Annotated in this window: 851 protein-coding genes, 7 tRNA genes, 3 rRNA genes, 8 pseudogenes and 2 riboswitches (1 of these 871 only partly in view); of the genes and pseudogenes, 402 read left to right on the forward strand and 467 right to left on the reverse strand. The window is 71.0% G+C overall.

Features of this window, described 5'->3' with window-relative positions; genetic code table 11:
- Window positions 1-228: 228 nt before the first annotated feature.
- The 7 genes from OG943_RS20935 to OG943_RS20965 form a co-directional block, all read right to left on the reverse strand.
- Window positions 229-1197, reverse strand: coding sequence for a bifunctional riboflavin kinase/FAD synthetase (locus tag OG943_RS20935; RefSeq protein ID WP_328611473.1), 969 nt, complete (start codon window positions 1195-1197; stop codon window positions 229-231).
- 43 nt (window positions 1198-1240) lie between these two features.
- Window positions 1241-2155 carry a tRNA pseudouridine(55) synthase TruB gene (truB, locus tag OG943_RS20940; RefSeq protein ID WP_328611474.1) on the reverse strand — a complete coding sequence of 305 codons (915 nt, stop codon included), beginning with the start codon at window positions 2153-2155 and terminating at the stop codon, window positions 1241-1243.
- Between the two features lie 70 nt (window positions 2156-2225).
- Complete coding sequence (locus OG943_RS20945) at window positions 2226-3539, reverse strand: MFS transporter (protein ID WP_328611475.1); 1314 nt, start codon at window positions 3537-3539, stop codon at window positions 2226-2228.
- Window positions 3540-3985: 446 nt separating this feature from the next.
- On the reverse strand, window positions 3986-4810 hold the full coding sequence (locus OG943_RS20950) for a PhzF family phenazine biosynthesis protein (RefSeq protein ID WP_328611476.1): 825 nt from the start codon (window positions 4808-4810) through the stop codon (window positions 3986-3988).
- Between the two features lie 639 nt (window positions 4811-5449).
- Entirely contained in the window at window positions 5450-6757 is a 1308-nt protein-coding gene (locus tag OG943_RS20955) for an MATE family efflux transporter (protein WP_328612120.1), read from the reverse strand.
- Window positions 6758-6976: 219 nt separating this feature from the next.
- Window positions 6977-8149 carry a cytochrome P450 family protein gene (locus tag OG943_RS20960; RefSeq protein WP_328611477.1) on the reverse strand — a complete coding sequence of 391 codons (1173 nt, stop codon included), beginning with the start codon at window positions 8147-8149 and terminating at the stop codon, window positions 6977-6979.
- Window positions 8142-9155, reverse strand: a complete 1014-nt coding sequence (locus tag OG943_RS20965) for a DHH family phosphoesterase (protein ID WP_328611478.1) — start codon at window positions 9153-9155, stop codon at window positions 8142-8144. The genes OG943_RS20960 and OG943_RS20965 overlap by 8 nt, the downstream gene beginning before the upstream one ends.
- A gap of 25 nt (window positions 9156-9180) precedes the next feature.
- Here OG943_RS20965 and OG943_RS20970 point away from each other — a divergent pair, with 25 nt between their 5' ends.
- The gene (locus tag OG943_RS20970) at window positions 9181-10218 is read left to right on the forward strand and encodes a TRM11 family SAM-dependent methyltransferase (RefSeq protein WP_328611479.1); all 1038 of its coding nucleotides are present in this window, start codon (window positions 9181-9183) and stop codon (window positions 10216-10218) included.
- A 63-nt stretch (window positions 10219-10281) separates the two neighbouring features.
- On the opposite strand, the gene OG943_RS20975 is transcribed toward OG943_RS20970, so the two are convergent.
- The gene (locus OG943_RS20975) at window positions 10282-11616 is read right to left on the reverse strand and encodes an aspartate aminotransferase family protein (RefSeq protein WP_328611480.1); all 1335 of its coding nucleotides are present in this window, start codon (window positions 11614-11616) and stop codon (window positions 10282-10284) included.
- Between the two features lie 100 nt (window positions 11617-11716).
- On the opposite strand from OG943_RS20975, the gene OG943_RS20980 reads away from it, so the two are divergent.
- Both OG943_RS20980 and OG943_RS20985 read left to right on the forward strand, forming a co-directional pair.
- On the forward strand, window positions 11717-12631 hold the full coding sequence (locus OG943_RS20980; RefSeq protein ID WP_328611481.1) for a LysR family transcriptional regulator: 915 nt from the start codon (window positions 11717-11719) through the stop codon (window positions 12629-12631).
- Window positions 12632-12698: 67 nt separating this feature from the next.
- A complete protein-coding gene (locus tag OG943_RS20985) occupies window positions 12699-13082 on the forward strand; it encodes a hypothetical protein (protein ID WP_328611482.1) in 384 nt (127 codons plus the stop codon).
- Between the two features lie 27 nt (window positions 13083-13109).
- Here OG943_RS20985 and OG943_RS20990 read toward each other — a convergent pair whose 3' ends face one another.
- From OG943_RS20990 to rimP, 7 genes are all read right to left on the reverse strand, one after another.
- Window positions 13110-13943 (reverse strand): alpha/beta hydrolase, encoded by an 834-nt coding sequence (locus OG943_RS20990; protein ID WP_328611483.1) that lies wholly within the window; start codon window positions 13941-13943, stop codon window positions 13110-13112.
- Between the two features lie 4 nt (window positions 13944-13947).
- Window positions 13948-14424 (reverse strand): 30S ribosome-binding factor RbfA, encoded by a 477-nt coding sequence (gene rbfA, locus OG943_RS20995; protein ID WP_328611484.1) that lies wholly within the window; start codon window positions 14422-14424, stop codon window positions 13948-13950.
- A gap of 27 nt (window positions 14425-14451) precedes the next feature.
- Window positions 14452-14745 carry a DUF503 domain-containing protein gene (locus tag OG943_RS21000; RefSeq protein ID WP_328611485.1) on the reverse strand — a complete coding sequence of 98 codons (294 nt, stop codon included), beginning with the start codon at window positions 14743-14745 and terminating at the stop codon, window positions 14452-14454.
- 150 nt (window positions 14746-14895) lie between these two features.
- The gene (infB, locus tag OG943_RS21005) at window positions 14896-17961 is read right to left on the reverse strand and encodes a translation initiation factor IF-2 (protein WP_328611486.1); all 3066 of its coding nucleotides are present in this window, start codon (window positions 17959-17961) and stop codon (window positions 14896-14898) included.
- A gap of 82 nt (window positions 17962-18043) precedes the next feature.
- On the reverse strand, window positions 18044-18325 hold the full coding sequence (locus OG943_RS21010; protein WP_328611487.1) for a YlxR family protein: 282 nt from the start codon (window positions 18323-18325) through the stop codon (window positions 18044-18046).
- Between the two features lie 110 nt (window positions 18326-18435).
- Window positions 18436-19482, reverse strand: coding sequence for a transcription termination factor NusA (gene nusA / locus OG943_RS21015; protein WP_091616637.1), 1047 nt, complete (start codon window positions 19480-19482; stop codon window positions 18436-18438).
- A complete protein-coding gene (gene rimP / locus OG943_RS21020) occupies window positions 19479-20024 on the reverse strand; it encodes a ribosome maturation factor RimP (protein WP_328611488.1) in 546 nt (181 codons plus the stop codon). The genes nusA and rimP overlap by 4 nt, the downstream gene beginning before the upstream one ends.
- A 134-nt stretch (window positions 20025-20158) precedes the next feature.
- Here rimP and OG943_RS21025 point away from each other — a divergent pair, with 134 nt between their 5' ends.
- Window positions 20159-21094: a ferritin-like domain-containing protein gene (locus tag OG943_RS21025; RefSeq protein WP_328611489.1), complete on the forward strand. Its 936-nt coding sequence runs from the start codon at window positions 20159-20161 to the stop codon at window positions 21092-21094.
- 81 nt (window positions 21095-21175) lie between these two features.
- On the opposite strand, the gene OG943_RS21030 is transcribed toward OG943_RS21025, so the two are convergent.
- From OG943_RS21030 to OG943_RS21040, 3 genes are all read right to left on the reverse strand, one after another.
- A complete protein-coding gene (locus OG943_RS21030) occupies window positions 21176-21766 on the reverse strand; it encodes a hypothetical protein (protein ID WP_328611490.1) in 591 nt (196 codons plus the stop codon).
- 112 nt (window positions 21767-21878) lie between these two features.
- Complete coding sequence (locus OG943_RS21035) at window positions 21879-22904, reverse strand: aminotransferase class V-fold PLP-dependent enzyme (RefSeq protein WP_328611491.1); 1026 nt, start codon at window positions 22902-22904, stop codon at window positions 21879-21881.
- A gap of 5 nt (window positions 22905-22909) precedes the next feature.
- Window positions 22910-23164 (reverse strand): hypothetical protein, encoded by a 255-nt coding sequence (locus OG943_RS21040; RefSeq protein ID WP_328611492.1) that lies wholly within the window; start codon window positions 23162-23164, stop codon window positions 22910-22912.
- Window positions 23165-23313: 149 nt separating this feature from the next.
- Here OG943_RS21040 and OG943_RS21045 point away from each other — a divergent pair, with 149 nt between their 5' ends.
- Window positions 23314-23910, forward strand: coding sequence for a TetR/AcrR family transcriptional regulator (locus OG943_RS21045; protein ID WP_328611493.1), 597 nt, complete (start codon window positions 23314-23316; stop codon window positions 23908-23910).
- A 256-nt stretch (window positions 23911-24166) separates the two neighbouring features.
- Here the strand turns inward: OG943_RS21045 and OG943_RS21050 are convergent, their stop codons facing one another.
- The 3 genes from OG943_RS21050 to OG943_RS21060 all read right to left on the reverse strand — a co-directional run bounded on the left by OG943_RS21050 (window position 24167) and on the right by OG943_RS21060 (window position 27631).
- On the reverse strand, window positions 24167-25339 hold the full coding sequence (locus OG943_RS21050) for an acyltransferase family protein (RefSeq protein WP_328611494.1): 1173 nt from the start codon (window positions 25337-25339) through the stop codon (window positions 24167-24169).
- 193 nt (window positions 25340-25532) lie between these two features.
- Window positions 25533-26153, reverse strand: coding sequence for a GOLPH3/VPS74 family protein (locus OG943_RS21055; RefSeq protein ID WP_328611495.1), 621 nt, complete (start codon window positions 26151-26153; stop codon window positions 25533-25535).
- The gene (locus OG943_RS21060; RefSeq protein ID WP_328611496.1) at window positions 26150-27631 is read right to left on the reverse strand and encodes an ArnT family glycosyltransferase; all 1482 of its coding nucleotides are present in this window, start codon (window positions 27629-27631) and stop codon (window positions 26150-26152) included. Before OG943_RS21060 ends, OG943_RS21055 begins: the two co-directional genes overlap by 4 nt.
- 166 nt (window positions 27632-27797) lie before the next feature.
- On the opposite strand from OG943_RS21060, the gene OG943_RS21065 reads away from it, so the two are divergent.
- Complete coding sequence (locus OG943_RS21065; RefSeq protein ID WP_328611497.1) at window positions 27798-29036, forward strand: sensor histidine kinase; 1239 nt, start codon at window positions 27798-27800, stop codon at window positions 29034-29036.
- The gene (locus tag OG943_RS21070) at window positions 29033-29683 is read left to right on the forward strand and encodes a response regulator transcription factor (protein WP_328611498.1); all 651 of its coding nucleotides are present in this window, start codon (window positions 29033-29035) and stop codon (window positions 29681-29683) included. The genes OG943_RS21065 and OG943_RS21070 overlap by 4 nt, the downstream gene beginning before the upstream one ends.
- A gap of 90 nt (window positions 29684-29773) precedes the next feature.
- Here OG943_RS21070 and OG943_RS21075 read toward each other — a convergent pair whose 3' ends face one another.
- The 3 genes from OG943_RS21075 to OG943_RS21085 all read right to left on the reverse strand — a co-directional run bounded on the left by OG943_RS21075 (window position 29774) and on the right by OG943_RS21085 (window position 30983).
- Window positions 29774-30145 carry a winged helix-turn-helix transcriptional regulator gene (locus OG943_RS21075; RefSeq protein ID WP_328611499.1) on the reverse strand — a complete coding sequence of 124 codons (372 nt, stop codon included), beginning with the start codon at window positions 30143-30145 and terminating at the stop codon, window positions 29774-29776.
- Window positions 30146-30182: 37 nt separating this feature from the next.
- Window positions 30183-30755, reverse strand: coding sequence for a TetR/AcrR family transcriptional regulator (locus OG943_RS21080; RefSeq protein WP_328612121.1), 573 nt, complete (start codon window positions 30753-30755; stop codon window positions 30183-30185).
- A gap of 66 nt (window positions 30756-30821) precedes the next feature.
- Entirely contained in the window at window positions 30822-30983 is a 162-nt protein-coding gene (locus OG943_RS21085) for a hypothetical protein (protein ID WP_328611500.1), read from the reverse strand.
- Window positions 30984-31032: 49 nt separating this feature from the next.
- Between OG943_RS21085 and OG943_RS21090 the strand changes: the two genes are divergently transcribed.
- From OG943_RS21090 to OG943_RS21135, 10 genes are all read left to right on the forward strand, one after another.
- Complete coding sequence (locus tag OG943_RS21090) at window positions 31033-32046, forward strand: Lrp/AsnC family transcriptional regulator (RefSeq protein ID WP_328611501.1); 1014 nt, start codon at window positions 31033-31035, stop codon at window positions 32044-32046.
- Window positions 32043-32939: a polysaccharide deacetylase family protein gene (locus OG943_RS21095; RefSeq protein WP_328611502.1), complete on the forward strand. Its 897-nt coding sequence runs from the start codon at window positions 32043-32045 to the stop codon at window positions 32937-32939. The genes OG943_RS21090 and OG943_RS21095 overlap by 4 nt, the downstream gene beginning before the upstream one ends.
- Window positions 32936-34249, forward strand: a complete 1314-nt coding sequence (locus OG943_RS21100; protein WP_328611503.1) for an MFS transporter — start codon at window positions 32936-32938, stop codon at window positions 34247-34249. The genes OG943_RS21095 and OG943_RS21100 overlap by 4 nt, the downstream gene beginning before the upstream one ends.
- Window positions 34249-35043 (forward strand): SDR family NAD(P)-dependent oxidoreductase, encoded by a 795-nt coding sequence (locus OG943_RS21105; RefSeq protein WP_328611504.1) that lies wholly within the window; start codon window positions 34249-34251, stop codon window positions 35041-35043. Before OG943_RS21100 ends, OG943_RS21105 begins: the two co-directional genes overlap by 1 nt.
- On the forward strand, window positions 35030-36037 hold the full coding sequence (locus tag OG943_RS21110) for a ketopantoate reductase family protein (RefSeq protein WP_328611505.1): 1008 nt from the start codon (window positions 35030-35032) through the stop codon (window positions 36035-36037). Before OG943_RS21105 ends, OG943_RS21110 begins: the two co-directional genes overlap by 14 nt.
- The gene (locus OG943_RS21115; protein WP_328611506.1) at window positions 36034-37185 is read left to right on the forward strand and encodes a M20 family metallopeptidase; all 1152 of its coding nucleotides are present in this window, start codon (window positions 36034-36036) and stop codon (window positions 37183-37185) included. Before OG943_RS21110 ends, OG943_RS21115 begins: the two co-directional genes overlap by 4 nt.
- A 242-nt stretch (window positions 37186-37427) precedes the next feature.
- On the forward strand, window positions 37428-37853 hold the full coding sequence (locus OG943_RS21120; RefSeq protein WP_328611507.1) for a hypothetical protein: 426 nt from the start codon (window positions 37428-37430) through the stop codon (window positions 37851-37853).
- Complete coding sequence (locus tag OG943_RS21125) at window positions 37850-38035, forward strand: hypothetical protein (protein ID WP_328611508.1); 186 nt, start codon at window positions 37850-37852, stop codon at window positions 38033-38035. The genes OG943_RS21120 and OG943_RS21125 overlap by 4 nt, the downstream gene beginning before the upstream one ends.
- A gap of 51 nt (window positions 38036-38086) precedes the next feature.
- The gene (locus OG943_RS21130; protein WP_328611509.1) at window positions 38087-38773 is read left to right on the forward strand and encodes a response regulator transcription factor; all 687 of its coding nucleotides are present in this window, start codon (window positions 38087-38089) and stop codon (window positions 38771-38773) included.
- Complete coding sequence (locus OG943_RS21135) at window positions 38770-40173, forward strand: sensor histidine kinase (protein ID WP_328611510.1); 1404 nt, start codon at window positions 38770-38772, stop codon at window positions 40171-40173. The genes OG943_RS21130 and OG943_RS21135 overlap by 4 nt, the downstream gene beginning before the upstream one ends.
- Here OG943_RS21135 and OG943_RS21140 read toward each other — a convergent pair.
- Window positions 40106-40537 (reverse strand): ester cyclase, encoded by a 432-nt coding sequence (locus OG943_RS21140; protein WP_328611511.1) that lies wholly within the window; start codon window positions 40535-40537, stop codon window positions 40106-40108. The genes OG943_RS21135 and OG943_RS21140 overlap by 68 nt on opposite strands.
- An 86-nt stretch (window positions 40538-40623) precedes the next feature.
- Between OG943_RS21140 and OG943_RS21145 the strand changes: the two genes are divergently transcribed.
- The 7 genes from OG943_RS21145 (at window position 40624) to OG943_RS21175 (ending at window position 47326) form a co-directional block, all read left to right on the forward strand.
- The gene (locus OG943_RS21145; RefSeq protein WP_328611512.1) at window positions 40624-41160 is read left to right on the forward strand and encodes a TetR/AcrR family transcriptional regulator; all 537 of its coding nucleotides are present in this window, start codon (window positions 40624-40626) and stop codon (window positions 41158-41160) included.
- A 177-nt stretch (window positions 41161-41337) separates the two neighbouring features.
- Window positions 41338-42246, forward strand: a complete 909-nt coding sequence (locus tag OG943_RS21150; RefSeq protein WP_328611513.1) for a LysR family transcriptional regulator — start codon at window positions 41338-41340, stop codon at window positions 42244-42246.
- Between the two features lie 126 nt (window positions 42247-42372).
- Entirely contained in the window at window positions 42373-43533 is a 1161-nt protein-coding gene (locus OG943_RS21155) for a CaiB/BaiF CoA transferase family protein (protein WP_328611514.1), read from the forward strand.
- 76 nt (window positions 43534-43609) lie between these two features.
- The gene (locus tag OG943_RS21160; protein WP_328611515.1) at window positions 43610-44374 is read left to right on the forward strand and encodes a crotonase/enoyl-CoA hydratase family protein; all 765 of its coding nucleotides are present in this window, start codon (window positions 43610-43612) and stop codon (window positions 44372-44374) included.
- A 6-nt stretch (window positions 44375-44380) separates the two neighbouring features.
- Entirely contained in the window at window positions 44381-45127 is a 747-nt protein-coding gene (locus OG943_RS21165) for an acetoacetate decarboxylase (protein ID WP_328611516.1), read from the forward strand.
- Complete coding sequence (locus OG943_RS21170) at window positions 45124-46131, forward strand: 3-hydroxyacyl-CoA dehydrogenase NAD-binding domain-containing protein (RefSeq protein WP_328611517.1); 1008 nt, start codon at window positions 45124-45126, stop codon at window positions 46129-46131. The genes OG943_RS21165 and OG943_RS21170 overlap by 4 nt, the downstream gene beginning before the upstream one ends.
- 1 nt (window position 46132) lies before the next feature.
- Window positions 46133-47326: an acyl-CoA dehydrogenase family protein gene (locus OG943_RS21175; protein ID WP_328611518.1), complete on the forward strand. Its 1194-nt coding sequence runs from the start codon at window positions 46133-46135 to the stop codon at window positions 47324-47326.
- 62 nt (window positions 47327-47388) lie between these two features.
- Here the strand turns inward: OG943_RS21175 and OG943_RS21180 are convergent, their stop codons facing one another.
- Together OG943_RS21180 and OG943_RS21185 are read right to left on the reverse strand one after the other, a co-directional pair.
- Window positions 47389-48639, reverse strand: a complete 1251-nt coding sequence (locus OG943_RS21180) for an LCP family protein (RefSeq protein ID WP_328611519.1) — start codon at window positions 48637-48639, stop codon at window positions 47389-47391.
- Window positions 48640-48900: 261 nt separating this feature from the next.
- On the reverse strand, window positions 48901-49644 hold the full coding sequence (locus tag OG943_RS21185; RefSeq protein WP_328611520.1) for an SDR family NAD(P)-dependent oxidoreductase: 744 nt from the start codon (window positions 49642-49644) through the stop codon (window positions 48901-48903).
- A gap of 100 nt (window positions 49645-49744) precedes the next feature.
- On the opposite strand from OG943_RS21185, the gene OG943_RS21190 reads away from it, so the two are divergent.
- The 3 genes from OG943_RS21190 to OG943_RS21200 all read left to right on the forward strand — a co-directional run bounded on the left by OG943_RS21190 (window position 49745) and on the right by OG943_RS21200 (window position 52994).
- Window positions 49745-50353 carry a TetR/AcrR family transcriptional regulator gene (locus tag OG943_RS21190; RefSeq protein ID WP_328611521.1) on the forward strand — a complete coding sequence of 203 codons (609 nt, stop codon included), beginning with the start codon at window positions 49745-49747 and terminating at the stop codon, window positions 50351-50353.
- A gap of 121 nt (window positions 50354-50474) precedes the next feature.
- Window positions 50475-51989 carry an MDR family MFS transporter gene (locus tag OG943_RS21195; protein WP_328612122.1) on the forward strand — a complete coding sequence of 505 codons (1515 nt, stop codon included), beginning with the start codon at window positions 50475-50477 and terminating at the stop codon, window positions 51987-51989.
- 21 nt (window positions 51990-52010) lie between these two features.
- Entirely contained in the window at window positions 52011-52994 is a 984-nt protein-coding gene (locus tag OG943_RS21200) for an RNA polymerase subunit sigma-70 (RefSeq protein ID WP_442874798.1), read from the forward strand.
- A 136-nt stretch (window positions 52995-53130) separates the two neighbouring features.
- Here OG943_RS21200 and OG943_RS21205 read toward each other — a convergent pair whose 3' ends face one another.
- Window positions 53131-53406, reverse strand: a complete 276-nt coding sequence (locus OG943_RS21205) for a WhiB family transcriptional regulator (protein WP_328611523.1) — start codon at window positions 53404-53406, stop codon at window positions 53131-53133.
- 752 nt (window positions 53407-54158) lie between these two features.
- Between OG943_RS21205 and OG943_RS48395 the strand changes: the two are divergent.
- A pseudogene (locus OG943_RS48395) lies at window positions 54159-54287 on the forward strand (RNA polymerase sigma factor); the annotation flags it as partial.
- Window positions 54288-54353: 66 nt separating this feature from the next.
- The gene (locus OG943_RS48400) at window positions 54354-55046 is read left to right on the forward strand and encodes a sigma-70 family RNA polymerase sigma factor (protein WP_442874799.1); all 693 of its coding nucleotides are present in this window, start codon (window positions 54354-54356) and stop codon (window positions 55044-55046) included.
- A 67-nt stretch (window positions 55047-55113) separates the two neighbouring features.
- On the opposite strand, the gene OG943_RS21215 is transcribed toward OG943_RS48400, so the two are convergent.
- Complete coding sequence (locus OG943_RS21215) at window positions 55114-55962, reverse strand: LysR family transcriptional regulator (RefSeq protein ID WP_328611525.1); 849 nt, start codon at window positions 55960-55962, stop codon at window positions 55114-55116.
- Window positions 55963-56104: 142 nt separating this feature from the next.
- On the opposite strand from OG943_RS21215, the gene OG943_RS21220 reads away from it, so the two are divergent.
- Window positions 56105-57091, forward strand: coding sequence for a bile acid:sodium symporter family protein (locus OG943_RS21220; protein ID WP_442874800.1), 987 nt, complete (start codon window positions 56105-56107; stop codon window positions 57089-57091).
- A gap of 60 nt (window positions 57092-57151) precedes the next feature.
- On the opposite strand, the gene OG943_RS21225 is transcribed toward OG943_RS21220, so the two are convergent.
- From OG943_RS21225 to OG943_RS21240, 4 genes are all read right to left on the reverse strand, one after another.
- Window positions 57152-57574, reverse strand: coding sequence for a MarR family winged helix-turn-helix transcriptional regulator (locus OG943_RS21225; RefSeq protein WP_328611527.1), 423 nt, complete (start codon window positions 57572-57574; stop codon window positions 57152-57154).
- 82 nt (window positions 57575-57656) lie between these two features.
- Window positions 57657-58640, reverse strand: a complete 984-nt coding sequence (locus OG943_RS21230) for a D-alanine--D-alanine ligase family protein (RefSeq protein WP_328611528.1) — start codon at window positions 58638-58640, stop codon at window positions 57657-57659.
- Window positions 58637-59770: an alanine racemase gene (gene alr / locus OG943_RS21235; RefSeq protein WP_328611529.1), complete on the reverse strand. Its 1134-nt coding sequence runs from the start codon at window positions 59768-59770 to the stop codon at window positions 58637-58639. The genes OG943_RS21230 and alr overlap by 4 nt, the downstream gene beginning before the upstream one ends.
- A gap of 233 nt (window positions 59771-60003) precedes the next feature.
- Complete coding sequence (locus OG943_RS21240) at window positions 60004-60648, reverse strand: TetR/AcrR family transcriptional regulator (protein ID WP_328611530.1); 645 nt, start codon at window positions 60646-60648, stop codon at window positions 60004-60006.
- Between the two features lie 84 nt (window positions 60649-60732).
- Here OG943_RS21240 and OG943_RS21245 point away from each other — a divergent pair, with 84 nt between their 5' ends.
- Complete coding sequence (locus OG943_RS21245; protein ID WP_328611531.1) at window positions 60733-61767, forward strand: hypothetical protein; 1035 nt, start codon at window positions 60733-60735, stop codon at window positions 61765-61767.
- Between the two features lie 22 nt (window positions 61768-61789).
- Here the strand turns inward: OG943_RS21245 and OG943_RS21250 are convergent, their stop codons facing one another.
- Window positions 61790-62386, reverse strand: coding sequence for a TetR/AcrR family transcriptional regulator (locus OG943_RS21250; protein ID WP_328611532.1), 597 nt, complete (start codon window positions 62384-62386; stop codon window positions 61790-61792).
- Window positions 62387-62659: 273 nt separating this feature from the next.
- Between OG943_RS21250 and OG943_RS21255 the strand changes: the two genes are divergently transcribed.
- From OG943_RS21255 to OG943_RS21270, 4 genes are all read left to right on the forward strand, one after another.
- Entirely contained in the window at window positions 62660-63250 is a 591-nt protein-coding gene (locus OG943_RS21255; RefSeq protein ID WP_328611533.1) for a VOC family protein, read from the forward strand.
- Window positions 63251-63289: 39 nt separating this feature from the next.
- Window positions 63290-63472 (forward strand): hypothetical protein, encoded by a 183-nt coding sequence (locus tag OG943_RS21260; RefSeq protein WP_328611534.1) that lies wholly within the window; start codon window positions 63290-63292, stop codon window positions 63470-63472.
- A 217-nt stretch (window positions 63473-63689) separates the two neighbouring features.
- The gene (locus OG943_RS21265; RefSeq protein ID WP_328611535.1) at window positions 63690-64436 is read left to right on the forward strand and encodes a YcnI family copper-binding membrane protein; all 747 of its coding nucleotides are present in this window, start codon (window positions 63690-63692) and stop codon (window positions 64434-64436) included.
- Between the two features lie 149 nt (window positions 64437-64585).
- Window positions 64586-65971 carry a PepSY-associated TM helix domain-containing protein gene (locus OG943_RS21270; RefSeq protein ID WP_328611536.1) on the forward strand — a complete coding sequence of 462 codons (1386 nt, stop codon included), beginning with the start codon at window positions 64586-64588 and terminating at the stop codon, window positions 65969-65971.
- Between the two features lie 56 nt (window positions 65972-66027).
- On the opposite strand, the gene OG943_RS21275 is transcribed toward OG943_RS21270, so the two are convergent.
- The 4 genes from OG943_RS21275 to OG943_RS21290 form a co-directional block, all read right to left on the reverse strand.
- Window positions 66028-66756, reverse strand: coding sequence for a zf-HC2 domain-containing protein (locus tag OG943_RS21275; protein ID WP_328611537.1), 729 nt, complete (start codon window positions 66754-66756; stop codon window positions 66028-66030).
- Between the two features lie 47 nt (window positions 66757-66803).
- Window positions 66804-67367, reverse strand: coding sequence for a sigma-70 family RNA polymerase sigma factor (locus tag OG943_RS21280; RefSeq protein WP_328611538.1), 564 nt, complete (start codon window positions 67365-67367; stop codon window positions 66804-66806).
- A 148-nt stretch (window positions 67368-67515) separates the two neighbouring features.
- Window positions 67516-68340: a carbon-nitrogen hydrolase family protein gene (locus tag OG943_RS21285; protein ID WP_328611539.1), complete on the reverse strand. Its 825-nt coding sequence runs from the start codon at window positions 68338-68340 to the stop codon at window positions 67516-67518.
- 12 nt (window positions 68341-68352) lie between these two features.
- Window positions 68353-69222, reverse strand: coding sequence for a hypothetical protein (locus OG943_RS21290; RefSeq protein ID WP_328611540.1), 870 nt, complete (start codon window positions 69220-69222; stop codon window positions 68353-68355).
- A gap of 691 nt (window positions 69223-69913) precedes the next feature.
- Between OG943_RS21290 and OG943_RS21295 the strand changes: the two genes are divergently transcribed.
- Window positions 69914-70150, forward strand: a complete 237-nt coding sequence (locus tag OG943_RS21295; protein ID WP_328611541.1) for an Ig-like domain-containing protein — start codon at window positions 69914-69916, stop codon at window positions 70148-70150.
- A gap of 13 nt (window positions 70151-70163) precedes the next feature.
- On the opposite strand, the gene OG943_RS21300 is transcribed toward OG943_RS21295, so the two are convergent.
- The 10 genes from OG943_RS21300 to OG943_RS21345 all read right to left on the reverse strand — a co-directional run bounded on the left by OG943_RS21300 (window position 70164) and on the right by OG943_RS21345 (window position 82424).
- Window positions 70164-70982, reverse strand: a complete 819-nt coding sequence (locus OG943_RS21300; RefSeq protein WP_328611542.1) for a helix-turn-helix domain-containing protein — start codon at window positions 70980-70982, stop codon at window positions 70164-70166.
- A 177-nt stretch (window positions 70983-71159) separates the two neighbouring features.
- Entirely contained in the window at window positions 71160-71585 is a 426-nt protein-coding gene (locus OG943_RS21305; RefSeq protein WP_328611543.1) for an RrF2 family transcriptional regulator, read from the reverse strand.
- Window positions 71586-71695: 110 nt separating this feature from the next.
- Window positions 71696-73087 (reverse strand): PepSY-associated TM helix domain-containing protein, encoded by a 1392-nt coding sequence (locus OG943_RS21310; protein WP_328611544.1) that lies wholly within the window; start codon window positions 73085-73087, stop codon window positions 71696-71698.
- A gap of 80 nt (window positions 73088-73167) precedes the next feature.
- Window positions 73168-74988 carry a copper resistance CopC/CopD family protein gene (locus OG943_RS21315; protein ID WP_328611545.1) on the reverse strand — a complete coding sequence of 607 codons (1821 nt, stop codon included), beginning with the start codon at window positions 74986-74988 and terminating at the stop codon, window positions 73168-73170.
- Complete coding sequence (locus OG943_RS21320) at window positions 74985-75833, reverse strand: DUF1775 domain-containing protein (RefSeq protein WP_328611546.1); 849 nt, start codon at window positions 75831-75833, stop codon at window positions 74985-74987. Before OG943_RS21320 ends, OG943_RS21315 begins: the two co-directional genes overlap by 4 nt.
- Before the next feature lie 68 nt (window positions 75834-75901).
- On the reverse strand, window positions 75902-78154 hold the full coding sequence (locus tag OG943_RS21325) for a copper oxidase (RefSeq protein ID WP_328611547.1): 2253 nt from the start codon (window positions 78152-78154) through the stop codon (window positions 75902-75904).
- A 410-nt stretch (window positions 78155-78564) separates the two neighbouring features.
- Entirely contained in the window at window positions 78565-79536 is a 972-nt protein-coding gene (locus OG943_RS21330) for a PDR/VanB family oxidoreductase (RefSeq protein WP_328611548.1), read from the reverse strand.
- Window positions 79537-79861: 325 nt separating this feature from the next.
- Complete coding sequence (locus OG943_RS21335; RefSeq protein WP_328611549.1) at window positions 79862-80704, reverse strand: helix-turn-helix domain-containing protein; 843 nt, start codon at window positions 80702-80704, stop codon at window positions 79862-79864.
- Window positions 80705-80805: 101 nt separating this feature from the next.
- Window positions 80806-81666 (reverse strand): hypothetical protein, encoded by an 861-nt coding sequence (locus OG943_RS21340; protein WP_328611550.1) that lies wholly within the window; start codon window positions 81664-81666, stop codon window positions 80806-80808.
- Window positions 81663-82424 carry a helix-turn-helix domain-containing protein gene (locus tag OG943_RS21345; protein ID WP_328611551.1) on the reverse strand — a complete coding sequence of 254 codons (762 nt, stop codon included), beginning with the start codon at window positions 82422-82424 and terminating at the stop codon, window positions 81663-81665. The genes OG943_RS21340 and OG943_RS21345 overlap by 4 nt, the downstream gene beginning before the upstream one ends.
- A gap of 1513 nt (window positions 82425-83937) precedes the next feature.
- On the opposite strand from OG943_RS21345, the gene OG943_RS21350 reads away from it, so the two are divergent.
- From OG943_RS21350 to OG943_RS21370, 5 genes are all read left to right on the forward strand, one after another.
- Entirely contained in the window at window positions 83938-84324 is a 387-nt protein-coding gene (locus tag OG943_RS21350) for a helix-turn-helix transcriptional regulator (RefSeq protein WP_328611552.1), read from the forward strand.
- Window positions 84325-84744: 420 nt separating this feature from the next.
- The gene (locus OG943_RS21355; RefSeq protein ID WP_328611553.1) at window positions 84745-87786 is read left to right on the forward strand and encodes an AfsR/SARP family transcriptional regulator; all 3042 of its coding nucleotides are present in this window, start codon (window positions 84745-84747) and stop codon (window positions 87784-87786) included.
- Between the two features lie 362 nt (window positions 87787-88148).
- On the forward strand, window positions 88149-89198 hold the full coding sequence (locus tag OG943_RS21360) for a hypothetical protein (RefSeq protein WP_328611554.1): 1050 nt from the start codon (window positions 88149-88151) through the stop codon (window positions 89196-89198).
- Between the two features lie 127 nt (window positions 89199-89325).
- Window positions 89326-89550 (forward strand): hypothetical protein, encoded by a 225-nt coding sequence (locus OG943_RS21365; RefSeq protein ID WP_328611555.1) that lies wholly within the window; start codon window positions 89326-89328, stop codon window positions 89548-89550.
- A gap of 453 nt (window positions 89551-90003) precedes the next feature.
- A complete protein-coding gene (locus OG943_RS21370; RefSeq protein WP_328611556.1) occupies window positions 90004-90816 on the forward strand; it encodes an AfsR/SARP family transcriptional regulator in 813 nt (270 codons plus the stop codon).
- 53 nt (window positions 90817-90869) lie between these two features.
- On the opposite strand, the gene OG943_RS21375 is transcribed toward OG943_RS21370, so the two are convergent.
- From OG943_RS21375 to OG943_RS21460, 18 genes are all read right to left on the reverse strand, one after another.
- Window positions 90870-92171, reverse strand: coding sequence for a UDP-glucose dehydrogenase family protein (locus tag OG943_RS21375; RefSeq protein ID WP_328611557.1), 1302 nt, complete (start codon window positions 92169-92171; stop codon window positions 90870-90872).
- Between the two features lie 73 nt (window positions 92172-92244).
- On the reverse strand, window positions 92245-93489 hold the full coding sequence (locus OG943_RS21380; RefSeq protein WP_328611558.1) for an ATP-grasp domain-containing protein: 1245 nt from the start codon (window positions 93487-93489) through the stop codon (window positions 92245-92247).
- Between the two features lie 11 nt (window positions 93490-93500).
- A complete protein-coding gene (locus OG943_RS21385; protein ID WP_328611559.1) occupies window positions 93501-94745 on the reverse strand; it encodes an MFS transporter in 1245 nt (414 codons plus the stop codon).
- Window positions 94742-95350 carry a TIGR00730 family Rossman fold protein gene (locus tag OG943_RS21390; RefSeq protein WP_328611560.1) on the reverse strand — a complete coding sequence of 203 codons (609 nt, stop codon included), beginning with the start codon at window positions 95348-95350 and terminating at the stop codon, window positions 94742-94744. The genes OG943_RS21385 and OG943_RS21390 overlap by 4 nt, the downstream gene beginning before the upstream one ends.
- Entirely contained in the window at window positions 95337-96071 is a 735-nt protein-coding gene (locus OG943_RS21395) for an SDR family NAD(P)-dependent oxidoreductase (RefSeq protein WP_328611561.1), read from the reverse strand. The genes OG943_RS21390 and OG943_RS21395 overlap by 14 nt, the downstream gene beginning before the upstream one ends.
- Entirely contained in the window at window positions 96071-96694 is a 624-nt protein-coding gene (locus OG943_RS21400; protein WP_328611562.1) for a class I SAM-dependent methyltransferase, read from the reverse strand. The genes OG943_RS21395 and OG943_RS21400 overlap by 1 nt, the downstream gene beginning before the upstream one ends.
- Complete coding sequence (locus tag OG943_RS21405; RefSeq protein ID WP_328611563.1) at window positions 96691-97764, reverse strand: HAD-IIIC family phosphatase; 1074 nt, start codon at window positions 97762-97764, stop codon at window positions 96691-96693. The genes OG943_RS21400 and OG943_RS21405 overlap by 4 nt, the downstream gene beginning before the upstream one ends.
- A complete protein-coding gene (locus tag OG943_RS21410; RefSeq protein ID WP_328611564.1) occupies window positions 97761-98900 on the reverse strand; it encodes an acyl-CoA dehydrogenase family protein in 1140 nt (379 codons plus the stop codon). The genes OG943_RS21405 and OG943_RS21410 overlap by 4 nt, the downstream gene beginning before the upstream one ends.
- Window positions 98897-99160 carry an acyl carrier protein gene (locus OG943_RS21415; RefSeq protein WP_328611565.1) on the reverse strand — a complete coding sequence of 88 codons (264 nt, stop codon included), beginning with the start codon at window positions 99158-99160 and terminating at the stop codon, window positions 98897-98899. The genes OG943_RS21410 and OG943_RS21415 overlap by 4 nt, the downstream gene beginning before the upstream one ends.
- 4 nt (window positions 99161-99164) lie before the next feature.
- Window positions 99165-100007: a 3-hydroxyacyl-CoA dehydrogenase family protein gene (locus OG943_RS21420; protein WP_328611566.1), complete on the reverse strand. Its 843-nt coding sequence runs from the start codon at window positions 100005-100007 to the stop codon at window positions 99165-99167.
- Window positions 100004-103036, reverse strand: a complete 3033-nt coding sequence (locus tag OG943_RS21425; protein WP_328611567.1) for a beta-ketoacyl synthase N-terminal-like domain-containing protein — start codon at window positions 103034-103036, stop codon at window positions 100004-100006. Before OG943_RS21425 ends, OG943_RS21420 begins: the two co-directional genes overlap by 4 nt.
- Window positions 103033-105435, reverse strand: coding sequence for a non-ribosomal peptide synthetase (locus OG943_RS21430; RefSeq protein ID WP_328611568.1), 2403 nt, complete (start codon window positions 105433-105435; stop codon window positions 103033-103035). Before OG943_RS21430 ends, OG943_RS21425 begins: the two co-directional genes overlap by 4 nt.
- Window positions 105435-106919, reverse strand: a complete 1485-nt coding sequence (locus OG943_RS21435) for an FAD-binding protein (protein WP_328611569.1) — start codon at window positions 106917-106919, stop codon at window positions 105435-105437. The genes OG943_RS21430 and OG943_RS21435 overlap by 1 nt, the downstream gene beginning before the upstream one ends.
- Complete coding sequence (locus OG943_RS21440; RefSeq protein WP_328611570.1) at window positions 106912-107901, reverse strand: aminoglycoside phosphotransferase family protein; 990 nt, start codon at window positions 107899-107901, stop codon at window positions 106912-106914. Before OG943_RS21440 ends, OG943_RS21435 begins: the two co-directional genes overlap by 8 nt.
- Entirely contained in the window at window positions 107898-109163 is a 1266-nt protein-coding gene (locus OG943_RS21445; RefSeq protein ID WP_328611571.1) for a hypothetical protein, read from the reverse strand. Before OG943_RS21445 ends, OG943_RS21440 begins: the two co-directional genes overlap by 4 nt.
- Window positions 109160-110137, reverse strand: a complete 978-nt coding sequence (locus OG943_RS21450; RefSeq protein WP_328611572.1) for a transketolase C-terminal domain-containing protein — start codon at window positions 110135-110137, stop codon at window positions 109160-109162. The genes OG943_RS21445 and OG943_RS21450 overlap by 4 nt, the downstream gene beginning before the upstream one ends.
- 10 nt (window positions 110138-110147) lie before the next feature.
- Window positions 110148-110927: a transketolase gene (locus OG943_RS21455; protein ID WP_328611573.1), complete on the reverse strand. Its 780-nt coding sequence runs from the start codon at window positions 110925-110927 to the stop codon at window positions 110148-110150.
- A gap of 33 nt (window positions 110928-110960) precedes the next feature.
- Window positions 110961-111698, reverse strand: coding sequence for a HalD/BesD family halogenase (locus OG943_RS21460; RefSeq protein ID WP_328611574.1), 738 nt, complete (start codon window positions 111696-111698; stop codon window positions 110961-110963).
- 219 nt (window positions 111699-111917) lie between these two features.
- Between OG943_RS21460 and OG943_RS21465 the strand changes: the two genes are divergently transcribed.
- Genes OG943_RS21465 through OG943_RS21480 form a run of 4 tightly spaced genes read left to right on the forward strand, consistent with a single transcriptional unit; the run spans window position 111918 to window position 115780 of the window.
- Entirely contained in the window at window positions 111918-112889 is a 972-nt protein-coding gene (locus tag OG943_RS21465; RefSeq protein WP_328611575.1) for an aminotransferase class IV, read from the forward strand.
- Window positions 112886-113950, forward strand: coding sequence for a Gfo/Idh/MocA family protein (locus OG943_RS21470; RefSeq protein WP_328611576.1), 1065 nt, complete (start codon window positions 112886-112888; stop codon window positions 113948-113950). Before OG943_RS21465 ends, OG943_RS21470 begins: the two co-directional genes overlap by 4 nt.
- A 58-nt stretch (window positions 113951-114008) precedes the next feature.
- Entirely contained in the window at window positions 114009-114968 is a 960-nt protein-coding gene (locus OG943_RS21475) for a DUF3500 domain-containing protein (RefSeq protein ID WP_328611577.1), read from the forward strand.
- Window positions 114969-114997: 29 nt separating this feature from the next.
- The gene (locus OG943_RS21480; RefSeq protein WP_328611578.1) at window positions 114998-115780 is read left to right on the forward strand and encodes an SDR family oxidoreductase; all 783 of its coding nucleotides are present in this window, start codon (window positions 114998-115000) and stop codon (window positions 115778-115780) included.
- 289 nt (window positions 115781-116069) lie between these two features.
- On the opposite strand, the gene OG943_RS21485 is transcribed toward OG943_RS21480, so the two are convergent.
- Window positions 116070-116633 (reverse strand): hypothetical protein, encoded by a 564-nt coding sequence (locus OG943_RS21485; RefSeq protein ID WP_328611579.1) that lies wholly within the window; start codon window positions 116631-116633, stop codon window positions 116070-116072.
- A 194-nt stretch (window positions 116634-116827) separates the two neighbouring features.
- Between OG943_RS21485 and OG943_RS21490 the strand changes: the two genes are divergently transcribed.
- Complete coding sequence (locus OG943_RS21490; RefSeq protein WP_328611580.1) at window positions 116828-117418, forward strand: TetR/AcrR family transcriptional regulator; 591 nt, start codon at window positions 116828-116830, stop codon at window positions 117416-117418.
- 98 nt (window positions 117419-117516) lie between these two features.
- Here OG943_RS21490 and OG943_RS21495 read toward each other — a convergent pair whose 3' ends face one another.
- Window positions 117517-118407 (reverse strand): oxidoreductase, encoded by an 891-nt coding sequence (locus tag OG943_RS21495; RefSeq protein WP_328612123.1) that lies wholly within the window; start codon window positions 118405-118407, stop codon window positions 117517-117519.
- A 101-nt stretch (window positions 118408-118508) separates the two neighbouring features.
- Between OG943_RS21495 and OG943_RS21500 the strand changes: the two genes are divergently transcribed.
- From OG943_RS21500 to OG943_RS21515, 4 genes are all read left to right on the forward strand, one after another.
- The gene (locus tag OG943_RS21500) at window positions 118509-118916 is read left to right on the forward strand and encodes a hypothetical protein (RefSeq protein ID WP_328611581.1); all 408 of its coding nucleotides are present in this window, start codon (window positions 118509-118511) and stop codon (window positions 118914-118916) included.
- A 509-nt stretch (window positions 118917-119425) separates the two neighbouring features.
- Window positions 119426-120418: an aldo/keto reductase gene (locus tag OG943_RS21505; RefSeq protein ID WP_328611582.1), complete on the forward strand. Its 993-nt coding sequence runs from the start codon at window positions 119426-119428 to the stop codon at window positions 120416-120418.
- An 83-nt stretch (window positions 120419-120501) separates the two neighbouring features.
- Window positions 120502-120798, forward strand: coding sequence for a transposase (locus OG943_RS21510; RefSeq protein ID WP_328611583.1), 297 nt, complete (start codon window positions 120502-120504; stop codon window positions 120796-120798).
- A gap of 134 nt (window positions 120799-120932) precedes the next feature.
- The gene (locus tag OG943_RS21515; RefSeq protein WP_328611584.1) at window positions 120933-121235 is read left to right on the forward strand and encodes an IS3 family transposase; all 303 of its coding nucleotides are present in this window, start codon (window positions 120933-120935) and stop codon (window positions 121233-121235) included.
- A 419-nt stretch (window positions 121236-121654) separates the two neighbouring features.
- Here OG943_RS21515 and OG943_RS21520 read toward each other — a convergent pair whose 3' ends face one another.
- Together OG943_RS21520 and OG943_RS21525 are read right to left on the reverse strand one after the other, a co-directional pair.
- Complete coding sequence (locus OG943_RS21520) at window positions 121655-122473, reverse strand: YybH family protein (protein WP_328611585.1); 819 nt, start codon at window positions 122471-122473, stop codon at window positions 121655-121657.
- A complete protein-coding gene (locus tag OG943_RS21525; RefSeq protein WP_328611586.1) occupies window positions 122461-123255 on the reverse strand; it encodes an alpha/beta fold hydrolase in 795 nt (264 codons plus the stop codon). The genes OG943_RS21520 and OG943_RS21525 overlap by 13 nt, the downstream gene beginning before the upstream one ends.
- 63 nt (window positions 123256-123318) lie before the next feature.
- Between OG943_RS21525 and OG943_RS21530 the strand changes: the two genes are divergently transcribed.
- On the forward strand, window positions 123319-124131 hold the full coding sequence (locus tag OG943_RS21530; RefSeq protein ID WP_328611587.1) for a helix-turn-helix domain-containing protein: 813 nt from the start codon (window positions 123319-123321) through the stop codon (window positions 124129-124131).
- A 1496-nt stretch (window positions 124132-125627) separates the two neighbouring features.
- Here the strand turns inward: OG943_RS21530 and OG943_RS21535 are convergent.
- Window positions 125628-125701 (reverse strand) — tRNA-Ile (locus OG943_RS21535).
- A 182-nt stretch (window positions 125702-125883) separates the two neighbouring features.
- Between OG943_RS21535 and lexA the strand changes: the two genes are divergently transcribed.
- Window positions 125884-126540, forward strand: a complete 657-nt coding sequence (lexA, locus tag OG943_RS21540) for a transcriptional repressor LexA (RefSeq protein ID WP_328611588.1) — start codon at window positions 125884-125886, stop codon at window positions 126538-126540.
- 247 nt (window positions 126541-126787) lie between these two features.
- On the opposite strand, the gene OG943_RS21545 is transcribed toward lexA, so the two are convergent.
- Window positions 126788-127366, reverse strand: coding sequence for a TetR/AcrR family transcriptional regulator (locus OG943_RS21545; protein WP_328611589.1), 579 nt, complete (start codon window positions 127364-127366; stop codon window positions 126788-126790).
- 123 nt (window positions 127367-127489) lie between these two features.
- Between OG943_RS21545 and OG943_RS21550 the strand changes: the two genes are divergently transcribed.
- The 3 genes from OG943_RS21550 (at window position 127490) to OG943_RS21560 (ending at window position 130090) form a co-directional block, all read left to right on the forward strand.
- A complete protein-coding gene (locus OG943_RS21550) occupies window positions 127490-127957 on the forward strand; it encodes a cupin domain-containing protein (protein ID WP_328611590.1) in 468 nt (155 codons plus the stop codon).
- 62 nt (window positions 127958-128019) lie between these two features.
- Window positions 128020-129069, forward strand: coding sequence for an amidohydrolase family protein (locus tag OG943_RS21555; protein WP_328611591.1), 1050 nt, complete (start codon window positions 128020-128022; stop codon window positions 129067-129069).
- Between the two features lie 127 nt (window positions 129070-129196).
- Window positions 129197-130090, forward strand: a complete 894-nt coding sequence (locus OG943_RS21560) for an NAD(P)H-binding protein (protein ID WP_328611592.1) — start codon at window positions 129197-129199, stop codon at window positions 130088-130090.
- Between the two features lie 5 nt (window positions 130091-130095).
- Here the strand turns inward: OG943_RS21560 and OG943_RS21565 are convergent, their stop codons facing one another.
- On the reverse strand, window positions 130096-130677 hold the full coding sequence (locus tag OG943_RS21565; RefSeq protein ID WP_328611593.1) for a TetR/AcrR family transcriptional regulator: 582 nt from the start codon (window positions 130675-130677) through the stop codon (window positions 130096-130098).
- 148 nt (window positions 130678-130825) lie between these two features.
- On the opposite strand from OG943_RS21565, the gene OG943_RS21570 reads away from it, so the two are divergent.
- The 8 genes from OG943_RS21570 to OG943_RS21605 all read left to right on the forward strand — a co-directional run bounded on the left by OG943_RS21570 (window position 130826) and on the right by OG943_RS21605 (window position 145488).
- The gene (locus OG943_RS21570; RefSeq protein WP_328611594.1) at window positions 130826-132004 is read left to right on the forward strand and encodes a serine hydrolase domain-containing protein; all 1179 of its coding nucleotides are present in this window, start codon (window positions 130826-130828) and stop codon (window positions 132002-132004) included.
- Between the two features lie 104 nt (window positions 132005-132108).
- Window positions 132109-133944 (forward strand): APC family permease, encoded by a 1836-nt coding sequence (locus tag OG943_RS21575; RefSeq protein WP_328611595.1) that lies wholly within the window; start codon window positions 132109-132111, stop codon window positions 133942-133944.
- 56 nt (window positions 133945-134000) lie between these two features.
- Entirely contained in the window at window positions 134001-135008 is a 1008-nt protein-coding gene (locus tag OG943_RS21580) for an agmatine deiminase family protein (protein ID WP_328611596.1), read from the forward strand.
- 131 nt (window positions 135009-135139) lie between these two features.
- The gene (locus tag OG943_RS21585; protein ID WP_328611597.1) at window positions 135140-136906 is read left to right on the forward strand and encodes a fatty acyl-AMP ligase; all 1767 of its coding nucleotides are present in this window, start codon (window positions 135140-135142) and stop codon (window positions 136904-136906) included.
- Complete coding sequence (locus tag OG943_RS21590; protein WP_328611598.1) at window positions 136903-141093, forward strand: HAD-IIIC family phosphatase; 4191 nt, start codon at window positions 136903-136905, stop codon at window positions 141091-141093. Before OG943_RS21585 ends, OG943_RS21590 begins: the two co-directional genes overlap by 4 nt.
- Complete coding sequence (locus OG943_RS21595) at window positions 141086-143419, forward strand: thioester reductase domain-containing protein (RefSeq protein WP_328611599.1); 2334 nt, start codon at window positions 141086-141088, stop codon at window positions 143417-143419. Before OG943_RS21590 ends, OG943_RS21595 begins: the two co-directional genes overlap by 8 nt.
- Window positions 143416-144501: an alpha/beta hydrolase gene (locus OG943_RS21600; protein WP_328611600.1), complete on the forward strand. Its 1086-nt coding sequence runs from the start codon at window positions 143416-143418 to the stop codon at window positions 144499-144501. The genes OG943_RS21595 and OG943_RS21600 overlap by 4 nt, the downstream gene beginning before the upstream one ends.
- A 369-nt stretch (window positions 144502-144870) precedes the next feature.
- Window positions 144871-145488 (forward strand): DUF1062 domain-containing protein, encoded by a 618-nt coding sequence (locus OG943_RS21605; protein WP_328611601.1) that lies wholly within the window; start codon window positions 144871-144873, stop codon window positions 145486-145488.
- Here the strand turns inward: OG943_RS21605 and OG943_RS21610 are convergent.
- Complete coding sequence (locus tag OG943_RS21610) at window positions 145448-146665, reverse strand: hypothetical protein (RefSeq protein WP_328611602.1); 1218 nt, start codon at window positions 146663-146665, stop codon at window positions 145448-145450. The genes OG943_RS21605 and OG943_RS21610 overlap by 41 nt on opposite strands.
- Before the next feature lie 101 nt (window positions 146666-146766).
- Window positions 146767-147717, reverse strand: coding sequence for a LysR family transcriptional regulator (locus OG943_RS21615; RefSeq protein ID WP_328611603.1), 951 nt, complete (start codon window positions 147715-147717; stop codon window positions 146767-146769).
- 118 nt (window positions 147718-147835) lie between these two features.
- Here OG943_RS21615 and OG943_RS21620 point away from each other — a divergent pair, with 118 nt between their 5' ends.
- From OG943_RS21620 to OG943_RS21630, 3 genes are read left to right on the forward strand one after another with little or no spacing between them, the layout of a single operon-like run.
- Window positions 147836-148699 (forward strand): alpha/beta fold hydrolase, encoded by an 864-nt coding sequence (locus tag OG943_RS21620; protein ID WP_328611604.1) that lies wholly within the window; start codon window positions 147836-147838, stop codon window positions 148697-148699.
- Entirely contained in the window at window positions 148696-150189 is a 1494-nt protein-coding gene (locus OG943_RS21625; protein WP_328611605.1) for an MFS transporter, read from the forward strand. Before OG943_RS21620 ends, OG943_RS21625 begins: the two co-directional genes overlap by 4 nt.
- Complete coding sequence (locus tag OG943_RS21630) at window positions 150098-150862, forward strand: GNAT family N-acetyltransferase (protein ID WP_328611606.1); 765 nt, start codon at window positions 150098-150100, stop codon at window positions 150860-150862. The genes OG943_RS21625 and OG943_RS21630 overlap by 92 nt, the downstream gene beginning before the upstream one ends.
- A 96-nt stretch (window positions 150863-150958) precedes the next feature.
- Here OG943_RS21630 and OG943_RS21635 read toward each other — a convergent pair whose 3' ends face one another.
- Genes OG943_RS21635 through OG943_RS21655 form a run of 5 tightly spaced genes read right to left on the reverse strand, consistent with a single transcriptional unit; the run spans window position 150959 to window position 153527 of the window.
- Window positions 150959-151720 carry an ABC transporter permease gene (locus OG943_RS21635; protein WP_328611607.1) on the reverse strand — a complete coding sequence of 254 codons (762 nt, stop codon included), beginning with the start codon at window positions 151718-151720 and terminating at the stop codon, window positions 150959-150961.
- Window positions 151720-152523, reverse strand: a complete 804-nt coding sequence (locus OG943_RS21640) for an ABC transporter ATP-binding protein (protein WP_328611608.1) — start codon at window positions 152521-152523, stop codon at window positions 151720-151722. Before OG943_RS21640 ends, OG943_RS21635 begins: the two co-directional genes overlap by 1 nt.
- The gene (locus OG943_RS21645; protein ID WP_328611609.1) at window positions 152520-152846 is read right to left on the reverse strand and encodes a DUF1048 domain-containing protein; all 327 of its coding nucleotides are present in this window, start codon (window positions 152844-152846) and stop codon (window positions 152520-152522) included. Before OG943_RS21645 ends, OG943_RS21640 begins: the two co-directional genes overlap by 4 nt.
- Before the next feature lies 1 nt (window position 152847).
- Window positions 152848-153204: a DUF1048 domain-containing protein gene (locus tag OG943_RS21650; protein ID WP_328611610.1), complete on the reverse strand. Its 357-nt coding sequence runs from the start codon at window positions 153202-153204 to the stop codon at window positions 152848-152850.
- Window positions 153201-153527, reverse strand: coding sequence for a PadR family transcriptional regulator (locus OG943_RS21655; protein WP_328611611.1), 327 nt, complete (start codon window positions 153525-153527; stop codon window positions 153201-153203). Before OG943_RS21655 ends, OG943_RS21650 begins: the two co-directional genes overlap by 4 nt.
- A 134-nt stretch (window positions 153528-153661) precedes the next feature.
- On the opposite strand from OG943_RS21655, the gene OG943_RS21660 reads away from it, so the two are divergent.
- Entirely contained in the window at window positions 153662-154009 is a 348-nt protein-coding gene (locus OG943_RS21660; RefSeq protein WP_328611612.1) for a hypothetical protein, read from the forward strand.
- Between the two features lie 7 nt (window positions 154010-154016).
- Here the strand turns inward: OG943_RS21660 and OG943_RS21665 are convergent, their stop codons facing one another.
- On the reverse strand, window positions 154017-154982 hold the full coding sequence (locus OG943_RS21665) for an Lrp/AsnC family transcriptional regulator (RefSeq protein WP_328611613.1): 966 nt from the start codon (window positions 154980-154982) through the stop codon (window positions 154017-154019).
- 107 nt (window positions 154983-155089) lie between these two features.
- Between OG943_RS21665 and OG943_RS21670 the strand changes: the two genes are divergently transcribed.
- A complete protein-coding gene (locus OG943_RS21670; RefSeq protein ID WP_328611614.1) occupies window positions 155090-156535 on the forward strand; it encodes a carboxylesterase/lipase family protein in 1446 nt (481 codons plus the stop codon).
- A gap of 64 nt (window positions 156536-156599) precedes the next feature.
- Here OG943_RS21670 and OG943_RS21675 read toward each other — a convergent pair whose 3' ends face one another.
- Together OG943_RS21675 and OG943_RS21680 are read right to left on the reverse strand one after the other, a co-directional pair.
- On the reverse strand, window positions 156600-158468 hold the full coding sequence (locus OG943_RS21675) for a hypothetical protein (RefSeq protein ID WP_328611615.1): 1869 nt from the start codon (window positions 158466-158468) through the stop codon (window positions 156600-156602).
- 367 nt (window positions 158469-158835) lie between these two features.
- The gene (locus OG943_RS21680; RefSeq protein ID WP_328611616.1) at window positions 158836-160032 is read right to left on the reverse strand and encodes an MFS transporter; all 1197 of its coding nucleotides are present in this window, start codon (window positions 160030-160032) and stop codon (window positions 158836-158838) included.
- A 54-nt stretch (window positions 160033-160086) separates the two neighbouring features.
- On the opposite strand from OG943_RS21680, the gene OG943_RS21685 reads away from it, so the two are divergent.
- Both OG943_RS21685 and OG943_RS21690 read left to right on the forward strand, forming a co-directional pair.
- Window positions 160087-160854, forward strand: coding sequence for an AraC family transcriptional regulator (locus tag OG943_RS21685; RefSeq protein ID WP_328611617.1), 768 nt, complete (start codon window positions 160087-160089; stop codon window positions 160852-160854).
- A gap of 39 nt (window positions 160855-160893) precedes the next feature.
- Window positions 160894-161703 (forward strand): methyltransferase domain-containing protein, encoded by an 810-nt coding sequence (locus OG943_RS21690; protein ID WP_328611618.1) that lies wholly within the window; start codon window positions 160894-160896, stop codon window positions 161701-161703.
- Window positions 161704-161757: 54 nt separating this feature from the next.
- Here OG943_RS21690 and OG943_RS21695 read toward each other — a convergent pair whose 3' ends face one another.
- Window positions 161758-162288, reverse strand: coding sequence for a kinase (locus tag OG943_RS21695; RefSeq protein ID WP_328611619.1), 531 nt, complete (start codon window positions 162286-162288; stop codon window positions 161758-161760).
- A 297-nt stretch (window positions 162289-162585) separates the two neighbouring features.
- Window positions 162586-163761 carry an LLM class flavin-dependent oxidoreductase gene (locus OG943_RS21700; RefSeq protein WP_328611620.1) on the reverse strand — a complete coding sequence of 392 codons (1176 nt, stop codon included), beginning with the start codon at window positions 163759-163761 and terminating at the stop codon, window positions 162586-162588.
- Window positions 163762-164004: 243 nt separating this feature from the next.
- Here OG943_RS21700 and OG943_RS21705 point away from each other — a divergent pair, with 243 nt between their 5' ends.
- Window positions 164005-164397, forward strand: coding sequence for a cysteine/serine endopeptidase inhibitor (locus OG943_RS21705; protein WP_328611621.1), 393 nt, complete (start codon window positions 164005-164007; stop codon window positions 164395-164397).
- Between the two features lie 10 nt (window positions 164398-164407).
- On the opposite strand, the gene OG943_RS21710 is transcribed toward OG943_RS21705, so the two are convergent.
- Window positions 164408-165667 carry a LuxR C-terminal-related transcriptional regulator gene (locus OG943_RS21710; RefSeq protein WP_328611622.1) on the reverse strand — a complete coding sequence of 420 codons (1260 nt, stop codon included), beginning with the start codon at window positions 165665-165667 and terminating at the stop codon, window positions 164408-164410.
- 375 nt (window positions 165668-166042) lie between these two features.
- A complete protein-coding gene (locus OG943_RS21715; protein WP_328611623.1) occupies window positions 166043-167254 on the reverse strand; it encodes a helix-turn-helix transcriptional regulator in 1212 nt (403 codons plus the stop codon).
- A 233-nt stretch (window positions 167255-167487) separates the two neighbouring features.
- Here OG943_RS21715 and OG943_RS21720 point away from each other — a divergent pair, with 233 nt between their 5' ends.
- From OG943_RS21720 to OG943_RS21730, 3 genes are all read left to right on the forward strand, one after another.
- Window positions 167488-168243, forward strand: a complete 756-nt coding sequence (locus tag OG943_RS21720) for a thaumatin family protein (protein WP_328611624.1) — start codon at window positions 167488-167490, stop codon at window positions 168241-168243.
- A gap of 63 nt (window positions 168244-168306) precedes the next feature.
- Window positions 168307-168975 (forward strand): hypothetical protein, encoded by a 669-nt coding sequence (locus OG943_RS21725; protein WP_328611625.1) that lies wholly within the window; start codon window positions 168307-168309, stop codon window positions 168973-168975.
- 179 nt (window positions 168976-169154) lie between these two features.
- Window positions 169155-169958, forward strand: a complete 804-nt coding sequence (locus tag OG943_RS21730) for a BPL-N domain-containing protein (protein WP_328611626.1) — start codon at window positions 169155-169157, stop codon at window positions 169956-169958.
- 10 nt (window positions 169959-169968) lie between these two features.
- Here the strand turns inward: OG943_RS21730 and OG943_RS21735 are convergent, their stop codons facing one another.
- Genes OG943_RS21735 through iolC form a run of 17 tightly spaced genes read right to left on the reverse strand, consistent with a single transcriptional unit; the run spans window position 169969 to window position 187086 of the window.
- Window positions 169969-171228, reverse strand: coding sequence for an acyl-CoA dehydrogenase family protein (locus OG943_RS21735; protein ID WP_328611627.1), 1260 nt, complete (start codon window positions 171226-171228; stop codon window positions 169969-169971).
- Complete coding sequence (locus OG943_RS21740) at window positions 171225-172094, reverse strand: SDR family oxidoreductase (protein WP_328611628.1); 870 nt, start codon at window positions 172092-172094, stop codon at window positions 171225-171227. The genes OG943_RS21735 and OG943_RS21740 overlap by 4 nt, the downstream gene beginning before the upstream one ends.
- A gap of 13 nt (window positions 172095-172107) precedes the next feature.
- A complete protein-coding gene (locus tag OG943_RS21745; protein WP_328611629.1) occupies window positions 172108-172953 on the reverse strand; it encodes a MaoC/PaaZ C-terminal domain-containing protein in 846 nt (281 codons plus the stop codon).
- A gap of 1 nt (window position 172954) precedes the next feature.
- On the reverse strand, window positions 172955-173389 hold the full coding sequence (locus OG943_RS21750) for a type II toxin-antitoxin system Rv0910 family toxin (protein ID WP_328611630.1): 435 nt from the start codon (window positions 173387-173389) through the stop codon (window positions 172955-172957).
- Between the two features lie 46 nt (window positions 173390-173435).
- Window positions 173436-174626, reverse strand: a complete 1191-nt coding sequence (locus tag OG943_RS21755) for a lipid-transfer protein (RefSeq protein WP_328611631.1) — start codon at window positions 174624-174626, stop codon at window positions 173436-173438.
- A 56-nt stretch (window positions 174627-174682) separates the two neighbouring features.
- Complete coding sequence (locus OG943_RS21760) at window positions 174683-175306, reverse strand: TetR/AcrR family transcriptional regulator (protein ID WP_328611632.1); 624 nt, start codon at window positions 175304-175306, stop codon at window positions 174683-174685.
- Window positions 175307-175315: 9 nt separating this feature from the next.
- A complete protein-coding gene (locus tag OG943_RS21765) occupies window positions 175316-176302 on the reverse strand; it encodes a sugar phosphate isomerase/epimerase family protein (RefSeq protein ID WP_328611633.1) in 987 nt (328 codons plus the stop codon).
- Entirely contained in the window at window positions 176299-177165 is an 867-nt protein-coding gene (locus tag OG943_RS21770) for a sugar phosphate isomerase/epimerase family protein (RefSeq protein WP_328611634.1), read from the reverse strand. Before OG943_RS21770 ends, OG943_RS21765 begins: the two co-directional genes overlap by 4 nt.
- Complete coding sequence (locus tag OG943_RS21775) at window positions 177162-178178, reverse strand: Gfo/Idh/MocA family oxidoreductase (RefSeq protein ID WP_328611635.1); 1017 nt, start codon at window positions 178176-178178, stop codon at window positions 177162-177164. Before OG943_RS21775 ends, OG943_RS21770 begins: the two co-directional genes overlap by 4 nt.
- Before the next feature lie 15 nt (window positions 178179-178193).
- On the reverse strand, window positions 178194-178544 hold the full coding sequence (locus tag OG943_RS21780) for a universal stress protein (RefSeq protein ID WP_328611636.1): 351 nt from the start codon (window positions 178542-178544) through the stop codon (window positions 178194-178196).
- Between the two features lie 2 nt (window positions 178545-178546).
- A complete protein-coding gene (locus OG943_RS21785) occupies window positions 178547-180031 on the reverse strand; it encodes a sugar porter family MFS transporter (RefSeq protein ID WP_328612124.1) in 1485 nt (494 codons plus the stop codon).
- Between the two features lie 55 nt (window positions 180032-180086).
- A complete protein-coding gene (locus tag OG943_RS21790; protein ID WP_328611637.1) occupies window positions 180087-181028 on the reverse strand; it encodes a TIM barrel protein in 942 nt (313 codons plus the stop codon).
- Between the two features lie 13 nt (window positions 181029-181041).
- Window positions 181042-182538 carry a CoA-acylating methylmalonate-semialdehyde dehydrogenase gene (locus tag OG943_RS21795; RefSeq protein WP_328611638.1) on the reverse strand — a complete coding sequence of 499 codons (1497 nt, stop codon included), beginning with the start codon at window positions 182536-182538 and terminating at the stop codon, window positions 181042-181044.
- Window positions 182539-182545: 7 nt separating this feature from the next.
- The gene (gene iolD, locus OG943_RS21800) at window positions 182546-184417 is read right to left on the reverse strand and encodes a 3D-(3,5/4)-trihydroxycyclohexane-1,2-dione acylhydrolase (decyclizing) (protein WP_328611639.1); all 1872 of its coding nucleotides are present in this window, start codon (window positions 184415-184417) and stop codon (window positions 182546-182548) included.
- Window positions 184414-185268 (reverse strand): 5-deoxy-glucuronate isomerase, encoded by an 855-nt coding sequence (gene iolB, locus OG943_RS21805; protein ID WP_442874754.1) that lies wholly within the window; start codon window positions 185266-185268, stop codon window positions 184414-184416. The genes iolD and iolB overlap by 4 nt, the downstream gene beginning before the upstream one ends.
- The gene (locus OG943_RS21810) at window positions 185265-186134 is read right to left on the reverse strand and encodes a Cgl0159 family (beta/alpha)8-fold protein (protein ID WP_328611640.1); all 870 of its coding nucleotides are present in this window, start codon (window positions 186132-186134) and stop codon (window positions 185265-185267) included. The genes iolB and OG943_RS21810 overlap by 4 nt, the downstream gene beginning before the upstream one ends.
- Window positions 186127-187086, reverse strand: a complete 960-nt coding sequence (iolC, locus tag OG943_RS21815) for a 5-dehydro-2-deoxygluconokinase (RefSeq protein WP_442874755.1) — start codon at window positions 187084-187086, stop codon at window positions 186127-186129. The genes OG943_RS21810 and iolC overlap by 8 nt, the downstream gene beginning before the upstream one ends.
- A gap of 207 nt (window positions 187087-187293) precedes the next feature.
- Between iolC and OG943_RS21820 the strand changes: the two genes are divergently transcribed.
- Together OG943_RS21820 and OG943_RS21825 are read left to right on the forward strand one after the other, a co-directional pair.
- Window positions 187294-188298 carry a LacI family DNA-binding transcriptional regulator gene (locus OG943_RS21820; RefSeq protein ID WP_328611642.1) on the forward strand — a complete coding sequence of 335 codons (1005 nt, stop codon included), beginning with the start codon at window positions 187294-187296 and terminating at the stop codon, window positions 188296-188298.
- Window positions 188299-188376: 78 nt separating this feature from the next.
- Window positions 188377-191001, forward strand: coding sequence for a helix-turn-helix transcriptional regulator (locus tag OG943_RS21825; protein WP_328611643.1), 2625 nt, complete (start codon window positions 188377-188379; stop codon window positions 190999-191001).
- Between the two features lie 64 nt (window positions 191002-191065).
- Here the strand turns inward: OG943_RS21825 and OG943_RS21830 are convergent, their stop codons facing one another.
- Window positions 191066-192298 (reverse strand): S1 family peptidase, encoded by a 1233-nt coding sequence (locus tag OG943_RS21830; protein ID WP_328611644.1) that lies wholly within the window; start codon window positions 192296-192298, stop codon window positions 191066-191068.
- 227 nt (window positions 192299-192525) lie between these two features.
- On the opposite strand from OG943_RS21830, the gene OG943_RS21835 reads away from it, so the two are divergent.
- Window positions 192526-193224: a S1 family peptidase gene (locus OG943_RS21835; RefSeq protein WP_328611645.1), complete on the forward strand. Its 699-nt coding sequence runs from the start codon at window positions 192526-192528 to the stop codon at window positions 193222-193224.
- A 187-nt stretch (window positions 193225-193411) separates the two neighbouring features.
- Here OG943_RS21835 and OG943_RS21840 read toward each other — a convergent pair whose 3' ends face one another.
- From OG943_RS21840 to OG943_RS21855, 4 genes are all read right to left on the reverse strand, one after another.
- Window positions 193412-193924: a MarR family winged helix-turn-helix transcriptional regulator gene (locus OG943_RS21840; RefSeq protein ID WP_328611646.1), complete on the reverse strand. Its 513-nt coding sequence runs from the start codon at window positions 193922-193924 to the stop codon at window positions 193412-193414.
- 64 nt (window positions 193925-193988) lie between these two features.
- On the reverse strand, window positions 193989-194822 hold the full coding sequence (locus OG943_RS21845; protein WP_328611647.1) for an MFS transporter: 834 nt from the start codon (window positions 194820-194822) through the stop codon (window positions 193989-193991).
- Window positions 194822-196333 carry an FAD-dependent monooxygenase gene (locus OG943_RS21850; RefSeq protein ID WP_328611648.1) on the reverse strand — a complete coding sequence of 504 codons (1512 nt, stop codon included), beginning with the start codon at window positions 196331-196333 and terminating at the stop codon, window positions 194822-194824. The genes OG943_RS21845 and OG943_RS21850 overlap by 1 nt, the downstream gene beginning before the upstream one ends.
- Window positions 196334-196476: 143 nt before the next feature.
- Window positions 196477-197079 carry a TetR/AcrR family transcriptional regulator gene (locus OG943_RS21855; RefSeq protein WP_328611649.1) on the reverse strand — a complete coding sequence of 201 codons (603 nt, stop codon included), beginning with the start codon at window positions 197077-197079 and terminating at the stop codon, window positions 196477-196479.
- Between the two features lie 107 nt (window positions 197080-197186).
- Between OG943_RS21855 and OG943_RS21860 the strand changes: the two genes are divergently transcribed.
- From OG943_RS21860 to OG943_RS21925, 14 genes are all read left to right on the forward strand, one after another.
- Complete coding sequence (locus OG943_RS21860; RefSeq protein ID WP_328611650.1) at window positions 197187-198185, forward strand: NADP-dependent oxidoreductase; 999 nt, start codon at window positions 197187-197189, stop codon at window positions 198183-198185.
- A 158-nt stretch (window positions 198186-198343) separates the two neighbouring features.
- Window positions 198344-199657 (forward strand): pyridoxal phosphate-dependent decarboxylase family protein, encoded by a 1314-nt coding sequence (locus tag OG943_RS21865; protein WP_328611651.1) that lies wholly within the window; start codon window positions 198344-198346, stop codon window positions 199655-199657.
- Between the two features lie 115 nt (window positions 199658-199772).
- Window positions 199773-200105, forward strand: coding sequence for a hypothetical protein (locus OG943_RS21870; protein WP_328611652.1), 333 nt, complete (start codon window positions 199773-199775; stop codon window positions 200103-200105).
- Window positions 200106-200204: 99 nt separating this feature from the next.
- On the forward strand, window positions 200205-200564 hold the full coding sequence (locus tag OG943_RS21875; protein ID WP_328611653.1) for a VOC family protein: 360 nt from the start codon (window positions 200205-200207) through the stop codon (window positions 200562-200564).
- 35 nt (window positions 200565-200599) lie between these two features.
- On the forward strand, window positions 200600-201802 hold the full coding sequence (locus tag OG943_RS21880) for a hypothetical protein (RefSeq protein WP_328611654.1): 1203 nt from the start codon (window positions 200600-200602) through the stop codon (window positions 201800-201802).
- 32 nt (window positions 201803-201834) lie between these two features.
- Complete coding sequence (locus tag OG943_RS21885) at window positions 201835-202701, forward strand: hypothetical protein (protein ID WP_328611655.1); 867 nt, start codon at window positions 201835-201837, stop codon at window positions 202699-202701.
- Window position 202702: 1 nt separating this feature from the next.
- Window positions 202703-203395, forward strand: a complete 693-nt coding sequence (locus tag OG943_RS21890) for an ABC transporter ATP-binding protein (RefSeq protein WP_328611656.1) — start codon at window positions 202703-202705, stop codon at window positions 203393-203395.
- Complete coding sequence (locus OG943_RS21895) at window positions 203395-204069, forward strand: heme exporter protein CcmB (RefSeq protein ID WP_328611657.1); 675 nt, start codon at window positions 203395-203397, stop codon at window positions 204067-204069. The genes OG943_RS21890 and OG943_RS21895 overlap by 1 nt, the downstream gene beginning before the upstream one ends.
- Window position 204070: 1 nt before the next feature.
- Entirely contained in the window at window positions 204071-204829 is a 759-nt protein-coding gene (ccmC, locus tag OG943_RS21900) for a heme ABC transporter permease CcmC (protein WP_328611658.1), read from the forward strand.
- Between the two features lie 109 nt (window positions 204830-204938).
- Window positions 204939-205325 carry a cytochrome c maturation protein CcmE gene (locus OG943_RS21905; protein ID WP_328611659.1) on the forward strand — a complete coding sequence of 129 codons (387 nt, stop codon included), beginning with the start codon at window positions 204939-204941 and terminating at the stop codon, window positions 205323-205325.
- A gap of 3 nt (window positions 205326-205328) precedes the next feature.
- Window positions 205329-207314 carry a heme lyase CcmF/NrfE family subunit gene (locus OG943_RS21910; RefSeq protein ID WP_328611660.1) on the forward strand — a complete coding sequence of 662 codons (1986 nt, stop codon included), beginning with the start codon at window positions 205329-205331 and terminating at the stop codon, window positions 207312-207314.
- Complete coding sequence (locus OG943_RS21915; RefSeq protein WP_328611661.1) at window positions 207311-207853, forward strand: TlpA family protein disulfide reductase; 543 nt, start codon at window positions 207311-207313, stop codon at window positions 207851-207853. Before OG943_RS21910 ends, OG943_RS21915 begins: the two co-directional genes overlap by 4 nt.
- A 32-nt stretch (window positions 207854-207885) precedes the next feature.
- Window positions 207886-208251: a cytochrome c-type biogenesis protein gene (locus tag OG943_RS21920; protein WP_328611662.1), complete on the forward strand. Its 366-nt coding sequence runs from the start codon at window positions 207886-207888 to the stop codon at window positions 208249-208251.
- A 13-nt stretch (window positions 208252-208264) separates the two neighbouring features.
- A complete protein-coding gene (locus OG943_RS21925; protein WP_328611663.1) occupies window positions 208265-208900 on the forward strand; it encodes a tetratricopeptide repeat protein in 636 nt (211 codons plus the stop codon).
- A gap of 18 nt (window positions 208901-208918) precedes the next feature.
- Here OG943_RS21925 and OG943_RS21930 read toward each other — a convergent pair whose 3' ends face one another.
- Both OG943_RS21930 and OG943_RS21935 read right to left on the reverse strand, forming a co-directional pair.
- The gene (locus OG943_RS21930; protein WP_328611664.1) at window positions 208919-209707 is read right to left on the reverse strand and encodes a helix-turn-helix transcriptional regulator; all 789 of its coding nucleotides are present in this window, start codon (window positions 209705-209707) and stop codon (window positions 208919-208921) included.
- A gap of 183 nt (window positions 209708-209890) precedes the next feature.
- The gene (locus OG943_RS21935; protein WP_328611665.1) at window positions 209891-210646 is read right to left on the reverse strand and encodes a DeoR/GlpR family DNA-binding transcription regulator; all 756 of its coding nucleotides are present in this window, start codon (window positions 210644-210646) and stop codon (window positions 209891-209893) included.
- A gap of 49 nt (window positions 210647-210695) precedes the next feature.
- Between OG943_RS21935 and OG943_RS21940 the strand changes: the two genes are divergently transcribed.
- On the forward strand, window positions 210696-211400 hold the full coding sequence (locus OG943_RS21940) for an NUDIX domain-containing protein (protein ID WP_328611666.1): 705 nt from the start codon (window positions 210696-210698) through the stop codon (window positions 211398-211400).
- A 124-nt stretch (window positions 211401-211524) separates the two neighbouring features.
- Here the strand turns inward: OG943_RS21940 and OG943_RS21945 are convergent, their stop codons facing one another.
- The 7 genes from OG943_RS21945 to OG943_RS21975 form a co-directional block, all read right to left on the reverse strand.
- Window positions 211525-211914, reverse strand: a complete 390-nt coding sequence (locus tag OG943_RS21945; protein ID WP_328611667.1) for a hypothetical protein — start codon at window positions 211912-211914, stop codon at window positions 211525-211527.
- A 106-nt stretch (window positions 211915-212020) separates the two neighbouring features.
- Window positions 212021-214081 carry an AbfB domain-containing protein gene (locus tag OG943_RS21950; RefSeq protein ID WP_328611668.1) on the reverse strand — a complete coding sequence of 687 codons (2061 nt, stop codon included), beginning with the start codon at window positions 214079-214081 and terminating at the stop codon, window positions 212021-212023.
- A gap of 73 nt (window positions 214082-214154) precedes the next feature.
- Window positions 214155-214676, reverse strand: coding sequence for a hypothetical protein (locus OG943_RS21955; protein ID WP_328611669.1), 522 nt, complete (start codon window positions 214674-214676; stop codon window positions 214155-214157).
- Window positions 214652-218623 (reverse strand): polymorphic toxin-type HINT domain-containing protein, encoded by a 3972-nt coding sequence (locus OG943_RS21960; RefSeq protein ID WP_328611670.1) that lies wholly within the window; start codon window positions 218621-218623, stop codon window positions 214652-214654. The genes OG943_RS21955 and OG943_RS21960 overlap by 25 nt, the downstream gene beginning before the upstream one ends.
- Before the next feature lie 111 nt (window positions 218624-218734).
- Window positions 218735-219901 (reverse strand): hypothetical protein, encoded by a 1167-nt coding sequence (locus tag OG943_RS21965; protein WP_328611671.1) that lies wholly within the window; start codon window positions 219899-219901, stop codon window positions 218735-218737.
- 244 nt (window positions 219902-220145) lie between these two features.
- Complete coding sequence (locus tag OG943_RS21970) at window positions 220146-220970, reverse strand: MarR family winged helix-turn-helix transcriptional regulator (protein ID WP_442874756.1); 825 nt, start codon at window positions 220968-220970, stop codon at window positions 220146-220148.
- Between the two features lie 316 nt (window positions 220971-221286).
- Entirely contained in the window at window positions 221287-222516 is a 1230-nt protein-coding gene (locus OG943_RS21975) for a PucR family transcriptional regulator (protein ID WP_328611673.1), read from the reverse strand.
- 148 nt (window positions 222517-222664) lie between these two features.
- On the opposite strand from OG943_RS21975, the gene OG943_RS21980 reads away from it, so the two are divergent.
- Window positions 222665-223507, forward strand: coding sequence for an SGNH/GDSL hydrolase family protein (locus OG943_RS21980; protein WP_328611674.1), 843 nt, complete (start codon window positions 222665-222667; stop codon window positions 223505-223507).
- Window positions 223508-223568: 61 nt separating this feature from the next.
- On the opposite strand, the gene OG943_RS21985 is transcribed toward OG943_RS21980, so the two are convergent.
- On the reverse strand, window positions 223569-223748 hold the full coding sequence (locus OG943_RS21985) for a hypothetical protein (RefSeq protein WP_328612384.1): 180 nt from the start codon (window positions 223746-223748) through the stop codon (window positions 223569-223571).
- On the opposite strand from OG943_RS21985, the pseudogene OG943_RS21990 reads away from it, so the two are divergent.
- The 3 genes and pseudogenes from OG943_RS21990 to OG943_RS22000 form a co-directional block, all read left to right on the forward strand.
- Window positions 223711-224004 (forward strand): annotated as a pseudogene (locus OG943_RS21990) (transposase); the annotation flags it as partial. The gene OG943_RS21985 and the pseudogene OG943_RS21990 overlap by 38 nt on opposite strands.
- Before the next feature lie 158 nt (window positions 224005-224162).
- Window positions 224163-224759, forward strand: coding sequence for a TetR/AcrR family transcriptional regulator (locus OG943_RS21995; RefSeq protein WP_328611675.1), 597 nt, complete (start codon window positions 224163-224165; stop codon window positions 224757-224759).
- A 278-nt stretch (window positions 224760-225037) separates the two neighbouring features.
- Window positions 225038-225772 (forward strand): SDR family NAD(P)-dependent oxidoreductase, encoded by a 735-nt coding sequence (locus OG943_RS22000; protein ID WP_328611676.1) that lies wholly within the window; start codon window positions 225038-225040, stop codon window positions 225770-225772.
- A 63-nt stretch (window positions 225773-225835) separates the two neighbouring features.
- On the opposite strand, the gene OG943_RS22005 is transcribed toward OG943_RS22000, so the two are convergent.
- The 3 genes from OG943_RS22005 to OG943_RS22015 all read right to left on the reverse strand — a co-directional run bounded on the left by OG943_RS22005 (window position 225836) and on the right by OG943_RS22015 (window position 230689).
- Window positions 225836-227971, reverse strand: coding sequence for a tetratricopeptide repeat protein (locus tag OG943_RS22005; RefSeq protein ID WP_328611677.1), 2136 nt, complete (start codon window positions 227969-227971; stop codon window positions 225836-225838).
- Window positions 227968-229656, reverse strand: coding sequence for a tetratricopeptide repeat protein (locus tag OG943_RS22010; protein ID WP_328611678.1), 1689 nt, complete (start codon window positions 229654-229656; stop codon window positions 227968-227970). The genes OG943_RS22005 and OG943_RS22010 overlap by 4 nt, the downstream gene beginning before the upstream one ends.
- Before the next feature lie 94 nt (window positions 229657-229750).
- Window positions 229751-230689: a hypothetical protein gene (locus OG943_RS22015; protein WP_328611679.1), complete on the reverse strand. Its 939-nt coding sequence runs from the start codon at window positions 230687-230689 to the stop codon at window positions 229751-229753.
- Between the two features lie 90 nt (window positions 230690-230779).
- On the opposite strand from OG943_RS22015, the gene OG943_RS22020 reads away from it, so the two are divergent.
- From OG943_RS22020 to OG943_RS22045, 6 genes are all read left to right on the forward strand, one after another.
- Window positions 230780-233488, forward strand: coding sequence for a tetratricopeptide repeat protein (locus OG943_RS22020; protein WP_328611680.1), 2709 nt, complete (start codon window positions 230780-230782; stop codon window positions 233486-233488).
- On the forward strand, window positions 233485-234729 hold the full coding sequence (locus tag OG943_RS22025) for a glycosyltransferase family 4 protein (RefSeq protein WP_328611681.1): 1245 nt from the start codon (window positions 233485-233487) through the stop codon (window positions 234727-234729). The genes OG943_RS22020 and OG943_RS22025 overlap by 4 nt, the downstream gene beginning before the upstream one ends.
- A complete protein-coding gene (locus OG943_RS22030; RefSeq protein WP_328611682.1) occupies window positions 234723-235391 on the forward strand; it encodes a class I SAM-dependent methyltransferase in 669 nt (222 codons plus the stop codon). The genes OG943_RS22025 and OG943_RS22030 overlap by 7 nt, the downstream gene beginning before the upstream one ends.
- Window positions 235388-236362, forward strand: coding sequence for a prenyltransferase/squalene oxidase repeat-containing protein (locus OG943_RS22035; RefSeq protein ID WP_328611683.1), 975 nt, complete (start codon window positions 235388-235390; stop codon window positions 236360-236362). Before OG943_RS22030 ends, OG943_RS22035 begins: the two co-directional genes overlap by 4 nt.
- 162 nt (window positions 236363-236524) lie before the next feature.
- Window positions 236525-236896 carry an amidohydrolase family protein gene (locus tag OG943_RS22040; protein ID WP_328611684.1) on the forward strand — a complete coding sequence of 124 codons (372 nt, stop codon included), beginning with the start codon at window positions 236525-236527 and terminating at the stop codon, window positions 236894-236896.
- A 99-nt stretch (window positions 236897-236995) separates the two neighbouring features.
- Window positions 236996-238588 carry an LCP family protein gene (locus tag OG943_RS22045; protein WP_328611685.1) on the forward strand — a complete coding sequence of 531 codons (1593 nt, stop codon included), beginning with the start codon at window positions 236996-236998 and terminating at the stop codon, window positions 238586-238588.
- Between the two features lie 43 nt (window positions 238589-238631).
- Here OG943_RS22045 and OG943_RS22050 read toward each other — a convergent pair whose 3' ends face one another.
- Window positions 238632-239498, reverse strand: a complete 867-nt coding sequence (locus OG943_RS22050) for a xanthine dehydrogenase family protein molybdopterin-binding subunit (protein WP_328611686.1) — start codon at window positions 239496-239498, stop codon at window positions 238632-238634.
- Window positions 239499-239648: 150 nt separating this feature from the next.
- Here OG943_RS22050 and OG943_RS22055 point away from each other — a divergent pair, with 150 nt between their 5' ends.
- Window positions 239649-240017 (forward strand): zinc-binding dehydrogenase, encoded by a 369-nt coding sequence (locus OG943_RS22055; protein WP_442874757.1) that lies wholly within the window; start codon window positions 239649-239651, stop codon window positions 240015-240017.
- 209 nt (window positions 240018-240226) lie between these two features.
- Here OG943_RS22055 and OG943_RS22060 read toward each other — a convergent pair.
- Window positions 240227-240299, reverse strand: a tRNA-Asn gene (locus OG943_RS22060).
- Window positions 240300-240460: 161 nt separating this feature from the next.
- Between OG943_RS22060 and OG943_RS22065 the strand changes: the two genes are divergently transcribed.
- Window positions 240461-240634 carry a hypothetical protein gene (locus OG943_RS22065; protein ID WP_328611688.1) on the forward strand — a complete coding sequence of 58 codons (174 nt, stop codon included), beginning with the start codon at window positions 240461-240463 and terminating at the stop codon, window positions 240632-240634.
- Between the two features lie 60 nt (window positions 240635-240694).
- On the opposite strand, the gene OG943_RS22070 is transcribed toward OG943_RS22065, so the two are convergent.
- The 3 genes from OG943_RS22070 to dnaG are packed head-to-tail and all read right to left on the reverse strand — an operon-like array spanning window position 240695 to window position 243962.
- Window positions 240695-241468 carry a trans-aconitate 2-methyltransferase gene (locus OG943_RS22070; RefSeq protein ID WP_328611689.1) on the reverse strand — a complete coding sequence of 258 codons (774 nt, stop codon included), beginning with the start codon at window positions 241466-241468 and terminating at the stop codon, window positions 240695-240697.
- A 54-nt stretch (window positions 241469-241522) separates the two neighbouring features.
- A complete protein-coding gene (locus OG943_RS22075) occupies window positions 241523-242047 on the reverse strand; it encodes a hypothetical protein (RefSeq protein ID WP_328611690.1) in 525 nt (174 codons plus the stop codon).
- 1 nt (window position 242048) lies between these two features.
- Window positions 242049-243962 (reverse strand): DNA primase, encoded by a 1914-nt coding sequence (gene dnaG, locus OG943_RS22080; protein WP_328611691.1) that lies wholly within the window; start codon window positions 243960-243962, stop codon window positions 242049-242051.
- Window positions 243963-244006: 44 nt separating this feature from the next.
- Here dnaG and OG943_RS22085 point away from each other — a divergent pair, with 44 nt between their 5' ends.
- Entirely contained in the window at window positions 244007-244951 is a 945-nt protein-coding gene (locus OG943_RS22085; RefSeq protein WP_328611692.1) for a sigma-70 family RNA polymerase sigma factor, read from the forward strand.
- Between the two features lie 9 nt (window positions 244952-244960).
- Here OG943_RS22085 and OG943_RS22090 read toward each other — a convergent pair whose 3' ends face one another.
- The 10 genes from OG943_RS22090 to OG943_RS22135 form a co-directional block, all read right to left on the reverse strand.
- Window positions 244961-245527: a carboxymuconolactone decarboxylase family protein gene (locus tag OG943_RS22090; RefSeq protein ID WP_328611693.1), complete on the reverse strand. Its 567-nt coding sequence runs from the start codon at window positions 245525-245527 to the stop codon at window positions 244961-244963.
- A gap of 70 nt (window positions 245528-245597) precedes the next feature.
- Window positions 245598-247397 carry a glycosyl transferase gene (locus tag OG943_RS22095; RefSeq protein ID WP_328611694.1) on the reverse strand — a complete coding sequence of 600 codons (1800 nt, stop codon included), beginning with the start codon at window positions 247395-247397 and terminating at the stop codon, window positions 245598-245600.
- Between the two features lie 32 nt (window positions 247398-247429).
- Window positions 247430-248548, reverse strand: a complete 1119-nt coding sequence (locus tag OG943_RS22100; RefSeq protein WP_328611695.1) for a serpin family protein — start codon at window positions 248546-248548, stop codon at window positions 247430-247432.
- A gap of 189 nt (window positions 248549-248737) precedes the next feature.
- Window positions 248738-250015, reverse strand: coding sequence for a deoxyguanosinetriphosphate triphosphohydrolase (locus OG943_RS22105; RefSeq protein ID WP_328611696.1), 1278 nt, complete (start codon window positions 250013-250015; stop codon window positions 248738-248740).
- A 30-nt stretch (window positions 250016-250045) separates the two neighbouring features.
- Window positions 250046-250714, reverse strand: a complete 669-nt coding sequence (locus OG943_RS22110) for a YdcF family protein (protein WP_442874758.1) — start codon at window positions 250712-250714, stop codon at window positions 250046-250048.
- Between the two features lie 43 nt (window positions 250715-250757).
- Window positions 250758-251363 (reverse strand): response regulator transcription factor, encoded by a 606-nt coding sequence (locus OG943_RS22115; protein ID WP_328611698.1) that lies wholly within the window; start codon window positions 251361-251363, stop codon window positions 250758-250760.
- A complete protein-coding gene (locus OG943_RS22120) occupies window positions 251360-252565 on the reverse strand; it encodes a sensor histidine kinase (RefSeq protein ID WP_328611699.1) in 1206 nt (401 codons plus the stop codon). The genes OG943_RS22115 and OG943_RS22120 overlap by 4 nt, the downstream gene beginning before the upstream one ends.
- A 33-nt stretch (window positions 252566-252598) precedes the next feature.
- Complete coding sequence (locus OG943_RS22125; protein WP_328611700.1) at window positions 252599-253339, reverse strand: ABC transporter permease; 741 nt, start codon at window positions 253337-253339, stop codon at window positions 252599-252601.
- Window positions 253336-254295 (reverse strand): ABC transporter ATP-binding protein, encoded by a 960-nt coding sequence (locus tag OG943_RS22130; RefSeq protein ID WP_328611701.1) that lies wholly within the window; start codon window positions 254293-254295, stop codon window positions 253336-253338. The genes OG943_RS22125 and OG943_RS22130 overlap by 4 nt, the downstream gene beginning before the upstream one ends.
- Window positions 254296-254907: 612 nt before the next feature.
- Window positions 254908-259167 (reverse strand): polymorphic toxin type 43 domain-containing protein, encoded by a 4260-nt coding sequence (locus OG943_RS22135; RefSeq protein WP_328611702.1) that lies wholly within the window; start codon window positions 259165-259167, stop codon window positions 254908-254910.
- 288 nt (window positions 259168-259455) lie between these two features.
- On the opposite strand from OG943_RS22135, the gene OG943_RS22140 reads away from it, so the two are divergent.
- From OG943_RS22140 to OG943_RS22150, 3 genes are all read left to right on the forward strand, one after another.
- On the forward strand, window positions 259456-259995 hold the full coding sequence (locus tag OG943_RS22140) for a hypothetical protein (protein WP_328611703.1): 540 nt from the start codon (window positions 259456-259458) through the stop codon (window positions 259993-259995).
- 322 nt (window positions 259996-260317) lie between these two features.
- On the forward strand, window positions 260318-261664 hold the full coding sequence (locus OG943_RS22145; protein WP_328611704.1) for a tachylectin-related carbohydrate-binding protein: 1347 nt from the start codon (window positions 260318-260320) through the stop codon (window positions 261662-261664).
- A gap of 227 nt (window positions 261665-261891) precedes the next feature.
- A complete protein-coding gene (locus tag OG943_RS22150; protein WP_328611705.1) occupies window positions 261892-263118 on the forward strand; it encodes a hypothetical protein in 1227 nt (408 codons plus the stop codon).
- A gap of 97 nt (window positions 263119-263215) precedes the next feature.
- On the opposite strand, the gene OG943_RS22155 is transcribed toward OG943_RS22150, so the two are convergent.
- The 4 genes from OG943_RS22155 to OG943_RS22170 all read right to left on the reverse strand — a co-directional run bounded on the left by OG943_RS22155 (window position 263216) and on the right by OG943_RS22170 (window position 267166).
- Window positions 263216-264604, reverse strand: a complete 1389-nt coding sequence (locus OG943_RS22155; RefSeq protein WP_328612126.1) for a glycine--tRNA ligase — start codon at window positions 264602-264604, stop codon at window positions 263216-263218.
- A gap of 96 nt (window positions 264605-264700) precedes the next feature.
- Window positions 264701-265339, reverse strand: a complete 639-nt coding sequence (locus OG943_RS22160) for a class F sortase (RefSeq protein ID WP_328611706.1) — start codon at window positions 265337-265339, stop codon at window positions 264701-264703.
- An 82-nt stretch (window positions 265340-265421) separates the two neighbouring features.
- On the reverse strand, window positions 265422-266063 hold the full coding sequence (locus tag OG943_RS22165) for a class F sortase (RefSeq protein WP_328611707.1): 642 nt from the start codon (window positions 266061-266063) through the stop codon (window positions 265422-265424).
- A gap of 2 nt (window positions 266064-266065) precedes the next feature.
- Window positions 266066-267166, reverse strand: coding sequence for a hypothetical protein (locus OG943_RS22170; protein ID WP_328611708.1), 1101 nt, complete (start codon window positions 267164-267166; stop codon window positions 266066-266068).
- Between the two features lie 280 nt (window positions 267167-267446).
- Here OG943_RS22170 and OG943_RS22175 point away from each other — a divergent pair, with 280 nt between their 5' ends.
- Together OG943_RS22175 and OG943_RS22180 are read left to right on the forward strand one after the other, a co-directional pair.
- A complete protein-coding gene (locus OG943_RS22175; protein WP_315660665.1) occupies window positions 267447-267830 on the forward strand; it encodes an ArsR/SmtB family transcription factor in 384 nt (127 codons plus the stop codon).
- The gene (locus OG943_RS22180; protein ID WP_328611709.1) at window positions 267827-268252 is read left to right on the forward strand and encodes a Fur family transcriptional regulator; all 426 of its coding nucleotides are present in this window, start codon (window positions 267827-267829) and stop codon (window positions 268250-268252) included. Before OG943_RS22175 ends, OG943_RS22180 begins: the two co-directional genes overlap by 4 nt.
- Window positions 268253-268337: 85 nt before the next feature.
- Here OG943_RS22180 and OG943_RS22185 read toward each other — a convergent pair whose 3' ends face one another.
- From OG943_RS22185 to hrcA, 19 genes are all read right to left on the reverse strand, one after another.
- Window positions 268338-269120 (reverse strand): TIGR03943 family putative permease subunit, encoded by a 783-nt coding sequence (locus tag OG943_RS22185; RefSeq protein ID WP_328611710.1) that lies wholly within the window; start codon window positions 269118-269120, stop codon window positions 268338-268340.
- Window positions 269117-270136, reverse strand: coding sequence for a permease (locus tag OG943_RS22190; RefSeq protein ID WP_328611711.1), 1020 nt, complete (start codon window positions 270134-270136; stop codon window positions 269117-269119). Before OG943_RS22190 ends, OG943_RS22185 begins: the two co-directional genes overlap by 4 nt.
- Window positions 270137-270274: 138 nt before the next feature.
- The gene (locus OG943_RS22195) at window positions 270275-270703 is read right to left on the reverse strand and encodes a hypothetical protein (protein WP_328611712.1); all 429 of its coding nucleotides are present in this window, start codon (window positions 270701-270703) and stop codon (window positions 270275-270277) included.
- A complete protein-coding gene (locus OG943_RS22200) occupies window positions 270700-271560 on the reverse strand; it encodes an isoprenyl transferase (protein ID WP_328611713.1) in 861 nt (286 codons plus the stop codon). The genes OG943_RS22195 and OG943_RS22200 overlap by 4 nt, the downstream gene beginning before the upstream one ends.
- A gap of 41 nt (window positions 271561-271601) precedes the next feature.
- On the reverse strand, window positions 271602-272363 hold the full coding sequence (gene recO, locus OG943_RS22205) for a DNA repair protein RecO (protein WP_328611714.1): 762 nt from the start codon (window positions 272361-272363) through the stop codon (window positions 271602-271604).
- A gap of 49 nt (window positions 272364-272412) precedes the next feature.
- Complete coding sequence (locus tag OG943_RS22210) at window positions 272413-272892, reverse strand: CD225/dispanin family protein (protein WP_328611715.1); 480 nt, start codon at window positions 272890-272892, stop codon at window positions 272413-272415.
- A gap of 68 nt (window positions 272893-272960) precedes the next feature.
- The gene (locus OG943_RS22215; RefSeq protein WP_328611716.1) at window positions 272961-274217 is read right to left on the reverse strand and encodes an RDD family protein; all 1257 of its coding nucleotides are present in this window, start codon (window positions 274215-274217) and stop codon (window positions 272961-272963) included.
- A 207-nt stretch (window positions 274218-274424) separates the two neighbouring features.
- Window positions 274425-274853 (reverse strand): DUF2752 domain-containing protein, encoded by a 429-nt coding sequence (locus OG943_RS22220; RefSeq protein WP_328612127.1) that lies wholly within the window; start codon window positions 274851-274853, stop codon window positions 274425-274427.
- A gap of 17 nt (window positions 274854-274870) precedes the next feature.
- A complete protein-coding gene (locus OG943_RS22225; RefSeq protein WP_328611717.1) occupies window positions 274871-275212 on the reverse strand; it encodes a CD225/dispanin family protein in 342 nt (113 codons plus the stop codon).
- Between the two features lie 26 nt (window positions 275213-275238).
- The gene (locus OG943_RS22230; RefSeq protein ID WP_328611718.1) at window positions 275239-275565 is read right to left on the reverse strand and encodes a CD225/dispanin family protein; all 327 of its coding nucleotides are present in this window, start codon (window positions 275563-275565) and stop codon (window positions 275239-275241) included.
- 273 nt (window positions 275566-275838) lie between these two features.
- Window positions 275839-276738: a GTPase Era gene (era, locus tag OG943_RS22235; protein WP_328611719.1), complete on the reverse strand. Its 900-nt coding sequence runs from the start codon at window positions 276736-276738 to the stop codon at window positions 275839-275841.
- On the reverse strand, window positions 276738-277073 hold the full coding sequence (locus tag OG943_RS22240) for a cytidine deaminase (RefSeq protein ID WP_328611720.1): 336 nt from the start codon (window positions 277071-277073) through the stop codon (window positions 276738-276740). Before OG943_RS22240 ends, era begins: the two co-directional genes overlap by 1 nt.
- Window positions 277066-278418: a hemolysin family protein gene (locus tag OG943_RS22245; RefSeq protein ID WP_328611721.1), complete on the reverse strand. Its 1353-nt coding sequence runs from the start codon at window positions 278416-278418 to the stop codon at window positions 277066-277068. Before OG943_RS22245 ends, OG943_RS22240 begins: the two co-directional genes overlap by 8 nt.
- 10 nt (window positions 278419-278428) lie before the next feature.
- On the reverse strand, window positions 278429-278980 hold the full coding sequence (ybeY, locus tag OG943_RS22250; RefSeq protein WP_328611722.1) for an rRNA maturation RNase YbeY: 552 nt from the start codon (window positions 278978-278980) through the stop codon (window positions 278429-278431).
- The gene (locus tag OG943_RS22255; RefSeq protein ID WP_442874801.1) at window positions 278977-279975 is read right to left on the reverse strand and encodes a PhoH family protein; all 999 of its coding nucleotides are present in this window, start codon (window positions 279973-279975) and stop codon (window positions 278977-278979) included. Before OG943_RS22255 ends, ybeY begins: the two co-directional genes overlap by 4 nt.
- A gap of 318 nt (window positions 279976-280293) precedes the next feature.
- Window positions 280294-280653 (reverse strand): histidine triad nucleotide-binding protein, encoded by a 360-nt coding sequence (locus OG943_RS22260; RefSeq protein WP_328611724.1) that lies wholly within the window; start codon window positions 280651-280653, stop codon window positions 280294-280296.
- A 396-nt stretch (window positions 280654-281049) separates the two neighbouring features.
- The gene (locus tag OG943_RS22265; protein WP_328611725.1) at window positions 281050-281802 is read right to left on the reverse strand and encodes a 16S rRNA (uracil(1498)-N(3))-methyltransferase; all 753 of its coding nucleotides are present in this window, start codon (window positions 281800-281802) and stop codon (window positions 281050-281052) included.
- 16 nt (window positions 281803-281818) lie between these two features.
- On the reverse strand, window positions 281819-282985 hold the full coding sequence (gene dnaJ, locus OG943_RS22270) for a molecular chaperone DnaJ (protein WP_328611726.1): 1167 nt from the start codon (window positions 282983-282985) through the stop codon (window positions 281819-281821).
- Window positions 282986-283027: 42 nt separating this feature from the next.
- Window positions 283028-284053: a heat-inducible transcriptional repressor HrcA gene (hrcA, locus tag OG943_RS22275; protein WP_328611727.1), complete on the reverse strand. Its 1026-nt coding sequence runs from the start codon at window positions 284051-284053 to the stop codon at window positions 283028-283030.
- 243 nt (window positions 284054-284296) lie between these two features.
- On the opposite strand from hrcA, the gene OG943_RS22280 reads away from it, so the two are divergent.
- From OG943_RS22280 to OG943_RS22300, 5 genes are all read left to right on the forward strand, one after another.
- Entirely contained in the window at window positions 284297-284836 is a 540-nt protein-coding gene (locus OG943_RS22280; protein WP_328611728.1) for a YbaB/EbfC family nucleoid-associated protein, read from the forward strand.
- Window positions 284836-285156 (forward strand): type VII secretion target, encoded by a 321-nt coding sequence (locus OG943_RS22285; RefSeq protein ID WP_328611729.1) that lies wholly within the window; start codon window positions 284836-284838, stop codon window positions 285154-285156. The genes OG943_RS22280 and OG943_RS22285 overlap by 1 nt, the downstream gene beginning before the upstream one ends.
- A gap of 2 nt (window positions 285157-285158) precedes the next feature.
- Window positions 285159-286421 (forward strand): PPE domain-containing protein, encoded by a 1263-nt coding sequence (locus OG943_RS22290; RefSeq protein WP_328611730.1) that lies wholly within the window; start codon window positions 285159-285161, stop codon window positions 286419-286421.
- 123 nt (window positions 286422-286544) lie between these two features.
- On the forward strand, window positions 286545-287060 hold the full coding sequence (locus tag OG943_RS22295; protein ID WP_328611731.1) for a hypothetical protein: 516 nt from the start codon (window positions 286545-286547) through the stop codon (window positions 287058-287060).
- A 28-nt stretch (window positions 287061-287088) separates the two neighbouring features.
- Entirely contained in the window at window positions 287089-287655 is a 567-nt protein-coding gene (locus OG943_RS22300; protein WP_328611732.1) for a hypothetical protein, read from the forward strand.
- Window positions 287656-287660: 5 nt separating this feature from the next.
- Here OG943_RS22300 and OG943_RS22305 read toward each other — a convergent pair whose 3' ends face one another.
- Window positions 287661-289151 carry a CoA-acylating methylmalonate-semialdehyde dehydrogenase gene (locus OG943_RS22305; protein ID WP_328611733.1) on the reverse strand — a complete coding sequence of 497 codons (1491 nt, stop codon included), beginning with the start codon at window positions 289149-289151 and terminating at the stop codon, window positions 287661-287663.
- Between the two features lie 146 nt (window positions 289152-289297).
- Between OG943_RS22305 and OG943_RS22310 the strand changes: the two genes are divergently transcribed.
- Window positions 289298-290944 carry a PucR family transcriptional regulator gene (locus OG943_RS22310; protein WP_328611734.1) on the forward strand — a complete coding sequence of 549 codons (1647 nt, stop codon included), beginning with the start codon at window positions 289298-289300 and terminating at the stop codon, window positions 290942-290944.
- 28 nt (window positions 290945-290972) lie between these two features.
- Window positions 290973-291362, forward strand: coding sequence for an SSI family serine proteinase inhibitor (locus OG943_RS22315; protein ID WP_328611735.1), 390 nt, complete (start codon window positions 290973-290975; stop codon window positions 291360-291362).
- Here OG943_RS22315 and OG943_RS22320 read toward each other — a convergent pair.
- From OG943_RS22320 to OG943_RS22330, 3 genes are all read right to left on the reverse strand, one after another.
- On the reverse strand, window positions 291359-292897 hold the full coding sequence (locus tag OG943_RS22320; protein ID WP_328611736.1) for a DUF4153 domain-containing protein: 1539 nt from the start codon (window positions 292895-292897) through the stop codon (window positions 291359-291361). The genes OG943_RS22315 and OG943_RS22320 overlap by 4 nt on opposite strands.
- 183 nt (window positions 292898-293080) lie before the next feature.
- Entirely contained in the window at window positions 293081-294136 is a 1056-nt protein-coding gene (locus tag OG943_RS22325; RefSeq protein WP_442874802.1) for a HAMP domain-containing sensor histidine kinase, read from the reverse strand.
- Between the two features lie 20 nt (window positions 294137-294156).
- Window positions 294157-294831 carry a response regulator transcription factor gene (locus OG943_RS22330; RefSeq protein WP_442874803.1) on the reverse strand — a complete coding sequence of 225 codons (675 nt, stop codon included), beginning with the start codon at window positions 294829-294831 and terminating at the stop codon, window positions 294157-294159.
- Between the two features lie 250 nt (window positions 294832-295081).
- On the opposite strand from OG943_RS22330, the gene OG943_RS22335 reads away from it, so the two are divergent.
- From OG943_RS22335 to OG943_RS22360, 6 genes are all read left to right on the forward strand, one after another.
- Window positions 295082-296623: an NCS1 family nucleobase:cation symporter-1 gene (locus OG943_RS22335; protein ID WP_328611739.1), complete on the forward strand. Its 1542-nt coding sequence runs from the start codon at window positions 295082-295084 to the stop codon at window positions 296621-296623.
- Window positions 296574-297416 (forward strand): nitrilase-related carbon-nitrogen hydrolase, encoded by an 843-nt coding sequence (locus OG943_RS22340; RefSeq protein WP_328611740.1) that lies wholly within the window; start codon window positions 296574-296576, stop codon window positions 297414-297416. Before OG943_RS22335 ends, OG943_RS22340 begins: the two co-directional genes overlap by 50 nt.
- Window positions 297416-298798 carry a dihydropyrimidinase gene (hydA, locus tag OG943_RS22345; RefSeq protein ID WP_328611741.1) on the forward strand — a complete coding sequence of 461 codons (1383 nt, stop codon included), beginning with the start codon at window positions 297416-297418 and terminating at the stop codon, window positions 298796-298798. The genes OG943_RS22340 and hydA overlap by 1 nt, the downstream gene beginning before the upstream one ends.
- Window positions 298799-298809: 11 nt before the next feature.
- On the forward strand, window positions 298810-299808 hold the full coding sequence (locus OG943_RS22350) for a TIGR03842 family LLM class F420-dependent oxidoreductase (protein ID WP_328611742.1): 999 nt from the start codon (window positions 298810-298812) through the stop codon (window positions 299806-299808).
- A 214-nt stretch (window positions 299809-300022) separates the two neighbouring features.
- On the forward strand, window positions 300023-301036 hold the full coding sequence (locus tag OG943_RS22355; RefSeq protein WP_442874759.1) for a type I restriction endonuclease: 1014 nt from the start codon (window positions 300023-300025) through the stop codon (window positions 301034-301036).
- A gap of 165 nt (window positions 301037-301201) precedes the next feature.
- A complete protein-coding gene (locus OG943_RS22360; RefSeq protein WP_328611743.1) occupies window positions 301202-302440 on the forward strand; it encodes a glycoside hydrolase family 71/99-like protein in 1239 nt (412 codons plus the stop codon).
- A gap of 70 nt (window positions 302441-302510) precedes the next feature.
- On the opposite strand, the gene OG943_RS22365 is transcribed toward OG943_RS22360, so the two are convergent.
- From OG943_RS22365 to OG943_RS22380, 4 genes are read right to left on the reverse strand one after another with little or no spacing between them, the layout of a single operon-like run.
- The gene (locus OG943_RS22365) at window positions 302511-303743 is read right to left on the reverse strand and encodes a serine hydrolase domain-containing protein (protein ID WP_328611744.1); all 1233 of its coding nucleotides are present in this window, start codon (window positions 303741-303743) and stop codon (window positions 302511-302513) included.
- 9 nt (window positions 303744-303752) lie between these two features.
- Complete coding sequence (locus OG943_RS22370) at window positions 303753-304568, reverse strand: siderophore-interacting protein (protein WP_328611745.1); 816 nt, start codon at window positions 304566-304568, stop codon at window positions 303753-303755.
- Between the two features lie 53 nt (window positions 304569-304621).
- Window positions 304622-304969 carry a hypothetical protein gene (locus tag OG943_RS22375; RefSeq protein WP_328611746.1) on the reverse strand — a complete coding sequence of 116 codons (348 nt, stop codon included), beginning with the start codon at window positions 304967-304969 and terminating at the stop codon, window positions 304622-304624.
- Window positions 304966-305397: an SgcJ/EcaC family oxidoreductase gene (locus OG943_RS22380; protein ID WP_328611747.1), complete on the reverse strand. Its 432-nt coding sequence runs from the start codon at window positions 305395-305397 to the stop codon at window positions 304966-304968. The genes OG943_RS22375 and OG943_RS22380 overlap by 4 nt, the downstream gene beginning before the upstream one ends.
- Before the next feature lie 92 nt (window positions 305398-305489).
- On the opposite strand from OG943_RS22380, the gene OG943_RS22385 reads away from it, so the two are divergent.
- Entirely contained in the window at window positions 305490-306197 is a 708-nt protein-coding gene (locus tag OG943_RS22385; RefSeq protein WP_328611748.1) for a TetR/AcrR family transcriptional regulator, read from the forward strand.
- On the opposite strand, the gene OG943_RS22390 is transcribed toward OG943_RS22385, so the two are convergent.
- Window positions 306187-307107 carry an NADP-dependent oxidoreductase gene (locus tag OG943_RS22390; protein WP_328611749.1) on the reverse strand — a complete coding sequence of 307 codons (921 nt, stop codon included), beginning with the start codon at window positions 307105-307107 and terminating at the stop codon, window positions 306187-306189. The two genes, OG943_RS22385 and OG943_RS22390, sit on opposite strands and share 11 nt — an antisense overlap.
- 93 nt (window positions 307108-307200) lie before the next feature.
- Window positions 307201-308424, reverse strand: coding sequence for a radical SAM family heme chaperone HemW (hemW, locus tag OG943_RS22395; RefSeq protein WP_328611750.1), 1224 nt, complete (start codon window positions 308422-308424; stop codon window positions 307201-307203).
- 295 nt (window positions 308425-308719) lie between these two features.
- On the opposite strand from hemW, the gene OG943_RS48405 reads away from it, so the two are divergent.
- The 11 genes from OG943_RS48405 to OG943_RS22445 all read left to right on the forward strand — a co-directional run bounded on the left by OG943_RS48405 (window position 308720) and on the right by OG943_RS22445 (window position 317072).
- Window positions 308720-308806 carry a putative leader peptide gene (locus OG943_RS48405; RefSeq protein WP_369805942.1) on the forward strand — a complete coding sequence of 29 codons (87 nt, stop codon included), beginning with the start codon at window positions 308720-308722 and terminating at the stop codon, window positions 308804-308806.
- Between the two features lie 129 nt (window positions 308807-308935).
- The gene (locus tag OG943_RS22400) at window positions 308936-310636 is read left to right on the forward strand and encodes a nitrite/sulfite reductase (protein WP_328611751.1); all 1701 of its coding nucleotides are present in this window, start codon (window positions 308936-308938) and stop codon (window positions 310634-310636) included.
- Window positions 310633-310791, forward strand: a complete 159-nt coding sequence (locus OG943_RS22405; protein ID WP_328611752.1) for an Insertion element protein — start codon at window positions 310633-310635, stop codon at window positions 310789-310791. Before OG943_RS22400 ends, OG943_RS22405 begins: the two co-directional genes overlap by 4 nt.
- The gene (locus OG943_RS22410; protein WP_328611753.1) at window positions 310788-311483 is read left to right on the forward strand and encodes a phosphoadenylyl-sulfate reductase; all 696 of its coding nucleotides are present in this window, start codon (window positions 310788-310790) and stop codon (window positions 311481-311483) included. Before OG943_RS22405 ends, OG943_RS22410 begins: the two co-directional genes overlap by 4 nt.
- A gap of 20 nt (window positions 311484-311503) precedes the next feature.
- Window positions 311504-312433, forward strand: a complete 930-nt coding sequence (gene cysD / locus OG943_RS22415; protein ID WP_328611754.1) for a sulfate adenylyltransferase subunit CysD — start codon at window positions 311504-311506, stop codon at window positions 312431-312433.
- Entirely contained in the window at window positions 312433-313695 is a 1263-nt protein-coding gene (locus OG943_RS22420; RefSeq protein ID WP_328611755.1) for a sulfate adenylyltransferase subunit 1, read from the forward strand. Before cysD ends, OG943_RS22420 begins: the two co-directional genes overlap by 1 nt.
- Window positions 313692-314426 carry a sirohydrochlorin chelatase gene (locus tag OG943_RS22425; protein ID WP_328611756.1) on the forward strand — a complete coding sequence of 245 codons (735 nt, stop codon included), beginning with the start codon at window positions 313692-313694 and terminating at the stop codon, window positions 314424-314426. The genes OG943_RS22420 and OG943_RS22425 overlap by 4 nt, the downstream gene beginning before the upstream one ends.
- A 24-nt stretch (window positions 314427-314450) precedes the next feature.
- The gene (locus OG943_RS22430) at window positions 314451-314957 is read left to right on the forward strand and encodes a DUF3291 domain-containing protein (RefSeq protein WP_328611757.1); all 507 of its coding nucleotides are present in this window, start codon (window positions 314451-314453) and stop codon (window positions 314955-314957) included.
- Between the two features lie 46 nt (window positions 314958-315003).
- Window positions 315004-315780, forward strand: coding sequence for an enoyl-CoA hydratase family protein (locus tag OG943_RS22435; protein ID WP_328611758.1), 777 nt, complete (start codon window positions 315004-315006; stop codon window positions 315778-315780).
- A 302-nt stretch (window positions 315781-316082) separates the two neighbouring features.
- Window positions 316083-316448 carry a hypothetical protein gene (locus tag OG943_RS22440; RefSeq protein ID WP_328611759.1) on the forward strand — a complete coding sequence of 122 codons (366 nt, stop codon included), beginning with the start codon at window positions 316083-316085 and terminating at the stop codon, window positions 316446-316448.
- Window positions 316449-317072: a DUF3558 domain-containing protein gene (locus OG943_RS22445; RefSeq protein ID WP_328611760.1), complete on the forward strand. Its 624-nt coding sequence runs from the start codon at window positions 316449-316451 to the stop codon at window positions 317070-317072. It abuts the gene before it with no gap.
- A gap of 181 nt (window positions 317073-317253) precedes the next feature.
- On the opposite strand, the gene OG943_RS22450 is transcribed toward OG943_RS22445, so the two are convergent.
- The 7 genes from OG943_RS22450 to OG943_RS22480 all read right to left on the reverse strand — a co-directional run bounded on the left by OG943_RS22450 (window position 317254) and on the right by OG943_RS22480 (window position 323010).
- Entirely contained in the window at window positions 317254-318006 is a 753-nt protein-coding gene (locus tag OG943_RS22450; protein ID WP_328611761.1) for a trypsin-like serine protease, read from the reverse strand.
- Window positions 318007-318381: 375 nt separating this feature from the next.
- Entirely contained in the window at window positions 318382-318672 is a 291-nt protein-coding gene (locus OG943_RS22455) for a hypothetical protein (RefSeq protein WP_328611762.1), read from the reverse strand.
- A 112-nt stretch (window positions 318673-318784) separates the two neighbouring features.
- Window positions 318785-319996 carry a helix-turn-helix domain-containing protein gene (locus OG943_RS22460; RefSeq protein ID WP_328611763.1) on the reverse strand — a complete coding sequence of 404 codons (1212 nt, stop codon included), beginning with the start codon at window positions 319994-319996 and terminating at the stop codon, window positions 318785-318787.
- Between the two features lie 171 nt (window positions 319997-320167).
- Complete coding sequence (locus tag OG943_RS22465) at window positions 320168-320806, reverse strand: hypothetical protein (RefSeq protein WP_328611764.1); 639 nt, start codon at window positions 320804-320806, stop codon at window positions 320168-320170.
- On the reverse strand, window positions 320784-321983 hold the full coding sequence (locus tag OG943_RS22470) for an MAB_1171c family putative transporter (RefSeq protein ID WP_328611765.1): 1200 nt from the start codon (window positions 321981-321983) through the stop codon (window positions 320784-320786). The genes OG943_RS22465 and OG943_RS22470 overlap by 23 nt, the downstream gene beginning before the upstream one ends.
- Entirely contained in the window at window positions 321984-322535 is a 552-nt protein-coding gene (locus OG943_RS22475) for a hypothetical protein (protein ID WP_328611766.1), read from the reverse strand.
- 31 nt (window positions 322536-322566) lie between these two features.
- Window positions 322567-323010, reverse strand: coding sequence for a hypothetical protein (locus tag OG943_RS22480; protein ID WP_328611767.1), 444 nt, complete (start codon window positions 323008-323010; stop codon window positions 322567-322569).
- Window positions 323011-323272: 262 nt separating this feature from the next.
- Here OG943_RS22480 and OG943_RS22485 point away from each other — a divergent pair, with 262 nt between their 5' ends.
- The 16 genes from OG943_RS22485 to OG943_RS22560 all read left to right on the forward strand — a co-directional run bounded on the left by OG943_RS22485 (window position 323273) and on the right by OG943_RS22560 (window position 334701).
- Complete coding sequence (locus OG943_RS22485) at window positions 323273-323614, forward strand: hypothetical protein (RefSeq protein ID WP_328611768.1); 342 nt, start codon at window positions 323273-323275, stop codon at window positions 323612-323614.
- The gene (locus OG943_RS22490; protein WP_328611769.1) at window positions 323611-323937 is read left to right on the forward strand and encodes a hypothetical protein; all 327 of its coding nucleotides are present in this window, start codon (window positions 323611-323613) and stop codon (window positions 323935-323937) included. Before OG943_RS22485 ends, OG943_RS22490 begins: the two co-directional genes overlap by 4 nt.
- A 359-nt stretch (window positions 323938-324296) precedes the next feature.
- Window positions 324297-324671: a phage terminase small subunit P27 family gene (locus OG943_RS22495; protein WP_328611770.1), complete on the forward strand. Its 375-nt coding sequence runs from the start codon at window positions 324297-324299 to the stop codon at window positions 324669-324671.
- A gap of 64 nt (window positions 324672-324735) precedes the next feature.
- Window positions 324736-325632, forward strand: a complete 897-nt coding sequence (locus OG943_RS22500; RefSeq protein ID WP_328611771.1) for a terminase large subunit domain-containing protein — start codon at window positions 324736-324738, stop codon at window positions 325630-325632.
- Window positions 325578-326375, forward strand: coding sequence for a terminase TerL endonuclease subunit (locus tag OG943_RS22505; protein ID WP_328612129.1), 798 nt, complete (start codon window positions 325578-325580; stop codon window positions 326373-326375). The genes OG943_RS22500 and OG943_RS22505 overlap by 55 nt, the downstream gene beginning before the upstream one ends.
- 21 nt (window positions 326376-326396) lie before the next feature.
- On the forward strand, window positions 326397-327929 hold the full coding sequence (locus OG943_RS22510; protein WP_328611772.1) for a phage portal protein: 1533 nt from the start codon (window positions 326397-326399) through the stop codon (window positions 327927-327929).
- Window positions 327926-328906: a VG15 protein gene (locus tag OG943_RS22515; protein WP_328611773.1), complete on the forward strand. Its 981-nt coding sequence runs from the start codon at window positions 327926-327928 to the stop codon at window positions 328904-328906. Before OG943_RS22510 ends, OG943_RS22515 begins: the two co-directional genes overlap by 4 nt.
- A gap of 322 nt (window positions 328907-329228) precedes the next feature.
- Complete coding sequence (locus tag OG943_RS22520; RefSeq protein WP_328611774.1) at window positions 329229-329900, forward strand: hypothetical protein; 672 nt, start codon at window positions 329229-329231, stop codon at window positions 329898-329900.
- Window positions 329901-329959: 59 nt separating this feature from the next.
- Window positions 329960-330943, forward strand: coding sequence for an SU10 major capsid protein (locus tag OG943_RS22525; RefSeq protein ID WP_328611775.1), 984 nt, complete (start codon window positions 329960-329962; stop codon window positions 330941-330943).
- Window positions 330943-331131: a hypothetical protein gene (locus OG943_RS22530; protein ID WP_328611776.1), complete on the forward strand. Its 189-nt coding sequence runs from the start codon at window positions 330943-330945 to the stop codon at window positions 331129-331131. The genes OG943_RS22525 and OG943_RS22530 overlap by 1 nt, the downstream gene beginning before the upstream one ends.
- A 390-nt stretch (window positions 331132-331521) precedes the next feature.
- Window positions 331522-331884 carry a hypothetical protein gene (locus tag OG943_RS22535; RefSeq protein WP_328611777.1) on the forward strand — a complete coding sequence of 121 codons (363 nt, stop codon included), beginning with the start codon at window positions 331522-331524 and terminating at the stop codon, window positions 331882-331884.
- Between the two features lie 14 nt (window positions 331885-331898).
- The gene (locus OG943_RS22540) at window positions 331899-332228 is read left to right on the forward strand and encodes a hypothetical protein (RefSeq protein WP_328611778.1); all 330 of its coding nucleotides are present in this window, start codon (window positions 331899-331901) and stop codon (window positions 332226-332228) included.
- Window positions 332229-332231: 3 nt separating this feature from the next.
- Window positions 332232-332546 carry a hypothetical protein gene (locus OG943_RS22545; protein ID WP_328611779.1) on the forward strand — a complete coding sequence of 105 codons (315 nt, stop codon included), beginning with the start codon at window positions 332232-332234 and terminating at the stop codon, window positions 332544-332546.
- Complete coding sequence (locus OG943_RS22550) at window positions 332543-332965, forward strand: hypothetical protein (RefSeq protein ID WP_328611780.1); 423 nt, start codon at window positions 332543-332545, stop codon at window positions 332963-332965. The genes OG943_RS22545 and OG943_RS22550 overlap by 4 nt, the downstream gene beginning before the upstream one ends.
- 13 nt (window positions 332966-332978) lie before the next feature.
- Window positions 332979-333614, forward strand: a complete 636-nt coding sequence (locus tag OG943_RS22555; protein WP_328611781.1) for a phage tail tube protein — start codon at window positions 332979-332981, stop codon at window positions 333612-333614.
- Between the two features lie 334 nt (window positions 333615-333948).
- Window positions 333949-334701: a S1 family peptidase gene (locus OG943_RS22560; protein ID WP_328611782.1), complete on the forward strand. Its 753-nt coding sequence runs from the start codon at window positions 333949-333951 to the stop codon at window positions 334699-334701.
- Between the two features lie 263 nt (window positions 334702-334964).
- On the opposite strand, the gene OG943_RS22565 is transcribed toward OG943_RS22560, so the two are convergent.
- A complete protein-coding gene (locus tag OG943_RS22565) occupies window positions 334965-335435 on the reverse strand; it encodes a hypothetical protein (RefSeq protein ID WP_328611783.1) in 471 nt (156 codons plus the stop codon).
- 97 nt (window positions 335436-335532) lie between these two features.
- On the opposite strand from OG943_RS22565, the gene OG943_RS22570 reads away from it, so the two are divergent.
- From OG943_RS22570 to OG943_RS22605, 8 genes are all read left to right on the forward strand, one after another.
- Window positions 335533-335811 carry a hypothetical protein gene (locus tag OG943_RS22570; RefSeq protein WP_328611784.1) on the forward strand — a complete coding sequence of 93 codons (279 nt, stop codon included), beginning with the start codon at window positions 335533-335535 and terminating at the stop codon, window positions 335809-335811.
- A 113-nt stretch (window positions 335812-335924) separates the two neighbouring features.
- Entirely contained in the window at window positions 335925-336215 is a 291-nt protein-coding gene (locus OG943_RS22575) for a hypothetical protein (RefSeq protein ID WP_328611785.1), read from the forward strand.
- A 24-nt stretch (window positions 336216-336239) separates the two neighbouring features.
- On the forward strand, window positions 336240-338327 hold the full coding sequence (locus OG943_RS22580) for a hypothetical protein (RefSeq protein WP_328611786.1): 2088 nt from the start codon (window positions 336240-336242) through the stop codon (window positions 338325-338327).
- Window positions 338312-340054: a hypothetical protein gene (locus OG943_RS22585; protein WP_328611787.1), complete on the forward strand. Its 1743-nt coding sequence runs from the start codon at window positions 338312-338314 to the stop codon at window positions 340052-340054. Before OG943_RS22580 ends, OG943_RS22585 begins: the two co-directional genes overlap by 16 nt.
- Before the next feature lie 82 nt (window positions 340055-340136).
- Complete coding sequence (locus OG943_RS22590; protein WP_328611788.1) at window positions 340137-340547, forward strand: hypothetical protein; 411 nt, start codon at window positions 340137-340139, stop codon at window positions 340545-340547.
- A gap of 14 nt (window positions 340548-340561) precedes the next feature.
- Complete coding sequence (locus OG943_RS22595; RefSeq protein ID WP_328611789.1) at window positions 340562-340879, forward strand: hypothetical protein; 318 nt, start codon at window positions 340562-340564, stop codon at window positions 340877-340879.
- On the forward strand, window positions 340876-341835 hold the full coding sequence (locus tag OG943_RS22600) for a LysM peptidoglycan-binding domain-containing protein (protein WP_328611790.1): 960 nt from the start codon (window positions 340876-340878) through the stop codon (window positions 341833-341835). The genes OG943_RS22595 and OG943_RS22600 overlap by 4 nt, the downstream gene beginning before the upstream one ends.
- On the forward strand, window positions 341832-342254 hold the full coding sequence (locus OG943_RS22605; protein WP_328611791.1) for a hypothetical protein: 423 nt from the start codon (window positions 341832-341834) through the stop codon (window positions 342252-342254). The genes OG943_RS22600 and OG943_RS22605 overlap by 4 nt, the downstream gene beginning before the upstream one ends.
- A 232-nt stretch (window positions 342255-342486) precedes the next feature.
- On the opposite strand, the gene OG943_RS22610 is transcribed toward OG943_RS22605, so the two are convergent.
- The 5 genes from OG943_RS22610 to OG943_RS22625 form a co-directional block, all read right to left on the reverse strand.
- On the reverse strand, window positions 342487-343464 hold the full coding sequence (locus OG943_RS22610) for a recombinase family protein (RefSeq protein ID WP_328611792.1): 978 nt from the start codon (window positions 343462-343464) through the stop codon (window positions 342487-342489).
- 64 nt (window positions 343465-343528) lie between these two features.
- Window positions 343529-344068 (reverse strand): recombinase family protein, encoded by a 540-nt coding sequence (locus OG943_RS48410; protein WP_442874760.1) that lies wholly within the window; start codon window positions 344066-344068, stop codon window positions 343529-343531.
- Between the two features lie 201 nt (window positions 344069-344269).
- Window positions 344270-344638: a barstar family protein gene (locus tag OG943_RS22615; protein ID WP_328611793.1), complete on the reverse strand. Its 369-nt coding sequence runs from the start codon at window positions 344636-344638 to the stop codon at window positions 344270-344272.
- Window positions 344635-345093 carry a ribonuclease domain-containing protein gene (locus tag OG943_RS22620; RefSeq protein ID WP_328611794.1) on the reverse strand — a complete coding sequence of 153 codons (459 nt, stop codon included), beginning with the start codon at window positions 345091-345093 and terminating at the stop codon, window positions 344635-344637. The genes OG943_RS22615 and OG943_RS22620 overlap by 4 nt, the downstream gene beginning before the upstream one ends.
- 11 nt (window positions 345094-345104) lie before the next feature.
- Entirely contained in the window at window positions 345105-345308 is a 204-nt protein-coding gene (locus OG943_RS22625) for a hypothetical protein (RefSeq protein ID WP_328611795.1), read from the reverse strand.
- A 60-nt stretch (window positions 345309-345368) separates the two neighbouring features.
- On the opposite strand from OG943_RS22625, the gene OG943_RS22630 reads away from it, so the two are divergent.
- The 3 genes from OG943_RS22630 to OG943_RS22640 all read left to right on the forward strand — a co-directional run bounded on the left by OG943_RS22630 (window position 345369) and on the right by OG943_RS22640 (window position 349112).
- Window positions 345369-346334: a zinc-binding dehydrogenase gene (locus OG943_RS22630; protein WP_328611796.1), complete on the forward strand. Its 966-nt coding sequence runs from the start codon at window positions 345369-345371 to the stop codon at window positions 346332-346334.
- Between the two features lie 162 nt (window positions 346335-346496).
- On the forward strand, window positions 346497-347525 hold the full coding sequence (locus OG943_RS22635) for an alpha/beta fold hydrolase (protein ID WP_328611797.1): 1029 nt from the start codon (window positions 346497-346499) through the stop codon (window positions 347523-347525).
- A gap of 120 nt (window positions 347526-347645) precedes the next feature.
- Complete coding sequence (locus tag OG943_RS22640) at window positions 347646-349112, forward strand: amino acid permease (RefSeq protein ID WP_328611798.1); 1467 nt, start codon at window positions 347646-347648, stop codon at window positions 349110-349112.
- Window positions 349113-349273: 161 nt separating this feature from the next.
- Here OG943_RS22640 and OG943_RS22645 read toward each other — a convergent pair whose 3' ends face one another.
- A complete protein-coding gene (locus OG943_RS22645; RefSeq protein ID WP_328611799.1) occupies window positions 349274-350323 on the reverse strand; it encodes an NAD(P)H-dependent flavin oxidoreductase in 1050 nt (349 codons plus the stop codon).
- A 164-nt stretch (window positions 350324-350487) separates the two neighbouring features.
- Here OG943_RS22645 and OG943_RS22650 point away from each other — a divergent pair, with 164 nt between their 5' ends.
- Window positions 350488-350934, forward strand: a complete 447-nt coding sequence (locus OG943_RS22650; protein WP_328611800.1) for a pyridoxamine 5'-phosphate oxidase family protein — start codon at window positions 350488-350490, stop codon at window positions 350932-350934.
- A 244-nt stretch (window positions 350935-351178) separates the two neighbouring features.
- Here the strand turns inward: OG943_RS22650 and OG943_RS22655 are convergent, their stop codons facing one another.
- Window positions 351179-351748, reverse strand: coding sequence for a Uma2 family endonuclease (locus OG943_RS22655; RefSeq protein ID WP_328611801.1), 570 nt, complete (start codon window positions 351746-351748; stop codon window positions 351179-351181).
- A 109-nt stretch (window positions 351749-351857) separates the two neighbouring features.
- Window positions 351858-353753 (reverse strand): translation elongation factor 4, encoded by a 1896-nt coding sequence (gene lepA, locus OG943_RS22660; RefSeq protein WP_442874761.1) that lies wholly within the window; start codon window positions 353751-353753, stop codon window positions 351858-351860.
- Window positions 353754-353829: 76 nt separating this feature from the next.
- Between lepA and OG943_RS22665 the strand changes: the two genes are divergently transcribed.
- Window positions 353830-354450, forward strand: coding sequence for a class I SAM-dependent methyltransferase (locus OG943_RS22665; protein WP_328611803.1), 621 nt, complete (start codon window positions 353830-353832; stop codon window positions 354448-354450).
- 22 nt (window positions 354451-354472) lie between these two features.
- Here the strand turns inward: OG943_RS22665 and OG943_RS22670 are convergent, their stop codons facing one another.
- Together OG943_RS22670 and OG943_RS22675 are read right to left on the reverse strand one after the other, a co-directional pair.
- Window positions 354473-354847, reverse strand: a complete 375-nt coding sequence (locus OG943_RS22670) for a VOC family protein (RefSeq protein WP_328611804.1) — start codon at window positions 354845-354847, stop codon at window positions 354473-354475.
- A 22-nt stretch (window positions 354848-354869) separates the two neighbouring features.
- Window positions 354870-355733: a DMT family transporter gene (locus tag OG943_RS22675; protein WP_328611805.1), complete on the reverse strand. Its 864-nt coding sequence runs from the start codon at window positions 355731-355733 to the stop codon at window positions 354870-354872.
- A 379-nt stretch (window positions 355734-356112) separates the two neighbouring features.
- Here OG943_RS22675 and rpsT point away from each other — a divergent pair, with 379 nt between their 5' ends.
- Window positions 356113-356373: a 30S ribosomal protein S20 gene (gene rpsT, locus OG943_RS22680; protein WP_091619377.1), complete on the forward strand. Its 261-nt coding sequence runs from the start codon at window positions 356113-356115 to the stop codon at window positions 356371-356373.
- A gap of 146 nt (window positions 356374-356519) precedes the next feature.
- On the opposite strand, the gene holA is transcribed toward rpsT, so the two are convergent.
- Entirely contained in the window at window positions 356520-357491 is a 972-nt protein-coding gene (holA, locus tag OG943_RS22685; RefSeq protein WP_328611806.1) for a DNA polymerase III subunit delta, read from the reverse strand.
- Window positions 357492-357624: 133 nt separating this feature from the next.
- Window positions 357625-357758, forward strand: a riboswitch (SAM riboswitch).
- A 12-nt stretch (window positions 357759-357770) separates the two neighbouring features.
- On the opposite strand from holA, the gene thrC reads away from it, so the two are divergent.
- Window positions 357771-359036, forward strand: a complete 1266-nt coding sequence (gene thrC, locus OG943_RS22690; RefSeq protein ID WP_328611807.1) for a threonine synthase — start codon at window positions 357771-357773, stop codon at window positions 359034-359036.
- Window positions 359037-359113: 77 nt separating this feature from the next.
- On the opposite strand, the gene OG943_RS22695 is transcribed toward thrC, so the two are convergent.
- Both OG943_RS22695 and OG943_RS22700 read right to left on the reverse strand, forming a co-directional pair.
- A complete protein-coding gene (locus OG943_RS22695; protein ID WP_328611808.1) occupies window positions 359114-361492 on the reverse strand; it encodes a ComEC/Rec2 family competence protein in 2379 nt (792 codons plus the stop codon).
- A complete protein-coding gene (locus tag OG943_RS22700; RefSeq protein ID WP_328611809.1) occupies window positions 361489-362256 on the reverse strand; it encodes a ComEA family DNA-binding protein in 768 nt (255 codons plus the stop codon). Before OG943_RS22700 ends, OG943_RS22695 begins: the two co-directional genes overlap by 4 nt.
- A 220-nt stretch (window positions 362257-362476) precedes the next feature.
- Between OG943_RS22700 and OG943_RS22705 the strand changes: the two genes are divergently transcribed.
- A complete protein-coding gene (locus OG943_RS22705) occupies window positions 362477-362863 on the forward strand; it encodes a YybH family protein (RefSeq protein ID WP_328611810.1) in 387 nt (128 codons plus the stop codon).
- A gap of 24 nt (window positions 362864-362887) precedes the next feature.
- On the opposite strand, the gene OG943_RS22710 is transcribed toward OG943_RS22705, so the two are convergent.
- Genes OG943_RS22710 through nadD form a run of 5 tightly spaced genes read right to left on the reverse strand, consistent with a single transcriptional unit; the run spans window position 362888 to window position 366118 of the window.
- A complete protein-coding gene (locus OG943_RS22710) occupies window positions 362888-363736 on the reverse strand; it encodes a DegV family protein (protein ID WP_328611811.1) in 849 nt (282 codons plus the stop codon).
- Window positions 363737-363740: 4 nt separating this feature from the next.
- Window positions 363741-364463: a diglucosylglycerate octanoyltransferase gene (gene octT / locus OG943_RS22715; protein ID WP_328611812.1), complete on the reverse strand. Its 723-nt coding sequence runs from the start codon at window positions 364461-364463 to the stop codon at window positions 363741-363743.
- A 3-nt stretch (window positions 364464-364466) separates the two neighbouring features.
- Window positions 364467-365081: a histidine phosphatase family protein gene (locus tag OG943_RS22720; RefSeq protein ID WP_328611813.1), complete on the reverse strand. Its 615-nt coding sequence runs from the start codon at window positions 365079-365081 to the stop codon at window positions 364467-364469.
- Window positions 365078-365488 carry a ribosome silencing factor gene (gene rsfS / locus OG943_RS22725; RefSeq protein ID WP_328611814.1) on the reverse strand — a complete coding sequence of 137 codons (411 nt, stop codon included), beginning with the start codon at window positions 365486-365488 and terminating at the stop codon, window positions 365078-365080. Before rsfS ends, OG943_RS22720 begins: the two co-directional genes overlap by 4 nt.
- Window positions 365489-365542: 54 nt before the next feature.
- Entirely contained in the window at window positions 365543-366118 is a 576-nt protein-coding gene (gene nadD / locus OG943_RS22730; RefSeq protein ID WP_442874804.1) for a nicotinate-nucleotide adenylyltransferase, read from the reverse strand.
- A 347-nt stretch (window positions 366119-366465) separates the two neighbouring features.
- On the opposite strand from nadD, the gene OG943_RS22735 reads away from it, so the two are divergent.
- The 3 genes from OG943_RS22735 (at window position 366466) to argS (ending at window position 371835) form a co-directional block, all read left to right on the forward strand.
- A complete protein-coding gene (locus OG943_RS22735) occupies window positions 366466-368574 on the forward strand; it encodes a RecQ family ATP-dependent DNA helicase (protein ID WP_328611816.1) in 2109 nt (702 codons plus the stop codon).
- A gap of 176 nt (window positions 368575-368750) precedes the next feature.
- The gene (locus OG943_RS22740) at window positions 368751-370040 is read left to right on the forward strand and encodes an MFS transporter (RefSeq protein ID WP_328611817.1); all 1290 of its coding nucleotides are present in this window, start codon (window positions 368751-368753) and stop codon (window positions 370038-370040) included.
- Between the two features lie 67 nt (window positions 370041-370107).
- Window positions 370108-371835, forward strand: a complete 1728-nt coding sequence (argS, locus tag OG943_RS22745; RefSeq protein WP_328611818.1) for an arginine--tRNA ligase — start codon at window positions 370108-370110, stop codon at window positions 371833-371835.
- A 1-nt stretch (window position 371836) separates the two neighbouring features.
- Here argS and OG943_RS22750 read toward each other — a convergent pair whose 3' ends face one another.
- Window positions 371837-373099, reverse strand: coding sequence for an FAD-dependent oxidoreductase (locus tag OG943_RS22750; RefSeq protein WP_328611819.1), 1263 nt, complete (start codon window positions 373097-373099; stop codon window positions 371837-371839).
- A 92-nt stretch (window positions 373100-373191) separates the two neighbouring features.
- On the opposite strand from OG943_RS22750, the gene OG943_RS22755 reads away from it, so the two are divergent.
- Entirely contained in the window at window positions 373192-373812 is a 621-nt protein-coding gene (locus tag OG943_RS22755; RefSeq protein ID WP_328611820.1) for a TetR/AcrR family transcriptional regulator, read from the forward strand.
- Here OG943_RS22755 and OG943_RS22760 read toward each other — a convergent pair.
- The gene (locus OG943_RS22760) at window positions 373802-374380 is read right to left on the reverse strand and encodes a TetR/AcrR family transcriptional regulator (RefSeq protein ID WP_328611821.1); all 579 of its coding nucleotides are present in this window, start codon (window positions 374378-374380) and stop codon (window positions 373802-373804) included. The two genes, OG943_RS22755 and OG943_RS22760, sit on opposite strands and share 11 nt — an antisense overlap.
- Before the next feature lie 58 nt (window positions 374381-374438).
- On the opposite strand from OG943_RS22760, the gene OG943_RS22765 reads away from it, so the two are divergent.
- A complete protein-coding gene (locus tag OG943_RS22765) occupies window positions 374439-375155 on the forward strand; it encodes an SDR family oxidoreductase (protein WP_328611822.1) in 717 nt (238 codons plus the stop codon).
- 53 nt (window positions 375156-375208) lie between these two features.
- On the opposite strand, the gene proB is transcribed toward OG943_RS22765, so the two are convergent.
- From proB to OG943_RS22790, 5 genes are all read right to left on the reverse strand, one after another.
- Complete coding sequence (proB, locus tag OG943_RS22770) at window positions 375209-376315, reverse strand: glutamate 5-kinase (RefSeq protein ID WP_328611823.1); 1107 nt, start codon at window positions 376313-376315, stop codon at window positions 375209-375211.
- On the reverse strand, window positions 376312-377877 hold the full coding sequence (obgE, locus tag OG943_RS22775; RefSeq protein ID WP_328611824.1) for a GTPase ObgE: 1566 nt from the start codon (window positions 377875-377877) through the stop codon (window positions 376312-376314). The genes proB and obgE overlap by 4 nt, the downstream gene beginning before the upstream one ends.
- Before the next feature lie 160 nt (window positions 377878-378037).
- On the reverse strand, window positions 378038-378292 hold the full coding sequence (rpmA, locus tag OG943_RS22780) for a 50S ribosomal protein L27 (protein ID WP_328611825.1): 255 nt from the start codon (window positions 378290-378292) through the stop codon (window positions 378038-378040).
- Between the two features lie 56 nt (window positions 378293-378348).
- Window positions 378349-378663 (reverse strand): 50S ribosomal protein L21, encoded by a 315-nt coding sequence (gene rplU, locus OG943_RS22785; RefSeq protein ID WP_184785056.1) that lies wholly within the window; start codon window positions 378661-378663, stop codon window positions 378349-378351.
- A 182-nt stretch (window positions 378664-378845) separates the two neighbouring features.
- On the reverse strand, window positions 378846-382025 hold the full coding sequence (locus OG943_RS22790) for a translation initiation factor IF-2 N-terminal domain-containing protein (protein WP_328611826.1): 3180 nt from the start codon (window positions 382023-382025) through the stop codon (window positions 378846-378848).
- Between the two features lie 517 nt (window positions 382026-382542).
- Between OG943_RS22790 and OG943_RS22795 the strand changes: the two genes are divergently transcribed.
- A complete protein-coding gene (locus OG943_RS22795) occupies window positions 382543-383991 on the forward strand; it encodes a S8 family peptidase (RefSeq protein ID WP_328611827.1) in 1449 nt (482 codons plus the stop codon).
- On the opposite strand, the gene OG943_RS22800 is transcribed toward OG943_RS22795, so the two are convergent.
- The 7 genes from OG943_RS22800 to OG943_RS22830 form a co-directional block, all read right to left on the reverse strand.
- Window positions 383984-384811, reverse strand: a complete 828-nt coding sequence (locus OG943_RS22800; RefSeq protein WP_328611828.1) for an ABC transporter permease — start codon at window positions 384809-384811, stop codon at window positions 383984-383986. The genes OG943_RS22795 and OG943_RS22800 overlap by 8 nt on opposite strands.
- 73 nt (window positions 384812-384884) lie before the next feature.
- Window positions 384885-385688, reverse strand: coding sequence for an ABC transporter permease (locus OG943_RS22805; RefSeq protein ID WP_328611829.1), 804 nt, complete (start codon window positions 385686-385688; stop codon window positions 384885-384887).
- Window positions 385688-386629: an ABC transporter ATP-binding protein gene (locus OG943_RS22810; RefSeq protein ID WP_328611830.1), complete on the reverse strand. Its 942-nt coding sequence runs from the start codon at window positions 386627-386629 to the stop codon at window positions 385688-385690. Before OG943_RS22810 ends, OG943_RS22805 begins: the two co-directional genes overlap by 1 nt.
- Window positions 386630-386678: 49 nt before the next feature.
- The gene (locus tag OG943_RS22815) at window positions 386679-390041 is read right to left on the reverse strand and encodes a phosphodiester glycosidase family protein (RefSeq protein ID WP_442874763.1); all 3363 of its coding nucleotides are present in this window, start codon (window positions 390039-390041) and stop codon (window positions 386679-386681) included.
- Between the two features lie 98 nt (window positions 390042-390139).
- Window positions 390140-390850, reverse strand: a complete 711-nt coding sequence (locus OG943_RS22820; protein ID WP_328611831.1) for a maleylpyruvate isomerase family mycothiol-dependent enzyme — start codon at window positions 390848-390850, stop codon at window positions 390140-390142.
- An 84-nt stretch (window positions 390851-390934) separates the two neighbouring features.
- Window positions 390935-391345, reverse strand: a complete 411-nt coding sequence (gene ndk / locus OG943_RS22825; RefSeq protein ID WP_328611832.1) for a nucleoside-diphosphate kinase — start codon at window positions 391343-391345, stop codon at window positions 390935-390937.
- Window positions 391346-391426: 81 nt separating this feature from the next.
- Window positions 391427-392986: an alkaline phosphatase D family protein gene (locus OG943_RS22830; protein ID WP_328611833.1), complete on the reverse strand. Its 1560-nt coding sequence runs from the start codon at window positions 392984-392986 to the stop codon at window positions 391427-391429.
- Between the two features lie 229 nt (window positions 392987-393215).
- Here OG943_RS22830 and OG943_RS22835 point away from each other — a divergent pair, with 229 nt between their 5' ends.
- Window positions 393216-393482, forward strand: coding sequence for a hypothetical protein (locus OG943_RS22835; protein WP_328611834.1), 267 nt, complete (start codon window positions 393216-393218; stop codon window positions 393480-393482).
- Between the two features lie 81 nt (window positions 393483-393563).
- Here OG943_RS22835 and OG943_RS22840 read toward each other — a convergent pair whose 3' ends face one another.
- Window positions 393564-394277 (reverse strand): SDR family NAD(P)-dependent oxidoreductase, encoded by a 714-nt coding sequence (locus tag OG943_RS22840; RefSeq protein ID WP_328611835.1) that lies wholly within the window; start codon window positions 394275-394277, stop codon window positions 393564-393566.
- Between the two features lie 48 nt (window positions 394278-394325).
- A complete protein-coding gene (locus OG943_RS22845; RefSeq protein ID WP_328611836.1) occupies window positions 394326-394673 on the reverse strand; it encodes a DUF1330 domain-containing protein in 348 nt (115 codons plus the stop codon).
- 125 nt (window positions 394674-394798) lie between these two features.
- Here OG943_RS22845 and OG943_RS22850 point away from each other — a divergent pair, with 125 nt between their 5' ends.
- A complete protein-coding gene (locus tag OG943_RS22850) occupies window positions 394799-395278 on the forward strand; it encodes a MarR family winged helix-turn-helix transcriptional regulator (protein WP_328611837.1) in 480 nt (159 codons plus the stop codon).
- Between the two features lie 15 nt (window positions 395279-395293).
- Here OG943_RS22850 and OG943_RS22855 read toward each other — a convergent pair whose 3' ends face one another.
- Together OG943_RS22855 and folC are read right to left on the reverse strand one after the other, a co-directional pair.
- Window positions 395294-395725, reverse strand: a complete 432-nt coding sequence (locus OG943_RS22855; protein WP_328611838.1) for a DUF4233 domain-containing protein — start codon at window positions 395723-395725, stop codon at window positions 395294-395296.
- Window positions 395722-397446, reverse strand: a complete 1725-nt coding sequence (gene folC / locus OG943_RS22860; RefSeq protein ID WP_442874764.1) for a bifunctional tetrahydrofolate synthase/dihydrofolate synthase — start codon at window positions 397444-397446, stop codon at window positions 395722-395724. The genes OG943_RS22855 and folC overlap by 4 nt, the downstream gene beginning before the upstream one ends.
- A gap of 75 nt (window positions 397447-397521) precedes the next feature.
- On the opposite strand from folC, the gene OG943_RS22865 reads away from it, so the two are divergent.
- Window positions 397522-398145: a class I SAM-dependent methyltransferase gene (locus OG943_RS22865; RefSeq protein WP_328611839.1), complete on the forward strand. Its 624-nt coding sequence runs from the start codon at window positions 397522-397524 to the stop codon at window positions 398143-398145.
- A 130-nt stretch (window positions 398146-398275) separates the two neighbouring features.
- A complete protein-coding gene (locus tag OG943_RS22870; protein ID WP_328612132.1) occupies window positions 398276-399184 on the forward strand; it encodes an SGNH/GDSL hydrolase family protein in 909 nt (302 codons plus the stop codon).
- A gap of 125 nt (window positions 399185-399309) precedes the next feature.
- Here the strand turns inward: OG943_RS22870 and OG943_RS22875 are convergent, their stop codons facing one another.
- Complete coding sequence (locus tag OG943_RS22875) at window positions 399310-399669, reverse strand: excisionase (RefSeq protein WP_328611840.1); 360 nt, start codon at window positions 399667-399669, stop codon at window positions 399310-399312.
- Between the two features lie 68 nt (window positions 399670-399737).
- Here OG943_RS22875 and OG943_RS22880 point away from each other — a divergent pair, with 68 nt between their 5' ends.
- Both OG943_RS22880 and OG943_RS22885 read left to right on the forward strand, forming a co-directional pair.
- Entirely contained in the window at window positions 399738-400718 is a 981-nt protein-coding gene (locus tag OG943_RS22880; protein ID WP_328611841.1) for a Clp protease N-terminal domain-containing protein, read from the forward strand.
- 20 nt (window positions 400719-400738) lie between these two features.
- On the forward strand, window positions 400739-401854 hold the full coding sequence (locus tag OG943_RS22885; protein WP_328611842.1) for an FAD-dependent oxidoreductase: 1116 nt from the start codon (window positions 400739-400741) through the stop codon (window positions 401852-401854).
- A 195-nt stretch (window positions 401855-402049) separates the two neighbouring features.
- Here the strand turns inward: OG943_RS22885 and OG943_RS22890 are convergent, their stop codons facing one another.
- Complete coding sequence (locus tag OG943_RS22890; RefSeq protein ID WP_328611843.1) at window positions 402050-404680, reverse strand: valine--tRNA ligase; 2631 nt, start codon at window positions 404678-404680, stop codon at window positions 402050-402052.
- A 59-nt stretch (window positions 404681-404739) separates the two neighbouring features.
- On the opposite strand from OG943_RS22890, the gene OG943_RS22895 reads away from it, so the two are divergent.
- The 4 genes from OG943_RS22895 to OG943_RS22910 all read left to right on the forward strand — a co-directional run bounded on the left by OG943_RS22895 (window position 404740) and on the right by OG943_RS22910 (window position 409596).
- Window positions 404740-405087, forward strand: coding sequence for a hypothetical protein (locus tag OG943_RS22895; RefSeq protein WP_328611844.1), 348 nt, complete (start codon window positions 404740-404742; stop codon window positions 405085-405087).
- A gap of 134 nt (window positions 405088-405221) precedes the next feature.
- A complete protein-coding gene (locus tag OG943_RS22900; protein WP_328611845.1) occupies window positions 405222-405659 on the forward strand; it encodes a MarR family winged helix-turn-helix transcriptional regulator in 438 nt (145 codons plus the stop codon).
- Between the two features lie 136 nt (window positions 405660-405795).
- The gene (locus OG943_RS22905; protein ID WP_328612133.1) at window positions 405796-407148 is read left to right on the forward strand and encodes an MFS transporter; all 1353 of its coding nucleotides are present in this window, start codon (window positions 405796-405798) and stop codon (window positions 407146-407148) included.
- A 135-nt stretch (window positions 407149-407283) separates the two neighbouring features.
- Entirely contained in the window at window positions 407284-409596 is a 2313-nt protein-coding gene (locus OG943_RS22910) for an FdhF/YdeP family oxidoreductase (protein WP_328611846.1), read from the forward strand.
- Between the two features lie 61 nt (window positions 409597-409657).
- On the opposite strand, the gene OG943_RS22915 is transcribed toward OG943_RS22910, so the two are convergent.
- Complete coding sequence (locus OG943_RS22915; RefSeq protein WP_328611847.1) at window positions 409658-411121, reverse strand: LCP family protein; 1464 nt, start codon at window positions 411119-411121, stop codon at window positions 409658-409660.
- 63 nt (window positions 411122-411184) lie between these two features.
- Window positions 411185-411607, reverse strand: a complete 423-nt coding sequence (locus OG943_RS22920; RefSeq protein ID WP_328611848.1) for a VOC family protein — start codon at window positions 411605-411607, stop codon at window positions 411185-411187.
- 73 nt (window positions 411608-411680) lie between these two features.
- Here OG943_RS22920 and OG943_RS22925 point away from each other — a divergent pair, with 73 nt between their 5' ends.
- On the forward strand, window positions 411681-412367 hold the full coding sequence (locus OG943_RS22925; RefSeq protein WP_328611849.1) for a GntR family transcriptional regulator: 687 nt from the start codon (window positions 411681-411683) through the stop codon (window positions 412365-412367).
- A 32-nt stretch (window positions 412368-412399) separates the two neighbouring features.
- Here OG943_RS22925 and OG943_RS22930 read toward each other — a convergent pair whose 3' ends face one another.
- The 4 genes from OG943_RS22930 to OG943_RS22945 all read right to left on the reverse strand — a co-directional run bounded on the left by OG943_RS22930 (window position 412400) and on the right by OG943_RS22945 (window position 415765).
- A complete protein-coding gene (locus OG943_RS22930) occupies window positions 412400-413650 on the reverse strand; it encodes an MFS transporter (protein WP_328611850.1) in 1251 nt (416 codons plus the stop codon).
- Window positions 413647-414180, reverse strand: a complete 534-nt coding sequence (locus OG943_RS22935; protein WP_328611851.1) for a helix-turn-helix domain-containing protein — start codon at window positions 414178-414180, stop codon at window positions 413647-413649. Before OG943_RS22935 ends, OG943_RS22930 begins: the two co-directional genes overlap by 4 nt.
- An 80-nt stretch (window positions 414181-414260) precedes the next feature.
- Window positions 414261-414413: an MFS transporter small subunit gene (locus tag OG943_RS22940; protein WP_328611852.1), complete on the reverse strand. Its 153-nt coding sequence runs from the start codon at window positions 414411-414413 to the stop codon at window positions 414261-414263.
- Window positions 414413-415765 carry an L-lactate MFS transporter gene (locus tag OG943_RS22945; RefSeq protein WP_328611853.1) on the reverse strand — a complete coding sequence of 451 codons (1353 nt, stop codon included), beginning with the start codon at window positions 415763-415765 and terminating at the stop codon, window positions 414413-414415. The genes OG943_RS22940 and OG943_RS22945 overlap by 1 nt, the downstream gene beginning before the upstream one ends.
- A gap of 111 nt (window positions 415766-415876) precedes the next feature.
- Between OG943_RS22945 and fdhD the strand changes: the two genes are divergently transcribed.
- Entirely contained in the window at window positions 415877-416701 is an 825-nt protein-coding gene (fdhD, locus tag OG943_RS22950) for a formate dehydrogenase accessory sulfurtransferase FdhD (protein ID WP_328611854.1), read from the forward strand.
- On the opposite strand, the gene OG943_RS22955 is transcribed toward fdhD, so the two are convergent.
- Window positions 416698-418059, reverse strand: coding sequence for a carotenoid oxygenase family protein (locus tag OG943_RS22955; protein WP_328611855.1), 1362 nt, complete (start codon window positions 418057-418059; stop codon window positions 416698-416700). The genes fdhD and OG943_RS22955 overlap by 4 nt on opposite strands.
- Window positions 418060-418128: 69 nt before the next feature.
- Here OG943_RS22955 and OG943_RS22960 point away from each other — a divergent pair, with 69 nt between their 5' ends.
- Together OG943_RS22960 and OG943_RS22965 are read left to right on the forward strand one after the other, a co-directional pair.
- A complete protein-coding gene (locus OG943_RS22960) occupies window positions 418129-418821 on the forward strand; it encodes a TetR/AcrR family transcriptional regulator (protein ID WP_328611856.1) in 693 nt (230 codons plus the stop codon).
- Window positions 418822-418863: 42 nt separating this feature from the next.
- A complete protein-coding gene (locus OG943_RS22965) occupies window positions 418864-419784 on the forward strand; it encodes an alpha/beta hydrolase (protein WP_328611857.1) in 921 nt (306 codons plus the stop codon).
- A 38-nt stretch (window positions 419785-419822) separates the two neighbouring features.
- Here the strand turns inward: OG943_RS22965 and OG943_RS22970 are convergent, their stop codons facing one another.
- The 5 genes from OG943_RS22970 to tig form a co-directional block, all read right to left on the reverse strand.
- Entirely contained in the window at window positions 419823-420230 is a 408-nt protein-coding gene (locus tag OG943_RS22970) for a hypothetical protein (protein ID WP_328611858.1), read from the reverse strand.
- A gap of 124 nt (window positions 420231-420354) precedes the next feature.
- Complete coding sequence (clpX, locus tag OG943_RS22975) at window positions 420355-421650, reverse strand: ATP-dependent Clp protease ATP-binding subunit ClpX (RefSeq protein WP_328611859.1); 1296 nt, start codon at window positions 421648-421650, stop codon at window positions 420355-420357.
- A 223-nt stretch (window positions 421651-421873) separates the two neighbouring features.
- Complete coding sequence (locus OG943_RS22980) at window positions 421874-422527, reverse strand: ATP-dependent Clp protease proteolytic subunit (protein WP_328611860.1); 654 nt, start codon at window positions 422525-422527, stop codon at window positions 421874-421876.
- A 25-nt stretch (window positions 422528-422552) separates the two neighbouring features.
- On the reverse strand, window positions 422553-423164 hold the full coding sequence (locus tag OG943_RS22985; protein ID WP_328611861.1) for a ClpP family protease: 612 nt from the start codon (window positions 423162-423164) through the stop codon (window positions 422553-422555).
- A gap of 242 nt (window positions 423165-423406) precedes the next feature.
- Window positions 423407-424813, reverse strand: coding sequence for a trigger factor (gene tig, locus OG943_RS22990; RefSeq protein WP_328611862.1), 1407 nt, complete (start codon window positions 424811-424813; stop codon window positions 423407-423409).
- 344 nt (window positions 424814-425157) lie between these two features.
- On the opposite strand from tig, the gene OG943_RS22995 reads away from it, so the two are divergent.
- Together OG943_RS22995 and OG943_RS23000 are read left to right on the forward strand one after the other, a co-directional pair.
- The gene (locus OG943_RS22995; RefSeq protein ID WP_328611863.1) at window positions 425158-427221 is read left to right on the forward strand and encodes a fatty acid desaturase; all 2064 of its coding nucleotides are present in this window, start codon (window positions 425158-425160) and stop codon (window positions 427219-427221) included.
- Between the two features lie 21 nt (window positions 427222-427242).
- Window positions 427243-428089: pseudogene (locus OG943_RS23000) on the forward strand (fructosamine kinase family protein).
- 41 nt (window positions 428090-428130) lie between these two features.
- On the opposite strand, the gene OG943_RS23005 reads toward OG943_RS23000, so the two are convergent.
- A complete protein-coding gene (locus OG943_RS23005; RefSeq protein ID WP_328611864.1) occupies window positions 428131-428940 on the reverse strand; it encodes a hypothetical protein in 810 nt (269 codons plus the stop codon).
- Window positions 428941-429134: 194 nt separating this feature from the next.
- Between OG943_RS23005 and OG943_RS23010 the strand changes: the two genes are divergently transcribed.
- The 7 genes from OG943_RS23010 to OG943_RS23040 all read left to right on the forward strand — a co-directional run bounded on the left by OG943_RS23010 (window position 429135) and on the right by OG943_RS23040 (window position 439071).
- Complete coding sequence (locus OG943_RS23010; RefSeq protein ID WP_328611865.1) at window positions 429135-430688, forward strand: sensor histidine kinase; 1554 nt, start codon at window positions 429135-429137, stop codon at window positions 430686-430688.
- Between the two features lie 63 nt (window positions 430689-430751).
- On the forward strand, window positions 430752-431738 hold the full coding sequence (locus OG943_RS23015; RefSeq protein ID WP_328611866.1) for a methyltransferase: 987 nt from the start codon (window positions 430752-430754) through the stop codon (window positions 431736-431738).
- 140 nt (window positions 431739-431878) lie between these two features.
- Window positions 431879-433795, forward strand: a complete 1917-nt coding sequence (locus OG943_RS23020; protein ID WP_328611867.1) for a glycosyltransferase family 39 protein — start codon at window positions 431879-431881, stop codon at window positions 433793-433795.
- Window positions 433796-433982: 187 nt separating this feature from the next.
- Window positions 433983-435269 carry a bifunctional glycosyltransferase family 2/GtrA family protein gene (locus tag OG943_RS23025; protein WP_328611868.1) on the forward strand — a complete coding sequence of 429 codons (1287 nt, stop codon included), beginning with the start codon at window positions 433983-433985 and terminating at the stop codon, window positions 435267-435269.
- On the forward strand, window positions 435266-437122 hold the full coding sequence (locus tag OG943_RS23030; protein ID WP_328611869.1) for a glycosyltransferase family 39 protein: 1857 nt from the start codon (window positions 435266-435268) through the stop codon (window positions 437120-437122). Before OG943_RS23025 ends, OG943_RS23030 begins: the two co-directional genes overlap by 4 nt.
- Window positions 437123-437292: 170 nt before the next feature.
- Window positions 437293-438006 carry a PP2C family protein-serine/threonine phosphatase gene (locus tag OG943_RS23035; RefSeq protein ID WP_328611870.1) on the forward strand — a complete coding sequence of 238 codons (714 nt, stop codon included), beginning with the start codon at window positions 437293-437295 and terminating at the stop codon, window positions 438004-438006.
- Between the two features lie 114 nt (window positions 438007-438120).
- Entirely contained in the window at window positions 438121-439071 is a 951-nt protein-coding gene (locus OG943_RS23040; RefSeq protein ID WP_328611871.1) for an ankyrin repeat domain-containing protein, read from the forward strand.
- Here OG943_RS23040 and OG943_RS23045 read toward each other — a convergent pair.
- The 7 genes from OG943_RS23045 to OG943_RS23075 all read right to left on the reverse strand — a co-directional run bounded on the left by OG943_RS23045 (window position 439053) and on the right by OG943_RS23075 (window position 446398).
- The gene (locus tag OG943_RS23045) at window positions 439053-439559 is read right to left on the reverse strand and encodes a DUF2127 domain-containing protein (protein WP_328611872.1); all 507 of its coding nucleotides are present in this window, start codon (window positions 439557-439559) and stop codon (window positions 439053-439055) included. The genes OG943_RS23040 and OG943_RS23045 overlap by 19 nt on opposite strands.
- A gap of 479 nt (window positions 439560-440038) precedes the next feature.
- Window positions 440039-440470 (reverse strand): hypothetical protein, encoded by a 432-nt coding sequence (locus OG943_RS23050; RefSeq protein ID WP_328611873.1) that lies wholly within the window; start codon window positions 440468-440470, stop codon window positions 440039-440041.
- Window positions 440452-440676 (reverse strand): zinc finger protein, encoded by a 225-nt coding sequence (locus tag OG943_RS23055; protein WP_328611874.1) that lies wholly within the window; start codon window positions 440674-440676, stop codon window positions 440452-440454. The genes OG943_RS23050 and OG943_RS23055 overlap by 19 nt, the downstream gene beginning before the upstream one ends.
- Before the next feature lie 76 nt (window positions 440677-440752).
- The gene (locus OG943_RS23060) at window positions 440753-441574 is read right to left on the reverse strand and encodes a hydrolase (protein WP_328611875.1); all 822 of its coding nucleotides are present in this window, start codon (window positions 441572-441574) and stop codon (window positions 440753-440755) included.
- A gap of 33 nt (window positions 441575-441607) precedes the next feature.
- Window positions 441608-442351: a TetR/AcrR family transcriptional regulator gene (locus OG943_RS23065; RefSeq protein ID WP_442874765.1), complete on the reverse strand. Its 744-nt coding sequence runs from the start codon at window positions 442349-442351 to the stop codon at window positions 441608-441610.
- 110 nt (window positions 442352-442461) lie between these two features.
- Complete coding sequence (locus OG943_RS23070) at window positions 442462-444816, reverse strand: GH92 family glycosyl hydrolase (protein ID WP_328611877.1); 2355 nt, start codon at window positions 444814-444816, stop codon at window positions 442462-442464.
- A gap of 112 nt (window positions 444817-444928) precedes the next feature.
- Window positions 444929-446398, reverse strand: coding sequence for an amidohydrolase (locus OG943_RS23075; protein ID WP_328611878.1), 1470 nt, complete (start codon window positions 446396-446398; stop codon window positions 444929-444931).
- 351 nt (window positions 446399-446749) lie between these two features.
- Between OG943_RS23075 and OG943_RS23080 the strand changes: the two genes are divergently transcribed.
- Complete coding sequence (locus OG943_RS23080) at window positions 446750-449971, forward strand: S8 family serine peptidase (RefSeq protein ID WP_328611879.1); 3222 nt, start codon at window positions 446750-446752, stop codon at window positions 449969-449971.
- A gap of 68 nt (window positions 449972-450039) precedes the next feature.
- Here OG943_RS23080 and OG943_RS23085 read toward each other — a convergent pair whose 3' ends face one another.
- A complete protein-coding gene (locus tag OG943_RS23085; RefSeq protein ID WP_328611880.1) occupies window positions 450040-451200 on the reverse strand; it encodes an ROK family transcriptional regulator in 1161 nt (386 codons plus the stop codon).
- Window positions 451201-451302: 102 nt separating this feature from the next.
- Here OG943_RS23085 and xylA point away from each other — a divergent pair, with 102 nt between their 5' ends.
- Window positions 451303-452451: a xylose isomerase gene (gene xylA, locus OG943_RS23090; protein WP_328611881.1), complete on the forward strand. Its 1149-nt coding sequence runs from the start codon at window positions 451303-451305 to the stop codon at window positions 452449-452451.
- Window positions 452452-452671: 220 nt separating this feature from the next.
- Window positions 452672-453499, forward strand: coding sequence for a hypothetical protein (locus OG943_RS23095; RefSeq protein ID WP_328611882.1), 828 nt, complete (start codon window positions 452672-452674; stop codon window positions 453497-453499).
- Here OG943_RS23095 and OG943_RS23100 read toward each other — a convergent pair.
- Together OG943_RS23100 and OG943_RS23105 are read right to left on the reverse strand one after the other, a co-directional pair.
- Window positions 453397-457005, reverse strand: coding sequence for a hypothetical protein (locus OG943_RS23100; RefSeq protein WP_328611883.1), 3609 nt, complete (start codon window positions 457003-457005; stop codon window positions 453397-453399). The two genes, OG943_RS23095 and OG943_RS23100, sit on opposite strands and share 103 nt — an antisense overlap.
- Window positions 457002-458285, reverse strand: a complete 1284-nt coding sequence (locus OG943_RS23105) for an MFS transporter (protein ID WP_328611884.1) — start codon at window positions 458283-458285, stop codon at window positions 457002-457004. The genes OG943_RS23100 and OG943_RS23105 overlap by 4 nt, the downstream gene beginning before the upstream one ends.
- Window positions 458286-458808: 523 nt before the next feature.
- On the opposite strand from OG943_RS23105, the gene aspS reads away from it, so the two are divergent.
- Window positions 458809-460059: an aspartate--tRNA(Asn) ligase gene (gene aspS / locus OG943_RS23110; protein WP_328611885.1), complete on the forward strand. Its 1251-nt coding sequence runs from the start codon at window positions 458809-458811 to the stop codon at window positions 460057-460059.
- A gap of 100 nt (window positions 460060-460159) precedes the next feature.
- On the opposite strand, the gene OG943_RS23115 is transcribed toward aspS, so the two are convergent.
- Complete coding sequence (locus tag OG943_RS23115; RefSeq protein WP_328611886.1) at window positions 460160-460612, reverse strand: MarR family winged helix-turn-helix transcriptional regulator; 453 nt, start codon at window positions 460610-460612, stop codon at window positions 460160-460162.
- Between the two features lie 154 nt (window positions 460613-460766).
- On the opposite strand from OG943_RS23115, the gene OG943_RS23120 reads away from it, so the two are divergent.
- Complete coding sequence (locus OG943_RS23120) at window positions 460767-461543, forward strand: SDR family NAD(P)-dependent oxidoreductase (protein WP_328611887.1); 777 nt, start codon at window positions 460767-460769, stop codon at window positions 461541-461543.
- Window positions 461544-461577: 34 nt separating this feature from the next.
- On the forward strand, window positions 461578-462411 hold the full coding sequence (locus OG943_RS23125; protein ID WP_328611888.1) for an aldo/keto reductase: 834 nt from the start codon (window positions 461578-461580) through the stop codon (window positions 462409-462411).
- A 7-nt stretch (window positions 462412-462418) separates the two neighbouring features.
- Here the strand turns inward: OG943_RS23125 and OG943_RS23130 are convergent, their stop codons facing one another.
- From OG943_RS23130 to OG943_RS23150, 5 genes are all read right to left on the reverse strand, one after another.
- Complete coding sequence (locus tag OG943_RS23130) at window positions 462419-463015, reverse strand: chloramphenicol phosphotransferase CPT family protein (protein ID WP_328611889.1); 597 nt, start codon at window positions 463013-463015, stop codon at window positions 462419-462421.
- A gap of 221 nt (window positions 463016-463236) precedes the next feature.
- The gene (locus OG943_RS23135; RefSeq protein ID WP_328611890.1) at window positions 463237-464073 is read right to left on the reverse strand and encodes an SAM-dependent methyltransferase; all 837 of its coding nucleotides are present in this window, start codon (window positions 464071-464073) and stop codon (window positions 463237-463239) included.
- Window positions 464074-464231: 158 nt separating this feature from the next.
- Window positions 464232-465329, reverse strand: a complete 1098-nt coding sequence (locus tag OG943_RS23140) for a sialidase family protein (protein WP_328611891.1) — start codon at window positions 465327-465329, stop codon at window positions 464232-464234.
- 51 nt (window positions 465330-465380) lie between these two features.
- Complete coding sequence (locus OG943_RS23145; RefSeq protein ID WP_328611892.1) at window positions 465381-465755, reverse strand: DUF4180 domain-containing protein; 375 nt, start codon at window positions 465753-465755, stop codon at window positions 465381-465383.
- Window positions 465756-465798: 43 nt separating this feature from the next.
- Window positions 465799-466200 (reverse strand): helix-turn-helix domain-containing protein, encoded by a 402-nt coding sequence (locus OG943_RS23150; RefSeq protein WP_328611893.1) that lies wholly within the window; start codon window positions 466198-466200, stop codon window positions 465799-465801.
- Between the two features lie 141 nt (window positions 466201-466341).
- On the opposite strand from OG943_RS23150, the gene OG943_RS23155 reads away from it, so the two are divergent.
- On the forward strand, window positions 466342-467532 hold the full coding sequence (locus OG943_RS23155) for a serine/threonine-protein kinase (protein ID WP_328611894.1): 1191 nt from the start codon (window positions 466342-466344) through the stop codon (window positions 467530-467532).
- 134 nt (window positions 467533-467666) lie between these two features.
- Here OG943_RS23155 and OG943_RS23160 read toward each other — a convergent pair whose 3' ends face one another.
- Complete coding sequence (locus OG943_RS23160; protein ID WP_328611895.1) at window positions 467667-468206, reverse strand: nitroreductase/quinone reductase family protein; 540 nt, start codon at window positions 468204-468206, stop codon at window positions 467667-467669.
- Between the two features lie 85 nt (window positions 468207-468291).
- On the opposite strand from OG943_RS23160, the gene OG943_RS23165 reads away from it, so the two are divergent.
- Window positions 468292-468924, forward strand: coding sequence for a TetR/AcrR family transcriptional regulator (locus tag OG943_RS23165; RefSeq protein ID WP_328611896.1), 633 nt, complete (start codon window positions 468292-468294; stop codon window positions 468922-468924).
- A gap of 32 nt (window positions 468925-468956) precedes the next feature.
- Here OG943_RS23165 and OG943_RS23170 read toward each other — a convergent pair whose 3' ends face one another.
- On the reverse strand, window positions 468957-469127 hold the full coding sequence (locus tag OG943_RS23170) for a hypothetical protein (protein WP_328611897.1): 171 nt from the start codon (window positions 469125-469127) through the stop codon (window positions 468957-468959).
- A gap of 172 nt (window positions 469128-469299) precedes the next feature.
- Window positions 469300-470856 carry a PP2C family protein-serine/threonine phosphatase gene (locus OG943_RS23175; protein ID WP_328611898.1) on the reverse strand — a complete coding sequence of 519 codons (1557 nt, stop codon included), beginning with the start codon at window positions 470854-470856 and terminating at the stop codon, window positions 469300-469302.
- Window positions 470857-471012: 156 nt separating this feature from the next.
- Here OG943_RS23175 and OG943_RS23180 point away from each other — a divergent pair, with 156 nt between their 5' ends.
- On the forward strand, window positions 471013-475752 hold the full coding sequence (locus OG943_RS23180) for a HAMP domain-containing protein (protein WP_442874805.1): 4740 nt from the start codon (window positions 471013-471015) through the stop codon (window positions 475750-475752).
- On the opposite strand, the gene OG943_RS23185 is transcribed toward OG943_RS23180, so the two are convergent.
- A tRNA-Gly gene (locus tag OG943_RS23185) sits at window positions 475704-475777 on the reverse strand. The genes OG943_RS23180 and OG943_RS23185 overlap by 49 nt on opposite strands.
- A 96-nt stretch (window positions 475778-475873) precedes the next feature.
- On the opposite strand from OG943_RS23185, the gene OG943_RS23190 reads away from it, so the two are divergent.
- Together OG943_RS23190 and OG943_RS23195 are read left to right on the forward strand one after the other, a co-directional pair.
- Window positions 475874-475950, forward strand: a tRNA-Pro gene (locus OG943_RS23190).
- Between the two features lie 211 nt (window positions 475951-476161).
- A complete protein-coding gene (locus tag OG943_RS23195; RefSeq protein ID WP_328611899.1) occupies window positions 476162-476587 on the forward strand; it encodes a hypothetical protein in 426 nt (141 codons plus the stop codon).
- Here OG943_RS23195 and OG943_RS23200 read toward each other — a convergent pair.
- Both OG943_RS23200 and OG943_RS23205 read right to left on the reverse strand, forming a co-directional pair.
- A pseudogene (locus OG943_RS23200) lies at window positions 476516-477188 on the reverse strand (amidohydrolase family protein). The gene OG943_RS23195 and the pseudogene OG943_RS23200 sit on opposite strands and share 72 nt — an antisense overlap.
- A gap of 35 nt (window positions 477189-477223) precedes the next feature.
- The gene (locus tag OG943_RS23205; RefSeq protein WP_328611900.1) at window positions 477224-477772 is read right to left on the reverse strand and encodes a TetR/AcrR family transcriptional regulator; all 549 of its coding nucleotides are present in this window, start codon (window positions 477770-477772) and stop codon (window positions 477224-477226) included.
- Between the two features lie 95 nt (window positions 477773-477867).
- On the opposite strand from OG943_RS23205, the gene OG943_RS23210 reads away from it, so the two are divergent.
- From OG943_RS23210 to OG943_RS23225, 4 genes are all read left to right on the forward strand, one after another.
- Complete coding sequence (locus OG943_RS23210) at window positions 477868-478617, forward strand: alpha/beta fold hydrolase (RefSeq protein ID WP_328611901.1); 750 nt, start codon at window positions 477868-477870, stop codon at window positions 478615-478617.
- A gap of 82 nt (window positions 478618-478699) precedes the next feature.
- Window positions 478700-479344, forward strand: a complete 645-nt coding sequence (locus OG943_RS23215; RefSeq protein WP_328611902.1) for a helix-turn-helix transcriptional regulator — start codon at window positions 478700-478702, stop codon at window positions 479342-479344.
- Window positions 479345-479349: 5 nt separating this feature from the next.
- Complete coding sequence (locus tag OG943_RS23220) at window positions 479350-479733, forward strand: RidA family protein (protein WP_328611903.1); 384 nt, start codon at window positions 479350-479352, stop codon at window positions 479731-479733.
- Window positions 479717-480862 carry an alanine racemase gene (locus OG943_RS23225; RefSeq protein ID WP_328611904.1) on the forward strand — a complete coding sequence of 382 codons (1146 nt, stop codon included), beginning with the start codon at window positions 479717-479719 and terminating at the stop codon, window positions 480860-480862. The genes OG943_RS23220 and OG943_RS23225 overlap by 17 nt, the downstream gene beginning before the upstream one ends.
- Here the strand turns inward: OG943_RS23225 and OG943_RS48415 are convergent.
- The 3 genes from OG943_RS48415 to OG943_RS23235 form a co-directional block, all read right to left on the reverse strand.
- Window positions 480849-481124 (reverse strand): DUF885 family protein, encoded by a 276-nt coding sequence (locus tag OG943_RS48415; protein ID WP_442874767.1) that lies wholly within the window; start codon window positions 481122-481124, stop codon window positions 480849-480851. The two genes, OG943_RS23225 and OG943_RS48415, sit on opposite strands and share 14 nt — an antisense overlap.
- Window positions 481121-481333 carry a DUF885 family protein gene (locus OG943_RS23230; protein ID WP_328611905.1) on the reverse strand — a complete coding sequence of 71 codons (213 nt, stop codon included), beginning with the start codon at window positions 481331-481333 and terminating at the stop codon, window positions 481121-481123. Before OG943_RS23230 ends, OG943_RS48415 begins: the two co-directional genes overlap by 4 nt.
- A 94-nt stretch (window positions 481334-481427) precedes the next feature.
- Window positions 481428-482042 (reverse strand): TetR/AcrR family transcriptional regulator, encoded by a 615-nt coding sequence (locus OG943_RS23235; protein WP_328611906.1) that lies wholly within the window; start codon window positions 482040-482042, stop codon window positions 481428-481430.
- Between the two features lie 85 nt (window positions 482043-482127).
- Between OG943_RS23235 and OG943_RS23240 the strand changes: the two genes are divergently transcribed.
- Entirely contained in the window at window positions 482128-482919 is a 792-nt protein-coding gene (locus OG943_RS23240; RefSeq protein ID WP_328611907.1) for an SDR family NAD(P)-dependent oxidoreductase, read from the forward strand.
- On the opposite strand, the gene OG943_RS23245 is transcribed toward OG943_RS23240, so the two are convergent.
- Window positions 482920-483360, reverse strand: coding sequence for a nuclear transport factor 2 family protein (locus OG943_RS23245; protein WP_328611908.1), 441 nt, complete (start codon window positions 483358-483360; stop codon window positions 482920-482922). It abuts the gene before it with no gap.
- A gap of 1 nt (window position 483361) precedes the next feature.
- Window positions 483362-484237: a TIGR03619 family F420-dependent LLM class oxidoreductase gene (locus OG943_RS23250; RefSeq protein ID WP_328611909.1), complete on the reverse strand. Its 876-nt coding sequence runs from the start codon at window positions 484235-484237 to the stop codon at window positions 483362-483364.
- A gap of 152 nt (window positions 484238-484389) precedes the next feature.
- Here OG943_RS23250 and OG943_RS23255 point away from each other — a divergent pair, with 152 nt between their 5' ends.
- On the forward strand, window positions 484390-485229 hold the full coding sequence (locus OG943_RS23255; protein ID WP_328611910.1) for a hypothetical protein: 840 nt from the start codon (window positions 484390-484392) through the stop codon (window positions 485227-485229).
- Window positions 485230-485321: 92 nt separating this feature from the next.
- On the opposite strand, the gene OG943_RS23260 is transcribed toward OG943_RS23255, so the two are convergent.
- On the reverse strand, window positions 485322-486086 hold the full coding sequence (locus tag OG943_RS23260; RefSeq protein WP_328611911.1) for an SDR family NAD(P)-dependent oxidoreductase: 765 nt from the start codon (window positions 486084-486086) through the stop codon (window positions 485322-485324).
- Between the two features lie 71 nt (window positions 486087-486157).
- Between OG943_RS23260 and OG943_RS23265 the strand changes: the two genes are divergently transcribed.
- Entirely contained in the window at window positions 486158-486742 is a 585-nt protein-coding gene (locus OG943_RS23265) for a TetR/AcrR family transcriptional regulator (protein WP_328611912.1), read from the forward strand.
- A gap of 129 nt (window positions 486743-486871) precedes the next feature.
- Here the strand turns inward: OG943_RS23265 and OG943_RS23270 are convergent, their stop codons facing one another.
- Window positions 486872-487681, reverse strand: coding sequence for an Fpg/Nei family DNA glycosylase (locus tag OG943_RS23270; protein WP_328611913.1), 810 nt, complete (start codon window positions 487679-487681; stop codon window positions 486872-486874).
- Complete coding sequence (locus tag OG943_RS23275; RefSeq protein WP_328611914.1) at window positions 487681-488154, reverse strand: ribose-5-phosphate isomerase; 474 nt, start codon at window positions 488152-488154, stop codon at window positions 487681-487683. Before OG943_RS23275 ends, OG943_RS23270 begins: the two co-directional genes overlap by 1 nt.
- Before the next feature lie 45 nt (window positions 488155-488199).
- Here OG943_RS23275 and OG943_RS23280 point away from each other — a divergent pair, with 45 nt between their 5' ends.
- Complete coding sequence (locus tag OG943_RS23280; protein ID WP_328611915.1) at window positions 488200-488946, forward strand: 2-phosphosulfolactate phosphatase; 747 nt, start codon at window positions 488200-488202, stop codon at window positions 488944-488946.
- Window positions 488943-489746, forward strand: coding sequence for an MBL fold metallo-hydrolase (locus OG943_RS23285; protein WP_328611916.1), 804 nt, complete (start codon window positions 488943-488945; stop codon window positions 489744-489746). The genes OG943_RS23280 and OG943_RS23285 overlap by 4 nt, the downstream gene beginning before the upstream one ends.
- Before the next feature lie 19 nt (window positions 489747-489765).
- Here OG943_RS23285 and OG943_RS23290 read toward each other — a convergent pair whose 3' ends face one another.
- Window positions 489766-490386, reverse strand: a complete 621-nt coding sequence (locus OG943_RS23290) for a mycothiol-dependent nitroreductase Rv2466c family protein (protein WP_328611917.1) — start codon at window positions 490384-490386, stop codon at window positions 489766-489768.
- 171 nt (window positions 490387-490557) lie between these two features.
- Here OG943_RS23290 and pepN point away from each other — a divergent pair, with 171 nt between their 5' ends.
- A complete protein-coding gene (gene pepN, locus OG943_RS23295; protein WP_328611918.1) occupies window positions 490558-493125 on the forward strand; it encodes an aminopeptidase N in 2568 nt (855 codons plus the stop codon).
- 135 nt (window positions 493126-493260) lie between these two features.
- Here the strand turns inward: pepN and OG943_RS23300 are convergent, their stop codons facing one another.
- Both OG943_RS23300 and ctaJ read right to left on the reverse strand, forming a co-directional pair.
- Window positions 493261-493755, reverse strand: a complete 495-nt coding sequence (locus OG943_RS23300) for a DUF5130 family protein (RefSeq protein ID WP_328611919.1) — start codon at window positions 493753-493755, stop codon at window positions 493261-493263.
- On the reverse strand, window positions 493742-493996 hold the full coding sequence (gene ctaJ / locus OG943_RS23305) for an aa3-type cytochrome oxidase subunit CtaJ (protein WP_328611920.1): 255 nt from the start codon (window positions 493994-493996) through the stop codon (window positions 493742-493744). Before ctaJ ends, OG943_RS23300 begins: the two co-directional genes overlap by 14 nt.
- Window positions 493997-494281: 285 nt before the next feature.
- On the opposite strand from ctaJ, the gene OG943_RS23310 reads away from it, so the two are divergent.
- Window positions 494282-494734, forward strand: coding sequence for a hypothetical protein (locus OG943_RS23310; protein WP_328611921.1), 453 nt, complete (start codon window positions 494282-494284; stop codon window positions 494732-494734).
- 137 nt (window positions 494735-494871) lie between these two features.
- Here the strand turns inward: OG943_RS23310 and OG943_RS23315 are convergent, their stop codons facing one another.
- On the reverse strand, window positions 494872-495366 hold the full coding sequence (locus OG943_RS23315; protein ID WP_328612135.1) for an HNH endonuclease: 495 nt from the start codon (window positions 495364-495366) through the stop codon (window positions 494872-494874).
- Between the two features lie 345 nt (window positions 495367-495711).
- Here OG943_RS23315 and OG943_RS23320 point away from each other — a divergent pair, with 345 nt between their 5' ends.
- The 3 genes from OG943_RS23320 to OG943_RS23330 are packed head-to-tail and all read left to right on the forward strand — an operon-like array spanning window position 495712 to window position 498704.
- Window positions 495712-496692, forward strand: coding sequence for a mechanosensitive ion channel family protein (locus OG943_RS23320; RefSeq protein ID WP_328611922.1), 981 nt, complete (start codon window positions 495712-495714; stop codon window positions 496690-496692).
- A 33-nt stretch (window positions 496693-496725) separates the two neighbouring features.
- Window positions 496726-497115 carry a globin gene (locus OG943_RS23325; protein WP_442874806.1) on the forward strand — a complete coding sequence of 130 codons (390 nt, stop codon included), beginning with the start codon at window positions 496726-496728 and terminating at the stop codon, window positions 497113-497115.
- The gene (locus OG943_RS23330; RefSeq protein WP_328611924.1) at window positions 497115-498704 is read left to right on the forward strand and encodes a glycoside hydrolase family 13 protein; all 1590 of its coding nucleotides are present in this window, start codon (window positions 497115-497117) and stop codon (window positions 498702-498704) included. Before OG943_RS23325 ends, OG943_RS23330 begins: the two co-directional genes overlap by 1 nt.
- A gap of 22 nt (window positions 498705-498726) precedes the next feature.
- Here OG943_RS23330 and OG943_RS23335 read toward each other — a convergent pair whose 3' ends face one another.
- Window positions 498727-499230 (reverse strand): GNAT family N-acetyltransferase, encoded by a 504-nt coding sequence (locus tag OG943_RS23335; RefSeq protein ID WP_328611925.1) that lies wholly within the window; start codon window positions 499228-499230, stop codon window positions 498727-498729.
- Between the two features lie 83 nt (window positions 499231-499313).
- The gene (locus OG943_RS23340) at window positions 499314-499511 is read right to left on the reverse strand and encodes a hypothetical protein (protein ID WP_328611926.1); all 198 of its coding nucleotides are present in this window, start codon (window positions 499509-499511) and stop codon (window positions 499314-499316) included.
- A gap of 197 nt (window positions 499512-499708) precedes the next feature.
- On the opposite strand from OG943_RS23340, the gene OG943_RS23345 reads away from it, so the two are divergent.
- The 3 genes from OG943_RS23345 (at window position 499709) to OG943_RS23355 (ending at window position 501738) form a co-directional block, all read left to right on the forward strand.
- Window positions 499709-499933, forward strand: coding sequence for a hypothetical protein (locus OG943_RS23345; RefSeq protein ID WP_328611927.1), 225 nt, complete (start codon window positions 499709-499711; stop codon window positions 499931-499933).
- A gap of 286 nt (window positions 499934-500219) precedes the next feature.
- Window positions 500220-500423, forward strand: a complete 204-nt coding sequence (locus OG943_RS23350; protein WP_091619686.1) for a cold-shock protein — start codon at window positions 500220-500222, stop codon at window positions 500421-500423.
- A gap of 418 nt (window positions 500424-500841) precedes the next feature.
- Window positions 500842-501738, forward strand: coding sequence for an acyl-CoA desaturase (locus OG943_RS23355; protein ID WP_328611928.1), 897 nt, complete (start codon window positions 500842-500844; stop codon window positions 501736-501738).
- 65 nt (window positions 501739-501803) lie between these two features.
- On the opposite strand, the gene OG943_RS23360 is transcribed toward OG943_RS23355, so the two are convergent.
- The 8 genes from OG943_RS23360 to OG943_RS23395 form a co-directional block, all read right to left on the reverse strand.
- Window positions 501804-502253, reverse strand: a complete 450-nt coding sequence (locus OG943_RS23360; protein WP_328611929.1) for a DUF6292 family protein — start codon at window positions 502251-502253, stop codon at window positions 501804-501806.
- A gap of 128 nt (window positions 502254-502381) precedes the next feature.
- Window positions 502382-502648 carry a hypothetical protein gene (locus OG943_RS23365; RefSeq protein ID WP_328611930.1) on the reverse strand — a complete coding sequence of 89 codons (267 nt, stop codon included), beginning with the start codon at window positions 502646-502648 and terminating at the stop codon, window positions 502382-502384.
- Window positions 502649-502709: 61 nt separating this feature from the next.
- Window positions 502710-503345, reverse strand: coding sequence for a hypothetical protein (locus OG943_RS23370; RefSeq protein WP_328611931.1), 636 nt, complete (start codon window positions 503343-503345; stop codon window positions 502710-502712).
- Window positions 503338-503760, reverse strand: coding sequence for an acyl-CoA thioesterase (locus OG943_RS23375; RefSeq protein WP_328611932.1), 423 nt, complete (start codon window positions 503758-503760; stop codon window positions 503338-503340). Before OG943_RS23375 ends, OG943_RS23370 begins: the two co-directional genes overlap by 8 nt.
- Window positions 503757-508739, reverse strand: coding sequence for an NAD-glutamate dehydrogenase (locus OG943_RS23380; RefSeq protein WP_328611933.1), 4983 nt, complete (start codon window positions 508737-508739; stop codon window positions 503757-503759). Before OG943_RS23380 ends, OG943_RS23375 begins: the two co-directional genes overlap by 4 nt.
- Window positions 508740-509157: 418 nt before the next feature.
- Entirely contained in the window at window positions 509158-511905 is a 2748-nt protein-coding gene (locus tag OG943_RS23385) for a hypothetical protein (RefSeq protein WP_328611934.1), read from the reverse strand.
- Between the two features lie 18 nt (window positions 511906-511923).
- Complete coding sequence (gene ettA, locus OG943_RS23390; protein ID WP_328611935.1) at window positions 511924-513600, reverse strand: energy-dependent translational throttle protein EttA; 1677 nt, start codon at window positions 513598-513600, stop codon at window positions 511924-511926.
- Between the two features lie 105 nt (window positions 513601-513705).
- The gene (locus tag OG943_RS23395; RefSeq protein WP_328611936.1) at window positions 513706-515724 is read right to left on the reverse strand and encodes a cytochrome c oxidase assembly protein; all 2019 of its coding nucleotides are present in this window, start codon (window positions 515722-515724) and stop codon (window positions 513706-513708) included.
- 64 nt (window positions 515725-515788) lie between these two features.
- Between OG943_RS23395 and OG943_RS23400 the strand changes: the two genes are divergently transcribed.
- A complete protein-coding gene (locus OG943_RS23400; protein ID WP_328611937.1) occupies window positions 515789-516427 on the forward strand; it encodes a histidine phosphatase family protein in 639 nt (212 codons plus the stop codon).
- On the opposite strand, the gene OG943_RS23405 is transcribed toward OG943_RS23400, so the two are convergent.
- Both OG943_RS23405 and OG943_RS23410 read right to left on the reverse strand, forming a co-directional pair.
- Window positions 516401-517081, reverse strand: a complete 681-nt coding sequence (locus tag OG943_RS23405; protein WP_328611938.1) for a sensor histidine kinase — start codon at window positions 517079-517081, stop codon at window positions 516401-516403. The two genes, OG943_RS23400 and OG943_RS23405, sit on opposite strands and share 27 nt — an antisense overlap.
- Window positions 517082-517183: 102 nt before the next feature.
- Entirely contained in the window at window positions 517184-518356 is a 1173-nt protein-coding gene (locus OG943_RS23410; protein ID WP_328611939.1) for an MFS transporter, read from the reverse strand.
- A gap of 82 nt (window positions 518357-518438) precedes the next feature.
- Here OG943_RS23410 and OG943_RS23415 point away from each other — a divergent pair, with 82 nt between their 5' ends.
- The 5 genes from OG943_RS23415 (at window position 518439) to OG943_RS23435 (ending at window position 523084) form a co-directional block, all read left to right on the forward strand.
- Window positions 518439-519506, forward strand: coding sequence for a LacI family DNA-binding transcriptional regulator (locus OG943_RS23415; protein WP_328611940.1), 1068 nt, complete (start codon window positions 518439-518441; stop codon window positions 519504-519506).
- A 229-nt stretch (window positions 519507-519735) separates the two neighbouring features.
- Window positions 519736-520176: a peptidase inhibitor family I36 protein gene (locus tag OG943_RS23420; protein ID WP_442874807.1), complete on the forward strand. Its 441-nt coding sequence runs from the start codon at window positions 519736-519738 to the stop codon at window positions 520174-520176.
- Between the two features lie 747 nt (window positions 520177-520923).
- Window positions 520924-521000, forward strand: a tRNA-Arg gene (locus OG943_RS23425).
- 1177 nt (window positions 521001-522177) lie between these two features.
- Window positions 522178-522480 carry a hypothetical protein gene (locus OG943_RS23430; protein ID WP_328611941.1) on the forward strand — a complete coding sequence of 101 codons (303 nt, stop codon included), beginning with the start codon at window positions 522178-522180 and terminating at the stop codon, window positions 522478-522480.
- 400 nt (window positions 522481-522880) lie between these two features.
- On the forward strand, window positions 522881-523084 hold the full coding sequence (locus OG943_RS23435) for a cold-shock protein (RefSeq protein WP_091629631.1): 204 nt from the start codon (window positions 522881-522883) through the stop codon (window positions 523082-523084).
- A gap of 931 nt (window positions 523085-524015) precedes the next feature.
- On the opposite strand, the gene OG943_RS23440 is transcribed toward OG943_RS23435, so the two are convergent.
- Both OG943_RS23440 and OG943_RS23445 read right to left on the reverse strand, forming a co-directional pair.
- Window positions 524016-526373, reverse strand: coding sequence for an alpha-L-fucosidase (locus OG943_RS23440; protein ID WP_328611942.1), 2358 nt, complete (start codon window positions 526371-526373; stop codon window positions 524016-524018).
- A gap of 303 nt (window positions 526374-526676) precedes the next feature.
- The gene (locus OG943_RS23445; protein ID WP_328611943.1) at window positions 526677-527291 is read right to left on the reverse strand and encodes an MBL fold metallo-hydrolase; all 615 of its coding nucleotides are present in this window, start codon (window positions 527289-527291) and stop codon (window positions 526677-526679) included.
- Between the two features lie 190 nt (window positions 527292-527481).
- Between OG943_RS23445 and OG943_RS23450 the strand changes: the two genes are divergently transcribed.
- The 4 genes from OG943_RS23450 (at window position 527482) to OG943_RS23465 (ending at window position 530286) form a co-directional block, all read left to right on the forward strand.
- Window positions 527482-528657, forward strand: coding sequence for a sialidase family protein (locus OG943_RS23450; RefSeq protein WP_328611944.1), 1176 nt, complete (start codon window positions 527482-527484; stop codon window positions 528655-528657).
- A gap of 68 nt (window positions 528658-528725) precedes the next feature.
- Window positions 528726-529466, forward strand: coding sequence for a thioesterase II family protein (locus tag OG943_RS23455; protein ID WP_328611945.1), 741 nt, complete (start codon window positions 528726-528728; stop codon window positions 529464-529466).
- A gap of 15 nt (window positions 529467-529481) precedes the next feature.
- Window positions 529482-529943: a nitroreductase family deazaflavin-dependent oxidoreductase gene (locus OG943_RS23460; RefSeq protein WP_328612137.1), complete on the forward strand. Its 462-nt coding sequence runs from the start codon at window positions 529482-529484 to the stop codon at window positions 529941-529943.
- 10 nt (window positions 529944-529953) lie between these two features.
- The gene (locus OG943_RS23465) at window positions 529954-530286 is read left to right on the forward strand and encodes a YciI family protein (RefSeq protein ID WP_328603050.1); all 333 of its coding nucleotides are present in this window, start codon (window positions 529954-529956) and stop codon (window positions 530284-530286) included.
- A 6-nt stretch (window positions 530287-530292) separates the two neighbouring features.
- Here OG943_RS23465 and OG943_RS23470 read toward each other — a convergent pair whose 3' ends face one another.
- From OG943_RS23470 to OG943_RS23490, 5 genes are all read right to left on the reverse strand, one after another.
- Window positions 530293-531240 carry a sigma-70 family RNA polymerase sigma factor gene (locus OG943_RS23470; protein WP_328603051.1) on the reverse strand — a complete coding sequence of 316 codons (948 nt, stop codon included), beginning with the start codon at window positions 531238-531240 and terminating at the stop codon, window positions 530293-530295.
- Window positions 531224-531601 carry an SgcJ/EcaC family oxidoreductase gene (locus tag OG943_RS23475; RefSeq protein WP_328603052.1) on the reverse strand — a complete coding sequence of 126 codons (378 nt, stop codon included), beginning with the start codon at window positions 531599-531601 and terminating at the stop codon, window positions 531224-531226. The genes OG943_RS23470 and OG943_RS23475 overlap by 17 nt, the downstream gene beginning before the upstream one ends.
- Before the next feature lie 59 nt (window positions 531602-531660).
- On the reverse strand, window positions 531661-532917 hold the full coding sequence (locus OG943_RS23480; RefSeq protein WP_328603053.1) for an RNA polymerase sigma factor: 1257 nt from the start codon (window positions 532915-532917) through the stop codon (window positions 531661-531663).
- Window positions 532917-533300 carry a YciI family protein gene (locus OG943_RS23485; protein WP_328603054.1) on the reverse strand — a complete coding sequence of 128 codons (384 nt, stop codon included), beginning with the start codon at window positions 533298-533300 and terminating at the stop codon, window positions 532917-532919. The genes OG943_RS23480 and OG943_RS23485 overlap by 1 nt, the downstream gene beginning before the upstream one ends.
- A gap of 66 nt (window positions 533301-533366) precedes the next feature.
- Window positions 533367-534107, reverse strand: a complete 741-nt coding sequence (locus OG943_RS23490) for a TetR/AcrR family transcriptional regulator (RefSeq protein WP_328603055.1) — start codon at window positions 534105-534107, stop codon at window positions 533367-533369.
- An 88-nt stretch (window positions 534108-534195) separates the two neighbouring features.
- Here OG943_RS23490 and OG943_RS23495 point away from each other — a divergent pair, with 88 nt between their 5' ends.
- Window positions 534196-535818, forward strand: a complete 1623-nt coding sequence (locus tag OG943_RS23495) for an FAD-dependent monooxygenase (RefSeq protein ID WP_328603056.1) — start codon at window positions 534196-534198, stop codon at window positions 535816-535818.
- Window positions 535819-535891: 73 nt separating this feature from the next.
- On the opposite strand, the gene OG943_RS23500 is transcribed toward OG943_RS23495, so the two are convergent.
- Complete coding sequence (locus OG943_RS23500) at window positions 535892-537259, reverse strand: FAD-dependent monooxygenase (RefSeq protein ID WP_328603057.1); 1368 nt, start codon at window positions 537257-537259, stop codon at window positions 535892-535894.
- Between the two features lie 99 nt (window positions 537260-537358).
- On the opposite strand from OG943_RS23500, the gene OG943_RS23505 reads away from it, so the two are divergent.
- Window positions 537359-537937: a TetR/AcrR family transcriptional regulator gene (locus OG943_RS23505; RefSeq protein ID WP_328603058.1), complete on the forward strand. Its 579-nt coding sequence runs from the start codon at window positions 537359-537361 to the stop codon at window positions 537935-537937.
- Window positions 537938-538020: 83 nt separating this feature from the next.
- Here OG943_RS23505 and OG943_RS23510 read toward each other — a convergent pair whose 3' ends face one another.
- Window positions 538021-538641 carry an L-threonylcarbamoyladenylate synthase gene (locus OG943_RS23510; RefSeq protein ID WP_328603059.1) on the reverse strand — a complete coding sequence of 207 codons (621 nt, stop codon included), beginning with the start codon at window positions 538639-538641 and terminating at the stop codon, window positions 538021-538023.
- 95 nt (window positions 538642-538736) lie between these two features.
- Here OG943_RS23510 and OG943_RS23515 point away from each other — a divergent pair, with 95 nt between their 5' ends.
- The 4 genes from OG943_RS23515 (at window position 538737) to OG943_RS23530 (ending at window position 542319) form a co-directional block, all read left to right on the forward strand.
- Window positions 538737-539456, forward strand: a complete 720-nt coding sequence (locus tag OG943_RS23515) for an MgtC/SapB family protein (protein ID WP_328603060.1) — start codon at window positions 538737-538739, stop codon at window positions 539454-539456.
- A gap of 120 nt (window positions 539457-539576) precedes the next feature.
- Complete coding sequence (locus tag OG943_RS23520) at window positions 539577-541214, forward strand: hypothetical protein (RefSeq protein ID WP_328603061.1); 1638 nt, start codon at window positions 539577-539579, stop codon at window positions 541212-541214.
- A gap of 52 nt (window positions 541215-541266) precedes the next feature.
- Window positions 541267-541977 (forward strand): CPBP family intramembrane glutamic endopeptidase, encoded by a 711-nt coding sequence (locus OG943_RS23525; protein ID WP_328603062.1) that lies wholly within the window; start codon window positions 541267-541269, stop codon window positions 541975-541977.
- A gap of 60 nt (window positions 541978-542037) precedes the next feature.
- Window positions 542038-542319, forward strand: coding sequence for a metal-sensitive transcriptional regulator (locus OG943_RS23530; RefSeq protein WP_043785431.1), 282 nt, complete (start codon window positions 542038-542040; stop codon window positions 542317-542319).
- Between the two features lie 69 nt (window positions 542320-542388).
- On the opposite strand, the gene OG943_RS23535 is transcribed toward OG943_RS23530, so the two are convergent.
- Together OG943_RS23535 and OG943_RS23540 are read right to left on the reverse strand one after the other, a co-directional pair.
- Window positions 542389-544626, reverse strand: a complete 2238-nt coding sequence (locus OG943_RS23535; RefSeq protein WP_328603063.1) for a heavy metal translocating P-type ATPase — start codon at window positions 544624-544626, stop codon at window positions 542389-542391.
- A 22-nt stretch (window positions 544627-544648) separates the two neighbouring features.
- Complete coding sequence (locus OG943_RS23540) at window positions 544649-544855, reverse strand: heavy-metal-associated domain-containing protein (RefSeq protein ID WP_328603064.1); 207 nt, start codon at window positions 544853-544855, stop codon at window positions 544649-544651.
- A 118-nt stretch (window positions 544856-544973) separates the two neighbouring features.
- Here OG943_RS23540 and cobF point away from each other — a divergent pair, with 118 nt between their 5' ends.
- Window positions 544974-545735: a precorrin-6A synthase (deacetylating) gene (gene cobF, locus OG943_RS23545; protein ID WP_328603065.1), complete on the forward strand. Its 762-nt coding sequence runs from the start codon at window positions 544974-544976 to the stop codon at window positions 545733-545735.
- A 102-nt stretch (window positions 545736-545837) separates the two neighbouring features.
- Here the strand turns inward: cobF and rrf are convergent.
- From rrf to OG943_RS23560, 3 genes are all read right to left on the reverse strand, one after another.
- Window positions 545838-545954: ribosomal RNA gene (gene rrf / locus OG943_RS23550) — 5S ribosomal RNA — on the reverse strand.
- Window positions 545955-546043: 89 nt separating this feature from the next.
- A 23S ribosomal RNA gene (locus OG943_RS23555) occupies window positions 546044-549181 on the reverse strand.
- 307 nt (window positions 549182-549488) lie between these two features.
- Window positions 549489-551009, reverse strand: a 16S ribosomal RNA gene (locus OG943_RS23560).
- The 16S, 23S and 5S rRNA genes sit together here, the layout of an rRNA operon.
- A 470-nt stretch (window positions 551010-551479) precedes the next feature.
- Here OG943_RS23560 and OG943_RS23565 point away from each other — a divergent pair.
- Window positions 551480-552322, forward strand: coding sequence for an alpha/beta fold hydrolase (locus OG943_RS23565; protein WP_328603066.1), 843 nt, complete (start codon window positions 551480-551482; stop codon window positions 552320-552322).
- Between the two features lie 8 nt (window positions 552323-552330).
- Complete coding sequence (locus OG943_RS23570) at window positions 552331-553083, forward strand: SDR family NAD(P)-dependent oxidoreductase (protein ID WP_328603067.1); 753 nt, start codon at window positions 552331-552333, stop codon at window positions 553081-553083.
- 68 nt (window positions 553084-553151) lie between these two features.
- Here the strand turns inward: OG943_RS23570 and OG943_RS23575 are convergent, their stop codons facing one another.
- Window positions 553152-554771 (reverse strand): IS1634 family transposase, encoded by a 1620-nt coding sequence (locus OG943_RS23575; RefSeq protein WP_442874552.1) that lies wholly within the window; start codon window positions 554769-554771, stop codon window positions 553152-553154.
- A 143-nt stretch (window positions 554772-554914) separates the two neighbouring features.
- Here OG943_RS23575 and OG943_RS23580 point away from each other — a divergent pair, with 143 nt between their 5' ends.
- From OG943_RS23580 to OG943_RS23590, 3 genes are all read left to right on the forward strand, one after another.
- Window positions 554915-557512, forward strand: a complete 2598-nt coding sequence (locus OG943_RS23580; protein WP_328603069.1) for a bifunctional FO biosynthesis protein CofGH — start codon at window positions 554915-554917, stop codon at window positions 557510-557512.
- Window positions 557513-557780: 268 nt separating this feature from the next.
- Window positions 557781-558638 carry a HalD/BesD family halogenase gene (locus OG943_RS23585; protein WP_328603070.1) on the forward strand — a complete coding sequence of 286 codons (858 nt, stop codon included), beginning with the start codon at window positions 557781-557783 and terminating at the stop codon, window positions 558636-558638.
- Between the two features lie 54 nt (window positions 558639-558692).
- Window positions 558693-560465: a choline/carnitine O-acyltransferase gene (locus OG943_RS23590; RefSeq protein WP_328603071.1), complete on the forward strand. Its 1773-nt coding sequence runs from the start codon at window positions 558693-558695 to the stop codon at window positions 560463-560465.
- 26 nt (window positions 560466-560491) lie between these two features.
- Here the strand turns inward: OG943_RS23590 and OG943_RS23595 are convergent, their stop codons facing one another.
- Both OG943_RS23595 and OG943_RS23600 read right to left on the reverse strand, forming a co-directional pair.
- Entirely contained in the window at window positions 560492-561073 is a 582-nt protein-coding gene (locus tag OG943_RS23595; RefSeq protein WP_328603072.1) for a helix-turn-helix domain-containing protein, read from the reverse strand.
- 96 nt (window positions 561074-561169) lie between these two features.
- Entirely contained in the window at window positions 561170-562162 is a 993-nt protein-coding gene (locus OG943_RS23600) for an alpha/beta hydrolase (protein ID WP_328603073.1), read from the reverse strand.
- A 369-nt stretch (window positions 562163-562531) separates the two neighbouring features.
- On the opposite strand from OG943_RS23600, the gene OG943_RS23605 reads away from it, so the two are divergent.
- Together OG943_RS23605 and OG943_RS23610 are read left to right on the forward strand one after the other, a co-directional pair.
- The gene (locus tag OG943_RS23605) at window positions 562532-564898 is read left to right on the forward strand and encodes a discoidin domain-containing protein (RefSeq protein ID WP_328603074.1); all 2367 of its coding nucleotides are present in this window, start codon (window positions 562532-562534) and stop codon (window positions 564896-564898) included.
- A gap of 38 nt (window positions 564899-564936) precedes the next feature.
- Window positions 564937-567147 (forward strand): discoidin domain-containing protein, encoded by a 2211-nt coding sequence (locus OG943_RS23610; RefSeq protein WP_328603075.1) that lies wholly within the window; start codon window positions 564937-564939, stop codon window positions 567145-567147.
- A gap of 56 nt (window positions 567148-567203) precedes the next feature.
- Here the strand turns inward: OG943_RS23610 and OG943_RS23615 are convergent, their stop codons facing one another.
- Window positions 567204-569102, reverse strand: coding sequence for a translation factor GTPase family protein (locus OG943_RS23615; protein WP_328603076.1), 1899 nt, complete (start codon window positions 569100-569102; stop codon window positions 567204-567206).
- Between the two features lie 198 nt (window positions 569103-569300).
- Between OG943_RS23615 and OG943_RS23620 the strand changes: the two genes are divergently transcribed.
- The 5 genes from OG943_RS23620 (at window position 569301) to OG943_RS23640 (ending at window position 575484) form a co-directional block, all read left to right on the forward strand.
- On the forward strand, window positions 569301-570317 hold the full coding sequence (locus tag OG943_RS23620; protein ID WP_328603077.1) for a LacI family DNA-binding transcriptional regulator: 1017 nt from the start codon (window positions 569301-569303) through the stop codon (window positions 570315-570317).
- Between the two features lie 226 nt (window positions 570318-570543).
- Window positions 570544-571935, forward strand: a complete 1392-nt coding sequence (locus OG943_RS23625) for an ABC transporter substrate-binding protein (protein WP_328603078.1) — start codon at window positions 570544-570546, stop codon at window positions 571933-571935.
- Entirely contained in the window at window positions 571913-572881 is a 969-nt protein-coding gene (locus OG943_RS23630; RefSeq protein ID WP_328603079.1) for a carbohydrate ABC transporter permease, read from the forward strand. The genes OG943_RS23625 and OG943_RS23630 overlap by 23 nt, the downstream gene beginning before the upstream one ends.
- 9 nt (window positions 572882-572890) lie before the next feature.
- On the forward strand, window positions 572891-573808 hold the full coding sequence (locus OG943_RS23635; protein WP_328603080.1) for a carbohydrate ABC transporter permease: 918 nt from the start codon (window positions 572891-572893) through the stop codon (window positions 573806-573808).
- Between the two features lie 53 nt (window positions 573809-573861).
- Window positions 573862-575484, forward strand: a complete 1623-nt coding sequence (locus OG943_RS23640) for a glycoside hydrolase family 13 protein (protein ID WP_328603081.1) — start codon at window positions 573862-573864, stop codon at window positions 575482-575484.
- Window positions 575485-575523: 39 nt separating this feature from the next.
- Here the strand turns inward: OG943_RS23640 and OG943_RS23645 are convergent, their stop codons facing one another.
- Window positions 575524-575985 (reverse strand): MarR family winged helix-turn-helix transcriptional regulator, encoded by a 462-nt coding sequence (locus OG943_RS23645; RefSeq protein ID WP_328603082.1) that lies wholly within the window; start codon window positions 575983-575985, stop codon window positions 575524-575526.
- A gap of 41 nt (window positions 575986-576026) precedes the next feature.
- Here OG943_RS23645 and OG943_RS23650 point away from each other — a divergent pair, with 41 nt between their 5' ends.
- The gene (locus tag OG943_RS23650; RefSeq protein WP_328603083.1) at window positions 576027-576923 is read left to right on the forward strand and encodes an alpha/beta hydrolase; all 897 of its coding nucleotides are present in this window, start codon (window positions 576027-576029) and stop codon (window positions 576921-576923) included.
- Here the strand turns inward: OG943_RS23650 and OG943_RS23655 are convergent.
- Window positions 576913-577569 carry a LysR family transcriptional regulator substrate-binding protein gene (locus OG943_RS23655; RefSeq protein WP_328603084.1) on the reverse strand — a complete coding sequence of 219 codons (657 nt, stop codon included), beginning with the start codon at window positions 577567-577569 and terminating at the stop codon, window positions 576913-576915. The genes OG943_RS23650 and OG943_RS23655 overlap by 11 nt on opposite strands.
- Before the next feature lie 76 nt (window positions 577570-577645).
- Window positions 577646-577771: pseudogene (locus tag OG943_RS48420) on the reverse strand (helix-turn-helix domain-containing protein); the annotation flags it as partial.
- A gap of 292 nt (window positions 577772-578063) precedes the next feature.
- On the opposite strand from OG943_RS48420, the gene OG943_RS23660 reads away from it, so the two are divergent.
- Entirely contained in the window at window positions 578064-578705 is a 642-nt protein-coding gene (locus OG943_RS23660) for an EamA family transporter (RefSeq protein ID WP_328603085.1), read from the forward strand.
- Here OG943_RS23660 and OG943_RS23665 read toward each other — a convergent pair.
- Window positions 578702-580063 (reverse strand): LVIVD repeat-containing protein, encoded by a 1362-nt coding sequence (locus OG943_RS23665; protein WP_328603086.1) that lies wholly within the window; start codon window positions 580061-580063, stop codon window positions 578702-578704. The two genes, OG943_RS23660 and OG943_RS23665, sit on opposite strands and share 4 nt — an antisense overlap.
- A gap of 74 nt (window positions 580064-580137) precedes the next feature.
- On the opposite strand from OG943_RS23665, the gene OG943_RS23670 reads away from it, so the two are divergent.
- Window positions 580138-581595 (forward strand): peptide ABC transporter substrate-binding protein, encoded by a 1458-nt coding sequence (locus OG943_RS23670; protein ID WP_328603087.1) that lies wholly within the window; start codon window positions 580138-580140, stop codon window positions 581593-581595.
- A 4-nt stretch (window positions 581596-581599) separates the two neighbouring features.
- Here the strand turns inward: OG943_RS23670 and OG943_RS23675 are convergent, their stop codons facing one another.
- Window positions 581600-582496: a LysR family transcriptional regulator gene (locus OG943_RS23675; protein WP_328603088.1), complete on the reverse strand. Its 897-nt coding sequence runs from the start codon at window positions 582494-582496 to the stop codon at window positions 581600-581602.
- 70 nt (window positions 582497-582566) lie between these two features.
- Between OG943_RS23675 and OG943_RS23680 the strand changes: the two genes are divergently transcribed.
- On the forward strand, window positions 582567-583616 hold the full coding sequence (locus OG943_RS23680; RefSeq protein WP_328603089.1) for an SDR family oxidoreductase: 1050 nt from the start codon (window positions 582567-582569) through the stop codon (window positions 583614-583616).
- 13 nt (window positions 583617-583629) lie between these two features.
- Here the strand turns inward: OG943_RS23680 and OG943_RS23685 are convergent, their stop codons facing one another.
- The gene (locus tag OG943_RS23685; protein WP_328603090.1) at window positions 583630-584367 is read right to left on the reverse strand and encodes an SDR family oxidoreductase; all 738 of its coding nucleotides are present in this window, start codon (window positions 584365-584367) and stop codon (window positions 583630-583632) included.
- 34 nt (window positions 584368-584401) lie between these two features.
- On the opposite strand from OG943_RS23685, the gene OG943_RS23690 reads away from it, so the two are divergent.
- On the forward strand, window positions 584402-585037 hold the full coding sequence (locus tag OG943_RS23690) for a class I SAM-dependent methyltransferase (protein WP_328603091.1): 636 nt from the start codon (window positions 584402-584404) through the stop codon (window positions 585035-585037).
- A gap of 431 nt (window positions 585038-585468) precedes the next feature.
- On the opposite strand, the gene OG943_RS23695 is transcribed toward OG943_RS23690, so the two are convergent.
- From OG943_RS23695 to OG943_RS23705, 3 genes are all read right to left on the reverse strand, one after another.
- Window positions 585469-585762, reverse strand: coding sequence for a DUF1905 domain-containing protein (locus tag OG943_RS23695; protein ID WP_328603092.1), 294 nt, complete (start codon window positions 585760-585762; stop codon window positions 585469-585471).
- A gap of 130 nt (window positions 585763-585892) precedes the next feature.
- Entirely contained in the window at window positions 585893-587803 is a 1911-nt protein-coding gene (locus OG943_RS23700) for a S8 family serine peptidase (protein ID WP_328603093.1), read from the reverse strand.
- 147 nt (window positions 587804-587950) lie between these two features.
- Window positions 587951-588853, reverse strand: coding sequence for an NADP-dependent oxidoreductase (locus OG943_RS23705; protein WP_328603094.1), 903 nt, complete (start codon window positions 588851-588853; stop codon window positions 587951-587953).
- A 104-nt stretch (window positions 588854-588957) separates the two neighbouring features.
- Here OG943_RS23705 and OG943_RS23710 point away from each other — a divergent pair, with 104 nt between their 5' ends.
- The 8 genes from OG943_RS23710 to OG943_RS23745 all read left to right on the forward strand — a co-directional run bounded on the left by OG943_RS23710 (window position 588958) and on the right by OG943_RS23745 (window position 595349).
- Complete coding sequence (locus OG943_RS23710; protein WP_328603095.1) at window positions 588958-589416, forward strand: GNAT family N-acetyltransferase; 459 nt, start codon at window positions 588958-588960, stop codon at window positions 589414-589416.
- 951 nt (window positions 589417-590367) lie between these two features.
- Window positions 590368-591780 (forward strand): P-loop ATPase, Sll1717 family, encoded by a 1413-nt coding sequence (locus OG943_RS23715; protein WP_328603096.1) that lies wholly within the window; start codon window positions 590368-590370, stop codon window positions 591778-591780.
- 72 nt (window positions 591781-591852) lie between these two features.
- A complete protein-coding gene (locus tag OG943_RS23720) occupies window positions 591853-593091 on the forward strand; it encodes a helix-turn-helix domain-containing protein (protein WP_328603097.1) in 1239 nt (412 codons plus the stop codon).
- Between the two features lie 4 nt (window positions 593092-593095).
- Window positions 593096-593656: a flavoprotein gene (locus OG943_RS23725; RefSeq protein WP_328603098.1), complete on the forward strand. Its 561-nt coding sequence runs from the start codon at window positions 593096-593098 to the stop codon at window positions 593654-593656.
- 114 nt (window positions 593657-593770) lie between these two features.
- Window positions 593771-594058: a hypothetical protein gene (locus tag OG943_RS23730; protein WP_328603099.1), complete on the forward strand. Its 288-nt coding sequence runs from the start codon at window positions 593771-593773 to the stop codon at window positions 594056-594058.
- Window positions 594059-594091: 33 nt separating this feature from the next.
- Entirely contained in the window at window positions 594092-594541 is a 450-nt protein-coding gene (locus OG943_RS23735) for a hypothetical protein (protein ID WP_328603100.1), read from the forward strand.
- 285 nt (window positions 594542-594826) lie between these two features.
- Window positions 594827-595093, forward strand: a complete 267-nt coding sequence (locus OG943_RS23740) for a hypothetical protein (RefSeq protein WP_328603101.1) — start codon at window positions 594827-594829, stop codon at window positions 595091-595093.
- Window positions 595086-595349: an AMED_5909 family protein gene (locus OG943_RS23745; RefSeq protein WP_328603102.1), complete on the forward strand. Its 264-nt coding sequence runs from the start codon at window positions 595086-595088 to the stop codon at window positions 595347-595349. Before OG943_RS23740 ends, OG943_RS23745 begins: the two co-directional genes overlap by 8 nt.
- 228 nt (window positions 595350-595577) lie before the next feature.
- On the opposite strand, the gene lpdA is transcribed toward OG943_RS23745, so the two are convergent.
- The 3 genes from lpdA to pip form a co-directional block, all read right to left on the reverse strand.
- Window positions 595578-596963 carry a dihydrolipoyl dehydrogenase gene (gene lpdA, locus OG943_RS23750; RefSeq protein WP_328603103.1) on the reverse strand — a complete coding sequence of 462 codons (1386 nt, stop codon included), beginning with the start codon at window positions 596961-596963 and terminating at the stop codon, window positions 595578-595580.
- A gap of 63 nt (window positions 596964-597026) precedes the next feature.
- Window positions 597027-597815, reverse strand: coding sequence for a lysophospholipid acyltransferase family protein (locus OG943_RS23755; RefSeq protein ID WP_328603104.1), 789 nt, complete (start codon window positions 597813-597815; stop codon window positions 597027-597029).
- A 249-nt stretch (window positions 597816-598064) separates the two neighbouring features.
- Window positions 598065-599027 (reverse strand): prolyl aminopeptidase, encoded by a 963-nt coding sequence (gene pip, locus OG943_RS23760; protein WP_328603105.1) that lies wholly within the window; start codon window positions 599025-599027, stop codon window positions 598065-598067.
- 37 nt (window positions 599028-599064) lie between these two features.
- Between pip and OG943_RS23765 the strand changes: the two genes are divergently transcribed.
- The 7 genes from OG943_RS23765 (at window position 599065) to OG943_RS23795 (ending at window position 607634) form a co-directional block, all read left to right on the forward strand.
- Complete coding sequence (locus OG943_RS23765) at window positions 599065-600102, forward strand: LacI family DNA-binding transcriptional regulator (RefSeq protein ID WP_328603106.1); 1038 nt, start codon at window positions 599065-599067, stop codon at window positions 600100-600102.
- 395 nt (window positions 600103-600497) lie between these two features.
- Window positions 600498-601181, forward strand: a complete 684-nt coding sequence (locus OG943_RS23770; RefSeq protein ID WP_328603107.1) for a response regulator transcription factor — start codon at window positions 600498-600500, stop codon at window positions 601179-601181.
- Between the two features lie 395 nt (window positions 601182-601576).
- Window positions 601577-602863, forward strand: coding sequence for a sensor histidine kinase (locus tag OG943_RS23775; protein WP_328603108.1), 1287 nt, complete (start codon window positions 601577-601579; stop codon window positions 602861-602863).
- A gap of 111 nt (window positions 602864-602974) precedes the next feature.
- A complete protein-coding gene (locus tag OG943_RS23780; protein ID WP_328603109.1) occupies window positions 602975-604405 on the forward strand; it encodes an amino acid permease in 1431 nt (476 codons plus the stop codon).
- The gene (locus OG943_RS23785) at window positions 604402-605178 is read left to right on the forward strand and encodes a carbon-nitrogen hydrolase family protein (protein WP_328603110.1); all 777 of its coding nucleotides are present in this window, start codon (window positions 604402-604404) and stop codon (window positions 605176-605178) included. Before OG943_RS23780 ends, OG943_RS23785 begins: the two co-directional genes overlap by 4 nt.
- Entirely contained in the window at window positions 605175-606869 is a 1695-nt protein-coding gene (locus tag OG943_RS23790; RefSeq protein WP_328603111.1) for a flavin monoamine oxidase family protein, read from the forward strand. Before OG943_RS23785 ends, OG943_RS23790 begins: the two co-directional genes overlap by 4 nt.
- A gap of 111 nt (window positions 606870-606980) precedes the next feature.
- Window positions 606981-607634, forward strand: a complete 654-nt coding sequence (locus tag OG943_RS23795) for a TetR/AcrR family transcriptional regulator (RefSeq protein WP_328603112.1) — start codon at window positions 606981-606983, stop codon at window positions 607632-607634.
- 114 nt (window positions 607635-607748) lie between these two features.
- On the opposite strand, the gene OG943_RS23800 is transcribed toward OG943_RS23795, so the two are convergent.
- Window positions 607749-608555, reverse strand: a complete 807-nt coding sequence (locus OG943_RS23800) for a TetR/AcrR family transcriptional regulator (protein WP_328603113.1) — start codon at window positions 608553-608555, stop codon at window positions 607749-607751.
- Window positions 608556-608622: 67 nt separating this feature from the next.
- Between OG943_RS23800 and OG943_RS23805 the strand changes: the two genes are divergently transcribed.
- The 3 genes from OG943_RS23805 (at window position 608623) to OG943_RS23815 (ending at window position 610279) form a co-directional block, all read left to right on the forward strand.
- Window positions 608623-609489 (forward strand): alpha/beta fold hydrolase, encoded by an 867-nt coding sequence (locus tag OG943_RS23805; protein WP_328603114.1) that lies wholly within the window; start codon window positions 608623-608625, stop codon window positions 609487-609489.
- A 91-nt stretch (window positions 609490-609580) separates the two neighbouring features.
- Window positions 609581-610012, forward strand: a complete 432-nt coding sequence (locus OG943_RS23810; RefSeq protein ID WP_328603115.1) for a hypothetical protein — start codon at window positions 609581-609583, stop codon at window positions 610010-610012.
- Window positions 610013-610093: 81 nt separating this feature from the next.
- Window positions 610094-610279: a DUF5302 domain-containing protein gene (locus OG943_RS23815; protein WP_328603116.1), complete on the forward strand. Its 186-nt coding sequence runs from the start codon at window positions 610094-610096 to the stop codon at window positions 610277-610279.
- A 74-nt stretch (window positions 610280-610353) separates the two neighbouring features.
- On the opposite strand, the gene OG943_RS23820 is transcribed toward OG943_RS23815, so the two are convergent.
- Window positions 610354-611325 (reverse strand): MBL fold metallo-hydrolase, encoded by a 972-nt coding sequence (locus OG943_RS23820; protein WP_328603117.1) that lies wholly within the window; start codon window positions 611323-611325, stop codon window positions 610354-610356.
- Between the two features lie 83 nt (window positions 611326-611408).
- Here OG943_RS23820 and OG943_RS23825 point away from each other — a divergent pair, with 83 nt between their 5' ends.
- Complete coding sequence (locus tag OG943_RS23825) at window positions 611409-612365, forward strand: LysR family transcriptional regulator (protein WP_328603118.1); 957 nt, start codon at window positions 611409-611411, stop codon at window positions 612363-612365.
- A 3-nt stretch (window positions 612366-612368) separates the two neighbouring features.
- Here the strand turns inward: OG943_RS23825 and OG943_RS23830 are convergent, their stop codons facing one another.
- The 5 genes from OG943_RS23830 to OG943_RS23850 form a co-directional block, all read right to left on the reverse strand.
- Complete coding sequence (locus tag OG943_RS23830; RefSeq protein ID WP_328603119.1) at window positions 612369-613217, reverse strand: serine hydrolase; 849 nt, start codon at window positions 613215-613217, stop codon at window positions 612369-612371.
- A complete protein-coding gene (locus tag OG943_RS23835) occupies window positions 613214-614287 on the reverse strand; it encodes a Glu/Leu/Phe/Val dehydrogenase dimerization domain-containing protein (protein WP_328603120.1) in 1074 nt (357 codons plus the stop codon). Before OG943_RS23835 ends, OG943_RS23830 begins: the two co-directional genes overlap by 4 nt.
- A gap of 192 nt (window positions 614288-614479) precedes the next feature.
- Window positions 614480-615673: a kynureninase gene (locus OG943_RS23840; protein ID WP_328603121.1), complete on the reverse strand. Its 1194-nt coding sequence runs from the start codon at window positions 615671-615673 to the stop codon at window positions 614480-614482.
- Window positions 615670-616461, reverse strand: a complete 792-nt coding sequence (locus OG943_RS23845; protein WP_328603122.1) for a tryptophan 2,3-dioxygenase — start codon at window positions 616459-616461, stop codon at window positions 615670-615672. Before OG943_RS23845 ends, OG943_RS23840 begins: the two co-directional genes overlap by 4 nt.
- Before the next feature lie 8 nt (window positions 616462-616469).
- Window positions 616470-617246 carry a PaaX family transcriptional regulator gene (locus tag OG943_RS23850; RefSeq protein WP_328612138.1) on the reverse strand — a complete coding sequence of 259 codons (777 nt, stop codon included), beginning with the start codon at window positions 617244-617246 and terminating at the stop codon, window positions 616470-616472.
- A 119-nt stretch (window positions 617247-617365) separates the two neighbouring features.
- Between OG943_RS23850 and OG943_RS23855 the strand changes: the two genes are divergently transcribed.
- A complete protein-coding gene (locus OG943_RS23855) occupies window positions 617366-618058 on the forward strand; it encodes an SDR family NAD(P)-dependent oxidoreductase (protein ID WP_328603123.1) in 693 nt (230 codons plus the stop codon).
- The gene (locus OG943_RS23860; RefSeq protein ID WP_328603124.1) at window positions 618055-618882 is read left to right on the forward strand and encodes an enoyl-CoA hydratase family protein; all 828 of its coding nucleotides are present in this window, start codon (window positions 618055-618057) and stop codon (window positions 618880-618882) included. Before OG943_RS23855 ends, OG943_RS23860 begins: the two co-directional genes overlap by 4 nt.
- A gap of 12 nt (window positions 618883-618894) precedes the next feature.
- On the opposite strand, the gene OG943_RS23865 is transcribed toward OG943_RS23860, so the two are convergent.
- On the reverse strand, window positions 618895-619905 hold the full coding sequence (locus OG943_RS23865; protein ID WP_328603125.1) for an NADP-dependent oxidoreductase: 1011 nt from the start codon (window positions 619903-619905) through the stop codon (window positions 618895-618897).
- Window positions 619906-619996: 91 nt separating this feature from the next.
- Between OG943_RS23865 and OG943_RS23870 the strand changes: the two genes are divergently transcribed.
- On the forward strand, window positions 619997-620560 hold the full coding sequence (locus OG943_RS23870) for a TetR/AcrR family transcriptional regulator (protein WP_328603126.1): 564 nt from the start codon (window positions 619997-619999) through the stop codon (window positions 620558-620560).
- A gap of 276 nt (window positions 620561-620836) precedes the next feature.
- Here OG943_RS23870 and OG943_RS23880 read toward each other — a convergent pair whose 3' ends face one another.
- Genes OG943_RS23880 through OG943_RS23890 form a run of 3 tightly spaced genes read right to left on the reverse strand, consistent with a single transcriptional unit; the run spans window position 620837 to window position 623310 of the window.
- A complete protein-coding gene (locus OG943_RS23880) occupies window positions 620837-621493 on the reverse strand; it encodes a histidine phosphatase family protein (RefSeq protein WP_328603127.1) in 657 nt (218 codons plus the stop codon).
- Window positions 621494-622561, reverse strand: a complete 1068-nt coding sequence (locus OG943_RS23885; protein WP_328603128.1) for a phosphotransferase family protein — start codon at window positions 622559-622561, stop codon at window positions 621494-621496. It lies immediately after the preceding gene.
- The gene (locus tag OG943_RS23890) at window positions 622558-623310 is read right to left on the reverse strand and encodes an SDR family oxidoreductase (protein ID WP_328603129.1); all 753 of its coding nucleotides are present in this window, start codon (window positions 623308-623310) and stop codon (window positions 622558-622560) included. Before OG943_RS23890 ends, OG943_RS23885 begins: the two co-directional genes overlap by 4 nt.
- A gap of 331 nt (window positions 623311-623641) precedes the next feature.
- Between OG943_RS23890 and OG943_RS23895 the strand changes: the two genes are divergently transcribed.
- Window positions 623642-624577: a hypothetical protein gene (locus tag OG943_RS23895; RefSeq protein WP_328603130.1), complete on the forward strand. Its 936-nt coding sequence runs from the start codon at window positions 623642-623644 to the stop codon at window positions 624575-624577.
- Between the two features lie 53 nt (window positions 624578-624630).
- On the opposite strand, the gene OG943_RS23900 is transcribed toward OG943_RS23895, so the two are convergent.
- Window positions 624631-626277, reverse strand: a complete 1647-nt coding sequence (locus OG943_RS23900) for an acyl-CoA synthetase (protein ID WP_328603131.1) — start codon at window positions 626275-626277, stop codon at window positions 624631-624633.
- Window positions 626278-626442: 165 nt separating this feature from the next.
- Here OG943_RS23900 and OG943_RS23905 point away from each other — a divergent pair, with 165 nt between their 5' ends.
- Together OG943_RS23905 and OG943_RS23910 are read left to right on the forward strand one after the other, a co-directional pair.
- Window positions 626443-628158: a bifunctional 3'-5' exonuclease/DNA polymerase gene (locus tag OG943_RS23905; protein ID WP_328603132.1), complete on the forward strand. Its 1716-nt coding sequence runs from the start codon at window positions 626443-626445 to the stop codon at window positions 628156-628158.
- A gap of 95 nt (window positions 628159-628253) precedes the next feature.
- Entirely contained in the window at window positions 628254-628583 is a 330-nt protein-coding gene (locus OG943_RS23910; protein WP_328603133.1) for a hypothetical protein, read from the forward strand.
- A 335-nt stretch (window positions 628584-628918) separates the two neighbouring features.
- Here OG943_RS23910 and hrpA read toward each other — a convergent pair whose 3' ends face one another.
- The 3 genes from hrpA to OG943_RS23925 all read right to left on the reverse strand — a co-directional run bounded on the left by hrpA (window position 628919) and on the right by OG943_RS23925 (window position 634402).
- Complete coding sequence (hrpA, locus tag OG943_RS23915; RefSeq protein ID WP_442874808.1) at window positions 628919-632743, reverse strand: ATP-dependent RNA helicase HrpA; 3825 nt, start codon at window positions 632741-632743, stop codon at window positions 628919-628921.
- A 175-nt stretch (window positions 632744-632918) separates the two neighbouring features.
- Complete coding sequence (locus OG943_RS23920; protein ID WP_328603135.1) at window positions 632919-634106, reverse strand: cation:proton antiporter; 1188 nt, start codon at window positions 634104-634106, stop codon at window positions 632919-632921.
- A 47-nt stretch (window positions 634107-634153) separates the two neighbouring features.
- Complete coding sequence (locus tag OG943_RS23925) at window positions 634154-634402, reverse strand: hypothetical protein (protein WP_328603136.1); 249 nt, start codon at window positions 634400-634402, stop codon at window positions 634154-634156.
- Between the two features lie 213 nt (window positions 634403-634615).
- Here OG943_RS23925 and OG943_RS23930 point away from each other — a divergent pair, with 213 nt between their 5' ends.
- Window positions 634616-635776 (forward strand): saccharopine dehydrogenase family protein, encoded by a 1161-nt coding sequence (locus tag OG943_RS23930; protein ID WP_328603137.1) that lies wholly within the window; start codon window positions 634616-634618, stop codon window positions 635774-635776.
- Here OG943_RS23930 and OG943_RS23935 read toward each other — a convergent pair.
- Together OG943_RS23935 and OG943_RS23940 are read right to left on the reverse strand one after the other, a co-directional pair.
- Window positions 635742-636596 carry an SDR family oxidoreductase gene (locus OG943_RS23935; RefSeq protein ID WP_328603138.1) on the reverse strand — a complete coding sequence of 285 codons (855 nt, stop codon included), beginning with the start codon at window positions 636594-636596 and terminating at the stop codon, window positions 635742-635744. The two genes, OG943_RS23930 and OG943_RS23935, sit on opposite strands and share 35 nt — an antisense overlap.
- Entirely contained in the window at window positions 636577-638043 is a 1467-nt protein-coding gene (locus OG943_RS23940; RefSeq protein WP_328603139.1) for a flavin-containing monooxygenase, read from the reverse strand. Before OG943_RS23940 ends, OG943_RS23935 begins: the two co-directional genes overlap by 20 nt.
- A 66-nt stretch (window positions 638044-638109) precedes the next feature.
- Between OG943_RS23940 and OG943_RS23945 the strand changes: the two genes are divergently transcribed.
- The 4 genes from OG943_RS23945 to OG943_RS23960 all read left to right on the forward strand — a co-directional run bounded on the left by OG943_RS23945 (window position 638110) and on the right by OG943_RS23960 (window position 641540).
- Window positions 638110-638715 carry a TetR/AcrR family transcriptional regulator gene (locus OG943_RS23945; RefSeq protein ID WP_328603140.1) on the forward strand — a complete coding sequence of 202 codons (606 nt, stop codon included), beginning with the start codon at window positions 638110-638112 and terminating at the stop codon, window positions 638713-638715.
- Window positions 638716-638978: 263 nt separating this feature from the next.
- Window positions 638979-639833: a chitosanase gene (locus tag OG943_RS23950; protein WP_328603141.1), complete on the forward strand. Its 855-nt coding sequence runs from the start codon at window positions 638979-638981 to the stop codon at window positions 639831-639833.
- 82 nt (window positions 639834-639915) lie between these two features.
- Window positions 639916-640623, forward strand: a complete 708-nt coding sequence (locus tag OG943_RS23955; protein ID WP_328603142.1) for a L,D-transpeptidase family protein — start codon at window positions 639916-639918, stop codon at window positions 640621-640623.
- Window positions 640620-641540 carry a class I SAM-dependent methyltransferase gene (locus OG943_RS23960; RefSeq protein ID WP_328603143.1) on the forward strand — a complete coding sequence of 307 codons (921 nt, stop codon included), beginning with the start codon at window positions 640620-640622 and terminating at the stop codon, window positions 641538-641540. The genes OG943_RS23955 and OG943_RS23960 overlap by 4 nt, the downstream gene beginning before the upstream one ends.
- A 52-nt stretch (window positions 641541-641592) precedes the next feature.
- Here OG943_RS23960 and OG943_RS23965 read toward each other — a convergent pair whose 3' ends face one another.
- The 3 genes from OG943_RS23965 to OG943_RS23975 are packed head-to-tail and all read right to left on the reverse strand — an operon-like array spanning window position 641593 to window position 643779.
- A complete protein-coding gene (locus tag OG943_RS23965) occupies window positions 641593-642582 on the reverse strand; it encodes a PHP domain-containing protein (RefSeq protein WP_328603144.1) in 990 nt (329 codons plus the stop codon).
- 10 nt (window positions 642583-642592) lie between these two features.
- Entirely contained in the window at window positions 642593-643096 is a 504-nt protein-coding gene (locus tag OG943_RS23970) for a metallophosphoesterase family protein (protein ID WP_328612139.1), read from the reverse strand.
- 5 nt (window positions 643097-643101) lie between these two features.
- Window positions 643102-643779: a GntR family transcriptional regulator gene (locus OG943_RS23975; protein ID WP_328603145.1), complete on the reverse strand. Its 678-nt coding sequence runs from the start codon at window positions 643777-643779 to the stop codon at window positions 643102-643104.
- 149 nt (window positions 643780-643928) lie between these two features.
- Between OG943_RS23975 and araD the strand changes: the two genes are divergently transcribed.
- The 6 genes from araD to OG943_RS24005 all read left to right on the forward strand — a co-directional run bounded on the left by araD (window position 643929) and on the right by OG943_RS24005 (window position 653195).
- On the forward strand, window positions 643929-645647 hold the full coding sequence (gene araD, locus OG943_RS23980; RefSeq protein WP_328612140.1) for an L-arabinonate dehydratase: 1719 nt from the start codon (window positions 643929-643931) through the stop codon (window positions 645645-645647).
- 88 nt (window positions 645648-645735) lie between these two features.
- Complete coding sequence (locus tag OG943_RS23985; protein ID WP_328603146.1) at window positions 645736-647550, forward strand: VanW family protein; 1815 nt, start codon at window positions 645736-645738, stop codon at window positions 647548-647550.
- 539 nt (window positions 647551-648089) lie between these two features.
- Window positions 648090-649331 carry an MFS transporter gene (locus OG943_RS23990; RefSeq protein ID WP_328603147.1) on the forward strand — a complete coding sequence of 414 codons (1242 nt, stop codon included), beginning with the start codon at window positions 648090-648092 and terminating at the stop codon, window positions 649329-649331.
- 166 nt (window positions 649332-649497) lie between these two features.
- The gene (locus tag OG943_RS23995; protein WP_328603148.1) at window positions 649498-650799 is read left to right on the forward strand and encodes a GGDEF domain-containing protein; all 1302 of its coding nucleotides are present in this window, start codon (window positions 649498-649500) and stop codon (window positions 650797-650799) included.
- Between the two features lie 60 nt (window positions 650800-650859).
- A complete protein-coding gene (locus OG943_RS24000) occupies window positions 650860-651630 on the forward strand; it encodes an ABC transporter ATP-binding protein (protein ID WP_328603149.1) in 771 nt (256 codons plus the stop codon).
- Entirely contained in the window at window positions 651606-653195 is a 1590-nt protein-coding gene (locus OG943_RS24005; protein WP_328603150.1) for a hypothetical protein, read from the forward strand. The genes OG943_RS24000 and OG943_RS24005 overlap by 25 nt, the downstream gene beginning before the upstream one ends.
- On the opposite strand, the gene OG943_RS24010 is transcribed toward OG943_RS24005, so the two are convergent.
- Entirely contained in the window at window positions 653192-653794 is a 603-nt protein-coding gene (locus OG943_RS24010; protein WP_328603151.1) for a hypothetical protein, read from the reverse strand. The genes OG943_RS24005 and OG943_RS24010 overlap by 4 nt on opposite strands.
- A gap of 160 nt (window positions 653795-653954) precedes the next feature.
- Here OG943_RS24010 and OG943_RS24015 point away from each other — a divergent pair, with 160 nt between their 5' ends.
- Window positions 653955-654656, forward strand: a complete 702-nt coding sequence (locus OG943_RS24015) for a dienelactone hydrolase family protein (protein WP_328603152.1) — start codon at window positions 653955-653957, stop codon at window positions 654654-654656.
- Window positions 654657-654677: 21 nt separating this feature from the next.
- Here the strand turns inward: OG943_RS24015 and OG943_RS24020 are convergent, their stop codons facing one another.
- Entirely contained in the window at window positions 654678-654914 is a 237-nt protein-coding gene (locus tag OG943_RS24020; protein ID WP_442874553.1) for a winged helix-turn-helix transcriptional regulator, read from the reverse strand.
- A 115-nt stretch (window positions 654915-655029) separates the two neighbouring features.
- Here OG943_RS24020 and OG943_RS24025 point away from each other — a divergent pair, with 115 nt between their 5' ends.
- Window positions 655030-655677 (forward strand): NAD(P)-dependent oxidoreductase, encoded by a 648-nt coding sequence (locus OG943_RS24025; RefSeq protein WP_328603154.1) that lies wholly within the window; start codon window positions 655030-655032, stop codon window positions 655675-655677.
- A 60-nt stretch (window positions 655678-655737) separates the two neighbouring features.
- Entirely contained in the window at window positions 655738-656979 is a 1242-nt protein-coding gene (locus OG943_RS24030) for a DUF3500 domain-containing protein (protein ID WP_328603155.1), read from the forward strand.
- A 203-nt stretch (window positions 656980-657182) separates the two neighbouring features.
- On the opposite strand, the gene OG943_RS24035 is transcribed toward OG943_RS24030, so the two are convergent.
- The 3 genes from OG943_RS24035 to OG943_RS24045 form a co-directional block, all read right to left on the reverse strand.
- On the reverse strand, window positions 657183-658742 hold the full coding sequence (locus OG943_RS24035) for an amidase (RefSeq protein ID WP_328603156.1): 1560 nt from the start codon (window positions 658740-658742) through the stop codon (window positions 657183-657185).
- Between the two features lie 587 nt (window positions 658743-659329).
- Complete coding sequence (locus OG943_RS24040; RefSeq protein WP_328603157.1) at window positions 659330-661075, reverse strand: sensor histidine kinase; 1746 nt, start codon at window positions 661073-661075, stop codon at window positions 659330-659332.
- Entirely contained in the window at window positions 661062-661757 is a 696-nt protein-coding gene (locus tag OG943_RS24045; protein WP_328603158.1) for a response regulator transcription factor, read from the reverse strand. Before OG943_RS24045 ends, OG943_RS24040 begins: the two co-directional genes overlap by 14 nt.
- Before the next feature lie 77 nt (window positions 661758-661834).
- Between OG943_RS24045 and OG943_RS24050 the strand changes: the two genes are divergently transcribed.
- From OG943_RS24050 to OG943_RS24065, 4 genes are read left to right on the forward strand one after another with little or no spacing between them, the layout of a single operon-like run.
- Window positions 661835-662416, forward strand: coding sequence for a hypothetical protein (locus tag OG943_RS24050; RefSeq protein ID WP_328603159.1), 582 nt, complete (start codon window positions 661835-661837; stop codon window positions 662414-662416).
- Complete coding sequence (locus OG943_RS24055) at window positions 662406-663521, forward strand: peptidoglycan-binding protein (RefSeq protein WP_328603160.1); 1116 nt, start codon at window positions 662406-662408, stop codon at window positions 663519-663521. The genes OG943_RS24050 and OG943_RS24055 overlap by 11 nt, the downstream gene beginning before the upstream one ends.
- The gene (locus tag OG943_RS24060; RefSeq protein ID WP_328603161.1) at window positions 663518-664210 is read left to right on the forward strand and encodes an ABC transporter ATP-binding protein; all 693 of its coding nucleotides are present in this window, start codon (window positions 663518-663520) and stop codon (window positions 664208-664210) included. Before OG943_RS24055 ends, OG943_RS24060 begins: the two co-directional genes overlap by 4 nt.
- Window positions 664197-665369: an ABC transporter permease gene (locus OG943_RS24065; RefSeq protein ID WP_328603162.1), complete on the forward strand. Its 1173-nt coding sequence runs from the start codon at window positions 664197-664199 to the stop codon at window positions 665367-665369. Before OG943_RS24060 ends, OG943_RS24065 begins: the two co-directional genes overlap by 14 nt.
- 107 nt (window positions 665370-665476) lie before the next feature.
- Here OG943_RS24065 and OG943_RS24070 read toward each other — a convergent pair whose 3' ends face one another.
- Entirely contained in the window at window positions 665477-666151 is a 675-nt protein-coding gene (locus OG943_RS24070) for an alpha/beta hydrolase (RefSeq protein ID WP_328603163.1), read from the reverse strand.
- 243 nt (window positions 666152-666394) lie between these two features.
- Complete coding sequence (locus tag OG943_RS24075) at window positions 666395-667294, reverse strand: alpha/beta fold hydrolase (protein ID WP_328603164.1); 900 nt, start codon at window positions 667292-667294, stop codon at window positions 666395-666397.
- A 359-nt stretch (window positions 667295-667653) separates the two neighbouring features.
- Between OG943_RS24075 and OG943_RS24080 the strand changes: the two genes are divergently transcribed.
- Window positions 667654-668562, forward strand: coding sequence for a universal stress protein (locus OG943_RS24080; protein WP_328603165.1), 909 nt, complete (start codon window positions 667654-667656; stop codon window positions 668560-668562).
- Here the strand turns inward: OG943_RS24080 and OG943_RS24085 are convergent.
- Window positions 668505-668855, reverse strand: a complete 351-nt coding sequence (locus tag OG943_RS24085) for a hypothetical protein (RefSeq protein ID WP_328603166.1) — start codon at window positions 668853-668855, stop codon at window positions 668505-668507. The two genes, OG943_RS24080 and OG943_RS24085, sit on opposite strands and share 58 nt — an antisense overlap.
- Window positions 668856-669252: 397 nt before the next feature.
- A complete protein-coding gene (locus OG943_RS24090) occupies window positions 669253-669813 on the reverse strand; it encodes an ester cyclase (protein WP_328603167.1) in 561 nt (186 codons plus the stop codon).
- 173 nt (window positions 669814-669986) lie between these two features.
- On the opposite strand from OG943_RS24090, the gene OG943_RS24095 reads away from it, so the two are divergent.
- From OG943_RS24095 to OG943_RS24105, 3 genes are all read left to right on the forward strand, one after another.
- Window positions 669987-670661: a TetR/AcrR family transcriptional regulator C-terminal domain-containing protein gene (locus OG943_RS24095; protein WP_328603168.1), complete on the forward strand. Its 675-nt coding sequence runs from the start codon at window positions 669987-669989 to the stop codon at window positions 670659-670661.
- 66 nt (window positions 670662-670727) lie between these two features.
- Window positions 670728-671543 carry an 8-oxoguanine DNA glycosylase OGG fold protein gene (locus tag OG943_RS24100; protein ID WP_328603169.1) on the forward strand — a complete coding sequence of 272 codons (816 nt, stop codon included), beginning with the start codon at window positions 670728-670730 and terminating at the stop codon, window positions 671541-671543.
- A 76-nt stretch (window positions 671544-671619) separates the two neighbouring features.
- Window positions 671620-672093, forward strand: a complete 474-nt coding sequence (locus OG943_RS24105) for a flavodoxin family protein (RefSeq protein WP_328603170.1) — start codon at window positions 671620-671622, stop codon at window positions 672091-672093.
- Between the two features lie 206 nt (window positions 672094-672299).
- Here the strand turns inward: OG943_RS24105 and infA are convergent, their stop codons facing one another.
- From infA to OG943_RS24120, 3 genes are all read right to left on the reverse strand, one after another.
- The gene (infA, locus tag OG943_RS24110; protein WP_328603171.1) at window positions 672300-672524 is read right to left on the reverse strand and encodes a translation initiation factor IF-1; all 225 of its coding nucleotides are present in this window, start codon (window positions 672522-672524) and stop codon (window positions 672300-672302) included.
- 35 nt (window positions 672525-672559) lie between these two features.
- Window positions 672560-673354, reverse strand: coding sequence for a GNAT family N-acetyltransferase (locus OG943_RS24115; protein WP_328603172.1), 795 nt, complete (start codon window positions 673352-673354; stop codon window positions 672560-672562).
- A 219-nt stretch (window positions 673355-673573) separates the two neighbouring features.
- The gene (locus tag OG943_RS24120) at window positions 673574-675109 is read right to left on the reverse strand and encodes an FAD-dependent monooxygenase (RefSeq protein ID WP_328603173.1); all 1536 of its coding nucleotides are present in this window, start codon (window positions 675107-675109) and stop codon (window positions 673574-673576) included.
- Between the two features lie 195 nt (window positions 675110-675304).
- Here OG943_RS24120 and OG943_RS24125 point away from each other — a divergent pair, with 195 nt between their 5' ends.
- Window positions 675305-676096, forward strand: coding sequence for a PIG-L family deacetylase (locus OG943_RS24125; protein WP_328603174.1), 792 nt, complete (start codon window positions 675305-675307; stop codon window positions 676094-676096).
- A 263-nt stretch (window positions 676097-676359) separates the two neighbouring features.
- Here the strand turns inward: OG943_RS24125 and OG943_RS24130 are convergent, their stop codons facing one another.
- Window positions 676360-676758, reverse strand: coding sequence for a RidA family protein (locus tag OG943_RS24130; protein WP_328603175.1), 399 nt, complete (start codon window positions 676756-676758; stop codon window positions 676360-676362).
- A 146-nt stretch (window positions 676759-676904) separates the two neighbouring features.
- Here OG943_RS24130 and mtnA point away from each other — a divergent pair, with 146 nt between their 5' ends.
- Window positions 676905-677876, forward strand: a complete 972-nt coding sequence (mtnA, locus tag OG943_RS24135; protein WP_328603176.1) for an S-methyl-5-thioribose-1-phosphate isomerase — start codon at window positions 676905-676907, stop codon at window positions 677874-677876.
- On the opposite strand, the gene OG943_RS24140 is transcribed toward mtnA, so the two are convergent.
- From OG943_RS24140 to OG943_RS24185, 10 genes are all read right to left on the reverse strand, one after another.
- Window positions 677873-678940 carry an MSMEG_0565 family glycosyltransferase gene (locus tag OG943_RS24140; protein WP_328603177.1) on the reverse strand — a complete coding sequence of 356 codons (1068 nt, stop codon included), beginning with the start codon at window positions 678938-678940 and terminating at the stop codon, window positions 677873-677875. The two genes, mtnA and OG943_RS24140, sit on opposite strands and share 4 nt — an antisense overlap.
- Window positions 678941-679771 carry a carbon-nitrogen hydrolase family protein gene (locus OG943_RS24145; RefSeq protein ID WP_328603178.1) on the reverse strand — a complete coding sequence of 277 codons (831 nt, stop codon included), beginning with the start codon at window positions 679769-679771 and terminating at the stop codon, window positions 678941-678943.
- The gene (locus tag OG943_RS24150) at window positions 679772-680602 is read right to left on the reverse strand and encodes a carbon-nitrogen hydrolase family protein (protein ID WP_328603179.1); all 831 of its coding nucleotides are present in this window, start codon (window positions 680600-680602) and stop codon (window positions 679772-679774) included.
- The gene (locus OG943_RS24155; protein WP_328603180.1) at window positions 680599-681984 is read right to left on the reverse strand and encodes an MSMEG_0567/sll0787 family protein; all 1386 of its coding nucleotides are present in this window, start codon (window positions 681982-681984) and stop codon (window positions 680599-680601) included. Before OG943_RS24155 ends, OG943_RS24150 begins: the two co-directional genes overlap by 4 nt.
- Before the next feature lies 1 nt (window position 681985).
- Window positions 681986-683068, reverse strand: coding sequence for an MSMEG_0568 family radical SAM protein (locus OG943_RS24160; RefSeq protein ID WP_328603181.1), 1083 nt, complete (start codon window positions 683066-683068; stop codon window positions 681986-681988).
- A 184-nt stretch (window positions 683069-683252) separates the two neighbouring features.
- Window positions 683253-683765, reverse strand: coding sequence for an MSMEG_0572/Sll0783 family nitrogen starvation response protein (locus tag OG943_RS24165; protein ID WP_328603182.1), 513 nt, complete (start codon window positions 683763-683765; stop codon window positions 683253-683255).
- A 3-nt stretch (window positions 683766-683768) separates the two neighbouring features.
- The gene (locus OG943_RS24170) at window positions 683769-684611 is read right to left on the reverse strand and encodes an amidohydrolase family protein (RefSeq protein WP_328603183.1); all 843 of its coding nucleotides are present in this window, start codon (window positions 684609-684611) and stop codon (window positions 683769-683771) included.
- Window positions 684611-685933 carry an MSMEG_0569 family flavin-dependent oxidoreductase gene (locus tag OG943_RS24175; protein ID WP_328603184.1) on the reverse strand — a complete coding sequence of 441 codons (1323 nt, stop codon included), beginning with the start codon at window positions 685931-685933 and terminating at the stop codon, window positions 684611-684613. Before OG943_RS24175 ends, OG943_RS24170 begins: the two co-directional genes overlap by 1 nt.
- 173 nt (window positions 685934-686106) lie before the next feature.
- Complete coding sequence (locus OG943_RS24180; RefSeq protein WP_328603185.1) at window positions 686107-686322, reverse strand: ferredoxin; 216 nt, start codon at window positions 686320-686322, stop codon at window positions 686107-686109.
- A 4-nt stretch (window positions 686323-686326) separates the two neighbouring features.
- Window positions 686327-687517, reverse strand: a complete 1191-nt coding sequence (locus OG943_RS24185; protein WP_328603186.1) for a cytochrome P450 — start codon at window positions 687515-687517, stop codon at window positions 686327-686329.
- Between the two features lie 130 nt (window positions 687518-687647).
- On the opposite strand from OG943_RS24185, the gene OG943_RS24190 reads away from it, so the two are divergent.
- The 3 genes from OG943_RS24190 to OG943_RS24200 are packed head-to-tail and all read left to right on the forward strand — an operon-like array spanning window position 687648 to window position 689288.
- The gene (locus tag OG943_RS24190; protein WP_328603187.1) at window positions 687648-688220 is read left to right on the forward strand and encodes a TetR/AcrR family transcriptional regulator; all 573 of its coding nucleotides are present in this window, start codon (window positions 687648-687650) and stop codon (window positions 688218-688220) included.
- Between the two features lie 59 nt (window positions 688221-688279).
- Complete coding sequence (locus OG943_RS24195; protein WP_328603188.1) at window positions 688280-688492, forward strand: hypothetical protein; 213 nt, start codon at window positions 688280-688282, stop codon at window positions 688490-688492.
- A gap of 25 nt (window positions 688493-688517) precedes the next feature.
- A complete protein-coding gene (locus OG943_RS24200) occupies window positions 688518-689288 on the forward strand; it encodes a phosphotransferase family protein (protein WP_328603189.1) in 771 nt (256 codons plus the stop codon).
- Here OG943_RS24200 and OG943_RS24205 read toward each other — a convergent pair.
- Window positions 689203-692013 carry an FAD-binding and (Fe-S)-binding domain-containing protein gene (locus OG943_RS24205; protein WP_328603190.1) on the reverse strand — a complete coding sequence of 937 codons (2811 nt, stop codon included), beginning with the start codon at window positions 692011-692013 and terminating at the stop codon, window positions 689203-689205. The two genes, OG943_RS24200 and OG943_RS24205, sit on opposite strands and share 86 nt — an antisense overlap.
- A 21-nt stretch (window positions 692014-692034) precedes the next feature.
- Window positions 692035-693090 carry a Glu/Leu/Phe/Val dehydrogenase dimerization domain-containing protein gene (locus OG943_RS24210; protein WP_328603191.1) on the reverse strand — a complete coding sequence of 352 codons (1056 nt, stop codon included), beginning with the start codon at window positions 693088-693090 and terminating at the stop codon, window positions 692035-692037.
- Between the two features lie 112 nt (window positions 693091-693202).
- On the opposite strand from OG943_RS24210, the gene OG943_RS24215 reads away from it, so the two are divergent.
- From OG943_RS24215 to OG943_RS24225, 3 genes are all read left to right on the forward strand, one after another.
- On the forward strand, window positions 693203-693682 hold the full coding sequence (locus tag OG943_RS24215) for an Lrp/AsnC family transcriptional regulator (RefSeq protein ID WP_328612141.1): 480 nt from the start codon (window positions 693203-693205) through the stop codon (window positions 693680-693682).
- Window positions 693683-693792: 110 nt separating this feature from the next.
- Window positions 693793-694083 carry a hypothetical protein gene (locus tag OG943_RS24220; protein ID WP_328603192.1) on the forward strand — a complete coding sequence of 97 codons (291 nt, stop codon included), beginning with the start codon at window positions 693793-693795 and terminating at the stop codon, window positions 694081-694083.
- A 154-nt stretch (window positions 694084-694237) separates the two neighbouring features.
- On the forward strand, window positions 694238-694816 hold the full coding sequence (locus tag OG943_RS24225) for a GNAT family N-acetyltransferase (RefSeq protein WP_328603193.1): 579 nt from the start codon (window positions 694238-694240) through the stop codon (window positions 694814-694816).
- A gap of 144 nt (window positions 694817-694960) precedes the next feature.
- Here the strand turns inward: OG943_RS24225 and OG943_RS24230 are convergent, their stop codons facing one another.
- The gene (locus OG943_RS24230; RefSeq protein WP_328603194.1) at window positions 694961-695590 is read right to left on the reverse strand and encodes a YigZ family protein; all 630 of its coding nucleotides are present in this window, start codon (window positions 695588-695590) and stop codon (window positions 694961-694963) included.
- Window positions 695591-696149: 559 nt separating this feature from the next.
- Between OG943_RS24230 and gltB the strand changes: the two genes are divergently transcribed.
- From gltB to OG943_RS24250, 4 genes are all read left to right on the forward strand, one after another.
- Window positions 696150-700694 carry a glutamate synthase large subunit gene (gltB, locus tag OG943_RS24235; RefSeq protein ID WP_328603195.1) on the forward strand — a complete coding sequence of 1515 codons (4545 nt, stop codon included), beginning with the start codon at window positions 696150-696152 and terminating at the stop codon, window positions 700692-700694.
- The gene (locus OG943_RS24240; RefSeq protein WP_328603196.1) at window positions 700687-702138 is read left to right on the forward strand and encodes a glutamate synthase subunit beta; all 1452 of its coding nucleotides are present in this window, start codon (window positions 700687-700689) and stop codon (window positions 702136-702138) included. Before gltB ends, OG943_RS24240 begins: the two co-directional genes overlap by 8 nt.
- Before the next feature lie 220 nt (window positions 702139-702358).
- The gene (locus tag OG943_RS24245) at window positions 702359-703249 is read left to right on the forward strand and encodes a transposase family protein (RefSeq protein WP_328603197.1); all 891 of its coding nucleotides are present in this window, start codon (window positions 702359-702361) and stop codon (window positions 703247-703249) included.
- Between the two features lie 319 nt (window positions 703250-703568).
- Window positions 703569-704978, forward strand: a complete 1410-nt coding sequence (locus tag OG943_RS24250; RefSeq protein ID WP_328603198.1) for a Dyp-type peroxidase — start codon at window positions 703569-703571, stop codon at window positions 704976-704978.
- Window positions 704979-705074: 96 nt separating this feature from the next.
- Here the strand turns inward: OG943_RS24250 and OG943_RS24255 are convergent, their stop codons facing one another.
- Window positions 705075-705986 carry an ROK family protein gene (locus OG943_RS24255; protein ID WP_328603199.1) on the reverse strand — a complete coding sequence of 304 codons (912 nt, stop codon included), beginning with the start codon at window positions 705984-705986 and terminating at the stop codon, window positions 705075-705077.
- A gap of 81 nt (window positions 705987-706067) precedes the next feature.
- Window positions 706068-707525 carry a M1 family metallopeptidase gene (locus OG943_RS24260; protein WP_328603200.1) on the reverse strand — a complete coding sequence of 486 codons (1458 nt, stop codon included), beginning with the start codon at window positions 707523-707525 and terminating at the stop codon, window positions 706068-706070.
- Window positions 707526-707656: 131 nt separating this feature from the next.
- Here OG943_RS24260 and OG943_RS24265 point away from each other — a divergent pair, with 131 nt between their 5' ends.
- The 4 genes from OG943_RS24265 (at window position 707657) to OG943_RS24280 (ending at window position 710994) form a co-directional block, all read left to right on the forward strand.
- On the forward strand, window positions 707657-708751 hold the full coding sequence (locus OG943_RS24265) for a sensor histidine kinase (RefSeq protein ID WP_328603201.1): 1095 nt from the start codon (window positions 707657-707659) through the stop codon (window positions 708749-708751).
- Window positions 708748-709389 carry a response regulator transcription factor gene (locus OG943_RS24270; RefSeq protein WP_328603202.1) on the forward strand — a complete coding sequence of 214 codons (642 nt, stop codon included), beginning with the start codon at window positions 708748-708750 and terminating at the stop codon, window positions 709387-709389. The genes OG943_RS24265 and OG943_RS24270 overlap by 4 nt, the downstream gene beginning before the upstream one ends.
- Window positions 709390-709463: 74 nt before the next feature.
- Window positions 709464-710066: a nitroreductase family protein gene (locus OG943_RS24275; protein ID WP_328603203.1), complete on the forward strand. Its 603-nt coding sequence runs from the start codon at window positions 709464-709466 to the stop codon at window positions 710064-710066.
- A 127-nt stretch (window positions 710067-710193) separates the two neighbouring features.
- On the forward strand, window positions 710194-710994 hold the full coding sequence (locus tag OG943_RS24280) for an alpha/beta fold hydrolase (protein WP_328603204.1): 801 nt from the start codon (window positions 710194-710196) through the stop codon (window positions 710992-710994).
- A gap of 6 nt (window positions 710995-711000) precedes the next feature.
- Here OG943_RS24280 and mdlC read toward each other — a convergent pair whose 3' ends face one another.
- The 5 genes from mdlC to OG943_RS24305 form a co-directional block, all read right to left on the reverse strand.
- The gene (gene mdlC / locus OG943_RS24285; protein WP_328603205.1) at window positions 711001-712608 is read right to left on the reverse strand and encodes a benzoylformate decarboxylase; all 1608 of its coding nucleotides are present in this window, start codon (window positions 712606-712608) and stop codon (window positions 711001-711003) included.
- Between the two features lie 73 nt (window positions 712609-712681).
- Entirely contained in the window at window positions 712682-714388 is a 1707-nt protein-coding gene (locus OG943_RS24290; RefSeq protein ID WP_328603206.1) for a hypothetical protein, read from the reverse strand.
- Complete coding sequence (locus OG943_RS24295) at window positions 714378-715424, reverse strand: protein phosphatase 2C domain-containing protein (RefSeq protein WP_328603207.1); 1047 nt, start codon at window positions 715422-715424, stop codon at window positions 714378-714380. The genes OG943_RS24290 and OG943_RS24295 overlap by 11 nt, the downstream gene beginning before the upstream one ends.
- An 8-nt stretch (window positions 715425-715432) precedes the next feature.
- A complete protein-coding gene (locus tag OG943_RS24300; protein WP_328603208.1) occupies window positions 715433-715567 on the reverse strand; it encodes a hypothetical protein in 135 nt (44 codons plus the stop codon).
- The gene (locus tag OG943_RS24305) at window positions 715564-716115 is read right to left on the reverse strand and encodes a vWA domain-containing protein (RefSeq protein WP_328603209.1); all 552 of its coding nucleotides are present in this window, start codon (window positions 716113-716115) and stop codon (window positions 715564-715566) included. Before OG943_RS24305 ends, OG943_RS24300 begins: the two co-directional genes overlap by 4 nt.
- Window positions 716116-716279: 164 nt before the next feature.
- Between OG943_RS24305 and OG943_RS24310 the strand changes: the two genes are divergently transcribed.
- Window positions 716280-716921 (forward strand): DUF4190 domain-containing protein, encoded by a 642-nt coding sequence (locus tag OG943_RS24310; RefSeq protein WP_328603210.1) that lies wholly within the window; start codon window positions 716280-716282, stop codon window positions 716919-716921.
- A gap of 7 nt (window positions 716922-716928) precedes the next feature.
- Here the strand turns inward: OG943_RS24310 and OG943_RS24315 are convergent, their stop codons facing one another.
- Window positions 716929-718416 carry a cobyric acid synthase gene (locus OG943_RS24315; protein ID WP_328603211.1) on the reverse strand — a complete coding sequence of 496 codons (1488 nt, stop codon included), beginning with the start codon at window positions 718414-718416 and terminating at the stop codon, window positions 716929-716931.
- Entirely contained in the window at window positions 718413-719345 is a 933-nt protein-coding gene (locus OG943_RS24320) for a cobalamin biosynthesis protein (RefSeq protein ID WP_328603212.1), read from the reverse strand. The genes OG943_RS24315 and OG943_RS24320 overlap by 4 nt, the downstream gene beginning before the upstream one ends.
- A gap of 36 nt (window positions 719346-719381) precedes the next feature.
- On the opposite strand from OG943_RS24320, the gene OG943_RS24325 reads away from it, so the two are divergent.
- The 3 genes from OG943_RS24325 to OG943_RS24335 are packed head-to-tail and all read left to right on the forward strand — an operon-like array spanning window position 719382 to window position 721813.
- On the forward strand, window positions 719382-719987 hold the full coding sequence (locus OG943_RS24325; RefSeq protein ID WP_328603213.1) for a bifunctional adenosylcobinamide kinase/adenosylcobinamide-phosphate guanylyltransferase: 606 nt from the start codon (window positions 719382-719384) through the stop codon (window positions 719985-719987).
- Between the two features lie 10 nt (window positions 719988-719997).
- Entirely contained in the window at window positions 719998-721017 is a 1020-nt protein-coding gene (gene cobT / locus OG943_RS24330) for a nicotinate-nucleotide--dimethylbenzimidazole phosphoribosyltransferase (protein ID WP_328603214.1), read from the forward strand.
- Window positions 721018-721039: 22 nt separating this feature from the next.
- Window positions 721040-721813 carry an adenosylcobinamide-GDP ribazoletransferase gene (locus OG943_RS24335; RefSeq protein ID WP_328603215.1) on the forward strand — a complete coding sequence of 258 codons (774 nt, stop codon included), beginning with the start codon at window positions 721040-721042 and terminating at the stop codon, window positions 721811-721813.
- A gap of 27 nt (window positions 721814-721840) precedes the next feature.
- Here OG943_RS24335 and OG943_RS24340 read toward each other — a convergent pair whose 3' ends face one another.
- The 6 genes from OG943_RS24340 to OG943_RS24365 all read right to left on the reverse strand — a co-directional run bounded on the left by OG943_RS24340 (window position 721841) and on the right by OG943_RS24365 (window position 727928).
- Window positions 721841-722173 (reverse strand): hypothetical protein, encoded by a 333-nt coding sequence (locus OG943_RS24340; RefSeq protein WP_328603216.1) that lies wholly within the window; start codon window positions 722171-722173, stop codon window positions 721841-721843.
- Between the two features lie 3 nt (window positions 722174-722176).
- Window positions 722177-722680 carry a DUF6232 family protein gene (locus OG943_RS24345; protein WP_328603217.1) on the reverse strand — a complete coding sequence of 168 codons (504 nt, stop codon included), beginning with the start codon at window positions 722678-722680 and terminating at the stop codon, window positions 722177-722179.
- Window positions 722681-722877: 197 nt separating this feature from the next.
- Window positions 722878-723981 (reverse strand): Rv2231c family pyridoxal phosphate-dependent protein CobC, encoded by a 1104-nt coding sequence (gene cobC / locus OG943_RS24350; RefSeq protein ID WP_328603218.1) that lies wholly within the window; start codon window positions 723979-723981, stop codon window positions 722878-722880.
- Window positions 723974-725326 carry a cobyrinate a,c-diamide synthase gene (locus OG943_RS24355; RefSeq protein WP_328603219.1) on the reverse strand — a complete coding sequence of 451 codons (1353 nt, stop codon included), beginning with the start codon at window positions 725324-725326 and terminating at the stop codon, window positions 723974-723976. Before OG943_RS24355 ends, cobC begins: the two co-directional genes overlap by 8 nt.
- Window positions 725320-725934: a cob(I)yrinic acid a,c-diamide adenosyltransferase gene (gene cobO, locus OG943_RS24360; RefSeq protein WP_328603220.1), complete on the reverse strand. Its 615-nt coding sequence runs from the start codon at window positions 725932-725934 to the stop codon at window positions 725320-725322. The genes OG943_RS24355 and cobO overlap by 7 nt, the downstream gene beginning before the upstream one ends.
- Window positions 725934-727928: a putative cobaltochelatase gene (locus OG943_RS24365; RefSeq protein ID WP_328603221.1), complete on the reverse strand. Its 1995-nt coding sequence runs from the start codon at window positions 727926-727928 to the stop codon at window positions 725934-725936. Before OG943_RS24365 ends, cobO begins: the two co-directional genes overlap by 1 nt.
- Window positions 727929-727996: 68 nt before the next feature.
- Between OG943_RS24365 and cbiE the strand changes: the two genes are divergently transcribed.
- The 6 genes from cbiE (at window position 727997) to OG943_RS24395 (ending at window position 735533) form a co-directional block, all read left to right on the forward strand.
- Window positions 727997-729157, forward strand: coding sequence for a precorrin-6y C5,15-methyltransferase (decarboxylating) subunit CbiE (gene cbiE, locus OG943_RS24370; RefSeq protein WP_328603222.1), 1161 nt, complete (start codon window positions 727997-727999; stop codon window positions 729155-729157).
- 64 nt (window positions 729158-729221) lie between these two features.
- On the forward strand, window positions 729222-729983 hold the full coding sequence (cobM, locus tag OG943_RS24375; protein ID WP_328603223.1) for a precorrin-4 C(11)-methyltransferase: 762 nt from the start codon (window positions 729222-729224) through the stop codon (window positions 729981-729983).
- Window positions 729980-730990 carry a Gfo/Idh/MocA family protein gene (locus tag OG943_RS24380; protein ID WP_328603224.1) on the forward strand — a complete coding sequence of 337 codons (1011 nt, stop codon included), beginning with the start codon at window positions 729980-729982 and terminating at the stop codon, window positions 730988-730990. Before cobM ends, OG943_RS24380 begins: the two co-directional genes overlap by 4 nt.
- Window positions 730987-731715 (forward strand): cobalt-precorrin-6A reductase, encoded by a 729-nt coding sequence (locus OG943_RS24385; RefSeq protein WP_328603225.1) that lies wholly within the window; start codon window positions 730987-730989, stop codon window positions 731713-731715. The genes OG943_RS24380 and OG943_RS24385 overlap by 4 nt, the downstream gene beginning before the upstream one ends.
- On the forward strand, window positions 731712-732356 hold the full coding sequence (gene bluB, locus OG943_RS24390; RefSeq protein WP_328612142.1) for a 5,6-dimethylbenzimidazole synthase: 645 nt from the start codon (window positions 731712-731714) through the stop codon (window positions 732354-732356). Before OG943_RS24385 ends, bluB begins: the two co-directional genes overlap by 4 nt.
- Window positions 732357-732437: 81 nt before the next feature.
- Window positions 732438-735533 (forward strand): arabinosyltransferase domain-containing protein, encoded by a 3096-nt coding sequence (locus tag OG943_RS24395; RefSeq protein ID WP_328603226.1) that lies wholly within the window; start codon window positions 732438-732440, stop codon window positions 735531-735533.
- A gap of 88 nt (window positions 735534-735621) precedes the next feature.
- Here OG943_RS24395 and OG943_RS24400 read toward each other — a convergent pair whose 3' ends face one another.
- The 3 genes from OG943_RS24400 to OG943_RS24410 are packed head-to-tail and all read right to left on the reverse strand — an operon-like array spanning window position 735622 to window position 738880.
- Complete coding sequence (locus OG943_RS24400) at window positions 735622-737145, reverse strand: precorrin-2 C(20)-methyltransferase (RefSeq protein WP_328603227.1); 1524 nt, start codon at window positions 737143-737145, stop codon at window positions 735622-735624.
- Window positions 737142-737765 (reverse strand): precorrin-8X methylmutase, encoded by a 624-nt coding sequence (locus tag OG943_RS24405; protein ID WP_328603228.1) that lies wholly within the window; start codon window positions 737763-737765, stop codon window positions 737142-737144. The genes OG943_RS24400 and OG943_RS24405 overlap by 4 nt, the downstream gene beginning before the upstream one ends.
- A complete protein-coding gene (locus OG943_RS24410; RefSeq protein ID WP_328603229.1) occupies window positions 737762-738880 on the reverse strand; it encodes a precorrin-3B synthase in 1119 nt (372 codons plus the stop codon). The genes OG943_RS24405 and OG943_RS24410 overlap by 4 nt, the downstream gene beginning before the upstream one ends.
- Before the next feature lie 97 nt (window positions 738881-738977).
- Here OG943_RS24410 and OG943_RS24415 point away from each other — a divergent pair, with 97 nt between their 5' ends.
- From OG943_RS24415 to OG943_RS24440, 6 genes are all read left to right on the forward strand, one after another.
- Window positions 738978-739901, forward strand: coding sequence for an ABC transporter ATP-binding protein (locus OG943_RS24415; protein ID WP_328603230.1), 924 nt, complete (start codon window positions 738978-738980; stop codon window positions 739899-739901).
- Complete coding sequence (locus OG943_RS24420; protein WP_328603231.1) at window positions 739898-740746, forward strand: ABC transporter permease; 849 nt, start codon at window positions 739898-739900, stop codon at window positions 740744-740746. The genes OG943_RS24415 and OG943_RS24420 overlap by 4 nt, the downstream gene beginning before the upstream one ends.
- Window positions 740747-740752: 6 nt before the next feature.
- Window positions 740753-740992 carry a helix-turn-helix transcriptional regulator gene (locus OG943_RS24425; protein ID WP_328603232.1) on the forward strand — a complete coding sequence of 80 codons (240 nt, stop codon included), beginning with the start codon at window positions 740753-740755 and terminating at the stop codon, window positions 740990-740992.
- A 34-nt stretch (window positions 740993-741026) separates the two neighbouring features.
- The gene (locus tag OG943_RS24430; protein WP_328603233.1) at window positions 741027-741650 is read left to right on the forward strand and encodes a hypothetical protein; all 624 of its coding nucleotides are present in this window, start codon (window positions 741027-741029) and stop codon (window positions 741648-741650) included.
- A gap of 64 nt (window positions 741651-741714) precedes the next feature.
- A riboswitch (cobalamin riboswitch) is annotated at window positions 741715-741784 on the forward strand.
- 52 nt (window positions 741785-741836) lie between these two features.
- A complete protein-coding gene (gene cobN / locus OG943_RS24435) occupies window positions 741837-745448 on the forward strand; it encodes a cobaltochelatase subunit CobN (RefSeq protein ID WP_328612143.1) in 3612 nt (1203 codons plus the stop codon).
- A gap of 815 nt (window positions 745449-746263) precedes the next feature.
- Window positions 746264-747478, forward strand: a complete 1215-nt coding sequence (locus OG943_RS24440) for a chitinase (protein ID WP_328603234.1) — start codon at window positions 746264-746266, stop codon at window positions 747476-747478.
- A gap of 324 nt (window positions 747479-747802) precedes the next feature.
- Here OG943_RS24440 and OG943_RS24445 read toward each other — a convergent pair whose 3' ends face one another.
- The 4 genes from OG943_RS24445 to OG943_RS24460 all read right to left on the reverse strand — a co-directional run bounded on the left by OG943_RS24445 (window position 747803) and on the right by OG943_RS24460 (window position 752656).
- A complete protein-coding gene (locus OG943_RS24445) occupies window positions 747803-748909 on the reverse strand; it encodes a dihydrofolate reductase family protein (protein WP_328603235.1) in 1107 nt (368 codons plus the stop codon).
- Between the two features lie 17 nt (window positions 748910-748926).
- Entirely contained in the window at window positions 748927-750159 is a 1233-nt protein-coding gene (locus OG943_RS24450; RefSeq protein ID WP_328603236.1) for an aldehyde dehydrogenase family protein, read from the reverse strand.
- A gap of 101 nt (window positions 750160-750260) precedes the next feature.
- A complete protein-coding gene (locus tag OG943_RS24455; protein WP_328612144.1) occupies window positions 750261-750956 on the reverse strand; it encodes a M50 family metallopeptidase in 696 nt (231 codons plus the stop codon).
- Window positions 750957-751477: 521 nt separating this feature from the next.
- Window positions 751478-752656, reverse strand: coding sequence for a DNA-3-methyladenine glycosylase family protein (locus OG943_RS24460; protein ID WP_328603237.1), 1179 nt, complete (start codon window positions 752654-752656; stop codon window positions 751478-751480).
- A gap of 175 nt (window positions 752657-752831) precedes the next feature.
- Between OG943_RS24460 and OG943_RS24465 the strand changes: the two genes are divergently transcribed.
- From OG943_RS24465 to OG943_RS24475, 3 genes are all read left to right on the forward strand, one after another.
- Window positions 752832-753644, forward strand: a complete 813-nt coding sequence (locus tag OG943_RS24465) for a class I SAM-dependent methyltransferase (protein WP_328603238.1) — start codon at window positions 752832-752834, stop codon at window positions 753642-753644.
- Between the two features lie 35 nt (window positions 753645-753679).
- Window positions 753680-755002, forward strand: a complete 1323-nt coding sequence (locus OG943_RS24470) for a M20 family metallopeptidase (protein WP_328603239.1) — start codon at window positions 753680-753682, stop codon at window positions 755000-755002.
- Window positions 755003-755118: 116 nt separating this feature from the next.
- Window positions 755119-756129 (forward strand): S1C family serine protease, encoded by a 1011-nt coding sequence (locus OG943_RS24475; RefSeq protein ID WP_328603240.1) that lies wholly within the window; start codon window positions 755119-755121, stop codon window positions 756127-756129.
- A gap of 131 nt (window positions 756130-756260) precedes the next feature.
- On the opposite strand, the gene OG943_RS24480 is transcribed toward OG943_RS24475, so the two are convergent.
- Together OG943_RS24480 and OG943_RS24485 are read right to left on the reverse strand one after the other, a co-directional pair.
- A complete protein-coding gene (locus tag OG943_RS24480; RefSeq protein ID WP_328603241.1) occupies window positions 756261-756638 on the reverse strand; it encodes a DUF3224 domain-containing protein in 378 nt (125 codons plus the stop codon).
- Between the two features lie 75 nt (window positions 756639-756713).
- A complete protein-coding gene (locus tag OG943_RS24485) occupies window positions 756714-758261 on the reverse strand; it encodes a helicase HerA-like domain-containing protein (protein WP_328603242.1) in 1548 nt (515 codons plus the stop codon).
- 118 nt (window positions 758262-758379) lie between these two features.
- Between OG943_RS24485 and orn the strand changes: the two genes are divergently transcribed.
- The 3 genes from orn (at window position 758380) to OG943_RS24500 (ending at window position 759792) form a co-directional block, all read left to right on the forward strand.
- The gene (orn, locus tag OG943_RS24490) at window positions 758380-758988 is read left to right on the forward strand and encodes an oligoribonuclease (RefSeq protein WP_328603243.1); all 609 of its coding nucleotides are present in this window, start codon (window positions 758380-758382) and stop codon (window positions 758986-758988) included.
- 74 nt (window positions 758989-759062) lie between these two features.
- Window positions 759063-759138, forward strand: a tRNA-His gene (locus OG943_RS24495).
- 581 nt (window positions 759139-759719) lie between these two features.
- Window positions 759720-759792, forward strand: a tRNA-Lys gene (locus tag OG943_RS24500).
- Between the two features lie 27 nt (window positions 759793-759819).
- Here OG943_RS24500 and OG943_RS24505 read toward each other — a convergent pair.
- A complete protein-coding gene (locus OG943_RS24505; protein WP_328603244.1) occupies window positions 759820-760341 on the reverse strand; it encodes a tyrosine-type recombinase/integrase in 522 nt (173 codons plus the stop codon).
- Window positions 760342-760457: 116 nt separating this feature from the next.
- Here OG943_RS24505 and OG943_RS48425 point away from each other — a divergent pair.
- Together OG943_RS48425 and OG943_RS24510 are read left to right on the forward strand one after the other, a co-directional pair.
- A pseudogene (locus tag OG943_RS48425) lies at window positions 760458-760682 on the forward strand (hypothetical protein); the annotation flags it as partial.
- Window positions 760683-760762: 80 nt separating this feature from the next.
- Window positions 760763-761062, forward strand: a complete 300-nt coding sequence (locus OG943_RS24510) for an alpha-isopropylmalate synthase regulatory domain-containing protein (protein WP_328603245.1) — start codon at window positions 760763-760765, stop codon at window positions 761060-761062.
- 29 nt (window positions 761063-761091) lie between these two features.
- Here OG943_RS24510 and OG943_RS24515 read toward each other — a convergent pair whose 3' ends face one another.
- Window positions 761092-763287 (reverse strand): MMPL family transporter, encoded by a 2196-nt coding sequence (locus OG943_RS24515; protein WP_328603246.1) that lies wholly within the window; start codon window positions 763285-763287, stop codon window positions 761092-761094.
- Between the two features lie 221 nt (window positions 763288-763508).
- On the opposite strand from OG943_RS24515, the gene OG943_RS24520 reads away from it, so the two are divergent.
- Window positions 763509-764717, forward strand: coding sequence for a sensor histidine kinase (locus OG943_RS24520; RefSeq protein WP_328603247.1), 1209 nt, complete (start codon window positions 763509-763511; stop codon window positions 764715-764717).
- Window positions 764714-765406 carry a response regulator transcription factor gene (locus OG943_RS24525; protein ID WP_328603248.1) on the forward strand — a complete coding sequence of 231 codons (693 nt, stop codon included), beginning with the start codon at window positions 764714-764716 and terminating at the stop codon, window positions 765404-765406. Before OG943_RS24520 ends, OG943_RS24525 begins: the two co-directional genes overlap by 4 nt.
- Before the next feature lie 46 nt (window positions 765407-765452).
- Here OG943_RS24525 and OG943_RS24530 read toward each other — a convergent pair whose 3' ends face one another.
- Window positions 765453-766100, reverse strand: a complete 648-nt coding sequence (locus OG943_RS24530; RefSeq protein WP_328603249.1) for a response regulator transcription factor — start codon at window positions 766098-766100, stop codon at window positions 765453-765455.
- 11 nt (window positions 766101-766111) lie between these two features.
- Entirely contained in the window at window positions 766112-767443 is a 1332-nt protein-coding gene (locus OG943_RS24535) for a sensor histidine kinase (protein WP_328603250.1), read from the reverse strand.
- Window positions 767444-767612: 169 nt separating this feature from the next.
- Here OG943_RS24535 and OG943_RS24540 point away from each other — a divergent pair, with 169 nt between their 5' ends.
- Window positions 767613-768179 carry a hypothetical protein gene (locus tag OG943_RS24540; RefSeq protein ID WP_328603251.1) on the forward strand — a complete coding sequence of 189 codons (567 nt, stop codon included), beginning with the start codon at window positions 767613-767615 and terminating at the stop codon, window positions 768177-768179.
- Between the two features lie 391 nt (window positions 768180-768570).
- Here the strand turns inward: OG943_RS24540 and OG943_RS24545 are convergent, their stop codons facing one another.
- Window positions 768571-771993: a hypothetical protein gene (locus OG943_RS24545; protein ID WP_328603252.1), complete on the reverse strand. Its 3423-nt coding sequence runs from the start codon at window positions 771991-771993 to the stop codon at window positions 768571-768573.
- 1065 nt (window positions 771994-773058) lie between these two features.
- Window positions 773059-773523, reverse strand: a complete 465-nt coding sequence (locus tag OG943_RS24550; RefSeq protein WP_328603253.1) for a MarR family winged helix-turn-helix transcriptional regulator — start codon at window positions 773521-773523, stop codon at window positions 773059-773061.
- Between the two features lie 61 nt (window positions 773524-773584).
- Between OG943_RS24550 and OG943_RS24555 the strand changes: the two genes are divergently transcribed.
- Window positions 773585-773956 (forward strand): VOC family protein, encoded by a 372-nt coding sequence (locus OG943_RS24555; RefSeq protein ID WP_328603254.1) that lies wholly within the window; start codon window positions 773585-773587, stop codon window positions 773954-773956.
- 18 nt (window positions 773957-773974) lie between these two features.
- Window positions 773975-774841, forward strand: coding sequence for a DNA-3-methyladenine glycosylase family protein (locus tag OG943_RS24560; RefSeq protein ID WP_328603255.1), 867 nt, complete (start codon window positions 773975-773977; stop codon window positions 774839-774841).
- Between the two features lie 278 nt (window positions 774842-775119).
- On the opposite strand, the gene OG943_RS24565 is transcribed toward OG943_RS24560, so the two are convergent.
- The 3 genes from OG943_RS24565 to OG943_RS24575 all read right to left on the reverse strand — a co-directional run bounded on the left by OG943_RS24565 (window position 775120) and on the right by OG943_RS24575 (window position 778477).
- Entirely contained in the window at window positions 775120-776160 is a 1041-nt protein-coding gene (locus tag OG943_RS24565; protein ID WP_328603256.1) for an NAD(P)-dependent alcohol dehydrogenase, read from the reverse strand.
- Between the two features lie 33 nt (window positions 776161-776193).
- Window positions 776194-777834, reverse strand: a complete 1641-nt coding sequence (locus OG943_RS24570) for a flavin-containing monooxygenase (RefSeq protein WP_328603257.1) — start codon at window positions 777832-777834, stop codon at window positions 776194-776196.
- Between the two features lie 61 nt (window positions 777835-777895).
- The gene (locus OG943_RS24575; RefSeq protein WP_328603258.1) at window positions 777896-778477 is read right to left on the reverse strand and encodes a TetR/AcrR family transcriptional regulator; all 582 of its coding nucleotides are present in this window, start codon (window positions 778475-778477) and stop codon (window positions 777896-777898) included.
- Window positions 778478-778550: 73 nt separating this feature from the next.
- On the opposite strand from OG943_RS24575, the gene OG943_RS24580 reads away from it, so the two are divergent.
- Both OG943_RS24580 and OG943_RS24585 read left to right on the forward strand, forming a co-directional pair.
- A complete protein-coding gene (locus OG943_RS24580; RefSeq protein WP_328603259.1) occupies window positions 778551-779045 on the forward strand; it encodes an FBP domain-containing protein in 495 nt (164 codons plus the stop codon).
- An 834-nt stretch (window positions 779046-779879) separates the two neighbouring features.
- Window positions 779880-781406: an alpha/beta hydrolase gene (locus OG943_RS24585; RefSeq protein WP_328603260.1), complete on the forward strand. Its 1527-nt coding sequence runs from the start codon at window positions 779880-779882 to the stop codon at window positions 781404-781406.
- 351 nt (window positions 781407-781757) lie between these two features.
- On the opposite strand, the gene OG943_RS24590 is transcribed toward OG943_RS24585, so the two are convergent.
- Both OG943_RS24590 and OG943_RS24595 read right to left on the reverse strand, forming a co-directional pair.
- Complete coding sequence (locus OG943_RS24590) at window positions 781758-782144, reverse strand: GNAT family N-acetyltransferase (RefSeq protein ID WP_328603261.1); 387 nt, start codon at window positions 782142-782144, stop codon at window positions 781758-781760.
- On the reverse strand, window positions 782141-782374 hold the full coding sequence (locus OG943_RS24595; RefSeq protein ID WP_328603262.1) for a hypothetical protein: 234 nt from the start codon (window positions 782372-782374) through the stop codon (window positions 782141-782143). The genes OG943_RS24590 and OG943_RS24595 overlap by 4 nt, the downstream gene beginning before the upstream one ends.
- A 228-nt stretch (window positions 782375-782602) precedes the next feature.
- Between OG943_RS24595 and OG943_RS24600 the strand changes: the two genes are divergently transcribed.
- The gene (locus OG943_RS24600; RefSeq protein ID WP_328603263.1) at window positions 782603-783010 is read left to right on the forward strand and encodes a nuclear transport factor 2 family protein; all 408 of its coding nucleotides are present in this window, start codon (window positions 782603-782605) and stop codon (window positions 783008-783010) included.
- Window positions 783011-783947: 937 nt separating this feature from the next.
- Here the strand turns inward: OG943_RS24600 and OG943_RS24605 are convergent.
- The 5 genes from OG943_RS24605 to OG943_RS24625 all read right to left on the reverse strand — a co-directional run bounded on the left by OG943_RS24605 (window position 783948) and on the right by OG943_RS24625 (window position 790282).
- A complete protein-coding gene (locus tag OG943_RS24605) occupies window positions 783948-785129 on the reverse strand; it encodes a radical SAM protein (RefSeq protein ID WP_328603264.1) in 1182 nt (393 codons plus the stop codon).
- 30 nt (window positions 785130-785159) lie between these two features.
- Window positions 785160-786512 carry an MATE family efflux transporter gene (locus tag OG943_RS24610; RefSeq protein ID WP_328603265.1) on the reverse strand — a complete coding sequence of 451 codons (1353 nt, stop codon included), beginning with the start codon at window positions 786510-786512 and terminating at the stop codon, window positions 785160-785162.
- A gap of 352 nt (window positions 786513-786864) precedes the next feature.
- Window positions 786865-788124 (reverse strand): diaminopimelate decarboxylase, encoded by a 1260-nt coding sequence (locus OG943_RS24615; protein WP_328603266.1) that lies wholly within the window; start codon window positions 788122-788124, stop codon window positions 786865-786867.
- Window positions 788121-789494 carry a hypothetical protein gene (locus tag OG943_RS24620; RefSeq protein ID WP_328603267.1) on the reverse strand — a complete coding sequence of 458 codons (1374 nt, stop codon included), beginning with the start codon at window positions 789492-789494 and terminating at the stop codon, window positions 788121-788123. The genes OG943_RS24615 and OG943_RS24620 overlap by 4 nt, the downstream gene beginning before the upstream one ends.
- 53 nt (window positions 789495-789547) lie before the next feature.
- Window positions 789548-790282, reverse strand: coding sequence for an aspartyl/asparaginyl beta-hydroxylase domain-containing protein (locus tag OG943_RS24625; protein ID WP_328603268.1), 735 nt, complete (start codon window positions 790280-790282; stop codon window positions 789548-789550).
- Between the two features lie 255 nt (window positions 790283-790537).
- Here OG943_RS24625 and OG943_RS24630 point away from each other — a divergent pair, with 255 nt between their 5' ends.
- The 14 genes from OG943_RS24630 to OG943_RS24695 all read left to right on the forward strand — a co-directional run bounded on the left by OG943_RS24630 (window position 790538) and on the right by OG943_RS24695 (window position 804924).
- Complete coding sequence (locus tag OG943_RS24630) at window positions 790538-791470, forward strand: 3-oxoacyl-[acyl-carrier-protein] synthase III C-terminal domain-containing protein (RefSeq protein ID WP_328603269.1); 933 nt, start codon at window positions 790538-790540, stop codon at window positions 791468-791470.
- A gap of 18 nt (window positions 791471-791488) precedes the next feature.
- On the forward strand, window positions 791489-792319 hold the full coding sequence (locus tag OG943_RS24635) for a hypothetical protein (protein WP_328603270.1): 831 nt from the start codon (window positions 791489-791491) through the stop codon (window positions 792317-792319).
- A complete protein-coding gene (locus OG943_RS24640) occupies window positions 792316-792585 on the forward strand; it encodes an acyl carrier protein (RefSeq protein WP_328603271.1) in 270 nt (89 codons plus the stop codon). Before OG943_RS24635 ends, OG943_RS24640 begins: the two co-directional genes overlap by 4 nt.
- An 18-nt stretch (window positions 792586-792603) precedes the next feature.
- Entirely contained in the window at window positions 792604-793371 is a 768-nt protein-coding gene (locus OG943_RS24645) for a sugar phosphate nucleotidyltransferase (RefSeq protein WP_328603272.1), read from the forward strand.
- Entirely contained in the window at window positions 793352-794881 is a 1530-nt protein-coding gene (locus tag OG943_RS24650) for a class I adenylate-forming enzyme family protein (protein WP_328603273.1), read from the forward strand. Before OG943_RS24645 ends, OG943_RS24650 begins: the two co-directional genes overlap by 20 nt.
- Before the next feature lie 16 nt (window positions 794882-794897).
- Window positions 794898-796193, forward strand: a complete 1296-nt coding sequence (locus OG943_RS24655; protein WP_328603274.1) for a nucleotide sugar dehydrogenase — start codon at window positions 794898-794900, stop codon at window positions 796191-796193.
- On the forward strand, window positions 796186-797163 hold the full coding sequence (locus OG943_RS24660; protein ID WP_328603275.1) for an NAD-dependent epimerase/dehydratase family protein: 978 nt from the start codon (window positions 796186-796188) through the stop codon (window positions 797161-797163). Before OG943_RS24655 ends, OG943_RS24660 begins: the two co-directional genes overlap by 8 nt.
- Window positions 797160-798188: a glycosyltransferase family 4 protein gene (locus tag OG943_RS24665; protein ID WP_328603276.1), complete on the forward strand. Its 1029-nt coding sequence runs from the start codon at window positions 797160-797162 to the stop codon at window positions 798186-798188. Before OG943_RS24660 ends, OG943_RS24665 begins: the two co-directional genes overlap by 4 nt.
- Window positions 798185-799354 carry a DegT/DnrJ/EryC1/StrS family aminotransferase gene (locus OG943_RS24670; RefSeq protein ID WP_328603277.1) on the forward strand — a complete coding sequence of 390 codons (1170 nt, stop codon included), beginning with the start codon at window positions 798185-798187 and terminating at the stop codon, window positions 799352-799354. The genes OG943_RS24665 and OG943_RS24670 overlap by 4 nt, the downstream gene beginning before the upstream one ends.
- Window positions 799351-801177: a beta-galactosidase trimerization domain-containing protein gene (locus OG943_RS24675; protein ID WP_328603278.1), complete on the forward strand. Its 1827-nt coding sequence runs from the start codon at window positions 799351-799353 to the stop codon at window positions 801175-801177. Before OG943_RS24670 ends, OG943_RS24675 begins: the two co-directional genes overlap by 4 nt.
- Entirely contained in the window at window positions 801174-802196 is a 1023-nt protein-coding gene (locus tag OG943_RS24680; RefSeq protein WP_328603279.1) for an alcohol dehydrogenase catalytic domain-containing protein, read from the forward strand. The genes OG943_RS24675 and OG943_RS24680 overlap by 4 nt, the downstream gene beginning before the upstream one ends.
- On the forward strand, window positions 802186-802884 hold the full coding sequence (locus tag OG943_RS24685) for a 4'-phosphopantetheinyl transferase family protein (protein ID WP_328603280.1): 699 nt from the start codon (window positions 802186-802188) through the stop codon (window positions 802882-802884). Before OG943_RS24680 ends, OG943_RS24685 begins: the two co-directional genes overlap by 11 nt.
- A gap of 268 nt (window positions 802885-803152) precedes the next feature.
- Complete coding sequence (locus OG943_RS24690; RefSeq protein ID WP_328603281.1) at window positions 803153-803947, forward strand: AraC family transcriptional regulator; 795 nt, start codon at window positions 803153-803155, stop codon at window positions 803945-803947.
- Window positions 803948-804246: 299 nt separating this feature from the next.
- On the forward strand, window positions 804247-804924 hold the full coding sequence (locus OG943_RS24695) for a LuxR C-terminal-related transcriptional regulator (protein WP_328603282.1): 678 nt from the start codon (window positions 804247-804249) through the stop codon (window positions 804922-804924).
- On the opposite strand, the gene OG943_RS24700 is transcribed toward OG943_RS24695, so the two are convergent.
- The 11 genes from OG943_RS24700 to OG943_RS24750 all read right to left on the reverse strand — a co-directional run bounded on the left by OG943_RS24700 (window position 804808) and on the right by OG943_RS24750 (window position 818496).
- Window positions 804808-806166, reverse strand: a complete 1359-nt coding sequence (locus OG943_RS24700; protein WP_328603283.1) for an aminotransferase class I/II-fold pyridoxal phosphate-dependent enzyme — start codon at window positions 806164-806166, stop codon at window positions 804808-804810. The two genes, OG943_RS24695 and OG943_RS24700, sit on opposite strands and share 117 nt — an antisense overlap.
- Window positions 806166-807962 (reverse strand): 2-isopropylmalate synthase, encoded by a 1797-nt coding sequence (locus OG943_RS24705; RefSeq protein ID WP_328603284.1) that lies wholly within the window; start codon window positions 807960-807962, stop codon window positions 806166-806168. The genes OG943_RS24700 and OG943_RS24705 overlap by 1 nt, the downstream gene beginning before the upstream one ends.
- A gap of 111 nt (window positions 807963-808073) precedes the next feature.
- Window positions 808074-811988 carry a non-ribosomal peptide synthetase gene (locus OG943_RS24710; RefSeq protein WP_328603285.1) on the reverse strand — a complete coding sequence of 1305 codons (3915 nt, stop codon included), beginning with the start codon at window positions 811986-811988 and terminating at the stop codon, window positions 808074-808076.
- A 71-nt stretch (window positions 811989-812059) separates the two neighbouring features.
- Window positions 812060-813412 (reverse strand): class I adenylate-forming enzyme family protein, encoded by a 1353-nt coding sequence (locus tag OG943_RS24715; protein WP_328603286.1) that lies wholly within the window; start codon window positions 813410-813412, stop codon window positions 812060-812062.
- A complete protein-coding gene (locus OG943_RS24720; protein ID WP_328603287.1) occupies window positions 813412-813903 on the reverse strand; it encodes a beta-ketoacyl synthase N-terminal-like domain-containing protein in 492 nt (163 codons plus the stop codon). The genes OG943_RS24715 and OG943_RS24720 overlap by 1 nt, the downstream gene beginning before the upstream one ends.
- On the reverse strand, window positions 813900-815021 hold the full coding sequence (locus OG943_RS24725; protein ID WP_328603288.1) for a beta-ketoacyl synthase N-terminal-like domain-containing protein: 1122 nt from the start codon (window positions 815019-815021) through the stop codon (window positions 813900-813902). Before OG943_RS24725 ends, OG943_RS24720 begins: the two co-directional genes overlap by 4 nt.
- Window positions 815018-815521: a 3-hydroxyacyl-ACP dehydratase FabZ family protein gene (locus OG943_RS24730; RefSeq protein WP_328603289.1), complete on the reverse strand. Its 504-nt coding sequence runs from the start codon at window positions 815519-815521 to the stop codon at window positions 815018-815020. The genes OG943_RS24725 and OG943_RS24730 overlap by 4 nt, the downstream gene beginning before the upstream one ends.
- Window positions 815518-815922: an acyl-CoA thioesterase gene (locus OG943_RS24735; protein WP_328603290.1), complete on the reverse strand. Its 405-nt coding sequence runs from the start codon at window positions 815920-815922 to the stop codon at window positions 815518-815520. The genes OG943_RS24730 and OG943_RS24735 overlap by 4 nt, the downstream gene beginning before the upstream one ends.
- Window positions 815919-817292 carry an aminotransferase class III-fold pyridoxal phosphate-dependent enzyme gene (locus OG943_RS24740; RefSeq protein ID WP_328603291.1) on the reverse strand — a complete coding sequence of 458 codons (1374 nt, stop codon included), beginning with the start codon at window positions 817290-817292 and terminating at the stop codon, window positions 815919-815921. The genes OG943_RS24735 and OG943_RS24740 overlap by 4 nt, the downstream gene beginning before the upstream one ends.
- Window positions 817285-817545 carry an acyl carrier protein gene (locus tag OG943_RS24745; protein ID WP_328603292.1) on the reverse strand — a complete coding sequence of 87 codons (261 nt, stop codon included), beginning with the start codon at window positions 817543-817545 and terminating at the stop codon, window positions 817285-817287. The genes OG943_RS24740 and OG943_RS24745 overlap by 8 nt, the downstream gene beginning before the upstream one ends.
- 111 nt (window positions 817546-817656) lie before the next feature.
- Window positions 817657-818496 (reverse strand): SAM-dependent methyltransferase, encoded by an 840-nt coding sequence (locus tag OG943_RS24750; RefSeq protein ID WP_328603293.1) that lies wholly within the window; start codon window positions 818494-818496, stop codon window positions 817657-817659.
- A gap of 157 nt (window positions 818497-818653) precedes the next feature.
- On the opposite strand from OG943_RS24750, the gene OG943_RS24755 reads away from it, so the two are divergent.
- A complete protein-coding gene (locus OG943_RS24755; RefSeq protein ID WP_328603294.1) occupies window positions 818654-818935 on the forward strand; it encodes a phosphopantetheine-binding protein in 282 nt (93 codons plus the stop codon).
- Entirely contained in the window at window positions 818932-820353 is a 1422-nt protein-coding gene (locus tag OG943_RS24760) for an amidase family protein (RefSeq protein ID WP_328603295.1), read from the forward strand. Before OG943_RS24755 ends, OG943_RS24760 begins: the two co-directional genes overlap by 4 nt.
- A 19-nt stretch (window positions 820354-820372) precedes the next feature.
- On the opposite strand, the gene OG943_RS24765 is transcribed toward OG943_RS24760, so the two are convergent.
- Window positions 820373-821305 (reverse strand): 3-oxoacyl-[acyl-carrier-protein] synthase III C-terminal domain-containing protein, encoded by a 933-nt coding sequence (locus OG943_RS24765; RefSeq protein WP_328603296.1) that lies wholly within the window; start codon window positions 821303-821305, stop codon window positions 820373-820375.
- 285 nt (window positions 821306-821590) lie between these two features.
- On the opposite strand from OG943_RS24765, the gene OG943_RS24770 reads away from it, so the two are divergent.
- Together OG943_RS24770 and OG943_RS24775 are read left to right on the forward strand one after the other, a co-directional pair.
- Window positions 821591-822340 carry an aspartyl/asparaginyl beta-hydroxylase domain-containing protein gene (locus OG943_RS24770; protein WP_328603297.1) on the forward strand — a complete coding sequence of 250 codons (750 nt, stop codon included), beginning with the start codon at window positions 821591-821593 and terminating at the stop codon, window positions 822338-822340.
- Window positions 822341-822447: 107 nt separating this feature from the next.
- Window positions 822448-823254, forward strand: a complete 807-nt coding sequence (locus OG943_RS24775; RefSeq protein ID WP_328603298.1) for a methyltransferase domain-containing protein — start codon at window positions 822448-822450, stop codon at window positions 823252-823254.
- A gap of 17 nt (window positions 823255-823271) precedes the next feature.
- Here the strand turns inward: OG943_RS24775 and OG943_RS24780 are convergent, their stop codons facing one another.
- From OG943_RS24780 to OG943_RS24825, 10 genes are all read right to left on the reverse strand, one after another.
- Window positions 823272-824678 carry an aldehyde dehydrogenase family protein gene (locus OG943_RS24780; RefSeq protein ID WP_328603299.1) on the reverse strand — a complete coding sequence of 469 codons (1407 nt, stop codon included), beginning with the start codon at window positions 824676-824678 and terminating at the stop codon, window positions 823272-823274.
- Between the two features lie 36 nt (window positions 824679-824714).
- Window positions 824715-825926: a hypothetical protein gene (locus tag OG943_RS24785; RefSeq protein WP_328603300.1), complete on the reverse strand. Its 1212-nt coding sequence runs from the start codon at window positions 825924-825926 to the stop codon at window positions 824715-824717.
- Between the two features lie 39 nt (window positions 825927-825965).
- Complete coding sequence (locus tag OG943_RS24790; RefSeq protein WP_328603301.1) at window positions 825966-826961, reverse strand: histone deacetylase family protein; 996 nt, start codon at window positions 826959-826961, stop codon at window positions 825966-825968.
- A 41-nt stretch (window positions 826962-827002) separates the two neighbouring features.
- On the reverse strand, window positions 827003-828115 hold the full coding sequence (locus OG943_RS24795; protein ID WP_328603302.1) for an aminotransferase class I/II-fold pyridoxal phosphate-dependent enzyme: 1113 nt from the start codon (window positions 828113-828115) through the stop codon (window positions 827003-827005).
- The gene (locus OG943_RS24800) at window positions 828112-828690 is read right to left on the reverse strand and encodes a hypothetical protein (protein ID WP_328603303.1); all 579 of its coding nucleotides are present in this window, start codon (window positions 828688-828690) and stop codon (window positions 828112-828114) included. Before OG943_RS24800 ends, OG943_RS24795 begins: the two co-directional genes overlap by 4 nt.
- On the reverse strand, window positions 828687-828992 hold the full coding sequence (locus OG943_RS24805; protein ID WP_328603304.1) for a chorismate mutase: 306 nt from the start codon (window positions 828990-828992) through the stop codon (window positions 828687-828689). Before OG943_RS24805 ends, OG943_RS24800 begins: the two co-directional genes overlap by 4 nt.
- Window positions 828989-829489, reverse strand: a complete 501-nt coding sequence (locus tag OG943_RS24810; RefSeq protein ID WP_328603305.1) for a GNAT family N-acetyltransferase — start codon at window positions 829487-829489, stop codon at window positions 828989-828991. Before OG943_RS24810 ends, OG943_RS24805 begins: the two co-directional genes overlap by 4 nt.
- Window positions 829486-831669, reverse strand: a complete 2184-nt coding sequence (gene pabB, locus OG943_RS24815; RefSeq protein WP_328603306.1) for an aminodeoxychorismate synthase component I — start codon at window positions 831667-831669, stop codon at window positions 829486-829488. The genes OG943_RS24810 and pabB overlap by 4 nt, the downstream gene beginning before the upstream one ends.
- Entirely contained in the window at window positions 831666-832805 is a 1140-nt protein-coding gene (locus OG943_RS24820) for an aminotransferase class I/II-fold pyridoxal phosphate-dependent enzyme (RefSeq protein ID WP_328603307.1), read from the reverse strand. Before OG943_RS24820 ends, pabB begins: the two co-directional genes overlap by 4 nt.
- Window positions 832806-832987: 182 nt before the next feature.
- Window positions 832988-833269 (reverse strand): acyl carrier protein, encoded by a 282-nt coding sequence (locus OG943_RS24825; protein WP_328603308.1) that lies wholly within the window; start codon window positions 833267-833269, stop codon window positions 832988-832990.
- Window positions 833270-833463: 194 nt separating this feature from the next.
- Here OG943_RS24825 and OG943_RS24830 point away from each other — a divergent pair, with 194 nt between their 5' ends.
- Entirely contained in the window at window positions 833464-835095 is a 1632-nt protein-coding gene (locus OG943_RS24830) for an AMP-binding protein (RefSeq protein WP_328603309.1), read from the forward strand.
- A 172-nt stretch (window positions 835096-835267) separates the two neighbouring features.
- Here OG943_RS24830 and OG943_RS24835 read toward each other — a convergent pair whose 3' ends face one another.
- Window positions 835268-836161: a LysR substrate-binding domain-containing protein gene (locus OG943_RS24835; RefSeq protein WP_328603310.1), complete on the reverse strand. Its 894-nt coding sequence runs from the start codon at window positions 836159-836161 to the stop codon at window positions 835268-835270.
- A 242-nt stretch (window positions 836162-836403) separates the two neighbouring features.
- Between OG943_RS24835 and OG943_RS24840 the strand changes: the two genes are divergently transcribed.
- Genes OG943_RS24840 through OG943_RS24865 form a run of 6 tightly spaced genes read left to right on the forward strand, consistent with a single transcriptional unit; the run spans window position 836404 to window position 839663 of the window.
- Window positions 836404-836622 carry an NAD(P)-binding domain-containing protein gene (locus OG943_RS24840; protein WP_328603311.1) on the forward strand — a complete coding sequence of 73 codons (219 nt, stop codon included), beginning with the start codon at window positions 836404-836406 and terminating at the stop codon, window positions 836620-836622.
- Window positions 836619-837035: an NADPH-dependent F420 reductase gene (locus OG943_RS24845; RefSeq protein WP_328603312.1), complete on the forward strand. Its 417-nt coding sequence runs from the start codon at window positions 836619-836621 to the stop codon at window positions 837033-837035. Before OG943_RS24840 ends, OG943_RS24845 begins: the two co-directional genes overlap by 4 nt.
- Window positions 837036-837086: 51 nt before the next feature.
- Window positions 837087-838022: an SDR family oxidoreductase gene (locus OG943_RS24850; RefSeq protein ID WP_328603313.1), complete on the forward strand. Its 936-nt coding sequence runs from the start codon at window positions 837087-837089 to the stop codon at window positions 838020-838022.
- A gap of 37 nt (window positions 838023-838059) precedes the next feature.
- Window positions 838060-838794 carry an SDR family NAD(P)-dependent oxidoreductase gene (locus OG943_RS24855; protein ID WP_328603314.1) on the forward strand — a complete coding sequence of 245 codons (735 nt, stop codon included), beginning with the start codon at window positions 838060-838062 and terminating at the stop codon, window positions 838792-838794.
- Window positions 838795-838839: 45 nt separating this feature from the next.
- Window positions 838840-839463: an NADPH-dependent F420 reductase gene (locus tag OG943_RS24860; protein ID WP_328603315.1), complete on the forward strand. Its 624-nt coding sequence runs from the start codon at window positions 838840-838842 to the stop codon at window positions 839461-839463.
- A 47-nt stretch (window positions 839464-839510) separates the two neighbouring features.
- Window positions 839511-839663 (forward strand): hypothetical protein, encoded by a 153-nt coding sequence (locus tag OG943_RS24865; protein ID WP_328603316.1) that lies wholly within the window; start codon window positions 839511-839513, stop codon window positions 839661-839663.
- A 63-nt stretch (window positions 839664-839726) separates the two neighbouring features.
- Here the strand turns inward: OG943_RS24865 and OG943_RS48430 are convergent.
- The 4 genes and pseudogenes from OG943_RS48430 to OG943_RS24880 all read right to left on the reverse strand — a co-directional run.
- A pseudogene (locus tag OG943_RS48430) lies at window positions 839727-839882 on the reverse strand (cupin domain-containing protein); the annotation flags it as partial.
- A gap of 122 nt (window positions 839883-840004) precedes the next feature.
- Window positions 840005-840865 carry an SDR family NAD(P)-dependent oxidoreductase gene (locus tag OG943_RS24870; RefSeq protein WP_328603317.1) on the reverse strand — a complete coding sequence of 287 codons (861 nt, stop codon included), beginning with the start codon at window positions 840863-840865 and terminating at the stop codon, window positions 840005-840007.
- Window positions 840859-841692 (reverse strand): fumarylacetoacetate hydrolase family protein, encoded by an 834-nt coding sequence (locus tag OG943_RS24875; protein WP_328603318.1) that lies wholly within the window; start codon window positions 841690-841692, stop codon window positions 840859-840861. Before OG943_RS24875 ends, OG943_RS24870 begins: the two co-directional genes overlap by 7 nt.
- A 112-nt stretch (window positions 841693-841804) precedes the next feature.
- On the reverse strand, window positions 841805-842632 hold the full coding sequence (locus OG943_RS24880) for a hypothetical protein (protein WP_328603319.1): 828 nt from the start codon (window positions 842630-842632) through the stop codon (window positions 841805-841807).
- A gap of 119 nt (window positions 842633-842751) precedes the next feature.
- Here OG943_RS24880 and OG943_RS24885 point away from each other — a divergent pair, with 119 nt between their 5' ends.
- The 7 genes and pseudogenes from OG943_RS24885 (at window position 842752) to OG943_RS24910 (ending at window position 848226) form a co-directional block, all read left to right on the forward strand.
- Window positions 842752-843393, forward strand: a complete 642-nt coding sequence (locus OG943_RS24885) for a TetR/AcrR family transcriptional regulator (protein ID WP_328603320.1) — start codon at window positions 842752-842754, stop codon at window positions 843391-843393.
- Window positions 843394-843419: 26 nt separating this feature from the next.
- The gene (locus OG943_RS24890; protein WP_328603321.1) at window positions 843420-844028 is read left to right on the forward strand and encodes a TetR/AcrR family transcriptional regulator; all 609 of its coding nucleotides are present in this window, start codon (window positions 843420-843422) and stop codon (window positions 844026-844028) included.
- A 45-nt stretch (window positions 844029-844073) separates the two neighbouring features.
- Entirely contained in the window at window positions 844074-844340 is a 267-nt protein-coding gene (locus OG943_RS24895) for an alcohol dehydrogenase catalytic domain-containing protein (RefSeq protein WP_328603322.1), read from the forward strand.
- Window positions 844341-844397: 57 nt separating this feature from the next.
- A pseudogene (locus OG943_RS48435) lies at window positions 844398-844535 on the forward strand (zinc-binding dehydrogenase); the annotation flags it as partial.
- 185 nt (window positions 844536-844720) lie between these two features.
- Entirely contained in the window at window positions 844721-846178 is a 1458-nt protein-coding gene (locus OG943_RS24900) for an FAD-dependent monooxygenase (protein ID WP_328603323.1), read from the forward strand.
- 27 nt (window positions 846179-846205) lie between these two features.
- Window positions 846206-847453, forward strand: coding sequence for an amidohydrolase family protein (locus OG943_RS24905; RefSeq protein WP_328603324.1), 1248 nt, complete (start codon window positions 846206-846208; stop codon window positions 847451-847453).
- Window positions 847454-847455: 2 nt separating this feature from the next.
- Window positions 847456-848226 carry an antibiotic biosynthesis monooxygenase gene (locus OG943_RS24910; protein ID WP_328603325.1) on the forward strand — a complete coding sequence of 257 codons (771 nt, stop codon included), beginning with the start codon at window positions 847456-847458 and terminating at the stop codon, window positions 848224-848226.
- Between the two features lie 7 nt (window positions 848227-848233).
- Here OG943_RS24910 and OG943_RS24915 read toward each other — a convergent pair whose 3' ends face one another.
- Both OG943_RS24915 and OG943_RS24920 read right to left on the reverse strand, forming a co-directional pair.
- Complete coding sequence (locus OG943_RS24915; RefSeq protein ID WP_328603326.1) at window positions 848234-849352, reverse strand: sensor histidine kinase; 1119 nt, start codon at window positions 849350-849352, stop codon at window positions 848234-848236.
- Window positions 849349-850005 (reverse strand): response regulator transcription factor, encoded by a 657-nt coding sequence (locus OG943_RS24920; protein WP_328603327.1) that lies wholly within the window; start codon window positions 850003-850005, stop codon window positions 849349-849351. The genes OG943_RS24915 and OG943_RS24920 overlap by 4 nt, the downstream gene beginning before the upstream one ends.
- 86 nt (window positions 850006-850091) lie before the next feature.
- Between OG943_RS24920 and OG943_RS24925 the strand changes: the two genes are divergently transcribed.
- The 3 genes from OG943_RS24925 to OG943_RS24935 all read left to right on the forward strand — a co-directional run bounded on the left by OG943_RS24925 (window position 850092) and on the right by OG943_RS24935 (window position 852469).
- Window positions 850092-851255 carry a serine hydrolase domain-containing protein gene (locus OG943_RS24925; protein ID WP_328603328.1) on the forward strand — a complete coding sequence of 388 codons (1164 nt, stop codon included), beginning with the start codon at window positions 850092-850094 and terminating at the stop codon, window positions 851253-851255.
- Window positions 851256-851565: 310 nt separating this feature from the next.
- A complete protein-coding gene (locus OG943_RS24930) occupies window positions 851566-852057 on the forward strand; it encodes a hypothetical protein (protein ID WP_328603329.1) in 492 nt (163 codons plus the stop codon).
- Between the two features lie 82 nt (window positions 852058-852139).
- The gene (locus OG943_RS24935; protein ID WP_328603330.1) at window positions 852140-852469 is read left to right on the forward strand and encodes a hypothetical protein; all 330 of its coding nucleotides are present in this window, start codon (window positions 852140-852142) and stop codon (window positions 852467-852469) included.
- Window positions 852470-852475: 6 nt separating this feature from the next.
- Here OG943_RS24935 and OG943_RS24940 read toward each other — a convergent pair whose 3' ends face one another.
- The 3 genes from OG943_RS24940 to OG943_RS24950 all read right to left on the reverse strand — a co-directional run bounded on the left by OG943_RS24940 (window position 852476) and on the right by OG943_RS24950 (window position 854474).
- Window positions 852476-852913: a hypothetical protein gene (locus OG943_RS24940; protein WP_328603331.1), complete on the reverse strand. Its 438-nt coding sequence runs from the start codon at window positions 852911-852913 to the stop codon at window positions 852476-852478.
- Window positions 852914-852974: 61 nt separating this feature from the next.
- Window positions 852975-853709, reverse strand: coding sequence for a hypothetical protein (locus OG943_RS24945; RefSeq protein WP_328603332.1), 735 nt, complete (start codon window positions 853707-853709; stop codon window positions 852975-852977).
- Between the two features lie 207 nt (window positions 853710-853916).
- Entirely contained in the window at window positions 853917-854474 is a 558-nt protein-coding gene (locus OG943_RS24950; protein ID WP_328603333.1) for a TetR/AcrR family transcriptional regulator, read from the reverse strand.
- Window positions 854475-854556: 82 nt separating this feature from the next.
- Here OG943_RS24950 and OG943_RS24955 point away from each other — a divergent pair, with 82 nt between their 5' ends.
- Window positions 854557-855507 (forward strand): NADP-dependent oxidoreductase, encoded by a 951-nt coding sequence (locus tag OG943_RS24955; protein ID WP_328603334.1) that lies wholly within the window; start codon window positions 854557-854559, stop codon window positions 855505-855507.
- A gap of 63 nt (window positions 855508-855570) precedes the next feature.
- On the opposite strand, the gene OG943_RS24960 is transcribed toward OG943_RS24955, so the two are convergent.
- From OG943_RS24960 to OG943_RS25010, 11 genes are all read right to left on the reverse strand, one after another.
- Window positions 855571-856125, reverse strand: coding sequence for a hypothetical protein (locus OG943_RS24960; protein WP_328603335.1), 555 nt, complete (start codon window positions 856123-856125; stop codon window positions 855571-855573).
- 139 nt (window positions 856126-856264) lie between these two features.
- The gene (locus OG943_RS24965; protein ID WP_328603336.1) at window positions 856265-857002 is read right to left on the reverse strand and encodes an alpha/beta fold hydrolase; all 738 of its coding nucleotides are present in this window, start codon (window positions 857000-857002) and stop codon (window positions 856265-856267) included.
- 192 nt (window positions 857003-857194) lie between these two features.
- Window positions 857195-858475 (reverse strand): MFS transporter, encoded by a 1281-nt coding sequence (locus OG943_RS24970; protein WP_328603337.1) that lies wholly within the window; start codon window positions 858473-858475, stop codon window positions 857195-857197.
- A gap of 193 nt (window positions 858476-858668) precedes the next feature.
- Window positions 858669-859559, reverse strand: coding sequence for a TauD/TfdA dioxygenase family protein (locus OG943_RS24975; RefSeq protein ID WP_328603338.1), 891 nt, complete (start codon window positions 859557-859559; stop codon window positions 858669-858671).
- Between the two features lie 92 nt (window positions 859560-859651).
- On the reverse strand, window positions 859652-860407 hold the full coding sequence (locus tag OG943_RS24980; protein ID WP_328603339.1) for an HpcH/HpaI aldolase family protein: 756 nt from the start codon (window positions 860405-860407) through the stop codon (window positions 859652-859654).
- A complete protein-coding gene (locus OG943_RS24985) occupies window positions 860404-861360 on the reverse strand; it encodes a PLP-dependent cysteine synthase family protein (protein ID WP_328603340.1) in 957 nt (318 codons plus the stop codon). Before OG943_RS24985 ends, OG943_RS24980 begins: the two co-directional genes overlap by 4 nt.
- Window positions 861350-862669, reverse strand: coding sequence for an ATP-grasp domain-containing protein (locus OG943_RS24990; protein ID WP_328603341.1), 1320 nt, complete (start codon window positions 862667-862669; stop codon window positions 861350-861352). Before OG943_RS24990 ends, OG943_RS24985 begins: the two co-directional genes overlap by 11 nt.
- Window positions 862666-863463, reverse strand: a complete 798-nt coding sequence (locus OG943_RS24995; RefSeq protein WP_328603342.1) for a hypothetical protein — start codon at window positions 863461-863463, stop codon at window positions 862666-862668. The genes OG943_RS24990 and OG943_RS24995 overlap by 4 nt, the downstream gene beginning before the upstream one ends.
- Window positions 863460-864707: an ATP-grasp domain-containing protein gene (locus OG943_RS25000; protein ID WP_328603343.1), complete on the reverse strand. Its 1248-nt coding sequence runs from the start codon at window positions 864705-864707 to the stop codon at window positions 863460-863462. The genes OG943_RS24995 and OG943_RS25000 overlap by 4 nt, the downstream gene beginning before the upstream one ends.
- A gap of 91 nt (window positions 864708-864798) precedes the next feature.
- Complete coding sequence (locus OG943_RS25005) at window positions 864799-865614, reverse strand: PIG-L family deacetylase (RefSeq protein WP_328603344.1); 816 nt, start codon at window positions 865612-865614, stop codon at window positions 864799-864801.
- Window positions 865615-865617: 3 nt separating this feature from the next.
- Window positions 865618-866202, reverse strand: a complete 585-nt coding sequence (locus tag OG943_RS25010) for a helix-turn-helix domain-containing protein (protein ID WP_328603345.1) — start codon at window positions 866200-866202, stop codon at window positions 865618-865620.
- A 140-nt stretch (window positions 866203-866342) separates the two neighbouring features.
- Between OG943_RS25010 and OG943_RS25015 the strand changes: the two genes are divergently transcribed.
- The gene (locus OG943_RS25015) at window positions 866343-866864 is read left to right on the forward strand and encodes a MarR family winged helix-turn-helix transcriptional regulator (RefSeq protein WP_328603346.1); all 522 of its coding nucleotides are present in this window, start codon (window positions 866343-866345) and stop codon (window positions 866862-866864) included.
- Window positions 866865-866867: 3 nt separating this feature from the next.
- On the opposite strand, the gene OG943_RS25020 is transcribed toward OG943_RS25015, so the two are convergent.
- A complete protein-coding gene (locus OG943_RS25020; RefSeq protein WP_328603347.1) occupies window positions 866868-868412 on the reverse strand; it encodes an MDR family MFS transporter in 1545 nt (514 codons plus the stop codon).
- Window positions 868413-868622: 210 nt separating this feature from the next.
- On the opposite strand from OG943_RS25020, the gene OG943_RS25025 reads away from it, so the two are divergent.
- Window positions 868623-871322, forward strand: a complete 2700-nt coding sequence (locus OG943_RS25025; protein WP_328603348.1) for a helix-turn-helix transcriptional regulator — start codon at window positions 868623-868625, stop codon at window positions 871320-871322.
- Between the two features lie 39 nt (window positions 871323-871361).
- On the opposite strand, the gene OG943_RS25030 is transcribed toward OG943_RS25025, so the two are convergent.
- From OG943_RS25030 to OG943_RS25050, 5 genes are read right to left on the reverse strand one after another with little or no spacing between them, the layout of a single operon-like run.
- Window positions 871362-872618 (reverse strand): erythromycin esterase family protein, encoded by a 1257-nt coding sequence (locus tag OG943_RS25030; protein ID WP_328603349.1) that lies wholly within the window; start codon window positions 872616-872618, stop codon window positions 871362-871364.
- A gap of 18 nt (window positions 872619-872636) precedes the next feature.
- Window positions 872637-873797 carry an RCC1 domain-containing protein gene (locus OG943_RS25035; protein WP_328603350.1) on the reverse strand — a complete coding sequence of 387 codons (1161 nt, stop codon included), beginning with the start codon at window positions 873795-873797 and terminating at the stop codon, window positions 872637-872639.
- Window positions 873794-875305 carry an MDR family MFS transporter gene (locus OG943_RS25040; RefSeq protein ID WP_328603351.1) on the reverse strand — a complete coding sequence of 504 codons (1512 nt, stop codon included), beginning with the start codon at window positions 875303-875305 and terminating at the stop codon, window positions 873794-873796. The genes OG943_RS25035 and OG943_RS25040 overlap by 4 nt, the downstream gene beginning before the upstream one ends.
- Before the next feature lie 19 nt (window positions 875306-875324).
- Entirely contained in the window at window positions 875325-876983 is a 1659-nt protein-coding gene (locus OG943_RS25045) for a (2,3-dihydroxybenzoyl)adenylate synthase (RefSeq protein WP_328603352.1), read from the reverse strand.
- Window positions 876980-881902, reverse strand: coding sequence for an SDR family NAD(P)-dependent oxidoreductase (locus tag OG943_RS25050; protein ID WP_328603353.1), 4923 nt, complete (start codon window positions 881900-881902; stop codon window positions 876980-876982). Before OG943_RS25050 ends, OG943_RS25045 begins: the two co-directional genes overlap by 4 nt.
- 196 nt (window positions 881903-882098) lie before the next feature.
- Here OG943_RS25050 and OG943_RS25055 point away from each other — a divergent pair, with 196 nt between their 5' ends.
- Window positions 882099-882944: a GNAT family N-acetyltransferase gene (locus tag OG943_RS25055; protein WP_328603354.1), complete on the forward strand. Its 846-nt coding sequence runs from the start codon at window positions 882099-882101 to the stop codon at window positions 882942-882944.
- A gap of 76 nt (window positions 882945-883020) precedes the next feature.
- Here the strand turns inward: OG943_RS25055 and OG943_RS25060 are convergent, their stop codons facing one another.
- Window positions 883021-883506: a cupin domain-containing protein gene (locus OG943_RS25060; RefSeq protein ID WP_328603355.1), complete on the reverse strand. Its 486-nt coding sequence runs from the start codon at window positions 883504-883506 to the stop codon at window positions 883021-883023.
- Between the two features lie 343 nt (window positions 883507-883849).
- On the opposite strand from OG943_RS25060, the gene OG943_RS25065 reads away from it, so the two are divergent.
- The 3 genes from OG943_RS25065 to OG943_RS25075 are packed head-to-tail and all read left to right on the forward strand — an operon-like array spanning window position 883850 to window position 885735.
- On the forward strand, window positions 883850-884320 hold the full coding sequence (locus tag OG943_RS25065; RefSeq protein ID WP_328603356.1) for an ester cyclase: 471 nt from the start codon (window positions 883850-883852) through the stop codon (window positions 884318-884320).
- A 4-nt stretch (window positions 884321-884324) separates the two neighbouring features.
- Window positions 884325-885197 carry an NAD(P)-dependent oxidoreductase gene (locus OG943_RS25070; RefSeq protein ID WP_328603357.1) on the forward strand — a complete coding sequence of 291 codons (873 nt, stop codon included), beginning with the start codon at window positions 884325-884327 and terminating at the stop codon, window positions 885195-885197.
- A gap of 25 nt (window positions 885198-885222) precedes the next feature.
- Complete coding sequence (locus OG943_RS25075) at window positions 885223-885735, forward strand: serine O-acetyltransferase (protein WP_328603358.1); 513 nt, start codon at window positions 885223-885225, stop codon at window positions 885733-885735.
- Between the two features lie 99 nt (window positions 885736-885834).
- Here the strand turns inward: OG943_RS25075 and OG943_RS25080 are convergent, their stop codons facing one another.
- Genes OG943_RS25080 through OG943_RS25140 form a run of 13 tightly spaced genes read right to left on the reverse strand, consistent with a single transcriptional unit; the run spans window position 885835 to window position 895373 of the window.
- Window positions 885835-886317 carry a hypothetical protein gene (locus OG943_RS25080; protein ID WP_328603359.1) on the reverse strand — a complete coding sequence of 161 codons (483 nt, stop codon included), beginning with the start codon at window positions 886315-886317 and terminating at the stop codon, window positions 885835-885837.
- The gene (locus OG943_RS25085; protein ID WP_328603360.1) at window positions 886314-886949 is read right to left on the reverse strand and encodes an NAD(P)-dependent oxidoreductase; all 636 of its coding nucleotides are present in this window, start codon (window positions 886947-886949) and stop codon (window positions 886314-886316) included. Before OG943_RS25085 ends, OG943_RS25080 begins: the two co-directional genes overlap by 4 nt.
- A gap of 12 nt (window positions 886950-886961) precedes the next feature.
- Window positions 886962-887432 (reverse strand): hypothetical protein, encoded by a 471-nt coding sequence (locus OG943_RS25090; RefSeq protein ID WP_328603361.1) that lies wholly within the window; start codon window positions 887430-887432, stop codon window positions 886962-886964.
- Entirely contained in the window at window positions 887429-887800 is a 372-nt protein-coding gene (locus tag OG943_RS25095; RefSeq protein ID WP_328603362.1) for an antibiotic biosynthesis monooxygenase family protein, read from the reverse strand. Before OG943_RS25095 ends, OG943_RS25090 begins: the two co-directional genes overlap by 4 nt.
- The gene (locus OG943_RS25100) at window positions 887797-889041 is read right to left on the reverse strand and encodes a beta-ketoacyl synthase N-terminal-like domain-containing protein (RefSeq protein ID WP_328603363.1); all 1245 of its coding nucleotides are present in this window, start codon (window positions 889039-889041) and stop codon (window positions 887797-887799) included. Before OG943_RS25100 ends, OG943_RS25095 begins: the two co-directional genes overlap by 4 nt.
- Window positions 889038-890318, reverse strand: a complete 1281-nt coding sequence (locus OG943_RS25105) for a beta-ketoacyl-[acyl-carrier-protein] synthase family protein (RefSeq protein ID WP_328603364.1) — start codon at window positions 890316-890318, stop codon at window positions 889038-889040. Before OG943_RS25105 ends, OG943_RS25100 begins: the two co-directional genes overlap by 4 nt.
- The gene (locus OG943_RS25110; RefSeq protein ID WP_328603365.1) at window positions 890315-890731 is read right to left on the reverse strand and encodes a cupin domain-containing protein; all 417 of its coding nucleotides are present in this window, start codon (window positions 890729-890731) and stop codon (window positions 890315-890317) included. The genes OG943_RS25105 and OG943_RS25110 overlap by 4 nt, the downstream gene beginning before the upstream one ends.
- A gap of 55 nt (window positions 890732-890786) precedes the next feature.
- On the reverse strand, window positions 890787-891254 hold the full coding sequence (locus tag OG943_RS25115; RefSeq protein WP_328612145.1) for an SRPBCC family protein: 468 nt from the start codon (window positions 891252-891254) through the stop codon (window positions 890787-890789).
- A gap of 2 nt (window positions 891255-891256) precedes the next feature.
- A complete protein-coding gene (locus tag OG943_RS25120) occupies window positions 891257-891517 on the reverse strand; it encodes an acyl carrier protein (protein WP_328603366.1) in 261 nt (86 codons plus the stop codon).
- Window positions 891514-892881 (reverse strand): acetyl-CoA carboxylase biotin carboxylase subunit, encoded by a 1368-nt coding sequence (locus OG943_RS25125; RefSeq protein WP_328603367.1) that lies wholly within the window; start codon window positions 892879-892881, stop codon window positions 891514-891516. The genes OG943_RS25120 and OG943_RS25125 overlap by 4 nt, the downstream gene beginning before the upstream one ends.
- Before the next feature lie 6 nt (window positions 892882-892887).
- Window positions 892888-893388 carry an acetyl-CoA carboxylase biotin carboxyl carrier protein gene (gene accB, locus OG943_RS25130; protein WP_328603368.1) on the reverse strand — a complete coding sequence of 167 codons (501 nt, stop codon included), beginning with the start codon at window positions 893386-893388 and terminating at the stop codon, window positions 892888-892890.
- A gap of 12 nt (window positions 893389-893400) precedes the next feature.
- Complete coding sequence (gene accD, locus OG943_RS25135) at window positions 893401-895053, reverse strand: acetyl-CoA carboxylase, carboxyltransferase subunit beta (RefSeq protein ID WP_328603369.1); 1653 nt, start codon at window positions 895051-895053, stop codon at window positions 893401-893403.
- A complete protein-coding gene (locus OG943_RS25140) occupies window positions 895050-895373 on the reverse strand; it encodes a TcmI family type II polyketide cyclase (RefSeq protein ID WP_328603370.1) in 324 nt (107 codons plus the stop codon). Before OG943_RS25140 ends, accD begins: the two co-directional genes overlap by 4 nt.
- A gap of 292 nt (window positions 895374-895665) precedes the next feature.
- Here OG943_RS25140 and OG943_RS25145 point away from each other — a divergent pair, with 292 nt between their 5' ends.
- The gene (locus tag OG943_RS25145) at window positions 895666-896142 is read left to right on the forward strand and encodes a nitroreductase/quinone reductase family protein (RefSeq protein ID WP_328603371.1); all 477 of its coding nucleotides are present in this window, start codon (window positions 895666-895668) and stop codon (window positions 896140-896142) included.
- 277 nt (window positions 896143-896419) lie between these two features.
- Here the strand turns inward: OG943_RS25145 and OG943_RS25150 are convergent, their stop codons facing one another.
- Both OG943_RS25150 and OG943_RS25155 read right to left on the reverse strand, forming a co-directional pair.
- Complete coding sequence (locus OG943_RS25150; protein WP_328603372.1) at window positions 896420-897055, reverse strand: response regulator transcription factor; 636 nt, start codon at window positions 897053-897055, stop codon at window positions 896420-896422.
- Window positions 897052-898023, reverse strand: coding sequence for a sensor histidine kinase (locus OG943_RS25155; protein WP_328603373.1), 972 nt, complete (start codon window positions 898021-898023; stop codon window positions 897052-897054). Before OG943_RS25155 ends, OG943_RS25150 begins: the two co-directional genes overlap by 4 nt.
- A 621-nt stretch (window positions 898024-898644) precedes the next feature.
- Between OG943_RS25155 and OG943_RS25160 the strand changes: the two genes are divergently transcribed.
- The 6 genes from OG943_RS25160 to OG943_RS25185 all read left to right on the forward strand — a co-directional run bounded on the left by OG943_RS25160 (window position 898645) and on the right by OG943_RS25185 (window position 905280).
- The gene (locus OG943_RS25160) at window positions 898645-899586 is read left to right on the forward strand and encodes a thiamine pyrophosphate-dependent dehydrogenase E1 component subunit alpha (RefSeq protein WP_328603374.1); all 942 of its coding nucleotides are present in this window, start codon (window positions 898645-898647) and stop codon (window positions 899584-899586) included.
- A 24-nt stretch (window positions 899587-899610) separates the two neighbouring features.
- A complete protein-coding gene (locus OG943_RS25165; RefSeq protein ID WP_328603375.1) occupies window positions 899611-900630 on the forward strand; it encodes an alpha-ketoacid dehydrogenase subunit beta in 1020 nt (339 codons plus the stop codon).
- Window positions 900627-901022 (forward strand): nuclear transport factor 2 family protein, encoded by a 396-nt coding sequence (locus OG943_RS25170; RefSeq protein ID WP_328603376.1) that lies wholly within the window; start codon window positions 900627-900629, stop codon window positions 901020-901022. The genes OG943_RS25165 and OG943_RS25170 overlap by 4 nt, the downstream gene beginning before the upstream one ends.
- A gap of 13 nt (window positions 901023-901035) precedes the next feature.
- Entirely contained in the window at window positions 901036-902463 is a 1428-nt protein-coding gene (locus OG943_RS25175) for an FAD-dependent oxidoreductase (protein WP_328603377.1), read from the forward strand.
- Between the two features lie 172 nt (window positions 902464-902635).
- The gene (locus tag OG943_RS25180; protein ID WP_328603378.1) at window positions 902636-904300 is read left to right on the forward strand and encodes an outer membrane protein assembly factor BamB family protein; all 1665 of its coding nucleotides are present in this window, start codon (window positions 902636-902638) and stop codon (window positions 904298-904300) included.
- A gap of 236 nt (window positions 904301-904536) precedes the next feature.
- Window positions 904537-905280, forward strand: a complete 744-nt coding sequence (locus OG943_RS25185; protein WP_328603379.1) for a DUF4386 domain-containing protein — start codon at window positions 904537-904539, stop codon at window positions 905278-905280.
- Window positions 905281-905403: 123 nt separating this feature from the next.
- Here OG943_RS25185 and OG943_RS25190 read toward each other — a convergent pair whose 3' ends face one another.
- From OG943_RS25190 to OG943_RS25240, 11 genes are all read right to left on the reverse strand, one after another.
- Complete coding sequence (locus OG943_RS25190; RefSeq protein ID WP_328603380.1) at window positions 905404-906117, reverse strand: class I SAM-dependent methyltransferase; 714 nt, start codon at window positions 906115-906117, stop codon at window positions 905404-905406.
- On the reverse strand, window positions 906117-907073 hold the full coding sequence (locus OG943_RS25195; RefSeq protein ID WP_328603381.1) for a PLP-dependent cysteine synthase family protein: 957 nt from the start codon (window positions 907071-907073) through the stop codon (window positions 906117-906119). Before OG943_RS25195 ends, OG943_RS25190 begins: the two co-directional genes overlap by 1 nt.
- Window positions 907070-908869 carry an FAD-dependent monooxygenase gene (locus OG943_RS25200; RefSeq protein ID WP_328603382.1) on the reverse strand — a complete coding sequence of 600 codons (1800 nt, stop codon included), beginning with the start codon at window positions 908867-908869 and terminating at the stop codon, window positions 907070-907072. The genes OG943_RS25195 and OG943_RS25200 overlap by 4 nt, the downstream gene beginning before the upstream one ends.
- The gene (locus OG943_RS25205) at window positions 908869-910224 is read right to left on the reverse strand and encodes a dihydroorotase (protein WP_328603383.1); all 1356 of its coding nucleotides are present in this window, start codon (window positions 910222-910224) and stop codon (window positions 908869-908871) included. The genes OG943_RS25200 and OG943_RS25205 overlap by 1 nt, the downstream gene beginning before the upstream one ends.
- Window positions 910215-911330, reverse strand: a complete 1116-nt coding sequence (locus tag OG943_RS25210) for an acyl-CoA dehydrogenase family protein (RefSeq protein ID WP_328603384.1) — start codon at window positions 911328-911330, stop codon at window positions 910215-910217. Before OG943_RS25210 ends, OG943_RS25205 begins: the two co-directional genes overlap by 10 nt.
- Window positions 911309-912355 carry a PrpF domain-containing protein gene (locus OG943_RS25215; RefSeq protein WP_328603385.1) on the reverse strand — a complete coding sequence of 349 codons (1047 nt, stop codon included), beginning with the start codon at window positions 912353-912355 and terminating at the stop codon, window positions 911309-911311. The genes OG943_RS25210 and OG943_RS25215 overlap by 22 nt, the downstream gene beginning before the upstream one ends.
- Complete coding sequence (asnB, locus tag OG943_RS25220) at window positions 912352-914151, reverse strand: asparagine synthase (glutamine-hydrolyzing) (RefSeq protein WP_328603386.1); 1800 nt, start codon at window positions 914149-914151, stop codon at window positions 912352-912354. The genes OG943_RS25215 and asnB overlap by 4 nt, the downstream gene beginning before the upstream one ends.
- 165 nt (window positions 914152-914316) lie before the next feature.
- Window positions 914317-915180: a TIGR03560 family F420-dependent LLM class oxidoreductase gene (locus OG943_RS25225; RefSeq protein ID WP_328603387.1), complete on the reverse strand. Its 864-nt coding sequence runs from the start codon at window positions 915178-915180 to the stop codon at window positions 914317-914319.
- Between the two features lie 18 nt (window positions 915181-915198).
- Complete coding sequence (locus OG943_RS25230; RefSeq protein ID WP_328603388.1) at window positions 915199-916200, reverse strand: alcohol dehydrogenase catalytic domain-containing protein; 1002 nt, start codon at window positions 916198-916200, stop codon at window positions 915199-915201.
- A gap of 106 nt (window positions 916201-916306) precedes the next feature.
- On the reverse strand, window positions 916307-916933 hold the full coding sequence (locus OG943_RS25235; RefSeq protein WP_328603389.1) for an NAD(P)-dependent oxidoreductase: 627 nt from the start codon (window positions 916931-916933) through the stop codon (window positions 916307-916309).
- Between the two features lie 7 nt (window positions 916934-916940).
- A protein-coding gene (locus OG943_RS25240) for a nuclear transport factor 2 family protein (RefSeq protein ID WP_328603390.1) crosses the window boundary here: on the reverse strand, window positions 916941-917112 show its final stretch. The gene runs 218 nt beyond the window's last position; only the last 172 of its 390 coding nucleotides appear in the window; its start codon lies off the right edge, out of view; the stop codon is at window positions 916941-916943.

A 917112-nucleotide genomic window follows, 5' to 3' on the forward strand; every position in this document is an offset into this window, starting at 1 on the left:
CCGTTCCGCTCCCCTAACTGTGCTGTTCGTGCCGATCCGACGGCCACCTTCGGCGGAAACGGGTTCCGACGAGCAGATCGGCTACAGCCCGTGTCCGCCTGCTTTCGGTCGAATCGGCAACCCCGCGTCGTCCGATACCGCCAGTGAGCATCTTGCCACCGCGGCGGCCTCCGGGTGACCGTAACTGCCCTTTCCGCCCCGCGGTCTGCCCAACCAGGGGAACGCGCCTCAGCCGCCGGTGGCCAGTTCTTTCCGGGTGCGGGCCACGTCGTCGTCGATCTGCGTGACCAGGTCCTCGGACCGGGGGAAGCGCACCTGGTCGCGCAACCGGGTGACGAAGTCGAGCGCCACGTGCTGGCCGTAGAAGTCCTCGTCGACGTCGAGCACAAACGCCTCGACGGTGCGCTCGCGGCCGGAGAACGTCGGGTTCGTGCCCACCGAGACGGCCGCGCGCAGCCGCCGTCCCGGGTCCGACGAGCGCGTGAACCACGCGGTGTACACACCGTCCGCGGGCACGGCGGCGAACCGCGGCGTGGACAGGTTCGCCGTCGGGTAGCCGAGGTCGTGGCCCCGGCGGTCGCCGCGGACGACGATGCCCTCCAGCCGGTGCGGCCGGCCGAGCGCGTCGGCCGCCGCCACCACGTCGCCGGCGTCGATGCAGGAGCGGATGTAGGTGGAGGAGAAGGTGATGTCGTTGGCGGCGCGGTCGCCCTCGGTGAGCGAGCGGCCCTGCAGTTCCGCGCCGTAGGCGACGAAACCGAACCGCTGGCCGAGCTCGCGCAGCAGCGCGACGTTGCCCGCCGCCTTGTGCCCGAAGGTGAAGTTGTCGCCCACCACCACGGCCGCCGTGTGCAGCCGGTCCACCAGCACCTCGTGCACGAACTCGGGCGCGCTCAGCTTCGACAGCTCGAGGGTGAACGGCAGCACGGCGAACGCGTCGACGCCGAGGCCTTCGACCAGCTCGGCCTTGCGCCGCAAGGTGGTCAGCTGCGCGGGGTGGCTGCCCGGGCGCAGCACCTCGGACGGGTGCGGGTCGAAGGTCAGCACCACGCTCGGCAGGCCGCGCTCGGCCGCCGCCCGTACCGTGCGCGCGATGAGCGCCTGGTGCCCGCGGTGCACGCCGTCGAACACGCCGATGGTGACCACGCACCGTCCCCAGCCGCCGGGGAGGTCTCCCAGGCCACGCCACCGCTGCACTGTTCTCAACTCTCCCCGCGCCGGTGTCTGCTCGCAGCCCACCCTATGCGGGGAGCAGGACCACCACCGACCGGGCCACACCGTCGGTGTCGGCGGCCAGCGCGAGCACCCGGCCGTCGGGCGCGAACAGGCCGTACGTGCCCTCGATGCCGACCGCCGGGATGCGCTGGCCGTGCCGGACGGCGCGCGCGGCGGCCTCGTCGAGGTCGTGGCGCGGGAACGCGGCGGCGACGGCCGCGTCGAGGTCCAGCGACAGTTCCGGCTGCTCTTCGAGCTGGTCGAGCGTGCGGGCCTTGGCCAGGGTGAACGGGCCGACGGTGGTGCGCCGCAACGCCATCAGGTGGCCGCCGACGCCGAGCCCGGCGCCGAGGTCGCGGGCCAGCGCGCGGACGTAGGTGCCGGACGAGCACTCGACCACGGCGTCCAGCTCGACCCGGTCGCCCTCGCGGCGGGTGGCCAGCAGGTCGAAGCGGAAGACGGTGACCGGCCGCGGCGGGAGGATGACCTCCTCGCCGGCGCGCACGCGGGCGTACGCGCGCTTGCCGTCGACCTTCACGGCGCTGACCGCGCTGGGCACCTGCTGGATGTCGCCGCTGAGCGCGGCGATCCCCGCGGCGATCTGCTCGTCGGTCACCTTCGCGACGGCGCCGGGCTCCGCCTCGGTGAGGGTCTCGCCCTCCGCGTCGTCGGTGGTGGTGGAGCTGCCGAGCGTCAGCGTGGCGAGGTAGGTCTTGCGGTCGAGGGCGAGGTGGCCGAGCAGCTTGGTGGCGCGCTCGATGCCGAGCACGAGCACGCCGGTCGCCATCGGGTCGAGCGTGCCGGCGTGGCCGACCTTGCGGGTGCCCATGAAACGGCGGGCTCGCGCGACCACGTCGTGCGAGGTCATCCCGGCCGGTTTGTCGACGATGAGCAGACCGGGCGGCGGAGCGGGGCGGCGCGGTTCTTTCGGGCGAGACACGGGCGAAACTGTATCCAGACATGGTGAAGCGGGCTGCGGGCAGGACTCGTGAGCGTCCACTCACGAGCGGTCAGGCGGCGACGGCCCTTTCGGCGACGGCGTCCCACGAGCGGCGGCGGATGCGCACCGGCACGGCCTCGCCGCGGGCTTCGGCCGCGAACAGGTGCGCGCGGGCCCGGCGCCACCACACCAGCATCCGGGCCGTGCCCAGCGCGAGCACCGCCACGACGGCCAGCAGCGCCAGGCGGAAGTTGCCACCCGTCCACTGCAGCAGCACACCGACGGCCAGCGCGGTGATCGTGGTGGCGACGAAGCCGCCGACGTTCACGACGCCCGTCGCGGTGCCGACGCGTTCCATCGGGTTGTAGTCGCGGGCCAGCGCGAAGCCGATCATCGACGCCGGGCCGCCCAGCGCCAGGAACGCGAACGCGGGCACCAGCACGCCCATCGGCAGCGGCCCGCTCCAGCCGAGCAGCACGGCCCAGACCAGGGCGGCGCCGCCGAGGTACCCGCCGACCAACGGCATCCGCAGCGACGGCCGGCGGCCGATCAGCGTGCCCAGCAACGGCCCGCCCGCCATCGAGCCGAAGACGAACACCGTCAGCAGCGCGCTCGCCGTGGCGGGCGGCAAACCCTGGCCCTGCACCAGGAACGGCACGCCCCACAGCAGCGTCAGCACGTTGGGCGCGAACATCGTGGTGAAGTGCACCCAGAAGCCCAGCCGGGTGCCGGGCACCCGCCAAGCCGTGCGGACCCGGCGGCCCAGCTCGGCCGGGCGCACCGGCTCGCGGACCGGCTCGGGCACGCCAAGCGGGGTGTCGCGCACCCGCAACAGCACGGGAATCGTGTACAGCACGGTGATCGCGCCGACGGCGAGGAAGGTGACTGTCCATCCTGGACCGTCAAGCAGCAGCGTGAGCGGGACGGTGGCGGCAAGGTTGCCGACGTAGCCGACCGCCGAGGTGAACGACGTCAGCAGCGCGTACTGCCGTCTGGGGAAGTGGGCCGCGACGAGCCGCAGCACACTGACGAACGTCAGCGCGTCGCCAAGCCCGAGCACGCCACGCGCGAGAAGCCCGACGCCGTAAGTACTCGCGACGCCTAGCAATAGCTGGCCGAGCCCGAGGATGAGCACGGCGGCGGTGAGCACCCGCCGCGGCCCGTAACGGTCGACGAGCACGCCGGTGGGAATCTGCATCGCGGCGTAGACCCCGACTTGTAGCACTGTGAACGTGCCGAGCGCGGCAGCACCGACGCCGAACCGCTCAGCCGCCTGCAACCCGGCGACGCCGAACGAGGTGCGGTGGAACACGGCCAGCAGGTAAACCGTGACCGCGGTAAGCCAGATGAGCCAGGACCGGACGGTGGCGCGGCCGGGCGACAAGGGTTCCTCCAGGAGGTAGCGGATTCGTCAGGAAGATCGTCAGGAGAAGACGCCGACGCTGCCGCCTTGATTGTTGTATCGCCTCAGCAAGCTCGAAACATAGCCGTTACCTGGGTGGGCTTCGCCACAACGGGGTTGGTGGGGTTGGCGGGGTTGGTGGGGTTGGTGGGGTTGGTGGGGTTGGTGGGCCAGCGGGGTCGGTTGCCGGTTGGACGGCGGGCCGGTTGCCGGTGGGATAGGTGGGGTTGGTGGGGTTGGTGGGCCAGCGGGGTCGGTTGCCGATTGGACGGCGGGCCGGTTGCCGGTGGGATAGGTGGGGTCAGTGAGGTCGACGGAGCCGGTGAGGTCGGAGTTGGGTGTGGCCGCGGCCCGGCCACTCTCACCCGTCAGCGGGCGCTGCGGCGGTCACCCGTCGCAGGCCAGCCCGGTCCCGGTTCCCGGCGTGGTCACGGCAACCGGACCGAGCCGGTGATGCCGATGACCGTGTCGCCGCCGGTCCAGATGTCGGGGCCGACGCGTTCGAGGTGGACGCGGCCGCGGCGGCGGAGGTTCGTGCCTTGCGCAGCGACGTAAGAGTCCGGGGCCTGCCCGGTGCCGATCAGCCATTGGCCGATCGCGGCGTTCAGGCTGCCGGTCACCGGGTCTTCGGCGGTGCGCACGAACGCGCGGACCTCGTACGCGACTTCGCCTCCCGGCGGATAGGGGCCGACCACACCGATCTTGTTGATCTCGCCGAAGGCGGCGGAGTCCGGCCTGATCCCGAGCACCGTATCGGCGTCCTTGAGCAGCAGCGCGAGCCAGCCGGGGCCGTTGTCGGCCCACTGTGCGCCGACGACGTCCTCGTCCTTCAGGTGCAGCGCGCGCTTCACGCCATCAAGATCCGCGGCATCGACGTCACCGCCGCGGATCAAGGGCGGCGCGGCGAACGCGAGCCGCTCCCCCGTGCGCCGCACGCGCACCAACCCGGCCCCGCACTCTTGGACGAGGTGGTCGGCCTTCGGCACGCCACCGGCTTCGAGCCACGCCCGTGCGGAGCCCAACGTCGGGTGCCCGGCGAAGGGCAGCTCGCCCTCGGTGGTGAAGATCCGCACTCGGTAGTCGGCGTCCGCGTGAACCGGCGGCAGCAGGAACGTCGTCTCGCTGAGATTGGTCCAGCGGGCGAACGCCGCCATCTGCTCGTCGGTGAGACCCTCGGCGCCGTGCACCACGGCGAGGGGGTTGCCGAGCAGGAACCGGCTGGTGAAGACGTCGACCTGGTGAAAGGGGAGCATGAGCCCACCCTGGCATCGGACTCGGCGCACGGGCCAGCGAATTCCGGCACCAGGACCGGCCCGCGGGCCAACGGGTTCCAGCATCAGGCCAGCAGGTTCCAAGCCGGGCCGACGCACGAACCACCGGCACCGGCACCGGCACCGGGCCAGCAAGTTCTGCACCACAGTGGCAAGTTCCAGCCCCGGGCCGGCGGGCCGGCACCGGGTCAGCGAGTTTCAGCGCCAGGCCACAGGGTTCCGGCACCGAGCCAGCAGGTTCCAGCACCAGGCAGCGCGCGGGCGCGCCGGTCCAGCGGCGCGGGTTTCAGCGGCACCAGTTCCCGCGGCGCGGGTCTCAGCGGCGCGGGTCTCAGCGGCGCGGGTCTCAGCGGCGCGGGTCTCAGCGGCGCGGGTTTCAGCGGCACCAGTTCCCGCGGCGCGGGTCTCAGCGGCGCGGGTCTCAGCGGCGCGGGTCTCAGCGGCGCGGGTCTCAGCGGCGCGGGTCTCAGCGGCGCGGGTCTCAGCGGCGCGGGTCTCAGCGGCGCGGGTCTCAGCGACCCCAGTTCCAGCGCGCACCGGTTCCAGCGAGCCCCTTCAGCGGCGCGGGGTTTCAGCGAGCCCCTTTCGGCAGCGCAGGTCTCAGCGGCAGCGGTGCGGGTTTCAGCGCACGGCGCCCACCACCGCCCACTGTCCCGAGCGCCAGCGGACGAGCACGGCGGCCAGGCGCAGCACCATGAACAGCGACAGGCCGACCCAGATGCCGGTCAGGCCCCAGCCGAGGGCCAGTGACAGCCAGATCAGCGGCAGGAAGCCGATGCCGGCGCTGACCAGGGTCGCGGTGCGGAGGAAGGCGGCGTCGCCGGCGCCGAGGAGGACGCCGTCCAGGGCGAAGACGACGCCTGCGATTGGTTGCAGCGCCACGAAGAACCACCAGGCGTGCGGGATCTCGGCGAGTACGCCGGGATCCGACGTGAACGCGTGCGGCAGCGTGGTGGACAGCGCGGCGAACAGCGCGCACAGGAAACAACCCAGCATCAGCCCGTACGCGACGATCTGCGAGGCCACGCCCCGCGCCTGCCGTGCGGCCCCGCCGCCGAGGGCCGCGCCGACCAGTGACTGCGCGGCGATCGCGACGGAGTCCAGCACCAGCGAGAGGAACGTCCACAGCTGCAGCACGACCTGGTGCGCCCCGACGGCCTCGGTGGACGTCCGCGCCGCGACGGCCGCCGCGGAGACGAAGCAGGCCTGGAAAGCGAGGCTGCGCAGCACCAGGTCGCGGCCGAGGGTGAGCTGCGCGCGCATCACGCCGAAGTCCGGCCGGAGCGGCACGCGCTCGCGCGCCAGCGCCACGAGGAACATCGACGCGGAAACGACCTGCGCCACCACGTTCGCGATCGCCGAGCCCTCCAGGCCGAGATCCGCGACGTACACCAGCAGCGGGCACAGCACGGCCGAGATCCCGTTGCCCGCCAGCACATAACGCAACGGCCGGGCCGCGTCCTGCACGCCGCGCATCCAGCCGTTGCCGGCCATGGTGACGAGGATCAGCGGCGCCCCGAACAGCGCGATCCGCAGCCATGACACAGCGGCGTCGGCGATCTCGTCGCTGCCCGACAGCGCACGGGCGATCGGACCCGCGAGCAGCTGCCCGGCCACGAGCAGCGCCAGCCCGACCAGGATCGCCAGCCAGGTGGCCTGCACTCCCTCGCTGACCGCTTCCGACCGCCGGCCGGCGCCGTGCAGCCGCGCGGTGCGCGAGGTGGTGCCGTAGGACAGGAACGTCAGCTGCGTGGAGATCTGCGACAGCACCACCCCGCCGAGCGCGAGCCCGGCCAGCGGCAGCGCGCCGAGGTGCCCGACCACGGCGGTGTCCACCAGGACGTACAGCGGTTCGGCGGCCAGCACGCCGAGCGCGGGCACGGCGAGGCCGAGCACACGACGGGCGGGGATGCGGTCGCCAGGGTCGATCTTCGGTTCCGGGGCTTGTGACGACGGGGATTCCGCCGAGGGGGCTTTTTCGGGCACCTCCGGAGGGTAACCATCGGCACCGACAGTTTCGGGTCAGTCGCCGTGGATCACAGTTCCCGGCCGCCCGACATCACGGTCCCAGCCGCCCGGCAGCACCGTGCCAGTCGCCCAACATCACGGTTCCCGGCTGCTCGGCATCACGGTCCCGATCGCCCAGCATCACCGTTCCCGGCCTCCAAGAATCACCGGCAACGTCGCCGTCCCCCGGCTCCGGAAGGACGAGCGCCACCTCGGCGCACCGGCGAGCGACATCCGCGGGAACCGCCGCAGCAGCGTGCCCAAACCGACCTCCAGCTCCAGCCGGGCGAGCGGCGCGCCCAGGCAGAAGTGCGGCCCGTGCCCGAAAGCGACGTGCGGGTTCTCCCCGCGATTCGCGTCGAACGTGTCCGGTGAAGCGAAAGCCGACGGGTCGCGGTGCGCGGAGGCCACCGCGAGCATGACCGTGTCCCCCGCCGGGATCTCGACGTCGCCGATCACCACGTCCTCCACCGGGAACCGGCGGATCGCCAGCTGCAGCGGCGAAGCGTGCCGGAGTATTTCGTCCACAGTGGATGCCAGCAGCGACGGCGAGGCCACCAGTGACGCGCACAGCGAGGGCCGCGCGAGCAGCTCGACGAGACCGTTGCCGAGGGTGTACACCACGTTCTCGTACCCCGCCAGCAGCAGGAGGAACGCCGCGCTCAGCAGCTCGTCGTCGGTCAGCTCCGGGGCGACGACGCTCAGCAGGTCGTCCCCCGGGGCGGCACGCTTCGCGGCGATCAGCGACGCCAGGTAGCCATACAGCGAGCGCATCGCTTCACGCGCAGCGTCAGGGTCGGTCGGCATCAAGACCGCGTCGGTCCAGGCGCGGAAGTCCGTGACGTCTGCGGGATCGACCCCGAGCAGCGCGCAGATCACCCGGATCGGCAGCGGCACGGCGTAACCGGCGACCAGGTCGGCCTCCGCCGGCAAAGCCGCGGCCAGCTCGTCCGCGATCCGCGCCACCTCCGGCCGCAGGGCCTCGACCCGGCGCGGGGTGAACGCGCGGCCCAGGAGCCGCCGCAGCCGGGTGTGCTCGGGCGCGTCGAGGTTCAGCAGGTTCCGGTCCAGCGCGGGCGGCAGCGAGAGGCCGTGATAGCCGCCGCTCGAGTTCGCCTTGTCCAGTGACAGCCGCGGATCGCCGAGGCCGGCCTTGACCTCGGCGTATCGCGTGACCAGCCAGATCGACGCGCCGTCCGGCGAGTTGGCCCGGTGCACCGGGCCGGCCTCACGAAGCCGCGCGTACGCGCACACCGGGTCGTTCAGGAAGTCCGCATCGAAGTGGACCGGGTCTATTTGGGCAGGGTCAGGCATCCTTCGTCCCCAGCAACGGCGCCCGTCCGAGCGCCCTGCGAAGCCCCGCCAGCACCTCCTCGGAAGTGCCCTCCACCGTGCAGCCGGCGGCCATGCGGTGCCCACCGCCGCCGAACTCCGCGGCGGCCACCGACACGTCGACCCCGCCCGCCGAGCGCAGCGACACCATCCACACCGAGGGCCCGGCCTCCTTCAGCACCGCCGCGACACCCGCTTCCCGCGTCGCGCGCACGACGTCGATGACGGATTCGACCTCTTCACTGCGCACGGTCTCGGCGGCCGCGGCGCGGACGACGGCGTGCACGAACCCGAAGCCCTGCGCGGCATCCGGCTCCAGTCGCGCCTCCGCCAGCACCGCGGACAGCATCGGCAGCCAGGCGAACGGGTGGTCGTCGACGACCCGCCGGGCCACCTCCCCCGGATCGACGCCCGCCTCCAGCAGCCGCGCGGCGATCCGGTGCGTCTCGGGGCTCGCGCGCCGGAAGCCGCTGGTGTCGGTGACGATCCCGGCGTACAGGCACCGCGCGACCGGCTCGTCGATCTGCGCGCCCATCGCCTCGAGGATCCGCGTGACGAGCACCGCAGTGGCCTCCGCGCTCTCGTCCACCACGTGGTGGGTGCCGTAGTGGGCGTTGGTCGCGTGGTGGTCGACGACGAGCACGTCACCGCCGGCCGCGCGGACGGCGTCGACCCGCGCCGCGAGCCGCCCCAGCCGCGCCAGGGTCGGGGTGTCCAGCGCGACCAGCAGCCGTTCCGTCGCGGGCAGCGCGTCGGCCCGGGTCAGCAGGCCGCCCTCGTCGAGCCAGCGCAGCGTCTCCGGCGTCTCGTCGGGCTCGCCGAACGACACCCGCACGGCGGCTCCACGCTGCTGCAGTACCCGGCCGAGGGCCAGCGCGCTGCCGAGCGCGTCCGCGTCCGGGCGCACGTGCCCGAGCAAGGTCACGTCGGTGGCCCCGGCCAGCAGTTCGACCGCGGCCTCGATGTCCTGCGCCAAAGTAGCTGTCACAGTGCGTCACGCTACGCTCTGCGGGATGCCTGAGTACGTGATCCTCGTGCACCCGTCCGCCAACCGGGTCTACGCCGCCTCGTCGCCCGCACTGCTGCGCGCCGAGCTGGCGGTGTTCGGCGCGGCCGGGCTGGCCGCCGGGCTCTCCGAGGTCGAGGAGGTGGAGCTGGGCGGCGTCGGCTACGTCAAGTTCACCAGCCCCGCCCCGCTGACCGGCGACGACCTCGCGCTGCTGTCCAACCTCTCCTCGCTCTACGCGCTGTTCGAGCTCGGCGATGGGGTGCTGCGCCCGGTCACCGTGAAGCCGCTGGCGAAGACGGACTCGGACCTGCTCACGATCCAGAAGTACCCGGGCAAGACCAACGAGCAGTTCACCAAGCTGCTGCTCAACCTCACGCTGCTCGCCACCGACGCGCCGGCCGCGTGGCCGAGCCGCCCGCTGCGCCTGCTCGACCCGCTGTGCGGCCGCGGCACCACGCTCAACCAGGCCGTGATGTACGGCTTCGACGCCACCGGCCTGGACGTGGACGGCAAGGACTTCGAGGCCTACGAGGCCTTCCTCAAGACCTGGCTGCGCACCAAGCGCGTGAAGCACACCGCCGACTCAGGACCGTTGCGGCGCAACAAAATCCGGCTCGGACGACGGCTCGACGTCGAGTACGCCTTCGACAAGGACGCCTACCGCTCCGGCGACACGCGCCACCTCACCTTCTTCAACGCCGACACCCTCACCGCCGATGAGCTGCTGCGCCCGAACTCCGTGGACCTCGTCGTCACGGACGCCCCGTACGGCGTGCAGCACGGCAGCCACCGCGAAGCCGGCCTCGCGCGCAGCCCGCGCGACCTCCTGGCGGCCGCCGTTCCCGTGTGGACCCGGGTGCTGCGCCCGGGCGGCGCGCTCGGGATCTCCTGGAACACCAACGTCTTGCCCCGCGAAGAACTCGTCACGGTGCTGAAGCGGGCCGGGCTCGAGGTCCGCGAGGGCGGGCCGTACGAGGAGTTCGCGCACCGTGTGGACCAGGCCATCGTGCGCGACCTCGTGGTGGCCGCCAAACCGGCCTAGTGCCACCTGCCTTGTGAGTGTTTATGACGGTTAGAACCGTCATAAACACTCACAAGACCTTCATCAGAGCCGCGCGACCGCGTCGCCGATGGCCTCGTCGAGGATGGACAGGCCGAGGGACAGCTCGTCCTCGGTGGCGGTCAGTGGCGGGGCGATGCGGAAGACCCCACCCATGCCGGGCAGCTGCACGATGTTCATGTGCAGCCCCAGTTCCAGGCAGCGGCGGGTGACCAGGGCGCCGAGCTCGTCGGAGCCTTCCTTCGTCTCGCGGTCGACGACCAGCTCCAGCCCGGCGAGCAGGCCGCGGCCGCGGATGTCCCCGACGACGCCGTGACGCTCGCCGATCCGCTCCAGCCCCGCGCGCAGGAACGCGCCGAGGGTCGCCGCACGCTCGTCGAGGCGGTCGCGGGTGAGCACGTCCAGCACGGTGTTGCCGACGGCGGCGACCAGCGGGTCCGCGACGTGGGTGGTAAAGAACAGGAACCCGCGCTCGTGCGCCGTCTGCTCGATCTCGGCGCTGGTCAGCACGGCCGCGAGCGGCAGCCCGGCGCCGAGCGTCTTGGACAGCGTGAGGATGTCCGGCACCACGCCGTCCCGCTCAAACGCGTACCAGGACCCGGTGCGGCACAGGCCGGTCTGGGCCTCGTCGAGGATCAGCAGCATGCCGCGTTCCCGGCACTTGTCCCGCAACGCCGCGAAGTAGCCGGGCGGCGGCTCGATCACGCCGCCGGAGCTGAGGATGGGCTCGACGATGCAGGCGGCCAGATTGCCGGTCGACTGCGCGTCGACGAGGTCGAAGCCGAAGTCCAGCTGACGGCGCCAGTCGAGGCCGCCGTCCGGCGTGGTGAAGTCCGGCCGGTAGGCGTGCGGCGCGGGGATGGCGAGGTTGCCCGGCGCTGCGGGGCCGTACCCCTTGCGGCCCGCGCTGTAGGTGGCGCCGGCCGCGCCCTGCGTCATGCCGTGCCAGGAACGGGCGAACGAGACGATCTCGTGCCCGCCGGTGACGAGCTTGGCCATCCGGATCGCGGCCTCGTTCGACTCGGCGCCGGTGGTCAGCAGCAGCGCCTTCTCCAGCGGCGCGGGCAGCGTGCCGGCGAGCCGCCGGGCGAGGTCGACGACCGGGCGGCTCAGCATGCCGCTGAACAGGTGGTCGAGCTCCCCGACCTGGCGCCGGACGGTCTCGACGATCTCCGGGTGCGAGTGCCCGAGGATCGCGCTCATCTGGCCGGAGGTGAAGTCCAGGATCCGCCGGCCGTCCTCGGTGTGGAGGAAGCTTCCTTCGGCACGGCTGATGATTTCGCGGGTGAAGGCGCCGGCACCGGCGTACCGGACCAGGTGGCGGTCGGCGTCGGACCAGAAGGCCTGGGTGGACAGCGGGGCGGAGGTGGGGGCAGCCATGGCTTCGACGGTAAAGCCGGCGCGAGCGTCACGTCCAGCTCACAATTCCGGCCGTGCTGTTCGGCTGTACCGAACAAGACCGCCGCACGACAATGGGCGGATGCTGAACCCCTGGCGGCTGTCGCTGCTCAGCCGGCTCGACTCGCTCGGCACCATCCGCGCGGTCGCGCAGGCGTCGAACCTGAGCCCTTCGAGCGTGTCCCAGCAGCTCGCCGTGCTGGAGGCGGAAACCCGCACCCAGCTGCTGGAACGCACCGGCCGGCGGGTCCGGCTGACCCCGGCCGGGCTGACACTGGCCCGCCGCGCGCGGGCGGTGCTCGACCACATGGACACCGTCGAGGCGGAGCTGCGCAGCCTCGGTGACGAGCCGGTCGGGCGGGTGCGGCTCGGCGCGTTCCAGAGCGCCGTGCACACCCTGGCGGTGCCGGCCGTGACGCGGCTGGCGGGCGTGCACCCGCACATCGAGGTCGAGCTGCTGGACCTGGAGCCGCACGAGAGCCTGCCCGCGCTCCGGGCCGGCGACGCGGACATCATCATCACGACCACCGACTTCGTCGAGCAGCCGCTGGGCCCGGACGTCGACCTGGTGCCGCTGGCCGCCGACCCGGTCGTGCTGGTGCTGCCGCCGGGACGCGCCGCGCGGGGGCCGGCCGACCTCGCCGCCTACGCGGGCGAGTCCTGGGTGTTCGAGCCGCCCCAGTCCTACATGGCGAACCTGGCCACCCGGCTGTGCCGCGAGTCGGGGTTCGAGCCGCGGGTGGTGGGCCGGTTCAGCAGCTACATGCTGACGCTGCAGCACGTCGAGGCCGGGCTGTCGATCGCGCTGCTGCCCGGCCTGGCCGTGGACCCGCGCTACCGCGTCACGACGCGTGAGCTCGCGGTCCCGGTGACGCGCACGATCACCGCCGCCGTACGTCGAGGCTCGCCTCCGCGCGCCGCGGTCAACGTGGTGCTCGACGCCCTGCGCCACCACCCGGGCCTGCCGGGCACGGTGCCGGCGGCCGGCCCGAGCTGATGCTGGACATGCTGGTCCACTCCGGACTGGGCACGCCGTCGGTCACGAGCCGCAGTAGGCTCCGCGGGTGATCAAGAGAATGGCTCTCGCGACCGCGATCCTCGCGCTCGGCGCCGGCCTCACCGCCTGCTCGAATCCCACCGGAAAGTCCTGGGCCATCAGCTACGAGCTGACCACCGAGGGGTCCGGCACGGTGACGAAGCTGGCCTACAACGAGACCGCCGACCGATACCAGGACGACGTGGCCCAGCACGACCTGAACGGTCCCCTCGGGCTGCCGTGGAAGCTGGACGTCGTGGTCAGCGCGGGCCAGGAGGCCAAGGTGACCGCCACCCCGTCCGGCGGCGCGGCGCTGACCTGCCGGATCCTGCTGGACAAGACGAAGGAGCTGGCCAAGGTGACGGCCGCCGCCGGCCAACCGGTCACCTGCACCAAGAAGACCGACAGCTGATCCGTCCACTGTGGATAGACGTGGGCGTCACAGGCGTTCGCCGACGAAGCGCAGGGCGTCGGGGAGGACGCCGCGCCAGTAGGAATCCGTGTGGGCGCCCGGGGTGATGTGGGAGGTGGCCGGGCCGGCGCGGTCGATCAGGCGGCGGTTGGCGGCCAGGAACGGGTCCGACGCGCCGCACCAGACGCCCAGGCTGCCCGGCGACAGCTCGTCGAGGTGCAGCAACGGCTCGGCCGCCTGCCACTGGGACTCCGAGGCGAACACGTCGCGGGCCTTGGCCTCGGACCAGGTGCGGAAGAGCGCGGCGCTGCAGGTGGCGACGGCCGTCAGGTCACGGCGGCGGCGGGCCAGGCTCAGCGCGCCGAAACCGCCCATCGAGACGCCGAGGACACCGGTCATCGGGCGGAGGTTGCTGCCCGCCAGCCAGCCCGGGACCTCGTCGGTCAGCATGCGCTGCGGGTCGTCACCGCCGCCGGTGCCGACCCAGTAGTGGTCGCCGTCCACGGCCGCGACGGCGAACGGCCGGGCCCCGGTGCGGACCAGGTCCGTGAGCATCTGAGGCACGCCCAGATCGAGGAACGTGCGGGCGTTCGCGCCACGGCCGTGCAGCGCCACGCAGACCGGCAGGCCCGACGTGGGCACGCCCTCGGGCACCATCAGCACCAGGTCGACGTCCCGTCCGCGCGCGGCCGAATGCGGCCGCAGGACGGTGACGGGCCGGGTCAGGGCCGACGCGCTGGCGGGCGGGGCGATCGGGGCCGGAGGACCCACCGGGGTGGGGCGCCCGGAGCAGGCGGCGACAAGCGCCGCGGTGCCGCCGAGCAGCACGCCGCGTCGCGAGACATCGGTCCCCCACCGCATCGCTTCAGCCCCGGGTCTCCTCTTCCGCGAAGTCCTCGTCGTCCTCGTCGACGCGCGGCGCCTTGTACGGGTCGGGCTCGCCGGCGTGCTGCGCGCCCGCGGAGCGGCGGGCCACCTCGGCGTCGGCCTCGCGGGCCTTGGCCAGCAGCTCTTCGATCCGGCGGGCGTCGTCGGGGATGCTGTCCGCGACGAAGGCGAGGGTCGGGGTGTAACGGACACCGGTGCCCTGCCCGACCTTGGTGCGCAGGACCCCGCGCGCGGACTCGAGCGCCGCCGCGGCGCCGTTGAAGTCCGGTTCCGCGTCAAGGCTTTCGCCCAGCACCGTGTAGTAGACCGTGGCGTCGTGCAGGTCCGCGGTGATCTTGGTGTCGGTGATCGTCACCGAGTTCAGCCGCGGGTCTTTCACGTCGTGTTCGATGGCGGAGGCCACGATCTGCGAGATCCGCTTGGCGAGCTTACGAGCCCGAGCCGGATCGGCCATGGAACTTCCCCTTCTGGCAGTGCTTGTCTAATCGTCCGGGCCCAGCAGCCGGCGGTGCGCCGACAGAAGGACGAACTCCGGTCGCGAGGCCACGTACCGCTCACACGAGTCGAGCACGTCCCGGACGTGTTCGCCACCCGCGGCGACGACGGCCACCCCGATCAGGGCGCGCCGGTGCAGGTCGAGGTGACCCGCTTCGGCTACCGACACGGCGAAGCGCTTACGCACCTCCGCCACGACCGGCTTGATCACCGAACGCTTCTGCTTCAACGAATGGATCTCGTCGAGCAGGATGTCGAACTCAACAGCCCCGACATACATAGGCGACCTCCACGAGCTGACGCGACCACGCGCGGGGGTCCAGGGGGCTTGCCCCCTGGCGGGGGTTTGGGGGTTCGACCCCCAAGAAACACCGTAAAGGCGGGGAGGGGCGAGCGTTTTTCGCGAGCACGCCCCTCCCCCAATCAGCCTTTACGCGCGGGGCTTCTCCCGCTGCTCGTAGGTCTCGATCGAGTCGCCGATCTTGATGTCACCGTACGAGCCCAGCGTCAGACCGCACTCGAACCCTTCACGCACCTCGACCGCGTCGTCCTTGAACCGCCGCAGCGAGCTGATCGGCAGGTTCTCCGCCACGACGGTGCCGTCGCGGAGCAGACGGGCCCTGGCGTTGCGCCGGATCTCGCCGGACATGACCAGGCAACCGGCGATCGTGCCGATCTTGGAGGACTTGAAGACCTCGCGGACCTCCGCGCGGCCCAGCTCGACCTCTTCGTACTCCGGCTTGAGCATGCCCTTCAGGGCCTGCTCGATCTCCTCGATCGCCTGGTAGATGACCGTGTAGTACCGGACGTCGACGCCCTCGCGGGTGGCCCGCTCGGTCGCCTTGCCCTGGGCCCGGACGTTGAACCCGAGCACGATCGCGTCGGACGCGGTCGCCAGGTCGATGTCCGACTCGGTCACGCCACCGACACCGCGGTGCACCACGTTCAGCTCGACGTCTTCGCCGACGTCCAGCTGCAGCAGCGCCGCTTCCAGCGCCTCGACGGTACCCGAGTTGTCACCCTTGATGATCAGGTTGAGGCTGCTCGTCTCCTTCAGTGCGGAGTCGAGGTCCTCGAGGCTGACCCGCTTGCGGCGCGACGCGTTGAGCGCGTTACGCGTGCGAGCGGAGCGGCGCTCGGCGATCTGCCGGGCGACGCGGTCCTCGTCGACCACCAGGAAGGTGTCGCCCGCGCCGGGCACCGAGGTGAACCCGATGACCTGGACCGGACGCGAGGGCAGCGCCTCGGTGACGTCCACGTTGTGCTCGTCCACCATGCGGCGGACGCGGCCGTAGGCGTCGCCCGCGACGACGGAGTCGCCGACGCGCAGCGTGCCGCGCTGGACCAGCACCGTGGCCACCGGGCCGCGGCCGCGGTCGAGGTGGGCCTCGATCGCGACACCCTGGGCCTCCATGTCCGGGTTGGCCCGGAGGTCCAGAGCGGCGTCCGCGGTCAGCAGGATCGCCTCGAGCAGGCCATCGATGTTGATGTTCTGCCGCGCGGAGATCTCGACGAACATGGTGTCGCCGCCGTACTCCTCGGCCACCAGGTTGTACTCGGTGAGCTGCTGCCGGATCTTGTCCGGGTTCGCGCCCTCCTTGTCGATCTTGTTGATCGCCACCACGATCGGGGCCTTGGCGGCCTGCGCGTGGTTGATCGCCTCGACCGTCTGCGGCATGACGCCGTCGTCGGCCGCGACCACGATCACCGCGATGTCCGTGGAGTTCGCACCACGGGCACGCATGGCGGTGAACGCCTCGTGGCCCGGGGTGTCGATGAAGGTGATCAGCCGCTCGTTGCCCTCGAGCTCGGTCTCGATCTGGTAGGCGCCGATGTGCTGGGTGATGCCACCGGCTTCACTCTCGCGCACCTTCGTCTTCCGGATCGTGTCCAGCAGGCGGGTCTTACCGTGGTCGACGTGACCCATGATGGTCACGACCGGCGGCCGGACCTGCAGGTCCTCCTCGCCACCGGCGTCGTCGCCGTAGGTGATGTCGAACGTCCCCAGCAGCTCGCGGTCCTCCTCCTCGGGGGACACGACCTGGACGACGTAGTTCATCTCGCCGCCGAGCAGCTCGAGGATGTCGTCGGACACGGACTGCGTCGCGGTGACCATCTCGCCGAGGTGGAAGAGCACCTGCACCAGCGAAGCCGGGTTGGCGTCGATCTTCTCGGCGAAGTCGGTCAGCGAGGCACCACGCGGCAGCCGGATCGTCTCGCCCTGGCCCTTGGGCAGGCGGACGCCGCCGACGCTGGGCGCCTGCATGTTGTCCATGTACTCCTGGCGCTTCTGCCGCTTCGACTTGCGGCCCTTGCGCGAGGGGCCACCGGGACGCCCGAAGGCACCCGCGGTACCACCACGGCCACCGGGGCCGCCACGACCGCCGCCGCCACGGAAACCGCCGCCGCCGGCCGGGGCACCGGTACCGCCGCCGCCACCGGGACGGAAGCCGCCGCCGGCACCGCCGCCGCCACCAGGACGGAAGCCGCCACCGGCACCGCCGCCGCCGCCAGGGCCGCCGCGGAAACCGCCGCCACCGCCACCGGGACCGCCACGGGCACCGCCACCGGGGCCACCACGGGCACCGCCGCCGGGACCGCCACGGGCGCCGCCACCGGGACCGGCCGGACGCTGGGTCCGGCCCGGCATCATGCCGGGGTTCGGGCGCGGGGGCATGTTGCCCGGGCTCGGCCGGTTGCCACCGGCGCCACCGCCGGGACGCGGCGCGGGCCGGTCACCACTGCCACCGGCACCGCCGGGACGCGGGGGCCGGTTGTCGCCGCCCTGGCCGCCGGGGCCGGGACGCTGCGACGGGCGCGGTGCCGGGGAGCCGGAACCGACGCCGAACGGGTTGTTGCCGACTCGCGGGGTACGCGGGCCGGGCTTCGGGCCGCCGGGCTTGGGGCCCTGCGGCCGGGGCGGGACGACCGAGCCGGACGCACCCGCGGAGGCCGCCGCGGCGTCCTGCTTCGGGGCGGGCTGGGAGGTCTCGCTGGGCGCGGACGGCGCCGCCGGTGCGGCGGGCTCGGCCTTGGCGGCTGGCACCTCCTGCACCTCCGGAGCCGGGGCGGGCGCGGGTGTGCGCGGGCCGGGCCGGGGGCCCGGGCCGGGACGTCCGCCACCCGGCTGGGCGGCGGGGCGCGACCCCTGCGACTGCTGCGCGGGGGCGGCCGGGGCCGCCTTGGCGGCAGGCGCCTGCTGGTTCTGCTGCGGCGCGGGCGTGGCGGGCCGGGGGGCCTGCGGGGCGCTCGGGGCAGCGGTCGGACTCCCGTTTCCGGCGGGCGCCGCGGGGCGGGCCGGCGGTCCGGGAGTGGGCGTGGGCTTCTGCCCGCCCTTGGCTGGGTATGCGTCACGCAGACGGCGGGCGACGGGCGCCTCGACCGTGGACGACGCGGACTTCACGAACTCACCCTGCTCCTTGAGCTTGGTGAGAACTTCCTTGCTGGTGATGCCGAGCTCCTTCGCGAGCTCGTGGACACGGGCCTTGCCTGGCACAGCTCTCCTCATCTAGGGGAGGCCAGGCGGTGAAGACACCCGCTGACCTCGTCCTTATTGTCGCGCGTTCATGGCTTCAGCTTCACGGCTGACTCATGACGGGTCGACCTGCTTCCTTGATTCCTGTCGGTTCCGGGTACGTCCCGGTTCCGGTCTCCGTGGTGAGTGCCGGGTGGTCTTGCAGCCCCGCCGCGTCGAGTGCGCCCTGGGCTTTGAGAGCCCGGGGGAACGCCCGCCGCCGCTCGGCCTTGGCCAGGCAGCCCGGCCCGGGGTGCAACCACGCTCCCCGGCCCGGCAGCCGCCGACGTTCGTCGACGACCAGCCGCCTGTCCACCGCGACCACTCGCAGCAGCTCACCGATCACGGCCCGCCGCTTGCACCCGACACACGTGCGTACCGGGGAACCCGGGTCACACTGGGAGTCGGCTGCCCGCCGCAGGCCTTGAACCATCTCAGAGTCTAGCGCTTCGACCTTCACTCAGCCGAACCGGTTGTCGCGGCGGGCCGCGCCTGCCCGGCGTGGTCTTGATCACCCTCGCCCTCGGCGGGTGCCGAGTCGCTCCGGATGTCGATCCGCCAGCCGGTGAGGCGGGCGGCCAGGCGGGCGTTCTGGCCCTCCTTGCCGATGGCGAGCGAAAGCTGGAAATCGGGCACCACGACACGGGCCGTCTTCGCCCGCTCGTCCACGACACGTACGGAAACAACCTTCGCGGGCGACAGCGCATTCCCGACGAAGCGGGCCGGATCCTCGGAGTAGTCGATGATGTCGATCTTCTCGCCGGCCAGCTCGCTCATCACGTTGCGCACGCGCGCGCCCATCGGGCCGATGCAGGCGCCCTTGGCGTTCACGCCGGCGATCGTGGACCGGACCGCGATCTTGCTCCGGTGGCCCGGCTCGCGCGCCAGCGCGGCGATCTCGACGGCGCCGTCGGCGATCTCCGGGACCTCGAGCGCGAACAGCTTGCGCACCAGGTTCGGGTGGCTGCGCGAGAGCATGATCTGCGGCCCGCGGTTGCTGCGCGAGACGCCGACCACGTACGCCTTGATCCGGGTGCCGTGCTCGTAGGACTCCCCCGCGACCTGCTCGGCCGAAGGCAGCACGCCCTCGGTGTCGCCGACCTGGATCACGACCATGCCGCGGGCGTTGGCGCGCGCGTCCCGCTGCACCACGCCGGCGATGATCTCGCCCTCCTTGGCGGAGAACTCGCCGAAGGTCTTCTCGTGCTCGGCGTCGCGCAGCCGCTGCAGGATGACCTGGCGCGCGGTGGTGGCGGCGATCCGGCCGAAGCCCTCGGGGGTGTCGTCCCACTCCTCGTCGACCTCGCCCTCGGGGGTGAGGGTGTGCGCGAGGACGCGGACGAGGCCGGTCTTGCGGTCGATGTCGATGCGGGCGTGCGCCTGATGGCCCTCGGTGTGCTTGTACGCGGTGAGCAAGGCCGTCTCGATGGCCTCGATCACCGTGTCGAAGGGGATGTCCTTGTCCCGTTCGATCGCGCGCAGCGCGGCGATGTCCACGTTCACTTCGACTCCTCCTTCGGCTCGGTCTGGCCGGCCGGGGTGTTCTGGCCGGACGCGTCTTCTTCCAGCAGTTTCAGGTCCTCCGCCGGTGGTTGCTTGAATTCGATCTCCACCACGGCCTTGGCGACCGACGCGTAGGACACGTCCTGGAGGCTGCCGCCGGCGAGCACGCGCGCGGCCTCCTCGCCGGCGTGGCCGACGCGGGCGACGTACTCGGCGCCTTCGGCCGGGGTGATCCGCACCAGGCGGAACTTGGCGCGCCGCCAGTGCCGCGGCTGGGTCAGCGGGCGGTCGAGGCCGGGCGAGGTGACCTCGAGGGTGTAGGCGCTCGCGAGCACGTGCTCGTTCTCGTCGAGCACCGCGGCCACCTTGCGGCTGATCTCGGCGACCTCGTCCAGCCCGACACCGTCGTCGGAGTCGACGACGACCTTGACCAGCTGGCGCCGGCCGGCCTGCTGCACCTCGAGCGAATCGAGGTCGAAACCCGCGGTCTTGACGGCTTCGGCCACTAACGGCTCCAGCCGGCTGGCGAGTTCGTTGGGCACGTGGAGCACTCCTGTTCGGCGGTGGTGACTCGGGCTGGTCACGACGGTGGTCGGTGGTGGACCAGCTTATCCTGCGACCCCGCCGGGACGCGCGAGCGGCGGTGCCGGTGCCGGGCCTGGCAGGATGGGCCGACGTGACCGCAAGACCGACCGACCTCAGCCGGCGCTCCGTCCTGCGCCTCGGCGCCGTCGCCGCCGTGGCCCTCCCGCTCGCCGCCTGCTCCACGGGGAACGACGAAACCCCCGACCCGCTGGCCCCGTTGCTGGCCGCCGCCGAGGCGGACGCCGCCGCCGCGCGGAAGCTCGCCTCCGGCGCGGGCGGTGACGTCGCCGGCCAGATCGCCGACGTCCGCGCCGCCCACGCCGCCGCCCTGAAACCCGAGGTGGACCGGCTCAACCGGCCCAAACCCGCGACGCCGTCCACCCCCGCGCCCGCGCCGGCGGACCTGGCCGGCTTCAAGGACCGGCTCGCGACCGTCCGCAAGCAGGCCGAGGACCTGGTCCCCGGGCTGCCCGCCTACCGCGCCGGGCTGGTCGCGTCCGTGGCCGCCGGCTGCGCGGGGCTGCAGCGCGTCGCGTCGTCGATCGGCCGCGGCGACGACGCCAAGCCGATCGCCGCGCCGTCGGGCACCGTGCCCGGTGAAGCCGTCGACCCGCTGCAGAAGGCGCTGGCCACCGAGCACGCCGCGCTCTGGGTGTACGGGCTGGTCACGGCGTTCCTGCCGGCCGACTTCGGCGACGCGCTCAAGAGCGGCCGCGCCGAGCACACCGCGCGCCGCGACGTCCTCATCCAGGTGATCACCGCCGCGGGCAGCACGCCGGTGGCGCCGGAGGCCGCGTACGTGCCGGCCAAGCCGGTCACCGACGCCGCTTCGGCCGCCTCCGTGGTCGCGACCGCCGAAGCGGACTCGGCGGCGGCGTGGCTCGGCGTGGTGACCCACACCGACGACTCGGGCGTCCGCGGCATGGCGCTGCAGGCGCTCATCGCGGCCGCCCGGCGCGGCACGCCGTGGCGCCAGCAGGCCGAGGAGAAGCCGGCCGCGATCGCGATGCCCGGCCAGAGCTCGTAAAACGGCACAGCGGCTGACACTTCCCCGCGCTGGGCGAAGTGTCAGCCGCTGTGTTCGTTGAGAGGCTTTCAGTACAGGGGCTCAGTGCAGGCCGGACGACAGCTGGAGCGCGTCCTTGGCGATGCGCTTGAGCAGGACGGCGTCCTTGTGCTTGGCGAAGAAGTCGGTGAGCACGATGGTCACGTCGGAGCCGGTGACCTGGGACTCGTACGCGGCCTTCTCCCCGCTCACGCTGGGCGCGCCGGCGGCCTTGTAGGTGTGGTCTCGCACCAGGTCGGTGATGTTTCCGGTGCCGTCCTGGTCGGTCAGCGCCTTGAGCTGGGTCGCCTGGCTCGCCTGCGGCATGGACACCAGCGCCACCGAGACGAGCGCCTTCGCGTCGCCGTACTGCACCGTGTACAGCGCGCGAGCCAGCGACGAGCACGGCGCGTCCTTGAAGTAGTCCTGCGCCTTGCCGTAGGACTTCGCCGCGCAGTCGGAGGACTTGCTCGGCCCCTCGACGAGCTTGTAGTCGAACTGGCTCGTCTTCGCGGGCGGCTGCGCGACCGGCTCGGGCGTGCTGTCGTGCCGGATCAGGAACCAGATCAGGCCGGACACCACGGCGATCGCGACCAGGCCCGCACCGCGCAGCAGCAGCGTGCGGTTGTCCCGGGCCGGGCCATGCCCAGGCACAGGCGGCCCCGGGTGCGCGGGGACCGCGCCGAGCGGTGCCGTTTCCGAGGGATCAGAGGTGAAATGGGGACCGGCCACGGGCTCATACCGTAGTTCACCGCGTCCGGCGGCTTCACTCGAATGCGGTGAGAAGGCGTTCGACGTCGTCAGCGGTGTTGTAGAGGTGGAATCCGACGCGCACGCGGCCGACGCGCAGCCCGGACACGACACCCGCGGCGGCGACCCGCGCCGGGTCCGCTTCGAGCGACACGATCGCGGACCCGCGCGACGGCCGTCCGAGGGCCTGGAGCAGGGAATCGGCGAGGCCGGTGTTGTGGTCGCGGACCGCGGCGAGGTCCAGCCCCGTGACGTAGTCCAGCGCTTCCGCCGCGCCGACGTGCGAGAGCCAGACCGGCGAGAGGTCGAACGCGCGGGCGTCCGGCGCCAGGCGCAGCGGCAGGCCGTAGACGGACTTCCAGGGGTCGTCGCCCGCGTACCAGTTGGCGGCGACGGGCCGGGTGCGCTCGTGCGCCCGCGGGTGCACGGCGAGCCAGGCGCAGCCGCGCGGTGAGAACAGCCACTTGTAGCCGGCGCACACGACCCAGTCGGCCCAGGCGACGTCGAGCGGCAGCCATCCGGCGGCCTGTGTGACGTCCAGCAGCACGGCCGCGCCCGCGCTCTCCGCCGCCGCCCGCAGCGCCGCGACGTCGAGCACCGACCCGTCCGACGACTGCACCAGGCTCACCGCGACGAGGTCGTGCCCCTCGACGTGGTCCGCGAGCTTCGCAAGCGGCGCCTCGGTCAGCCGAGTGCCCGGCCGTGCGGCGAAGGGGAAGGTGACGCTGGTGAAGTCCTTCTCCGCGACCAGCACGCGCGCGCCTTCTCCCAGCCCGCCCGCGACGTTCGCGATGAGCTGGGAGACCGATGCCCCGATCGCCACCCGCTCCGCCGGCACCCCGGCCAGCCGCCCGAACCCGCTCCGCGACCGCGCGACCGCCTCGTCGAACCCCGGCGGCGAGTCACCTCCGGCGCGCCACCGTTCGACGGCGCCGGCCACGGCCTCCCCCACCGTGGCGGGCGGGATCCCGATGCTGGGCGTGTTGAGATATCCCTCGGGGACGGTGAAGCGGCCAGTTCCCCAAACGCGACTTCGTGCCAACGGAATCAGTCGGCCTTGACGTCAGCCGGATACCCGTGCTCCGGACGCCACAGGTCCGGGCGCGGGCCCGCGAACTCGTGCACGTAGCCACACGATCCGCAGATGATGGCGACGGCCGACCGGTTCGCCCAGCCCATGCCGAGGAACTCCGCGCCGGTGCTGTTCAGCTTCACCTCGCGGGACGAGAACTCCCGGTCCCCGCAGACCACGCACCGCAACGCGCGCCCGCGCACCGTGACGAGCCGAAGTTTTGATCCCATGGCCCCATGATGCCAAGGTTCAGGCTCCGCCGGGACATCCGCGACGAACGGCGCCAGCAGGCCTGGCACCGCGCCCGCGGCGAACTCGTTTACCATGCGAGTGCATCGTAAACGGATGCCGACAAACCTCGTGATGCGGAAGGCGGCCGGTGCCGAAACAGGTGGACCACGACCAGCGGCGCGTCCAGATCGCCGAGGCGTTGCAGCGGCTGATCACCCGGCACGGGCTGGAGGGCGTGAGCCTGCGGCACGTCGCGGCCGAAGCGGGCATCTCGATGGGTTCGGTGCAGCACTACTTCCGGTCGAAGGACGAGATGCTGCTGTTCGCGCTGGAGCACCGGGGACGGCTGCGCGACGAGCGTGTCCGCGCGCAGGTACTGGCCGACGGCGAACCGACGCCGAGGCGGATCCTGCGCACCTGCCTGGTCGAGATGCTGCCGCGTGACGAGCGCAGCGCCGCCGGCTGGCTGGTGGGCGTCGCGTTTTTCAACCGCGCCGTCGCCGACCCGGAGCTGGCCAAGGTGTACGCCGAGGGGATGCCGGAGCTGTTCGCGTTCTTCGCCGGCCAGATCCGCGAGGCCCAGGCCGCGGGCGACGTCGGTCCGGGCGCCGACCCGGACCACGAGGCGGCCATCCTGTGGGCGCTGGCCGATTCACAGGCTTCGGATGTCCTACTGGGACACCGCACGGCAGCCGAAGCGGTGGCCACACTGGACTATCATCTCGGCCGCCTCTTCACTCCGTGAGCTACCGCGGCCGCATCCCCGATACCACCTGACGGCGCCGCAGCGGGTAGAGCGGCATCGTCTGCTCCGACGCATTGAAGTCACGGGGCTCCGGAGTGCGCCGGGATTCCTTGGCGCGCCGCGAGGGCAGGTCGAAAACCCATCCTGTGGGCGCTGACCGATTCACAGGCCTCGGATGTCCTACTGGGACACCGCACGGCAGCCGAGGCGGTGGCCACGCTCGACTATCACCTGGGCCGGCTCTTCACTCCGTGAGCTACCGCGGCCGCATCCCCGAGACCACCTCAGGGCGCCGCAACGGGTAGAGCGGCATCGTCTGCTCCGACGCATTGAAGTCACGGGGCTCCGGAGTGCGCCGGGATTCCTTGGCGCGCCGCGAAGGCAGGTCGAAAACCCACGCGGACGGCAGGATCCGTTGCAGCAGCAGGCACAGCGCGACGAGGACGGCGACCAGCACGATGGGGTCGACGACCGCGACGGCCAGTTGCGCCGCCGGGCCGAGCGACGACAGCGGATCGTGCAGGACCGCGTTCAGCACGGCGACCAGGGGCAGGTGGATGACGTAGATCGGCAGCGTCCGCCGGCCGATGCTCGCGATGGCGTTCGCCGGCTTCTCCCATCGCGTGACGAGTGCGGCCGCGGTCACGCCCAGCACGATCGCGACGAGACTTAGCACGGGCCACACGCCGAACGTGGTCTTCAGGTCGAAGTGCTCGACCGCGACCAGCACGCCCAGATAGGGCACGCCGACGAGGGCGAGCCGCGGCCAGCTGGCCTCCACGGCGACGCGTTTGACGAGCGCCGTGCCGTAAATGCCGACGAGGAAGAACAAGAGGTTCTGGTACAGCCCGCCGCGGTCACCCGGCACGGCGACCAGGCCGGCGGAGGCCGTGGCGGACAAGGCGAACGCGGCCGCGAGCATGATCCAGAACGGCAGCCGGCGCGAGAGCTTGGCGATCACGAAGTAGACGGCGAGCGCGAAGAGGTACCAGAGGTTCGTCGGAGTGATCGTGAGCTGCGCCACGAACTCCAGGACACTGCCGGCGTGTTCTGTGGCGAAACCGGGGAAGAACGACAGCACCACGGTGTGCACGGACAACCACAGAACGTAAAGATAAAAGAACTTGGCGACCCGGGAACGGGCGACGGTGCGCCACGGCCGGTTGACCGCGCGAGCCGCGAAAAAGCCGGAAATCGCAAAGAACAAGGGCATGCGCAGCGGCAGCAGCAACTCGCCCGCGGCGCCCCACGCGCCGGGTAACGGCGTCGAGATCTTCCAGTCGATCTGCAGGTACTGCTTCATGATCACGTGCCACAGCACGACAAGCACGATGCAGACGCCCTTGGCCACGTCCGGCCACAGGAGCCGTTCGACCGGCGCCGGGTCACGAAGGTCGCCGGAGAAACTGCCTTCGGTCCGGTAAGCCACAACGGAACCTTTCGCACCAGAACTCGATCACATTCTTCGTGATTCCGACACTGGCACGAGAATTTCCGGCGGGACGGGTGTGCGGGGCCGGGCTGCCCCCGCACACCTTCAACGTTGCCCAGACTTCTCTTCGCTCAGAGTGTGCGGTCAAGTGCCCGATGTGGACACTGCGAGCCGTGACGTCACTTACGCTTCAGCCGTGGCTTCCCGCGGAAGCACGGACGGCACGCAGCCGCCGGACCAGGTGCCGCAGGGCGGGCACCGCCGGGCCTACGCGTTCGCCCAGCTCCGCCAGCCGTTCCGAGTTCGCCCAAGCCTCCCGGCGGGTCACGCCGACGGCCGCCGCCGCGGCGAGGGCGGCCAGCGCCGCGTCATCGGTGTCCACTTCGGACAGCGGATCCCGCAGCGCGGCCTCGGCGCGGCCGCGTTCCCGGCGCGCCGAGGCGGGGTCGGCCACCTCGAGCACCTGCCGGCCGAGGAACCGCGTGGTGTGCTGGCGCAGCATTCCGGCCGCGACGAGCTGGAGTTCCAATGACTTCAGGGTGTCCGCGCCGTCACGGCGCACCAGTGAACGCCACGAGCGCTCACCGTCCTCCGAGAGGTTCGCCAGCACGTCGTCGAGCAGCAGGTCGCCGGTCGGGCCCCGGCCGGTCACCGAGGCCTTGCCGCCGTGGTCGGCCAGCCGGCCCCGCAGCAGCAGGTCGGTGACGGCGGCCGCGCGCACCAGCATCGCGACGCGGCGCCGGTCGGAGATCCGCCCCTTGTCCCCTTCGCAGGCGAGGAGGTAAACCCGGGCGGGCAAGGAAAGAGTCACTGTGTTTTCACCTTCGGCCAGATCTGGTCCCATGTCTGCTTCCGCCCGGTGTACAGCCACATCAGCCCGGGCACCACCTCGGTCACCGAAGCGAAGTACGGCCGCAGCAGGTTCGGGTCGAAGCCCACGAACAGCACGTCCCGCGCCGAGTCCGGCGGCCGGTCGAAGTACCAGTACCCCCGGTGTCCACTGTAGACGTCGGAGATCCCGTACCGCGGCCCGTAATATTCGACGGCGGCGGCGAACGGGTAGATCTCCGAGTACACCGCCGTCTGCTTCCGCACCTCCGGCGGCAGGGCGGCGTAAGTCTGCCCGACGCCGTCGGCCACCTCCTTCTGCGCCGTCTCGCCACCGGCGAACACAGTGCCGAGCGAGAAGGGCCCGAACGTGGTCGCCTTCATCGAAGCCGGCCACACCGGCAGCCCCGCCACGGTCACCACGGCCGAGAGGACGAACGCCAGCCACACCGGCGCCTTCCACCACCGCACCAGCTTCCGCCGTGAGAGCTCCGTCGCCGCGGCCGCGAACGGCAGCGCGTAGACACTCATCAGGTAGTACGCCCGGCCCTGGCTGAGCAGCACCGCGACGGTCACCAGCAGCAGCGCCACGGCGAGATAGCGGTACGGCCGCAGGTCCGGCGACCGCAGCAGCCGCCATACGCCGTACAGCAGCGCGAGCACGCCGATGCCCATGCCCGCGCCGAGCAAGCCGTCCCGCGCGAACGAGAGGTACCCGGGGAACTCCGCCGAAACGACGTCCGCCATGTGGGCGTAGGGCCAGCCGTGGGTGCCCTGCCAGACCAGGGCCGGGATCGTCGCGACCACCGCGATCAGCCCGCCCAGCCACAGTTTCGGCCGGGAGAGCAACTGCCGCGGGCCCAGCACCAGCGCCGAGAGCAGCACCGCCGCCCACAGCGCCGGGATGAGGAACTTCGTCTCCAGCGACACCGCCGTCACCACGCCCGCCCAGACGAGCAGGCCGTCGCGCCGGGTCCGGGTCCACCGCACCAGCAGGAAGACCACGACCGTCCACAGGAACGGGTCGAGCGCGTACGTGGCCACCCAGTGGCTGATGACGACCAGGCCGGACGTCGCGTACGCGCCCGCCGCCATCACCTGGGCGCCGCGGCCGCCGCCCAGCTCACGCGCGATCAGCGCGGTGACCACCACGCCCGCGGCCGCCGCGAGCGCCATCGGGGCGCGGAACGCGATCAGCGAGCCGGGGAACAGCCGGTCGAGCGTGCCCGCGAGCAGGGGGACGAGCGGTGGCTGGTCGAAATACCCCCAGGCCGGATGATCTCGACCAGCCACCAGGAAATAGAGCTCGTCGAAGCCGTGCGCGTACCGCGCGCTCGTCACCACCAGCACGGCGGCCACCAGTACGGCGACCACGAACACCGGTCCCCGGGCGAACGCCCCGATCTCCCGCGCCGCGGCGCGGACGAGCACGTGCTCCGTCGTAAGCCCTTCACTCGTCATGGCTCGACTCCACCGCACCGGACCGGGTGCGGGTAAGCGTGATCGGTAGCCGATCGGGTCGACGAAAGTTGCCCGCCGGACGACGATCCGCAACTTTCGTCGACGGCGCTCCCCCGGCCGGTGCGGATCCGGCGCGGGCGCGCGGCCGAGCGGATACCGTGGCCGCGTGAAGGAATCCGGCGGCAGGCGCCCGCTCTGGCCGCGACCGGCCGACGGGCTCTGGCTGCTGGGCTCCGCGCTCGTGTTCGCGATGATCGACACCGGGCTGTTCCTGGCGTCGGGCCCGAGCCCCGGCGCCCTCGGGCCGTACGCGCCCCTGGTGCTGCAGCTGGTCTGCGACTTCTCCGTGGTGCTGCTGCTGCGGTTCCCCGCTCAGATCACGAGCCTGCTCGTGGTGGTCGCGCTGGCGATGCTGGCGTCCGACCTGTTCTCCCCCGGCCTGCTGGTGCCGGCCGTCCAGCCGACGCTGATGACCGTGCCGACGATCACCCCGGTCGTGCTCACCCAGGCCGCCCGGCTGATGGACCGCAGGCGGCTGCTGTGGCTGGCCGGGGTGCTCGCGCTGCTGGCGACGCGGCCGTGGGACCCGGCCTGGAACACCACCCCGTTCGGGCTGCTGGCCACCGCGCTGCCGGTGGCGATCTCGATGTACTACGAAGCCCGGCGCCAGCTGCTGCGGTCCCTGCGCGACCGCGCCGACCGCGCCGAGCGCGAGCAGCACCTGCTCGCCGAGCAGGCCCGCGCGGAGGAACGGCGGCGGCTCGCGGGCGAGATGCACGACGTCGTCACCCACCGGCTGAGCCTGATGGTGCTGCACGCGGGCGCGCTGGGCGTCACGTCGGCGGACCCGGCCGTGCGCACCGCGGCCGAGGACATCCGCCGCGAGGGCGTGTACGCGCTGGACGAACTGCGCGACCTCGTCGGTGTCCTGCGCAATGGCGCCAACACCGAGCCACTGGCTGGGTCGCCGGCGACGGCCCCGGCCCCGGCCCCCGTCGGCGACCCGGCCGGACTGGTCGCCGAGTCCGTCGCGATCGGGGTGGCGACGGAGCTTTCGGTGACCGGCGACCCCGGCACGGTCTCCCCGACGATCGCGCGCACGGCGTACCGCGTGGTGCAGGAGGCGCTGACGAACGTGCGCAAGCACGCGCCGGGCTCGTCGGCCGAGGTCTCGCTGCGCTATCACCCGGGCGGGCTCGACGTGCGGGTCACCAGCACCCGCGGCACCCGGCCGCCCGACCCGGCGCTGGCCGGTTCCGGCTCGGGCGCCGGGCTGAGCGGGCTGCGGCAGCGGGTGGAGCTGGTCGGCGGGCGGCTCGAGGCCGGGCCCGCACCGGCCGGCGGGTTCTCCGTCGGTGCGATACTGCCCGCCTACGTCCCGACGAAGGAGGGTCTCCCGCGGTGATCACGGTGGTCGTGGCCGACGACGAGCCGATGGTCTGCGCCCACCTGCGGACGATCCTCGGCTCGGCCGGCGACATCGACGTGGTGGCCCAGGCCCAGGACGGCGCCGAGGCCGTGGAGGCGGTCGTCCGGCACCGGCCGCGGGTGGTGCTGATGGACCTGCGGATGCCCGGCGTCGACGGGCTGACCGCGATCGAGCGCATCACCGCCCTGCCGGACCCGCCCGCGGTGGTCGCGCTGACGACGTTCGACGCCGACACGTACGTGATCCGCGCGCTGCGCGCCGGCGCGTCGGGCTTCCTGGTCAAGTCGACGCCGCCGGAGGACCTGATCGGATTGGTGCGCGTGGCCGCCGACGGGCACACGGTGCTCTCCCCCTCGGCCGCCCGCCGGCTCGTCGCGCTGTCCTCGGACGGCCGCGAACGCGGCGACGACGCCCGCCGCCGCACCGCGGGCCTGACCGAGCGCGAACGCGATGTGCTGGCCTGCCTGGGCGAGGGACTGTCCAATGCGGACATCGCCGCCCGGCTGCACCTGGCCGAGGCAACGGTGAAGAGCTACGTCTCGCGGATGCTGGTGAAGCTCGAATGCGCCAACCGCACCCAGGCGGGGCTGCTCGCGCACGAAGCGGGGCTCGTCGCGCGCTGACGTAGGGCCCTGAAGGCCACCTTGAGGGCATATCCGACCCTCATGGTGGCCTTCAGGGCACGCCGCCCGCTGGGGAGCGACGAGGGAAGGTCAGGCTGACGCGGGGGTGTGCTCCGCGTCGAAGGCCTCGCGGGCCGCCGAGACCTGGTCCATGTTGCGGCGGGCCCAGCGGTCCAGCAGCTCCAGCGGCTCGGACAGGTTGCGGCCCAGCGTGGTCAGCTCGTACTCCACCCGCGGCGGGATCACCGGGTACGCGGTGCGGGTGAGGATGCCGTCGCGGACCAGGCTGCGCAGGGTCTGCGTGAGCACCTTCTGCGAGATGCCCTCGACGCGCTTGCCGACCTGGGTGAAGCGCAGCGGGCCGTCCACGAGGGCGCCGACGATGAGCACCGTCCACTGGTCGCCGATGCGGTCGAGCAGCTGCCGGGTCGGGCAGTCGCGGTCGTACGGGTTCCCCAGCATGCAGCCGCTCCTCACTTTCCCATGGAGAGTAACAGCCTCAGGCGGACTCCAGCAGCGCCGTGAACAGCACGCGCAGGTGCCGCCGGGCGCGGCCCCAGCGGGCCTCCAGGTCCTCCTGGTCGCGGGTGGCCCAGCTGGCGATGAGGATGCCGCGGATCACGTCCATGGCGGTGTACACGGAGTGCAGGAACTCGCCGTGGTTCGCCTGCTCCGGCAGCACGGCCCGGCCGAACGCGACCAGGCTCTCGGTGGCGATCGGCTCGACCAGCGCCATCTGGCGGCGCAGCTCGTCGTCCGTGCGCGAGGCGACCCACAGCTCGACGGTCGCGGTGAAAACCGGGCCCTGGTGCATCTCCCAGAGCAGCTGCAGCGCGTCGCCGACCGGGTCGGCCGACGCGCGCAGCCGGTCCAGCTCGGCCATCGCGACCTCGGTGCGCTTCTCCGCGAGGTGACGGATCGCGGACGTGACGAGGTCGGCCTTCGTCGGGAAATGGTGCACCTGCGCGCCGCGCGTGACCCCCGCGCGGACGGCGACGCGGGTGGTCGTGGTGCCCGCGTAGCCGTACTCGACCAGGCAGTCGATGGTCGCGTCGAGCAGCCGCACCCGCATCGCGGCGCTGCGCTCCTCCTGGGTGCGGCCGGTGGTCCCCCGTCGTGGCGCTGACATGCGCCTACTCTATTTGCCGGGTGCCACCCCGGCCGCATTGGTCGCCGCAACGAGGCCCCGCACCGCGCGGGTGACGAACCGGCCCAGCACCAGCCGCCCGGGTTCCAGCGCGATGACCTCCTCGCACGAGCGGGTGCGGCCGGTGCGGAACAACCGCAGCGCAGGTTTCATGCATCGAACCCTCTTGACTTGACGTTTTCCTGCATTCAGGATGCATCTCATGCAGGACGAAGCCAAGGTGAGCGAGCTGGACCGGCGGATCGTCTCCGCGTTGCAGCTCAATGGGCGGGCGTCGTGGGGCGCGATCGCGCGGCACGTCGGGACGAGCGAGTCCACGGTGCTGCGCCGGGCCGGGCAGCTGACCGAAAGCGGGCAGCTGCGGGTGATCGGCGTCATCGACGTGCTGCGGTGCGGCCTGGGCGTGCCGGTGCTGACGCGGCTGCGGTGCCGTCCCGGCACGGCCGCGGCGGTCACCGAGGCGCTGGCCGCGCGGCCCGACGTCCGGTACGCCACCATGCTCGCCGGCAGCGCCGACTGCACGGCCGAGTTCGTGCTGCCGACCTACCAGGACGTCGTCCGCCTGCAGCTCGACGGCTTCCCGGCGGCCGAGCACCTGCGTGACGCCGAGACGTTCGCGGTGATGCGCACGTTCACCTCCAACCACGACTGGGACTCCGGCGAACTGGCCCCGGAGGCCGTCGCCGAGCTGCGCGGGGCCGAGGTCCGGCCGTTCGAGGAGCAGCACTGGGAACGGCCGCCGGAGCAGCTCGACGAGCTGGACCTGGCGATCTGCGCCGCGCTCGGCGAGGACGGGCGGCTGTCGTTCAAGGAGGTCTCCCGGCATGTGGGCACCAGTGAGTCCACTGTGGCCCGTCGCGTCGACTCGCTGGTGCGCCGTGGCTGCCTGCGCTTCCGCACGCTCGCCGAGCCCGCGATGTTCGGCTACGCGCTGGAGTTCATGCTCTGGCTTTCGGTGCTGCCCAAGGACCTCGACCGCGCGGGCCAGCAGCTGGCCGCGCATCCCGGTACCAAATACCTGTCCGCCACCACCGGCCGGTTCAACCTGGTCGGCCAGATCGTGCTGCGCCACTACGGCGAGCTGTACCGCCACACCACCGACGTCGTCGGCGCGCTGCCCGGGCTCCGGGAGGCCGACGTGACCCTGCAGGTCTCGACCCTGAAACGCGCCTGGGCGCCGACGCCGGAGCCCCAGGCCAGCTTGGAGGACGCATGACGGAGCAACCGTGGTTGTGGGACGAGCGGACCTGGCGGGGGCACGTCGAGCGCGTCCGCGCCGGGCGATCGCTGCGCCCGGCCGCGTGGCCCGGCGGGGCGAAGGTGGCGGTGGCGCTGTCCTTCGACTCCGACCACGAGACCCCGGCCCTGCGTGACGGCGAGGTGCTGCCCGGCAAGCTCGCGCAGGGCGAGTACGGCGCGCGCGTCGGCGTCCCGCGCATCCTCCGCCTGCTGGAGCGCTTCGGCGCGCCGTCCTCGTTCTTCGTGCCCGCCGTTTCGGCCCTGCTGCACGACGGCGAGGTCAAGTCCTATGTGGACGCCGGGCACGAGGTCGCGCTGCACGGCTGGATCCACGAGCGCAACACCGCGCTGACCGCCGAGGAGGAGCGCGACCTCGCCTTCCGTGCCGCGGACGTGCTGGAGCGCCTGGCCGGCACCCGCCCGGTCGGCATCCGCACGCCGTCGTGGGACTTCTCCGCGCACACCCTCGACATCACGCGTGAGCTGGGCCTGAAGTACGACTCGTCGCTGATGGCCGACGACGAGCCGTACGAGCTGCTCGCCGACGGGAAACCGACCGGGATCGTCGAGCTGCCGGTGGAATGGATCCGCGACGACGCGCCGTACTTCATGATGGACCGGTTCGCCTCGCTGCGGCCGTACACGCCGCCGCGCGGGGTGCTGACCATCTGGCGCGACGAGTTCGACGCCGCGTACGCCGAGGGCGGCCTGTTCCAGCTCACCATGCACCCGCACATCATCGGGCACCGCTCGCGCCTCGCCGTGCTCGCCGAACTGCTCGAGTACATCAGCGGCCACGACGGCGTGTGGTTCGCCACGCACGCCCAGGTCGTCGACCACGTCCTGACCGCGGCCGGGGAGCAGCCATGACCACCGTTTCGTCCACATCGGACTCGTCCACATCAGATACGGCCGCGGCCACGCACCGGCTGAACCCGCAGCAGCGCAAGGCGATCTTCGCGGGTGCCATCGGCAACACCGTCGAGTGGGTGGACTGGGCCGTCTACGCCACGTTCGCCCCCGTCTTCGCCGGCCAGTTCTTCGCCGGTGGCAACGACACCACGGCACTATTGTCCACATTGGCCGTGTTCGCCGTCGGGTTCGTGATGCGCCCGGTCGGCGGCGCGGTGCTCGGCGCGTATGCCGACCGGCACGGCCGCAAGAAGGGCCTCACGCTCACCATCTCGCTGATGGCCGGGGCGTCGATCGTCATCGCGGTGTGCCCGACCTACACCCACATCGGCGTCGCGGCGCCGATCGTGCTGCTGCTCGCCCGGCTCGTGCAGGGCTTCTCCGCGGGCGGCGAATTCGGCTCCTCGTCGGCGTTCCTGATCGAGTCGGCCGCCGCCGGGCGGCGGGCGTTCGCCGGGTCCTGGCAGCAGGTGTCGGTGGGCGCGGGCTCGCTCATCGCGGCGCTGCTCGGCACGATCCTCAACTCCACACTGTCCGATTCGGACCTGCACGGCTGGGGCTGGCGGCTGGCGTTCGGCCTCGCCGGGCTGCTCGGGCTGGTCGGGCTGTGGCTGCGGCGGTCGGTGCACGAGACCGAGGCGTTCACCCGGATCCACAAGGGACCGCGGCGCAACGCGCTCGTCGCGATGGTCCGCGACCACCCGGGCGCCGCGCTGCGTGTGGCCGGAGTGACCATCGCCGGCACGCTGATCTACTACGTGTGGGTCACCTACATGCCGACGTACGCGCACCTGTCCACCGGCATCCCGCTCAAGACCGCGCTGCTGGCCAACACCCTCGCCATGGTCGTGTTCATCGTGTTGCTGCCCTTCGGCGGGCTGCTGTCCGACCGGATCGGCCGTAAGCCGACGATGACGGTGTTCGCCGGCGGGTTCCTCGTGTTCGCCTGGCCCGCGTTCCACTTCCTGGCCAACGGGTTCTGGAGCGTTTTCGTGATCGAGCTGATCGGCCTGGTGCTGATCGTCGGCTACTCGGCCAACTGCGCGGTGGTCATGGCCGAGCAGTTCCCGGCGGAGGTGCGGACCACCGGCATCGGCCTGCCGTACGCGCTGGCCGTGGCGATCTTCGGCGGCACCGCGCCGTACGTCACGACCTGGCTCAACGCCAACCACCACGGCGATCTCGTGTGGGTGTACGTCGCGGTCGCCGCGCTGATCGGCGTCGCGGTGTACCTCACCATGCCGGAGACCAAGGGTAAGGAACTCTAGTGCGCAACGTGCTCGTCACCGGCGCCGGCGGCGGGATCGGGGCCGCGATCGCGGACCGGTTCGCCGCCGCGGGCGCCCGGCTGGCCCTGTCCGACCTCCGCCCGGCGGAACTGTCCACAGTGGCCTCGCGGCTGCGGGAGAAACACGGCGCCGACGTCGTCGAACTGCCGGGCGACCTCGCGGACGCCGGTTACGCGGAAGGGCTCGTCGACCGCGCCGGCCCGGTGGACGTGCTGGTCAACGCCGCGGGCATCTACCCCGCGACCCCGCTGCTGGAGATGACGGCGGCGACCTGGGACCGGGTGCAGGACGTCAACGTGCGCGCCGCGCTGCTCACCACTGTCGCGTTCGGACGGCAGCACGTGGCGAACCGGATGCCGGGCGCCGTGGTGAACATCTCCTCGGGCGCGGCCACCCGCGCCCGGCCCGGCGCCTCGCACTACGCGACGTCGAAGGCCGCGCTGGAGATGGTCACCAAGGCGTGCGCGGTGGAACTCGGCGGCCACGGCATTCGCGTGAACGCCGTCAGCCCCGGTTTTGTCACTGTGGACAGTGAAGCCAACCCCGTCACCGAGTCCTACGCCGCGGCCGTGTCGGTGAACCCGCTCGGCCGTCGCGGTGAGCCGGGTGAAATCGCCGACGCCGTGTTCTGGCTCGCCGGTGACGAGGCCCGCTGGATCACCGGCGCGGTGCTGCGCGTGGACGGCGGCTCGACCGCGGGCGCGGCCGGGCTGCCATTGCACTGGTCCGGGGAAACGGTTGTACAGCAAGGAGAGCACGATGTCAGGGTCTGACGAGCGCCGCGCCTACACGGTGGTGGGCGGCGGCGCGATCGGCGGGACGCTCGCGTTCCACCTCGCACGCGCCGGGCACCCGGTGGTGATCGTCGACGCCGATCCCGCGCACGTCACCGCGATCAGGGAGCACGGCCTGACGCTGCGGCGCCCGGACGGCGACCAGCGCGTGGACGTCCCGGCCTTCGTTCCGGACGAGGCGCCGCCGGAGCTGGGCCGGGTGCTGCTCGCGGTGAAGGCGCAGGCGACCGAGCCGGTGCTGCAGTGGCTGGAGCCGCGGCTGGCGCGCGACGGGTTCGTGGTGTCGCTGCAGAACGGGCTCAACGAGGCGCTGATCGCGTCGTTCATCGGCGCCGGTCGCACCGTCGGCGCGTTCGTGAACCTGTTCGCCGACGTGGCCGAGCCCGGGGTGGTACGTGACGGCGGGCTGGGCGCGCTGGTGGTCGGCGAGCCGGACGGCCGGATCACCGACCGCGTCGAGGAAGTCGTCGCCGACCTGCAGGCGTGGGGCTCGGCGAAGGCGACCGCCAACGTCGAGGGTTACCTGTGGTCGAAGCTCGGCTTCGGCGCGATGCTCACCACCACCGCGCTCGCCGACGCGCCGATGGCCGGCCTGATCGACCGGCACCGCCCGCTGATGCACACGATCACGGCGGAGGTGTTCTCCGTCGCGGGCTCGCGGACGCTGGAGGCGTTCGACCAGTTCGACCCGGCCGCGTACCAGCCGGGCGCCGCGGGCCGCGAGGCCGCGACCGACCGGCTGGTGGCCTGGCTGCGCACACAGCCGAAGGACCGCAGCGGGATCTGGCGCGACATCGCCGTCCGGCACCGTCCGGTCGAGGTGCACCACCACTACGCGCCGGTGCTGGAGGAGGCGGCCCGCCTCGGCGTCGAGGTGCCGCTGCTCTCGTCGATGCTCACCCGGCTGGCCGAGGTCGAGGCCGGCACCCCCATGTCCGAGGACCACCTGACCGAATTGGAGCGGCACCTGTGACCGGGATCCGGGACCTGCACGAGTGGGTGCGCGCGCACCGCGAAGACCTGCTCGCCGACCTTGCCGAGTACGTCGGCATCGAAACCCCCAGCGACGACAAGGAGAGCCTGAACCGCGGACTGTCCTGGGTGGACGGCTGGCTGCGCGAGCGGCTGGGCGATCCCGCGTCCGTGCGCGACGTCGGCGGCGGCCGCCACGGCGACATCAGGGTCTACGACTACCCCGGGTCCGGCAAGCAGCCCATCCTCCTGCTCTGCCATTACGACACGGTGTGGCCGCTGGGCACGCTCGCCGGGTGGCCGTTCACTGTGGACGGTGACCGGGCGAGCGGGCCGGGGGTCTTCGACATGAAGTCCGGGCTGGTGCACGCCGTGTGGGCGCTGCGCGCGCTCGACGCCGCCGGGCTCCCCCGCCCGGCCGTGCGGCTGGTGCTCAACGGCGACGAGGAGATCGGCAGCCCCGCGTCCCGCCCGGTGATCGAGGCGGCGGCCGCGGGCACCCGCGCGACGCTGGTGTTCGAGGCGAGCGCGGACGGCGCGGTCAAGACCGCGCGCAAGGGCGTCGGCCTGTTCCAGGTGCACGCGACCGGCGTCGAATCGCACGCGGGCCTCGACCCGGCGAAGGGCGCGAGCGCCGTCGACGAGCTGGCGCGCGCGATCCTGGCGCTGCACGCGCTGTCCGACCCGGCGGCGGGCACGACGGTGAACGTCGGCGTGATCTCCGGCGGCAGCCGCCAGAACGTGGTCGCGGGCTCGGCCAGGGGCGAGATCGACGTGCGCGTGACCAGCGCGCCGGAGGCCGCCCGGATCGACGCCGGCCTGGCCGCGCTGACCGCGCACGACCCCCGCGCGACGGTCGCCGTGGAGGGCGGCTGGAACCGGCCGGTGATGGAGCGCTCCGAGGCCATCGCGGGCCTGTTCGAGGTGGCCCGCGGGTTGGCCGCGGACCTCGGCGTCACCCTGCGCGAGTGCTCCGTCGGCGGCGCCAGCGACGGCAACTTCGTCGCCGCGCTGGGACACCCGGTCCTCGACGGCTTCGGCGCCGTCGGCGACGGCGCGCACGCCCGGCACGAGCACATCAGCGTCGAAGGCATGCTGGAACGCACCGCGCTGGCCGCGGCGGTGCTGCACCACCTCGGCGCCGCTTGAAGCGCCCCAATGTGGCGTTGGTTGCGTTGAACGCACCCAATGTGGCGTTCGGTGCGTTGAACGCACCGAACGCCACATTGGGGCGCATCGGGACCCGGCCGGCCCGAACGGGAGGTGAGCGGCGAGCCGGACGCGGAACGCCTTTACCGAACCCGAACATTCGCCCCACACCCCCCGAACACCGGGGCGCGAGGCTCCTTCCCGTACCCGGAAGACACCGGTCACGAGAAGGAGCACCGACCATGCGAGGAACCACCTGGACGCGGCGGCTGGCGCTGGCGGGCGGCGGGGTCGCGGCCGGACTGCTGGTGGTCACACCACTGGCGTCGGCGCAGAGCAGCCCGCCACCCGCGGCACCGTCGGCGGTCGCGCCGATCACGCTGAGCCCCGAGGAGTCGCAGCAGGTCTGCGGGGACTGGGTGCCGAAGCTGCAGAAGCGCACGCAGAACCTGACCGAGCGGATCAACGGCGGCGCCGAGGTGGCCGGGTCCGTGGCGAACCTGAAGGCCCGCGCGGCCGATCAGAAAGCCAAGGGCCACACCGCCGCGGCCGATCGGCTGCAGAAGCGCGCCGACCAGCGCCAGGGCCGGATCAGCCAGCTCGCCGACGCCAAGCAGAAGCTCGACGCCTTCGCCTCGGCGCACTGCAAGCCCGCGGGGACGAAGTGAGGACTGCGCGGTTCGCGGCCGCGGTCGGGGCGGCCGCGCTCGTGCTCCTAGGCGTCACCGCGTGCGACGACGGCGGCTCGGCCACGCCCAGCGGCGGGGCGGCGGCCACCAGCGAGCTGAACGGCATCCAGTCGACCCTCGACAGCATCGGCTCCGACATCGCGGGCGACGGCTCGCCGTGACCCGCGTAGCGTCTCCCCTCGACGTAGGCGTCTGAGGAGACGGGAGCCCGCATGGGGTCAGCTGGCCGCGGCCTCGTCCTCGTGGTGGAGGACGAGGCCGCGATCGCCGAACTCGCCGCGTTGTACCTGCGGCGCGACGGGTTCGGGGTGCACGTGGAGGCCGACGGCTCGGCCGCGCTCGCCACGATCCGGCGGCTCAAGCCGGTGGCCGTGGTGCTCGACATCGGGCTGTCCGGAATGGACGGTATCGAGATCTGCAAGGCGCTGCGCGCGGCCGGCGACTGGACACCGGTGCTGTTCGTCACCGCCCGGGACGACGAGCTGGACCGCTTGCTGGGCCTCGAGATCGGCGCCGACGACTACCTCACCAAGCCCTTCAGCCCGCGTGAGCTGGCCGCGCGCGTGCGCACCGTGCTGCGCCGCGCGTCCGGTGTGGCCGGGGCGGGCGAAACGCAGTCCTGCGGCAGTGTCCGCGTGGACGTCGGCGGGCGCCGGGTGTGGGCGGGCGAGCGGGAGGTGACGCTGACGTCGACCGAGTTCGACCTGCTCGCGCACCTGGTCCGCCACCGCGGCCAGGTGCTCTCGCGCGACCAGCTGCTCAGCGCGGTCTGGGGCTACGCCGCGGCGGCCGGCACGCGCACCGTCGACGTGCATGTGGCCCAGCTGCGCGCGAAACTCGGCGAGCACAGTCCGATCAGGACGGTCCGCAGCATCGGTTACGCGGCGGACGCCGGATGAGCGGGCGCCGGACCACCCTCGCCCTGCGGATCACTGTGGTGTGCCTGGCCGTGGCGGGGGTCGCGGTGATCGTGGCGGGCCTGGTGGCGGCCCGGCTGGTCCGCACCACCGGCGACACCGTGCTGCAGCAGTCCCTGAAGGCGCAGGCCGACGTCGTGGCCAGCCAGCTCGACCCGACCGGCATCGGCAACCGGCTCGGCGTCGGCAAGATGGCCGACGTGGTGCGAGGCCAGGGCATCGCGGTCGTCGTGCGGCGCCCGGGCGGGCAGGACGTCGGTGACGCCGTGCCGGTGCGCGCGGCCGTACGCGCCGGGCTGGCGTCCGGGCAGGACCGCTCGGTGCGGGTGACCGTCGACGCGCAGCAGTACCTCGTGGAGGTACGTGACGTCGGCGCCGCTGCGTTCGCGCTGGTCCAGCCCACTCGCAGCGGCGAAGGCACCCAACGCGCACTGGTGCGCAACATCGCGCTCGCGCTCGGGATCGGGCTGCTCGTGGCCGCGGTGGCGGGGTTCGTGAGCGGGCGGCTGCTGGGCCGTCCGCTGCGCCGCGCGGCGGCCGTCGCCGGGAGCCTGCGCACCGGACGGCGCGACGTGCGCGTGCCGGTGGAAGGCCCGGCCGAGGTCGCCGAGGTCGCGAGTTCACTGAACGCGCTGGCCGACGCGCTCGCCCACAGCGAGGCCCGGCAGCGCGAGTTCCTGCTGTCGGTTTCGCACGAACTGCGCACGCCGCTCACCGCGGTCACGGGCTTCGCCGAGGCGATCGCCGACGGCGTCGCCGAGGGCCCGGACGCGCGCCGCGCCGGGCAGACCATCCACCGTGAGGCCCAGCGGCTCGAACGGCTGGTCAGCGACCTGCTCGAACTCGCCCGCCTAGGCGCCGACGAGTTCCGCCTCGACCTCGCGACGCTCGACCTCACCGCGCTGGTCCGCGACTGCGCGGAGGTCTGGCAGCTGCGGTGCGAGCGCGAGAACGTGCCGCTGTCCGTCCAGGTCCCCGACGGCCCGGTGCCCGTGGTCGCGGACGCGCGGCGGCTGCACCAGGTCGTCGACGGGCTCGCCGAAAACGCCCTGCGCGCCACCCCCGCGGGCGCGCCGGTGGTCTTCGCCCTCACCGCGGGACCGGACGCGCGGCTGTCCGTGCGCGACGGCGGCCCGGGGCTCGCGCCGGAGGACTACGACGTGGCGTTCCAGCGCGGTGTGCTGAACGCCCGCTACCGGGACCGCCGCCCGGTCGGCTCCGGCATCGGGCTCGCCCTGGTGCACGGGCTCGTCACGCGGATGGGCGGCACGCTGACCGCGGGCCCGGCGCCGGAGGGCGGGGCGGCGTTCACGATCACCCTGCCGAGCGCAGCTGTGCCGATCCAAACTGGGCCGATCCCAACTGGGCCGCGCGGTCCGTGACGTCCATCAGCGCCCAGTGCTCGACGATCCGGCCCTCGCGCACGCGGATCATGTCCATGCTCGTCACCGAATAACGGCGGCCGGTGGCGGTTTCCGTGCCGGAGCTGGTGTAGCGGTTCACGGAGAACTCGCCTTCGCTGACGTTCTGGTCGACACGCACGGACAGGTCGCGGAGGCCGGGCGTGAAATCGCCGCGGGCCAGTGCGGCCCACTTCTCACGCCAGGCGTCGAGGCCCGTGTGGTCACCGCCCGCGCCGCCGCGGTGGTCGACGACGTCCGGGGCGATATAGCGGAGGCCTTCCTCGGTGAAGGCGTGCTCGACCACCAGGCGGTGCACCTCGGCCGCGCTCGGTTCCGTGTTCATGGCACCCCTTCCGGTTAAGTGGGGATGTCCCCGGCTAGCTCGCCGTACACTAAGCGGGGATGTCCCCGGTTGGCAAGGAGTGAGTGATGGCCAGGCAGCTCCGGGCGGACGCGCGCGACAACCACGCTCTTCTGCTCGCCGCCGCGAAGGAGGTCTTCGCCGAGGACGGGCCGGGGGCGCCGCTCGACCGGGTCGCGCGGCGGGCCGGCATCGGCAACGCCACGATGTACCGGCACTTCCCGAACCGCCGCGAACTGCTCGCCGCCGTCTACGCGGGTGAAGTCGACGCACTGCGCGCGGAAGGCGAGGCGCTGCTGTCGGCGCCGGACCCGGACGAAGCGCTGTACGAGTGGCTGCACCGGTTTGTCGAGCACGTCAAGGACAAACGCGACCTGGCACTGTCCATTTCGGACGACCCGGTCGAGCGCGAGGCCCGGTTCACCGCGTGGCACCAGACGATCACCACCACCGCGGCCGCCCTCGCTGCCCGGGCCCGCCTCGCCGACGACGTCGAACCGCTCGACCTGCTCCTGCTGGCCACCGGGATCGCGCTCTCGGGCGCCCCCGAGACCCGCACGGACCACCTGCTCACCCTGCTCCGCCGCGGCAGCACTCCGACCTGATTCCCACGAGGCAGACCGTTTCCGGATCAGCCGCATTGCGGTTCGCCGGACGATATCGGCCGCGACCGGCCCCGGCGCCACGTCGCCGCCGGCCGCGTGGTCCCGACTCGGTGAACCCGGTCACCGAGGCGTGGCGGGGCCCGGGCCCGGCGGCCACCGGCGGTTAGGCTGACCGGCGTGGAGATGCTGCACCTTCGTTACTTCGTGGCCGTCGCAGAGGAGCTGAACTTCTCCGCCGCCGCCCGCAGGCTGCACATGGCCGCGTCGCCGCTCAGCCAGCGGGTCAAGGACCTGGAGCACGAGCTGGGCCAGCAGCTGTTCGACCGCAGCACCCACCACGTCACGCTCACCCCCGCGGGCACCGCGCTGCTGCCGCTGGCGCGCGACATCCTGGAGCAGGTGAACGCCATCCCGTGGCGGCTGCGCGAGGCGACGAAACCCCAGCGCAGCACCGTGTTCCTCGGCATGCCCGCGGGCGTGCACCCGGATCTGCGCGACCGTGTGAACGCCCTCGCCGAGCGGGTCCGCGACCGGTTCGAGCTGAAGCGCTGGCCCGGCGCGAGCCCCGACCTGCTCGCCGCCGTGCAGGACGGGAAGCTGGCGCTGGCGCTGGCCCGGATGCCGGTCACCGACCCGGCGCTCGACGCGCTGCCGGTGATGACCGAGCGGCTCGGCGCCGTCGTCCCGGCCGACCAGTTCGCCGGGCGCGAGGCCGTGAGCCTGTCCGAGCTGGCCGGCTACGCCTACGTCGCCTCACCCGAGGAATCCACCCCGGCGTATTTCGAGCAGCTCGACCACCAATTGACCTCACTCGGCATCAAAAAACGGATCAAACTGTCCAATACCGGTTACGGCGGCGTTTCCGAAATCATTTCCTCCGGGCTCGCCTTCTCCATTTCCATGCTCGACGCGGCCAGCCCGATGCAGCTGTACCGGCTGGAGAACATGGCCGTGCTGCCGTTCACGGATTTCCGGCCCGAGCTGGACACCAACCTGGTCTGGCGACGTGACCGGGGCGACTCCGGCGACCTCGCGGAACTGGTCGCCGCCGCCCGCGAGGTCTTCGCCGAGCCGCTGACCAGCTGAAATAACCCAATAATGGTATGACCGCCGCAGTCATACCATTCTTCGCGACTCGATCATTCCCTTTCCCTGCATTCGCCACTAACTTCGGTGGCAGAGCAAGAAACCGCAGGCGTGAAAGGGAAGAAGATGGACGACACGAAGACCGCCGCCGGCCCGCTGGACGGGGTTCGGGTGATCGACCTCTCGACCGTGGTGATGGGCCCGTACGCGGCGCAGATCCTCGGTGACCTGGGCGCCGACGTGATCAAGATCGAGTCCCCCGCCGACACCGTGCGGGTCGGCCGGTACCGCACCACGCCGGGGATGACCCCGCTCAACCTGAACGTGAACCGCAACAAGCGCAGCGTCGCCCTCAACCTGAAGGACGCCGGCGAGCGCGAGCAGGCGCTGGCGCTGATCGAGACCGCCGACGTGCTGATCACCAACATGCGCCCCGGCGCGCTGGCCCGGCTCGGCCTGGACTACGACCAGGTCGCCGCCCGCAACCCGCGCCTGGTCTACGCCCACGCGCAGGGCTTCCGCAGCGACTCCGACCGGGCCGGCAACGCCGCCTACGACGAGACCGTGCAGGCCGCGTCCGGGCTGGTCGACATCGCGAACCGCGCGATCGGCAAGCCGGTGTACCTGCCGACGATCCTCGGCGACAAGGTTTCGTCGCTGACCATCGCCTACAGCGTGCTCGCCGCGCTGCTGCACCGCGACAAGACCGGTGAGGGCCAGCAGGTCGAGATCCCGATGACCGACACGCTGATCGCGTTCAACCTGGTCGAGCACCTCGCCGGGCACGTGTTCGAGCCGGCCGAGGGCCCGACGGGCTTCCCGCTGTCGATGTCTAAGGGCCACCGCGCCGCGCCCACCAAGGACGGCCTCGCCTGCGTGATCCCCTACAACCCGCAGAACTTCCGCGACTTCTTCGCCGCGGCGGGCCGGCCGGACCTGGCCGGGGACCCGCGGGTGAACGGCGAGGCGATCGACAACGCCGACGTCGACGCGCTCGCGGAGCTGATCGACGAGTGCGCCCCGGCGCTGACCACCGCCGAGTGGGCCGAGGCGTGCGCCAAGCACAGCATCCCGATGGCCCCGGTGCTGGAGCTGGACCAGGCGCACGAAGACGCCTACGTCCGCGAAGGCCACCTGCTCGACACCGTCGAGCACCCGACCGAGGGCACCATCCGCACGGTCGGGATCCCGGTGCGGTTCTCCGCCACCCCGGCCTCGATCCGCCGCCAGGCGCCCGTCGCGGGCCAGGACACCGAAGCCGTGCTGGCCGAGCTGGCGAACCGCTGAACCCCTCGTGAGTGTCTATGACGGTTCTAACCGTCTTCAACACTCACAAGTCTTGAGACAGAAGAGAAGTGAAGTCATGAGCACCGAAGTGCGCACCGAGCGGATCGGCGGGACCCTGCTGATCACGATCGACCGGCCGAAGGCCCGCAACGCCGTGAACGCGGCGGTCGCGGCCGGGCTGGCGGAAGCACTGGACACCCTGGAGGCCGACCCCGAACTGCGGGCCGGCGTCCTCACCGGCGCCGACGGCACGTTCAGCGCCGGCATGGACCTCAAGGCCGCGCTGGCCGGCGAGTCCCCGGAGATCCCGGGCCGCGGGTTCGGCGGGCTGACCGAGGCCGCGCTGACGAAGCCGCTGATCGCGGCCGTCGAGGGCTGGGCCATGGGCGGCGGCTTCGAGCTGGCGCTCGGCTGCGACCTGATCGTCGCCGCCGAAGACGCGCGCTTCGGCCTGCCCGAGGTCAAGCGCGGCCTGATCGCCGCGGGCGGCGGGGTGATCCGGCTGCCCAAGCGGATCCCGCACCACCTGGCCATGGAGCTGCTGCTCACGGGCGAGCCGGTGACCGGCCGCCGCGCGGGCGAGCTGGGCCTGGTCAACCGGGTGGTCCCGGCGGGCGACGCGGCCGGTGTCGCGCTGCAGCTGGCCGAAGGGCTCGCGGTGAACGCCCCGCTGGCGCTCGCCGCCGTGAAGAAGATCGTGCGCGCCGCCGACGGCGTGCCGGACGCCGACGCGTTCGCCGCGCAGCGCGAGGAAATGGGGCCGCTGATGGCCTCGGCCGACGTCCGCGAGGGCATGACCGCCTTCGCCGAGCGCCGCGCTCCGAAGTGGACGGGACGGTAGGAAACCATGAAGGAATCGGAAGTCCGGCAGCACGTCACCACCCCGCTGGTGAACCCCGCGTTCGCGCCGGTCGTGCCGCGGTTCACCGACCGCGAGTACCTGAACATCGTCTACCGCACCGACCCCGACGCCCTGCGCGCCGTCGTCCCGGAGCCGCTTCGCTTCGATGAGCCGCTGGTGCGCTTCGAGGTGATGAAGATGGGCGACGTCAGCGGTTACGGCCCGTACACCGAGTCCGGCCAGGCGATCCCGGTCGTCCTCGACGGCGAGCACGGCGAGTACCTGCACGCGATGTACCTCGACAACTTCCCGGCCACCGCGTCCGGCCGCGAGGTCAGCGCCTACCCGAAGACCATCGGGGCGCCGAACCTCTATGTCGACAACGGCGCCCTCGTCGGCACGCTCGACTACGGCAGCCTCCGCGTCGCCACCGCGACCATGGGCTACAAGCACAACCGGCTCGACGCCGCCGACGCCACCGCCCAGATCACCGTGCCGACGTTCATGCTCAAGACGATCCCGAACTACGACGGCTCGCCCCGGGTGATGGAACTCGTCCGCACCGAGATCACCGACGTGGTCGTCAAGGAGGCCTGGACCGGCCCCGCGCGGCTGCAGCTGTTCGAGCACGTGCTCGCGCCGCTGGCCGACCTGCCGGTGCTCGAGGTCGTCTCCGCGAGCCACATCATCACGGACCTGACCCTCGCCCCGGTCAAGCCCGTCCACGACTACCTGACGGGAGCACAGCGATGAGCACGGAATTCCAGACTGCCGCGGTGATCGGCGCCGGCACCATCGGCCTGTCCTGGACGGCGCTGTTCGCCGGCCACGGCCTGACCGTCCGGGTGAGCGACCCGCGGCCGGACCTGGCCGAGGCAGTGGCCGAGGCGCTGGCCGAGTTCACCCCGCACCTCGCCGCCCGTGGCCTCGACGTCGACGGCCTGGCCGGGCGGGTGCAGCTCGCCGGCAGCGTGGCCGAGGCGGTCCGCGGCGCCGACGTGGTGCAGGAGAACGGGCCGGAGAACGTCGAGTTCAAAAAGGACCTGTTCGCCACCCTGGTGGCCGAGGCGCCGGCGCACGCGCTACTGCTCAGCTCGTCGTCCGCGATCCCGGCCACGGCCTTCACCGGCGGCTTGCCCGACGCGTCGCGAGTCCTGATTGGACACCCGTTCAACCCGCCGCACCTGATCCCGCTCGTGGAGGTCGTGCCCGGTGAGCGCACCAGCGAAGATTCGGTTCAGGCGGCCGTGGACTTCTACACCTCCCTCGGCCGGGTCCCGGTGGTGGAGCGCAAGGAGATGCCCGGCTTCGTCGGCAACCGGCTGCAGAACGCGCTGAACCGCGAGGCGATCTACCTGGTCGAGCAGGGCGTCGTCACCCCCGAGGACATCGACGCCGTGATGACGAACTCGCTCGGCGTCCGCTGGGCCACGGTCGGGCCGTTCCTCGGCTCGCACCTGGGCGGCGGCCCCGGCGGCTACCGGCACATGGCCGAGCACATCGGCGTGTCGATGAAGAAGATGTGGGACGGGCTGGGAAACCCGGCCCAGGGCCCCGAAGAAACCGAACGGCTCATCGAAGCCGTGGAAAAGGCTTACGGCTCCTCCACGTACTCGGAACTCGCCGGGACGCGTGACCGCAAGCAGCTCGCTGTTCTGTCCGCCTTGGCTGTGTCTTCCGGGGCCGAGCCCCAGACCCCAGCCGGGGGGCAAGCCCCCCTGGACCCCCGAACTGCCACAGACGAGGAGGAGAACTGACATGACCACCACCCTCGAAGACCAGCTCGTCGCCGACTTCTACGACTACGAGACCCTGCTCTCGGACGAGGAGCGCAAGCTGCTGCTCCAGGCGCGGACCTTCATGCGCGACGAGGTCAAGCCGCTGGTGAACGAGAACTGGGCCGCGGGCACGTTCCCGAAGGAGCTGATCGGGAAGTTCCGCGAGAGCGGGCTGGCCGGCCTGCCCTACGAGGGGTACGGCGAACACCGCCCGGCGGTCAGCAACCTGCTCACCGGCCTGATGGCGATGGAGATGAGCCGCACCGACGCTTCGGTCGCCACCTTCTTCGGTGTCCACAACGGACTCGCGATGTACTCGATCTACGCGGGCGGCAGTCAGGAGCAGCGGGACCGCTGGCTCCCGGAGATGGCCGCGATGGACAAGATCGGCGCGTTCGCGATGACCGAGCCGCTCGGCGGTTCAGACGTCGCGGGCGGCATGCGCACCACTGCCCGGCGCGACGGTGACAGCTGGATCCTCAACGGCGCCAAGCGCTGGATCGGCAACGCGACCTTCGCCGACTACGTGGTGGTCTGGGCGCGCGACGAAGAAGACAACAACGTCAAGGGTTTTGTGGTCGAGAAGGGCACCCCGGGCTTCTCGCCGGTGAAGATCGAGGGCAAGATCGCGTTCCGCATCGTCGAGAACGCCGAGATCACCCTGACCGGCGTCCGCGTGCCGGAGGCGAACCGCCTGCAGGGCATCGATTCCTTCCGCGACGTCGCGGAGATCCTGCGCGCCACCCGCGGCGGGGTCGCCTGGCAGGCGCTGGGCGTGATGATCGGCGCGTACGAGCTGGCGCTGGACTACGCCAAGGAGCGCAAGCAGTTCGGCCGCCCGATCGCCCGGTTCCAGCTGGTGCAGGACCTGCTCGTGAAGAGCCTCGGCAACATCACCGCTTCGTGGGGCATGCTGGTGCAGCTGGCCCGCCTGCAGGACGCCGGGATCTTCAAGGACGAGCACTCCTCGCTGGCCAAGGCGTTCGTCACCTCGCGGATGCGTGAGGTCGTGGCCTGGAGCCGTGAGATCTTCGGCGGCAACGGGATCGTGCTGGACTACGACATCGCCCGGTTCTTCGCCGACGCGGAGGCGATCTACTCCTTCGAGGGCACCCGTGAGATGAACACCCTCATCGTCGGCAAGGCGATCACGGGGCAAAGCGCTTTCGTGTGACCAAAAGCTCGTGAGTGTTTAGGACGGTTAGAACCGTCATAAACACTCACGAGCCGTTGGGGTCAGTTCACGCAGCCGGTGGCGTTCGACGTCACCGGCTGCTGCGGCGTTCCCGGAACCCCGCTGGACGGCGGTGTCGCGGACTCGGTCACCGCAATCGGCCGGACGCCGCCGTTGTTGTGACCGGCCGAAGGCGGCGTGGTCGCGGTGCCGGTCTCGCCGCCGGCACCGGCGGCGGAGCTGGCCGCGGACCCGATCTGGTCCTGCACGAACGCCTTGACCTGCGCCGGGTTGACCTTCACCGCGTCACCGTCGGACGGGGTCGCCAGTGAGAGGCTCTGCACCGGGATGGTGACGAAGCCGATCGAGCCCGAGCTGATGCCGTGCAGCTGCTGGGCGAAGCTCAGGATGTCCCAGCCCTGGTCCAGCACCACGGAGCCCTGCAGCGCGTCGACGAGCGCGGTGAGCTGCGACGGGTTGGTGAGCGTGCCGGAGCTGAGCACGTTCTTGGCCATGCCGGCCAGGAACGCCTGCTGGCGGGCGATCCGGTCCAGGTCGCCGTTGGGCAGGCCGTGGCGCTGCCGGACGAAGGCGAGCGCCTGCGCGCCGGACAGCGTCTGCGGGCCGGCCGGGAAGTTCGCGCCGGAGTAGCTGTCGTTCACCGGCGCCTTGAGGCACACCTGCACCCCGCCGACGGCCTGGCTGAGCGCGGCGAACCCGGCGAGGTTCACGGCCGCGTAGTGGTTGATGGTCAGCCCGGTGAGCTCCTGGACGGCGGCGATCGCGGACTTCGCGCCCTCGGCGTCGGCCGCGACCTCCAGCTGCGGGCCACTGAGCCCCTGGGACTGCAGGTGCGAGCGCGAGGCGGCGCGGGCGCGGCTGTACGCGGAGTTGATCTTGTGCTTGCCGAACCCCGGAACGTCCACATAGGAGTCGCGCGGGATGGAGATCGCCGTGGCCGCCGCGCCGCCGACCGGCACGTGCACGACGATCATGGTGTCGGTGGTGTCGCCGCCGTCGTCGCCGCTGCCGGCGTGCAACGCGTCGAGCACGTTCTGTGGCAACGGGTTACCGTTCGAGTCGGTGCGCGAGTCGAGCCCGACGAGCAGGATGTTCTGCGCGACCTTCAACGGCTCACCGGCGGGCGAATCGGGCAACTGGGCGGAAGGCGGGATGATGTCGGCCGTGACGATGCCGGCGTCCAGCCGGTTCAGCTGCGCCCAGGCGTACCCCGAGGCGGCCAGAACCAGTGTCGACACCACGCCCACCGCGACGCGGCGACCTACGCGGCTGCCCCGAGACGTGACCGGCACGGCGGATTCCCCTTAGCTTGGCGAAGATGTGAGCCCCTGTCTTCGAGGATCACCGCGTTAGCTGGGAATAAGCTGAGAATCCTGTCGTAAAGATGTGATGGAGCCCGTTCGGCGCAGCCTTTGTGACCGGCACGACAGGACTTCGCAACACGGTGTGCCGCTTCGGGTACGGGGAGTTCCGCCACCGGGCCGGACCGTGTTAACGGGAGATTTCGCGCTCCCCGCACGGAATGTGGCTGCCGGGGCTGATGGGACCGCGGCTCAGCGCGGCATCCGCCGCCACACCGCGCGCGGGAGCAGACGCAGCACCGCGAACGCCAGTCGCAGCACGCCCGGCACCCAGACGACCCCGCGGCGTCGCCGGAGTGCGGCCACGGTGGCGTCCGCGACCTGATCCGGCGTGCTGGAGAACGGCGCCGGTGTCATGCCCTCGGTCATCCGGCCGATGACAAAGCCCGGCCGCACCACGAGGAGGTGCACGCCGGTGCCGTGGAGGGCGTCGGCGAGGCCGGACGCGAAGCCGTCGAGACCGGCCTTTGCCGAGCCGTAGACATAGTTGGCGCGGCGGACGCGGATGCCGGCCACCGAGGAGAACACCACGAGGCTGCCGGAACCCTGCGCGCGCAGCAGTTCCGCCGCGTGCGTGAGGACGGCGACCTGCGCGACGTAGTCGGTGTGCACGATCGCGGCGGCGTGCGCGGCATCGGCCTCCGCGCGGGACTGGTCGCCGAGGATGCCGAAGGCCAGCACCACCACGTCCAGCGGGCCGTGCTCGGCGATCAGGCCGTCGAGGAACGGGCGGTGCGCGGCGAGGTCGTCGGCGTCGAAGTCCGCGGTCACGACGGCCTCGGCGCCCGCCGAACGCAGGGCCGTCACCTGCGCCGACAGATCCGCGCCCGGCCGCGCGGCCAGCACGAACCGCCGCGCCCCGCCCGCGGCCAGCCGCGACGCGACCGCCGTCCCGATCTCGCTCCGGCCACCCAGCACCAGCACTGTTCCGCTCACGCGCGGCAGTCTGCCAGCCCCCGGCCGGCCCCTACCGGGTGGCCTGCTTCACAAACTGCAACTTTGCAGAACGTGCAAGTTTCCCGCTACCCTGGTCCGCATGCCCCCCGCCGGCCTGCGCGAGCGCAAGAAGCTCGAAACCCACCGGACGCTCGCCACCATCGCCGTCCGGCTGGTCGGCGAGCGCGGTCTGGACCACGTGACGGTCGAGGACATCGCCGCCGAGGCCGGGGTCTCCGCGCGCACCTTCTTCAACTACTTCGCGTCCAAAGAGGACTCCGTGGTGATCGCCTACGCCGACCACGCCGAGCGCGCCCACCGGATGGTCGGCCGCATCACCGCGCAGCCGGCCGGGATCGGCGCCCGCGACGCGCTGGTCGCCGCGCTGCGCGAGGACCTGGCCGAAATCGCCGGGCACCGCGACGAGTGGCTCACCCGGATCCGGATCATCAAGGAGAACCCGGGCCTGACGCTGCGGGCGATGTCGCTCAGCTCCGAAGCCGTCGAGCCGATCGTCGCCGCCATCGCGCGGCGCAGCGGCACCGACCCGGCGAAGGACGTGTTCCCGTCGCTGCTGCTGAGCGCGATCGGCGGCGCGATGAACGCCGCCCTGATGCTCTGGCGCGACCTCGGCGGCCGGCGCCCGCTGCTCGAACTCTTCGACGAGGCCGTCGCGGCACTGGCCACCGGGCTCGCCGACCCGCGCTGAACGACCGGCACCGAACGACCGGCACTGGCCGACCCGCACCGAAAAGCTCCGCTTCATCCGCGCTACCGAGGGGATCACCGTGTCCGTATCCGAAGCCGAGGCGCCCGGCGCGTCGGCCGTGATGAGCCGGCAGCAGGTGCTGCAGGCGATGTCCGGGCTGATGATGGGCATCTTCGTCGCCATCCTCGCCTCCACCGTGGTCGCGAACGCGCTGCCGCGGATCGTGTCCGAGCTGGGCGGCTCGCAGGCGTCCTACACCTGGGTGGTGACCACGGAGCTGCTCGCGATGACGGCGACGGTTCCGTTGTGGGGCAAGCTTTCCGACCTGTACAACAAGAAGCTGCTGATCCAGCTCTCGCTCGGGCTGTTCGTGGTCGGCTCGCTGGTGGCCGGGTTCGCGCCGAACATCGAGCTGCTGATCGTCAGCCGCGTCGCGCAGGGCATCGGCGGCGGCGGGCTGACGGCGCTGGCCCAGGTGATCATGGCGGCGATCGTCTCGCCGCGGCAGCTGGGCAAGTTCTCCGGCATCTTCGGCGCCGTCTTCGCCGTGGGCACCGTCGCGGGGCCGCTGATCGGCGGCGTCATGGTGGACACCTCGTGGCTCGGCTGGCGCTGGTGCTTCTTCCTCGGTGTCCCGTTCGCGGTCGCCGCGATCCTGCTGCTGCAGCGCACGCTGAAGCTGCCGACGATCCGGCGGGACGCGAAGGTGGACTATCTCGGCGCGTTCCTGATCATGCTCGGGGTGTCCACCCTGCTCGTCTGGTCCTCGCTGGCGGGCACCGAGTTCGCCTGGGGCTCCTGGCAGACGGCGGTGCTCGTGCCGGCCGGGCTGGCCGTGCTCGCGCTGGCGGTGTTCGTGGAGACGAAGGTGCCGGAGCCGATCATCCCCCTGAAGCTGTTCCGCAACCGCACGGTCACGCTCACCACCGTCGCGAGCTTCCTCGTCGGCGTGGCGATGTTCGGCGGCACCGTGTTCCTGTCGCAGTACTTCCAGCTCTCGCTCGGCAAGTCGCCGACGGTGGCCGGGCTGATGAGCCTGCCGATGATCTTCGGCCTGCTGGTCTCCTCGACCGTGTCCGGCCAGCTGATCAGCCGCACCGGGCGGTGGAAGGGCCACCTGCTGCTCGGCTCGGTGCTGATGGCCGCGGGGCTGGGCCTGCTCGGGCTGATCGACGCGCACACGAGCATCGTGGTGCTGAGCCTGTTCATGCTGGTGCTGGGCATCGGCGTCGGCATGCTGATGCAGAACCTGGTGCTGGTGACGCAGAACGACGTGCCGGCGCACGACCTCGGCGCGGCGACGTCCACGCTGTCGTTCTTCCGCAGCCTCGGCGGCTCGATCGGGGTGAGCGCGCTCGGCGCGGTGCTGGCCAACCGGGTCAGCACGCTGATCGCCCAGGGCCTCGGCCCGATGCCGGGCGCGAGCGGCGAGGGCGGGAAGGTGCCGAACCTGGCCGACCTGCCCGAGCCGGTCGCGACCGTGGTCCGCGAGGCCTACGGGACCGCGACCAGCGACCTCTTCCTGATCAGCGCGCCGATCGCGCTGCTGGTCGTGGTGGCGGTGGCGTTCCTGAAGCACCTGCCGCTCAAGACGCAGAGCGGGCTGGAGCGGATGGCGGAGGAAGAGGCGGCGTAGTCCTACAGTGCTCCGGTGACTGTGGACGACGGGTTCGGCGAACTGCTGGAGCGGCACCGCCGTGAGATCCGGGTGCACTGCTACCGGATGAGCGGTTCGTTCGAGGAGGCCGAAGACCTGACGCAGGAGGCGTTCCTGCGGGCGTGGAAGGGCCGGGCCTCGTTCGAGGGCCGGGCGAGCGTGCGGACGTGGCTGTACCGGATCGCCACCAACGTCTGCCTCGACGCGCTCGCCCGGCGCCCCCGCCGGGCGCTGCCCGATGAGCTGACTCCCGCAGCCGACCCGTACGCCGGGGAACTGGCCGCGCTGGACCGGCCGTGGCTCGGGCCGTTCCCCGACCGCCTGCTGGACGCCGCGGCGCCGGACGACACCGGCGCCGCGGTCGTCGAGCGGGAGACGATCGAGCTGGCGTTCCTCGCCGCGATCCAGCTCCTGCCGCCGCGCCAGCGGGCCGCGCTGGTACTGCGGGACGTGCTCGACTGGTCGGCCAAGGACACCGCGGCGCTGCTGGAGACTTCGGTGGCGTCGGCCAACAGCGCGCTGCAGCGGGCGCGGGAGACGCTGCGTTCGCGGCTGCCCGCCCGGCGCGCCGACTGGTCCGCGCCGGCGGCGACCACGGCCGGGGAAACGGCTCTGCTGCGCCGATTCGTCGCCGCGTACGAGTCCGCGGACCTGAGCGCCGTCGTCGAGTTGCTCCGCGAGGACGCCCGCGCGGTCATGCCGCCGTTCCCGCTGTGGTTCGACAGCCGGGCCCGGATCGTCGCGGCGCTGTCGACGAGTTTCGACGCGGAGTCGCCGTACTTCACCGGCCGCTTCCGGATGGTGCCGATCCGGGCGAACCGGTCCCCGGCAGTGGCCACTTACGTGTGCCGCCGCGGCGAAAACGAGTTCCGCCGTTTCGGTGTCACAGTGCTCACGGTCGAGCACGGGCTGGTGACCGCGATGGCCGCGTTCGAGACGCCTTCGTTCGCGCCTTACGGCCTGCCGGAAACACTCCGGGGATGAGAAAGCCCGGCCCGGCGATTCACGTGGAATCGCCGGACCGGGCCCAATGCCGGATCCCCAGTGGGGCGCTACTCAAATGACGCCGCCGGGAGAGGCGCTCTCGCCCTCGTCGCCGGGAGTGGTCACCGGCGCGCGGTCAGGCGGCGCGGTGCCGTTCTCCGGCGGCTGCGGTACGGGTGCGGACCAGCTTTCGGCGCTCCACCTCGGTGGTACCGCCGAAGACTCCGTTGTCCAGCCCGTTGTCGAGGGCGTAGGAAAGACAGGCCTCGCGGACCGGGCAGCGCGCGCAGACAGCCTTCGCCTGGGCGACCTGCCGGGCACCGGGCCCGACTTCAGAGATCGGGAAGAACAGTTCCGGATCCTCGTCCTGGCAGGCTGCGCGAGACAGCCAGCCGGTGGTCGTGAGTTCCATTGTCGCGTTTCACCTCCTGCCATTCATTGTCATTTCACGGTCAACCGAGTTCTCCCGGGCGCGCGGCACCGCTCATCAGGTGAGGCGCTCGGTGGGTTCTCGATCGCACTGCCCGGGCCCAGAAGGGCGGGTGGGCAACCGAATATCCAACGTACCAGGGATCGGGAATCTTCCCAGCCCTTCCGCTTCAGGTCACACCACAACTTGCTTGCGCCGCGCCGAGCCCGTGTCCGACGAGCCGCCGGCGCCGGCTGTCCAGCGCGACACGCGGGCCCGCGGCCGAGAATCCGTCAAGGACTCCTTGCCCGCGTGCGACGCGGGCAAGGAGTCCTTGACGGCGTGCCCGAGGGAGGTACCCCGGTACGCGCGGGGTTACTCGCGGTGCCGTGATCCGATCGTTACACCCGGAGGGCCGCTCACCGCACCTGAGTCATCGGGACTGTTTCCGGGACGAAGGGCGGTGGGCGAGGGTGGAGGACTTCTTCCGCGCCGAGTTCGTGCCGCTCGTGGCGTTCCTGTGCAAGGCGGGGGTGGCGCCCGCGTTGGCCCGCGACGTCGCCGCGGAGGCGCTGTTGCAGGCCACCGAGTTGCAGGCGGCCGGGGCGTGGCCGCCCGCCGGGGACCCGCGGGTCTGGGTGCGGCTGGTGGCCGCGCGCGTCGCGGACGAGCAGGCCTGGCTCGACGACGACCAGCCCGGCGAGGACGACGACAAGCTGACCGCGCTCGTCGAGCAGAACGCGCGGGTCATCGAAGTGCTGGCCACCCTGCCGGACACACAGCGGACGGTGCTGGTCTGGTCGCTGGACGGCTTCACGCCCGCGGACGTCGCCGCGGCCCTGCGGATGCCCCCCGCCACCGTGCGCTCCAACCTGCGGCACGCGCGGGACCGGCTCCGGCGCCGGGCCACCGCGCACGGCGCGGCACCCATGGACCAAGAGGAGGCCGTGATGGCCGTGGTACTCGAAGCGGACGCAGCCCTGCACGACTCGCTCAAGCTCGGCCTCGACGCCGACATCGAGACGGCACTGACGCGGGTGAAGGACCAGGCGCGCGAGAAGCCGGCACCCGCGTTCCCGGAGCACTGGTTGCCGCTGGACGGCCCGGTCACCGCCGCGGTCGCCGGGGACCACCGGGCGGCGGCCCGGCTGCTGGAGATCATCCGGCCGCTGGTGGTCCGGTACTGCCGCGGCCGCGTCGGCGGGCTGGAACGCTCGTACTCCTCGGCCGACGACCTCGCGCAGGAGGTGTGCCTCGCGGTCCTCACCGCGCTGCCCGCCTACCGCGACCAGGGCCGCCCGTTCCTCGCCTTCGTCTACGGCATCGCGCAGCACAAGGTCGCCGACGCCCACCGCGCCGCGGCCCGCAACCGCACCGAGCCGGTCCCCGACCTCCCGGACAGCGCCGCGACCGAGCACGGCCCGGAACAGCTGGCCCTGCAAGGAGAACTGAACGACCGGCTGTCGCGCCTTCTGGACGTCCTGCCCGACCGCCAGCGCGACATCGTCCTGCTGCGCGTCGTGGTCGGCCTCTCGGCGGAGGAGACGGCCGACGCCGTGGGCTCCACCCCGGGCGCCGTCCGGGTCTCCCAGCACCGCGCGTTGCTGCGGCTGCGGCGGCTGCTTTCCGCTCGCGAGCAGTGATGGTCCGTCAAGGCCTCCTTACCCGCGTCCTACGCGGGTAAGGAGGCCTTGACGGCCTTTGCGCCGCTCACGAGTCGGCGCCGAGCTTCGCGCGCACGAAGTCCGCGAGCGCCTGAGCCGGGCCTTCCGCGCCGTCGCGGGACAGGAGCATGAACTCGACCTCACCGGGGTCCGGGAGGCCGAGGCTGCCGGGCAGCGCGACGAGGTCCGCCGGGACGAGGCTGCGGGCGTGGGCCGTGACGCCGAGTCCGGCGGCCGCCGCGGCGCGCAGGCCGGTGAGGCTCGAGGTGAGGCACGCCGCGCGCCATTCGAGGCCCGCGCGCTCCAGCGCCTCGACCGCGAGCTGCCGCGTGACCGACGGCATCGGGTACTGCACCAGCGGCACCGGCTGCCCCGGCTCCAGCACGGTGGCCTCGGAGCCGATCCACACCAATGGCTCGCGCCGCAGCGGCGGGCCGTGGCCGGTGCCGGGCCGGCGTTTGCCGAGCACCAGGTCGAGCCGGCCCTCGGCGATGCGCTGGGCGAGCACGTCGGACAGCTCCACGTGCAGCTCGACGTCCACCAGCGGGTGACTGCGCCGCAGCCGCCGCAGGATCTCCGGCAGCACGCCGAGCGCGAAGTCCTCCGAGCAGCCGAACCGGACGCGCCCGCGGACCTCCACGCCGCGGAAGTGCCGGGCCGCGCGCTCCTCGGTGTCCACAATGGTCTGGGCGAAGCCGAGCATCGCCTGTCCCCGCGCGGTGAGGTCGACCGCGTGCGTGTCACGCGCGAACAGCAGCCCGCCCGCTTCGCCCTCCAGCCGCCGGATGTGCTGGCTGACTGTGGGCTGGCCCACACCCAGCCGGCGCGCCGCGGCCGTGAAGCTGCGGGTTTCGGCCACCGCGAGGAAGGAGCGGCACAGACGGGGATCCAGCATGCGGCCCATCTTATCGGCATCCACAATGACAGTCAGTACGGTCATCGGGGTTCCGAATGATCAGTGCCGCGCGCAGAATAGCCGTGAAAGGAGTTCCATGACCACCGTGCTCGCCCCGCTGACCCGCCCCGTCGCCGCCTTGATGGCCAAGCTCCGGATCGACCCGTTCATCGCGGCCATTCTCGGCACCGTCGGCATCGCGTCGCTGCTGCCCGCGTCCGGCGGGACCGCGACCGGCTTCGGGATCGCGTCGAACGTCGCCGTGGGCCTGCTGTTCTTCCTCTACGGCGCCCGGCTCTCCGGCCAGGAGGCACTCGACGGGCTCCGCCACTGGCGCCTGCACGTCACCGTGCTGGCCGCGACGTTCGTGCTCTTCCCGCTGCTCGGCCTCGCCACCTCCGTGCTCTCGCCCGGCCTGCTGACCAGCCCGCTCTACACCGGCGTGCTGTTCCTTTGCCTGCTGCCCTCGACCGTGCAGTCCTCGATCGCGTTCACCTCGATCGCGAAGGGCAACGTCGCCGCGGCCATCTGCAGCGCGTCGGTGTCGAACCTGCTCGGCATCGTGGTGACGCCGCTGCTGGTCGCGGTGCTGCTGTCGAGCGACGGCCCCGGCATCAGCGGCTCGGCGGTGCTGAACATCGTGCTGCAGCTGCTGGTGCCGTTCGTCGCCGGCCAGCTCGCCCGGCGCTGGATCGGCGCCTGGATCAGGCAGCACTCGGCGCCGCTGAAGCTGGTGGACCGGGGCTCGATCCTGCTCGTCGTCTACACCGCGTTCAGCGCGGGCATGACCGAGGGCATCTGGCACCAGCTGGACATCGGCCCGTTGCTGGTGCTGCTCGGGGTGTGCGTGGTGCTGCTCGGCGTCGTGCTCGCCGTGACCGGCGCCGGCGCGAAGCTGCTCGGCTTCGACCGCGCCGACCGGATCACGATCCTGTTCTGCGGCTCGAAGAAGAGCCTGGCCAGCGGGCTGCCGATGGCCACCGTGCTGTTCGGCCACGCGCAGGTCGGGCTGATCGTGCTGCCGCTGATGCTGTTCCACCAGATCCAGCTGATCGTCTGCGCCGCGCTGGCCCGGCGTTACGCCCGGGAGGCGGCCGCCGACGAGCCGGGAGAACTCGTCACGGCCTGAGTGCCGGTTCGTCCACATCGGACAGTGTCGTCCGAGTGGAGCAGCGCGGCCACCCCGGGGTCAGCCGCCGAGCGCGCGGTCGACGCGGCCGAGCAGGTCATTCAGTGTAACGCGTTCCTCCGACGACAGCAGGGAAAGCGCCTCCTCCTGCAGCCCGCGGCTGACGCCGGGGACCACGCCGCGCAGACGTTCGCCCTTACGGGTCAACCAGATGCGCACCCGGCGGCCGTCGCGCTCGTCCGGGTCACTGCGGACGAGGCCACTTGTCGTCATGCGCTGGACCGCACGGGTGACCGTCGGTGCCTCCACGCCGATGCGCGTGGCGATCTGGCCCGGGGTCAGGCCGTCGCGCTCCCACAGGCAGCCCAGGATGAACTGCTGCCCGGCGTGCACGCCGTGCGCCCGCAAGCGCCGCTCGGTCTCGCTCTTGAGCCGGCGCGACACGGTCGCGATCCGGGTGAGGAACGCGTCGTCGCCTCGCATCCGGCGCATGTTATCGGTTCTCGCGACCCGCAACGACCCGCCGAATGCCTGACTCCAGAACGTTCTTGTAGAAGGTCCCGGCTCAGCGGCGGGCCAGCGCGGTCGTCACCAGGATGTCCAGCAGCTCCGGGAATTCGACGCCCGCCGCCCGCCACATCTGCGGGAACTGCGAGGCGGCGGTGAAACCGGGGAACGTGTTGACCTCGTTGACCACGGGGGTGACGCCGTCGCGCAGGAAGAAGTCGACGCGGAGCAGGCCGCGGCAGCCGAGGGAGCGGAACGCGGCGAGCGCCTGCCGTTCGACCGCCTCGCGCAGCTCGTCGTCCAGCCGGGCGGGGATGTCGAAGATCGTGGTGGCGTCGGAGTACTTGGCTTCGTAGTCGAAGAACGTGTGGCCGCTGTCGATGCGGATCTCCAGCGCCGGGCCGGCTTCGAGGCGGCCGTCCGGGTGCTCCAGCACGGCGACGTCGACCTCGCGGCCGGGCACGGCGGCCTCCACGAGCACCTTGGTGTCGAAGTCCTTGGCCAGCTTGATCGCCTGCGCCAGCTCCTCCTCCGCGTCCACTTTGGAGATTCCGAGGCTGGACCCGGTCCGGGCCGGCTTGACGAACATCGGGAAGCCGAGGCGGTCGATCTCTTCCGGGGTAAGGGTTTCGTCCGTGGCGCGCAGGACGACGCCGTCGGCGACCGCCAGGCCGTCGGCGACGAGGAGCTTCTTGGTGAACTCCTTGTCCATGCCCGCCGCGCCCGCGAAGACGCCGTTGCCGACGTACGGCACGCCGACCATCTCCAGCAGTGACTGCACCGTGCCGTCTTCGCCGAATTCGCCGTGCAGGGCGGGGAAGACCACGTCGACGCCCTCGAACAGCCCGATCGCGTGCGCGAGGCCGCCCGGCTCGCCCTCGCCGCCGGCCCACCGGCCGTCCGGCGTGATCAGGATCGGGACGACGTCGTAACGCCCGGGGTCGAGATGGTCGATCACGGACCGGCCCGACTTGAGCGAGACTTCGTGCTCGCCACTGCGGCCACCGTGCAGCACGGCGACGCGGATCCGGTTTGCGGTCAAGGCAAAGCTCCTTCGCTGCGGAGGTGATGACGCGGCACCCTCGGCCCGATGCCGGTGAGGATCTCGTGCGGGTTGGTCCCGGCCCAGCGCGCCCATTCGACGGCCGTCGGCTCGCCGTCGTCGCCCGGTCCGAAAAGGACGGTCTCGTCGCCGACGTGCGCGGGCGTGTCCCCGACGTCCACCACGAACTGGTCCATCGCGATCCGCCCGACCACCGGGTGGCGCGCGCCGCGGAACCACACCTGCGCGCCGTGTGCCCCGGCCAGGCGCGGGACGCCGTCGGCGAAGCCGAGCGGCACGAGGACCAGCGTGGTGTCCCGGGTAGTGACGTGGTCGTGGCCGTAGGAGACGCCGGTGCCGGCCGGCACCCGCTTGACCTGCACCGCCCGCGCCCGCAGGGTCATCGCGGGACGCAGCCCCGGGTGCGCGGGCTCGACGCCGTACAGGGCGATGCCGGCGCGGACCAGGTCGTACCGCGTGGCCGGGAGGGCGAGCGCGGCGGCGGAATTCGCCAGGTGCCGCACCTTCGGGCGCAGCCCGGCGCGATTCGCCCGCGCCAGCGCCGTTTCGAAGCGGCGCACCTGGTCCGGCACGGTGCCGGGGTCCTCGGCGGTGTGCAGGTGCGACCAGACGCCGCGGACGTGCACCGCGCCCGCCGTCTCGTAGCGCCACGCCTCGTCGACGAGCTCACCCCACGAGTCGGCGACCGCACCGTTGCGCGAAAGGCCGGTGTCGATCTTGAGGTGCACGCGCGCGGGCGCCTCCCCTGCCGCGGCGACGATCGCACGCAGGTGCTCGACCGACGAAACACCCAGGTCAACGCCGGCGCCGATGGCCGTCCCGAAGTCCTCGTCCGGCAGGTGCAGCCAGCTGAGCACCGGCGCCAGCACCTCGGCGCGGCGCAGCTCCAGAGCCTCGTCGAGGGTCGTCACGCCGAGCCACGTGGCCCCGCCGTCGAGCGCGGCCCGCGCGACGGGCACCAGCCCGTGCCCGAAGCCGTCCGCCTTGACCACGGCCATCACCGGCGTGCCCGCCGTCTCGCGGATCAGCCGCGTGTTGGCGGCCACGGCGTCCAGGTCGACGACCGCCGACACGCGGTCTGTTCTGGTGAGTGCCCCGGTGCCCGGCATCCCCACCCCCTTCGGCTCGTCACGGAACGCGGTCGATCCTCTCCGTGCCGGGCACACGCTTACATCGGCCGAAGAGCTGGGCGAAATCGGCCGAATGGCTGACAACGCGACACCGAGCAGGTTATCTGGCCACGGGGGGTGACGACGTACTCCCCTGGCCCGGGAAAAGCGCAGGTGAGACGGGTTCGGCACGGCGCTGGTGATCCCGGTACCGGCCGGGCGGCGTGGGCTCCTCAGCGCCCGGCCGCGCTCCGGCGGGTGGCCAGGTCGAAGGCCTCGACCAGTTCCTCGGCGTAGGCGCAGAGGTCGAGGCCGGGCCGGGTTTCGAGGAGGAACGGCAGGCCGTCGACCGACCGCTGCACCAGCGACCCCAGGACAAACGGGTCGAACGCCCGGAAGCTGCCGTCGTCCTGCCCGCGGCGCAGGATCTGTTCCACGGCGCCGATCGCGCTGTCGTCGGCGTCGCTGTCGTAGGTGCGGCTGGCGCCCATCTCGTCGCGGAAGCCCACGAAGACCGAGGCCAGCGCCTGCATCGCGACGCGGTGTTCGGCGACGAACCCGACGACCGCCCGGATGTAAGCCGCCAGCTGGGCCCGGGGCCCGGACGCCGCGGCGACCTGATCGTCGACCTGGGACCGGAGCTGCCCGTAGACCTGGGCCACCGTCGCCTGCATCAGCTCGTCGCGGCCGGCGAAGTGGTAGGAGATCAGCCGGGTGCTGCTCAGCCCGCTGCGTTCGGCGATCTTCGCGAACGTCGCCGCCCGGTAGCCGAGCGCGGCGACCGTGTCGATCGTCGCGGCGATGATCTCCTGCCGCCGGTCCTCCGGCGACAACCGCCTTCTCGGCCCTCGCTCCTGCGTCACGGCTGTCGGTTCCACACCCTGTCCCTCGCGTCCATTGGCGACCGATGGTAGCCTCGGTTTTATTACTCGACCAAGTAATAACGCCAGGAGGAACTGACGATGAGCCGAACGACCGACCGGGCCGGCTCCGTCGTGGAACGGGCGGGCAAGGGACGGCTGAAGGCCGCGTGGACCCTCGTGCTGCTGGCCCCGCTCTGCGCCGAGGCGGCGTTCACCGGGATCTCGCTGCCGTCGATCTGGCCGGCTTTCCCGCTCCTGGTGCCGGTGTACGGAGCCGGGGTGCTGCTGATCCGCGAACTCGCCTGCCGGGCCGGCGCGGGCTGGGCCGGGCTGCTGGTCCTCGGCGTCGCGTACGAGCTGGCCGAGGACGGGCTCGGGCTGCAGGCCCTGACCAGCCCGCACCTGTACACCGCGGCCCAGTGGGGACGGATGCTCGGCTTCAACATCACCTACTGGGAAAGCCAGGTCGGCTACCACCTGGTCTTCTCCCTGCTCATCCCGGTCGCGCTGACCGGCCTGATCTTCAAGCGGCACGCCCGGCGCCCCTACCTCGGCACGTTCGGCCTCGTCGGGACGGCGGTCGTGTTCGCCGCCGGGCTCGCGCTCGCGAAGGTGAGCATCGCCGGCAGCCAGGACCCCGGTTACCAGACGCCCTGGCCCGTGGTCGCCGCGCTGCTGGCCGTGATCGTCGTGCTCGGCGTGGTGGCGCTGGTCGTGTTCCCGCGGCTGCGAATGCCGCGCCCGGCCCCGGTCGCCCGGCTGCCGCGTCCGCCGGTCATGGCCACCGTCGCGGGGATCGCGCCGATCGTCTTCCTCGGGCTGCTCTTCCCGCTCGGGCACAACGCCGGCCGGCCCGCGGTCGGCCACGGCGCCTGGGTGGCGCTGCCGATGGCGGCCGCACTCGTGATCGCCGTCGCGGTGGGGTGGCGGATCGCCCAGTGGTCGGCGAGCGAGGCGTTCACCGACCGGCACCGGGTCTGGCTCATCGGCGGCGCGATGGTCGGCCACTCGCTGTTCGCGGTGGCCAGCGGCGTCGCCGGCGGGAACGCCGTCCTGTCCCCGGTGCTCGGCCTCGTGGTGATCGCCGTGACCGTCCTGCTGCTGGGCCGGCTCGACCGACGTCTCGCGCCCTGACACCCGGCGCACGGGCTGACGCTCAGCGCCCGGCGTCGTCGACCGTGGCGATCCCTTCGAGGAGAGCGGCGAACTGCCAGCGCAGCCGCTGGTGACCGGTGCCCGAGAACATCTCGTCCCGCAGGAGGCCGATGTTCGGGTACTCGGCCGCCGAGGCCTCCTCGATCGCGGTGGCCAGGCGGTAGCCCTCGCCGTCGGCCTCGACCGATTCGGATCGGGTGCCTTGCTCGGCCGCGGTCGCCGTGGCGTGCTGCAGCAGCACGTCGACGCCCCAGGCCGCCTGGCGCCGTCCGAGGCCCTCGGCGAGCAGCAAGCCCAGAACGCTGTCGATGAGCCGCAGGTAGTTCGGCCCCGACGGCCACAACGACAGCACGGACCGCGCGAGGCTGGGGTGCCCCACCAGCAGGTTCGTGTAGTCGCAGAGCAGGTCGACCAGGATCGCGCGGGCCTTGGCCGGCCGCGCCGGGCCGGGCAGGTTCAGCCCGCCCAGCAGCTCGTCGAGCAACGCGCCGTGCAGCTCGGCCATATTGGCCACGTAGACGTACAACGACGCCGGGCCGGTGTCCAGCTCGGTCGCCAAGCGGCGCATGGTCACCCGCTCCAGCCCGTCCTGCCGCATGACCCGCAATGCAGCGGCCACCACGCTTTCGCGGCTCAGCAGTGGCTTCGCCGGTCGATCTCGGCGGCTGACGGGAACACGACGGGGACTCACAGCACGGCATCGTAACGAACATGTTCGTGCATTTCCAGGGGCAGCGCCGTCGCCGCGAACGAACATGTTTGCGGCGAACATGTTCGTGTAGTATCCGTGCACATCCCGGCCGGCGCTCAGGAAGGCCCGGCCACGAACCGCCTCGGCCCTCGTCTCCGCGGGCCGCCCGTGGGAGGGCGCATGGACAAAGTCACGACCGATCGCCGGTGGAACGCGGCGCTGGCCCTTGGCCCGGTTGAACTCTCGGTCGCGGACCTCGACCGCAGCGAACGTTATTACCGCGGATCGCTGGGGATGGAGCTCATCGCCCGCGAGGGCGCGCACGCACGGTTCGGGGTCGCCGGCCGGACCATGCTCGTCCTGACCGAAATCCCGGAAACGAAGCCCGCGCCGAGTTCGAGCCCGGGGCTGAGCCACGTCGCCCTCGACGTGCCGGCCCGAGCACATCTGGCCCGGTTCGCCCGCCACTACAGCCAGTCGCACACCGACGGCGATCTGCGCGACCACATCGTGTCCGAGTCCTGCTACGTGCTCGATCCCGACGGGCACACCGTCGAGATCACCTGTGGCCGCCCCCGCGACGAGTGGTCCTGGCAGAACGGGCTCCCGGTCCTCGTCGCCGACGCCATGACCCTGGCCGACCTCGCAGTAGAAGGGCTCGGTCGCGGTCAGCCCACGGTCGGTGACCTTCAACTGCACGTGGCCGATCGCGGTCGCGGAGCTGCTCGGCCTCGAGGTGGCCGCCCGCGTGGGCGATTCGTTCCTTGGTGAAAACGAGCAGAGGCTGGAAGTCGGAGACGCCGACGCCGAGTGCCCGGCCAAGACGACCTCGACGCGCTCGCCCGGCGGCTCACCGCCGCGGGCCATCCCCGCACCGCCACGCCGGGCACGCTCGCCGTCCAGGACCCGTCCGGCAATCTCCTCCGGTTCTCGGCCGATGCCGGGAACAGACCCGCCGGGCCATCGCCGTGGTCACCGTCCACGATGGACTGATCACCTGCTACCGGGACTACTGGAACCCCCTCGACCTCACGTCATTTCGCCGACGGCCTTGACTACCGCATCCGGGTGGCCGACCGGGATCTCGTGCGCACGGCACTCATCTTCTGGGGGGACGTCCGGAACTTAACCGGCACGCGGGGCGACTGGGCCATTGTGCGTCGCAGGGCAATCGGGCCGGCGACCCCGACGTGATGGTGGAGTTGAACCGATGACGATTCCTGGGTCCCTGGCCACGGTGGCCTCGCGCAGTGTGGTCACCGTGGGCGTAGCCGCGATCGCCGCGCTGGTCCTGGCGGGGGTGGCGTCCGCGCACGTGAGCGCGCACAGCCCCGACCAGCCGGCCAAGGGCGGTGACGCGGAGATCGTGTTCCGGGTGCCGGACGAGGCCGAGGACGCCGCCACGACCAAGATCGAGGTCGGCTTCCCGTCGGCCACACCGATCCCCGGCGCCGACGTCGAACACGTGCCCGGCTGGACCAGCCGGGTCACGACGGCGAAACTGGCCAAGCCGGTGAACATGGGCAAGAACACCGTGGACACCGCGGTCCAGTCGATCACCTGGACGGCCGAGCCCGGCACCAAGATCGGCCCCGGGGAGTTCCAGGAGTTCACCGTCTCGGTCGAGGGCTTGCCCACCAACGCCGACGAACTGGTCATGCCCACGATCCAGACCTACGACAACGGCACCGTCGTCAAGTGGGACGAGCAGGCCGCGGCCGGTCAGGCCGAGCCCACGCATCCGGCGCCGAGCCTGGCGCTGGCGGCCGAGCGGGCCGGCACCGGCGCGATGGGGTCGGAAGGGGGCGCGTCGACGACGGCGACGGCCGCTCCTGCGAGCGATTCCACCGCCCGCTGGCTGGGCGTCGCCGGCGTCGTCCTGGGTGCGCTCGGGCTGGGCGTCGCCCTCGGCCTCCTGATCCGCCGTCGTGCGGTGCCTCGCACGAGCGCTGCCTGACGGACGGCGGCACGAGGGACGCGGCAGCGCGGGCGCGTCCCTCCCCGTCACGGCACCACCTCTCCGCCGGTGCACTCCACATCGGACAGTCATCCGGCCGTTTTCCCTGTGCCCGAATGCCTTTCCCGCCTGCCTGACCCGGAGCTGCCATGACCACGACCGTCAACGACCCGTCACCGTCCGGCGAGGAGCCGATCGCGCCGCCCGCGCCGCAAGTCCGCCCCCCGCGACCCGCCTTCGCGGTGAGCATGCTGGCCCGCCGGCTGCACTTCCTCGCCGGGCTGTCGATCGCGCCGTTTCTCGCGGTGCTGTGCCTGAGCGGGCTCGCCTATGCTTTCACGCCCCAGATCAACGACCTCTTCTACGCCGGCGAGCAGTCCGTGACCGTCCAGGACGGACCGGTTTATCCCCTGTCCGAACAGGTCCGGGCCGCCTTGGCCACCCGTCCGGCGGACACGCTCGGCTCCGTCGTCACCCCCGCCGCACCGGACGCCGCGACTCAGGTCGTGCTCTCCGAACCGGGACTGGACTCGGCCGAAGCCCGCACGGTGTATGTCAATCCCTACACCAACCACGTCACGGGCGACCTCGTCACCGTCAGCGGCCGCCCGCCCGCGCAGCAGTGGCTGCGGGAGTTCCACGGCAACCTGCACCTCGGCGAACCCGGCCGGCTCTACTCGGAGTTCGTCGCCAGCTGGCTCCCGTTCGTCGTCCTGGGCGGCCTCGTCCTGTGGATCGGGCAGCGCCGCCGGGCGAAGCGGCTTCGCGCGCTATTCCTGCCGGAGACGGGGCAACAGCCCGGCCGGGCCCGCACCCGGGCCTGGCACGGCGCGCTCGGCCTGTGGCTCGCGGCCGGCCTGCTCGCGGTCAGCGTCACCGGGCTGACCTGGTCGGCCTACGCCGGTGACCGCTTCGACAAAGCGGTCGCCGCGCTCGACGGCAAGTCGCCCAGCCTGACCGCGCCCCCGGTGACCGCACCGCGTGGCGGGCAGCCGATCTCCATCGACGCCGCCTTGGCGATCGCCCGGGCCCAAGGCTTGAAAGGCGCCGTGACGATCACCCCGCCGGCCGCGGAGGCGAAGCCGTTCAAAGTCGCCGAAACGTCCGACCGCCTCCCGATCCGGAAGGGCAGCGTCGCGATCGACCCCTACTCCGGGCAGGTCAGCGCGCGCCTGGGCTGGCCGGACTACCCACTGCTCGCCAAGCTGACCGCGCTCGGCATCGCGGCGCACAGCGGCACCTTGCTCGGACTGGCCAACCAGCTCGTGATGGCCCTGCTCGCCCTCGGCACGCTGGTCCTGCTGGCGTTCGGCTACCGGATGTGGTGGAAACGCCGCCCGGCCGGCCGGCGGCGCGCACCGGCGCCGCCGCCGGTCTGGCGGCACCTCCCGTGGCCGGTGGTGGCCGGCGCCGTGGTGGTGGTCGCGGCCGTCGGCTGGGCCATGCCGGTCTTCGGGGTCAGCCTGATCGCCTTCATCGTGCTGGACGGCATGATCGCCACCGTCACGCGACAGCGGCAACCGGACAGCGCCTGACCGGACAACGCCTGACCGCCCGCCGGGCCGGTCGCCCCACCGGCGTCCGGCCCGGTTCAGGCCGCGCGGTGGTGGCCGGCCGGGCGCCGCCGGCGCGGTGCGCGGACGGGCGGCCCGGCGGCGGCCTCGCCGGCGGGCGCGGCTTCGTCGATCGGAGTGGCGGCCACGTCGGCGGTGCGCGGATTCGGGTGCCGGCGATCGCGGTACCGGCGGTGGACGGCGAAGAGCAGCACCGCCCCCAGCACGGCCAGGACATGCGTCAGCAAGCGCGCCGCCGTGATCTCGCCGCCGGCCACGTCGGCCACCGACAGCCCGGTCAGGACCAGCACGAAACCGGTGAACAGGGGCAGCTGGCCCGACGCCGCGCGGGGGCGCAGTGCGGCCCAGAACAGCCCGATGCCCAGGCCCAGGTTCCAGGCGCTGCTCTCGTGGGCGAGGTGCTGGACCATCGACCCGGCCGGCATGCCGGTGAACCCGGTGGCGACGCCCAGCAGCTGCCCGGCGGCCAGCGCCAGCTGGGCGGCGGCCACGACGCCCAGTGCGATCCTGGCCGGCGACCTCGCGCCGCGGGGAACGGAGATCCGCTCGAGGATCGCCTCGGTGAGATCGGGCAGTTCCGGCGCCGCCCGCACGACCAGTGCGCGCCGCAGCACCTGCGCGCCGCTGTGCCACGAACGGCACTCAGCGCAGGTCTCGAGGTGGCGGTCCACCACGTCCGGCGGTATCGGCTCCCGCTCACCGTCGATCCTGGCGGACAGGGCCTCCCGGTACACATCGCAGCTCACCCTTTGTACAGTCGCCCAGCCGCCGGGAAAGTTCCCGGGCACCGGCCTCAGCCGTTCGACACGGCCCACCGCGGCGGCGGGCCGGCCGCGAGCGCGCCGGCGAGATCCTGGCGGGCGCGAAAGATCCGGGAGCGGATGGTGCCCACGGCGCAGCCGCAGATCTCGGCGGTCTCCACATAGGACAGTCCGAGCAGCTGGGTGAGCACGAATGCTTCCCGGCGCTCGGTGTCCAGCGCCGTGATCAGCTGCCGGAGGACCACGATCCGCCCGTGATCCGGTTCGGTCGCACCGGCGTGTTCCGCCAGGCTCGCCCACTCGTCGGACAGTTTCATCCGGGGCCGGCGATCCTGCCTGCGCAGGTGATCGGCGGCCACTCGTTTCGCGATGGAGAACAGCCACACGCGGGCGGGCGAGCGGCCCTGATAACCCGGCAATGCGGCGAAAGCACGCAGATAAGTCTCCTGCACGAGGTCTTCCGCGACACCGGCCGCCGAGAGGTATCTGAGCAGGCTGTGCAGCTGACGCTGGGTGCCGGAGACGAACCGGGTCGCGGCGGCCACGTCACCCCGGGCGGCGCTGAAGGCATCTCGGGTGATCTCGTCGTCGTCCACTGCCGTCGTCCCTTCGTCCGCGCGGAGTGCGTAAATTCATCCACCGTCATGCCGGATTGAATGGTGAGGAAAGTGGGAACTTTTTAATCGGCTCACCACTCGGGAAAAAGGCGCAGCCCGGTGTTTCCCGGCCGGACTGGTGCGGGGATCAGGCGGGACAGTGCTCGGGGATGCGCTCGCTGAGGTGGTGCCGGGACAGCCGGGCCCCCGCGATCGCGGCCTTGACGTCGAGCTCGGCGACGACGACGGCGGGCTTCGCGCCGGTTCTCGCCCGGATGTCACCGCTCGGGTCGACCACCTTCGCCTGCCCGAGGAACCGGGTGCCGTTCATCACCCCGGCCTGGTTCGCGGACACGAACACGACCTGGTTCTCCGCCGCCCGGACCCAGTCGTACACGTCGAACAGCCGGGACTGGCGATCTCGCGCCGGGCCGGGCGAACGGCTGCTCGTCGCCCAGGAGGACAGGCACGCCACGATCTCGGCACCATCGCCCGCGAGCCCGCGCGCCGATTCGGGGAACGTCTTGTCGTAGTCGATCATCATGCCGACCCGCCCGGCCGGGGTGTCGAAGGCGCGGAACCCCGCGCCCGCCGTGTGCAGGACGGCCTCGGCCGGCGAGAGGTACACCTTGCGATGCCGGCCGAGCACACCGTCCCCGGAAACGCAGACGGCCGCGGTATGGCGCGCGCCGTCCTTGCCCGCCTCGCAGTAGCCCAGGCACACCACCATTTCCGCCGCGAGGGTGGCGATATTCCGCAGGATCCGGTCGTCCGGGCCCAGCGCCGGCGGCAGGTTGTCCGGATCGGGCTGGTGGAAGTCGGCCAGGCACCCGCCGAGCGCGCCGTCCGGCAGCGCCAGGAACGCGGCACCCGCGACGCGGGCCTCCTCGATCAGCGTCCTGATGCGGTCGAGGTCGAACTGGAGGTCGCGGCCGAAGTGGGCGGCGACCGTGGCGATCCGCATGAGTCCCATCCGCTGCCGCTCCTAAGAAGTGCGCTCGGCGCGTCGCAGGATCCACCGGCGGATCAGCAGGGTGCCCACCAGCACGGCGAGCAAAGCCGCGGACAGCGTCGGCGGGCTGATGCCGCCGTGCGAAGAGGCGGGCAGCGCCTCGGCCGTGCCCGGCGACTGGCCACCGAGCCGCCGGGCCGCGGCTTCGACCTCGGGAACCGGCGGAACCGCCGCGGCCCCGGTCCCGCCCGGGACGCCGTTCGCCGGGAGTCCCGTCCCGAAAACCCCGCCCTGGGCCGGTCCTCCCGGATAGCGCGGAGAGAGCACGGCGCCGGGAATCTCCTGCCCCAGCCGGGCTCCGCCGCCCGGCGCGTCCGGCCCGCCGCCACTGGGCGACAACGGCGGCGGCGAACCGGGAGACGCCGGTGGTGACGGCGCGGGTGCCGGCGGAGCGGGGCCGCCGGGTTGGACCGGGATCCCGCATTCCGCGCTCAGCAGCGCCTTCAGCGGCGGGCCCAGCACGTCGATCACCGGCGCCAGCACGGAAACCTCGCGCAGTTTCGTGAGCGCGGCGCCGGCGATCGCGCCGCCGGGGATCAGGCCCTCCGTCGCACCGATCGCGCCGACGGGGATCGGCGGCAGGGTGTTCCAGACCTCCGTGAACGCCGGGCGCAGCACGTCGAGCGGGTCGAGCGGGCCGAGCACCGAGAGGATCCGCGGGGTCAGCGCGGCAGGCGCCACGGAGACGGGCCGGCCGGGTTCGCCCCGCGCGGTCGCCGCGCAGCTGTCCAGCGTGACCGGCTGGGCCGCCTGCGCGGGAGCCACCCCGGCGACGCAGAGCGCGCCGGACACGGCCGCGACGGCCAGCACCCGCGGGAAAGCCTTTGCTCGCGAAGCACTCATCGCCACCTCCTCGGGAACGGGTCCGGTCCTTTCCGCACGCACAGCGATCACAAACCCGCTCACTTTCTCGGCGCCTTCTCGAATGCCGGATGCACCACTGGTCAAATCGAATACCGGGAAATCCAAGAAGGCGAAGGCGCCCGGAATGCCCGCCACCTCGATGGCGACATAATGGCACGCCCGTGACCGATCTGACCAGCAGGTGACGAATCGCCCCGAGCGGCGTACCGGGAAGTCGTTAACCGGCCGGTCATGACCAAGCCAGGGGCGATTTCGGAGGATCACCGCAGTTCACGGGCCGATTCGGCGTAACCGCCCGATCAACCGTCCCGGCCCGGCGCGTTGTGGGCGGTTGTTGTTCTCCGGCCAAACAGCTGCCACCCACCGGTCCACCGGGCAACGGCAGTGAACAGCGCGGAACACCGCCGGGCCGCGACACCTATTTGCGTTGCCACCGGAATCAGTCCGCCACAGTCTTCGTCATTCACATTTAACGACGCCGAAACCCGGCGCCGGCAATGCTCTCCGATTAACACCGTGTTACCGGAACCGCCCCACGCCCAGGCCCGGCCGCGCGTTCGTTATTGCAGTTCCGAATTCTTCTGTTCTCCGCCACCCGGGTCGCGGCGTCCTACACTCGTAGTCTCCACCGATGGTCCACGAAATGCGCGACGAGGGGAAGTGACGAGCGATGACAACCCGACGCACCGTCGCGACGAGGACCGGCCACCGGCGGCGTACGCCGGAACGCTGGACCGTGACCTGCCGGACCGGGAACGGGCGGCGGGCGGAGGTCTCCGTCCAGTGGACCGGCGACGGAGTGAGCCTGGTGGCGCCCGAAGGAACCGTGGTCCTCACCGGCCTCCAGCTCGGCCGGCTGCGGGCCGCGCTGCGTGAGGCGATCCTGGTCTGCGACTCGGCGGAGTGAGCGGCGCCGGTCCTCACCCTCGCGGCGGGCCGAACCGGACCGGGATCCCGTCCGATGCCGACCGCAGGATGTCCTGTCCCTGCACGGGCCAGGTGTCCACGACCACGTCGAGCCGCCGGCCGGTCTGACTGCTCAGCCGCCGCAGGAACTCCCGCGCCCGATCGGCGTCGAACGGCCCGAGCCCCGCCTGGAAGTACAGCACCCCGCGCCGGGAAACGGCGGACATCACGTTCACGTCGCCGAAGTAGTCCCGGAAGCCGCTCATCAGGTTGTGCCCCGCGGAGAACTGGCCGCGACCGGCGCCGGGCGGGGTACGCGGGCGGGTCCAGGCCAGCCACACCACTTCACGGCCGGGCAGCCCCGGATCGGCGCCCCCGGGAAACACCCGCCGGGCCGGCGCCGGCCGATCGCGCGCCGCCGCGTCATCGTCGAGGAAGCTCCAGCGGGTGAGGTAGTGGGTCACCGTGGTGGTGCTGAGCAGGACGCGGAACCGGTGGTTGACCAGTTCCGCCACCGCCTGCCGGTTCCACAGCAGGTGGGGCAGGCCGTACGTCTCCGGCGTCCCGGCGATGATGGCCTTGACGGCCCATGCCTGCTGTGCCGGGGAAAGCGCCAGCTGCTCACCCGGGCGCCGTCCCCGCGGCTTCGGCCGGAAGGCCCGGTCGCCCGCTGTCCGGTAGGCACGCACCCACTCGCCCACCGTCTTGCGCGAAAGACCGAACGCGCGCGCCACCTCGGCCCTGGAGGAGCCCGCCTCCACCGCCACCACGGCTCGCCGGCGCAGGACTTCCAGCGCGTCAGCCGGAATCCCGCGTGCGTCGCCTGCAGTCATGTTTCCCAAGGCTCGAAAGGTAGGCAACCCCGCGAAGTCACCGATTATCCCCAGATGAACCTTTTGATCCGAAATGGGACAAGCGAGCCGACAGCGGTGACACGGCCGTAACACGGATGACCATAATCGTCCACAATGGAGCATCAAGGGCGAGCGGCGGTGCGGTCAGCCCTGGATTCACCGGGCGGACGGCATCGGCAGGCCCAGCCACCACCTCGCGTCGGCGACCAGGTCCGGCACGGTGACCGGGTCGAGCGTGGCGAGGAACGCGTCCTGCGCCCGCCGCAGCACACCGCGGAGCCGGCACGGGCCCAGCAGCGGGCACGGCGGATCGTCCTGGCATCCCACGACGTCGCCGACCCCTTCGAGTTCCCGCACGAGCCAGCCGACCGACGCCGTCCGGCCGAGGTCGGTGAGGGTCAGGCCGGCCCCGGCCGCCACCACGCCGAGCCCTCGCAGCCGCCCGACGGCGACCTCCACCTCGGCTCGCGGCCCGCCCACCGCGAGCGCCACTTCCCCGCTCGCCGGCGGTTCGGCCCGGGCGGGCCGGGCCAGGTGGAGAATCACCCTGAGCGCAAGATCCGTGGATTTCGTCAACCGCACCCGCGTACGGTACAAAACGGGCCGGTCCGGGCGCGCGGTCGCGATGTGACATTCGTGTGAAGTCTTCCGCGCCGGGGAACTGCCCGCGCGGCACGGACGACGGGGACGCTTCAGCCCTGACGCGGCCGGGGTGCGGCGGGTTCGCGTTTCCGTTTCCGGGTGAGCCCGGCGAGCACCGCGTCGAAGATCACGAACAGCACCAGGCTGACCGCGAACACCGGCAGCACCCAGCCGATCGCCGCCACGCCCAGCACGACGGCCAAGAGCACCGGACGCGGCACCTGCCGCCACACCGGGCGCGGCAGCGATGACCACCGTGGCCGGTAAGGGTTGTGGATCCACCACATCCGGTAGCCCAGCCCGATCAGCACCAGGGTGGCGGCCGCCACCAGGGCCAGCAGGATCTGGTTGGCCAGCCCGAACAGCGTGCCGGTGTGGAACTCGGCGCCCAGCACGGAAAGCTTGGCCAGTGGCGAGTAGTCGCGCCAGCCGATGCGCTCGGTGACCCGCGCCGTGTAGGGGTCGATCGTGATGCTGTCCCGTTGCATCGGCAGGCCTTCGGACGTCTCGGCCGCGGTGAACGGCGTGGCGCCGTGGGCCGGGGTCACGGTCAGCTCGCCCGTGAGCCCGGCCGACTCGGCGACGTCCAGCGCCTCGTCGAGCCCGATCGGCTGAACGCCGGGCAGTACCCGCACCGGCGCCGCGACGAGCGCCGGCGCCCGGAGGTGCACCGGGTCGACCGTCTGGTCTCCCCGCCCGCCCGCGAACTGCGACATGGACAGGCCGGTCACGCCGGCGACGAGCAGACCGGCGGCCAGCCACAGACCGAGCGCACCGTGCACGCTACGCAACCGCAGCCAGCCCTTTTTCCCTTCCGGGACCGGCAGCAGGACCTCGCGCAGCCGCCGTTTGCGGCGCGTCCGGGCGAACCACAGGATCAGGCCGCCCACCACGAGCAACGGCAGCCAGCTCGCGGCCAGCTCCGCGTACACCCGCCCCACCGGCCCCAGCTGCAGGTTGCTGTGCAGGTCGCGCAACCAGGTGTTCGCGGGCAACCGGTTGTTCACAGTGGACAGTTCACCGTTGATGTAGTTCGTGTACGGGTCGACGAACACGGTCCGGTCCCCCGCGGCGCCCCGCACCGACAGCACCACCCGCGTGGTCCGGTCCGGCGCGGGTGCCGTGATGATCGACTTCAGCGTGCACTCGGGGTGCGCCCGCAGGGCCGCCCGCACCTGGTCCGACACCGGGTGCGCCGGGCCGACGGCCCGGCTGACGTGCAGGTCCGAGTGGTACAGGCTGTCGTGGATCTGCGGGCTGAAGACGTAGACCAGCCCGGTCAGGCACAGCACCATGAGGAACGGCGCGACCAGGATCCCGGCCAGGAAGTGCACGCGGCGCGCGAGAAGCTGCAGCGCGCTGTTCGGCCGGGGCGCGCGCCTGCGCCCGGTGGTCCCCGGGTCCTGGCCCCGGGATCGGTGTTCGGCACTTCGCGTGGACAAGGCAGCTCCTTCGCCGAGTGCGGGATTCGGGCCACATCGCACGGATGCCGGCGCCGGCGGCGGGCTCGCCGGCGGCCCCGTCACGACACGTCGATGGGCTTGCTCAGGGTCTGCCGGCTCCCGTCCGGGGCCCGCAGGGTGAGCGCGAGTTCCCAGCGGCCGGCGGCCGGGATCGTGCCCGATCCGGCCGAGTAACCGGTTCCGTGGTGGCGCAACGGCACCGGCACCGGCCGGGCGGACTTGTCGGGACGGTTGAGCACCGCCGTCACCGTCACGTCGTCCCTGGCGGCACCGTTCTCGCCGAGGACCGAGATGTGGGTGTCCAGGCGCACCTGGTGCTGCTCGCCCGCGACCGGGACGACCACGAGGTCCACCGATCCGCGGCCGGCCGGCTTGCCGGTGTCGAACGAGACCCGGGTCGGGGCCGTCTGCGACCGGATCGCGGCCGGCGCCGCCTCCGCGCCCTGCGCGTGCGCGGTCCGGGGAGGCTGGACGACCACCAGCGTGGCGGTGCCGCCGACGATCAACGCCGCCACCACGATCGCTCCGGCGACCAGCCGCCGGAAGCCGGTCCGCTCGTCCGGGCCGGCCCCGTACTTCCTGGCCCGCCTGGGTTTTTCGGCCGCCTCGACGGGTTCCGGGTACCGGCGGCGGACCCAGGAACGGCAGGCCACGGCGATCGCGGCGAACAACACCAGCAGCACGAGCATCCCGGCCAGCAGCCAGCCGTACGACGTCGTCAGTGCGGCGAAGCCGCCGACGTGCCGCCAGGCCAGGTACCCCCCGGCGAGCACCAGCGCCGCGCCACACCCGAGCACGATGCGGGAGAACTCGGGAATCGCGGTGCCCGGGGTCGCGCGACCGCTGCCCGGAAGCAGCAGCCAGAGCGTCACCAGCCCCGCGACCGGCAGCGCGATCGCGAGCAGCAGGACGATGTCCACGGCCAGCGGCAGCGGGGCCGGCGCGTCCGGCGGGCGCGGGCCCGCGAACGTCCAGGTGGCAGCCAGCGCGGCCGCACAGCCCAGTACCGTCCCTCCTCGCAACCAGCGTTCGCCGCTGCTCTCGGCGGGCTCGCCGGTCATCAGCTGCACCACCCCCCACGACGCCGGCACGAGCACCAGCAACCGGGCGAGCAACGCCCCACCGGCGTCCGACTCGAACGTCGCGGACAGCAGCCGGGGATCGAACGCGTCCTTCAGCGGCGTCCACGCCGCATACGGCCCGAACGAGACGAGCACGCCCAGCGTGGCCACGACCAGCCCCAGCCAGGAATACGTGACGAGGCGCCGCACGGGTTTCGATTCGGCCGCCGCCGGCCAGACCACCGCGACGAAGAACACGGCGCCGATGAGCAGTGCCAGCGCGGCGATCGCGGCGATCCTGGCCGTCGTGTAAATCGCCGTGACGACGGGGTCATGAGTGGTTTCGAGCTCCGGCGTGCCCAGCGGCTGGGGGGACGACACCGCGAAGTCGAACGTTCCGCTGATCGGTTCGAGCTGGCTGGACGGCAGGTCCCACGCCACCGAGTAGGTGCCCTCGTACCGCTGCGGCGGCATGGGCACGGAGACGGTGTCCGTGCGGCCGTCCGGGTGCACCGGCCGCTCGAACACGACCTGGTCCCCCGTCGGGTCGATGATGCGCACGGTGACCAGGCCCGCGGGGACCGGCCGGTCGAACGTGAGCAGCACGTGGTCCGGCGACTTGACGACCTCGGACTCACCGGGCGAGGTCGACCTGAGCACGGGGTTTCCCGACGACGCCGGCGTGAACGCCAGCAGCGCCACCCAGCAGGCCGCGATCAGGAGGAGGAACGCGATCAGCCGGCCGGGCCTCAGCCACCCGCGCACCCCCGTTCGCCACGGTGTTTCCTTGCCGCGCGGGCGATCCTTGAGCAGTGTCATTTGCTGGTAACTTCCGTCGGCTCCGCGGGTCCGGCCTCATGGGCCGCTGCTGGTTCCGTTCCTGGTTCCGCTTCGGGCCCGCCGGGACCATCTCGGTCCGATGTGGACGATGAACGGGTGCGGCGGCGGGCCTGGAGCCAAGTGGCGAGGATGATCACGGCGGCCACGCCGAGCGCGGCCCACAGCACGGTGAGCGACTGCAGGCCACCGTTGCCGGACTCGGCCTGGTCCGTGGCGCCGGCGACCGCGATCGCGGATTCGGTGTCCGCCGGGGCGGCTACTCCGGACGCCGGGGGCGCCGGTGCTTCGGCGGTCGCGGCGCCGAGCGAGATCACCGGGGCGCCGGCCTTCGCCGATCCCGTGACCTGGGCCTCGGTCAGGTGCTCGACCTCGCCGTTCGCGAAGGTCTGGGTGGTCTGGAAGAGCAGCCGGCCGTCGGCGGGCAGCGGCCCCATGGTGATCAGGAACTGCTCGAACTGGTGCGGCTGGACGGCGCCGCCCGCCAGGACGATCGAGCCGGCGACCTGGCTGATCGTCTTGTCCCCCACCGTGACCGGCGGGTTCAGCGGCCGCGGGCGGACCGTCGCGGTCCACCCCCTGGCCGGGGCGACCTCGACGAAGGCGATGGGCGGGTCCTGCGGGAAGGTCACTTCGAGCCGCGTGCTCGTGGTGCCCGACCGCTCGTTGGCCAGCCGGAAGGCGAAGGTCTGGGTGCCACCGCCCGCTGCCTTGTCGGGCACAATGGACACTCGCGCCGCCGCCGGGATCGCCAGCGCCGGCAGGCCGAGCACCGCGGTCAGCACGGCGATCAGCAGGGGGAGAACGAGTTTCGGACGGTGGGCCATGGAGGTCTCCTCGAACCCGTGGCCCGGGGCTGGGCGGAAACCCAGCCCCGGACCACGATGTGTCACCTTCAGCAGGCGGACGGGGTGATCGGGTTGAGTTGCTGACAGGTCAGCTTCTTGCGCCAGTCGCCCTGGTTCTGCTGGGCCCAGCCGTTGTAGACGAGCGGGATCGGCAACACGCCCTGGCCGCCGTAACCGGCCTTTCCGGCGATGGAGCCGTCCATCTTCGTCGCCGCGGTCGGGTCCAGGGTCACCTGGCCCGCCACCTTCGCGTCGTCCAGGTTGCCGTCGTTGTTCGGATCGAAGTCGATGATCTGCATGACGTTGGCGAACTTGTTGGACACGTAGCCGTAGTAACCGCCGCCCTTCTTGGCACCGAAGTTGATGCCGTGGCAGCCGGCGGAACACGGCAGGTCCTTGATCAGCTTGTCCGTCCTCGCGTCGATGACCGAAACCGTCTGCGAGAGCACGTTCGCCCCGAGCAGCGCCTTGCCGTCCGGGCTCACGGGCAGCTGGATCATCAAGCCGCCGAAGGGTTTCCCTTCGGCCGGACCGGCCTGCGGACTGTAGTTGGACCACAGGTCGATCGTCTTGCTGTGCGTCTTCTGCCCCGCCGCGCCACAGGCGTCGGCCGCCAGCGAGACGCACGTGATCGACTCGCCGAGGAAGTCCGCCGTGTAGAACTTCGACGCGTCCGGCGCCATGCTCGTCGCGATCGGGTACTGGCCGGTCTGCTCGATCTTGGCCGTGCCGGACGGCATGTCGATCACCGAGGCGTCGTTGGTCTCGGTGTCCGGTGTGACGACGGTCTTCCCGTCACCGCTGGTCCAGTGTGCGTGCGGGTGGCGGACCGTGCCGTCCGGGCTCACCGAGATCTTCCGCAGCACCTGGGTCGCGCCCGGCGCCAGCTCGACGATCTCGTTGCCGGCGTTGAGGCCGACCACGAGGTTGTCACTGCCCGTTTCCGTCATGATGTGCGCCGGGTTGTGCCCGACCTGGGTCTGCCGGATGAACTGGCCTGTCTCCCGGTCGAACACGTCCACCACGTCGTGGAACCATTCGGACTGGTACAGGTACTTGTAGTCCTTGTCGGTCCACATGTTGTGCGGGTTGTTCATGTCGATCGAAGGAGCGCCGATCTTCCGGTCGATGGACCAGTCCTCGGCGTTGATCTTCGTCGCGGAACCGACCTTGTCCTTGCCCGCCCATTCCTCCATCTGGGTGTCGACCCAGACCTCACCCACGCCAGGAGTCTCCGGGAACTGGTCCCCCTTCGACAAGGTCTTGGGATACTTGAACTTCTTGTCGAAGTAGGCGTCCAGGTTGGGGATCAGCACCGCGTTGCCCGCGGCGTCGTACTGCAGGATCGGCACCGGCGGCTGGAACGCGTCGAAGGTGTTCGTGCTGTCCTTCTTGAACTGCTGCCAGTTGTTCGGGTTGGTGATGTTGAAGAAGGTGTTCACCAGCCGGTTGACGATGTCCGAATTGGACGGCACCGTCAGGTTGCGTGAGTTGATCTGGAGGTTCTTGCCGAAGTCCAGCCCGATCGTGAGCGGGTCGTCGACCACGACCGCACCCAGCTCGTACGGCGCGATCCCGTCCACGAACGCGTACAGGCCCGGCTGGGTCAGCTGGATCTGGGACTCGCCCCAGAACGCCTCCTTGGGCATCCACGGGAAGCCGCCCGCGCCCTCGGGCGCGATGAGGCCCATCGGCATCCGGAGGCCCTGCGACTCGTTCGGGTCGACCTTGAACTTGACCGTGACGCCCGGCCCGGTCGTCGCGAAGTCCTTGAGCTCGTTGAGGGCGCCCTGCAGGTCCAGGCCGACCGGCAGCGAGTTCAAGCTGATCGGCTGGTCCGCCGGGAGCGTGGAGATCTCCTGGGCGAACTGGCCCATCAGCCCTTCGGCCTTCATCGCCGCCGGCGCGGCCTTCGGGTTGGACTTGGCGATGGACTGCACCGACGACAGCGTGCTGTCGAGGTTCAGCGCCTTCCACAGGTTCCCGCCGAGGCTGCCCAGTGTCTGGTTGAGCAGGTTCCCGCCCAGGTCCGTGACCGCCCCGCCGAGATCCGCGTTCAGCAGGCTGCCGGCCAGTGACCCGTCCAGCAGGCCGCCGGCGGACCCGTTGGTCAGCGTGCCCAGCCGCGGCAGCTCGGCGACCGCGAGGGACTGGTCGCCGAACAGGTTCAGACCGGAGTCGAACCACTTGCCGTTGTCGTCCTTGATGTGGAAGGTGATCGGCAGCGGACCGACGCCGACCGGCTGCTGGGCCATGGCCGGCACGCCGGACATCGTCGTCGCGCCGACCGTCGCGATCACCAGCGGGATCGCTATCCTGAGACGGTTGCGCCGCCTTCGGGCTCCGGGGGGAGCTTCTGGGGACATGTGCTTCCTTTCTCTATCCGTGCGATCGATCGACCGCGAACGGACTGCGTCCGGTCGAACACAAGCCTCGACGAAAACGCCGAAACAGCGCCCGTGACCTTTGCCGGTGAATCCGGCACCAAACAACTCCTGCCCGAATTGATCGGACGCGCAGAAGTACACCACGGCGCCTGCCGGCACGGAAGGTGTGCAAGTAAATCGGCGGTAACAGACGGCGCACCGGACCTATTTTCGTACGTGAGATAATGCATCTTCTATAACTCTATTTCCGACCGGATTAAATAGGTTCCACCGACCGCGATTAATCTGCCGTCAACCGCACCGGAGCGCACATTTACGACCGCTCAGAGATCGAGGACCAGCCGTTTGCCGCAGGCCCGGGACACACAGATCATCATCGTGTCGCCCGCGGCCTGCTCGTCCGCGGTGAGCACCGAGTCGCGGTGGTCGGGGACGCCCTCCAGCACCGGCGTTTCGCAGGTACCGCACGTTCCCTGCCGGCACGAGGAGAACACCGGCATCCCGATGTCCTCACAGACCTCCAGGATCGATTTCCCCGGCGGCACGGTCACCGTCACCCCCGACCGCGCGAGCTCGACGTCGAACCGGCCGCGGGGGCCCGAATCCGCGCCCTCGGCCGGCGCGAACCGTTCGACGTGCAGCGCGCCCTGAGGCCAGGCGTGGCAACGCTGTTCCACCGCGGCCATCAGCGGCTCCGGGCCGCAGCAGTAGACCGCGGTGTCCTCCTCCGGATACCCGAGCAGGTCGTCGAGATCCAGCGGACCGGCCTCGTTCTGCGGCCGGAGCACCACCCGGTCGCCGTACTTCCGGCTCAGCTCCGGGCCGAACGCCATCGACGAACGGGCCCGTCCGCCGTAGCACAGCTCCCAGTCGGCGCCCCGTTCGTCGGCCTCCGCGATCATCGGCACGATCGGGGTGATGCCGATGCCGCCGGCGATGAACAGGTATCGCGCGGCGTCCACGAGCTTGAAGTGGTTGCGCGGCCCGCGAATCCGGAGCCGGTCGCCGTCGAAGAGCTCGTTGTGCACGAACGCGGAACCGCCGCGGCCGTCGCGTTCCCGCAGCACGGCGATCTCCAGCACCGACCGGTCGCGCGGGTCACCGCACAACGAGTACTGCCGCACCAGGTCGGGGCGCAGGACCAGATCGATGTGCGCACCCGGCTCCCACGCCGGCAACGCTTCCCCCTCGGGGTGGCGCAGTGTCAGCCGGACCACGTTGTCGGCGATGGATTCCTTGCGTGCCAGCAAAACCTCGAGGTGAACCTCAGTGCCGGGAAGGGTGTTCAGGGTCATAACACTCCCACTCGTCGCGTCCTTCCCCAGCAGTCAAAGGGGACCGTGGTACGGATGGATGGCGGAAACGTCAATTCCCCGTGTCGAAACTTTCACGACTCACGGATCGGACGGTGAAACGGCCTGCGCATACTCGGCCGGGAGGTGACCGCACACTACTGCGTTTGCGAGAAGCCGTCCAGACCGGACACAAATACCGTCCACCGGTCCGGCGGGGAAATGGCGCTGTCGCGCAGGTCGGGAACACCGGAAAGCACGCGGTTCCGGCACCGGCCGGTCGTTGTTTGTGCCGACGGCAAAGGAGACGGGCGGTGCGGCATCGGCGCTACCCCAAGGCGAACTGGACGGAGATCCCGGCCCCGTGCTGCTCCGGCCAGGTCCGGATCAGCTCGTAGTGCTGCGCCGGCCACCCGGCGATGATGATGTTCAGGCCACGCCCCACCTGTGCCAGCAGGCGCGCCACGAAATCGGTCGCCTGCCTGGCGTCGAACGATCCTCGCCTGGCCTGGAACTGCACCACTCCCCGGTTCGACCACGCGACCAGCACGTTGACCTCGCCGAAGTAGTCACGGAAGCCGGACATCAGGTTCTGCCCGTTCGTCACCGGCATCGGCTTGGCCCCCGGCGGCGTGTGCGGCCGGGTCCAGGCCAGCCACATGACCGCGCCGTCCACGATCCACCCGTTCCCCCGGAAGTCCTGCATCCGGGTGCGCGGCACCGGGGAAGCGGACCGGCCGCGTTTCGCGTCGAGCGCCCGGCGGTCCTCGATCAGGCCCCACCGGATCAGGTACTTCGACGCGGTGGCCGGGCTGAGCAGGATCCGGAACTCCCGGTTGACCAGTTCCACGATCGCCTGCGCGTTCCACAGCCGGTGCGGCAGGCCGAGGTCGTCCGGGGTGTTCCCCACGACGGTCCGCACGGTCCACGCCTGCTGCGCGGGCGAAAGCGCGAGCTGCTCGCCGGGACGACGGCCGCGGCGGGCCGGCCGGAAGGACGCGTCGCCCATCGACTCGTGGGCCGCCACCCAGGCGCCGACCGTTTTCCTGGATACGCCGAAGAGGCGCGCGACCTCGGTCCGGGAGACCCCGGACGCCACGGCGGCGACCGCCCGGCGGCGCAGCACTTCCAGCGCCTCGGCGGAAAGGCTGCGCGCGTCCCTGGCGTTCATGGATTCCCTGCTCCAGCCATACGATCCATACCTCCGGGTCATCGTCGGCCAGTGAAGGTGCAGCAAAGGAAGGCCGCCAGCGAAATCCGGCCGAGCACGGATCAGCGGCGGCGAGGACGCGACGCCAGCCTGCGCACGAGTTGCGCGCTGACGATCGTCAAGGCCAGCACGGCGAGCAACACCGGTTGCGACAGGGTGTCCCGATCGGCCGGGAGCGCCGAGGCCGAACCGGCGGCCCGGGACGCCCCGGCGAGCGCCGGCTCTCCGGCGGCGACGGGCGAGCCCGGCTGCGGGACGCTGACGGTGCTGAGGTCCAAAGCCGCCCCACTCAAGGACAATCCGGGAATCCGCTCGCCGAACACCGCGCCGCGCGCCGGTCCGTCCGGCTCGGCCGCACCCGGGTCCGGCGCGCCGCCCGGCACCGGGGAGGGGCCGCCTGGCTCTTCCGGCGGGGGCGGCCGGTCCGGGCCGGCCGGGGTGGTGACCCGCACCAGGATCCCGCAGAGCGAGTCCAGCGCACCGGTCACGGCCGGCGTCAGCTGCTCCAGCACCGGCCCGGCCACCGGAATCTCACCGAGCCGGGCGATCACGGCGTCCGCGATCCGGTTCCCCGGAATCTCGTGCTGTCCCACGGAAAGAGTGCCGAGGTGGATCGGCCCGGAGTTCTGCCACGCCTGCCGGAGGGGCCCGGTCAGGAGGCCGAGCGGGTCCAGCCCGGCGAGCGCGCCGGTGACGGGCTCGACGACCGCCGACGGGTCCAGCACCACTTCCTGGCCCGGTATGCCGTCCACGACCGCCGAACAGCTCGGGGCTTCCACCGTCTCGGCCGCGGCGGCCTGCGGTGCGGCCGCCAGGCAGGCGACCACACCAGCCCCGGCGGCGAATAAATGCCGAGCCGGCCTGGTGCGGTATCTCCTGGTGGTCACCGGGGACGCGGTGCCTTGGCGCTCGCCGCGGGTCATCGGGCCACGATGTCCGGGGTGTCGAGCTGCCATCGGGCGAGCGCTTCCCGATACATCGGCGGCCAGCTGTACACGAGAAGGCCGACATCGGCGGCGAGCTGGACCCGGAGCCGGTGCCGGAACTGCGTCAGCTGGTCCGCGGTGAACGGCTGCTCGCTCGCCAGGAAGAACAGCATGCCGCGGCTGGTGACCGCGACGAGCGCGTTGACCCGCTCGGCCGCACCCGGTGGAAGCGGCCGGACCCAGCCGAGCAGCAGGGTTTCGGAACGGCGCGGGTGGGCGGCCGCGGCGGCGCGGTCGAAGAGCTCCCAGCGCTCGAGGTACTGGTCGATCGTGCTGCCGCTGAGCGAGATGCCGAACTGCCGCCGGACGAGTTCGGCGACCGCGCGTCTCGTCCACAGCAGGCTCGGCACCCCGGCCTCGTCCGGCGGGCCGCCGGCGAGTGTCTTGACGATCCAGGCCTGGTCCGCGGGTGACAGCGCCAAGCGCTCACCGGCGCGGCGGCCACGCCGGCGCGGGCGGAACGCCTCCTCGCCCTCGGCGTGGTAGGCGCGCACCCACTTGCCGACGGCTTTCCGGGACACCCCGAACTGCCGGGCGGTGTGCGACTGCGTGAGACCGGACTCGACAGCGGCGACCGCTTGCCGGCGGAGCCGTTCGAGCGCGTCGGCGCACAGGCTTCGCGCACCGGCGCTGCTCGCCGGATGATCAAGGTCCATCGTGGTCCCCATCTCGAAGTCGGCGCGTGCCGGCGGCACGCGAATTACCGCACCGCCGAACCCGGCCGTGCCGGCGGGCTGAACCGCGCGCCACAGAATCCGCGCGTTTATTCCGCCCTCTTTCCGGCTTGCGGCGCGATGGCGTAGATCGATTCGGCCAATAGTGCCGGACCCCGTGTCGATTATGCTACCGGCGCGTTACGGGCACATAACAAAGGGGACCATTATGTGTCCTTCGCGTGCCTGACGATGAGTTTTCGAATCAATTCCCGATAACCGGCCAAGGCAAAGGATCGCCATTCGATTGTCCAGGCACCGCAAGGTTTCTCCTGGTCAAAAACGATCAAGTCACCCGAGGGCCGTGTAACCAGTTTGACCTAAAACGCATAGTCCTGCCATCTCGGAGATTCTTGGGCCACACCACCACAAGTACCTTGGTGACCTGCGCGAATGAGCGTCAGGTGCGGTATTTCCCGCAGATGAACCGCTTCTGCGGCGTCGCCGGCGCCACACTGGCCCGGAGCCCGCCGGACGTGCCACTATCTCCCACTGGAAAGTTCGCACATTCACGGGCCCGACACCTGAGAACAAGCCAAGAACCGATTCCGCCTCGCGAGATTGTCGTGACAGCCCCGCCGCGACGGCCGTTGTGCGACGACCGTGGTGCCGGGCTCTTACGTGGACCGCGGCCACTCCCCCAGACGACCTCGAAGGACACTATGCGCGCAGTAGTCAAAGCCGGAACCGTGGTGGCGGCGGCGGTGGCCGGTGTGGCCGTGTGGTCACTGGGCCCGGCGGCGCTGAACCAGCTCGGCGACGACGCCAGTGCGATCGCGACCAGTCGTTCCCCCGCGCCGGCAACGGCGGCACCGGCACCGGGTCCGCCCGCCGCTGCGCCGGCGGATGCTCCGCCGCCCGGCGCCACCGGCCCGAACGGCATCCCGTCCCCCGGGCGCGGACCGGTCCCGGTGGCGACCGGGCCGGGCGCCGCCCCGGCGCCCGGGAGCCCGACGACGCCGGCTCGGCCAGGCCTGCCGACGGCGGAACCGCCGCCGTCTCCGCCCGGGGAGACTCCGCCACCCAGCATTCCACCGCCCAGTACTCAGCCACCCGGCACTCAGCCGCCGGCCGAGCCGCCTTCGACGCCGCCGGTCCCGCCGCCGATGGACCCCCCGCAGCTCCCGGCGCCCGAGGGGTGCACTACCGGTGACCCGGTCGGCTCGGTCATCTGCATCGTGCTCGACCTCCTGTGAGGAGTCGCGGGCGGCGCGCCGGCGGGAGATCCCGTTCCGCAGCGCGATGGCGAGGTGGATCCTGAGCTCCTCCGCACGACTGTCCACTCTGGAGGGTGCGGCCGCCGTCGACGGGCCGGGTGGCGGGGAGGTATCGCAGACGGAACGCAGAGGGAACACCGCTCGGCACGATGAGCCCGGTTGGCGGCGGCAGCGAGGAGGGACACCGTGGGCAGAGCGGGCGGCAGGACGGGAAGACGGGTCGTGCGAGCGCCGTGGCCACCGGCGGCCGGTGCCACCTCGGACCGGGGAGCGGGCCGGTGAGCACCGACCGGTCGGTGCTCGCCCTTCCCGAGTTCTCCCCGGTGACCGGGACGGCGGAGCGGGTGCCGTGCGAGCGGTGCCGCGCGGGCGAAGCCGCCGAGATCGATCCGCGCCGGCAGTTGAGCGGTCTCGACGCGATGATCCTGGAAGCGGTCGCGACGGGGGTGTCGAGTGTGCGGATCGCCTCGCGCCTCTACATCAGCCGGCAGGCGGTCGACTATCACATCAAAGGCATGCAGCGCCAGTTGAACGCCGTCAACCGGGCCGAGCTGGTTTCGCGGGCGCATGTGGCCGGGATACTCGACATCGGCCGCTGGCCACCGAAAGTACCGCCGGGCTTCATCCTCGAGGAGTCGCGGGGTCTCTACCGGCCCGTCCCGTGACTCCGCCCAGGTCTGCCCGATAGACCCGGCCCGGATGCACTGTTCAGCTCTGGTGAAGGCCGAGTGCTTACCGGTAACGTCGGCTGACGGCGGCTGGTAGCCCGCCGGCGCGGGACTGAGGACGTTCAAACGGCTGTGGGAGAATGGTGGCGGCCAAATTGCTGCGTGAGTCGCGAATCGGCACCGGTGGTTCCCGGGGGCGGCGGTCTCGGGACCGGTGTTCCCCCGGGCCACTCGGCGGTCCGGTCCGGTCCGGCGCGGGCGTCGCGGAAAGAAGTGCACTACTGGTTGCCGCCGAGTGAATTTCACCGTGTTTGTGATTAATCCCGGTACGGCGGGCCGCTCGTTCCCGGGCCTCGACCCGGTCTTGAATCGCTTCGCGGAATGCTTTCGCGTGCGGGCCGGCACCAGGTGCGCGGGATGAGCAGCGCTCAGCGAGCCGAATCGCCACTGCGCATCAACGTCCTGGGGAGCGTCGAATGCTGGGACGGCGACGAACGCGTCCATCTGGGCGGGCTCATCCAGGAGCGGGTGCTGGCCGCGCTGGTGCTGGAGGCGGGCCGGGTGCTCAGCGTCTCCCAGCTCGTCGACGCGGTGTGGGAAGACGTTCCGCCCGCGACCGCCGCCCACCAGGTGCGCAAGGCGGTGGCCCGGCTGCGCCAGATCATCCCGGGCGGGGGCGGGCTGATCATCACCCAGGCCTCCGGCTACCGCGTGTCGGCCGACGCGGCCCAGCTCGACGTCAAGCAGTTCTCCGCGCTGCTGGACCAGGCCCGGGCGGAGCTGGCGGACCGGCGCGCCGGCGAAGCGGTGGAGCACCTGGAAGGCGCGCTCGCGCTGTGGCGGGGGACGGTGCTCTCGGGCGACGGCGGGGAACCGATCAGGGCGGCCGGCACCGCGTTGCTGGAACGGCGGGCCGCGGCGATCGAGCAGCTCATCGACCTGCGCCTGGCCCGGGGGGAAACGGCCGAGCTGGTCGGGGAGCTGCGGGCCTACGTCGCCGCATACCCGTTGCAGGAGCGGCTCCGCGGCCAGCTGATGCTCGCGCTGTTCCGGTCCGGCCGGCAGGCGGACGCGCTGGAGGAGTTCGAGCGGGTGCGGGCCCTGCTGTCCGAGGACCTGGGCATCGACCCCGGCAGCGACCTCACCCGGCTGCACGAGCGGATCCTGCGCAACGATCCCGCCCTCGCCCGCCCCGTCCCCGAAGCCGGGCCGCGGCCGGTGGCCGAGGTGCCCGCCGGCCCGCCCGCGGCGGCCCACGCGCTGCCCCATGACCTGCCGGACTTCGTCGGACGCGAGCGGGAGCTCGACCACCTCCGGTCGTACCTCGAAACCGCGTCCTCGCAGGGGCCGCGGATCGTCGCGATCGACGGGATGGGCGGGGTCGGCAAGACCTCTTTCGCCGTGCGGGCCGCGTATTCGGTGTCCGGCCGGTACCCCGACGGCCAGCTCTACCTCGACCTGCACGGCTTCACCCCGGCCGGGCAGCCGATGACCGCGCCCGCCGCCGCCGAAGCCCTGCTGCGGATGCTCGGCACCCCGGTCGACCACCTGCCGGACGGCGCCTCGGTGCGGCTCAACCTGTGGCGGGCGACGATCGCCGAGAAGAGCGTGGTCCTCCTGCTGGACAACGTGTCCGACGTCGCCCAGGTGCTGCCGCTGCTGCCGCCGAACTCGGAGTGCCTGGTGCTGATCACCAGCCGCACCCGGCTGGTCGACCTCGACGGGGTGCTCTGGATCTCGCTCGGCACGATGACCGACGAGGACAGCGCCGCCATGGCCAGCGCGGTGCTGACCAGCCAGCGCACGGCCGTGGAGCCGGAGGCGCTGGCCGAGCTGATCGAGCTGTGCGGGCACCTGCCGCTGGCCATCCGGATCGCCCTCAGCCGGCTGGCGAACCGGCCGCGGTGGTCGATCGGCTACCTGGTCGACCGGATGAGCGACGAGTCCCGCCGGCTCGACGAACTGCGCTCGGGCGAGCGCGGGGTCGAGCTGACGCTCAAGATCTCCTACGAGGGCCTCAAGGCCAAGGACCGCGAGGCCTTCCGCCTGCTGGGCCTGCATCCGGGCCGCGACATCGATGTCCACTCGGCCGCCGCGCTGCTGGGCACCTCACCCGAGGAGGCCGAGGCCACCCTCGAAGTGCTCCTCGACGCGCACATGCTGCAGCAGTACGAGTTCGGCTACTACCGGTTCCACGACCTGGTGCGCAGCTTCGTGCACCGCCTCCTGCGGGTGGCCGGCCAGTCCGCGGGCGGGGACATCTCGCCGGCGCTGGGCCGCCTGCTCGACTACCTGGTGTGCGCCAGCGACCAGGTCTGCGACCTGCTCTTCGCCGGCCGCCTGAGCGTGCCGGCCGGAGGGATCGGCCGCCAGGCCGTGCCGCCGGAGCTGGACGAGCCCGAGCAGGCCCGGAAGTGGCTGGAGCGGGAACGGACGACGCTCTTGGCCGCGGCGGTGCTCGCCCACGAGCAAGGACTCGACCGGCACGTCACCCTGCTCGCGCGCAACGTCGTGTTCCAGCTGGACGCGGCCGGGCTGTACAGCGAGTTCGCCGAGGCCAGCCAGCTCGCCGTGGCGTCCTCCCGCCGGCTGGGCGAACCGGAGCTGCTGCGGCTGAGCCTGTCGAACCTGGCCGTGGCCAACTGGAAGCTGGGGCGGTTCGACGCAGGGATCGCCGCTTCCTCGGAGGCGCTGAAGATCGCCGACGACCTCGGCGACCGGCGTGGCTTCGCGAAGGACACCGGCATGCTCGGCCTGTTCAAGGGGACCACCGGCCAGTTCGACGAGGCGCTGGGGCTGCTGCGGGAGTCGATCCGCCTGAAACGCGAGCTCGGCGCCGCCCGGACGGAGGCCGAATCCCTGGTGAACCTCAGCTCCCTCTACGAGCAGTGGGGGCGGTACCCGGAGGCGGTGGAGGCAGCCGGCCAGGCACTGGCCCTCGATCTCGAACTGGACATCCGCGAGCACCAGATCGTCGCCAGGGCGGACCTGGCCCTCGCTTACCTCGGGGTGCACGCGGACGAGGAGGCCGACGAGCAGCTGGCCCGCGACCGGGAGCTGGTCGAGGACTTCGGCGCGGCCGGTGAGGTGGCGATGGTCTTCGCGTTGTCCGCGCTGACCAACCAGCGGCTGGGACGCCACGAGGAGGCCGCCCGGTACGCGGAGATCGTCCGCGAACACCGGCGTGAGCACTGGAACCCCACCCGGCAGGTGGTCATCGACAACATCCTCGGCAAGCTGTACCGCGCCCAGGGCAACGACTCGGACGCGGCCCTGCTCCACGAGGCCGCCCGTACGGTCGCGGCTTCCATCGGCTACCGCGTCGAAGAGGCGCGGGCGCTGCTCGGGCTCGGGGCGGCCGAATCGGCCCTCGGCCGGACCGAGGAGGGGCAGCGGCACCAGCGGCGCGCGGAGGAGATCTTCACCGAGCTGGGCGTGCCACCGGACGCCCGCTCGTGATCGTCGCGCCGGCCGCTCGCACACATCGAGGGCCGGCGTCCGGAGCTTCGCACCAGGGAGTTCCGAAACCCGGCCGGCCCGGTGGCTCCGCCCGACCGGCGGAGCCGCCCCGCCGCCGGTCACCTGGCGCGCACCCGGAATAAGCGGTTTGCAAGCAGCGCGGGTGCTCTCATGGATCCAGGCGGCTTGGCTCGTCCGGCGGTGACCCGGGCGGACAGCGATCAGACAGCGCGCCAGGGAACACTTGTACCGCGGGTGGCGGCCCGGCGACTTCGGGCAGCTGCCGGCCCAACTGTGGAGAACACGATGTCACGGAGGCAAACGAGCCGATCAGCGAGGATTCGCGGACCAGAGGAGGTGTCGTGATGGGGCGCGCCGCCGGGGACTCGAGCGCCGCCCGCCTGCTCCTGGTCTTCCCGGAGCCCGCGCTGGTGCGCAAGGCCGCGCGGACGGGCCTGGACGTCCACGTCGTGCTGGGCCCCGAGGACCGGGCCGGGGACTTCCCGGTGCCCGGCGACCACGTGATCCGCGCGGACGGGCGAAGCAGCCGCGAGGCGGAGCCGGTGATCCGCCGGTTCATCGGCTCCCACCACGATACCCACGTTCTCGACGGTGAAGGCTTCCCGTTGTACGGGCCCCCACCGGAGACGGGATCGGAAGCCGCCGGGGCCCCGTACGTACTCGCCGACTTCGATGCCTTCCGGAACGCGATGGCGCTGAACAAGCAGCCCGCGGCGGCCGGGCAGGCGGTCGCGACGGCGGACGAGGTACCGGCGGCGGTCGCCGGCCTGGACTGGCAGGCGGTGATCCGGACGGGCCAGGACGAGGAGGCCGTCCGGTCCGACGCGGACGTCGAGGAGTGGCTGCGGACCCACGGGCCGGGCTCCGGCCCGTTCACGGTCGAGCCGCTCCCGCCGGGCCCCGAGGTGATCGTCACGACGCTGACGGTCGACGGGATGCACCGCGTCGTCGGGATCACCGAACGGGTCCCGGAGGCCGGGATTCGGTCCTACGTCTACCCGGCGAGCGTGTCCGAGGCCGCCACGGCCCAGGCCAGGGCCGCCGTCACCGGCATGCTCGACCTGGCCGGATACGAGTTCGGGCCCGCGCAGACCCGGGTCGTGCTGACCGGCCGGGAGCCCCGCATCCTGTGTTCGCAGCCGTGTTTCAGCATCGACCGGGTCGCGGACCTGATCGAGACCGCCACCGGGTTCGACCTCCGGACCGAGCTGTTCCGCACCCTGGCGGGGGCGCCCCTGCAGCCGCCACGCCCGCGGTGGTTCGCGGCGGCGCGGTTCTCCCGGGTATCCGGTTCCCCCGCTCAGGAACCGGAATCCTGCGTGCTCGCGGAAGGCCCTTCGCCGGAGGCTGTTCGTGTCCGGCTCGACGAGGCGGCCGCGCCGGTAAGCTGAGTGAACCCGCGGGGGAAGTCCGCTTCCCCCGCGGTTCCCGGCCCGGGGTATCGCAGACGGAACCCAGCGGTATCGCGACTCCCCATGATTGGTGTCAAGACGAAGAACGGACACGAGGAGCGACACCATGCGCGAAGAAATCAGTGAAGAGACGGTCACTTCCCGGACACGCGCCGGCCGGCGGCTGCGGGGGATGGTGGCCGTGGCCGCACTGGTCGCGATGGCCGGTGCCGGGTACCACGGCGTCACGCACGAGGTATCCGGCGGGGCCGGTGCCGTCGCCGCTTCCAGCGCCGGCCGGATGCCGGGCCTCGACTCCGGCTCGGGCTCCGGCGAGGGCCCCAACCACTGACCCGGCCTCCCGCCGTGGTTGTCCACTGTGGACGGTTCAAGCCCGGCCGGGCGGAGAACCGGATCCGCGCCGGTACCGCCGATCGGATGAACGCGTTCGTGCGAGGCGGGGCCGATGCGGCGCCCGGTCCCGGCGATCCCCGGTGATCACCCCCGGGTTCCCGGCCGGGGCGTGCCGAAGACCGGCGAAACAGCCGCCTGGCTCATTTCCACCATTCCGCCACCCGATCGACCCGGGTTTCCCCGTGCGCCCGGAAAAGCGGGAACCCGCCGTTCCGCATCGAGGGCACCGGCAGAGCGGATGGTCCACATCGGACCGCGGTGATCGCCGATCACGTGGTCCGAGCGCGGCCCAGCGGTGGCCAGAGCACCTCGTCCCGAGGTGCGGACCCGAGGAGACTCCATGCCGGAACGCACCCCCGGTCCTTGCGCCGATCCCGGAGGAGCGTGAACCATGACCCACGACTTGAGCTTCGAGATCCTCGGCCCGACCCGCCTCGTCGTCGACGGCCGCCCCCAGGCGATCCGGTCGCGGAACCTGTCGGTCATCCTGACCACCCTGCTGGTCCGGAGTGGCCGCGTGGTCAGCGTCGAGGAGCTGATCGGCGAGGTGTGGCACCAGCCGCCACGGCGGGCCCGGGAAGCCATCTACGTCTACATCTCCAGGCTGCGGGACCAGATCGGGAACGGGGTCGTCGACAGCCAGTTCCCCGGCTACACCCTGCCGGTCCGCGGTCAGCAGCTGGACGTGCAGCTGTTCGGCCGGTATCGGGCCGACGGCCATCTCAGCATGGCCAACGGTGATCACGAGGGGGCGGCGCGGGCATGGCGTGGCGCGCTCGCCCTGCACCGGGGCAGCCTGGTCGGGGGCGTGTACCCGGGGCCGATCCTCAGCTCGTTCGATTCCTGGCTGCGGCAGTCGCGCACCGAATGCGTGGAACTCGCCGCGTGGGCACAGCTCAGCGCCGGCCTGCACCACGAGGCCATCGGCTTCCTCACCCAGCAGCTGCCGCAGGATCCGCTCAACGAGATCCTGCACCAGCAGCTGATGCTGGCGCTCCTCCTGGCTCGTCATCGCGCCCAGGCGCTGCGGGTGTTCGGCAACGCCTGCCGGGCGTTCTCGGACCGGCTCGGCCTGGAGCCCGGCGGCGACCTGGTGAAGGTGCACGACATCGTGCGGTCCGACGACGTCGGCCGGGCCAAGCGGGCCATCTCGAGCGCCGTCGCCTCGCGGCTGAGCTCGCACCGGTCGCCGCTGGCGTCCTGACCTCGGCCCCAGGGCTCGTGAGTGGCGATGACGGTTCTAACCGTCATCGCCACTCACGAGCTTTCCGGCCGGACGGTGAGGCGCCCGACGCTCATATACGTGAACCCGTGCCGTGCCTGTTCCGCCGGGTCGAGCAGGTTGCGCCCGTCGAACAGCAGCGGGTCGCCCATCACCTCGGCGGCCTTGCCCCAGTCCACGTCCTTGAGCTCGGGCCACTCCGTGACGAGCACCGCGGCGTCGCAGTCGGCGACCGCCGCCAGCACGCTGTCCTTGCGGGCCACGAGGTCCCACGGGTGACCGGTCAGCTGGGGCGCCAGCGGATCCCATCCGGTGACCGTGGCCCCCTCGGCCAGCAGCCGGGCCGCGATGACCGCGCTGGGCGCCTGCCGCATGTCGTCGGTGCCCGGCTTGAACGTCAGCCCGAGCAGCGCGACCCGGCGTCCGCGCAGACCGCCGAGCTGGGACTTCAGCCGCGCGACGGCCCGCCGGGCCTGGAGGTCGTTGCTCTCGATGACGGCGCCGAGCAGCGGTAGCGGCAGCCCGCAGTTGGAGGCGGTCGCCCGCAGCGCCCGAGCGTCCTTGGGGAAACAGGATCCGCCGTAGCCGACACCGGCCCGCAGGAAGTGCGGGCCCAGCCGGCGGTCCAGGCCGACGACCACCGCCACCTCCTCGACGTCGGCACCGGTCGCCTCGCACACCGCGGCGATCTCGTTGATGAACGTGATCTTGGTGGCGAGCAGGGCGTTCGCCGCCGTCTTGGCCATTTCCGCGGAAGCCACCGACACCGTCCACACCGGACCGTCGATGCCCCGGTGCAGTTCGGCGACCAGATCGGACACGGCCGGGTCGTCCGCGCCGACGACGATGCGGTCCGGCTTCAGGAAGTCCCGGACCGCCGTGCCCTCGGCGGTGAACTCGGGGTTGGACGCGTACCCGACGTGGGCCAGGCCTGCGGCGTCCAGTGCGCTGCGCACCTGGTCGCCGGTCCCCACCGGCACGGTCGACTTCATGACCAAGGTGGTGAGGCGAGGTGCTCCTCGCAAATCCTCGACGACGGACCAGATCCGGGACAGGTCGGCGTCGCCGGACGACGTGGGCGGCGTGTCCACGCAGATGAAGGCCACCTCGGCCTCCCGCAGCGCCTCACCGGCGTCGAGGGTGAACCGGAGCCGCTCCCGGTTCTCGGCGATCAGCTCCCCCAGGCCCGGCTCGTAGATCGGCACCTCGCCGCGGCGCAGGGCGTCGACGCGCCGCGGCTGGATGTCCCGCACGGTGACCCGGTGTCCCAGCTGCGCCAGGCAGGCCCCGGTGACCAGGCCGATGTAGCCGGCCCCGAATACCGCGATGTTGTGCATGCGTCCCTCTTCTTCCTTCCAGTGCGTCCCCAGGCGCGGGCGCACACCAGCCGTGGCGAGGAGCACCGCGGGCTCAGGCGAACGGACCCTCGACGGTGAGCCGGCGGCCGGCCTCGGCCAGCCGCTCGCGGGCTTCGCCGGCGTGCGTTCCGACGACGATCACCCAGCCGGCGCGGCCCCAGAAGTCGATCGGCGGGGGCGTGATCACCGTGCCCTTGGGCCGGAGCTCCCCGACCTCGTGGACCCACGGCTGGGCCCGGAGGTCGGGTGCCTCGGCCAGCCCCTCGAACACTTGACGGCGCTCGGAGTAGATGAACTTCAGGCCGGCGGCCCGATTCGGCACGATCTCCGCCTCCAGCGGCTCGCCGAGGGCCGCGGACACCAGCAGCGAACCGATGCTCAGGCCGAAGGCCAGGTGGACCATCTTGGACAGCAGGTCCCCGCCGGGGCGGCCGTTGAGCTCGATGATGCGCGGTCCCTTGGACGTCATCTTGACCTCGACGTGGGCCAGCGTCCGATCGATCCCGGCGGCCAGCACGGCGGCGCAGGCCAGTGCGAAGCCCTCGGCGAGCGGCTCGATGTCGAGCGCGCCCTCGCCGCACACGTAGCCCACCTCGATCGGGTGCGGGTCGAAGTCGAAGGACTTGGGGCACCAGTAGAGGACCTCGGCCCGCCCGCCGCTGCTCCACACGTCGACGTCGAACTCCACACCGTCCAGGTATTCCTCGACGAGCAGGCCGTCGCTGGCCATGCCCTTCTTGTCGATGTCGGCGGCGACCTGGAAGAACCGGGCGAAGTCGTCGGCGCTGTCGATCCTGGCGACGCCCGCGCTGCCGGACAGCCCGCGTGGCTTGATGATGACCGGATAGCCGATCTCCGCGGCGACCTTCATGCCCTCCTCGAGCTCGTGCACGAGCACGGACGTGGTCGGTGAGAGGTCGGCGAGCAGCTCACGCTGGCGCTTCTTGTCCCGGGTGATCTCCGCCGCCTCGACCGGCAGGCCGGGAAGCCCCAGCGCCTCGGCGAGCTGGGCGGCCAGCAGGACGTCCGGCTCGTTGTAGGTGATGACGGCCCGCACGTCGTGGCGCTCGACCAGGCGGCGCGCTTGCTCCAGCGGGAACGGGTGCTCATCCCGGTCGTAGGTCTCGAAGTCCTTCAGCCACGGCTTCTGCCAGGTCGGCTCCGCGGCGTCCAGCAGGACCACGTCGGCCGCGGTGCCCAGGTGGGAAAGCAGGTGTTCGTGGCCGATCTGGTAACCGGAGCCGACCAGCAGCAAGGTTGACGGTGAGGCCGGACGGGCCGGCAGCGGAAGTTCCATGTGCTGACTCCTCAGTGCGAAGTGGAGGCGGTTTCCCGACGCCGTGCCGTGCGGCGCCGGAAGAAGAGCAGGGCGTACAGGGCCAGGCCGAAGCCTGCGAGCTGGAGCACGAAGTAGGCCCCGACACCGGCCGCCTCGACGACCGGCAGCAGGATCAGCGGCGCCAGGAACGCGCCCATGCCGTGCGCCAGCGACGTGGCCGCGGCGTAGGACTCCAGCGAGTCCGGCGGGGCCGTCCTGGTCACGAGCGGCTGCACGCTGGGGGCGATCAGGCACTCGCCCACGGCGAACAGGACCCCGAAAGCGGCTCCCAGCAACACTTTCGGCAGCGATCCGGACATCAGCAGGGCGCAGCCGAGCACGGCCAGCGCGGCCGTCCACGACACGATCGCGGTGACCAGTGCCCCGATGTAGCCGATTCGCTCGACCACGCGGAGTGCCACGCCCTGCAGGACGATGACGCCGCCGGTGTTGCAGGCCATCACGACGCTGATCGCGGCCACCGACAGCTGGGCGTTGCCGAGAATGGCGGGCACCACCGAGTCGAACTGGCCGAGGCCGAAGATGACCAGGCAGAACTGGAACACCATCAGGCATAGGAACACCGGATCACGCAGGGCCGCCGGGCGTCCTCGCCGTCTGCCGGATTCCGGCAGCCGGACCGCGGGCGCCCCGCCGCGCTTGCGCACGAGACCGGCCAGGATCGTGCCGTGGACCAGGTAGCTGAGCGCGTTGACGGTCAGGCACGCGCCGTAGCCGTCGACGCCGAAGCGCTGCACCGCCTGGCCGCCCAGCAGGGTGCCCACGGTCATCATCAGCGCCGTGGTGCGGTTCTGTCCGGAAAGGACCCGGCTGAGCGCGTCTTCGCCGAAGACCCGCATGAGCAGCGGGGTCTGCACCGCGTAGTACATGCCCGTTCCCGCGCCGGACAACGCGGCGGCCGGCACGACCAGCGTCATGGAGCCCGCCACGGCGAACAGGCCCCAGCCCGAGGCCTGGAGGACCGCGGCCATGACCACCACTGTGCCCGGTCCGAGCGCGCGGCCGACCCGGATGGCCAGCGGGTTCACGCCCAGGCCCGACAACGCGAACAGGGAGAAGTAGAGCGAGGCGCTCGCCAGCGGCAGATGCAGGATCTCCCGGAGGTAGATCATCGTGATCGGGAGTGTGAGGCCGCTGCCGAAGGTGGTGGCTCCCCAGCCGGTCAGGAAAGCACCGTAGCCGGGCAGCGGCCCTCGATGCGCCGCGGAAGTCACGTGGCCACCTGCCCGCCCCGCGGAGAGCCCGCCCCCGCGAGGGCACCGGACGGCGCCGGCGACACCAGGTCGAGAGCTTCCTCTGGGGTTCCGGCCAACCGCAGGATGCTTGCGTCGCGCACGAAACCTCGTCGCCCCAACCCATCGACGTAGTCGAGCAGAGGCTGCCAGTCGTTCTCGACGTCGAGGAGCACGATGGGGCCGACGTCCTGTCCGAGCGCGGCCATGGAAACCACTTCGAGCACCTCGTCGAGCGTGCCGTAACCGCCGGGAAGCGCGATGAAGGCGTCCGCGCGGTCGATCATGACACGCTTGCGTTCCAGCAGGTCGCCGGTGAGCACGATCTCCTGGGGCGGCAGGTCGTCACCCATTTCCTTGGCCCGCAGGAACTCCGGGATGACGCCGAGGATCGGCGCGCCGCCCGCGGCGGCGCCGCGGGCCACCGCACCCATCAGCCCGGCCCCGCCCGCCCCGTAGACCAGCCGGTGGCCGCGGGCGGCCAGGCCGGCGCCGAGCGCGGTGGCGATCTGGGCGTACCGGGCCGACGGTCCCGGGGAGAAGCCGCAGAAGACCCCGACCGACAAGGAGCTTTCAGAGGTATCCATAACTGAGCCAGCCTCCGTCGACGACCAGGGACTGGCCGTTGATGTAGTCGGCCTCCGGGGAGGCCAGGAACAGGACAGGTCCGACGATGTCGGCCGGCCGGCCGCGCCGGCGGGAGGGGATGCGCCCGACGATGGCGTCCTCGCCGAGCGCGGCCGGGTGCGGGGTCTCGATGCGGATCATGCCGGGGGCGACCGCGTTGACGTTGACGTTGTGCGCCGCCCACTCCACGCCCAGGCTGCGGGTCAGCTGGAGCACGCCGCCCTTGCTCGCCGCGTACAGCGCCCGTTCCGGGAAAGCGGTGTAGGACAACAACGAGCAGAAGTTGACGATCTTGCCGTGTCCCTGCTCGACCAGGTGCCTGCCGAAGATCTTGCAGGCCAGGAAGGTGCCGAGCACGTTGGTGTCCAACAGGGTCCGGGCGGAGTCGAGCGGGAAACCGGTCGTGGGGCCGAGGTCGAAGACGCCGGCGGCGTTGACGAGGACGTCCAGGCCGCCGAACCGCTCGACGACCTGGGCGGCCGCCTCGCCCATCGCCGCCTCGTCGGCGACGTCGACGGCCACCGCCACGCTCTCGGCCCCGAGGTCCTCGATCTCCCCGGCCACGGACTTCACCTGGGACTCGGTGCGGGCCAGCACCGCGACCTGGTCGCCACGGGCGGCGAACCCGAGGGCGACGGCCCGCCCGATGCCCCGGCCGCCGCCGGTGACCACGACCCGCATCAGCGCGCCCGGAACTCGCCGAACCAGTGCAGCTGGTCCGGCTTGGTGCGGGTGGGCACGTTGCGGTACACGTACAGCGCCACGCACTCGAACCGGTCGGCGGTGAACGTGGTGAGGATGTCCTCGCTGGTGATCCGGCGCGGGCCGGTACCGGCGACCATCTTGTCGGAGAAGGAGTTCAGCAGGAACAGGCCGCCGGGCTTGAGCAGGCGGTGCACCTCGCCGGCGTAGCGCGCCCTGGCGTCGTCACGCATGTTGTGGAACACGAAGGAGTCGGTGACGACGTCGGCCGAGGAGTCCGGCAGCGGGACGTCGAGCACGTCGCCCTGGATGAATTCGGCGCCGGCACCGGCCAGTTCGGCCCACCGGCCGGCCCGGGCGACGGCGTCCGGGGACAGGTCGACACCGGTGACGTCCAGGCCCTGCACGGACAGGAAGACGGCGTCGACGCCGGGGCCGCTGCCCAGGTCGATCAGGCGCTGACCCGGCTTCAGCGTGCCGTCGATCACCCGCTTGATCAGCTCCAGGCCGGGCGAGGCGTTGAACCAGGAGAGCTTGGCCAGCGACTCCTGGGCGTAGACGGAGGAAAACGTGTCGGTCCAGCTCTGCGTGAAGGCAGTCATCGGGTGATCTCCTGGGTCGGGCCGCTGAGCGCGGCGGTGTCTTCGGTGATGAGGCGGACATAACCGGGTACGACCGGGATCCGGCCGTCCGGCATGGCGAGGACAACGCGGTCCTCGGAACGGGACACAACAGCGAATCCCGCGAATCGGTAGGTGACGAGCATCTGGCGATTCCGGTCGGTGGGCCGGAAGTCGGCGACGATGCGGGCACCGTGCGCGGCGGCGGTGCGGGCCAGCGCCGCGATGAGCGCGCTGCCGACGTTGCGGCCCATGACCCGGCAGGACATCAGCAGCAGCCGGATCGTCCATTCCGGACCGGTGGACAGCACAGCCAGCCCGATGGTGCCGTAGGAGCCGAAGCGGTCGTCGAGTTCGGCGATGAGCACCCGGTGGCCGGGGTCCCGCGCCAGCTCGGCCAGCTCGTCCCGGTCGAAGGTGATGCCGGTGGTGTTGAGCTGGTGGGTGCGCTGCGTCAGCTCCGCCGCGCGGTCGAGGTCGCCCTCGGCGACGTCGCGCACCCGCAACGTCATGTCCAATGAGGACAGGAACTCTTCGGCCGGGCCCTGGAACTTCTCCTCGTGCCCGCGGCGGCGGTCCTCGGCCTGGTACATCTCCCGGCGGCGTGCGGCGTCGGCGGTCACCCGCCGCGGCAGGACCCGGCCGCCGGCGACCAGTTCGTGCAGCTTCTCCCGCGTCACGCAGCGGACCTCGGGCAGCTCCCCGGCCACCTCGGCCCGTTCGAACTCCGAGTCGTCGACGAACAGCACGCTGTCGGCGCCGATGTTGAGCGCTTCCAGCAACGTGCGCAGCGAAGCGGACTTGGCCGACCAGCCGACCTGCGGGTGCAGGAAGTACTGGTCGAGCCCGAAGCCGCGGAGCCGGTCCTCGACGGGGCCGGGCTCGTTGCGGCTGGCGACGGACTGGAGGATGCCGTGCTCGTCCAGGACGCGCACGAGGGTGCGGTTGGCGTCGGGGACGCGGAGTTCGTCGCCCTCCAGGAGCGTGCCGTCCCAGAGGGTGTCGTCCAGGTCCCAGACCACGCACTTGACGGTGTTCTCGGCCGGGGTCATCGCTGCTTTCCTTTCCCCGCGGCGCCCTGGTTACGCAGCAGCGCGGTGGCCACGACGTCCTGGAGCACCTCGGTGGGTCCCTCGATCACCTCGTGCACCCGGGCCGCGGCGGCCAGCCGGGCCAGCGGATGGTGCTCGGTCTGGCCCTCGGCGCCCAGCAGGCGCGAGGCGGTGGCGGTCACGCTGCTGGCCGCGCGGGAGGCCAGCAGCTTGGCGCGGGCGGCGGTCACCGCCGCCGTCGGCGCGCGGTCCTCGACCTCCTTCGCCGCCGACCGCACGTAGAGGGCCGCGGACTCGGTGGCGAGGGCGGCGTCGGCGAGCAGCCCGCGCACCAGCTGGTGGTCCCCGAGCACGCGGTCCCCTGTGGAGCGGGTGGCCGCGTGGCCGACGGCCAGGTCGAGCGCGGCCTGCGCGATGCCCGCCGCCCCCGCCGCGACGCAGAGCCGGCCCAGGGTCAGGCACGACGTCGCGACGAACGGGATGCCGGTGCCCGGCCGCCCCACCGCACGGGCGGCGGGGGCGGTCGCGCCGTCGAAGGAGACGCGGGCCAGCCGCGCCGCCCGCAGGCCCGCGGTGCGGGGTTCGGGCTCGACCCGCACCGCGCTGCCCGCGTCCACCAGCGCGCAACTGTCCAGGCCGTCGGTGAGGCCGAAGACGAGGTAGGCGTCGGCGATCTGGCCGAAGGACAGCCAGCGCTTCACCCCGGTGACGCGCAGGGTGCCGCCGTCCCGGTCGATCCTGGTGGTCAGTGCCCCGGCGTCGGCTCCGCCGCCGGTCTCGGTGAGGGCGAAGGCGGCGAGCACCCGGCCGGTGGCCAGCTCGGGCAGGACCGCGTCGCGGGTCTCCCGCCCCGCCCAGCGGCGCAGGGCGTGACAGACCATGGCGTGGACCACCAGCAGGCTGTGCAGGCTGGGCGAGGCGGCGGCCACCAGCCGGTGCGCCTCGGTCACGTCCACCAGCGAGAGGTCGCTGCCGTGGTGCTCGGTGCCGACGGTCAGGCCGAGCAGTCCGTGCCCGGCCAGGAGTTCGACGTCCTCGCGCGGGACGGCGCCCGCCCGTTCCCAGGCCGTGGCCCGGGCGGCGAACTGCTCGCCGCGCAGCACGTCGAGGACCGCTTCCGGCGCGGTGACGCTCACGCCGCCACCCGGCGGGTGACCAGCGCGGCCAGTCCCCGCACGGAGTCGAAGTTGAGCAGTTCCAGGTCCTCGTCGGTCACCTCGACGTGGAAGGTGCGCTCGACGAAGTCGACCATCTGGACCGCGGCGATCGAGTCCAGGACGCCCGCGGAGATCAGCGGCCGGTCGTCCTCGATGTCCGGGTGGCCGCTGAGCCGGGTGATGAATTCCCGCACCACGGCGGAGATTTCTTCGTTCGTGGGCGTGTTCCGAGCAGTCATCGTGTCAGTTCCCGTCGTAGGAGTAGAAACCGCGGCCGCTCTTGACCCCGGTCCGGCCCTCGCCGACCATCCGGCGCAGGTGCGGGTGGGTGGCGAACTCGGCGGTCCCGTAGTGCTCGTGCAGGACCTCGAGCGTGCGCACGACCGTGTCGAGGCCGATCAGGTCGGCGGTGCGCAGCGGCCCGGAGGTGTGGCCGAGGCAGCCCTTGAACAGCTCGTCGACCTGGTTCGGCGTGGCGACGCCGTCCGCGACGACGGCGGCCGCGAGGTTGACCACCGGCATCAGCACGCGGTTGATCACGAAACCGGGGGCGTCGTTGACCACGACGGAGCGCTTTCCCATGCGGCCCAGCAGGTCCTCGACCGCGGCCAGCGCGGTGTCCGAAGTGGACGGTGCGCGGACGACCTCGACCATGTCGATGCGGTCGACCGGGTTCATGAAGTGCGCGCCGACCACGCGGCCGGGGTCGGCCAGGCACTCCGCCAGCCGGGTGATGGGGATGGCGGAGGTGTTGGCGGCGATGGTCACGCCGGGCGCCAGCACCTTGTCCAGCAACGGGTACAGCTCGCGTTTGCCGAGCTCCGACTCGGTGGTGTTCTCCACCACGAACCCGGCGCCGGCCACGTCGGACAGGTCGGTGGTGGGCCGGATGTCCAGCGGCCGCGGTCGCCGTCCGCCCAGCAGCGCGGCCAGCCGCTCGTGCCGCCGGACGGCCGCGCGGGCCGCGTCCAAAGCGGCGGTATCGGTGTCGACGAGGGTGACGGCGTAGCCCGCCGCCGCGGCGGCGTGGGCGACGCTGGAGCCGATGACACCGGCTCCGATCACTCCGAGCGTGGGTGTGCTCATGACACTGGGCTCCCGTGGTCGAGGGGTTCCGGCTCGTATTCGTTGGTGGCGAGCCATTCCTGGACCTCGCGGGTCATGCCGCCGAGGGTCGCGGAGGCGAAGACGACGGAGGAGGGCACGGCCCGTCCGGTGAGTTCCTTGAGGCCCGAGATCAGGTGCACGCCCATCAGGGAGTCGCCGCCGAGGTGGAAGAAGTGGTCGTCCGGGTGCACTTCGCGCAGTCCGAGCAGGACCCGGAAGCGGTGGGCCAGGAACTGCCCGACCGAAGATCCGGGTGCCTCCTCCTCCGGCGGCGGCTCCTGCGCAGGAGTCTCGGGTACCGGCTCGGCCTGCCGCGCCGCGCCGGGCGCCGGCCAGGGACCGGCGGGCGGCTCGGTGTCGGGCAGGTACCGGCGGCGCAGCAGGGCGCGCGGGGGCAGGGTGGCCCGGCGCACCGGGTTCCGGTGCTCTGGGTTCCGGTCCACTGTGTCCCGGTGCAGGCGCGGCCAGTCGGCCTCGACCCCGTGGGCCCACAGTTCTCCCAGTGCCTCCAGCAGGATCTGCCGGTCGCCGGCGTTCTCGTAGGACTGCCGCACGGTGCGCACGCACACGGCGTCCGGGTCGGCCTGGGCGATCCAGGGCCGGGCGGTCCCCGGTCCCACCTCGACCAGGACCCGGTGCCGGGACAGGACCAGCCCGGCCGCCGCGGCGAACCGCACCCGGCTGACCATGTGGTCACGCCAGTAGCCGGGTTCGGGCACCTCCCCGTCCAGCCACGCGCCGAGCACGCTCGAAGCGATGGGGATGCGGGCCGGCGCCAGGTCCACGTGGCGCAGGTCCTCGCCGAGCCGGGCGGCGGCGGCCGCCAGCTGCGGGGTGTGGAAGGGATGCCTGGCGTCCACGGGCAACGTGGTGAACCCCGCGGCCCGCAGCCGGCCGGCCAGCGTCGACACGGCGTCCGGGCGACCGGAGAAGACGCAGTGGCCCGGCCCGTTCTCGGCCGCGATCCAGGTGTCCTCCACCGCGTAGCGCTCGACCTCCTCCGCGGCGGCGAGCACGCTGAGCATGGCGCCCGGCCCGGCGGTCTTGACCAGGTCGGCCCGGCGGGCGACGGCGGCCATCGCGTCTTCGAGCCCGACGACCCCGGCCAGCACGGCCGCCACCCACTCCCCCAGGCTGTGGCCCAGCAGCGCGGCCGGGCGGATCCCGAGGTCCATCAGCGTGCGGGCCATGGCGTGTTCCATGCAGAACAGCGACAGGTGCAGCTCGCGCAGTTCACGGGGCGCGGGCGCCGAGCCGTCGCGCCGCAGCAGGGCGCGCAGGTCCACGCGGTCGCCCCCGCGGTCCGGCCGGGCCGGCTCGGTGGCGAACGACCGGCCCACGGCGCCGTCGGTCAGCGGGTCCGCCACGGCCACGACGGCCTCGAGGTTGCGGGCGAACAGCGGGTCCCTGCGGGCCAGTTCGGCGCCCATGCCCGGGTAGTGACTGCCGATGCCCGGCAGCACGAACACGACCTCGGGGGCGTCGGCGGTGGTGTGGCCGCGCTGGATGCGCAGCCGGTCGCTTTCGAACGCCCCGGCCACCTCGTCCGGAGAGCGCACCACGGCGTAGGCCCGATGCGGATAGCGGTGGCGTGCGGTCTGGGTCGTCCACGCCGCGTCCGCGATCCGCGAAGGGTTCTCGCCCAAGTGGTCGCGGAGCGCGGCCAGGTCGGCGTCCAGTGCGTCCGGGTGGTGGCTGGACAGCAGCAGCAACTGGGGATCCCGCGAGGGCGTCGTCACCGGTGCGGCGGGCGCTTCCTCCAGCACCACGTGGCAGTTCGTGCCGCCGAGGCCGAAGGCGCTCACCCCGGCCCGCCGGGGCCGGCCGGGCACCGCGGGCCAGTCCAGGGCCTCGCCCAGCGGCCGCAGCGGGCCGGACCGGGCGGCCAGGTCGGCGGGCAGCCGCTCGAAGTGCGGGGTGGCGGCGAAACGCCGGTGGCGCAGAGAAAGCACCACCTTGGCGAAGCCGGCCAGGCCCGCCGCTTCCCGCAGATGCCCGAGACCGCCCTTGACCGCCCCGACGTGGACCGGGTGGCCGGCCTCGGCGAACACCTCGGCCAGCGCCGACCACTCGGTGGAGTCCCCGATCAGGGTCGCGCTGCCGTGCGCCTCCACGTAGTCGATGTCCGCGGGCCCGAGCCCGGCCACGTCCAGCGCGGCCCGGATCACCTCGGTCTGGGCGGCGGCGTCGACCCCGGCGAAACCCGACTTGCCGGAGCCGTCGTTGTTCATGGCGCTGCCCCGCACCACGGCCCAGATCTCGTCGCCGTCGCGCACCGCGTCGGCCAGCCGCTTGAAGACGACGGCGCCGACGCCGTCGCCGGGGACGGACCCGCCCGCCGCCGCGTCGAAGGGGCGGCACACCCCGTCCGCGGAGCCGATGCCGCCGAGCGGGGCGTCGTAGCCGCCGGGAGCGGGGACCCGGACCGAGGACGCGGCGGCCACGGCGAGGTCGCTGCCGTGGCCGAGCAGGTCCTGCACGGCCAGGTGGACGGCGGTCAGCGCGGTGGAGCAGGCCGACTGCACGGTGACGGCGGCGCCCTGGAGGCCGAGCCGGTAGGCGACCCGGGTGGCGGCGTAGTCGCCGCGGTTGGTCACCTCCAGGGACTGGGCGTCGACGCCGGGGCGGCCGGCCAGCGCACTGCCGACCCACCGCTCGTAGTCGCTGTGGCCGACCCCGGCGTAGACGCTGACCGCCGTCGTCCCGGCCCGGTCGACGTTGGCCGTGCCCAGCGCCTCGTCGACGGCCTCCAGCAGCAGCCGCTGCTGCGGATCGGTCAGCAGCGCCTCGGACGCGGCGATCCCGAAGCGGTCGCGGTCGAAGTGACCGGGACCCGGCACCGATCCGTAGGCGGGCACGAACGTGGCGGCCGCGGCGGCTTCTCGCCGGGTGATGCTGTCTTCGCCGGCTTCGAGGATGGACCAGTACCGCGCCACGCTGTCACAGCCGGGCAGCCGCACGGACAGCCCGACGACCGCGACGGCGTCCTCGTGGTCGAGCGCGTTCACTTCGAATCCCCTCCTTCGACGTGGGTGGCGGCCCGCGAGCGGACGCGCCGGCGGCGGTCGGACGGCCGCCGGGCGGGCAGTCGGGCGGGCTCCTCGGCGTCCAGCAGGCGGGCGCAGCCACGCGGGGTGCCGGCGGCGAACACCTCGGCCAGCGCGAACTGCCGGCCCGCCGCGGTCTCCAGCGCGCCGCGCAGCAGCATCAGGCGCAGCGAGTCGCCGCCGAGGGCGAAGAAGTCGTCGTCGAGGCCGACCTCGTCCAGCCCCAGGACGCGGGCCACCAGCTCGGCGGCCCGGCGCTGCCCGGCAGTTTCCGGTGCGGTGTAAGGCACTTCGAGTTCCGGACGGCCACGGGGCACGACCCGCAGGGCCTTGCGGTCGACTTTGCCGCTGCCCAGCAGGGGCAGGGCGGGCACCGAAGCCAGCCGCGCCGGCACCATGAAGTCCGGCAGCCGCCCGGCCAGGTATGCACGCAGCCGCTGGACCGGGATCTCCTCGCCCGCGGGCACGACGTAGGCGACGAGGGCGGCCCCCTGGTCGGGATCCGGCGCGCTGACGACGGCGGCGTTGGCCACGCCCGGGTGCCCCCGCAGCACGGTCTCGACCTCCGCCGGCTCCACCCGCTGCCCGCGCACCTTGACCTGGTCGTCGGCCCGGCCCAGGTACTCCAGCTCGCCGCCGGGCAGGTACCGGGCCAGGTCCCCGGTCCGGAACACGACCGGCGGGCGTCCGGGATCGTGCCGGTTGGGCAGGAACCGCTCGGCGGTCAGGTCGGGCCGCCCGAGGTAGCCGTCGGCCAGCCCGGGGCCGCCGGTGTGGATCTCGCCGGGGATGCCGGGCGGCACCAGCCGGCCCGCCGCGTCGCACAGGTACACGCGCATGTCGAGCGGGACGCCGACGTTGGTGCCGGGGCCGCCGGTCCCGGGGGTGGCCGGGGCCGCGGTGCGGTGGCAGACGTAGTCGGCCTCGCTGAGGGTGTAGGTGTTGTGCACCTCGAAGCCCAGCGAGCGCAGTTCGCCCTCCAGGTCCTGGCTCAGCGCCTCGCCCCCGACGAACACGTGCCGCAACGCGGGCGCCGTGCGGAACGCGGGCTGGGTCAGCAGCAGCCGCAGCATCGACGGCACGAAGCTGACGGTGGTGATGCCCTCGTCGTGGATGAGCCGGGCGAGGTAACGATCGTCGCGGTCGCGGCCGCGCTCGGCCAGCACCGCGGTGCCGCCGCCGGCCAGCGGCCAGACGAACTCCCGGAAGCTGATGGGCGACTTGAGCAGGTGCCGGTCCGCCGGGCCGGGGCCGTAGAGGTCCTGTTCGAGCCGGATGCGGGAGGTGTGCATCCGGTGCGGGCGCACCACGGCCTTGGGGGTGCCGCTGCTGCCCGAGGTGAACAGGACGTAGGCCGTGGTGTCGGGCCGCGCGGTGTCCGGCGGCGGACCGGACGGCTGGTCGAGGGCGAGCAGGGCCTCGACCTTCAGGGCCTGCTCGCCGACGGCGGCGTGGCCACTGGCGGTGGTGAGCACGGCCACCGGGCCGGTGAGGCCGAGGATGTCCGCGGCCCGCGGTGCGGGCAGTGCCGGGTCGAGGTAGACGAACGCGCCGCCCGCCTTCCAGATGCCCAGGATGGCGGTGAACAGGCCGAGGTCCCGCTCACCGGTCAGCACCACGAGGTCGCCGGGTTCCTTGAGGTACGGGAGCAGGCCGTGCGCGAACCGGTCGGAGGCCGCGTCCAGCCGGCCGTAGGTCAGTTCGGTGTCGCCGCACCGCAGGGCGACGGCGTCCGGCGTGCGGGCGCTCTGCTCGCGGAAGAGGCGGTGCAGGGTGACGTCGGCGTGCGGGGTGTGCGGGGCGTTCCAGGTTTCCAGCAGGAGCGTGCGCTCCGCCGGCAGCAGCAGCTCGACGTCGCCGGCGGCCCGGTCCGGGTGCCCGGCGAGCTCGTTCGCGAGCAGCGCCAGGTGTTCCGCGACCCGATCCGCGCTGGCGTCGTCGAATACGGCGGTGTCGTGCGCCAAGTCCAGTGCGGCACCGTTGACGGAGAGCGTCCAAACAGGACGGCCGAGCCCGGCCGGCGGCACCTCGGCGCGGGCCGGGAGCACGGCCGCGTACAGCTCGCCCTCGGCCGGCGGCGCCGCGGGCCGCGACCGGACGGCGTCGGCCAGTTCGCCCAGCGGGGTGGCCTCCTGGTCGGCATCGCTTTCGTGGCAGACAAAAGCGCGCCCGTCCTCGGCGACTCCGACGACCTCCCAGCCGGCGCCGTAGCGGTGCAGCAGCAGGCGGCTCAGTGCGGCCAGCCGGGCCACCCCGCCGGGCCCCTGCAGCAGAGCGGCCGCCGGGGTGCTCAACGGTGCCGTGGCGTGCCGGGGCCGCGGCTCGCCGTGCCCGGGAAAACGCTGCGGGAGAACGATCATCACCGATCCCCGCCCGTCACGGTCGCCAGGCCGGCCCGGCGGCGCAGCACGGAGCGGGCCGCCGCCATGCCGGTCGCGGCGCCGTAGGTGATGCCGATGATCTTCGAGGAGCTGTCGCCGACGAAGTACAGCCCGGGGACGGAGGACTCCAGGTCGCCGGAGAGGTCGAGGTCGGGGAAGATCCGCTCGATCACCGGGGCGGCGACGGTGGCCGTGCCGGGCACGAGTCCCGGGTGCAGGGCGTTGAGCCGCTCGACCATGGCCAGCACGTCGCGGACCAGCGACGGGGGCAGGCACTCGCGCAGGTCGCCGTGGTGGTAGTTGATCAGGCTGGTGGTCAGCGGCCCCGCCGGGACTCCCCGCCCGGCCAGCTGGTCCACTGTGGACACCACCGGACGCCCGCCGCCGTAGTCGGCGACCCTGGCCGCGAACGCGGCGGCGTACTCGGTGCCGTCGACCCCTTCGGGCAGGTCGACGGTGGTGAGGACGCCCATGTTCGACTTGGTGGTGGGCTGGTTGAGGCAGTGCTGCCCGTCCAGGGCGACGGCGTCCAGGAAGCCGTACTGCATGACCCGGCCGCCCCCGCAGACGCAGAACGTGCGCACCGAGTGGCCTTCCCCGTTCAGGAAGGACAGCTTCGGGTTGTGGCAGCCGTTCAGCAGCAGGTCCAGATCCTCCCGCCGGGCCTCCAGCCGCACGCCGAGGTCGACGCGGCGGCTGGGCCGGTGGCGCACGCCGATCCGGCCGACGAGCTCGCGCACCCACGGCAGGCCGAGCTTGCCCACGCCCACCACGACGTCCTCGGCGTGGAACACCGCCGGCCCGTCCGGCGTCGCCGCGCGCACCTCGAACCCGCCGCCGTCCAGCGGCTCGATGTCCTCGGCGCGGTGGTGCAGCAGCACGCGGCCGCCGTTGGCCTCCAGTTCGGCCTTGAGCCCGGCGATGACGACCAGCGAGTCGTCCACCGTGACGCTCTGCGAGAGGGCGGTGTCGACGTGCTGGAACATCGAGCCGAAGGAAGGGTCGTCCCCGGGCTCGGCAGGCTCGGCGGGCGGCAGCCCCAGTTCGTAGAAGATCCGGTACGCCTCGGCGATCAGCTCCTGGGCGCGGTCGAACGAGCCGAGCGCACGCTCCAGCCCGCTGTAGGAACGGACCGTGCCGTCCGGCGCCGACTCGATCTTCGAGCGGGTGAGCGAGGAGATGTAGCCGAGGTTGGTGTCGAAGTGGAAGGCGGCGCCGCCCAGCCCGGTCAGGCAGGTGCAGCGGGGGCACTGCAGGCGGAACTTCTCGGCGTCCCGCACGGACCGACCGTCCATCCGGGCCACCAGGCGGGGGCACAGGCTCTCCCGCATGTCGCCGCCGGCCTCCAGCAGGGCGACGCGGCGGCCGGCCCGCACCAGGGTCAGCGCCGCGAACAGTCCGGCGGGACCGCCGCCGATGACCACGGCGTCCGTGCGGACCGGCGTGGTGTTGGTGTCAGACATGATTGCTCCCGTTGACCGTGGGGCGCCGTTCGAGGTAGCGCTCGAGGAAGGGCCGGTAGAAGAGCCGGCTGGTGTCGCGGCCTTCGGCTTCGATGCGCTCGATCAGCCACTGGCAGGTGAACGGCAGCAGGTCGAGCACGCGGCCGGGCCGCTGGCCGGTGCCGGCGCCGTAGTGGTCCAGACCGCGGGCCAGTACGGAGCCGAACCAGTGCCCGCCGTCGAAAACCCGGTCGTAGAGCCAGTCGAAGCCGCGGTCCGGGTAGTCGGGGAAGACCGCGAGCGCCGTCGTGATGAGCAGGTTGACGACGTCCATGGCGGCGATGCCGGTGGCGCGGTAGTCCTCGAAGTCCAGCACCCTGGCGGTGCCGTCACGCGGGTCGCAGCGGACGTTCCACGGGCCGAGGTCGCCGTGGGTCGGCGCCAGCAGTGCCGTGCGCAGCGCCTCGTCCGCGTGCCGGACGCCGAACTCCGGCGTGCGGACGTAGCAGGCGGCCGTCTCCAGCGCGAGCTCGGGCGTGCTGGAGACCGCGGGACCCGACCGGTGCAGTTCGACGACACGGTCCACGGCCGGGCGCAGCACCCGCCACAGGCCGTCCGGGGTGTCCACGCCCGCGACCGCGGTGGGCAGGTCGACACCGGGCAGGTAGCTCATGGTGAACCCGCCCCCCAGCTCGTCGAGCGGAGCCGGGCAGCCCAGGGGCGACGGCGGCCGGAAGGAGCGCAGGACCTCCAGTTCGCCGGCGAGCTTCGGGTCGCTGTGCGACAACGGGATCTTGGCCACCGCCACGGCCTCGCCGTCGATGTCGAGCCGGACGAACGTCCGGCGGCGGACCTTGCGGGCGCTGGCCGGGGTCCAGGTGCTGGTGTGCACGCGCTCCGGCGACACCTCGCCCTGCCCGGTGCGTTCCCGGTGGGCGGCCAGCATGAGCCGGGTGATCTCGTCGGTGTCGACGGTGCGCTCCGCGAGGTCGGCGGCGGTCACGACGTCCTCCCGGCGGGAGTGGGGAGGTCACTGCTGACGCGGGCCAGCAGGTCGGCCAGGGCGGGGCCGCCGAGAAGCCCGCCGAGCTCGTCGACGGCGGCGTCGCGTTCGGAGTCCGTCAGCTGCCGGTAGCCGGCCAGCCGCTTGTTCAGGTAGTCCGCGAAGGAGCGGTACCCGGCCTCGTCCGAGAGGAGTTCACGGGTGAGCCGGTCCAGCGCCCGCGTGCCCTCCAGGTCGTCCTCCGGCACCTCGAACCGGGTGCCGAGGTCGATCAGGCTGGCCGCGTTGTCCCCGATCGCGGTACCGCGCAGGGCCCGCAGGTTGGTGACGTGCCCGTAGTGCTGTTCGGGCAGCAGCAGCGGGAGCTTGCGCAGGATGACCGCCTCGTGCAAGGAGGTGAGGCTGGGCGGCACCGCGTACAACGGGGCGTGGGCCAGGTGCCGCAGGAAGTCCTTGTGCGGCAACATGGTGTACTCGATCTCGACGCCGCCGTGGGTCTCGGTCACCGACTCGCGGAACGCACCGCCGCACACCAGGACGCGGCGCAACTCGGGCTGCGCCGCGGCGAGTTCGACCACCCACCGGCGCAGCAGGTCGAGATAGGCGTTGTGGGACTCGTAGTCCAGGAAGAAGTTCTGGAAGCCGCCCAGGTTGATCAGCAGGTCGGGAATGCGGTCCGGCGCGGGAGCGGACAACGCGGCTTCCAGCGCGCCCCGGTCCACGATGGGGCCGCACAGCTGGATGTGGCTCGCGCCCGCCTTGGTCAGGGAGTCGATGCGCGCCGCGACACCGGGGAAGTTCTGCGCGTACGACCGGGTGGCCAGCAGGTGGGCCAGCAGGATGCGCTCGTGCGGCGTCAGCGTGTCGAAGACGAACCGCGCGGTCTCGTCGTCGGACCAGCGCACGAGCTGGGCGCGGGCGGCCAGCTCCTCGATGCCGCGCTCGGTGAGCCAGAAGCTCAGCAGGCTGTCGAAGAACAGCACCGGCACGTCGGCGCGCACCGCCCAGAACACCAGCTCCGCGTCCATCACGCTGACCACGAAGTCGGCCTCGGCCAGGCCGGCCGCGACGTCCTCGTGCCGCTGGGTGTCGCCCTCGGTGATGGTGGTGAAGCGGTGCACGTGGCGCCGCGCGAAGTCCAGCGCGACGTCGCGGCCCGTGAAGTCGATCGTGGCGCCCTCGAACAGCGGCGATATCGCGGTCAGTTTGGAGATGGGTCCGAAGCCGCAGGCCTGGGCGCTGGAGAAGATCCTCATCGTCACGCTTCCCTCGTCTTCCGGTTGCGGTAGCTCAGTACGGCGGACCGGATGCTCTGGCCGTCGACGCCGTAGAAACGGAGAAGGTCCTGGTGGGCGGCGACCGGCGGGTACCGGTGGTCGGTGTGCAGGCTGAGCACCACCGGGCCCCGGCGGCCGAGTGCCTCCACAGTGGACGGACCGAGTCCGCCGGGCGCCAGTGATTCCGCCGCGGTCACGACGAGCGGCCGGCGGCCGGCGAGCTCGCGGATCGCGGTGGCGGGAAAGGGGCGCAGGGCGGTCACCGAGGCGACGGCCGCCGCCACCCCGTCCGCGGCCAGCCCGTCCGCGGCGTCGAGCGCCTCGGCCACGCAGCGCCCGGTCGCCAGGAGCAGGACGTCGTCGCCGTCCCGCAGCAGCCGGGGTCCGCGGGGATCACCTTCGGCAGCCGCGGCCGGCAGCACGGGATCGGGACGCGCGGAGAGCCGCACGTAGGCCGGTCCCGAGGGGTCGGCCAGCAGCGTCCGCACCACGGAGACGGCGTCGGCGGCATCGGCCGGGCAGAACACCCTCATGCCGGGCATGGCCGACATCAGGGTGATGTCGTCCGTGGCGTGGTGGGTGGGGCCGAGCGGGCCGTAGCCGAGGCCGCCGCCCACGCCGAGCAGCACGACCGGCAGGCCGGGCACGCACACGTCCAGCCGGATCTGTTCGTACGCCCGGCGGACCAGGAACGGCGCCATGGCGGCGGCCACCGGGCGCAGGCCGGCGCGGGCCAGCCCCGCGGCGACGCCGACCAGGTTGGCCTCGGCGATGCCCGCGTCCACATAACGACGCGGATCCTGTTCGAGGACCTGGCTGAACAAGGCCCGTCCGTCCGCGCCCAGTGCGATCAGGCCGGGGTCGGCGGCCACGGCGGCGGCCAGCACCGGGGCGAGCGCGGCTCGCATGCTCTGCGGCGCAAGGGATGTGCGGTGCACCGGGATGGATGTGGTGGTCAAGGTGCTCTCCTCAGGCCGTCGCGGTCAGTGCCGCGACGGCGATCCGGCGTTGGGCGGCGTCCAGCTCTCCCATGTGCCAGGCGGGATCCCCCTCGGCGAAGGGAACTCCCCGGCCCTTGGTGGTGTGGGCGATCAGCACCGCCGGGCCGTCACCGGCCTGCAGCGCGGTGACGGCGTCGGCGATGGCCGTGATGTCGTGGCCGTCGCTCTCGCCGACCCGCCAGCCGAAGGCCCGCCACTTGTCCGCCAGGGGTTCCAGCGCGCAGACCTCTTCCGTGTCACCCTCCTGCTGAAGGCGGTTGCGGTCGACGACGGCCACGAGGTTGCCGAGCCGGTGGTGGGCGGCGAACTGCGCCGCCTCCCAGTTGCTGCCCTCGTCGAGCTCGCCGTCGCCCGTGATCACGTAGACCCGGTGGTCCTGGCCGGCGAGCCGTGCGCCCAGCGCCAGGCCACTGGCGAGGGACAGGCCGTGGCCCAGCGCCCCGGTGGCCGCCTCGATCCCGGGGATACCGTCCGACGGGTGCCCTGGCAGCTCGTTGAGGTCCGTGGTCAGCACGCCCAGTTCGGCGAGCACGGCGTACAGGCCGTAGGCGCCGTGGCCCTTGCTGAGGACGAGCCGATCGCGGTCCGGCCAGTCGGGGCGGGCCGGGTCGCGGCGCAGGATCCGGGTGTAGAGCGCGGCCAGCACGTCGATCAGCGAAAGCGCGGGGCCCAGGTGGATGGCCTTGCGCGCCGCCAGTTCGACGACACGGAGCCGGGCCCGCCTGGCCAGTTCGTCCGCGTTCGACATAAGGAACACTCCTCGCGAGAACGGGGTGGGCTTTCAGACGCAGAAAAGGTCTTCCATGGTTTCGTGCGAGATTTCCTTGCTCAGATCCCGTTCGGCCGCGTAAGCCATGTTGATGATCGTGCGCGTGGCGCCTTTCTCAACGGGGTGCACGCGGTGCAACGTGGTGTCGGTACGCAGCAGGTAGATGTCACCGGGCCGCAGCTCGTACGAATAGATGGGGTTGTTCACGAGCTGCTTGAACACCTGCGGGTCCTTTTTGTCCCAGGCCGTGTTCGGCACCGTCTGGACGAACCCGCCGAACTCGACGTCCGGGCAGTCGACCACGAAGATCACGCCGAAGCTGTAGTCGTCCCAGTGCCAGCCATGCGTGTCACCCGGCCGTTCGAGGTGCGTGATGACGTAGTGCTCGGGCTCGTACGAGCACTCCAGCACCTGTTCACCCGCGACGTTGCCGAGCGCCTTGACGAAGGCGGGGCTGTTGTACAGAGCGACGACCGCGCCCCCGTGAGCGCGGATGTCGGCGGCGGTGACGTTGCGCATGTACCGCGGGCTGTTGCTGGTCTCCGCGAGGTGCAGATCGCGCCGGACGGACTGTTCGGCCAGCAGCTCGTTCACCTCGGCCGAGACCATGGCTTTCACGTCGTCCGGCAGAAGGTACGACACGAGCGCGAAGCCCGTTTCGTAGAACGACTTGCGCGAAACCCACAGCTGCTCGCCGTCCACCTCACGGTGAAGGTGCTCCTCGATGGACGAGTCCAGTGAAGTTACCATGGACAATTCCGTCTCCCTAATCGGTCTTGTGCAGCATGGAACATTTCTATCAGCCCGGATCCCCCGGTAGCCAGCAATGTAAATGCCACCTAAACGCCCGCCTGCAGCTCGTCTAAATGAAGCATTGCCAGCGCCTGGGAAACTTGGACAGCCACGGGCCGCCGTGTTTTTCTTGGAGCCACGGCGTCCGTACTCCGAGGTTTCCGGAAAGGAACATTCATGTCTGCTGGCTATGGGCGGCTGATCTGGCGCAACGGCGTCCTCATGCCGTGGGAGGAGGCCACCGTCCACATCAGCTCAGTGGGCCACGCCTCGGTCTCGGCCGCGTTCGAAGGCGTGCACGCCTACTGGAGCAGCACGCGGGAGACGCTGTACGGCTTCCGGTTGCGCGAACACATGCAACGCCTGCTCGAATCGCTGCGCATGAGCTGGATGGAGCCCGAGTTCGACGCGGACGCGCTCGTCGCCGCGACGGTCGAGCTCCTCGCGTCCTGGCCGACCACGGGCAAGGACCTGCACATCCGCCCGTGGGGCTTCGCCGCCGGGACGCATCGCCAGCAGATGGTGCCGCGCGGCACGCCGGCCGAGATCGCCATCGAGACCTGGGAGTTCGAGAGCAAGCTGGGCCAGGGCCGCACCTGCACGCTCGCGGTCAGCTCCTGGCCGCGGTTCAACCACGGCGCGTCACCGGCGTCGATGAAGGTGTTCTCCAACTACCACAACGGCCGGCTGGGCAACATCGACGCCACCGCGCGCGGGGCCGACTGGCCGGTCTTCCTCAACACCAACGGCCACGTCACCGAGTCGTCGGGCTCGTGCATCGCCCTGGTCCGGCGTGGCCGGCTGGTCACCCCGAGCCTGTCCGACGGGGTACTGGACAGCATCACCCGGCGCACGATCATCCAGCTGGCGCAAGAAGAACTCGGCCTCGAAGTGGAGACCAGGCCGGTGGAGCGCACCGAGCTGTACCTCGCCGACGAGATCTTCCTCCTGGGCACCTCGGCCGAGGTGCTGCCCGCCGTCGAGGTGGACGGCTTCCCGATCGGCGACGGCAAGACCGCGGGTGAGATCACGCAGGCGATCGAGGCCCGCTACCACGACACCGTGCGAGCCGTGACCGGCAAGCACGACGAATGGCTGACCCCGGTTCTCTCCCCCACTGGTTCGAGCGATGCCCGGAGTGCGAAATGAAGCGTCTCGTCCACGCCGTCGTCGGCTGCGGCCGCGTCTCCCCCAACCACGTCGACGGCTTCTCCGCTCTGTCCGATGTGGAGGTTCGCTGGGCCTGCGACCGCGATCGCACGACCGCGGAGTCGCTGGGCCTGCCGCGCGTCACCACGGACGTGCGCGAGGTGCTGGCCGACCCGGAGGTCGACAGCGTCTCCATCGCGACCGGGCACGCCCTGCACCACGAACTGGTCGCTGCAGCGCTGAAAGCAGGAAAGCACGTGCTGGTCGAGAAGCCGCTCGCCCTCAGCGTCGAGGACGGCGCGGCCCTGACCTCCCTCGCCGAGCGCGCCGGACGGGTGCTGTCGGTCGTCTCCCAGCACCGCTACGACCGCGTCGTCACCGCCGTCCGCGGCTGGATCGAGACCGGCCTGCTGGGCCACCTCGTCTCCGGCGTGGTCAGCCTGCAGTGCGGCCGCGACGACGCGTACTACGCGGGCAGCGATTGGCGCGGCACCTACGCGGGTGAGGGCGGCTCGGCCCTGATCAACCAGGGCTACCACGCGCTCGACGTGACCCGCTGGCTGACCGGCGGGCTCGAGGTGGTCGGCGCGGCCACCGGGCACACCGCGCCGCGGGGCGGCATGGAGACCGAGGACACCCTGGCGGCGCTGTTACGCGGGCCGCAGGGCGCGCTCGTGACCTACCAGGTCACCGTGGCCAGCAGCATCACCTGGCGCACCCGTCTCGAGATCATCGGCACCGGCGGAACGGTCCTGTTCGACCTCGATCACCCCGGCACCCTCCACGTGGCGGAAGGCAACGAGGAGCTGCGTGCGGCGGCGGAAGAGCTCGCCTCGGAGGTGGTGGCGCAGGCTCCGCCCGGTATCGGCTACTACGGCATCTCACACCGTCGGCAGATCGCGGACTTCGTGGCGGCCGTGCGCGACGGGCACCGGATGATCGCCGACGACCGGGCCGGGCTGGACACGCTGACCCTGCTCCAGGACATCTATCGGGCGGCCCGGCGTGAAGTGGCGGCACCCGTCCTGTCCGCACCCGTCCTGTCCGCACTGGGGAGCTGAGTCGCCGATTCGCTTCGTCCAGCACTCCCGCAAACGACAGAGGGGCAAGCCACAACTCATGTCACAGACAACCCTCCACACCGAGACCGACTACTTCGTCACCGACATCGCCAACGCCACGCGCCGGTATCTCGATTTGCTGGACGCCGGCCAACGCGAACACGCGATTCGCGCGAGCACCGACGACGATCTCAGGCACCGCTGGGGGTACGCACCCGGCACCCGGCCGGGCCTGGCGCTCGGCGATCTCCGGCGAGACCAGCGCAAGGCCGTGCACGGTTTGCTCACGGCCGTGCTCAGCCCGCACGCCTACACGCAGGCCGCGGCGGTCATGGCGCTGGAAGACGTCCTCGACCACCGGGAGGGCGGGTACCGCGACCGTCACAGCGGCGACTACTGGACCATGCTCTTCGGTACCCCGGACGGCGACGAACCGTGGGGATGGCGGATCGAAGGCCACCACCTGTCGGTGAATGTCCTCGTCGCCGACGGCCGCGTCTCGGCGACACCGTTCTTCCTCGGCGCGAACCCGGCCCGCGTCCACTACCGCGGCCGCGTGATCGGCCAGCCGTTGCTGCTCGAAGAAGAACTCCCCCGCGAACTCCTCGACCGCATGGGCCCGACCGCCCGCGACCTCGCCGTCGTATCGGAGCTCACACCACAGGACATCCGCAGCGGCAATTCCCCGCGCATCACCCCATCCGAACCGGCCGGCGTGACACTGGCGCAACTCGGCAAGCCCGCCGGCCGGCTGCTGCTCGACATCGTCCGCCTCTACCTCGACCGGCTCCGGCACGAACTCGCCGACCAGGAGTTCGCGCGGATCGACCAGGATCGCCTGCACTTCTCGTGGGAGGGCTCGCTGCGTCGCGGCGAAGGCCACTACTACCGCGTCCAGGGCCCGGAACTGCTCATCGAGTACGACAACACCTTCAACGAGGCCAACCACATCCACACCGTCTGGCGTCGCCATTCGGCCGACTTCGGCGACGACCTCCTCGCCGCCCACTGCGGCTGAAGTCGTCACCACGGCAGGAGAGGAAACCGATGGAAGTCCGTCTGGACGGCCGCAGCGCCATCATCACCGGTGCCAGCAAGGGTCTCGGGCTCGCGATGGCCAAGGAGTTCGCCGCCTCCGGCGCCAATGTGGCGATCCTGGCCCGCAATCCCGACACGCTGGCCGAAGCCAAGGCGGCGGTCTCGGCCGGCGCCCAGGGCCGGGTCGAAACCTTCAGCTGCGACGTTTCCCAGGCCGCCGACATCCGGAAAGCCCATGCCGCGGTCGCCGGCGCGTTCGGGCCGGTCGACATCCTGGTCAACAATGCCGGCCAGACCCGGTCCATGCCGTCGGACCAGATCACCGATGACGTCTGGCAGGAAGACCTGGACCTGAAGTTCTTCGCGGCGATCCGCCTTACCCGGCTGGTCTGGCCGGGCATGAAGCAGCGCAAATGGGGCCGGATCATCAACGTGCTCAACACCGGGGCCAAGACACCGCAAGCCAACGGCGCCCCCACGGTGGTGTCGCGCGCGGCCGGCATGGCGCTGATGAAGGTCCTCGCCGGTGAGGGCGCGCCGCACGGCATCCTGGTCAACGCCCTGCTGGCCGGCAACCTCGTGTCGGATCAGATCGCGAGCCGTTACCGGGCCGAGGACCCGGACATTTCCTTCGAGGACTATGTCGCCGAGGCCGGCGCCACGATCCCGGTCGGCCGCATGGGCAAGGCCGAGGAATTCGCCGCCATGGCCTGCTTCCTGTGCTCGGATCAGGCCGGCTTCACGGCCGGGACGGCGATCAATATGGACGGCGGCGCCTCGCCCGTGGTCTGACGCCGCCGGGCCGCGGTCCGGGCCGTCCGGTGCTGTTCAGGCCGGCCGGGCGCATCTTTCCGGTCAGCCGGTGTCCCGTCGCCGTGGATCGCGGCGGGACACCGGCCGGGAACGCCGGGACCGCGTGCCAGAGCCGGTCCAGCGGCACCTCGCCGGCCACGGCGATCACCTTGCGGTCCTCGTCGACGACCAACCGGGCGTGGCCCTGGTAGCCCCGGCTGGTCCACGGTTTCGCGTCGCGGAGGCCCTCGATGTCCGGGACCAGCGCACCGCTGCCCGTGGCGACAGGTCAGTTCGCCTTGGGGGTGCGGCCGAGGCGGATCGCCGAAACGAGGAAGAAGATGCCGCCGAGCACCGCGTAACCGGCCACAGTGGACAGAGACGGGTTCGCGGCGCCCGCGCTGAGAACGAAGTTCGCACCGGCCAGCACCGAAATGCCACCGCTGAGGATCATCGGCCACTGCCCGCCCATCCTGCGGCGGGTGATCGCCACGACCAGCTGGATCAGCCCGGCGACGATCGCCCAAGCACCCCACACCCGCAGCACGGCCGGAATCCCCGACGCGCTGCCGATCGCGATACCGACCGTGGCGAGCAGGCTGATCGCCATGTTCACGTACAACCCACGCGCCGGCCCGGCAGCGCGAGACGACCGGGCGTCCACAATGGCCGAACCCACGTCGAACAGCGGGTACAGGATCACCAACGCGACACCGACGGGCGGAAGACCCGACTTGGTCGTGGTGAACAACAACGCCGCCCACACGATGGCGAACGCGAACCGCACGAAGTACAACCGGCGCAACGCCGGGGCGAACCCGCCGGCGGCGGGCAAATCGACTGTGGTCACCATGACTCCTTCGCCATGGGGGAAGCTCCCCCCGCGAGACTGATCGTTCTATCTCGTCACAGCATGGCCGCGTGGTCGCATCCTCGTCAAGACCGAACGTTCTATCCGACTTATTACGGACGGCGCCGAGGCACGGTTCGGCGATACCGACCGTTCTCCTCGTATAGTGGGACGCGTACCAGGAAGCAGGTGACTCAGTGTCCGAAGCCCGCGATCGGCTGCTCAGCACGGCCAGCCGGCTGTTCTACACGCAAGGGCTGCACTCCGTCGGCATCGATCGGATCGTGGCCGAGGCCAAGGTGACGCGCGCGACGCTGTACCGCCACTTCCCGAGCAAGGACGACCTCGTCGTCGCGTACCTCACCGCCGCGGACGACACCGTCCGCGCCCAGGTCGAAGAGGCCCGCGCCTCGGGAGGCTCCGCCGTCGACATCGTGCGGGCCGTCGGCCGGACCATCACCGACGGCATCCGATCCGACGGCTTCCGCGGCTGCGCGTTCCTCAACGCGGCCGCCGAATACCCCTCCGACACGCACCCGGTGCACCAAACCGTGCTCAAGCACCGCCAGTGGTTCCTCGGCACCGTGACCGACCTGCTGGCCGCGACCGGCGAACCCGCGCCCGACCCCGCCGCCCGCCACTTCGTCATGCTCCGCGACGGCGCGATGACCGCCGGCTGTCTCACCGCCCCCGAACCGATCTGCGAAACCTTCCGGCTCGGCGTCGAAGGCCTCCTCAACTACCGCGGGACGTCCGCCGTCAAACGGGCCGCCCGCAAAAAAGGCTGACCCGAGAGCACCTCAAGGCGTAGCTCCGGCCGCATGCTGCCGAGCTTGAGGCCAAACCAGCCGGCATCACCGCCGCGACGGAAGGTACCGACATCCGCTCAAGGCTTCGCGATCAGCGGGAAGGTCACCCCGGTGAGCCGCTCCGACGTTTCCCACAGCCGCCGCGCCAGTACCGGGTCACTGGCCATCGCCGACCGGCCGACCAGCGCGGGGTGACCGTGCAGCTCGTAACGTCCGTCCGGGCCGACGTAGCTGGCGCCCGGCAGGTCCTGGGTCGCGGCGTACAAGGACGGCAGCGCGCCCTGCGCCTCGGTCTGCGCGAAGTAGCGCCCGGCCAGGTGAACGATCTTGACCAGTTGCGGGTTGCGGCCCTTGGTACCGAGATTGGTCGCCGAATAGCCGGGGTGTGAGGACAGCGCGCGCACGGACGATCCGGCCTCGCGGCAACGCCGCTCCAGCTCGAGGGTGAACAGCAGGTTCGCCAGCTTCGACCGGCCGTAGGCCTTCACCGGGCTGTAGCCGGAGCGGGCGAAGTCGAGATCATCGAGGTCGAGCACGCCCGCCTTGTGCGCACCGGAAGCCACGGTCACCACGCGGCCGGCGATCGAGGGCAGCAGCAGGTTGGTCAGCGCGAAGTGGCCGAGGTGGTTGGTGCCGAACTGCAGCTCGAACCCGTCCGCCGTATGACCGTGCGGAGTCATCGCCACCCCGGCGTTGTTGACCAGGATGTCGAGTTCACCCCGCCAGGCCTCGGCGAACGCGCGCACCGACGCCAGATCCGCCAGGTCCAGTTCGCGAACCTCGGTGTGGCCAGGCATGGCGGCCGCGGCCCGCTCGCCGGCGGCGACATCGCGCACCGCGAGGACCGTGCGCGCCCCTGCCGCGCTGAAGGCGGCCGCCGTGCCGCGGCCCACCCCGCTGGCCGCCCCGGTCACCACGACCGTGCGCCCGGTCAAGTCGGGAAGATCGCCGGCGGTCCACTTGTGCATCGTCACGATCGCCAGCTTAAGCGCCCGCCCGGGTTGACGTTGACTGTCGCTCAGTCCGAAGCGCACACCACCCAGCTGTCCACGCCCGGCCACCTCCTCCGATGTGGGGATTTCGTCGTCGCCGCGAGCACGAACGCGACGTCATCGACGTGCGGGCAAACATCGCGGCGAAGACTCCCCAGATCGCGGAGCCGTGGGAGTCAGTCGCGCGACAGGTGGCCGAGTTGTCACCGCGGGCGATCAGCGAACTGGTTGCGCTGCCCGCCGACCGTAACAAGATGGCACTGGACAACGCGCAACTCGACGACTGGGCCCGCGAGGGGAGTCCGGAGTGGGCCGAAGTCTTCGCCGAACTGCGGCACATCGGACGCCGGCTCGACGTCCTCGGCGCCTGCGTGAGTCCGGGCCGGTACCTCGAGGCTTTCTGGGGACGGCATCGGGTCGTGGCGGTACTGAGGCCGGCCGGGCCATTGCAGCTCGGCATCCCCGACTACTGCTCTCACACATGAAGAAAACCCATGGAATTGCATGTCGGCGTATGGCAGTTGGAGCGGTACTTCTTCCTTGATGACGTGGATCGGGTGTTGATCGAGCCGAAGCGGCGTGATCACCACAAGGCCGAGTAGCTGGACAGCGGGGACCCGTCGTGTGCGAAGTCCTGCAGCGATCGTGGCAAGACCAGGCTGGAACATGTCCGGGAGATCCGCGATGCCGTGGACGACCGGGGACGGTCCGAAGGCGGTGCTGGACGGGCTGCTGGAAGTCGCCGCGGGCGACCGGCCCGGGCGGTGGCGGGCCCACCACCGCGATGCACGTCACCTACTACGCGGTGTCCGGGCTCTATGGCGATCTGTTGCCGGTGGACCGTTTCACCCGCCCCCGCCCCCGCCGCGCCTGGCCCGCCGGCGGGGGCCGGTTCTCCGGCTTGACCTGGAGCGCGCTCCAAGTCCTAGTGTCGGAGGCGTTCGCCAGCCCTTGAGGTACCGCCCGGTCCGCCGGGCAGGAGGAGTATCCGCGCATGATCACCCGAACCACGCTCGGCTCACCCGGTCTCACCGTCAGCGCGATGGGCCTGGGGTGCATGGGGATGAGCGAGAGCTACGGCGCCGCCGACTGGGACGGCGGCCTGGCCACCATCGACCGGGCCCTGGAGCTGGGCGTCACGTTCCTGGACACCGCCGACGCCTACGGCACCGGGCACAACGAGGTGCTGGTGGGCCGGGCCATCCACGGCCGCCGGGACCAGGTGCAGCTGGCCACCAAGTTCGGCATCGACCGCAGCGCCGGCGACCGGGCACGCCGCATCCGCGGTGCCCGGGACTACGTGCTGCGCTCCTGCGACGCCTCGCTGCTGCGGCTGGGCGTCGAGGTGATCGACCTGTACTACGCCCACCGCCCGCCCCAGGACGTGGAGATCGAGGAGACCGTCGGGGCGATGGCCGAGCTGGTCGAGGCGGGCAAGGTCCGCCATCTGGGCCTGTCCGAGGTCGACGGCGAGCTGCTGCGCCGGGCGCACGCGGTGCACCCGATCACCGCGGTGCAGAGCGAGTACTCGCTGTGGACCCGCGACGTCGAGGCAGTCACCCCGGTGATGGCCGAGCTGGGGGTCGGGCTGGTGCCGTACTCGCCGCTGGGGCGGGGGTTCCTGACCGGCGCCCTGGACCGCTCCACGCTGGGAGAGAAGGACTTCCGGCGCACCAACCCCCGTTTCGCCGGCGAGGCGGGCGAGGCCAACGACAAGATCGCGCAGACCGTGCGCGAGGTGGCCGACCGGCTGGGTGCCACTCCGGCCCAAGTGGCGCTGGCCTGGGTGTACGCCCAGGCCGAGCGGCTCGGGGTGGCGGTGGCGACCATTCCGGGCACCCGCAGCCCGGCCCGGCTGGAGCAGAACGCGGCCGCGCTGGAGCTCACCCTGGACGCCGAGGCGCTGGCCGCGCTGGACCCGCTGAGCGACCAGGTGATGGGCGAGCGTTACACCCCCGCGCACACCGCTGAGGTCGCTCGGGCTTAGCCGGTGGGCGCGATGGCGTTGCCCCCAGATGCCGGACCCGGGTTTGTGGAGTCGATGGTTTGTCGTCTGGAAGGCTGTCGATCATGCCGAAGGCTTACCCCGCCGAGTTCCGGGCTCGGGCGGTTGCTCTTGTCCGGGCTGGCAAGTCCGTCCGGTGGACCGCTCTCGAGCTCGAGATCAGCGAGTCCTGCCTGCACAGCTGGATCAAACAGGACCGTATCGACCACGGTGAACGTCCCGGTCTGAGCAGCACCGAGCACGCCGATCTCGTGACTGCGAAGCGACGGATCCGCCGGCTGGAGACCGAGCTGGAGGTCCTGCGCGAGGCCTCGAAGATCTACGAGGAGCTGAAGGGCGACCCAAAAGGGCATTCCCGGTAATCGCCCGCCTTGCGGAGCGAGGACTACCGGTCAAGCTGGCCTGCCGGCTGCTGGAGGTCAGCCATTCCGGGTTCTACGAGTGGCGCTCGAGGCCGATCTCGCCCGCTGCGCTGCGCCGGGAGTGGCTGACCGGGGTGATCACTGAGATCCATGCCCGCTCCCGCGGCACCTACGGCGCACCTCGGGTGCACGCCGAGCTGCGCCTGGGGATGGGGATCATGATCAGCCGCAAGACGGTCGCGAAACTCATGCGGGCGGCCGGGCTGGCCGGGATTCCGCGGCGGCAGACCCGCAAGAACCCGAAAATCGAGGTCCGCAGCGAGGACCTGGTAAACCGGAATTTCCTGCGCACACAACCAAATCTGCTCTGGGTATGCGACATCACCGAGCATCCCACTCGCGAAGGAAAACTCCACGAACTACAACAACCCGCCTGACACTCCACAGACGACGGTCCGGAGAACCGGGGCAACGCCACCCCACAACCGGGCGCACGCTGGCAACGTGGCGCAATGGCGGGGCTGCTTCGCAAGCCGCAACGTCGCGCGCCGTCGCCTCCCCGTATCCTGGTGGCAGTGGGCGAGCCCGAAGGTGAAGCCGGTGGCCGCTACAGACGTTGAATGGCCGGCATTACGGTGGTTCCGGGTCGAGTGCAGTGTGAGCGAGGAACGCGTCGAGCAGCCCGGGTCGGTACTGGATGCGTTTGAGCCGATTCTTCACCGCCAGGTCGAATACGAATGCTGTGGCTGCGGCTTTCGACATACCTCGCCACGGCCCGCCAAGCCCGTGCCCCCCGCTTGACCGTGACGGGCGGATGCCGAGGCGGCGTCGGTTACTTCCTACGAGGGGCGAGCAGTCACGCGATTCCTTGCGGGTTGGCGATGATCATGCGCCAACCGTGCTCGGGCGTGTGCTTCAGGACGTTCGTGGCGGTGCCGCGCGAGTCGATCTGCTGCCCGTCGGGTGTGGTGATCTGCAAAGTGTAGTCGACGATGATCAGCGCCACGTCACCTCGGCGGAAAACGTGTCGCGTCCGGTTCTCCAGATGGGCCTGAACGGCGATGAGGTTCTTCAGCTCCTGACCGACGAGATCGTGGCCTTCGACGACGGACCCGTCGGAGGTCCGCATGGTCGCTTCCGGGTCGTAGAGAGCCTGGAGACGGTCGTGGTCCCCTGAGTTGAGCGCGTGGTCGAACGCGGTGGCGAAGGTGGCAGGGTCGGTGATCTTCTGGTCCATCGTGGTGTCCTCTCCGGCGACGAGCGCGCGCAGCGTGGCGAGTGAAGTGGCCTGGCCTCCGACGACGAGGTCGCCGTCGGCGATTTCCAGGAAGCGGACCCAGATGCGCTGGGCGTTCTCCTCGGTCGGGGCGCAGCCTTCGATCATCATGAGCTCGTGGGTGATCCGCGCGCCCAGGTCGAGCTTCGACGGTTCGGTCATCGCGCCGCGCAGCGTGGTGACCTCGACGTAGTAGTAGGGCTTCGACGGGGTACCGGTGGCCTTGAGGAACCCCGTCTCGGGTAGCTGCTCGAACAGCACCCAGGTCAGTTCCGGGGCGACGGTGCTGCCGGCGAATCCCTCGGCGGAGTAGGTCAGTTCGCCGAGCGCGGCGGCGATCCGCTCCGGGTCATGTCCGAGGAACGCGGTTTCGCTGGTGGTGATCTTCACCAGTGCCATGAGGTGAACTCCTTGCAGAAGGTGTCGATGCGTGCGGCGAGCTGTTCGGGACGTTCCAGCGGTAGGAGGTGCCCGGCGCCGGGCACCACGTCGAGCCGGGCACTGGGGATGACGCCGGCGACGTTCCCGCGCATCACCTCGACCGGCTCGACCCGGTCGTGTTCCCCCACCACCACGAGCACCGGGACGTCGATCCGCGCCAGGTCCGCCGAGACGTCCTCCAGGATCGTGCGCGCCGGCCACTCGCGTTTCGCCGCTGAGGCGCCCGCCAGGCTGTCCTCGACGACCTGCTCGCGGAGCGCGTCCGAGAGGGGTGCGTGGCTCAGCACGACGTCCAGCGTCGCCAGCACCGACTCACGACTTTCGTAAGCCGTAGCCATCTGTGCACGGACCCCGTCGGGGATCGGGACGGGCTTGGCCGGCGCCGGCGCGACCAAGACCGCACCGCGCAGTCCCGCCGGGCGGCGGGTCGCGAGCAGTTGCGCGACCTTGCCGCCCATGCTGTGCCCGACCAGGACGTAGTCGTCGAGTTCCAGCGCGGTGATCACGGCCTGCGCGTCGCCGGCGAGGTCGGCCGTCGTGTAGCCGGTTTCCGGTGCACTGGACCGACCCCAGCCCCGGTGGTCGAGCGCGACGCAGCGCGCGGTCAAGCACTCGATCACCGGGTACCAGGTGCGGACCGACCCGCCCCAGTAGTGCAGGAACACCAGCGCCGGCCCGGCTCTGCCGGTGTCCTCGACGTGCACTGACGCCGTATCGGTGATGATATGAGAATCGGTCATGCTTCGACACGATAGGGAGGAATACGGGTGAACGGCGGACCTCGATCTGTGAAAACGAGACAAGTGATCCGCCGTGTGCCGTTCCAGGCTCCCGCGCCGTTCGGAGTCGAGGTGCTGACGATCGCGCAGCTGTGGGCGATGGCTCCGCCGGGTTATCTCGCCTCGCCGCAGCGTCCGGACTTCCACCTGCTGCTCCTGGTGACCGGTGGGGCGACGACCCACACCCTCGACTTCGAGCGGTATCGGCTGGAGCGCGGTTCGGCGCTGTGGGTCCGGCCCGGCCAGGTCCAGGTCTTCGGCGAGCGCGCCACCGGCGACCTCGTCCTGTTCCAGCCGGACTTCCTCATCCCCGGCACCCACGCCGCCGCTCTCGCCGGCGATCGCGCTGGCCTGGTCGCCGCGACCGCACCCGTCGAGCCAGCCCGCCGGGCGCTGCGCCGTGAGTACGACCGCGCCCGGCAGCCGACCACCGTCCAGACCGAGACACTGCGGCACCTGCTGTCGGTCCTCATCCTGGGCCTGGCCCGCCATACCCCGGACCGCACACCGGACGCCGGTGGCCTCGACGCCCGCTTCCGGGCCCTGCTCGAACGCGACTTCACCACCGCGCACGACGTCGCCTACTACGCCCGCCGCCTCGGCTACTCCGCCCGCACCCTCAGCCGAGCCACGCAGGCCGCGGCCGGCGAGTCACCGAAGCAAGCCATCAACGACCGACTCGCCCTCGAAGCCCGCCGACTCCTCGCCCACACCGACCAGCCGGTCTCCCAGCTCGCCCGCCACCTGGGCTTCCGCGACCCGTCGAACTTCTCGACCTTCTTCACCATCCACACCGGACAACCACCGACGGTGTTCCGCGCCGGCACTCGGCCGTGATACAGCAGCTGCGCCGGACACGATCACCGTCACTTTCGGCCCCGCGGGCACCGCGGTCCCTTCCCCCGCGCCTGGCTCGACGCGCAGCTGAACGCCTCGGACGGGGACGGCCGCACCGAAGCCGGCAAACAGCTGTGGCAAGCCCGCGACCTCGACGGCCGGCTGCCCGCCGCGGACTGGGCCGCCTACCGCGACGACCCGGCCGAGCGGGCGCGGGTCCTGCGCGCCGTACGCGACCTCGGATTCGCCCTCCTGCACGGCACCCCGACCGAGGAGGAGACCGTGCTCGCCATCGCCCGGACGTTCGGCTATCCGCGCGAGACGAACTACGGCACGCTCTTCGACGTCCGCGTCGAACCCGATCCCAGCAACCTCGCGAGAACACCCGTCGGCCAGAGGAAAAAGTCTTGTCCGGCATCACTCGGCACCGTCCGACACGCCATGGTGCTGTCTCTCAACCAGCGGGTTCGGGGTTCACGGCCCGATCGCTGGCAGCGAGGGGGTCAGCAATGCTATTCACGCAGGTCAAACACACGTGGCAGACAGAAGCCCGGACAAGGTTTGCCGCCGCTCGCAGGCAGGCATCCGCACTGGGCCGGCAGGGATCCTGCAACATCGGCCAGGACGTGAAAGTAGGCGCCGTGCCGGAAGACGCGGGCCGACGCGACAGCGCAAGCCGTCCGGCGATCCGACAAGCGGCGCACCTCCTCCACGACCAAGTAAGGAAGTCAGTCCCACGCTCGGTCAAGCGCGGCGGCCGGCGCCGCCGACCATCCGTCTCCAGGACGCACTCACACCCCGCTCGCCGAGCGCACCGGCACCCACGTCAACGGCAGCGCCGTGATGATCTCGCGGACGGCGGCAACACCGAAGGTGGTCCCGAGGCTGAAGTTCACCAGCGCAACGTCCCACCACAAACATCAGGAGTCCACAACCACACCGAGGGAGGCGGCGTCAACGCAGGGCGGCGATGTCCCCAAGCGCCATCGGCGGCCACCGGCGACAGCCGGACGCCCCATCACTGGATGACCGTCAAAATCGCCCCTACTCATGGGTAGCAAAAAAGCCCAGGACGTTGACCTGGGCTTTGCTCCCCCCGCTTGGACTCGAACCAAGAACCCTCCGGTTAACCAGTTCGAGCCGTTTCGCGCGGACGTCGATCGACACAGGTGGGATGTCTACGATCGCCCATACCGTCAGCCGATGTCAGGCAGCATCAGTCGATCTACAGCTTCTCCCTGTCCGGAATACCAATCGTCGTCACCCGTCCGGCGGCGACCACATCGGGCTGCCTACCCCCCCTCGGCCGCATACGGCACCCATCCCTCGGCCGCCGCACATTCACCGAGATACCCACGGCCCCGAACCGCCGATCCACCAGCGGCCCGGCTGCCGTCCACAACACAGGAGCACAGAATGAGCACCGAGCTTGCTGACAATCGGACAACAAGGCGATCGAAGCGGAAGAACCGCGGGTCAGGGGGTGGATTCAAGAGTGGGGCGGGTCGGGCTCGAACCGACGGCCAAGGGATTATGAGTCCCCTGCTCTAACCAACTGAGCTACCGCCCCGTTGACCGGTGCCCGTTTGCATTAGCACATAAGCCCCAGTTCGATCAAAACTATCACAGTGCCTCGCCCGGCCTCAGAGCCCTTCGCCCTGACCGCGATACTCCCCGTGTCCGGCCACAGCGGTCCGCCGGCCGGGCGTGCCGCTGCCGGGATCACGGCCGCTGACCTCTACTATTTCGCGGGTGACCGCCTACGACGACGCATTCGAGCACCTGGACGCCTCCGCCCTGCCCCTGCGCCAGCAGCGGATCCTGGTGACGATCCGTGACTGGGTGGTCCGGCACGGGTACTCGCCCAGCACCCGGGAGATCGGCGACGCGGTCGGGCTGCGGTCGTCGTCCTCGGTGTCGAAGCATCTGGCGAGCCTGGAGGACAAGGGATTCCTGCGGCGCAGCACCACGATGTCCCGGCCGATCGACGTGCGCCTGTTCCTGGACGGGTCCGCGGCGCGGGAGCAGTCCGAGGACTCGGTGCCCGTGCCCGTGGTCGGCCACATCGCCGCGGGGACGCCGATCTCGGCCGAGGAGCACGTCGACGACGTCCTCACGCTGCCGCGCGGGCTCACCGGGCGGGGCACCGTCTTCGGCCTGCGCGTGCGCGGTGATTCGATGGTCGACGCGGCGATCTGCGACGGCGATATCGTCGTCGTGCGCCAGCAGTCCGAGGCCCACTCGGGACAGATCGTCGCCGCGATGATCGACGAGGAGGCCACCGTCAAGGTCTACCGCCGCCGCGGCGGCCACGTGTACCTCGAACCGCGCAACCCGGCCTACGACGTGATCGACGGCGACCGGGCCGTGGTGCTGGGCACCGTCGTTTCCGTGCTGCGCAGCGTCTGACCGCGGAGCCCCTTTCCCGAGTCCACTGTGGGTAGAGCGTTCCCGAGGACGGGTGACGCTTCCTCGACCTCCCATCGAGGCCTGTCGTCGGCGGATGGCGACGCTTAGAGTCCTTCACGTCGCATGGTTGCGCAATCAGCAGCCGTGCGGCGGCGGTGGGTTCCCGGAATCGACTTTCCCCGAAGTGCACCTCCGGGACCCACCGCCCACCATCCACTGTGGACCGCAGGCATTATCGACCGCAGGGTCAGACCGCGGCGAGACCCGCCACGTAGATGTCCGCCTGGCGGCGCGCGACGGTCTCCCAATCCTCGACGTGCGGAAGCCGCTGAGCCAGGAGCGCGCCGAAGACGACGAGGTCCGCCGTCCGCACGCCGGGCCGGATCGTGCCGTCGCGACGGCCCCGCTCCAGCATCGAGCCCAGCGTCCGGTGGACCTCGTCGCGCAGTGAGACCGTGGCCTCGTCGACCGGCGGCGGGCCGCCGTGCAGTGGCAGCACCAGGTCCGGGCCGTGCTCGATGGTCCGGCCGAGGAACGAGCGGATCGCCTCGATGGCGGACGCGTCGAGGCTCGCGGCGCGGCGGGCGGCGTCGAGCACCAGCTCGAAGGACCGGCGGGTCAGCGCGCCGAGCAGCGCCTCACGCGAGGGGTAGTGGCGGTAGACGGTGCCCACCCCGACCCCGGCGTCCGCCGCGACGGTGGCCATCGGGACCGCGGCACCCTCCCGGCGCACCGCGGCGGCCGCCGCCGTCAAGACCCGCTCGCGGTTGTCGGCCGCGTCCCGCCGCAGCCCACGGCGGCGGACGGCGCCGTTCTCCTCGCTCATGGACCGATGATGACAGCCGCGCCGCCCGCCATTGACGCGGCAATTAGGCGGACGATATCGTCCGTTTATTCGCGGGGCGCCGCTGAGGACACCCTCGACCGACGCACCGGACGGAGCCCGCACATGAGCATGGCCTACCTCGCCCAGCCCGAGCAGCAGCAGAAACTGGAGTGGCTCGACGGCGGCACGCTGTCGCTGCTGCTCGACGGCGCGGCCACCGGCGGCCAGCTGATGATCGGCCGCTTCGACGTCAGCCGGGGCGAAGCGCCGCCGTTCCACACGCACACGCGCGAGGACGAGATCTTCATGCTCATCGGGGGCACCGCACTGGTCTGGGTCGGCGAAGAGGAGCACGAGCTGAAGGAGGGCGGCATCGTCTTCCTGCCCAAGAACATCCCGCACGCCTACCGGATCACGTCCGCGAAGGCCGATCTGCTGATGATCAACACCCCGGCCGGCATCGAGGGCATGTTCCGCTACGCCGGGCGCGACCGGGCGACCCCGCGCCCGGACGGCTTCGAGATCTCCCCCGGCCGCCTGGCCGAGGCGTCGGAGAAGTTCGGGAACATCATCGTCGGCCCGCCCCGGTGAAATCCGCCTGACCCGGCGCGGGAATCCGGTACGTTCGAGCCGGACGACACGGGGGGTCAGCCATGGTGCTGCGGATCCGGGGTTATGCCCTGCCGCACGGCGAATACGTCGACCTGTACGCCGACGGCGACCGCTGGACCACCGATCCCGTGCCGAACGCGGAGCTCGCGGCCGAAGGCTGGCTGCTGCCGGGCCTGGTCGACGCGCACACCCACCCCGGCGCCGTGGCGCCCGGCGACCCGCTGGACGACGAGGTGCTGCGCGAGGACCTGCACCGGCACGTCGACGCCGGGGTCACCCTGATCCGCTCACCCGGGCTCGCGGGCGACCCGCCGCCGTGGTTCGGCGAGGACCCGGACGTGCCGCGCGCCTCGCACGCCGGGCCCTGGCTCGCGCAGCACGGCCAGTTCTTCGACGGCTGGGGCAACCGCGTCGACCACGCCGAGCTGCCGTCGGTCGCGGCGGCGCAGGCCAAGCGCAGCGGGTGGGCCAAGATCATCGCCGACTGGCGGACGGAAGACGAAGCCGTCCCCGTCGAGGTGCTCACCGCCGCGGCCGACGCGGTGCACGCGGCCGGCGGCCGCCTCGCCGTGCACACCCAGCATTCCGCCGGCAGCACCGCGGCGGTCGCGGCCGGGGTCGACTCGGTGGAGCACGGCATGTGGCTCGACTCCGGGCTGCTGCCGGACATGGCGCGGCGGGGCATCGCGCTGACCCCGACTTTGTCGGCGTTCCAAGGGATGCTGACGAGTTTGCGGGACCGCCCGGACGGCCCGGTCAAGGACTGGCTCCTGGGCGGCACCGAAGCGCACGCGCCGCTGGTGGCCGCCGCGGTCGAGGCCGGCGTCCGCATCCTGGCCGGCACGGACTCCCGCCCGCACGGGCAAGTCGGCGACGAGATCCGCGCGCTGGCCGCCACCGGCATCCGAACACACGACGCCCTCGCCGCGGCCTCCTGGTCGGCCCGCGAGTACCTCGGCCTGGGCGGCCTGGAACCCGGCGCCCCGGCCGACGCGGTCGTGTACGCGCAGGACCCGCGGACCGACCTGGGCCAGCTGGCCGCCCCGCTCGCCGTGATCCTGCGCGGACGGCGCGTCCGTCCTCACGCCTGACCTTCACCCCGGCTGAACCCGTTGGTGCGGCGGGGTTTCCGGCTCCTGAGCAGACGGCACCTTGCGTCGCCAAAAAGTAAACGGTACGGTCGAGTTTACTTCCACTCGAACACATCGGAGCGATGCCATGATCGTCATCACCACCCCCACCGGAAACATCGGCAGCCGCGTGCTCGCGCACGTCCTCGAAGGCGGCCAGCCGGTCCGCGTTGTCGTGCGGGACCCGGAAAAGCTGCCCGCCGACGTGCGCGGCCGGGTCGAGGTCGTCCAGGGCTCGCACGGCGACGCGGACGTCGTGGCCCGCGCGTTCAAGGGCGCCGACACGCTGTTCTGGCTGTGCCCGCCCAACCGCCAGGCCGCGAGTGCCGTGGAGGCCTTCGCCGGCTTCACCCGTCCCGCCGCCGAAGCCATGCGCAGCCAGGGGGTGCAGCGCGTCGTGAGCATCAGCAGCCTGGGCCGCAACACCCCGTACGCCGACCACGCCGGGCTCGGGACCGGGGCGCTGGCCATGGACGACCTGATCGCCGGCACCGGGGTGGCGTTCCGCGCACTGGCCCTACCCTCGTTCATGGACAACCTGTTGCGGCAGAAGAAGATCATCAAGGAGCAGGGCCGGTTCAACGGCACCTCCTCCGGCAGCTGGCGCGCACCCACCGTCGCGGTCCGCGACATCGCCGCCGTCGCCGCGAAGCTGCTGCTCGACCCGACGTGGACCGGTCAGGAGGAGGTCCCGGTGACCGGGCCCGAGGAACTGTCCAATGAGGACATGGCAGCCATCGCCGCCGAAGTGCTCGGCCGGCCCGTGCGGTACCGGCAGGTCCCCAAGCCCGCCTACCGGGAGCGGCTGCTCGGGCTCGGGATGTCCGAGGCCATGGCCCAGAGCATGATCGATATGGTCACTGCCAACGAAAACGGCCTCTACGAGGGCTTCACCCGCGCCCCGCAGTACGCGCTCGACGCCCCCACCACGTTCCGGCAGTGGTGCGAGGACACGCTCAAGCCCGCCGTGCTGTCGGCCTGATTCCCTTACGGACGCCCGGTGGCCGGTTCGCGGGCCGGGAGCCCGCGCAGGAGGGCGTCGAGGAAGAGGTCGAACCTCGGCGCGACCGGGCCGAGGTCCAGCCGGTTCTCCTGGAACGCGAGCCAGCCGACGATCGAAGTGACGAAGATGTACCAGCTCTGCTCGGCCATCGCGGCGCTGACCCCGTCGTCGAGGAAGGCCGTGACCACCGCGTTCTGGAGCCGGCCGATCGCGTCGGCGTTGTGCGCGTGGGGCCGGGACAGGCGGGTGGCGTAACCGGGGAGCGCGAGGAACTGGTCGTGCATGGCCCACGCGATCCGCGTCAGCCGTGGCAGCCAGGCCGGGCCGGCGTCCTCCCCCGGGGGAAGGATCCGGTCGACCAGGACCTCGCCGATGAGGTCGAGCAGCTCGTCGCGGTTCTTGACCCATCGGTAGAGCGCGCCGTGGCTGACGTCGAGGCGACCGGCCAGCTCCCGCATGGTCAGCGTGTCGAGGTTCCCGGCCGAGGACGCGGCCTCGACGATCCGGTCGCGGCTGATCCGCGCCGGCCGGCCGGGCGGGCGGCGCGCTCCCGCCGAATCCGTCATGCCCGGCACCGTACGACACGGGTGGCCGGCGCGCGGTCCGGCCCCGGCGAGACGTGCCTCACCGGCATAGTTAGTGACCACTGGTTACTAATGAGCTAACGTGGTGGTGTCCAAGGAAGTCCGGCAGCACCAGCGGTGAGGGGTACCGATGACAGAACACGACGTACAGGGCCACGGCGTACAAGGCCACGGTGTACAAGGCACTGTGGCGGACGGTTTCGAGCCCGTGCGCGAGGAGTTCGCGGCGATCCTGGCCGCCGAGGGCGCCGACCTGGACGCGCAGGTGGCGGCCTACCACCACGGCGAGCTGGTGGTCGACCTGTGGGCCGGGGCGGAGACCACGAGCGATTCGCTGCTGGGCACCTACTCCGCGAGCAAGGGGGTGGCCCACCTGATCGTCGCCCGGCTCGTCCAGGACGGGGTGCTGGACCTGGACCAGCGGGTCAGCCACTACTGGCCGGAGTTCGGGGTACGCGGCAAGCGCGAGATCCGGCTGCGCGAGCTGCTTTCGCACCAGGCCGGGCTGGCTGGGGCGGACGCCGGATTCAGCATGGAGGAGCTGGCGGACGACCGGGTCGTCGCCGAGCGGCTCGGCGCGCAGCGCCCGTTCTGGCGGCCGGCGACCGCGTCCGGTTACCACGCCTTGGTCATCGCGGCGCTGAGCGGCGAAGTCATGCGCCGCGTGACCGGGGAAACGGTGCAGAGCCTGTTCGCCTCGCTCCTGCGCGACCCGTACAAGCTGGACCTGCACCTCGGGCTGCCGGCCGATCAGGAGAACCGCTTCCTGCCCGCGCAGCCGATGGTGGCCACCCCCGAACGGCTCCGCGATCTCGCCGCGGCCGCCACCGCCCCGGACAGCCTCAGCGGCATCGCCTTCAACCGCCACCACCCGCGTAACCACGAGGTGTGGGAACTGCCGAACCTCCCGGTGGTCCGGACCAAGGGCCCGGCCTCGTTCGGCGGCATCGGCACCGCCCGCGGCCTGGCGAAGCTCTACTCGGCGGCCATCAGCCCCACCGACGGCGCGGCCCCGCTGCTCACCCCGGACACCGCCGCCGCGTTCGCCCAGATCCAGTCCGCCGGCTGGGACCTCGTGCTGCGACAGCACAAATCCTGGGCCGTCGGCTTCCACGCCGCCGCCGAGCTCTACCCCGTCCTCGGGCAAGGCGCCTTCGGGCACAGCGGAGCGGGAGGGCAACAGGCGCTGGCCGATCCGCGCAACGGGCTGTCCTACGCGTTCCTGCGCCGCCGTTTCCTCCCGCCCCCGCAGGCCGACGCCGACCACAGCCGCATCCTGCGCGCCCTGCGCACTTCGGCGACCGCTTAGACATACCGAGCCGGGATCAGGCTCCCGTTCACATCACGGGAACCGGCGTCAAGGAAACGTCAGCAACGGTCAACCCGGACCAAGCGGATCACAGTCTGAGCGGTGTGACCACCACGCTTTCGCCCCGCGACGCCACTGAGACCACCGACCGGGGCGAACGGCACCGGCTGTCCGTCGTCGGCGGGCTGGCCGCGCTCTCCCTGGACGCGATGGCGTCGGTGGCGTACGGGCCCGAGGCCATCGTGATCGTCCTGGCCGTCGCGGGCGGCACCGGCCTCGGGTTCACCCTGCCGGTCACCCTCGCGATCGCGCTCCTGCTGGGCGTCCTGACGCTGTCGTACCGGCAGGTGATCGCCGCGTTCCCGGACGGCGGCGGCGCCTACGGGGTCAGCCGGGCCCACCTCGGGTCCCGGGCCTCGCTCGTCGCCGCGGCTTCGCTGATCGTCGACTACGTGCTCAACGTCGCGGTGTCCGTGGCCGCCGGCGTCGCGGCGCTGACGTCGGCGTTCCCCGCGCTGCTGCCCTACACGCTGTGGCTGTGCCTCGGCGTGCTGGCGCTGGTGACGTGCGTGAACCTGCGCGGCATCGCCGAAAGCGCGCGGGCGTTCATCCTGCCCACCGCGATCTTCGTCGGCGCGATCCTCACCGTCATCGTGGCCGGCCTCATCCGCTCCGGCCCGGCGGTGGCGGGTGCCGCCCCGCAGCACGCCACCAGTCTGCAGACGGTCGGGATTCTGTTGCTGCTCAAGGCTTTCGCCAACGGGTGCGCCGCGCTCACCGGGGTGGAGGCGATCGCCAACACCGTGCCGTCGTTCCGCAAGCCACGGGTGCGCCGCGCCCAGCGCGCCGAGATCGCGCTGGGCGGGCTGCTCGCGGTGATGCTGATCGGGCTCGCGGTGCTGATCGGGAAGTTCTCGATTCACCCGGTCGACGGCGTTACCGTGCTCTCCCAGGTGACCACCGCGTCCCTCGGCGACGGTTTCGGCTTCTACGTGGTGCAGTTCTCGACCGTCGTGCTGCTCGCGCTGGCCGCCAACACCTCGTTCGGCGGATTGCCCGTGCTGGCGCAGCTCCTCGCGAAGCACAACAACCTGCCCCACGTCTTCGCGCTGCGCGCCGAACGCCAGGTTTACCGCTACGGCGTCGGCTTCCTCGCGGTCACCTCGGCGCTCCTGCTCGTCGTCTCGGACGGCGACATGAACACGCTGGTCCCGCTGTTCGCGATCGGGGTGTTCGTCGGGTTCACCCTCTCGCAGGTCGGCATGGTCCGGCACTGGTTCCGGAACCGGCCCCGCGGCTGGCGGGGCAAGGCGGCGCTGAACGGCTTCGGCGCGCTCCTGACCGGCATCGCCGCGGTCGTCGTCGCCGCGACGAAATTCAGCGAGGGCGGCTGGCTGATCATCGTCGCGCTCCCCGTGCTGGTGCTGGGCATGGAGTGGGTGAACCGCAGCTACCGCCGGATCGGGAACCGGCTGCAACTCGGCCGCACCCCTCCCCCGCCGCGGCCGAACCGGTCACTCGTCGTGGTGCCGGTCCACACGGTGTCGCTGCTGACCCGCGACGCGCTCGCCGCGGCGCTGTCGCTCGGCGACCGGGTCGAAGCCGTCCACGTCGCCCACCCCGACGAAGAAGCGGCGACGCGGGAGTTCGTCGAGGCCTGGGAGCGCTGGCATCCCGAAGTCACGCTCGTCCGGCTGTACGACGAACGGCGCCGGCTCGGCGAACCGCTCGTCGAGCACCTGCGCAAGCACGCGGGCTGCCACGTCTTCGTCCTCATCGCGGAAGTCGAGCCGGAGCACCCGTGGCAGCGGATCCTGCAGAACCGCCGCGGCGCCGTCCTCGCCCGCGCGCTCCGGCGCCGCTCCGACGCCGTGGTCTGCCGGATGCGCTTCCGGCTCGCCACCGCGGCTCCGGAGCGGTCGAGCCTCGGCGCTGGCTGAACATCCCGTCAGGGCATAATCCCTGGTCAAGCCATTTTGAAGATCAGGGAGACACCATGAAGCGGGTGATGCCCGAGGAGGGCGAGCCGCACCGGCGGACGTGGATGGCGTTCGGCGCCGGCGACCGGATCTGGGAGCCCGGCCAGGTGCCCGTCCTCCAGCGGAACCTCGCGGCGATCGCGGCGGCCGTCGCCCGGTTCGAGCCGGTGACGATGCTGGTGCGCCCGGACGAGCTGGACCTGGCGCGCGGGCTCCTCGGCGACGCCGCGGTCGAGCTGGTCGCCGCGGAGCTGGACGACCTGTGGCTGCGCGACACCGGTCCGGTGTTCGTCACCGGCGACGGGGAACTGGCCGCGGTGGACTTCAACTTCACCGGCTGGGGCGGGAAACAGGAGCACTCGCGCGACAGCCGGGTCGCCGGGCTCGTCACCGGCCGGGCCGGCGCCAGCGCCGTCCACACCGGACTGGTACTCGAGGGCGGCGGGATCGAGGTCGACGGCGAGGGCACGGCCATCATCACCGAAAGCTGCGTGCTGAACGAGAACCGCAACCCGGGACTGTCCAAACAGGACGCCGAAGCCCAGCTCGGAGAAGTGCTCGGCCTGGAGAAGATCATCTGGCTCCCGGGCATCGCCGGGCACGACATCACCGACGGGCACACCGACTTCTACGCCCGCTTCGCCGGTCCGGGCGTGGTGGTCGCCGGGCTCGACACCGATCCGGACTCCTACGACCACGACGTCACCCGGCGCCACCTGGACCTCCTGAAATCGGCGGCCGACGCGCGCGGCCGCCCGCTGCGGGTCGAAGTGATCAAGGCTCCCACCCGGCTGCGGCACGAGTCGGCCGATGCCGACTTCGCCGCCGGGTACATCAACTTCTACGTCTGCAACGGCGGCGTCATCGCCCCCGAATTCGGCGACCGCAAGGCCGACGCCGCCGCGCTCGCCACCCTGAGGCGCCTGTTCCCTGGCCGCCACGTCGTCCAGCTCGACATCGACGGCATCGCGGCCGGCGGTGGCGGCATCCACTGCACCACCCAGCAGGAACCGGCGCTGAGGTGAGTTCCTAGCGCTGGCTGGAGACCCGTTCCCAGTGCGTCCGAGGGCATACCGGGCAGAGTTCCGGCCGTCGCCGGGTGGCTGTCGCGATCGGTGGTATCAGTCTAGTGGTGATACCAGGACCGACATCGCGGATGAAGAGCTCGCCGAAGATGGTTTCCCCGCCGGTGTCCGAACGCAGCCTCGTCTCGGTCTTCGCCGAGCTTCACGCGAGGGAGCCGCTTCGCGAGTTGTTCGTCTTCGTCGACGACGACGGGCGCGACGTCGAGCGGCTGACCGCTCGGCAGCTCGCCGGGCGGGCGGACGGGGTTCGCGCGCTGCTCGAACGCGAGCGGATCAGCCCCGGTGACCGCGTTGTGCTCGTGCACCTGCCGTCCCTCGATTTCATCGCCGCCTTCCTGGGCTGCCTGGCGGCCGGGGTGATCCCCGTGCCGGTGTCCCCGCCGAACCCGTTCCGGCTCGAGCACGATGTCGCGCTGCTGTCGGCGATCGTGGACAGCAGTGGCGCGCGGGCGATGCTGACCCACGCGCCCTATCGCGACCTGGTGGCCGCCGCCGCTTCGGCCCCAGGCGGGAAAACTCCCGCGTGGCCGGCCATCCCCTGGCTCTGCCCCGACGGCTCCCCCGCGGAACCGGCGCTCGCGCCGGATTCCTGGCCCGCTGCCGTCGATCTGGACGAGCCGGCCTTCCTCCAGTACACGTCGGGGTCGACGGGAACTCCCAAGGGCGTCATGGTCACCCATCGCAACATCCATCACGAGCTTGAAGCGCTGCGGATCGACCTGGAGCTGGACGGCGATTCCGTCGGCGTGTGCTGGGTGCCGCACTTCCACGACCTGGGGCTCATCAGCGTGCTGCTGACCACGCTGACCGGGCACGCGCGCACGTACCTGATGTCGCCGTTGAGTTTCCTGAAACGGCCCGCGGTCTGGTTCGAGGTCCTGTCGAGGGTACGGGGAACGCACACCACCGCGCCGAACTTCGCCTTCGACCTGATGGCCCGCAAGGTCACGCCGGAGCAGCGGGCCGCATGGGACCTCAGCTCGGTCCGCGTGCTTTGTTCGGGCGGGGAGATCGTGCAGCCGGCGGCCATGGAGAGGTTCTTCGCCGAGTACAAAAGCACCGGACTCGGCCGCGAGGCTTTCCGGCCGGGATACGGCTTGGCCGAGCACACGCTCAGCGTCAGCATGGGGACCGGCGGACCGCTGACCCTCGACCGCGGCGAACTCGAACGCGGCTGGGCGGTCCCGGTCGACGACCCGTCAGACCGGCGGACCGCTGTGTTCTACGGCAGCGGCTGGGTCACCAAGGCCGGCGCGAAGGTGCGGATCATCGACCCTGCCACATTCCGGCCCTGCGAGCGGAATCAGATCGGTGAGATCTGGATCGACTCCCCGACCAAGGCCCGTGGCTACTGGGGGCGTGAGTCCGACAGCCGGGAAACCTTCGAGGCCGTCCCCACCGACGGTGACCAGGGCCGTTATCTGAGAACGGGCGATCTCGGTTTTCTCCGTGACGGCGAGCTTTTCGTGACGGGCCGACTGAAAGACCTGATCATCCTGTACGGGCACAACTACGCACCCGAAGACATCGAGAGCAGCGTGCGCCGAAGCGACCAGCGGATCCGCCGGGGAGGCGTGGCGGCGTTCTCGGTCCCGCCGGTGCCCGGCGAGTCCGCGGTCGAGCGCTTGGTGGTCTTCGCCGAGACCACCCTCACCGATCCCGCCGACGAGATCGTGGCGGAGATCGTCCGCGCGATCCGCCGCCAGGTGCACGCGGACCAGGGACTGGTGTGCGACGACGTGGTCGTGGCGAACAACCTGGTGCTGAAGACCAGCAGCGGCAAGGTCCGCCGTACCGCGTGCCGCGACCGGTATCTGAGCAAGGAACCCGCACTGTGAACGAACTCGGTCATGACTGGGTCCGCTGTGACCGGCCGGCCGGAGCGAACCCCGATCCCGGCTCCTGGGCCGCGGTCGCAGGCGGCGCGGACAACGCGGTGGAGCTGCCCGCGGGCATCACTGTCCACGCGTCGATCGAAGCGGCGGGCGCCGCGGTCCCGGTCCCGCGAGTCGTCCTGCTCGCCGCCCCGGTCCGGCCGGCGGGAGACGACGTGCCGCTCGCCGTCCGATCGGCGGTGCACGAGCTGGTGCGCTCGATCCAGCGCTGGCTGGCCGACGACGCGCTGCGGGCGTCACGGCTGGTGGTGCTGACGCGGGGCGCGGTCCTGGCCGACGATCCGGACTTCACCCAAGCCGTGCTGTGGGGACTGGTCCGCGCGGTTCAGGCGGAGCATCCGGACCGGATCAGCCTCGTCGACCTGGACCCGCGCCGGCCCGGCGGGCTGGTGAAGGCCGTCGCCCTCGGCCGGCCACGGCTGGCGATCCGGGACCAGACCGGGTACGAACCCCGGTCGCTGCGTCACGAGCCCGGCGCCGACGAGCTTCCGGCGCCGGGTGACGGCACGATGCTGATCACCGGCGGAACCAGTGGCCCCGGCGCGCAGGTGGCTCGGCACGCGGCCCGGCGGGGCGTCCGCAATCTGGTGCTCCTGTCACGGCGTGGTGGTGAAGACGAAGGCGCCGCGGCACTTCGGGACGAGGTCACCGGCCTGGGCGCCCGCGTGACCATCGAGACCGGTGACGCCGCCGATCGTGACCGGCTGGCAACGGTGCTGGCGGCCATCCCCGCGGACCTGCCGTTGACGGCCGTGGTGCACGCGGCGGGTGTACCCGAGGACAGCGCGATCGATTCCCTCACCCCGGAGCGGGTGGATACCGTGCTGCGGCCCAAGATTGACGCCGCGTGGCACCTGCACGAACTGACCGCCGGGCTGCCCTTGTCGGCGTTTGTCGTGCTCTCCGCCCCGGCCGGCACGCTCGGGGACACGGCGAACGCGTTCCTCGACCCGTTGATGCGGCACCGCCGAGCCCACGGGCAACCCGGCCTCGCGCTGGGCTGGGAGTCATTGGCCGCGACGGATTCCCGCGAGCTGCTGGACCGGCTGAGCACCGGGATCGGCGGCCTGATGGGCGTTGAGCCCGGCGGGCTCGACGTCCGGGCGCCACTGTCCACATTGGGCATGGACTCCGTGCTGGCCATGCGCGTCCAGGACCTGGTCGAGTCCGGCTTCGGCCGCGCGCTGCCGGTCACGCTGCTGCTCGGTGGGGCCAGCGTCAGCGACCTCGCCGACTACCTGATGACCGAAACCGTTGCCAGGGAACAGAACGACACCACCGTGGCGGACGTGGTACGGCTTCCGGTCACCAAGGACGTGATGCGCCTGGTGCGGGCCGAGCAGCAGGGTACCCCTGGCGTCACGCACCACATCGGCTTCGCCCTCCGCCTGATCGTCCCGACGACGCAAGAACGGCTGGCCGCCGTGCTCACCGGGATCGCCGACCGGCACGCGGCGTTGCGGACGGCGATCGTGCCGGACGACGAACACGGCCACCAGTTCGAGGTCCGGCGCCGTCCTGAAGGGGCGTTGCTGCGGTGGTCGACGGTCGAGGACGAGGTGGACATCGATCAGCGGCTCCGTGAGCTCCTGGAGCCTCCGTTCGACCTCGCGTCGGCCCCGCTGTGGCGATTCGAGATGCTCGAAACCGCGTCCGGGCACCAAATTCTCCTCTACGGCGCGCACCACGCGGTGGCCGACGCCTCGTCCTTCGCGCGGGTCGCGGCCGAGATCGGCGCGGCGCTCTCCGGCGAGGAAGCACCCGCAGCTCTGTCCAATCAGGACATCGACGACCTGCTGCGGGCCCAGCCGGTCGAACGCACCGGCCCGGCCGCGGCGGACTGGAGCGCGCTGTTCGCCGGGTCCCATCGGCTGGACCTGGCCCTGACCCGGCCGGTCGAGCGGACCTTCCGCGCCGCCACCCGTTTCGTGGACGTCCCCGAGGATCTGGCCCACCAGGCCACGGCTCAGGCCCAGCGCCTCGGCATCACCCCGGCGGCACTGTGGCTGGGCGCGTTGCAGGTGTTCCTGGCCCGGCTGAGCGGGCAGAGCCGGTTCGCGCTCGCTGTCCCGGTGGACACCCGCATCCACGTCGGGGCGGCCGACGCGGTCGGGTTCTTCGGCGTGCCGATCCCGTTCCCCGCCGAGGTCGGCGAAGGCGAACCCGTCCTCGACGTGCTTCGCCGCACGGACACCCGGCTGACCGGTGTGCTGGCGAAGGGCACGTCGTTCTTCGACACCGTCTCGGTGCTGGTCGAGGAAGGGCTGTACCGGCCGAACGCGCCGCTCGTCGAGGTGTACTTCAACTACCTCGGGACGCAGGCGCTCAAGCTGCCGGGACTGGAGATCCTCCCGGCCGGCACTGGTTACTCCGATGTGGACCTGATGGTCACGGTGCTGCCCGACCTCGGCCGGCTGCGTTTGGACTACAACCTCGACGTCCTCGACGAGGAAAGCTGCGCCGGCTTCGGCGACGACTTCCTGGACCTGCTCGCCGAGGTGGCCGGCGACCCGTCGGCCGCGGCTCGTCCGGCGAAGGGCTCGGTCGCCGTCGCGGCCACTTTCGCGCTGGGCAACCTGCCGGCGCTGCTGTCGAGGACGCTCGGTGAGACCGGGCTCGAAGTCGCCGAGGCGCCGTACCACCAGGTGCTGGCGAGCCTGCTCGACCCGGCCGGGGTGTTCGCCGGGCCCTCGGCCGTGGCGGGCGTGGCGCTGCTGCGCGCGGGTGACTTCAGCCGGTTCGGGCCGGTGGCCGACGAGCTGCTGGCCGAACTCGGCGCGCAGTACCCCGCCGCGCTGCGTTCGCTGGCCGATCGGACCGGGCGCCCGCTGATCGTCGGGTTCCTGCCCGATCGCGCCGCGGACGACCGGACGCGCCGGTGGGAGCAGGACGTGGCGGCCCAGCTACGCGACCACCCCGGGATCGCGGTCCTGGCAGGCGATGACTGGAATCGTGACTACCGCGTCGAGGATCTTTTCGACGAGCGCACCGAATCCCTCGCGCACATGCCGTTCGCGGCCGAGTTCGAGGCGGTGATCGCGCTCGGGGTGACCGACGTGCTCGCGAGCATCCGCCGTCCTCCGCCGAAGGTGATCGTGGTGGACGGGGACGAGACGTTGTGGAGCGGCGTCGCCGGCGAGGCCGGGCCGGACGGGGTCGAGCTGACCGGGGCACGGGCGCTGCTCGCGCGCCGGCTGCGGGACTGGCGCTCGGCGGGCGTGCTGCTGGCCCTGGTGTCCAAGAACGACGAGGCCACGGTGCGGGCCGTGCTGGACCGGCCGGACAGCGTGCTCCGGGCCGGCGACTTCAGCGTGATCGCGGCCGGCTGGGACCCGAAACCCGCGCGGATCGAGGCGGTGGCCGAGGAGTTGCGGCTCGGGCTGGACTCGTTCCTGTTCCTCGACGACAACCCGGTCGAGATCGCCGCGGTCCGGTCGGCGCTGCCCGAGGTGCTGTGCCTGACCTGCCCGCCCGTCGGCGAATTGGAGAGCTTCATCCGGCGGCTGTGGCCCGCCGTGCCGCGTCCCGCCACGGCCGAAGACGCCATGCGGGCCGACTTCTACCGGCAGGAGAAGATCCGCACCGAAGTGCGTGACCGGACGGGTTTCGCCGATTTCCTGGAGCGGCTCCAGCTCGAACTCGACGTCCGGCCGCTGACCCCGGCCACCGTCGAGCGGTCCGTGCAGCTGAGCCGCCGGACGAACCAGTTCACCCTCCGTCCCGCCGCGCTCGACGCCGCGGCCCTGGCCCGGTGGCAACGCGACGGTGAGGTGTGGACCGTGTCGGCGCGGGACCGGTTCGGCGATTACGGGCAGGTCGGCCTGCTCGTGGTCCGCCCGGACGGCACCACGCTCGAAGTGGTCGCGTGGATGTTGAGCTGCCGGGTGCTCGGCCGCGGCGCCGAGGAGCGGGTGCTCCGATGGCTGGCAGATCGCGCCGACGCGCTCGGGTGCGCGTCGATCCTCCTGACCGCCGACCACACTCCCCGCAACATTCCGGCCCGGCGCCTGGTCGCCGCACTGGGCTGCGGGCCGGTCGACGAGGCCCGGCCGGCCGCGACCGTCACCCCGGCCCGGCTCCGGGAACTCCGGTCTGGGGATCTCGGCTCGTCCGGGGTGTCCCATGGCTGAAGGTGGCGTCGATCGCCGACGTGAAGGCGAGCAGATCGAACGCGGCGGCGACCCGGCCGCACGGGTGGCCCAGCTGCTGGCCGGACTCCGGCAACCCGGGCCCGCCGTTGTTCCCGCTGGAGTCGGCCGTCCTGATCCTGAGTGGACAGTGGCGAGCCTGGCCTCGGCCATCGTCGCGACCGCAGTAAAGTTGTTGCCGGGAAAGGAGATCCAGGCCGACGCCGACCTGTTCGACGCCGGTGCGTCGTCGGTCAACGCGGTCGAGCTGGTCGCGGCCCTCGACCGTGAACTGAACGTACGGCTCGAACTGGACGACGTCTTCGCGGACGCCCGGCCACGCCGGCTCGCGCAACGGTGGCTGGACGCCGCCGGGACTGGGCCGTCGCCAGCCGCGCCAGCAGGCACACCGTCAGCCGCCCCGGCAATCGCCCAGGACCCAGCGACCGCCACGGACCTGGACCTGATCGCGGCCGACCTCTCCCTCGCGGATGATCTGCCCTGGTGCGACTCGCCGCAGCGGGTCGCGCCCCGCACCGTCCTGCTGACCGGGGCCACCGGCTTCCTGGGCAGCCACCTGCTGCTCGAACTCCTGCGGCGAGGTGACGCCCATGTGGTATGCGTGGTGCGCGCGGCCGATGACGAAGCGGCGGCCCGGCGGCTCGGGAACGCGCTGACCGGGTTCGACCTGCCGTTCTCCGGGGAGGTCCGCCGCCGCACGACCGTGCTCGCCGGCGACCTGCGGCAGCCACGGCTCGGCCTGCCCGCCGACGTCTGGGACCGGCTCACGCGGGAGCTGGACTCGGTGGTCAACGTCGCCGCGGCGGTCGACTTCCTGCGCGGCTACCCGTCCCTGCGGCAGTCCAATGTGGTCTCGGTGCGCACGCTCGCCGAGCTGGCGATGACCGGGCGGCCCAAGCCGCTGCACCACGTCTCGTCCCTCGCGGTGTTCAACGAGCCCGGGATCGCCTCGATGGGCGAGGACGATCCGCTCGCCCACGTCACCCGGCTCACGGCCGGGTACGACAAGTCGAAGTGGGCCGCGGAGGCCCTGCTGCGGCGGGCCCGTGAACGCGGGCTGACCGCCACGATCCTGCGCCCCGGCGGCATCGGCGGGCACACCCGGACCGGCGCGTACAACGTGCGCGACCTCAGTTCCGGTTTGATGGCGGCCTTCTCCCGGTATCACACGATCCCGGCGTTCCGGTACTCCAACGTCGCCCCCGTGGACTGGGTGAGCCTGATGGCGGCGGCGATCGTTTACGAGCCCGACGGCTGGGGCCAGAACCACCATCTCGCCGGCCGGCCGGGCTCGATGGCGGAGACGGTCCGCGACCGGGAGCTCGGCGGCATGAACGTCGAAGTGCTGGGCTGGGACGACTGGCGGGCCGATTTCCTGGCCCGCGCCGAGGCCGATCCGGTGCCCGAGCTGGACTTCCTGGTCCGGCTGATGCGCAGCCCGACCGCGGTGAAGCTCTGCGAAGCCAATCTCACCGCCCCGGCCGCGACGGGCGAGCGCGCCGAGGCCTTCGCCGCACGGCACGACCTGCCGGCGCCCGTCCGGTACGACGCCAAGCAAAGCCTGAAGTGCTACGAACGGATGGTCCGCGACGGCCTGATCAAGCTGCCCGGCCGCGACGATCCGCCGCACCTGTGGTTCCCCGAGACGATGAAGGGCAGGCTCGGGCCGGTCGCCGAGCCGGCCGAGACGCCCTGCGCGCTGCGCCTGACGCTGTCGATCGCGAGCATGTACCAGCTGGTGCGCAACGGGAAACGCACTCTCGACGTGCAGCGGGGCGAGCTGAAGTGCGCCGAGCTGCACGAGCGGCCGTTGACCGTGGAGTCCGGCGAAGTGTGGATCCGCCCGGACGAGGGCATTCCCCGGCAGCACGGGTTCGAGCACCCGCTGCTGCGGTACCGGCTGCGGCTGCGTGACGCCGACGGGCAGGAGTGGTGGCTGGACGGCTTGAAGACCGCCCGGGCCCGGCGTGACCTGTGGAAGCAGTCCAGGACGATGACCGTCGAGATCGGCCGGACGGACGAGCCCGCGAGCTTCGCCGGTGTGGTGAAGGTGCCGTCCAAGAGCTACCTGCGTGACCAGGTCGACGGGATCCAGGTCGACCCCCGGCTGTCCGTGCAGGAGCAGCGCACCGCCAAGCTGGCCTGGCTGGCCTGGTTCGTCCCGGAGATGGGCAAGGGCCTCGCCGAGCCCGGGTTCCGGGTGCTGGCCGACCTGATGGACCTGCGCCGCGACGCCGTCGACCGGCAGGCCGGCCGCGACCGTGCGCAGGACCGCAAGACGATCAGGAAGAGGATGAGGTCGCGATGACGTCCCGGACCCCGATGCCGTGGCTGGCCGCGGCCAGGTTCGACGGTGCCACGGTCGAACCGGTCCCGTTCACCACCTCGGACGGCGTCGAGCTGGGCCTGTGCCGGATCACGCGGCACAGCGGCCGGCCCGCCGTGCTGCTCGTCCACGGGCACACCGTGTCCAGCGAGATGTTCGCCCTGCCCGAGATCCGCAACCTGGTGGACGTGCTGCTCGACGCGGGCTACGAACCGTGGCTGCTGGACTGGCGGGGCAGCTGCGGGCTGCCGTACAACGAAGGCCGCGAGCGCTTCACCTACGACGACGTCGCGCTTTACGACATCCCCGAGGCGGTGTCGTGCATCCGCGGCCGGATCGGCGACCGGAAGCTGTTCGCCGTGGCCCATTGCCTCGGGGCGATGTCGCTGTCGATGTCCATGGCGGCGGGCCTGGTGCCGGGGCTGGCGGGCGTGGTGGCGCACTCGGTCTTCCTGACGCCCAAGCTGTCCTGGGCCACGCGGCTGCGGGTGCACCTCGGCGGTGAGCTGCTGCGCTCGTGGTTCACGCACGTGCCCGTGGACATCAGGAAAGTGGGGCTGCGGTCGAAGTACACCCCGCTCTTCGCGCTGGCCTCGCGGGGTGCGGACTGCCCGGACCCGACCTGCCAGATGCTGCACAACTCCGCGTGGGGCACCGGTGTTTCGCTGTTCGAGCACGACCAGCTCGACCGGCGCACCCACGACCGGCTGCCCGAGCTGTTCGGCTCCATGCCGACCTGGGTCCTGCCGCACCTGCGCCGCAACGAACTCGCGCACGCGGCGCTGCGGTGGAACACCCGTGACCATCGCTACGACCGGCTGCCCGAGAACGCCCTGGACGCCGCGGACCGCATCGACGCCCCCGTGCTGCTGCTTTCGGGCAGCGAGAACAAGGTCTGGCTGGACTCCAACCGCCTGTGCCACGACGTCCTGGCCCGGCGCCAGCCCCAGCTGGACGTCCGCTACGCCGAGATCCCCGGCTACGGCCACATGGACGCGTTCCTCGGGCGCGGTGCGGCGCTCGACGTGTTCGGCCGGATCACCGGCTTCCTCGACGAGCACTAGCCGATAATCGGTGGAGCTGCCTGGCGTCGCGCTGTTAGCGTCGGCGGATCACATGCGTCCGGGACACCGAACGAGGACAGGCCGTTGTACACCTGCTGAGACTCCACCGCGCCGAGTAGGCACGCCATGAGTTCCGGGGCCGGTACCGGGAGCTGAACCCGCTCCCACCACCGTCCTCATCGGATCATGCCCGCAGCGTGCGCTCGGGGCTGGACGCTGCTCTTTCGAGCACTGATATCCCGCAGAGACCAAGCGAGTTCGGCGTGCCGTCGTGACACACGGCCGCCACTCGCTCCCCTGTCCTGCGCGGATTCCCTCCGCGGAGCGCCGTCTCCGCACGGAAATGTCGCAGCAGATAGGCACCCTCCGGTGACCCACAACGAAATAGCCCGACGAATCGCGACGCAGTGGCTGGTATACCCGACGGGCCTGCCCCTCATCCGCCGCCGCTGCCTGCGCTGTCCGTCGGCGCAGTACCGCGCGCACGGAAAGTTCCGCGTCAACGCGAACCGCAAACTCCTCGACGTCTGGCTCCTGGCGCTGTGCGCCGGATGCGGGGAGACCGTCAAACTGACGGTCCTGGAACGGGTCCACGTCCGGGCCATCGATCCGGCGACCCTGACCCGATTCCACGACAACGACCCCGAACTCGCGGCGAACCTGCTGGCGGATCCGGGATTACTGCGCCGAAACGGCGTCACTGTCGACTGGGATGGGGCGTGGGCGCTCCGGAAGCCGGCGGTCGATCTCTCGGAAGCCGAGGTGATCGACACCTCGGTCCGCTTCACTCGACGAATCCCGATCAGGCTGACAACACTGCTGTCGGTCGGGTTGGACGCGTCGCGCTCCGAAGTGCACCGGCTCATCGCCGACGGTTGCCTCTCGTCAACGCACCGCCTCACCGGGAAGTCGTCCGGAGACTTCAGCTTCACCCTCCGGACGTCGGTCACTGGCCCCGGGAAACCAGCAAACCCCAGGTGTTGTTGAGGTTGTTCGAACTGAACAGCCCCGCGGCGAGCAGCTTCTTCGTGCCGGGGACGGGCTTGATCGCGAGCACCGAACTCTGCTCCGCGTGGGACGTGCCTTCCGCGGGCAGCGGTTCCTGCTGCCATTCCTGGCCGGTCCACACCGCGAACCGGCAGTGCGGATCGCCGCTCTGCCAGCCGGCCGTCCAGAGCCGGCCGTCGTTGTCCACGGTGGCCGCGTTGACCTCGGGGAACGGCGCGGCGGGCACGGAGGTCCACTGCTTGCCGTCCCAGTGCGCGACGAAACCGGCGATCGGGGGTGCGTTCCACTCGTTCGGCCGGCCCACCGCGTAGACGCCGCCCTTCGGGTCGGCCGCGATCCGGCCCGCGATCCAGCCCGTGGGGTAGTCCGACGGCACCGGCACGGCCTGGACCGTCCACACGCGACCGTCCCAGTGGTACAGCAGCGGGGCGCTCTTCCCGCTCTCGTCGGTCACGTTCGCACTGACCGTGATGTCATCGGGACCCGTGCCGATGATCGTGCCCGGCTGCGGCGCCTTCCCGCCGGGTGCGAGCGGCAGCGTCACCTTCTGCCAGGCCTTGCCGTCCCAGCGCTCCAGCCAGGGCTCGGTGGCACCGGTGGAGACCTGGTAGTCCATCCCGCTCAACCACACCGAGTTCCCGCCGAACGAGGCGAGGCCGCCGACGAAGGACTGCCAACCGGGCGCGGGCGTGGGACGCTCGACGGACTTCCACGCGGTGCCGTCCCAGTGCTGGACGACGTCGGCGCCCGCGGCAGCGGACGGCACCGCGCGGTGCTCACGCACGTCGGCCGCGGCCACCTCGCCGGCCGAGCCCGCCGCCCAGACGTCGTTCGGCGCGGCTGCCGACACCAGGTCGAGCCGCGCGGGCCCCGGCACCGGAGCGGGCGGGACGTCGGCCCAGGCCTTGCCGTCGTAGTGCTCGATCGCGAGCTCCGGCTGGTTGTCCTGGCCGGCCTGGTACCCGACGGCCCAGGCGTTGTCCGCGCTCGTCGCGGCGACGTCGCTGTAGATCCGGTTGACCGCGCTGTCCAGCGGTTGTTCCAGCCGCCAGCCCTCGGCCGGTGACGCGCTCGCGGCCTGGGCGGTCAGCCCGAGCACGAGGCCGCTGATCGCGGCCACGGCGGCGAGCCGTGACCGGTTCGGCGTGCGGTTCATGGATTTCCTCCAGTCGATGGGGCACCCGTTCACCTTCCGGGACGAGCGGAGACCGGGAAAGGTTGAAGCCCCGGGGAGACTGCCCAGAGTGGACGCGCCGGTCAGGACACGCCCAGCCGCCCCTCGGAGGCCGCCGGGTGCCGGGCGAGCAGGTCGTCGAGCCGGGTGCCGACCTCCGCGCAGTTCTGCCTGACCACTGAGAGAAAGGCCGCGAGGACCGGCGAAGAATCGTTGACCCGGAACGACATCTGCAGATCGGGCAGCCGGAACCGGGGCTCCACGTCGCAGAACCAGATGTCGTTACGGCTGATGAGCCGCATCCGGTCGGGCCCGAGCCCGACCCCGGCGCAGCACGCGGCGAGCCCGGCGATCGTGTGGACGTCACGGGCCAGCGCGGCGCCGTCGAGGACGGCCGGATCCGCCTCGAACAACGGTCGCAGGTAGGAACCGGCCGCGTCCGCGCTGACCACGAGCGGCTCCTGGGCCAGCTGCTCGACGGTGACGGACGGGCTCCCGGCGAAGGGATGCGCCATGGAGACCACGGCCACCAGATGGTCCGCGCCGATGGGCACGGTGATCAGGTTCTCCGCGCCGGCGCCGCGAGGGCGGCCTCGCCCCACCGCGACATCCAGCTCACCGGCGAGCAGCGCGGCCGACGCCACGGAGCTGTCCAGTTCCTGCAGCGTGAGCCGGACCTCCGGATGGGTCCGGCGGAAGCGGCCGAGCACGCCCGGCAGCGGGGCGAGCAACGCCGATCCGAGGAACCCGATCCGGAGCCGCCCGGTCTCCCCGCGCGCCGCGCGTCCAGCGTCGACCCGGGCCAGGCTCATCTCGGCGAGCGCGCTGTGCGCCCTGGCGAGGAAGGCCTTCCCCGCGGCGGTGGGGAAAACGCCGCGCGCCGTGCGGTCGAACAGGCGCTCACCGACCTCCCGCTCGAGCGCGGCGATCTGGGTCGACAGCGGCGGCTGGGCGATGCCGAGCGACGCGGCGGCGCGGCCGAAGTGCTGATGCTCGGCGAGGGCCAGTGCGTACCGAAGATGACGAGCTTCCACCCGGCGATGATACGTCCTGAGTATCGCGGGAGCCCTCTTCAGATATCGCGGTGGATGACGCAGGGGTCCGTGCGGTGACCTGGTCACGTCACCGATCGCGACTTCCGAAGGAGCCCCCGTGGGCAATCCCGCCGAAACCGTCATCCTGCTGGTGCACGGCGCCTGGCACTCCGCGCTGCACTGGGCGCCGGCGCAGCGTTTCCTCGCCCGCCACGGCCTGGCCGCCGTCGCCGTCGACCTGCCGGGAGCCGGGCTCGACGCCCCGGTCCCGGCCGGGTACCTGCAGGCCGGCCAGCCCGGGTTCACCAGCGAGAAGTCGGCACTGCACGACGTCACGATGCAGGACTCCACGGAGGTGGTGCTCGACGCGCTGGCCGGCGTCCGCAAGCGATACCGGAACGTGGTCCTGGTCGCGCACAGTGCCGGTGGCTCCGCGGTGTCGGCCGCCGCGGAACAGGCTCCGGAGCTCGTCGACCAGCTGGTGTACCTCTCCGCGTTCGTGCCCGCGGGCCGGCCCCGGTTCGCCGACTACATCGCCGACAAGCAGAACGCCGGCGCCGTCCAGGTGCCGCCGGTCGCGGATCCGGCGGAGATCGGCGCGTTCCGGATCAACCCGCTTTCGCCCGATCCGGCCGTGACCGACGTGATCCGCCGGGCCTTCCTCAACGACCTCCCCGCGGACAGCCCGGAGTCCTGGCGCCGATTGCTCCACCCGGACCACCCGTACTCGAGCTTCACCACGCCGGTGGCGGTCTCGCCCGAACGCTGGGGGCGGCTCCCGCGCTCCTACGTCCGGCTGACCGAGGATCTCGCCCTGCCGCCCGCGACCCAGGACCTGATGATCACCGAGGCCGACCAGGTCACGCCGGACAATCCGTTCCGCGTGTTTTCCCTGCCGGGCGGGCACTCGCCGTTCGTGACGCGTCCCTCGGAGCTGGCGACGCTGTTCGCCACCATCGCCCTGCAAGACGGCGCCCGGTGACCACGTTTCGCGCACACAGGCTCCTCCTGCCGATCATCCTGTCCGGCACCTTCGTCCAGCTGTTCAGCGTGACGGTCATGCAGGTGGCCGTGGTCGACGTCCGCCGTGACCTCGGCGCCGGAGCGGGCGAAAGCCAGCTGGTCCTCGCCGGTTACACCCTCACCTTCGCCTGTTCGCTGATCGTGTCGGCCCGGCTGGGCGACCGGTACGGCCACCGGCGGATGTTCGTCGCCGGGATGGCGGTGTTCACCGCCGCCTCGATCGGAGCGGCCGCCGCGCCCGGCCCCTGGGTCCTGATCGCCGGCCGCCTGGTGCAGGGTTTCGGCAGCGGGCTCATGGCGCCGCAGATCCTGTCGATCATCCAATCGGCGGTGCCGCCGCACCGCCGGCCCGCCGCGTTGAGCGCTTTCGGCGCGACCATGGCGGCGGCCTCGCTCGCGGGCCCGGTGCTCGGCGGCGTGCTGATCCAGCTCAACCCCCTGGGCCTGGGCTGGCGAGCGGCGATGCTGCTGACGGTGCCCATCGGGCTCGCGGCCCTCGCGCTCTCGCCCACTCTGCCGTCCGTCCACAGTGAACAGAAGGCGAGCCGCGTCGATCCGGTCGGGGCGGTGCTGAGCCTGCTGGGCCTCGCGCTGCTGATCTTCCCGCTGGCGACGGGACGGGACGCGGGCTGGCCGCCGTGGACCTGGGTGAGCCTGGCGCTGGCCGTGGTGCTGCTGGCCGGTTTCGCGGTGTCCCAGCGGAAGGTGGCCGATCCGCTCGTGCATCCGTCCACAGTGGCCAATCCGGTGACGAGGTGGGGGCTCGGCATCGTCCTGGTCTTCAACGCGGGCGTGCCGTCCTTCACGCTGCTGCTGTCGATGCACCTGCAGGGCGCGGAAGGCTGGAGTCCACTTCAGACTGGACTCGGCGTCACCCCGTACGCACTGGGCGCGCTGGCCGGAAGCGGGATCGCGAACAGCCTGGGCCGGCGTTTCGGCCCTTGGGCTCTCGCCGCCTCCGCTCTGACGCTGGGATTCGTGTCGCTCGTCGTCCCGGTGACTATCAGCGGCCACGGTCTGCTGTGGGTGTACTGGCTCGCGCTGTGCCTCGGCGGCTTCGGTTTCGGGGTGTTCACCGCTTCGGCGTTCACGCAGATCATCGCCGGAGTCCACCCCGAAGCCGCCACCTCGGTCTCCGGCCTGCTCCCGACCGCCCAGCAACTGGGCGGAACCCTGGGCGTCACCCTCGCCGGCATCGCCTACGCCGCGCCCGCCGCGAACGCCGGAGACGCACTGTGGCACGCGATGGGCTACGAGGCCGCGGCGTTCGCGCTGGCCGCGGTCTGCGCGGTCGGGCTGGCCCGCCACACCCGGGCCGCTGCCGCCGACAGCTCCGTGCCGCCAGGACAATGGGCGAATGGACTCGCATGTGGAGATCGACCGGATCGACCCGGCGTCGGCCGACAGCTCGGTTCTCGAGGGCGTCTACCAGGTGATCTCGGCCAGTGACCAGCTCGACAACCCCGGTGCCCCGGCCACGACCTTCGCCACGGCCATCGGCCGGCTCAACGACCCGCAGCCGAACCTCGGCCCTGTCCGGCGCTGGGTGGCACGCCGGGACGGCCGCGTCGTCGGGCTCGCCGCCCTGTACTTTCCCGAGGCCGAAAACAGCCATCTCAGCCTGCTCCAGCTGACCGTCCATCCCGACGCCCGCCGCAACCACATCGGCACCGCCATCCTCCGCGCGATCACGCCGGAAGTGCGAGCGCACGACCGCACGGTTCTGGAGTGCTGGAACATCACCAAGGGCAGCGCCGGCACCTCCTTCGCCACGGCGCTCGGCTTCGAGGTGGTCAGCACGACGGTGTGCCAGACGCTGTCGATCGGCGACGTCGATCGCTCCGCGTGGGAGGTGGAGCCGGCGGCCGGATACCGGTTGCACACCTGGCACGGAGCCGCGCCGGACGAGCTGGTGGCCTCGTACGCCGTGGCACGGCGGGCGATCGCGGACAGCCCGTTCGGCCGATCGGCGCTCCGGTTCCCGGCGTGGACCGTCGACCGGGTCCGCGAGTCCGAGGCCGAATCCCGCCGGCGCGAGATCGACCACCGGGTGGTCGCGGTGGTGCGGGAGGATTCCGATCAGGTCGTGACGGCGGTAGTGAACGCCTGCATGTCAAGGTGAACCCTGCGCTCGGCTACCGCACCACGCGTGAAATGGTGGTTATTGCCCGCGATCCGCTCGTGTTTCCTGGAAGCTGATCACCCGCCGCCGGGTCGGTCAGGAGATCCTGCGGCGATAGACGGCCGTGGCGAAGAGGTACGCGACGACGAGGATGCCGGCACACCAGGCGAGGGCGATCCAGATGTCGGTGCCGACCGGTTGCTGGGTGAGCAGGTCGCGGATGGCGTTGACGATGGAGGTCACCGGCTGGTGTTCGGCGAAGGCGCGCACCGGGCCGGGCATGGTGCCGGTGGGCACGAAGGCCGAGCTGAGGAACGGCAGGAAGATGAGCGGGTAGGAGAACGCGCTCGCGCCGTCCACGGTTTTCGCGGAGAGGCCGGGGATGACGGCGAGCCACGTCAGCGCCAGGGTGAACAGGATCAGGACGCCGGCGACCGCGAGCCACGCCGCCACTCCCGCGCCCGAGCGGAAGCCGATGAGCAGCGCGACACCCACGACGATCACGAGCGAGATCAGGTTGGCGGCCAGCGAGGTCAGCACGTGCGCCCACAGCACGCCGGACCGGGCGATCGGCATGGACTGGAACCGTTCGAAGATACCGCTTTTCATATCGGTGAAGAGCCGGAGCGCGGTGTAGGCGATGCCCGACGCGACCGTGATCAGCAGGATGCCGGGCAGCATGTAGTTCACATACGAATCCGCCCCGGTGGTGATCGCGCCGCCGAACACGTAGACGAACATCAGCATCATGGCGATCGGCGTGATCGCGGTCGTGATGACGGTGTCCACGCTGCGCGTGACGTGCTTCAGCGATCGTCCCAGCAGGACGGTGGTGTCGCCGTGGAAATGCGTGGTCATCATTGACCCCCACTGGTCCGGGCCGCGTTCCGGTCGTTGCCGCCGGCACCGACGAGCGTGAGGAAGACGTCCTCGAGAGTCGGCTGCTTCTCGACGTACTCGACCTTGGCGGGCGGGAGTAGCTGCTTGAGCTCGCCGAGGGTGCCGTCCACGATGATCCGGCCCTCGTGCAGGATCGCGATCCGGTCGGCGAGTTGTTCGGCCTCGTCGAGATACTGCGTCGTGAGCAGCACCGTCGTGTCGCGCCCCGCGAGTTCCCTGATGGACTGCCATACCTCGATGCGGGCCGCGGGGTCGAGCCCGGTCGTCGGCTCGTCGAGGAAGATGACCGGCGGATTCCCGATGAGGCTCATGGCGATGTCGAGGCGGCGGCGCATGCCACCCGAGTACGCCGCCACCTTCCGCGCGGCCGCGCCGGTCAGCGAGAAACGCGCGAGCAGGTCGTCCGCGATCGCGCCCGGATTCCTGAGGTGCCGCAGCCTCGCGACCAGTACCAGGTTCTCCCGCCCGCTGAGGATTTCGTCGACGGCGGCGAACTGCCCGGTGAGGCTGATGGACTCCCGGACGTCCGCCGCCTGCGTGGCGACATCGAAACCGTGGACGCCCGCCGTCCCCGTGTCCGCCTTGAGCAGCGTGGACAGGATTCTCACGACCGTGGTCTTGCCCGCCCCGTTCGAGCCGAGCAACGCGAAAATGCTGCCTCGCGCCACGTCGAAGTCCACCCCGCGCAGCACCTTCAGGTCCTTGTACGACTTCTCCAGGCCCCGCACCTGGATCGCCGGGCCCTCCCGATCGGCTGTCATTTCTCGGCCCCGCCGGGTTTTCTGGTGACGGACTCCTGATAGATGTCCGCGTAGGTCGGCGAATCCTTGATCAGGTCGTCGCAGAAGGCGGCGACGTCGTTCCCGATGAGTTCCAGGACTCCCTTTCCGGCCGCGACGCCCTCCTCGAAGAAATCGACGATCCCGGAGAGCAGCTGCCCGTCGGACAGGTCGACCGGCCCGACCTTGAAAAGGTACTTCTGCATCTCCTGGTAGACGATCCGGTAGTCCGGCGGGAGCGCCTTGACCCGCGCCACGTGCGCCCGCCACTGCTTCTTGCCTTCGATGATGTCCTGAATACCCATATCAGCCTCCTAACCGGCCCAATTTCCGGGCGACGTTCCTGTTCAACTGCTCACGCCACCGGTCGCGATAGTTCCGGGCGCCTTCTCCGCCGGCCAGCGCCGCGCAGAAGCCCGCGATGTCGTCACCCAGCACCTCGTGAATGCCCTGCCCGTCGGCCGCTGTCTCTTCGAGCAGCCCCAGCGCACCGTCGAGGATCGGCATCAGGTTGCGACCGGTGAAGTCCCCATGGGGGAAAAGCTGGCCCTTGATCTCTTCCCACGCCGCCCGGTGATCGGCCGGCAATTTCCCGGCCCGGGCTTCGAATTCCTTGAATTCCCTGGTGAGATCGCTGCCGGTGATGGTCTCCCAGAAGTTCATCTCCCGCCCTCCTTGAGCTTGTCGATCCGCGATGTGACGTATTCCCATTTCACCCAGAACGTCGCCAGTTCCTGGCGCCCCGCGTCGTTGAGCGCGTAGAACTTGCGCGGCGGGCCCTGACCGGACGGTCGTTTCGTCACCTGAAGGAGCCCGTTCTTCTCCAGTCGCAACAGGATGGTGTAGACCGTCCCCTCGACGACGTCGGCGAAGCCGAGTTCGTTCAGCCGGCGCGTGATGGCGTACCCGTAGGTCTCCTCGCCGCCGATGATTTCCAGCACGCAGCCCTCGAGCGTGCCCTTCAACATCTCCGTCAGGTCGTCCATCCCGGTCCTCCTGGCCGCACTGGTACTCCGTATCACTGAGTACCAGTACACGGTAGCACAAGGTAGTGGGGGCTCGGCAAGCGTCGAGCAGCCTCAGGGAAACTGATCTCCCACCGCCGGAAAGGACAGACCTGGTGCTCGAGTTGAAGAACCTCCTGCTCACCGCGCCCGACATGGACGCCCAGCTCGCCGACTTCGCCACCTTCGCCGCCGAGCCCCAGTTCCGGGACGGCGACCGCTACGCCGTGCTCGACCCGGCGTCCGCGCAGGTGGGGATCGCGCTCGCCGCGCCGGAGGACCATCCGGCACCGGGTGAGCTGGTCCTCACCGCGAAGGCCGCCCACGTCCAAGCCGCCGCGGACGAGCTCGTCGCCGCCGGCGCGCAGCTCGTCAAGCCGCTGCACGAGGGTGGGCACGAGGTGCGCGCGCTCGTCCGCCTGACCGGCGGGCTGCTCGTGATGATCTACGGGCCGGAGGCCTGAGCCGCGGTCAGAGGCTGCCCGGGCGGACCAGGCCGGTCCGCTTGACCCCGGTCAGGATGGGGGTGGCCTCGGCCGTCGCGATCCGGTCCAGGCCGCCGAGGGTGTCGTTCAGGAAGTGGTACAGCGCGTCGAGATCGGCCGCGGCGACGGCCACCAGGAGGTTGGCCGGGCCGGTGGTCGCGGCGGCGAAGCGGACCTGGGGGTGGCGGCTGAGCCGGCTGCCGGTCTCCTCCAGGCCGCCGGGAGCGGCCGTGATCCACAGGAGGGCCTCGGCGCGGATGCCGAGGCGGGCCAGATCGACTTCGGTGGCGAGCCGGATGACGCCGCCCGCCAACGACTCCAGCCTGCGGCGGGCGGTCAGCGGCGTGGTGCCGGCCCGGTGGGCGAGGTCGGTGTAGGAGGCCCGGCCGTCCTCGGCCAGTGCGGCGATCAGCTCGTGGTCGACCGGCAGGAGCGCCGGACGAGCGGGCGCCGGCGGACGCAGGCCGGACAGCTCGGCCTCCGTCAGCAGGCCGCCGCTCCAGTCGAAAGCGGCCGGGAAGACCCGCAGGAGGACGTACGAGGTCCACGATTCGACCTCGGGCGTCGCCGGGAGGTCACGCAGGAGCAGCTTGGTGCGGGCGTCCGGCCCTTCGAGGAACAGGATGGCGCAGATCTCGTCGCCGCCGCCGAGGACGTCGACCCAGATGGTGTCCGGGCGGCGGGCCAGGGTGGCGGCGATGGCGCGGATCCGGTGGGGCCGGCACCGGATCCGCAGGGCCAGCGGGATCAGGCCGGGAAACCACACCGGATTGCGCACGGCGGTGGCCCGCAGCGTCCCGTCGTGGAACAGCGGTGCCGCGCGACGCACCACGGTGCGCTCCGAGAGGCCGAGCACCCGGCCGACCGTGCGCCACGAAGCTCGCGGCGAGGCCAGCATCGCCGCGGCGATCCGGCTGTCTGCCTCGTTCAGCTGATGGCGCACTTTCTCCATATCCGAAGATCATATGTCCGTCATCCGCGTTCGGCAGCTCCGCTCCTGGCTCAGATCACCGCACCGGGATAGAACCGAGAGCATCCGAGACGAGCGAGGTGAGCACGATGACAGGCCGGATCGCGGACACGATTCACGGCAAGGTCAACGGCGTCGAGCGGGGTGTCGAGCCGGGTGTCGAGCAGAGCGGGGTGGTCTCCTTCCGCGGGATCCCCTATGCCGCGTCACCGGTCGGCGGGCTGCGTTTCGCGCCGCCGCAACCACATCCGGGTTGGGCCGGGGTACGGGAGGCGACCCGGCCCGGACCGGCCGTACCGCAGGCCGCCTCCCGGCTCGAACGCGTGATGGGGCCCCGCGTGCCGGACTGGAACGAGGACGGCTGCCTGACCGTCAACGTGCACACCCCGCGGCCCGCGTTCGAAGGCGGCCCGCCCCGCCCGGTCCTGATCTGGTGGCACGGCGGCGGTTTCACCAGCGGCTCCGGCGGATGGGACTGGTACGACGGGGCCCGGCTGGCCGAGCTGGGTGACCTGGTGGTGGTGACGGCGAACTACCGGGTCGGCCCGCTCGGTTACCTGTACCTGCCGGAAATCGGCGCCGCCAACCTCGGCGCGCAGGACCAGGCCGCGGTCCTGCAGTGGGTGCAGGACAACATCGCGTCGTTCGGCGGGGACCCGCGCACGGTGACCGTCGGCGGGCAGTCGGCCGGTGCGTTTTCGGCGCTGTCGCTGGCGCTTGATCCGCATACCGCGGGACTCGTCACCCGCGTCCTGCTGGAGAGCGGCCCCTTCGGCCTGCCGCCGCAGGATCCGGGGGACGCGGCCGAGACCGCCGCGGCCTACCTGCGGCTGCTGGACATTCCGGCCGACGCGAACGCGTTGCGCGCGCTGCCCGTCGAACAGTTGCTGTCCGCCTACGGCCGGCTCGCGCGTCCGGGCCAGGTCGCCCCGCCGATGTACCCGGTACTCGGCGGGCCCGGGATGCCCCGTGCTTGGCCGCAGGCCCTCGCCGACGGTGCCCTGGAAGGCAAAGCACTACTGATGGGCACCACCCGCGACGAGGCAACGGCCTTCTTCGCCTTCGACCCGAACGTCCAGGGCCTCACCACCGCCAGGGCACTCGACCTCCTGACCGGCCAGCTGGGCGAACGCGCCCACGACGTCTACCGGCAACACGCCGCCCGCCTCCCCCACGCGACACCGGCGCAGGTCTTCACCGCGATCCAGACCGACGAACTGTTCCGCACGGACACGCTGCGCATCGCCGACCACCACGCCGCCGGCGCGAACACGGCCTACGTCTACCAATTCGACTACCAGCCCGCCGAGGACGAGCACGCCTTGGGCGCCACCCACTGCGGCGAACTGCCGTTCCTCTTCAACGCCTACGACGCCTACCCGAACAGCCCGATGCTGGGTGTGCCCACCGCCGCCGACCGGGTTTTGGGCCGCACCTTCGCCACCGCGGTCGCCGAGTTCGTCACCACCGGCTCGGTGCGGGACTGGCTGCCCTACGCACCCGCGACGGACACCCGCATCCGGCACTTCGGCTGAGCACAAAAGACGGTCAGGCGCGACTGTCCGCACCTGACCGTCCACTGTGCTCGTCCACTGTGTCCTAACGGTTGATCTGCACCTCCGCCTTTTGGCCGGGGCCGGGGGTGACCGCGACGGTGAACAGGTGCGTGGCCGCGTCGTAGCTCACCGGGCCGGCCGTGCCGCTCAGTGCCGTCGCCTTCGGGGCCGTCGGGACGTAGCCGCGCAGCTGGACCGAACGCTCGCCGGCGGCGAACTGGACGGTGGTCCGCACCTGCCCCTGGTCGGACAGCTGGCTGATCCGCTTGCCACCGGCGGAAACGAACTTGCCGGCGTCGCCAAGGAAAGCGATGCCGGACTTGCCGACCGGGGAAACCACGTAGTACGAACCGTCGCTCACCGTGCCGGTGAAGCGGCCGCCGGCCGGGACCAGCTGGCCCTTGCCGGTGAAGTAGTCGTACACGTAAGCGGCGCCGTTGACTCCGAGTTCCGCCGGGCTGAAGCCGATCGGCTGCGAGCCGCCGTTGCGGGCGTAGGCGAACACATAGGCGTCGCGCAGTCCATTGTGGTCACTGTGGGTGGCGGCGACCATCGGAGCCTGCGCGTCCTTCGCGACCGCGAGGTACGTGCTGTCCAGCGGCACGATCGCGGTGTCCGGCTTGACGAGCACACCGTCACCGCGAACGGCCTGGTTGAGGTTGGTGGTGCTCACCTCGCCGATCTTGTCGCCGACGCCGACCATGCCGCCGGAGAGCAGCGACAGCACCAGGTTGTTCGTCTCCTTGCTCATGAACACGTCGCTCCACGGCTGTTCGCCGAGCGAGCCGGCCAGGTGCGAGTCGAACAGGTACTCGTCCCACTTGTCCCGGTCGAACCGGTCACCGCTGACCCGGCTGGTCTGGAGGTTCTGGTACTTCGTGCTCTGCAGGTAGTTCCACGGCAGCGGCATGCAGTACTGGAGGTCGATGCCCTTGGCCGCGGCCGACTGCGCCATGTTGCCGACGAAGGCGTTGGGGTCGGAAAGGTTGTACTGCGCCTGCGCCCCGTCCGAAAGCCAGTCCTGCTCGTAGCCGACCACGCCGGCGTCGGACAGGTAGCGCATGGTGCCTTCCCAGAACCGCGGATCGGTCACCACGTTCCCGGACATCGTGTACTGGCTGTGGTACGGGCTGGACGGGTCCACCCAGCGGGCGTGGGTGATGAGCGGAAGGCCCACCTGGTTACGGAAGGCCGCGAGCCCGTCCTGGAAAAGGTCCGGCGCCGCCCGGAAGGTGTACTCGCCGCCACGCAGGTTTCCGTTGCCCTGCCAGGTGTTCGAGGACCCCTTGGGGTACCACCAGCTGTCCAGCTGCAGGTACCCGAGCGGGATGCCGTGATCCGCGAAGTCCTTGGCGGCGGCCAGCAACGTGCCGGTGTAGCCGAGTTTTTCGTCGTACTTGTAGTAGTACTCGGCGCCGTTGTCGGTCCAGTAGCCCAGCTTGTTCAGTGTGTCGTTGGCGTCGTTCGGGACGCGGTGCTTGCCGCCCAGCGCCATCAGGGCCGAGCCCCAGGTGCCGTACGTGGTGCCGATCCCCTTGCCCAGGGCCAGGATCGACTGGTGGGTGAACCCGGCCGGCAGCGTCGTCACGCTGGCCGCGATGCCCGCGGACAGCGTGTTGTCCGCGCCCACGGCCAGCTTCGCCACCGGGAAGTTGTCGGCCGCGGAGAACATGAACCCGTTGGCCTGGTCGTCGAAGGACAGCAACGGGCTGTCCGGGGCGGGCGTGCCCTCGAACTTGTACGTGGAGAACGCCCTGTCCTGGAACGATTCGTGGTGCGGCAGCACCGGTGCCTTCAGGCTGGGGAACGGCACCCCGGACGCGGGCACGTTGGGCGAGGCGGCCACGGTGGTCGAGCCGAACAGGACCGCAGGGGTGTTCTGGTACACCCGGATGCTCGCCGTCCTGGCCACCGAATCGGTGTAGCCGAAGTCGATTTCCCGGTAGGAACCGATCGAATCCTGTCCGGTTCTTGTCCGGTTCCCGGTGACTTTCGTGCCTACCGAACCGGTGAAAGTCCACGCGGCCGGCTGTTGTGCGCGCACCTGATAGGTGCCGTCCTGCTGCACGGCCGCGGTGATTCCGGCGGCCGTTATCGAGGTGGAAGATGGTTGTGCGCCAACGGGTCCGGCGTTCACCGCGGATCCGGCGGCGAATACTGCGACGATCACTGCCACGCGAAACTTGTGCGCCATATCGGACGAGTATCCGCACCGCCGCGCCCCGCTACAAGCCGTCTTCCGCATGATATTTGACGTTCATGTATGTGAACCTTAATTGTCAGGACCGGACATTTTCGGAAACCGCCGGTGCCGGGTCGGCCAGGCCGCGCGAGGCCAGGAACGAGATGACCGGCATGACCACAAGCGACAGCAGCGCCCACTGCAAGGTGGTCGCGTTGGCAAGCGCGCCGATCGCGGGCGCGGCCAGGCCGCCGATGCTGACCGCGAGGCCGAGGGTGACGCCGCTCGCGGTGCCGATCCGGTTCGGCAGGTAGTCCTGGCCGAGCGTGACGTGCAGCGAGAACGGCACGTACAGCGCCAGCGCGGCGATCGCCACCGCCGGGAACACCGCGTACCCCGGCGCGAGCGCGATCGCGGCGACCGCGGGCACCGAAACCGCGTAGGAGACGCGCAGGGTGCGGGTCCGGCCCCAGCGCCCGGCCAGCACGCCGCCGAGCAGGGTGCTGAGCGCGCCGACACCGAACAGCACGACCAGCGCGGCCTCGCCGGCGGTCGCGCTGCCGACCCGCTGCGTCACCCAGAGGGCGAGGAAGGTGTTCATCCCGAACGTCACGATCGAGCGCGCGACGACCACGACCGTCAGCAGGCCAAACTGGCGCCAGTTGTCCCGGCCGAGCGGCTCGGAGCTCGCCTGGTGGTGGTGGATGGCCGACTGCGGGCCGCGCAGCCGGCGCAGCAACGCGGCGGTGCCAAGGCCGCCGACGACGGCCGGGATCAGCAGGAACGGGCTCGCCCCGAGGCCACCGGCCTGCAGGACCGGGGTGACCAGGATCGGGCCGAGCGCGAAGCCGACGTTGCCGCCGAGGGAGAACCAGCTCATCCCGACGTGGCCCTTGCTCGCGATCCGGCGGGCGATGCGGGCCGATTCGGGGTGGTAGGCGGCGACGCCGAGGCCGGACAGGGCGATCGCGAGCCAGGTGAACGCGTAGGAGTCCCCCAGGCCGGACAGGCCGATGCCGGCCCCGGCGACGGTCATGCCGGCCGGGACGAGCCACGGCATCGGGCGCCGGTCGGTGAGCACGCCGAACAGCGGCTGCACCACCGAGGACAGCAGGGTCGCGGCGAGCGTGATCCCGGCCGCGGCGAGGTAGCCGTAATGCCGCTCCGCCACGAGGAACGGGACGATGGCCGGGACGGAGCCCTGGTACAGATCGTCGATCGCGTGGCCGGCGACCACGACGATCATCGGCCACCGCGAGGTAGTGGGACTGGTCGAAGCACGGATTGTCGTCATGTCCTCATCGTCGGACCGGCGGGGGTCTTCCCGATTCCGGTAATATGCCGAGTTGTGTCGAATCCTCGCCACTACCCGGAGGCGTCCACCGACATCCGGGACCTGGCCGCCACCACGCGCGTCGCCGCGCACTGGCACGACGGGCACCAGGTCGTCTACGCCAGCAGCGGGGTGCTGGCCGTGCACACGGCGACGTCGCGGTGGATCACGCCGGCCCATCGCGCGCTGTGGATCCCGGCGGGCACCGTGCACTCGCACCGCGCGTACGGCGTGACCCGCTTGCACCTGTTCGGGATCCCGAAGGAGACCAGCCCGCTGAAGCTGACCGAGCCGACCGCGCTCACGGTCACGCTCCTGCTGCGGGAGCTGCTGATCGCCTACACCGCGCTCGGTGACGAGCGCGAGACGCCCGCCGGCCGGCGGATGCGGGGCGTGCTGTTCGACCAGCTCGCCATCGCCCCGGAGCGGCCGGTGCAGGTGCCGGCCGCGCGGGACCCGCGGCTGGCCGAGGTCTGCCGGCTGCTGGAGGAGGACCCGTCGGATTCCCGCGGCCTCGAAGCGCTGGGCCGCGCGGTCGGGACGAGCGGGCGGACCCTGACCCGGCTCTTCCGTCACGACACCGGGATGACGTTTCCGCAGTGGCGCACGCAGTTGCGGCTCTATCACGCGCTGCGGCTGCTCGCCGAAGGCCGGTCCGTCACGTCGGTGGCCCAGCTGTGCGGATTCGCCACCACCAGCGCGTTCATCGACGTCTTCCGGCGCTCCCTCGGCCACACCCCGGGCTCGTACCTCCACAATGGACCATCCCGAACCGTGGGATGATAGTTGCACTATGTGGGACGGTCGTGAGACTTTACGACCATGAGCAACGCCGCCCATTCGTACGGCCAGGGCCACGCCGAGAGCGTGGTGCGCTCCCAGCAGTGGCGCACCGTCGACAACTCCGCCGCCTACCTGCGCGCGGAACTCCGCCCCGGCCTTCGGGTACTGGACATCGGCTGCGGCCCCGGCACCATCACCGCCGACCTGGCCCGGCTCGTGGCACCAGGCCGGGTCACCGGGCTCGACGTCGCCGAGGACATCCTCGGCCAGGCCCGCCGCCACGCCGCCGAAACGGGACGAGACAATATCGAATTCCGGCTCGGCGACGTCGCCGCCCTCGAATATCCCGACGCCACCTTCGACGTGGTGCACGCCCACCAGGTCCTGCTGCACCTGCGCGATCCCGTCGGCGCCCTGCGCGAAATGCTCCGGGTGACCAAACCCGGCGGGGTGGTCGCCGTCCGCGACACCGATTACCTCGGCGCCCTGTGGTTTCCCGCCGACCCGCGCCTGGACCGCTGGCGCACCGTCTACCGCGCGGTGGCGCACGCCAACGGCGCCGAACCCGACGCCGGCCGTCGCCTGCTGTCCTGGGCGCACGCCGCGGGCGCCACCGACGTCACCCCGAGCGCCTCCATCTGGAGCCACTCGACCCCCGCGGAACGCGCCTGGTGGGGCGGAATGTGGGCCGAACGGATCCTCGACTCCCGCATCGCCGAACAGGCCGTGGACGGCGGCCACGCCAGCACCGAAGACCTGCACGAGATCTCGGCCGGCTGGCGCGACTGGGCCCGGCACCCGGACGGCTTCTTCGCCATCCCGCACGGCGAGATCCTCTGTCGCAAGTAGACCCGGCCCAGGACGGGTCACTCCGTGGCCCGCGATCGCGGCGCGACCGAGCATTCAAGCCGATGCTCCCCGACCCGGCTCCGGAACCGCGCCGACGATGCGGTCCACCGTGTCTTCCACGGTCAAGGCCGGCCCGATCGTCAGCTCGCCCGGGGCACCGAGGCGGTCGTCGGGGAGGTACCAGCCGCGCATGTCCGCCGCGGTGAACTCGGCCGCTTGCTGCCGAGTTCCGTGCCGTCGGACGGTCTCCTCGAACGGCACCTCGAAGAAGCACACCACGACCGGGCCACCGTGCTCGGCGATCAGGCGGTGCAGCATCGGCCCGTACCGCGCGGCCGGCAGGATGCCCTCGACGATCACGTCATAACCGGCACCGAGGGTGTGGCGGCAGATCGTGTCGATCAGGCCGATGTTCACCCCGCCGGGAATGTCGCGCTCGCGCAGGATCTCCCGCCGCACCGTGTCCTGGGAAACCAGACCCGTCCCACGCCCCCACCGCCGGCGCAGCGCCATCGCGGTCGTGGTCTTGCCACTCCCGGACGGGCCGCGCAACATCACCAGCCGCGGTTCCCCCGCCTGAGCCACACCGTCCCCTTTCGCCGCTCCCGGTCTCACCGGGGACAACCGCTGCGGACGTTACCGTGCCCGCTGTCCCGCTCCGGTGGGATGCTCACCGGCGATGGTCAGCGTTTTCAGGTCATGCGCCAGAAGTGGCGAGGCATAGATCTTGAGGACATCGGTTCGGGCCGGGCAGACGTCCAGGTCGGGGCAGACCAGGGGAATGAGTGCGCGTAGCGCTTTCGCCAGCTGCGCGTGGGGCAGCTGACCGAGCCAGCTGCGCGTAAGTGGCCGGGTTCACCTCCTTCGATTACCGGCACCCGGTCACCCGCGATCGAGGTCGGGGATGAGCTCGCCGATCAGCTGGATGCTCCGGGTGACCTTGTCGTGGGCGAGGCCGCCGATCTGCTGCAGGCACATCATCCGGTCGATGCCGAGGCCGGCGTAGGCCCGCAGCTTCTTGAGGCAGGTGCCCGGACTGCCGACGATCAGCGAGTCCTGCGCGCTGAGCACGGTGAAGATCTCGTCGTCCGGCACCTTTTCGCCCTGCAGGATGCGGCCGATCAGCAACGCGGCCTCGCTCGGCGGGTCAGCCGCCTCGCCGCGGAGGAAGCCGCCGGTGAGGCCGCCGCCGTCGGGGGCTTCCGCCAGTCGCTGCTGGAGCTGGGCCGTGCGGACGTACTCACTGGCCGCCTCGAAGAAGGTCAAGGCCGTGACCGTGTACCAGGCGGCCGCCGCGGCGGCGCCGTTGCGCATCGCTTCCTCGTCGGTGTCCGCGCAGTGCACGAAGGTGAAGAACCCGACCTGGTTGTTGACGAACGCGCCCACCGGGTCGGTGCACTGCGCGGCCGCCTCGCGGTAGAGCGAGACCATCCGGCCCGCGCGTTCGAGCGACTCCCACATGGTCGTGCCCAGTACGCCGACGCCGCGTTTTCCCGCGTCCTCGAACGACTTCGGGCTCGCCGCCGCCTGCCACAGCGGCGGGTGCGGCCGTTGCAGCGGTTTGGGCGAAATCGACACGTCGTCGATCTGGTAGGCGTCGCTGTGGCAGGAGAACCGGTCCGTGGTCCACATCTTCGGCACCATCTCGAACGCCTGCTGCGTCTGGGCCCGAGCGTCGTCCGGCTCGACGCCAAACAGGCGCCACTCCGGGATCGTCGAACGGGTCAGCCCCAGCTCGACCCGGCCCCCGCTGAGGTGGTCCAGCGTCGCCGCGCGCTCGGCGACGCGGATCGGGTGGTTGAAGCGGCCCGGCGCGAGGACGGCGGCGTGGCCGAGCCGGATCCGGCTGGTGCGCTGGGAAAGCGCCGCGAGCATCAGCTCCGGCGCCGAAGACAGGCTGAACTCGGCGGCGCCGTGGTGCTCGACCTGCCACCAGCACCCGTAGCCCAGCTCGTCCGCGAGCACAGCCTGCTCGATCGCCTGCGCGAACCGCAGCTGCTCATGGCCTTCCGGCCACGGCCGGGGATTCTGGATCTCGTTGAACAGGTCGATCTGCATCGGATCCTCCACGGGTCGCCGGCTCCAACCGTAGAGTCGGACACTCCCCGCTGTCTGCCGCCGTCCGAGCTCGGTCTCGTCCACCGCGGCGCCGCTGCTTCCCTGTGGCCGGACCGCAACGTCCACCGCCGCCGGCTGCGGCCGTCCCACAGCAGGGGCCGTCCTCCGTTGCGCCCGGCCGGGCGGGGCCGGATGCTGAGGCCGAACCTCGCCACCGCCCCTGCGAGAAGGCCGGTCCCCACCATGAAGACCTTGCTGAAAGCCGCCGGCGCGGTCGCGTCCGCGGCCGCCCTCACCCTCGCCGTCGGCGGGACCGCCGGCGCGAGCCCCGCCACCAGCGGGAGCGCCACCTACTACACCGACGCGGGTTACGGCGCCTGCGGAACACAGATCAACGCGAGCACGGACATGCTGGTCGCCGCACCGGCCGCGCTCTGGACCACGCCGAACCCGAACAACGACCCGCTGTGCACCAAGTCGATCCGGGTCACCTACAACGGCACGACGATCACCGTGCCGATCAAGGACAAGTGCCCGACCTGCGAGCCCACCAAGATCGACCTGAGCCTGCCCGCCTTCGGCCAGCTGGCCGACCCGAACCTCGGGATCATCCAGCTGGACTGGGAAATCCAGTAGTCCCGCCGGATCAGGGCAGCGGCACGGGCAGGGTGGCCAGCTCGCGCCGGCCGGCCACACCGAGCTTGCGGTAGACGCTCGAGAGGTGGAACTCCACCGTGCGCACGGTGAGGAACTGCTGCTCGGCGATGCTGCGGTTGCTCATCCCGGACCGGGCCAGCTCCGCGATCTTGCGCTGCTGCCCGGTCAGCCGGTCGCCGGCTTGGCGGGCGAGCCGGTGCACCGCGGTTTCCGCGCGTGCGGCCCAGGCCGGGTAACCCGCCTTGCGGGCGAGATCCCGTATCTCGCCGAGCATCGCGGCGGCCTGCGGGCACTGCTGCTCGGCGCTGAGGAAGTGCGCCAGGTCGTAGCGCGCACGGAGCAGGTCTTCCGTGGCCGGGCCCCGGGCGAGCGTGTCCGCGGCTTCGCGGGCCTCGCCGGAGGTCCGGCCCTGCACCACGGCGTGCGCGTGGATCGCCACGCCGAGCGTCCGCGGATCCGGCCAGCGGCGGGCCAGCCTCAGCTCACGGTCGGCGAGCACCGAGGCCAGCCGGTGCCGTCCGGACGCGCGGGCGCACAACGCGGCCCGGGACCGCCACGGGGCGACGGCCGGATTCCGCACCCCGCGCTCGGTGAGCAGCCGGCCGCATTCGAGGAACGCCGTCCTGGCCACGTCGTGGCGTTCCGCCGCCAGTTCCAGTTCTCCCAGGGCTGCAAGCAGTTCGGCCTTGTCCTCGCTGTGGGCGAAGGACTCGCCGCAGACGTGGTCGAGGATCCGGCGGTACGCCGTGTCGAGATCGCCCCGGCTGACGTGCGCGGCCGTCGACCACGCCACGAGCAGATCCCGCGGCCGCGGTCCGGGACCGCGTTCGAGCGCCTGGTCCAGGATTTCCGCCGCCGCGGCGGGATCGCCCCGCAGCCAGGCCAGCCGGCCCCGCAGCGCGAAGGCGAATTCCCCCAGCGCCCCGGCGGTGTCCGCGCCCCGCACGGCAAGCACCCGGTCGCAGTGCTCCCCGGCGAGGCCGGTCTCCCCGGCGTGCACGAGCGCCACCGCGGCGTGCCAGAAAGACAGCACGTCGTGCCGGCCCGGCGAGCGCAGCACGAAGACTGCCTCGCGGATCACCTGGTCCCGGTCCTCGCCGCTGTTGGCCATCGCGGTCGCGCGCAGCGCGTGGTCGCGTTCGGGCGGCGCCGCGGCGGCAGCCCGCGCGGCGGCGGCGCCACCCGGTGCGTAAGGCAGCCCGGACGCCGGGCCGGCACCCGCTGGCTTTTCCCTCCCCGTCGACGACAAGAGATGCTCCTCTGCCTCACTGGCGCCAAGGTTTCACCGTCTTCTCGCCGATGATGGTGCCCCTTCACCGCAGGACCGGCGTAACCCGGGGAAGATCGGCAACGGGGCCCGCGAATGACGTGCTCACCCAAGTGGCCCAGCGGCGAGTCCGGCACTGGCCCGCCGCACGGCCGTGACCAGTGCGTTCGTCCCGCACGCGAGGAAGGCGGGCAACGGGATCCGACCATCGATGTCACTCGTTAGCGTGACGGCCGGCCCAGAGTAATCCGGGCACGGAAATTGCCCGGCAATCGGTTGTTTTCTTCCCGGATCCGGGTAAGCGGAGTTATCCGGAAGATTGTCCCACACGCCAGGGAAATGGTCGGCCGTGGTCGGTCACCCGGCCGGCAGCCATTCCTGATCGAGCAGGTGGAAACGGAGTTCGTCCCGACCTCGCACGCCGAGCTTGCGGTAGACCTGCGAAAGGTGGAACTCGACCGTGCGCACGGCGAGGAACTGCTTTGCCGCGATGTCCTGGTTGCGGAAGTTGGCCAGGGCGAGAAAGGCGACCTTCAGCTCGGTCGGGGTCAGTGCCGCGCCGGGCCACGGATCGAGCCCGCGCAACGCCTCTTCGGCCCGCGCCGCGCGATGCCGGCTCCCGGCGCCCTGGAATCCCGCGGCGGCCTTGGTGAACTGCACGCGGGCGAACGCGCGCTGCCCGGTCCGCAGCAGCCACCGGCCGAGTTCGTAACGGGCCTCGCCCGCCTCGATCGCCGCTTCGCCGACTTCCAGCAGCTCGGCGGCCTCGCCGAGCAAGTCGATCTCGTGCCCGTCGCCGGCCAGCAGCGCGACGGCGGCCAGCGCCTCCCCCACCACCCTGGGTTCGCCCCAGGCCAGCGCGGCTTCGTGCTCCTTACGGGCCAGCTCCGCCGCCAGTTCCGCGTCACCACCGGCACGGGCGCACCACGCCGCCCGCCGCCGCCACGGGGACACCGCGGGATTGACCACCCCGTGCGCGGTGAACTGCCGCCCGGCGGCCAGGTGCTCGGCCAGCGCGGCGCGGAAGTTCCCGTCCGCCATCGCGATCAGCCCACGGGCGCACCGCAGCTCCGGCCCGTTCCGGACGTCGCTGCCCGGCTCGGCGAGCAGCGCGCCCGCTTCGGCCGGCCGACCGCGGCTGACCAGCAGTTCGGCGGTTTCGGCCACGATCACCGGGTGCAGTGCCGGCCCGATCGGCCGGTGCCGGAGGTGGTCGTAGAGCTCTCCCGCAGTGTCCAGATCACCACGCCACCGGGCGGTGCGGGCGCGGATGAGCGTGCCCCGGTCGAGCACTTCGCGGTCCGGGTGGTCGCAGTGGCCGAGCCGGGCCACCGCGCGGTCGGCGGTGGTCAGCTCCCCGGCCAGCACCAGGGTGGTGAGCGCGTCGAGGACACAGCCGGGCCGCCGGACGCAGCCGGGGTCGGCCAGCGCCAGCTCGGCCTGGTGGACCGCGACCGCCGGGTCCCGGCCGGCGCGGGCCAGCACGATCGCCCGCCGCGCCGGGCACGAGCCGGGCGGCGATGCCGTGGTCGGACCGGATTTCCCGGGCCGCGAAAGACAGGACGACACAGCGGAAACACTCCCGAGCGGGGCGGCGGGGAAGGTCCGCTGAGCCGGTGTGCCGCCCACACTGTTTTCGACAATAGGGACAGTGCCGGATTCGTCAATACTTGCGGCACTGCCTGACCGGTTGTCTGTCTCGCCGCGGTTCGCCGGAAATGTGCGGCCGGACCGTAAAGACGGATCCCGCCGCCGCGGCGACACTTTCCCCGTACCCCAGTCCCGGACCCGGAGGAACAGCGATGCGCAGAGCCCTCTTCCCGGCGCTGGCCGCCCTCGCGGCCGCCGCGCTGATGGCCGCAAGCGGAGCGTCGGCCGGCACGACGGCGATCGCCGCGGACGGTCCCACCGTCACCTTCGTCAACCAGAGCGGCGAAACGCTCTGGATCGGCAGCACGGTCAACGCCGACGGCTCGGAGAACCTGAGCGGACTGCCGGTCATCGAGGACGGCCAGCAGGCCACGGTCACCGTGCCGGCCGCCGATCAGCACTGGCGGGGCAAGTTCTTCGGCCGGCAGGGCTGCACCGGCGATTCCGGCAGTTCGTTCCACTGCGCGATCGGCGACTGCGGGCCGGACGCCGGCGGGTGCGCCACCGGTGAGCAGCCGGCGAGCCTGGCCGAATTCAACTTCGACCCCCAGGACCAGCTGGCCCCCTGGTACGACGTGAGCTATGTGAACGCGGTGTCGCTGCCCATCACGATCGATCCCGCCGGCGGCGGCGCCCGCTCACCGAGCGCCGAATGCGAACCCGTCGGCTGCCCGGATCCGCTGCTGCAGTACTGCCCGCCGGAGAACCTGACCAAGGACGGCAGCGGCAAGCCGGTGCTGTGCACCAGCCCGAACCGCGACGCCAAGACCCCCTACAGCGACGCGATTTCCAGCCACTGCCCGAAGGCGTACGCATGGTCCAAACAGGACACCGAGGGAGGCAACCAGACCGTCCGGCAGTGCCGCGGATGCAGCGGCTTCACGGTGACCTTCCACCCCGGCGTCTGACCCGGCCCGAGGTGCGGAACGAAGAAGGGCGGTAGCTCGTGATCAAAGGTGCGACCGCTCTACGTGCACAGCACGGACCAGCCGGACCGGCACGACGAGCTGGTCGAGCAGTTCCGCACCTTCGCCGACCAGATCGACGACGACTTCGCCGAGGCGGCGGGGCGGCTCGGCGGCGGAACCCGGCACGTCCGTTTCACGACCGGCGGCGACTGCCGCGCCACCGTCGACGACGTGGCGATCGACCCGTCCGCAATGGACACTGTGGACACGATCACCGACGCGATCACGGCACAGGGCTACGACCACGCCGACCGCAAGTACCTCGTCTGGTACGACAAGGACGGCTGTGGCCTGGCCTTCGGCAACGGCGGCGACGACCGTCCCGGCGCGGACAACCCGTACAACGCGGGACCGCACTACGCGACGGTCGGCACCGGCTGCTGGTCGTGGGAGGCCAGCGGGCACGAGCTGCTGCACACCCTCGGCGCGGTGCAGTCCAGCGCACCGCACGCCACCAGCAACGGGCATTGCTGGGACGACGAGGACATCATGTGCTACGACGACGGCGGCATCCCGAACCCGCCGGGCGGCCTCGTGAAAGTCTGCGAAGGCGCGCCGGAGAACCAGATCGACTGCAACGGCGACGACTACTTCAACACCAACCCGTCACAAGACAACTACCTCGCCACGCACTGGAACGTGGCGAACAGCGAATACCTGATCGCGCAATAGCCCGTGTGCGGTTGACGCGGTGTCGGTGCGCTCGCCATTTTCCCGGACCTGGGAGCGTGGCCGTGGCCGTGTCGCAGCCAACAGGGCGCTGGGGAAGCGAAGCTGGCAAGATGGACATTGCCCCCGAAAGCTTCCTTCCCAGCCCATCGGCGGACCGGGAAGAACAGGAGAGAGCAACCATGCCCGGCACGGACCCGAGCATCAACCCCCGCCCGTCCGTGCTGAACCGGCGCCGGCTGCTGTTCGGCGCCCTCCCGGTTGCCGCCCTGCTGGCGGCCGGCTGCGCCCAGCCCGCTACCGGCCAGCCTGCCGGCCAGCCGAGCGCCCGGCCGCCCCTCGCGCTGGTCTACAACGGCCCGCAGGGCTGCACCGCCTGCGCGCCGACGATCGCCACCCTCCTGCGTCAGGCACCGCGGCCGTACCAGGTCAAGTTCGTCGACGGCGCCCCGACCGCCGCCGCTCTGGCCGAGGCCGACCTGTACGTCCAGCCCGGCGGCGGCGCCGACCTCGAAGGGACCTGGCAGCACCTGAGCGGCTCCGCCGAGGTGGTCCGCGACTGGGTCCGAAACGGCGGCAGCTACCTGGGCCTGTGTTTCGGCGCCTACCTGGCCGGCCGCAGTCCGGGCTTCGACCTGCTGCCCGGCGACACCACCGGGTACGCCGGCACCCCCGGTGCCTCCGTCCCCGACGACCGCGACACCGTGGTGGCGGTGACCTGGCAGGGCCGGCCGCGGCACATGTACTTCCAGGACGGGCCCGCTTTCGCCCTGGACAACGACGCCGACGCCACCGTCCTGGCGACCTACCCCGACGGAAGGGCCGCCGTGGTCGTCACCCCCTACGGTAAGGGCCGGGTCGGAGTGAGCGGCCCCCACCCGGAGGCCGACGAATCCTGGTACGACGACAAGGGACTGACCAATCCCGACGGCGTCCGCTTCGACCTGGCCTACGAACTGATCGAAGCGACCGCCGGACGACGGTGAACCCCGGCGATCACCCGTTCAGCAGTCCCTTCGCGATGTGGGTCACCTGGATCTCGTTGCTGCCCGCGTAGATCATCAACGACTTCGCGTCCCGCGCGAGCTGCTCGACGCGGTACTCGGCCATGTATCCGTTGCCACCGAACAACTGCACCGCCTCCATCGCGACCTCGGTGGCCGCCTCCGAGGAGTACAGCTTCATCGCCGACGCCTCGGCCAGTGACGGGAGCTTGCCCGCGCGCAGTTTCTCGATGGTGGAGAAGACCATGTTCTGCACGTTGACCCGCGCCACCTCCATCTTCGCCAGTTTCAGCTGGATCAGCTGGAAACGCCCGATCTCCTGGCCCCACAGCTTGCGGCTCTTCGCGTACTCGACCGAAAGCCGGTGGCACTCGTTGATGATCCCGAGCGACAGCACCGCGACGCCCATCCGCTCGGCGGCGAACCCGGACTTCACTTCGGCCCGGCTGTCACCGCCCGCCTCCGGTTCGGCCTCACCGAGCAGCCGGTCCCGGCCGAGCTTGACGTTGTCGAAGAACAGCTCGCCGGTGGGCGAGGACATCATGCCCATCTTCTTGAACGGCTTGCCCTGGGCGAAACCGGCCATGCCCTGGTCCAGCACGAAGGTCAGCACCTTGCGGTCGCGCCGGTCCACGCCGTCGCCCTCGTCGAGCTTGGCGTAGACGACCGTCGTGTCCGCGTACGGGCCGTTGGTGATGAACGTCTTCTGTCCGTTGAGGACATAGCCGTCACCGTCGCGCCGGACGTAGGTCTTCATCCCGCCGAACGCGTCCGAGCCCGAGTCCGGCTCGGTGATCGCCCAGGCACCGACCTTCTCGAACGTCGCCAGCCCCGGCAGCCACCGTTCCTTCTGCGCCAGCGTGCCCTTGGCCAGGATGGTCTGCGCGGTCAGCCCGAGGCTCACCCCGATGGACGCGACGATCCCCAGGCTGACCCCGGCCAGCTCGCTGATCGCGATGACCGCCATCGACTCCTGCCCGCCGAACGCGCTGCCGCCCGGGCGTTCCTTCTTCTCCGGCTGGGGTTCGCCGGCCGCGATGGCGGCTTCGGTCCTGCGCTGCTTGGCCAGCAGGCCGGTGATGGCCTCCCCGGCCAGGACGTCGAGGCCGAACGAGCGGAACAGCTTCCGGATGAGGTCGTACGGCGGCAGCTCGCCGCTCTCCAGGTCGTCGAGGCGCGGCCGGATCTCTTTGTCGACGAACTCGCGGATCGAGTCCCGGATCAGCAGCTCGGTCTCGGACCATTCGATCACGGCAGCCGCCCGGCGATGTCGTCGATGCCCCACGGTCCCTCGGTCTCGATGACCTTGACGTCGTGCCAGCCGGCGAGTTCGGAGATCGCGCCGCCCTGCACCGCGAACACCTTGCCGGTCAGCGCGCACTTCTCGGTCGCGAGGTAGGCCACCAGCGGTGAGATGTTCGCCGGGGAGAACGCGTCGAATTCGCCTTCCTCGACCTCCTGGGCGAAGATCGCGCCCATGCCCGGGGTGGCCAGCGTCAGCCGTGTGCGGGCGATCGGCGCGATCGCGTTCACCCGCACGCCATAGCGTTCAAGCTCCTCCGCGGCGACGAGCGTCAGCGCGGCGATACCCGCCTTCGCGGCGCCGTAGTTGGCCTGACCGGCGTTGGGCAACGTGACACCGGACGCCGACGCGGTGTTGATCACCGCTCCGGCGACCTGCTCGCCGGCCTTGCTGCGCGCCTTCCAATACACCGCGGCGTGGTGCAGCACCGCGGCATGGCCCTTGAGGTGCACGTTGATCACCGAGTCCCACTGTGACTCTTCGAGAGTCGCGAGGAACGCGTCGCGCAGAATGCCCGCGTTGTTCACCACGACGTCCAGCCGCCCGAAGGCCTCGACAGCCTGCTCGATCAGCCCGGCCGCACCCGCCCAGCTGGCGACGTTGCCGGTATTGGCCACGGCTTTGCCGCCGGCGGCCCGGATTTCGTCGACGACTTCCTGCGCGGGCCCGGCATCCGAGCCGCTGCCGTCGTTGGCGCCCCCGAGGTCGTTGACGACCACGCTCGCGCCCTCTTTCGCGAACAGCAGCGCGTGCTCCCGGCCGATCCCGCGGCCGGCACCGGTGATGACGGCCACCCGCCCGTCAAGTGCTCCCATGGGTTTTCGCTCCTTAGCTCACGAACTCGGCGAGGCCGTCTTTGAGGACGACGGTGTCGCCAACGGTGGTTTCGAACGCATACGCCGCGTCGCCGGCGCGCCGGATCTCGGTGCTGAGATCCTGGCCGGGCAGCACCGGCTTGGCGAACCGCACGGCAAGCCGCTTCATTTTGTCCACATCGGACTCGCCGACCTCGGTCAGCACCGCCCACGACGTGAACGCCATGACACACAGTCCGTGCGCGATGATCCCCGGCAGCCCGGAGTCCTTCGCGACCTCGGGGTCGAGGTGGATCGGCATCGGGTCGCCCGCGGCCGGCCCGTAGCGGTACGTCTGGTCGTCGTCGACGTGCTGGACGGTCTTCGCCACCGGTGGCCGCGCGCGCAACGACTCGTCGAACTTGTGCCCCGGGGCCAGCTCGCCGCGCGTCTCGCCGGTGTCGAAGCCGCGGACGAAAAACGTCACGTACTGCTCGTTGACGAGTTCGCCGTCCTCGGTGCGGCTTTCGAGGTAGACCGCCGCCCGCGACCCGTTGGGCAGGCCTTCGTACCCGGTCATCTTGCCGCGCGAGACGAGCTTGTCACCGGGCCTGATCGGGCGGTGGAACCGGAAGTCCTGCATCCCGTGCAGGACCCGGCCGAACAGCCCGGTCGGCACGACCTCCAGCGCGGGCTCCAGCAGCGACTCGAACACCGGCACGATCGCGAAAACCGGGCTCGCGACGTCTCCGGCGACGTGGGCCGGGATCGGGTCGTTGGTCGCGGCCGCGTACTCGGCGAGCCGTTCGCGGGTGACCTCGAACCGGCTCTCATCGGTCCATTTGCCCAGCCCCGCGGGATCGAACCTCTCCTCGGTCACGTCAGGCCCCGATCAGCTCTTTGAACTTCTCCAGCGACGCGTCGAGGTTCTTCTTGCCGTCCTTCTCGACGGCCTTGCCCAGGGCGCCGACGATCATCTGGCCCGAGAACTCCGCGTCGATCGTCGCCCTGGCACCGTCGCCGTCCGCCTCGACCGAGAGCGCGAAGCTGACCTTCACCCCGGCCATGCCGGTGCCCGAGATGACCAGCTTCGCCGGTGCCTGGAACTCGTCGACGGTCCAGGTGATCGTGTTCGGCATGCCCAGCATCGTGACGACCTCGGACACCTGCGCGCCCTGGGAGAACTCGGCCGGCACCTCGCCCTTCCACTTGGTGTGGATGGTCAGCCACTTCTCGAAGTTGCTGGGGTTGGAGAACTCCTGCCACACCTTGGCAGGCGCGGCGGGAAGCTCGACGGACGCGTTGATCTGGCCCATGACTGTCTCCTGTGCTCTCGGCGTGGTGTTTTCAGCGCGGTGTTCTTCAGCGCTCGGCGCGCTGGTAGGCGGTGACGACGGCGGCGCCGCCGAGGCCGATGTTGTGCTGCAGGGCGGCTTCGACGCCGCTCACCTGGCGCCGGTCGGCGGTGCCGCGCAGCTGCCAGGTCAGCTCGGCGCACTGCGCGAGCCCGGTCGCGCCGAGCGGGTGCCCCTTGGAGATCAGCCCGCCGGACGGGTTGACCACCCACTTGCCGCCGTAGGTGGTGTCGCCAGAGTCGACGAGCTTTCCGCCGTCACCCTCGGCGCAGAGGCCGAGTGCCTCGTAGGTGAGCAATTCGTTGGCGGAGAAGCAATCGTGCAACTCGATGACCCGGAAGTCCTCGGGTCCGAGCCCGGACTGGTCGTACACCTTGAGCGCGGCCTGCTTGCTCATGTCGTACCCGACGATGTTCTTCGCGGTTCCGTCGAAAGTGGACTGGAAGTCGGTGGTCATCGCCTGGCCGACGATCTCCACCGCCTGCCCGGCGAGCCCGTGCCGCTCGACGAAGTCCGCGCTGGCCAGGATCGCCGCGCCGGACCCGTCCGACGTCGGTGAGCACTGGAGCTTGGTCAGCGGGTCGTAGATCATCCGCGAGCCGAGGATGTCGTCGAGCGTGTAGGCGTCCTGGAACTGCGCGTACGGGTTGTTCACCGAGTGCCGGTGGTTCTTCTCGCCGATCTTCGCGAACTGCTCGGCCGTGGTGCCGTACGCCTTCATGTGTTCACGCCCGGCGGCGCCGAACATCCACGGCGCGGGCGGGAACAGCACCTCGGAGATCTCCGCGAGCGCCTGCATGTGGTTGCCCATGGGCTGCTCACGGTCGTCGAAGGTCGAGCCGAGCGAGCCGGGTTTCATCTTCTCGAAGCCCAGCGCCAGCGCGCAGTCGGCTTGCCCGCTCTTGACCGCCTGCGCGGCGAGGTACAGCGCGGTCGAGCCGGTGGAGCAGTTGTTGTTGACGTTGACGACCGGGATGCCGGTCAGGCCCAGCTCGTAGACGACACGCTGACCGGAGGTTGACTCGCCGTAGACGTACCCGACGTAGGCCTGCTCCACCTGGTCGTACGCGATCCCGGCGTCGGCCAGCGCGTTGCTGCCGGACTCCTTCGCCATCTGCGGGTAGTCCCAGCCCTCACGGCGGCCGGGCTTCTCGAACTTCGTCATCCCGACACCGACGACGTACACCCTCTTCGTCACCGCGGCACTCCCTTGGGTAGGCGTTGGCAACAAAGATACAGGCCTGAATGTATTTATCAAGCCTTCTCGAGTGGCGCAGCGGCGCGCGGCAGCTCGACGGCCAGCACCCGCAGATGCGCCTTGGCCCGCGCCCAGCGCTGCTCCAGCTTGTCGTCCGGCATCGCCACTTCGCTGATCAAGATGCCCCGGATGACGTCCATCGCGGTGTAGAGCCAGTGGCGGAATTCGGGCGAGGCGGCCAGGTCGGCGAACCGGGAGTTCATGAACTCCGTCAGCGCCCCGGTCACCAGCGGCTCGACCTGCCCGAGCTGCGCCCGCAGGTCCGGATCCGAACGGGCCGCGGTCCACAGCTCGACGGTGGCCACGAACAACCGGCCCTGGTGGATCTTCCAGAGCAGGTCGAGGCCCGTGCCGACCGGGTCGGCCGAACCGCGGAGCCGCTCCAGCTCCGCGAACGCCGCGTTGGTGCGTTCGGTGGCCAGGTGCCGGATGGCGGCGGTGACCAGGTCGGCCTTCGTCCCGAAGTGGTGTACCTGCGCGCCTCGGGTGACGCCGGCGCGCTCGGCGACGCGCGGCGTCGTCGTGCCCGTGTAGCCGTAGTCGACCAGGCAGTCGACCGTCGCGTCGAGCAGCCTCCTGCGCATGTCGGCGCTGCGTTGCTCCTGCGTGCGGCTGGGCATGAACGCAGGCTACCGAGGTATGCCGGCCGACCGGAGGTTACGAGCGGCGACTTCCAGGCCTTCGAGCGTGCCGAGTTCGAGGTCCTCGTGCTCGATGTTGACCGCCATCCCCGGGTCGATCCGGCGCAGCGCCCGCAGGAACCGGGTCCAGAAGACCTGGTCGTGCCCCCGGCCGACCGCGACGAAGTCCCAGCTGGACCCGGCGGGCCAGGCGTTGAGCGTGTAGCGCCCGCCGAGTGACACCGGATCCCGTTCGACGCGGGTGAAGCGGTCGTCGAGCACGCCGTTGACCCGGGCGCGGTCGTTGATCCGGGTGTCCTTCGCCGCGGCGTGGAAAACCAGCTCGCCGAGGTCCTCGACGGCGGCGACCGGGTCGATGCCCTGCCAGAACAGGTGACTCGGGTCCAGCTCCGCGCCGATCGCCCGCGCCCCGGTGAGCTCGACCAGCCGCCGCAGGGTCGCCGGGTTGAACACGAGGTTGTGCGGATGCATTTCCAGGCACACCTTCACGCCGTGGGCGACGGCGAGGGCGTCGATCTCGCGCCAGAACGGCACCGCGACCTCGTTCCACTGGTACTCCAGCGAGTCGAGGTAGGCGCTGTCCCACGGCACCACGTTCCACACCGGGACCGTGCCCCCGGGTTCGGCCGCGGGCAGTCCCGACATCGCCACGACCCGGGTGACGCCGAGCAGCCCGGCGACTTCGATCGCGCGGCGGAGGTCGGCGGTGTCGGGGCCGCCGACCGACAAATCGGGGTGCAGTACGTTGCCGTTGACGTTCAGCCCGGTCAGCTCCACTCCGGCCCGGACGAACTCCGCGAGGTACTCCCCGGGCGGCAGCCGGCCGTCGAGCAGCTCGTCCACCGGCAGGTGCGGGGAGGGCAGGAAACCGCCCGCGTTGACCTCCGCGCCGGCCAGCCCGAGCGAGGCGATCACGTCGAGCGCCTCGCCCAGCGGGCGGTCGTGCAGGATCGCGGTGTAGACGCCGAGTTTCACCGGACGAGTTCCTTGGTCACCCGGTCGAGCATGAACCGGCTGGACTCCACGGCCCGTTCCTCCCAGGCGAACACGCACACCGTGGCGACGCCGTCGAACTTCAGGTCGCGCAGCGTGGTGAAGAAGGTGTCCCAGTCGACCTCGCCCTGGCCGATGTCGAGGTGCTGGTGGATCCTCGCGGGCGTGCCCGGCGGGTTCATGATGTACCGCAGGCCCGAGGAACCCTTGTGGTTGAACGAGTCCGCGATGTGCAGGTGCGCGAGCTTGCGCCCGGCGTACCGCAGCATCGACTCGATGTCCGCGCCCGGGTCGGCGCCGGAGAGGTGGAACGTGTGCGGCGCGCAGTACAGGTAGTTCACCCACGGTTTGTTGATCGCCCGGACCAGGTCCACGGCCGGGTCGTTGACCTCGCAGAAGTCGTCCGGGTGGGCTTCGAGGTTGAGGGCGATGCCTTCGCGCTCGAACACCGGCAGCAGTTCCTCCAACGAGCGCCAGAACGCGGCTTCGCTCTCGGCCGCGCGTTCCGGCCTGCCGTTGAACTCGGAGTTCATCAGCTCGCAGCCCAGCTCCGCGGTGACCTCGATCATCCGCTTCCAGTAGCGGACCGCGGCCTGGCGTTCGGCCTCGTCCGGGCTGGACCACTTGTACAGCGGCAGCACGCTGGACAGCTGGACCTCGTTGTCCCGCAACGCTTTCTTCAGCTCGGCGACCCGCTCGTCGTCGGCCCGCGGGTGCTGGAAGAACGGCATGAACTCGTCGCGGGGCGAGAGCTCGATGTACTCGTAGCCGATCTCCGCCACCACGGCGACCATCTCCGGCACCGGCAGCTTCCGCAGCATGTAGGGGTCGAGGGCGATCTTCATCGGGCACCTCCGGCGTAGAAGGCGGGACGGTCCTTCATCGCGACCGGGATGATCCGGCCGCTGTTCAAGGCCTCGACGGTGACGTCGCAGATCACCGTGGCCGCGTAACCGTCCCAGGCGGACGGTCCGGTGGGCTCGCCGACGGCGATCGCGTCGACCCACTCCTGGAACTCGACGTCGAACGCGGACACGAACCGCTCGCGCCAGTCCTGCGGCACCGCGCTGCGGGTCGCCCCGCCGGCGCGGACCAGCGCGCGAGCCGGCTCGGGCAGCCGGACCAGGCCGTCCTCCCCCACGGTCTCGCACTGGATGTCGTAGCCGTACTGGCAGTTGACGAACACCTCAAGGTCGATGCGCACGCCCCCGGCGGTCTCGAACAGCATGATCTGCGGGTCCTGCAGGTGCTCGAACCGCTTGCCCGTCCGGCGCGGGCTGAGCACCTGCACCGAGACGATCTCGTCGTCCAGCAGCCAGCGCAGCACGTCGATCTCGTGCACCGCGGTGTCCTGCGCGGCCATGGCCGAGTGGTACGACTCGGGCACGGACGCGTTGCGGTGCGCGCAGTGCACCATCAGCGGCGTCCCGATCTCGCCCGCGTCGATGACCTTCTTCAGTTCCCGGTAGCCGGTGTCGTAGCGGCGCATGAAGCCGACCTGCACGAGCCTGCGCCCGTAGGCCATCTCGGCTTCGACGATGCGCAGGCAGTCGTCGGCCTCGGTGGCCAGCGGCTTCTCGCAGAACACCGGTTTGCCCGCGGCGATCGCCGCCAGCACGTGCTCGGCGTGCGTCGGGCCCCACGAGGTCACCAGCACCGCGTCCACATCGGACTGTCCGATCAGGTCGGCACCGGAGGTGGCGACACGCGCGCCCACCGGCCCGGCGACCTCGGCCGCCCTGGCGGCGTCGAGGTCCGTCACCGCGACCACCTCGGCCCCGGTGACCACGTCGGTCAGCCGGCGGATGTGGTCCTGGCCGATCATCCCGGCGCCGATCACTCCCACACGTACGGTCACGGGAGGCACTCCTCTCTAGTTCTCGGCCGTCTTGACGGCCAGTACGGGAACGCCGGCCTGCAGCAGCAGGCGCTGGGCGAGGCTGCCCAGCACGAGCTTGCCCACGGGCGAACGTCGTTTCATGCCGATGACCAGCAGCTCGACCTCGCCCTCGCGCTCGTCGAGCAGCTGCAGCACGTGCTCGGCGACGTCGATGTTCGGCTTGCGCTCGATCACCTCGACGTCGAGCCCGGCCGGGATCCGGAGCGGTCCCAGCCGCAGGTTGGCCACGATCAGCCCAGTACCGCGTAACGCGGCCTCCGCGACGGCCCGGTCGAGGGCGACCGCTCCTTCGCCGGAATCGGTCACGGCCACGAGGATCGCCATGGCTACTTTCCTTCCGGCGCGGCAGCGGCCAGCTCGGGGTGGGTGAACCTGGTGTGCAGTTCGGTTTCGAGGGCTTCGAGCGAACGGCCGCGGGTCTCCGGGACGTACTTCGCCACGAAGCTGATCGCCAGCACGCCGAGCACCACGAAGATGAAGAAGGTGTTCGAGATGTGCAGCGCGTCGACCAGGATCGGGAACGTCAGGCCGACCGCGAAGTTGGTCAGCCACAGCACCAGCCCGGCGATGCCCATGCCGAACCCGCGCAGCTTGAGCGGGAAGATCTCCGACAGCATCAGCCAGGTCACCGGCGAGATCGCGCCCTGCTGGAAGGCCAGGAACGTGACGGTCAGCGCGAGCACGACGTAGGCGCGGCCCTCCCCCGCCGGCAGCGCCAGCGAGAACACGCCGATCAGCAGCAACGCGCTGGTCGTGCCGACCTGCCCGACCATCAGCATCGGCCGCCGGTTCACCCGGCCCAGCAGGTAGATCCCGACGAACGTGGCCAGCACCGAGATCACCCCGTTGGCGATGTTCGCGGTCAGCGCGGAGTCGGCGGAGAACCCCGCGTCGGTGAGGATCTGCGTGCCGTAGTACATGATCGAGTTGACGCCGGTGATCTGCTGCACGATCGCGATCCCGATGCCCACCAGCACGAGCCGCCGGATCCACGGCGTCGCGAGGTCGCGCAGGCCGCCGGTCTGCGCTTTTTTGTCCTCCATCGCGAGCCGCCGGACCTCGGCGAGCTCGGCCTCGGCCCGCTGGGCGGAGCGGACCTGCTTGAGTACCGACAGCGCTTCGGGGAACCGGCCCTTCGACGCCAGCCAGCGGGGGCTCTCCGGCATGGTCAGCATGCCGAACCAGAGCACCACCGCGGGCACGGTGGCGATGACCAGCATCCACCGCCAGACGCCGCCGTCCTCCCCGAAGGCGTTGCCGATGATCGCGTTGAAGGTGAACGCGAGCAGCTGGCCGGTGACGATCATCAGCTCGTTCTGGGTGACCAGCCGCCCGCGCCGTTCGGTCGGCGAGACCTCGGCGAGGTAGGTCGGCACGGTGACCGACGCGCCGCCGACGGCCAGCCCCAGCAGGAAACGGGCGGCGACCATCACGGCCGTGGTCGGCGCCAGCGTGCAGCCGAGGGTGCCGAGGAAGAAGATCACGGCGAGCATCAGGATGTTCTTGCGGCGGCCCCGCCGGTCGGACAGGCGCCCGCCGACGACCGCGCCCAGCGCCGCGCCGAGCAGCAGGGAACTGGTGACCAGGCCCTCGGTGAACGGCGTGAGCCCCAGGTCGGTCTTCATGTACGGCAGCGCGCCGTTGATCACTCCGGTGTCGTAACCGAAGAGCAGCCCGCCGAAGGTGGCGATGATGGTGACCATCCGCAGCCTGCGCGAATGCGGGCCTTTGCTGTCGAGTGGAACCGCCGGCGGCTTCGTTGCCTGGACGTCTGTCATGGTTGTGCTCCCGGTGCAGGAGTGGTGCGCCAGTCCCCACTGACGCGGATCGTCGTCTTTCCCCGTGGATCCAGTGGCGTCTTCGGTGTCAGAGGGCGGGCCGGCGGCTGCCCGAGAGGCCGCACCCCGACAGGTATTCGCGGGTCCGCACCGCGATCGGCAGCGGGACGTCCGGCGCGCACGGGTACAGGTCCTGCTCGACGATGACGAACAGTTCGGCGTCCAGTGTGGACAGTTCCTCGACGATCGACGCGGGGTCGGGCACCCCGGCGGGCGGTTCGACGCACACGCCGCGTTTCACGGCTTCGCCGAACGACAGCCCCTCCGCACTGACCTGCTTCAGCACGTCCGGGTCCATCTGTTTGATGTGGACGTAGCCGACGCGTTCGCCGAACCGGCGGATCAGATCGAGGTTGTCACCACCGCCGTAGGCCACGTGCCCGGTGTCGAGGCACAGGTTGGCGTAGCGGGAGTCGGTCTCGTTGAGGAACCGCTCGATCTCGGGCTGGGTCTGGATGTGGCTGTCCGCGTGCGGGTGCAGGCACAGCCGGACGTCGTAGTCCTCCAGCAGGATCTTCCCCAGCTCGTTGGCGCGGCCGCCGAAGGAGTTCCACTGTTCGGCGGTCAGCTCGGGGCCTTCGGTGAAGTCGCCGGTCTTCTCGTCGCGGTACATCGGCGGGATGAACACCAGGTGGTGCGCTCCCGCCGCCGCGGTCAGCGCGGCGACCTCGCGGGTCGCGGCGAGCATCTCGTCCCACTCCTGCGGCCGGTGCAGCGCGCCGAAAGTGGTGCCGCCGGAGACCTTCAGGCCGCGGGCGGCGACCTCCTCGGCGAGCCGCTTCGGGTCGGTGGGCAGGTAGCCGTAGGGGCCGAGTTCGAGCCAGCTGTACCCGGCGGCCACGAGCTCGTCCAGGAACCGGGTGAACGGAACCTGGTGCGCGTCCTCGGGAAACCAGATGCCCCAGGAGTCCGGGGCGGTGCCGAGGCAGAGGTTCCCGGCTACGGTGCGGGGTTCGGACGTCGTTGTCACTGGTGAATCCTCTCTAGTGCGAGGTAGGGAAAGTGAACGCGGCTTCGACCGACTGCGCGACCTGGGGCCAGCGCGTGGTCACGACCTTGGGCCGGGTGTAGAACCGGACGCCCTCGGGCCCGTGGATCGGGCTGTCCCCGATCAGGGAGTCCTTCCAGCCGCCGAAGGAGTAGTACGACATCGGGACCGGGATCGGCACGTTGACGCCGATCATCCCGACCGTGACCTCGCGCTGGAACCGGCGTGCGGCTTCACCACTGGCGGTGAACAGCGCGGTGCCGTTGCCGTAGGGGTTGTCGTTGATCAGCGCGATGGCCTCGTCGATCGACTCCGCCCGCACGATCGCGAGGACCGGGCCGAAGATCTCCTCGCGATAGACGTCCATCGCCGGGCGCACGTTGTCCACAAGGGACGGTCCGGTGAAGAAGCCTCCCTCGTGGCCCTCGACGGTCAGCCCGCGCCCGTCGACGACAACCGTGGCGCCCTGCTCGGCCGCGCTCACGACAGCGTTCTCGACGCGCTGTTTCGCGGCGCCGGTGACCACCGGGCCCATCTCGCTCGACGGGTCGTCGCCGGGGCCGACCTTGACCTCGCGGGCCTTGCGGGCCAGCGCGGCGACCAGCGCGTCCGCGGCGTCGCCGACCGCGACGGCCACCGAGATCGCCATGCACCGCTGCCCCGCCGAGCCGAACGCGGCGGCGGTGAGGTGGTTGACGGCGTACTCCAGGTCGGCGTCGGGCAGCACCACCGCGTGGTTCTTCGCCCCGCCGAGGGCCTGGACGCGCTTGCCGGTCGCGGTGGCCCGCTCGTGGACGTACTTCGCGATCGGGGTGGAGCCCACAAAGGACACCGCGGCGATGTCCGGGTGCTCCAGGATCGCGTCGACCGCCACCTTGTCGCCGTGCACGACGTTGAACACACCGTCCGGAAGCCCGGCTTCGGCGTACAGCTCGGCGACCAGGTTCGACGCCGACGGGTCGCGCTCGCTGGGCTTGAGCACGAAGGTGTTGCCGGTGGCGATGGCCACCGGGTGCATCCACAGCGGCACCATGATCGGGAAGTTGAACGGGGTGATCCCCGCGCACACGCCCAGCGGCTGCCGGAAGCTGAACACGTCCACGTCGCGCGAGACCTGGTCGGAGTAGCCGCCCTTGAGCGCGTCCGCGATGCCGCAGGCGTACTCGACGACCTCGCGGCCGCGGACGATCTCACCGCGCGCGTCGTCGACCACCTTGCCGTGCTCGGCCGAGATCAGCTTCGCGAGTTCGGTCTCGTGCTTCACCAGCAGCTCGCGGAAGGCGAACATCACCCGCGAGCGCCGGCTGAGCGAGGCGCTGCCCCACTCCTCGAACGCCTTGCCCGCGGCGGCGACCGCGGTGTCCACATCGGACGTCTCGGCGAGCAGGACCTTCGCCCGTTGCGCACCGGTCGCGGGGTTCCAGACCGGGGCTGTCCTGGTCGAGCCCGCCGTGGTGGCGGCCCCGTTGATCCAGTGTTCGATGGTCTTCACGGTTCTCCTAGAGATAGTGCCGCTGACCGCGCTTGGCGGCCGCGTAGTCTTCGCGGGCCCGGCGGGTGCTGTCCAGTTCGGACACTTCGCTCACCGGGACGTCCCACCAGCCGGATCCCGGCGGGTTGGGGCCGTACAGATCGGTCTCCACGTGCACCACAGTGGTCCGCGTCGAGGCCTTGGCCTTCTCGACGGCGCTGCGGAACCCGTCCACGGTGGACGCGGTGAGCACGTCGGCGCCGAGGCTGGCCGCGTTGGCCGCCAGGTCGACCGGCAGCACCCCGCCGTCGAGCCGGCCTTCCGAGCCGCGATAGCGGTACTGGGTGCCGAAGCGTTGCGAGCCCAGGGATTCCGACAGGGAGCCGATCGAAGCGAACCCGTGGTTCTGCACGAGCACCACGATCACCTTGAGCCGCTCCGAGATCATCGTGACGATCTCCTGGGCCATCATCAGGTACGAGCCGTCGCCGACCAGCACGAACACTTCACGGTCCGGCGCGGCCAGCTTGGTGCCGAGCCCGGCCGCGACCTCGTAGCCCATGCAGGAGTAGGCGTATTCGACGTTGTACGCCTTGGGATCCCGGGCGCGCCAGAGCATCTGGAGGTCGCCGGGCATCGATCCGGCCGCGTTGATCACCACGTCCCGGTCGTCGACCAAGTCGTTCAGGGCGCCCAGGATCTCCGTCTGCGCGGGCAGCCGGCCGGTGCTCTGTTCTCCGGCGAAACAGGCGTCGGTGGTCCGCTTCCAGTCCTCGGCGAGCAGCCACGTACGCGTCCGGTAGGCCTCGTCGACCTGCCAGCCGCCGAGTTTTCCGGACAGGGCCTCGAGGCCGGCCCTGGCGTCGGCGATCAACGGGACCGCCGAGTGCTTGACCGCGTCCAGCCGGGCGACGTTCAGGTTCACGAACGCGACGTCCGGGTTGCCGAAGACGGTGTGGCTGGCGGTGGTGAAGTCGCTGTACCGGGTGCCGATGCCGAGCACGACGTCCGCCTCGGCGGCCAGCGCGTTCGCCGCCGCCGTGCCGGTCGAGCCGAGACCGCCGACGGCGCACGGGTGATCCCACTGGACCGCGCCCTTGCCCGCGTGGGTGTCCGCGACCGGGATGCCGGTCGCCTCGGCGAACGCCCGCAGCTGCTCGGTCGCCTGCGAGTACACCGCTCCCCCGCCCGCGACGATCAGCGGCTTGCGCGCGGTCCGCAGCAAGGCGACGGCCCGGTCCAGTGCCGCGGGCTCGGGCACCGGACGGCCAATGGACCAGACGCGGCGGCGGAAGAACTCCTCGGGCCAGTCGTAGGCCTCGGCCTGCACGTCCTGCGGCAGGCACAGCGTCACCGCGCCGGTCTCCGCCGGGTCGGTGAGCACGCGCATCGCGGCGAGCGCGGCCGGGACCAGCTGTTCCGGGCGGGTGACCCGGTCGAAGTACTTCGACACCGGGCGGAAGGCGTCGTTGACCGTCACGTCCCCGCCGCGGGTGTCCTCCAGCTGCTGCAGCACCGGGTCGGGGCCGCGGGTGGCGAACATGTCGCTCGGCAGGAGCAGCACCGGGAGCCGGTTGGTGGTGGCCAGCGCGGCGCCGGTGATCATGTTGGTCGAACCGGGCCCGGTGGACGCCGTGCAGGCGAAAGCCGCCAGCCGGTCGCGGGTCTTGGCGTAGGCGGCCGCCGCGTGGACCATGCCCTGCTCGTTGCGCGCCAGGTAGTACGGCAGGTCCGCTTCACCGGTCTCGGCCGCTTGGAGCAGGGCCTGGCCGACGCCGGCGACGTTGCCGTGCCCGAAGATGCCGAAACAGCCCGGGATGAGCCGCTGCTCGACGCCGTCCCGCTCGCTGTACTGATTCGCCAGGAAACGCACGAGGGCCTGGGCGGTGGTGAGCCTCATCGCGGTCCCCCGAACGGCAGCCGCGCGTCGGCGGCCTGGCCTTCCCAGCTCTGCCGGACCCAGCCGTGGGCCGGGTCGTCGCAGATGAGCCAGGCACGGTCCGTGCCTGGCCCGGCCATCACGTTGAGGTAGTACAGGTCGTAACCCGGCGCGGCCATGGACGGCCCGTGCCAGCCGTGCGGGATGAGCACCACGTCGCCGGAGCGGACCTCGGCGAGCACGTCGATCGGCCGGTCGTCCGTGCCGTAGACCCGTTGGTAGCCCATGCCGTCCTGGGCGACCTCGAAGTAGTAGATCTCTTCGAGCTCGCTTTCGCCGTCGCGGGCCTCGTCGTGCTTGTGCGGCGGATATGACGACCAGTTGCCGCCAGGCGTCAGTACCTCACAGACCAGCAGCTGGTCGGCGTCGAAGGTTTGCGGCAGGCAGTAGTTGTTGACCTGGCGGCTGCAGTTCCCCGCGCCGCGCAGCTCAGTGGGCACGTTCCCGACCGGCCCGTACCGTGCGGGCAGCCTTTCTTCGCAACGCGCCGACGGCAGGGCGAACCGGCCACCGCCGTCGCTGGTGATGGTCGCTTCGGCGTCTCGTGGCAGGTAGGCGAAGTCGGTCGGCCCGGCGAAGACCCCGGTGCGGCCGGTCAGCTCGAAGGACTCGCCGTCGCAGGTGACGCGGCAGCCGCCGGACAGGGGCAGGACCAGGTGCTCGGCGCCGCCGGTGACGATCTTCACCGAGCCGCCGGAAGGCAGTTCCACCACCCGCAGCCCGGAATAGCCCCAGCCCGCCGACTCGGGTGTCACGACCGTCGCGAAAGGACCATCCATAGTGGACCCGTTGACCAGATGAAGCTTGCTCACAGCAGGCTCACCGCCCGGTCGACCGCGCCGGCGACGCCGCCGTTGGCCGGGTACAGCAGCGAACGGCCGACCACCAGGCCTTGCACGGTCGGCAACGCGAGCGCCCGCTGCCAAGCAGTGAAGGCGGCGTCGGCGTCCTTGACCTCACCACCGAGCAGCAGCACCGGCAGCGTCGACGAGGCCAGCACGCGCTCCATGTCGTCCACCACCGGCAGTTTGAGCCAGGTGCGCGCGGTGCGCCGGCCCAGGCCCGACGCGATGGTGATCGACTTGATCACCGCGTCCGGGGTCAGGTCGTTGCGGACCCGGCCGTCGGCCCAATGCGACAGGAACGGCTCGACCATGGCGATCAGCTCACGGTCGTTCAGCTCGTCCACCGCCCGCGCGGAATTCTCCAGCACCGACGCGGTAGCCGGGTCGTCGAGCGCGATGCGCGTGAGCATCTTGCCCCCGTCGAACCCCATGGCGGCGATGGCCTCGGCGTCGTAGCCGGTGAAGCGGTCGTCGATCTCGAAGGACGACCCCGCGAGGCCGCCGCGGTTCATCGAGCCGAACACGCTCTTGCCGTCCAGCACGCCGAGCAGCAGCAGGTCTTCGAGGATGTCCGCGGTGCCGAGCACCCCGGTCACGCCGGGCCGCTCCAGCGCGACGCACAGCCGGTCCAGCAGCTCACCACGGTCGGCCATCGCCGACGGGTCGCCCCCGACGGCGTTCGCGCCCCGCGCCGGGTGGTCGGCGGCGATGACCATCGCCCGGCCGTTGTCACCCAGCACGGACTTCGCCTTGACGCGGCGCGCGGCGGCTTCGGCGATCGCGCCCGGATCCTGGATCCGCGTCGTGACGATCCGGCTGACTGTTTCAGACACTGGTGACCTCTTCGAGCTTCTCGAGAACCTGGGCTTCGGTGGGCATGGCGTCGGAGCACGCGAGCTCCCCCGCGACGTGCGCGCCCGCCGCGTTGGCGAACTCGACGGTCCGCCGGGTGCTCCACCGGGACAGCAGGCCGTGGCAGAGCGCGCCGCCGAAGGCGTCACCGGCGCCGAGACCGTTGACGACCGTGACCGGCACGGGCGGCACCTCGACGGCGCCGTCGTCGTCCACGGCCAGCACCCCGCGCGGACCCTGCTTGACCACGGCGAGGGAAATGCCCTTTTCCCGCAACGCTTTCGCGGCTTCATACGGGTCGCGGACACCGACGGCGGTCTCGCACTCGTCGAGATTGCCGGCGGTCACGGTGACGAGGTCGAGGGCCCGGCCGACCCATTCACGGGCCTGCTCGCGGGAGTCCCAGAACATCGGCCGGTAGTCCAGGTCCAGGACGGTGATGCCGCGTTTCGCCCGGGCTTCGAGCGCGGCCAGGGTCGCCGAACGGCTCGGCTCCGCGCACAGACCGGTGCCGGTCACCCAGAAGATGTCCGCGTCGCGCACGGCGTCGAGGTCCAGCTCGTCGACGCGGATGTCCAGGTCCGGGGCCTTCGGCGCGCGGTAGAAGTACAGCGGGAACTCGTCCGGCGGGAAGATCTCGCAGAACGTCACCGGGGTGGGCAGCCCGGGCGACTCGCCCACGAACCGGTCGTCGACGCCGTAGCCCGTCAGCGCCCGGCGGACGAATCGGCCGAACGGGTCGGCGCCCACCTTCGTCACGACGGCCGACCGGCGTCCGTAGCGGGCCGCCGCCACGGCGACGTTGGTCGGGCTGCCGCCGAGGAACTTGCCGAATGAGGTGACCTCCTCCAGCCCGACGCCGATCTGCTCGGGGTAGATGTCCACCCCGGTCCGGCCCATGGTCAGCACCTCGAACGGTCGTTCGGGTTCCACGTGCACACCTCCGCTTCGTCGCGGTACCGCTCCGACTTCTGACTGTCGCGCTCTACTAGCGCGCTCTAGTTGCCGGAACTATGCTGGCCTTCACCGGCTGGTGTCAAGAGCCTGGAACAATCCGGGGCGAAGCCCGGCACACCCTGAGGGAAGCGAGCGCAGGTAGTGCGAGAACCAGATCCGAACGGCAGGGCACCGCGCCCGACCATGGCGGATGTCGCCGCGAAGGTAGGCGTTTCCCGCGCGCTGGTGTCCCTCATTTTCCGCGACCAGCCGGGCGCCAGCAAGGAAACCCGCGACCGCGTCTTCGCCGCCGCCGAGGAGCTGGGCTACCACCCGGACAACGCCGCCCGCCTGCTCGCCCGGGGCCGCAGCCGCACCCTGGGCGTGGTGCTGACCGTGCACCAGCCGTTCCAGGCCGATCTCGTCGAAGGCATCTACCCCGAGGCCGAGCGCCTCGGCTACGACGTCCTGCTGTCGGCGAGCGCGCCCGGCCGCGATGAGGCGAAGTCGGTCGAGGCCCTGCTCAGCCACCGCTGCGAGGCGCTGATCCTGCTGGGCCCGACGTCCGACTACCGGTATCTCGACGAGCTCGGGCACCGGACGGTGGTCGCCGTCATCGGGCGCCGGCTGCCCGGCGCGCGGGTGGACAGCGTGCACACCGCCGACACCAAGGGCGTCCGCCAGGCGATCGACTACCTCGTCGAGCTGGGCCATCGCGAGATCGTGCACATCGACGGCGGCAAGGACCCCGGCTCAGCCGACCGGCGGCGGGCGTACCGCGCGGCGATGCGGCGGCACAAGCTGGCCGACCGGGTCATTCCCGGCGCGCACAACGAAGACGCGGGAATGGCGGCCGGGCGGCTCCTGCTCGAGGAGAAGCAACTGCCGACAGCGGTCTTCGCGAGCAACGACCGCTGCGCGATCGGGCTCATGCACACCCTCGGCCGCGCCGGGCTGGACACGCCGAAGGACCTGTCCGTGGTCGGCTACGACGACAGCCACCTGTCGCACTTCTCCCACATCGACCTCACCACCGTCCGCCAGGACGCCGACAGCCTCGCCGAACACGCGGTCCGCGCGGCCATCACCCGGCTCGACGACAGCACCGTCGCCCCGGGCGAGATGGTGCTCGACCCCAAACTCGTCGTGCGCGGTACCACCGGGCCGCCGGGGGAACGCCCGACGAAGGTGGGGAAAAACTTGTCATAACGCCACAATTCTCGTGTCATAGTCACCATGACTGTCCCGCACTCACCGCTGAGACCGGCCGACAGCCGTGCGCTGGTCATGCCCGTCTTGGTCCAGCGCAGTGGGCTGCTGGAGGCGGTGGCCGACGGGCTTCGCGCCGGGGGCCAGGTCGTTCTGCACGGCCCCGCCGGCATCGGCAAGTCCACCGTGCTCGACGCTGTCGCGGCTGCGGCCAGGGAGCGTGGCGACGTCGTGGTGCGCCTGTACCCAGAGCCGGCTGACCGGGAGTTGCCGTTTTCGGCCGTCGCGGATCTCTTCGCCGCCTTGCCCGAGACCGAGCTGCCGGCTGGGCAGGCGGCCGCGGTTGCCACCGTGCTCCGCCGCACCTCGGCCGACGGCCAAGGGGTGGATCCGCTGGCCGTCCGGTTCGCGTTGACCACGCTGCTCGCTGCCGCGGGCTCGGTGCTGCTCACCATCGATGACGCCCGATACCTGGATCCGGACAGCGCGGGCACGCTGCGTTATGCGCTGCGCAAGGTGCCCAAGGTCGGGGTGCTTGTGGTCGGCCCCGCGACCGGCCTCGGCGGCTTCGACCAGGTCGACGTGACGGTGCCGCCGATGGACGGCGACGAAATCGCCGAACTGCTGGCCGCCGAAGGTGTCCCCTACCGGCTCGCCTGGACTATCCACCGGCTCAGCGGCGGGTTCCCCACCTTGGCCAAGGAGCTGGGACGGTCGGAGGACGGTGCCGCGACCGAGCTCGCCAGGGCGTGGATAACCCAGGTGTCTCCCCAGGTCAGGGCCACATTGCTAGTCGCGGCGCTGGCCAGTGCGCCGACCTTGCGGCTGCTGCGGCGCGCGTGCGGGCCGACGGGGGAAACCGACGTAAAGGCCGCCACCGCGGCCGGGCTGCTCACCCTGGACGGCGGTGAGCCACGGTTCACCGCCGAGATCCTGCCCGCCACACTCGTCGCCGACAGTGACTGGGCGCAGCGCGCCGCGGCCCATGCCGCCTTGGCCGAGACCGTCGAGGAGCGCAAACAGGCCGTCTACCACCGGGCGATGACCGTTGACGAGCCGGATCTGACGATGGCTGCCGAGCTGGAAGAGGCGGCGGAGGACGCCGTCCGCCTCGGTGACTGGTCCACCGCGGCGGAGTTCGGTTGGCTCGCCGCGGAGCGGACGCCGGCGTCACAGCCCCAGGTGCGGCTGGAACGGCTGGTCGCGGCGGCCACCCGGGCCGGTCGGGCGGGGCGTCTGGACCTCGCTCGCCGCGCGGCCGATCAGGCGTTGGCGAACGACGATTCCGCCGACACCGGGGTCCGGGTGCGGCTGGCTGTTGTCGACGCCTCGGGCCAGGCTCTCGACGAATGCGGTGAACTGCTGGCCGAGGCCGAGGTGATGGCCGGTGAGGACGCGGCGTTGCTGGCAAGTGTGCTGGTGCGGCAGGCGATCAGGGCCAACCTGGCCGACGGGGACCCGGTGCGCGCGCGGGCCGCCGCCGCCAGAGCCGCCGTGCTTGCCGCTCGCGGGGCCGACGCCAGTACGGAGGTCATGGCGCTGACCATGCAGGCGAGGATGGAACGGGTGCTGGGAGATCCGGCCGCGCGGCAGACCTTGGACCTGGCGCTGAACGTACCGGGTCAGCCCGAACCGGTGGACCTGGACAACTCGCCGCGCTTCCTCGCCGCTCGGCACGCGTTTTTCGACGATCGGCTCGATGTGGCGCGCTCGCTGTTGCTGCCGCTGCTGCCCGCGGCCCGGCAGGCGGGGGCGACCGAGTACGTGGAGATCTGCCGCAGCCTGGCCGAGGTCGAGGCCAGGGCGGGCCGGTGCGCGGACGCCCTGGAGTACGCGCGGCGTGCCGTCGCCACGACGAGCCGGCTCGGTCTGTCGCCGGGCCCGAGCTGGTACACCGCCGCCGTCGCGGAGACCGCGGGCGGCACCTTCGCGCGGGCCGCCGAGTATGCGCGGCACGGCGTCGAGGCGTCCCATCAGGAGCGGGACCGGGTGTTCCAGTCCCGGAATCTGCACGCGCTCGGGCTGATCGAATTGGTGACCGGTGAGCCGGCCCGCGCGGTGGAGATTCTGCGGCAGGTCAGCCAGGCGGAAGCCAGCCAGCAGGTCGCCGACCCCGCGTTGCTGCGCTGGCACGGGGACTTCGCCGAGGCACTGGCCGCGACCGGCGCGGTGGCCGAGGCCCGTGCGTTGATCGACGAGGTGCGTCGCCAAGCCGAGTTCCTCAGTCAGCAGGGGGTACTGGCTGTTCTCGATCGTTCTTTGGCCACTTGTCTTGCGGCAGAAGGAGATACAACCGGCGCACTGACACTGCTGTCCACTGTGGAGGATCGATTCGACCGGCTTCCCCTGGAACGGGGGCGGACCTTGATGGCGATCGCCAAGGTGGAGCGCCGGAAACGACGCTGGGCCGCGGCACGAACCGCGCTGGAGGCCGCGGCGGAGGTATTCGCCGAAGCCCACGCCCGGCCCTGGCGCGAGCTGGCCGTCGCGGCGATCGGCCCCGCCCCCGGCGTCGGCGGCTCGGAACTGACCGCGGCCGAACAACGGCTGTGCGACCTGGTCGCCCAGGGCGCGAGCAACCAGGAGGCCGCGGACCGGAGCTTCCTGAGCGTCAAGACGGTCGAGGCGACGCTCACCAGGATCTACCGCAAACTGGGCGTCTCGTCTCGAACGCAGCTGAGCAATCTGCGCCACGCACAGTAAACGCGGGCGACCCCGTGGTCCCGCCGCTCGGTGTGGAGCAGCGGGACCACGGGTCAAGCACGGGTCAGAATCGCCGATCCGCGAATCCGTCCGGCGAGGTCGCCGTCGCTCCGCCGGTTTCCAGGGTCAGATCCCACTTCTCGAGCGCTTTCCCGACCGGCTGGAAGATCGAGTCCTGATCCGATCCGCCGCAGCTCGACGAGCCACCGGAGTGGATGCCCACCGCTTGGGTGTCGGCCACCCACGCGCCGCCGGAATCGCCGGCCTGGGAGCAGGCGGAGGTGATGGTCAAGCCGTTGATCACCAGGCCGCCGCCGTAATCGATGGACTGGTCGACGTCGGTGACCGTGCCGCACTGCCAGTGCGAAGTGTTCCCGGAGTGACAGACCGACTGGCCCTTGACCGCCTCGGCGGAACCGCTCACCGTCACGTCGCCGTTGCCCCAGCCGTTGACCGTCGAACTCAGGTCCCACCCGGACTGGTCGACGTCGATCAGGCCGAAATCCCCCTCCGCGGCGTTGACGCTGTGGTCGCCCCCGGCGTTGGAGGTGCCGATCCGGTTCTGCTGGCCGCTGGCCCCGTAGGCGGGCTGATCGGCGTCGTTCGTGCAGTGACCGGCGGACAGGAAGTGTTTCCCACCACCGGAATCGGTCACCGGGAACGCGACCGAGCAGTTGCTTTCAGCGCCCGGCCACCAGGGGTTGCCGCCCTCGACGGTCCCGCTCTGCTGGACCGGTGAGGACGACTTCTCGACGACCTTGACCAGGTCGCCCAAGGTCCGGGCCTTGGAGAGGAACGCGTCCGTGGCGGGGGTTTTGACCAGCTTGTTCACGGTGATGACCACGGTGTTGTCCGTCGCGTCGATGCCCCAGCCGGTGAGCCCGGGATAACCCTTTCCGGCCAGTTTCGACAGGGTCCCGGCGATCCGGTCCAGCTCCGCCTTGCTGTGCCGCACGAGTTTGGGCACTGCGCCCAGCGCGGTGACTTCGGCGGCGGCGGCCTGATCGGTCACCGCGACGGCGAGCGAGCCGGCGCCCGCGTCGAACCAGTAGCCGGCCTGGGCGGCTCCGAGCCGCTGGCGGACCTGCGTGGCCACGGTGACCGCGGTGGCCTCCTGGCCCAGCCGGGTCCGGGCCTGGGCGGCGGTCAGGCCGAGGTCGCGTTGCATCGCGGCGAGCATCCCGGGCGGGGTGTTGTCGCGCGCCGTGCTGGCGGCCGCCGTGGGAATCGCGCCGGCGGCGGCCAGCACCGTGGCCAGGGTGCCGAACGCGGCCAGGCAGTTACGAGACAGTCTCATGCCGGTGTCCTTCCGATGGGGTGACACCAGCGTGTGCCGGACGCGTCGGCCGAAGAATCGGGGAATCCCCTTGTCATCGCCGGCTTGGCTTCATTGCACGGGTAACGATCGGCAGGCGAGGGTTTTCCCCGATGCTCGAGGGTGGTGGCCGTTCCTATTCTCGGGCTCAGTGCCGACCGGCGCTGTCCCCCCTTTATGCCGCTCAGGCTGTTGATTGAGAGAATTCGATGCGCAAACTTCTGCCGGCCGCACTGGGCACGTGTGCGGCCCTGTTCGCCCTGGCCGCACCGGCGTCCGCGGCCCAGCCGGCCATCATCGGTGGCGGCGACGCGACCGAAACGTACTCGTTCATGGTTTCCTTGGACAATGGCTGCGGCGGCAGCCTGGTTTCGCCGCAATGGATCGTGACGGCTCATCACTGTGGCGACGCGTCACAGGGACGGATCGGTTCGGTGGACCAGAATTCGGGCGGCGAGGTCGGCCGGATCGACAACGTCGTGACCAAGCCGGGCACCGATCTCACCATGATGCACCTGACCCGCCCGGCGCAGGCGGCGCCGGTCCCGATGGCACAGTCCAACCCCGGCGAAGGCACCACGGCCCGGCTGATCGGCTGGGGCTGCACCACGTGGCCCGGATGCGGCACGCCGTCCACCCTGCAGCAGATCGACCTGACCGTCCTGGCGAGCAGCGCGTGCGCCGAGGGCGGCGGAGCCGCGGGCGACGTCTGCGTTTCCGGCGACCAGGCGCATTCCGCGTGCCACGGCGATTCCGGCGGCCCGGCCGTCGTCGGATCCACGGGCAACTGGACGCTGGTCGGCGAGACCCACGGCCCCGGTGACAACCAGGGCGAATGCGCGACCAGCACCCTCTACACCGGGATCGCCCAGCACTTGGCGTGGATCAACCAGCAGATCGGCGGCTGAACCGGCAGGGCCGCACCGAGTTCCGGGCCTACGCGTCTTCCAAGCTCTGCAACCTGCTCACCGCTGGTCCGCGGGAAACTGAAATGGCCCGATCCGTCCCGGCTGGCCCAGAGCGACGACGCGATGACCAGCCTGTGGCAGGCGAGTGCCTCGCTCGTGGGTATGAACCCTGCGCCCGGCTGACGGATCAGCCAGGGCCTTCCAAAGCGAGCAGCACAGTACGGAGATCGTCGTTGAGCCGGCGCTGCGCCGAGGAGTCCAGAGAGGACAGCAACGCCTGCTCGGTCTCGCTCTTGACGCCGAAGACCTCCAGCGCCCGCTTCTCCCCCGACGGGGTCAGCGTGACCAGGACCGAGCGGCGGTCCTCCGGGTCGAAGTCCCGGACGACCCAGCCGTTGCGCTCCAGCTTGCTGACCCGGTTGGTGACCGCGCCCGAGGTGAGTTGCAGTTGCGCCATGAGCGCTCCCGCGCTGAGCCGGTGTTCGGGTTCGGTGCGGATGAGGCATGCGAGGAGCTCCAGCTCCCACAGCTCGATGCCGTGCGGCGCGAGTTCGCGTTTGATCTCGGTTTCCAGCCGGTGGGCCAGCCGGCGCACCCGGTAAGCGAGTGCCTTGGCCTGGGTGACGTCCGGATCGTTCCGGCCCGCGATGACCTCGATCATCCCGTCCACATAGTCCTGTTGTCCCGGGCTCGCCGCCATCGTCCCATCCTAACCGTGAACGCCGGGAATCTTGGCGTTCACCACTGCTCGGCGCCGGCTTCGATTACCCGGCACCGAGCCTGGCCGGTGCGGGACTGGCGCTGATCGGGCTCGTTCTCGCGTGGGTGCCGAGCCGCTGGAGCGTGTTGATGCGCAGCTGCACCGGGGGGATGACCAGCCCCGAGGCCAGGCCGACCGGCCCGACGCCGGCCAGGGAAGTGAGCGTGGGGGTGATGTACGAGTAAGTGGCGAACACCCCCGCGAAGCCGAAGGTCCCGACGGCGAGGGTGAGCAGCACGGCCGGCCGGGTGAAGGCCCGCAGCTCCGGGCGCACCCGGACCGGCGGGTGGCCGCGGTCGGCCGGCACCAGCACCACGATGCCCAGGACGGCGAGCAGGCCGAGCACACCGATCAGCGCGAGCGCGAGCCGCCAGCTGACCGCGTTGCCGAGCGCGGTGGCCGCGGGGACCCCGATGATGTTCGCGACGGTGAGGCCGGTGAACATCATCGAAATCGCCCGCGCCTCGCGTCCTTTGCCGACCAGCCCGGTCGCGACCACCGAGCCGACGCCGAAGAACGCGCCGTGCGGCAGGGCGGTCAGCACCCGGGCGGCCATGAGCCAGCCGTAGCCGGGGGCGGCGGCCGCGGCGAAATTGCCGACCGTGAAGATCACCATCATGGCCAGCAGCAAGCGTTTGCGGCTGAACCGGCCCGACACCGCCGTCAGCAGGGGCGCACCGATCACGACGCCGAGCGCGTACCCGGTGATCAGGTAACCGGCCTGCGAAATCGACACGTGCATTCCGTCGGCGACCGCGGGCAGCACGCCCATCATGGCGAACTCGGTCGCGCCGATGCCGAAAGCGCCGAGGGCCAGCGCGAACAGAGCGGCCGGCATCACCACGCCCCGGCGGGAACCGGGTGGTCAGGGCTGGTCCACGCGGTGATCACGTCGGAGAGCCCGGCGGCTGAAGGCGCGGCGTGCGCGATGTACCCGTCCGGTCGGATCAACGCCGCGCGCACGTCGTGCCACGCTGCGCGCCGGGGTCCGGTGGGAAGCGGCGCGGCGCGGACCTCGACGTGCGCGGCAGTGAGCCCCGCGAGCGAGCCATCCGCGGTGAAGTCGAGGAGCAGGAACCGATCCGGGCGTAACGCACGCAGGAGTGTGCCCTGCGCCAACGCCAGATCCGGCGCGCGCGTACCGATCAGCGGATGGGCGCCGTTCGGCCGCGGGTAACTCACCGCCAGTCCGGAAAGGACACCGGCCAGCTGCCGGCTGACCTCGCCGCCCTGGGCGATGAAGCCGCTGAAAAGGTCGCGCAGGGCCGCCCCGGCCGGGCTGAAGGTGTGCATCAGGGCGTCCTGCGCCTGGGTGCCTGCGACGAGCTGCGCCGCGACCGGGCGCCGCTCGGCGTCGTACCCGGCCTCCCCGTCGGTCACGTGTTTCGGCGCCCAGCCCCGCACCTCGGCGGCCAGTTTCCAGGCGAGGTTGGTGGCGTCCTGCAGCCCCACGTTGAGGCCCTGGCCACCGGCAGGCAGGTGCACGTGCGCCGCGTCGCCGGCGAGCAGGACGCGGCCGGCGCGGTACGTCGCCGCGTGCCGGCCGGCGTTGCTCGACCTGGACAGCCAGGACGGGCTGTGCGCGCCGAAGTCCCGGCCGCAGATGGCGGTGAGCGTCTCGCGCAGTTCCGCGAGGGTGAGCGGTTCGGCTTGCCGGCGCCGAACCTCCACTGAGGACAGTCCGACGTCGGCGGCCTTGACGCCGAAGACGCGCGTCGTGGTTTCCGTCAGCGGGAACACACTGGTGTGACCGGCCTGCTGCCAGTAGTGCACGGCGCGCCCGACGGGCTCCGCCAGCTGCACGTCGGCGGCGAAACCGATCTGATCCGGTGCGGTACCGGGGAAATCGATGCCGGCCGCCTTGCGCACCAGGCTGTGCGCGCCGTCCGCGCCGATCAGGAACCGCGCCGGGTGCCAAGTCTCCCCGACACGGACGCGGACCTCGTCCGCCGACTGCGCCACCTCGACCACCTCGGCGCCGTAGTGCACCGGGACGGACCTGGCGCGCAACAGGCCGGCGAGAGCCAGTTCGGTATGCCATTGCGGGATCTGCAGCACAAACGGGAACGCCGTGTCGAGGTCGCGGTAGTCGACCCGGTCCGGCAGCGTCGCGAAGTGCGTGTCCGGAACCTGCCTTCCCTCCGCCACCAGCACCTCGCTGAGCCGGCGGCCGTCGTCGCCTTCGAGCATGGTGAGCACCTCGAGCGTGCGCGGATGCATGGTCGAGCCGCGGGACTGCCGGCTGGGCCCGGTGTTGCGCTCGTACACCTCCACGCGAACGCCGGCCGCGTCCAGCAGCGCGGCGGCCATCAACCCGACAGGACCGCCGCCGACCACGATGACGTCCATCGTCCTGCTCCCTTCGTCGGTGAATTTCTCTCAACATGAAGATAATGAATGTTGGCCGATTGGGCAAGGGCTGGCCCACAAGGAGATGGGGGCGGAAATGACTACCGACCTCGCCGGCGTCCCACGAACCCGGACCCCGCGCCCTACTCCCCCGAGGAGGCCGGCGTCGGCCCGGAAGCAGTGAACAGCGCACGGACCGCGGCGTGGATCCGGGCGGCGACCGCGCCGGCGTCGGACGCGTCGAACTTGCCGTCGAGGTGCAGGAAGGCCAGGCCGTGCACCAGCGCCCACGCGGCGGTCGACAGCGCCTCCGACTCGGCGCCGGGAAACGCCCGCCCGACGATGCCGCTGACGTAATCAGAGATAACGGCTGTCGCGGCGAGGCGTTCGGCACTGCCCGGATCACAGGGCTCCACGAACATCACCCGGAACAGCGCCGGATGGTCGAGGGCGAACCGGACGTACGCGACGGCGACCGCGGCCAGATCCTCCGGCGTCGAGGGCTCGGGGTGCGCCTCGTTCAGCTTCGCGCCGAGCTCGCCGTAACCCTCCGTCGCGACCGCGGAGACCAAGGCATCCCGATCGGCGAAGTGACGATAGGGCGCCGTCGCGGAAACGCCGGCCCGCCGCGCCACCGCCCGCAGCGACAGCGCCGCGCTGCCGTCCTCTTCGAGCAACTCTCGCGCCGCGCGCAGGCAGGCGGCGCGCAGGTCGCCGTGGTGGTACCTGTCACCCGACTTGGGCATGGATCACTCTCGTTCAATGTTGACGGTGCTCACATCCCGGCCTAATGTGAGCGTTGTACACATCGTAGCCGACCCAGAGGACACCTACGGAAAGCGAAGTGCTTGTCATGCGGGGATACGTGTTGACCCGTTACGGAAAAGCGGACGCGATGGAGATGCGGGAGGTCGCCGAACCTGCCCCCGGCGCCGGCCAGGTCCTCATCCGGGTCCGCGCGGCCGGGCTGAACCCGGTCGACTACAAGGTGCGTGACGGCCGGCTGCGGCTGATGACCCGGTTCGAGCTGCCGCAGGTCGCGGGCAGCGAGCTGGCCGGCGTCGTGGAGGGACTCGGCTCGGGCAGTAGCCGGTTCGCCGTCGGGGATCGGGTGTACGCCCGGGTGGACAAGACGAAGCTCGGTGCCTACGCCCCGTACGCGGTGGTCGACGAAGGCTTCGTGGCGAAGATGCCGGAGTCCCTGGATTTCGCCGAGGCCGCCGGGCTTCCCCTGGCCGGGCTGACCGCGCTGCAGGCGCTCCGTGACGAGCTGGCGGTCTCCCCGGGCGACCGGTTGTTCATCTCCGGCGGCGCCGGCGGGGTCGGCACCCTCGCCATCCAGCTGGCCACCTGGATGGGCGCGAAGGTCGCCACCACCGCGTCGCCTCGTGGTGAGGAACTGGTGCGCTCCCTGGGCGCCGAGACGGTGATCGACTATCGGACGCAGAAGTTCAAGGACGTCCTGAGCGGCTACGACGGAGCGCTCGACCTCACCGGCGGGCCGGACCTGGCGGACAGTTTCACGATCCTCAAGCCGGGGGCCAAGACCGTCTCCATCGCCGGAATCCCCTTACCGGCCAACGTGAAGGACGACGACACGCGACCGCTGTTTCCCACCCTGCTGCGGATCCTGAGCGCCAAGACCGTTTGGCAGGCCCGGCGAAGCGGCGTCGGCTACCGCTACATGTTCATGCACCCCAGCGGGGAAGACCTCGACCTGCTGGCAAGCCTCGTCGACAGCGGCCGGCTGAAGGCCGTGCTCGACCGGGTCTTCCCGTTCGAACAGATCGCCGACGCCTTCGCGTACCTCGAGCAGGGGCGGGCGAAGGGCAAGGTCGTCGTCCGGCTGTGACCTGGCCTTCTCCACCAGAGAGGTGTGCGGTTCCAGCTCGCGGACGCCGCGCGCTTCGCCCAGCGAGTCGGGTTCGAGCCGCAGCGCCTGGGCGATCCGTGACTCGAAGACTCGTGAGTGGCTATGACGGTTAGAACCGTCATAGCCACTCACGAGTCTTGAAACTGGCAACCCGCGCCTACGCCGAGCGAATCCTCCTGGGCCTCGACGCACGCCCGGTCGCCACCGGACCGGTCGAGCACGCTCCGGCCGCGCTGCCCGAGGACGGGGCCGGCCTGCGCGCGGCGCTGCAGACGTTCGCCTCGCGGTGGGAGCCGGGCTTCTCCGCCGGTGCCGGACCGCGCTACCTGGGATTCGTCACCGGCGGCACGACCCCGGCCGCGCTCGCGGGCGACTGGCTGACCGCGGCGCTGGACCAGAACGCGCACGGCGCGGTCGGTTCCTCCGCCACCGCACTGGAACGGGAGGCCGTCTCGTGGCTCGGCGCCCTGTTCGGGCTGGACCTGCCAGGAGCCTTCGTCACCGGCGCGACGATGTCGAACCTGGTCGGGCTGGCCACCGGCAGGGAATGGCTCGGCTCGCTCTCCGGCGGCTCCGTCGCGGAAGACGGGGTGACCACGCCGATCCGCGTGTTGTCCGGAGCCCCCCACTCCAGCATCGCCAAGGCCTTGTCGGTGCTGGGCATCGGCCGCAGGCACCTCGTCCCGGTGGCGACCCTGCCGGGCCGCGAGGCCGTCGACCCGGCCGCGCTGGAACGCGAACTCGCCGCCGGACCGGCCATTGTGGTCGCCAACGCGGGCACCGTGAACACCGTGGACTTCGACGACCTCCGCGCCATCGCCGCGCTGAAGTCCCGCTACGAGTTCTGGCTGCACGTCGACGCCGCGTTCGGCGGTTTCGCCGCGGTCTCCCCCACCTTCGCGCCCCTGCTCGACGGTTGGGCGGAAGCCGATTCGGTCTGTGTGGACCTGCACAAGTGGCTGAACGTCCCGTACGACTCGGCCGTGCAGTTCACCCGTCGGCAGGATTTGCAGCTGCGGGTGTTCGAGAACGTGTCGAGCTACCTCGGCGCACCCGGCGACACACCCGACTTCATGCACCTGACCCCCGAAACCTCCCGACGGCTGCTCGCCTTGGCCGCGTGGTTCGCGCTGGCGGCGTACGGCCGCGCGGGCTACCGGGAAATCGTCGAGCGCAACGTCGCCTGCGCCCGGGAAATGGGCGCCCGGCTGGACCGCGGTCCCCGCTGGCGGCTCCTCGCGCCGGTCCGGTTGAACGTCGTGTGCTTCACCCTCTCCGGCGACGCCACCGCCGAGCAGATCGCGGAAGTCCTCGACGCGGTGACGCGCAGCGGCGAAGCATTCCTGACTCCCACGGTCTATCAAGGCATCCCGGCCGTCCGCGCCGCCTTCAGCAACTGGCGCACCACCGCTGCCGACGTCGATCGTGTCTGCACTGCTCTGGGCACATAATCACCTTCAATATCCGTAATTGGCAACTTCAATGGCTCCGATGCAAAGGTTGATCCGGCATCAACCATTGGAGCCGCCGGTGGCGTTTCCCCGGGCGAGATGCCACAGTTCCCCCATGCCCAATAACGAGGACAAGATCACCAAGGCGCGCGCCGAGTTCGAGCAGCTCGAGGCGCAGATGACCCCGCATGGCAGTGCGCGGGGGTCGCTGTTCGGCAAACCGTGTCTCAAGATCGGGACGAAGTCGTACGCGTGCCAGTTCCGCGACGGGGTGGCTTTCAAGCTGGCGCCGGACCCGCGCGCGGCCGCGCTGGCATTGTCCGGAGCCGAGCTGTTCGATCCCTCGGGGAAGGGGCGTCCCATGAAGGAATGGGTGCAGGTACCGGTGAAGCACGCCGGGAAGTGGGCCGAGCTGGCCCAGCAGGCGCTCGACTACGCCGGCCGGTGAGACAGCGCAAACACCGCAATTCGTGACAGGTTTCCTCGCGGCCGAGCTGCCACACTATGTCCTGCCCAAGGTCATTACACGGAATGGGACGGAGCAGGGATGCCACACCCGTTCGGGTACATGCAGCTGGCGACGGCAGACGTGGACAAGGCGCAGCAGTTCTACGGCGGCCTGTTCGACTGGCAGCTCGAATCCACCGGCGACGCCGAGCACCCGTACATCGAAATCCAGAGCGGGGACGGACCGCCCATCGGCGGAATGATGCCCGCCGCCCCGCAGGCACCGCCGATGTGGGTTCCCTACATTCAAGTGGCCACGGTCGACGGTTTCGTCACACAAGCCAGGGACCTCGGTGCCACGGTGGCCCAGGAACCCACCGAACTGCCCGACCACAGCTGGTACGCCGTGCTCATCGATCCCACTGGCGCGCCTTTCGCCCTGCACGGTCCTCGGAGCTGAATCGCGGAGAACGCTTTTGATATCGGGGAGGGGAAATGGTCCGCCGCCACGCCACATTCATGACCGCGCTCACCGGACTGGTGGCGGTCGGAGCCGGGCTGCTGGCCGGCAGCGCGGGCACGGTCGGAGCCCAGCCGACGGCGCAGGAGAACGCCATCGGGCAGCAGGCGGCCGGGGCGGCGAACCTGCTGGCCCGCGGCCGGTACCTGGCGACGATCGGTGTATGCCAGGCCTGCCACACGCCCCCGAAAGTACCCGCGCAACCGCCGGGGCCCGGAGACCAGGACCAGATCGCCCGCGAACGCGACTTCCGCACGAACCCCGACTGGAAGCAGTATCTCGACGACACCCGGCCCGACGCCGGCGGCGTTCCGTTCATCCTCCGGTTTTCGCCCACCAGCAGCGGAGTCGTGTACAGCCGCAACATCACGCCCGACCTGGAAACCGGGATCGGCAAGTGGTCCGTCGACGACATCGTCCGGGCGCTGCGGACCGGCGAGACCCCCGACGGGCGGGTCCTCTTCCTGTTCGCGCCCCACACCTTCTTCGCCGGCCTGGCCGATTCCGACGCCAGGGCCCTGGCGGTGTACCTCAAGAGCCTGGCGCCGGTGAGCAACCGGATCCCCGATCGCGAACTGCCCTTCCCGCCGCAGCCCGCCGCCCCGGTGCCCCATCCGGCGGATCCACCCACGGGCCCGTCCCGTGAACGCGCCGAGTACCTGCTCGCCGCGGTGGTCGGCTGCAAGGAATGCCATTCGCACAACGAAAACGGGATGCTCCAGGAATTCACCGGAGGCGATCCCCAGGACGCCTTCGTCGGCGTATTCCGCCTCGGCCCGGACCTGCCGTTGCGGACCAGCGAAAAAGGCCTTTCCGCCTTTCCTTACCCTGGCTACGCGGTGCTGTACGGCGGCAATCTCACCAAGTTCGGCGTGGACGGCCCCAGCAAGAACACCTCGGTCTTCGACCTGGTCCGCGCGATGCGCGGGGGCATCGCGGTCGAACCGGACCAGTACGGCCGGCCGCGCCCGCTCGAGCACATCATGCTCTGGCAGTTCTACTCCCAGATGAGCGACGCCGACGCCTATTCCATCGCGTCGCTGGTCAAGCGGCTCCATTATGTACCGCACGACGTGCCGCAGGGCCCGATCCGCTTCGGTGAAGACTGGCGGGCGGCGTTCAAGCAGGTATTCGGCACGGACCCTTCACCACATGATGCGAGTATTTTCGGCAAATAAGTTCCCGACTGAATGAACGGCAAGGGGGCGTCATGTCCGGACCCGCGGAGACCGGTGGCGAACGCTACGCGGAATTGCACTCCCGGTATCAAGCGTTGAGCGAAGAACACGACGAACTCGTGCGGCAGATGGGTGATCAGGTCAAGCCGTTCCCCGATGCCGGGGTGGACGGATTCCTCAGCCACTTCATCATCTCGCTGGAGATCCTGCAGGGCGATCTCGCCGGCCGGGCGATCAACTTCACCATGCCCCCGGCGACGCAGACGGTGTCGAGGTCGGATCCGTTCGTGTACCGGCACGGCGGCCGGAACGAGGTCGAAGTGCCGCTGCCCGAAGGGTGCACGCTGCCCTCGGTCATCCGCGAGGACGACTTCATCACCCGGCCCGAGGGCTACTTCGACGCCGGTCGCCAGGTCGTCTGGATGCAGATCCTCAACCTGGACGCGCGAATGGAGCACGAAGAGCTGGGGCCGATCCGGATCATCCTCGGGGAAACGCTCAAACGCGAGTACCCCGACGTATTCCAGCCCTCGCTCGGTATCGCGCAGGCACTCGGCCGCCGCGGCGGATTCCCGTCGTCGCTGTTCTTCAATCCCTATGCGCTGATCGAAACCCGGTTCGGCGTGTTCCGGGCCATTCACGGAACGCTGGCGTACGGCCGGATCACCGACTTCCCCCCGGTCGGCACCCCGGTGAGCATTCGTGACTGCATTCCGCTGGAGAACGTCGAGGACGTGCGGCGGTCCGGATCGCTGCGCGCCGCCGACGAGTCGATCGAACCGTTCGCGCGGCTGATCGCGCTGTCCCACCCGATCGACGTGCCCATGCAGGTGTCCGGCACCGAGGCGTTCCAGTTCGTCGAGAAGGGGATCGCGGCTGCCGGTTCCACCGGTGGCTAGCGTGGCCGGACCGGGGGACGCGGCCGCGGTGCTCGCCGGGGTGACCCGGATGTTCGGCCACGTCCCGGCCCTGGTCCGGATCGACCTCCGGGTCGAGCGCGGCGAGTTCGTCGTGCTGCGCGGGCCGAACGGCGCCGGGAAGAGCACCTTGCTGCAGCTACTGGGCACGGCGATCTCGCCCACCCTCGGCGGCGGCTCCGTGCTCGGATTCGACCTGGTGCGAGGACGGTCCGCGATCCGGGCGCGGACCGAACTGCTGGGGCATCACACCAGGTTGTACGAGGAGCTGACCGCCGCGGAGAACCTGCGGTTCGTCTGCCGCCTGCGAGGGCGCGGCCCCGGGGCCATCCCGGCCGCGCTCGAGCGAGTCGGCATGACGAGGACGGCGGACGAGCGCGTGCGGGGTTTCTCGCCCGGGATGCGCCAGCGCCTCGCACTGGCCAGGCTGCTCGTCGTCGATCCGGAGCTGCTGCTGCTCGACGAGCCCTTCGCCGCTTGTGATCAGGAGGCGAAAGCGCTCGTCGAGGACATCATCCGGGAGCTGCGCCTCGCCGGCCGGACGGTGGTGCTGGCCACGCACGACCACGAGCGGCTGCTGCGCCCGGACCGCGTGCTGTGGCTCGCGGCCGGCCGCCTGGTCCGGCCCGACCGGGCACCCGCGGTGGCCGGCGCTCCGGCTGCTGGAGGTGCGTGATGGGCCAGCTGGCCGGCGCGGCCGTGATCGTCGCCAAAGACCTGCGGGTCGAACTGCGCGGACGGCATGCCGCCGTGCTCGTCGGGCCGTTCGTGGCCACCCTGGTGGTCGCCTTCGGCCTGTCGCTCGGCCCGGGCGGGGCGGCGGTGGAACGGCTCGCGCCGGGTCTGTTATGGCTGACCGCCCTGTTCGGCGCGGTGCTGCTGTGCCGCCGCGCGTACGAAATCGAGTTCGACGACGACGCCATGCTCGGGCTGCTGCTGGCGCCCGGCCCGAACTCCGCCGTCTACCTCGGCAAGGCGATCGCCATCGCGATCCAGCTCGCGGTACTGGAGGCAGGCATCTTCGCGCTGGTGGTCGTGCTCTACGGCCTTCCCGCGGCAGTGTCCCCGGCCGCGGTGGCCGCCGCGCTGGCGCTCGGCGCGCTGGGCCTGGGCGGGCTGGGCGCGCTGCTCGGAGCGGTGGCGGGCACGACCCGGACCCGTGAGTCGGTCCTGCCGCTGCTGGTTTTCCCGCTCTCCGTGCCGATGTTGATCGCCGGTGCGAAGGCGACCGCGCTCGCGCTGTACGGCCCGGTCGGCGAGCTCGGTCGCTGGCTCGGCCTGCTGGTCGCCGCCGACGTCGTGTTCTGGGCGCTCGGCACGTTGCTGTTCGACTACATGGTGGAGGACTGAGATGCGGGCGCTGCGACGGGTCGGCGGGTGGATCACCGGGGACCGCGGCCGCCGGGCCCTCGGCTGGACAGCGGGCACCGGCCTGGCGCTCAGCGCGGCGTGCTCGCTGTTCGTGGTGCCCGCGGACGCCGAACAAGGCGTGGTCCAGCGGTTGATGTACGTGCACGTGCCCACCGCGTGGGTCGCCTACCTGGCGTTCACGGTCGTCTTCGCCGCGAGCGTGGCCTATCTGCGCACCCGGCGCACGCGCTGGGACCGGCTCGCCGAAGCGTCGGCCGAGGTCGGCGTCGTGTTCACCGGCCTGACCATCGTCCTCGGCGCCCTGTGGGGCCGCCCGACCTGGGGCGTGTGGTGGACCTGGGATCCGCGGCTGACCACCACGGCGATCCTGTTCCTGATCTATCTGGGCTACCTGGCGGTGCGGCGCCTGCCGGAAAACGCCACCCGCGCCTACCGCTGGGCCGCGGTGGTCGGCATCCTCGGTTTCCTCGACGTGCCCCTCGTGCACCTGTCGGTGCTGTGGTGGCGGGGGCTGCATCAACCGCCTTCGGTGCTCCGGGTGCAGGGCCCGACGATCGCGCCCTCCATGCTGCTCACCCTGATCCTCGCGGTCGCCGCGTTCACCGCCGCCTATCTGTGGCTGCTGCTGACGCGGATGCGCCTGCGCCGGGCCGAGGAGCGGGCGATGTCCGTCCTGCTGCGCGATCCGGTGGCACGGGTGACCTCGCCTCAGTCCACAGAGGACGGAGTGCGGCGATGAGCTACCTGGTCGCCGGTTACCTTGTGACCGGCGTCGTCACGGCCGGGTATGCCGCGTCACTGCTGCGCCGGACGCGCCGGGTGTCTTTGGCACGGCGAGGAACCCGAAAATGAGAAAGAGCGTCGCCGCGCTGCCTCTCGTCGGCCTGATCGCCGGCGCGCTGGTCTGGGTGGTGGCCCAGGGAGCGGGTGACAACCTCGTCTACTACCAGACCCCGGGCGAGCTCCGCGCGGAACCGGCCGGGGCCCGGGTCCGGGTCGGCGGCCAGGTGGTCCCCCGCTCGATCACCCAGGACGGTTCGACGATCCGGTTCCTGCTTCGCGACGCCGGGGCGCAAGTCGCGGTCGTGTACACCGGCGCGACACCGGCGACGTTCAAGGACGGGCAGGGCGCGGTGGTGGAAGGCGGTTACGGACCGGACGGCGTGGTGCACGCGGACGCCCTCCTGGTCAAACACGGGAACCGGTACACCCCGCCACCGGATTCGCGGGGCTGACCGATGGACGTCTTCGGCCGTAGCTCGCTGTTCCTCGCGTTGGCGGCCACGCTCTGGAGCCTGTTCGCGGCGGTGTGCGGCGGCCGCCGCCCGGCGCTGGTCGAAAGCGCGCGCACCAGCTGTTTCGCCGTCCTGCCGGCGGTGGTGGCCGCCAACGGGGCCATGCTGGCCGCCCTGCTCACCGACGACTTCGCCATCCGCTACGTCGCCGAGAGTTCCAGCCGCGCGGCACCGGCGTTCTACAAAGTACTCGCGCTGTGGGGCGGCGACGCCGGGTCGCTGTTGCTGTGGAACCTCGTGCTCGCCGGTTACTCGGCGGCCCTGGCCTGGTGGGCCGGCCGTCATCCGCATCCGGCCGTGCGGTGGGTGCTCGCGACCATGGCCGCGGTGCAGGTCTTCTTCCTGTCGCTCGTGGTCGTCGCCACCGACCCGTTCGCCGCCGCGTCGCCGGTTCCGGCGGACGGCCACGGCCTGCAGCCGCTCCTGCGCGGCAACGTGCTGATGGCCGTGCACCCGCCCATGCTCTACCTCGGGCTGATCGGCTTCGCCGTGCCGTTCGGGTTCGCCGTGGCCGCGCTGGCCGAGCGGGACACGGGCGATTGGTGGATCCGGGCCGCGCGCCGCTGGGTGCTCGCGGCCTGGTGCTTCCTCGCCGCAGGGCTGTGCCTCGGCGCGCTGTGGGCGTACTCCGTTCTCGGCTGGGGCGGGTTCTGGGCCTGGGACCCGGTGGAGAACGCGGCCCTGCTGCCCTGGTTGACCGCGACCGCGTACCTGCACTCCGCGCGGCTGCAGGAACGGCGGGGAGTGCTCCGGATCTGGAATCTCGGCCTCGTCATCACCACGTTCGCGCTCACCATTCTCGGCACTTTCCTGACCAGGGGCAGCCTTCTGGTCTCCGTGCACTCCTTCGCGGAGTCCGCGATCGGCCCGTTTTTCCTGGCCTTCCTCGGGCTGGTGGTCGTCGGCGGCTTCGCGCTCTTGATGTGGCGCACCGGCCGGTTGCGGTCCCGGGGGAAGCTGGACGCCGTGCTGTCCAGGGAGACGTTCTTCCTCGGCAACAACCTGGTGCTCACCGTGCTGGCCGCGACGGTCGGCATCGGAACCCTGTACCCGCTGATCGTGGCAGCCGGATCGGGCGCGGAAGTCACCGTCGGCAAGCCGTTCTACGAGCAGGCCACCACGCCCTTGTTGTTACTGGTCTTGCTGCTGGCCGGGCTCGCACCGCTGCTGCCGTGGCGGAAGGCTCCGCCGAACCGTCTGCTGGCCCGGCTGGCGTTGCCGGCGGCCGCCGGTGTCCTCGCAGTGGCGGGACTGCGGCTCGCCGGGGCGACGGGCATCGCCGCGCCCGCCGGATTCGGGCTCGCCGTGTTCACCATGGTGGCCGCCGCGAGCGAGCTCGTCCGGTCGGCGCGCGGCCGATACTCCCGGCGTGGTGCTGCGGCCACCGCGCTGGTTACGGCGGTCTTCGGCCGGGCGGTGCGCCGCTCGCACGGTGCGCTGCTCGCCCACGTCGGACTGGCCGTCGCGGCCGGGGGCATCGCGGCGAGCGCCGGTCTGGCCGCCGAAGCCGAGGCCACGCTGGTTCCCGGCCAGTCCGCGACCCTGGTCGGCTATCGCGTCACCTACGTCGGAGCCGAACAACACGTCGAGCCTGACCGGACGACGCTGTCTGCCCGGCTCGTCCTCGAGGCTGACGCCCGACAGGTGGCCGAGCTGTCGCCGTCGATCAGCTCCTACCGTGGCGCCACCGACCCGGTCGGCGAACCGGCGATCCGCCATGGCATCGGGAAAGACCTCTACGCGACCTTGCTCGCGGTCCAGCAGCCGGGCAACCAGGCCACCCTGCGGCTCTACGTCAATCCCGGCGTGTCGTGGTTCTGGGCCGGGGGCGCGCTGGTCGTGCTCGGCGGATTCCTCAGCGGCTGGCCCGTGCGGCGAACCGCGCCTTCGCGGGCCGCTCGTGAAGTGATCGCGGAGTCCGCGCCGTGAGCCGGCGGCGATGGTGGGTCGCGGTTCCCACGGGGATCCTGCTCGTCGTGCTCCTGGCCGTGCTGGGCGTGTCGGCGCTGAGGCCCGCCGGGCCTGGTGACCTGGCCGGGACCGGCCGGCCGGCGCCGGATTTCGTCCTGCCGAAACTCGACGGCACCGGGACACTCCGGCTGGCGGACCTGCGCGGGCGACCGGTGGTGCTCAACTTCTGGGCTTCGTGGTGTGCCGAATGCCGGGACGAGTTCTCCCTGCTGCGCGAGGCCTGGCCGCGATACCGGCAGCGGGACTTCGTGTTCGTCGCGGTGGCGTTCCAGGACACCGTGGCCTCGGCGGCCGAGTTCATGCGGCAGGAGAACCCGGAGTGGCCCGCGGTGCTGGACGGGAATTCCCGGGCGGCCTTGAGCTTCGGCGTACGCGGCATTCCGCAGACCTACTTCGTCGACCGGGCGGGCCGCATCGACCACGTCCAACGGGGGACGCTCACTCGGCAGAGCCTGTCGGCTCACTTGAACGAACTAGACCGCGGGCAGTCAGGATGAGGTGGGCCGGGCCCGCCATCGCGGCGACGATCGTGGCGCTCGCCCTGAGCGCGGCGCTGCTGCTCACCGAACGGCCCGCGTCGGTCGAGGACACCACTCAGCAGATCAGCACGACCCTCCGATGTCCGACCTGCCAAGGAATCTCGGTCGCGGACTCCCCCTCGCCGGTCGCCCGCGACATGCGCGACCGGATCGCCGCGGAGTTGCGGGCCGGACGTTCGCCCGCCGAGATCGAGCGGGAATTCGTTGCCGTGTACGGAGACTGGATTCTCTTGAAGCCGCAGCCGGAAGGGATCGGCCTCGTGCCATGGGCAGTGCCGATCGTGTTGTCCCTCGGCGGTGCTCTCGTGTGCTTGCTGGTGGTTCGCCGATGGATCCGGCACCGGGCCCCACGATGAGAGGGAGGCCGAAGTGAACTGGTGGATCGCTGCCGGGATCTCGGTGCTGGCGTGGGGCGTCCTGCTTGCGGTCGCCCGGCCCCTGCTCGCCCGGAGCCGGGAACCGGCGGCGGCAGCCGAGCGGTGGCGCTGGCCGATCCGCGGACGCCGGCTGGTCTTCGTCGGCTGCGGGGTGCTGAGCACCGTGCCGCTGTTCCTCAGCGCCGCGAACGCCCCGGACTCCCCTGACGCGAAATCCCCCACCACCACCGCCGTCGCCCAGGCCGGGGCGGAACAACCCGCTGACGTCCCGGCGATTCTGGCCCTGGCCCGGCGTTACGTCGAAGAAGGCAAAGCCGACCAGGCCATCGATCAGTACGTGGCGGTGTTGCGCATCGACGGCCGCAACACCGAAGCGCTCGCCTCGATGGGCTACCTCCTGAACCTGGCCGGGCGGCCCGAAGACGGGCTGTGGGCCGTCGACGAGGCGCTACGGCTGGATTCCGGTTACGCCGAGGCGAAATACTTCCGCGGCGCCATCCTGATCACCGGGCTCGACCGCGGGCCCGAGGGTGCGGCCAGCCTGCGGGAGTACCTGGCCGGCGAGCCCGACGGCAATCATCGCGAGGACGCACTGAAACTCCTCGACCTGGCGGGTCAGGGTCCGTGAGTACTCGGCATTTCGTGCTCAGCGCCGGGCGAGCAGCAGCGCCGGCAAGGGGCTGAGCACCGGCGGATCGCTGGGCCGGAGCGGACGCAGTTCCAGATCGACCGGCGCGACGCTCGCAGCGCCGGTGACAACATGGATCGCTGCCGAATCCACGAGAACCGAGACCGGCAGCGGCGACAGATAGCTCGACACGTCGACGTCCGCGGGCAACCCGGTCGCCATCACCCAGTGCTGCCCGTCGGGGATCGCATTGAGCAGGAAGGAACCGGGGCCCGCGCAAGCCGTACATCGCGTCGGAAGCCCTCCCGCGAGCCGTTCGGGAAACAGTCCGATGACGATCACGCCGGAAAAACCGAGGGGCACCGTCACCTTTCCTCGTAATGGGCGGCCCGAGTGGGATACGTCCGGCCCGGCCCCGGAGAGCAGATTCGCCAGCTTGTCCGGACCGCCGCGAGCGGCGAGTTGCCGCAGATTTCGCGGCGAAAAGCCGGAATACCTGCGGTATTGATGAGTGAACGTGGCCACACTGCTGTAACCGACAGCGGTACTGACGTCGACCACGGACAGGTCGGAGATCAACAGCAACCTGCTCGCTTCGCGCAGTCGCAACGCCGTCACGAACCGCCCCGGCGTAAGTCCGGTCACCTGGCGAAAAACCCTGACGAAGTAGAACTTGCTGAGACAGGCCACACTGGCCATTTCGTCGATCGACATGGGACAGGTCAGGTTCGCGGCCGCCTCGGTCACGGCCGCTTCCACCGCTTCCGTCCAGTGGTTGGCAGACGTGAGCTGACGCGCGGACGACATGTTCCCCTCCCTCGAACATCGTACCGAGCCTAGCTCTCCGAACTCGAGGAATTGCTGGTCCAATCGTGTAATGGGAGGCGCATCCTCGAATTGGACCTTGTTGTCCCGACACCGGAAAAAGCCGCCATGAATCGAACTTGCCGGGTGGCACCGCCGGGCGTTCTCCACCCGGCTCGAGGACGGTCAGGCCGGGAGGACCTCGACACCGAGTTCGCCCAGCCGCCGCACCGTCGGGTCTTCGGCGGCCGCGTCGGTGACGACCCCGGCGACGTCGGCCAGCGGCAGCACCGAAAACCTCGACGCGGCACCGACTTTCTCGGCGCTCGCCAGCACATAGGTGTCCGCCGCGCGCCGGGCGAGTGCGCGCTTCATCGCGGCCTCGTCGGCGTCGCCGGTAGTCAGGCCGGTGTCGGGATGGACGCCGGTGACGCCGAGCAGGAACAGTTCGGCGTTGACCCCCTCGGCGGCCTCGGCCGCGGCCGCGCCGCAGGTCACCCCGGAGTGTTTGAACAGCCGCCCGCCGATCAGGTACACCTCGGCGTGCGGGTGATCGAGCAGCACGGCCGCGACGGCGGGGCTGTGGGTCACGACCGTGGCCCGCAGTTCGTCGGGCAGCGCGCGGGCGACGGCCAGCGCGGTGGTCCCGCCGTCGAGGATGACCGTCGTCCCGGGCCGGATCAGCCCCGCGGCCCGGACGGCCACCCGCAGCTTGCCGTCGACGTTGACCGAGGCCCTGGCCGTCAGGTCGCCGATCGCGGGCGAGACGGGCAGCGCCCCGCCGTAAACCCGCTGGCACAGCCCGGCGGCGGCGAGCTCGCGGAGGTCACGGCGGACGCTGTCCTCCGAAACGCCCAGCTCCACCGCCAGATCTTTGGCGACCAGCTTCTTCTCGGCCGCCAGCCGGGCGAGAAGCAGGTCACGCCGTTGCGCCGCCAGCATGCACGTTCCTCCTTGTTTGTGCCGAGTCTTGCACATTATGCTCGACCGCATGGAGACCCGCACCCCCGGCCTTGACGTCCCCGACCATCGCGGCCGCACCGGCCTCGACCGGATCGGCCGCGACCTGGACCGCAACCCCCGCGTGCGCGTCGCCGACGTCGAGCTGCTCGCCGCCGGCTGGCACGTGCTGCGCCGGACCACGTTCGACTACCGGCGTGCCGACGGCCGCTGGTCCCGCGAGCAGCGCGAGACCTACGACCGCGGCAACGGCGCGACGATCCTGCTCTACGACCGGGAGCGCGCCACCGTGCTGCTCACCCGGCAGTTCCGCTACCCCGTCTACGTCAACGGCCACCCGGACGGAATGCTGCTCGAAACCGCGGCCGGGCTGCTCGACGACGAAGACCCCGAAACCGCGATCCGCCGCGAGGCCGCCGAGGAAACCGGCGTGACCGTCGGCCCGATCGAGCACGTCTTCGACGTCTACATGAGCCCGGGCTCGGTCACCGAGCGAGTGCATTTCTACGCCGCGCCCTACACCCCGGCCACCCGATCCGGCGAAGGCGGCGGACTCGCCGACGAGGGCGAGGACATCGACGTCGTCGAACTGCCTTTCACCGAAGCCCTGACGATGATCCGCACCGGCGCGATCGCCGACGCCAAGACGATCATGCTGCTGCACTGGGCCACCCTCGACGGCCCGTTCAGCGCGGGTTCGCTGTCCAAAACACCTTCGAATGTTCCCTCAATTTAGCCACTGGGGCCGTGAGCCGGCATTCTTCCGGGAATCGATCGGACTTCGCACGCAGCGGCGTAATCTGCGGCCGCCAGCCTGTCGGCCGAGCGAGACGAAGACCATCAGAGGCGCCCCCGTTGTCCTAACCTTCGGGCACTCTTCCCGCGGTGATCCGACCGGAGTGCCAGTATTCGACGAGGATCTTGCTTTCCGGCAGGTAGACCCAGGCGTTCCCCCAGAACACGATCACCTCAGCTGCCGGACTCAGCGCACACCGGAGCACCAACCCACCAAACAGCGCCGACGCGGCGGTGTAGTCCTCTTCCACACACTGCTCGAGAACAACGGCGCCCGACCAGTCCAACGCCCCCATAGTATGCGGCTCGACACTGAACCGGTCCAGGCTGACAGCAGCATATTCGCCGTCCTCCGCAGCCGTCAGAGTGCGGATGTATGCCCGCTCCTCAGGACCCACCGCATCGAACAAGTCAATCAAAACGCCGGGATGTGTTCCGTAGTCGCTGTCCACCATCAGGTGTTACCTCGCGGAATCCCCGGAAAATGATTCCGACGCTGATCCAGGAAACGAACCGGGGCCACCCCGCGCGGCGGGGTGGCCCCGGTTCCGTATTGCCGGGTCAGACCCGATAGTCCCGGGTCTGGCCAGTCGCCGGGTCGTGGTCGATGTTGCCGTGCTGGAAGGTGCCGCGGCGCAGGGCACCGGCCTGGACTTCGTCCGAGGTGGGGAAGCCGAGGTAGGACCGCTCCCAGTCGAGCTGCGCCCAGCGAACGCGGATCGCGCCGTAGACCAGGTGCGCGCCGGTGGCGGGCGACCAGTAGATCGAGCCGCCGTTCTGTACGTGGGTGAAGCTGCCCGTGACGTTCGGCGTGGGCGTGGTGTCGGTTGTCGGCAGTTGCCAGCGGTACTCGCCGACGCTCTTGTACTTCTCCAGCGCCGCACCGGTGACCGCGTGCGCACCGGCCGCGGAACTCCAGTACATCCGGCCGTTGGCGTAGTCGCGGTAACGGACGCCGCCGTTGAAGGCGTCGTACACCTCGGGCGCGGCTGGGGCACCCAGGGTGGCCCGGAGGGTGTCGTCGTTCTTCCAGCGTGAGGAGATCGGCGTGGTCACCTCCGGGTCCGGGTCGACGACGGACCAGGTGGTGTCCTCGGGGAACAGCCGGCTGGTGTTGTAGCTGACGTCGTCGGCGCTGGTGGCGGCGTAGACCTGGCCGCCCCAGTGGCGCAGGAAGTGGCCGCGGTGCGAATAGGACTCCAGCGAAACGCCGGTGCCCGACTTGCCGGGGCTGGAGCACCAGGTGGCGTCGTTCTTGAACGGGGTGCCGCCGTCGCTGGCGGCGAGCTTCACGATGTCGCCGTCGGCGCGCAGGTAGCTGCCCTCGGACTGGGTGGACTCCAGCGAGAAGCAGTTCGGGTCGGCCAGGCCGTCCTTGATCTTCCAGGTGGCGCCGGTCAGCTTCGAGGTGCTCTGGGTGCCGGGGTCGCCCCAGACGATGTAGGTGTTGCCGCCGTTGCTGGTGACGTACGAGCCGCGGACGCCCGGCGTGGTCGATTCGAGCGACTGCGTCGGCACGGCGTCCTGGCCGGTCTGCAGGAAGGTCTCGACGTCCCGGTCGGAACCGGCGAGGGCCGCCGCGGCGGCCGCGACCAGGCGGGGCCGCAGACCGCCGTTCTCGGCGCGGGCCTTGATCTCCCGCACGACCCGCCGGTTCTCCGCGGCCTTCTTCTCGTTCTCGATCGTGACATCGCGGTCGCGCGCGGTGTAGATGCCGGTGGCGATGTAGGCCTTCCAGTCCGCCGGGTTCGCGCTGTTCAGCGCGGCCTGGCCGGCGACGGCCACCTGCGACCCGGTGACGGCCTTCTCCAGCAGCTTGCGGATGAAGAAGTCGTCGGCGAGGTCGAGCATCACGTCGGTGGTCTGCAGGCCGACGACGGTGGCCGCGTCCTGCCGCGCGGCCCGGGCGGCGAGCCGCGCCTTCTCCGCCTCGGTGCGGTCCTTGTCGGCGTTGGCCGCGTCCACCTGGTCCTGCCGCTTGGCGGCGAGCAGGCCGCTGGCAAGGAAAATCTTCTGGTCGGCCTCGGGCGCATCGAACGCCTCCAGCGCGGCGGCCTTCACCTTCGGGTAGCCGGTGACGAAGTGCCACAGCTCGTAGATGAAGTCGCGATAGCCGAGGTCGAGCTGCTGGTCGGTGACCGGCATGGCAAGGAGCGCGGCCGCGCTCTGCTTCAGCCGCCGGGCCTGATCGCGTTCCACCTGCCCGCGCGCGTAGTTGTCACGATCGCGCCCGGCGAGGTCCGTGACCCCGGACCGGATGAACAGCGTCGAAGCGGTGTCACCGTCGCGGTACGCCTGAAGCGCACCCTCCTTGACCAACGGGAAACGCAGCGCGTCGGCGGTGTCGAAGATCTTGAAAACGAAGTCACGGTCACGCAACACGAGCCAACTGTTGTCGATGTCCAGCCCGAGCGACCGGACCGCGTTGACCTTCTCCTCCGGAGTGGCCTCCGGAGGAGCGGTCACGGCCGGGCCGGCGGGCGCCTCCGTCAACGCCTCCACCGGCGGCACCGGCAGCGGGGTCGCGGCCGACGCCAGCGGCGCCCCCAACCCGATGAGCAGGCTGGCCGCGGTGGCGGTGACCACCGCCCGGCCCAGCCGGCCGGGTCTCTTCTTGCCCATAACAGACACTCTCATTCCCCCTCTGAATTCCTCAAGTTGGTCGGGGCGCGTGACCAGCACGCGCCCTGCAGAGTCAAGACTCCGCACCATCTCCTAGCGCCCGCAGCAGGTAGACAGCACCTGTGTACTCCTCACCGGCTGCAATTTCGTCAGCATCTCGCCAGTACCGCACGAACGCATGGTCGACTGCAGACTCACCGGGCAAAGGAAAACGATGCTCCTCCGTATCAAGTTCCCATTCCCGCAAAGAACTCGAGCGAAAGACATACAACGACGGTGGTTCGGAATCATGCAAAGACGCGGTGATGAATTCCCAGGAACGTTCCCAGTTCATCGACGCTGGAACTGTGTCACGAAGCTTCAACGAGGCGATCAATCCGACCGTCATACCGCGTACTTCTCTGGCTTCCAGCACGGATACAGCAAAGTCGATCAGCTCCAGCCAACGCCCGGGAACCTCGGCGGCGGGAGGACTCTTCCAGTCTTCTATACCCAGCTCATCGAAGTGTCTGGAGTTGATGGGATCTCTCATATCCGCGACAGCGGCCAGCCAAGCGGTCACTGTTTCACTTACGCGTCCGGCGGAATTTTCCATCCACACTCCTTCAGCCATTTCTTCTGCGCGTTCGTCAGCTTTCCGGGACCTTCAGCATCACCATCATGCTTCCACGTCCCATCCTTGTTCAGTGCGGTTTTGTCGGAGAAGTGGACGTGGGTCTGCTCATTAGGGATCTTTGGCTTGTCCACCCGGACGACGCCGCTCGGCGCGCTACCTTTATAGATTTTCTGGTTCATCTGGTTGACCGAGCAGTTGTGTACCAGAAGCTGGGCATCGGTGATGTAGTAGTTGTGGTCACCTTCGACCTCGAAATTGTAGACCGTGGTCTGCACGTCACGCCGGGTGATCGACGCGATCACCGGCTGATCGGCCCTCAGAGACTGGAGACGTTCCCCCAGCCGCAGGTCACCGGCAGTGACCCAGCCACGGCCGACCACCCAGAAGGGGTGTTGCGGAGTGACCTCGAGGGTGGTCGCACCGACGGTGATCGTCAACAGTTCGTCGGCATGCTTGTTGAACAAGCCCACGACACCACGCAGCTGCGAATGCCCGGTGGCAAGATCTCTCGCCCAGACCCGGTCTCCCACCTTGATATGTTCGATCGGTTTCTCGCCAGATGCTGTCGCCACCATCGTCCCAGCAGGGAAACAGTTGCAGATGACCCGCAACTTCTCGAGTAGATCTCGCGTTTTCTCGAGAATCTTGGTACCTGCCGCTGACGTCTCAAGGAACTTGGTGACCCCGCCACCGATCTTGACTATCGCCGCGCCGACCTGCGGAATCTTCGCGACCAATGCGAGCAGTGATCCGACGTTCACCACCGTCCACAAGCAACTGACTATGTCGCCTTCGCCGAAGCAACGCTGGGCGTCCTTGACGCCGATGAGCTCCAGAAGGACGTCCGCGCCGTTCTCCTTGATGAAGTCGACGATCCCCTTGTTCGCCGCGCCCAGTGCGTCCTTGTACTGCTGGACAAGTTCGTCGCCACCCTCCGAATAGAGGATCATCTCCTCTTCTTCGTCACTGATCCCGGGATCAGCTGTCCCGGAACCAGCCGCCTGCTTGGCCCGTTCGGCGGCTTGGCGGTCACGTTCGGCTTGTTCGGCGCGGTCGGCTGCGTGGCCGGCGTCGACCGCGCTCTGCATGGCATTGCGGGCGGCCTCGGCAGTGTTGTCCGCGTGGGTCTGGGCTTCCGCCGCCGCCGTTTCCGCGGCGGACGCGTCGGATTCCGCCCGGCTCGCCGCACCCCGCGCCGCCGCCGCGTCGGATTCGGCCCGGCCTGCCGCAGCGCGGGCCGCGGCGGCTTCATGTTCCGCCGACGACGCCGCCTTACCAGCGATCGCCGCGTCGTTGCTCGCCGCGTTCGCTGCCATGCGCGCCTTGACCGCGTCCTCGTGCGCCTGTGCGTCGGCCTGCGCCGCCCGTGACGCGGCCGCGCGAGCCGCGGCACCATCGACGGCCGCGTCCGCCGCCGCCTGCTGCGCTTCCGCGGCCGACTTCGCCGCGGCAGCAGACGAACGAGCCGCAGCAGCCGAAGCGTCGAACGCCGGCTTCACCTCGCCCGCCGCCCGATCAGCGGCCTCCTGCGCCAACCGCGCCGCCTCGAGAGCCTCGGTCGCGCGCTGCTGCGCGGCCGCGGCCTGCTCCGCGCCGACGGCCTTGGCCTGGTTCGCCACCAGCAACACGAAGTCGGCGTCGACGTCCCCGCCGCTGAACGGTGCGACGACCGTGATCGCGGTGTTCGCCGGATCGGTGATCGCCTGCGCCGAGGACCTGGCCGCGACCGAGGCCTGCACCGCCAACCCGGCCTGGGTGGCCGCCGACACTGACTCGGCCGCCGCCGCGTCCGCCTCGGCCTTGGTCCGCTCCGCCGACCGGACCGCCTGCACCGCTTCCGACGCGGCCCGCTCCGCCAGCGACACGGCGTTACGCGCGGCCTCGGCCGCCTGCGCCTCCGAGAAGGTCGCATCCGACGCCGCCGAATCGGCCTTCAACCGCGCCGCATGGGTCGCGGCCGCTTCGGCCTCGGCCTGGTTCGCCGCCGCGTTCGCCCGCGCCGCCGCAGCGGCCGCCTGCTGGGCCGCGGCCCGGGACCGGGCCGCGTGCGCACCAGCCTCGGTCGCCGCCGCACGGGCACCGGCCGCCGCACCGGTCGCGGTGTTCGCCGCACCCCGCGCCGCCCCCGCCGCGCCACGAGCGGTCACCGCCGCGCCACGAGCCTCATCCGCCGCGTCCTGCGCCGGCTTCGCGTACTGCCCACCGCGCGCCGCCGCGGCCATCGCGTCCGTCGCCGCCGCGCGGGCCTCGGCCGCGCGCTGATCGCGTTCAGCCTGGTACGCCCGGTCCCGCGCGTCCGCCGCGTTCTTCTCCTCGCCACGCGCGCGGCCTTCCGCGTCCGCCGCCCGCCCGTTCGCACCATCGGCGATACCCCGGGCCGCCGACGCGATCCCGGCCTGCCGGTCCGCCTCCGCCCGCGCCGAGTGCGCGACCGCGGCCTGCTGATCGGCCCGCGTCCGGGCGGCCGCAGCGGCCGCGCGCTCGCGTTCGGCCGTCGCCCGCGCCGCCGCCGCATTGGCGGCCTCGCGCTCCGCGGTGACTCGCGCGGTGCGCGTCCGCTCGGCCGCCGCCCACGCCTGCGCCTCGGCCGCCTCCGCGGCTTGACGTGCCGATTTCGTCCGCGCCGCCGCGTCCTTGGCCGCCTCCGCCTGCACCCGCGCGGCCTCAGCGATCTGCGCCGCCGCCTTCGCGTGCTCTTCGGCGTGCAGACGCCACTGGTGCGCTTCTTCCGCGTGCCGCTGCGCCTTCTCCTGCGCGTCACGGGCCTGATCGGTGAACGCGGTCGCGTCGATCGCGTGCTGCGCGGTCTCCGACGCACTCGCCGCGGCCTGGGCGGCGTCCGCCATGCCGGTGGCCATCTGCGCCCACTGGGTGCCGTAGGTCAGCCCGGTCTCGACCAGCACTCCGGCCTGAACCTGGGCGGAATCAGCCGCCCGCTGCGCCTCTGTCGCCGCCTGCCGGGCATAGCCGAGCTGGCGGGTGACCTCCTCCTTCTGCCGGTCGAACGCGTCCGCCGGGTGCTGACCGCCCGCGGTGTTCGCGGCCAGGATCTGCGCGGCCTTGCGGGCCTCGTTCCCCGCCGAGATCAGCGCGTTCGACGACTTCTCCAGCGCTCGCACACCGTTCCCGTGCGCCACCAGAAGATCGCGGCGGGCCTGGGCGGCCCGGGCGGCCTTGCGCGCGAGGTCCGAGAGTTCCTCGGCGGCCTTGGTGCGGGCCTCCTCGTCCTTGATCTGCTGTTCCCGCGCGTCCGCGTCGACCTTCGCCGCCGCCAGGTACCCGGTCTTGAGGAACTCGGCAATAGCCGCGTCGCCACTGTCCAAAGCGGACTGCGCGGCGCGCTGCACCGCGGGACCCACCGCCCCGACAAGCATCTGCACCCGGGCGCGGTCACGGTCACGTACGTCCTGCGCGCCCTTGACCGTGTCGGCGTCACGCTGGTTCGCGATGTCCTTCCCGTAAGCCAGGAACAGCCTCCGGTCCGACGCACTTCCCGCGAGCACCCGCTCGACCTCGGCCCTGAGATACGGGCCACCGGTGCCGCGCAACGCCTGCACCTGCGCCAGCTCCGCCCGCGCGACCTCGTCCTTACGGGCCTGGGCCCGCGCCTTCGCCTCGGCGTTCCCTCGGTTGAGGAAGTCCATGACGGCCGCATTGGTGCCGGCCGCGAGCGCCGCCGCCGCGGCGTCGCGAACCTCCTGGTCCTCAGCCAGCTCGGCGTTGTCCACCACGATCTGACGCAACCGCGGGTCACCCCAATCCGGCACCCCCGAAGACCCATCCCACTCCTGGTGCGGATCGGGCGGCATCGGCCGGGCCGGACTGTCACCCGGCGCGTCAGCCGCAGCGGCGGGCCGGACCGGCACCGCGAGTGCCGCGATGGGCTGGACCAGCCCCGCGAACACCGCGAACGCGAGGAAGACCACCAACAGTCTTCGGACGTGCTTCAACTCATCCCCCTGTTTTCGAGTGCGACGAAGGCACACGTGAAGTACTCAGCGCTCGTTGCTCAGTGCTCGGTGCTCAGTGCTGTGTGCTCAGGCGGTGGCGCGGACGCGCTGCTCACCATCGAGGGCCTGCTGCAGCAGCGCGGTCCAGTACTCGGCCTGCTGCGCGGCGACCTTGCCCTCCTCGGTCCACACGGCCTGGCTCGCCTGCGCGGGCCCGACAATCGCGGCCCAGTTCGGGCCGCTCGCCGCATTCGCCGCGGCCAGCACCGACGCCCAGTTCGCCGCCTGGCGGTCAGCGAGGAGCTGGGCCTCACCCCAGTACGAGCGGGCCGGCGTGGTCTGCTCGCCGACCGCCTGCCAGGCCCGCACCGCGGCGGCGCGGGCCTTTTCGGCGAGGTCACCGGAAGCGTCCCGCGCGGCTTGCTCGGCGGCGGCCGCGTCACTCAGCAGCCCGGAAAGTGTTGCCCGCCAGCGTATTTCGTCGTCGGCGCTACGCAAACGGTGCGTGTCAAGGTCAAGCTTGGCGCCGAACGCCCAGCCGTTGGCGAAGAAGTCGACGACGTCACTGTCCGTCGAGCCGACGCGGACGGCGTAGGAAGCGCTCACCCGCACCTGCTCACCGGGGTCGTTCACAGCAAGGTCGCGGACAAATTTCCGGTCGCCCTCGGCGAGCGCCTTCGCCTGTTCACCCTTGACCTCACGGGCCGCGCTGTCCCGCTGCTTGGCCGCCTCGAATCCGCCGTTCGCGAAACGCTCACGGTCGGCGTCATCACGACTGTTCACCGCGTCCTGCGCCGCGGCATGCACCTCAGGCGAGAACTCCGCCGGATAGGTCGCCAGCACCCGCTTGGCGAAGTCGGCGTCACGGGCCTTCTTCTGCGCGGACAGCGTGACCGCGTAGTCGTAACCGGAGTCCTTGAACTGCCGGACAGCTGCCTCCGGCGCACTGGACAGCAACGCCTGCCAGGCAGCGATCCGCACCACGGACCGCGGATCGTTCAACGCCAGATACTGCACCCAGACCTTGTCCGCAGTGAAATCCTTCACGCTGACGGTGGCGGCCAGCGCCGCCGACGGCGACACGACCGAGCCCAGCGCAACCGCCATCGACAAACAGACCGCAGACATGAGAAAGCGTTTACGCATCGGTTCCCCTCCCCGGGACCGCCGGCGGAATCGCCGAACGCGGATAAAGCAAAGGTAATGGAACGGTCTACAGCAGACCAGCGAGACCATCATCACCCGCCACAACATCGGACACCAGGTAACAAAAGGGCGGGAACAACGATCACCGGAATTCCGACGCCGACCGGACCAGCACCGACCGGCCAGACGGACGATTCCGGTGGCTCGTAACGGACTGGCCGGACCGGGGGCCGCGACTGTTACCCGCGGCCACCCCACCCAAGCCTGCGGCGGACGTCATCAGCCTCTCGCCGGAGCCAGCACACGGCTGCAGCTACCAGCGGCCGTGGCGGCACGTTCCCGCAGCGCCCGTTCAGTCGTCGACGGTCGATGCCGCGGCGGCGATCGGCTCGAGCCCCGTGATCAGCTCGTCGAGTTCGTCCGCGCTGAGCACGTCGTACGCCGGCGCCGCCAGTTCGTCGGTGAGGGCCTCGATCCGCTCCCTGGTCTCGCGGCCGGCGGCGGTGAACCCGCCGGCGGCGTCGACGAGGCCGCGGCCACGCAGCCCGTCGACGACAGCAGCCAGCTGTGCCTTGGGCAAGTGCTGGACCCGGCCGAACTCCTCCGCCCGCATTCCGAGGGCGAGCGCGAAGAGGACGTGAGCCTCGGTGCCGCCGATGCCGTGGGCGACGAGGGCGGCGTTGTGGCCGTCCCCGCGGTGCTCTCGCAGAAGCGTCGCCGCGTGCCAGATCCTGGCCACCGGCTCCTCGGGCACGTCGAGCGCCCGGAGCCCGGCGTACAGCACCCGGCCCTCGATCGGCGCGCTGACCGCTGCCCGGGTGGCGAGGTCGGCGACCCGCACCAGGCCGGGGGAATCGGCGAGGTCCCCGATCAGCTGCCGCAGCGCGGCGGCGCTACCCCGCTCGCGCACGGCGATCGCCTCCGCCGGGGTGGTCTTCCCCCAGACCCACGGGATGTGGCGCGCCACCTCGCCGTCGGCGAAGTTGTAGAAGACCGCGTGCACCACCTCGGCCGGTGCCAGCCCCAGCGGCGCCGCCCGGCCCGCGAAGTATCCGTCCCAGTAGTTACGCATGCCGAGGGCCAGGAACTCCTCGTTCGGCATCTCGGAGAAGGCGAGGGTGCCGATCGCCTCGACGAACTCGAACATACGGTGGACCTTGGCCTGTGGGTGCGACATCGGTCGGCCTCTCTCGTGGTCGTGACCGCGCCCTCATGGGCGGCCTCACCCTGGCTACGAACGACGCGGCCCGGATCCGACAACTCCAGCCGATTCCGCCGGGGGGGGTGTCGAGTGTCAGCCCTGCCGGGGGTCAAGCACACGCCCGTCCGATCAGCTCGGCGCCGGACGCGGCAGTCGAGGTAGCGATGGAACACGCCCCCGGACAGCATCGCGGCGACCGTGGATCCGTTTCCGCCGTGGTGTGCGGTGGCGCTCCGGAATGGGGATGCGGCCCAGCCGGGTAGGGCTTCGGGCCGCTCGTCCGGCTGTCGCGTCAAGAGACCGCGATCCCGGCGCCCCGGCCGCTCGTTCCGGCCGAGGCCAGGCGGGCGGCGACGGCCGCGATCACGCGGGGCAGGCCTGTCGGCTGAAGCGGGTCGATGCCGGTGAGCTGGTGCACGCGCCGTAGCCGGTAGTCGACGGTGTTCGGGTGGACGTGGAGCACGGCCGCGGTGCGGCGGCGGTTGACCTGCTGGGCCAGGTAGCACTCCAGCGTGGCCAGCAGAACGGGATGGGCGTCCAGCGGCTCCAGCAGCGCCGCGAGCCGGTCGCGGGCCGGGCCCGGCCGGGTGAGCTGGTACTCCACGAGCAGGTCGTCGACCCGGTACAGCCCGGGTTCCCGGCCGAACCAGCCCACCACGTCGAGTACCTCGGCGGTCCTGGTGGCCGCCCCGGGAATGTCCGCGGCGGCGACGGCTTCCGCGGCGGCGGTCACCGGCGCCCCGGCCGAACGGCCCGCACGCGCCACCACCGCGTCCCAGCCCTTCCAGTCCACTTCGGACAGTTCAGGCCGGTCGGCCGGGGCCGAGAGCGGCAACAGCACCAGCCCACCGGTCCCCTCCATCGCGGCGAGCACCGGTTCGGCACACACTTGCTCGAAGGTGGCGACGAACCGGCGAAGCTTGCGGCGTACCGCGATGGCGGCGTCGACGGTCTCGGTGCCTTCGTCCGGATGGCGGCCCAGTTCGACCGTGAGCACGAGATACCGCTCGGCTGGGGTGATCCCGGCCGCCCGCGCGCCGGGCTCGGCGCCGAGCAACACCGAAAGCAGCGTGCGCCGATCGTCGTGTTCCTGGCCGAGTTTGGTGCGCAACTCGTCGACGTAGCCGACGGCGACCGCCTTGATGATCGAGCCGAGGAAGCCGAGCACTTGGTCCGCCGTCGCACTGACAGCGGCGACGTCGCCGTCGCCCGCTTCAGCGGCCAATACAGCGAAGATCTCCCGGACGCCGGCGTGGTATGCCCCGAACACGGCGTCCAGCGGAATGCCCTCCTCGGCCCGGCGCGCGGCGGAAGCGGTCAGCTGGGCGAGCTCGTTGTCGCTGAGCGGCCTGCCTTCGCGCAGGCTCCGCGCGAACGCGCGCACGACGTGGCGCGTGATCGCGGTGATGTCCCCGGCCAGCTGTTCCGGGGGCAGCCGCCGGTAGTCGGCGACGTCGTTCTTGATCCGGTCCAGTACCCGGGACGCCATGCCCGGCGCCAGATCCGCCAGCAAGCGGTGCACCGGCGTCCCGTTCAAAACCCAAGGCCGTTCTTTGTGTCCGGTCACAAGCTCCGCCTCTGTTTCCTGCGTGCATTCCCAGCGTCCGGGAGCCCAGAAGCGGCCGATGATGTCACGGACTCAAGGTTTCCACCCCATCATGGAGGATTACGTGAAACTCAGAGCGAGACGAAGCTGGCTCGTCGCACTGGCCGTGACGGCGGTGTTCACCGCGACGGCGGGGACCGCCACCGCGGAAACGCCCGGCTACGTGGCGTTGGGCGACTCCGCCGCGGCAGGCCCGTTCGTGCTCCCGGTGGACGACTCGTCCCCCGGCTGCCTGCGCAGCCTGGCCGACTACCCGCACGCCGTCGCGAGCCAGCTCGGCCTTGACCTGGCCGACGTCACCTGTTCCAGCGCCGCGACCGCGGACATGACCGCACCCCAGCAGACCTCCAAGGGCCCGGTCGCCCCACAGCTGGACGCACTCACCACGAACACCGGCACGGTCACCCTGACCATCGGCGCGAACGACATCGGTGTGGCCGCCACCGTGGTCTCCTGCGTCCTCAACCCGTCCTGCGCGGACCGGCTCACCGCCGGCGGGCACGACCAGCTGGCCGAAAAGATCGGCGCCTTCGCACCGCGGTGGGGCGAGCTGATCGACCAGATCAAGACCCGCGCGCCGAACGCGAAAGTCTACGTCGTCGGCTACGGGACCTACTTCCCCCACAACGGGTGCTGGCCCGGCATTCCCGTGACGGCCGAGGACGCCAACTACATCCAGGACACCATCGGGCGGCTCGACACCATGCTCGCCCTCGAGGCGGCCGTGCACGGCGCGAAGTTCATCGACATCCGCCCGCCCAGCGTCGGCCACGACATGTGCGCGGCACCGTGGACGAAGTGGTTCGAGGGCCTGATCCCGACCTCGATCGCGGCCCCGCTGCACCCGAACAAGACCGGCATGGCCGCCATCGGGACCTACGCGGCGAACGCGATCCAGGGCGGCTGACCGCCAAGCCCCAGCCGCACCCGGACGGTTGGCAGTCCAGCAGGACGTGGCGGTCGATCTTTCACCCCTGGTGCCCGTAGGTATCGGCGCGCCACAGCGGAAAGGGGTCCTGCGAAAGCAGTTCGCAGGACCCGTTTTCCGTTGCACGGTCAGAAGACCGGCGCAGATGCTCGCCGCCGCTCTGCACGCCGAGATTGCCGCCTACATCGAGCAGTTCGTCGACCAGGTTGCGTTCGTGCAAACGACGCGGCATGACCGCGCTGGCGATCGGGGACGGGGCGCTCGGATTCCGGATGGCGATCCGGGAGGTATTCCCCGAATCCCGGGAGCAGCGGTACTGGTTTCATAAGCAAGCCAATGCGCTTGCCGCGCTGCCGAAATCGGCGCACCCGAACGCGATCAAGGCGATGCAAGAGATTTACGACGCCGATGTGTTGCTGGATTTCTACCGCTATCCCGCCGAGCACTGGTTGCGTCTGCGGACCACCAATCCCATCCTGGCCGGAACGACGTTCAAGAACGGTGAACCCGTCGAACGCGGTGACGCGCCAGAAGACGATCGGCGTGCGGCGTAACCGGCATCGATTGATCGCTGAGGCCACCTGGCGTTGTCAGCATTGTGGCCCATACGGTCCAGAACCAGTACTGTGGGGGCATGCCCCGACCTCGTGAGTTCGACGAAGATCGCGTGGTCCTCGCTATCCGCGACGAGTTCTGGGACAAGGGGTACGCGGCGACGTCGATGGACGGCCTGCTGCGCGTGAGCGGGCTGGGCAAAGGCAGCCTTTACGGGGCGTTCGGGGACAAACGCAGCCTGTTCCTGCGGGTGCTGCGCGACTACGACGACGCGAACCTGCTGATGCTGCGCGAGCGTCTGGTGTCCGCGGCGCGGGGGATCGACCTGGTCCGCGAGTTCGTGCTCGGCTCGACCGCGGACCCGACCGGAGCAACTGCGCGCCGGGGTTGCCTGCTGGCCAACAGCAACGCCGAGCTTGCCACCAGCACTCCGGACGTGGCTGCCGAGGCCCGCCGCAGCTACGACGCAATCGCCGCCACCCTCACCGCGGCACTGGAGCGCGCCCAGCGCGAAGGCGACCTCGACCCCGGCGCCGACCCCGCCGAGACAGCCCGCGCGGCCCTCGTCGCCCAGCTCGGCCTCATCGCGCTCGGGCGCACCGGCATGGACATCGACATGCTCACCACGGTGGCCCAGTCCACTCTGGCGCGGTTACTGCCTACCCCGACGCGGTAGCAACAACTCACCGGCCGACCTGCACCGCCGTGGCCCGCAACCGGCCTCGAGCCCTGCGAGGTGCGCCCTGCGGCTCTTACTGGGGGCCATTGTCTGTCGGCTGGGCTCCGGCGCCATGGCCGATCGTCGGGCCGTTCGGACTGCGACCCGGCGGGCCGGCTCGGTCGCGGGGCCGCGCCGAGGAGTCGGCCCTCCCGATGCCGAAGGAATCTTGACTGTCCGGTCCAGATCAGGGAAGGTTATGGACGTAAGAGTCCATAACCTGGAAGGAGGGCGGCATGGCCGTCTTGGCAGGCAAGGTCGCCGTGGTCACCGGGGCCAGCACCGGCATCGGGTTCGCGACCGCACGCGCGTTCCGCGACGAGGGCGCCAAGGTGTTCGTCACCGGTCGCCGCAAGGACGCGCTCGACGCCGCGGTCGCCGAGCTCGGACCCGACGTGACCGGCGTGGTCTGCGACGCTTCGGTGCCCTCGGAGCTCGACGCGTTCTACGGGACCGTGCGCGACCAGGCCGGACGCATCGACGTGCTGGTCGCAAACGCCGGCGTCGGCACCGCGGCTCCGTTCGGCGAGGTGACGGAGGATCTGATCGACTCAGTGTTCGCCACCAACGTCAAGGGAACGATCTTCACCCTGCAGCAAGCGCTGCCACTGCTCTGCACAAACGCTTCGGTGATCCTGACCGGTTCGACCGCCGCGACACGACCCAACCAGGGACTCGAGGTCTACGCGGCGTCGAAGGCCGCGGTCCGCAGCCTCGCCCGCGGCTGGGCCCTCAGCTCGCGCGCGCACGGCTTTCGGGTCAACGTCGTGTCCCCGGGCGGTACCCGCACCCCCGGTCTGCTCGAGCTGATCACGCCCGAGATGCTCAAGCAGGCCGAAGGCGCCGTCCCCCTTGGCCGGCTCGCCGAGCCCGAGGAGATCGCCGCTGTGACGACATTCCTTGCCTCGGACGCGTCGAGTTTCGTCAACGGTGCCGAGTTCTTCGCCGACGGTGGATACGCGCAGGTGTGAATGCTCAAGTCACGCGTTCGCTACGGGCAGTTGTGACATCTCAGTGCGAGGGGATCCAGGTGGTCAGCCTGGCCGGCTTTGCCCGCGGGACTCCGCCAGCGAGGAACGAACTTCCTCCGCCTTGGGGTCGCCGAGCTCGTCGAAGATGGGCAACGCCTGCTCGAGGGCTACCCGGAAATCCTCGAGGTTGCCAAGGCGACGGTAGGCTTCCGCGACCGCCTGGAGGGTGAAAGCCACGCCATAGCGGTCGCCCAGCTCTTCCCTTGTCCGCAGGACCGTCCGGTAGGCCTGGACCGCCTGTTCCAGGTTCCCGAGGTCGCGATGGACGTTGGCCGCGTTGTTCAGGGCCCAGACCTCGGCGTGCCGGTCGCCGAGCTCGTGGAACATCGAGATCGCGTGTTCGGAGTGCTGTAGAGCGGTCACAAGGTCCCCGCGGTCGCGGTGCACGCCGCTCAAGCTGTTGTGGGTTATGGCTTCGCCGTGGAGGTCGGCCAGTTCGTGCCAGGCCGCAAGCGCCCGCTGTGAGTAGACGAGCGCCTCATCCAACCGTCCCCATTCGCGGCAAGCATTGCCGTATCCGTTGCAGGCCATTGCCTGGCCGTAGAGATCACCGGCTTGTGCCGAAACGGAAAGCGCCTCACCGAAACACGCCTCTGCCTTTTGGGGACGGCGTTGTTCCCGATGAGCGACAGCCAGACTTCCCAGCAGCATCGCCACGCCGGTCGCATCGCCCAGTATCCGCGCCGAGTGCAGGCCGATCTCGTGGGTCTCGATCCAGGCGGCCCAAGGCTTGCGCTGGTGGAAGTACGCCCACAGCGCCGCAGGCAGTTGCCAAGCGACCAGGTGCTCCCCCAGCGCGGCCGCGTGCCTGGTTGCCGAGACCAGATTGGCTTGCTCCAGCTCACACCAGGCCAGGGCCGTGTTCCGGTCGTCGAATTCGGCTCCTTGGCCAGCCGGTGCTCCCGGCATCCGCCGTTGAGGCGCCAGACGGCGGCCGGTGGCTTGGGCCGAGCCCAGATAGAAGCCGAGCATTCGTCGCGCCGCGTCGGCCTGTCCCGCTTCCGATTCATCAGCCGCGGCGCATTCGGCCGCGAAGATGCGTACAAGGTCGTGAAGCCGATAGCGATCCGGTCCGATGGCCGTGATGAGGTTGGCCGTCGTCAACGCTTGCAGCGCGGGACGGAGCGCAGCCGGACGTGACCCGGTGAGCGCTGCCGCCGTCTGGAACGAGATCTCAGCGCCACGATGCAGGCCGAGCAACCGGAATACGCGGGCAGATCCGGGGTCCAACGCCCGGTACGAGGCCGAGAAAACCGCGCGCACCGTGCTCGCCGGCTCGTCGGTCTGCAACAGGTCCAGCCGATCGCGTTCGTCGTCCAGATCGGCGATCAGGTCCGCGACCGAATGATGGGAGCGAGACACCAGCAGCTCCGCGGCCACGCACAATGCCAACGGCAGATTGGCGCAGAGGGCCGCGAGCCGGGCCGCCGCAGGCCGGTCGGCCGCGATCCGGCCGTCGTCGACGATCCTGGCCAGCAGCGTCACCGCTTCATCGGTCGGCAGCGGATCAAGGCTCATACTGCTGGCACCGTCACGCGCTTTGAGTCCGGACAAGGCATTCCTGCTCGTCACCACCACGACGACACTGGCGCTACCGGGTAACAGAGGCCGGACCTGCTCGGCGTTTTCGGCGTCGTCGAGCACGATCAACATCCGGCGCCCGTGCACTGCCGAGCGAAACTCCGCGGCCCGCGCCTCGACACTGTCGCGGGTCCGTGAGTCCGTGGGCAGGCCGAGCGCGTGCAAGAAAGCGTCCAGTACCTCGCCCGGATCGGCCCTGGGATTCACTGGGTCGAACCCGCGAAGGTTCGCGTAGAGCGCGCCATCCGGGAACCGCTCCACGACCCGGTGCGCCCAATGCAGGGCAAGCGCGGTCTTCCCGACGCCGGGGGCACCGGCGATCGTCGACAAATCAGCCGAGCCGGCGTCGGCGGCCATCAAATCGAGCAGCTCCAGGCTGCTCGTCCGGTTGACGAAGGACTTGGGCGGCCGCGGCAGCTGCCGCGGCACGATCGGAACCCCCCGCGGCGCGGCGAACACCACAGATCCGATCGATCCAGCCTGGACGACCGATCTCGCGCTGCCGGACAATTCGTTGCGAACGTCGCCTGCCGGATGAGGCTCCGGCGCACCGGTCACCGAGCTGCCAGTCTCTCGAGAGTCACGCCGAGAGCCTCAGCACGCCGGTCGCCCAGGCCCCGGAAGTAGCTCTCAGCCTGCCTCAGCTGCGCACGTGCGTCATCGACGTCGCCGGCAGCCAGCAAGGCATGACCGAGATCGGCGCGAGTCACGGCGACGCCGTAGTGGTCCTCGATCTCGAGCCGCGCGTCGAGGGCTGTGCGATAGCAGTCCAGCGCAGTCGTGTGACGGCCGGCGTCCCGGTGCGCATTGCCCTGGTTGGACAACGCCCACGCGTGACCGTGCCGGTAGCCGCTCTCGTCGAACGCTTGCATCGCCAGCTTCGCCAGTTCCGCAGCCTGGTCGCACTCGCCGAGCCGGCAGTGGATGCCACTGAGATTGTTGAGTACCTTGCCCCGCAGCCTTCGCGCATCTTCGAGGTCGAGAAGCGTCAACGCCTCCTGCGCACAGCGTAGGGCCGCAGCGGGATCGCCTGCCTCATCGAGAGCGTACGCACGGTGGTTGAGCACCTCGGCCTCGCCAAGCCGATCGCCCAGCTCGCGCCACGCCTCAAGGGCCTGGTCCCACAGCTGGTAAGCCAGCTCAGCCTGGCCCAGCTCGCGCTGCGCGATACCCAGGCTGGTCAGCACGGACGCTTCGGCACGGAGATCTGACTGCTGTCTCGCGGCAAGCACCGCCAGCGAAAGGACGTCGATCCACTGATCCCACGGCTTGCGCCGGTGAAAGTACTCCACCAAGGCCAGTGACCAGCGCAAAGCCTTCTTTTCATCTCCGTGGGACGCCGCCCATCGGATGGTGCCGAGCAGCTGGGCGGCAGTCTGGTCGTACCAGCGGACGGCCTCTCGCTCGTCATCGAAGGACATGCGGGGAAACGCGCGGTCAGGTTCCACCGCGCTCTGCCCACGGCGTTCGGCGAGCATTCCGTCGGCCGCGAGGAGGGCCTGCTCGTGCCACCGGTCGAGCTCCTCGGCGACCATATGCAGCAACGGGACTCCGTGGGGCACGACGTGGGCTCTGTCAGGAAAGCGATCCCAGCCCAGTTTGGCGCAGTACGCCGAGAGAAGATCGTCGAGCTGGCCTCCTTCGGCCCCGAGTTCCAGCAGGCACACCTCGGCATCGACAATCGATCGGCGCGCACGTTCGACCCGCACCGCGGCCTCGGGCGCCTGCGCCGTTTCCGTGGGAAGAAGAGCCAAGGCCTGAACTTCCTCGTCCAGCGAGAGCACCGCGAGGATCGCCCGGCACTTCAGCATCGGCCGTTCACTGAGTTCGTGCGCTTCCTCGCCGAGGAAAACGGTGATCGCGCCGGTCTCCTCGCTCACCGCCACGACCGGATACGGAACATCACGGGCCATGGCGGCGGCAGCGAGATGGCGGGCTCCCCGGCCCTGCACCCGGTGGGTCGACCGCGGCGCGAGTTCGGTGTTGATCCGCAGAATCGTCGTCGCGTCAGCAGTGAGAATCATCGCCAGATCAGGCTTCGACAGCTGGCTGACGCTCTCCGGCGAAACCCTCGCGTCGACCACCTCGTAGCCGTCACGGCACACGGCGGCCACCACGTCATCGAACCCGAGCACGAACAACCCGCCTTGCCGGCTGGCGCTCACCCGATCGATTCCCCGGCGCAGCGGCGTGTCAAGCGCCAACCTGGTCAGAGCTTCCCTAATCGACGCTGAAACCTCCACAATTCCGCCCCCTGCTCGTGAATCGGACCAACCGATAATTCTGCCAGCAGCAGGCAGGCCGGACCAGCCAACGGCTGCTGGGCCCCGCAGCAGATCACGGCGTCATTTCGACGTCTTGGTTGCTCAACGCCTCGGCGACGGCGCGGCCGGTCTCGGGTTTGGTCAGGTAGAACGTCGCGTCGTGGGGGTGGGCGCCGTTGTCCACGGTGTAGGTGGCTTCGAGAACCCCGGCGGCGCCGGTGAAGCGGCGTTGGAGGTTGAGGTCGGCGGCGACGAGGTCGTCGCGGTCGGCGATGTTGACCCACCGCCGGACCTGGGGTGGCACGGCGGGCGGCTGGGGCCGGACTCGTTCGTAGACGATGTTGCGCAGGCCCAGCGGCGAGCCGAGGGTGAGCAGCAGCGGCAGCGGGCGGCCGAGGCGATGCGCGGCTTCGAAAGCGACGACCGAGCCGAGAGAGTGCCCGACGAGAACCTTGGTTTCGGGGCCGATGAGAGCGGCGACGCGGTCCTGTACTGCCGCGCGGATCGCCTCGTCGGTGAGGTAGAGGCTGACCTGGACGATGGCGGTCCGCAGGAGCCGGCCGGCGATGTTCTCCCCCAGCGTGGCCATCGGCCGGACGCGGGCCAGCGCATTGAGCACCGGGCGGAGGCCCGCGCGAAGCCCTTGCGCGTCGGCGAAATCACCTTCGGCTTCGTCGAGCGCACGCCGGGTTCGTTCTCGATCGGCGTCGCTGGTGGCCCGGTCGGCGATCTGCCGCGCCCATTCGAGCGCCAGCTGTGAGGCGACTTCCTCGGCTTCCGGGGGCAGCTCGAGCCGGCCGCCCTGCTGGTCGGCTTCGCGGAACTGGTCACCGTAGAACGCGACGCGCGCCGAGAGCCCTCCGGGACGGGCGTTGCGCCAGAGCTGGTCGGCGAGATCGGGATAGCCGGCCAGGCGGGTGCCGCCCGCGAGGCTGGGCAGGTACTCGGCTTCCAGGGTGTCCGGTGATTTCTGCTGCTGCCCGATTCCGTGCACCAGAACGATCTCGGCCACCGTCTCCCCTTCGTCGACCGGCGAGTGAGCAGTCACGCACTGTCCGCGTCCAGCTTGCCCAAGCGCGCGTGGTTGAGCAAGGTAGAGATCATGCCGGGAAGACTGCTGCTGGTGATCGGCTCCAACTGGGGAGATCGGCCGGCGCTGTCGTTCCTCCCGCAGGAAGCGCGGAAGCTCTACGCGAGCATGCTGGCGCCCCAGCCGGGCCAGTGTGAGCCGGCGTTGCCGTCGCCGAAATCTTCGCTGCTGCTGGACCCGTCGCTCAGTCAGCTGGACAAGGCCATCGAGGACGCGTTCGCCGAAGCGGCGGCGCGGGAAGCCACCCTCTTCCTCGCCTTCACCGGCCACGGGATGACCAGCGGGGACGACTACTACCTGCTGGCCGCCGACTCGCCCGAGGACCCGGACTCCCGGTCCGCCTACCTGCTGGGCCAGCGCGTCAAGGAGCTGTTCCGCCGGCACCCGGCGATCGACGGGCTCGTTCTGCTGCTGGACACCTGCGAGTCGGGTCGTGCCGCCGAAGCCGCGGGACAGCAGTGGATCGAGGTGCTCAACCGCTCCGAGCGGCGGTTCGAGCTGCTCACAGCGGCCGGCGACGGGCCGGCTTTCGGCGGGTGTTTCGCCAAGTCCCTCGCCTACCTCATCTCCCACGGGAGCCTTGACGGGCCGGAACGGCTGGGCTGCGCCGACGTGCGTGACCCCGTCAACGATCTGTGCACCCGGCAGCAGGCCCGGCACATCTCGTTCACCGGAACCGGGATCACCGCCGGCGATCCCACGCTGTGGCTGGCCCGTAACGTCGCGTCCGCGAGCCGGCGCGAGGCGCTCGACGGCTCGGTCTGGTCTGACACGGCCGCGACCGCGGCGCGGGCCTTCCAGCCGACGGCGTCGTACCGGGAGCTCCTCGATCTGCTGGCGTCCGGGTCGAATGTGGCCGTCATCGGCACCGCGGGGCTCGGTAAGTCCGCGGTGCTGGCCGCGCTCGCGATGCCGTCGAACGGGCCGCGCGCCCACGCCGTGTGGCTGGGACACACCGCCGAGACCGTCGAACAGATCACGGACGAGCTGGCCGGCCAGCTGTCGCGCACGGTCGAGGAGTTCGCACCGGCCGCGGACGATGCCCGTAACAACATGACGGACCTTGAGTGGAAGAGTGCCGACGCGGTCGAGCGGCTGTTGACCAGGCCGTTGCAGAGGCTCGACGAGCCGGTGCTCATCGTGCTCGACAGCACCGATCCGGACGTCCTCGACCGGGTGGCCCGGCCGTTGGCCCGGCTTCCGCGGGTGCAGGTCGTCGCCAGTGCGTATGACCCGGCCGACCTGGGCGACGGGTTCACCGCGCTCGAACTGCAGCCCGCGACTCGCCTGGATGTCGCCCGTTACGCGGCGCGGCGCGGGCTGGACGCCGGCACCGTCGACCAGTTGCATCGAGGCACCGGCGGCAACTGGCTGATGATCGCGCTGCGGGTGGAGCAGAAGGCAGGGCCTCGCGTCGCGGCGCCGCCGAGTGGGGCCGCCGGTTTCCACGCCGCTGCCATCGAACGCGCTTTCGGCCGCGCTCCTCAGGAACACCACGAGGCGGCCGCCACTCTCGCCGTGCTCGCGGCCGCCGGAGCCGGTCCTGTCATGCCCGCCACCGTGCTCCAGCGAGCAGTCGTCCGGCTTGGCGGAACAAGGTCTCTGCCCCGGCTGCACGATGTTCTGGCCCGGCTCGACGCCCTTGTCGGACGCGGCCAGACCGCCACCGGCGGAGAATTTTACGGGCTCCGCTACGACACCGTCGCGAAGTTCGTGTGGGACCAGTCATTCGGTGGCATCACGCGCGAGGGCGCCCACGCCGCCGTGGCCGATGCGATCGAGGAGGTGGCCCCAGTGGCCGAGCACCGCGCCGACGACCCGCTGCACGCCTACGCCGGGCGAGCCGAAGCCGAGAACCTGTGGCAAGCCGGCCGGTACGAGGAGGCCTACGCCTGTCTGGTCCTGCGTGAATCCTTGATCAACGCCGAAGCCGTCGCGTCGTGGGCCGGCTGGACCAAGCGGATCTCCCGACAGCTCGGCGACACCCACCCGCTCTCCTTCCGCGCCGCGGGCCGGCACGCCAGGGCGCTCGGCGAGACCGGTGAGCCGGCCCGGGCGGCCGAAATCCTCCGGGAGCTCGCCGCCGACAGCCGCGCGAGCCTGGGCCCCGACGACCGGAGCACCCTGGAGCTCGAGGACCACGCGGCCTACTGGACGCACAGCAACGGTGACATTCCCGCGGCACGAGCGGCCTACACCGATCTCGCCGGACGCTGCACGGCGTTGCTGGGCGAAGACGACCCGCAAACGCTGATGGCACACCACCACCTCGCGCTGGTCACCGCCAAGGACCACGACGTCACCCGCGCGATCGAGCTGTGGCGCCGGGTCCTCGCCTCACGCGAACGGGTACTCGGAGAACAGCACCTCGACACTCTCCGTACCCGATTGAACATCCTCGCCTGGACCCCGGAAAACGGGCACCCCCCCCCGATCCCGAGGAGTTCACTCGCCTTCTCACCGTGGCGCGGGACACGTTCGGGGAAAATCACCCGGAAACGATCACCATCGGCTACTTCCGGGCCCAGGCACGCGGACGGCTGGGCACCGGGGAAAGCCTGCGCGCGGCCGTCGCGGAACTCCGCGACCTGCTGCCCCGTTCGCAACGCGTCCACGGGCCGAAGAGCATCTGGAGCGAGGGGATCCGCACCGACCTCGCGACCTTCACCAGCGATCTCACCGAACTCGAGCAGCGTTGACCTCCCCCGGCTCCGCCCGTGACTGAGCCCCTGAACATCGCCCTGCTGTCCTACCGCGCCAAACCGACCTGCGGCGGCCAGGGCGTCTACATCCGCCACCTCAGCCGCGAACTCACCGCACTCGGCCACCACGTCGAGGTCATCACGGGACCGCCCTACCCGGTCCTCGACAACGGCGTCCGCTTCACTCCCCTGCCCGGACTCGACCTCTACGCACCGGACAACCCGTTCCGCACGCCGGCGGTGCGCGAACTGGCCACGGTGCCGAACCTGCTCGAGTACCTCGGGCTCAAAGCCGGCCGGTTCACCGAGCCACTGGCGTTTTCCCTCCGTGCCCGGGCGTATCTGCGCGGCCGGGGGTTCGACGTCGTGCACGACAACCAGGGCCTCGGCTACGGCCTGCTGGGCCTACCCGGCCTGGTCGCGACGATCCATCACCCGGTCGCCATCGACCGTGAGTGGGAGCTGCACGACGTCAGCGACCAACGGCGCCGGGAAGTGCGGTCCTGGTACCGGTTCCTGCGGATGCAAGCCCGGGTCGCCCGGCGCGTCGGCCGGATCGTGACGCCGGCCATCGCCAGCAGCACCGCGGTCGCCGAATGGATGGGCGTACCCGCCGGGCGGCTCTCCGCGGTTCCGCTCGGGGTCGACACCGCCGTCTTCCGCCCCGACCCGGCCACGCCGCGGGTGCCCGGGCGGATCGTCACCACGGCGAGCGCGGACGTTCCGGTCAAAGGCCTCGCGCACCTCCTGACCGCCGTGGCGCAGCTGCCGTCCGGCACCGAGCTGCACGTCGTCGGTACAGCCCGCCCCGGCGGTCCCACCGAGCAGCTCATCGGCGAACTCGGCCTGGCCGAAGCCGTCCGCTTCCACCATGGGCTCACCGACCACGAACTGGCCGACCTCATCCGCAGCGCGACCGTGGCCTGCGTGCCCTCGCTGTTCGAAGGCTTCTCCTTGCCGGCCTTGGAAGCCATGGCCTGCGGCACCCCGCTCGTGTGTACCACCGCCGGCGCGATTCCCGAGGTGACCGGGGACGCCGCGGTCCCGTGCGCGCCCGGCGATCCACCCGCGCTCGCCGCGGCGTTGGCCACGGTTCTGTCCTCGCCGGAGTTGCAAGCGGCCCTGGGTGCGGCCGGCGCCGCACGGGCCCGGAGCTTCACCTGGCGCGCGACCGCCGAGGCGACGGTGGCCGTGTACCGTGCCCGCCTCGGTGACACCTCCGACGCCGCCCCCGCCGACAAGGAATGCAGGACATGCTGACGATCGACTTCGACCGGTTCCGAGTCGACGGCACGAGCACTGTCCTCGACGTCGGCTGCGGAACCGGCCGGCACACCCGCGAAGCTCACCGCCGCGGCGCGAGGGCCATCGCACTCGATCTCGACGAAGTCGCGCTCAAAGGCATCGAGGACTGCTCCGTGGCGCTGCGGGCGGACGGCACCCGCCTTCCCCTGCCCGACGACTCCGTCACCCACGTCATCCTGAGCGAAGTACTCGAGCACGTCCCCGGACACCACGCGATGGTCGCCGAAGCCGCACGAGTGCTCGCACCAGGCGGCCGGCTCGCGGTCAGTGTGCCGCGCCGCTACCCCGAGCAGATCTGCTGGGCCCTGTCGAAGGCCTACCACCAGGTCGACGGCGGCCACATCCGCATCTACCGCCGCCGGGAACTCGAGCGCCTGCTCACCGACGCCGGCCTCGAGGTCGAGAGCAGCCACCTCACCCACGGCCTCCACACCCCGTACTGGTGGCTCAAGTGCCTCGTCGGCGTCGACCGCGAAACCCGGCTCGTGCGCCGTTTCCACGACCTGCTCGTCCACGAGATCATGACCGGTCCCTGGCCCAATCCGGCGATCGCCGCGCTCCTCGACCGCATCGCCGGGAAGAGCCTCGTCCTCTACGCGCGCAGGCCGGTCCGGTGATCGACACCGACGCCACCGCCGCCTTCATCCGCCGCACCCAGCAACCCGACGGCGCCATCCCGTGGTTCACCGGCGGCAAGCTCGACCCCTGGGACCACGTCGAAGCAGCGATGGGCCTCGACTCCGCCGGGTTTCACCGCGAAGCAGCCGCGGCCTACCGGTGGCTGGCCCGCACCCAGAACCCGGACGGCTCCTGGCACGCCGAATACCGCGACAGCCATCCCGTCGAACTCGCCCGCGACGCCAACTTCACCGCCTACATCGCCGTCGGCGCGTACCATCATTTCCTGTCCACTCAGGACAGTTCATTCCTCGAAGAACTGTGGCCCACGGTCGATTCCGCGATGGCCTTCGTCCTCAGCATGCAAGCAGAGGACGGCGCCATCCGATGGCGCGAAAACCCGGACGGAACCTTTCAGTCCGAAAAACTCCTCACCGGCAACTGCAGCATCCACCACGCCCTCACCACCGCGAACCGCATCGCCGGCCACCTGGGCCATGAACGTCCACAGTGGACTAGCGCCGCCGATCGGATACGCGACGCCGTGCTCCACCACACCGGCAGCTTTCTCCCCAAGTCACTGGCCATGGACTGGTACTACCCAGTCCTCACCGGACTCCGGCCACTGCCGGACCTCGAACCACGCTGGAACGTGTTCGTCCACCCGGAACGCGGCGTCCGCTGCGTCGACCACGAGCCATGGACAACGGGCGGCGAGACCGCCGAACTCGCCCTCGCCCTCGCCGCCCACGGCGACATCCCGCGCGCCACCGCACTCCTCGCCGCGGCCGAACACCTGGCAGCCGGCGACGGCTCATACTGGACCGGCCACAACTACGACACCGACACGATCTGGCCGCGAGAACGCACCACCTGGACAGCCGGCGCGATCCTCCTCGCCCAGTCCGCCATCCACGGATCACCACCAGCCCTCGCCGTATTCGGCGCGAAAGCCTGCGCGCCAACGTAACCTGGGCCGAGCATCAGACCGGCACCGAGCCGAGCGGGGTCTCGGTGGAAGACGCCCATCGCCTCGGCGACACCGCCGACAGTGATCTCCCCCACCTGATCGTGCCGAACATGCCGCCGTTCCGAACGCGAGACCAGCCGGGCTGACGGCACAGCACCGGCGGTGTTCGTGGCCCGATCGGGCCTCACCGGGGTTAACGGCCGGCCGGCGAACAACCAGGAGAACCGGCCCGAACCGGTCGAACCGGTGGATCTCGGCAGAGGCGGGATCATTCAGTCGACGATGCCGACACCGTGCGGCGGCTCGTCGCCGAGCTGGCTCGACGAGGTCGGCTACGTCAAGTGCATGTTCGACGGCGCCACCGCCAACGCCGCCGAAAAGGCCGGCAAACGGGACAGCATGGGCACAATCACCGTAGGCGAGGCGGCCGACGCGATCCTCTTCGACGCCGATCCGCTCACCGACATCACCCACCTCGCCGCCGCGCACCACCGCCGCGCCGTCATCAGCGCCGGGCACCTCGTCCACCGCTGAGCCCGGGCGCGTGGTTCGTCACTGCGGGGCAACCAACCCGTTGCCGGCGCGTCAAGCCCTCGAGAACACGGTGTGTGCCGAAGTCGAGAGGGGTCTGCTGTGGACGGTCGCGATGAGGACCGGCTCGGGTCCTCACCCGGGCGAAGGCGGCCGGTGGACCCGCCGCGCGCCCGGCGCCGGCGGGGAGCGCGCCGCAGTGGCGCCGTGGTGGCCGGGGTCCTGTCGCTGCTGGTGCTGTGCCTGACGGGTTACGGCTGGGCGCAGTACCACAACCTGGTCTCGGGCCTGCACACCTCCGACGCGCTCGGCGGCGACACCAAATCGGCCAACGGGGACACCAACATCCTCATCATGGGCCTGGACAGCCGGCTCGACGAGAACGGCAACGCGCTGCCGCAGGACATCTACGACGCGCTGCACGCGGGCGATCAGCAGGACGGCGGCAACAACGCCAACGTCCTGATGCTGCTGCACGTCCCGGGTGACGGCAGCAAGGCGACCTCGCTGTCCATCCCCCGCGACGACTACGTCGACATCCCCGGCTGCCCGGACGGGCAGTGCAAGGGAAAGATCAAGCAGGCCTACGGACTGGCGTTCGACCAGAAGGCCAAGCAGCTGGTCAACCAGGGCGGCGACAAGAGCCAGCGCGAGCAACAGGAGCGCGAAGCCGGTCGCAAGGCCGAAATCGACACCGTGCGCCAATTCCTCGGCGGAGTCCCCGTGGACCATTTCGCCGAAGTCACCCTTGTCGCGTTCCTCCAGATCGCGCAGGTCGTCCAGCCGATTACCGTTTGTCTCAACGAAGACACCCAGGACAGCTACTCCGGCGCCGACTTCCACCAGGGCCGGCAGCAGGTCAACGCCGCACAGGCGGTGGCGTTCGTGCGGCAGCGCCGCGATGTGGTCCACCCGCAGCTGAACTTCACCGACCTCGACCGCGAGGTCCGCCAGCAGGCCTTCATCTCCTCCCTCGCCTATCAGCTCAAGCAGGGCGGGGTGTTCACCAACCCGTCCCAGCTGCAGGGCATCCTGAACGTGGCCAAGCAGAACATGGCCGTCGACGCCGGCCTGGACCTGATGTCGTTCGCCGGGCAGGCCGCGAACCTGACCGGCGGCAACATCAGCTTCGTCACGCTCCCGATCGTCAAGTTCGGCAAGAACACGTCCGGGGAAGACGTCAACATCGTCGACGTCGCCCAGGTGCAGGGAGTGGTCCGGCAGCTGATCGGCGGCACCGCGCCCGCCCCGCCGTCGTCGTCCGCGCCGGCGAATGCCGGCGGCACCCAGCCGGCGCAGGGGACCGTGGATGTCGTCAACGGCACCAGCCGCACCGGGCTCGCCGCCACCGTCTCCCACGCGCTGGCCGCCAAGGGATACGCCGCCGGCACCACCTCCACCGACCCGCGCCACGTCACCAGAACCGTGGTCTACTACGGCAGCGGAGGCAGCACGTCCGCGTCGGCGGTGGCCAAGCTGCTGGGCGGGGTCACCACCGAGCACGATGCCACGGTGCCGGCCGGGCACGTCCGGGTGGTCATCGGCACCGCGTTCACCCCGCCGGCCGCGCTGGCCGCGGCCGGCGGGGGCGCCTCCGGCGGCCGGCCATCGGCACCGCCCGATTCCGGTGATGCCGGAGCGCCGGACGCCCCGCCCAACGGCCTGTCCGGCGGCGGCATCCCCTGCGTCAAGTAGGCCTGGCGGACCTCGGCCGGATCCGCCGCCCGCATGAGGCGGTTCAGAGCAGCTTGTCCTGGGTGATCGGCAGGTCCCGGACCCGGCGGCCGGTGGCGTGGTAGATCGCGTTGCCGATCGCCGCCGGGACGCCGGTCATCGGGCACTCGCCGAACCCCCGTGCGCCGAGCGCCGTGCTCACCGGATCCGGCTTGTCCACGAACAAAACCTCCAGTTCGGGCACGTCCGCGTTGACCGCGACCAGGTACGTGGACAGCGTCGGGTTGGCCACCCGCGCCGTCCGGTCGTCGTACCTCGTGTGCTCCATCAGCGCGGTGCCGATCCCCCAGGTCATCCCGCCGATCACCTGGCTGCGCGCGGTCTGCCGGTTCAGCACCCGCCCGCAGTCGTACGCGCCGACCACCCGGGTCACCCGGACCCGGCGGTACCGCGCGTCGACCCGGACCTCGACGAACACCGCGCCGCAGCTGTTGCCCGGCTCGTTCATGCTCGACGCGGTGTTCTCCACCGGCGAGCCGTGTTTCGTGACCACGTCGCGGTAGCTGATCCGCCGTGACCGGTCGGCCGCGGCGAACAGGTACCCGTGCTCGGTCACGACCTGGTCCGCGGTGAGCCCGTGCAGGGGTGAAGCGGGGTCGTCGATCGCCAGCCGGATCACCGCGCCGCGCACCGCTTTCGCGGCCTTGTCCACCGCCCCGGTCACACTGGCCACCGTCCCCGAGGACTGGGACGAACCCGCCTGCGGGAAGTTCGAATCGCCCAGCTGGAAATCGACCTGCGCCACCGGGATCCCCAGCCCCTGCGCGGTGACCTGGGTCATCACCGTGTGCGTCCCGGTGCCGATGTCCTGGGTGCTGCACTGCGCGTGCATTTCGGTGGCCATGCCCCAGCCGAACGCCTTGCCCGCCATGGCATACGCGTCGCGCGGCTACTTGCTGCTGAACCGCAGCCAGGTCGACGGGTTGACGTCGGTGTAGTTCCGCAGCCGCAGCTCCAGCGGGTCCACGCCGTCACCGGACTGGGAGCCGACATCGCGATCGACTTCCCGGCCGGTGACTACGTGCCGCAGGTCCGCGCATGGGGCGGGGTGGACGTCGTGCTGGACACGGTGGACGGCGACACCCTTGCCCGCAGCGCGCAGGTCCTCGCCGACCGCGGCCGCGTGGTGTCCATCGTGGACATTCCCGAACCGCAGAACCTGCTCGCCGCGTGGAGCGTGAACGCGACCTACCACTTCCTCTTCGTCAGCCCCGGCCGGGCGAAGCTCGCGGCCCTCGGCCGACTGGTCGACCAGGGCAAACTCCGGCCGGTGATCGGCGCCGTGCTACCACTGGCCGACCTCACACAAGCACACACCCTGCTGGAAGGCGGCTCAGCCGGCGGACGCCCACGCGGCAAGATCGTCGTCGCTGTGCACCCCCCGGATTGATGCGGGCAGGGCGGCCTGGGGGAGGGAGACCAGGGGCCTGGGCTGAACGGCGACGGTGACGCCCCGGCGATCTCGCGCGCGACGTCCAGCCGCAAACCCCGGAGGACGGTCCCAGGCGACGACCCGTTATTGGACGATCGTCAAAATCGCCCTTAAATCGCCCCTGCCCCCGGACAGCAAAAAAGCCCAGGTCATTGACCTGGGCTTTGCTCCCCCGCTTGGACTCGAACCAAGAACCCTCCGGTTAACAGCCGAATGCTCTGCCAGTTGAGCTACAGGGGATCATCGCTCTCAGTCGGATCGCTCCGGCTGATGGGGGAAACTTTAGCGCACGCCGTGGGCCACCCGAACAGGGCCCCCCTCCTCGCCGATCACCGCGGCCGGCGGCGGTTTGCTGGACAATGGAAAGTCGGGAGTCCGACTGACGAGAGGTGTGGCCGCCGATGAAGAAGTTCCTGCTGGGTGTGGGCCTGGGGTACGTGCTGGGCACCAAGGCCGGCCGGGGACGGTACGAGCAGATCGTGCGCACCTACCGCAAACTGGTCGACCATCCCATGGTCCAGGGCGCCGCCGGAGTGGCGCGCGCCAAGGTGAGCGAGAAGTTCGGCCGGCACTGAGGCGCCGGCCGGGCCCGGGGACACCGGGCCGGCCGGCAGTCAAAGCCCTGAGACCGGAGCTCAGGCGCGCGGAGGCGTCTGCGCGACGAAGAAGATGCGCCGGAACTCGAACCACGTGGTGCCGTCCGGGCGGGGCGGGTAGGCGGCGTCGAGCAGGGGGGCGAGCTGCTCGCGGAACGCGGCCCAGTCCGCGTCGCCCAGTGCGGCGCGGATGGGGCGCAGCGCGGTGCCCGTGATCCACTCCAGCACGGCGCGCTCGCCGGACAGCCGCTGCATGTACGTGGTTTCCCAGGCGTCCACCGCGCAGCCCTCGTCGGCCAGCAGGTCGGCGTAGGCGTGCGGGGTGGCGACGGCATCGTCCTCGCGCAGGACCAGCGTGCCCAGCCGCGAGGACCACGCCGGCGAGCCCGCCAGCTCACGCGTGATGCGGTGCGAGGGCGCCCCGAAGTTGCCCGGCACCTGCACGGCCAGGAACGCCCCCGCCGGCAGCTGCCCGACCCACCGGCGCAGCAGGTCCTGGTGCCCCGGCACCCACTGCAGCACCGCGTTGGAGACGACCACGCCGGTGTCCGGCCGCGGCTCCCAGTCACGCACGTCGAGGACGTGGGCGTCGACGCCGCGAGAGCGGGCGGCGTCCACCATCTCCGGGGAGCTGTCGGACGCTTCGATTACCGCGCCAGGCCAGCGTTTCGCCAGGTCGACGGTGAGATTGCCGGGCCCGCAGCCCAGGTCCACCACCCGGCGGGCGGCCGTGTCCGGGATGCGCCCGATCAGGTCGCCGAACGGCCGCGCGCGCAGGTCGGAGTAGTCGAGGTACTTGGCCGGATCCCACATGAGACGTCCACCTCCGCAGTAAACAGTACGACTGTACTGAGTACGAGCGTACTGCTAGCTCTGCGGACCCGCCAGCTTCTCCGCGACCTCCTCGGCGATGGCCGAGACCAGCGCCGGGTCCGTGCCCGGGTCGGGGCGCACCTGCAGCACCGTGCCGTCGTGGCCGGGCACCTTGCGCTGCACGAACCAGGCGCCACCGCCGGGCAGCTCGTGGCGGTGGCGCGTGCGCACCGAGCCGTCGACGCGCAGCCGCACCTGCTGCGGCACCTTGCCCGGGTCCGGCAGCCCGAACCGCACCGGCTCGAGGTCGCTCAGCACGACGACCCCGCCGGCCCGCTCGGTCTCCGCCGACTCGGTGAGCGTGAACACGCCGTCGGCCCAGCTCGCCTTGCCCACGAGATGCCAGCCGACGCGCCGCGCGCCGCCATCGCCGTCCGGGAACCACAGGCCGAGCGACGTGACGACCAGGTGCCCGCCGCCCTCGACCGCCGCCACGGCGATCACGTTCTCACCCGGCTCCGGGTGCCCCGGGAAGCCCTCGGGGAGACCGTTTCCGAAGATCCGGCTCAGCCAGCCCATCTCAGTCCCATCCGCTGGCCGCCTGCTGCCGCAGCGCCTTCCGGTACTGCTCCAGCGCCACCAGGTCGCCGAACAGCGCGCGGTAGTCGTCCGGCGCCTCGACCGGCGAAAGCCGCTGCAGCTTCGATTTGATCTCACCGATCTGACGGCCGACGAGGCTCTCCTGCACCCCCGCGAGCACCCCCGAGATGTACCGGGAGTCCACTTCGCCCAAGGCGCGCAACGGTTCCACGGACAGCTCGCTGAGCACCCGCCGGACCGTCCCTTCCGGACAGTGCTGCGCCGCGGCGTCCAGCAGCGCCGGGCCGGTGAGCCCGGACGCCGCGCCGCCCGCCTTGAGCACCGCCAGGTGGACCGCGACGTACACCGGGTGCGTGAACGCCTCCTCGGGCAGCGAGTCGTACTCCGGGCCGGCGATCGCGGGCTGCTGCAGCGCGGCCTTGAGCGCCTCGCGCTGGCCGATGAACCGCGGGTCGCCCGGCGCGGGGCGCGGCAGGTCCTGCTCCTTGGCCTCCGGTTCGGGCGCCTGGCGCGAGGCGGCCTGGCGCAACGGGGGTCCCCCGCGCTTCGCCGTGGCGCCCGCGCTGCCGCGCACCCGGTTCACCACCTGGGCCACGTCCTGCCAGCCCACCCACCAGGCGAGCTTGGAGGCGTAGCCGTCACGGCTGGCGCGGTCCTTGATCGACGCCACCATCGGCACCGTCTTCTGCAGCGCGGAGACCTGCCCGTCGACCGAGTCGAGGTCGAACTGCTTGAGCATGCTCTTGATCGCGAACTCGAACAGCGGCGTCCGGCGCGCGACCAGGTCCTTGACCGCCGCGTCACCCTTGGCGATGCGCAGCTCGCACGGGTCCATGCCGTCCGGCGCGACCGCGATGTAGGTCTGCCCGGCGAAGGTCTGGTCGCCCTCGAACGCCCTCAGCGCGGCCTTCTGGCCCGCCGCGTCGCCGTCGAAGGTGAAGATGACCTCGCCGCGGAACGCGTCGTCGTCCATCATCAGCCGGCGCAGCACCTTCATGTGGTCCTCGCCGAAGGCGGTGCCCGAGGACGCGACGGCCGTGGGCACGCCGGAAGCGTGCATCGCCATCACGTCGGTGTAGCCCTCGACCACGACCACCTGGTGCCGTTTCGCGATCTCGCGCTTGGCCTGGTCGAGGCCGAACATCACCTGCGACTTCTTGTAGATCGGCGTCTCGGAGGTGTTGAGGTACTTGGCCTCGATCCGGTCGTCGTCGAACAGCCGGCGCGCGCCGAAGCCCACCACGTCGTTGCCGACGTCGCGGATCGGCCAGACCAGCCGCCGGTGGAAGCGGTCCATCGGGCCGCGCTGGCCCTCCTTGGACAGTCCCGACGCGAGCAGCTCCTTGACCTCGAACCCGTGGTTGAGCAGGTATTTCGTCAGCTTGTCCCAGCCGCCGGGCGCGTAGCCGCAGCCGAACTGCTTCGCGGCCGCCGCGTCGAAACCGCGCTCGGACAGGAAGTCGCGGGCCGCGCGGGCCTCGTCGGTGACCAGCTGCTCGATGTAGAACTCGCTCGCCGCCCGGTGCGCCTCGATCAGCCGTGCGCGGGTGCCGCGGTCGCGCTGGACGCCCGGGCCGCCGCCCTCGTAGGTCAGCCGGAGGCCGACCCGGTCGGCCAGCCGCTCGACCGCCTCGACGAACGAGACGAGGTCGATCTTCTGGATGAACTTGATGACGTCGCCGCCCTCGCCACAGCCGAAGCAGTGGAAGGTGCCGTGTGAGGGGCGCACATTGAACGACGGGGTCTTCTCGTTGTGGAACGGGCAGAGGCCCTTCAGGCTGCCTCCACCGGCCCGCCGCAGCGCGACGTACTCCCCGATGACCTCGTCGATCCGGTTGCGCTCACGCACCTCCGCGATGTCGCTCTCCCGAATCCGTCCTGCCACGGCATCCACTCTAGTTCTCCCGCTCCGGCGGCCGTGCGGCACACTCTCCCCTTATGCGCACACCTCCGGCTCTGACCGGTTTCGCCGACGAGTTCGCGACGCACCGGGGGCACCTGCTGGGCGTGGCCTACCGGCTCACCGGCACGCGGGCGGACGCCGAGGACGCCGTGCAGGAGTCGTGGCTGCGGCTGGCCGGGCTGGACGACGCGGGCCGCGCGGCCATCCGCGACCTGCGCGGCTGGCTGACCACGGTGGTCGGCCGGATCTGCCTGGACCGGCTGCGCTCGGCGGCGGTGCAGCGCGAGCGGTACGTGGGCCAGTGGCTGCCGGAGCCGATCGTGACGCCGTTCGGCATGCCGGTGAGCGAGGACCCGCTCGACGCCGCCGTGCGCGACGACGGCATCCGGATGGCCGCGATGGTGGTGCTCGACAAGCTGACGCCGGAGCAGCGCGTCGCGTTTGTGCTGCACGACGCGTTTTCGGTCCCGTTCGGCGAGATCGGCGGGATCCTCGGCTGCTCGGCCGACGCCGCGCGCCAGCACGGCTCGCGCGCGCGGCGGGCGCTCGCCGACGCGGACCCGCCCCAGCGCGTCGAGCTGGCGGCACAGCAGCAGCTGCTGGAGAAGTTCGTCGCCGCGCTGCTGGCCGGCGACATCCGCGCGATGACCGAGCTGCTGCACCCCGACGTCGTGCTGGTCGGCGACTCGAACGGCAAGGGCCGCACCACCCGCCAGATCATCGTCGGCCCGGACAAGCTGGCGCGCTTCCTGCTGGGCCTGATGAAGAAGTACGAGCCGGGCCTGCTCGGCCGAGGCGCCCCGGTGCTCGTCAACGGCGACCTCGGCCTGTGGCTCCCGCCGCTGCCGGGGCGCGACGGCTTCCTCGGCGTCGACGAGCACGTCCAGGCCATGAGCGTCCGCGACGGCCGCATCATCGCCGTCTACGACATCGTGAACCCCGACAAGCTCACCCGCATCACGCGCCCCGAGCTGCCCTGAGCGGGCGGGTCACGGCAGCGGCACGCGGCAGGCGTCGCCCGAGGTGAAGCCCTGGTCGACGATGCCGAGGGCGCTGTTCACCCGGGCGCGGGAGTTCTCCAGGCCGATCTGGTAGGTCAGCTCGACCACGCCGTCCCGGCCGAACTCGGCTTCCAGCTCGGCCACCTGCTCGTCGGTGACGGTGACCTGCGCGCCCGTCATCGCGTCGGCGTAGGCCAGGGCCAGGCGCTCGGCGCGGGAGAACGCGGGCGAGTCCGCGTAGTCGTCGATGTGCTTCAGGCGGTCGATGTCGAGGCCGTCGTGGAGCTGCAGCATGGTGCCGAAGTCGACGCACCACGAGCAGCCGATGCTCGTGGCGACCCGGTACACGGCCAGCTCGCGGACGTTCGCGGGCAGCCGCTTCGACGCCTTCTCCGCGAGCAGCTCGTGCAGCATGCTCGCGCGCAGCAGTCCCGGATGGTGTGCCACGACGGCCATCGGCGCGGGCACGGCGCCGAACCGGCGGCCCGCGACGCGGTAGACGAGCTTCAGGAACGGTCCGGCCTCGGTGGTGCGCTTCGCCGGGATACGGGACATGGTCGTCTCCTCCACTGGTGCGGTTCAGGAGGAGGACGAGACGGCGGCGGGGAATGTGACGCGGGCCCGCTCAGCGGGCGGCGGTGATCGGCCGCACGTCCCACACCCACACGCCGTCGATGAACTGCGCGGGCTTGCGCAGCAACAGGTCCACGGTGGCGCGGTAGGCGTCGGAGTGCTCACGCGGGATCAGGACCAGCACGCTGGCGTGCCAGTACCGCAGGTCGTCGATGGCCTGGTCGCGGGCGTTGTCGTCGACCGGCGCGGCGGTGCCCGAGTCGCGGATCTGGTCCAGCAGCGCCGAAGTGGGCCGCTGGACGGCGCCGTACCGGCCGCGCTTGTCGTCCGGGCCGCTCGGGCCGACGAAGTAGCCCTCCGGCATCGCGTAGCCGAGACCGGCGTCGACCTGCCAGTGCAGCGGCTCCGACTCCCCCGAGCTGGGCAGCGGCACGGGCACCACGGTGCCGCCCGGCGCCACGTACGTCCGCCAGGTGCCGTCGGCGAAAAACGCCGGGGTGGGCGGCCGGTCCTTGACGAGCAGCTGCGTCGGCGCGATCGGCAGCAGCACCGCGATCACGGCGCCGAGCCACATCAGCCGCACCGGCAGCCGCCGCTGTCCTTCCCCCGGCTCGGGCAGCGCGGCCGCCGCCGTGAACACCCGGTCGGTGGCGATCGCGAGCAGCGCGCCGATCGCCGGCACACACGCCATCGCGAGCCGCGACTCCAGCAGCGACTCGAACAGCGGCAGGTTCGCCAGCAGCTTCCACGGGCCGGGCACGCCGGTGTCCACGTGCACCACCACGAGGTCCACGCCGAGCGAGAGCCAGGCCATCAGGAACATCGAGATCGCCACCGAGCGCGCGACGACCTCCCGCCACAGCCAGATCGTCACCACGACCATCAGCACGATCAGCGGCCAGCCGAAGAACGCGTTCTCCTCGGTGCGGTTTATCGACACGTCGGCGGCCTCGGCGGGCTGGCCGGCGATCGACTGCGTGGCGAACCGCGTGAACGCCGCGGTGTCGTTGCCGACCTGGCCGTGCTCCAGCGCCGTGTAGCTCTGCGGGCCGAAGAACTGCCACCACAGCGGGAAAGCGAGGAGCACGAACGCCAGCACGACGGCGATCCCGCCGCCGAGCAGCATCGGGCGGACCATCGCCTTCAGCTCGCGCGGGCGGGAAGCGCAGTAGGCGACGGCGAAGATCACGAAGCTCAGCGCGAAGATCAGCAGCGGCTCCTCGCCCAGGAAGACCTGGTACGCGGTGAGCACGCCGAGCCAGATCCCGTTGCGCACGGGCTTGGTGCCCTGCGCGATCCGGATCAGCTTGAGCGCCAGGAACGGCAGCACGAACCAGGCGACGAAGTTCGGGTGCGCGTTGGCGTGCGAGATGATCGGCGGCGCGAACCCGGCGACGGCGCCACCGATCGCCGCGGAAACGCGGTGGCGCACCAGATGGCGCGAGAACACCCAGTACCAGGCGGCGGCCGTGCCGGCGAGGCTGCCGGTGAGCGCGATCGCCCAGGTGGCGGTGGGGCCGAACGTCAGCGTGATCGGCGTGAGCGGGATCGAGACGCCGAGCATGGCCGTGTTGGCCATCATGTTCACGCCGAGCGGGTAGTTCTGCAGGTCCGTGGTGAGCGGGTTCTGCAGGTGCAGCACGGACTTCGCCGTGACGGAGAAGAACCACTCCCACATGTTCTGGTCCGACGCGCTGTTCCACAGGTAGCCGTGGCCGAGGTCGGCCCACAGCCCGCCGAACAGCACGACGGAGAACGCCAGGTACGCGCCGATGATGCCCGCGTCGGCCCACGACCGGCGCATCCGCGGCTCGTCCACGGCCGTGGACGGCCCGGTCACGACGGGGATCATCTCGGTCCTCGCCTCCGGTTGGAAAAGGCTCACTACGGGCGCACCACCCGCGCGAAGAAGTACACCGCGCCGGTGCCGGCGTGCCGGACGAGCAGCAGGAACGGCCGGTCGACGGTCACCTCGACCGGGTCGGAGGTGTCGAGGGACAGGGTGCGCATCTGGACCGCAGTGGCGGCGGCGCCCTCCAGGCCCTGCTCGTCGAGCCGGAGCACGGCCTGGTGCAGCACGCTGTCCACCCAGAACGGCTTGGTCGCGGTCAGCCCGGTCAGGTCGGCGCTCGGCTGGAACAGCTCGCGGACGCCGAGGGACTTGAGCGCGCCGTCGAGGTCGGTGCGGACGTCGAGCGAGATCTTCGGCAGCGAGAGGCGGGCCTTCCGGCGCCGCGTGCCGTCGATCAGGGCAGCGAGACGGTGCTCGTCCAGCGCGGCCTCGGCGGGTTCGAGGTCGCCGTCCGGGAGGAGGACGACGGCCTGGACGCCGCCGGCCGCGTTCAGCGTGACGACCTGCCAGCCGTCGGCGTGCTGGTAGCCGACGGACTCCTGGAGGTGCATGGTCCGCACCTCGCGCGGGCCGCCGGGGCCGTGGAACGCGGCGGGCGCGGTGGCGCCTTCCGGGAACGGGAGGCGCCAGGCGGTCTTGAGGTAGAGCGCGTTGACGATGCTGGCCCGGGTGTCGATGTCGAGGGAACCGGCGGGCAGCAGCTCCGGGATCAGGCCGCGGGTGGTGCGGCGGACGTCGGTGTTGATCAGCTCGCGGGCAGCCTCGGGGTCGGTCTCGAACGGCGCGGTCTCGGCCTTGCTACCGGGCCAGGTGGCGAGTTCGGCCTGGAAGCCGTCCTCGACGGTGATGCGGTCGGAGGCCCAGAGCGTGTTCGCGACGGCCAGGATCGCGGCGTCGTCGTCCAGCTCCGCGGCTTCACGCAGGAGGCGGGCGTGCGGTTCGATGTCACCGCTGTCCTTGCCGACGGCGGGTTCGGGTTCGGGTTCGGCGAGCAGGGCGCGCAGCTCGTCCGCGGTGCGGCCGCGCGCGGCCCGGCTGACCAGGCCCAACGCGCTGGCCGCGGAGTACGGCGAAAAACACGCGTCGACCCCGTCTGCCGCAGCGGCCCGGTGGAGTGCGAGCGTGAACCTCAGGTGGCTGTCGACGGCCATGCGGCGACCGTACCGGACCGCCCCCGGGCCGTGGCACGGAACACTGCACCTGCCCGCAGGGTCCCTGAAGGCCACCTTCAGGGCATGTAGGTCCCTGAAGGTGGCCTTCAGGGCACTCGCCAAGCCGGCACGGAGGCCTTCACCGCGTCTGAGCAGAGCGGGCAACGCGAGGTGTCAGCGCGGGCAGGGTCAGCCCGGCCGGCCGACGTGCCAGCGGTGCCACTCGTGGGCCTGCGCGTCGGTCAGGGAGGCGACCTGGTCGACGAGCACGCGCAGGCGCGCGGCGTCGTCCGCGGCCGCGCGCCAGGCCGGGGCGAAGAGCGGGTCCAGCGAGTCCGGGGCGCGCTGCCCGAGCGCGGTGACCAGCTCGACGATCAGCTCGCGCTGGCCGTCCTGCATGGCGAGGCGGCGGCGGTCGCTCATCACGTACCGCAGGGCCAGCGCCTTGAGCAGCGCGACCTCCGCCGCGACCTGGTCCGGCACGGCCAGGCGCGCGCCGTACCGGGTCAGCGGGCCCTCGCCGTACACACCGCGGGTGCCGGTGACCGCGGCGGAGGCGAAGCGGCCGACCAGCTCGCTCGTCAGGCGTTTCAGAGCGACCTGCGCGCGCAGCGACCCGTCCGGCGCCGTCCGCACCAGCTCGGCGACCACGGGCAGGTCGAGCAGCTCCTTCGCCGCACCCTCCAAAGTGGACGCCGACTGGGTGGAGAAGTGCCGCGCCGCCGCCTCGGCCACGGCCGCGCGCTCGTCCGGGTCGGCGAGCACGCCCAGCCGGATGCGGCCGGCCAGCACGCCGTCCTCGACGTCGTGGACCGAGTACGCCACGTCGTCGGACCAGTCCATGATCTGGGCCTCAAGACACCGCCGCAGACCCGGCGCGCCGGCGCGGATCCACTGGAACACCGGCACGTCGTCGGGGTACACGCCGTACTTCGGCTCGCCCGGGCGGCGCTCCCACGGGTACTTCATCGTCGCGTCGAGGCACGCGCGGGTGAGGTTCAGCCCCGCCGTGACGCCGTCCTCGGCGACGGCTTTCGGCTCCAGCCGGGTGAGGATGCGCAACGTCTGCGCGTTGCCCTCGAAGCCGCCGCAGGCCTGCGCGACCTGGTTCAGCGCCTTCTCGCCGTTGTGCCCGAACGGCGGGTGGCCGATGTCGTGCCCGAGCCCCGCCGTGTCGACCAGGTCCGGGTCCGCGCCCAGCTCCTCGGCGATGCCCCGGCCGATCTGCGCGACCTCCAGCGAGTGCGTGAGCCGGGTCCTCGGCACCCCGCTGACCTCGGCGCCCTCGCCCGGCCCGACCACCTGGGTCTTGCCCGCGAGCCGCCGGAGCGCGGCCGAGTGCAGCACCCGCGCGCGGTCGCGGGCGAACGCACTGCGCCCGTCCGGCCGCGCGCCCGTCAGCGCCGCGCCCTTGGGTGCCTCGGCCAGCACCCGGGCGCGGTCGTGCCCGCTGTACCCGTCACTCACCCAGTCAGCTTAGGCGGGGGGACCGACAATTCAGCCGAGCATCGTGTCGAACAGCTCGTCCGCAGGCGACTTCGTGACCTTGTAGAACAGCAGCGCGCCGGTCTCGCGGAAGATGTACCGGACCTGCGTCCCGCGCTCCTGCACGATCGGCCCGCTGTGCGTCGGCGCGGTCCAGGCGTCCAGGCCGAGGTCCTCGGCCATGGTGCGGCTGCGGAACGAGTGCCACGGGTCGCTCACCAGCACCGCCGTGTGCCAGCCGCGCGCCTGTACCTGGTCGGACACCGCGCGCAGGCTGCGCAGCGTGTCACTGCCCTCGCCGACGGCGATCGTCGCCGACCGCGGCACGCCGTGCTTGGTGAGCCACAACGCGCCCGCCTGTGCCTCGGTGAAGTTGTCCGCGGCCTTCTTGCCGCCGGCGGTGACGATGGTCTTCGCGACGCCCGCGTCGTAAAGCTGCTTCGCCTTCTCCAGCCGCGCGGAGAAGATGTCCGACGGCTTCCCGTTGTACTGCGCGGCGCCGAGCACCACGATCACGTCGGCCGGCGTGCGGTCGTTCTCGCGCGCCACCTGCCACACCCGGAACGCCGTGCCGCCGACGACGGCCAGCAGCACCAGCACCGCGCCGAACGTGATCCGGCGCAGCCAGCTCGCGCGCGTCGGCTTCGTCCTCTGTGGTGCGGCGGAACTCATGCCCGTCATCCTGGCAGAGCCACGAACGGGTGAGGCGCAGACACCCCGGGCACTACAGCCAGCCGCGCTCCTCGGCGAGCCGGACGGCCTCGGCCCGGGTCCGTGCCCCCGTCTTGCCGATCGCCGCCGACAAATGGTTGCGCACAGTGCCTTCCGAGAGGAAAAGCGCCTTCGAGATGTCGGCGACGGTGCTGCCGTCCTTGGCCGTGCGCAGCACGTCACGCTCTCGCGCGGTCAGCGGGCTCGCGCCCGTGGCGAGCGACTCGGCGGCCAGCGCGGGGTCGACCACCCGCAGTCCACTGTGGACGCGGCGGACGGCCTCCACGAGCTGTTCCGGCGGCGCGTCCTTCACCACGAACCCGGCCGCGCCCGCCGCCATCGCGCGCGCGAGGTACCCGGGACGGCCGAACGTGGTGCAGATGATCACCCGGCAGGACGGCAGCGCCGCCCGCAGCTCGGCGGCCGCGGTCAGGCCGTCCTTGCCGGGCATCTGGACGTCGAGCAGCGCGACGTCGGGCTTGGCCTCCCTGGCCGCGGCCACCACCTCTTCGCCGGAGCCGACCTGCCCCACGACCTCGATGTCGGCTTCGAGGCCCAGCACGGTGGCCAGCGCGCCGCGCACCATCGCCTGGTCGTCGGCCAGCAGTACCCGGATCAAGCCAGTCCTCCCGCGGTCTCGGCACGCACAGCCGGGGCGGCCGCCGCGGCCGGGCCCGGGTCCGGGACCTCCGCCCGTACGGCCAATCCTCCTCCGGGCCGGACCGTCGTGCGCAGGGTCCCCCCGACCGCCGCCAGCCGCTCGGACAGCCCGCGCAGGCCGTTGCCCGCCACCACTTCGGTCGCGGTGCCGTCGTCCTCGAGTTCGAGCCAGTCGCAGCCCAGCCGGACCTTCACCCGGCTCGCCCCCGAATGCCGCAGCACGTTCGTGACGGCCTCGCGCAGCACGTACCCGAACACGCTCCGCAGCTCGGCCCGCACGTTGTCGACCGCGTGCGGCAGGTCCGCCTCGATCTCCGCCGCCCGCAACGCCGCCCGCGCGCCGGCGATCTCCGCGGGCAGCGACACCTCGCGGTACTCGGTGACGGTGGCCCGCACGTCGGACAGCGCGCTGCGGGTGAGGCCCTCCACCTCGCGGATCTCCTCGACCGCGCGCGGGATGTCGCCGGAGCTCTCCAGCACCCGCCGCGCCAGGCCGGCCTTCACGGTGATCGTGGTGAGGCTGTGGCCCAGCAGGTCGTGCAGGTCGCGGGCCACCCGCTCACGCTCGTTGCTGACGGCGAGCGTGGCGATCTCCTGGTTCGCGTGCTCCAGCCGCCGGATCGCGCGGATCAGGTTGGCCATGAAGAACATGGCCGACGTGACGCCCGCGACCGACCCCAGGTCGCCGGACTCGGCCGACAGCCGCCCCACCGCGAGCAGCAGCAGCGCCGCCAGCGCCAGCCCGCCGAGGTCGAAGATCAGCGCCCACGCGGCGGGCAGCAGGAACGCCAGGGTGGCGGTGACGTAGAGCAGGACGAACGAGCTGGTCCCCCCGACCATGACCGTGGCGATGCCGGCCGTCAGCATCACCGCGGCGAACATCAGCTTGGACCGGCGCTCCTTCCCGAACATCAGCGGGAAGAACAGGTAACAGGCCGCGTAGCCGTAGAAGAGCAGGCACTCGGCCACGTTCAGCGGCGTGAGCGAGGACCGGATCAGCGACTGGGTCACCGGGATCAGGAACGGCAGGAGGAAGACGACCCCCAGGATCCACCATCGCCCGGGGTGCGGCCCGTCGTCGGCCGCCCCGTCGAGCGGGTCGGCCCACCAGGTGTCCCGATCGGCCAGCGTGGACAGCCGTACGTTGTCTTTCTCCGCCATCTCGGCCGTACCCCGTCCCTGTTCTTCCGCGCCTCAAACGCGCGCGCTGTCCTTACGGTAACGCCTGATCACGAGCGTCCCGAGGACCACGGTCCAGGCCCCGAGCACCGCGACCGCCGCCGGGAGGCCCACCAGCATCTCGTTCGTCACGGCGGGGCGCACCAGCCCGATCACCCAGTAGGTCGGCATCACCTGCGCCAGCTCGTGCATCCAGCCCGGCATGCCCTCGATCGGGATCCACAGCCCGCCCAGGAAGCCCATGCCCATCATCACGATCATGTTCACCGGCTGCATCGACTCCGGCGTGCCGAACTGGCCCAGCAGCAGGCCGAGCAGCACGAGCGGGATGGTGCCGAGCCAGATCCCGGCGATGACGCGGACCCAGCCGGCCGCGTCGAGGTGCACGCCTTCGGCGAAGATCGCGATCAGCGGCACCAGCACCAGCGCAGGCAGGCCCACGAGCAGGCCCGACAGCGCCTTGCCGCCGAGGTAGCCCGCGCCGGAGAGCGGGGTCAGGCGCAGCTGCCGCTGCCAGCCGGTGGCGCGTTCGACGGCGAGCTTGGCGCCGTTCATGGTGGCCGCGGCGAACGCGCCGAAGGTCATCATGTTGACCATCACCACGGCGACGATGGCCGCGTGGTCCGGGTCGCTCGCCTTGGTGAAGACGTTGGCCTGCAACAGGAACATCACCACGGGGAAGGCGAGGACGAACACGAGGAACCGCGGGGAGCGGAACAGCCGCCGGATTTCGACGGTGAGGTAGCTGAGGTTCATCGGGCTGCTTCTTCCGGGCTGGTGTCGCTCGCGGTCAGGGAAAGGAAGGCGCCTTCGAGGCCGACGGCGCTGATCTCGATGTCACGCACGTCCGGAACGGCGGTCATGAGCGCCCGCAACGTGGTGTCGGAGGCGGAACTCGAGACGGCGGCGCGTTCGCCGCGCAGCTCGAACTCGGTGACGCCGGGCAGCCGCGCCAGCAGCCGCTCGGTGGCTTCGGTCGCACCCGGCAGCACGGCCCGGATGGTGCGCCCGCCGGCCAGCGCGCGGACCTGCGCCACGGAGCCGTCGGCGACGACGCGGCCGGAGCGCATCAGGACCACGCGATCGGCGAACTCCTCGGCCTCCTCCAGGTAGTGCGTCGCGAACAGGACCGTGCGGCCGGATTCGGTGAAGGCGTACATGGACTTCCAGAACTCGCGCCGCGTGCCGACGTCCATCGCGGCGGTCGGCTCGTCGAGCACGAGCAGGTCCGGGTCGGACACCAGCGCGACGGCGAACCGCACCCGCTGCTTCTGCCCGCCGGACAGCTTGTTCGCCCGCCGGTCGGCGATGTCGGCGATGCCCGCGCGTTCAAGCGCCTCGGTGAGCGGCATCGGACGGCGGTGCAGGTTCGCGACCATGCCGACGGTCTCGCGCACGGTCAGGTCGTCGAGCAGCGTGCCGCCCTGCAGCATCGCCCCGATCATCCCGGCGCGCACGGCGCCCGCGGGCGTCTTGCCGAACACGCTGACCGCACCCGCGTCGGGCCGGCTGAGCCCCAGGATCAGGTCGACGGTGGTGGACTTGCCCGCACCGTTCGGCCCGAGCAGCGCCACCACCTCCCCCGGCGCGATGGTCAGGTCGACCCCATCGACGGCCCGCACGTCGCCGTACTGCTTCCTCAACCCGGTCAAATGAACGGCGGCCCCCGCCGCGACGTCCCGAGCCTCGCGCTCGGCCTGTGTGGTTTCCATGCCCCGAAGCCTGCGGCTTGGCGGGGACCGGGGCACAGGCCTTGCGTCACGACGTGGGCATGACAGGTGTCAGGGGTGGGTGGCGCTCTTCGGGAGCACGCGAGGCCTGCGGGGGACGCCTCCTCCAGGTCGATCGTCTCAGCCTCGGGATACGAACCGGGAAAAAATCATACGGACGGATCAGCTTTTGATGCAAAGGTTCTTATTTGTTCACGAGTTTCCAGCTCGACCACGTCCGAATTAACAATTTGTCCAGAAATCTTTCCTAGGAAACGCTGATCAAAGTCAGATCTGCGAAATATCTGAAGCACCCAAGAAGCCGAAAGTCGCATCCAGTACGGTCGGCCCGAGTCCCAAGCCGAGGCCACAGTAAGCTCGACCAGCCTCCTCGGAGTGGAAATTCCACCCCCTTGAAGCTCCCCCCACACCTCAGTCAATTCCTCAAGAAAATCCGAAAGATTGCCCTCCAGGCATGGCCACATAGGAACGAACCCGGAGTCAATCAGAGTGGCTCGCTCTTCCGCTTCTACACCCACTCCGATCAGACCGCTTGAGGTTATCCCAATCCAGGCGCCATCGCCGCGGTATAGAACAGGCTTCCACTCGACCATATCAACCCCACGGCTTGTACCGATAAATAACACCGTAACTATTCAAGAACGCTTGAAATTGATCTCGCGTCATACCATCCCATCGATGCCCGTAGTGACCACTGTTCTCCGTGAACACTAGCTCACCGCCCTCGCGATAGATTGTTCCACCGAGCACGGCATTTTCGTCAGCGTCAAGCGCGCGGGCCAGCTGCTCGTGCGGGCTGCCCACGAGCCCGATGTCCGACGGGTCACCAGTGAGGAACCTTCCCGTCGACGGCTCGAAGACGAATTCAACCTCGGGCGTTGACGGGTTCAATTGCTTCAGTGCGTCAGCAGACTTGATACCAGGGCCGAGTTCGATCAAGCAACCCGGGCCACTGTTGTGCACTAGTACGGACACGCCGCCGGCGAACACATAGTACGTGTGCAGGCCGTTGATCGTGAGGTTATAAGTCCGAATATGATCGGCATATCGCAGGTCTGCAACGACCGTGATGCGTTCATCACCGGCGGCGTCGAGCTGCTGCCCGGGAACAATGTCCGCGGCGGCCGTCCAAGCGTGGGTTGTGGTGACCCAGAACCGATGGTGTGCAGTGGTGGTGATACCGGCGGGACCTCTGGGCGTGCCCACAGTCAGGTTCACGAAGTCGGTGTCGTTATCCGTCACATGGACGGCGTCGACTTGATGCCGCTCAAGCCGAGCGCTCTCAGGCGAGGCATTTGCGATCCAATCGCCAACCTTGACGTCCTTGATCGGCTTGGTGGCTCCGTCAGCCATCAGCACCGGAGTCTCGGCGGCAAAGCTGTTGGGCCCGCACGGCCGGGGGCCACCGGCCAGTTCCTCCTCGATGTCGGCGAGACGGCCTTTCTCGACGGCCGCCTGCTGTGCTAGATCCTCCGCCTCGCTGATCTCAGCTCGAGCCTGTGCGCTGGCAGCGTCGAGCAAGCCCGAGGACCCGACTGCGGCGTCGGCAACACCGGCTAGTTCACCAGCTCCAGCGGTTCCACCGAGTTCCGCTGCAGCTCCTCCCAAGATATCCGCGAGCTCACATTCCGGGCAGACCAGCACACCCAACACCCCGAGGAGCATCGAGAGGCCAGAGTCACGTCCCGACGTCACATAGTTGGTGAAGTCATCCCTGAGATCGGCCATGAAGTTTGCGCTCAGCAGGTTGTGCGCATCCAGGCATCGCTGCAGGGTGGGGTCGCCCTGTGGAATGTGCTGTCTGCAGATTTCCTGCAGATGGGCGACAATACGCTGCTGGTCGGTCTTCGTTCCGCTGAACAACAACACGCAATCCTGGTTACTCAGCAGGTTGACTGCCATCGGGTCCCGCGCGTTGTCGTCGCAGTCTGCTCGCCGTTGCTGTACTGCTTGTTGCTTTTCAGCGGCGGCCTTAGTGGCGACGGATTCCCATGCTTCTTTCGCGGCCGCGGCAGCGGCTTCGGAGTCTTTACCCGCGTCGACCGCAGCCTGATGAGCTGTCCGTGCGGAGGAGGCGGCTTGTTGAGCGAAGCCTGCCGCGACTTCGGCGGAATGCTGAGCCCAAGCCGAGGAGCGGGTGGCCTGGTCGGCGGAGACGATCGCCGAGGCCGCTGCGCGTGCCGCCATGTTAGCAGAAGCTTGGGCCTGGTTGGCAGACTCTGCCGCGCGACTCGCGGCCGCCTGGGCTTGGTCAGCCGAGGCTGCGGCTCTACCGGCCGCCGCCTCGGCTTGGTCGACATAGCCGGCGGCCTCATCGGCCGCGCCACGAGCTCGAGCTGCGGCGGCTTGGGCTTCATCAGCGTCGTGGATGGCGCCGGCCGCAGCGCTGGAGGCTTGGGCAAGCAGTCCGTCGATCGCGGCGTCGTGGGCCGCGGTGTTCTGGTCCCGGCGAGCGGCCGTGTATTGCCCGACAATGAGGAATTCATGGAGCAGAAGCGGCGGCCCGTCCAAGGCCGCCTGCGCTCCTGCGACAACTTCCTTGGCGCCTACGGTGCGAGCCGCGGCCATGACCTGATTCACCTTGAGCTGGTCGTCAACTCCGACAGCGGTGTATTGGTTGGTGTCGAGGAAGTCTCGCAACGCCAGATCGGTATTGGCATCTAAAGCCTTCTGTGCCTCGGCCACCACGACAGTCCGCCCGGCAGCACGAGCAGCCGACATGATCTGGTTGACTTCGAGCGCGTCGTCCTGTTCACGGCCGGGGTACGTGCGGTCACGAAGGAACTCGCGTACATCGGCGTCGGTCCCTGCCATCGCGGCCGCCGCAGCCTTCTGAAAGGCGGGAGTACCGGCTTCATTCAGGTCAGCCAGGACGACGCGGTCATCTTGGCCGGCCGCCGCCGACAAACCGGTGGTGATGAAGTATGCGGCCTCGTCGTCGGTGCCGGAAAGTGCAGTAGCGGCGGCGGCTTTCGTCCACGGCCCGCCAACGCTCAGCAGGTTGAGGGCAGCTCTTCGGGCGTCGACGATCACGGTAGGCCGGTCAGTGCCGGGGGCGACCGCCTGCCCGATTAGTGCCTGGGTTTCGGTGTCCCAGGTACTGGCTTGGTCGAGGTCCCACCGCAACGGCTTCGACTGAGCGGCATAAGCCGTAAGGGCCGCTTTTGCAGCGTCATCGGCCGCCTGACCAGCCGCCGCGATCCGATCACTGTCGGCCGTACGCGCCAACTGGGCGATCTTCGCGGCCTGGTTTGCAGCGGCGACGGCCGCATTCGCCGCAGCAGTCGCTGCGTTGGCGTGGGCAGTGGCCTTCTGTGCGGCGTCTGTGGCTTCACCTGCATGCGCGGCGGCGTCAGCAGCAGCCTGCGCAGCCGCGTTCGCGTCGGACCCGGCGGCATCCGCCGCGGCCGCTGCTTGTCCAGCGGCTTCGCTGGCCTGGTGCGCCCAGGACTGGCTGGCATTAGCCGCAGCCACAGCTCGGCCGGCCTGGGCCCGTGCGGTCGCAGCTGCGGCCTTCGCCTGCCTGGCATCGCCTCCGGCGGCCGCAGCGTGGTCAGCGGCGTCAGCAGCTGCATCCGCCGCAATGCCGGACTGCGTGGCGGCATCCCTGGCCAGACCACCCGCTGCTTCAGCCTGCTGCGAAACTGTCCGCGCCGACCTCGCGGCATCCGCCGCCGCAGCCGCACCGAGCGCCGCCTCTTTCGCTATCTGCGCCGCTACAGCCGCAGCATCGGCATTACCTTTGTATGCCACAGCTGCCGCGGCAGCGTCATAGGCATGGGATGCCGCCTTCCCTGCTTGCGACGCGGCGGTGGCGGCGCGGGACGCGGCAGACGCGGCGGTATGTGCTGCATTGGAGGCGGCGTTCGCTGCACCGATTGCTTGCCGTGCTGTCGCGGCGGCCTGATCTGCGGCGAACGCCGCCCGGTTCGCAGCGTCGGCGGCCTGGCCTGCATGTCCCTGAGCTGCGGCCGCGGCGTCCTTGGCTGCCTGAGCCGCCTTCTGCGCGGCGGCTGCCGCAGCTACTGCACGATCCGACTCCTGCTTCGCAGCCTGTGTCTCGGTGCCTGCTTGGTCTGACGCGGCTTTGGCAGCCGACACCAGGTCCGTGATGTTCGCGGTCTCCGCGTCCCGTGCCTGAGCCACCGATAGGTCGATCTCGAGAAACTGACTCAGCGCGTCGACCGTATTGGCGTCCAAGGCCTGCTGCGCGGCCTTCTTCACTTCCGGCCCCCCGGCAGCCATGACCTGGTTGACCTTGAGGTTCTGGTCGATCGCGAAGGGGGCGCGCCACCCAGTCTCAAGAAACCCCTGCAGGGCATCTTCGGTATTGGCGTCCAGGGCCTGCTGCGCAGCATTTTTCACCTGCGGTCCCCCAGCCGCCATCACCTGGTTGACCCGCAACGCGAGATCGTTCTCGTGCGGAGCCTGCCATCCACCTTCCAGAAAGGCCTTCAGTGCGCTGTCAGTATTCGCATCCAAGGCCTGCTGAGTCGCCGCCTTCGTCGCCGGACCACCGACGGACATGATCTGGTTGACGTGAATGTCCCGGTCAATCGCCGCGTCCGGGGCCTCCTGCGTCGCCAAGAACGCGTTGACGTCCGCATCCGTACCAGTCAGCGCAACTGCTGCGTCCTTCTTGACCAGGGGACCGCCGAACTGCCACAACCGCAGTACCTCAGCACGGCCGGATCCGTTCAGTTCACTCGCCGGAGAAGCTGTCCTGTAGGGGGCCTTCGTCCCGGTGATCGATGAGGCTTCAGCCGACTGTGGAACGGTGGCCAACCCAGCCGTGACCGCTGCCGTAATCACCATGACTATTGCAGCGCGAAAACGGGTGGTCGCCGCATGCATGTCGAGTTCCCCTCGTATGACCGATCGCAAATTCGCCGCCCCAGTGATCACCGGCCGCGCTCGACGGAGACTAGCGCAATCGGACACTGGTTCCAATGTCGGAATTATAAAGTTATCAAGGTGGTGAAAGTAATTTATTCTTTACTAATTCTTTTATATGCAAATAGTTAGTGAGGATGGTCACATATGGCTAACGTTCAGAGCTCTTTCGTCGAAACGTTGACGGCTGTCTTCAGAGCCCGAGATCGATCAGGTCAGCCCAGGAACTAAAAAAGGGGAGATCCACCCTTGTTCAACCGGACACGATTTGTCATCGCTGCCGCCGCGGCTGCGGCCGCCACGATGGTGTATACCGCCCTGGCAGTGACCGACGTGAGTGCCGCTCCTGCGGCGACCGCCGACGAACAGCCATCGTTGGCCGAGGACTACAGCTATCCAGGGGGTAATCAGATCCTCGCCGACTACCGCGTTCAACTGACCAGCGGCGATGGACACATCTTGTTCGCCGAGTGCCCCACTGGCCCCGACACGGTGGGGCTCATCCAGGTCACAGCCGCCAGCACCATCGGGCAGCACAACGACGGGCACGTGTGCTTCCACGTCATCGCGCCGACGGGCCGTCTGACGATGAAGATTCCGGGCGTGTTCTCGATTCGCGGCGACGGCGTCGCCGCCGGCCAAGGGCACAAACTCAAGGCAGAATTGACGACCGACGCCGGGCAGCACAGCACCGTTGACGTGAACCCGAGCGGAACCACACAGGTAGGGATCGGCGCCAACCCAACCGGCGAGCCCACCACGTTGCTCCAATTGGACGCTTCCCTGTAGCGCAATGGGCGGAGCGGCTCGCTCTCTTCACCGGGAACTCTGGTCAATGACTTTCCGGAGCCAGAGAAACGAGTGACGAGAATTCCTGGCAGGCGACAGGAAAATGCCCAACCGCATCGACTTTGCAGTTCCGGGCTGGACACCTTCACACTCAGTAACGCGCCCTAAGCAACGCGATATCCGAGCTCGACTTCACCATGAGAGAGCACCAGTGAGACCTCATCCCCTCGTTTCGCGGCTGCTTACTACCGTCGCGGCGCTCGCCGTCGCCTCCGGCCTACTGGCCGGAGGCCCCGCGGCTGCGGTGAGCGGTGGTACGACAGTGCCCGACAAGACCTACGACTTCATCGCCCGTGTCGCCAGCAACGGTCACGGCTGCACTGGTGTCCTGCTCGGACCGCAGTGGATCGTCACCGCCGAGGCCTGTGTGCCGGCCGGGACGGGAGCCCCGAGCACGCCTGTCTCGGTGACCGTCGGAGGGATCACGGCACAGGTCGCCACGCTTATCCCGCGCCCTGACCGCGACCTGGTGCTGGCCAAGCTCAGCACGCCCGTCACCACCGTCGCCCCGGTAGCGCTCGGCGGCACCGCACCGGCCGCCGGCGAGAGCCTGACAGTGGGTGGCTACGGCCGCACCAGCACCGTGTGGGTTCCGGACAAGGCCTCCACCACCACGTTCACGACCGGCGCCGTCACGGACACCACGCTGGCCCTGACCAACGCCGACGGGCACGACACCTGCATGGGCGACGCCGGCGGCCCCGCGTTGCGCACCACCTCCAGTGGCGTCGAGCTGGTCGGGATCAGCTCCCGGTCCTGGCAACACGGCTGCCTCGTCGTGAACGAGACCCGCGAGGGCAGCACCGAAGCGCGCACCGACGACCTCGTCGCCTGGATCCGCGCCCAAGCCCCCGAGCTGGCCATCCAGTGCCAGCCGACCGTGCCGATCTTCACGGTCAACAACGACCTGCTCCTCTACGGCCACCCCGACCCGGTCAACGGCGGACCGATGTCGCCCACCCAGTCCGTCATCGGCAGCGGCGGCTGGTCCGCTTACGTACGGCTGCTTGCCGGGCCCGACGGCCTGATCTACGGCATCCGCGCCAACGGCGACGTCTACCGCTACCAATGGACCGGCACCGGCTGGACCGCCGACTCCCGCACCGTCGTCGCCACCGGCTGGACCGGTTTCGACCTCGCCGCCAACCACAACCTCATCACCATCGACAGCCGCGGCGACATCTACCTGATCAACCCCGACGGCACCCTCGTGCGCGGCCGCTACGACAACGCCACCAAGACCTGGTCCACCGAAACCCTCGACACCGGCTGGAACGGCTACAACCTGCTCGTCGGCGCAGGTGACGGCGTGCTCTACGCCCGCACCACCGCCGGCGCGCTCTACCGCTACGTCTGGGACGACGCCACCCACCAGTGGTCCCAGTCCAAGCACCTCGTCGGCACCGGCGGCTGGAACGCCTTCACCCGCGTCTCCTCGGCCGGCGCCGACGTGCTCTACACCGTCACCACCACCGGCGAACTGCGCTGGTACCGCTACCTCCCCTACAGCGACACCTGGGCCCCCGGACCCACCATCATCGGCAACGGCGGCTGGCAGAAATTCACCGACGTCGAAGCCCAGCGCAACGCCTGCGTCCTCCCTCATTAGTCACGCTGATCCGGTTCGCCGGTGAGGGGCCCGCACACCAGGGCCCCTCACCGGCATTCCCCGTCCCGACCCCCGCACCCTCCCGGGCCGCGGGCCGGTCACTGTTATCGTTTTCCCGGCCCCACCAGCGTCGCGGCGCCTTCCCCGCGTTCCCCACTCGAAAGCGAAATGTCCGATTCATGATCAGCAGCCCAGCGGAACCGTTCGGCCGTCCTCGCGGTAGCCGGGTGACCCAGCGGATCTGGGTGTACCTCACCCTCGCCACGGTCACGCTCATCAACGTCATTTCGCACGCCAACGTGCAGCAGGACGCCCACACCAAGAGCTTCGGCGACGCGCTCAACTACTACCGGATGTCCGAGCAGACCGCGGCCCCGGTCGACAACCCCTTCGCGCTGCGGATGCTCAGCCCCTGGCTCGTGCACCGCGCCCACCTGCTCACCGGGCTCTCGCTCGACACTCTGTGGCTCACCCTCACCATCGCCGCGACCCTCATCGCCGCCGTGGTGTTCTTCGAGTTCCTCTGGAACCACCTCAACCTGCAGCTGTTCACCGCCGCACTGGTCGCCGTCGCGCTCGCCTGCACTTTTTGGTACGCGCCCTACGTTTTCTCCAACCCCTACCTCGTCGACCCGCTGAACAACCTGCTCTACATGGCCGCGCTGTGGTTCGCGTTCAGCAAACGCCTGACCCTCTTCACCCTCGTGGTCATCATCGGCGCCGCCAACAAGGAAACGACGCTTCTCCTCGCGCCGCTCTACCCCGTGCTCGCCTGGACCCGGCACCGCTCACTGCGCCATCGCGAAGTCATCGCCGGCGCCATCGCGACCGTCATCGCCGTCGCCGCCTACATCGGCTACCGGATCTGGGCCCAGCACCTCATCGGCGGCAACTACAGCTTCGGCGCCGGACAAGGCAACAGCAGCCTGCTGGAAAACATCCGCTTCGCCCTCGACGGCACCAAAGGCACCGTCCAGCTCGACGTGTTCACGACCTTCCACTTTCTCTGGGTCATCTTCGCCTACGGCCTCTACCGCCTCTACCGCCGCGAAGGACTCCGCAACCCGCTCCTCATCGCCAGCCTCTGGCTGTTCGCCTGCTGCCTGGCCGGCCGCCTCGTCGCCACCGACACCGGGCGGGTGTTCATCATGATGGCGCCCCTCATCCTCGCCGTCACCGCCGTCGTCCTCGACCAGCACCGCGGCGACAAACAACGCCTCTGGATCGGGCTGCTGATCGCCACCTACGCCGGCCTTCAGCTCCGCTGGGTCCAGCCACCCGCCGCCCTGATCATCGACCTCGCCGCCGCGATCGGGTTCGCGCTGCTGATCCACACCGGCCAGCTCACCCCACGCCCTCCCCGCCTCAACGGCGTGGCCGCCACGATCAAGCCGCGCAGCACCCGGTCGAACCAGGAAGACACCGACATCCTGCCCGCCGACCAGGCTCCCTGACGCACCTGCTGGCCGCGGTCAGGGAAGGTCACTTCGACCACCGGAAACGCCGAACGGCCCTCCCCCGCGAGGGGAAGGGCCGTTCGCGAAAAAGCGTTCAGCAGCCGATCAGCCGCGCGCCCAGATAGGACTCCACCTGGTCGATCGCGATGCGCTCCTGCTTCATGCTGTCGCGCTCGCGGATGGTGACCGCGTTGTCCTCGAGGGTGTCGAAGTCCACGGTGACGCAGTACGGGGTGCCGATCTCGTCCTGGCGGCGGTAGCGGCGGCCGATGGCCTGGGCGTCGTCGAAGTCGACGTTCCAGTGCTTGCGCAGCGTCGCCGCGAGGTCGCGGGCCTTGGGCGAGAGGTCGGCGTTGCGCGAGAGCGGCAGGACCGCCACCTTGTACGGCGCGAGGCGCGGGTCGAGGTGCAGGACGGTGCGCTTGTCCATGCCGCCCTTGGCGTTCGGCACCTCTTCCTCCTCGTACGCGTCGAGGAGGAACGCCATCATCGAGCGGGCCACGCCCGCCGCCGGCTCGATCACGAACGGGCGGTAGCGCTGGCCCGAGGCCTGGTCGAAGAACGACAGGTCCACGCCCGAGTGGTTCGAGTGCGTGGTGAGGTCGAAGTCGGTGCGGTTCGCGATGCCCTCGAGCTCGCCCCACTCCTGGCCCGCGTTGAACGCGAAGCGGTACTCGATGTCGACGGTGCGCTTCGCGTAGTGCGAGAGCTTTTCCTTCGGGTGCTCGAAGTGGCGCAGGTTCTCGGCCTTGATGCCGAGGTCCTTGTACCACTCGGTGCGCGTGTCGATCCAGTACTGGTGCCAGGTCTCGTCCTCACCCGGCTCGACGAAGAACTCCATCTCCATCTGCTCGAACTCGCGCGTGCGGAAGATGAAGTTGCCCGGCGTGATCTCGTTGCGGAAGGACTTGCCGACCTGGCCGATGCCGAACGGCGGCTTCTTCCGCGACGCCTGCTGCACGTTGTTGAAGTTCACGAAGATGCCCTGCGCGGTCTCCGGGCGGAGGTAGTGCAGGCCGTCCTCGGACTCGACCGGGCCGAGGTAGGTCTTCAGCATCATGTTGAAGTCGCGCGGGTCGGTGTACTTGCCGCGGGTGCCGCAGTTCGGGCACGGCACGTCGGACAGGTCGTCCTCCGACGTCTCCTTGCCGGTGCGCTCCGAGTACTCCTCGGCGAGCTGGTCGGCACGGAACCGCTTGTGGCACGAAAGACACTCGATCAGCGGGTCGGTGAACACGTTCACGTGACCGGAGGCGACCCAGACCTGGCGCGGCAGGATGACCGACGAGTCGAGGCCGACCACGTCCTCGCGGCCCTGCACCATGGTCTTCCACCACTGGCGCTTGATGTTGTCCTTCAGCTCCACGCCGAGCGGCCCGTAGTCCCACGCCGACTTGGTGCCGCCGTAGATCTCTCCCGACGGGAAGACGAAGCCACGGCGCTTGCACAGACTGACGACGGTTTCGATGGTGTTGGCGGGCACTCCACGCTCCGGACGCATGCGGGGACGGTTATCGGACTTAGAACGTCCAGCCTATCCGGCCGCCCCCGCGGCGCCTCCGGCGGAGGTGAGCAGCGCTCAGGGCCGGGTCACCAGCTCGGCCGTGGCGACGCGGTTGTCGTCGTAGCCCTCGGTGCCGCCGACGTAGTCGCCACCGCAGGTGACGAGCACCAGCCGGTGCGGCCCGTCGGGCGAGAACAGCTTCTCCGACTCCGCCGCGAGGCCCGATTTGTGGATCGTGCGGACGTCGTCGATCCGGTAGCCCCACTGCGCGCCCGCGGTGTCCGTGACGGTCACGACCTGGCCCGGCTTCAGCTGCCACAGCTGGTTGAACGGGCCGGTCTTGCCCTTCCAGTTGACGTGGCCGGAGAACAGCGTGACGCCCTGGGCCGCGCCCAGCCCGGAGCCCCACCACGCGGCCTCGTCGAGGCTCTGCGGGATGACCAGCGCCCCGTCCGCGCCGACGTCCTCGGCCACCAGCTTCGCGCTGCCGCCGGCGGGCAGGCGGACCGTGCCGGGCGTCTTGCCGGGATCGGCCTGAGGCTGCTGCCCGCCCTGGTCGGCGGGCTGTTGCTGCGACGCCGACGCCGGTGCCGGGCCGGCGGTCTGGTCGGCCTGCCCGCACCCGGTGACCAGCGCGGCCACCACCGCGGCCCCGATGGCCAGCCGCGCCCACCGCCGCGAGCCCGTCGCGGCCTGTTCCTGTGTCCCCTGCATCGTGCTCCCTGGTTCGGCGTCTACTCGCCGGGAGACATGCCGCGGGACGCGCGGCGGGTTGCACCGGGTTGGCGGCCGGGCCTCAGTCCGGGCGCGACACCAGGTTCGCCGTCACGATCCGGTTCTCGTCGTAGCCCTCGGTGCCGCCGACGTAGTCCCCGCCGCAGGTGACGAGCACCAGCCGGTGCGGGCCGCCCTGCGCGAACCACTGCGGGGCCTGCGCGGGCAGCTGCCCCTTCCCCACGGTCACGGCGCCGGTCACGCGGTAGAGCCACCGGCCGCCGGCGGAGTCGACGATGCTCACGTTGTCCCCGGAGCGGATCCGCCACAGGTCGTCGAACGGCCCCTTCGTGCCGGCCCAGTTGACATGGCCGGACAGCACGGCGGCGCCCTGTTCGGCGCCGAGCCGGGCGCCCCACCACGCGGCGTCGCCGAGCCCGCGCGGGATCGGCAGCACGCCGTCGTGGGTCACCTCGGTGCGCACCAGCCGCGCCTCGGAGCCGTCCGGCAGCTGGACGGTGCCGGGCCGCTGCTGCCCCACCGCGGAGCTGTCGGCGGGCAGCACGGCGGGCGCGCCGTCCTCACCGGGCAGCGAGCCGGGCGGGGGCTCGGCCGCCGCCGCGACCGGCGCCGGCGCGGGCGCCCACGTCAGCACCACCACACCGGCGGCCAGCGCGAGCACGGCGACCACCGAGAACAGCACGGCCAGCGCGTGGCGCAGCACGGCTACTCGCCGCGGGAGCGGGACACGCGACGCCGGCCGAGCACGATCGCCAGCGCGCCGAACACGAGGCCGCCGCCCAGCAGGCCGATGCCGATCGGCACCCGCAGGTCGCTCTGCGGCGCGGCCGCGGCGGCCGGGCCGAGGTAACCGGCCGGGACCTCGGTCGGCACGGACGGCTGGTCCACGGTCGCCCCGCCGCTGGTGCCGCCGGAGGGCTTCGCGACGAAGTTCTTCGGGATCGAGCAGCTGACGCCGCCGAGCACCATGGTCGTGTGCACGTCCTGCAGCTGGACGTTGGCCGCGTCGTGCACGTGCGTGGTGACCTCGACCCGCCAGCCGGCCACGGCCGTCACGTCGCCGGCGCGCCAGCCGTCCTGCTTGACCAGCTGGTCGAAGGCCGACACACGGGACACCTCGATGTCGGACAGCGTGGTGTCGTGGCTGGCCTGCGGGACGGCGCCGGGCGCGCCCAGGTGGAGGTTGCTCACGCGCAGCGCGGCGGTGCCCGCGGGCATGGCGACCTGGCGCAGCGTGTTGTCCTCACCGCGGACCCACAGCCGCGTGACGGCCGTCGTGCTGCTGAGCTTCTTCGGCGCGGTGCAGTCGACGGCGCTGCGGGCGCCCTCGAGCACCAGCACGGTTTTGTCGACCGGACTGGCGCCGCCACGGGCGTTGTCGCGCAGTGCGTAGTTGGTCTCGGCGACGGCCGTCGGCACGTCGGTGGCCTGCAGCGCCGCGACGACGTTGTGGTCACGGCTGGCGATGCCGGCCGGGTACGGGCTCTGCCCCGCCGCGTACTTGCCGAGGTCGATCTCGTAGTTGCCGCCGAAAGTGGCGCGCTCACCGTCGTTCTTCGGCACGGACACCCGGTCGGCGCCGAGCTTCGACTGGCCGGGGGCCAGCGGCGAACGCTGGGTCTCGGTGATCAGCGCGCCGCCGTGCTGCGCGTCCGCGCCGAGCCGCACCGAAGCCACGTTGGCGAACGACACCGGGCCGGTCTTTTCGTCCACCCCTTGCGCGGTCTGGGCCGAAGCCGCGGCCGGCGCGAGCACGGGCAGCGCCAGGCAGGCCGCCACCGCCGTCTTGGTCACGAAACGAGTCATGTCTCCCCACTGCCTCCGGCTCACCACACGCGGGTCGTCAGCGTACGAGAAGCGACGAAACGCCCCGCGACAACCTTGCACCGTCCGGGACGAGTTGCGAAGCGGCAATGCCAATTCTTCACGAACTCACCCGGTCGGGTGAGCCCGGCGGGCGGGGCCGGTGACCGCACGCCGTCGCGAGGGGGAACACTACGATGGCGGTGACCGTTAGCGGTAATGACATCCGGCTTCGGAATCCGGCCCCGGATTCCCGGGTGACGAGACGTGACTGGAGGCAGCGATGGCCACGGCGACTTCGGGCGCTCTCTCGGCCGGCCCGATCCCCCCGGAGGCCGAGCCGCACTCGCCCGGGCGTCCCGCGGCCGCCCCGCTCGGCGCGTCGGCGGGCATCCTCGCCGACGCCGGCGACCTGCTGCGCGCGCTGGCCGCGCCGGTGCGGATCGCGATCGTCCTGCAGCTGCGGGAGTCGGACCGGTGCGTGCACGAGCTGGTGGACGCCCTCGACGTGGCGCAGCCGCTGATCAGCCAGCACCTGCGCGTGCTGAAGACCGCGGGTGTGGTGGAGGGCGAGCGGCGCGGCCGTGAGGTCGTGTACCGCCTGGTGGACGACCACCTGGCCCACATCGTCGTCGACGCGGTCGCCCACGTGCAGGAAGGAAAATGACGATGACCTCGGCTCCGGCCCCCGTGCCCGGCCGCCGCTCCACCAAGCAGCGCACGGCGGTGGTGGACCTGCTCAACACCGTCGACGACTTCCGTTCGGCCCAGGAACTGCACGACGAGCTGCGCAAACGCGGCGACGGCATCGGCCTGACCACCGTCTACCGCACCCTGCAGTCGCTCTCGGAGGCCGGCGAGATCGACGTGCTCCGCACCGACTCGGGCGAGGCCATCTACCGCCGCTGCTCCTCGCACCACCACCATCACCTGGTCTGCCGCGTGTGCGGCCGCACGGTGGAGGTCGAAGGCCCCGCCGTGGAGCGCTGGGCGGAGAAGATCGCCTCCGAGAACGGGTTCTCCGACATCAGCCACACGGTCGAGATCACCGGCACCTGCGCCGAACACGCGGGCAGCGCCGCGCGGTAGACCCGGCCCAAAGGCTCGTGAGTGTTCATGCCGGTTCTAACCGTCTTAAACACTCACGAGCCCCAGCAGCGAGGCGTTGCGAAGGTCAGTACTCGTACGGGTCCTTCGGCGCCGGGATCCGCTCGACGCTCGCCAGGGCCAGGTCCGGGGTGTAGCTGTTGGCCTCGCTGGCCGTGCCGGGGACGACCTGGCCGGTGACCTGCAGCCAGGTGTCGCTCGGGAAGCGGTCGGCCGCGCCGCCCTTCAGGTGGACCGTGACGGGTGAGGCGTCCGCGGCGCAGCAGCTGATCACGAGCCGCGCGAGCAGCGTCTGGCCGCCGGCGTGGACGACGAAGCCGGTCATGGAAACGGTGCGGCCGTTGAGCGTGCCGCTCGAGTCCCAGCCGGCCCGGCTGACCACCTCGTTCATCGCCATCGGCACCACCGCGCCCGCGGGCAGCGGCGGGAACGCGGCGGCGGACGTGCTGGCCGCGCTCGACGGCACCCGGGCTTCCGTGCGTGTCACCGAGTCCGCGCCCAGTGCGGGCGGCGCCACCAGGAACACCGCGAGCACCGGCACCACCAGCAGCCACGCGGACCGCACGGTGTGGCTGTGCCCGTGGCCGTCGTCGGCGTGGGCGGCATGAGCGTGGCCGTCCTCGGCACCGTGGTCCGGGCCCGCCGCGGCGGCCGCACGGGCCGTGGCGCGCGCCGACAGGACGTCACTCACGATCGCGACGCCGCCGAGCACCAGCATCACCGCGCCGCCGATGATGATCCACGGCTGCTGCGAGGGCTTGACGTAACGCAAGTAGTCGCCGTTCAGGGCGATCTTCACCAGCGCGCCGCCGAGCAGGATGAGCAGCACGTTCTGCGTCTCGCGCCTCATCGCCCGCCGCCCAGCACCAGCAGCCCGGCGACCGTGCCGCAGGCGAGCGCCACCACGAACGTCACCGGCGCGAACCGCACGGCGAACGACTTCCCGAACGTGCCCGCCTGCAGGGCGAACAGCTTGACGTCGATGGCCGGCCCGACCACCAGGAACACCAGCTTCGGCAGCATCGGCACCGCCGTCAGCGACGCCGCTACGAACGCGTCGGCCTCACTGCACAGCGCGAGCACCACGGCGAGCACCGCCATCACGAGCACCCCGACCACGACCTGGTCGGACAGCACGCCGAACCACTTCGCCGGCACCAGCACGTTCAGCGTCGAGGAGATCAGCGCGCCGAGCACCAGGAAACCGCCCGCCTCCACCAGGTCCGTGCGCACGGTCTCCGCGAACACCTTCCAGCGCTGTCCCGGCTCGACGTCCGGCAGCCGCCGCAACGCGCGCTCGGTGATCCACGACAGCTTGCCCCAGCGGGCCCAGATCCAGCCCATCACCATCGCGGTGCCGAGCGACCCGGCGAAGCGCGCCAGCACCATCTCCGGCCGCCCGGGGAACGCGACGGCGGTGGCCACCAGCACCACCGGGTTCACGGCGGGCGCGGCCAGCAGGAAGGTCAGCGCGGCCGCGGGCGCGACGCCCTGGCCGATCAGCCGCCGCGCGACCGGCACCGACGCGCACTCGCAGCCGGGCAGCGCGACCCCGGCGAGCCCGGCGACGCCGACCGCGGCGCCGGTCTTCTTCGGCAGCACGCGCTCCAGCACCCGTGCCGGCACGAACGCCGCGATCGCGCCGCTGATCAGGACGCCGAGCACCAGGAACGGCAGCGCCTGCACGCACACCGCCACGAACACCGTGGAGCCGGTGCGCAGCGCGGGCACGTCGAAGACGTCCTGCAGCCAGCCCTGGGCGAGGATGGCGACGAGCAGCACGGCGCACAGGATCTCGATGGAGCTGATCCGGAACCGCCGCGCGCGCCGGGTCTCCTCGGTCGCGTTGTTGGAAAGGGTTTCCACGAGAGCCGATGATGCCAGTGCGCACCGACACGATCACAGCCGGACGCGTCGCGAACGGCCCTCTCACGACCGTTTTAGCGGGTTTCCGCCATGAGCACCGGTTTCCGCAGGCGGCAAACCCGGCAAACAGGGCCGGGCTCAGTCCTCGCTGGGCGAGAGCCCGGGCAGCTCGGCCCGCAGCTGCGACGCGGTCGACACCACGAGCATCAGCAGCGTGCCCAGCGGCGAGGGCTCCATGCCCTCCGCCGGGAACGCGTACCGCAGCGTCACGTCGAGCCCGTTGTCGGTGTGGCCGACGCCGAGCGTGCCGAACAGGCCCTGGCCCGCCCGCTCCGCGATCGCGACGGCGAGCGCCGGGTCCTCGGGCAGGTCCCAGGCCACGACGCAGGTCAGGCTGAGCACCGTGAGCCCTTCGGCGAGCCGCGTCGCCTGGATGACACACGGCACGTCGGCGTGGGAGAAGGTGATGGCGCCGTCGTCGTCCACGTGCACTTCGATGTAGCGCTCAAGCGCCTCGCGGGCGCGGGTGAGCAGCGCACCGGTTTCGGCCGCTTCCGCGGTACTCATGACGCCTCGCCTTCAGCGGCTTCGGCCGCCAGCTTCGCTTGTTCGGCCTGTTCCGCTTGGTCGACGGCCGCGCCGAACCGGCGGTCGCGCTTGGCGAACTCCAGGCACGCGCGCCACAGGTGCGTCCGGTCGAAGTCGGGGAACAGCGTGTCCTGGTAGACCATCTCGGCGTACGCGGACTGCCACAGCAGGAAGTTCGACGTCCGCTGCTCGCCCGAGGGCCGCAGGAACAGGTCGACGTCCGGCATTTCCGGCTGGTACAGGTACTTCCCGATGGTGCGCTCGTCGATCTTGTCCGGGTTGAGCTTGCCCGCGGCCACGTCCTGGCCGATCCGGCGCATCGCGTCGCCCAGCTCGGCACGGCCGCCGTAGTTGACGCACATGGTCATGTTGAGCGCCGTGTTGTTCTTGGTCTTCTCCTCGGCGATCTGGAGTTCCTTGATCACGCTCGCCCACAGCTTGGGCCGTCGCCCGGCCCAGCGGATGCGCACGCCGATCGAGCCGAGGTAGTCCACCTGGCGGCGGATGGTGTCGCGGTTGAAGCCCATCAGGAACCGCACCTCTTCGGGGCTGCGCTTCCAGTTCTCCGTGGAGAACGCGTACACCGAGAGCCACTTGACGCCGATCTCGACCGCGCCGCTGGCCACGTCGATCATCACGGCCTCACCGCGTTTGTGCCCCTCGATCCGGGGCAGGCCGCGCTGGTTGGCCCAGCGGCCGTTGCCGTCCATCACGAGCGCCACGTGCTTCGGGACCAGATCTCGTGGGATCTCCGGGGGCGTGGCCCCGGACTCGTGCGGCTCAGGCGCCCGCAGCTCATAGCCCGACGCCCGGTTCTCGCGGCCCCTGCGCAGCACTTCGCGCCTCCTGGAAGAGTGAATTTCGTACCAGGAGGACCCTACTTGCCCGGTGCCGCGACCTCCCGGGCGCGCCGCTCCACCAGCGGCAGCGAGCGGAGCTGACGCTCCAGATGCCACTGCAGGTGGGCCGCGACCAGCCCGGACGCGTCGCGGCGGGTGATCCCGGGCGCCGCCTCCGCCACCGGCCATTCGCCGTGCAGCAGGGCTTCGAGCAGGATGAGCACCTCGGGCGCGGGGTGCACCGAGCCGGCGAGGCGGCAGTCGGGGCACATCGAACCGCCCGCGGCGACGTTGAACGCGGCGTGCGGGCCCGGCAGTCCGCAGCGGGCGCATTCGGTGATCGCGGGTGCCCAGCCGGCGTAGGACATGGCGCGCAGGAAAAACGCGTCGAGCACCAGCGAGGGGTCGCGTTCACCGCCCGCGAGCGCGCGCAGGGCGCCGACGGCCAGGAGGTACAGCTTGAGCACCGGCTCGCCCTCTTCGGCCGACAGCCGGTCGGCCGTCTCCGCGATGGCACTGGCCGCGGTGTAGCGCTGGTAGTCGGCGACCAGCGGCAGCGCGAACGCGTCCACGGTCTCGACCTGGGTGATCACGTCGAGTGTGCGGCCGGTGTAGAACTGCACGTCGACGTGGCCGAAGGGCTCCAGCCGGGCGCCGAACCGCGACGAGGTGCGGCGCACACCCTTGGCGACGGCGCGGACCTTGCCGTGCCGCCGGGTCAGCAGGGTGATGATCCGGTCGGCCTCACCCAGCTTGTGCGTGCGCAGCACCACTCCGGTGTCGCGGTACAGGTTCACCACCCCGACATCGTCCCACTTCCGGGCGACATCGAGGTGGTGACACCCTGGTTCAGCAGTAGTAGCCGCTGCAGTACGTGCTCACCGACGCCGCGGCCACGATCGCGACGATGATCATGATGATCGCGAACACCCACACGAGCGCGCCGATGATGGTGGCGATCAGGCACAGCGTCTTCGTGGTCTGCGAGGCCTGCTCGGCCATCGCGTAGTTGCCCTGCATCTTGAACGTGCGGACCTCGTTCGACTTCATGATGGCGAAGATCGCGAGGATCCACATCAGGAAGATGCAGCCGATCGCCCAGCCCTTGTACTCCTTGATGGCGTTGATGTCGCCGCCACCGGGCATGCCCATGCCGGGGCCGCCGTAGGCCGGCTGGCCGAACGGGGCCTGCTGGCCGTACTGGCCCTGCGGGGCGCCGTACGGGGCGGGCATGCCGCCGGACGGCGTGCCATAACCCGGCTGCTGCGGCTGCTGGCCATAGGGCGGCTGCTGGCCGTAAGGCTGCTGCTGGCCGTAGGGATTGGTCATGACTGGTTACCCCAACTTCTCGTGGTCCCCGGCGAGCTCCCCCCGCCGCGGGTCTTCAGGTGGACGGCTCAGTTCTGGCCGGGCTGTTCCGGCGGGATGTTCTGCGTCGCCTCGGACTGGCCCGGCTTCAGCATCTGCGTGCGCTCGGCCGCGTCGGAGCCGCTGCTCTCGGGCTGGCCCGGCTTGATCATCTGGGTCGGCTCGGCCTGTTCGAAGCCGGACGCGCCCGGCTGCTCGAACCCGCCGCTCGGCGGCTGCGGGGCGAAGGGCTGCTGGGCCGGCGGCTGGCCGAACCCACCCGGCTGCTGCGGCTGGCCGAACGGCTGCTGACCGGGCTGGCCCGGCTGCGGCTGACCCGGCTGACCGGGCTGCGGCTGACCGGGCTGGCCGAAACCGCCCGGCTGCTGCGGCTGCCCGTACGGCTGCTGGCCGGGCTGCCCCGGCTGACCCGGCTGACCGAAGCCCGGCTGCTGCCCGGGCGGCGGGAACCCGCCGCCGCCGAACGGCTGCTGCGGCTGGCCGAAAGCCGGCTGCCCGTACGGGGCCGCCGCGGGCGCGGCGTCCGCCGGCACGACGATGCTGCCGATGATCTTGTCGCCGAAGGTCTGGGACTTGGCGTCCCACAGCGGCCACAGGAAGCCGAGGTAGCAGATCGCGTTGTCGAGGATGTGCGCGAGGTCGCGGACGAACGCCATGCCCGGCCCGAGCGGCTGGCCGGTGTCCTCGCGGATCAGCTTGATGCCGAGTACCCGCTTGCCCAGTGACTGGCCGGTGGTGCCGCCGGTGATCCAGCGGTTGTAGACCGTCCAGCCGATGAAGCCGAGGATCACGACGAAGTAGATGATCATGCCCGCGGTTTCGCTCGCGATCATGACCAGGACGGCCACGATGATGCCCGCGATCAGCGGCGCGGCGTCGATCAGGTAGGCGCCCGCGCGCTGGCCCCAGTTCGCGTAACCGCCGGGCGGCGCGAACTGGCCCGGCATCCCGTACGGGGCGGGCTGGCCGAAGCCGCCCGGCTGCTGCCCGTAACCCGGCTGCTGGCCGTAACCGCCGGGCTGCTGCCCGAAGCCCGGCTGGCCGGAGGGGTCCGGCTGGCCGAAACCACCCGGCTGGCCCGGCTGGCCGTAACCGCCGGGCGCGGGCTGGCCGAAACCACCCGGCTGGCCCGGCTGGCCGGGCTGGCCCGGCTGGGGGAAGCCGCCGGACGGCGGTTGCTGGCCGAAGCCACCCTGCTGCTGGCCGTACGGCGGTTGGGCCGGCGGCTGGCCGAAGGGCTGCTGGCCCTGCGGCTGGCCGGTGGGCTGGCCGTAGGGATCGGTCATCGGGTACTCCCCCTCGCTCGTCGTTCGCCCGCGCGGTGCCTCCCGCGGGGGTCCGGCCGTGGTCACACAAGTCCCTGGTGGACAGGCCGGTGCGCGGGAGCGTACTCGGTCACGGCCCGGACGGCCCGGCTAGGCGCCCGCAGTCGCGGACGTGTCGGACTCCTGCGACGGACGCGGGCCCGCGCCGGTTCCGCTCAAGGGGAAACTTCAGACGAACAAGCCGGTGAACGGCGGAAACGGCAGGTTGCGAACCACGAACCAGACGCAGAACACGATGGCCACCACGAGCGGCGTCCGCCGCCAGTGCAGCCACGACCGGACGGCGCGGCCGCGGAGCCGGCCGAGCGTCCACGCGGCCCCGCTCCAGGCGAGCAGCACGAGGAACACCAGCGAGACGGCGTTGTAGTGCAACGCCCCGGCGAAGTCGCCGTGCAGCACGCTGTACGCCATGCGCATGCCGCCGCAGCCGGGGCAGTCGATCCCGAAGAGGTATTTGGTGGGGCACACCGGAAGCGGCCCGCCCGGCGTGGTCGGGTCGCCGAGCCACACCGCCGCGCAGCAGACGCCGAGGCCCGCGATGACGGCGGCCGGCGGCGCGAGGGCCCGCGCTTTCGCACGCAGCCCTCGCGCCGGCATTCCTGTGTAGACGGTCGTCACGGCGTGTACCTGGAGGACGAGGTGCCGACGACGACCACCATCACCACGATGAAGATCACGTACAGCAGCAGGAGGATCCCCGTCGTGATGGCCGACCACATCGCCCACTTGCGCGCGTCGGCCGCGGCCTTGTACGCCTCGGCGTGGAACCCCTGGAACCACAAGCTGTTGACCTGGTTGGACTTCACGATCGAAACGATGCCCAGCGGCAGGCAGCACAGCACCGTGGTCAGGATGGCCCAGACGAGGTTGTTGTCCGGCGGCGGGCCGTAACCGGGTGGCCCGTAGCCCGGGGCGCCGTAGTACGGGCCGCCGGGCGGTGGGTACGGGCCGGTCATGAAAGTCCCCCTGCTGCTGTTCGCCGTCAGTACGTGTTGACGTTACCGCTGAAGGTGAGCGCACCCGTAACGGAGAGGATGATCGAGATCACGATCAAGACGACGCCGATCGCCGCCGAAATGATGGCCCACTTCTTCGCCGACTGCGCGGCCTGCTGAGCCGCCGCGCCCTGTCCCTGCGCCCACAGGCCGTTCACCTTCGCGGCCTGGACGATCGACACGATGCCGAACGGCAGGCAGCAGAAGATGGTCGTGAGAATGGCCCACACGAGGTTGTTCGACGGCGGCGGGCCGGGCTGGTACCCGCCCTGCTGGCCGCCGGAGTAAGGGGGCAGGCCCTGGTCACTGGTCATGGTGGGTGAAAACCTTTCCTGGTGTTCGGTGGGATTACCGCCGCCGTTGCCCGATCAACGGCTTCGGCACGAAGCTGCCGCGTTACTAATACGACCGAAAGTAGGCGGATACGGGCTGCAGCCGATCTGCTCGTAGAAACCCGTTTCCGCCGTGGCTGCCGTCGGATTAGTAACGAACGACACCGTAAGGGCCGCTGCCCGGTTCCCGCCGGGGAAAGGTCCACCCGCGATCTAATCGAGACTTACCGGCCATCGATCGTTCGCGAAACCCGCTCAGAAGCCGAGGCGGCGCAGCTGGCGCGGGTCGCGCTGCCACTCCTTGGCCACTTTCACGTGCAGGTCGAGGTAAACTTTCGAACCCAGCAGACCCTCGATCTGCCGGCGCGCCGCGGCGCCGACCTCCCGCAGCCGCTCGCCCTTGTGGCCGAGGATGATGCCCTTCTGGCTCGGCCGCTCCACGTACAGGAACGCGTGCACGTCGATCATGTCGTCGCGGCCCTCGTGCGGCAGCATCTCCTCGACGGTGACGGCGATGGAGTGCGGCAGCTCGTCGCGGACGCCCTCCAGCGCGGCCTCGCGGATCAGCTCGGCCACCAGCGTCTGCTCCGGCTCGTCGGTGAGCTCGCCGTCCGGGTAGAGCTGCGGGCCCTCGGGCAGCCGCGCCACGAGCAGGTCCGCGACCGTCTGCACCTGGAAACCGTCCACAGCGGACACCGGCACGAGGTCGGCGAACTCCATCACCTCCTGCAGCGCCAGCAGCTGCTCGGCGACCTGCTCGGGCGGCACCAGGTCGGTCTTGGTGACAACGCCGATCACCGGCGTCCGCTTCGCGATCTTCGTCAGCTCGGCCGCGATGAACCGGTCGCCGGGGCCGACCTTCTCGTCCGCGGGCACGCACAGGCCGACGACGTCCACTTCGGACCAGGTCGAGTGCACGATGTCGTTGAGCCGCTGGCCCAGCAGGGTGCGCGGCCGGTGCAGGCCGGGGGTGTCGATGATGACCAGCTGCGCGTCGTCGCGGTGCACGATGCCGCGGATCGCGTGCCGGGTGGTCTGCGGCTTGCTGGAGGTGATGGCGACCTTCGAGCCCACGAGCGCGTTGGTGAGTGTCGACTTCCCGGCGTTGGGCCTGCCGACGAAGCAGGCGAAACCCGAGCGGTGCGGCGCGGCCATCAGGCGAGCACCTCGACGACGTTGCCCTCCGGGTCGGCCAGGATGATCGAGGCCGTCTTCGCCAGGTCGCGGACGGCGTTCACCGAAGCCTCCTGGACCAGCGCGTCGGCGGTGACGACGGCAGCCGCTTCGAGCCCCTCGGCCCCGCTCGACAGCGCGGCGGCCACGGCGGCCTGCAGCGCGGTCAGCTTGAACGAGGGCTGGTCGACGGTCGCGGCCGCATACGTCCGGCCGTCGGTGTCGCGCACGGCGGCACCTTCCGCCGTGCGCACGCGGGCCCGCGACGACCGGGCCAGTGTGACGAGCTTCTGGTCCTCGGCGTCGAGGTCAGGCATGTTCGACTCTCCTGTCGCGTTCTTCGGGCTGGGGCACCCTGGTGCGGCGGCGCGCACCGGACTCGGTCACCGCTTCGGCGTCGGCCGGGTGCACGACCACCGAGGTGATCCGCATCCGGCCGCGCCGGTCCTTGCCGCCTTCGGCGAACAGCCGGAGGCCGGCGACCTCGGCTTCGGCCCCCGGCAGCGGGACCCGGCCCAGCCGCTCCGCGAGCAGGCCGCCCACGGTCTCCACGTCGTGATCTTCCTCGAGGTCGATCCCGAACAGCTCACCGAGGTCGTCGATGCCGAGGCGGGACGATACGCGCACGGCGCCGCCCTCCAGCTCCTCGACCTCGGGGCGCTCGTCGGTGTCGGACTCGTCGGTGATCTCGCCGACGATCTCCTCGAGGATGTCCTCGATGCTCAGCAGGCCCGCGGTGCCGCCGTACTCGTCGACCGCGATCGCCATGTGGTTGTGCGTGCGCTGCATCTCCTTGAGCAGCTCGTCGAGCCGCTTGGAGTCGGGCACGAAGCTCGCCGGGTTCATCACGGCGTCGACGACGGTGCTGGGCCCGTCCGGGTCCATGAAGGCCGGCATCAGGTCCTTGATGTTGACCACGCCGACGATGTCGTCCACCGACTCGCCGATCACCGGCACGCGGGTGAACCCGGTGCGCAGCGCGAGCGCGAGCGCCTGGCGGACGGTCTTGGTGCGCTCGATCCAGACGATCTCGGTGCGCGGCACCATCACCTCGCGCGCGACCGTGTCGCCCAGCTCGAACACCGAGTGGATCATCTCGCGCTCGGAGTCCTCGACGACGCCGCGCTCCTGCGCCATGTCGACCAGCTCACGCAGCTCGACCTCGGAGCTGAACGGGCCTTCGCGGAAGCCCTGGCCCGGGGTGATGGCGTTACCGATCACGATCAGCAGCCGGGACAGCGGCCCGAGCACCGAGCCGAGGACCCGCACCAGCCCGGCGACGGTCGTGCCGACGCGGTACGGGTGCTGGCGGCCGATGGTGCGCGGGCCGACGCCGATGAGCACGTAGCTCACCACGACCATCACGACCGCGGACAGCAGCACGGCGAGCCACAGCTCGCCGAACCAGTGCACGAACGACACGGTGACCAGGACCGTCGCGGTCAGCTCGCAGCTCAGCCGCAGCAGGAGCAGCAGGTTGATGTGGCGGCGGCGCTCGGCGACCACGGCGGCGAGCTGGCGCGCGCCGGCCCGCCCGATCCGGACCAGTCCGTCGGTGCGTGCCTGCGACACCGTGCTGATGGCCGCGTCGGCCGCCGCGAACACCCCGGCCAGCAGCACGAGCGCGATCGCGACGACCAGCTGTGCCGTGGGACTGCCCATGACCGGCTGCCTAGGACGTTTCCCCGGCCGCAGGCGTGTCGAGGCCCGCGATGCCGAGCACGCGGTCGTCCGCGTTGCGCTGCGCGTTCTCCCGGTCCAGCTCGGCGACGGCCGCCTGGAACTCGGTGAGGATCCGCTTCTGCAGGCCGAACATCTCGCGTTCCTCGGCGGGCTCGGCGTGGTCGTAGCCGAGCAGGTGGAGCACGCCGTGGACGGTGAGCAGGTGCAGTTCGTCGATCAGCCCGTGGCCGGCCGTCTTGGCCTGGTCCTTCGCGAACGCCGGGCACAGCACGATGTCGCCGAGCAGGGCCGGCGAGGCGTCGGGCGCGTCGGGGCGGCGGGAGGAGTCCAGCTCGTCCATCGGGAAGGCCATCACGTCGGTGGGACCGGGCAGGTCCATCCACCGCTCGTGCAGGTCCTCCATCACCTCGAGCGTGACGAGCAGGATGGACAGCTCGGCGAGCGGGCTGACCTCCATCTTGTCGAGCGCGAAGCGGGCGGCCGAGACGATCGACCCCTCGTCGACGTCGACCCCGGACTCGTTGGCGATCTCGATGCTCATCGGCGGTTGCCCTTCCAGCCGCCGGCCTGCTGGTCCTGCGTGTCCTGCACGGCCTGCCACTTCTCGTAGGCGTCCACGATGTCGCCGACGAGCCGGTGCCGGACGACGTCCTGGCTGGTCAGCTCGCTGAAGTGCAGGTCGTCGACACCCTCGAGGATGTCGCGGACCACCCGCAGCCCGCTGCGCTGGCCGTTGGGCAGGTCGATCTGGGTGATGTCGCCGGTGACCACGATCTTGGCGCCGAAGCCGAGCCGGGTGAGGAACATCTTCATCTGCTCGGGCGTGGTGTTCTGGGCCTCGTCGAGGATGATGAAGGCGTCGTTCAGCGTGCGGCCGCGCATGTAGGCGAGCGGGGCGATCTCGATGGTGCCGGCCTGCATCAGCCGCGGGATCGACTCGGGCTCGACCATGTCGTGCAGCGCGTCGTAGAGCGGGCGCAGGTACGGGTCGATCTTCTCGTTCAGCGTGCCGGGCAGGTAGCCGAGCCGCTCGCCGGCCTCGACCGCGGGGCGGGTCAGCACGATCCGGCTGACCTGCTTGGCCTGCAGCGCCTGGACGGCCTTCGCCATGGCGAGGTAGGTCTTGCCGGTGCCGGCCGGGCCGATGCCGAAGACGATGGTGTGCTTGTCGATGGCGTCGACGTAGCGCTTCTGGTTCAGCGTCTTGGGCCGGATCGTCTTGCCGCGGCGGGAGACGATGTTGAGGCTGAGCACCTCGGCCGGGGACGCGTCGCCGCTGGAGAGCATGCCGACGGTGCGGCGCACCGTGTCCGGCCCGACCTGCTGGCCCCCGGTGGCGAGCTGCACCAGCTCGGTGAACACCCGCTCAGCGAACGCGACATCAGCGGGCAGCCCGGTAAGCGTCACCTCATTGCCACGGACATGCACGTCCGCCGCAAGCAGCTCCTCGGCAACACGCAGATTCTCGTCACGCGAGCCCAGCAAGCTCAGCGCAGCAGCGTCAGGAATGGGAAAACGGGACTGAGCCTGCGCCACGCCGCCAGCGGCGGCGGCGCCGTCCTCGTTCTTCGACGCCGAGCTCTTCGACACCTTCGACACGGGAACGTCGGGTCGGGCGGCTCCACCCTGTGCGGTTCCGGCCACGTGGCCTCTGGCCTGCTTTCTGCGCTTGCGAATCTTGCTCGGACTGAACGGACCGAACGGACCGGCCCCCTGACGATGCTACTGGCTGCCGCCACGCCCCCGCAGGTCGGTTTCCCAACCCCAGGCCTCCACCCCCAGGCCTCCGCCCCCGACCCTCACCCCCGTGCTTCGCCCGGCCTTCGCCCCAGGCCTCCCCCGTGCTTCACCCCACTACACCCCAGGCTTGCCGAACAACCCCAACGGCTCCCCACCCAGCACATGCGCGTGCACATGAAAAACCGTCTGCCCCGCATCCCCATCGGTATTGAACACAACCCGATACCCCGACTCCGCAATCCCCTCAGCCTCAGCCACCTTCCGACAAGCCCCCACAACCTCCCCCAACAACCCAGGATCCGCTTCCGCCAACTCCCCCACATTCCGATACCGCACCCGCGGAACCACCAGCACATGCACCCTGGCCTGCGGATTTATATCCCGAAACGCAAACGTCTTCTCATCCTGATACACCACATCGGCAGGAATCTCCCCACCAATAATCCGCTCGAACAACGTCTCCGCATCACTCATCCCCCCACCCTACAAACCCACCCAAGCTCCCCAACCACCACGCCGCAGGCGACAAGAAAACCCAGCCACGCTGGAACAGTGACAAACCGCACCGTGGGGGGTCCGGGGGGCTCGGCCCCCCGGACGATACGCGGAAACCGCACCTCCGCGAAGGAGATGCGAAGCGTCTACGAAGACGCCACAGGCGGTGGAGCCTGGGGGTCGCTCCACCGCCTGTGGCTCCGCCGGACCGAGGGGGGAGGTGCCCGGCGGGGTTTTCGGGTACGCGCACACCGGTATTCCCACCCAGTTGCGCGCCGAAACCTTGGTTCTTGCGCGTTGTGACGAGCGTAGCTGCCCGGAGCGTGATCGCGCCATAACTCGCCGCAAAATACGCGGGTTTTTCCCTGGTCCGGCTCAGTGCCAGCGGCCGGTCAGCGCACCGAGGGCGCCGAGGGCGACGGCGGCCGCGGTGGAGGTGCGGAGCACGGCCGGGCCGAGGCGGACGGCGATGGCGCCGGCGGCTTGGAGGGTGGCGAGCTCGTCGTCGGTGATGCCGCCTTCGGGGCCGACGACGAGCAGGATGTCGCCGGTGTCGGGGAGGTCGACGTCGGTGAGCCGGCTGGTGACGCCGGATTCGAGCACGAGGGTGCGGGACATGGTGGCGGCGAGCTGGGCGAGCTCGCGGGTGTCGACGGGCTCGGTGACGTCGGGGATGTGGGCGCGGCGGGCTTGTTTGGCGGCGGAGCGGGCGGTGGCGCGCCAGCGGGCGAGGGCTTTGTCGCCGCGGCCGCCGTCCTCCCAGCGCGCGACGCTGCGGGCGGCGCGCCACGGCACCACGGCGTCGGCTCCGGCCTCGGTGGCCAGCTCGACCGCCAGCTCGCCGCGGTCGCCCTTGGCCAGTGCCTGTGCGACGTGCACGCGCAGCGCGGGCGGCTCTTCCGTCCAGCGTTCGACGACGGTCAGGGTGAGCTGGGCTTCGCGTCCGGCCTGGACGGCGTCGACGGTGCAGCGCGCCATCGCGCCGGCGCCGTCGGAGAGCACGAGCTGCTCCCCCACGCGCAGCCGGCGGACGGTGGCGGCGTGCCGGGCCTCCTCGCCGTCGAGGACCGCCCGGCCGTCTTCGGGCAGGGCGGCGGCGAGGAAGACCGGCAGCGTCGTGTCGGGCACTTACCGCTCGCCGGGCCTAGTAGCGGTTCTTGGCGCGGAGCTTGGAGAACAGGCCGCCGTGCTTGCTGCCGTTGGACGCCAGCGTCGGCACCTCTTCGCCGCGCTGCTGGGCCAGGTCCACGAGCAGGTCGCGCTGGGCCTCGTCGAGCTTGGTCGGCACCACGACGTCGACGTGCACGTGCAGGTCGCCGCGGCCGTCGACGCGGCCGGACGAGCGCAGCCGCGGCATGCCCTTGGCGGTGAGCACCAGCTCGGTGTTGGGCTGGGTGCCGGGCTCGATGTCCAGCTCGTAGTCGCCGTCGACCAGCGTGGTGATCGGCACGGTGGCGCCGAGCGCGGCGGTGGTCATCGGGATGCGGAAGTTGCAGTGCAGCTCGTTGCCCTCGCGGATGAACACCTCGTGCGGCGTCTCGTCGATCTCCACGTACAGGTCGCCCGCCGGGCCGCCGCCGGGGCCGACCTCGCCCTGGCCGGACAGCCGGATGCGCATGCCGTCGCCGACGCCCGGCGGGATCTTCGCCGTGACGTTGCGCCGCGCGCGGATCCGCCCGTCGCCGCCGCACTGGCGGCACGGGTCGGTGATGACCTCGCCGAAGCCGCGGCAGACCGGGCACGGCCGGGCCGTGACGACCTGGCCGAGGAACGAGCGCTGCACCGACTGCACCTCGCCGGCGCCGCCGCAGGTGTCGCAGGTCTTCGTGGTCGTGCCCTCGGCGGCACCGGCGCCACGGCACAGGTCGCAGACCACGGCGGTGTCGACCGTGATCTCGCGGTCGGCGCCGGTGGCGCACTCCTCCAGCGTGAGCGCGAGCCTGATCAGCGCGTCGGAGCCGGGCTGCACGCGGCTGCGCGGGCCCCGCCCGCGGCCACCGCCGCCGCCGGCCGCGCCGAAGAACGCGTCCATGATGTCGCCGAGCCCGCCGAAGCCCGCGAACGGGTCACCGCCGCCGCCCCCGCGCGCACCCGAGTCCATCGGGTCCCCGCCGAGGTCGACGACCTTGCGCTTCTGCGGGTCCGAGAGCACCTCGTAGGCAGTGGTCACCTCGCCGAACCTGTGTTGCGCGTCCTCCGACGGGTTCACGTCGGGGTGGAGCTCACGGGCCAGCTTGCGGTACGCGCGCTTGATCTCCTGATCGGACGCGTTCTTGGCCACCCCGAGGATCCCGTAGTAGTCCCTCGCCACCGTCTTCGCCTTCTCCTTCTGCTCCGCCCGGCCCGCTGCTGATCAGCGGGCGGACAGGATCTGCCCCACGTAGTTGGCCACCGCGCGGACCGCCGCGATGGTGCCCGGGTAGTCCATCCGGGTCGGTCCGACGATGCCCATGCCCCCCAGGATCATGTCGTCGGCGCCGTAGCCGATCGACACCACGGAGGTGCTTCGCATCTGTTCGTCCTCATTTTCCTCACCGATGCGGACCGTGACCGCACCGGGGTTGCGCGCCGCCGCCAGCAGCTTGAGCACGACCACCTGCTCCTCGAGCGCCTCCAGCACCTGCCGCAGCGACCCGGGGAAGTCCGCGACGTTGCGGGTCAGGTTGGCCGTGCCGCCGAGCACCAGCCGCTCTTCGGGGTGCTCGACGAGTGATTCCACCAGAACCGTACAGATACGGGTGAGGCTGTCGCGCAGGTCGGCCGGTGCCACCTCGGGCAGCTCGGCCACGCGGGCGGCGGCCTCGGCGAGCCGTCGGCCGGCCAGCGCCCCGTTCAGCACCGTGCGCAGCCGGAGCACGCCCTCCTCGTTGACCACGTCGCCGAGGTCCACGGTGCGCTGGTCGACCCGCCCCGAGTCGGTGATCAGCACCAGCATCAGCCGCGCCGGCGTGAGCGGGACCACCTCGAGGTGGCGGACCGCCGCGTTGGTCAGCATCGGGTACTGCACGACCGCGACCTGCCGGGTGAGCTGCGCGAGCAGCCGGACCGAGCGGCGGAGCACGTCGTCGAGGTCGGTGCCGGAGTCGAGGAAGCTGATGATCGCGCGGCGCTCGGCCGTGGACAGCGGCTTGATCTCCGAGAGCCGGTCGACGAACAGCCGGTACCCCTTGTCCGTGGGGATCCGGCCGGCACTGGTGTGCGGCTGGGCGATGTAGCCCTCCTCCTCGAGCGCCGCCATGTCGTTACGGACCGTGGCGCTGGAGACGCCGAGGTTGTGCCGCTCGACGATGGTCTTCGAGCCGACCGGCTCCTGGTTCGAGACGTAATCGGCGACGATCGCGCGAAGAACCTCGAAGCGACGTTCGTCCGTGTTCGCCACCCGCACCTCCCTGGTCTGGCCCCGTCCTCACAACGAGTTTACGGAAGCCTGAGTGCCCCGCGCTCAACCCGCCGGGGTCGCCGCCGCGAGCCGGCCCGGCCGCCATTGTTAAATGAATGGCAAACAACACTTAATAAAGGCGAATCGGACAAATCAAAACTTCGCTTGCCGAGGGAACCGTAACCGGGTTTGCTGCCTCAGAAAGACCATGGTGGAACCGAGGACCCGAGGGCAGTTGTGGACATGAACGCAGGCGCACCCAATACCTCCGATATCGCTGAAATCGGACAGCGGGCCGCCGAGGCCCAGGAACGGCTGAAGCACGTCGCCGCGACAGCGACGAGCGCCGACGGCGCGGTCACCGTCACCGTGAACACCGCCGGAGCACTGCAGCAGCTGAGCTTCGGCCCCCGGGCCGAGGAGATCCCGCGGGCCGCGCTGGCCGCGGCCGTGGTCGCCACGGCGCACCGCGCGCAGGCGCAGGCGGCCCAGCAGCTGACCGCGATCATGGCGCCGCTGATCGGTGAGAACAGCGACGCGATGAAATTCCTGGAAGAGCAGATCCCGACTCCCGAGGTCGAAGAGGAAGCGCCGCCCGCCGAGCCGCAGCGGCAATTCTTCACCCGCGAGGACGAATTCCCGCCGCCCCCGCCGCCGGCCCGCCCGGCACCGCCGGCGCCCCCGGCCCCGACGCGCCCGCCGCGGCCGTCCCGGCCGGCGCCGGCCGGCTCCGATGACGACGACTACTACAACGGCGGCTCGATCCTGGGGAGGGGTTACTGATGGCAGGTGGACAGAAGGTCAGCCTGACGGCGCTGCAGGCGCACAAGGGCGAGGTGCAGAGCATCGGCGACGGCGTGAAGGCGGCCGCGGAGGCGACCGCCGGGGCCGGCCAGGCGATGAGCGACAACGCGTTCGGGATCGTCGGGGCACCGTTCGGCGCGGCGATGGAGATCTGGACGGCGATCGCGTCCTCCTTCATCGGCGACGTCGCGAGTTCGGCCGAGGACATCGCCGACAAGCTCCAGCAGGCCCACGACATGTACGACGACCACGAGAAGCAGACCGCCGGCCACATCACCGGCCTCGGCAAGGAGCTGTAGGCATGACCGAGACGCAGGAGAACCCCCTCGTCGCGAAGTCCGAATCGCCGAGCGGGTTCACGACGAACATGGGCTCGTCGAAGAACGAGATGGACAACATCAACGCCCAGTCGTCCGGCGCGGGCATCCTCAACGACGTCGCCTCGACCATCACCGACGCCCGCAACGGCGACTGGCTCAACCTGGGCGTGGACGCCGTCACGGACGGCCTCGACCTGCTCGGCGCGGTGATGGACCCGCTCGGCACGCTCGCGAGCGCGGGCGTCGGCTGGCTGATCGAGCACATCAGCTTCCTCAAGGAGGGCCTCGACCAGCTCGCGGGCAACCCCGAGGCCGTCACGGCGAAGGCCACGACCTGGGAGAACGTCTCCAAGCAGCTGGAGCAGAGCGCCGGCCAGTACGAACAGGCCGCGGCGAAGGTGGCCCCGGACTTCCAGGGCCAGGGCGGGCAGGCGTACCAGGACACGGCCAAGGGCTACGCGGCGACGCTGCGTGGCGCCTCCGGGCAGGCGCACGCCGCCGGGATCGGCATGAACGTGGCGGCCGCGCTGGTCGGCACCGAGCGCGGCCTGATCCGCGACTTCATCTCGTCCTTCATCGGCGAGCTGATCATCAAGGCCCTCGCCGCGCTGGCGGCGTCGTGGTGCACCTTCGGCGGCACGATCGCGGCGTTCATCGCCGACACCGTGGTGGAGGGCGGGATCCTGGCCGAGAAGATCAGCACCCGCATCGCCAAGGTGGTGGAGCAGCTGGAGAAGCTCGCCAAGAGCGCCGGCAAGTCCAAGGCGGCCATCGAAGACGCCGCGAACGCGCTGAAGAAGCTCGGCAAGACCGCTGACAAGGTGACCGACAAGAGCGTCGACCTCGCCGCGAACATCGAGAAGAAGGGCAACGAGCTCACCGACTCCGCCCGCGCCGCCGGACGGCCCCACGTGGACGAAAGCGTCGCCGACAAGGCCGACCGCTGGAAGGACTCGGCAGCCGACAAGATGCCGTTCCACGACAAGCTTGAGGGGGCGGGCGACAAGCTCTCCGAGCACGGGCGCAACTTCCTCAGCCCCGAAGGCTGGCAGAAGGCCGGCGGGGACGTGCCGAAGCCGAATTCCGCGGACTGGGTCGGCGTCGGTACGGAGGCGCGGCGTCAGGAGAACGAGCAGTTCGCCCGTCAGCATGAAGGCGCCGAGGCCTACGAGAAGGAACACGAAGGCGAAAAGCCCGAAGGGGGCGAAAAGCCGGAGGGCGGCGGCGAAGGAAAGCCCGAGTGACGGTAGACCAGGATGAAGTCGCTCGCTTCAGCCGGAGTGGGCGGCTTCACTCTTCACAGCGCAGCAAGGATCCCTGATGAATCTGCCGTACAGCAAGCAAGGCCCACCGGAAGGTTGCGGCGAATGACGACTCCGGTCAGCCCTGCGGAGGTGGCCGCGGCCAATCTCGCCGGCCGGCTGCACCCGTCCCAGCGCGGCAAGGTGCTGGACGTGGTCTTCTGGACCCTGCTCATCGTGGGTGTCGCGATGGTGTTGCTCGCGGTCATCCTTCCGCTCACCACCGACGTCTTTTCCGGTGCCAAGTCCGGGCAGTCTCTGGCAGCCATGCCCTTTGTCGTCCTGCTGGCGGTGCTGTGCCTGTTCCTCTGCTGGCGGCGTTACCGAGATCTCCACCGGCCCTTGATTCTCATCACCGGCTGGACTCACGACTTCGGGAAAGCCAGCTGCACGGACGAGTACCCCATCGGCATGAGGTTCGAGAGCCAGGGCATCATGACGGCCGAACGCCGAGAACTGCGAGCAGGTGGGAAAACCTACCTTCCGACCAGGGAAATGTGGGCACTGATCCAGCCCAACCGAAACAACACGCTGTGCATCCTGCCCAGGAGCAAGCTACTGGTGAACGTCATCCCTTCGTGAATCCGCCGCGCAGCAAGGAAAAACACGAATGACGGCGGACGCCGAGGTGGAGCTGGCCAATCGCAACGGCCGCCTCCACCCGTCTCAGCGCGGGAAGATCCTGGACTTCAACTTCTGGGTGGCCGCCGTGCTCGTGGTCGCCGGGATCGTCGGGCTGGTGGCCCTTGTGGTCAAGGCCACCGGCGACGTCGGCGATGCGAATCAGCTGAACGAAGTCACCGGCAAGACCACCTTTTCGCCGGTGGTCATGCTGATCCCCGGCCTCCTGCTGATGGTGCTGGCGCTCGCGCTGACCGGCTGGTTCGCCTTCGTCTGCCGGCGGAGGCTGGCAGAGGTGCGCGACGGGCGGCTCGTCGCGGTCACCGGCTGGACGCACGACCTCGGGGAGGTGTCCGGCAAGCACCCGGCGCCGGGGCAGTATCCGATCTACCTGTATTCGATCATGGAGCGGATCCGGTTCACCTATCTCCTCGTGAACGGACAAAGATACCGCCTCGACGACGCGAAGCTGCGGAACCGGATCCGGGGCGAGCGCACCAATATCGTGCTGTCCACGCCCCGCACCAAGATCCTGGTGAACGTGCTCCCCGGCTGAACCGCTCAGGAGTTGCCGGGAAACCCGAGGTTCACCCCCGCGTGCGAAGTGTCCGGCCACCGCGAAGTGACCACCTTCGTCCGCGTGTAGAAGTGAAACCCTTCCGGCCCATACGCGTGGCTGTCGCCGAACAGGGAGTCCTTCCAGCCGCCGAAGGAGTAGTAGCTGACCGGGACCGGGATCGGCACGTTGACGCCGACCATGCCGACCTCGACCTCGTTCTGGAAGCGCCGCGCGGCCGCGCCGTCGCCGGTGAAGATGGCGGTGCCGTTGCCGTAGGGGTTGGCGTTGATCAGGGCCAGCGCGTCGTCATACGAATCCGTGCGCGCCACCGACAGGACCGGGCCGAAGATCTCGTCGGTGTAGATCGACATTTCGGGGCGCACGTGGTCGAACAGCGTCGGGCCGAGCCAGAAGCCGTCGCCGGGAACCTCGATCCCACGGCCGTCCATCACCAGCGCAGCACCCGAGGCGACGCCTGCGTCCACATAGGACTTCACACGCTCGTGGTGCGCCTTGGTGACCAGCGGCCCCATCTCCGACGACGGGTCCCGGCCGTCGCCGACGCGCAGCCGGGCCATCCGCTCGGTGATCTTCGCGACCAGCTCGTCGCCGACCGGGTCCACGGCGACCACCACCGACACCGCCATGCACCGTTCCCCCGCCGAGCCGAACCCGGCGGACACGGCGGCGTCCGCGGCCAGGTCGAGGTCCGCGTCGGGCAGCACGATCATGTGGTTCTTCGCCCCGCCGAGGGCCTGCACGCGCTTGCCGTGCCGGGTGCCGGTCTCGTAGACGTAGCGCGCGATCGGCGTCGAACCGACGAAGGAGATCGCCTTGACGTCGCGGTGCTCCAGCAGCCCGTCGACCGCCGTCTTGTCGCCGTGCAGCACGTTCAGCGCGCCCGCGGGCAGCCCGGCCTCGGCGAACAGCTCCGCGATGAAGACCGCGGCCGACGGGTCCTTCTCGCTCGGCTTGAGGACCACGGTGTTGCCGCACGCCAGCGCGTTCGGCACGAACCACAGCGGCACCATCGCGGGGAAGTTGAACGGCGAGATCACGCCGACCACGCCCAGCGGCTGCGCGATCGAGTAGACGTCGACGCCGGTGGACGCGTTCTCGCTGAAGCCGCCCTTCAGCAGCTGAGCGGCGCCGCACGCGTACTCCACGTTCTCGAGCGCCCGCGCGATCTCGCCGGCCGCGTCGGACTCGACCTTGCCGTGCTCGGCCGTGACGATCTTCACCAGCTCGTGCTTGCGCGCCGAGAGCAGCTCCCGGAAGGCGAACAGCACCCGCGTGCGCCCGGCCAGCGACGTCCCGCGCCAGCCCGGCAGCGCGGCCTTGGCGGCGGCCACCGCCTGGTCCACCTCCGGCCGGCCCGCGAAATCCACCTTCGCCCGGACCTCACCGGTCGCGGGGTCGAACACGTCCCCGGCGCGCCCGGCCGGGCCGGTGAACGGCTTGCCGTCGATCCAATGGCTGATGCGGTCGGTCACGACGTCCGCTCCTTCTCGTCCCGGGCACGCTGTCCACCCGAGTCTCCGGGCGGGCGCCACGCGGGCGCCATCGGCAACGTGTACGGACTGCCCGGCCCGGCCGTACAGTCTGTGCCTGCCGGTGCGGAAGGAGACCCGAGAACCCGATGTACCCGACCGTCGCCGAGGTGCTCGCGCTGCCGGTGCTGCGCCAGGGCCGTCCCCACGTCGTCGCGGGCAGCGCCGGGCTGGACCGGCCCGTGCGGTGGGCGCACGTCGCCGAGATCGCCGAGATCGCGCCCCTGCTGCGTGGCGGCGAGCTGGTGCTGACCACCGGCGTCGCGCTGCCGGACGACGGCGCCGCGCTCGCCCAGTACGTCACCGACCTGGCCGAGGTCGGCGTCGCCGGGGTGGTGGTGGAGCTGGTGCGGCACTGGAGCGACCGGCTGCCGCGCGCGTTGGTCGAAGCCGCCGAGAAGCACGGTCTGCCGCTGGTCACGCTCTCGCGCGAGACCCGCTACGTCGCCGTCACCGAGGCAGTGAACGGGCTGATCGTCGACGCGCAGGTGGCCGAGCTGCGAGCCGCGGAACGCGTGCACGAGACATTCACCGCGCTCACCGTCGCGGGCGCCGAGCCGGGCGTGGTGCTGGGCGAGGTCGCGCGGCTGACCGGGCAGCCGGTGGTGCTGGAGACCCTGGAGCACGAGGTGCTGGCCTACGACGCGGCCGGCCTCGACCCGGGCGAGCTGCTCACGGGCTGGCCGGCGCGCTCGCGGGTGGTGCAGCTCGGTGAGCGCACGGGTTACCACGCGGCGGCGGGCGGGCTGGTCACCGTCGTCGGCGCGCGCGGGCACGACTGGGGCCGGCTCGTGCTCGTCTGCGCCGAGCCACCGCCGCACCGGTACCGCGTGGTCGCCGAGCGGGCCGCCTCGGCGCTGGCCGTGCACCGGCTCGTCGCCCGCGACTCCGACACGCTCGAACGCCAGGCCCACCGAGCCGTGCTGACCGACCTGCTGGCCTCGCCCGCGCCGTCGGCCGAAGCCCTCGCCCGGGCCTCGGCGCTCGCCGTGCCGCTCAGCGGACGGCGGCTGATCGGGCTGGCCGTGCGGCCGCGGGTCGCCGCGACCACCCGGCCGGCGCTGTCCACACCGCCGCTGCTGCGCGAACTCGCCGAGGCGACCGCGCTGGCCGCGCGGCGGGCGAAGGTCTCGGCGCTGGTGGCGACGGACGAGACCGGCGTACGGGCGTTGATCGCGCTGTCTCCCGAAGCTGCGGCGGAAACCGTGCTGTCGCGGCTGGCGACCGACATCCACGAGGCCCGCGCGAGCGCGCCCTGCGTGATCGCCGTCGGCACCACCGTGACCGGGTCCGCGGAGGCGCGCCGCACGCTGGTCGAGGCCGCCCAGGTAGCGGCCGCCGCGCTGGACGAGGGCGTCGAGCGGCCGCTGCACCGGCTGCGTGACGTCCGGCTGCGCGGGCTGCTGCAGCTGCTCGAAGGCGACGAGCGGGTCAGCGCGTTCGCCGCACGTGAGCTGGGGCCGCTGCTGCAGCGCGACGCCGCGTCGGGCAGCCGGCTGGTGCAGGCGCTGCGGCACTACTGCGCGCACGGCGGCAACAAGTCGGCCGCCGCCGTCGCCGCGCACACCTCGCGCACGGCGTATTACCAGCAGCTCGCACGGATCGAGCAGGTGCTCGGCGTGCGACTGGAGGACCCGGAGTCGATGCTGTCGCTGTACGTCGCGTTACTCGCGTACGACCTGGCCGCGGACACCCGTACGAGCGAGGAAAACTCACCCGGACGAGGACCACAGTGAGCGGCTCCCGGCTGCCGATATCCCCAGCATGGTCTTCTCTTCTTTCGCCCCGATCGCCGCGTGCGTATTGGGTCTCAGCGGTGTCGCCGGTGCTGCCGCTGTCCCCGCCTCGACCGTGCCGTCGTCGATACTGCGGCTGAGCACACACGAGACGTCCGGCCGGACCGCGGCCACCTCGCTGACCTGCCGGCCCACCGGCGGCAGCCACCCCCAGCGCGACACCGCGTGCGCCGCGCTGATCGCCGCGGGCGGCGACTTCACCCGGATCAAGCCGCGGCTGCAGCGCTGCACGATGCTCTACGCGCCGGTGGACGTGTCCGCCGTCGGCACCTGGGCCGGCTATCCGGTGTCGTTCCACACGACTTACCCGAACAAGTGCATGGCGGACGCCCAGTCCGCCGGCGTTTTCGCCTTTTAGCGGCAGCCCGCCACCGGCAGGTGGACACTCCGCGCACTGGCCCGGCTGAAATTCCAGCCGGGCCAGCTGTCGTCCGGGAGGTCCCGCAGCACCGGGCGGAGCACGCAGCCGGCGTCCGGCAGCCGCTGTGCCACCACGGGCACGACGTCGGTGGAGAACCCGCCGAGGTAACGGACGTCGAGCGGCTTCCCCTGCGCGGTGCGGTCGATGTTGGCGCCGGCGATCAGCGCCTCCGGATCGGCCACGGCCAGTGCCAGCAGCGCGGCCGCCGCCGTCGCGATCGCGGCCCGCGGCAGCCAGGCCGAGCGCAGCCGCACCAGCGCGGCGCCGACCAGCAGGAACACACAGCCGAGCCAGATCTCGCAGACCTCCACGAGCAGGCGCAGCACGGTGAAGCCGTACGCCTCCTGGTAAGTCCACATGCGACTCAGCGCCGAGAGGACCAGGACCAGGCTCAACGCGGCCAGTGCGCCGAGCAGGACCCGCTGGCCGATCCGGTCGCCCTTCAGCTCGCGCGGCCCCCAGCGCAAGGCGGCGGCGATGATGGCGAGTGTCAGGACGGTGCACGCGCAGAGCTGCCAGAAGCCGCCGCGGGCGTACTCGGCGGAAGTCAGGCCACCGGTGCGCAGCACGTAATCCTTGCCACCGAACAGGACCACGATCCGGACGGTGACGAAACCGGCGAAGATCACCACCAGCGTGGCGAGCGGTAGAGTCCACAGCAGACGGTCACCTCGTGCGACTCGCGGTCCGTCGGCAGCGGGATGCGGTGGCGACGCGAGCAGGTAACACGCCCCGGTGACAACGAACAGCGCGGCACCGAACAAGAAGGCCCAGCGGAAGATCGTGCCGACCCCCAGATCCGGCGGCACCATCCCCCCGACGAAGTGCGCGAAGGTCGGGTCCGCGCTCGTCAGCAGCGGCAGGAACACCGCGACCACCGCGACGGCAGCGACCACGGCGCCGAGCACACGGCCGCGCTGCCGCCCCACCCCGCGAAGCCCGCGTGCCACCCACGGGATCGACCCGAACGCCTCGATGGGCAGCGCGAGCACGTCGTAGAACGCGGTGTTCATGGTGCGCCGCCCGACCACCGCGAGCGAACCGGTGACGACCGCCGTGAGTCCACAAAGGATGAACAGCCAGCCGGACGCCCGCACCGCGCCCACCGCCAGCAGCGCCAGGGTAAGCGCGGCCCACCCCGCGCTGGCCCGCGTGAAGTGCCGGGGCGCGTCAGCCGGCCGCGCCCGCCGGTCCACCGCGACGATCGCCCCGGCCAGCACCGCGGCGGTCAGCACCCAGCCGATCCCGGGCCGGTCCAGCGGCACCACCACCGCGGCCACCAGCCCGGCCGCCCCGGCGGCGGGCAGCACCGCGGCGGCCATCGGCACCACCTCGGACTTCGGTGGCAGCGCGGGCAGCATCAGCACCGGCACCGTGAGCTGCGGGCTCGACGGCCCCGGCGCAGCTTGCGGCCTTGCCCCCGTCTCGGCTGCCGAACCGGCCGCGTCCTGCGTCTTCGCGGCTTGCAGCACGGACTCGGCCCAGCCCCGCGCCGTCCCTTCCGCGCCCGGCGGAACAGCGTGCGCCGGTCGGCGTCTGGATTCCGGATCTGTTTCGGACAAGGTTTTCCGCCTTTCTCCATGACGAACTCACGCTGCGTCGAAGCACGCAGCGTGGTCCGCTTTCGCGAATGTCGGATCGACGAGTCAGACGGGTCAGGCGGGCAGCGTCACCCGGATCCGGCAGCCCTCCGGGAGAGCACCCGAGTCCGGGGAAACCGCACCGCCACCGGGAATCAGGGCAGGCGTGTCCGGCGCGACGACCGCGATCGAACCGCCGTGCAGTTCCACCACCCAGCGGGCGATGGCCAGGCCGAGGCCCGTCCCGCCGCCGCCGGCGCGTTCGCCGCGGGTGAAGCGTTCGAAGACGCGCGCGCGGTCCGCCGGCGGGATGCCGGGGCCTTCGTCGCGGACCTCGATGTGGGCCACGTCCGCGTCGACCACCGCGCGGACCTCCACCGAGCCGCCCGCGGGGCCGTGCCGGGCGGCGTTCTCCAGCAGGTTCACCACCACCTGGTACAGCCGCGCGCGGTCCGCCGTCACCGCCGCGCCCGGCGGCGACACCGACACGTCGAACCGCACGCCCCGGCCCGCGGCGGCGGCCATGGCCTCCGCCTCCTCCGCGACCTCGGCGAGCAGTTCCGCCAGGTCCACCCGGGAGAAGTCCAGCGACAGCGTCCCGCCGTCGATGCGCGAGAGGTCCAGCAGCTCGGTGACGAGCCGGCCCAGCCGTTCCGTCTGGTGCAGCGCCGTCCGCAGGGTGGCCGGGTCCGGCGAGGCGACGCCGTCCACGAGGTTCTCCAGCACGCCGTTCAACGCGGTGATCGGCGTGCGCAGCTCGTGCGACACGTTCGCGATCAGCTCGCGGCGCTGCTGGTCGGCCGTAGCCAGGTCGGCCGCCATCTGGTTGAACGCGTGGGCCAGCGAGCCCACCTCGTCACGGGCGGTGGCGCGGACGCGGCGGGTGTAGTCCCCCTTCGCCATCGCGCGCGCCGCGGCCGTCATCTCGCGCAGCGGGCGGGTCATCCCGTGGGCCAGGATCTGCGACGTGACCAGCGCGATCAGCATCGCCGTGACCGTGGTCTTCGGCGGCAGCCAGCCGATCCGCCAGTTGAAGAAGGCGAACGCGATCCCGCCCGAGGCGAGCAGCAGGATGGCCAGCTTGAGCTTGATCGACCGGATCGGGTCGAGCGGGCGCGGCAGCAGGTCCACGAGCTTGCCCAGGAACACCCTCACGCCGGCACCTCCAGCGCGTAGCCCACCCCGTGCACCGTCCGGATCAGGTCGGCGCCGAGCTTGCGCCGCAACGCCTTGATGTGGCTGTCCACCGCGCGCGTGGTGGCGCCGCCGGCGTGCACGTCCCAGTCCCACACCTCGGCCAGCAGCCGTTCGCGCGGCTGTACCGAGCGCGGCCGCCGCGCGAAGTGCACCAGCAGGTCGAACTCGATGGGCGTCAGCTGCGCGGGCTCCCCGGCCCGCGTCACCCGGCGCTCGTCGATGTCGATCTCCAGGTCGCCCAGCACGATCCGCTCCGGCCCGGGCCGCGCGGACGAGCGCTCCACGCGCCGCAGCAGGGCGTGCACCCGGGCGGTGAGCACACGCATGGAGAACGGCTTCGTCAGGTAGTCGTCGGCGCCGACCCCGAGCCCGACCAGCAGATCGGTCTCGTCGGCACGCGCGGTGAGCATCAGCACCGGCACCGGCCGGCGCGCCTGGATCCGGCGGCACACCTCGAGCCCGTCGAACCCGGGCAGCATCACGTCCAGCACCACCAGGTCCGGCCCGGTCGCGGCCTCCGCCGCCACCGCGGCCGGCCCGTCGTGGGCGAGTTCCACCGTGAACCCCTCGGCCCGCAGCCGGGCGGCGATCGACGCGGCGATCGTCAGGTCGTCCTCGACGACCAGCACCCGCCGTCCCCCTCTGTCCATGCCGACGACTCTAGGGAACCACCGTGGAGGCCATCCGGGTGAGCTGTGGAGATCCTGTGGAGAACGCGAGTGTGTTTCGATCACTTTGCGCGAGTGCTACCGGCAGATTGTGACCCAGGTCATGCACCGCCGGGGCGTTCCGCGCAATCGGCAGACTGCGCCGAGGGCGGCCGATCGGTGAACAGTCTGCATATGCCACCCGCGCGCACCCGGCGCGCAGGATTCCGCAATGGAGCCGACGACACAGGTGCACGCCGACGGCCGGGTCGAACTCGCCGACGTCCGGTCCCTGCACGGCAGCCGGTTCTTCAACGAGGAACTGGCCCCGGTCCCGATCGGGAAACGGACCTGGAGCACGTACAACTACTTCGCGCTCTGGATGGGGATGGCGCACAACATCCCCAGCTACGCGCTGGCGGCGTCCCTCATCGCGCTCGGCATGAACTGGCTGCAGGCGCTCATCACGATCACCATCGGCAACCTCGTGGTGCTCGCCCCGATGCTGCTCAACAGCCACGCCGGCACGAAGTACGGCATCCCGTTCCCGGTGTTCGCGCGCGCCTTCTACGGCCTGCGCGGCGCCAACCTGGCCGCGCTGCTGCGCGCGTTCATCGCGTGCGGCTGGTTCGGCATCCAGACCTGGGTGGGCGGCGAGTCGATCTACGTGATCGTCGGCAGGCTCGCCGGGTCCGGCTGGCGCGACTCGCCGGTGGTGCTCGGCCAGCACTGGACGCTGTGGCTGAGCTTCGCCGTGTTCTGGATCGTGCAGATGCTGATCATCTGGCGCGGCATGGAGGCGGTCCGGAAGTTCGAGAACTGGACGGCGCCGCTGGTGTCGGTCGGCTTCCTGATCCTGCTCGGCTACGTGCTGGTGAAGGCGGGCGGCTTCGGCCCGATCCTGGCCGACCCCGGCAAGCTCGGCTGGGGCCCCGGGTTCTGGAAGGTGTTCGCGCCGTCGCTGATGGCGATGATCGCGTTCTGGTCCACGCTTTCGCTGAACATGCCGGACTTCACCCGCTTCGGCGGCAGCCAGCGCAAGCAGGTGCGCGGGCAGATCCTCGGCCTGCCCACCACGATGACGTTCATCGCGGTCGTGGCCATCCTGACCACGTCGGGCGGGCACGTGCTCTACGGCCAGGACATCTGGGACCCGGCGCAGCTGGCGGACAAGTTCTCCAGCCCGGTCGTGGTGGTCGTCGCGCTGGCCGCGCTGGTGCTGGCGACGATCTCGGCGAACCTCGCGGCGAACGTGGTCAGCCCGTCCTACGACTTCTCCAACGCCTTCCCGAAGCGCATCACGTTCGCGCTCGGCGGCCTGATCACCGGCGTCGTCGGCATCCTGATCCAGCCGTGGCGGCTCTACTCCGACCCGAGCATCTACATCTTCGCCTGGCTCGGCTTCTACGGCGGCCTGCTCGGCGCCGTGGCCGGCGTGCTCGTGGCCGGCTACTGGGTGATCGCCCGGACCGAGCTGAAGCTGAAGGACCTCTACACACCCGATGGGGTGTACTGGTTCGCCGGGGGCTGGAACTGGCGCGCGGTGGTCGCGACGCTGGTCGGCGCCGTGCTTTCGGTGGGCGGGGCGTACGGCGGCCCCTTCCCCGCGGAAGGCCTCATCCCGTTCCTCAAGCCGCTTTACGACTACAACTGGGTGGTGGGCCTGGTCGGCGCCTTCGTCGTCTTCGCCTTGCTCTCCCGGTCCAGCACGAAGGAGGAAACAAGTGAGCGACCTGGTCCGAGCCGGATTGATCCAGCAGCGGTGGACGGGTGACAAGGAGTCGATGATCGCGAACGCCGTCGACGCCATCGGCAAGGCGGCTTCGCAGGGCGCCCAGGTCGTCTGCCTGCAGGAGCTGTTCTACGGCCCGTACTTCTGCCAGATCCAGGACGCCGACTACTACTCCTACACCGAGGGCATCCCCGACGGTCCCACCACGAAGCTCATGCAGGAGGTGGCCGAGCGCCACGGCGTGGTGCTGGTGGTGCCGATGTACGAGCAGGAGCAGCCCGGCGTCTACTACAACACCGCCGCGGTGATCGACGCGGACGGCACCTATCTCGGCAAGCACCGCAAGAACCACATCCCGCAGGTGAAGGGGTTCTGGGAGAAGTTCTACTTCAAGCCCGGCAACCTCGGTTACCCGGTGTTCGACACCGCCGTGGGCCGCATCGGCGTGTACATCTGCTACGAGCGGCACTTCCCCGAAGGCTGGCGCGCGCTCGGCCTGGCGGGCGCGAAGATCGTGTTCAACCCGTCGGCGACCAGCCGCGGGCTCTCGGAGTACCTGTGGCGCCTGGAGCAGCCCGCGGCCGCGGCGGCGAACGAGTACTTCGTCGGCACGATCAACCGCGTCGGCGTGGAACCCCTGGGCGACAACGACTTCTACGGCCAGTCCTACTTCGCGGACCCGCGCGGGCAGCTGGTGGGCGAGGCCGCTTCGGACAGCGAGGAGGAGATCGTCGTCCGCGACCTCGACATGGGCAAGCTCGCCGAGGTGCGCGACCTCTGGGCGTTCTATCGCGACCGCCGCCCGGACAGCTACGGCCCCCTGACGGAGGCCTGATGACCACGCTCATCAAGGGCGGGCAGGTCGTCTCCCCGGCCGGCGCCGTCGAGGCCGACGTGCTGGTGGACGGCGAGCGCATCACCGCCGTCGCCGCGCCCGGCGTGCTCACCGGCGACGAAACGATCGACGCCACCGGGAAGTACGTGCTGCCCGGCGGGATCGACGCGCACACGCACATGGAGATGCCCTTCGGCGGCACGCACTCGGTCGACACCTTCGAGACCGGCACCGTCGCCGCGGCGTGGGGCGGCACGACGACGATCATCGACTTCGCCGTGCAGGCCAAGGGCACCTCACTGCTGTCCACACTGGACAAATGGCACGGCAAGGCCGACGGCAACTGCGCCGTGGACTACGGCTTCCACATGATCGTCTCGGACGTCAACGACTCCTCGCTCAAGGAGATGCGGGCCTGCGTCGACGCCGGTGTGGGCAGCTTCAAGATGTTCATGGCCTACCCCGGCGTCTTCTACTCCACCGACGGCGAGATCCTGCGGGCGATGCAGCAGGCGCGCGAGATCGGCGCCACGATCATGATGCACGCCGAGAACGGCATCGCGATCGACGAGCTGGCCGCGCAGGCCTACGCCGCGGGCCGGGTCGACCCGGTGGAGCACGGGCTCACCCGGCCGCCCGAGCTGGAGGCCGAGGCGACTTCGCGCGCGATCCGGCTGGCGAAGGTGACCGGCTCACCGCTCTACATCGTGCACCTGTCCGCGGCGCAAGCGCTTGCGGCGGTGGCGGAAGCGCGTGACGACGGGCAGAACGTCTTCGCCGAGACCTGCCCGCAATACCTGTATCTGTCCATCGAGGACCTGGCGAAGCCCGGCTTCGAGGGCGCGAAGTACGTCGCTTCACCGCCACTGCGGGAGAAGTCGCACCAGGCCGACCTGTGGCGCGGGCTGCGCACCAACGACCTGTCCGTGGTGTCCACCGACCACTGCCCGTTCTGCTTCAAGGACCAGAAGGAGCTGGGCCGCGGCGACTTCCGGGCGATCCCGAACGGCATCCCCGGCGTCGAGCACCGGATGGACCTGCTGCACCAGGGCGTGGTCGCCGGACAGCTGTCGCTCGGCCGCTGGGTCGAGACGTGCTCGGCGACACCGGCCCGGATGTTCGGGCTGTACCCGCGGAAGGGCGTCATCGCGGCCGGCTCGGACGCGGACATCGTGGTCTACGACCCGGCGGCCACGCAGACGCTGTCCGCCGGCACGCATCACATGAACGTGGACTACTCGGCGTACGAGGGGTTCGAGCTGACCGGCAAGGTCCACACGGTGCTCTCGCGCGGCCGGGTCGTGGTGTCGCCGGACGGCTTCAGCGGCGGCACCGGCCATGGGAAGTTCCTCTCCCGCGGCCTCAACCAGTACCTGAACTGAAGGGCTGAAGCGTGGACTTCGGGATCGTGCTGCAGACGGACCCGCCGGCGTCCGACGTCGTGCGGCTGATGAAGGCCGCCGAGGACCAGGGTTTCCGCTACGGCTGGACGTTCGACTCGGCCGTGCTGTGGCAGGAGCCGTTTGTCGTCTACTCGCGGATCCTGGCGGAGACGTCGTCGCTGGTGGTCGGGCCGATGGTGACCAGCCCGGGCACCCGCGACTGGTCGGTGATGGCGTCGACCTTCGCCACGCTGAACGACATGTACGGCAACCGCACTGTGTGCGGCATCGGCCGCGGCGACTCGGCGCACCGGGTCGTCGGCCGTCCACCGTCCACATTGGCCACGGTGCGGGACTGCATGCGGGTGGTGAAGGACCTGGCCGAGGGCCGCGAGGTCACGATGAACGACACGGCCGTGCGGATCCCGTGGGTGCGGGGCGGGCGGCTGGAGATGTGGATGGCCGGGTACGGGCCGAAGGCGCTGAAGACCGTCGGCGAGCACGCCGACGGCTTCATCCTGCAGTGCGCCGACCCGGCCATCGCGCGCTGGACGATCGGCGCGGTGCGCGACGCCGCCCGCGCGGCCGGCCGTGACCCGGGCGGCATCACGATCTGCGTCGCCGCCCCCGCGTACGTCGGCGAAGACCTGGCCCACCAGCGGGAGCAGCTGCGCTGGTTCGGCGGGATGGTGGGCAACCACGTCGCGGACCTCGTGTCGCGCTACGGCGTCTCCGGTCCGGTGCCGCAGGAGCTGACCGACTACATCCGCGAGCGCGAGGGCTACGACTACAGCCACCACGGCCGAGCCGGCAACCCGTCCGCGGACTTCGTGCCGGACGAGATCGTGGACCGCTTCTGCCTGCTGGGCCCCGCCTCCGCGCACGTCGCCCGCCTCCAGGAACTCGCCGAACTGGGCGTCGACCAGTTCGCGCTGTACCTGATGCACGACGAGCGGGAAGGGACGCTCGCCGCGTACGGGAGCCAGATCGTGGGCAAGCTGACGGCTTGAGCCGGTCCCGGGCTGGGGGCCGCGCCCCGGCGCGTTCTCAGCTCGGAACAGTGGGGGTTTATCACCTCTTTCGAGGGTTTCCCGTGTTTTATTTTCCTTGACTGGAATGGTTGCTCAGGTAACAAGCCTGACTCAAAAGACGACCTAAGGATCACGACCCAGAAGACCATTCATCAGCACCGTCCTCGGCTATGACGTCTTCGACCCGGCCGAGGTGATCCCGGAGTTCACCGCAGATGTGGGGATCAAAAAGGGCGAGAAGATCGATTACGCGATCGCCCACGACGGCCAGGTTCAGGTTCTCGTCGAGGCGAAGAAGGTCAACGACCCGCTGCGCATCGAGCACGCCTCCCAGCTGTTCAGGTATTTCTCGGCCACGAATGCCCGGATCGCGATCCTCACCAACGGTGAGGTCTACGAGTTCTACACCGACCTCGACGCGCCCAACCGCATGGACGCCAAACCGTTCCTTGTGCTGGACTTCTCGGATATCGACGAAACCCTCCTGCCGGAGCTGGCGAAGCTGACCAAAGAGTCCTTCGACCTCGACTCGATCATCAGCGCCGCCGGTGAGCTGAAGTACATCGGGCAGCTCAAGCGGATTCTCGCCGCACAGTTCAAGCAGCCCGAGGACGAGTGGGTCAAGTTCCTGACCACGCGGGTATACGAAGGTGCCTTCACCCAGCGCGTGCGGGATCAGTTCGTGCCACTCGTCGAAAAGGCCGTGCGGCAGTTCCTGAACGAGCAGGTCAATGACCGGCTCAAGAGCGCGCTCGGCACGCCGGACTCGTACGTCAGCATCGCCAGCGGCACAGCACCGGAAACCGGGCCGGTCGCCGCGCAGGCAGATACGGTGCCCGAAAGCGGTGGCGACGACCAGCGGATCGTCACCACCGAGGAGGAACTCGAGGGCTACCGGGTCATTCGCGCGATCGTGTGCGCGGAGGTGCCCGCCGCGCGGGTCACGGCCCGGGACAACAAGACTTATTTCGGAGTGCTACTCGACGACAACAACCGCAAGCCGATCGCGCGGCTCTGGTTCAACCGGGCGAAGAAGTACCTCGGGGTGTTCGACGAGAACAAGGTCGAGACCCGGTTGCCGATCGAGCACGTGGAGGGGATCTACCAGCACGCCGACCTCCTTCGCCGGACCGTGGCACGGTATCTCGCCCCAGCGCGGCCACAGACCGGACCGGTAGGCCAGCCCGTCGAGACCAGCGCCTCGTAGGCCGGAAACCTACAGGACGACCGGTCCCGGAACGCCGCCGCCAGTTTCCCCCGCTTGCGGTAAGCCGACAGAAAGTCCCCGCCATCTATACAAACGTGTGAAACATTCGTACTCTCGCCTCGCCGCCGCTGTCCTGTCCGCATCGTCGCGACGAGGAGTCCCGTCATGGGCGTGTCCCGCCGTACTTTCCTGTCCCTGGCCGCCGCCGGTTCCGCGGCCGCCGCACTGCCCTCGCTGGCCGCCGCGCCGGCGTCGGCCGCCAGTCCGCCCGGTGACGTGGTCGGCAAGATCACCGTCGGCTACCAGGGCTGGTTCGCCTGCATCGGCGACGGCGCACCGATCAACACCTGGTGGCACTGGGCGCAGGACGCGAGCCGGCCGCCGTCGACCGGCAATACCGGGATCAAGTCGTGGCCCGACCTCCGGGATTACCAGCACACCTACAAAACCGGCTACGCGAACCTCGGCAACGGCCAGACCGCGAACCTGTTCTCCTCCTACGACCAGCAGACCGTCGACACGCATTTCGCGTGGCTGCAGCAGTTCGGCATCGACACCGCGGCCCTGCAGCGCTTCAACCCCAACGGGGCCGAGGGCGCGACCCGCGACGCCATGGCAGGCAAGGTGCGCAGCGCCGCCGAGTCGCACGGGCGGAAGTTCTACGTGATGTACGACGTCACCGGCTGGACGAACATGCAGCAGGAGATCAAGGACGACTGGACCGCGAAGATGTCGGCGCACACCGCGTCCGGCGCCTACGCCCGGCAGAACGGCAAGCCGGTCGTCTGCATCTGGGGCTTCGGCTTCAACGACGGCAATCACCCGTGGGACGCCGGCCCCTGCCTCGACGTGGTGAACTGGTTCAAGGGCCAGGGCTGTTACGTGATCGGCGGCGTGCCGCGGGAATGGCGTGTCGGCGGTTCGGGCACGCGCACCGGGTTCTCCGACGTCTACCACGCGTTCAACGCGCTCTCGCCGTGGATGGTCGGCGCGATCGGCAACGCGGGCGACTCCGACAACATCTACACCACCATCACCGTCGGCGATCAGGCGGACTGCAACGACCACGGCATCGACTACCAGCCCTGCGTGCTGCCCGGCGACACCCAGGCCCGCCAGCGCGCGCACGGCGACTTCATGTGGCGGCAGTTCTACAACATGGTCCGCGCGGGCGCCCAGGGCATCTACATCTCGATGTTCGACGAGTACAACGAGGGCAACCAGATCGCGAAAACGGCGGAGGACGCCTCGATGGTCCCCGCGGACTCCGGCATCTGGGCCCTCGACGAGGACGGCACGCACTGCAGCTCCGACTACTACCTCCGGCTCACCGGCGACGGCGGCCGGATGCTGCGCGGCGAGATCGGCCTGACAGCGAACCGGCCGACCCCACCGGTGGCCTGAAGCAGTGCTGTCACCCGCGTACGTCCTCAGTGGACGTACGCGGGTCAGCCGTTCGGCTGAACCGGGAGGCTCAGTCGACCAGGGCCTGGTAGACCAGCTGACGCAGCTGCTGCCGGATCGGGTGGGTGCTCGACGGCAGCAGCTGCGTGTAAAACGCCACCGTCAGGTCCTCGTCGGGGTCCACCCAGAACGCGGTGGACGCCGCGCCGCCCCAGGCGTACTCACCCGCGCTGGACAGCGTCTTCGCCTTCACCGGGTCCTCCAGCACCGAGAAACCCAGCCCGAAGCCGAAGCCGTCGAACGGCATCTCGGCGAACAGCGGCCGGCCGTAGGCCTCGAGGTCCACGTGGCCGGGCAGGTGGTTGCTCGTCATCAGCTCCACCGTGCGCGGGCCGAGCACCCGCACGCCGTCGAGTTCGCCGCCGCGCAGCAGCATCTGCGTGAAACGGTGGTAGTCGCCCGCGGTGGAGACCAGCCCGCCGCCACCGCCGAGGAAGTCCGGGCGGGCGGTGCCGACCTGGCCGAAAGCGTCGTTGCGCACCGCGCGCTTCGTGCCCGGCTCCGGCAGGTACAGCGCGGCGAGCCGGTCGGTGTCCGTGGTCCAGAAGCCGGTGTCGGTCATGCCGAGCGGGCCGAAGACCCGCTCGGCGAGCACCTCGTCCAGCGGCTTTCCGCCGAGCACCTCGACGAGGCGGCCGAGCACGTCGCTGGCCACCGAGTAGTTCCACTCGCTGCCGGGCTGGAACACCAGCGGGAACTCCGCCCACGCGCGGCTGACCGCGGCGAGGTCCAGCCCCTTCGGCTCGTCCCACTCGTAACCGGCCGCGCGGTAGATCGCGTCGACCGGGTGGGCGTGGTGGAAGCCGTAGGTCAGCCCGGAGGTGTGCGTGAGCAGGTGCCACAGCCGGATCGGCTCGGTCGCCGGCTCGGTGACCGGCGCCAGCGCCGAGCCCTTGACGTAGACCCGCGGCGCCGCGAATTCCGGCAGCCACCGGGAAATCGGGTCGGTGAGGTCGATCTGGCCCTCTTCGACGAAGGTCATCGCGGCCACCGAAGTGATCGGCTTCGTCATCGAAAAGATGCGCCAGATCGTGTCGGGCTCCACCGGGGCGCCCGCCTCGACGTCACGGCTGCCGTGCGACGCGACGTGCACGATCCGGCCGTGCCTGCTCACCACCGCGAGGTAGCCGGGCAGCAGCCCATCGTCGACATACCGGGCGAAATGCCGGTCGATGCGCTGCAGCCGTTCACCGTCGAACCCGGCCTCGGCCGGGTCGATGTCCACCTTCACCTCAGTCGCCATGCGGCGAGGTTACGCCGTTTCGCGCGCCCGCTCAGCGGCCTTCTCTTCGCGCCAGGCCTCGTCATTCTTGCCCTCACGCCAGTATCCGGACAGCGACAGCGAGTCGCGCGGCACGGCGCGCTCGTCGAGCAGGTGCCGGCGCAGCTCGCGGACGAACCCGGCCTCGCCATGGACAAACGCCTGCACGTCGCCCTCGCGCCACGGCAGCGCCTTCACCGCCGCGGTGAGGTCACCGCCGTTCGCCCGGTGCAGCCAGGTGACCTGCGCATCCGCCTTGGTGACGAGCGGCTGCTCCTCACCCGCGTCCGCCACGAGCAGGAACACGTGCGCGGGCACACCGGCCGGCATGGCCTCGAGCGCCGCGGCGATGGCCGGCAGCGCGGCCTCGTCGCCCACGAGCAGGTGCCAGCCCGCGTCGGCGCGCGGCGAGTAACCACCACCGGGACCGGCGAACAGCAGCTCGTCACCGGGCTCGGCGCGCAGCGCCCACGGCCCGGCCAGCCCCTCGTCGCCATGCACCACGAAGTCGATGACCAGCTCGCCGGCCGCCTCGTCGTAGGAGCGGACGGTGTAGGTGCGCAGCCGCGGCGCGTGCTCGCGCGGCAGCTCGGCGCGGATCCGCTGCAGGTCGAACGGCTCCGGGTAGTCGACACCGGGCACCTTGAAGATGACCTTCACGTAGGCGTCGGTGAACTCATTCGGCGAAAAGTCCCGCAGGCCGTCGCCGCCCGCGACGATGCGGATCATGTGCGGGCTGAGGCTTTCCTTGCGGAGGACCCGGAGCCGCACCGCCGGCCTCCCCTTGCGTGCCGGAGCATCGGCCATCGGACACCACCCATTCAGTAAGGCTTACCTAATCTCGGTTCCACCGTACGCGCTCAGCGCCCGTCGCGCCTAGGCATCCCTTGGTCCAGTTCCGCCAGCAGCGCCGCGAAGCCGGCCCGGACGCGGGGCCGGAAACCGACGAAGAACCGGTTGGCCGGCAGCACTGCCCACCACTGACCCCCGGCGGCGTTGAGCACCCGGTGGGTCACGCGCGCGCCCGCCGGGCCGGCCGTGACGTGGTACTCACCGCGGTACCACCAGCCGCCCTGCGACACGAGCGTTCGCCGTTCACGGTCCACCTCGATCGGCGTCGAGTGCTCCTTCAACCGCCGCTCGATCCCAGCGAAGGCTTCCGACGGCGTCATCGCGACGACGCCGGAGACCTCCACGATCGTCCTCACGCAGCAGCCCGCGGATCGGACACGCGGGTGTTCTGGAACGCCGTGATCAACCAGCCTTCCTCACCCCGCACGAGCACGAAGGTGACGGTGACCGCCCGGCCCTTCTCGACGACTTCGCTGCCGGACAGCGAAGAACCGCCATCGGCCACGACGATCGCGACGTCCTTCGCGGGGAAGCGCACCCGGGCCTCGCCGTAACCGCCGACGAGTTTCGAGCCCCGCATCGGGCCTTCGAACAGCGCGCGGTGCGAGCTTTCGATCAGGTCCCGGCCCGGCGTCTGCATGCCGAAGAACGTCACGTAGTCGGCGTCTTCGGTGAAGAGCCGGCCGTACGCGGCGGCGTCACCGGAGTTCCAGGCGTCGTTGAGGCGGCCGAGGACGGCGAGGACTTCTTCACGAGCAGTCTCTTGAGTGGCCAGGTCAGTCATGGTTTTCTCCTTCGCGAACGGGGTTCGTTAAGGACAGTTCTACTCACGAACAACGTTCGCGTCAAGGCGGGTGCGCGGTTAGGCTGGGCGGCATGACCGTCCCGCCCCCGCCGTGGCGCCGAACGCCCAGCCCGCGGCGGCGCGCCGCGAAACCCCTGCTCTCGCAAGAGCTGGTGGTGAAAACAGCGCTGGAGATCCTGGCCGCCGAAGGCATTGCGGCCGTGACGATGCGGAAGGTCGCGCAGCGGCTGGAAACCGGCCCGGCCTCGCTGTACGCGTACGTGTCCAACAAAGAAGAGCTGGACGAGCTGATGCTCGACGCGGCGCTGGGCGACGTGCCGCAGCCGGCGCCGGACGCCGAGCACTGGGACGAGCAGGTGAAGGACCAGGTGCGGCTTCAGGTGCGCGCGATGATGGCGTACCCGGGCATCGCGCGGGTCGCGTGGAACACGCCGGTGCCGGTCACCCCGAACGCGCTGCAGCAGGCCGAGACGATGCTCGCGCTCCTGCGCGCGGGCGGCCTGAGCCTGGAGCAAGCCATGTTCGCGAGTGACGCGCTCAGCCTGTACGCGAAAGCCCACGCGTACGAGGCGAGCAGCTGGACGTTCGGCGACTTCGACCAGGCCGACGTCGCCGAACGCAGCCGTCAGATGGACGAGTACATGCGGTCACTGCCCGCCGGCGCCTTCCCGAACCTGCTTCGCTCCGGGGAGTTCTTCAACGCCGAGACGAGCGCGCCCCGCTTCGAGTTCGCGCTGGAGATGTTCGTGGCCGGGCTGAAAACGCTGGTCAGGGCTTAAGCACGATCTTGCCGCGGGTGTGGCGCTGCTCCAGCTCGCGGAAGGCGTCCTGCACCTGCGCGAGCGGGTAGACGGCGGCGATCGGCACCTCGAGCAGGCCCTTGTCGACCAGCGCGACGAGGTCGCGCATGACCTCGGCGGACGCGGCGGCCGTATTGCCCTCGGACTTCACGCTGTACGTCTCGACAGCGGCGAAGTCGATCACCGTGTTGATCCGTCCCGTGTAGACACCCAGCCGCAGCGCGAGCTCCACGTAGCCGTCGCCGAAGTTGTCGATGAAGGAGTCCACTTTGCCACCCGTGGCCACGCGGATCCGCTCCTCGACGCCTTCGCCGTAAGCCACCGGGATCACGTCCTGCTCGCGCAGCCACGCGTGGTTCGCTTCGCTCGCGAGGCCGACCACGGTCGCGCCGGTGAGCTTCGCCAGCTGCACCGTCAGCGAGCCGACGCCGCCCGCGGCGCCCGCGACCACGACTGTGTCGTCTTCGCGGACACAGACGGCCTGCACCGCGGCGTACGCGGTGGTGCCGGCGACGAACAGCGCGCCGGCCGCCTCCCAGGAGACGCCGCTGGGCTTCGGAGTCAGGTCCGCGGCCTCGACCACGACGTACTCGGCGTGGCTGGCGCGGGTGTTGACGAAGCCGACGACCTCGTCGCCCAGCTCGATGTCCTCGACCTCGGGCCCCAGCTCGACGACCACGCCGGCCAGGTCGCTGCCCTGCCCGGACGGGAACTCCGACGGCCACCGGTCAGCGAACGCGCCGCGCCGGATCATGGCTTCACCGGGGTTGATTCCGGCGGCTCTGACCTCGACGAGTACCTGGCGGGGTCCGGGTTGGGGGCGGGGCACGTCCTCGACCCGCAGCACGTCGATTCCGCCGTGTTCGCTGTACCTGACCGCCTGCGGCATGCGCGACTCCCTCGCTCGTGGACACCTGCAGCAACCAACCATCGGCCGCGTTTATGCCCGCGAAGCGAAAATTCCCGCGTGATCAGCCGAAATTCAGCCGGCCAGGCGACGCACGACACCGTCGGCGAGCAGCCGCCCGCGGTCGGTCAGCACGGCGCGGCCCTGACTGTCCAAAACGGACTCGTCCAGGAGTCCTTCCGCCGCGGCGGCGTGCGCTTCGGCCACCCCCGCGGCGTCGAGCGCGGTGAGCGGAAGCCCTTCCGCGACACGGAGTTCGAGCATGATCCGCTCCAGGTGGCGGTCTTCGCCGGTGAGCAGCTCACGGCCCGCTTCGGGGCTTTCGCCCGCGGCGAGCTGGGCCGCGTACCGCGCCGGGTGCTTGACGTTCCACCAGCGCACGCCGCCGACGTGGCTGTGCGCGCCGGGTCCCGCGCCCCACCAGTCGCCGCCCTGCCAGTAACCGAGGTTGTGCCGGCAGCGCGCGGCGTCCGAGGACGCCCAGTTCGAGACCTCGTACCAGTCCAGGCCCGCGGCGGCGAGGGTGGCGTCGATCAGCTCGTAGTCGGCGGCCAGCACGTCGTCGTCCGGGGCGGGCAGCTCGCCGCGCCGCACCCGGCGGGCCAGCGCGGTGCCCTCCTCGACGATCAGCGCGTACGCCGAGACGTGGTCGACCCCCGCGGCGAGCACGGCGTCCAGCGACGCCCGGAGGTCCTCCGTGCGCTCGCCGGGAGTGCCGTAGATCACGTCGAGGTTCACGTGCTCGAAGCCCGCGGCCCGCGCCTCGCGCGCGGCGTCCACCGGCCGCCCCGGCGTGTGGACGCGGTCGAGCACCTGCAGCACGTGCTGCGCCGCGGACTGCATGCCGAGCGACACGCGCGTGTACCCGGCCTCGCGGATCCCGGCGAAGAACTCCGGCGACGTCGACTCGGGGTTGGACTCGGTGGTCACCTCGGCGCCGGGCGCCAGCCCGAACACCCCGCGGACGATGTCGAGCACCTCGCCGAGCCCGTCCGCCCCGAGCAGCGAGGGCGTCCCGCCGCCGACGAACACGGTCTCCGCGGCGGGCGGCGCCTGCAGCACCCGCGCGGCCAGCTCCAGCTCCCGGCGCAGCCCGTCCAGCCACGACCTCGGCGACGCGCCGGAGCCGAGCTCGCCGGCGGTGTAGGTGTTGAAGTCGCAGTACCCGCAGCGAGTGGCGCAGAACGGCACGTGCACGTAGACCCCGAACGGCCGGGTCCCGAGTCCTTCGAGGGCGCTCTCGGGCAGTCCGGTGGCGGTGGGTTCGGTGGTCTGGCTGGTCGCGGGCACGACGTCCATTGTCCACCGGCTCCCGCCGGGGTCCGGCACAGGGACTCGTACGCCGGTAAGGACCCCTTGACCGCGTCCCACGCCGGTAAGGAGGCCTTGACCGCGTCCAGGTCCCTGAAGGCCACCATGAGGGCATCTCGGTCCCTCAAGGACCCCTTCACCGCGTCCCACGCGGGTAAGGAGGCCTTGACGGCAGGCGCGCTTGTACCGCCCCACCGCACCGCATTGTCCACCTACAGTGAGCCCTCTCCCACCATCCGGGCAAGCCTGGACCACATTGTGGACGCGTGGCACGCTCATCCACGTGAGTCCTGCCGGTGTTCTGCTCGTGGCGCGCCGCCACGTCGACCTTGTGCGCGTCGCGAGCGCGCTCTGCCGGCCGGTCCGCTGACTCCCGACGCCCGACCAGCCCACCACATCTGGACCGCCGGCGCCGGACCCGCCGCGAACCAGCCTGCCCACGGGAACCAGCCGGGCTTCGCGGTGGCCCCGGTGCCACGACCGCCCCCGGAGGACCCCCATGGCCTCACCCACGCGTGAAACCCCCGCGCCCGGCCGCGCCCCCCGTGCCCGGCAGAAGCGCGGCGAGGGCCAGTGGGCGCTCGGCTACCGGGAACCGCTGAACCCGAACGAGCGCTCCAAGAAGGACGACAACCCGCTCAACGCCCGCGCGCGCATCGAGAACATCTACGCCCACCGCGGCTTCGACTCGATCGACCCCGGTGACCTGCGCGGCCGGTTCCGCTGGTTCGGCCTCTACACCCAGCGCAAGCCCGGCATCGACGGCGGCCGCACCGCCACGCTGGAGCCCGAGGAGCTGGACGACCGCTATTTCATGCTCCGCGTCCGGCTCGACGGCGGCATGCTCACCACGCAGCAGCTCGCCGTGCTGGCCGAGATCTCGCAGACGCACGCGCGCGGCACCGCCGACATCACCGACCGGCAGAACATCCAGTACCACTGGATCCAGATCGAAGACGTGCCCACGATCTGGCAGAAGCTCGAGAACGCCGGGATGACAACGCTGGAGGCGTGCGGCGACAGCCCGCGCGTCATCCTGGGCTCCCCCGTCGCCGGCATCGCCGAGGACGAGGTGATCGACGGCACCCCCGCGATCGAGGAGATCAAGCGCCGGTTCATCGGCGACCCGCGGTACTCGAACCTGCCGCGCAAGTTCAAGACCGCGATCTCCGGCCAGGCGGACGTGGCGCACGAGATCCACGACATCGCGTTCGTCGGCGTCGACCACCCCGAGCACGGCCCCGGCTTCGACCTGTGGGTCGGCGGCGGCCTGTCCACCAACCCGATGATCGGGCGGCGGCTCGGCGCCTGGGTGCCGCGCGACGAGGTGCCCGACGTGTGGGAAGGCGTGATCAGCGTCTTCCGCGACTACGGCTACCGGCGGCTGCGCGCGCGGGCCCGGATCAAGTTCCTGGTCAAGGACTGGGGTGTCGAAAAGTTCCGCGAAGTCCTCGAATCCGAGTACCTCAAGCGCAAGCTCGTCGACGGCCCCGCGCCCGGCGTGCCGCCCGCCCCGATCGACCACGTCGGCGTGCACAAGCAGGTCGACGGCCGGTTCTACGTCGGCGCCGCACCGATCGCCGGCCGGGTGAACGGCGAGACGCTGCTGGCCGTGGCCAAGGCCGCCGAGCGCGCGGGCTCCGAGCGGGTCCGGCTGACGCCGCAGCAGAAGCTCGTCGTCCTCGACGTGCCCGAGCCCGAGGTGCCCGCGCTGGAGACCGAGCTCGCCGAGCTGGGCCTGCACACCCGGCCGTCACCGTGGCGGCGCAGCGTGATGGCGTGCACCGGGCTGGAGTTCTGCAAGCTCGCGATCGTCGAGACGAAGGCCCGCGCGCAGGCGCTGGTGGCCGAGCTGGAGACGCGCCTGGCCGACATCCAGGGCGACCTCGACACCCCGGTGAGCGTGCACCTCAACGGCTGCCCCAACTCCTGCGCCCGGATCCAGACCGCGGACATCGGGCTCAAGGGCCAGATCGTCACCGACGGCGAGGGCCGGCAGGTCGAGGGCTTCCAGGTGCACCTCGGCGGCGGCCTCGGCCTCGACGCCGGGTTCGGCCGGAAGCTGCGCGGGCACAAGGTCACCGCCGCCGACCTGACCGCTTACGTCGAGCGGGTGGTCCGCGCGTACATCGACGGCCGCGAAAGCGGTGAGCGGTTCGCGCAGTGGGTCGCGCGAGCCGAGGAAAGCGTGCTGCAGTGACCTCGACCGAGAGGGCGGTGCCGTACTACTGCCCGTTCTGCGGCGACGAAGACCTGCGCCCCGAGGAAGGCGGCGGCTGGCTGTGCGCCGGCTGCCGCCGGACGTTCTCGGTGAAGTTCCACGGACTGTCCCTACCGGAGGTGTCACGCGGATGACCGCCACAGCGGATTACCGGACCCTGGCCGAACGAGCGTCGAAGGAGCTGGCCGAGGCCACGGCGGAGGAGGCACTGCGCTGGACGGCCGAGACCTTCGGCGACGACTTCATCGTGGCGTCCAACATGCAGGACGCCGTGCTGATCGACCTGGCCACCAAGGTCAAGTCCGATGTGGACGTGCTCTTCCTGGAGACCGGCTACCACTTCGCGGAGACCATCGGCACCCGCGACGCGGTGCAGACCGTCTACCCGGACGTGACGATCGTGAACGCCCAGGCCGAGCAGAGCGTCGCCGAGCAGGACGCCGAGTACGGCGCGAAGCTGCACGACCGTGACCCCACGCTGTGCTGCAATCTGCGGAAAGTGGTGCCACTGCGCAAAACCCTGGGCAACTACTCCGCGTGGGTCACCGGCGTCCGCCGGGTCGACGCCCCGACCCGCGCGAACACCCCGATCGTCACCTGGGACGAGCGCAACGGCCTGGTCAAGGTCAACCCGATCGCGCCGTGGACCGACGAGGAGTTCGCCGGCTACATCCGCGAGCACGGCATCCTGGAGAACCCGCTGGTCTCGGCCGGCTACCTGTCCATCGGCTGCGCGCCGTGCACGGCGAAGGTCGCGCCGGGGCAGGACCCGCGCAGCGGCCGCTGGGCCGGCCAGGCGAAGACCGAGTGCGGGCTGCACGGCTGATGGCTGACACAGAAGGAAGCATGACCACTCTCGAACCCACGGCCGGGCCCGCGATCGTGCAGCAGGACAATCTGGCCGCCCTCGAATCCGAGGCCATCCACATCTTCCGCGAGGTCGCGGGCGAGTTCGACCGCCCGGTGATCCTGTTCTCCGGCGGCAAGGACTCGACCCTGCTGCTGCACCTGGCGATCAAGGCGTTCTGGCCCGCGCCCGTCCCGTTCCCGCTGCTGCACGTCGACACCGGGCACAACTTCGACGAGGTCATCGAATTCCGGGACCGGGTGGTGGAAAAGCACAATCTGCGCCTCGTCGTGGCGAAGGTCCAGGACTGGATCGACGACGGCCGTCTCGAAGAGCGCGCCGACGGCATGCGCAACCCGCTGCAGACCACGCCGTTGCTGGACACCATCGCAGACAACAAGTTCGACGCCGTGTTCGGCGGCGGCCGCCGCGACGAGGAGCGCGCCCGCGCCAAGGAACGCATCTTCAGCCTCCGCAACTCCTTCGGCCAGTGGGAGCCGCGCCGTCAGCGGCCGGAGTTGTGGAACCTCTACAACGGCCGCCACCGCCCCGGCGAGCAGGTCCGCGTCTTCCCGTTGTCCAACTGGACCGAGGCCGACGTCTGGAACTACATCGCGCGGGAGAACGTCGAGCTGCCCTCGATCTACTACGCCCACCAGCGCGCCGTGTACCAGCGCGACGGCATGTGGCTCACCGAAGGCCCCTGGGGCGGGCCGCGCGCCGGCGAGGAAGTCCAGGACCTCACCGTCCGCTACCGCACGGTCGGCGACGGCTCCTGCACCGGCGCCATCGAATCCACCGCGACCACGGTCGGCGACGTCATCGCGGAGGTCTCCGCGTCCCGCCTCACCGAGCGCGGCGCCACCCGCGCCGACGACCGGATGTCCGAAGCAGCCATGGAAGACCGTAAACGAGAGGGCTACTTCTGATGTCCAGCCTCCTGCGGCTAGCCACCGCCGGCAGCGTCGACGACGGCAAGTCCACCCTCGTCGGCCGCCTGCTGTACGACACCAAGTCCGTGCTCGCCGACCAGCTCGACGCCGTCACCCGCGCGTCCGTCGACAAAGGACTGTCCACTCCGGACCTGTCACTGCTGGTCGACGGGCTGCGCTCCGAGCGTGAGCAGGGCATCACCATCGACGTGGCCTACCGCTACTTCGCGACGCCGAAACGCTCGTTCGTGCTGGCCGACACCCCGGGTCACGTCCAGTACACCCGCAACACCGTCACCGGCGCCTCCACCGCGCAGCTCGCCGTGCTCCTGGTCGACGCGCGCAAGGGCGTCATCGAGCAGACCCGCCGCCACGCCGCCGTGCTCGCCCTCCTCGGCGTGCCACAGCTGGTGCTCGCGGTCAACAAGATCGACCTCGTCGACTACGACGAAGCCACTTTCGCCGTGATCGCCAAGGAATTCGCCACGCACGCCGAATCGCTCGGCTACCGGACCGGCTCGGTGACCACCATCCCCGTCTCCGCGCTGCAGGGCGACAACGTCGCCACGAAGTCCGGGCGGACGCCGTGGTACACCGGCCCGACACTGCTGGAGCACCTCGAAAACGTGCCGGTCGCGCCAGACCCGCACGAGGCCGCGTTCCGCTTCCCGGTGCAGTACGTAATCCGGCCGCGCACCCCCGAATACCCGGACTACCGCGGGTACGCCGGGCAGATCGCCGCGGGCACCGTGCGGCCCGGCGACGAGATAGCCGTTCTCCCGCAAGGGCTCCGCACGCGCGTCGAGCGCATCGACACCGCCGACGGGCCGCTCGACGAGGCGGGCGCGGGCACCTCGGTCACCCTGCTGCTCGCCGACGACCTCGACATCTCCCGCGGCGACCTGATCGCCACGGCCGACCGCCAACCGCGCGTCACCGACGAGCTGGCCGCCACACTGTGCTGGCTGTCGGCGAAGCCGCTCAAGCCGGGCGCGCGCGTGCTGGTGAAACACGGCGCACGCACCGTGCAGGCGATCGTCGAAGAGCTGACCGCCCGCTTCGACGAGCAGACGCTGTCCAGTGTGGACTCACCGGATTCGCTGGCGCTGAACGACATCGGCCGCGTGCGGATCCGGCTGGCCGAACCGCTGGGCGTCGACGACTACACCGACAGCCCGCGCACCGGGGCGTTCCTGGTGATCGACCCGAAGGACGGCGACACCCTCGCCGCCGGCCTGGTCGGCGACCGGTTCCCGTGACCACTCCCCTGGTACCCGTCGCGCACGGCAGCCGCGACCCCCGCTCGGCGGCGACCGTGCGGGGGCTGGTGGAGCGCGTCCGCGACCAGGCGCCGGGGATCGAGGTGTACGAGTCGTTCCTGGACCTTTCGGAGCCGCGCGTCACGGACGTGCTGCGCCGGCTGTACGAGCAGGGGCACCGCTCCGCCGCGGTGGTGCCACTGCTGCTCGGCAGCGCCTTCCACGCGCGGGTGGACCTGCCCGCGCTGGTCGCCGAGGTCCAGGCGGCCTGCCCGGGCTTCGACGTGCGGGTGTCCGACGTGCTGGGCGTCGACCCGGTGCTGGAGGAGGTCGCGCTCGACCGGCTGGCCGGCGCGGGCCTCGGCGGACCGGGCAGCGGGCTCGTGGTGAGCGCCGTGGGCTCGTCGAACGCGGGCGCCAACGCGGCTGTCGCGGACCTGGCCGCGCGATGGGAGACCCGGCTGGGGATCCCGGTGACCGAGGCGTTCGCCAGCGCGGCCCAGCCGGACGTGCCGGCCGCCGTCCGGCGGCTGCGGGCCCGGGGGGTCGAGCGGGTCGCCGTCGCGGCGTGGTTCCTGGCACCCGGGCTGCTGCCCGACCGCATCGCCATCCTGGCCCGCGAGGCCGATCGCGGCGTTTACCTCGCCGCACCGCTCGGGACGGACCCGCGCGTCGCCGCCGCCGTGCTGCGCCGCTACGAAGCCGCACAGAACCGCGTATCGGCTCAGTAGCACGGCACTCACTCTGGAGGGACCATGGACTTCGAACTCGCCCAGGTGAACATCGGCAGGCTGCTCGCGCCGCTGGACAACCCGCGGCTGCGCGACTTCGTCGACGGCCTCGACCCCGTGAACGCGCTGGCCGACGCCGCGCCCGGCTTCGTCTGGCGGCTGCAGACGGAAGACGGCGACGCGACGGCGGTCCAGGCCTTCGCCTGGGACACCGCGGGCAGCGCGGGGGTGCTCACGAACATGTCGGTGTGGACGTCGGTGCAGGCGCTGGCGGACTTCGTCTACTCGCCCGGGCACCTGGCCGTGCTGCGGCGGCGACGCGAGTGGTTCGAGCCGGTTCAGGAGATGACGTCGGCGCTGTGGTGGGTGCCGGCCGGGAAGCGCCCGACGGTCGCCGACGCCGAGGAGCGCATCCGGCTGCTGCGCGCGCACGGCCCGACCCCGGCGGCGTTCACGCTGAAGCGCCACTTCCCGGCGCACGACGCGGTCGAAGCACGGGACGGCGACCCGGACTGGCTCTGCCCCGCCTGACGCACGTCACACCGGTCGGCGCGCGCGGGTATGCGAGGGTGATCGCATGGCTGACGAACTGGTGCACTACGACGTGGTGGGCGGCACCGCCACGATCACCCTCGACTCCCCGCACAACCGCAACGCGCTGTCCGCGCAGCTGCGCCGCGAGCTCAGCGCCTCACTGGAGAAGGCCCGCGAGGACGACGCCGTGCGCGTGGTGCTGCTGACCCACACCGGCCCGGTCTTCTGCGCGGGCATGGACCTCAAGGAGGCCCGCGGCGCGGGTGCGGGCGACCAGGGCGTCAACGAGTTCCCGAAGATCCTGGACCAGCTGTGGACCAGCCCGAAGCCGGTCGTCTCGCGCCTGGCCGGCCCGGCCCGCGCGGGCGGCATCGGCATGGTCGCCGCGTGCGACATCGCCGTCGCCGTCCCCGAGGCGACGTTCGCCTTCTCGGAGGTGCGGATCGGCGTGGTCCCGGCCGTCATCTCGCTGACCGTGCTGCCGCGCCTGAACCCGCGCGCCGCCCACGAGCTGTTCCTCACCGGCGAGGTCTTCGACGCCCGCCGCGCGGTGGAGATCGGCCTGCTCAACGCCGCCGTCCCCGCCGAGGACCTGGACGCGAAGGTGGCGTCCTACCTGAAGTCCCTCACCCTGGGCGGCCCGAAAGCACTGGCAGCCACCAAAACCCTGCTCAGCCGCCCCCGCCCGGCCACCCCCGGCGAGGGCTTCGCCGCGATGAACGAGCTGTCCGCGGGCTTCTTCGCCAGCGAAGAAGGACAGGAAGGAATCCTGGCCTTCGCCCAGAAACGCAAGCCGAACTGGGTCCCGGCCGACGACTGAGCCAAGGTCCGTCAAGGCCTCCTTAGTCAAGTTCCGTCTTAGGCGGTAACCGGACAAGCCGAATAACTGCAGGTCAGAAGCTATCTACTGGCCGAGGGGTGCTCTGCGGGGTGGCCCTCGGCCAGCAAGGTAGCTGACTGAGGTTGTTCTCCAGACGCCAGAGCTCAAGCAGGTGGACGCAGAGGCCCGCGACAGCGGTGTCGCTCCTTTCGGACATGAACCGGCTGCGTTGCGTTAGCATCCAAGCTGCTGATCTCGCCGCATTGGGGTAGCGAGACGAAGCATCGAGGGGACGACGTGTCATGTCCGAGGTACCACCCGTGCCACCTATCCAGGTCGGCGGCTACGGCCGGGCCGGAGGCTACAAGTTCAGCGACGGCGAGGTCGACGCGGTCATCAAGCAGTGGGAAGACCTGTTGACGGACGCCCGGACCGATCTGGCGCAGGCGCGCATCATCGCGAACGTCAAAGCGCCGGCGGACGAGTACGCGAGCAACGATTTCGTCGCCAAGGGTTCAAACCCTTCAGGGCAGACGTTGCTGGACCAGCACCAGCGGATGGTTGACTACACCAACAACTTCATCACGGCGCTGAAGGCCGCAAAGAACAAGATCACCGTGGCCGAGCAGGAAGCCGCCGACGCCGCCAAGAAGACCGGAGGACTCTGAGTGCGCACGCTCCTCTCCCGCCCTCGCCGCAAAGGCGCCCTGACGGCGCTGGCGATGGTCACCGCAGTGTCGCTCGCTGCTTGCAGCGGTGGAGGTGGATCGGGTGGCAACGGCTCATCCTCGGCGACATCGGCGCCGGATGGGTCTTCGTCGTCGGTGGATCCGTCGCTGAAGGTGCCTGCTCCGCTGCCGACGCAGAGCCTGTTGAGTAACCCGTGCAGCGTGTTGACCGATTCTGAGCTTCACGATGTCGGCTTGGCCGCCCCGGGCAAGGTCTCGCAAGGGTCCCCGCCGTTGTGCGGCTGGAGCTCCTACGACACCGCGCAGAATGGGGTGAACGCTGGGGCGGTCCCGCAGAATAAGGGCGGCATCAGCGACATCTACGACCAGAAAGCAAAGCAGGCCTACTTTGAGCCTGTCACGGTGAACGGCTACCCCGGGGTCTTCGCCGACACCCAGGACGGCCGTCCGTCTGGAAGTTGCACGCTGTGGATCGGGATCACAGACCAGCTCGCATATTCTGTGATCACCAGTATCGGCACCGGGCCGAACAAGTCCAACCCATGCGCCAGCGCGCAGAAGATCGGCGAAGCGGTCATCACTCACCTGAAGGGCGCTGCCTGAGCGCAGCAGTGGAGGCCCGGTCGTCGCCCGCGTATTGGGGGACACGGACGACGACCGGGGATCAGGTGAGGGCCTACGGCCCTCCTCGTGTGAGCCGTCACCGAGGTCTCGGGTGAGGCCGGGAACTGAAGCCCGGACGCCGCGCCCCTGTCGGAGGGCGTGCAGCAGCGCCGCGCCGGGGTCAGGGTGCATGGTGGTCGTGGATGGTGCGGCGGATGAACTCGGTTTCGGCGAGGGTGTCGATGATCATGGCCGGTGGCCCGGCTTCGTTGATGTCGATGCCGTGCGCGCCGTGGCTGATGATGCCGCGCAGGCGCAGCTCGCCGGCCGGGTTGAGGCGGATCACGGGGCCGCCGAAGCCGACACACAGGTCGTCCGGGCGGGGAAGGTTGGCCGCGCAAAGGGTCCCGGGCCCACCACCGCCAACCCTGGAGTCGATGAGGGTGGTGTGGGCGCGGATGAGGTGGCCGTGCCCGTCGCATCCGCGAGACCAGCCCAGAGCCACGACCTGATCGCCGGTCTGGGCGGGAGCCAGATCACAGTGGATCGGCGGGGCAGTGGTGCGTGGGGCGAGTACGGAGACGGCCAGGTCGTGCGCCGCGGTGCCCGGATCGAACCCGGGATGGATGTGGGTCTCGATGATGGCGAAGGCTGGACCCTCGTTGAGACCGGCGCCGCCGAGGCGCGGGTGGTACGTGCGCTCGTTGATCGGCGGCGCGCCCGCCAGTAGGGCGGTCTGGCTGAACGGGTGAGCGCAGGTGAGCAGCATCCGGGGTGCGATGAGGACACCGCAGGCGTTGTGCCAGCCGAAGCGCCGATGTTTCGGGGCGTCGTACTGAATGCTGGCCATCCACGGTGTCTCGGCCGGGGTGTCCTGGAGCGACGGGATTGTGTCCAGCGCGCGGAGACTGGCGCGGTAGGCCGCGGCGCGCATCCGGTCTGTGACCGTTTCCCGGATCGCTCTTCGGGATCGTCTCAACATGCTGTCCTCGGTTCGTGGTGGAACCCGGCCGCCGCACCGGGCCGGGGGGCGAATCGCGGTGCGGCGGCCGGGGGTTCAGGACGTGGCGCGGTGTGATGCCCCGCCGGATGGGCACATAGGCGAATCAGGACCCTCCTGACGCGAGAAGGCCCAACGCCGTGCACCTCGGCGATCTGCGTCGTCGGCTCACTGCGGAGATGGCGGCGAGCCCAATTGACGTGCGCAGACGGCTCGGCGGTCTTTCGCCGTCCTCGTGCTGCTCGTCGTCACCGGTCTCGGCATTGCCGTCGTAGATGGTGCTGCCGTCGTCGTGGACCACTTTTCCCATCACGACCGCCCTGCTATCCGCCTGGTCGGCCGAGGCTTGAAGCTGGGGTGGTTCGGGGGCACCGGCATGTCGTGCTCGCGCATGAACACGGCCTCGCAGTCGAAGCACGTCTCCGGGGCGCCGTGGTCCCGGCGACGCTCCAGCGTCTCGAACGCCGCCGCGCCCGTCGCCCCGCACAGCATCGTGATCCCCTGCCCGGGCTCCGGGATCGCGTGGAGCCGGGCCCGGTGCCACGTCCCGTTGATCACGGGGTGAATCGCCTGCGGATCGATGTAGATCAGCGCGGTCACGACGACCACCCCGCGACCAGCTGCTGCTCGCCCGCAATCCGCACCGTCATATAGCGGACACTAAAAGCGATCACGAAGAGGCTGTGTCCCTCAAGGACACACCGGGCCTCGATCACCCGATGGGAGCAAGCCCCATCCGCCACGCCAGACCGCGCAGCTCACGCCCGAACGTGTCCTGCCCGGCTGTCGTGAGCTGGCTCGACACCACCGCGCGCACGAAGGGGTCGCGGTACAGCTGATGCGGTGCCAGCACCTCAGCCTTGAGCAGCGCTGGCAGTCCCTGTCCACGGTGCTTGCGCTCTGACATCAGAGCGCGACCGTAGTCGGCCCAGAAGCTAGCCTGCCGCCCGCTGGAGATGGTCTCCGGGCGCACCTTCGATGCCACCTCGGCGATCCGCGCACCCTCGCCGAGTTCGACGCCGATGCTCACCCGGAAGATCCCCGCGTTCGTGCGCCCGAACTGCATGATCCCGGCCGGCCACGGGCTCGTATCCGGCTCGATCCGCTCGGCGATCCCCGCCGCCTCAGTCAGGTGCGTGTGCGCGACGTCGGCCTGTCCCTGCGCGGCGGCGGCCAAGGCCGCGGTGAGGTTCGCCATGCCACGCGTCTCTGGGCGATCCGGCGGAGCGCTGTCAGCCACCGACACCGCCAGCTCGTACTGCCGGGACCGGGACGTGCTGGAGATGAAATGCGCGCGACCCCAGGACGCGACGGACTGCCAGACCGGGTCACCTAACTTGTCGGCGACCTGCTGCATCCGCTCCGCCGCCATCGACGGCATTCCCGGCAGACGCAGGCGGGCGGAGATGCTGCCCGCGACGTGATAGCCGGTCAGCAGCGGCGTGAGCGCTTCCCGGCCAGTCGCGGGATCGGCGGCCGCGACGAGAAGGTCACGGATCAGCGGTATCAGCTTCGCCACCTGAGTCGGGTAGTCCCCAGCACCGCGCGGGCCGTTGAGGTTGCGCGACGCGTGGAACGCGCGCAGTTCGGCCAGCACCTCGGGCAGCGGACGGCCAGGTGTGTCGGGCACTTCCCCTACCCACCAGCCACTGAGCAGGTCAGCGAGGGAGTTCGCGGCATCGTGCAATTCCGGCGACGCGTGCCCGGCCGGTTCCGGAGTTACACCGGTGATCTCGTCTGGAGCGACGCGCAGCGCCCACGCGATCGCCTCCAGCGTCTGCCGAGAATTGATCGGCATATCGCCGCGCTCAAGCTTGCCCAGATACCCGTAGGACAGACCAGCCAAGTCGGCGGCAACGCGAAGGTCCAGCCCCCGCCAAGCGCGGAGTTCGCGGACCCGGCTGCCGAGATTGTTATCGGGCACGCTGCATCCCTCGTTCGCGGAGTGGACCTCTCCGCGTCGTCCCGGGAGCTATCCGGGGGCGTCCTCCGCGAAAGAGGTGCAGCCCCAGCGTACCTGCTGCCTGGGCTTAGGGATTGCGTCAGCGTGAGGTTGCACTACCAGGAGTCACGTCGACCCGCCGACGGTGCGATCTCAGGCCAGCGCCGCCGCGAGCGCGATGTAGACACCGCCGCCGAGCACGATCCCGGCCACGACGCCGCTGGTCACCTGTGCCGTGGTGTGGTCGCGGAGTTCCACCCTCGACCAGCACACCCACGCCACAGCGAGGAAGAGCACGGCGAGCCACGGGTTGTAGACCTTCATCAGCATGACGGTCGCGCCTGCGGCGACGATCGCGTGCATGGAGATCTTGAACTTCAGTGCGAAGGTGATCGCCAGGGCCACGACGAGGCACACCAGTTCTGAGGCGGCCAGCGCGATCATCTGGTGCGGGGCGTTGCCGACGAGCAGGGCGACGAACCCGATGGCCAGGGAGCCGATGCACGCGGCGAACGGCACGAGCCGTCCGGCGCGGTTGGTGACGTGGTGGCCGTCCCACTTGCCCTTCTTCGCGCCCCGGACGATGACCGCCATCGGGATGAGTGAGCCGGTCACGCCGACGACGAGGCCCCACAGCACGGTCTCGCCGAGGTGGTGGCCGGTGACCTGCCAGGCCACGACCAGAGGCAGCCCCAGGACCCAGACCCACGGGGCCAGCACCTCGGTGGCGATGCGCGCCGCGCGCCGCCGGGTCTCACTGGGGGCGGGCTCAGTGGACAGGGTCGGCGGCATGGCTGCTGGTCTCCTTGAGAATCGCGGCGACGGTGGTCGACGTGCTGTATTCGGCGGCAACAGCCGCGAGCCATGCGGCTTCTTCGCGGTAGTCGTCGGTGGCTTCGGCCGGTGTGAACGCTACCGGGTGCTCGGCGTGAACCGGCGCACCGTGTTCTGCGGTGGCCAGGGCCGTGGCGATGGTCACGGCCTGCGCGTAGGCCCGGTTCGGCGGCGAGGTGTCGGCCGGCTGGAGCGCGGTGGCGTAGACCTTCGGGTCCAGATACGGCTGGAGCGGGCCAACGAGAACGTCGTTGATCTCGGTTACGCGGGTACGGACCCGATCAGTGATGTCGGGTCGTCCGAACAGTCGCCGAGCTGGTGTTGCGGTGTATCGGAGCTCGGGCGCGAAGGCGGTCAGGTCGCGCCACAGCGGTTCGAGCGCGCGGTGGTGGCGGAGGAGCTGGCGCCGCGGAGCGACGGCGGGCACGGTGACCCCGGCCATGAGCAGGAGGATTCCGGCGGTGGTCAGCACGCGACTGGCGCCGACGTTGCCGAGTTCAGCCCACGGCGGGTTGAGGTTGAAGCGGACGGCGAGGGAGTAGAGCGCCTTGTGTGCGACGAACGCGAGACCGGCAATACCGCCCCAGCGAAGTAGCCGCAGCCCCGTGCGCAGGTAGCCGCGGGGAAGATCCTTGGCGTGGCGGCCGACGTACACGACGTCGAACATCGCCAGCCCGAGGTACAGCTCGAACACGGCGAGGTAGGCCACGACGAAGGTGTGATTGCCTGCTTCGGCGGTGATGGCGGGCAGCTTGCTCGGCAGCGGCCCGAGCAGGTACAGCACGCCCAGCGCCACCTGCGCCCCGACCAGCACCCAGGTACGGGTTCGGACCTTCGCGGGAATGGTGTCGACCGGGTGGGCGAGGTAGAGCACGAACAGCTGGAGCCAGTAGGCGGAGCACAACGTGAGCACGTGCACGATGTAGTTGGGCAGCGTGGCGATACCGAACAGCCAGTCGTGGACGCCGTGGTCGGTGCCCAGGATCAGCGCGACGTCCAGCGACGCAAGCGCCTTGACCATGGCCAGCAGTCCCGGCGTGCGGGAGCGCTGCCACGACCTGATCCAGTAGAGCAGGGCCGCGGTCACGGCCAGCCACGTCAGGAGCTGCTGGAGCTGCGCGACGGGGATGGGCATTCAGTCCTCCAAGAGGCGGTAGCGCGCGGCGGGGGTCTCACCGGTCGCGGAGAGGTTGGGCCGGGTGTGGCGCTCGACCAGGTAGGCGAAGGCCTCAGCGGCTTGTTCCTGGTCTTCGGCGAATCCCCCGGCGCGCTTCACCGCGTTGGCGATCGAGGCGTGGTCAGGTTCGCCGGGTTCGGCCCGGCCGGCATCGGCGGTCCGGTCTCCGATGTGGCGGCAACAGATGTGGCCGAGCTCGTGCAGGATGATGTGGCGCTGGTGCGTGGGCGTCGCTTCGCTTCGGTAGAACACGTAGTCGGCCCCTGGATTCGGGAGCCACACGCCGTAGGGCAGCGGCTCGTCGATCCGCCGGGACTCGGCCACGAAGGCAGCCGGGTACGGCTGAATCTTGATCGGGCGCCCGCGCAGCGTGGACAGCTGGGCAGCCAGCTCGGCGTGTGTGGTCGTGGCTGACAGGTCCAGCTCACTGACCAACCGCTCGACCTCGGCGAGCTGAGTGACGGGTGCCGCGCCCACCTCGGGTGCCGCGCGGCGTCGCGTGCCCTGCAATCGGCGCAGCAGACACCGCCGTTTGCGGGGTTCATTCATACTTAGCCCCAGCACGCTCTTCGCCCTCCAGTTCGCTCACGTGCTCGGCGAGTGCTTCGAGAAGGCTCTGACTGCGGTCGGACATGCCCTCGAAGCTTCGCCGCATTACTGATTGCGAACCACGAGGCGCGGGTGGTCCGGTGTCCACCGGTGCGCTAAGCCGTTTGCGCCACGCGTCATAGACGGGCCGGTCGAGGAAAAACCCTGCCGGTACACCGAAAAACCTCGCAAGCCCGGTGACGATGTTGGTACGAGGGAAGTTCTTGCGCCCCTTGCGCAGCATCCACAGGTACGAGTGCGAGGCGGAAACTCCCGACGCTTTTAGCGCGTCCTCCACATCGCGGTCACTGTATGGCTTTCCGTCGTCGCGTAGTCGCTTGTCGTACAGGAAGCTCAGCGCTTCCGCGAACGACACGGTCCCCTCGTCGGCCACCAATTCCCCATTTTGCTTACATCCGTAAGCATTTTCAGTCGATCTTCACGAATTTTGTTGACAAGCGATCATCCGGCCAGGCTAGAGTCGGCCTCACCACGCTGCCAGCCAGCACAAACACGTGACGTGAAAATGTTTACAACCATTAACATTTGACTTTCCACGGCGGCCGTTCTGAACGACCGTTCCGCCCGTGGTTTTGCGCTCCCAAGATCGTCCATCGTGAGGTCTTCGGTGCGCGTTACTGTTCCAGGGAGTTACCGCGGTGAACCACAACACACCCGAATGCCATATTGACGCTACTGACCAGCCCATTGCCTCGCCACTGGATTCTTTCGCGCATCTGGTCGCTTCTCTCCGCCGGATCAAGCTCAAGCAGGCCCGGCTGTCGAAGGAGCGCAAGGAACACGAGAAGGTGATCAAGGCCGCGCTGGCGGCGATGGGTGCCACGGTCGGGACGGTCGCCGGAGTCCCGGTCGTGTCCTTCGACAGCACGATGCGGATTGCGCTGGACCAGAGCGCGGTCAAGGAGCGCTACCCCGACGTGGCCCGGGAGTGCAGCGACATCTCGGAGGTCTGGACCTTCCGGCTCCTCGACGCGGCGTGACGGTCGCGTTCTCCGAGCTGGTCTCGCTGGCCGGGGCGATGGTCGCCCAGGCTGGCGGGGCCAGCTCGCCGGCCGACGGCGAAACGGCCGCGACGGTCGCGGCGCTGCTGACGGCGGAGCCGCGGAACGAGGCGCAGATCCTCGCGATCGTGACCGTCATCGTGCGCGATGCGCTGGTCGCCTCCACTCTGGCGGCGTTCACTCATTCGTGTTCTCACCCCCCTTCTACTGACGGGGGACGGGCGCTGCTCGCCGATCCCTTTCCCCGAGACATCGGGAAGCGACCGGACCACACGCTGAGTGACACCGCGCCACGAGAATAGCCGGACCGTAGATTAGCCCGATACTCGGGGTCGGATCGCGGACCTAAAAGACGTTGGGGTGCAAGGAGAATGTCAACTCATATGGACGTTCCTCTGACTTCTTCCGGACTTCTTCTGACTTCTCTCTGACTTCTTCCGGACTTCTTCTGACTTCTCTCTGACCTCTTCCGGACTTCTTCTGACTTCTCTCTGACCTCTTCCGGACTTCTTCTGACTTCTCTCTGACTTCTTCCGGACTTCTTCTGACTTCTAGTTGCCGTCACGGTGATGCACATGGGACGACGCGGCCCGCAGGAAGACCAACGTCACTGCGGATCCTGCACGGTGACCGTAAGGACCGGATCAACGACGCCGAGCCGGTGCCCCCGGCAGTGGAGATCGTGCCGCCGGAGTGGGTGTCGGAGAAGGGCCGGGCGGTCTGGGATCGGCTGGCGCCGAGCATGATCACCCGCAAGATCCTGACCGCGTGGGACGTCGATGCCTTCGGCGTGCTGTGTGAGGCGCTGGCCCGCTACGCCGTGGCAACCGCCCTGGTCAACGGGTCGGCGCTGCTGGTGCCCGGCGGCGGGGGCCAGGTACCCAACCCAGCGTTGAAGGTCCAGGCCGACTCGGAGCGGACGTTCCTGACCTTCGCGGCCCGGTTCGGCCTGACCCCGTCGGACCGGCAGGCGATCAAGACCGAGGTGAGCGCCGATGGCGGCACCTCGGGCGACGCGGGCCGCCTCCTCTCCTAAACCGCGTTCCCGCACGGGCAAACCCAGTTCCCGTCTGGTCGCGCCGAAGGCGCCGCGGCTTCCGGTGTGCGGATGGTCCTTCGACGGACGTGCCTGCCGCCAACGCGGCGACCACCTCTGTAAACAGCGCGCCGACCATGCGCAGGCGTTCGCCGAAGAGATCTGTGTCCACACGAAAGACCGGTGGGCGCGGACCCCGTTCATCCTCGCCGGCTGGCAGCGGGACGACATCGTGCGCCCGCTGTTCGGTGAGGTGCGGTGGGATCCGGAGTGGGAGTGCTACGTCCGCCGCTACCGCTCGGGCTGGATCGAGCTGGCCCGCAAGAACGGCAAGTCGGAGCTGCTGGCGTTCGTCGCGCTGTACCTGCTCGTCGGTGACGGCGTCGAGTCCGCCGAGGTCTACGGCGCCGCCCGCGACAAGGACCAAGCACGGCTGGTGTTCAACGTCGCCGCCCGCATGGTCGCACTCTCGCCGGTGCTGTCCAAGCGCCTGCGGGTGATCGAGCACTCGGCGCGGATCGTCGACGAGCGGACCAACTCCGTGTACCAGGTCATCGCGGCCGACGCACTGGGCAACCTCGGGTCGAACCCGTCGTGCGTGATCTTCGACGAGGTCCTGACCCAGCCGAACGGCGACCTGTGGTCGGCGCTGCGGACCGGCATGGGCACCCGGGTGCAGCCGCTGCTGCTCGCCGCCACGACGGCGGGCAACGACCCTGCCTCCTTCGCCAAGTCCGAGCACGACGAGTGCGTGAAGATCGCCGAGGACCCGGCCCGCGCGCCGCACCGGTTCGTCTACCTGCGCAACCTCCCCGCCGACGCGGACCCGTGGGACGAGGCGAACTGGTACTTCTCCAACCCGGCGCTCGGCGACTTCCCTCCCTGGCCGCGCTGCGGGAGGAGGCGCTGGAGGCACGCAACGACCCGGCCCGGGAGAACGCGTTCCGCCAGTACCGGCTGAACCAGTGGGTGAGCCAGTCCACGCGGTGGATGCCGATGCACCTCTACACGGCGTGCACTGGCACCGAGTTCGCCGAACCCGACCGGTTGCGGGAGCTGGTCGCCCGCCGGCCTGCGTGGGGCGGGCTCGACCTCGCCTCCAAACTCGACCTGACCGCCTGGTGCCTCGTCGTGCCGGACGGCATCGACGGCCACGTCTCGTCGCTGTGGCGGTTCTGGCTGCCCGAGGCCGGGGTGGACTTCCTCGACGAGCACACCGACCACCGCGTCTCCCAGTGGGTCGAGCAGGGATGGATCACCACCACCCCGGGCGAGGTCATCGACTACGAGGTGATCGAGGCCGACATCGCCGCCGACTGCGCCGCCCTGCGGGTCGCGGACATCAACTACGACGAATGGAGCGGCGAACCCGTCCGCCAACGGCTGGAACGGGTGACACGGGTCGACATGTACCCGGTGCCGCAGACGTTCCGCGGAATGACCCACGGCATGACCGAACTCATGACCCTGACCCGCTCGCGCTCGTGGTCGCACCACGGCAACCCGGTGGCGGCGTTCTGCTTCGACTCGGTGGAGGTGCGCCATCCACCCGGCGAACCCGACCTCATCCGACCCGACAAACCCCAGCGCGGGAAGACCGGCAAGCGCATTGACGCGGTACCCACCGCCGCCATGGCGGTATCCGGGTGGCGGCTGCGCGGCCAGAAGCCGAAGAAGTCCGGCCAGATGGTCGTCATGGGCTGAGCACGACGAGCGGAGGTCGCCATGGCCGTGAACCTCGCCGAGCTGACCCCCGATCAGTGGATCACCCGCATCACCCGCCAGCACGACGCGCAGATCCCCGAGCTGGAAACCCTCGACTCCTACTACGAGGGCGCACAGTCGCTGTCGTACATGCACCCGGAGTTGCTGCGCCGCCTGGACACCCGCGTGCGGCAGGTCGTGATCAACTGGCCCGAACTCGTCGTCGACAGCCTGGACGAACGCCTCGACGTGACCGGCTTCCGGCTCGGTGGTGAGCAGGCCGCGGATCGGGAGCTGTGGAACATCTGGCGGGCGAACCGGCTGGGCCTGCACTCCGAACAGGCGCACATTGACGCTCTGGCGCTGGGCCAGTCGTTCGCGATCGTCGGCACGAACGAGCAGGACCCCAGCACACCGCTGGTGACGGTCGAATCGCCGTTTGACGTGCACGTGGACATCGACCCGCGCACCCGCGAGGTGCGGGCGGCGTTGAAGCGGCAGTTCTCCGAGGACGGTGGCGGGGACCTGTCGGAGGCTTACGCGACGCTGTACCTGCCGAACGAGACCATCTGGTACTCCTCCGACAACGGCGGCGGGGTCTGGGAGGAGACCGACCGCGACGGGCACGGCATGGGCGTGGTTCCCGTCGTGCCGCTGGTGAACCGGCCCCGGACCAGGCGCCGACGGTTTGCACCCCCTCGGCTCGGGCGTTCGGAGCTGGCGAGCGTGCTGCCGCTGTCGGACGCGGCGTGCAAGATCGCCACGGACATGATGGTCATTGCGGAGTTCCACGCGATGCCGCGCCGGTACGCGCTCGGGTTCGACAAGGACGACTTCGTCGACGGCAAGGGCAACCCGCTGACCCCGTGGGAAGCCGTCGCCGGCGTCCTGTGGGCGTCGTCGAAGTCGCCGAAGGATGACGGGGTCGCGGTCGGGCAGTTCCCTGAGGCGGACCTGTCGAACTTCCACAACACCCTCAACGCCCTGGCCCGCCTGGTCGCGAGCCTCTCCGGGCTGCCGCCGCACTTCCTCGGCTACAGCACCGAAAACCCGGCCTCCGCCGAGGGGATCCGGTCCTCGGAGTCCCGGCACATCAAGCGGGCCGAGCGGCGGCAACGCTCGTTCGGCGACGGCTGGGACCGCGTCGTGCAGCGCGTCCTGCACGTGCGCGACGGACGGGTACCGGACGAGGCGCTGCGGGTGGAAACCCAGTGGGTGGACCCGGCCACGCCGACGTTCGCCGCCCAAGCGGACGGCGTGGTCAAGCTCTACAGCGCGGACAAGCTCCTGCCGCGCCGTTCCGCCCGCCGCGCGCTGGGCTACTCCGACGCGCAGATCCAGGACATGGAGACCGAGGACCAGCAGGCGTACAGCCGGGTCAGCGGCGGCGACATGGCCGCCGAGTACGGCCCCAAGCCCGACGGTGATCCGGCCGAGCTGGCCGACCAGCAGGAGCAGCAGCCGGAGGAACGGCCGAGCGTGATTGCCGGGTCCCGGCTGCGTCCAGCGCTGGCCGTGCAGTTCCGCGAACCCGCGACGGCGGCCAGCTCGTGACCGCGACCCGCGCCGATCGGGCGTACTACCTCGCCCAGCAGCGCATCGTCCGCGACGTCACCAACACCGCACAGGCCGCCTGGTCCGGGCTGGACCCGGCGGACCCGCGCGGGTCCTGGACCGAGGCCCGGTCGACGATCGTCGACGCAGTCGCGCAGGCCCAGGCTGACGCGGCGGCGCTGGCACCGCGCTACATCGCGGGGACACTCGCCGCGGCCGGTGCGGTCTCGCGGCCGCTCGGCGAGATAGTGGCCGCCGCCTTCGCCGGCCGGGCCGCGAACGGGCTGTCGCTGGCGTCGCTGATGGACTTCGCGTTCACCTACTACCGCCGCGCCCTCGCCCCGCACGACCCGCCGTCCGAGGCGTCGTCGATGGGGCTGGCGCGGCTGCTGCGCTACAGCTCCACCGAAGTCGCCGACGCCGGGCGCCTCGCCGTGCACGTCGGCAGCGTCCTGGAACCGGAAGTGGCCGGGTACGAGCGGGTGGTGCACCTGCCCGCGTGCGGCGGCTGCATCCAGCTCGCCGGACGGCTTTACCGCTACAGCACGGGTTTCCTGCGCCATCCCCGCTGCGACTGCTCGATGAAACCGGTCACCCGGGAGCAGTGGCGCACCCAGCGGGCGGGCAACACCCCGGCCGCGCTGTTCGAGGCGATGACCCGGCAGCAGCAGGACAAGGCGTTCGGACCGGGCGGTGCGGCGGCGATCCGGGCCGGGGCCGACCTGTCCCGCGTCATCAACGCCCGCCGCAAGGGCTCCGTCTACGTCGCCGGAGGCCGCGAGTACACCCGCGACTCGACCACCGTGCGCGGCGTCGGCCGCCAGCTCGGGCAGCTCGGCCGCACGCGCGGGCAGCGCCACCGCACATCAGGCACCGCCCGCCCGACACCTGCCCAGCTCGTCACCAGCGTCAGCGATAAGGCCGAGCTGATCGAGCAGCTACGCCGCTTCGGATACGTGGTCGAACAAGTTTTCTAGATGCCAACAGCGACGTTTATACCTCGTACATTTGCACGATGTAGACGTCCACAATCTAGACGTCTACATCGTGGACGGCGTTTTTTTGAAGCGTTCTCAGCGACGAGCAGCACACCAAGAGCGCTGGATGTCATGGTTGCCAGCAAACAGAACAGCTGCCACAACGTCATCCCGCTGCTGACTCCAGCCACGACCTGAGCCCCGCTGGAGCACGCGACGAACAGCGAAGCAACCTGCGTCCGCGTCGGCCTGGCATTCACCTACGCAGTTTTACACAAAGCCCCTGTTTGGGCATTTCCGCACCATCGCACGAGGACAGGTTGTGACCGATACCCACGCTCCCGCCGACACCGGCCCCGCCACCCATACCGCGCCGAACCCGGCGGCGCCCAGCACCGCCCCGGCCCCGGCAGAGACCGGGCAGCCCGGCACCCCGGCCGAGGCCGGACAGGCCGCTGAGGTGGACTACCGGGCCTTGCTGGAGCAGGTACAGGCCAAGCTGAGCAAGGCCGAGAAGACCGCCAAGGAACACAAGAGCAAGGCAGCGAAGCTCGACGCCATCGAGGCGGAGCAGCAGACCGACACCGAGAAGGCCGCCCAGCGCGCCGAGGCGGCGGAGAAGCAGGTGGCGGTGCTGCGGCGCCGGGCGATGGACGCGGAGATCCGCGCCGCCGCTTCCAGCTGGGCCGATCCGACCGACGCGCCCCGCTACCTCGACGACCGCGACCACTACATCAGCGCCGATGGCGAGATCGATATCAAGACCATCGCGGCAGACCTCGCCGCGGTACTGCTCGCGCGCCCGCACCTCGCCCGTCCCGGCGAACCGGCCGCCCCTCGCCGGCCTGCGCCGGATCCGTCGCAAGGCGCGCGTTCCTCCGGCCCGGCGGGCTACGACTCGCAGATCGCCGACGCGGAGAAGCGCGGCGACTGGGCCACCGCGATTACCTTGAAGAACCAGCGTCTCGCCGAGCAGGCCCGCCAGCAGCGCTGACCCAGCTCCACCAGGCCGCCGACGCGCGGCAGCACCCTTCACCCCGTCCGGAGTCCCCTATGCCTGGTGTGGCCGCGATCGCCAACACCTACAACAGCCCCAACTTCGTCGGCGAGCTCTTCGCCCTCACCCCGACCGACACCCCGTTCCTGTCCGCCATCGGCGGACTGACCGGCGGCAAGCCCGCGAAAGCCGTCGTGCACACCTGGCAGGTCTACGACCTGCGTCCCGCGGACCCGAACCGCCAGCGCACCGAAGGCGCCGACGCACCGCCCCCGGAAACCCGGGTCCGGGGCACGGCCCGCAACGTCCTGGAGATCCACCAGGAAAGCATCGGCGTTACCTACACCCGCCAGGCCACCCAGCAGATGTTCGCCGCCACCGGTGCGGCCAACCCCAACGCCGCCTCCATCACAGGTACCAACCCGGTCGCGAACGAGATGGACTGGCAGACCCGTCAAGCGCTGATTCAGATCGGGCGCGACGTCGAGGCCGGGTTCATCGCCGGGACGATGCTGGAGCCCACGGACAACTCCAAGGCCCGGCGTACCGGCGGGATCCTGGAGGCGACCAAGACGAACGTCATCACCAACGCCACCGCCGCGCCGCTGACCGAGGCGATGATCCTGGACCTGCTGCAGAAGGTGTGGACCTCCGGCGGCATCCAGGTCTCGGAGACCGCGACCCTGATGTGCGGAGCGTGGCAGAAGCGGGTCCTCACCACGGAGTTCATCACGAAAAAGAACTACCGCGAGCAGACCCGCAACGTCGCCGGTGTCTCCGTGACCACGATCGAAACGGACTTCGGCACGCTCAACGTGATGCTCAACCGCTACATGCCCACCGACACCGTCGAAGTCGTGTCCCTGGACCAGTGCGCGCCGGTGCTACTCGAGTCGCCGGGCAAGGGGTTCCTGTTCTCCGAACCGCTGGCCAAGACCGGCGCGACCGACAAAGCCCAGATCTACGGCGAGATCGGGCTGGAGTACGGGCCGGAGAACGCCCACGGCAAGATCACCGGCCTCACGACGGCAGGTGCCTGATGAAGTTCACCAGCACCAAATACCCCCACCTCACCGTGCACGACCTCGGCGTGACCTTCGCCGACGGCGAGGCCGAGGTCACCGACAAGGCCACTGCCGACGCGCTCAAGCAGCTGCCTGCCGAACTGGGCGTCCGAGCGGCCGGCGGTCGGCCGCCCAAGGATGCTACGAACGACGAGGCCACTTAAACGGCCACGCCGGGCGGAGCGCGCGAATCAGCACCGCGAGATCCCGGAGCCCTTTGGTGTCACCGGTTTTGTGCACGATGAACGCCGCGAGTCCGAGCACACTCATGAAGGCGCCCAGGGTGCACAGCGGTACGACCAGCAACAACACATCAACTCCACAACGACATACACCGGTCCCGGTACCGGTGTCGTTGATTCGAGTCGGATGCAGTTGTTGCGGTTCACGTTGTGAGGTGTTCCAGAGGGTGAGCAGCAATCCGGGTGTTGCTCGGTGACTGCGATGCGTCCGATACACAGCCTGCACTCGGTGAGTGCATCCGGAAGCCCCTCTTGTCGGGGCCGTGAGCCGTTGGTACAGCGCGATAGTACGCCGTAGGTGGAGGGATCGAGATGCCCCCTCCACCGCCGCTGGCGACGATCGCTGACCTGCAGGCACGGACTGAGATCAAGTTGTCCCCTGAGCAGGAGACCCGCGCCACGGTGCTCCTGGCCGATGCGTCGGCGCGGGTCCGGCAGCAGGTCCCCGACCTGCTGCCGGACCCGCCGCCGGACACCGCTCCCGGCGTCATCTGCACGGCGGTGCTGCGGGCGCTGGCATCCCCGCCGGACGGCAACACGTCCGAGACGGTGGGCGGGCACTCTCGCACCGCCGCCCACGCCGGGGGCGGCCTGTACTTCACCGACGACGAGCTGGAGCTGCTGCGACCGCCGGTGCCCGCGCCTCGTGCGGCCTTCACGATCTGGACTGTGTGAACGGAGGCCCGCTCGTGCAGCTCCCGCACCGCCTGACCGTCGTCACCCCAGTCCCGATCACCGACGAGTACACCAACCCGGTCCCGCGGCTGACCTACGGCCCGGACGCGCCCCGCCGGATCGTGGCCGGTCTCGTGCAGCCGGGCAGCTCGACCGAACCCGTTGTGCCGGGACGTCAGCCGGTGGTGACCAGCTGGCGGGCGTTCACCGCGGAGCCGGTCACCGCACGCGAACGGATCGAGTGGGACGGCCGGACGTTCGAGATAGCAGGCGAACCGGCGCGCTGGTCGCCCCGCTTCGGCTACGCCCACTACGAACTCACCCTGACCCACGTGGAGGGCTGACCCATGGATTTCGGACAGGTCCGCATCGACTACGCCGGAGTGGCGGAGATCCTGCGCTCGGCCGAGTTCGAGCAGGAAGTCCGCGCCGCCGCGGAGAAGGTCGGCGAGGCCGCGCGGGCGACCGGACACAAGGTGACCTCCGGGGAACCGCTGCCGATCGACGTCTTCTCCGACCCGAACCACGACCGGGTCGGCTGGACCGTCGCCATCCGCCACCCGGCCGGGCTCGGGATGGAAGCGCGGTACGGGGTGCTCAAGCGCGCGGCGGAGGCCGGCGGGCTGTCGGTCGGCGGCGCGGATGCGGACGGCGAGTCATGACCGGCCGCGTTCCGGTGCCGGCCGACGTCGCCGAACTCGTGGTGCGGCGCCTGCGCGGCCTCCTCGGCGGCCAGGCCCACGACGTCGCCGCACAGGTGCAGGTCTCGACCGAGACGGGCGCCGGGCCGGACGGCGGCCCACCCTCGCTGCCGTGGCTGCTCGTCGCCGAGGACGGGCACACCTGGCAGTGGCCCGCCGTTCAGCGCGCCGTCGTCCGGCTGACCGCGTGGCACCACAGCCCGCACGCCAGCAAGGCCCTGGCCGGACTCGCGCTCGGCCTGCTCTGCGCACCGGCACCGCCCGGTCCTTTCCTTCGCGTTGAACCGATCTCCGCCCCGCTGGCCGGGATCGACCCGCACACGGCCGCACCGCTGGCCACCTGCGCCGCCGCTGTCTACGCGCGCACCCCGAGCAACTGAGGTTTTCCGTTCCATGGCAATGAATTCCGCGCTTGTCCGTGTCCCCGGCACCGGCGAGGTGTCGCTTGCCGCACCCGATACCCCGGAACCCCCGGACGCCACCACGCCACTCGTCGCGGCCTGGACAGGGCTGGGGCTCTCGACCCCGGACGGCACCACGCTGGCCCGGAAGGTCGAGAAGGAGGGCACCGAGCACTGGCAGCAGCTCACCCCGGCGCGCTACATCTACAAGTCCCAGGAGCTGACCGTGGCGTCGGTGTTCCAGGAAACCAAGGGCGACGTGCTGTCCGCCTACTTCGGCGGGATGAAGTTCGCCACCGTCGGCACCGGCACCCCGAAGACCTACCGGGCCGAGATCAGCTCGATCCCGAAGGGCGACGTCCGGGCGCTGTGCGTGGACTGGGTCGACGCCATCTCCGACGCCGAGGTCTACAACCACCGCCTCTACTTGCCGCGCGCCGAGGTGTCCGCGACCGAGGACGCCCAGTTCAGCCGCACCAAGGAAGCACGGTGGGGCATGACGTTCTCCGCGCTCGCCCCGCCGAAGGGCAAGACCTACATCGCCGTGTGGCTCACCAATGACCCCGCCGTGCTCCTCGGCGCTCCCGCGACCGCCGCAGCCGCATTGGCCGCGGAAAGTGGCCGTTGACCAGGATAGTTTTACTGGTTGGGCGTCGTAGTTGTCACCAGCACCGGTCTGGCGGATGCAGGTCAGGCAACCCTAAAATGTAACTCCAGATTTCCAATCTGAGCACGAAGAATACACATCGACATCACCCGATCGAGTGTAGTTAAGCCAGGCTCTCGCGGGCGAGCATAGTGTTACTGCGGCAAAATAAGTCAGCTCGCGCGGTGACCTCGGGGAGGTGATGATCAGACTATCGCATTAGTAAAATACGTTATGAAGACGGGTTCCGGAAATAGTTTGAAAGCAGCGAAGGGGTATTTTTATGCGTCAGAAGAATCGTCGGAGACTCGCTGCCGTGGTGCTGGTTGCCATAGCCTCCTTCCTTCCTGTCATCGTGGCAGCTCCGGCCAACGCCATCGTTGGCGGTACGCAATCAAGCCTCGAAGACCACCCCTATACGGTCTACCTGACCAATGCAAACGGGTACCAGTTCTGCGGAGGAACGCTCATCGCAGAAAGGGCAGTTCTCACCGCGGCACACTGTGCGTTGGCTGTCGCTAAAGATCAGCTCAGGGTGGTGGTGGGACGGGAGGACGAGACCACCAATGATGGTGTCGTCACGAAGGTCGCCAAGGTGTGGACGCCCAGCCAGTTCAAGAGCGCCCAAGAGGGCTACGACTTCGCGGTGCTGACCCTGTCACTGCTTCCGCCGCTGATTCTCAAGCCCACAGCAACGCTTCCTACCGCCGCCGACGCCGCGCTGTACAATGAGGGTTATCAAGCGACTGTGCTCGGCTGGGGCCGCACCTCGGACGGCGGTGCCCGTTCGAACATCCTGCGCTCGGCCCAGGTGCCCATCATCGGCAACAGCAGTTGCAAGGCTAGTTACTCGGAATACAACGCCGCCAGCATGCTTTGTGCCGGGTACTCAGAGGGCGGTGTCGATGCCTGCCAAGGAGACGCAGGTGGCCCGTTGGTCGAAGGCGACGTCCTGGTCGGCATTGTCTCGTTCGGTGAGGGCTGCGCCGTGGCAGGTAAACCAGGCGTCTATACGCGAGTGCTCCCCTTCGTTCAGGAAATCAAGGACCACCTTCCCCTCATCGAGTAGCGAGCAGCCAGTATGAATGGCTGCCACGGTGTTTGGTGGCGACATGTGGGGTGCCCGACGCCGTTGGCCGTCGGGCACCCCACATTCGGCCGCGCTCCAGACCGAGACGACAGGACCATGTGGCCACGTACCCCTCACAATCGATCTGTGAGCTCCAGGCCTGTCACTGACTGGTGAAGACCCAACAGCTCTCGACGGACCGGCAACGGCAGACGGTGGTGGAGCACTACGTGCCCGCCCACATGTACCGGCCGATGAGCCGACTACGGCAGGACCGGGACCACGGACGCTAGAGCGTCACGCAGGTCCGCCAACGTCGAGTAGACCAGTTCCACCAGGTCGTGCACTGCCCACGGCTCGCGTGAGCCGAACGCGATTGTCGGTCCGTACAGCCGCACGCTGTCCTCGGTCTGCTTGGCCCGCCACACGCCGGCCTCCGGCTCGCGCTCACGCATGAACTCGCCGTATCCGGGATCAGTGAGGATCTGGTCCAGCGCAGCCAGCACACAACCCGTGTCCTCGGCCAGAACGGCGAACGCGGCGGCCCAGTCGATCTCGTCGGGCCCGTCGAGCGGCTGCTCCGGGTCCCACCACACGCGCGGCGAGTGCCGAGGCTCGGGCCCGTCCTCCCACACGTGCTCGTTGTAGCCCGAGCAGCGCAGATAGGCCGACTCACGGCGAACCTCTACCGACCACTTACCCATCTCGGTGGTTGGTTCCAACAACGCGCCCACGTGTGTCTCCCTTATCCCGAACAGCTTCCGCCCAGTATCCGCACCCCACCGACAGTTCCCCAGCCGCAACACCTCCCCGAAGGAGCAGACCCACCTCATGGCGACTCGACAGCGCACGGAAGCAACCGGCAAGCCCACCTTGCCCGGCGCGGCCCTGGCCGTTACGTGGCGGGGAAAGCGGTTCACCCTGCCGCATTCAGAGGACTTCCCGCTCGAAGCGCTCGAAGCCGAGGAGGACGGCAAGCACCTCACTGCGCTCAAGCTGATTCTCGGGCTCGGCCAGTACGCAATCTGGCGGAGCCTGGCCACGACAGCGGCCGACGCCGAGGACTTCTCGGCTGTCGTGATGAAGGAGCTGGGGCGGGGAAACCCTTAACGGTCGCCCTGCTCCTCGCAGACGAGGCGACCGCCGAAGCGCTCGAAACCGACCTGCTGCGGTACGGGGTCGATCTGCTCGACCTCTACCGCGGCCGGCTGTCGTACCGGCGGGTGTGCGCGCTGGTCACACACCTGCCTGATGACGCGGCTGCCTGGCGGCTGCACGACCCGCACGGCGCCATGACCCGTGGCGAACTGCTCCTGGCCTCGACCGAACGCAGGGTGACGGCGCTCTGGGCGACCGTCGCCGTGGCGCTCGGGCAGGACGTCACGGATGCCCAGCTGGCCGGGCCGCTGGACACGTGGGCACCTCCCTCGACCAGCACCCAGTCCGAGAGCGCGCCGGATGGCGCGGAGCTGAAGTCGTTGCGCGAGATCGCGTTGTGGATGCGCAACGGCTGATCGCTGTCCGGGTGGTGAACGCCCGTGACCTCGATCGCCTACGCCTACCTCAAGGTCATGCCCTCGCTGCAGGGTCTCGGGCGCCACCTGCGCGACCAGGTCCGTGAAGCCGAAGGGCAGGCCCCGAAGGTCAGCCTGTCGGCCGATCTGAAAACCGTGCTGCTGCGCGAGCAGCTCCGCGCTGCTGCCCGGGAAGGCGATCAGACCGCCATCCGGCTGCTGGCCGAGCTGGACGCGAAACCGGCGGAGACCCGGTTCGCCGCGCTGAAACGGCGCCTGAACGGGCAGAACATTTCGCTCAAGGTCGTGCTGGACAAGTCGGTCGGCACGAGCATTCGGGGTCTGGCCCAGCTGGACTCCGGGATGAAGTCGGTGACCGGCTCCCTTGCTCAGCACACGGGGATGGTCGGCGCGGCGGCGCTGAAGTACGGGGCGATGGCGGCCGGCGCCGGACAAGCGGTGTCCGCGCTCGGCGGTCTCGGCTCGGTCGCGGCTACCGCGTCTGGGTCGCTGCTGGCGGTTCCGGCGGCCGGGCTCGCGGCCGTGGCGATCATGCAGACGCTCAAGCTCGGGGTGTCCGGGTTCTCCGAGGCGCTCAAGGAGTCGGATCCGAAGAAGTACGCCGAGGCGATCAAGGATTTTCCGCCTGCGATGGCGGCGGCCGCGAACGCGGTCCGCGCGCTGCGCCCGGAGTTCACGAGCCTGCGGCAGGAGGTTCAGCAGCGGCTGTTCACCGGCCTGTCCGGGGAGATCACCGCGCTGGCCGGGACGTATCTGCCGCTGCTGCATCGTGGGCTCGGCGGGATCTCCGATGGGTTGCACGCCGGCGCGCTCGGCTTCGTCGCGTTCGCCCGTGAGGGGCGCACGGTCTCCGACGTCGGCTCGATCCTGGGCAACACCTCGGCGACCATGCACGAGCTCGCGCGGGCTGTGCAGCCGTTCCTGCAAGGGCTGCGGGACATCGCCGCAGTGGGCGCGGAGTTCCTACCCGGCTTCGGTACCGGGCTGGCTGATGGCGCGCAGAAGTTCGCCGACTTCATCGCGGCGGCACGTCAGTCCGGGCAGCTGCGGGAATGGCTATCGGCCGGGTTGTCGGCGGTCGGGGAATTGGTCACGGTCCTGAAGAACCTGGGCCAGGTCGTGTTCGGAGTGTTCTCCGCCGCGAACACCGGTGGCGGCGGGCTGCTGTCGACGCTGGTCGCGGTCACCGGTCAGATGGCCGCGTTCGTCCACTCCGCGGAAGGAGCGGGCGCGCTCACCCAGATTTTCGGCGGCCTGCACGCGCTCGCACAGGGCTTGATGCCGGTACTGCTGGCGATCGGCCAGGCCCTCGTCACCTCGATTGCTCCGGCGATCGCGCAGCTCGGCCCGATGATCGGTGCCGCGTTCGCCGCGCTCGCCCCGGCGATCGCACCGCTGGGCCAGATCCTCGCCGCGCTGGCGCCGGTGATCGGCATCGCCGCGCAGGCGCTGGCCGCGGTGCTCGTGCCGGCGGTTGCCGCGCTGGCGCCGATCGTGGCCGCGCTCGCGCCGGTGCTCGGGGAGGTCGTGGCCGCGCTCGGCGGCGCGCTCGGGTCGGCGATCACCACGCTGACACCAGCGCTGGTGCAGCTCGCGCAGACGCTGGCCCCGCTGATCTCGGGGTTCGGCGGGCTGCTGGTGCAGGCGCTGCAACTCGCCGCTCCGGCGCTGGCGCAGCTGCTGACCGCGCTCATGCCGCTGATTTCCCAGCTGGGCGGGGCGTTTCTGCAGGTGCTGCAGGCCGTGATGCCGTTGGTCTCGGCTCTGGCGGGCATCTTCGCGTCCGGCGCACCGAGGCAGGTCCTCTCGTCGCCGCGCCCGACTTCACTCGGCCGGCGCCGGGCACGTCCACGTTCGCCGACGAGGCCGGTCGGGTGTGGACGGTGTCCGGGGTCGCATCGGGAATCACGGACCGGCGGACCCGGTTTTCCGGGTTCGTCGTCGAATGGGCGCCGGACTGGCCCTACGGCGATCTGTCCACTCCGGACGGCTACCCCGGTGAGTCCCGCACGTCGGTCACCGCGGCCGGAGTGCTGCGGCGCCTCGATCAAAACCGCGTCACCCCACCGTCGACGATGTGGGCCGAGCTGATGAAGCTGGGCCGTCCCGCGCCGCTGATCTACTGGCCGTGCGAGGAACCCAACGGGTCCGCGACCTTCGTCCCAGCCTCCGGCGGTCCCGCGCTGACGATTGCCGGGGAAGTGACCGAGAGCGGCATCACCGATGTGCCTTCCAGTGCGGGAATGCCCGCGTTCGGAGCCGGGCAAGCGTCCGGGCTATTTCCCGGCTACCCGGACAGCGGTGTCTTCAGCGTGGTGTTTCTGTTGCGGCTGCCGAAGAACGGCGTCAAGGCAGCGGACACGCCGCTGGTCACGTTCTACGGCCTCGGCCCGGGACCAGCCGCGTACTACTCGCTGGAGGCCCAGCCAGACGGCCGGCTGGCGATGCGCACCCGCAGCGCTCTCGGCGGCACCCTCGAAACTGCGCCGTTCCCCGCGCTGCCGTTCCCGCTCAACAGCACCACGCAACTCGTGCGGTTCTCCGTAACCCGGGTCGGCTCGACCACCAGTGCGGGCCTGAGCATCGTCAACGACCAGTTCCCCTACGGCTACGGCCTGAGCGCGGGGTTCAAGTCGGTGTACAACCCGCCGCAGGGAATCGTGATCGGCGGCGGCTGGTGGGTCGGGCAGCCGAACGGGTTCGCCGACCTGAACGGGACCGGCATCGGTCACGTCTACTGCGACCACGCCACGACCGAGCTGGACGCGCCGATGTTCAACGCGACCCGCGCGTGGATCGGAGAACGGGCCGGGGACAGGCTGCGCCGCCTCTGCGCCGAGAACCACATCCCGCTGGTCCTGGCAGGGGCGAGCGTCGGCACCGAATTGATGGGGCCGCAGCGATCCAGCTCGACCCTGCCGGACCTGCTGCGCGAATGCGCCACCGCGGATGGCGGGATCCTCTACGAACGCCGCATCCTGCCGGGCCTGGCTTACCGCACCCGGATGTCCCTTTACGCCCAGCGGCCCGCGCTCGTCCTCGACGGACGTTCCGGGCCGGGCGACCTGAAGCCGGGTTTCGCCCCCGTGCTCGACGACCGGGGCGCGCGCAACGACGTCACGGTCACCCGCACCACCGGCGGTATCGTCCGCGCCACTGACGCCGACCACGTTCGCGCCCACAGCCGCTACGACACCCAGCTTGACGTCAACGTCGCCGCCGAGACCCAGCTACCCGACATCGCGTGGTGGCAGGTGCACCTCGGCACCGAACCCGGGATGCGGTACCCGCAGGTCTCGCCTGCCCTTGCCGCCAATCCGGCGTTGCTGCGGCCGTGGCTCGACGTCGAGATCGGCGATCGGGTCGAGGTCGCCGGGCTGCCCCCGCAGCACCCGCCCGGGACGGTCGGGCTGCTGATTCAGGGGTACACCGAAACCCTGCGCCCATACCGGATCGACACCGATGTGAACGCCTCACCCGGCCGTCCTTGGCACGTCGCCACCACACCCACCACACCGGACGACGTCGGGTGGCGGGCCGACACCGCGGGCTCGGCCATCACCGGTCCACTCGGCCCCGCCGACACCGCATTCGGGGTCCGGACCGATCAGGGTCCATTGTGGATCACTACCGCGACGCATCCGGGCCAGTTCCCGTTCCTGATCAAGGTCAACGGTGAGACCATGCGTGTCACCGCGATCACCGGTACTGGCTCACTGCAGGCGTTCACCGTCGTGCGCGGCGTCGAAGGGCTCACCCGAAGCCACGGCGACGGCAGCGCGGTGACCGTGGCGAACCCGGCGCGAGTCGCGCGCTGAACCACCTACCCCACGGAGGACACCGATACCTGCCGCACCCTGGCGGGCTGGGGAAGCGATCACCGCCGCCCGCCTCAACCAGATGAACCCCAAGGTCTACAAGACCGGAACCATCAACGGCGCCGACGTCGGCCAGTACACCGGAATAATTCTGTCCACAATAGACATTCCTGACCCCGGCTACTCGTACCAGCTCAGTTTCTCCGGCCAGATCTGGCTGGCCCCCGGCGCCCCGACGGGGGTCGACATCACCATGAAGGACGGCGCGAGTCTCAGCGGCAAGATCCTCTCCACCATCACCTCCATCGACGGCGGCATGGTCGGCAACCAGGGCGGCCGGATTCCCCACACCATCACCGGCACGAGCCCGCCCCTCACCGGCGCCCGCTCCGTGTCCCTCGTCGTCACCAAATGGAAGGGCGGCAGCGGCGACGGCTGGCAGCACGGCAACGACCAGTTCACCAGCGTGACCGTGCTCCTGACCGCAGCGTAAGGGAGACGGATCTCGTGACTCCCGAATGGCTGACCGCGCTCGCCGCGTTCCTCGGCCCCGTAACCGGTGCCCTGACCGGCCTGCTCGCCGCGCGCCGAGCCGTGCGCAACGCACGCACCAGCTCCGACCAGCAGGCACTCACCGCACTACACAGCGGCTATCAGGCCCTGCTCGAAGACCGAGCCACCCACACCCGCGACGTGCTCGCGGAACTCACCGCCGTGAAAACGGAACTGATCGCCGTGCGCCAGGAGAACGCGCGGCTGCTGCTCGAAGTCGGCGCCCTGCGCGCCCAGATCGGACACCCGCCCGAAGGACTCATCCACCCGTGACCGATTACGGCATCGACGTCTCCCACTGGAACTCCGTCACCAGCTGGGAAGCGGTGCGAGGCAACAACATCTCGTTCGCCTCGTTCAAGCTCACCGAGAGCACCGACTACACCGACCCCACCAGCGCCGGGCGCATCCAGCCCGCCCGCTCGGCCGGCATCGTCCCCGGCGGCTACCACTTCGCCCGCCCCGGCGACGTCGCCGGGCAGGTCGCGCACTTCGCCGAGCAGCTGCACGCCGGCGGATTACTCGGCGGCGGCTCGCTCGCCCCGATGCTCGACATGGAAGCCGCGGAACTGCGGCCCGGCGCAGACGCGTTCGTCGGCGACTTCATCAGCCGCCTGCGCGCCGCCACCGGAGTCCGCAAGGTCCTGGTGTACGCGAACCTCGACTGGTTCACGCACGTGCTCGATCCGGGCCGCTGGATCGACGATGACGTACTGCTGTGGATCGCCCGATACAACGACGACCCCGGCAACCCCGGCTGGAGCCACCCGCGTCTCGCGGTGCACCAGCACACCCAGCACGGCACCGTTCCCGGAGTCGCGGGCAACGTAGACCGCGACGCCACCGTAGGCCCGTGGACGCTGGCGAACCTCACTGTCGACGGTTCCATCCCCGATCCCGCACCAGCACCGCCGCCGCCCCCGGCCGGTGGCGGGACCTACACCGTCCACTCGGGTGACACGCTTTCCGGCATCGCCGGGAAGTTCGGGACGACGGTGGCCGTGCTGGTCGCGTTGAACGCGATCAGCAATCCGAACCTGATCTACGCGGGGCAGACCCTCCGTCTCCCCGGCAGCGGTCCCGGAGTCCGCCGCTACCAGATCCGTCCAGGAGACACGCTCTCCGCCATCGCCGCACGCAACGGCACCACCGTGGGCGCGCTCGCCGCCCGCAACAGCATCGCCAACCCGAACCGCATCTACGCCGGGCAGTGGCTCGACCTGCCATGACCACCACCGGCCACGGGGGCGGCGGCACGCTGCTGCTCCTGGTCCTCATCGCCTGGGCGGCCTGGCACGGCGCCCGCGCGTTCGTCCGCGCCTACGAAGCGCTGAACGCACTCCCGCCCCGGCACCAGAAGGAGAATCAGATGTCCAACCGCACTCCGCTGCGCGTCACCGGCACGATCGTCGGCGGTGTCACCGCCCTGATCAACGGCCTGCTCGGTGCCGGCCTCGTCACCGCCGGGCAGGGCGACGCCGCCACCGGCGTGATTGCCGCCGTCGTCACCCTGCTGGCCGCGTTCGGGATCGTCGTGGGCACCGAGAAGCGCGTCACCCCGCTCGTGGACCCGCGAGACAACGACGGCAACCCTCTCACCCCCGACCTGCCCGCGTCCGAGGTCGAGTCCGGCGCCGCCCGTGCCTGACCCGAGCACTCAGAAGGCAACCGCCCCGGCAGCCGTGCTCACCGCTGCCGAAGTCCAGGCAGCCCGCTCCGCCGCTGTTGCTGCTCCGCCCTTCACACCCGCCCAGAGGGACCGCCTGACCGACATCTTCGCCCCGGCGGCCCGCCGCCTCACCCGCACCGGTTCCAGCCTGAACTGAACACGCGAAAGCCCCGGCACCCAATTTGGGTGCCGGGGCCCTTTTCTCGTCTGGTCAGGCGGCTGCTGCCTTCTTGACCTTCACCCGCCCGGCCGTCGTGCGATCCGGCACCGCCGCCGGTGCGCCCAGCCAGGTGAACGCGATCGCGTCCGTGTCGAAGCCAGCGCCCCTACGGGAGCGGAGCAGACGGGGCTGCACTACTGCCCGCAGCACTTCACGCTTCTGCTCAATCGGCAGCGTCGACCACACCGCGCGGGCCTGCGGGCCGATCATCGGCGCGAGAACCGGCGTGATCCGCACCTGCCGGGCACGAGCCTCCGCCGCCTCGATCTTCGGGCCCAGCTTCGCCTCGATCCGGGCAAGACGCTCCGGGCTGAGGTCGCCGTCAGCGGCCTTGTCGGTGAACCCGTCCAGCCGCGCACGCAACTCCCGGGCCTCCTTCATCGCGCTCCCCACGTCCGTGGCCTCCTGCTCGACCAGGAACAGCTCAGCAGCGTCCGGAGCCTCCAGGCGCGACAGCACTACCTCTTCGACGAACGCGTCCGTCATCGCCATGTCGCGTTCGACGTGGCCGTTCGGGCAGCGGTAGATCAGCGTGCCGCCCGGCTTGCGGGGGCCTGTCCCCTTGTCGCAGACGTCGCACCGGAGGATCCCGGACAGCATGTACCGCACCCGGTTGCCGTCACGAATCATCCGGCGGGCCGGGTCGCCGAGCTTCGCCACCACCTGCTCGTGCTCCTTGACCGTGATGATCGCGGGCCACTTCCCCTCGCCGATGACCTCGCCCCGGAACACCCGCAGCCCCGCCAATGCCGGATTGATCGCGATGTTGCGGACCTTCGACGTGTTCCACTCGCCAGGCAGAGGGTTCGCTGCCTCGCGCTCATTCATGATCTGCGCCACCTGGCTAGGCGAGTGCTCACGGAGCAGGGCCAGTGCGTCGTAAGTCGCCTCCCGCTGGTCCGGCGACAACGACTCGACGAACGTCGCCCAACGAACCGGGTCCCCCGACCAGTCGTGGAGCTTGCGCACCTGGTCCGCCCGCCAACGCTGCTCACGCGCACACGGGACACCCGCTTGATCAGGTCGGCCGCAATCACCCCGAGGTTGCCGGTCTCGATCGCGCGTTCCACGATCTCCCGGGCGATCGGCGCCTGCTCCGGGTCAATCTCCCGGTCCGCCTCGCCGGTCCGGGAGTCATACACGGTCCGCTGACCGTAAGACAGCGGACCAGCCCACAGCCTGTCCTCCGCACGGTCCGCAACTCCGCGCCGGACGCGTTTGCGGGTCTTCTCCGACTCCCGCTCGGCGTCCACCGCGTCCTCAGCTGAGCGCGGGAGTTCTCCCACGTCCACAGCAAATTCACCTCACCGACCGCGAGGAGCCGCAGCACCTCCTCGTAGTCCGCGCGGATCTCTGTCTCGTACCGGGAGCCGGACAGGTTGTTGTCCACCAACACCTTGACCACGACGATCCCGTACTGCTTGCAGAACTTCCGGCCGTATGCGATCTGCGACGACACCGACACCCGCCGGGCCTTCGTCGCATTCGAGGCCCGCGCATAGATCACCGCCCGCAACGGCGGCAGCTCCCCGGCAGCGCTCCGAGCCACCCTCTTCGTCAATCCCTTAGCCACAGCACAGCTCCCAGCAGTCCGCTGGTCTCAGGTCGCTGTCGGACCCCTCGTGTAGTCGATCAACCCTACCGTGTGCCTGGCCGCGCTGGACCTGCAATGCTGCAGGTCCAGCACCCTTTCTGATGTCATCCATGGCCAGCAACCTAAGTTGAAAGGCAGCTTTACCCGCGTTCTACGCGGGTAAGGAGGCCTTGACGGACTTCAGGAATCCGCCAGCACCACAGTCAACCGCCGGGCCCCCGGCATCCCGTCATCCGACCCCAGCGCCCGCTGAGCGTCCGACAGCACACTCCGGATCGCCAGGTACGTCTTGGGCTCCGCCCCCCGCAGCCCTTCCGACCCCGTCCAGATCAGCACGTGCTCCCCGGCCGGCAGCCACGACAGGTCCGTCAGCATGTCGTACAACGCGTCCAGATTGCGCCCGAAGTAGTCCGGAAAGGACATGGCCGCCGCGATCGCGTCCAGGATGCCCGGCTTGTCGAGCGTCCGGCTCCCGTCGACGTAGTGCGGGTAGGCGCCCCGCGCGAAGGCGTCGTCCGCGGCGGCCTTCGCCTCGCTGCCCGCCGTCATCGGCTCGGGTCCACGACGACGAACGACGCGTAGTGGTCGCCGGTGTAGAACAGCTCTTTCGCCTGGCCCGTGACGAGCCGGCGCGGGCCGCGGTCCTGGCTTTTCGGCGTTTTCACGGTGTACTCGTGGTAGTAGCCGGACTGCTTGCGCGGCAACACTTTCTCGCGATTCTCGAAGACGACGTCGTCGTTGCGGGGATACGGGTACGGCCCACCGGACTGGATCAGCTTCCACGTGTCCCGCGCCTGCGAAGGCAGGGTGGACAGCGCCTCGACGCGCAGCCCGGAGTCGGCGCCGGGCAGCTTCGCCCCGGACGCGCCACCGCTGACCGAGCTGGGCGAAGCCGGCGCCGAGGACGAAGAGGACCCGTCGACGGCGTTCTTGACCAGCCAGCCCCCGAACACCAGCACGAGGAGACCGACGAGTGCGGCGGTGATCCGCCTACGGTTGACCATGGTGCGCCAGCTTAGGAGGAGCGGCCGGGGCCGTCGTCGTCGCGGGCCGGGCCGAACCAGTGCGACAGCCGGCCCACCAGCTTGTCGATGGCCCAGGCGGCGAGCAGGCACAGCGGCACCACCACGACCATGACCAGCACGAACTGCACCGGGAACCACGCCTGGGCGAGCCACAGCTCGACCCCGTCCCACCAGTCGGCCAGCCCGTTGAACACGAGTGTGAGCCTACGCGCGCTGTGCTGCGTCGGCGCGCCCAGGGGCGGTAGGTTGCAGGCATGTTCGCCGTTTATGCGAAGGAACCCAACGCCGATTCCCCGCTCGACTCGCTGGTCGTCGGCGAACGGCCGGAGCCCGAGGTGCCCGAAGGCTGGGTCCGCGTGCACGTCAAGGCCGCGAGCCTCAACATGCACGACCTGTGGACGCTGCGCGGGGTCGGGATCAAGCCGGAGCAGTTCCCGATGATCCTCGGCTGCGACGGCGCCGGGACCCTCGACGACGGCTCCGAGGTCGTCATCCACGCCGTGGTGAACGCCCCCGGCTGGCAGGGCGACGACACCCTGGACCCGAAGCGGACGCTGCTCACCGAGAAGCACCAGGGCACGATCGCCGACCAGGTGATCGTCCCGGCCCGCAACGTCGTGCCGAAGCCGGCCGGGCTGAGCTTCGCCGAAGCCGCCACCATGGGCACCGCCTGGCTCACCGCGTACCGGATGCTGTTCGTGAAGTCCGGGCTCCGCCCCGGCCAGACGATGCTGGTGCAGGGCGCTTCCGGCGGGGTGTCGACCGCGCTGATCGCGCTCGGCCGCGCCGCCGGGTTCCGCGTCTGGGTCACCGGCCGCAGCGAGGACAAGCGCGCGCTGGCCGAGAGCGTCGGCGCGCACCGGACGTTCGAGTCCGGCGCGCGGCTGCCGGAGCGGGTCGACGCGGTGTTCGAGACCGTCGGCAAGGCCACCTGGTCGCACACGCTCAAGTCGCTCAAGCCGGGCGGCATCGTCGTCGTGTCGGGCTCCACCAGCGGGCCGGACCCGGCGGCGGACCTGCAGCGGGTGTTCTTCCTCCAGCTGCGCATCGCCGGCTCCACCATGGGCACCCGCGACGAGCTCGCGGACCTGCTGAGCTACCTCGACCTGAAGGGCATCAAGCCCCACATCGGCAGCGAGCTGCCCTTCGAGGCCGCGGCCCAGGGGTTCCGCACGATGCTCGACGGGGAGACCGCGGGCAAGATCGTCTTCACGCGCTGAGTCACCGAACGCGCCCTGGCCTGAGCCCGGCTTCCACCGATGGCCCAGGCCAGGGGCCTTTTACGCGACGTTTCGTGAACCGTCAACACCCCGAGTTCGCAATCGGCTTGTTACCCCCGAAGTTCCACCAGAAGTCGACCTTCGGCGGTTAACCTGTAAGACATGACCGCGACGAAGCGGCCCGCACCCGCTGTCCGCGGCGGCCGGCCCAGCAGCGAACCGGACCCGATCCGGGTCTCCTTCCGGCGTTTCGCCGGGGTGCGCACCCGCGTGCTCGAGGTGGGCCCGCCCGTGGCCGAGGCCGAGGCACCCAAGCGCACCCGCAAACGCCCGGCCGACAAGCCACGCGCGCCCCGGCTCGTCCTCCTCCACGGCTACTGCGACAGCGCCGACACCTGGCGTCCCGTGCTGGCCGAATTCGCCGCGGCGGGCGTCGCCGCGATCGCGGTGGACCTGCCCGGCTTCGGCGACGCGCAGCCGCTGCGGCCCGGCCCGATCCTGCCGCAGCTCGACGCCTTCACCGCCGCGGTGGTGCGCGAGCAGGCCGTGCTCGGCTCGGTGGTGCTGGCGGGCAACTCCCTCGGCGGCACGATGAGCCTGCGGGCGGCGCAGAACCCGCGGCTGCCGATCGCGGGCGTCGTCTCGATCGCCGCGCCCGGGTTCGTCGACTCGTGGCTGGTCCGCACTGTCGCGCGCAACCCGTTGCCGCTGCGCCTGTTCTCCGCGCTGCCCGTGCCCGTGCCGGGCTTCGTGGTCCGCGCGGTGGCCGAGCAGGTCGTCCCGCGGCTGCTGTACGCCGACGCGGCCGCGGCCGACGTCAGCCAGGTCCGGCGCTTCACCACGCTCTTCCCCGACTACCGCGCCACCACCAGCCGGCTCGAGGAGGCCCGTCAGCTCGTCGCCGAGCTGGCGGACGCCTACCAGCTCGACCGCGTCCAGGTGCCGCTGCTCGTGGTGGCCTGTGGCAAGGACAAGCTGGTCACGTCGGCGTCCGGGCGCCAGCTGCACACGCTGGTCCCGCACAGCCGGCTGCTGGTGCGCGAGGACTGGGGCCACTGCCCGCAGCTCGACGACCCGCCGGAGATCGCGGAGCTGCTCACGTTCTTCGCGGCCGGCGCGATCCGCATGACGGGCGCGAAGGACCAGCCCGGCACCCCGGCGGTCGCGAGTGAGGACACCGCGGCGGGCTGAACGGGCATCATCGGCGCCGTCACAGTCCGGCATCGATGACATAGGGGACACCGCCTAGTACGGTGCGCTGCCAGAGCCCGTTGACCCGGGCTCTCTTCGCAACCGTATGAGGAGACACCGATGTCCGCTCCCCGCATCCTGGGCACAGGCTCCGGGATATTCCGGCGCAAACCCATCGAGGAAATCGACACCAGCGCCGCCGGCGGTCTGCAACGGACGCTCGGTCTTCGCCAGCTGACGGCGATCGGCGTCGGCGGCATCATCGGCGCCGGGATCTTCTCGCTCGCGGGCGCGGTCGCCAACAAGACCGCGGGCCCGGCCGTGCTGATCTCGTTCCTGATCGCGGGCATCGCGAGCGCGGCGGCCGCGTTCTCCTACGCCGAGTTCGCCGGGCTCATCCCGCGCGCCGGCTCGGCGTACACCTACGGCTACGCGGTGCTCGGCGAGATCGTCGGCTGGTTCATCGGCTGGGACCTGCTGCTGGAGTACACCGCGATCGTGTCGGTGGTGGCCATCGGCATCTCGGGCTACTTCAACGACCTGCTCGGCTTCCTGCACGTCTCGCTGCCACAGTGGATGCTCGGCGCGCCCGGGACGGAACCCGACGGGGTCGCGTCCGGCTCCTACAAGGTGAACCTGTTCGCGGTGCTGCTGTGCCTGATCATCGCGTTCGTCCTCAACCAGGGCATGAAGAACGCCGCGCGGTTCGAGACGCTGCTGGTGTACCTCAAGGTCGCGCTCGTGCTGCTGGTGATCGTGGTCGGCGCGTTCCACATCAAGACGGGCAACTACAGCAACTTCTTCCCGTTCGGCCTCAGCGGCGCGTTCACCGGCGCCGCGACGGTGTTCTTCGCCGTTTTCGGGTATGACGCGATGTCCACCGCCGCCGAGGAGTCGAAGGACTCCCAGAAGCACATGCCGAAGGCGATCCTGTACTCGCTGGCGATCTCGATGGTGCTGTACGTGCTGGCCTGCCTGGTGCTCACCGGCATGGTGAACTTCAAGGACATCGACCCGGAAAGCGCGTTCTCCAGTGCTTTCGCGTCCGTCGGCCTGGGCTGGCTGGGCGCGGTGATCGCGGTCGGCGCCATCATCGGCATCCTGACCGTGCTGTTCACCTTCCTGATGGGCGCCACCCGAGTCGGCTTCTCCATGAGCCGCGACGGCCTGCTGCCGAAGTGGTTCTCCGGCACCCACAAGGTGCGCCAGGTGCCGCACCGGATGACCTGGGTCCTCGGCATCGCGTCCGCGGTCATCGCCGGCGTGCTGCCCATCGAGGAGGCCGCGGAGCTGACCAACATCGGCATCCTGCTGGCGTTCGTGGTGGTCTGCATCGCGGTGGTCGTGCTGCGGTACAAGCGCCCCGAACTGCCCCGCACGTTCAAGACGCCGGGCATGCCGGTGGTGCCGATCATCGGCGTGGTGTTCTCGCTCTGGCTGATCACGTTCCTCCAGTGGCAGACCTGGCTCCGCTTCGCCATCTGGTTCGTCATCGGCATGGTCATCTACTTCGGCTACAGCCGGCGGCACTCGGTGCTGAACCGCCCGGCGGAATCGGAGACGGGGTCTGAGTCCACTTCGGACTGACGTCTTCTGCCTGCTTTGGCGGGGAAGGGCCGCCCTCGGAGTTTCCGAGGGCGGCCTTTTCCGTCTGTGTGGTCGAGCCGCGCTCGCCTCTCGCCGCACAAGCAAGGCAAGTCGCACTCGCCCGGCACGCGGGTTGGGCGGGCCGCGTTCGTCCCGGCAGGTCAGCGGAGGCGGTCGAGCCGTTCGGCGGCGGTGCGGGCCTCGCCGCGGAGGCGTTCGAAGATCGAGGCCGCCGAGCCCTCGGTGGTGAGGGGGTAGGTCTGGCCGGCCCACAGGGACATCGCCTCGGGGTCGTCGGCCTTGGCCGCGGCCGCGCGGATCGGCTTGCTCAGGTGGTGCAGCTGCGGGTACGCGGCCGGCGCGTGGGCGGACAGGTCGCTCAGCACGCGGTTCACCAGGCCCCGCGCGGGGCGGCCGCTGAACGCGCGCGTGAACGCCGTCGCCCGGTTCGCCTCGGCCAGCACGCGACGGTACGGGCCCGCCGTCCCGGCCTCGTCCGCCTGCAGGAACACCGTGCCCAGCTGCGCGGCGGAAGCCCCGGCGGCGAGCACGGCCGCGACGTCGGCACCGTGCACCAGCCCGCCCGTCGCGATCAGCGGGAGGCTCGTGCGCGCACCGATCAACCGCAGCAGCGCGAGCAGGCCGTACTGCTCGCCGCCCGCCGGAACGGTCGCGTCGTCGGTGAACAGCCCGCGGTGCCCGCCCGCCTCGAAACCCTGTACCACCAACGCATCTGCGCCGCGCGCGGCCGCGAGGTCGGCCTCCTCCGGGCTGGTCACCGTGACCGCGACCCGGCTGCCGGCCTCGTGCACCCGGTGCACCTCCGCCGACGTCGGCGCCCCGAAGGTGAACGACACCACCGGCACCCGCCGCGCCACCACCAGATCGAGCTTGGCCGCGTACTCGTCGTCGTCCCAGCGCGGCTCCCCCGGCTCGACGCCGTAACGCAGCGCCTCGGTCAGCATCCGCTCGCGGTGCGCCGTGAGGTCCACCACCGAACGACTGCCCGGCACGAACAGGTTGACGCCGAACCGCCCGCCCGTCAGGTGCGCGGTGTGGGCGATCTTGGCCTCCAGCGTCTCCGCCGCGAGGTACCCCGCGGCGAGGAACCCGAAGCCACCGGCCGCGGTGACCGCGGCGACCAGCTCGGGCGTGGTGGGACCGCCCGCCATCGGCGCCACGATCACCGGGAAATCGAGATCTTCGAACATGCCCGCGAGCCTAGCCCGCGGCACGAAACGGGCATCTGCCCCTAGATTCCCCTGCGGGCTGGCCCACACCTCGCGCCATCGACAGCGAACCGAAGCGCTGCTTGTTTCCCTTCCAGCCACCGAGAACCGGCCATGCCGAGGGTGCCGGCGGGTTAGGCTGCGTCATGACCGCTGACCTCGAGCACACCCGCGCGCTCGCCCTGCAGGAGAACGGGCTCGCGACCATCGCCACCGTCCGGGCGGACGGCACCGTGCACGCGTCGATCGTCAACGCCGGCCTGATCGACGACCCGGTGACCGGCGCCCCGTCCATCGGGTTCGTCGCCCGCGGGGACGCGCACAAACTGACGCTGCTGCGCCGCGCCGGCCACGCGACGATCACCTTCCGCCGCGGCTGGGACTGGGCCTCGGTAACCGGCGCGACCCACGTGATCGGCCCGGACGACCCGGACCCGGCCTTCGACCCGGCCGGCCTGCCGGAACTGCTGCGCACGGTCTTCAAAGCCGCCACTGGCACCCACGACGACTGGGCCGAGTACGACCGCGTGATGGCCACCGAACGCCGCGCGGCCGTTTTCGTCAGCGCGGACCGGATCATCCGCAACCGCTGAGCCCACAGGGACACCAAGACGCGCCAGGACGCGCGGACCGGACCGGCGATCCCCCGCTCGCCATGGCTTCCCTGTGCCATGCCCGTCGTGTCCGGCCCACGCAGCCCGGCATGGCATGGCACAGGGAAGCCATCACACCTCGCGAAACCCCTGAACCGACCGTCCACACAACACAACACCACGGCCCCACCAGCACACCCGGAGACAGCTCCGCACGGCGGGCGCACCCCCACCGCAGCCGCCCTCAGACGAGACGGCCCAGCAGTTCCGAGGGCACCACACGGACCGGAAATGGTTTCCGGGCCTCGAAAACCTCGTCCACCGCGGCCTTCGCCACCTGCTGGTAGACGCCGTCGCCGTCCAGTTCGAACACTGCCAGCGCCGGTTCCCCCGGGTCGACGACCCAGTAGCTCGGCACGCCGAGGCGCTCGTAGACGGCCTTTTTCGTGTTGAGGTCGTGGATGGCGGTGCTGGGCGAGAGCACCTCGACCGCGAGCACCGGTGGCTCCGGGAGGTCCAGTTCGGTGAAGCCCTCGTCGCGCCCGACCAGCAGGTCGGGCTGCAGCTCTAGATGGTCTCCGATGCGTACCGCGAACGGTGCCCCGGCGACGAAGTACCCGAGCGGACAGGCCTCGTCGAGCACGGGGTACAGCCGGTAGGCGATGGTCTGGTGTCTCAGCCCGGGTGCGGGGCTCACGACCAGCACCCCGTCGATGAGCTCACGGCGGCGGCCGTCATCCGGCGTCTCCTCGAGGTCGTGCACCGTCATGGGGCCCGCCCCCTCGGGGCGCCGGGTATCCGTCATGACCGTCATGGTGCTCTCCTTTCGTCGGTCACACCAGAGGAGACCAAGAGGCACCGACAAGAAAGCCGCCCGCGGGCCGGCGGGCGGCTTCCTTCACTCGAACGTGTGAGCGAACGCGTTATTTCTTGCTCTTGCCGGTGTCCTCAGTGGACAGTGCCGCGACGAACGCCTCCTGCGGCACCTCCACGCGGCCCACGGTCTTCATCCGCTTCTTGCCTTCCTTCTGCTTCTCCAGCAGCTTCCGCTTCCGCGAGATGTCACCGCCGTAACACTTCGCCAGCACGTCCTTGCGGATCGCGCGGATGGTCTCGCGCGCGATGATCCGCGAGCCCACCGCCGCCTGGATCGGGACCTCGAACTGCTGGCGCGGGATCAGCTGGCGCAGCCGCGTCGCCATCCGGTTGCCGTACGCGTACGCGGCGTCCTTGTGCACGATGGCGGAGAAAGCGTCCACCGTCTCGCCCTGCAGCAGGATGTCGACCTTCACCAGCTCCGACGGCTGCTCGCCCGCCTCTTCGTAGTCCAGCGACGCGTAGCCGCGCGTACGCGACTTCAGCGTGTCGAAGAAGTCGAAGATGATTTCCGCGAGCGGCAGGTTGTAGCGCAGCTCCACGCGGTCCTCGGACAGGTAGTCCATGCCGAGCAGCTGGCCGCGCTTGGTCTGGCACAGCTCCATGATCGTGCCGACGAACTCCGCCGGCGCCAGGATGCTCACCTTGGACACCGGCTCGTACACGTCCGCGATCTTCAGCCCGGTCGGCCAGTCCGACGGGTTGGTGACCACGACCTCGCTGCGGTCCTCCAGCACCACCCGGTACACGACGTTCGGCGCCGTGGAGATCAGGTCGAGGCCGAACTCGCGCTCCAGCCGGTCGCGCGTGATCTCCAGGTGCAGCAGGCCGAGGAAGCCGCAGCGGAAGCCGAAGCCCAGCGCCACGGACGTCTCCGGCTCGTAGGCCAGCGCGGCGTCGTTCAGCTGCAGCTTCTCCAGCGCCTCGCGCAGCTCCGGGTAGTCCGAGCCGTCGACCGGGTACAGCCCGGAGTAGACCATCGGCTTCGGCTCGCGGTAGCCCGCCAGCGCCTCGGTCGCGCCGTGGCGCTCGGACGTGACGGTGTCGCCGACCTTCGACTGGCGGACGTCCTTCACCCCGGTGATCAGGTAGCCCACCTCGCCGACGCCGAGGCCCTTGCTGGGCTTCGGCTCGGGCGAGATGATCCCGACCTCCAGCAGCTCGTGCGTGGCGCCGGTGGACATCATCCGGATCTTTTCGCGCGGCGTGATCTTGCCGTCGACCACCCGGATGTAGGTCACGACGCCGCGGTAGGTGTCGTAGACCGAGTCGAAGATCATCGCCCGCACGGGCGCGTCGGAGTCGCCGACCGGCGCCGGGACCTGCTTGACGACCTCGTCGAGCAGCGGGCCGACGCCCACGCCGGTCTTCGCCGAGACCCGCAGCACGTCGCCCGGCTCGCAGCCGATGATGTGCGCGATCTCGCCCGCGTACTTGTCCGGGTCGGCCGAGGGCAGGTCGATCTTGTTCAGCACCGGGATGATCGTGAGGTTGTTCTCCAGCGCCAGGTACAGGTTGGCCAGGGTCTGCGCCTCGATCCCCTGCGCCGCGTCCACCAGCAGGATCGCCCCTTCGCACGCTTCGAGCGCGCGGGACACCTCGTAGGTGAAGTCGACGTGGCCGGGGGTGTCGATCATGTGCAGCACGTGGTTCTGGCCGTCCACCTGCCAGGGCAGGCGGACGTTCTGGGCCTTGATCGTGATGCCGCGCTCACGCTCGATGTCCATCCGGTCGAGGTACTGAGCGCGCATAGCCCGTTCCTCGACGACACCGGTGAGCTGCAGCATGCGGTCCGCCAGCGTCGACTTGCCGTGGTCGATGTGGGCGATGATGCAGAAGTTGCGGATGAGCTCCGGCGGCGTGAAGGTGGTGTCGGCGAACGTCTTGGGCGCTGTCACTCGTGTGGTCCTCGGGAACGTCGTTCGGGGTTGGCCACCTTCCATGGTCCCATGGAGCTCCGGGTGCGGGTGGGGGTCATCCCCGATGCGAGGCCACCGTGACTCGTGGTGACCTCGAAGTATGAGTACTTCGCACCAGCCCGCGCCGGTTCCACGGACCGCCACGGGCACTTTCGACACCGCCCTCCACCGGGCGTTCGGTCACCCGGCCGGGCTGCTCGGGCGCCTGGGCGGCTGGGTCATGGCGCGCGGCAACGCCGCCACCGAGCACCGCGTCGTCGACCTCGCCCGGCTGGAGCCGGACGAAACCGTGCTGGTCGTCGGCCCCGGCCCCGGGGTCGGCCTCGACGCCGCCAGCCGGCTGGCGGGCGAGGTCATCGGGGTCGAGCCGTCGGCCGAGATGCGCGCCCTGTGCCTCGAGCGCTGCGACGACCGCGTGGAGCTGCGCGACGGCTCGGCGGCCCGGACCGGGTCGGCCGACGACTGCGTCGACGTGGTCCTGACGGTCAACAACGTCGAGTTCTGGGAAGACCGCGCGGCCTCGTTCGCCGAGCTGTTCCGGATCCTCCGCCCGGGCGGCAGGCTCCTGCTCTCGGCGCACGAGAAGTGGCTGCCCGTGTCCCGCCACGAACTGGCCGACGAGGCCGCCGCCGCGGGCTTCACCGACCTGCAGACGTGGACCTGGGAGCCGCCGGGCTTCGCCGGGCTGGCGGCCCAGCTGAAGGCCCTCAAGCCCGCCTGACGGCATCCTCCGTGACAGCGGATCAGCGCGGGTCGGTCCGGAGCGGATGGCCGGACGGCACCTCCACCAGCACGATGCGCGTGCCGTCGGGATCGGCGATCCAGGCCTCGTCCAGGCCCCACGGCTCCCGCTGCGCGCCGCGGACCGGCGTGACGCCGCGTCCCGCCAGCTCGGCCAGCGTGGCCGGCAGGTCGCGGACCTGCAGCCACAGCACGATGTCGGGCGTCGGCCCGGCCTCGGCCCGCCCGACCACCTCGATCGACCCGCCGCCGGCGAAGAAGACGGTGCCGCCGGGAAACTCCTTGTCGATCGCGAGCCCCAGCGTGTCGCGGTAGAACGCGGTGGCGGCGTCCAGGTCACGAGGGTGGATCAGCACCCGGCTGCTCAGTACTTCCATGGTTACTCCCTACCCGAGTGGTTCAGGCCACCGCAATCGCGGCGATGCCGGCCAGCACCACCAGCGAGCCGACCAGCCGGCGCGCGGCGTTGCGCTCGCCGAGCACCAGCCACGCGGCGACGCCGCCCACCACGATCGACAGCTCACGCGCCGGGGCGACCAGGCTGACCGGCGCGATCCGCAGCGCGTACAGCACCAGCAGGTACGCCGCCGGCGACAACAGCCCGACGATCAGCACCTCCTTGCGGTGCTCCCGCCACAGCCGCCCGACCTCGGCGCGGCCGCGGTACGCCGTCGGGGCCAGCAGCAGGCTCTGGCCGATCGCGCCGCCGCCGAAGTAGACGATCGGCGGGACGGCCAGCGTCGTCACGGAGTGGGCGTCCCAGAGCGTGTACGCGGCGATGACGGCGCCGGTGAGCACGCCGTAGAAGACGCCGGCGCGGCGCGCGGCCCGGTCCGCCGTGCCGCCGCCGATGCTGATCACCAGCACGCCGGCGACCACGAGGAACGCCCCGATCAGGCCCAGCACGCCGGGGTGCTCGTGCAGCACGAGGACGGCGGCGAGCACGGACAGCAACGGACCGGTGCCGCGCGCGAGCGGGTAGACGATCGACAGGTCGCCGACGGTGTAACCGCGCTGCAGCACGATGCCGTAGGCGATGTGCATCACGGCCGTCACCGCGGCGGCGACCAGCCAGCTCCACTGTGGACGTTCCGGCTCGACGACGAGCGCGACGATCACCGCCGGCAGCATCGCGACGGCCGAAACGGTGTAGTAGAGCCAGACGAAGCGCGGCCCGCCGAAGGTGACGCGCTTGGCGGCGAGGTTCCACGCCGCGTGCACGAAGGCGGCGACGAGGACGAGCGACAGAGCTGTGGTGTTCACCGGACCCCTTAGGGGTCTTCCGCACGCGCGGAAGACCGGGTCCTCCAGGCTTTTGTCCCGTCAGATGAACGGCAGGACTTCCGGACCCGCCGATGGTGCCGCTCGGACCGGTCCCACCGGCCCTCGTTGTGGGGTGGACCCGCCGGGGCGGGCCGCGGGCCGGTGGCGGAACCCTAGGCACTAACGTCCTCCACCGTAACCGAACCGATCACCGCGGGCCGCCCGCAGGGGTCCGGAGCAGGGCTGTTAGGCTTTCTCGCTGTTGCCGTGCGGCATTCCGTCATGGAGGAAACCCGGCCGCGCCCCTCGCGGGCGCACGGGGCCACTTTCGACTTTCGACGCGGCAGCGAACTCACCGAGAGACACAAGGAGCGCCCCCGTGGCCAACATCAAGTCCCAGATCAAGCGCATCACCACCAACGAGAAGGCCCGCCAGCGCAACCTGGCGATCCGGTCCTCGGTGAAGACCGCGATCCGCAAGTTCCGCGACGCCGCCGACTCGGGCGACAAGGCCAAGGCCGTCGAGGCGCAGCGCGACGCCGCCAAGAAGCTGGACAAGGCCGTCACCAAGGGCGTCATCCACGCCAACCAGGCCGCGAACAAGAAGTCCGCGATCGCGAAGCGCGTGAACTCGCTCTGATTTTCGGTTCTTCCTTCGGAGGGGCCCGGTGACCAGTGGTCGCCGGGCCCCTTTCGCGTGTCCGGGGGTACTTCGTCCTGGGGTCGGAACCCGGGCGTCCGGGCCGCCTCGGAACGAGCAGGGTCAGTCTGGGCCCGTAGGCGGGGTCAGCGTTCGCCCTTGGCGGCGACGACCTCGGTGACCGCGCGTTCCAGCGCGTAATCCGCGTCGGCGGCGGCGCCCTTGACCTCGGCGTTCAGGCGGGCCACCACGCGCATCGCGGTGGCGAGGCCGTCCTGGCCCCAGCCGCGGGACTGGCCCTGCGCCTTGCGGATCTTCCACGGCGGCATGCCCAGCTCGCCCGCCATCTGGTTCGGGTTGCCACGGCCCGCCGCCGAGACGCGCGCGACGGTGCGGACCGCGTCCGCCAGCGCGTCGGCGACCAGGACGTGCGGGACACCCAGCTGCATCGCCCAGCGCAACGACTCCAGTGCCGCCCCGCGGTCGCCCGACACGGCCTTCTCCGCCACTGCGAAGCCGGTCACGTCGGCGCGGCCGGTGTGATAGCGGCGGACCGCCTGCTCGTCCACCACGCCCCCGGCGTCGGCGACCAGCTGCGTCGCCGCGGAGGACAGCTCGCGCAGGTCCGAGCCGACGGTGTCGAGCAGAGCCATCACGCCCGCGGCGTCGATCTTCCCGCCGGAGCGGCGCACTTCGTTGCGCACGAACGACTCGCGCTCGGCGGGCTTCGTCAGCTTCGGGCACTCGATGATCTCCGCGCCCGCCTTTTTCAACGCCGCGGGCAGCGCCTTCGCCGCCTTGCTCCGGCCCCCGCCGCTGTGCACGACGACCAGCACGATGCCGTCCGCCGGCGAAGCGATGTACGCCAGCACGGCGTCGGCCAGGTCCTGCGAAATGTCCTGCGCCGAGTCCAGGACGATCACCCGACCTTCGCTGAACAGCGAAGGACTCACCAGCTCGGCCAGCACCGGCGGTGTGAGTTCGGACACCCGGTTGCGCGTCAGATCGGCCGTCGGGTCGGCCGCCCTCGCGGCGTCCAGCGCGGCCCGGACGGCCCGTTCGATGAGCAGTTCTTCCTCGCCGATGACGAGCTGGAGCGGCGCGGGGGCGGTGGTCACCCGGCCATCCTCTCACCCGTCCGGCGGCAGGCCCGCCCCGGTGATGTGGGCGGGCACCGTGGCACGAGGCGATCACCATGTCGTACGGTGTAGCCGAGGCAGCGCCCGCGACGGCGCGCCGACAATCGAATACCGCTCATCCAGAGGGGCAGAGGGAACGGCCCGACGAAGCCCCGGCAACCGGCGTACAGCCTGTCATCCCGCGATCGCGGGATAGCTGACGACCACGGTGCCAATTCCGGCCCGCTTCGGCGGGGAAGATGAGGAAGGAACCTCGTGATGACCGTTACCCTCGGAACGACCTCCGCCAGCAAGACCGTGGACCTGGGTCCCGCCGTCGAGCTGGTGTCGAAGGAAGAGGGCCACCGGCAGCCGCTCGCCCCGGAGTTCGTGTCCGCCGAGGACTTCTCGCCGCTCGAGGTCGCCTACGACTTCGGCCGCGTGCGCCGCGAGGACATCGAAGCCGGGCCGAACAACATCTGGCGCTACAAGAAGCTCCTGCCCGTGCCCTCGAACGTCGAGGAGATCCCCAACACCGAGCCCGGCGGCACCCGCCTCGTGCGCGCCGACCGGCTCGCGAAGGCGCTGGGCCTCAAGAGCCTGTGGGTCAAGGACGATACCGGCAACCCGACACACTCGTTCAAGGACCGCGTGGTCGCCGTCGCGCTGGCGGCCGCCCGCGAGTTCGGCTTCGAGGTGCTGGCCTGTCCGTCCACCGGCAACCTGGCCAACGCGGTCGCCGCCGCGGCCGCGCGCGCCGGCTGGCAGTCGGTGGTGCTGGTCCCGAAGACGTTGGAGCGGGCCAAGATCCTCACCACCGCGGTGTACGACGGCGCGCTGATCGCGGTGGACGGCAACTACGACGACGTCAACCGCCTCGCCACCGAGCTGGCCGCCGAGCACGCTTCGTGGGCGTTCGTGAACGTCAACGTCCGCCCCTACTACTCCGAGGGCTCGAAGACGCTCGCCTTCGAGGTCGCCGAGCAGCTCGGCTGGCGCATCCCCGAGCAGATCGTGGTCCCGATCGCCTCCGGTTCGCAGCTGACCAAGGTGGACAAGGGATTCCGCGAGCTCGGCCAGCTCGGCCTGGTGGAAGCCAGCCCGTACAAGGTGTTCGGGGCCCAGGCCACCGGCTGCTCCCCCGTCTCGGCGGCGTTCCGCGCCGGCCACGACGTGGTCCAGCCGGTGAAGCCGGACACCATCGCCCGCTCGCTCGCGATCGGCAACCCGGCCGACGGCCCGTACGTGCTCGACGTGGTCAACCGCACCGGCGGCGCGATCGAGGACGTCAGCGACGAGGAGGTCGTGGAGGGCATCCGGCTGCTCGCGCGCACCGAGGGCATCTTCACCGAGACCGCGGGCGGCGTCACCGTCGCCACCGCGAAGAAGCTGGTGGAGACCGGCAAGCTCGACCCCGACGCCGAGACCGTGCTGCTCATCACCGGCGACGGCCTCAAGACGCTGGACGCCGTCGAGGGCCGCATCGGCCCGAAGGCGACCGTGCCGCCGTCCGCCGCAGCGGTCAGCAAGGCACTCGGCTTCTGAGCCCTTCCCCACGGCGGTGAAGGACTCCTTGCCTACCTTGAGAGTAGGCAAGGAGTCCTTCACTACAGGCGCACGACCTAGCGGGGTGGCCCACGGGCCTCGCCACGGCGGGCGATCGCCGGCCCGCCCGCACCGGGCAGCACCGCGGTGTCACCGTCCACGTCGGTCCGGGTCACCAGCGCGCCCAAGGTCTTCAGCACGTCCATAGTGGACTGGCTCGGGTGGCCGTAGCTGTTGCCCGCGCCCACACTCACCAGCGCCGCCCGCGGCGCTGCCGCCGAAAGGAAGCCCGGCACCGAGAACCTCGAGCCGTGGTGCGGCACCTTCAGCACGTCGGCCCGCAGGTCCGCGCCTTCCGCCAGCAAGTCGGCCTGCGCGGCCAGTTCCACGTCTCCCGGCAGCAGCACCCGGCCCGCGGGTGTCTCCGCCCGCAGCACGACCGAGCTGTTGTTGATCATCGTGCCGTCCTGCTCCGCGGGCGAGCGCGCCGTGACGTAGCGCGGGCCGAGCACGTCGAGCGCGAGCCCCGGCCAGGACAGCCGCTGCCCCTGGCTCAGTTCCAGCAACGGCACGCCCCGGCGCGCGGCCTCGCGTGAGACCTGCTGCCACGCCCAGCCCGGAGCGCGGCCGGGCCCGATCGCGATCGCCCCGACGGCCCGGCCCTCGAACACCGACGCCAGCCCGCCGGTGTGGTCGGCGTGCAGGTGCGACAGCACCACCAGCGGCACCCGGTCGACCCCGAGCCGCCGCAGGCATTCGTCGACCGGCCCCGGCTCGGGCCCGGTGTCGACGACCACCGCCCGCCCGGGCTCGGCGGTGGCCAGCACCAAGGCGTCGCCCTGCCCGACGTCGCACTCCACCATCGCCCAGCCCGGCGGCGGCCAGCCCGGCGCGAGCACCCGGGCCGGCACGACGGTCAGCAGCACCGCGACCAGCGCGACGGCGACCAGCAGCCGCACCCGCCGGAACCGCAGCGCGAAGACCACGACGGCCAGCAGCGCGGCCGCGCAGAGCCCGCCCCACCAGCCACCGGGCCAGGCGAGCACGGCCCCCGGCGCGCGGGCGCCGTGCCGGGCCACGGTGATCAGCCAGCGCGCCTCGGGATCGGCCAGGTGGACCAGCAGGCGCCCGGCGCCGGGCCACCACGGGCCGACGACGGTGGCCAGCACGCCGAGCACCGTCACCGGCGCCACGACCGGCGCGGCCAGCACGTTCGTGATCACCGAGACCAGGCTCACCGTGCCCGCCATGCCCGCGATCACGGGCGCCGTGACGACAAACGCCGCGAGCGGCACCGCGAGCCCCTCCGCGTACCCGGGCGGAATTCCCCGGCGTACCAAGGAATCCGCCCAGCGTGGCGCGAGCAGAACCAGCCCGGCCGTGGCCAGCGCCGAAAGCGCGAACCCGAAGTCCGTCGCCATCGCCGGGTCCCACGCCACGAGCAGGCACACCGCGAAGGCGAGCGCGGGCAGGGCGGACCCTCGCCGTCCGAGTGCCAGCGCGAGCAGCCCGACCCCGCCCATCAGCCCGGCCCGCAGCACACTCGGCGCCGGGCCGACGAGCACGAGGAAACCGAGCAGGCACGAGCCCGCCGCGACCGCCGACAGCCGCGGGCCGGCACGCAGCAGGCGGAACAGCAAGAGGACCGCGCCGCAGACCACGGCGACGTTTCCGCCGCTCACCGCCATCAAGTGGGTGAGCCCGGACTCCTTGAACTCGCGCTCGACCTGTTGCGGCAGCGCGGTCGTGTCGCCCAGCACCAGGCCTGGCAGCAGGCCGGCGGGCTCGTCCGGGAGCACCGTGCACAGCCGGTGCAGCCCGGACCGCAGCGCCGCGGCCGCGCGTTGCCACCACGGCGCTTCGCCGATGCCGGCCGGAGCGTCGCGCACGAACAGCACCGCCACCGTCAGGTCGCCGCCGCGCGCCGGGGCCAGCCGGCCGGACGCCGTCACTTCCTGGCCGGGCAACAACTCCGCCCACCCGGCGGCGGGGGCGAGCAGTTGCACCTGCCCGGTGGACGCGGCCGGCTGACCGTCCACTGTGGCCGATCGCACCCCGGTTTCGACGACCACGGACCGCGTTCCTGCCTGCTGGTCGGCGTATCCCGCGCTGTGGATCGGCCGCGGCCGCTCGGTGACCTCCACGCGCAGGACGGCGGCCCGCCCCTGCTGCGCCGCCGTCCCCAAGGCGTCCTGCTCGACGGCCCGGATCCGCAGCGCACCAGGGCCGGCCACGACCAGCCCGAGCAGCAAGAGCGCACCCGCAGCCCCCAGCCAGCGTGCCCGGCCACGCACCAGCAGCACCACCGACAGGACCACCGCCACCGAGCCGGCCACGAGCGCGGCCCACCAGCCCAGCCGCAGCCCGGCGAGCGTTCCGCCCCAGGCGGCCACCGCGGCCGGGACCAGGCGGAAGTCCTGGCTGCGCCACGCCGGGACGACGTCGGTCTCGGTCATCCGACGCTCACCTGCTCGCGCAGCTTGTCGAACTTGCTGGAGCCGATGCCGTCGACGTCGCGGAGCTGCTCGACGCTGGTGAAGCCACCGTGCTGGGTGCGCCAGTCGATGATGCGCTGGGCCGTGACTTCGCCGACGCCGGGCAGGGTGTCGAGCTGCTCGGGGGTGGCCGAGTTGAGGTCGACCTTCCCGGGTGGCGCGCCGGCCCCGGCCGGGGCCGACTGGCCGGTCACCGTCACGCCGACCGCCAGTTGCTCGCCGTCAGTGAGCTTGCGGGCCAGGTTGAGGCCGGTCAGGTCGGTGCCCGGAGCCGCGCCGCCCGCCGCGCGCAGGGCGTCGTCGACCCGCGAGCCGGACGGGACCGTGATGAGCCCGGGCGTGCGCACCTGGCCGACCACGCTGATCACGAGCTTCCCGGAGCTGGGCGCCGCGGCCGAAACCTGCGCGCGGGCGCTCGGCAGCGGCGGCGGTGCCTCCGCCGCCGGCGCCCTGCCCCCGAAGATCGCGACCCCGGCCAGTATCACCGTCACGACGGCGGCGAACACCGCCGCGACGAGGACCCAGCGGCGGCCGAGCGGGCCGGGCGGGCCGGGCAGGACCCGCGAGCCGGGCCGGCCGGGGAGGGAGGTCCCGGCCGGCAGCCAGCGTCGCACGAGCCGGCCACCGGGCCCGACCGTCGTCGGGCCCGCGGCCAGCTGGTCGGCCAGCCAGGCGAGCCTGGCGTTGACGGGGGAGCCCGGGTCCCGGGCGGTCTGCTCGAACACACGATCGACGCTAGGGCGGGGGTGGTGGGTGCGCGAGGTCGGGTCGGCGGGTCTGTGGACAACCGGTCTCTTGGGGACAACTGGCCCCGGGGTGGGCGTCCGGCCGCCGTTTTCGTCGGTGTGGGGTGGGAGACTGGCCGGTCAGGACCCGTCCGCCCGCGACGGGTTTCCGCACCGACGCGGATTCCGGCCGGTGCCGGGCCGGCGGAAGGACCACGTCATGACCACCGACGAACAGCGGATCCGCACTCTCGTCGAGAGCTGGGCCGAAGCCGTCCACGCGGGCGACCTCCCCGGCGTCCTCCGGGACCACGCCGGCGACCTCGTGATGTTCGACGTCCCGCCGCCGCAGGAAGGCGTTCGCGGGATCGACGCCTACTCCGCGACCTGGCCGCCGTTCTTCGAGTGGCAGCGGGGAGCGTCGTTCGAAATCCTGGAGCTCGAGGTCACGGCGGGCAACGATGTGGCGTTCGCCTGGGCGCTCCTGCGCTGCGGCACCCCGCAGGACCCGCCCGGCGACCGGCTGCGGCTGACGCTCGGGCTGCGCAAGGAAGAGGGCCGCTGGCTGGTGACGCACGAGCACCACTCGTTCCCGCACACCGACTGAGAACCGTCCCAAAAGCAAGCGCGGCTAAGGCGCCCGCTGCACCACCACGCCGAGCACTCCCGGCCCGGTGTGCGCGCCGATCACCGCGCCGAGCTCCGAGACGACGCAGCCGCCCGAGCAGCCCGGGATCTTCTCCTCCAGGCGGTTCGCCAGCTCGACGGCGCGTTCCGGCGAAGCGAGGTGGTGCACGGCCAGTTCGACCGGCCCGTCGCCCGCGGCCTGGACGGCCAGCTCCACCAGGCGGCCCATCGCCCGGTTCATCGTGCGCACCTTCTCCAGCGGCAGGATGCGGCCGCCGGCCATGTGCAGCACCGGTTTCACCGCCAGCGCAGTGCCCAGCAGCGCCGCCGCCGGCCCGATCCGGCCGCCGCGGCGCAGGTGTTCGAGGGTTTCGACGACGAACAACGTCGACGAGCGCTGGGCCGCCTCGACCGCCGCCGCTTCGACCTCGGCCGGGGAGCCACCGCCGGCGGCCACGACAGCGGCGTGCAGGGCGGCGAAGCCCAGGCCCATCGCCGTGGTCCGCGAGTCGACCACGCGCACGCGGTCCTGGCCGACCTCCTGCGCCGCCAGCACCGCAGCCTCCCACGTGCCCGACAGCTCACGCGAGAGGTGCACGGACACCACGGAGCCGGCGCCCGCGGCCAGCGCCGCCCGGAACTCGGTGACGAACTCGGCGGGCGTCGGCCTCGACGTGGTGACGATCTTGCGCTCCCCCAGCGCCTCCGCGAGCGCCGCGGAGCTCATTTCCTTGCCATCGAGGGAAACCACGCCGTCGACGAGGACGTGCAGGGGCACCACCCGCACCGCGTGCCGCTCGGCGAAGCCCTCGGGCAGGTGGGCGGTGGAGTCCGTGACCACGGCGACCGACACGCCGTCAGCCTACGTCGCTCAGCGCCGGTGCCATCAGCTTCGCCATCGCTGCGCCGACCGCCGCGTGACCGGCCCAGCCCCAGTGCATGCCGTCCGGGTTTCCCGCGCCGCTCAACACGTGCTCGCCGACGACACCGGCCAGATCGAGCAGTGGGACGTCGGCGCGCGCGGCCCATGAAGCCATCGCCGCGGCCGCGCCCGGGCGCGCGGTGTGTACGCCGCCGTACGCGGCAGCGCGGTGTACTGACGGCAGCATCCCGAAGACCGGCAGCTCCGGCCGCAGCGCACGCAACGCGGCCACAGCCTGGTCGAGATAGTCCACCGTCAGCTTCGCGGGCAGGACCGCCGGACGACCGCGCAGCGCGACCGAAAGTTTCGGCTGCGCGGCGAGATAGGCGCCTCGGACGACCCGGCGCACGCCGTCCGGCCGCAGGTAGCGCAGCCCCGTGCGCAGGTAGGTCGGCAGCGGCGACGGCAGGGTGTCCATGCTCCCGATCGCGAGCACGACGGCGTCGACGTGGTGCAGGTCGGCCCACACGCGCGGGTCTCCGGTCAGCGACCACCACACGTCGCGGGCGGTCCAGCCGATGCCCGCGACGAGGTCCGCGCGCCCGCCCAGATCGGCGGCGGCGACGTTCGGCCACAGGCGCGGTTCGTCCGCGGGACAAGGCCCCTCGGGACCGTGGAAGCTCAGCGAGTCGCCGAAGACGAGCAGGTGTGGCGCCATCGATCAGCCGGTGATGCCCGCGTTGTACGCGTGCAGCCGCCACTTCCCGTCGCGGCGGCCGAGCTCCACCCAATGGCAGTTCATGATCCCGCCCAGCGACGGCCAGATCTCGACCGGCAGGCCGAGCAGCTTCGCCGTGAGCGCGACGATCAGCCCGCCGTGCGAGGCGAGCAGCACGGCGTCGCCGACGTCGGAGTTGGGCTGCAGCAGGTCGTTGACGACCTCGCCCGCGCGCCCGGCGACGTCCACTCGCGACTCCCCGCCGGGCGGCGCCCAGGAAGCGTCGGTGCGCCAGCGGTCGCGCTCACCGGGGTAGGCGGCGTCGACCTCGGCGCCGGTCATGCCCTGCCACTCGCCCAGGTGCGTCTCGCGCAGGCGCTTGTCGATGCGCAGCGGGACGCCGACGGCCTCGGTCAGCACGGTGGCGGTGTCGGTGGCGCGGCGGAGGTCCGACGCGATCACCAGGTCCGGGGAGAACCGCGCGAGCGCGGGGACGGCGAACCGCGCCTGGTTCCAGCCGACCGGGGTCAGCGCGGAGTCCAGGTGCCCCTGCATGCGGCCGGCGGCGTTGTAGTCGGTCTCGCCGTGGCGCCAGAGGAGCAGCCGTCGCGGGCTCACGCGTCCAGGCCGTCCGCGTCGTCGTCGGCCTCGTCGGCCGGGGGCTGGTCGAGCCCCTCGACCTCGATGCGCGGGCAGTCCTTCCACAGCCGCTCCAGGCCGTAGAACGAGCGCTCTTCCTGGTGCTGGACGTGCACGACCACGTCGACGTAGTCGAGCAGGACCCAGCGGCCCTCGCGGGCGCCTTCACGGCGGACCGGCTTGTGCCCGCCGATCCGCAGCTGCTCCTCGACGTTGTCGACGATCGCGCCGACCTGGCGTTCGTTGGCCGCGGACGCGATCACGAAGGCGTCGGTGATCACGAGCTGGTCGGACACGTCCAGCACGACGACGTCGCTGGCCTTCTTGTCGGCCGCCGCGCGTGCGGCCGCCACGGCCAGCTCTCGTGCCTGGGACGTCGCTGCCACGGTGCTCCTTCAGGGTTCGGGGTTCGCCCGACGAGGGTACCCGTGCCCCTCAGGTCACTCACCCTGGTCCTTGCGGTAGAGGTCCTTCTTGGCGATGTAACGCACCACGCCGTCGGGCACGAGGTACCAGACGGGCTCGCCGTTCTCCACCCGTTCGCGGCACGCGGTGGACGAGATCGCCATGGCCGTCACCTCGACGAGGCTGACCTTCCCGCTGGGCAGATGGCGGGAGTTGAGCCGGTAGCCGGGCCGTGTGACGCCGATGAAGTGCGCGAAGTCGAACAGCTCGTCGGCCTTGTGCCAGGTCAGGATCTGCTCCAGCGCGTCGGCGCCGGTGATGAAGAAGAGCTGGTCGTCCGGGTACTCCTCGTGCAGGTCCCGGAGCGTGTCCACGGTGTAGGTCCGGCCGCTGCGGTCGATGTCGACGCGGCTGACGGAGAACACCGGGTTGGACGCGGTGGCGATCACCGTCATCAGGTACCGGTCCTCGGCGCGGGTGATGCGGCGCGCGGTCTTCTGCCAGGGCTGACCGGTCGGCACGAAGATGACCTCGTCCAGCGCGAAGCGCGACTGGACCTCACTGGCCGCGACGAGGTGGCCGTGGTGCACAGGGTCGAACGTGCCGCCCATGACCCCGATGCGGCGTGGTGACATAGCGCGTGAGCCTATACGCGCGGGCGCGCGGGGGCCTGCCGCTCGGCTGCGATGTCCGTAACGCGATGCACGGCCCGGCCTCCCCGCTCCCCGGAGAAAGCCGGCCGCGCACCGCACCCGGCGGTCAAGGGGGTCCATCGCCGGGCAACCCGTCGCCTCCCCCGAGAGGGACCGGTCGCCCGGGAGAGTCACGAACCCGGGCGGCCTTACGCGGGTCTTGATGGTGATTGAAGTCACAATACGGTGAGTTCCCGGGTGTGAACGGTCCGTTCACGACACCGTCGGTTCCCGGTCTGTCGGGGTGATGGGGTAGACCGGGGGGCGTGGACACCACCGAAGCCCTGCGCGAACGCGCCGAGACCCTGCTCCGTGCGCTCGCCGGCGACAACGCGACCCTGCGCGAGGACCAGTGGACGGCGATCGAGGCACTGGTCGCGCACCACCGGCGCGCGCTCGTCGTGCAGCGCACCGGCTGGGGCAAGTCGGCCGTGTACTTCCTGGCCACGGCCCTGCTGCGGGAGGAGGGCGCGGGCCCGACCGTGATCGTGTCGCCGCTGCTCGCGCTGATGCGCAACCAGATCTCGGCCGCCGCGCGGGCCGGGATCCAGGCGGCGACGATCAACTCCGCGAACGCGCAGGAGTGGGACCAGGTGCAGGCCGCCGTCGTCGCGGGCGAGATCGACGTGCTGCTGGTCAGCCCCGAGCGGCTGAACAACCCGGACTTCCGCGACACCGTGCTGCCCAAGCTCACCGCGAGCGCCGGCCTGCTGGTGGTCGACGAGGCGCACTGCATCTCCGACTGGGGCCACGACTTCCGGCCGGACTACCGGCGGCTGCGCACGCTGCTGGGCGACCTGCCCGACGGCGTGCCGGTCCTGGCCACCACCGCGACAGCGAACGACCGGGTCGCCACCGACGTCGCCGACCAGCTGGGCATCGGCAACGGCGGCGACACGCTGGTGCTGCGCGGCCCGCTCGACCGGGAGAGCCTGCGGCTGGCGGTGGCGGAGCTGCCCACCGACCAGGCGCGCCTGGCGTGGCTCGCCGAGCACCTGGCGGAGCTGCCCGGGTCCGGGATCATCTACACGCTCACCGTCGCGGCGGCCCACGACGTGGCGGCGCTGCTGGGCGAGCGCGGCTACCCGGTCGCGGCGTACACCGGCAAGACCGACCCGGCCGACCGGCAGGCGGCGGAGGACGACCTGCTGGGAAACCGCGTCAAGGCGCTCGTCGCGACCTCGGCGCTGGGTATGGGGTTCGACAAGCCGGACCTGGGATTCGTGGTGCATCTGGGCGCGCCGTCGTCGCCGATCGCCTACTACCAGCAGGTCGGTCGGGCCGGGCGCGGGGTCGAGCGGGCGGAGGTCGTGCTGCTGCCCGGACGCGAGGACCGGGCGATCTGGGCGTACTTCGGGTCGCTCGCGTTCCCGGACGAGCTGCGCGTGTCGCAGGTCCTGGAGTCGCTGGCGTACGCCGACCGTCCACTTTCGACAGCCGCGCTGGAGCCGACGGTCGAGCTGTCCCGCTCGCGGCTCGAAATGGTGCTGAAGGTGCTGGACGTCGACGGCGCCGTGCGGCGCGTGCGCGGCGGCTGGGAGAGCACCGGGCAGCCGTGGGAGTACGACCGTGAGCGGTACGCGCGAGTGAGTTCCGCGCGTACCGCCGAGCAGGACGCGATGCTCGGCTACATCGCGACCGCGGGCTGCCGGATGGAGTACCTGCGCCACCAGCTCGACGACCCGGACGCCGCGCCGTGCGGCCGGTGCGACAACTGCACGGGACAGCACTGGGACACGGCGGTGTCGGAGGAGGTCGCGGGCGCGACGCGCGAACGGCTGGACCGGCCGGGCGTCGCGGTGGCTCCGCGCAAGCAGTGGCCGAGCGGGATGAGCGGCCTCGACGTGCCGCTGTCGGGCCGCATCGCGGCGGGCGACCAGGCCGAGCCGGGCCAGGTGCTGGGCCGGCTGACCGACGTCGGCTGGGGCTCCCGGCTGCGTGAGCTGCTGGGCTCGGGGGCGGCCGACGTCGAGGTGCCCGAGAACGTGTTCCAGGCGTGCGTGAAGGTGCTCGCGGGATGGCAGTGGGCGGAGCGCCCGGTGGCGGTGATCGAGGTGCCGTCGGTGACGCGGCCGCAGCTGACGCACAGCCTGGCCACGAAGCTGTCGGAGATCGGGCGGCTGGAATTCCTGGGCTCGCTGGAATCGGCCGGCCCGCCGCCCCGGCAGGCGAACAGCGCCCAGCGGCTCGCGGATCTCTGGCGCCGCCTCAGCCTGCCCGGCGACGTCGCCGCCCGCGTGGCCGCGACCACGGGCCCGATCCTGCTCGTCGACGACGTCATCGACACCGGGTGGACCATGACCCTGGCCACCCGCCTGCTGCGCCAGGCCGGGGCGAAGGGAGTGCTGCCGTTCGCGTTGGCCAGCACCGCCTGAGGCGCTGGGGCCGGCGGAACCCGGCGAGCGGTCCACATCGTGGGCCACGGCGCCGGGACCAGGCCGGACAGTCGCGCGCCCGCGGCACCCGCGGCCGGAAAGTCCCGTCCGGATCTACCGATTCCGGAATGTTTCTGGCAAAGTGCCGTTCCACTCTCGTGGAGGTGGAGGTCGCCATGGCCGGACCGACGACGGATGTGCAGGCGCGGCACCGGCTTCCGGTGCGCAAGCTCTTCGCCGCCAGCGCGGGCAACGCCCTCGAGTGGTTCGACTGGACTGTCTACGCGACGTTCAGCATCTACTTCGCGGGCGCGTTCTTCCCGTCGGGCAACGAAACCCTCGCCCTGATCAACACCTTCGGCACGTACGCGCTGGCGTTCTTCTTCCGGCCGCTCGGCGGGGTGCTGCTGGGCCGGTTCGCCGACGTGCACGGCCGCAAGCCCGCGATGATCCTCACCATCGTGCTGATGGCGGGCGGCTCGGTGGCGATCGGCGTGCTGCCGACGTTCGAGCAGGTCGGCTGGCTCGCGCCGAGCCTGCTGCTGCTCGCCCGGGTGGCACAAGGGCTTTCGCTCGGCGGCGAGGTGTCGAACGCGTCGGCGTACCTCGGGGAGATCGCGCCGCCGAAGCGCCGCGGGCGTTACTCGTCGTTCTTCTACATCTCCACCGGCTCGGCCGTGCTGGTCGCGACCGTGCTCGGTTTCGTGCTGGCGCGCACGATGGACAAGGCGCAGCTGACCTCGTACGGCTGGCGGATCCCGTTCCTGCTCGGCGGGGTGCTCGGGGTGATCGGCCTGTGGCTGCGCCGCAGTCTCGCCGAGACCGAGCTGTTCGAGAAGAACAAGGGCGCGGCGAAGCGCGTCGAACGGCCGTTGCGGACCACCTTGACCCACCACCCGAAGGCCGTCGGGCAGCTCGTCGGCTTCACGATGCTCTCGACGCTTTGCTACTACACGTTTTTCAGCGCGCTCACGTCTTTCGCGGTGAAGACCCGCGGAGTCAGCGACGTCGACGCGTTCCTCGCGCTGTCCATCGCCACGGCGCTGTTCGTCGCGCTGCAGTACCCGATGGGCGCGCTCGCCGACCGCGCCGGACGCAGGCCGCAGCTGCTGGTCTGGGCCGGGGTGACGGCGCTGGTGATCGTCCCGCTGTCCTACCTCGTGCGGCCGGGGCTCGGCGGGGTGCTCGTGATGTTCTGCGTCGGGCTCGCGCTCTACACGGCGATGACGTCGCTGGCGCCGGCGATCATGAGCGAGCTCTTCCCCACCGAACTGCGCGGGCTGGGCATCGGCGCCTGGTACAACCTCACCGTCGCCATCTTCGGCGGCACCGCGCCGCTCGTGCTGAGCGCGCTCTCCGCGGCCGGCGCGTCGGTGGCGTTCTTCTGGTACGTCGCGGTCGCCGCCCTCATCGCGTTCTTCGTGATCCTGCGGATGCCCGAGACGAAGGGCAGTGAGCTGCGGTAATCCCCTCGGTCCCGCGCGGGACGGATCGCTAGGCTTCAGCGACCCGACAACGCGAAGGAGGGACACCATGCAGGCGACTGAGGTGAGCGAGGAACTGGCACGACGCGTGGTGGACGCCGTCGGCCGCGCCCTGGACGTCGAGATCGCCCCGGCGGACGCGCTGATCGTCGTCTCCACCCGCGAGGGCGTCGACTACCAGTGCAACCTCGCGATGAGCCTGGGCAAGCGGCTCGGCCGGCTGCCACGCGAGATCGCGGCCCTGATCGTGGCGCACCTGGAGCTCGGTGGCGTCGCGGAGACGCCGGAGGTCGCGGGCCCCGGCTTCCTGAACTTCGTGCTGCGCCGGGAATGGCTGGAGCAGCGCATGACCGCGCTGGGCGGCGACGACCGGCTCGGGGTCGCGCCGACGGCCGCGCCGCGCCGGATCGCCCTCGACTACAGCAGCCCGAACGTCGCCAAGGAGATGCACGTCGGGCACCTGCGCCCGACGGTGATCGGCGACGCGATCGCGCGGCTGCTGCGGTTCGCGGGCCACGAAGTGCTGCCGCACAACCATCTCGGCGACTGGGGCACGCCGTTCGGCATGCTCATCGAGCACCTGCTGGACGAGCCGCCCGCGGGTCCCAGCGGCATCGGCGACCTCAACGCGTTCTACCAGGCCGCGCGCCGGAAGTTCGACGCCGACGAGGCTTTCGCGACGCGCTCCCGCGAGCGCGTGGTCAAGCTGCAGGGCGGCGACGCCGAGACGCTCGCCGTGTGGCAGGAGCTGGTCGACGAATCGACACGGCACTTCAACGAGGTCTACCGGCAGCTCGGCATCACGCTCACCGACGCCGACATCTACGGCGAGAGCTTCTACAACCCGTACCTCGCCAAGGTCGTCGACGAGCTGGAGGCCGACGGCCTCACCGAGATCAGCGACGGCGCCGTATGCGTGTTCCCCCAAGGCTTCCACAACCGCGAAGGCGACCGGCTGCCGCTGATCGTCCGCAAGCGCGACGGCGGCTACGGCTACGCGGCGACGGACCTGGCGACCGCGAAGTACTGGACGGCCGAGCGCGGCGCGACCGACCTGCTGTACGTCGTCGGAAGCCCACAGGCGCAGCACTTCGCCATGCTGTTCGCCGTCTGCCGCGCGGCGGGCTGGCTCGACGGCGTGCACGCCGAGCACATCGGTTTCGGCTCCGTGCTCGGCGCGGACGGCAAGGTGATGCGCACGCGCGGCGGCGAGACGACCAAGCTCGCCGACCTGCTCGAAGAGGCCGTGACCCAGGCCGCGGCCGTGGTCGCCGAGCGCAGCGAGCTGAGCGCGGACGAGCAGCGAGAGGTGGCGCGGGCCGTCGGCATCGGCGCGGTGAAGTACGCGGACCTCTCCGGCGACCGCGAGCGCGACTACGTGTTCGCGTGGGACCGGATGCTGGCCAAGGACGGCAACACCTCGGTCTACCTGCAGTACGCGCACGCGCGGATCGAGTCGATCCTCGCCAAGGCGGGTGAGCAGCCGGCGGAAGCGCCCGTGCTTCTGGGTGAGCCGGCCGAACGCGCGCTGGCCCTCACGCTGCTTCGCTTCGGCGAGGCCTTGCGCGCCGCCACCTCGGGGTACGCGCCGCACAAGCTGTGCACCTACCTGTACGAGACGGCGGTGACCTTCTCACGCTTCTACGAACAGTGCCCGGTCCTCGCCGCCGCGACGCCGGAGCTGCGTGCGTCGCGGGTCCAGCTCGCCACGCTCACCTCGCGGACGCTGGTGCTCGGCCTGAGCTTGCTCGGCATCGAGACACCGCGCCGGCTCTGATTCACGACTTGCCGTGCTCGGCGAACGCGCGGCGCTTCAGCGCGGGCACCGAGCCGACGACCGCGAACATGCTTCGGGTCATCGCGCGGGCGAGGCGGTTCTCGGTGACGAACTGATCGGCGCTGCGGACGGAGGCGCGCACCGCCTGGAAGCCGTACTCGCGCATCCGGTGCTCGTAATCGGCGACCGCCGCACGGACGTCACCAGCGCCGATCAGGTTGCGGCACAACAACTGCGCGTCCCGCAACGCTGTATTGGCGCCGATCCCGCGGAACGGCGTCATGCTGTGCACGGCGTCGCCCAGCAGGGTCACCGGGCCGGTCTCCCATGACTCGACGGGCACGGAGGTCTTGATCGGGAGACGGCTCACGGTGCCCTCGGGCGACAGCTCCACCAGCCGGGACAGGCCCGGGTGCCAGCCCCGGATCTGGTCCAGCACCATCGAACGCAGCCCGGAACCGTCCAGTTCGGACAGTCCAGTGGGGAGCCGCCGGGCCGAAGCGCCGTAGGCCCACGTCACGTAGCTGCCGGTGTTGTCGAACAGCACCGGGTCGACGTCCGCGGTCTCGTCGTTCACCTCGGCGCCGGCGAATTCGTGCGGCGCGGTGAACATGCCGCGACCCCGTGGCGGGAGCACGAAGTTCGGCCCCGCCGACAGCCGGGCGGGCACGAGGCCGCGCGTCTCGGCGGTCAGCGGGTACTTGCCGACGACCGCGGTGATGCCGGTGTCCACCCGCTCAGCGTGCGGCAGCAGCTGCGCGCGCACCCGTGAACTCGCGCCGTCGGCCCCCACGACCAGGTCCGCCTCGGCCGTGGTGCCGTCCGCGAAGTAACACGTGACGCCGTTGCGCCCGGTTTCGTAGCGGACGAACTCCTTGTCGTGCCAGAGGATCCCGTCGAGCCCAGTGGAGAGCACCTGGTGCAGCGAGATCCGGCTGACGGAGTGGTGCGCGGCGGCCGGGTCCGCCCCCTTCTCCTCGTCGATCACGGCCAGCTCGCGCAGCTGCTCGGTGACAAACGCGAAATCACCCGTCCCCTTCCCGCGCGTGGCCAGGAACCGCTCCCACGCCGGCGCCGGCAGGCATTCGTGCAGCGCGGCCGAGCCGTGCGGGTTGATGTGCACGCGGTAGCCCTGCAGCCGCTCCGTGCGCGTGCGGCTGCGCTCGTACACCGCGACCTCCACGCCGGCCGCCGCCAGCCCGTGCGCCAGGCACAGCCCGCCGGTGCCCCCGCCGATCACGGCCACCCTCAGGTTCTCGCTCATGGTCACTCCCCTTCGTCGTGGCGTCCATAATTATCCAGACGGATGATTAAGTCAACCGCAAAGATGATTGAGTCATCGACTAGGCTGAGCCCGTGCCCGAGAACAGCCCCCGCCGCTCCCCCCGCCCCGGCGAGCGGCAGCGCGACCGCGAACGCACGCGGGCGCGGATCCTCGAAGCGGCGAAGACGGAATTCGGCAGCAAGGGTTACGCCGCGGCGCGCGTGGGCGAGATCGCCGACCGCGCGGGCGTCAACAAACAGCTGATCTCGTACTACTTCGGTGGCAAGGAAGGCCTGTACAACGAGCTGAACAGCCCGGTCTTCCAAGGGTTTTCGGCGCTCGCGGCGACGGACCGGCCGCTCGCTGAGGTCGCGGCCGACTTCGTGCGCACCGGCCTCGCCGACACCGACCTCGGCCGGCTCTTCCTGTGGGAGAACCTCACCGACGGCGCGCCGGACGCGGTCGGCGTGGACGCGCAGCGCGAGTTCCTGCGCGGCCAGGTCGACTACGTGCGCGCCCGGCAGGAGGCGGGCGACTTCCCCGAGGACGTCGACCCCGCGGCGCTGATGCTGATGCTGATGGCGGCGGCGAGCGCGTCGCTGGCGTTCCCCCGGGTCGCCCGCGCGATCACCGGCCAGGACCCCGCGTCACCCGAGTTCGCCGAGGACTACGCGGAGCAGCTCGCCCGCGTGGTGCGGCACCTCAAGCCTTAGCGAGCAGCGCCACCAGCTCGTCGGCCAGCTCCGGGCCCAGCGGCTCGTGCGTCGCCAGCAGCCGGTACCAGAGCGTGCCGAAGACGACGTCGAGCACCGTGCCCCGCGCGACGCCGTCCGGCAGCTCGTCCCGCTCGACCGCCCTGGCGACGATGCGGTCCAGCACTTCGCGGCGGCGTGACAGGAAGTCCTCACGGAAGCGGTCGCCGAACACCGGGTCGAACTGGGCCTGCGCCATCAGCGCGCGCAGCGTGTCCGCCACCGGCTGCTTCTGGCCGAGCGCGAACGTGCTCACCAGGAACTCGCGCAGGTCTTCGACGAACGAGCCGCGGTCGGGCACCGGCACGATCAGGTCCGCCTTCGCCGCCAACGCCTCCATCAGCACGTCGGCTTTCGACGGCCACCACCGGTAGACGGTCTGCTTGCCCGCGCCCGAACGGGCGGCGATGCCTTCGATCGTCAGGCCGGCGTACCCGACCTCGACGATCAGCTCCAGGGTGGCGACGAGGATCGCGTCGCGGCTCTGGGCGCTGCGCTTGCGGCCGGGGCGAGAGGGCTGGTCGGTCATGGGAAACGATGGTAGCTTAATTCGAGACGAGACGTCACGGTTCGAAATAGGAGAACACATGAGCAAGCGCACGGCCCTCGTCGCTGGGGGCACCTCGGGCATCGGGCTGGCGACCGCGCGGAAGCTGCGCGAGCGGGGGTTCGACGTCCACATCACCGGGCGCGGCAAGGAAAAGCTCGACGACATCGCGGTCACCGACCCCGGCCTCACCGGCCACCAGGCCGACGGCGGGGACGCCGCCGCGATGGCGGCAGTGGCCGAATCCCTCGGTCAGCTCGACGTGCTGGTGATCAGCCTCAGCGGCGCCGAGGGCGCGGGCCCGATCGCCGAACTGGACCTGGACGTGCTGCGCCGGGCCTTCGACGCGAAGTTCTGGGCCCACCTCACCACGATCCAGGCGGTGCTGCCGCGGCTCGCGCCGACCGGCTCGATCACGCTGCTCACCGCCATCAGCGCACGCACCGGAATGCCCGGGACCACGGGGCTCGCGGCGATCAACGGCGCGCTGGAGGCCACGGTCAAGCCGCTGGCCGCGGAGCTGGCCCCGATCCGTGTCAACGCCGTCTCACCAGGCGTCGTCGACACGGCGTGGTGGAGCAACATGCCCGCGGAGCAGCGTGAGCCGTACTTCGCGCAGCTCGCCGCGGCGCTGCCCACCAGGCAGGTCGCGACAGCCGAGGACGTGGCCGAAGGCGTGGTGTTCATGGCCACCAACGCGAACGTCACCGGCACCGTGCTGGAGTCGGACGGCGGCGCGCGGCTGATCAGCCTCTGACCGGACGCACTCGCCCGTGCCGGTTTCCGGTGCGGGCGGGCGTGTTCGCGGGGTCAGCGGCGCAGGGGCACCAGGTCGTCGGCGTGGACGACCTCGCGGCGGAACTCCGCGGGCAGCTCGGGGGTGGAGCGGCCGATCAGGCCGGGCAGCTCACCCGAGTCGAACGCGACCACGCCGCGGGCCACCGGGATGTCCTTGGGGTCCACCAGGTCCACGACGTCACCCGCCTGGAACTCGCCGTCGACGCCGGTGATGCCGGCGGCCAGGAGCGAACGGCGCCGCACGATGGCCGTCACAGCTCCGTCGTCGAGGCGGAGGCGGCCGGACGCGTCGGCGGCGTAGCCGAGCCAGAAGCGGCGCGCGGACAGGCGGGTGTCGGCCGGGGCGAAGGCCGTGCCGACGTCCGCCGCGCCGAGGGCGCCCGCGGCGTCCGCGGCGGCGGCGAGCAGCACCGGGATGCCCGCGCCCGCGGCGGTGCGCGCGGCCGCGAGCTTCGAGACCATGCCGCCCGTGCCGAGGCCGGACGAGGACATGCCGACGCTGATGCCGTCCACATCGGACTCGCTCAGCACCTCGGTGATCCGGCGGGTCGCGCCGTCACGCGGGTCGCCGTCGTACAGTCCGTCCACATCGGACAGCAGGACCAGCGCGTCGGCGCCGATCAGGTGAGCCACCAGCGCGGCCAGCCGGTCGTTGTCGCCGAAGCGGATCTCCTGGGTGGCCACGGTGTCGTTCTCGTTCACCACCGGCACGGCGCCGAGCGCGAGCAGCCGTGAGAACGTGCGCTGCGCGTTGCGGTAGTGCGAGCGGCGCACCACGTCGTCGGAAGTCAGCAGCACCTGCCCGACGGTCAGCGAATAGCGGCCGAACGACTCGGCGTACGCGTGCGCCAGCGCCAGCTGCCCGACGCTCGCCGCCGCCTGCTGCGTCGCGAGGTCACGCGGTCGCTTGCCCAGCGACAGCGGCGCCAGACCCGCGCCGATCGCGCCGGAGGAGACCAGGACGATCTGCGCTTCCCGCGCCACGCGGGCCGCGATGGCATCGACCAGCGCGTCCAGCCGCGCCACGTCGAGCCCGCTGCCCGCGGTGGTCAGCGCCGAAGACCCGACCTTGACGACGAGCCGACGGGCCTCGGCGATCTCCTGGCGAGTGCCACTCACCGGTCCAGCTCCACCGAATCCTCGGTGAAGCCCGTGTCCGGACCGGACGCGCCGAAGTCCTCACCGGAGTCGGAGGCGGTGTCCGAGGCGGTGTCCGAGGCGGTGTCCGAGCCGGGAGCGTCGAATTCGGAGCCGCCGTCCGGCCCGTCACGGCGGATCCGGCGGGCCTCCTTGCGGTCGGTCGCGCCGATGCGCTCGTTGCGCTCCAGCCGCACGTCCGTGCCGCGCCCGGACAGGTGCACGTGGACGTCGGGGGTCGAGGGCTGCCACTCGAACTGCACGTCGCCGACCGTGACCGGGCTGCCCGGCCGCGCGCCGAGCTTCGCCAGCTTGTCCTCGACGCCGAGCCGGTTGAGCCGGTCCGCGAGGTAGCCGACGGCCTCGTCGTTGGTGAAGTTGGTCTGCCGGATCCAGCGCTCGGGCCGGGAGCCGCGCACGATGAACGCGCCCGCCTCCTCGGGGTCGGCCTCGACGGTGAACCCGCTGTCGTCGACGGCGAGCGGCCGCAGCACGATCCGCTCGGCCTCCAGCACCGGCTGCGCCTCGCGGTACTCCTCGACGACCTTCGACAGTGCGAAGGTGAGCTCCCGCAACCCCTTGCGGGACGCCGTCGACACCGCGAACACCTTCAGCCCACGGGCCTCGAAGTCCGGGCGGACGAACTCGGCCAGCTCCGCGGCCTCGGGCACGTCGATCTTGTTCAGCACGACCACGCGCGGCCGCTCGTCGAGCTTGCCGCCGAGGCCCGGTGTGTACTTGGCCAGCTCGGCCTCCAGTGCGTCCACATCGGACAGTGGGTCGCGGCCCGGCTCCAGCGTGGCGCAGTCGACCACGTGCACCAGCACGGCGCAGCGCTCGATGTGGCGCAGGAAGTCCAGGCCGAGGCCCTTGCCCTCGGACGCGCCGGGGATCAGGCCGGGCACGTCGGCCATGGTGAACGCGGTCGCGCCGGCGGTGATCACGCCGAGGTTCGGCACCAGCGTGGTGAACGGGTAGTCGGCGATCTTCGGCTTCGCGGCGGACAGCACCGAAATCAGCGAGGACTTGCCCGCCGACGGGAAGCCGAGCAGGCCGACGTCGGCCACCGACCGCAGTTCCAGCACCAGGTTGCGGCTCTCCCCCGGCTCGCCGAGCAGCGCGAACCCAGGCGCCCGGCGGGCCTTGGACGACAGGGAGGCGTTGCCGAGGCCACCGCGGCCGCCCCGGGCGGCGACGAAGGTGGTGCCGACGTTCACCAGGTCCGCGACCAGCTCACCGTCCTCGGTGAACACCACGGTGCCGGCGGGGACGTGCATCTCCAGCCCGTCGCCCGCGGCGCCGTTGCGGTTGCTGCCCTGGCCCATCTTGCCGTTGCCGGCGCGGGCGTGCGGGCGGAAGTGGAAGTCGAGCAGGGTGTGCACGTTCGGGTCGACGACCAGGGTGACGTCGCCGCCGTTGCCCCCGTTGCCGCCGTCCGGGCCGCCGAGCGGCTTGAACTTCTCGCGGTGCACCGAGGCACAGCCGTTCCCACCGTCGCCGGCGGTCAGATGGATCACCGCGCGGTCCACGAACCGGGACGCCATGACAACTACCTCTTCCTACACGCAAAAACGGTGCGACCATGCTGGGTCTGCCAGCGGCCGCACCGTGGGGGTCCGGGGGCTCGGGCCCCCGGGTCAGCACACGTAACGGGCGACGTGGTCCGCGTTTTCCGCGGACACACGTCGCCCAGGATAACGCTCGTTACGCGGGCACGACGATGTTGACCGTCTTGCGGCCACGCTTCGTGCCGAACTCGACCGCACCGGCGGCGAGCGCGAACAGCGTGTCGTCGCCGCCACGGCCGACGTTCACGCCGGGGTGGAACTTGGTGCCACGCTGGCGGATCAGGATCTCGCCGGCGTTGACTTCCTGGCCGCCGTAGCGCTTCACGCCCAGTCGCTGGGCGTTGGAGTCGCGACCGTTGCGGGAGCTGGACGCACCCTTCTTGTGAGCCATAGCGTTAAGCCCCTTCTTACAAAGTTTCAGTCTGAAGACTACGAAGATCCGAAGAACTACTGGGAGATACCGGTGACCTCGACGCGGGTCAGCTTCTGCCGGTGACCCTGGCGCTTGTGGTAGCCGGTCTTGTTCTTGAACTTGTGGATCCGGATCTTCGGACCCTTGGTCTGCTCGACGACCTTGCCGGTGACCGAGACCTTCGCCAACGCGTCCGCGTCCGTGGTGACCTCGCCACCGTCAACGAACAGCACGGCGGGGAAGGTGTGCTCGGTGCCCGGCTCGCCCTCGAGCTTCTCGACCTCGACGACGTCGCCGACGGCCACCTTGTACTGCTTGCCGCCGGTCTTGACGATCGCGTACGCCGACACGGAAGTCTCCTGCATTGATCTCGGCCCTGTAACTACTAGGCAATCGGGTGGGGGCTGGCGCGGACGGCCCGCCGTGAAGGCGGTCCAGGTGCTCGCGCAGCGGCCTGCTCTGGTGGCAGGCCGTACTACAGGTTACGTGAGGTTCCCCGGTGGATGGACACCGGGGTCCCCTACGTGGTGGTTCAGCTCTGCTCCGAGGCGTGCACCGGCGGACCCGCCGGACGCGAAGCCGTGCGGCGCGGACGGCGCCGGGTGCTGCGCGCGGCCGGAGCCGGCACGTCGACCTCGGGTTCGGCCACGGCGGACTGGTCCGCCCCGGCCGAAGTCTCACTGTACGTCACCGGCTGCTCGGCCGGCTCGGGCTCCGGCGAGGACTCCACGACGGGCTCCTCCTGGGGCACCTCGACCTCGTCGGCCGGGCTGGTGACCGGCTGCCCGGCCACCTCCGTGGCCGGCTCCGGGACCGCCGGGGCGGTCTCGTGGACCTCCGGCGTCTCCGCGGTGTCGGTGACCTCGGGGGCGTGCTCCTCGTGCTCCTCGTGCTCCGGCTTGACCGCCGCGACCTTCGCCGCCTGGGCGATCGCCTGCACCGCCGTCACCACGGACTCGCGCTGCTCCGGTGTCGGGGCCGGCTGGACCGGCTCCGCCTTCGGCTCGGCGTGCGGCTGGACGTCCTCGCCCTTGCCGCGGCCGCCGCGGGACCGGCGGGAGCTCTTGCTCTCGCCACCGCCGCCGCCACCGCCGTGGTTGTGGCCGTTGTTCCCGCCGTTGCCGGTGCCGCCGCCACCGGTGCGCTGCGGCTCGGTCGAAACGACCACGCCGCGGCCCTTGCAGTGCTCACACGGCGTGGAGAACGCCTCGAGCAGCCCGGTGCCGATCTTCTTGCGGGTCATCTGGACCAGGCCCAGCGAGGTGACCTCGGCGACCTGGTGGCGCGTGCGGTCGCGGCCGAGGCACTCGGTCAGCCGGCGCAGCACCAGCTCGCGGTTGGACTCCAGCACCATGTCGATGAAGTCGATCACGATGATGCCGCCGATGTCCCGCAGCCGGAGCTGGCGGACGATCTCCTCCGCCGACTCCAGGTTGTTGCGGGTCACCGTCTCCTCGAGGTTGCCGCCCGAACCGGTGAACTTGCCGGTGTTGACGTCGATCACCGTCATCGCCTCGGTGCGGTCGATGACCAGGTAACCGCCCGAGGGCAGCCAGACCTTGCGGTCGAGGGCCTTGGTGATCTGCTCGTCGATCCGGTGGTCGGCGAACGCGTCGCCGGTCCCGGTGTAGCGCTTGAGCCTGCTGGTCAGGTCCGGCGCCACGTGCTCGACGTAGGAGTGGATGGTGTCCCAGGCCTTGCCGCCCTGGACCTCGAGCTTCGCGAAGTCCTCGGTGAACAGGTCGCGCACGACCTTCACCAGCAGGTCGGGCTCTTCGTAGAGCATGGTCGGCGCGCCGCCCTTCTTGGGCTGGCCCGACCCGGCCTTCTCCTTGATGACGTCCCACTGCGCCTTGAGCCGGCGGACGTCGCGGTCGAGCTCCTCCTCGACGATGCCCTCGGAGGCGGTGCGGATGATGACGCCCGCGTCCTCCGGGACGATCCGCTTGAGGATGTCCTTGAGCCGGCGCCGCTCGTTCTCCGGCAGCTTGCGGGAGATGCCGGTGGCCCCGCCGGCCGGCACGTAGACGAGGAAGCGGCCGGGCAGCGAGATCTGCGTGGTCAGCCGGGCGCCCTTGTGCCCCACCGGGTCCTTGGTGACCTGCACCAGCACGCTGTCGCCGGTGGAGAGCGCCTGCTCGATCTTGCGGGCCTTGCCCTCGAGCCCGGCGGCGTCCCAGTCGACCTCGCCGGCGTACAGCACGGCGTTGCGGCCGCGGCCGATGTCGATGAACGCGGCCTCCATGCTCGGGAGCACGTTCTGCACCCGGCCGAGGTAGACGTTGCCGACGATCGAGCCGGTGCCCGACGACGTCACGAAGTGCTCGACCAGCACGCCGTCCTCGAGCACGCCGATCTGCGTCGAGTCGCCCTTCTCGGCGACGACCATGGTGCGCTCCACCGCTTCCCGGCGGGCCAGGAACTCGGCCTCGGACAGGATCGGCGCGCGGCGGCGGCCCGCCTCGCGGCCGTCACGGCGGCGCTGGCGCTTGGCCTCCAGGCGGGTGGACCCGCGGACGCTGCGCACCTCGTCGCGGGCCGGGCGCTCGGCGCGCTCGGCGGGCTGCTCGGCCTTGGCCTGGCGGACGTGGGTGACGGTGTTGGGCGGGTCGTCGTTGCCCGAGCCGTCGGAGCTGTCGTCGTCCCCGCCCTTGCGGCGGCGACGGCGGCGACGGCGCTTGTTGCCGCCCTCGCCGTCGGAGTCGTTGTCGGAGTCGGCGTCGCCGGAGTTGTCCTCGGACTCGGCCGCGCCGGCGGTCTCGGCCTCGGCGGGCTTGTCGTCCTCGGTGGTGTCGCCACCGCGGCCGCGCTTGCGGCCCTGCGGACGCTCCGGCTCGTCGGCCGAATCGTCTTCGCCCTCGCCCGAGCCCTCGTCGCCGCCCTTGCCGCGGCCACGGCCCCGGCGGCCACGACGACGGCGACGGCGGCCGGCGGCCTCGTCACTGTCGTCGTCATCGCGGTTGTCACGGTCGTCGCGCTCGTCGGTGGTCTCTTCGGCCTGGTCCTCGTCGGCCGGCTCCTCGACCACGCCGAAGAGCGGCGCCGGCTTGGAGCGCGCGGGCTTGGCCGGCGCGGGCTCGGCGTCCGGCGGCAGGAACACCGGGGACGGCGCGGCGAACACCGGCACGTGGACCGGGCGCTTGCGGCGGCCGGTGGGGCGCTCGGCCTGCTCCGGGGCGGCGGCCGGTTCGGCCTGCGCTTCGACGGCCGGCTGCTCGGCCGCCGGCTGGTTGCCGGTCGGCTGCTCGGAGGTCTGCCGGCTGTCGGCGGGCTGCTCGGTGGCCGGCTGCCCGGCCGCGCGGGAGGCCCCGCGGCGCACGGTGCGGCGGCTGCCGGACTTGGCGGGCGCCTCGGCGGCCGGGGCTTCGACGGCCACTTCGGCGACCGGCGCTTCGGCCGCGGGGGCTTCGGCGGCCGGCGTGGCCTCGGGCTCGGCCGCGGCGGGCTGCCCGGCCTCGTCGCCGGTGGCCCCGGCGTCGGCGGAGAGCGCCTCGGCGAGGCGGATCGCGACCTCACGGGTCACGCTGGACTGCGCACTGCGCGGGCTCTCACCCAGCTCGGTCAGCTTGGCGAGGATGTCGCGGCTGTTCGAGCCCAGCAGCTTGGCGAGCGCGTGCACCCGAAGGCGCGGCGGCAGCTCACCCAGCGAACTGGTGATGGGTGCGGCGGTGTTCCCGCCGGTCTGATCGGCGGGTGTTTCCGCGTTCGACATGTTTCTCCTCCGCCCCCGGGCGCGTCGGCCGGTTTGCACCGGTGACGACGCGGCCGCGCAGGGGCCCTTTCTGTTTCGTGCCCGCCAGGTGGTGTCCACCGGCGGGAATCCTTGCCAACAGCCATGCGGTCCACCGGTCGGCGGGACACGCATGGCAAGGTCTGCTCGGCGGTGCGCCGGTCTGGCTCGCAACCCCTCAGGCCACCCACCACGACGTCGAGCTGCCCGGCCTCCCGGGTGCGACGCACGTAGTGCCGGTCCGGCACTCCACCGGGCCACTCGCGACGCAGGCGGGATGCCCGTCGCCGAAGCGGCCGACCTGAGTATCCCACACCGGGGTGTGCACCCGGTGTACTCGGTGCCACACCCAGGCGACCGGGCGTGCCGCGATCACGCAGCCGGGCGAACTTCGGCGCTTCGCTTGTCCCGGTGCCGAGGGGTGGCTACCGTGCGGCTCGGGCACGCACGCGCACGTCGCCGCGGTGCCCGGCGTTTCCTGCGTCCGGTGGGAGGTCCGGTGTCCCTGCTGGCGCGGCCGCTGTGGGCGGCCGTGTGCACCGTCGTGACCCTTTCCGGGTGCCTCACCGCCGGCCCGGCAGCGGCCTCGGCCGAAGACTCCTGCGCGCCCGCGGCACGGTCGCTGCGCTACGTCGTCGCGTTCGACCGCGGCACGGCCGAACCGGACGCGCGCCGGCAGGTCGCGACCGCCTGTGGTGACACGACCGTGTACTACCCGCAGATCGCTGTGGCGGTGGCCACATCGGCCGATCCGGAGTTCTCCGCGAATATCGGGACAGACCGGGCATTCAGTGCACAAGCGACCCGGCTGGCGGCGCAGCGGGCGACCGGGGCCGACGCGGCCCGGCCGCAGCCGGCGCTCGCCCAGCTCTCCCCGACTGACCCGGCCCGGGTGCCGGCGGCCGACCTGTCCGGCGAGCAGTGGGACATGCGCGCGATCAACGCGCCCGCGGCGCACCGGGTCACCGAGGGCAGCCGTGACGTGGTGGTCGGCGTGCTGGACTCCGGCGTCGACCCGCGCCACCCGGACCTCGCGGGCGCGATCGACGCCGAGGACTCCGCGGGCTGCCTGACCGGCGCCGCCGACCCGCGGCCCGCGGCGTGGCAGCCCACCACTTCGGTGCACGGCACGCACGTGGCCGGCATCATCGCGGCGGCCGACGACAGCCGGGGCGTCACCGGCGTCGCGCCCGGCGTGCGGATCGCGTCGGTGAAGGTGATCGACGACCGCGGCAATGCCGACCCGGAAGCGGCCGTCTGCGGCCTGATGTGGTCGGCGGCGCATCACCTGCCGGTGACCAACAGCAGCTGGTTCGTGAACCCGTGGTCCCTCTCGTGCGTGCGCGGCGACGACCGCGGCGTGGTGCACGAGGTGCTGGCGCGGGCGGCGGAGTACGCGACGTCGGCGGGCACCCTGAACGTCGCGGCCGCGACGAACGAGGCCGTCGACCTGACCCCCTCGGCGCATTCAGGCCTGCCCTCGGACTCCGGCCGGTGCGAGGCGCTGCCGGCCGGGCTGCGCGACGTGGTGGCGGTCTCCGCCGTCGGCGCGGACCGGGTCAAGGCGGGGTACAGCTCGTACGGCCTCGGCGTGGTCGACGTCACCGCTCCCGGCGGGGAGGCCGGCCAGTGCGTGGTGTCCACGGTGCCGGGCGGGTACGCGCCGCTGTGCGGCACGTCGATGGCGGCGCCGCACGTGGCCGGAGTGCTGGCCCTGCTGAAGTCCGCCCATCCGGCCTACTCCCCCGAGAACCTGCGCCACGCCCTGGAAACCCGGACCTCGCCCATGCCGTGCCCCGACGACTACGACCTGACCGGCGACGGCGCCCAGGACGCGTACTGCGCGGGCTACGACAACTACAACGGCTTCTACGGCCACGGCATGGCCGACGCGCTGGCCGCGGTGGAGCCGCCGCAGACCGGGCCGCCCGACACCGCCGTCAGGTGAGCAGGAGCTTGGCGATCCTCCTCGTGGAGCCCCAGACGCCGAGGCCGGCCAGCACCAGCAGGTAGGCCAGGTTGCCGAGCAGGCTCCAGGACAGGAAACCCGACGCGAGGCCGCGCATCAGCTCGATGCCGTGGTAGAGCGGGAAACAGCGGACCACCCACTGCAGCGCCTCGGGGTAGACCGACAGCGGGAAGAACGTGGTGGAGAACAGGAACATCGGCATCAGCACGAGCTGGATGTAGTCGAACTGCGAGGTCGACTTCAGGAAGCTCACCAGCGTGATGCTGATCGCCGAGAACGCGAACGACACCAGCAGCGACACCGGCAGGAGCAGCAGCGCCCACCACGACGTGAGCAGGCCCATCGCACCCGTGACGGCCATGAAGGCGACCGAGTAGATGCCCCCGCGGAGCATGGCCCAGCCGATCTCGCCGAGGGCGACGTCGAGGGGGCCGATGGGGGTGGCGAGCATGGCGTCGTAGGTCTTCGCGTAGCGGAGCTTGAAGAACAGGTTGTACGTCGACTCGAAGACGGCGCCGTTCATCGCCGACGACGCGAGCAGCGCGGGCGCCACGAAGGCGACGTAGCTCATCGGCCGCCCGTCCGGGCCCGCGACGCTGGTGACGAGCTTGCCGAACCCGACCTGGAACGCGACCAGGTAGAACAGCGGCTCGAAGACCCCGGACAGCAGGATCATCCAGGACCGGCTGTAGACCGTGAGCGCCCGCTCGATCAGCGCGCTCGCCCGGCCGCTGTACAGGCCCGGCGGCAGGACGCGCAGCATCAGGCCGCGCCGCTCGGGGGCGTCGAGCAGGGTCATCGGTTCACCGGCTTTCGGGACGGGCACAGGGACCTGGGGCGCAGGGGTCTGGGGCACAGCAACGGCCGGGGCATCAGTTCACCAGCCGTTGCCGGAAGAAGCGGTGGGCCAGCGCCCAGCCGCCCGCCGCCAGTGCGGCCAGGTAGGCCGCGTGGCCGGCCGCGGGCCAGGCGCCGACCCCGCCGAGGGTGACGGCGCGGGACAGCTGCGTGCCGTGCCACAGCGGGGAGATCCAGGCGAGCCAGCGCAGGTACAGCGGGATCTGCGTGACCGGGAAGAAGGTGCCCGAGAACAGCGTCATCGGGATCACCACGAAGCGGAAGATCAGGCCGAACCGCGTGCCCTCGTCGAACGTCTTCGCGGCCAGCGCGGCCATCGGGGTCGTGCAGGCGAGGCCGGTCAGGGTGCCTGCGAGAATCACGGCCAGCGCGCCGAAGTTCGCCCAGGCGCCGAAGAACAGGGCGATCAGCGCGTAGATCGAGCCGGCCAGCGTCAGCTTCAGCGTGGTCCAGATCAGGTGCCCGCCGAGCACCTGGCCCGGCGAGACCGGCGTGGCCGTGACCGCCAGGTAGTCCTTCTGCCACTTGAACCCCGACAGCACGGGGTAGCTCGAATCGCTGACGCCCATCTGGGCGGAGCCGGCGACGAGCAGGGCCGGCGCCACGTACTGCAGGTACGACAGGCCGCCGGTGGCCGGGCCCGCCTGCACCTGCGAGCCGAAGCCGAGCCCCATCGCGGCGAGGAACAGCACCGGCTGCAGGCCTGTGGAATACAGCGTGGCCAGCCAGTACCGCCGGTACCAGGTCCAGTGGCCCTCGACGCGCAGCCACGCGCCGTGCCAGCTGCCGACGACGCGGCCGGTTGCGGGTGCGGTCATCAGTCCACCAGCGTCCGGCCGGTGAGCCGGAGGAACACGTCCTCCAGCGAGCTGCGGCGGACCAGGCTGGACAACGGCCGCAGGCCACGCTCGTGCGCGCGCTCCAGCGTGTCCTCGCCGGCCGTGGTGTAGAGCAGCACGCGGTCGGGCAGCACCTCGACGCGGTCGGCCAGGCCCTCGACCCGCCGCGCCGCCGCTTCCTGCTCCCCCGCCGGGAACCGCAGCTCGACGACCTCCCGGGTGGAGTACCGCGCGATCAGCTCCGCGGGCGAGCCCTCGGCGGCGATCAGCCCGCCGTCCATCACCACCAGCCGGTCGCACAGCTGCTCGGCTTCGTCCATGTAGTGCGTGGTGACGATCAGCGTGGTGCCCTGCGCCTTGAGCCGGAACAGCCGGTCCCACAACAGGTGCCGCGCCTGCGGGTCGAGCCCCGTGGTGGGCTCGTCGAGCAGCAGCAGCTCCGGGTCGTTCACCAGCGAGCGCGCGATCGTGAGCCGGCGCTTCATACCGCCTGAGAGCGAATCGACCGGTTTCTCCGCGCGGTCGGTGAGCTGCGCGAACTCCATCAGCTCCTCGGCCTTGCCCCGCATGTGCGCCCGCGACAGCCCGAAGTACCGGCCGTAGATGTGCAGGTTCTGCCGCACGGTCAGCTCGACGTCGAGGTTGTCCTCCTGCGGCACCACGCCCAGCCGCGCGCGGATCCGCGGCCCGGACACGTCCGGGTCCATGCCCAGCACGCGCAGGTCGCCGTCGGTGCGCGGCGACACGGACGCGATCATCCGCATGGTGGACGACTTCCCGGCGCCATTGGGCCCCAGGAAGCCGAACGCCTCGCCCGGCCGCACCTCCACGTCGATACCGCGGACCGCTTCGAAGTCACCGAACCGCTTCACCAGTGCCTTGGCCTGGACCAGTGGCGGTTCTGTCGTTGTGTCTCCCACACCGCAGACCCTAGGACGGGCCACCGACAGTTTCGAGCGGTTTAGTCGATCACCAGCCCACGGTGACCGGGAAAACCCGCGAAACCCCGTTCACCGTCACCGAAATCCGTGCGACGCCCGGGTGCAGCGCCGTCAGCGAACCCGTCGCCGGATCGTAGGAGACGACGTCCCACGGCAGCGGCGGCCACGGGCCGATGTGCACGCCGGAGCCGGCCCAGTCCGCGCTCACCGGGTAGGCCACCGGGACCACTCGCCCGTCCTGGGTCAGCGTCGCGCGCAGTTCGGCCTTCTGGCCGGTCCGCAGTGACGACGGCCCGGTGACCGACAGCGCGTCGACGTTCGGCCGCGTTTCGAACCGCACCGGCTGCGCGCGGTCCGCCGGGTCGACCCGCACCAGCGTCCAGCCGACGAAGCCGCCGTCACCGGGCGCCGCCGCCGGGGTCTTGCCCGAGTTTCCGTTCACCAGGTACGGCACGCCGTCGGTGCGCGACAGGCTGAACACGCCCGCGTGCGACGCGATCGAGGCCGCCTGCTTGCCGGAAGCCTGTTCGAAATCGGTGAGCCAGCTCGTCAGCAGATCGGCTTCCTTGCGGTCGCCCAGCTGCGAGTTGCCGGTCGGGCTCGGGTCCTTCACCGGGTGGTGCATCGCGACGACGACCCCGCGGATCGAGGGGTCCCGCTCCGCGCCGTCGAGCGCGTCACGCAGCATCCGCACCTGGTCGAAGCCGCCCGCGCGCAGCGTCCCGCGCGAGGAGTCCAGCAGCACCAGGCGAATCCCGCGCACGTCCACCACCTGGTGCGTCACGCCGAACGCGGCCTGGAACTGCGCCAGCCCGTCGCCGGCCTCGGCCTCGTGGTTGCCGGGCACGTAGTACCACGGCACCTTGCCCGCCAGCTCCTCGTCGATCACCTTCCGCGCCAGCGCGAAGTCCGGCGCCGTGCCGCGGTCGACGAGGTCGCCGTTGATCAGCACCAGGTCCGGCTTCGCCGCGACCGCCTCGCGCATCGCCCGGCGCGCCTGAGCGACGAGCGGGCCGTCGGGCGCGTCGGCGGTGAACTGCGCGTCGCTGACCACCGCGATCCGCAGGCCGCCCGCGCCGAGCGTGCCGTCGGTGACCAGCGCGGGGTCGTGCACCGGCGGGTCCGCCGGCACGTCGGCCGACGGCGCGACCTCGAAGGTGAGGTCGTCGAACACCAGCCGGCCCGAGTACTGCTGGTCCGGCACGTTTTCCACGGCGTAGAAGCGGGTCAGCGCCTGCCCGGCCGGCAGCCCGGCGGGCACGGTGGCGGTGATGTAACGCCAGCCCGTCCAGTCCACGCTCAGCGACAGGTCCACAATGGACGCGACGTTCGCCGCGTCGTGCAGCTCCGCGCGCAGCCACGCGCCCTTGCCGTCGCCGTTGACCCACACCCCGATCTTCTGCGTGCCAGCGGGCACAGGCAGCGGCGCCGCAGCCGTGACGTACGCGGCGCGCGTGGCGTTCGTGCCGGTCAGGCGGTAGTCGAGGGCGAGGCCCTGCCCGCCGTCGTGGCCCGGCGCGGCCGAGAGCGCGGCGCCGACCACGGCCGGGTACACGCTGGCGCTCCAGCCTTCCGGACCGTCCAAAGGGGACGCGATGCGCGGCACGGTGCCCACGGACGCGGCCAGGTGCGTGGTGAGCCCCGCCGCGTGCACCGTGATCGCCGACGCGCCCGAGGCGGCGAGCGCGGTGACGGCGAACCCGTCCGCCGACGGCTCCACCTTGACCACCGCGGGGTCGTAGTCCAGCTTCACGTCGCGGGGCTCCAGCCAGGTGCCGTAGCCGTCGGCGTCGTAGCCGTAGACCTGGAACGTGCTTTTCGCGCCCGCGCCGGACAGCGCGACCTGCTCGGTGCTCGTGCCGAGCCGCACCGGCGTGCCGAGCACGGACAGCTTGGCCCGGCCGGAGACCTTCCCGTCGCGCGCGACGACGTCCAGGTCCGTCCGCGCGTCCGGGTGCAAGAGGTCGGCGTGCGCGGTGAAGACGTCCTTCGTGACGCTGCCGCGCAACGGGTTCGACGTGGTCCAGCGAGGCTGAGCCGCCACGGCCGCGCCGGTCTCGTCGTGGCCGTCCGCGACGAGCACTCGCGAAAGCCCCGACAGGACCCTGGTGGCGTTCTTGGTGTTCTGCGCGGGCGCCGGCGCGAAACCGGTCAACCGGCCGCTACCCGGCACGGTGGTGACGCCGATGCCGTTGGGCACCAAGCGTTCCCCGCCGTCCGAAGGCGAGTTGCGCACGCTCGGCGCGGCCTCGCCCTCGTCGCGGGCGAGCAGGGTGGACGAGCCGCCGCCGTCGAGGTTGATCGCGTCGTCGGCGCCGAGGGCCTTCATCTGGCGCGCCAGCTCCAGCTCGGTCATCCCGCGGCTGTCGGCCTGACGGCCGTCGATGGTCACGAGCCACATCCGCCTGCCGTCGGCGGAGAACCCGACGGCGGTGCGCGGCGCGAGCGCGACGTCGTCGACCGGCTGCGGCTGGCCGTCCTTGAGCAGTGCCTCGTTGCCGCCGACCGCGACGGCGATCTTCCCGGCGTCCGAGCGCGGCGCGTACGAGACGCCGACGCGGTCGCCGACGTGCAGCGCGCTCACCGTGTCCGCTCCCGCCTCGCGGCCCAGCAGAACCGTGCTGCCGGCCGGGATCGGGCCGTCCGCGGGCGACGGCCGCACCTGCGTGACCACGCCGTCGCGGACCTCGGCCTCGGCCACACGCTGGGCGCCGGCCACGGATGTCGTCCGCGCCGAAGCGCCCCAGAGCGGGGTGTAGACGCCGAGCGCGTCCTGGCCGAGGACGGGGCTGTTGAAGTTGGTCGCGGGCACGGCGCGGCCGTCCGGCATCGTGACGGTGGCCTCGAGGAAGATGTCCGCGAGCTTCGCCTTGCCCTCGTCGGTGATGGCGGCGGTGGTGTTGTGCCCGGTGGCGGGCGCGGTCTGCAGCTGCCCGCGGTCGATGCCGACGCCGATCGGCGCGCCGGTGGCGGAGATGTCGAAGAAGTCGCCGTTCACGCCCGCGACCGCGCCCGTCCGCGCGACCTGCTGCGAGAGCGGCGTGCGCGCGGAAACCGTGCCAGGGCTCAGGTACGTCGGCTTCAGCACCTTGCTGGACAGATCGACGCTCAGCGTGTCTCCGCGGATCCAGCCCTTCGGGTCGAAGCGGTCGAACTGCGTCAGGTCCAGACCAGGCGCGACGGCCGTCTTGGCGCTGCTGGTGATGAGCCCGTCGTCCGGCGTCGGGGCGGCGTAGGTGACCGGTGCTTCGCGGGCCGAAGACGCCGAAGGCGCGCCCTCGATCGGCGGCGAGCCGAGTGGCGCGGCCAACGGGTCCGCGGCGGCCGTGCCCGGGAGCGCGGTCAGGACGCAGAGCAGCGCACAAAGCAGCGCGAAGAGCGGCTTCTTCACTTTGGTACCCCAGGATCGGCCGAGTGACTTCGCCCAGAAAAGTCCACCGGTGCGGCCGGCGGAAGGCTTCGCCGTGAACGTCGCCTGAATGGCTCAGGTCAGGGCGTGAGCGGGGCTTGCAGGAACGCCGCGGCCAGCGCTTCGTCACCGGTGATCCGCGGCTCGGCCACGGGGCGCTTCCACAGCCGCAGCAGCAGTTGCCGCGCTGGGGCCTCGACGGTGGCGGTGGCCTCCGCCTCGCCCAGCACGGGCGGCTCGCCCGGCACCAGCGTCCAGGAATGCCCGGTGTCGGTGGCGCGCAGGGTGATCGGCGCGGGCAGCGGCGGGACGGCGTGCCAGCGTGTGATCCGCGGCAGCATCGCGCCGAAGACCTCGTCGACCCCGTCGGCGGCGATCAGCGGGTCCAGGTCGGAAGCTTCGGTGAGGTCGACGAGGTGCACCGCGGTCTCATGGACCTGGCGGCGGAACCAGAACGCCTTGGTCTTCGCGGTGCCGCAAAAGTGCCAGCACCGGGCGTCCGGATCGGCCTCGGCGAGGGTGTCCAGCAGCAGTGCGGCGCTCTCGGCGTACCACTCGGCGAGGTCCGCGGACGGCGGGCTCTCGAGCTCGAAGGGCTGCGGTTCACCGGTGCGGACGACCGTGGCCGCCCAGCGGTGCACGGTGCCCAGGTGCGTGCCGAGGTCCGCGCGGGTCCAGTCGCCGCAGGCCGGCACCGGTGCGGCCGGCTCGCCCTCGCGCAATCCGGCGGCGAACGCCTCGGTGAGCGCACGCAAGTGCGGCAGGTACTCGGCCGGCGGCAACGCGGTCATCGGTGGCCTCACCCTGGGGAGTGCTTTACAGGAAAGGGAAAGCCGGGGCGGAGCACTCGGCCCCGGCCCGGCTTCAGTCCCGGCTCACAGCTCCGGGAACCACAGCTTCAGCTCGCGCTCGGCCGACTCCGGCGAGTCCGAGCCGTGCACCAGGTTGTACTGCGTCTCCAGGCCGAAGTCGCCGCGCAGGGTGCCCGGCGTGGCCTTCTCGACCGGGTCGGTGCCGCCGGCCAGCTGGCGGAACGCGGCGATGGCGCGCGGGCCTTCGACGGCGAGCGCCACGACCTGGCCCGAGGTGATGAACTCCAGCAGGTCGCCGAAGAACGGGCGCTCCTTGTGCTCGGCGTAGTGCTCCTCGGCCAGCGAGCGCTCGACCGTGCGCAGCTCGAGGGCGGCCAGCTTCAGGCCCTTGCGCTCGATGCGCGAGACGACCTCGCCGACGAGGCCGCGCGCGACGCCATCGGGCTTGACGAGGACCAGCGTGCGTTCAGTCACGACGGTGTTTCTCCTTGTACTGATTCGTGTTAGTGGCTGCCGAGCCTAGCCGACGGGCCCGGAACGTCCGCCCCGGTGTGCTCAGCGGCCCTGCGGCTGGAACGTCTTCGACCACAGCGAGGCGCCCGTGCCGTCCCGCAGGTCGACGGTCAGCTCGCCGCTCGCGCCGTCGACGTTCAGCTCGCCGAAGTGCTGGAACCCTTGTGCGGGCGAGGAATTCTGCGTCACCGGGGCGTGCACGAACACGGCCTCCGGCCCGAAGGTCGGGTCGAGCTTGCTGGGCCCGAACGCGCCGGCGTTGAGCGGGCCGGAGACAAACTCCCAGAACGGGTCGAAGTCACCGGCCGCGGCCCGGTCCGGCGAGTAGTGGTGCGCGGCGGTGTAGTGCACGTCGGCGGTCAGCCAGACGACGTTGCGCACCCGGCGGCGGGAGATCTCGCGCAGCACCCACGCCAGCTCCGTCTCGCGGCCGCCCGGGGCGCCGGGGCGGTTGTTCGCGACGGCCTCGATCGCCGTGCCGTCCGGCACCACGAGCCCGATCGGCATGTCCGCCTGCACGGTCTTCCACGTCGCGGTGCTGCGGCCGAGCGCGTCGGCGAGCCAGCGCGCCTGCCGGTCGCCGAGGATGTGCCCGGGCGCGCCCTGGTCCGCGGTGTTGGCGTCGCGGTAGGTGCGCATGTCGAGCACGAACACCTCGACCCGGCTGCCGTGGCGGAAGCTGCGGTAAACCCGCCCGTCGACGGCCTGGCGCCGGTCGATCGGGTGCCATTCGTGGAACGCCTGGAACGCGCGCGGGGCGAGCACGTCCACCCGCTTCTCGGTGTACTCCGGGCGGTCGTTCATCACCTCGCCCGGGTACCAGTTGTTCGAGACCTCATGGTCGTCCCACTGGACCACGCTGGGCACCTCGGCGGCGAACCGGCGGAAGTGCTCGTCGAGCCGGTTGTAGGCGTGCTGGCCGCGGAACTCGTCGAGGGTCTCGGCGACCTTGGACTTCTCCGGCGTCACGACGTTGTGCCAGATCCCGCCGCCGCCGGGCAGGGTGACGGATTCGGTGAGCGGGCCGTCGGCGTACACGGTGTCGCCGCTGTGCAGGAAGAGGTCCGGGCGGCGGTCGGCCATGGCGGCGAAGATCGTCATGCCGCCGAGGCCCGGGTTGATGCCGTAATTCTGGCCCGCGACGTCGCCGCTCCACAGGATCCGCGTGTCGGCGCGGCCGAGCGGCGCGGTGGCGAACCGGCCCGTCACCGCCTCGCTCGCGGTGCGCCCGTCGAGGTCCACGGCGGTGACGCGGTAGTGGTAGCCGGTGCCCGGCCGCAGTCCCGCGAGGCGCACCTTGCCGGTGCCGCCGGTGGCGGGCGAGACGACCGGCCCGGCGACGCGGCGGGCACCGCGGAACGACGGGTCACGCGCGATTTCCACCACCAGCCGCGCTGGCCGGTCGGCCCGCGACCAGACGATGCCGGAGCCGGTGGTGACGTCGCCGGACGCGACGCCGTGAGTGAGCACCGGGCGGCCGCGGCGGACCAGCGCGGCACTCGCCGTGCCCGTCATGCCGGGCAGGAGCAGGCCCCCGGCCAGCGCGGACGTCGCGAGCCCGGCCTTGAGCAGCGTGCGGCGGGAGTGGGTCGATTCGGTCATGCCGGACGTTCTATCCCGCTCCTGCGGCGCGGTGGCCAACGCCGCCTGTCGCCAGGGTGAACTGAGGCCGGGGCTCCACGCGGCCGCGTTCGTTCAGCCTGCACGGCATCTTTCAGGTGTTACATCGGAAGCATGTACGTCACAGTTCGATTTGTGGTCCGATGTGCCCCGTTACCCGGTATGGCGCCGAGGGGAATGATGGCAGCCGGGGCAGACCTGCGAAAAGACCATGTACGGCCAGACGTCCAGCGAGACCTACGAAGAGAAGCTGCAGGAAGCGAAGGACGACGCGAAGACCTTCCAGGGCGGCGGCCGGTGGGTCACGTTCGGGATCGGCACGGGGATCGCGGCCGCGTGCGGCTGGCGGCTGGTCGTCGCGATTCGGCGCAGGGCCGGCCGGGGGCCTGGCGCGGTCGCCCAGACCGGGCCCGGGCAGCAGCCCGGCTTTGCCCCGCCGCCGGGATACCAGCCGCCGAACGGGCCGTATCGGCAGTAGCGGCCAGGACAGCGCCGGCCGGTGTTTCCGGTTGCGCGCCGCCGCAGGCAACCGCTTGGTGATCACCGGCGATCCGGCATTTCAGAGATTCAGCGCCGAGATGAGGCCGCCGTCGACGAGAAGATCAGTTCCGGTCACGAAGGCGGACAAATCACTGGCGAGGTACAGCACGGCATTCGCGATGTCCTCGGCTGTGCCCACCGTCCGCAGGGGCGTGCGCTGGGCAACGCGCTCTCGCCCGGGGCCGTCGGAAAGGTTGTCCTCCGTCATCCCGGTGAGGATCATTCCGGGGCTCACCGAGTTCACGCGGATTCCCTCCGGGCCGAGTTCGCCCGCCAATTGCCGCGAGAGTGACAAGACAGCGCCTTTGGTAGCGGTATAGGAGGGAAACGCGACGCCAATGTGACCCATCATGGAGGAAATCTGGATGATGCTGCCGGGCCGGTTCATCCGGGGAACGGCGCACTTCAGCACGTTGAAGTAACCCGTCAGGTTCACGGCCAGTACCCGATCCCAATCCTCGGGCCCGGTCGTGGCGAGCGAGTCGGGCGCCATGATGCCGGCCGAGTTGACGACAATGTCGATGGTCTCGCCGCTCAGGACGCTCTCCACCGCGGCATAGTCCGAAACGTCGACCGTCACCGTATCGGCGCCACTGAGGTCAAGGGGGAGGACGGAAGCACCGGCCTTTGCCAGGATATCGGCCGTTGCCCGGCCGATACCGGATCCGGCGCCGGTCACCACCGCCCGACGGCCGTCGAGACTCATGCGTTCGACAAGTGATTCGTGAACCATCACTGCACTCCTAGCGTACGTACCCGTGGAATTCGAACCATCGGAGGTCTAGAAGCGATCACCGATGAGGTCGAGGACGCTCTCCGGTGTCGACTCCGCGAAAGCCTGAACGTCGATGCCTTCGACGAAAGCCACCTTCGCTTCTGCGGCGGCGTGCCGAATCGAGACAGCATTCTGATAAACGGGAGACTGGTACCACTCCCGGGCCGCGGCGATGTTCTCGAACTCCATGATCACCGTCTGCTGGCCGTACCACTTTCCCTCGACCACCTCAGGCGCGTTCACCGCGAGAATCTTGACCTCGGACGTGATCGCCTCGCGGGCCGCCTTCACGTACTCCCGCATGACTGCCGGATCTTTGATGTCCAGCGCGAAAATCGCATAGCACTTGTTCACGGTTCACTTCTTCCCTGCCCATCGACCATCGGCGAGGTCGTGCGGTCACTCTAACACAATATGTTGTGTTAACAAGGTCGCCGGTCTGCGTTTCGTTCGGCCGGCCCGACCGTTAGGGTTCAGCCATGAGTCACGAGAAGGCGCGGTCGGCAGCCCCTTCGGACGAGATACTTCCGCTACCGGGATCAGGCAACGCGATGCTGAGCGACCTCCTCTGGGAGGTCTCCGGCTACGTCGAGCTGCGTGGGGAAATCGCACTGGGCGACCTGCCCATCACGACGGCGTCGAGCGGCGTATTGATGACCATGTACGGCAACCCGGGGATAACGGTCACCGAGATGGCGCGGCTCAAGCCGCGAAGCCAGCAGGCGATCAGCCAGATCGTGGCCCGGCTGGAGAAGCTGGGCATGCTCGAGCGTCGCGTGGGGCGTGGCCGCAGTGTCGAGCTGCACCTCACCGACCAGGGCAGCCTGCTCGCCGAACAGGCTTTCGACCGGGAAAACGCCGTGGACCGGGAAGTCCGTGAGCTCCTGGGAACCGACAACTACGAGAAGCTGCGCCGGCTGCTCGTCTCGAGCCGGGACAAGCTGCGCGATACGCAGTAGACCGGCCGCGAGGGGTCAGGCCTGGGGCTGTTGCTGCTGGCTCGGCAGCGTGCCCGCGGCCATCCGGCGGGCGACGTCGCGGCGCAGCCACAGGAACCACAGGTACGCGGCCAGGAAGACCACGCCGATGATCGCGATCGCGGGCAGCGCGCCGGCCATCGCGATCAGGCCCAGCTGCAGCACGAGCACCACGGGCAGCGCCCAGGCGCGCTTGAGCATCCCGCACAGCACCAGCAGGACGAGCGCGATGCCGAGCACCGTCCAGCCGAGGCCGCTGGTGATGCCGTCGCCGAGCTTGTTGATCACCGGCAGCGCGAGCGCCACCGTGATCGCCTCCATGATCAGGGTGCCCGCGATGACGCCGCGGAAGCCCTTCATCGGGTCCTTGGGCGGCGGGGTGACCGTCTTGGCCTCGTCCGCCGGCGTCCCGCCCGGGGTTTCACTCATGACGGCTCCTTCCCGAACAGTGTGCGCGCGTCGCCCGCGGTGACGACCGAGCCGGTGACCAGCACGCCGCCGCCGGACAGTGGCTCCTCCGGGTCGTCGGACTGCTCCACCAGGCCGATCGCCGTCTCCACCGCCGTCTCCAGGTCCGGCTCGGCGAGCACGCGGTCCTCGCCGAAGATCGAGATCGCCTGCTCGTTCAGCTCGTCGAGCGGCATCGACCGCAGCGCCGAGTTCCGGGTGATCACCACTTCGGACACCACCGGCTCCAGCGCGTCGAGGATGCCGCGCGCGTCCTTGTCCGCCATCACCGCGACCACCGCGACCAGGCGGCGGAACGAGAACTCCTCGGCCACCGTGGTGGCCAGCGCGCGGGCGCCCATCGGGTTGTGCGCGGCGTCGATCAGCACGGTCGGCGCCGCGCGCACGCGCTCCAGCCGGCCCGGGTTCTCCACCTCGGCGAACGCTTCGCGCACGGCCTCGATGACCAGCTGCTTGTCCTTGCCCGCACCGAAAAACGCCTCGACGGCCGCGAGCGCGAGCGCCGCGTTGGCCGCCTGGTGCGCGCCGTGCAGGGGCAGGAAGATGTCGTCGTACACGCCGCCGAGGCCCTGCAGCTTGAGCAGCTGCCCACCGACCGCGACCTCACGCTCCATGACCCCGAACTCGCTGCCCGCGCGCGCCACCGCGGCGTCGACCTTGACCGCGCGCTCGAGCAGCACGTTCAGCACGTCCTGGTCCTGCTCGGCGATCACCGCGACGGAGCCGGGCTTGATGATCCCGGCCTTCTCGGCGGCGGCATCCACGGCGTTCGGGCCCAGGTACTCGACGTGGTCGATGCCGATCGGGGTGATCACCGCGACGTCGCCGTCCGCGACGTTCGTGGCGTCCCAGGCGCCGCCCAGTCCGGCCTCGACCACCGCGGCCTCGACCGGCGCGTCCGAGAACGCGGCGAACGCCATCCCGGTGAGCACCTCGAACTTGCTCATCGGCACGCCGTCCTCGCTCGCGCCGTCGACCATCGTGACGTACGGGGCGACGTCGCGGAACAGGTCCACGTACTTCGCGGCGGAGATCGGGTGCCCGTCCAATGCGATGCGCTCGGTGACGAGCTGCAGGTGGGGGCTGGTGTAGCGGCCGACGCGCAGGCCCATCCGGGTCAGCAGCGCGTCGATCATGCGCGAGACGGAGCCCTTGCCGTTAGTGCCCGCGACGTGCAGCACGGGGTACCCGCGGTGCGGCTCGCCCAGCAGCGTGACCAATGCCTGGATCCGCGCCAGCGAGGGCGCGATCTTCGTCTCCGGCCAGCGCTGGTTCAGCTCCGCCTCGACGGCCATCAGCTCACGGCGCGCCTGCTGCCCGTTCGGGTCGGACGGCTGCTCCTCGACGCCCTGGTCGTCGAGCTCGTGCAGCTCGGCGTCCTCGGCCCCGGGCAGGTCGGGCACCGGGCCGGTGGCCAGGTTGTCGCCCAGCTGCCCGATGCCGCCGATGCCGCCGCGAGAGCCGCCGCCCACGGTGTACGCGGCGTCGGGGGCGTCCAGGTCGGGGTCGATGTCGTCGGATTCGTCGTGCGCCCGGGCGCCGAGCTCGTCGACGCCGGCGAAACTGTCCGGATCCGCGAGGTCCCGGCGACGCTCCCGCCCGGCGCCATCGCCGTTGGAGTCATCGTCGAAGCCGTCGTCGAACTCCTCGGCTTCGAACGGCCCGTCCTCACCACGCGGCACGCGACCGCTCCCCTCGACACCCTGGTTCACCTGACCAGACGAGTCTACGTGCGCGGTTCCTGGCAGTCTCGGGCCATGCCGTTCGACCACAACCACCACTACCACCCGCTCCTGCTGGCCCAGCTGCCGCCGGGACCGGGGCGGGCGCTCGACGTCGGCTGCGGCAGTGGCCGCTTCGCCCGCCGCCTCGCCGCGGCCGGGCTGAACGTCGACGCGATCGACCGGTCCGCGCCGATGGTCCGGCTGGCCGAGGCCACCGGCTCACCCGGACCCGGCACGATCGACTTCCGCCGCACCGACATCACCACCCAGCCGCTGCCGGCCGAGCACTACTCCTTCATCTCGTGCCTGGCCTCGCTGCACCACGTGCCGTTCGAAACGGTGACGGCCCTGCGCGAGGCGCTCGAGCCCGGCGGCGTGCTGGCGGTGCTGGGGCTGGCGCGGCCGAGCACACTCACCGACCACGCGCGGCTGCTCGCCGCGGTCCCGGTGAACGCCGCCGCACGGCTGTTCTCCTACGCCGCCGATCGGCTCAACGGCGGCGCGGACGCCCTGCCGCCCGCCCCCGTATCCATGGAGTTCCCCCGGTTCTCCGAGGTCCGGGCCGAATCACAGCGGCTGCTGCCGGGCAGCACGGTGCGGCCGCTGCTGTTCTGGCGGTACCTGCTGACATACCGGAAACCGTTGGGAGACGGGTGATCCACCGCCGTCGTCACCCCATTGCCGGGTGAAGCGCGGCCGCGACCACCCTTTCGGCGGCAGGCAACCGGCGCCGGGCTGGGCAAACGTGAACGGTGTCCGTGATCCCGGCCCGGAGAACGAGGTCCTGATGCGCACCACCCGGCTCGTGTTCGCCGCCCTCGCGGCGGTGGTCCTGCTCGCCGCCTCGGCCACCGCCGCGTCGGCCGCCCCCCTCCCGACGCACTACCGCCACTACGTCGCGCTCGGCGACTCGTACACGGCGGGCCCGCTCATCCCGTTACCTCGGCTCGACCCGCTGGGCTGTGTGAGATCAACGTCCAACTACCCGGCGATCCTCGCGGCCACGCTCCACACGGGCGGTTACACCGACGTCAGCTGCTCCGGCGCCGACACCTCGGACATGACGCAGGCGCAGAGCGTGCCGCTCGGCGTGAACCCGCCGCAGCTCACCGCGCTGCGGCCCGACACCGACCTGGTGACGCTCGGCATCGGCGGCAACGACTCCGGCGTGTTCGGCACCCTGGTCGGCACCTGCCCCACGCTGCGCGCGAGCGACCCCACCGGCAACCCGTGCCAGCAGCACTTCACCTCGAACGGCGTGGACACCATCAAGGCGGCGCTGGCGACCACGCAGCGCAGCGTCCAGACGGTGCTGGCCGGCATCCACGCCCGCTCGCCGCAGGCGAAGGTGCTGGCGATCGGCTACCCGCGCATCGCCCCGGAATCCGGCTACTGCCCGGACATCCTGCCCTTCGCCGACGGCGACTACGCCTGGCTCTCCAGCGTCGAAGAGGCACTGAACTCGGCGATCGCGAACGCCGTGGCCGCCGACGGTGACGCGTCCTATGTGGACACCTTCGGCCCGTCGGCCGGGCACGACGCGTGCGCGGGCGGCGCCGCCTGGATCAACGGCAAGGACACGCTGCTGCTGGCCGCCGCCGCGTACCACCCGCTGGCTCGCGGGATGGTCGGAATGGCCGGAGTTGTTTCTGTGTCTTCTGCCCTGGCTCCGCCAGGGCGGCGAGATCGCCTTTGAGCCGCCGTCTTCCCTCCCGATTTCGCCCGGCCCGAGGGCCGGGCGAAATCACTCAGTCCAGACGGCGGCGGCGATCTCGCGTGGGGGCTCAGCCCCGTCAAACATCAGCGTGGATGAGCAGGCGGTCACTTCTGTTCCAGCGCGGCCAGCCGCAGTTCAAGCTGGTCGACCCGGTGGCGTAGCAGGGTCACTTGGGCTTCGAGGCTGATTTCCCGTTCCGCCCGGCGCTGGATGCGCGGGGACGCGGCGGCGCGCTCGATCACGGCCTCCAGCTGGACCAGGCGCTGAGGCCCGTTCGGGCCGTCCACCAGCCGGGACTGGATCTCGCCGTTGCGGTACCAGGACCGCAGGGCCGAGCGGGAAACGCCGGTCTCGATCTCCGCCTTGGCCAGCGTGACCCAGGGCGTCTCGTCCAGCCGCTCGAACAGCTCCAGCTCGTTCTGCCAGCGCGCGAGCCGGTCCTCCCAGTCCGACGGTGTCTCCATCACACCCTCCCTCCGGCACGGTGACCCTGTCAGTAACAGTGTATTGACAGGGTTGCGACCATGAAAGCATGTTTGAAAAATTCACCGAAAGAGCCCGCAAGGTGGTCGTCGCGGCCCAGGAGGAAGCCCGGCTGCTCCAGCACAACTACATCGGCACGGAGCACATCCTGCTGGGTCTGCTCGACGGGCAGGACACCATCGCGGCGAAGGTCCTGCGCCAGCTCGGGTACGACATAAAAACGGCGCGGGCCGATGTCGCCGCAGCGGTCAAGCCCGGCACCGGCGAGCTCACCGGCCACATCCCGTTCACGCCGCATGCCAAGAGGACGATGGACCTCGCCGTGCGCGAGGCGCATCAGCTGAACCACGACTACGTCGGCACCGAGCACATCCTGCTCGCCCTGGTCGCGGAAGGTGGGAGCGTCGGCGCGAAGGTGCTGGCCGGGCGGATCAACCCGGCCAGCAAGATCCGGGCCGCGGTACTGGCGTCCCTGGAGGGCCGGCCGGACGCCCCCCCGGCCGGCCCGTGGCCGACGGGCACACCCGCCACCGAGGACACCGTGTCCACCGCCAGCGCGCTGGCCGGCGGCGCACCGGTCGGCAGCCATCACCTGCTCGAGGCGATGCTGCGGGCGGAGAACAGCATGGCCGCCAAGGTGCTGCGCGAGCTCGGCGTCGACCCCGAAGCGGTCGCCGCCAAGATCGACGAACTGGACCCGGAGTCGACCACCGACGCCAACCCGGAGGAAACCGCCGCGCGCAAGATGGAACTCCGGCTGGTCGACGACGAGGTGCACCTGATCCTGCGCGACCCGGCCACGGTCGCGATCGCCAGGACGGTCACCGAGCTGGCCGACGGCCCGATCAAGGGCGCCGGGCCGGTCGCCGGCCTGTTCGTCCCGCTCTGGCGCTCGACCAACCAGCTGCTGCAGCAGCTCCAGCGGGCGCTCGAACCGGAACCCGAAAAAGGCGACGGACCCGCGACGAGCACGGTGGCCAAGACCGTCCGCGCGGTGCTCGCGCCCCGCCTCCGCCGGCGAACCAGCTGAGCGGCCGACCGGTGACAGCCATGAACATCACCATCGTCGGAGCCGGACTGGGCGGCCTGGCCCTGGCCCGGGTGCTGCACCTGAACGGCATCAACGCCGTGGTGTACGAACGGGAATCCTCGCGCGGCGCGCGCGGTCAGGGCGGCATGCTCGACCTGCACACCGCGACCGGGCAGCGGGCGCTGCGCGAGGCCGGCCTGATCGACGGGTTCCACGCGATCGCCCGTGGTGAAGGCCAGGACATGCGCCTCCTGGAGCCGGACGGCACCCTGCTGCTCCAGGAGGACACGCCCGACGACGCCCCGCTCGAGCGGCCCGAGGTCGACCGTGCCGATCTGCGCGACCTGCTGCTGGACTCCCTTCCCGAACACGCGGTGCGCTGGGGGCACGCGTTCGAATCCGCCGGCAACGGCGTGCTGCACTTCGATGGGCGCAGCAGTGCGGCCTATGACCTGCTGGTCGGCGCGGACGGCGCGAACTCCCGGGTCCGCGCGCTGCTCACCGACGCCCGGCCGGCGCACATCGGCCAGAACGTCGTCGAGCTCTGCATTTCCGACATCGACCGCGCCTACCCCGACCTCGCGGCGATGGTCGGGCGCGGCAACTACTGGGTGTTCGGTGACGGAAAATCCCTGGCAGCGCAACGCAATGGCGACGGCTGCGTACGCGTCGGCCTCAACTTCTACAACACCGGCGAGGACTGGTTCGCCACCAGCGGGATCCCGTTCGACGACCCGGCCGCGACCCGAGCGTGGCTGATCGAGGAGTTCTCCGGCTGGGACGCACGGTTCACCGCGCTGATCGCCGCCTGCGACGACACGATCGCGCCACGGTCACTCACCACTCTCCCGATCGGCCTGACCTGGCCGTCGACTCCGGGAGTCACGCTGCTCGGCGACGCCGCGCACCTGATGCCGCCAGTGGGGCAGGGCGCCAACATGGCCCTGCTGGACGGCGCCCTGCTCGGCCTCGCGCTGGCCGCGCACCCGGACGACTTTCCCACCGCCGTCGAAGAATACGAACGCGAGATGTTCGAACGCACCAGCGCCGCCGGCCGGATGTCCGCCCGAATGCAGGAAATGCTGACCCTGCCGGACGCAAGCCAGAGACTGCTGGCCTTCTTCCAACCCAGCTGAACTCAGGCGCGGAGGAAACTGAGACGAACAAAGCCGTATCGGACCGCTGAACCCCCACGCGAGATCGCCGCCGCCGTCTGGACTGAGCGATTCCGCCCGGCCCCTCGGGCCGGGCGGAATCGGGAGGGAAGACGGCGGCTCAAGGGCGATCTCGCCGCCTCGGCGGAGCCGAGGCAGACAACACAGGATGAGACCTCAAGCAGGCAGAGCCGCCAGGCGAGCCGTAATGCGGTCGATATCCGCCACGGCAGTTTCGCGCCGCAGCTTGATTTTCTCGATCACCGGCGCGGGGGCCTTGGCGATGAAGGACTCGTTGCCAAGTTTGCCCTCGGTCTGCGAAAGCTCCTTCTGGGCCACGCCCAGGTCCTTCTGCAGGCGTTTGCGCTCGGCGGCGACGTCGACCGTGCCGGACAGGTCGAGCTCCACCGTCACGACGCCGGTGGCCAGTGCGACCTCCAGTGAAGCGCTCGCGGAGAAACCCTCCTCCGCCGGTGTGAGGCGGACCAGCGAGCGGATCGAGTCCTCGTGCCCGGACACCTCGGCGAAGCCCGCGCCCGCGACGCGCGCGGCCACCTTCTGGCCCGGCTTCAGGCCCTGGTCGGCACGGAAGCGGCGGACCTCTGTGACGAGCTTCTGCACGTCGGCGATCCGGGCGTCGGCCACCGTGTCCGCGTAGCCCTCGAACGGCTTCGGCCACGGCGCGACCACCAGCGACTCGCCGCCGGTCAGCGCGATCCACAGCTTCTCGGTGATGAACGGGATGAACGGGTGCAGCAGCCGCAGCACCGTGTCCAGCACGTGGCCGAGCACCGACCGCGTCGCCTCGACCCGCGCGTCTTCGCCTTGGTACAGCTGGACCTTCGCCAGCTCCAGGTACCAGTCGCACAGCTCGTTCCAGGTGAACTGGTAGAGCGCGGCCGCCACCTTGGCGAACTGGAAGTCCTCGAACAGTCCGTCCACTTCGGACACCAGCGCGCCGAGGCGGCCGAGGATCCAGCGGTCGGCCTCGGTCAGCTCCGCCGCGGCGGGCAGCTCCCCCGCCGCCGAAGCGCCGTTCATCATCGCGAACTTGCTGGCGTTCCACAGCTTCGTGCAGAAGTTGCGGGAGCCGGCGGCCCACTCGTCGGCCAGCGCCATGTCCCCGCCCGGGTTCGCGCCGCGGGCGAGGGTGAAGCGGGTGGCGTCGGCGCCGTAGGCGTCCATCCACTCGAGCGGGTCGATCACGTTGCCGCGCGACTTCGACATCTTCTTGCCCTGCGCGTCACGGATCAGGCCGTGCAGGTAGACGTGGTCGAACGGCTGGGCGCCGTCCATCTCCTGGACGCCGAACATCATCATCCGCACGACCCAGAAGAACAGGATGTCGTAGCCGGTGGACAGCACGCTGGTCGGATAGAACTTCGCCAGGTCGGCAGTCTGCTCGGGCCAGCCCATGGTCGACATCGGCCAGAGGCCCGAGGAGAACCAGGTGTCCAGCACGTCCGGGTCCTGGCGCCAGCCCTCGCCCGACGGCGGCTGCTCGTCCGGGCCCACGCACACGACCTGGTCGTCCGGGCCGTACCAGACCGGGATCCGGTGGCCCCACCACAGCTGGCGCGAGATCGTCCAGTCGTGCATGTTGTCGACCCAGTCGAAGTAGCGCTTCTCCAGTTCGGCCGGGTGGATCCTGGTACGGCCGTCGCGCACCGCGTCGCCCGCCGCGCGGGCCAGCTCCTCGACTTTCACCCACCACTGCAGGGAAAGCCGCGGCTCGACCACCGTGTCGCACCGCGAGCAGTGGCCCACGGCGTGCACGTACGGCCGCTTCTCGGCGACGATCCGGCCCGCCTCGCGCAGCGCCGCGACCACCGCGGGCCGCGCCTCGAACCGGTCCATTCCTTCGAACGGGCCCGCGACGGTGATCTGGGCGCGCTCGTTCATCACGGTCAGCATCGGCAGGTCGTGCCGGCGGCCGATCTCGAAGTCGTTCGGGTCGTGCGCCGGGGTCACCTTCACCGCGCCGGTGCCGAACTCGGGGTCGACGTGCTTGTCGGCGACGATCGGGATCCTGCGGCCGGTCAGCGGCAGCTCGACCACCGTGTCGACCAGGTGCGCGTACCGCTCGTCGTCCGGGTGCACGGCCACGGCGGTGTCGCCCAGCATGGTCTCCGCGCGGGTGGTGGCGACCACGATCGCGTCGGCCCCGTCGCCGTAGCGGATGGAGACGAGCTCGCCGTCGTCGTCGCTGTGGTCCACCTCGATGTCCGACAGCGCGGTCTGGCACCGCGGGCACCAGTTGATGATGCGCTCGGCGCGGTAGATGAGGCCGGCGTCGAAGAAGTTCTTGAACACCGTCTGCACGGCCTGGGACAGGTTCTCGTCCATGGTGAAGCGCTCGCGCGTCCAGTCGACGCCGTCGCCGAGCCGCTTCATCTGTCCCAGGATCCGGCCGCCGTACTCGGCCTTCCACTCCCAGACGCGCTCGACGAACTTCTCCCGGCCCAGGTCGTGGCGGGACAGGCCCTCGCCGGCGAGCTGGCGCTCGACCACGTTCTGCGTCGCGATGCCGGCGTGGTCCATGCCGGGCAGCCACAGCACCTCGTACCCCTGCATCCGGCGCCGGCGGCTCATGGCGTCCATCAGGGTGTGGTTGAGCGCGTGGCCCATGTGCAGGCTGCCGGTCACGTTCGGCGGCGGCAGTACGATCGAGAACGGCGGCTTGTCCGACGTGGCATCGGCCGTGAAGTACCCGGCCGCTACCCAGCGGTCGTACATGGGCGCTTCTTCGGCGGCCGGGTCCCAGGCACCCGGAAGGTCGGTGGTCTGCTGCGGAGCGTTCTCGGTCACAATGGACAAGTCTACGAACCCGCTCCGGCGGGGTTACGCAGGGGGAAAGGGGTACCCGGATGACACGCCCGGAAGAGCCGGACGACCGGATCGAGACGCATCCGGACCTCATCGACCCGAACTGGCAGAAACACGCCGAGCTGGACGCCTGGCTGGGTGCCAAGAAGGAGATGAAGAAGCGCCGCAAGCGCGAGCGCCGCACCGGCGCGGGCGCGCAGCAGCGGTACGGCGCCCAGGCGGCGCCGAGCCGCTGGCCGGGCATCATCGCCGTGGCGGGCCTGGTCGTGCTGCTGGTCGCCGCGATCGTCGTGCACCAGGTGCAGGGCATCGGCGTGAACGAGCAGTCGGTGCCGTACGTCTTCGGCCTCGGCTCCCACGCGCACACGGTGGTCACCCCGCTGCTCTGATGCTTCGCTGTTAAGGCCTCCTTACCCGCGTCCAACGCCGGTAAGGAGGCCTTAACGGCGTCCGGGGGCGATTTCGGCCACAATCGCCCGCCCGCGTGATGCACAGGCCAGACTACACAGTCTAGGCTGTTCATATGGCCACCGTTCCCGCTCATGTCGCCGAGTCCGCCGGCTGGATCCGCGGCGTCGTCGGGCAGCTGCACCGCCGGCTGCGGCAAGTCGACAACGCCGAGATCCTCACGCCGTCGCAGTCGGCGGTGCTGAACCGGCTCGACCGCGAAGGCCCCGCCACGCAGGGCGAACTCGCCGCGGCCGAGCACGTGCGGCAGCAGTCGATGGCCGCGACCCTCGCCGTGCTCGACGAGCTCGGCTACCTCAGCCGCACCCGTGACCCCGCGGACGGGCGGCGCAGCGTCGTCAGCCTGTCCGGTCTGGGCACCAAGACCGTGCGCGGGATCCACCAGCACCGGAACGAGTGGATCGCGAACGCACTGGTCGCCGAGCTGAGCGCCGACGAGCTGGAGACCGTCCGCCGCGCGCTGCCGCTGTTGCAGCGGATCGCGCAGCACTGAGTCCCCGAAAACCGTGTCCCCGAAAACCGAGCCCCGAAGCCAACCCCGGCCGAGTCCTCCGATCAAAGGAGCCGTGACGAGCACCGCCACCACCACCGCACCCGCCCGCTTCGGCGTCCGGCTCGTCGCCCCGCTCGTGGCGAGCGCGGTGCTGAACCCGATCAACTCCACCCTCATCGCCGTCGCGCTGGTGCCGATCGGGCAGAGCTTCGGCGCCGGGCCGGGCCGCACGGCCTGGCTGATCTCCGCGCTCTACCTGGCCACGGCCGTCGGCCAGCCGGTGGTCGGGCTGCTCGTCGACCGGTACGGCGCCCGCCGCGTACTGCTGTCCGGCGCGTCCGTGGTGATGGCCGCCGGGATCGCCGGCATGGTGCCGCTCTCGGTCGAATGGCTGACCGGCGTACGCGCAGTGCTCGGTATCGGGACCTGCGCCGGGTTCCCCGCCGCGATGGCGGTGCTGCGCAAGCACGCCGACGCCTCGGGCCAGGGCGTGCCGGCGCGGGTGCTCTCGGTGCTGTCGCTGTCCTCGCAGACGGTCATGGTGATCGGCCCGACGCTGGGCGGCGTGCTCATCGGGCTGTTCGGCTGGCCGGCGATCTTCGCGGTGAACATCCCGCTCGCGGGTATTTCGCTGCTGCTGGCGATCTTCTGGGTGCCGAAGGACGCCCCGGCCCGCCGGGCCGGCGAGCCGCGGCCGGAGCGGATCGACGTGCTCGGCATCGGCTTGTTCTCACTCGCCCTGCTGGTGCTGCTGTTCTATTTGATGGCGCCGGGCATCGGAGACCTGTGGCTGCTCGCCGTGGCCGCCGCCGTCGGCGCGGTGTTCACCATGGTCGAGCTGCGCGCCCGGCACCCGTTCATCGACCTGCGGATGCTCGCCGCGAACCGCGCGATCCTGCGCACCTACCTGCGCCAGTCCCTGAGCTTCATGGCGATCTACGCGATCATGTTCGGCTACGTCCAGTGGCTGGAGGAGGGCCGCGGGTTCAGCGAGTCCCTTTCGGGCCTGCTGCTCCTGCCGATGTCCGCGGTCGCCGTCGGCGCCGCCGCGATGTCCGGCCGCACGACCGGCGTCCGGGCGCGGCTGCTGGTGGTCGCCGTGGCGCTGGTCGGCGGCTCGGTGGCGCTGCTGTTCGTCTCCGACCGCACCTGGCTCGGCGCGCTGCTGGGCCTGGTCGCGCTGTTCGGCCTGGCCCAGGGCCTGACCAGCGTCGCCAACCAGACCACGCTCTACCGCGAGGCCCCGGCCGAGACGATGGGCACCGCGAGCGGCCTGTTCCGCACCGCCCAGTACCTCGGCGCCATCGTGGCCTCCACCGTGATCGCCCAGTGTTACGGCGGGCACGCCGACTCCGGCGGCCTGCACCGGCTGGGCCTGGTGCTGATCGTGGTCAGCGTCCTGCTGCTGGTGGTGACCGTGGCCGACCGCGGGCTGCGGCGCGCGGAACGGGCCGAGCGCGCCCCGGCGTGCCGTGCCGATCGTTACTGATCCGGCCACAGCCACGGCGGAAACGGCTCCGACGAGCAGGTCAGCTGCAGCCCGTGTCCGCCTGCTTCTGGCCGGATCAGTAAAAAAGGCGACCCCGGCTTGGGAAACGGATCATCGGGGCGCACGATGAAGGGCATGACCCGTGAAGCGCCGACGAATGACGTGGACGAGACCCGCCTCGAGGTGGGCAAGCCGAAGGGCTGGGCCGCCGGCATCCCGGGCGTCGCGGTCTCCCTCGCCCGCGGCGTCGAGCAGATGGGCGTGGTGCGCACGGCCCGCACGCTGCGGCTGCTGAACCAGCGCGCGGGCTTCGACTGCCCCGGCTGCGCCTGGCCCGAGCCCCGGCAGGCGGACGGCGAGAAGCGGAAGCTGGCGGAGTTCTGCGAGAACGGCGCGAAGGCCGTCGCCGAAGAGGCGACCAAACGCCAGGTCGGGCGGGAGTTCTTCGCCGCGCACACGATCGCCGAGCTGGCCGGCAAGACCGACTACTGGCTGGGCCAGCAGGGCCGCGTCACCGAGCCGTTCGTACTGCGCGAGGGCGCCACCCACTACGAGCCGATCTCCTGGGACGACGCGTTCGGCCTGGTCGCCGACGAGATGACCGCGCTGGCGAGCCCGGACGAGGCGATCTTCTACACCTCCGGGCGCACCAGCAACGAGGCCGCGTTCCTGTACCAGCTGCTCGTGCGCTCGTTCGGCACCAACAACCTGCCCGACTGCTCGAACATGTGCCACGAGTCCTCCGGCGCGGCGCTGACGACGAGCACCGGCATCGGCAAGGGCTCGGTGTCGCTGGCCGACATCCACCACGCCGACCTGATCGTGGTCGTCGGGCAGAACCCGGGCACCAACCACCCGCGCATGCTCTCGGCGCTGGAGCAGGCGAAGGGCAACGGCGCGAAGGTCATCGCCGTCAACCCGCTGCCCGAGGCCGGGCTGATGCGGTTCAAGAACCCGCAGAACGTGCGCGGCGTGGTCGGCAAGGGCACGCCGCTGGCCGACGAGTTCGCGCAGATCCGCCTCGGCGGCGACCTCGCGCTGTTCCAGGCCGTGGGCCACCTCCTGCTGGCCTGGGAGGAGGCGGCGCCCGGCACGATCGTCGACCGCCAGTTCGTGGAGAAGTCCACGCACGGCTTCGAGGACTACGCCAAGAACCTGCGCGAGCTGGACTGGCCGGAGACCGAGCGCGCCACCGGCCTGCCGCGCGAGCAGATCGAGCACATCGCCCGGATGATCGCGACCTCCGAGCGCACCATCTACTGCTGGGCGATGGGGCTGACGCAGCACAAGCACGCCGTGCCGACGATCTCCGAGGTCGCGAACCTCGCGCTGATGCGCGGCATGATCGGCAAGCCCGGCGCGGGCCTGTGCCCGGTGCGCGGCCACTCGAACGTGCAAGGCGACCGCACCATGGGCGTCTGGGAGAAGATGCCGGAGCCGTTCATGGACGCGCTCGAGAAGGAGTTCGGCATCGAGGTGCCGCGCGAGCACGGCTGGGACACCGTCGACTCGATCCGCGCGATGCGCGACGGCCGCGGCAAGGTGTTCTTCGCGATGGGCGGCAACTTCGCCTCGGCCACGCCGGACTCGGAGCGGACCGAGCAGGCGCTGCGCTCGTGCTCGCTGACCGTGCACGTCTCGACCAAGCTCAACCGCTCGCACGTGGTGCACGGCCGCACGGCGCTGATCCTGCCGACGCTCGGCCGCACCGAGCGTGACGTGCAGGCCTCGGGCCCGCAGTTCGTCACCGTCGAGGACTCGATGTCGCAGGTGCACGCCTCCCGCGGGCGGCTGGCGCCGGCGAGCGAGCACCTGATCTCCGAGGTGGCGATCATCAGCCGGCTGGGCGAGCGGCTGTTCGGCGCGGGCCACGCCGTGCCGTGGCGCACCTTCGAGGCGGACTACGACCTGATCCGCGACCACATCGCGGCCGTGGTGAAGGGCTGCGAGGACTACAACCGGCGCGTACGCGAGCCGGACGGCTTCGTCCTGCCGCACGCGCCGCGCGACTCGCGGGAGTTCACCGGAACGGCCACCGGCAAGGGCACGTTCACCGTGTCCGAGCTGGAGTACCCGCAGGTGCCCGAGGGCAGGCTGCTGCTGCAGACGCTGCGCAGCCACGACCAGTACAACACCACGATCTACGGCCTGTCCGACCGTTACCGCGGCATCGAGGACGGCCGCCGCGTGGTGTTCGTCAGCCCGGAGGACCTGGCCGAGCTGGGCATCGCCGACGGCGAGATCGTCGACCTGGTCTCCGAATGGAGCGACGGCGACCGCCGGGCGCCCCAGTTCCGCGCGGTCGCGTACCCGACGGCCCGCGGCTGCGCGGCGGCGTACTTCCCGGAGGCCAACGCGTTGGTGCCACTCGACTCCGTCGCCGAGAAGTCCAACACCCCGGTTTCGAAGGCGATCGTGGTGCGGCTCGAGCCGCACCATCACGACTGAGCCAGACTCGTGAGTGTTTATGACGGTTCTAACCGTCATAAACACTCACGAGTCTTTGGGCTCAGTCGACGCAGTTCTCCCCGGCCGAGGTGATCGGTGCGTCATCAGACCCGGCTGCCGCACCGCCGCCCTGGCCGTCGCCGGTGACGGCGCCCTGGCCGTCGCCGCCGCCCGCGGCGGCGCCCGGACCGGAGTAGACCTGGCCGAGGACGACCTCGATGTGCCCAGCCGGGACGTCCGCGGACTCGGCGGTGGCCAAGCCGCCCAGCAGCTTCGCGACCTGCGCGCCCTGGGCCGCGAGGCCCGCGCCGTACCGCACCAGCGAGGTGCGGCGGGCCGCGGCGTTGCCCGTCGTGCCCGGAGTGAAGCCCTTGTCCTTCAACGCAGCCGCCACGCGGGCGGCCAGGCCGCTCGCGTCGCCCGCGTTCGACACGTCCACGGTCGGGCCCTGCCCCGCCGGCGCCCCGGGCGGCGCGGACGCGGGCGGGGCGCCGATCAGCCCGGCGGCGAACGACTTGACCTGCGCGGGATCCACCTGCACGGCCGTCCACGTCGGGTGCTGCTTGTTGTAGCGGTAGTCGGGGTTGACCACCGGGATGGTGGAGAACTGGATGCCGCCGCCGGTGATCCCGTGCAGCTGGCCGACGAAGTCCAGCAGGTTCCACGAATTGTCGATGACCACGGACTTCTTCACCGCGTCGATCAGGGCGCCCAGTTTGCCCGGGTCGGCCAGCGTGCCCGCGGAGAGCACCTCGTGCGCCAGCGACGCGAGGAAGACCTGCTGGCGCACCACGCGGTCGAGGTCGCTGCGCGGGAGGTTCTTGCGCTGGCGGACGAACGCGAGCGCGTCGGCGCCGGAGACCTTCTGCGGCCCCTTCTGGAAGTTCGCGCCGGAGTCCTCGTCCTTCGTCGCCTCCTTGAGGCACACCGGCACCCCGCCGACGGCGTTGCTGATGTCGTAGAAGCTCAGCAGGTTCACCTCGGCGAAGTGGTCGATGGTCACGCCGGTGAGGTCCTCCACCGCCTGCCGGGTCGCGCGGCGCCCGGCAGTCAGGGACCCCTCCCTGATCTTGTCCTTGTCCGTCTCGCCCGCCGCGCGCAGCCGCGAAGCCTCGGCCAGCTTGGCGCGGCCGAACGCCGAGTTGATCTTATCCGGGCCGCCCGGCAGCTGGACGTAGGAGTCGCGCGGGATGGAGAACGCCTTGACGGTCTCCTGCCCGTTCGGGATGCGCAGCACGATCAGGGTGTCGGTGAGGTCGTCGCCGTTGGCCCCGGCGCGCAGTTCCTGCAGCACGTTCTTGGGCAACGGGTTGCCCTGCATGTCCTCGCGCGAGTCCCGGCCCACCAGCAGGATGTCGAGCGAGCCGTCGGCCGGCTGCTCGCCGGGCGACGACGACGAGGCTCCGCCGATGACGTCGCTGCGCGTGACCTCGTCGAGCGAACTCAGCGTCGAGTAGCCGTAGGCCGTACCCGCGAACGTGATCAGCGCCAGCCCAGAAACGACGATCTTGCCTGCTATCCGCACACCTCTACCGACGCGCGGGGCCACCCGTTTGCTGCATAGGTGACCCAGTTCACACCGGCTGGCTCAGCGCGCGAACAGCTGCGACTCGTCGCGGAAGGCCTTGAACTCCAGCGCGTTGCCCGCCGGGTCGTGCAGGAACATCGTCCACTGCTCCCCCGGCTCACCGGCGAAGCGCTGGTACGGCTCGATCACGAACTCCGTGCCCGCCTCGCGCAACCGGGCCGCCAGGACCTGGAACGCGTCGACGTCGAGGACCAGGCCGAAGTGCGGCACCGGCACGTCGTGGCCGTCGACCGGGTTGCGGCCGGCCTCGGCGCGGGCGCCCGGGACGACGTGGGTGACGACCTGGTGGCCGTGGAAGTCCCAGTCGACCCAGGCGCCGGACGAGCGGCCCTCGTCGAGGCCGAGCACCCCGCCGTAGAACGCGCGGGCGCGGGCGAGGTCGTCGACCGGGATGGCGAGGTGGAAGGCGGGACGGGCGGCCATGGTTCTCCTCGGGCGGTGGCGACGGGGGCGCGTTCACCTTGATCTGGCGATGTCCGAATGTCAACATTGACCCATGGACGTCACACCACTGCGGAAGGCCGCCCGGCGCGGCCTCGCCGAGGAGGCCGCGGACCGCGTGCGCGACGCGATCTTCGCCGGGCACTTCCCGCCGGGCGCGCCGCTGCGGGAGGTCGAGCTGGCCGCGTCGCTGGAGATCAGCCGCGGCTCGGTGCGCGAAGGCCTGTTCCAGCTCGAACGCGAAGGCCTGGTCCAGGGCGGCTGGCACCGCCCCACCACCGTCGTCGAGGTGACCCCCGGCGACGTCGAGGAGGTCTACTCCCTCCGCGCGGCGCTCGACCGCCTGGCCGCGACCACCGCCCGCGCGAGCGCGACGCCCGGCGACCTGACCCGGCTCGACGAACTCGTGGACACGATGGCGGCGGAGGCCGCCCACGCCGACGGCCCGCGCCTGCTGGCCCTCGACATCGCCTTCCACGACCACGTCTACACCGCCGCGGGCAACCGCCGCCTCACCGACGCGTGGCAGGCCGTGCGCTCGCAGGTGTACCTGTTCCAGCTCCAGCGCGTGTCCCTCGGCCACGACCACTACCGCTCACGCGTGGTCGCCGAGCACCGCGAGCTGGCGAACCTGGTGCGCGACGGCGACCCGGGCGCGCTGGCCCGGGTCGCCGAAGAACACGTCGGCTCCGCCCGCCGCAGCCTGCTCACGAGCCTGGCGGAGGCACGTAAACCCTTGTGAGTGTTTATGACGGTTCTAACCGTCATAAACACTCACAAGGCGTCAGCCTTGGCCGGTCTCGCGGCGGCTGCGGCGAGTGCCGCCTCGATCCGGCGGTTGCTGGTCATGCCCGCGACCACCACCGTCATCACGGCCAGCACCCCGGCGGCGGCCAGGTACGGCGCGCGCAGCCCCGCGACCGACGCCAGCCAGCCGCCCAGCACCGCGCCGACCGGTCCGGCCGAGATGGCCACCAGCCGGGACGCCGCGCCGACGCGGCCCATCAGCCGGGCGGGGACGATGGCCTGGCGCACGGACCAGCCGAGCACCATCGTCGCCGCCATCGCGCAGCCACAGAGGACAAAGGCGGCGCCCGCCCAGACGGCGTTGCTCGCGAACCCGACGATCAGCATCGCGCCCACCTCGGCGACCACCGTGACGGTGAGCGCGGTCCCGGTGCCCAGGTATTTCTCCAACGGCCCGGCCAGGAAGGCGCCGATCAGCCCGCCGAGCGCCTCGGCCGCGAGCAGCAGGCCGTAGCCCACCGAGTGCAGGCCGAGCACGTCGCGCGCGTACAGCGCGAGCACGGCTTCGGCGCCCGCGTAAGCGAAGTTGCCGACGGCGGGCCGCAGCGCCAGCCCGAGCAGGACCCGGTCGCGCAGCACGTACGACGCGCCCTCGCGCGCGTCGGCCCACAGGCTCCGGCCCGGCTCCCGCGGGGGCGGCGGCACCTTCGGCAGCGACCGGATCAGCAACGCGCTGCCCACGAACGAAACCGCGTCCACCACAAACGGCAGCGTGCGCCCGACCGAGAACAGGAAACTGCCCGCGGGCGGCCCGAGGAACTGCCCGGCCGCGGTCGACGCGCCGCGCAGCCGGCTGTTCGCCTTACGCAGCAACGTCCGGTCGCGCGCGAGCAGGTCCGGCAGGTACGCCGCCGAGGCCGTGTCGAAGAACAGCTGCCCGACCCCGAGCAGGAAAGCCAGCACCAGCAACGCGGGAATCCCGATCAGCCCCGTCGCCCCGGCCAGGACCGTGACCAGCAGCAGCCCGGCGCGCGCGATATCCGCGAGCCACATCGTGCGCCGCCGGTCCCAGCGGTCCACCAGCGCGCCGCCGACCAGCCCCAGCACGGGGTACGGCAGCAGCGCCGCCACCGTCACCAGGCTGACCACCACGGGGTCACTGCTCAGCGCGACAGCGAGCAGCGGCAGCGCAGCCATATACGCGCCGTCTCCCAGCGAGGACACCGTCGCGGCACCCCACAGACGCCCGAAGGCGCGGGGCATCTTCGGCTCGGTCATCGGGCGGCCCCGGGGCCGGGGCGGAAGAACGCGACCGCGGCGGTGGCCGCCGGCTCGTCCGGGTCACGCGCCTCCCGCAGCTCGTCGAGCAGCGCGCCCAGCCGCCGTTCGAACTCCGCGAACTGCGCCTCGCCGATCCGGGTGTGCTGCATCCGCACCAGTCCCGGCGAGTCCGCCGAAGCCGTCTCCAGGTCGGCGAGCGCGTGCCGCATCAGCACGTTCGCCTGTCCTGGCGCGGCTTCCGGCAGCACGATCCGGCGCGCGACGTGCGCGTAGTACCGCTCCACCACCCCGCGCACCTTCCGCGTGCGCACGACGTGGATCAGCCCGGCCCGCTCCAGCACGCGCACGTGGTAGCTCGAACTGCCCTTCGCCAGGTCGAGCCGCTCGGCGACCTGCGTGATCGTCGCCGGCCCGTCGCGCAGCACCGCGAGCACGCGGTGGCGCACCAGATTGCTGACCGCCCGCAGCTGTTCCGTGGTCCGGACGTGGACGGCGTCGTCCGGCGGTGTGTAGTCGTCCCCAGTCATGGGAGCCAATGGTCAACGAGTCTTGACCATTCGTCAAGCGAAAAGCCCCCGGACGGATCCGAGGGCTTTTCGCGACCGGCTCAGCCGCCGAAGAGGTCGACGACCTTCAAGATCAGCTCGTACACGCCGTAGACGAACGGGATGAGGACCCACAGCCACGCGACGACGAGCAGCAGGGTGCGCGCGCCCGAGCGGGTCGTCCCGGCCTCCGGTTCAGCCGCCGATTCACTCATCACGCCTCACTCCCCACCTGGTCGCGGCCCACGGGCTCGTAGAACTTCTCCTTGACCGGCCGCACGAACTCGTTGGCGATGAAGCCCAGCACGAGCAGGCCGATCATGATGTAGAACGACGTCGCGTACAGGTCCGGCCCGGACTTGCCGGCGGCCTTCTCGCTGTCCGCGATGCCGTCGACGATCAGCGGGCCGAGCACCCCGGCCACCGACCACGCGGTGAGCAGCCGGCCGTGGATCGCGCCCACCTGGTAGTTGCCGAACAGGTCCTTCAGGTACGCCGGGAGCGTCGCGAAACCGCCGCCGTAGAAGGAAAGGATCAGCATCGCGCAGAGCACGAACAGGACCTTCGACGAGTTCGTGGTCAGCGCGATGACCAGGTACAGCAGGGCGCCGACGCCGAGGTAGAAGCGGTAGATGTTCTTACGCCCCACCAGGTCCGAAGTGGACGACCAGACGAACCGGCCCAGCATGTTCGTCAGCGACAGCATCGCGACGAACCCGGCGGCCGCCGCAGTGCCCACCGGCGCCGAAGTGTTCTTGAAGAAGTCCCCGATCATCGGCGCGGCCTTCTCCAGGATGCCGATGCCCGCGGTCACGTTGAGGCACAACACGATCCACAGGCACCAGAACTGCGGCGTCTTGAGCGCGTTGGCCGCCGAGACGTTGCCGGTGGAGACCAGCGCTTTGGCCTGCACGGCCTTCGGCTCGAAGCCACGCGGCTTCCAGCCCTCGGCCGGCACCCGCACGAGCAGCACGCCCATGGTCATGAACGCCGCGTAGACGAGGCCGTGGATCAGGAACGCCGTCGCGATGTCGCCGGAGGTGGGCGCGGTGCCGAGCATCGCCGACGACCACGGCGAGGCGATCAGCGCGCCGCCGCCGAAGCCCATGATCGCGATGCCCGTGGCCATGCCCGGCCGGTCGGGGAACCACTTGATCAGCGTCGACACCGGGGAGATGTAGCCGATGCCGAGCCCGATTCCGCCGATGCCGCCATAGCCGACGACCACAAGCCAGAACTGCCCGGTCGCCACGCCGAGCGCGGAGACCAGGAAACCGGCGCCGAAGCACACGGTCGCGACGAACATGGCCCAGCGCGGGCCGTTCTTCTCCACCAGGGTGCCGCCGAACGCCGCCGACAGGCCGAGCATCACGATGCCGAGCTGGAACGGCAGCCCGGATTGGGTGCCCGAGAGGTGCATCGTCTTCTCGAGCGGGGTTTTGAAGACGCTCCACGCGTAGGCTTGGCCGATCGACAGGTGGATCGAAAGCGCGGCGGGCGGGACCAGCCAGCGCGTCCAGCCGGGCGGTGCGACGATACGAGAGCGGGCCAGGAAGCCGATGGCCATCGTCAGACTCCTCCGAACTGTGGGTGGTTCAGGGAATGTATTACCAAATTCCCGGCGTTGCACCGGCTGAATGTCGTACGTTCGTGCCAAGTTTCGAGGAGAGGTGGACAAATGGGTCGGGTCACCGTGCGCCGTCCGGTGCGCAGGATCTCCGCCGCGGGTGAGCGGCGGCGTCCCGACTCGCTGGCCGCCGAGGAGCCGCTGGAGCTGCGCGTCGGCGGGAAAGCGCTGGCAGTGACCATGCGCACACCGGGCAACGACGTCGAACTGGCCCACGGTTTCCTGCTCTCGGAAGGCGTGCTCGGCTCCCGGGAGGACGTTTCGACCGCCCGCTACTGCGATGGCGTCGACGATCAGGGCAGAAATACTTACAACGTCCTGGATGTGACACTCGCCCCTGGAGTGGCTCCCCCCGAGACGGGGATCGAGCGGAACTTCTACACCACCTCCTCGTGCGGCGTCTGCGGCAAGGCCGCGCTGGACGCGGTGAAGCTGCGCAGCCGGTTCTCCCCCGCCGAGTCCACGTTCTCGGTGAAGACCGAGGTGCTGGTGAAGCTGCCGGACCGGCTGCGGGAACAGCAGAAGGTGTTCGCCTCGACCGGCGGGCTGCACGCCGCCGCGCTGTTCGACCCGGACGGCGAGCTGCTCGTGGTCCGCGAGGACGTCGGCCGGCACAACGCCGTGGACAAGGTGCTCGGCTGGGCCCTGCAGTCCGGGCTGATCCCCGCGCCCGGCCACGGGCTGCTGGTCTCCGGCCGTACTTCCTTCGAGCTGGTGCAGAAGGCCGCGATGGCCGGCATCGGCCTGCTCGCCGCCGTGTCCGCGCCGTCTTCACTGGCGGTGGAACTGGCGGAGGAGAACGGCATGACCCTGATCGGCTTCCTCCGCGGCGACAGCCTGAACCTCTACACCGGCGACCACCGGGTGCTGACCTAGTCCGACGCGACCCAGTTGCCGTGGAAGCCGTCCGGCACGCGGTCGGGCAGGTGCACCGCGGCGACCGTTTCGAGGGTGCCGGCGTCGAGCAGGGTCAGCTCGCTGCGATGGCTGGCAGCGTCGAATACGAAGCCCATCAACACACCTTCGTCCTCGGCAGCGTCCACATGGGACGGAACGAACACGAACTCCCCCGGCTGACGGCCCGCGCCGAACGAGCGCGCCGACGCGGATCCCTTGGCCAGGTCGTGTTTGTACAGTGCGCCGGAGCTGCTGAACCCGTCGCCGGTCGCCACCGCGTAGCCGTACCGGTGCGGCCGGCCGACGAGCCGCTCGTCGACCCGCGGGAACTCCTGGCCGTGCTCGTCGAGGCGGTCCTCCAGCACCTTCCCGGCGGAGAGGTCGACGGTCCACCGGTCGAGCGTCGGCGTGCCCTCCTCGGGGCCGTGCAGCTCGCGGTCGAACATCTTCGGGTGCCGGACCACGTCGAGCACCACCCGGTCGCCGTCGTCGTAGGCGTTGAGCGGGTGGAAGACGTAACACGGCTCCACGTCGAACCAGCGGACGTCACCGTTGTCCCCCTCCCGCGGCATCACGCCGACCCGCGCCGGGTAACGCGGGTTCCAGCGGTACGGCAGTGAGCTGACGCCGCGGCCGGCCATGGCACTCACCGGGTCCGGCACGCCCACCGGCGCCGGGGCCTGGTCCGGGTCGAAGGTGACGGGCAGGTCGTAGAACACCACATACCGCTCGGTGAGGGAGAAGTCGTGCATCATCGGCGCCCCGGTCACCTCGACGTCGACAACGCGGCGGGCCCGGCCGTCCTTGCCGATCACGCTGTACCGCACCTGATTCCCGATCCCGAAGCGATACGAGACGGCATGCAGCTCGCCGGTGCGCGGATCACGCTTCGGGTGGGCGGTGTAGCCGTCGGGCAAGGTGCCGTCGAAGTCGCACGGGCCGACCGTGTCGAGTTCCTCGGTCAGCTCCCACACGGGCAGCCCGCCCTCGATCAGCGCGAGCGTGCGGCCGGCGTGCCCGATCACGTTCGTATTGGCGCCCACGCCGGTGTACGGGGCGGCGTCGCGCTCCCCGAGCCGGCCGGCGACGTGCGGGGTGCGGATCCAGCGGTTGCGGTACCACTCGGCGCGCCCGTCGCGCAGCCGGACGCCGTGGACCATGCCGTCACCGAGGAACCAGTGGTAGGTCTCCGGGTCGGCGCCGGCGAGCGGATTGGGGCCATTACGGAGATAACGGCCGTCGAGGTACTCGGGGATGTGCCCGGTCACCTCGAGCCGCGTGCTCGTGTGCTCACGGCTCACCGGGGCGAAGTTGTCTTCGAGGAACTTGGTAACCATCGTTGCCTCCTGACGACATAACCTTGTTATGGACACTAGGTATAACAGGGTTATGCGATACTGGCAAGCATGACCGGGAAGCCTCGCGGCAGTGATGTGAAGGAACGGCTCGTCGAAGCCGCGGTGCGCCTGCTCGCCGACAGCGGCCCCGAAGCACTGCAGGCGCGCAAGATCGCGGCCGAGGTGGGAGCGTCCACAATGGCCGTTTACACGCACTTCGGCGGAATGGCGGCGCTGCTGGACGCCGTGGCGTGGGAGGGATTCCGGCGGCTGAGCGCCAACCTGGCCGCGGTCACGCCCACCGAAGACCCGGTGGCCGACATCGTCGCGATGTCGCTGGCGTACCGGCACACGGCGAGAGAGCACCCCGAACTGTTCGCGGTCACCTTCAGCCGTTCGAAGGGCCGGAGCCTGGCCGAAATCGTCGCCGCGGGCGACCCGAACGAGGGGAGCACGGCGTTCGGCTATCTGCTGGGGGCCACCGAGCGCGCGGTCGAGGCCGGCCGCTTCCACGGTGAGCCGTTCCCCGCCGCGGCGCAGCTCTGGAGCGGGGTTCACGGATACGTCACGTTGGAGACGTCCGGGCACTTCGGGCAACGTCAGCAGGATGTCGAGGCCATCCTGGTGCCGTTGGGGGTGACCATGGCGATCGGTCTCGGGGACACTGTGGAGGCAGCCCGCCGATCCGGCGAGTCCGGCCTGGCCGGCTGGCACCGGGCGGACGTGAGCAGCAGCATAGGGACAGACGAAGGCAACGCCTGAGCGCCGCGCCGCGTCCTAACGGGTGTGGGGGACGGAGATCAGGTGCGCGAAACGGACGAACCGGCGGTGAACCGGCGGCGGGTGAGCCGCCGTTCGGCGCTGATCGCGGGCGCCTCGGGGCTCGGCGTGGCCGGGCTGGCCGTGGGGACGGCCACCGGCGCCGTGCCGTTCAGCCAAGCGCTGCAACGGGCGCTGGGCGTCGCATCGTCCACTCCGGTCACCCAGCTCGGCAGCGTGCGGGTGGAGCGGGTGTACTCGGCCGCGCGTGGGCGCAACGTCGACCTGGTGTTCCTGCTGCCGAGCAAGAAGCCGCCGCACGGCCTGCCGATGTCGCTGATGCTGCACGGCCTCCACGGCACCGCGCGTAACGCCGCGCCGAGCGGACTGCTGAAGCAGCTGGCGAGCGACGTCGCCCGCAAGGCCGTGCCCGCGTACGGCTACGTCGCCGTCGACGGCGGCGACAACTACTGGCACCAGGTCCACCCCGGCGACGACCCGATGGCGATGCTGCTGGAGGAGGTCCCGCAGTGGCTCCGCGCCCGCGGTTTCGCCGGCCCGGACGGCCTGCCGTTCGCCTGCGCGGGCGTCTCCATGGGCGGTTTCGGCGCCATGCTGTACGGCCGGCGCCGCCTCGAGCGCCGTCAGCCGCCCGAGGCCATCGCGGCCATCTCGCCCGCCCTCATCACGTCGTGGCCGGAGATGGCGAAGCGCCACATCTTCACCGGCATGACCGACTGGACGGCGCTGGACCCGCTCCGTCACCTCGACGCGCTGCAGGGCATCCCGACGGCCGTGTGGTGCGGCACCGAGGACTCGTTCATCACCGGGGTGCGCCGGTACATCGCCGCCACCCGCCCCGCCATCGGCTACACCGCGAAGGGCAAGCACAGCGACGCGTTCTTCCACTCGGTGGTGCCGAGCCTGGTGAGCTTCGTCGGCAAGCATCTGCCGCGCGGCGCCTGAAAAAACCGCTTGAAAAACCGCTTGAAGAAACCCGGCCGTCAGGCGGAGACCCAGCGGCCGACGACCGAGATGAGCCAGAAGCCGACCATCGTCGCGACCGCGAAGAGGGTCGCCCAGCGCAGCTGCAGCGGGCGGGTTTCCGCGGCGCGCAGGAGGCGCAGGAAGTACCAGGCGCCGGCGAACAGCGGGATCGGGATGAGCGGCAGCGCCGACAACCGGGTCCCGACGGCGACCAGGCAGACCGCCGAGAAGACCGCGAGCGTGATCGTGGAAGCCCGGTAGAGCCACGGGCAGCGGGCCAGCAGCGAGGCCACGACCCGCTCACTCAGCTCGACAATGCCGACGGAGGGGCCCGAAGGCTCGTCGGTCTCAGCGGGTACCGCAACATCGGCCGGTTCGGCGGTCGTGTTGTCCCCGGGGGTTGCGGTCAGCGGCACGGTTGTCATCCACTCCATTATCGCGCCTGCCGCGAACACCTCGTCAGCGGACTCCTCTTTGGCGCCTGTCCATCAGCACAGCGGCGCCCGCTGCCGCCCGGGCAGCCAAGCCCGGGCGGCAGCGGAACCGCGATCAGGCCGACTTCTCGCCACGCTCGCTACGCGCGCGGCGGGAGGGCTGCCGCGCCACGATCGTGGGGTTCACGTTCTCCCGGACCGTCTGCTCGGTGATCACGACCTTCGCCACGTCATCGCGGCTCGGGATGTCGTACATCACCGGCTGGAGGACCTCTTCCATGATCGCGCGCAGGCCACGGGCACCAGTGCCCCGCAGCACCGCCTGGTCGGCGATCGCCTCGAGCGCGGTATCGGTGAACTCCAGCTCGACGTTGTCCATCTCGAAGAGCTTCATGTACTGCTTCACCAGCGCGTTGCGCGGCTGCGTGAGGATCGAGACCAGCGACTCCTTGTCCAGGTGGTTCACCGTGGCGACCACCGGGAGCCGGCCGATGAACTCCGGGATGAGCCCGAACTTGATCAGGTCCTCGGGCATCGTCTCGGAGAAGACGTCACTGCCCTCGATCTCGGCCTTGGTGCGGATCTCCGCGCCGAAGCCGAGGCCGCGCTTGCCCACACGCTCGTTGATGATCTTCTCCAGCCCGGCGAACGCGCCGGCCACGATGAACAGCACGTTCGTCGTGTCGATCTGGATGAACTCCTGGTGCGGGTGCTTGCGCCCGCCCTGCGGCGGCACCGACGCCGTGGTCCCCTCGAGGATCTTCAGCAGCGCCTGCTGCACACCCTCGCCGGAAACGTCACGCGTGATCGACGGGTTCTCCGACTTGCGGGCGATCTTGTCGACCTCGTCGATGTAGATGATGCCCGTCTCGGCGCGCTTGACGTCGTAGTCGGCCGCCTGGATCAGCTTCAGGAGGATGTTCTCGACGTCCTCGCCGACGTACCCGGCCTCGGTCAGCGCCGTGGCGTCCGCGATGGCGAACGGCACGTTCAGCAGCTTCGCCAGCGTCTGCGCGAGGTAGGTCTTGCCGCAGCCGGTGGGGCCGAGCATCAGGATGTTGGACTTCGCCAGCTCGACCGGCTCGTCCTTGGAGTCCTTGGGCCCGGCCTTGTCGTCGGCCTGGATGCGCTTGTAGTGGTTGTACACCGCGACGGCCAGCGTCTTCTTCGCGTCGTCCTGGCCGATGATGTACTGCTCGAGGAACTCGTGGATGTCGGCGGGCTTCGGCAGCTCGTCGAGCTTCACGTCGCCGGCTTCGGCCAGCTCCTCTTCGATGATCTCGTTGCAGAGGTCGATGCACTCATCGCAGATGTAGACCCCGGGGCCGGCAATGAGCTTCTTCACCTGCTTTTGGCTCTTCCCGCAGAAAGAACATTTCAGCAGGTCGCCGCCGTCACCGATCCGTGCCATGGCCGTTGACCTCGTCCCCTCCGGTGCGCGAAACACGCACCTGACACTGTCTCGCCGCCCCGGCCGCTGCCCGATCGCACCGGGGCCTCACGCATTGCCACTGACGGTACCCGTCCGAAGCCGCGAGCGGGAACACCCGGGCCCGTACCGGGCACGTAGGGCTCGACACTAGACCAGGAAACCGGTACGTGTCGTCAGTTCGACACGCACCGGTCCCGGTGAATCAGTTGGCCGAGGCCTTCCGGTACGGAAGCACCTCGTCGATCAGGCCGTAGGCCTTGGCCTCTTCGGCGGTGAGGATCTTGTCCCGCTCGATGTCGGCCTTGATCTGGTCCGGCTCCTTGTTCGTGTGCTTCGCCAGGATGACCTCCATCTGACGCCGCACCCGCTGGATCTCGTTGGCCTGGATCTCCAGGTCGGAGACCTGGCCGTAGGTGCCCTCGGTGGCCGGCTGGTGGATCAGCACCCGCGCGTTCGGCAGCGCCATGCGCTTGCCCGGGGTACCGGCCGCCAGCAGCACCGCGGCGGCCGAGGCCGCCTGGCCGAGGCACACGGTGGAGATGTCCGGGCGGATGTACTGCATGGTGTCGTAGATCGCCATCAGCGACGTGAACGACCCACCCGGGGAGTTGATGTAGATGCTGATGTCGCGGTCCGGGTCCTCGTGCTCGAGGTGCAGCAGCTGGGCCATCACGTCGTTGGCCGACGCGTCGTCCACCTGCACCCCGAGGAAGATCGTCCGCTCCTCGTACAGCTTGTTGTACGGGTTGGACTCCTTCACGCCGTAGCTGGTGCGCTCGACGTAGGAGGGCAGGATGTACCGCGACTGCGGGGTCTGCGGAGCCCGGAAGTCACCCGGGAGCCGGAAATTGCTCATGAGAGGTCTCCTGTGTGCTTCGCGCTCAGTTGGTCGGGTTGAGGCTGTTGCCGTCGCCGCGGGTCAGCACGTGGTCGACGAAGCCGTACTCCTTCGCCTCCTGCGCGGTGAACCAGCGGTCGCGGTCGCCGTCCTTGATGATCTGCTCGGTGGTCTGGCCGGTCTGGTCCGCCGTGATCTTGGCCAGCTCCTGCTTCCACTTGTTGAACAGATCAGCCTGGATCGCGATGTCCGAGGCCGTGCCGCCGACCCCGGCCGACGGCTGGTGCATCAGGATCCTGGCGTGCGGGAGCGCGTACCGCTTGCCCGGCGTGCCCGAGGAGAGCAGGAACTGCCCCATCGAGGCCGCCATGCCCATGGCGTAGGTCGCCACGTCCGGCTTGATCAGCTGCATGGTGTCGTAGATGGCGAACCCGGCGGTGACCGAGCCGCCCGGCGAGTTGATGTAGAACCGGATGTCGGACTCGGAGTCGTCCGCGTCGAGCAGCAACAGCTGCGCGGTGATCCGGTTGGCGATCTCGTCGTTGACCTCGGAACCGAGGACGACGATGCGCTCCTGGAGCAACCGCTCGAACACCGAGTCGGTGAGGGTCAGCCCCGCGGTGCCGGTCCGCCCCTCGGGCATGTGCTGCTTCACGTCTGCCTGCCTTTTCGCCGGCGGCGGCCCTGTGTCGAACCGGGCGCCGCTGTCGTATTTCAGATGCTTGACTAACAGTGCCGTTCGTTACCAATCCGACGTCAGCCACGGCGGAAAGGGCTTCCGCCGAGCAGATCGGCTGCAGCCCGTGTCCGCCTGCTTCCGGTCGAATTGCTAACACCCGACCCTAACGAACTTGGGCGGTGCAGAATGCCTCACACCGCCCAAGTTCGCTTACAGCTTCACTCCGCCGGGGTCTTGGCCGCTTCCTCGGTGACCTGGGTCTCCTCCACGGTCCCCTCGACGACCGCCGGGGTGTCGGCCTCGTCGCCGGCGCCGAACAGCTCCGAGAGGTCGACCTCCTCGCCCGAGGCGTTCTTGACCGTGGTGCCGCGGACCACCGAGGCGAGCGCCTTGCCGCGGCGCACGTCGGCGTAGATCGCGGTCAGCTGGCCCGACTGCTGGGCGCGCTGCACGTACTCGTCCGGGCTGACGCCGAAGCGCTGGGCCTGGTACACGATCCGCTCGGTGAGCTCGCCGTCGTTGACCGACGTCTGCTCCTTGTCGGCGATGGTGTCCAGCAGCAGCTGCGTGCGGACGGCCTTCTCCGACTCCTCCTGGACCTCGGCGTTGAACTCGTCCAGCGTGCGGCCCTCGGCCTCGAGCGCCTTCGCGAACTGTTCCTCGTCGTGGTCGAACGGGTGCACCGCGTCGTGCTTGCGGTTCTCGATCTCGCCCTCGAGCACCTTCTCCGGGATCGGCACCTCGGTGCGCTCCAGGAGGATGTCGAGGACCTGGTCGCGAGCCTGCACGCCCTGCTGCATCTTCTTGACCCGGGCGAGGCGCTCGCGCAGATCGGCCTTCAGCTCGTCGATCGTGTCGAACTCGCTGGCCAGCTGGGCGAACTCGTCGTCGGCCTCCGGCAGCTCGCGCTGCTTGACCGACTGGACGGTCACGGTCACCTCGGCGTCGTTGCCCGCGTGGTCGCCGGCGACCAGCTGGGTGGTGAACGTCTTGGTGTCGCCGGCGCTCGCGCCGATGATCGCGTCGTCGATGCCGTCCACGAGCTGGCCGGAGCCGATCTCGTAGGACAGGCCGGTGGTGGAGGCCTCCTCCACGGTCTCGCCGTCGACGGTCGCCGACAGGTCGACGGAGACGAAGTCGCCGTTCTCGGCCGGGCGCTCGACACCGGTCAGGGTGCCGAAGCGGGCGCGCAGCTCGTCCAGCTGCTCGTCGACCTCCGTGTCGGTGGTCTCGACGTCGTCGACGCTGATCTCAAGACCCGCGAGGTCCGGCAGCTCGATCTCCGGCCGCACGTCCACCTCGGCGGTGAACTCGAGCACCTCGCGGTCCTCGATCTTGGTCACCTCGAACTCGGGCTGGCCCAGCGTGCGGACCTCCCCGGCGCGGACGGCCTCGATGTACTTGGCCGGGATGGCCTCGTTGACGACCTCGTCGAGCACCGGCGCACGGCCGATCCGGCTTTCCAGGACGCGAGCGGGCGCCTTGCCGGGCCGGAAGCCCGGGATGCGCACCTGCTGGGCGATCTTGCGGTAGGCGCGGTCGAAGTTCGGCTTGAGCTCGTCGAACGGCACCTCGACATTGATCTTGACTCGCGTCGGGCTGAGCTGCTCGACGGTGCTCTTCAAGGTCTTCTCCTCGAGCGGTAAACGATGGGGTGGGACAATCCGCGGATTGGCCCCGGTCACCTGCAGACCGGGACGACCGAGTCTAGGCCAGGGGTACGGGCGGACCTGGTCGGGGGCCACCGGGGCACCCCGCCGAGCAGCGGCGGCGCGTCCGCACCGGCCCGGGCGGGAGCCGTGTCACCCAGTATGTACGCCTCGGTCAGTACGCCTCCGGGCCCTTCGCACCGCGCCCGCGCGCTGCCGGAGCCGCTCGCGATCCGGGGGAGAGCAGATGTACAAATGCTGTCCGATTGTCTAGCGTGTCAGCGCTCGACCGAGTAGCGCTCGACCGAGGAGCCCGCCGGATGCCCGTCGTCGACAGCCGCCCGCCCGGAGCCGGGGAAAAGGGACGCTCCGCCGTCCCCGGCCCGCGGCTCGCCCTGCCTCCGGTGTCGCTCCCCGCGCTCGCGCTGTTCTTCGGCGGGCTCACGCTGTGGGCCACGGCGACCTGGCTGCTGCTGGCGGGCCTCGCGTCGCCCTGGCTGACCATCCCGCTGCACACGGCCGTCACCTTCACCATGTTCACCGTCGCGCACGAGTCGGCGCACCACACGGCCGGCAGGCTGACCTGGCTGAACGAGGTCCTCGGCCGGCTGTCGACGCTGTTCGTCGCCGCCTACGGCTCGTTCCCGCTGCTGCGCTCCCTCCACCTCGGCAGCCACCACCGGGGCAGCCGCGCCGACCCGGGCGCGTGGATTTCGGAGGGTCCCTGGTGGCAGCTGCCGTTCCGCTGGCTGACGATCGACTTCTCCTTGGCGCGCCACCACTTCGGGCACGCCCGCGAACGGCCGCCGGGCGAGCGCGCCGAAGGGCTGGTCGCGCTGTCCGCGTTCACCGCGCTGGCGGCGGTGCTGATCGCGACCGGGTACGGCTGGGAGCTGCTGGTGGCCTACCTGATCCCGCAGCGGCTGGGGCTCGGGCTGGTGATGTGGTGGTTCGGCTGGCTGCCGCACCACGGCCCCGCCCCGGCGCCGGCGGAGGGCCGCCCCGGTGGCTCGCGGCTGCGGGCGGGGCTGAAGTGGCTGATGACGCCGGTGCTGCTGCACCAGACCTACCACCTGCTGCACCACCTCCGCCCCGCCGTCCCGTTCCACCGCTACCTGCGCACGCGGACCGTCAACCGCGAGGAGTACCTGGCGCGCGACGCGCCGATCACCATCGCGTGGGGCCGCGAGCTGACCACGACGGAACACCGCGCGTGGCACCGGCTGACGAAGAGCTTCGCCGAGCCGCCCGCGCCCCCGGCCACGCCGTTACCCGGCCCGCGGCGGTTCCACCGGCTGCGCGTGGACCGCGTCGAGCCCACGGGCCAGGACGCCGTCGTGATCACCTTCGCGGTGCCGGACGAGCTGCGCGAGACGTTCCGGCACCGGCCCGGCCAGCACGTGGCGGTGCGCGCCCTGATCGGCGGGCTGCCGGTGCGGCGCACGTACTCGATCTGCTCGGCCGCGGGCACCGGCCTGCTGCGCATCGCGGTGCGGCGGCGCGACGGCGGGGCGTTCTCCTCGTACGTCAACTCGCGTCTGCGGCCCGGCGACCAGCTGGACGTGCTGCCGCCTTCGGGCGGGTTCACGCTGACGCCCGTGCCGGGCCGGGCCGCGCACTACGTCGCGCTCGCGGCGGGCAGCGGCATCACCCCGGTGCTGTCGATCCTCGCGACCGCGCTGCGCGACGAGCCGCACAGCCGCGCGACCCTGTTGTTCGTCAACACTTCCGGCGCCACGGCGATGTTCGCCGACGAGATCGGCGCGCTGGCGCGGCAGTGGGCGGGACGGCTGCACGTCATCCACTACCGCACCGACGAGCGTGACCCGGACCTGCACCAGCACCGCCCGGCCCGGCACTTCGACACCGTCGGCGAGGCACTGGCGATCTCGCACGAGCGTTACCTCAGCGGCCGCCTCGACGGCACCCGGCTGCGCGCCCTGCTGCAGAACCGGCTGCACCCGGCCAAAGTCGGCCAATGGTTCCTGTGCGGCCCGCGCGGCCTGCTGGACCAGGTCCGGCGGACGCTGTCGGAGAACTACGTGCCGGACGAGGACGTCCACTTCGAACTGTTCGCGGGAGCGCCCGCGCGCAGGCCGCAAGGGGCACCGGCGGACCTGTCGGTGACCATGGGGCACAGGACGACCGAAATGGTCACGGAGCCGGGCGAGACCGTGCTGGACGCTTCGCTGCGCGCGGGCCTCGACGTGCCGTACTCCTGCACCGGCGGCGCGTGCGGCAGCTGTGTGGCGAGGCTGGTGCGCGGCCGCGTCGACATGGACGTCCGCTACGCCCTCACCGAAGCCGACGTGGCGGAGAACCGCATCCTGACCTGCCGCGCCCGGCCGACCACCGCCGAACTGGCCGTCGACTACGACCACTGAGCAGCCGGTACGGTCCTGCTCATGAGTGACGCCGCGGCTGCCGTTTCCCGGCTCACGGGCCGCGCGGTCACCGGCGAGCGGCGGCTGTCCGGGGCGTTGACCGAAGCCGTCCTGGACGGCGGGGACGTCGTGCTGGTCAAGCGGGGCCACGCGCCGGGCGCCACCGCCGCCGAAGCCGCGGGGCTCCGCTGGCTGGCCGAACCCGCCGTGGTGCCGATCCCGGTCGTCCACGGCCATGACGAGCACTGGCTGGTCCTCGACCGGATCGACACGGGGCGGCCGGACGAACGGACGGCGGAGCGGCTGGGCCGAAACCTCGCCGCCCTGCACGCCGCCGGCGCCCCCGCGTTCGGCTCCCCTCCCCCGGACGCCCCGGCCGGCGCGTGGATCGGCCTGGCCCCGATGGACAACACCCCGGGCCCGGACTGGCCCGAGTGGTACGCCGAGCACCGCGTCCGGCCCTACGTCCGCCTCGCCCGGGACGAGGGCACCCTGACGGCCGACGAGGCCGGGGTGTTCGACCGCGTCTGCCACCGCCTCCCGTTGGTGTCCGGCCCGCCGGAACGCCCGTCCCGCCTGCACGGCGACCTGTGGAACGGCAACGCCGGCGTGGACGCGGAGCCGCGCGTACCTCATCGACCCCGCGACCCACGGCGGCCACCGCGAAACCGACCTGGCGATGCTGCGCTTGTTCGGCTGCCCCCAGCTGGACCGGGTCCTCGGCGCCTACGCCGAAACCACGCCCCTGTCCCCCGGCTGGCGCGAACGGATCGAGCTGCACCAGCTGTTCCCGCTCTTGGTGCACGCGGTCCTGTTCGGCCGCTCGTACGCCACCCAGGCTTTGTCGATCGCCCGCGGATTGTCCTGACACACAAGGGTTCCCGCCGATGACCGTCCTATATAGACGGACTATCCCGCGCCCGGCGGGGTGCCGCCCGGGCCGCCGGTGGACGTGCTGGTTTCCGTGATCGAAGTGGCGGTGGCGGTGGTGCCCGAGGTGGTGGCGACGATGGTGACCGCTTCGCCCTTGGTGACGCCCGTCGCGGTGGTGGAGTCGATGGTGTAGACCTTCGTGAAGCCGTCGTCGCTCTGGGCGGTCAGGGAAGTGGCGCTGAGAGCCGTGACCTTGCCCTTCTGGAGGAACTCGGTGACGTAATCGCCGTTGGTGCCGGTGGTGACGAATTCGCCGTGCAGAGCGGTGCTCAACGTCGCCGCGCCGCCGGGCGCGCCTCGGCCGCCCATCTGGCCCGCGCCGGGCCCGCCGCCGGTCGCGCCCGTGGCGTCCGTAGTGGACGACGCCGAACTCGCCGCCCAGATCCCCGCGCCGCCGCCCACGACGATCACCGCGGCGACCCCGCCCGCGACCCACTTGCGGCGGCCGCTCCAGGGCGCACCGCCGCCGGGCGGCGGGGGCGTGGCCCCACCCCAAGTGTCCGGCGTGGACGGTCCGGAACCCGGCGGCACGGCACCTCCCGAAGGCCCGGGCGGCGCCGCGGGCGAGCCGTAGCCCGAAACCGGTTGGCCCGGTACCGCGGGCGAGCCATAGGCCGGACCGGGCCCAGCGGGGCGGCCGCTCATGCCCGCGCCGTAGTAACCGTTCGGTGCCGCAGAACCACCGGGCGCGGAATTCGGCCAGGCCGCGGGCCCCGCGTTCGGCGGGACGGGCGGCCGAGGCGGGACGGGCGGCGTAGGCGTCTGGCCGCTGCGAGGTGTGGTCATGACTGTCACTCCTTAGGTACACAAGGGATCTGAAACCCACCGTGGTCAGCGACGCTGTGTACGCACTGTGGCTGCCGTCAGCTAGTGCTGTGACCGGCTTTTCGCCGCATCCGTGACATTCCCGCGATCCCTCGCACAGCCGACTCACAGGCAGCACACATCGCTCCCACACTCTGGGCCCGCACGCTCTTGGCATGGCACTTCGCGCGAAGGGAGCACCCGGCCGGCTGACCCGGTTCGGGCGGCTTTCGCTGCGCATGAAGCTCACGTTGTCGATCGTCTTGCTGCTGTCGCTGGTGTGCCTGGTGATCGGGGTGGTGAGCGAGTTCGCGCTGAGCGCCTTCCTCACCGACCAGACCGACGGGCAGCTCTACGCCGCCGCCGACCGGGCCAAGGACTTCGCCGTGCACGGGGGGCCGCGGGGTGGGAACAACCCGCTCGACGCGCCCGGGCAAGGCGCCGGGACCGTCAACGCGCACCTCGTCGGCAACCAGCTCGTCGACGGCGGCTCCCTCTCGCAGCACGGGCAGCTGGTCAGGCTCACCCCCGCGCAGCTGGACGTCCTGCAGACGGTGCCCGTCGACGGCAAGGCCTACGACCGCACCCTCGACGAGCTCGGCGACTACCGCATCACCGCGTCGGCCATCCCGGGCGGTGTGGTCATCACGGGTGTCCCCCTCGAGCCCGTGCACCTGACACTGCTGACGGTCGGGCTGATCCTGTTCGGCGTCGCCGCGGTGGGGGTCACCGGGGCGGCGATCATCGGGGCCTTCGCGGTCCGTCGCACGCTTCGGCCGCTCGAACGCGTCGCGACGACGGCCGCGCGGGTGTCCGAGCTGCCGCTGGACCGGGGCTACGTCGACCTCTCCGTGCGGGTCCCCGACGGCGACACCAACCCGCGCACCGAGGTCGGCCAGGTCGGCTCGGCGCTGAACCTCATGCTGGGCCACATCTCCGCCGCGCTGGAGGCGCGGCACGCGAGTGAGCTGCGCGTCCGCCAGTTCGTCGCCGACGCCAGCCACGAGCTGCGGACGCCGCTCGCCGCCATCCGCGGGTACGCCGAGCTGGCCGGGCGCGGGCGGATGCTGGTGCCGCCGGACATCGCGCGGTCGATGACCCGCATCGAGTCGGAGGCCGACCGGATGACCATGCTCGTCGAGGATCTCCTGCTGCTGGCGCGGCTCGACGCGGGCCGCCCGCTGGAGGTCGCCGAGGTCGACCTCGCCCGGCTGGTCGCCGACACCGTCGGGGACGCGCACGTCGCCGGCCCCGGCCACGTTTGGCAGCTGCGCCTGCCGGACGAGCCGATCCTGGTGCACGGCGACGTCCAGCGGCTGCACCAGGTGCTGGCCAACCTGCTCGCCAATGCCCGCGTGCACACCCCGCCTGGCACCACCGTCGTCACGGCGCTCGCCCGCTCCGCCGACGGCAGTGCCGTGGTCACCGTGACCGACAACGGCCCGGGCATCCCGCCGGACCTGCTCCCGGCCGTCTTCGAACGCTTCGCGCGCGGCGACTCGTCACGCTCGCGCGCCGCGGGCAGCACCGGGCTCGGCATGGCCATCGCGGCGGCCGTGCTGGTCGCGCACCACGGCACGATCGAGGTGCACAGCCGCCCGGGCCGCACGGAGTTCGCCGTGCGCCTGCCGACGGTCGTGCCCGCGCAACGCAGCCACGCCGTCCCCCAGCTCGGAGCCCGGCGCGCCCGCAAACCGGGGCCGCCGCCGAACAACCTGCGCGCGTCCTGAACACCCCGCGGCCGAACCGAAATCCGGCTGCGGCCGTGACGACGGCCTGGTTACGTTCAGGCGATGGACCTGCCTTCGATTCGAGCCATGGCCGATCTCGCCACCCCGATGTCCATCCGGGTGGCCGCGACGCTCAGCCTGGCCGAGCGCGCGGGGAGCGAAGGGGCGACGGCGGAGCACCTCGCCGCCGAGACCGGAACCGCGGCACCGGCCCTCCGGCGTTTGCTCGACCACCTGGTCGCGATCGGCGTCTTCGCTCTCGACGCGGGCCGTTACCGCCCCACCGATCTCGGCGCCCAGCTGAGGGAGGACGCCCCGGAAGGCATCAAGCCCTTACTCGACATCACCTGTGCCGGCGGCCGCGCCGAACTCGCCTTCGTCGAGCTGCTCGGGACGGTCACGACGGGCGCCCCCGCCTACGAACAGCGGTACGGCCGTGAATTCTGGGCCGACCTCGGCACCGACCCGAAACTACGGCGCTCGTTCGACGCCCAGATGAATTGGCGGTTCCAGGCGCAGGCACCGCAGATCGCCGAACGCTTCGAGTGGAGCCGGTTCACCGAGGTCCTGGACGTCGGCGGGGGTGACGGGATCGTGCTCGCCGAGATCCTGCGGGCGCATCCCGCGCTGCGCGGGCGGGTACTGGACCTGGAGCCGACGAGCGCCGCGGCCGCCCGCCGGTTCGCGGCTACCGGGCTCGACGACCGGGGCGGCGCCGTTTCCGGCAGCTTCTTCGACCCGCTTCCCACGGGGGCCGACGCCTATCTCCTGTCCGACATCCTGCACGACTGGGACGACGAGCACGCCCGCGAGATCCTGGCCGGCTGCCGCCGCGCCGCCACGCCGGACGGCACCGTGGTGGTGATCGAAGCGGTGCTGGGGCAAGGGACCGGCACCGCGATGGACCTGTTCATGCTGATGTGTTTCGGCGGCCGGGAACGGACGGTCGGCGAGCTGGCCGCGCTGGGTGCCGACGCCGGGCTCGTGCTCCGCGGGTCCGGGCCGGTCGCGGACGGGCGGACGGCGCTGGAGTTCGGCGTCGCGGGCTGACCCGGTCAATGGACTCTTGATGCCGTTAAGGACTCCTTACCCGCGTCCGACGCGAGTAAGGAGTCCTTAACGGCACCTCGCATAGAAAGCACACAGGGCTGACACAAGGGTGCCCCAGCTCGGCCCCCGAAGCTGGGCCCATGACCGCAGTCGCGACCCCCGCCCGGCCGGCCGTCCCGGACCGGGCCCCTCGAAAGACCGACCCCCGCTGGGTCCGCCCCGCGCTCCTGCTCCTGCTCGTCGCGACCGCGGGGCTCTACCTGTGGGACCTCGGCGCCTCCGGATGGGCCAACGCGTTCTACTCGGCCGCCGCGCAAGCCGGTTCGGAAAGCTGGAAGGCGCTGTTCTTCGGCTCCAGCGACGCCGCCAACGGCATCACCGTCGACAAGACCCCCGCCGCGGTCTGGGTGATGAGCCTGTCCGCGCGGCTGTTCGGGGTGAACGCCTGGAGCATCCTCGTCCCGCAGGCCCTGATGGGCGTCGGCTCCACCTGGCTGCTGTACGCCACGGTGCGGCGGACGTCGGGGGCCGCGGCCGGGCTGCTGGCGGGCGCCGTCCTCACGCTCACCCCCGCCGCCGCGCTGATCTTCCGCTTCAACAACCCGGACTCGCTGCTGGTGCTGCTGCTCGTGGCCGGCGCGTACTGCACCGTCCGAGCGCTGGAAAAGGCGAGCCCGAAGTGGCTCATGCTGGCCGGCGCCGCGGTCGGGTTCGGGTTCCTCGCCAAGATGCTGCAGGCGTTCCTCGTGCTGCCCGCGTTCGGCCTGGCGTACCTGATCGCCGCGCCGACCGGGCTGGGCAAACGCTTGCTGCACCTGGCCGCCGCGACGGGCGCGGTGGTCGTCTCGGCGGGCTGGTACCTCGCGGTGGTGACGCTGTGGCCGGCCGCCGACCGGCCGTTCATCGGCGGCTCGCAGAACAACAGCCTGCTCGAACTCACCTTGGGCTACAACGGTTTCGGCCGCATCACCGGCGACGAGACCGGCAGCGTCGGCGGTGGCGGAGGTGGCGGCGGCTGGGGCAGCACCGGTCTGTTCCGGCTGTTCGGCAGCGAGATGGCGGGCGGTATCGCGTGGCTGATCCCGGCCGCGCTGCTCGCCCTCGGCGCCGGGCTCTGGTTCACCCGCCGCGCGCCGCGCACGGACCCCGGCCGCGCCGCGCTGGTCGTCTGGGGCGGCTGGCTGCTGGTGACGGCGGCCGTGTTCAGCTTCATGGGCGGCATCATCCACCCGTACTACATGGTCGCGCTGGCCCCGGCGATCGCCGCGCTCGTCGGCACGGCCGCGGTGCAGTTGTGGCGCCTGCGCTCGGAACCGGCCGCCGCCGGGCTGCTCAGCGGCGGCGTCGCCCTGACCGCGGTGACCACTTACGTCCTGCTGATCCGCGATTCCTCATGGCAGCCGTGGCTCGCCCCGGCTGTGCTTGTGGCCGGGCTGCTCTCGGCCGTCGCGCTGTTCTTCGTCAACCAGCTCGGCCGCGCCGCCGCCCGCGGGGTCGCCGTGCTGGGCCTGGTGACGCTGCTCGCCGGGTCCGGCGCGTACAGCCTCGCGACCGCCGCGACCACGCACAGCGGCGCCATCCCGTCGGCCGGACCGAGCAGCGGACAGGGCTTCGGCGGCGGGATGCCCGGGGGTGCCGGTGGGGGCAGGGCAGGCGGTCCCGGCGGAAACGGCGGCGGGCGCGGCGGCGGCATGGCGGGCGGACTGCTCGGCACCTCGTTGCCCGGCACCAATCTCACCGCCCTGCTGGTTCAGGACGCCGGGCAGTACCGCTGGACGGCCGCGACCGTCGGCTCCAACAACGCCGCCGGGTACCAGCTCGGCAGCGGCCGGCCCGTGCTCGCCGTGGGCGGCTTCAACGGGACCGACCCGTACCCGACGTTGCAGCAGTTCCAGCAGTACGTCCAGAGTGGACAGATCCACTACTTCCTCGGCGAGGGCATGACGATGCAGGGCGACAGCGGCAGCGACTACGCCGAGCAGATCGCCGAGTGGGTGGCCGCGAACTACACACCGACCACTGTGGACGGTGTCACGGTGTACGACCTGACCACCTGAGCCCCGCGCGGCCAAGCCGGTGGCCGGGTCCCGATGCGCCCCAATGTGGCGTTCGGTGCGTCCAACGCACCGAACGCCACATTGGTTGCGTTCAACGCAACCAACGCCACATTGGGGCGCTCCGACCCACAGGGCCAGCACAGGAACGCCACAAGGTAGCCAAAGCCCGGGCCGCGAGGGTGAACACATGAACGCCACCGCTCCCTCCCGCAGCAGCGCCGGCACCGTGCCCGCCCCGCGGCCGGGGACCACTCCGGTCGGCCTCAGCGGCCCGCACCCGGTCCTCGACGTCGTGATCCCGGTCTACAACGAAGAGGCCGACCTCGAGCCCTGCATCCGCCGGCTGCACGCGCACCTGGAAGAACACGTCACCTACCCGTACCGGATCACGATCGCGGACAACGCGAGCACGGACGAGACCCTGCACGTCGCCGAGCGGCTCGCACGGGAGATCCCCGAAGTCGTGGTCCACCACCTCGACGAGAAGGGCCGCGGGCGCGCGCTCCGCGCCGTTTGGTCCACATCGGACGCCAGCGTGCTGGCCTACATGGACGTGGACCTGTCGACGGACCTCGCCGCGCTCGCGCCGCTCGTCGCGCCGCTGCTGTCCGGGCACTCGGACCTCGCCATCGGCAGCCGGCTGGCCCGCGGGGCCCGCGTGGTCCGCGGGCCGAAGCGGGAGTTCATCTCGCGCTGCTACAACCTGATCCTCAAGAGCACGCTCGCGGCGAAGTTCTCCGACGCGCAGTGCGGCTTCAAGGCCATCCGCGGCGACGTCGCGCGGCGGCTGCTGCCCCACGTGCAGGACACCGGCTGGTTCTTCGACACCGAGCTGCTGGTGCTCGCGCAGCGGTCCGGCCTGCGCATCCACGAGGTGCCGGTGGACTGGGTCGACGACCCGGACTCGTCGGTCAACATCGTCGCCACGGCCACCGCCGACCTCAAGGGCGTCGCGCGCCTCACCCGCGCCACGTTCACCGGGGAAGTCCCGATCAGCCGGCTGCGCGAGCAGCTCGGCCGGGAGCCCATCGGCGTCGAGGCCCCGGGGGTGCCGCCGAGCCTGGCGCGGCAGCTGGTGCGGTTCGTCGCCGTCGGCGTCGCCAGCACGGCCGCGTACCTGCTGCTGTTCCTTTTGCTGCGCACCATGGTCGGCGCGCAGGCCGCGAACTTCACCGCGCTGCTCGTCACCGCGATCGCCAACACCGCCGTCAACCGCCGGGTCACCTTCGGCGTGCGCGGCCGGACCGGCGCCGGGCGGCACCAGTTCGAGGGCCTGATCGTGTTCGGCCTCGGCCTGGTGCTCACGAGCGGCTCGCTGGCCCTGCTCAACGGCACCACCCACCCCGGGCTCGTCCTGGAAACCACTGTGCTCGTGCTGGCGAACCTGGCCGCCACGGTGCTCCGCTTCCTGTTGCTGCGCGGCTGGGTCTTCAACCCCCGCCGCGGGCGCGCCACCGCCGAGGAGAACCGATGACCGCCGTCCTGCCCGCCCCCGTCGAGGGCGCCACCGTCCGAGATCCCCGTCACCACAAGGAAAAAGCTCCACGCTGGGTGCGCCCGTCCGTGTTCGGGCTGCTCGCGGCCACCGCCGTGCTGTACTTCTGGAACCTGACCGCCTCCGGCTTCGGGAACTCGTTCTACGCGGCCGCCGTGCAGTCCGGCACGCAGAGCCTGAAAGCCTGGCTGTTCGGCGCGCTCGACTCCGGCAACGTGATCACGGTCGACAAACCGCCCGCCGCGTTGTGGGTCGGCACGGCCTTCGCACGGATCTTCGGCTTCTCCAGCTTCACGGTGCTGGCCCCGCAGGCGCTGATGGGCGTCGCGTCCGTCGGCCTGCTGTACCTGACGGTCCGGCGGGTGTCCGGCCCGGTGCCCGGCCTGCTGGCCGGCGCGGTGCTCGCGCTGACACCGGTGGCCGCGCTGATGTTCCGCTTCAACAACCCGGACGCGCTGCTGGTGCTGCTGCTGATCGCGGCCGCGTACTTCACCGTCCGCGCCGTGGAGAAGGCGAGCCCGATGTGGCTCGCGCTGGCCGGCGTCGCGATCGGGTTCGGCTTCCTGACGAAGATGATGCAGGCGTTCCTCGTGCTGCCCGCGTTCGCGCTGGCGTACCTGATCGCCGCGCCGACCGGGCTGGGCAAACGCTTGCTGCACCTGCTCGGCGCCGCGGCCGCGGTCGTCGTCTCGGCGGGCTGGTTCATCGCGCTGGTCGCGGTCTGGCCCGCGTCCTCCCGCCCGTACATCGGCGGCTCGACCGGGAACAGCCTGCTGGAGCTGGCACTGGGCTACAACGGCCTCGGCCGGATCTTCGGCGGTGAGGGCAACCGCAGCGGTGGCGGCGGATTCGGTGGCGGTGGTGGCAACACGAGTTTCGGCGGTGCCAGCGGCATCGGCCGGATGTTCGGCGCGAGCTTCGGCACCGAGATCTCCTGGCTGCTGCCCGCCGCGCTGATCGGGCTGGTCGCCGGGCTGTGGTTCACCCGCCGCGCCGCGCGCACCGACCGCACCCGCGCGTCGCTGCTGATCTGGGGCGGCTGGCTGCTGGTGACCGGGCTGGTGTTCAGCTTCATGGGCGGCACGATCCACCCGTACTACGCCGTGCAGCTCGCCCCGGCGATCGCCGCGGTGGTCGCCATCTCCGGGCACGCGCTGTGGCGCAGCCGCGCGAACATGTCGGCCCGGATGGTGCTGGGCGGGATGATCGCCGTCACCGGGGTGTGGGACTTCATCCTGCTCGACCGGACGCCGGACTGGCTCCCGTGGCTGCGCTGGGTCGTCGCGCTGCTGGCGGTGCTGGTCGCCACGGTCGTGGTGGTCGGGCTGCCGCCGATGCGCAAGGCGCTCGCGGTGCTGGCCGCGGCGAGCGTGCTGACGCTGGGCCTCGGCACCGCCGCGTACGCCGCGGAGACGACCTCGGTGGCGCACACCGGGTCCATCCCGGTGTCCGGGCCCGCCTCGCAGAACGGCATGGGCATGGGCGGCGGTGGCGGCTTCGGCGAAAGCAGCTCGAGCACCGCCGTCGCGCAGTTGCTCGCGAAGACCACGACGAAGTGGGCGGCCGCAACCACCGGCTCGCAGTCGGCCGCCGAACTGGAGCTGTCCAGCGGCAAGGCCGTGATCGGCATCGGCGGCTGGGACGGCAGCGACCCCGCGCCGACGCTGGCCCAGTTCAAGCAATACGTGGCCGACGGTGAGATCTCGTACTACGTCGCCGGCGGCCACGAGGGCGGCCCAGGCGGCGGCTCCTCGGAGATCACCGAGTGGGTGGCGGCGAACTTCACCGCCACCACCGTGGGCGGGCAGACCGTCTACCAGCTCACATCCTGATCAGCCGAAGGTCCGTCAAGGCCTCCTTACCCGCGTCGCACGCGGGTAAGGAGGCCTTGACGGCGTTGGGGCGAGGAAACAGCCGACGTACAGCCACCCCTCAGGATCTTCCCAGGAATCGGGCGCATTCTGGAGCAAAGGGGAAGCCGCGAGAAAACCGGGAGGACACCATGGCCGGGACTCGATACCCACGCTGGCACACCGCGAGCGCCCAGGGGCCACGCGAGCGTAATGCCGACGCAGTCAGCGCGTACGCGGTGGCCGGCGCGCCGGGAATCACGTTTGCACTTGCCGACGGTGTCGGTGACGACCCGGGCGCCGGACGCGCCGCGCAGACCGCCGCCGCGGCCGCCGCGCGCACCCCGGTGAGCGAAGGCCCGGTCGCCGCGATCCTCAACGCGCAGCGGGCGGTGCGCGAGCTCGGCGGCACCGGCGACGCCGTGCTGGTGGTCGCGATGCCGTTCGCGGGCGGCTATCGGATCGGCTGGGTCGGCGACGCCCGCGCGTACGCCTGGAACGGCAGCATGGTCCGCCGGCTCACCGTGGACCACACGCTCGCCGAGTACTTCCGCTCGCGCCACCAGCCGTACACGCCGCGGATGGAGCACATGGTCACCACCAGCGTCCGCACCACCAAGCCGCACGAGATCGGCACGTCCGAGGTCGTCGGCGGCGGGCTGCTGCTGACCAGCGACGGCGTGCACAAGGTGCTGCCGCCCGCGACCATCGACGAGCTGCTCGGCGACCCGGGGCGCGGCGCCGCGGCGCTGGTCGAGACGGCCATCGCCATCGGCGGCTCCGACAACGCGACCGCGCTCTTCGTCGAGCAGCCGGAGGTGGACGTCGCCTACGTCGTGACTGAGCGGTTTCCGGTGGCCGCCTGAACCGGTGTGACTGCTTTTCCTTGGGAGAGCAGGGAAAACCGGGGCCGCTCCGGTGTGGTGCGAAAATTGTCGGTGGGTCCCGCTACGGTGCCGTCAACGGATCTGGGAGGGGCGATGGGCACCGGGGAATGGGCAGGACTGGGCTGGGGTGACCTGGCGGCCGTGCGCGCGCTGCTGGCCGCGGGGGCGGACCCGCTCGCCGGGGATTTCTTCTGGGGAACGGCGCTGCACGAGGCGGCCGAGCGTGGCTCGCCGGAGGTCGTCGCGGAGCTGGCCGCGCGGGCCGGCGAAGTGGACGTGATGCACGAGGGCCGCACCCCGCTGTGGCTGGCCGTCTTCGGCGGACAGCCGGAGAACGCACGGGTACTGGCCGAAGCCGGCGCCGACCCGTGGCGGCCGATGATGGCGGGCTGGTCCCCCGGGCGGCTCGCCTTCGCCGCGCGGGAGCCGGATCTGTTCGGGGCGCCACCCGCCGGGGTGAGGCTCGACGAGGCGGAGGCGCTGGCCGTCGTCCGGGCGCCAGCGCTGATCGCGGCACTCGGCGACTTCTATTTCGAGGGCACCAGCGTCTCGTGCGTCGCGAACGTCGACGCGGCGGAGGCCACGCGGCGGCTGCAGGCGGACCCGGTCGAGGACGGCGTGATGGCGGAGGTCCTGGACGAGCCCTGGCCGTCCGGCTCGGACGACATCGTCGGGGTGACCGACGTGGCCGGCGGCTGTGTGGTCACCCAGCCATGGGGATACCGGGCTTCCACCCCGTTGGTCGGCAGGCTGCTGTCGGCGGGCACGGTCTGTTACGGCGTCTACTCGAACCCCAAGAGCGGCAACCAGGGCAGCACCATCCGGGACGGCGTCCTCGATGGCTGGGACCTCCACCCCGGCGGCGGTGATCCGCGGGAAGAGGACGGCGCGGAAGAGGTGCTTCGTACCTTCCTGTACCAGCACAACGCGGCCGCGTACGCCTGTGCGTACGCCGGCCTGAGCCTGACGGACTCGCGGCCCGTCACTGGCCCGCCCGACGTCTGGCTACGCCTGCCGGAGCGCGACTACTGGGAGGCGTCCTGAGCCGAGCGTCGCTGACGGCGCAGCTGCCGGTACTCCCGGAAGACGAGCACGATGATGATGGCGTCGAGGGCCGCGAAGAACGGCAGCGCGATCGAGCCGGTGTTGATCGCGCGGTACACCTCGTAAACGACGAAGGCCGCCAACACCACCATCGCGACCGGATAGGCGCGCACCCACTTGCGTGCGAGCGCGAACACCAGCGCGAGCTTGATCGCGCCGTGCGCCATCAGGTACACCACGGCGAACGTCTTGGTGCTGCCGTCGGCGAAGTGCTCGGCCGCCAGCTCCAGGTGCCGCGCGAGCGTGCCCGACGGGTCGCCCAGCAGGTCCCGCGTGATCACCGCATGCGCGAACCCGGTGACGAACGTCGACGGGATGAACGCCAGGATCAGCGCCCCGACCAGCTGCAACGCGCCATCGAGGCCCTTCAGCGCGATCGCGATCCGGAACAGCTTCTCCGTCGAGTTCGCCGGCTTGTCCTCGCTCATCCGTCCAGCCAACACGAAAACCGCAGGCAGCGCTCGTTCTGAACTGTCCGGCCCGGTGCGGCGACGGGCTCCGGGCGGCCGGGGCGAGGGGCTTTGGCTGCGCTCGCGCCCGCGCTGGCCGGTTGGGCCGTCGCCGGGGCCGGGCGGCCGGGCGGGGGTTTCTGGCTGCGCTCGCGCTGGCCGGTTGGGCCGTCGCCGGGATTCCGGGTGGCGCTCGCTGTGCCACCCGGCGCCGCCAACACTCATCGTCGCCAACACTCATCGTCGCCAGCCCTCCTCGCTGCCAGCCCTCGCCGACACCCGCGCTCGCCGCCAGCCCTCCTCGCTGCCAGCCCTCGCTGACACCCGCGCTCGCCACTGCCCGCGCTCGCCACTGCCCGCGCTCGTCACTGCGGCACACCGTTGCCCGCCGGGCGCCGCAGACTCGAAGCGGGTTCCCGATGGCGCCCACCGTCCCGCCGAGCGCACCGCGCCACGGCCTACCGCGCCACCATTCCCTCCCGTGCCCGGCAAACCGGGCAGTGCTCGTGGCGGGCGGTACGGTTCGTCGGATCCTTGCCATAGAAGGGAAAACACGCCGCGCCGCACAAAGCGAGGAACACCGAGCCGCAGCGAATGGGACGGGGGCCGACCTGGTGGGCCGGGCCCGTGGCATGGCGGCGGGCGCCCGCTCCCGGCAGCCAGCCGTGTGCGGGCAGAGTGGCGAGGACGGCGGAGTTCACCTCGTCCGACCTCCGCAGTAACGCCCCGCCCAGGTCCACCAGCCGCTCGCCGAGGTCGCGGAGCGCGTCCGGGCGTGGGGCCTCCTCTTCGACGGCCCGGATCAGGAACGCCAGATCCGCGGCCAGCGAGGCCTCCAGGTCACGGATCCGGTCGAACAGCCGGGCGTCGGTCAGATCCGGCTCAGCCACGTCGCCGCACATCCCCCGCACGTCGGGTCGAACCAGTGCCCGCCGAGCTGTGGCACGTCCTCGCGCGCCACTGTCACTTCCTCCCCGCACAACGCCACGAACGACTCCTCCGGCCGCGGCGCGAACGCCCCTTCGAGCGCGTGTCTCTTGCCTTCTGCCTGCTGCCACCTGAACACGACGATCACCCCATTGAGGACTGTGATCACCATTCAAACTGTCAGCACTCGCCGACACCTACTGCTGGCGAGCATGATCAAGACTCCGGGACCCTCCGGAACCAGCTCACGTCAAATGGTCGAATTCACCACTGACCCAGCGAATGTGACGGTTGGCGGACCTACGCACGACCTGTTTGGCGTCGTGGTCGATGGTGTCGCCGCCGAGGGTGTAGAGGCGGTCGTAGTCGTACGGGTCGAGGGTGTCGGCGATGCGGCGCACCACTGCGGCCGAGAGCGGGACGCGGTGCGGGAGGTTGCGCTGGAACGACACCCAGTCGGGTTTCAGGCTGCCGGCGATGGTGTCGCCGGTCAGCAGGGTGCCGTCGGCGGTGCGGGCGACGGCGCTGCCCCGCATGTGCCCGCCCACGTGCACGAGCTCGACGCCGGGCAGCGGTTCGGCGTGGTCCTTCCACCGAGTGAGGACCGGATCCGGGCGCGCCACCCATTCCTCGTCCAGCGCGTTCACCAGCACCGGCACCCGGCCGAAGGCATGGCTCCAGCTGACCTGCGCGCCGAACATGTGCGGATGACTGGTGGCGATGACCGCCACGCCGCCGAGCTCACGCACCAGGCCGGCCACGTGCTCGTCGATGGAGGCGGGCGGGTCCCACAACAGGTTGCCGTGCGGGGTCTGCACCACGAACGACCAGTGGCCGATCGCCAGGCGGGGCTCGCGGCGCAGGCTGTGCACACCGCGGCCGTGGTCGCGGTGCTGGATCTCGTGCGGCCGGCCGGCCAGTTCTTCGTGGGTGGTCCACGATCCGTGCGCGCCCAGATCACCGCGTTCCTCGTCGGTGACCTCACCGCGGTCGAAGACACAATGCTCCGGCGCCACAACGGAATCCGGGTGCTCGAGTCCACAACCGTCACAAATCCAGATCGTCATGGCCCGACCTAACTACCTCCAGCGGACTCGAGGTCAAGCCCGGGTACGGCGGTGTGGCGTGAGGTTGTCGAGCATCAGGTTCAGGGTGAAGTCGAATCGGTCGTGCCCGGTGCCGGAGGTCAGTTCGGCCGCGTGGCGCCGGGTGTGCGGGAAGCGGTCTTCGGACAGGGAGCTGAACCGGTTGATGAGTTCGTCGCGGCTGAGAACCCAGTCGTCGTCGTGGTGCTGCTGTCGCTGTTGCACGAGTGAGCGCTCCAGGGCGTAACCGTTGACGTAGAGGGTCAGCGCGTCGAGTAACCACGCGGCGGTCTGCGGTTCGAGGCCTCCGGCGAGCAGGATCGCCAGGAGTCCTTCGCTGATCCGCAGGGTTTCGAGGTGGGTGGACACCATGGCCAGCGCGGCGCGGGAGACGCCCGGGTACTTCAGGTACTGGTCGCGCATCTGGGCGTACACGTCGAGGATCTGCTGCCGCCACGCGGCGGGGTCGGGCTCGGGCAGCTCGATTTCGGCATAGAGCCGGCCGATGAGCAGATCGTCGAGGTCGTCCTTGTTGACGATGTGCGCGTACAGCGAGGACGGCCCGGTGCCGAGCACGGCCGCGACCCGGCGGATGGTCAGCGCGTCGTAGCCCTCGGCGGCGATGACCTGCAGCGCGGCGCCGGTGATCCGGTCGGCCGTGATGGGCGTCTTGCGCCGCACCGGAGACGCGGTCGGCGCGGCGTCCTCGTGGGGTTGTGCGTGAAGAGCCGCGCGACGCCGGCGGGGATCGGTGGGCATGGCGGCCACTATAGCGAACTTAGTTCGCCAAGGAGAACGTTGTTCGTGACACCAGCGTGACGGAGGGCCCAACCGGTGGCCGTTCCGCGAGGGAACGGCCACCGGTGGGGTCAGGAGCGGACCAGCGCGGGCGGGGCGGAGTTCGTGCCCCAGCTCGTCGGCCGATCGGAGAGGCGCACGTGGATCGTGCCGGCGCGGAGGAAGTCCTCGTTGCTCAGCCAGCTCTGGCGCAGCTGGCCCCGGCGAGTGTCCACACCGGACACATACTGGAGCTTCGCCGCGCTGGCGCCAGGCGCCTCGATGCCGATCGGACGCCCGCCCGACGGCCGGATCTCCACCTTCTCGAACATCGGCGCGCTGATCAGGTACGTGCCCGAGCCCGGCTGGGCCTCGAACACGCCGGCCATCGAGAACACGAGCCACGACGAGATGGTGCCGAGGTCGTCGTTGCCGGGCATGCCGTACGGGGTGTCGGTGAAGAGCGTCCGCGCCGCGCGCAGCACAGCCGACGTCTTCCACGGCGCGCCCGTCCACGCGTACATCCACGGCGCGTGCAGGTCCGGCTCGTTGTTCGGGTTGAAGGCGAAGTTGTTGTGGTAGTCGTACGCCCCGTGGACCCAGGAGTCCGCGGCAGCCTTCGCCGGGTCGGTGAGCACCAATGGCGTGTCGAAGAACGTGTCGAGCCGCTTCTCCGCCTGGCCCGCGCCGCCCATCTGGGCGAACAGCTTCTGCGGGTCCTGCTGCGCGAGCCACTGGTACTGCCACGGCGTGCCCTCGTGGAAACCGGTCGACTGCGCCGGGTCGGGATCGCCGACGCCGGTGCCGTCCGCCGCCTTCGTGCGCGGGAAGCCGGTAAAGCCATGTGACTCGACGCTCGGGTCCCACAGCTTCGTGAAGTTGTCACAGCGCTGGGCGAGCGTGGCCGCCTTGTCGCGGTAGCCCAGCCCGGACGCCATGGTGGACAGCGCGCAGTCGGCCAGCGAGTACTCCAGCGTCGCGGAGCCGGCCTGGCGGCTGTCGCCATAGGTGTAGCCGGGCCGGTCCTGGTAACCGATCCAGCCGTTCTCCACATACGTCGGGTTGCCGTCGCGGCCGCGGAAGATCGACTGGTCGGCCGGGACCTCGTTGACGTTCTTCCACAGCGCGGCGAACAGCTGCCGCGCGGTGCGGTCGTCGAGCAGGCCGCGGCGGTAGTTGTCGACGATCCACGGGGTGACGGGGTCGCCGCTCATCACGTTCGTCTCGCCGCCGCCGAGCGCCCACCGCGGGACCCAGCCGCCGTCGGAGTAGATCCGCAGGATCGATTTCGCCATGTCCGCGGCCTTGTCCGGGTGCAGCAGGGCGACGAGCTGGTTCTGAGAACGGTAGGTGTCCCAGAGCGAAAACATCTGGTAGTACGGGGAATCGCCGCGGTGCACCCGGTCGTCGAAGCCGCGGTACCGGTTGTCCACATCGGACCCGATCGACGGGTGCAGCAGCGAGCGGTAGAGCGCGCTGTAGTACGTGCGCTGGTCGGCGGTGGTGCCACCGGCGACGCGCATCCGGTTCAGCTCGTCCTGCCAGGTGCCGTGGGCGGCGGCTCGGGCGCGGTCGAACGACCTCGGCTGCTCGGCCTTGCGGTTGAGCCGCGCGCCGTCGACGGAGGTGTAGGACACCCCGACCGACGCGCCCACCTGGCCACCGCGAGCGGGGTCGAAGGTGAGCCACGCGCCCGCGCGCTGCGTGCCGAGCGACGCGTCACGCTGGTTCGGCGTCAGCTTGCCGTCGGTCCAGGTGCCGAAGGCCGAGAACGTCCGGTCGAACTTGGCGCTGAAGTAGACCCGGTAACGCTCCTTCTGCGTCTCCCCGCAGAAGTTCCCGCCCTGCAGCCAGCCCTCGACGGTGTCGTTGCCGACCACGTGGACGTCGCCGGCGTAGGTGTAGCCGTTGCTCTCGCCGACCTCGATCAGCACGTTCTCGCTCGCCGCGCCGGCCGGGTAGGTGTAACGGTGCTGGCCGGTGCGCTGGGTGGCGGTCAGCTCGGCCTGGATGCCGTTGTCGAGCTTCACGCCGTAGTAGCCCGGTTCACGGGTTTCGTTGGCGTGGCTGAACTTCGCGCCGTACTGCGCCGGGTCCGACGACGTGACGGCGCCGGTGGTGGGCATGAAGCGGAAGTTGCCCATGGTCTGGCAGCCGACGCCGGACAGGTGCGTGTGGCTGAAGCCGAGCACGGTGTCCTGCGCGTAGTCGTAGGAGGCGTACTTCTTCAGCTGGGTGTCGGGGCTCAGCTGCACCATGCCGAACGGCGTGGTGGCGCCCGGGAACGTGGTGCCGTCGCCGTTGTTGCCGATCGACGTGTCGACCAGCTTGGTCGGGTCGGCGGCGAACTGCGGGCCGCGGTCGTGGGCCGCCGCGGTACCGGTGGTGGTGGCGCCCAGCAGGCCGGCGATCGCCAGGGCGGCGAAGACGCGTTTCCGCGCTCTCATCGCGATCCTCTCGTGGTGACAACGTTGTCAATGAACTGCTGGCACGATCCTTGCCGGTCCGGCTTGTCCCGTCAATCCGCCTTTGGTCGGCCCGGCCCGCGACCCCGGACGCTCAGGCCAGGTGGGTCGGCTTCCCCGCGAGGAAGGTCGCCGTGATCGGCATGTCGCGCAGGTCGGCGGGTGAGAGGCCGGTCGGGTCGGCGGCGGTGATCACCAGGTCCGCCGGGTCGCCGACGGCGATGCCGCGGCGGCCGCCCGACGCGGCGGCCAGTGCGTCCGCCAGCGGGATCGCCTGCTCGGGGTGCCAGGCGGGCCGGGTGTCGTCCGTGCGGCCGACCGCGGCGGCGATGCCGTCCCACGGGTCGAGGGGCGCGACGGGCGCGTCCGAGCCGATTTCGAGGCGGGCGCCGGAATCCAGCAGCGCGCGGTACGGGTACGCGCGGTCCGTGCGGCCGTGCCAGTGCCGGTCGGCGACGTCGCGGTCGTCGGGCTGGTGCGCGGGCTGGACGCCCGCGACGAGGCCCAGCGCGGCGAACCGCGGGATGTCGTCGGCGCTCAGCAGTTGCGCGTGCTCGATCCGGCCCGCGCAGCCGAGTTCGGCGAACGCGTCGAGCGCGATCGTGTTGGCCTTGTCGCCGATCGCGTGCACCGCGGGGGCCAGGCCGTGCTCCGCGGCGCGGCGCATCAGCGGCACCAGCTCTTCGGGCGGAAGCTCAAGCAGGCCAAGCGAATCCGTCTCCGGGTACGGGTCGTGGCAGTAGGCGGTGCGGGTGTTGAGCGAGCCGTCGACGAACAGCTTGAACGGGCCCACACTCAGCAGTCCCCCGCCGTCCGGGAGGACATCGCCGGTGCGGTGGCCGCGCGCGATCGCGGTGTCCAGCAGGTGCCGCGCGATCACGCAGGAGACGCGGGTGGCCGGCACCGCGGAAGCGACCCGGCGGGTCCAGTCCGCGACCGTGTCGGCGAACTCGTAGTCGACGATCCCGGTGACACCGCGCGAGGCGGCCGCGGTCAGCGCATCGGCGACCCAGCGGTCCTGCACCTCGGCCGGCGCGGCCGGCAGCTGGGCCGTGGCGCTCATGCAGTCGCCCTCCAGCAGCACGCCGGTCGGGTGCTCGCGGCCGATCAGCTTGAGCGCGGCGGGGCTGAGCCACAGCGTGTGCAGGTCGGCGCTGAACAGCGCCACGGCCCGCCCCGGCAGCGCCCGCTGCAGCATCTCCTTGTGCGGCTCGTCCGGCCACAGCGCGTCGCGGAAACCGGCCCCCACCACCAGTTCCTCCGGTTGCCCGGGATAGGCGGGCGCGGACAGCAGCCGGTGCAGCAGCAGCTCCACGGCCTCGGCCGCCGAGTGCGCGGTGCCCAGCGGGATCCGGCGCCGGAAGCCGGCCCACTGCACGGTGTGGACGTGCGCGTCGACGAGGCCGGGCAGCAGCGTGCCGCCGTGCCCGTCGAGCACCCGAGCCGCGAACCCCGAGCCGGAACCGGGCTCCTCGATGGCGGAGACCAGGCCGTCGTTCGCCCGGACATCGGCGAGCTGCCCGTCAAGCCCGACCCGGACGCGGCGCAGGAGTAGATCATCCATCCGGCCAGACTGCCAGGCCGGTACCCGGGATGGGAATCGGCAAAATGTCCGCCCGGACGGGTGAACGACGTAACGCGGCCGGAATTTCTGGGTATTACCCCGGTGTTGGACAAGTGCAGAAAGCATGGCAGCCGTCGCCCGCCGCAGGGTCAGGGCCGGTCAGGGGCGCCGCCTTCATAAGCCGCGCAGGGTTCAACTCCCTCGGTTGCCGCCAGTTTCACACCGGAGTCCGGCGCATCGCGTTGCCGCCCAACGGAACGAGTGCGCTAGGCCGTTCGTCCCACGCCGATTTGCGGCCGATAGGCTAAGTGTCTGATTGCTGCGGAACATCCCGGACTGTGTACTGCACGGATGACAGAGCACAGATCACGCTGGAGACGCCGGGCCGGGATCACCCTCCTCGCCACCGCGCTCGGCGTCGCCCCGGTCGCAGTGCCCGCCGCGTACGCGGCCCCTCAGCCCCCGCCAACCCCAGCCGCCACCGGCAAGGCGCTCGACCAGGCCGACCGCGCGCGGGTCGCCGAGGCCGAGCGCGCCGGCAAGCCCGACGTCACCCTGCTCGTCGCCGCCGAACGCGGTCAGGCGAACGCGGCCGTGAACGACCTGAAGGCGCTCGGCGGCGTGATCCAGTCGAGCGACCCGAAGCTCGACTACGTGAAGGTCTCCGTCCCCGTCGCGAACGCCGAGAAGGCCGCGAAGCTCAAGACAGTGGACGCCGTGGACGTCGACGGCCTGATCCAGCGCGACGACCCGAAGCCCGAAGGCGCGGCGAACCCGATCCCGCAGCCGGCCCCGGGCAAGAACACCCCGCGCGTGAACCCCTACCTCCCGACCGGCGACACCTACGCCGCCCAGTTCGGCCAGACCTTCGGCAACTGGGACGGCAAGGACTCCACCGTCGCCGTCCTCGACTCCGGCGTCGACCTCGACACTCCCGCGCTGGCCAGGACCAGCCACGGCGAGCGCAAGATCGTCGACTGGTACAACGCCAACTCCACCGACTCCGGCGACGGCACCTGGGTCAAGCTGTCCACCCAGGCCTACGCCGGCGCGTTCACCGCGAACGGCCGCGCCTGGACCGCCCCCGCCACCGGCGGCCCTTACACGTTCGGCCTCTTCAGCGAGACCGCGGGCGATCTGGGCGGCGCCGGCAGCGAGACCGGCGGCGACCTCAACCGCGACGGCGACCGCAGCGACTCCTGGGGCGTGCTGCTCGACCCCGCCACGAAGCAGGTGCGCGTCGACCTCAACGGCAACGGCGACTTCACCGACGAGAAGCCGATGACCGACTACGCCAAGAACTTCGACGTCGGCTTCTTCGGTACCGACAACCCGGCGACCGACCTCGCCGAGCGGATGGCGTTTGTGGTGCAGACCGACAAGCCGGGCTACGTCAACATCGGCATCGCGGGCGCCGAGCACGGTTCCCACGTGGCCGGCATCGCGACGGGCAACGACCTGTTCGGCGGCAAGATGGACGGGGCCGCGCCGGGCGCGAAGGTGCTCTCGGTGAAGGTCTGCCTGAGCACCGCTTCCTGCACCTCGAGCGGCCTGCTCGACGGCGTCGTCTACGCGGCCAGCCACGGCGCGGACGTCATCAACATCTCCATCGGCGGCCTGCCGGCGCTCAACGACGGCAACAACGCGCGCGCCGAGCTCTACAACCGCACGATCGCCGAGTACAACGTGCAGATCTTCATCTCCGCCGGCAACTCGGGCGCGGGCGCGAACTCCGTCGGCGACCCGTCGGTGGCCACGGACGCGATCAGCGTCGGCTCGTACATCACGCGTGAAACCTGGCTGTCGAACTACGGCGCGAAGGTGAAGGCGGCCGAGGCGCTGCACCCGTTCTCCTCGCGCGGCCCGCGTGAGGACGGCGGGTTCAAGCCGGACATCATCGCGCCGGGCGCGGCGATCGCGACCGTGCCGCGCTGGGAGGCGCCGGGCCCGGTGGCAGGCACCTACCAGCTGCCGGCCGGGTACGCGATGCTGCAGGGCACGTCGATGGCGTCACCGCAGGCGACTGGCGCGGCCGCGCTGCTGGTGAGCGCGTACAAGGCGACCCACCAGGGCCAGCGGCCGCCGGTCGCGGCCCTGCGCTCGGCGATCAAGTCGACGGCGCGCTTCGTGCCGGGCATCGGCGCGTACGAGCAGGGCGCGGGACTGTTCAACGTCCCCGCCGCGTTCACCGCGCTGTCGCTCAACCCGAAGCCGGACGCGGTGACCACCGCGGTCGAGGTGCACACGGTGCAGGCGAACCTGCTCAAGACGCCGGGTGTCGGCGTCGGCATCCACGACCGCGAGGGCGTGACCGTCGGGAAGGCCTACACCCGCACGTACACGATCACGCGGACTTCGGGCTCCTCGAAGCCGGTGACGTACTTCGCGCGGTGGGTGGGCAACGACGGCACGTTCTCCTCGGGCTCGCTGCTGCAACTGCCGCTGAACAAGCCGGTGACCTTCGCCGTGAAGGTGGACCCGAAGTCGACCGGCGCGCATTCCGCGTTGCTGTACCTGGACAATCCGTTGACGATCGGCGTCGACGTGCAGACCATGAACACCGTCTTCGCGCCGGCCGAGTTCACGACAGCCACGGGTGACAAGTTCGAGGCCTCGGGCACGATCGCGCGCAACACGTCGGTGAGCTACTTCGTGCGTGTGCCGAAGGGCGCGAGCGCGCTGAAGGTCGACCTGGCGGCGGGCGGTGACCCGGGCAAGGGCCAGGTGCGGTTCCTGCGTTACGACCCGACGGGCGTGCCGGTGGACTCGAACACGTCCACGAACTGCTACAACCCCGACGCGGGGGCCGGATGTGCGGGCGGTTCGCCGACCAGCCGGACGCTGACCGACCCGTTGCCGGGCGTCTGGGAGATCACCGTGGAGGCCCGCCGTACGTCCGATGTGGACAGTGCACCGTACCGGGTCTCGGCTTCGGTGCTGGGCACCGCGGTGACGCCGAACCCGGACGACATCGCGTCGGCCACCGCCGGTGTGCCGCTGCAGCGGACGTACACGGTGCAGAACACGCTCGGCGCGTTCACGGGCCATCTCGTGGGCGGGACGTTCAGCAGCGCGTCGGTGCAGCGGCCGTCCATCGCCCAGGGCGCGTCCTCGCAGACGCAGCTGACGGTGACGCCGGGTTCGACGTCCCTGACCGTGACGATCGGCAACACCGCCGACGTCGGGGCGGACCTGGACCTGTCGGTGTACAACTGCGTGACGGGTTCTTGTGTGCTGGCAGGCCAAAGCGCCGACGGTGACTCCGAGGAGTCGGTGACGCTGCCGAACCCGGCGGCGGGCCAGTGGCTCGCGGTGGTCGACGGTTACGCGGTGCCCGCGGGCACCACCGCCTACGACTACTTCGACGCGTTCACCAACCCGGCCTTCGGTGCCATCACGGCGAACGACCCGTCGGCGGCGCACGCCTCGGGCTCGTCGTGGACCGTCCCGGCCACGGTGATCGCCGCGTCGGCCCCCGCGGCCGGCCGCGTCCTGCGCGGCGCCCTCTCCGTGGTGACCGACGCCGGTATCACCATCGGCGGCGGCACGGTGCTGGTGCGTGCGGTGAGCTAGGTCCCGGCCCAAGTCCGTTAAGGCCTCCTTACCCGCGTAGGACGCGGGTAAGGAGGCCTTAACGGAGATCAGGCGTTCGCGCGGCTGAGAAACGGGCCTGGATCGGCCAGGATCCGGTGGATCGTGCGTCCCGCCGCGCCCAAAGTGGCCGCGTCGCCGCGCAAGGTGGACGGGGTGAGCGTGGGGACGGAGCCGCGCAGGCGACCGAGGCGGGCAGCGAGCACGGAGTCCGCCGCAGAGGCCAGCCAGGGGAACAAAACCGCGAAGATCCCGCCCAGCACGATGTGGTCCAGGTCGAGCAGGTTGACCGCCGACGCGAGCGCGTGGCCGAGTGCCTCGCCCGCCGCCGTGCAAGCCGCAACAGCAGCGGTGGCCCCGGATTCCAGCGCCACAACCAAATCCGGCACCGACCGGACGCCCGCGGCCGTCAGCATCGCCTCCTGGCCCGCGTAGGTCTCCAGGCACCCGGCGGCACCGCAGCGGCACGGCGGGCCCGAAGGCGACACCACCACGTGCCCCAGCTCCCCCGCCAGCCCGTGCGCGCCGCGGAAGAGCGAGCCGCCGACGACCAGGCCCGCGCCGATGCCGACTTCGCCGGAGACGTAGAGGAAGTCGTCCCCGCCGGTGCCGAACCACAGCTCGCCGAGCGCGCCGAGGTTGGCCTCGTTGTCCAGGTCGACGGGCACCGGCAGGCGCAGCATCGCGGCCGCGCGCACGTCCCGCCAGCCGAGGTTCGGGGCGCTGAACACCACGCCGTCGCCGACCGGGCCGGAGACCGCGAGCACCGCGCCCGCCACCGTCAGCCCCAGCGTGGACGCCTCGCCGAGCGCCTCGGTGGCCAGCTTTTCCAGCTCCCGCAACACAGTCGCCGGCCGTGAGCCGCGATTGTCCCGCTCCCGGCGTTTCGTGAACCGGACCGTGCGCGCCAGGTCGAGCAGGCACACAGCCAGGTAGTCGACGTTGACCTCCAGCCCCAGCGACGCGATCCGCCCGCCGCTCAGCACCACCTCGACCCCCGGGCGGCCGCGTTCCCCCGCCCGCGCGGGACCGGTCTCGGCGAGGAAGCCGGCGTCCAGCAGATCACCGACCAGTTTGGACACGGTGGACTTGGTGAGCCCGGTCAGCTCCGCGAGCGCGGCGCGCGTGAGCGGCCCGCGCCGGCTGACCTCGCCGAGCACCACCTCGAGGTTGCGCGCCCGCATCGAGTCGTGCCGCACCGCCTGCGTCATCCCCGTCCCCTCCTCCCGGCACTGTAACCGGCGGGCCCTTGACGCCCGGGTCCACCGCGTCGCATATTTAGTCTAGAACGTGAACTAAATGAAGGGACAGTCATGGACGCCTATGCCCCCACCCCCGAGGACAAGTTCTCGTTCGGGCTGTGGACCGTCGGCTGGCAGGCCGCCGACCCGTTCGGCGTCGCGACGCGGCCGGCCCTCGACCCCGTGGAGAGCGTGCACCGGCTGGCCGAGCTGGGCGCCTACGGCGTGACGTTCCACGACGACGACCTGCTGGCCACCGAGCCGGACCGCGAGAAGGCGGTGAAGCGGTTCAAGGCGGCGCTCGCGACCACCGGCCTGCGGGTGCCGATGGCGACGACGAACCTGTTCACCCACCCCGTGTTCAAGGACGGCGGCCTGACCAGCAACGACCGCGACATCCGGCGGTACGCGCTGACGAAGGTCCGGCGCAACCTCGACCTGGCCGCGGAGCTGGGCGCGCAGACCTACGTCGTCTGGGGCGGGCGCGAGGGCGCGGAGTCCGACGCCGCCAAGGACGTCCGCGCCGCGCTGGCCCGGTACAAGGAGGGGCTGGACCTGCTCGCCGAGTACGTCGTCGCGCAGGGTTACGACATCCGCTTCGCGCTGGAGCCCAAGCCGAACGAGCCCCGCGGCGACATCCTGCTGCCGACGATCGGCCACGCGCTGGGCTTCATCTCGCAGCTGGAGCGCGCCGAGCTGTTCGGGCTCAACCCCGAGGTCGGCCACGAGCAGATGGCCGGGCTGAACTTCGTGCACGGCATCGGGCAGGCGCTGTGGCAGGGCAAGCTGTTCCACATCGACCTCAACGGCCAGCACGGGCCGAAGTACGACCAGGACCTGATCTTCGGGCACGGCGATCTGACCAGCGCGTTCTTCCTGGTGGACCTGCTGGAGCAAGGTGGCTACGAAGGACCGCGGCACTTCGACTACAAACCGCTGCGAACCGAGGACCCCGACGACGTCTGGGTTTCCGCCGCGGCGAACATGCGGACGTACCTGATCCTGAAGGCGAAAGCGGAGGCGTTCCGGAAGGATCCGGAGGTGGCCGAGGCGCTGGCGGCTTCCCGGGTGCCGGAGCTGTCCACGCCCACGCTCTCCCCGGGCGAGACCTTGGACGACCTGGCGGCGGACGACTTCGACGTGGAGGCCGCGGGTAAACGGGGGTACCACTTCACCCGGTTGAACCAGCTGGCATTGGAGCATCTGCTCGGGACTCGCTGACGCGCGGCCGCCGGGCCCGGGCGACGGCTCGGGTCCGGGTGGCAGCTCGGGTCCGGCGGTAGCTCGGTCCGGGTGGCGGCTCGGGTCCGGCGGTAATTTTCCCCCTGGTGGGGATTTCCCGATCCCGCTATCTTGTCTCCTCGCGGTGGCCGCGCCGCCGTATCGGGCTGCGCGCGGCCGGCCGGTGAACACCCAGGTCAGCAGCCAGCGAGGAGTGCCCATGACGTACGGCCTGCCGCCCGACCCGGACGCGCCGGGGCCGCAGCCCGGGGCGGCGGGGCCCGGGCTGGACGCCGCGCACTCCTCGCCGGACTCGGCAGCGGGGCCGGAGTCCCCGGTGCCCACCGCGGATTCGGAACCGGGACACACGCTTCCCCCAGCGGATCCGGGACCGGCGGCCCCGGCACAGGCACTGCCGGGCCCGGGGCCGGAGTACCGGGGGCCGGGCTATTCGGCGCCGGCGCTCGCAGGGCCGGGATACCCGGCACCGCCGAACCCGGTGCAGGGGCCCGGATATCCGGCACCGCCGAACCCGGTGCCGACACCGGAGCAGGGGCAGGGGCCGATGCCCGGATACCCAGCGCCGGGATACCCGCCCCCGAACCAGCAGTGGGCCCCCTTCCCCGGCCCCGGTGGGCAACCGCCGATGCCGCCACCCAAGGGGTCCGGGCCGGCCGCGGCCGCGCTGGTGCTCGGCCTGCTCGGGTGTGTCGTGCCGCTGCTGCCGATCAACATGGACCACGTGCGCGCGTACACCCCCTTCCCCTTCGCGGTGGTCGGGATCGCCCTCGCGATCGTCGGTTTCATCGGGCGCCGCCGCGGCAAGCCGATGGCCGTGGTCGGCGCGGTCCTGTCCGTGATCGCGCTGGCGCTGGGCACGATCATGGTCGGCGGCAACGTCATCGACCAGTCCACCCAGACGGGCGCGGCCCAGGTGTCCAGCGGCTACTCAGTGGAGGCGTGCGCGACGATCCGGACCGGGCCGAACAGTCCCGTGCGCACCTGCCCGGCCGCGACGGCGGTAGTCGGCGACGCGTCGTCGAGGTAACCCGCGAGCGTGCCGCGGACGACGACTTCCAGCTCGTTTTCCCCGCCCCGCAAGGCATCCGTGACCTCGGTCCGCCACGGTCCCCACACCAGCCGGTCGACCAGGGTGCCGTTGACCAGGACGTCCGCAGTGCCGCGGACCTCGCCGAGGTCCAGCACCACGCGGCCGGACGGCGCGGTGAACGTCGTCCGGTAACGGACATGGCCACCGAGCGCCCGTAGCCCCAGGTCCTCCCAGCTGACCAGCGACGTGGCCGCCTCGGCGACCTCGACCGTCACGGCGCCGTCGAGCAGCGCACCACCACGACGGCCGTCGACCGCCGTGAACTCCAGGCGGATCGGGGTGCCCGCGGCGAGTGGCCCGGGCAGCTGAACGTGGCCGTCAACGGGTTTGTATTCCACCTCGCCGACGCGCGCGAGGACGTCGAGCCCGGTCGGAACGGTGAAGGCGGTGGTGCCGAGCGGCGCCGGGAAGGTGAGGTGCTCGACGCGCTCACCGCCGGGCGCGACGTCCGGGACCACGGCGGCGACCACATTCCCTTGCGCCGCAGCGGGTTCCAGCCAGTACGCACCGGGCAGCGGGTGCGGCCGCGGGCCGGCGCAGAGGAACCGCGGGTCACGCGGGTGCTCACGGCGGAGCCCGCGCGCCGTCCACTGGGCCCCGCTGATCAGGCCGAGGCCGGGCGCGTCGAACGCCGCCGCCGCGTCGCCGGTCAGCCTCAGCACGACGTTGTTTTCGCCCGTCCGCAGGAACTCGCGCACGTCGTACGGGTGCACGCGGATCTCGCGGTGGCCGGGGTACGGGTTGAAGTCGCCCTGCTTGCCGACCTCGGTCCCGTTGACCAGCACGCTGCACGCGCCCTCGCTGGCGACGTGCACCACGGTGTCGTCCGGCAGCTCGTCGAGAGTGAAGGAGCAGCTGAGTTCGTCGCCGACCAGCCACTCCGGACGCCGGTAGGCCTCGACGTCCGCCACCACGGCGAAGGACGCCCGTAGCGCACCGTCGCGGACAGCGGTGAACTCGATCTCCACCGGCACGGTCCGGCCGGCGGTCTCCGGCGGGAGCGGGCTGAACGACTGGTAACCGCCCTCGGGCACCGGCAGCTCGGCGCCGTCCACCACGACCCGGCGGGCCGCGCCCGAGCCGACGGCGAGGAACAGCCCGCCGCGGTCCGGCAGCGCGAGATGCGTGCGCACCGCGACGCGACCGCCCGCGTCGACGTGCCGCCAGTCCAGGAACTCCTCGGGCACGTAACCCTTGGGGCCCAACGTGTCGTTGTGCATCGGGTCCTTGTGCAGGCCTCGGGAGAGCGACCACAACGCGGGCCGCCATTCGCCGTCGCCGTCGCGCACCTCGGCGAACGGACCGTACGTGGCCGTCACCGGGCCGCTGATGTGCTCGAAGCGCCAGACCTCCAACGGCAGGGTGCCGGTCCGGGACGCGGCGGCCAGGTCGCCGTCGGAATTGTCCAGTGTGGACTCCGCCCGGGCCAGCCACGGTCCGGGCAACTCAGCGGCGGTCACGACCGCGCCGAGCGGCCGGGTGTCCGCGGGCGGCAGGTCGTCCCCGAGCACGACCAGCGAGATCGGGCCGTCACTGAACGGCACGGTGAAGGCGCCGTCCTGAATGGACAAGTCGACCCGGCGCCCGGTGCGTGGGTCCCAGCGCTGCGCCCGCGCGGGCAGGCCCTGGGTGCGGACATGCGCGACCCGGTCCCCCGGCGGCACGAAGTCGTACCCGTCCTCGCGCAGCTGCCGCCAGTACTCCTCCCACGGGAACCCCTCGGCGGCCCAGTTTTCGTTGTCCAGCCGGACGATCGGGGCGAGAGTGCCCGTTGCGTCGTCGTGCGCGGTGAGCAACAGCACAAAGGCGTCACCACAGCGGCGGAGCAGGAACGGCGCGTCGGCCTGGACGTCCCCGGCCGCCAGCGCCGCCGGAACCTCGTCGGCACGCTCGACGACCACGACGTTCGCCAGGACAGGGTTACCCACACAGACCACGCGGCCACCGGCGTCGGCGAACTCCGCGAGCTTCGCCGCAGCAGCCGGGTCCAGCACCGTCACATCGGGCAGGATCACCGAACGGTAGGTCTCGCGGCCGATCTTCAGTCCGTTGTGGACGATCTCCCCGCCCGCGATGGTGGCCTCGTCGAGCGTGTCGTGGTCGATCCCGGCGCTTTCGAGGACACCGCGCCGCTCGGCGAACCACGCGCTGACGCCGTTCAGCTCGTGGTAACAGGCGGCGGCGCGCTCGGCCGGCGGCAGCGGCCCGTCGAGGGTCAGGTACGCCTGCGCGGTCGACGTCGGCGACAACAGGATCGTGTCGCAGACGTGCTCCCCCGCGGTCAGCACCGAGCAGAGCCGGGTCACCGCGGTGGCGAACTGGTGGTACGACGGCCAGTACGGCTGCCGCCAGCAGGTGGACGGCGGCGCCCACTCCCACCAGCCGCCGGCCGTCGAGTAGTAGACCGCGTGCGGGTCGTACAGGTTCGCGCCGCGGCGGAGGAACGGCGCGAGCCAGTCGTAGGTCTCCTCCAGCGTGCCGCCCCAGCCCGAGGAGTGGAACGCCTCGATCCACGTGCGCGGGCGGCCGTGCGCGTGGGCCAGCGAGCTGTGCACCTTCGGGTCGCCCCAGTGGTCGCTGCCGGGCGCGCCGAACCCGGAGTGGGTGCCGAGGTAGTCGCCGTAGACCTGCACGCCGCCGACCGGGTCGCCCTCCCGCGCGGGCGTCGGCTGGTCGAACCCGCAGATCAGGCCGCGGTCGGCGAACCAGGCGTCGAGTGGGTCGAAGAACGCGCGACGGGCCAGGCGCGCGCGATGGTCGTGGTAGTCGCGGCGGTGGCGGGCGGACTCCTCGTCGTCCCCGTCGAACAGCGAGGCCAGCGGCAGGTCATAGCCGTAGTGCTCGGCGAACGTCTCCGCGAAGTCCCGGCCCCACGTGGGCATCGCGGGCAGCTCGTCCTGGAAGAAACCCGGGATGACGGTGCCGAACCAGCGCCCGACGTGCCGCTCCAGCGTGCCGTGCACCTGGTCCAGCAACGCCGCGCAGGCCTCGACGCCAAAGTAGTCGAAGCCGCTGACCTGCACCTCGACCCCACCGTCCCCACCGTCCCCACCGTCCCCGCCGTCTCCGCGCCGCAGCGCGAGGCCGGCGAAATCCGGGTTCCCGGCGGTGAGCCGGCCCTGGAAGTTCGCGCCGGAGAACCCGATCTGGTCGTACATCCACAGATGGAAGCCGAGTTCTTCGGCGTCCTCGCAGGCCTGGTCGAGCAGTTCGAGCCATTGTGGACTGAGGAACGGCGGGTCGTCCGCGACCGAGCCGAACATCGGCCCGGTCGGGGCGAGGCACATGACCACTGCCTGGCGGACGCCCTGCGAGACCAGGTGCTCCATCTGGCGCCGCAGCCGCTCCCGCGTCACCGGGGCGCCGCTCCACCACCAGATCGGCAGCGGGCTGTACTCGGGGCCGGGGTCGAGAAACCGGTGCAGCAGTTCGTCCGCGCTCATGCCAGTGCCCGCTCCGCTTCGATCTGTTCCAGTGACTTGCCTGAGGTGTCGGGCATGAAGAAGAACCCGACCACTCCGCTGATCACCAGGCAGGCGCAGAGCAGCGCGGCGATGACGCCGATCCCCGCGCTCGCCAGCACCGGCACGAAGAAGCTCCACACCCCCAGCACCGTGCGCGCGACGCCGAAGGTGAAGCCCTGCGCCGTGCCGCGCAGCAAGGTCGGGAACAGTTCCTGGCTGAAGATCTTGTACACCGCCTCGCCCGCGATCGCCGAGCCGATGCCGAACAGCACGATGTTGGCCACGATCACCGGGACGTTGAAGGGAAAGATCAGGAACACCGCGTAGCTGGCGACCTGCATGACCGCACCGGTGCCCCAGAGCGCGCGCCGGGTGCGGTGGCCGCGGTCGATGTAGCGCATGAACGGGATCGTCGCGAGGATGCCGATCACGAAGCCCGCGCACGACAACGCGACGCCCGCGGCCTGCCCGCCCGCGTGCAGCGTCTGCACGATGTACGGCGTGAACAGCCCGGAGGTGCCGGCGGCCAGGCCCCAGAACAGGTAGACGGTGCCCGTCCAGGCCAGCGCCTTCAGATTCGCGCCGTGGAACAGGGCCTGGAAGCGCTGGGTCACGCCGGCGGCCGTCGCGGACTGCCAGCGCGCCGATTCGGCCAGGCCGCGCCGCATCGCCCAGGTGACCAGCGCGACCACGAACAGGTGCAGGAACACGATCCTGATGCCCAGCAAGTCCAAACCGGACAGTGCCAGCGCCAGCAGCAGGACCACGACGGGCCCGGCGTTCCACGCGATCTGCGTGAAGCTGAGCAGCTTGCCGCGGTGCTTCGACGGCGAGAACTCGCCGACCAGCGCGAGCGAAGTCGGCACGTCCGCGCCCACCGCGACCCCGACCACGAAGGTGCCGATGAACAGCATCGGCGCGTTCACCGCGAGCGCGATGCAGAGGATGCCGAGCGCGTAGACGAGCAGGTCGTACTTGTAGATGCGCTTGCGCCCCAGCCGGTCCCCGAGCCGGCCGCCGGCGAACGCGCCGAGCGCGCACCCGATCGCGTTCGGCCCGATGGCCGCGAGCGCCCCCAGCGCGCCGCTGCTGAGCCCGAGGTAGACCTGGAACAGCGCCAGCCCCGACCCGAGGGCCACGATGGACCCCGCGTCGAGGTAGGACGCCATCCCGGCGAGCACCGACCACTTCCACTGCTGGCGGGTCACGGTGTCCTCACCGCTGCCTGCCGAGGTACCGACCACTTCGGGAGCTGGCATGGATCACTTCTCCTCGTCGACGGTGACGCGGACCGATTGAAACGTATTAACGGTGGAGGGTAACGGCCGTCACAGCCGTGCACAACCGCTTGTTCGTGGCCGATTTGGCGAGGTGAATCGTTTCATTTTTGTGTTATGTGCTGAGGGTGGTGTTTTTATGACGCACCGTGGCGGCCCGGGCGGCAGCCCTGACAACCCGGCGGCCCGGCGAAAATGGCGCGACACCCGCGCCGTCCACTTCGTACACTCCCGGCAACGCGTTGACGGAGACGAGTAGCGCGGGGAGCACGCGAGCACCAGAGAGCCGCCGGCGGTGGGATGGCGGCCTCGCGCCCCGGGTGAAGACCCTCCCGAGTGCGGGGAGGAACGGCGGCCCCGGCCGTCCCATGCCCCGCCGGCCGGCCGCCGTGACCCGGCCCGTCGAGGCCGCCGGCCCCCAACCGGCGGCGAAAGTGCGGTGGCACCGCGAGTTCCCTTCTCGCCCGCACTCCCAAGGGGTGGCCGAGCACGCTCCGGGAGAGTGATGATGTCTCGTACCCTGGTGGCCGACCTGCGCGAACACGCGGGCGCCACCGTGAAGATCGCCGGCTGGGTGCACCGCCGGCGCGAGCTGAAGTCCGTGACGTTCGTGGTGGTCCGGGACCGGTCCGGCACGGCGCAGGCGGTGTTCCCGCACAGCCCGCCGGTGACCGAGGAGACCGTGGTCGAGGTGACCGGGCGGGTGACGGTCAACGCGCAGGCGCCCGGCGGCGTCGAGCTGACCGACGCGGTACTCACCACGATCGCCGAGCCGTCCGCGCGGCCGCCGTTCGACCTCTACCGGCCCGCCGTCTCCGCCGGGCTTCCGTCCATATTGGACAATGCTGCCGTCGCGCTGCGGCATCCGTTGCTGCGCAGGCGGTTCGAGGTCGCGGCCGCGAGCGTGGCCGGGTTCCGGCGGACGCTCGACGCGCTGGGCTTCACCGAGGTGCACACGCCGAAGATCGTCGCCACCGCGACGGAGTCCGGCGCGAACGTCTTCGAGCTGGACTACTTCGGCCGGCCCGCGTACCTCGCGCAGTCACCGCAGTTCTTCAAGCAGGCCATGGCCGGCGTGTTCGAGCGGGTCTACGAGGTGGGCCCGGTCTTCCGCGCCGAGCCGCACGACACCGCGCGGCACCTGGCGCAGTACACCAGCCTCGACGCGGAGTTCGGCTTCATCCGCGACCACCGGGACGTGATGGCCGTGCTCCGGGACGTCGTCGCGGGCATGGCGGCGGCCGCCGCGCCGCTGGCCGAGGTCCCCGACGTGCCCGCCGAGATCCCGGCCGTCGACTTCCGTGCGGCGCAAGGGCTTCTGGCCGAGCACACCGGCGAGGACCCGCGAGGCGAGCCCGACCTCGCGCCCGCCCACGAGCGCTGGCTGTCGGACTGGGCACGGCGCGAGCACGGTTCGGAGTTCCTGTTCGTGACCGGCTACCCGATGGCGAAGCGGCCGTTCTACACCCACCCGGCACCGTCCACCCCGGACTTCTCGAACAGCTTCGACCTGCTGTTCCGCGGCCTGGAGCTGGTCACCGGCGGGCAACGGCTGCACCGGCACGCCGACTACCTCGCGGTCCTCGGCGACCAGGCCGCGCACCACACGGACTACCTGACCGCGTTCGCCCACGGCATGCCGCCGCACGGCGGGTTCGCGATCGGCCTGGAACGCTGGACGGCGCGCCTGCTGGGGCTCGCCAACATCCGCGAGGCCACGCTGTTCCCACGCGACCTCCACCGCCTACGCCCCTGAGCGACCCTGTCGGCGTGCCCCTGAAGGCCACCTTCAGGGGCCTACATGCCCTGAAGGTGGCCTTCAGGGCATCGGCGCGACTCAACGAATGCCAGGGCAGTCACTTCTCGGCGAAGGTCAACGACCCGAGCGCGCCCACCAGCGGCGCCAGTTCCGGCAGCTCCCCGGCCTCGGCCAGCGCCGCGGCGAGTGTGGCGTCGTGGGTCGGCCGGGCGGCGGCGAGCAGCTGCTTCCCGGCCGGCGTCACCTCGGTGTAGATGCCGCGCCGGTCCGTCGCGCAGAGGTAACGCGAGAGCAGCCCCCGGTCCTCGAGCCGCGTGACGAGCCGCGTGGTCGCCGACTGGCTCAGCACCACGGCGCCGGCGAGCTGGTTCATCCGCAGGTGGAAGCCGTCCTGGCGGGCGAGCACGTCAAGCACCGTGTACTCGCTCACCGACAGCTCGTGGTCGCGCTCCAGCTCCCGCTGCAGCCGGTCCTCGATCCGCGCGTGCAACGCGGCCAGCGTGCGCCAGCCCTGTGCCCGGGCCTCGACAGCGTCATCAGCCAGTGACACGGTTCACCCCTTCTCGCGACCGCCCCCGGTTGCGAGAGCTTCGTTCCGTCGTGCATCATCAAGCGTGTGCAACTAACCGCGTCTGCAAGTATTGCTCACGCTCCTAATTGCTGACGCCACTGTACCGGGAACGGAAGGAAGAGGTGGTCACTCCATGAAAATCGACCTCAGCGGGCGCATCGCGCTGGTCACCGGCTCCACGGCCGGCATCGGCGAGGCCACCGCGAAGGCGCTGGCCGAGGCGGGCGCCGACGTCGTGGTCAACGGCCGCAGCGCCGAGCGCGTCGCCGAGACCGCGAAACGGCTCGGTGTGCGCGGGATCGCCGCGGACGTCGGCACCGCCGAGGGCGTCGCGGCGCTCGTGGAGCAGCTGCCCGACGTCGACGTGCTCGTCAACAACGCGGGGATCTTCGCCGCCCAGCCGGTGTTCGAGATCCCGGACGACGAGTGGCTGCGGTTCTACCAGGTCAACGTCCTCTCCGGCGTACGGCTCACGCGGCACTACGCGCCGCGGATGACCGGTCGCGGGTGGGGCCGGGTGATCTTCGTCAGCAGCGAATCCGGGATTCAGACGCCGGGCGAAATGGTCCACTACGGCATGACGAAGACGGCGCAGCTGGCGCTGTCGCGCGGCATGGCCCAGGAGGTCGCCGGCACCGGCGTCACCGTGAACAGCGTGCTGCCGGGCCCGACGCTGACCGAAGGCGTGCGGGAGTTCGTCGCGAGCCTGTACCCCGACCCCGACCTCGACTTCGCCGAGGCGGAGCGGAAGTTCATGGCCGAGGACCGGCCGACCTCGTTGCTGGGCCGGCTGATCCGGCCCGAGGAGGTGGCGAACCTGATCGCCTACGTCGCCTCGGACCAGGCCTCGGCCACCACCGGCGGCGCGCTGCGCGTCGACGGCGGCGTGCTGACCTCGATCATCCCCTGATTTCCTTACCCCAGAACAAAGAAAGGGTCTTCTCTTGACCAGCGTTCCCACCACCAAGCTCACCAACGGCGTCGAGATGCCGCAGCTCGGCTTCGGTGTCTTCCAAGTACCGGACGCCGACACGACGACCGCGGTGAAGGCCGCGCTCGAGGCCGGCTACCGCAGCATCGACACGGCCGCGGTCTACGGCAACGAGGCGGGCGTCGGCCGGGCGATCGCCGAGTCGGGCATCGCGCGCGACGAGCTGTTCATCACCAGCAAGCTGTGGAACGCCGACCAGGGTTACGACGAGGCCCTGCGCGGTTTCGACGCCGGCCTGGCGAAGCTCGGGCTGGAGCAGCTCGACCTGTTCCTGATCCACTGGCCGGTGGCCAAGTACGACAAGTACGTGCCGACGTGGAAGGCACTGGAGAAGCTGTACGCCGACGGCCGCGTGCGCGCCATCGGCGTGTCCAACTTCCAGCCGGCGCACCTGCGCCGCGTGCTCGACGAGGGCAGCGTGGTGCCGGCGGTGAACCAGATCGAGCTGCACCCGTACCTGATCCAGGCAGAGCTGCGCGCGTTCCACGCGGAGCACGGCATCGTCACCGAGGCGTGGAGCCCGCTGGCACAGGGCGGCGACCTGCTGGCCGAACCGATCGTCACCGGCCTCGCCGCCAAGCACGGCCGCAGCCCGGCGCAGATCGTCCTGCGCTGGCACCTGCAGCTGGGCAACGTGGTCATCCCGAAGTCCGTCACGCCGTCCCGCATCGCGGAGAACTTCGACGTCTTCGGCTTCACCCTGCCCGACGCCGACGTGCAGGAACTGTCCTCTTTGGACCGTGGCCGCCGCGTCGGCCCGGACCCGGACGTCCTGGACGCGCGGTGACCGCTTCCTACCGGACGATTTGCCCGCGCAGCACGGCTTGGGCCAGCACCGCGGGCGTTCCCGCGGTGCTGTCGACGGTCAGGTCGTAAGCAGTGCCGTGATCGTGGACGCTGCGGTAGTGGCCTCGCGCGAGCCCGGCCGGACTGCGCCTGCCGCGTTCCCGCTGTTCGGCCACCGCCAGCGGGCAGGTGACGCCCACCAGCAGCACCTCCAGGCCCGACAACGCGTCCATCCACTCCGGCAGCAGGTCCGGAGTCAGCAGCAACTCGTCGATGACCAGGTCGTCGCCCCCGCGCGCGAACGCGGCGGCGGCGGCCCGGGCGGACCGCAGCATCCGGCGTCCGGCTTCGCCGTAACGGATCACCACCGACGGCCGGCCCTCCTCGTCACTGCCGGTGCGGTCGTACCAGAACCCGTCCCGGCTGAGCGGACCGTCGCGTCCCCCGCCCCAATTCGACGGAACCAGGCTGAACAACGTGTCGATACCCCAGTAGACGAACGGGGTTTCGCTTTCGTCCTGGATGGCCCGGGCCAGGGTGGTCTTGCCCGCGCTCGACGTCCCGTTGAGGAAGATCACCCGGCCTGGGCGGTCACCGCTCCGCATCCGGCGAGGGTATCCGGCGGCCTTCTTGCTTGGCACGGAGAAGTACGCACCGGAACACTGCAGGAGTGATCGAACTGCGGGACTGGGTGGACGACTACGCGGAGTCCGGGGCCCGGCTCGCGAACGTCGCCGCCGCCCGGCACGGCGCCGTGGCCGAGGTGAGCTATTGGGTCGCCGCCGGGGCGCGTCCGGCCGCCGGTGGTACCGCAAGCCCGCGACGCCTACGGCTTGAGCGCCACCCCGCCCAGGGTCATCAGGTTCAGGTCCGTCAGCGGGGTCATCCGGGGACCGTCCGGCCACCAGTCGTGCAGGTAGGCGAGGCCGGGGTCGAGCAGGTCGAGGCCGGTGAAGAACGACGCGATCTCCGCGCGGCTGCGGTGGACGGTGCCGAGGCAGGTGCCTTCGAACTCCGCGTCGAGGGTGTGGGCGAGAGCCTGCCGGGGCGGGTCGTCCGGGGGCTCGTGGTGATGGGTGAGCAGCAGGTACGAGCCGGACGGCAGCTCGTCGACGTAACTGCGCACGATGTACTGCGCGCGGTCCAGGCTCTCGACGTGGTGCAGGATCGAGCAGAGCAGCACCGCGACCGGGCGCTCGAAGTCCAGGTGCCGGTAGACCACCGGGTCGCCGAGCGTGGCACCCGGGTCGGTCAGGTCGGCGCCGGTGATGTGGGTGTGCTCGTTCTCCTCCAGCACCGCCCGGCCGTGCACCTGAACGACCGGGTCGTGGTCCACGTAGACCACCTCGGCGCCGGGGCGGTGCCGCTGCGCGATCTGATGGGTGTTCTCCGCGGCCGGCAGGCCCGAGCCGAGATCGAGGAACTGGTCGATGCCGCGCTCGGCGGCCAGGTGGCGGACCACCCGCACCAGCCACGCCCGATGCTCGCGCGCCATGACCTGGGCGTCCGGCGCGATCTCCAGCAGCCGGCGCAGCGCCTCGCGGTCGTCCTCGTAGTGGTCCTGGCCGCCGAGCAACGCGTCGGACAGCCGTGCCTGGCTGACCCGGCCGCCGTACAGCCGGTCCGGGCGCGCGGTCCCGGAAACCAGGTCCCCAGGCGTCATCCGGCACTGCCCCTCTCACCGCCGCCGCCCGCGGTTCCCGATCCGGGCGTGGTCTGCGCGCTGTCCGGCAACGGACAGTGCACAGACTACGACACCGCGTTCACGGGGAGAACCCACTCCCCACAGCCTGACCTACCTGCACTAACCCTCTCCGCCGATCAGGAGAACGCCAGTTCTGCCCAATGCCCTCCGCCATCGGTCGTCCGGTACACCGCGGAGCCGCCGTCGGAATCCGGCAGTCCGTCCACGACCACGCCGGTGCCCGCGCCGGGGAAGTCCAGGTCCGCCAGCGCGAAGCCCCGCTCGCTCAGCCGAATGGTGCTCCAGGTGTGGCCGCCGTCGGTGGTGCGGTGCAGGAACTCGACACCGCCGCCCACGGCCGACACGGTCGCGTCGTCCGCCGTCGCGGCGCTGAAGCCCTGCGTGATGCCGGTGACCGGCGCCTGCTCGGTGCCGGTGAACGAGCCGCCCAGCTTCGGCGCCCGCCAGATCGACCGCTCGGACGAACCGGGCTGCGGCTGCCCGCCGCCGCTGTTGCACAGGACGATCACCTGGCCGTCGCGCACGCCGCCGAGCACGGCCCTGGTCCCCACCGGGCACGGCCGCGTGGCCGGGGTGAACGCGACGCCGTCGCCGGAAGTCCAGTACTTCTCCACATTGAAGTCGGCGTCGAGGGCGATCTGCACTCCGCCGTCGGTGGTGACGTCGCCGTCGGTGAGCCCGCCGGTCACCTCGAAGCCGGGCAACGGCGTCAGCAGTGGCGCCCCGGCCTTCCCGCTGTAGATGGCGGTTTTTTCGATGTCGCCGTAAGTCCTGATCACCGCGAAGACCCGGCCGCCGGCTTCGGCGATCTTCGAGACGTACCGTCGCTGGCCGGTGTCGCCGGCCTGCTGCACCGGCGCCCAGTGCTTGCCGCCGTCGCGCGTCACCACGATCTTCGTGCCGTCGGTGACGTACAGGAGCTGCTCGCTGAACGCGGTCAGCCGGACCTGGTTGTGGTTGTCCGGCAAGGACATCGGCGGCGCGGGGAGCTGCCGCCAGCTCTTCCCGCCGTCGGCCGTCGCGAGCAGCGACGGGCACCAGCCGGGCGTGCCGCAGTCGGTGAAGCCGAGCACCAGGCCGCGCTCCGGACTCGTCCAGGAGGTCGACGACGGCGCGAAGCCGGCCGGCACCACGGGGTCAGCCGAAGCCGGGGAGGCCACGGCGACCACGCCGAGCACGGCCGCCGCGAGGGCCACAAACCGAGTGAGTTTCATGTCCGGCAGGACGTGCGGAACGGGGCGAGGTTGCCTCCGATGATCAACAGTTCAGCGCCCCGGCGCGCCCGCCAGCCGTTCGTCCAGCTCAGCCTGGTCGGCGACGAACCACACGTGCCGGCCGCGGTTGGACTCGCGCACGACGTCGCGCAGCACCGGGCTTTCCGCGACGTACGCGCTGACGTCGCCGAGCACCGCGAGCCGGTACTGGTAGGCCACGAGTTTCGAGAAGAACCCGCCGATCAGCCGGCTGTCCATGTCGAAGAACCGCGGCGCGAAGCGCTCGACCGGGATCACCAGCAGCTCGGCGTCCAGGCGGTAGACGCCCGCGATCGTGTCCAGCGCGTCCTGCTCGGTGGCCAGCTCCGGGCCCTCGGCCGGCGCCGTCCACACCTGGACCCCGTGCCGCCGCACGACTTCGGTCATGGCCGCCGCCCGTCACCGAGCGGTGTCGCCGGAAAAAGCGTCGTCACAATGCCTCCGATAGGTCGGCGACCAGCCGCAGCAGGTCGGCGCTCCCGGCCAGACCGCCGATCACCACGAGCTTCAGCCGGGCCCGGTCCGGGTCGTGCACGGTCTCCACCCGCAGGCCCTGGCCGTGGATCGACGCGTGCACGTGGGTGGTCAGCCGGCCGGCCGTGGCCCGGTCGATGCCCTCGAGTTCCACGATGCTCGTCGCCTCGGCGCTGCGCGGAGCCGCCGAAGGCGGTGGGGCGCCGGTGAAAGCGGCCAGGTCGGCGGCCGAGATCCGGTACTGCTTGCCGATGCGCACCGCCTTCAGCCGCTCGTCGCGCACGTAGCCGCGCACCGTGCGGACGTGCAGTCCGAGGCGGTCCGCGACCTGTTCGACCGAGTACAGCTCCTGCGCCATTTCACTCCCTATAGCGCCTCAAAGTACCTCGGATGTGTACAGATAGGGAAGTTTGAGGTAGTAATCACGGGTGCTGTTTCATGGGCAAGACCCCCGGGTAATTCCGTCTCGCCCGCCGGGCGAGACGGAGGTGCGCGGCTGATGACCGACGCGGAGGAGCTCGACGCGGGAACCACCGCGAGACGGTTCGATCTGGGGCTGTTCGGTCCCCCGCCCTCGGTGGTCGCCGGCCGCTATGTCCTCGGCGACCTGCTGGGCGAAGGGGCCACCGCGCGCGTCCACCGGGCCCACGACCGGCTCCTCGACCGCACCGTCGCCGTGAAGCTGTTCCACCCCGGCACCGTCGAACTCGGCCGCGACCGGCGTGCGCAGGAAGTGCAGGCGCTCCAAGCCGTCCAGCACCCGGGCCTGATCAGCCTCTACGACGCGGGCACCGACGAAGGCCACGCGTACCTGGTGATGCAGCTCGCCGAAGGACCGAACCTCGCCAAGCGGCTGCTCGGCGGGCCGCTGCCCGGCGACGAGGTGACGGAGCTGGGCGCCCAGCTCGCCGAGGCACTCGCGCACGTGCACGCCCACCACGTGACGCACCGGGATCTCAAGCCCGCCAACATCTTGCTCGCCGGCGACCGGGCGCTGATCGCCGATTTCGGCGTGGCCCGGCTGGTCGACGCGACACGCGTGACGGCGACCGGGGCCACCGTCGGCACCGCGGCCTACCTCGCGCCCGAGCAGGTGCTGGGCGAACGGCCCGGCCCGGCCGCCGACGTCTACGCGCTCGGGCTGGTGCTGCTGGAGTGCCTGAGCGGGGTACGCGAGTACCAGGGCACGCCGGCGGAGTCCGCCGTCGTCCGGCTGCACCGGCAGCCGGACGTGCCGGAAGGCCTGCCCGAGCCGCTGTCGACGACGCTGCGCGCGATGACCGCCCGCGAGCCGGAAACCAGGCCCACCGCCGCGGCGGCCGCCCGCGCGCTGCGAGGCGAGGGCGAAATCCCGCCGCCCCCGCGCGGCCGGCGGCGGCTGGTGCTGTTCGCCTCCGCGGCCGCGGTGCCGGTTGTGCTCGCGGCCGTCGGCGCCGCGCTGCTGCTGAACTTGACCACCCCAGCCAACGGCGCCGGCCCCGAGCCCGCCCCGGCGCCCGCGGTGAACCCGCCGGGCAGCGGGGCGCCGGTCCCGATGCCGGCCGCGTCGGTGAGCCCGCCGACGGTCACCGTCACCCCCCGGACGCCGGTGGTGAAGGGCAAAGCCGGACGCAAGGCCGATCGCCCGGCCAAGACCAAGGCGAAGGTCCCGGGCGGCCGGCACCGCGGCAAGGACCCCCGGCCGAGGTGACGGCGCGGGCCCGGTGACCGGCCGCCCGCCCCGTGCCCCGAACTTGCTGACCCCGCAAGGAATCCGGGGCCGCCACACGCACGTCCGCGGGTTCAAGCAGCCCGGCCCGGGCCGGGCGGTTCACCAGGTCGACATCATTTCCCCGGCAGCGGATTGTCGGCCTTTCCGTGGACCCGCTCCAGCACGACGACGGGGATCTGCCGGCCGGACATCGCCTCGAACTCGGCGAACTTCGGAATGAGCGCTACCGTTTTCGCCCAGATCCGCTCACGCTCCGCGCCCTCCGCGAGCCGGGCCACGACCGGCACCGTTTCCGTGCCCACCTCGACGGTGGTTCGCGGATTCGCCATGAGATTGCGGTACCAGGCCGGATGCCGCGGGCTGCCGCCGTGCGTGCCGAAGACGGCCCAGCCATCGTCGACCAGCTGATAGAATAACGGGCTGATCCGCTCACGCCCGGTCTTGGCCCCGGTGTGGTGCACCAGGATCGGCGGTATGCCCCAAGCCTCGCCGAGGCCGGGAACCGGCGGCGGAACGGGGCGGCCAGCGGCGAATTCCTCGTCGCTGCTCCACGCCACATAACCGGCGTTCGCGCGGAACTCGGCGATGATCCGCTGATTCCAGTCAGCGAGGTCGATGGCCTCGTTCGCGGTGGGCTTGGACGGGTCGGACATGGTTTCCCTCACTATCCGGAGCACGTGCTCCTGAAAGTAGCACAGGGCGGAGCAAGTGCTCCGGATAAGGCGGTATGCTGGCCGCATGGCAGTGGCTGGACCGGAAAGCACCACCCGGCGTCGCGCACCGCGCGTGGACGCGATCCGCAACCGGGAGGCGATCGTCGAGGCCGCCGCGGCCGCGCTGGCCGAACAGGGCACCGCGGTGGACGTGCGCGAGATCGCCCGCCGCAGCGGGGTGGGCATGGGCACCCTCTACCGGCACTTCCCGAAGAAAGAGGATCTCGTCCACACGGTCCTGCGCCAGGAATTCTCGAACTGGGCGGAATCCGCGCGTCAGGCGGCGATCGACACCGAAGACCCCTGGGCCGCCCTGACGGACTTCTACCAGCAGGCCCTGACCGGCTGCGCCCGGCACCGCGCGATCATGGAGAACTTCGCGCTGAACTGCTCGGCCCCCGACACCGACGCCGACGGCATCCGGCAGCTTCGCCTCGTCATCGAGAAACTGTGCGACCGCGCCGTCGCCACGGGCCTGCTGCGCCCCGGCGTGACCGCCGACGACCTGATGCTCCTGCTGGTCTCACTGGGCCACGCCGTCCAGATCACCGACGAGGACAGCCCGCAGCGGTGGCACCGGCTGCTGCGCATCTCGCTCGACGGCCTGCGCGCCGACCACCGCGAGCCCCTTCCCGGTGAACCGTCCACTCAGGACTGAGAACCAGGCGCTGGGAACTTCCCCGGCAGCCGCTAGGACTTCCGCGGCGCCGGCGGTTTCCGGTCCTCCGGGGAATCCGGGACGACCGGTGCGGGCTGGGCGGGCGGCTGCGGGGCGGGCGAAGCCCCGGCCGGATCCGCCTGGGGCGGCGGGCCGAAGTGGTCCCGGCACCAGCGGCCGTACCGCCTCGAATTCGCAGTCATCGCGTCACCTCCTCCCGGGTCCAGCGGTTCACCACCAGGGTCCCCCGCAACCGGTGGCGGCGCCAGCCCATTACCGGCACTCAGCCGACCGGGTGGCGGCCCTCGCGATCCCTTACCTCCCGGTCGGCCACGACGGCCCCGGCGTTACGGAGATCCGGGCCGGCGGCGGCACTCAACCGGCAGCGGGCGCGGCCTCGATGGCCAGCACGGCGATGTCGTCGTGGCTGGAGTTGCCCAGCCACTCCCGGACGGCTTCGCGCAGCCGCCGCACGACCTCGCGGGCGGGCAGGCCCACACAGTCGGCGAGCACGGTGAACAAGCGCTCGTCGCCGAACAGCTCCGCGGACTCCGTGCGGTTGCGGGCTTCCGTGACGCCGTCGGTGTAGAGCAGGCAGACGTCGCCCTCGTCGAGATGGGTCACGGCCTCGGCGAACCGGGCCTGCGGCGAAATCCCCACCAGCGTGCCGGGCACGCTGACTTCCTCGACCCCGCCGTCACGGCGCAGGATCAGCGGCGCGGGGTGGCCGCCGGAGGCGAGCGTCAGGTCCAGCCCCGACTCGGCGGGCGCCACCGAACCCAGCACCAGCGTCGCGAAACGATTGCTGCCGGTCGCGATGAGGAGTTCGTTGAGCAGGCGCAGCAGGGTGCGGCCGTCCCGTTCGACGAGGTGCAGCGCGGCGAGCGAATGGCGTACCCGGCCGGAGAGCGCGGCCGCCTCGGCGCCCTTGCCGCAGATGTCGCCGACGAACAGGAAGGCGCTGCCGTCCTCGCGGCCCAGCACGTCGTAGAAGTCGCCGCCGACGCCGAGCACGCCGCCGGCCGGCTCGAACCAGATCTCGAACCGCGCGCCGTCCACGTCCGCGGGCGGCTGCGGCCGCAGCGTGGACTCCAGCCCGCGCGTCGCCTCTTCCTGGCGGGCGTAGCGCTGCGCGTTGGCCAGCGCCGTCCCCGCCGCCTTGGCGAACATCGACGTCGCGCGCGCCTGCCCGGAGCCGAACGCCGGCTCCCCGCGACGGCCGATCAGCACCGCGCCGGTCACGCCCGAGCTGTCGGCGACACCGAGCGAAACGACGGAAACCTCGGTGTGGCCGGGGAACCGCTCGGCGACGACCGCGGGCAGCGCGGTCACCTCCTCCTCCGGCACGTGCCGCACCTCGGGCACGCCGACCGCGGCGAACGTCTCGGCGAGGACCGGCGCGAGCTGGGCCGGGACCCGGCGGATCCGGCCGTGGCCGGGCGCGGCGTGGTCCTCGGCGCTCCACCACTCCCAGCGGCCGCGGGTGGTGGGCAGCAGCACGAACACGCACTCGCCGAGCGCGGCCGCGGCCAGTTCGGCGATCACCCGCGCCGTGCCGTGCCGGCCGCGCGCGGCGGCGAGCTTCGGCCCGGCGGCGGCGAGGAACTCTTCCGGACGGCGCGGGCTGTCGTCGACGACTGTCCAGGCGTGCCAGCCTTCGGGCAGGGCGCGGACGTGGGCGGCGCGGTGCTGGCCGCCCGAGTCGATCCGGCCCGTGGTCTCCGTCACGCTCACCAGCACGGGCGCGACGCCCTCGGGTCCGAGCGCCTTGGCCGCCGTGTTCGCCCAGCGCAGCGAGCCGTCGGCGTCGGTGACGAACACCGGGTCACGCACGTCTTCGAGCATCGGCCGCCAGAAGCCGCTGTACTCGGGCAGGCCCTCGGCGGGGGCGCCGGGTGGCCGGGCCGACGCCGGGGCGGGCCGTGACACCATGCACGAACCTCCTGCCTCCGGGTCGACCGAACTTTCCTGGTTCTTCAAGGTTGGCACAGTGTGCGCGGGCGGACTGGCTCGAAGTGTAGGGCGAACCGTGGCACGCTGGGTCGACGACCATGCCCGGCACACGCATGGTGGAGAGGTGCGGCTGAAATGACAACGCGATCCGAGCGCGACGAGCTCGCCGGGCCGGACGGCATCAGCGCCGGTGAACACGCTGCGCTGGAACGGCTTCTGGCCGCCGCCCGTGACCTCGGGGAGGGCAACTTCCGCCGCCGGCTGGTCGCCCACGGCGACGGGATCACCGCGCAGCTCGCCACCGCGTTCAACGACATCGCCGAGCGCAACCAGCGGCTGGTGACCGAGCTCATGCGCGTGCGCACCGCCGTCGGCCAGGAGGGCCGGCTCACCGAGCGTGTGCGCGCCGAGATCGGCCCCGGCGGCTGGACCACCGCGGTCGAAACGGTGAACGGCCTGATCGAGGACGTCAGCAGGCCCGTGGTGGAGCTGGACCGGGTGCTCGGCGCCGTCGCTTCGGGCGACCTGTCGCAGCCGATGGCGCTGCAGCTCGAAGGCCGTCCGCTGCAGGGCCAGTACGAGGGCCTGGCCAAGACCGTGAACGGGCTGCTCGCGCAGCTGTCCCGCTTCGCCGCCGAAGTGATCCGGCTCTCCCGCGAGATCGCGGGAGAGGGCCGCCTCGGCGGGCAGGCGGAGGTGCCGGGTGTCGCGGGCACCTGGCGCGACCTCACCGACTCCGTCAACTTCCTCGCCGACAACCTGACCGAGCAGGTCCGCAACATCGCGCAGGTGACCACCGCCGTCGCGCGCGGCGACCTGACGCAGAAGATCAACGTCGACGCCCGCGGCGAGATCCTGGAACTCAAGAACACCATTAACACCATGGTGGATCAGCTGTCGTCATTCGCCGACGAAGTCACCCGGGTCTCCCGGGAGGTCGGCAGTGAGGGACGGCTGGGCGGCCAGGCCCGCGTGCCGGGCGTCGCCGGCACCTGGCGCGACCTCACCGACTCGGTGAACCTGATGGCCGACAACCTCACCGACCAGGTCCGCAACATCGCCCAGGTGGCCACCGCCGTGGCCACCGGCGACCTGACGAAGAAGATCGACGTCGACGCCCGCGGCGAGATCCTGCAGCTCAAGAACACGCTGAACACCATGGTGGATCAGCTCTCCGCGTTCGCCGACGAGGTCACCCGCGTGGCCCGCGAGGTCGGCAGCGACGGGCGGCTGGGCGGCCAGGCCGAGGTGCCCGGCGCGGCCGGCACCTGGCGCGGGCTGACCGACTCGGTGAACCAGATGGCCGACAACCTCACCGACCAGGTCCGCAACATCTCCCACGTGACCACCGCCGTGGCGAAGGGCGACCTGACGCAGAAGATCACCGTCGACGCCCGCGGCGAGATCCTCGAGCTCAAGACCACGATGAACACGATGGTCGACCAGCTCTCGGCGTTCGCGGACGAGGTCACCCGCGTGGCCCGCGAGGTCGGCACCGAGGGGCAGCTGGGCGGCCAGGCCACCGTGCCCGGCGTCGCGGGCATCTGGCGCGACCTCACCGGCTCGGTGAACTTCATGGCCAACAACCTCACCGCGCAGGTCCGCAACATCGCCCAGGTCGCCACGGCCGTGGCGCGCGGCGACCTGACGAAGAAGATCGCGGTGGACGCGCGCGGCGAGATCCTCGAGCTGAAGACCACGCTGAACACGATGGTGGATCAGCTGTCGGCATTCGCCGACGAAGTCACCCGCGTCTCCCGTGAGGTCGGCACCGAGGGCAAGCTGGGCGGCCAGGCCGCGGTGCCGGGCGTCGCCGGCACCTGGAAGGACCTGACCGACAACGTCAACTTCATGGCCAACAACCTGACCGACCAGGTGCGCAACATCTCGCAGGTGACGTCGGCGGTCGCGAAGGGCGACCTGACGCAGAAGATCACCGTCGACGCCCGCGGCGAGATCCTGGAACTCAAGAACATCCTGAACACGATGGTCGACCAGCTCTCGGCGTTCGCCGACGAGGTCACCCGCGTGGCGCGCGAGGTCGGCACCGAGGGCAAGCTCGGCGGCCAGGCCCAGGTCCGCGGCGTCGCCGGCACCTGGAAGGACCTCACGGACAACGTGAACGTGATGGCCGACAACCTGACCGTGCAGGTGCGGAGCATCGCGAACGTCGCCACCGGCGTGGCCAACGGCGACCTGTCGAAGAAGATCTCCATCGAGGCCCAGGGCGAGGTCGCCGGGCTGGCCGACACGCTCAACAGCATGGTCGAGACGCTGCGCGCCTTCGCGAACGAGGTGACGCGTGTTTCGCGCGAGGTCGGCACCGAGGGCATCCTCGGCGGCCAGGCGCGGGTGCCGGGCGTGGCGGGCACCTGGAAGGACCTGACCGAGAACGTCAACTTCATGGCGCACAACCTGACCAGCCAGGTCCGCAACATCTCGCAGGTGACCACGGCCGTCGCGCGCGGCGACCTGTCCAAGAAGATCGACGTGGACGCCCGGGGCGAGATCCTGGAGCTCAAGACCACGATGAACACGATGGTCGACCAGCTCTCGGCGTTCGCCTCGGAGGTCACGCGCGTGGCGCGCGAGGTCGGCACGGAGGGCAAGCTGGGCGGCCAGGCCGAGGTCGAGGGCGTGTCCGGCACCTGGAAGCGGCTCACCGAGAGCGTGAACCAGCTGGCCGGCAACCTCACCACGCAGGTCCGCGCGATCGGCCAGGTCGCCACGGCCGTGACGGCGGGCGACCTGACCCGGCACATCACCGTGGACGCCTCCGGTGAGCTGGCCGACCTCAAGGACAACATCAACCAGATGATCGCGAACCTCAAGGAGACCACCTCCGCGAACCGCGAGCAGGACTGGCTGAAGACGAACCTCGCGCGGCTGTCCGGGCGGATGCAGGGCCACCGTGACCTCGCGTCGGTGGCCGCGCTGATCCTGTCCGAGCTGGCGCCGCTGGTGAGCGCGCAGCAGGGCGCGTTCTTCCTGGCCCACGACGACGGCGCCGACCCGCACGCGAAGGTGCTCGACTGCATCGCCGCGTACGGGCTCGCGCAGTCGCGCGCCGGGCTGCGGTTCGCGCTCGGCGAGTCACTGATCGGGCAGGCCGCCGTCGACCGCCAGACCATCCTGGTGCGCGCGGCCCCGCCGGAGTACGCGCTGGTCTCGTCCGGGCTCGGCGCGGCCCCGCCGGTGAACGTGATCGTGCTGCCCGTGCTGTTCCAGGGCGAGGTGCTGGGTGTGCTGGAACTGGCGTCGGTCAACGAGTTCTCCGGCGTCCACCTGGACCTGCTGGAGCAGCTGCGGCACACCATCGGCGTCAACGTGAACACGATCCTGTCGAACTCCCGCACGGAGGCGCTGCTGACCGAGTCGCAGCGGCTGGCGCAGGAGCTGCGCGCGCGCTCGGAGCAGTTGCAGGCGCAGCAGGGCGAACTGCGGCGGTCGAACACCGAGCTGGCCGAGAAGGCGGCGCTGCTGGCCCAGCAGAACCGCGACATCGAGGTCAAGAACATCGAGATCGAGCAGGCGCGCCAGGAGCTGGAGGAGCGTGCCGGGCAGCTGACCGTGGCGTCGCAGTACAAGACCGAGTTCATGGCGAACATGTCGCACGAGCTGCGGACGCCGCTCAACAGTGCGCTGATCCTGGCGAAGCTGCTGTCGGAGAACCCCGAGGGGAACCTGACGGAGAAGCAGATCCAGTTCGCGAAGACCATCTGGGCGGCGGGCAGCGACCTGCAGCAGCTGATCAACGACATCCTGGATCTGGCGAAGGTCGAGGCCGGCCGGCTGGAAGTCGCGATGACCGACGTGACGCTGCCGGAGCTGGTGAACTACGTCGAGTCCCTGTGCCGCCCGCTGACGGCGGACAAGGGCCTGGAGTTCGCCGTGCTGATCGACCCGCCGGTGCCGGGCAGCGTGCACACCGACGAGCACCGGCTGCAGCAGGTGCTGCGCAACCTCCTGTCCAACGCGGCGAAGTTCACCGACGAGGGCGGCGTCCGGCTGCACATCCGGATGGCGACGGCCGAGGAGGTCGAGCAGCAGTCGCTGCGCGCGGCGGCGGGCATCATCGCGTTCGCCGTGGCGGACACCGGCATCGGCATCCCCGAGGAGAAGCTGGCGATCATCTTCGACGCCTTCCGCCAGGCCGACGGCACGACCAGCCGCAAGTACGGCGGGACGGGCCTGGGCCTGTCCATCAGCCAGCAGCTCACCGAACTGCTCGGCGGGGAACTGCGCGTGCACAGCGAGCCCGGCAAGGGCAGCACGTTCACGCTGTACCTGCCGGTGGGAGCGGCGAACCTGATCGCGCCGACCGCGCCCGTGCGCCCCCGGCCGAAGCTGCCGGTGCTGCCGAGCACCATCACCGTCGCCGAGCCGGACAGCGTCCCGAAGCGCTTCCACGGCGAGAAGGTCCTGATCGTGGACGACGACCTGCGCAACGTCTTCGCCCTCGCCGCGGTCCTGGAGCAGGCCGGCCTGGAGGTCATCTACGCCGACACGGGCGTCGCGGGCATCCGGGCGCTGGAACGGCACGAGGACACGGCGCTGGTGCTGATGGACGTGATGATGCCGGAGCTGGACGGAAACGCCACCATCGCGGCCATCCGGGCCGAAGCCGCGCACGAGGACCTGCCCGTCATCGCCGTCACCGCGAAAGCGACGGCCGAGGACCGCGAACGAACCCTGGCCTCGGGCGCGGACGACTACATCACCAAACCGGTCGACACCGACCTGCTACTGGACGTGATCGCGCTCCGCCTGGAAGCCGACGCGGCGTCCGCCTCGGAGAACCCGCAGGCAGACGACCATTCGAACAATGGAGCGGGTGACGGGAATCGAACCCGCGTAGCTAGTTTGGAAGACTAGGGCTCTACCATTGAGCTACACCCGCAACGCCCCGGTCGACCCGGCGGCGCGCCCAGCTTAGCGTGAGGGCTAGGCTGTCCAGGCACACCCCCTCCGGACGCGTGTCGGGCCGGGTGAGCACCGGGATGTGGCGCAGCTTGGTAGCGCATTCGCTTTGGGAGCGAAGGGTCGCAGGTTCAAATCCTGTCATCCCGACCATAGGGGCTGGACCTGCGGGTTCAGCCCTTTTTCGTCTCCTGTCTCCGTTGTTGCCCAGCTGCGGAGTCCGGCGCCGTAGTGGGTACCCCCTGTCGTGACGTCGGAGCAACGAAGACAAAGAAGCGCGCCCCCTCAGAACGGGGAAGCAGTCCTGTGGCGGGGCGTCTCGCCCGCGCCGTCATCGGGACGGTTGTGGCTCCTACGAGCGGCGGTGTTCGCACCGAACGCGGCCAGCGTGGTCATCGGGTTCACGCTGGGGTGGCCGTGGCTGGCGCAGGTCGCCATCTACGGGCCGTTCTGGGTGGTGTGTCAGGCACAGCTGGAGAAGAGCACGCTCACCCGCGGCCGCTGCCTGGTCACCAGCGAACGCGTCCTCGTGGAAGGCAAGTTCTTCTGGTTCTCCATCCGCCGCGGCGAGTGGCTGCGCGACCTGGTCGGCCCGGCCGTCCGGGTGCGCCGAGGGAACGAGTTCGTCGAGTTCGGCGACCAGAAGGAGCACGTTCTCGCCGGCCACCGGTACAACGGCGTGGTCGTCGCGCCATTGCAGCTGCACATCGGCCCCGAGTCACAAACCGTGCTCGGCATCGTGCGGCAAGCCCAGCGCCACGCCCGTTCGGCGCCGCCCCGGCCGGCTTGAGCACAGTTCCGGAGCAGCAGCCCGATCGGACTGCGGTCGCGGCCGTCCAACCGGGGCGACGTGACCGGACCACGGGTTGAGCCGCAGGATACGTTCGGCGTTGCCGTGCGCCACTCGTGCTTTGTCGGCGCGGGCGAGTGAGGCCGTGTGCATGAACTCGGCCGCCTGTTCGCTTGACTCGAACGGATAGTCGATCGAGAACATCACGTTGTCGATGCCGATGGTCTGGATCGCGTCCATCAGCGCCGAGTGTGAGAACACGCCGGACGTCGATGCGGAACAGCTGGGCGGGCAGGAGTTCGCCCATGTGCCCCATGATGATCCGGGCGCCGGGGAACCGGTCGAAGACGCCGCCGAAGATCAGCCGCAACGCGTGTCCGCCGGGTTCGGGTGGATGTACAACGCGATCCCGAGATCCTGCACGGCCTCCCATAACGGTTCGTACCGCGGCTCGTCCAGGTAATGGCCGAGCGTGTGGTCGTTGACGAGGGCGCCGCACAGGCCAAGTTCCAGCACGGCGCAGTTCGGCGACGGCCTGGTCCGGATCCTGCCGGGGCACCGCGGCCAGACCTTGGAATCGGCCCAGGTGTTCGCTGATCACGGTCGCGAGGAAGTCGTGTGACGGAAGGAATCCGCTCAAGTGGCGGCTGCGGACATGAGGCCGGCGCAGAGCAGCCGAAGGTAGGCGTCAACCGCGGCTGCCCGCCGTTCGGCAGGGTGTTCGTTGACGGCGTGGATCAGGCCGCACAACAGTTTCAGCATGTTCTCGCCGGTCAGCGGCGGCTGTGGATGGGCCCGGCCCAGCAGCCGGGAGGTCGTCTCGACCAGTTCGGCCTTGGCTTGCCGCAGGGAGTCCCGCTCGTCGCCGACGGTGATCAGGACGGCGAACAGCCCGGGGCTCCCCAGCGCCACCGTCAGGGCTGCGCCGAGGAAGCCGGCCAGGGCGCGCTGGGCGTCCGGTTCGCGTTCGGCCTCGGCGGCCAGGCGATTGAGCTCGGCCACCGAGTCCTCGACCACGGCCTCCAGCATCGCCCGCTGGGTGGGGAAAAGGCGGTAGACCGTGCCCACCCCGACACCCGCCCGCCGGGCGAGCGCGTTGAGGGTGAGGTCGGTCTCCCCCGCGGCGACGGCTTGCCTGGCCGTTTCGAAGATCTTCTCGTTGTTGCGTGCGGCGTCGGCCCGCATGTCTCCTCCTGCACCGGCAAGACAAGTCGATAGATTATCGGATTTCCGTGCTACGGTGATTCGGATAGCTTATCAACTTTTGGCTGAGGAGTGGCATGACCATCGTGTTCGTCCACGGTGTCCCCGAGACACCGTCGATCTGGAACGCAGTCCGCGGGCTCATCCCCAAGCCCAGCGTGGCGCTGCGCCTGCCCGGCTTCGGCAGCCCCCGGCCGGCCCACCTGCGCGACAAGGACGGCTACGCCACCTGGCTGGCCGAGGAGCTGCGGACCATAGCCGGGCCGATCGACCTCGTCGGTCACGACTGGGGCGGCCACCTGACCATGCGGGTGGTCTCCGCCTACGAGGTTCCCGTCCGCAGCTGGGTTTCCGACGTCGGCTACGGCTGGCACCCCGATTACCAGTGGCACGAGGCCGCCGCCCTGTGGCAGAAAAGCCCCGAGGGCGAACAGTCATTGGCCGGGCTGAGGGAGGCCGCCCCCGGCAGCGGGCACACCTTCGGCGACCTGCTTCAGCCTCGCGGCATGAGCCCCGAGCTGGGCCGCGAGGTCGACGCCGTCCACGACGAGGAGATGAGCGCGGCCATCCTCGCCCTCTACCGGTCCGCGTGGCCCAACTTCCACGCCGACTGGGGCAAGGACCTCAACGGCCCCGTGCCCACCCCCGGGCTCCTGCTCGCCCCGACCGGGGACCCGATGGCCCGCCTGGACCTGGAGCAGGAGACGGCCGCCCGCCTGGGCGCCGAACTCCACGAACTGGACGGGCTGACCCACTACTGGATGCTCCAGGATCCCGAACGCGGGGCGCGCGTCCTCCGCCAGTTCTGGGCCTCCCTCGACTCGTAACCCGCTGATTGGACGATTCGTCCAAGGTTGGATAGACTATCCGTACAACCTTGGACGAACGTCGCAGAGCAGGAGACCCCTGGTGCCAGCCGAGAAGGCCAACGAGAACGGCGATGAGCACCTCCTCGCCGAGGCCGAGAAGATCGCGGTCGCGCTGGGGCGGATGTTCCCCGGGATCTGCGAGGTGGTGCTGCACGATCTGCGCGATCCGGCGCACGCCATCCGCGCGATCGAGAACAACCTGTCCGGCCGGCAGGTGGGCGACGCGGCCACCGAACTCGGGCTGGCGCGCATCGAGGATCCGGGCTACCCCAGCGTCATCCAGAACTACGCCAACCGGTTCCCGGACGGGCGGCCCGCCAAGAGCACCTCGATCGGGATCAAGAACGCGGCCGGGGAGTACATCGCCGCGCTGTGCCTGAACCTGGACGTTTCGACGCTCTCCCCCGTCACGCTGGCGTTGTCCAACCTGGTGGCGATCGACCCGGAGCACCACGACGTGCCGCTGGAGACGTTGCGCGACCGGACCCGCCGGGAGCTGCGCGAAGTCGTCGAGACCGCCGCGGCCGAGCGTTCCTCCACGCCGCGCGCGCTTTCCCGCGACGCCAAGAAGGACCTCGTCCGCCGGCTTTACGACGACGGCTACTTCGATTCCCGCAACGCCGCCCAGGCCATCGCCGACCTCCTCGGCATTTCCCGCGCCAGCGTCTACGCCTACACGAAATGAGCCCGATGACCGTCACCACCGCCGACTGCCCTCAGCTGACCCCGCCGGGCGGCCATTACTCGCACGTCGCCGTCCACCATGGTGTCGCGTACCTCTCCGGACAGCTTCCCCTTACACCAGAAGGGACTCCGCTGGCCGGTGAGCCCTTCGAGGTCCAGGTCCGGCAGGTGCTGGACAACCTCGACGCGTGCCTGGCCACGGCCGGCAGCAGCCGCGAACAGCTGCTGTCGGTCGCCGTGTACGTGACCGACATCGGCGACTGGCCGTCGTTCGACCGGCTCTACGGGGCGTGGCTCGGGACGGCGCGGCCCGCCCGCGTGGTCGCCGGCGTTCAGGAGCTGCACTACGGATCCGCGGTGGAGGTGCAGGCAATTGCCGCCGTCGGCTGATCCCTTCGCGGGCCCGGACACCCCGTTCGCACTGCTCGACGTCGCCAAGGTCAAGCGCAACATCGCCCGGCTGGCCGCGCACACCGGCGAGCTCGGGGTCGCCCTGCGCCCGCACCTGAAGACCGCGAAGTCCCTCGAAGTCGCGGCCCTGGCCCACGGTGGCGAGCCCGGCCCGATCACCGTTTCGACGCTGGCCGAAGCCGAAGCCTTCGCCGACGGCGGATACCGCGACATCCTTTACGCGGTCGGCATCGACCCGCACAAACTCCCGCGCGTGCTCGCCTTGCTGCGACGCGGGATCAAGCTGAGCATCCTCCTCGACAGCACGACGCAGGCCTGCGCGGTGCGGGATGCGGCGGCCGCGGCCGGGATGCCCATCCCGGCGCTGATCGAGATCGACTGCGACGGGCACCGCGGCGGCTTCCCCGTCGACCACCCCGCGCTGGTCGAAACCGGCCGGATCCTCGCCGAAAGCGGCAGCCTCGCCGGAGTTCTCGCGCACGCCGGCGAGTCCTACTTCGCCCCGAGCCTTGCCGGACAACGCGAAGCCGCCCACCACGAACGGGACGTCGCCGTCGCCGCCGCGCAGCTGTTGCGCGACAACGGACTCGAGGTCACCACCGTCAGCGTCGGATCCACCCCGACCGCGCACGCGGCGACGGACCTCACCGGCGTCACCGAAGTCCGCGCCGGCAACTACGTCTTCTTCGACCTGGTGATGGCCGGCCTCGGCGTCTGCGCGGTCGAAGACCTCGCACTGTCCATTGTGGTCACCGTGATCGGCCATCGCCCGGACCACGGGTGGATCCTCACCGACGGCGGCTGGATGGCGATGTCGCGCGACCGCGGCACCGCGCAACAGGCCGTCGACCAGGGCTACGGGCTCGTCACCGACCTGGCCGGCACCCCGATCCCGGGCCTGCTGATGACCGGAGCCAGCCAGGAACACGGAATCCTCTCCGGCCGCGACGGCGCGGTGCTGCCCGATCTGCCGATCGGCACCCGGCTGCGCATCCTGCCCAACCATGCCTGTGCCACCGCGGCACAGCACCGGGGTTACCACGTCATCGACTCCGGCGGGGCCACGCCCGCGATCCAGGCGTTCTGGGAACGCGTCAGCGGCTGGTGATCCAACGCTCCACATTGTCCTCGACCGCGGTCAACGGCAGCGCGCCGGAGCCGAGGACGAGTTCGTGGAAGTCGCGTACGTCGAAGCCGGCGCCCAGCGCTTGTTCGGCCCGCTCACGCAGCTGCCACAGCTTGCGCCAGCCGAGCCGGTAACCGAGGTGTCCTCGGCCTGGTGTCCAAACCGGACCCGTTGTACCGGTACCGGCCGATCGGGTTCTGCCGCGTCGGCGGCTCGTAGTACCCGAAGGACATGCCCGCTTCAAGGGCGCGCCGGTAATTCGGGCTCACCACCGTCGAATCCCGCCTCCGCGCGTACCTCCGCCACCTGTTCGAGCCCGAGTTCGTGTACTTCCTCGGGGGTGATGGCGAACGTCGCGTGGCTGGCGACCAGCTGCCGGTACGCCTCTTCCCCGCCGGGGTACTGAGCCAGGCCGACGCGATCGACGGCCGTCTCCTCCGCCGGGCCGCTCAAGTCGTTCGAGTCTGGGCAGCTCGCCCATCGGGAGCCACCTCGAGATGTCGCGTCCGCCTCGCCGCGGCCGCGACATGTGTCACCCGCGCCGGGCTCAGCGGTAGTTGTTCCAGAGCTTCCTGATCGTGGCCCAGGTCGGCTTCGGGCCGGGCAGCGGCGTGGCGTTCGGGGCGCGCAGGCCGTCCAGGACGATGCCGAGGGTGCGCCCCCGCAGCGTCGCCGAGCGCATCCCGTCCAGCTCCGGGTGGCTGCGAAGCTCAGTGAGCAGCAGGACGACGTCGTGGGCGGTGATGTCCGCACGCAGGACCCCGGCGGACTGGGCGTGTGTCACCAGGCGCTGGACCTGGTCGCGCGCCGCCCGGCTGGCAGCCAGGATCTCGTCGGTGACCGGGAACGCCTTGCCGGGCGCCGGGGCGCCGGACAGGCCCGCGTCGAGGCAGGCGTGGAGGAACGACGTGAAACCGTGCCACGGGTCCGGGTCGGCGAGCCCGCGCAGCGCCTCGACCCCGGTCTGCACGATGTTGTGCTTCAGCAGCTCGCGCATCAGGTCCTCCTTCGCCGGGTAACGGCGGTAGAGGGTGCCCATGCCGACGCCGGCGCGGGCGGCGATCGCGGAGACCGGGGCGTCGGCGCCGTGCTCGAGGAAGACCGCGCGGGCGGCGGCCAGGATACGGTCGTCGTTGCGGAGTGCGTCGGAGCGGCGGGCCATGGCGAAAGACTAGCCGAGACCCGCGCGGGGAGTGTTAGAGTGAAGCGGAACGGAGCGCTCCGCTCCGTACTGGAGGGAACCCATCGTGACCAGCAGGATCTTGCAGGGACGGACCGCGTTCGTGACCGGGGGCAGCCGCGGGATCGGGGCGGCGATCGCGCGGGCGCTCGGCGAGCACGGCGCCGACGTCGCGGTGAACTACCACTCGAACGCCACGGCGGCCGAGGCCGTGACCGCGCACGTCATCGCGAACGGCGGCAAAGCCGTTGCGGTGCAAGGGGACGCGGGTGACGCCGGCGACGTCGAGCGGATGACCGAGCAGGCGCGGGCCGCACTCGGGGACATCAACGTGCTCGTCTGCAACGTCATCGGCGACACCCGCGCGCTCGGCGCGCTGTTCCGCGCGTCCGGGTCCGTTGTGGACACGATGGACCGGGTCCGCGGCGTCCGCGAGGTCACCACGACGGCACTGGACGCCGCGCTGCTCCCCTGTCACTTCGTCGTGCCGCAGATGCGACGGCGCGGCGGCGGGTCGATCGTGTTCATCGGCGCGTCCGGCACGCACTCCTCGACGCCGGGGCTGGCGGAGCTCTCCGTGGCCAAGAGCACGCAGGACGCCGTGGCCCGCTCGCTCGCGGTGGAACTGGCGCCGGACGGCATCCGCGTCAACACCGTCGCGCCCGGACTGGTGCCGACCGACGCGAACGCCGGGCCGCACCAGGAGCAGATGATCCAGCGGGTCGAGGGCGTCACCCCGGCCGGCACAGTGACCACAGTGGACGAAGTGGCCGACACCGTCGTGATGCTGGCCGGCGACCTCGGCCGCCGCGTCACCGGTGTCTTCGTGCCCCTGGACGGCGGCCGGACCCTGACCTGATCAGGCCTGACGCGCCGTCGCCATCGCGCGCTCGGCCTCCCAGAACGCGCGCATGGACTTGATCAGCCCGTCGTCGCCGACGCGGTAGACGAACACCCCGTCGGTGTCGACGCGGTAGCCGCCCTGCAGGAACGTGGTGATGGTGCCGACGTTCGCCACCTCGCCGCCGGCGGCGAACGAGTCGCGGATGACGAACTCGAAGCGCTCGACGTGCGCGATGGTCTTGTCCCAGAACGCCCCGATGCCCTCGTGCCCGGCGTGGCCCTGGCCGGTCTCGTCGAGCATCGACGAGCCGACCGGGTCCTCCACCAGGGCGTCGGGCGCGAACAGCGCCAGCCAGCCGTCCCTGTCGCCCGCCGCCACCGCCGTCATCGAGCGGTACGCGGCGACGCGCGCCGGCGGCTGCTCGGCCGCGGTGTCCCAGCTGACCTCGACTCCCATGTCACTCCTCGAATTTCGCGATGACCTCGGCGCCGAACTTCCGGATCGCGTCGAGCTTCGGGCCCACCTCGGCGTCGAAGCCGACGCCTTCGAACACCCACGGCATCGTGATGATGTCGGTGACGCCGGCGTCGGCCTGCTCGTGATAACCGTCGAGGCCGAACCGGTCAATGCACACGGCCTGGTACTCGAACGGGTCGTTCTCCCGGCCGCGTTCGGCGAGCAGCTCCTTGAGCCGCGCGATGGTGGTGCGCAGGTCGTCGAGCTTCATCATCGCCGAGGACCAGCCGTCGGCGACCCGCGCGGCGCGGCGCAGCGCGACCTCGGTGTGGCCGCCGATGTAGAACGGCACCCGCTTCGGCGGCGCCGGGCTCATCTGCAGCTTGTCGAAGTCGAAGAACTCGCCGTGGTACTCGACCATGCCGCCGTCGAGGATCAGCCGCATCGCGTCGATCGCCTCGTCCACGCGCTTGCCGCGCTTCTCGTACGGCGCGCCGCACCACTCGAACTCCTCCGGCGACCAGCCGACGCCGAGCCCGAGGCCGAACCGGCCGCCGGTCAGCGCCGCGACCGAGTTCACCTGGCGGGCGAGCAGCACCGGGTTACGCGAACCGAGCTTGAGCACGGAGGTGTAGAACTCGATGCGCTCGGTCACCGCGCCCATCGACGCCGTCGCGACCAGCGGGTCGACCCAGGGCGTGTCCGCGGTCCAGAACCGGCTGCCGTCGGGTGTGTACGGATAGTCCGCGGACACCTGCTCCGAGTAGAACAGCGAGTCCGGCAGGACGATCGAGGAGAAACCGGCCTCCTCGGCGGCGCGGGCCAGCTCGCCCAGCTGATCGAGGGGGTTCATCGCGATCGACAGGGAGAACTTCATGCCCGGACTATAACCTGTTCTACTTTGCCTGGCCATCGGCCGAGCGGGGTGCTCCCCGTCACTTCCCGGGAACCTCCCGAGTACTGTCCGCGTTGTCCGGTTCAACAGGTGGCCACGCGGCCACCGCGTCAGCTGAACACGTGGAGTGACCCATGGGCACCGCGATCCTGTTGATCGTGCTCGTTGTCGTCGTAGTCGGCGGCGGGCTGTACTTCTCCCGGTCACGAGCCGCCGCGCGGCAACGCGAACTGGACGACGCCAAGGCCGACGCGCGCCGTCTCGTCGAGCGCCTCGGCGGCCAGGTGCTCAACATCAGCGGCACCGACACGGCGTCGCAGCAGGCGATGGCCGACGCGAGCGAGCGGTACAACGCGGCCGGGTCGCAGATGGAGCAGGCCAACACCGTCGAGCAGGCCCGGCTGGTCAAGGAGACCGCCGTCGAGGGCCTGTACTACGTGCGCGCGGCGCGGCTGGCGATGGGCATGGACCCCGGCCCCGAGCTGCCGGAAGAGGCCGAGCGCGAGCGCGCGGGCAAGGTGACCGAGCACCGCGCGGTGGACGTCGAGGGCGAGCACTACGAGGCTTCGCCGGAACCCGGCCAGAACACCCCGTACTACTACCCCGGCGGCCGCGTGGCCGGGCGTCCGGTGCCGCAGGGCTGGTACAGCGAGCCGTGGTGGAAGCCCGCGCTGGTCGCCGGCGCCTGGGGCCTGGGCTCGATGTTCCTGTTCAGCGCGATGTTCTCCGGTATGGGCGGCATCGCCAGCGCCTCGGCCTGGGAGTCGGGTTACGACGCGGGCCAGCAGGACGCGCTCGACTCCGGCGGCGACGCGGGCGGCGACGGCGGCGGGGCCGATGGCGGTGACGGCGGCGGCTTCGATGGCGGCGGCGACGGTGGGGGCGGCGACTTCGGCGGGTTCGACGGCGGTGGCTTCGACGGGGGCGGCTTCAACGGCGGCGGGTTCGACGGCGGCGGGGGCTTCGACTTCTGACCCCAGCTCGGCCGAGGGCCCCGCGGCACCCGTGCCGCGGGGCCCTCGTGTCTACATCGGACTCGTCTACATCGGACTCAGCCACACCGGACTCAGCCGGTGATCGGGCGGATCCCCATCAGCGTCCCGGAAAGGTGCGAAGCGCCCTCGCTGCACAGGAACGCGGCGAACGGCACGATGTCGTCGGACTGTCCGACGCGGCCACCCGGGTAGGTGGCGCTCACCCTGGCGATGTGCTCCTCGCTCGCGGCCACGCGCATGCCCGGCGTGTCCGTGAGGCCCGGCGCCAGCGCGACGGTGCGGATGCCCTGGCCGGCCAGCTCCTGGTGCACGACGTTGCTCAGCAGGTGCACCCCGGCCTTGGTGGCGCCGTACGGGGCGCCGCCGGGGCGGGTCTGGGTGCCGGCCATGCTGCCGACGTAGATGATCCGGCCCCCGCCGCCCCGGATCATCACCGGCGCGAAGTGCTTGGTCACCAGGAAACAGCCGATGAGGTTGCTGTCGACGATGCGCCGCAGGTCCGTCATTTCGAAGTCCAGCACCCGCATGGAACCGGCGGGCGGCATCCAGCCGGCGTTGCTGATCAGGGCGTCGACCCGGCCCCAGTGCGCGTCGACGGTCTCGGCGGCCGCGCGGACCTGGTCCTCGTCCGAGACGTCGGCGACGACGCCGAGCGGCTTCGGCGCGCCGGGCACCTGGGCGACGATCTCCTCGACGGTGCCGGCGGCCTTGGCCTCGCTGCGGGCCACCACCGCGATCCGCGCGCCCTCCGCCGCCAGGCCGAGCGCGAGCGTGCGGCCCAGGCCCTGGGCCGCGCCGGTGATGACGATGACCTTGTCGCGGATGTCCACCTGCATGGTGCGCTCCTTCAATTCGTGGTCTCCAGCCTAAGTTTAGTCTCTAGCCTAAACTTGGGTACGCTGGACCCGTGACGACAGGGACGACAGGACGGCGGGAGGCGAACCGGGCCCGGATGCGGGCACGGCTGCTGACGGCCGCGCTGAAGCTGTTCGGCGAGCGCGGCTACGAGGGCACGACCATCGACGACATCGCCGCGGAGGCGGACGTCGCCCGGCAGACGGTGCTCAACCACTACCCGCACAAGCGCGACTTCCTGCGCGAATGGGGCCAGGACCGGCGCGATCAGCTGCTCGCCGTCACCGACTCCGACGAGCCCGCGCGCACCCGGCTGCACCGCTACTTCGCCGCGCTGGCGGCCATGAACGAGCGCGAGCGCACCCTCACGCGGATGCTGCACGTGAGCCTGCGCCACGACGAGGTGGTCGCCCACCAGCACCCGGTGCCGGACGCGACGATCGACGCGATCCGGCAAGGCCAGGAACGCGGCGAGCTCAAGGCGGGGCTCCCGCCGCGCACGGTGGCCGAGGTGGTGACCGCGATCTACGGCGACACCCTCCGCCGCTGGCTCACCGAGGACGCGCCGCCGTTCGACCTGGCCGGCGCGCTGGCGGAACGGCTCGACCTCCTGATGGACGGCCTCGCCACCCGCTGACCCGGCCCCGGCGCAGGGCTGCCCCTGTCGGATGCCCTGAAGGCCACCTTCAGGGACCTACCTGCCCTCAAGGTGGCCTTCGAGGACTTGTGTGCCCTCAAGGTGGCCTTCAGGGACCTCGCGGCAGGCTCAAGCGGGCTGGCAGGTCGGGCACCAATACAGGTTGCGCCCCACCAGTTCCTGATGCGCCACCGGTGTCCCGCACACCAGGCACGGCATCCCGGCGCGGCGGTAGACGTACACCTCGCCGCCGTGACGGTCCTCGCGCGGGGCGCGGCCCTGCGCGGCGGGCATGTGCTCCGGCGCCACCGTGTCGATGCGCCCGACGCGCACGCCGTGGCGCATCAGGGTCACCAGGTCGGCCCACATCTCGTCCCACAGACCGCGGTCGAGGGCGCGGCCGGGGACCATCGGGGCGAGGCCGTGGCGGAAGAGCACCTCGGCACGGTAGACGTTGCCGACGCCGGCCAGCACCGCCTGGTCCATCAGCAGCGCGGCCACCGACGTGCGGGAGCGCGAGATCCGCTCCCACGCGAGGTCGGGCTTCGCGTCGCGGCGCAGCGGGTCGGGGCCCAGGCGCGCCTTCAGTGCGTCCACTTGGGCGGCGTCGAGCAGCTCACAGCGGGTGGGCCCGCGAAGGTCGGCCCAGTGGGTCCGGCCGACGAGCCGCATCCGCACCTGGCCCACGGGCTCGGTCGCGGGCAGCGGCACCTCGCTGAACGTGCCGTACAGGCCCAGATGGACGTGCACTGTCCCCTGTGGACCGTAGTCGTGGAACAGGTGCTTGCCGTACGCCTCGGCCGACACGAACACCTGCCCGTCGAGCCGCGCGGCCTCGTCCGCGAACCGGCCCTGAGGGCTGCTCACTTCGACCGGCGCGCCGCTGTACCGGCGCTTGTGCAGGCGGGCCAGCCGATGGAGCGTGTGCCCCTCGGGCATCAGGCCTCCGGCAGGGGCGGCGGGGTGCCGGTGCGCTCGTAGTCGAGCAGCTGCTGGACGCGGCGGCCGTGGCGCTCGTCCGGCGACGGCGGCGTGGCCAGGAACGCCTCGACGATCGCCGTGGCCTCCTCGGCCGTGTGCATCCGCGCGCCGACGCCGAGCAGCTGGGCGTGGTTGTGCTCGCGGCACAGCTTCGCCGTCTCGACGCTCCAGCCCAGGCCCGCGCGGGCGCCGGGCACCTTGTTGGCGGCGATCTGCTCACCGTTGCCGGAGCCGCCGACCACGATGCCGAGGCTGCCCTCGTCGGCGACCACGCGCAGCGCCGTGGCCACGCAGAACGCCGGGTAGTCGTCGGCCGCGTCGTAGACGTGCGGACCGACGTCGACGATCTCGTGCCCCTGCGCGCCGAGATGGCTCACAAGGTGGTTCTTCAGCTCGAAACCGGCATGGTCGGATCCCAAGTAGACACGCACAGGCCGGAGTCTGCCATCACCCTCGGCGTCCGGCATGCTCCGGGGGTGGACATCTGGGAGCAGCCGGGCAGCGACGTGCGGCTCGAATGGGGTGGTGAGGGCGTCGCCGCCCTCGGCGGTTCGTGCTCCGTGCTGGTGGTGGTCGACGTGCTTTCCTTCAGCACCACCACGGATCTCGTCACCGCCCGCGGCGGCCGCGTGTTGCCGGTGCGCTGGCGCGACGAGCGCGGAGTGGCCGAAGCGCGCGGCGCGGGCGCCGTCGTCGCAGGCGAGGGCGCGTGGACGCTGCGGCCGTCTTCTGTGACGGAAATCCCGTCCGGGACGCTGCTCGCGCTGCCCTCCCCCAACGGCGCCACGCTCTGCGCCGCGGCCGCCGCCACGGGCGCGCACGTGCTCGCCGGCTGCCTGCGCAACGCGTCCGCCGTGGCCGCGAAGGCGCACGAGCTGGCGGACGGCGGCGCGATCGGCGTCATCCCGGGCGGCGAACGCTGGGGCGTCGACATGCTGGGCGAGGGCAAGGAATTCGGTCCGCTGCGGCCGTGCGCCGAGGACCAGCTGGGGGCGGGCGCTATCGTCGCCGCGCTGCTGCGGCGGGGCCGGTCGGCCTCGCCCGAGGCAGCGCTCGCCGCGGCGGCCTACACCGCCACGGACGTCGCCGCCGCACTGCGGGGCTGCTCGTCCGGCCGGGAGCTGGCCGCGACCGGACACGAAAACGACGTCACGCTGGCCGCGCGGGTGGACGTCAGCGAGACGGCACCCGTGCTGTCCGCGGGAATCCTGGAGGGGAAATGACCTGGACCGAGCTGGCCGGCGGCGTGTACCTGCGCCGCCACGAGGAGCTGGACCTGACCACCGGCCTGGTGATCGGCGCCGGCCGGTGCCTGGTGATCGACACGGGCGGCGACGTCGACCAGGGCACGGAACTGGCCGCCGCGGTGCGCGAGCTGACGGACCTGCCGTGGGCGGTCGTCTACACGCACGCGCATTTCGACCACACCTTCGGCACCACGGCGTTCCTGCCGTGTGACGTCTGGGCGCACCAGCGCTGCCTTCCCGAGCTGGTCGAGCACGGCGAGACGACGAAGGCCAAGTGGGCCGCGCACTACCGCGAAGCAGGAAAGCCCGGGATCGCCGACGCGCTCACGCGGACCGGCATCATGCCGCCGGACCGGCTCGTCACCACCCGCGAGGAGCTGGACCTCGGCGGCCGCACCGCCGTGCTCGTCCACCCCGGCCCCGCGCACACCGACCACGACCTGGTGGTGCACGTGCCGGACGCGGGGGTCGTGTTCGCCGGCGACGTCGTCGAGCACGGGCCGGACGGCTTCACCACGGGCTCGTTCAGCGACGAAACCGACCTGTCCGGCTGGCCCGTCGCGCTGGAGGCGATCCTCGCGCTGGAGCCGCGGATCGTGGTGCCCGGCCACGGCGACGCGGTCGGGCCCGGCTTCCTCCGCGAGCACCGCGAAGGGCTGCACCGGCTGAACGAGCTGAAGGCCGCCGTCGAGGCCGGGGAGACGGGGCTGGACGAGGCGCTCGCGGCCTCGCCCTACCCCGCCGACGTCACCCGGGCCGCGCTGGCGGTCCCGTGAACCCCAGCCGAAGTTCAGCTCAGCCGAAGTTCAGCTCGCCGCTGCGGGTGCGCTTGAGCTCGAAGAAGTCCGGGTAGCTGGCGAGCGCCCTGGCGCCGTCGAACACCTTGAGCGCGTCCTCGCCCCGCGGGATCGAGCTGAGCACCGGGCCGAAGAACGCGACGCCGTCGATGTGGATGGTCGGCGTGCCGACGTCCATGCCCACCGGGTCCATGCCCTCGTGGTGGCTCTTGGCCAGTGCGTCGTCGTACTCGGCGGAGTCCGCGGCCTCGATCAGCTCGGCCGGCGCGCCGATGGCGGCGAGCGACTCCTTGATCACGGCGAGGCGGTCCTTGTTGCCCTGGTTGTGATAGCGCGTGCCGAACTCGGTGTAGTAGCCGCGCAGTGCCTCCTCGCCCTGCGACTGGGCGAGCGCCGTGGCCACGCGCACCGGGCCCCAGCCGTCGTCCAGCAGCTCCTTGTACCGCTCCGGCAGGTCTTCGCGGCCGCGGTTCAGCAGCGAAAGGCTCATGATCCGGAAGTACAGGTCCAGGTCGCGGTGCTTTTCCACCTCGAGGATCCAGCGTGAGGTGATCCAGGCGAACGGGCAGATCGGGTCGAAGTAGAAGTCGACCCTGGTGGGCTGGGGCGTCGAAGTCATCTGGCTTGCTCCTGGCGTGGCTCTGGCTGTGGGCGGGGGGCTGGGGCCCCACACCGTGACGCAACGCCGACGGTTGCCCCGGTTGTTCCCTTCTCGCCCGCTGGGCAGCGCGCATGATTGGATGCTCTGCAGCCTGAAAACCGAAACCGAAATCAACGACCAGAGGTGCCAGTGCCCGCCCCCAACCTCACTCGTGACGAAGCCAAGCAGCGCTCCGGCCTGCTGGATGTCGCCTCCTACGACATCGAGCTGGACCTGACCGACGGCCACGGCGGTCCCGGGGAGAAGACCTTCCTCTCCACCACCACCGTGCGTTTCTCGAGCGCCCGGCCCGGCGAGTCGTCCTGGATCGACCTGATCGCCGAGGGCGTCCGGTCCGCCGTCCTCAACGGCACCGAGCTCGACGTGAGCGCCTACGTCGAGGACCAGGGCATCGCGCTGCCCGCGCTCGCGGCCGACAACGAGCTGGTGGTGACCGCGGACTGCCAGTACACCAACACCGGCGAAGGCCTGCACCGGTTCATCGACCCGGTCGACAACGGCGTGTACCTCTACACGCAGTTCGAGACGGCCGACGCCAAGCGCATGTTCGCCTGCTTCGACCAGCCCGACCTCAAGTCGGTCTACCGGGTCGAGGTGCGCGCCCCGCGTGACTGGAAGGTCATCTCCAACGCGCTCGCCGAATCAGCGGAGGACACCCCCGACGGCGCGCGGCACACGGTGTTCGCGGTGTCCGAGCGGATCTCCACCTACCTGGTGGCGCTGATCGCCGGCCCGTACACCGAGTGGCGCGACGAGTTCTCCGACGCCCACCGCACCATCCCGCTCGGCATCTACTGCCGCGCGTCGCTCGCCGAGCACATGGACGCGGACCGGCTGTTCGCGGAGACGAAACAGGGCTTCGGCTTCTACCACGAGAAGTTCGGCACGCCCTACCCGTTCTCCAAGTACGACCAGCTGTTCGTGCCGGAGTTCAACGCGGGCGCGATGGAGAACGCGGGCGCGGTCACCTTCCTGGAGGACTACGTCTTCCGCAGCCGTGTCACGCGCTACGCCTACGAGCGGCGCGCCGAGACGCTGCTGCACGAGATGGCGCACATGTGGTTCGGCGACCTGGTCACCATGCGCTGGTGGGACGACCTGTGGCTGAACGAGTCGTTCGCGACCTTCGCCAGCGTGTTCGCCCAGGCCGAGGCGACCGAGTACAAGAACGCCTGGACCAGCTTCGCGAACATCGAGAAGTCGTGGGCCTACCGGCAGGACCAGCTGCCCTCGACCCACCCGATCGCGGCCGACATCGTCGACCTGCACGCGGTCGAGGTGAACTTCGACGGCATCACCTACGCCAAGGGCGCCAGCGTGCTCAAGCAGCTGGTCGCCTACGTCGGCATCGAGCACTTCCTCGACGGGCTGAAGGTCTACTTCGGCAAGCACGCCTGGGGCAACGCCACGCTGGCCGACCTGCTGGCGGCGCTGGAAGAAGCGTCCGGGCGCGACCTGTCGTGGTGGAGCGCGCAGTGGCTCGAGACCACCGGGCTGAACTCGCTGAGCCCGCGGTACGAGGTGGCGGCCGACGGCACGTTCGCCTCGTTCGCCGTGGTGCAGTCCGGCGCCAAGCCCGGGGCGGGCGAGCTGCGCACGCACCGTGTCGCGGTCGGCGTCTACGACGAGGACGGCGAGGGCCGGATCGTCCGCACCGAGCGGGTCGAGCTGGACGTCGACGGTGAGCGCACCGCCGTGCCCGCCCTGGTCGGCAAGCCGGCGGGCAAGCTCGTGCTGGTCAACGACGACGACCTGACCTACTGCACGATGCGGCTCGACCCGGCGTCGCTGACCACGCTGATCGACCGGATCTCCGACATCGACGACCCGCTGCCGCGCACGCTGTGCTGGTCGGCGGCCTGGGAGATGACGCGAGAGGCCGAGCTGAAGGCGCGCGACTTCGTGACGCTGGTGGCGCGCGGCATCCACGCCGAGAGCGAGGTCGGCGTCGTGCAGCGGCTGCTGCTGCAGGCGCAGACGGCGCTGAACTCCTACGCCGAGCAGAAGTGGGCCGCCGAGCAGGGCTGGCCCGCGCTGACCGGCCGGGTGCTGGAGCTGGCGCAGGCCGCCGAGGCGGGCTCGGACCACCAGCTGGCGTTCGTCAACTCCGTGGCCGGCGGGGTGCTCGACGAGCGCACGCTGGGCATCATCGCGGGCTGGCTGGACGGCTCGGCCCCGCTGCCGGGCCTCACCGTCGACACCGACCTGCGCTGGCGCCTGCTGCACGCGCTGGTGGCGCACGGCAAGGCGGGCCCGGCGGAGATCGACGCGGAGCTGGCCAAGGACAACACCGCCGCGGGACGGCGGCACGCGGAGCACTCCCGTGCCCTGCAGCCGACGGCGGAGGCCAAGGCCGATGCCTGGCAGCGCGCCATCTTCGACGACGAGATCCCCAACGCCGTCAGCGACTCGCTCATCTCGGGCTTCTCGCACCCGGGCCAGAAGGGCCTGCTGGGCGAGTACGTCGGCAAGTACTTCGAGGTGATCGACGAGGTGTGGGCGCGGCGGTCCAGCGAGCGCGCCCAGCCGACGGCGATCGGGCTGTACCCGTCGTGGGCCGTGGAGCCCGCGGCCGTGATCGCGTCGGACGAATGGCTCGCGGGCGACCACCCGGCCGCGCTGCGGCGCCTGGTCTCGGAAGGCCGCGCGGGCATCCTCCGCGCGCTCGCCGCCCGGGACTTCGACAGCCAGGCCTGACCGCCGTGTTCCGTCAAGGCCTCCTTACCCGCGTAGGACGCGGGTAAGGAGGCCTTGACGGACTCAGGCCCAAGAGCTGGGACGACGAAGGGGGCCTCCTCGGCTGAGGAGGCCCCCTTCGGGCGTTCAAGAGCGTCAGTGCTTGGGCGCGGGCCCAGCCTGGTCGCTGAGCATGCGCAGGGCGTTCACCAGTCCGCCGACCAGGTCACCCTCCTTGAAGGAGGCGACCATGCTGGCCACGGCGAGCTTGGCGCCGCGGTCCGGCACCCGCTGGTAGGCGTGCTGCCCGGTGATGATCTCGATCGCCCGCTGCGCCGGCGAAACGGCCAGCAGCACCGCGTTCGACGGGTCGTCCGTGGAAGCGTGCAGCTTCTCCGCGCCGTCCCGGGTCTCCTCGCCGAGGTCGCCCAGGTAGACGCTGAAGTCCAGGCCGGTCTCCCGGCTCGCGAACGTCAGCGCCTCGTCCAGGCGCGCCAGCTGCTGCACCGTGAACGGGACGACCGGCGCGACCGGCTCGTACATCTTCGCGGCCGAACGGCGGCCACTGCCCGTCACGACCTCGCCGAACGGCAGGTCCTTCTCCGCCAGGTCCACCGCGGTGGCCGAGTGCGCGAGTTCACCAGGTGCCACGAGCGCCTCCTGCCGCGGTCGAGGCGCCCGCGGGCGCCGCACTGTCCACACCGGTCACCCGGTGCCCGGCGCCGACGCCGTCCGGGTTGGCGCTCCACCACATCGCGGGGTACTCCCACGGCTGCCCTGGCCGGTAACGCGACGTCCCCGAGGCCTTCTTCCGCAAGGTGGCCGCTCCGACCACCAGGTAGATGGCCAAGGGGATGACCGCGTAGACCAGGATCGTCTCGACAACGTTCACGGCGGTGAGCGTATCGGATGGCCCCGGCGATCACCGCGCGGCGCCGCGCCGGAAGGCGACCGTTCGTCGTCGGACAACGCCCGTCCGCCGCTTGGCCCGCCCGCACTCGCACGTTGAGCCGAAGCCGGGCAGGCCGAAAGGTTGCAACTCAACGTACAGGCGGCCGTACCGGTCGCTGCCGTCTTGTCGGAACCTTGAAATCCTCGTAGCTTTTTCACCTGTACGGGCCTTGCGCCCCGCTCCTCAGCCCCAGCAGGTCACGCACCGGTCCCAGGAGGCCACGTCATGCAGAGCGCACCTACCCCCGCTCAGGCGATCAACGAGACCGTTTCGTCACCCAGCGGCACCGAATTCACGCCCGGAACCCGTGTGACGTCCGGCACAAGGGTTACCCGCGGTGCTCGAGTCACTCGCGGTACACGCGTCACCGCCGGCACCCGCGTCACCGCGGAGCACCGCGGTACCAGGGTCACGCGGGGCACCCGCGTCACCAACGGGACCCGCGTCACCCGGGGCACCAGGGTCACCCGCGGCACGCGGGTCACGGCCGGCACCCGGGTCACCTGCGGAACCCGCGTCACGCGGGGCACCCGGGTCACGCGCGGCACTCGCGTCACCATGGGTACCCGGGTCACGAACGGCACCCGGGTCACGCGGGGCACCAGGGTCACCCGCGGCACGCGCGTCACCATGGGCACGCGCGTCACCAGCCAGGCGGACTTCACGCTCGCCGCCTGAGCCGGGCACCCGGGACCGACCACAAGGGACTGACACAGGGACTCCGAGCGCGCGGCGGCCACCGTCACGTCAAGCAGGTTCACCGGCTCGCCCCGGCCGCCATCAGGCAGCCGGGGCGCCGACGTGTCCGGGAGTCCTCAGGCCGCGGAACCCAGGTACGGCCGCCAGAGCGGGTCCGCTTCCGTGGAGTGCGCCAGCAGGCGCCAGTGCGGGCCGTGCGGCGCGCGCGGGACCACGCGCAGCCGCCAGCCGATCTCCGACAGGAGCCGGTCGGCCTTGCGGTGATTGCACTTGGCACAGCAGGCGACGCAGTTCGTCCAGGTGTGCGGTCCGCCCCGGCTGCGCGGGAGGACGTGGTCGATCGTCTCGGCCCGCCCGCCGCAGTAGGCGCAGCGGTACCGGTCGCGGTGCATCAGCCCGGCCCGGGTCAGCGGCACCTTGGCCCGGTAGGGCACGCGCACGTACGTGCTGAGCCGGATCACCGAGGGGACGGGCAGCGAGACGGTCGCGGCGTGCAGTTCGGTGCCGCCCGGGTCGCCGTGCACCACCTCGGCCTTGCCGCACATCACCAGCACCACGGCCCGCCGTAGCGGTAGTGCGGTGAGAGGCTCGAAAGTCGCGTTGAGCAGCAGTACGCGACGGCGGCCCCACGAGGGGGTCGCCGGGTCCCGGCCTCTACGCTGGCCGGGCGGACGGGAGACACCCCCTGGTCGGGTCCCCGGCCCCGCCGGGACCGCTCCGCCGGATGCGGAACCCCCCGGGCAGGCACGCAGGACCGCCTCCGGCAGCTGGTCGGCCGTGGCTTGGCCGGAGCCGCCGGGGGGGATGGGTTGTCGGTCTGGCACTCGACCACCTCCACCGGTGCAGGCATAGTCGACCACACATCGCCCCCAAAGCGCACCTGTCTTTGATGACGTGTCATGTGCCGGTCACCTGGCGTGGGGTGACCATCAGCGGAGAAAGGACTGTTCCAGCTCGTGAATCTCGTGCCCAGCGCCCCGCCGGCGTGCATATCGGACCCCAGTACCTGGTGCGCGCAGGTCTTTTCGGTCACGCACAACCAGTGGCTCGCCGGCTCGGCGGACTGGCTCGTGACCAAGCCGCTGCGGATCATCTTCATCCTGCTCGTGGCGTTCGTGGTGCGGTATCTCACACGGCGGCTGATCGACCGCGTGACGACGCTGCCGAACAGCGGCGGGAAGCTGCCGGCGCTGTTGAAACCGCTGCGCGAGCGCGCGCCCGACGTGCTCGGCCCGGCCGTGGTGGAGCGCCGCCGCCAGCGGGCGAAGACCATCGGCTCGGTGCTGCGCTCGATGAGCACCTTCCTGATCTACGGCCTGGCCTTCATCCTCGTGCTGGGCGAGCTGGGCGTCGACCTCGCGCCGATCATCACCACCGCCGGCATCCTCGGCGTGGCGATCGGGTTCGGCGCGCAGAACCTGGTGCGCGACTTCCTGTCCGGCATGTTCATGATGATCGAGGACCAGTACGGCGTCGGCGACATCGTGGACATCGGCGCCGCCACCGGCACCGTCGAGGCCGTGGGCCTGCGCATCACCACGCTTCGCGACCTGCAGGGCACCGTCTGGTACGTCCGCAACGGCGAGGTGCTGCGCGTCGGCAACTCCAGCCAGGGCTTCGCCGTCGCGGTGGTGGACGTGCCGCTCAGCTACTCCGCCGACGTCGACCGGGCGACCACGGTGCTCATGGCCGCCGCGACGAAGGCCACCCACAGCGAGCTGCTGGCCGTGAACGTGCTGGAGCCGCCGGAGATGCTCGGCGTGGAGAAGGTCACGCCGGAGGGCATCGAGCTGCGGCTGACCGTCAAGGTCCGGCCCGGCAAGCAGTGGGCCGTGCAGCGCGCGCTGCGAGGACAGCTGCTCGGCGCGCTGGAGGAGGCGGGCTTCGAACCGCCGCTCGGCCGGTTCATGTCCTCGGCCCCGAGCGCCGACAAGTAGCGCGCGACAAGGCAAGATGGAGGGGTGTCGACTGTGAGTGGCCCGGACCCGGCGAGCCTGTACGAGGCCGTGGGCGGTGAACCGACGTTCCGCCGCATCGTCGCGCGGTTCTACGCCGAGGTGGCGACCGACGAGGTGCTGCGCCCGCTGTACCCGGAGGAGGACCTCGGCCCGGCCGAGGAGCGCTTCCGGCTGTTCCTCATGCAGTACTGGGGCGGCCCGCACACCTATTCCGACCAGCGCGGCCACCCGCGGCTGCGGATGCGGCACGCGCCGTTCAAGATCGGCCCGATCGAGCGGGACGCCTGGCTGCGCGCGATCCGGATCGCCGTGGACGAGGAGAACATCGAGGAGCCCTACCGCCAGCAGCTGTGGGCGTACCTCGAAATGGCGGCGCACAGCATGATGAACAGCTTCGTGTGATGCGACGGGTGGCGGGGCGCCGGCCACCGGAGGCCAGGCCCCGGCCGTCGTGGTGGCAGGACGCCGTTTTCTACCAGGTGTACGTGCGCTCGTTCGCCGATTCCGACGCCGACGGTGTGGGCGACCTCGAGGGCATCCGCAGCCGGCTCGGGTACCTGGAGCTGCTGGGCGTCGACGCGCTCTGGCTAACGCCGTTCTACCGCTCCCCCATGGCCGACCACGGGTACGACGTGGCGGACCCGCGCGACGTCGACCCGATGTTCGGCACCCTGGGCGACTTCGACGTGCTGCTCACCGAGGCGCACCGGCGCGGCATCAAGGTGACCGTGGACGTAGTCCCGAACCACAGCAGCAACCAGCACGCCTGGTTCAAGTCCGCGATGGCCGCCGCCCCGGGCAGCCGGGAGCGCGAGCGCTACATCTTCCGCGACGGGCGCGGCCCGGGCGGCACCGAGCCGCCCAACAACTGGGTCAGCGTGTTCGGCGGCCCGGCCTGGACCCGGGTGCCGGACGGGCAGTGGTACCTGCACCTGTTCGCGCCGCAGCAGCCCGACCTCAACTGGGCCGACGCCGAGGTGCGCTACGACCTCGAGCGCACCCTCCGGTTCTGGCTCGAACGCGGCGTCGACGGCTTCCGCATCGACGTCGCGCACGGCATGGCGAAACCGCCCGGCCTGCCCGACATGGACGTGTCCAAGGCCGGTTTCGGCGGCGACGACGTGGACGACCCCAGGTTCGACGACGACGGCGTGCACGAGATCCACCAGATGATCCGCAAGGTGCTCGACGAGCACCCGGACACCATGGCCGTCGGCGAGATCTGGGTGAACGACGAGGAGCGGCTGGCCCGTTACCTGCGCCCGGACGAGCTGCACCTGGCGTTCAACTTCCGCCTGGTGCTCACCCACTTCGACGCCGACGCGATGCGGACCTCGATCGAACGCTCGCTGGCCGTGCCGCGCGCGGCGGGCGCGCCCGCGACCTGGACGCTGAGCAACCACGACGTGTGGCGCACGGCGAGCCGGTACGGCGGCGGGCCGGCCGGGGTCCGGCGCGCGCGGGCGATGGCGCTGGTGGAGCTGGCCCTGCCCGGCGCGGTCTACCTGTACAACGGCGAGGAGCTGGGGCTCGAGAACGTCGACCTGCCGCCCGGGGCGATGCAGGACCCGCGGGCGCGCACGCAGGGCCCGGAGTTCAGCCGGGACGCCGCCCGCGTGCCGATGCCGTGGGAAGGCGACCTGCCGCCGTTCGGCTTCTCGCGCAACCCGCGCACGTGGCTGCCGATGCCGGCGTCGTGGGCGGACCTGACCGTCGAGCGGCAGCTGGACGACGGGGGCTCGACGCTGTCGCTGTACCGGCGGGCCGTCGAGCTGCGCAAGAACCATCCCGCGTTCCGCGTCGGCGACGAGCTGGAGTGGTACGGCGCGCCCGCGGGCTGCTTCGCGTTCCGCCGCGGCAAGGGCGGGCTGATCTGCGCGCTGAACACGTCGGCCAGCTCGATCGCGCTGCCGCCCGGCGAGCTGCTGCTGTCCAGCAGCCCGCTGGTGGACGGGCGGCTCCCGCCGGACGCGACGGCCTGGCTGGTCTGAGCCTGGGAAGGACAGAGAGGGCTCAGCCCGCGACCGCGCTGGTGCGGAACGAGCGGAAGCCGCGGCGGAGGTAGTTCGGCAGGGCGTGCGGGTGGTCCTGCGTCGAGGTGTGCAGCCAGACGCGGCGCACGGGCACGTCGTCGGCCGGGGGCGCGTCCCACGCGGCACGCACGACGAGGGTGAGCGCGTACCCGCCCAGCCGCTTCCCGACGTGCTCCGGTAGCAGGCCGAACGTGGTGATCTCGACGTCGCCGCCGGGCTGGGGCTCGAAGTCCGCGATGCCGACGGCCACGTCACCGTGGCGGACGAGGCGGTACTGGCGCAGCGGGTGGGCGAGCCACCGGGCCCAGTCCTCGTCCGACCGGGACGCGCCGGGCCAGTCGTACCGGGTGCCGATGCCGACGTGCAGCTCGCGGATCAGCGGGGACTTCGCGGTGATGACCTCGAGTGCCAAGCCCCCGACGGGCGCGGCGGAGCGCAGCCCGTCGGGGGCGGTCAGCTCGAGGTGGGTGACGATGGGTTCCACACCCACCACCCTAGGAGCGGAGCCAGGGCCCCGTCTCCGGAATTGATGCCGGCTCTGCTGCCGCCGGCTCTGAGGCTTGCGGGCTAGGCGCCGGCGCGCTGGCCGGCAGCGTCCAGGCCGAGCATCGCGAGGAGGCCGCGCAGGTCCTGTGCGTCGTGGGCCTTGCCCGCCACCGTGCGGACCGCCTGGTCGCGCTGGGTTCGCAGGCCGACCTCGGCCGAAGCGCGGGCACGGGCGAACTCACTGGTTTCCAGAGAAAGGGGACGTCGTTCCGAGCGCATGCGGCTCCTCGCCGAGATCGAAGGTGGCCCGGCGGCCGGGGCGTCCACCCGCCACGGGCGGGACGACCGGCCGACGACGACGCCGGCCCTGATGCCGGCGCGCGGGATGTTCTCGACCGCGATGACGCTACACGAGCCTCACCCGGCGGCACCAGTAAGCAGGCACTCCGGGGCAGATCAGGCAGTACGGTCTCCCCATGTCCGAGAAAGAGGCCGGCCCGTCGCTCGAGCCGACGCTGAACGAATGGCTCAAGGCGCGGGAAGAGACCCGGGCGCACCTCACGACGGCCCCGCCGCCCGGCTCCGGGTGGGCCCAGCGCCTCGCGGACCTGCTCGCCACGGAGGAGTCGTGGCAGACGCAGTACACGGAGCTGCTCGGGCGGGACACGCCGGACCACCGGTTCCCGCGGTCGAATCGCTGACCGCGCAACAAGATCATCGTCCGTCCATAAAGGACGTACATTGTGGACACAAAGGGCGGATTCCGGGCCGCCGCACTCGATCGACAAGAGGTATGGCGTCCGACGGCCGGGCGTGCTTTACTGTCGACGGTCTTGTTTTGTGTTCGTGCGGTGGGTACGTCCCGCAGCCACGCTCGCAAGATGCAGCGGGCGTAGTGGTTCTCCTTCACGGGAAGATCAAACCGTCGGTTCTCGACCCGGATGCCGAGGTGGCATCTCGATTTCGTGTTCAGTGGTGGAGATTTCTATGACGCAAGGCACCGTGAAGTGGTTCAACGCCGAGAAGGGCTTCGGCTTCATCACGCCGGACTCCGGCGGTGGCGACGTGTTCGTGCACTACTCCGAGATCCAGGGCAACGGATTCCGCAGCCTTGAGGAGAACGCGCGCGTGGAGTTCGAGATCGGGCAGGGTCAGAAGGGACCGCAGGCCACCTCGGTCACGGTTATCTGATTTTTCCAAGGCTTTCACGAAGGGCCGGCAGCCGCTAGGGTGCCGGCCCTTCGTCGTGCCGTGGGGGTTGCCGGCGCGTGGCCGGTGGCGAGTTGACCGGGAACCATCGGGAGACGGTGGTCGTTGACAGGGAAGGCAGCGGCCAGGATCCGCCCATGGCGGACCGGCCGCACCAGCGGTGCTCAGGTCCCCGGCGCGCCCGCCGGCGGATCCATCGCGGGAACCGGCCTCGGCGCTGTACCCCCACAGCCGCCAGACCAGCTCAACACAGGAGCCCAGCATCGACACCCTTGACACGGCCACGTCCTCCCCAGCGGCGTCCTCCCCCTCCCTGACGGAACCCGACTCGGCCGCCCCCGCGGGCACCGCCCCCGAGAACACCGACGCCGAAGCCGGTGGACGGGCGAGTGAACCGGTGATGGCGGGGCAGAAAACCGGCACCGAAGCGTTCCTCGTCAAGCTGTTCGCCATCGTGCCGCTGCTGGCGGTCGCCGCGGCGGTGCCGCTGGCCTGGGGCTGGGGGCTGAGCTGGCTCGACATCGGGCTGGCGGCCGGGTTCTACTGCTTCACCGGCCTCGGCGTCACGATCGGCTTCCACCGGTACTTCACCCACGGCGCCTTCCGCGCGCGGCGCGGGCTGCGGATCGCGCTGGCCGTGGCGGGCAGCATGGCCATGCAGGGGCCCGTGGTCGCCTGGGTGGCCGACCACCGGCGCCACCACGCGTACGCCGACCGTGACGGCGACCCGCACTCCCCGTGGCGCTTCGGCACCACGCCCGCCGCGCTGGCCAAGGGGTTCTGGCACGCGCACATGGGCTGGCTCTTCGACCGCGACAAGACCAACCCGCGCCGCTTCGCCCCCGACCTGCTCGACGACCCCGACATCAGCCTGGTCGACCGGCTCTTCCCGGTACTGACGCTGGTCACCCTGCTCGGCCCGGCGCTGCTCGGCGGCCTGATCACGATGAGCTGGTGGGGCGCGCTGACGGCGTTCTTCTGGGCCGGGCTGGTCCGCGTCGCCCTCCTGCACCACGTGACCTGGTCGGTCAACTCGCTGTGCCACATGATCGGCGAACGCCCGTACGAGGCCCGCGACCGCTCCGCCAACTTCTGGCCGCTCGCGATCCTGTCCTTCGGCGAGTCCTGGCACAACTCCCACCACGCCGACCCGACGGGCGCCCGCCACGGCGTCGGCCGCGGCCAGCTGGACATCTCCGCCCGGCTGATCTGGGTGTTCGAGAAGCTGAGCTGGGCCTCGCAGGTCCGCTGGCCCCGCCCGGAGCGCCTGGCCCGCAAGCTCCGCACGGCCGCCTGACCCACGAAAAAAGACCCGGCAGCGAACTCCGCTGCCGGGTCTTTTTCATCGCTGTACCAGCGTCATCACGTCTGTCCGGCGCGCCGGAGCATCCGGGCGGCCAGGTCCTCGTCGTCGGCGGCAACCCGGGCGGGCGGGGCGCCGAGAGGCGTGCCGCCGGTCCGGGAGACCACCTCGGTGACGAACCGGCCGACGGCCTCGGGCGAGGGGACGACATCGCCGCCGAGGCGGGAGAGCACCAGCGGCACCTCGGCCGGACGCGTCTCCACCGAGACGGCCCAGCCCTGGCGTGCGCTCCACACCAGCATCAGGTCGCGGCCCGGGTACTGCGCCGCACGCCGGCTGAGGCCGAGGTACGCGGTGACCGTGTCGGTGACTTCGAACGACGTTCCTTCCGGCGGAACGCCGACGGCGGCGGCGACAGCGTTCACGTAACCCTCGAGGGCGCTGCGCAGAATCTGGTGGTCGTCACCTGTGGGCAGCGACGAGAGAAGGTCGGGTCTGGACAGGAGCATCAGATCTCCGTTCCACCGTCCCGCCGCGCCGGTGGAACCGGCAGGAGCGGTGTAGAGGCCGGTGCCGGTCGGATGGACGGCAGCTGACCACTCACGACTGTACCCGTGTTCGACGGCAGAACCAGTGCTCAGCCGCTCTGTCCGCCGCTCATGTCCCCGCCGCCGCTGCCGCCGGAGTCCGCGATGCTGGTCGCGATCCAGCCGGCGAACAGGGCGGCCTGAACGTACGGCGCGGCCTCTCCGACCGCCCGGCCGACCGAGCGGGTCCACTTTTCCGGACGCGCCGGGCTCTCGGCGGCGGGCTCGCCCGCGGGACGGTCGGTGCGCCACGGTGTCTCGTCCGCGCGCACCTCGGCGAGGAAGTCCGCCGTCGGGTCGCCGTCCTGCTCGGTCATGCCCCCACGATCGCACCCCGGGCCGCCCGGGGCCACGTAACGAAAGAAAATCGCAAGGACTTCAGAACAGCAGCGGCAGCAACGCGTGCCGCCGTTTCAGCACCGCCCCGTACCGCGCGTCGAGGCGCAGCCACGAGTTGGTGGCCGTCACGCGCACCACGTCCCCGGCGATCGAGGAGTCCAGGAAACCCATGCCGGACAACGCGAACAGGCACCGCAGCTGGACCTTCACCTCCAGCTCGCCGCCCGTCACCGTCAGCACCGCCTGGTCCATCAGCGACGCCGGCGGGGTGCCGTGCGGGCCGGCGTTGTCGCGGGCCAGCGTGACCCCGCGGTCGGCCAGGTCGGAGACCACGGCCACCGGCAGCTCGTCCACCAGCTGCCACCGCCCGGCCGCGGGCAGCTCGGCGTGCCACATCAGGTCGCGCGCCGGGCCGGGGTCCATCACCGGGCCGCCCACCACGGTCAGCGCGGCGAGCAGCTCGTTGCCCGACACCGTGATGTCGGACGGCGTGACGGTCCCCGCCACCGCGCGGGTGGCGAGGACCTCGAACGGCGTGGCGGTCCAGGCCTCGACGACGCCGTCTTCGCGCTGGCGCAGCCGCACGGACGTCTGCCCGTCGAGGCGCACCGCCCGCGCGACGAACGCGCCGAGCGTGTCGCGGTCGCCCGCGTCGGGGATGCGCAGCTCAGGCATCGGCGAACACTCGCTTCAGGAATTCGGTCTCCGGTGCTGTCAGCCGGCGCGGCCGCAGCTTGGTGGTGTCGTACGGGGCCAGCACCGTCTCGGCCGTGACGGCCACCGGGTCCGACTCCTCCGGTCCCGTGTGGACGCGGTAGGCCAGCGTGATGCTGGCCGCCCGCATCTCGGTGAGCGTGATCTCCACGCGCACCGGGGTGTCCGGCGCGACGACGATCGGCGTCCGGTAGTGCACGGCCAGCTTGACCACGACCACTCCCTTGGGCAGCTCGGTGAGCCCGGCCTTCACCGCCTCGCCGAACAGCACCGGGATCCGGGCCTCTTCGAGCAGCGTCACCATGTTGGCGTGGTTGACGTGCCCGTAGACGTCCATGTCCGACCAGCGCGGCCGGACCTGTGCAACATAGGTCACCGCACCGTGCTCCGGATCTGGCGGGCCGCCACCGACAGGGTCGCGAGGTCGAGCCGCCCGGACCGGGTGATGTCGTCGAGGGCCACGCGCGCCCGCGACAGCCTCGAGGCGTTGACCTTCTCCCACTGGGCGATCTTGTCGGCGGTCGCGACGTCCTCGTCGCTGTGGCGCAAGGCATCGAGCGTGATGGCGCGCAGCGAGCCGTACACGTCGTCGCGCAACGAGAGCCGCGCGAGGGCATGCCAGCGGTTACCGCGCTCCAGCGCGCTGATCTCGGTGAGCATCTTGTCGATCGCCAGGTGGTCGGACAGCGCGTAGTACAGGTCGGCGGTGTCGCCAGGGCGGTGCACGATGTCCAGGCCCACCTGCTGCTCGGCCAGCTCGGCGACCTCGACGACGTCGAGCAGGCCGTAGCTGTGCAGCAGCAACGCGATCCGCCGGGCCAGGTCCGCCGGCACGCCCTCGTCCACCAGGTCGGCGGCGCCCGCCTCCACGGACTCGCGCTCGCGGCCGCGCAGCAGGTCGCCCAGCCGCGGGACCAGCTCCGCGAGCACCGGGCCGAACCGGTTGATCTCGGCCAGCGGCGCGAGCGGCTGCGGCCGGTTGGTGAGGAACCAGCGCGCGGCCCGGTCGAGCAGCCGGCGCGTCTCCAGCACCATGCGGTCGGCCACCTCGGTGGACACCACGTTGTCCAGCGCGTCGATCTCGGCCCACAGCTTCGGCAGGTCGTAGACGTGCGTGACCACGGCGTACGCGCGGACCGCGTCGGTGGCGGTCGCGTTCATCTCCTCCATCAGGCGGAAGACGAACGAGATGCCGCCGCCGTCGACCAGCTCGTTGGTCACCAGCGTGGTGATGATCTGGCGGCGCAACGGGTGCTGGCCGATGGCCTCGGTGAAGCGCTCGCGCAGCGGCTTCGGGAAGTACTCCGGCAGCCGGCGCGCGAACACCTCGGAATCGGGCAGCTCGCTGGCCAGCAGCTCGTCCTTCAGGTCCAGCTTCACGTGCGCGAGCAGCGTCGCCAGCTCCGGCGAGCTGAGGCCCTCGCCCGCCTTGTCCAGCGCGCGGAACTCCGAAGAGCTGGGCAGTGCCTCCAGCTTGCGGTCGAACGCGCCGGCCGAGACGAGCGCCGCGACCTGCCGCGCGTGCACCGACACCATCGGCCCGGCGTGCGCCCGGCTGACGCCGAGCACCGCGTTCTGCCGGTAGTTGTCGGCGAGCACCAGATCGGAGACCTCGTCGGTCATCTCCTCCAGCAGCTCGTTGCGCTGCGCCTGCTCCAGCCCGCCGGTGGCGACCAGGTGGTCCAGCAGGATCTTGATGTTGACCTCGTGGTCGGAGCAGTCGACGCCGGCCGAGTTGTCGAGCGCGTCGGTGTTGATCTTGCCGCCGGCGCGGGCGAACTCGATCCGGCCGAGCTGGGTCAGGCCGAGGTTGCCGCCTTCGCCGACCACCTTGGCGCGCAACTGGTTGCCGTTCACGCGCAGCGCGTCGTTGGCCTTGTCGCCGGCCGCCGCGTTCGACTCCGATTCCGCCTTGACGTACGTGCCGATGCCGCCGTTCCAGAGCAGCTCCACCGGGGCCAGCAGGATCGCCTGCATCAGGTCCATCGGGGCCATCGCGGTGACGCCCTCGGCGAGCCCCAGCGCCACGCGCACCTGCGGGCTGACCGGGATCGTCTTGGCCGAGCGCGGGTAGATGCCGCCGCCCTCGCTGATCAGCGAGCGGTCGTAGTCGTCCCACGAGCTGCGCGGCAGGTCGAACAACCGGCGCCGCTCGGCGTAGGACGAGGCCGCGTCCGGGTTCGGGTCGAGGAACACGTGCATGTGGTTGAACGCGGCCACCAGGCGGATGTGCTCGGACAGCAGCATGCCGTTGCCGAAGACGTCGCCCATCATGTCGCCGATGCCGACCACGGTGAAGTCTTCGGTCTGGGTGTCCGTGCCCAGCTCGCGGAAGTGCCGCTTCACGCTCTCCCACGCGCCCTTGGCGGTGATGCCCATGGCCTTGTGGTCGTAGCCGACGGAGCCGCCGGAAGCGAACGCGTCGCCCAGCCAGAAGCCGTACTGCGCGGACACCTCGTTCGCGATGTCGGAGAACTTCGCGGTGCCCTTGTCCGCCGCCACCACGAGGTAGCTGTCGTCCGCGTCGTGGCGTACCACGTCCGGCGCCGGGACCTCGCGGCCCTCGACCCGGTTGTCGGTGAGGTCGAGCAGGCCGGAGATGAACATCCGGTAGCAGGCGATGCCCTCGGCCAGCTGCGCGTCACGGTCCATGCCCGCGTCGCCGGTCGCCGCCGGCGGCCGCTTCACGACGAAGCCGCCCTTCGCGCCCACCGGCACGATAACCGCGTTCTTCACCGCCTGCGCCTTGACCAGGCCGAGCACCTCCGTACGGAAGTCCTCACGGCGGTCGGACCAGCGCAGGCCGCCGCGCGCGACCTCGCCGAAGCGCAGGTGCACACCTTCGACCCGCGGCGAGTACACGAAGATCTCGAACTTCGGCCGCGGCTCCGGCAGCTCCGGCACGCCGCTCGGGTCGAGCTTGATCGCGAGGTACGGCCGCAGGCCGCCCTCGGCGTCGGTCACGTGGTAGCTCGTGCGCTGCGTCGCGTTGATGACCGCCATCAGCCGGCGCAGGATGCGGTCCTCGTCGAGGCTGGTGACCTCGTCGATCATCGCGGTGATCTCGCCGACGAGCACCTCTTCGCGCGTCGATCGGTCCACATCGGACAGTTGCGGGTCGCAGCGCGCCTCGAACAGGTTCAGCAGCCGGGTGGCCACCTCGGTGTGCTTGAGCACGGTGTTCTGGATGTAGGCCTGGGAAAACGGGCTCCGCGCCTGCTGCAGGTACCGCGAGTAGGCGCGCAGCACGGCGGCCTGCCGCCAGGTGAGCCCGGCGCGCAGCACCAGGCCGTTGAAGCCGTCCACCTCGGCGTCGCCCTGCCACGCCGCGCGGAACGCGTCCTGGAACCGCTCGCGCAGCTCGGTGACGGCCGCGTCGCTCGACTCGCCGAGGGCCTGCGGCTCGATGCGCAGGCCGAAGTCGTAGATCCAGCTGGCTCCGCCGTCTTCGCGGAACAGCTCGTACGGGCGCTCGTCGACGACCTCGACGCCCATCACCTGCAGCACCGGAAGCACCTTCGACAGCGTGACGCCCTCGCCGCGCAGGTAGAGCTTGAAGCGGCGCTCTCCCGGCTCGGCGTCGGACGACAGGTAGAAGGACAGCGCGAGGTCGCCTTCGTCGTTCAGCGTGTCGAGGCGGCGCAGGTCGGCCAGCGCCTCCGCGGCGGTGAAGTCCTCCTTGTAGGCCTCCGGGAACACCGCGGCGAACCGCTGTCCCTGGTCGACCGCGGACTCCTCGCCCATCATGCCGATCGGCTGGCCGTCGCCCGCGCGCTCGCGCCGCTCGGCCAGGATCGCCTCGACCATCCGGTCGTCCCAGCCGCGCATCACGGAGTTCAGCCGCTCCTGGATCCGGGTGGTGTCCGGGTCGACGCGGTGCGCCGGGTCCGTGTGCACGATGAAGTGCACCTGCGCCAGGACGAACTCGCCGATCCGGGCGCTGTACTCGAGCTGGGTGCCTTCGAGCTCTTCGAGCAGCACCTCCTGCATCGCCAGCCGCGAACGCGTGGTGTACCGGTCCAGCGGCAGGTAGACCAGGCAGGAGTAGAAGCGGCCGTACGGGTCGCGGCGCAGGAACAGCCGCAGCCGGCGGCGGTCCGACAGCGTGATCGCGCCCGTGGTGGTCGCGTACAGCGAGTCGGTGTCCGCGGAGAACAGGTCCGCGCGCGGCCAGTTCTGCAGCACCTCCAGCATGCGCTGGCCGGAGAAGGACTCCATCGGGAAGCCGGCGCGGTGGATCACCTCGCGCACGCGCTTGGACACCACCGGGATGTCGAGCACGTTCTCGTGCAGCGCGGTGGTGGTGAACATGCCGAGGAACCGGTGTTCCCCGGTCACGTTGCCCTGCTCGTCGAACGTCTTCACGCCGACGTAGTACGGGTACACCGGCCGGTGGACCGTCGAGGGCGCGCTGGCCTGGGTGAGCACCAGCAGCGACGGCGCGAGGGCGTTCACCGAGTTGTCCGGGCCCGCGGTGAGGCTGCGGGCGGCGAGGCTGTCCTGGCGCAGCACGCCGAGGCCCGAGGCCAGCACGGCGCGCAGGGCGGGCTCGTCGGAGTCCGGGCTCGGGTTGTCCACCAGCTCGTAACGGCGGTAGCCGAGGAAGGTGAAGTGGCCGTCGGCGAGCCAGCGCAGCAGCCGGGAGCCCTCTTCGACCTCGTCCGCGGGCAGCTTCGGCGGCGCCTGCTCCAGCGACTCGGCGACGGCGCAGGCGGTCTGGCCCATCTTGTCGGCGTCTTCGACGACCTCGCGGACGTCGCCCAGCACCGAGGACAGCCGGTTGTCCAGCTCACGCGCCCGGTTCGGGTCGGTGACCAGGTCGATCTCGACGTACATCCACGATTCGGCGGCCGACATCGCGGGCGGGTCGGCGGGGTCGGCGTCCGGGTGCAGGCCGATCAGCTCGCCGGTGACGTCGCGGCTGACCACGACGATCGGGTGCACGATGCGCTGTACCTGCACGCCGTCCCGCGCGAACTCGGCGGCGACGCTGTCCACGAGGTACGGCATGTCGTCCGTGACCACCTGGACGACGGTCGCCTCCCGCGTCCAGCCGTCCTCGGCCGTGGACGGGTTGAGCAGCCGCACGGCGGGCCGCCCGGGGATGCGCTGCTTCGCGAGCTGCAGGTGCGACCGCACCGCACCGACCAGCGCGACCGGATCGTCGCCGACGATCTCCTCCGGCGGGATGTGCCGGTAGTAGAGCCGGATGAGGTCACCGATCTCCGGTGCCTGCGCGGCCGCGGCGGCGATCAGCTCGTCGCGGCTCTGCTCCGGGCTGGTAGAGCGGCGCTGGCCGCCGGACTCGGGGCCGACATCGGTTCCGGGCGGGGACGAGACTCCCGTCGAGCTCATTTGAGGCAACTCTCCACTGTGCGAGATATTAGGTCGGCGAGATCGAGACCAATCCGACACCTCATCGTGCCGGACCACCCCACCCTAATCCGCCCCCGTCGGGCGCCTCGCAAAGACCGGCAAGTTGTCCACACTTCGGTTTGCCCTTGTCCCGGCTGGGGATAACGCCTGATCGGTCAAGCTACCGGCGAGTCCGTGACACCCGTTCACCGCTCGAACCCCTTGGCCCGTCCGGTGCCCGCCCGCCGCGGCCGGTGACCTAGGGGCTTCGTAATCGGTTCAGTCAAAACAAGACTGCGCGGTCCCGCCACCGAAACCGCGAAAGGTTGCCTCCCCGCGGTGCGAGGATTACCACACCGAAACCGCCCGAACCGGCTCCCCGGTGGGCACTGGACCGGGGTCCGAGACGCTCCGGACGTCAGTCCACGGACCCGTTCCGCTTGCCGTCCCGCCCGGCCGAGTGCCCGTTCACCGAACGCCGCTGCTCGTCCTGCGACCCGAGCTTCTTCACCAGCGCCGCCGCACTGGCCGTGCCGGCCTGATGCTCGGCCAGCGCCCGCGCCAGCAGCTCCGCGAGCCCGGCGTCCGGCGGCGGCTCGTCCTCCGCGATCGCCCGGGCGTAGCTCTCCGGGAACGGCTGGGCCGTGGGCGTCCAGCTGTCGAAGTCCTCGAGCGGGTCGAGCGACGGCGGCATCCGCAGCCGGGGCAGCCACGGCTCGGCGGCGGCTTCTTCTTCGGTCAGCTCGGGCCGGGGCGGCGGGGCGAGGTCGGGCCGCTCCCGCTTCCACGGCGGGTCGGCCTCGGCCGCTGCCCCGGCGGCGACCGCCTGTGTTTCGGGGACGGGCTCGGCCGTCCGCGCGACGTCCTCGTGCGTCCCGGACTCGTCCGCCCGGCGACGGCCGCCGCCACCGGAGCCGGCACCGCCGGAGATGCCGAGCCGGTCGAGCACCGACCGCGCGGCCACGGACCCGTGCTCGGAGTCGTGCCGCGTCTTGCGGCTGCCCTGGACCTCCCGCCGGGCGCGTTCCTCGCGTGCCCACTCGTCGCTCTCCCAGAGCGGCGCGGCGGTCTCGTCGGCGGGCGCCGGGGCCAGCGCCAGTTCGGGCAGGATGTCCGACAGGTCCGGCATCGCCAGCGACAACCGCGCCGGCTCCGGCGGCGCGGCCGGGGCTTGGACGACCGGGGGTGCGACCGGGGCTTCGTATGCTCGCGCCGGGGCTTCGACCGGCGTTTCCACCGGCGCCTCAACGGGTTCGGGCGCAGCTGGCCGCCGGTACGTCTCAACGGGTTCCGGCGCGGCAACCACCTCGGGCCGCCGGAACGGCTTCACCCAGCCCGGCAACGCCGCGGGCTTGGCCTCGGCCGCGCGCCGGCCCGCCACGTCCTCCTGACGACGCCGCCCACCGCTCGACGCGGCTTCACCACGGCGTTCAGTGCTCTCTTGCCGCGCGCTCTCTTGCCGCGCGCTCTCTTGCCGCTGCGGGCTCGCGGGCCGCGACTCGGTCTCCGGCCGCCGCTCGACGCCGTTTGCCGCGCGCCGGTCCGCGTCCTCTTGGCGCCGCTTGCCACCGGACGTGGCCGTCCGGCTCTCGGCGGCCTCCGCCCGCGACCCCGCGACGGGCTGCGATTCCCTTGTCCCAGCAGCGTTCTCGCGCGTTTCGACAACGCGCTCCGGCTTCCGCGCGACGGGTTCCGCCTGCCGCGGCGACGCCGGGGCGTCCGGTAGGTCGCGGATCGCGGGGAAAACCGCGGTCTGCTCGGCCTCGCGCTCCCCGCCCGTCCGCCCGAAGGACCAGGACGGCGTTGTGCTCGCGGGCTCAGGCTCGGTGGGCGCCGGCAGTTCGACGGGCGCCTCCGGCACCGATCCCGCAGCGGTGAAGTACGCCGTCTCGCCCTCGGGTTCGGGAGCGGGCCGGGACCGGCCGTGCCGTGTCAGCTCGGCCGGCCGCATGAATGTCGTGGTGTCGTCGTCCCGCAAGGGTTCCACCGCGATCGGCACGGGACGCGACGGCGGCGCGACGGCCAGCACGTCGTCGAGGTCCACGGCCGCCAGGGTGTCCGCGCCGAACTCGCCCGCGAGCAGCCCGCAGGCCTGCCGTCGCGACCGCGAGTGCAGGTGCTCCGCGGCGCGAGAACGGTGCAGGCACGCGATCGCCTCCTCCGCCCGGCCGAAGCGCTCCTCGATCTGCGAAAGCTCCAGCCACAGCCGCGCGGTGACGGCGTGCAGGCCGTGCCGCTCGGTGCTCGCGACGGCCTCTCGCACAAGCTCCGTCGCTGCCTCGCCCGCGCCGGCGGGCAGGTGGATCCGGGTCGCCACGGCCAGGCGGAGCCAGCTCGCGGGCGCGACCCCCGCGGCGCGCACCGGCTCCGCGAGCGTCGGCTGCGCGATCTCCAGCGCCATCTCGGCGTCACCGCGGTCCAGCAGCGTGCTCACCAGCTGCAGCACGAGCCGGACGCGGACCAGGCCGCCGTCGTCCTCGGGCCGGTCCATCTTCTCCAGGAAGCCGAGCCCGGTGCGGGCGGCGTCGGCGGCCGCGGTGAGGTCGCCGTGCCGGCGGCGGTGCGCGGCGGTTCCGTTACGCAGCAACGCCCGGACCAGCAGCCGGGTGTCGGCGTCGAGCGAGTCGTCGTTCTGCACCAGCCGGTCGGCCTCGACGAGCACCCGGTCCAGCTCCGGCTTACGGCCGAACTGTGCCAGGCAGCCCACGAGATGGCACAGCGCTTCCGCACGATGCACCGGCGAAACCACGGGGTCCGACAAAACCGGGCGCAGCGCGGCGATCCCGGTCAACGGCGTGCCGAGGCTGCGCGCGCACACCGCGAGGTCGATCCGCAGCCGCGCGGCGATGTCGCCGTACCCGGCGTGCTCGGCCGCGCGCAGAGCCGCGACCGCGCGGCCGACCGTCGAAGGCCGTGAGCCGATCCGCACGCGCGCCGACACCACCAGGCTTTCGGCGCGGATCCACTGCTCGTCCGCCCCGGCGGCCTCGGCGAGCGCAGCGGCGCGCTCACCGAGCACCAGAGCCAGTTCCGGGGCACGCAGGTGCAGTGCGTCCGCCCGCTCGATCAGCCGCCCGACCGCGGAAAGGGTCCCGCCCCCGGCAACGGCGGAGCGCCCGCCCACGGATGCGGGCGAGCTCGACCGGTTGTGCCTGCTGGCTTCCACGCGGGACCCCGCCTCCCCTTAGTCGCGGGTCAGCTTGCGGTGGGTGACCCGGTGCGGGCGCGCGGCCTCGGCGCCGAGGCGCTCGACCTTGTTCTTCTCGTAGCCCTCGAAGTTGCCCTCGAACCAGAACCACGAGGCCGGGTTCTCGTCCGTGCCCTCCCAGGCCAGGATGTGCGTCACGACCCGGTCGAGGAACCACCGGTCGTGCGAAATCACCACGGCGCAGCCGGGGAACTGTTCGAGCGCGTTCTCCAGCGAGCCCAGGGTTTCGACGTCCAGGTCGTTCGTCGGCTCGTCCAGCAGGATCAGGTTTCCGCCCTGCTTGAGCGTCAGCGCCAGGTTCAGCCGATTGCGCTCACCACCGGAGAGCACGCCCGCCGGCTTCTGCTGGTCCGGGCCCTTGAAGCCGAACGCGCTGACGTACGCGCGCGAAGGCATTTCGGTCTGCCCGACGTGGATGTAGTCGAGCTTGTCCGAGACGACCTCCCACACCGTCTTCTTCGGGTCGATCCCGGCGCGGTTCTGGTCCACATAGGACAGCTTGACCGTCTCGCCGATCTTGACCGTGCCGTCGTCCGGCTGCTCGAGCCCCACGATGGTCTTGAACAGCGTGGTCTTGCCGACGCCGTTCGGGCCGATCACGCCGACGATGCCGTTGCGGGGCAGGTCGAACGACAGCCCGTCGATGAGCACCCGGCCGTCGAAGCCCTTGCGCAGCTTCTCGACGTCGACCACGACGCTGCCCAGCCGCGGGCCCGGCGGGATCTGGATCTCCTCGAAGTCGAGCTTGCGGTGCTTGTCGGCCTCCGCCGCCATCTCCTCGTAGCGGTCGAGCCGCGAGCGGGACTTGGTCTGGCGGGCCTTGGCGTTGGACCGCACCCACTCCAGCTCGGTGCGGAGCCGCTTGGCGAGCTTGGCGTCCTTCTTGCCCTGGACCTCGAGCCGCTCGCGCTTCTTCTCCAGGTAGGTGGAGTAGTTGCCCTCGTAGCCGACGACGCGGCCGCGGTCGAGCTCCATGATCCACTCGGCCACGTTGTCCAGGAAGTACCGGTCGTGGGTCACGGCCAGCACGGCGCCGGCGTACTTCATCAGGAACTGCTCCAGCCACAGCACGCTCTCCGCGTCCAGGTGGTTGGTGGGCTCGTCGAGCAGCAGCAGGTCGGGCGCGGACAGCAGCAGCTTGCACAGCGCGACCCGGCGGCGCTCACCACCGGAGAGGTGGGTGACGGCGTCGTCCGCAGGCGGGCAGCGGAGGGCGTCCATGGCCTGCTCGACGGTCGAGTCGAGTTCCCAGGCGTCCGCGTGGTCCAGCTCCTCCTGGAGCTGTCCCATCTCCTCCATCAGCGCGTCGCTGTAGTCGGTCGCCATCAACTCGGCGATCTCGTTGTAGCGGTCGAGCTTGACCTTGACGTCGCCGAGCCCCTCCTCGACGTTCTGCCGGACCGTCTTCTCCTCGTTCAGCACCGGCTCCTGCATGAGGATGCCGACGCTGGCGCCCGGCTGGAGGAACGCTTCGCCGTTGCTGGCCTGCTCGATCCCCGCCATGATCTTGAGAACGGTGGACTTACCGGCACCGTTCGGACCCACCACGCCGATCTTGGCGCCGGGGTAGAACGCGGTGCTGACGTCGTCGAGGATGACCTTGTCCCCGACGGTCTTGCGCACCTTCTTCATGGTGTAGATGAACTCGGCCATACAAGCGATCGTAGAGTGGCCCGTTCCGCGGCTCGACGGCGGTCACCGTGGTACTACCGACGGTCACACCCAGATCACGCGGACGGCATCATCGCCCGGCGTGTCTCACTCGACTCGCTTGCCGTCGGCGAGGTTCTTCAGCATCGCGTTGTACGCCGCGAGTTCCTCGCCGCCGGTGTTCTCCTCGCGCCGGTCCTTGCGCTTGGCCTCGCGCTCGTCGGCGCGCGCCCACTGCACCAGCAGCGCGATCAGCACCAGCAGCACGGGCACCTCGCCCGAGGCCCACGCGATGCCGCCGCCGAGGCGCTGGTCGGTGAGCAGGTCGCCGACCCACGGCAGGCGCAGCTGCGAGTAGAAGGTCTGGCCGATCACGGTCTGCATGTTCATCAGGATCACGCCGAAGAACGCGTGGAACGGCATGGCGGCGAACATCATCCCGAGCCGCCCGATCGGCGGGATCCGCCGCGGCGCCTGGTCGACGCCGATCACCGGCCAGTAGAAGACGTACCCGGCGAGCAGGAAGTGCGCGTTCATCGCCAGGTGCGCCCAGTGGTAGTTCAGCGCGGAGTCGAACAGGCCGGAGAAATACAGCGCGTAGAACGATCCGACGAACAGCAGCAACGCGACGATCGGGTGCGTCAGGAACCGCGAGACGGGCGAGTGCACGGCCGCCAGGAGCCACTCTCGCGGCCCCGGAGGCGCTTCGCGGCCCGCGGCGGGCAGGGCTCGCAGCGCGAGCGTCACGGGGCCGCCCAGCACCAGCAGCACCGGCGCGACCATGGACAGCATCATGTGGCTGCCCATGTGCACGCTGAACATCGCCGGCGAGTAGCGGCCGATGCCCGAGGACGTCGCGAACAGGATCACCAGGCAGCCGGCGAGCCAGGCGACGAGCCGCCCGACCGGCCAGGCGTCGCCGCGCTTGCGCAGCCGCCACACGCCCGCCAGGTACAGCCCGGCGAGCACGATCGCGGCGGTCCCGTAGACGAGGTCGAAGCGCCAGTCGGTGAGCAGGCGCCAGAACGTCGGGGCGCCGTCGAGGTTGTAGCCGATCAGCAATTCGGTGGTGGAGGGCTGGGTGACCGCGTCGGCCGGCGGTGGCGTCCGCGCCAATCCGGAGGCCAGGCCGATCGTGACGAACATGATCAGCACCTCGACCGCCGCGAGCCGGAGCAGCTGGCTGCCGCCCTCGCCGTTGACCAGCCCGGCGACGCCGCGGCGACGCTGCTGGTGGCCGAAAACTCCGAGCAGCAGCAACGCGACCGTCTTCGCGACGACGAGCAGGCCGTAGTCGGTGGTCAGCAGATCGCCGAGGTTGATCCGCACCAGCGCGTTGATCACGCCGGAGATCGCCATCACGATCCAGCACACCAGCGCCATCCGGGAGAACCGCTTCGCGGCGAGCGTCAGGTGGTTGCCGCGGCGCCAGCCGAGGGCGAGCAGGGCGACCAGCCCGCCGACCCACAGCGAGGCGGCGACCAGGTGGTACAGCAGGCTGTTGGTGGCCATGTCGTGCGAGCCGCCGCTCGCGGAGTGGCCGGTGACGGCGACCGGGATCAGCCCGGCGACGGCGACGAAGAACAGCACCGTCGTCCAGCCCCACGTCAGCACGAGCCGGCAGCCGAGGGCGAGCAGGACCGCGATCAGCGCCGTCCACAGCCAGGCCTTCGGCTGCTCGATCGCGTCGACCAGGTCCAGGAGTGTCTGGGGCGAAAGGACTTCCCCGAACGGCTTGCCCGCGCCGTCGGCCGCCGTGAACGCCACCGAAAGCAGCGCGGCGGCGAACCAGACCCACGCGGCGATCCCCGCGGTGCGCACCGCGGCGTACCCCTCGGGCCCGAGCGTGCCGGACTTCTGCGGGGGGACCAGGAACGCGGCCAGCAGCAGCGCGCCGATGCAGACGACCGACGCGGCCTCCGAGAGCACCCGCACGACCGTGATGCCGTAGCGGGTGACCAGCCCGGGGTCGGGCAGCCCCGCGATGAGGTAGCCGGCTCCACCGGTGAGAGCGACCAGTCCCACCGCGATGAGGGCGGCGAGGAGCACCCCGACCGACAGCAGCGGCAGGACGCTCGCCCGGCGCTGGGCAGGCAGTTCCGGTTTCGTCACGGCATCCGAGGGCACCTCACGAGACTAGGCCGGGCCGCATCCGGCCGGAACGGGGGTGCGCGCGGGCATGATGGGCTTTGTGCGGATCATCCTGCTACGTCACGCCGAGTCGCTCGGGAACGTGGACGAACTGGCCTATACCCGGATTCCCGACCACGCCATCCCGCTCACCGAAGCCGGTCGAGAGCAGGCCCATGAGGCCGGCCCGGCGATCCGGCAACTGCTGCGCGGCGAGCGCCCGGCCGTCTATCTGAGCCCGTACCTGCGCACCCGCGAAACGTTCGCGCTGCTGGACATCGAGGGCGCGTGCGAGCGCGTGACCCAGGAGCCGCGGCTGCGTGAGCAGGACTGGGGCAACCTGCAGGACCCGGACGAGCAGGAGGTCCAGCGGCAGCGGCGGGACGAGTTCGGGCACTTCTTCTACCGCCTGCCCTACGGCGAGTCGGGCGCGGACGTCGACGACCGCGTCGCCGGATTCCTCGCGGACCTGTCCAGGAGCGGCGAAGATCACCCCGGGACTGTGCTGATCGTCTCCCACGGGCTCACGCTGAGGCTGTTGTGCCGGCGGCTGTTCGGCTGGAGCGTCGAGCTGTTCGAGTCGCTGTCCAATCCGCACACGTGCGAGTACCGCGTGCTGGAGTCGGACGGCCGCAAGTGGCGGCTGGACCGGCCGTTCGCGCAGTGGCGCGAATCACCCGACGGGGAGACGCAAGGCTAGAGGTGCACGCAGCCGGACGCGGGTGCCCTCGCCAGGCGCCGAGTCGATTGTCGCGTCGCCGCCGATTTCGGTGAGCCGACCGACGATCGAATGCTCGATGCCGAACCCGTGCCGGCGGCTGTCCGGGCGGAAACCCGTGCCGTGGTCGCGAATCGTGACGCTCACGCCGTCGCGTCTCGCCTCGACGGAGACGACCGCGCGGCGCGTGCCCGAGTGCTTGAGCGTGTTTCGCAGGGCTTCGCGCGCGGCGCCGTGCAACGTGTCCACGGTGGCTTCGGGCAGGTCGCCGAGCGCCGAGAGTTCAACGACTTCCGCGGCCAGGCCGTCCGCCGCGAGTTCCGCGGTCAGCGCGCGCAGCCGTTGTACGAGGCCCGCGGGTGAGGTGTCGTCGAGGCTGTCGAGGCTGAGGCGCAGGCGCAGCGCGTGCTCACGCGCGGTCCGGCGCACCCGGTCGAGGCTGCCGACGGGGTCGACGACGTCCGCGGGCGCGGGCAGCGCGAGCGACTCCATCACCTGCAGCACGGTGTCGTGGACGGCGCGCCGGTGCCGTTCGCGCTCCGCCGCCCGGCCGCGGCGCTCCCCGACGCCGAGTGCGAACCAGGCCGCCCCGCCGAGCAGGACGAGCACAGCCGCTGCCGCGATGGCCACCGTCACGAGTCCCCTCCCCCAAACCAACCTGAAATGGCGGTCTTCGCGCATTCATCTCAGTTTATGGCGAAGTCAGCTTGCCCCGGCAGGCGTGGGGTGTCAACGGGGTCAGGCGGAGGCTGTGACCTCTTCGTGACGCCGGGCGCGCACGGCGGCCAGCGCGGCCGGGACGATCAGCGCGGCGATCAGGGCGACCACCAGGAACGAGACGCTGAACGACGTCGCCTGCGCGATCCCGCCGATCAGCGGCGGACCGGCGAGGAAGCCGGAGTAGGCCACCGTGGAGACGAAGGCCAGCTCACGCTCGCCCCCGCCGCCGTCGGCCCGTTTCCCCGCGCTGCCGGCCAAGCTGAGCGCCAGCGGGAAGGCCGCGGCGAGCCCGGCCCCGGCGAGCGCGAAGCCGACGTACGCGAACGCGGCGGGCGTGAAGACCGCGGCGCAGACCAGGCCGAGTGCGGCGACGCCGGCCCCGGCCGCGAGGGAGCGCGTGGCGCCGAAGCGCTCCTGGCTCCACGCGCCGCCGAGCCGGGCCAGTGCCATCGCCAGCGAGAAGCCCGAATAGGCCAGCGCGGCGGCACCCTGGCCGACCCCGTGGGCGGTGACCATCAGCAGGGCGGACCAGTCGGAGCTGGCGCCTTCCGCGATCGCCGAGCACAGCGCGATGGAGGCGAGCAGCCACAGCGCGGGACGGCGGATCGCGGCCTTCGCCGGTGCCGTCGCCTTGGTCTCGCGCGGCGGCCGGTCCCCCGGCACGGCCTTGAGCACCACCGCGAGCACGACAACCGCCCCGGCCGCGGCCACGCTCAGGTGCCGCGCGGGCGACCAGTCGTGCCCGGCGGCCAGCCCGGCCAGCAGCGAGCCGGCGAGCGCGCCGAAGCTGAACCCGGCGTGCAGCGTCGGCATCACCGCCTTGCCGGTGCGGCGTTCCACGGCCACGCCGGCGATGTTCATGGCGACGTCCAGCGCGCCGACTCCGGCGCCCAGCACGAAGAGCGCGCCGGCGAGCAGCACGACCGACGGGGCGAAGCCGACCAGTGCGAGGGCCGCGGCGGCGACCAGCGTGCTGCCCGCGACGGCCGCGCGGGCGCCGTAGCGTTCGGTCAGCCGGCCGGAAATCGGTGCGCCGCAAAGCATTCCGACGCTGGCGCCGAGCAGCGCGAGCCCGAAGACGCCGGGCTCCGCGTGCACGTGCGCGGCGATGGCGGGGGTGCGCGGCGCCCACGAACCGAGTGCGGCGCCGTTGAGCGCGAACACCGCGAACACCGCCGTCCGGTCGCGCATCTCGCCGTCCTCTCTGCCGGGAGCCGTTGGCCCAGAATGACTTAAGCGCTTCAGCATGTCCAGGGCGCGCTATGCTCCGCCGATGACGAGCACCCGGCGACGGCGACCGACGCTGGACGACGTCGCGGAGGCGGTCGGGGTGTCGCGCGCGACCGTTTCCAACGCCTACAACCGGCCCGACCAGCTCTCCGCGCAACTGCGCCAGCAAGTGCTGCGCGCGGCCAAGGAACTGGGCTACCCGGGGCCGAACCCGACGGCGCGCAGCCTCGCCACGAGCCGGACCGGCGCGATCGCGTTCCTGCTGGACTCGTCGCTGTCGGCGGCGTTCTCGGACCCGGCGCTGTCGGTGACCCTGGACGCGCTGGCGAAGGCCGTCGACCCGACCGGGCACGCCCTGCTGCTCCTGCCCGGCGCCGAGGCGCAGAGCGGGCCGCCCGCCGAGCGGGTGCTGGCGGCGCAGGCGGACATCGCCGTGGCGTATTCGCTGGCCGACGGGACGCCCGCGCTGGACGCCGTGCACGACCGCGTCCTGCCGCTCGTGGTGATCGACCAGCCGCTGCTGCCGGAGACGGCCCGGGTGGGCTGCGACGACCGGGGCGGTGCCGCGCTGGCCGCCCGGCACCTGCTGGAGCTGGGGCACCGCCGGTTCGCGGTCCTGTCGGCGCCGCGGCTGTCGTCCGACGGGCCGTCGGGCCTGGAGTCCGCGCGGGCCAGCTCGTTCCACGGCACGCGCGAACGTCTGGCGGGCTACCTGGAGACGCTGGCCGAGGCCGGGGTGACGGACGTCGCCGTGTCGGAGGCGCCGTGGCTGTCGGCGGACAACGCGGCGGCCAGCGCCGCTTCACTGCTACGCGGCTCTCCCCGGCCGACCGCGCTGCTGTGCATGTCGGACCAGTTGGCGCTGGCGGCCGTCGCCGCGGCCCGGCAGCTGGGGCTGCGCGTGCCGGAGGACGTCTCCGTGGTGGGCTTCGACGACATCCCGCAGGCGGCCTGGGCGGACCCGCCGCTCACCACCGTCCGCCAGGACCTGGCCGGCAAGGGCCGGATCGCGGGCGAGCTGGTCCTGCACCTGCTCGACGACGGCGCCCCGCCCCCACCCGTCCAGCTGCCCGTCTCGCTGATCCGGCGTGACAGCACCGCGCCCGTTTAGCAATACCGTTCACCGATTTGTGGACAACCGGGTCCCATTCGAGCGACGGAAAACTACTTGTCCACAGACGTAGGAATGCGGGCAGACAAATCCCCCACCACCCGGCATCGTGGAAACCACACATTCCGCGGCGGCCCTCCCGGCCGCCCGAAGAGGGGGAGTTCCCATGATGTTCCGCCGACTGCTGCCTGCCCTGCCTTCACTACCGTCGTTGCCTTCACTGCCTTCGCTGCCGTCCCGCCGCCCGCACCTGCCGGCCCGGTTGCCGCGCGTCCTCCTTCTGGCCACAGCAGGCCTTCTGGCCGGTTCGGGCATCGCCCAGGCCGCACCATCCCCGGTTACGGCATCCGCTCCCGCGCAAAACAGCTCTACCGCCACTCTGTCCGTCGGCGACCCAGCCTGCACAGCCGGTGAATTCTGTCTCTGGTCCGAGGAGTCCTACGCGGGCGACACCCGGCATTTCGACCTCCGCACCAGCAACCCGAGTGACTGCATTCCCTTGCCCGAGGGATTCGAATCCCATTCCTTCGTGAACCACATGACACGCGACGTCACCATCTACCAAGGCGAAGACTGCACGACCGAGGGAGATTTCCACACCTATCCGGGTGGCGGCACTTACGTTCCGCAGTCCCCGTTCGTGGTCCGCGCCATCAAGATCTGGGAATGACCCCCGACCGGGCCCGCCGAACCGGCTAGCTCCAGGCCGAGTCGACTCGCAGCCGATCGCCGGACCCAGGGGCCGCATCCCCAGCGGCCCCGGCCCGTGGACGCACCGCCGCCCGGTGCGTCCACGGGCTCCCACCAGCCTCCCGGGGCGCCGTCCCCTGTTCTGTCCCCCATCGGCGCCCCGGGAGCCCTGCGCCATCGCCGCAGGTCACGACGTCTGCGCGCCCGCTGGCCCTGCACCTGCAGCGTCAGGTCCGCGCCCGCAGCTCCGGCGTGTGCCTTGCAGCCTCAGGTCTGCGCTTGCAGCTCGAGCGTGTGCCTGCAGCCTCAGGTCTGCCTGTGCCCGCAGCTCAGCAACACCCACCGCTCCGCCGACAACGATGGCAGCAGCCTCACCAGCAACGACGCCCGCCGCTTCACCGTCGCCCTGCCACAAACCCCGCCCACGCCCACAGCGCCGCGCACAGGTTGCAAGTCCCGCCAACGCAGAACCAAGCCACCACGTGGTCCGCCCGGCCACGAACCAACACGCCACCCGCCAACGCCGGCGAACGACCTTCACACCAGCCGTCCGCGCTCCGCCTGCCCAGCGGCAACCACCGACCCCACCAGTCCCGTGCCGACGACGTCGCAAGAACCCCGCAAATCCGTCACCGAAGACCTGAAACGATTCGACGGTGTCGAGCGATCGAGAGGATGGTGACGTCTAAGCTGCCGGTGCTGGAGATCGGCAACCGTCGTCGACCGGGCCCTCGTAGCTCAGCTGGATAGAGCAAGAGCCTTCTAATCTCTAGGTCGCAGGTTCGAGTCCTGCCGGGGGCACCACCAGGGAAAACGCTGTGCGCGCGCCGCGCACAGCGTTCCCGCAGCGAGAAGTCTCCCTGCACAGCCGTCCGCCCGCGCCCGCGTTCGCGGCAGCCCACAATGGACGGCCGCCCGTCCCGTCCACACCACACCGGGCACGGGAAGACGGATCCGTGAAGCGGCCGAATGGTCCAACAATCCTGCCCCGAGTTCCACTTGAGACAAGCTTGTTACCTCACGCGCGAAACGCCCGCCCAGTCGTCCAGACCACCCACCCGAGACGACTTGATCACACCCAGCCACAACCACCCTCAGCACCGGCACGATCCACCGCCACCGCCACCGCCGACCACCGACCACCGACCACCGACCACCGACCACCGACCGAGGCTCAGCCACCGCCGCGGCCGACCGCACACACCACAACCCCTCGTGCAGGCGACCGCTGACCGAACGGTGCCCTGCAGGCAACCGCCCGCGCAGGCTCCCCGCACGGCCAGTCCGCTCACCGGACGCTGCCCGTGCGGCCAGCCGCTCGATCACCGCTCCCCGTGCAGCCGGTCGCTCGCTCACACCGCCCACGCAGCCAGCCGCCCCACCCCGCCCATGCCGCCCGCCCGGGTGTGGCGCCCGGTCGCCCGCATGCCCACCAGTCGCGCGACCAGCCGCCTACTCGGCCAACGCCGCCCCCGCAGCCAGCCGCCCGCCGAACACCATCCGCACGGCCGCCAGTCGCCTCACACCACCTACGCGGCCAGTCGCCTACATCACCTGTGCAGCCGGTCGCCCACACCGCCACACCATCCGCGCAGCCGGGTCGCCCGCACCGCCCACGTCGCCCGCACCGCCCACGTCGCCCGCGCAGCCACCCGCTCGGCCAACGCCGCCCCCGCGGCCAGCCGCCCGCCGAACACCATCCGCGCAACCAGTCGCCCGCGCCCCGCCAGTCGCCCGCATTGCCCGCGCCCCGCCAGCCGCCCACATTGCCCGCGCCCCGCGCGACCAGTCGCTCGCTCAACACCGTCCGCGTGGCCAGTCGCTCATCTGCCCGCCTGCGGGCAGCCGCTCGCCCAGCCGTCGGGCAGCCACCTGCCCCACCGGCCCCGGGCCATCGGGGCCGTATCCAGCCGTCGCCGCCTGAGCGGGTGGTCCCACCCATCTACGCCGGGTTGCCGGCCACTCAGCAAAGGATCCCGTCGTGGAGCAGACCCCTCCCGGACCCCGGCGCCGCGCCGCCAACCAAGCCGCCCGGGCCGCGTTCCAGGAGGCTCGGCGGGCCGGTCTCGTGCGCCGCCACCTGCTGAAGCTCCGCTATCTCACCGACCATCCCCACGTGGCCGAGCACAACTCGCCCCCGGAAGACGGCGGACCCGAGCCCCTCCCGGCACCCACCCCGCTGCCCCGACGGCGCTCCAGACGCAACCCGCTCGTGCAGCTGGCCTTCGATTTCGCCCCCGAACCAGCGCCAGAACGGTCCACATCGGACGCAGAAGCCGCCTGACGCCAAGCACGGCAACGGGATCCGAAGCAGCCGTTCACCCCGGCAGCCGACCGGCGTTGGCATGCCGACAGCAACCCCTCATCTCCCCGATCCCACGGTGTGAGACGGAGCACCCATCCCTCCTCGCTCACCGCGAGCGGGCGTCAGGCGCGAGATGAACACGAGATGAAAACAACTGGCCGAATCATCACTCCATTGGCCCAACCAAATATGGAACCCAGCAGGTCCAGGCCTTCAAACCGGGGGTACGAACCCCCCGCGGAGACCCCTTCGGGTGGCCTGACCAGGCCCTAAAACCCGGGCAAGCGGGCCACGCCGGGGCAGGACTGGCAAGATGGACCCTGAGACCGGGATGTTCGTACGGGGCACCCGGCTCACAGATGAGAAAACAGGTAAAAGCATGGCTCAGGGCAGCGTCAAGTGGTTCAACGGCGAAAAGGGCTTCGGCTTCATCGCCCAGGACGGCGGCGGACCGGACGTCTTCGTGCACTACTCCGAGATCCAGGGTAACGGCTTCAAGTCCCTGGACGAGGGGCAGCGCGTGGAGTTCGAGATCGGCCAGGGCCAGAAGGGCCCGCAGGCTCAGCGCGTCGTCGCCATCTGATCCACTGGCGAAAAACGGGAAGGCCTTCACTCCTCGAGGGCGAAGGCCTTCCCGGCTGGCCGAAGCACCGGGCGCCGCTCTGACAGCCGCCCCGGGCCGAGCCAGGAACCACCTCTCGACACCCACCGCGCAGGAACGTCACCGGCACCGCGCGGGAGCGTCACCAGCCAGCGGGCGAATCGTCCCGGCACCGCGCGGAGCCCTCTCAGCACCGCGCAGGAACGTCGCAGGACCCGCGGGAGCGGAACCCTCTCACTCGCTCCGCCCCACTTGCTCCGCACTGCACCGAGCCAAGCCACTTCGGACCGGACCAAGACCTGACCCGGCCGGCTTCCCATCTCCGGAGCAGAGCACGCCTCAGCCGCTCCCTACATGCGCCTCAGCCACTCCCTTCGTGCAGAGCATGCCTCAGCCGGCCGCTTCCTTCGTTGAGAGCCTGCCCCATCCGGCTGCTCCGTTCGCACCGCGCAGCACCCATCCGGCCCGCGCCGGTACAGCGCAGGCCAGCAGAGGCGCAGCAGAGGTTCTCCAGGCCGCCCCCGCGGACACGAACCACAGCCCCACCCGGCCGCTGCCGGCACAGAGCAGACCGAGGTGGCCGCCCCCTCCGATGCGGAGCAGAGACCCTCCGGGCCGCTCCGACGGGCACCGGGCAGAAATCTCACTCAGCCGCTCCCGTCCGCACAGACCCGCTCCCATCCGCAGAGAGCAGGGCCTCACTACGGCCCCACGCCGCAGCACCATCAGCTGCAGGGCCACGGCCCTGCGGGTCGGTCCACATCAGCTGGCCGAGAGGGGCATGGATTCGCGTCTGCCGCCGTCGGTGAAAGCGTCTCCAGTGGACGACGACGGCAGAAAAACCAAGCCACACAACAAAAACCCGCACCCGGCCGAGCACCGCCACCAACCAACGGCGCCCGGCCGGAACCCGTCAGCTCCAGTCCACTTTGAACACCCACACATAACGCCCCGCCTCGCGGGCGGCGGGTGGGACGTCGATCACCAGCGAGCCGTCCGTCTGGTGCCACGAGAGGCGGCCGCGGTGGCCCAGCATGGTTACGCGGTCGCCCGGTTTGATCGGGACCGGGGCGTCGACGACCAAGCGGCTGCCCGGCGCGACGAGCGAGCTGATGTAGAACGACGAGTTCTGCTTGACGGTGAAACGCAAATCGCCCAGCTGGGCCATGCGGGACCAGTACGTGGTGCCGTAGATCGACTCGCCGTTGACCTTCAGCCAGGCGCCCGCGTCGCGGAGGTGGTTCTGCATCACCGCCGGGATGGTGCCGTCGAAGTCTGGGCCGATGTCGAGGAGGAAGTTGCCGTTCTTCGAGACGATGTCGACCAGTGTGCGGACGACTTCCTCCGCCGTCATGTACTTGTCGTCCGGCGTGGCGCGGTTGTAGCCGTACGAGAACGGGTCCAGGCCGCGGCTCGACTCCCACTTCGCGACGACGGTGTTCGGGTACGTCGTGTACTCCGGCGTCGTGAAGTCGTGATCGGGGATGCCGCCGCGGTCGTTGACCGTGACATCCTTGGCGTGCCTGCGGTTCTTGGCCTGGTTGAAGTACTCGGTGAGCACCACGCGGCTGTCGTTCACGCCGCCGATGTCGAACCACAGCACGTCCGGGTCGTACCCCGAGATCAGCTCCAGCACTTGCGGCGCCTGGTAGTCCTTCACGAAATCCCGCCCGGCCCGATAGCCCGTGTACGGCAGGCTCGCGCCCGTGTACGGGTTGCGCGGCGCGTGCCCCATCCACGGGTTGTCCGGGTTGAACCACTCCGGCAGCGAGAAGTACAGCCCGTTACGCAGCTTCGGCGTGTATTTGCGCGACGCGGCGAAAAGCTCCGCGACGACGTTCCGCTTCGGGCCCAGCTTCATCGAGTTTCGATCGCTGAGTTTGGTGTCCCACAACGCGAATCCGTCGTGGTGCTTCGAGGTCAGCACGTAGTACTCGGCGCCCGCGTCCTCGATCAGCCGCACCCAGCTGCGCGGGTCGAACTTCTTCGCAGTGAACATCGGGATGAAGTCGTCGTAGGCGAAGTCCTCGCCGTAGGTCTTGGCGTGGTACGCGTAGGTCGCGCCGTTCGGGTCCTGCAGGTTCTGCCAGTACCACTCCGCGTACTGCTGCCCGACCGGAGCCCACGCCGGCACCGCGTACACGCCCCAGTGGATGAAGATCCCGAACTTCGCGTCCGAGAACCAGTACGGCGCGCGGTGCGTGGACAGCGACGCGTCCGTCGGCCGGAAATCCGGCACGCCGAGCGTGATCGGGACCTGCTGCGTGGCCAGCGTGCCGCGCCCGGCCGTCACCTTCACTTGCCCGTTCGTGGTCGTGCCGGGCGGGACGGCGGCGTCCGGCGCGAGGCCGAGGCGCACCACTGACTGCTCCCCCGGCGCGAGCGACCGGATCGTCGCGGGCACCGACGTGCGGCCGCCGGGGACGTCGACGGTCACGGTGATCCGGTCCCGCGCGCCCAGCCACACCGTGCCCGCGTTGACCACGGTCGCCTCGACGGCCTGCGGGCCGCCGTCGGTGAGCAGGCTCGTGGTCGAACGGCCGTCGAGGACCAGCGCGGCGCGGCCTTCGGCGACCGGCTGCAGCGTCAGGGCGAACACGTGCAGGCTCGGCACGTTCGCCGCGGGCTCCGCCGTGACGGGCAGGGTGATCGCGACCGCGTCCCGCAGCGGGTCGGCCCACACCTGCCCGGTGCCGATCGACACCGGGTTCTCGTCGACGGTGCCGCCCGGCCCGTACCGGAACGGCGTCACCAGCGCGCCGCTGCCGGAGTACCAGTCCGGGCCCGAAAGGGTGCCGTCGCTGGTGCTGCCGTCCGCGTAGTGGACGGTGGCCGTGCCGCCGGTGGTGCCGTAGCTGGCGGCGACCAGGAAGTACGCGGCGAAGTACCGGCCCTTCGGCAGGTCGACGCGCTGGCCCAGCGCCACGACGTTGTTCTTCGCGCCCGCGGCGGCGGATCCCAGCCGGTACGGCACACCGCCGGCGGTCACCGTCTGCCCGACCGGCAGGTGCTCGGCCGGGAAGGCGTATCCGGAGCCGTCGAAGTTCCCGTCGTGGACGGCCGCGCTGTCGATGCCGTCGTTGGAGAACCACTGATCGAGCGGGACGGGCACCGGGGCCGGCGCGGGCACGATGGGCGTGTCGGGGGCGTCGAGTGCGCCGGCCGCGCCAGTGCCGGCTGCGCCGAATGCCGGAGCCGCCCCGGCGACGCCCAGTGCGACAGCGCCGCCGAAGGCCAGGCCGAGAGCTTGACGGCGGGGGTAGTTCGTCATTGAACCTCCACAGCGAGAGTCCAGTGGTCCGATGCATCCGCACTCAGAACCGCGCCGCGGACGCGTTTAAGCGACATTCTTCAACGATGCGACCCGATTCATCTGATGAATCATCGTGTCGAGCGAAGGATGTGCTGTCAAGGACAAGTCGGGTGAGGGCAGCGCGCGCCGAGCCTCGGGGAGGTCGGCGGATCGGCGCGACGGAAAGCGTTCATCCGCGCCGGCGAATCCGCTCCGAGTGGTCGGCCAGGAGCGCCGGCCACCCGTCGGCCGTCTGTCCACACGGGACAGCCCGAGGCCGGTTCACCGCCGGTCGGCCCAGGATTCCTCTCGCTCCACGCCCAGCTCGGTGTTGTACCCGTGACCGGGGTGCACCACGGTTTCCCCCGGCAGCACCAGCAGTTTCCGGCGGACCGAATCGTGCAGCGCGGAACGGCTCGACCACGCGTCGCCGGTCAGGCCCGGGCCGCCGGACAACAGCGTGTCGCCGCTGAAGAGCAGGCCGTCGTCGGGCAGGTGCAGGCAGACGGACCCGGCGGTGTGCCCCGGCGTGTGCAGCACGACCACCGGCGACCCGGCGACGGTGAGCACCTGCCCGTCCGTCAGCTCCGCGTCGGGGCGGCGGCCGGGGTTGACGCGGGCCCACAGCTTCTCGTCGCCGGGGTGCAGCAGCACCGGCGCGCCGGTCGCGTCGGCCAGCGTGAGGGCGGAGTCGGCGTGGTCGTTGTGGGCGTGCGTGCAGACGATCCCCAGCACCTCGCGGCCGTCGATGGCGGACAGGATCGCGCTCGCGTCGAAGCCCGCGTCGACCACGAGCACCTCGTCCTCGTCGCCGAGGAGCCAGATGTTCGTGTCGACCGCGAACGACACCCCGTCGAAGCGGTAGTTCCCGGCGGTCACCGTCAGGTCAACGTCCACGCGTGCACGCTCGCACGACGCGCGGGGCCCGGCGGTCTCAATTAGCGACAGTCCCGCCCACGCCACGTAGTCCTTGACGAACGGTGCACCGGCTCCCTAGGTTTGCGGACATAGGACGTCGGACATCCCATGTCTGATCATCCCAGCCCTGATCCCCCAGCCCCATCACCTGAGTGAGGAGGCGGAACCGGTGTCACCGATCCGTGGATTCGGCGCGATTCTGCTGGCAGTGGCCACGATCTGGCTGCCCTTCACCCCGGCGGCCGCGGCCGCTCCCGGCTGTGCCTCGTCAGTCCCGTTCACCTCCGGCACCGAGGGCTACGACACCTTCCGCATCCCCGCGGTGGTGCGCGCGGCGAACGGGGCGCTGGTCGCGTTCGCGGAGGGGCGGCGCGATTCGGCCGGCGACTCCGGCGCCATCCAGACGGTGTCGCGCACCTCCCGTGACGGCGGCTGCACCTGGGGCCCGCTCGCGGTGGTCACCACCAACGGCGACGCCACCGCGGGCAACCCGACCCCGGTGCTCGCGCGCGACGGCGAACTGGTGCTGCTGACCGTCCACAACGGACCGGTCTCGGAGAAGCAGATCATGTCCGGCCAGGCGTCCGATCAGGACACCCGCCGCGTGTTCGTCCAGCGCAGCAACGACAACGGCCGCACCTGGACGGCCGCGCGCGACATCACCTCGGACACGAAGCTGCCGGGCTGGCGTTGGTACGCCACCGGTCCCGGGCACGCGACGCTGCTGCGCCACGGCCCGCACGCGGGCCGGATCGTGGTGCCCGCCAACCACTCCAGCTCCCCGCCGGCGGGCTCGCCCGACGTCGGCACCGAGGCAAAGTACTACGGCGGCCACGACCTCTACAGCGACGACAACGGCCGCACCTGGCACATCGGCTTCACCGACGACCGCACCGACGGCGTCGTCGCCGCGAACGAGACGTCGATGACCGAGCTGCCCGACGGCACGCTCTACTTCTCCAGCCGCAACCAGGGTTCCGCCGCCGAGCACCGGGTCGACGGCTACAGCACCGACGGCGGCCAGACGCTCGTCCGGCCGTACCAGGTGCAGCCGACGCTGTCCGGGACGAAGGTCGAGGGCAGCGTGCTGCAGACGACGATCCCGTGGCTGATGCTGTACTCCGGCCCGGCCGACCCGGCCACACGCGCGGTGATGCGGCTGCGGCTGAGCACCGACCGCGGGCACACCTGGCGCCCCGGCCGCACGGTGGCCGCCGGCCCGGCGGGCTACTCCGACCTCGTGCAGGCCGACCCGCGCACCGCCGGGCTGCTGTACGAGACGGGCCAGGCCGGCCCGTACGAGACCATCGTGTTCCAGCGGATCCCGCTCGGGCAGGCCGGCTGAGCCCCGGGCGCCGCGGCGGCCGCGTCCTCCGGCAGGATCGGGAGCGATCACGACGGAGGGAGAAGCAGATGGGCGACGACCGGTGGATCCGGCGCTACCACCCGCGGGACGACGCACCGGCCCGGCTGGTGTGCCTGCCGCACGCGGGCGGCGCGGCCTCCTACTTCCACCCCGTGTCCCGGGCGCTCTCCCCGGCCGCGGACGTGCTCGCCGTGCAGTACCCGGGGCGGCAGGACCGGCAGGCCGAGCCGCCGCTGCGCTCCGTGCCGGAGCTGGCCGACGCGATCACCCAGGCGCTGCTGCCCTGGCTCGACCGGCCCGTGGTGCTGTTCGGCCACAGCATGGGCGCCACGCTCGCCTTCGAGATCGGGCTGCGGCTCGAAGCGCGGGGCACCGGGCCACGCGCCGTCGTCGTCTCCGGACGGCGCGCGCCGTCCCGCCGGCGCGAGGAGACCGTGCACCTGCTCGACGACGAGGGCCTGCTCGCCGACGTCGCGCGGCTGGCCGGCACCGACTCCCGGGTGCTGGAGGACCAGGAGCTGCGCGCGATGGTCCTGCCCGCGCTGCGCGCCGACTACACCGCGATCGAGACCTACCGGCCGGTCGACGGGGCCACGCTGACCGTGCCGCTCCACGCGCACACCGGCGTGGACGACCCCCGCGTGAGCGTCGAGGAGGCCCGCGCCTGGTCCGCGCACACCACCGGCGGCTTCACCTTCGCGACCTACCCCGGCGGCCACTTCTACCTGAACGAGCAGGCGCCCGCGGTGATCGCGGCCCTGCGGACCGTCGTCGCCGCGGCGTCGTAGGGTTCCCGCGTGGAACTGCGAGGGGTGTTCGCCGGATTCGGCAAGAGCAAGACGTTCGCCGCGATCGGCCGCGCGCTGATGCCGGCCGACCGGGTGCTGCTGCGGATCAGCGGCGGGCGGTTCGGCGTCGGCACGGCCCTCGGACTGCGCACGCTGCTGCTCACCACGATCGGCCGTAACAGCGGCGAGCCGCGCCAGGTGCCGCTGCTCTACGTCGAGCGCGCGGGCGGCTACGTCGTCATCGCGTCGAACTGGGGCGGCGAGAAGCACCCCGCGTGGTCGGCGAACCTGATCGCACGGCCGGACGCGACGGCGTCGGCCCGCGGGCGGACCGTGCCCGTGCGCGGACGGCTGCTCGAAGGCGCCGAGCGCGAGGAGATGTGGGACGCGGTGGCCGCGTACTGGCCGGCCTACGACTGTTACGCCGTCCGGGCCGCGCACCGCGACATCCGCGTGTTCCTGCTCGAGCCCCGGTAAAGGAGAAGACATGCCGCAGTACGCGATCCTGATCTACGAGCGCGAAACCCCCGGCGGCATGGCCGGCTTCCCGCCCGAGGTGCTGGCGGCGCACGGCCGCGTCGAAGGCCTCATCGCCGCTTCGGGCGGCACGCTGATCGCGGGGTACGCGACCGAGCCGACGTCGATGACGCGTTCGCGGCGCGGTCCCGTCGTCACCGAAGGGCCGTTCGTGGAGAGCAAAGAGGCGATGTCGGGCTTTTTCGTCGTGGAGGCACGGGATCTCAACCATGCCGTGGAGATCAGCGGATTCGTGCCGGTCATGGACGGCGGCGTCGAGGTCCGGCCGCTGCTGGGCGGCTGACCGCGCTCACGGAGCCAGCACGGGCGGCAGGCCGAACAGCTCGGGCAGGGCCGGGTCCTGGAACACGACGATGTGGGCCACGCGCCCACCGCGCACCGTGAACAGCTGCAGGGTGTGCAGGCGGAAGACGTCGCCGTGGCGGCAGTACGCGGCCAGCGTGGGCTGGCCGTTGGCGGCCGACGGCATCAGGCGCCAGTGCGGGCCGCGCATCGCGAACAGCCGCGTCATGAACCGGCCGTAGTCCGTGGCGCCGCGGTACCAATGGGGCACCGGCGGCATTTCCAGCACGATGTCGTCGGTCAGCAGCGAAACCAGCGCTTCGACGTCCGCCGCTTCGAAGGCCCGCACGTAACGGTCGATCACCGTGCCGTCCGCCTCGGCCAGCCCGTCGGCCGAGGCCCCCGCGACCCCCGCGCGAGCCCGTTGCAGCGCGCTGTTCACCGACGCCGTGGTGGTGCCGAGCATCGTGGCGACCTCCGCGGCGCTGAACTCCAGCACGTCCCGCAGCACCAGCACCGCCCGCTGCCGCGCCGGCAACAGCTGCATCGCCGCGACGAACGCGAGCCGCAACCCCGACCGGGCGGCGGCGAGCGCGGCGGGATCGCCGAGGCGGGCGTCGGGAAACGGTTGCAGCCACGGCACGTCGAACGACGGCGTGAGCGGGGCGCCCGGATCGTCGCTCGGGCCGCCGAGCCCGGCCGGCAACGGCCGCCGCGCCCGGCCTTCGAGCGCGGTCAGGCAGACGTTGGTCGCGATCCGGTACAGCCAGGTGCGCACCGAGGCCCGCGTGCCGTCGTAGGAATCCCACGCCCGCCACGCGCGCAGCATCGTCTCCTGCACGAGGTCCTCGGCCTCGTGCGCCGAGCCGAGCAGGCGGTAGCAGTGCACCACCAGCTCGGCCCGGTGTGCGGCCGTGCTGGCCGCGAAATCGGGCACGTCAGTGCGCCGGGGCATTGCTGTAGGCGGCCACCGACCACTCGCCGCCGAGGCGGGTGAACACCCAGGTCGCCACTACCTCACGCGCCGCGGGCACCGAATCCTTCCCCGTGAACAGGACCCCGCCGCGGCTGACCACGATCGCGGTGTCGCCCGCGACCCGGATGTCCTGCGGCTCGTCGAGGGCGCGCGAGCCCTTGAGCGGGCCGTCGAATCCGGCGGCCATGTAGTCGCGGACGGCGGCGCGGCCCTGCTGGAAAACGCCGGGCAGCACCACGGTGGCGCCCTCGGTGTAAAAGGCCGCGAACGCGTCGGCGTCGTTGTCGGCCCAGCTCTGGTAGAGGCGGTTCAGCACGGTGCGGACTTCGGTGTTGCTCATCGGTTTCTCCCTAACGACGGTGTCCGGTCGCAGGTACATACCGGCGGCGCCGCCGGAACTCATCGGTCCAGGGAAAGAAGGCTCGCCGCCCGGCCCTGGAGGTAACGGCGCTCGGGCAGGCTCGTGGTGCGCTTGGCCGCGCGGAGGTAGTGCTCGCGGGCCGCGGCGTGGTCGCCGGCGAGTTCGAGCAGGTGGGCACGGACGGCGTCGAGACGGTGGCCCTGCTTGATCCGGCTGTCGCCCTCGATGGTGGCCAGCAGCGCGAGGCCTTCGGCCGGGCCGTGGACCATGGCGACGGCGATCGCGCGGTTCAGGGTGACCACGGGGCTCGGCGCCAGCTCCTCCAGCACGCCGTACAGCTCGAGGATCTGCGGCCAGTCCGTCCCGGCCGTGCTCACCGCCTGGTCGTGCAGCGCGGCGATCGCGGCCTGCACCTGGTACGGCCCGGCCGGACCGCGGCCGAGCGTGCGGCTGATCAGCTCCACCCCTTCGACGATCACCGGCACCGTCCACAAGCGACGGTCCTGCTCGGCCAGCGGCATCAGTGCGCCGTCGGGCCGGGTGCGGGCCGGGCGGCGGGCGTCGGTGAGCAGCATCAGCGCGAGCAGGCCCGCGACCTCACCGTCGTCCGGCAGCAGGGCGAGCACGGCGCGGGTGAGCCGGATCGCCTCCGCGGTCAGCTCGACGCGGTGCAGCTGTTCGCCCGAAGACGCCGTGTAGCCCTCGTTGAAGATCAGGTACAGCACGTGCAGCACCACGCGCAGCCGTTCGGGCCGGTCCTCGGCGGACGGCTCGCCGAAGGTCGAGCCCGCCGCGGCGATGCTCTCCTTCGCGCGGGTGATCCGCCGCGTCATCGTCGGCTCCGGCACGAGGAACGCGCTGGCGATCTCCGCCGTGGTCAGGCCGCCGACCGCGCGCAACGTCAGCGCCACCTGCGAGCTCGGGGTCACGGCCGGGTGGCAGCAGAGGAACAGCAGGGTCAGCGTGTCGTCCCGCTCCGGCGGCCGGTCCTCGCCCGGTCCGGGCGCGAACCCCACGGGCTCCTGGACCGCCACCGTCTCCTCGCGACGACGGCGCGCGCTCTCGCTGCGCCACTGATCGGTCAGCCGCCGGGTCGCGACGGTGAGCAGCCAGGCGCGCGGGTTGCCCGGCACCTCGTTCCCAGCCCACTGTTCGACGGCCGCGAGCAGCGACTCCTGGACCGCGTCCTCGCACGCCTCGAACTGCCCGTACCGGCGCACGAGCGTGCCGAGCACCTGCGGCACCAGCGGCCGCAGCAGTTCGGCGACGGCGTCGGGCGTCAACGAGCGGGTCATCAGCCGAAGTCGGTCTCGGTCTCCGCGTCGGCGAAGAACACCACCTGGCGGACCTCGATGCCGAGCCCCTCGATGCCGGCGTCGGGGATCATCGCCGCGACCTCCAGCGCCCGGTCCCGGCTCTCGCACTCGACGAGGTAGTAGCCGGCCAGGAACTCCTTGGACTCGATGTACGGCCCGTCGGTAATCGCCGGCGCCCCGCCGCGCACGCGGACCACGGCGCTCTCGTCCGGCCCGCCCAGCGCCTGGGTGCTGATCATCTCCCCCGAAGCGCGGATCTTCGCGATGAAGTCCCCGTGCCCGGTCATCACCGACTCGCGGGTCTCCTCGGAGAGCGCGTCCCACACCTCAGGGTTCATGTACATCGCCAGCAGGAACTTCACGTTGTCCTCCCAGAGCCGGTTCTGGGGACCCAACCTAGCCGACGCGGCCGTGGCCGGACCGGCGCGTCAGAGCCGGGCGGCGATGCCGTCGAGCAGGCACTCGAGACCGAGCGTGAACTGGGCGTCCTCATCGGGCGGGGCCGGGCCGTCGGCCCCCTCGGTGAGGAACCCGCGCATGAAACGGCCGAGCAGCGGGTACGGCCCGACGTCGCCCTCGCCGTCGCCGAACCAGCCCCGGGCCAATTGCTGGACGTCTTCGAGACTGCTCAATTCGTTGCGCTGCAACATCTTCTGCTCTTCGGCCCGCTGCAGCGCCTGGCCGACGATGTAACCGTCGAGCAGCCGCTGGTAGCCGAGCGCGGCCGGCAATTCCTGGCCACGCTTGTCGAAGGTGGCCAGCACGAACTCCTGGCGCCGGTTCGACTGCGGCCCGGCGGGCGGGCGCGTGTGCACGAGCTGGGCGAACCAGGGGTGGCGTTTCATCATCGCCCACGAGTCGAGGGCCACCCGGGTCAGCTCGCCGCGCCAGTCGTCACCCGGCCGCTCCGGCGTCGGGACCTCCGCGCCCGCGACGTCCAGCATCAGGTCGACCAGGCCGTCCTTGCTGTGCACGTACCGGTACAGCGACATCGGCGTGGACGAGCCCAGCTCCTTCGCCACCGCGCGCATGGTCAGCGCATCCGCGCCGCCGGCGTCGGCCAGCGCGACCGCGGCGCGCACGATCTCCGCCCGGCCCAGGCCCCAGCGCCGTTCCGGGGGCTCGGGCAGCAGCCAGATGGGTGGGGTGGGTGGTCCCTGCGCGCTCACTCGGCCTCCAGTCGCTTGTGTACATCGTACTCGGCGTGTACAACGCACATAGAATGTACGACGTACACGAACCGATGGGGGTCTTGAGATGACCGAACGAGTCCCAGTGCTGATCACCGGTGGCGGGGTGGCCGGACTGACCGCGGCGCTGCTGCTCCAGCGCCAGGGCGTGGCCGCGGCGCTGGTGGAGAAGCACGCGAGCACGTCACCGCAGCCGAAGGCGCGGCGGTTCAACCAGCGCAGCAACGAGGTGTTCCGCTCACTCGGCCTGGCCGGCGCGGTCGCCGAAGCGAGCGCGCCACTGGCGTCGTTCAGCGGCATGCTCGTCGGCACGACGCTCGCGGACGCGCAGTGGCCGGAGGTCACCGAAGCGCTGCGCGCGAGCCTCGCGCAGCACGCGACCATGGGCGACCACAGCCCGGCGCCGAGCGTGCTGTGCCCGCAGGACGTGCTCGAACCGGTGCTGCGCAACGCCGCGGAAGCACGCGGCGTCTCGGTGCGGTTCGCCACGGAACTGGTGTCGTTCACCCAGGACGACACGGGCGTCACGGCCGAGTTGCGGCCCGCCGGAGGGGAGCCGTACCGGCTCGAGGCCGAGTACCTGATCGCCGGCGACGGCTCGCGCAGCCCGATCCGCGAGGCGCTGGGCATCCCGTGCGGCGGCTACGGCCACTTGGCCGACAACCTCGACATCGCGTTCCGCGCGGACCTCACCGAACTGGTGCGGGACAAGCGGTTCAACCTCTGCACGATCGAGAACCCGGCCGCGTCCGGCGCGTTCGTCTCGGTGAACGGCACCGACCGGTGGCTGTTCTCGACGTCGGACTTCCCCGGTTCGGCCGCACTGGACGACGAGGGCTGGCGCGAACTCCTGCGCACCATCGTCGGCGTGCCGGACCTCGACGTCGAGATGCTCAGCCGGATGCCGTGGGAGTCCGGCATGTACGTGGCCGACCGGTTCGCCGAGGGCCGCGTCTTCCTGGCGGGCGACGCCGCGCACTCGATGCCGCCGATGGCCGCGGCCGGCGCCAACACCGCGATCGCCGACGTGCACAACCTCGCCTGGAAGCTGGCGGCGGTGCTCCGCGGCACGGCGTCGGCCGCCCTGCTGGACACCTATCACCCCGAGCGGTACCCGATCGCCTACGCGACGGCGGAGTTCTCCAGCCTGGTCAGCGGCCACCTCGGCACGATGGTCAAGTCGGTCACCAACGGCGAGGGCCCCCGGTTCGACCCGTCGGCGGCGATGTTCGGCGTGCAGTACGACGAGGGCGCGTTCGTCCCGGACGGGCGCGGCCCGGCGCCGGTGGACCACTACGGGCCCGCCGGACGGCCCGGCACGCGGGTGCCGCACGCTTGGCTCGACGGCACCGGCGCGCCCGGTGGTCTGCCCGCTGCGTCCACTGGCGCGTCGACTGGCGTATCCACTGTGTCCACTGTGTCCACTGTGTCCACTGTGGACCTGGCCGGGCCGGGCTTCGTCCTGCTGACCGGTCCGGACGACAGCCGGTGGGCGGGCGACGCCGACGCGCTCGGCCTCCAGCTGGTCCGCGTCGGCGACCCCGCCTGGCTGGCCGAGGTCGAGCTGGGCGACGGCGGCGCACTGCTGCTGCGGCCGGACGCCGTGGTCGCCTGGCACTCGGCCTCGGGCATCGGGCTGCGTGACGCGCTGTCCCGCGTGCTCGGCAGCCCGGCCACGGTCGACGCGTGAGCCCTCGGCAACTCGACCAGCGCTCGGCAGCCCGGCCTCAGTCAGCGCATGAAACCCGGCAGCCCCACCACAGTCAGCCGGTGAAGTAGCCAACCGGGTCGCCGACCCGGGCGACGTACCCGTCGGGCCGCACCAGCACGTCGTCCTCGCCGCGCGCGAACACCACGTGCTCCGGCAGTCCGGCGGGCCGTTTCCGCCCGATATGCACGAACCGGCCGCCGCGCAGCAGTTCGTACAACCGCCCTTCCGGCAGGTCGGCGTCCTCGGCGCGGACGCCGACCCGGCGGTCCTCCCCGCGCGGCGGCGCGTACCGGATGCCGATGCCGGACACGACGCCCGCGGCGCGGCGGGCGAGCGAGCCGACGGACAGCGCGCCGGCGAGCGCCCGGCCGCCGGCCTCGCGGGCGGGCCGCGGCCGGACCATCGCCAGCCGGATCATCGCGCCACTGCTGCGCAGCACGCGCTTCCCGACCGGGTGCCGCTCGGTCTCGTACGTGTCGAGCAAGCTCTCGGGCAGCCGCCCGGACAGCACCGCGGCGAGCTTCCAGCCGAGGTTGGCCGCGTCCTGCAGGCCGGTGTTCATGCCCTGGCCGCCGGCGGGCGAGTGGACGTGCGCGGCGTCGCCGGCGAGGAACACGCGGCCGGCGCGGTAGTGCGGCACCTGGCGTTCGTCGCAGTGGAAGCGCGAAAGCCAGCGCGCGTCGTGCATGCCGAGGTCGGTGCCCAGCGAGCGGCGGGTGACCGCGCGGACCTCGTCGAGGTCCAACGGCGCGTCTTCGGTGGCCTGGCGGTGGCGGTCCCACGCGGTCACGCGGTACCAGCCGTCGCCGAAGGGCGCGACGAACGCGAAGGCGTCGCCCACGCTGTTCACCCGGAGAACGTTCCCGGGCGGCTCGGCGAGGCGGACGTCGGCGAGCATGATCGACTTCAGCACCGGGCGGCCGTCGAACGGCAGGCCGAGCTCGCGCCGCACCACGCTGTGCGCGCCGTCCGCGCCCACCAGATACCGGCCGCGGCGGCGTTCGCCGTCGGCAGTGGTCACGTCCACCCCGCCGGCGTCCTGGCGCACGCCCACCACGTTGGCGCCCAGCGCGAACTTCGCGCCGAGCCGCTCGGCCCGTGCGCGCAGCACCGCCTCGGTACGTGTCTGCGGCGTGATGAGCAGGTAGCGGTAACGGGTCGGCAGCCGGCCGAAGTCCAGGTCGACCGGCACGAACAGCCGCAGCCGGCGCAGCGGCAGGCCGGTGGCGACCAGCTCGTCGGCGATCCCGCGCTGGTCGAACTGCTCCAGCGTCCGGGCGTGCACCCCGAACGCCCGGGTGAGGTTCGACCCGGTGGTCCGCCGCTCCAGCACGGTGACGGTCACGCCCGCCTCCGCGAGATCCCCCGCGAGCAGCAGCCCGGCCGGTCCGGCTCCGGCGATCAAGACGTCCGACTCCATCTCCGCTCCTTAGGTCAACAAGCGTTGGTCAACACCTGTTGGCAACGGTAAACGCGGCCTCGTTCGACTGTCAACAGCCGTTGGCCTACAGTCGTTGGCATGACCACGGTGAAGCCCCGGCGTTCGGACGCGACGCGGGCAGCGATCCTCGGAGCCGCACGTGAGCGCTTCGCGGCGGACGGCTACGAGCGCGCGACGATCCGCGCGATCGCCGCGGACGCGGGCATCGACCCGTCGATGGTGATGCGCTACTACGGCAACAAGGAGAAGCTGTTCGCCGCCGCCGCGGACTTCGACCTGCGGCTGCCCGACCTCGCGGCGCTCCCGCGCGAGGAGGCCGGCGCGACGCTGGTGCGCCACGCGCTGACCCGGTGGGAGGACGACGAGACGATGTTCGCGCTGATGCGCGCCGGCGTCACGAACGAGGTGGCGGCGGAGCGGCTGCGCGCGATCGTCGCGGACCAGGTCGCCCCGCAGGTGGCGAAGCTGTGCCCGGACCCGGCGGAAGTGCCGGTGCGGGCCGGGCTGGTGGCGACGCAGCTGCTCGGCCTCGCCCTGTGCCGGTTCGTGGTGCGGATCCCGCCGGTCAGCACGATGAGCACGGACGACGCCGTGCGCTGGGTGGCGCCGACGCTGCAGCGCTACCTGCTGGGCGACTACTGTGCCGATCGTTACTAATCCGGCTGCAGCCACGGCGGATACGGTTCCTGCAAGCAGATCGGCTGCGGACCGTGTCCGCCTACTTTCGGTCGGATTAGTAACTACTCGAAGCGCGACGCGTCCCCCGCGCCGTACCGCACGACCTCGGCCTCGCCCGAGGAGAAGTCGATCACCGTGGTGGGCTCCACGCCGCAGTCGCCGGAGTCGATCACGGCGTCCAGCACGTGGTCCAGCTCTTCCTTGATCTCCCAGCCCTGGGTGAGCGGCGCGCCGGAGTCCGGCAGCAGCAGGGTGCTCGACAGCAGCGGCTCCCCCAGCTCGGCGACCAGCGCCTGGGTCACGACGTGGTCCGGGATGCGCACGCCGACGGTCTTCTTCTTCGCGTGCATCAGCCGCCGGGGCACTTCCTTCGTCGCCGGCAGGATGAACGTGTACGGGCCCGGCGTGGTGGCCTTGATCGCGCGGAACACGGTGTTGTCCACGATCACGAACTGGCCGAGCTGGGCGAAGTCCTGGCAGACCAGGGTGAAGTGGTGCCGGTGGTCCAGCTTGCGGATGGCCCGGATCCGCTCCATGCCCTGCTGGTTGCCCAGCCGGCAGCCGAGTGCGAAGCAGGAGTCGGTCGGGTAGGCGATGAGGCCGTCTTCGCGAAGCAGGTCGACCACCTGTCCGAGGGACCGCCGCTGGGGGTTCTGCGGGTGCACGTCGAAGTACCGGGCCATACGGGGAGCTTAGGGGTGATCCACCCGACCGGCGCGGGGGGCGGCCGGGCGGCCGGCGCGGCGGCGCGGCAAAGTGGGCCGGAAGGAGGTTTCCCGTGGACGCACTCTGGTCGACCGGCACACAGTGGTCACTGCTGCCGCCGGTCCTGCTCGCGCTGGTGCTCAGCACCGCGATCGGCCTGGAACGCGAGTTCGGCAACAAGGCCGCCGGCATGCGGACGCACACGCTGGTCGGCGTCGGGGCCGCGGTGATCATGCTCGTGTCGAAGTACGGGTTCGCCGATCTGCTCCACACCGACCACGTGGCGCTCGACCCGTCGCGGATCGCGGCCCAGATCGTGTCGGGCATCGGCTTCCTCGGCGGCGGGCTGATCTTCGTCCGGCGCGACGCCGTGCGCGGGCTCACCACGGCCGCGACGGTGTGGCTGGCGGCGGCCGTCGGCATGGCGTGCGGGGCCGGGCTCCCGGTGCTGGCCGTCGCGACGACGATCGGGCTGATGGTGATCACCCGCGGTTTTCCGCCGCTTTCCCGGTTCATCGACCGGCATCGGCGCGAGCTCCCCATTCTCCGGCTGAGCTATGCCGATGGTCACGGAGTTTTACGAAACGTTCTCACCGCCTGCACCGGACGCGGCTGGGTCGTGCACCAGGTCGCGGTCGACCGGGAGACGATTTCCGAAGAGGGACAACGGATCGCGGTCGTCACCCTGCGCCTGCAGGGGCGCGGGGACTTCACGGACCTGACCGCGGAACTGGCCGAATTGCCCGGCGTTCGGAGCACTACGACGGGCGGGGAAGACCCGCTCGAAGATTGATCCGGGTCCCGCCACCCACAAGGGCCCGATCTTGGGGCAGTATGGACGGCACACGGAAACCTCGGCGTCGCAATGGATTCGAGCGACCGAGGAGAAACCATCCAAATGGGAGGTGAGGCTATGGCCCCCGGCGGTGGAGAGGACCTGACGTCCGTCCGGCCGAGCTTCGACCCGAGCTGGCGCGGCTATCATCGCGGCCAGGTCAGGGAATTCGTGGCCTGGGCCCAGGACGAGTTCCAGCGGATGGCAGCCGAACGCGAAGCGGTCGCGCGGCGCCTGGCGCTCCTGGCCGAGCAGAACCGCGAGCTGCACGCGAAGGTCGACCGCATCAGCCGTGTCCCGATCGAACCGGACGCGCTGCAGGAACGATCACGGCGGATGATCGAGCTGACCCGTGAAGAGGCCTCGGAAATCGCGGCGCGGGCCAAGGAGAACGAGGAACGCTCACGCGCGGCCGCCGAGGCCGAGGCCGAGCGCCTGACCAAGGAAGAGCGCGCGCTCGTCGCGGCCACCAAGGCCGATCGCGAGCAGCAGCGCAAAGAACACCAGGACTTCATGCGCACCGCGGCCGACGAGCGGGCCAAGGAGGACTCCGCCGCGGCCGCCCGCCGCCGTCGCCTGGAGGACGACCTCACGCAGGCACTGAACTTCCGCCGCACGGAGGCGCTGCGCGTGCTGGCCGACCAGGCCGCCGCCGCGAAGACCGAGGCGGAAACCCTGGTCCAGCGCGCCACCGCCGAGTCCACCCGGCTCCGCACCGACGCCGACCGGCACGCCGCCGACGTCACGAAGGCCGCCGACGCCCACGCCGCCAAGGTGACCGCCGAGGCGGAGCAGCTCGCGCTCAAGCTGACCACCGAGGCCGGGGAAACCGCCGCCCGGCTCACCGCCGAGGCCGAGGCGAACGCCGAGCAGGTCACCGCCAAGGCGCAGTCCCGGGCCACCCGGCTCACCGCCGAGGCGCAATCGCGGGCCGAGCAGCTGACCAGCGAAGCCGAGGCGCACGCCGCCCAGGTGACGGCCGAAGCGAAGTCCCTGGCCGAGCGGGTGGCAACCGAGGCCGACGAACACGCCGCCCGCGTCACCGCCGAGGCGAAATCGCAGGCCGAGCAGCTCACCACCGAGGCGGAAGCCCACGCCGGCCAGGTCAGGACCGAGGCCGACGAGCACGCCACCCGCGTCCGGGCCGAAGCCGCCCAGCTCACCGCCGATACCGCGCGTCACGTCACCCAGGTCAAGACCGAGGCGAACGAGCACGCCACGCGCGTCACCACCGAGGCCAAACGGCGGAGTGTCCAGCTCGCCACCGAGGCGGAAACCCGCGCGAGCCGCGTGATCACCGACGCCGAGCAGCACGCCGGCCGGGTCACCGCGAAGGCCCAGCACCACGCCGCCCAGCTCACGAAGAACACCAACGAGAACGCCACCCGGGTCACGACCGAGGCCGACAACTACGCCGCCCGCGTCACCGCGGACGCCGACCAGCGCGCCGCGCACCTGACCGCGCAGGCCAACGAGCACGCCACCCGCGTGACGACCGGGGCCGATCAGCACGCCGCGCGCGTCACCGCGGAGGCCGAGCACCGCGTCGCCGAGCTGGCTGCCGTCCACGCCCGCCTGAAGGCCAGCCTCGCCGGCTGCCGTGAACTGCTGGCCACCGCGAACGCCGCACTGGACCCGGTCGACGATTCGGATCCCGGAACCGTCCCCATCCAACGCCGCAAACCCGCGCTCACCGAAGCCACACCCACTGCCTGACCAGCCGCGGACGAGCCCACCGCCGGTCCCGCCCGGCGAAGCTTTTGACCCGATGAGCCGCGCGACGAGCACCAGACGCGTGACCGCGGTGGTCGTCGCCGTCCTGTTGCTGGCTGCCTGCACCACGCTCGCCAACCGCGTGGTGCCCGGCTGGGCCTATCCCGTCTGCGGCGCCGTCACGGCCATGCTCCTGCTCGGGCTCGCGCGCTGGACCGGCCTCGGTGCTGCCGACCTCGGGCTCGGCCGGTCCACGCTCAAGCGCGCCCTGCTCACCGGCCTTCTCGGCGCCGCGCTGGTCCTGCTGGTCTTCGGCCTCGCGGCCGCGGTCCCTTCGCTTCGGACCGTTTACCACGACGGCCGCGTCGGCACCCCGAACCTCCTGCAGCTGCTCTGGCTCACCCTCGGCCGCATCACGTTCGGCACGGTGCTGGTCGAGGAGATCGCGTTCCGCAGCGTGCTGCCAGCGCTGCTCGGCGCGCGCGACGACCGCTGGCGCTGGCCGCCGATCCTCGGCGCGGCCGCGTTTTTCGGCCTGTGGCACTTCCTGCCCGCGCTGGCGATCGGCCGCAACGCCGCCGTCCACGCGGCCCTCGGGGGTATCCCGCCGGTGTTCCTGCAGGTCCTGGCCATGGCTGCGGCCGGGGTCGCGGGCATCTTCCTGCACGCCTGGCGCCATTTCGGCCGGGGCGTGACGGCCTCGATCCTGGTCCACTTCACGACCAACGTCGGCGGGCTGGTCATCGCCGTCGTCGTCCAGGCCTGAATACGCCGGGTGGGTATACTGGGAAACGCGACACGGCGAAGACGAAGGGGACGGTGCGCGATGACGGGCTACGGGAGCGAGCGGGATGCCTACCTCAAGCGCCTGCGCCGCATCGAGGGACAGATCCGCGGCCTGCAGCGGATGGTCGAGCAGGACAAGTACTGCATCGACATCCTCACGCAGGTGTCCGCGGCGACGAAGGCCCTCCAGTCCTTCTCGCTGGAACTTCTCGACGAGCACCTGGCGACTTGCGTCGTCCAGGCCGCGGCCGCGGGCGGCGAAGAGGCCGACCTGAAGGTCCGCGAAGCCTCCGACGCCATCGCCCGGCTGGTCCGCTCCTAGCGGCAAACGCAAAAAAGGGGCCTTCCTCGTACGCGACGACCGCGACGAGGAAGGCCCCTTTTTCCGGGTTCAGCGAGCCGCGCGGAACCCGCGCAGGCGCAGGCTGTTGGACACCACGAAGACCGACGAGAACGCCATCGCCGCCCCCGCGATCATCGGGTTGAGCAGGCCGAACGCGGCGAGCGGCAGCGCGGCCACGTTGTAGGCGAACGCCCAGAACAGGTTGCCCTTGATCGTGCCGAGGGTGCGCCGGGACAGCCGGATCGCGTCGACGGCCGCGCGCAGGTCACCGCGCACGAGCGTGAGGTCACCGGCCTCGATGGCCGCGTCCGTGCCGGTGCCCATCGAGAGGCCGAGGTCGGCCTGGGCGAGCGCGGCGGCGTCGTTCACGCCGTCGCCGACCATCGCGACCACGCGGCCCTCGGCCTGCAGCCGCTTGACGACGGCCACCTTCTCCTCGGGCAGCACCTCGGCCACCACCTCGGTGATGCCGGCGGCGGCGGCGATCGCCTGCGCGGCGCCCGCGTTGTCCCCGGTCAGCAGGACCGGGCGCAGGCCCAGCGCGCGCAGCCCGGCCACTGCCTCGGCCGAGGTCGGCTTGATCGTGTCCGCCACCACCAGCACCGCGCGGGCCACACCGTCCCAGGCGACGAACACCGCCGTCGCGCCCCGGGCCTCCGCGGCGGCCTTGGCCTCGGCCAGGGTCTCGTCGATCGTCACGCTCCAGTCGGCGAGGAACGCGGCACGGCCCGCGAGCACGGCCCGGCCTTCGACGACCCCGGTGACGCCCAGGCCCTCGCTGTTCCGGAACTCCTCAACGCCGGGCAGCTCACCGACGCGCTCGCGCGCACCGTCGGCGATGGCCCGGGCAATGGGGTGCTCGGACGAGTGCTCGACGGCGCCCGCGAAGCGCAGCACCTCGGCCTCGGTGGTCCCGCTCGCGATCCGGACTTCGAGCAGGCTCATCTTCCCGGTCGTGACGGTGCCGGTCTTGTCCAGCACCACGGTGTCGACGCGGCGGGTGGACTCGAGCACCTCGGGTCCCTTGATCAGGATGCCCAGCTGCGCGCCGCGGCCGGTGCCGACCAGCAGGGCCGTCGGCGTCGCGAGGCCCAGCGCGCACGGGCAAGCGATGATCAGCACGGCGACGGCCGCGGTGAACGCCTCGCTCGCGTCGCCCCCGCTCGCCAGCCAGGCGACCAGCGTGACCAGGGCCAGCACCAGCACGATCGGCACGAACACCGCCGACACACGGTCCGCCAGCCGCTGCACGGCGGCCTTGCCGTTCTGCGCCTGTTCGACCAGCTGGGCCATCTGCGCCAGCCGGGTGTCACCGCCGACCCGGGTCGCCTCCACGACGAGCCGGCCGCCGACGTTCACCGTCGCGCCGGTCACGCCGTCGCCCACCGCGACCTCAACGGGCACGGACTCCCCGGTGATCATGCTGACGTCGACCGCGGAACCGCCTTCCGCGACCACGCCGTCGGTGGCGATCTTCTCCCCGGGACGCACCACGAAGCGGTCGCCGACCCGCAGGTCACCGACCGGGACACGGACCTCCTTGCCGTCGCGAAGCACTGTGACGTCCTTCGCGCCCAGCTCGAACAGCGCCCGCAACGCAGCACCCGAACGGCGCTTCGACCGGGCCTCGAAGTACCGGCCGGCCAGGATGAACGTGGTGACGCCGGCGGCCACCTCGAGGTAGATGTTGCTGGTGCCCGAGCCCGGCGTGACCGTGAACTCGAAGCCGTGGCGCATGCCGGTCATCCCGGCCATGCCGAAGAACAGGGCGTACAGCGACCAGAGCGTCGCCGCGGCCACGCCGAGCGAGATGAGCGTGTCCATCGTCGCGGCGCCGTGGCGGAGATTCGTCCAGGCGGCGCGGTGGAACGGCCAGGCGCCCCACACGACCACCGGCGCGGCGAGCGTGAGGGAGAGCCACTGCCAGTTGTCGAACTGCAGGGCGGGGATCATCGCCAGCAGGATCACCGGGACGGTGAGGACGGCGGAGTAGACCAGCCGCTCACGCAGCGGCCGGGTCTCGTCGTCCTCCTCCGGGGCCGCGGGCTTCTCCGGCTCGGGCTTCTGCGCCGTGTAGCCGGTGGCCTCGACGACACCGACCAGGTCGTCCACCGAGACCGTGTCCGGGAACTCGACGTGGGCCTTCTCGGTGGCGTAGTTGACGCTGGCCGTGACTCCGTCGACCTTGTTGAGCTTGCGTTCCACGCGGGCCGCGCACGACGCGCACGTCATCCCGCCGATGGCGAGTTCGACCGTCCGGGGATCAGTACGTGCTGCCGTGCTCATGCTGCCTCCTTTGGACGACGAATTATGCGACGAGCCGGTAGCCGGCCTCGGTAACGGCCGCCGCGACGGCGTCCGCGGTGAGCGGCGCTTCGCTGGTGACCTTGACGCGGCCGGACTCCAGGTCGACGTCGACCTCCCGGACTCCCGCGAGCTCGCCGACCTCTTCCCGCACCGCGCCGACGCAGTGCGCACAGGTCATACCCTCGACGGTGTAGGTGGCTTCGGTCATCGATCCGGCTCCTTCGGCTGTGGTCTGGCTCCGATGGTTTCTTTATACCCCTCCGGGGTACGGGTTTACCACCCGGCCCGGCTGTGGGGCCGGTTACCCGTCCCGGCAGACTGCGGGCATGCGGAAGATCTACGCGATCGGGATCGGCGCCGGCGACCCGGAGCACCTGACCGTCCAGGCCGTCGACCGGCTCAACCGGGTCGACGTGTTCTTCGTGCTCGACAAGGGTGACGCGAAGGCCGATCTGGTGCGGCTGCGCCAGGAGATCCTGGACCGCTTCGTGACGCGCCCGGACTACCGCGTGGTCAGTGCGAAGGACCCCGACCGCGACCGCACGCCGAAGGACTACCGCGCCGCGGTCGCCGACTGGCACCAGCTGCGCACCGACGTCTACGAGCGCCTGATCCGCGACGAACTCGACGATGGCCAGACCGGCGCGTTCCTGGTGTGGGGCGATCCCTCGCTGTACGACAGCACCATCGCGCTGATCGAGGCGGTGCTCGCGCGTGGGAACGTGTCGTTCGACTACGAGGTGGTGCCGGGGGTGAGCAGCATTTCCGCGCTGGTGGCCCGGCACCGCACGACGATGAACCAGATCGGCCGCGCCGTGCAGCTGACCACCGGCCGGCGCCTGGCCTCGGGCTGGCCCGAAGGGGTCGACGACGTTTTCGTGCTGCTCGACGCGCACACGACGTTCGACCGGTTCGTGGATGCAGGCCTGGAGATCTACTGGGGCGCGTACGTGGGGACGCCGGACGAGATCCTGCGTTCCGGCCCGCTCGACGACGCTCTCGCGGCGGAGATCCGCTCGGTGCGGACGGAGGCTCGGGAACGGCACGGGTGGATCATGGACACGTACCTGTTGCGCCGGCCGGCCTGACCCGGCCGCGGAGCCCATTTCCGAGAAAAGGGTTCAGATATAGAAGTAGGGCCCCGGGAGAATCATTGCTGATCCTCGACCGGGGCCCTACTGTCATGTTGAGTTCGGCGGCGTCCTACTCTCCCACAACCCTTCGGTTGCAGTACCATCGGCGCTACCAGGCTTAGCTTCCGGGTTCGGAATGGGACCGGGCGTTTCCCTGGCGCTATAACCACCGAAACACTACGAAACAACACACACCCACCACCAACATTTCGATGGTGTCGGTGTGGTGTTTCAGAGCTGTAGAGTGGATGCGTAACATCTTCGTGGGCAAGTCCTCGGCCTATTAGTACCAGTCAACTCGATAACACATTACTGTGCTTCCATCTCTGGCCTATCAACCCAATGGTCTCTTGGGGGCCTTAACCCACACGGGGTGGGATACCTCATCTTGGAACAGGCTTCCCGCTTAGATGCCTTCAGCGGTTATCCCTTCCGAACGTGGCCAACCAGCCATGCCCCTGGCGGGACAACTGGCACACCAGAGGTTCGTCCGTCCCGGTCCTCTCGTACTAGGGACAGCCTTCCTCAAGTATCCTACGCGCGCGGCGGATAGGGACCGAACTGTCTCACGACGTTCTAAACCCAGCTCGCGTGCCGCTTTAATGGGCGAACAGCCCAACCCTTGGGACCTACTCCGGCCCCAGGATGCGACGAGCCGACATCGAGGTGCCAAACCATGCCGTCGATATGGACTCTTGGGCAAGATCAGCCTGTTATCCCCGGGGTACCTTTTATCCGTTGAGCGACACCCCTTCCACCAGGTGGTGCCGGATCACTAGTCCCGACTTTCGTCCCTGCTCGACATGTCTGTCTCACAGTCAAGCTCCCTTGTGCACTTGCACTCAACACCTGATTGCCAACCAGGCTGAGGGAACCTTTGGGCGCCTCCGTTACTCTTTAGGAGGCAACCGCCCCAGTTAAACTACCCATCAGGCACTGTCCCTGAACCAGATCATGGTCCGAGGTTGAGATTCCCAATTCGACCAGAGTGGTATTTCAACAACGACTCCACCACCACTAGCGTGATGACTTCACAGTCTCCCACCTATCCTACACAAGCCGAACCGAAAACCAATACCAAACTATAGTAAAGGTCCCGGGGTCTTTCCGTCCTGCCGCGCGTAACGAGCATCTTTACTCGTAGTGCAATTTCGCCGGGCCTGTGGTTGAGACAGCCGGAAAGTCGTTACGCCATTCGTGCAGGTCGGAACTTACCCGACAAGGAATTTCGCTACCTTAGGATGGTTATAGTTACCACCGCCGTTTACTGGCGCTTAAATTCTCAGCTTCACCCCCGAAGGGATTAACCGGTCCTCTTAACGTTCCAGCACCGGGCAGGCGTCAGTCCATATACATCGTCTTGCGACTTCGCATGGACCTGTGTTTTTAGTAAACAGTCGCTTTCCGCTGGTCTCTGCGGCCACCCACCCCTAGCTTGCAAGAAGCTTCAGGATGTTTGGCCCCCCTTCTCCCGAAGTTACGGGGGCATTTTGCCGAGTTCCTTAACCACAGTTCACCCGATCGCCTTAGTATTCTCTACCTGACCACCTGTGTTGGTTTGGGGTACGGGCCGTGCATGCACTCACTAGAGGCTTTTCTCGGCAGCATAGGATCACTCTACTTCGCCTCAAACGGCTACGCATCACGTCTCAACCTATATGGAACACGGATTTGCCTATGTTCCGGCCTACACGCTTACACCAGGACAACCATCGCCTGGCGGAGCTACCTTCCTGCGTCACCCCATCGCTTGACTACTACGAAATCAGGTCCCACGCTCCACAATCCCCACTCAACCCGAAGGCATCACAGGAACGCTTTGGGTGGTTAGTATCAAACGCCTCGTCATGGGCGCACATGCTCGGGTACGGGAATATCAACCCGTTGTCCATCGACTACGCCTGTCGGCCTCGCCTTAGGTCCCGACTTACCCTGGGCGGATTAGCCTGGCCCAGGAACCCTTGGTCATCCGGCGGCAGAGTTTCTCACTCTGCATTCGCTACTCATGCCTGCATTCTCACTCCCACACCCTCCACGACTCGTTCACACGGCCGCTTCCCTGGATGCAGGACGCTCCCCTACCCATCAACACGACTACACCCTTACTGCAAGAGCAAGGCGGATCTATTGTGTCAATGACACAGCTTCGGCGGTGTGCTTAAGCCCCGCTACATTGTCGGCGCAGGACCACTTGACCAGTGAGCTATTACGCACTCTTTCAAGGGTGGCTGCTTCTAAGCCAACCTCCTGGTTGTCTGGGCAATCCCACATCCTTTCCCACTGAGCACACACTTAGGGGCCTTAGCTGGTGTTCTGGGCTGTTTCCCTCTCGACGACGAAGCTTATCCCCCGCCGTCTCACTGCCACACTCTCACACCACGGTATTCGGAGTTTGGTTGATTTCGGTAACCCGGTAAGGCCCCTAGACCATCCAGTAGCTCTACCCCCGCGGTGAAACATGTGACGCTGCACCTAAATGCATTTCGGGGAGAACCAGCTATCACGGAGTTTGATTGGCCTTTCACCCCTACCCACAGCTCATCCCCTCAGTTTTCAACCTAAGTGGGTTCGGGCCTCCACGACGTCTTACCGTCGCTTCACCCTGGCCATGGGTAGATCACTCCGCTTCGGGTCTAGACCACGCGACTATACTCGCCCTATTCAGACTCGCTTTCGCTACGGCTACCCCACACGGGTTAACCTCGCCACGCAGCACTAACTCGCAGGCTCATTCTTCAAAAGGCACGCCATCACCGTAACGTCTTACGACATGCTCGGGCTCTGACGGCTTGTAGGCACACGGTTTCAGGTACTCTTTCACTCCCCTCCCGGGGTACTTTTCATCTTTCCCTCACGGTACTAGTCCGCTATCGGTCTTCAGGAAGTATTTAGGCTTACCGGGTGGTCCCGGCAGATTCACAGCAAATTCCACGAGCTCGCTGCTACTCGGGAACACCACCAAAAACCACAACACAAGCTTTCGCGTACGGGGCTCTCACCCACTCCGGCCCGCCATCCCAAACGGTTCCACTAACTCATGCGTGACTTCGAAAAAATGTCAGTTTCTTCAAGGTGGGTCCCACAACACCGACTACACAACCCCTGACAGGTATCACATGCAATCGGTTTAGCCTCTTCCGCTTTCGCTCGCCACTACTCACGGAATCACGGTTGTTTTCTCTTCCTACGGGTACTGAGATGTTTCACTTCCCCGCGTTCCCTCCACACCGGCTATATATTCACCGGCGGGTAACACCACATCACTGGTGCTGGGTTTCCCCATTCGGAAATCCTCGGATCACAGCTCGGTTGACAGCTCCCCGAGGCTTATCGCAGCCTCCTACGTCCTTCATCGGCTCCTGAAGCCAAGACATCCACCATGTGCCCTTAACAACTTGACCACAAAGATGCTCGCATCCACTCTACAGTTCTCAAACACCACACCAGAAACAACAGTGTGTTGCCTCAGGACCCAACAGTGTGCGTAGTGAACATGCCCAGACCCGACCCGGAAACCCGACTTTCCACGCGACACCCGAAAGTCTCGCAGTACTCGCCGGCGACCGCAGTCACCACCTGAACACCTAGACCAGTAGTTCCACAATTCCTTGAGCAAGCCCGGCAACACCACAGGCGGGTGTTAAACCGTGCCCACCCCACACTCTGGTTCCGGGTATCCCGGGAGCATGGATGTGTTGTGCTCCTTAGAAAGGAGGTGATCCAGCCGCACCTTCCGGTACGGCTACCTTGTTACGACTTCGTCCCAATCGCCAGTCCCACCTTCGACCACTCCCTCCCCTTGCGGGGTTGGGCCATGGGCTTCGGGTGTTACCGACTTTCATGACGTGACGGGCGGTGTGTACAAGGCCCGGGAACGTATTCACCGCAGCGTTGCTGATCTGCGATTACTAGCGACTCCGACTTCACGCAGTCGAGTTGCAGACTGCGATCCGAACTGAGACCGGCTTTAAGGGATTCGCTCCACCTCGCGGTATCGCAGCCCTCTGTACCAGCCATTGTAGCATGTGTGAAGCCCTGGACATAAGGGGCATGATGACTTGACGTCATCCCCACCTTCCTCCGAGTTGACCCCGGCAGTCTCCCACGAGTCCCCGCCATAACGCGCTGGCAACGTAGGATAAGGGTTGCGCTCGTTGCGGGACTTAACCCAACATCTCACGACACGAGCTGACGACAGCCATGCACCACCTGTACACCAACCACAAGGGAAGCCCCATCTCTGGGGATGTCTGGCGCATGTCAAGCCCAGGTAAGGTTCTTCGCGTTGCATCGAATTAATCCACATGCTCCGCCGCTTGTGCGGGCCCCCGTCAATTCCTTTGAGTTTTAGCCTTGCGGCCGTACTCCCCAGGCGGGGCGCTTAATGCGTTAGCTACGGCACGGACAACGTGGATGTCGCCCACACCTAGCGCCCAACGTTTACAGCGTGGACTACCAGGGTATCTAATCCTGTTCGCTCCCCACGCTTTCGCTCCTCAGCGTCAGTATCGGCCCAGAGACCCGCCTTCGCCACCGGTGTTCCTCCTGATATCTGCGCATTTCACCGCTACACCAGGAATTCCAGTCTCCCCTACCGAACTCAAGTCTGCCCGTATCGACTGCACGCTGAAGGTTAAGCCTCCAGATTTCACAGCCGACGCGACAAACCGCCTACGAGCTCTTTACGCCCAATAATTCCGGACAACGCTTGCACCCTACGTATTACCGCGGCTGCTGGCACGTAGTTAGCCGGTGCTTCTTATCCAGGTACCGTCACTTGCGCTTCGTCCCTGGCGAAAGAGGTTTACAACCCGAAGGCCGTCATCCCTCACGCGGCGTCGCTGCATCAGGCTTTCGCCCATTGTGCAATATTCCCCACTGCTGCCTCCCGTAGGAGTCTGGGCCGTGTCTCAGTCCCAGTGTGGCCGGTCACCCTCTCAGGCCGGCTACCCGTCGTCGCCTTGGTAGGCCATTACCCCACCAACAAGCTGATAGGCCGCGGGTTCATCCTGTACCGCCAGAACTTTCAACCAACCCCCATGCGAGAGTCGGTGATATCCGGTATTAGACCCCGTTTCCAAGGCTTATCCCAGAGTACAGGGCAGATTACCCACGTGTTACTCACCCGTTCGCCACTCATCCACACCCGAAAGTGTTTCAGCGTTCGACTTGCATGTGTTAAGCACGCCGCCAGCGTTCGTCCTGAGCCAGGATCAAACTCTCCAACAATGAACAGTTCGATCGAGACTATTTTCTCAATCATTCTCAAAGGAAACCCCAACGAGGGGGTTTCATATAAGCTCTACTGGCTTAGTTCACTAGCACACTGTTGAGTTCTCAAGCAACACACCCCAGCAGAAACCAGAACCCATCAGGCCCAGCCTCAACCGAAGCAGTCATTCCTAGCAGTTTTTGGTGAGACACCCACTCAATCACCTTCCGGTGAGAGCTTGGTTCGTGTCCCGGCGGCCACCCGGTTTCCCTGGCGACTTGGAGAACTTTACATGCTGAAAAACCCCCGAAAACAGGGGGGTCCCTTAACTGGATCTTCGCAGGTCAAACCGCGCGAACCAGCCAAGCGGAGCCCGGATTGGCCGCTCACGCCCCCGAACCTACCCGCGAACGGCCCCTCGAGGACATTGCCCCGACTACATTGCGCCGTATTGCACCGAGAGATCGCTCTGATTAGCGTCGGCGGCATGGCTACGCTCCAGCTCGACGACGGCACCTCCCTCGCGTACGACGACCACGGCGCCGGCAACCCCGGAACCACCGGGCTTCCGCTGCTGCTCGTCCACGGCCACCCGTTCGACCGCTCGATGTGGCGCCCGCAGGCTGAGTACCTAGTGAGCCGGGGCCACCGCGTGGTCGTCCCGGACCTCCGCGGGTACGGCGAGAGCACCGGGCCCGCGGTCACGGACCTGGCCGGCTTCGCCCGGGATCTCATCGCGCTCGCCGACCACCTGGGCCTGGCGGAGTTCGGACTCGGCGGTCTGTCCATGGGCGGGCAGATCGTGATGCAGACCGTCCGGGACCACCCCGGACGCGTCCGCGCTCTCCTGCTCGCCGACACCTTCCCCACGAAAGAGACGGCCGAGGGGAAGCTGGCGCGGAACGCCGCCGCCGACCGCGTGCTCGCCGAGGGCATGGCTCGCTACGCCGACGAGCTGCTCCCGAAGATGGTGTCCGCCGAAACGCTGCGAGACAGCCCCGACGTCGCGAAGCACGTCCTCACGATGATGCGCGACGCTCCCGCCGAGGGAGCCGCGGCGGCGCTGCGGGCCCGCGCCGAACGGCCGGACTATCGGGAGGTGCTCGACCAGGTCAGTGTCCCCACGCTGGTGGTCGTCGGCAGTGAGGACGAGTTCACCCCGGTCGCCGACGCCGAGCTGATGCACCGGCTCGTCGCCGGTTCCAGACTGGCGGTGGTCCGGGGCGCGGGCCACCTGCCTAACCTGGAGCGCGCGGCCGAGTTCAACGACGTGTTCGGCCGGTTCCTGGACACTCCCCGGCTCCGGCCGGCCTCAGGGGAAGAACGGTGACCCACCCCATGAAGACCGTATTCGTGACCGGCGCGAGTGCCGGCTTCGGCGCCGCGATCGCGCGCCGGTTCGTCGCCGAGGGCGCGCGGGTCGTCGCCGCGGCCCGCAGCGCGGACAAGCTGGCGGCGCTGGCCTCGGAGCTCGGCGAGGCCGTGCTGCCCGTCGTGCTCGACGTGCAGGACGCCGGCGCCGTCACCTCCGTCATCGGCGCGCTGCCCGGCGACTGGGGCCAGGTGGACGTGCTGGTGAACAACGCCGGCCTGGCGAAGGGCCTCGAGCCCGCCCACCGGGCGCAGCTGGAGGACTGGGACCAGATGATCGCGACCAACGTGACCGGCCTGGTGCACGTCACGCGCGCGCTGCTGCCCGGCATGGTCGAGCGCGGCCGCGGCCACGTGATCAACATCGGCTCGATCGCGGGCACCTACCCCTACCCCGGCGGCAACGTCTACGGCGCGACCAAGGCGTTCGTGCACCAGTTCAGCCTGAACCTGCGCAGCGACCTGCACGGCACGGGCGTGCGCGTGACGAACATCGAACCGGGAATGGTCGGCGGCACGGACTTCTCGAAGGTCCGCTTCGACGGCGACGAGGCCAAGGCCGGCACCGTCTACGCCGGCACCACGCCGCTGACCGCCGAGGACATCGCCGAGTCGGTGTACTGGACGTCCGCGCAGCCGCCGCACGTGAACGTGAACGTCATCGAGATCATGCCGGTGGTGCAGAGCTCCGCCGCCCTGCAGATCCACCGCGAGGGCTGAGCGGTCGGGAACGCCGCTAAGGACTCCTTACCGGCGCTGGACGCGGGTAAGGAGTCCTTGACGGCGCATCAGGACGGGGCGAACTCGGCGAGCCCGAACAGCTCGTAGAGCGCCTGCTGCGCGGGGTCCCGGTCGGTGAGGATGCGGCGGGCGCGCGGGCGTCCGCCGGTGGACGGGTAGCGCAGCACCGTCTCGCCGATGCCGCACAACTGGTCCAGCAGCTCGCCGACGGACAGGTTCATCCCCGCGTTGTCCGCCTCCCGCCGCATCACGTGGGTGACTGTGGCGGCGAGCACCGAGACGAGCGTGTGCACGGCGATGCGATGGCGCGTCCACTCCCAGCGCGGCGTCGGGCCGACGGCGGCCGGGCCGGTGAGCCAGCGGAACGTGGACTCGAGGTGGGTGCGGGCGCGGTAGGCCGTGACCACCTCGGCCACCGGCCAGTCGTGGTCGGTGACCAGGATCTGCTTGCCGAAGAACTCGTCGACGAGCCGGGTGACGGCGGCCTGGTCCACCTGCCAGGTCAGCCGCAGCTCCCCCGGGTGCGTGCCGCTCAGCGTCGTGGTCAGCACGCGTTCGGCGCGGCGGCCGCGGGTGACGCGGGAGATCTCGGAGCGCACCTGCGCCCGGTCGCCGCGGTGGGTGCCCGCGGCCAGCGCCGCGGCGAGGCCGTCCAGCTCGCGGACGGCGGTGCTCAGCTCGTCGGCGAACGCCCGTGACTGCGCCGCGTGCAGCGTGGCCGAGTGCGTGAGGATCACCCGCCGCCGCACGCCGTCGACGACGGCCCGGGTGTCGATGGCCGTGAGGCCCGCGAACCGCTCCGGGTCCACGCGCCGGCGCAGTGACGCCGGCTGCGTCAGCAGATCCGGGTGGTCGGCCAGCGGCAGCGACCCGACGAAGCCGCTGCGCGCGCCGAGATCCAGCTGCGCGGCCTGGCCCGAGTGGAAGACGAGCGTGAGGCCGGTGGCGGGGTAACGCTCGCCCAGCTCCCCGGCCAGCGCGCCGAACGTCGGGGCCGCGCCGCCCTCGCGCCGGTAGACCCGCGACGAGAGCGGGATCGCGCCGTCCCGCGTCACCACGAGGCCCAGCCCGGCCAGCACGTCCTGGCACGCCGAGGGCAGCGTGCAGTCGGCGGCGGTGAAGGCGGCGAACTGCGGCACGTCGACCGCGAGCGCCGACGTGCCGTCGTCGCCCAGCAGGTCGAGCACCGCCTCGGCGATGGCGGTCTCGATGGCGTTGATGCGCTCCGGCGTGAGGCGCTGCAACGCGCGCCAGTGCGCCTCCGTGGTCATCGCGGCTTTCGGCGGGCGCGGGCGCACCAGGTCCTGCGCGGCGGAACCCGTCCACCACTCGCCGAGCGTGGTGCCCGGCCCGGTCGCGCGGTGCAGGATGGCGAGCGCGAGGTGGAGGCCGAGCGTCGTCTTCGCGCGCTGGGGGCCGACCACGGCGTCGACCCGGCGGACGAGGTCGAGCCGCCGGAGCGTGCCCCAGACCGCGGCGACGTCGCCGAACGTCCGGTGCCGCGCGTCGCCGGGGGCCGAGCCGCCGCCGGCCAATGCCCCGGCGATCTCCTCGGCCGTGCCGAGGTAGCGCTGGGCCACCACCCGGGGCTCGCCGTCCACCCGCGCGGACTCGGCCAGGTAGTAGTAGGTCCGGCCGCCGATCCGCTTCCCGATCACCGATGCCACACTTTAGGTAATACACGCGGACCCGGTGATCGACAACCTTCCCGGCCCGCTGACCTGCGCCGACGATCTTCGGTTCCGAACGGGTGAGCCAGTGACGGGTGGAGCACTGGTCGGCCGCCCGGCGCGGACCTAGCGTGGCGGGAATGGCACCCGATCCTGACCTGACCGCCCCCACCCCGTCGGCGATGCGACGTGCGCTCGCCCGGGCCCGGGACGGGAAGACGCTCGACGTCGCCGAGTCCACCGTGCTGCTGCACGCCCGCGGCGAAGACCTGGCGACGCTGTCCGAACACGCCTCCCGGATCCGTGACGCCGGCCTCGAAGAAGCCGGGCGCGCGGGCATCATCACCTACAGCCGCAAGGTCTTCATCCCGCTGACCCGGCTGTGCCGCGACCGCTGCGGCTACTGCACGTTCGTCACCGTGCCGGGGCGGCTGGAGTCGCCGTTCCTGTCCCCCGACGAGGTCCTCGACATCGCGCGCAAGGGCGCGGAGATGGGCTGCAAGGAAGCGCTGTTCACGCTCGGCGACCGGCCGGAGGACCGCTGGCAGGCCGCCCGCGACTGGCTCGACGCGCACGGCTACGACGACACCCTTTCCTACGTCCGCGCGATGGCCATCCGCGTGCTGGAGGAGACCGGCCTGCTGCCGCACCTCAACCCCGGGGTGCTGAGCTGGCAGGACTTCCAGCGGCTCAAGCCCGTGGCGCCGTCGATGGGCATGATGCTGGAGACCACCGCGACCCGGCTGTGGAGCGAGAAGGGCGGCCCGCACTACGGCTCGCCGGACAAGGACCCCGCCGTCCGGCTGCGGGTGCTGGAGGACGCCGGGCGCAGTTCGGTGCCGTTCACCACCGGGGTGCTGATCGGCATCGGCGAGACGCACGAAGAGCGCGCCGACGCGTTGTTCGCCATCCGCAAGACCGCGCGGGAGTACGGCGGCATCCAGGAAGTCATCGTGCAGAACTTCCGCGCGAAGCCGGACACTAAGATGCGCGCCACCCCGGACGCTGACCTCGAGGAGCTGGCGGCCAACATCGCCGTCGCGCGGCTCGTGCTCGGGCCGAAGATGCGCATCCAGGCGCCGCCGAACCTGATCGGCAACCAGTACGACCTGATGATCCGCGCCGGGATCGACGACTGGGGCGGCGTTTCGCCGCTGACCCCGGACCACGTGAACCCCGAGCGCGCCTGGCCGCAGATCGACCAGCTGGCGCGCCAGACCGAGAAGGCCGGCTACCAGCTGCGCGAGCGGCTGACCATCTACCCCGAGTACGTGAACATCGGCGAGCCGTGGCTCGACCCGCGCATCACCCGGCACGTGGCCGCGCTCGTCGACCCGGCGACGGGGCTGGCGCGCGAGGACGCGATGCCGGTCGGCATCCCGTGGCAGGAGCCGGACGGCGGCTGGCAGCAGTCGGGCCGCACGGACCTGCACACCGAGATCGACACCACCGGCCGCACCGACGACCGGCGCGGCGACTTCGACTCGGTCTACGGCGACTGGAACGAGCTCGCCGGCAAGATCAAGTCCGGCCCGCAGAAGTTCGACACCGACGTGCTGGAAGCCTTGCGCAGCGCGGAAAAGGACCCGGCCGGCCTGTCCGACGACGCGGCGCTGGCGCTGCTGCACGCCGACGGCCCGGAGCTGGACGCGCTGACCAAGCTGGCCGACGACCTGCGCCGCGAGGTGGTGGGCGACGACATCACGTTCGTCGTCACGCGGAACATCAACTTCACCAACGTCTGCTACACGGGTTGCCGCTTCTGCGCCTTCGCGCAGCGACGCACGGATGCCGACGCGTACACGCTGTCGCTGGATCAGGTCGGCGACCGCGTCGACGAGGCGTGGGCCGCGGGCGCCACCGAGATCTGCATGCAGGGCGGCATCCACCCGGACCTGCCGGGCACCGCGTACTTCGACCTGGCGGCCGAGGTGAAGCGGCGGCAGCCGGACATCCACCTGCACTCCTACAGCCCGATGGAGGTCGTCAACGGCGCCTCGCGGACCAACCTGTCCCTCCGGGACTGGCTGATCCGCGCGAAGGAGTCCGGAGTGGACTCCCTGCCGGGCACCGCGGCGGAGATCCTCGACGACGACGTGCGGTGGGTGCTCACCAAGGGCAAGCTGCCGACGTCGGCGTGGATCGAGGTGGTCACCACGGCGCACGAGATCGGGCTGCCCACGACGTCCACGATGATGTACGGGCACGTCGACAACCCGAGCCACTGGGTCGGGCACCTGAAGCTGCTGGCCCGGCTGCAGCGCGAGGGCATGGAGAAGAACGGGCGGCGCGGGTTCACCGAGTTCGTGCTGCTGCCGTTCATCCACCAGAGCGCGCCCATCTACCTGGCCGGCCTCGCCCGCGCGGGGACCACGCTGCGCGAGAACCGGGCGGTGCACGCGCTGGCCCGGCTGCTGCTGCACGGCACGTTCGACAACATCCAGAGCTCCTGGGTGAAGCTCGGCGAAGAAGGCAGCCGCGCGGTGCTGCAGGGCGGTGTCAACGACATCGGCGGCACGCTGATGGAGGAGACGATCAGCCGGATGGCCGGCGCGGCGAACGGCTCGTACAAGACCATCAGCGACATGCGCGCGATGGTCGAGCCGCTGGGCCGTCCGCTGCGCCAGCGGACCACGGGCTACGGCACACCTTCGGCGGAGCGGATCGCCGCGGCGGACGCGTCGGACGGGGTGGCGACGGCGGTGCGCAAGCCGCTGCTGCCGCTGCTGACTCCGTAGCCTGACTCCGTAGCCGCTCGGTGGCGGGCGCCCGGTCGAGGGGCGCCCGCCACTGCCGCGTCCGCCGCCGGTCCTCGTGGCCGGCCGCGGTTACCCACCGCCGTGACCAGCGGCGACGGGTGATGACGTTGTGTCACCGCTCACAAACCGACGGTTGAGCGGCGGGGATCTGTGCTACCTCTTTGCCTCACGACCAGGGCGGCCGCTGCCCGGGGTCGAGCCCCAGGAGCCCTCGAAGACGTGGGATCCCCCGGCCGAGAGGACCTCGATGAGCACCTCCGTGGCGCCACTGGAAATGGTCGACACCGACCGCTACCCGCTCACCGCCCCGGGCAGCCCGGCCTGGCTGGCGACCGTCGGGCGCACGCGCGCGGACCTGGCCGACGCCGGCTGCAGCGTGCTCACCGACTTCATCCGGCCCGAGCTGCGCGAGGTGCTGCGCACCGAGTGCGCCGGGCTGGAACCGCACGCCTACACCAAGATCGAACAGGTCAACGCCTACAACACCGCGATCGGCGCGCCGCTGCCCGAAGGCCACCCCGGGCGGACGATCATGGAACGCGGCAACGCCTTCGTCGCGCGCGATCACATCCCCGCGTCGTCGATCATCAGCCGGCTCTACACCAGCCCGCTGTTCCAGCGCTTCGTGGCCGACTGCTTCGGCCTGCCGGAGCTGCACGAGCTCGCGGACCCGCTGTCCGGGCTGACGCTCAACGTGATCGCGCCCGGGCGCGCGCATCCGTGGCACTTCGACACGAACTCCTACACCGTCAGCCTGCTGACACAGGGCGCGGCCGAGGGCGGGACGTTCGAGCACTGTCCGAACATCCGGTCCGCGGCCGAGGAGAACTTCGCCGCCGTACGGTCCGTGCTGGCCGGTGACGGCGCCTATCCGGTGCAGCGCCTCGCCCTCCGGCCGGGCGATCTGCAGCTGTTCCAAGGACGCTTCGCCTTGCACCGGGTCAGTACGGTGAAGGGCGGGATCGCGCGCCACTCGGCGATCTTCGCCTACAGCGAGCGCCCGGGGACAGTCGGCAGTGCGGAACGGACCAGGCAGCTGTTCGGCCGGGTCCTGCCCGCGCATCTGGCCGGCCGCACCGACCGGGGCGACGAGCTGCTCGACTAGATCAGGCACGGCCGCGGACCTCGCCGCCGTGCTCGAGACCTCCGACGAAGAAGGATGATCGTGAGCAGTCCGGAATGGTCCACCCGCACCTTCGGCAACGAGGACCGGCTCCCCCGCGTCCCCGTTCCCACGCTGCCGGACAGCGGCCGCCGCTTCCTCGAGTGGTGCGCACCGCTGCTGACGCCGGAGGAGCTGGCCGAGACCGAAGCAGCGGTCGCGGAGTTCCTCGCACCGGGCAGCCCCGCCCACGAGCTGCAGGCCGCGCTGGTGGAGTACGACGGCTCACCCGGGGTGCACAGCTGGCTCGACACGTTCTGGCCGTACCGCTACCTCGGCCGCCGCGACCGGATCGCGCTCAACGCCAACTTCTTCTTCCTGTTCCAGGACTCCCCGCTGGGCCAGGTGGAGCGCGCGGCCGAGCTGGCCGCGGCCGCCGTGGACTACAAGCTCCGGGTCGACGACGAGCTGCTGCCGCCGGTGCTCGTGCGCGGAGCTCCGCAGTCGATGGTGCAGCACAAGTTCCTGTTCTCGGCCACCCGCATCCCGGGCGCGGTGCTGGACACCGTGCGCACGCCGTACCGCGAGGGGTGGGCAGGGCCGTCGCACGAGCGGCACATCGTCGTGTTCCACCGGAACACACCGTTCCGGCTGGACGTCCTCGCCGAGGACGGCCGGCCGTACTCCCCCGAGCAGATCGCGGACGGCCTCCGCGCGATCGTCAAGGGCGATCACGCCACCGACGTCGCCGCCGGGCACTTCACCACGAAAGCCCGCGCGGAGTGGGCCGCTTCGCGGGCCGCGTTGATCGAGGCGGGGAACGGCGAAGCGCTGGAAACCATCGAGACGGCGTTGTTCTGCCTGTGCCTGGACGAGTTCACCCCGTCGACCGCGCTCGAAGCCTGCGACCGGCTGCTGCACGGTGACAGCGGCAACCGCTGGTTCGACAAGGCCGTGTCCCTGGTCGTGTTCGAGGACGGCACCGCGGGGATCAACGTCGAGCACTGCGAGCTCGACGGCACCACGATTCTGGGCTTCACCGACGCGCTGCTGAGCGGTGCGCGGGAACCGCGGGAGGCCGCCGACGGCGTGCCGGGCTTCGAGCCGATCGAGTTCACGCTCACCGATGCCCTCCGGGAAGACGCTCGCGCCGCGGCGGAAGCATTCAAGGCGTACGCGGACGCCACCGCGACTGAAGCGGTGTCGTTCGACTTCGGCGCCAACCGCGCGAAGGAACTCGGGATGTCGCCGGACGCCTTCGCGCAGATGTCGTACCAGCTGGCCCACCGTCGGGCGAAGGGCCTGACGGGCGCGACGTACGAGTCGATCGCCACCCGGCAGTTCCAGCACGGCCGCACCGAGGCGATGCGAGTCGTCACGCCCGAGGTGGTGCGCTTCGCCGACGTCCTGACCGACGAGAACGCTTCCACTGACGAGAAGCGGAAAGCGTTGCGGGCAGCGGCGGCGAAGCATGTCGCACGGGCGAAGGAATGCCAGGCCGGGGACGCGCCGGAACAGCACCTCTGGGAACTGCAGCTGATCGCGCAACGTCGTGGGGACACCGAAACCCCGGCGCTGTACACCAGCCCGGGCTGGCTGAAGATGCGCGCGGACTACCTGAGCACCAGCTCGGCGCCGTCGGTCAACATCCAGTACTTCGGCTTCGGCTCGACGAGCCCGCAGTGCATCGGCGTCGCGTACGTGCTCCTGCCGGACCGCTGGAACATCTACCTCAGCACACCGAAGCACGTCTCGGCGGAGATGTACCGCTTCGCGGACGAGCTGGCCCGCGCGGTGCGCGAACTGCAGGAGCTGCTCGCCACCGAGTGAGGTGTTTTCCTTGCGGTGGCGGGGTTTCACGGGTTGCGGTGCAGGCGCCAGAGCGCGAGGGCGAGCTGGAGCCGCAGACGGCCCGGCGGGGTGCGGACCGGCCAGCCGAGCAGGTGTTCGGCGTGGGTGAGGCGTTCCTGCAACGTGGAGTGATGCAGGGTCAGCGCGGTGGCCGCCGCGCGCAGGCTGGCGGCGCCGGCCACCGCGACGAGCGTCTGCAGCACCCACGGCGCCGCGGCCCGCGCTTTTTCGACGGCTTCGACGTCGGCGACCGGCTGAGTCGACGGGCTGACTGCCTCGGCTAGGACGGCCAGTCCGCCGAGATCGGCGAACTCCACCACGCGGGGGCCTGGATCGGCTTCGGTGCCCTCGGCGGTGAAGCGCAACGCCGTGCGGGCGGCGGCCCAGGAAGCGGGCAGATCGCGTACGGGGACAACGGGTCCGAGACCGGCGCGGCCGGGTTGCGGCTCACCACCGGATGACTCACCAGCCTGCGTCCGGAACGCTGACCCGACCGCGGTGGTGCGGCTGCTCGCGGGCCAATCTCCCGGCGGCGCCAGCACGGCCCGGCCGCCGGGCAGGGCCACGGCGCGGGCGGTGTCGCCCAAGCCCAGGCGGCGGGCCAGGCGGAGGCGGGTCTTCTCGTCGACCGTCGCTCGTGAGTGGCGATGACGGTTCTAACCGTCATCGCCACTCACGAGTCCTTAGCCGAGCACCCGCCGCAGCCACGACGCGCGGACTTCGCGGGCCTGCTGGGAAAGCGCGGCCTGCGGCGCCACCCCGTCGAAGCCGTGGAAGGCGCCGGGCCACATGTGCACCTCGGCCGGAACCCCCGCCAGCGAAAGCCGCGTCGCGTAGGTGATCACCTCGTCGCGGAAGGTTTCGGCGCTGCCGACGTCCAGGAAAGCGGGCGGCAGGCCGGAAAGGTCCGTCGCGCGGGCCGGGGCGGCGTACGGCGAGACGTCGGGGCCGCCGCGGGCGTCGCCGAGCAGCGCGGTCCAGCCGACGTTGTTGGCGGTCCGGTCCCAGCTGCCGGCGCCGGCCATCTGGTACGCCGACGGGGTGTTGTTGCGGTCGTCCAGCATCGGGTACAGCAGCAGCTGGCCGAGCAGCGCCGGGCCGTTCCGGTCGCGCGCCAGCAAGGTCACCGCGGCCGCCAGCCCCCCGCCCGCGCTCGCGCCGCCGACGAGCACGCGCTCCGGGTCGATGCCGAACTCCGCCGCGTGCTCGACCGTCCACTTCAGACCGGCGTAGCAGTCCTCCACCGGCGCGGGGTGCGGGTGCTCCGGCGCCACGCGGTAGTCGATCGCGACGAACGCGAGCCCCAGCTCCCGCGCGTACTGCTTGAGGAACAACAGGTCCCGGCCGCGGTTCCCGCCCAGCACCATGCCGCCGCCGTGCAGCCAGTAGAGCACCGGCACCGCGGTGGTGACGCCCGCCGGCCGGCCGACGATCGCCGGGACCGGGCCGTCCGGGCCGTCGGCCTCGACCTCCCACAGCTCGATCGTGCCGTCCGCGGTCAGGTCTTCGAGCGGCAGCTGCCGGGAAGCGACGGCCTCGCGCACCACGGCGAGCGACTCGAACGAGTCGAGCCGGGGCATCTCGGCCCGGACCACCGCCAGCGCCGCCGCCAGCTCGGGGTCGTACGGCACCGGCGGGCCGATCCGCGGGCGCGTCGACGGGTCGGTCGCGGTCATCTCGATACCTCCAGGGGTCTCCACCGGTCGGGATCGATCTTCGTCGCGACCGGCCCGGCCGCGCCTCAGCCACGCGGCGGGAATGCCCCGCCATCCGGCGGGGCGCGGTGAAGGCCTCCTTGCCCGCGTGGCACGGAGGCCTTCACGGACCGGGGAGCAGGTGAAAGATGACCGGTCCGGGGGCTGATCGGGGTGACCGTTCACCGGAACTGGGCCGAACGCCGCAGCCGTGGTCATGATCGACCGCGCTTGTCGAAATTTTGCGTAAGTCCGTCCAAGTATTGCGATTCCCTGTCAGAAATTCGTATGATCCAGCTCACACTGTCCCCACCAGTGCACACGAGCCCAAGAAAGGTGAGTGCTGCTCCCGTGACTCCCCCAGGTGTCTTCAGCGCGCCCGAAAAACGCCCACCGGCCACCGGAAAACGCAGAATCGCCGCGCTGACCAGCGCGGTGCTGGCGGCCGCCGGGCTGACGGCGCTGACGCTCGCCGCCTCCCCCGCCCTGCCCGCGGCAGCCGCCCCGGCCGCGTCCGGCTCGGCCCTCGCCGTCGCCGGACGCGGCGCCACCGTCCCGTTTGTGGAGCAGGAAGCCGAAAACGCGGCCACCAACGGCACCGTGATCGGTCCCGACCGCGCGGCGGGCACGCTCGCCGGCGAGGCGTCCGGGCGCAAGGCCGTGACGCTTTCGGGCCAGGGCCAGTACGTCGAGTTCACCCTGAGCGCGCCGTCGAACTCGCTCGACTTCCGCTACAGCCTGCCCGACAACGCGCAGGGCACCGGGATCAACGGCAAGATCGCCGTTTACGTCAACGGCGCCCACAACCGCGACCTCGACCTCACCTCGCGCTACAGCTGGTACTACGGCGGCTACCCGTTCAGCAACGACCCGGGCCAGGGCAAGGCGCACCACTTCTACGACGAGGTCCGCACCCTCTTCCCGGCCAGTTACCCGCAGGGCACCAAGATCCGGATCCAGGTCGACGCCGGCGACGTCACCCCCGCGACCATCGACCTCGCCGACTTCGAGCAGGTCGCCGCGGCGAAGACCCAGCCGGCGAACTCCTTGTCCGTCACGGCCTACGGCGCCACTTCGGGTGACGCCACGGACGACGCGGCCGCGTTCGACGCCGCCGTGGCCGCCGCCAAGAGCCAGGGCAAGGAGGTCTGGATCCCGGCGGGCACGTTCGTGCTGAACCACCACGTGACGGTGGACCAGGTGACCGTGCGCGGCGCCGGCCCGTGGTACTCCGAGCTGCACGGCTCGCGCGCGGGCATCTTCGGCAAGGGCGAGCCGGCCAGCTGCAGCACCCCGACCTACCCCGGCAACCCGGCGGTTCCCGGCAGCAGCACCAACGTGAAGCTGTACGACTTCGCGATCATCGGCGAGGTCGACGCGCGGGTGGACTGCGACCAGGCCAACGGCATCGGCGGCGCGCTGGGCGGCGGCTCGGTGGTGCAGGACCTGTGGATCCAGCACACGAAGGTCGGGCTGTGGCTCGACGGGCCGTTCGACGGGCTCACCGTGCGCGACAACCGGATCCTCGACCAGACCGCGGACGGGCTGAACCTGCACCAGGGCATCAGCAATGTGCTGGTGACCAACAACTTCCTGCGCAACACCGGCGACGACGGCCTGGCCATGTGGGCCGAGCACGACGCCGACCACGACAACACGTTCTCGTTCAACACCGTGCTGCTGCCGATCCTGGCGAACAACATCGCGGTCTACGGCGGCCACGACAACACCGTGTCCGACAACGTGGTGGCCGACAACCAGGACCAGGGCGGCGGCATCCACGTGGCCAACCGGTTCAGCGCGGTGCCGCTCTCGGGCACCACCACCGTCACGCGCAACACCGCGATGCGCACCGGTGTGCTCGACTCCAACTGGCAGTTCGGCGTCGGCGCGCTGTGGTTCGACGGCCGCGACTCGGCCATCACCGGCCGGATCGACGTCGTCGACAACGACTTGCTGGACAACAACTACGAGGGCGTCCAGTTCATCGACAGCACCACCAGCGACGTCCACTTCGACGGCCTGCGGATCACCGGCGCGGGCACCTTCGCGTGGCAGCTGCAGGCGAAGCCGGCCGGCACGGTGAAGAACGTCGTCGCGACCAAGATCGGCCGCGCGGGCATCTACAACTGCATGGGCCCGGACGCGATGACCGGCCTCGCCGACCAGGGCGGCAACTCCGGCTGGACCACCACGTTCTGCGGCTCGTGGCCGACGCCGGTGTACAACGGCGACAGCGGTGGCGGCACCACCCCGCCCACCACGCCGACGACCCCGACCACGCCCACCCAGCCGCCGACCGGCAACGTCGCCCTGAACAAGGCGGCCAGCGCCAGCGGCTCGCAGGGCGGCTTCCCGCCGGGCAACGCGGTGGACGGCAACGCGGGCACCTACTGGGAGAGCGCCAACAACGCGTTCCCCCAGACGATCACCGTGGACCTGGGCAGCGCCGTGTCCGTCGGCCGGCTGGTGCTGAAGCTGCCGCCGTCGAACGACTGGGGCACGCGCACCCAGACGCTCGCCGTTTCCGGCAGCACGAACAACTCCGCGTACAGCACGTTGAAGCCCTCCGCGGGCTACACGTTCAACCCCGGCAGCGGTAACACCGCCACCGTCACCTTCACCGCCGCGAGCACGCGTTACCTGCGGCTCACCTTCACCGGCAACACCGGCTGGCCCGCCGGGCAGCTGTCCGAGCTCGAGGCCTACGCGTCCTGACCTCCCCGCAGATCCCCAGAAAGGTGAGTGCCCCGAAGATGTCGTCCCCCACCTCATCCCGGCCCCGCGGCCGGGCAGCGCTGCTGGCGGCGGCGCTGGTCTCGTCCGGGCTGGCCGTGCTCGCGGCCGGTTCGGCGAGCCCGGCCGCCGCGGCGACCTGCCCGGCCACCGCGCCGGGCGGCGCCTCGACGCCGTTCCGCACCGTCGAGGCCGAATGCTCGGCGACCACCGGCTCGGCGGTCGGGCCCGACTACACGCAGGGCAGTGTGGCGTCGGAGGCGTCCGGCCGCCAGGCCGTGAAACTCGGCCAGGGCCAGTACGTCGAGTTCACCCTGCCCGCCGCGGCCAACTCCATCAACGTGCACTACAACGTGCCGGACGGCAGCTCCGGCCGGATGTCGGTGTACGTCGGCGCCACGAAGCTCGGCAGCGGCCTTTCCGTCACCTCGCAGTACTCCTACACCGACACGCCCGGCATCGCGGGCGCGAAGACGCACCACTTCTTCGACGACTCGCGGCTGCTGTTCGGCCAGAACGCCGGCGCGGGCACGAAGGTCAAGGTGCAGCTGGACTCCGGTGACGTCGGCCAGGCGACCATCGATCTGGCCGACTTCGAACAGGTCGGCGGCGCAGGCACCAAGCCGGCGAACGCGCTTTCGGTCACCGACTACGGCGCCACGGCGGACGACCAGTCCGACGACACCCAGGCGTTCCGCAACGGCCTGTCCGCGGCGCGCTCGCAGGGCAAGGAGCTGTGGGTGCCGTCCGGCCGGTTCGAAATCGGCTCGGCGCTGCAGATCGACCAGACCACCGTCCGCGGCGCCGGGCAGTGGTACACCGTGTTGCACGGCAACAACATCTTCAACAACGGCAGCGCGTCCGGGAACATCAAGCTCTACGACTTCGCCGTGTTCGGCTCGGTCTCCGAGCGCAACGACAGCAGCCCGGACAACGCTTTCCACGGCGTGCTCGGGGCCGGCTCGACGGTGTCCGGGCTGTGGATCCAGAACACCAAGTGCGGCCTGTGGCTGATGAGCGGCGCGTCGTCGAACCTGACGATCGAGAACAACCGCATCCTCGACACGCAGGCCGACGGCGTCAACTTCGACGGCGCCGTGACGAATTCGACGCTGCACAACAACTACCTGCGCAACAACGGTGACGACGGCCTCGCGCTGTGGTCCAACGGCCAGGCCGACTCGGGCAACTCGCTCACGGGCAACACCGTGGTGCAGCCGAATCTGGCCAACGGCATCGCGCTGTACGGCGGGTCGGACAACACCGTGAGCGGCAACCTGGTGCAGGACACCAACGCGCTCGGCGGCGGTTACCTGGTGGCCAACCGGTTCAGCTCGGTGCCGCTCGCGGGCACCGTCACGCTGTCCGGCAACACCGCGCTGCGCGCCGGGGCGCTCGACCCGAACTGGCAGTTCGGCGTCGGCGCGCTGTGGTTCGACGCGCGGGACCAGGCGATCAGCGGCGTGACCATCAAGGTCAACGGCTTCACCGCGATCGACAGCCCGTACGAGGCGATCCAGTTCATCGACGGCAACGGCGCCGGCAAGGCGGTCAGCGGCATCACCATCGACGGCGTGACGGTGCGCGGCACGGGCACGTTCGTGGCGCAGTCGCAGACGCAGGGCAGCGTGTCGATCAGCAACCTGACGGCGTCCGGTGTCGGTGTCACGGGCACGTACAACTGCCCGTACCCGTCCTCGACCCCGCAGATGACGTTCGGCGGCTCGGGCAACACCGGCTGGACCGGCACCTGGGGCGACTGCTCGTCGTGGCCGGCGCCGAACTCCGGCCCGCCGCAGCCGCCGCAGTCGGGCACGAACATCGCGCGCGGCAAGGTGATCAACGCGTCGGGCTCGGTCGGCGGCTTCCCGCCGTCGAACGCGGTGGACGGCAACGCGAGCACCTACTGGGAGAGCACCAACAACGCGTTCCCCCAGACGCTGACCGTCGACCTCGGCTCGGCGACGGCGATCAACAAGGTGTCGCTGAAGCTCCCGCCGTCCACTGATTGGGCCACCCGCACCGAAACGCTCACCGTCCAGGGCAGCACGGACGGCAGCTCGTGGACAACGCTGGTGCCCTCGCGCGGCTGGACGTTCGACCCGGCCTCGGCGAACACCGCGTCGGCGAGCTTCGGCACGGCGACGCAGCGGTTCGTGCGGCTGTCGATCACGGGCAACACCGGCTGGCCGGCCGGGCAGGTCTCCGAACTGGAGGTCGCGGCCGCCTGAGAGCGGAGGCCTCCCCGCCCGAGTGGCGGCCCGGGCGGGGAGGCCTTCTTCATTCTTTACCGCACCCGCCGCTGCACGCGGAGCAGATACTCCTTGCGGTCAAACGGATCGCTGCCCACCCGCGGCCGCTCCGGAACAGCGCCGCGCACAGGCTGGTAGTGCGAGAACTCCGACTCCAGCACGCCCTCACCCCGGGTCAGCGACGGCAGTTCCCGCTGGAGCGCGTGCACGGACGCGGCCGGGATGTCACCGCTCAGCGAAGCCGTCCCGTCCGCGAGTTCCGTCCTGTGTGGAACGGCGCGCAAGCGTGACAGCGTCGACGCGAGCGCGCCCACGACGTCGGCCGGAACTTCCAGCGTGAAGCGGTGCATCGGCTCGTGGACGCTGGTTCCCGCGCGGCGCAGTGCGGTCGCGAGCACCAGCGGGGTCAGGTTCCGGAAATCGCCCGCGGTGCTGGACATGCTCTTGTCGAACGTGCCGTGCGAGTGGCTCTGTCGGGCGTAGTAACCGGACGACGTCAGCGTCACCACGCAGTCCGGCACCTGCCAGCCGTGCACGCCCGCGCGCAGCGTCTCGTGCACGGTCTCCTCGATCGCCTTCAGGAACGCCGGGATCAGCGAGCCCAGCTCGATCTCGTAGCCGAACACCACTCCGCTGCCCGGCGGCCCGGGTTCGACGCGCAGGCCGACCCCCGCGAGGAACGGGTTCGTCCCGATCACCTCCTCCGCGCGGCCGGTGCCGTCGAGGCGTTCGATGCAGATCGTCGTCGTTTCGCGGAAGGTGACGGCGACGCCGAAGTCAGCCAGCGTTGCCTGGAGGACTTCCTTCTGCACCTCGCCGTACAGCGACACCGAAAGCTCGTCCCCGGTGCGGAGCCCGATCAACGGGTCCTGCTCGGCGAGCTGCGTGAGCGCGAGGTGCAGCCGTCCCCGGTCGCCGGGGCGGCGCGGGACCACCACCGTCTCCAGGGTGGGCGGCGCGAAGTGGTGCTCCGCCGGCGAATGCGGCACGCCGATGGGGTCGCCGATCCGGACGTCGGCCAGCCCCCACAGCCGCGCGATCCGGCCGGCGCCGACGGACGGGCGGGGCACCGCCGTACCGTCCTCGAAGACGCTGAGCGCGGTCACCTTCGTTTCGGGCCGCAGCCGGTCGCGGACGCGCAGGGTGCCGGAAAACATCCGCGCGTACGCGATCTTCTCGCCCCCAGCCCCGCGCTCGACCTTGAACACCGTGCCGGACAACGGCCCATCCGGATCTCCGGCCGCCGTGGGCAGCAGCTCCCGGATCCCGGTCATCAGCTCGGGCACGCCGTCGCCGGTGATCGCCGAGCCGAAGTACACCGGATGCACGATCGCCCGGCCGACCTGATCGGCGAGCTGCCGATACAGCAAGGAATCCGACGGAAGCTGGTTATCCACATAGGACCGGAGCAGCGCGTCGTCATGCTCGGCGAGCACTTCCGCGAGCCGGGACGGCGAGTACCGCTGTCCCATGGGGACGGTCGCGGGAGTCAGCTTCGCCGTGATCTCCCGCAGCACGCGGCCCGGGTCCGCGCCGCGGCGGTCGAGTTTGTTGACGAACACCAGGGTCGGGATGCGGAGCCGCCGCAACGTCCGCATCAGGACCCGCGTCTGCGCCTGCACCCCTTCGACCGCGGACACGACGAGCACGGCGCCGTCGAGCACGTTCAGCACCCGCTCCACCTCGGCGATGAAGTCCGGGTGGCCGGGGGTGTCGATGAGGTCGACCGTCGTGCCGGCGACCGTGAAGGCGACGACGGCGGACTTGATGGTGATGCCGCGCGCGCGTTCGAGCGCGAGAGTGTCGGTGCGGGTACTGCCGGCGTCGACGCTGCCGGGCTGGCCGAGCACCCCGGCGGCGTGCAGCAGCCGCTCGGTCAGGCTCGTCTTACCGGCGTCGACATGGGCGAGGATTCCCAGATTCAGGATGGGCACGGAGCGTGGGTTCCTTCGGGGCGGTGTCGGTCAGGAAACGGATGGACACCCGTACTCCGCGCATGATCAGCTCCCAGGTCGCTCTTCGTGTGCCCCGGACTACAGCAGGCGGCCGGCACCGGGGCAACCGAATAAGCGAGCGTCCCGTTCGCCCGGCTGAGTCGTGCTTTTGCGTCCGATTGCAGTAAAATTTCGGCTATGACGCGTCGACTTGCCGAAGTGGCCCACCAGGTCGGGGTCAGCGAAGCCACGGTCAGCCGGGTGCTCAACGGCCGGTCCGGGGTTTCCGCGAGCACCCGCGCCGCCGTTCTCACCGCGCTGGACGTGATGGGCTACGAGCGGCCCACCCAGCTGCGCGGGGAACGAGCCCGCCTGGTCGGGCTGGTGCTGCCCGAACTGCAGAACCCGATCTTCCCCGCGCTCGCCGAGATCATGGGCAACGCGCTGGCCCAGCAGGGCTTCACGCCCGTGCTGTGCACCCGCACCGCGGGCGGGGTGTCCGAAGCCGAGTACGTGGAGTTGCTGCTGCAGCAGCAGGTGTCCGGGGTGGTGTTCGCCGGCGGCCTGTTCGCCCAGGCCGACGCCGTGCACACGCACTACCACCACCTGGTCGAGCGCCGGCTGCCCACGGTGCTGATCAACGCCGCCGTCGACCACCTCGGCCTGCCGCAGGTCTCCTGCGACGACGCGGTGGCCGTCGAGCAGGTCGTCGGGCACCTCAGCTCGCTCGGGCACGAAAAGATCGGCCTGGTCCTCGGGCCGACCGACCACGTGCCGTCGCAGCGCAAGCTCGAGGCGTTCCGCGCGTACGCGGCGAAGCTCGGCCTCCCGGTGCTCGACGAACTCGTGGAGCACGGGATGTTCTCCATCGAAGGCGGGCACGCGGCGGCCGCGCGGCTGTACCCGCGCGGGGCCACCGCCGTGCTGTGCGCCAGCGACCTGCTCGCGCTCGGCGCCATCCGCGCCGCCCGCCGGCAGGGCCGCTCGGTGCCCGACGAGATCTCCGTCGTCGGTTACGACGACTCGGCGCTGATGAACTGCACCGACCCGCCGCTCACGACCACCCGCCAGCCGATCGAGGCGATGGGCCGCGCGGTGGTGGAACTGCTGGTCAAGCGGATCAACGGCGGCGAGGTGGCGGCCGAGGAGCTGCTGTTCGCGCCCGAGCTGGTGGTCCGGGGGTCGACCGCCCGGCACACCGTGCACCCGGCGTGACCGCGTCAGTCCCTGAAGGTGGCCTTGAGGGGCAGAAGTCCCTGAAGGCCACCTTGAGGGCATCTAGGTCCCTGAAGGTGGCCTTCAGGGACCTAGCGCACCCGGCGTGACCGCGTCCTGTTCGTAACTTGCAACTTCTCGTCGTCTTATTGCGGGATTCTGGTCTCACACTTTAGAGTGACCGCCATCACGACACAGCCGTCGCGACCGCGAGAAGAGGCTTGAGATGAGCAGTCCCTGGTCCCGAGCGCACAAGTTCCGCCGCACTCCCAGAACCGTGCTCGCCCTGCTCAGCGTGGGCGGCCTGGCCGTGAGCCTGGCCGCCTGCGGCAGCGGGGCGGACAGTGGTGCCACGGGTGGCAAGGTCCAGATCACCGTCACCGGGCAGCCGCCGCAGACGCAGCCGTTCGAACGCAAGGTGTTCGACGCCGACGTGGCCGAGTTCGAGGCTTCCCACCCGAACATCGACATCGTCCCCCACGAGGGGTTCATGGACCCCAAGACGTTCTCCGCCAAGCTCGCCGGCGGGCAGCTCGAGGACGTCTACTACGTCTACTTCACCGACCCGGCGCAGATCATCGCCCGGCATCAGGCCGCCGACATCACGGAAGCGGCGAAGAGCGTCCCGCACGTGAACGACATCCAGCCGCAACTACTGGACAACTTCCGGGACGCGAGCGGCAAGCTCTACGGGCTGCCGACCGCGAACTACACCATGGGGCTCGTCTACAACCGCAAGCTCTTCCAGCAGGCCGGGCTCAACCCGGACCAGCCGCCGACGACGTGGGACGAGGTCCGCGCCGACGCGCAGAAGATCTCGGCACTGGGGAACGGCGTCGTGGGGTACGCCGACTACAGCAAGAACAACCAGGGCGGCTGGCACATGACCGGCTGGATGTACTCGATGGGCGGTGACGTCGCGCGCAAGGACGGCGACAAGTGGGTCGCCGACTTCGACAACGCCAAGGGCCGCGCCGCGCTGAACTACCTGCACGAGATGCGCTGGGACGACAACTCCATGGGCAGCAAGCAGCTGCTGCAGGACGTGGACGTGCAGCGGATGATGGGCGCCGGCCAGCTCGGCATGTACATGGCCGCCCCGGACAACGTGCCGGTGCTGGTCAAGCAGTTCAACGGCAAGTACGAGGACTACGGGATCGCGGGCATGCCCGGCGGGCAGGGCACCCTGCTCGGCGGCGAGGGCTACATGGTCAACCCGAAGGCGTCGGCCGCGAAGATCAAGGCCGGCCTCGAGTGGATCCAGTGGAAGTACCTCAACCCCGACCGTTTCGACAAGCACGTCAAGCAGTACGCCGACGGCCAGCAGCCGGTGGGCCTGCCGACCGAGCCGACGCCGGACATCTGGCAGGGCGCCGTGCGCGACCAGCAGCTGGCCGTGAAGAAGAAGTACGCGAACGTCCCGGCGCAGAACTACCAGGCCTACGTCGACACCGCGAACCGGATCAAGGGCAGCATCGAGCCGCCCAACGCGCAGCAGATCTACGCGGCCCTCGACAGCGTGATGCAGGCGGTGCTGACCGACCGCAACGCGAACGTCGACCAGCTGCTCTCCTCCGCGACGTCGAAGGTCAACAGTGCCCTCGCCCAGGCCAAGTGACGTCCTCGACTGGCCCGCGGCGACCCCGCGGGCCGGTCGGCCCGTCGCGACGGCGGCCGAGCGCCGCCGTTCGCGGCTGCGGCGGAAGATCAAGGACAACATCACCGCGTACAGCCTGTTGTGCGCCGCCATCCTGATCTTCGCGATGTTCTCCTGGTACCCCATCGTGCGCGGGGTGCTGCTGAGCTTCCAGCAGGTGGACTTCGTGAACCCGCCGACGTGGGTGGGCTTCGGCAACTTCGCGCGGCTCTTCGAGGACCCGCTGTTCGGGGTCGCGTGGCGCAACACGCTGCTGTTCACCGCGTTCGCGCTCGTGTTCGGCTTCGCCGTGCCGTTCCTGGCGGCGGTGCTGCTGAACGAGATCCGGCACGCGCGGGCGTACTTCCGCCTCGCCGTGTACCTGCCGGTGATGCTGCCGCCGGTGGTCACGGCGCTGATGTGGAAGTGGTTCTACGACCCGGGCCCCGGCCTGTTCAACTCCGCGCTGAACGCGGTGGGCCTGCCGGGCGGGCAGTGGCTCGACTCCAGCACCACGGCGATGCTTTCGCTGGTGTTCGTGTCCACCTGGGCGAACATGGGCAGCACGACGCTGATCTACCTGGCGGCGCTGCAGACCATCCCGGGCGAGCTGTACGAGGCCGCGGAGCTCGACGGCGCCGGTATGTGGCGGCGGCTGCGGCACGTCACGTTCCCGCAGACGCGGTTCGTGCTGCTGGTGCTCCTGCTGCTGCAGATCGTCGCGACCATGCAGGTGTTCACCGAGCCGTACGTGATGACGGGCGGCGGCCCGGACGACTCGACCGTGACCGTGCTCCTGCTGCTGTACCGGTACGCCTTCGTCTACAACGACTTCGGCTCGGCCAGCGCGATGAGCCTGCTGCTGTTCGTGGCGCTCGGGGTGTTCTCGGCGATGTACGTGCGGCTGACCCGGCGTGTGGACGCCTAGGAGGTTCTGGTGACGACTACCTTGCCACGCAAGAAGAAGCGCGCCGAAGCACCATCCGGGCGCACGCTGGTCTCGCCGTCACAGCTGCGCACGCGTGGCGGCAAGACGTTGTACGTGATCGTGTTCGTGTGCACCTTCGTGGCGTTCACCATCGCGTTCCTGTTCCCGCTCTACTGGGCGGTGACCGGCGCGATGAAAACCCCGGCGGAGCTGGCGGCCACACCCGCGACGCTCGTGCCGCGCGAATGGCACCCGGAGTCCTTCGCCGAGGCGTGGGACCAGATGAACCTCGGGAAGTACTTCCTGAACACCGTGGTCGTGGCCGGCGGCGCCTGGCTGGTGCAGCTCGCGGTGGACGTCCCGGCGGCATTCGCGCTGTCGAAGCTGCGGCCGAAGTTCGGCAACGTCGTGCTCGGGCTGATGCTGGTCACGCTGATGCTGCCGGCCGCGGCGTTGCTGGTACCGACGTACGTGACAGTGACCGACCTGCCGCTGCTGCACCTCAACCTGATCAACTCGCCCACCGCGATCTGGCTGCCCGCGGCGGCCAACGCGTTCAACATCTACCTGCTCAAACGGTTCTTCGACCAGATCCCGGACGAGCTGATCGAGGCCGCGCGCCTCGACGGGGCGGGGCCGGTCCGCACGCTGTGGCGGATCATCCTGCCGATCTCGCGGCCGATCCTCGCGGTGGTGTCGATCCTGACGATCGTCGCCGCGTGGAAGGACTTCATCTGGCCGCTGCTGGTGTTCCCGGACACCGGCAAGCAGACGCTGAGCGTGATGCTGCAGCGCGTGGCCATCGACATGCCGCTGAACCTGCTCGTCGCGGGCATGGTGCTGGCGAGCATCCCGATGATCGCGCTGTTCCTCGTGTTCCAGCGCCAGATCTTCGCCGGGCTGACCGCCGGTTCGATCAAGGGCTGACGGGCCCGCACCAATCCGCTGAGCTCGCACAACCACATGGGAGGGGTAACGCAGTGACCGCTTCGGGGCAACTGTCCACCACCGACGGCTCGGCCTGGTGGCGCAGCGCGGCGATCTACCAGGTGTACATCCGCAGTTTCGCGGACGGGAACGGCGACGGCGTCGGCGACCTGACCGGCGTGCGGTCCAAATTGGACTACCTCGCCGAGCTGGGCGTGGACGCGATCTGGTTCACCCCCTGGTACCCGTCGCCGATGGACGACGGCGGCTACGACGTCGCCGACTTCCGCGACATCGAGCCGCTGTTCGGCACGCTGGGCGAGGCCGAGCAGCTGCTCACGGAGGCGCACGAGCTGGGCATCCGCGTCATCATCGACATCGTGCCGAACCACTGCTCCGACGAGCACCGGTGGTTCCGGGCGGCGCTGGCCGCGGGACCCGGCTCGGTCGAACGGCAGCGGTTCTGGTTCCGCCCCGGCCGCGGGCCGGACGGGTCGGAGCCGCCGAACAACTGGAAGTCGCGCTTCGGCGGGCCGGCCTGGACCCGCGTGACCGAGGCCGACGGCACCCCCGGCGAGTGGTACCTGCACCTGTACAGCTCGCGGCAGCCGGACTTCAACTGGGACAACCAGGACATCCGCGCGGAGTTCGAGGACGTGCTGCGGTTCTGGTTCGACCGCGGCGTGGACGGGTTCCGGATCGACGTCGCGGACGGGCTGGTGAAGGACCCGGCGCTGCCCGACGTCGAAGACGGGGACGAGACGCCGTTCTCCGATCAGGAGGGGCTGCACGAGATCTACCGCTCGTGGCGCAAGATCTCCGACAGCTACCCGGGCGAGAAGATCCTCGTCGGCGAGATGTGGCTGCCCGACATGTCGCGCGCGGCGCGTTACCTCCGCCGCGACGAGCTGCACTCGGCGTTCAACTTCGACTTCCTGACCTGCCCGTGGGATCCGGGCCGCTTCCGCGACGTCGTCTCACGCACCCTGCGGGCGCACGAGGAAGTGGGCGCCCCGGCAGCGTGGGTGCTGTCGAACCACGACGTCACCCGGCACGTAACGCGGTACGGCCGTTCGGGTGACACGGGTTTCGCCTTCGCGGACCGTCTACACGGGACACCGGTCGACCGCGTGCTCGGCACTCGCCGCGCCCGCGCGGCCGCGCTGCTGACGCTGTCGCTGCCCGGCGGGCTGTACGTGTACCAGGGTGAGGAGCTGGGCCTGTGGGAGGTCGAGGACATCCCGTCCGGCCTGCGCCAGGACCCGGTCTGGGCCCGAACCCAGGGCGCCGACCCCGGCCGTGACGGCTGCCGCGTGCCGATCCCGTGGTCCGGCCGGTCGTCGCCGTTCGGCTTCGGCGAGGGCGAGCCGTGGCTCCCCCAGCCGGCGGAATGGGCGTCGTACACGGCGGAAGCGGAGGCCGGGAACCCGGACTCGATGCTGTCGCTCTACCGCCGCGGCCTGGCCCTGCGGTCTTCCCTCGGTGAGCCGACGGTGTCCTGGCTGGACGCGGGCCCGGACGTGCTGGCCTTCTCCCGCGCGCCGGGTTTTGTGTTCCTGCTGAACTTCTCGGCCGCGCCGGTGCCGCTGCCCGCGCATTCGGAAGTGCTGCTGGCGAGCGGGCCGCTGGCAGACGGCCTGCTGCCGACGGACACGGCGGTGTGGCTGCGGTCCTGAGTACTGGCCCCGCCCCGGCGTTTTCGGCGCCGGGGCGGGCTATCCCGTGGGCATGCCCACCTGGTCGCGCTCCAACACGGCGCGTAGCAACGAAAAGGCCTGCGCACCGGCCGAAATCTGGGAGCCGTCGAGCGCGCCTTCGATCAGCTCGGTCAGGCGCTCGGTGAAGGTTTGTTCGGCCGCGTCGACCAACCGCGCGCCGTCGTCGGTCAGCACCAGCAGGGAAGAACGGCGGTCGGCCGGGTTCGGCTGCCGGGCGACCCAGCCGTTCCGCTCCAGGCGGTCGGTCCCCTTGCTCGTCGACCCGATCCCGATGGCGAACTCGGCGGCGAGGTCGGCCACTCTGGCCCCCGGGTGTTCGCGCAGGTAGTGCAGGAACTCGTACTGCGACGTGACGATCCCGTGCCGCTCGCGCAGCCGGTCGTTGAGCGCGTTGTACAGGCGCGTCTCGCAGCGGACCAGGTCGGCGAACCAGGACTGCGGGTTGATTTTAGATGCCACGGCATATACTGTAGCGGCATCTACTTGCGGAGGGAACACCGATGAGCAAGGAACAACGCGCGAAGATCGCCGAGATGCTGCGCCGTCCGCTGTCCGTGAACCCGGCGCCGGTCGAGGAGATGCGGGCGGGGTTCGCGACGCTGATGGCCACGATGCTCGTGCCGGAGGAGATCCGGACCACGGAGTCGACGCTCGGGGGGCGGCGGGCCGTGCTGGTCGAGCCGGCCGCGAACCCGCGCGCCGGGACGATCCTGTACTTCCACGGTGGCTCCTTCGTCGTCGGCTCGCCCGAGACCGCGATGACGCTGACGGGGAACCTGGTGGTCAAAACCGGTTTCCGGTCCTTCTCGCTGGACTACCGGCTCGCCCCCGAGCACCCGTTCCCGGCCGGGATCGAGGACTGCGTAGCCGCCTACCGCGCCCTGCTGGAAAGCGGCGAGGACCCTTCGGCCATCGCGTTCGCCGGGGATTCCGCCGGCGGCGGCCTGTCCGTGACGACCTGCCTCGCCGCCCGCGCCGCGGGGCTGCCGCTGCCCGCGGCGATCGTGACCTTCTCCGCGGGGCTCGACGCCACGCGGACCGGCGAAAGCATGGACACCAAAGCCGGTATCGACCCGCTCCTCACGCGCGAGAGCCTGAAGCCGACCGGCGAGATGTACTTCGGGGGCCAGGACCCGCTTCAGGAACTGCTCAGCCCCGCCGTCCTCGCCGACCTGACCGGATTCCCGCCGATGCTGCTCCAGGTGGGCACCAACGAGATCCTCCTGGACGACTCCACGCGCCTGGCCGCCCGCGCACGGGACGCCGAGGTGGACGTGATCCTCGACGTCACCGCCGGCGTGCCGCACGTGTTCCAGTCGTTCGCCGGTGTCCTCGACGAGGCCGACCAGGCGCTCGACCGCGCGGCGCTTTTCCTTACCCAGCAACTCAAGCTGTGAGCAGTTGCGCGAAGGCTCCGGCGTGGGTGTCGTCCGGGCGGTGGCACGCGTAGACGGTCCGATGCAGCGGCGGGTCGAGCGGCATCAGCCGCACGCCCGGCGGTGGCGGGCTGGGCACGGCCATCGCGGGCGCCACCCCGGCGGTGATGCCGGCCTCGGCCATGGCGAGCGCAGTCGCGACGTCACGCACGAGGTGATCGGGACGCCAGTCGACCCCGTGCGCCGCGAAGTGAGCCGCGACGACCGGCGCGCAGGTGCCGCCCGGGTCGGCGAGGCCCGCGTCCGCCAGTTCGGCGAGGCCCGCCCGGCCATCCCGGCCGAGCCGGTGGTCGCGGGGCAGGACCGCGAGGAACTCGTCCACGATCTCCCGCCCGGCTCCCGCGATCGGCCGGGTGGTCACGACCAGGTCGACGGTCTCCGCGGCCAGCCAGGCCGCCAGCTCGTCGTCGTCACCCTGGACGCTGAGGACCCGGGCGGCCGGCCACTCGCGGCGGAAGCGCGCGAGCGCGCCGGGGACCAGCCGGACCAGTGCGCTGGCGACGGCACCGATCCGCAGCCGCGGAGGATCGGCGTTCGCGGCCAGGGATTCGATGGCGCGCAGGTGGCCCGCCGCGGCGTGGGCGTGCCGCGCGACCTGACGGCCCACTGCCGTCAGTGAGGCACCGTCCGACGAGCCGCGCTCCGAGGTGCCGCTCCAGGGCGGCGAGCGCGCGGCTGACCCCGGACTGGGTCAGCCCGAGCGCCGGCCCGGCACGGGTGAAGCTGCCGTGTTCCTCAATGGCGAGAACGACTTCGACCTGGGCGATCGTCAGGTTCATCGGCCGATGATCCCAGCACATCCGGGCCATGACGAGTACTCATTGGACACCGGCGGCCCGGCGGGGTGGGCTGGCCGGGTGCCGCCTTCCCCGTCGCGTCCTGCTCCCCCGGCCACTGTGCTCGCGTCGATGGCGGGGCTGTGGCTGTGCTGGGGCACCTCGTTCCCGGCGATGCGCGTGATGGTGACGACCCTGCCGCCGCTGCTCGCGTCCGGAACGGTTTTCCTCTTGGCGGGGGCGGTACTCGCGGCGGCACGGCCCAGCGCACTGCGCGGCCTGGACCGCCGCCAGGTCGCGGCTTCGGCGGTGGTCGGCGTGTGCCTTGCTGGGAGCCCAGGGCGCGGTCGCCGTGGCCCTGCGGCACGTCTTCGCCGGTACCGCCGCCTTGCTGGTCGCCGCGATCCCGTTGTGGGTGGCGGTGTTCCGCGCCGTGGCCGGGGACCGGCCGGCCCGGGCAGCGGCCGCCCGGCTGCTGCTCGGCTTCACCGGGGTGACCGTGGTGCTGGTCGCCGGTTCCGGTGCCGGCGGCGGATGGTCCGCGTGGAGCCTGCTCGTAGTCGCGGCCACGGCGGGCTGGGCCGGCGGCACGCACTGGGCATCACGGACCGGTTCGCTGCCCGCCCCGCGCGCCGCGACCGTACTCCAGCTCGTGACCGGCGGGCTCGTCCTGCTCGCGCTGGGCGGAGTGCTGGAGGCGCCCGGTTTCAAGATCACCGTCGGCGCCGCCGGCTGGATCGCACCGGCCTACCTGGTGATCGTCGACTCCCTGGCCGGATTCATGCTCTACAACCGGCTGCTGCGCACCACGGACGTCACCGTCGTCAGCACCTACGCCTATGCCGTGCCGGTGGTCGCCTGCCTCGTGGGGGTGCTCGTGCTGCACGAGCCCTTCCGCCCGCCGGTCGCGCTCGGGGCCGTGGTGATCGTGATCGCCGTCGCCGCCGAGATCCGCGCCGCGCGCTAAGCCGTGAGCTTCAGGATGTCCACGCCCCGCGTGTGGTCCGCCACGTACACATACCCGTCGTGCCAGTACGGGGCCCACGAGCTGGCGTCGGCCGGGCGGAAGTAGGCGATCTGGCGCGGGTTGGTCGGATCGCTGACGTCCAGGAACCGGGTGCCCTGCGAGTAGAACGACTGCACCAGCACGTGTCCGCGCAGGTCGAAGTAGTGCGCGGAGCAGTCGTCGGAGGCGGGGTCGCTGCCTTCCTGGCCCTCGACGCTCCAGGTGCCGACGGTCTGCAGCCGGAACGGGGCCGCCGGGGTCGAGCGCCAGCCCTCGCCGCCGTAGGAGCCGGCCAGTGACGAGATGGTCAGGACGCCGTCGCCCGCGCAGCCGTCGACGAAGTTCTCTTCCGTGGCGTACACCAGGTCGTGGCCGCGCCAGGCGCCGTCGGCATCGGGGCCGACCGGGTGGAAGCTGTTGTGCAGGAACCTCGACGGGGCGGCGGTCTCGGCCACGCCGCCACCGGCGTAGGGCACCGGGGCGTCGGCCGTGGCGCGACGGACGCGGCCCTGCACCGGGTCGCGGTGGAGGCCGGAGGTCCAGTAACCGCGCACGCCGCCGCGGCCCGAAACCCACGCGACGCCCGCGGCGTCCACCTGCACGTCGTGCACGTAGTCCGTCTTGCCGTCGTTGCGGGCCAGTTCGATCGGGTCCGGGTGGACCTTGGGGTGGCGCGGATCGCGGACGTCGGTGACCCACACCGGGCGGCCGCCCCAGTCGGCGGGCTGGTCGTCGGCCTTCGAGGGACCGCCCGTCCACAGGTAGCGGCAGCCGTCGACGCAGCTGGTGGTGTGCCCGGCCGGCACGCGCACGTAGCTCAGGATCTCCGGCGACTCCGGCCGCGAGAGGTCCACGACGTAGATGCCGGACTCGCCGGTGTGCGTGTTCCCGTCGAACGCGCGCGGGTCGCGCGAGAGGAAGACCAGCTTGCGCTGCGCGTCCACCTCGGTGTCCTCGGTCTCCCACAGGCCCGGCAGGCTCAGCTGGCCGATCGCCTGGGGCGCGGCCGGATTCCGGGTCAGGTCGTAGACCTTGAGCCCGAACTCGCCGGACACCACCATCACGTCGCGGCGGCCGTACTGCAGGAAGTTCGCCGAGATGGCCCCCTGCGCGTCGGGCACGTTCCCGACCGCGCGGACGCCCTTCACCGCGCCCGGGTCGCCCGCGGTGCGCTTGGCCGGCGTCGCCGGCTTGTCGTCCTCACCGCAGGCCGCGGCGGGCAGACCGGTGGCGATCAGCGTCGCAGCCACCGTAACCAGAGCCAGCACTGGACGGACCCACCGACGACGCACTTGCGAACCTCCCAGAACGCCCAGCATGATCGTCGGACTGTAAGACGGCAATTAACCGGACACAACCGTCTTTAGTTCCCTCGGACTGGTAGTAAGGCACCATGCGTTCGCGTCTGCTCGCCCTGCTCGCCGCGGCGGCCGTGGCCCTCACCGGCTGCACCGCCATCGAGCCGGCCCGGCCCGGCGCGCTGGCCGTCGGCCTGCAGGAACCGGGCACGCTGCTGCCCGCCGACGTCGACGACCAGGCCGGGCGCATGGTCACCGGCGCGCTCTGGACGCCGCTGGCCGACTACGACACGGCGTCCGGCCGCCTCACCCCGCGCGCCGCCGAGTCGATCACCAGCCCGGACCGCGTGCACTGGACCGTGCGGCTGCGCGCCGGCGGCCGGTTCCACGACGGCACCCCGGTCACCGCGCAGTCCTATGTGGACACGTGGAAGGCCGTCGCCGCGGAGAACTGGGCCGCTACCCCCGTGCTGACGGAGTCGCTGCGCGCCAAGGAGATCTCCGCCCCGGACCCGGCGACGATCCGGATCGACCTCGACCGCCCGTCCGGCCAGGTGCCCGCGCTGCTCTCGGCCCCGGGGCTCGTGCCGCTGCCCGCGTCCGTGCTCGCTTCCCACGACTGGAACGGCTTCGCGCGCCACCCCGTCGGCAACGGCCCGTTCCGGCTGGAAAACGGCTGGCTGCCGGGCACCGGCGGCAAGCTCGTGCGCGTGACACCCGCGCCGGGCAAGGCGAACGAAGCCGACCTGCGCGTCGGGGACCCGGCCGAGCAGTACGACGAGGTCAAGGACGGCTCGCTCGACCTCGTCACCTCGGTGCCGGGCGAGCGGCACGAGGCGATGCACGCCGACTTCGCCGACCGGCACATCACCTGGCCGCTGCCCGAGGCCGGCTACCTGGTGTTCCCCGTGCGCACGCCCCGGTTCGCCGACGCCACCGTGCGGCACGCGTTCGCGCTGGCGGCCAACCGGGAGGCGCTGGTGGAAGGCCCGCTCGCGCACCAGGTCGACCCGCCGCAGGCGCTGCTGCCTCCCGCCGAGGCCCCCGGCGAGCGCACCGGCACCTGCCGGCCGTGCTCGTTCGACGCGGCGGCCGCGAAGTCGCTGCTCGGCCAGTCCGGCTTCACCGGCCCGGCCACGGTCTACTTCGACACCGGCGCCGGCTCCTGGACCAGCTCGCTGGCCGCCGGCTTGAGCGGGACGCTCGGTGTGCCCGTGACCGCGCGGCAGAGGCCGTCCGACGGGCCGCTGGACAGTCCGTCCACAGTGGACCTTAAGGCCGCCACCCCGAGCCCGGCGGAGCCGCTCACCGGCCTCGCCGCCGCGGCGGGGTATGCGGACCCGGGGTTCACGCAGAACCTCGCGGCCGCCGAGTCCGCCGCGACGCCCGAGGAGGCCGGGCAGCTCTACCGCGTCGCCGAGAACCAGCTGCTGCGCGACCTGCCCGTCGCGCCCCTCTGGACGGGGCACGGGCACGCCGTCTGGTCGCCGCGCGTGCACGACGTCGCCGCGACGCCGTTCGCGGGCATCAACTTGGCGGCCCTCGGGGTCTGAGCGGTCACACGGTCGCGTGCTCGGCCAGCACGTCGACGAACCCCGAGGTCAGCGGGTCCGGGCCAGGACGGGTGTAGGCGGCGAGCCGGCGGCGGACCGGAGTGGACGGCCGCAGGACCCGGCCCTCGAAACGCGGCGGCAGGACGTTCGCGGGCACCAGCGCCGGCCCGAGGCCCGCCGCCGCCAGGATCGGCGCCGCGGCGGTCTGCTCCGTGCGCACCGCGGGCCGCGGCCGGAAACCCGCGTCGGCGCAGACCTGGTCCACCAGCTCGGCGAGACCGTGCCCTGGCGCGTAGTGCACCCACGCGCAGTCGGCCAGCGTGGCCAGGTCGACGGTCCCGTCCGCGCTTTGTTCGGACGCGTTGCCGGTGCTGCCGGTGCTGTCGGTGGGCAGCACCACCACGAACTCCTCCGTGCCGAGTTCACGCACGGGCCCGTCCCAGCCCTCGGGGACCGGGCCGATCGCGACGTCGGCCTCCCCCGCCGTCATCGCCTCGCGCATCTCGGTGCCGTGCCGGTACTCGAACAGGCGCACGTCGACCTCCGGCCGTTCGCGGCGCCACACGCGCAGCGCCGGCGGGAGTACCCCGAGGCTCACCGAGTAGACCGTCGCGACCAGCAGCTCACCGGCAATCAGGCCGCCCGCCTGCCGGGCCGCGCACCGGGCGCGCTCGGCATCGGCCAGCGCCGCCCGCGCGTGAGGCAGCATCGCGCGCCCCATCGGCGTCAGCCGCACCGCGCGCGGCAGCCGCTCCAGCAGCGGGCCGCCGACGGTCTGCTCCAGCGCCCGCATCTGGTGCGAAAGGGCCGGTTGCGTCACGTACAGCTGTTCGGCCGCCCGCGTGAACGAACCCGTGTCGACGACCGTGACCAGGTATTCGAGCTGCCGCAGGCTGACCATGAACGAATCTTATCGCGAGCGTGAAAACCAAGCCTTGGACTCATGCCGGAATCGGCTCCAGGATCAAGGCATGAGCACAGCGCACAACGTCGCCCTGGTCGCCGGGGCGAACGGGATCATCGGCCGGAACCTGATCGAGCACCTGCGCGGCCTCGGCGGCTGGGACGTCGTCGGCCTCTCACGCCGCGGCGGGCCCGGCACCATCGCCGTCGACCTGCTCGACGCGGCCGACACCCGCGCGAAGCTGGCGGACGCCGGCGACACGACCCATTTGTTCTACGCCGCCTACCAGGACCGGCCCAGCTGGGCCGAACTCGTCGCGCCGAATGTGGCGATGCTCGAGAGCCTGGTGAACGGCCTCGAACCCGCCGCGCCCGGGCTGCGGCACGTGAGCCTGATGCAGGGTTACAAGGTCTACGGCGCGCACCTCGGCCCGTTCAAGACGCCCGCGCGCGAGACCGACGCGGGCCACATGCCGCCCGAGTTCAACGTCGGCCAGCAGGCGTTCCTCGAACGCCGCCGTGCCGGCCAGGCGTGGTCGTGGTCGGCGATCCGGCCGTCCGTGGTCGGCGGGACGACGCTCGGTGGGACAAGATCGGGAAACCCGATGAACCTGGCGCTGGTGATCGCGGTGTACGCGTCGATCTCGAAGAAACTCGGCCTGCCGCTGCGGTTTCCGGGCCGCCCGGGCGCGTACACCAGCCTCCTGGAGATGACCGACGCGCGGCTGCTGGCCGAGGCGACGGTGTGGGCCGCGACCTCGACGGCGGACCAGGCGTACAACATCGCCAACGGCGACCTGTTCCGCTGGAGCGAGCTGTGGCCGAAGATCGCCGCCTACTTCGAGCTGGAAGTCGCGCCGCCGCTGCCGATGTCCCTGGACGTCGTGATGGCCGACAAAGGTCCACTATGGACGGAAATGGCGGCGGAGCACGGCCTCAAGCCCTCGTACGCCGACGTCTCCGCCTGGGGTTTCGGCGACTTCGTGTTCTCCTGGGACTACGACATGTTCGCCGACACCTCGAAGTCCCGGCGCGCCGGGTTCCACTCCTACGTGGAGACCGAGCAGATGTTCTACCGGCTCTTCGACGAGTTCCGCCGCGAGCGCGTGATCCCCTGACTCACCCTGTTTCCTAGCCGCGGCCGATGAACGGCATGGTGGTGGCCGTGATGGTGAGGAACTGGACGTTCGTGTCCAGGGGCAGCGCGGCCATGTACAGCACGGCATCGGCGACGTGGCCGGCGTCGAACGTCGGCTCCGCGACCACACGGCCGTCGGGCTGGGGGACGCCGTCGGCCATGCGCTCGGTCATCTCGGTGGCCGCGTTGCCGATGTCGATCTGTCCACACGCGACGTTCCAGGCCCGGCCGTCGAGGGAGATCGAGCGGGTCAGCCCGGTCACCGCGTGTTTGGTGGCGGTGTAGCCGACGCTGGCCGGGCGCGGGGCGTGCGCGGAGATCGAGCCGTTGTTGATGATCCGGCCGCCCCTCGGGTCCTGGTCCCGCATCAGGCGCACGGCCTGCTGCGCGCACAGGAACATGCCGGTGAGGTTGGTGTCGACGGTGCGGCGCCAGTCGTCCACGGACAGGTCCGCGACAGTGCCGCCGACGGACACACCGGCGTTGTTGACCAGCAGGTCGAGCCGTCCCCATCGCTCGCGGACGGCCGTGAACAGCCCCTCGACGGCCTCGGGATCGGCGACGTCGACGGGCACGGCCAGCGCGTTCCCGTCACCGTCCGCGGTCTCCCGCAGCGCTTCCTCGCGGCGCCCGGCCAGCGCCACCTGGTAACCCGCGCCGAGCAGCGCACGGGCGATCCGCCGGCCCAGCCCGGAGCCCGCCCCGGTGACCACCGCCGTCTTCCCGGTCATGCCGTTCTCCTCCCGAATGCCGCAGACTGTACTGATGGGACCACGAGACACTCTGCTCGCCGGCCTCGCGCGGCAGCTCGGCCACCCGAGCGGGCTGCGCGGCCGCGCCGTCGGACGGCTGCTCAACCGCGCGAACCGCGGCCGCGTAACGGCGGCGGTCGAGGCACTGGCGGTGCGCCGCGGCGAAACGGCGCTGGACATCGGCTTCGGCGGTGGCCTCGGCCTCGACCTGCTGCTCCGAGCCACGAACGGCGGCACCGTGCACGGCGTCGAGCTGTCGGCCACGATGCTCGCCCGCGCCCGCCGCACGTTCCCCGCGAACGTCACCGCGGGACGGCTCGTGCTGCACGAGGGCACCATGACCGCCCTGCCGTTGCCGGACGCCTCCGTGACGGCCGCGATCACGGTCAACACGGTGTACTTCGTGTCGGACCTGGCCGCGGCCTTCACGGAGATCGCCCGGGTCCTGGCGCCGGGCGGCCGCTTCGTCCTCGGCATCGGCGACCCGGCCGCGATGGCCAAGGCCCCCTTCACCGACCACGGCTTCCGGCTGCGGCCGGTGGAGGAGCTGGAACGCGCCCTCGTCGCGGCCGGCCTGGTGGTGCACCGGCACGATCGGATCGGCGAGGGACTGGCGGCGTTCCACCTCCTGGTGACCGAAGCGGCGTGAGGCTCGGTGTGCGACGCACCGGGAGACCTGGCACGCGACGCACCGGGAGACCTGATGGCCGGCGTGGTCGGAGACTTGAGCGTGCGCGGCCTGGTGAAGCCAAGCGGCCTGAGAACTGGCGCGCGAAGTGCCGCGAGGCCCGGGTGGCCAACCGCCGTGAAACGTGGCGACCGAGCGCCATGAAGCCCGGCAACCAAGCACCGCGAGACCCACCGACCGAGCGCCGCGAAGCCCGGCGGCCAGGCGCCGCGAGACCCAGCGGCCAAGCATCGTGAAGCCCGGCGACCAAGCGCGCCGCGAGACCCACCGACCGAGCGTCACGAAGCCCCGCGACCAAGCGCCACGAAACGCGGCAACCGAAGCGCCACAACGCCTGCTGACCCCAGCACCGCAAGACCCGGCAACCAAAGCAGCACACACGACCACCCCCCTCACCCCCGGATCGCCAGCTGCACAGTCGGGACATCGCCCTCCTCCAGCCGTTCGGCCCGCCGCACCGCGGCCTTCACCGGCACGACGTAACGCCCGTCCTTCGGGAACAGCGAGGTCGACCAGGTGCTGTCCCCGATCCGCGCCCGGACCGGGATCATGCCCCAGCCGTAGCTCACCGACGCCGACTCCTCCTGCAGCAGCCGGCACTCCTCGTCCGGCACGGTGATGAAGTACCACGGCGCCGGACCGCGCCAGAACCACAGTTCGCCACCGAACTCGAATTCGAACTCCACCAGCCCACCCCCTCCGCTGACTCCGCCGGCTCCACTGCCCGGACCCTGCCGAGGACAGTACCCAGCCACCCCGACAAAACCGGCCCGGCGAGCGCTCTGCTCACCGGGCCGGTTCTCTTCGATCAGGAATCTACTTCGCGGGTACACCCAGCGCGGCCAGTGCCGGGCCGGCCATGATCACGCCGTTCCCGGTCACCGGGTCATACCCGGGCGCACCGAGGTCGATCGCGCTCGAGACCAGGGCTGTGCGGACTTCGGCCGGGGTCGCGGCAGGCTTGCCGGACAGCAGCAGGGCGGCGATGGCCGCGGCGTGCGGGGCCGCGGCCGACGTGCCGTAGAAGGGCTGGAACCCCGTCACGGACGTGGCGACGCCGTCGGCCGCCGTGATGTCCGGCTTGGCGCGGGTCGCGCCGCCGGTCGAGGAGACGTTGCCGGGGGTGAGGGCGGTGCCGTCGGCGTTGTAGAACATGTGCCGCCGGCCGTCGGAGGAGAAGCGCTCCCACTTGCTCGCCGCGGTGAACAGGCCGGGGTACGGGCCGGTCGGGTTCGCCGGGTCGCCGGTCTCCAGCGCGCGGCCGAACGCCGTCGCCGCCGGGGCCGCCGCCACGCTGAAGGCCGCGGCCGCCGCCGAGTGGCCCGAGGTCACGCCCGCCGTGCTGAACGCCTTGAGCGAGCCCGAGTCCACGAACCGGCCGCGGATCACGTTCAGCGCGAGGAACCGGTCGGCGCCGCTGGTCTTCACCACGGCGACGCGGTAGCCCGAACCGGTGCTGGGCACGGTCGCGCTCTCGTACGGGTCCTGCGAGCCGGTCTGCTTGTTCGTGCCGGAGGCGACGACGTTGCCGGCGGAGTCGAGGATGTACAGGTCGTAGTCGTTGGCGGACTTGCCCCACGGGTCGGACCAGAACAGCGCCACCGGCTTGCCCAGCGAGCCCGCGGACAGCGCGTCGCTGGTCTGGGTGGCGCTGCCGGGGTCGAAGTCGTGCGGCGTGCCGGTCACGCCCGGCAGCGCGGTGTCCGAAGCGCGGAAGTCGCCCTCGTAGTAGCCGCTGGAGCCGTCGGTCAGGTTGCCGGAGTTGCCGGCCGAGGAGAAGTACAGCGCGCCGGCGGCCGTGACGTCGTTGACGGCCTGCGCGACCTGCGTGTCCTGGAACGGCGACTCGTCGAAGTAGGCGACGTCGTCCACGATCACGGTGCACTTGCCGGTGGTGCGCAGCGCGCGGATGTTCGCGGCGAAGCCCGCCTCGCTGCCGAAGGCGGTCGCGAAGCCGAGCGTCGCGCCCGGCGCGAGGTCGTGCACGATCTCCAGCATCGCGGTGCCCTCGTCGCCGCTGCCGGCCTGGCCGGACAGCACGTCGACGGTGGGCAGCTCACCCGCGGTCTGCGACTTCGACAGCGAGTCCACGCCGTCGGAGAGCACGCACACCTTGATGCCCGTGCCGTTCACGCCGTACTTCGTGCGCGCGGTGTCGGCGCCGTGCGCCTTGTCCCCCTCGGACACCTGCGTCGCGGCGACGGCCTTCGCGGCCAGCTGCTGCCGCTGCTGCTGTTGCGGGTCGGACTCGTTCCACGTCATGGCCTGCGCCGCGGGCGCGACGGTGGTGACGTCACCGCGGGCCGCGATCGCGTCCACGGCGGACAGCGGCAGATCGGCGCGCACGGCACCGTCCGGCGTCGCGTAGCGGACCGTGCCGCCGGCCGTCTGGACGGCGCGCGACACGGCCGTGCCCGCCGCGCCGGTGATGTCGACGGACACCGTGCCGGACTGGCCGATCGCGAGGCCGGAGCGGTAGCCGGGGAGTTCGGCGGCCAGCGTCCGGTCCGCGCGCAGGCGCTTCTCGACGACGAGCTGGCTCGACTGCTTGAGCTCGGCGGGCGTCAGCGTCTTCTTGATGCCCTGCAACGCGTTGATCCCGGCTTCGGTGCGGGCCGCGGCGGTGTCGGCAGCCGACGGCTGGGCGGCCGACACGCCGGCCGTCAGCAGCAAGGCGCCCACCGCGACCGGCACCGAGCGCGCGGCGACCCGCCTGAATCTCACCATTCGAGTTCTCCCCTGGCTGAACGCGCCCGGCGCGCGTTTGTGGGACCGGTCGAGTACCGGTCGTGATCAGGAGAATCTAAGGAGCGGCCAGGGCGGTGACCACCGACCAAAGTTTGGATCCTCGGCGCTTCCGCATGGTGGGACGGATCAGTGCGGCGTGAGCACCACCTTGCCGCGGCCGTGACCGGTCTCGATCTCGCGGTGCGCGGCGGCCGCATCAGCGAACGGATAGGTGCGCCGGACCGGAAACCGGAGCTCGCCCTTGGCGTAACGTGCGGAAAGCTCGGCCAGCCGAGCGGCGGACCGGTCGGCGCGGGACAGCCGAACGCCCAGCTCAGCGGCGCGGCCGTGGTCGACGAGCGTCAGGATCCGGTCGCGGTTCGCGACCAGCTCCAGCGAGATGTCCAGCGCCTCGCCGCCGGCGCCGTCGAGCACGGCGTCGACGCCCCCGGGCGCGGCCGAGCGGATCCGCTCGCGCAAACCCTCGCCGTAGACGAGCGGGGTGGCGCCGAGCGCGCGGACGTAGTCCTGGTTGGCCTCGCTCGCGGTGCCGAGCACGGTGGCGCCGCGCAGGCCAGCGAGCTGCACGGCGGCGGTGCCGACCGAGCCCGCGGCGGCGTGCACGAGCACGGTGTCGCCGGGACCCGCCTCGATTACTTCGAGCGCGATCATGGCCGTCTGCGTGCCCGCGGTGAACCCGCCGGCCACCTCCCACGGCATCTCGGCGGGCTTGGGCGTGACGTTCGCCTCGGGGACGACGATGTACTCGGCGTACGCGCCGAGCAGGGTGAAGCCGAGGACCTCGGTGCCGACGGGGAGTTCCCCGCCGCTCTCGTCGACCACGCCGGCGAACTCGTTGCCGGGAATGCGCGGCCAGTTCCGTGGCGCGTTCGGCGGCTCCCAGCCGGCCCGCACCGCCGCGTCGAACGGCTGCACCCCGGCGGCCTCGACGCGCACGCGCACCTCACCGGGCCCGGGGTGCGGGTCATCCAGTTCCAGCACGCGCAGGACTTCGGGTCCACCCGATCCGGTGAAGGCCACGGCTCTCATCTGTTTCCCTCCAAGGGTTTCCGGCTGTGTGTCTTGGACAGCCTCATACCTCGGGCGCACTGGAGGTCAAGTTCTTGTCGGTGGTCGTGGTTAACGTCCTGTCCATGCCGCACGACATCCGCCGCGCGTCCGGCCAGGACGCCCCCGCGCTGAACGCTTTGATGCACGCGTCGTCCGCCTACCAGGGCGACTACGCGTCGATCCTCGATGGCTACGAGGTGACACCCGAGTATGTGGGGCGTCACCAGGTCTTCGCTGCCGTGCCTGTTCTTGGGCCTGACTTCGGGCCACCACAGGGCTTCTACAGCCTCACCGACGCCGAACTGGACCTGCTCTTCGTCGCCGACACCGCCCAGGGCACCGGCCTCGGCGCGGCGCTGATCGCACACATGCTGGAAACCGCGCGGGCCAACGAGATCCCATCCGTCCGCGTCGTCTCCCACCCACCGGCGGCGCGCTTCTACGAACGCATGGGCGCCCGCCGCGTGGGCACCGTCCCACCCCGCCCGCCGAAGATCCCGTGGGCACGGCCGGAACTGACCTTCGACACGGGAGTTGTCTGAAGTGGACAGTCTCCGCGCCGGTATTTCCTTGGTACTGCGCCTCTGTGTGCTCCTACTGTCGGGCCGCCACCGGGCGACGTCCCGCCCACAGCCCGCTACCGCCCCGGCCGGCACACCGGCCGACCAGGGCGGAATCCCGTCGTCACATGTTGATCTTATGGTTCTGGGGTTTCGCTGACTTGGGCATGATCGCCGTCCACTGTCGCTGACCTGCGCAAACAGGGCTGGACGCTTCTCGCGTGTTCTCACCCCTGCCCGACGTCAGACGGCCTGACACTCGCCCACTCCTCCCCCATCTCCCCGATACGAAGCCATCCACGCGGCCGTCGCGTCGGGCTCAAGGCACGCTTTCCCGCCTTGAGCCGACGCGACGGCCGTTGTGACGATCTGACATCGGGGCGATAGCTCCGCGTAACAGCCGTTGGTCCGTTCGCGACCTCTGAGCACGATCGTCTACGCGAGGAGGCTGACGTGCCCTTTGGGGTATCTGCGCGCCGCTGGCGGCGGCTGCACCTGTCCGCGGCTTCAGCGGGCGCACCGCCCGGCCGGTGGGCGGAGCGGAGCCCGCCGAGTCGGGCAAGGTGCACCCGCAGGCGGCACACAGACGCAAGGTGACCAGCGCGCCGCCGACGGCGGCGCGCCTTGATCCCATAGAGCCAAGTTCGGCAAGGTAGCCCCTCAGTTCCGAGAGGTAGTCCCAGGTGAGCAAGCCAAAATCAGTAAAGAAGCTCGGCAGTGATTTTACGATTGGCGCAGACCAAGCCGAATGGGATCCTCTTCTAGAGTCGTCCTTCTTCGAATCTGGCCACTACAAAGCGTTGACGTCTCGCGACGACGAGCGTTGCTTTATCGTAGGCAGAACCGGCAGTGGGAAGTCCGCAATTCTCCGCCGAATAGAGCAAGAAAACCCCGACAGGGTAATCAAGATTAGACCCGAAAGACCTGTCATTGGTGTACATCGCCGACCTGGGCGTCATGAAGTTTTTGAACTCAATTGACGTCCACCTAGATCTCCTCTTTACCGCACTGTGGAAGCACGTTTTTATAGTTGAGATAATCCGGCACAGATACAATTTAAACAGCAACTACGAGGCTCGCCAGAACATATTCACTACGCTAAAGGAGAAACTAAGTCGAGATAGAAGCAAGACAGAAGCGCTCCAGTATCTAACGGATTTTGAAGGAAAATTCTGGGAAACCACGGACAAACAGGTACAGGAAATTACCACCAGACTTGAGGAAAAGATACAGGTCGAAGCTGGTGGAAAAATTGGATTCGGCGGACTCGGACTGAACGGTGGCTGGATCGATGGAGCAACTCACACGACAGAGGAGAGGACCGCGCAGGTAGATAGGTTCCAGCGAATCGTAAATGATACCCAGATAACCCGACTAAATAAAATGATTAAAGTTCTGGACGAAGAGATCCTTGATTCATCACAGAACTTTACATACATCGCAGTTGACGATCTTGATAAAGACTGGGTTGACGAGCGAATTCTGAACGATCTGATCCGTTGCCTGTTTAAAGTCGTAGTAGATCTCAAAGCCGTCCGAAACCTAAAAGTAGTTGTCGCACTGCGAACTAATATATTCGAGCAGTTGAATTTCGGATCTCGCACGGGCGGGCAGGAAGAAAAGTATCGATCTTTCACGCAACGCATGCGCTGGTCACGCAACGACTTAGAGCATCTGCTGACTTCAAGAGCCCGATCCGCCGCATTAAGGCACGACCTGGGCGAACTACAATCGATTCGCGACCTACTTCCACCAGTAAACACTCGCGGCAACGCGCTCGCGTTCATAATTGACCGAACCTTGATGCGACCACGCGACGCCATCAATTACGTTAACGAATGCTTCATCTTAGCTGCCGGAAAAGAACGACTGACATGGGAAAGTATAACGAAAGCGGAACAGGCCTACTCGAATAACAGACTTCTCGCCTTAAGGGATGAATGGAAGCCATCCTACCCAGGAATCGACCAAGTCTTCCACTTGTTCGAACAAGTGGAAGAAGTTATCCGCATTGACAGGTTCACTACGATATCAGAAGAAGTTGTGTTACTCCCAGCAATACCACAGTTTACAGGGGCAACCTGGATGGCCGAGCTATCATCACACATTTGGAGTGGCGGAAATATTTCCGACTGGAAATCCGATTACTATCCACTGATACGCCTTTTATTCAATATCGGCTTCATCGGTGTTTTACGTCGCAGCTCAAGTACGCAGATCTTTGCTTACGATGATCCGCAATTCGCAGAGAGAGTCAGCAACCTTGACGACGTGAGCGGATTCACGGTGCACCCAGCTTTCAGAGCCGCTCTCGATGTTCAGCCAAAGCAGCAACCACGCCGCTAGCCGGAGGCGACTGACATCGCACTACGCCAGTTACAAGGTTCGCCCACAGCAGACCACTGCTAGCCTGGCGGTATGCGTGGTGCGGGTGATCAGCTCAGCATCGGGGAGCGTATTGCCTTCTACCGGCGGCGGCGTGGGTTGTCGCAGGCGGTGTTGGCTGACCTGGTGGGCCGGACTGAGGACTGGCTGAGCAAGATCGAGCGAGGCGAGCGGGATATCCGCAGGTTGGACGTGCTCGCCGACGTCGCGCGGGGTCTACGGGTGACGCTGGGGGACTTGCTGGGCGAGCCCGTGCTGATGGAGGACCAGGAGAAGAACGACGACGTTCCGGCAATCCGGGACGCGTTGATGGCGCCTCGTCGGCTGTCACGAACGCTGTTCTCCTCGGCGATGTCGCCGGAGTACATCGATCCGGCGCCGGTGTCGCAGCTGGTGGAAGGTGCCTGGTCGAGCTACCAAAAGGGCGAGCTGGGCCGGGTAGTGGCCGCCTTGCCGGGGCTGATCAAGACGACGCAGAGCATGGAGGCGGCTTCAGCCGATGACGCGGCCTACCGGCGGGCCTGCGCAGCAGTGACGGCGCGAGTGCATCACCTGGCCGCGACCACGCTGAGCAAGATCGGCGAAGCTGACCTGGCCTGGATCGCGGCTGAACGCGCCATGCAAGCCGCGGACGATGCGGACGATCCGCTGGTTCTGGCATCGGCGGCCCGGTCGGGCACACACGCGTTGCTGGCGGTCGGCCGGTTCGATGACGCGCTTGAGCTGGGGGACGTGGCCGCGAAGTGGCTGCTGCCCAGGATGGCGGCCGGCGATCCGGCGGCGCTGAGCCTCTACGGAATGCTCTACCTGCGCACGGCCGTCGCGGCGGCGCGGCAACAGGACCGGTCGACGTCGAACGAGCTGCTGGCGAACGCGGGCCGTGCGGCTGATCAGCTCGGGGTGGACGCGAACTACTGGCAGACCGGGTTCGGCCCAGCGAACGTCGAGTTGCACCGGCTCTCGGCCGCGCTTGACCTCGGCGACGTCTCGCAGGTGATCGAGTCCGCGCAGAGCATCGACGTCGACCACCTGCCCGTTGAGCGGCAGGTCACGCATCTGATCGACTACGCGCGAGCGCTGAGCCTGATCGCGAAAGACGAAGAAGCGCTTCAGACGCTGCTGACGGCTGAGCAGAAGTCGCCCACGATCGTGCGGCACAACACTGCGGTGCGGGAGGTCGTGCGCTCGATGTACCGGCGTGCACCGGCGTCGGCGGGCAAGAAGTCCTCGTTGTTGCTCGCGCTGGCTGAGCGCTGCGGCGCGGTGAGGTAGGCCGATGGCGTCGCGTGTTCTTGGCCTGGTCGGTTCAGGCGCCGGTGGGGTCGAAGACCTGCTTCCGCAGGTCATCCTGCCCGCGCAAAAGGCCGGCTGGACGGTCGCGGTCACCCTGACCCCGACGGCGGCCCGCTGGCTGACGGAGAACGGCGGCCTGGCGGAGATCGAGGACGCGACCGGCTTCCCGGTCCGGGTCGGGCCGCGCTCACCGACCGAGGTCAGCCCGCATCCGGCGCCGGACTGCTATCTGGTCGCGCCGGCCTCGGCCAACATGGTGGCCAAGCTCGCTCTCGGCATCGCCGACAACCAAGCGCTCACGCAGGTCAACGAGGCCATCGGCACCCGCAACCTGCCGGTCGTCGTCTTCCCCCGGGTCAACGCGGCCCACGCCCGTCACCCGTCGTGGGACATGCACGTTGAGGCGCTGCGCCGCGCTGGCGTGCACCTCGTCTACGGCGACGACGTGTGGCCGCTGCACGAGCCGCGGAGTGCCCCGGGCCGCGAACTTCCCTGGTCAGCGGTGCTCGACGCCGTGAACGCGGCCGTGCCGGAATCCCGCTAGTTCCCTCCCGCACCTACCCGGACAGTTTGTCCGGGTGATCGCCCTCACCCGGGTGTCTTCTGGTTCCAGCGCGCCCGATCAGTCGCGCTGAGGCCGAGACATCGGGAGAGCAACATGGGCATTCACGTGGCGATTCAGCCCCTCGTCGGGTACGGCGCGGCCGTCGTATCCCCTGCCCCGGGCGTGCGACAGCTCGTAGCCGGGGGCGAAGAGGCCGCGATCATGATCCAGGTACCGGCCCGTATCGGCGGCCTGATGGACACCGCGCGGTTCGCGCGCAGCCTGGCCGTCGCCGCGAGCGAGTTCGGCGAATGGTGCGAGTCGCAGAACCGCACCCGCTCGTTCTCCTCTCCCATCGGTGAGCAGTGGGCGGATGAGCCCGCATCGCGTGAGCACGACTGATCAATACACATAGGACTCAAGGGGTTACGAAAAATGGCTAGCGAAAAGGGATATCGGTTCAGCATTGGCTTCGACGACGCGTTCGCGCAGGACCTGGTGATGGTCGGTGAGGTGTCACCGGACAACGAGTACCAGTCGCGTGAGGATCGGGCGGCGGGTCGTCCGGCGCGGCAGCAGGTGGACGAGGCGACGGGTAAGCAGCGGTGGAAGGTCACGGTGACCGATCCGTCGGAGACGAAGGCGAAGCGGGCGCCGTTCGAGATCACGCTCTTGGCCGACGTCCAGCCGGTCCCGACCACGAGCGAGGTGCTGCCGGGGATGCGGCCGATCGAGCTGGAAGGATTGACGGCGGAGCCGAAGGTAGCTGGGCAGGGCGAGTTCAAGTACCAGTCGCACCTGTTCCGGGCGACCGGCTTCAAGGCAGCCGGGGCGGGCGCGAAGTCTGCGCGGGCGGCCGGTGACGCGTCGGCCAAGGCGGCGTGACCGGCATGAACATGTCCGGGCCGGGTCGGGACGCAGCGTTCGGCGGCCTGGTGCAGGCGTGGGAGCAGTCCTATCGCGACTACATGGCCGCGTGGGAGCACGGCTCCCGGGTGCTTACCCCGCTGGACGCGCAGAACACGGCGAACGCTGCGCGGCGGGTGTCGCAGGCCTGGCACGAGCTGGCCCAGGTGCGCGGGTTGCCGTGGTGGTGTGTGGCCGCGCTGGAGTCGGCGGCCGAGGGTTTCTCGGAGCTGGCAGGAGAATCGACAATCAGGGCAGGCAGCGATGACAGCCGGATGGGACGGCTTCGGGACGCAATGGGTCATCGACCCGGAAGCCGAGCTGACGGTGGAGGAGACTGGTTCGGACCCGAGATACCCGCCGATGCTGATCCTGGTCAGCGCGCAATGCGTGGTGATGCTCCGGCCGCCGGACGACCCGGCGGGGTGGCTGGCGGCGATGCGATTCCTGCGCCTGCTCCGCGATGGTGCGGAGGAACTGGCGGGTCTGCTGGAGGAACGCGGCGCGGCTCGGCGGGTGTGTAATGGCTGAGCCGCAGACGTTGTGGGCCGCGCATGAGGTGGTTTCGAGGCGACGCCCGGCGCGGGACGCGAACCAGGCTGCGTGGCTGGGGTTCCATCTGGCGAACGCGCGCATGTACGAATACGTGTCCGATGTGGACCGCGGACATCATCACGAGGCGTTGTACTGGGCGGACTATGAGCGACGGAAAGCGGACACGGTGTCATCGTCCCGCAGCGAGGAGGCCAAGCGGCAGATCCGACAGTCCCGTGTAGACCGAAGCTAAGTCAACAGCAGTAACGAAAAACGCACGCTAGGTTGTGCGGCGTACAAACGTTGCGCGTCTACACGCATCTCCTGCCAAGCAGCCATGCCCGGACGAGGAAGGCCGTCGACGACTTCTTCGCAACCGCGCGCGGCAACCCGGCCGCCCAGGACGAAGCCGCTTGACAGCCTGGCCACGGCCTGACACCTGCCCTGACCCGCAAACCCACAGGTCAGGGCAAGTCCACGATTACATGTTGATCATGTGCCCGGCCAGCCCGTGCACGGCCTCCTTCACCGCTTCACCCAGAGTCGGGTGCGCGTGCACGTTGCGGGCCACCTCGTGCACGGTCAGGTCCCACTGCTGGGCCAGGGTCAGCTCCGGCAGCAGCTCCGTGACCTCCGGGCCGATCAGGTGCCCGCCCAGCAGTTCGCCGTGGGTGGCGTCGCTGATGAGCTTCACGAAGCCGCCCGGCTCGCCGAGGCCCTGGGCCTTGCCGTTGGCGGTGAAGGGGAACTTGGCGACCTGGACGTCGAAGCCCTGCTCCCGGGCCTGGGCCTCGGTCCAGCCGAAGCTGGCGATCTGGGGCTGGCAGTAGGTGGCGCGCGGGATCATCACGAAGTCCAGCTCCATGGTCTCCGCGCCGGCGATGGTCTCGGCCGCCACCACGCCCATCGACTCGGAGGCGTGGGCCAGCATGAGCTTCGCCGTCACGTCGCCGATCGCGAAGATGTGGGGCACGTTCGTGCGGCCGCGGCCGTCCACCGCGATGGCGCCGCGCTCGGTCAGGCCGACGCCGGTGTTCTCCAGGCCGTAGCCCTCCACGTTCGGCTTGAACCCGATGGCCTGCAGGACCTTGTCGGCCTCCAGCACCTGCTTCTCGCCGTCCTTGGAGACGGTGACGTGGACCTTGCCGTCCGAGTCGTCGATGGCCTCGACCTTCGTGGAGGTCAGCACCTTGATGCCGAGCTTGCGGTAGCGCTTCAGCAGCTCCGCGGAGACCTCCGCGTCCTCCAGCGGCACCATGCGGTCGAGGAACTCGACGATGGTCACGTCCACGCCGTAGTTGTGCAGCACGTAGGCGAACTCGACGCCGATCGCGCCGGCGCCCGCGATCACGATGCTGCCCGGCAGGTCGCTCTCCATGATCTGCTGCTCGTAGGTCACCACGCGGTCGCTGCGCGAGGTGCCGGGCAGCAGCCGTGCGGTCGCGCCGGTGGCCACCACGCAGTGGTCGAACGTGAGCTGCTCGCCGTTGACCTCGAGGGTGTGCGCGTCGACGAACGTGCCGTGCCCGTCGTACTCGGTGATCTTGTTCTTCTTCATCAGGAAGTGCACACCCTTGACGCGGCCGTCGGCCACCTTGCGGCTGCGCTCGTACGCGGCGGTGTAGTCGAAGCGGATCTCACCGTCGGAGGAGATGCCGTAGGTCTTGGCCTCCTGCGTGACGGTGTGCGCGAGTTCCGCGTTGCGCAGCAGCGCCTTCGACGGGATACAGCCGACGTTGAGGCAGACCCCGCCCCAGTACTTTTCTTCCACGACGGCGGCGCTCAGCCCCAGCTGAGTCGCCCGGATCGCCGCCACGTACCCGCCGACCCCGGCCCCCAGCACCACGACGTCATAGTGTGCACTCATAGCCCAAAACCTACCCCCATCCGGGCGGCGGGGCGGCGTGACCGTGCTCGCTCAGCGGTCAGCTCACGGCCGGTCCACGGGCGGCCGCACACCGCGGATCCCAGCCAGCAGCTCGGTGATCGCGGCCATGATCCGCGCGGTCGCCTCCTCCAGCACGGCGCGGGTCAGCTCGGCGTCGCGCAGGTCCGAGAGGTCGACCGGCGGGCCGGCGACGAGGTCCACCGTCTTGCGAGGGACGCCGCGCGGCAGCCACGCCGTGGCGGGCAGCAGGTGGTGGGTGCCCCAGTTCGCGAGCGGGATCACCGGCACACCGGTCTCGAGCGCGATCCGCGCGGCCCCGGTCTTGCCCTTCATCGGCCAGCCGTCCGGGTCCTTCGAAAACGTGGACTCCGGGAAGATCGCGACGCACTCGCCGGCCCGGACCGCCACCACGGCGTCGCGGTAGGCACCGGAGGCGGTGGCCGCGCCGCGGTAGACCGGGATGTGCCCGCCCGAGCGCATGATCCGCCCCAGCACCGGCACGTCCCAGAGGCTCGACTTCGCGAGGTAGCGCGGCACCCGGCCGGCCGCGAGGCAGAAGGCCGTCGCCGTCGCGGGGTCCGCGAACGAAAGGTGGTTCGAAGCGACGAGCACCCCGCCCGACGCCGGAATGTGCCGGGCCCCGCGCACCCGGAACCGGGAGAACAGCACGAGGAACTGCCAGATCACCTCGATCGCCGCGCTGTACCAGGGGCCGCGTCCGCGGCGCGCGAACCTCCGGCCGTAGGTGGACATCTGGCGGAAGGTGAGCAGCTCGCCCTCGGGAGCCGCCGGCTCCAGCGGGGTCCATCGCGTCCGGTTTCGCAGCGCCATAACCGCTATTCGTAGCCGATCACGACGCCGATCGGTGGGCACCGCGGCCCGGACGCGGCCTGGATCACACCGCCGGAACAGCACCGCGGGCTCCCACCGCCGGTCGCGCCGCTCCGCGCGAGGGAGCCCCGCGGCGGTCGGCTCCGGACAGCGTGGCCCCGAATGGCGTGATCCGGGGCAGCGTGATCCGGGACGGTGTGGCCCAGGATGGTGTGACCGCAGTGCCGTCACGCATCGGCGGAAGCATTCTCAGCCTGCCGCGAACCGGTCGGTCGCGCAGATCAGCTCATGCAGGGTGCCGGGCTCGTCGAAGGCGTGGCCGGCGTCGCCGATCATCTTCAGTTCGGCGCCGGGGAGCACCTGCGCGAGTTCCCACGCGGTGGTGGCCGGGGTGACGGCGTCGTACCGGCCCTGCACGAGCACACACGGGACGCCGGTGAGCTTCCCGGCCTCGCGGATCAGCTGGTCGTCGGCCAGCCAGCCGCCGTGGCGGAAGTAGTGGTTCTCGATCCGGGCGATGGCGAGCGCGAACTCCGGCTCGGTGAAGGCGGCGACGACCTCTTCCTGCGGCGTGAACTTCACCGTCTCGCCCTCCCACCGGCTCCACGCGACCGCGGCCGGCCGGTGGAGGTCGGGGTCCGGGTGGTGGAGCAGTTCGTGGTAGACCTCGATCAGGTTCTCGCCGCGCCGCCCGTACGGCACCGGCGCCAGGAACCGGGACCACGCCTCGGGGAACAGGCAGCCCGCGCCGCCGCCGAAGAGCCACTGCAGTTCCTTGACGCGAAGCGTCGCGACGCCGCGCAGCACCAGTTCGCTGACGCGGTGCGGGTACGCCTCGGCGTAGGTGAGGGCGAGCACGCTTCCCCACGAGCCGCCGAACAGCTGCCAGGTCTCGATGGCCCGGTCCTCGCGCAGCCGTTCCATGTCGGCGACCAAGTGCCAGGTGGTGTTGACCGTGAGGTCGGCCTCCGGCGTGCTGCAGTGGGGCGTGCTGCGCCCGCACCCGCGCTGGTCGAACAGGACGATCCGATAACGCTCGGGGTCGAACAGCCGCCGGTGCCGGGTGGACGCGCCGCTGCCGGGGCCACCGTGCAGGAACACGACCGGTTTGCCCGCGGGGTTCCCGCACTCCTCCCAGTAGATAACGTTTCCATCGCCCACCGGCAGCATCCCGTGGTCGTAGGGTTCGATTTCCGGGTACAGACCGAGCATGACGCCACTATGCCCGAGAAGGCACCTTGGAGGAGCGATGAAGGCGCGGCCGCACGTGACACTGGAGGATGTGGCACGCAGCGCGAGCGTGTCACTCGCGACGGCCTCGCGCGTGCTCAACGGCACGACCTCGGTGCGCACGGACCTGCGCGACCGGGTCGTGTCGGCAGCGGCAGAGCTGTCCTACGCACCCAACGCGCACGCCCAGGCACTGGCTGGTGGGACACATCGGACAGTCGGGGTGATCTGTCACGATGTGTCCGATCCGTACTTCGCGGCCATCGCGGGCGGCGTGATGCGGGTCGCGGACAGCAACGGGCTCATGGTCATGCTCGCCGGCACCTTCCGCGATCCCGAACGCGAAGTCGCGTACGTCTCAATGCTGCGGGCCCAGCGCGCGTCGGCGATCCTGCTGATCGGCTCCGCGTTCGAGGACCGTGCGTGGGAACGCGCGATGGCGGCCGAGCTGGAGCCTTACCGGCGCGGCGGCGGCCAGGTCGCGGCGGTGAGCCGGCACCGGGGGCTGAAGGTGGACACCGTGCAGCCGGACAACCGCGGCGGCGCGGCCGAGCTGGCCCGCGCGCTGCTGGGCTTGGGGCACAAGCGCTTCGCCGTTTTGTCCGGCCCGCGGCACCTGAGCACGGTCGTCGACCGGCTGGACGGTTTCACCGCCGAGCTGGCCGACCACGGAATCACTCTGCTTGAGGACGACGTGCTCGAAGCCGCGTTCACACGCGAAGGCGGCTACCAAGCAGCGAAGCGCCTTCTCGAACGACCGCGGCGAAAACTGCCGACATGCGTGTTCGCCGTCACCGACGTGATGGCGATCGGCGCGCTGACCGCACTGCGTGAAGCCGGCGTGTCCGTGCCGGGCCAGGTCTCAGTGGCGGGCTTCAACGACATCCCGGTGGTGCGCGACCTGACGCCGCCGCTGACCACGTTCGCACTGCCACTGGAACAACTCGGCGCCCGGGTCATGGACCTGGCCCTCGGCAACTCCGGCGCCCGGCCGCGCACGGTCCGGCTCCCGGGCGAGGTCATCCTGCGGGAGAGCACGGGCCGGCCCCGCCGCTGACCCGCCTGCCTGCTGCCGTCTGCTTGCCTGCCGTCTGCACTCGCCGACCCACGCTCACGGGCCACCACTCGCCCGGCGCCCGCACTCGCCCGCCCGCACCCGCCCACCCATAATCACCGGCCGCACTCACCCGACACTCATGTCCGGCCGCCCACCCTCACCCGCCTGCACTCGCACACCGCCCGCGCTCACCCGGCCTTCCACACCGCCCCAACCCCGCCACCGATCCCGGCGCGGCCGCACTGTTTCCAGCTCCACAAGCCCACCGCTGACTCCGGTGCCGCCCGTTCCAGCCGCGGTCCCGGCGCCGGGCTGTCCACAGTGGATTGCCGCGGCGAGCGGCCAGGTGGTTTCCCCGCCGCCGGCGGCGGGGGGCGTTGGTTACGCTGCCGGACGTGGCTCAGGTGCTGGTGGTGGAAGACGACCCGACGATCGGTGGGGTCATCGAAGCCACCCTGCGGCAGCAGGGGCACGTGGTGCGCTGGTGCCGTGACGGCCGCGGCGCGCTCGGGGTGACCGCGGCGGACCTGGTGCTGCTGGACCTCGGCCTGCCCGATCTCGACGGGCTCGAAGTCTGCCGGCGGCTGCGGGCCGCGCTGCCGTCCGCCGTGCTGGTGATCCTGACCGCGCGGCAGGAGGAAATGGACGTGATCGTGGGCCTCGACGCGGGGGCCGACGACTACCTCACCAAACCCGTCCGGCTCCGCGAGCTGCTCGCCCGTGTCCGCGCGCACCTGCGCCGCGGCGGGACGTCGGCCGAGGTCGCGCTGCCCGTGGCCGTCGGGGCGCTGGTGGTGGACACCGCCCGGCGGCGCGTCACTCTCGGCGGGCGCGAGCTGGACCTGCGGGCCAGGGAGTACGACCTGCTCGCGCGGCTCGCCGAGCGGCCCGGGGTCGCGGTCAGCCGTGCGACGCTGATGGCCGACGTCTGGGACGCGCACTGGCACGGCTCCACGAAAACGCTCGACGTGCACATCGCGGCACTGCGGCGCAAGCTCGCGGCCGCGGCCACCTCGCCGGCGGAGGTGCCCCGGATCGAGACGTTGCGTGGCCACGGCTACCGGCTGGAAGAGGCCTGACCTGTGCACCGCCGGATCACGACGCTCCCGGATCGCGACACCCACAGCGCAGGCCGCCACATCGAGAATCAGCCTGCGCACGACCGGCTGGAGAAAATCCGGCGGTGCGTGGGCGAGGCCGCCTCCATCCGGTGGTGCCGGGGCGCGAGTCGGACGGCCCGGTTGCCGGCCTTGCGGTCTGCCTGGTGGGTGTCGCGATGCGGCGGTGCCTGGGCCTCGCGGCACCCATCACGCAAGCCGCGAGATCGGCAACCGACAAACCCTGGCACCACCAGGCGGGAGGAGGCGCGACCCATGCACCCACCTCATCGCGACCCTGACCGCTCAAGCCGCCAGGTCGGCGACGAGCCCGTCCAGCCTCCGCCGAACATGACCCGTCGGAGGAGGGACAGCCCATGCGCCGCCGCATTGTGACGCTGACCGTGCTGGCCGCGGTGCTGGCGACGAGTCTGTTCGGGCTGCCGCTGGGCGTTGCCGTGTTCTGGTACTACCGCACGAATACCACGTCGGAGCTGGAGCGGGCTGCTGACGCCGCCGCGGTTGTGGTGTCCGACGCGCTCGCGGGCGGGCGCACGCCTCGGGTGCCGGCGCCCGAGGCCGGCAAGATGGGCGAGGTCGGTGTCTACGACGTGGCTGGGCGGCTGCTCGCCGGGCACGGGCCGGCGCTGGCTGACGGCATCGTGCGCAGCGCGTCGAGCGCGGATACCGACATGGCGAACGGGCCCGTGGGCGACGAGCAAGTGCTGGCGGTCCCCGTGCTCAGCGGGCCGCGGGTGACCGGGGTGGTGCGCGCCTCCGTGCCGCAGGCGGAACTCACCCGGCGGATCGGGCTGACCTGGCTGGCCATGGCCGGCCTCGCGATTGTCGCGGTGGTCGCCGCCTGGCTGGTCGCGCGCCGGATCGCGGCGCGGCTGACCCGGCCGTTGGACCGGCTCGCCGCGGCCGCCACGCAGCTCGGCGAAGGCGACTTCACCGTCCGGGCCCCGCGCGCGGGGATCACCGAGATCGACGAGGTCGGCTCGGCCCTCGACGCCACCGCGGCGCGCATCGGCGACACCCTCGACCGCGAGCGCGCGTTCTCCGCCGAGGCCTCCCATCAGCTGAGGACGCCGCTGACCGGGCTCCGGCTGCAGCTCGAAGCGGCGCTCGAGGCACCAGCGCAGGACCCGTACGCCGCGATCCGCGCCGGGATCGGCTCGGCCGACCGTCTGGAACGCACCATCGAGGACCTGCTCGCGCTCTCCCGGGAGCGCCGCGAACCACGCGCGGTGCTGGACCTCGACGCCGCACTGACCGAGCTCCGGGGCACCACCTTGCTCAACGGCCGCGAGCTGCGGGTCGAGGTCGTGGATCCGCAGCCCGCGCGGGCTTCGGCGGCGGCCGTCCGGCAGGTGCTCGCCGTCCTGCTGGACAACGCGGTGGCCCACGGCCGGGGCACGGTCACCGTCACCGCGCGCGACGCTGGCGGGGCGCTCGCGATCGACGTCGCCGACGAAGGCCCGGACCTCGGCGAGGCCGACCCCTTCACCAAGACAGCAACAAACCACGGCATCGGGCTGCGGCTGGCCCGCAGTCTCGCCGAGGCGGAGGGCGGCCGGCTGCGGCTGTCCCGGCCCGACCCGCCGACCTTCACCCTGCTCCTGCCCGGGGTGGATGGAACGAATCGCCACGATCAACCGTGAAAGTGCAATGAATCACCCAGTATTCACTCCGCAACACAACGATTATGAGTTTTCGGGTCAGACTTCGATCGATACCGTGGCTCGCACCCGACCTCGACGAGGAGGAGCCAGGTGAAGTCCGTTACCCCCGCCCCGCCCGGCCCCGGGCTGCGCGCGGCCCTGCTGCGCCGCAAGCCCGTGGCCGACCTGGTGGCGGAAGCCGACCACGGCCGGCTCAAACGGTCGCTCGGCCTCGGCCAGCTGACCATGCTCAGTATCGGCGCCACGCTCGGCAGCGGCATCTTCGTGGTGCTCGGCGAGGCCGTTCCGGTGGCCGGGCCCGCAGTCGTACTGTCCTTCGTGCTCGCCGGTGTCACCGCGATGTTCTCGGCGCTGTCCTACGCCGAACTCGCCGGCATGATCCCGCTTTCGGGCTCGTCGTACTCCTACGCGTACGCCACGCTCGGCGAGGTCGTCGCGTGGATCTGCGGCTGGTGCCTGGTGCTGGAGTACGGCGTGTCGGTGGCGTCCGTCGCGGTCGGCTGGGGCCAGTACCTCAACGAGCTGCTGCAGCTGGCGTTCGGCGTGACCATCCCGGACGCGCTCAGCCAGCCGCCCGGCGACGGTGGGCTGGTGAACGTGCCCGCGATCCTGGTCGTGGTGCTCGCGATGGTCCTGCTGCTCTCCGGCGCGAAGGAGAGCGCGCGGGCCAACGCGATCATGGTGACGGTGAAGATCGCGACGCTGGTGATGTTCTGCGCCATCGCGTTCACCGCCGTGCAGGCGAAGAACTTCACGCCGTTCCTGCCGCTCGGCCTGGCGGGCATGAGCGCGGGCGGGGCGAAGCTGTTCTTCTCCTACATCGGCTTCGACGCCGCGTCGACGGCCGGCGAGGAGGCGCGCAACCCGCAGCGCGACCTGCCGCGGGCGATCCTGCTCTCGCTCGCCATCGTCACGGTGCTGTACTGCCTGGTGGCCTTCGCGGCGGTCGGCGCGCTGCCGTGGCAGCAGTTCGGCGACCAGCAGGCGGCGCTCTCGCACGTGCTGACCTCCGTGCTGGACAACAAGTTCTGGGCCGGCGTGCTCGCGGTCGGCGCGATCGTGGCGATCTCCAGCGTGGTGCTGACCGTGCTGTACGGGCAGACGCGCATCCTGTTCGCGATGTCGCGCGACGGGCTGGTGCCGAAGGCACTGTCCACAGTGCACCCGAAAACCGGCGTGCCGCGGACGAACACCCTGGTGGTGTCCGGGTTCGTCGCGGTGCTCGCGGCGTTCATCCCGCTCGGCAAGCTGGCCGACGCCACCAGCATCGGCACGCTGTTCGCGTTCGGGCTGGTCAACATCGCCGTGCTGATCCTGCGCAAACGGCGGCCGGGCGACGCGCGGTCGTTCCGCGTGCCGTTCTCCCCGGTGACGCCGATCCTGGGCGTGCTGTGCTGCGCGTACATGATGTTCAGCCTCGACGGCGCGACCTGGATCGTGTTCGGCGCCTGGATGGCGCTCGGGCTGGTGCTGTACTTCGCCTACGGCATCCGGCGCTCGCGGCTGGCGGCGCAGTCGTGATCATCGCCGTCCACCAAGGCCCCTACGACGAGCTGCCCGACGCCGTGGCGGAGGCGTCCGCGCGGGGCGCCGGGCTCGTCGTGACCGCCGAGATGATCACCACCGGCTACGCCATCGGCGCCGCCACGCACGAGCGCGCCGAGCCGTCCGACGGCCCGTTCGCTCGCGAAATCGGGGCGCTGGCGGCAAAACACGGCGTCGCGATCGCGTACGGCTACCCCGAGCGCGACGGCGGCCGGGTGTACAACAGCGTGCAGCTCGTGGACGCGGGCGGCGCCCGGCTCGCGAACTACCGCAAGACGCACCTGTTCGGCGACCTCGACCGCGCCTGGTTCACGCCGGGGGCCGAGGCCGTGGTGCAGGCCGATCTCGGCGGGCTCCGGGTCGGGCTGCTGATCTGCTACGACGTGGAGTTCCCCGAGCTGGTCCGCGCGCACGCGCTGGCCGGCACGCAGTTGCTGCTCGTTCCGACCGCGTTGATGCGCCCGTACGAGCTGGTTGCCGAAACGCTCGTCCCGGCGCGCGCGTACGAAAGCCAGCTGTACGTCGCGTACGCGAACCGCTGCGACAGCGAGGGCGAGCTGACTTACTGCGGGCTCTCCAGCATCGTCGCGCCCACCGGCACGGTGCTGGCGAAGGCGGGTGACGGTCCGGCGCTGATCAGCGCCGACGTCGACGCCGGCGCGCTCGAAGCTTCCCGCGCCGAGAACACCCACCTGGCCGACCGCAGGCCGGAGCTGTACCGATCACTGACCGAAGGACCCAGCGCATGACTTCCGCCGTCCCGACCGCGATCCCCACGGAAGAGCCGCCCGGACGGCCGATCACGATGTTCGGCCCGGACTTCCCGTTCGCCTACGACGATTACCTGGAGCATCCCGCCGGTCTCGGCACGGTGCCGGCCGAGCGGCACGGCACGGAGGTGGCCGTGATCGGCGGCGGGCTTTCCGGCGTCGTCACCGCGTACGAGCTGATGAAACTCGGGCTGCGGCCGGTGGTCTACGAGGTCGACGAGCTCGGCGGCCGGCTGCGCACGCACCACTTCCCCGGCCTGCCCGACGACGTGGTGGCGGAGATGGGCGCGATGCGGTTCCCGCCCGCGTCGACCTCGCTGTTCCACTACATCGACAAGGTCGGGCTGGAGACCACGCCGTTCCCGAACCCGCTCGCGCCCGGCACCCCGAGCACGGTCGTCGACCTCAAGGGGCAGAGCCACTACGCGCGCACGCCCGACGAGCTGCCCGCCGTGTTCGGCGACGTGGCGAAGGCGTGGCAGCGGACCCTCGACGAGCACGCGTCGTTCGCCGAGATGCAGACCGCGATCCGCGACCGCGACGTCAAGACCGTCAAGCGGATCTGGAACGAGCTGGTGCCGAAGCTCGACCACCAGACCTTCTACGGGTTCCTGTGCGATTCGCCGGCGTTCGCCTCGTTCCGCCACCGCGAGATCTTCGGCCAGGTCGGCTTCGGCACGGGCGGCTGGGACACCGATTTCCCGAACTCGATCCTGGAGATCCTGCGCGTCGTCTACACCGGCGCGGACGACGAGCACCGGTCCATCGTCGGCGGCAGCAGGCAGCTCCCGCTGCGGCTGTGGGAGCACGCGCCGGAGCAGCTCGCGCACTGGCCCGCGGGCACGAATCTGGCCTCGCTGCACGAAGGCGGCCGGCCGCGCCCCGGCGTCACGCGGCTGCACCGCACGGCGCCGAACAACATCACGGTGACCGACGCGTCCGGCCACATCCGCACGTTCGGCGCCGCCGTGTTCACCGCGCAGAGCTGGATGCTGCTGTCGAAGATCGAGTGCGACGAGGCGCTGTTCCCGATCGACCACTGGACGGCGATCGAGCGCACGCACTACATGGAGTCGTCGAAGGTGTTCGTCCCGGTGGACCGGCCGTTCTGGCTGGACCCCGACCCGGTCACCGGGCGTGACACGATGAGCATGACGCTCACCGACCGGATGCCGCGCGGCACGTACCTGCTCGGCGACGACCCGGACTCCCCCGCGGTGATCTGCCTTTCCTACACCTGGGCCGACGACTCGTCGAAATGGCTGCCGCTGAACGTGTCGGAACGGGTCGAGGTGATGCTGCAGTCGCTGCGGGAGATCTATCCGGGCGTCGACGTGCGGCGCCACATCGTGGGCGACCCGGTGACCGTTTCCTGGGAGGCGGAGCCGCATTTCATGGGCGCGTTCAAGGCGAACCTGCCCGGGCACTACCGCTACCAGCACCGGCTGTTCACGCATTTCGTCCAGGACCGGCTCGAAGATCGTTTCCGCGGGCTGTTTCTCGCCGGCGACGACGTTTCGTGGACGGCGGGCTGGGCCGAGGGCGCGGTGCAGACCGCGCTGAACGCGGTGTGGGGGGTGCTGCGGCACTTCGGCGGCGAAACCGCGCCCGCGAACCCGGGACCGGGGGATCTGTTCGACGACCTCGCGCCGATCGCCCTGCCCGACTGACGGCCGGGCCCCGTCAAGGCGTACCCGGCGGTACCAGCCGATGGTGTTCGCGGGGCGACACCCTTCCCGATTGATATGCCTTACTGAACCGATCATGCGAAAATATGACGTATGAGCACCGAGCCGGCGCCGAGATGGCGGAGACTGGAACCGGACGAGCGCAGGGAGCAGATCTACGCGTGCGCGGCGCGGCTGTTCGGCGAACGACCGTACTCGGCTGTGTCCACTTCGGACATAGCCGCGGCGGCCGGGGTGGCCAGGGGGCTGATCAACCACTATTTCGGCACGAAACGCGAGCTGTACCTGGAAATCGTGCGGCGCGCGCTCACCGTGCCGCGGCTGGCGGTGGAGATCCTGCCCGAGGGCCCGCTCGAGGTGCGCGCCGAAGCGGCCATCGACTGGTTCCTCGACATGGTGCGCGCGCAGGAGAAAACCTGGCTCGCGGCGATCGCCCCCGAGGGCATCGGGCGTGACCCCGAGGTGGACCGGCTCCTCGAGGATGCCGACCGCGTGTCGGCCGATCGCGTGCTCGAAGCGGTGGGCCTCTCCCCGGAGAGCGCGCACGGCGAGCAGCTGAACGCGGCCGTACGCGCGTTCGGCGGCATGGTGAAGGCGGCCGGGCGCGAGTGGCTGGTGCGCGGCTCACTGGACCGGACGCAGGTGCACACGCTGCTGAGCAAGTCGCTCGTCACGCTCGTGGGGCAGGTCTTCCCGCTGATCCAGAACTCGCCGCGCCCGGCCGGGGCGGACCACGCCGAGGCGTGACAGAACCCCTGGCACCACGAGGGGGAGGAGGGCGCCAGGGGTTCCGGCCGGCGGCCAGGGCCCCCGGTACGCGCCACGCTACGCCGTCCGGGCGCCGGTTCGGTGTCGGTTCGGCTATTCCGGACCGGTGAATTTCACTGAATCCGCGGTCGGATCCCCGCCGGACTGCATGGCCGGGAGATCGGCGGCGGCGAGATCCGGCCGCTCGGTCTCCAGCTCCCGCAAGCGCAGGGTCAGCCCGTCGAGACAGCGGTGCACCGCGTAGTCGTACAGCCGATCGTAATAGTCGGCGGTGAGGCTGGGGTCGCCGGCCAGGTCGTGCATCGCGGCGCCGTGCGTGGCCAGGCCGGGCAGGTCGGCGCGGTCGCGGTAGGTGGCGTACTCCTCGGTGTTGTCCAGGCGCAGCGCGAGAGTGCCGTCGCGGTCGTCCTCCATCGCGACGAACTGGCAGGCGGTGGCGATCAGCAAGTTGTACGCCAGCACGCTCTCCGGGCCGAAGCCCGCGTTCAGCAGCATGCGCATGCCGCGGTCGACCGGGCGCATGGCGGCCGCCACCGACGGGCCGAAGAGCACCATCCGCCGGGCCGTGCCGGGATAACGGCGCAGCACCACGCGGAGTTCGACCAGCAGCTCGCCGAACCAGTCCGGCCAGGACAGGTCGTCCGCGGGCAGCCGCAGGTAGCCGACGACCCGGTCGAGCACCGCGCAGACGACGGAGTCGCGGTCGCCGACGTGGTGGTAGACCACCGCGGGGTAGGCGTCCACGGCGGCCGCGAGCTGCCGCAGCGTCCAGTTGTCGAGGCCGAGCTCCGCGGTGAGGGCGAGTGCCGCGTCCACGACCTTTTCGGCGGTGACGGCCGGCAGTCCCGCGGCCGCGCGGGAACGAGGGCGGTTACCGGCTCTCGGGGACGAAGGCGGCATGCCGGGTACCGTAGCCGGATCACCGAGCCCGGTGCCAGGCCTCGTGCTGGTGCGGCACTATCGAGGTATGCCACGCGTACGGGCCAACGGCCTCGAACTCGAATACGACACGTTCGGCGACCCGGCGAACCCGCCGCTGGTCCTCGTCATGGGCCTCGGCGCCCAGATGATCACCTGGGAGACCGGGTTCTGCGAACTACTGGCGAGCCACGGCTTCCACGTGGTCCGCTTCGACAACCGCGACGTCGGCCTGTCCAGCTACCTCGACGAGCTGGGCGTCCCGGAGGTCGCCGCGGTGGCGTCCGGGCAGGTGGCCGCGCCGTACCTGCTGGCGGACCTGGCGGACGACGCCGTCGGGCTGTTCGACGCGCTCGGCTTCGCGAAGGCCCACGTGGTCGGCGCGTCGATGGGCGGGATGATCGTGCAGCAGCTCGCGATCGACCACCCCGAGCGGCTGCTGAGCGTCACGTCGATCATGTCGACCACCGGCGACCCTTCGGTGGGCCGGCCGTCGCCGGCCGCGCTCGCCGCGCTGACTCGTCAGCCCGCCGCGACGCGGGAAGAGTCGATCGAGCAGAGCGTCGCCGCGTACCGCATGACCGGTTCCCCCGGTTACCCGGCGACCGACGAGTCCCTGCGGGAGAAGGCCGCCCGCGGCTACGACCGCGCGCTGCACCCGGAAGGCACTTTCCGGCAGATGGCGGCGGTGCTCGCCTCCGGCGACCGGACGGAGCGGCTGCGCGACGTGCGGCTCCCGTTCGCCGTCGTGCACGGCGACGCCGACCCGCTCGTGAACGTCAGCGGCGGCAAGGCCACCGCGGCCGCGGTCCCGGACGCCGAGCTGGTCCTGCTGCCCGGCATGGGCCATGACCTGCCGGAACCTCTGTGGCCGGAGATCGTCGAGACCATCGTGCGGACGACCGCGCGCGCCTGAGGGGTCAAGAAGACGTCAAGAAGGCGGCGGCGGGCGTACGGAAAGCGTCCTCCGCCGCCGCGGTCCCGGCCGGGCGCGCTGCACTGAAAACATGCGCACCACCACGGACGGACGGCTTCCCGGCGGGCTCGGCTTCCCGCTCGGCGGAGTGGCTGTTGTCGTCGCCACCATCGCCGCGGACATCGCGGGTGCCACCGCGCACCCGGTGTACGCGCTGGTGACGCTGGTCCTCGTGGTGCTCGCCGCCGCCGCGGTCACGACACCGGCGGCGACCGCGGGCGTCGCGCTGGTCGCGTGGGCCGTCGACACCGGTTTTGTGCTCGGCCGCGCGGGCCAGCTGGTGTTCGATGCCGCGACCGGGCAGGCCGCGCTCGTGCTCGGCGCCGCGGCCCTCGTGGGCCTCGCCGCCGCGGCCATCGTCCGCGCCGCGCGCCGGAGCGTGGTGGTACCGCGGCTCGCCGTCGTCCCCGCGCCGCGGGCCGCCGAGCCGCACCGAGCGGCCGATCGGGTCGCCTCTGCGTGACGAGCGTCCAAATCGACTCGCCAACCCGCGATGGGAGTGCCAGGCTGGGCCGGTCACACGTCGTCATTTGCGGAGGTAAGCATGAGTGAACCGAGCCCGTCGCCCAGCGGCGAGGAGGACGACGTCAAACGCAAGTTCCGCGAAGCGCTCGAGCGCAAGCAGGCCGGTGCCCGCAGCGGCGCCGCGCACGAGTCCGCCGGCGGCAAGAACCAGCACGCCCACGGTCCCGCCGCGAACAAGCGCACGTTCCGCCGCAAGAGCGGCTGATCCGCAGATCGTTCCCGGAGGCCCCCTCGCCCAGCGCGAGGGGGCTTTCGGCGTTTTACGGCCCCGAGTCCCGGTCAGGGGACGAACGAGCCCAAGTGGTCGAGCACCACGAACCGGCTGTCCGGGCTCGCCGCGGCGACCGCGGCGCGCAGCGCGGTCAGGCCGCCCGCGTCCTTCGGCGGGTCGGTGAGCGGGAAGTCGAAGTCGTCCCAGTGCGTGGCGGCCACGTAGCGCGGGTGGCCGGTCGCGCGCAGCAAACGGTCCGCGTAACCGGACACCGCGGCGCCGCCCGTGGGCATCAGGAGCACGTCCGGTGCCAGGCCGGCCAGCTCGGACTCGACGTAGTTCGAGCCGCCGAAGTCCAGCACGCCGGCGCCGCCGCCGGTCACCAGGTACGCGAGCGTGCCGCCTTCCAGCAGGTCCGCGATCGTCCGCGGCCGGTCGCGCCGTGAGAGCGGGCGGGAGCCGGGGAACGGCACCTGCGCGCGTTCGCCGACGGCCGAGTGCAGGGAGCGCAGGATCCGCACGGTGTAGCCGTCGAAGGCGAAGTACTCGCCGCCGCTCGCCACGGCGAGCTGGTCCTCCGGAGCGCCCAGCGCCGCCATGAGACTCAGATGGGTCTCGGTCCCGAACACCGTCGCGCCGGTGCGTTTCGCCAGGTAGGGGACGTCGGTGAGGTGGTCGTAATGGCCGTGGGTGACGAGGATGTGGTCGGCGCGCAGCTGCCCGCTGTCGACGTAGCCGTCGATCAGAGCGCGGTTCACCGAGAGCGGGGTCTTCGGGTCCGCACCCTCGGGCGTGTACGTCCCGGTCTTGAACCGCGTGAGCCACGGGTCGATCAGGATCGTCTTCTCGCGCCGGCCGTCGGCACTCGGGACGCGGATCTCCCAGCCGTTGTTTCCCCACCACCGCAAGGTCATCCGCGACGCGCCCGCCTTCGGCCCGCTCGCGGACGCGGCCGCCCCGGAGCCCGCCAGCAGCGCGGCCGCCGCCGCGCCCGCGCCGAGGAGCCCGCGCCGGCTCAGTCCGCCCAGTCGTTCGTTCATGCCCGCACCGAAGCACGGCCCGGCCGGTGCTGTCCAAGATCGAATCGCCGTCCTTCTCATAGCCGACCGGCTATCGTCGCAGCGTGGACCACCTCCGTTCGCTGCGCTACTTCCTCGTCGTCGCCGAAGAACGGCACTTCGGCCGGGCGGCCGAACGGCTCGGGATCGCGCAGCCGCCGCTTTCCCAGCGCGTCAAACGGCTCGAAGCCGAGCTGGGCGCACGGCTGTTCGACCGCGGCCCGCGGCACACCACGCTCACGGAAGCCGGTGAGGTCCTGCGTGCCGAGGCCCGCGACGTGCTCGCGCGCTGGGACCGGATGACCACGCTCGTCGCGAAGGCCGGGCGCGGTGAGATCGACGCGCTGCGCGTCGGGATCCCGCCCGAGGTGCCGGGCCGGACGCTCGCGGCGATCGTCACCGCGTTCGCCGCGACGCACCCCGACGTCCGGCTCGACCTGCAGGAGCTGACCACCGCCGAGCAGTCCCGGCTGCTCACCGGCCACGAGCTGGACGCGGGCCTGCTGCAGCACCCAGTGGACGTCGTCGGGCTGCGGCTGGGCCCGGCCGTCGACACCCCGCTCGGCGTGGTCCTCCCCCGCGACTCGCCGCTGGCCCGCCGCGCCGAGCTGAACCTGGCGGACCTGGCCGGCGAAGGGCTGGTGCTGACCCCGCGCGCGGCCGCCCCCGGCTGGTACGACGCCGTGCTGCGGACGTGCTGGGAGCACGGCTTCCGGCCCGCGTCCGTGCGCCACGCGCGTAACCCGGAGTTCGTGCTGGGGCTGGTGCTCGCCGGGCACGGCGTCGCGTTCGAGCCGGGAATGGTGGCACGTAAGGAACCTCGCGTCGTCTGGCGTCCGCTGGCCGGCGGCGTGCTGCACACGCGGATGTCCTTCGCCTGGCCCGTCACCAGTCCGCACCCGCAGGCCGCGCGGCTCGCGGAGGTCGCCGCGGCGGTCCTCCAGGACGACGGCGTTTCCCGTCTGCTGCCGGCTTCGGACGAGCCGCAACGCCCGTGGGACGTGTTCTACCGGGGCGGCTGAGGCTTACGCGCGCAGCTGCTCCACGGCGGCCCGCGCGGCTTCGCCGATGGCCCGGTCGATCCCGGGCGCACGCAGGTTCCCGGCGCCGCCACGGGTGAACACCGCGATCGCGTACTCGGTTCCGTCCGGATAGGACGCGACGCCGATCTCGTTGCGCAGCCCCGGCATCGTGCCGGTCTTGCCCGCGACCGCGACGTCGGCCGGGAAGCCCGCGGTGAGCCGGTACCAGTTCACCTGCTGCCCCATCAGGTCGCGGACCAGCGCGCAGGCCTCCGGCGGGCCCGCCGCGTCCCGCCAGATCAGCGACAACAGCTCGGTCATCTCACGCGGGGTGCTCGCCGTGGTGTGCGCGGGGTCGAGCGCGCGCGGCGGCCGCCCGGCCTCGGCGTCGTCGAGGATCGTGCCCAGGACATCGCGCGGGGCACCGGAAATCCGCGTCCGCGCCAGGCCCAGCTCGGCCACCAGCGAGCGGACGTTCTCGACGCCGACGCGGTCGAAGAGCAGATCCGCCGCGGTGTTGTCGGAGACCGAAAGGGCCAGTCGCGCCGCGTCGCGGAGGCTGTACTCGACGTCGTCGGCGCAGCCCGCCGAGCCCGCGCCGCCCAGCCGGTCCGCCGCCCGCGCGCGGACGCGGTCGCGCGGGTCGAGCTGCCTGGCGGCGACCTGCCGCGCGAACTCCAGCACCAGCGGGACTTTCACGATCGACGACAGCACCACCGGCTCGTCGGCGCCGAGCGCCACCTCGTCCCCGGCCCCGTCCCCGGCCCCGGTCCCGGCCCCGCCAACGCCGACACGGCGGGCGTGCAGGAAGCCCCGCACGCCCGCCGCGGTCAGGATTTCTCCGGGTGTCACACCGTCAGGATGGACCGCAGCCGGCCGACGTCGGCCATGCGGCGCTCCGCGAGCCGGTCGGCGGCCGCCGCGGGCGGGACGCCGTCGGCCTTCGCGAGCGCGTACACGGCCTTGGTGGTGTCGAAGATCGCCGTCGTTTTGCGCTGCGCGCGGGCGAAGTCGAAGCCGTGCCGTTCGTCGTCCACCTGGATCACGCCGCCGGCGTTGACCAGGTAGTCGGGCGCGAACAGGATGCCGCGGTCGTCCAGCAGCTTGTCCACGCCCGGGTGCGCCTGCTGGTTGTTCGCCGCGCCGCAGACGATCTTGGCCCGCAGCGCCGCGACGGTCTCGTCGGTCAGCACCCCGCCCAGCGCGCACGGCGCGAACACGTCCAGCTCGGACCGGATCAGAGTGTCCACATCGGACACCACCTCGACGCCGGGGTACGCCGCGCGCGTGCGCTCGACCGCGGGCGCCGAGACGTCGGTGATGACCACCTGCGCGCCCGCCTCCACGAGGTGGCCGACCAGGATGTGCCCGACCTTGCCGACGCCGGCGACACCGACCCGGCGCCCGGCCAGCTCCGGCACGCCCCACGCGTGGTCGGCGGAAGCGCGCATGCCCTGGTAAACGCCGTACGCGGTGAGCACCGACGAGTCGCCGGCGCCGCCGTCCTCCGGCGAGCGGCCGGTGACGAACTTGGTCTCGCGGGCCACCAGGTCCATGTCCTGGACGTACGTGCCCACGTCGCAGGCCGTGATGTACCGGCCACCGAGCGACTGCACGAAGCGGCCGTACGCGCGCAGCAGCGCTTCGGACTTGATCGTGGCCGGGTCGCCGAGGATCACGGCCTTGCCGCCGCCGAGGTCGAGCCCGGCCAGCGCGTTCTTGTACGCCATGCCCTTGGACAGCGCGAGCACGTCGTCGAGCGCCGCGTCCTCGGAGGCGTAAGGGTAAAAGCGGGTGCCACCGAGCGCGGGCCCCAGCGCGGTGGAATAGATGCCGATGATGGCCTTCAGGCCACTGGCTTCGTCGTGGCAGTACACGACCTGTTCATGGCCGCTGTGCCGGCCGAACACTCCTTCGGTCACGGTGGTGACTCCTTTGTCTACCCGCGTGCGGTTCGTGGCCGCGCGCTGTGTGAGGTGGCTTGCGCGCCGTGCCAGGGCGAAGGTCGTCCGCCCGGGCACCGCGCACACCGCCAACCTATGTCCCCGCGCGCGCCGGGACCACCGGAGGTCGTCGGTATCCCGCGGTGACCGTCCCGGATGGCCCCGCGGTGACTAGCCGGCCACGACCTTGCCGAGGGTGCCCATCGCCGTCTCCAGCTGCGTGTCCGAGAGGTACGGCGCGGGGCCGAATCTCAGGTGGTGGCCGCGGCTGTCGGTGCGGACGCCCTGTTCGGCGAGCGCCGCCTGCAGCCGTCCGGCCTCCGGGCTGCGCAGCGAGAGGAACCCGCCGAGCAGGCCCAGCGGCGTCTCGCGGTCGCGGGTGACGACGTCCGCGGGCAGGCCGAGGTCGTCGAAGCACTCGGCGAGCAGCCCGACCTGGTGCCGCGAAACCTCGCGCAGGAACTCCGGCGTCAGCTCGTGCTCGGCGAAGAACCGCATCACCCGCACGCCGCGGTAGTGGCTGGACGGGTCGTAGGTGGCGCCCGCGAACCGGTTGCCGCCCGTGGCGTAGACGACCTCGCCGGGCCGGCGCGCCTCGGCCAGCGTGCCGAACTCCGCGTACCAGCCGGTCACCACCGGCCGCAGCTCCTGCGCGTGCGCGGGCAGCCGCAGGAAGCAGTTGCCCTCGCCGAGCTGGAGGTACTTGTAGCCGCCGCCGAGCACCCACGCGTTGGTCAGGCCCAGGTCGTGCAACGAGAACGGGACCACGCCGAGCGCGTGGTAGGCGTCCACGACCAGCTCCACGGACCCGCTGAGGCAGGCGTCGGCGAGGTGCGCGAGACCGGGCACCAGCCGCCCGGTCTCGAACAGCACGGCCGAGACGAACACGGCGGCGGTGTTGTCGTCGACCTCCGCCGCGATCCGCTCGGCGAGCGTCGGCACCGGCTCCACGGGGACGCGGACCACCTCGACGCCCTCCTCTTCGAGCCGCGAGAGCTGGCGGCGCAGGGTGTGGAACTCGCCGTCGGTGGTCACCAGCCGCGGCCGCTTCGGCAGCTCGATCGCCGACAGGAAGCGGATGACGAGCTCGTGCGTGCTCGCGCCGAGCGCGTACTCGCCGTGCGGGTCGGCGAGCAGCGCGCGGAACCCGCCGCGCAGCTCGTCGGCCTTGGCGAGCGCGCGGTCCCACTTCTCGTCGACGTCGCGGGCCGCGTCGGCGAACGCCTCCAGCAAGCCCTCCTCCGCGACGTCCGGCCAGGCCTGGTGCGAATGCGCGGACAGCAGCAGCCGGTCGGCCACGCCGAAGCGCGAATAAAACGGCGCGAGCGCGTTGGGGGTGGTGCGCAAGGCGTCTAGCGAGGTCACAACTGGCTCCGTACTGCCCAAAGGTCGGGGAACATCGGCTGGAAGAGGGTGGTGCGCAGGTAAGTCGCGCCGGACGACCCACCCGTGCCGGTCTTGTCGCCGATGGTCCGTTCGACCATCTTCACGTGCCGGTACCGCCACTCCTGCATCCCTTCGTCAAGGTCGACGAGACACTCCGCGACCACTGATGGGCCGCCGTCGTCCTGGTAGACCTTCAGCAGTACCGCCTGCAGTTCGGAAGAGGGTTCCACCGGGCGAGTGACGTCTCGATCACAGCTGACGTCGTAACCACGGGCCGACAAATATTTGAGGAACGAATCGAACACCGAATCGCGCCCCATCGCGGCCGCGATTCGCTCGCGCTGGCCGCCGCCTTCGGGGTAATGGGCGAACACGCGCTCGTCCCTCCGGCCCAGCATGGCCTCCAGTTCGCGGAACTGCGCCGACTGGAAACCGCTGGACGCGTCGAGCCGGGCGCGGAAGCTGGTGAACTGGCTGGGCGTCATGGTCTCCAGCACGTCGATCTGCGCGACGACCACCTTCAGCACGGTCAGGATCCGCCGCAGCGTGCGGATCGAGTGCGCGGTCCGGCCGGCGGCCAGGCTCTCCTGCAGGAACTCGGCCTCGTGCAGGATCTGCTTGAACCACAGCTCGTACACCTGGTGGATCACGATGAACAACAGCTCGTCGTGCTCGTCCGAGCGCGGGCGCTGCGCTTCGAGCAGCTCGTCGAGCGCGAGGTACGAGGTGTAGCTCAGCGCGGCCTGGGTGTCGGCGGTTCCGGTCATGGTGGTCCTCACCTCGTCGATAGGGTTTGGTCGAAATGGCGCTGCGCCGCGGGGGCCAGCGCCGTGTACAGGTCGTGGAACAGCTTGATCGCCGCCGCGCGCCGCCCGGGCGCGGGGATCAGCTCGCCGGGCAGCTCCGGGTCGAGCGACGGGAACACGCGGAACGTGTGCACCAGCCGGGTCCGCACGGAGAACGCGTCGGCGTCGCTGAGCGTTTCGCGGAGGCAGGGGCCGAACTCGGTGACAAAAGCGTCGTACCGCGCGGAAAGCTCGTCCAGGTCCCAGGCGCGCCCGGCGAAACGGCGCACGTCGAGTGCCGCCGACGGGGAGCCGAGCATCAGCCCGGCGTGCTCGGTCACGTCCAGCTCCGCCAGCAGCGCGAGCACCTCGGCTTCCCGGTCGTGCGGCGCGATCCAGGTGCCGTCCTGCACCGGGCCGAAGCCGAGGAACCGCAGCCGCCGCACGAGCCGCTCGCGCGCCTGCCGCCGGCTCTCCGGGATGCCCGGCCACAGCACGGTCCAGGTGCCCGCGGGCCGGTCGCCGCGGCCGAGGCCGAAGATCCGCCGGTCGCCGTCGGCGAGCAGCGCGACGGTGCGCGGGGTGAGCGAGTAGTGCACCAGCCGTCCGTCGCGGTGGCGGGCCAGCAGGCCCCGGTGCACCAGCCGGGTCAGCGCGATGCGGGCGGCGCCGTCGGAGAAGCCCAGCTCGGTGAGCAGCGTGACGAGGCCGCCGGACCACACGCGCCTGCTCTCGCGTGGCGACACGTAGCTGCCGAGCAGCGTCATCACCAGCTCCTGCGGGCCGGCGGCGTTCGGTTCGGGCACGGCCGCAACTCTATACACCCCAGCCCGCTGCGGTGTAGCTTTCCCGGTGTGACCTGCTTCCCAGCGTGGAGAGGAGCCGGATGACGAGGCTGGTGGTCGTCACGGGCGGCACGCGCGGCATCGGCGCCGCGATCGCCGCGCACTTCGCCGGCGCCGGCGACACGGTGCTCGCCCCGGGCCGCCGGGAGTGCGACGTGACCGACGAAGCGGCCGTGCGCGCGTACTTCGCCGGCGCCGGCCCGGTGGACGTGCTGGTGAACAACGCCGGCGTTTCGTCGAGCGCGCCCACCGCGAAGACCACTTTGGCCGAGTGGCAGAGCCAGCTCTCGGTCAACGCCACGGGCGCCTTCCTGTGCACCCGCGAGGTGCTGCCGGGCATGCGGGCGCGCGGCCGCGGCCGGATCGTCACGGTGGCGTCGACCGCGGGCCACACCGGCGTCCGCTACACCTCCGGGTACACGGCGTCGAAACACGCGGCGGTCGGGCTGATGCGCGCGGTGTCGGCGGAGGTCGCCGGCACCGGCGTGACGGCGAACGCGGTGTGCCCGGCGTTCGTGCGCACCGACATGACGGCGGACTCGGTCGCGCGCATCCACGAGCGCACCGGCCGGGACGAGGCGGCCGCCGAAGCCGCGCTCGCCGCCTCGTCGCCGCTCGGACGCCTGCTCGAACCGCAAGAGGTCGCCTTCGCGGTGGCCTTCCTGGCCGCGGACGAGGCCGCCGCCATCAACGGACAGACCCTTGTACTCGACGGTGGAGGAATCCAGAAATGAGCCCGTTCCGCGCCACGCCCCCGCTCACGAAGTCGTGGGAGCACTTCGGTTTCACGGTGGACGACGGGGTCGCGACGCTGACCTTCGACCGGCCGGACAAGCTGAACGCGCTCACCTTCGACGTCTACGCGGACCTGCGGGACCTCGTGCTGGAGCTGCCGCACCGCGGCGACGTGCGGGTGCTGGTGATCACCGGCCGCGGCCGCGGCTTCTGCTCGGGCGGTGACGTCGAGGAGATCATCGGCGAACTGCAGAAGATGGAGACGGCCGAGCTGCTGGAGTTCACCCGCATGACCGGCGCGGTGGTGAAGGCGCTGCGCGAGACGCCGATCCCGGTGATCGCCGCGATCAACGGCATCGCCGCGGGCGCGGGCTCGGTGATCGCGCTGGCCAGCGACTTCCGGCTGCTGGCGCGCTCGGCGAAGTTCGCCTTCCTGTTCACCAAGGTCGGGCTGGCCGGCGCGGACATGGGCGCGGCGTACCTGCTGCCGCGCCTGGTGGGCCTCGGCCGCGCCACGGAACTGCTGATGCTGGGCGACAAGCTCGACGCCGCCCGCGCCGAGACGATCGGCCTGGCCACCCAGGTCGTCGACGACGAGGAGCTGCCGGCCGCGGCGCAGGCACTCGCCCGCCGCCTGGCCGACGGCCCGGCGCTGGCGTACTCCACCACCAAGGTCCTGCTGACCCGCGAGCTCGACACCGACCTCGGCGGCGCCATCGAGCTGGAGGCGATCACCCAGGCGCTGCTCATGACGGCCAAGGACCACAAGGAGTTCTACGCCGCCTGGTCCGCCGGGCGTAGTCCACAGTGGACGGGTCGCTGAGCGGCTCCGTCCTCAGCCGACGGTGAGCACGATCTTGCCCCGGAGGTGCCCGCGGGCGGCCCGCTCGTGCGCCTTCGCGGCTTCCGCGAGCGGAAACGTGCTGTCCACGGCGACGCGAACCGTGCCCTTGTCAAGCAGGCGCCCAAGTTCCGCGAGCTGCGCGCCGTTCGCGCGGACCTGGGTGAGCGAGGTCGTGACGCCCAGCTTCGCGGTTTCTTCGGCGTCGAATTCGGCGAGGTACACCGGATAAAGGGCGCCGCCGCGCTTGAGCGTGCGCAGGAAACGGCTGCTGGTGGGACCGCCGAGAGTGTCGAGAACGAGGTCGACGTCGTGCGCGACGTCCTCGGGCGGGGTCTTGGTGTAGTCGACGAACTCGTCCGAACCGAGGTCGCGCAGGAACGCCTCGTGCGCGCCCGAGGCCACCGCGATGACCCGTGCGCCCCGCTCTTTCGCCAGCTGCACCCCGAAATGGCCCACGCCACCCGCGGCCCCGTTGACGAGCACCGTCATCCCAGGGCTGATCGCGATCGGGTGATGCGGCCCCGATTGCAGCGGGTTCGGCTGATCGTGCCCGAGCTCGATCAGGAACTGCCACGCGGTGAGCCCGGCCATGGGCGCCCCCGCGGCGTGCACGTGATCGATTCCGGCCGGCTTGCGAGCCAGGTCCGAAGCCGGCGCGGCGACGTACTCGGCATAGGCGGCGGCACCGGAACCGGGAAAACGCAGCATCCCGAAGACCTCGTCGCCGACGGACAGGTCGCCCACCCCCGCGGCGACGGCCGCCACGACACCCGACACGTCCGTCCCCGGGATCAGGGGCAGATTCATCGGCGGCCGCAACTCCTCCGGTACGTCCGGCATGCCTTCGCGGACGTACCAGTCCGGCGGATTGAGGCCGGCCGCGTGCACGCGAACGAGGACCTCGCCCGGCTTCGGCTTGGGCAGCGGGACCTCGTCGTAGCTCAGCACCTCGGGGCCGCCGAACTCGTGCAGCCGGATCGCCTTCATCGTGGTTGTCGACATCGTTTCCTCTTGACCGGGGTGGCTGGGACTGGCGTAAACGTACCAGTGATCCGATTATGTGGAGCAGTGGTACGTCTGTCAAGGTGGGGGTATGCGAGCCGACGCCAGGAAGAACTACGACCAGCTGCTCACGGTCGCGAGCACGGTCGTGGCCGAGCAAGGCGCCAACGCGTCGTTACGCGACATCGCCCGCCGGGCCGGCGTCGCGCTCGCCACGCTGTACCGCCACTTTCCAACGCGAGAGGCCTTGCTCGAAGCTTTGCTCCGCACCGGCTTCGACGAGCTCGCGGCCAGGGCCGACGAACTCGAAACTTCGAGCTCTCCCCAGGATGCGCTCGCTTTGTGGTTACGCGAATGCGTCACGTGGGCCCACGAGTACCGAGGTGTCACGGAGCTGATGGTGGCCGCCATCGAAGACGCCGAGTCCGCGCTCCACGCTTCGTGCGTCACGATGCGCGCGGCCGGCACGCGGCTGCTCACCCGCGCCCAGGCCGAAGGCACCGCACGGGCCGACATCGATGGCACTGACCTGTTCGCACTGGTCGGGGCACTCTCGTGGCTCGGCGACCAGCCTGCGCTCGCGGCCCGCGCCCACCACCTCTTCGACGTCATCGCCGACGCGATCCTGACTTCGACCACGCCGCACGGCGGCTAAAGGCCGGTGTAGGCGATCGCCGGTTCCTCAAGGCTGCCGAAGTACCGGCGGCCACCGTGTTCGCGGACAGCGCGCGCACCGCGGCCCGCAGCGGGGCGGGCAGCCGGCGGACCAGGTCCAGCGACGGCACGCGCGGCTGCCGTGCAACCAAATCCGCGTGACGTGACACGCACCCGTCTCGGCAACGGCCACAAAGGACTCGTCCGGGGTGCGGCGCGAGGAGTCGGTGAAGTTGACCGGGACGACCGTGACTTCGCCGAACCGCCTGACCGCCTCCTACCGGTAGGTGAGCAGCCCGGCAGCGTCCGCATCGAAGTGCGAATGTTCGTTGAAGGTCAACAGGTTCACCCCGCCACGGCCGGACGTCACCTTGGTGATGCCGCCGTTGACCGTGACGCGGTTCAGCTTCAGCAGCCCCGTCTCCGGCGTGCCCAGCAGCGCGCCGCAGACCGCGCCGATCACCCCGCCCGAGGTGAACACGACCGCGTGCTCCCCTTTTCCGAGCGACGCGACGACGTCGGCGAGCGCGTCCGTGCAGCGCGCGAGGAAGGCGGGCCACGTCTCGGCGCACGGCCCGCCTTCGCCCGCCTCGACCCACGCGGCCAGCGCGGCGTCGAGCACGCTTTGGTACGCGCGGGAGTCCTCCTGCGCCGCGCCGCCCGCGTGGTGCCGGGCGATGTCGACATGGTCGTACTCGTTCCAGCGCGGGTCTTCGGCCACCGGGACGTCCGCGCCGAGCGCCTTGAGCGCGGTGGCCGCGGTGTCCCGCTGCCGGGCGAGCGAGCCGGAACGGGCCTGGCTGAACGTGACCCCGCGGCGCTTCAGTTCGGCACCGACCACAGTGGACTGTTCGAACCCGCGTTCCGACAGGGCGTCGTAGTCCTCGGCGCCGAACGAGGCCTGGCCGTGGCGGACGAGGTAGATGGCGCCCATTCAGGCCCTTCCCTTCATGATGACCTCGCGGCAGCGCCCTTCGAGGTAGCGGACGAACTGCCAGAAGTCCTTGAACGCCGGGTTGTGCGTCTGGCCGTCGTGGTACCGGCGGTAGAGCTGCTGGATCACCACGGCGAGCCGGAACAGCCCGTACACCTCGTAGAACCGCCAGTCGCCGACCTCGATGCCGGTGGCGCCGGCGTAGTGGGCGACGAACTCCTCGCGGGTGTACATGCCGGGAATGTGCGTCGGCTGGCGACGGCTGGACTTCATCACGTCGTCGTCATCGGCCTGGACCCAATAGGACAGCGTGCTGCCGAGCTCCATCAGCGGGTCGCCGAGGGTCGCCAGCTCCCAGTCGAGGACGCCGGTGACGCGGAGCGTGTCCGGGCCGTCGAGGACCAGGTTGTCGAGACGGTAGTCGTTGTGGATCAAGCAGATCCGGGCCTCGCCGGGCCGGTTGCCGTCCAGCCAGCGGATCACGTCGGCGAAGTCGCCGACGTTGTCCGTGCGCGCCTTCTCGAAGCGGCCGGTCCAGCCGCGCACCTGGCGCTCGACGTAACCCGTGCCCTTGCCGAGGTCGGCCAAGCCGGCCGCGTCGACGTCCACCGAGTGCAGCTGCACGAGCCGGTCGACGACCCGGCCGGACAGCTCACGCGCCTGCTCCGGGGTCAGGTCGAGGCCGCCGGGCAGGTCGCCGCGGAGGATCAGGCCGTCGAGCCGCTCCATCACGTAGAAGTCGCTGCCCAGCGGGCCTTCGTCCTCCGCGCGGCCGAACGCGAGCATCTCCGGCACGTACGGGAACACCGGCTTCAGCGCGCGCTGCACGCGGTACTCGCGCCGCATGTCGTGCGCCGACGCGGCTTTGTGCCCCGCGGGCGGGCGCCGCAGGATCAGCTCGCGGCCCGGGTAGGCGAGCAGGTACGTCAGATTGGACGCGCCGCCGGGGAACTGCCGGACCACCGGCGGCCGGTCGCCGAGCCCCGGCACGCGCCCGGACAGCCAGGCGTGCACGGCGTCGGCGTCGAACACGTCCTCGGCACGGACGTCGACCGTCCCGTCGGTCATGCGAACCTCCTCAGCAGGCTCTCCGGGGCCAGCCGCACGGCCAGGGCCAGCGGGACCCACGGCCACGACGGCACGTACGCCAGCTTCGGCTCGGCCTCGACCGCTTTCGCCAGTGCGCGGGCACCGGCCTCCGCTCGCGTGGCCAGCGGGCTGCCGCCGACCCGGTCGTACATTTCGGACTCTATGTAGCCGGGCCGGATCTCGGTGACCGCGATGCCCTTCCGGCGCAGTTCCGCCCGCGTGCCGGCGACAAACGCCGAGATACCCGCCTTCGAGGCGGCGTACGCGGTGGAGTTCTTGGGCAGCCCGCGGATCGCCATGAACGACGACATCACCGCGAGGTGGCCTTCGCGCTGCTCGCGGAAGATGCCGGCGGCGGCCTCGATCTGGGCGGCCGCGGCGATGAAGTTGGTCTCCAGCGTCTGCCGGTTGACGTCGAACCGGCCGCGGCCGACCGGCTGGCCCTTGCCGAGGCCCGCGTTGACGATCACGCGGTCGAGCGAGCCGAGTGCGGCGCGGAACTCGTCGAACACGGTGAAGACGCGGTCGTGCTCGTTCACGTCGAGGCACCGGGTCACGACCGTGATCCCCGGGTAGGCCGCCTTGAGTTCGGCGGCCAGCTCGTCGAGCCGGTCGGCGCGCCGCGCGCAGAGCGCGAGGTTGCGGCCGCGGGCCGCGAACTGGCGGGCCATGCCTTCGCCGAGGCCCGAGCTGGCACCGGTGATCAGGATGTTCTTCCGCAGGACCATGGGCGGGATCCTACCGGCTGGTAACCAGACCGGTGGCCCGGCGCTGGGGGCATCGCCGGGCCACCGGTACCAGGTACGGCCATCGGCAGTGCACGGGGCGCGGACCGTCTGCCGGGGCCGAAGGATGTGCCGCGCCGGGGGCCCGGGCGCGACGGGTACGAAGGCCATACAAACGCGACCGCGCAGGTCAGGCAATGGTTCACAGTTGCCAGTACTAGGCCGTTCGCTCCAGTGACAGTGCCCTGAGCAGGCCCGGACCCTGCTAACGTCTCCGTGTCGGCTTGGGCACTCCAGGTGAACGGACCAGCGGCGGGGACGGTCGGGGCGGGACATGGCGGGTGGAGCTGCGAACGGCGCCGGACCGGGCGCGGCGGACGAACGGACCGCGTTCGCGACCGCGCTGCGGGCCGCCATCGCCACCAGCGGGCTCTCGCTCGACCGGATCCAGGCCCGGCTGCGCGCCCGCGGCACGGCGGTGAGCGTCACCGCGCTGAGCTACTGGCAGTCCGGCAAGCGCCAGCCCGAGCGGTCCGGTTCGCTGTCGGCGGTGCGGGTGCTGGAGGAGATCCTCGGCGTGCCCGCCGGCTCGCTGCTCGGCCTGCTGCCGCCGCCCCGGCCGCGGGGCAGCGCGGCGCGTCGGGACCGCGCCGGCGAGGAGCCGCTCACCTTCACCCGCGAGACGCTGCAGCCGCTGCTCGACCGCGTCGGCGCGCCGAACGCGCTGGACCGCCAGAACCAGCTGAAGCTCGTCGGCCTGCACGACCTGTGCGAGATCGCCGAGGACGGCGGCCAGCGCTCGGTCACCGCGCGCGCGGTGTTCCAGGCGGGCGCGGACGGCCAGGACCGCTGGCTTCTGGTGTACACACAAGGAGACGCGGCGGCGGTGCCCGAGCTGCACCCGGTCCGCAACTGCCGCGTCGGGCGCACCGAAGTGGACGATGCCCACGGAATCCTGGTCGCCGAACTGCTTTTCGAGCGCACCGTCGACCGCGGTGAGACGCATCTGATCGAGTACTCGCTGACCAACGCGGGCCCGCCGTATCCGGAATGCCGGAACACGCACTACCGCGAGTTCCGGCGGCCTGTGCGCGAGTACCTGCTGGAGGTCCGCTTCGCGCCCGAAGCGGTGCCCGCGCAGTGCTGGCAGTACGGCCGCCCGAACGACGGCACGCCGTCCCGCCGCCGCCTCGCCCTCGACGGCGGTCACGGCGTCCACGCGGTGGCCCTGGACTTCGGGCCGGGCATCTACGGCATCGAGTGGGAGTAGGACTCGTGAGTGTTGAAGACGGTTAGAACCGTCCTCAACACTCACGAGCCTGATCAGCTCAGCTTCGAGCGCAGCACCTTCCCGGTGGCGTTGCGCGGCAGCTCGTCCAGGAACTCCACGTCACGCGGGACCTTGTACCGGGCCAGGTTGGCCTTGACGTACTCGCGCACGCCGTCGGCGTCCAGCCCCGATTCCTCCACCCGCACGACAAACGCCTTGAGGCGCTGGCCGAAGTCCGCGTCCTCGACGCCGATCACGGCCGCCTCCAACACGTCCTCGCGCTCGACGAGCAGGTTCTCCACCTCGACCGGGAACACGTTCTCGCCGCCGGAGACGATCATCTCGTCGTCGCGGCCGTCGATGAAGAGCAGGCCGTCGTCGTCGAAGTGGCCGACGTCGCCGCTGGAGAGCAGGCCGTCGATGATCTCCTTGTGCCTGCCGTCGGTGTAGCCGCCGAAGCTGAGGCCACTGCCGACGAACACGCGCGCCGTCACGTGCGGCTCGGTGATCTTCTTGCCGTCCAGGTCGTACAGCGCGACGCGGCAGCCCACCGGCGCGCGGCCGACGGTGCCGGGCGCGCGCCGCCAGTCCTCCGGCGTCGCGACGGTGGCGACCGCGACCTCCGTGGAGCCGTACAGGTTGTGCACCACGGGGCCGAACTCCTCGTTCGCGCGGTTGCCGAGGTCCGGCGACAGCGCGGAGCCCGCGACGAAGATGATCCGCAGGCACGACGCGTCGTACTTGGCGCGGGTCTCCGCGGGCAGGTCGACGATCCGCTGCAGCATCGTCGGCACCAGTACCAGCGCGGTGCAGCGGTGCTCGGCGATGCCCTTGAGCGCCTCCTCCGGGCTGAACTTCCGCCGCATCACCACCGTGCACCCGAGTGCGAACGACAGGATGAACTGCGAAAGTCCCGTGCCGTGGAACAGCGGCGCGCCCATGTACGTCGCTTCGCCGGCGCGTAACGGGATGCGGTCCAGGAACTGGGCGGACGCCAGCGCGGAGGTGTGCGGCCGCGGCGCGCCCTTGGGCGTCCCGGTGGTCCCGCTGGTGAGCAGGACGAACCCGCCGGGCTTGGCCGGCGCGGGCAACGGCCGGTCGTCGGTGCTGGCGATGATCTCGTCGAGCACCGGGATGTCCCGGCCGGTGTGGTCCCCGTCCTGGTCGACCCAGGCCAGGTACCGCTCGACCGACGGCGAGATCGCGTCCAGCAGGCCGGTGAACTCCTGGTCGTAGACGAGCGCCGTGACGCCCTCGCGCGCGGCGACGTCGGCCAGCTGCGGCTTCGCGAACCCGGTGTTCATCAGCAGCAGGCGCGCGCCGAGCTTGCCGGACGCGGCCATGGTCAGCACCAGCCCGCGGTGGTCGCGGCACAGCGCGGCGATCACCGAGCCCGGGCCGAGGCCGCGCTCGGCCCAGGCCCTGGCCAGCGCGTTCGACTGGTCGTCGAGCTGCTTGAAGGTGAGCGGGCCGAGCTCGTCGACGATCCCGACGGCCGTGGGGTCACGGCGGGCGGCGATGTGGTTGGCCCCGGCGAACGGGCCGTACTTCCGGATGGCGACCAGGGACCGCAGTCCCTCGTCGAGGCGGGGGAACGGCACGAGGCCGGCGCGACGCATCACGTCGACGCTGCGCACGGTCTCCGTCACCTTGTCCGTGACCAGGCTGGCGAGCTCGGACACACCGGCCGGGTATCTCATCCGGGCACCTCCGTTGCTGCGGCGGGAGAGAGAGCCACACCGCCGTCGGCGTACCGGCGGTATGGGGGCTACTCGACAGTAGCCCAAGCCGGGCCGACGTGCACCAGGCAGCTTCGGCCAGGTTCGGCGGCCGGAATTGTCGGTGCCGGCGCGCACAATGCGAGGGTGCAGGTGATCACCGGGCAGGAGGAGGACTCCGGCTACACGATCGACACCCCCTCGGGCCCGCTGACCGGGCTGTCCGAGGCCGAGTGGGTGGCCGAGGTGCGGCGGCGGGAGGCGGACGGGTCGCCGCGGTGGGTGTTCCCGTCGGTGGCGGCGGTGTACCCGGTGCTGGTCGCGGCCGGGGTCCGGGTGCAGCGTTGCCACGACCTGGGCCTGGCCGAGGGGCTGCTGCTGGCCTACGACGGGCAGGAGGGGCAGTCGCGGAGCCTGCGCGCGGCGTGGGCGCGGGCGAACGGGGAGGAGCCGCCGGACGACGGGCCCGCTTTTGATGGCGGTGGCGGTGGCGTCGGCGAGGAGGTGCAGCCCACGCTGTTCTCGCCACGCGGGCCGGGGCTGCCGGCCGGGGTGACGGTGCTGGCCGCCGCCCGGCGGGTGCTGGCGGAGCAGGAGAAGAGGGTCGCGGCGTTGGCGACGCCCGGGCGAATGCGGCTGCTGCTGGCCGCGGAGTCCGCGAGCGCGCTGGCCGCGGAGGAGATGACCGCCGACGGGCTGCCGTGGCGGGCGGACCTGCACCTGGAGCTGCTGGCGCGGCGGCTGGGGCCGCGGGTCCCGGCCGGGCAGCGGCCGAAGGTGCTGCTGGACCTGGCGGCGCGGATCACCGAGGCGTTCGGCGGCCGGGCGGTGAACCCGGACTCGCCGCCGAGCGTGGTGCGGGCACTGGCGCGCGAGGGCATCGAGGTGCCGTCGGCGCGTAAGCACTTCCTGCGCGAGATCGACCACCCGGCCGTGGAACCGTTGCTGGAGTACAAGGAGCTGTCCCGGCTGCACTCGGCCAACGGCTGGGCGTGGCTCGAGGAGTGGGTCGGCGACGGGCGGTTCCGGCCGCACTACATCGTCGGCGGCGTGGTGTCGGGGCGCTGGGCCACGCGCGGCGGCGGGGCGCTGCAGATCCCGAAGGTGCTGCGCACCTGCGTCCGGGCGGACCCGGGCTGGCAGCTCGTGGTGGCCGACGCGGCGCAGCTGGAGCCCCGCGTGCTCACCGCGCTGTCCGGCGACCGACGGCTCGCGGAGGTCGCCGCGGCCACAGACCTGTACGCCCGGCTGGGCGAGGCGCTGTTCTCCGGCACGCGATACGTGCCAGTGGTCTCCGGCGACACGCGCGACGACCGGTCGAAGGCGAAGATCGCCATGCTGTCGGCGATGTACGGCGGCACCTCGGGCGAGGCCGGGCCGCTGCTGGCGTTGCTGCGCCAGCGTTTCCCGGACGCCGTGTCCTATGTGGAGCACGCCGCGGCGGCGGGCGAACGCGGCGAGCGCGTGCGCTCCCGCCTGGGCCGCACCTCCCCCGCCCCGTCGGCCGCGTGGCGCGCGCTGACCGGCGGCCTGGCGGAGGACGAGGCGGCGGAAACCCGCGCCCGCCGCGCGTCCCGGGGCTGGGGCCGGTTCACCCGCAACTTCGTGGTGCAGGCCAGCGCGGCGGACATGACGGCGGTCCTGCTCGCGACACTGCGCCAGCGCCTGCCCGCCCCCGCCCACCTCGTCTTCTTCCAGCACGACGAGGTCATCGTCCACACCCCGGCCGCCCTCGCCCGCGAAGTCTCGGACCTCATCGAGGCCTGCGTGGAGGAATCCGCCCGCCGCCTCTTCGGCGAAGCCTGCCCGGTCCGGTTCCCGATGCACATCGCGCCGGTCGAGACCTACGCGGACGCGAAGTAGGCGCCCGCCGATCTCTTGGCAGACTGGTCCTCTTGGCAGACTGGTCTCTTGGCCAACCTTGGGGGAATACGATGGCGCGCACACCTTCCCGGACCGTGACCGCGCTCTGGACGGCCGTCCCACTGCTGTTCGGCCTCGCCCTGCTGGCCTACCTCGCGGGCGGCGCCCTCACAGCGGTCGGCGAGGTCCGGGAACGGTGTGCGCAGCAGATCGTCCCGGCCAGCGCCCCGCTCGACCACATGGACGGCGGCTTCCTGCCCCTGCATTGGACCTGCGTCTTCGAAGACGGCACCACTTACGAGGGTGTTCCGTCCTGGACCAATCCGGTGGTATTCGGCGCACTGGGCGGCATCGTGGTCTGTGTGGTGGCGAGTTTGGTGATGGATCGGCGTTTTCGGCGCAGCGTAGGAAAATCTCCCACCTGATGCGTCGGTTGTACCGCATCACCCGTCCCATCAGCCCGGCGAATGATCACCGACCACACGGCCAAGCTCGGAGTCAGCCGCCCAGCGCTATCGCCGCCCGCTCGACGATCACTACGTTGAGATCGCATGATGCGAAAGTCGACGAAAAGAAAACTGGTAAGCCTCTGGGGATACCTGCTTCTCGCCGCGGTGCTCTGGCTGTGGTTCGTGCCTTCCGCCGGCCCGGGGCTCATCGCGATTCTGTCGGCTTTCGTGGTTGTCTACTCATTCTTCCAGGCACCGATGTGGTTGCGGGAGTGGCGACCGTTGCGTTCATCGTGAAATAAACGCAAGCCTCAGGCGAACGCGTCGTCCAGTGCCTTCGTGATGCGTTTCAACGACACCGGATGCGCGGTCCCCAGTGTCTGGGCGAAGAAGCTCACCCGGAGTTCCTCGATCATCCAGCGCACCTCGCGCAGGGCGGGGGAAGACGTGCCCGGCGGCAGGGAAGCCAGCGCCGCGCGGTACTCCCCCGTGATCCAGGCGACGTCGGCCGTGCGCTGGAGGTCGCGGGTGGGCTCGGTGGGCAGCTTCTCCAGGCGGCGCTCGATGCCGCGCAGGTAACGGACCACGTGGCGCAGCCGGGGGGCGCCCGTCTCGGTCACGAAGCCCGCGTACACCAGGCCGTCCAGCTGCGCGCGGATGTCGGCCAGCGACTCCGCCGGGCCGAGGGTGTCCGGCAGGACCGTTTCGACGTCGTTGGCGGCGCGCAGGATGCGCTCCACCTCCGTCAGCACGTCCAGCACGGCCGGGTTAAGGCCCGCCCGCACCTGCTCCAGCAGCTTCGCGAAACCCGCCTCGGCCCAGACCGGGCCGCCGGCCGCGGTCATCAGGGAGTCCACCGCGCAGTCGACGCAGTCCTCCAGCAGCGCGGCGACGCTGCCGTGCGGATTGCGGTTCAGCACCAGCTTCGAGGAGTTCGACAGCGACCGGGTGATGAACTTCATCGGCGAGTTCAGGTTCAGCCGCAGCATCCGCCGCGTGCCGGCCCACATCGCGTGCTCCTGCTGCGCCGGGGTGTCCAGCAGCCGCACGGCCACGGACGCGCCCTCGTCCACCAGCGCCGGGTACGCCTTGACGTCGTGCCCGCGCTGCTTCGACGCGAACACTTTCGGCAGCTCGCCGAACGCGGGCGCCGTCAGGCCCGCCTTCTCAAGACTGTTGGCCGCCTGGGAAATCGTCTCGCGCACGCGCGGGGCCAGCCGCCGTTTCAGCTCCTCGACGTCCTTGCCCTCGGCGACCAGCTTGGCCCGCTCGTCGAGGATCCGGAACGTCATCCGCAGGTGCTCCGGCACCGCCGCGAGGTCCCACGCGGAGTACGGCACCGCGACGCCGCGCAGCGCCTCCAGCTCGTCCGACAGCACGTCGACCAGCGGACCGTCCGAAGGGGATACTCGCGAAAGGACGTACTTCGCCGTGTCCGGCGCCGGCACGAAGTTGCGCCGCAACGCCTTCGGCAGCGACTTGACCAGTTGCGTCGCCAGTTCCTCGCGCAGGCCGGGCACCTGCCAGTCGAAGCCGTCGGGGGTCACCTGGTTCAGCACGGGCAGCGGGATGTGCACAGTGACGCCGTCGGCGTCCGCGCCCGGCTCGAACTGGTAGGTGAGCTTGAAGACCAGCGAGCCCTGCGTCCACGAGTCCGGGTAGTCCGACTCGCGCACCCCGCCCGCGGTCTCGTTGATCAGCATGGACTTCTCGAACGACAGCGCGTCCGGGTCGTCGCGGCGGGCCTTCTTCCACCAGCTGTCGAAGTGCCGCACCGACACCACGTCGGCCGGCACGCGCTGGTCGTAGAACTCGAACAGCGTCTCGTCGTCCACCAGGATGTCGCGGCGCCGCGCCCGGTTCTCCAGGTCCTCGACCTCGTCGAGCAGCGCGCGGTTCTCGGCGAAGAACTTGTGGCTGGTCTGCCAGTCGCCCTCCACCAGCGCGTGGCGGATGAACAGCTCGCGCGACAGCTCGGGGTCGATGCGGCCGTAGTTCACGCGCCGGTCGGCGATCAGCGGGACGCCGTACAGCGTCACCTTCTCCACCGCCATCACCGCGCCCTGCTTGCGCTCCCAGTGCGGCTCGGAGTAGTTGCGCTTGACCACGTGCCCGGCCAGCGGCTCGACCCACTCCGGCTCGATCCGCGCGTTCACCCGGCCCCACAGCCGTGAGGTCTCGACCAGCTCGGCCGACATCACCCAGCGCGGCTGCTTCTTGAACAGCGCCGAGCCCGGGAACACGCCGAAGCGCGCGCCCCGTGCGCCCAGGTAGTCGCCCTTCGCCGGGTCTTTGAGCCCGATGTGCGACAGCAGCCCGGCGATCAGCGAGGTGTGCACCTGCTGCGGCTCGGCCGGGGTGGTGTTCAGCGCGATGCCCAGCGGCTTCGCAAGCTGGCGCAGCTGGCTGAAGATGTCCTGCCACTCGCGCACGCGCAGGTAGTTGAGGTACTCGCTGCGGCACAGCCGGCGGAACTGGTTGCCGGTCAGCGCCTTCTGCTGCTCGGCGAGGTAGTCCCAGAGCTTGAGGTAGGCCAGGAAGTCCGAGGTCGGGTCGGCGAACCGGGCGTGCTGGGCGTCGGCGGCCTGCTGCTTCTCCGCCGGCCGCTCGCGCGGGTCCTGAATGGACAGTGCGGCGGCGATGATCATCATCTCGCGCACGCAGCCGTTGCGGGAAGCCTCCAGCACCATGCGCGCCATCCGCGGGTCCACCGGCAGCAGCGCGAGCTGGCGCCCGGTCTCGGTGAGGCGGGTGGTCTCGGTGGCGTCGAACGCGCCCAGCTCCTGCAGCAGCTGCACCCCGTCGGCGATCTGACGGCGGTCCGGCGGCTCCACGAACGGGAACGCGGCCATGTCGCCGAGCCCGAGCGAGGTCATCTGCAGGATCACCGACGCGAGGTTGGTGCGCAGGATCTCCGGATCGGTGAACTCGGGCCGGGCGTCGAAGTCGTCTTCCGAGTAGAGCCGGATGCAGATGCCGTCCGAAGTACGGCCGCAGCGGCCCTTGCGCTGGTTGGCCGACGCCTGCGAGACCGGCTCGATCGGCAGCCGCTGCACCTTCGTGCGGTGGCTGTAGCGGGAGATGCGCGCGGTGCCCGGGTCGATCACGTACTTGATGCCCGGCACGGTCAGCGACGTCTCCGCGACGTTCGTGGCCAGCACGACCCGGCGGCCGGTGTGGCGCTGGAACACCCGGTGCTGATCCGCCGACGAAAGCCGCGCGTACAGCGGCAGCACCTCGGTGCTGCGCAGGTCCATCCGGTTGAGCACGTCCGCGGTGTCGCGGATCTCGCGCTCGCCGGAGAGGAACACCAGTACGTCGCCCGGGCCCTCGGCGCACAGCTCCTCGACGGCCTCGGCGATGGCCTGCGTCTGGTCGCGGTCCGGGTCGGCGCCGGGGTCGTCCGGGTCGACGAGCGGCCGGTAGCGGACCTCGACCGGATAGGTGCGGCCGGAGACCTCGACGATCGGCGCGTCATTGAAGTGCTTCGAAAACCGCTCCGGGTCGATGGTCGCCGAGGTGATGATCACCTTGAGGTCGGGGCGGCGCGGCAGCAGCTGCTTGAGGTAGCCGAGGATGAAGTCGATGTTGAGGCTGCGCTCGTGGGCCTCGTCGATGATCAGCGTGTCGTACTGGCGCAGCATCGGGTCGGTCTGGATCTCGGCGAGCAGGATGCCGTCGGTCATCAGCTTGACGAGGGTGCCCTGGCCGGACTGGTCGGTGAACCGGACCTTGTACCCGACGGCCTCGCCCAGCTCGGTCTTCAGCTCGCTGGCGATCCGGTCGGCGACCGTGCGCGCGGCCAGCCGCCGCGGCTGGGTGTGCCCGATCTGGCCGCGGATGCCGCGGCCCAGCTCCAGGCAGATCTTCGGCAGCTGCGTGGTCTTGCCCGACCCGGTCTCCCCCGCGACGATCACCACCTGGTGGTCGCGGATCGCGTCGCCGATCTCGTCCTTGAGCCGGCTGACCGGCAGCTCGGCCGGGTATTCGATCTTCGGCACGCCCTCGCGCCGGCGCCGCACCCGCAGCTCGGCGGCGTCGAAGTCGGCCGCCAGCTTTTCGGCGACGGCTTGCTTGTCACGGGCCCGGCGGGCGCCGTCCAGCCGCCGCCGAAGCCGATGCTCGTCACGCGACATCAACTCGGGCAGCCGGGCGCGCAGCGCTTCGAGCGGGGATTGAGTGGACATACTTGGGCCAAGGATAGCCGTGCGTGACGGACGAGGCTCCTGAATATGCCCTGAAGGCCACCATGAGGGACGTGCATGCCCTCATGGTGGCCTTCAGGGCACAACGGAGGCCTCGGGGCAGGGGTCAGGCGGCGGTCGGCGCGGGCAGCAGGCGCCGCGGCAGCAGCCAGGTCAGCCGGTCCGAGCGGAGCACCGCCAGCGGCCCGATCACCGCGAGGAGCAGGACGTAGCCCGCGACGAACGGGGCCACCCGCTCGTCCAGCCCCGCCGTCGTGGCCATGGCCGCGAGCACCAGGGAGAACTCGCCCCGGGTCAGGACGGTCAGGCCGATGTTCACCCCCGCCTGCCGGTCGAACGAGTGCAGCCGGGCGGCGAAGGCGCCCGCGGCGAGGTTGAGCACCAGCGTCAGGGCGACGGCGGCGAGCACCGGCAGCACCACCGTCCCGACCGCCCGCGGGTCGATGGACAGGCCGAAGATGAAGAAGAACAGCGCGCCGAACGCGTCACGCAGCGGCAGGACCAGCTTGTGCACCCGCGGGGCGACCTTCGAGCTGCCGAGCATCATGCCGACCATGAACGCGCCGATCGCGTCGGACACGCCGACCTCCTCGGCGACGGCGGCCCCGAGCACGGCGACGCCGACGAAACAGACCGTCAGCAGCTCGTCGTCCGCCGAGCCGAAGAGCTTCGAGACCGCGCGGCCGCCCCAGCGGGCCAGCGCGGCCAGCACGAGCAGGAAGCCGAACGCCTTGCCGAAGTCGGCCAGCGCCGCGCCGAAGCCGTCCGCGCCGCTGAGCACCGGCTGCAGCAACGCCAGGTAGAGCGCGAGGAACAGGTCCTCCAGCACGATGATGCCCATGATCAGCCGGGACTCGGGGTTGTTCAGCCGCTTCGTTTCGAGCAGCAGTTTCGTGACGATCGCGGACGAGGAGATGCCGATGGCGCCGGCGATCACCAGCGCCTCGCGCGCGCCCCAGCCCAGCGTGAAACCGAACGCGAGCCCGCCGCCGACGTTGAGCACCAGGTAGCCCAGCCCGGCGCCGACGAGCCGTCTGCCGCCGCGGGCGAGGTCGTCGAGTGAGAACTCGAGGCCGAGGTAGAACAGCAGGAAGACCAGGCCGAGGCCGGCCAGCACACCGAGCTGGCCGGGGTCGTCCACAAGGGACAGACCGGGGGTGTTCGGGCCGAACAGGAAACCGGCCAGCATGAAGAGGGGGATCGTCGGCAGCCCGATGCGGGCGCCGAGCCGGGCGACGACTCCGGCGGCGAGGAACGCGCCGCCGACGGCCAGCAAAGCATGACCGTTGCTCATGGGGACTCCTCCGAGCGACAGCTTGAGTACGGGTGACCAGGGCGTACTCAGCCGCGCGGCGGGGCGCGGGCCTCGGGCGCGCGCACCGGCCGGAACGGGGCGGCCGGGCGGGCTTCCGTGACGATCACGCCGGCAGCCGGGCGCGGCGGCGTCATCACGGCGGGCGGTTCGGCGAACGGCAGCGGGTGCGGCGCGGGCTGCGCCGGCCGGTGCCCCGGCACGGCCGCCGAGGCCGGTGCGGCAGCCGCGGCGCGGGCCGGGTGCGCCACCGCCGAGCTGCTCGAAGCCGTTGCCACAGCAGGGAAAACTCCGCCCAAGACCAGGGCGAGGAGCAGTAGTAAGAGGATGGACCGGTGCCGTGGCGCGGAGGCGACGGCAGCAGTCATCGTGCCGCCACTTTACCATCTCTTTAACGTCCATTGTGGACGCGTCCGGCGAGAGATCGGTCACGTGCGGGGAGGCGGCCGGGCGGTAGCATCAGCCCGACCCACCTACCGGGAGGCACACCGATGGCCGACTACGACGTGGTCCTGTTCGGCGCCACGGGCTTCACCGGCGCACTGACGGCGGAACACCTCGCGCGCTCGGCCCCGCCCGGCTGCCGCTGGGCGCTGGCGGGCCGCAACCCCGGCAAGCTGGACGCGTTGCGCACCCGGCTCGCGGAGATCGACGACCGCCTCGGCGACCTGCCGCTGCTGACGGCGGACGTCACGGACGAGGCCTCGCTGCGGGCCGTCGCCGCGTCCGCGAAGGTCGTGATCACCACGGTCGGCCCGTACCTGGAATACGGCGAGCCGCTGGTCGCCGCGTGCGCGGCCGAGGGCACCGACTACGTCGACCTGACCGGTGAGCCCGAGTTCGTCGACCGGATGTACGTCGCCTACCACGCGAAGGCCGCCGAGACCGGCGCGCGGCTGGTCCACTGCTGCGGCTTCGACTCGATCCCGCACGACCTCGGCGCCCACTACACCGTCCAGCAGTTGCCCGAAGGCGTCCCTCTCCAGGTGGACGGCTACGTGCGCGTGGGCGCGAGGCCCTCCGGCGGCACCCTCCTCACGGCGATGACGTCGTTCGCGCGCTACCCGCAGATGACGCGCGCGGCCCGCGAACGTGCCGCGGCCGAACCCGCGAACGCAGGCCGCACCGTGCGCACGCCGGCGGGCACCCCGCACCGCGCCCCCGGAACCCGGCACTGGGCCGTGCCGCTGACCACGATCGACCCGCAGATCGTCGGGCACTCCGCCCGCGCGTCCGAGCGGTACGGCCCCGACTTCCGCTACCGGCACTTCGCGGCGTTCGCGCACCTGCCCTCGGTCGCCGCGGGTGCCGTGGGGATGGGCGCACTCCTCGCGGCCTCGCAGGTGCCGCCGGCCCGACGGGCGCTCTCGCGGCTGCTCGCCCCCGGGCAGGGCCCGAGCCCGGAACGCCGCGCGCGGTCGTGGTTCTCCGTGCGCTTCGAGGGCAACGGCGGCGGCGAGCACGTGACCACGGAGGTCTCCGGCGGCGACCCCGGCTACGACGAGACGGCGAAGATGCTCGGCGAATCCGCGCTCTGCCTCGCCTTCGACGAGCTGCCGGAGACCGCGGGCCAGGTCACCACGGCCACCGCGATGGGCGACGCGCTGATCGGACGGCTCAGCCGCGCCGGGATGACCTTCCGGACACTCTGACCTGCGAGGCGACCCTGGTCGTGTAAGCGGATCGGGCCTCGGGGTCGAGTGAGGTCAGCGCCCGGTCGTCGCCGATCAAAGTGCGCGCGAGCGCCATCAGCGGCTCCGGGGTGAGCGCGGCCAGCAGGTCCCAGCCGCCGACGTAGCGCGGCACCGGGATCTCCGCGCGCCGGGTGCGGCAGCTGCCGACCACGGCCCGCGCGACGTCCTCGGGGTCCACTGTGGGCATTCCCCGGCCGAGCGGCACACCGGAGGACAGCCCGGTCCGGACGGCGCTCGGCAGGACCGCGCTCACGCTGACACCGGTGGACGCGTACTCCCGGCGGACCGCGGCCGTGAGGCCCACGGCGGCGAACTTGCTCGCGTTGTACACCGCCATGCCGGGCAACGGGATCTTGCCGGCCATCGACGCGACGTTCCCGCGGCCGCGCGCGATCATGCCCGGCAGCACCAGCCGCAGGCCGAGCACCGGGCCCCAGACGTTGACGTCGAAAGTGGTGCGGCCCAGTTCGTCCGGCTCCTCCAGGAAGTCGCCCAGCGGCATCACCCCGGCGTTGTTCACCAGCACGTCGACGCGGCCGAATTCCTCGGTGACCGCGTCGACGAAAGCGGCGAACGAGTCCCGCTCGCGCACGTCCAGCGGGTAGGCCCGGCCACCGAACGCCGCTGCCGCTTCCTCCGCGACGGCGGTGTCCAGGTCGCCGACGCACACCGTGGCGCCGGCGCTGGCGAACTCCGCGGCCGTCGCAAGGCCGATGCCACGGCCGCCACCGGTCACGGCGACGACGCAGCGGCTCAGGTCAAGGGTGGGATAACGCATCGGCGGACTCCTCTTCGGACACCAGGTAGTCGGACTCACTGAACGCGCCGACCTGCCCGCGCAGCCGCCCAGTGGAGAACGGCCAGCTGAAGCTGTTGCGCCCGTTGACATCCGTGTAGTAACTCGAGCAGCCGCCCGACTGGTACACGGTGCCCGGCAGCGCGGCCTGCACCTCGGCGTTGAAGCGGTCCTGCGCCTCGCGCCGCACCTCGAGGCTCCCCGAGCCAGTGCGCAGGACCGCCGCGACGACGTGCCGCAGCTGCGCCTCCATGATCATGAACGCCGAGGTGTGGCCGGTGCCGAGGCTGGGCCCGAGCAGCAGGTACAGGTTCGGGAAGCCGGCCACCGACGTGCCGCGGTAAGCCTGCGGGCTGCCCTGCCAGTGGTCGTCCAGGCTCCGGCCGTCGGCGTCGAAAACGCGGGCGGACACGGGCATGTCGAGGATGTGGAAGCCGGTGCCGAAGATGATGGCGTCGGCCTCGGCGGACGAGCCGTCGGCACCGATGACGCGCGAACCCTCCACCGCGCGCACGGCCGTCGGGTGTACGTCCACAGTGGACCGGGTGAGCGCCCGGTAGTAGTTGTTGGACATCAGCAGCCGCTTGCAGCCCAGTGTGTAGTCCGGCGTCAAGGCCTGGCGCAGTTCGGGGTCCCGCACGGTCAGCCGCAGGTGCGCGAGCCCGATCCGCTGCACCTGCCGCAGCAGCCACGGGTGCCGGAAGCCGTAGCCGAGTGTCTCCATCAGCCCGTACTCGGCCGAGCGCAGCGCCCGCCGCAGCGCCGGGAACTGCCGCAGCAGCAGGCGTTCCAGGCCCGGCACGGCGTGGTCGGGCTTCGGCAGCACCCACTGCGCGGTGCGCTGGAACAGGTGCAGCCGCGCGACCTCCGGCGCGATCTCGGGCACGAACTGCACGGCCGACGCGCCGGTGCCGATCACGGCGACACGCTTGCCCGCCAGTTCGTAGTCGTGGTTCCAGCGGGCGGAGTGGAAGACCTCGCCCGGGAACGCGCCGAGCCCCGGCAGGTCCGGGATCCGCGGCTCGTGCCACGGGCCGGTGCCGGCCACCAGGATCCGCGCGGTGTAGCGGCCGTCGGAGGTCTCCAGCTCCCAGCGCGCGCCGGTCCACTGCGCGCGGGTCACCTCGACGCCGAACCGGATGCGGCCGGTCACGCCGAAGCGCCCGGCGGTGTCCCGCAGGTACGCGCGGATCTCGTCCTGGCCCGCGAACGCGCGGCTCCACTCGGGATTCGGCGCGAACGAGTAGGAGTACAGCGCGGACGGGACGTCGCAGGCGCAGCCGGGATAGGTGTTGTCGCGCCAGGTGCCGCCCAGGCTGTCCGCCTTCTCCAGCACGGCAAGGCTTTCGACGCCCGCCTGCGTCAGCCGGATCGCCGCGCCCAGCCCGGAAGCCCCGGCACCGATGACGAGCACTTCGTAGTCGCGCATTTTCGGAGACTAGCAGTATCTCAATACTGACGGTACCCCGATCCGGCGGACGATTAGAGTGCTCCCATGGCCCGACTCACCCGCGCGGAAAGCCAGGCGCGTACCCGCGAGCAGCTCGTCGACACCGCCAAGGAGCTGTTCCTGCGCGACGGGTACTCGGTGACCTCGCTGGAGAAGGTCGCCGACGAGGCCGGGTACTCCAAGGGCGCCGTCTACTCGAACTTCCGCGGCAAGGACGAGCTGTGCCTGGCCGTGCTCGACCGGATCCACGACGAGCAGGTGAACCTCGTCGCGAGCGCGCTGGCCGGCGCCGAGGGGATGGAAGGCCTGCTCACGGCGTTCCAGGCCTGGGCGGAGCGCAGCATCGGCGACGAGGCGTGGACGGCACTGGAGGTCGAGTTCGCCACCAACGCCCGCCGCGACCCGCACGTGCGCGCGGAGCTGGCGAGCCGCGACAAGGCCATCCGCGACACCATCGCCGGCCTGCTCGCCGGCTACGCCGAGCGGTTCGGCATCACGCTGCCGATGCCGGCCGCCGACGCGGCGACGGCGCTGCTCAGCCTGGGGATCGGCCTCGGCGTGCAGCGCGCGATCGACCCGACGATCCCGGTGCACGTGCTGCCGGACGTCATCCGGCTGTTCGCGGGCGGCGGGACGTCCACAAAGGACTAGCGCATACCGAAAAGAACCGGAAGCAAGCCGACCGGGAGGGGCGACACCGCCGCGATCTGCTTGCTTCCGGTCGGTTCGGTATCCACCGGCACAGTCGTCCTCGAACGACCGGTTTACCCCTTGCCGTGTGAGTCACCCTTGGTTATCGTGGCGCTACGCCGCAGCAGCACCCGAAGCACCGTTTCCCCGGCCCTGCCAGGGAATTCGAGGCTTCGGCCGTCATGTCCACGTGTGCTCACCCTGCGGAAAGGGATCCTCAGCCCATGCGCAAGACGATGCGGCCTGTCCTCGTCACCGGTCTGTCGGTGGCCTCGGTCCTCGCTGTCGCGATCGCCACCCCCGCCCTGTCCTCGGCCGCCCCCGCGGCGCCGCCCGCGCTCGTCTCCAGTGCGTCGATCCTCGCCTCCGACGGTGACCTCTCTTCGCCGGAGAAGAAGGAAATCGCGATGGAGCTGGTGTCGAGCGCGGAGAACTCCTCGCTCGACTGGAAGGCGCAGTACTCCTACATCGAGGACATCGGTGACGGCCGCGGCTACACCGCCGGCATCATCGGCTTCTGCTCCGGCACCGGCGACATGCTGGAGCTGGTGCAGGCCTACACCCAGTCCGTGCCGGACAACCCGCTCGCGAAGTACTTGCCCGCGCTGGAGAAGGTGAACGGCTCCGACTCGCACGACGGCCTCGGCTCGGCGTTCGAGAGCGCCTGGAAGGCGGCCGCGGAGACCTCGGAGTTCCAGGCCGCGCAGGACAGCGAGCGCGACCGCGTGTACTTCGACCCGGCCGTGAACCAGGGGAAGTCCGACGGCCTCGGCGTGCTCGGCCAGTTCATCTACTACGACGCCATCGTGATGCACGGCCCCGGCGACAGCTCCGACAGCTTCGGCGGTATCCGTAATTCCGCCATCCAAAAAGCGAAGCCGCCTTCACAGGGCGGCGACGAGACCACCTACCTCAAGGCGTTCCTCGACGCCCGCAAGGTGATCATGAAGCAGGAGGAGGCGCACGCGGACACTTCGCGCGTCGACACCGAGCAGCTGGTGTTCCTCAACGACGGCAACCTCGACCTGCACACGCCGCTGAAGTGGCAGGTCTACGGCGACCCTTACGAGATCAGCTGAGACCGCCCCCGCACCGCGGAAGGCCCGGGATTACTCCGCTCGGGCCTTCCGCGTTCGGCCGTCACCCCTAAGATCGCCGGGTATGAGGCGACTTCTGGTGGTGCTGCTCTGTGCCGCGGCGGCCGCGATCTTCGGCGCGGACGGGCTTTCCGACGCCGCACCGGCCAGCACCCCCGAACGCCTGCCGCTGGCTTACACCGGATCGGCCCGGCAGCTGGTGACTGTGGTGGGCGCTTCCCCTTCGGCGACCACGGCGGTGCTGACGGCGTGGCAGAAGTCCGGCAACCGGTGGGTGCGGGCGCTCGGGCCGTACCCGGCGTTCGTGGGCGCGGACGGGATCGGGCGGGCCAGCGAGTCGACCTCGCACACGCCCGCCGGGGTGTTCACGTTGACCGAGGCCTTCGGGATCCAGCCCAGCAACGGGACCCGGCTCCCGTACCGGCAGGTCGGCCGCTCGGACTGGTGGGTCTCCGACGTGCGGTCGCCGTTCTACAACCAGCACCACTCCTGCGCCCCGGGCACCTGCCCGTTCGACGAGTCGGCCGGCGAGGACCTCGGCGAGGCCGGCCCGGTCTACGATCACGCGACAGTGATCGACTACAACCGGAACCCGGTGGTCCCCGGCGCCGGGTCGGCGTTTTTCCTGCACGTGTCCGCGGGCAGGCCCACGGCCGGCTGCGTCTCGCTGGCCGGGACGGACCTGGACGCCGTGATGCGGTGGCTGGACCCGGCGGCCCGGCCGGTGATCGCCATCGGGCTCGAATCCACCGAAAATCGGGGCAGCGCATGACTTCCACCAGGCACGACGGCGACAGCTGGGACCTGGCCTCCAGCGTCGGCGCGACCGCCACCATGGCCGCGGCGGTCCGGGCGATCGCGACCCGCGCGGATCCTTCGCTCATCAACGACCCGTTCGCCGAACCGCTGGTCCGGGCGGTCGGCGTCGACCTCCTCACCCGGCTGGCGAGCGGTGAAATGGACCCCGGCGACCTGGTCGGGCCGGTCTCGATCGACGTGGCCAAGATCCGCACCAAGTTCTACGACGAGTTCTTCCTCGACGCGGCGAAGGCCGGCGTCACGCAGGCCGTGATCCTGGCTTCGGGGCTGGATTCCCGCACGTACCGGCTGCCCTGGCCGGCCGGGACCGTGGTGTACGAGCTCGACCAGCCGCAGGTCATCGAATTCAAGACCCGCACACTGGCCGAGCTGGGCGCCGCGCCCACCGCCGACCGCCGGGTGGCCGCGGTCGACCTGCGCGACGATTGGCCGGCCGCACTGCGCACCGCCGGATTCGACCCGGCCCGGCCGACCGCGTGGAGCGCCGAAGGCCTGCTGGGCTACCTGCCGCCCGAGGCGCAGGACCGGCTGCTGGACACCGTCACCGAACTCAGCGCGCCGGGCAGCCGGGTGGCCACCGAAAACCGGCCCAACCCGAAGCCGGGCGACGAGAACAAGACGAAGGAAGGCCTGAACCGCATCTCCGACAGCTGGCGTAAGCACGGTTACGCGCCCGACATGGTGAAGCTGCGCTATTTCGGTGAGCGCAACGAAGCGGCTCCCTACCTGACCGGCCTCGGCTGGGCGTTGAACGCGTTCAGCACCCAGGACCTGTTGACTGCCAACAACCTTCCGCCGCTCAAGGACGACGAACTGAGCATGGGCGGCGTGCGCTACGTCAGCGGCGTCCTCGGCAAGACCACGAAGTAGCTGCTAACGCCCCGGCGGCCTCGTTGAAGCGGCCCCTGCGTGATCGGGACATTCACGCCCCGGCGAGCAGGTCCTCCGCCGTGCGGGTGTTGATGATCCGGTCCGCGTCCAGGCCCGCCTTCTCCGCCCGGACGCAGCCGTAGACCTGCCAGTCCAGCTGGCCGGGGGCGTGCGCGTCGCTGTCGATGGCGAAGTCGCAGCCCAGCTCCGCGGCCAGGCGCAGCAGCCGCATGGGCGGGTCGAGGCGTTCCGGGCGTGAGTTGATCTCGACGGCGACGCCGTGCTCGCGGCACGCGGTGAAGACCTTCTCCGCGTCGAAGGCCGACTCCGGGCGCCCTTGGCCACGGACGAGGCGGCCCGTGCAGTGCCCGAGGACGCGGACGTGCGGGTTCGCCACCGCGTCCAGCAGGCGCGGGGTCATCTCGCGGGACGGCATGCGCAGTTTCGAGTGGACGCTCGCCACCACGAAGTCCAGCCGGGACAGCAGCGCCTCGGTCTGGTCCAGGCCGCCGTCGAGCAGGATGTCGACCTCGATGCCGTGCAGCAGCCGGAACGGCGCCAGCGCCTCGTTCACGCGCGCCACCTCGTCCATCTGGCTGCGCAGCCGCTCGGCGGAAAGACCGTGGGCGACGGTGAGCCGCGGCGAATGGTCGGTCAGGACCATCCATTCGTGGCCCAGCTCGCGGCCCGCTTCCGCCATCTCCAGGATCGGGCTGCCGCCGTCGGACCAGTCGGAGTGGGTGTGGCAGTCGCCGCGGAGAGCGGCCCGCAGCGCGCCGCCGTCCGGCAAGTCCGCTTCGCTGACCTTCGCCGCGTACGCCGGGACGCGGCCCATCCAGGCGTCCTCGATCACGCCGGCGGTCGCCTTGCCGATGCCCTTGAGCGCCTGCAGGGTGCCGGACCGGACGCGGCTCTCCAGCTCGTCGGCCGGCAGCCGGTCGACGACCCCCGCGGCCTGCCGGAAGGCGCGGACGCGGTAGGTCGGCTCACCCGCGCGCTCCAGCTGGAACGCGATGTCGCGTAATGCCCGGGCCGGATCCATGCGTCCTGTTCTACCCCCGCCGGGGCAGCTCGTGCAGCTCGACGTCCACCAGTTCGCCGCCGCGGATCTCGGCGGTCTGGTAGGTGCAGGACGGCTGGCGCCGCCGGTCCGTGGGCGAGCCCGGGTTGAGCAGCCGCAGGCCGCCGGGTGTCACCGAGTCCCACGGGATGTGGCTGTGGCCGAACACGAGCACGTCGGTTTCCGGGTACAGCGCGTCGCAGCGCTGCTCGCGGCCCTTGGCGTCGCCGGTCTCGTGCACCACGGCCAGCCGGACGCCGCCGAGGTTCACCCGCGCCACCTCGGGCAGCCACTCCCGCAGCTCCGGGCCGTCGTTGTTGCCGTAGACGCCGACCAGCCGCTTGCTCTCCACGGCGAGCTGGTCGAACGCGTCCAGGTCGACCCAGTCGCCGGCGTGCACGACGACGTCGGCGTGCGCCACCTCGTCCCAGAGCTCGCTGGGCAGCTCCTTCGCCCGTTTCGGCAGATGGGTGTCCGCCACGAGCAGCAGCCGCACTCCGGTCACGCCTCCTCTGGCCCGGTCTCTGGCCCGATCGCGTCGAGCACCCGCTCGAGGAACGAGCCGATGTGCTTGCGCAGCAAGTCTTCCGCACCCCCGGCGTCGCCCTTTTTCGCGGCGTTCAGCACGGCCTTGTGCTCCGCCCACTCCTTGCGCCAGCTCGGGTGCGCGTCCCAGCCGACGACGGTGATCAGCGCGGCCCGGTCCTTGAGGTCGTCCAGGATGGACACCAGCAGCGGGTTGCCGCAGCCGCGGTACAACGCCTGGTGGAACCGCCGGTTCAGCAGGCTCAGCGCGGCGTGGTCCTTGTCGGCGAGCGCGGCCGAGGCCTCTTTCAGCGCCTCCGCGGCGTCCTCGAACAGCGCGGGGTCCCGCCGTTCCACCGAGCGCCGGACGGCCTCGGGCTCGAGCACCATCCGCACGTCGTAGACCGATCGCGCCAGCGCCGCGTCGACCACACACACCGAAGCGCCCTTGTACGGGCTGAACGTCACCAGTCCCGAGTTCGACAGCACCTTCAGCGCCTCGCGCACCGGCGTCTTCGACACGCCCAGCCGCTGGGCCAGCTCGGCCTCGACCAGCGGCTGCCCCGGCCGCAGCTCCCGGGTGAGGATGCCACGCCGGATCTCCTCCAGCACCACTTCGGTGCGGGAGGCGGGCAGGCTGAACGTCGGTGGCATCGGGCGCTCCAGGCTCTCGCGAGATCTGTGCTGTTCAACTTAACCAGGCGCCCGGCGCCGGGGCCCGCGGCGCGCTCGGCGAGGATGATCATATATCAGATGCCATACTCGGCGAGACGAGGAAAGGCGAGGTGGGAACGATCGTGGCCATCAGGAAACCCGAGGAACTCCGCAGCCACCGGTGGTTCGGCGGCGACGAGCTGCGCAGCTTCAGCCACCGGGCGCGGGCCCGTCAGCTGGGTTATCTCCCGGAAGAGCACCTCGGCAAGCCGGTGATCGCGATCCTCAACACCTGGAGCGACATCAACCCGTGCCACATGCACCTGCGGGAACGCGCCGAGCAGGTGAAGCGCGGCGTCTGGCAGGCGGGCGGCTTCCCGCTGGAGTTCCCTGTGGCGACGCTCTCGGAGACCTACCAGAAGCCCACGCCGATGCTCTACCGCAACCTGCTGGCGATGGAGACCGAGGAGATCCTGCGGTCCTACCCGGTCGACGGCGCGGTGCTGATGGGCGGCTGCGACAAGACCACCCCGGCCCTGCTGATGGGCGCGGCCAGCGCCGGGCTGCCCGCGATCTTCGTGCCCGCCGGGCCGATGCTGCGCGGGCACTGGCGCGACCAGACCCTCGGCAGCGGCACCGACATGTGGAAGTACTGGGACGAACGGCGTGCCGGGCTGATCGGCGACGCGGAGCTGTCCGAGCTGGAGCGCGGCCTCGCCCGCTCCCCCGGCCACTGCATGACGATGGGCACGGCGTCCACCATGACCTCGGCCGCCGAGGTGCTGGGCCTGACCCTGCCGGGCGCGGCGTCGATCCCCGCCGTCGACTCCGCCCACCACCGGATGGCCGCGGCGAGCGGCGCGCGGATCGTCGGCCAGGTGTGGGAGGACCTGACCATCACGAAGATCCTCGACCGGCGCGCGTACGCCGACGCGATCACCACCGTGCTCGCGCTCGGCGGCTCGACGAACGCGCTGATCCACCTGATCGCGATGGCCGGGCGCAGCGGGATCGGCCTGACGCCCGCCGATTTCGACGCCCTCGCCCGGCGCGTCCCGGTGCTGGCCAACATCCGCCCCGGCGGCGACTGGCTGATGGAGGACTTCTACTACGCCGGCGGCCTGCCCGGCCTGCTGTCGCGGCTGACCGACCTCCTGCACACCGACCGCGTCACGGTCACCGGGCAGACGCTCGGCGAGACGCTGGCCGAGGCGCGCGTGCACAACGACGACGTGATCCGGCCCCGGGACAACCCGCTGGCGGCCGAGGGCGGCATCGCCGTGCTGCGCGGGAACCTGGCGCCCTCGGGCGCGGTGATCAAGCACATCGCGGCGTCGCCGGCACTGCTCACCCACACCGGGCCCGCGGTGGTGTTCAACGACTACCGCGACCTGAAGCGGCGGATCAACGACCCGTCGCTCGGCATCACCGCGGACTCGGTGCTGGTGCTGCGCGGCTCCGGCCCGCTCGGCGGCCCCGGCATGCCGGAGTACGGCATGCTGCCGATCCCGGACCACCTGCTGGCCCAGGGCGTGCGCGACATGGTGCGGATCTCCGACGCCCGGATGAGCGGCACCAGCTACGGCGCGTGCGTGCTGCACGTGGCGCCGGAATCGCACGTCGGCGGCCCGCTCGCGCTGGTCCGCGACGGTGACCTGATCACCCTCGACGTGCCGGGCCGCGTCCTGCGGCTGGAGGTCGAAAACGCCGAGCTGGAGCGGCGCCGCGCGGAGTGGTCCGCCCCGCCGCCGCATTACGAGCGGGGCTACGGCGCGCTGTACTCCGAGCACATCACGCAGGCGGACGAGGGCTGCGACTTCGACTTCCTCGCCCGGGCCGGCACCACCCCGGAGCCCGATCCACGCTGACCGGTTTGTTCCCTGAGGGGCACTAGTCCGCCATGTCCAGCTTTGCCCGTACCCTGTAGTGCGGGACACAGCAGGAGAGGGTGGAGAGTTGCCGTACGAACCGCGTTGGCCGGGCTCCGAGGGCGAGCAGACCGAGATCCTGCCCGTGGTGATGCCGGGCGACGTGCCACCGGGCCCGGTCCCCGAGCCGGAAGCGGCCCGGCACGATTCCGGACTGCGCCGTCCCGGACTGCGCCGGACCGGCTGGGTAGCCGGCGGGGTGTTCGGCGTCCTGCTGGTCGCGTACCTGATCGACCTGCTGACCAGCCAGGGCAGCGTGCCGCGCGGGGTCACCGTGGCGGGCGTCGACGTCGGCGGCCTTGACCGGCCGGTGGCCGAGCGCGAGCTGCGCAGCCTGATCGAGCCGCGCCTCACGCAGCCGCTCACCGTGACCGCCGGCGAGGCCCGCTCCACGCTGTCGCCGACGCTGGCGGGGCTGCGCCTGGACTGGTCGGCCACCCTGGACCAGGCCGGCGACCAGCCGCTGAACCCGTTCACCCGGCTGTCCTCGTTCTTCACCGGCCGCGAGATCGGCGTCGTCTCGCACGCCGAGGCGGACAAGCTCGACCCGGCGCTGGAAGACCTGCGCGGCCGCGTCGACCGCGACGCCGTGGAAGGCACCGTGCGCTTCGACGGCGCCACCCCCGTCGCCGTACCGCCGCAGGCCGGGCAGAAGCTCGACGTCGCGGCGGCCAAGCGGGCCGTGCTCACCGAGTGGGCGAGCGGGCGGGAGCTGGCGCTGCCGGTCGTCCCGGCGCCCGTGCGGACCACGGCGGAAGGCGTGCGAACCACGCTCGAGCAGTTCGCGAAGCCCGCGGTGGCCGCGCCGGTGACGATCAAGGGCGAGGGCGCCGACGCGAAGCTGCAGCCCAAGGACATCGCCGCCGCGCTGTCGTTCGAGCCGGCCGACGGCGGCGGGCTGACACCGAAGATCGACCCGAAGAAGATCACCGACGTCGCCGGGCCACAGCTCAAGGCGTCGGAGGAAGAGGGCAAGGAGGCCACCGTCGGCTTCTCCGGCGGACAGCCCGTCGTCGAGCCCTCGGTGGACGGCAAGGCCGTGGACTGGGAGCCGAGCCTCAAGCCGCTGCCGGACGTGCTCAAGCGCGCGGACCAGCGTGAGCTGAAGGCCGTCTACAAGAACAGCCCCGCGAAGGTGACCACCGAGCAGGCGAACCAGCTGGGCGTGAAGGAGGTCGTCGGCGAGTTCACCACCGGCGGCTTCGCCACCGACTCCGGCGTCAACATCAAAGTGGTGGCGCAGAAGGTGAACGGCGCCATCGTGAAACCGGGCGAGACGTTCAGCCTCAACGGGTTCACCGGCCCGCGCGGGAAGGCCCAGGGTTACGTCGAGGCGGGCGTGATCGAGAACGGCGCCCCGGCGCGCGAGGTCGGCGGCGGCATCTCGCAGTTCGCCACGACGCTGTACAACGCGGCGTACTTCGGCGGCATGAAGGACGCCGGGCACCGCGAGCACAGCTACTACATCAGCCGCTACCCGCCCGCGCGCGAGGCCACGGTGTTCCAGAACCCCAACGGCTCCAGCGTGATCGACCTGAAGTTCACCAACGACTCCGACACCGGCATCGCGATCCAGACGATCTGGTCGCCGTCCTCGCTGACGGTGAAGCTGTGGGGCACCAAGCGGTACACGGTCGAATCGGTGCCGGGCAGCCGGTCGAACCCGACGGACCCGCCGACCAAACCGGGGCCGGCCGAGAACTGCCACGCCTCCAACGGCGCCCCGGGGTTCACCACGACGGACACGCGGGTGCTGAAGGACGTCTCCAGCGGGCGCGAGGTCTCCCGCTCCACCCGGACCGTCCGCTACAACCCCCAGCCGAAGATCACCTGCGGCGACTGAGTTTCCCGGCGCCGCCCGTTCGGCGAGGCCGTCAAGGCCTCCTTACCCGCGTCCCACGCGGTGAAGGCCTCCCTACCCGCGCGCCACTACCAGGAACGTTGAGCGCCCCCGAACCCGCCGACCCTCACTGTCCACTGCGGACAACGTTGGGCAACATTTGTCCCATTCATGACAATTTGACGGAGTTCGCGATGCCCTGAAGGCCACCATGAGGGCATCCACGTCCCTCATGGTGGCCTTCAGGGCATCACCACCACCCGCTGTAGTCCCGAGCACCTGCCCGCGGGACCGAAACGGGCTCGAACGGGAAAGACACGCTCAGCGGCAGGCCACACCGTCGACCGCAAGTTCCCGACCTTGGCACTGGACGTCGTGAAGGGTAGGCAAGGAGGCCTTCACCGCGTCCCACGCGGGCAAGGAGGCCTTGCCGACGTCGGACACCGGACGCCGGACGCCGGACGCCGGCAAGGAGACCTTCACGCTCCGCGCCGGAGCAGGTACTCTTTGTGTCCTGCCGGGCGTCGATCGGGGGGACGTCGATGGACGACACCGACGAGACCGCCGGTACCGACGGCGGCACCGCGCGGTTCCGCGACATCCTCGCCGTGCGGGAGTTCCGGGCGGTCTGGCTGGCGGAGCTGCAGTCCGTGCTGGGCGACCAGCTCGCCCGCGTCGCGCTGTCCGTGCTGGTGTTCCAGCGGACCGGGTCGGCGGCCTGGCCGGCGCTGACCTACGCGCTCACCTACCTGCCGGACCTCGTCGGCGGCCCGCTGCTCGGCGGCCTGGCCGACCGCTTCCCGCGCCGCGCCGTGATGGTCACGGCGGACCTGCTGCGCGCGCTCCTGGTGGCGGTGCTGGCGATCCCCGGCCTGCCGCTGCCCGTGCTCGCGGTGGTGCTCGTGGTGGTGCAACTGGCGAACGCGCCGTTCTCCTCGGCGCAGGCGGCGGTGGTCCCGGCGGTGCTCGACGGCTCCCGGTACGTGCTCGGCCAGTCGCTGCTGAAGATCACCAACCAGGTGGGCCAGCTCGCCGGGTTCGCGGTCGGCGGGGCGGTCATCGCGCTGATCGGGCCGGGACTGGGGCTGGCCGCCGACGCGGTGACGTTCGGCGTCTCGGCCGTGGTGCTGGCGCTCGGGGTGCGCTCCCGCCCCGCCGCCGACGAACGCGCGGAACGCGTTTCGACGCTGCGCCGGCTCGCCGCCGGAGCCGGCACGATCTGGCGGGACCCGCGGCTGCGGGCGCTGGTGGGGCTCGCGTGGCTGGCGGGGTTCGTGATCGTGCCGGAGGGGCTGGCCGTGCCGTACGCGGCGGAGATCGGCGGCGGCGCGGCGACGGCGGGACTGCTGCTCGCGGCTCACCCGGCGGGCATCGTGCTCGGGGTCTTCGCGCTCGGCCGCTGGGTGCCGGACGCGGTGCGGCTGCGGCTGGTCGGCCCGCTCGCGGCGGGCGCCGTGGTGCCGTTGCTGGGGTACGCGTTCAAGCCCGGCCTGGGCGTGACTGTGGTGCTGCTGCTCGTCTCCGGTGCCTGCGCCGCCTACCAGGTGACGGCGAGCACGACGTTCATGCGGCTGGTCCCGGACGCCGAGCGCGGCCAGGCGTTCGGGCTCGCCGGCTCGGGGCTGATCGCCGTCCAGGGGATCGGGCTGATCGCCGGCGGGGTGGTCGTGGCCCGGCTGGGGTCACCCTCGGTGACCATCGCGGTGATCGCGGCGGCCGGGGTGGTCACCGCGGTCCCGGTCGCGCTCTCCTGGCGGCGGACGTACCGCAGCGTGACGAGCTGAGCGGGAGCCGCGGCCCACGCGTCGTTTCACCAGTTCTGCCCGCGCATGTGCGCCACCCCCTCTCCCGGTCGGGCACGGTCGCCGATCACTGAAGGTGCATCAACCGGCACCATCCGTACCCGGACAGCCGAGTGACAGCGAGTATCCAGGTAGCTACGGTGCTCTGGTGGCCGGGGGCGCACCTCTTGACGGAAACCCACGGACGGACCAGGACAGTCCGTACGAAGTTCACCATGTCAGGATCACCGGAACAGGCCGCTGGGCACTATGGCGGTTACCGAACCGAGGCCTGATCGCCTTCGTTCTGGTCGCCGACGCGGCCGCGCTCACCGGCGCGGTCTGGACCAGTTGGGCTAACCTGCCCGGCCGGGCGGACCTGTTCCCCGCGTTGGCCTTGATCGGCTGCGTCCTGCTGCACACCGAGCTCTCCCGGCCGGTGGAGCAGATGCGCGAACGGTTCGCCGGAACGCCGCACATCAGCCTCGACACCGTGTGGACGTTCGCCGCGGTGCTGCTGCTCCATCCGGCCCTGGCGGCGCTGGTCATCACGACCTCCTTCCTCTACCGCTGGTTCCGCGGCCGGCCGACGCCGCTGTTCCGCCGCGTGTTCTCGGCCGCGGCCACCGTGCTGGCCGGCTACGCCGCCGCGGCGGTGCTGGTCCTGCTGACCACGGTCCCGTTCGCCTCGGCGGCGCGGGACGTCGCGGAGTTCGGCGCGATCGTGCTGGCGGGCCTGGTGTTCCTGGTGGCCAACACGGCGCTGATGACGGTGGCCGTCTACTTCGGCACCCCGCACGAGCGCGTGCGCGACGCGCTGGCCGCGCCGGCGGAGTACGGGCTCGAGGCCGCGACGATCGGGCTGGGCGTGCTGCTCGCGTGGGCGCTGGCGGACTGGCCGGTCGCGCTGCTGCTGGTCGTCGGGATCACCTTGGCGCTGCACCGGAACGTGCTCATCCGCCAGCTGCGCCGCCAGGCCCGCAGCGACGCGAAGACGGGCCTGCTGAACGTCGCCGCCTGGCGCGCGGCCGCGACCGAGGAGCTGGCGCGCGCCGCCAGGGCCGGGCGCACGACCAGCGTGCTGATGCTGGACCTGGACCGGTTCAAACTGGTCAACGACCGGCACGGGCACCTGGTCGGCGACCGCTACCTGCTGGCCGTCGCGGACACCCTGCGCACCGAGGTCCGCGCGGGCGACCTCACCGGCCGGTTCGGCGGCGAGGAGTTCGTGATCCTGCTCCCCGGCACGGCGCCCGTCCACGCGCACGCCATCGCCGAGCGTATCCGCGGCCACATCGCCGACCGGACCGGCGACCTGCCGGAGCCGATCACCGTCTCGATCGGCCTCGCCTCGGCCCCGCCGGCCGCGATGGCGGACATCGACGCCCTCCTCGAAGCCGCCGATACCGCCCTATATGAGGCAAAACACGCAGGCCGTAACCGGACGGCGGGGCATCAGCTCGCCGGATGAGCCGCACGCGCCGGGGTGACCCCGGTAGTCTTCCCGACCTGACCACGGAAGGGGGACGCGGTGGCTGACGAACCGGCAATGGGCCTGTACGGGCTGACAAAACGCTTCGGGACCACGATCGCTGTGGACGACGTACGGCTGGAAGTGCCGAAGGGGTCGTTTTTCGGGCTGGTGGGGCCGAACGGAGCGGGCAAGACGACATCGCTGTCGATGGCGGTCGGGCTGCTGCGCCCGGACTCCGGGCAGGCGCACGTGTTCGGCGTCGACGTGTGGCGGGAGCCGGAGCGGGCCAAGGCCCTGATCGGCGTGCTGCCCGACGGACTGTCCATTCCGGAGCGGCTGACCGGGCGGGAACTGCTGACGTACATGGGACTCCTGCGCGGCCTCGCCCCGGGCACGGTGGCGGAGCGGGCGCAGGAACTGCTCGGCGTGCTGGAGCTGGTGGAGGCCGAGCGCACGCTGGTGATCGACTACTCCGCGGGCATGCGCAAGAAGATCGGCCTCGCCATGGCGCTGCTGCACGGCCCGCGCCTGCTGGTGCTCGACGAGCCGTTCGAGGCCGTCGACCCGGTGTCGGCCTCGACCATCCGCACGATCCTGCAGCGGTTCGTCGGCTCGGGCGGCGCGGTGGTGCTGTCCAGCCACGTGATGGCGCTGGTCGAACAGCTCTGCAGCCACGTCGCGGTGATCACGCGCGGCCGGGTGGTGGCCGCGGGCGCCGTCGACGAGGTCCGCGGCGAGGGCAGCCTGGAGGACGCGTTCGTGCACATCGTGGGCGGGCGCACCGGCGGAGCGGAAGGACTGTCGTGGTTGGCGTCCTCGTCCGACTGAAGCTGCGCGTCCTGCGCAACTCCCTGAAGGGCCGCCAGATCGCCGGAATGCTCGTCGGCGGCGTGTTCGGCCTGCTCGGCGCCGCGGGGACACTCGCGCTGGCGATCGTGCCGATCCACGGGCCGCAGGTGACGGTCGACCTGCTGACGTCGGTGTACGCGGTGTGGGTGCTCGGCTGGGTGCTCGCGCCGGTCGCCACCGGCGGTGGGGACGACACGCTGCGGCCGGAGCACTTCGCGCTGCTGCCGATCGGGCGTCGCAAGCTCGCCGTCGGCCTGCTGGCGGCGAGCTTCGTGGGCGTGGCGGCGGTGGTGAGCCTGCTCGCGTTCCTCGGCCTGTTCGTCTACGGCCTGCGCCTCGGCGTGGGCGCGGCGGTCGTCGGGCTCGTGTTCACGGTGCTGCAGCTGGCTTTCGCCGTGCTGCTCTACCGCGTGGTGATGGCGGCGCTCGGCGCGCTGCTGACCTCGCGCAAGGGCAAGGAGCTCGGCGTCGTCCTGGTCGCGCTCACCGGGCTTTCCGGGGTGGCGCTGAACTACGCGCTCAACAGCCTGGGCCCGGCGATCGTGAACGGGCAGATGCCCGGTTTCGTCGGCGTGGTGCACGCGCTGCCGTCCGGCTGGGGCACGCTCGCCGTGCGCGCGGCGGGCGACGGCTCGTGGGGCACGGCCTTCGGCCTGCTCGCGGCGATGGTCGCGCTGCTCGCCGTGCTCGTCGCCGCGTGGGGCGCGCTGCTGACGAAGCGTGTGACCAGCCCTTCGTTCAGCGGTACCTCGCGGACGCGTGTGAAGGCGCCGGGCACGCGGACCCGGCGGAGCATCCTGCCGGCGACGCCCGTGGGAGCGGTGGCACGTAAGGAACTCTGGACGTGGCGGCGGGACGCGCGCCGCCGGGTCGCGCTGCTCTCGACGCTGATCGTCGGCCTCGTCGTCGCCGTGGTGCCGACGCTCTCGGGCGGCGGCCACCCGGTGCTGGTCCCCTACCTCGGCATCGCGGTGGTCTTCTTCGCGTGCATGCAGTCGGGCAACCTCTACGGCTTCGACGGCAGCTCGCTGTGGCACACGCTGATCGTGCCGGGCGCCGAGCGCGCCGACGTCCGCGGACGGCAGCTCGCGTGGGCGCTGATCATCGCGCCGGTCGCCCTGCTGCTGGCCGCCGTGCTGCCGGGCGCGCTGGGCAAGCCGGGCGCGTACCCGTGGGTGCTGGGCCTGGTGCCGGCGTTGCTGGGCGCGGGGGCGGGGGTGCTGATGCTGCAGTCGGTGTTCCTGGCTTTCCCGCTGCCGGACCAGCGGCGCTCCTCGAGCCCGTGGTCGTCCGGCGGCCGCCCCGGTTGCGCCCGCTTGCTGATGATGTTCGCGACGATGCTGCTCATGGGCGTCGGTGTGCTCCCGGTGCTGGCGCTGGGCGTCGTCGGCGCGTTGGCGGATCTGCCGGTGCTGCAGTGGATCGGCGTGCCGGCCGGCGTCGCCACCGGGCTGCTGCTCGCGTGGTGGTGGGGCGGCATCGCCCAGCGGCGCCTGGTGAGCCACGGGCCGGAGCTGCTCGCCACGGTGAGCAAGGAGCGTTAGGTCGTGGCGGGCCAGTAGCGCGGTCCGCCGTCTGCGGGGATGAGCAGGCCGACGCGCCGCTCTTCGGGCGGCGGATCCGCAGGACGCCGCTCGCCGGACACCTCGTGGCCGATCAGGCCGTACGAGAATCCGGCGGCGGCGTGGACCTGTCGGCCCACTTCGGCCAGCCAGTCGTCGATCGGCCGCCGCCAGGCGAGGTGCGCGAGCGCCCCTTCCCCTTCGAACGGGAAGGGGAAGGCGTCCACGCGCGGCTCGGCGCGGCCCAGCGCGCCGAGCGGCAGGTAGAAGTCGAGCCAGTCGGGCCCGCCGTCCTCGCGGATCGCGACCACCCCGCAGACGACCGGCGTCCCGCCGGGCAGCGTGACGATCCCCTGCAGGTGCTGGTGGCGCCGCAGGGAGCCGAGGGTGCACCCGACCGGCGGCTGCCCGGCGGGCTCGCGGTCGCGGGTGCCGTACCAGTCCGGCACAGGCACGGCCCCGGCCAGTGCGGCCAGCGCGCGCTCCAGACGTGTGTCGCTGGTGGCGCCGAGGTTCAGGGCCAGCTCGTAGAACCCACCGTGCCAGTTGTCGGCGAGGGTGAACGCCGTGGACGTCGTCATCCCGCGATCATCCCGGCTGCTCACGGCCGGGCGCAGCTGGTTTACGGCGCCCTGGCGTGATGCCGCTGCCCGTGAGACCGGGTTCCGCCGTTACGGTGGTCCCCATCGCGACAGCCGCAATGCGTCCACTATGGACGCTCGAGTGGTCCAGGAGGCCCCCTTGCCCACGCGCACCGACCAGCTCCAGCTCGCCGACGGCACTGTCGGACTGCCCGTGTGGCTGCCCGAATCCGGCCGTGGCCCGGGACTCGTGCTGGTCCAGGAGATCTTCGGCCTCGACGCGTACCTGGCCGGGGTCGCCGCGGATCTCGCCGCGCTCGGGTACGTGGTCGCCGTGCCGGAACTGTTCTGGCGGTTCGCCCCCGGCTGGTCGTCGGAGCATGACGAGGCCGGCGTGACCCGGGCGATGGAGGTCTCCGGAGCGTTCGACCCGGCGCAGGGGCTCTTGGACGTCCTCGCGGCGCTCGCCCACCTGCGCGCCCTCCCGGAGGTGACCGACGGCGCCGGTGTCCTGGGCTTCTGTCTGGGCGGCTCCCTGGCCTTCTCCGCCGCCGCGGCCGGCACCCCGGACGTCGCGATCTCCTTCTACGGCTCGGCGGTGGCGTCGGACCTGGCGTCGCTGGCCGAGGTGAGCTGTCCGCTCCAGTTCCATTTCGGCGGGCAGGATCCCTTCATCCCGCGGTCGGACGTCCGCGCGGTCGAGTCCGCGGTGGCTTCGCATCCCGACGCGGAGATCCACGTGCAGGAGGACGCCGGGCACGCGTTCCACAACCGCGTCGCGCCGATGTTCCACCACCCGGCCGCGGCGGCCCGGGCTTGGGCCCTGACAACGGAGTTCCTGCGGCGGACCCTGCCGGCGTAAGCGCCCCCATCAGCGAATCTGTTACTTGTCGCGGTCCGTGGCGGCGGCAGGAGGTCGATTCGTGTGGTCGTAGGATTTCTGTGACGCGGACACGCTGCCGAGGTGGGTGATCGACCATTCCTCTAGTGCGCGTAGTGGTTCGCGCAGGGTGCGGCCCGCTTCGGTCAGCTGGTATTCGAGGCGGATCGGGACTTCGGGGTGGACGGTGCGGTGTACGAGCCCGTCCCGTTCGAGTCCGCGGAGGGTCTGGGTGAGCATCTTCTGCGAGACTGAGTGGTTACCGCAAAGTGCCTTCTTCCCGTTGGAGAGTTGCACTCATACGGTAAGCGCAGCGCGTCGCCCGACGCCACCCGTCACCCAGAAAGGGCATCTCGTGTCTCGTTTCACCGTCATCGGCGGCACCGGCTATGCCGGCTCGGCCATCGTCACGGAGGCCGCTGCCCGCGGTCACCAGGTCACCGCACTGAGCCGCTCGCTGCCCGACGCGCCGATCCCGAACGTCACCTACGTCCAAGGCGACGCCACCGACGAAGCAACGCTGTCTTCGGTCATCGAAGGCGCGGACGTAGCGGTGGCCGTACTCGCCCCGCGCGGCCCGCTGGCCGGCCCCTTCCGCGACGTCTACCGCACCATCGCGCGTCTGGCCGACACCGAGGGCGTGCGCCTGTTCGTCGTCGGCGGCGCCTCGTCGCTGCGCCCCTCGCCCGGGGCAGATCGCTTCGTCACCGACCTCAGCCAAGTCCCCGAAGAGCTCCGTGACGGGATCCTCACCGACGCGGCAGTGATCATCGAGGACCTCCCCGCCACGCCCGCGACACTCGACTGGGTCTATGTCAGCCCGGCGCGCGGGTTCGGTGCGCACGCGCCCGGCGAACGACTCGGCCGCTACCGGCTCGGCGACGACGTCTCGGTCGCCCCCGAGGACGGCGGCGCGATCTCCGCCGCGGACTACGCCCTCGGGTTCGTCGACCTCATCGAAAAAGGCGAGCACCACCGGGAACAGGTCAACCTCAGCCACTGAACCGGCCCCAGCCGTGGCCTGACCGGCCGGCGCTCGAGTACAAGGAAGGCATGCTCCATCGTGGACGATGAAGACGAAAAGACGCGCTACCGGGGATTCGGACCCGTCCTCGGGCTGCCGATCCAGAACGCGCGGGTGGATCTCTCGGCGTTGCCCCCGGATTTCCGGAAGTTGTTCCCGCCCGTGCTCGAGAAGGCCAAGGAGCCGCTGGTCGGCATCACCACGGACGGACACGTCGTACCCGATCTGTTCGCCATCCAGGACACCGGGTGGAATCCCGGGCCAGCAAGCAAAGCGGCGACCGCCTTCCTCGACTGCCTCACCCCCACCCAGCGCGAAAACGTCCTGTTCGCCGTCGACGCCGACGAATGGCGGATGTGGATCAACGCCTTTCCGAGCTGGGACCCGCACGGCCTGCGCCTCGAGGACCTCGAACCCGCGCAACGCGATCGTGCACTCGCGATCCTCCAGGAGTCCTTGTCCACCACCGGTTTCTCCGACGCCCGGACGGCGATGAAACTCAACGCCGCACTCGGCGAGCTGGTCGGGGGATACCGCGACACCCTCACCGAATACTCCTATTCCATCGCGGTGTTCGGCACCCCCTCGACAACCCAGCCGTGGGGATGGCAACTGTGGGGCCACCACCTCGACGTGCACTGCTTCATCCTCGGCAGGCAGATGGTCCTCACCCCGACCTTCATCGGCGCCGAACCCACCGAAGCCGACCGCGGCGTCCACAAGGGCCTGCGCCTGTTCGACGAGCAGCGGGCAGCCGGACTCGACCTGCTGCGCAGCTTGCGCCCCGCGCAGGAAAGCCAGGCCGTTCTCCACTCCTCGATGCGGGTGCAGGACCTGCCCGCCGAACTCGCCGACCCCCTCAACGGCAGGCACCGGGGCGGCGCAGCGCAGGACAACCGCGTCATCCCCTACGCGGGGCTACCGGCCGGCGGACTCTCCCTCCCGCAACGAAATTCACTGCTCCGCTTGGTGAACACCTACGCCCAGCGACTCCCGGACGGTCCCGCCGCCGCGTTCATGGAAAACATCGAACAGCACCTCGACGACACCCACCTCGCCTGGATCGGCGGAACCGGCGACAACGACGCCTTCTACTACCGCGTCCACAGCCCCGTCGTCCTCATCGAATACGACTGCCAGTCAGGCGTCTTCCTCGACAACGACCAGCCCGAACCGTTCCACGTCCACACCATCGTCCGCACCCCCAACGGCGGTGACTACGGACGCGACCTGCTGCGCCGGCACCTCGCCCACCACCATCCGCAGCGCGCAGTGCGGTGATGTCGGCTCCGGGCGCCATCGCTCGCCCCGGGTGCCGGCGGCGCGCAAGGTCGAACGCCGGCGCGATCGCGACCATGCCGGCCGCACTGGTGCGGGGCCGGCATGGTCGAGATCGGCGGGCAATTCCACCGGGTCAAAGGACACGGCCTCCTATCGGTTGGCATCGCAGTATGTCCCGCAGTCCGAGGCGCTGCTTCGCGAATTCATCGACCAGGAGAGCACCGCCGGCTCGCGGCACTGCTCGACACTCCGGACGCCGCGCTACGAGCGGGCATGGTCGACGTCCGGATCCTGGGTCTCGCGGCAGCCTGGTACTTCGGTGCCTGGAAGCCGCCGATCTTCTGCTCGAGCAGTTCGGCCAGCCGCAGCGGGGTGCGGTCCTCGAACATCGGGCCGATGAGCTGCACCCCGACCGGCAGGCCCTCGGCGGACCGGCCCGCGGGTATGGCGGTGGCGGGCAGGCCGGGCATGGTGGCCAGGCCGGCCCAGACGAGCTGGTCGAAGTACGGGTACTCGACGCCGTCGATGTCGAGGCGCCGTTCCAGCGGATTGGGGCTGTGGTCGTGCGGGAACGCGGGCGTCGGCGTGATCGGGCACACCACGGCGTCGAACTCGGCGAACAGCTGCCGCCAGCCGTGGCGGTGGAGCTCGCGGCGGTTGTTCGCCTCCATCCAGTCGCGGTGGCTGAACACCATGGCGCGCTGCCGCACGGCGTCCAGGCTCTGGTCGTCCGCGCTCAGTCCGGCGGCGCGGGTCCGCAGCTGCTCGTCGGCGTCGACGGGAAAACGCGCGACGGAGCCAGAAATCAGCAACTTCATGTAGAGCGTCGCGGCTTCGGTCAGATCGGGCAGCAGCGGAGTGTGCCGTTCGACGCGGGCGCCGCCGTCGGCGAGCGCGTCGGCCACCCGGTTCACGCCCGCCCGCACGGCGGACCCGGTCGGAATGAGCGGATGCTCGTCGAGGACCAGGACCCGGAAGTCGCCGAGCCGCTCGTGGCGCGCGGGCGGGAGCGTCAAGTCGTGCGCCTTGCCGAGCGTCAGCGGGTCCGGTCCGGCCATGACGTCGAGCAGGAGCGCGAGGTCGCGGGCGGTGCGCGCCATCGGACCGACGACGGCGAGGTCGAGGTCGACCGGCAACGGCGGTGCCGGCGGCGCGACCATGCCGCGGGGCGCCGCCAGCCCGAGCGTCGGCTTGTGCGCATAGATGCCACAGAAATGCGCGGGGGTGCGCAGCGAACCGCCGAGGTCGGAGCCGATGGACAGCGCGCCGAACCCGGACGCCAGGGCCGCCGCCGACCCGCCGGAGGATCCGCCCGACGTGCGATCGTGATCCCACGGATTGCTGGTGGTGCCGTAGATCTCGTTGAAGGTCTGGATGTCCTGCAGCCCCAACGGCACATTGGTCTTGCCGAGCACCACCGCGCCCGCGGCCTTGAGCCGCGACACCTGTACCGCGTCCTCGGCCGGCAGGTAGTCCCGGTGTTGCGGCATGCCCCAGTTCGTCGGCAGCCCGGCGATGTCGTACGACTCCTTGACCGTCACCGGAATGCCGAGCAGCGGCCGGTCCTCACCACGCGCACGGGCCTGGTCGGCACGGTGCGCGGCGGCCCGTGCACGGTCGAAGTCCGGCACGCAGATCGCATTGATCACCTCATCGTCGCGCTCGATACGGGCGATCGCCTCTTCGGTCAGTTCCACCGATGTCACCGCACCGGCACGCAACGCAGTAACAAGTTCTTCGGCTGCCTGAAAGCTCCGTTCCATGAATTCGAAGCTATCGGACGGCCGCAGAAGGCACGAAATTCCGGTTCGCGCAACGGGGAGGCCGAACAGGCCGTCTTCACCGACGAATTCGCGCACTCGTTCCACCGCCAAAAGTGACCCTTCGCAGGTCACAGCGCCAAAAGTGGGCCAACTCCACCCGCACCGGCCATGAAATGCCGCATCGGGCAATAGGATGGACGTCTCAATTCTTGGACCTTGCCCAAAACATCTTTTGCAGACGGGCAATTGTCGTCATGTTTCTCAACGTCCGCTCATGCCGCATACAACTCGGGAGTGGCTGATCGCGGCTGTGGCAGGATTCGGCTATGGGCATGCCGCGGCCGTTGACCGAGGCGGAGCGGGCGGTGCTTGGCCTTCTGCTGTCGGTCGAGTTCGATGGGGTCGCCGAGCTCCGTCAGCAGGGGGACGAGCCCGCGTGCGAGATCCTGTTGTTCCTGGAGGCTGGGTGCCTGTCGTACCTGGAGCTGGTCTGCTATAGCGACTTCGCGCCGTCCGGTCATCCGCATACCGCACAGGCGGTCATGCCGAATCGCGGATCCTCACCGCACTCCGGCCCCCGGCAGCGGTCAGCGGTGCCGGGGGCCGGACCGCGGTAGCCGCAGGGTGAGCACCGCGCCCTCCCCCGAGCCGGCGGCGACCACGCCGTCGTGGGCTTCGACCAGGTGCCGCACGATGGCCAGGCCCAGGCCGCTGCCCCCGGTTCGCCGGGCCCGGGACTTGTCGGCACGCCAGAAGCGGTCGAACACGAACGGAAGGTCCTCGGCCGCGATGCCGGTCCCGGTGTCGGCGACCTCGATCACCACCTGGTCGCCGTCGGCCGCCGCGCGCACCGTCACGCGCCCGCCCGGCGGCGTGTACCGCAGCGCGTTGGCCACGAGGTTGCCGATGGCCTGGCGCAGGCGCACCGGATCGGCGACGAGCACGAGGTCCGGGTCGTCCACGGTCGCGGTGAGGGCGACTTCCCTGGCGTCCGGTGCGTGCGCGGCGACGACCTGGTCGACGAGGTCGGCGACGAGCACCGTTTCGGGGTGTATCCGCAGCTGCCCGGCGTCCGCGTCCGAGATGTCCCGCAGGTCCTCGATGATGTGCTGGAGCAGCACCGTGTCTTCCAGCAGGGAGTGGGTCAGCGCGCGGTCCAGCGGCAGGTGCCCGTCCTCGGCGGCTTCCAGCCTGCCGCCGATGGCGTTGAGCGGGTTGCGCAGCTCGTGGGCGATGTCGCTGATCATCGTGCGCCGTTGCTGCTCGGTCTGCTCGCGGCGCTCCACCAGCGTGTTGAACGCCGTTGCCAGGTAACCGATCTCGTCGCGGGAGGTCACGGCGGCCCGTTGGTCCCGGCGCACGGCTTCGGTCAGCGCGCGCAGTGGCCTGGCCAGTCTGGAGGCGAACGCCACCATGACGAGCATGGCCAGTCCGACCACGCCCAGCGTCACCAGGACGATGCGTTCGGCGTTCGCGGTCGACAGCGGGAACGCCTGCTGGGGCTCGCCGTCCTGGCTGAGCACGAACAGCAGGGCCGGCGGTGCGACGTACCCGGCCAGCTGCTCCCGGCGGCCGGAGTCCACACAGGACTTCGCCGGCTGAGTCTGGTTGCCCGTCACGACGAATCCGAGCGTGACCACCGCGGACTCGCTCGCATGCTGTCGTTTCAGGCAGGTGGTGACCAGCGCGTTCACCTCGTCGAGCGCCCTGGCCTCGGTCGGGGTGGGCTGGTCCAGCGCACGCGTGTCGCACTTGGTGGGCACGAAGCCGCCACCGGGCGGGCTGACCACCGGGCGTCCCGACGGCAGCTCCCGCACCTCGGCGGGAATCCGGTTGTCCTGCAAGCAGAATTGCTCTTCGGCGGCCGCGGTCTGCAGGCTGACGCGTTCGTCCGGAGTCAGCGCGTACGGTCCCACCGCGCGGGGATCGATCCCGCTCGGCGCGGTGTCGGGCACCAGCACCGGGTCCACGTGCAACGGGTCGACCACCGCGCTGGGCTGGGCCGGCAGGGTGTGCGCGCCACTGCCGGAGTCCGCGATCGGCGTGCGCGCCGCAGTCGTCAGCACGATCCGCCGCCCGGCCTTCGCCGCCACCAGACGCACGGTGTCGCCGACCTCGTTCCAGTCGCGGTTCTTCGCCGCGTAGCCGATCAGCTCGTCGTAGGTGGACGCGTCGCCGGACAGCGCTTGGCCCTGCTCCTGCCGGATCGCGCGGGTGGTGCCCTCGACCGCCAGCCACGCGGTCGCGGCGATCGAGCTGACCGCGATCAGCGCGGAGACCGCCGTCAGCCGGACCACCAGGCTCCGGCGGCGGGCGAACCTAGCCGGCGGCATCGGTGAGCTTGTAGCCGACGCCGTACACGGTCACCAGGCGGGTCGGCCGGGCCGGATCGCGCTCGATCTTCCGGCGCAGGTTGAGCACGTGCACATCGATGATCCGGGTCGTGACGTAGGCGTCCGTGCCCCGGGTCAGCTCCAGCAGCCGGCCGCGGGTGAACGCCCGGCCCGGCTGGGCGGCGAACACCTCGAGCAGGGCGAACTCGGCGTGCGTGCACTCGACCGGACGCCCGTCGACGTGGACTTCGTGCCGCGTCGGGTCGACGACCAGATCCCCGGCCCGCAGCACCGCGCCGGGGCCGGTCCGCGGTCCGGACCGGCCCCGGCGCAGCAACGTCCGCACCCTGGCCACCAGTTCGCGGGGCCGGTAGGGCTTGGTCAGGTAGTCGTCGGCGCCGAGGTCCAGGCCGCGCAGCAGGTCGTACTCCGAGGCCCGCGCGGTCAGCACCAGCACCAGCACGTCGGACTCGGTACGCAGGGCGCGGCAGACGTCCAGGCCGTCCATCCCGGGCAGCATCACGTCGAGCACCAGCAGATCGGGCCGCTCGGCGCGGGCCTGGGCCAGCGCGTCGAGCCCGTCGTGCACGACCGCGACGGTGTGCCCTTCGTCTTCCAGGTACAGGCGGATCACCTCGGCCTGCTTGGGGTCGTCCTCGGCGACCAGCACACGGGAGGACATCGCCCCAGCCTAGCGGCCCGACAGCACTCGAACAGCGTCTTAACCGGACACTCATAACATTCCTCGACGCTGTCCTCATGAGGATTTTCCCCCTGAGGCTCGCACTGTGCCTGTGCGCGCTCGCGGTGCTTCCCGCCACCGTCTCGTGTGACAGCCCGGCCGCGCCGGCACCGGGCGTGGCCTCCTTGCCGGCCGTCCAGGCCCTGGCGGGCCCCGGCGCCGCGACCACCACGTCCACTGTGGACCGCCATCCGCAGCAGACCCTCAACACCACCGACGCCGAGTGGTGGGGCTGGATCCAGACGTACTGGAAATGCCTCGAGGACCATGGCGTGCCCTTCGGGGAGAAGTCGCCGGGCGTACTCGCGCCCAAGAGCAACGACGCCACCGTCCGCGGCCGGAACCCGGCCTACACCGGCGCGTTCGACCAGTGCGACCCCATCAAGCCGCTGCCTTCGCCGGAGCTGTCCCCCGACACCAATCCGCACTACCTGGACGGCTACCGCAAGGAGATCGCCTGCCTCAACCAGCACGGCATGAAGGTGACCCCGTTGCCCGGCGGTGGCGGCTGGAACTACGACGGCCGGCCGACGCTGTCCGCCGACCAGCAGTCCAAGATCGAGTTCGACTGCCGCAAGGATGCCTACAGTGCCCGGTAAGGCAGCCAAGATCGCCCTCGCCGCCGCCTTGGTCGTGGTGGCGGCCGGGGCCGGCGTCTGGTGGTTCGGCGACGCGCCTGGCCGGCCGTCGGCGGCGGCGCCGGCCGCGCCCAGCACCACGCAGGTCCGCCGGACGGACCTGTCCACCAGCACCTCCACCGCGGGGACGCTCGGCTACGGCGACACCCGGATGCTCAAGGGAACCAGCTCCGGCGTGGTGACCTGGCTGCCCGCGACGGGCACGACGGTGTCCCGTGGCGAGCAGGTCTACCGGGTCGACGACAAGCCGGTCACGCTCTTCGTCGGCGGCATTCCCTTGTACCGCAAGCTGGACGCGGCCGGCCTGGTCGGCAAGGACGTCAAGCTGGTCGCGGACAACCTCGCCGCGCTCGGGTACGTCATCGGCGCGCAGCCCCGGGCCGGCACCAGCGCCGGCTCGCCGCCGGTCAAGGTCGGCGTGGGCGAGGCGGTCCTCACCCAGCCGCTGATCGAGGCGGTCAAACGGTGGCAGACCGCCAACGGCGAAGCGGCCACAGGTGTGGTGGACGTGGCTGACGTCGTCGTGTTCGGCGGGCCGGTCCGCGTCGGCACGATCCACGCGCAACTCGGTGACCCCGCGACGAACCCGCTGTTCGAAGTGAGTGCCACGACCAGATCCGTCACCGTGCAGATCGACGCGGCCGACGTCGGATCGCACAAGACCGGGGACAAGCTGACCGTCACGATGCCGGACGGGAGCACCACCGGCGGCACTGTCGGCTCGGTGGGGGCCACGGCCAAGGGCGGCGACCAGTCCGCGGGCAGCGGCAGCGGTGGCGGCCCGGCGGCCGCGCAGCAGGTGCAACTGGTCGTTTCGCTGGACGATCCGGCCAAGGCCGGCGCACTGGACGCGGCGTCCGTGCAGGTCGTCTTCCCGTCCGCGAGCAGGAACGGCGTGCTCGCGGTGGCGGTCGGCGCGCTGCTCGCCGTGAAGCAGGGCGGTTATGCGCTGCAACGCCCCGGCGGCGCTCTCGTGCCGGTCACCACCGGGCTGTTCGCCCAGGGTCTGGTGGAGGTAAGCGGTGCGGGCGTGACCGACGGCATGACGGTGGTGACGGCGTCGTGACCCCGGTGCTCGCCGTGCGCGGCGTCGGCATGACCTATCCCGGTGGCGTGCGCGCGCTCGACGGAGTCGACCTGACGATCCAGCCGGGCGAACTGCTCGCGATCGTGGGCCCGTCCGGCTCCGGCAAGTCCACCCTGCTCACCGTGATCGGCACGCTGGACCGGCCCACGTCCGGCACGGTCGAGGTGGACGGCCAGGACGTCTCCACCCTGCCGGACCGCCGGCTGTCCGAGCTGCGCGGCCGTCGCATCGGCTTCGTGTTCCAGCAGTTCCACCTCATCGACGGCTTGAGCGCGACCGCGAACGTGGCCACCGGCCTGCTGTACGCCGGGGTGCCGCGCCATCGCCGCCGGGCACTGGCGCTGGCCGCGCTGGATCGCGTCGGCCTGGCCCACCGCGCGGAGCACCGGCCCAGCCGGCTCTCCGGCGGGGAGCGGCAACGCGTCGCGATCGCCCGCGCGCTGGTCAAACGGCCCGCGCTGCTGCTCGCGGACGAGCCGACCGGCGCACTCGACACCGCGACCGGAGCGGCCGTGCTCGATCTGCTGACCACGCTCAACCGGGAGGGCACGACCATCGCCGTCATCACCCACGACCGGGACATCGCCGCCCGGCTGCCCCGCCGGCTGGAGATCCGCGACGGCCGGGTCCGCCGCGACACCGGGGCGGTGCGCCGTGCGCCTGCGTGACCTGTTGTCCGTGGGACTGCTCGGCCTGCGCACGCGCAAGGCCCGCGCCGCGCTGTCCGCGCTGGGCATTTCCATCGGCATCGCCACCCTGGTCCTGGTGACCACGATTCCGGCGTCGAGCCGGCAGGCGTTGACCGAGCAGCTTTCCGCGCTGGGCAGCAACGTGCTCGAGGTGTCCTCCCCCACGCAGCTCAACCCACCGGTACCGCTTCCGCCCGAGTCCGGCACCATGGTGCGCCGGATCGCCCCGGTCACCGAGGTCCGGGCGGTGGGAAAGACGAAAGCCCAGATCACCCGGTCCGATCACTCGGATCCGGCCGAGGTGACCGGAGTGAGTGTCCAGGCCAGTGATCTCGCGCTGTTGTCAGTGGTCCGCGGGCACCTCGGCTCCGGGCGGTTCCTGGACGCGGCGACCGAGCACTTCCCCACCGTCGTGCTGGGCGCGGTCGCCGCCTCACGGCTGGGGTTTCCCTTGCTGGCCAAGGGATCGGCACCCCAGGTCTTCATCGGCGGGGTCTGGTTCACGGTGGTCGGCGTGCTCGACCCGATGCCGCTCTACCCGGAACTGGAGCGGTCGGCGCTGGTGGGCTGGGACGCGGCGCGCGGCTATCTCGGGTTCGACGGCCATCCCAGCCTGCTCTACGTCCAAGCGGTCGACTCCGCGATCGAGGACGTGCGGTCGGTACTGCCCGGCACGGTCAACCCGGAGCGCCCCGACGCCGTGCAGGTGACCAAGCCCTCCGAGGCGCTGGCCGCCAAACGCGCCACCCAGACCACGTTCTCCGCGCTCCTGCTGGGACTGGCCGCGGTCGCGCTGCTCGTCGGCGGCATCGGGGTGGCCAACACGATGGTGATTTCGGTGCTGGAGCGCCGCAACGAAATCGGGCTCCGCCGGGCGCTGGGCGCTACCCGCGGGCACATCCGTGGCCAGTTCCTCACCGAGGCGGTCGCCCTTTCCGGGCTGGGCGGCGCGCTCGGCCTGGTACTCGGCGTCGGCGCGGCCGCGGCCTACGTGCTCCGTCAGCACTGGCCGCTCGTGGTCCAGCCCGAAACCCTGATCGGCGGCCTCGCCGGCGCACTGCTCATCGGGGCGTTCGCGGGGGTCTACCCGTCCATGCGCGCGGCCAGGCTCACCCCGACCGAGGCCCTTGCCCTGTGAACCGTTTCCTCCCAGTCACGGGCTCGCTCTCCCGGCCTAGCCGTGTACGCTGCTGCGCGCGTCGGCTGGAATCCCACGTTCTCCTCGACCTGTGCCGACAGCCGGGCTCAGTTGCCGTCGCCCGCTCGCCGACGCTGGATCAGATCGGCCACGGCGGCCGGGCGGCTCAGGTGGGGCGAGTGGCTGGTGTCCCACATTTCCGTGCGAGAGCAGCGCCCGGCGAAGCGGTCCGGAAGCGGAGTCGCGATGGTCCGGTCCTGCTGCCCGCGGAGGTAGATCGACGGGGTGTCCCGCCAGCTCACCCGAGTAGGTGTGGCGTCGAAGATCGACGGAGGTTCCGGGCGCAGCAACTCCACCGCACGCGTGGCGGCCGGTTCGTCGACGTCGCCGTAGAGCTTCGCCCGGGCGTCGTCCGGATCCAGGCGAAGCCGCCCGTCCACGTCCGGCAGCGCGAGCAACCCCTCGCCGGGCTCGCCGGGAGTGTCCGCGAGCACCTTGGCCGGGGACTCATCGACGTCGAGAATCCAGCTGTTGAGGAAGATCAACGCGGCGGCACCACGGACCGTCCCAGCGGCGACACCCCCGAACGAATGCCCCACCACCACCGGCGGCTCCGACGAGCCCGAGACGATGGCCTCGACCTTCGCGGTGCTCTCGGCGAGCGACAGCTCGTAGAGGTCGGGCACCTCCACGGACAGAGCCCGGGCGCGCAGCAGCTCGGCGAGTTCGGCGTAGTGAGCGGGCTGGTGCCAGGCTCCGTGAAGGATGATCACGTCAGTCACTTCCGCACGTTACCGCTCATTCCCCGGCCGACGCCACGTACTGGGCATGGCCGGAGAACGTGCACGCCAGACCTCATCGACTTCGCTTGTCAGCCGGATTCCCGCACTTGCGCGAGCTTGGCCGGCCCGTTCTCGGTCAGCGAGATCAGGCTGACCCGTCGCTGCGCCAGCCCGGCAGATGAGGATTCCTCGAACCCCGTTGGTACACACCACCAGGTGAGACAACGGTTCCTGGTCTCAACGCTACGAGCCCGGACCGGTTGTCAGCTCCGGCCGGTCTGGGGAAGGCGACGCTTGCGAAGTGAACGCGGCCGACGTCATCGAGCTGACTCCCGACGGCGGCGCCATCACCCGCGTCGCGGCCTGGTTCGATTCCGCACAGCGACCGAGGTGACCGTTCCGGCGTGGTCGACGATCCCGATTTTGCCGGGCGGCCACGGGCTGACGCTGGCCCGCGGTCAGCGGCACGTCAGGATCGGGTCCGGCCGCGCGGACCTCGCCGAACAGCCGCGGAAGGTTCATCGGCTCCCGCAGCGACTGCCGGAAGCCCTCGCGGCCGTACCCCCGGTCCAGCAGCGGTTCGCGGATCGCTGCGGGCCAGCCGGCGAGTGCCCGGCCGAACGTGGTCCGGTACGCGGCCCGCATGACGTCCAGCTGCTCGGGCGGGAACACATCGCCGGTTTTCACGTCCCGCAGCCGCTGCGCCTTTTCCTCCGGCAGGTAGCCGACGATGTCCTCGTGGGTCGGGTCGAGCAGGACCAGGCCGGCGACCTCGCCGGGGAATCGCTTCGCGTAGAGGCGCGCGTACAGGCCGCCGAGTGAATGCCCGACCAGAACATGCGGACCGGGCACGGCCGTGACGCGCAGCAACTCGTGCAGATCGTCGGTCACTTGCGTGCCACTGCGCGGCAGATCCACGCTGTCGCTCCAGCCCAGGCCGAGCCGGTCGTAGAGCACGCTCGTGGTGAACTCCGCGACGAGGTTGTGCACGTTCCAGTAGTACAAGCCGGACATCCCGCCACCGGCGAGGAACACGACAGCCGGCCCGCCGGTGCCGGACCGGTGCAGCAACATCGCACCGCCCGAGACCTCGTGGCGTGTCCCCAAAGGGGCCCCGGCCGCATCCGTCACGTCGTCCACCATGCTTTGGCACTCCTGTCGCCGGAAACCCGGTCAGCGCGTCAACGCCGACGGCCGTTCCGCAACCGAGGAAGCAGGCCGGCGTGGGCCAGTGTCCCTCAGACAGGTCGTCGAAGGCGCGTGCGTAGCGCCGCAGCGGCGCGTGGGGTCACGACGACTGGCAGGCACACCTCACACCCGCTATCGGCGCATTGCCGATGCCGCAAAGGTTTCTGAGGCGAAGCCCCCAGCGGGGCGGGCCTTGGTGCCGGTTCGCCGGACGGGAGGTCACCCACCGGGGTCGTGATCCCGCGCCGCCGGGGGCGTTCAGTGCTTTACTCGGCTGGGGCGTCCGTCCCGGACACGGAAAGGCGGGAACTCGGATGGCGAGCTCGGCGACAGACCTGGTGGTCGGGGTCGACGGATCGGAGCCGGCGTTGACGGCGGCCCGCTGGGCGGCGCGCACCGCCGCGACGCGCCACCGCGGGCTCCGGCTCGTGCACGCCACGGAGGAACTGCCCGTGGCCTATCCGCACGCCGGTGGGAATTTCGACGAACTCTACGAACTGGTCGGCGCGCGCGGGCAGCGTCTGCTCGAAGCGGCCCGGGCCGCCGTGGCCGAGGTCGCGCCGGACCTGACCCCCGAGGTCGTGCTCCGCCCGGAGCAGCCGGCCGAAGGACTGCTCGCCGAGTCGGCGACCGCGGCGATGATCGTGCTCGGCACACCCGATCAGTCGGCGGCCGCCCGAGTCCTGCTCGGCTCGGCGTCCCAGGCGCTGGCGGCCCACGCGGAGTGCCCGGTCGCGCTGATCCGCCCGCACGTCGCCGAGGACGAGCCGCCGACCGAAGGCCCGGTGGTCGTCGGCGTCGACGGCACCCCGGCGAGTGAGCACGCCATCGCGGTGGCGTTCGACGAAGCCTCCTGGCGAGCCGCGCCGCTGATCGCGGTCCACGCCTGGCACGACACGTTCCTGGCCGGCGTCTTCGAGGAAGGCCGCCGCACGATCGACGGCGACGCGATCGAGCAATCGGCGAACGAGCTGCTCGACGAGCGGCTGGCGGGGTGGCAGGAGAAGTATCCGGACGTCCACGTCGAGCGGCTGGTCCAGCGGGGGCGCCCGGCGCAGGCCCTGCTCGACCTGGCCGACCGGGCGCAACTGCTCGTGGTGGGCAGCCGCGGCCGAGGCGGCCTGGCGTCGCTGACCCTGGGCTCGACAAGCCAGGCGATGATGTCCTACGCGCTCTGCCCCGTGGTGGTCGCCCGCGGCGGGACCCAGCCGGCGGCGAAGTAGGCGATCGGGCCGATCACCGGGGCCGTGACGTAGCACGAGTGCGCTTGCCCGCGAAAAGACGCTCGAACGGTTGAGCCAGGGGACGAAACCGCGGACATACCCTTGAAGAACATGATCATCTTAATCGGCCGGCCGTCGACAAACATCAGGTCGAGGCCTTTCTGTGACGCCGCGGCCGATTTGGCGCCGCGTGGGAACATCGTTTCTCGTAGCTCCCAGGTGAGCCCGGCCGGCAGCGCGTGGATCGGCCGGGGCTGGATGACGTCGTCGCACTCGCGGATCAGGTCGGTCACGGCCGGGATACTCGCGCAGCAGCCCCGCACGGACGGATTCCGGGTCGTGCCAATCGATGCCGCTGTCGGCGGCCCAGTTCTCGGGGACGCGCAGGCCGCAGCCGAGCGCGATGGTGTTCCCGCCGTGCCCGCCGATGTACTCCTCGTCCGCGGCATCCTCGCGCGAGCGCAGCCCTAGGGCGCGTCTGACCAAGGTTTTGTCCGCCTGAGCCGCGCTACTACGCTGCCCGATCCCCGTTCCGAGAGTTGCAGGCGGCAAGGATCAGCGCGCTGGCGCGACCATACCTGTTGGGGGATCGGGCTCCTTCCCGCTTGGCGTCACCGGGCAACCTTCCTGCGCAGCCCTTGATGCCAGGCGTGCTGTATCCCTTCGAGGATCTCGCCTGACGCGCCGCCGTCAGGCGGACAGGTCCGGCGGGGTGGTGTCGAGCAGGCGCGGATCGGGCTGTTCGCCGGACATGGACAGCAGCCCGATCACGGCGCGGCCGAGGGTGAGCAGGTCGCGGGGGTTCTTCTTGTCCAGGCCGCCGATGAGCTGCTTGAGCACCGTGAGCTGGTCGAAGTAGATGCGCTCGGTGACGAGGTTCTCGTTCTCGTCGAACAGGAAGTAGGCCGTCATCCTGGTGCGGTGCTTGGCTTTCGTCGGCGGGATCTTGCCGAAGTAGCCGAGATGGGTGCCCCGCAGCCAGAACTCGACGATCACGGCGTCGTGGCTGTGCCGGATCGCGATGATTTCGTGGTCCTGGTCAGGGAAGGCGACGCGGGTGTCGTGGTAGTAGCCCCGCACCTCACTGTCCCCGTCGTGGACGGTCATCGACGCGATCAGCTCGTAGTGCGGATGCGGGAACGTGGACAAGGTCTGGTCCCAGTCCTGACGGACCTCGTCGGTGAAGTGGTCGAGGACCAGCTTCTGGCGGGCACGCAGTACGTCCTCGGACGGAAAGGTGAAGGCGGACACGGGTTCTCCTGATCAGGGCGTGGACGGTCGGGTGGGTGACGTGGCCACGGGCGGGATGCCGCCATCACCCGGCGCCGCGAAACCTACACCGTAGGAATATGTCGGAGACCGTATACCTACGGTGTAGGATTTGTCCACCGCTTCCGTCCGGAACGCGGGAGGAGGAGGCGCACATGGTGGACGGCAAGCCCCGGCGCGGTCGCCCGGCGGGCGGCAAACCGGTTCTCACGAAGGAGCGCATCGTCACCGAGGCGCTGGCGATGGTCGAGCAGGACGGCCTCGACGCGGTCACCATGCGGGGGCTCGCCCGGCAGCTGGGCGTCGACGCGATGAGCCTGTACCACCATGTCGACAACCGGGAAACGCTGCTCAACCAGATCACCGAGCTGGTGCTCGCCGGTATCGAGTTACCGCCCGGCACCGGAGTGTTCCGCGACGACGTGCACGCGATGGCCCAGGCGTTCCGCCGGGTCGCGCTTCGATACCCGCACTGCGCGCCGCTGGTTCTCACCCGTCAGCTCGGGTCGTTCGCGGCCCTGGCCCCGGTCGAGGCAGTGCTGTCCACCCTGCGCGACGCGGGCTTCCCGCCCGATTCCGCCGTGCACGCCACAAGATCGGTGCTGGCCTTCGTGATCGGCAGCCTGCTGCGCGAGGTCTCCGCGGGCCCCACCTTCAGCGGCGACGACCTGGGCGGCGTCGAGCGGCGCTTGGCCGAGCTGAAGGCCGCCGGCCTCCCGCGCGTCGTCGAGGCGGCGCCGCACCTGGCCGTCTGCGATCACGAGGAGGAGTTCGAGTTCGGGCTCGACCTGCTGGTCGCGGCCTTGGAGCTACAACTGCGAGCGCCGTAACCTGAAGCCCCGGCCGAAGGGGAACGCGTGGCAGCCAATCAGCGAGAGACGCCAGTTCCACCGGCGTTGACCAGTGTCGTCCGGCAATGGCGGGAACACGGTGAGCCGCCTCAACCGGCTTCCCGCTGGTCCCGCGACCCCTGGCTCAAGCTGTTCCCGGGTCATCACGCGTTCCTCGACGCCCTGCCCGACGGCATCGATCGGGCCGAAGCCACCCGCCACGCAGAGCGCGCCGTGACGCCGGAGGGCGCCGAACTGGCGTTCCTGGTCGCGATGATCTGGGGATACGGGCGGGTCGGTTACGGCGCCTGGCGCACCGCCCGCGTGCTGGCCGAGAATCCGCACGCCGTCGAGCGGCTGGCGGAGGTGGCGCTGGTCGCGCGGGATCACGGCGGGCGGGCGGCGTTCCGCAACCTGGCCGACGAGCCGCTGCGGTACCTGGGCGTGGCTTTCGGTACCAAGTACCTGCGGTTCGTCACCACCGCGCAGTCCCCCGACCACGCCAGTGCCCCTATCCTGGACGCCGTCGTGCGCCGCTGGCTGGCGACGCACGCCGACCTGCGCCTGAACATCAACGAATGGCGGCCGGACGTCTACGAACAGTACGTCGACTTGTTGACGTCGTGGTCCACGAAGCTCGATCTGGCCACGGACACCGTGGAGGAACTGATCTTCCGGTCGGCCATCAGCCAGGACGGGTCCGCACAATGGGCCGAACGATGGGCGGGCTCCGACGAGCCGGCCACGCCCACGGGGAAGGCGCAAGCCACGCTCCTCGAACTCGAGCGGCTGTTCGACACTGCCGATGCCGGACCCGCGGAGGAAGCCCGACCCCACCTGGACGAACTGGCACAGATCATCCAACGAGGCTGGGCCGATTGAGACGCAACAGTGTCACGTTCACCGCTCGGGCGATGTCCTGGAGGCGTGACATCAAGGAAGCGAAGGGGACGCCGTCATGAAGGCCGTCATCGTGTGCACCTCAGTGTCGCACGGCAACACCAAGAGGATCGCCGACGTCATGGGCCAGGTCCTGGAGGCCCCGGTAATCGCCCCTGATCAGGTCGACCTGGCCGAGCTCGCCACCTGCGACCTCGTGGGATTCGGCTCGGGGATCTTCCTGGGGTCCTTCCATTCGCAGTTGCGCGAGTTCGTCCGGTCACTCCCGGAGGAGCGGCGAAGCAAGGCGTTTGTGTTTGCCACCAGCGGTTTTCCCGAAGCGCGGTTCCAGCGCTTCTCCCGTCCCCTGGTACGGCTTCTCGAGCAGAAGGGCTTCGAAGTGGTCGACACCTTCTCGTGCCGCGCGTTGGACACTTATCTTCCGTTCAAGCCCATCGGCGGTATCCGGAAGGGCCGACCCGACGCTGCCGATCTGGAGGCGGCACGCTCCTTCGCCGAGAGGCTGCGGGCCCGGACGGGTGCCACGTCCTGACCGAAAGTCGAAGGTACTCGTGCAGCGCGGCGCCGTATCCCTCGCGCTCGGCATCTGTTCCGGTGCCCTGGATGTTCTGCGCGTCCGCGTAGGCCAGTGCGAACCTGCGGCGGTCATAGGTGCACATCTCAGCAGTCTGAGGAACCACGTGCGCGCACCCGGCCGCCGCCAGGCCCGGGGACCTGACGACGGCCGGCCGGCGACAGCTAGTTGCGGTACCGGAAGAGGATCCGGCCGCGGGTGAGGTCGTACGGGCTCAGCTCCACGAGCACCCGGTCAAACGGCAGGATCTTGATGTAGTTCCGCCGGATCTTCCCGCTGATGTGCGCGAGCACCTTGTGCCCGTTCTCCAGCTCCACCCTGAAGGTGGCGTTGCGCAAGCATTCGACGACGGTGCCCTCGATTTCGATGGCGCCTGCTGTTGCGGCCATGTTCTCCAAACTCTCGACTCGGGAAATGCGGGGTGTCAGCGGAGCACCAGTTCCAGGTTGCTGCCCGCGCGCCGGGCGCCGACGCCTTCGAACAGGGCCAGGGCCGCCGCGTTGGATTCGTTCACTTCGGCCGATGCCGCGGGGTGCCCGGAACGGTGCAGCGAGCCCAAAACCTCGGCCAGCAGCGCGCGGGCGATACCTCGGCGGCGCAGGTCGGAGCGGACGGCGATCAGCCCGATCCGCGGCTGCCGGAACGCCACCACCCGCGCCAGCCCGACGTACTGATCGGATTGGGCCGCCACCGCGTACTTCGACGGGTCGACCACGGTGTCGCCGTCCGGGCGGACCAGGATCTCGGTCGGCATCTCGTGCCAGCCGACGGTGGCCTCGACCTCGTCGCGGATCACGCGGTCCACCGCGCGCAGCGGACCCTCTTGCGCCTCGCCGACGGGCACCACCGTCACGTCCGACGGCGGAAACGCCGAACCGAGCCCCGTGACCTGGGGGTCGGTGGGCACGAGGTACTCCCACTCGCGGCGCCGGGTCGTGAAGCCGGCTCGCTCCCACTGGGACGTCAAGTCGGCATCGGCCTCGTCGACCACTGTGTACAACGGCCTGGGCAGGTCCGGCAGCATCGCCTCGGCGAGCTGGTCGAAAACCTCGCGGTGCCACGCGTCGATGCTGAGGAAGATCCGCCCGTCGGGCCGCGGTGAGGCCTCGCCGCGGCCGACCACCCGGTCGTCCTCCAGCGCGTGCCAGTGCCGCTGCGCGACCCGCGTGATCAGCACGGCGTGCTCGCCGGTGCTTGAAGAGAAATGCAGGGATTCCATAAGACGGCGCCTTTCGGGATTGCCTGATCAAGGCGCTCCCGGCGACAGCTACGTCGATCGCCCGACCGTGACGACGAGAGGGAGCACCCATGCAGATGCAGCGTTCATGGGTCTCACCTCCTCGCACGATGTCACGGTCCCCGGCACGGTATCGGGCCGGCGCCGTCCCGCCAAACCATTTTCCGGCCGCCCCGCCTTCGCCGTGCGTGACGGCCAAGTTCAGCGAGTCACCGTCTCCCCGGGTGCGCCGAACCAGCCGGAGAGCGCCTCTCGCAGAGTGGGTACGGCGGGCTCGTCGATCGTTGCGGCCCAAGCGATGTGGGCGTCCGGGCGGATCAGGAGGGCGTCGGCGGGCCGGTCCTCGGTCTTGGCGGTCCGGACGTCGACGCGGTGCTGCCAGTCCCGGGCGGCCTCCCGGATTTCGGCCCGGCCGGCGAGGTCGAGCAGGACGGGACGGGCGGGGCGCATGAGTTCCGCGACGCTGGTCGTCCCCTGATCGGTGTGCAGGGTGAGGTCGGGCGCGAAAGTCCCCGCCAGTGCGTGGTGCCCGGCACCGGGCGTCGGGTAACGGATGTCGGCGCCGGCGATCAGGGCGGCCATGCGGCGCAACGGCTGCTCGTCGGCGACCAGTTCCTGGAAGACCTCCCGAAGCGCGTCGGCGGCCGCGTCCTGCCCGCGCCGCAACGCCACCTGCGCCCGGGTGTGCAGCAGGGTCCGCGCGCCGGCGCTTCGGCGTTCCCGGTCATGGGTGTCGAGCAGGCCGTCCGGTGCCCAGCCGTGGACCTCGGCGGCCAGCTTCCAGGCCAGGTTGACGGCGTCGAGCAGACCGGCGTTGAGCGCGACGCCGGTGGCGGGGAACTGATGCGCCGCGTCGCCGGCCAGCAGGACCCGCCCGTCGCGGTACCGTTCGGCCTGACGGGCCTGGAAGGTGTAGCGCGACAACCGGTTCGGCTCGCCGAGGGGAAGGTCCGCGCCGAGCACGCGGCGGATGCTGTCCCCCAGCTCGGTCAGGGTCATCGGCACGTTGTCGTCGTATTCGGCCGACTCGTCTTCGGTGGTCTGGATCATCAGCCCGCCGACGGTGAGCCACCCGAAGGCGAACACACCGTGGTCCGTCCGGGTGAAGCCCGCGGGGAGCCGGCCGATCCCGGGGACGTCGAGGTCGCCGTTGTCCAGCCGGGTCACCGAATCGGGCAAGGTGAGCTGGCCCAGCCGGTTGACCTCCGGGTAGGTGGTGCCGGGGAAGCCGATGCCGGCGCCGGCGCGGACCCGGCTGTGCCCGCCGTCGCAGCCGACCAGGTACCGGGCGGTCACCTGGTACGGCCCGTCCGGGCCGCGCACTTCGGCGGTGACGGCGGCGGCGTCCTGGCTCACCCCGGCCACCTCGTGGCCACGGCGGATGTCCACGCCGAGCTCGCCCGCGCGCTCGTCGAGCACGCGCTCGAGCCGCGGCTGCGGGATCCCGATACCCCGCAACGGGGAGTCCGCCAGGTTCGAGAGGTCCAGGTGCACCCCGCCGAACGGCACCGCGAACCCCTGGCGGCCGGGCTGCGTACCGGCCGCTTCGGCCCGGTCCAGCAGGCCGCGGTAGCGCAGCAGGTCCAGGATCTGCCCGCCGAGCCCGTTGGCCCTCGGGGTCTCCCTGATCTCCGGCTGCCGTTCCAGCACCAGCGGCCGCACCCCGGCCAGGCTCAGTTCGGCGGCCAGCATCAGCCCGACCGGCCCACCACCCACCACGATCACGTCGACGTCCATCGCACTCCCGTTTCCCCAGGTTCCGGCTTCGGTGGGCGATCTTGCGGCATCACCCGGGTCTTGCCGCAAGCCCGGGGGTGCGCTATAAGTTGGAAGAGGGAAGGGGCCGGGCGCTCCTTCCCTTTGTCGTCTCTTGTGGACGGCCCGGCGGCCATCGCGGCGGTTTTGTCGGTGGGTACCGGTACCTTCGGGGGCATGGCAACACTGGTGACGTTCCACGCCCACCCGGACGACGAGTGCATCGTCACGGGCGGCGTGATGCGCAAGGCCGCCGACGAGGGGCACCGCGTCGTGCTCGTCGTGGCGACGCGGGGCGAGGTGGGCGAAGTGCCCGAAGGCTTCCTCGATGACGGGGAGGAGCTGTGGGAGCGGCGCGTCCGGGAGGCGCACGCCGCGGCGGAGGTGCTCGGTGTGAAGCGCGTGGAGTTCCTCGGCTACCGCGACTCGGGGATGATGGGCGAGCCGACGAACGACCTGCCGGGCACGTTCTGGACCGCGTCCGTGGACGAGGCCGCCGAGCGGCTGGCCGCGATCCTGCGCGAGGAGTCCGCCGACGTGCTCACGGTGTACGACGACTACGGCAACTACGGCCACCCGGACCACATCCAGGTCCACCGCGTCGGCGTGCGGGCCGCGGAGCTGGCCGGTGTCCCGCGCGTCTACCAGGCGACCACGAACCGTGACTACATGCGCCGCGGCATCGAGGAAGCCGTCAAACGAGGCGACATCCCCGCCGAGGCGATGCCGGACCCCGACGACCAGCGGATGGGCAAGCCCGAAGCCGAGCTCACCGCCGCGGTCGACGTCACCGCCTACCTGGACGCCAAACGCGCCGCGATGCGCGCCCACCCGAGCCAGATCAGCGAGGACTCGTTCTTCCTGGCGATGCCGGAGGAGGCTTTCCGGTTCGCCTTCGGCACGGAGTGGTTCATCCGGGAGGGCCAGGGGCCGGGGATCACGGAGAGGGATTTGATGGCTGGTTTGTGATGCGCCCGGTACGGCGCTGGCGCTTCGGGAGAAGCTGGGGTGCGGGCGCAGCTGCTGTGGGACAGGCTGCGGTGTAAGCGCTGCTGCCGCAGAGCAATCTGCGGCCGCCGCGCAGTAAGGGCAGGGCAGCAGTGCCAGGCAGTGCAGCCCAGCGCAGGGGTGCCGGGCAGGCCAGGGCAGCGCCGGGCGGGCCCGGGTCGGGCGCTGCAGTGCCGCGCCGGAGCGTCAGGCGACCGTGGTGGGTTCGGAGGTGAGCGGCAGTCTCAGGCGAGCGCGGCGGTCACGTCCAGTTCCACCAGCTGCCCCGGGTACCCGAGCTGCGCGACGCCCAGCAAAGTGCTCGCCGTGGTGAACGCGGTGGCGATCTCGGAGGTGGTGAAGCGGTCCCAGACCGCCGACAGGGTGGCGCGATCGGACGTGACCACGTAGACGACCGTGCGCACCACGTCGTCCGGGGTGGCGCCGGCTGCGGTGAGGGCGGTGGCCGTGTTGGCGACGACCTGGTCCACTTGCGCGAGAACGTCTCCAGGCACCACGGTGGCATCCGAGGCCAGTGGGCATTGACCAGCCAGGTACACGGTGCGGCGGGCCTCGGTGGTGGTCACGTGGTGGTAGCCGGGAGTCGCGTGCAGGGTGGGCGGGTTCTGCCGTCGGATCGTCACCATCGGCATCCTGGCCGAACCGCCGGGGCCGGACCACCGGATAACCGAGCCACCGGATACCGACCACGGAATCACCGAGCCACCAGGCCAACCGCGCCACCCGGGCCAACCAGACCGCCAGACAAACCGAGTCAACGGAGGAGACCATGCGCCGGACAGTCGACTGGGTCGACGGCACCATCGAGATCATCGACCAGGTCGCGCTGCCGGGCGAGTACCGCACGCTGCGGCTGCGGACCGTCGACGAGCTGATCGACGCCATCCGGCGGCTCGCCGTGCGCGGGGCGCCCGCATTGGGCGGCGCCGGGGCGCTCGGGGTGGCGCTCGCGGCGTTCGCCGGCGGGGGCGTCCGGGCCGAAGCCAAGCGCATAGCCGAAGCGCGGCCCACCGCAGTAAACCTCAGCTGGGGCGTCGCCCGGGCGCTGGCGAAGCTGGACGACGGGGCCGAAGCCGTTCTCGCCGAGGCGCTTGCCGTGCTGGACGAGGACGAACGGCTCAACCGCGCCGCGTCCGCCCATGCGGCGGAGGTCGTGCTCGGTGCCTGCGAACGGCGTCCGTTGCGGTTGCTCAGCCACTGCAACGCCGGGCACCTCGCGACCGTCGCGTGGGGTACCGCGCTTGGTGTCGTCTGGCATCTGCACGAGCGTGGGCTCGTGGAGTCCGTCCTGGTCGACGAGACCCGGCCGTTGCTGCAAGGCGCGCGGCTCACTGCGTGGGAGCTGGCGCAGGCCGGAGTGCCCTACCGCATCCAGCCGGACGGCGCGGCCGCCGCCGCGATGGCGCGCGGGCTGGTCGACTGCGTGCTCGTAGGCGCCGACCGCATCACCGCGAACGGCGACGTCGCCAACAAGATCGGCACCTACGGCCTCGCCATCGCCGCGGCGCACCACGGGGTGCCGTTCGTGGTCGTCGCGCCGTCGTCCACTGTGGACGAGTCGCTGGCCACCGGCGCGGACATCGTGATCGAGGAGCGCGCCGCGGACGAGCTGACCTCCTTCGGCGGACTCCGCGTGGCCCCCGAAGGCGCCCAGGTGTTCAACCCCGCCTTCGACGTCACGCCCGCCGGCCTGATCACCGCAGTCGTCACCGAGCACGGCGTCCGCGTCCCGAAGTCCTAGACCACAGAACCCGGCAACGACCGGTAGAACTCCCGATGCGCCTCGGCCGCCGCTGACCACGTATAGCGATGAGCCAGAGCCAGCCCGGCCGCCCGATCCTCCGGGCCGGCCGAAAGCGCGGAACGCAGAGCCACCGCGAACTCCACGGGCGTCGAGGCGAAGCGGGCCACCCCGTCGAAGACCTCGCGCAGGACGGGGAGGTCGCGGGTCACCACGGGGACTCCCGCGGCCAGCGCCTCCATCGCGGCCAGGCCGAAGCCCTCCTTCGTCGAAGGGAAGGCGAACACGGCCGCCGAGCGCATCAGCGAAGGCAGCTCGTCATGCGGGACCGGGCCGAGGACCACCGGGTCCACGCCCAGCTCAGCGGCGCGCTTTTCCCACCGCGAGCGGTAGTCGCGGTAGTCGAACAGCGTCTCGCCGCCCGCGACGACCAGGCGCAGGTCCGGTTCGTCCAGCCGGGCGAACGCCTCCAGCAGGTCCAGCGAGCCCTTCCGCGGCTCGATGCCGCCGACAGCCAGCACATAACGGCCCAGCCGCGAGCGCCAGTCGCCGTAGGAAGCCGAGGCGAACCGCGAAGCATCCACGCCGTTGGGGATCACCGTGGCGCGGATCCCCCAGCCCGCCTCGACCTCCGCGGCCACCGAAGCCGAGACGCACACGTGCGCGAACGGCGCCACGATCGCCCGCTCGTGGCACGCCGCCAGCTCCGGCGTGGTGAACGTGTCGAGGTGGTGCACCGTCCGCACGCACCGGTCCACGGCGTTGGCCGAGATGCAGTCCTGCGCGTGCACCACGCCGTACTCCCCTGGCGTGAACGCCTTGCGCAGCACCGAAATCGACCGCAGGATCCGCGAGCCCACCGACTCATCCGCAACGTCCGGGAACGGCACGATCGACAGCCGCACGCGCGGGTCCACCGGCCGGAAGAAACCGCTGTCGCCACCGCGGCCCAGCGTCCACACCGTGACGTCCTCGCCGAGCGCGGCCAGCGCCTCGGCGAGCGCCAGGGTGTGCACGACGCCGCCGCGCGGCTTCGTCGAGTAGCTCAGCAAGGCGATGCGCATTCAGCCCTCCCGGTAGACCGCGGGTTTCCGTTCCCCCAGGTGGTGCAGCACGCGCCGGGCGTTCGCGAGCTCCTGCGCCACGTCCAGCTCGGCCACCGCGATGCCCGCCTTCGACCAGGTGCGCGCCAGGATCTCGCCACCCGGCCCGACCACCTTCGCCTGGCCGAGGAACCGCATCCCGCCCATCGCCCCGGTCTGGTTGGACGACACGAGCACCACCTGGTTCTCCGCCGCGCGGGCGCAGTCGTACAGGTCGAACAGCCGCGACTGCCGGTCCTGCGCCATCCGCGGCGCGCGGTTGGTGATGCTGGTCGGCCAGGCCGACAGGCACGCGACGACCTCCGCGCCGTCCACCGCGAGCGAGCGCGCCGCCTCGGGGAACGTCTTGTCGTAGTCGATCAGCATGCCCACCCGGCCCACCGGCGTGTCGAACGCGGCGAAGGAGTCACCCGCCTCGTACGCGACGCTCTCGCCCGGCGGCTGGTGCACTTTCCGGTGCCGCCCCAGCACTCCGTCGCCGGTCACGCAGACCGCCGCGTTGTAGCGCCGCGGCCCGTCGGCCTCGCAGTAGCCGACGCACACCGTCATCTCCGCGGCGAGCGACCGGATCGTCTTCAGCTCCGGGCCGTCCGGGTCGAGCGCCGGCGGCAGCGCCTCGGGGTCCGGGTGGCGCAGGTCGGCGAGGTAGCCGCCGAGCGCCGCGTCCGGCAGCACCAGCAGGGCCGCGCCGGACCGGCGGGCGTGGTCGATGAGCGTCGCGATGCGCCGCAAGTCGAACTCGAGGTCGCGGCCGAAGTGCGCGGCCACGGCGGCGATCCGGATCTGCCCCATTCACGCGACACTAACCGGGTACGCGTCGGGCCGTCGGTCGGCCAGGTGCGCCATCGACCGGCGCGCCGTGGCCAGTGCCAGCTCGACGTCCAGTTCGGCGATCGCCAGCCCCTCGCCGACGCCGGTGTCGGCGAGCACCTCGCCGCCCGGGTCGACCACCTTCGCGCCCGCGACGAACCGCAGGTCGCCGAAGGTGCCCGACTGGTTCGCCGACAGCCAGACGATCTGGTTCTCCAGTGCGCGGGCCCGGTCGAACAGGTCGAACCGGCGCTTCCAGCGGTCCTCGGCGAGGTCCGCGCTCGGGTGGGTGCGGCTGCCCGGCCACGCGGACATGCAGACCACGATCCGGGCGCCGTCGAGCGCGAGCGCCCGCGCCGACTCGGGGAACGCCTTGTCGTAGCAGATCATCATGCCCAGCCGGCCCACCGGCGTGTCGAACGCCGCGAAGCCCTGCCCGGCGCCGTAGCTGGCGTTTTCCGACAGCGGCTGGTGCACCTTGCGATGGTGGCCGAGCACGCCGTCGCCGCTGACGCAGACGGCCGAGTTGTAACGGCGGTCCCCGTCGCGCTCGCAGTAGCCCGCCGTCACCACGAGGTCGCCGGCGATCGCGGCGAGCCGCCGGATCTCGGGGCCGCCGGGGTCCAGCGCGGGCGGCCCCTCGGCCTCGCCGTCGAGGTTCACCAGGTAGCCGCCGAGCGCCGCCTCGGGCAGCGCCAGCAGCGCCACGCCCTCGGCGCGCGCCTCGGCGACCAGCTTCTCGATCCGGGCGAAGCCGGCTTCGACGTCCCGGTCGAACGGCGCCGCCACCGCGGCCATCCGCACCACGCTCATGACTCTCCCAATCCGGTGACCCCGCCGGTGACGGCCGGGGTCAGCTCACCATCCGGCCAGCGCAACGTCACGCCGGAACCGGGCACCAGCTCTCCGCAGGCCGCGGTGACCGCGGCCTGCGCGGGGGCGGGCGCGCCCGCCGTCAGCATCGCGAACCCCGGGAAGCAGGTGAGCCAGTCGCCCACCGTGGCCGCGACCGGCCGGGGCACGCTCGCGACGTCCAGCACCGCGCCGCAGCCCGAGGCCTCGGCGAGCATGCCGAGCGAGCCGGCGATCCCGGCCATGGACACGTCCTTCGCCGCCGCGGGCCGGGCCCGCGCGACCGCGCCCACCAGGTCCCGGAGCTCCGGGGTACGCCGGCCGCTCGTCGAGTCCCACTGCCGGCCGGTGTAGCCCGGCCGCCAGTGCCCGCTGAGGTCGGCGGTGAGCCAAACCCGTTGCCCGGCAACACCTCCGCCGCCGGGAACCGGGTCGGCGGTCCGGCCCAGCGCGGTGACCGACAGCGACGCAGGCACGCCGAACTGCGTGTGCCCGCCCAGCACCGGCACGCCGTACGCCGTGCTCGCCCGCCGCAGTCCGGAAAGGACCCGCGAGGCGAACGACGCGTCACGCGCACCGAGCGCGTCGAGCAGCGCGACGGGCTCGGCGCCCATCGCGGCCAGGTCGTTCACGTTCACCAGCACCGAGCACCAGCCCGCCCACTCCGGGTCGCGCTCGACCATCGACGGGACGATCGCGTCGCACGCCGCCACGAGGTCACTGCCCGGCACCGGCACGCCGTCGTCGCCGACGAAGCCCGGCACACCGGTGAGCCCACGCAACAGCGGGCCCAGCGAGCCCTTCGCCGAACGGGCCAGCGCGGCGATCCGGCCGATCGGCCAGCGCATCAGCACGTGGTCCGTGCCCGCGACGGTGACCGGACGGACCGTCGACCACCCGAGGCGGCCGAACATCCGCTCGTGCCGCGCCTGCACGGTCGCCTCGAACCGCAGCGCGCCCTCCGACTCGGCCCGCGCGCAGGCCGCCCGCACCAGCGCCGTCCCGGTTCCGCGTGGGCTGCCCGGCGCGACGACCAGCCGGCCGCCCTGCCACCAGCCCAGGTCCGGCCCGTCGTCGACCGGGCCGAGCCGGACGCCGCCGAGCACGGTGCCCGCGGCGTCGCGCGCGACGAGGACCACGGTGCGCGGGTCCGTGTCACGGTCGTCCAGGTCGTGCCGGTCGAACAGGCCCTGCCGGTCGACGAAGGCCTCGTGGCGCAGCGCGTGGTACTCCGCCAATCCACCACGGGTCAGTCCATTGTGGTCGGCCGGCTCGACGTGGCAGCCGGGCCGGGCGGCGACGCTGCGGACGTCGCCCAGCAACGCGAGGATGTCGTGGTCCACGTCAGCCTCCCGCCGCACTGAGCACACTGCACGCACCACACGCCGCGCAGCCCGCGCCCTGGTCGGCACCGGTCATCCCGGCCTCGCGCAGCAACTCCGCGACGCGGCCGGTGACGTCCCGCACCAGCGCGGTGGACGGCGCCACGGCCCCGTCCCGCCGGGCCAGTGTGCCGAGCATCGGCCGCATCGGCACCACAAACGGGTACACGCCCCGCCCGATCAGCCGGGCGGCCCCCGCGACCAGCTCGTCCAGGTCCTCGCCGAGCCCGATCAGCAGGTACGTCGACACGTGGTTGCGGCCGAACACCCGCACCGCCTCGTCCCACGCCGCCTCGTACTCGGCCATCGGCACGGTGGACTTGCCCGGCATCCAGCGCCGCCGGACGCCCTCGTCGAGCGACTCCACGTGGATGCCGATCGCCGTCGCGCCCGCCTCTTTCAGCTCGGTGAGCACGCCGAGCTCACCCGGCGGCTCGATCTGCACCTGGATCGGCAGGCCCGGCACGGTTTCGAGCACCGCGCGCACGCACCGGACCAGATGCCGCGCGCCGCGATCGGGGCCGGAGGTGGTGCCGGTGGTCAGCACCATCTGCTTGACGCCGTCGAGCCGCACCGCCGCCTCCGCCACCTCGGCGAGCTGGGCCGGGGTCTTGGCGGCCACGGTGGACCCGGCGCGCAGGGACTCCTCGATGGTGCAGAACCGGCAGCGCTGGTCCTCGCCGTACCGGATGCAGGTCTGCACGACCGTGCTCGCGAGCACGTCCTTCCCGTGCAGCAGCGCGATCTTCCGGTACGGCACACCATCCTTTGTGGACAGGTCGTAGAACTTCGGCCGGGCGACCGGCTCCACCGACAGCCCGAGGTCGAGCGGGCCGCGGAAGATCCGCCCGTCCCGCACGGAGTACGGGCTGTCGTCGTTCAGCGGCAGGGCGGCGTTGGCACCGTCGACGACCAGGTGCCCGTCGTCGCTCGGCCCGGCGCCCTTGCTCCGCCGCACGGGTGCGTCCACGCGCACCCCGCGGACGGCGAGGTCGGCGCGGGTGTCCAGGTCGGTTTCGGGGTCGATTCGGGTGCCAACGCGCACAGGCCCGTCCTCCTACTGTCGTGTGACTCTGGCGGTTTTACGCCCCAATGTGGCGTTCGGTGCGTCCAACGCACCCAATGTGGCGTTCGGTGCGTTCAACGCAACCAACGCCACATTGGGGCGCTCCGGGCCAAGCCGCAGGCGGAGCACAGCGGTCAGGAAAAGAAAGCGGAATCACGCGAAACTAGAACATGTACGTGGAGTTGATGATCGCGCCCTTGCGCGCGTAGTGGATCAGCGCGTCCTGCACGTCCAGCGGGTGCGTGGGGATGACGCCTTCGATGAGGTCCTCCTCGCGGGCGCCGTGCAGCGACAGGCCGAAGCGGCAGCAGAAGACCTTGCCGCCCTCGCCGATGAACGTCTTCAGCTGGTCGTTGATGTTCATCTCACCCGGGAACGCGGCGTTGCCGGTGGTCGGGAAGCCGCGCGTGGCCAGGCAGTTCAGCGAGCCGGGGCCGTAGAAGTAGATCGCGGTCTCGAAGCCCTTCCGCAGCGCGCGGGTCGCCTGCAGGATCGCCACGAAGCTCACCGATGACTCGTGCGCGATGCCGTGCACGAGGGTGAAGTAGGTTTCGCCGTTCTCCGCCTGGTAGTCCGGGAAGACCTTGGTCCCGCCGTAGAGGTTCGAACCCTGCGGCAGCGACGGGTGCGGGATCTCGTCGAGGCTGGTCTTCTCGGTGTCGGTCAGCTCTGCCATCGGTCATTTCCCTTTCTTCGGTCCGTAAAGCACTTCGAACGTGCTCCGGAAAACGTGGCGGGCCAGCTCGCCGTCGCCGGTCACCGCGGTCAGCTTGGCGAGTTCGCCGGCGTGGTCGCCCCACGGCTCGTCGGAGGCGAACAGCACCCGGTCGTGCCCGATCCCGCGCCGGGAGATCTCGTCGGCGAGCCAGCGCGGGGTGAAGCCGATCGCCCAGGAAAGGTCGGTGTAGACCTGTTTCCCGGCGGCGATCCAGTCGAAGAAGCGGCCGCCGACGAGCTTGATGTGCCCGCTCATGCCGCCCCCGAAGTGCACGAGGTGCAGCTTCACGTCGCCGGCGTAGGCCTCGACGAGCTTGCCCACCTCGTCGATGTCCGACGCGGCGCCGGGCGAGGTGTGCACGTGGACCACGAGGTCGTGCTCCCGGGCGGTGGCGAAGACCCGGTCGAGCTGCGGCCGGCAGGCGGGGTCGCTCGCGCGGCCGCCAAGCAGGAAGCTCAGCTTCAACGCCCGCACACCGGGCTCGCCTGCGAGAGCCAGTGCCGCGTCGGTCAACGCGGCGTCCTCGGGTCGCGGCGAAACCCACAGCGCGGCGCTGATCCGGTCGTCCTTCGCCGCGGCTTCGACGCACAACTCGTTGAAGGAGAACGCGACGGCCGGGTCGGGGACGCCGTAGTTCGGGATCACCAGCGCGCGTTCGGTGCGCTCGCGGTCCATGTCGGCCAGCAGCTCGCCGATCGTCGCGCGCGAGCCGATGGCCGGCGCGACCGGCGGGCCGCCGTAGAACGGGTACGCGGGCAGCACCCCGAGGTGGCGGTGCGCGTCGGTGATCCAGCCGCCGGCCATCACGCCACCGTCCTCGGCGCGACCCAGTCCTCGTCGCGGGGATAGGTGGCGACGGGCGTGCCGGAGATCCAGCGGACGTCGGCCGCGCGCTCCCCCGCGACGATGCGCCGGGCCAGGTACTCCGCGTCCGCGGCGACGCCGCAGAACCGGCCGGAGCCCCAGGTGTGCTGCCACGGCAGGCCGAGGAAGAACAGGCCGGGGCAGCTCGTGACGCCGCGGCGGTGGGTCGGGTAGCCCTTGCCGTCGAACACCGGGACGTCGATCCAGCGGTGGTCCCGGCCGTAGCCGGTGCTCCACACGACGGCGGAAAGCCTTGCCGCGTCAAGGGTTCGCGGTCCGCCCGGCGGCCGCCACACCGGGACGTAACGGGCCTCCTCCGGCGCGTCGGCACGCTGGGCGGTGATGTACTGGTCGATGGAGTCCTTGATCCCCTCGGACACGGCGTCGGCGGCGTCGAGGTTGCCGCGCAGGTCGTCGGCGAAGGCCAGCTCGTCCCGGCGGACCGCGGTGAGCCGGCCGTAGAGCTCCATGCCGTCGCGGGCGAAGGCGCGCAGGTCGATGTCGTGCCCGCCGTCGCGGCCGGTCACGTAGTGGTTGGCGCGGAAGCGGACCGCGTCGGCGTCGGCGAACTCGTCGATGCCCCGGGCGTAGTAACCCATTTCGTCGAGCCAGGCGACCACGTCACGGCCGCGGTACCGGCGTGCGACCCGCGGCGCGGACCCGACCGCGAGGTGCACCCGCCGCCCGGCGAGGTGCAGGTCCTCCGCGATCTGGCAGCCGGACTGCCCGGTGCCGACCACCAGCACCTCGCCCTCGGGCAGCTGCGCCGGGTTGCGGTACTCCGACGAGTGCAGCTGCACGACGTCGTCCGGCAGCCGCTCGGCCAGGCGCGGGGTCAGCGGCACCTGGTACGGGCCGGTGGCCAGCACGACGTGGTCAGCGGTCAGCTCGCCCGCCGTGGTGGTGAGCCGGAAACCGCCGCCCGGCAGCTGCCGCAGCCGGGTCGCCTCGACCCCCTCGGCCAGCGGGACGTCGAACGAGCGCCGGTACTCCTCCAGGTACTCGACGATCTCGTCGCGCACCATGAAGCCCTCGGGATCGTCGCCCTGATAGGGGAACCCGGGCAGCCGGCATTGCCAGTTGGGGGTCACCAGGCAGAAGCTGTCCCAGCGGCGGGCCCGCCATTCGTGCCCGGCGCGCTCGCGTTCGAGCACCAGATGCCCGACCCCGGCCTCGGCCAGGCAATGGGACATCGAGAGCCCCGCCTGGCCACCGCCGACCACGACCACCGGCCGATGCAGGCCGTCCAGCTGGAAATTCATGGGACTCAGTGCACCGGCGGACGATTTCCGAACCGTTTCACCCGGAACACGGCGGTGTTACCAGACTCGCCCTGGGTAACGGTTGGCCACACCCAGCGTTAACATCATTTCCGTTGCCGGACAACGAAAACGGCCCCTCCGCTGCGACGGAAGGGCCGTTTTCGAGAGGGCGGTTACGGGCGGGGCCCGACGACCTCCGAGCCCGCGGTGACCGTGATCGCCATCGCCGGGCAGGAGTCCGCGGCGTCGAGCACGGTCTCGTCCGGCTCGACGGTTTCGGCGCGGGTGCGCGCGGTCGCGCCTTCCAGCTCGAAGACCTCGGGCATCAGCGACGCGCACATCCCGGAACCGATACAGGTGTGTTCGTCGACCTCGACGTGCCAAGCCATCGTGTCACCATCCGATCGGCATCGACCGCGCTCCGCGGACGAGCATCTGGGTTTTCCACACGATATCGCCTGCCACGTGCAAGCCCGGCATTTCCCGCGTGAGCGCCTTGAGCGCCTCCTGCAGTTCCAGCCGGGCGAGCGGCGCGCCGAGGCAGTGGTGCACGCCGTGGCCGAAGCCGAGGTGGTGGTTGTCCTCGCGGGCGAGCACCAGCCCCTCGGCGTCGGTGAACTGGAGCCGGTCGCGGTTCGCCGCGCCCATCGCGACGAGCACCGGCTCGCCCGCCCGCACCAGGACGTCGCCGACCTGGACGTCCTCGGTGGCGTACCGGGCGAACCCGGCGCCGGCACCGAGCGGCACGAACCGCAGCAGCTCCTCGACGGCGGACGGGATCAGCTCCGGCTCGGCGCACAGCCGCGCCCACTGCCCGGGCTCGTCCAGCAGCGCGTAGACGAAGTTCGGGATCTGGCTCGCCGTGGTCTCGTGCCCGGCCACCAGGATGCCGACGCACATGTCCACCAGCTCCAGCTCGCTGAGCCGGTCCTTTTCGTCGCGCGCCGAGATGAGCGCGGACATCAGGTCGTCCTGCGGCTCGGCGCGGTGCTCCGCGATCAGCCCGGCCATGTAGGCGCGCAGCTCCTCGCGGTTGCGCTCGGCCTCCTCCGCGGTGAGCCCGCTGGTGGTCAGCGCGGCGTCGCTCCACACGCGGAAGCGCGGCCGGTCGGCGGTCGGGACACCGAGCAGCTCGCAGATCACGGCGACCGGGATCGGCAGTGCGTAGAGGTCGACCAGGTCGGCCGGCTGCCCGGCGGCCTTCATGTCCTCGATCAGGCTCTGGGCCAGCTCGGCCACCCGCGGGCGCAGCAGCTCGACGCGGCGCATGGTGAACGCCTTCGCGACCAGCGTGCGCAGGCGGGTGTGGTCCGGCGGGTCCATCATCAGGATGCCGCCGGTGCGCCGGTGCTCGGCCATCCGCGGCTCGTCCTTGTGCTCGGCCATCGCGCGGGAGAACCGGCGGTCGCCCAGTACCAGGCGGGCGTCGGCGTACTTCGTGGCCAGCCAGGAGTCCTCGCCGTGCGGCATGCGGACCCGGACCATGCCCTCGGCCTCGCGGGCGGCCGCGTAGGCCTCGTTGAGGGCCAGCCCCGCTTCCTCGTTGAACGGGTAGGCGAGCGGTTCGGTGTGTGTGGTGGTCATGCGGAGAACTCCCGATCTGCTGGAAAGTCCGGTTTGTAAGCGCCTGCTTACAACGCTACCGATGGTGACGCAGCGCGTCAATGCGCTCACCGCCCGCAGGCCGGTTAACCTCGTCGCGAACGGAGGCGGTATGACCGGAGAGCAGCAGGCCCGCAAGCGGGACGCCGCGGCGACGAAGGCCGCCCTGCTGGACGCGGCCGAGGAGCTGTTCGCCGAGCGCGGCTTCGATCGCACGACGGTGCGGGACATCGCGGCGCGGGCGGGCGTGAACCAGGCACTGCTGTTCCGCTACTTCGGGTCGAAGGAGTCCCTGTTCGGCGTCGTGCTGGCTCGCGGCGGGCTGGCCCAGCTGCAGGCGACGCCGCCGGAGCAGCTCTTCGAAGCGACGCTGCGGTCGCTGCTCGAGCCGCTCGGCGACGGCGCCTCCCACCGGTCGCTGGAGACCTACCTGCGCTCGACCGGCAGCAGCGGCGCGGGCACCGCGATGCGCGAGCAGGTCGGCGAGGAGTACGCCCGCGTGCTCACCACCCTCACCGACCAGCCGGACGCGAAGCTGCGCGCGGACCTCGCACTGGCGTGGCTGCTGGGCATCGGCCTGGTCCGCTCGGTGACCGGCAAGGAGCCACTGGCGAGCGCCGACCCCGACGACATCGTCCGCCTCATCCGGCCGGCCGTGCAGACCCTGCTGGAGCGCAACGGATAGCCCGTTGGCGCTCCTTTGTCCGGACCGTGCTCCCCCACCGTGGCTCTAAGGTTCCGGGCATGACGCCGTTCCCGCCCGCCACCACCGAGACCGAGTTCGACCGGCTGACCCGCGCCGGCCTGCTGCCCCCGGTGCGGGCGCTCCTGAACTCCCTCGGCGTCCACGATGAGGCGGAACCGTTCGCCGACGGTTCGCTGCCGGTGTACGCCGTGGGTGCGGGCCTCGTGCTGACGCCTGCCCATCCCGACACCGCGCGTCGTCCAGGCTGGTGAGCACGACGGCTGGGGTTACGTGCTGATGGACCGGCTCCCCGGCGTCACGCTCAAGGAGGCCTGGCCACAGCTGTCCACAGAGGACAAGTCCGCGCTGGCCCCGCGGCTCGGCGAGGCACTGGCCGCGCTGCACAGCCTGGACGACCCCGCGCTGACCGTCCTCGGCCCGAAGAGCTGGAGCGCTTTCCTTACCCGGCAACGTGATCAGGCGCTCGAACATCACCGCGCCACGAAGCTGGACGAGCATTGGCTGGCGCAGATCCCAGCATTCCTGGACGCGGTGGACCTCGGCGAGCCCGCGACCGTTCCGCTGCACACCGAGTTCATGCGCGACCACCTGATGGTCACCCCCGGCAGCTGGGAGCTCACCGGCCTGTTCGACTTCGAACCCGCCATGCGAGGCGCCGCGGAGTACGAGTTCGTGGGCGCGGGCCTGTTCGTCTCGGGCGGCGACGCGGGCTTCCTGCGCCGGCTGCTCCTGGCGTACGGCTACCGCCCGGACGACCTCGGCGAGGAGTTCGCCCGCCGGTGCCTGGCGTACGCGCTGCTGCACGTGTACAGCAACTTCCGCTGGTACCTCGACGTCCTGCCCGCCCCGCCCGAGCCGACGCTCGACGCACTCGCCACGACCTGGTGGGGCACCGCCTGCCAGCGGCACGCCGTTAAGGACTCCTTACCTACCTTCAAGGTAGGTAAGGAGTCCTTAACGGCTATCGGCGCAAGCCCCGCCGCAACAGCTCGGCCAGGTGCACGGCGCGGCGGCCCGACTCCTGCTCGATCTGCGTGCGGCAGCTGAACCCGTCGGAGAGCACCACGGTGGAGTCAGCCGTCGCACGCAGCGCGGGCAGCAGCCGGTCCTCCGCGACCGCGAGCGACACGTCGTAATGCCCCCGTTCGAAGCCGAAGTTGCCCGCCAGCCCGCAACAGCCGGAGTCCAGCGTCGTGTTGCGGACGCCCGCGGCGGCCATCGCGGCCTCGTCGGCGGCGAAGCCGAGCACGGCGTGCTGGTGACAGTGCACCTGCGTGACCGTCTCGACGTCCAGCGACGCTTCGAGCGGCTTCGGCGCGTCGGCCAGCAGTTCGGCGAACGTCCGGGTGCGCGAGGCCAGCAGCTCCGCCGTCGCGTCGCCCGGCAGCAGCGCGGCCAGGTCGCCGCGGAACAGCGCGGTGCAGCTGGGCTCCAGCCCGGCGACCTCGTACCCGGCTTCGAGGTACGGCCGCAGCACTTCGAGCGTCTGCCGCAGCACCCGCTTGGCCACGTCCAGCTGGCCGGTCGAGACCCAGGTCAGTCCACAACAGACACCCCGGTCCGGCAGCACCACGTCGTAACCCGCGGCGGTGAGCACCTCCGTGGCGGCGTCGAGCACGTCGGGCGTGAGGTAGTTGTTGAACGAGTCCGGCCACAGCACGACCGGCCGCGGCCCCGTGGCGCTGCGTTCGATCACACTGCGTCGCAAGTCCTTGCGCGCCTTAGTGAACGGCACGGCCGCGAACGCAGGCAGTTCCCGCTCCTTCGCGAGCCCGCCCAGCCGTTTCACCGCGGCGGCGGCCCAGCGGCGACGCGAGACGAAGTTCGCCACGCGCGGCGCGAGCGCGGCCCCGCGCAGCCACAGCGGCAGCCAGCCCATCGAGTAGTGCGAGGCCGGGCGGACGCGGCCGCGGTAGTGCTGGTGCAGGAACTCCGCCTTGTAGGTGGCCATGTCGACGTCGACCGGGCAGTCCGACAGGCAGCCCTTGCAGGACAGGCACAGGTCCAGCGCCTCGGCGACCTCGCCGGAGCGCCAGCCGTCCTTGATCACCTCGCCGTTGACCATCTCGGCGAGCAGGTGCGCGCGCCCGCGCGTGGAGTGCTTCTCCTCGCGGGTGGCGCGGTAGCTCGGGCACATCACGCCCGGGCCGGTCGTGTTGCGGCACTTGCCGACGCCGACGCAGCGGCGCATCGCCTGCCCGAAGCTGCCCTGGTCCTCGGGGTAGCCGAGCACAGTGACGTCTTCGAGGGCCAGCGGAGCGCGGCGCACCCGCAGGTCGGCGTCCACCGGCCGCGGGTCGACCAGGATGCCCGGGTTCATCCGGCCGCCGGGGTCGAAGATCGCCTTGAACCGGCGGAACAACGCGAGCATTTCCGGGCTGTACATGCGTGACAGCAGCTCCGAACGGGCCTGCCCGTCGCCGTGCTCGCCCGAGAGCGAGCCGCCGTGCGCCGCGACGAGGTCCGCGGCCTCCTCGACGAAACCGCGGAAGTCCGCGATGCCGGGCGGCGACAGCAGGTCGAAGTCGAGGCGCAGGTGCAGGCAGCCCTCGCCGTAGTGGCCGTAGACCACGCTCTGGCGGCCGTAGCGGGCCATCAGCTCCTTGAACCCGCGCAGGTACGAGCCGAGCCGCTCGGGCGGAACCGCCGCGTCCTCCCAGCCCGGCCAGGCCTCCGAGCCGTCCGCGAGGCGCGTCGCCAGGCCCGCGCCCTCCTCTCGGATGCGCCACAGCCGGCGTTGCGCCGCCGGGTCGTCGAGCACTACCGAGCCGGTCAACGCGGAGTCCAGCGAAGCCGCCAGCTCACGGGCCCGCGCGGCGGCCTCGGCCGGGGACTCGCCCGCCAGCTCGACGAACAGCCACGCGCCGCCCGGCGGCAGGCCGTCCGCGCGGCCGGGCTCCAGCAGCGCGACGAGCTGGGCGTCCACGCCCTCGACGGTCAGCGGCGACCACGGCAGGATCTCCGGCACCGCGTCGGCCGCCGCGATGTCCGAGGCGAAGCCGAGCACGGCCAGCACCCGGTGCCGGGGCAGCTCGGCGAGCGCGACGGTCGCCTCCAGCACCGTCACGCAGGTGCCCTCGCTGCCGACCAGTGCCTTGGCGACGTCGAAGCCGTTCTCCGGCAACAGGTGCTCCAGGCCGTAGCCGGACACGCGGCGCGGCCAGGTCGACAGCTCCTTGCGCAGCAACGCGAGGTTGTCGCGCACCAGCGCGCGCAGCTCGGTGAACACCCGGCCCTCGGTGCCCGGCCGCGCCGCGCGTTCGTCCACTTCGGACGGTGAAGTCGGGCCGACGGTGAGCCGTGTGCCGTCGTAGAGCAGCACGTCCAGCTCACGCACCACGTCGACGGTCCGGCCCCAGGCCACGGAGTGCGAGCCGCACGCGTTGTTGCCGATCATGCCGCCGAGCGTGCAGCGGCTGTGCGTGGACGGGTCGGGCCCGAACCGCAGGCCGTGCGGCGCGGCGAGCGCCTGCAGGTCGTCGAGCACGGTGCCGGGCGCGACCCGCGCGAGCCGGGCGGCGGGGTCGAGCCAGCGGACGCCGTGCACGTGCCGGGAGGTGTCCACGATGATGCCCGGGCCGCACGAGTTGCCCGCGACGCTCGTGCCGCCGCCGCGCGCCACCACCGGCGCGCCCCGCTCACGCGCCGCCGCGACGGCGGCGACCACGTCGTCCACCGTCTCCGGCAGGACCACGCCGAGCGGCACGTGGCGGTAGTTGGACGCGTCGGTGGTGTACAGCGCGAGCGTGGCGGTGTCGGTGAGGATCTCCACACCCCCATTCAAGACACCCGGTCAGACCGCCGCCGTACGCACCCCGTCCAGACGCCGCCCGGACCGCGCGGCGGCCTCCGCCAGCGGCGTCGTGCCGCGAGCGGCGGAATCGGACAACAGCGCCGAGACCACGTCGCCGACCGCCGCCACCCGCGCGGACGCCGCGGCGTGATCCAGGCCCTCGACCTCCCGCGCCACGGTGTAGACGACACCGCCGGCGCTCGCCACGTAGTCGGGCACCCAGACGATGCCGCGAGCGGCGAGCGCGTCGGCCACACCGTCGTCGACCAGCTGATTGTTGGCCGGGCCGACGATGAGCGGCGCGTTGAGCGCGGTGCCCGCGTCGAGCACCCCGCCGACGGCCGCTGGCACCAGGATGTCGGCGTCGAGCGCGAGCGCTCGGGCGGGCTCGGCCCAGCCGTAGCCGAGGTGACGGGCGTCGGCGCGGGCCTGCTCGGTCACGTCGGACACGGTCACCTCGGCGCCGTCGGCGGCCAGCCCGCTCGCGACCAGCCGCCCGACCGAGCCGAACCCGCACACCACCACCCGGCGGCCGGCCGGGTCCGGGGTGCCGAACACCGCCCGGGACGCGGCCCGCAGCGCGGCGAGCACCCCGTGAGCGGTCGGGCCGCTGGAAGAGCCGATGCCGCCCGCGGACTCGGGCACGCAGAACGCGGACGCGCCGTGCTCGCGCAGCACCAGCATGTCCTCGGGGCCGGTGCCGACGTCGGGCCCGGCGAGGTACTGCCCGTCGAACGAGGCGATCAGCTCGGCGTGGTCGAGCAGCACGGCGTGCCGCCGGTCCGCATCGAGCTGCTGCCCGGGACGCAGAGCGATCACGCTCTTGGCGCCGCCGAAGTCCATGCCCGCGACGGCGCACTTGCCCGTCATCGCGGCCGAGAGCCGCAGCACGTCGCGCTCGGCCTCGTCCAGGCTGTTGTAGGCCTTCAGCCGGCAGCCGCCGAGCGCGGGCCCGAGCGCCGTCGAGTGGACCGCGACCATCGTGGTGACGCCGGAGCGGCGGCCGCGGCGGACCACGAGCCGTTCGTGGTCCCAGGGCAGGGTGTGGACGGTCATCGGGGTCCCCTTCCGCATGTCTGACGCTGTCTTCCTGGCGAAGTTAGAGTCATGAACAGCAACTTCGGGGAGATGGCGAACATAATTCGGTGACGGAGGCGACGAGGACATGCTGGACGAACTTGATTCGGCGATCGTGCGCCTGCTGCAGGAGGACGCGCGGCAGACCAACCGGGACATCGCGCGGAAGGTCGGCATCGCGCCGTCGACCTGCCTGGAGCGCACGCGGCTGCTGCGCGAGCGCGGGGTGATCCGGGGCTACCACGCCGACGTCGACCTGCCGAGCCTCGGCCGCTCGGTGCAGGCCATGGTGTCCGCGCAGGTGCGCCCGCTCAGCCGGGCGGTGATCGACGCGTTCCAGCGGTCGATGGCGGAGCGGCCGGAAGTGCTTTCGGTGTTCGTGGCGGCGGGCAGTGACGATTTCCTCATCCACGTCGCCGTGCGCGACATCGATCACCTGCACGCTTTCCTGACCGACCGGCTCGCCCTGCGCAAGGAGGTGGTCGGGTTCCGCAGTTCGATCATCTTCCGGCATCTGCGCAAGCCGATCGTGGAGGAGCTGCCCGTCGGCCGTGGAGTGGGTACCCCCTAGAAAACTCGACATCACCCCAGAGAACACCGGAAATACCCGGCTTCACGCGGTGTCGGAGCGAAACTGTCGGTGGTCTTTGTTCTACTGGACCACGAAAGCGAGGTACCGCCATGACTGTCGAACTGACAGACACCGAACTGAAGGACATCGAACTGAATCATCGCGAGCGGGCCACCCTGGCCGCGGCGGCCGCCGGCCGCGCGCAGATCAGCTGCAGCTGCGAGCCCGACCTGTTCGTCGACGGCCTGAGCTGCTGCGACCAGGGCGCCGTCCGCCGGCTGCTCCGGCTGGGCCTGCTCGAACCCGCCTCGGCCGGTGCGCACGGGGACCGGGTGCCGGCCGTGCTGACCGCCGCCGGAATGGTGGCCTTGAACGAGCAGGGCGCGATCGTGGCCGCCTAGGACCCGCGCCGAGCGGACGCACCGGGAAACGCGCAGGAAAACGCGCCCGGAACGCGCCGGGAAAACGGTCCAGGGAAATGGGCCGGGAGAACCCGGGGAAACCCTCGGGAAAAACCCGTTGCCGCTGTGCCCGGCACCCGGGAGCATCGTTCGGATGGACGTGTTCCTGGAGACCGAGCGGCTGATTCTGCGCCGCTTCACCCGCGATGACGCGGATCTGCTGTTCGACCTCTACAACGACCCCGCCGTGATGCGTTATCTCAATGGCGGCGCGCCGGCCGACCGTAACGAGATCACCGCACTTGATCTCCCCGCATTCCTGGGTTACTACCCGCGTTTCCCCGGTTACGGCTTCTGGGCAGCACTCGACCGGGCAGCACTCGACCAGGAGTCACGCGGCTTCCTGGGCTGGTTCCACTTCCGCCCACAACCGGACGACCCGCTGGACGAACCCGAACTCGGCTACCGCCTGCACCGCGCGGCCTGGGGCCGCGGCTACGCGACGGAAGGCTCCCGCGCCTTGCTGGCGAAGGGTTTCACGGACCTGGGCGCGAGCCGCGTCACCGCCGCCACCCTCACCGCGAACCTGGGCTCACGCCGCGTCCTGGAGAAGATCGGGCTACGCCACCTGCGCACCACCCCGGCCGACGAGCACGACACCGCCGAAGGCGCCGAACGCGGGGTGCGCGAGTACGCCATCACCCGCGCCGAATGGGCCGCACTGCAACAGTGACCGCCGCCGCCCTGACGCGCCGCGCCCCGCCCCTTCGCCTCGCCTCGCCTCGCCGAATGCGCCCCAATGTGGCGTTCGGTGCGTCCAGCGCACCGAACGCCACATTGGGTGCGTCCAACGCAACCAACGCCACATTGGGGCGGTTCAGACCGAGCGCACCCATTCCTCCCCCAGCCGGGTCAGTACCGCCTCGCCGCCGGTGAGGTCCGCGAGCCAGGCGGCGAACGGCTCCTCCTCACCCACGCCGAGGCCGACCGCGAAGTGGGCAGTGGCGTCGAAGCGGGTCTCCTTCACCGTGTACGACGACGAGCGCAGGTCGTTCTCCATGCGGCCCGCGCGGGTGTAGTCGACCTCGACGTCGACGAGGCGCAGCCGCCGGTACTCGACAACACCGACCGCGTCCAAGGCCTCCGACACCGCCTGCCCGTACGCGCGGATCAAGCCGCCCGCGCCCAGCAGCACCCCGCCGAAGTGACGGGACACCACCGCGACCGTGTCCGTGACCGCGCGCCGCCGCAGTACCTCCAGCATCGGGATGCCCGCGGTGCCGGCGGGTTCGCCGTCGTCGCTGGAGCGCTGGGTCCGGCCGTCCGGGCCGAGGACAAAGGCGTGACAGTGGTGCCGCGCCGCCGGTTCGGCCTTGCGCCGGGCCGCGATCGCCTCGCGCGCGGCGGCTTCGCCGGCCACCGGGGCGAGGGCGCAGAGGAAGCGGGAGCGCCGGATCTCGATCTCGTGCAGTCCCGGACTCGGCACGGAGAGATAACGATCAGTCATCGACAGCTCGCCTCATGCGACCAGTCAACCACCCGGGCCGCCCGGCCGGACACCAGGTCGCAGCGGCGTTTTGCCTGGTCAGCGGCGGTGTCGTCCGGACGTCGGGAGAGAAAGCCCGACATATGGGAGTACCCCGGGGGGCGTCAACGTAAGCGTGGCATTTCCCACCCGGGCGCGACGACGTATGTCGATTACAGCGAATTCACACTATCGTCATAAGACCCGGCGAACCCGGGAGTACCACCACGCGCCCGGCCCGCCCCCCACCACACCGGCTGACCGCACCAGCGCGTGGGCTGCACCGACCAGTGTCCGGCCGCCCAACGGCGTGTGGCCCATGAATTACCCGCAGCCCGATCGACGACGATCGGGCTGGGCCGTCCCGCCTGGACTCTTCCATCGAGAAGAGCAACGGGCGCGCTCGCGGGAGATTCGTTCCCTCTCGACTCTGTTCTCGACTGACCATCGCGGTTCCGGACCACTTCGTTAACCGGTTCAGTGTCGAACCACCCGATGGAGTGAGTACCGGGCGCGCCAACGCCCTGGGAGGCGGCCAGCCGTGACCCACCGTGCCAGTTCCGGTTCCAGCACACCGGCCCTCGCGGGTCTGTACGACCCTTCTTACGAGCACGACGCCTGTGGCGTCGCGTTCGTCGCCGACCTCGCCGGTCGCCGAGATCATCAGATCGTGGCGAAAGCCTTGGTCGCGCTCAGGAATCTGGAGCATCGCGGGGCGCGTGGCGCCGAACCCGACACCGGCGACGGCGCCGGTCTGCTGATCCAGGTGCCCGACGCGTTCTACCGTGAGGTCGCCGGCTTCACGCTGCCCGAAGAGGGCGCTTACGCCGTCGGTACCGCTTTCCTGCCCCAGGACGAAAAACGCCGCGGTCACGCCATGACCACCATCGAGCGGATCGCCGCCGAGGAGGACATGCGCGTGGTGGGCTGGCGCGAGCTGCCCGTCGACACCGCGCACTGCGGGCCCACCGCGGCCGAGACCATGCCGCACTTCACGCAGCTCTTCCTGGCCGGGCGCCGTCAGAACCGCGAGGGCCTCGCCCTGGAGCGCGCCGCCTTCTGCGTGCGCAAGCGCGCCGAGCACGAGCTCGTGGAAGACGACGTCTACTTCCCCTCCCTGTCCTCGCGCACGATCGTCTACAAGGGAATGCTCACCGAGGGCCAGGTCGAGCGGTTCTTCCTCGACCTGACCGACGAGCGCGTGACGAGCGCCATCGGCCTGGTGCACTCCCGCTTCTCCACCAACACCTTCCCGTCGTGGCCGCTCGCGCACCCGTACCGGTACGTGGCACACAACGGCGAAATCAACACCCTCAAGGGCAACCGCAACTGGATGGACGCCCGCGAAGCGCTGCTGGAGACGGATCTCGTCCCCGGCGACCTCAAGCGCGTCTACCCGGTGATCACCCGCGGGGCCAGCGACTCCGCCTCGTTCGACGAGGTGCTCGAACTCCTGCACCTCGGCGGGCGGTCGCTGCCGCACTCCGTGCTGATGATGATCCCGGAAGCCTGGGAGAACCACCAGGAAATGGACCCCGCGCGACGGGCGTTCTACGAGTTCCACTCCACGCTGATGGAGCCGTGGGACGGCCCCGCGCTGGTGGCGTTCACCGACGGCACGCAGATCGGCGCGGTGCTCGACCGCAACGGCCTGCGCCCCGGCCGCTACTGGGTGACCGACGACGGCCTCGTCGTGCTCGCCAGTGAGGTCGGCGTGCTGGAGCTGGACCAGTCCACGATCATCCGCAAGGGGCGGCTGGAGCCGGGCCGGATGTTCCTCGTCGACACGGCCGAGGGCCGGATCGTCGAGGACGAGGAGATCAAGGGCGAGCTGGCCACCGCGCACCCGTACGACGAATGGGTCGACGCCGGGCTGCTGCGCCTGGAAGACCTTCCCGAGCGCGACCGCGAAGTACCGCTGCACGCCGCGCTCGTCCGGCGCCAGCAGTCCTTCGGCTACACCGAAGAAGAGCTGGAAACCATCCTCGAGCCGATGGCCCGCACCGGCGCGGAGCCGGTCGGCTCGATGGGCAACGACTCGCCGCTCGCGCCGCTCTCGTCGCGCTCGCGGCCGCTGTTCGACTACTTCATCCAGCTCTTCGCCCAGGTGACGAACCCGCCGCTGGACTCCATCCGGGAAGAGCTGATCACGGCGCTCGGCACGCAGATCGGCGCGGAGCCGAACTTGCTCGAAGCCGGCGCCGCGTCGTGCCGCCGCATCGTGCTGCCGTTCCCCGTGCTGGACAACGACCAGCTGGCGAAGCTGGTGCACGTCAACGACGACGGCACGCTGCCGGAGTTCCAGGCTGTCACCGTGCTCGGCCGCTACAACGTGCACGGCGGCGGCGAAGCGCTTGTGCAGCGGCTCGACGAGATCCGCAGCGAGGTGTCCGAGGCGATCGAGGACGGCGCGCGGCTGATCGTGCTGTCCGACCGCGGCGTCGACGAGAACCACGCCGCGATCCCGTCGCTGCTGCTCACCGGCGCGGTGCACCACCACCTGGTCCGTGAGAAGACACGCACGCAGGTCGGCCTCATCGTCGAGGCGGGCGACGCGCGCGAGGTGCACCACATCGCGCTGCTCGTCGGCTACGGCGTGGCCGCGGTGAACCCGTACCTGGCGATGGCGACGGTCGAGGAAATGGCGCACCAGGGCCTGATCCCGGGCGTCACCGGCAAGCAGGCGACCACGAACCTGATCAAGGCGCTGGGCAAGGGCGTGCGGAAGACGATGTCCAAAATGGGCGTCTCCACCGTCGCTTCCTACACCGGCGCGCAGATCTTCGAGGCGGTCGGGCTGGGCGCCGAGGTCGTCGACACCTGTTTCACCGGCACCACCTCGCGGCTCGGCGGCATCGGGTTCGACACGATCGCCGACGAGGTCGAACAGCGCCACCGCCGGGCCTTCCCGGCCGACGGCGTCCGCCCGAGCCACCGCGAGCTGGAGACCGGCGCGGACTACCAGTGGCGCCGCGAAGGCGAGCCGCACCTGTTCAACCCGCAGACCGTTTTCAAGCTGCAGCACTCCACTCGCAGCGGGAAGTACGAGGTCTTCAAGGAGTACACGAAGGCCGTCAACGACCAGTCGGAGAAGCTGCAGACGCTGCGCGGGCTGTTCGACTTCAAGTACGGCGACCGGACGCCGGTGCCGATCGAAGAGGTCGAGCCGGTGTCGGAGATCGTCAAGCGGTTCGCCACCGGCGCCATCTCCTACGGCTCGATCTCGATGGAGATGCACCAGACGCTGGCCATCGCGATGAACCGGATCGGCGGCAAGTCGAACACCGGCGAGGGCGGCGAGGACGCCGAACGGCTTTACGACCCCGAACGGCGCTCCGCCGTGAAGCAGGTCGCCAGCGGCCGGTTCGGCGTGACGAGCGAATACCTGGTCAACGCCGACGACATCCAGATCAAGATGGCGCAGGGCGCGAAGCCCGGCGAGGGCGGGCAGCTGCCCGGCACGAAGGTGTACCCGTGGATCGCGAAGACGCGGTACTCGACGCCGGGCGTCGGCCTGATTTCCCCGCCGCCGCACCACGACATCTATTCGATCGAAGACCTCGCCCAGCTGATCCACGACCTGAAGAACGCCAACCCGGCCGCGCGCATCCATGTGAAGCTCGTGTCCGAGGTCGGCGTCGGCACGGTCGCGGCCGGTGTGTCCAAGGCGCACGCGGACGTCGTGCTGATCTCCGGCCACGACGGCGGGACGGGCGCTTCGCCGCTGTCGTCCATCAAGCACGCGGGCGGCCCGTGGGAGCTGGGCCTGGCCGAAACGCAGCAGACGCTGCTGGCCAACCGGCTGCGCGACCGGATCGTGGTGCAGACCGACGGCCAGCTCAAGACCGGCCGTGACGTGATGATCGCCGCGCTGCTCGGCGCCGAGGAGTTCGGCTTCGCGACCGCGCCGCTGGTGGTTTCGGGCTGCGTCATGATGCGCGTCTGCCACCTCGACACCTGCCCGGTGGGCGTCGCGACGCAGAACCCCAAGCTGCGCGAGAAGTTCAGCGGCAAGGCCGAGTACGTGGTGAACTTCTTCCAGTTCATCGCGCAGGAGGTCCGGGAGTACCTGGCGGAGCTGGGTTTCCGGTCCATCGCCGAGGCCGTGGGCCACGCCGAGGTGCTCGACAAGCGCCAGGCCGTCGACCACTGGAAGGCGGCCGGGCTCGACCTGTCGCCGATCTTCCACGTGCCGGAGCTGGCCCCGCGGGCGGCGCGGCACCAGCAGGTGGCGCAGGACCACGGGCTGGACAAGGCGCTCGACAACACGCTGATCCAGCTGGCCGAGGGCGCGCTGTCCTCGGGTGACAAGGTGCGGCTGGAACTGCCGGTGCGCAACGTCAACCGCACCGTCGGCACCATGCTCGGCTCCGAGCTGACGAAGAAGTGGGGCGGCGAGGGCCTGCCGGACGACACCATCGACGTCACCTTCACCGGCACCGCGGGCCAGTCGTTCGGCGCGTTCGTGCCGAAGGGCATCACGCTGCGGCTCTACGGCGACGGCAACGACTACGTCGGCAAGGGCCTCTCCGGCGGACGGCTCGTCGTGCGCCCCGACAAGACCGCAGTGATCGCCGCCGAGGACCACATCATCGCGGGCAACGTGATCGGCTACGGCGCCACCAGCGGTGAGATCTTCATCCGCGGCAAGGCCGGCGAGCGGTTCTGCGTGCGCAACTCCGGCGCGCTGGCCGTCGTCGAGGGCGTCGGCGACCACGGCGTCGAATACATGACGGGCGGCCGGGTCGTGGTGCTCGGCGGCGTCGGGCGCAACTTCGCGGCCGGCATGTCCGGCGGCATCGCGTACGTGCTGGACCTGCCGGTGCACCGGGTGAACCCGGAGATGGTCGACATCGACCCGCTCGACTCCGAGGACGCCGACTTCCTGCGCGAAACCGTCGAAAAGCATTACAACGAAACGGAATCCGCGGTCGCGCGCGAGCTGCTCGCCGACTGGGACGCCGCCGTCGACCGGTTCGGCAAGGTCATGCCGAAGGACTACAAGCGTGTGCTCGCCGCTCAGGTGCAGGCGGAGCGGGACGGGCGTGATGTGAACGAGGCGATCATGGAGGCCGCACATGGCTGACCCCAAGGGCTTTATGACCACCACTCGCGAGGAGCCGAAGCGCCGTCCGGTCGATCTGCGGCTGATGGACTGGCGCGAGGTCTACGAGGACTTCGCGTCGACGAAGCTGGAGAAGCAGGCCGGGCGCTGTATGGACTGCGGCATCCCGTTCTGTCACCAGGGCTGTCCGCTGGGGAACCTGATCCCCGAGTGGAACACCTTGGTGTGGCGGGAAGACTGGCAGGAGGCGGCCGAGCGGCTGCACGCCACCAACAACTTCCCGGAGTTCACCGGCACGCTGTGCCCCGCGCCGTGCGAGACCGCGTGTGTGCTGGGCATCAACGACGACCCGGTGACGATCAAGCGGGTCGAGATCTCCATCATCGACCGGGCCTTCGCCGAAGGCTGGGTCACGCCGCAGGTGCCGGTCACGAAAACGGGCAAGAAGGTCGCTGTGATCGGCTCCGGCCCGTCCGGGCTCGCCGCGGCGCAGCAGCTGACGCGCGCGGGCCACAGTGTGGTGGTCTTCGAGCGGGCCGACAAGATCGGCGGGCTGCTGCGTTACGGCATCCCCGCGTTCAAGATGGAGAAGCACCGGCTCGACCGGCGGATCGAGCAGATGCGGGCCGAGGGCACGGAGTTCCGGACCTCGGTGGACGTCGGCGCCGACCTCACGGTGGACGAGCTGCGGTCGTCCCACGACGCCGTGGTGCTGGCGGGCGGCGCGACGGCGTGGCGCGACCTGCCGATCGACGGCCGCGAGCTGAACGGCATCCACCAGGCGATGGAGTTCCTGCCGCCGGCGAACCGGGTCGCCGCGGGTGAGCTGGACGCGTCGCCGTATTCCGCGGAGGGCCTCGACGTCGTGGTCATCGGCGGCGGTGACACGGGCGCGGACTGCGTCGGCACCTCGCACCGCCAGGGCGCGAAGTCGGTGACACAGCTGGAAATCATGCCGCGGCCGCCGGAGTCGCGCGCGGACGCGCACCCGTGGCCGACGTACCCGATGATCTACCGCGTCTCCTCGGCCCACGAGGAAGGCGGCGAGCGGCTGTATTCGGTGAACACGCAGGAGTTCCTGAGTGACGCCGACGGCCGGGTGCGCGCGCTGAAGCTCGTCGAGGTGCGCAACGAGGGCGGCAAGTTCGTCCCGGTGGAGGGCACCGAGACCGAGCTGCCGGCCCAGCTGGTGCTGCTGGCCATGGGTTTCCTGGGCCCGCAGCGCGAAGGCCTGATCGAGGACCTCGGCGTGGAGCTCGACCCGCGTGGCAATGTCGCGCGGGACAAGGACTTCCGCACGAGCCTCGACAACGTCTTCGTGGCGGGCGACATGGGCCGGGGCCAGTCGCTCATCGTGTGGGCCATCGCGGAGGGCCGCTCCTGCGCCGCCGGCGTCGACGCCTTCCTGACCGGCCGGGGCTTCCTGCCCGCCCCGATCGCCCCGACGGACCGGCCGCTCTCCTGAACCGGCCCCTCTCCTGAACCGGCCGCTCTCCTGAGCTTCGGGCGGGGGCACCAACGCTGTTGCCCCCGCCCGATCTTCTTGCGCCCCAATGGGGTTGTTTCATCGTGGTTGTGGCTGGTGGCGGCGGTGAGGCGAGGTCGTTTCGGTTGGTCTGGCAGGAAGTGGTGGCGGGACGGTGTGGCGTCCCGGGCATGAGTGAAGCCCTCGGCAAGATCGAGATGTGAGTCAACAACCCGCCGAGGGCTTCGACCCCATTTCCTATCAGGTCACCCTTCCCCTGTCGCGACAGACCCTGCAGATGGTCGCCGAGTTGATCCGCACCCGTCGCCGGCAGATGCGGTCGCGGTGGCGTAAAGCCGGCCCTGCCGGGCAGGCGCTGGTGGTGCTGGCGGTGCTGCGCCACGACCAGCGCCTGGCCGACATCAGCGGTGGTAACGGTGTCTCAGCGAGCACGGTGCGGCGCTGGGTGCTGGAAGTCATCACGCTGCTCGCCGCCCGGGCCCGACGGCTGGGACGGGTCCTGCGGCGGCTGGCCGCCCAGGCAGCGGTGGTGGTGCTGGTGGACGGGACGCTGATCCGGACCCGTCGCCGCGCCGGCACCGCCAACCGACCCAATTACAGCGGTAAACACAAACAACACGGGCTGGTGGTGCTCGGGCTGAGCGATGAACAGGGCCGGTTGCTGTGGGTGTCGGCGGTCCTGGCGGGTAAGACCGCCGATATCACCGCTGCACGTCGGTTGCGGGTCCGTGACCGGTTGCATGAGCACGATCTGACCCCGGCCGGCGACAAGGGTTTCCATGGCTGGCACAAAGACGTCCGCGACACCCGCGACTGCTTTCGGTGTGGTGGGTTGTGTGAGCAGATCGTGCTTACGCCGTACAAAGCTCAGGCCAACCGGCCGTTGACGACGGGGCAGAAGCAGGCGAACGCGGCGTTCAGCGGGATGCGCTGTGCGGTGGAGGGTGGCTTCGCCGCCCTGAAAGCTTGGCGGATTTTGACCAAGGTTCGGATGGATGCCCGTCATGTCACGACGTTGGTGCGGGCTCTGCTCGTGCTTGTGGAGCACGAGCAGAGCGTCCGCGACACTGCCCGGCCCGCCGCGGTTTGACGGTTACCACGATCAGTCAACCCAGCCTGACCAGCACAAACCACGATGAAACAACCCCAATGTGGCGTTGGTTGCGTTGGACGCACCCAATGTGGCGTTCGGTGCGTTGAACGCACCGAACGCCACATTGGGGCGCTTCCCGCCGATTACTGAGCGATACGAGGCGTTGGGCTTTTCGGGTGAATTCGCGGCCGAGGTGGCATCCGGACCGCCACCGAGTGCAACCTGGAGAGCAAGGGAGGAACACCGCCGGTCGCCGAGGGGGCTCGGGTGCCGGTGGTGTCCGCCGGCACGGCGGGAACGGGGAGGGGACCCTGGCATGGCTGTCGATCTGACCACCACTCTGGCCTGGACCACGGCGAGCGGCGACGCCGCCACGATGCTCGACGAGCTCCAGCCCAACATCCTGAAGGCACACGCCCGCGACCATCTGTCGGCGCTGTTCCTGCAGTTCGGCGACAAGAAGCACGCCGGCGAGGCGAAGGGTTTCCTGGCGGCGCTGGCGAACCAGCAGATGAAGTCCGCGAAGACGCAGCTGCAGGAGATCAGCACGTTCAAGGCCGCGGGCACCGGGGGGACGCCGTACGTCGGCGTCGGGCTGACCGCCGCGGGGTACCGGGCGCTCGGCGTGAGGCAGGTGCCGCAGGACGAGTCGTTCCTACGCGGCATGCGCGACCCGGCGACGCGGCAGAAGCTCGCCGACCCGCCGCGGTCCACCTTCGATCCCGGCTACCACGGCGAAATCCACGCCGTGGTCCTGATCGGCGACGCCACCGACGGGGCGATGACCGCGCGCCGCAACGAGGTTCTGGCCCTGCTGCCGGATTCCGTCACCGTGCTCGCCGAAGAGGCGGGCCTGGGCCGGACCAACTCGCGCGGCGAGGGCATCGAGCACTTCGGCTACGTCGACGGCCGCAGCCAGCCGCTGTTCCTGGCCGAGGACGTGGACGCGGAGAAGAACTCCACCGACGGCATCAACGTCTGGGACCCGTCGGCCCCGCTCTCGCAGGTGCTGGTGGCCGACGTCGCGGCGCCGGACCCGGCCGTGCACTTCGGCAGCTACTTCGTGTTCCGCAAGCTGGAGCAGAACGTGCGGCGGTTCAAGCAGGCCGAGCTCGACCTGGCCGACACGCTCGGGCTCACGGGCGACGACCGCGAGCGCGCGGGCGCCATGATCATCGGCCGGTTCGAGGACGGCACCCCGCTCACCACGCAGCGCGAGGACGGCGCGGAAAGCCCGGTGTCCAACAACTTCACCTTCGACAGCGACCTCGCGGCCGGCAAGTGCCCGTTCCAGGCTCACATCCGCAAGACGAACCCGCGTGGCAGCGGCGGGTTCGAGGAGCCCGCGGACGAGCGCCTGCACCTGATGGCGCGCCGCGGCGTGCCCTACGGCGAGCGCGCCGACGACCCGAACGGCGACGTGCCGCCGGCCCAGCGCCCGTCCGGCGGCGTCGGGCTGCTGTTCATGGCGTTCAACTCGGCGCTGGGCAACCAGTTCGAGTTCACGCAGGCGACCTGGGCGGACAACCCGGGCTTCCCGAAGGCGCCGGTGAAGCCGGGCCTCGACCCGGTGATCGGCCAGGGCCCGCGGGAATCCTCGGAGTACGTCCCGGGCTGGGGCGGCACCACCACGGTCACCGCGCCGCCGGTGCCGCAGGCCGTCACCTGCAAGGGCGGCGACTACTTCTTCATGCCGTCACTGGCGTTCCTGCGCGCACTCGCCTGATTCCGCCCGCCGGCCGCGGACCGTTCGCCGGACAACCACTGGGGGTAATGGCCCCTTCGCGAACCCTCGCGAAGGGGCCACTCCACGCCAAACGACTCAGCGCCGGGCGGCCAGCAAATCGAGTGCGAGCAGCCCGGCGCCGAGCCGTCCGGCCTCGTCGCCGAGCTTGGCCAGGCGCAGCTCCGGCATCCGCTGGAAGGTCAGCCCCGAGGCGAGCCAGTCGCGCACCGGATCCAGCACGTAATCGGCCGCGGTGAACAGGCCGCCGCCGAGCACCACGACCTCCGGCGCCAGCAGCGTCAGCAGGGTCCGGATGCCGTGGCCCAGCCCGTCGAGGGCGTCGGAGACGACGGCGACGGCCGCTTCGTCGCCGTGCCGGGCCGCGTCGACCACGGGTTGCGCGCCGTCCGCGGGACGGCCGGTGTGCTCGGTGTAGCGCCGCGCGATGGCCGACGCCGAGGAGATCGCCTCGAGACAGCCCGTCGCGCCGCAGCCGCAGACGATGCGGTGCCCGACGTCGATGTGCCCGACCTCGCCGGCCAGCCCGTGTGCCCGGTACAGCCGCCCGTCCAGCATCAGCGCGGCCGCGATGCCGGTGCCGACGGCGATGAACGCCGCGTCCGTGCAGCCCTGCCCGGCGCCGACGCGGAACTCGGCCAGCCCGCCCGCGCTCACGTCGTGCCCGAACGCCACCGGCAGCCCGAGCCGGCTCTCCAGCAGCTCGCCGAAGGGCACGTCGCGCCAGTCCAGGTTCGCGGAGAACCGCGCGACGCGCGCCTGCTCGTCGACGATCCCCGGCACGACCACGCCGACCGCGCCCGGCGCGCCCGTCCCGGCCTGCTCCGCGAGCACCGAGACGACCTCCGCCACCTGTTCGGCCAGCGCCGTGCCGTCCGCGCTGCGGGCCGTCGTGACCCGCTGCGTCGCGAGCACGTTGAGGTCACCGTCGAGCAGGGCCGCTTTCACGGTCGTGCCGCCCACGTCCAATGCCGCCACCAAATCAGCCATGCCCGGATTCTCACACCGGAGGCCTCACATCGGGGTGACCTTGACTGTCCGTCGCCGGGAAAACCACGCACGGTGGCGGGCTCAGGCCTTCCAGTCCGGGTGCCCGGGCATCGCGGGGGTCTTCGCCGTGTAGAGCCAGTCGTGGAAGAACGCGCCGAGGTCTCGCCCGGAGAGCCGCTGGGCCACGTCGATGTAGTCCTGCGTCGAGGCCGAACGGCCGTGGTAGGTGTCGTAGAACGTCCGCTCGATCTTCTCGAACGTCGGCGTGCCCACCAGGTTCCGCAGCGCGTACAGCGTGAGCGCGCCGCCGTTGTCGGTACCGGAGAGCACACCCCAGGGCGAGTTCAGGTGCGCGACCGGGCCCTCCTGCTCGAGTTGCTGGTTGTTGATGGTGTAGCGGCCGTGCATCTGTTCGTCGAACGGCTTCCCGCCGTGGGCGGCGGTGTAGCGGTCCTGGTAGTAGATCGCGTGGCCCTCACTCAGCCACATGTCGTCCCAGTCGTGCACGGCCACCGCGTCGCCGAAGAACTGGTGCGTCAGCTCGTGGACCTGGATCGGCGCCTCGCGCGGGTCGGCCAGGAACTCCGCGCCGTAGGTCGGGATCGCGGCCGTCTCGAGCGCGACCCCGCCGTAAAGCGAGTCGATGCCGAGCGCGCCGGCGCTGGAGTACGGGAACGGGCGGCCGATCGTCTGCTCCAGCCAGGCGACCTGGGCCGGGGTGTCGCGGACGTGGTCGAGCGCGGCGGGCTTGGCCGCCTTCGTGACGTAGCTGCGCACCGGCATCCCGTGCGGGCCGGCCTGGTCCACCTCGGTGAAGTGGCCGGCGGCGATCTGCACCACGTCGGTGGGAGCGGGCCGGTCCAGCCGGAACACCGACGTCTGCCGGTCGCCTTCGCGCTGCTTGCTCACCCGCGTCCCGCTCCCGACGGCGTCGACGTCGGACGGCGCGGTGATCCGGACCGTGTACGTGGCGGGGTCGGCGGGCACGTCGTTCGAGGGGAACACGGCGTGCTCGCGGTCGGGCTGGCCCATCACGGCGAACCCGTCCGGGGTGTTCTCCCAGACCGGCAGCGGGTTGTCCAGCCCGGGCGGCAGCGGCATCGCCGGGGAGACCGGGCTCTTCGCGCGGTCCACGACGTAGTCCACCTTCACCGTGAACGCGCGGCCTCGCGCCACCGCGCGCGCCGGCGTGACGATCAGCTTCTCCCCCTTGACCTCGAACGCCGCCGCGCGGCCGTCGACCTCCACCGAGCGGATCTGCGGCACGGCCGAGTCGAGGCCGAACGACGAGAGCGCCTGCGTCGAAACCGCCCGCATGGTCACCGAAGCGTTCATCGTGGTGACGCCGGGCCGGTAGTCGACCGCGACGTCGTAGTCACGCGCGTCGTAACCGCCGTTGCCCAGCTGGGGGAAGAGCCGCTCGCCCGCGCTCAGCGCACCGGGCGTCCCCGGCTCGGCGTTCGCGGCCGCGGCCGTGCCGGTGGCGAGCACCACGGCGAGCCCGGCCACCGCGGCGTTCTTCAAGATCCGTTTCGTCATGTGTCCACAATGCACTGACGATCAGGAGCCCGCATCGGCTGGACAGCCGGAGCCGCGTAACCGGAAAGTAGTACGCACTGTGCGCGCTACGGGCGACGCGCGCGAGACCGCCGGGGCTTACGGTGATCACCGTGCGGACGCGGCTGATCGACCTGTGCTTGGCCCTCGTGGTCACCGGCGTCCTCGTGCTCGACGGGCTCCATCGGGTCCGCACGCCGCCGTTCTGGCAGCTCGCGGCCGCGGCGATGTTCGTGGTGTTCCTGCTGCGCCGCCGGTACCCGCTGAGCACCGCGCTGGCCGGCGACGCGCTGTCGTGGTTCGTGCCGACCGCGCTGCTGCCGCCGACCTTCTTGCTCTACAACGTCGCCGCGCGCCGCGGACCGAAGTGGCCGACCGCCGTCGCCGTGGTCGGCAGCCTCGTGCTGCTGATCGCCTTCCACCCGCCGAAGGACCTGGCGGCCTGGGAATCCACGGGGGTCGTCTCCGTGGTCTTCATCGTGCTGCCGCTACTGGCCGGGCTGTGGATGTACCAGCGGGCGGCGCTGCTCGAGGCCCTGCGCGGGCGGGCCGATCAAGCCGAACGCGAGCGCGACCTGCTCGCCGAACGCTCGGTAGCGGCCGAGCGGCGCCGGATCGCGCGGGAGATGCACGACGTCGTCGCCCACCGGGTGAGCATCGTCGCGCTGCAGGCGGGCGCGCTGTCGGTACGCGCGCCGGACGAGGAGACCGGGCAGCTGGCCGAGGTGATCCGCGAGTCCAGTGCCGCCGCGCTGACCGAGCTGCGCGACATCCTGCAGGTGCTGCGCGACGACGCGCCCGACCCGAGTTCCCTGCCCAGCCCTACGCTGGCCGGTGTGGCGCGGCTGGCCGAAGACCTCACCGCGGCGGGCGCGCGGATCGTCGCCGACCTGCCCGAACCGCTGCCGCGGGTGGCGGACCAGGTGGGCCGCGCGGCCTACCGGATCGTGCAGGAATCACTGACCAACGCGGCGAAACACGCGCCGGGCGCGACCATCCACGTGCGGCTGGGCCTCGAGGACGGGCGGCTGGTGGTCGAGGTGGCCAATCCGCTGGGCGCCTCCGCCGGGCTGCCGGTCTCCGGGTACGGCCTGATCGGCATGCGCGAGCGGGTCACCCTGGCCGGCGGCGCCCTGCGCAACGGCCCGGACGGCGCGGGCCGCTACGTGGTCCGGGCGAGCTTCCCGGCCGAAGGAGGAACACCGTGATCAAGGTCCTGCTGCTCGACGACGAGGCGCTGGTGCGCAGCGGAATCCGGATGATCCTGGAGTCCGACCCGGAGATCTCGGTGGTCGCCGAGGCCGGTGACGGCGTGGGCGTCGCGGAGCTGGTCGAGCGGTACCGGCCGGACGTGGTGCTCACCGACATCCAGATGCCGCGGGTCGACGGGCTGGAGGTGACCCGTGTGGTGGCCGCCGGGCCGGAGGCGCCGCAGGTGGTGGTGCTCACGACGTTCGACCTCGACGAGTACGTGCACACCGCGCTCCGCCACGGCGCCACCGGCTTCCTGCTGAAGGACACCCCGCCGCGGGACCTGGTCCGCGCCGTCCACCTGGTCAAGCGGGGCGAGGCGATGCTGGCCCCGTCGATCACCCGCCGCCTGCTGGCGCACTTCGCCGCGGGCGAAGCCGCCCAGGGCGCCAAGTCCCGGCTCGAAGCGCTGACCCCGCGTGAACGCGAGGTGGCCGTCGCCGTCGCCCACGGCTCCAGCAACGCCGCGATCGCCACCGCGCTGGGCCTGAGCGAGGCCACGGTGAAGGTGCACGTCGGCCGGATCATGTCCAAAGTGGACGCCACCAACCGCACCCAGGTCGCCATCCTGGTCCACGACGCGGGCCTGGCCTGATCACCCGGGCCTGAATGATCAGGTGGCCTGATCAGCGGTGGCCGCCGGGGCGCCGGGCGGGGCAGAATCGGCCCATGGAATTCACGGAAGTGCTGCGGGGCCGCCGGATGGTGCGGGGCTACCGGCCGGATCCCGTCGACGAAGACGTGCTGGGGCGCGTCGTGCGGATGGTGCACCGCGCGCCGAGCGGCGGGTTCAGCCAGGGCCACCGGCTGGTGGTGATCACCGCGCCGGAGGTGCGGCGGCAGATCGCCGACGCGTCGGAGCAGGAGTACCTCGACCTCGGGTTCGCGCCGTGGATCTCGCAGGCGCCCGTGCTCATCGCCGTCGGCGTGCGCGAGGCGTCCTACCACGAGCGTTACCAGCAGCCGGACAAGCTGGAGGCCGACGGCAGCGAGACCATTTGGCCGGTGCCGTACTGGTGGTTCGACAGCGGCGCCCTGCTCACGCTGATCCAGCTCGCGGCGGCCGACGAGGGCCTCGCGACCGGGTTCTTCGGTCCCGACGACCCGAAGGAGATCGCCGACCTGCGCGCGGCCATCGGGTTCCCGGACGACGTCGGGCTGTCCGGGGTGGTCACGCTCGGGTACGAGTCGCCCGACGCGCCGGGCCCGTCCAAGTCCAGCCTGAGCCGGCGCCGGCTGCCGCTCGACGAGCTCGTGACCTGGGTGCGCTGACGCCACGCTACGAGACGCCACGGTACGAACGGACACGATCGCGGGAACGTCCGCGCAGGGTCGCGGCGCCGCCCCCGGCGCGCGGTTAGCGTCGGGGGCGGGAGTTCGGCTAGCGGAGGAGACCGTCATGGACCGGCGCACGTTCGGCAAGCTCGCGGCATCCGGCGGGGTCGCTTCGGTGTTCGCCGCCAGCGGGCTCACCGGCGCCGTGGCCTCGGCGGCGGGTGGCGCGGCCCCGTCGGCCGGTGGCCCGGCTTCCCGCAGCGTGGTGCTGGTCCACGGCGCCTACGCCGACGGCTCCTGCTGGGCGGACGTCATCCGGGGCCTGCAGGCCGCCGGGGTCGCCGTGGCCTCGGTGCAGAACCCGCTGACCTCGCTGGCCGACGACGCCGCGGCCGTCCGCCGGATCCTGGACCTGCAGCCGGGTCCGGCCGTCCTGGTCGGGCACTCCTACGCCGGCTCGGTGATCAGCGAGGTCGGCGACCACCCGGCTGTCAGCTCGCTGGTGTACCTGTCGGCCCGCGCGCCCGAGGCCGGTGAGGACTACCCCGCGCTGGCCGCGAAGTTCCCTGCTCCGCCCGCGAACGCGGGAATCGTGTACGTCAACGGTTTCGGCGGCCTGACCGAGGAAGCCTTCCTCGACGACTTCGCCAACGGCGTCCCGCGTGACCGGGCGCGAGTGCTGTTCGCCGCGCAGGGCCGGGTCGCGCAGACCTTGTTCGCCACCAAGACAACCGCCGCGGCCTGGCAGCACAAGCCGTCCCGGTACGTGATCACCACAGAGGACCGCACCACGGCGCCCGAATTGCAGCGGTTCGTCGCGAAGCGGATGAACGCGCAGGTGCTGGAAATCGCGTCGGGTCACCTGTCGCTGATCACGCACCCGCACGAGGTGACACGGTTCATCCTGGGCGCGGTGCGAGCGTAAAGCCGCTTACAGCAACGGCGGGACCGCCGGGTCGGTGGGAATCTCGAACAGCGCGGGCTTCCGTGCAGCGAGCGCGTCTTTCACCAGCGCGGCGAGCGTCGCGGGATCTTCGACGCGGCGCCCGGGCACGCCGTAACCCTCAGCCAGGCTGACCGCGTCGAGGCCGGGCAGGTCGAGGCCCGGCACCGCGCCCTCCACGTGGTTGAACCCGGCGAACGCCTTGAGGATCGCGTACTCCCGGTTGGCCAGCACCACCGTCACGATCGGGGCGCCGGCCTGGGCGGCCGTCCACAGGGCGGACGAGCTGTAGTGCAGCGAGCCGTCGCCGATGATGGCCAGCACCGGGCGGGACGGGTCGGCGATCGCCGCGCCGACGCCCGCCGCCAGGCCGTACCCGAGGCCGCCGCTGGGAGTGGTGAGGAAACTGTCCGGAGTGGACAGACGGACCCGGTCGTGGAACTCCGCCAGGTTGGACGGCGACTCCTGCGCCACCCGCACCTGCGGGGTGATCACGCCGGCCAGGTGCGCGTACACACTGTCCGAAGTGGGCCGTCCCGTCGTCCCGGTGGCCGCCACCGGGCGCACGGGCCGGGGCTCCGGCACCGTTCGCTTCCGCTCCGCCACCCGGCCGGCCAGCTCGGCCAGCGCCCGGCCCGGATCGCCGATGATCGAGGTGCCCAGTGGCGCGCGGGCCGCCTCGTCCGGGTCGTCGGTCAGGTGGAACAGCTTCGCGCCCGGCGAGATGTAACGGCCGGGCGAGTACGGGTAACAGGTGAACGCGGGCGCGCCGACGACCAGCACCACGTCGTACCCGGCCAGCCGCTCGCCGATCTGGCTGGCCCCGAACGGCAGGAAACCGCGGAACCACGGCGAAGTCTCGTCGAACACGTTCCGGCCCGAGGACGGTGCGGTGAACACCTCCAGCCCGGCCCGCTCGGCCAGGCGATGGGCGTTCTCCCAGTCCCCCTCGGCGGTCGCCGCCGCGCCCAGCACCAGCGCCGGGCGCGACGCGCCGTCCACGGCCCGGACCACCTCGGCCACGGCGTCCGCGGCCGGCTCGGTGCGGTACCGGACCACGCGGGCCGCCAGATCGTCCACTTCGGACTGATCAGCGGAGGCGGACCAGTCGTCCATCGGCAGGCTCACGAACACCGGGCCCGAGGGGGCCGTTCGCGCCGTGTGCACCGCCCGCGCCAGCGCGGCCGGCACGTCCTGCGGCCGCGGCGGCTCGAACGACCACTTCACCGCCGGGCGCGGCACCGTCGTGGCGTCCACGTTCACCAGCCAGTTCTGCTGCGTGATCATCGCCCGGACCTGCTGGCCCGCCGTCACCACCAGCGGCGCCCGGCTCCACGCCGCGGTCAGCAGGCTGCCCACCGCGTTGCCCAGCCCCGGACCGGTGTGCAGGTTGACCAGCACCGGCTTGCGCGTGACCTGCGCGTATCCGTCGGCCATCAGCACCACGGCCGCCTCCTGCAGGCCCAGGTAATACCGCAGGTCAGGCGGGAACCCGGCCAGCATGGTCAGCTCGGTCGAGCCCGGGTTGCCGAACACCGCGTCCACCCCGAGCGAACGCAGCATCGCCCAGACCTGCTCACGCAACGACGCCGCCATGGCCGCCCTCCTCGTCCCGCTCAGCCCGCCTTTCCGTTACCTTCGCACGCACTCCGGTCCGGTGCTGTTCGGGTCAGCTCCGGTTCAGCGTGGCTCCCTGGGGGCCGGAGGTGTGCGAGAGCAGCTTGGCGAAGCAGTTGTTGGCATCGATCCCGGCCGCATCGCACCACGAGTTGGCCGCCGGGCCGGAGGTGTAGCCCTGCGGCAGCACGATGACCCAGTAGCCGGCGTTCTTGAACGTCGAATAGGAGCCCGACGAGAGCAGCAGCGCGCTCGGCTGCCGGCTCTTCAGCTGCCGGTAGTGGGCCAGGATGGCGGCGTTGCCGTAGGTGATCCCGTCGTCCTGGGTGCCGACCGCCTTGGACGACAGCTGCGGGACCCACTGCCCGGCCAGTTCCTCGACCTGGGGGTAGTCCGCGGCCGCCTGCGCCCGCAGCACCGCCTCCGGGTCGGCGTCCACGGTGGCGGGGGCGGTCTCCGTGGTGGTGACGGGCGCGGGGTACGAAGTGCTGGGATCGGGGACGTAGTAGCCGGGGCCGGCCCCGCTCTGCGACGTCCCGGTGCTCGGGGACGTCCCGGTGCTCAGGGACGTCCCGCTGGTCAGCGCCGTGCCGGCCGTCGCGCTGCCGCGGGAGACCGTGTACATCACCCCCGCCCCGACCAGGACCACGAGGAGGCCCAGTACGACAACGGCCGCCACGACGTACGAGCTGCGCGCAGGCGGCTGCACCATCGCGGCTTGCTGCGGGCGGTACTGCGGCGGATAAAGCGACTGTTGGACGGTCGGCATGGGCTGCGGAGTCCGGACCCCCTGGGGCACCGGCGGCAGCGGCTGGAACTGCGTCGTGGGCGGGGGCGGCCGGTGGGCGTCGGCGGCCAGGTCCAGCTGCCGGAGCGCGTTGTCGTCGAACTGCGTGTCGTTCAGCAGGAACGCTTCCCTCAGCGCATCAACCCACTCCGCGGGCGTCGCCCTTCCCTTCTCCCGCAAGGGATCCGACAGGGTCCGGTGCAGCAGGCCGGCCAGCGGCGCGGGGAAGCCGGCCGGGATCTGGGACGGTCGCGGCCACGAGCCGTCGGGGTTCTGGTCCAGGTTCCCCGGCACGAGCAGCAGGCCGCGGTACATGGCCAGCGCGAGCGCGTACCAGTCGCTGTAGCGGTCGTGCGCGGTGATGGCCCCGGTGACCACCCGCGGGTCGACCCAGTGCGGGGTCTTCATGCCCTTCGGCTCGATGCGGTCCGCGGGCTGGAGCCCGTCCGCGTCGATCAGCACGGCCCCCGGCGAAGGAGCCTCGCGCCAGACGATGTTGGCGTCCGAGAAGTCCCCGTGCGCCAGGCCGTTCGCCGACAGCCAGGCGAAGATCTCCGCCACGCGGATCAGCACCGAGACCCGAACCCAGGCCGACGGCGGGTTCGCCCGCGCCGTGATCATGAAGGTGAGGGTGCGGGCGTTGCCCTGCGGCCGGAAGAACTCGCCGGGCACCAGGGGCATGACCACCCCGGTCACGGCGCCGGTCGGGTCGTGTTCGACGTCCGTGGGCCAGCAGACCGAGGCCTGCGGCGAACTGCCGAGCGCCACCGCGTTGCCGGGGAACACGTTCCGGCCGACGTCCACCACGTTGAGCAGCTTCCGGCGCGGCTCCGGGTCGCGGATGGGGGTGAAATAGCGCTTGTAGACCAGTCCACGGTCCCGGCCGCGGCCGTGGAAGAGGTGCGCGGCGCCGCCGGTCGCGAAGACCACGTCGTCGAACTCGTAGGACCCGTGCCTGCCGTCAATCCTCATCGGTGCCCGCCTCCCCGGCGTCGGCTGAAGTGACCGGTTCGGGGCCGGGGCGGAGCCAGACGACCACCGCCGTGCGGTCGTCCTGGGAGCCCACCCGGGCGTAGCTCAGCGTTTCGAGCATCCAGCGCTCGCTGCACGGGTGCGTCCAGCGCCGGGCCAGCCAGCCACGGATCCCGGGTGACTCATAGACGTCGTCGGCGAGGCCGTCGGTGCAGAGCACCAGCTTGCCGATGCCGTCAGGGTCCAGCCGGCGGATCTCGACCTCGTGCCGCACGGCCGCGGACGGGATGCTGGCGGAGACCACGTTCACCGGCCCCTCGCCCGTCGCGAAGATCCCGGTGAACGGCTCGCTGGCCGCGTCCGTCGCGGACAGCACGGTCGCGTCGCCGACCCTGGCCACCAGCACCGGGCCCGCGGACAGGTCGGTCGGCAGCACCACGACCGCGATCGTGCAAGCCAGCAAACGGCTGTCCTCGACCCCGTACGCCGGCCCCCACACGTCGGCGAGTTCCTGTTGCGCGCGTTCGATGCCGGCCAGCAGGACCTCCTCGCCGGTCTCCGCGAGGCCGGTGAGGTCGGCGGCCGCGACGGCACCGGCGACGGACTTGGTCAGGTGCCGGGCGCCGAGCTGGGACACGGGGCGCGAGCCGAGACCGTCCGCGACGACGAGGACCACGGCCGTACCGTCGCGCGAAAGCTCGACGGCGTAGGAGTCCTGCCGGGTCTGCCCCGACCAGCCGTGCCGCCGGCCGGCGACGCTGGCCGCGCTCACCCAGAACGGCCCGAGCCGGCCGGCGTCGAGCGCCACGTTCGGCAGGCTCCACAGTCCGGTCGACGGCAGCTGGGCCGCTTCGACCCGCCGCTGCGCGTCACCGACGTTCGGCGCCTCGAACGGCAGATCGGCCACTGCTCCCGGCGCCTCGGCCCCGGACGGCTCCGGCGCGGCCGGGAACAGCGCGGGCAGGCCACGGGGCAGCCGGCGGTGCTTGATCGGCCCGACCGGCGTGACGAACTCCAGCCGGTGGCGTCCGGGCATGGCGAACATCAGACCGCCTGCACGGGCAGCGCGGTGAACCGGCTGGTGTCCACGTCGACCTGGAGGCCGCCGCCCTGGGGCTCGCCGAACGACCTCGACGTCGTCCGGATGCTCGCGGTCAGCGCCGACATGATCTCTTTCACTGCGAAGCCGGCTCCCCCTGCTTCGCCACGAACGCGAACCTCGTCGCGATGGCGCCGAGTGTGTCCTCCCTGGCGTCGGCGAAGCCGAAGGTGACAATTTCCGGGTTGAACCGCCAGTGCCGGTCGGTGAGCTCACGCAGCGGTTCCACCCAGTCTTCCTTGGCGATGTGCTCACCGTCGCTCATGAAAAAGACGACCGGCTTGTAGAACCGCGTGCCCTTGCCCAGACCGCGGATCTCGTCTTCGATCTGCTTCTTCGCGATCCGGAACGCAGCGGCGAAATTGGTGCCGGCCTGGGGCGTGAGCACCGGCATCACCGCCTGCGCGAGATCACACAATGGCAGCACCGACGTCGCCATGTCGGAGAAGGTGATGATCGAGACCCGCGCGATCTCCCCGACCTGCGGATCGTCTTCGATCATTGTCCGCAGATCCGGCAACGCGGCGTTCACCGCGTCGATCGGCTCGCCCGCCATCGAATAGGAGACGTCGATGACGAGGAAAACCGGGAAAACCGGGTGGCGCTCGTCCTGGGCGAATTCCGACATGCCGCTACCTGCGATTCCGCTAATGGTTTGCTGACGCTATCCGTGGTCGCATTTCCGCCGGGGGCCGTTACGAAATGGTGCCAATTCTTGACTCGGGCCCGGAGTTGGTTGCCGGCCGTGGCTAGGATCGGCACCGGGTCGGGGGACGCCACGAGGGGACCCGTATGACCGAGCACGTGCTGCCGCCGAGACCGTCCGGGCCGAGTTACCAGGACGCGCCACCACCACCGGCGCCGGTGACGACCAGCGGGTTCGCGATCGCGTCGCTGGTGCTGGCGATTCCGGCGATCAGCCTGCCGCTGAGCATCGGCTTCGGGATCGCCGCGCTGGTGAGGATCCGCCGGACCGGGCAGAAGGGCCGCGGCCTCGCCATCGCCGGGCTGGCGGTCAGCGGCGGCTGGGTGCTGGTGATCGTGGTGGGCGTCGCGTTGTCACTGCTCGGTTTGACGGCCGCGGGCCCCGCCGCCGACGGGTTCCTGCACGCCCGCCAGGGCGACTGCCTGATCGGCCTGGACGACCAGCGCACCGAAGTCCGCACGACCTCCTGCGACGACCCGCACGACATCGAGGTGTTCGCCACCGTCCCGCTGACTGGCGACTCCTACCCGGGCGAGGACACCCTGCGCCCGCTCGCGCAGAATGCCTGCGCGGCCGCCCGGGAGACGTACTTCACCGGCACCGATCCGCCCGGTTACGTCCACACGGCGGCGCACTACCCCGGGCCGTCGGACTGGTCGGCCCACGCCCGTACCGCGGTCTGCACGTTGGAGAGCGACAACGTGCTGACGGGCCGCATCGTCCACTGAAGCAGTCTCACGGTGCTCCGGGCGGGACGAACGGCAACCCGGCCGGCGCCCCGGAATCCAGCAGCGACAACAGCTTCTCCGTGTCCAGTTCGGACTCGACGGCGTCCGCGAGCCGTTCCAGCATCTCCTCGCGCAGGGCGGCGAAGCCCGGCGCGCCCGGGGCCGGGGACCACGGCACGCCGGCCTGGGCCGCGACCTCCGTGAGCCAGGCCCGGCGGAATCCGTCGTTCTCCAGCGCGCCGTGCCAGGTGGTGCCCCACACCGGACCGACGCGGTGACCGTCCAGAAAGGACTCGGCGTCGGCCGGCGCCGCAGTACCGTGATGGATCTCGTAGGCGTCGACGCGGTGTCCACGCCAGCTGCCGGACGGTCGGCCGAGCACCTTCTCCGGAGAGAACGTCACGTGTATCGGCAACAGCCCCAGCCCCTCGACGCGGCCCGCGCCGGACTCGACGTCGTCCTCAATGGACTCCGCCAGCATCTGGTAGCCCCCGCAGATCCCCAGCACCGGCCGGCCCGCGGCGGCGCGCGCCACCACGGCGTCGGCCAGTCCCCGCTCGCGGAGCCAGCGCAGATCGTCCACAGTGGCCCGGGATCCGGGCAGTACCACCAGGTCGGCCGCCGCGACCGTGTCCGGGTCGGCGGTCAGGCTCACGGTCACGCCGGGCTCGGCCGCGAGGGCGTCGACGTCGGTGGCGTTGGACGCGCGCGGGAACCGCACCACGGCCACCCGCAGGCCACCGCGCCCACCGTCGCGCGCCTCGCGCCGCCAGCCCGCGACGGCGAGCGCGTCCTCGGAGTCGATCCACACGCGGTCCAGCCACGGCAGCACGCCGAGCACCGGCCGTCCGGTCAGCTTCTCCAGGCTGTCGAGGCCAGGGCGGAGCAGGCCGACGTCGCCGCGGAACTTGTTCACCACCCAGCCCGCCACCAGCGCCTGGTCCTCGGGCGAGAGCAGGGCGAGCGTGCCGAACATCGACGCCAGCACCCCGCCGCGGTCGATGTCGCCGACTACCAGCACCGGCAGGGAAAACCGCCGCGCCAGGCCCAGGTTCACGTAGTCGCCGCCGCGCAGGTTGATCTCCGCGGGGCTGCCCGCGCCCTCGCAGACGACCGCGTCGAACCGCGCGCTCAGCCCGGCGAAGGCGTCGAACGCGATCTGCGCCAGCCCCGCGCGGCCGGTGGCGTACTCGCCGGCCTCCAGCGTCCCGAACGGCCGGCCGAGGGCGATCACGTGGCTGCGCCGGTCGCTGCCCGGCTTGAGCAGCACGGGGTTCATCGCCGCCTCGGGCTCCACCCGCGCCGCGCGCGCCTGCAGCCATTGCGCCCGGCCGATCTCGGCGCCGTCCGCGCACACCATGGAGTTGTTGGACATGTTCTGCGCCTTGAACGGCGCCACCCGCACGCCGCGGCGCGCGAGCCAGCGGCAGATCCCCGCCGTGACCAGGCTCTTCCCGGCGTCGGAGGTGGTGCCGGCGACCAGCAGGCCGGTCATCGCGCCACCGCCACGGCGACGGCCAGCGCCGCGACCCCGACCGCCCGCGAGAGCCGCACCGCGCGGCGCAGGTCGACGGGTTCGGGCGCCCGGCCGTCACCCAGTGTGCCGCGCCGCTCGACCTCCCCGCCGTAGCTGTTCGTGCCGCCGAGCCGCAGGTCGAGCGCGCCGGCGAAGGCCGCTTCGACCTGTCCGGCGTTCGGGCTCGGGTGCAGCGCTCCGTAGCGGCGCCAGGCCTTCCACGACGCCCGCGCCCGGCCGCCGGCGAGCGGCGCGCAGGCCGCCGTCAGCACCGCCCCGGCGCGCGACGGCAGCAGGTTGACGAGGTCGTCGGCGCGAGCAGAGGCCCAGCCGAAGTTGCGGTGCCTCGGCGAGCGGTAGCCGACCATGGCGTCCAGCGTGTTGAGCGCGCGGTAGCCGAGCAGCCCGGGAATGCCCGCGACGGCGCCCCACAGCAGCGGCGCGACCACCGCGTCGGAGGTGTTCTCGGCGATCGACTCCGTGGCCGCGCGGGTCAGCTCCGCGCTGTCCAGGTCCGTCGCGTCGCGCGCGCAGAGGTGCGAAAGACGCTGTCGTGCCGCGGGCACGTCGCCGGCGTCGAGCAGCCGTGCCATCTCGCGGCCTTCGGTAGCGAGACCGCGGCCGCCGAGCACCACCCATGTCGAGGCGGCCGTCAGCGCGAAGCGGGCGAAGGGGCGTCGCCGCGTCGCAGCCTGCGCGGCCAACCCAAGGCCCGTCACCGTGCCAGCGCAGAGAGCCGCGTACGCCGCTCCGCGCGGCTTCGAGTCAGCCCACAGACGGCGTTCGACGGCGGCCGCAGCCGTGCCGAACAGCGCGACCGGGTGCCCCCGGCGCGGATCGCCGAAGAGCGTGTCGGCGGCAAATCCGGTGATCAGCCCGGCCGCGGTGACAGCTTGTCGGAGTGGCACGTGGCGAACGGTAGCGCGTGCACGACAATGCCGGGTATGACCAAGCTGACGCACCGGCTCGCCGGGTACTCCGAAACCCTGGCGCGCGCCTTACGCCGGTACGGACGCGACGACGGCAAGGTGCTGGTCCTCGGCGGCGTCCGCTCGGGGAAGTCGCGGCACGCGGAGCGGCTCGTCGCGCACCACCCGCACCTCGTCTACGTCGCGCCCGGCCTGCCGCCGAGCGAGGACGACCCGGACTGGGCCGCGCGCGTCGCCGCGCACCAGGCCCGCCGTCCCGCGCACTGGACCACAGTGGAGACCACCGACCTGGCCACGGTGCTGCGCACGGCCACCGGCCCGCTGCTCATCGACTGCCTCGGCACGTGGCTTTCGCGGGTGCTCGACGAGGTCGGCGCGTGGCGGCAGAAGCCCGGCTGGGAGCGCCGCCTCGACGACCGGCTGGAAGACTTCCTGGCCGCGTGGACGCAGGCGCGGGTGCCGGTGGTCGCGGTCAGCAACGAGGTCGGGAGCGGTGTGGTGCCCGCGACGTCGTCCGGGCGGCTGTTCCGTGATGTGCTGGGCGCACTCAACAACCGGGTGTCCGCCGAGTCCGACCGGGTTTCACTGGTCGTCGCGGGACGGGTGCTCGACCTGCCGTAAGGAGAACGCCGTGCCGCGCTTCGACATCCCCGTGCCCGACGCCGCCGCCCGGACCGCCGCGCACGAAAGGCTCGACGGCCTGGTGAAGCCGCTCGGCGCGCTCGGCCGCCTGGAGGAGCTGGCGGCGTGGCTGTGCGCCGCGCACGGCGTGGTCCCGCCGCGTCCGCTGGACGACGTGCGCGTGGTCGTGTTCGCGGGCGACCACGGCGTGTCGGCGCTGTCGGCGTACCCGCGCGAGGTGACCGCGGCGATGGTACGGGTGTTCCTGGCCGGGCGAAGCGGGGTGAACGTGCTCGCCGCGCAGGTCGGGGCGCGGGTGCGGGTCGCGGACATCGCCGTGGACTGGGACGGCTCGGACGTGCCGGCCGCGGTGACGGCGCACAAGATCCGCCGCGGCTCGGGCTCGATCGACGTCGAGGACGCGCTGGCCCCCGGCGAAGCGCTCGCCGCGTTCACCGCGGGCCGCGAGATCGCGGCCGAGGAGGACGGCGCCGACCTGCTGATCCCGGGTGACATGGGGATCGGCAACACGGCGGTGTGCGCGGCCGTGGTGGCGGCGTCGCTGGGCCTGCCGGCGGCGGAGGTCGTCGGCACGGGCACCGGTGTTTCCGGGGACGGCCTGGCGGTGAAGACGGCCGCGGTGTCGGCCGCCCTGTCCCGCGCCGCCGACCGCGTCGAGGACCCGTTCGACCGGCTGACGGCGCTGGGCAGCGCGTGCCTGGCCGCCACGGCGGGTTTCCTGGTGGAGGCGTCGGCCCGCGGGATCCCGGTGCTGCTCGACGGCGTCTTCTCGGGCGCGGCCGCCCTGGTCGCGCGCGACCTCGCGCCGGGCGCCGAGCAGTGGTGGCTCGCGGGGCACCGCTCGACCGAGCCGTCGCAGGCGTACGCGCTCAAGGCACTGGGCCTGACGCCGATCCTCGACCTGGGCCTGCGCCTCGGCGAGGGCAGCGGCGCCGTCCAGGCCGTCCCGACGCTGCGCGCGGCCCAGGCGATCATCGCGGACATGGGCCTGCTGGCGGACCTGGCGTGAGGCCAGGAAAGCAGCGCGGCCGGTGAAGAGGTTCGGCGACGCAGTACGCCTCGCTGTCGGCACGCTCACGACCGTGCCCGTCCCGGCGCCACGGGTCATCGACCGCCGGGTGGCCGGGGCGGCGATGACGCTGGGCCCGGTCGCCGCGGTGCCGCTCGCGGTGGTGGCGGGCCTGATCGTGGCGGGTGGGAACGCCCTCGGCCTGCCCGCGCCGGCCGTGGCGGCACTCGCGCTGGGCGCGGTGGCGCTGGGCAGCCGCGGTCTGCACCTCGACGGACTGGCCGACACCGCCGACGGCCTCGGCGCCTCCTACGACCGCGCGAAGGCCCTGGACGTCATGCGCCGCGGCGACTCCGGCCCCACCGGGATCGCGACGCTGGTCTTCACCCTGCTGATCCAGGTCGGCGCGCTGACCGGCGCCATCACGGCCGGGCACGGCGTGGTGGCGGTGGTGATCGCGGTGCTGGTGGGACGGTGCACGCTCTCGATGTCCTGCGCGCGGGGAGTCCCGTCGGCCCGGCCGGAGGGCTTGGGCGCGACGGTCGCCGGCTCGGTGCCGGTGCTGGTGGCCGTCGCGGTGGGCCTGATCGTGGCGGCACTCGCCGGCCTGGTGTTGTTCGGCTTGGCCCCGGGCCTGGATTGGTGGCGTGGCCCGGTAGCCGTCGCCGTGGGTTACGCCGCCGCGGCGGTGCTGCTCGCCCGCTGTGTCCGCCGCCTGGGCGGGATGACGGGCGACGTGCTGGGCGCGGGCGTCGAAGCCGCGGTGGCCGGGGCGTTGCTGGCGCTGGCCGCCTGAGCCCAGCCGGCCAGCGCGCGAACCCCGCTACAGCGAGAACTGCTTTTCGACCATCTTCAGCACCACCGGCACGACGATCTGGTTGAGCGTGGCCGACAGGCTCCGCGAAGCGCCCCGCCGAAGGGCCGCGGCCACCTTCGCGAGCCTCGGCTGGTTCTCGGCCACCTCGTTTTCGATCGCCTGGGGATCGGTGGGCGCGCCGGCTTCCGTGACGAGCCCCAGCCGGGACAAGTGCGCGACGAACAACGCCAGTTCGGTGATCTCCTCCACGTCGGCGCGCACACCATTGTTGACCTGGTGGCCGATGTTGTGATCGCCATACAGGTTGTACTGGTCACCATTACCGGACGGAACACCCATCGATCAGCTCACCCGGCCGATGTTGTGGTTTCCGACCATGCTGTAGTTGTCACCGATCGACACGTTCTGCACCGTGAAGGCTTTCTCCGTCTCGGGCGGATTTTCGATGGCTTCGACGACCCGCTCGGCGACCCATTCCAGATTCTCCTGGTCGGGCGACACGAGTGCGGCCATCGGACTGCCGTTCGTCTCGAGCATGAGCATGTACAGCGGCGTGTAGCTCTTCTTGCTCTTGATGTACGCGATGACGCCGGCCGCGATGGCGACCAGGAAACCGATCGTCCCGAGTGCCGGGCTCTGCGCCGCTCCCGCGATGATCCCCATCAGCACCAGCACGCCGAACGCGACGGCACAGCCGATCCCGCTATTGCCCTGCCCGGCGTCGGCGGGCCGGGGAACGGGCTGCACCTGCACCCGGGCGATAGTGTTGAGCGAATACGCCTGACGACCCACCCGCAAAGTCCGGTGGTTGATCACTATCTGCATGGTTCCGATCGATTCCGCCATGATGAAATCCGCCCCTTCGCGCAATGGGCACGTTCTTCTCGACGCGCCGACAATCACTTCACGGCGGCTGTGTCGCCTCCGGAAGGCTCCGCGCTACAACACTCAATTCCCCAGAGCGCGAATTCACTCTTTCGAGTTAAATTCGGGTCAGGAATTTCAGCTTTTCGGAATTCCTCGTAGCCAGACCACGGCTGAATTCAGAGCAACGCGGCCAACGTGGCCAGGAATCCGTCCGTCACCTCGCGGGAACGGACGGCCAGGCGCACGTACTCCGGCCCCAGGCCGGGAAAGGTGTCGCCGCGGCGGACCGCGTAACCGGCGTCGCGCAGGCGGGTGCGCAAGGACGGGTCGGGGTGGCGCACCAGGACGAAGGGGCCTCGCGGGTCGCCCAGGACAGTGAGGCCCAGCGCGGTGAGACCCGGTGTGGTGAGACCCGGCGTGGTCAGGCTCGGTGCAGTGAGGCCCAGCGAGGTAAGGCCGGAGACCAGGTACTCCCGATCGGATTCCGCGGCGACAGCCAGTTTCTCCGCCTCCTCCACCGCGGCCGGACGGCAGCAGGCCACCGTCGCGACACCGGCCAAAGTGGACACCGACCACGGCGGCTGGACCGCGCGCAGCCGCGCCACGACGTCCGGCGGTCCGAGCAGGTAGCCCGCGCGCAGGCCCGCCAGGCCCCACGTCTTGGTCAGGCTCCGCAGCACGACCACGCCCGGCAGCGACTCCCCCGCCAGGCTCTCCGCCTCGCCCGGGACGGCGTCGAGGAACGCCTCGTCCACCACCAGCAGCCGGCCCGGCCGGATCAGTGCGCGCAGGGTCGACGCGGGGTGCAGCACCGACGTCGGATTGGTCGGGTTCCCCACGAACACCAGATCGGCCGACGCGGGGACCGGCCCAAGCCGGAAACCGTCCGAAGAGGACAGTACGACCCGCGAGACCTGGTGACCCGCCGCGCGCAGGGCCGCTTCCGGTTCGGTGAACTGCGGGTGGACGACCACTGCGTGTTCCGGCCGCAAAGCGTTGGCCAGCAAGGTGAACGCCTCCGCCGCGCCCGCCGTCACCAGCACCTCGTCGACCGTTCGCCCGTGTCGCCGGGCCACGGCCTCGGCGGCCGCCGTCGAGTCCGGGTACGCGGCCAGCGTGTCCAGCGCCGACGCCAGCTCGCACCGCAGCCACTCCGGCGGCCGCGGCAGCCGGACGTTCACCGCGAGGTCCACCAAACCCGGCCCGACCTCGCGGTCTCCGTGGTGGTGCAAGTCGTATCCCGCCGACGCGCCCGCGGAAGCAGCGTCGTACTCAGCCACCGGAGGCCACCGAAGCGAAAGCCCGCACATGTCCGGCGAAACGCTGCGCCAGCTCCGGATACCCGGCCCAATGCACATGCAGGTACGAAGCGTGCAGCGAAGCCGAAGCGAACCCGTCCCGCAGGCGGTCCCAGCCCCACGCCGGGGTGGCGCCGTGGCCGGGTGTCACCTCGGTGCGGTGGAATTCGTGGCCGGTGACCCGCGCGCCTGCCGGAGCCAGCACATTGTCCGAAAGGGACACTGCGGTCCGGTAGCCGAGCTTGCCCCGCTTGGTCATCGCGGCCGTCGCGGGCAGGGCGCCGACCATCGGCAGGCCGTCGAGGGATTCACACAGGTACAGCAGCCCCGCGCACTCCGCGCTCACCGGCATCCCGCGCGCGATCGCGGCGGCCACCTGCTCACGCAACGCGCGGTTCGCCGACAGTTCGGCCGCGTGCACCTCCGGGAAACCGCCGCCGAAGTACAGTCCGGCGCATCCGTCCGGAAGTTCCTTGTCCCGCAACGGGTCCACGTCCACCACGTCGACCCCGTAAGACGCGAGCAGCTCCACGTTCTCCGTGTAGCGGAAGGTGAACGCGGGCCCGGCGGCCGCGGCGACCACCGTGCGCGGCCCCGCCATGTCACCCGGCGGAGTCCACATCGGACCGGAAAGTCGCGGTGCACTGCGCGCGACCCGGACCACGGCCTCCAGGTCCACCCCGCCCGCGACCCAGTCCGCCAGCTCCGGCAGCACCCGCTGAGAGTCCGCCGCGCGCTCGGCGGCCGGGACGAGCCCGAGGTGCCGGCTCGGCGCGTGCACGTTCTCGTTACGCCGCAACGCACCCAGCAGCGGCACGCCCGTCCCCTCCAGTGCGGACGCGATCTCGTCCTCGTGCCGCTGCGAGCCCAGCTTGTTCAGGATCACGCCGGCGAGGCGCACGCGGGTGTCGTAGCTCGCGAAGCCCAGCACGGTCGCCGCGACGCTGCGGGAAGCGGCCGAAGCGTCGACGACCAGCACCACCGGCGCGTCCAGCAGCCGCGCGACGTGCGCCGTCGAGGCGTAGCCCTCCGTGCCGAGCGCGCCGTCGAACAGGCCCATCACACCCTCGATCACGGCGATGTCCGCGCCCGCGGAACCGTGGCGCAGCAAGGGAACCAGCCGTTCCTCGCCCTGCAGGAACGGGTCGAGGTTACGGGCCGGGCGGCCGGTCGCGAGCGCGTGGTAACCCGGGTCGATGAAGTCCGGGCCCACCTTGTGCCCGGACACCCGGTGCCCGGCCGCGCGCAGGGCCGCCATCAGGCCGGCCGCGATGGTCGTCTTGCCGTGCCCGGAGCCGGGCGCGGCGATGACCACCCGCGCTACCACTCGATCCCCCGCTGCCCCTTCTGCCCGGCGTCCATCGGGTGCTTGACCTTCGTCATCTCGGTCACCAGGTCCGCGGCCTCGATCAGCTCGGGCGGGGCGTACCGGCCGGTGATCACCACGTGCTGGTGGCCGGGCCGGGAGACCAAAGCGGACACCACGTCGTCCACCTCGAGCCAGCCCCATTTGAGCAGGTAGCTGAACTCGTCGAGCACGTAGAACCCGTGCGTCTCGGCGGCGAGACGGCGCTTGATCTCCGCCCAGCCCTCCCGCGCGTTGGCCGCGTGGTCCTCCTCGGTACCGGACTTACGCGTCCAGCTCCAGCCCTCGCCCATCTTGTGCCACTCGACCGCGCCGCCCTCGCCGGTCTCGTCGTGCAGCTTCCCGAGCGCGCGGAACGCGGCTTCCTCGCCGACGCGCCACTTCGCCGACTTCACGAACTGGAACACCCCGATCGACCAGCCCTGGTTCCACGCGCGCAGCGCCATGCCGAACGCGGCGGTCGACTTGCCCTTCATCTCGCCGGTGTGCACGACGAGCAGCGGCCGGTTGCGCCGCTGGCGCGTGGTGAGCCCGTCCTGCGGGACGACGGCCGGTTTCCCTTGCGGCATCAGGCAGCCCTTCCCGTGCGTTCACGCACCGCCGAGGCGAGCGACTCCGCGGCGACGTCCGCCAGCGGCACGTGCTCGGCACCGAGGTGCCCGGCCAGCTCCGCGGCGAGGCCGAGGCGCATCCGCCCGCTCTCGCAGTCCATCACGATCGTGGTCACCCCGGCGAGCAGCCCGGCGGCGGCCTGCGAACGCACGACGGCGTCCGCCCCGCTCGTCGCCCGCCCGTCGGTGACCACGACCAGCAGCGGACGCCGGCGCGGGTCGCGGATCGCCTCCACCCGTAGCACCCGCGCGGCCTCCAGCAGTCCTTCGGCCAGCGGCGTGCGGCCGCCCGTCGGCAGGCCTTCGAGCCGGGACGCGGCGGCATCGACGCTGATCGTCGGCGGCAGCGCGAGCTCGGCCGAGTCGCCACGGAACGTCACCAAGCCGACCTTGTCCCGCCGTTGGTAAGCGTCCATCAGCAACGACAGCACCGCCGTCTTCACTTCGCGCATCCGCGTCCGCGCGCCCATCGAGCCGGACGCGTCGACGCAGAAGAGCACGAGGTTTCCTTCGCGCCCTTCGCGCAACGCGAAGCGCAAGTCCTGTGTACGCACCTTCAGGCCCGGACCGTTGCGGCCTCGCGAACGCTGGTGCGGCGCCGCCGCGCGCACGGTCGCCACCAGGTGCGGCCGCCCGTCGCGGACACTCGGCGGCTGGACGCCGATCGTGCGCCCGCTGTCGGTGATCGCCCGCGACCGGCGGCCACGCTCGCCCTCGCCGGTGCCCTTGACTCGGAACACGCGCGCCCGGAACGTGTCCCCGGCGCCGACCGTCTTCTGTGGCCCGGACCCGTCGCCGTTCCCAGTCTGGGGTTGGGGTTGGGGCTGCTGAGCGCCGTCGCCCGGTGGCTGGTCCGCCTCCGCAGGCGGCGTCGAACCCGAGCCGGGGCCGTCATCGTCCGGGCCGTCGCCGGGACCGCTGTCATCAGGACCAGGCGACGGCGGCTGCGCGTCCTCGAGCGCCTGCTCCAGCTGTTCCTCGGAAATCCCCGGCGCGTCGAACGGGTTGCGCCGCCGCCGGTGCGGCAGCGCGAGCCGCGCGGCGACGCGGATGTCCTCGGTGGTCACCTCGTCGCGGCCGGCCCAGGCGGCGTGCGCGACGGCCGTGCGCGCCGTGACGATGTCGGCCCGCATACCGTCCACCTCGAACGACGCGCACACCTCGGCGATCTGCCGCAGCGCGTCGTCGGGCAGCTTCACGGCGGGCAGAAGGCGTTGCGCCGCCTCGATGTCCGCGGCCAGCGAAGCGTCTTCGTCCGCGTACGCAGCCGCGAAGCCGTCCTGATCCGCTTCGTACGCGAGGCGGCGGCGGACGACCTCGACGCGCTGCTCCGGATCCCGGCTGGACGCGACCTCGACGGTCAGCCCGAACCGGTCCAGCAGCTGCGGCCGCAGCTCGCCCTCCTCCGGGTTCATCGTGCCGATCAGCACGAACCGGGCCGCGTGCGAGACCGAGACGCCCTCTCGTTCCACGGTCGCGCGGCCCATCGCGGCGGCGTCGAGCAGCGTGTCCACCAGGTGGTCGTGCAGGAGGTTGACCTCGTCGACGTACAGCAGGCCGCGGTGCGCGGCGGCGAGCAGGCCCGGCTGGTAGTCCGTGACGCCCTCGGCCAGCGCCTTCTCCAGGTTCAGCGAGCCGACCACCCGGTCCTCGGCCGCGCCGACGGGCAGCTCCACCAGCCGCGCGGGCCGCCGGTGCGCGGACCCGCCAGTCCGGTGCGGGCCGTCCGGGCACAGCGGGTCCGGCGCGGCCGGGTCGCAGGAGAAGCGGCAGCCGTCCACGACGTCGACGCCCGGCAGCAGGCCCGCCAGCGCCCGCACCATCGTCGACTTCGCCGTGCCCTTCTCACCCCGCACGAGCACCCCGCCCACGGCGGGCGAGATCGAGGACAACACCAGCGCCAGGCGCAGGTCCGGCATCCCGACGACGGCGGTGAACGGGTACGGCTTCAACAGCACTCCTCGTGGTCGGCGTCCGGCCGATCATCGCACAGGAAACACGTCGTCTAGCGTGGGCGAACGTGCGCGAAAAATCACGCCTGACCGTGGTCGGCATCGGGGCCGACGGCTGGCCGGGGTTATCGCCGCGGGCCAGGGAAACCGTGCTCACGGCCGACGTCGTACTGGGCGCGCCGCGGCAGCTCGCGTACCTGCCGGAAGAGGTCCGCACCCAGCCGTGGCCCAGCCCGCTGCTGCCCGCGCTCGACGACGTCCTCGCCGAGCACTCCGGGCGGTGGATCTGCGTCCTGGCCAGCGGCGACCCGCTGCTGTCGGGCATCGGCACCACGCTGCGGGACCGCGGTCACGACATCGAGGTCGTGCCCGCGCTGTCCTCGGTGACGCTGGCCCGCGCGCGGCTCGGCTGGCCGGCCGAGGAGACCGAGGTGGTCACCGTGGTCGGCCGCGCGGTGCAGCGCGTCGCCCGCGCGCTGGCGCCCCGGCGCAAGGTGCTGGTGCTCGGCGCGAACGCCGCCGACCTGCGTGAGCTGCTGAAGGACCGCGGCTACGGCGGCACCACCCTGACCGCGCTGGAGAACCTCGGTGCCGAGGACGAGCAGATCACCGACGGCTGGGCGCACGACCCCGGCCCGCTCACCGTGTTCGCCCTCGATTGCGCCGGCCCCGCCCTGCCGCTCACCGGCCTGCCCGACGACGCCTTCGAGCACGACGGCCAGCTCACCAAACGCGACCTCCGCGCCTCCGCCCTCGCCCACCTCGCGCCCAGCCCCGGCGAGCTGCTCTGGGACGTCGGCGCGGGCGCGGGCAGCATCGGCGTCGAATGGTCGCGCGCGCACCCGCTGAACCGCGCCATCGCGATCGAGCGCGACCCGGCGCGGGCCGAACGCGTCACGCGCAACGCGAACACGCTCGGGGTGCCCGAACTGCGGGTGGTCACCGGACCGGCCCCCGATGTCCTCGCCGGGCTGCCGAAGCCGGACGCCGTGTTCATCGGCGGTGGCCTCACGGTCCCCGGCCTGCTCGACGCGTGCCTCGCCACCGGCGCCCGGATCGTCGCGCACGGCGTGACGCTCGAAGCTGAGCAGGTACTCGCCCGCGCGTACGCGGAGCATGGCGGTGAGCTGCAGCGGATCACCGTCGAGCACGCGAAACCGCTCGGCGGGTTCACCGGCTGGACCCCGTCGCGCACCGTGACGCAGTGGTCCTGGCCCAACGACTCGTGAGTGTTTATGACGGTTCTAACCGTCATAAACACTCACGAGTCCTTTTCTGAGGAGGGAGCGGGAAATGACCGTCTACTTCATCGGCGCCGGCCCCGGCGCGGCGGACCTGATCACGGTCCGCGGCCGCGACACGCTCGCGCGCTGCGGCGTCTGCCTCTACCCCGGCAGCATGACACCGACCGACCTGCTGGCGTACTGCCCGCCGGACGCCGAGCGCGTCGACACCGCGGGCCTCAGCCTCGACGAGATCGCGGGCAAGCTCGTCGACGCCCACCACGCGGGCCACGACGTCGCCCGCCTCTGCTCGGGCGATCCTTCGCTCTACAGCGCGGTCGCGGAGCAGATGCGGCGGCTCGACCTGGCCGGCGTGCCTTACGACGTGGTCCCCGGCGTGCCCGCCTTCGCCGCCTCGGCCGCCGTGCTCCGGCGCGAGCTGACCGTGCCGGAGATCGGCCAGAGCCTGGTGATCACCCGAGCACAGGCGCGGTCCACGGCGATGCCGGACGGCGAGACACTGGCCAACTTCGCCCGCAGCGGCGCCACTCTCGCGCTGCACCTGGCGATCAACCACGTCGAGCGGGTCGCCGCCGAGCTGGCCGGTTTCTACGGCGAGGACTGCCCGGCGGCGATCGTCGCGCTGGCCAGCCAGCCGGGCGAGACGGTGGTGCGCGGCACGCTCGCCGACATCGCCGGTCAGGCGCACGAGGCCGGGCTGACGCGGGCGGCCACCATCTTCGTCGGCCGGGCGCTCGCCGCCGAAGGTTTTCCCGACAGCTTCCTGTATTCGAGCACCCGTGACCGCGCGAGCCAACCGGAGTCGTTGTGACGAACCTGCGCTGGGGCCTCCTGGCCGCCGGGACCATCGCCGCCGAGTTCGCGGCCGGCGTGGAACGAAGCAAACACGGCGTTCTCGGCGCTGTCGCCGCACGCTCGGCCGAGCGTGCACGCGAGTTCGCGACGCGCTTCGAGATCCCGAAGGCGTACGGCGGCTACGAAGACCTCCTCGCCGACCCGGACATCGACGCTGTGTACATCGCGACGCCGCACCCGATGCACGCCGAGTGGGCCATCCGCGCCGCGGAAGCCGGGAAGCACGTGCTGTGTGAGAAGCCGCTCACGGTCACCGCGGCAGAGGCCGAGAAGGTCATCGATGCCGCGCGCCGTAACGACGTCTTCCTCATGGAGGCGTTCATGTACCGGCTGCACCCGCAGACGCGACGGCTGGCCGAGCTGATCTCCTGCGGCGCGATCGGCGAGGTCCGGGCCGTCGACGTGACATTCAGCTTCGCCTCGGACGACAATGACGCCGCGCGCCTGGGCGATCCCGCGCTCGGCGGCGGCGGGATCCTCGACGTCGGCTGCTACTGCACGTCGCTGGCCCGGCTGGTCGCGCAGGCCGCCACCGGCGAGACCGTGATCGAACCCACGACTGTCACCGGCATGGCGCGGCTTTCCGAACGCGGGGTCGACGAGTACGCGATGGGCCTGCTCCGGCTGCCCGGCGGCATCATCGCGCAGCTGTCCTGCGGTTACCGGCTCGCGCAGGACGACCACATCCGCGTCTACGGCAGCACCGGGCAGCTGTACGTGCCGAAGCCCGCGTGGATCCACGAAATGCGCCCGCCGGGCACCTCGTCGATCGTGCTGACTCCCGCCGCCGGCGAGCCCGAGGTGATCGAGATCGAGGCGACGCAGGGCCTGTTCACCCGCGAGGCCGACCACGTCGCCGCGCACGTGGCCGACCGGCAGGCACCCGAGCTGACCTGGGCGGAAACGCTGGCGAACATGCGCACACTCGACCGCTGGCGCGCGGCCGTGGGTTACGGCGGATGAACGTCCTCATCTTGGGCGGCACCGCGGAAGCCCGCGCGCTCGCGGCTGTGCTGCATGACAAGGACTTTCACGTCGTCTCATCCCTAGCTGGCCGCGTCGCGCAACCGCGGCTGCCGGTCGGCGAAGTACGCGTCGGCGGCTTCGGCGGTGTCGACGGCCTAGTCGCGTGGCTGCGCGAGCACGACGTACAAGCCGTCGTGGACGCGACGCACCCCTTCGCGGAACGCATTGGCGCCAACGCCTTCGCCGCAGCAGAGCAAACCGGTATCCCGCTGCTCCGCCTCGCACGGCCCGGCTGGCAAGAAAGCGAAGGCGACCGCTGGCACTGGGCTCAGGACCTGACCGAGGCCGCCGCCCTGCTGCCCGGCCTCGGCCGCCGGGTCTTCCTGACCAGCGGCCGCCAGGGCCTGGCGGCGTTCGCGAGCCTCGACGAGCTGTGGTTCCTGATCCGCTGCGTCGACCCGCCGGAGCCGCCGCTGCCGCCACGGCACGAGGTGCTGCTGGACCGTGGACCGTACGAAGTGGACAGAGAGCACGCGCTGATGACGGGCCACCGCATCGACGTGCTCGTCACCAAGGACAGCGGCGGCTCGATGACCGCCGCGAAGCTGACCGCCGCGCGCGAGCTGGGGGTGCCGGTGGTCGTCGTGCGCCGTCCGCCCCGGCCGGCCACCACCGTGGCGGCGGACGTCGCCGAAGCCGTCGAATGGGTGTTATGCCGATGATCGAAGAGTTCTACCGCGTCCTGCACAGCCGCCGCGATGTCCGCGGCGAGTTCACCGGCGAGCCGATCGACGACGCCGTGCTCACGCGGGTGCTCGAAGCCGCGCACGCCGCGCCGAGTGTCGGGCTGAGCCAGCCGTGGGACTTCGTCCTGGTGCGCGACATCGGCACGCGCGAAACGTTCGCGAAGCACGTCCACGACGAGCGGGACGTCTTCGCCGCTTCGCTCGACGGCGAGCGCGCGGACACCTTCTCCCGCATCAAGATCGAAGGCATCCTCGAGTCCAGCGTCGGCATCGTGGTCACCTACGACGCCGGACGTGGCGCGCCCGCGGTCCTCGGCCGGCACGCGATCGCCGACGTCGGGCTGTACTCGGCCTGCCTGGCGATCCAGAACCTGTGGCTGGCCGCGACGGCGGAGGGCCTCGGCGTCGGCTGGGTCAGCTTCTACCGTGAGCCGTTCCTCTCCGGGCTGCTGGACATCCCGGACGGCATCCGGCCGGTGGCGTGGCTGTGCGTCGGGCCGGTCACCGCGCTGGCCGAAGTCCCGGACCTGGAACGACACGGCTGGCGCCGCCGCACCCCGCTGGCGGACGCCGTGCACCACGAACGCTTCACCCCGCGTGACCAGGGGTCGGCCTGACCGCCCACCACGAACGCTTCGCCTCGCGTCACCAGGGGTCTGCGTAAACCCCTCTCGATCACACCCGTTAGCGTGACCCGGATGCGTCCGATTGCCGTAGCGCTGGGGTTGCTTGCGGCTCTTTGCGCCCTGGCTTTCCCCTTCCTGCCGGTCGTGCAGGACACCGCGGAGGTCGCCTGGCCCACCGGCAGCGACACCCGTTCCGTCAACGCGCCCTTGACCGGCTACTGGGCCCAGGACCTCCAAGCCGAGCTGCCGTGCCCGGCGATCCGCTCCCTGGACGCGCGCACGAACGGCCCCGCGCTGCTGTTCGCGACTGTCCCGGACGGCCGCACGGACCCGCGCGCGGGCAAGGGTGTCGGCCTCCAGCTGCGCGTCGACAACGGCGTGCTGCTCGCGTCCAGCCAGGGCCAGCAGCTCGTGCAGCAGCCGCTGCCGCAGGACGGCTGCACGGTGGCGCTCAGCTCCGACGCCTCGCAGATGACGCTCTCGGTCGCCGGGACCACGGTGTTCCACACGACCGGCGACGTCCGGCCGCGTGTCGTCGGCATCTACTCCTCGATCAACTCCGCGCGCGACCCGATCTCGGGCCTGCACGTCTCGATCGTGCCGGACACGCGCTACCAGACCTCGCCGACGCCGTTGAAGCTCGGCGTCGGGATCCTCGCCGTGCTGGCGTTCATCGGCTGCCTGATCGTGGTGTGGCGAATGGACTCCGGCTTCGCGCGGCGCGCGCCCCGCTGGGCGCCGGTCGGCTGGTGGCGGCTGACCGGGCGCGACGCGACGGTGATCCTCGCGCTCGGCGCGTGGGTCTTCATCGGCCCGGTGACCTCGGACGACGGCTACATCCTGACCATGGCCAGAGTCACCGAGCAGACCGGTTTCCTGACCAACTACCACCGCTGGTTCGGCGTCGCGGAGGCGCCGTTCGGCTGGTTCTACCACGTGTACGAGCTGATGGCGCACGTCAGCGTGGTGCCGCCGTGGATCCGGCTGCCGTCCTACCTGGTCGGCGTGATCAGCTGGCTGCTGATCAGCCGCGAGGTGATGCCGCGGCTGGGCACGCAGGTGCGCGGCAGCCGCGCGGCGGGCTGGGCCGCGGCGGCGGTGTTCCTGGTCTGGTGGATGCCGTACAACAACGGCGTCCGGCCGGAACCGGTGGCGGCGCTGGGTTCCCTGCTCGCGATCTGCGCGGTGGAGCGCGCGCTGGTCACCCGCCGGCTGCTGCCGCTGTGCCTCGGCTTGACGGCCGCCGCGTTCACCCTCGCCGCGACGCCGACCGGGCTGATCGCCGTGGCGCCGTTCCTGGTCGCCGCGCGCCCGTTGTTCAAGCTCGTCCGGCAACGCGCGATGGACGGCTGGCTGCCGATCCTCGCGCCGATCCTGGCCGCGGGCCTGCTGGTGCTGGTGGTGGTGTTCGCCGACCAGACGTTCGCCACCGTGCAGGAGGCCACGCGCATCCGCACGCAGGTGGGCCCGAACCTGTCGTGGTTCCAGGAGCTGGTGCGCTACCAGTTGCTGTTCGAGAACCTGCCCGACGGCTCCGCTCCCCGCCGGTTCCCGGTGCTGCTGGTACTGCTGTGCACCGGAACCTGCCTGGTGGTGCTGCTGCGCCGCGGCCGCATCCCGGGCGCCGCGCTCGGCCCGAGCCGCCGGCTGATCGGCACCGTCGCGTTGTTCTTCCTGCTGCTCGCGCTGACGCCGACGAAGTGGACCCACCACTTCGGCGCGTTCGCCGCGGTGGGCGCCGCGATGGCGGCGTTGACCGCGCTCGCCACGAGTTCGACGGTGCTGCGCTCGAACCGCAACCGCGCGGCGTTCCTGGCCGGGCTGCTGGTGGTCGGCGCGCTCGCCGCGACGGGGCCCAACACGTACTGGTTCGTCTCGCGCCTCGGCGTGCCGTGGACGAACGTGGCGCCCTCGCTCGGCGGCATCTCGCTGTCCACGATCCTGCTGGTGGCGGCCGCGGTCGCGGGGATATACGCGTTCGTGGAGAACATCCGCGCGCACCGGCCGGGCGCGGCGGCGGCTTCGGAGGGATCGCAGGAGCGCCGCAGCCGGTCGCTGCGACTGGGGTCGCTGTCGCTGGTGGTGGTGTGCGGCCTGGCGGCCGTCGGCGAGTTCTACACGATGGCGATGGCGATCCACACCCAGTCCGGCAGCTACAGCCTGGGCGCGGCGAACTTCGGGCACCTGTTCGGCCAGAGCTGCAACCTGTCCGATCACGTGATGGTGGAGCGCGACCCGGCGAAGAGCATCCTGCACGCGCAGTCCGAGCAGCGGACCGTGCCGGTCAAGCCGGAGGAAACGTCGCCGCTGCCCAACCCGGACCTCGACAACGGCCGCGTGCAGACCGGCTTCCACACCCGCCCGACCGACGACAAGGACCCGCTCGCCGAGCCGCCACACGGCTTCACGCCGGCCCAGGTGCCGATGTGGAGCAGCTACCTCGACACACAGACGCGCGCGGGCCGGCTGCGCAGCGATTGGTACGCGCTGACGGAAAAGCCCGCGGACGGCCAGATCGTGGTCGCCACCGCGGCCCAGGTGCGGCGTCCGTCGTCGGTGAGCCTCGACTACGGCGTGAACACCCCGGACGGCGTGAAGATCCTGCGCAGCCAGTTCGCGCTGCCGCCGGGCGCGGGCACCGGCGGCTGGGGCGACACCCGGATCAACCTGCGCGACCTCCCGCCGGAGACGAACGCGGTGCGGATCAACATCGTCGACAACGACCTGACCGAGGACGGCTGGATCGCCGCGTCCGCCCCGCGCGTGCCGACGTTCACCACGCTCACCGACAAGCTCGCGGGCAAGTCCGTGTACATCGACTGGCCCGCGTCGTTCGTCTACCCGTGCGCCGAGCCGGTCACCTCGCGCGACGGCATCTCGCAGGTCCCGGACTACCGCATCACGGCGGGCAGCCTGGCCGACGAGGCCGACTGGGCGTCCAGCACCAACGGCGGCCCGAACGGCTGGCTGGAGGAGCTGGCGGACGAGCCGGAGGTGCCCAGCTACCTGCTCGGCCAGCCCAGCCAGTCGTGGGGCCAGCTGCTGCAGGTGGAGCCCTTCACCGAGGGCATCGCCCCGACCGTCCGGCACGGCAGCCGGACCGTCTGGGGCTGGTGGTCGCCCGGGCCAGGTCCCAAGCAGCCCAACGGCAAGGACCCGACCCGCTGAGCTGTCCGTGATGCCAGGGATGCCCTGAAGGCCACCATGAGGGACTTATCTGCCCTCATGGTGGCCTTCAGGGCACGCGAAGCAGCGTTCAGCCGTAGCTGCGCGGTGTCCACACGATCGCCGTCCCACCGGGCCCGGTTTCCACCCGGGTCTGCGACGAGCCCACGATCAGCAGGCACCGCATGTCCACAGTGGACGGGTCCAGCCCGCCCAGCGTGGTGACGCGGATGTCCTCCTCGGGCCCGCCCACGTCGCGGGCCACCACCAGCGGAGTGGACGGGGCACGGTGGCGCAGCAGGACATCGCGGGCCGACGCCAGCTGCGTCACGCGGGTGCGCGACGCCGGGTTGTACAGCGCCAGCACCAGATCCGCCGCGCCCGCGGCGTCAAGACGGCGTTCGATGATCTCCCACGGCTTCAGCCGGTCCGAGAGCGACAGCACGCAGTAGTCGTGGCCCAGCGGCGCGCCGACGCGGGCGGCGGCGGCCTGCGCGGCCGTCACCCCGGGCACCACCCGCACCCGCACACCCGCGCCGCGGCCGGCCGAAACCTGTTCCAGCACCGCGGAAGCCATCGCGAACACCCCCGGGTCACCGGAGGACACCACGGCCACGCGGGCGCCCGCACGAGCCAGCTCCAGCGCGTCGGCCGCCCGGTCCGCCTCGACCCGGTTGCCCGACGCGTGCCGCTGCTGGCCCGCGCGCTGCGGCACCCGCGCGACGTACGGCCCATACCCCACCACGTGTTCCGCCGCCGCCAGCTCCGCCGAAGCCTCCGGCGTCAGCCACTCCGGGCCCGCCGGGCCGAGGCCGACGACCACGACCTCACCGCTCTCACCGGCAGGCGCCGGACCAGCGCCGGCAGCTGAGGCCGCACCGTCCACACGGGACGCGTACGCCGGGCTTGGCAGCAGCGCCAACGAGAAGTACGGCACCGAAGCCGGGTCGACGTCCGCGAGCGGCAACACGCGCTGCTCACCCCAGGTCGCGCGCTCGACGTACCACGCGTCGTCCAGCTTGCCCGCCTCCGCGAACGCCTCGCGCACCGAGCCGAACGTGCGGCCCAGTTTCAGCACGGCCGCGGACTCCGTGTCGGCGAGCCGGCGAGCCAGCTCCGGCGCGGGCAGCGTGCCGGGCAGCACCGTGAACACCTCGTCGCGCTGCACCAGCGGGCGGCCGAGCACCGAGGACGCCGCGCTCACCGACGTCACACCGGGCACCACCTCCGCGGTGTAACGCCCGGAAAGCCGTTCGTGCATGTACATGTAGGAGCCGTAGAAGAACGGGTCGCCCTCGCACAGCACCACGACGTCACGTCCGGCGTCGAGGTGCTCGGCGAGCTTTTTGGCGCTCAGCTCGTAGAAGTCCGCGATCGCGCCCTCGTACCCGCCGGGGTGATCGGTGGTCTCCGTGGTGACCGGGTAGACCAGCGGCTCCTCCAGCTGCCCTTCCCGCAGGTACGGGGCGGCCACGGAGCGCGCGATGCTCCGGCCGTGGCGCGCGCTGTGGTACGCGATCACACCGGCCTCGCCGATCAGCCGCGCCGCCTTGACCGTCATCAGCTCCGGGTCGCCGGGCCCGAGGCCGACGCCGTACAGCTTCCCGGGGGTCATTCGGCCACGCTCGCGATCGCGTTGACGGCCGCCACGGCCATCGCGCTGCCGCCGCGGCGGCCGTGCACCACCAGGTACGGCGCGGGTGCGGCCTTCGCCAGCTCCACTTTGGACTCCGCCGCGCCGACGAAGCCCACGGGCACGCCGATGATCGCGGCCGGCGCGCCGACCCCTTCGCCGAGCAGCTCCAGCAGCCGGAACAGCGCCGTGGGGGCGTTGCCGATCGCGACCACCGAACCGGGCAGCCGGTCGCGCCACAGCTCCAGCGCCGCGGCCGAGCGGGTGGTGCCCATCCGCTCGGCCAGGCCCGGCACGCTCGGGTCGTCCAGTGTGCAGACGATCTCGTTCGCCGCGGGCAGCCGCTTGCGCGTGATGCCGCTCGCGATCATCTTCGCGTCGCACAGCACCGGCGCGCCCGCCTCGAGCGCCGCGCGGCCGGACTCGACCACGTCGAGGCTGTAGCGCAGGTCGTCGACCAGGTCGACCATGCCGCAGGAGTGGATCATCCGCACCGCGACGCCGGCGACGTCGTCGGGCAGGATCGCCAGATCCGCCTCTTCGCGGATCGTGGCGAACGAGTGCCGGTAGATCTCGGCACCGTCCCGCAGGTAGTCGATCACGAGGTTTCCTTTCTCACCAACGCTTCCGTCAGACGGGAAACCGGGGTCCACCGCCCGTCGACACGGTAGCCGCCGCCCTCGGCGACCACGTCCAGGTGGGCCCCCGACGGCCGGCCGCAGCGGCGCGCGCAGCCGACGACGTGCGCGCGGACACCGCCAGGCACCAGCTGTGCGGCGTCGGCACGGACGTCGGCGAGCGACTTCGCACACCCCGGCCGCCCGATGCACGCTGTGATCTCCAACGCGCCCGGGTCGGTGCTCAGCCCGGCAGCCTCCAGGCGGGCGAGGTCCGTCGCGCCGGGCAGCACCACCGAACGCCACGGCGTCACCACGGCCGACGCGGCGACGTCGGCGAGCACCCCCAGCTGCGCGGCCGTGAGCTGCCCGAACCGGGGCGCGACACCGATCGCCGAACCGAACCGGCCCACCGTCGGGTCCACCCGCACCGGCCGGTCGACCGGGTGCTCGCGCGGTCCGGCGGGCAACAGCGCCGTCGGGTCGGCCAGCTCGGCGATCCGCCACGCCGTCCCCCGCGCCTCGCCGAACGCGGCGGCCACGGCGAGCATCGCGTCAACGGCGTCGGCCCGCGGCACCGCGCAACCGGTGTCCACGCCGGCGAGCAGGACCGTGCCGAGCGACGGCGTCACGGCGCGCCAGCAGACATCGGCGCCTTCACCCGCGACGTCACCACGGCCGTCGTCGAAGGCGAACAGGAACCGTCCCGGCAGCGAGGCGAGCGCGGGCCGCGCGCACAGCTCGACGTCCAGCGCCTGCGCGAGCCCCCGGACGTCGGCGATCCCGCCGTGGATCCCGCTGAGCGGTGACGCCAGGACGTTGCGGACGCGCTCGTGCGAAGGCGAAGGCAGCAACCCGGCCGCTGTCAGTCGCTTCGCCAGACCCGGGCGCGTCACGCCGCGCAGCTGGACGTTGCCGCGGGAGGTGAGGTGGACGTCGCCGTCGCCGAGCTCGTCGGCACACTCGGCGAGCACCCGGAGCCGCTCCGCGGTGATGGCGCCGCCCGGCAGCCGGACGCGGGCCAGCGGGCCGTCCGCCGCGTCGTGCGTGGCGAAGACACCGGGGCACGCGTCGGCGCGCACGCGGGCGGGGCTGGACATGGCGCTCACTGTAGCTGGCGAATGGTTCAGCAACCCTGTGATCATATGTAGTAGGTGTGCTACGTTCGATCGCACAGGTGAGATGGGGGTGGTTCCGATGCGGAATCAGGGCGAAGTAGTCCTGCGCGTCGAAGACCTGCGGATGCGCTACGGGACGAACGACGTGCTGCACAACGTCGCGTTCACCGCGCACCGCGGCGAGGTGCTCTGCCTGCTGGGGCCGAACGGCGCGGGAAAGACGACGACGATCGAGATCCTCGAGGGCTTCCGGATGCGGTCCGCGGGCCTCGTCGAGGTGCTCGGCACCGACCCGGCGAACGGCGGTGAAGACTGGCGGGCACGGCTGGGGGTCGTGCTCCAGTCCTGGCGCGACCACGGCCGATGGCGCGTGCGCGAGCTGCTCGCGCACCTCGGCGAGTACTACGCGCCTTATTCGACGGAGCAGATCCGCCGGCCGTGGAACACCGACGAGCTGATCGAGGCCGTCGGGCTGACCCCGCACGCGCACAAGAAGCTCCGGCAGCTCTCCGGTGGCCAGCGGCGCCGGCTCGACGTGGCGATCGGCATCGTCGGACGGCCCGAGCTGCTGTTCCTCGACGAGCCCACGGCGGGCTTCGACCCGGAGGCCCGGCGCGAGTTCCACGAGCTGGTGCACCGGCTGACCGACGACGAGGACACCACGATCCTGCTCACCACCCACGACCTCGACGAGGCCGACAAGCTGGCGGACCGGATCCTCATCCTCAGCGGCGGCCACATCGTCGCCGACGGCTCGGCCGACGAGCTCAGCCGCCAGATCGCCGGTGAAGCCGAGGTGCGCTGGACCGTCGACGGGCAACGCTTCGTGCACTCCACCACCGAAGCGACGAAGTACGTGTACGAGCTTTTCAAGCAGCACGGCGATGCCGTCGCGGATCTCGAGGTCCGCCGGGCCTCACTGGAGGACACCTACATGACTCTCGTGCACCGGGCCGAGGCCGGGCTCACGGCCGAGCTCTCGACAGAAGCAGGTGTGCGATGAATCCCCGCGCGGCCGCGCTCCGGACCGGCCTGCGCCGCGGCCTGATCGAATTCCGCCACCAGTGGACCAATCGCGACGACATCGTCGGGCAGCTGTTCTGGACCGTGACGACCCTGGGCGCGCTGTTGTTCATGCGGGGCGCGACGCTGCCCGGCACGTCGTTCTCGCTCGGTGCGTCGAGCGTGCCGGGGGTGCTGGGCGCGGGGATCGTGCTCAACGGCCTGTCCGGTATGGCGGGCTTCCTGACCGTCGACCGCGAAGACGGCACACTGCTGCGGGCCAAGGCGACGCCCAACGGCATGCTCGGCTACCTCGTCGGCAAGATGACCTCGGTCTCGCTGATGCAGGTGACCGGGATGGCGGTCACGCTGATCCCGGCCCTGTTCCTGTTCAGCGGACTGGCCACGGGCGGCGTCTGGTCCTGGCTGACCCTGCTGTGGGTGCTCGTCGTGGGGCTGACCGCCACACTGCCGCTCGGCGCCGCCCTCGGGTCGCTGACCACCAGTTCCCGCTCGATGGCCTTCATCATGCTGCCGGTGTTCGGCCTCGGCGCGATCTCCGGGATCTTCTACCCGATCACCGCGCTGCCGGTCTGGGTGCAGGACGTCGCGCAGGTGTTCCCGATGTACTGGCTCGGCCTCGGCATGCGCTCGGCGCTGCTGCCGGACTCCGCCGTGGTGGTCGAGATCGGGCAGTCCTGGCGGCCGTGGGCGACCCTCGGCGTGCTGGCCGCGTGGGCCGTGATCGGATTGGTGCTGGCCCCGATCCTGCTGCGCCGGATGGCACGGCGGGAGTCCGGGTCTTCGGTGGCGGCACGACGGGAAAGGGCACTGCAGCGTGCGTGAGCGCCAATGAGTGAGAACGTCTACAACCGGATCTCGGTGCTGCGCGCCGAGCGCGGGATCTCCCGCCGTCAGCTGGCCGACGCGCTGGGTGTGCACTACCAGACCATCGGGTACCTGGAGCGCGGCGAGTACAGCCCGAGCCTCCACCTGGCGCTGCGGATCGCGGAGTTCTTCGAGGTGGCGGTGGAGGTGCTGTTCTCCACCGCCCCGTTCCCGCGGATCGGCGACCGTGAGCGCACCGGCTGACGGTGGATGTCTGAGCGGGGGTATCAAGGACGACGTGATCGTCCCCGAACACCTGCGCGCCGCCGAGCTGCTGATCGACCACGTGTCTCCCGAGCACAACCGGTACAAAGCCTCCGGCGAGCCCGACGTGGTGAGCTGGGCCGAGCCGTGGCGCAACCACACGCAGTGCGCGTCGTTCCAGACGCAGGTGCTCAAGCGCGCCTACGCCTGGGCCGACGACGAGTTCTTCACCACGCACTTCCGCTCGGTCAGCCCGCCCTCGCGCACCTACTGGTGGGTGTTCAGCCGCCGGGCGGTGCCGCACTTCGCACCCGTGGACACCGTCGCGGGCCTGCGGGCGGGCGACCTGGTGGTGATCGACTACGGCCACCGGCGTCCGGTGAACACCGGGCACATCGTGCTGGTCCGCGGCGCGCCGGTGGCGGACGGGGCCGGCGCGTACCGGGTGCCGGTCGCCGACTGCACGGCCGATCCGCACGGCACCTCCGCGGAGTTCCCGGACAGCCGCGGCCCCGGTGGCCAGGGCGCCGGGCGCGGGCACATGGTGTTCCACGCCGACCCGGCCACCGGGGGTTTCGGCGGGTACTCGTGGAGCGTCACGGCCCGGCGCGCGCATCCCGCCGGCGAGCGGCCGATCGTCGCGGTGCGCGTGGTCTGACACGTCACCTTGACGCGCGCGGCCACGCCCCGGAGAGTGAGGGCGAACCACGCGTCGGCAGGTGGAGGAACCCGGTGAGAGTCCGGGACGGTCCCGCCACTGTGACCCGGAGTGATCCGGGGAGCCAGGAACTCCCGCCGGCGCGACCCACGACCCGGGGCGCGGACACCCCGAGTGAGGAACACCGTGATCCTGCTGCTGTCCACTTCGGACACCGATCTGCTCAGCGCCCGGGCCGCCGAGGGCGAGTTCCGCCTGGCGAACCCCGCCCGCCTGGACCTCGCCGAGCTGCCGGGGCTGCTGGACGGCGCGGCGATCGTCGTGGTCCGGATCCTGGGCACCCCGCGCAGCTGGCAGGAGGGGCTGGACACGCTGCGCGCGTCCGGTTCGCACGTGGTCGTGCTCGGCGGGGAGCAGACGCCGGACGCCGAGCTGATGAAGCTCTCGACGGTGCCGGCGGGCATCGCGGCGGAGGCGCACGCGTACCTCGCGCAGGGCGGGCCGGAGAACCTCACCCAGCTGCACCGTTTCCTGTCCGACACGCTGCTGCTCACCGGCGACGGCTTCGAGCCGCCCGCCGTGCAGCCCGCCTGGGGTGTGCTGGAACGGCCCGCGTCGTCGAACACCGGGCCCGTCGTCGGGATCCTCTACTACCGCGCGCACCACCTGTCCGGGAACACCGCGTTCGTGCACGCGCTGGCCGACGCGATCGAGGCCGAGGGCGGGCGGGCGCTGCCGATCCACTGCGCGTCGCTACGCACGCGCGAGCCGGAGATGATGGCCGAGCTGGGCCAGGCGGACGCGCTGCTGGTCACCGTGCTGGCCGCGGGCGGCACCCGGCCGTCGGAGGCCGGCGCCGGTGGTGACGACGAGGCGTGGGACGTCGCCGAGATGGCCGGCCTGGACGTGCCGATCCTGCAGGCCCTGTGCCTGACCAGCGACCGCGAGAGCTGGTCGGCCAGCGACGAGGGCCTGACCCCGCTGGACGCCGGCAACCAGATGGCCGTGCCGGAGTTCGACGGCCGGCTGATCACGGTGCCGTTCTCGTTCAAGGAAATCGACGAAGACGGCCTGCCCCGCTACGTGCCCGACGCCGAGCGCGCGTCCCGCGTCGCCGGGATCGCGCTGGCGCACGCGCGCCTGCGTCACACGCCTCCGCCCGAACGCCGGATCGCGCTGATGCTCTCGGCGTACCCGACGAAGCACTCGCGCGTCGGCAACGCCGTCGGGCTGGACACGCCGGCGTCCGCGGTCAAGCTGCTGCGGCAGATGCGTTCCCAGGGGTACGACCTCGGCGCGGACGCGTTCCCCGGCGTCGAGCCGACCGGTACGGAACAGCCGGACGGCGACGCGCTGATCCACGCGCTGATCGCGGCCGGCGGCCAGGATCCCGAGTGGCTGACCGAGGAGCAGCTGTCGGGCAACCCGATCCGCGTGCCCGCCGCACGTTACCGCGAGTGGTTCGCACGGCTGCCCTCGGCGTTGCGCGAGGCGATGGAGGAGCACTGGGGCCCGGCGCCGGGCCAGCTGTATGTCGACACGTCGTCGAATGCCGAAGGCGACATCGTGCTGGCCTCGCTGCAGGCGGGCAACGTCGTGATCATGATCCAGCCGCCGCGCGGGTTCGGCGAGAACCCGGTGGCGATCTACCACAACCCGGACCTCCCGCCGAGCCACCACTACCTCGCCGCGTACCGCTGGCTGGAGGAGGAGTTCGGCGCGCACGCCGTGGTGCACCTGGGCAAACACGGCTCGCTGGAATGGCTGCCGGGCAAGACGGCCGGGCTCTCGGCGTCGTGCGCGCCCGACGCGGTGCTGGGCAACCTGCCGCTGGTCTACCCGTTCCTGATCAACGACCCGGGCGAGGGCGCGCAGGCGAAACGCCGCGCGCACGCCACGATCGTCGACCACCTGATCCCGCCGATGGCACGCGCCGAGTCCTACGGCGACCTCGCGCGGCTAGAGCAGCTGATGGACGAGCACGCGAACATCGCCGCGATGGACCCGGCGAAGCTGCCCGCCGTGCGCGCGCAGATCTGGACGCTGATCCAGGCGGCCAAGCTGGACCACGACCTCGGCATCGGCGAACGCCCGCACGACGCGGAGTTCGACGACTTCCTGCTGCACATCGACGGCTGGCTGTGCGAGGTCAAGGACGCGCAGATCCGCGACGGCCTGCACATCCTGGGCGAGGCGCCGGTCGGCGAGGCGCGGGTGAACCTGGTGCTCGCCATGCTGCGCGCCCAGCAGATGTGGGGCGGCAAGCAGGGCGCGGTGCCCGGCCTGCGCTCGGCACTGGGGCTCAAGGAGAACTCCGACGCGCCACTGTCCGAAGTGGACGCCATCGAGGCCACGGCCCGCACGCTGGTCGAGGCGATGGAGACGCGCTCGTGGGCGCCGTCGGCGGTGGTTGGTGTCGTGGCTGACGTGCTGGGCAACCCCGACGAGCAGGTCGCGCACGTGCTGACGTTCGCGGCCACCGAGATCGTGCCGCGGCTCGCGGGCACCGACGCCGAGCTGGACGCCGTCCTGCACGCCCTCGACGGCGGCTACATTCCCGCCGGACCCAGCGGTTCGCCGTTGCGCGGGCTGGTGAACGTGCTGCCGACGGGCCGGAACTTCTACACCGTCGACCCGAAGGCCATCCCGAGCCGGCTGGCGTGGGAGACGGGCCAGGCGCTGGCCGATTCGCTGCTGCGCCGGTACCGCGAAGACAGTGCCACGTCCGAGTGGCCGCGTTCGGTCGGGCTCTCGGTGTGGGGCACGTCGGCGATGCGGACGTCGGGCGACGACGCCGCGGAGGTGCTGGCGCTGCTGGGCGTGCAGCCGGTGTGGGACGAAGCGTCACGGCGCGTCACGGGCATCGAGGCGATCCCGCTGTCGGAACTGGGCCGCCCGCGCATCGACGTGACGGTGCGTATCAGCGGCTTCTTCCGCGACGCGTTCCCGCACGTGATCACGCTGATGGACGATGCCGTACGCCTGGTCGCCGGTTTGGACGAGCCGCTCTCGGAGAACTACGTCCGGGCACACGTCGCAGCGGACATGGCTTCACACGGCGATAACCGACGGGCGACGACGCGGATCTTCGGCTCGAAGCCCGGCGCGTACGGCGCGGGCCTGCTGCCCCTGATGGACTCCGGCAACTGGCGCGACGACAAGGACCTCGCCGAGGTGTACGCGGTCTGGGGCGGCTTCGCCTACGGCCGCGACCTCGACGGCCGCCCGGCACGCGAGGACATGGAGCAGTCGTACAAGCGCATCGTCGTCGCCGCGAAGAACACCGACACGCGCGAACACGACATCGCCGACTCCGACGACTACTTCCAGTACCACGGCGGCATGATCGCCACCGTCCGCGCCCTGACGGGCACCGCGCCCGTCTCCTACGTCGGCGACTCGACGACGCCGGACGCCGTCCGCACCCGCACCCTGGGAGAGGAGACGGCGCGCGTCTTCCGCGCCCGCGTCGTCAACCCGCGCTGGCTGTCCGCCATGCGCAAACACGGCTACAAGGGCGCCTTCGAACTAGCCGCGACCGTGGATTACCTGTTCGGCTTCGACGCCACCGCCGGCGTCGTGGGAGACTGGATGTACGAGAAGCTGTCGGAGTCCTACGTGCTGGACGCGGTGAACCAGGACTTCCTCCGCCAGGCCAACCCGTGGGCCCTGCGCGGCATCATCGAGCGCCTCACCGAAGCCGCCGACCGCGGCCTCTGGTCCGAACCGGACCCGGCCCTGCTGGCCCAGCTCCGCGACGTCTACCTGACCTTGGAAGGCGACCTCGAGAGCGAGTAACCGGCTGTGCGTGCTCGCCTCGCTCGCATGATGCCGCGCGAGGCGGCCACGCACCTGGGGTTGTCCGGCAGCCGCCTACGCCGCCTCGCTGCGGCTGGGGATTCCCCAGCCCACGCGACAACCCGCGCGTCCCTTGCAGCACCCGGCTTCGCTGCGCCCCAGCACCATCCTCACCCGCAGCACCCGGCTTCACCACGCCCCGGCACCATCCCCACCCGCGACACCGGCTCCACCACGCCCCGGCACCATCCCCACCCGCGACACCGGCTCCACCACGCCCCGGCACCATCCCCACCCGCGGCACCGGCTTCGCTGCGCCCCGGCACCATCGTCGCCCACTGCAGGCGCGCCATTGGCGCACTCCGCCCGCCAAAGTCGTTCCGTGTGGTCTCCTCGGCCACCTCGCCCGCCACCGACCACGCCCGACATTTCGCCCCCGGCCCGGGCAAACCCCGCCGCTCTCCGCCACCGCCACTGCCGCCGCGTCCGCCGCACCACCACCGCGTCCGTCGCGCCCGCCGCACCACCACCGCCGCCGCGTCCGCCGCCGCCACCGCCGCGTCCGTCGCACCGCCGCGACCACCGCGACCGCGGGCCTCGCCCCGCTCTTCACCACCGCCGCGACCGGACCACTGACCACAGTGGTCCAGCGCGCCGGCGAGCCGGTTGGGCCGCCAGGGTGAACGCGACGTCACCAATCCCGGCATATCGCCCGTAGCCGCCCTACTGACGTCGGGTGGTCCGCTCCACGCCTTGACTTCGCAATGGTCTAGTCCAATGCTGTAGCGCACCTCGCCTCGACAGTTGGAGGACAGATGCGACGAAGCAGACTGGCCGCCGTCGGGATCGCCGCCGCCACCGTGCTCGGGGCTGCCGCGACCTTGGCCGCGACCGCCAACGCGCAGCCGGACGCCGCGGCCGCCCCCGCCGCGCTCAGCAACAACTGGTACGCGTCGGCCCCGTATCTCATGCCCCAGAGCAACAACCCGCCCGACCCGGTCACCGTGATGAACGCGACCGGGCAGAAGGCGTTCCAGCTGGCGTTCATCCTCGCGCCCAACGGCGGCGGCTGCTCGCCCACGTGGGACGGCACGTCCGCGGTGTCTTCGGACACGGCCGTGGCCGGTGTGATCAGCAAGATCCGCGGTGCCGGTGGCGACGTGTCCGTGTCCGTCGGCGGTTACGGCGGCACCAAGCTCGGCCAGACGTGTGGCTCCGTCGCCGCGACCGCCGACGCGTACCAGCAGGTGATCACCAAGTACGGCCTCAAGGCGATCGACTTCGACCTCGAAGAGCCGGAGTACGAAAACACCGCCGCGATCGCGAACGAGCTAGGCGCCGCGAAAACGTTGCAGGCCAACAACCCGGACCTGTTCGTCTCGGTGACCATGCCGGGCACGGCGGCCGGCACGGGCTGGTTCGGCACGCAGCTGCTCGACCAGGCCAAGTCGATCGGCTTCTCCCCCAACAACTTCTCCATCATGCCCTTCGATGGCGGCTTCAACGGCGGCTCGTCGCAGGTGTCCGCGCTGGAGGCGTTCCACGGCCTGCTCGTGAGCCACATGGGCTGGGACAGCGCCACCGCGTACTCGCACGAGGGCTTCTCCGGCATGAACGGAAAGTCCGACGCCGCGGAGATCTTCAACGTCTCGGACTTCCAGACGGTGTACGACTACGCGACCAGCCATAAGCTCGGCCGTTTCACGTTCTGGTCGGTCAACCGCGACCGCGCCTGCGTGGGCACGACCGACAACGGCGTCTGCTCCAACGTCCAGCAGAACGACTGGGACTTCACGAAGTTCACCACCCAGTTCGCCGGCGCCACCCCGCCGCAGACGGGCCCGCCGACCAGCCCGCCCACCAGCCCGGGCACCTGCGCCGCCGCGGAATGGTCGAAGACGCAGGTCTACACGAACGGCAACGCCGTCTCCCACAACGGCCACAAATGGACCGCCAAGTGGTGGACCCAGGGCGAGGAACCCGGCACCACCGGCCCGGACGGCGTCTGGGCCGACAACGGCACCTGCTGACCCTCGAGCCCCGACGAACGCCGGGTGGTCCCCGACCCACCCGGCGTTCGGTTTGTCCAGCTCAGGAACCCCGCCCCTGTCCGCACGGCGGGATTCCCCGCGACGGCTCCGCCTTCAAACCCTGCCCCGATTGGTCCCCTCCGAGCCGAGCCCACGCGTGCCGCCGGTAGCAAGTCCAAACCCGCCGCAGCCCGGCCGAGTACTCAGCGCCGGGGAGCGTTTCGCAGCAACCCCACCACGCCCACTCACCGCCCAGCAGCGCACCGGGCCAGCCTGGCCAAGCGACCGACCACCGCGAAAGTGTTTCGCAGCAACCGAATCGCGTCAGGGGCGGACGCCGGGCAGGTGTGTGTTGGCGCGGCGGACGTCCGCGGCGAGCGCCGGGACCTCGATCACCTGGCGGCCCGCCGCCGTCAGCTGCTCGACTCCCTCGGCCTCGACGAAGAGTGACGGCTCGCGCCATGCCATGACCACTCGCGGGATCGCCGTCGCGAGGATCAGCTGGGTGCAGCTGCGCGGGTGCGACGCGCGGGCGCTGCACGGCTCCAGCGAGCTGTACATCGTCGCGGTGGCGAGGCGGGCGTCGTCCGGGAGGAGCTTCGCGAGCGCGGCCTCCTCGGCGTGGTTGCGCGGATCGCCCTCGCCGGAATGCCCGGTGGCGAGCACGGTGCCGTCGGGGGCGGCGATCACGGCGCCCACGCGGAACGTCGAGCTCGGCGGGCACTCGTCCGCGAGCGCGATCGCCTGGCGCAGCCGCAGCACGTCAAGCGCCGAGGGCTCCGCGGCCACGCGGTAGTGCAGCACCGCGACGTCGCCCAGCTGTCGCACCTCCGCCAGCCGCAGCGGTCGCGGGACCGCGCCGGGGCCCAGGAACCGCGGCGCACGCGGGTCGCCGACCGTGATCGGCGCGACGGCGAGCCGCAGCTCGTCGGCCAAACCAGCGGCGAGGAACTGCGTGTGCACGGCGCCGCCGCCCTCGACAAGCAGCCGTCGAACGCCGCGCGCGCCGAGGTCGTCGAGGATCCGCTCCAGCTCGGGCGGGGTGCCGGCGTCGACGAGGGTCGCAACGTCACGCAACTCGTCCGCGGCCATCGGCGGCGCGTAAACGAGCTTCGTCGTGTCGCCGGTCGTGAAGAACCGCGCGGTCGGGTCGAGCTTGCCGCTGCTCGTCACGGTCACCTTGATCGGCTGCTCCGGCCGCCCCGCCGCCAGCCGCTCGCGGCGGAGCTCAGCCGAGCGGACGAGCAGTCGCGGGTTGTCCGCCCGCACCGTGCCCGCGCCGACGAGGATCGCGTCGGACTCCGCCCGCAGCCGGTCGACCTCGGCGAAATCGTCCTCATTGGACAGGAGCAGCCGGGTGCTGCTCGCGTCGTCGAGGTAACCGTCCAGCGACTGGGCGGCCGAGAGCACGACGTGGGGCCGGGCGGTCATCGAAGCTCAGCCACCGCTCATACCGGCAGCACGGCGTACTGGCGAACATGCAGGTCGGTGTAGGTCACCGGCCCGCGCGGCCCCGGCACCCGGTCCAGGTTGATGCCCGTCTCGGGGACCGCGAGCAGCTTGAAGCCGTCGAGCAGCCGGGTCGGCGCGTTCCAGAACACGCCGGTGCCGGTGTAGCCGTCGAAAAACGCGTCGGCCGCAGCCGGGTCCTCGGTGGCGATACCCGCCGCGAGACCGGACGTCTGCTCGTTCGCGACCGCGACGGCCTGCGTCAGCCCAGTCACCTTCTCGACCGTGACGGTCGCCTCCCGCTCGGAGTCCAGCGCCCACTCGTACCCGATGGCGTGCTCGTGCGGCGCCAGCGACGGCGTCACCCCACGCTCGGTCAGCGCCTCCGCGATCGACGGCCAGATTGCGTCGTGCGCACCCTCGTGGATGAGCAGCAGGTTCAGCCGGTTGCAGACGCCGAGCCGGTCGAGGCTCGCGGACACGAGGTCGCGCACCTTGCCGGCGTCCGCGGCCGCGTCGACGTACAGCACGCCGCCGCCGTCCGCGTGGGCCAGCGTGCCCACGCCGTGCACCGCCGCCTCCGTGGCCAGCTCGCGCGTGCTGTCACCGCTGCCGCGCAGGATCACGAGCGGCACCAGCGCGGGCAGGCGCACCAGCGCCGACGCGGCCTCCCGCTCGACTCGCGGCACCAGCTGCACCACGGCCGGGTCGATCCCGGCGTCGGCGAGCGCCGGCGCGATCACAACCTCCCGCAGTCGCTGCGCGGAGCCCAGCGCCGCCGAACCCGTGCGCAGCACCCCGGCGTTGCGCGACTTGACCAGCTGCGAAGCCACGTCCACGGTCACGTTCGGCCGCGCTTCGTAGTTCGCACCGATCACGCCGACCGGCCGCCGCCGCTCCACCAGCCGCAGCCCGCCGTCCAAAGTGGACACGTCGATGGACCGCGCCTGGTGCGGCGCCCCGGCCAGCAGCTGCAGCTGCTCGGCCATGTCGGCGAGCCGCTCCGGGGTGATGGTCAGCCGGTCCAGCAGACCGGCGCTCATCCCCTCCGCGCGCGCCTTGGCGACGTCGGCGCCGTTGGCCTCGAGGATCTCCTCGCGGTACGTGACCAGCCGCTCGGCCATGCGGGCCAGCGCCCCGTCCACGACCTCGTTGGTGGCGGCAGCGAGCGACGGTGCAGCCCCCTTGGCCGCCCGCGCGCAGGCCTCGACGGCCTTCGTGACCTCGTCCAACGTTCGTCTCCCTCCGCGCGATCCAGCAGACGTCCAGTCTGCCGCACCCGCCCACATCGGGAGACGACGGCCTCAGCCCTCGGGAAACGTCGGCCCGCGAGTCAGCTCGCGACGGGCTCCAGCAGCCACAGCGCGCCCGCCAGCAGGCAGCTCACCGTGAGCACGGCGAACACCAGCACCCACAGCACCGCGGGCACGCCGGTGAGCCGGCCCAGCTGGTCGGCGTCGGAGTCCCGCGCCCCGCCGCGCCGCCGCTTGACCTGCAGCTCCACCACCGGCCGGACCCCGCCGAACAGCAGGAACCACGCCAGCAGGTACGCGAACGGCGCCTGCACCACCGGCGGCGCCACCAGCGCCACGAGCCCCAGCACCACGGCACTCGCGACCACCGAGAACACCCCGTAGGCGTTGCGCACCATGATCAGCACGCCGAGCAGCAGCAGCGCGACCACCACGAGCACCGCCGTGATCAGGTCGGAACCCAGCAGGCTCGCGAACAGCAGGCCCAGCACCGACGGCGCCACGTAGCCGGCCATCGCGGTGAAAGCCATGCCCGGCCCCTCGGGCTTCCCGCGCGACACGGTGACGCCCGAGGTGTCCGAGTGCAGCTTGATCCCGCGCAGCCGCCGCCCGACCAGCACCGCGGCCAGCCCGTGGCCCGCCTCGTGCACGATGGTGATCACGTTGCGCGCCAGCCGCCACGGCGTCCCGCCGACCAGCACCACCAGCAGCGCCACCCCACCGGTGACCAAGGTGATCGCGCCAGGCGTCTGCGCCTGGGTGAGCGCGTTGTCGATGGCAGAGTCGGTCCCGCTCCCGGCAGCGGCGGCCAGCCCGGACGCACCGGGCAGCCCGCCCGGCACCAGGCGGCCGAAGACGGACGAGACATCGAAGGCGGTCGAAATCACGCCGCCACCTCACCACAGCCCGCATCTGGCCCCTGTTAGCGCCCGCCGTACTTCGGCCACGCCACTCCGCTATGGGGCGCGTCATCCCATCGCGGCTCCTTTCTCGTTTTCACGGTGTCGTTCGATCTCAGAGGTCGGGTTGGCCCGCACCGGGGCGCGAGTGGAGAGCGGCTGCTAGCGGGTCCGGCCTCCCCGGTCGAGCCACTCCGGGCCGCAGCACACGAGATGGGCGGCTTCGGCCCGCGGGCGGCCGCGGCGCCACGGCCGTCGCCCGGTGTGGAGTCGGAGGAGGACGGCCGGGACCAGGTGCCGACGCCGCGAAGCAAGCGGGCGCCGGGAGGCGGGAGGCGCCCCCGGCGAGACCAGGGCAGGGCGCGAGCACCGCCAAAGGCCCGAGGGCGCCGGGACGGTCAGGCGGCCATCACCTCCTCCATGATCGGGACCGCGTCGCGGTCTACGCGGAGGAGAAGGGCGGCCCAGCTGCGGTAGGGGCGCCAGGCTCCGGCCAGGAGTTCCAGGTCCGCGGGGCCGACGGAGTCCAGCAGGCCGTATTCCTCTCTCATGGCGTGATGGAGGCGGACGTCGGCGCGGGGGAAGAGGTCCGGGTGCCCGGCGCCGCGGGCCAGGATCTGCTCGGCGGAGAACTGGCCGATGCCGGGGATCTCGCGCAGCCGCTCGAGGGCGTCCGCCACCGGCATGGCGCGTAGCTCGGCGGAGTCGAGATGGCCCTCCGCGGCGGCTTTGGCGACGGCGCGCAGCCGGGCGGTCCGGAAGTCGGCCAGGCCCGGCTCGAAGGGCAGGTCCGCGATCACCCCCGGCGCGGGGAAGGACAGCACCCGGTACCCGCCGACGTCGACGACTTTTCCGTACCGCTCGGCCAGCCGCCGGCGGAACCGCATCGCCTGGCTGAAGCGCATGCCTTGCGCGAGCACGGCCCAGCAGCCCGCCTCGTACGGCGAGGAGAACAGCACGGGCCGCAGCCCCGCCCGCCGGGCCTGCAACCCGGCCATCACCGGGTCGCGGAAGCCGAGGCCGGTGAAGCGGGACCCGTCGACGTCCAGGGACAGCATGCGGCTGACCTGCGCCAGGACCCGGCCTGCCGACTCCACCGGCGCGGACACCTCGACCTCGACGGTGCCGAAGGAGCCGGGAACGGACGAACCCGCGGTGGACGACGTTCGGCCGGGACGATCCGGATCAGCCGGGCCGGTCGTGAAGGTCGCCGTGGTAGCCGAAGCGGGGCCGTGGGAGCTCCGGCCAGACAGGCCGGGGCCGGGGAAGGACAGCAGTGGGGACACCGCGCCGGAAGCATCGGAAGAGCCGGCAAGGGCGGGACCGGGCGAGCCGGTGGTGAAGACATCGGTGCCGAGCTGCCCGGGCGGTCTCTGCCGGATCGTGGCGCCGACGTGGCGCCAGTCGCCGTCGGAGGGGAAGGCCAGCCGCAGGACGCCGCGCTCCGAGGCGGCGTCCGGGCGGCCCGCCGGGCCGAAGCCGGCCAGGAATCGGGTGGCTGCGGACAGCTCGAACGGGCCCCGCACGGCGATCTCGCCGGTGGGCAGCTCGGTGCGGGCCAGGATCGGTGCGGTCATCGTGAGTCCCTCCTCTGTGGGCTCCGGGGTTGGAGGCCGTGGTGGGGAGATTAGGAATGGGGGCCGACAATCCGGGCCCTCGAACTCCTGATCGGGGATATCTTCACTCGATCGTGGGAGGTGGGTAGTGGGCATACTGCCGGTATCCGAAGCCGCCGGCCCCGAAGGAGCGCCCGTGCCGACCAGCCGTCCGACCGACCGGGACCGAACCGCAGACCAGCCGGCCACGCCGCCGACCAGCCAGGACCGGCTCGCCGGCCTGCTCACCGACCCCGCGGCCCCGACCGCCGAAGGCTTCCTCGACGGCTTGGGCGACGTCCCCCAGGCCGGGCCGACGACCGGCATCACCCAGCGGCTGATGCGCACGACGCTGCTCCCCCAGGTCTACGAGCGTTACTGGCGCCCCACGCTCGGAAGGCTGTTCAAGGGCCCGTTCGGCCCGAGCATGGACGGCGAGGTCCGGCTGGCGACCGAACTGCTGGCCCTGCGCCCGGGCCAGGTCGCGCTCGACGTCGCGTGCGGCACCGGCCGGTTCACCCGCGCCTTCGGCGAGGCGGTCGGCGACGAAGGCCTCGCCATCGGCCTGGACGGTGCGCGCGGCATGCTCACCCGCGCCGCCGCGGAGCGGAATCCGGGCAGCGTCGCCTACCTCCGCGCGGACGCCGTCCGGCCGCCGCTCAAGGAGTCCACTGTGGACGCTGTCTGCTGCTTCGCCGCACTGCACATGTTCGCCGAGCCTGAACGCGCGCTGGACTCGTTCGCGCGAATCCTGCGTCCTGGCGGCCGGATCGTGCTGCTCACCAGCGCGCGCCCCGGCTGGCAGCCCGCGCGGCTGGCCGGCTCGGCGGGCGGGATCCTCAGCGGGCAGCGGATGTTCGACCGCGGCGAGATCGCCGCGAGCCTGCGCGCCCGGGGTTTCCTCATACTCAGCGAACAGTATTCGGGCCTCATCCAGATCGTCGCCGGGAAGCTGCCCGAGGCGAGCTGATCCACTTTGTCGGTGCCCCGGGTTAGCATCGCCGCATGACCCACTCCGCGCCCGTCCCACCCGACGACAGTCACCTGCGCGCCTTGCTCGAAGCCACGGCCGAAGCGGTCGAGGCCGCCGAACCGCTCGGCTCCGACCACGTCGGGGCCGGCGCGGAAGTCCGGGCTGCCGTGGGCCAGGAAGTCCAGGCGCGCGCGGACGAACTCGTCGCGCTGAACCAAGACCTGCACGCCCACCCCGAAGAAGGCTTCACCGAGCACCGCTCCGTGGGCGCGCTGGCCGATCTGCTGCGAGCGCACGGCCACGAGGTGACGGTCGGGCTCGGCGGCCTCGACACGGCGTTGCGCACGAGCACCCCGGACAACGGCGGCCCGCACATCGCCGTGCTGTCGGAGTACGACGCGCTGCCCGGGCTCGGCCACGCGTGCGGGCACAACGTCATCTGCACCGCGGGTGCCGGCGGTTTCCTCGGCGCCGCCGCGGTGGCCGAGCGGCTCGGCGGACGGGTCTCCCTGATCGGCACGCCGGCGGAGGAAGGCGGCGGTGGCAAGGAGACCCTCGCGAGGGCGGGGGTGTTCGACGACGTCGACGCGGTGATCATGCTGCACCCGTTCAGCCACGACATCGCGCTGCACCCGTTCCTGGGCCGGCGTCAGCTGGAGATGGTGTTCCACGGGGTCGGGGCGCACGCGTCCGCGCAGCCGTTCATGGGGCGCAACGCACTCGACGCCGCCGTGGCCGCCTACCAAGGCGTGTCGGCCTTGCGGCAGCAGCTGCCGTCCACCGACCGCGTGCACGGCGTCTTCACCGACGGCGGCGCGCGCCCGAACGTGATCCCGGAGCGGGCGGCGCTGCTGTTCTACCTCCGTTCCGCGGATCCGGAGACCCTGCGCGACCTGGCGAAGCGGATGACCGCGATCGCGCACGGCGCCGCGGAGATGACCGGCTGCGGCGTCGAGCTGAGCTGGGACGCGCAGCCGGCGTACCTGCCCATCCGGTTCAACACCACGCTCGCCGGGCGCTGGTCGGTCAACCAGCTCGGCACCGGCCGCAAGCCGCTGCCGCCGGGCATCGTGCCGGAGTTCCTGACCGGCTCGACCGACCTGGGGAACCTGTCCTTCCGGATGCCGTCGCTGCACCCGATGATCGCGGTCTCCGGGGCCACGGTCGCCTTGCACACCAAGGAGTTCGCCGAGGCGGCCGGGTCGCCGTCCGGGGACAAGGCCGTGGTCGACGGGGCGCTCGGGCTCGCGCTCACCGCCGCCGACTACCTGGCCGACGAGGCGCTGCGCAAAGCGGTGCACGACGAGTTCGAGGCCTCCGGAGGTGTGCTCGACGTCCCGTCGTTCTTCGACTGAGGAGGGGGAAACCGGTGAACGCTGAGGAATGCCTGAGGATTCTCAGCTGATTCTTCTCAGCAAAGCCCCAGGGGTTTCCACAGGATTCTCACAAGCACGAGCGCGAACCTTGGTGCATGACCGAGAACGAGAGTCGGCCCGGCCCCGCCTCAACCGGTGGGCACCAGCCGCACCAGAGCGTCCACCCCCAGTACGGCCCGTACCCCCAGTACGGCTACCAGCAGCCGGCCTCGCCGAATCCGCTCTTCACGCCGCAAGCGCAGCAGGTCATCCCGCAGCCGCGCCGGACGAGCCGCAAGCTCGCGGCCGTGGTCAGCGGGACGGCGCTGGCCGCCGCTCTGATCGGCGGCGGCGCGGGTGCCGCGATCGTCGGGCTCACCGGGACGTCCACCGCCTCGCCGGCCACGTCGTCGGCGGTCACCGGCCAGACGGTCAGCAACACGACCGCGAACGGTGACGTCAGCGCGGTCGCGGCGAAGGTCGTGCCGAGCGTCGTGCAGGTCAACGTGACCACCGCGCAGGGCGAGGCGATCGGCTCCGGCGTGATCCTCAGCTCCGACGGCCGGATCCTCACCAACGCCCACGTCGTCGACGGCGCCCAGAACGTCACGATCACCACCTCGGACGGCAAGAAGTACCAGGCCAGCGTGGTCGGCGCCGACACCAAGGGCGACATCGCCGTGGTGCAGGCCAAGAACGCCAGCGGGCTGACCGCCGCCACCCTCGGCGATTCCGGCAAGCTCGTGGTCGGCCAGTCGGTCGTCGCGATCGGCTCGCCGGGCGGGCTGCAGAACACCGTGACCACCGGCATCGTCAGCGCGCTGAACCGGCCGCTGTCGGACGTCGGCGAGCAGCAGCAACAGCAGCAGTCGCCGTTCGGCCGGCAGACCTCGAACGAGTCCTCGAACAGCGGCCCGAGCTACACCGCGATCCAGACCGACGCCTCGATCAACCAGGGCAACTCCGGCGGCGCGCTGGTGAACGCCCAGGGCGAGGTGATCGGCATCAACTCCGCGCTCTACAGCCCTTCCGCGTCGGCGAGCGGCGCCGCGGGCAGTGTCGGGATCGGCTTCGCCATCCCGATCAACGACGCCAAGACGATCGTGAACCAGATCGTCAACGGCTGACCAGGTCGCGGACGGACCGCGGTCGGGGCGGCCCGTCCTCTTCCTCGCTCACTGTCGGGGTAGGCGAGGAAACCCGGTGAAGGCCGCTCTCCCAGGGAATCGGGGCCCGGGGAGAGCGGCCTTCACGCTGTTCACAGGTCGTAGGACAGGGTGAACGTGTGGTGGCCCGCCCCGTCCTGCGTGATCGCGGCGGTGCCGGAAAGCCCGGCCAGCTCACCCGATCCCGAGCCGGCGAGGACGACCAGCGACAGCCCTTCGTCACCTGCGGCGTGGCGGAGCACAAACGTCCCCTTGCGGCCGTCCACCGAAACCGAAAGCCGCTCGAAGGCGACGTACGCGCGTGAAGTCGCGTTCGTCGCCGTCAGCATCTCGACGGTGCTGGTCCCCTCGATCGCGCCGGTGAACGTCTTGGTGATCGCCACCCGCGCGAACTCGGTGCCACCCGCCTCGTCCTGGGCCTGCGGATCCCACTTGTCCAGGTCGAACGTGGCAACGGCGGTAATGGTCATGACGCTGGTCCTGTCTGCCGGGGGCCTGACTCGCCTCAGCCTGCCGGGCTTACCTGCCATCTGCTGTCAGGTTTTTCAGCGCCTCCGGTTGCCGAAGAGCCCCCGCGTGACCTCGCGGCCCAGCGCGTTCGCGGCGGAGCGCATGAACGACTTCACCGCCGGGTTGCTCATCGCCTGGGAGATGATGCCGGGCTCTTCCTTCTCCGGCTTGGGCGCTTGCGCGGGAGCGTCCGGCTGGGCGGGCGCCTCAGCGGGTGTGTTGGCGGGCGCGGCGACCTTCGCGGCCAGCTTCTCGTACGCCGACTCGCGGTCGATCGTCTCGTTGTACTTGGCGTGCAGGTCGGAAGCAGCCACCGTGGCGGCGACGGCGTCCGCGCCGATCGAGCCCATCTTCGACCGCGGCGCGCGCAGCCGCGTCCAGGCGACAGGCGTCGGCGCGCCCCGTTCGGACAGCACGGTGACGATCGCCTCGCCGATGCCCAGCGAGGTCAGCGCCGACTCGAGGTCGTAGTGCGGCGTCTTCGGGTACGTCTTGACCGTGCGGGTGAGCGCTTTCTGATCGTCGGGCGTGAACGCGCGCAACGCGTGCTGCACCCGCGCGCCCAGCTGCGACAGCACGGCGTTCGGGATGTCCGTGGGCAGCTGGGTGCAGAAGAACACGCCGACGCCCTTGGACCGGATGAGCTTCACCGTCTGCTCGATGCGCTCCAGGAACGCCTTCGACGCGTCCGCGAAGAGCAGGTGCGCCTCGTCGAAGAAGAAGACGAGCTTGGGCTGGTCGAGGTCGCCCTCCTCGGGCAGTTCCTCGAACAGCTCGGCCAGCAGCCACATCAGGAAGGTCGAGAACAGCGCGGGCTTCGCCTGCAGGTTGTCCAGCTCCAGCAGCGTGACGACGCCCTTGCCGTCGGACTGCCGCATCAGGTCGTGCACGTCCAGCTCGGGCTCGCCGAAGAAGTCCTCGCCGCCCTGGGCCTCCAGATTGGACAGTGCGCGCAGGATCACCCCGGCCGTCGCGGCCGAGACGCCGCCGATGCCCTTGAGGTCGGCCTTGCCCTCGTCGCTGGTCAGGTGCGTGATCACCGCGCGCAGGTCCTTGGTGTCGAGCAGCGCGAGGCCACGCTGGTCGGCCCAGTGGAAGATCAGGCCGAGCGTCGACTCCTGCGTCTCGTTCAGCCCCAGCACCTTCGACAGCAGCACCGGGCCGAAGCTGGTGATCGTCGCGCGGATCGGCGAACCCTTGCCGCCCGTGCCGAGCGAGAGGAACTGCACGGGGCTCGCGGCCGGCGCCCAGTCGTCACCCAGCTCCTGCCCGCGTTTGGCCAGCTTGTCACTCGGCTCGCCCGCCGCGGCCAGCCCCGACAGATCACCCTTGACGTCGGCCAGCACCACCGGCACGCCCGCCGCCGACAGCTGCTCCGAGATCAGCTGCAGCGTCTTCGTCTTGCCCGTGCCGGTCGCGCCCGCGACCAGCCCGTGCCGGTTCAGCGTCGCCAGCGGCAGCCGTACCGCCGCGGACGCGTCCGCCGTCCCGTCGATCACCACGGCGCCCAGCTCCACCGCGCCACCCTCGCTGACATAACCCCCGGCGATCTCCGCCGCGGGCCCCGACCCCTGCTCGGCCACTGGCCGCACCCCGTTTCCGAGTCCGAAATCACACCGTTTCACCTGGCTGCCCGAGCGTAACGCGCCGAATGCGCAGGTAACTCCGCTGACATCCCCGTGTCGGGTTAGGGTTGTCCAGGTGACCGACCACCTAGTCTGGATCGACTGCGAGATGACGGGGCTCGACCTCGGCAAGGACGCGTTGATCGAAATAGCCGCGCTGGTGACCGACGCCGACCTCAACGTCCTCGGCGACGGCGTCGACATCGTCATCCACGCCGACGACGCCAAGCTCGACGGCATGCCCCAGGTCGTCCACGACATGCACGCCAAGTCCGGGCTCACCGAAGAGGTCCGCGCGTCCGCCGTCACCCTCGCCGAGGCCGAGCAGCGCGTGCTCGACTACATCCGCGAGTTCGTCCCGGACCCCGGCACGGCCCCGCTGGCGGGCAACTCCATCGCCACCGACCGCGGCTTCATCTCCCGCGACATGCCGGCGCTCGACAGCCACCTGCACTACCGCATGGTCGACGTGTCCTCGATCAAGGAACTCGTCCGACGCTGGTACCCGCGGATCTACTACGCCAAGCCGGAGAAGGGCCTCGCCCACCGCGCACTCGCCGACATCAAGGAGTCCATCGGCGAACTCGACTACTACCGCAGCGCCGCCTTCGTCCCGCAACCCGGCCCGACCAGCGAACAGGCCAAGGCCGCCGCCGCCGAAGTGCAGGAACGCCACCGGGGGTAACCCCCTGAAAAGCGCTCGCGCGGGCACGCTAGGATTGCTCGCAGCAAGGTGACCGCAGGGTTCCCTCGCAGATGGTGGGCGTAGCTCAGCTGGTAGAGCACCTGGTTGTGGTCCAGGAGGTCGCGGGTTCGAAACCCGTCGCTCACCCCATCACCCCAGCTTGGTCGGACTCTGGTGAGTCCTCCCCGGGCTGGGGTTTTGCCTTTTCTTGTGGGGGTCGAACCCCCGCACCCCCGCCGGGGGCTTGCCCCCGGACCCCCTTAGTGGTGGGTGCGTTGTGTTGCTGAGTTGCGAGATGAGTGCTGTGTACGGGGCGTCACTGTGGGCAGCCGTTGTTTTCATCGGGTACGCCTATATCGCTGACGCGATGATCATGATGGCAATTGGGGCCGCTCCGCGCCTCGGCGCTGGGTCCGCCGCCATGCGCTGCGGCGCGCTGTCGGTCGCGTTCGACGTCTCGGGATCGCTCTTCAGTGGGGCCAGGCCTGCCGTCAGTGGCGGTGGAGGCCGGAAGGGTGATCGCGATCACGAGCTGGGGTGGGAGGCCGCCCGCCCAGGCACTCTGGGCCGGCTTCGCATGCCCGTTTACTGCCCGAACGACCGGGTACAGTGGGCCCGACCAGCCCCTCAGCGGACGCCCTCCGTTAACGGGACCCCCTTGAAACACGTCCTGAACACCCTGCTAATCTTTTCCACGTCGCCGAGGGAGACCAAAGCGGCGAGCAAGACAAGCGCCATTAGCTCAATTGGCAGAGCAGCTGGCTCTTAACCAGCGGGTTCGGGGTTCGAGTCCCTGATGGCGCACCCTCATTCCCCAGGTTGAAGATTTCTTCAACCTGGGGTTTTGTGATTTCTGGAAGGTTTTCTTCCGCTTGATGACTGTCCTTTATGGTCTGTTGTGAGCCCGAGACTGCAGGCCGACTGCCGGGGGATGATCGCCGCCGTGGCTTCGGCCGCGGCGAACGCCACCTGGGGCAGCACGCTGGTGTGGATGTCCGCGGTCACGGTGATCGAGGAGTGCCGGAGCATGTGCTGCACCACCTTCATTTCTACCCCCGCGGCGAGGGCCAGTGTGGCCGCACCGTGACGGAGGTCGTGCAACCGGATCGGCGGCAGCCCGGCAAGCTCACAGATCAGGTGGAAGACCTCGGTGACTTCCGCCGGATGCCACGGAGCGCCGTCCGGGTGCGTGAACAGCAGATCGAAATCCTGCCAGGCGCTGCCCAGCCGCGCCCGGTCCGCGGCCTGGATCGCGATCTGCTGCCGAAGGATGACCATCGAGTCCGCATCCAGCGCGACGACACCTTCGGACGTCGTCGTCTTCGGCTTCGTCTGACCGGTCTCCCAACCCACCGCACAATCTGCAGCACACCGGCCGCGAGATCCGTCTCCGACCGCTTCTGCCCGCACGCCTCACCACGCCGCAAGCCAACATGAGCGATGACGTGGAACAGCGGATACAACGGGTGATGCACCGCAGCGTCCAGGAACCGCCCGGTCTGCTCCGGCGTCCACACCATCACCGGCCCCGGTACCTCACCGGTCACGCCCGCGCCGCGGAAACCGGCGTGCCCACCCCCGCCCACGAACTGGACTGGCGCGTGCCGTACCTGCCGATCGACCCAGCTGACCTCGGTCGCGACTACGCCGCCGTGATCCGGGTGAACTCGCAGTCCGGCAAGGGCGGAATCGCCTATCTGATGGAAAGCGAGTACGGCATGAACTGTGGCGGCTCTTCGAAGCCGCCTACCTCCAGCCGAATCCGGCAATCACGTTGTCCCGCTTCGAAGACTCGGCCGACGAACACACCGGCATCACCCTGCGCGTCGACGGGATCGAGCACACCAGCACCCATACCGGAACCGGGCCGGTCGAAGCGCTCACCGCGGCGCTCGGCGAGCACGGACGCAAGGTCGACATCGTCGCCCTGCACCAAACGAGCATCGGCTCCGGCAACGACAGCGAAGCGTTGACTCTGCTGGAATACCGCACCGATAGCGGTACACAATGGACAGCTGGCCGGGATCGTTCCGTGCCCGCGGCCAGTCTGAAGGCGGTGGTGAACGCCGCCTAGCTCGGGAAACCAGCGCATCCCGCCGTGTCTCAGCAGTTCGTGAACTGACTGGGTTCCGGTGCGGATGCGGTCGCGTGGCGGTGCCCGGCCGGTCGCGGGCGGAGCGGCCACCAGAATGCCTTGCCGAAGAGCGCGGCGAGAGCTGGGACCAGCACCAGCGAAAGAACGAGCGCGGAGAGCGTGATGCCGAGGGCCATCGCGAAGGCGACCTGTTCGTTGCCGGGGCTGGTGGCGAGCGTGGCGAAGGAACCGGCGAGCACCATGCCCGCTGTCGCGATGGCCGGCGCGGTGTGCCGGACCGCGCGAGCCACCGCGGCCCGCGCCGGGCCCGGTCGCCGCGTCTCCTCCCGGATCCGGTCGGTGATGAGGATGTTGTAGTCGGTGCCCAGTGCCACGACGAACAGGAACAGCACCAGCGGAAGCGTGAAGTTGACGCCGGGATCGCCGGCAACGTGCTGGAACAGCAGCGTGGCGGCGCCGAGGGTGGCGGCGAAGCCGAGCCCGACCGACAGCATCAGGATCACCGGCGCGAGCAGGCTGCGCAGGAGCAGCAGCAGAATCAGCGCGATGAGCGCGGCCGCGACCGGGAACACGATCTTCAGGTCATGGTCGACGGCGGTGGCGATGTCGGCGAAGATCGCCGCCGTCCCGCCCACGTGCGCCGTCGTCCCGCCGGGCGTGTTCTGGGCGACGGCCACCCGGACCGGTCCCGCAGCGAGGTCGCGGGCCTGCTGGCTCTGCGAACCGGCAGTCAGGTAGAGGTCGATCCGGGCCGCGCGGTGATCCTCGGTCAGGACCGTCGGCGCGACCTGCCCCACCCCGCTGACCAGGGAGAGCCCTTGGGCGAGACCGTCGAGCCGTTCGACGGTCAAGGTCGAGCCGTCCTCGACGGTGACGAAGACGCTCGTCGGATCAGACACTCCGGCCGGCAGCGCGCGGGAGATCTCGGCCGCGGTGGCCGCTGCTGGAGTCGAGTCGCCCGAACCCCGGCCGTAGTCCATCCGGATTCCGGTCAATCCCAAGGCCAGCGCGCCGAGTAGCGCGACGGAGGCGGCCGCCATCATCAGCGGACGTCGCGTGACCAGTGCGGCCAGCCGGGCGGCGCGGCCTTCCGCTGGCCTGCGGCCCAACGCGGCGGAGGGCCAGAACATCTTGCGCCCGGCGACCGCGAGCAGCGCGGGCATCAGGGTGAGGCTGCCGAGCAGCATCACCAGTACCGCGACGGCGATCGCCGGCCCCAGCGAGCGGAACTGCCCGAAGGTCGCCGCGCCCAGCGTCGCGAACGCGGCCACGATGGTCAGCGCCGCCGAAGCGATCGCGGTGCCCACCCGGGCGGCGACCTGCGCGGCTGCCTCGCGGGCGGGCTGCTCGGGCCGGTCGCGCAGGTGCTCGCGGAACCGGAACAGCAGGAACAGCAGATAGTCGATGCCGATGCCGAGCAGGACGACGGAGATCAGGTCCGGGGTGCCCGCGTCGAGCTTGTGCCCGGCGAGCAGCGCGGCGCCGGCCACGGCTCCCGCCGCGGCACCGCCGATCAGGGCGACCGCCAGCAGCGGCAGCAAGGCCGCCAGCACGCTGCGGAACACCAGCACGTTGAGCAGGATGATGAAGACCATGACCAGTGCGCTGCCCACCTTCGCGGCGAACGCGTGGGCATCGGTCGTGTCGACGCGCTCGGCGAGACTCCCGGTGAAACCGGTCCGCATCCCCGCCTCGGCGAACTCGGCCCGGGCGGCGTCCCGGAAGGTCCGGTAGACCCCCTGGACCCCCTTGTCCGAGGGATTTCCCGTCAGCTGCACGGAAAGCAGCTCGAAACTCCGGTCGGGCGCCGTCATGGCCGGGACGATCCGGGGTGTCTGGGAACGGTCCGGGACGAGGAACCGCGGCAGGTCGTCCTCGTTGGGCATGAGCACTTGGCGCCGAGCCAGTTTCGCCGCCTCGGCCTCGACCCGCGCCTGGTCCGCGGTCCCGAGCGCCTTGCCGTCGGCGCGGGCGACCAGCACTGTCACCGTGGTGGCGTCCGGGTTCGCCCCGAACTTCTCCTCGGCGATCCGCTGCGCGGCGGCCGAGTCGTAGCCGCTGGGAAGGAAGTCCGCCGACTGGTGCTGGGTGACTCGGGCGAGCACGGTCGGGGTCAGTGCGATCAGGGCGGCGCCGAGCAGCACCCATGCGGCGATCACCCGCCACGGTCGTCGGGTGGAGTATCCGGTCAGGGCGCGGATCACGAGGTCCTCCGGCAGAAGTGCTTGTCCGCCGGGGATTCCCGGCCGGTTTTCAGTCCAGCACTCCGCGGGGTCGGCAGGCGTCGTCGCGGCGGATGATCCGGAACGGGGTCCGCAGTCCCTTCCCGGCCCCGGGACTAGGACCCTGGTCCTGGTCCCGGACCGCCGCGGGCGCCGTGCGACGCTGTCCCGAGGCCGGGAGGCCCGACGCGGGGAGAACAGACATGTCCAGGAGCCGGCAAGAGGTGCGGGTGCCGTCGCGTCCGCGCGGCGCCGAGCCGCCGTGGACCCGCAACGACGCGCTCGTGGCCGGCGGCGCCTGCGTGATGAACCTGCTCAGCTACGTGTTCTTCAGCGCCCCCGACGGCCGATACGACGTGCGTGCCACCGGATTCCTCCTCGTCGCACTGGCAGCGGTACCGCTGCTCGCCCGGCGCACTCACCCGGTAACGGTGCTCGCCGCGGTGCTGGCCCTCGACGTGACGGCCACTTTGGTCGTTCCGCTGCCGAGTCATTTCGGCGCGGTACTGATAGTCGCTCTGTATTCGGTCGCCCGGGCACGCACCGGATGGGTGACCGCGGCCGCGGCTGTCGCGACGGTGTCGCTGACGCTGCTGAGTCAGAGCGACGGCCGGATTCCGCCGTGGCGAGACGTCGTCACCCCGCTCCTCACCGCACTGCTCGTCGTCGGCACCGCGCTGGTGATCAACCGCTGGCAACGAGAGGTGGCGGCCAACCGCCAGCTCCTCGCCGACCGCGCGGTGGCCGACGAACGCCGCCGCATCGCCAGGGAACTGCACGACATCGTGGCGCACCACATCACCACGATGCAGCTGATGGCGGGCGGGGCCCGGGCCAACCTCGCCGAGCCAGAGGTCGTCCGGGAGGCGCTGACTGCTCTGGAGTCCTCCGGGCGGCTCGCGCTGAGCGAAATGCGCCAGCTCCTCGACGTGCTGCGGGCCGACGACGAACCGCAGGACTCGCCCTCGCTGCCCCAGCCCGGCGTCGACGGGCTCGACCGTCTCGTGGCCGAGTCCTGTCTCGCCGGACTGCCCGCTGAGTTCAGCGTCCACGGATCGCCGCGTCCGTTGCCGCCGACGGTCGGCCTCACGGTGTTCCGGATTGTCCAGGAAGCCCTCACCAACGCCCGCAAGCACGCGGGGCAGGCCCGCGCGTCCGTGGAGCTGACCTACCGCCGGGACAGTGTCACCGTCGAGGTGCGAGACGACGGCGGCGAAATCTCGACGCAGGCCACCGCGTCGGGTTCAGGCGGCTTCGGCTTGATCGGCATGCGCGAGCGCGTCGCCCTGCACCACGGGACCCTCGCCGTCGGCCCGCGAGCCGACGGAGGATTCGCCGTGGTGGCCGACCTGCCGCTGACCACGGACCAGGCCGCCGACGCGGCCGTCCAGCACGAAGGGACGACGCGATGACCGGGCCGGTGATCAGGGTGCTGATCGCGGACGACCAGCCACTCGTCCGCCGCGGCTTGTCGCTGATCCTCTCCCCCGATCCCTCCTTCGAGGTGGTGGGCGAGGCCGAAGACGGCGCGCGGGCAGTCGCCCTCGCCCGGCAGTCGCGCCCGGACGTCGTGGTGATGGATGTCCGGATGCCTGTCCTCGACGGGATCGGCGCCACGAGGGAACTCACCGCCGCCGTGCCCGGCTGCCGGGTACTGGCGCTGAGCACCTTCGACCTCGACGAATACGTCGTCGGCGCCCTGCGCGCCGGGGCCTGCGGATTCCTGCCCAAGGACAGCTCCCCGGAAGAGCTGGCCGCGGCGATCCGCACTGTCCACGCCGGCGACGCGGCGGTCGCGCCGCGCCTGCTCACCCGCCTGATCGCCGCCTACGTACGACCGCACTCCGCCGCTCCGCAAACCCCCGCCGGCGTCGACGGCCTCACTCCCCGCGAGGTCGAGGTGTGGCGGCTGATGGCCACCGGCCTCGGCAACGCCGAGATTTCCCGCGCGCTGGAAATCAGCCTCTCCACGGTGAAGAACCACATCACCGGCCTCTTCGACAAGCTCGCCGTTCGCGACCGCGCGCAAGCGGTCATCGCGGCTTACGAATCGGGGCTCGTCACCGCCCGCACGGCGACCACGGACCCGCCCAGCGCCTGACGGGATCCGCCGCTCGTGCGGTCCTCGGCGATCGCCGTGCCGGGAATCAGCCGCCCCCGCGGAGAAACGCCAGCACCGCCAGCACCCGGCGATTCCCGTCGTCGGCCGGCGGGAGGTCGAGTTTCGCCAGGATGCTCCCGACGTGCTTGCCCACCGCCGCGTCCGACACCACCAGCCGCCGGGCGATCGAGGCGTTGGAGTGTCCCTCGGCGATCAGAGACAGGACTTCACGCTCTCGCGCCGACAACCGGGCCAGTGGATCGGCCCGCCGACGCAGCAACTGGCGTACTACCTGCGGATCCACCGCCGTCCCGCCGTCGACGACTTGGCGCAGCGTCGCGACGAATTCCTCGACGTCGACCACCCGGTCCTTGAGCAGATAGCCGACCCCGCGCCCCTCGGCGGAGTCGAGCAGCTCGGCCGCGTGGTGGTGTTCGACGTACTGGCTCAGCACCACGACAGCCAGCTCCGGCCACGTGCGCCTCAGTTCGACCGCCGCGCGCAGTCCCTCGTCCGAATGTCCGGGCGGCATCCGAATGTCGGTGAGCACGAGGTCCGGATCGTGCTCCCGCACGGCGGCGTGCAGGCCCTCGGCATCGCCGACCGCGGCGACGACCTCGAAGCCGAACCGCTCCAGCAAACCGCACAATCCCTCGCGCAGCAGCACCTCGTCTTCGGCGAGGACGACCCGCATCGGCTCTCCCCTCAGCACGGCAGCTCCGCTCGCACGACGGTCGGCCCGCCGACCGGACTGCGCACCCACATCCGTCCGCCCAGCACGGCGACCCGGTCGCTCAACCCGGTGATCCCCGTGCCGCGCGTCGGGTCAGCACCGCCGGCCCCGTTGTCCCATACCTCAATCGTAAGGAGCTGACCGACAATTCTGACGGTCACCGAGGCGCAGCTGGCCGCGGAATGCTTGGCGACATTGGTCAACGACTCGGCCACCACGAAGTACGCGGTAGATTCCACCGACTCCGGCAACCGCGCGGGCACCGCCACATCGACGGTGACCGGCACCGCGCAGCCGTCGGCGAGTTCCTCCAACGCGGCGGGCAGGCCGAGCTCGGCGAGCGCCCGCGGGTGGATTCCGTTGATCAGCTCGCGCAGTTCGACCATCAGTTTCTTGGCCTGATCATGCGCGTCCGACACCGCCTTCGCCGCCGCCGAATCCGGCGGCAGATCGACCTTCGCGAGCCCCAGTTGCAGGCTCAGCCCGACCAGCCGTTGCTGCGCCCCGTCGTGCAGATCGCGTTCGATTCGCTTGCGTTCCGCGTCGAACGCCGACAGCAGCCGCGTGCGGGATTGCGACACCTCGGTCAGCTCGCCGCGGAGCTTCTCGGCCGCGCCGTCGGTGAGCAGTGAACGGGCCAGCATCGCGTGCAGGCCGGCGGATCCGGACAGCAGGTAGCCAGACAGCACGAGCAGCACCACCCCGGCCAGCGCGAACGGTACGGCCCCTTCCGGAGTGGAAACCTCACCGAAGCCAAGGGAAATCGTGTCGTTCGCGCTGACGAGCAGCGGACTGGCCACCAAAACCACCGAGACCAACGCGACCATGCCGGCCACCGAATACAGCAGGGGAATCGCGGTGCACAACAGAACCGCGTATCCGAGTTCGCGCCACGACGCCGGTTCGGTGTACCGCGCGCGCATCCGGGGCCACCAGCCCGGTTCGCGGACCGGTCCAAAGGGGACAGTCACCGGATTGAGGTCGACCATGCGCAGCCGCTGCCGTTCGACCCCGGCCACCACCGCCGCCCATGCCGGGCCCGCGCTCAGGAACAGCAGCATCCCGAACACCGAGAACACCGCGACGAGCGCCAGATCGGAGGTCTGCCCTTGCGCGACCCGGTTGACCAGCACCGCGAGCGGCAGCAGGCAGAACCCGAACGGAAGCCCGAACAGCAGTGTCATCGGGCCAGTGCTCAGCCCGTACAGCAACGCTCGCCAGGGCCAGGAGGAAATCAGGAATGTCCGTCGCGACAAGGCATCGAGCACGGTGCGCGGTTTCGCGATCGGAGAAACGGTAGCCACGAGGTCCAGATTAGCCAGTGCACCGTCCGGCCTCGATCGGTTTGCCCGTAGTCTCGAAGGTAGGGCTAGGCATACCCCCGGCGGCGGCTTGCCCGCCGGGGCGAGCACGCGGTGCGGGAGCGCACGCGGCGTTGACTTCAAGTCAGGTCGAAGTTCTACCTTCGGCTTCGTGACCGAAACGACTGACGCCGGAGTGCGGCGCCCGCCGATGTCCTTGCTGGCGACGCTGCTCGACGTCAGCACCATGACCATCATGGCCAGCGCCACTATCACGCCAGCACTGCCAGGCGTGCAACAGCACTTCGCCGCCGAACCGCATGCGGAACTTCTCGTCCGGCTGGTTCTCACACTGCCCGGGCCGGCGATCATGGTGTCCGCACCATTGCCCAGCCGATCACCGATCATCGCGTGCAGCCGTGTCATTCCGGCCATTCCCTCAGGTAACCGCGCCTTGGCCAACCGTCGCCCGGTGGCGTCCATCAGTGTCTCCCACGAACAGCAACTCTGTTTTTCCGTCCTCACCGTCGATCAACGCTACGCAGCCTGCGGGAGAACCATCAGCGCCCTGATGAAACAGTGCTCACGCCCCACGATCCTGGGCGGGCACGACATCCCAGCAGCGATCTATTCTCCCGACCACCAGCAGAAGGCACGATCTCGTGTCAGGCCTCAAAGCCCGGGGGGAGGGAAGTGCTCACCTATCGGATCGGCCGTCGGGCGGACTCGCTTCCGGTAGCCGCGGGCAGTAGCGGCCAGAACCACGTTCCGGGCGAGCATCGTCATCTGCCGCCCCGCGCGAGCCCCCGTCAGGCTCACCCAGGTGAGCGTGACTGATCACGCTAGTTGTCACCGGGTGGTCAGGAAAAGTGTCACGTCAGCGTTCGCGCTGGGAGGGCTTGCCGTGGTTCCGCGCGGGTCCGAGCGCCTATCCATGGGCGCCGTTGCCGATCGGCTCGGGTGGCGTGGCGATGCGGCGATCTGTGGTGCCGCGGCGACGACGTCCCGCAGTGGTGGTCGGTTCAGCTGTTCAAGGCCCTGTCTGACCCGGTCCGGATCCGGCTCGTGTCACTGATCCGCTACTCGCTCATGGGCGTTTCTGGCGGTAATCGCCCCAAGCGAGTCGTCTGCTATTTGTGTCCTGATCTAGGAGAATCAGTGCATAGCTCATCAACTGCTTCGTCGAAAGCGTCTGTCGCCATAGAGAGGACATCCGACGACGATTGATACCAGGGAGCGGATTTCAGCTTCCGGGCGACGTCGCGGAGTATCTGTTCTGTGTTGGCCCCGTCGCTGATCGCGTTCAGCGTTCGGGCTTGTGATCCGGAGCCGGTGATCGACCGGGCGAGGTGCTCGGCCCGGTCAGGGTCACCGGCCCGCCCTACAACCTGTGCAACTGACAGCATCGCCTGCCGTTGTTTGTCGGGGTCGGTGATCGACCGGGCGACGTACTCCGCCTGGTCGAACTCGCCGGCCCGCGCCATAGTCTCGGCAACCGACTCCAGCGTCCACCGTTGTCTGTCGGGATCGGTGATCGACCGGGCGATGTACTCCGCCCGGCGACGATCACCGGCCCGGGCGAACCCCATAGCCACCGAATGCAGGGCCGACTTTCGGTGGTAGGAATCGGGGATCGAGCAGGCGATGTGCTCGGCCCGATCCAGGTCACCAGCCAGCGTGACAGCCGTGGTCACCTCTGCCAGCGCCCACATTTGCCAGACTGGCTCGGCGACCGAGCGGGCGATGCGCTCAGCCCGGTCCAGGTCACCAGCCCACGCTGTCGCCTGCGCCACATCCGCCAGCGCCAACGCTCGTTGCTCGGCGTCGATGATCGAGCGGGCGATGCGCTCGGCCCGGTCCAGGTCACCAGCCCGGGCGACCCCCTTAACCACCGTCCGCTGCGCCCAGCCTTGCCGTTCGGGGCTGGTGATCGAGCGGGCGATGCGCTCGGCCCGGTCCAGGTCGCCGGCCAGCGCCACGGCGTCGGCCATCCACCGCAACGCCTCCGGCCGGTCGGGGTCGGAGATCGGGCGGGCAGTGTGCTCGGCTTCGTGCAGCAATGCCACCGCCCGCTCATGCTCACCGGCCAGCGACACAACCTCGGCCACCTCCGCCAGCTCCCACGCTCGCCGACGGGGAAGGGTGATCGAGCGGGCGATGCGCGCGGCCTGATCAAGGTCACCGACCCGCAGGAACACCTCAGCCACCGACCGCAGCCCGTACGCCAGCGAATACGGGTCGATGATTGGGCGGGCGGTGTGCTCGGCTTCGTGCAGGATCGCTACAGCCCGGTCACGGTCACCGGCCAGTGCCACAACCCCGGCCACCTTCGCCAGCGCCGAGGCCCGCCGGCCGGGGTCAGGTATCAAGTGGGCGGTGTGCTCGGCTTCGTGCAGGATCGCTACAGCCCGGTCACGGTCACCGGCCAGTGCCACAACCTCGGCCACCTTCGCCAGCGCCCACACTGGCTCGTCAGGGGCGGTGATCGAGCGGGCGATGCGCTCGGCCCGGTCCAGGTCACCCGCCTGCGCCACAACCGGCGCGACCGCCGCCAGCGCCGACGCTCGATAGTAGGAGCTGGTGATCGAGTGGGCAATGCGCTCAGCCCGGTCCAGGTCACCCGCCTGCGCCACAACCGGCGCCACGGCCGCCAGCGCCATCACTTGCTGGTCGGGTTCGGTGATCGAGCGGGCGATGGCTTCCGCCCGGTCCAGGTCACCGGCCTGCGCCACAATTTTGGCGACCGCCGATGCTCGGTACTCGGGGCTTGTGATCGAGCTGGCGGTGTGCTCGGCGTCGTGCAGGATCGCCGCAGCCCGGTCACGGCTACCGGCCTGCGCCACAACCTCAGCCACCCTCGCCAGCGCCGACGCCCGGTATTCGGGGTCGGTGATCGAGCGGGCGATGCGCTCGGCCCGGTCCAGGTCGCCGACCCGCGCTGCCACCTGCGCCGTCTCCGCTAGTGCATTTGCTTGCTCGGCAAAGTCGATAGTCGAGCCCGCGGTGTCCTCTGCTTCATGCAGCAATGCCACAGCCCGGTCACGATTACCGGCCTGCGCCACAACTTCAGCCACCCTCGCCAGGGCGAACACTTGATGGATAGGTGCGGTAATCGAACGGGCGATCTGCACAGCGCGATCGATCTCGTCCAGCCGCGCCCAGGTAGCCGGGATGACCACTGGGATGTCGGTGTTGCGGACTCGCAGCCGCTCTCGATGCCGGGCCAAACGCACGATCACGTTCAGGTCAATCGTCGGCGCGGCGGCACACAAGTCGATCGCCTTCACGATCTCCGCCAGTGCCGCACTGTCCCCACCGGACATCAGCAGCAGGCGTTCCTGGCGATCCCGGTCGATCACACACGCCACCAACCGCGACAGATCTCCGGCTTGCGCGAGCATGTCCGGATAGCCGCGCAACAAGTAGTCCGGTGTGGCCTTCGGCCAGTGCCCGTCGCAGTAGTCCTGTGCCCACTGGTGCAGGCGATCCCGATAGCCCGCCAGGCTGGCAGCGCCGAACTGATCACACGCGGCTTCGTGGAGGTCCTCGTGCGCGAGCACGTACACCGTGGTGTCGCTGCGGTAGTGGCTCGCGCGACGAGTGAAACTGCGGCCCGCCACCGTTTTGAGGTACTCGCGCACCTCCCATGGCTCACAGTTGGTCAAAGTCATCAAGTCGGTGTCGGACAAGGCGCCGCTCGCCGCCACGGCCAACCCGAGTAAATCCCGCCCCAGGGGGGCACCACGCAGCAGACTGATCAGATCGCGTTCCATCTGCTCCCGGAGATCATGCGCGTGCGGTGATGCCGACAGCACACGCTGGATGCCGGGGTCGCGCAGGGGATGGTCCGACGGCACATCCCCTGGCAGGGGCGGGTCCGTGCGGCTGGCGACGATCACCCGCATCCCCGCCGGAGGTGTGGCGGGCAGCAGGTTGGCGATGCTGTGCCAGTCGTCGCCGCTGTGCGCACCCCGGTCCTCATCCAACCCGTCCACAACCAGCACGAACTGCTCACCCCGCGCCAGACAGCCCTGCGCCGTGTCGGCCAACAACCCCAGCAAATGGGCCTCGCGGGTGGTGTCGGTCAAGAACGGCGGCAGAGACTGCTGCAACACCGCCAACAACTGTTCCAGCAAATTTTCAATGAACGCGGCCCGGTCATTCTGACTGGCCAGTCGGGCGGTGATGAAGAACGACACGATCCGCACCCTGGGCGGGGGGTGCAGCACGAACCAGGACAGCAACGCGGACTTGCCCGACCACGCCTTCGCTCGCCACCACAAATACCGACCGGCCGTGGCCGGGTCCGTGCAGAACTGCCCCAGCTCGGCCAACTCCTGTTCACGGCCCAGCAGGTCCAGGGGAGCGAGCTGGCCGACCTGCTCGTGGTAGCGCGTCCGGACCGGGGTACCGGCGACCAGATTGACGTCACCGTTGAGCACTCCGATCTGCACAACCTGCCCGAACACGTTCCCGGCGATCGTGTTATTGCCCCCGAATGCAGCCGCGGGGTACTGCGCAGCCTCGTCGTCGCCGGACCGTTCCGCAGCCACTACCTCGGCCCCTTCTCCTGCGCCCCGCCCACCGATGACACCCCGATCCATCGCCACCCCGACAGAGCACCGCACGGCACCGTCGGCGCTAGCGATGGTAGCTGGGCGTCGCGACGTATCGCAGTCAAGTCGCGACACAAGCCGATCGATAGCAGGATTGTCAAAGGCCAGTTCGGACTCCCCACTGGCGGCTGGAGAGCGGGAGATACCTGGCCGCACTTCGGTCACCGTAAGTGATACGACTCCTCGTGGTGGACCCCATCGACGCGACCGAGCACCGGAAGCGGCGCGGCAGCCTGGGGTCTTGGACGGCTTCGGACCGTCTGCTGTTCGCTGATCCGGCGCCGCAGCCGCGCAGGTGGCGATGCCGGGCAGACCCGCCCGGCGGTTCGCGTCCACCTTCGCCTGTCACCGACCGTACAAGTGGCCGCGGACAACCGAACCTTCGGTCCGGCGGCGGTGATAGATATCGTGGTCAGTCACACCCGGCTACCCCTTCCGCTCACCGGACCCTCGCGCACGGTGCCTGAACGGCCACCGACTCGACCTCACCGGTCAAACTCGTCGTACTACCACGTCCTGGGCTTGCACGCCACGCTGTGCAACCTCTGTACCGAACTCCGGCTCGACCGCCGCGGTCAGTGGCGTCAGGCTTGATCGATGTCGGCGAGAAATGACCGCACCTGTTCAGCGCCGCGACGACCTCGAGGATTCGGCGGGGATCGGGTGGCTCACTGCCTGCCGTCGCGAATGCCGGCACCGTGTGACTACGCCTCCGTCTCCGATGTCGATGTCGCGGCCATCGCTGGTGTGACGGTGTTCTTCTCGGTCGCCGGAAGCTGGAGGTCGATGCGACCAGAGAACCATTCGTAGGACCAACTCGGCCATGATCCGGTCGGTGCGGTGACGTCCTCGCCGGGCGGGGAGCTGGTGTGGGCGGAAGCGGCCGGGGTGCGGCAGCGATGGCGATGTCATCGCAACCCGGCCCGGGCCCGTGGCGGCCCGGCCCCGGTGTTCCGGTGCACGATCGAGTGCGGGCAAGTTCGCAACCAGGCGGGTCTGGTATCAGGATTCGGGAGCGTCGTGGTGTTCGGCCAGTGCGTCGGCGCAGGCGGCGAGATCACGGCGCAGGCGGTCCTGCGCCGCTGCGGAGAGCGGCGTGAGCATCCGCTTTTCGACCGACTTCACGAGGATGCTGGCTGCCCGAAGCTGTTCCCGGCCCGTCTGGGTGAGTTGGCTGGGCAAGGCTCTGCCGTGCGGTGTGCTCGCTGGACGGGCGACCAGTCCACGGTCCTGTAGTCCGCGCAGCACCAGGTTCATCGACTGGCGCGAGACAAACACGGCGCGCGCCAGCTCCGCGTTGGACAGTCCCGGTTGCCGTGCGAGCACTTCGAGACACGCGTACTGCGGCACGGTCAGACCTAGTGGACGCAGTTCGGCGTCCATGCGCGTGCGCAGCGCGGCGGCTGCCCGTTTCAGCACATAACCCACGACCTCGTCCAACGGACCGGCCGACTCGGCTTGACTCATGTCAACATCATGACATACATTGGTCTATGTCAGCACATTGACATCTATCACGGAGGACAGCATGAACGTGACCGGACCCGTTTTCCTCGCTCTGCAGGTCCGCGACCTCGACCGGGCCGCCGAGTTCTACGAGACCAAGCTCGGGCTGCGCAGGCTGCCCACCAGTCCGCCCGGCGCGGTGGTGTTCGGCACTCAGCCGATCCCGTTCGCCGTGCGGGAGCCACTGCCCGGGGTCGACCTGGACGCCGCGTCCCCGCGCCCGGGAGTCGGGGTCGTGCCGTGGCTGTGCTGCGACGACACGCAAGCACTGCACGACCAGCTCAAGGCCGCCGGGGTCACCATCGTCACCGAGCCGTTCGACGGGCCCTTCGGCCGCACGTTCGCCTTCGCCGACCTGGACGGCTACGCGATCACCGTCCACGACGAGGCCTGACGGCGGAGGGGGCGAACCATGACTGGCCACACGGTGAACGTCGACGTACTCGGACCGTGGTCGCTCGAGACGAGCAAGCGGTTCTGGGCGGGCTTCGCCCCCGCCACGCTGGCAGCCCAGCACGCTCCCGCCGAGCTGCGGACGGTGTTCCGCGTCGAGGGCGACTGGAGCCGCGCGGAGGTGCGGGTCGCCCAGCACGGCGACTCCGCGCGGATCACGGTGACCGGTGACGGCGACCTCGACCGGGCCGCCCGGCAGGTTTGCCGGTTTCTGTCCCTGGACGTCGACGCCCGCGGCTGGCCCGAGGTGGCGCGCCGCGACCGGATCATCGCCCACGCGCAGGAACGGCTGCCCGGCCTGCGGCCCTGTGGTTTCCATTCCGCCTACGAGGCCGCGGCATGGGCTGTGCTGTCCCAGCGGGTCCGGATCGTCCAAGCGGCCCGGCTACGCGAGAACCTCATCCGCGACCACGGCCAGGACGGCGCCTTTCCCACCCCCGGCCGGGTGCGCGGCCTCGATCTCGACCTGCCCGGCCGCAAGATCGAATACCTGCACGCCGTCGCCGAGGCAGCCTTGGACGGACACCTCGACAGCGACAAGCTCCGGGCGATGAATCCCGACGACGCGGTCCGCCGCGTGCAGGAGGTGAAGGGTCTTGGGCCATTCGCAGCCGAACTGGTCGTCATCCGGGGCGCCAACGCCCCGGACATGATCCCGCACCACGAACACCGGCTCGACAACGAGATCGTCCAGCAGTACGGCCCCGGCCACACGCTCGCCGAGGTGTCCGACGCATGGCGGCCGTTCCGCACCTGGGCCTCGGTCCACCTGCGCACCCTGCGCGAAGAACGGACCCACGAAATCGCCGGGCACACGCCGGCCTGAAACGCACCACAGCCCTGCCTTCGACCGTGGAGGCATCCCGTGCTCCTCGCTGAAGCACACGCATCCTCGAGGCACCGACCTGGTGTCCGAATGGCCGGCGATCATGCCCTGCCCGTCGAACGTGCCATTGCCGCAGGCCAGAACACATGAGCCGACTTCGGGCACCCCACGGACCTCCGCGACGGCAGGTCCGTCGTCGGTGAGGTCGTGGTAGCTCTTCCTTGAGCGCTCCGTTCTCGTCGTGCGGGGCACGGTGCGACGCGGGTGCGTCGACCCGGTCAGCCGTTGGGCAGGACGACCGCGCGGCCGGTGACCTTTCCGGCGGCCAGCCGCTCGTACGCGAGCGGGGCCTCGTCAAGGGTGTAGATCTCGGTCCGGACAGACAACGCGCCCGCCTGGGCGAGAGCGATCACCTCGACGAGATCACCGCGAGTCCCCCAGTACGGGGCGTACGCGCTCATACCGGGCGGCACCAGCATGAAGCCCATCTGCATCGCGCCGCCACCCAAACCGACGTTCAGCACCCGTGCCTCCGCGGCAGCGGACGCGACAGCGATGCGACCAGTCGCCTCCACCCCGACGAAGTCGAACACCGCCTCGGCGCCGAAGCCACCGGTGAGCGTACGGATCGCCTCAGGCACGGACGCGTCCGACACCAGCGCCTCGTGCGCACCGACCTCCCGAGCGAGAGCCAGCTTGTCCTCACCCACGTCAAGCGCGACAACCCGCGCCGGAGTGAGCGCACGCAGCAACTGAATCGCCACATGACCCAGGCCGCCGACACCGATCACCACCGCGGTCGAACCCGGCACCAACGCAGGCAACGCCCACCTGACGGCGTGGTACGGGGTCAGACCGGCATCGGTCAGCGACACGGCAGCCACCGGGTCAAGCCCCACGAAAGGAACCAGATGACGCACGTCATCGACGAGCAGGTACTGCGCGAGAGCACCCGGAGCACCCAGCCCTGGAGAACGGATACCCAGCCCACGGGCATGCGGGCAATAGTTCTCCCGGCCCGCCGCGCACGCAGCGCAGACACCACAACCCCACGCGCCATAAACGGCGACACTGTCGCCGACCACCACCCCCGCCGCACCCTCCCCGAGCGCCGCCACCGTCCCCACACCCTCGTGGCCGAGGGACAACGGCAGCGGGAACGGCAACCGCTCCGCCGTCATGTGCATCAGGGCGAGGTCGGAGTGACACAAGCCGGCCGCGGTGACCTTCACCAGCACCTGACCCGGACCCGGCTCGGGATCGGGGACCTCGACGACCTCAGGCGCCGCGCCGACACTCCGGTACTGAACTGCTTTCATGAGGATCTCGCCTTCGTCTTGTGGGGCCGCCGGTCACCCGGCGGTCAGGACGAACCCTTCATAGCCCGCCGCGGCGACCACGTCGCACCGCTCGCGGTACGTGCCAAGGCCCCCGGCGTACGGCATGAAGACGCGCGGTTTGCCGGACACATTGGCGCCCAGGTACCAGGAGTTCGCCTCGGAGTACAGCAATGCCTCGCTCACCTCGTTGACGTGGCGCACCCAGTCCTGCTCGGCCCGCTCGGTCGCCTCGACCGCGACCACGCCCCGCTCGCGGGCATAGCCGATGCACTCGGCGATCCACTCCACGTGCTGCTCGATCGACATCACCATGTTGGTCAGGACCGACGGGCTGCCGGGCCCGGCGACCAAGAACAGGTTGGGGAAGCCGGCGCTCTGCAGGCCCAGGTAGGTGACCGGCCCTGCCGACCACTTGCCGCGCAGGGTGCGTCCGCTCCGGCCGCGGATGTCGATGGAGGCCAGGCTGCCGGTCATCGCGTCGAAGCCGGTGGCGAACACGATCACGTCGGCTCCGTGCTCGGTGCCGCCTACGACCACGCCGCGCTCGCTGAGCCGCTCGATCGGATTCTCGCTCACGTCGACCAGGCGGACGTTGTCGCGGTTGTAGGTCGCGTAGTAGCCGGTGTCCAGGCAGGGGCGTTTGGCCCCGAACGGGTAGCCGCGCGGGCACAGTCGCTCGGCGGTGGCCGGGTCGTCGACGATCTCGCGGATCTTGCCGCGGACGAAGTCGGCGACCTGGTCGTTGACGGTCCGGTCGGTCATCACGTCGCGGTAGCTGGTGGTCAGGCCGGACAGGGTGCCTGCCGCCCAGATCTCGGCGAACACCTCCTGCCGCTCGTCAGCGGTCGCCTCCAGCGCGCTGGTGCTGCCCTCGGGGACCCTGGACATGCCGACGAAGCCATGGCGGGCCCGGTCGCGCAGCTCGGGATAGCGCGCCTTGATCTCCTTGACCTCACCGGGTTCGAGGTCGCGGTTCCGGGCGGGAATCGCGAAGGCGGCGGTGCGCTGGAAGACGGTGAGCCGGGCGGCCTGCTCGGCGATGATCGGGATGGACTGGATGCCGGAGGAGCCCGTGCCGATCACGGCGACCCGCTTGCCGGTGAAGTCCACACCGCCGACCGGCCAGCGCGCGGTGTGGAACCAATCGCCGGCGAAGGAGTCGATGCCGTCGATGGCGGGCAGCTGGGAGGACGACAGGCAGCCGGTGGCCATGACACACCAGGTGGCCCGGTACTCCTCGTCCCGCTCGGTGCACACCGTCCACGACATCGCCGCCTCGTCGTAGTGTGCGCTGGCGACGCGGGCGTTCAGGCGGATGTCGGGGCGCAGGCCGAAGCGGTCGGCGACGTGGTTGAGGTAACGCAGGAGCTCGGGCCTCGCCGGGTAGCGTTCGGTCCACTCCCACTCCTGCTGCAGATCCTCGCTGAAAGAGTAGGAGTAGTCGAAGCCCTCGACGTCGACACGTGCGCCGGGGTAGCGGTTCCAGTACCAGGTGCCGCCGACTCCGTCGCCGGCTTCCAGGACCACCGCGTTCAGACCGGTTTCGCGCAGTTTGTGCAGCATGTACAGCCCGGAGAACCCGGCGCCGACGATCACGGCGTCGACCTGGGCCGGCGCCGTGGCTTCTCCGCTGCCGGCGAGGGTGCTGGACATGGGAACTCCGTTCGTGCGCGGGAAATGCGAGTCAGTCGAGGAGCAGGTCCGAGAGGTCCGCTCAAGGCGGGTTTGGCAGCCGCGGCCAGTTTTCGAGGACGGCGTCGAGGGCGTCCAGCGCCCGCGCCCACGACACGTCCGCCCCGCGCGAGGTGTGCCGGAACCCTCCCCCGCGCTCCAGGCTCACGTAACCATGGAACGTGCTGTGCAGCAGCCGCACCGCGTCCGTCTGATCAGGCTCGGAAAGCCCGTAACCACGCAAGAGCGCCCGGGTCAGCTCCGCGTGCCGACGCGCAGCGACGGGGTCCGGCGGCTCCCCGTCGAGTTCGAACTGCGTTGCGGCGTAGCGCCCCGGATGGTCCTTCGCGTAGTCCCGGTAGGCGTTCGCGAACGCCACGAGCGCGTCCTTGCCCGCTCGCCCCGCCAACGCGCCGGACACCTGGTCGGCCAGCTCGGTCAACGCCAGCGCCGCCACCCGCGCCTTCAGGTCCCGCGCGTTCTTGATGTGCGAATACAGGCTCGCGTCCTTGACCCCGAAACCACGCGCGAGCGCGGACACAGTCACGTTCTCGAAACCGACCTCATCGGCCAGCTCCGCCGCCGCCCTGGTCAGGCGTTCGGTGGTCACCCCCGCGCGCGCCATGGATCCCCTTTCGCCGTTCCTAGGATATTTAACCATTTGCCTAGATCCTCTAGGAAGAGCTACATTCGCTGCCATGAGACCCGTCACCGAGCGTGAGATCCGCGCGTCGTTCGTCAACTGCAGCAAGGGCGAGGCGAACCGGCTCGCCGTGCCCCGGGATCTCACCACCTCACCGTGGCACGACCTGGACTTCCTCGGCTGGCGGGACCCCGCCGCACCGGACCGCGCCTACCTGGTCACCGAGTCCGCCGACGAACTCGTCGGCATCACGCTGCGCCGAGCCACCCCGCCCACCGGGACCCCACGCAGCAACCTCTGCTCACTGTGCCTGACCACACACTCCGGCGGCGGCGTCTCACTGCTGACCGCACGCAAAGCAGGCCGTGAGGGCAAGCAAGGCAACTCGGTCGGATCCTACTTCTGCACCGACCTCGCCTGCTCGCTCTACCTACGCGGGAAGAAGAAGGTCGCCTCCGGTGAGCGGATCCGCGAATCCCTGACCACCGAGGAACAGATCGAGCGGGCCGTAACCAAACTCGCCGGATTCCTGGCCAAGGTGCGCGGATGAACGGCTGGACCAGCACCCCGATCGAGGCGGGCCTCGTGCATGCCGCCGCACCGGCTGCCCGCAGCGGCCAGGAAGCGCTTCCTTGTCGCCGCGGACGCGGGCAGTTCGGGTACATGCCCGGCCGCTTTCGGGCAAACATCGGCGTAATCGGTTCAAGTCTCCCAGCCGGCAGTGGAAAGTCATTTCAGCCCGTGATCATTTTCGCCAGGCTCTGAACGAATTCCCCAAGGAGCGTTACTCATGAACATCTTGCGCAAGGTCGGGCAGTCGGCCTTCCCGTCGCCGCCTCCGCGGCCATCGCGGTGTCGGCCGGCAGGCAGCCAGCCCTCCGAATGGGGGCTGGTCATCGAGTCCTGACCGTTCCGGACGGGGCAGCCCGGAAACACGTCACCTCATGAGGGCCAGGACGGCGCTCCGGCGGCGAACGCCAGGAAGGCTCCGGGAGCTCGATGTTCCCGCAACCCCAGCGGCCCGGCCAGGAAACCGGCGGCGCCGGGGCCTTTGAGCGTGGCCGGCAACCGCGCCGGCGATCGCCGGGTCGATCGCGATGGCGAGGTGGATCTGTGTGGTCAAACAGTTCCGTGGCCCGGCCACCCGCCGCGCCAAACGCTGCATGCTTCCAGGCCGAACCGCCATCGTGCGCCGACATGACGCCCGGTCCTTCCCCTCATGGGCGCCGGATCAGCCTCTCGGCCTGAGGTCCAGCCGGTGCCTGGGTGACCCTGGGGCGCTATCGGGCCTCGGTGGCGAGGGAGTCGGTCCAGCGATACGGGTTCGCGGGAACGCTGCCGAGCCAAGGTTCGATGTTTTTCCTACCACCATTCAGGAGTGACGTTGAGATCGACGACCCACGCGTTCGGGCTCGTATTCACCAGCGCGTTGATGCTCGGTGGTGTGCTGGGCGGGTTTCCCGCATCGGCCGCGCCGGCCACGACGGTCCAGTGGACGGCGTGTCCGGAGGACACGACCGCGGAGTGCGGCAGCCTGCGCCTGCCGGTCGACTACGGGAGCCCGGCGGAGGGAACGTTCGATCTCGCGGTGGCCCGCCGCAAGGCGACGGATCCGGCCAAACGGATCGGGGTCCTGCTGATCAACCCCGGCGGTCCGGGCGGTTCCGGGGTGGACTACGCGCTGCGTACGAACCTGTTCAGCCCGGACATCTACGCCCGCTTCGACGTCGTCGGCTGGGATCCTCGCGGCGTGTCCCGCAGCCGGCCGGTGATGTGCTCCAACGAACTGCTGGACCACCCGGCGTCGATCTTCCCGGCCAGCCAGGCCGAATTCGACGCGCTGGGCGCGTACAACCGCAAGCTGCTCGACGACTGCCGCCGGCGCACCGGGCCGCTCGCCGACCACGTCGACACCGCCTCCACCGCCCAGGACATGGACCAGATCCGGCGCGCGCTCGGTGAGAAGCAGATCAACTACTTCGCCGCGTCCTACGGCACGTTGATGGGCCAGCAGTACGCGGAGCGCTACGGCGACAAGATCCGCACCATGGTCCTGGACAGCAACATGGACCACAGCCTGGGCATCTGGGACTACGCGTCCACGGAATCGGCCGCGATGGAGACCACGTTCACCGAATGGGCAAGATGGTGCGACCGGACCCCGTCGTGCGCGTTGCACGGCCGGAACGTCATCCAGCTGTGGCACGACGTGCTGGCCAGGGCCGACCGCGGTGAACTCACCGATCCCGACCACCCCGGTACGCTCCTGCGCGCGCAAGACATCGTCAGCACCATGGGATTCGGCCTGTACCGGCCGAATCAGTACGCGTCGCTGGCCACCTACGTGCTCAAGCTGAGCCAGCAGTCCAAGAGCGATTCCGCCCGGCCGCGGACTTCGGCCAGCACGGAGAGCAACAGCGTTTACCAGGCGGCGGTCTGCTCAGACTGGAACTTCCCGATCCGTACCTTCGCCGAGTACCAGGCGCTGGAGGCCCGGGAGCGCGCGCTGGCTCCCACCATGCGCGGCGGAACAGTCGGCCACACCGACGTCACCGCATGCGTCGGCGTGACCGATCCGGTCACCAACCCCCAGCACCCGCTGAAAATCCGCAACGCGCCGCAGATCCTGATGCTCGACGCGGTCTACGACCCGTCAACGCCCTACGCCTGGACCGTCAACGCCCACCAGCAGTCGAGGAACACCACCACTCTGCTGACCTACGACGGCTGGGGCCACTCCTCCTACGACCGCAGCGGCAGCCCGTGCGTCCGAGCCGCAGTCGAGACCTACCTGACAACGCGGAAGACCCCGGCACCGGACAGTCACTGCGCGGCCGTCGACCCGCCCGGCGCCCCCAAGGCAGCAGCGGCGGAGAACAAAAGGGACGTCGCGCAGCTTCACGCCGGGTGAGCCGGGACGATCCGTTTCCGGATTCGCGCGGTGCCGGGCACGTGATGAGCCGACGTTCGAGGGCCCTGACGACTTGACTACCTGCCGCGGACCTCGCCGAAGCCCAGTTTCGCCCCGGAGCGGCTGGTGGCGCTGCCCTCGAACGACCTCGTCGCGGTCTTCCAGGAAGCTGCAGGATTCGCCATTGACGGCGAGCGGGTCGCGGCCACCCCAGGACACTCGGTACGCCCTCGACCGTCTGCGGCGACAGCGCCGATCTCGAGGTTCGTGCCGCCTCAACGCGCTCGCGGCCGCGCGCCGCGTCCCTCCACGAAGATCAACACCTGCGCGGCCTGGCCCAGTGCGTCACGCTCAGATCAGGAGTTCGTAGACGGCGCGGTGTTTGTCCGGTCCTTTGTAGTCGCTGATGACGGACACGCCCTCGATCGTCTGATCGCCGGGGACGTTGGTGAAACCTCGTCGTGTCCACGTGGTGTGGGCTGCGGTGTTGTCGGGTTCTGAGGTGAGGTAGAGCCTGCGGGCGCTGAGAAGTTGGCTGCGTTCGCGGACTGCGTTCAGCAGGGCGGTGGTGACGCCGGCGCGGCGGCGCACGGGGTGGGCGATCGGGCAGGTGGTGGAGAACAGGGTGGCGTAGAGCCAGTAGTCAGAAGCGGTGCGTGGCCGGATGTAGGGCGCGCCGAGGCTCATCAGCTCGATGACGTCGGGGATGTCGTGCTGGGTCAGTGGGCTGATCTTCATCGGTGCCTTTCGCTGGGGTGGACCAGTTCGACGAGGTTCTTGGCGGCGGTCGCGGGGTCGAGGGCGTCGACAATGCTGCGGCCGACGATAAGGATGTCCCAGTCCGGGCTGGCCGGCACCGCGGAGTCCGTGGTGCTGAACCAGCGGACGTGCAGGACATGCGGACTACATACGCTCTGTACCAGCAACTCCGACAGGCTTCGCAGGTTGGGTTCCGCCTCTCCCGCCATTAGCCTGTCCGAGCGCCATCGCTGCCTTGCAAGTCGTTGCAGGACGTTTCAGGTCCGAATACCCGCTGGTAGATGTTGCCACATTCCCCTCCGCTACCTGGGTTTGTCCGTCAGTTGCGACCGCGTTTCTCCGCGCCTGCCGACCGCACCCCGACGGATCTTGCCCAATTGACCCCTCATGGGTCGGGAAACAGTCCCGTGAACGCGCCGCGCGCTAACCTTGACGGCATGGAAATTCCCGCCGTCAAGCGGCTGATTGCGGCCATCAACGCGCACGACCTCGACGCGATCGCCAGCAACTTCGCCGAGGACGTGGACACCTCGCACCCCGCCCACCCCGCGCGGGCGTTCGTCGGCAGGGAGAACGTGCGGACGAACTGGGTCATGATCCTCAAGGCGTTCCCGGACATCCGCGTCGAGATCGTCGACTCGGCCACCGTCGGCGACACCTTCTGGGGCGAGTTCCACTACATCCGGCCCGGCGCGGCCGACATGCGCGGGGTCATCGTGATCACGGTGCGGGGCGACGAGATCGTGCGATCCCGCTTCTTCATGGAAGAGGTCGAAGCGGCGCCGGCCGAGCACCCGATGCCGAGTGTGCCCCCGAGTGGGGAACAGGAGCCGGTCGGTAGCTGAGTGCTCGTCACTGTCATCCCCGTCGACCGCGGGCGTAACCACGGGTACCAGGGTCTGACGGCACCGAGGCGCATCCCCGACGACACAGCGTCGAAGGCCGGCAATAGGACCTCGCACGATTACAGCGCCACACAATCCGGCGCGAGGCGCCTGCTCATCCCATTGCCCTTCATGGACGAGGGAACCCGACCGCCGCGGCGCCGAACCGCTCTTCCAAATCCTCATCGAACGCGCGCGAAGCGGAGATGACGCCGCCGATCTGAGCCAAGCGTTCCGGCCCTCGTGCCGGACGCGCGGCGCTCGCGACGCGCACCGTGGCCCCGCGCGACGCAACAATCGGCTACCGGACTATCGACGTCGTAACAGAGGCCCGGAAGGGCCGCTCCATAGCCAGCGGCAGGATCCTCGAGGAGGGCGAAACGATGACGACTTACAGGCATGTTCGGCGCGGGTCACCCAGCTTCTTCGCCTACCTCGACCGCTCCGGGTGGGTTCCCTCGACCACACCGTGGTCCGTCGCGTCGCGCTGCATATCCGCGAGCGCAGCGTCGCGGATATGACGAGCAAGTCCGGCGGCGTACCGGCACGCTCTGGTCGCCGCGGTGCTCGCGCGGCCCCGGACACCGCTGGTCGGCAACGCACCGAGCAGCGTCCTCGACGTCCCGTCCGCGGTCTCGGTTTCTGCTGTCCCAGTTACGTCACGCGGCGCCCGAACTCCGCGTAGATGGTGTCGCCGTCGATGAGTGCTTGGTGTGCCAGCTCTAAACGCCTGGCCATGGACGACCGCAGCCTCAGCTTGGCCGCATCGACCTTCACGCCACTTGATCCCCGTCGGACGGGATCCCCGACCAGCCGGGCGGTGCCCGAATCCGCCGGGCGGAAAGACCCGTCCGATCGACCAGGCCGCCGCCGAGATCGGCATCTCGCGCCAGTGCGGTCAGTGGCCGGCGCTCGGTACGAGCGGCAGCAGCCTGCGGTCCCCGTCCCCGTTCGATTCATCCCACCGGTCGGCGACCTCGGCCAGCCGGTCCTTCCACAGCGCGTCCGCGGGCGATGCGGACAACATCCGGTCGGCCTGTGCGGGGCAGTCGCACCGGGACCAGTCCAGCGCGGGCCGGAGGGTGGCGATGCGTGGATCGAGGTGGAACCTGACCAGGACATCGACAAGCATGGGACGGCATTCCGCGCAACCGTCCGGCCGGGCCTGGGTCACACCGTCCAGATCCGGGTCGTACCACGAGATGTCCAGATCCGAGATCCCGTCGCCGAACGACTCCGGCGACGACAGGTCCGCGAGCGCCCGCACCAGCATCCACAACGACGGCGGCTCCCACAGGCCGTTGTCATGGGCCCAGCCCAGCAGTGAACCCGCCTTGGCGCTCAACGGGAAAACCATCTTGGTGGTGAACCCGGCCACGCGCGCGCCCCGGACGCTCGCCAGCGTGTCCGCGTAAGCGGCGGCGTGCGTCAGCCCCAGGCCGCCCATCGTGATGTTCGCGATGGTGTCGAAGTCGTACTCGCGGGCTAGGGCCACCGCGCGTTCGTACGCGGACTGGGGCGAGGGCTTCAGGTGACACATCATGCGAATCTCCGGAGTCCATGACTCGACGCCCATCTCCACGACGACCCTCGTGGTCCGCGGCACCAGTTCCCGCAGCTCGTCGAATATCTCCGGGCCGCACAGTTCCGGGCGGGTCTCGAAGGCCAGGGCGACCGGCTTGCGCCGGGCCGCCGCGGTCAGCACCGACCTGAGCAGATCCCTGGGCACCTCACGCGGGTCCAGCAGGCTTCCGGACGGCGACACGTAGATCGAGGAACCCTCCGGGACACCGGCTATCTGCCACCGCACCGCGCGGGCCATCTGCTTGGCGTCGATCTCCGGGCCGACACCGTAATTGCACATGCTGCACTGGCCTGCCCGGTCGAACGTGCAGCCGCGCGTCCGGAACCAGAACTTGTACATCTCGCTGACCCGGCGCGGGCTGCCGGTCAGGATCGGCATCCGGTGCAGCGCGACGTTTTCGCTCTCGGCGGTGTCGAACGGCGGACGCCCCTCTCGAATGGTCTTGTTGATGGAGGTCAGTTTCGTCCGAAGCCGGCGGTCCGTGGTGCTCTGCACAGTGTCTCCTCTGGTCAGCGGAATATTCGGTTACACCGCAACGGAAGCCGCGTTCACCGCGGTCCGCCGGCTCAGCCGGCGCACGTGGCGGACGGCGATCGCGGGAATCACCACGCCGATCAGGTTGCACACGGCGACCGTGCCGTAGACGGCGGAAACGTCGCCGAGCTGATCCGTCGCCAGCCGGGCGATCACCACGACCAGGGCGAAGTAGACGACGTTCAGCACGACGGCCAACCGGCCGCCCTCCGTGTGCTCCATGACGGTCAACGACAGCAGAACCGGCCCCTGCACGGCGTAGGTCAGGCCCACGGTGGTGAGGAACGCGGCCGTCTGGTGGGCTATGCCCGCCTCGCTGTTCATCAGGTGCGCGTACGAGCCGCCGGCCAGCCACACCGCGACGGCGACGACCACGTACGCGCACGTCCCCAGTTCCAGGCCGCTGCGCAGGGTCCGGCCCATCTGGGCGTGCTCACCGGCGCCACGTTGCTGGTTGATCAGGATCGCGGTCGCCGCGCCCAGCATCATGCCCGGAAGGAACAACAGGTTCTGAGCGGCGGCGGCCACCGAGAATCCCGCTACCGCATCCGGCCCGAAACTGCTGATCGTGGTCAGCATGGCCATGTTGTAGACCGCGACGAGAAGGACGGAACCTGCCACCGGGATACCGATCCGGCGCAGGTGGCGCAGCACGTCTGCCTGCCAGACCCGCACCGAAGCCGGATGCCACAACTCGGTGCGGCGCAGGACGATCAGGCCGATCGCCAGCCCGGCCACGCTCGCCGTCGCGGAAGCGATGGGGATCGCGGCGATACCGATCCGGGCCACGAGCCCGAGTACGGCGACGCCGCCGATGTTAATGAGCGAGGCACTCATCGTCACGATGATCGCACCGCGGGTATGGCCGTAACCACGTAAGCAGGATGCGGTCAGAGCGGGCCCGAAGCCGAGCAGCCCGGCCGACAGTGTCCACCGCAGGAAGGAGATGAAATCCTCTCGCTGCAAGGTTTCCACATGCGCGAGATCCGCCAAGCCGGGCGCGGCGACCGACAGCGCCAAGCACAGCAGCGCTCCGCTCACCAGCCACACCCGGGCCAAGCTCCCCGCGGCCGCGAACACGTCGCCCGGCCGTTTCCTCCCCCGGCTGATGGCGGCGGACACCTGGTTGCTGATCGCGAAGGCTCCGGTGACGGCGATCATCGAGAGATCCACCGGCTGGTAGAGAGACCGCACGTACAGGGCGCTGCCGCCCATCGCACCCATGATGCGCACGATCCCCAACAGCACCAGGACGTCGGTGAGTTCGGCCAGCGCCAGTGCCGCGGCGGGTTTGCCCACCAGTGCCCAGAGCCTCAGTTTCCCGGTCAGTTTCTCCGAACGCACGCAACGACCTCCACTCAGCGGGCTTGCCGGGACAAGGCGCTGGCCGCACCCGGCTCCGCGCCATCCGTGGCAAGGTTTTCGGATACCGGCACCTGGCCCGGGTCAGCCTCCGGAGATGTCAAGGCTCCCCCACCACATCGAATGGATCGGTGCGATAACAGTGGCACGCGGCTCGTCCGGCTGGAACGAGCGAACGGCCGGACGCCCGGCCTGCCAGGTCGAGCACCAACCCCTGGGCATACACCAAAGGGCAGAGCGCGAAGTCGTGCCGGATGAAGGGCGCGGATCAGGCGCACGCCAGCTGATCGGGTCTGCCGGCTATCCAGTGCTGATCGGGTCATGGCAAGGCTGATCAATGCTCGAGCGGGATCTGCTTGCCGATGATGTCGGCCAGACCGTCACGCCGCCGGATCAGCTGGCTTTTGCCGTCCTTGACCAGTACTTCGGCCGGGAATCCGTGGCTGAGGAAAAGGCCGGGCGAGGCCGACGGACCGTACGCACCGGACCGGGTCACGCCGATCAGGTCGCCGGACCGGAGCTGGGGCAGCCGGGCCTTCTTGACCAGCAGGTCGTTGGGCGTGCAAAGAGGACCTGAGATGTTCCAGGGCGCCTCGTCGTCCGGCGCGTCCCGGTTGAGCAGCGTCACGGGAAAGTTGCGCTTCACATACGAACCGATGCCGACTGCGGCCATGTGGTGGTTGGTACCGCCGTCGGCGATGGCGAACCGCTCGCCGAACGACTCCTTGACGTAGCGGATCCGGACGACGTAAGTACCCGCCCTGGCCGTCAGATAGCGCCCGAGTTCCATCAGCACACGGACTCCCGGGCGACGTGCGCGGAACTCCGTGACCACCGGGTTGAGCTGTCCGGTCAGCACCTCGACGTCGAGGTCGTCCTCCCCCTCGAAGTAGGCGATACCGAGCCCGCCACCGACGTCGACGATCTCCAAACCGCACGCGAGCCGTTCGGTGATCCGCTCCGCCAGGTCCAGGATGCGCTCGGTGTTCTCCACGATCACCGGCTCCCGCAGAATCCGTGTTCCCATGTATGCCTGGATTCCGACGACCCGCAGGTGGGGCCACCGTTGGGCGGCCGGCGCCGAGGCCAGCAGCGCTGCCTCGTCGATGCCGAACTGACGGGCCTTGCCGCTCATGGTGAGGCCGGCGCCCTTGACGGAGAACTGGGGGTTGACGCGCAGCAGCACCTGCGCCGAGCCGCGAACCGATGCGACGAGACTGTCGTACTCGTCCAGCTCCTCGAACGATTCGGCGATCAGGAACCCGGCCTCGCCCTTGGCGCAGGCCTCCAGTTCCAGCCGGGTCTTGCCGGGGCCGAGGAAAAAAATGCGGTCGGCGGGGACGCCCGCGCGTTGCGCGGTAACGAGTTCCGCGAGGGAGGACACCTCGGCTCCCGCTCCCAGCCGGGTCATGGACTGGCAGATCGCCAGGTTCGGGTTAGCCTTGAGCGAGTAGAGGATCTCCACCGTTTCGTCGAGCCGCGAGCGTAACCCGGTGTACTGCTCGTTCAGCTGGTCGGCGTCGTAGACGTACTGGGGTGTCCCGAACTCCTCCGCCAACGCGGTAGCCGGTATGCCCTGGAAGTTCGTGGTCACCGCCGGCCACCCTTCTGCCACGCGGCCAGTGCCGCGGCGATCTCGTGATCCGTGTCCTCCACCGTCGCCAGGTCCGGCCCGACCAGCATGCCGTAGAGACGTCCCGCGCCGCCGGCCGAAAGACCGCTGTTCACCGTCGCGTAGTTGTTGATCAGCAAGCCAGCTTCCGAGCCGGGGCCGAGCAGGGCGGAGCCGAGCCCTTCGCGCAGCTTCGTGAAGGGCAGCGGAGCGTCAAGCTGGATCGCATAGTGTTTGGCGACCGCGGTGCGGCCCGGCCCGCCGACCAGTTCCCAGAGAGATTCCTGATAGGTCGACATGTTGTTACGCGCGTTGATTTCGACGATCGGGTAGACACCGCCGTCCGGGTCGATCATGGCATCGACGCCGACGACCCCGAAGTATCCGTCCGCGGCGAGGGCCTCGCCGACGCGCTGAGCAGTGTCGGCCACCTCCTGACGTTGGGTGCCGGAAAGCCGTGCCGGGAACAGGTGGCCGAGATGCACCCCGGACCGCGTCAGGGATTCCTTGACGAAGTCCAGCTCGATCCCGCCATCGCGGGAAATGGTGAACTGGTAGTTGAGGTCGGTGGACTTGGGCACCCATTCCTCCACGACCACGGCCAGCCGCTCGTCGCCGGTCCGGTCACGTCGTCGGGTGAACATGCGGGTGAGCTGGGCGATACGGGACGTCGTGGCCAGCTGAAGAATGCCCTTACCGGACACACCGTAGGCATCCTTGACCGCTACGCGCCCGCCGCCTTCGACGACGTCGTAAGCCCACTCGGCGGCCTCTTTCCACCGGTCCAAGGTGTCACACCACCTGCCCGCGGGTTGGCGCAGGCGCAGCTCGTCGGCGAGCCGGCGGCTGTAGACCTTGCTGTTGACCGCCTTGCAGACGGCCGCCCCAGGGGTGCCGAGCGGAAGGCCGGTCGCCTCCGCGAGTTGTTCCTCGCGGACCGAGACGCCGTGCGGCACGATGACCGCGCCGCTGTCCCGCAATCCGGACAGTTCTTCCAAGAGTGAACGGTCGCCCAGTGCGTCGTCGCTGACCGACCGGGAAGGATCATTGACGCCGGGAACGAGAATCCGCGGCGGCCGCCAGCCAAGCGTGGTCAGGTAGTCGAGGTAGGCCGGATCGGGATTCTCCTTGAGCACCACGACGTCATCGGGGCCGCCGAGCGTCACCGTGAACTCGTCCATCCGATTGACGACCAGATCCGATGCCTGAGTGCTGAAGGTGGGAAGTCCTGGCTCGCCCCAGCCCCATTGCCGCTCCACCTCGAAGTTGCCGAGGAACACCAAGGGGGCGCTGTCGTCGGCACGGAGCGCGGATCGCAGGCGTCGTAAGAAGGCCGGGCGCGCGTGATACATGGATCAAGCCTGAGCCGGCAGGGCTGCGAACACGGACCGGTCGACGATGAGCTTCATTTCTTCTTGCCCCTCTCGGTGAGCTTGCGAACCTCGGTCACGAGGCCCACCAGCGCTTCACGTTCCGGGGGTGTGGTGTCGGGATGCCAGAGATCCATCAGCAGGCAGGTCCGGGGACGGTCACCGCGGTTCCACGCTTCGTGTTCGAAGGAGTAGTCGAACAGGAGGCACTTGCCTTCACGCCATTGCCGGGTTTCCTCGGCGACACGAATGCCGCAGTTCTCGGGGATGTCGACGGCGAAGTGCAGGACGATGCTGAAGTTCCAGAGGTCGTTGTGCGGCGGGATGCTGGTTCCCGGCAGCAGGGTGGAGAAGTGACTTTCGAGCAGGGTGCAGAGCTTGCCCTTGGCGACGACCTCGTTCTTCAGGATGCCGAATGCCGTCGGCGCGGTATCGGACGCCTCCTCCACCAGCGAACCCTGGCGATAGAGGTGCAACGCCTGCCACTCGGGTTTGGTCATCAGGAAATTCTCGAACGTGGAGAACTGGTCCGCCTGCCAGGCCTTTTCGTATTCCGCCTTGATGGCGGGGTAGCCGGCCTCGAACGCTTGGACCACGGCGGCGATATCCGGGTGCTCGTACGGTTCGTGCCAGGGAGTCTGGGGAATCCCCGGCAAGATCATCGAGGCGCCTTGCTGGAGCGGATGGCGATCGATACCGTTTGCCTTCAGCATGCTCTCCACCCGTTCGATGGAGAATTCGCCGTAGCGTTCCTTCACCGACGCGAACATGGCATCTAGCTCTCTTTTCACCGTGCCCCTTTCCGGTAACGCCGGCCTGGCCGCGCATGGCGCCTGAGCCAAACCTAATGCCGGATCTCGTCGTCGCAACGTAGCAAAGCGGCTATGCCGTAGGGTCTAGCTGCTGAGGCTAGGTAGATGGATCGCCCGATGAGTGGTTCCTGGCCACCACCCTTTCCGGAATCATTCTGCGAGACGAAATTGATACCATGCGGGGGTGTCTCCCGATATCTGAATGGATCTGCCTTGACCTCTCTGGAGTCGGTAGCCACGTATCTGCCCGAGAACCACGAGTCGGTCGCGAAATATCTGGCCGACTACGGCATGAGCGAACGGGACAGCCGTATCTACCAGCAGTACTACGGGTTTTCGGAGGTCCGCTCGGACGACGTGGCGCTGGCCGGCCAGCTGGTCGCGGCGGCCGAAGCGCTGCCACACTTCCCCGCGCTGCGCGGCCGTATCCGGTATGTGCTCCAGGCCCGCACGATGCCGGTCACCACGCCGTATCCGCTCAATCCGCTGCACGAGGCCCGGGACCGCCTCGGGCTGCGGCACGCGCTCACCATCGCGCTGAACCAGCACGCGTGCGCCTCCGCGCTGATGGCGGTCGAGCTGGCCGGCCGGATGCTCGCCGACGACCACGCCCCGGACGGTCTCGCCCTGGTTTTCGCCGGGGAGAAGAACTTCACCTCGGGCGCACACATCCTCGGTATCAACACTCTGATGGGAGAGGGCGTGGCGGCGATTCTGGTCGGGTTGGACGGTCGCCGTGACCGGTTGCTCGGCTTCGCCACGCAGATCTTCGGGAAGTACCACCGGGCCGCGGACATGACCGAAGAAGACCATGAGGAATGGTCCGCTCGCTACTCGACCGTGTTCAGCGGTGTCATCAAGGCGGCCCTCGGCCGGGCCGGCCTGTCGCCCGGCGATCTGGATCTCATCCTCCCGCACCACGTCAACCGGCTGTCGTGGCTCAACACGTTGAAGGTGCTGGGGATTCGCGACAAGAAGGTGCTGTACCTGGACAACCAGGCGTCCCTGGCGCACTGCTTCGGCGCCGACCCGTTCATCAACTACACCACCGCGACGGCAGCGGGGCGGCTGAAGCCGGGAGACCGGTACCTCATGACGGGGGTGGGCTCCGGCAACACCGTTTCCGCCATGGTCTTCGAGCACTGACGGCGAGGTCGACTGCACATGTACATCGGACCGAATCCCTCCGGCCCTGATGCCGGCGCCGGCCTGCGAATCGCCAGGGTGGACCACCTGACCTTCGACGCCGGAGGCCCGTTTCACCACGTGGACCACCAGTACTTCCGCGACCTCTTCCACCTGTTCGGGCTGCCGTGGGACGACTCCCAGCTCAGCGGTACGCGCAACACGTTCGTGGACATGGCCGAGGTCGTGGTCAAGCATCTCGGGGACACCGTGACGGGCGTGGACTCGATCGTGCTGGCCAATGCCACGCCCGACGCGGAGGCCGGCTACCCGATTCCCTATCTGGCGGAGGCGCTGGGGGCCACGAACGCGTTCGCGGTGTCGGACCTCGGTGCGGCGGCCCCGTTCACCGCTCTGCGGCTGGTGTCCCAGACGCTGGCCCCCGGCGACCGCGGGCGGGGGCTCGTGGTGGTCATGGACCAGTGTGCCGTGCTCAACGGCCCGCCGATTCCGGACGACCTGCGCCCGTCGGGTGACTCGGCGGTCCTGATCCTGCTGGAGCGGGACGGGGCACTGGGCAGGCCGCGGATCCGGCAACGCACGGCCGTGCGCCCCGCGGAAGTGCCGGCCCTGCTGGCCGAGGCGCTGGCCGGTGCCGACACGGTGATCTGCCGGGCCCGGCTCGAGCGCTATCTGGCGGACCTGGACGGGACGGTGCGGCACCTGCCGGCTCCGGACGGCCTGCCGGCCGGAGCCGTGTGGAGCGTGCTGGCCGATCTGGAACAGCCGCAGGGACCCGTCGTGCTGGCCGACTACGACGAACGGCTGGGGTACCTGAGCACCTGCCGTCTCGCGGGTGACGGGCAATGACCGAGTCCACGACCGGAATCGAGGGCACGATGATCGATGAAAGTGACGTGATCAAGGTGCTGGAGCAGGTCACGGGCCAGCGGCTACCGGAGGCCGGCGGTGAGACCCGGCTGTTCGAGGAGCTGAAACTCGACTCGACGGTGGTCCTCGAAGTGCTGATGTCCATTGAGGACGATCTCGGCGTCAGCTTCGATCCGGAGGACCTGGAGCCGCGTCATCTCACCACGGTGAACACGCTTACCGCGTTCCTCCGTGAGTACGTCTAGCAACTGTCTCCCGCTCTCGTGAGACCGCTGCCGAACCGGAGGGAAATAGTGTCGCACGCAATCCTCTTGGCCGGAGGGAAGGGAAGCCGGCTCCGGCCGTACACGGACGAAACACCGAAGGCGCTGGTGCGCATAGGCGATTACACCATCCTGGAAATCATCCTCCGGCAGCTTCGCGTGGCTGGTTTCACCCGTGTCACCCTGTGCGTGTCCCACCTGGCCGGGATGGTCGCCGACGCCATCCGCGACGGCTCGGGCCTCGGTATCGCCGTCGACTACTGCCATGACGTCGTGCCGCTGGGCACGGCGGCACCGCTCGGCCTGGTCCAGGACTGGACCTCGCCGGCGCTGGTGATGAACGGCGACATCCTGACTGCCATGGACTTCGCCGACGTCATGGCTTCGCACCGGCGCAGCGGGGCCATGCTCACGGTCGCCGCGCGACAGCACCCGCTCGCGGTGCCTTTCGGCGTCATCGACACCGACGGTGAACAGATCCTGTCCATCACGGAGAAGCCCTCGGTGCACGTGGACGTGTCGGTGGGCATCCAGATCGTCGATCCGGGCGTCCGGACATACATCACCGAGGGAGCGCCGATGGACATGCCCGATCTGGTGACCGCCCTGATCAAGGACGGGCGCACGGTGCGCGCCCACCGCTTCAGCGAGCCGTGGTTCGACATCGGCACGGTGCCGAACCTGCGAGCGGCCACCAAGGCGTTCGACGCCGACCGAGGACGATTCCTGGCCGAAAGCGAGCTCAGCGATGTCGCTGCTTCGAGCTGAGCCCGGCCCGGTGGTGAACGACTTTCTCGACGTCGTTCGCCACCGCGCCGACGTGACGCCGGACGCGGCCGGGGTGACGCAGTTGCTCTCGGGCGGATCCCGGACAGTCACCTGGCCGGAACTGCTGGCGGCGATCGACCACACGAGCGCGCGTGTTCGCGGCCGCTTCCCCGTGCACCAGCCCGTGATCGTGGCCCTCGACGGCACGATCGACGCGCTGGTCGTGCTGATCGCCCTGCTGGGCTGCGGCGTCGACGTGCTGTGCGTCGAGGACGGCAGCTCTCATCTGGACGACGCGCGGTCGGCGATCTGGACCGCCGAGCCGTCCGCCGTCATCACCTCCGGCAAGGGGACCGCGGCCGGGCCGGTGCCGAGTCTCGCCTATGGACTGATCGCCGACGCGGGACCAGCACCCGCGGCAACGCAGCCGGACGAGTCCCGCGACCCGCGGGTTCTGCTGTTGACCTCGGGATCCACGGGAGAGCCGCGCGTCGCGGTGCACACCCTCGGCACCTTGCTGGGCAGCGCCGAGCTCTATCGGCGATGCCACGGATACGGACCCGACGACCGGGTGCTTCTGCCGCTGCCGATGGCACATTCGTTCGGCCTGGTCGGCGGGGTTCTCACCGCGTTGATCTCCGGCGCCGAGCTGGTCACCGTGCCGCGGTTCTCGCTGAGCTCCGTGCGCGCGGCCTTGACCGGTGGCGCGACGATCATGCTCGGCTCACCGCTGATCTATTCGCTGGCCGCGGAAGCGATCCCGGAGGCAGTGACCGGTTCGCGGCTTCGGGTGATGCTCTGCTCCGGAGCACCGCTGGCGCCGGCCACGGCCTCGAAGATGGCCCACCTGTCCGGCCGGCCGGTCCGTCAGGTCTACGGCAGCACCGAAGCCGGCTTGATCGCCTGCCCGGCCGAGGACCGGCTCGCCGGGCCCGCGGGAGTGGGGACCTTCGCGCCCGGCGTCGAGTGGCGGCTCGCGGACGAGGAACGGCTTGGTGACGCTGTGGCCGGCCGGCTGATGATCAGAAGCGCGACCACGTTCCGCGGCTATCTGGACGGGCGCGCGTCGGCATTGCGTTCCGACGGCTTCTTCGACACCGGCGACGTGGTACGGGTGTCGGACACCGGCCAGGTCAGCGTCGAGGGCCGCAAGGACACTTTTGTCAACGTCGACGGCCGCAAGGTGAACCCCGCCCGGGTGGAACGGATCGTGCTGCAGCATCCACAGGTCGCCGACGCACACGTCCTCGGGCTGCCGCGCGGGCAGCAGGAAGTGGTGTGCGCCGTCGTGGTGCCCGCGGCCGGGGCGGCCAGGCCGGATCTGCGGGAGGAGATCGTCCGGTTCTGCCGCGGCCGGCTCGCCGCGCACGAGACCCCGCACGAGGTGATCGAGCTGCCGGTGCTCCCTCGGACCGACATGGGAAAGATCGACCGAACCGCCTTGCTGTCCGCAGTGGACGGACGCCTTTCCGGTTCCCGACGTGAGGAAGCCGGTTCAGCTGATGAATGACACGGAGAGTTCGAGCGTGCCCGGGACCCATGTCGGGGTGATCGGGCTCGGTTACATCGGCCTGCCGCTCGCCCTGCGGCTGGCCGCGGGTGGCTATCGGGTCACCGGAGTCGACGTGTCGCCCGAGGTGCGCGGCGCGATCGAAGCCGGCCGGCCGCTGTTCTTCGAGCCGGGCGTCCGGGAGGCGCTGCGGGATCTGCCCCCCGGGCGGTTCCGGGTCGCGGCTGAGCTACCGGGTGAACCGCTGGACGCGATCATCCTCTGCGTCGGCACGGCGGTCGATCCGGAGACCCGCACGCCCCACCTCACGGCGCTGCACGCCGCCGCCGAATCCCTGCCCGGCCATGTCACCGACGACACGCTGGTGATCGTCCGCAGCACCGTGTCCGTGGGCACCTGTCGTTCCGTCGTCCTGCCGCAGCTGACGCGAAGCGGGTCGCGGCCGCTGCTGGCCATGTGCCCGGAACGGACGATCCAGGGCACGGCGATGCGGGAGATCACCACGCTCCCGCAGATCATCGGGGGTCTGGACGAGGCGTCCGCCCACCGTGCCGCGCGCATACTCGCGCCGGTCTGCCCGGACCAGGTCCGGGTTTCCTCGATCGAAGCCGCCGAGCTGGCCAAGCTGATCTGCAACGCCCACACCGACCTCATCTACGGCTTCGGCAACGAGATCGCGCTGATCAGCGAGGGCCTGGGGCTGGACGCCAACGAGATCATCGCTGCGGCCAACCTGCGCTATCCCCGCCCCGACCTCCACCGGCCCGGCTTCGTCGGCGGCAGTTGCCTGGTCAAGGACCCCTACCTGCTGCTCGCCTCGGCCGCACCCGGCGGCCAGGCGGCGCCCATGGTGTCGGCGGCCCGCACCGTGAACGAGAGCATTCCGCACCATGTGGTGCGGCGGCTCGTCGAAAGCCTGAAGCAGAACGGCAAGGAGATACGCGACTCCAAGATCCTGGTGCTGGGCGTCGCGTACAAGGGATATCCCGAGACCGACGACGTCCGAGGTTCCGCGGCTGAGGTCGTGGGGGCCGAACTCGCCGGCGAGGCACGGGTTCTCGCGGCGCACGACCCGGTGGTGGACGCGGCGCGCATCGGGCATTTCGGGTTCCTGCCCAGCGAACTGGACGAGGGCATCCGGGACGCCGACGCCATCGTCATCCTCACCGACAGCCCGGTCTACCGGAACTTGACCTTGGCGCAGGTGCGAGGCGCGGCGCCGTCGGTGGTGGTGTTCGACGTGTGGGGAGTCGCGGACGCCGCACTGTCCGGAGTGGACGGTATTACCTACCTGAGGCTGGGCCGTGGCTGAGTGCGCGCTCGTCACCGGCGGAGCGGGCTTCATCGGGCTGCACCTGGTCCGGCGGCTGCTGGCGGACGGCGCCAGGGTGACCGTCCTGGACGACTTCTCGCGGGGCAGGCGCGACCCGGAGTTCGACGAGCTGACCCGCGACGTCCAGGTGGTCCCCCACGACCTGACCACACCCATCCCCGACAACCTGCTGACCGCCGATTTCGACGCCGTCTACCACCTGGCCGCGATGGTCGGCGTGCAGCGCACGGCCGCCCAGCCGGCGAAGTTGCTCAGGACGAACATCCTCGCCTCGATGAACGTCGTGGATTGGTGTGACCGCCACCGGCCGGGATCGCTGTTCCTGAGTTCCACGAGCGAAATAGGGGACGGCGGCGCGGCGCTCGGCGTAACGCCGCTTCCCACGCCGGAGGACCGCCCGTTCGTACTGGCCGATCTGCACCGGCCGCGGTCGGGATACGCGCTGAGCAAGGCGGTATCCGAGTTCATGGCCCTGCTTTCGGCGCAGGACAGGTACCGGGTGCGGGTGGCCCGCTACTACAACGTGTACGGCCCGCGGATGGGCCACTCGCATGTCATACCGCAGTTCATCGGCCGCGTTCTGGACGGCGTGGACCCCTTCCCGGTCTACGGCGCGCACCAGACCCGGGCGTTCTGCCACGTCGACGACGCGGTGGAGGCCACCTACCGCGTCATGCGGCTGCCCCATGCCGGACCGCTGGTGGTCAACATCGGCGACGACCGTCACGAGATCCCGATGATCGACCTGGCCCGTCGGCTGTTCGCCCTGGCGGGGGTCGACCCGGAGATCGCCGTCGAGCCGGCGCCGGCGGGCTCTCCGGACCGCCGGCTGCCCGCGCTCGACCGGCTCCGGTCGCTCGTCCCCGACTTGCCGCACACCGAGCTGGACGCCGGCTTGTCCTCGATGCTCCAGTGGTACGGCGCCGAGCGAGCCCGGGCGAACCGGTGACCGTCGTGCTGACCGTCGTCGGCGGGTATCCCGGCGCCGAGGTGACCGGCGCACAACGGATGGCTTGGCGCAGCACGGATGCCCTGGCGCGTCGCGGGCATCGGGTCGCCGTCCTGTCGGACACGGCTCCGCCGCGTGATGTCGCGCTGCCGCACCTGCGGGAGCCGGCCGAGCTGGCGGGATCGGAGTTCGCCGGCCCCGACTTCGTGCACGTCTACGACGTCGCCTCACCGCGCTATGCCGCTCTCGGTGCCAGGATCGCCCGCGAACGGTCCGCGACACTGCTCGTCACCCCGGCCTCCGACCCGGCGACCTGGCCCGACGCGCGGCTGGGCGTCGCGATCTGCGCACAGGCACGGTCTCTGTTCGCCCTCACCTCGCCGGAGGCCGACGCGCTGCGGGCGATGGGTGCCGCGACCGGACGCGTCCGGTTCATCCCCCAGGCCCCGGATCTGGTCGGCGACGGTGACGGTGACGGCTTCCGGAAGCGGCACGGCCTGACCGGGCCGATGGTGCTGTTCGCCGGCCGGCATGTGCCGTCGAAGGGATACCAGCTGCTGCTTCAGGCCGCGCCCGGGGTGTGGCGGTCCCGCCCGGACACGGTGTTCGTCTTCTGTGGACCGTCGAGCGGGCGCGAGGTGGACGAGTTCTTCGCCGCCCACGCGGACGACCGGATCCGGCGCCTCGGGGTACTCGCCGACGAAGAGAAACACGCCGCGATGGCTGCCTGCGACCTGGTGTGCCTGCCGACGAGCGCGGATGTCTTCCCCCTCGTCTTCGCCGAGGCGTGGAGCTGCGGCAAGCCGGTGGTGTCGGGGCGGTTTCCCGGGGTCGACGAGGTCGTGCGCCACGGCCGGGACGGCCTCGTGGTGGGACTGACCGCGCACGAGGTCGGCGCCGCGGTCGTCCGGCTGATCAACGACGACACCCTGCGCGACCGCATCGGCGCCCACGGCCGGACGCGCGCCCGTGACGAGATGACCTGGGACCGGACAGCCGCGCTGATCGAGCAGGAGATGGCATGACGGCAGATCGGGCAGCACCCGTACGCCAGGTTCGCTTGGCGGACAACACCATCGGGGACGAGGAGATCGAAGCGGTCGGCGATGTGCTGCGCTCGGGCTGGCTCTCCGCCGGGCCGCGGACTGAGCTGTTCGAGCGCGCTTTCGCCGGGGCCCTTGGCACGACGGACGCGGTGGCGGTCAGCAGCGGCACGGCCGCACTGCACCTGGCTGTGCTGGAACTCGGGCTCCGGCCGGGTGACGAGGTCATCGTCCCGACCTTGAGTTTCGTCGCGTCGGCGGCGACCGTGGCCCTGCACGGCGGCGTGCCGGTGTTCGCCGACGTGATCTCCGAGAGCGAGCCCACCATCTCCCCGGCCGAGGTCGAGCGGCTCCTCGGTCCGCGGACCCGGGCGGTGGTCGTCATGCACTACGCCGGTTACCCCGCCCGCACCCGGGAGATCATCGCCATCGCCCATCGGCACGGTGCCACTGTCATCGAGGACGCCGCACACGCGCCCGTCGTGGACGACGGCGGCATGGTGGGCACGCTCGGCGACGTGGGCTGCTTCAGTTTCTTCGCCACCAAGAACATGACGACCGGTGAAGGCGGCATGATCGTGGCCCGCGACCCGGAGGCGCTCGGCCGGATGCGGGCCATGCGCTCCCACTGCCTGAGCCGGTCCACCTGGCAACGGGAACAGACCGGTGGCGCCGACTACGATGTCGCCGCGATCGGACTCAACTACCGGCCGACCGAGATCTCCTCGGCGATCGGCCGGATCCAGCTGGGCAGACTCGCCGCCGACCGCCGCCAGCGCCGGCTGCTCACGGCCCGGTATCACGAGCGATTGGGCGAGATTTCCGGTCTGGGGCTCGTTTTTTCCGGTCACCGCGGCGACAGCGCTCATCACCTGCTTCCGGTCGTGCTGCCACACGGCGTCTCGCGGCACCAGGTCCGGGCGTTTCTGAACGCTTCCGGTGTGCAGTCCTCGGTGCACTACCAGCCCACGCACCTCTTCTCCTACTACCGGGAGCGCCGCCGGACCACGGAGCAGCTGCCCGTCAGCGAGGCGATGGCGGACAGGTTGCTGTCACTGCCCCTGCACGCCCGCATGACGACCGGCGACGTGGACCACGTCGCCGGCACCCTGGCCGAAATCCTGGCCCGGCCGAGCGGGCGCGAATGAGCCGCACGTTCACCGTCGAGGACGGAAGACTGCTGCGGCATGGCATTCCCCATGTCGTGATCGGAGCCACCTACTATCCGGCTCAGGCCGGCTGCCGCCTCTGGGTGGACTGGGATCCCGCCGTGCTGAAGGACGATTTCCACCGGATGGCCGCGGCCGGCCTGAACACGGTGCGGCTGTTCCTGTTCTGGCGTGACGCGCAGCCCGATGGTGGCGAGTGCGTGTCCGAGACGACCCTCGACCGGCTCCGCGCGGCCGTGGAACTCGCCGGACTGGCCGGCCTCACGGCCGTCGTCTCGCTCTTCACGATCTGGATGAACGGCCAGCTTCTGGACCTGCCGTGGCGACGCGGGCGCGACATCTGGCGAGACCCGGACATGCTGGCCGCCGAGCGGAATCTGGCCCGGGCGGTCGCGGAGACCCTGCGCGACCAGCCGGGCATGCTCGCGTACGACCTCGGTGACGAGCTGTGGCACATCGACCCGGACAGCGCGCGGTCGCTGACCCGGGCCGAGGTCGCCGGCTGGCAGGGCACCCTGGCCGGCGTGATCCGGGCGGCCTCGCCGGGGGCTCTGGTGTTCCAGGCGAACGATCCGTCGGGCGTCTTCGCGGGCCGGCCCTACGGCAGCGACAACAGCCAGGAGCTGGACCTGGTCGCCACCCACGGCTTCTGCGACTGGGCGCCGGTGCCGATCGCGTCCACGTCGAGTTACGAGGCCACCAACCTGGTGCCGTTCCTGGTGCGGGCGTCCGCCGCCTACGGTGTGCCGTTCGTCGACGAGCTGGGCAGCTACGGGGTCGCGGAACGAACGGCCGCCCGGTACCTCGGCGCGGCCGCCGCGTCCGCGCTGGGCAACGGCGCCGCCGGTCTTGTCGTCTGGTCCTGGCGGGATGTCAGCTCGACGGCCGAGCCGTACCTGGACCGGCCCTCGGAACGTCAGACGGGACTGCTTCGCCTGGACGGCTCGGACCGGCCCGCGATGACCGCCGTGGCCCGCGTCGCGCGGGCCCGGACCGCGCTGACGCCGAGCCGCCGGCCGGCGCAGACGACGGTCTACCTGCCGCAGCGCGTCCGCGGCCAGGGCAGCAGCTACCTCGACAGCGGCGGCAGCACCATCGCCACCTTTTACGCCTACCTGTTGCTCAAACGCATCCACGTCCGGTTCGACTTCACGGCGCAGGCGCCGGTCGGCCGGAGCCTCATCGTCTGCCCGTCGGTCGCGCACCTGACGCTCGCCGATCTCGACCGGCTCCGCAGCGCCGTGGCCGACGGCGCCACCCTCTACCTCTCGCTCGGCGACCACCTCCATGCCTTCCCGGGTGCCGATCTGTGCGGGGCCGAGATCGTCGACACGTGTGTGCCGGTGGGCAAGGAACTCCTGCGCTGGGACGGCGACACCTGGCCGATCGACTGGACGGCCACCCGGACCCGGGCCACGGAGCTGGCCACGACCAGCGCCCAGACCCTGGCGCGCTACCAGGACGGCACCCCGGCGCTGACCAGCAATTCCTACGGTGCCGGACGGGTCCTGTTCACCAACGCGCCGATCGAGGCCCAGCTCGGCCGGGATGGCCGCGTTACCGGCTGGGAACGCTGGTACGACCGGATCGCCGGGCTGGCGGGATCGCCGCGTCCGGTGCGCTGCTCGTCGCCCGACGTCGAGGTGATCGCCCTGGACGAGGGGATGCTCCTGGTCAACCACGCGGCGAGCGCGGTCCGTGCCGTGGTGACGGTTGCCGGTCCTGGCGGGCCGGCACTGCACGTCGTCCATCTCGACGGCAAGGACTGGACGGTCCTTCCGGAAACCAAGGAGCAGCGGTGAAAGGCGTCGTCTACTGTGGACCAGGAGAGGTCCGGGTCCGGGACCTGCCGATGCCGGTCGTCCGCGATCCGCGTGACGTCGTGGTCCGGGTGACCCGTACGGCGATCTGCGGCACGGACCTGCACCCGTACCGGGGCGAGCTGCCCGGTTTCCCGGCCGGAACCGTGCTGGGGCACGAATTCGCGGGTGTGGTGCAGGAGACCGGCGCCGGCTCGCCCTTCGCCGTCGGCGACCGGGTCTTCGCGTCGGACGTGATCGCGTGCGGCCGTTGCCGCCACTGCGAGCGTGGCAGGCACTACCAGTGCGCGTCGGTCAGTCTCTTCGGCTACGCGGACGTCGTCGGGGCACCCGTCGACGGCGGCCAGGCCGAGTACGTCCGGGTGCCGTTCGCCGACGTCGTGCTCGCCGCGATCCCGGTCGGTGTGAGCGACGAACAGGCCGTGTTCGTCGGCGACGTCCTGACGACCGCGTACGGGGCGGTGCGGGACGCGGGCGTCACGGCCGGGGACACGGTCGCGGTCGTCGGTGGAGGGCCGGTCGGGCTTCTCGGCGCACTGTGCGCGCGGCAGGCGGGTGCGTCGCGGATCGTGGTGGCCGACCGGGAACCGGTGCGACGTGAGCGCGCCCGATCGATGGGCTTCGAGGCCGTGCCACCTGCGCAGCTGTCGACGACGGTGCGCGGCGGCGCCGACCGGGTGATCGAAGCGGTGGGAACCGATGCCGCTCTTCTGACCGCCCTGGAGGTGACCGGTCCGGCCGCGTGCGTCGCGGTGGCGGGGGCACACCACTCCACCGCCATGCCGTTTCCCACTGGCCTGGCCTTCGCCCGCGAACTGACCATCCGCTTCTCCGTGGGCAACCCGATCCGCCTGCGCGCCGAGGTGCTGGCGCTGGTCGCCGCCGGAGAGCTGGACCCGGTGGACGTCGTGTCGCATCGCTTCGCCCTGGACGACGCGGCCCACGCCTATCGGGAGTTCGACCAGCGCATCGCCTTCAAAGTCATGATGCATGCGAGCTGAGGCGGACGGGCCACCGGCTGACCAGGTGTCAGTCTGGCGCATTCCCCTGGTCACGTCCGCAGACGTGGTCCGGCGGCTGACCGGCCTGCTGGACCCGGACGAACTCGCCCGGCGGGCGAGCATCCTCGATCCTCGTGCCCAGGAGCGGTATGCCGTCGCGCATGGCGCGATCCGAGAGATCCTCGCCGGTCACCTGGCCGTCGCCCCGCAGCGGATTCGCTGGACGAAGAGCCGGTCGGGCAAACCCGAGCTGGCCGCGCTGGGCGGCGCACCCTCGATCAGCCTGAGCCACTCCGGTGACCTCGCCTTGCTCGCGGTCGCCGCCCGTCCGGTAGGCGTGGACGTCGAACGCGTCCGCGCCCGTTGGGCGGTCCGCCCGCCCACCCGGCTGTTTCCCGCGGCGGAGGCCGCCCTGATCGCCGCCGAGAGCCCGGAGCGCCGCGCGACGCTGTTCGTACGGCTGCTCACACGCAAGGAGGCGTGTGTCAAGGCGGCGGGGGCGACGCTGCTGCCGCGGGGAATACAGCTGGGCGTGGCGGGGCGATCGCCGCTGGTCGCTTCACAGCGCGACGATCGCTGGTACGTCCGTGATCTAGGCGTCGGTGCCGGTTACGGCGCCGCTGTGGCCGTGACGGGCACGGCCGGGTGCACGGTCTCAGAACAGCTCTGGCGCCTTCAGGATCGTTGAGCCGGGGCGGACCACCCGGAGTTCCGGTCCGCACCAACAACTCCGCGCCCTGGCTTGGGCCCGATGAGGGTTACGACGAATGGTTGACCAGCTCCAGGGCCTATCAGGCAGACCTTGTTCCCCGGCGCTGGAGGCGCCCGCCCGGCCAGTGGTGCGGCCCCGGTGATCGATGACATCATCGGAAGACCGTCTGGAGCAGCTGACCCTGGCGGCGTGGGTGCCGCGCTGGTCATGCGATCACCCTCGCCGGCGAACTCGGGAGGAATCAATGCGGGACGACGTGCACATCCACCGCGTGGTCGTGCGGGCGGGCGAACGCTCCTCCGCGGTTCTCGTCCAAGACGCGCCGAGCATGGTCACGATGTTGTCCGGGGTCGCGAGATTCCATCCGCGGGACGCGGGTTTCCTGGCCTCGGAAGGAGATGTCTTCTGGACCTCGTCCCAGTCCGCCACCGAGGTGGAGTACCTCGCCCTTTCACGGCACGGTGCCGAGTTCGCCTGCACCAGGCCGTCGGATTCCTGGCTCGGCCCCGCGGCCCGGCCGGGGGCGCCGCTGCCCTGGTGGCCGTGGCGTGACGTCGCCGTCACCAGCTTGTTGCGAGTGCTGCTGGGCCTGACCGAATCCGTGCTCGAGTCCGACGACCGTGAGCCCACACTGCGGTACCTGCTCGAAATCCTCAAGGACTCCGTGATGGACTCTCCGCGCATCCGTACCCGAACCGGTGGGCCGGCGGAGGAGCGGCTGACGCCCGCCCTGCAGTACATGCATGAGCACCTGACCGAACCGATCAGCCTCGACGTGCTCGCCGGGCTCACCGGCTACAGCCGCTTCCACTTCACGCGGCTGTTCACGGAGATCCAGGGCGACACGCCGCACCACTACCTGACCGCGGTCCGGGTCGGCACCGCGCAGCGCTGGTTCGACGCGGCCACCGGCGACACGATCGCCTACGTCGGCCGCCAATGCGGGTTCTCCAGTGCGGCCGGGTTCTCTCGCGCGTTTCGACGGCACGTCGGCGTCACTCCGTCCGAGTACCGGGCCCGGCACCCGGTCCGGTCGTGACTCGCGTTCACGGGTAGTCCGGGCGGAACCGCGAATCCCGGATTCCGGACGATTTCCCAGGCATACGAATACCTTATCGTCATTGCCGTTGTCAACGTCAAGCCCGAAAATTTCCCACAGCGACTCCCCCATCGCAAGATGCTCAAACATCTGGCAATTTTCATCAACTCAACCCTCATGGCGCCCGCTAGTCTCATAGCGAGGTCATACAGGCGGCCGATCGGAACGGTCAAAGGCGACTGTGCCGCGCTCGCTTCACCAGGCGGAAACCAACACACAATGAAGGCGAGGGCCTCTTAGTGACCGTGGATCGAGCGCCAGAAAAATTCGAACTCGCGCGCCCGCAAGTTACTCGCGTCGAAATTTTGCTGTTTATCGAAAATGAGGTGGTCCGACGGGGACTGGAGGCGATGATCAGCCAGATCGAGACCGCGACGGTGCTACCCGACGCGCTCGCGGAAGTGCTTTCGATGGAGCTCACCGGATCGACCGAGAGGTTCATCCTCACCACATTCCCGGAATGGCCGAGGCTCCACGAGCAGCTTTCCACCGCACACCCTCGCCCATTTGTCCTCCTGGTCGGCGACGATGTACGGAGCAAGGACCTCTCGCAGAACTCCGACCTGCCGTGCGACGGCGTCATCTCCCTCGCCGGGGCCTCGGTGGAGAATCTGGAAGAAACCTTGTTCAAGGTGGTGGCCGGAGAGATACCGATGCCCACCCAGCTGACACGCGAACTGCTGGCGATCAACCGGGGGCGTCAGTATCGGTCGTCGGGACAGTCGGTAGCCCTGACCGCGCGGGAGAAGGAGACGTTGAGCCTGCTCGTGCAGGGGCTCAGCAACAAGCAGATCGCGAAGTCACTGAACATCACCACGCACGGAGTCAAGCGTCTTGTCGGCACCGTGCTCCTGAAGCTGGACGCCCCCAACCGCACGGCCGCCGTGGTCACCGCGCTGAACGAAAGGCTGGTGTGACCCCAGCTCCCGCAGTGCCGCCGCCATTCGCCCGACCCCCTCGCCCAGGTCCGATTCGCCGGCGCTCAGGCTGAGCCGGAAGCACCGGGTGCGCCGCGGATTGTCCGAGGGCAGGAAGAAATGCCGCCCCGGGACGATGAAGACGCCGCGTTCCTTGAGGGCCTCGTAGAGGGCCAGGTCGTCGAACCAGTCCTCGTCCACGGCCAGCCACGAGAACATCCCGCTGGTGCCGGCGTGCCGGCGCCAGGCGAGCCCGCCGGGCATCGCCTCGGCGAGGAGCTTGTCGATCACCAGGCGTTTCGCCCGGTAGTGCGGCATGATCGCCGTCGTGACGAGCTCGTCGATCCGGCGCGTCGCCAACGCGCGGGCGGCGGCGTGCTGCATCAGCTGCGGCGCGTGCAGGGCCGTGTTGGCGAGGAACCCGACGATCGGCTCGACCAGGTGCTCCGGGCCGACGGCGAACGCGATCCGCTCGCCGGGGAGCCCGGCCTTCGAGAAGGTGAACAAGTTCAGCACGTGCGGGTGCCACAGTGGCGGATACGGCACGGGCGCGATGTTCGGGAACGGCCGCCCGTAGGCGTTGTCGACCACCAGCACCGCGTCGTGCCGTGCGGCGGTCGCGGCAAGCTCGCCCAGCTCGAACCCGGTGACGCACCCACCCGTGGGATTCGCGGGGTTCGACAGCAGGAACATCCCCACGTCCTCGAGCCGGCCGACCGCGGCCAGGTCGACCCGGTACTCGAAGTCGCGCTCGCCCTTGGGCTCCAGGATCGCGTCGACGCCCACGACACCGCCGTGATCCTGTGCCAGCCCCTGGTATCCCGCGTAATCCGGTAGGCGGGGCAGCGCGAGCCGGCGGAAGCCTCCCGCGCCCTGGCCGGTGTACAGCGTGGTGGCGGCGAAGGCCAGCAACTGGCTGCCCGGTCCCACCACGACGTTGCCGGGCCCGATGTCCCAGCCGTACGCGTCCGCGAAGTAGCCGGCCACGGCCTGCACAAGCGCCCCGGTGCCGCGTGATGGTCCGTACCGGGTGCTCGCGCCGACGAAACCGTCGTCCAGCGCCTCCGCGGTCAGCTCCCGCCACATCCGCACGGCTTCTTCGATGTGCGAAGGATTCCCGGGGCTGAGATTGATCCAGGCGTCCGCCGCGCCGGCGGTGAGGTCCACACTGGCGATGTCGTTCATGATGGTCCGGATCCCGGTGAGACGGGTCAGCTGCCACCCGCGGTCCGACGTCCGCATCAGTCGCTCCCTTCTGCCGCCAGGGGACCGATCCGGCCGACGGCCGAGACGATCGCGGCGAGGCGCGCGCCGCGCTCGTCGGCCTCGAGCCCCACCCCGTACGCGGTCGCCTCGTCGTTCTCGACCCGCGCGTACGCGGCAAACTCCTTGCCGGTGCGGCCGGACACCGGTTGCAGCGTCAGCTCCGCCAGCCGCGTCCCAGGAGCCGCGATCGCCCGCACCAGCGCTTCTTCCGCGTTCGCGCCGGTACCGCTGAGCTCCGCCTGCGCTCCATCCCCGAACACGACCACGGCCTCGACGGTCGTCCCCCGTTGCCCGGAGCCGATCCGGACCTCCTTGACGAGCAGGTCGCCGCGCTCCAGGTACTCCTCGACGAACAGGGTGTGCAGCTCGCGCGAGGTGAGCTCGGTGCCGCGTTCGTCCGCGGCCCGCTGCACCCGCTTGGCGAGGTCGGCACGCAACCCGGGCGGGAGGTCGTAGCCGTAGGCGTGCTTGAGCACGTGCGCCACCCCGCCCTTGCCGGACTGGCTGTTGACCCGCACGATCGATTCGTAGGTGCGGCCGACGTCCTTCGGATCGATCGGCAGGTACGGCACGGCCCAGGGAAGATCAGCCGGCGAAACCCCCGTCTCCCGCGCCCGCCGCTCCATCGCGGCCAGCCCCTTGGCGATGGCGTCCTGATGCGTTCCGGAAAAAGCGGTGTAGACGAGGTCGCCGCCGTACGGGTACCGGGCGGGCACCTCCATCCGGGTCGCATACTCGACGGTGCGGCGGATCTCGTCCAAATCGGACAGATCCAGCTGCGGGTCGATGCCCTGGGCGAACAAGTTGAGTGCCAGCACCACGAGGCACACGTTCCCCGTGCGCTCGCCGTTGCCGAAAAGGGTGCCCTCCACCCGGTCGGCCCCGGCGAGGCCGGCGAGCTCGGCCGCCGCCACGGCGGTGCCGCGATCGTTGTGCGGGTGCACCGAAAGGATCACCGACTCACGCCGTTCGACATTGCGGTGCATCCACTCGATCTGGTCCGCGAAGACGTTCGGGGAATCGGTTTCGACCGTGGACGGCAGGTTCAGTGTCACCGGACGGTCCGGTGACGCGTCCCAGCGCGAGATGATCCCGTTCGAGATTTCGAGCGCGTATTCGAGCTCGGTGACGTTGAACGTTTCCGGGGAATACTCGAACCGCAACCGGGAGCCCGGCATTTCGTCCGCACGCCGGGAGACGCGGTCGGCGGAATCGAGCGCCATCCGGCGCACTTCCGCCCTCGTCATGCCGTAGACCTCTTCCCGCCACAGGCAGGCGGTCGCGTGGCAAAGATGCACCATGGCATGGCTCGCGCCCGCGATGGCTTCGAAGGTGCGGTCGATCAGGTCGGGGCGGGCGGGGGTGAAGACGGAGATCGTCACGTCGTCGGGCACCCGGTCCCGCTCGACCAGCTCCCGCACGAACGAGAAGTCCGCATCGCTCGCGGATGGATAGCCGACCTCGATCTCCTTGAACCCCATGCGCACCATCAGATCGAACATCCGCGCCTTGCGACGGGGATCCATGGGCGCGCTCAGCGCCTGGTTGCCGTCGCGCAGATCGACCGACGCCCACGACGGGGCGCGAGTGGCCGACCGGCGCGGCCACTCGCGCGCTTCCAGTGCGGGAACCCGGGGTTCGGTCCGCGCGTAACGCCGGAACGGCATGCCCGAGGCGCGTTGCGGATTCCACCGCGGCCGCCCGGGCGGGACGATCCCGCCGGGCGCGGCCACGGCCGTCGAGTCCGGTTCAGCCGGCGGATGCTGGGGCATGGCGATTCCTCCGTGAAGTTTCGGCTGCGCCACGGCGTTTCCCGCAGCAGCGGTCAACCAGGACATCGATCATCGTGTGCTCCTCCGCCGGCCCAGGGCGCGTTCGCCGGTTCAGCCGGCCGTCGAGCGTTCCGCCCGCGCTTGATCGATCGCCAGTGCTGCCCGCAGCATCGATCCGAGCTCTTCCAGGGGCCGGCCGCTCAGCAGGTCGCCATGGCTCGCCAGGAGCGGGCGGACGTCGATCGTGCCGGTCAGGTAGGGCGCCCAGTCCTCCGGTCGTGCGCCGCGGCCCAAGCCGGCGTCCTTGGTGGCGGCGAACAGCAGCAGGTCGCCGTCGAACACTCCCGGCCGGAAACGGTGGGCGCGGTCCATGTTGTGCCCGAACACGTGCGCGATTTCGGGGAGGACCTCCGGGTCGAGTTCGGCGAGCACCGGATCGGCGTCGCGCAGCGTCTCGACGAACTCGGGGTAGCCCAGATCGGCCGTTTCCCGTTCGTGGCCAAGGGAATCCAGCACCATGCCCAGCAGCTCGGAGGTTTCCAGCTCCGTCGACGCGGTCCAGGGGTGACCGAGCAACGGGAACGAGTCGGCGAGGGCGAGCAGCGCGATCTCCTCACCCTGGCTTTGCAGCAGGGTGGCCATCGCGTGACCGACCAGGCCGCCGTAGGACCAGCCGAGCAGGTGGTAGGGACCGTGCGGCTGGATCGAGCGGATCAGCGCGACGAACTCCGTGGCGATCGAGTCGATCGTGCGGCCGGGGTCCGCCGTTCCGGCCAGTGCCGGATCCTGCAGGCCGTAGACGGGACGATCGGTGCCCAGGTGGCGCAGCAGTCCCGAGTAGACCCAGCTGACGCCCGCCGCCGGATGGACGCAGAACAGCGGCGGCCGGTCGCCGCCGGTGCGTAACGGCAGCAGGACCTCAAGCGGATCGCGAACGTCGTCGTTCGCGTCGAGCCGGGCGATCGCGGCGACCGTGGGGGCCTCGAAGAGCGTCCGGATGTTCAGCTCGATGCCGACGTCGGACCGGATCCGGCTGACCAGCCGGATACCCAGCAGGGAATGACCGCCGATCTGGAAGAAGTCGTCCTCCGGACCGACCTCGGGTACGCCGAGCACCTCGGCGAACAGGGCGCACAGCCGGCGTTCGAGCTCGGTTCCCGCCGCCCGGCCCGCCTCGGCGACGCGGCGGGGCGCGGGCAGCGCGCGTCGATCGACCTTCTGGTTCGCGGTCAGCGGTATGGCGTCGAGCACGACGAGGTCACCGGGCACCATGTAGCCGGGCAGCCGGGACTCGGCGAACGCACGGACCCCGGCCAGGTCGACGCCGGTGTCCCGGTGACCGACCAGGTACCCGGCCAGCCGGCGATCGCCCGGCACGTCCTCCCGGACCACCACCGCGACCTGCGCGACCGCCGGATGCCGCGCCAGCACCGCCTCGATCTCGCCGATCTCGATGCGGAACCCGCGGATCTTCACCTGATCGTCCGTGCGGCCGATGAATTCCAGGCAGCCGTCCGAGCGCCTGCGCACGAGGTCCCCGGACCGGTACATCCGGCTGCCGGGCGGACCGTAGGGGTCGGTGCCGAACCGCTCGTCGGTCAGGTCCGGCCGGTGGAGATAACCACGGGCCAGCCTGCTGCCCGCGATGTAGAGCTCGCCCGTCGTGCCGTCAGGCACGAGTTCGAGCTGGGGGCCGAGCACATAGCACCGGGTCCCGTTCACCGGATACCCGATCGGCACCGGCGTGTTCCGGTCGACCGGCGGCCGCACCCGGTAGGTGGTCGTGAAGATGGTCGCCTCGGACGGCCCGTAGGCGTTGACCACGGTGACGTCCGGGCAGTGGTCCTGCACCCGGCGCACCGACTCGGGGGGCACCACGTCGCCACCCGACCACACCTCGCGCACGCCCGCGAAACAGTTCGGCCGTTCGTCGGCCATCACCCGGAACAGTCCCGAGGTCAGCCAGATCACGTCGAGGTCGCCACTGGAGATCAGCGCGTCGAGCTGGGCCACGTCGAGGATTCCCGGTGGTGCCACGACGATCCGGCCGCCACGGGTCAACGGCACCCACATCTCGTACTGCATCACGTCGAAGGTCTGCGGCGTGTGCAGCAGCAGCCGCCGGTGCGCGGCCGCGTCCCAGCACGTGTCGCTCGCCATTTCGGTGACGGCGCCGTGGGTCACGGCGACCCCTTTCGGGGTGCCGGTGGAGCCCGACGTGTAGATCACGTAGGCGAGCTGGCCGGGACGGACCACGACGCCCGGGTCGTCCGCGACCGCGTCGGCACTGCTGGACACGTTGATCACCGGTGGTCCCCCGGCGCGCAAAGCCACCTCGTGTTCGCGTGACTCCTCGTCGACCAGCAACGCGGCAGCGCGGGCCTCGGTGAGCACGGTGGTGAGGCGGGCCGCCGGGTCGCCCACCGCGAGGGCGCAGCAGGCCGCGCCCGCCTTGACGGTGCCCAGGAACGCGATGACCAGCCGTTCCGAGCGCTGCATCAGGATCGCGACGACCTGGTCGCGGCCGGCCCCGGCGTCGATCAGGTCACGCGCCACCTGGTTGGCCCGCCGGTCGAGCTCGCGATAGGTCAGCGTGGTGCCGCCGAAGACGACGGCGGGTGCGTCCGGTTGCCGCGCGACCTGCGCGGCGATGGCGGCGGTCAGGGTGGTGCCCGTGACTCGCGGCGCATCGCCCGTGGACCGGGCCAGGATCCCGGCCCGCTCGGCCGCGCCGATGAGCGGCAAGGCCGACAGGGGCGCGTCCGGGGTCTCGGCCGCCAGTTCGAGCAGCCGGACCAGGCGGGCGGCGAGCGCGACGATCGTGCCGCGGTCGAACAGCTCCGTGCGGTAGGTCAGCCAGCCGGTGAGCCGGTCACCGGCGAACCTGGTGTCGAGCTTGAGCTCGAACGCGGTGGTCCGCTCGTCGAACACCTCCCGGGTGACGATCCCGGCCGGCAGCCCGGTTTCGTCCCCGTGATGGACGCACACCGCGTCGAAGATCGCGCCACGGCTCATATCCCGGCCTGGTGCGACCGCGGCGACCACGTGCTCGAACGGCACGTCCTGGTACTGGTGCGCGGCCACCATCGAGGCGTTGACCCGGCGCAGCAGGTCGCGGAAGCCGTCGGCCGCGCCGATCCTCGCCCGGAGCACGACGGTATTGACGAAGAAGCCGACCACGTCGTTGAACCGGGGGTCGCCGCGACCGGCCAGCGCGGCTCCGACGGTGATGTCCCGCTGGCCCGTCCAGTGCGCCAGGACGGCCTGGAACGCCGCCGCGAGCGCGCTAGACGGCGCGCTGCGGCAGCGCAGGGACAGGGTGCGCAGGGCACGGGTCGTTTCGGTGGACACCTCGAAGGGCACGGTGTCGGCACCGTCACCGGGACGGGCGGGCCGGGAGCGGTCGGTCGGCAGTTCCAGCTGCTGAAATCCGGCCAGCGCCGACCGCCAGTGATCCAGCTTCGCCGCCATCGCCGGATCCGCGCAGCGCCGGCGCTCGTCGTCGACGTAGTCGCCGAAGTCCGGTCCCGCCGGTCGTGGCGACGCCGGCGTTCCTTCGGCCGCGGCCGCGTACAGGGTCGCGATATCGCGTTCCAGGATCGGCAGCGACTGACCGTCGACCGCGATGTGGTGAGCGCTGAGAACCAGCACCGCCGTCCCGTCCGGGCAACGCAGCAGTGCGGCCCGTAAGGGTGGCCCGGCCGCGAGATCGAACGGCTGGTGCAACACCGTCCTCGCGACGCGATGCCAGTCGTCGTCCGCGGCCACCTCGATCACCGGCAGGTCGATTCGGAACGCCGGGTGGACGACGCGCAGTGGCTCGCCGTGCTCGTCGGGCGGATAGCTCGTGCGCAGGACCTCGTGCCGCGCGACCAGCTCGGCCAGTGCGACGCGCAGCGCTGTTTCCCTTACCCCGCCGGTGAAGCGCATCGCCAACGGGATGTGGTAGGCGTAGCTGTCCGGGTCCATCTGCCGCAACAGCCACAGGCGACGCTGGCCGAGCGAGGGCCGCGCTTGGTTTCGCACAGTCGGCTCCAGACTGTCGGTCTCCTGGTCCGGCCGCGGAATTCCCGGTTGCGCCAAGGACGGCGACGAGGTCACTTGTGCCACCCCTCCTCCAAATAGGGCTCGACGATGACTGCGCGGGGCCGCTCGCTGCGCAGCAGGTGCCGGCTCAGCTCCCGGTGGTAGATGACGTCCTGGCCCGGTTCCGGGGAGTCCACGTAGACCTCGAGGTCGTAGTGCGTGTCGGCACCGTCGCGGTGCACCCGGGTGACCGCGCGGCGCACCCCGTCGAGCCCCGCCGCGACGGAGCGGATCGACGGGAGCCACACCTTCTCGCCGTTGACGGTGACCGAGTCCACCACCCGGCCGCGGAAGAAGTGGTAGCCGTCGTCGTCGATGTGGAACAGGTCGCCGGTGGCGATCCCGCCGTCCGGTAACAGCGGGCTACCGGACGGAACTCGCCCCCGCAGCGGCGTGTCGGTGTAGACCACCAGCTCCTGGCTGCCTTCGTCGATGCCGCCCGGGCGCAGCGCGGTTCGCACGCTGGGCAACGGGAGGCCCGCCGATCCGTGCCGCCGAGCCGGTTCGGCGTGCGCGGCGAGCGTGCTCACCCGGGGACCGGCCTCGGTGAGCCCGTAGGTCAGGTACAGCTCCCCGCCGGGGATCGCCTGCAGCAGCGGGGGGACGAGTTCCGCGCCGAGCTGGTCACCGCCGACGGTCAGGGTGCGCAGCACCGCCGGGAGCGCGGTTCGTTCGCCGAGCAGCCGACGGACCAGCGCCGGGGTGAGCGACGAGAGCGTGACGTCGTGCCTGGCGAGGATTCGCGTGTAGTGCCGGGGGGTGAACGGCGGCCCGGAGATGACCAGCCGGGAGCCGCGGACGAGGGCCGCCAGGCACTGCGCGACCAATGCGTACGAGAAATACATCGGCAGGGTGACCAGCACGGTGTCCTCCGCGCGCTGGCCGACGGCGTCCGCGTGCCGGGCGGCGTTGCGCAGCAGGCGGTCGATGTCGTGCAGGCAGCCGGTGGCGATGCCGGAAGTGCCCGAGGTCGTGATGATGACGCTGCCGGCCGGGTGCCGGCGCGGGGTTCCGGGCAGCCGGATCAGCTCGACGCAGCCGATCCGGTAGACGGGGCCGTCACCGAGTCGGTGCGTGCGCGGGGCGATGACGGCGGCGGCGCCGCACGCGTGCGCGGTGCCGAGAAGCCGGCCGGCGGTGGCGCCCGGTGGCACCGGGACCGGGACAAGCCCCGCGTTCAGCACCGCGAAGAACATGACGAGCAGCGCTTTGCCGTTGGGCAGTGCCAGCAGCACCGGGCTGCCGGCCGGGAGGTCCGCCGCGGTGATACCGGCGGTGAACGCCTCCAGTTCCGGGGCTTCGTCCGGGCTCAGGGTGTCCGTCGTGCGGGCGAGCAGCGCCTCGACGGCGGCGGCGCGCCACATCAGCGGGCCCCGAAGATCGTGCTGTGCACGGCGTGCCTGCCGTCCTCGTCCACGGTGTGCGAGCTGAGCACGACGTACCGGGCGGCCCCGGCGGTCAGCCAGCCTCGCGCGACGACCTGGGCGGCGGCCAGGCCGATCGCCGGCGCGGTCGCGAGCGTGAGGCTGGGGCCGCGGAAACCGTGCACGATGCAGCTGATGCTGCCGGCGGTGCCGGGACTGGCCGCGGCGAACCGCATCGGGCTCAGCCGTCCGGATTTCGTGGCCTCGGCGACGGCGGCCAGGGTGCCGCTCGTGCAGTGCGCGCTGACCAGGATCACGCCGACCTCGTCGGGATTCGCGGTGGCTTCGGCCGGCGCGGCGGCGAGTGCGGCGCCGACGGACCGGGCGACCAGCCAAGCCACTGGATCGGCGAAGCGGGCGGGCACGGCGGCCCGGATCGAGTCGACGCCGTTCCAGTCGACGTTCCCCTCGGCCACCACCGGCGCGCTCATGCGACAGCCTCGAACGCGAGACAAGTGTTGAAGCCGCCGAAGCCGAGGGTGATGCTGAGGCCCACCCCGGTGTCGATCGGCGCGGGCCGGCCCGACGCGGGCAACGGCAGCGGGAAACCGGGCATCACCTGCCGCAGCCCGGCCACCGGCGGGACTCTCCTGTCCCGCAGGGCGAGCAGCACGGCGATCGCCTCGACCGTGCCGGTCGCGCCGAGGCTGTGCCCCAGTGCGCCCTTGGTGGCGAAGACCGTGGGGGCCGCCGCGCCGTCGAAGATCCGCGCCAGGCTGCGCGACTCGACGTCGTCGTTGACCTGAGTGCCGGAGCCGTGCGCGTTGACCGTGCTCACGTCCGCGGCATCCCGCCCGGCCACGGCCAGTGCGCGTTCGACCGCGCGGACCACGGTGTCGCCGGACGGGTCCGGGGCGGTTGTCCCGGCCGCGTCGTTCGCCGAGCCGGCGCCGAGCAGCCGCCCGTACGGACGGCGGCCCCGAGCGCGGGCCGACGCGGCGGACTCGAGGACCAGGAATCCGGCTCCCTCGCCGAGGATGGTGCCGTCCCGGTCGGCGTCGAACGAGCGCAGCATGGTCGGCGACATCGTGCCCAGCACCGAGTGACCGAGCCGTTTGGCGGTGGTGAGCACGTCGGCGGCGCCGCACACGACCAGCTCGGCGGCGCGGTTGCGGACCAGTTCGGCGGCCACGAGCACGCTGTCCGACCCGGACGAGCACGCGGTGGAGACCGACAGCGGGGTCCGGCTCAGCCCGAGCTCCGTGGCGATCCGGTGGCACCACGCGTCGAGCGGGACCCCGGTCGCGTCGTCCAGGTGGGCGCCGTAGCTGGTGCCCAGGACAGCGTGCAGCCCAGGGTCGGACCGGGTTACGCCGGCGTCGGCCAGCGCCGCGACCAGGGTGTCCCGGGCGAGCCGATGCTGCCGGTCGGCCGAGTCCCGCGCCGTCAGGCCCGGCACGGTCGCGGCCAGGTTGTTGCGCAGCCGGTGCTCGCTGGCGACCGGCCGGATTCCGGTGGCGCCGTCCAGCAGCGACCGCCACACCGCGTCCCGCCCGGCGCCCAGTGCCGTGGTCCAGGCCAGCCCCGTGACCCAGACCTCGGTGGTCACCACAGGGGGTCGCCCAGGTCGGCCGCCTTGACCCGGATCAGGGTGCCGCGGAACTTCGCGACCACGGTGTCGTCCACCGTGGCCGTCGAGCCGAAGAAGAACGTATTGCCGACGATCTTCTCGCTGCGCACGGTGAACGTCACCTGGTCGCCGGGCACGACGATCTTCGTGAACCGGGAACGGACGGAGCCGATCAGCGTGATCTCGTCGTCCGCCAGCTTGGACGTGCTGAGCTGGTAGAGGATGATGCCGGACTGGGCCCACGCCTGGGTGAGGTGGCTGGCGGGATAGATCGCCCGCTCCGGGAAGTGCCCGGCGATCGCGTCCTGGGCCCCGGAGACGGACAGCCGGCTGGTCAGGAAGTCACCCGGCTCGTAGTCCAGGATCCGGTCCAGGTAAAGCATCGGGTGGCGGTGCCGCAACCAGCTCTTGATCTCGGTGAAGCCCATCGTTCGCGCGGTGCGGGTGGTTTCCGGCGCGGTGGCACTGGCCGTAGTCATCGGAGCAGCTCCTTCAGCACGGTCGCGATCCGGGCGGGGATGACAGCGGGGCTTCCCTGCGTGTCGACGAATCCGAAGGCGAGGGTGCCGGTCGCCAGCGGGCCGTGCGGTCCGCTGACGGTCCCGGAAATCCGCAGGCTGGCCGCGCCGAGATGGCTCACGGACACGTCGATGCCGACGTCGTCGAGGAACCGCGCGCTGGCCTGGTGCCGTAGCCGGGATTCGACCACTACCAGGCTGGTCCCGTTTTCGGCGAGGGCCGCCAGCCCGATTCCCAGGCGGTCCAGGTTCTCCAGGACAGCCGATTCCAATAAGGACAGGTAGCGGGTGAAATGCACGACCCCGGCCGCATCGGTGTCGATGTGCTCGATTCTCCGGTCGAGCCGGACGAGCGCTGTCATGCCACTGTCCTGGCGAATTCGCGGGAACCGGAGACGAGCCGTCGGGCCAGTTCGGCGACGTCGTCCTCGGTCGCGATCAGCGGGAGCGTGACTCGCATCGTCGGGAATACGTAACGCAGGCCTCCGGACCGGCGGCCCGCACCGGACATGAATTCCACGTAGACGCCGTGCCGGATCAGCTGGACACGCAGGTCGCTGACCCGCTGGGCGGCGGCTTCGGTCAGCTCGACGCCGTGCATCACGCCGAGGCCCCGGGATTCCTGATACAGCTGCGGGAACGCCGAGACGAGGTCGCTGAGCGCGTCGGCGATGACGCCACCGAGGTCCGCGGCCCGGTCGACCAGTTTCGTCTCGGTCAGGTGCTCGAGCCCGGCCCGGATCACCGCACAGGTCAGCGGGCGCAGGTCCGATGTGGAGACCGCACCGGTCTCCCGGACGCTCAGCTCACGGCGGGCGATCACCATCGAAGTGGACAGCGCACCCATGCCCAGGCTCTTGCCGATCACCGTGATGTCCGTCGGGATCGGCCCCTCGTCGTCGGTCATCGCGAAGAACCGGCCGGTCTTGGCGAAGGTGAGCACCTCGTCGGCGATCAGCAGCGCGCCGTTCCCGCGGCACAGCCCGGCGAGCTCGCGCAGGTAGCCGGGCGGCGGGACCAGGATGCCGGCGTCGCCCTGCACCGGTTCGGCCACGACGGCCAGGACCCGTTCGCCGTGGGCGGCGAAGAAGTCCCGCGCCGAGGCGATGTCGCCGTACGGGATGTGGCGGACCGTGACGCCGTGCGGCCCGCCGCCGCTCTGATCCGGCAGCCCGACCCGGTAGTGCCTGCGGTTGACCAGCGGCACCAGGCCTGCGGTCCAGCCGTGCCAGGCGCCCTCGAACGCCAGGATCAGGTCGCGCTCGCCGTGGCCGGGCACGGGCCTGAGGTGGCGCCGGTCGAACCGGGTCTCCACGGCCAGCCGCAGCGCCAGCTCGATGCCCTCGGAACCGGAGTTACGACCGCTGACGTGGTATTCCCCGGCACTGAACGAACGGGCGAAGAGCCCGTCTCCGCCGAACAGGCGGCTGAGCAGCCGGGCCCGCTCGGCGGAGGCGATCTCGTCGGTGGCGTAACCCGCGGTGCGGACCGCGTCGGCGAGCGCGTCGGCGATCACCGGGGAACCCGCACCGAGACAGGCGCTGGCGTAGCCGCCGCTCGCGTCCAGCACGTCGAACTCGTGACCGGCCGCCGGGCCCTCCAGCTCCACGAACCGCTGGACCAGGCCGCTTCCGCCGGTGCTGCCGAAAGGCAGCCGGGGACCGTAGTGATTCAGCTGCAACTCGCGGTCGGCCCACCGCCCGGCGATGGACACCTGTGCCGGCTCAGACACCCTGGGCCGCCCGCAGTTTCTGCACCAGGTCGGCAACCGAGTTGATGCTGGTGAAGTTCTCCGTGCTGAAGTCCTCATCCGAGATATGGATACCGAAACGCTGCTCGCACAACACGCGAAGTTCGACGAAACCGAGCGAGTCCAGGCCGAACTCGGCGCGCAACCGGTCATCCGAGCCGATCTCCGGCTCCGGAAACTCAACGAAAAGATCATCCACGAGAAATTTCCTGATAATCAGCTGAACGTCGTCCACGGAAAATTCCTCCACGATCGTGCGACCACACTGGACAAAGACGCCCTGGCGAGCAAAATTCCTTTTCGTAAATCGTCGATCATGAATCCCCGTTCCATTGCGGGCGATCAGTCAGGAGTGGCCGAGGACGAGGTAACTGCGCGGCAGGATCGCGACCCCCGGCGGGTTGGCGGCCGAGGACCACCGGGAGTAGTCGGCGCCGGGCCGTCCCGGCTCCGTGACCACGTCGGCCTGCCAGCCGTTGGCGGCGAAAAAGCCGGCCGGATCGTCCGTGCCGAACTGCCAGGGGCTGCCGGACTCTTCCAGGCGCGCCAGGAACGTCCGCATATAGGGGAACCGGAAGATGCCGGTGCCGATCAGATCCGCGGCCATCCGGCTGCCGGGAGCCGACAACGCGGCAGCACGGCGGATGACGTCGGCCGCCAGGTCTTCCGGCAGGTAGAAGAGCACGCCCTCGGTGAACCACAGGGTCGGCGCGGAGCGGTCGAAGCCCTGCTCGACCAGTCCGTCGTCCCACGCGGTGCCCAGATCGGCGAGCACCTGCCGGAGCGTGCACCTCGGCGCCTTCGCGACGTGGTCGAGTACCTGCTTCTTGTAGGAGATGACCGTCGGCTGGTCCACTTCGTAGACCACGGTTCCGTCGGGCCAGTCCAGGCGGTACGCCCGGGTGTCGAGCCCGGCGCCCAGACCGACGACCTGTCGTATTCCCGACCGCAACGCCTCCGCCACCACGTCGTCGAACCATCGTGTGCGGATCGGCAGAAAGGGATTTCCCTCGTCCGATGCGCGCGACGGGTGGAAATGCCGTAGCAGGCGAGCGCCGTCCGGACCGGCCAGCAGCCCGGCGTAAGGATCTTCGAACAGCCGGTCCGGGCGTGCACTCTCCCGGGCCCGGGACGCCGCCGTCCACAACGCGGTCTGCCCGACCCCATTGATCACCTCAACACCCATAGCCGGAATGTAATTGGCCCGGCGCCCGCGGAGAACATCCACAACCAGGCATAGCTGCATCGGTAGGGCTCTCGTCCGCTCGATGAAGCACAGGAACAGCTGCGACAGTTCGGAAAAATGGCACCAGAGCCGTGCGCCTACGACGAGAGGACTTCGGATGCACACCACCTCCGATATCGATACCGACATCGCCACCTTGATCGCCGGGGCCATCGGTGACGTCCTCATCTGCGAACCGCCGGAGCTGGACCGGGATTTCTTCCTGCACGGCGGCGACTCGGTGCGCGCGGTCGAACTCGTGACCAAGCTGACCGAACTGTTCGGGGCGCGGACCGGCGACCAGGAGAGCCTGAGCTCGGCGTTGCTGCTCGCCGTCTTCGACGACGCCAGCCCGAACGCGCTGGCGATCGTGACCCGGAAGCACCTCCAGCCGGCATGACGCGGCCACCACCGGTCATCGCCGAACTGGTGGCCGGCCTGACGAGCGGGCGGCTGTCCGCGCGGGAGCTGCTGGACCAGTCCCTCGACCGCATCGGCCGGTACAACGACGGCCTGCGGCTGGTCACCACCATCGACGAGCGTGCCCCGCGTTGGGCGCGTGAGGCGGACGACGCCGCCGCTCGCGGCGAGTCCCTCGGTCCGATGCACGGCATCCCCGTGACCGTCAAGGACAGCTTCGCCACCGAAGGACTGCGGACCACCGCCGGGCTGCCCGAGCTGGCGGGACACACACCGGCGCACGACGCGGACGTCGTCCAGGCGTTGCGCCGGGCCGGTGCTGTCGTTTTCGGAAAGACGAACCTCGCCGCAGGCTGCGCCGACGTGCAGGCGGACAATCCGCTCTTCGGGGCGGCGGCCAACCCCTGGGACCCGGCTTACACGACCGGCGGATCCTCCGGCGGCTCCGCCGGCGCGGTGGCCGCCGGCTTCAGCGTCGCGGACGTCGGGTCGGACATCGCGGGGTCCATCCGGATACCGGCCGCGGCGTGCGGTGTGTTCGGGCACCGGCCGTCCTTCGGCATCGTGCCCATGCGTGGGCACATCCCGCCGCTGCAGCCGATCGAGCCCGACCTGGCCGTTGCCGGACCGCTGGCCGCGAACGTCGCCGACCTGGAGACCCTGCTGGACGTACTCGTCGGGCCCGGCCGCCACGACCGGCCCGCCTGGCGAGTGGAACTGCCCGCCGCCCGCACGATCCGGCGGGTCGCGATCTGGGACGACGATCCGTACTGCCACGTGGACGCCGAAATTCGCGGCGCACTCGCCACGGCCGCCACCGCGCTGGCCGGCGCCGGGGTTCAGGTCGAGCCGAGGCGCCCGACCGGCATCCGGCTCGACGAAAGCGACAGTGTCGCGCGACGGCTGCTGGCGTCGGTCGCGCTGAAGAACCATCGCCCGGCCGACCTGGCCGCCATCGCCGCCGGGACCCGCCCGCCGGGTGACGGGCTGGGCGACGAGTTCGCCGCCCAGAGCTACGCGGAGTGGATGACGGCCGACGCGCGCCGGGAACGGCTGCGTGCCCGCTGGCACAGCTTCTTCACCGATTTCGACGCGATCCTGCTCCCGGTCGGACCCGCGCTGGTCGGCCGGCACGACGACCGGCCGTTCGCGGAGCGCCGCATCGTCGTCGACGGAGTCGAGCGGCCCTACTGGGATCAGTTGCCGTGGACCAGCCTGACCGGGCTGGCGCGCCTGCCGACCACCGTCGTGCCCGTCCAGCGGGACAGCAGGGGCCTGCCGATCGGCATCGCCGTCGCCGGGCCCTACCTCGAGGATCGGACGACGCTACAAGTCGCCCGGCTGCTGAGCGAAGCATTCGGCCCGCTGGGCCGGCCGGACCTCGACCTCGCGCGGTAGGCGCGGACGCCGGAAAACCTCAGTGCTGGAAGACCATGGCGGACACGGTGCTGCCCAGACCCACCGCGGTCATGACGTAGCGGTCTCCCGGCTTCAGCCGCCCCGCTGCCGTCGCGGTGGTGTAGCTGATGAACGAGTCGGCGCCGAAGCAGTGTCCCAGGCTCGCGAGGTTGTCCAGGTACAGCACCTTCTTGTCCCTGATCCCCAGCGTCTTCATCGTCTTGAACCACGACAGCTGGTTGACGTTGTGCGGCAGGATGAGGTCGACGTCCCCGGGAGACATTTTCGCACGATCCAGGGCCGCCTTGATGACGCCGCCGAACAAGGTCGAGTAGCGGGCGCCCCATTCCTCGTTCTCTTCCTCGGCCATCCGGGTGGCACGGTGATACCTTCCCAGAATCCGCGTGGCGAAACCGAGCAACCGGTCCCGGCGACCGCCCGAACCGACCAGGATCGCGGCCGCGCCTTCGCCCACCATTGCCGTCATGCCGAGCATCCGGGCGTCCGCGGTGAAGGTCTTCTCGCCGGCGAAAACGAGAGCCAGACCGTCCGGATCGTGGTCCTCCGCGAGCATCCGGCCGGCGACCTCGACCGCCATCAGCGCGGAGGCGCACGCCTGCTGGTTCAGGCAGAGGGAGAGGGCGTGCCGCAGCCCGAGCCGGTTCCGGACCTCGTGCAGCGGATTGAGCGGATACGGCGTGGTGACCGGCATCGTGCGGGCCTGCACCACATACCGGATACGGCCGCGCAACGAGGAGAAGCCCGGCAACGCCTCCGCCGCCGCGACCAGCTGACCGGCCAGCGGCACGTCGTCCGACCGGGTCTCCGAAAACCCGTAGTACTGCTGGTAGACCCGGATCTGCCGGTGACTCATCCCCTGGTCGATCAGGTACCCGGCGATCGGCTTCCGGTTCGCCGGCAGGTACACGGCCACCGATTCCAGAGAGGTCAAGGAAGATCCGTTCAGGTATCGGGGATGCGCGCGCGAGATCATCTCTCCCGAAGAATAGTTCAGTCACAGACGGTCGCGGCACGACTCGCCGGGCGGTCCATCTACCTAGCCTGAACAGCTAGACGGTACGGCATGGCCGCTTTGCCATGTTGCGGCGAGGAGATCCAGGATTATGTTTGACTTCGACGTGACACGACGGGGCCGAGGCGAACCACGGCTTCCCAACTTCCGACAATCGGGCAGTGGTCAACGGAAAGACAGCGGTCAACGGAAAGGGGAACTGTGATGAAGAAAATCGATGCCATCTTCAATTCAGTGAAGGAACGTTACGGCGAATTCTCCGTCGAGCGGGTCGAGAACATGCTGAAGACGGGCGGCCACGAGCGCCAGCCGGCGCAGAAGGACGCCAAAATGATCATGCCGGGGCTGACGCAGCGGGCCTGGCACGACCCGTACGAGCACGCGGAGATCGCCCCCGTGGTCCAGGCGTTCGAGGCCGGCCACCCCGCGATCAAGGCGGAATTCGAAAAGGCGTGGCGGGATGCGTCGGACGAATTCACCAACTACGAACACTTTCTGATGACCAAGCCGGAATGGCAGGCGCTTTACCTCTTCTTCCAGGGCTCCCTGGTGGAGAAGTCGTCCGAAACCGTGCCGACGGCATACGGGATCCTGAAGAACGACGCCATCGACAAAGGCGTGTTCTGCCCGCTGCTCGAGGCTCATTTCTCCACTCTGCTGCCCGGCACCGGCGTCCCCTCGCACACCGACCTCTGGAACTTCACCATCAACCTGCACGTCGCCGTCGACATCCCCGAGAAATGCGGCATTCGTGTCGTCGACGAAACCCGGGAATGGGAGGAAGGCAAGTGCCTCCTGTTCGACTACTCCTTCGAGCACGAGTCGTGGAACAACGGCGACCGCCCGCGGACCTGCCTGCTGGTGGATCTCTGGCACCCCGACACCACTCCCCCGGAACGTGAGGCGCTGATGGGCCTCGTGCCCCAGATCCGCAGGTTCGGTGGCCTGGGCTAGCGAGTCCGATCGTGCGGCCGGACCGCCGCACGCTGAACTGAGGTCAAGTAGCCGGAAGGTTTCCCCCCACCTCCGGCTACTTGCGATTCGGCAGAAGGATTGGTGCGATGACGTTCGTCCATGGATACGAGTTCGACGCGATGTCGACGAGATCGGTCAACCGGGATGTGACGCGCGCGCTCATCGATATGTGCGGGATCGGTGCGCACAGCCGGGTGGCGGACATCGGATGTGGCTCCGGGAGTGCGACGCGGCTGTTGCTCGAAACGTCACCGGAGGTCGGTCAGGTCGTGGCCGTCGACCCCTCGCCGCATGAACTGGCCATCGCCAGGGAACGCATAGCGGATGAGCGGGTGACGTTTCTCCAAGGGAGAGCACAGGATGTCGAGGGACTGATCGACCCGGTCGGCGTCGTCCTGTTGAGCAATGTCATCCACCAGATCCCCGAAGCCGAGCGCGCATCGGTGATCGGCAGTTGCCACCGGGTACTGGCACCAGCCGGCATCCTTGCCCTGAACACACACTTCTACGAGGGCTCCTTACCCCGCGAGAGCCGCGTCTTCTACGCGCACTGGCTGTACAGCACGCGCCAATGGCTGAAATCCAACGGGGTCGAACTCGGCTCGAACCCGTCGGCACCGGTGGCGTTGAGCCTGCTGGACGCCGATGCGCACGTCGCGATGTTCCAGGCCGCCGGGTTCAGCGACGTACGGGTCGAGGAACGCACCTACGAGTGCTCGTTCGACGACTGGGACGCGCTGTCGCGCTACTCGGTGTTCATCGAGGGAGCGACCGGCCTGGCCGACATGGCGCTCGGCTCGGAGGCACTGCGCGCGGGACTGCGGACCACGTTCGAGGCTCTCGGTTTGACGACGGTGCCCCGGCGGTGGCTGTTCGCCAGCGGCCGCAAGTAGGCGAGGAGCGGCGCCGTTCACGCCTTTCCGAAGCAGCGCCGGGCCTCGTGCCGGACGGCGATCCGGGTGTATTCCACCAGGCCGTGATATCCGTATTCCACTCCGATCCCGGAGTGGCGGACTCCGCCGAAGGGCACCGCGTGCCGCAACTCGCCATGGGTGTTGAGCCACACGGTGCCTGCGGAGATCCGGCCGGCCGTCTCCGACGCCAGGCTTTGATCACCCCACACGGACGCGCCAAGGCCGAACTCCGTGCCGTTGGCCGCGGATACCGCGCCGGCGAGGTCGTCGTAGGCCAGGACCGGAATCACCGGGCCGAACTGCTCCGTCAGTTCGAGCTCCGTGCCCTGCGGAAGATCACTCACCACCGTCACGGCGTGATACGCGCCGGGACCCTCCGGACACGCGGATCGCGACACCACTCGAGCGCCCGCCGCCGACGCGGTGTGGACCAGTCCGGCCACCCGGTGCGCCTGTGCCGTGTCGATCAAGGGCCCGTACTGGGTGACGGGGTCACGGCCGTCGCCGACCCGCGCTCGAACCGCCAGCTCCGCCAGCGCGTCGACCAGTTCTTCCTCCTGGGGACGACTGACATAGATTCGTTTGACAGCAGCGCAGAACTGACCGCTGTTGATCAGGCTACGGGCGAAGAGTTCCGGCGCGACCCGCGAAATGTCGGTGTCGGGGAGGACGATCGCCGGGTCGTTCCCGCCGAGTTCGAGGACGACCCGGCGCAACCGGGACCCCGCGGAGCGGGCGATGCGCAAGCCCACCGGGATCGACCCGGTGAACGAGATCAGGTCGACGCCGGGCGACTCGACCAAGGCAGCACCGAGTGCGCCGTCACCCGAGATCGCGTTGAGGACCCCGGCCGGGAGGATCTCGGCCAGCAACTGGACCATGCGCAAGGTGGACAGCGGCGTCGCGGGTGCCGGCTTGACCACCACGGTGTTACCCGCCAGCAGGGCAGGCGCGATCTTGCACACCGACAGGATGATCGGAAAATTGAACGGTGCGATGGCGGCGACGACCCCGATCGGCACCCGGCGCATCGACGCCGCGCTGGTGTCGTCGTCGATCAGCACCTCGCCGGGCAACGAGAGCGCGGCCGTGTCGGCGAACCATTCCGCCGCGAGCGCGACCTCGGCCCTCGCGTCCGCCAGCGGCTTGCCCTGCTCCAGCGTGAGCAGCTCGGCCAGTTGCTCCTGATGCGCACTGACGGCCCTGCCGCAGGCGTGCAGGAGTTCGGCCCGCTCGTCCAGCGAAAGCGCGGACCACAACGGAAAACTCCGCCTCGCCGCCTCGACCGCGGCGGCGAGGGTGGCGGCGGAACAGCGAGGGGCCCAGGCGAATTCCTGACCATCGGCCGGATTCGTCACCGCCAGCTTCTGATCGGATTCGACGGCGCTGCCGTCGATTGTCATCGGGACGCACAACACGGGCACAACCCCTCTTCGGCCTCACTCGTAGCTGATTGCCAGTGCCTCGATCGCGGCATCGGTGTCGGCCATGGCGCGCTCGTGGTCGGCTGCCTGGCCGTAGACGACACCGATATGGCTACCCGTTCCCTCGCGCCAATCGATAGTGTCACCCGGGCCCCGGTAGGCGTCGTAACGGATGACACTCTCAATCGCCTCGGCCGCGGACGGCTCGTTGACGGCAACGAGCTTGGTGGCGTACTGCGGTACCTGGACGAACCGCTTGTAGACCACCCCGTCCGGCAGGGGCGGGATCTCGCCGACCGGTTGGCCCAGCGCCAGCTTCAGCGCGGCGCGGGTGGGGTCGAACCCGCTCCAGGCCCGCAACATCTCCGACAGGTATCCGGCCGGACGGCCATTGATCTCGATGATGCGCGGGCCGTCCGCGGTGAGCTTGATTTCGCCGTCGGTGACCGAGTTTTCGATACCGAGTGCGAGCACAGCCGCCGCCGCCAGGTCGAAACAACTCTGCTCGACCGAGGAGCCGACGGTCGGCGGAACGAAGATTCCCGCTTCCCGGAATGGCGGGCTCAGCGGAAACCGGCCCATGAGACAGACGTCGCGCACCACCGAGTTCTCCACGACCGACGCGATCCCCACGTAGTCGCCCCACTCCGGGCCGGCGATGGCGGGGTCGCCCACGAGCAGTTCCTCCACCACGTACCCCTGCGTGATGGTGTTGCGCGGCATGTTCTCGTGCTCGTCCACCCAGGTGCGCACCTCCGCCGCGGAGTCGAGGCGCACCGTATCGATACTGCCCATGCCGTACTGCGGTTTGACCACCACGGGCAAGCCGACCTCCGCGACCGCCTCCGGCAGGTCCGCCGGATCGTTCACCAGCTGGGACCTGACGATTCCGACTCCGGCGTCGGCGAGGATCTTCCGCTGCAGGAACTTGTCCCGGCAGGCGCGCGCGGTGTCGACCGAGTGGTAGGGCATACCACCGGCGGCGGCGATCTCGGCGGTGCGTATCACCTGCGGATCGCTGAACGTGGTGATGCCCTCCACCCCGAGATCCATGATCTTGCGCGCTGCCGCGTCCGGCTCCAGATCGGTGACGTCACAGAAATGTCCCGGAATGCCGGGAGAACGTCCGTTCACGATGAAGACCGGCTCGCAGAGACGGCGGCCCGCGAGGACGATCTCGGCGGGGCGGGCGGAGCCGTGGGCGTAGACAATCCCGACTTTGGGCAAGGAGGGCATGTTCTTCTTTCGTCTAGGGCGTCCGGGTTCTCAGCTGCTGCACAGCCCCAGGAGGAAGGCCCGCAGCTGGTCACCCAGGCCGGGTACGTCGTAGCCGCCTTCCTGGGTGATCACGGTCGGCAGGCCGAGCTGCCCGGCGGCGGCCCCCACCTGGTACAGGTCGTCGTTGCCGAGTTCGAAGGTGCCGACGGGATCGTCACGGGCGATGTCCAGGCCGAGCGAGATCACCAGGTGACTGGCACCGAACTCGGCGATGCGGGCGACGACATCGTGCAGCTCGCCGAGGTAGCGCTTCCCGTCCGTCCCGTCCGGGAGCGGTACGTTGAGGACAGTGCCGCGGCAACTGTCCGCGCCGCGCTCGTCGGCATACCCGCAGTAGAAGGGAAAGTGCCGCCGGGGTGAGCCGTGCAGGGACGCGTAGAACACGTCCGGCGCCTCCCAGAACAGTTCCTGCGTGCCGTTGCCGTGATGGAAGTCGATGTCGAGGATGGCCACCCGGCCGTGCGCGCGCAGGCCGGACGCCGCCAGCGCCGCGTTGTTGAGGTAACAGAACCCGCTGTATTCGCCGCGGGCCGCATGGTGCCCGGGCGGCCGGCAGAGCGCGTAGGCCCAGTTCGTCCCCTCCGTGACCAGGCGTGCCGCGGTGATCGCGCTCGCAGCCGCCCACTGGGCGGCCCGCCACGTCGTCTCGATGATCGGCGTCGCCGTGTCACGGCAGAAGTAGCCGGCTTCGGCTCGCACGTCGGCGCCGGGTTCGGGCCGGCGCCCGCCGCGGCGCGGCCCGAAACTGTCCGGAACCACCGGCCCGGTCCGCCCGTCTGCCGACCACCTCGGATGGGCCGTCTCGAAGTACCGGATCATTTCCGGGTCGTGGACCGCCAGCAGGGAGTCGCCGGGTGCCGGGTCGGGCTCGACCAGTTCGGCGCCGGCACCCATGGCGCCTTCCAGCAGCCTGGCCACCCGGATCGGCAGGTCCAGCACGGGGACGAGCTGGCCGTCGTCAACCTGGTAGGGCGGATCGTGCACCGGGCGATCGTGGTCGTGGTGAACCACCTTGAGGCCGCCCATCACGCATACCTGAGGGACAGCTGCGCGCGGCGAGCTTTCGCCAGCGCTGCGAGGAGGAGCTTCGAGTCGGACCGGAGGCCGACGGTGATCCGCACTCCGTGACCGGGGAAGGGGCGTACCGCGATCTCGTCCGCGGCCAGCTGGGCGGCCAGTTCCACGGCGCGGTCCCGTACCGGCAACCACAGGAAGTTGCCCTGGGAGTCCGGTAGCCGCCACCCGGACATCCGCAGCGCCGCGGTCAGGCCGTCGCGTTCGGCGATCAGCTCACGCACCCGGACGTCCGTGACTTCCTGGTGCCGCAGAGCCGCCACCGCCGCCGCCTGCGCCGGCCGGCTGACCCCGAACGGCGCCAGGACCTGATTCATCCGGCTCGCCAGGCCAGGCTCGCTCACGGCGTACCCGACCCGAAAACCCGCCAAGCCGTACGCCTTCGAGAAGGTGCGCAGGACCACCAGATTCGAGTGGACCCGGCTCAGCCGCAGACCGTCCGCTCGATCGGGTGCCGTCGCGAACTCCGCGTACGCCTCGTCCAGGGCGACCACGACCCCGGCGGGCAGTGCCGCCAGGAACCGTTCGAGGTCGGCGTCCGCCACGGTCGTGCCGGTCGGGTTGTTCGGACTGGCCAGGAAGATCAGCCGTGTCCTGGGCGTGATCCGGCCGAACATCGCGTCGAGGTCGATGTGGTTGCCGTGCAGGGGAACCGAAACCGGTGACGTGTCATGGAGAATGGCATCGATGAGGTAGTCGTCGAACGACGGCCACGGGAACATCACCTCGTCGCCGACGCCGGCGACCGCCTGGACGAGGGCCCGGCAGATGGCGACCAGTCCCGGCCCGACACTGAGCTGTTCCGGGTCGACGGGCAGGATCGCGGTCAGGGCGGCGACCAGGTCGTAATGGGCCGGGTCCGGATAACGATTGCCGCCCATCGTCGCCTCGAGCACCGCGGTCACGACTTCCGGCGATACCGGATAGGGGTTCTCGTTGAGGCCGAAACCGTGGACGAGACCGGGCTCCGGGAGCGGCGGCAGGTCCGTGGCGGCCGCTTCCAGGGAGATCAACCGGGACGGCTGGCCGATGGTGGACTTGTCCGGCAGATGGCTGATCGTCATGCCACTCCTGATGGATTCCAAGGCGTGGTGGCCGCCCAGATCATTTCCGGCACCGCGCGCCGGGTTCCGAAGACGAGCCAGCAGCACTCCACCGGCCCGATGGACTCCAGCAGTTCGAGTTCTTCCGGGTGAGCCTCGTAGGAGTGCCGGGACACGACGGCGTGATCAACGGCGCCGGTCAGCACCCGGTCGAGCGCCACCGGTTTGGCGGGGACCAGGTCGACCCGGCCGAACCGGGCGAGGTCGAGGTAGCCGCGGGTGGCCGGCATGATCGCTATGCCCGGCGAATCCGCGGGGGCCCGGCGACGTACCAGAGCCAACGGCATCGTCGCCAGCCCGAAGAAGTCGACGATCCCGATGTGCCGCCAGGCGCGCGTGGTGAGCAGGTCCACGTCCGCGTGAGCGGCATTCGCGATCACCAGCGCGTCGGGATCGCCGAGCATCGTGTCCATGGTGACGTCCAGGGACGGGCACAGCTCGATCTCCGCGTCGAGGCACCGCAGGCGGCCGTACGCCCGCGCCGCTCGCTCGTGATCGGTGCCTCGCGGGCCGAGGGTGGCGATCCGGCGGCTCATTCCGTGTGTTCCGTCGCGCGCAGCCGCTCGTCGTCCATCAGCTCGTCCTCGAGCTGGCAGGCCGCCGCGATCAGCTCGCCGGCGATCGCGGCGAGGCGCTCCGGGGCCACCCCCAACGACTTGGCGTGGTCGGCGTACCGCTGTCGCACGTAGGACACCCGGGTCGGTTGCATCATCGCGATGCCGGCCACCGCCTTGTGCTTCGCGATTTCCCGGATGACATCGAATCGTGCGGTGATGGCCGCCAGCATGCGTTCGTCGACTTCATCCAGGCGAGCGCGCAGCTCATTCAGTTCAGTCACTTTCGTCCCTCCGGGGCGACATACCGCATCCGTGGTCCGATCGGGGAGAATCCGCGGTGGAGATAGAATTCACGGGTGCGGTCCGCCTTGTCGAACCGTTCGCCGGGCAACCCGACTTCGAAGACACCGGTCGATGCCGTCTCCACAAGACGGGTGACCAGCATTTCGCCGACATGACTGCTACGGGCTTCGGGACGCACATAGAGTTCTTGTATCTGGGCATAGGGGCCACCGGTACGGATCGCGGTCTGATAACTCGCGGTGACCAGGCCGACCAGCCGTTTCCCCGTGTCCTCGGCCACGAGGACGAGTCCGGCCCGCGGGTCGCCGATCAGGTGCAGTGCGGCGGCGACGGCACCCTCCGGGGCCTCCCGGTCCGGCCGGGCGGACAGCTCACGCAGCAGATCGACTATTCCCGCGACGAGGTTGCCGGCATCGGCCGGCGTCGCTACCCGGACGGCGACGCGCAGGGCGTCGTTCTCGGCCGACGGGGTCACCGGGGCGCTTCTTCGACGACCCGGGCGTTCACCGCTTCGAGGACGGCACCGGCCTTGAGCAGGATCTCCTGCCACTCCTGCTCGGCGTCGGACAGGATGGTGATGGCCCCGCCCGCGCCGACACTGAACTCGTCGTCCTGCCGGACGATCGTCCGGATGACGATGTTCAGGTCGGTCGCGCCGTCACACCCGAAATAGCCGATACTGCCGGAGTAAACGCCGCGCGGCGCGTTCTCCAGATCGTCGATGATCTGCACGGTACGGACCTTCGGCGCGCCGGTCATGGACCCGCCCGGGAAGACCGCCTTCGCGCATTCCGCGGCGGTCAGATCCGGCTTCATCCGGCCCCGGACCGTTGACACCATCTGGTGCACGGTCTGGAAACTCTCGATCGCCATGAGCACGGGGACCTCGACCGATCCGACGCGGCAGACCCGCCCCAGATCGTTGCGGAGCAGGTCGACGATCATGAGGTTCTCCGCGCGTTCCTTGGGATCGGCCGCCAGGCCGGCCGCTTGTTCGGCGTCCTGCTCGGGGTCGGGATGGCGGCGCGCGGTTCCCTTGATCGGCTTGGCTTCCACCCAGCCGTCCTTGCCGACGCGCAGGAAGCGTTCGGGCGACGACGAGCACACCTGAGTGGTGCCGAAGTCCAGGAACGCCGCGAACGGCGCGGGGTTCCCCCGGCGTAACCGCCGGTAGACCTCGAACGAGTCCTCGGCGGCGGGCATCCGGAACTGGTTGGTCAGGCAGACCTCGTAGGTGTCCCCGGTGCGCAGGTACTCCTGGCACTTGGCGATGTCGTCGAGGTACTGGCCGCGGTCACGGTCGGGCTGTGCCGCCAGTTTGTGCTGGGCCGGCGGCGGGACGGGTGGCGCCGAACTCTCGCCGCGCAGCGCCGTGAGCACCTTCGAGGTCCGGGCCAGCCAGTCCCGGGCCGCGTCCTCGTGGCCCGTGCCGGCGAGGGCGACGAGATACGCGGTGTCGTGGTGGTGGTCGATGACGACCAGGCGGTCGGCGAAGAACAGCGCGGCGTCCGGCGTCGCCGCGGTACGTACCTTCTGGCCGCGGACATCGGCATTGCACTCGTAGCCGATCCAGCCCACATAGCCACCGATGAAGTCGAACGGCACGTCCGCCGCCGCACAGCGGAACTCGGCCAGACGCTCGGCCAGGAAGTCGAAGATCCCGGTGTCGGGTAGCACCTCGAAGTCCGGCCGGCCCGCTCGCTGGCGCTCGACGACGCGGGTCCCGGCCCGGTAGCGCACGTCTTCGGAGAGCGGACCCGCGCCGGCCGTCAGGTAGGAGAACCGGCCGGTACCGATGCCGGGTGCGGCGCTGTCGAGCCAGACGGCCGGACCGGAGCCGCGCAGCGAGCGGAAGACCACTTCGGCGTCGAAGGGCCCGCTCACCTCCTCGATCAGCGGGCGTACCGGGAAGACGTCCGATTCGGCAGGGCGGGTCTCCGCCGCCCCCGGCCGGGCGCCGCGGTGCACGGCCGCTCGCGGCCGGGTGACTGCCCGGGGTTCGATGGCCTCTTGTCGTTGCCACCAGGCGATCGTGAGATCCCGGAAACGCTCGATGATCTTCGAGCCGTGACTGGTGAGCACGGATTCGGGGTGGAACTGCACGCCGTAGAAGGGCCGGTCCACCGCCTCGAGACCCATGACGGTCCCGTCGTCCGCGCGGGCGGTGACGACGAGTCCGTCAGGTACCGGCTCGGCGACGACGAGCGAGTGGTACCGGACGGCGGGGAAGTCCTGTGGCAGGTCGGTGAAGAGTTCCCCGTCGTGCTGGATACGGCTGAGGCGCCCGTGCATGACGGTCGGGGCGGGGACCGTCCGTCCCCCGTACGCCACGGCCATGCCCTGGTGGCCCAGGCAGACGCCGAGCACCGGGATACGGCAGTCGCGCAGGATCTCTTCGCAGACCTGGAAGTCCTCGCGGCACTCGGGCCGGCCGGGTCCGGGTGAGATGACGATGTTGTCGATGTCGAGCGCGGCGATGTCGGCCCAGGACAGGCTGTCGTTGGTGACGACGACCGGCTCGGCACCGTTGGCAACCGCCAGCTGCTGGGCGAGGTTGTAGGTGTACGAGTCGTAGTTGTCGATCAGCAGGGTCCGGACCACCGGAGCCGGCGCGCGGCGCGTGGGGGCCGCGAGCGCCGCCGCAGTTCTGTTCATCGTGGCTGCCCCCCTGTGTCCTGGTGGCCGATCAGGTAGTCGTCCAGCCGGGCGAGCGCCTCGGGCAGGTCCCTGCGGCCGTACCCGATCCGGATGTGCCCGCCCGGTTCGTCGAAGACATCGCCCGGCAGCAGCAGCACACCGGCCTTTTGCCGGACGTCGTCGACGAAGCTCGCCGTCGATCCGTTCAGCCGGAACCGGGGAAAGGCGACGGTGCCCGCATGCGGACGCTGCCAGTGCACGAGGTCGGCGTGGCGGGCGAAGAACTCGTCGAGGAGATCGAGATTCTTCCGGGTGATCGCCCGCGCCCGGTCCAGCACCGTCTCGGCGTTGCGGAGGGCGATCAGGGCGAGGATCTCACTCGGTGCGGCCGCGCAGATGGTCGTGTAGTGCTTCATGCCCGCGGCACGTTCCAGCAGGTGCGTGTCGCGGCTCGCCAGCCAGCCCAGCCTGGCTCCCGGCAGGCCGTAGACCTTCGACATCACACCGATCGAGACCGCCGAGCCGGAGATTTCGGCAGCGGCCGGCAGCCGCGACGCGGGGTCGTGTTCCAGGAGCCGGTAGATCTCGTCGCTGACCAGAATCGCGCCCGAGTCCTCGGCGAGCTTGCGCAGCTGATCGAATTCCGCGTGCGTCGGAAGCGCGCCGGTGGGATTGTTGGGCGCGTTGACGATGATCATGCGAGTGCCGTCCCGGACCGCGGAGGCGATCCGGTCGACGACGAAGCCGAAGCCCTCGCCCACATCCATGCGGACGATGCTCAGGTCGGCGCCGACCGCGCGAGGCACCTCGTACAGCGGTTGCCAGCAGGGAGCGGCGACCACGACATGGTCGCCGGCGTTCAGCATGCCGTTCATCACGCAGAAGATCGCGTCCTGTGCGCCCGTGAACACGAGGATGTTCTCCGGGCCGAGGCCGCTGTACTGTGCGGCGATGGCCTCGCGCAGGAGCGGGTGCCCCCAGGTCTCGGTGTAGCCGAGGCTCAGGTTGTCCCAGAGCTGGCGGGTTTCAGCGTCGGCCAGTGTGAGTGCTTCGGCGAGGGTCAGTGCCTCGGTGTCCGAGGCGCACATGACGTAAGGGGTGACGAACTCGTGTCGAGCGAAGAAGTGCTCGATCTTCAGATCCTGGATCTGCAACGGAAGCTCCTCAGCTACAAGGTCGGCGAAGCCGGATGGGCGCGCGTCATTCCCGGGGCGGATGCCGTCGGTCGCGCCCGGCTCGCAGCTCGGCAACGCATCACGTTAGGTGCTGGATCGCACTGGCCGACGCGGCGAATACTGCGCCGCGTGGCCGCCTCCGCACTCGCCCGTGCCGGGGTTCAAGCCCCGTTGGTCCAGTTGGTCACCATGGCGTTCCACACTGATTCGACGGTGCCGAAGGCGCTCTCCTGGACAGCCTCATCGGGAAGCTCGATGTCGAACTCGTCTTCCAGCTCGGACAACAGCCGGATTGCCCCCAGCGAATCGATCCCGAGGTCTTTCAGCGGCTTTTGGCCATCGATGGCTTCCGCTTCGGAAAACGGGATATTGCGACGGATGACCTCGATATAACGTCCGTGGTCGAATTTCGAGGCGGTCGCCACATGCGAATCCTCAATCATGTAGGCACCTTTCCTGAGGTCGATCGATGTGCGCCGGCCAGGCGTAGGCGCCCGGCGGACATCCTGACCAAGCCGCATGACGCGACCCTTGCCGGTCGTCTTCGGTTTTCTCTCACCAACTTAGACGACCACGGGGTGCGGTGAAATCTCCGCAGTCAGGCATATCCCTTCGGGTAGGTCGATGGTGCGTTCGCATGGCATGGCTGCCGCCGTGGCGGCATGCAATAGTCCAAACCAATGTGGTCTCGACCGCCGTTCGCCGCAAATACGCCAAGGGAGACTCGAAGTTGTCCCGGAGAGATCAAGCAGAGGCCGTTCCGGACGGACCTGGGTCAGGCCTCTTCGAACAGCTGATAGCTCAATCCGCGAGCCACTTGTCGAACCTCGCATATATCGGAGAAAATCTAGAGGCTTCCTATGGAGATATGATCGATGAAGCGCTTTCGGCTGGCTCTCAGATAAATGAGTCGACGGGCGTTCCTGGCCCCATCGCCACGATAATCTCGGATCCTCGCGCTCGGGTACCGGCGGTACTAGCTGTTTCCGCTGCCCGGCGTGCCCTCATTCCACTGGATCCCGAGTGGCCCGAAGAGCGCAAGCAGGCGATCATCAAGAATTTTGCCTGCGCGGGAATTCTTGTTGATGAATCAAACGCGTTCAGCGACATTGGCGCAACCGACAAGAAGATCGAAATCCTCGGGGCCGGACTATATTCGGCACCGACTCCCTCCTTTCCGGCCGAACCCTGGCACGACCACATATCCAGGATGGAATACGTACTCTTCACCTCGGGCAGCACCGGGAGCCCCAAGGGCGTTGGTGTCGGCCTGAGCGCGTCACGTCGTCATATCGACGCGTTTGTCGAGTGGTCGAACCTCGGTGCGCGGGACCGGGTCTTCCAGTTCGCCCGCCTGGCTTTCGACACGTCCCAGGAAGAGATCTGGCCCGCGCTGTTCGCGGGGGCGACGTTGGTCGCGTCAGTCGCCAAGTTGCCCACCTTCACCCAGCTGCAAGATCGCCTTGGTGCCACCGGGGTCACGGTGCTCGAACTCCCGACCGCGTACTGGCGGCAGTGGAGTCATCATCTGCGCAACAAGAAGCTGAGCCTCGAACGGCTACGTCTCATGCTCATCGGTGGAGAAGCCGCGTACGAACGTGACGCGTACGCGTGGCGGACCGGAGCCCTCTCGACCGTACGTCTGGTCAATTCCTATGGTTCGACGGAGACCGGCATCATGGACTCGGCCTACGAGGTGCCGGCCACCGTCGAAGACTCACCGCGGCCTCTCCCCATCGGAAAGCCGATCTCCCCACGGAAATTCCGGCTGGACGACCCTGTCGACGGTGTGGGTGAGCTGCTCGTCTCGAGTCCGACACTGGCCGATGGCTACTTCACACCGACCGGTCTGATCCAGAACCGGTTCCTCGACCTGCCGGACGGCCGGTGGTTCAGGACGGGCGACCTGGTCGAGAGCGGATCCGACTCCACGTATGCCTTCAGGGGCCGGGTGGACCGGCGGGTGAAGATTCTCGGTCAGCGAGTCGAGCTGGAAGCCGTCGAGGCCGCGTTGCTGCACTCCGGCGTCGAAGAAGCCCGCGTCGAGGTCGTTGACGACGATCGCGGAAGCCCGCGGCTGTCAGCGATCGTGGTCGGCGAGATCGACAGTGCCGAGATTCGCTCCAGGCTGGCACGAACACTGCCGCCGGCCTTTGTGCCGGCGCGTATCCACATCGTGGACAGCTTGCCGAAGAACGCATCGGGAAAGATAGACGTCCCGGCCGTCCGGAAGATGCTTCAGGCAACTGACGGCGCGCCGGGAAGGTGAGCAGGGGAAGAGGTCTTGTCCGGCATCACTCAACACCATCCGACACGTCAAGCAGCGAACTCTTAACTCGCCGGGGGATGTCGTATACGGCATGACGATGATATTTTATGTCGATTCGTGACGACGCACAATCACACCCGCAAGCGCGGAACTTGAAAAACAGGCCGCGTGATCACTCCACAACAGCCGCACCCAGATCATAGTTCCCGCATTCTGCCGTGATCTCGGCCGTCGCCTGCGCCGCGGTGAAGAAGTCGTCGGCCAGCGGCGAGGTGCGTGCTGCCGCCACCGCGAGGCACACCTGGTCGGGCGCGAGTTCCGGGATGGGTACGTAACTGATGTCCGGGCGCGAGTAGAACACGGTCTCCGAACGCCCGGCGAACGAGATGCCCCGGCCGGCCGCGACGTGCTCGAGCTTCTCCTCCACCCCGCGTACCCGGAGCCCGGAGTCGGGGTGCGGGCGCCTGGTGGGCTGCGTGCTCGGGCCGGCAGGCCAGACCAGCGGCTCACCGGCCAGGTCGGCCTCGGTGACCTCCTCCTTGCCGGCCAACCGGTGGTCTGCGGGCAGCACCACCATGAGCGGCTCGGTGAACAGCGGAGTCACGCGCAGGCCGGTCTCGTCGATCGGCAGCCGCACATAGCCGACGTCGACGCGGCCGTCGAGCAGCATCGGGGCCTGGTCGTCCCATTCCATCCGCTGCACGTCCACGACCACGTCCGGATGCCGGGCGGCGAACGCGCGCGCCGCCGGGATGACCGGGATGCCGGCCCGGAATCCGACCACCAGCCGCCGGCTGCCGCGGGCGGCCACGGACACCCGGCGGCGGACCGCGTCCGCGGAGGCCAGTAGCGGACCAGTGTCGGCCAGCAGTTGCCGGCCCGCGTCGGTCAGCGCCACGCCGTGGCGATCCCTGATGAACAGCGAGGCGCCGAGATCCTGCTCCAGCGCGCGGATCTGGCGGCTGAGCGCCGGCTGCGCGATATGCAGCTCATCGGCGGCGCGGCCGAAGTGCAACCGGTCGGCCACAGCGGCGAAGTAGCGCAGTTTGCGCAGGTCCAGATCCATGGCGCCTCCCGGTCTGGTGATGCCTTCAGGTTATCACCATGACTGAAAGAAGTCTTGGACACCAGCTCAAGCCAATGGCATCGTCAATGGGGACCGGCGAATTCGGCACAAGAATTCGGCATCGGGATTTGCCGGCAGGGCCGAGAATCAGCACCTCGGAAATCAGCCCCGTCCATCGCATAATTCGACGGCGTCGACGACACAACCGTTGACAACGACGGGGCGGAAAGCAGGCAACACCAATGAGCAGCATCAGTATCATCGGCCTGGGGAACATGGCCGGCGCCCTGGCCGGCCGGGCGCTCGCCGGCGGCAACGCCGTCGAGATCATCGGCCGCGACCAGGCCAAAGCCAAGGAATTTGCCGCCTCGCTCGGCGGCGCCACTGCCGGGACGGCCAGTGCCGCCCCGGCCGGGGACATCGTCATCCTCGCCGTGCCTACGCCGGCGCGGCGGCGGTGATCAGCGAGTACGGGGACGCGCTCCACGGCAAGGTCATCATCGACATCACCAACCCCGTTTCCCCCGATTTCACGGGTTTTGTCACCCCCGACGGCAGTTCCGGCGCGCAGGAGATCGCCAAGGCCGCCCCCGCCGGCGCGCACGTCGTCAAGGCGTTCAACACCCTGTTCTCCCACGTTCTGGCGGCCGGCCCAGCCGAGGGCCGCCTGGTGGACGTGTTCATCGCCGGCGACGACGCGCAGGCAAAAACACGCGTGTCGGCGTTCATCGAGAGCCTGGGACTGCGCCCGATGGACGTTGGCCAGCTGCCCATGGCGCGTACACTGGAAAACGTCGCCTTGCTGCAGTTAGGCCTCGTCGCCCACTCCGTCAAGCACACCAATTTCTTCCTCGGCGTCAGCATTCTCAGCTGAGCGCACCGCGCCACCACTTCTCGCGCGACATCATTGCCAAGGAGCAGCAGCATGCGCGTTTTCGTCACTGGCGGGACCGGCCATGCCGGTTCCTACCTCATCCCCGAGCTCATCGCCGCCGGGCACGAGGTCACCGGCCTGGCCCGGTCGGACACGGCCGCGGCGGCGGTGTCCGCGCTCGGCGCGAAGGTACGTCGCGGCGACCTCGAGGACCTCGACGGGCTCAAGGAGGCGGCCGCGGATTCCGACGGCGTCATCCACGTCGCGCACAGGCAGGACCTGCTTCCGTCCGGCGGGATCGACGCCGTGGCCGCCGCGGAGCTCCCGATCATGCTCGCGTACGGCGAGGCACTCGCGGAAACCGGAAAGCCGCTGGTCGCGGCGGGGAGCATTGGCTCGCCCGGGAACCTGGGCCGGCCGGCCACCGAGGAGGACCCGGCCCTTCCCGGCGGCGATGAGTACCAGGGCACCCTCCGGGTTCGGAACGTCGTGGAAACCGCCGTAGTCGGCCTCGCCGAGCGGGGAGTGCGGTCTTCGATCGTGCGGATTGCCAACATCGCGCACAGTACGACCGATCGGGCCGGCTTCCTCGTGCAGCTCATCGCGCTCGCGAAGGAAAAGGGCTTCGTCGGCTACCCCGGAGACGGCGCGAACCTGTGGAACGCCGTGCACATCCGCGATGCCGCCTCCGTGTTCCGCCTGGCGCTGGAGAAAGGGCCGGCCGGCAAATACTGGCACGCGACGGCGGACGGCGGCATCCCGTTCCGCGAGATCGCCGAGGCCATCGGCAGCCGTCTGGGCCTGCCCGCCGTGAGCGTTCCCGCGGACGTACTGATGCTGCCGGGATACTTCGGGTTCCTCGCGAACATAGTCACGCAGAACTACCCGGCGTCCAACCTCATCACCCGCCGGGCCCTCGGCTGGGAACCCGCTCAGCCCGGCCTGCTCGCCGATTTGGACAACGGCCATTATTTCTCCGCCGGCTGACGGCGTTTCGGATACCCGACAATTCAACGGAGTAATCGTGGGAAAGCTCGATGGCAAGGTAGCCGTGATCACCGGCGGATCCACCGGCATGGCACTGGCCGGCGCCGAACTGTTCGTCGAAGAAGGAGCGCACGTCTTCATCCAGGCCCGGCGCCAGGACGCGCTGGACGACGCCGTCAAGCTGATCGGCCGCAACGTCACCGCCGTCCAGGGTGACGCGGCCGACCTGGACGACCTGGACCGCCTGTACGACACCGTCAAGCGGGAAAAGGGCTTGATCGACGTGCTGTGGGCCTGCGCCGGGATGGGCGAACCCGCCGTCCTCGGCGAGATCACCGAGGAACAGTTCGACCGCGCCTTCTGGCTCAACGCGCGCGGCACCCTGTTCACCGTGCAGAAGGCACTGCCGCTGATCAACGACAACGGCTCGATCCTCATGACCGGATCCAACGCCTCCCTCGGCGCCTTCCCCGGCTGGAGCCTTTACGCGGGAAGCAAAGCCGTCCAGCAGGCCTGGGCCCGCGTCTGGCTCAACGAACTGCGCGACCGCAAGATCCGCGTCAACGTCCTGACCCCCGGCCAGGTCGCCACCGCCAAACAGGAAGAACTGTTCGACGAGGCAACCAAAGCCGCGTTCGAATCCCTCATCCCCCGCGGAAAGATGGGCCGCCCCGAAGAAATCGCCACGGTCGCCCTGTTCCTCGCCTCCGACGACTCCAGCTACGTCAACGGCCTGGAACTGGTCGCCGACGGCGGCACCACCGCCATCTGAACCCTCTTTTAGTGACACCTCAAGAACAAGAAGAGAGCACACCTCATGAGCAGCATCACCCTCATCGGCACGGGGAACATGGCCCGCACCATCGGCACGCGCGCGGTGGCGGGCGGCAACACCGTCGAGGTCATGGGACGCGATCAGTCCAAGGCCGACGACCTGGCCAAGGCTCTGGGCGGCGGCGCGACGACGGGCAAGTGGGGCGCCGTCCCGGCCGGGGACATCGTCATCACGGCCCTGTTGTACGACGGTGTCGTTCCGGTCGTCGCCGAGTACGGAGACGCCCTCGCGGGCAAGGTCATCGTCGACATCAGCAACCCCTTCAACGCCGCGTTCGACGGACTGGCCCACAGCGAGGAGACCTCGATCGCGCGGGAAGTCGCCAAGGTGGCCCCGGCCGGCGCCAGCGTGGTGAAGGCGTTCAACACCATCTTCCGTGATGTCCTGGAGAAGGGCCGTCCCCACGTCTTCATCGCCGGCGACAATGCGGAGGCCAAGGCGGGCGTGGCGGAGTTCGTCAAGAGCCTCGGGCTGCGCCCGCTCGACGTCGGCGGCCTGAAGATGGCGCACTGGCTGGAAGGAGTGGGCCTGGTCACGGTGGGCCTCGCCGGCAACGGAGTGGGCCACTGGGACTTCGCACTGGGCGTCGACGAATTCACCAGCTGAGTCATCGATATCGGCGGACGATGGTCTGCCCGGAGGAGGCTCTCACCATGAAGCTCGGCTTCACTCTTCCCATAGTCGGGCCCGCTATCGGCAGCGCTGCCGGCCTGAGTGCGTTCTGCCGCGAACTCGAGGACCTTGGCTACGACACGCTGTGGGTCGGCGATCGCCTGGTCACACCGGTTGATATGGACAGCACCTAGCTGACCCGCGGGCCGCAGATGGGCCGTCACCTCGATCCGGGCCTCGACGAGGACGAACAGGACCCGGCAGACGCGGTCCGAACGGTTGACCCAGCCGTGGCTGGTGCCACGCTGGATCAGGACGTCGCCGGCCCGCATGACCGTCTCGTCCTCGTCCAGGACTGCGTGGATCTCGCCGTCGAGGACGACCGCGTAGCCGAGGGAGGCGGTCCGGTGCAGGTCCGAGTCGGCGGTCGTGACCGGTGACGACGCGCCGGATCGGCTCCGTCATTTCACTCGCTGCCACAGGATGTGGCTGGCCAGGTCCTCGCCGCCGGACAGTTGTCACGGCCTCTCCCCGGTCAGTACATCGGCCGGGCCGTGAACGGCTCCGGCAGATCCACCACGCGCAGGACCCGGGTGGGCTCATCGGTCCGCTGCCCGGCGAGTGCGGCGAGGTCGTCGCCGACGTCGAGGAAGGCGCCGGAGAGCACGTCATAGCGTCCGCCGGCCAGTTCGCCGACCATCCGGGCCGCGGCCTCGGGCGAATCCGGGAATCGTTCACGGGGAATCAGCCCCCGCCGGACCTGCTCCTCGTTGAGCCGGGTCAGGATGCCGCCGGGATGCAGGCTGAACGCGACGACACCGGTCCCCCGGGTCTCCACCGCGATGTTCTCGGCCAGGCGCAGGACCGCGGTCTTGGCCACCACGTAGTCGGAAGCGCCGGGAATGGCCGCGGTACCGGCCCGGCTGGCCACCGTGATGATCCGGCCGCGGCGTTCGCGCAGCATCGAAGGCAGGACGGCGTGGGCGAACAGGTAGGGCCCATAGGTGTCGACGAGCAGGGTTTCCCGCCAGGCCAACGGATCGCTGTCGGCCACGGAGGTGCCGATCGCCGAGGCCCCGCCCGCGTTGTTCACCAGTGTCGTGATCGGACCGAACGCCTCGGCCGCCCGGGCTACCGCGTCCTCGGCGTGGGCCGGATCGGTGACGTCGCCGACGGCCGTCTCCACGCGGGCGCCTCGCTCGCGCAGTTCGGCGGCCACGTCGTCGAGCGCGTCCTTGCGGCGTCCGGTGAGCATCAGCGCGGCTCCGCGCGCGCCGAGTTCGGCCGCGATCGCCTTGCCGATCGTCCCGGTCGCGCCGGTCACCAGCGCTACCTGATCGTCGGCCATGTTCTCCCTTTCCCCGTCGGTCGTACCGGCGGTTCGCGCGGTCACCATGAGGCCTCCGCGACGGTCGTGGTGACCGAGGTGACCCCGGCGACGGACGCGGTGACGACATCGCCGGGACGCAGGTACGCGGACGGGCCGCGGCCCATGGCCGAGCCGCCGGGTGAGCCGGTGGTGACCAGGTCCCCCGGGGAAAGCGTGACCCAGCGGGTGAGGAACTCCAGCAGGAACGGGATGTCGTAGAGCATCTGGTCCAACGTGGCCTTCTGCCGCAGCTCACCGTTGACGGTGCAGCTGATGGTGTTGCCGTCGAGTTCGACCTCGTCGGCGGTGACGATCTCATCGGCGATCGGCAGGAAGCCGTCGGCGCTCTTGCACAGCATGATCTGCAGGCGCTCGCGGTTCATCACGTCGCGGGCGCTGATGTCGTTGACGACGGTGTAGCCGAACACGTAGTCGAGATAGTCGGCGGCGGCGATGTGCCGGGCGGTGCGCCCGATGACCACGGCGAGTTCGACCTCGTAGTCCAGCAGCGTGGTCGGTTCCGGCATCCGCACCGGCTCGCCGGGCGGCAGCAGCGCGGACCAGACCTTGGGGAAGTACACCGGCTCGGTCGGCGCGAGACCGGCCTCGGCCAGATGGTCGGCGTAGTTGCCGCCGACGCAGATCAGCTGACTGCGTTCGGGGAGCGGGCTCAGCACCCGTTCGGGCCACACCGCCGGCGCCCCGGAGGCGAGGCGACGCTCGAGCTCCGCGGCCGCCGTGTCCCCGGCCGCCAGGTACTCGCGCAGGTCCGGGTACCCGGTGGCCACGATGCCCGCCGGTGATCGCACACCGAGTCCGGTGCGCCCGTCTTCGGAATAAGTCACGAAACGCATGGCTGCTCCTGCTCTTCATCCGAGGTGGCGAGCTGCGCGACGATCGGCTGCCGCGCCGATTCCACGGGAGCCGCCGAGCACCGGCGCGGTGCGGCGGCCAGATCCGGTCTGGTCACAGGAAGTTGTTGGGCCAGATCATGGTGCGCCACATGTGCGCCACCGGCGAGCCGTCGAATCCGAGCCCTTCCGCCGGCTGCCGGAAGTGCCGGCCGACCACGTCCTCGAACTCCGCGTAGTCGACGACGGCATCGGGATCGAAGGAGTAGATGTCGTTGATGGTGACCAGCCGTGCGGTCAGGTACCAGCGATGCCGGCGCGCCTCGTCGTGTTCCCGGCGGATGTGCCCGGGCGGCCGGTAGTCGTCCCCGAAGAAGTTCAGGTACGCCTCGGGATACCGGTAGCCGACGGATTCGTCCGCGAAGTAGCGCAGCGCCTCGTGTTTCTCGATCGCCCACGCCACCTCCTCGTCGACGTAGGGCGCCACCATCTGCGCGCCCCAGTGGCCGTGGTTGGCGGAGATCAGGCCGGCGACGGCGATGTCGTGCAGCAGGCAGGCCAGGATCACCTTGTCCGGCAACCCGTTCTCCCTGGCCACCCGCGCGCTCTGCAGCAGGTGCGCGACGGACTTCCGGCCGAATCGCAGCCGGAAGAAGTCGGCCAGCGTCGGACGCTCGGGCATGACGGGCAGGTCCGGGTTGTCGCCCATCATCAGCACGGTGTCGGCGTGGCGCGTCTCGGCCAGCATGTCGTCGCGCGCAGAACTCAGCGGCGTGCCCATGGTGGCCGCGGCGGGCGGCACGATGATGCGGCGACGGCGATCGACGGCATCGTCGAGCGGCTCGCGGATCCAGTTGGTCAACCCGGCTTCGCGCAGCGTTGCCGGCAACTCGTGCGGACTCACCCGGACGGACGGCGGTAGCGAATTCACAGCCTGCGACATGCGGCTTCCCTTTCCTTCGCGAGACCTCACCCAAAGAGGAACGGATGTTTTCGCGTGAGGTGAGCGTAACCACGGTGCGCCCACTTACGCAAGGGAGCGTTCCCGTTTAGGATGAGCCGGTGCCGAGGATCACCGAAGAACGCCGAGCCGAGCGCCGGCGTCAGATCTTGACCTGCGCCTGGACCTGCTTCTCCCGCAACGGTTTCCATGCGACGTCGATGGACGACATCATCACCGCGACCGGCATGTCCGCCAGCGGGGTCTACCGGTACTTCAGCGGCAAGGACGAGCTGATCGACGCGGCCGGCGAGGAGTCCATGGCCGTCTTCCGCGCACTGTTCGACCGGCTGCGGAACACCGAGCCCGTGCCCGACGTCGCCACCACTGTCGCCACCATCGTGGAGCCCGTCGGCGGCGACCGGGAATACGACCTGTCCAGGGTGGCGATCCAGGCCTGGTCGGAGGCGCTGCGCCAGCCACGGCTGCGCGAGCGCGCCGGCGATTTCTACCGCGAGATGCGAGCCCAGCTGACCGCGCTGGCCCGCCGCTGGCAGCACGCGGGCCTGCTCGCGCCGGAGGCAAGCCCGGAAGCCGTCGGAATTGTGCTGGCGACGTTCATGCCGGGGATGCTGGTCGCCCGGCACACCGCGGACCCGGTGAGCACCGAACAGGTCCTGGCCGGTCTGCACGGACTGGCCGGCATCGACCGGCCCGCGGCCCCGGCCGGCCCGCCGGTGCGTCGGAAGTCACTCAAACATTAACGGACGTTCCCGTTTAGGATGGCGACATGCCCCGTCTCAGCACCGAGCTCCGCGACCAGCGCCGCCGGCACGTCCTGACCAGCGCCTGGTCGTGTTTCTCCCGTGACGGCTTCCACGCGACGTCCATGGACGACATCATCGCGGCCACCGGCATGTCCTCCAGCGCCGTCTACCGGTACTTCCGCAGCAAGGACGAGCTGATCGAGGCCTCGGCCGAGGAGGCGCTGACCCTGCTGAGCGGCTTCTTCGCCCGGATGCTCGACACCGAACCGACGCCGTCCCCGGCCGACATCATCGCCGGGCTGGTCGAAGAACTGGCGAACCGGACGGCCGGGCTCGACTACGACCTCTCGAAGATCGCCATGCACTCCTGGGCCGAGGCGCTGCGCCGGCCCGAGGTGGCCAAGCAGACCAACGCGTTCTACCGGGGCGTGCACGGCCACCTGGCCGAACTCTCCCTCCGCTGGCGGACCGCCGGTCACCTCCCGGCCGACGCGAACCCGGAAGACGTGGCGACGGTGCTGGTCTCGCTGATGCCGGGACTGGTCGTCAACCAGCACCTGGTCGACCCGGTCCCGGCCGAGCAGCTCATCGCCGGTCTCGCCGCGCTGGGCACGGCCGCCGGGACGAGCTGACCGCACGGCACCGGTCGTCGATCTCCTGACCCGAGGTATCACGACATGAATGCCGCGCTGCTGAAGGAATTCGGCACTTCCTTACCGGACGGTGGCCTGCCGCCCGGCACCCGCGTGGCCTGCCACCCCTATCTCGCCTGTGGACGGTGCGCCTCGTGCACGCGGGGAAACACCAGCACCTGCGCCGACGTCACGCTCGTCGGACTCGACCGCCAGGGAGGCCTCGCCGAGTATCTCGCCGTCCCGGACACCAGCCTGATCCCCTTCGCCGAGTACACCTGCGGGACTTCTCGGCCGAGGGCGCGGACCTGATCCTGGAGGCGACCGGCAGCCGGGCCGGCTTCGACACGGCGGACCTTCGCGGACACGACCACCGCGCCGGCGGCCGTCGACCGCGGCGACGTCCGCCCCCGGATCGACTCGGAGTGCGGCCTCGACCAGGTCGACAACGCCTTCGCCCGGCTCGGCTCGCGCCGGGCGCTGGGCCGCGTCGTGATCGTGCCCTGACCCGATCCCGCGCCCGCTGCGGGAGGTCCGTCACCCAGCCGGCTGCAAAAGGGAACGATCGTTTGCCCTAGGACTCCTCCGGTGCTACGTTGTCCTTGAAACAGGAACGACCGTTTCCATTAAGGCGATGCGGCACGCGCCGTCGGGTTCCACTCGCCACGGACCGAAACAACCAGGAGGCCGCCATGGCGCCGTCATCCACTACCCCGCCCCCGCCCAGCACGACCGACGTGCTGATCGTCGGCGCGGGCCCAGCCGGTCTGGCGCTGGCGGCCAGCCTCCGCCAGCTGGGCGTGGACCACGTCCTGATCGATCGTTACGACGCGGTCCAGCCCGGCAGCAAAGCCGCCGCGATCCAGCCGCGAGCACTGGAGTACCTCGACCGGATCGGTGTGGCCGACCGGCTGGTCCAGGCCGGCGACCGGGGCCGGGGTTTTCGGCTGCACGACCGGACGCAGACCTTGCTCAGCGCGTCCTACGACAAGCTGGACACGCCCTACCCCTTCGTGCTGCTGGTCTCCCAGCAGACCACCGAAACGCACCTGCTCGCCCGGCTGGAGGAACTGGGCGGCATGGTCCACAGAGGACACAAGTTCCTCGGTTACACCCCCGACTTCCCGGGTGTCGCGGCCACGGTCGCCGGGCCGGACGGCGTCCTGCGCTCGATCTCGGCCCGTTACCTGGTCGGCTGCGACGGCGTCTACAGCGCGGTACGCACGGCGACCGGGATCGGCTTCCCCGGCAACGCGCCCGAGCAGTTGTTCGCCATCGCCGACATCCGGGTGAACTCGGACGCCCTGCCCAAGGAAGACACCACGTTCTTCCTGTCCGCGGCGGGAATGCTGCTCGTCTCCCCGCTCGCCGGCGGCCTGCACCGCGTCGTCGGCCCGGCGCGAGGCCCGGCCGCGCCCACCGCGACCGAGGTGGCGGAGCTACTGGCCGAGCGAGGCCCGCGCTCCGACGGCATCGAGGTGACCGAGGTCGTGTCGGCCTCGACCTACCGCGTCCAGGAGCGGGTGGCCGAACGTTTCAGCGAGGGCCCGGTCTTCCTGGCCGGCGACGCCGCCCACACCCACAGCCCGGCCGGCGGCCAGGGCATGAACACCGGCATCCAGGACGCCGGCAACCTGGCCTGGAAGCTGCACGCCGTCCTCAGCGGACTCGCACCCGCCGCCCTGCTGGACACCTACCACCACGAGCGGCACCCGATCGCGGCCGGACTCGTCGCGTTCACCAGCCAGTTCGCCAAACTGGCCACTCTGCGCGACCCGGCGGAAGGCGAACTGCGCAACCGCGTCTTCGCCGCCGCCGCGGGTGTTCCGGGTGTCACCGAATGGATCACGACGAAGCTCGCCCAGCTCGACCTCGGCTACACGAGCGAACCCGACCGCGGTCTCCCCCGCGTCGGTGCCCGCGTATCGCCGAACGCGGTCCCCAGCGCCGGCCTGCGCTGGACCCTGGCCCTCGATCAACCGGACCACACCAGCGAGCACAGCGGGCTCGCCGTCCGCCACGTTCCCGGCCTCGAGTCGCCACTGCTGGTGCGGCCCGACGGCTACCTGGCCGCGCACGGCGTCCCGACCGAACCGGAGAAGGTGCTCGACCACCTGTCGCAGTACCTCCCGGCGAACCCCACCCGATAACTCCTTCGAGCGCAGGAGCACACGGTTATGACCAGCCCCACCCTCATTCGCCAGGTCGCCGTTTTCGACGGCACACAACAACTCCCCGGACAGGACGTCCTGATCGACGGCGGCCTGATCGAGGCGATCGGCCCGAATCTGGCCGTCCCGCCGGGCGCCACCGTCGTCGACGGCACCGGCAAGACCCTGCTGCCCGGCCTGATCGACGCCCACGTCCACACCACCAGCGCCACCCAGCTGCGCCAGTCACTGGTCTTCGGGGTCACCACCGAACTCGACATGGGCGGCGAACCCGGGCTGTCCCGCCGGCTGCGTGCTGTTGCCCGCAAGCGCGACGACGTCGCGGACCTCCGCATCGCCACCACCGGGGCCACCGCACCCGGCGGCCATCCCCACCAGCTGGTCGAGATCGGCATGCTCAAACCCTTCCCCACCGTCGAAGGCCCGGACCACGCGGCAGCTTTCGTGGCGGACCGGGTCGCCGACGGCGCCGACCACCTCAAGATCTTCATCGAAGACGGCACCGTGGCCGGCAAGCCCATGCCCACCATGTCCGACGAGACGGTGATCGCGCTGGTGGCGGCGGCCCATGCGCACGGGTTGCGGACCGCGGCCCACACCTGGACCCGGAGCGCGGTGCGGCAGGCGATCGCCTGCGGCGTCGACATCCTGGCGCACCCGCCGTCGGACGGCCCCTCCGACCAGGAACTCATCGAAGCCGTGGCGGCCGCGGGCGGCACCGTGGTGGCCACGCTGCCGCCGCTGGCCGGGATGAGCGCGTCGTCCCCCGAATTCGACCTGGCGCAGGATCCGAGGCTTCGGCCCTACGCCGATCCGGAGTGGCTGGCCGGCCTCGACCGCATCCGCGCGATCGACCCCGGCCGCCGGATGGGACCGCTGGGGGTGCGCACCTCCGACGCCGCCGACGCGTCCGTGCGGATGTTCCGGCTCGGGGTCCCGCTGCTGGCCGGCACGGACGGCACCGGCGGGGATCACCCGACCACCCACGGCATCAGCTATCACGGCGAACTCGGCCTGCTGGTCGCGGCCGGCCTCACCCCGGCCGAGGCACTCACCGCGGCGACCGCCGCTCCGGCCGACGCCTTCGGCCTTGACGACCGCGGCCGCGTCGCCGCGGGACTGCGCGCCGATCTGGTGCTGGTCAACGGAAATCCACTCGACGACATCACAGTCTTGCGCGACATCACCACGATCTGGCGGAACGGCACCATCGTCGACCGCTCCGCCTGCCCTTCCGAACAGGAGCTGAGCTGATCATGAGTACCCGGCAAACCCCGGCCCACCACGGCATCCACCACATCAAGCTGCCGGTCACCGACCTGGAACGCAGCACCCGCTGGTACAGCGACGTCCTCGGCGCCCGGCGCCTGACCGAACTGGACCACCGCCGGCCCGACGGCACCCTGTTCGCGGTGATCCTCGACGTCCCCGGCATCGACGGCAAAGTCGAACTGCGGCTGGACCCGGCGACCGCCGTCGCGCTCAAGGGCTACGACTTCCTCACCCTGACCGTCGAGGACCGCCCGGCGCTGGACGCCTGGATCGCCCGCCTGGACGCGCTCGGTGTCCAGCACTCGCCGGCCATCGTCGCGATGGTGGGCTGGCTGCTGGTGGTCACCGACCCCGACGGCCAGCGGCTGCGGTTCTACACCCGGCTGCCCCACGGGCTCGGCCAGTCCGCCGTCGAGTTCGAGTCGCCCTGGCTCGGCGCGGGCATCGTCGCCCAGGAACCGGGCACCGTCGTCTGCGCGGTCGCCACGATGAAAGCGCTCCCCGGCCACGCGGACGAGGTGCGCGCGCTGATGCGCTCGGTGGCGCAAGACACCCGCCAGGAGGACGGCTGCCTCGCCTATCTGGTGCACCAGGCCAAGGACGCGCCGGGCACCGTCGTGGTCTACGAACGCTGGGCCAGCCCGGCCGCACTGGCCGCGCACCACCAGACCGCGCACATGGACGCCTTCAAGAAGGCCGCCGGTTCCCTCGTGGAATGGCCGCCGCGGCAGGAAATGCTCACCCCCTGCGACTGACCGGCGCTCACGAACTCGCACCAGACGAGGCGCCACCGTCGGCGGACGGGAGGCGGACGACGACATCCAGCCCGCCGGCCGGCCGAGCGGCGATGGTGATCTCACCTCGGTGCGCGGTGACAATCGCGTCCACAATCGACAGTCCAAGGCCGATGCCGCTGTCGGTGTGGATCCGTGCGCCGTCGCCGCGGACGAACGGTTCCCGGAGCTGGTCGACGGTCTCCGGCGCGATCGGCGCGCCGCTGTTCCCGATGCGCAGGAACGCCCGCCCGTCCGTGCTGCCGGTGGCGACCTCGACCTGGCCGCCGGAACGGTTGTGGCGGACGGCGTTGTCGACCAGGTTGCCGCACATACGTTCCAGCAGAACCGGTTCACCGCTGACCGGCGCGGGTCGCAGGTCGACCCGCACGGTGAGGGCTACGCCGTCGAGGCTGTTCGCCACGACCTCGGCGAGGTCGACGCGGTGCCGGAGGCCGGCGCCCGCCTGGCTGCGGGCCAGCGCCAGGAGCCCGTCGAGGGTGCGCTGGCTCCGCTCGACGGCGGTCCGGACGTCGCCGGTCATGGCCAGCAGTTCCTCGGTGCCGGGCTGGCTGTCGAGGGTGACGTCGATGGCGGTGCGCATGGTGGTCAGCGGGGTGCGCAGCTCGTGGGCGGCGTTGGCGGTGAACATACGCTGGCTCGCGAGCACCCGGTCGCGTTCGGCGACGCCCTCCTGGACGCGGTCCAGCATCCCGTTGATGGTGCCGGCCAGGGTGGCGAGCTCGTCGGCGGGCGTGGTGACCGGCATCCGCTCGGACAGGTTCTCCGCCGAAAGGCGTTGTGCGGTGGCGGAGATCGTGCGGATGGGTCGCAGTACCCGCCCGGCCACCAGCCACCCCAGGACCGCGGCGAGCACCGTCACCACCGCGAGCGCGATCGCGGCCTGGGTGACGAAGTCGGCGAGAGTGACCGCCTTGATCGATTGCGGCAACGGCGGTAGCGCATCCGGCCCCGGGCTGAGCGTGATGACCGACACCCGATGACCGCCGTTCCCGCGCATCAGCAGGTAGGTGAGCGCGGTCAGGAGAACACCGGCGGCGAGAACCAGTGCGGCGTACAGGATCGTGAGCCGGCCGCGGGCGGTCATGCGACGATCCGGTAGCCGGCACTCGGCACGGTCTCGATGAGCGGCGGGTCGCCGAGCTTGCGCCGCAACGTGCCGACGGTGATCCGGACCGCGTTGGTGAACGGGTCGGCGTGCTCGTCCCACACCTTGTCCAGCAACGTTTCCGCGCTCACCACCGTGCCGCCGGCGGCGAGCAGCTGCTCGAGTACGCCGAACTCCTTGGGCGTCAGCTGAAGGAGCCGGCCCGCGCGCTCCGCCGTGCGCCGCGCGGGGTCGAGCACCACGTCACCGGCGCGCAGGACCGGCGGCGTCGCGGGCGCGCTGCGCCGGGACAGCGCCCGCACCCTGGCGACGAGCTCGGAGAACGCGAACGGCTTGCCGAGGTAGTCGTCGGCAACCAGCGTGAGCCCCTCGACCCGGTCCTCGACCGTGCCGGACGCGGTGAGCATCAGGATCCGCGCCGTGCTGTGCCCGGCGAGCTCGCGGCACACCGTGTCCCCGTGCACCACGGGCAGATCCCGGTCCAGGACGACGACGTCGTAGGGCGTGACCGCGCACTTGTCCAGCGCGGTGCGCCCGTCGAACGCGACGTCGACGGCGAACCCGTGCTTACGCAGGCCGGCCGCGACGTACTTGGCCAACGGTCGCTCGTCCTCGACCAGCAGCACCCGCACCCGGCCAGTGTCGCGCGCGCGGCATATGGATCACGTATGGGCCGGCCATCGGTCCTCGATCGGCCATGATCGGTAGACCTTCGGCCATGACCACGACACGACGATCCGTACTGGGCATGCTCGGCGCTTCCGGTGCGATGCTCGCCACCGGTGCGGTCGCCGCCGCGGCCGGCGCCACCTTCACCCCGGTATCCGCTGACGTGCGCGCGATCGACCAGTTCGTCAAGGAACAGGCGGCCATGGACGCGTTCGCCGGCAGCCTGCTGCTGCTCCATCGAGGACGCCCCGTGCTGGCCAGGTCCTACGGCCAGGCCAACGACGCCGCTCCCAACGGCCCGGACACCCTGTTCGCCATGGCCTCAGTGACGAAGCTCTTCACGGCGGTCGCCATCGCCCAGCTCGCGCAGGCCGGCAAGGTCGCGTACACCGGCACGCTGGGCACTTATTTGAGCGGTTTCCCCGCCGAGATCGCCGACACCGTGAAAGTCCACCACCTCCTCACCCACACGTCCGGCCTCGGCGACACCTTTACGATGCCCGGATATATGGAGGAAGCGCTTACCTGGACCGAGGTCGACCAGGTGATGAACGGCACGACGGACTACATCCGGCGCACCGCACTGGAGTTCACGCCGGGAGCCGGGTCCCGGTACAGCAACGCCGCCTACCACGTGCTCGGCGCGATCGTGGCGCAGGTGTCCGGAAAGTCCTACTACGACTACGTGCGTGAGCACGTGCTTCGCCCGGCCGGCATGACCACCACGGACTTCTACACCAGGCCACAGTGGCACACGGACCCCCGCATCGCCCACCCCTACGCGAAACAGCCGTCCGGCGAACGCGCCGACACCATCGACCAACGGCTGTACGTCGGCACTCCCGCCGGCGACGCCTTCACGACGTGCGCCGACATGGCGCGTTTCGCGTTCGCGCTACAGGGTTCGAAGCTGCTCAACCGCGCCTTCACGGGCATCACGCTGAACGGCAAGGTGCCGCCTCCGCCGCAGCCTGGCCCGCCGCCCGGCCAGGCGCCCAAAGTTCCGCTCGTCGGCTTCCAGTGCTACGGCCCAGTGACGCTGCTGGTCAACAACCAGTGGGTGACCGGCCACGGCGGCGGCGCCCCTGGCACGTCGACCGACTTCCAGATGTACCCCGACAGCGAGTGGGTGACGGTGATCCTGAGCAACTACGACTACGACGGCGGGCCCCCACCGGTCGTGATGAAGGCGCGCGACGTCATCACCGCGTGACGCCGGGGTGGGTCGTCGAGCTCGTGGCTGGGGTGCCACGTTGAGCAGGGGCGGAGTGGTCCCGGAACCGGCCGAAAACCGGGAGACGGCGGCGTGCCGGTCGCCGGGTGACGACCGTGCCCTCCGCCGGTGAGTTCGCCGGGAAGTCGCCGATGCTTGTGCGCCGGTCCGCCACGCGGTAAAATTTGTCCAGACCAATCCGCCAACTGGTCAGTTCTTGACCGTTCGGTATCCACCGGGCCGGTGGCGGGATGACGTCTGCCGCCGGGCCGGCACGTCGCATCCCCGCTTCGATGACTGTGAGGTTGGCATGACGTACTTCCGCCGTGTTTCCGTGCTGTCCGGGCTAATCCTGGCCGGAGCGTTGATCACCGCCCCGCTGGCCACGGCCGGCACCGAGCCGTCCCAGATCGTCCAGCCGCTGGACTGCACCCAGCAGAGCATCCTGGCCGGCACCCACCTGAGCGACGTGCAGATCGCGCAGTACGCGCGCAACGCGAACCTGCACGGCAACGGCCTGGTCATCTCCATCGCCGTGGCGCTGGCCGAAAGCCAGGGCTGGACACAGGCCGTGCTGATCAACACCGACTGCAGCCACGACCGCGGCGTCTGGCAGATCAGCAGCCGCTGGCACCCCGAGGTGTCCGACGGACAGGCGTTCGACCCGGCCGGCTGCGCGCAGGCCGCCTACACCATTTCCTCCGGCGGCAGCAATTGGCAGCCGTGGACGACCTACCTCAACGGCGCCTACCAGCAGTACATGTCCCGCGCGCAGACCGCCGCCAACCAGGTCGGCGGCTGAGCCCCGACCTCGTCGCAGCGCCCGGCGTGGTCACGACCCTCGGCGGTTCGTTGATCACGCAGGGCCGCGCTAAGTTGTGTTCATGTTCGACTATCTGAAAGAGCGATGGCGCCACCGTCGAGATCGGCACAGGCGGAAAATACTGAGAAAGCACATAGCCAAGGTGGACGCCGAGCGAAAGGCCGCGCGCACGCCGCTGGAGCGGCTCGATCCTCTGGTTCGCGAACTGATCGAGATGGGCCATGGCTCCGGCTACTACAACGACCGAGCGCGAAAGATAGGCGAGCTACTCAACGATCGCGGCGGTTTACCGCTTATGCAGGCCGTCTACTACGAGGTGTTCAACTGGCATCCGGTCACGGCACGCGACCTGCAGTGGGCCTGGAACCGGATCGGTGACTGGCAGGCCTGATCGGGTTCAGGATCGCTGGATCACACCTATCCGCCACGCCGTTCCCTCGCTCCATGAAGGCTGGACCATGTCGTTCTCCCGCACGGCGAATACACCAGCCGAAGTCACCACGCCGGCGGCCACCAGCGGCTCCCGCTCGATGATCTTTCCTTCGGTGAACCGACAATGCGGCGGCCACAGGCCACGATCTGTGCGCCCGGCGAACGCGTTGCGGAGGTAGTCGAGCTGCCGCCGGCGGCCCACCTGGAACGCGATGCAGTAGGTGCGCTCAAGCCCGGTCAGCGTGGCGTTGGTGTCACCGTCATGGATGACGCACCGCGTGATCTGCTGCGGATCCAGGATCGCAAAGACAATCCGGTAGGCCGCCCGCCCATAGGACGGCGAGTCCAGAGCGTCGATGTCGAAGAGAACCCCGATCTCGTACCTTCTCCTGAACAGCTCCATCGGCATAACTTAGCTCGTCTGCGCGGGAGATTCTTTCGCGTCAGATTTCCGTCCCGCCACCTCACCGGGTGAGGACGAACTGGTTGCCATCCCAGTGCCACAGCTTCTTCACCGCGCTGCTGCCGCCGCATTCGGCCAGTGGCTGGTCCGGGTCGCAGTCCTCGGTCTGCAGCTGTCCCCCGGTCAGGGCCATCGCGTGGGACACGCCGCTGCTGTTGCTGTCCACGTTCGGGCTCGCCGGCGCGAGGTTGCCACCTGGTTGGGCGGTGATGATTCCCCAGCCGGAGGAGCCGTCGGTGTATCCGATGGCGTTACCGGTGCTGTCCTGGCTGAAGGCCCCGGTCAGCACGAAGGTGGCGTGGTGCATCCCGGACAGCAGCGCCCCGCCGGCCTTGGCTGCCGCCGGGGAGTGTGCCCCGGGGGTGTACGGGTAGGAACCCGTGGTGTCCTTGTGCCATCCGGCCGGGCTGTCGGTCCAGAAGCCGACGTGCCCGCTCTGGTCGTAGGTGACGGCCTCGAATCCGGTAGGGACGGACACCACGAACGCCTGCTGCCCGGGAACCTTGGCGAGCAGTTGCGACTTCGACTGCTCGGCCGGTGCCGCATTCCCCGCGGGCGTGGGGTTCTGGGCAGACCCGCCGGCCGGTGCCGACGAGGCGGTCGGCGCCGCCGACGTCGACGGGGCGCTCGGCCCAGCCGGCTGGGCGCTCGAACCACCGGTTCCACACCCGGCCACGGCGACCCCCGCTGCGACGAGCAGCAGCCCCGCCCGCCCTGCCTGCGCCCCGTGCTTCATGAAATGACTCCTCCCACTTTCTGTCTCTACCTGGAAAGCCGCTCAATGACGACTTCCCTTTCGTTCAGGTCGGCACTTGACTACCCGGCACCCCACCCGGTGAACCGGCTCCACACAGATCTCGGCCTTACGGGCAGACTTTGGCGCGGCAGATGTCGCCGCCGCCGAGATTTTTGGTAGCGGGAGCCTTCGCCTGCTGGACCACCATCAAGATGGCGCGAACGCCTCGCGCAACTCGGCGGCAGCTTGGGCAACGAGTTCGGACAGGGTCGCGTCCGGGTCGGCAAGCCAGCGGGACGTGGCGCGCCGGGAGATCGCGATCGTCACGTCGATGAGGAAGCCGGCCTTGCCGGGCTCGACGCCGCGGCGCTCAAGGGCCTGCGCCAGCGCGTCGGCGATGGCGGCGAGCTTGATCAGGTCGCGCTCGGCCAGTGCCCGGTTGGCGGCGATCACCGCGGTGCGGCGCACCAGGAACTCACGCGAGCTGAAGACCTGGTCGGCGGTCCCCAGCGCGGCCAGTAGTGCCTCGATCGGGGTGAGGCCCGGGTCGGCCGCCTCCACCTGCGCGACGAGATGCGCCTCGAGCTCGTCGCCGGCGAAGAGGACTTCCCGTTTGTCGGCGAAGTAGCGGTAGAAGGAGCGCTCGGCCAGACCGGCCGCGCGCGCGATCTGCGCGACCGAGGTGCGCTCGAACCCTTGTGTCTCGAACAGCTCCAGCGCCGCGCGCTCGAGCCGGCCCTGTGCGTCGGACTCCCACCTTGGCATGCCCGTCAGGATAGGACAGCAGGTGCTGTCGCCTTCATGCTACCGTTGATGACAACATCTGCTGTCATCAACGGAGATCGTCATGAAGGCTCTTCAGTTCGACCAGTTCGGCTCCCCGGACGTGATCAAGCTCCGCGACGTCCCGGCACCGGAACCGGGACCCGGCCAGATCCGGATCGCCGTCCTGGCGTGCGGCCTGAACCCGGCTGACTGGGTGATCGTCGACGGCCTCTTCGGCGAGCAGCTGCCGCCGCTGCCGCGTGGGCTCGGTCTCGAGATCGCGGGCACTGTCGACGCGCTCGGCGAAGGTGTCGACGGCGTCGAGATCGGCGACCGGGTGTTCGGTCCGGCCACTTACGACGGTCCGACGGCAGGCGCCGCCGAGTACGCGCTGATGGCGGCCTGGGCGCGGATTCCCGAGGGCGTCTCCGCCGAGCAGGCCGCCGCGCTGCCGATGTCAGCCGAGACGGCGTGGCGCGCGCTCGACGACCTGGGCGTCCAACCGGGCGAGCTGCTGCTCGTCCACGGCGCGGGCACCACCGTCGGCGAGACGGCGGTGCGCTTCGCGCTGCACCGGGGGATCCGGGTGATCGCCACCGCCGGGCCGACCCGGGCCGGTGCCCTGGAAGAGCTCGGAGCCCGGGTGACCACCTACGGCGACGGCATGGCCGAGCGCGTCGCCGCACTGGCCGGAGGCCGTGTCGACCGTGCCCTGGACTCGGCCCCGACCGGCGGCCGGATCGACCGTCCCGGCCAGGCCGGCCCGGCCACCGGCGCCCTGCCGGCCCTGATCGGGCTGACCGGCGACCCCGACCGCGTCCTGACCGTCTCGGACTTCGCCGCCGCGGCCGAACTGGGCGTCCGGACCACCACCGAGATCCGCTACGACCTGCTGGGCGAGTTCGCCCGGCTGGCCGGCGAGGGCGTTCTGGCCGTACCGGTCGCCCGCACCTACCCGCTCGGCCAGATCCGGGAGGCGGCCGAACTCAGCCGCTCCCGTCGGGCCGGCGGCAAGCTGGTGCTTGTCCTGTGATCGGCTTGCTGCCCGGCCTGCTCGAAGGCAGATCGGCGGAGTTCCGGGCGACTGCCGCCGGGTTCAGGGTTTCGCCGAGCCGAGCGCCCGGCGCAGGTCCGCGGGATGCCGGATCCACAGGTCGACCGCCATCCCGTCGGGACGGGTCAGGGTCAGGCATCCCTGACTGCCCGGGCCCCAGAGCGACACGACCTTCGGCGACCACGACCGGTCCCAGGCGACCGGCCCCACGCCCCGGTTCCGGTCGCCTTTCCTTGGCTCCCACCGCAATCCGCCTCCGGCCAGCGACAGCCGGCCGAGCAGCTCACCGACCTCCTGCTGCCGCGAATGCCGGCCTGGCGCCTTGGCCCCCAGCTCCAGGGCGGCCGCGACCGGCAACTGCGCGGACCACGACGGCGCGGCACCGGACGCCCGCCGTCGCGCCTCGGCCTGCCTGTCGCGCCACACGACGAACGTGAACAAGGCGTACACCAGCACCAGAAGCCCGACCGGCACGGCCACCGCGGGAATCCAGCCCACCTTGAGCGCGAGCGACGCGGACAGGGCGGCCAAGAAGAGCAACCCGACGAGCGAACTCGCCCGGCGGCGTCGCTCACGTTCCCTGCCGTATTCGGTCATCACGCTTCCGTTCGGTCCGGGATCAGCAGACGATCGCTGGCCCGTCATACGGAGAATACGTGCGCGATGCCGGTGCGAAGCCCCAGCCGGCTGAGCGGGAGCCGCGCGCCACCCACCGCGGCGCGCGGCTCCACGCTGTTCAGCTCCCGGCGATCACACCCTCCGGGAAGGTTCCCACGAGGGAATCGGTCAGGTTCCCGATCGTGGACAGGGCCGCGGACATACCCGGGATCGGATCCTGGTTGCCGCCGAGGCCGGGCACCACGTTGCTCGCCTTCTGCAGGAGCGCGATGGCGGGCACGACCGCCGGCACGACCAGCGCGTTGACGGCCTTCGCGGCCAGGCTGGGCGCGGGGTTCGGCGGCGTGGGCACGGGGGCCGCCGAACCGGGGGCCGTGTTCTTCAGGGCGTCACCGGCTCCGACGTACTTGTCGGCGAAGTCGAGCATGCTCGCGTTGCTCTCCGGAGCGCTCTTCTCCAGTTGCAGATCGTGGGCGGTGTTCGGCACGACGTCGGCGACGACGGTCGCATGTGGACCGTAGAAGGGCCGCTCGAAGTCCGCCAGCGCCTGGGAATCGGAGCAGCTCGGGCCGAGCAGCCTGCAGATGAACGGGTCGTGCTGCCCGACGACCGCGAGGACCGGGATGTCGAGGGTCCGGTCCACGTTCAGCACGTTGTAGCCGGCCAGCGTGGCCAGCTCCACGAGGTTGCCGGTCTCCTTCAGCTGCTCGTCCTTCGCGATCGCGCCCGGGTCGGTCGAGGTCGTGTTGCCCAGGTAGAACCCGCCCCGGGTGCCGGGATAACTGGTCAGATAAGCGGCGACCCCACCCAAGTCGTACAAGAAGCAGACGACGTCGAAGCACTCGCTGCAGAACATGGTCCGAACGGAGCGGGCCAGGCGAAGAAGACTCTCGACGCTCCGCCCCATTCCGCACCGACCACACGCGTCAAGATGCGGGACCGCGCCGCTCCAACCCCAGCGCCTTACGAAGCTCGGCGGCTGAAATCAGCCGCCGACACCGCTCACGATGCCGCGCATCGGCCTGCCTCGCACGTCTCCTCAGCGCAGTTACGGTTGATCCGTCGCCGGGCCGGCCGGGGGCGATCCAGCGGTGTCCGCGGCGGCGGCGCGCGTCATCGGGATTCGGGCGACCGCCAGGACGGCAACGGCGCAGATGGCGATCATGACCAGCCAGGCGATGGCGATGCCGAGGCTCATCAGCCAGGTGAGCAGGAGCGGGGCGACCGCGCCGCCGACGCTCCAGGACAGTTGGTACGCGGCCATGTAGCGGCCGGTGGCGCCGGGGGGCGACAGCTCCGACAGCAGGGTGTTCAGGACCGGGTCCTGGGCCATCTCGGCGATGGTGAACACCACCAGGGCCAGGAACATCCCCGGGATGACCAGCCAGCCGGGGGCCGCGGCCATCAGCCACATCAGGCCGAACGACGCGCCCCACAACACGGCGGCCAGGCGCAGCACGGTGGCGTGGCTCAGGCCGCCGGCGGCGCGGGTGGTGACGGTTTGGGTGGTCGACACCAGGATCGTGTTCACCGTGAACAGCGCGCCGCCCACCCACGCGGGCTGGTGCAGTTCGGTGGTGACGTAGACGACCAGCAGGACCGTCAGCACGTTGGCGCACATGACAAACGCCAGGTTCACCCCGGTGACGGCGGCCAGGGCCCGGTCGCGCAGGAGCTGGCGGTAGCCGCCGAAGGGGTTGGTGGCGCCCTGCCTGGCAGTGGCGGCGGTGCCGACGACGTCCGGGTGCCGCCAGCGCACGACCAGGATCGCGGCGACGACGAAACTGACCGCGTTCAGCCCGGCGAAAGCCAGGTAGACCCACTTGCTGCCCAGGCCGATGGCGACCGCGCCGATCAGGCCGCCCAGGCCGAAGCCCGCGTTACGCGTCATCGACTGCAGGGCGAACCAGCTCGTCCGCCGCTCCGGTTCGATGACCGTGCCGACGAGGGTGCGGATCGCCGTCCAGAACGTGCTCTGCCCGACCCCGGCCACGAACGTCACCACGATCACCGACCACGCCGCGTCGGCGAAGAGGTAGCCGACGAAGGCGGACGCGCCCAGGAGGTTGCCCCAGATGAGGACGCGGCGGGCGCCGTAACGGTCGATGAGCGGGCCGACGACGATCGACATCGGGATGGCGAGCAGCCGCGCCACGGTGAGGCAGGCGCCGACCACGGTGAGCGGGAGCGTTGTGGTGTAGAGGAAGTACACGACGCCGAAGGGCATGAACAGGCCGGTGCCGACGCTGTCGACGGCCAGCGCGGCGACCAGGCCGCCGTGGCCGCGGATCGACGGCAGGGCCAGGCGGTCCGCCAGGGATCGGGTCATGGGTTTTCCTCGTGTGGTCGCTCGGGCGGTGGCTGCTTGATCGGGTGGAGTGGCTCCGGGCGGCCGGGAAGGGCGGCATCCCGCGGCCCGCACAAGGTCACGATCACCCCTCCTCTCCGTAAAGCCACTTCACCCGATCGATCATTTTTGTGCTATGGAAACAACTTCCGGCTGGAAACTCCTCCTAGGCCCGCTACACCACCGCCGGTGTGTAGTGCGCGGCGTCGTCGCCTTCCAGCAGGTAACTCTTCTTGCCGTCCAGGCCCACCGGGACGTCCCCGGCGATGGTGACCCGGTGCAGCATCCTGGGCTGGTCGTCGTAGTCGTCCGGGCCGTAGTGCTGGGTGTTGCGGTTGTCGAACAGCACGAGGTCACCAGGGTTCCACTTGATCCGCAACACGTTCTCCGGGCGGGAGATGTAGCGCTGCAGCATGTCCAGGACGGCCCGGGACTCGCTCATCGAGAGGCCGGCCACCTGCTGGGCGAAGCTGCTGATGAACAGCCCGGGCTCCCCCGACTCCGGGTGCACGCGCACCACCGGGTGAGCCGTCTTGTAGATCGTCGACAGGAACATCTTGCGGTACTCGTCCGCGCGATCGGTCTCCAGCAGCGGCTGCCCGGCGTCGTTGGTGTGCACCGCCCACAGCTTGTCCGCGAACTCCCGCAGGTCGCGGGGGAGGTCGAGGTACGCCGTCGCCTGGTTGGCGATGAGCGTGTTGCCGCCGTACGCGGGGATGACGATGCCGCGCAGGGTGCTGGCCTTCGGCGGGGTGCGCACGAACGTGCAGTCGGTGTGCCAGTGGTTGGCCCGGTGGTCCTCCCCGTCGATCGGGAGCACCTCGGGCTGTCCCTCCACCGACGGCACACCGGTCGGGTGCGCCTTGGTCAGCGCGCCGAAGCGGGCCGCGAAAGCCAGCTGGCTCTCGTCGTCGAGGTCGGCGCCGCGGAAGACCAGGGCCTTGTGCTGCAACAGCGCGGAGTTGAGGTCGGTGATGACGTCGGCGGGCAGTTCGGCGCCCAGGTCGACACCGACGACCTCCGCGCCGATGCGACCGCCGATGCGGATGACGTCGAAACCTGACACGGCTGGGGTCCTTTCTGTGGCGAGTCTGCCCGACCATGCTCGACGCGCGGGTATCCCCGCGTCGTGGGCCGGGCGTCCTGCGCGCACTGGGATCACGCGCGGGCACCCCGCAGCGCCGCCGCGCCCGCTTCCTCCAGCAGCATCAGGTCGCAGGACACCGTCGCGAAGGTGAAGCCCGCGGCGAGCCGCTTGGCCGCGGTGTCCGCGTCCGGGCAGTGCACGCCCCCGGCGATCCCGGCGGCAGCGGCGGCCGCGGCGACGGTCGCCAGTGCATCGTCGAGCCGGTCGGCGATGGCCGGGTCGCCGAAACCCGCGCCGCCCAACGCCAGCGACAGGTCGAACGGGCCGACCAGCACGCCGTCGAGGCCTTCCACCGCGCAGATCGCCTCGATGTCCGCCAGCGCCTCGGCAGTCTCGACCATCACGACGCACCCGACCCTGGCGTTGGCTTCGGCCGGGGTGCCCGCCGCGCGCGGCACCGGGCGCATCGGGCCGTAGCTGCGCTCGCCCACCGGGACGTACCGGCACGCGCGAACCGCGCGTTCGGCCTCGGCGGCGCTGTCGACCATCGGGACGACCACCGCCTCGGCGCCGAGGTCGAGCGCCCGGCCGATGGTCGCCGCGTCGTTGCCGGGCACCCGGACCAGGCCCGCGCCCGCGCCGCGGGCGGCGATGTGGGTCAGCATCGTCAGCCAGGACCGCTCGTCGACCAGTCCGTGCTGGCCGTCGACCAGGAGGAAGTCGAAACCCAGTCCTGCCAGCGATTCCGCGCCGATCGGGTTGTCGGTGACGAGCCAGGTGCCGATCAGCGGCCGCCGTTCGCGCAGGGCCGCGGCGAAGCCGGTCATGCCGATTCCCCCAATGACTCCCACATCGACAGGTAACGCTCGCCGGTGTCCGGGAAGACCGTGACCACGGTGCGCCCGGCGAACTCCGGCCGTCGCGCCACCGCCCGCGCGGCGTACGCGGCGGCACCGGCGGAGACGCCGGCGAAGACGCCCGCCGTGGCGGCCAGCTCCTTAGTGGACAGACCGGCGTCCTCATCGGACACCGTGATGATCTCGTCGATGCAGGCCACATCGGTGACCTCGGCGACGAAACCGGGGCCGATGCCCGGGATCCGGTGCGGGCTGTGCTCGCCGCCGGAGAGCACCGGCGAGGTGGCCGGCTCCACGGCGACCACGTGCACCTCGCGCCGTTCCTTGAGGTAGTGCGCGATCCCGGTCAGCGTCCCGCCGGTGCCGACCGTGCACACCAGCGCGTCGACCGCGCCGCCGGTCGCCTCCCACACCTCCGGCCCGGTGCTCTCGTAGTGCGCCACCGTGTTGACCGGGTTGAACGCCTGGTTGACCAGCCACGCCCCCGGGATCGACGCGGTGACCGCCTCGGCCCGCGCGATGGTGCCCGGCAGGCCTTCCTGGTACGGGGTCTGCACGATCTCGGCGCCGAACGCCCTGGCGATGCCGAGCCGCTCGACGGTAGCGTTGTCCGGCATCACGAGCACGTAGCGGTGCCCGCGTGAGGCGCACAGCCCGGCGAGCGCGATGCCCATGTTGCCCGAGGAGTACTCCACCACCGTGCCGCCCGCCGGGTCGAGCAGCCCGGTGCGCTCGGCCTCGAGCAGCATGTACAGCGCGGGGCGGTCCTTCACGCTGGACATCGGGTTGAACATCTCCAGCTTGGCCAGCAGCCGGGTGTCCGCCGGTACGTCCGGATAGGACAGCCGGACCATCGGCGTGCGGCCGACCAGGTCCTCGACTCGGGTGGCGACTCTGCGCTCGGGCGCGCGGTCATCGGGCATGTCCGGTCCCCTCGGTCATGCCCGCCAGGCGCGCCCGGCGGGCCGTGGGTTCTGCGGTGCCGTCGCCCAGTTTCAGCGCGCCGAGGAACCAGTCCTCGAGCAGCCCCATCCGCCGGACGCTCTCCGCGCGGGTGGGCGCGGCGATCACGAAGGTCACCAGGAAGTCGGCCGCGTAGGCGGCCGCCTCGAGCACCTGGCCCTCCCGGATGAACAGGTTCTGCTTGAGCACCCAGTCGAACGGCGGCTCGCCGGGCAGCGCCAGCACGGTGCCCGGCCGCTTGAGCAGGGCGAGCTGGCCGGTCAGCGTGGCCGGGGTGAGCCGCGGCGCGCCGGGGGTGAACGGCAGCGGGAGCCCGATCTGGGCGCGGATCCAGGCCTCGGTGGGGTCGAGGCCGAATAGCGCGCGCTGGATGTCGCGCTGCGCGGCGCCACCGGTGCGGCAGGCGATCTCGCCGAGCACCAGCCGGTCGTCGGGGGTGTGGAAGATCTCCGCGTGGAAGGCGAAGTCGCGCGGCGCGGGCAGCGCGGCGATCGAGCGGTCGGCGACGTCGAGCAGCCGGGGTGTCAGCGGGTCGCCGGCGTCGAGGGTGACGTCGTAGCGGCCCTTGAGGTCGCCCTGGAAGACCGCCAGCGCGTAGAGGTACTGCGACGGCCAGGCGTAGACGACCCGGCCGTCGATCACCAGACCGTCCACATGGCACATCGTGTCCGAGATGTAGTTCTCCACCATGAGGTTGCTGCGCCCGGTGCCGTGCAGGTCGCCGTCGTCGGCCAGGAAGCCGTCGAGCGCCTCCTGGGTCCGCAGGATCCGCACGCCGAACGACCCGGCCCCGTCGCGCGGCTTCACCACCACCGGGAAGCCGTGATTCTGGGCGAAGGTGATCAGGTCGAGCGCGCACTCCAGCACCTGGTACTCGGCCACCTCGACCCCGGCCGCGCGCACGGTGTCCTTCATCAATGGCTTGTCGCGGAAGGGAAACACGCTGTCGAAGCGCTGGCCGGGCAGGTCGAGAATCTCGCGTAGCCGGGCGGCCCGCTCCAGGTCCTGTTCCTGGGGCGCGATCACGTACCGCACGCCGTGTTCCCGGGCCAGCTGCAGCGCCCTGGCCTCGACACCGCCGCCCGCCTGGTAATCGCTGACGGCCTCCACGTGCGTGTAGCCGCTCTCCGGTCCGGGGAGCTCCTCGCCGAGCAGCTCGAGGTGCTCGCGGGAGGCCAGCAGGATCAGGCCGCCGTCGTAGTCGGAAAGCCAGCGGTCATACGGAGCGTCGCGCAGCGAGCCGCGCAGGTGCAGGATGAGCACGGTCATCCGGTCGCCTCCTGGTCCTCGGTGGGCAGTCCGGCCTGGCCGCGGGCGGCGGCCCGGGCCCCGTCGCGGGCCCAGGTGTCCACCGCGTCGACCAGCACCCCGTCATCGGAGCCGGCGACCTCGGCCACCGGCGGGCCGCCCGGCTCGGTGAGCGCGGCGAACGCGGCTCGCACGGCGGAGGCCGCGGCCGGCGCGGCGGTGGCCACGTCGGCCAGGGTGTAGCGCACGGTCTGGGCCGGCGCGCCCGCCTCGGCCAGCAGGTCGGGGGCGTAGCGCAAGTCCGGGGAAAACGCGGCGGCGGTGAACGCGGCGATCTCCGCCTCGCTGCCGAGCCGGGCGACCGTCGGCCAGCCCTCGGCCCGGCGGGACCGCACGCGCAGCGGGTAGCCCCAGCGGTGGGCGTACCAGAACAGGTCGGCGGCCCGGTCGACCGGGCCGCAGGCGACGGTGGGCACGCCCGCCCGGGACAGCAGCCCGCGCTGGGTGAGCAGGTCGACGCAGGCGATGGCGGCCGCGCGCCCCGGCCCCGGGAGCCCGAGGTGGTCGCGCAGGGCACCGGCGCGGACGGCGTCGGCGGGCGAGAGCGCGACGACGGCGGTGACCGGGAGGGTCAGCGCGGCCTGCTCCACCGTGCCCGCGGTGGCGTAGTCGGGGAACGTCCGTACCTCGGCGAACCCGTCGGCGCCCGGTTCGGCGCGGCCGGTGAACAGCACCAGGTCGTCTTCGGCGTCCCACAGCCAGTCCCGGTAGGGCGGCAGCGCGCCGGTGGACCGGTCCAGGATGAGCGTGGTCACGACCGCTCCTCGATGGTGACGGCCACCGCGTCGGCGATCAGCTCGGCGCACCGGCGGGCGGCGGCGTAGGAGTCCACACCGGACACCGCGACCAGCCCGAGCCGGTCGAAGTCGTCGCGCAGCGGACCGACCCGGTCGCCCACCTTGACGTAGGTCTCGGCGGCGATGACGTCCGGGCGGGCACGCAGTTCGTCCACACCGGACAGTCCGGTGACCACGCCGGCCGGGCCGTGCAGGAAGCGCACCGCGGCGCCGCCGGACGGGACCGGCCGCTCGGTGAGCTCCGGCACCAGCCCGAACGGCCAGCCCAGCGCGTAGGAGACCAGATCGACGCCGTACGCGGACTCGACCAGGTCCATGATCCGGTCACCGCCGCCGCGGTTGTGCCCCTCGATGACCACCGGGCCGTCCGGGCCGAGCCGGATCTCGGTGTGGCTCGGCCCGTCGCGCAGGCCGATCACGTCGAGGAAGTCGGTGGTGACCGCGACGATCTCGGCCTCCACGTCGGCGTCCACCCTGGCGGGCACGGTGTGGCCGAGTTCGGCGAAGTGGTCGGGCTCGATGTCCTTCTCGGTCACCGCGACCACCACGTGCCGGCCCGCGAAGCTGAACGACTCGACGCTGAACTCCGGGCCGTCGACGAACTGCTCCATGATGAACCCGTCGATGGTGAACAGCGCGGCGGGGCCGCGGTCGAGACCGCTCACCCGGGTCGCGGCGATCCAGGCCCACAGTTCCGCGGCGTCCTCGGGGCCGTCCACCCGCCGGACGCCGAAGCCGCCCGCGGTGTCGGTGGGCTTGACGATGAACGGGTACCCGTGGCCGGCGCCGAAGGTCCGCAGGCTCTCCTCATCGCGCACCAGGTCGAACCCGGTGGTGAACTTGAAACCGTTGGCCCGCAGGTGTTCGCGCATGGCGGCCTTGTCCAGCAGCAGGTGGCTCACCGCGTAGCCGGTGCCGCCGAGTCCGTAGGCGTCGTTGACCCGGCCCGCGGCCTCCAGGCCCGGGTCGGTCAGCGACAGCGCGGCGGCGAAGCCCCAGCGCTCGCGGGCGAACGCGGCCAGCGGTCCGGTGACGGACCAGTCGGTGTACTCGACCAGGAACAGCACGTCGGCCAGCCGCGCCTGCTCCGGTTCGAACTTGCTCTTGTGCTGCACCAGGACCACGTCCAGGCCCAGCGCCTTGGCCTTGCGCACGGCCTCGGTCGGGTGCCCGATGAGCAGCAGGGTGCGGTTCGGGTTCACAATCGGCTCCTCGCGGTCGATGGCACGGACTCCACGGTGCCGGAGCGCGGTCCACCCGTCGTGGGCCACCGATCCCGGCCGGGCTGGGATTTCAGCCCGCGGGCAGGCCGGCCAGCAGGTCGGTCTCGGTGATCCCCGGCCCCTGGCCCGCGCGGACGTACCACTCGGTGCCGAAGGCGAAGCGGAACACCTCGTCCGGCATGGCCAGGAAGACCGAGCGCTCGCCGATCTGGCTGGCGTGCGCGCGCAGGGCGCGGCGCTTCTGGCCGGTGTACTCGCGGACGTCGACCGCCGCGGTGATCTCCGCCTCCGGCTTGCCGAAGGCCTCGTCGTCGCGGGTCTCGCCGCCGGCGCGGCCGGGCACCTCGGCGCCCGCGGCGGCGCGGGCGGCGAAAGCCTTGCGCCCCTTGCGCATCCGGTCCCGGTTGACGGTCTGCTGGTAGACCCGCGCGGTCCCGGCGAGCTCGGCGGCGCGCAGGCCCACCCGGTGGACCTGAACGTGGTCGGGGTGCCCGTAGCCGCCGTGGTCGTCGTAGACGGTCAGCACCTCGGCCGACTCCTCGCGCAGGAGCACCGCCAGCCGCTCGGCCGCCTCGTCGACCGGGGCGGCGGCGAACGCGCGGGGGTGTGTGTTGGCGGGGTCGCCCGCCATGCCGGAATCGCGGTAGCCCAGGAACTCCACGCGGTGCACCCCGAGGACGCGCGCGGCCGCCTCGGTCTCGGCGACCCGGCGCCGCCACAGCGGCTCGCCCTCGGCCAGCACGCCGGGCACGGCCTCGCCCAGTTCACCGCGGGTGGCCACGACGAGCACGACCCGGTGGCCCTCGGCCGCGGCCCGGGCCAGCGTGCCGCCACAGCCGATGCTCTCGTCGTCGGGGTGGGCGTGGAAGGACAGCAGGGTGGCCACGGCTCAGCCCGCCTGCACCGAGCCCAGGCCCGCCACCTCGTCGAGCGGGTCGCGCCGGCCGCGGCTGAGATCGGACACCGTGCCCTCGCCCGCCGAGCCCTGGGCGGCGAGCAGGTAGCCGCGGCGCCAGACCGTGCAGATGGCCAGCCCGAGCGGCCGGATCCGCCGGCGCAGCCGCATGATCTGCAGGTCGAGCGCGTTGCGCTGCTCGGCGTTGCCGGGCAGGCAGTCCTGCAGCACCTCGCGCGGGACCAGCACGCCGAAGTCCTGGGCCAGCCGGGCCAGCACGCCGGTGCCGACCGGGGAGATCGCCACCGCGCGGCCGCCGTAGCGCAGCACCCCGCCCGCCTCGACGTGCGGGACGGCGTGCACGTCGGCCCGGGCGCGCAGCGCGGCGATCCGGGCCACCAGGTCGGCCTTGCTGACCGGCGGGCGGACCCAGTCCTCCTTGACGTCGGCGGTGATCGGGGGCTCGGCCTTGCCCTCCAGCACGAGCAGGCGCAGCGCGCCCTCCTCGCGGTACCGGTCGAGCACGCTCGCCTCGGCCGGCCAGCGCACCAGCTTCACGTCCTCCACTTGCACCGACACCCTCGACCACTCCCTCGCTCCGGACGGTCCCGTATCACGATTCACTGTACTCAATCATTCCATGGCCGCATCATTCATCCGTAGGAATCTTTTTTGCCCGCTATCATTCACCGATGGTGACTTCGGGTTACCATCAGCACGTGGTAGAGAAGACGACCGAGGTCCCGGCGACGCCCGGCACCGCGCGCCCCCACCAGCGCGGCGGTGCCACCTTCCTGCTCACCCAGCTGGGCACGCACGCGGCGGACCGGTTCGCCGCCCGCACCGCGGAGCTGGGCGTGAGCCCGCCGCAGATCGGGCTGCTCTGGTGGCTGCGGCAGTCCCCCGGGCAGAGCCAGCAGGCGCTGGCCCGGCAGTTCAACATCCAGCCCAGCCGGGTGGTCACCTTCGTCGACGAGCTGGAAGAGCAGGGGCTGGCCGTGCGCGGCAAGGACCCGTACGACCGGCGGGTGCGCACCGTCTCGCTCACCGAGCGCGGCGAGCGGACGATCGACGCGGTCGGGCGGGCGATGGGCGAGCACGAGGACGAGATCACCGCGCCGCTCTCCGCCGACGAGCGGCAGGTGCTGGTCGAACTGCTGGGCCGGCTCGCCGAGCACGCCGAGCTCGGCTCCGGCGTGCACCCCGGCTACCGCAACCTCTCCCCCAAGCACGGCCGCTGACCCTCAGCGCGGCGAGTCGCGCAGCGGCTTGGCGTTGGTCGCGCCCGCCTCGCTACCCGCTTTCGCCGCGGCCTCGCCGTCCGGCTTCCCGCCCGGTCCGCCGGGGCGCTGGGCCCGGCCCGCGCGCAGCAGCGCGAGCGCGGGCAGCACGGCCAGCGCGGCGGCGGCCAGCGGCAGCCAGAACGTCTCGGCGAACGCCGTCGCCAGACCGGGCCGGGCCGACGGCGCCGGCTGGCGGCCCAGCACCTCACCACCGCCGGGCACCAGCGCGGCCGCGCGGGACTGCAGGAACACCGCGAACAGCGCGGTGCCGAGCAGGCCGCCGATCCGCTGCACGATGTTGAGCACCGCCGTGGCGCCCGCCATCGCCTCGCGGCGCAGCGTGCGGTAAGCCGAGGACATCGCCGGGGTGATCGTCAGGCCGACGCCGAGCCCGACCACGAACAGCGCGGCCGACAGCACCACGTAGTCGGAGTCGAGGTCGTCGCGCACGAAGGCCAGGTAGCCGACCGCCATCAGGACCGCGCCGACCAGCACCGAGATGCCCGCCTTGCCCCGGTCGACCAGCCGGCCGCCGAGCTGCATCGACAACGCGGCGCCCACGCCCTGTGGCGCGGTCAGCAGGCCGGCCACGAGCGCGGGTTCACCGCGCAGGGTCTGGTAGTACAGCGGGAGCACGAACATCGCGCCGATCATCGACGCGCCGGAGAGGACGTTGACCAGGTTCGCGGCGGTGAACGAGCCGTCGGTGAACAGCTTGAGGTCCAGCAGCGGCGCCTCGGCTCGCAGGGCGTGCGCGATGAACGCCAGCAGCAGCACCGCGCCGAGGGCGAGCGCGATCGGCACCGTGACCGGCGTCGGCCCTGGCGAGACCATTGTGGACAGTCCGTAGACCAGCAGCGCCAGGCTGGGCGAGAGCAGCGCGAGACCCAGCAGGTCGACCTTGCGGCCGGCGCGGCCGGGGGTGTGCTCGATGAGCTTCATCGACAGCGGCAGCGCGATCAGCCCGATCGGGACGTTGATGAAGAAGATCCACCGCCAGGAGAACGAGTCGATCAGCGCGCCGCCGACCACCGGGCCCAGGATCGGGCCGAGCAGCAGCGGGATGCCGACCAGGCTCATCACCCGGCCGATCCGCTCGCGCCCGGCTGTGCTCGCCAGCAGCGCCTGCCCCGCGGGCAGCACCATGCCGCCGCCGAGCCCCTGCAGGACCCGGAACACGATCAGGCTCTCCACCGACCAGGACAGCCCGCAGAGCACCGAGCCGACCAGGAACAGCACCAGCGAGAACAGCCACAGCCGCTTCCCGCCGAAGCGCTCGGCGGCCCAGCCGGTCAGCGGGATCACCGCGGCGAGCGCGAGCAGGTAGGCGCTGGAGACCCACTGGATCGTCGACAGCGGCGCGTTGAACTGCTCGCCGAGCGCCCGGATGGCGACGCTGACGATCGTGGTGTCGAGCACCGTCATGATCGCGCCGAGGGCGACCACGCCCGCCACCACGAGCACATGGCGCTCCAGTGGCGGTGGCGCGGCCCGGTTGTCAGACATGGGGAACCTTCTCTCCGGTGACGGCGGACGCGACGCGGACGGCGCCTGGGGGTGTGCACAGCCCGCGACAGCCGCCGCCGACTGGGGGGACGGACGGCGGGAACGGGCCGGGTGGAACGCAGTCCGCGTCGCTGGACTGACGCTACGCAGCGCGATCGCCGGTGCGCACCACGCACATCGCCAGTCCCGCGACCGGTAGACTCGACAGTCATGATCCTGGGCCGGTCGCGCGAGCTAGCGGTGATCGGCCGGATGCTCGCCCGGGCGCGCTCGGCGCACGGATCCGGGCTGGTCCTGCGCGGCGAGGCGGGGATCGGGAAGTCCGCGCTGCTGACCGAGGCCGAGGCCTCGGCGGTGGCCGCCGGGATCCGGGTCCTGCGGGTGGTCGGCGTCGAGTCCGAGTCCACCCTCACCTACGCCGCGCTGCACCAGCTGCTGCTCCCGGTGCGCGAGCGGGTCGACCGGCTGCCCGGCCCGCAGGCCGACGCGCTGCGCACCGCGTTCGGGATCGCCGCCGGGCCGCCGACGCAGCCGTTCCTGGTCTCGGTCGCCGCGCTGACCCTGCTGTCCGACCTGGCGATGGAGACACCGCTGCTGATCGCGATCGACGACGCGCAGTGGTGCGACGCGGCGTCGCTGGACGCCTTCGCGTTCGTGGCGCGCCGGCTGGAGGCGGAGTCGATCGCACTGCTGCTGGCCATCCGGGACGGCGCCGGCCGTGATGTCGACGCCGCCGGGCTGGCCGAGTTGCGGCTGCGCGGCCTCGACGACGCCACGGCCGCGGAGCTGCTGGGTGACCGGGTCTCCCCCACGCTGCTGCCCGCGCTGGTGGGCAGCACGGGCGGTAATCCGCTCGCGCTGGTCGAGCTCGCCGACCGGCTGGGCGAGGCCGAAGAGCTGCCGCTGGCGGACCGGCTGGAACAGGCGTTCCTCGAGCGGGTGCGCCGGATCGGGCCGGACGCGGCGACGCTGCTGGTGGCCGCGGCCGCCGGGACCAGCGGGATCGCGGCGGTCGAGCGGGCGGCGGCGTACCTGGGGGTCGACCCGGCCGTGCTGCACTCTCCCGCGGTCGCCGACGTGCTTCGGTTCGAGGACGACGGGCTGGCCTTCCGGCACCCGTTGATGCTTTCGGCGGTGTACGGGTCGGCGCCGCCGGACGCGCTGCGCGCCGTGCACGACGCGCTGGCCCGGGCGCTGGCCGACGACCCCGAGCACGCCGAGCGGCGGACCTGGCACCGGGCGAAGGCGAGCGCGGGCCCGGACGAGGAGGTCGCCGCCGAACTGGAGCGGGCGGCGGGTGAAGCGCTGCACCGCTCGGGCTACCTCGCGGCGGCCGCGGCGATGGAGCGCGCGGCCGAGCTGACCGGCGAACCCGGCGAGCGGGCCCGGCGGTTGACCGGTGCGGCCGACGCCGCGTGGCGCGGCGGCGACACGACCGGGACGCTCGGCCTGCTGGACCGTGTGCACGCCGCGGGCCGGGTCGGGCTGGAGGCCCGCTATCTGCGCGGGTCGGTCGAACTGCGGGCGGGCTCGCCCGCCGAGGCGGTGGCGATCCTGGTGCCCGCGGCGCGCGACGCGGTGGCTGTCGACCCGGCGCTGGCGTTGCGGATCCTTTTGCTGGCAAGGGAAGCGGTGTTCACCGCGGCGCAGCCGGAGGCGATGGACGCGCTGGGGCAGACCCTGCGGCTGCTCCCGGACCTGGACCGGCCCGCCGACCGGCTGGTGGCCTTCCTGCTCGGGGCGTTCCTGCAGCCGCGCGCGGACGCCGAGCAGGCCGGCTCGGTCGCCGCCGCGCTCACCGAGGTCGAGGCCTCCGCGGACCCGGAGCTGCTGCTCGCGGCGGGCGGAATGGCTTGGGCGGTGGGCGAATACGGGCTCTCGACGCGGTTGCGCGGCCGCGCGGTCGCCCGGGCCCGGGCCATGGGCGCGGCCGGGACGCTGGCGCTGACGCTGGAGTACATCGTCCCGGACGAGATCAGCCGCGGCGACTACGCCGCCGCCGAAGCGCTGGCCGACGAGGGCCTGCGGCTGGCCGAGGAGACCGGGCGGCGCAACAGCGCGAGCCTGCACCTGGCCCTGCTCAGCACGGCGACCGGCCTGCGCGGCAAGGAGGCCGAGGCGGGGCGGATGGCCGAGCAGGCGCTGTCGGAGGCCGTCACCCGCAGGCTGGTGAAGGTGGCCGACGTGGCGCAGCGGTCGCTGGGGCTGCTGGCGCTGGCGGGGCGAAGACCGGAGGACGCGCTGGTGGCGTTCGAGAAGCTGGACGGTTCGGGCCTGGTGCCCGGCAGCCCGGTGATGGCGGTGAGCGCGGCGCCCGACCACATCGAGGCCGCCGTCCGCGCGGGCACCCCGGCGGTCGGCGAACGGCTGGTGGGGCGGTACCTGACGTGGGCCCGGGCGGTGGGCTCGGCCGAGCTGGGCGCGCTGGCCGCGCGGAGCCAGGCGTTGCTGGCGGGCTCGGCGGTGGAGGCGGAGAAGCACTACGCGGAGGCCTTGCGCCTGCACGCGCTGGCCGACCGCCCGTTCGACCACGCCCGGACGGAGCTGCTGTACGGGGAGTTCCTGCGCCGGGACCGGCAGCGGGCGCGGGCCCGGGGCTACCTGCGCTCCGCGATGGACGCCTTCACCCGGCTGGGCACGCCGGTGTGGGCGGAACGGGCCCGCACGGAGCTGCGCGCGGCGGGCGAGACGGTGGGCGGGGCGGCCCCGGGGCTGACCGAAGGCCTTACGCCCCAAGAACTCCAGGTCGCCCGCGCGGTGGCGCGCGGGGACACCAACCGCGAGGTGGCCGCAGAGCTGTTCATCAGCCCCCGCACGGTGGACTACCACCTTCGCAAGGTGTTCCGGAAGCTCGGCATCTCCTCGCGCCGCGACCTGATGAAGCTGGACCTCGGCGCGGAGTCCCGGTGACCGGTCGGGCGGGCCGGTGGCCGCGCCCGACCGGGTGCGTCACAGGTCCGCGGTGGGCGTGACGCGATCGGTGTGGATCAGCGCGTCGAACCAGTCGCGGGGGGTGCCGCCGGTCAGCCAGTACTGGTCGGCCGGGATGTCGGGGGCGGCCACCGAGCCGATGACCCGGGAGCGGGACTCGGTGTCCAGCCACGACCGCACCACGGGCGGTGCTTCCCCGGTCAGCGCGACCAGGTACGCCGGGTGGCCGACCAGCCCCAGCGGGGTCTCGGCGAAGTCGGCCGGCTGCGCGGGGGCCGGCACCACCCGGCGCTGGAACGGCGGGAGCCCCCAGCCGGAGACGACCTCGCCCCCGGTGAAGGTCAGCCCCAGCGAGACGTAGGCCGCGCCGAAGTGCTCGCTCAGGTGGTGGCCGGTCGGGACGAAGGTGATGATTCCCTTGGGGGGAATGGAGATCGTCACCTCCGGGGAGCGGACGCTGTGCGCCGTGGTGGACCAGTAGGCGATGCGGTGGCCGGTGTGCTCGTGCCACCAGCGCAGGTTGTCGGCCATGAAGCGGTCGCGGTAGCCGTCCTCGACCACGTGGTGGGTGTAGTGCTCGTAGAAGCCGGCGATCTGCCGGGTGTGCTGCACCGCCAGGTCGTGCGTCTGGTCGCCGGCGGTGCGCGGCAACGCCGTCACCAGTTCCAGCGCGGCTCGCGCGTGGGCGACCAGCGCCTCCTTGTCCTTGGCCTGGGTGAAGAACCAGCGCACGTGGTCGGGGCCGGCCGGGCGGATCGGGCCGAAGTGGGCCGCCAGCTCGGCGACCCGGTCCGGCGCGACCCGGCTGACGTGGTCGGCCACCAGGTCGTACACCGGCGCCCGGGTGTCGATCACCCCCACCCCGACGAACCGGACCCGTTCGGCGGCGGTCGCGTTGTAGGTCCGCAGCCACTCCACAGTGGACCGGGCTTCCCTGGTGCGCCAAGGCATCCCGAAGTCCGCGATCAGCGCGTCCAGGTCGCCCTCGCCACCGCCGATGTACTCGTCCACGGGCAGCGCGACGTCCCAGTCCTCCTCGGTGGCCAGCGTGCGGAAGCCCAGGTCCTCGACCAGGTACCGGACCACCGCCAGGGTGAGGGTGAACTGCTCGTGCGCGCCGTACACCGAGCCGCCGATGCCGACGATCGCGGCGTCGCCGACGATCTCGCGCAGCGGGGCCAGCGCGGGCAGCGCCGCCGCGGCGGAGGTGCCCGGCAGCGGGTGCGCGCGCTCGCTGATCCAGTCGGCGATCTCCTGGTCCTGGCGCGTGGTCATGTCCGTCATCGCTCCCCCTCAGACCAGTACCGTGGTGTAGCCGCCACCCGGGTTCTCCCGCAGCTGCGGGACTTCCCCGCCGACCGCGATCCCCCGGACGCCGGACAGGCCCGGCACCTGGACCGGGACCGACCGGCTCTCGGTCGTGCCGTCGCCCAGCTCGCCGTTGTCGTTGCAGCCCCACGCCCACACCGTGCCGTCGTCGAGGAGCGCGACGCTGTGGCCCGCGTCGCCCGGTTCGGCGTCCGAACCGCCGCCGACCGCGGCGACCGCGACCGCGCCGGTGGGCAGCTCGGTTTCGACCGGCAGCGCGCTGTTCTCGGTGCGGCCGTTGCCGAGCTGGCCCCGGTCGTTGAGGCCGAAGCCGCGCACGGTGCCGTCGAGCAGCAGCGCGAGCGTGTGGTGGTAGCCGCCCGCCAGTGACCGGACGCCGCTCAGCGCGTCGATCTTGGCCGGCGCGGCCCGGTGCGTGGTGGTGCCGTCGCCCAGCTGGCCGCAGTCGTTGAACCCCCAGGCCAGCACCCCGCCGTCGGGGAGCAGCGCGAGGCTCTGCCCGCCGCCCGCGGCCAGCGTGGCGACCTCGGGCAGGCCCTCGACCCTGGCCGGGACGAACCGGACCGGGTAGGTCTTGCCCATGTGCTCCTGGACGGCGTGCCCGGGCTTGACCGCGCCGGCGTCACCGAGCTGGCCGTAGTCGTCACGGCCCCAGGTCCACACCGAGCCGTCCTCGAGCAGCGCCAGGCTGTGGCCGCCGCCCGCGGCCACCTGCGTCGCCCGCCCCGGCAGTCCCTCGACCTGCACCGGCACCGGGCTGATCCGGTGCGCCGAGTCGCCGAGGCAGCCGAAGAAGCCGGCGCCCGCGGCCCAGACCGTGCCGTCGGCCAGCAGGAAGAGCGTGTGCCCGCCGCCGAGGGACACCGACGAGATCGGGCCGGGCACGGCGATCACCGGTGCCGGGCGGTCGCGGTTGTCGGTGCCGCCGGTCGAGGTCTGGCCGAAGATGTTGCGCCCCCAGGAGACCGCGGAACCGTCCTCGAGCACCGCGAGGAGGTGCCCGCTGCCCGCCTCCAGCTGCCGGACCGGGCTTGGAACGTCCACTTCGGACGGCCGGGAGCGGCTGCCGGTGCTGCCGTCGCCGAGCTGGCCGTTGGAGTTGTCCCCCCACGTGAACACGCTCATCGGATCCCCTTCTCACTGTCGGAGTCTTGCTCTTCTTCGCGCGGCCCTTCGTCGCCCCAAGGGCTCACGTCGGCGCGCAACTTGGTGTTGGGCAACAGCAGCGTGAGCACCACCGCGGCCAGCATCACCGGCACACCCGCCAGGAACACCACCCGCAGCGCGTCGGCGAACTGCTCGGCGAGGCCGGCGTGCAGCGCGCGCGGGTCGGTGTAGACGACCCGGTCCGCGCCGTTGATCCGGGCCGCCACCACGGCACCGAACACCGCGGCGCCGACCGACGAGCCGATCGTGCGGAAGAACGCCGCCTGCGCGGTGATCGTGCCCATGTGCTCACGCGGCACGGCGTTCTGCACGGCCACGATCAGCTTGGAGATCACCATGCCCATGCCGATGCCGAGCACCGCCTCCGCTCCCCACACCGCCCAGGTGCCGCTCTCGGCGGTCAGTGTGGAGAACAGGTAGAGGCTGATCGTCATGATGACCGACCCGGCCACCACCACCGGTTTCATCCGGCCCAGCACCGAGGCGATGAGCCAGCCGCTGATCCCGGAGCCGACCATGACCGCGATCATCAGCGGCAGCAGGTTGAGCCCGGCGGTGACCGGGTCCTGGCCCCGCACGACCTGCAGATAGATCGGCAGGAAGAAGTACCCGCCGATGATCGCGACGCCGACCAGGAAGGTGACCGCCATCGCCACGGCGACCTCGCGGCCGCGCAGCAATGCCAGTGGTACCAGCGGTTCCGGCGCGGTGCGCAGGCGCAGGACGAAGAGGACGGCCAGCACCAGGGTGGCGGCGAGGAGCGCGATGGTCGGCATCGACGTCCACTCCCCGCGCACGGTGGCCAGCACGAGCGTCGACACGCCCGCGCTGAGCAGGAGGGCGCCGAGGTAGTCCACGGTGTGGTCGCGGCGGGTGGCGGGCAGCTTGAGCAGGCCCGCCACGGCGATCAGCGCGAGCACGCCGATCGGCACGTTGACCAGGAAGGCCCACCGCCACGACACGTAGGCGGTGAACGCGCCGCCGACCAGCGGCCCGGCCAGCGAGGCCAGCGCGTACATCGCGCCGACCAGCCCCTGGATCTTGCCGATCTGCCGGGGCGGGACGACGCTGGAGCTGATGGTGAACGCCAGCACGACCAGTCCGCCCGCGCCGAGCCCTTGCACGGCGCGGAAAGCGATCATCTGGCCCATGTTCTGGCTCAGCCCCACCAGCAGCGACCCCACGGTGAACACCGCGATGGCCACCAGGTACATCGGCTTCGGGCCGTAGAGGTCGGCGAGCTTGCCGTACAACGCGGTCGACACCGTGGACGTCAGCAGGTACGCGGTGACGACCAGGGCGAAGTCGTCGAGCGAGCCCAGGTTGCCCACGATGGTGGGCAGCACGGTGCCCACGATGGTCTGGTCGAGCGCGGACAGCAGCTGCCCGGACAGCAGGACCACGAGCACGGTCCGCACCTGCCATCGGGTCAGCCCGCCCAAGCGCGCGACGCCGGTCTCGGTCATCGGTTCCCCCTTCATCGGCTCACGCCTCGACCGGCACGGCGGGCGCGCCTTCCACTACCTGGCGCCGCAACTGCTTCTTGTCGACCTTGCCCACGGCCGTGAGCGGCAGCTCGGCGAGCACGGCCAGCCGTTCGGGAATCTTGTACCGGGCCACCCCGCGCGCCGCGAACGCCGCTCGGATCTGGTGCAGGTCAAGGGAATGACCGGGGTGCAGCACCACACAGAGGCCGACCCGCTCGCCGAGGTCGGGGTCCGGGATCGGGATCACAGCGGCCCGGCGGACGGCGGGCAGCTCCAGTGCCAGGTCCTCCACCTCGGGCGCGGACACCTTCTCCCCGCCCCGGTTCACCAGGTCCTTGATCCGGGACAGCACCACGAAGTCGCCGCCCGGGGTGAGCTCGACGATGTCGCCCGTGCGGTACCAGCCGTCCGGGGTGAACGCGCGGGCGTTGTGCTCGGGCGCGCGGTAGTAGCCGCGCGGGGTGTAGGGCCCGCGGGTGAGCAGCTCGCCCGCGCGGCCGGGGCCGGCGTCGGCGCCCTCGTCGTCCACGACGCGGCACTCGTCGGCCGGGCTGATCGGCCGGCCCTGGGTGGTCGCGGCGACGTGCGGCGGGTCGTCGAGGCGGGTGTAGTTCAGCAGCCCCTCGGCCATCCCGTACACCTGCTGCACCTGGCAGCCCAGCGCTTCGGCCAGCACCACGGCGAACCCGGCCGGCAGCACCGACCCTCCTATCTGGACGGTCCGCAGGCTGGACAGGTCGTGCCCGGTGGTGCGCGCGGCCTCGGCCCAGCGCAGGCCGATGGCCACGACGAGCGGGCTGGTGGTCACCCGCTCCCGCTCGATGACGGCGAAGGCCACCTCGGGGCGGGGGGACCGGGTGAGCACCACCCGGCCGCCGGCCATCAGGGTGGCGAGCAGGCCGGGCGAGCCGAGCGGGAAGTTGTGCGCCACCGGCAGGGTCACCAGGAACACGGTGTCCTCGCCGAACCCGCAGACCTCACCGCTGCGCCGGGCGTTGTACTCGTAGTCGTCGTGCGTGCGCGGGATGATCTTCGGCGCACCGGTGGTCCCGCCGGAGAGCAGGAACAGCGCCACGTCGTCCGAGCGCACCCGCAGGGCGTCCAGCCGGGCCCGGCGGGCGGCGATGTCACCGCCGGCGACCATCAGGTCCCGCACGGCGTGATGTCCACTGTGGACTTCACCGTCCAGCACGAGCACCCGGCGGCCCGGCGCCTCGGCGGCCAGCTCCGCGGCGAGCGCCTGGTGGGAGAAGCCGCCCACCCGGTCGGGCACGGCGATCGCGCGGACCTCGGCCAGCTCGGCCAGGTAGCCCAGCTCGTGCCTGCGGTGCGCGGGCAGCGCCAGCACCGGAGCGACTCCGATGCGCAGGCAGGCCAGGAAGAACACCACCGACTCGGCGGTGTTCGGCAGCTGGGCCAGCGCGTTGTCCCCGTCGGCAAGGCCGAGCCCGAGCAGCCGCTCGGCGAGCGCGTCGACGGACTCGGCCAGTTCCCGGTAGCTGAACCGCTTCTCCCCGTCGACCACGGCGATCTTGTCCTGATAGGACTCCGCCCAGGTCCACACGTAGTCGCCCAGTGGGCGGCCACGCCAGTAGCCCGCGTCCCGGTAACGCCGCGCGTCCTCCTTCGGCCACGGCACGGTTCCCTCACGCTTCACGGCTGGTCTCCTTCCGGCTCGGGGTGCAACAGGTCACGCAGGTGCACCGCGATCGCCTGGGCCGAGGGCCGGTCCCAGAACAGCGTGGCGGGCAGGCTCACCCCGAACCGGCGCTCCAGCGCGATCCGGATCGACTGGGCCAGCACGGAGTCCACGCCCGCCTCGGCCAGCGCCCCGGCCGGGTCCAGCTCGGCGGCCGGGACCCGCAGCTCGGCGGCGATCACGGCGGCGACCTCGGTGCTGATGTCGGTGCGGCTGACAGTGGTGGGCGCGGCCCCGGAAACCCGGTGGGGGACCGACAGGCGGCGCAGCAGCGGCGGCCGCCGGGTCCCGGGCGCGTCGGCGACCGTGCGCAGGACCGCGACGTGCGCGGCACCCGCCGCCTGGGCCTGGTCCCAGGCGGTGAACGCCTCGGCCGCGGTGATGTCGCCGGTCCCCCGGGCGCGCAGCTCGGCGTCGGTCGCGGCGCTGGCGGTGGACATGCCCAGGCCGTGCCAGGACGTCCAGGCCAGGCTGAGCGTGTCGGCGGCGCCGCGGTGGGTGGCGAACGCGTCGAGGAACGCGTTCGCGGCGGCGTAGGCGGCCTGGCCGGGCAGCCCGAGCAACGGGCCCGCCGAGGAGAACAGCGCCAGGAAGTCGACCGTGCCGGGCGGGAACAGCTCGTGCAGCACCAGCGCGCCCGCGATCTTGGGCCGCATGACCCGGATCAGCGACAGCGCGTCGACCTCGGCCGCGAGCCGGCTGTCGAGCACCCCGGCCGCGTGCACGACGCCCCGGATCGGCGGCAGTCCCAGCTCGCTGCCGGAGAGCAGTTTCGCCTGCAGCCGGTCGGTCAGGTCCATGGCGATCGGCCGCACGGTGACCCCGGCCGCCTCCAGCTCGCGCACACAGGCGATCCGGGCGACCTCCTCGGCGTCGACGGCCTCGTCCCACAGCTCGCGCGGCGGCAGGCCGCGCCGGCCCACCAGGACCAGCCGGCGCGCGCCGCGTTCGACCAGCCGGCGGGCGACTTCACGGCCGAGCGCGCCGAGCCCGCCGGTGATCAGGTACGTGCTGTCCGCCCGGCAGGTCAGCGGGGTCGCCGGGGTGGTGACCGGGACCAGCTCGGGGGTGAGCACCTGGCCTGCGCGCGGGGCGAGCAGGTCGGGGGCCGGGCCGGTGCGGAAGAGGTCGAGCAGGCCGGCCGCGTCGGCGTCCGGGGGCAGGTCGACGAGGCCGCCCCAGAAGTCGGCGTGCTCGCCCGCCAGCACCCTGGCCACGCCCCACAGCGACGAGTGGCTGAGCGCGCCCGGGGTGTCGGCCTCCAGGACTCCCCTGGTCAGGCACCACAGCGAGGGCCGGTGCGCAGGGTCCAGCCGGGCCAGCCGGGCGGCGGCGCGCAACAGCAGCCAGGAGGACTGGAACGCGCTCACCCCGACGTGCGGGCCCGCGCCGGGGGCGACCAGGACGACGGTGCCGGGGGTGAGGTCGCGCAGGTCCTCGGGGTGGGCGGCCCAGCGGGTCGGCACGGCGAACGCGGTGCGCGGCGGCGGGGTCTCGCCGTGCAGGACCACAACCTGGTCGACCTGCGCGGTGCCGGTCAGCTCGGTGCGGACCCAGTCGACGCGGTGGACCAGCTCGCGCGAGCGGGGCTCGGTGACCGGCTCGCCGTAGCGGAGGCCGGTCAGCTCGGCGAAGACCGTGCGGCCGTCGGAGATCTGGATGTCCACTGTGCCCGGTGCGGTGACGCGGGCGGTGACCTCGACTTCGGCGGGCAGGTCGGTGCTGGACACCGCGACCCCGCGGATGTGCGCTGGCATCCGCAGGGCCACGGCAGTTCCGGGGGGCCCGGTGGTCTCGGTGACGGCCGCGAGGGAGAGCGCGGCGTCGAGCGCGGAGACGAACCGGGCGCCGGGGTCGAGCCGGACCCGGGCCCGGCTGCCTTCGCCGCCGCTCTCGAGTTCCGTCAGGCGCCAGGGAAAGCCCATGGCGGCGACGCCGAGTTCGGCGAGCCGGGTGACGACCTGGCCCGGGTCGCCGGGGGTCCCGGAGAGGTCCCGCCGGGGGCCGGGGGTGGCGCGGGCGACGGCCGCGGTGGTGTGGGTGAGCCAGTCGTCGGCGGTGCCGCTGCTCAGCCGCAGGGTGGGTCCGGTGTGGACGACCTGGATCTCGCGGTCCGCCGCGACCGGGACGGGGGTGCGCAGGGTGACGTCGGCCAGCGCGGGACGACCCGAGGCCTTGAGGAAGGTGTTGAGCAGGACCGCGGCGGGCACGATCTCCACGCCGAGCACCGGGTGCCGGCCCGGGTACGGGCGGGTGTCGAGGTCGAGCCGGGTGCGCCAGACCGTGGTCGGGGCCGGGCCGTGGACGGTGTCGCGGCGGCCGAGCAGGTCGTGCCGGGCCGGGTCGTGCCCGGCGGAGTCCGGCCGGTGGCCGGTGAAGGCGACCCGGAGCTCGCGGTGCTGCCACGGGTAGGGCGGCAGGGTGGTGGGACCGCCGTCGGGCTGGGCGGCCGTCCAGTCGACCGGGACGCCCGCACAGTGCAGCTTGCCGAGGTTGGCCAGGAAGGTCGCGCGTTCCGGGCGGCCCCGGCGCAGCGTGTGCGCGACGGTCACCTCGCGGTCGGTCTCGGTGATCGAGTGCGTGAGGACCGGGTGCGGGGAGACCTCGACGAAGAGGTCGTGGCCATCGGCGATCGCGGCCTCGACCGCCTGCCGGAAACGCACCGGCCGGCCGAGGTTGGCCGCCCAGTAGGCGCCGTCGCGGCGGCCGGTTTCGCGGGCGTCGTCGGAAGTGCTGCTGTAGAGCGGAATTTCGGGCACACCGGGCCGCAGGTCGGCGGCGGCGCGGGCGAGGCGGTCAAGCAGCGGGCGCACGTGCGGGCTGTGGAAGGCGATGTCGGCGGCGACCCGGCGGGCCAGGCCCGCCCGGACGAGCGCGTCTACGGCGTCCGGGCCGCCCGCGACCACAGTGGACATCGGTGCGGCGTCGATGGCGGGGAAGACTCCCGGCAGGTCCGCGCAGTCCACGAAGGACCGTGGGACGACGGCCATCGCGCCGGTGCCCGCCACCTCGCGCAGCAGCGCGGACCGGCGGCAGATCAGCCGGGCGCCGTCGGTCTCGGTGAGCGCGCCCGCGACCACGGCGGCGGCGATCTCGCCGACCGAATGGCCGATGACCGCGGCGGGCCGCACACCGTGCCGGGCCCAAACCGCGGCGAGGCCCAGCTGGGCGACGAAAATCGCCATCTGCGTGTCGGGCGTGTCGGCGCCCGCCTCGGCCAGCAGGCGCGCGGGCGGCTTGGCACCCTCCTCGGCGAAGATCGGGGCGAGGCGCTCGAGGGTGCCGGCGAAGGCCGGTTCGGTGCGGGCGAGTTCACCCGCCATGTGCGGCCACTGGGAACCGTGGCCGGAGAAGACGAAGACGGGCGCGGTGTCGCGCGCCTTCACCGGGTCGAGGAAGCCGAGCCGGTCGGCCAGGTCCGCGCGGTCGGTGGCGACCACGGTGGCGCGCCAGGGCAGGTGGTCGCGGCGGTGCGCCAGGGTGTGCGCGATGTCGGCGAGCGGGGCGGTGGACCCGGCGAGCCGGGCGGCGGTGGCGTGGACCGCCTCGGCGGTCGCGGCGGACAGCGCGTAGAGGCGGGGACCGTCCGTTGTGGACTTTTGGTGCCGGGGCCCGCCCTCCAGGACGACGTGCGCGATCGTGCCGCCGTAGCCGTAGCCGGACACCCCGGCCACGCGCGGGCCCGCCCAGGGCATGAGCCGGTCCACGACGCGCAAACCGTTGGTGCGCCAGGGGATGTCGGGGTTGGGGGCGTCGAAGTGCGGCGTCGGCGGGATGGTGCCGTGCCGCAGGGCGAGGATCGCCTTGATCACGCCCGCGACGCCGGACGCGGCCTCCAGGTGCCCGATGTTGCCCTTGACCGAGCCGATCGGGCACGGGTTCCCGGGCCGGCCGTAGACCGCGGCGAGCGCGGCGGCTTCGATCGGGTCGCCGACCCGGGTGCCGGTGCCGTGCGCCTCGACGTAGCCGACCTCGGCCGGGGTGGTGCCCGCCGCGGCGAGGGCGGTGCGCAACAGGTGCTCCTGCGCCTCGGCGCTGGGGGCCATGATGCCGTCGGTGCGGCCGTCCTGGCGCACCGCGCTGCCGCGGATGACCGCGTGCACGCGGTCCCCGTCGCGCAGCGCGTCGTCGAGGCGTTTGAGGACGAGCAGCCCGGCACCCTCGCCCCGCCCGTAACCGTCGGCACCCGCGGCGAACGGCCTGCTGCGGCCGCTGGGCGAAAGCGCGCCCGCGGCGGCCATCACGGCGGTGAGGCCGGGGCCGAGCATGAGCATGACCCCGCCGGTGATCGCGAGCGGGATCTCCCCGGCGCGCAGGGCCTGGCAGGCGAGGTGGATCGCGGTGAGCGACGCCGAGCACGCGGTGTCGACCGCGGCGCTCGGACCGCGCAGGTCCAGCGCGTGCGACACGCGGTTGGGGATGGCGCAGAGCGAGGACCCGATGCCGGAGAAGGCCTCCACCCGGGGCAGGTCGGCCAGCAGCTCACGGCCGTGGTCGTCGCTGTTGACCCCGATGTACACGCCGCTGTCGCCGCCGGCGAGGGTGCCCGCCGGGATGCCCGCGTCGGCCAGCGCCTCCCAGGCGAGTTCGAGGACCACGCGCTGCTGCGGGTCCATCAGGGCGGCCTCGCGCGGCGAGAGGCCGAAGAAGGGGGCGTCGAACCCGTGCACGTCCGGCCGGAACCCGCCCACTGCGGGCACCCGGTCGAGGCCGGCCACGTCGGTCCACCGGCCCGCGGGGAGCTCGCCGGCCGCGTCGCCGCCGGCGCACAACAGGTCCCACAGCTCGTCGGGCGAGTCGACCGGCCCCGGGAACCGGCAGGCCATGCCGACCACGGCGACCGGCGACCCGGGACGGGTGCTGGGCGGTCGGCTCACGCTGGCACCCCTTCCGCACTAGGTTCGGTACGAGAAGGGTTCCGCTCCGGCCATCCCGGCCGAATCCGCCTGCGGTCCCGAAACCGCTGGGAACCAACCCCGGCCCACCCGGGTCGCCCGCCCATTGCGGCGCCCGGCGCCCGGTCCCTAGTTTCGGCTGGACACCAGTACCGAAATCGCGGTCGTGGGAGGAAAAATGCAGGTGCGCTCAACCACCGACATCGACCGGTTCCGGGCTGAAGTCGGCCCGTGGCTGCTGCGCAAGCCGGTCGAGAACAACGTGCTGCTCTACCACACTTACGACCCCTCGGGCGATCTCCCGGGAGACGCCCCGGCCCACCCGCGCTGGGTCGTGGACCCGGCGGGCGCGGTCGTCGGGGCGGCGTGGGTGCACGCCCCGTACCGCCCCACGATCACCGATATGCCCGCCGAAGCGGCGGCAGCCCTGGCCGAGGACCTGGCCAAGCAGGAACCCTGGATCCCCGGCGTCAACGGCCCCGCCGAAGCCGCCGAAGCCTTCGCCACCCGCTGGGCCGATCTCACCGGCAAGACCGCGAACCGCGAACGCGACCAGTGGCTGATGGTCTGCACCAACGCCAACCGGATCGACCAGACGACGGGCACCCCCCGCCTCGGCCGCCCCGACGAGGTGGACACGGTGGCCGGCTGGTTCGCCGACACCATGCGGCACAGCGGCATGGCCCCCGACGACGTCCTCCGCTACACCCACCACATGGTGGCCGACCAGGTCGAGGGCTCCCGGCTGATCGTGTGGGAGGACAAGGGTTCCGTGGTCGGCGCCTCCGGCCGGGCCCGGCCGATCGGCGGGGTCGTCCGGCCGTCGGGGGTCTTCATCCACCCGGACCACCGGGCCGGCGGCTACGCGGCGGCGCTGCTCGGCGAGACCACGGCGCGGGCGCTGGAGGAGGGGGCGGATGCCTGCACGTGCATCCACTTCCTGGAGTACGCCCCGATGCAGGCGGTGGTCGAGAAGGTCGGCTACCACCACGTCCAGGACCTGACCGAATACCGCTTCGCCTGAGTCCCCTGCCGGATAAGGAAACGGCCCGCCTGGTGAGGCGGGCCGTTTCCTTGTCCGGCGCTAAGACGGAGCAGCGTCAGGCGCGCGGCGGGCCCAGTACCTTGCCGCCGTACTGCTCGACCGAGGCGATCACGGCACCGAAGTCCGGGAAGTCGGCCGGGTTGAACTCGGGGATCTCCAAGGTCTCGGCGGGCTTGCCGGTGTCGAAGAACCAGCCGTCGAAGCCGCCGGGGGTGCCCAGGACCAGCCAGCGGGCCTCGGCGGACTCGACCTTGTAGGAGTGGGCGAGCCCGCGCGGGGAGAAGACCGTGCCGCCGGGACCGGGGCGATGCATGACGCCGTCGATCTCGATGCTCAGCTCGCCCTCCAGCACGTGGAAGGTCTCGTCCTCGCGGGTGTGGACGTGGACCGGGGACGCGTAGCCCTGGCGGGAGGTCTGCTCGGCCAGCCAGTACTGGTTGCCGGTGTCGGCGCTGGTGGCCTTGAAGACCATCAAGGCACCCATGTGCCAGACCGCGCGCCCCTGCTCCGGGGCCAGGCAGAACGGCTTGACGTCGGACATGTGCGGCACTTCCTCTCCACGAGTCGATACCGGCGAGCCTCCCGCGCGCGCGGTCCCGGCGTCGTGGGCCTGCGGTCCCGGGCGGGCAGGAAGGGGGCCCGGCGCTGGGAGCGCCACCGGTGGGCGCGGGCGGGCGCTGTCAGGCTCGCGACCAGCAGGGACAACGGGAAAGCGAGCCGCCGCGACCACCTGCGCACGGTCCGCGGCGGAGGCGAGATCGTGGTCCTTCCCGGATCTGTCGGCCGGGTTCCCTGCCCGGGCCCGCGGGACCGCAGACCCACGACGGCGGGATGCGCCACCGGCGACGATCGCCGGACAGTGGCAACCGGTACAGGAGGCGTGGATGTCGGCCGAGGACAACATGAAGCTCGTGCGTTTCATCACCGAGCGCGGGCTCAACGAGGGTGACGTGAGCTTCATCGACGAGGTGTTCGCCGCGGACTACGTGGTGCATGCGCGGGACCTGGACCTGCCACCGGGGCCGGGGGCGTTCCAGGCGGCGGTGGAGTTCTGGCGGCGGTCGTTCCCGGACTTCCACTGCACCATCGAGCACATGATCGCCGACGGCGAGTACGTCGCGCACCGGTTCAGCACCACCGGGACGCACACCGGCGCGCTGGGCGAGATGCCGCCGACCGGCAAGGCGTTCCAGGTGTCCGGTGTGGACATGCACCGGGTGGTGGACGGCAAGGTGGTGGAGTCGTGGATCAGTGACGACTTCCCCCGCATCCTGATCGAGATCGGCGTCCTCAATCCCGCGGGCGGCCCGCCCGGCGGTCACGGCGGCCCGCCCAGCGGCCGGCCGGGGGCCTGAAGCCGTGGGCGCCCAGCGGATCGGGTTCCTCGGCCTCGGCGCGATGGGCTCGGGGATGGCGAAACGCTTGCTGGCGGCCGGTTTCCCGGTTTCGGTGTACAACCGGACGACGGCGAAGGCCCAGGCACTGGCCGAGCACGGCGCGGTGGTGGCCCCGAGCCCGGGCGAGGCGGTGGCCGGCGCCGACGTCGTGCTGCTGAGCCTGGCGACCGCCGAGGTGGTCGAGGAGCTGCTGTTCACCTCCGGCGCGCTGGCGCGGGCCGGGGCCGGGGCGGTGGTCGCGGACATGAGCACGGTCTCCCCCGCCGCCGCCCAGGCCTCGGCCGCGCGGGTGCGGGCCGCGGGCTTCGGCGCGCTGGACGCCTGCGTGCTGGGCAACGCCCGGCATGCCGGGGACGGCGAGCTGCGCTTCATGATCGGCGGTGACGAGTCCGATGTGGACAAAGCGCGGCCGGTGCTGGAGGTGCTGGCCAAGGAGATCGTCCACCTGGGACCGAACGGCAAGGGCGCCACCGCCAAGATCGCGCTGAACCTGATCATGGGCGTGCAGATGCAGGTGCTGGCCGAGGCGGTGGTGCTCGGCGAAGCCGCGGGCCTCCCGCGCGGCCGGCTGATCGAGATGATCGCGGCCAGCGGTTACAGCTCGCCGGTGATGCGCTTCAAGAGCGGCGTGATGGCCCGGCGCGCGTTCGACCGCCCGGACTTCCGGCTGTCCCTGATGCGCAAGGACCTGCGGCTGGCGATGGACCAGGCCGCGGACCTGGGCGTGTCACTGCCCGCGACCGCGGCCAGCCTCGAGGTGCTGACCGCCGCGGTCGAAGCGGGCCACGGCGAGCTCGACTGCGCGGCCATCCTGCTCCAGGTCGAGCACGGCTGAGCTGCCCCGCCCCTCGGAGGAACCCATGCGCCTGCTGGCCGACCTGCGCCTCATCGCGCGCAACACCGGCTGCGGACCGGTGGCGGCTCTGCTGCACCCCTCCGTCCCCGCGCTGCTGGCCTACCGGCTCGCCCACCGCCTGCACCCGCGCCACCGTCACACGGCGCGGGTGCTGAGCGCGGTGGGCCGGCTGGCCTCCGGCGGCATCGAGATCCACCCGGGCGCCGCGGTCGGCGAACGGCTGTTCCTGGCGCACGGCACCGGCATCGTGGTCGGCGAAACCGCCCGGATCGGCGACGACGTCACCCTGGGCCCGCAGGTGACCCTCGGCGCGGTGGGCTGGTGGCGGGACAACAACCGCCCGCCCGGCGCCGCCCGCCACCCCACCGTGGGCGACCGGGTGTGGATCGGCCCGAACGCGACAATCCTGGGCCCGGTGACCATCGGCGACGACGTGGTGATCGGGCCGCACTCCCTGGTGACCACCGACATCGCCGCGGGCGCCGAGGTCAGCGCCGAGACCGCGTTCTCGCTCTAGCGCCTTTTCGGCCGGACGCCGTCAAGGCCTCCTTCACCGCGTCCTACGCGGGTAAGGAGGCCTTGACGGCGTTCAACGCGGACCTGAGCGAGGATCCGTTCAGGCGTCCACCGCGACGCGGACCGCGCGGGAGCCGATTCGGCCGCGCGGCTTGTACACCGAGAGCGCGGTGATCAGCACCAATTTCACCAGCTGCGCGACCAGGCCGCCCAGCACCAGCCACCCGGTGAGCCCGGGGGCGGCCCCGGTCTCCACCGCGGTGACCAGGTCGCCGGTCCAGGGCAGCAGCAGGAACAGGGCGAAACCGCCGGTGACGAGCAGGAGCCCCAGCTTCTTGATCACCCAGGTGTGCCGCAGCAGCCCCCACGGAGTCAGCAGCGCCACCGTCACCCCGGTCACCAGGGCGAGCGCCAGCCCGGGCAGCGCGACCGCGAGCAGGCACAGCCGCAGCACGTGCGCGGCCTCGATATCCGAGCCGGAGACCGCGATCGCCGCGAGCACGAGCATCACCGCGGTGATGCCCACGCTCACGGTCGACCCCAGCACGTGCAGTGTGACCAGGCCCTTGCGCCTGGCGCTCACCGCTTCCCCGTGAGCGTCACCACCGCGCGGTGCAGGGCACCGTCGTCGAGGTGGCCGACCACGTACCCGGCCAGGTCGGCCAGCGCCACCGGCCGCTCCGGCCCGCGGACGCTGCCCGGCACGGCGTCGAACGCCCCCGAGGCCGGGCGGCCGGTCAGCCGCGCGGTGCGCACGACCGTCCAGTCCAGGTCGCTGAGACCCAGCTCGTCCTCCATCCGCTCCAGGTCCAGGAACGGGTTGCGGTTGAGCTTGTGCCAGAAGAACCGCAGCGCCGCCTTGCGGACCAGCGTGGCGTCCCGGCCGATGTGCACGGCACTGGGCGAGACGGCGATGACCCGCTTGATCCCGTACCCGGCGGCCGCTTTGACCACATTGGACATACCGGTGCTGCGCACCACCGTCGTCGAGCGGCCCGGCCGGCCGACCAGGAACACCACGGCGTCCACGCCGTCGAGCACCGACAGCGAGTCCAGGTCCATCACGTCGGCCTGGTGCTCGGTGTACCTCTCGTGCCGCACCTGGTCCGCGCGCGGGCGGCGGGCGAGCGCGACGACCTCGTGCCCCTCCGCCAGTGCGCGGTCCACCACCACCCGGCCGAGCCGGCCGGTCGCGCCAAGAACTGCTACCCGCATCTCAATCCCCCCTCAGGCGATCTGACCGAAGAACGCGGCGATGTACGCGACAACGGCCGCGATGGCGCCGTAGGTGCGGACCTCGTGCGCGATGTACCAGCGGAAGCGCTTGCGGCCCCAGTCGGCGGCCACCCGCTCCGGGCTCCACTTCTCGATCTGCCGCCAGATCGGCCGGTTGAACCCCTCGGAGGTCAGCCCGACCACGACCATGCAGACCGATCCGAGCACGAACAGCGTGGCGACCAGCGGCGAGCCGACCAGGAACGCCGCCCACACGCCCAGCCCGGCCGCGATCACCCCGTTCCACACCGCGATCGGGTGGAACACGTGCATGTCGATGAGCTGGCAGACGGTGACGTAACGGTCGTAGGGCAGTGAGTTCAGCATCGGCAGGATGGACGTCTTCATGATCCACAGCGTGCCGAGCTGGACGCCAGAGGAGGCCAGCACGCACAGCGTCAGGATGGCGGTCGTTCCGTTCATGGCGATTCCTCCAACACGGTCGGGCGCTCGGCCCGGCGGGGTGCGCGCCGCGCGGTCTGGGCATGGACGGTGAAGCGCAGCGAGCGCGCCTCGGTCATGCACTCGCGCATCGGCTTCACCAGGGTGCGGTGGTCCGGGCTGGCCTCCCAGGCCTCGAACGCGGCCAGCGACTCCCACTCGCTGGTGATCAGCCACTGCTCCGGGTCGCCGGAGGCCTGGCAGACCTGGTCGACCAGGTGTCCGGGCACCCCCTCGGCGACCTCGTAGCGGATCTTGTCGTAGGCGGCCAGGAAGTCCTCGGTGCGCTCCCGCGGCACGCGGATGAGGAACACCACCCTGGCCTTGGCCTTGGTTTCCACGGTCGTCATGCGGCCTCCTCGATCCGGTCACGGTGGGCCCGCAGCACCACCGAGCTGTTGTAGCCGTCGAAGCCGCGCGCACCGAGCAGCACGGTGTCCACATCGGACTCCCGGGTGGCGGTGACGAAGTCCAGCTCGCAGCCCGGCGCCGGGGTGTCGGTGCCGCTGGACACCGGCAGCGCCCCGGTGCGGATGGCGATCAGCGCGGTAGCGGCGTCCAGTGCGCTGCCGCCCTGGTAGAGCCGCCCGGTGAGCGGCTTGCTGGTGGTCACCGGCACCCCGCCGGGGCCGAAGACCTCGGTGATCGCCGCGGCCTCGGCCAGGTCGGCGGCGGGCACCCCGACCGCGTCCGGGATCACCGCGTCGACCTCACCCGGTTCGACCCCGGCGCGCTCGAGCGCCAGCCGCATCGCCCGGGTGTACTGCCGCGTGGGGACGGCCGAGGCCGCCGCGGTGTGCGCGCCGTCGTGGGTGGCCGCGCAGCCCGCGATCTCGCCGTAGATCACCGGGGCACCGCGGCGCAGCGCGTGCTCGAGGTCCTCGACCACGAACACCGCCCCACCCTCCCCCGGCACGTAGCCGGCGGCGTCGGCGTCGAAGGGCCGGTAGGCACGCTCGGGGTCGGTGCCCGAGCTGAGCCGCCCGTTACGGATCTGGCAGGCCAGCGCGTACGGGCTCAGTGGCGCCTCCAGCCCGCCCGCGAGCACCACCGGAGTGCCCCGGCTCACCAGCCGGGCCGCGTGCGCCAGGCTGTCGAGGCCGCCGGCGCTCTCGGCGACCAGCACGTTGCTCGGCCCCTTCGCCTGGTGCCGGATGGAGAGCTGGCCGACGGTCGCGGCGTAGAACCACGCGATCGACTGGTACGCCCCGACCGTGCGGCCGGGCTGGCTCCACAGCCGCTGCAGCTCGCGCTGCCCGAACTGGTTGCCGCCCGAGGAGCTGGCCAGCACCACCGAGACGTCATAGGGGTCCATTGTGGACAGGTCCAGCGCGGCGTCGGCGATGGCCTGCTCGGCGGCGTCGAAGCCGAGCCAGGTCCAGCGGTCGGTCTGCACGAGCAGCCGCCCGTCCACCCGGCCGCGCGGATCGAACCCGCGCACCTCGCCCGCGAGCGTGGTCGGGTAGCCGGAGGCGTCGAACAGGCTGATCGGCCCGACCCGCGAGGTCCCGGTGCTGACCGTTTCCCAGTGCTCGCCGGCCCCGGTCCCGCTCGGCGCCAGCACCCCGATACCGGTGATCACCGCCGTCATCGGACCGCCTCCCCGACCTTGGCGAACACCATCGCCGACTGGAACCCGCCGAACCCGCTGCCGACCGAGAGCGCCACGTCCACCGGCAGTTCACGCGCGGTGTTGGGGGTGTAGTCCAGGTCGCACTCGGGGTCCCGGGTGGCCCAGTTCGCCGTCGGCGGCACGGTGTCGTCCTGGATGGCCAGCGCGCAGGCGGCCATCTCCAGCGCGCCGATCGCGCCCAGCGAGTGCCCGATCATCGACTTGATCGAGCTGATCGGCACGCCGTAGGCGGCCGGTCCGAGCGAGCGCTTGAACGCCGCGGTCTCGTGCCGGTCGTTCTGCCGGGTGCCGGAGCCGTGCGCGCAGATGTAGGAGACGTCCGCGGCGTTGTGCCGGCCCTGGCGCATGGCGTCGTCGATCGCCCGCGACATCTCGGCCCCGTCCGGGCGCAGGCCGGTCATGTGGAAACCGTTGCTGCGCGCGGCATAACCGGTGACCTCGCAGTAGATCGGCGCCCCCCGCTTGCGCGCGTGCTCCAGCTCCTCGAAGACCAGCACCGCGCCGCCCTCGCCGAGCACGAACCCAGTCCGGTCGAGGTCGAACGGCCGCGAGGCGTGCGCTGGGTCGTCGTTGTCCGGTGTGGTGGCCTTGATCGCGTCGAACGAGGCCGCGGTGACCGGCGAGAGCGGCGACTCCGAGGCGCCCGCGAGCACCACGTCCGCCTCACCGTCCTGCACCAGCTGGTGGGCGTAGCCGAGCGCGTCGATGCCGGAGGTGCAGCCGGTGGAGATCACCTGCACCGGGCCGTTCACCCCGTAGCGGACGGCCACGTCGGCGGCCAGGCTGCTGGGAACCAGTGCCTGGTAAAGGAAAGGGCCGGCGTAGCGCGGGTCGACCAGCCAGTCGCGGCCGTTGTCGCTGAGCACGACGTACTCGTCCTCCAGCGCCGTGGTGCCGCCCACCGCCGAACCCAGCACGACCCCGGTGCGCTCCAGCAGCGCCTCGTCGAACTCCAGGCCGCTGTCGGCCACCGCCTCGCCGGCCGCGGCCAGCGCGAACTGCACGTAGCGGTCGCCGCGTCGCCGGTCGCGGGCGTCCAGCCCGGCCTCCACCGGGTCGAAGTCCACCTCGGCGGCCACCTGCGAGCGGAACGCGGACGCGTCGAACAGGCTGATCCGCCGGGTCGCGGTGCGGCCGTCGGTCAGCAGCTTCCAGAACGCCTTGCGGCCGACGCCGCCCGGGGCCACCACGCCGATCCCGGTGACCACGGTGCGCCGCGGCGGTGATCCGCTCACCGCTGGCTCGCGGTGAACTCGGCGGCCTGTTCCGCGGTCTCGGTGTCCACGTGGCCCAGCTCCGGGCGCGGGGCCAGCGTGCCGAGGTGGAACACCGCGCGCGCCTCCACCGAACCGTTGTTGCGCAAGCGGTGCCGGGTGTTCACCGGGATGAGGACGGCCTCGTCGAGGCCCAGCACGACCGGCTCGCCGTCGAGGTCGACGGTGAGCTCTCCCGCCGTGACGTAGAGGAACTCCTCGCTGTAGGGGTGGTAGTGCTCGGCGATGCTCTCACCGGGCTGCAGCGCCGCCACGCCCATGAACCCCGAAGTGCTGCCCACGGTCGCGGGGCCGAGCAGGACGCGGATCTCGCCGCCGCGGCGGCGGTTGGGCTCGATGTCGGCACGGGCGACGGTCTTGTGCGTCGTGGTCATCTCTGCGGACTCCTGTAGGGGAACGCCGAACGTCCTCGGCTGAAGGGGAAAAGGGTTAGCGGGCACGCGCGACGCTGCGGGCGGCCGCCTCGATCTTCTTCTTGATGATGTCCATCTGGAGCACGGAGTTCGTGTTGATCCGGTCGGTCATCTGCGCGTCGTCGACGGGCGCGGCGGGCTTCATGTGGAAGTCCTGGATCCAGGTCATCCGGGTGCCGCCGCCCTCGTCGGCGTAGGTCCAGAAGATGCGCATGTACTCGAACGGGCCGGTCTCCACCCGGTGCGCGTGCACCTGCCGGCCGGCCGGGTTCCCGGTGCGCTGGCTGATCCAGCTCCACACCTTGCCGTTCTCGTCCGGCTTCATGGTCAGCCGGAACACCACGGTGTCGCCGTGGGTGTCCACGATGTCGACCGCGGCGTACTCGGTGTAGAGGCCGGTCCAGTTGGCGACGTCGTTGGTGATGTCCCAGACCAGCTGGAACGGCGCGTCGATCAGGACGCTCTGCTCGGTGTGCCCGGCCACGGTCACGCCACCTCCCCGGCGCGCTCGCCGACGAAGTCCGCGAGCTCGCGCACGCTCATCTCCAGGGCGCCGTCCGGGATCTGCACGCCGTAGCGGTCCTGCACGACCGCCTGCAGCTCCATCGCCGCCAGCGAGTCCAGGCCCAGCTCCAGCAGCGTCCCCTCGGACGCGGCGAACACCGACGGGGCGAGCCCGGCGCTGCGCACCAGGATGTCCTCGATCTCCCGGCCCAGCTCGCCGGTGTCGAACCTCTGTGTGGTCACTTCCCTGCCTCCTTCTGTCGTGCCTGCAAGCGGTCGACCAGTGCCGTGCCGTGCTCGGCCTTGCGGAACTCGGGGTCGGCCATCACCCGCTGCAGGAATCCGATGGTGGTGCGGACGCCGGGGCCCGCGATGTCGAACTCGGCCAGCGCCCGGTCCATCCGGTCCAGCGCCTGCGCCCGGTCCGGCGCCCACACCACGACCTTCGCCAGCAGCGAGTCGTAGTGCGGGCTCAGCGCGTAGCCGGTGAAGGCGTGTGTGTCGACCCGGGTGAACGGGCCGCCGGGCACGTCGAAGCGGTCGAGGGTGCCCGGGGTGGGCACGAAGTCGCGGTCCGGGTCCTCGCCGTTGACCCGGCACTCCACCGCCACGCCGCGCGTGACGATGTCGGCCTGGGTCAGCGCGAGCGGGTGCCCGGCGGCGGCGAAGAGCTGCTCGCGCACCAGGTCGATGCCGGTGATCGCCTCGGTGACGGTGTGCTCGACCTGGATCCGGGTGTTGATCTCCATGAAGGAGAAGGCCTCGGCCTCGTCGACCAGGAACTCGAAGGTGCCCACGCCGGTGTAGCCGACCTGCAGCGCGGCCCGGACCGAGGCCGAGGTCATCGCGGCGATGGTCGCCGGGGTCAGCGCGGGCGCCGGGCCCTCCTCGACCAGTTTCTGGTGGCGGCGCTGCACCGAGCAGTCCCGGGTGCCCAGGTGCACGCCGTTGCCGTGGCTGTCGCAGAGCACCTGCACCTCGACGTGCCGGGCGCGGGCGAGGTAGCGCTCGATGTAGACCCGGTCGTCGCCGAAGACGGCGCGGGCGGTCGCCCGGGCGCCCAGGAAGGTCTCGACCAGGTCCTCGCCGCGGGTCACGATCGCCATGCCCTTGCCGCCGCCGCCGGCGACCGCCTTGATGATGACCGGGTAGCCGATCGCCGCCGCGGTGGCCGTCGCCTGCTCGGCGCCCTGGATCGGTTCCACGCTGCCGGGCAGCAGCGGCAGGCCGGCCTCGCTCATGATCCGCCGGGCCGAGGATTTGTCGCCCAGCGCGGCCATCAGCCCGGGTTCGGGGCCGATGAAGGTGATCCCGTTCGCCGCGCACACCTCGGCGAAGTCGGGGTCCTCGGAGAGGAAGCCGTACCCGGGGTGGATGGCCTCGGCGCCGGTCTGCAGCGCGGCCTCGATCACCGACGGGATGTGCTGGTAGCTGTGCCGGCCCCGGGCCGGTCCGATGTGGACGGTCTCGTCGAAGTGCCGCAGCGCGCGGGGGTCGCGGTCGGCGGTGGAGTACACCCCGACGGTGCGAACGCCCAGCTCCCGGCAGGTCCGGGCGACGCGCAGCGCGATCTCGCCGCGGTTGGCGATGAGTACCTTGCCGAACATGGCGGCCTACCCCCGTCCTTCCGCGCCCGCGCCCACCGGCTCGGCGAGGGCCACCCGCAGCAGCGGCTGGCCGAACTCGACCGGGCTGGCGTCGGGCACCAGCACCTCGACGACGATCCCGGCCAGCTCGCTGCCGATCGGGTTGAACAGCTTCATCGCCTCGATCACGCCGATGGTCTGGTCGACCTGCAGCGCGTCGCCCACCTCGACGAACGGCGGCCGGTCCGGGCTCGGCGAGCGGTAGAAGGTGCCGACCATCGGCGAGTCGACCACGGCGAACCGCTCGTCGGGCTCCTCCGCACGCGGCGGCTCCGGCGCCGGGGCCGGGGCGGCTGCTGCGGCCGACGGCGCCGCGGCGGCCGCCTCGGGCTGCCACTCGACCTCGATGGTGGTCTCGCCGGAGCGCACCCGCACGCTGCGCAGCGGGCCGGAGAGCTCCTCGGCCAGCCTGCGGGTGTGCTCGCGCAACTGCACCAGCAGGTCGAAATCCTGGTCTGCCTCTGTCATCTCCACCACTCCTCAGGCATCCCTCATCAGGCCCGCCGTGCCGAAGGCGCGGAAGCGCGCGCGGCGGTCCCGCACCAGCGTTTCGGTGTCCACAGCGGACAGTTCGGCCAGGCAGCCGCGGATCGCGGCGCCCAGTCCCTCGGCCACGCCCGCGCCCGATTCCGGCAGCACACCATCCACAACGGACAGCGCGAGCAGCTCCCTGGCGGTGATCCGCAGCGCCCGGGCCGCCTCGGCGGCCGAAGCCGCTGTGCCCCACAGGATCGACGAGCAGCCCTCGGGGCTGATCACCGAGTAGGTCGCGTGCTCCAGCATCAGCACCCGGTCGCCGACCGCCAGCGCCAGCGCCCCGCCGCTGCCGCCCTCGCCGGTCACCACGGTGACCACCGGGACCGGCAGCTCGAACATGGCCAGCACGTTCTCCGCGATCGCGATCGACTGCCCGTGCTCCTCGGCGTCGCGGCCGGGGTAGGCGCCCGGGGTGTCCACCAGGGTCACGATCGGGATGCCGAGCCGGCCGGCCAGCCGCATCACGCGCAGTGCCTTGCGGTAGCCCTCCGGGCGCGGCATGCCGAAGTTGCGGGCCAGCAACTCCTTGGTGTGGTGGCCTTTCTGGTGCCCGATGACCGCGATCGGCAAGCCGTCGAGCAGGCCGAAACCCGCGACGACCGCCGGGCAGTCGGCCTGGGCGCGGTCGCCGTGCAGCTCGACGAACCCGTCGAGCAGGGCGCCGATGCGGTCGAGCGCGGTCGGCCGGGCGGTGTCCCGGGCGGCGGCGACGGCGTCCCACGGGTCCAGGGCCGCCAGCGCCCCCGGATCGCGGACCAGCGAGTCGGCCACGGCTTCGGGCGCGGGGCCCGGACGGGTCGCGGCGAGCAGCTTGGCCAGCCAGCCGCGCAGGTCGTGGCGGTGCAGGACGGCGTCGACCTGGCCGTGGGCCAGCAGGAACGCCGCGGTCTGGAAGTCCGCCGGGAGCCGCTGGCCGATGGTCTGCTCGATCACCCGCGGCCCGGCGAAGCCCATCCGGGCACCGCGCTCGGCCACCACGACGTCGGTGTTGGTGGCGAACGAGGCGGCGACCCCGCCGTAAGTCGGGTCGGTCACCACGCTCACCGACAGCAGTCCCGCCGCGCGCAGCCCGGCCAGCGCCTGGCTGACCTTGGCCATCTGCATCAGGGCGAGGATGCCCTCCTGCATGCGCGCCCCGCCGGACGCGGTGACCACCACGAACGCCCGGCGCTCGCGCAGCGCGACCTCGGCGGCCCGGGTGATCAGCTCACCGACGGCCGCGCCGAGGCTGCCGCCCATGAAGCGGAAGTCCATCACCGCCAGGCACACCGGCGTCCCGCCGATGGCCCCGGTGCCGCAGAGCACGGCGTCGTCCATCCCGGTCGACTTCCGCGCGGCGATGAGGCGCTCGCGGTAGGGCTTGGCGTCGGTGAAACCGAGCACGTCGCTCGCCAGTACCCGGCCGGGCAGCACGGTCAGGGCGCCGTCGTCGAGCAGCTGGCCGGCGCGTTCGGCGGCGGTGAGCCGCTGGTGGTGGTCGCAGTCCGGGCAGACGCCCAGGCCGCGGGCCAGTTTCTTGGCGTAGTGCAGGGTCGAGCAGCCCGCGCAGCGCAGCCACGTCCCGATGCTCTCCGCCTCCACACGAGCGATCGTCACGACTGGTCCTCCCAGTGGTAGAAGCGCTGCGCCTGCGCGTCGCGGGGGGAGCGCCAGGTGGACAGGTACGGGGTGATGAAGGGGCGCAGCCGCTCGCTCACCCGGGCGAACTCCGGGTGCGCGCGGGCGTTCTCCACGGCCTGGGCGCCGAGCTCGTCGGTCTCCAGCAGGTGCACGTAGAGGTCCCCCAGCCGGTAGAGCGACCGATGCCGCACCCCGGCGACCCTCGGCAGGTCGGTCTGGTCGGACTCGGCGAAGATCCGGGCCACCTCGTGCTCGGCGTCCGGCACGATCTTGGCGAGAATCAGCGACCGGTTCATAGCGGCCCTCCCCGTTCTGTCGATTGCGGATTCGTTGCGCGGGAACCGATCCGGGGCGTACTCCACAACGGACCGAGGTTCCTGTGAAAACTCTCAGGCATGAGTCCACCCCGGCGCCGTCCCACCGTCGTGAGCACGTCGTCCTCCGCGCGATGGGATGATTGACCGCGCCGGACGTGCCCATCTCTTTCACCGGGTGAAGGAAACGCCCGGGTGAAGGGGCCGCGACCCTAGACTCGGGGGACAATGCGTGTTCGACAGCGCCCGCTTTCAACCGAGGAAGGGAAACCCCGTGAGCGGAACCGCCCACCTGTCACCGGAAGGGAAGCGCGGCAAGCAGCTCGGCGCTTTCGACCGGCTGCTGGCCAAGTTCTTCACCGGTACCCACCGGAACGTGCTCAAGCTGACCGGCAGCCGCGTCATGGCCAAGATGGGCGGCAACGAGATCGGCATCCTGACCACCACCGGCCGCAAGACGGGCCGGCTCCGCAGCCACCCGGTGATCACCATCCCGGACGGCGAGGACCGCCTGATCGTCGCCACCAACGCCGGCGCCGCCAACCACCCGTACTGGGTCCGCAACGTACTGGCGAACCCCGAAGTGGAGCTGGAACTGAAGGGCGAGACCCGGAAGATGCGGGCGAAGGTGCTGGAGGAGGCGGAGAAGCAGGAGCTGTGGCCGAAGCTGGTCAAGGCTTACAAGATGTACGACACCATGCAGAACAAGACCGACCGCGAGATTCCGGTGGTACGCCTGATCCCGGTGTGACCCGGGCCGGCCTCACCCCACCACGGCCGGGAGGACAACCCCGGATCCGGCAGGAAAGCCGGAACCCGGCAGGAAACCCGCTTTCGCCCCACTGAGCCGCAGATCCGCCGCGGTGGCCGCCCACCCGGCCGCCGGCGCGACAATGCCGGCGCTCGGTGGGGCGGTTCGGCTTTGATCCCAGCCGAAACAACTCCGCCCCACCGAGCACCGGACAGAATCAGACGGTCCGTGTCACGCTCAGCGTTCCCCAGCAGACGCGCGAAGCGCGGGTAAGCGGTCAGCTGCCCAGGCCGGCCCGCCGGGCTTCCACCGCCGCCTCGGTCCGGTCGAACAGCCGCAGCTTCGCGAAGATCCGGGACAGGTAGTTGCGCACCGTCTTCACCGACAGGCCCAATTCCCTTGCTATGACGGCATTCCCGCGTCCGTCCGCCACCAGTTCCAGCACCGCCCGCTCCCGGTCGGTCAGCTCCGGGAACGGCTTGCCCTCCGCCGCGGGCTTCGTCAGGTGCTCCACGACCCAGGACGAGACCAGGGGGTCGAACAGGATGCTGCCCGAGCAGACCGTGTCGATGGCGCGGCTCACGTCCGCCGAGGCCGCCCCCTTCAGCAGGTAGCCGCGGGCGCCGGCTCGCATCGCCGCCAGGAAGGTGTCGCGGTCCTCCAGCATGGTCACGATGATCACCGACGTCTCCGGCCATTTCCCGGCGATCGTCCTGGTGGCCTCGATCCCGCTGATCCTGGGCAGGTTCACGTCCATCAGCACCACCCGCGGCCGCAGCTGGGCGGTGAGGCTGAGCGCCTCGGTGCCGGTGTGGGCCTCGCCGACCACCCGGACCCGGCTCAGGCCGTTGAGCAGCAGGCTCAGGCCGGAGCGGTAGACCGGGTGGTCGTCGGCGATCAGGACGTCGATCATGCGCGCCTCTCGGGGGTTAGGTGCCGCAGCGGCAGCACGGCCAGCACGGTCAGCCCGCTGGGCTGCCGGGGTTCGAAGCGGCACCAGCCGCCGTGCTCGCGGGCCCGGGCGGCGATGTTGCCCAGGCCCGAACCGCCCCGCCGCGGCATCGGGATGCCGACGCCGTCGTCCTCCACGACCACCCGGATGCCGCCGTCCTCGAGGGTCATCGACACCGAGCAGGTGGCCGCGCGGGAGTGCTTGAGGACGTTGGTGACGGCCTCGCGCAGGATCCAGTAGGCGGCGGACGCGGCCTCGCGGGGAGCCTGGTCGACCTCGCGGTCCAGCCGGAGGTCGATCCGGAGGCGATCACCGACGGCCCGGTTCATCCGCTGGATCATCGTGCTCACCGCGGTGGCGATGCTGCCGCCGCAGGGCTGCTGCGGCGGGGCCTCGTCCCGGGTCGAAGCGAACTTGCGCACCTGCGCGACCAGGGCCCTGGCCTCGGAGCGGACGTCGTCGAGCACCTCCGTGGCCTCCTCCGGGTCGGCGGCCAGCAGCTGGGCCACCACCTCGAGCTGCATGGCCATGCCGACCAACGACGACCCGACCTGGTCGTGCAGGTCGCGGCGCAGCCGGACCAGGGTGCTGTGATGCGCACAGCGCGCGTCGGCGCACGGCGCGCCGGGTGCCCCTGGCCCGCGCGGCCGCTGGGCCGCGGCGACCGGCCGGCCGATGGGCGCCCCCGTGCGCAGCAATCGGTCGAACGGTGCCGCCGGCTCGGCCGCGGCACCGGGCACCGCCACCGCGGCCCCGGGCACCGGCACCGCAGCCTCGGGCACCGGCACCGGCACTGCGGGCAGCCTGATCCAGGCCGGCTCCGCGGCGCGGTACCAGGCCCGGGGCGCCGGCGCGCGAATCAGTGGACCCGGATCGGTGATCCGGCCCAGTGCCAGCGCGAACAAAACTAGTCGATCAACCAATCCCATGAGGCGAAGCCTCCCCCAGTACCTGTGGCTTAACCGCAGGTCACCCTACTCCATCACACTCGGCGAGCAAGGTGATAAATAGCAGCGGACGAGTTCCGAGACAACCATGTCTCGCAAAGATCCGTCCAATTTCTTTCACGAATCTTGCCGAACGCTCGACAGCGGGCCGGAGCCGGGTAGTACGTCCCACTCAGGGCAGGAAATCGCCCTGCCAAACCAGGGACCCGGTCCCGGGACCAGCAGGGACCGGCTTTTCCGGGCACCCGGAGTGACCTGGGGACCCCCATCGGCGCGCATCCGGGTTTTCCTGCACGAATAGCGGATTCGGTAAGCCAGAAAACGGACATCGGTCAGAGGCCTCCCTTACTTTCCGCAACCATATTTGACCCGGTCGGAGCAATCACGGGGCAGTTGCCGTCGCAGCAGGCCGCGGATACATTCGAGCACCTACCCACCGCTGGGGTTGCCAATACCCGCGGATTTATCTCAGCCGCCCGAAATTCAGGCGAATAGTCATGCGGCGGTACCGGCGTGTACCGCCAGGCGGCCGATCACCCGACCGGAGCAGTGTCGAAGGGTCTTGCCATGCCGGAGCGCGATTCCACCTCTACCCCGATTTCGATGTACCGGACCATGCGCACCATCCGCGCGTTCGAAGAGCGGCTGCACGCGGAGTTCGCCGATGGCGCGATCCCCGGCGCGGTCCACCTGTACGCCGGCCAGGAGGCGATCGCCGCCGGGGTCTGCTCGGTCCTCGGCGCCGAGGACTACGTGGCCAGCACGCACCGCGGCCACGGGCACGCCATCGCCAAGGGCTGCGACGTCACCGCGATGATGCTGGAGATCTACGGCAAGGCGGGCGGTGTCTGCGGCGGCAAGGGCGGCTCGATGCACATCGCCGACTTCGGCCGCGGCATGCTCGGCGCCAACGGCGTCGCGGCGGGCGGCGTGCCGCTGAGCGCGGGGGCCGCGCTGTCGGCCAAGGTGCGCGGGACCGACCAGGTCAGCGTCGCCTTCGTCGGCGACGGCGGCGCGAACCAGGGCGCCTTCGCCGAGACCCTGGTGCTGGCCAGGGTGTGGAACCTCCCGGTGGTGTTCGTGGTCGAGGACAACGGTTACGCGCAGGCCACCGGGACCCGCTTCCACCTCGACAGCCGGGACGTCGCCCCGCGCGCGGAGGCCGTGGGCATCCCGGCCACCGTGGTCGACGGCTACGACGTGCGCGCGGTCCGGGCCGCCGCCGCCGAGGCGGTCGAGCGCGCCCGCGCCGGCGGCGGACCGTCCCTTGTGGACTGCAAGGCCTTCCGGTTCTTCGGCCACATGGAGGGCTGGGACCAGCAGGGCTACCGCGGCGCGGGCGAGGTCGAACAGCTGCGCGCCACCCACGACTGCCTCGTGCTGCACCGCGACCACCTGCTGGCCGAGAGCGAGGCGACCGAGGCCGAGCTGACCGCGGTCGACACCGAGGTGGCCGCGCTCATCGACACCGCTGTCGCCGCGGCGGTCGCCGCGCCCGAACCCGACCTGAGCGAGCTGCTCACCGACGTCTACGCACCGGTCTGAGGACCGGGAGAGGAGTCAGTTGCGATGACCCGAGTCCTGTCCTACCTACAGGCCGTCGGCGAGGCGCTGGACCAGCAGATGGGCCTCGACCCGACCGTGGTGGTCTTCGGCGAGGACAACATCGGCGGCACCGGCTGCGACGGCACGCTCGGCCACGCCTGGGGACCCACCCAGGGCCTGCACGAGCGTTACCCCGACCGGGTGTTCGACGCCCCGATCACCGAGGCGGCCTTCGTCGGCGCCGCGGTGGGCGCGGCGGCGACCGGCCTGCGACCGGTGGCCGACCTGCTGTTCATCGACTTCGCCGGCGTCGCCTTCGACCAGATCCTCAACCAGGCGGCCAAACTGCGCTACATGGCCGCGGGCCGGGCGGGCGCGCCGCTGGTGCTGCGCGCGATGTGGGGCACCGGGATGCGCCGGGGCGCCCAGCACTCGCAGGCGCTCTACCCGCTGTTCGCGCACATCCCCGGTCTCAAGGTGGTGCTGCCGTCGAGCCCGGCCGACGCCAAGGGCCTGATGGCGGCGGCGATCCAGGACCCCGACCCGGTGGTGTTCTTCGAGCACAAGATGCTCTACTTCACCCAGGGCGAGGTGCCCGAGGACCCCTACGTGACCCCGCTGGGCCAGGCCGCGACGGTCCGCGCCGGCCGGGATTGCACGGTCGTCGCGCTGGGCCGGATGGTGCACGTCGCGCTGGAGGCCGCCGCCGAGCTGTCCGCCGCCGGGATCGAGTGCGAGGTCGTCGACCCGCGCACGATCTCGCCGCTGGACACCGAGACGATCTACGCGAGCGTCCGCCGCACCGGCCACCTGGTCGTGGTCGACGAGGCGAACCCGCGCTGCGGCGCGGCGGCCGACATCGCCGCCCAGGTCGCCGAGCACGCCTTCGACGCGCTGCGCGGACCGGTGCGGATGGTCACCGCGCCGCACACGCCCACCCCGTTCAGCCCGGTACTCGAGGACGCCTACGCGCCCTCGGCCGGTCAAGTCGTGGCCGCGGTGCGGTCCACAGTCCCCTACGCAGAACAGGAGCGAGCATCATGAGCGACCACGAGAACATTGCGCTGATGCGCAAGGTCTACGACGCCTTCGGGGTCGGCGACGTGCAGACGGCCGGGTCCTACTGGACCGAGGACGCCGTGCACCACTACCCCGGCCGGAGCCCGCTCTCCGGTGAGCACCACGGGCTCCAGGAGTCGATCGCGTTCGCCGAGCAGATGTTCGAGCTCACCGGCGGCAACCTGCGGATGGACGTGCTGGAGATCGGCGCCAGCGACAACCACGCGTTCGCCCTGCTGCACACGCACTACGAGCGCAAGGGCCGGGTGCTGGAGATGCCGTTCGTCAACGTGGCCAGGATCGAGGGCGGCAAGATCGCCGAGTTCTGGACCTACCCGAACGATCTCTACGCCATCGACGAGTTCTGGAACGCGTGAGGGGCCCGCTGACATGAGCACAGTCATCGTCATCGGCGGCAGCGTGCTGGGCCTGGGGGCCGCGCTCGCGCTGGCCGACGCGGGCCACGAGGTCGCCGTGGTCGAACGGGCCGCCGAACCACTTCCGTCCACTGTGGACGAAGCGGCGAGCTGGCACCGGCCCACCGTCCCGCAGGGCCTGCAGTCGCACGCGTTCGCCTCGCTGGGCTGCAACCTGCTGCGCGAGCGCGCCCGCGACGTCTACGACGGCCTGCTGGCCGCGGGCGCCAGGGAGATCAACCTGGCCGACGCCCCGCCGCCCACCCTCGGCCGGTTCGAGCGCGAGGCCGCCGACGACAACCTGCGGATGGTGCTGGCCCGCCGCTCGACTTTCGAGCTGGTGCTGCGCGAGCGGGTGCTGACCCGGCCGGGGGTGACCGTCACGACCGGCCGCACCGTGCGCGGCCTGCTCACCGACCCGGACGACCCGGACCGGGTGACCGGGGTGCGGTTCGACGGCGGCGAGACCCAGCGGGCCGACCTCGTGGTCGACGCCTCCGGCCGCAAGAGCGCGGCCGACGCCTGGCTGGCCGAGGCGGGGCTGCCCGCGCGCGAGGTCGCCAGCGAGAGCTGCAAGATCGTGTACTACACCCGTTACTACCGAATGCTTTGCGACGCCCCGCCCGGCCCGCTCAACCGCGGTTTCGGCGCGGGCGGGCTGTGGGACCACTACACGGCCGTGCTCTTCCTCGGCGACAACCGGACGTTCTCCATCTCCTTCGGCGTGCTGCCGGAGGACACCGAGCTGAAGGCGCTGCGCACGGAGGAGGCGTTCACCGCCGCCGTGCGGGCCACGCCGCTGCTGGCGGGCTGGGTGGCGCCGGGCAACTCCGAGCCGATCTCCCCGGTGTACGCGATGGGCAGCCTGGACAACTCGCTGCGCAGCCCCGCGCCGGGAAGCCGGCCGGTGAAGGGGTTCTTCGCGATCGGCGACTCGGTCTGCACGACCAACCCGTCCTACGGCCGCGGCGTCTCGCTGGGCCTGCGGCACGCGTTCGAGCTGGCCGACCTGCTCACCGAGTACCCCACCGTGGACGAGCGGCAGGCCGGCGAGTTCCAGGCGCGGACCCAGGCGCTGGTGCGGCCGTGGTTCGAGGAGGCGGTGGCCAACGACCGCGGCCGCGCGGGGCTGTGGGAGGCCACGGTCAGCGGCGGGCAGCCGCAGCGGCCGCCCGCGGGCGTGGTGACCTTCGGCCTGGCGGCGGCCGCGGGGAGCAAGGATCCCGTGGTCTGGCGCCGGGTGGCCAACGTGATGATGATGCTGCGGCCGCCCGCCGACCTCTACGCCGACGACGAGATCCGGTCCAGGGTGGGCCAGGTGCTCGCGGGCGGGCCGCCGCCGCAGCTGCCGGGCGCGAGCCGGGCCGAGCTGCTGGCCGCCGTGCGGCTGCCGGTGGCCTGACGCGGTACCGACGAACGCCGCCGGGTGGCCCGCCGCCCGGCGGCGTTCGCGCGTCCGGGCCCGGATCGGTGGGCCGCGATCCCAGTCCGTTCGGGACCGCTGCCAGACGCGACCAGGTACGCAGGCGTGCGATCGTGACCTCGATCCGAACGACCGTGAGGGAGTGTTTTCGTTGCGTGTCAACAAGTCCAAGTGGCGGATCGCGGGTATCGCGGCCGCGGTGGCGTTGGTGGTGCCGCTCGGGTTCTTCGTGCGGTCGGCGGTGGCCCCGGTGCCGCCGGGGTCCGGTGTGGAGTCGTTCGGCGCCTCGACCGGGGCCGACTGGCCGACCTGGCAGAAGGATCTGTCCGGCAGCAGGTACAACGCGGCCGAATCGAAGATCACGCCCGCGACCGTGGCCGGGCTCAAGCTCAAGTGGGCGTACACCTACCCGGACGTGCCCTTCGCCCGGATGGGCAGCCAGCCCGCGGTGACCGACGGGGTGCTCTACGTCGGCGGGCCGGACGGCAAGTTCCGCGCGCTGGACGCCAAGAGCGGCGCCACCCGGTGGACCTACGACCTGACCCCGGTCGCCGGGCCGTGGACGGACCAGAACCCCAACCTGATCCGCGACGGCGCCGCGGTGTCCGGCGACCTGGTGTACTTCGGTGACAGCCGGGGATTCGTCTACGGGCTGGACAAGCGGACCGGGGCGAAGCGGTGGGCCACCCGGGTCGACGAGCACGCGGCCACCTGGATGAGCAGCTCGCCGATGGTGCTCGACGGGAAGGTCTACATCGGAGTGTCGAGCAACGAGGCGGGTTCGGCGAACCTGCCGACCTACGCGTGCTGCTCGTTCAGCGGGCACGTGGAGGCCCTCGACGCGCGCACCGGCTCGGTGGTGTGGAACCTGCCGCTGCTGCCGCCCGCGAAGCGGATCGGGACGTGGCCGACCGGCGCCCCGAAGTACGGGCCGGCGGGCGCGGCGGTCTGGTCCAGCCCGGTGATCGACGCCGAGACGCGCACGCTCTACGTGGGCACCGGCAACGCGCACACCGGCACCGGCGCGGAGGAGATGGAGAACATCGACTCGGTGCTCGCGGTCGACCTCGACCGGGGGACGATCCGGTGGAAGCGGCAGATGCAGTACGACGACGTGCACAACCAGTCGTGCACCTGGCCCGACCCGGCCGAGTACTGCCCGTCGCACTACAACGGCAACGCGAAGAACTTCGACTTCGGCGCGACCGGCAACCTGTACAAGATCAACGGCCGCAAGGTACTCGGCATCGCGCAGAAGGCGGGCGTGTTCTGGGCGATGGACGCGCGCACCGGCGAGACCATCTGGCACACCCAGCTGTCCACTCCGGACATGGCGCACGAAGACCCCGGCAGCGCGGGCACGCCGTGGGGCAGCAGCTTCGACGGCAAGCACATCTACGTGGCGACCTGGCGCGGGAACCCGGCGACGCTGTACTCGCTCGACGCCCGCACCGGCCGGGTCGAGTGGAAGACCACACACCCGGCGGACGGCTGCGGCACCGGCGGCGCGGCGAAGTTCGCCGACCTGTGCGAGCGCGCGTTCCCCTCGGCGGTCTCCACCACGCCGGGACTGGTGTACGAGGGCAGCGCGGACGGCAAGATGCGGATCTTCAGCGCCGCCGACGGCAGGCTGCTGTGGCAGTTCGACGCGGTCCGCGACTTCCAGGGGGTCAACGGGGTCACCGGCATGGGCCGCGCGATCGGCGCCAACGGCGGTGCCGTGGTGGTCAACGGGATGTTGTACGTGCAGGCGGGCTACTACCCGTTCTACCCGAGCGACGGGAAGGGCACCGTCCTGCTCGCCTTCGGCCTCTAGCGTCGTGTGACTCTGGCGGGTTTGCGCCCCAATGTGGCGTTCGGTGCGCTCAACGCAACCAACGCCACATTGGGGCGCTCCGGGCCAAGCCGGAGGCGGCGCACAGTGACCGGGTACGAAAGCGGGACCACGCGACACTAGGACTTGCCGATCCGTTCACGCCGTGCATAATAACAGTCGTAGAATCATTCAACGAATGTAACGATATGCCAGTCCCGGCGGAAGGACGACCGATCATGACCACAGCTCCGCAGGAGGCCCCCGGGCGCTCAGCGGCCCGACACGTCGGGCCCCCGCTGGCCGCACCGGCCCTGGCGTTCCTGCTGCTGTTCGTCGGCAGCCTCATCCTCGGGCCGATCCTGGGTACCGGCCCCACCCCGTCCCCGTTCTCCGACGCACAGGTGGTGCTCGACTACTTCGCGAACAACCGGACCGCCGTCCAGGTCGACGGCTTCCTCCAGTTCGACGCGGCCATCTCCCTCGCGGTGTTCACCGCGGTGTCGGTGTCGCGGATGCGCTACCTCGCCCCGCACGTGCCCGGCCCGGTCATCGGCGGTGTCGGCGGCATCCTGGCGTCGGCGTTCCTCGGCCTCAACGGCCTGCTCCAGTGGACGCTGAGCCAGCCCGGCGTCACCGACAACCCGGCTCTGGTGCGGGCGCTGCAGTACTTCTTCTTCGCCTTGGGCGGCCCCGCCCACACCGCGGCCCTCGGCCTGCTCATCGCCGGGATCGCGGTGACCGCGCTGTTCCTGGGCGCGGTCCCCAAGTGGTTCGGCATCGCGGGCGTCGTGATCGCCGCCATCTCGGTGCTGTCGCTGCTGACGCTGCTCGTCACGGACCTCGCGCTCCTGGTCCCGATCGGCCGCTTCACCGGCATGCTCTGGATCGTCGCCGTCGCGTTCCTGCTTCCCCGGAGCAGGCAGCGCCGGCAGCCGGAGACCGGGGCCCGGTCGCCGGAGCGGGTACCGGCCGCACAGTAAGACAGCGGGGCACGGCGCGGGTGGCTGGTCGATGACCGGCCGCCCGCGCCGTTCTTCGTGTTCGTGGTGAACGAAAAAGTCCGGTGCCGCCCCACTTCGGGGCGGCACCGGACTTTTGCGCGATCAGGCCTTGTCGGCCACGATCACGCGGTTGTACAGCTCCGCGGGCGGCGTCGCGATGATCTCCACCGTGGCGAAGCCGGCCGACTTCAGCGCGTCCCGCCAGTACTCCGGGGTCGTCAGGATCTCGCCGTCCTCGCGCAGGAAGCGGGGCAGGAGGTCGATCTGCAGGAGCATCCGCTCGAAGCAGGCCTCCAGCAGGTAGTGCCGCGCCTTGGCCGTCAGCAGGTCCAGCACGTCCAGCGCCCGCTCCCGGCTCGCCACCGGGCCCATCACGCGGCAGAACTGGTCGGCGTTCACGAACCGGCCGCCGGGGCGCAGGACGCGGAAGATCTCGGCCGCGGCGGTGTCGTAGGCGTCGAGTTCCATGTGGTGCAAGGCGAAGCTGCTGATGGCGGCGTCGAAGCTCGCGTCCGGGAAGACCGACAGGTCCTCGGCGATCGCTTCCAGGAAGCTCGCCCCGTCGTCGTCCGCGAACTTGGCCTGGGCGGCGGTCACCATGGTCGGCGCCGGGTCGACGCCGACGATCCTGGCGGCGGGCCGGGCCGCGCGGCACAGCGAGGTCAGCCGGCCGGTGCCCGAGCCGATGTCCAGCACGTCGACGGCGCCGGCGGGCAGCCGGTCGACCGCGGTGGCCAGCAGGACCACATTGGACTCGTCGGTGTCCAGGACCTTGTCGTAGTCGATCGTGACGTCATTCCAGTGGGTGATGCTCATCAGGCGCCTTCCTCACTCAGTCCGTCCCAAATGGACAGATAGCGCTCCCCCGTGTCCGGGAGGAGGGTCAGCACGGTCTTGCCCGCCCACCGCTCGCGGCCCGCCACGACGCGCGCGCCGTGCGCGGCCGCGCCCGAGGACACGCCCGCCAGCAGGCCGAGGTCGCGGGCGAGCCACCGGGTGGTGGCCGCGGCGTCCCCGTCGGTGACGGTGACGATCTCGTCGATCACCGAGCGGTCGGTCACCTCGTTCACGAAACCCCCGCCGATCCCCGGGATCCGGTGCGTCCCGCGCTCGCCGCCCGACAGGACCGGGGAGCCGGCGGGCTCGACCGCGACCACATGCACCTCGCGCCGCTCCTTGAGGTACCTGGCGACCCCGGACAGCGTCCCGCCGGTGCCCACCGCGCACACGAACACGTCGACCTCGCCCGCGGTGTCGCGCCAGATCTCGGGCCCCGTGGTCTCGTAGTGCGCCTGGGCGTTGACCGGGTTCTTGTCCTGCGACACCAGCCACGAGCCCGCCGTCTCCCGGTGCACCCGCTCGGAGATCGCGATCGCGCCCGCCAGGCCCTCCTGGAACGGCGAGTACACGATCTCCGCGCCGAACGCGGTCAGGATGGCGCGCCGCTCGCCGGTCGCGTTGTCCGGCAGGATGATCACGCACCGGTGCCCGCGCACCGCGCACATCGCCGCCAGCGAGATGCCGGTGTTCCCCGACGAGGCCTCCACGACCGTGCCGCCGGTGGGCGGCAACAGGCCGGTGCGCTCGGCGTGGCGCAGCATGAACAGGGCCGCCCGGTCCTTCACACTGCCCAGCGGGTTGAACATCTCCAGTTTGGCCAGCACCGTCACGTCCGGGCGGGCACCCGGCAAGGGCAGCCGCAGCAGCGGCGTCTCCCCCACCAGGTCGTCCATCGACGAGGCGACGCGCAGCGGTGCCGAGACCGCGGTCATGGTTTTCCTCCTTGGTGAGCCGGGACATCCGGCCGCCAGCCGAACAGCCCGGCCAGCGACTGGTCCTCGGTGGTGAACTCGTTGGCGGCGCGCACGGCCAGCTCGGCCCCCGCGCCCGCGGCCTGCTCGTCGACCCCGCCCTTGCGCCGCGACTGCAGCACGACCCGCGCGGTGCGCGGGGCCCGGCGGGCGTTGTACCCCGCCAGCGCGGCGACCGGGTCGGACCCGTCGGCCAGGTGCGCGGCCAGCACGACCGCGTCCTCCAGCGCCATCGACGCGCCCTGACCCATCGCCGGGGACATCGGGTGCGCGGCGTCGCCGAGCAGGGTCACCCGGTTCACCGACCAGCCGGGCACCGGGTCGCGGTCGTGGATGTCGGTGACCACCACGTCAGCGGCGGTCCCGGCCAGCAGCCCGACCAGCGCCGGGTGCCAGCCTTCGACGAGGCCGAGCAGGTCGGCGAGCGCGGTCTCGCGGTCCTTGGCCGGCCACACCCCGGCGGGCGCGGTGACCTTGGCCGTCCAGTACACCTCGCCCCCGCCGACCGGGGCGACGAACAGGTCCAGGCCCGCGCCCGCGACCGTCACCCCGTGCGGGAACAGCGCCGGGGCGGGGGAACGCCCGCGCAGCGCCGTGTAGCCGCGGTAGGCCGGGGCGCCGTCGCCGAGCAGGGCCCGGCGGACCCGCGAGTTGACGCCGTCCGCGCCCGCGAGCACCGCCCCGGACACCTCGCCGCCGTCGGCCAGCGCCACCGTGACGTGGTCACCGTGGTCGGTGTGGCCGACCACGGTGGCCCCGGTGCGCAGGTCCACCCCGACGTGCTCGGCCTCGGCGAGCAGCGCGTCGCGCAGCGCCGAGCGCAGCAGGCACACCTGCGGCGTGCCGAACCGGTTCCCCAGTGAGCCGACCGGGTCGCCGGAGAGCACCTCACCGTCGGGGGCCACCAGCGGCCGGGTCTCCCCCGCCGCCGGGACGTGCCCGGACGCGCGCACCGCCCGGCCCAGCCGCGGGCTCACCGCGTCCAGGGCGGCGACGCCGTTCGGGTAGAGCACCAGCCCGGCGCCGACCGCGTGCACCCGCGGCGCGCGCTCGGCCACCGTTACGGGAAGTCCGGCTCTTCCAAGGGAAATACCAAGGGCCAGGCCAGCGATGCCGCCACCCACCACCACCACGGTGGCCGGGTCCGCTTCCGCTCCAGCTCGCGCTGCTCCAGTTCCGTCGCCCACAGCGCGAAGTCGCCCCGGTTGTCCGTCCATTCGGGATTCATCTGCCCTCCTCGTCAGCCGGGGCGAGCCCGGTTCCGGCCGCACCCGCGCGCGGGGCGCGTACACGGTGGCTCCGGCCCGCACGTCCGCGCAGACCAGTGCGTTCGCGCCGATGTGCGCGTCGTCGCCGATGGTGATGGGCCCGGCCAGCGTCGCGTTGGCGCCCACCACCACGCGGTCGCCGAGCCGGGGGTGCCCGGCCGGGCCCATCGCGCCGATGGTGACCTGGTGGAACACGGTCACGTCGTCGCCGATCACCACCCGGGCACCGATGACGACGCCGCAGCCGTGGTCGACGAAGAACCGGCGGCCGATCCGGGCCCCGGGATGGATCTCGATCCCGCCGGACAGCAGCCGCGCCACCGCCGAGACACCCGCGGCCGCCGACCGGCGCCCCCGCCGGTGCAGCCGGTGCGCGAGCCGGTAGCCGAGCACGGCCACCACGGTCGGGTGCAGCAGCGCCTCGGCGCGCGAGTGCGACGACGGGTCCCGCTCCAGGACGACGTCGAGCACTTCGCCCAGCGCGCCCATCACGCCCCCGCCACGAGCCGGCGGCCGGTGGGCGCGCCGAACAGCCCGGTCCCGGCGTCCCAGGCCGGGGTGCCGCCCTTGATCGTGCGGGCGACCCGGCCGGTCATCGTCCAGCCCTCGTACGCCGACCACCCGCACTTGGCCCGGACGTCGCCTGCCGAGAACATCCACCGGTGCGCCGGCTCGAACACCACGAGGTCGGCGTCGGCCCCGACCTCGAGCTTTCCCTTGCCCGGCAGGGCGAACAGCGCGGCGGGCACCTCGGCGAGGTGCCGCACCAGGCGCCGGACCGCCACGTCCGCCGGCTCGTCCGGCCACCGCGCGCGCATCCCGGTCCACACCGCCACGGCCAGCTCCTGCACCCCCGGCAGCCCCGGCGGCGCGTCCGCGACCGGCCGGGTCTTCTCCTCGGTCGTGTGCGGGGCGTGGTCGCTGCCCAGCGTGCTCACCTCACCCGCGCGCACGGCGGCCCACAGGCGGTCCTGGTCGGCCCGGCCGCGGATGGCGGGCGCCAGCCGGGTACGGGCGCCGCCCCGGCGGGTGTCGGCGTCGGTGAAGGACAGGTGGTGCCCGGTCAGCTCGAAGGTCAGCGGCAGCCCGGCGGACGCGGCGGCGGCGACCAGGTCGGCCTCCTCGGCGCTGGACAGGTGCAGGATGTGCGCCCTGGTCCCGTGCCGCTGGACGAGCCGGATCACCTGGGCCACCGCCGAGATCGGCCCGCTGCGCGGCCGCCAGCGCTCGTAGTCGGCGTAGGCGCCGACCGGGCCGCGCCAGCCGTCGAGCAGTTCGAAGAGTGCGTCGTCCTCGGCGTGCAGCACCAGCCGCACGCCCCCGGCGGCGGCCGCGGCGAACACCTTGTCGAGCACCATGGGGTCGCGCACGACGGTGGGCGCGGTGTGGTGGCCCGCCATGAACACCTTCGCGCTCACCGCGACCGCCGGGTCCAGGTCGGCCAGCAGTTCGGGCCGCAGCGGGTCGACGCCGATGTGGAACGCGTAGTCCACAAGGGACTCGCCCGCGACCAGTTCGGCCTTGGCGGCGACGGCTTCCGGGTCCAGCGTCGGCGGGACGGTGTTGGGCATGTCGAGCACCGTGGTGACCCCGCCCGCGAGCGCCGCGCGGCTGCCGTGCGCCCAGTCCTCCTTGTGCCGCAGGCCCGGGGTGCGGAAGTGCACGTGCGAGTCGATCAGCCCCGGCAGCACATAGGCGCCGCGGGCGTCGATGACGGTGGCCGCGGGCACGGGCGTGTCGGTGATGGCGGTGATCCGGCCGCCGGCGACGTGCACGGCCCCGGTGCGCACCCCGTCCGGGGTCACCAGCCGCCCGTTGGCGACCACCAGCTCGGTCAGGCCCACGGCGCGGCCACCAGTTCCCGGCACAGCTCGTCGGTCGGGCCCATCAGCGCCACCGCGCGGGCGTCGGCCAGCAGCGTGTTGAGCTGGTGGCCCGCGACGTACCCGGCGGAGCTGAGCAGCCGGGCGGCGGCCAGCCCGACCTCCTCGCCCACCGCCGAGGCGAACAGCTTGCTGTGCAACGTGGTCGTGCTCGGGTCCGGCGCGCCGCGCGAGCCCGCCCACTCGACGATCGCCCTGGCCGCCTCGACCCGCGAGCCCAGCTCGACCATCCGGTGCCGCACCGACTGCGCGGCGAGCAGCCCGCGGCTGTCCAGGTGGTGCAGGGTCAGCTCGAGCACCGCCTCGGCGATGCCGACCGACACCGCGCCGAGCGTGGCCCCGGTCGCGCGCACCCCGGCGATGATCGCGGGCGCCTCGCCGAGCGGTCCGAGCAGCGCGTCGCCGCCGACCGCGCAGTCGCGCAGGGACAGGAACCCGGTCGCCGAGCCGCGCATGCCCACCAGGTCAAGGCTCAGGTCCGGCTCGACGCCGGGTGCCCCGCCCCGCACCAGGAAGAACGACTGCCCGGCCGAGCCGTAGGCGCTCTTCGCGTCGTCGACCGGCGCCGAGGTCTGCGCCAGCACCAGGTAGAGGTCCGCGATCCCGGCGCCGGTGGTGAACGACTTGGCGCCGGTCAGCAGCCAGCCGCCGTCCGGCTGCCGGGAAGCCGTGGTGCTGAGCCGTTTCTTGGCCGCGCCCGCCCCGGTCTCGCTCCACGCCGAGGCCGCCAGCAGCTCACCGCGCGCCATCGCCGGCAACAGCGCGGCCTGCTGGTCCGGGGTCCCCCACTCGGCGATCCTGGCGGCCACCGCGCAGTGCTGGAACAGCACGATCGCCACCGACGGGTTCGCCGTGGCGATCTGGGCCACCGCCCGGTTGACCTCCCAGGCGTCGCCGTCGCGGCCGCCGTGCGCGGCGGGCACCGGCAGGCCCAGCAGCCCGGACGAGCGCAGCAGCCCGATCGCGGCCGGGTCGGGGGCGCCGGTCCCGGCCGTGCGGGCGGCCGACTCGCGCAGCAGCGCCAGCCCCGCACTGTCCATATCGGTCACACTGGCAGCCACAGGCATTCCGAGATCTCCTTGTGCTGGACGTGGGCGAGGGGTTCGAGCAGGAACGACCCGTGGAAGGTGACCTGCCTGCCGCCCACGGTGATCCAGTCCACCCGGGGCTCCCCTTCGGCCGGGATGGTGGTGGCGGCGGTGACCGCGGTGCCGCCGCCCGGGGTGTCGATGTGGATCATCCCCGGCGGGCAGCCCGCGACCCGGGCGGCGAACCACGGCACGGTGCCGGGGATCCCGGTGGCCGCGCCGAGGCACGCGGTGCCGGTCAGCGCGAGCGTCGGGTGCCAGGACGGCACCGAGATCGCCCGCACGGCCAGCCGGCCGTCCAGCGGCAGGGTCACCGCGACCTTGGGGAACGCCCCGTCCGGCGCCCAGCCCAGGTGCTCGGCGGCGGCCACCCGGATCCGGGAGAGCCGGTCGAACAGCACGGGGTCGTCGGCGAACAGTTCCTCCTTTGTGGACACCTTGGCCGCGCGGTGGCCGACGAAGACGTACGGGTTCCCCGCCGAGACGAGCGAGACCTCGACCGGTTCACCCGCCACCGAGAGCACGGTGCGCGGCGAGCCCGTCAGCAGGAGCGAGCTGACCGGGCGCGGAGGCGACTGCAGGAAGTGCACGGTGAAGTGGGCCGTGGTGCGGCTGATCCCGTCGACCGCGCACACCATGTGGTCGCCGTTGTTGAGCACGTTCACCCGGATCCGGTCGCCGTAGCCGAGGCGCGGCACCATCCCGGTCTCGGCGGCGGCCATGATCGAGGACAGCACCGAGTGCCCGCACGAGCCGCGCAGGTCGAACCGGGTCGGGCCGTCGGGCAACGCCTGGATGAACCGGTAGTCCAGGTCGAACATCGGGTGCGCCGACGGCGACACCAGCGCGATCTTGAGCACGTGCCCGGCGCCGGAGTCGATCAGCCAGCTCCGGGCCTTGCCCAGTGCTTCGAGCAGCGGGCCGTCTTCGGTGGGCAGGTAGCGCGCGTCGAGCACCAGCGTCGGGCACGGGCTGCCGGCCGCGTAAGCGAGGTGGGCGATCACGCGGCCAGCTCCGTGCCCCGCGGCGCTCTCGCCCCGGCCCGGAACTGCGCGCGCCAGACCTGGTGCACCAGCAGGGCCCACAGCGCCAGCGCGGCCGCCGGGCCGGGCCGGTCGGCCTGGGTGGCGAACAGCGCGTCCACCGCCACCGGGTCGAGCTGGCCGTCGGAGCGCAGTTCCGCGGCGGTCAGCAGGTCCCTGGCGAACTCCCAGAGCGGCTGGCCGGGCACCAGCATCGCCGCGACGGGCAGCGTGAACGGCTGCTTCGGCCGGCGCAGCACGGAATCGGGCAGCAGGCCCGCGGCCGCGGCGTAGAGCGCGCGCTTCACCTCGCCGCCACGCACGCGCTGGTCGTCGGTGAGCGAGCGGCCGATGTCGAGGATCGCGGGCTGGCAGAACGGCAGCCGGGCTTCGACCGAGTGGGCCATGCTCAGGTGGTCCACCCGGCGCAGGTGGTAGGCCGGGAGCCGGTGCGCCAGCTCGAAGGCGGTGATCCGGCTCAGCGCCGAGCCGGGTCCGTGCAGCATCCGTTCCGCCTCCTCGGGCAACCCTGTGCCCGCGCCGACCTCGCGGGCGTAGTCGTCGGTGTAGAGCGCGTGCCGGCGCGCCATGGGGAGCACGCCCAGCTTGTCCACATAGGACGGGATCCAGGGCCGGCCCGCGGCCTCGTCGGCCACGGCGTCGCGCATGCGGTCGTAGCCGCCGAAGACCTCGTCGGCGGCGTCACCGGTCAGCGCCACGGTGAACCCGGCCGCGCGCACCTCGCGGAACAGCGCGAAGGTGCTCAGCGTGATCGGGTCGGCGTTGGGCTGGCCGAGGTGCCAGACGACGTCGGCCAGCATCGCCGGGAAGTCCGCCGGGTCGATCTCGACCTGGTGGTAGGCGGCCCCCGCGTGCGCCGCCGCGGCCCGGGCGAAGTGCCGCTCGTCGCCGGGCCAGCTGCCCCGGTAGGCGATGTTGAACGTGTGCACGCCCGGGTGCGTGCGCGCGGCCAGGGTGGTGACCAGGCTGGAGTCCAGCCCGCCGGAGGTGATCGTGGCGACCGGCACGTCGGCGGTCAGCAGTCTGCGCACCTGTTCGGCCAGCGCCGGCTGCAGCCCGCCCGCCGCCCCCGCCTCGCACTGGACGGGCTCGCGCCGCCGGATCCGCAGGCCGCCCGGCCGGTCGCAGACCGCGGTGGCACCGGGCGGGAGGACCTTGATGTCGGCGAACATGGTCTGCTCGCCGAACGGCGTCTTGGTCGCCAGGTACGCGTCCAGGCCGGGGGTCCAGAGGTCGGTGGACACCGCGCCGAAGGCCAGCAGCGAGCCGATCTCCGAGGAGAAGTGCAGCGTGCCCGCGGCCGGGTCCCACCGGTAGAACAACGGCTTCATCCCCGCTGGGTCGGTGGCGAGCACCAGCCGCGGCTCGGCGCGCAGGTCGATCAGCGCGACGGCGTACATGCCGTCGAGGTGGTCGGTGAACCGGTCGCCGTACTCGGCGTAGAGCGCGGGCAGCACCGACCCGTCGCAGTCGTCGGGGAACGAGTGCCCGCCCAGCCGCGCCTTCAGCTCCCGGTGGTTGTAGATCTCGCCGTTGAACACGACCCGCACCGCGCCACCCGGCAGCGTGTAGGGCTGCTGCCCGCCGTCGAGGTCCATCACCGCGAGGCGGTTACCGCCCAGTGCGAAACCCTCGCCGTCGACCCCGCCGTGCCCGTCCGGACCGCCGTGGCGCTGCAGCGCCGCGACCGTCCGCAGCTCGTGCGGGGACACAGCTGCGTTGAGATGGCCGTAGATTCGACACACCGCGCCCGCCACTCCTCCCGTGCCACATCCGATCAGTACCTGACCTTCCCAAGCGGGGCGTCCACCCGTCATGGGGCGCGGGTCCCCGTCCGCTGGGATTCGTGGACGGGCGGCGGGATCCCGGCACGCCAGAGAGCCCCGGGCGCGGCGTGCGCCCGGGGCTCTCTGGCAGGAAGGTCAGACCTCGGCGAGCCTTGGCACGGCCGCGCCCAGTGTGCCGACGGCCGCCGCGGTCCACGGCTCGGGCGTGATCACGACGACGTGCTGGATCCCCAGCGCGGCCAGGGCAGTGGCCCGCTCGACGAAGGAGTCCACGCTTTCGCCCGGCTGCAACCGGGTGCTGACGGTCTTGAGGATGTCCGAGGGCTCGCGCCCCGCTTCGGCGCAGTGCCGGGCCAGCACGTCGAGCTTGCGGCGCAGGGTCGCGCCGCCGTCGGGGACGTCGAACAGGTTGCAGGCGTCGGCGAACCGGGCCACCAGCCGCAGGGTCTTGTTCTCCCCCATGCCGCCGATGAGGATCGACGGGCGCGGTTTGCTCGCCGGCGCCGGGTTCCCGACCGGGCGCTCGAGGGTGAGCTGCTTGCCGTGGAAGGGGGAATCGTCACCCGACCACATCCGCAACGCCAGCTCCAGCGTCTCCGAAAGCTGTTCGAACCGCTCGGCGGTCGAGGGCAGCGGCAGCCCCATCGACCGGGCCTCCACCTCGCTGTACCCGGCGCCGACGCCCAGCCAGGCGCGGCCGCGGGAGAGCACGTCCAGCGTGGTCACCGCCTTGATCAGCAGCGCCGCCGAACGGTAGGTCACCCCGGTCACCATCGTGCCCAGCCGCACCCGCTCGGTGCGCGCGGCGAAGTAGCCGAGGGTCGTGTACGCCTCCAGCATCGCCGCCTCGTGCGTGCTGTTCGGGTCGACCTGGAGCAGGTGGTCGCCCACCCACACGGTGTCCAGGTCCGCCTCGTCGGCGGCGCGCACCACCCGGTCGAGCTGGTCGGCGAGGTCGGACTCCCAGGAGAAGTTCGTGACGTTCAGGCTGATGCGCATCGGCGCGCCCTTCCGTTGTCAGGGGGTGAGGACCAGTTTTCCGTGCCCCGGCTCGCGCAGCGCGTCGAACGCCTTGGCCGCGTCGTCCAGCGGCAGCGTGGTGACCGACGTGGGCCCGATCCGGCCGCCCGCCACCAGGTCGAGCACCGCCGCCAGATCCTCGCGGTAGGCCTGCGGCTGCGGCTTTTCCAGGCTCCAGGCGTTGTAGAACACGGTCTTGCGGCCGTCGGGCAGCAGTTTCGGGGCGACGATGCCGCCGAGGAAGCCGACCGCGCCGACGAGCATGTTCTTGCGGTCGCCGCGCAGCACGTCGTTCTGGCCGTAGCCGACCAGCACCCCGCCGCGCGCCAGCCGGGAGTACGACCGGCGGAAGTGCGTGCCGCCGATCGGGTCGAACACGGCGGCCAGCCCGCGTGGGACCACCTCGGTGAAGTCCTCGGCGCGGTAGTCGACGGGCGTGGCCCCGTTGGCGCGCAGGAGATCCGCGTTCGCCGCCGACGCCGTGCCCCACACCTCGACGCCGTCGGCGAGCGCGGCCAGCTGGAGGAAGGCGAACCCGACCCCGCCGGACGCGCCGTGCACCAGGATCCGGCTGCCCCGCTCGACGCGGGCCACCCGGTGGAGCATCTGGTGGGCGATGAAGTAGTTGAGCGCGGCCGCGGCGACGTCGACCGGCTTGGCGCCCTCGGGCACCGGGACCAGCCGGTCGACCGGGAGGGTGAGCGCCTCGCCGTACCCGCCGACCCGGACCAGCGCGGCCACCCGCTGTCCGATGTGGAGGGTGGAGTCGCCGGAGCCGAGCCGCTCGACCGTGCCGACGAGGTCGAAACCCGGGACGTACGGCGGTTTGGGGCCACCGGGGATGACACCGCGCTGCTGCAGCAGGTCGCCGTAGGACACCCCCGCGGCCTCGATGCGCACGGTGGCCTCGCCCGGCCCTGGCTCGGGGAGGTCGATGGCGCGCGTTTCGAGGAAGTCCCGTGCGCCCTGGTCGGTGATGTGGACCTGTCGTACCCGCATGTCGCCTCCTGGTCGATCCAGCGTGGCCCCAGCATGCCGCGAGACGCGCCGGGCGGCCCCGGACTCCTGTCCCACCGCGCTGGGAGGACGTCCCAGCCGGCCGGGGTCAGTGCGCGATCTCGGCGACCCGCCCGAAGGTGGCCGGATCGTCGAGACTGGTGAGCAGGTAGTGGGCGAGATCGGCGCGGGAGATCGACCAGCAGCCGGTGAGCTTGCCCTCACAGGAGACCCGGTACGGCTTGCGCCGCCCGTCGGTGAGCCGCGCCGCGCGCACGACTGTCCACTGCAGACCGGAGTCGCGGACGGCCCGCTCCATCTCGGCCATGTCGGCGTAGGGCGCGCGCAAGATGTTGTGCAGTAAGAACTTCGCGATCGCCCACTCGGCGACCTGCCGGGGCCGGGGCAGCGCCAGCGAACTGGTCGAGACCACGAGCAGCCTGCGCACCCCCTCGGCCCGCATGGCCCCGGCGATGGTGGCGGTGCCGTGTGAGTAGACCGTGGTGGCGTGCCTGCGCATGCCGATGCCCAGCGCCGAGACGACCGCCCCGGCGCCGGACACCACCCGCCGCACCGCGTCCGGGTCGTGCACGTCGCCGGGCAGCACGTCGACCCCGGGAGTGCTCCACTCCTCGGGGCGACGCGCCAATACGGTCACCTCGTGCCCGGCACCACGCGCCTGCTCGACAACCTGCCGACCGGTACCCCCGGTCGCTCCGAACACGGCCAGGCGCACGGCACCGTCAGCCCTGCTGCGCGCGCGGGTCGCGGATCTGGCTCAGGTGCTGGCCGACCAGCAGCCAGTCGTCACCGCGCCGCCCGGCGATGTGGGTGATCCGGAACTCGCCCTGCGAGGGGTGGCCCTGGTAGGCCATCTCCTGGGTGTGCTTGCCGATCGCCACGACGGTGTCGCCG

It is taken from the genome of Amycolatopsis sp. NBC_00345 (assembly GCF_036116635.1).
In the GTDB taxonomy this organism is placed as follows: Bacteria; Actinomycetota; Actinomycetes; order Mycobacteriales; family Pseudonocardiaceae; genus Amycolatopsis.

Bases quoted from the DNA above. Each gene is read 5' to 3' on its own strand.
- OG943_RS20950 (WP_328611476.1), bottom strand. From the start codon at position 4,810: ATGCTCCCCTTTCACCAGGTCGACGTCTTCACCAGCCGGTTCCTGCTC.
- OG943_RS20960 (WP_328611477.1), bottom strand. From the start codon at position 8,149: ATGCCTGACCCTGCCCAAATAGACCCGGTCCACTTCGATGCGGACTTC.
- OG943_RS20970 (WP_328611479.1), top strand. From the start codon at position 9,181: ATGCCTGAGTACGTGATCCTCGTGCACCCGTCCGCCAACCGGGTCTAC.
- OG943_RS20975 (WP_328611480.1), bottom strand. From the start codon at position 11,616: ATGGCTGCCCCCACCTCCGCCCCGCTGTCCACCCAGGCCTTCTGGTCC.
- OG943_RS20980 (WP_328611481.1), top strand. From the start codon at position 11,717: ATGCTGAACCCCTGGCGGCTGTCGCTGCTCAGCCGGCTCGACTCGCTC.
- OG943_RS20990 (WP_328611483.1), bottom strand. From the start codon at position 13,943: ATGCGGTGGGGGACCGATGTCTCGCGACGCGGCGTGCTGCTCGGCGGC.
- rbfA (WP_328611484.1), bottom strand. From the start codon at position 14,424: ATGGCCGATCCGGCTCGGGCTCGTAAGCTCGCCAAGCGGATCTCGCAG.
- OG943_RS21000 (WP_328611485.1), bottom strand. From the start codon at position 14,745: ATGTATGTCGGGGCTGTTGAGTTCGACATCCTGCTCGACGAGATCCAT.
- OG943_RS21040 (WP_328611492.1), bottom strand. From the start codon at position 23,164: ATGGGATCAAAACTTCGGCTCGTCACGGTGCGCGGGCGCGCGTTGCGG.
- OG943_RS21060 (WP_328611496.1), bottom strand. From the start codon at position 27,631: ATGACGAGTGAAGGGCTTACGACGGAGCACGTGCTCGTCCGCGCCGCG.
- OG943_RS21075 (WP_328611499.1), bottom strand. From the start codon at position 30,145: ATGCTGGGGAACCCGTACGACCGCGACTGCCCGACCCGGCAGCTGCTC.
- OG943_RS21080 (WP_328612121.1), bottom strand. From the start codon at position 30,755: ATGCGGGTGCGGCTGCTCGACGCGACCATCGACTGCCTGGTCGAGTAC.
- OG943_RS21085 (WP_328611500.1), bottom strand. From the start codon at position 30,983: ATGAAACCTGCGCTGCGGTTGTTCCGCACCGGCCGCACCCGCTCGTGC.
- OG943_RS21090 (WP_328611501.1), top strand. From the start codon at position 31,033: ATGCAGGACGAAGCCAAGGTGAGCGAGCTGGACCGGCGGATCGTCTCC.
- OG943_RS21095 (WP_328611502.1), top strand. From the start codon at position 32,043: ATGACGGAGCAACCGTGGTTGTGGGACGAGCGGACCTGGCGGGGGCAC.
- OG943_RS21100 (WP_328611503.1), top strand. From the start codon at position 32,936: ATGACCACCGTTTCGTCCACATCGGACTCGTCCACATCAGATACGGCC.
- OG943_RS21110 (WP_328611505.1), top strand. From the start codon at position 35,030: ATGTCAGGGTCTGACGAGCGCCGCGCCTACACGGTGGTGGGCGGCGGC.
- OG943_RS21120 (WP_328611507.1), top strand. From the start codon at position 37,428: ATGCGAGGAACCACCTGGACGCGGCGGCTGGCGCTGGCGGGCGGCGGG.
- OG943_RS21130 (WP_328611509.1), top strand. From the start codon at position 38,087: ATGGGGTCAGCTGGCCGCGGCCTCGTCCTCGTGGTGGAGGACGAGGCC.
- OG943_RS21135 (WP_328611510.1), top strand. From the start codon at position 38,770: ATGAGCGGGCGCCGGACCACCCTCGCCCTGCGGATCACTGTGGTGTGC.
- OG943_RS21140 (WP_328611511.1), bottom strand. From the start codon at position 40,537: ATGAACACGGAACCGAGCGCGGCCGAGGTGCACCGCCTGGTGGTCGAG.
- OG943_RS21145 (WP_328611512.1), top strand. From the start codon at position 40,624: ATGGCCAGGCAGCTCCGGGCGGACGCGCGCGACAACCACGCTCTTCTG.
- OG943_RS21155 (WP_328611514.1), top strand. From the start codon at position 42,373: ATGGACGACACGAAGACCGCCGCCGGCCCGCTGGACGGGGTTCGGGTG.
- OG943_RS21160 (WP_328611515.1), top strand. From the start codon at position 43,610: ATGAGCACCGAAGTGCGCACCGAGCGGATCGGCGGGACCCTGCTGATC.
- OG943_RS21165 (WP_328611516.1), top strand. From the start codon at position 44,381: ATGAAGGAATCGGAAGTCCGGCAGCACGTCACCACCCCGCTGGTGAAC.
- OG943_RS21170 (WP_328611517.1), top strand. From the start codon at position 45,124: ATGAGCACGGAATTCCAGACTGCCGCGGTGATCGGCGCCGGCACCATC.
- OG943_RS21175 (WP_328611518.1), top strand. From the start codon at position 46,133: ATGACCACCACCCTCGAAGACCAGCTCGTCGCCGACTTCTACGACTAC.
- OG943_RS21190 (WP_328611521.1), top strand. From the start codon at position 49,745: ATGCCCCCCGCCGGCCTGCGCGAGCGCAAGAAGCTCGAAACCCACCGG.
- OG943_RS21195 (WP_328612122.1), top strand. From the start codon at position 50,475: ATGAGCCGGCAGCAGGTGCTGCAGGCGATGTCCGGGCTGATGATGGGC.
- OG943_RS21205 (WP_328611523.1), bottom strand. From the start codon at position 53,406: ATGGAACTCACGACCACCGGCTGGCTGTCTCGCGCAGCCTGCCAGGAC.
- OG943_RS48400 (WP_442874799.1), top strand. From the start codon at position 54,354: ATGGCCGTGGTACTCGAAGCGGACGCAGCCCTGCACGACTCGCTCAAG.
- OG943_RS21215 (WP_328611525.1), bottom strand. From the start codon at position 55,962: ATGCTGGATCCCCGTCTGTGCCGCTCCTTCCTCGCGGTGGCCGAAACC.
- OG943_RS21220 (WP_442874800.1), top strand. From the start codon at position 56,105: ATGGCCAAGCTCCGGATCGACCCGTTCATCGCGGCCATTCTCGGCACC.
- OG943_RS21225 (WP_328611527.1), bottom strand. From the start codon at position 57,574: ATGCGAGGCGACGACGCGTTCCTCACCCGGATCGCGACCGTGTCGCGC.
- alr (WP_328611529.1), bottom strand. From the start codon at position 59,770: ATGCCGGGCACCGGGGCACTCACCAGAACAGACCGCGTGTCGGCGGTC.
- OG943_RS21245 (WP_328611531.1), top strand. From the start codon at position 60,733: ATGAGCCGAACGACCGACCGGGCCGGCTCCGTCGTGGAACGGGCGGGC.
- OG943_RS21250 (WP_328611532.1), bottom strand. From the start codon at position 62,386: ATGCGGCAGGACGGGCTGGAGCGGGTGACCATGCGCCGCTTGGCGACC.
- OG943_RS21255 (WP_328611533.1), top strand. From the start codon at position 62,660: ATGGACAAAGTCACGACCGATCGCCGGTGGAACGCGGCGCTGGCCCTT.
- OG943_RS21265 (WP_328611535.1), top strand. From the start codon at position 63,690: ATGACGATTCCTGGGTCCCTGGCCACGGTGGCCTCGCGCAGTGTGGTC.
- OG943_RS21270 (WP_328611536.1), top strand. From the start codon at position 64,586: ATGACCACGACCGTCAACGACCCGTCACCGTCCGGCGAGGAGCCGATC.
- OG943_RS21285 (WP_328611539.1), bottom strand. From the start codon at position 68,340: ATGGGACTCATGCGGATCGCCACGGTCGCCGCCCACTTCGGCCGCGAC.
- OG943_RS21290 (WP_328611540.1), bottom strand. From the start codon at position 69,222: ATGAGTGCTTCGCGAGCAAAGGCTTTCCCGCGGGTGCTGGCCGTCGCG.
- OG943_RS21295 (WP_328611541.1), top strand. From the start codon at position 69,914: ATGACAACCCGACGCACCGTCGCGACGAGGACCGGCCACCGGCGGCGT.
- OG943_RS21300 (WP_328611542.1), bottom strand. From the start codon at position 70,982: ATGACTGCAGGCGACGCACGCGGGATTCCGGCTGACGCGCTGGAAGTC.
- OG943_RS21315 (WP_328611545.1), bottom strand. From the start codon at position 74,988: ATGACACTGCTCAAGGATCGCCCGCGCGGCAAGGAAACACCGTGGCGA.
- OG943_RS21320 (WP_328611546.1), bottom strand. From the start codon at position 75,833: ATGGCCCACCGTCCGAAACTCGTTCTCCCCCTGCTGATCGCCGTGCTG.
- OG943_RS21330 (WP_328611548.1), bottom strand. From the start codon at position 79,536: ATGACCCTGAACACCCTTCCCGGCACTGAGGTTCACCTCGAGGTTTTG.
- OG943_RS21335 (WP_328611549.1), bottom strand. From the start codon at position 80,704: ATGAACGCCAGGGACGCGCGCAGCCTTTCCGCCGAGGCGCTGGAAGTG.
- OG943_RS21340 (WP_328611550.1), bottom strand. From the start codon at position 81,666: ATGACCCGCGGCGAGCGCCAAGGCACCGCGTCCCCGGTGACCACCAGG.
- OG943_RS21355 (WP_328611553.1), top strand. From the start codon at position 84,745: ATGAGCAGCGCTCAGCGAGCCGAATCGCCACTGCGCATCAACGTCCTG.
- OG943_RS21365 (WP_328611555.1), top strand. From the start codon at position 89,326: ATGCGCGAAGAAATCAGTGAAGAGACGGTCACTTCCCGGACACGCGCC.
- OG943_RS21370 (WP_328611556.1), top strand. From the start codon at position 90,004: ATGACCCACGACTTGAGCTTCGAGATCCTCGGCCCGACCCGCCTCGTC.
- OG943_RS21375 (WP_328611557.1), bottom strand. From the start codon at position 92,171: ATGCACAACATCGCGGTATTCGGGGCCGGCTACATCGGCCTGGTCACC.
- OG943_RS21380 (WP_328611558.1), bottom strand. From the start codon at position 93,489: ATGGAACTTCCGCTGCCGGCCCGTCCGGCCTCACCGTCAACCTTGCTG.
- OG943_RS21390 (WP_328611560.1), bottom strand. From the start codon at position 95,350: ATGGATACCTCTGAAAGCTCCTTGTCGGTCGGGGTCTTCTGCGGCTTC.
- OG943_RS21395 (WP_328611561.1), bottom strand. From the start codon at position 96,071: ATGCGGGTCGTGGTCACCGGCGGCGGCCGGGGCATCGGGCGGGCCGTC.
- OG943_RS21400 (WP_328611562.1), bottom strand. From the start codon at position 96,694: ATGACTGCCTTCACGCAGAGCTGGACCGACACGTTTTCCTCCGTCTAC.
- OG943_RS21405 (WP_328611563.1), bottom strand. From the start codon at position 97,764: ATGACCCCGGCCGAGAACACCGTCAAGTGCGTGGTCTGGGACCTGGAC.
- OG943_RS21415 (WP_328611565.1), bottom strand. From the start codon at position 99,160: ATGACTGCTCGGAACACGCCCACGAACGAAGAAATCTCCGCCGTGGTG.
- OG943_RS21420 (WP_328611566.1), bottom strand. From the start codon at position 100,007: ATGAGCACACCCACGCTCGGAGTGATCGGAGCCGGTGTCATCGGCTCC.
- OG943_RS21430 (WP_328611568.1), bottom strand. From the start codon at position 105,435: ATGATCGTTCTCCCGCAGCGTTTTCCCGGGCACGGCGAGCCGCGGCCC.
- OG943_RS21435 (WP_328611569.1), bottom strand. From the start codon at position 106,919: ATGTCTGACACCAACACCACGCCGGTCCGCACGGACGCCGTGGTCATC.
- OG943_RS21455 (WP_328611573.1), bottom strand. From the start codon at position 110,927: ATGTCGAACGCGGACGAACTGGCCAGGCGGGCCCGGCTCCGTGTCGTC.
- OG943_RS21460 (WP_328611574.1), bottom strand. From the start codon at position 111,698: ATGGTAACTTCACTGGACTCGTCCATCGAGGAGCACCTTCACCGTGAG.
- OG943_RS21465 (WP_328611575.1), top strand. From the start codon at position 111,918: ATGTCTGCTGGCTATGGGCGGCTGATCTGGCGCAACGGCGTCCTCATG.
- OG943_RS21470 (WP_328611576.1), top strand. From the start codon at position 112,886: ATGAAGCGTCTCGTCCACGCCGTCGTCGGCTGCGGCCGCGTCTCCCCC.
- OG943_RS21475 (WP_328611577.1), top strand. From the start codon at position 114,009: ATGTCACAGACAACCCTCCACACCGAGACCGACTACTTCGTCACCGAC.
- OG943_RS21480 (WP_328611578.1), top strand. From the start codon at position 114,998: ATGGAAGTCCGTCTGGACGGCCGCAGCGCCATCATCACCGGTGCCAGC.
- OG943_RS21485 (WP_328611579.1), bottom strand. From the start codon at position 116,633: ATGGTGACCACAGTCGATTTGCCCGCCGCCGGCGGGTTCGCCCCGGCG.
- OG943_RS21495 (WP_328612123.1), bottom strand. From the start codon at position 118,407: ATGCACAAGTGGACCGCCGGCGATCTTCCCGACTTGACCGGGCGCACG.
- OG943_RS21500 (WP_328611581.1), top strand. From the start codon at position 118,509: ATGTGGGGATTTCGTCGTCGCCGCGAGCACGAACGCGACGTCATCGAC.
- OG943_RS21505 (WP_328611582.1), top strand. From the start codon at position 119,426: ATGATCACCCGAACCACGCTCGGCTCACCCGGTCTCACCGTCAGCGCG.
- OG943_RS21510 (WP_328611583.1), top strand. From the start codon at position 120,502: ATGCCGAAGGCTTACCCCGCCGAGTTCCGGGCTCGGGCGGTTGCTCTT.
- OG943_RS21520 (WP_328611585.1), bottom strand. From the start codon at position 122,473: ATGGCACTGGTGAAGATCACCACCAGCGAAACCGCGTTCCTCGGACAT.
- OG943_RS21525 (WP_328611586.1), bottom strand. From the start codon at position 123,255: ATGACCGATTCTCATATCATCACCGATACGGCGTCAGTGCACGTCGAG.
- OG943_RS21545 (WP_328611589.1), bottom strand. From the start codon at position 127,366: ATGAGCGAGGAGAACGGCGCCGTCCGCCGCCGTGGGCTGCGGCGGGAC.
- OG943_RS21550 (WP_328611590.1), top strand. From the start codon at position 127,490: ATGAGCATGGCCTACCTCGCCCAGCCCGAGCAGCAGCAGAAACTGGAG.
- OG943_RS21555 (WP_328611591.1), top strand. From the start codon at position 128,020: ATGGTGCTGCGGATCCGGGGTTATGCCCTGCCGCACGGCGAATACGTC.
- OG943_RS21560 (WP_328611592.1), top strand. From the start codon at position 129,197: ATGATCGTCATCACCACCCCCACCGGAAACATCGGCAGCCGCGTGCTC.
- OG943_RS21565 (WP_328611593.1), bottom strand. From the start codon at position 130,677: ATGACGGATTCGGCGGGAGCGCGCCGCCCGCCCGGCCGGCCGGCGCGG.
- OG943_RS21570 (WP_328611594.1), top strand. From the start codon at position 130,826: ATGACAGAACACGACGTACAGGGCCACGGCGTACAAGGCCACGGTGTA.
- OG943_RS21580 (WP_328611596.1), top strand. From the start codon at position 134,001: ATGAAGCGGGTGATGCCCGAGGAGGGCGAGCCGCACCGGCGGACGTGG.
- OG943_RS21585 (WP_328611597.1), top strand. From the start codon at position 135,140: ATGAAGAGCTCGCCGAAGATGGTTTCCCCGCCGGTGTCCGAACGCAGC.
- OG943_RS21595 (WP_328611599.1), top strand. From the start codon at position 141,086: ATGGCTGAAGGTGGCGTCGATCGCCGACGTGAAGGCGAGCAGATCGAA.
- OG943_RS21600 (WP_328611600.1), top strand. From the start codon at position 143,416: ATGACGTCCCGGACCCCGATGCCGTGGCTGGCCGCGGCCAGGTTCGAC.
- OG943_RS21610 (WP_328611602.1), bottom strand. From the start codon at position 146,665: ATGAACCGCACGCCGAACCGGTCACGGCTCGCCGCCGTGGCCGCGATC.
- OG943_RS21630 (WP_328611606.1), top strand. From the start codon at position 150,098: ATGGACTCGCATGTGGAGATCGACCGGATCGACCCGGCGTCGGCCGAC.
- OG943_RS21635 (WP_328611607.1), bottom strand. From the start codon at position 151,720: ATGACCACGCATTTCCACGGCGACACCACCGTCCTGCTGGGACGATCG.
- OG943_RS21640 (WP_328611608.1), bottom strand. From the start codon at position 152,523: ATGACAGCCGATCGGGAGGGCCCGGCGATCCAGGTGCGGGGCCTGGAG.
- OG943_RS21645 (WP_328611609.1), bottom strand. From the start codon at position 152,846: ATGGGTATTCAGGACATCATCGAAGGCAAGAAGCAGTGGCGGGCGCAC.
- OG943_RS21650 (WP_328611610.1), bottom strand. From the start codon at position 153,204: ATGAACTTCTGGGAGACCATCACCGGCAGCGATCTCACCAGGGAATTC.
- OG943_RS21655 (WP_328611611.1), bottom strand. From the start codon at position 153,527: ATGGACGACCTGACGGAGATGTTGAAGGGCACGCTCGAGGGCTGCGTG.
- OG943_RS21665 (WP_328611613.1), bottom strand. From the start codon at position 154,982: ATGGAGAAAGTGCGCCATCAGCTGAACGAGGCAGACAGCCGGATCGCC.
- OG943_RS21670 (WP_328611614.1), top strand. From the start codon at position 155,090: ATGACAGGCCGGATCGCGGACACGATTCACGGCAAGGTCAACGGCGTC.
- OG943_RS21680 (WP_328611616.1), bottom strand. From the start codon at position 160,032: ATGACGACAATCCGTGCTTCGACCAGTCCCACTACCTCGCGGTGGCCG.
- OG943_RS21690 (WP_328611618.1), top strand. From the start codon at position 160,894: ATGAGCAACGCCGCCCATTCGTACGGCCAGGGCCACGCCGAGAGCGTG.
- OG943_RS21700 (WP_328611620.1), bottom strand. From the start codon at position 163,761: ATGCAGATCGACCTGTTCAACGAGATCCAGAATCCCCGGCCGTGGCCG.
- OG943_RS21705 (WP_328611621.1), top strand. From the start codon at position 164,005: ATGAAGACCTTGCTGAAAGCCGCCGGCGCGGTCGCGTCCGCGGCCGCC.
- OG943_RS21720 (WP_328611624.1), top strand. From the start codon at position 167,488: ATGCGCAGAGCCCTCTTCCCGGCGCTGGCCGCCCTCGCGGCCGCCGCG.
- OG943_RS21730 (WP_328611626.1), top strand. From the start codon at position 169,155: ATGCCCGGCACGGACCCGAGCATCAACCCCCGCCCGTCCGTGCTGAAC.
- OG943_RS21740 (WP_328611628.1), bottom strand. From the start codon at position 172,094: ATGGGAGCACTTGACGGGCGGGTGGCCGTCATCACCGGTGCCGGCCGC.
- OG943_RS21750 (WP_328611630.1), bottom strand. From the start codon at position 173,389: ATGGGCCAGATCAACGCGTCCGTCGAGCTTCCCGCCGCGCCTGCCAAG.
- OG943_RS21760 (WP_328611632.1), bottom strand. From the start codon at position 175,306: ATGCCCAGCCGCACGCAGGAGCAACGCAGCGCCGACATGCGCAGGAGG.
- OG943_RS21770 (WP_328611634.1), bottom strand. From the start codon at position 177,165: ATGAAGATCGCCCTCGACCCCTACATGCTGCGGAAGCTGCCGGTGCCG.
- OG943_RS21780 (WP_328611636.1), bottom strand. From the start codon at position 178,544: ATGGCGATCCTCGTGGCCGTGACCGATTCCGGCGAAGGAGCGGTCGCC.
- iolD (WP_328611639.1), bottom strand. From the start codon at position 184,417: ATGAGGCTCACCACCGCCCAGGCCCTCGTGCGTTTCCTGGCGAATCAG.
- OG943_RS21820 (WP_328611642.1), top strand. From the start codon at position 187,294: ATGGCGGATGTCGCCGCGAAGGTAGGCGTTTCCCGCGCGCTGGTGTCC.
- OG943_RS21825 (WP_328611643.1), top strand. From the start codon at position 188,377: ATGCCCGTCTTGGTCCAGCGCAGTGGGCTGCTGGAGGCGGTGGCCGAC.
- OG943_RS21830 (WP_328611644.1), bottom strand. From the start codon at position 192,298: ATGAGACTGTCTCGTAACTGCCTGGCCGCGTTCGGCACCCTGGCCACG.
- OG943_RS21835 (WP_328611645.1), top strand. From the start codon at position 192,526: ATGCGCAAACTTCTGCCGGCCGCACTGGGCACGTGTGCGGCCCTGTTC.
- OG943_RS21840 (WP_328611646.1), bottom strand. From the start codon at position 193,924: ATGGCGGCGAGCCCGGGACAACAGGACTATGTGGACGGGATGATCGAG.
- OG943_RS21845 (WP_328611647.1), bottom strand. From the start codon at position 194,822: ATGCCGGCCGCTCTGTTCGCGCTGGCCCTCGGCGCTTTCGGCATCGGC.
- OG943_RS21850 (WP_328611648.1), bottom strand. From the start codon at position 196,333: ATGGACGTCATCGTGGTCGGCGGCGGTCCTGTCGGGTTGATGGCCGCC.
- OG943_RS21855 (WP_328611649.1), bottom strand. From the start codon at position 197,079: ATGCCCAAGTCGGGTGACAGGTACCACCACGGCGACCTGCGCGCCGCC.
- OG943_RS21860 (WP_328611650.1), top strand. From the start codon at position 197,187: ATGCGGGGATACGTGTTGACCCGTTACGGAAAAGCGGACGCGATGGAG.
- OG943_RS21870 (WP_328611652.1), top strand. From the start codon at position 199,773: ATGCCCAATAACGAGGACAAGATCACCAAGGCGCGCGCCGAGTTCGAG.
- OG943_RS21875 (WP_328611653.1), top strand. From the start codon at position 200,205: ATGCCACACCCGTTCGGGTACATGCAGCTGGCGACGGCAGACGTGGAC.
- OG943_RS21880 (WP_328611654.1), top strand. From the start codon at position 200,600: ATGGTCCGCCGCCACGCCACATTCATGACCGCGCTCACCGGACTGGTG.
- OG943_RS21885 (WP_328611655.1), top strand. From the start codon at position 201,835: ATGTCCGGACCCGCGGAGACCGGTGGCGAACGCTACGCGGAATTGCAC.
- OG943_RS21895 (WP_328611657.1), top strand. From the start codon at position 203,395: ATGGGCCAGCTGGCCGGCGCGGCCGTGATCGTCGCCAAAGACCTGCGG.
- ccmC (WP_328611658.1), top strand. From the start codon at position 204,071: ATGCGGGCGCTGCGACGGGTCGGCGGGTGGATCACCGGGGACCGCGGC.
- OG943_RS21905 (WP_328611659.1), top strand. From the start codon at position 204,939: ATGAGAAAGAGCGTCGCCGCGCTGCCTCTCGTCGGCCTGATCGCCGGC.
- OG943_RS21910 (WP_328611660.1), top strand. From the start codon at position 205,329: ATGGACGTCTTCGGCCGTAGCTCGCTGTTCCTCGCGTTGGCGGCCACG.
- OG943_RS21930 (WP_328611664.1), bottom strand. From the start codon at position 209,707: ATGTCGTCCGCGCGTCAGCTCACGTCTGCCAACCACTGGACGGAAGCG.
- OG943_RS21935 (WP_328611665.1), bottom strand. From the start codon at position 210,646: ATGCTGGCGGCGCAACGGCGTGACCTGCTTCTCGCCCGGCTGGCGGCC.
- OG943_RS21940 (WP_328611666.1), top strand. From the start codon at position 210,696: ATGGAGACCCGCACCCCCGGCCTTGACGTCCCCGACCATCGCGGCCGC.
- OG943_RS21945 (WP_328611667.1), bottom strand. From the start codon at position 211,914: ATGGTGGACAGCGACTACGGAACACATCCCGGCGTTTTGATTGACTTG.
- OG943_RS21950 (WP_328611668.1), bottom strand. From the start codon at position 214,081: ATGGGCAAGAAGAGACCCGGCCGGCTGGGCCGGGCGGTGGTCACCGCC.
- OG943_RS21955 (WP_328611669.1), bottom strand. From the start codon at position 214,676: ATGGAAAATTCCGCCGGACGCGTAAGTGAAACAGTGACCGCTTGGCTG.
- OG943_RS21965 (WP_328611671.1), bottom strand. From the start codon at position 219,901: ATGTTGTGGCGGGTGATGATGGTCTCGCTGGTCTGCTGTAGACCGTTC.
- OG943_RS21970 (WP_442874756.1), bottom strand. From the start codon at position 220,970: ATGTCGCACCCACAGGCCAAGGTCCACCGTATGTTCGAGTTCGTCGAG.
- OG943_RS21995 (WP_328611675.1), top strand. From the start codon at position 224,163: ATGCCCCGACCTCGTGAGTTCGACGAAGATCGCGTGGTCCTCGCTATC.
- OG943_RS22000 (WP_328611676.1), top strand. From the start codon at position 225,038: ATGGCCGTCTTGGCAGGCAAGGTCGCCGTGGTCACCGGGGCCAGCACC.
- OG943_RS22020 (WP_328611680.1), top strand. From the start codon at position 230,780: ATGCCGGGAAGACTGCTGCTGGTGATCGGCTCCAACTGGGGAGATCGG.
- OG943_RS22030 (WP_328611682.1), top strand. From the start codon at position 234,723: ATGCTGACGATCGACTTCGACCGGTTCCGAGTCGACGGCACGAGCACT.
- OG943_RS22050 (WP_328611686.1), bottom strand. From the start codon at position 239,498: ATGGCGGGCAAGGCGTTCGGCTGGGGCATGGCCACCGAAATGCACGCG.
- OG943_RS22065 (WP_328611688.1), top strand. From the start codon at position 240,461: ATGAAGAAGTTCCTGCTGGGTGTGGGCCTGGGGTACGTGCTGGGCACC.
- OG943_RS22070 (WP_328611689.1), bottom strand. From the start codon at position 241,468: ATGTGGGATCCGGCCAAGTACCTCGACTACTCCGACCTGCGCGCGCGG.
- OG943_RS22075 (WP_328611690.1), bottom strand. From the start codon at position 242,047: ATGGGCTGGCTGAGCCGGATCTTCGGAAACGGTCTCCCCGAGGGCTTC.
- OG943_RS22085 (WP_328611692.1), top strand. From the start codon at position 244,007: ATGCGCACACCTCCGGCTCTGACCGGTTTCGCCGACGAGTTCGCGACG.
- OG943_RS22090 (WP_328611693.1), bottom strand. From the start codon at position 245,527: ATGTCCCGTATCCCGGCGAAGCGCACCACCGAGGCCGGACCGTTCCTG.
- OG943_RS22095 (WP_328611694.1), bottom strand. From the start codon at position 247,397: ATGATCCCCGTCGTGACCGGGCCGTCCACGGCCGTGGACGAGCCGCGG.
- OG943_RS22100 (WP_328611695.1), bottom strand. From the start codon at position 248,548: ATGGCCGTCGACAGCCACCTGAGGTTCACGCTCGCACTCCACCGGGCC.
- OG943_RS22110 (WP_442874758.1), bottom strand. From the start codon at position 250,714: ATGACGGGCATGAGTTCCGCCGCACCACAGAGGACGAAGCCGACGCGC.
- OG943_RS22120 (WP_328611699.1), bottom strand. From the start codon at position 252,565: ATGGCGGAGAAAGACAACGTACGGCTGTCCACGCTGGCCGATCGGGAC.
- OG943_RS22125 (WP_328611700.1), bottom strand. From the start codon at position 253,339: ATGAACCTCAGCTACCTCACCGTCGAAATCCGGCGGCTGTTCCGCTCC.
- OG943_RS22130 (WP_328611701.1), bottom strand. From the start codon at position 254,295: ATGGAAACCACACAGGCCGAGCGCGAGGCTCGGGACGTCGCGGCGGGG.
- OG943_RS22135 (WP_328611702.1), bottom strand. From the start codon at position 259,167: ATGCATGCGGCGACCACCCGTTTTCGCGCTGCAATAGTCATGGTGATT.
- OG943_RS22160 (WP_328611706.1), bottom strand. From the start codon at position 265,339: ATGCAGGGGACACAGGAACAGGCCGCGACGGGCTCGCGGCGGTGGGCG.
- OG943_RS22170 (WP_328611708.1), bottom strand. From the start codon at position 267,166: ATGACTCGTTTCGTGACCAAGACGGCGGTGGCGGCCTGCCTGGCGCTG.
- OG943_RS22175 (WP_315660665.1), top strand. From the start codon at position 267,447: ATGGCCACGGCGACTTCGGGCGCTCTCTCGGCCGGCCCGATCCCCCCG.
- OG943_RS22180 (WP_328611709.1), top strand. From the start codon at position 267,827: ATGACGATGACCTCGGCTCCGGCCCCCGTGCCCGGCCGCCGCTCCACC.
- OG943_RS22185 (WP_328611710.1), bottom strand. From the start codon at position 269,120: ATGAGGCGCGAGACGCAGAACGTGCTGCTCATCCTGCTCGGCGGCGCG.
- OG943_RS22195 (WP_328611712.1), bottom strand. From the start codon at position 270,703: ATGAGTACCGCGGAAGCGGCCGAAACCGGTGCGCTGCTCACCCGCGCC.
- OG943_RS22210 (WP_328611715.1), bottom strand. From the start codon at position 272,892: ATGACCAATCCCTACGGCCAGCAGCAGCCTTACGGCCAGCAGCCGCCC.
- OG943_RS22215 (WP_328611716.1), bottom strand. From the start codon at position 274,217: ATGACCGATCCCTACGGCCAGCCCACCGGCCAGCCGCAGGGCCAGCAG.
- OG943_RS22220 (WP_328612127.1), bottom strand. From the start codon at position 274,853: ATGCCGGCGCGAGGGCTGCGTGCGAAAGCGCGGGCCCTCGCGCCGCCG.
- OG943_RS22225 (WP_328611717.1), bottom strand. From the start codon at position 275,212: ATGACCGGCCCGTACCCACCGCCCGGCGGCCCGTACTACGGCGCCCCG.
- OG943_RS22230 (WP_328611718.1), bottom strand. From the start codon at position 275,565: ATGACCAGTGACCAGGGCCTGCCCCCTTACTCCGGCGGCCAGCAGGGC.
- era (WP_328611719.1), bottom strand. From the start codon at position 276,738: ATGGCCGCGCCGCACCGCTCGGGTTTCGCCTGCTTCGTCGGCAGGCCC.
- OG943_RS22240 (WP_328611720.1), bottom strand. From the start codon at position 277,073: ATGCCTGACCTCGACGCCGAGGACCAGAAGCTCGTCACACTGGCCCGG.
- OG943_RS22245 (WP_328611721.1), bottom strand. From the start codon at position 278,418: ATGGGCAGTCCCACGGCACAGCTGGTCGTCGCGATCGCGCTCGTGCTG.
- ybeY (WP_328611722.1), bottom strand. From the start codon at position 278,980: ATGAGCATCGAGATCGCCAACGAGTCCGGGGTCGACGTCGACGAGGGG.
- OG943_RS22260 (WP_328611724.1), bottom strand. From the start codon at position 280,653: ATGAGTGATGCGGAGACGTTGTTCGAGCGGATTATTGGTGGGGAGATT.
- OG943_RS22280 (WP_328611728.1), top strand. From the start codon at position 284,297: ATGAACGCAGGCGCACCCAATACCTCCGATATCGCTGAAATCGGACAG.
- OG943_RS22285 (WP_328611729.1), top strand. From the start codon at position 284,836: ATGGCAGGTGGACAGAAGGTCAGCCTGACGGCGCTGCAGGCGCACAAG.
- OG943_RS22290 (WP_328611730.1), top strand. From the start codon at position 285,159: ATGACCGAGACGCAGGAGAACCCCCTCGTCGCGAAGTCCGAATCGCCG.
- OG943_RS22295 (WP_328611731.1), top strand. From the start codon at position 286,545: ATGACGACTCCGGTCAGCCCTGCGGAGGTGGCCGCGGCCAATCTCGCC.
- OG943_RS22300 (WP_328611732.1), top strand. From the start codon at position 287,089: ATGACGGCGGACGCCGAGGTGGAGCTGGCCAATCGCAACGGCCGCCTC.
- OG943_RS22310 (WP_328611734.1), top strand. From the start codon at position 289,298: ATGTACCCGACCGTCGCCGAGGTGCTCGCGCTGCCGGTGCTGCGCCAG.
- OG943_RS22315 (WP_328611735.1), top strand. From the start codon at position 290,973: ATGGTCTTCTCTTCTTTCGCCCCGATCGCCGCGTGCGTATTGGGTCTC.
- OG943_RS22335 (WP_328611739.1), top strand. From the start codon at position 295,082: ATGGAGCCGACGACACAGGTGCACGCCGACGGCCGGGTCGAACTCGCC.
- hydA (WP_328611741.1), top strand. From the start codon at position 297,416: ATGACCACGCTCATCAAGGGCGGGCAGGTCGTCTCCCCGGCCGGCGCC.
- OG943_RS22360 (WP_328611743.1), top strand. From the start codon at position 301,202: ATGGGCGTGTCCCGCCGTACTTTCCTGTCCCTGGCCGCCGCCGGTTCC.
- OG943_RS22365 (WP_328611744.1), bottom strand. From the start codon at position 303,743: ATGGCGACTGAGGTGAAGGTGGACATCGACCCGGCCGAGGCCGGGTTC.
- OG943_RS22370 (WP_328611745.1), bottom strand. From the start codon at position 304,568: ATGGCCGATGCTCCGGCACGCAAGGGGAGGCCGGCGGTGCGGCTCCGG.
- OG943_RS22380 (WP_328611747.1), bottom strand. From the start codon at position 305,397: ATGACTGACCTGGCCACTCAAGAGACTGCTCGTGAAGAAGTCCTCGCC.
- OG943_RS22385 (WP_328611748.1), top strand. From the start codon at position 305,490: ATGACCGTCCCGCCCCCGCCGTGGCGCCGAACGCCCAGCCCGCGGCGG.
- OG943_RS22390 (WP_328611749.1), bottom strand. From the start codon at position 307,107: ATGCCGCAGGCGGTCAGGTACAGCGAACACGGCGGAATCGACGTGCTG.
- hemW (WP_328611750.1), bottom strand. From the start codon at position 308,424: ATGGACGTCGTGCCCGCGACCAGCCAGACCACCGAACCCACCGCCACC.
- OG943_RS22400 (WP_328611751.1), top strand. From the start codon at position 308,936: ATGGCCTCACCCACGCGTGAAACCCCCGCGCCCGGCCGCGCCCCCCGT.
- OG943_RS22410 (WP_328611753.1), top strand. From the start codon at position 310,788: ATGACCGCCACAGCGGATTACCGGACCCTGGCCGAACGAGCGTCGAAG.
- cysD (WP_328611754.1), top strand. From the start codon at position 311,504: ATGACCACTCTCGAACCCACGGCCGGGCCCGCGATCGTGCAGCAGGAC.
- OG943_RS22420 (WP_328611755.1), top strand. From the start codon at position 312,433: ATGTCCAGCCTCCTGCGGCTAGCCACCGCCGGCAGCGTCGACGACGGC.
- OG943_RS22430 (WP_328611757.1), top strand. From the start codon at position 314,451: ATGGACTTCGAACTCGCCCAGGTGAACATCGGCAGGCTGCTCGCGCCG.
- OG943_RS22435 (WP_328611758.1), top strand. From the start codon at position 315,004: ATGGCTGACGAACTGGTGCACTACGACGTGGTGGGCGGCACCGCCACG.
- OG943_RS22440 (WP_328611759.1), top strand. From the start codon at position 316,083: ATGTCCGAGGTACCACCCGTGCCACCTATCCAGGTCGGCGGCTACGGC.
- OG943_RS22450 (WP_328611761.1), bottom strand. From the start codon at position 318,006: ATGCGCGCCGCGGCCTACCGCGCCAGTCTCCGCGCGCTGGACACAATC.
- OG943_RS22465 (WP_328611764.1), bottom strand. From the start codon at position 320,806: ATGCCGCCGACCCTGTCCACTGAGCCCGCCCCCAGTGAGACCCGGCGG.
- OG943_RS22470 (WP_328611765.1), bottom strand. From the start codon at position 321,983: ATGCCCATCCCCGTCGCGCAGCTCCAGCAGCTCCTGACGTGGCTGGCC.
- OG943_RS22510 (WP_328611772.1), top strand. From the start codon at position 326,397: ATGGCCGTGAACCTCGCCGAGCTGACCCCCGATCAGTGGATCACCCGC.
- OG943_RS22525 (WP_328611775.1), top strand. From the start codon at position 329,960: ATGCCTGGTGTGGCCGCGATCGCCAACACCTACAACAGCCCCAACTTC.
- OG943_RS22530 (WP_328611776.1), top strand. From the start codon at position 330,943: ATGAAGTTCACCAGCACCAAATACCCCCACCTCACCGTGCACGACCTC.
- OG943_RS22535 (WP_328611777.1), top strand. From the start codon at position 331,522: ATGCCCCCTCCACCGCCGCTGGCGACGATCGCTGACCTGCAGGCACGG.
- OG943_RS22545 (WP_328611779.1), top strand. From the start codon at position 332,232: ATGGATTTCGGACAGGTCCGCATCGACTACGCCGGAGTGGCGGAGATC.
- OG943_RS22550 (WP_328611780.1), top strand. From the start codon at position 332,543: ATGACCGGCCGCGTTCCGGTGCCGGCCGACGTCGCCGAACTCGTGGTG.
- OG943_RS22555 (WP_328611781.1), top strand. From the start codon at position 332,979: ATGGCAATGAATTCCGCGCTTGTCCGTGTCCCCGGCACCGGCGAGGTG.
- OG943_RS22570 (WP_328611784.1), top strand. From the start codon at position 335,533: ATGGCGACTCGACAGCGCACGGAAGCAACCGGCAAGCCCACCTTGCCC.
- OG943_RS22585 (WP_328611787.1), top strand. From the start codon at position 338,312: ATGTGGGCCGAGCTGATGAAGCTGGGCCGTCCCGCGCCGCTGATCTAC.
- OG943_RS22590 (WP_328611788.1), top strand. From the start codon at position 340,137: ATGAACCCCAAGGTCTACAAGACCGGAACCATCAACGGCGCCGACGTC.
- OG943_RS22605 (WP_328611791.1), top strand. From the start codon at position 341,832: ATGACCACCACCGGCCACGGGGGCGGCGGCACGCTGCTGCTCCTGGTC.
- OG943_RS22615 (WP_328611793.1), bottom strand. From the start codon at position 344,638: ATGACGGCGGGCAGCGAGGCGAAGGCCGCCGCGGACGACGCCTTCGCG.
- OG943_RS22620 (WP_328611794.1), bottom strand. From the start codon at position 345,093: ATGGTCAACCGTAGGCGGATCACCGCCGCACTCGTCGGTCTCCTCGTG.
- OG943_RS22630 (WP_328611796.1), top strand. From the start codon at position 345,369: ATGTTCGCCGTTTATGCGAAGGAACCCAACGCCGATTCCCCGCTCGAC.
- OG943_RS22635 (WP_328611797.1), top strand. From the start codon at position 346,497: ATGACCGCGACGAAGCGGCCCGCACCCGCTGTCCGCGGCGGCCGGCCC.
- OG943_RS22640 (WP_328611798.1), top strand. From the start codon at position 347,646: ATGTCCGCTCCCCGCATCCTGGGCACAGGCTCCGGGATATTCCGGCGC.
- OG943_RS22645 (WP_328611799.1), bottom strand. From the start codon at position 350,323: ATGTTCGAAGATCTCGATTTCCCGGTGATCGTGGCGCCGATGGCGGGC.
- OG943_RS22650 (WP_328611800.1), top strand. From the start codon at position 350,488: ATGACCGCTGACCTCGAGCACACCCGCGCGCTCGCCCTGCAGGAGAAC.
- OG943_RS22655 (WP_328611801.1), bottom strand. From the start codon at position 351,748: ATGACGGTCATGACGGATACCCGGCGCCCCGAGGGGGCGGGCCCCATG.
- lepA (WP_442874761.1), bottom strand. From the start codon at position 353,753: ATGGAAGGTGGCCAACCCCGAACGACGTTCCCGAGGACCACACGAGTG.
- OG943_RS22665 (WP_328611803.1), top strand. From the start codon at position 353,830: ATGAGTACTTCGCACCAGCCCGCGCCGGTTCCACGGACCGCCACGGGC.
- OG943_RS22670 (WP_328611804.1), bottom strand. From the start codon at position 354,847: ATGGAAGTACTGAGCAGCCGGGTGCTGATCCACCCTCGTGACCTGGAC.
- thrC (WP_328611807.1), top strand. From the start codon at position 357,771: ATGACCGTTACCCTCGGAACGACCTCCGCCAGCAAGACCGTGGACCTG.
- OG943_RS22695 (WP_328611808.1), bottom strand. From the start codon at position 361,492: ATGACCGAGACCGACGTCGTCCCGGCGTGGCGCAGCCAGGACTTCCGC.
- OG943_RS22705 (WP_328611810.1), top strand. From the start codon at position 362,477: ATGACCACCGACGAACAGCGGATCCGCACTCTCGTCGAGAGCTGGGCC.
- octT (WP_328611812.1), bottom strand. From the start codon at position 364,463: ATGGCGCCACACCTGCTCGTCTTCGGCGACTCGCTGAGCTTCCACGGT.
- nadD (WP_442874804.1), bottom strand. From the start codon at position 366,118: ATGGGCGGCACGTTCGACCCTGTGCACCACGGCCACCTCGTCGCGGCC.
- OG943_RS22740 (WP_328611817.1), top strand. From the start codon at position 368,751: ATGGCCGGACCGACGACGGATGTGCAGGCGCGGCACCGGCTTCCGGTG.
- argS (WP_328611818.1), top strand. From the start codon at position 370,108: ATGCAGGCGACTGAGGTGAGCGAGGAACTGGCACGACGCGTGGTGGAC.
- OG943_RS22750 (WP_328611819.1), bottom strand. From the start codon at position 373,099: ATGAGCGAGAACCTGAGGGTGGCCGTGATCGGCGGGGGCACCGGCGGG.
- OG943_RS22760 (WP_328611821.1), bottom strand. From the start codon at position 374,380: ATGACCGACCAGCCCTCTCGCCCCGGCCGCAAGCGCAGCGCCCAGAGC.
- OG943_RS22765 (WP_328611822.1), top strand. From the start codon at position 374,439: ATGAGCAAGCGCACGGCCCTCGTCGCTGGGGGCACCTCGGGCATCGGG.
- obgE (WP_328611824.1), bottom strand. From the start codon at position 377,877: ATGGCGTCCCGGTTCGTGGACCGCGCGGTGATCCATCTGACCGCCGGC.
- rpmA (WP_328611825.1), bottom strand. From the start codon at position 378,292: ATGGCTCACAAGAAGGGTGCGTCCAGCTCCCGCAACGGTCGCGACTCC.
- OG943_RS22790 (WP_328611826.1), bottom strand. From the start codon at position 382,025: ATGTCGAACGCGGAAACACCCGCCGATCAGACCGGCGGGAACACCGCC.
- OG943_RS22800 (WP_328611828.1), bottom strand. From the start codon at position 384,811: ATGACCCTGCTCGACGCCCCCGAGCGGCGCGGCCTGATGCTGCGCGTC.
- OG943_RS22805 (WP_328611829.1), bottom strand. From the start codon at position 385,688: ATGACCGCACCCGCAACCGGCCGCGTCGTCGGCAGCTGGCACGGCGCG.
- OG943_RS22820 (WP_328611831.1), bottom strand. From the start codon at position 390,850: ATGACCGCGTTGCCGCCGGCCGAGTACCTGCCGCACTTGCGTGCGCTC.
- OG943_RS22830 (WP_328611833.1), bottom strand. From the start codon at position 392,986: ATGACCGAATCGACCCACTCCCGCCGCACGCTGCTCAAGGCCGGGCTC.
- OG943_RS22835 (WP_328611834.1), top strand. From the start codon at position 393,216: ATGTACGGCCAGACGTCCAGCGAGACCTACGAAGAGAAGCTGCAGGAA.
- OG943_RS22840 (WP_328611835.1), bottom strand. From the start codon at position 394,277: ATGGTTCACGAATCACTTGTCGAACGCATGAGTCTCGACGGCCGTCGG.
- OG943_RS22850 (WP_328611837.1), top strand. From the start codon at position 394,799: ATGAGTCACGAGAAGGCGCGGTCGGCAGCCCCTTCGGACGAGATACTT.
- OG943_RS22855 (WP_328611838.1), bottom strand. From the start codon at position 395,725: ATGAGTGAAACCCCGGGCGGGACGCCGGCGGACGAGGCCAAGACGGTC.
- OG943_RS22865 (WP_328611839.1), top strand. From the start codon at position 397,522: ATGCCGTTCGACCACAACCACCACTACCACCCGCTCCTGCTGGCCCAG.
- OG943_RS22870 (WP_328612132.1), top strand. From the start codon at position 398,276: ATGCGCACCACCCGGCTCGTGTTCGCCGCCCTCGCGGCGGTGGTCCTG.
- OG943_RS22875 (WP_328611840.1), bottom strand. From the start codon at position 399,669: ATGGAGACACCGTCGGACTGGGAGGACCGGCTCGCGCGCTGGCAGAAC.
- OG943_RS22880 (WP_328611841.1), top strand. From the start codon at position 399,738: ATGTTTGAAAAATTCACCGAAAGAGCCCGCAAGGTGGTCGTCGCGGCC.
- OG943_RS22885 (WP_328611842.1), top strand. From the start codon at position 400,739: ATGAACATCACCATCGTCGGAGCCGGACTGGGCGGCCTGGCCCTGGCC.
- OG943_RS22895 (WP_328611844.1), top strand. From the start codon at position 404,740: ATGACACGCCCGGAAGAGCCGGACGACCGGATCGAGACGCATCCGGAC.
- OG943_RS22900 (WP_328611845.1), top strand. From the start codon at position 405,222: ATGGCCACCGTTCCCGCTCATGTCGCCGAGTCCGCCGGCTGGATCCGC.
- OG943_RS22910 (WP_328611846.1), top strand. From the start codon at position 407,284: ATGACCCGTGAAGCGCCGACGAATGACGTGGACGAGACCCGCCTCGAG.
- OG943_RS22920 (WP_328611848.1), bottom strand. From the start codon at position 411,607: ATGGCCGCCCGTCCCGCCTTCCACCTCGCCATCCCGGTCGACGACCTC.
- OG943_RS22925 (WP_328611849.1), top strand. From the start codon at position 411,681: ATGGACGTCACACCACTGCGGAAGGCCGCCCGGCGCGGCCTCGCCGAG.
- OG943_RS22930 (WP_328611850.1), bottom strand. From the start codon at position 413,650: ATGACCGAGCCGAAGATGCCCCGCGCCTTCGGGCGTCTGTGGGGTGCC.
- OG943_RS22935 (WP_328611851.1), bottom strand. From the start codon at position 414,180: ATGACTGGGGACGACTACACACCGCCGGACGACGCCGTCCACGTCCGG.
- OG943_RS22940 (WP_328611852.1), bottom strand. From the start codon at position 414,413: ATGAGTGAATCGGCGGCTGAACCGGAGGCCGGGACGACCCGCTCGGGC.
- OG943_RS22945 (WP_328611853.1), bottom strand. From the start codon at position 415,765: ATGGCCATCGGCTTCCTGGCCCGCTCTCGTATCGTCGCACCGCCCGGC.
- fdhD (WP_328611854.1), top strand. From the start codon at position 415,877: ATGGGTCGGGTCACCGTGCGCCGTCCGGTGCGCAGGATCTCCGCCGCG.
- OG943_RS22955 (WP_328611855.1), bottom strand. From the start codon at position 418,059: ATGGTTACCAAGTTCCTCGAAGACAACTTCGCCCCGGTGAGCCGTGAG.
- OG943_RS22960 (WP_328611856.1), top strand. From the start codon at position 418,129: ATGACCGGGAAGCCTCGCGGCAGTGATGTGAAGGAACGGCTCGTCGAA.
- OG943_RS22970 (WP_328611858.1), bottom strand. From the start codon at position 420,230: ATGACAACCGTGCCGCTGACCGCAACCCCCGGGGACAACACGACCGCC.
- clpX (WP_328611859.1), bottom strand. From the start codon at position 421,650: ATGGCACGGATCGGTGACGGCGGCGACCTGCTGAAATGTTCTTTCTGC.
- OG943_RS22980 (WP_328611860.1), bottom strand. From the start codon at position 422,527: ATGAGCAATTTCCGGCTCCCGGGTGACTTCCGGGCTCCGCAGACCCCG.
- OG943_RS22995 (WP_328611863.1), top strand. From the start codon at position 425,158: ATGCCCGTCGTCGACAGCCGCCCGCCCGGAGCCGGGGAAAAGGGACGC.
- OG943_RS23005 (WP_328611864.1), bottom strand. From the start codon at position 428,940: ATGACCACACCTCGCAGCGGCCAGACGCCTACGCCGCCCGTCCCGCCT.
- OG943_RS23010 (WP_328611865.1), top strand. From the start codon at position 429,135: ATGGCACTTCGCGCGAAGGGAGCACCCGGCCGGCTGACCCGGTTCGGG.
- OG943_RS23015 (WP_328611866.1), top strand. From the start codon at position 430,752: ATGGACCTGCCTTCGATTCGAGCCATGGCCGATCTCGCCACCCCGATG.
- OG943_RS23020 (WP_328611867.1), top strand. From the start codon at position 431,879: ATGACCGCAGTCGCGACCCCCGCCCGGCCGGCCGTCCCGGACCGGGCC.
- OG943_RS23025 (WP_328611868.1), top strand. From the start codon at position 433,983: ATGAACGCCACCGCTCCCTCCCGCAGCAGCGCCGGCACCGTGCCCGCC.
- OG943_RS23030 (WP_328611869.1), top strand. From the start codon at position 435,266: ATGACCGCCGTCCTGCCCGCCCCCGTCGAGGGCGCCACCGTCCGAGAT.
- OG943_RS23035 (WP_328611870.1), top strand. From the start codon at position 437,293: ATGGCCGGGACTCGATACCCACGCTGGCACACCGCGAGCGCCCAGGGG.
- OG943_RS23040 (WP_328611871.1), top strand. From the start codon at position 438,121: ATGGGCACCGGGGAATGGGCAGGACTGGGCTGGGGTGACCTGGCGGCC.
- OG943_RS23045 (WP_328611872.1), bottom strand. From the start codon at position 439,559: ATGAGCGAGGACAAGCCGGCGAACTCGACGGAGAAGCTGTTCCGGATC.
- OG943_RS23060 (WP_328611875.1), bottom strand. From the start codon at position 441,574: ATGACGATCTGGATTTGTGACGGTTGTGGACTCGAGCACCCGGATTCC.
- OG943_RS23065 (WP_442874765.1), bottom strand. From the start codon at position 442,351: ATGCCCACCGATCCCCGCCGGCGTCGCGCGGCTCTTCACGCACAACCC.
- OG943_RS23070 (WP_328611877.1), bottom strand. From the start codon at position 444,816: ATGAGAGCGCGGAAACGCGTCTTCGCCGCCCTGGCGATCGCCGGCCTG.
- OG943_RS23075 (WP_328611878.1), bottom strand. From the start codon at position 446,398: ATGGATGATCTACTCCTGCGCCGCGTCCGGGTCGGGCTTGACGGGCAG.
- OG943_RS23080 (WP_328611879.1), top strand. From the start codon at position 446,750: ATGACAGAGCACAGATCACGCTGGAGACGCCGGGCCGGGATCACCCTC.
- OG943_RS23085 (WP_328611880.1), bottom strand. From the start codon at position 451,200: ATGACGCAGGCGGTGCGGCACGACTCGATGCGGGCGCGCAACCTCGAG.
- xylA (WP_328611881.1), top strand. From the start codon at position 451,303: ATGGACGCCTATGCCCCCACCCCCGAGGACAAGTTCTCGTTCGGGCTG.
- OG943_RS23095 (WP_328611882.1), top strand. From the start codon at position 452,672: ATGACGTACGGCCTGCCGCCCGACCCGGACGCGCCGGGGCCGCAGCCC.
- OG943_RS23100 (WP_328611883.1), bottom strand. From the start codon at position 457,005: ATGAGCGCGGACGAACTGCTGCACCGGTTTCTCGACCCCGGCCCCGAG.
- OG943_RS23105 (WP_328611884.1), bottom strand. From the start codon at position 458,285: ATGCCAGCTCCCGAAGTGGTCGGTACCTCGGCAGGCAGCGGTGAGGAC.
- aspS (WP_328611885.1), top strand. From the start codon at position 458,809: ATGATGTCTCGTACCCTGGTGGCCGACCTGCGCGAACACGCGGGCGCC.
- OG943_RS23120 (WP_328611887.1), top strand. From the start codon at position 460,767: ATGAAAATCGACCTCAGCGGGCGCATCGCGCTGGTCACCGGCTCCACG.
- OG943_RS23130 (WP_328611889.1), bottom strand. From the start codon at position 463,015: ATGCGGAGCGGTGACCGCCCAGGCCGGGTGATCTTCCTCAACGGGACG.
- OG943_RS23135 (WP_328611890.1), bottom strand. From the start codon at position 464,073: ATGACGCCTGGGGACCTGGTTTCCGGGACCGCGCGCCCGGACCGGCTG.
- OG943_RS23140 (WP_328611891.1), bottom strand. From the start codon at position 465,329: ATGAAACTCACTCGGTTTGTGGCCCTCGCGGCGGCCGTGCTCGGCGTG.
- OG943_RS23145 (WP_328611892.1), bottom strand. From the start codon at position 465,755: ATGACCGAAGTCGTGCGGCGGCACGGGGTCCAGGTGTGGACGGCGCCG.
- OG943_RS23150 (WP_328611893.1), bottom strand. From the start codon at position 466,200: ATGGCGCAGGAGCTGTACTCGGTCGAACAGGTCGCGGACCGCCTCGGA.
- OG943_RS23155 (WP_328611894.1), top strand. From the start codon at position 466,342: ATGACCGACGCGGAGGAGCTCGACGCGGGAACCACCGCGAGACGGTTC.
- OG943_RS23160 (WP_328611895.1), bottom strand. From the start codon at position 468,206: ATGTCCGACCCGTCCAAGCCCACCGCGAACGAGGCCATCGACCTCGCT.
- OG943_RS23165 (WP_328611896.1), top strand. From the start codon at position 468,292: ATGGCAGTGGCTGGACCGGAAAGCACCACCCGGCGTCGCGCACCGCGC.
- OG943_RS23170 (WP_328611897.1), bottom strand. From the start codon at position 469,127: ATGACTGCGAATTCGAGGCGGTACGGCCGCTGGTGCCGGGACCACTTC.
- OG943_RS23175 (WP_328611898.1), bottom strand. From the start codon at position 470,856: ATGGTGTCACGGCCCGCCCCGGCGTCGGCCCGGCCACCCGGCGCCCCC.
- OG943_RS23180 (WP_442874805.1), top strand. From the start codon at position 471,013: ATGACAACGCGATCCGAGCGCGACGAGCTCGCCGGGCCGGACGGCATC.
- OG943_RS23205 (WP_328611900.1), bottom strand. From the start codon at position 477,772: ATGCGGGCCGACGCCGCACGCAACAACGAGAAGATCTTCGAAACGGCC.
- OG943_RS23210 (WP_328611901.1), top strand. From the start codon at position 477,868: ATGACCATCGTGTTCGTCCACGGTGTCCCCGAGACACCGTCGATCTGG.
- OG943_RS23220 (WP_328611903.1), top strand. From the start codon at position 479,350: ATGACCGTCACCACCGCCGACTGCCCTCAGCTGACCCCGCCGGGCGGC.
- OG943_RS23235 (WP_328611906.1), bottom strand. From the start codon at position 482,042: ATGGCCCGCCGCTCCGACGCACTCCGCAACGACGACCGTATCCTGGCC.
- OG943_RS23245 (WP_328611908.1), bottom strand. From the start codon at position 483,360: ATGGGAGTCGAGGTCAGCTGGGACACCGCGGCCGAGCAGCCGCCGGCG.
- OG943_RS23250 (WP_328611909.1), bottom strand. From the start codon at position 484,237: ATGAAGTTCTCCCTGTCGATCGCGATGAACCCCCTCGATCAGCTGGGC.
- OG943_RS23255 (WP_328611910.1), top strand. From the start codon at position 484,390: ATGGGCACCGCGATCCTGTTGATCGTGCTCGTTGTCGTCGTAGTCGGC.
- OG943_RS23260 (WP_328611911.1), bottom strand. From the start codon at position 486,086: ATGCAGGTGGACATCCGCGACAAGGTCATCGTCATCACCGGCGCGGCC.
- OG943_RS23270 (WP_328611913.1), bottom strand. From the start codon at position 487,681: ATGCCCGAGGGGCACACGCTCCATCGGCTGGCCCGCCTGCACAAGCGC.
- OG943_RS23285 (WP_328611916.1), top strand. From the start codon at position 488,943: ATGACCTGGACCGAGCTGGCCGGCGGCGTGTACCTGCGCCGCCACGAG.
- OG943_RS23290 (WP_328611917.1), bottom strand. From the start codon at position 490,386: ATGACTTCGACGCCCCAGCCCACCAGGGTCGACTTCTACTTCGACCCG.
- OG943_RS23310 (WP_328611921.1), top strand. From the start codon at position 494,282: ATGCAGAGCGCACCTACCCCCGCTCAGGCGATCAACGAGACCGTTTCG.
- OG943_RS23330 (WP_328611924.1), top strand. From the start codon at position 497,115: ATGCGACGGGTGGCGGGGCGCCGGCCACCGGAGGCCAGGCCCCGGCCG.
- OG943_RS23340 (WP_328611926.1), bottom strand. From the start codon at position 499,511: ATGCGCTCGGAACGACGTCCCCTTTCTCTGGAAACCAGTGAGTTCGCC.
- OG943_RS23345 (WP_328611927.1), top strand. From the start codon at position 499,709: ATGTCCGAGAAAGAGGCCGGCCCGTCGCTCGAGCCGACGCTGAACGAA.
- OG943_RS23350 (WP_091619686.1), top strand. From the start codon at position 500,220: ATGACGCAAGGCACCGTGAAGTGGTTCAACGCCGAGAAGGGCTTCGGC.
- OG943_RS23355 (WP_328611928.1), top strand. From the start codon at position 500,842: ATGGCGGGGCAGAAAACCGGCACCGAAGCGTTCCTCGTCAAGCTGTTC.
- OG943_RS23360 (WP_328611929.1), bottom strand. From the start codon at position 502,253: ATGCTCCTGTCCAGACCCGACCTTCTCTCGTCGCTGCCCACAGGTGAC.
- OG943_RS23365 (WP_328611930.1), bottom strand. From the start codon at position 502,648: ATGACCGAGCAGGACGGCGACCCGACGGCGGACTTCCTCGCCGAGGTG.
- OG943_RS23370 (WP_328611931.1), bottom strand. From the start codon at position 503,345: ATGCCTGAGCTGCGCATCCCCGACGCGGGCGACCGCGACACGCTCGGC.
- OG943_RS23380 (WP_328611933.1), bottom strand. From the start codon at position 508,739: ATGAGCTCGACGGGAGTCTCGTCCCCGCCCGGAACCGATGTCGGCCCC.
- ettA (WP_328611935.1), bottom strand. From the start codon at position 513,600: ATGGCCGAGTTCATCTACACCATGAAGAAGGTGCGCAAGACCGTCGGG.
- OG943_RS23410 (WP_328611939.1), bottom strand. From the start codon at position 518,356: ATGCGCGACCGGACGGCGGTGTTCGCGGTGTTCGCGCTCAACGGCGCC.
- OG943_RS23415 (WP_328611940.1), top strand. From the start codon at position 518,439: ATGACGAGCACCCGGCGACGGCGACCGACGCTGGACGACGTCGCGGAG.
- OG943_RS23435 (WP_091629631.1), top strand. From the start codon at position 522,881: ATGGCTCAGGGCAGCGTCAAGTGGTTCAACGGCGAAAAGGGCTTCGGC.
- OG943_RS23440 (WP_328611942.1), bottom strand. From the start codon at position 526,373: ATGACGAACTACCCCCGCCGTCAAGCTCTCGGCCTGGCCTTCGGCGGC.
- OG943_RS23455 (WP_328611945.1), top strand. From the start codon at position 528,726: ATGGGCGACGACCGGTGGATCCGGCGCTACCACCCGCGGGACGACGCA.
- OG943_RS23465 (WP_328603050.1), top strand. From the start codon at position 529,954: ATGCCGCAGTACGCGATCCTGATCTACGAGCGCGAAACCCCCGGCGGC.
- OG943_RS23470 (WP_328603051.1), bottom strand. From the start codon at position 531,240: ATGCCCCGGCGCACTGACGTGCCCGATTTCGCGGCCAGCACGGCCGCA.
- OG943_RS23475 (WP_328603052.1), bottom strand. From the start codon at position 531,601: ATGAGCAACACCGAAGTCCGCACCGTGCTGAACCGCCTCTACCAGAGC.
- OG943_RS23480 (WP_328603053.1), bottom strand. From the start codon at position 532,917: ATGACCCGCTCGTTGACGCCCGACGCCGTCGCCGAACTGCTGCGGCCG.
- OG943_RS23495 (WP_328603056.1), top strand. From the start codon at position 534,196: ATGACCGAACGAGTCCCAGTGCTGATCACCGGTGGCGGGGTGGCCGGA.
- OG943_RS23500 (WP_328603057.1), bottom strand. From the start codon at position 537,259: ATGGAGTCGGACGTCTTGATCGCCGGAGCCGGACCGGCCGGGCTGCTG.
- OG943_RS23505 (WP_328603058.1), top strand. From the start codon at position 537,359: ATGACCACGGTGAAGCCCCGGCGTTCGGACGCGACGCGGGCAGCGATC.
- OG943_RS23510 (WP_328603059.1), bottom strand. From the start codon at position 538,641: ATGGCCCGGTACTTCGACGTGCACCCGCAGAACCCCCAGCGGCGGTCC.
- OG943_RS23520 (WP_328603061.1), top strand. From the start codon at position 539,577: ATGGCCCCCGGCGGTGGAGAGGACCTGACGTCCGTCCGGCCGAGCTTC.
- OG943_RS23525 (WP_328603062.1), top strand. From the start codon at position 541,267: ATGAGCCGCGCGACGAGCACCAGACGCGTGACCGCGGTGGTCGTCGCC.
- OG943_RS23530 (WP_043785431.1), top strand. From the start codon at position 542,038: ATGACGGGCTACGGGAGCGAGCGGGATGCCTACCTCAAGCGCCTGCGC.
- OG943_RS23535 (WP_328603063.1), bottom strand. From the start codon at position 544,626: ATGAGCACGGCAGCACGTACTGATCCCCGGACGGTCGAACTCGCCATC.
- OG943_RS23540 (WP_328603064.1), bottom strand. From the start codon at position 544,855: ATGACCGAAGCCACCTACACCGTCGAGGGTATGACCTGTGCGCACTGC.
- cobF (WP_328603065.1), top strand. From the start codon at position 544,974: ATGCGGAAGATCTACGCGATCGGGATCGGCGCCGGCGACCCGGAGCAC.
- OG943_RS23565 (WP_328603066.1), top strand. From the start codon at position 551,480: ATGGCTACGCTCCAGCTCGACGACGGCACCTCCCTCGCGTACGACGAC.
- OG943_RS23570 (WP_328603067.1), top strand. From the start codon at position 552,331: ATGAAGACCGTATTCGTGACCGGCGCGAGTGCCGGCTTCGGCGCCGCG.
- OG943_RS23580 (WP_328603069.1), top strand. From the start codon at position 554,915: ATGGCACCCGATCCTGACCTGACCGCCCCCACCCCGTCGGCGATGCGA.
- OG943_RS23585 (WP_328603070.1), top strand. From the start codon at position 557,781: ATGAGCACCTCCGTGGCGCCACTGGAAATGGTCGACACCGACCGCTAC.
- OG943_RS23590 (WP_328603071.1), top strand. From the start codon at position 558,693: ATGATCGTGAGCAGTCCGGAATGGTCCACCCGCACCTTCGGCAACGAG.
- OG943_RS23600 (WP_328603073.1), bottom strand. From the start codon at position 562,162: ATGACCGCGACCGACCCGTCGACGCGCCCGCGGATCGGCCCGCCGGTG.
- OG943_RS23610 (WP_328603075.1), top strand. From the start codon at position 564,937: ATGTCGTCCCCCACCTCATCCCGGCCCCGCGGCCGGGCAGCGCTGCTG.
- OG943_RS23620 (WP_328603077.1), top strand. From the start codon at position 569,301: ATGACGCGTCGACTTGCCGAAGTGGCCCACCAGGTCGGGGTCAGCGAA.
- OG943_RS23625 (WP_328603078.1), top strand. From the start codon at position 570,544: ATGAGCAGTCCCTGGTCCCGAGCGCACAAGTTCCGCCGCACTCCCAGA.
- OG943_RS23650 (WP_328603083.1), top strand. From the start codon at position 576,027: ATGAGCAAGGAACAACGCGCGAAGATCGCCGAGATGCTGCGCCGTCCG.
- OG943_RS23665 (WP_328603086.1), bottom strand. From the start codon at position 580,063: ATGCTGGGCGTTCTGGGAGGTTCGCAAGTGCGTCGTCGGTGGGTCCGT.
- OG943_RS23670 (WP_328603087.1), top strand. From the start codon at position 580,138: ATGCGTTCGCGTCTGCTCGCCCTGCTCGCCGCGGCGGCCGTGGCCCTC.
- OG943_RS23675 (WP_328603088.1), bottom strand. From the start codon at position 582,496: ATGGTCAGCCTGCGGCAGCTCGAATACCTGGTCACGGTCGTCGACACG.
- OG943_RS23680 (WP_328603089.1), top strand. From the start codon at position 582,567: ATGAGCACAGCGCACAACGTCGCCCTGGTCGCCGGGGCGAACGGGATC.
- OG943_RS23685 (WP_328603090.1), bottom strand. From the start codon at position 584,367: ATGACCGGGAAGACGGCGGTGGTCACCGGGGCGGGCTCCGGGCTGGGC.
- OG943_RS23690 (WP_328603091.1), top strand. From the start codon at position 584,402: ATGGGACCACGAGACACTCTGCTCGCCGGCCTCGCGCGGCAGCTCGGC.
- OG943_RS23700 (WP_328603093.1), bottom strand. From the start codon at position 587,803: ATGGTGAGATTCAGGCGGGTCGCCGCGCGCTCGGTGCCGGTCGCGGTG.
- OG943_RS23705 (WP_328603094.1), bottom strand. From the start codon at position 588,853: ATGAGAGCCGTGGCCTTCACCGGATCGGGTGGACCCGAAGTCCTGCGC.
- OG943_RS23710 (WP_328603095.1), top strand. From the start codon at position 588,958: ATGCCGCACGACATCCGCCGCGCGTCCGGCCAGGACGCCCCCGCGCTG.
- OG943_RS23720 (WP_328603097.1), top strand. From the start codon at position 591,853: ATGCGTGGTGCGGGTGATCAGCTCAGCATCGGGGAGCGTATTGCCTTC.
- OG943_RS23725 (WP_328603098.1), top strand. From the start codon at position 593,096: ATGGCGTCGCGTGTTCTTGGCCTGGTCGGTTCAGGCGCCGGTGGGGTC.
- OG943_RS23730 (WP_328603099.1), top strand. From the start codon at position 593,771: ATGGGCATTCACGTGGCGATTCAGCCCCTCGTCGGGTACGGCGCGGCC.
- OG943_RS23735 (WP_328603100.1), top strand. From the start codon at position 594,092: ATGGCTAGCGAAAAGGGATATCGGTTCAGCATTGGCTTCGACGACGCG.
- OG943_RS23740 (WP_328603101.1), top strand. From the start codon at position 594,827: ATGACAGCCGGATGGGACGGCTTCGGGACGCAATGGGTCATCGACCCG.
- OG943_RS23745 (WP_328603102.1), top strand. From the start codon at position 595,086: ATGGCTGAGCCGCAGACGTTGTGGGCCGCGCATGAGGTGGTTTCGAGG.
- lpdA (WP_328603103.1), bottom strand. From the start codon at position 596,963: ATGAGTGCACACTATGACGTCGTGGTGCTGGGGGCCGGGGTCGGCGGG.
- OG943_RS23755 (WP_328603104.1), bottom strand. From the start codon at position 597,815: ATGGCGCTGCGAAACCGGACGCGATGGACCCCGCTGGAGCCGGCGGCT.
- pip (WP_328603105.1), bottom strand. From the start codon at position 599,027: ATGCTCGGTCTGTACCCGGAAATCGAACCCTACGACCACGGGATGCTG.
- OG943_RS23765 (WP_328603106.1), top strand. From the start codon at position 599,065: ATGAAGGCGCGGCCGCACGTGACACTGGAGGATGTGGCACGCAGCGCG.
- OG943_RS23775 (WP_328603108.1), top strand. From the start codon at position 601,577: ATGCGCCGCCGCATTGTGACGCTGACCGTGCTGGCCGCGGTGCTGGCG.
- OG943_RS23790 (WP_328603111.1), top strand. From the start codon at position 605,175: ATGACTTCCGCCGTCCCGACCGCGATCCCCACGGAAGAGCCGCCCGGA.
- OG943_RS23795 (WP_328603112.1), top strand. From the start codon at position 606,981: ATGAGCACCGAGCCGGCGCCGAGATGGCGGAGACTGGAACCGGACGAG.
- OG943_RS23800 (WP_328603113.1), bottom strand. From the start codon at position 608,555: ATGCCGCCTTCGTCCCCGAGAGCCGGTAACCGCCCTCGTTCCCGCGCG.
- OG943_RS23805 (WP_328603114.1), top strand. From the start codon at position 608,623: ATGCCACGCGTACGGGCCAACGGCCTCGAACTCGAATACGACACGTTC.
- OG943_RS23810 (WP_328603115.1), top strand. From the start codon at position 609,581: ATGCGCACCACCACGGACGGACGGCTTCCCGGCGGGCTCGGCTTCCCG.
- OG943_RS23815 (WP_328603116.1), top strand. From the start codon at position 610,094: ATGAGTGAACCGAGCCCGTCGCCCAGCGGCGAGGAGGACGACGTCAAA.
- OG943_RS23820 (WP_328603117.1), bottom strand. From the start codon at position 611,325: ATGAACGAACGACTGGGCGGACTGAGCCGGCGCGGGCTCCTCGGCGCG.
- OG943_RS23845 (WP_328603122.1), bottom strand. From the start codon at position 616,461: ATGACCGGAACCGCCGACACCCAGGCCGCGCTGAGCTACACCTCGTAC.
- OG943_RS23850 (WP_328612138.1), bottom strand. From the start codon at position 617,246: ATGACGCTGCTCGGCAGCTACGTGTCGCCACGCGAGAGCAGGCGCGTG.
- OG943_RS23855 (WP_328603123.1), top strand. From the start codon at position 617,366: ATGACGAGGCTGGTGGTCGTCACGGGCGGCACGCGCGGCATCGGCGCC.
- OG943_RS23860 (WP_328603124.1), top strand. From the start codon at position 618,055: ATGAGCCCGTTCCGCGCCACGCCCCCGCTCACGAAGTCGTGGGAGCAC.
- OG943_RS23865 (WP_328603125.1), bottom strand. From the start codon at position 619,905: ATGTCGACAACCACGATGAAGGCGATCCGGCTGCACGAGTTCGGCGGC.
- OG943_RS23870 (WP_328603126.1), top strand. From the start codon at position 619,997: ATGCGAGCCGACGCCAGGAAGAACTACGACCAGCTGCTCACGGTCGCG.
- OG943_RS23880 (WP_328603127.1), bottom strand. From the start codon at position 621,493: ATGGGCGCCATCTACCTCGTCCGCCACGGCCAGGCCTCGTTCGGCGCC.
- OG943_RS23885 (WP_328603128.1), bottom strand. From the start codon at position 622,561: ATGACCGACGGGACGGTCGACGTCCGTGCCGAGGACGTGTTCGACGCC.
- OG943_RS23890 (WP_328603129.1), bottom strand. From the start codon at position 623,310: ATGGTCCTGCGGAAGAACATCCTGATCACCGGTGCCAGCTCGGGCCTC.
- OG943_RS23895 (WP_328603130.1), top strand. From the start codon at position 623,642: ATGGCGGGTGGAGCTGCGAACGGCGCCGGACCGGGCGCGGCGGACGAA.
- OG943_RS23900 (WP_328603131.1), bottom strand. From the start codon at position 626,277: ATGAGATACCCGGCCGGTGTGTCCGAGCTCGCCAGCCTGGTCACGGAC.
- hrpA (WP_442874808.1), bottom strand. From the start codon at position 632,743: ATGTCGCGTGACGAGCATCGGCTTCGGCGGCGGCTGGACGGCGCCCGC.
- OG943_RS23920 (WP_328603135.1), bottom strand. From the start codon at position 634,106: ATGAGCAACGGTCATGCTTTGCTGGCCGTCGGCGGCGCGTTCCTCGCC.
- OG943_RS23930 (WP_328603137.1), top strand. From the start codon at position 634,616: ATGGCCGACTACGACGTGGTCCTGTTCGGCGCCACGGGCTTCACCGGC.
- OG943_RS23935 (WP_328603138.1), bottom strand. From the start codon at position 636,596: ATGCGTTATCCCACCCTTGACCTGAGCCGCTGCGTCGTCGCCGTGACC.
- OG943_RS23940 (WP_328603139.1), bottom strand. From the start codon at position 638,043: ATGCGCGACTACGAAGTGCTCGTCATCGGTGCCGGGGCTTCCGGGCTG.
- OG943_RS23945 (WP_328603140.1), top strand. From the start codon at position 638,110: ATGGCCCGACTCACCCGCGCGGAAAGCCAGGCGCGTACCCGCGAGCAG.
- OG943_RS23950 (WP_328603141.1), top strand. From the start codon at position 638,979: ATGCGCAAGACGATGCGGCCTGTCCTCGTCACCGGTCTGTCGGTGGCC.
- OG943_RS23955 (WP_328603142.1), top strand. From the start codon at position 639,916: ATGAGGCGACTTCTGGTGGTGCTGCTCTGTGCCGCGGCGGCCGCGATC.
- OG943_RS23960 (WP_328603143.1), top strand. From the start codon at position 640,620: ATGACTTCCACCAGGCACGACGGCGACAGCTGGGACCTGGCCTCCAGC.
- OG943_RS23965 (WP_328603144.1), bottom strand. From the start codon at position 642,582: ATGGATCCGGCCCGGGCATTACGCGACATCGCGTTCCAGCTGGAGCGC.
- OG943_RS23975 (WP_328603145.1), bottom strand. From the start codon at position 643,779: ATGCCACCGACGTTCAGCCTGCCCGCCTCCCGCACCGAAGTGGTGCTG.
- OG943_RS23990 (WP_328603147.1), top strand. From the start codon at position 648,090: ATGGACGACACCGACGAGACCGCCGGTACCGACGGCGGCACCGCGCGG.
- OG943_RS24010 (WP_328603151.1), bottom strand. From the start codon at position 653,794: ATGACGACGTCCACGGCGTTCACCCTCGCCGACAACTGGCACGGTGGG.
- OG943_RS24020 (WP_442874553.1), bottom strand. From the start codon at position 654,914: ATGCTCACCCAGACCCTCCGCGGACTCGAACGGGACGGGCTCGTACAC.
- OG943_RS24035 (WP_328603156.1), bottom strand. From the start codon at position 658,742: ATGGAACGGAGCTTTCAGGCAGCCGAAGAACTTGTTACTGCGTTGCGT.
- OG943_RS24040 (WP_328603157.1), bottom strand. From the start codon at position 661,075: ATGCCGCCGGCTAGGTTCGCCCGCCGCCGGAGCCTGGTGGTCCGGCTG.
- OG943_RS24045 (WP_328603158.1), bottom strand. From the start codon at position 661,757: ATGTCCTCCCGTGTGCTGGTCGCCGAGGACGACCCCAAGCAGGCCGAG.
- OG943_RS24050 (WP_328603159.1), top strand. From the start codon at position 661,835: ATGAGGATTTTCCCCCTGAGGCTCGCACTGTGCCTGTGCGCGCTCGCG.
- OG943_RS24075 (WP_328603164.1), bottom strand. From the start codon at position 667,294: ATGGTGGACGACGTGACGGATGCGGCCGGGGCCCCTTTGGGGACACGC.
- OG943_RS24080 (WP_328603165.1), top strand. From the start codon at position 667,654: ATGGCGAGCTCGGCGACAGACCTGGTGGTCGGGGTCGACGGATCGGAG.
- OG943_RS24095 (WP_328603168.1), top strand. From the start codon at position 669,987: ATGGTGGACGGCAAGCCCCGGCGCGGTCGCCCGGCGGGCGGCAAACCG.
- OG943_RS24105 (WP_328603170.1), top strand. From the start codon at position 671,620: ATGAAGGCCGTCATCGTGTGCACCTCAGTGTCGCACGGCAACACCAAG.
- infA (WP_328603171.1), bottom strand. From the start codon at position 672,524: ATGGCCGCAACAGCAGGCGCCATCGAAATCGAGGGCACCGTCGTCGAA.
- OG943_RS24115 (WP_328603172.1), bottom strand. From the start codon at position 673,354: ATGGAATCCCTGCATTTCTCTTCAAGCACCGGCGAGCACGCCGTGCTG.
- OG943_RS24120 (WP_328603173.1), bottom strand. From the start codon at position 675,109: ATGGACGTCGACGTGATCGTGGTGGGTGGTGGGCCGGTCGGGCTGATG.
- OG943_RS24125 (WP_328603174.1), top strand. From the start codon at position 675,305: ATGGCAACACTGGTGACGTTCCACGCCCACCCGGACGACGAGTGCATC.
- mtnA (WP_328603176.1), top strand. From the start codon at position 676,905: ATGCGCCGGACAGTCGACTGGGTCGACGGCACCATCGAGATCATCGAC.
- OG943_RS24140 (WP_328603177.1), bottom strand. From the start codon at position 678,940: ATGCGCATCGCCTTGCTGAGCTACTCGACGAAGCCGCGCGGCGGCGTC.
- OG943_RS24145 (WP_328603178.1), bottom strand. From the start codon at position 679,771: ATGGGGCAGATCCGGATCGCCGCCGTGGCCGCGCACTTCGGCCGCGAC.
- OG943_RS24150 (WP_328603179.1), bottom strand. From the start codon at position 680,602: ATGAGCGTGGTGCGGATGGCCGCGGTGGCGGCGCCGTTCGACCGGGAC.
- OG943_RS24165 (WP_328603182.1), bottom strand. From the start codon at position 683,765: ATGGCAGAGCTGACCGACACCGAGAAGACCAGCCTCGACGAGATCCCG.
- OG943_RS24170 (WP_328603183.1), bottom strand. From the start codon at position 684,611: ATGGCCGGCGGCTGGATCACCGACGCGCACCGCCACCTCGGGGTGCTG.
- OG943_RS24175 (WP_328603184.1), bottom strand. From the start codon at position 685,933: ATGAATTTCCAGCTGGACGGCCTGCATCGGCCGGTGGTCGTGGTCGGC.
- OG943_RS24180 (WP_328603185.1), bottom strand. From the start codon at position 686,322: ATGGCTTGGCACGTCGAGGTCGACGAACACACCTGTATCGGTTCCGGG.
- OG943_RS24185 (WP_328603186.1), bottom strand. From the start codon at position 687,517: ATGACCACCACACACACCGAACCGCTCGCCTACCCGTTCAACGAGGAA.
- OG943_RS24190 (WP_328603187.1), top strand. From the start codon at position 687,648: ATGACCGGAGAGCAGCAGGCCCGCAAGCGGGACGCCGCGGCGACGAAG.
- OG943_RS24195 (WP_328603188.1), top strand. From the start codon at position 688,280: ATGACGCCGTTCCCGCCCGCCACCACCGAGACCGAGTTCGACCGGCTG.
- OG943_RS24200 (WP_328603189.1), top strand. From the start codon at position 688,518: ATGGACCGGCTCCCCGGCGTCACGCTCAAGGAGGCCTGGCCACAGCTG.
- OG943_RS24210 (WP_328603191.1), bottom strand. From the start codon at position 693,090: ATGACCGTCCACACCCTGCCCTGGGACCACGAACGGCTCGTGGTCCGC.
- OG943_RS24220 (WP_328603192.1), top strand. From the start codon at position 693,793: ATGACTGTCGAACTGACAGACACCGAACTGAAGGACATCGAACTGAAT.
- OG943_RS24225 (WP_328603193.1), top strand. From the start codon at position 694,238: ATGGACGTGTTCCTGGAGACCGAGCGGCTGATTCTGCGCCGCTTCACC.
- OG943_RS24230 (WP_328603194.1), bottom strand. From the start codon at position 695,590: ATGACTGATCGTTATCTCTCCGTGCCGAGTCCGGGACTGCACGAGATC.
- OG943_RS24240 (WP_328603196.1), top strand. From the start codon at position 700,687: ATGGCTGACCCCAAGGGCTTTATGACCACCACTCGCGAGGAGCCGAAG.
- OG943_RS24250 (WP_328603198.1), top strand. From the start codon at position 703,569: ATGGCTGTCGATCTGACCACCACTCTGGCCTGGACCACGGCGAGCGGC.
- OG943_RS24255 (WP_328603199.1), bottom strand. From the start codon at position 705,986: ATGGCTGATTTGGTGGCGGCATTGGACGTGGGCGGCACGACCGTGAAA.
- OG943_RS24260 (WP_328603200.1), bottom strand. From the start codon at position 707,525: ATGACGAAACGGATCTTGAAGAACGCCGCGGTGGCCGGGCTCGCCGTG.
- OG943_RS24275 (WP_328603203.1), top strand. From the start codon at position 709,464: ATGGAATTCACGGAAGTGCTGCGGGGCCGCCGGATGGTGCGGGGCTAC.
- OG943_RS24280 (WP_328603204.1), top strand. From the start codon at position 710,194: ATGGACCGGCGCACGTTCGGCAAGCTCGCGGCATCCGGCGGGGTCGCT.
- mdlC (WP_328603205.1), bottom strand. From the start codon at position 712,608: ATGGCGGCGTCGTTGCGTGAGCAGGTCTGGGCGATGCTGCGTTCGCTC.
- OG943_RS24290 (WP_328603206.1), bottom strand. From the start codon at position 714,388: ATGAGGATTGACGGCAGGCACGGGTCCTACGAGTTCGACGACGTGGTC.
- OG943_RS24295 (WP_328603207.1), bottom strand. From the start codon at position 715,424: ATGCCCGGACGCCACCGGCTGGAGTTCGTCACGCCGGTCGGGCCGATC.
- OG943_RS24305 (WP_328603209.1), bottom strand. From the start codon at position 716,115: ATGTCGGAATTCGCCCAGGACGAGCGCCACCCGGTTTTCCCGGTTTTC.
- OG943_RS24310 (WP_328603210.1), top strand. From the start codon at position 716,280: ATGACCGAGCACGTGCTGCCGCCGAGACCGTCCGGGCCGAGTTACCAG.
- OG943_RS24315 (WP_328603211.1), bottom strand. From the start codon at position 718,416: ATGACCGGCCTGCTGGTCGCCGGCACCACCTCCGACGCCGGGAAGAGC.
- OG943_RS24325 (WP_328603213.1), top strand. From the start codon at position 719,382: ATGACCAAGCTGACGCACCGGCTCGCCGGGTACTCCGAAACCCTGGCG.
- OG943_RS24340 (WP_328603216.1), bottom strand. From the start codon at position 722,173: ATGGGTGTTCCGTCCGGTAATGGTGACCAGTACAACCTGTATGGCGAT.
- OG943_RS24345 (WP_328603217.1), bottom strand. From the start codon at position 722,680: ATGGCGGAATCGATCGGAACCATGCAGATAGTGATCAACCACCGGACT.
- cobO (WP_328603220.1), bottom strand. From the start codon at position 725,934: ATGCCGCAAGGGAAACCGGCCGTCGTCCCGCAGGACGGGCTCACCACG.
- cobM (WP_328603223.1), top strand. From the start codon at position 729,222: ATGACCGTCTACTTCATCGGCGCCGGCCCCGGCGCGGCGGACCTGATC.
- OG943_RS24385 (WP_328603225.1), top strand. From the start codon at position 730,987: ATGAACGTCCTCATCTTGGGCGGCACCGCGGAAGCCCGCGCGCTCGCG.
- bluB (WP_328612142.1), top strand. From the start codon at position 731,712: ATGATCGAAGAGTTCTACCGCGTCCTGCACAGCCGCCGCGATGTCCGC.
- OG943_RS24395 (WP_328603226.1), top strand. From the start codon at position 732,438: ATGCGTCCGATTGCCGTAGCGCTGGGGTTGCTTGCGGCTCTTTGCGCC.
- OG943_RS24400 (WP_328603227.1), bottom strand. From the start codon at position 737,145: ATGACCCCCGGGAAGCTGTACGGCGTCGGCCTCGGGCCCGGCGACCCG.
- OG943_RS24410 (WP_328603229.1), bottom strand. From the start codon at position 738,880: ATGTCCAGCCCCGCCCGCGTGCGCGCCGACGCGTGCCCCGGTGTCTTC.
- OG943_RS24415 (WP_328603230.1), top strand. From the start codon at position 738,978: ATGCGGAATCAGGGCGAAGTAGTCCTGCGCGTCGAAGACCTGCGGATG.
- OG943_RS24420 (WP_328603231.1), top strand. From the start codon at position 739,898: ATGAATCCCCGCGCGGCCGCGCTCCGGACCGGCCTGCGCCGCGGCCTG.
- OG943_RS24425 (WP_328603232.1), top strand. From the start codon at position 740,753: ATGAGTGAGAACGTCTACAACCGGATCTCGGTGCTGCGCGCCGAGCGC.
- OG943_RS24440 (WP_328603234.1), top strand. From the start codon at position 746,264: ATGCGACGAAGCAGACTGGCCGCCGTCGGGATCGCCGCCGCCACCGTG.
- OG943_RS24445 (WP_328603235.1), bottom strand. From the start codon at position 748,909: ATGACCGCCCGGCCCCACGTCGTGCTCTCGGCCGCCCAGTCGCTGGAC.
- OG943_RS24460 (WP_328603237.1), bottom strand. From the start codon at position 752,656: ATGACCGCACCGATCCTGGCCCGCACCGAGCTGCCCACCGGCGAGATC.
- OG943_RS24470 (WP_328603239.1), top strand. From the start codon at position 753,680: ATGACCCACTCCGCGCCCGTCCCACCCGACGACAGTCACCTGCGCGCC.
- OG943_RS24475 (WP_328603240.1), top strand. From the start codon at position 755,119: ATGACCGAGAACGAGAGTCGGCCCGGCCCCGCCTCAACCGGTGGGCAC.
- OG943_RS24480 (WP_328603241.1), bottom strand. From the start codon at position 756,638: ATGACCATTACCGCCGTTGCCACGTTCGACCTGGACAAGTGGGATCCG.
- OG943_RS24520 (WP_328603247.1), top strand. From the start codon at position 763,509: ATGTCCAGGAGCCGGCAAGAGGTGCGGGTGCCGTCGCGTCCGCGCGGC.
- OG943_RS24525 (WP_328603248.1), top strand. From the start codon at position 764,714: ATGACCGGGCCGGTGATCAGGGTGCTGATCGCGGACGACCAGCCACTC.
- OG943_RS24530 (WP_328603249.1), bottom strand. From the start codon at position 766,100: ATGCGGGTCGTCCTCGCCGAAGACGAGGTGCTGCTGCGCGAGGGATTG.
- OG943_RS24550 (WP_328603253.1), bottom strand. From the start codon at position 773,523: ATGAGTCAAGCCGAGTCGGCCGGTCCGTTGGACGAGGTCGTGGGTTAT.
- OG943_RS24555 (WP_328603254.1), top strand. From the start codon at position 773,585: ATGAACGTGACCGGACCCGTTTTCCTCGCTCTGCAGGTCCGCGACCTC.
- OG943_RS24560 (WP_328603255.1), top strand. From the start codon at position 773,975: ATGACTGGCCACACGGTGAACGTCGACGTACTCGGACCGTGGTCGCTC.
- OG943_RS24565 (WP_328603256.1), bottom strand. From the start codon at position 776,160: ATGAAAGCAGTTCAGTACCGGAGTGTCGGCGCGGCGCCTGAGGTCGTC.
- OG943_RS24570 (WP_328603257.1), bottom strand. From the start codon at position 777,834: ATGTCCAGCACCCTCGCCGGCAGCGGAGAAGCCACGGCGCCGGCCCAG.
- OG943_RS24575 (WP_328603258.1), bottom strand. From the start codon at position 778,477: ATGGCGCGCGCGGGGGTGACCACCGAACGCCTGACCAGGGCGGCGGCG.
- OG943_RS24580 (WP_328603259.1), top strand. From the start codon at position 778,551: ATGAGACCCGTCACCGAGCGTGAGATCCGCGCGTCGTTCGTCAACTGC.
- OG943_RS24590 (WP_328603261.1), bottom strand. From the start codon at position 782,144: ATGAAGATCAGCCCACTGACCCAGCACGACATCCCCGACGTCATCGAG.
- OG943_RS24595 (WP_328603262.1), bottom strand. From the start codon at position 782,374: ATGGCGGGAGAGGCGGAACCCAACCTGCGAAGCCTGTCGGAGTTGCTG.
- OG943_RS24600 (WP_328603263.1), top strand. From the start codon at position 782,603: ATGGAAATTCCCGCCGTCAAGCGGCTGATTGCGGCCATCAACGCGCAC.
- OG943_RS24620 (WP_328603267.1), bottom strand. From the start codon at position 789,494: ATGTATCACGCGCGCCCGGCCTTCTTACGACGCCTGCGATCCGCGCTC.
- OG943_RS24625 (WP_328603268.1), bottom strand. From the start codon at position 790,282: ATGTTCGCGTCGGTGAAGGAACGCTACGGCGAATTCTCCATCGAACGG.
- OG943_RS24635 (WP_328603270.1), top strand. From the start codon at position 791,489: ATGTACATCGGACCGAATCCCTCCGGCCCTGATGCCGGCGCCGGCCTG.
- OG943_RS24640 (WP_328603271.1), top strand. From the start codon at position 792,316: ATGACCGAGTCCACGACCGGAATCGAGGGCACGATGATCGATGAAAGT.
- OG943_RS24650 (WP_328603273.1), top strand. From the start codon at position 793,352: ATGTCGCTGCTTCGAGCTGAGCCCGGCCCGGTGGTGAACGACTTTCTC.
- OG943_RS24670 (WP_328603277.1), top strand. From the start codon at position 798,185: ATGACGGCAGATCGGGCAGCACCCGTACGCCAGGTTCGCTTGGCGGAC.
- OG943_RS24675 (WP_328603278.1), top strand. From the start codon at position 799,351: ATGAGCCGCACGTTCACCGTCGAGGACGGAAGACTGCTGCGGCATGGC.
- OG943_RS24685 (WP_328603280.1), top strand. From the start codon at position 802,186: ATGCGAGCTGAGGCGGACGGGCCACCGGCTGACCAGGTGTCAGTCTGG.
- OG943_RS24690 (WP_328603281.1), top strand. From the start codon at position 803,153: ATGCGGGACGACGTGCACATCCACCGCGTGGTCGTGCGGGCGGGCGAA.
- OG943_RS24700 (WP_328603283.1), bottom strand. From the start codon at position 806,166: ATGCGGACGTCGGACCGCGGGTGGCAGCTGACCCGTCTCACCGGGATC.
- OG943_RS24705 (WP_328603284.1), bottom strand. From the start codon at position 807,962: ATGCCCCAGCATCCGCCGGCTGAACCGGACTCGACGGCCGTGGCCGCG.
- OG943_RS24715 (WP_328603286.1), bottom strand. From the start codon at position 813,412: ATGTGGCGCGCCGCCGCCGTCGAGGCGCTGCTCGCCCGCACGACGGAC.
- OG943_RS24720 (WP_328603287.1), bottom strand. From the start codon at position 813,903: ATGAGCGCGCCGGTGGTGGCCGAGGGGAACGTCGACTGGAACGGCGTC.
- OG943_RS24730 (WP_328603289.1), bottom strand. From the start codon at position 815,521: ATGACTACGGCCAGTGCCACCGCGCCGGAAACCACCCGCACCGCGCGA.
- OG943_RS24735 (WP_328603290.1), bottom strand. From the start codon at position 815,922: ATGACAGCGCTCGTCCGGCTCGACCGGAGAATCGAGCACATCGACACC.
- OG943_RS24750 (WP_328603293.1), bottom strand. From the start codon at position 818,496: ATGGGTGTTGAGGTGATCAATGGGGTCGGGCAGACCGCGTTGTGGACG.
- OG943_RS24755 (WP_328603294.1), top strand. From the start codon at position 818,654: ATGCACACCACCTCCGATATCGATACCGACATCGCCACCTTGATCGCC.
- OG943_RS24760 (WP_328603295.1), top strand. From the start codon at position 818,932: ATGACGCGGCCACCACCGGTCATCGCCGAACTGGTGGCCGGCCTGACG.
- OG943_RS24770 (WP_328603297.1), top strand. From the start codon at position 821,591: ATGAAGAAAATCGATGCCATCTTCAATTCAGTGAAGGAACGTTACGGC.
- OG943_RS24775 (WP_328603298.1), top strand. From the start codon at position 822,448: ATGACGTTCGTCCATGGATACGAGTTCGACGCGATGTCGACGAGATCG.
- OG943_RS24780 (WP_328603299.1), bottom strand. From the start codon at position 824,678: ATGACAATCGACGGCAGCGCCGTCGAATCCGATCAGAAGCTGGCGGTG.
- OG943_RS24795 (WP_328603302.1), bottom strand. From the start codon at position 828,115: ATGACGATCAGCCATCTGCCGGACAAGTCCACCATCGGCCAGCCGTCC.
- OG943_RS24800 (WP_328603303.1), bottom strand. From the start codon at position 828,690: ATGAGCCGCCGGATCGCCACCCTCGGCCCGCGAGGCACCGATCACGAG.
- pabB (WP_328603306.1), bottom strand. From the start codon at position 831,669: ATGAACAGAACTGCGGCGGCGCTCGCGGCCCCCACGCGCCGCGCGCCG.
- OG943_RS24825 (WP_328603308.1), bottom strand. From the start codon at position 833,269: ATGATTGAGGATTCGCATGTGGCGACCGCCTCGAAATTCGACCACGGA.
- OG943_RS24830 (WP_328603309.1), top strand. From the start codon at position 833,464: ATGGCATGGCTGCCGCCGTGGCGGCATGCAATAGTCCAAACCAATGTG.
- OG943_RS24835 (WP_328603310.1), bottom strand. From the start codon at position 836,161: ATGGATCTGGACCTGCGCAAACTGCGCTACTTCGCCGCTGTGGCCGAC.
- OG943_RS24840 (WP_328603311.1), top strand. From the start codon at position 836,404: ATGAGCAGCATCAGTATCATCGGCCTGGGGAACATGGCCGGCGCCCTG.
- OG943_RS24850 (WP_328603313.1), top strand. From the start codon at position 837,087: ATGCGCGTTTTCGTCACTGGCGGGACCGGCCATGCCGGTTCCTACCTC.
- OG943_RS24860 (WP_328603315.1), top strand. From the start codon at position 838,840: ATGAGCAGCATCACCCTCATCGGCACGGGGAACATGGCCCGCACCATC.
- OG943_RS24865 (WP_328603316.1), top strand. From the start codon at position 839,511: ATGAAGCTCGGCTTCACTCTTCCCATAGTCGGGCCCGCTATCGGCAGC.
- OG943_RS24870 (WP_328603317.1), bottom strand. From the start codon at position 840,865: ATGGTGACCGCGCGAACCGCCGGTACGACCGACGGGGAAAGGGAGAAC.
- OG943_RS24875 (WP_328603318.1), bottom strand. From the start codon at position 841,692: ATGCGTTTCGTGACTTATTCCGAAGACGGGCGCACCGGACTCGGTGTG.
- OG943_RS24880 (WP_328603319.1), bottom strand. From the start codon at position 842,632: ATGTCGCAGGCTGTGAATTCGCTACCGCCGTCCGTCCGGGTGAGTCCG.
- OG943_RS24890 (WP_328603321.1), top strand. From the start codon at position 843,420: ATGCCCCGTCTCAGCACCGAGCTCCGCGACCAGCGCCGCCGGCACGTC.
- OG943_RS24895 (WP_328603322.1), top strand. From the start codon at position 844,074: ATGAATGCCGCGCTGCTGAAGGAATTCGGCACTTCCTTACCGGACGGT.
- OG943_RS24900 (WP_328603323.1), top strand. From the start codon at position 844,721: ATGGCGCCGTCATCCACTACCCCGCCCCCGCCCAGCACGACCGACGTG.
- OG943_RS24905 (WP_328603324.1), top strand. From the start codon at position 846,206: ATGACCAGCCCCACCCTCATTCGCCAGGTCGCCGTTTTCGACGGCACA.
- OG943_RS24910 (WP_328603325.1), top strand. From the start codon at position 847,456: ATGAGTACCCGGCAAACCCCGGCCCACCACGGCATCCACCACATCAAG.
- OG943_RS24915 (WP_328603326.1), bottom strand. From the start codon at position 849,352: ATGACCGCCCGCGGCCGGCTCACGATCCTGTACGCCGCACTGGTTCTC.
- OG943_RS24925 (WP_328603328.1), top strand. From the start codon at position 850,092: ATGACCACGACACGACGATCCGTACTGGGCATGCTCGGCGCTTCCGGT.
- OG943_RS24930 (WP_328603329.1), top strand. From the start codon at position 851,566: ATGACGTACTTCCGCCGTGTTTCCGTGCTGTCCGGGCTAATCCTGGCC.
- OG943_RS24935 (WP_328603330.1), top strand. From the start codon at position 852,140: ATGTTCGACTATCTGAAAGAGCGATGGCGCCACCGTCGAGATCGGCAC.
- OG943_RS24940 (WP_328603331.1), bottom strand. From the start codon at position 852,913: ATGGAGCTGTTCAGGAGAAGGTACGAGATCGGGGTTCTCTTCGACATC.
- OG943_RS24945 (WP_328603332.1), bottom strand. From the start codon at position 853,709: ATGAAGCACGGGGCGCAGGCAGGGCGGGCGGGGCTGCTGCTCGTCGCA.
- OG943_RS24950 (WP_328603333.1), bottom strand. From the start codon at position 854,474: ATGCCAAGGTGGGAGTCCGACGCACAGGGCCGGCTCGAGCGCGCGGCG.
- OG943_RS24955 (WP_328603334.1), top strand. From the start codon at position 854,557: ATGAAGGCTCTTCAGTTCGACCAGTTCGGCTCCCCGGACGTGATCAAG.
- OG943_RS24960 (WP_328603335.1), bottom strand. From the start codon at position 856,125: ATGACCGAATACGGCAGGGAACGTGAGCGACGCCGCCGGGCGAGTTCG.
- OG943_RS24965 (WP_328603336.1), bottom strand. From the start codon at position 857,002: ATGTTCTGCAGCGAGTGCTTCGACGTCGTCTGCTTCTTGTACGACTTG.
- OG943_RS24970 (WP_328603337.1), bottom strand. From the start codon at position 858,475: ATGACCCGATCCCTGGCGGACCGCCTGGCCCTGCCGTCGATCCGCGGC.
- OG943_RS24980 (WP_328603339.1), bottom strand. From the start codon at position 860,407: ATGACCGGCTTCGCCGCGGCCCTGCGCGAACGGCGGCCGCTGATCGGC.
- OG943_RS24985 (WP_328603340.1), bottom strand. From the start codon at position 861,360: ATGCCCGATGACCGCGCGCCCGAGCGCAGAGTCGCCACCCGAGTCGAG.
- OG943_RS24990 (WP_328603341.1), bottom strand. From the start codon at position 862,669: ATGACCGTGCTCATCCTGCACCTGCGCGGCTCGCTGCGCGACGCTCCG.
- OG943_RS25020 (WP_328603347.1), bottom strand. From the start codon at position 868,412: ATGTCTGACAACCGGGCCGCGCCACCGCCACTGGAGCGCCATGTGCTC.
- OG943_RS25025 (WP_328603348.1), top strand. From the start codon at position 868,623: ATGATCCTGGGCCGGTCGCGCGAGCTAGCGGTGATCGGCCGGATGCTC.
- OG943_RS25030 (WP_328603349.1), bottom strand. From the start codon at position 872,618: ATGACCACGCGCCAGGACCAGGAGATCGCCGACTGGATCAGCGAGCGC.
- OG943_RS25035 (WP_328603350.1), bottom strand. From the start codon at position 873,797: ATGAGCGTGTTCACGTGGGGGGACAACTCCAACGGCCAGCTCGGCGAC.
- OG943_RS25040 (WP_328603351.1), bottom strand. From the start codon at position 875,305: ATGACCGAGACCGGCGTCGCGCGCTTGGGCGGGCTGACCCGATGGCAG.
- OG943_RS25055 (WP_328603354.1), top strand. From the start codon at position 882,099: ATGCAGGTGCGCTCAACCACCGACATCGACCGGTTCCGGGCTGAAGTC.
- OG943_RS25060 (WP_328603355.1), bottom strand. From the start codon at position 883,506: ATGTCCGACGTCAAGCCGTTCTGCCTGGCCCCGGAGCAGGGGCGCGCG.
- OG943_RS25065 (WP_328603356.1), top strand. From the start codon at position 883,850: ATGTCGGCCGAGGACAACATGAAGCTCGTGCGTTTCATCACCGAGCGC.
- OG943_RS25075 (WP_328603358.1), top strand. From the start codon at position 885,223: ATGCGCCTGCTGGCCGACCTGCGCCTCATCGCGCGCAACACCGGCTGC.
- OG943_RS25085 (WP_328603360.1), bottom strand. From the start codon at position 886,949: ATGCGGGTAGCAGTTCTTGGCGCGACCGGCCGGCTCGGCCGGGTGGTG.
- OG943_RS25090 (WP_328603361.1), bottom strand. From the start codon at position 887,432: ATGAACGGAACGACCGCCATCCTGACGCTGTGCGTGCTGGCCTCCTCT.
- OG943_RS25095 (WP_328603362.1), bottom strand. From the start codon at position 887,800: ATGACGACCGTGGAAACCAAGGCCAAGGCCAGGGTGGTGTTCCTCATC.
- OG943_RS25100 (WP_328603363.1), bottom strand. From the start codon at position 889,041: ATGACGGCGGTGATCACCGGTATCGGGGTGCTGGCGCCGAGCGGGACC.
- OG943_RS25110 (WP_328603365.1), bottom strand. From the start codon at position 890,731: ATGACCACGACGCACAAGACCGTCGCCCGTGCCGACATCGAGCCCAAC.
- OG943_RS25125 (WP_328603367.1), bottom strand. From the start codon at position 892,881: ATGTTCGGCAAGGTACTCATCGCCAACCGCGGCGAGATCGCGCTGCGC.
- accB (WP_328603368.1), bottom strand. From the start codon at position 893,388: ATGACAGAGGCAGACCAGGATTTCGACCTGCTGGTGCAGTTGCGCGAG.
- OG943_RS25140 (WP_328603370.1), bottom strand. From the start codon at position 895,373: ATGAACCGGTCGCTGATTCTCGCCAAGATCGTGCCGGACGCCGAGCAC.
- OG943_RS25150 (WP_328603372.1), bottom strand. From the start codon at position 897,055: ATGATCGACGTCCTGATCGCCGACGACCACCCGGTCTACCGCTCCGGC.
- OG943_RS25155 (WP_328603373.1), bottom strand. From the start codon at position 898,023: ATGGGATTGGTTGATCGACTAGTTTTGTTCGCGCTGGCACTGGGCCGG.
- OG943_RS25160 (WP_328603374.1), top strand. From the start codon at position 898,645: ATGTACCGGACCATGCGCACCATCCGCGCGTTCGAAGAGCGGCTGCAC.
- OG943_RS25165 (WP_328603375.1), top strand. From the start codon at position 899,611: ATGACCCGAGTCCTGTCCTACCTACAGGCCGTCGGCGAGGCGCTGGAC.
- OG943_RS25170 (WP_328603376.1), top strand. From the start codon at position 900,627: ATGAGCGACCACGAGAACATTGCGCTGATGCGCAAGGTCTACGACGCC.
- OG943_RS25175 (WP_328603377.1), top strand. From the start codon at position 901,036: ATGAGCACAGTCATCGTCATCGGCGGCAGCGTGCTGGGCCTGGGGGCC.
- OG943_RS25185 (WP_328603379.1), top strand. From the start codon at position 904,537: ATGACCACAGCTCCGCAGGAGGCCCCCGGGCGCTCAGCGGCCCGACAC.
- OG943_RS25190 (WP_328603380.1), bottom strand. From the start codon at position 906,117: ATGAGCATCACCCACTGGAATGACGTCACGATCGACTACGACAAGGTC.
- OG943_RS25195 (WP_328603381.1), bottom strand. From the start codon at position 907,073: ATGACCGCGGTCTCGGCACCGCTGCGCGTCGCCTCGTCGATGGACGAC.
- OG943_RS25200 (WP_328603382.1), bottom strand. From the start codon at position 908,869: ATGGGCGCGCTGGGCGAAGTGCTCGACGTCGTCCTGGAGCGGGACCCG.
- OG943_RS25210 (WP_328603384.1), bottom strand. From the start codon at position 911,330: ATGCCTGTGGCTGCCAGTGTGACCGATATGGACAGTGCGGGGCTGGCG.
- OG943_RS25225 (WP_328603387.1), bottom strand. From the start codon at position 915,180: ATGCGCATCAGCCTGAACGTCACGAACTTCTCCTGGGAGTCCGACCTC.
- OG943_RS25230 (WP_328603388.1), bottom strand. From the start codon at position 916,200: ATGCGGGTACGACAGGTCCACATCACCGACCAGGGCGCACGGGACTTC.